Source organism: Actinoalloteichus sp. GBA129-24 (assembly GCF_001941645.1).
GTDB lineage: Bacteria > Actinomycetota > Actinomycetes > Mycobacteriales > Pseudonocardiaceae > Actinoalloteichus_A > Actinoalloteichus_A fjordicus.
The window spans coordinates 403,700-1,319,916 of record NZ_CP016077.1; the positions used below are offsets into that span (position 1 = coordinate 403,700).

Sequence of the window (916,217 nt, forward strand, 5' to 3'; positions counted from 1 at the left end):
GACGACCGCGCGGGCCGTCTCGTGGATGCCGTCGGTGTGGATCTCCCACTCGACGCCCGGCGAGTACAACGCGATCGGGTCGGAGGTGCCCAGCACCCGCAGACCGGCGTCCTCGCGCACCAGCCGAACCTGGACCTGGCCGAACTCCGGCCTGGGCGCGAACTCGACGCTGGCCGAGGTCGTGCCGCTGATCAGCCGGGTCAGGTCCGTGCGGTGCGCTTCGCAGTCCTGGTGCAGGTAGTCGGTGACCAGCAGCCGCGACCAGCGCGTCTCGACCGTCATCGTGCCGGGGAGATACCGCTGGCCCAGGGGCAGACCGTTGCGTTCCGGCTTGATCGAGAAGTGTCCGGCACCGGGTCCGCCGAGCAGGTCGGAGAACACGGCGGCGGAGTCGGGCTCGGGGTGACACATCCAGGTGAGTCGCGCATCCGGCGTGAGCAGCGCGACCGAACGCTCGTTGGCGAGCATGGTCAGCCGCTCGATCGGCGGCGCCTGCTCGCCGAACAGCCAGGTGCGTCGCTCCTCCAGCAGGAAGGCGAGCACCGTGGCCACGGCAGGCGTGTCGTCGATTCGATAGCCTGCCGCCGTGTCACCCGGTCCGACCTTGATGCCGAGGTCCGGGCCCTGCAGTCTGAGGAACGCCTTCTCGTCGGTCACGTCGTCGCCGATGAACAGCGCGGCTGTCGCGCCGACCTGATGGCGCAGGACGTCGAGCGCATTGCCCTTGTCCGTCTGCACCACGGCGAGTTCGAGGACCGCCTTGCCCTCGGTGGTCTCGACACCGTCCCAGGTGGCCGGGTCGGCCCGGATGATCTCCATGACCGCGTCGGCCACGTCCGGCTCGGCACGGCGAACGTGCACGGCGATGCTCGCAGGCTTGATCTCGAGGTGAACGCCCTCGTAACCTGCGGTGATCTTCTCAATATGCTTCTTGAGTCGAGTGAGCAGCGCCGTCGCCTCGGCGTCCAGCTTGTGGACGAAGCCGACGTCGAACTCGGAGCCGTGGCTTCCCACGAGGTGGACCTCGGCGGGCAGGCGGGACAGCGTGGCCAGATCGCGGAGAGCCCGGCCCGAGATCACCGCGGTGGTCGTCGTCGGCAGAGCCGCGAGCGATCGCAGTGCATGGACGGACTCTGGCAGTGGTCTGGCCTGGTCGGGGTTCGCGACGATCGGGGCGAGCGTTCCGTCGTAGTCACAGGCGATCAGCAGTCGGGGAGTCCGAGCTGTCTGAATGATCGCGCGGCGAAGATCGGCGGGGAGGGCCTCGGCGGTCAACGCCTCCTCCTCACGGCATCAGGGGTGGACTGGTGAACTGCGGTCAGGGCGTGAGTTGCGTTCCCAGCGCCTCAAGAAATGACCTTGCCCAACGATCGACATCGTGGGTGAGAACCTGACGGCGCAGTGCGCGCATCCTACGGCGACCTTCCGTCGGATCGACGTTCAGGGCGGCGACTAGAGAATTCTTCACCCCATCCAGGTCATGGGGGTTGACCAGGAACGCACTGGTGAGTTCTGCGGCGGCTCCCGCGAACTCGCTGAGCACGAGCGCGCCGCCCAGGTCGTGGCGGCACGCGGCGTACTCCTTGCAGACGAGGTTCATCCCGTCACGGACCGGCGTCACGACCATGACGTCGGCGGCGCAGTAGAACGCGGCGAGTTCGGTGCGTTCCACGGAGGAGTGCATGTAGTGCACGGCCGGGTGGCCCACCCGGCTGAACTGGCCGTTGATCCTGCCGACCTCGCGCTCGATCTCCTCGCGCATCTTCTTGTAGTGCTCGACCCGCTCCCGGCTGGGAGTGGCGAGTTGGATCATCACGGTGTCCTCGGCGTCGAGCCTGCCCTCCTTGAGCAGCTCGCCGAAGGCGTGGAGCCGGACGTCGATGCCCTTGGTGTAGTCGAGCCGGTCGACACCCAGCATGATCCGGCGCGGGTTGCCGAGCTCGGCGCGGATCTGCCTGGCGCGCGCCTGCGTCTCCTTGCTGCGCGCCAGGGCGTCGAAGCCGGTGGCGTCGATGGAGATCGGGAAGGCCCCGACCCGGACCGGGCGATCACCGACCTGCACCACGCCGGGCCGGTTGCGGACGCCCACGCTGCCCCTGCTCGGTTCGAAGCCTGCGAGCCGTCGCGCCAGCCAGAGGAAGTTCTGCGCCCCGCCGGGACGGTGGAAGCCAACCAGGTCGGCGCCCAACAGGCCCCGCACGATCTCCGCGCGCCAGGGCAGCTGCATGAACAGCTCGACGGGCGGGAAGGGAATGTGCAGGAAGAAGCCGATGCGCAGATCGGGTCGCAGCTCGCGGAGCATCGCGGGCACGAGTTGGAGCTGATAGTCCTGAATCCAGACCGTCGCGCCCTCGGCGGCGACCCCGGCGCAGCTCTCGGCGAACCGCCGATTCACTCGAACGTATGACTCCCACCAGGAGCGGTCGAACACCGGGGGAGCCACCACATCGTGGTAAAGCGGCCAGAGCGTGGCGTTGGAGAAGCCTTCGTAGTAGTCCCGGAATTCGGCGGAGCTGAGCGACACCGGATGCAGGTACTTGTCGGAGGCTTCGAACGGCTCGACGTCGACGTCGGCGACGCCCGGCCAGCCGACCCAGGCGCCGCGCCTGGCTCGTAGAAAGGGTTCCAGGGCGCTGACCAGCCCGCCGGGGCTGTGTCGCCATCGTTGCGTGCCGTCTTCGGCTTCTTCGAGATCTACCGGAAGACGGTTCGCGACAACGATGAAATCCGCGCGCGGAGAGATGCTGCTCGCGCTGCTCACCGTTCGCCTCCTCGGTTCCAGGGGAGCGATCGGCCGTGCCCGACTGACACGGGACCGGCGACGCTGCGCGGACGCTCCGTGTGTGAGAGCTATGTGGACGAGGCTAGTCCTTTCCTGACTGTCGAGCTGATCGAGTTGTCCTCGTCACATGTCGCTGAGTAACCGATTGCTCCAGTCGGTGGAACATCTGCTCATTCGAGTCGGCGCGGCGCCGGGTTCAACGGACCGGACATCCTCGGCCCGGCCAGCCGTCGCTCCAGCCTGCTCAGACCACGCTGGACGGGGTGCGCCAGGAACTCGCCGAGCACCACCCCGGCACCCAGGGCCAGCGCGATGCCCGCTGCCATGATCAGATCCGGAACGGCGCTGGTCACATCGTTCTCCGCCGCGAGCTGGTAGAGCGCGCGGTAGGTGGACAGCCCGGGCAGCAGCGGGGCGATTCCGGAGACCACGATGACGAGCGCGGGGACGCGGAGCCTGCGGCTGAGGACTCCGCCGCAGAAGCCGACCACGGCGGCGGCGCCCGCCGCGGCGGGGATCGGACCGACCAGGGTCGACAGGATCAGTCCGCTGTACGCGGCCTGTCCGATCGCGCCCGCGCCTGCGGCGACGAGCAGCGTTCGTCGCGGTGCGTAGCTGGCGAGGGCGAAGCAGGCGGCGGTGGCCGCTGCCGCGATCACCATCATCGGCACCTCGCCTGCCACCGGTGGCAGGCGCTCGGCGACCTGGGCCTCTGAGGCGCCCAGCGCCACTCCCACCCGCAGGGCGAGCACCACGCCGGTGACGAGGCCCGCCGTCATCAGCAGCGTCTCGCCTGCCCGGCCGGTGGCCGTGACGTTGTAGCCGCTCACCGCGTCCTGGGCGACGCCGACGACGGACAGCCCGGACAACAGCACGACGAGGTTCGCCGCCACCGCGAGCGAGGTGGTGGCGTCGCCGAGCAGATCGGACTCGTAGACGGCCATCGCCGCGCCGGTGGCGATGGCGCCGCCGACGATCTGTTGGAAGAAGAAGGGCAGTGCTCGGCGATTGAGCAGCCTGCCCACCTGATCGATCACCACGGTGATCAGCGCCGCGAGGATCACCAGCAGCGGACCGGCGCCGATGAGCACCGCGATGGCAGCGGCCATGCCGCCCCAGGCCAGCGTCGAGACCCAGCGCGGGTAGGGGTGCCGTGCGGTGGTGATCCGCTGGAGCTCGGAGTGCGCGTCGCCGACGCTGATCTCGCCGGAGGTGATCTGGCGGACGAGGTCCTCGGTGGCGGAGAGCCTGCTGTAGTCCATCGACCGGCTGCGCACGACCCGCAGCGTGGTGATCGGGGCCTGGTCGACACCGAGGTGACAGCACACGGTGATCGAGGTGTAGATGACGTCGACCTCGCAGTGCGGCAGGCCGTAGGCGTTGGTGACCGCCAGGATCGTCGCCGTGGCGTCGGCGGCGCCCGCGCCGCTGGCCATCTGGACCTCGCCGATGCGCAGGGCCAGATCGAGGACCAGATGGATGGTCGGGATGGCGGGAAGGGCGGGCCCGTACTGGACGTCGTGCTCGTTCGCCGCAGGCACCGGGTTCTTCCGGCGCAGTACGTCACGAGCCCGCTGGGCGAGACCCACGGGCCTGCCTCCTTCTCTTGCTACACCGCAGTCGTCGCCGCCTCGGCGGGAAAGAGTGACTCTCGATCGACGTCGACTTGTGGGGAATGTGTGCTGGGAATCCGTCGCCTGCTCGGAATCCGATGACCGGTCGCCACTGACCGAGGACGTCGGGTCCTCCGGATGGCACGCCCGTGAGCACGGGGAGCCGCCCAGGTCATCGGCGTGGACGCCGCGCCCGTTGCAGGTGGTCGATGGTGGCCTTGGACACGTTTTGACCGTCGGGACGAAGTCGTGATCGAGAGCTCCGAAAGAACTGGTCTCCACGCTAGGCTTCGGTGGGAAACGCACAGGTCAGCCGACGTGTTCCCATGCGCACGGGTGACAGAGGACTCACTCGGGCGGGTCGGTCGTCGGCGGACGTGCCCCGCGTGTCGGGGCCGGGCAGGATGGGCATGACGAACCCGGCGGCCTACGATGTGACCGACCGCCCGCAGGGACGGCACGCCGACGTAGCTCAACTGGCAGAGCACTTGTCTTGTAAACAAGAGGTCAGGGGTTCGAGCCCCCTCGTCGGCTCCAGACAGTCGCGGCGATCGAGACGTCGCAGGCGACCACTCGCTCACCCGCATCAGGCAGACTCGACGGGCATCGAGGACGCAGGCTGCCGCGCCGTCTCGTCGCACCACGATCGGACCGCACGGTGCGTGCCGCTCGACCGCCCGAGTCCTCCTGCCCCGGTCGGTACCCCGTGATCCGAGATCGCTCCCGATCATGATCGATCAATGACGACGGCTTCACCCCGCTCGTGGTAGAACCACGCTGTTCTGCTCCCGTGATGTCGAAGTGATGAGGAACTTGTATGTCCTACCGCGCGGCGCCCGGTCGGTACGAGGACATGGTCTATCGGCGTACCGGTGCCAGCGGCCTGCGGCTGCCCGCGCTCTCGCTGGGTCTGTGGCAGAACTTCGGCGGCGAGCGGCCCTACGAGGCGGCCCGCGCGGTGGCCCGGCGGGCGTTCGACCTGGGCATCACGCACTTCGACCTCGCGAACAACTACGGGCCGCCGTACGGCTCTGCGGAGCAGACCTTCGGCAGGCTGCTGACCGACGACCTCGCGCCGTACCGGGACGAGCTGATCGTGTCCACCAAGGCGGGTTACGACATGTGGCCGGGTCCGTACGGCGTCGGCGGCTCGCGGAAGTACCTGCTGGCCTCACTCGACCAGTCGTTGGCCCGCACCGGACTCGACTACGTCGACGTGTTCTATTCACATCGATTCGATCCGGACACTCCGTTGGACGAGACGATCGGCGCCCTGATCTCCGCCCATCAGCAGGGCAAGGCATTGTACGTCGGAATCTCGTCGTATTCGGCGACGGCGACTCGGGAGGCCGCCGACATTCTGCGGCGGGCAGGCATTCCGCTGCTTGTTCACCAGCCCTCGTACTCGATTCTGAATCGGTGGATCGAGCCCGAGCTGCTGCCCACGCTCGGTGAACTCGGCGTCGGCTGCGTCGTCTTCTCGCCGTTGGCGCAGGGACTGCTGACGGATCGCTATCTCGCAGGCGTTCCCGCTGATTCGCGGGCGGCGCGGGGCGGCACGCTGTCGGCCGAGCAGTTGACCGAGGAGCAGCTGGCGCCGCTGCGCCGGTTGAACGACCTGGCGCTCGGCCGGGGACAGACGCTCGCCCAACTTGCGCTGACCTGGGTGCTGCGCGATCCCAGGGTGACGTCCGCGCTGATCGGGGCCAGTTCGACCGCCCAGCTCGATCAGAACATCGGAGCGCTCACGGCCCCGCCGCTGACCGACGCCGAACTCGCCGAGATCGACGCTGCCACCGCCTGAGGCCACTGTTGCGGGGGGTGCCTGTGAGTTCTATTCTCCAGTGTGCTATTAACACTGGTTTGACGCCAGGGGCAACCTTTTTGTTGTGCTTGTCACCGGGGTATCTGCGAATCCCCAGGTAGATGCGCGGTCCGTGAGTCGTTGACCTGGCACTTTTCGGCGGCTCTGTTACGTTGACTCATCATGACCAAGGCTCATCAAGCACGACCAAGTGATGAAAGCGGGTCAGGGGCGCGCGCGATGATCGAGGCGCCGACACGGACCGACGGTGCCGCAATGTGGAGAATTGCGCGTGATTCCGGCTCGCTGGACCTGAACTCCTCCTACGCCTACGTGCTGTGGGGTCGAGACTTCGCGGCCACCTCGGTGGTGGCGCGGATCGGGGATCGCCTCGGCGGGTTCGTGACCGGGTACCGGCGGCAGGACGCGCCGGAGGTCCTCATGGTCTGGCAGGTCGCCGTCGACGCCGAACATCAAGGTCAGGGCCTGGCGGGCCGCATGTTGGCGACTCTGGTGGACCGGGTGGTGGCGGACGGAGTGCGCTTCGTCGAGACCACGATCACCTCGGACAACACGGCTTCGATCCGACTGTTCACCGGTCTGGCGCGAGAGCGCGCCACCACGATCGAGCGGCATGATCTCTTCGCCGCCGAACTGTTCCCGGCAGGCCACGCCGCCGAAGATCTTTATCGCATCGGCCCGTTCGGGGCTGTCCCGCCCACTTTATGAAATCTTTTCGCAGCCAGGCTTCAGGCGTCCGCATCTGCGGGCGCCTCGGCCGGGGGTGGCGCTGCTGTGCATGTCGGGGATCGATCTGTTCCTGGTCCAGTGTCGTCGCATTCGGTTGGTAACTGTTGACCCCAGATCGGACGGAGTATCGTGAACGTCTTCGAAACCTTGGAATCCGAGGTTCGCAGCTATTCGAGGAGCTGGCCGACGGTCTTCGATCGGGCGAGCGGAACCTGGTTGTACGGTGCCGACGGAACGCCGTATCTGGATTTCTTCGCCGGCGCGGGCGCGTTGAACTACGGGCACAACAACCCGATCTTGAAACGTGCCTTGATCGAATACCTGGAACGCGACGGGGTGACCCACAGTCTCGACATGGGGACCGTGGCCAAACGTGACTTCCTCACCACTTTCAAGGACGTGGTGCTGTCGCCGCGCGGCCTGGACTACAAGGTCCAGTTCCCCGGTCCCACGGGTGCCAACTCGGTCGAGTCGGCTTTGAAACTCGTCCGCAAGGTCACCGGACGCGAATCGATCATCAACTTCACGAACGCCTTCCACGGTATGACCCTGGGCGCACTCTCGGTCACGGGGAACTCGATGAAGCGCGGCGGCGCGGGCATCCCCCTCGTCCATGCGACGCCGATGCCCTACGACAACTTCCTCGACGGGCGGACCCCCGACTTCCTGTGGTTCGAACGGCTGCTCGAGGACAGCGGCTCCGGGTTGAACGAGCCCGCCGCCGTGATCGTGGAGACCGTGCAGGGCGAAGGCGGGATCAACGTCGCGCGGCTCGAGTGGCTGCGGGCACTGTCCGAGCTGTGCAAACGCCACGAGATCCTGCTCATCGTCGACGACGTCCAGATGGGCTGCGGCCGGACCGGGCCGTTCTTCAGCTTCGAGGCGGCCGGGATCGTCCCGGACATCGTGTGTCTGTCGAAGTCCATCGGCGGGTACGGCCTGCCCATGGCGCTGACCCTGCTGCGTCCCGAGCTGGACGTCTGGGAGCCCGGTGAGCACAACGGCACGTTCCGGGGCAACAACCCGGCCTTCATCACCGCGACGGCGGCCCTGCAGGAGTACTGGACCAGCGACCTGCTGGAGAAGGGCACCCGTGCCAAGGGCGAGCACATCGGCCGTGCGCTCGAGGGCCTGGCCGAGTCGATCCCCGGTGTCGAGGCCCGAGGCCGAGGCCTCGCGAGGGGCCTCGCCTTCGACGTCCCTGAGCAGGCAGGACAGGTCTGCCGGGCCGCCTTCGAGCGCGGGATGCTGATGGAGACCTCCGGACCGGAGAGCGAGGTGGCGAAGCTGATGCCGCCGCTCACGGTCAGCGACGAGGAGGTGGAGCGCGGCCTGTCCATCGTCACCGATGCGGTCCGCTCCGTCTGTGGGGCGGCGGGCTGACCGGCCGCCGCACCCGTTGATCTGATCCGATTCAAGTGCTAGGAGTGACCACGTGATCGTTCGTTCGCTAGGTGAGATCGAGGACACGGAGCGGGACGTCAAGACGCCCAACTGGCGCAGCAAGCGCATCGTCCTCGCGAAGGAGGGCGTGGGCTTCTCGGTTCACGAGACCACCATCTACGCGGGCACGGTGAACGACTTCTGGTACGCCAACCACGTCGAGGCGGTCTTCGTCGTCGAGGGGCGTGGCGAGCTGACGGACAAGGAGACCGGCAAGGTCCATCCGCTGGCTCCCGGCACGCTGTACCTGCTTGACGGCAACGAACGGCACCAGGTTCGCGCCGAGACCGACATCAAGACGGTGTGCGTGTTCAACCCGCCGGTCACCGGCGCGGAGGTGCACGACGCCGACGGCGTCTATCCGCTGATCGTCGAGACCGCCTGAGCGCTCCGCCCGAGGAGACCCGACACATCCGACCACTGCTGGAGGCGATTGCTCACAGACCCCGGAGGGTATGAGATCCGGTAGGAGACCGGACATGCCGCAGACCCGAGGCTTCCTCCCACCACGAACCAAGAGAGCGGTTCGCACACGTGATGCGAACCCCTATCGGCAATTCGCCACGGAGATTGGAGAGCGCATGACTGTCGTCGACGTCGAGACCGGGGATCTCTATCCCACCCGAGTGGGTGCCGAGCCGTCACTCGTCCGCCGCCAGGACCCGGTGGTGTGGCCGGGCGTGCAGTCCGGCCCGATCGACCGCCAGACCTTGGCGAGCTACGACGAGAAGGGCTTCCTCACGGTCGACGGCCTGCTCACGCCCGCCGAGGTGCAGGAGTTCTGGCAGGAGCTCCAGCGGCTCTCCAACGACGCCGAGGTCAAGGCGGACGAGCGGACCATCGTGGAGAAGGCCTCCGACGAGGTCCGGTCCATCTTCGAGGTGCACAAGATCAGCGAGGCGATCGGCAGGCTCGCCGCCGATGAGCGGGTGCTCGATCGAGCCAGGCAGATCGTCGGCTCCGATGTCTACATCCATCAGAGCCGGGTGAACTTCATGCCCGGGTACAAGGGCAAGGGCTTCTACTGGCACTCGGACTTCGAGACCTGGCACGCCGAGGACGGGATGCCCCGGATGCGCGCGGTGAGCATGTCCATCGCGCTCACCGACAACTACCCGTTCAACGGCGGGCTGATGCTCATGCCGGGTGCGCATCGGACCTTCGTGTCCTGCGTCGGCGCGACGCCGGAGAACAACTACAAGGCCTCGCTCACGGAGCAGGAGATCGGTGTTCCTGACGAGAACAGCATCACCAAGCTGGCGGCCGAACACGGCATCGAGCAGTTCACCGGCTCGGCGGGCTCGGCGTTGATGTTCGACTCGAACTCGATGCACGGCTCGGGCAACAACATCACTCCGTTCCCCCGCTCGAACATCTTCCTGGTGTTCAACAGCGTGGAGAACCGGCTGCACGATCCTTATGGGGCCGCCGCGCCTCGGCCGACCTTCATCGCGGACCGGAACTTCATCCCGGTCCAGCGCTGACCCGGACGGCGGGCGGTGCGGTTCGTGCCAGGACGGGCGGACCGCACCGCAGGCGCGGTGGCTGCGCAGGCGCAGGCGCGCAGGCCGACCCGCTGATCACGACGCCGGGCTCTGCCGGGCGTAGCCGCACCTGTACCTGTGGCGGCCGGTACCGATCGGGCCCGCCGCACCACGACGATGTCGGGTCGAATGCCGAGGCGGGCGCGGCGCATACCGGCTCAGGCACCCCGGCTCAGGCCACCAGGTATCGGCCTTCCTCGAACTCCTCGCCCGCACACGTCGCACCGAGGTCGTAGCCGATGTCGGCGATCACGTCGGCGAGTTCGAGCCGGGCCAGCCACGGCTTGGGCAGCACGGCGGTGCCGTGCAGCGCGCCGAGGATGTTGCCCGTCAGCGCCGCCGTCGAGTCGCTGTCGCCGGAGTGGTTCGCCGCCAGCCGCAGCGCGTCCGGGAACTGCGCGGACTTGCGATGCGTCAGCGCCGCGTACACCGCGATGGCGAGGGTCTCCGGGGCAACCCAGCCCGCACCCAGGTCGGCGATGGAGTCGGCCGACGGGCCGCCGGTGTGGGGCGGCCTGCCGAAGGCCCGCGCCTCCCTCGACGCCCTTGCGTCCTCGTTGTCCCGTTCGGCTGCGCGGGCAGCGGCCGCCAGCAGGCCTGCGGTGGTCGGATCGTCGCGCAGCACCCGCCCGGTCACCTGATCCACCGCCTCGCTGAGCGTGCGGCGGCGGACGGCCAGCAGGTGCACCAGCAGTGCCAGCGACCCTGCGGGCGCCCAGCCTTCGGGGTGGCCGTGCGTCAACGCGGCGAACTGACAGCCCATCCGGTAGGCGAGTTCACCCGTCGGGGCGAATCCTGCGGGCGCCGTGCGCACCACACCGCCGCAGCCGTTGGCCGTCTCGTACTGGATGTCGTCGGTGGGCGGGTGTTCATTGGCCAGCGCACGCAAGGTCGCCAGGCCGGGGGACCGGTTGGCGTAGAGCCTGCGCTCGGCCAGCAGGCCTGCGGGATTCTCGCCGGGGCCCTTGCCCTGCTGCGTGGACAGCCAACGGCGATACGCCAGCCACACCTCGTGTGCCGGGTTCCAGGTCTGGAGATGCTTGCCGCGTACCCAGGCGCTGATGTAACCCTCGGCCGTGAACAGGGTGAGCTGGGTGTCGTCGGTGATGAGCGCGGGCTTGGGCAGCTCGACGATGCCCTCCGGCCCGTAGGCGCGATGGATCTCGGAGAGGCGGGAGAACTCCACCGGAGCACCGAGTGCATCGCCCATGGCGCCCGCCAGCAGACAGCCTGCCGCACGGTCCACCACGGTGGGCTGTGCTGCTGTCACGTTCCCCTCCCTGCGCCGCCAGTGCCCGCCGCCGCGACGCCGGGCGCGCGGGACACGACAGTAGCCTCTCTCTAACGGGTGAATCGCGGTCCGCTGGCAGAACGGGGCCGCCTGCGTCATGGTCCTCGGCACCCTGATCGAGCCTCGGCCGGTCCGCGACAGGATTCCGTGGTTTCGGTCCGAAGCAGGCGACCACGATCTACGTTGGCGGTGCGCGGCGAACGGCGCCGGCAGAGCCAGGTCGAGGAGGCAGGTCGTCCATGGACGCTCGGACGATGCCTGCTGCCGGATACGGCCTGGAGTTCCGCCTGCTCGGGGCCTTCGAGGTGCTCAGCTCCGGTAGCCCGATCCTGCTCGGCAGTCCCGCGATGCGCCGCCTGCTGGCGCTGTTGACCCTCAACGCCAACCAGGTCGTGTCGGTCGACCGCATCATCAGAGTGCTCTGGACCGGTGACCCGCCCGCCAGCGTTCGGACGATCCTGCAGGGCTATGTGTCACGGCTTCGTAAACTGATCGGCGGTGCCGCCGCCTTCGGCGACGACGTCGAGATCGTGACCCGTTCGCCCGGCTACCTGTTGCGGACCGACCCCGACCGCATCGACCTGCACCGCGCCAGGGAGCTGGCCAGGAGCGCGGCGGAGACGACGGGGACCGCACGGGTCGTGGTGCTGCGGGCGGCACTGCGACTGTGGCGCGGCCCCGCGCTGGCCGAGATGGAGGCGCTGCCGCTGCTGCGGGCGACCTCGATGTCGATCGAGGAGTTCCGGCTCGGTCTGGTGGAGGATCGGATCGAGGCAGAGCTCGCCGTCGGCATGGGCTCCGACCTGCTGACCGAACTCAACGAACTGGTCACCCAGCACCCGCTGCGGGAACGCCTGACCGATCAGCTCATGCTCGTGCTCTATCGCACCGGCCGACGGGCCGACGCCCTGCGGCGTTACCACGAGCTTCGGGAGCGCCTGGCCGAAGAGTTCGGCGTCGATCCCTCGCCACAGCTCCAGCGCACCTATGAGCGCATCCTCCGCGACGAAGCCGTGCCCGATGATGCGAGCCTCCCGGCCCAGGACGTGCGCCCCGGTCCGGTGGACTCGGAACGCGCCGGGACCGTCCAGAGCCTCGCGGTGATTCCCGCTCAGCTGCCGCCCCAGATCGGCGGCTTCGTCGGGCGTGAGGGTGAGCTGGCCGTCCTGGACTCGCTGCTGCCCAGCCGCCATCACGACGTCGGCTCGCGGATCGCGGTCGTCAGCGGCGTCGCGGGCCTCGGCAAGAGCGCACTCGCCGTCACGTGGGCGCACCGAGCGAGCGCCGCGCCCGCCGCGGAGTTCCCCGACGGCCAGCTCTTCGCCTCGCTCCGGGGCGTCGACCCCTACGAGCAGCCGGTGGCGCCCGCCGAGGTGCTGCGGCAGTTCTTGATCGGCCTCGGGCTGACCGCCGACCGGATCCCGGCGGGTCTCACCGAGCGCGTCGCGCTCTACCGATCGATCACCGCCAAACGCCGGATGCTGGTGCTGCTCGACGATGCCGTCGACCATCAGCAGGTGCAGCCGCTGCTCCCGGCCGCGCAGTCCTGCACGGTGTTGATCACCAGCAGGCGGATGCTGGACGGACTCCTGGTCACCAACGGCGCCAGGCTGATCCGGCTCGGTCCGCTGCCCGATGCTCAGGCCGGGGAACTCGTCAGCCGGGTGGTCGGCGACGTCGAGCTGACGCAGTCCGAGCTGGATCGACTGGCGAGTCTGTGCGGGAACCTCCCGCTCGCCCTGCGGATCGCGGCGGCCAGACTGGCAGGCGACGCCGAGGTGACGGTGAGCGAGCTGATCGACGAACTCGCCGATGAACGTCGCCGACTCGGTGCACTGCGGGCAGGCGACTCGCAGATCAGCGTCCGAGGGGCCTTCGAGCTGACCTATCGCAGGCTGACGCCGGAGGCGGCCCGGCTCTTCCGCCTCGTCGGCGTGCATCCCGGTGTGGAGATGAGTCGATCGGTGCTGGCCGCGATGGCCCAGACGTCCTTCGCCGCCGTCGCGGAACAGCTGCACGTCCTGGAGTCGGTGCACCTGATGTCATCCCTGGGCGACGGCCGATTCGGCACCCACGACCTGATCCGGCTCTATGCCAGACAGCTCGCCGCCGACGATTTGGGTTCGGCGGAGCGCCGGGCTGTGACGGAGGCACTCGTCGACTTCTACCTGGCGGCGGCCGAGCGCGGTCGTGACCTGATCCGCCCCACCACGGGCAGCCCGTCGTCGGAGTGGACGGGCGAACTGCCTGCGATGGGGACTGCGGAGCAGGCGGTCGGCTGGTTCGACCGCGAGTGGACGAACCTGCTGCACGCGGCAAGGACGGCGTTGCGGGAGGGCAGGAACGAGGTGGCGTGGCGGATCGCCTGGGCGGCGGCGCCCTACGTGCTGTTCCGGCATCTGCTCGACGAGTCGACCGAGTTGTTCGATCAGGGACTCGCCGCCGCTCGCGCGGCGGGCGACCGGCTCGGGCAGTGCCTGATGCTGCGGTGTCGCGTCAACGTCGACCTCTACCGCTCGGCGCAGTCTGAGGAGGCGCTCGGACATGCCATGGAGGCGCTGGCGCTCGCCGAGGAGCTGGGTGATCCCGCGATCCTGGCCCCGACGGTGAGCAGTGTGTTCACCGCACAGACCCGGCTCGGCCACTATGAGGAGGCGCGGCGTGGCGGCGAACGTGCGCTCGCCCTGTACCGAGGACTCGGCGACCTGACCGGCCAGGCGATGTCGTTGAACAACCTCGCGATGATCGACCAGTCGTGCGGCCGCACCGAGCGAGCCTACGAGCGGTGCCTGGCGGTACTCGACCTCTACCGACGCATCGACGAACCAGCCAACGAGGCGGTCGTTCTCAACAACCTGAGCGAACTCGCCGCCGAACTCGCCGACTGGCAGGCGGCCGAGAGCTTCGCCAGACGGGCCCGGTCGGTCTCGGTGTCCTGCGGGGCGTCGGTGCAGGAGGCGAAGGCGCTGAGCCAGCTCGGCGACGTGCACCTTCAGAACGGGGACGTCCTCTCGGCGAAGTTCCGGTGGGAGCAGGCCCTCACGCTCGTGCACGGCAGCAGCTCGCCGATCCGGGCCGAGGTCGAGCAGCGACTCGCCGAGCTGGCGGCCGAGGAGTAGCCCCGCCTCGGCAGTGGCGAGGCTGCCCGCTGGAGTCTGCCCACGTCCGCATCGGGCAGGCTGGGGGCGTGACGGAACATCTGGATGAGCGGAGCAGGGCGGGACGGGGTTCCGCAGCGGCGGCGGACGCGGACTCGCTGCCCCGGTTACTGGGTGGCAGGCGTGGTGCCGCCGACGCCTCGGTGCCGCCGTTGGTCTTCGTCCTCGCCTGGTGGCTCGGCCAGGGTTCGGTGCCGATCGGCGCCGGTGCCGCGCTGGCGGCCGGGCTGGTGATCGCGGTGCTGCGGCTGCGGCGAGGGCATCGGCCGGTGGCCGCGCTGCTGGGAATGCTGGGCGTCGCGGTCGCAGGCGCCGTCGCGCTGTACACCGGGCGGGCGGTCGACTACTTCCTGGTGCAGCTCCTCTCGAACGCGGGCAGCGCACTGGTGTGGGCCTTGAGCATCCTCGTGCGACGCCCGCTGCTGGGCGTGATCGTGGGCGTCCTGCTGGGGCAGAAGATGCGGTGGCGTCGGGATGCCGACCTGCTGCGTGCCTACGGTCGGTCGAGCTGGGTCTGGGTCGGGCAGTACCTGACCAGGCTGGCGGTGTTCCTGCCGCTGTGGATCGCCGAGCAGGCTGGCGCGCTCGTCGTCGCCAGGGCCGTGCTCAGCCTTCCGCTGGTCACGCTGTGTCTGGCGGTGAGCTGGGCGGTGCTGCGGCGGTCGCTGCCGTCGGGGCATCCGGGGCTCCGGCATCCGCAGAGCGGAGAGCGGGCAGGGGACTCCGCTGTGTCGTCCACCACAGGGCAGGACGGGGCGATGTCGGGGCAGGCGGTGTCGGACGGGGCTGATTCGAGCGGGGCAGCCGACCGTCTGGACACGGAGGCCGGTGTCGGATCGGACTGCGGTTCGGCGGTGTCGGGGCAGGCTGCGGGCCGTTCCCAGCCCCAGACGTCCCAGGCTCAGCCCCGGCTTGCGGGGCCGCAGTCCGAGAGATCCCTGCCCGAGACGGCGCCGGGCGGGACGTCTGGGGCCCAGACCCCCTGACCAGTGCTTCTACCGGGCTGGTGGACGCACGCCGACCCGTCGGCATGCGTCGCGTGCTGTTCTGTAACGGCCTGCGTGCCAGGGACCCTAGAATCACGTCGCATGCGGCGGAGGACTGCTCTGGCGGTTGTTGGGGCTGTCGCTCTGGCCTGGGGCGAGTGGATGAACCGGCGATGGTCGCGAATTCTCGTGGCCGAGGGCGTGGGCGCTGCTGAGAGCGTGGTCGTGGTCGTCCTGGGTTATCGGAATCCCCAGCCGACGGCGAACCTCATCAACCGCTGGCGAGTCCGTGCCGGAATTCGTTCCATCCCCGCTGACGGCGGGCCCGGCACTTGCGTGATCTTCAGCGGCGGCGCGGCGGGCGGAGGCGTTGCGGAGGCTCGACTGATGGCTGACTACGCGAAGTCGGCACTGAGGTTCGACGGCACAGTGCTGTTAGAGAGCGAGAGCCTGACGACCTGGCAGAACATCACGAACATCATCCCGCTGCTGGCGGACGCCGACCGCATCAAGATCGTGTCGCAGCCTGCACACGCGCTTAAGGCCCGCGCGTACCTGCGACGGCAGCGTCCTGACCTCGCCGAGAGGCTCGTGCGCGCGGAGGACTACCGCCCCGGCGAATGGCTGATCGCCAAGCCGCTGCTGGCGCTGTACGGGCTCCGGATCCTCCGCGGCCTTCGGAAGGACGAGCGCACTGCCTCGCCGTAGCCGGGTCGTCTGTGGCGGGTCGGTGGGTGGCGAGGTCGACTCCGTCGGGTCGCGTTCGGCAGTTCTCGCGCGTCGCAGGCCGAGACAGGGTCACGGCGAGGCGGGAGCAGCAGGCGACGCTGGCGGCCCCACGCCCGATGCCCTGTCGGCCCCCGCACCCGCGCCTACCGAGGTGGCCGTTCCATCCGCCTGCGCCCCGGCTCGCGGCGTAGCGGCCGGAATACGCCGCGCCGTAAGTCGTTGGTGGACCAGCCGCGCTGTCGTCGGATCGCCGATCGAGTCCGCGACGGCGAGCCAGGCAGCCCCGGTGGCCGCGTCGGGCGGCCCGTCGGATCGTGCGTCAGGCAGCACGCCTGCCGACTCCGCCAGCTCCGCCCGCACCTCGGCCTCGATCGGGCTGCCTGAGGTGAGCAGGCTGCCTGCCAGGATCACCGGGCTCGTCTCCCCAGGAATTCGCAAGCTGCGGACGAGCGTCGCGAGTTCGGTCGCGCCCCGGTGGACGATCCGGACTGCAGCAGGGTCGTCCGCCCGGTAGGCCGCGCTCACCAGCAGGGCGTACTCGGCCAGTCGGACCGGCGGTGCGGAGTTGACCGAGGTGATCAGCCTGCGGCGGGCCTCGCCGTTCCAGGCCGCCCCGTCCGGCGCAGGCGAGTCCGCTCCCAGCGTCGCGTCCAGCACCGAGCCCGCCAGCTCGCCATGCCGGTCGCGGCCCTCCACCGCCCGCAGCGTGTGTCTCACCGCCTCCCGGCCCAGCCAGAACGCCGAACCCTCGTCGCCGAGCAGCCAGCCGTGTCCGCCCGCGATCCTGCTGAGGGCGTTCCCGTCGATCCTGGCCGCGATCGCGCCGGTGCCCGCGATGAGCACCACGCCGGTGGCTGCCTCGGTCGCGGCCGCGAACGCCGTCTCAACGTCGCTGAGAACCCGCAGACTCGCGGCCGGACCTGCGGCGGCGACCCACGCCTGCTGAAACGCCCCGGCCACCGCCGGATCGCTGAGCCGGGAGACGCCTGCCATGCCCAGCACACCCGCCACCACCCGATCGGCGCCGCCGTCGCTGAGCAGCCGTTGCAGGACGTCGGTGAGCCGGGCCGTGGCCACCTCCACCGGATGGGCGTTGGGGTTCGCGCCCTCGCCCCGAGCCCAGGCGTGTCGACGGCCGTCGGCCGAGGCGAGCACCGCTGTGGTCGACGTGCCGCCGATGTCGACGCCGATCACCAGATCGGGCGGTTCTGCCATGGCGCTGCCCCTCACCGCGGGCGTCGGGGTCGGCGTCAGTCCTCCGCCGATCCACGCAGCGCCTGCTCGATGTGCGTCAGATGGGTACGTGCGTGATAGCGGGCGAGTTCGGCCTTCCCGGCCGCCAGCGCGTCCACGATCAGCCGATGCTCGTCCAGCGTCTCCCCTGTCTTACCGTCCTGCGCGAGCCGCCGCCAGAGGCTCGCGTCGACGGTCGGGCTGTGCAGCGCGGCCAGCAGGCTGCCCAGATAGGCGTTTCCCGCCGTCCTGGCTATCTCGTGATGGAAGTCGAGTTCGTGGCGGACCAGGTCGGGGACCGGGTCGTCGGGGCGGATGGACGAGCACAGCGTCCGCAGCCGGTGCAGCACCGGAGGCGTCATCCTGGCCGAGGTCATCGCGGTCGCCTCCGGCTCGAGGATGCGTCGGACCTGAAGCACTTCGAGCGCGGAGTCGTGGTCGCGGTACATCTCCAGGGCGAAGGCCAGCGAGTCCAGCATCTCCTCGGCCCGCAGGCTGGCGACATAGGTGCCGCTGCCCTGCCGGACGTCGAGGATGTGCACCAGCGCGAGCGCGCGCACCGCCTCACGCAGCGAGTTGCGGGACAGCCCGAGACCGTCGGCCAGTTCGGACTCCGGTGGGAGTCGGGCGCCGGGCACCAGTTCGCCGCGCTGGATCATCTCGCGCAGCCGGGCTATCGCGTCATCGGTGACGGCCATCGGACACCCCCGTGCGTCGCCGTACCGGGCAGGGCATCCGCCAGGATAAGCCGATCCGATGCGCCGAACGGCCTGATCAGGTGGGCTGTACGGGTGATGCGGGGTTGCTCCGATCGGGGTAGTCTGCGAAGGCCCGTCTCACCCCGCCCCCTCGGTGAGGCGGGCTTCTCCGCGCTCGGGCGCCTTCGCTGCCGAGGCGGCCGGAGATGTCGTCGGTCGTCCCGTCCTGGCAGGTCCGCAGCCTGCCGCCGAGCGGCTCGACGGCCCGCGCCGCGCTCTTACTTGGGATCGACCGTGGTCGAGCCGTAGTCGTTGGTGACGATGAGGACCACGCCGGGACCGAGGTCGGCGATCCCGTCGAACCGCGGCTCCACCCGGATGCCGAAGGCGCTGCCGATCTCGCCTGCCGCGCCCTCTTCTGCGGTGCCGGGGCGGTAGTAGGCGGTGGTGGTCTCGATGATCCCGGCCGAGTAGTTCTCCACCTCGGCCACGTCCCAGCCCGCCTCTTCGAAGTCCTCTGCCGCGTCGGCCGCGAGACCCCGGATGGTGCTGTTGTTGAAGATGCGCAGGGGAGTGTCGGTGGAGGGAGAACCCAGTTCGGCGTCGCTGCCGCCTGCGCCCGAATCGCCGTCCTCGCCGCCGCCCGTGCCCGAGTCGGGCCCGTCGGCGGGGTCTTCTGCGTCTGCGGAGCCCTCGGAGTCGTCTGTGGAGCCCTCGGAGTCGCCGTCGTCAGAACCGCCCGCGTCGCCCTCGGTGGGATCGGTGACGTCCTCGTCGGTCGACTCGCCTGCCGTGGCGTCCGACGAGCTCGTGGCGGGCGGGTTGCTCTGCTCGGCGAGCGAGTTCTCGCCGCTGGTCAGGCTCATCACCCCGACGACCAGCGCGATCGCGGCCAGGCCGAACATGCCGAAGGCGACCCCCCGCAGTGGTCGTGCCGAGCCGGAGGGCTCCACGCTGCTCATCCCTGGCCTCCTGCATGCTGCTGCACAGTGTTCAACGTCTAACCGAGATCAGTGAAGGTCGAGGCTCTGTCGTCGGGCCGCTCTGGATCTCGCCCGCCCGCCACGCTGTCTGAGAAGTCTCTTGACCAGCATCGGGTCGGCCTGTAACGCTTCCTTGCGGTCGAGCAGCCCGTTCAAGATCTGGAAGTAGCGGGTCGCCGACATGTCGAACAACTCGCGGATCTTCTGCTCTTTGGTGCCTGCCTGTTTCCACCACTGCCGCTCGAACGCCAGGATCGCACGTTCCCGCGTGGTCAGCTCGGCGTCGTGCCGAGGGGCAGGCGGATACGCCTCTGCGGCCTCCATCGGGCTCCTCGCCTCGTGATCGTGGACATCGTGATCTCGGACGTCCGGGTCGTGGACGTCGTGGTCGGGCAGTGGTGGGGCGGCGGATCGAACAGGCGGTGACCTGAACCGGCGGTGGTCTCCTGCGGAGTGGGCGTCCGAGCAGGCGACACCGTCTCCTGTGGTCGGACGGTCGTTCTCCGGACAGGCCATGGTGCATCGACCTCTTTCCTCGACCGACCGGCCGTCGTGCTGACGACACCCGCTGCCGACACGGGCATCGCCGATGGACAGACTCTGCCGTGGAGCCGACATCGCCTGCCGGTACCGGACGGCATCGCTGTCGTCCGGGCCCTCCTCATTACATCACGTGTCGCCCACCAGATCGCGAAGATCGAGCCGCGTCCTGCGGCTGTCGTCCTGGCCGCGCTCGAGGTGCCCACCAGTGATCACCCGCCGTGAGCCGACGGCTCGCGTGCACCCTGCGGCGCACCCGATGGAGGGGATCGAAGACAACCGCTGACGACCCTGTCCTCGATCCCCTGTCTTCCTGTTGCGTGGGGCAGGCGCGGCGATCTGCGGCGTCGTCGATCACCCTGGCTCCGTGCCTGCTTGCTCCGGTTGCCGGGCAGCTGATCCACGCTGATCCCCGCTCACGGCGGAGTGGGATGCAGCCGGCCTCTAAGCTCTCGACATGGCGATTCATCCGATTCGGATCGCGGGCGACCCGGTCCTGCATCAGCCCACTCGTCCGGTGGAGACCTTCGATGACGAGCTGCACGTGCTGATCGAGGACATGTTCGAGACGATGGCGGCGGCCGAGGGCGTCGGTCTAGCCGCCAATCAGATCGGTGACGACCGCAGGCTCTTCGTCTATCACTGCCATGACGACGAGGGCACCTGGTACCGGGGAGTCGTGGTCAACCCGGTGCTGGAGACGTCGCCCAGACCCGAGTCGATGCCCGATCCCGAGGAGGACCTCGAAGGCTGTCTCTCCGTCCCCGGCGAGGTCTTCCCGACCGGCAGGGCCGACTGGGCGAAGGTGACGGGCCAGGACGCCGACGGGGCACCGGTCTCCGTCGAGGGCAACGGATTCTTCGCTCGCTGCCTCCAGCACGAGACCGACCACCTCGACGGTCACCTCTATCTGGACCGGCTGATCGGCCGGAACAAGCGCGAGGCCAAGCGGATGCTCAAGGTCAACGAGTGGGGAGTTCCCGGGCTCTCCTGGAATCCCGCCGAACAGCAGGCCGAGTTCGTGGCCGAATCCCGCTGACCTGCGACGGATTCCTTCCTCGCCACACATCCCGCTCGGGCACCCGGCGGTGTTGTCCGGCCCATCGCGGCCGCCGGGCCTTCGCCGTGGGCCGAGCCCGACGGCGGCCGGACGTGCGCCATGGCGCCGCGGTGCTCCTGCCTGCGACGAGCGCCCCGGCCGCCGTCCGGGGGTTTACGTCGGACCGCTTCGATGACTAGCCTTCGACGCGCAATCTCATAACTTCACATCGCGGGAGCTCGCGCCGAAAGCGGGCTGAGAGGGCGGCTGGACCTGTTCGGGTCCGGTGCCGCCGACCGCACGAACCTGTCCGGGTAATGCCGGCGTAGGGAGGAATGCCATGTCGGCGTCAGCAGAGTCAGCAGGTCAGTCTCCATCGCACACTCGTCAGCAGGAGCGGTCTGCTTCGGCTGAAGTAATCGCCGCCTCGGCGGGAGAGAGTGCCTCGGCGGGAGTCGTCGCCGCCTCGGCGGGAGAGAGTGCCTCGGCGGGAGTCGTCGCCGCCTCGGCGGGAGAGAGTGCCTCGGCGGTCACCACCGGCCCGATCATCGGTTCGCGCAAGGTCTACCTCGACACTCCGTCTGGGCTTCGGGTACCGCGACGACGGGTCCTGCTCACCGACGGGGCGCACCTCGACGTGTATGACACCTCGGGGCCGTACACCCACGACGAGCCCGACATCGACCTGCACCGGGGGCTCCCCGCGCTGCGGGCGGGCTGGTCGGCCGAGCGCGACGCCGACGCCGCATCGACGAACGCGGTGCAGACCCAACTCGGTCTGGCGAGGGCGGGAGTGATCACCAAGGAGATGGAGTTCATCGCGGTCCGCGAGGGCGTGTCCGCCGACCTGGTCCGCGACGAGGTGGCCCGAGGTCGGGCGGTGATCCCGGCGAACCGCTGCCATCCCGAGTCGGAGCCGATGATCATCGGCAAGCAGTTCCTGGTCAAGATCAATGCGAACATCGGCAACTCGGCCGTCTCCTCGTCGATCGCCGACGAGGTGGACAAGATGGTGTGGGCCACCCGGTGGGGCGCCGACACCGTGATGGACCTGTCCACCGGCAGGCGCATCCACGAGACGCGGGAGTGGATTCTTCGCAACTCGCCGGTGCCCATCGGAACCGTGCCGATCTACCAGGCCTTGGAGAAGGTCGGCGGCGATCCGACGAAGCTGTCCTGGGAGGCCTATCGGGACACCGTGATCGAGCAGGCCGAGCAGGGCGTCGACTACATGACCGTGCACGCGGGCGTCCTGCTGCGTTATGTGCCGCTCACCGCGCGCCGAGTCACCGGGATCGTCTCGCGCGGCGGCTCGATCATGGCGGCCTGGTGCCTCGCCCACCACCAGGAGAGCTTCCTCTACACCCACTTCGACGAGCTCTGCGAGATCTTCCAGCGTTACGACATCACCTTCTCGCTCGGTGACGGACTCCGCCCCGGTTCCATCGCGGACGCCAACGACGAGGCGCAGTTCGCGGAGCTGCGGACGCTCGGCGAGCTGACTCATCGGGCCAGGGCCTTCGACGTTCAGGTGATGATCGAGGGACCCGGCCACGTGCCGATGCACAAGATCGCGGAGAACGTGCGGCTCGAGGAGGAGCTGTGCGGGGAGGCGCCGTTCTACACGCTCGGTCCGCTGGCCACCGACATCGCGCCCGCCTACGACCACATCACCTCGGCGATCGGCGCGGCGATGATCGCGCAGGCCGGGACGGCGATGCTCTGCTACGTCACGCCGAAGGAGCACCTCGGGCTGCCGAACCGGGACGACGTCAAGACCGGGGTGATCACCTACAAGATCGCCGCGCACTCGGCCGACCTGGCCAAGGGCCATCCGCACGCGCAGGAGCGCGACGACGCGCTGTCCAAGGCACGCTTCGAGTTCCGGTGGGTCGACCAGTTCAACCTGTCGCTCGACCCGGACACCGCCCGGTCGTTCCACGACGAGACGCTGCCCGCCGAACCGGCGAAGACCGCGCACTTCTGCTCGATGTGCGGGCCGAAGTTCTGTTCCATGAAGATCACCCAGGACGTCCGCCGCTATGCCGAGGAACACGGGATGACCTCGCCGGACGCGATCGAGGCCGGGATGCGGGCGAAGTCCGACGAGTTCGCGCAGCGCGGTGGCCAGGTCTATCTGCCGGTGGTCGGACCGTGACGGGGCGGCGGGCCGAGCCGGGCGCGGTTCCCCCGCCGGGGGCGACGCCGAACACGGCACTGACCATCGCGGGATCGGACTCGGGCGGCGGGGCGGGCATTCAGGCCGACCTGAAGACCTTCCTGGCCTGCGGTGTGCACGGGATGACGGCGCTCACGGCGGTCACCGTGCAGAACTCGCTCGGGGTGACCGACTTCCTCGCCCTGCCGCCGAGCCTCGTCGCCGCACAGATCCGTGCGGTGGCGCCAGACCTGGGCGTCGGGGCGGCCAAGACGGGGATGCTCGCCTCCGCCGAGATCGTCGACACGGTGATCGAGGCCTGCGGTCAGGCGTCGATCGGGGCGGGCCGGTCGACGCCGCTGGTGGTCGACCCGGTGGCGGCCTCGATGCACGGCGACTCGCTGCTGGCCCTCGACGCGCTGGCGGCGGTGCGAGACCGGCTGCTGCCGATCGCGACGCTGGCCACCCCGAACCTGGACGAGGTGCGGCTGCTCACCGGAGTAGAGGTGACCTCGCGTGCCGGGTTGCGCAAGGCGGCCGAGGCGATGCACGAGCTCGGCCCGTCCTGGGTGTTGATCAAGGCGGGCCATCTTGCCGAGGACCCCGAGTGCGTCGATCTGCTCTTCGACGGCGCGGAGTCTCATGAGCTGCCCGGGCCGAGGATGCGCACACCACACACCCACGGGGGCGGGGACACCCTGGCGGCCGCGGTCGCCTCGGCGCTGTCTCGCGGGTGTTCGGTGCCCGAGGCGGTGCGGTTCGGCAAGCGCTACATCATGCGTGCCGTCGCGGGGGCGTATCCACTCGGCGCGGGCACCGGCCCGGTCTCGGCCTTCTGGCGTGTCTCCGACGATCCGGTCTGACCTGGGCAGCCCGCAGGCGTTCCGGCGGAGTCCGATCGGCTCAGCGGGATGGTTCCGAACGGAGCCACCCCGCGCGCTGCCACCACATTCGTCGATGATTCATGGATCATCGGACCCGTGGCTGGTCGGGTCTTGACAGACGTATGGATTCCGGTATCACTGCCGCAGTCGGGCACGGTGCCGATGCGGCAGGTGGTGCTGACGACGCTGGTCATCGGCATCGGCGCGCTGCCCGCAGTGCTGCTCGGCTTCGGCGGCGCGGCGATCGCGGGCGCGCTCGTCGCCGTGTTCAGCCTTGTCGTCGCGGGCGGCGGGCCGCTGCGCGCCGACCTGCGAACCCTCTCCTGGGCGGGGCCCGCGCTGATCGTCGTGATGGCGGCGGGTTCCCTGCTGAGCGGGGTGACGGCGGTGGTCGTCGTCTTCCTCATCGTGTTCGGCTCGGGAATGCTCGCGACGCTGGGCAGGCATTACGCGGTGGTCGGGCAGAGTCTCGCCGCCGCGTCGCTGGTGGCGATCACCGGCGGCATCAGCGCCGAGGACGGCCCGGCGCTGGTGTTCTTCACCGGCGCGGTCGGGCTGGCCCTGGCCGTCGCGCTGCGGGTGTCCACCGGCCGCGACGATCCGTCCGGCCCGACCAGGGCGATCGTCGCGGGTACGCTGACCGACCGCGACCCCGGCTCCCTCGACTATGCGACGCGGATCTGGCGGTCGGACGGATCACCGGAGTGGCTGGGCCGAATCCTGGTGGGGACCGCCGAGTACCGGGCAGGCCGGGCAATGCTGGCGGTGCAGACGGATCAGGCCGACGGCGTCGAGGAGGAGCGCCTGCAGGCCGTTCTCGACGACGCCGAGCTGGTGGCGACCGAGCTGGCCATCGCGGTACGGGCCAGGGCGTGCACCGGGCTGCCGTCGCTGGCCAGGCTCGATCCGGCGGCCAGGGCGATACATCTGCACGGTGACGCCGAACTGCCGGACTCGGTGGACACGATGCGCGTCGGTCTGGAGCGGATTCGGATCGCCGTGCTGGAACGGGTGCCCGGCCGGGCGCCGAGGGCCTCGGCGCGGGCCGCGATGCACCGAGCGATCGGCGTCCTGCTCGCCCACCTGTCGTTCCGCTCCTCGCTGTTCCGGCACTCCCTGCGCTGCGCACTGGCCGTCACCGCGGGAATGGTGGCGGTCCTGTGGCTGCCGGACGAGTCGGCCGCGCCCCTGCTTCTGGTGCTGTACGCCGTGTTGCAGCCGATGCTGCGGGACACGATGGAAGGCGCCCTGCAACGAACCGGGGTGGTGGTGTTCGTCGTCGCGCTCCTCGCGGTCGTCGCCGCCTTCCTGCCCTGGCCGGGCGTCCTGCTGCCGTTCGGCCTCGTCGCGATGATCCTCGGCGCCTCCCGACTGCGGACCAGCCTGCCGCTGTTGTTGTTCTGCTTGCTCGGCGTGATCGTGGTGGTCCGGGTCCTCCAGGAGGACCGTGCGCCGACCGCACTGGCGATCAACATCACCGCCATCAGCGCGATCGGTGCGACGATCGCCCTGCTCGTCGGCTTCCTCAGCTATCTGGTGCTGCCCGGCAGCATCACGCCGGACGTGCCGGGCACCCTGCACCGGGCGGTATACGCGGTGCGCGACCTGGCCGCCGGAGCGCACGGCGCGCTGGACACCAGGGAGGGCCGACGCGCGCTGCGCTCGGCGAACGTCGTCGCGCTGCGCAGGACGCAGGACCTGCTCGGCTTGCAGGCCCGGCTGGAGGAGGCAGGCCCCGAGGCACAGTGGACGGTGCGTCGCGCTGCCTCGGCGGTGCACGCGCTGCGGGCCGCACTGGCCCAGATGGCGTTTCGGCCCGACGACGAACGGGCGAAGGCGCTGCCCGCGGCCGTGACTGCGGAACGGGTGCTCGACTACGAGAGCAGACAGCCTGCCAGGGTCGACCTCAGCAGCCTGGCCGGGCCGACGTTGCTGGTCGCGCCGATCCTGGAGGCCACCCTGATCGCCCGCTCCGCCATCGAGGAGGTCCGCGCCGTCGACTGGAGCGAGCCCAGCGCCTTCGACGCGGACGGCGAGTCGCTGGGCATGACCGCCGATCCACGGCAGCCCGACCGATGGAGCCTGGCACGGGAGGACGCGGTGCCGTCGGTCGACGACTGACGGCGGACGGCGAACAGCTGCGCCATGCAGGTGCGAGGTGTTCACATCGAGCAGGCTCACCATCGGGAGTCTGCTCAGCTCGGTGGGCGTTCTGCGGGTGGTGAGTCGAGTCTGGTCTTCTCCTCTCCTTCGGCTCGGGCCGGCGTCTGGCTCGGGATGTCGAACCAGGCGATCTCGCCTGGATGGACCCGTTCGCCACGATCGGCTTTTCTGTTGCACTCGCTGACGATGTACTCCGCCGACTCCTCTCGGCTCTGCCGCCAGGGCGCGAAGCCGTCTGCGGTCAGATCTCCCGGAACTATCCGACCTTCCATGACCAGCTTCTCAGCGACGGTGGCTGCTATTCGCAGCCGAGAGAAGTGGTCTGGTGCCTGGTGGCGCACGAAGTAGATGATCTCAGGAACGCTGATGTAGTCGTCTTCGGCGGCTTCCAGGACGCCTTCGACGGTGTCTCGGTCGATCACTTTTTCCAGCCTGCCCGGTTGACGCGAATCTCGACCCTTTTCGATTCGCCGTCCTGATGTCCACGGTCGGGTCGGGCGAACTGGTGGACTTCCTTCGGTATCCGATCAGCGTGCCGTCGGACTACCTCCACGTGATCACGATCGGTGATCGATGGTGGCTGTTCGTGCCGGTGCCACGTCAAGAGTGTTCACTCGGGCGGATGGCAGCCCAGCCACGTCACCCCGCCGTCACCCGGCCGCCGTCCGGTCGTCGCGGTCCGGGCTGGAGGCGTGGGCCCAGAAGCGTCGGGGAATCCGGCCCGCCAGCCGGGCGTCCCGGCCTGCCGCGACGGCCGCCCGCATCGCCCTCGCCATCCGGGCCGGTTCGTTCGCCCTGGTCACCGCCGTCGCGAGCAGCACTGCGTCGCAGCCCAGCTCCATCGCCAGCGCCGCGTCCGATGCCGTCCCGATCCCGGCGTCCAGGATCACCGGCACGGTGGCGCGCGCGACGATCAGCTCGATGTTGTGCGGGTTGCGGATGCCGAGACCGGTCCCGATGGGCGAGCCCAGCGGCATCACCGCCGCGCAGCCGACGTCCGCCAGTCGGGCGGCCAGCACGGGATCGTCGTTGGTGTAGGCCAGGACCACGAAGCCGTCGGTGACGAGCTGATCGGCGGCGTCCAGCAGTTCGACCGGGTCGGGCAGGAGCGTGTCGTCGTCGGCGACGACCTCCAGCTTGACCCAGTCGGTCGCCAGGGCCTCTCTGGCCAGCCGGGCGGTCAGCACCGCCTCGGCCGAGGTGCGGGACCCGGCCGTGTTGGGCAGGACGTCGATCGCCAGCCTGCGCAGCAGATCGAGCACGCCCGCCCCGCCCGAGGTGTCCGTGCGACGCATGCTCACCGTGGTCAGCTCGGTGCCGGAGGCCACCAGCGCCCGCTCCAGCTCGCCGAGTCCGGTCGCGCCGCCGGTGCCCATGATCAGGCGCGAGGAGAACTCCCGGCCTGCGATCGTCAGGGTGTCGTCCACGTCGGTCAGCCTCCCTGCACGGCGGTCAGCAGCTCGACGGTGTCCGCAGGTCGCAGCACGACCTCGTCCCATCGCGCCCTCGGCACCACGACACCGTCGACGGCGACCGCCACGCCGGATCTCGGTGCGTCGCAGGCACGGACGGCGTCGGCGACGGTGGCGCCGTCGGCGAGTTCGCGGTCGACGCCGTTGATCAGCACGTTCATCAGTCGGATTCCTCCAGGTCGGCGTGGGATGCCGCGATCGTCGGCTCGCCCGGACTCGATGCGGACCGGAGTCGGGCGGGGTCTGCCGCGCTCAGGACGGACGCCGTCGGCAGGCCGAGCAGCGCATCGACCACGGCGTCGGCCGTGATCGGGGCCAGCAGGAAGCCGTTGCGGTGATGGCCTGCGGCCACCAGCAGGCCGGGCGCCAGCTCGCCGATCAGCGGCAGGTTGTCCGCTGTCGCGGGACGGAGTCCGGCGGCACATTCGAGCAGTTCGTACTCGGCGATCGCGGGCAGCAGGACCTCGGCGTCGCGCAGCAGGTCGCGCACCGAGCCTGCGGTGACGGCGGTGTCGAAACCCGCCTCGTACTGGGTGGCGCCGACGACGAGCCCGTCCTCGTCGCGGGGCACCAGGTAGACCGGTCTGCCCCGGACCCGCCCCCGGACGGTGCGCCGAGGCGGCGGCAGCGTCCCCGGCCTCGCTCGCAGGCGGAGGACCTCGCCCTTGACCGGGTGCAGCGCGCCGCGAAGCCGTTCGTGCAGGCCGGTGCTCCACGGGCCTGCGGCGATGACGACGTGATCGAAGTCGAGCGGCTCGGCGCCATCAGGGCCCGTCAACCACACCCGGCCGCCTGCCGAGGCAGCGCCGGGATCGCCTGCCGGTCTGCTCGGCGCTCCATCGCCCGGGCGGCTTGCTGCTCTGTCTTCGGGGTGGCTCGCTGCTCTGCCCGCTGGGCGGCTTGCCTCTCTGTCGACTGGGTGGCTCGCTGCTCCATCTTCTGGGCGGCTCGCCGCTCTGTCGACTGGGTGGCTCGCCGCTCCATCCTCTGGGCGGCTCGCCGCCGACACCGCCTCACGGGCCAGGAATCGGACACCGCCTCGGTCGCAGGCTGCGCGCAGTGCCGTCAGCAGCATGCGGTTGTCCACCGCGAGATCGCCGGGGACCGAGAGACCCGCGCGGACGGCCGGGCCGAGCGCCGGTTCCAGTCTGCGCATTTCACGGCCGTCGAGCCGGTCGACTTCGCGGCCGAGATGCGCCAGATAAGCGGCGAGCCGATCCAGGTCCGTCTGGTCCGCGCGATCGGCGGCGACCACCACCGTGCCCTCGGTGCGCAGACCCGGCTCCCGGCCGGACGACGCCGCCAACTCGGCGGCGAAGTCAGGCCAGGCTCGCAGCGAGGCCGCGCCGAGTTCCAACAGCGCGTCCTCGCCGGGCCAGGCCTCGGACACCGGCGCCAACATGCCGCCCGCCACCCACGAAGACCCGGAACCCGGCCGCGGATCGATCACCGTGACGTCAAGACCTCGGGCCGCGGCCCGCCAGGCCGTCGACAGCCCGATCACGCCCCCGCCGATCACGGCGAGTCGTCCTCGGTTCGACCGAACACCCATCACTGTTGACACCACGCTCCCTGCGCCGGCATGACCCGGATCAGGTTCGACGGTCGGGGTCGGCAGACCCCCTCTCAGCCCTGTTCCCTCAGGGCTCCCGTGCGGACCGGCCCTCACCGTAACCCGCCGGGACGGCCCTCGGCCACCATTCGCCCTCGCCGAAGCAGGAATCGACGGCACGCTCTGAAGAGCCTGTTTCTGATCCCTGCTGTCGGAGTCGCGCGGGCAGGCGCGGCGATCGGCGGCGTCATCGTCGGTCACCCTGGCTCCCTCGAGTCGCCTGGCAGCTCAGCCACGCCGATCCCCGCTCACGACTCCAGGGGGACCGAAGACAGGCTCTTATGCTGGGCGGCATGCCTGGGATGAGTGCCGCACAGCGGCGAGACCGGCTGGCCGACGCGCGGCTGTACCTCTGCACGGACGCCCGTCGCGAGCGCGGCGATCTCGCCGAGTTCGTCTCGGCGGCGCTGCGTGGCGGTGTCGACATCGTCCAGCTACGGGACAAGGGGCGGCCTGCGGAACCGTTGGAGGCTACGGAGGAGCTGGCCGCACTGGCGGTGATCGCGGAGTGCTGTGTCGAGTACGGCGCACTGCTCGCCGTGAACGACCGAGCCGACATCGCCCTGGCCTCGGGCGCCGACGTCCTGCACCTCGGCCAGGGCGACCTCCCGGTGAGCTGGGCTCGACGGGTGACCGGCGACGAACCGATCATCGGCCGATCCACCCATGACGTGAGGCAGGCGGCCTCGGCGGCGACGGAACCCGGCGTGGACTACTTCTGTACCGGACCGTGCTGGCCGACCCCGACCAAGCCCGGTCGGACCGCACCCGGACTCGACCTCGTCCGATCGACGGCCGCGCAGTCCGTCGACGGCAGGCCCAGGCCGTGGTTCGCGATCGGCGGCATCGACCTGCCGCGCCTTGACGAGGTCCTTGCGGCGGGCGCCGATCGAGTGGTGGTCGTCCGGGCGATCACCGAGGCGGCCGACCCCGAGGCTGCGGCGCGGGCGTTGTCCACCCGGCTTCGCGAGGCCTAGGACGTCGCGGCGAACCAGCAGGCTGCTTCGCCGCGAGGACCCCGCGAGCGGCTCCTCCCGACCCGCGCGGCGCGCAGCGGAGCGAGCCGGGAGGACCCCGCACCCGAACGCTGCCGGGCTTCTTCGTCGCCTTCGCCGGATGCCGCAGGCCGCCGGGTGCTCACCAGCGGCCTGCGGCGCCGCACCTCGGCGTCAGAGCAGCCGGTCGGCGAGTGCGCGATAAGCGGGCAGCAGTTCATCGTCCCGCTCGGTGAGCACCTGGAGGCTGACGTGATCGGCCCCCGCCGCGATGTGTTCCTCGACCCTGGCGGCGACTGCGTCGATGTCGCCCCAGGCCACCAGCGCGTCGATCACGCGATCGTTGCCGCCGTCGGCCAGCTCCTCGTCGGAGAAGCCGAGACGACGCAGGTTGTTGAGATAGTTGGTCAGCGACAGGTACGGGTTCGCCACCGGGGGACGGCCGATCGCGCGGGCCCGCTCCGGGTCGGTCTCCAGGACGACCTTCTGCTCCACGGCCAGCGTCGCAGCCGAGCCGAGGATCTCCCGTGCCTGCCGGGTGTGCTCCGGGTTGGTCAGGTAGGGCAGGGCCGCCGCCGTCCGATCACCGGCCAGTTGCAGCACCTTCGGGCCCAGCGCCGCCAGCGCCCGAGCCTCGACGCCGACGCCCTCGGCGTCGAGTTCGTCGAGATAGTCGACCAGCGTGGCGTACGGCCGTCGATAGTCCGAGGTCGCCTCGGGATGGCCGATTCCGATACCGAGCAGGAAGCGGTCGGGATGCCGTTCGGCGATCCGGTGGTAGGAGGCCGCCACCTGGTGAGCGGGCACCTGCCAGATGTTGACGATCGAGGTCGTGACCGTCAGCCGCTCCGTCGCGTCGAGCACCGACTCCACGAGTCGGAGGTCTCCCGGCGGTGAGCCGCCGATGGACAACGCGCCGAAGCCGAGGCGGTCCAGTTCCACCGCGAGGTCCTCGGTCACCCCCGGTGCTCCGCGCCAGATCCCGATCCTGCCCAACGTGACACCCATGTGGCGTCTCCTTTCCGTCTCCACGTGCAACGCGGACGGCGTCGGATTGTTACCCGCCGTCCACTGGTTGGGAGATTCTTCGCACGGATCGGGCTCGCGATGAGTGATCTCCAGGCCCGCAGGGCGGACGTGTCGGCCGTCCGCAGCCGAATTCGATAGACGGTCGCCGCCCTGCGCTGGTTGACTCGCTCGGTGATCCGAGCGGACGTCTTCCGAGATCAACCCGTCCTCCACGGCCGGTCGATCCGGCTCGAACCTCAGACGGAGCGACATTTCGACGGCATCTGGCGGATGCTCGGGGACGAGGAGTCCAACCGGCTGACCGGCACGCATCAGCAGTTCACCGAGCCGCAGATCCGGCAGTGGCTCGCCACCAGACGGGAGCACCATGACCGGGCCGACTGGGCGGTCGTCCGTCGCGCGGACGGTGCCGTGGTGGGCGAGGTGGTCCTCAACGACCTGGACCCGGACAACGCCTCGGTGAGCTTCCGGATCGGGCTGCTCGGCCCGGAGGTCTTCGGCCGGGGTATCGGGACCGAGGCGACGCGGCTGGTCGTGGCCTATGCCTTCGACGTCGCGGGCCTGCATCGGATCAGCCTGGACGTCTTCGACTTCAATCCGAGGGCGCGTCGGGTCTACGAGAAGTGCGGGTTCACCGTCGAGGGCGTGCACCGCGACGCGCTGCGCTGGGAGGGCCGATGGCGCGACGCCCTCTTCATGGCGATGCTGTCCACCGACCCGCGTCCCGAGGAGTCCGCACCCGCCTGAGTCCACCGACGGCGGCACCGGTCCGCATGATCCGGGCCGGGTTGGTCGGCCGACGCGGCGACCACACGCGGAGCGTGGTGGACATCCGGTCGACGACGGGTGCCTGCCGAGCCGTTCGCCAGGCTCGGCGGCCCCAGACAGACACCTCGTCGACGGATTCCGGCCCGCCTGCCTCAGCCGATGTTGATCGCCAACCCCCACTGTTGCAGCGCCGGAGTCACCGGTTGGAAGTAGCTGCGGGTCGTCGTGCCGCCGACCAGCGTCCCCACCGCCCGACCGTCGGCGATCAGCGGGCCGCCGGACTCGCCGGGATACACCGGGATGTTCGTGGCGATCAGGCCGGTGACAACCCCACCCGGCATCGAGACGGTCTGATTCAATCCGGTGATCGAGCCGCAGCGCCAGCCGCCGACCGGGCCGGAGAAGCAGACCGGGGCACCGGTAGGCGGTGGACCAACCCCGGTCACGACCTCGACCGTGCCGTCGTGCCGATCGATCTCCGGGGCGAGGAGCACCGATGTGGCCGTCCGCACCCAGGCCATGTCGGAGCCGGGGAAGACCGAGCCCGCGACCGTGCCGATGCTCTGGCCGCCTGCGGACACCGGGGCTCCGGTCGAGCCGCAGTGCCCTGCGGTGAGGAAGCCGCCCTCGACGGTGAACCCGACCGCACAATGACCGCCCGCGATCTGGACGGCCTGACCGCCTCTCAGGACGAGTTGTGCCTGCTCGGTAGAGCCGGTCGCCGCCGCGACGGCGGTCCCGCTCCCCAGGGTGAGAAGGCAGAGCAGCCCGAGGGTGAGCAGACAGGACAGTGCGCGACGCAGCCGAGTCCCCACGCCGCTCAACTCGTCACCAGTGCGACGCCGAGTGCGTTCAGGATGGGGTTCACCGGCTGGAACATCGTGGTTCCTCCGGTGGCGCAGTTGCCGGAGCCGCCGACCGGGATGCCCTGGGCCTGCGAGCCGGTGAAGATCTGCGATGCGGCGGTGCTGCCGGAGTCAGGGCAGATGTTGGTCCTGGTCAGGCCGTACACCGTTCCCCACGGGAAGCTGACGGTCTGATTCTTGGCCTGGAGCGTCCCGCACATCACCCCGCTGGTGTAGCCGACTCGACAGACCTGCCCGCCGACGGGCGTCTCCACCGAGCCGGTGATCGGGACGTTCCCGGCGCCGGGATTGATCACCCAGCCCTGGAGGGTCACGTTGGACAGCGTGGTGGCGTAGACCCAGGTGTTGCCTGCGTAGGCGATGTTCCCGATGACGGTGGACCCGACGCGCACCACGGCGGGCGGCTGGCCGCAGCTCGCCGGGGCGAGGAAGCCGCCGGTCACGGTGAAGGACACCCGACAGGGTGATCCCGTTGTCCCGACGGACACCAGCGAGCCGCCCGCGATGGGCACGAGCTGGTCGACGCCGGGTCGGGTGTTCTCGTCGGCGGGACGCGTGGTCTCCGCCAGGGCGCCCGGAGCGCCTCCGAGGAGGAGGGCCAGGGCGGTGAGTGCGATCAGGACGCGGTGGAGGGTTCTCATGACGTGCTCCAGGAGGTGTGGCGATGCGCTCGACCGACGACGTCGATGTACGGCGGTCGTGGTGTTCGGGGCGGGGCGGGCAGATGAGGGGGAGGCTGAGCGGGGTGTCGGCGGCGGCCGAGTCCCGTGGAGCCGTCGGCGTCGCCGCGCAGCTCGTGGCCGTCCGACCGATCGCGGCAAGCGCGGGTCGCTCGGGCGAGGCCGGCCGGCCGTCGATGCGGCCGGGGGCGTCCCCGCACGACGTCGCGTCGTGCGGGGACTCCCCTCTCGGAACGGCGAGCCCGCAGGGAAGGCTCACCGACGTCGAAGGCCGGTCATCATCCCGTGGTCAGGGTGAGGCCGTACTGGGACAGGATCGGGTTGACGGGCTGGAAGTAGGTGATTCCGCCGATGCTGCAGTTGCCGGAGCCGCCGGAGGTGACGCCCTGTGCCTGGTTGCCCGTGATGAACGAGCCGCCGGAGTCACCGGGCTGGGCACAGACGTTGGTCCTGGTCAGACCGGTGACGGTGCCCTGCGGGTAGGTGACGTTCTGGTTGAGGGCCTGGATCGAGCCGCACCACCAGCCGGTGGTGGAGCCGGAGCGGCAGACCGAGCTGCCCGGGAGGGCGACGGTGGAGCCGCTGACGACCACGACGTTGCCGTTGTACTGGTACACGTACGGGTCGGACTGCCAGCTGGCGTTGGTGCGGACCCAGCCCATGTCGCGGCCGGGGAAGATCGAGCCCGCCACGGTGCCCTGCGCGGCACCGTTGTAGCCGGTCGTGGAGACGCCGACGCCGCCGCAGTGTCCGGCGGTCACGAAGCCGCCGGTCACGGCGAAGCCGACCGAGCAGCGGCTGCTGCCCGGGTAGTACGGGTCGCCGCCCCAGATCTCGAAGAAGGGCTCCGGTGCTTCGGTCGACTCCACGACCGTCACGGCCGCCTTGTCGACGCCCGCCTCGGCGACCAGGGCCTCGCCCGCAGCGGCGCTGCCGATCGAGGTGGTGAGGACCACGGCGTTCTCGGCCGGGTCCACGTAGAAGCCGGTGACCCCGGCAGGCTGCTCCTCGACCGCGTTGAGGGCGTCGGTCACGCCGTTGAGCTCGCTCTCCGAGAACGTGACGACCTCGGCGGTCGCGCCCTCGGCGCGGACCTCGGCCGCCGCCTCGGCGGAGGTGACTCCGACGACGAGCGATCCGGTGGCGTCGTCGAACCGCGCGCCGCCGAACACGTCGCCCAGATCGGACTTGAGGGTCTCGGCCAGCTTGCTCGCGTCGGCCTCCTGGTCCAGCCGGGTGAGGGCCTCGGCCTCGGTCAGCCCGAGGTCGCGCTCCATCGCGGCCAGCATGTCCGGCGAGGCGGTCGCCGTCGCCGTGCTGCGGGACTCGGTGTCCACCGAGGTCGCGGTCGCGGTACCGGGTAATACGATGGCGACGGCGGTGCCTGCCGTCGCGATCACTGCGGCGGCCAGTCGGCCGACCGTGATGCGCTTCATCTGTTCTCCCGTTGTTGTGGCGATCCGGTCGGTGCGTCGATGTGTGGCCCGGCCGGAGACTCGGGGTGCCCGCGAGACGGGACCTCGGTGATTCCCGAGGCGCCCCAGGACGTCTCGGGCTTCTCGGTCGTCTCGCGTGGTGTTGTTCCGGCGAGTGCGCCGGTGACGGAGGCCGTCCCGCGAACGGGGGACCCAGGCGGGACGGCCTCCGCGAGATCACCCTCGGTCGTCCTCAGCGACGACGCGAGTGGCAATACCGGGTTCAGCCCCTGACGAGGGTGAGGCCCCAGCGGCTGAGGATCGGGTTGAGGGGCTGGAAGAAGGTGGTGCCGCCGATCGAGCAGTTGCCGGAGCCGCCGGAGGTGACGCCCTGCGCCTGGCTGCCACTCAGCCACGAGCCCCCGGAGTCGCCGCCCTCGGCGCAGGCGTTGGTGCGGGTCATGCCACGGACTGCGCCCTGGGCGTAGTTGACCGTCTGGTTCTTGGCCTGGACGGTGCCGCAGCGCCAGCCGGTGGTGGAGCCGGACCGGCAGATCGATGCGCCGATGGCCGACTCGGTGGAGCCTGCGACCGCGACGGTGCCGCCGTTGTAGCGGTTCACCACGCCACGGGGGACCCAGTTGGAGTTGGTGCGGACCCAGCCCATGTCGCTGCCCGGGAAGACGGAGCCGGCGACGCTGCCGGAGGCGACCCGGTTGCTGCCCTGGGTGGCCGTGCCCACGCCGCCACAGTGCCCGGCCGTGACGTACCCGCCCTGGACGGAGAAGCCGATCGAGCAGCGACTGCCGCCGAAGTAGTACGCGTCGCCGCCTCGGACGTCGTAGAGCGTCTTCGGCTCTTCGGCGTTCTCCACGATCGTGACGTCGGCCTCGGTCAGGCCGACCGAGGTGACCAGGTCGGCCCCGGCCTGCGTGGCGCCCTCGACGTTCTCGGAGACGGTCATCACGACCGTGTTCTGCTCCACGTCGACGTACCAGCCGGTGACGCCCTCCGGAATCGAGTCCAGCTGCGTGTCGAGCGCGGCGGTCACGCCTTCGAGGCTCTGCAGGCTGTCGTCGACGACCTCGCCGATGGCGCCTGCGGCGCGCACCTCAGCCAGGTCGGCGCTGTCGGTGACGCCGACGACGAGGGTGCCCGCCCCGGCGTCGAATCTGGCGCCGCCGAAGCTCGTGCCGAGGGTCGAGCGCAGGCTCTCCTCGATCTCGACGGCGTCCGCCTCCTGAGTGAGCCGGGTCAGCGCCTGTGCCTCGGTGAGACCGAGGTCGCGCTCCATCGCGGAGAGCATCTGCGGGGACACCGCCGAGGTCACCGAGTCCGTGGTGGGGTCTGCGGCGGCGGCGGGCAGGGTGAGGGCGGCCGTGGTACCGGCCGCCGCCAAGAACGCGGCGGCGATCCGCGCCGCGCTGAGCTGCTTCATCTTGTGTCTCCCATGGTCTTCTCTGCAGGGACGCACCGGGCGGGTGCAGGGGTCGGCAGGGTTCCGCCCGGCTGTCGGGGGCGATGCACGTGGCTCGAATGCCGAACCGGAAGGGATGTGACGGGACGACTGCCGGTCTCTCGCCGACTGGCGGCTCTCGTGGAGCGCTGCCCGCGAACGACTGGACGGAGGTCTCATCGACGTCCTCTTTCGTTGCTGTTCGGATCCGGTCACGTGAATTGAGAAGCCCCCTGTCATGGGAGTTTTGGCCGATGATCTTGTTACGAATATCCGCCATTCGAGGTTAAAAGTGTCATAACAGCCGGCAACTAGATAACGGAAAGTAATGCCGATGAAGATCAAAAGTGCTGGTCAGGGGCCATGGAGCAATCGATCGATGCTCTCCGTGGGTTTTCGTGCCGCCGATCGATCCAGTCGCGGCACGTCCGTTCGGACCAGCCCAGGCAGCACGACAGAGCGCCCTCACCCGAATGGATGAGGGCGCTCTGGTGGGAGTCGCCGGAGCCGAAAGGAGAAGGCCGTTTCGGCCGGATCAGACCGAGATCAGCCGGTAGTCAGCGTCAGGCCGTACTCGGAGAGGATCGGGTTGAGGGGCTGGAAGAAGGTCGTCCCGCCGAGGGAGCAGTTGCCGGAACCACCGGAAGTGACGCCCTGCGCCTCGGTGCCGCTCAGCCACGAGCCGCCCGAGTCGCCGCCCTCGGCACACGCGCTGGTCTGGGTGAGACCCGCGACGGTGCCCTGCGGGTAGCTGACGCTCTGGCCCTTGCCCTCGATCTCGCCGCACTGCCAGCCGGTGGTGGAGCCGGAACGGCAGACCGACGCGCCGACGGCGGCCTCGGACGAGCCGGTCACCGTGACGGTGCCGCCCTCGTAGTCGTTGACCAGCGGGGTGGGCGTCCAGTTGGAGTTCGTCTCGACCCAGCCCATGTCCGCGCCGGGGAAGGTCGAGCCCGCGACGGTGCCCAGTGGGCTGTTGTCGCTGCCCTGCGTCGCCGTGCCCACGGTGCCACAGTGGCCTGCGGTGACGTATCCGCCCTCGACCGAGAAGCCGATCGAGCAGCGGCTGCCGCCGAAGTAGTAGGGGTCGCCGCCGATGATGTCGGCGAGTGGAACAGGGGAGCCCGCCTCCTCCGCGATCGTCACGGCGTCGCTCAGCGCGCTCGCTTCGGCCACGAAGGCCTCGGTGGCCGCGTCGATGGCCGAGGAGTCGAGGGTGACGACCACGCTGTTGTCCGCGGGGTCGACGCCCCAGGAGTTCACGCCTGCGGGCACGTCGAGAGCGTCGATCTGAGCCTTGATCGCGTCCAGCTCGCTCGCGCTGAACTCGACCACGGTGGGAACCGCGCCCGCCGCTCGCACCGCGTCGGCCGAGGCGGCGTCGGTCACGCCGACCACGAGCTTCCCGAGCTCCGCGTCGAACACCGCCCCGCCGAAGGTCGTGCCGAGCGTGCCGCGCAAGGTGGACTCGGCGGTGACCGCCACGGCCTCCTGAGCGATTCTCGCGGTCGCCTGCGCCTCGGTGAGTCCGAGATCGCGCTGCATGGCGGCCAGCATCTCCGGGGCCGCCGTGGTCTGGGGAGCCGAGCCGTCCGTGTCCGAGGCGGGGTCTGCCACCGCGGGGAAGGACAGCCCGACGGCGGTTCCCGCCGCGAGGACCATCGCTCCGGTAACGCGAGCCGCGAATCTGCGATTCATCAGTTGTCTCCTCGTGGATACGAGTGCTGGGACAACCCCGCGGGCAGGGACTCTGGCAGGGGCCTGCCCGCGGGAACTTCTCGACGTGAAGGCCGACCGCGTCGCGTGTCGGCCGATCTCCCCGTCCTGTCTCGACGTCCGGTTCGGACTGCCTCGTCAGGGTCTTCGAGACCGGGTCGACGCGCTCAACGAGCCCGCCGCCTGAGCGAATTTCTCAGACCATTTCGGGTGAACCGTCACCCGTTAGGGGTGAAGTTATGGCCCCGTAACCTCCTGGTGAAAGCCGCCATTCGGGGGAACAGGGCGATCTTTGGCGTCCATTTGACGTACAGGGAGTGATCTACCCCCCGGTAGATTCACGGAAGGTGACGGCCGGTCGCCCGCTGTTGTTGCCTGGCAACCTATGGGCTGACGCAGTCCGTCAGAAGTAGACGTACCAATCCCGCTCGTCGTCGGTGCCCGCGCGCGAGCCGCGCCGAAGGAATGATCGCCTCGGACGAGGCGTCGCCGAGGGGAGCGCGACGTCCCCCGGAACCGGTCGAGACGAACGTCACGTCGATCGCGGCCGCCCGGTGTGACCCCCCGGCGCGTCCGCGTCTGCTCAGTCGCGCCTGCTGCCCGGCAGCGGCGGGTTCAGCCTGGCGACGAACTTGTACCGATCACCCCGGTACAGCGAACGGACCCACTCGACCGGCTCGCCGGTGGTGTCGAAGGAGTGCCGAGACAGCAGCAGCATTGGCAGTCCGATGTCGGAGCCGAGCAGCTCGGCCTCCTCGGGGCTGGCCAGCGCCGTCTCGATCGTCTCCTCGGCGTGCCCGAGCTCGACGCCGAACCGCTCGCGCAGCACCTCGTAGAGCGACCCGCCGTTGGCGATGTGCCTGCGCAGTCCCCGGAACCTGCCGAGCGCGAGGTGGGTCGTCTCGATGGCCATCGGCTCCCCGTCGGCCAGCCGCAGCCTGCGCAGCCGCAGGACCTTGGCGCCCGCCTTCACGTCGAGCAGCCTGGCCAGCTCGGTCTCGGCGGGCAGCTCGTCGGACTCCAGCATCCGTGAGGCGGGCTGTCGTCCCTGCGCCCGCATGTCCTCGGTGTACGACGAGAGTTGCAGCCGCTGTGCCACCTTCGGCTCGGCGGCGAAGGTGCCCTTGCCCTGCACCCGGAGCAGCCGCCCCTCCACGGTCAGCTCGGCGAGCGCCTGCCGGACGGTCGTCCGTGACACGTCGAAGTCGGCCGCCAGCGATCGTTCGGTGGGAATCGGGGTCCCCGGCGGCATGGAGCGCAGCAGGTCGAGCAGGTGGCGTTTCAGGCCCCAGTACTTGGGCTCCCGTTGGACGCGGACCGGCGATCCGCCTCCGCCGCCTGCGGGCGTGGTACCGAGCATGGCCTCCTCCTCGCTGTGAACCGCATGTTCATATCGCATGTTGCATCTCCATGATGCGGTTCTCCCCGAGTACGACCAGATCACGTCCCGCTTCGTGGTGTGCCGGACGACAGCATGCCTGTGCTGTGATGACGGTCAGTCTGCCGCACGCTCCGGCCGGGGGTCGCATGATCCACGGCGCGCGGACGCCGCTCGCCTCGGCACCGTCTCGGCGGGCCGAGCGAGCCGAGCGCCGACGTGGCGGTCGTCGGATCGCCCGGTGTCGCGTCGTCTCCGGGCGGGCGCCGTGCGTGCGGAGCGTGGGTCGGGCGCAGAACCCGTGGTCGGGGGCCACGGGCGACCACGGAGTTCCCCGCCGCCGGGTCGCCCTATTGCAACGTCTTCGGCAACGGTCTTGACATGCCTTGTGACGCCACCCACCCTCGTCACATTGGTCTACACCACTGTTGGTGGTTCTCGGATCTACTGGGTCGCCCGCGATGTCGTCGGGCGGAAGGGCGGACACACATGAAGCGCTGGACGACGATGGCGGCGGGGGCGGCCTCGGTGGCCCTGCTCGCCACCGGCTGCGCAGGCACGGGCGGCGGCTCGAATGACGGCGACGCGGAGACACTCACGGTCTGGACGATGGACGGCTCGCTCAGCGACGAGCACGCCGCCGCCCTGCACGCTCAGTTCGAGGACGAGCACGGCGTCGAGATTGAGCACGTCGTTCAGCAGTGGAACGGCATCCAGGACCTGCTCACCACCGCGCTCGCGAGCAACAACCCGCCGGACGTGATCGAACTCGGCAACACCCAGAACCCGGCGTACTCCGCCGAGGGCGTCTTACTGGACCTGAGCGACTGGAAGGCCGATCTGGCCGGGGATCAGTGGCTGGAGGGTCTCGCCGTCTCCGGCGAGTACGAGGACGCCGTCTACGGCGTGCCGCTGCTGGCCGCGAACCGGGTCGTCGCCTACCGGACCGACCTGTTCGAGCAGGCCGGGGTCGAGCCGCCGACCTCCTGGGACGAGTGGATCACCGCCATCGAGACCCTGGAGGACGTCCACGGCGACGACAGCGCATTCCAGTCGCTCTACCTGCCCGGCCAGTCCTGGTACGCCCTGCTCTCGCTGATCTGGGACAACGGCGGCGAGATCGCGACCGAGGCCGACGGAACCTGGACCGGCACGCTCGACTCCCCGGAGGCGATGGCCGGGATCGAGGCCTACCGCGAACTCGTGGAGACCTCCGACACGACGGCCGCGATGGACACCGACGAGGCCGAGCCCCAGCAGTTCGAGGTCTTCGCGGGCGGGCAGGCAGCTCAGATGATCGCCCTGCCGTGGGAGGTCGCCAGCGCGATCGAGGCAGCTCCGGAGCTTGCCGAGAACGTGTCGGCCTTCCCGATCCCCTCGATCGACGGCGGACCCGCCCCGGTGTTCCTCGGCGGTCAGAACCTGGCCGTCCCGGCAGGCACGAACAGCCCCGAGCTCGCCAAGTCCTACCTGGAGATGTTCACCAGCCCCGACTACCAGACGATGCTCGCCGAGGCAGGCGCGGTGCCCGGCGCCTCCACCGACACCAGCCCGCTGGAGAGCAACCCGACCACCGCCGCGATGGCCGAGGCCTCGGCACAGGGCCGCGCCGTCCCCGCCTCGCCCAACTGGGCCGCCGTCGAGGTGCAGAACCCGCTCAAGACGATGCTCACCGCCTACCTGACGGACACCGCGTCGCTAGAGGACGCGGCGGCCGATGCCTCCGCGGCGTTGACCGAGACGCTGAACGACTGAATCACCTGCGATGACGACAACCATGATCGAGCCGGCGGCCGAGACCCGAACTCCGCGCCGCCGGCTCGAACGGCTGATGCCCTATCTGCTGCTCGCGCCCGCACTGGTCACGCTGATCGTCCTGCTCGGCTATCCGGCGGTGTCGGTGCTGACGACGAGCTTCCGCGAACTCGGCCGGGGCGAGCTGGTGCGCGGCGAGGTCGTCTGGACCGGCTTCGACAACTACGTCGAGGTGCTGGGCGACTCTGAATTCTGGCTGATCACGCTGCGCACGGTGCTCTTCACCGGCACCTGCGTGCTCCTGACCATCGGCCTCGCGCTGCTGCTCGCCCTGCTGATGCGGCGACTGCCCAGCGGCGTGCGGCTCCTGCTCCAGGTCTCGCTGCTGCTCGCCTGGGCGATGCCGCAGCTCTCCGCGACCACCGTCTTCCAGTGGATCTTCGATCAGAACTACGGGATTCTGAACAAGACGCTGGTGGCGATCGGGCTGGACGGCTTCGAGCGCTACTCCTGGTTCACCACCGGGCTGTCCACCATGGCGATCATCGCCACGCTGATCGTCTGGCAGGCCGTGCCCTTCGTGGCGATGACGCTCTATGCGGCGCTGGTCGGCATCCCGCAGGACCAGTACGAGTCGGCCGGGCTCGACGGAGCGAGCGCCTGGCAGACGTTCCGCAATGTGACGCTGCCGCCGCTGGCGCCGATGCTGGCGCTGGTCACGTTCATGTCGATCCTCTGGGACTTCAAGGTGTTCGCGCAGGTGTGGGCCTTCCGCCAGGGCGGCCCGAACGGCGGGAGCACCACGTTGCCGGTACTCCAGTACGTCGAGGGCATCGCCAGAGGCAACTTCGGCGTCGCCGCCGCCATCAGCGTTCTCATGGTGATCGTGTTGATGGCGATCAGTGCCCAGTACCTCCGACTGCTGCTGCGTTCCCAGGGAAGTGAGCAATGAAGCCCCGCAAGGCCACCAGGACCTGGCTGTCCGTCCTGGCCGTGGTGATCGCGGTCGTCTATCTGTTCCCCGTCTACTGGATGGTGAGCAGCTCGGTGAAGCCCGCCGGGCAGATCACCTCGCTCGAGTACGACCTGATCCCTCGGGGATTCACCCTCGACCACTACGTCACGGTGCTCGCCGAGTCGGACTTCCTGATCTATCTGCGCAACAGCGTGATCGTGACGCTCTCCGCGGTGTTCCTGGCGGTGATCGTCGGACTCTTCGCCGCCCTGGCGCTGTCGCGGTTCCGGTTTCGGGGCCGCAAGGGCTTCGTCCTGATGGTGCTGATCGTGCAGATGGCGCCGTTCGAGGCCCTGTTGATCCCGATGTTCCTGTTCATGCGGGACACCAACCTGCTCGACACGCTGCCCGCGTTGATCCTCGTCTACTGGGTGATCACCATGCCCTTCACCCTGTGGACGCTGCGGAACTTCGTCAACGGCATCCCGATCGAGCTGGAGGAGGCGGCCATGGTGGACGGCTGCGGCCGGTTCCAGGCGTTCTGGAAGGTGACGTTCCCGCTGCTGGGCCCCGGCCTGGTGGCCTGCTCGGTGTTCGCGTTCATCACCGCGTGGAACGAGTTCCTCTACGCCCTGGTCCTGATGCCCAGCGGCAGCGGCCAGACCCTCCCGATCTTCCTTCAGTCGTTCCAGTCCGTCTTCGGAACCGACTGGGGCGCCACCATGGCGACCTCGACGCTGTTCATGCTGCCGGTGGTCGCGTTCTTCGCGATCGTGCAGCGCAACCTGGTCTCCGGCGTGACCGCCGGTGCCGTGAAGGGATGACGCCGTGAGCGACGCCGAACTCCGGCGACTGATCAAGGGCGTGCTGCTGCCCGGCTTCCTGGGCAGCGGCCCGCCGCCGGACTGGGTGCGGGCGTGGCTGGACGCCGGCCTGGGCGGGGTGGTGCTGTTCGGCCGCAACATCGTCGACGACGAGCAGGTCGCGTCCCTCACCGAGGCGCTGCGCGACGAACGCGAGGACGTCGTGATCGGCATCGACGAAGAGGGCGGCGATGTCACGCGGCTGGACGCGGGCACGGGTTCGACCGTGCCGGGCAGTCTCGCACTCGGCGCCGCCGCCGACGTCGAGCTGACCCGCGCGGTCGCCGAGTCTATGGGCAGGCGGCTGGCCGACTGCGGGGTGACGGTGGACTTCGCGCCCAGCGCGGACCTGCTCTCCCCCGCGGGCGATCCGGTGATCGGCGTGCGGTCTTTCGGGTCCGACCCGGCGGCGGCCGCCGCGCAGGTGACCGCCTTCGTCGAGGGCCTCCAGGCCGCCGGGGTCGCCGCCTGCCTCAAGCACTTCCCCGGCCACGGCGCGGCCGAGTCCGACTCGCACCATGCCCTTCCCGTGCTGCCCCGCACCGAGCAGGAGATGTACGCGCGGGATCTGGTGCCCTTCCAGGCGGGCATCCGGGCCGGGGCTCGGGCGGTGATGACCGGGCACCTCGTGGTGACGGACTGGGGACCGGAGCCCGCGACCCTCAACCCGCGAGTGCTGGGCGGGGTGCTGCGGACCGAACTCGGGTTCGACGGGCCGATCATCACCGACGCCCTGGAGATGGCGGCGATCTCCGGGCACAGTCCGGACGCGATCGCCCTGGACTCGCTGGTGCCCGAGGGCATCGGCCGGGGTGCGGTGCTGGCCCTGGCGGCCGGGGCCGACGGGCTGTGCCTCGGCGGCGAGCTGGCCGACGAGAGCGTCGCGCTCGCCGCCCAGGAAGCGGTGGTCGCCTCGGTCAAGGCGGGCATCCTCACGGAGGAACGCATCGCGGAGTCGGTGACCCGGCTGGCCACGATCGGCCTGGCCGCGCCGCGCGGTGGATCGCGCAGCGGCGCCCGGATCGCAGACGACGTCGGCCTGATCGCCGCCCGCCGGGCACTGCGGGTCAGCGGCGATCTCCGACTCGCCTGCCCGCCGCTGGTCGTGGACCTGGCCGTGGCGCCGACCATCGCCGTCGGCGACGTCCCGTGGGGCCTCGGACCGGTGCTGCGGGAGACGCAGGGGGCGGCCTCCGACGTCCGCGTCCTGCGACTCGTCGAATCCGACCCCGAGCGGGTGATCGCGGCGGCGGCGGGCGGCCCGGTGGTCGTCACGACCCGAGACGCTGCGCACCACCCTTGGGTTCGCGAACTGATCGGGCGACTGGTCGACGCCGGGGTGGAGCTGGTACACGTCGAGACGGGAGCGCCGGGACCGTCGCTCGGCGAGTTCCCCCGGATCGACTCGCACGGCGGTTCGCTGGTCTGCCTGCGTGCCGTCGCCGAACTGCTGGTCGACGCCCAGGCGTCGCCGAAGGGATCGTCATGACCGACTCGCCTGCGGGCACCCACACCGCCGCCGAGATCGCCGAGCAGCCTGCCGTGTTCGCCCGCCTCCTCGCCGCCAGGGCCGCGACCTCGGAGGTCGCCTCGGTGATCGCCCGGCGGCGTCCCCGGTTCGCGCTGCTGGCGGCTCGCGGGTCCAGCGACCACGCGGCGTTGTACGCGAAGTACCTGATCGAGGTGCTGCTGGAACTGCCTGCGGGCCTGGTCTCGCCGTCGACCACCACCCTCTACGGGGCCCGACCCGACCTCAGCGACGTCCTGCTGATCACGGTGAGCCAGAGCGGCGGCTCGCCGGACCTCGTCGAGGTCACGGAGCGGGCCCGCGCTCAGGGCGCGTTGACGGTCGCCGTCACCAACACCGCGGAGTCCGACCTGAGCGGCGTCGCCGAGCTGGCGGTGGACATCCAGGCAGGCCGGGAGGTCGCCGTGGCGGCCACCAAGACCTACAGCGCGACACTGCTGGCGCTGTACCTGCTGGTGGACGCGGTGCGCGGCGGCACGGGCGAAGAAGCCGCCGCGCTGCCCGACCTGGCCGCCGCGACGCTGGCGGACTCGGCGGACCCGGTGGCCGAGGCGGTCCGGCGCTGGCGTTTCGTCGATCGCGTCGTGACCACGGGCCGGGGCTTCTCCTCGGCGACGGCGGCCGAGGCGGCCCTGAAGCTGGCGGAGACGAGCTATCTGTCGGCGCGGTCCTACAGCGGTGCCGATCTGTTGCACGGGCCGGTCGCCGCCGTCGACGAGGAGACTGCGGTGCTCGCCGTCGCGGGCGAGGGAGCGGGCGGCCGGGCCACCTCGGCTGTGATGGAGGTCGTGGGATCTCGTGGCGCCGACGTGGTGGCGGTCGGATCGGCCGCTCACACACTGGCCGCCTCGGTGCATGTCGGCGTACCGGCGACGGCGGAGGAGGTCGCGCCGATCATCGAGGTGCTGCCGGTGCAGCGGCTGGCGCTCGGCCTGTCGGTGGCCCGAGGCTTCGACCCCGACCGGCCGCGCGGCTTGAACAAGGTCACGAAGACGCGCTGACCCGGCGCGGCGGTGGCCGATCACGGGCCTGCCCGCGTCCGACGGCGGTGTGTCGCCGAGGCGCGGGCCGCTGCGCCTGCCTGCTTGCCTGCCCCTGCGTCAGCGAGGCCCGCCGACCGCGTGATCGGCGGGCCCGGCGGACGCGGCGGGAGGAGGACGTGGGTCGGGCCGGACGCACCCCGGTTCCTGTCGTCACCGAGGCAGGATCGCCGTACGCCTGCACCGCCCGCGATCACCGCCTGCCGCCGCTCGCCGCTCCTCGCCTGCACTGCCGACCGGTGTGCCGAGGCCGTCCTCCACCGGCGTCGTGACGAGTCCGCCCGATCGACGTCCGCAGGACATCGCTGTCGGCGGCACGGCCTGCGGTGCGCCGTCGGCACAGCGCTGCGGCTGACCTCGGCCGGCAGGCTGCCGATCCTGGCCCGTCGGTTCGCGCCGGTCCGGCCGATCTGGCGCGCCGGGGCCGCCCGGTCGACCGCCCCGCAGGAATCGCTCACGCGAGTCCGGAGGTCGTTCCGTCTCGACCCGGCCGGTGCCTGCGGCGCGGGTGTTCGCGTGGACGTCGCCTGCCTCGGCGCCGTCGGTGTCGATGATCTCCGCGTTGCCTGCCTCGGCGTTGAGGAGATCGGCATTGACGAGATCGGTGTCGCCGAGACCGGGCAGGCTCGGCCGATCGTCGCCCGACCCGGCGCAGACAGGCCCACCGCCTGCGCCGGACTCCGGGACGTGGTCTTGGTCTGTGGCGGGCCCGCTCGCCTGCGGTCCCTCGGTGAACAGCGCAGAGGTCGAGTGCAGGCCGGGATCGCCGCTGTCGGCGTCGAGCTGGTCCAGGAACGGACGGAGGTTCCGAGTGAGATGACGGTGGATGTCGCGCAGCTCGTGGGAGCGGAGTCCGCTCAATGCGGCGCGGAGTCGGGCGGCGATGTCGTCGGGCGGTGTCATGCGCGCGGGTCTGTCCGCGCGAGGATCATCAACGGAGAGCCTCCACCAGATCACGTTGGGTGATCACCATGGTGCCCCGCGAACCCGGCCCGGCGTCAAGGAAGATCGCCCGACCGACTGACGTTTCCGGCGGTCTGCGCTGCCGTGTGCCGACCGGGAGCATCCGTCGCCGCCCTCGTGGGAGTGCGAGGAGTCACGCGGCGCCCGCCTTCGTCACCGGCCCCGTCATTTGGGCGGCGGCCCCCCGACGACGACCGCCGAGGACCGAGGGCGCAACTCCGGGGCACCATGGCCCGGACGCCGACGAAAGGTGTAGCCCACTCCACTGTGCCGGGCGCAAGCCGAGGTCAGACTGATCAGCGTCACTCGAGCCACAAGGAGATGAACCTCGTGCGGGAACGGCTTGCCCAGGTGGGACGCGCCACCAGATACTCCCTGGCCACCATCGTCTCCTTTCCGATCGCGTTAGCGCTCTTCTGCCTGCTCATGGTGAGCGCGGCGCTGATCCCCGTCGGAATCGGCATCGTCACCACGCCGCTGCTTCTCTCGGCGACGCGGGCGGTCAGTAACGGGGAGCGTCGCCGGGCGGGTGCCCACGCCGGTCGACCGGTGACCACGAGGCCGCTGGATTCAACAGGCACGGGACTCACGGCCTTCCGTCAGGCGTTGAGCGATCCGCTGATCTTCCGGGACTTCGCCTGGCTGTTCGTCCGGTTCACCGCAGGCTTCATCCTCAGCGTCACCGCCCTGATGTTCCTGCTGATGCCGGTCATGGTCCTGAGTCTGATCCCGACCTGGCACCTCTTCAGCCCGCCCCCCACCGTCCTGGGCATCCCGATCATCGGCTGGTGGCAGGCGGTCATCTTCCTGCCGATCCAGGCGCTCGTCCTCACGCTGCTGGTGCCCTTCGTCGTGCCGTGGCTGGCGGGCGTGCAGGTTCGGCTCGATCTCGTCCTCCTGTCCTCGGCGACCCGGCGGGAACTCGCCGATCGGGTGGAGAACCTGACGGAGACCCGCGAGAGCGCTCTGCTGGCCCACGGCGCGGAACTGCGGCGCATCGAGCGCGACCTGCACGACGGCACCCAGGCCCGGTTGGTGAACATCGCTCTGCGGCTCGGCATCGCGGAGCGGACCTTCGCCGACGACCCGGCGGCAGCAGTGAAGCTGATGCAGCAGGCCAGGGACGGTGCCGAGGAGGCGATGACCGAGCTGCGGGACGTAGTGCGCGCGATCTACCCGCCGATCCTGGCCGACCGGGGTCTGCCGGGGGCGCTCAGCGCGTTGGCGGCCCGCTGCACGGTGCCCACGACCTTAGACGTGGCAGACGTCGCAGGCGATACACCCGGCACAGGCGTGGGGGACCTCGCCGATGTAGAGCTGGCCGCTGCCGAGTCGGCGCTCGGCCGGATTCCCGCCGCCGTGGAGGCCGCCGCCTACTTCGTGGTCGCCGAGGCACTCACCAACGTCGGCAAGCACAGCGGCGCGCAACTCGTCACGGTGTGGGTGCGGCGCGTCGGCGACGCCCTCTACGTGGCGATCAGCGACGACGGCCGGGGCGGCATCGACGAGACGGCGGGCACCGGGGTCGCGGGCATCCGTCGTCGGGTGGCGGCCCTGGACGGCGCCGTGACGGTGGAGAGCCCCCGTGGCGGCCCGAGCACCATCACCGTGGAGCTGCCGTGCGGGTCGTGATCGCCGAGGACAACGTGCTGCTCGCCGAGGGGCTGAACCTGCTGCTGAGCTCGGCGGGTTTCGAGGTCGCCGCGACGGTGTCGGATGCGCCGAGCTTCCTGGCCGCCGTGGCCGAGCATCGGCCCGACGTCACCGTGGTCGACGTGCGGCTGCCGCCGACCTTCCGCGACGAGGGCATCCAGGCGGCGCTCGCCGCCCGCCGGGCGGGTCCGGGCCTGCCGGTGCTGGTGCTCTCGCAGTACGTGGAGCGCACCTACGCGCGGGAGCTGCTCCGGGACGGTCGGGGCGGGGTCGGCTACCTGCTCAAAGATCGGGTCAGCCGGGTCGAGACCTTCCTGGACGCGCTGCGCCGGGTCGCGGACGGCGGCACGGCGATGGACCCGGAGGTCGTCGCGCAGCTGCTGGTCCGGCGGGACGGCGACCCGGTGGACACCCTGACGCCGTGCGAGCTGGCGGTGCTGCGGCTGATGGCGCAGGGCCGGGACAATGCGGCCATCGCCGCCACACTCGTCGTCACCGAGCGGGCCGTGCACAAACACATCGGCAACATCTTCCAGAAGCTCGGCCTCACCCCCGACGAGAGCGGACACCGCCGGGTCCTCGCCGTCCTGCGCTACCTCGGGGGCGACCGGGATCAGCCCGCGCCGGGTGTTCCCGGCAGGTGAGGAGCACTGCGCCTGCGTCCTCAGGGGCTCGATCGGACCGGCCTGCGGTGCAGGCCGGTCAGTCCACCGGGTGCGTCGTGTAGCCGTAGTGGCAGGGGCCGACCGGATGGCCGATCGGGAGCAGCTCGCCGGGCAGCGGCGGGATGTCGACGGCCGCCCAGTCGGGGAGATCGTCGGGATCGACGGTCACCGCGCCGAGATCGGTGACGCGCACCTGCTCCCCGTCGACGTAGGTCGCCATCGTGAAGCCTGCGAGTCCGCCGTACCGCTCGAACCAGTGGCCGCAGGCCCAGCGCAGCTCGTCCGGGTCCGTGACGACCAGCTGTTCGAGGTGGCCGGTCGAGCTGTGACCCGCGTCGTTCTCGACGAGGTAGTAGCTGTACCCGATCGTCGACGGGTCCGGCTGCTCGCCCTCGATCACCTCGTCGAGCAGCGCCGTGCCCGCCTCGGCGGCCGGGTCGGACGAGTCGACGGCCAGCACCCCGGCGTACAGCTCGCGCACCTCGGCGATGCGGCGGTCCACCGCCTCCTCGGCCGAGTCGGAGTCAAAGGACGGCTCGCCGTTCAGCATGGCCGTGATCTGCTGGACCAGTTCGCTCGCGAGCAGCGTGGCGGCGATCGTGTCGTCGGGCCGCCGCGCCAGCGCGATGCGCAGCCACAGCTCGCCGGGCCAGCGGTCGTCGGCGCTGTCGCCGTCGTCGAGGGTGGGCTGGAGGCACAGCAGCCTGCCCAGCTCCCGCGCGGCCTCCTGATCGCCGTGCTCGGCGTCCCCGCGCAGTGCGTCCATCGTCTTGTCGATGCTCGTCATCACCGGCCACGCTACCGGGTGACCAGCGGTGGTCGTCGCAGTCGGAGAGGAGACCACGGCCTACCGGGCGGCGGAGCGTCGCGACCTCGGCGGATCGAGCCCCCGGAGGCCCGTGTTCGACGAGTCGGGGCCCGGACCGGGAGGTCAGCCGAGGAAGCCGCCGAGGAGTGTCCCGATCAGCACCGCGACCGCGCCGACCAGCAGGTTGAGCCCGATGTTGGCCGCCGCGAGGAACCGGTGACCCTGCTCGGCGAGTGCCACCGTCTGCGCGGCGAACGTCGAGTAGGTGGTGAGGGCACCGCAGAACCCGATGCCGAGTACGGCGCCGTTCGTCGCGGTGGTGCTCAGTGCCCCGATCAGGGTGAGCAGCAGGGTGCCGACGCCGTTGACGATCAGGGTCGGCCAGGCCACCCCGGGCCGGTCGGCGGGCAGCAGGACGTGCACGAGATGTCGGAGCACCGCGCCCGCCGCCCCGGCCAGCGCCACCAGCAGCACGGTCATCGAGCCCGGACCATGCGCAGCCCGACTGCCCGGCCCGCGACGGTGGCCGCCACGGCGGCGACGAGCGTGCCGACGAGAGAGAGCAGCGCCGTGCCGGTGTGCCCTGCGACGATGAGTCCCTGGACGTCGACCGCGTAGGCGGAGAAGGTCGTGAAGCCGCCGAGCACTCCGGTGCCGAGGAAGGGCCGCCACAGCCGATGTCGATCCTCGGCGGCCAGCACGGCGGTCAGCACGCCGATGAGCAGGCAACCGAGCACGTTGACGCCGAGGGTGCCGACGGGGAGTCCGCCGCCGACGGGCTCCGCGAGCAGGCCGACCCCGTAGCGCGCCAGGGTGCCCAGCGCCCCGCCCGCCGCCACCGCTGCGAACACGGAGGGACCGCCGAGATCACGCATGATCCCTCGACTCTAGCGGCGGCGTCGGCAGGGGGCCTGCTCGTCCGGGCCGTCGGCGGCTCGCCGACCAGCGCGGATGAGCCGGGGGACGGCGGGAAGTGAATCCGACCGTCGGCGAACTCGACCGGAGCCCGAGTGCAAGCTGCGCGCTTGCTGTAGCTAGCACTTGGGGTTACCGTGGAGTACGTGCGGAGGGAGTGAACCGGTGGAACGAGTCGACAAGGTGGTCAATCAGGCGGTCGCCGACATCGGGGAGTACATCCGCACCCAGCGGAACAAGGCGCAGATCTCGCTTCGCCAGCTCGCGAAGCAGGCGGGCGTCTCCAATCCCTACCTGAGCCAGATCGAGCGGGGGCTGCGGAAGCCGAGCGCGGAGATCCTGGCGCAGATCGCCAAGGGGCTGCGGATCTCTGCGGAGACGCTGTATCTCCAGGCGGGGCTCCTCGAAAGCCGAGGCGGCGGGCCGGTCGCCGACGCCATCCACGCCGATCCGCAGCTGACCGAGCGGCAGAAACAGGCGCTGCTCGCCGTGTACGAGTCTTTCCTCCAAGAGAAGGAGTGATCCGAAGCGATGCCCACCCTGCCCGATTCAGAAGACGTGAAGAAGGTTCGAGAGCAGGCCGACTCGGCTCTCGGCACCGCTGCGGAGCAGGCCCGCACCCCGCTGCTGGCCGCGCTCGGCGCGGGCGACCTCGCGGCCAAGGCCGTCGTCGACCTGCTCGGCAAGGTCCGCGACCGCGTCGCCGAGGGCGCCGAGACCGCGCGGGCGAACGCGGGCGAGCTGCCGAACGACTTCGAGGAGCTGCGCCAGAAGCTCGACCCGGCTGAGCTGCGCAAGCTGGTCGACGCCTACACGCAGGCGGCCCTACAGCTCTACGGCCACCTCGCCGAGCGGGGCGAGGCGACGCTGGGCAGGCTGCGCTCGCGGCCCGACGTCCAGCGGGCGTGGAGCCAGGTCGAGGCGGGCGTCGGCACGGCCCAGGAGCGGGTCGAGCACGCCGTCGACGACGTGCGTGAACTCGCCGACGACGTGCTGGGAAAGGTGACGCGTAACACGCGATCGGTCGGGGAGAAGGCCGCCGCCGCCACCGAGCAGGCCGCCGAGGACCTCGCCGAGACGACCAAGGAGCAGTCGGACGAGGCTGCGGAGGCGGTGCTCGACGCGGGCGCCAAGGCAGGCTCCGCCGTCCGCAGCACCGCGCGTAAGACCGCGAACCGGACCGCGCCGAGGAAGAGCAGCACGACGACGAAGCCCAGGTCGGAGACGAAGGCCAAGCCCGCCGCCACGAAGGCCGCGAAGCCCAAGGCCCAGGACGAGGACGGCGGCGCAGACACCGCCTGATGATCGAGCGCATCGACACGGCCGCCCGCTGCCGGCGAGTGGGCGGCCGTCGGCGGTGTGCGTGCCGCCCGCCACGCTGTGCGGCCGGTTGGTGAGAGTGCCGCCGGGCATGGGAAGGATCTGCTGATGATGAGAGCAGGCGGCGTCGCGTCGTAGGGTGGTACCCATGTCCGTGAGTTCGGCGCTCGTGCCGCAGATGTGGATCATCTTCGCGATCTGGCTCGCGGGCATCCCCGCCGGGTTGTTCGCCTTCGGCCATGCCCTGTCACAACGTGCCGATGCGTTCGTCGCGGCCGACAAGCTGAGCAAGAACGCCTGGCTGGGCATCACCGGCGGCGCCACCGCCGCCCTGGTCCTGTTCCGACCCTCCGGCACGGGAACCATCTTCTGGATCGCGGGCCTGGTAGCGGCGCTCGTCTACCTCGTGGACGTCAAGCCGAGGATCACCGACGTGCAGCGCGGCCAACGCTGGTGAGGCGAGGCTCAACCGCTCGGCGGCTAGGCGACCGCACGGCCGGACCCGCCTGACGGGCCCGGCGGCACAGCCTGCGCTCGACGACCGCACTGCCCGGCCGACCGTCCGATCAGCCCGAGGGCACCGTGGCGCTTGCCCGTGACCTTCGTCCAAGGCGGCCTGCGGCCCGGCGAGCGCGATCGGGGCGGGAATCTCAGCGGCGTAGCCGGTTGAGGAGCGTGACGAGAACAGCGCGGTCTCTGGGCGGCAGTGCCGTACTGGGCAGCGAATCCGACGTCACGGTGCGCAGGGTGTCGATGACCGCTTCGAGGAATTCGATGCCGAAGTCGGTGAGTGCCAGTCGTTTCTCGTTGCCTCGGCCGGTGACGGTGAGGTAGCCGCGGTCGGCGAGGCGGGTGACGCTGTGGTCGAGGCTGCGGGGTGGCAGGTCGAGTGCGGTGTTGGCGATGGCCTTGCGCATCGGTCGGGGTGCGCGGGCCAGCAGCCGGAGAAGTCGGTAGTCGTAGACGGAGATGCCGTGGCAGTTCCGGAGCGCGTCGGCGGGTTGCACGGTCCAGCGTTGGACGGCGGCGATCAGCGTCTCCCACATCACCCAGGGTTCGGCCGCAACCGTGCGCGCGCCGACGGCGACGTCGAGCGGCACCCGGCCGTCGGGCGCGGCCTGCCTGCCCGTGACGACCGGCGACCGGGACGCGGTCGTCGACGTGGCCGCCGCTCGGGCCGATGCCGGCCTGATGGCCTGGGGGCCGCCCGAGGTGGTGTCGTCTGCTGTGCCTGCGTCTGCTGTGTCTGGGGGCGCTGTGCCCAGGGGTGTGGTGCCCGGGTGTGCTCTCCCGCCGGGGAGGGTCCTCTCGGGCCCGGTGGTGTCCCGCCGGGTGGTCTCGGGCCGCGTGGTGTGTTGCGTGGTGTCGGGCCGAGTGGTGTCGACTCGGGCCGTGTCGATGGGATCGGTCTCGGACATGCGTGGGGTGTCTCCTGAGGATCGTCGCAGGGGGATCGCGTGCGGTCTCCGCTGGTCAACCGTCGCGTTCTCGCCAGACTCGACGAGGTCGGCTGCCGGGTCGGGCAGGCGGTCTCGGGTGGTGGTGGGGCGTGGGCCTGATCGAGTCGTCGGTGGTCATGGCGGTATCGCCGTGAGCAGGCGCGGGGTCCACGACGGGGTCGTGGTGTGTCCCAGACACAGCGGGCAGCGCTGTTCGTCGTAGAAGCACATCCGCAGTGGACGCCGGTTCATCGCCCGGAACTCCACGTCCGGGGCGCAGAGCGGGCGGATCGGGTCGTAGCCGTTCCACGCGGCCTCGGCGAGATGCGAGTCTCCGGAGTGCACTGTGCGCACGAACCAGGCCAGGCCCGTCATGAGTCCTCCATCGGGAAACAGTTCGGACAGCGCAACAGCCGCACCCACTCCGCCACCGACACCAGCACCGCCCCGCACACCGCGACGTTCACCGACTCATACGACTCGTCCCGGCAGTGCTCCAGCCGACGGAACCGCCCCGCCCACCGCTGCGGAGGTGCCGGAGCCGGCGGACTGGCCGAGCCCGGCGGCTCGTCTCCCAGCGTGGGCGCACGCACCGGCACCGCCTCGTCGGCGGAGCCGGCCGAACCGGCGGTGTGGGTGGAACCGGCGGTGTGGGTGGAACCGGTGACATGGGCCGAGCCGATGGCGTTGGCCGAGCCATCGGCGTTGGCCGAGCGGGCTGCGTGGCCGGAGCCGGGGGCGTGGCCGGAGCTGGGGGCGTGGGCCGAATCGAAGGAGCGGGCGGAGTCGGCGGCGGCGCTCATGGGTCCACCGCCGGGAGGCGGGCGGCGTGGAGGCCGGGGCGGAGGTAGGGCCGGATTCGAGCGGCGGCGCGGACGCGGGGGAGCCGAAACCGAGGGGACTGGCCGAGAACGAGCCGGTCGCGAACCGGTTCGCGGCTGAGAGGCGGGCCGGACCCAGGCACGGGCGACCCGAGCAGGCGGCGGGCGCGCATGATCGCCGCGACCAGCCCGGCGCGGGTCCGCAGCAGGTGACCGAGCCGAGTCAGCACCGCCGCCACCGGCTCGGGTCCGAGGGCGGGCCTGATCAGCGCGCCACGACGGTTCGGCAGGCCCCAGGCAGGCCGAGCCGGTTGCGGTGTCCACGCGGTGCGGCCGGTCACGTCAAGGTCCCCGAGAACGCGCGAGTCCAGCCCGGCTGCGGCCCACCGCGCGTCGGACTCGCGTGACGAAAGGCCGACCGTCGACACTGCGCGGCGACCACATCCAGCCGCCGCACCACGGCGGCCCGCCGACGCCGAGCCCGCTCCCGCGCATCGGCGTCGATGCCGCTTGCGGCGGTTCGCCGCCCGCCCGGCTGCCCAGCCGGGATCGGCGGTGCGGCAACTCGACGTCCCGATGCGTGATGTCCGGATGCCTGGGGCTCGGGTGCCCGGTGCCTGGGTGTCTGCCGGCCGGCCGCTTGATGTTCCGGTGCTCGATGTTCCGGCGCCCGATGCGCCGGTGCCCGGCGCGCAGCGGCGCGCTGGTCGGCGGCTCGGAGCCGTGCCCAGTCCGACCGCGACGGCGACCGCCGAGCCGGATGCGCGGCCCGCCACCATCGCCAGACGACGTCCACCGTGGGCAAGCCGATGCACAGGGCGAGGAGCAGAGCGAAGAGAGCGTCGGCGGTGGCGGTCATGACGGCCGTCCGGCGGCGCGAGGCAGACCCGGCCTGCGGAGCGTAGGCAGCGGAGGCGGCTTCCCGACGGCGGCCGTCTGCGGGGAGCCGGGTGGTTGCTGGTCGTCGGGCAGTGTCGTCGTCATGGCTCCTCGTCTCCGTTGTGGCCGGTCTCGGGGTGGTCGCTTCCAGTGGGTCGATGGGTTCCAGGCCGCTGATCGCAGCGCATCTCGTGGGCGTCGGACGTAGGAAAGTCCGCGTCCTGACGGCCACACCAACAACAGGTGCGCGTGAGCCGCCTGCTGCGGTCCTGCTCGGTCTCGCCCTCGCGCCTGCGCATCCACGGCTTCATCAGTCACCGCCGGGGAAGCAGCCGGGGCAGCGAGGCAACCGCTCGCCGTCATCGGCGGGACGGATCACGGCGCCGCAGACCGCGACGTCGACAGCTCGGTAGGTCGGGTCGTGGCAGTGGGCGAGGGCGACAGGCCGGACCCCTGCCCACCTCGTTGCGGTGTCGCCTCCGAGAGCGGTCATCGGACGGCCCACCAGAGTTGAAGCGCGGCATACCAGGCGCCGAACGCTGTGAGGACGATTAGGACGACGGTCATTCGCTCACCCCCGTGAGACACGCCCCGAGCTGGGGCGCCACACAGCGATCGTTCGCCACAGTGACACCTGATGCAAATGGTCGCGGTCCAGCAAATCTGTATTGGAGGAGTTACCATGTGTCACATGAGGCGCGTGACTAGAACTCCCAGGGCCAGGGCTGTCGGACACGCACTGCGCACCCTGCGTGAACAGAAGGGCCTGTCCGCCCGTGAGGTAGGCCGACGAATCGGCATTCACTCCACCATCCTCGGGAGGATCGAAGGCGCCACAAAATGGCTTTCACCTCGTGATTTGTCGAGTCTCCTCGGCGCACTGGAAGCTTCACCCGAAGAGAGGAATCACATACTCGGGTTGGCTGAGGGAAACGGTCGTCCCGGATGGACGGTCGGCCATGTGCCCGAGCAGCTCGCAACGCTGCTCATGTACGAACAGGACGCAACGGCGATCACCGAATGGACGATGACCCTGGTGCCCGGTCTGCTCCAGACTCCCGCCTATGCCCGCGCAGTCATCCACGGTGGTGTCGACGGCGCGGACGACTCGCTCGTGCTCACGAGAATGGGCCGTCAGCAGGTCATGCGCGGCGTTTCGGCCCCGACGGTCGAAGTAATTCTCGATGAGTCAGTGCTGTGGCGTCGGATCGGTAGCCGCGCGACGATGGCCGACCAGCTCCAAGAGATCACCGCCCGTGCCAGCCGGGGCGAGTTCGAGGTTCTGGTCCTGCGGAACGACGCGGGGATGCTCGACGCGCACGCGGGAAGTTTCACGGTGTGGGAGTTTGCGGATGCGCCGCCGATCGCCCATCTAGAGCACATGACCCACGGAACATTCCTCGATGCGGCTGACGAGGTTGCCCACTTCCTCGAAGCGCGTCGTAGCCTGCGAGCGGCTGCGATGACCCCGGCTGACTCACTGAAGGTCATCACAGCCGCCGCTGATCACCACGCTGGAGGCGAGGCATCACCATGACGGTACAACCCATGAGTGGGTGGAGAACGTCGGCACGGTCGGCGAAACAAGGCAACTGCATTGAGATCGGCCAGGCCTCAGGCTTGGTCGGCATCCGGGACACGAAGAACCGGGACGGCGGCACCCTCGTGGTCGACCGGGCGGCCTTCGGCGCCTTACTCGCGTCGATCCGGGCCGACCGGCTCCGCTGAGCCCACGGCGGTCACCCGGCCACGCGGGTGCCGCATCAGAGCCACTACACACGCGACAGCATTCCGCCCCGTTACCGCGAGGCGTCGGGGCGGAATGCTGTCAACAGCGTCCCGACGTGTACTCGGGGCGGGGCTGAAGGTACGGGCATCAGGTGCTGTCAGGCGTCGTCCTTGTCGGTGCCGACAAGATCCTTGACCTTGTCGTCGCCTTGTGGCAATGATTCGTATCACGGTCGAACTCATCCTTCGGCGGCTTCGCCATCGGTGACTGAGACCTCTTCCCGCCGTCCTTGTGCGGTGAACGTCGCCTGGACCTTGGGAAGGTGTTGCTTCACGAGGTGGACCAGGTGAAGCGTGCGCCGGAGTCGCTCACCGTGGACGGTCGGCTCGGTGGGAGCCGTCCAACGCTCCTCCCCACCACAGAGGTTGCACGTCTGAATTCCGTCATTAACGGAAAACTCGAGCTGGATGGGGTGTACACGCACAGTTGCCATGACCTGGAGCTTACGGAGTTCGATGTCCGTTACAGGCAGAGGATGAGTGCGGGCAGAGCGATGCCGACCTGTGGCGTTCAGTAGGCGGGGCGTGGTCAGGGCTGCGGCTTCTGCGGCACTGTCCAAGATCATCATCAGGGAGCGAGGCAGCATGACGGTACTGCACGGCTGGCGGAAGAGCAGCCGGTCTGGTCAGCAGAGCTCCTGCGTCGAAGTCGGCTACGCGCCTGGTGTGGTCGGCATCCGGGACACGAAGAACCGGGACGGCGGCACCCTCGTGGTTGACCGGGCGGCCTTCGGCGTCTTCGTCGCGTCGATCCGGGCCGACCGGCTCCGTTGAGTCACTGGCGGCCACCTGGTCAGCGGGTGGCCGCCACCCGCGTGGCGGTCGGGGAGCGGGCGCCAGATCGTGCAGATCGTCAACACCGTGATCGGAGCTCGGGCCTATTCAGGTCGACCTTTCTGCGACGCACAGTAAGGGGCTCCGGGGGCTCCGTGCGATAGTGGAAGCTCACACGTATCGAGCATAGGCGGCGACAAATGAATGAGCTGGTGTACCGCTCGACAGATGCGCGTTTGACCGTACGTCACGTGCGTCTGTCCGGGACCAACGAGCAGATCGGCGAATCGCTTGGCGACATTGCTCGCTCACGATATGGAGTATCGGCGCAGGACCTACTGCTGCCTGAGGAATTAGTCGCCAGTCGGCGCGAGTGGGCATCCCGCCATTATCCGGAGCTGCTGGTGCGCGGCGCTGGGATCGCCCGCTCCTTCGGTCTGGACCCATCGGACCCACGGGTCGATGCACTCGGCGTGGGATACAACGTGCAGTTGCCAGTGCCCCCGCAGGTGATGGGCTGTTCGGTGGTCGCCACTCCGACGACAGATGCCGGACTCGTGGTGCAGCGCAATTTCGATTTCGGCTTTCTTTCGCTACCGGAGATGATTCTCGGTCCGGGTGCCCCGGAAGCACCTGCCATGCTGAGTGAGCCTTACCTGATGGAGGTTCACCCGACTGACGGAGGAATGAGCGCGCTGTTCATGTGCGCCTTCGATCTCTGTAACGGTGTGATCGACGGCATCAACGAAGCCGGCCTCGTGGTCTCGATGATGCAGCTTATCGACCAGACTAGTCCGGTCTTCGCGCCTCCTGCCGTCGGGCCGGGATTAAACGAGTTCGAGGTGCTTCGCTTCATTCTCGATCGCTGTCGCACCGTCCAGGATGCCCAGCGGGTATTCGAAGAGCAGCAGCCATACTTGTCCTGGTTGCCCTGCCATTACGTCATCGCCGACGCCGGGGGTGCCGTGATGTTGGCCGAGCCCGGCGACGACAATGTGATGCAGATCCGGATGGCGCGGGGCGAACCGATGTGCTCGACCAATCACAGCCTGCTCCGGCCGTTGCCGGACTCGGCGCAGAACGACCCGGAGGTCCGTGGTTCGCTTGATCGGCTGAACCTGATGGAGACCGACCTGATTGTTGAACCCGCCGGATCATTCACCTCCGAGCACCTTGCCTCCGTTGCGGAGAAGGTCGCAGTGAGTACGCTACGGCCAGAAGACGGGTCGGTACTCGGCGGCACGCTCTGGTCGTCGTCGTATCGACCCGAAGAACGTACTCTGTCTATTCGATACTGGTCGGGGCCAGGGGAACCCGGCGGCTGCCCGGACTTCTCCCCCGAGATGCACTTCGAACTCGCCTCTGCAACGTGACGTCTCGGCCGAGTCCGCTGCCCAGTACTCGGCCGGATCACATCGAGTGATCTATTCCATTGGCAGTAGGCCGCACTGAGCGGCGGAGCTGTCCAGAATCCCCATCCCGGCTAGGAGCAAGGCGAGTGCGTTTTCTGGGGGATCGCAGAACAACTCACTCGCCATGCCTCCTCGAGGTACCTGCTGGGAAGCCTGAGTCTGGTTGATCGTACCGCGCTGTTATCTCTCTTCGCGAACGCCAGCTGACGCTTCTGCCGACCACGGGTCACCACGCCATCTCCAGTGCGGTCTGGGTGACCTCCGTCTCGTCCGCAGGATACGGGGGAGGGGAATTGTCATGGCCATCTCGAACCGGAGCTGCCGAGCCTCCTGCGTGGACCCAAACTTCAGAACATGCAAGTATTGTCGGGAATTATCCCGTCGGCCCGATAATTGACACTCGACACGACGGGTGATTCTCGTTTGATCCGTTCCGCCAGAATCTTCCCGCGCTCGCGCCAGGCTTCTTCGATCTCCTCGCTTGGGAAGCCTGAATTTCGGTAATCGTCGGGCTTATATGTCGCCTGGTACTCGTTGTCCCACGCAGAGATTGCAGCGACCAGGTCCGTCGGAAGTTGCAGGTCTTCGGCTGCCTCTTCGATCGAATGACCGTATTCCTCGGGGTCGTCTGCGTAGTAATAGAATGGGTCCTCCTGCCATCCCGTCAGCAACGCTACCTCAATAGAACGAGACAACCTGACTCCCTGTGCGCGAGGGATCAGAATACGCAAGTGTGCGGCGGAATCACTCCGTCGGCTCGGTAGTCTACGCTCACTACTACGGGTGATTCCCGTTTGATGCGTTCTGCCAGTGCCTTCCCGCGCTCGCGCCAGGCTTCCTCGGCCTCTGGCGACGGAAACCCAGACTCCAGCCCGCGCGAACCGGTCGGATCGTATGTCGCCTGATATTCGGCATCCCAGGCTGTGATCTCTGTGACCAGGTCAGCTGGCAGCTGCAATTCCTCCGCAGCCTCTTCGATGGAATGGCAGTACTCTTCTGGATCGTCCCAATCATAGTAAAACGGGTCCTCTTGCCAGCCGGCGAGAAATCCTACGTCAACAGATCGAGTCATCTCAGCTCCCATGCGGAAAGAGTGAATGCTGCGGTTGAGTGATGCTGAACGCGAACTGCTGGCGGACCGGTTTCCGGAGGAAGACCATCTCTCTGGCGCAAGGCCGCCCGATGGCCGCACTCCTCGGGCAGTGGGGTCAGAACATGCAAGAATAGTCGGGAATCACCCCGTTGGCCCGGTAATTGACGCTAGACACTACGGGCGATTCACGTTTGATGCGTTCCGCCAGCGCCTTCCCCCGTTCGCGCCATGCTTCCTCGACCTTGACGCTCGGGAAGCCTGAATTTCGATGATCATCAGGCTTGAACGTCGCCTGATACTCGGCATCCCACGCTACGATGTCGGCGACCAGGTCGTCGGGAAGTTGCAATTCCTCTGCGGCGTCCTCGATTGAATGTCCGTACTCTTCCGGGTCGGACCCGTGGTAATAAAAGGGATCTTCTTCCCAGCCGACCAACAGTGCCACTACAATAGAACGAGACAATTTAGCTCCTATGAAGACGTCTGCGGACTTTATGCTTGAGTGAGATCGGATGTGCGCCTACGATCAACCCGTCGCGGGTGACAGTGATGGCAATACGTCGCCTTTCGCCTTTGAATACCACCTCATACACTCGGCGGTTGACGCCACTATATCCAACGACCTCACCTCGTTCGAGAGCGGCGAACACCAGCGGAATGATATCTTCTCTAGGTACCCGCATCTTGCCGAACTGTTCTACGCGTCGCCAATCCAGAATGTGCTCTTCGCCGCCATCTGGGTTCCGTCCCTCCACCCAGACGATCCGCCCGTCCGGCAGTTTGCTGATGCGGGTGACGTTCTGCGGGTTGATCATCACGCCCGCGCGTTCTCGGTCGGCGATCCAGTCCGCTTCCTGTTCCTCTCGCGCGGTGGCGCCACGGTCCGCCGGTCCGTCGTTGCCGGGCGGCGCGCCCGCGCCCACCTCACCGTCGCTCCGCGATGCTCCCGACATCGACCCGACCAGGTCGGCCGCCAGCGCCGATTCCGTGTCCTGCGATGGAAATGCAGTAGCCGTCGATGATGTCCTGTGCCTGGACTATGGCCGTATGGGCCAGCCGTACGTCGTCGCCGGCCTCGGCTCCGAGTCTGCGCATCTCGTGCACCTGTGGCCAGACCGACCCGGCGGTGCCTTGGTCGAAGATCTCTCTCCCCTCGCTGATCGCCGTCTCTGCCACTACTGCCGCGTTCCGTGCCTCCGACAGCAGGGCATGCGCTCGCCGCAACTGCTCGACCACCTCCGTTACGGACATCGCACGATCCCTCACTCTCAGTGCCCGTCGCCATGGTGCCCGATCGTCGAATCGAAGTCGACCGAGTTCCGCAAACCTGTGGACAACTTGTGCGACCGAGCGCACACCGGCCACCGGTAGCCTGCCTCCTCTGACGCGGGGTGGGCGCGGACGGGAACTTTCCACCGACCGGACTATTGGACTCCGCGCGTCACCGTCGGATCAGTAGATCACCGTGCCGCGCGGGATGCTGCCATCGCCGAGATACTCGGCGCGGGCCACGGCAGGGCACTCCCTGTTGATGCTCGCCGCGAGATCCTTAGTTCGAGCGGGCCTGGCTTGTTCGGCTTCGGGCGTGCAGTGTGGGCTTTCTACGCCTCACGTACCTCGGTGGCGTGCTGGTGGTTGCCGTGGCCGAACCGGGAGCGCACAGCCTGTACGGCGCGGCTGGACGCGGTACCGTCCCCGAACGGCGTCGGGAGGCTCGCTAGGCGGGCGTTGATCGCCGGGGCGTTGCGTATCCAGGTCACCAGGGTCTGGCTGATCCTCTCGTCGCAGGGGAGCATCCTGCTGCCGAAGGCGTGCTCGACTTCGGGGCGTTCATTACTGCATCGGATGATGAGGATGGGGCGTTTGAGGATCGTGGCTTCTTCCTGGATACCACCCGAATCGGTAACAAGACCCGCTGCGTGGCGAATGAGGGCGAGCAGCACCGGATAGTCGAGTGGTTCAGTCCGCCGGAGCTGGCAGGCGAGGTGGTCAAGCCCGAACGTCCTGATGTTGCGCCGCGTCCGGGGATGTTGGGGGAACACGACTGGCATGGGTGATGCGACCAGTTGACGCAGGATGGCGGCGAGATTGACGGGGTTGTCGGCGTTTTCTGGTCGGTGGATGGTCGCCAGCACGAACCTGCCGGGCGTCAGTCGGAGACCGGAGAGGATGTGTGCCTGTTTCTGTGCGTCCGGCAGTGCGGTGGCAACAGCCTCGACGATGGTGTTGCCAGTAATCTCAATGCGCTCCGGGACAATGCGTTCGGCTAAGAGGTTGTCCCTGGCGAGTGAGTTCGGGGCGCAGCACAGGTCGGCGAGGTGGTCGATGAGCACGCGGTGGTGTTCTTCGGGCATTGCGCGGTCAAAGCTGCGCAGACCGGCTTCAAGATGCACGAGCGGCGTGCTGGTGGCATTCGCGGCTAGCGCTCCGGCCAGCGCCGACGTGGTGTCTCCCTGCACGAGCACAGCGTCCGGTTCGTGCAGAGTGAGGACCTGATCGAGAGCGGTCACCAGGTCGCCGAGCTGGTGGCCACGGCTGATGTCGCGGTCGACGTGGGCGTCGAGCACGATGTCCGGTGTGATCTGCCCGGCCATGCCAGCGCTGAAGTGCTGGCCAGTGTGCACGACGAGTGCCTCGCTACCGAGGAGTTCGGCGACCGGGCCGAGCTTGATGGCTTCGGGGCGGGTGCCCACGACGACGGCAATGCGCACAGAACGATCGCTGGCGGTCACCAGAACACGTGCGTCCGTTCGCCCGCGCAGAAACGACGTGCGGCGACGAACAGACGCAGGTAGAGCTGGTCGAGTTTGAGGTAGTTGGGGATCAGGTCGGCCGTGGTCAGAGTCGCCTCGCTGTACTCGAGGCCGTTGTCGGTGCGAGTGGCGTAGCGGGCGGGCACGGCGTCGGTGGCGCCGTCGGCAAGCGTGATCGCGTCGTCCAGCGCGATCTCCACCAGGCCGGACACTTCGGCGTCGGCGAGCGGAATCTCTTCTAGGGCCACGTCCAGGGGGATCAAGTGCCAGTGCTGGAACTCCCGCTCGATATAGTCGGGGGCGAGGGTGACGGCTGTCTGTCGCAGGCCGATCGGGTACAGGTCGCCGTAGGTGATGTGCAACCCAAGCTCCTCGTGGACCTCACGCACGCCTTCGGGAATCGTCTCGCCAGCCTGGTAGTGGCCGCCTACGGTGATGTCAGCGTAGTCCGGTCGATCGAAGGTGTACCGCCCCGGAGCCTTCTTCTGAAGTACCACGCGTTGGGTAGTGGAGTTGATCGCGAGCGCCGAAAAGGTGCGGTGCCACAAGCCCTTGGCGTGAGCGATCTTCTTGTCCTCTGTGCCGATGTGTTCATAGCGGTCGTTGAAAACGTCGATCAGTTTCACAGCTGTCCTCAGTGGCGGTCGGCGAGTTCGGTCTGGAGTTGCCAGTAGGTCTGGAGGGCCTCGAGGTATCGGCGTGGCTCACCGACGGTGACCCAGCGTCCGGTGATCCGGTGTACCCGTACGTCAGCGATCTGGGCGAGTTCGCCGACCGCAACGCCAAGGTCGAGTTCTCCCCGAGCCCGCTCTGTCGGGACGAGCAGTTCGAAGATCGAGGGTCGCAGGATCAGCCGGGAGACGACCGCGAGGGGCTCCGCGACGGTTGCGGGGTCGGGCCGTTGTCGGATGCCGATCACACGGTCGGGATCGTCGCGATGGATGTCGACGACACCGAACGACGCGATGTCGGCATGGGCAACCAGTTGTGCCGCGATCACGGCGTCGGCCCCGTCATCGGCTAGGACCCGCATTGCGGCGAGGTCGTGTCCACCCAGCACCACATCGTCACCGAACGCTACGCCGAACGACTCTTCTGCGGCGAGCCTCTCCCGGACAGTGAGCAGCGGTGTGCCATTGCCGTAGCCGTGCCCGAGGTCCTCGGCGACCGCCTCCACCGGCACGCCATCCTCACGCAACACGTCCACGTAGGCGGACACGACAAGGTCATCGGGCCGGGTCGCGACGATGACGGTGGCGGCTCCGGCTCCCACACATTCGGCGATCACGTGGTCGAGGGCGGGGCGATGCCCGACCGGCAGCATCTCCTTCGGGACGATGGCGCTAAACGGCCGGAACCGCGTCGCTTGCCCCGCTGCGGTCACCACCGCCGTCCAGCCCATGCCCTTCATCCAAGACCTTCCGTCGCGTTGTTCAGGGCGCGGACGAGATCACCCACGGCGTTCCGCACGCCGAAACTCATCTCAATGCACGGTACGGTCGTTGCGAGGTACTCGATAGCGGCGCTTGCCTGGTTATCAAGCTGCACGTCCGTCCTGCGGCGAGGGACCAGCCAGGGCCGAACCCAGAACTCATCCCGCGGGGTGAAGCAGTTCGCCGCGATGACGCGGCGGGCTGCGGCCATCGGCAGGCGACGCGCGCGGGCCGGTTCGTCAGTGTCCGCCAGTCTGGGAACCACCACCAGCCGCAACGTCGACCGTGCGATCAGGCTGGCGCCGAACGCTTCGGCGAACTCCCGAGCGGTGAAGGCGTGCTTGACCACCGAACCGAAGTCCGCAGGCATCCTGTCGAATTCGCTTCCGTCGGCGGTTCGGCGGTGAACGAGGTGTTCCAGCTCAGGAAATGCCTGGATCGTGCCTCTTGCGGTCGGTACGGGCAACGGCACAGCGATGACGTGATCTCCCTGGTAGACGACAAGCCGATCATTGGACAGCAGGGCGGCCCCGGGCGACCGGAGAAGGGCCGCCGTCACAGTGGTCTTGCCCGCACCACGAGGTCCGCAGACCATTACGGCTACGCCGTCGACATCGACACCGGCCGCGTGGAAGATGACTCCGCCCGCGTCCTCATAGGTGCGCAGCATGGCCTCCCGCACAAGCCGGATCGGATAGCGATGTGCATTCCCGGTGCCAGCATGGACAAACAAGTCGATGTCCTGCCCTTGCACGGCCACGGCGTACGCACCCGGTTGGTGTTCCACGTTGTCCGTGGCGATGACGTAGCAGCGGCGACCGGTCGCCTGACGTGCCTCCTTCATCAGCAGTCCGGTAACCGGCTCGACGATGCCGGTGGTCGGCGAGCGCCTGATTACCTCGGCAACCTGGCGGAAGGCCGCGCCGTCGGTGTGTACGCGGATGTTGAACGCGGCCAGGACGAGTTCTCTCGGCGGCGTTGTCAGGAAGTCCGACAGATACGCGCGCTGTGCAGACAGCCATTCGGGTGGTGCAGCGATCGTGAACGCCACATCCCCAGCGTGGCAGCCCCATGTGGACAGGTTTCTTGATGGATCGGCTGACGAGTTCACGTGAGGACAAGCTCCTTCACAGTCTGAGCGACCTGCCGGATGCGGTCAGCCCGCTCTGCCTCGGAGAGATCCCGGAACGCCCGAACGGAAGTCAAGGTGAAGAAGTCATGGACGCTCGCGGGCTCGGCTTCTCCTGCCAACCCGCGCAAGGCCAACATGGCCCGCGCCTGGAACCACGACGCGGGGAACGACGTCTCGACGAGCGCGGCGAACTCCTGCGGTACCTGGTGGGCGAGGTCCTGTCCTCGGTGACCAGCCAGGCTGATATCGGAGCGCAGCAGTGCACGTGCGGCATAGCCGATCAGCGCGTCGAGGATCACCGTGGTGTCGAAGCACAAGGCGGTGAAGAGCACGTCGAACAAGTTCGACGGCTCCGGGCGCACACTCGGAATGAGTGGCGGCAGTACGTCAACCAGCACGACGCGATCGTCAGCGAGGCAGAAGTTGGCCAGGTTGCTGTCTACGCGGGCATCCGTGGAGTCCAGAGCACGCACCCAGCCGGCGATCTCTATCACGGCGTCGACGAAACGTGAGGGGTCGACGCCAGCGTGGTCGAGCAATACGGGTCCGGTGACCCAGAGATGTCGCACCGCCAGCGGCCGAGCGGATTCCACCGACAGGCCCGGCGGCAGGGTCACGCCGGCTGCTCGCAGCCTGGACAGGTAGACGTTCATCCCACTCGCGCCGACGTGCTGCGCTACCGCTGTGAAGCGAGTTCCTGCCGGGTGCTGGCCGTTCAGCACCTTGATCACGTCCTGGCCGTCGCGCCGATGCGCGGCGAAGTCACCTTGGCCGGTCATCGAGAGGGGTCCCTGCTACGGAGGAAGGCTTCGGCGTCGACCACCATCGCGCGGAACTCAGCGAGCAGATCGAGCCTAAGACCGTCAGCCAGCGTGGTGGCAGCCGTTACTGCGGTGGCGCTGGCCGTCTGGATCGATGGCGGTGTGCCCGTGGGTCGGTGGCGGAAGCCGTCGTGAATCATGGCGGCTTCGGCGAGTTGGCCCAGAGTGATCAGCAGGCGTAGGAGTTGCTCGACTTCGCCGTCACGGCCCGCCGGTCGGGCGGCGGGGAGGCTGGCGGGCTCCGTATCCGCCAGCGTCGGCACGCTGAGGACGGCCAACAGGACGTCGGCTAGTTCGTCTCCGGTGTTGGTGATCGGCCGTTGCGGATCGTCGAGGTGGGTGGTGTCGGTTCCCCACTGGCGAAGCAGGCACAGGGCGAGGTGCCCGAGTTGAACGGTCACCTCGGCGGCGGCCGTGGTCGCGGTCCACGGTTGCGGCGCGGTGCCTGCGAAACCTACGCGGAGCCGGCGCACGTCGGCGAGCACGCAGGCCAGGTTCTCGGGTGTCATCCGGCATCACCGATGACCAGCGGTAGGGCACCGGCCGTTCCACTGCTCCAATAGGGGTCGCTGTGCTGGCGGGCGACGCGGACTCGGATGCCGAGATCGTGCGTCAGCGCGGCAGCGGTGTTGGTGGGTAGGACCGCATGGATCACGACTTCTCCACGAGGATGGTCGAAGGTGAACTGCGTGTCGGCGTACCCACGTCGGTCCAACGCAGTTCGGATGGTCGCGTCCGTCGGGGCAGGGCGGCGGAGGATGTCAGCCTCGCAACGGAGACGTTGGGCGTTTGGGCAGTGGTTGCGTGCCGTGCATACGTCGCTGCCAAACACCCCGAACCTGTCGGGTTGGCCGAGCACGTAGGCCAAGGCACAGGAGTTGGTGTGGAACAACGGATGATCTGGACGGCGCTGGTGGGTTGCGTGAATGAAGTTCCAGAACGCTCGCGGGTAGACACCTTCGGCTGTGGTGACTCCTGGAGTAGTGACCAGCGCTGGCCACAGCCCGGCTAACCGGGGCAACGCAGCGGATTCGACCTTCAAGCCGGCGGCCATGGTGCACCGCGCGTAAGTCGCCGCCCAATCGAAGACCGCTTCCATCGTGCCTGTAGTAGCCGACTCCGGGAACGCGGGACGCCAGTAGTGCACAACTGGGACGCCAGCCTGCGCCAGCCGCGGAAAATTGGTCTTCAACTCTTCGTGTCGAATGCCGCGTTCCACATCGCGCCCCAACCCGGAGTAGCTCAAGTACACAATCGTTCGCAATCCGGCCTGCCGGGTCGTCGTCACTGTGTCGAGCGTGTCATCAGGGATCGGGCACTTGGTGATGAGAACGATGGGGTTGTGAATCTTCTTCTGGACCAGCACGGCTAGCAGATCGGCGAGGTGCGCACGGGAATCGGGCAGTGCCATCACGTCGGTCCACGTGTATAACGCGATGGGGCGAGCTGGTGTGTAGTACGGCGACGCAGTGAGCAAGTCGACAGTTTCCGCTGGGTCGACCAACTGCTCGGGCCGGACGGCAGTCTGGCCTCGCTCGTTCAGGAAACAGTACGAGCAACTCTTCGGGCAGCCCTGGATGGGATTCACTGCAATCCACGTTGCGTGCTGGTCTACGATCGCGGTCTGCGTACGCGGGCGCTTGGCTTGGCGGTCACCGGCATCGTGGTAGGTGTTCACCTTCTTCACACTCCTCGCCATCCGATCATTCCGTGCTTACCGAGAGATCCAGGTCTTGTAGCGAGAGTTCCAGGCGCCGAGGCCTACGGCTCCGCGCCCAGCGTGCACAGGCGGCGACTCGGGATCAGGCCCCTGCGGCCCGTCCGGTCGAAACGTTGCCAGGGTTGGGATTGCTGTTCTCCGCGTTCCCAGCGCCCGATTCGCCTGGCGTATCCCGCGTCATCTCTAACCAGGCGGTCCTGGTAGATCGCCGCAATCGATCTAGTTATGGTCGTGTCGCCAGCGCCGATTCCGTGTCCTGCGATGGAAATGCAGTAGCCGTCGATGATGTCCTGTGCCTGGACTATGGCCGTATGGGCCAGCCGTACGTCGTCGCCGGCCTCGGCTCCGAGTCTGCGCATCTCGGGCACCTGTGGCCAGACCGACCCGGCGGTGCCCTGGTCGAAGATCTCTCTCCCCTCGCCGATCGCCGTCTCCGCCACCACTGCCGCGTTCCGTGCCTCCGACAACAGGGCATGCGCCCGCCGCTACTGCTCGACCACCTCCGTTACGGACATCGCACGATCCCTCACTCTCAGTGCCCGTCGCCATGGTGCCCGATCGTCGAATCGAAGTCGACCGAGTTCCGCAAACCTGTGGACAACTTGTGCGACCGAGCGCACACCGGGCCACCGGTGGGAAGCAACGCGCCTGATGGGCGGGGCTGCTGGCGCATTCGGTGCTGACGCAGCGGACGATGCAGACCTCAAGCGGGAAGGCGGAACGACACGCTCCCGGATGGTGAGTGGACACACGCTCGGACACGGCGGAAGTCGGCGGGAGCAGGCCCGCCGGCTAGCCTCTCGGCCATGACCTTCCCCGAGATCTTCGGCGGGCTGGCGCTGATCCCGGCCCTGGACAACCTCGACCTGCTCGCCGATCCGGTCGCGGCCGGGCTGCGGGCGCTGCCCGAGGCCTCGGCGGCCCGCTGTGCCGTCGTCGCGATCGATCCGGAGTTGGCCGACACGGCGGCGTTGACCGAGCACTACGGCCTGTCGCTCGAGTCCTCGGCGAACTGCGTGGTCGTCGCGGGCAAGCGCGAGGGCGAACGTCGGTTCGCGGCCTGTCTGATCTTGGCGAACACCCGCGCCGACGTGAACGGCGTCGTCAAGCGGCGCCTCGACGTGCGCAAGGCCTCGTTCGCCCCGCAGCAGGACGCCGTCGACCTCGCGGGCATGGAGTACGGCGGCATCACCGCCGTCGGCCTGCCCGCCGAGTGGCCGCTGCTGCTCGACCCGGCGGTGGTGGCCGCCGAGTGGGTCGTCATCGGCAGCGGCCTTCGGCGCAGCAAGCTCGTCGTGCCCGGCGCCGTCCTGCCCGAGCTGCCTGGTGCGGAGGTCACTCCCGGCCTCGGTCGCCCGCTCGGCTGACCCGGCTGGAGCGGGGCTGCCGACCGCGTCGGCGAGCGGTCCGGCTAGAAGACCACCGTGCGGTTGCCGTGCATCAGCACCCGATCCTCCAGGTGCGAGCGCAGTCCCCTGGCCAGCACCACCTTCTCGATGTCGCGGCCCTTGCGGACCATGTCGTCGATGGAGTCGGTGTGGTCGACCCGGATCACGTCCTGCTCGATGATCGGGCCCGCGTCGAGTTCCGCCGTCACGTAGTGGCAGGTCGCGCCGACCAGCTTCACGCCTCGGACGTGCGCCTGGTGGTAGGGCCGGGCGCCGATGAACGAGGGCAGGAAGCTGTGGTGGATGTTGATCGCCCGGCCCGCCCATGCCGCGCACAGCTCGACCGGCAAGACCTGCATGAACCGCGCGAGGACGACGGCGTGCGGGTCGTGGGAGTCGACGATCTTGCGGATCTCGGCGAAGGCCGCCAGCCGGGCCGCCTCGTCCGTTCCCGCCCGAGGGAATCGGACGTGGTGGAACGGGATGCCGTGCGCCTGCGTGACGGCGGCGAGGCCGTCGTGATTGCCGATGACGGCGCTGACCTCGACGTCCAATTCGCCCGCCGCCACCCGCCCCAGCAGGTCGTACAGGCAGTGCGCGGCCTTGGACACCAGGATCACGACGCGCTGTCGCTCGCCCGTGTCGCTGATCCGCCATTCGGTCCGCTCGCCGAGGCTCGCGGCGACCGGGGCGAACCGCTCGCGCAGCTCCTCCGCGGTCAACGCCAGCGAGTCGACGCGGACCTCCTGGCGGGTGAAGAACCAGTTGGTGTCCGGATCGGTGTGGTACGACGCCTCGACGATCCACCCGCCCAGTTCCGCGAGGAAGCCCGCGATCGTGGCGACGATTCCCGTGCGGTCCGGGCAGCCCAGGGAGATCACGTAACGGCGTTCAACTCTCGACACGGTCAGTGAGTGTGGCAGCCCCGCTGACCAGGCTCGTCGGCGCGGGTGGCCTGACGGGGCGCGGCCGAGTCCGATCTCGTCGGAGCCGGGCGAGCGCTGGTGATCAGCTCAGCGGCGTCCTCGGCTCGATCCCCTCCATCATGAGCGTCAACATCCGGTCGGCCACGGCCCGGTCCGGCTCCGTCCGGTCTCCGTCGCGGTGCTCGGCGGCGGTCAGGATTCCGGCGACCAGTCTGATCAGCTCGGGCGTCGTCAGGTCGGCGCGGATCTCGCCTTTCTGCTGGGCGCGGGTGAGCAGCGAGGCCGCCGCCCGGTGCAGCAGGTCGTGGCAGGACACCTCGTCGCCGGACTCGTCGTCCTGGAAGGTGATCAACGCCGTGGCCGCGACGCCGTGCACGACGCCCGCGTCGGCGAGCGCCATGCCCAACCACGTGCGCAGGGCCGCGCCGGGGGACGGCGCGTCGAGCAGGTCCCGGGCCTGCGCGCACAGCCTCTCGATCCGTTCGCGGAACACCGCGTCCAGCAGCGCCTGGCGAGTGGGGAAGTGGCGGTACAGGGTGCCCGGCCCGACGCCTGCCCGGGTGGCCACCGTGTCGAGCGGGGCGCTGACGCCCTGTTCGGCGAAGAGCTCTCGGGCGATGTGGATCAGCCGTTCCCTGTTGCGTCGAGCGTCGGCGCGCAGGGGCCGGGGAGTGCCTGCGGTCGACGGGGTGCCATGGGTGGTCATCGGACTCCCGCAATTATCGGAGAGTGTCTCCGTATATGCTCCGTCGTAGCGGAGACACACTCCGTTTCTTCCGATCCCGGTGGCAGTTCCACCGGGATGCCTGCCCCGCCATCGTCCCCGACGCCGGGTGACGACGTCGCGGAGCAGGTCAGGAAGGGCAGTCTCGACGCCTGTCCTTGATCCCGCTGGAGTCGTGAGCGGGGATCGGCGTGGACGAGCTGCACGGCGACCGGAGGGACCGAGGGTGACCGACCGACGCCGCAGCTCGCCGCGCCTGCCCTGCGCAACAGGACAGCCGGGATCGCAGACAGGCTCTGTGGAGGAGAACGCGATGACTGAGCACGGAGTTCGCCGCCTGCCCGACCTGGGCCGAGTCGGTGTCTGGACCAACGGCACGGCCTGGCAGTCGCCCGAGCGCAACGCCGAACTCGCCGCCGAGGTGGAAGAGCTGGGTTACGGCGCGGTCTGGTTGAGCGAGGGAGTCACCCGCGACCCCTTCCTGGACGCCGACGCCATGCTCCGCGCCACGAGCAGGCTCACCCTCGCCACGGGGATCGCCGTCATCTCGCTGCGGCAGCCGTGGGCCGTCAACGCCCTCACCGCTCGGCTCGCGGACGCCCACCCGGATCGCTTCCTGCTCGGCCTCGGCACCAGCAACGCCGCCTTCGTCCGGGACCTGCTCGGCCTGCCGTTCGACAAGCCCCTCGCCGCGATGCGCGACTACCTGACCGGCCTCGACGCTGCCCGCGCCGCCACGGCCGCCATGGGCCTCGACGTCGCAGGGCCGAGACAGCCCAGGGTGTTGTCGGCCCTCGGGCCGAAGATGCTGGCCCTGGCAGGCAGCCACGCCGAGGGGACCCACACCTACCTGGTGCCGCCCGAGCACACCGCGCTGGCCAGGCAGATGCTCGGCCCCGGGCCGCTGGTGGTGCCGGAACAGGCGGTGGTGCTCAGCACCGATCCCGAGGTGGTGCGGCGGCGGGCCCGAGCCCACGTGGGCAGCTATCTGGCGCGGCCCGCCTACCCGGCCAACTGGATCAGGCTGGGCTTCACCGAGGACGACCTCGTCGACGGCGGCAGCGATCGGCTGGTGGACGCCGTGGTCGTGGGCGGGGACGCGGCGGCGATCCGCGCCCGAGTGCAGGCCCACCTGGACGCGGGCGCCGACCACGTCTGCATTCAGGCGCTCGGGGACGACCCGACGACCGTGGACGTCGACCAGTGGCGAGAACTGGCGCCCGCCCTGCTCTCCTGACCGGCGAGTGCTCGATTCCGTCGGGTAGAACGGGCCTCGTTTCCGGCGGTGCCACGGGTTGTCGAGCCTGCGCGGCCGAGTGCACCTCGGCTTCTCGCCCGGCGGGAGGTCGACGGAACTCGGATCGCGGCGGGCGCCCCGCGCCTGCCGCGCCGAGTGGACCGCCTGCGCCCGGCCGCCGGGCCTGGCCTGCCGGGCCGCGTCGGCGGCGTCGATCACACCGTGCCGCGCCGCCGAGGCGGTCAGGACACGGGCGCCACACTGGACCAGTTCAGGGTCAGCTCCCCGAGCCGACTGCGGCGTCGGACGTCTCGCAGCGGCCAGCCCCGGTCGGCCAGCCTGGACACCGTCTCCACCCAGCGCGCCCTCGGCCCGAACGGACTCACCGGCGCCGCGTTGGCCCAGCAGGCATCGAGGTCGGTGAAGAGGGCGTGCACCCGCTCACCCGGCACGTTGCGGTGGATCAGCGACTTGGGGAGCCGCTCGGCCAGGTCCGACGGCCGTTCGATGTCGGCGGGGCGACACGCCAGGGTGAGGGTCGACGGGCCTGCCTCGGTGAGCGTCACCCAGCAGCATCGACGGCCGATCTCGTCACAGGTGCCCTCGACGAGCAGCCCGCCCGGCGCGAGCCTGCCGAGCAGCGTCCGCCACGCCTCGGCCGCGTCGGCCTCGGAGTACTGGCGCAGCACGTTGAACGCCCGGATGAGGGCAGGCCTGCGACCTGCGAGTTCGAAGCCGCCTCTGGCGAACTCCAGCGCGGGCGGCCGTGCCGTCGGCTGCGCCGCCGCGACGCGCTCCTGATCGATCTCCAGCCCCAACACGCGCAGGTCGGCCCGTACCGCGTGCAGCCTCCGCGCCATCTCCAGGGTGGTGACCGGTGAGGAGCCGTAGCCGAGATCGACCACCAGCGGATCTTCGGCGGCGCGCAGGGTTCGCGTCACCGCCGCAGTCCCCGTCATCCACCGGTCCACCCGGCGCAGCCGGTTGGGGTTGGTCGTCCCCCTGGTGGGCAGCCCCAGCGTTCGAGCCCGCCCGGCCGCCAGCCGGGGCACCCGTTTCGCCATCGATCGCGTCAGTCCGTCGGCCTGCCCGCGATCACGTCGAGCGTGAATCGCGATTCGGCGTTCAGCAGCTTGCTGACCTCCTCGGCCACCAGACCCTCCACCATGCCGCCCATCAGCGGAATGCGGGCGGTGACGGTGCCGGTGCCCAGCATCTGCGCCCCGATGCCGTGCGCCTCGACGAGCATCCGGCCCTCGATCCGGACCCGTGCGCCCTCGACCTCGGCGATCACGACGCCCTCGTACCGCTGATCGTCGACGCGGGTCCACGTCTCGGTGCGGTCGATCACGATCCCGTTCGGGGCTAGCGAGCGCACCGCCTTGGGCAGATCGCCTGCGGAGATCCCGTGCCGCAACTGCACGGTCGCGCCCGCGTCGTCGGCCTGTCTGCTGATCAGTGCGGCGTTCGGGCCGCCCAGCCGACGCAGCCTGCCCGCCAGGTACTCCTCGTCGACGAGGAGGAGATAGAGCTTCTCCGGCTTGAGGTCATCGGTGCGCACGCTGAACTGGATGGGACGGGCCATGGCACGAAAGGCTACCGTTGGCCCCCGTGACCACACCGTTGTCGGGGTCCGCGACAGGCGTCGCCGCCCCGCTAGCCGACGTGCCGCTCGCCGATCACACCACGCTGCGGCTTGGAGGCCCTGCCGCAGGCTTCATCGAGGCCAAGACGTCCGCCGAGGTCATCGAGGCGGTCACCGCCGCCGACGCGAGCGCGACGCCCGTCCTCGTGCTGGGCGGCGGCTCGAACCTGGTGGTGTCGGACGACGGATTCCCCGGCATCGTGGTGCGGATCGCCACGCGGGGGCGGCGGTTCGAGCGGGTTTCGGCCGGCGGAGTCGGCGAAGGAGATAGAGCGGGCGGAGCCGGCGAAGGCAACAGAGCAGGCGGAGCTGGCGAGGGCGATAGAGCCGGCGAAGGCAACAGAGCAGGCGAACACAGCGGGCCCGACGGAGCGCCGGCCGTGGAACTCGTCGTCGAGGCGGGCGAGGACTGGGACGACGTCGTCGCCGACGTCGTGGCGCGCGGACTCTCCGGGCTGGAGTGCCTGTCCGGGATTCCCGGTCGGGTCGGCGCGGTGCCGGTGCAGAACGTCGGCGCCTACGGCGTCGAGGTGTCGGAGCTGCTGACCTCAGTCGACCTGCTCGACCGCCGCACGGGCGAGTCGCGCACCGTGCCTGCGGCCGAGCTGGGACTGGCCTACCGGACCAGCGTGCTCAAGGGCCAGGATGACGCCGTCGTGCTGCAAGCCCGGTTCCTCCTGCACGAGGATGCCGAGTCCCGGCCGATTCGCTACGCCGAGCTGGCCCGCACGCTCGGCGTCGAGGTCGGTGCCCGAGCGCCGATCGTCGAGGTTCGCCGGGCGGTCCTGGGACTGCGGGCTGGCAAGGGCATGGTGCTCGACCCGACCGATCCGGACACCTGGAGCGCCGGGTCGTTCTTCACCAACCCGCTCGTCGCGGGCGCCGATCTGCCTGCGGTGCTGGCCGTCATCGCGGCCGAGGTCGGAGCGGACGTGCCGGTGCCGCAGTATCCGGCGGGCGAGGATCAGGTGAAGCTCTCGGCGGCCTGGCTCATCGAGCGGGCGGGATTCCACAAGGGACACGCGGGGCCGAGCGGTCGGGTGGCTCTGTCCGGCAAGCACACCCTGGCGTTGACCAACCGAGGCGGCGCCGCGACCGAGGAGCTGCTCGCGCTGGCCCGCGAGGTCCGCGACGGCGTCGAGACCGCCTTCGGCATCGAACTCCACCCGGAGCCGGTGCTGGTCAACTGCGCGCTCTGACGGCCGCTCGCGGCAGCAGCCGACGGCCCCCGGTGGTCTGTCACGGCGTGGGCAGCGCTGGCAGCGCCTCGTTCAGCTTGGCCTTCACCGCGTCCGGGGCGGCCTCGCGCACCATGGGGCGGACACAGCGGCAGCGGTCGAGCCGGGCCTCGACGACGCAGAGATAGACGCCGATCACCCGCAGGGCGAGCGCCACGTCTCGCAGATTGCCGAGTTGGTGATCGGCGTACTTCTCCGCGAGGGATGCGACGGCCCTGCGGACGACCTCGGGCCGGTCTCGGAGGGCGCGTCGCACGACGCCCTGCACGTCGCGCACGAAGCGGTTGCGCAGTCGACACAGCTCCTCGGCGACGTCGGCGAGCACCGGACACACCGTCGCCCCCGCTGATACCAGCGCCTGCCAGTCGGCCGCACCCGCCAGCGCCCTCGATCGCGCCCGCACCCGACCCTGCCAGGCGGCGCGGGCGGTATGCCGCTCGATGACGGTGCGCGTCGCCGCCGGGCCGCGCGGGCCCCGGCGTCGCGACGGGGTGCGGATGCCGGGTGGCTTCGTGGCCGTCGAGCGGCCGCCCGTTCTCGATTTCGATCGGCGGACAACGGGCGCGGGTTTCTGCCGAAATGAGGCGCCGAGTGAATCGTGCAGATGGCAGCGGCGGTGGAATGTCGACGTGCGGTCGACGGGATTTCGACACGGGGTGCCGTCCTGTGTCGGATGGCCGCAGCGGCGAGGAGGTGGGCCTTTTCGCGCCATTCGACGATTCTGCTGGACTGCCCGCAATTCGTCTGTAGTCATCTCGGGTGATGACGGTCCGCCTGTCGGCCGGCCAGCCTGCGCCCCGGGCGCCAGGCCCGACGCCTGCCTGCCCTGGTCGGCGGCGGCCGGTAGCTCACTGTGCGTGTCCATGGCGGGCATTACTCCTTATGGGTGCAGACAGTCCGCAGCAGGGCTAAATCGTTGGTTGAGTGTCAGTCCGTTCGGGTAGAACACCGGCATGAACATGATCGAGGGGCGAGACATCGTGGATCGTGGTATGGGCACAGGGGTGCCGGTGGAGCAGGCGGACGGCCTGGTGGTGAACACTCGCCGTGGTCGCTCCTTGGCCGTGCTGGTCTCCGTCGACGAGCTGGCCGCGCTGGAGGACGACCTGGAACTCAGCCTGGGCAGCCGCATGGTCGCCTGACGATTCCCCGCTGAAGAATCGACGCCGGGTCGCCTGGGTGGGTGCCACCGCGACCTGCGTCGTCGCCTTTGGACAATCGTCGAGGCGATATTCGATCCTGTTTCATCCCGGTGCCGTGTCGAATCCGAGCCGGATTCTATGCCGTCATTCCGGAACACCGGCGGTCTTCTCACCGACATGAGCGTGGCCGGATACTGCGCAGGCTCGGCCACCGATGAGCCGCTGTGCCAGTCGTGAATCTCGGCGAAGCTCGGGGACCCCCGGACCCCGAACCTGGGTGACGCCGCTCTCGAGCTGCCGCAGCGGTCGGCCACGGCCGGCGAGCGAATCCCCGGCAGCCGAGGCGGCGGTGGGCGGCGGTGGAGGGCGCCCACACGGCGGAGTCGTCGCCAGCCGCTCCCCAGGCCGAGGAGTAGCGGCCTGCTGCCGCCGCCGCACGAGTCCGCCCTGATGGTCGACGCGAATTGTCGCCCTTGCCGGGTACAACGGAGGAAAGGCGATGAAACACGGACGGCGATGTCAGGAGTGCTTCAGTGGTCGCGGAATACCGTCGAGGAGTCTCTCGCTTTGCCGATCTCGTCGCGCCGGTCGCCCCGGTGCGCTTCGCCGAGGCGTTGCTCGGCTGGCTCGCCGACAGCCACACGGCCGCGCGGGACCTCCAGGAGCTGCGGCGACGCCATTCGAAGGCCGACTGGGCGAACACCCACAGCTTCGGCACCGACCGTTATCACTATCTGGTCGGGACGGCCGAGGCAATGGCCGAGGAACTGAGCGGTGTCGAGTCCGACCAGTCGCGGCAGTCGTTATTCCTGCGCACTCCGCAGGCGTTGATCTATCAGTGTCGGGCCAAGGGCGGCTCGCCGGACGAACCGCTCCTGCAGGAGGGATACGTTCAACGCAGCCTGGCCATGCCCGACGTGGACCCGGCCGACCTCGATCCTGGATTGTTCACCCCCAAGTTCGCCGTCAGCGGCGGACGCGAGGTGATCTTCCTGCTGTGGACGGGTTCCGAGGAGGGGCTCGCCGAGGCGTGGGTGGGACAGGGCAGCCGCAATGCCCAGCACGGCATCGCCTGGACGTGGCTGCATCCCCTGCGGGACGTGATCGACGGGATCGGCTCGGCCGCGCCCTCGACGACGATTCCCGACGGGCCTACGCAGCCCATGCTGGACCTGCCGGAACTCGATCTCTCGCCGCGTGGCGAGGAGGCCGCAGGCGCAGCGGACCCCGCCGCCGACGGTGACGACCCGCAGGCCCGGCCCGAGGCCGGCTGACGCCGCTCAAGATCCACTTCCGGCCACCCTCGTGGCACGGCGCGAGCCGCCACGGGGGAGACTGGTCGCCGGCAAGAGTCTGTCTTCGATCCCGCTGGAGTCGTGAGCGGGGATCGGCGTGGCTGAGCTGCCAGGCGGAGAGGGAGCCATGACTCCAGTCATGGTGACCGACGACGACGCCGCAGATCGCCACGCAGGCCCCGCGCAACGGCAAGGCGGGGATCAAGGACAGGGTCTAAGACGAGCGGCGACCACCGGGGGCGGCATGACGATCACGGGTTCCCCGCGAGAGGACCGGCCGTTCGACCCGGCGCGGCTCGTGCTCGGTCGACGGCTCGCGGGGCTGCACACCAGGGACCTCGCCGCCGCGATCGATCGCGTCCCCGCCACCGTCGCGCGGTACGAGTCCGGCCTGGCCACGCCGCCGGCCGACGTCAGAGAGCGATGCGCCCAGACGCTCGGCCTGCCGGTGAGCTTCTTCGAGCCGGGCCGGCCTCAGCTGCGGCTGGACACCGGGCGGGCGCACTTCCGCTCGCTGCGGGCCACCACCGTGGTGGAGCGTGATCAGGCGTTGGCCCAGGTGGAACTGCTGTGGGAGATCGTCGTCCGCGTCGAAGAGGTGGTGAACCTGCCGCCGGTGGACCTCGACGCCGTCGCGGCGGACAGCCCGGCGGCAGCGGCGCGGGCGGTCCGGCACGCCTGGGGATTCGGTGACGGGCCGCTGCCGCATCTGGTCCGGCACCTCGAGGCCCGTGGCGTGGTGGTTACCCGGCTGCGCGGTGCCGGGGCGGCCCGGGGCCCGGCCGCCAAGGGCTCCTCGACGCCTGCACAGGCAGGCTCGCCGGGATCTGCGGCCTACGCGCGACCGAAGTCGGGCAGCTCCCGGCGCGGACGCAAGAACATCGACGCCTTCTCCGCGCCGGTCGACGGCAGACCCATCATCGTGCTGACCGACAAGGGCGACGTGCTGCGCCGTCGCTTCTCCGTCGCCCACGAACTCGGCCACCTGATGCTGCACCCGGACCCGGCCCCCGGCAGTGCACATCACGAGGGCGAGGCCAACGCCTTCGCCGCCGAGCTGCTGATGCCGGAAGCGGTGTTCGGCGACCTGCTTCCCGACCCCACCGACCTCGTCGCGCTCGCCGAGCTGGGCGGTCGCTGGGGGGTGTCCATCGCCGCGATGGCCTATCGGGGCCGCACGCTCGGCGTCTACTCCGACTCGGTGTTCCGACAGCTCATGGTGACGCTCACCAGGCTGGGCTGGCGGTCTGGCGAACCGGTTCGGGGGGAGCATCCCGGCGAGGAGCCCGCTCTGCTCGTCAAGGCCCTGGACCTGGCGGCCGATCAGGGCCTCCCGCTGTCGCTCCTCGCCGAGCGGCTGCGGATCGGCCTGCCCTGTCTGCGGGAGCTGCTGGGCATCCGGGTGAGCCGTCCCCGGCTTCGGCTGATCTCCTCGTCCGGCTGACCCCGTCACCGGTCGGCGTTCGCCGACTGCCTGCAAGAGCCTGTCCTTGATCCCCGCCTTCCTGTTGCGCGGGGCCAGCGCGGCGATCTGCGGCGTTGTCGTCAGTCGACATAACTCCGTTATGTCTCTTTCCTCCGCCTGGCAGCTGAGCCACGCTGATCCCCGCTCACGACTCCAGGGGGGACCAAAGACAGGCTCTAAGGGCCGACGGCGCCTCGCCCGCCCCGGGCCAGGGCGAAGACCGTCGGGGGTCCTCGCCCGGCCCGAGGAGCGGGCGGCGGCGCGCAGACTGTTCACGCGCAGTTCCGGGACACGAGCAGGCGTGGCGCGCGCACTCTTCGTCGGTCAGGGCATCGCGTGCACGCCGAACCGGGCGCCGAACGGATCGGTGATCATCGACAGCCTGCCGAAGGGGAAGTCCTCCGGGGTGCTGGCCTGACCGCCCGCCGCGACGACCCGCTGCACAGCCGCATCAACGTCGGAGACCTCGAACGTGGTGTCCCAGCCGGTGGGCATCGTGCCGTCGGCGGCGAAGATCCCGCCGACGTCGTGACCGTCCGGCCGGATCAGGGACAGGAACTCCATGCCGGGAATCTGCGTGTTGCGTTCGGGTGTGAAGCCGAAGACCGAGGCGTAGAACTCGGCGGTCGGCTCCGGGTTCTGGGTCATCAGGTCGTTACGCACCAGCGAGTTCGGCTCGTTGACCAGCTGCGCGCCGACGAGAGCCCTGCCCTGCCAGAGACCGAACTGGGAGCCTGCGGGATCGCGCACGATCGCCATCCGGCCCTGGTCCATCACGTCCATCGCCGGATTGACGATCGTGCCGCCCGCCGAGACGACGCGTTCGACGGTGGCGTCGCAGTCGTCGGTGGCCAGGTACACGCTCCACCAGAAGTCGGCGGCGTCGGCGTCCGGATTCGCCATGAGCCCGGCGACGGCCTTGCCCCGAAGCTGACAGATCGTGTAATTGCCCGTCTCGGGCGGGCCGGTGACGAACTCCCAGCCGAACACGGCGCGGTAGAAGTCGATCCCCCGCGCCAGGTCGGGGATGCCGAGGTCGATCCACGTCGGCGTCCCGGTGGGCTGGTTGGCGGTGACCTCGCTCATGGCTGCTCCGATCGGCCGAATCGATGCTGTCGGGCGAACGGTAAGCACGCCGCCCGGCGCCGCGTCGGCTGAGCTGCGGTTTTCCGCCGGTACGGATGAGCTGTGTCGCGCAGGCGGGGTGGATTAGCGCCGATCTCGGCGACGGTAGGACCGCCCTGCACCGATCGGCCGTCCCCGAACCCGTCGGCACTGAGCCGCCCGTGACCGGCAGGCCGCCGCGCCGGGCGGGCGGTCACCGCATCGAGCGCGGTGCCCCGACGGGACGCATCCTCGGCCGCGATGGCCGAGTCCGGCGGACGGACCGTCCCGCGCTGTCGGCGGCCGGGCGACTCAAGAAGGACTCCCCCCGGCTCACCGCCGCTCGCCCTCCGCGCTGCTCAACCCTCCCGGACGGCTCGCATCGCGGAGTGCTGTGCCCGCGGCTTGAGGACGATGGAGTCGATGTTGACGTGTGCCGGGCGGGTGACCGCGAAGCCGATGGTCTCGGCGACGTCCTCGGCCGTCAGCGGCGTCAGGCCCGCGTAGACGCCTGCCGCGCGCTCGGCATCGCCGTCGAAGCGGACCAGCGAGAACTCGGTCTCGACCATGCCGGGCAGGATCTCGGTGAACCGGACCGGATCGGCGAGGTGCTCGCCGCGCAGCGTGCGGTGCAGCGCACTCTCGGCGTGCTTGGCGGAGGTGTACCCGGCGCCGTTGTCGTAGGCCTCGATCGCCGCGATCGAGGTGACGGTGACGACGTGGCCGTTTCCGGAGGCGATCAGGGCGGGCAGCAGCGCCTTCGTGATCCGCATCGTCCCGATGACGTTGGTCTCCCACATCCAGCGCCAGTCGTCCTCGTCGGCCTCGGCGACCGGCGCCAGGCCTCGGGCGCCGCCCGCGTTGTTCACCAGCACCCGGGCGGCGGGGATCGCCGCGACGAAGGCGGCCACCGAGTCCCGATCGGTGACGTCCAGTTGCAGGGCGGTGCCTGCGATCTCCTCGGCGAGGCGGGTCAGTCGGTCGACCCGGCGGGCGCCGATCACGACGTGGAAGCCCGCCTCGGCGAGCGTGCGGGCGGTGGCCTCGCCGATACCCGCGCTCGCCCCCGTGACCACGGCGACGGGGCGGTCGTCCCGCCCGGAGGGGGCACCTGCCGAGGTCGTCACGTCGTTCGCGGGCTTGAGGTCGTTCGCGGTCTTCATCGCGTCTGCCGCCGCGACGGCGGCGGTGTCGGTGTCGCTGGCGCGGTCTGCCTCACTCGTGTTCACGGCTTCCGATGGTGCCCGATTCGCCGCCGCCGCACCGACCACCCGGCGGTGTGACGCGCGACACCGCACGGTCGCCTGCGGCTCGACCGGCGCAGACCCCCTCGTGCGCCGGTTCGGCCGAGCGGCGGTCGTGGCCGGGGACCAGCCTGCGCCGGCCGGGCTGCGCAGGCACTCAGCGGACGCGTCGGCCCGCCTGGACCGGGGGGCCGTCGATCGCGCAGTAGTGGCCTCGGGGACGCGCGGTGCCGGGCCGGTCGGGACGGTCGCTGATCAGCAGCGCCCCGATCAGCCCGCCGAACACCAGCAGCGCCGCGCACAGCACCATCGCGATGTGGAAGCCGTGGGTGAACGCCGTCGCGTCCTGGTAATCGTCGCCGCTGATGCCCGCAGCCATCGGGAGCACCGCCACGGCGAGTAGTCCCGAGGCACGGGCGATCGCGTTGTTGACGCCCGAGGCCACCCCGGCGTGCCGGGTCTCGGCGGCGGTGAGCACGGTGGCCGTCAGCGGCGCGACGATCAGGGCCAGCCCCAGGCCGAAGACGATCACGGCGGGCAGGACGTCGCGCGGATAGGACGAGCCCGGACCGATCCTGAGCATCAGCAGCACCCCGCCCGCCGCGAGCAGCGGACCGCCGCTCAGGAACAGCCGGGGACCGAGTCGATCGGCCAGCCCGCCGACCCTGGCGGAGAGCGCCAGCATGATCAGGGTGACCGGGAGCAGCGCCGTGCCCGCCAGGATCGGGGAGAACCCGGCCGCGACCTGGAGCTGCACCACCAGCAGGAAGAACACCCCGCCCAGTGCGGCGTAGACCGTCGCCGTGACGAGGTTCGCCGAGGTGAACTGGCGGTTGGCGAAGATGTCCGGCGGGAGCATCGGGTATCGACGTCGACGTTCGGTGGTCACGAAACCCGCCAGTGCGGCGATGCCGATCACCGCGCCCACGCCCACCGTCGCCGACCAGCCGCCGCCCGCCGCGATCAGGGCGAACGTGGCGCCGCCGAGCCCGAGGACGCCGAGCAGTCCGCCGAGGACGTCCAGCCGGGGCGCCGCCGCCGGGTCGCGGGACTCCGGCACCGCCCGCAGCACCAGGGCCACCACGGCGGCGGCCAGCGGAAGATTGATCAGGAAGATCCATCGCCAGCCGGGGCCTTCGACGAGCCAGCCCCCGAGGAACGGGCCGATGGCCGTCGCGATCCCGCCGAAGCCCGACCAGGCGCCGATGGCCTTGGCCCGGTCCTCGGGATGAAACGACGCGGAGATCAACGCCAGGCTGCCCGGCGTCAGCAGCGCCCCGCCGATGCCTTGCAGGACGCGCGAGGCCACGAGCATCTCGACCCCGACGGCCACCGCGCACAGCGCCGAGGCGACGGCGAACCAGACGATGCCGACGACGAAGACCCGACGGCGGCCGTAGCGGTCCCCGAGCGAGCCGCCGAGCAGGATCAACGAGGCCAGCGTCAGGGTGTAGCCGTTGACCGTCCACTGGAGGTCGGCGAAATCGGCGTCGAGATCCCTTCCGAGGACGGGGAGGGCCACGTTGACCACCGTCGCGTCGATGCCCGCGATCGCCGAGCCGAGCACGGTGGCGAGCAGGAGCAGCCTGCCGGTGGCGGTGCCGAGCCTCACCTGCCCCGGACGTGCTGCCGCGCCTGCCGCCATGCGAGACCTCGCCTCGTGCGATCCCCGGACCGATCGACCCCGTCAGTGCTGCTCAGCGCCGGGTGATCTGAGGCTACGGCCACAGCCGACTCCCCTCAATTCGTGACGGGCGTCCCGCCCGCGCCGCCTGCTCTACGGTGCGGACGGCGACCGGGTCGCGAGGCAGGCTCAGTTCGTGGGCAGCTCGGCGATCGGGACGGCGTCGGCCATCAGCTCGGCGCCGCGCTGATTCGGGTGCGAGCCGTCGCCGACGTCGAGATCGGATCGCAGTCGTTCCGGTCGCTCCGGATCACGGACCACGGTGTCGAGGTCGACCACCAGATCGAAGTGTGTCGAGCGATGCAACGCGGCGTTCAAGGCGATACGGGCCGTCTCGACCTCCGGGCTGAACGATCGGTGCGCCCCGAACGGGGTCACCGTGGTCACCACGACGAACAGGCCCCGCGCGCGGCTCTGATCGGCCATGTCCTCCAGCGCGGCCAACACCGTGGGGGTGTCCGCCCCGTTCCGGAGATCGTTGCCGCCCGAATTGAGGATGACGGTGCGTGCGCCTGCCAGCGAGAGGACGTCCCGATCGAGCCGGTCGAGCTGGCTGCTGCCGCCGTAGGTCGTCGAGGTGATGATCTGATTGCCGGAGATCGAGGCGTTCGCGACGGCCAGCGTTCGCGGCCCCGAGACCTTCGCCAGTCGATCGGAGAGCAGGTCCGGCCAGCGTCGCGAAGCGGCCATGTCGGAGCCGACCCCGTCGGCGGTCGAGCTGCCGAGCACCACGACGGTGCCCCGCGCCGTGCCGCCGTAGATGACCGCGGCCCCGACCACCGGCCTGCTTCGATGTCGCTCGAACATCGCGCCGCCTGCGTCCATGCTGTGCTCGCCCGTCGCGAGCCAGGTGGGCTCGCCGGTCATCGAGTGCAGGGTGACCGGCCCGGTCGGGCCCGGCAGGTGATAGCTCACGACGAGCCGCGATCCGTCGCGGACGGCGAAGGGCACCGGGTCGGTGTAGACGCTCTCCCCGGCCGGGATGCGCAGTGCGGTCTGGCCGTCGTCGCGCAGCCGGACCCGGCCGCCGAGCGCGATCGCGGGCCCGTCGTTCAACGGCCTGGCGAGGGTGACGGCCTCCACGTCCAACGGCGTTAGTCCGTAGGTGTTGTCTAGTCGTAGGCTGATCGCGTCGCCGCCCGCGCTGACGCGGATGACGGTGCGGACGGTGACATCGGTGAAGCCGAGCGACTCCGGCTGGGCCTCCTGCGGAGGCTGCGGCGCAGCGGACCAGGTCGTGATCCCCGCCTGCGGATCGAGTGCGACAGGCAGCGCCTCCTTCGTCGGGCCCATCGGGAGCACCGACAGCACGGCGAGACCGCCGAGGACCAGAGCGGCTGAGGTGAGCCTGCGCATTGTGGGTCTCCTGATGGTGTGGTCGTGCCGCACACGGCCGTCGGGGCGCGCGTGCCATGCCCGCGATCTCCGCCGGGCGAGGTGTCCGACGTCTGTCGCACGCCCGCGGCAGGCAGATCGATCCTGCCGGTCGGGAAGCTCTGCCGGAAGAGTGTCGTTGAGCAACAGGGCGGGCTTCGTTCGGAGTCGAAGCCGAGTCAGAAGAAGCACGAGGAAAGGATGATGCAGCGTGGCCGAACTCGGCGCGTGCGTCCCGTCGGCAGCCGGGGCGAGCGGAGACAGCCAGGTGAGGTCATGGGCGAGGTGACCGAGCTGAGGAGCCCGGCCAGGTCGCGGAATCCCCGTCGGGTCGCGGTGCTGTCCCTGCACACCTCTCCGTTGGAACTGCCGGGCGTCGGCGACGCGGGCGGCATGAACGTCTATGTCATGCAGACCGCGTTACGGCTTGCGGGTCGGGGTGTGGAGGTCGAGGTCTTCACCAGGGCGACCTCCTCCGACCTGCCGCCGGTGGTGGAACACGCCCCCGGCGTCCTGGTCCGCCATGTGATGGCGGGACCCTTCGAGGATCTGAGCAAGCAGGAACTGCCCGCCCAACTCTGTGCGTTCGCCGCAGGCGTCCTGCGGGTCGAGGCGCAGAGCGAGCCGGGGTACTACGACCTGGTGCACTCGCACTACTGGCTCTCCGGTCAGGTCGGCTGGCTGGCCAAGGAACGCATGGGGGTGCCGTTGGTGCACACGGCACACACCCTGGCGAAGGTGAAGAACGCCGCGCTGGCCGAGGGCGACGAACCGGAGCCTCGGGTCAGGGTGATCGGCGAGGAACAGGTCGTGGCCGCCGCGGATCGGCTGGTCGCCAACACGGCGTTCGAGTTCGACCAGCTGGTGTCCCTCTACGGCGCCAGATCGGAGTCGGTGGCCACCGTGCCGCCCGGTGTCGACCTGCACACCTTCGCGCCCGCCGACATCGGCCGGGCACGGGCGGAGTTGGGCCTGGCGGCGGACGCCGTGGTGCTGACCTTCGTCGGGCGCATCCAGCCGTTGAAGGCGCCGGACGTCCTGGTGCGGGCGGCGGCCAGACTCCTCGCCGAGGAGCCCGCGCTGCGGGAACGGCTCGTGGTGCTGATCGTCGGCGGCCCCTCCGGCACCGGGCTGGAACAGCCGGAGGCGTTGCAGAAGCTGTCCGCCGAACTCGGGATCGGCGATGTGGTGCGGTTCCTGCCGCCGAGGTCGGGCCCGGCGCTCGCGGCCGTCTACCGGGCGTCCGACGTGGTGGCCGTGCCGAGCCACAACGAGTCGTTCGGCCTGGTCGCCTTGGAGGCGCAGGCCTGTGGAACGCCGGTGGTGGCCGCAGCCGTCGGGGGGCTGCCGGTGGCGGTGGCCGACGGCCGGTCCGGCAGGCTGGTGTACTCGCACGACCCCGCCGAGTGGGCGCGGATGCTGCGCTCGGTCGCCGTGGATCGGGAGCACCGGGCCGCCCTGGCGGCAGGCGCACTGGCCCACGCTCGCCGATTCTCCTGGGACAGCACGACGGACTCGCTGATGGCGACCTATCGTGAGGCGATCGGAGCCTTCGGTGAGGACGGTGTCCGCCGACTCGGACGAGAGGGCAGGGCAGGGTGAGCGACGCGGATACGGACCGGCGACAGGGGATCGAGGAGCTGATCGCCGTCGTCTTGGACGAGCGGGAGCTGACCTATCGGCGCGAGGGCGCCGGTCGGTTCACCGTCACCCTGCCCGGTGTGCGGAAGCTGGAGACGACCTGCCTGCTCACGGTGGGCGCGCAGGCGCTGCGGGTCGAGGCGTTCGTCTGCCGTGCACCCGACGAGGCCCACGAGCAGGTGTACCGCTATCTGCTGCGGAAGAACGCCCGGCTCTACGGCGTCCACTATTCGATCGACACGCTCGGTGACATCTACCTGATCGGACGGATCGGACTCTCCGCAGTCGACGAGGAGGAACTCGACCGAGTGCTCGGGCAGGTGCTGGAGACGGCGGACGGGGATTTCAACCTGCTGTTGGAGATCGGCTTCGCGAGTGCCATTCGGCGCGAGTTCCAGTGGCGGACCTCGCGCGGCGAGTCGACCCGGAATCTTGCGGCCTTCGACCATCTGTTCCGGGATCCAGACCCAGGCTGAGCTGGGCTGTTCGGCGCGGGAGCGCCGGACAAGCGCGGAGCGGCTTGGGAGAGAGGGGGAGTCGCGAACTCAAGCCGCCCCGCGCCAGGTCCCGTCTGTCGGATCGCTGAGCGGGGGGCACTCAGGACTCCTGACGGGGTCTGCGGTCCGACGGGGGAGGCGAACCGCAGGAGCTCTCGTCGGATCGGGGAGTGCGTGGGAGCCGATCCGGGAGAGCATTATCAACTTGGCAGAAGTTTCACATCCGGCACAAGGGGTTGGCACTGCTCCATTCGAGTGTATCGATCAGGGTTGTGTAACGGATCTATTGCATCAACTCGGACGGTAGTCAACATTGGTGAGCTGGCTCACCATCCATGGGGCGATCAGGCGAGAGCACATCGATTCAAGAGCACTCTGAGTGATGATTTTCGGCGGCTCGCGACCCTTTCCTTGTCGTCCTGGTGGCTGCCTGCATCCTCGGCGGCAGGCCTGGCAGGCTGGGGCCCATGACTTCAGACGTGGGCACTCTGGTGCTGCTTCGACACGGCGAGAGCACCTGGAACGCCGAGAACCTGTTCACCGGGTGGGTCGACGTGCCGTTGTCGGAGAAGGGACTGGTGGAGGCCCGCCGAGGCGGCGACCTGCTGACGGCGGCGAACCTGCTGCCCGACATCGTGCACACCTCCTTGCTGCGCCGCGCCATCGGCACCGCCAATCTGGCACTGGACGCGGCCGACCGGCACTGGGTCCCGGTGCGGCGAGACTGGCGCCTCAACGAGCGGCACTACGGAGCCCTCCAGGGCAAGAACAAGAAACAGACCCTGGAGACCTACGGCGAGGAGCAGTTCATGCTCTGGCGTCGCTCCTACGACACGCCGCCGCCGGAGATCGCCCTCGGCGACGAGTACGGCCAGGACGCCGACCCGCGCTACGCGGACCTCGGTCCGGCGATGCCGCGCACCGAATGCCTCAAGGACGTGGTGACTCGGCTGCTCCCGTACTGGGAGGAGGCGATCGTGCCGGATCTCCGGGCGGGCCGCACCGTCCTGGTCGCTGCGCACGGCAACTCGCTGCGGGCCCTGGTCAAGCACCTGGACGGGGTCTCCGACGAGGCCATCTCCTCGCTGAACATCCCCACCGGCATTCCGCTGCGCTACGACCTCGACGCCGACCTCACCCCGGTGCGTCCCGGCGGCACCTACCTCGACCCGGACGCGGCGAACGAGGCCATCGCCGCCGTCGCCAATCAGGGTCGCTAGTCGTCGCGCCCGGCTCGACGTCGACTCGCCGAGGCCTGCCTGCGCGGCCTCGGCCCGACACCGGCTGCCGCCGCGACATCGGCCGTTCACTCTTTCGAGGAGAACTCAGGGTGAACGGTCGGTGTCGCAGCGTCGAACATCTCGCCTCGGGACTGTCGAAGGCGTCACGTCTGCGCCGTTGACCCTGGGCTCATCGGGTGTCGGCGTGCTTACGATTCGGCTGTGGGCACGGTGGGTTCACTCGCGCTGTCGATCGGTCTCGTACTGGTCGGCGGCATCATCGGTCTCCTGATCGGCAGGCGGGCACGAAGGCCTTCCGCCAGAGACCGCTCCGTCGTCACGATCGCCGAGCTGCTGTCGCGGCTGATCGGCTCGGCCAAGAACGGCGTCGTCGTGCTCAATCGCTTCGGCGACGTCGTGATTCACAACGAGCGTGCCGTGGATCTGGGCGTGGTCCGGGCCAAGGTGCCCGACGCCAGGGCCAGGGCGGCCGCCGAGCGGGCGCTGATCGAGGACCGGACCGTGACGGTCGACCTGTCGCAGCCGACCAACCGGGGGCGCGCGCCGCGTGCCGTGGTCGCCGAGGCGAGACCCCTCGGCGACGGGTTCATCGTCGTCGACGCCGTCGACGAGTCCGAGGCGGTCCGGCTGGAGTCGACGAGACGTGACTTCGTGGCCAACGTCAGTCATGAGTTGAAGACCCCGGTCGGCGCGCTCGCGCTGCTCGCCGAGGCGATCCTCGACGCGGCGGGCGAGCCGGAGCAGGTGCGCCGCTTCAGCGGCAAGATCCTGCACGAGGCGACCCGGCTGGGGACGCTGGTCACGGAGCTGATCGCCCTCTCTCGGTTGCAGGGCGCGGAGCGGCTGCCGGAGTTGACCGCGCTGGACGTGGACGACCTCGTCCAGGAGGCGCTCGGCCGATGCAGGCTCGCGGCCGAGTCCGCAGGCATCGACGTCACCACGGACGAGGACATGGGCCTCGAGGTGGACGGCGACCGGATGCTGCTGGTCACGGCGCTGTCGAACCTGATCGACAACGCGATCTCCTACTCGCCGGAGGGCAGCCCGGTCAGCGTCAGCCGCAGGTTGGTGGCAGGCCACGTCGAGATCTCGGTGACCGACCGGGGGATCGGGATCGACCCGGAGCTCCAACAGCGCGTCTTCGAGCGGTTCTTCCGCGTCGACCAGGCACGATCCAGAGCCACCGGCGGCACCGGGCTGGGTCTGGCGATCGTCAAGCATGTCGCGGCCAATCACGGGGGGTCGGTTCGGCTGTGGAGCAGTCCCGGCACCGGATCGACGTTCACGCTCAGCGTGCCCGCGAAGGCCGCGCCGAGTCACGTTCCAGCCGAGCCGGGGGCGGCAGGCGCAGGTACCACAGGTGTGGAGGCGGCGGAGGTGGGCTCCGTCGCGATCGGCTCGGTCGGCGAGCGTCGGTCGACGGCCGTCCAACATGAAGGAGTGCAATGACGAGGGTGCTCATCGTCGAGGATGAGGAGTCCTTCTCCGAGCCGCTGGCCTTCCTGCTGCGCAAGGAGGGCTTCACCGCGGCAGTGGCGATGACCGGGCAGGAGGCGTTGGTCGAGTTCGACCGCAACGGCGCGGACATCGTGCTGCTGGACCTGATGCTGCCGGGAATGAGCGGCACCGACGTGTGCAGACAGCTTCGCCAGCGGTCGGGCGTCCCGGTGATCATGGTCACGGCGCGCGACAGCGAGATCGACAAGGTCGTCGGCCTGGAACTCGGAGCGGACGACTATGTGACCAAGCCCTACTCCGCCCGAGAGCTGATCGCCAGGGTGCGAGCGGTCCTGCGGCGCGGCGGCGACTCCGACGAGCTGCCGTCGCAGGTCCTGGAGGCGGGTCCGGTCCGGCTGGACGTCGAACGCCACGTCGTCACGGTCTCGGGGACGGAGGTCAGCCTCCCGCTGAAGGAGTTCGACCTGCTGGAATACCTGCTGCGCAACGTCGGGCGGGTGCTGACCAGGGGCCAGCTCATCGACCGGGTGTGGGGAGCGGACTACGTCGGCGACACCAAGACGCTGGACGTGCACGTCAAGCGGCTGCGCTCCAAGATCGAACCAGATCCGGGGAACCCCACCTTCTTGATCACCGTCCGAGGCCTGGGATACAAGCTGGAGACCTGATCGGTGACGGTTCGCGACGACCTCGGCCATGCCGGGTGACCGCGACGGCGGCGCTACCGCCTGGCTACCCGCCACTGCGCACGACTCGCCGGTAGCGAAGCGGTAACGTTGCACGCCATGCGCCCAGCGGTGCGTGACGTCGGGTTACCTGACGACGGCCTTCGACTCTGCGACGTGCCTGAGGCCGGGCGAAGACGACGTGGTCGGCCGAGCGGACCCCTGCTCGACTCGACGCGGTCCGAGACGGCGGGGCGACGATTCGGCGGCGGTGACATCGGCCACCATGCGAGCGTCGCCCACCCGAGCGACGAGCGACCTGTGGACGTTGCCCGGCGGGGGCATGCGCAGCGTCTGGATGAGGTCTGGATGAGACTGATGGGAGTGTGCGGACAACCGTGATGACCCCCGCATCAGGGCGACCCACGCGACAACCGTCGTGTTCCACTGGACGCACAGGCCCGACCGGGGCACGGTGGATCCAATGAGTGGGGACGACCGATCGGACCAGGACGCCCCCCGCAGCGTCGCCGAGCTGCTCGCCGCCTACGGCAGCAGCGAAGGCAAGAACGCGCAGGGGGGCGGAAGGCGTCGGCGGCGACGAGCCGAGGACGCCTCGGAGGCGGCTCCGCAAGAGATCATCGAACGGGTGCTCTCCGACAGCGGCCGGATGCGCCGCATCCGCGACGATGAACTGGAGCCGCCGCCCGCGACTCCACCGCCGCCCGCCGCGCAGCCGGGACCGCCCGGCGCCCGCCCCGACCCGAGCGCAGTGCAGGGCCCGCCGCCCGCCGCCCGGCCGCCCGGCCCGGCGCCGCAGCCGCCTCGCTCCTACGAGGGCTATGAGGACCCGTACGGCGCCGTGCAGTACGGCGGCGCTTCGGCGACCCCGTACCCGGACCAGGCCTACCCCGAGCAGGCCTACCCGGACCAGGGCTATCCCGACCAGGCATACCCGGCCCAGGCCTACCCCGAGGAGGGCTATCCCGATCGGGGCTTTCCGGCGGATCATCCGGATCAGGCCTACCCGAACCGGGACTACCCGGAGCGGGACTACGACGACGGACCGGGGCCGGACGCTCGACAGCCTGCCGGGCCGCCCCCGCCCCACGCCGCGCCTGCGGGCCCTCGCGGCTATCCGGGTTACGCGGACGACCTGACCGCGACCACCCAGCATCCGGTGATTCGGGACGAGCCCGACGCGGACCTGACGACCTCGGTCGCGGGCAGGCTCGGCGGTGGTGACGATGCGCCGCCGACGCGTCGCGAGCCGATGACCGAGCAGCTTCCCCGCATCGCGGTCCCGCCGGACTTCGACGACGAGTCGGACGCGGTCGCCGGGGCGGGCACCACCGCGTCCGAACAGACGATGGCGGGCACCGACTGGTTCGAGGACAGCTACGCGGGCGGCCAGATCCCGCCGTACCAGGACCCGCCGGAGGACGACCACTTCCCGGCGGCGGCCTCCGCGACCGCTGTGTCGCCGATGCCCGGCATCGCCCCGCCAGTGCCCGGCGTCTCCGCGTCCGAGGAGACGCAGCAGCAGCGGATCGTCGACGGCGGGGACGAGTACCTCGACGACTTCGGGGGGCTCTACGGGGACCGGATCGACGGACACCCCTCGGAGACGCCCGCGCCGTCGGACCCGGCCGACGAGCGCTACGACGACTACGGCGACCTCGACGACGCGGAGGACGACGCGGCGTTCGACGGCCGCGCCACCCGCGCCGCCCGTGACGACCTCGACGAGTACGACGACTACGAGGACGGGCCCTACCCCGAGGACGGCACCTACCGCGACGGGGACGAGGCAGACGCCGACGCCGAGGAGGAGGAAGAGCGCCGCTCGCCGCTCGTCGAGTGGCTGGTGATGGCCGGACAGCTCATCGGCGGCGTGGTCGGCGGCGGTGCGCTCTGGCTCGCCTTCCAATGGCTGTGGGAGAGCATTCCGCCGTTGGCACTGGGGCTCGCGCTGCTGGTGACCACCGGGCTCGTCTTCGCGGTGCGACGAATTCGCCGGACCGACGACCTGAACACCACGTTGTTCACCGTGCTGGTCGGGCTGATCGTGACCGTCTCGCCCGCCGCCCTGCTGCTACTCGGGCTGTGAACACGGCGGCCGGGCACTCCGCGACGGGCGGACCGAGGCGACGCCGGATTCCGGTCGGGCTGTCCACCGCATCGGTCTGGCCGCAGCCGGTCGAGGCGGCGTTCGGCATCGCCGCCGACCTCGGCTACGACGGGGTCGAGTTGATGGTCTGGGCCGATCAGGTCAGTCAGGACCCGGCGGCCGTGCTGCGCCTGGCCCGAAGCCACGGCGTGCCGGTGTTGGCGGTGCATGCGCCCTGCCTGCTGATCACCCAGCGGGTGTGGTCGGCCGACCCGGAGGAACGGCTGCGCCGGGCCGTGTCGGCGGCGGGCGACCTGGGGGCGAGCACCGTGGTGGTGCATCCGCCGTTCCGCTGGCAGCGTCGCTACGCCGACGGCTTCGCCGACCTGGTCGAGGAGCTGTATCAGAGCAGCGGCATCGCCGTGGCGGTGGAGAACATGTTCCCGCTGCGCCCGCCGAACCCCCGGCGCTTCGGGTCCAGGATGCAGGCGGCCCGGCTCCGGCCGATGGCCGCGCCCGCGCCGTTGCAGGTGTCGGCCTTCCGGCCGTCGCCGGACCCGACTGACGAGGGACATCGGCACTACACGCTGGATCTCTCGCACACCGCCGCCGCGCACGTCGACGCGATGGAGCTGGCGGCCAGGATGGGTAGTGGACTCCGACACATCCACCTGGCCGACGGCAGCGGACTGGCCAAGGACCAGCACCTCCTGCCGGGTCGAGGCGAGCAGCCCTGCGGCCTGCTCTGCGAACATCTCGCGCAGAGCGACTTCGACGGCACCGTCGTCGTGGAGGTCAACACCAGAAAGGCCCGGACGCCGGAGGATCGGGCGGCCGAGCTGGCCGAGGCCCTGGCCTTCGCGCGGCTGCATCTCTTCCGGGATTCCCTACAGTCCTGAGCCCGGTCACCGATCCGTCCCGAGGCGAGCGGCCGAGGCGGACACCCGGGTCGACGGCGGCGAGCACTCGCGCGTGGAATCCGCGCGCCGAAGGGACAGCCGGGGCCGCCGATTCCGCCCGCCGGGACTGGTCGCTCTCCGGCATCGCGCGCCCGGCGTCCGGCCCGGCCGGAACGCTCGCCGACGGCGCCGTGCGCGGCCCCGTGCGAGGCGGGCAGGCGGTCGCCGTGCTGGTCACAGGGTGTGTCGGCTCCGTCGCGCCAGCTGCTCGTCACCAGCCCGGATGACGCGGCACGATGTTCGGCGTCGTACAGTGCCGCTCGTGAACCCGCTGCGCAGTCTGATCCTCGCTGCGGCAGGCAACGATGCCCTACGCCGCCTGGTCGCCACCACTCCCGTCAGCCGTGACGTCGTACGTCGCTTCGTCGCAGGAGAGACGACCGCCGACGCGGTGGCCGTCGCTCGCGACCTCGTCGACTCCGGGCTGACCGTCACCCTCGACCACCTCGGTGAGGACACCACCGACAAGGCGCTGGCCGAGTCTTCCGTTCGGGCCTACCTCGACGTCCTGGACCGGCTTCGGGAGGAGGGACTGGCCTCCCGCGTCGAGGTCAGCGTCAAGCTCTCCGCCGTGGGCCAGGTCCTCGACGAGCGACTGGGTCTCGACAACGCCGCGCGGATCTGCGCGGCTGCCGAACAGGCGGGGACCACGGTCACCCTCGACATGGAGGACCACACCACCACCGACTCCACCCTGCGGGTGCTCGCCGAGCTGCGCCGGACCTGGCCGAGCACCGGCGGGGTGCTCCAGTCCTATCTGCATCGGACCAGGGCCGACGCGCAGGCGTTGGCGGGCGCGGGTTCGCGGGTGCGGCTGTGCAAGGGCGCCTACGCCGAGCCGGAGTCGGTCGCCTTCCCCACCATGCACGAGGTCGATCGCTCCTATGTCCAGTGTGCGAACGACCTCCTCGCGGGCGAGGGCTACCCGATGTTCGCCACGCACGACCCCCGGCTGATCGAGATCGTCTCCGAGCAGGCGCGGCTCCACGAGCGGGCACCCGGCAGCTACGAGTTCCAGATGCTGCACGGCGTCCGTCCCGACGAGCAGCTTCGGCTGTCGGCGGCAGGGGAGACCGTGCGGGTGTACCTGCCGTACGGCCAGGAGTGGTACGGCTACCTGATGCGCCGACTCGCGGAGCGCCCGGCCAACACCGCGCTGTTCCTGCGGGCGTTGACGTCCCGACGCTGATCAGCCCTGATCGGTCGTCGAGCCGATCTCGTGGGCTCGCCCGAGCTCGACGGACCGATCCCTGGCGGCCTCGATGGCGTCGAGCAGTGCGGCCCGGACCCCGTGCTTCTCCAGCTCCCGGATCGCCGCGATCGTGGTGCCCGCAGGCGAGGTGACCGCCTCCCGCAGCATCACCGGGTGGCCCTCGGCGCCGCGCAGCATCGTCGCCGCGCCGACGGCCGACTGCACGATCAGCTCGGCGGCCATCGCCCTGGGGATGCCCACCAGGATGCCCGCGTCGATCATCGCCTCGACGAGGTAGAAGAAGTAGGCCGGGCCGGAGCCGGACAGCGCGGTCACCGCGTCCTGCTGCCCCTCCGGCGCCCTGCGGACCTTGCCGACGCTGCCGAGCAGCTCCTCGACGAGATCGAGCTGCTCGTCGGTGGCGTGCCGCCCGGCGGAGATCACGCTCATTGCCTCGCCGACGAGCATCGGCGTGTTGGGCATGACCCGCACGACCGAGGTCCCCTCGGGCAGCCTCGCCTCGAACAGTCCGGTCGGCAGGCCCGCGCACAGGGACACGACCAGGCTGCGCGGCCGGTCGGAGCCGCCGCGGTGGGCCAGTCGCGGTTCGAGCTCGTCCAGCAGGGGCTCGATGTCCTGCGGCTTGACCGCCACGACCAGTACGTCGGCCTCTTCGGCTGCGGCGGGCACGTCCACCGCCCGCACCCCGTAGCGCTCGGCCAGCTCGGCGGCACGCTGCGGATGACGTTCGGTGAACAGCAGGTCCGAGGCGCGGCGGCCTGCGCTCAGCAGACCGGACAGCAGCGCCTCACCGATCTTCCCCGCACCCAGCACGGCAATCTTGGTCATGGCGCCACAGCGTGCCGGCCGCCGCCGACCCCGCGCCACTCGCCGCGCAGCCGATACCGGCCGGGCAGCCCCCGGCTCGGCACCCAGCTGATCCCCCGCCTGCGGTGACGATCCCTGCTCGTGCGGGCCGGCCCCGGGTGTCGGTGCCGGGCTCGGTCGCCTGCGGGGACCGGGAGACGGCGGCGGCCGGCCCGGCGGGGATTCGTTCGCAGCGCGTCACACGGTCGCGTGCGGACCGCAGTGGGTCGACCAGGGCCTAGGGCGGGTCCCCTGCGCGGGAATGCCACCGGGGTGCTCAGCGCGATCTGAGAGCCTGTCTCTGGTCCCGCTGGAGTCGTGAGCGGGGATTGGCGTGGCTGAGCTGCCAGGGGACAGGAGCGAGCCAGGACGGAGTGATGGCGACCGGCGACGCCGCAGATCGCCACGCCTGCCCCGCGCAACTCCGAAGGCAGGGATCGCAGACCGGCTCTGGGCCCGTCCGCAGCGCGGGGCGGCCGTGCCTCGGTCGCTGGCCGCTCAGGGTGGCTCTCCGGCCGTTCGGTGGGCTCTGTCCGGAGCCGCCGAGCACGCGGCACCGAAGCCGTCGCGGGCGAAAGCCGTGGATGCCGTAGCCGCCGGAGTCCGGCCCCCAGACCCGGATGTCGGACCGGCAGGCGGCGACGCCGGAGAACCCGCCGTCGTTCACCGGACCGGGTCTGTTCGCCGGATCGGGGCTCGACGTCACCCGGTGGCGTCGTCCTACCCGGGTGGTCGCGTCGCAGTCGGCTGCCCGCCCCGCCCGGTCCACGTCGTCGCCGCCGTCGGGCACCCGCCTGTCGCGTAGGCAGGCGGACCGGGGCCGAGACCGTACTGCCCTGGTGGTGCCCCCGCGAGCCGTCTCGACTGTCGCAGCCACCCCAGATACCCCGTTACTCTCGGAGGAGCACATGCGTGTCGATACCGTCGGGAGGGGAAGCCCGGCGGCGCGACAGGTGCTGAAGGGTGCGATGACCCATGTCCATGCAGGAGGAGCACACAGAGGGACTCGGACAGGTTCGGTTTCTGACGGTCGCGGAGGTGGCCGCGCTCATGCGCGTCTCCAAGATGACCGTCTACCGACTCGTGCACTCGGGCGAGCTGCCCGCGGTGCGGGTGGGCCGGTCCTTCCGCGTTCAGGAGAAGGCAGTACACAGCTATCTGGACCGAGCGTATTTCGACGCGGGATGAGGTCGATGCGGCCCGGTCTAGAAGATCCGAAGCTCACAGGTACCCTGGAAGGCCGTTCGTGTCGTGTGCCTGCAACCTGCTCTGAGCGCACCAGCACGAGCCAGGTTCGACCACTCACAAGGACAGCGAGGAATCCCGGATGGGCTCGGTTATCAAGAAGCGCCGCAAGCGGATGTCGAAGAAGAAGCACCGCAAGCTGCTTCGCAAGACCCGTGTGCAGCGGCGCAAGTTGGGCAAGTAGACCCGAGCCGCGCCAAGCGCCCGCACCTTCCACGGTGCGGGCGCGCTCATGTCCGGCGCCGGTTCGTCGGCGACGACTTCTCCTCCTCGGTAGCATCACGGTGAGTCCGGCGCCGAGGGAGGGAACGTGATGAAGCCTCGCGTGGTGCTGGTGACCGGCGTCGCGGGCTTCCTCGGCGGCAGTCTGGCGGCGCGGCTCGCGCGAGATCCCGATGTCGAGCGGGTGCTGGGAGTGGACGTCGTGCCGCCCGCACCCGAGCTTCGACATGCCCTGGGCCGGGCCGAATTCATCCGGGCCGACATTCGCAATCCGTTGATCGCCAAGGTGGTCGCCGCCGCCAGGGTGGACACCGTCGTGCACACCGCCGTCACCCCGTCGGCCTCGTCGCGAGGCAGCCGATCGGTGATGAAGGAGATGAACGTCCTCGGCACGATGCAGCTCCTCGCCGCGTGCCAGACGGCGCCGACCGTCGATCGGCTGGTGCTGAAGTCCTCCAGCGCCGTCTACGGCGCCAGCTCACGCGACCCGGCGATGTTCACCGAGCAGATGGGCCCCAAGGAGCTGCCCTCCGGCGGCTACGCCAAGGACGCCGCCGAGATCGAGGGCTACCTGCGCGCGTTCGGCAGGCGCAGGCCCGATGTGGACATCACCACGCTGCGGTTCGTCAACTTCATCGGGCCGAACATCGACACGGCGCTGACCCGGTATTTCGCCCTGCCCGTCGTCCCGACGGTGCTGGGCCACGACGCTCGCGTGCAGCTGCTGCATCCCGAAGACGCCCTGGCGGTGCTCGAACGCGCCACGCTGTGTCGGCTGCCGGGCGTGTTCAACGTCGGCGGCGACGGCGTCATCATGCTGTCGCAGGCGGTGCGGCGGGCCGGGCGGGTGCCGTTGCCGGTGCCGAGCACCGCCGTGCGGCCGGTCGGCAATCTACTGCGCGGCACGCGGCTGCTGGATCTCTCCCCGGACCAGGTGCGATTCCTGAACTTCGGCCGGGTGCTCGACACGACGCTGCTCAAGGAGCGCTTCGGCTTCACCCCGAGGTGGACCACCCGTCAGGCCTTCGACGACTTCGTGACGAGTCGCGGGCTCCGCCCGGTCGTCGATCAAGAGTGGCTCGCGACGGCCGAGCGCGGCATGCGGAATCGAGCGGCGGCGGCACAGGCTGATCGGACCGGTTGACCGGCGAGCCCGGCTCGATCGGCTCCGAGGTTCGGGCGGCAGAGTTGCCGCACACCCTCCATACCGGGTTCTCGTCGGTGATCTCAGCGCGAGGCCGGAGCGGGGGAAGGTCCTCCAGCGGCGGGTGACCGATGCGGGACAGACGACCACAGGTGGCGACTAGGAGGAGGCAGACGGTGGCCGATGCTCGGGTGATCCCGTTGCATGCCGTCGATCGTCGGACGACGTCGACGGGTACGGGATCGCAGCGACGAGTCAAGGCGGTGCCCGATCTCGGGGCCGCCGGGTCCGGCGCCGAACTGCCCGGCTCGGCGTCCGAAGGGCAGCCGTCCGGGACGCAGACCGGATCTCCGACCCCCGCCGAGACGAGCGGAACCGGCCACGAGACCTCCTCGGCGACAGCCGGCGGGGCTCGGCCGCCGGATCCCGCCTCCGCCGGACCAGGGGACGCTCGGGCCACGGGCGCGCGGGACCGGGCCACGGGGCAGGCCAACCCGGATCCCGCCCACGCAGGCGCCTCCCGAGCGGAGTCCGGACACTCGGGCTCCGGGGCGGGCTCGAGGGCTGCAGGCGCGGGGTCCGCAGATGCGGGCTGGGAGGAGCGGGCCGCCGAGGCGCTGGCCTTCCTACAGCGCAGGCTCACCGGCGACTATCGGGTGGACGACTTCGGCTTCGACCCCGACCTGACGGACTCGGTGTTCCTGCCCCCGCTGCGCCCGCTGTACGAGAAGTGGTTCCGGGTGGAGGCGCTCGGGCTGGACAACATCCCGACCGAGGGCGGCGCACTCGTGGTGGCGAACCACTCGGGCACCGTGCCGCTGGACGCCTTGATGACCACGGTGGCCATCCATGATCACCATCCGGGTAGACGGCATCTGCGGATGCTCGGCGCCGACCTGGTGTTCCGGCTGCCCGTCGTCGGGGCGATTGCCAGGAAGGCGGGGCACACGCTGGCCTGCAATCCGGACGCGGAGCGGCTCCTGCGCGCGGGCGAGGTCGTCGGGGTCTGGCCGGAGGGCTTCAAGGGCATCGGCAAGCCGTTCCGAGACCGGTACAAGCTGCAACGCTTCGGTCGGGGCGGCTTCGTCTCCGCCGCGCTGCGTACCGGGGTGCCCATCGTGCCGTGCTCGATCGTCGGAGCCGAGGAGACCTATCCGCTCCTCGGCGATCTCAAGCCGCTGGCGAGGCTGCTGGGACTGCCCTACTTCCCGGTCACGCCGCTCTTTCCCTGGCTCGGCCCGCTGGGGGCGATCCCGCTGCCCTCGAAGTGGTACATCGAGTTCGGCGAGCCGATCGTCACCGCCGACTTCGGCGAGGACGCCTGCGAGGACCCGATGCTGGTGTTCAACCTGACCGATCAGGTGCGCGAGACCATCCAGCAGACGCTGTATCGGCTGCTGGCCCGCCGGGGCGGCGTCTTCACCGACTGATCCGACCGATCTCGTCGAGGCCGGGTCTGCCGATGTTCGGCGAGCGGAGGCGCGTCGGGGCGGCGCCCGGCGTGGCGGGCGGCCTGGTCAGACGCGGGGGCGCTTGCGATACCGCAGGCCTGCGGCGACGGCACCGGCCAGTGCGCTCGCACCGAGGACCGAGTTGACCCCGATCCGAGCCGCACGCCTGCCGGTGCGGAAGTCTCTGATCTCCCAGCCCTGTCGCCGCGCGTGCTCCCGCAGCGTCTGGTCGGGGTTGACGGCGACGGCGGTGCCCACCGTGGTGAGCATCGGGATGTCGTTGGAGGAGTCCGAATAGGCGCTGCAGCGGCGCAGGTGGAGACCCTGTGCCGCAGCGAGCGCGCGGACCGCCTGGGCCTTCGACCTGCCGTGCAGGAGGTCACCGACCAGCCGACCTGTGTACACGCCGTCTCGGCTCTCCGCGACCGTGCCGAGCGCACCGGTCAACCCCAGCCTGCGCGCGATCGTCTGGGCCAGTTCGACGGGGGTGGCGGTGACCAGCCAGACCCGCTGCCCGGCGTCCAGATGCATCTGGGCGAGTGCGCGGGTGCCGGTCCAGATCCGGTCGGCCATCAGCTCGTCGTAGATCTCCTCGCTGAGCTGGAGGATGTCCTCGACCTTGCGACCTGCCACGAAGGACAGTGCTTGTTCGCGGCTGGCCTGCACGTCCCCGGGATTCTCCCGTCCGCCCACCCGGAACTTGACCTGCTGCCAGGCGAACCCAACCAGATCAGAGGTGGTGAAGAACTTGCGAGCGGCCAGACCTCTGGCGAAGTGGAACATCGATGCGCCCATCATCATCGTGTTGTCCACGTCGAAGAAGGCCGCAGCAGTCAGGTCGGGGCGCTGAAGATACTGGTCCCCCGCCTCGGGTGGTGGGGACGTCGCGGCCGCCTCGGCTGAAGCCTGCCCCGCGCGCGCAGCCCGCTCCTCCAGTTGCCGGCTGTTCTCGCGCTTCCGCCACAGTGGCACCGCAGCGCCTCCAGATCCGGTGGTCCCTCCGCCTCGAATCGGACATTCGAGGTAATGCGGCTCCTAGCCTAGCGATCGACCTGAGAGCCCGTCTTCGATCCCTGCTTTCGGAGTTGCGTGGCGATCTGCGGCGTCGTCGTCGGTCGCCATGACTTCGTTATGGCTCGATCCTGTCGCCTGGCAGATCATCCGCGCCGATCCGCGCCCACGACTCCAGCGGGTCGAAGGCAGGCTCTGCAGAGCCCGTCGCCGATCCCCGCTCGCGGACCGAGCAGGATCGCAGGCAGGACAGGAGCCGTGACGCGTCTTCCCCGCGCCGGGTGTGCGTGGAAAGGGTGTGATCATCGCAGGCTCGTGCGCAGAAGTCCCGCCAGGCGCCGCACCGCGCGTTGCTGAAGGGCACGGACGGCTGCCTCGTTGCGGCCGAGCAGGTGGGCGGTCTCGGCGACGGACAGGCCGTAGAGAAAGCGCAGTCGCAGGCATTCCTGCTGGTCGGCAACGAGCCTGCCGAGTTGGCCCGTGACCTCGACGAGGGTCATCCGCGCAAGCACCTGTTGTTCTGGGTCCAAGGCCAGGTGATGCGCGGGGAGTCGGGAGTTGGGGTCCTCCGTGGGGACCTCCAGGCGGTGTCGGCTCGACTTCAGGTGATCGAAGACGAGGTTCCTGGCGATGGTGACGAGCCAGGCGCCGAGGTCGCGACCCTGGTAGCGCAGTGTTCCGATGCGCCGGAGCGCGCGGAGGAAGGTCTCGCTGGTCAGATCCTCGGCGAGGCCGTGGTCCCCGAGCCGATGCAGCGTGTACCGGTGGACGAGTCCCGCGTAGCGCCGGTAGATCAGGGCGAAGGCCTGGGGGTCGCCTGCCTGGGCGGCCCTGACCAGTTCCCAGGCATCCGTCTCGGGCTTGGGCATGAACCCTCCCCGACATCCATATTGCAATGAGTGACTGAATGTGTGCTCAATGTGACCGACGCCTGGATTCTGTCGGCTTTCCGGTCGCTGCGTCCACTTCTGCCCGGTAAATCACCAGGTAGTCCATCCATGGCGCCCGCTGCCTACCCACGGTGACGAGAGTTGTTCTCAGCGCCGTCTACGCCTCGGACCGGGGGATCTGCGTGACCCTTCGTCGGTTCGGGCGGGTGCGGACCGTAGCGGTGAGTCCGCGCGGGGTGGTCGCCGGTCCGGCACCTCGTCCGGCGCGACGCCTGTTCTGGGCACACCTGTCCGAGATGTCCGGCTGCGGGTCCATCGACGGTTCGCCTCACCTCGGGGCTGTGCGGCGTGGCGGGTGGCGAGCCCGCCCTCGCTGCCGTGCTCTCGGTGCGGGCGAGGCCCCTCGGCGGCGGACGTGCCCTCGGTGTCTGCGTGCTTCCGCCGCCGCGACCGGGAGACCGGGGCGACGTGACTCCTGCGGCGCCGGTCGAACCTGAGAGCCTGTCTTTAATCCCCACTTTCCTGTTGCGCGGGGCAGGCGCGGCGATCTGCGGCGTTGTCGTCAGTCAACATCACTTTCGTTATGCCTCCTTCCGCCGCCTGGCAGCTCCACGCTGATCACCGCTCACGACTCCAGGGGATCACAGACAGACTCTTAGTTGGACTTCCAAGTGTCGGTCGCCCCACAATCAGGGGTGACCCGGCGGCGAGGCCTGCACCACGAGTGCGAGTCGACGCCGAAGAGCAGACGAGTGGTGGAGGTCGGACGCTGTGAGTGCGCCCGTCGTTGATCATCGATCGCCCGATCCCGAAGCAGCCGAGCTGATCGCCTTGGTCCGAGAGATCGGCCGCCGCGAACTGGCACCACAGGTGAACGAGGCCGAGGCCGAGCACAGATTCCCCAGGGACCTGTTCCGGACCCTCGGCAGGGCGGGCCTTCTCGGGCTGCCCTATCCCGAGGACCACGGTGGTGGCGGCCTGCGGCAGGAGCTCTATCTCCAGGTCGTGGAGGAACTCTCCCGGTACTGGCTGGCCGTCGGCCTCGGGGTCAGCGTGCACACCCTCGCCTGTCACGGACTCGCCTCCTTCGGCACGCCGGAACAGCAGGCCAGGTGGCTGCCGGAGATGTTGGGTGGCGACCAGCTCGGCGCCTACTGCCTGTCCGAGCCGCATGCGGGCTCCGATGCGGCCGCCCTGCGGACGCGCGCGGAGGTCCAGCCCGACGGCGGCTACCGGCTCACCGGCACCAAGGCGTGGATCACGCACGGCGGTGTCGCGGACTTCTACCTGGTGCTGGCCCGTACCGGCGAGGCCGGACCGAAGGGGATCAGCGCCTTCCTGGTCCGGTCCGACGACGAGGGGATCTCGGCGGCCCCGCCGGAGCGCAAGATGGGCGCCAGGTCCTCGGTGACGGCCCAGGTGTCCTTCGACGGCGTCCCCCTGTCCGCCGATCGGCTGATCGGCGCGCCGGGCGGGGGCTTCGGCGTGGCGATGTCCGCGCTGGCCTGCGGCAGGCTCGGCATCGCGGCAGGCGCCGTCGGAGTCGCGCAGGCCGCCCTGGACGTCGCCGTCGCCTATGCCAGAGAGCGCACCGCCTTCGGTCGCTCGATCGCCGACTTCCAGGGCGTCTCGTTCCTGCTCGCCGACGCGGCGGCGGGCATCGAGGCGGCACGGCAGCTGTACCTGTACGCCGCCCGTCGCAAGGACGACGGCCTGCCCTTCTCCACCGAGGCCGCGATGGCCAAGCTGATCGCCACCGACACCTGCATGCGGGTCACCACCGACATGGTCCAGGTGCTGGGCGGCGCAGGCTACGTCGAAGATCACCCGGTCGAGCGCTACATGCGGGAGGCCAAGATGCTCCAGATCGTGGAGGGCACGAACCAGATCCAGCGACTGGTGATCGGCCGCGAACTGGTACAAGGATGAGATGTCCGCTCATCGGGTGACCCTGCTGGTCAGAGAGTCCTGTCATTCCTGCGTCGAGGCCGAGGCCGACGTCCGGCGCATCTGCCACGAGCTCGACGTGCCCTGGTCGGCGGTGGACGTCGACACCGACCTGGAGCTGCGGGGGGAGTACGGCGACCGGGTGCCGGTCATCCTCATCGACGACGTCGAGCACGGGTACTGGCGCGTCGAGGAACCCCGGTTCCGCGCCGCGCTGGCTCGCTGAACACTGGACCGTCGGCACCATCCGCCCGGTCGGCGCGAGCCGATCGGGCGACTCGAGTGAACCGCCGGGGCCGCTGCGACGAACATTGAGGCGTGGACCACGACAGCGATGAGCTTGCGAGCGGACGACCTGCCGGAGACGACGGCCCTCCCGTAGCCGAGGGCGGGCCGGGCACGGCCACGCCTCGGCGTGGCGAGCCGCTCGGCGCCGGTGTCGCCATGATGATCGCCCTGGCGGCGGCGGCTGCGGCCCTGGCCTCGGGCCACCTGGTCGCGGGGCTGCTCGATCCCAGCTCCTCGCCGTTCCTCGCCGTGGGCAACACGGCGATCGATCTCACACCGGCGCCGGTGAAGGACTTCGCCATCGCGGTGTTCGGCACGGCGGACAAGATCGCGCTGCTGGTCGGCATGGCGCTGGTGATCGCGCTGGCAGCGGTCGGTGCGGGGCTGGCGTCTCGACGCAGCGCCTTGGTCGGCACGGCCGCGATCGGCCTGTTCGGCCTGCTCGGCACGGCGGCGGTCCTGGTGCGTCCCGACTTCGGTCCGCTGTCGCTCGCCGCGCCCCTGGTGAGCCTGGCCGTGGGCGTCCTGGCCTTCCGACTGCTGCACTCCCTGGCGGCCTCGGCGGCCGAGGCAGAGGTGCGGGCGATGCCGGGAGAGCAGTCGGCAGGGCCGGACCGGCGGCGGGTGCTGCTCTCGACCGGTGCCGTGGTCCTCGGCGCCGGTGCGGCGGGCCTGGGCGGTCAGGTCTTGGCGGGCGGCATCGATCCCGAGGCACAGCGGGCCGAGATCGGCGATCTGGTCCCCGAGACACCTGTGCCCGCGCTGCCTGCGGGCGCGGACTTCGCCAAGGTGGGCACGCCGACGTTCATCACGCCGAACGAGGACTTCTACCGCATCGACACCGCACTGCGCGTGCCGAGGATCAGGGTCGAGGACTGGAGCCTGCGGATTCACGGGATGGTGGATCGGGAGCTGACCCTCACCTTCGACGATCTCCGGAGCAGGCCGCTGGTCGAGAAGACGATCACCCTGGTCTGTGTGTCGAACGAGATCGGCGGGGATCTGATCTCCACCGCGAACTTCATCGGCGTGCCGCTGCGGGACGTCCTCGAGGAGGCAGGCGTCCAGTCCGGCGCCGAGCAGCTCTTCAGCACCAGCTCCGACGGCTGGACGGCCGGGACCCCGATCGACGTCCTGCTGGAGTCCGACCGGAACGCGTTGCTGGCCATCGGGATGAACGGCGAGCCGCTGCCCGCCGAGCACGGATTCCCGGTCCGCATGGTCGTTCCCGGACTCTACGGATTCGTCTCCGCGACCAAATGGCTGGTCGATGCCGAGGTGACCACCTTCGACCGGCCTGCCTACTGGGAGCAGCGCGGCTGGGCGCGGGAGGCGCCGATCAAGACGCAGTCCCGGATCGACCGGCCGCGGCCCTTCGACGAGGTGCCGACGGGGCGACTCACGGCGGCGGGCATCGCGTGGGCACAGCACACCGGCATCGACCGGGTCGAGGTCCGACTCGACGGCGGTGCGTGGCAGGAGGCGCTGCTGTCGACCGAGGTCAACGACCAGACCTGGCGGATGTGGCGCATCGAACTCGACGTGCCGTCGGGCAGCAGGCGGATCGAATGTCGTGCGACGGATCGCAACGGCCAGACCCAGCCGGAGGAGCGCGTGAATCCGGTTCCCGACGGCGCCACCGGCTGGCATTCCGTGCTCTTCACGGCGAACGGCTGACGAACCGTCCCGACCGACCCTTTCGGGTGTTCTCGACGCATCGAGTGTGGTGACGGGGCGCCGAATTCGACCGGGTTCGACGCCGCCCGCCGAAGGTTCTTCGACGAATTCGGCCGCCGATGTCGGATGACCCCGCCGACTACCGCGTTCGGTTCTGACCCCGACGCAGTTCGTCCGGCGGCACGAGTCCGAGATTCCGCGACGGCGGCGGTTTCTCCCGCGCCGTTCGTCGCATGGGCGATCCTTTCGGCTGTCCGGCGGCCGAGATTCGTCGCGGAAATTCCCGCGACTGGGCGAACCGAATCGGCGAGGGCGCCGAACACCACTTCAGACAGGCTCGGAGAAGCCGACGCAAGAAGACATCTCGCAAGGAGTGATCCGCAGTGCGTAAGACCAGGCAGAACGTGATCGTCGGCGTGTTGGCCGCTCTGGCTCTCACGGTGACGGCATGCAGCAGCGGTGAGGACGGGGCCGACGACAGCGGAATGGCGGGCGCCGCCACCGCCGAGGAGACCACCGAGCAGACCGACTCCTCCGACGACATGGGCTCGGACATGGAGCCTGCCGCCGGCGCGGGCGTCACCACCCCCGAAGACACCTTCGGCCCGGCGTGCGCGGACCTTCCGCAGGGTGACGAGCCCGGCTCGCTCGACTCGATGGGGCCGCAGCCGGTGGCCGACGCGGCGAGCACCAACCCGGTGCTGACCCAGCTCGTCGCCGCCGTGGGCGCGGTTCCCGGCCTGGCCGACAACCTCAACGGTGCCGACGCCCTGACCGTGTTCGCCCCGGCCGACTCGGCCTTCGACGCCCTGGGCGAGGACGCCTTCAACGAGCTGGCGGCCGACCCCGACGCGCTGAGCGAGATCCTCAGCTACCACGTCGTCGGTGAGCGTCTCGACGCCGAGGGCGTCGCCGAGGCGGGCACCCTCCCGACGCTGCAGGGCGGCGAGTTGACCATTGAGGGCGAGGGCGAGTCGATGACCGTCAACGGTGCGGCGATCGCCTGCGGCAACATCCCGACTGCGAATGCCACCGTGTTCGTCATCGACACGGTCCTCACGCCCCAGAGCTGATCTCGCGGCCGAACCCGTGCGCATGGCCCGGCCGGCCGAAGGGCTTCTGACCTGCGCATGAGTCGCCCGGCCCTGCGGATCTCCCGCTGATTCGCACCGTGCGCTGTCCAGCGGTCGCGGGGGGCGGACCGTCGGATCGGATTCCGCCTTCACGCCGCGTCACCGATGAGTCGATCATCGGTGACGCGGCGTTCGGCCGTTCAGCGCAGCGCGCGGCGCGTTCGCTTCCGCAACTTTGTGCATGTCTTCACAAGCGGTTACCGTGTAGTCGTCACGGCGTCGCGGCGGCTCGCTCGCTCACAAGCGGAACGACTGTCGCGTGACGCCCGGTGAGCGAGCGAGGAGAGTCAGCGTGGCAGCGCAGCGGGATGCGGGTGATGGCTTCACCACGGACACCGCCGCGCCGGGCGTGACCCCCGTGGAGACCTCGGTGGTCCGAGAGCGGGCCAGGGCGATTCCCGAGGCGGCGGTGGCGCGACTGGCGGTGTATCTGCGGGTCCTCTCAGATCTGTCTCGCGACGGAGTGACCAAGATCTCCAGCGAGGAACTCTCCGTGGCGACCGGGGTCAACTCGGCGAAGCTGCGGAAAGACCTCTCGTACATCGGTTCCTACGGAACCAGGGGCGTCGGTTACGACGTCGACGTGCTCGTCGGTCAGATCGAGCGCACGCTGGGTCTCACCCGGCAGCACAGTGTCGCCGTGGTCGGCATCGGAAATCTGGGCCACGCCCTCGCCAACTACGGCGGATTCCCCGGTCGCGGATTCCCGGTCGCGGCACTGTTCGACGTCGATCCGGACCTGATGGGCGTCCCCGTCGGGGGGATGCCGGTGCATCACGTTGATGACATCAGACGGGTCTGTGCCGAACTGGAAGTCACCATCGGCGTGATCGCGACGCCCGCTCAGGGGGCGCAGAACGTCTGCGACAGTTTGGTTCAGGGCGGCGTGCGGTGCATCCTGAACTTCGCACCCGTCGTTCTTCAAGTCCCGGACTACGTCGAGGTGCGCAAAGTCGACCTAGCTGTGGAGTTGCAGATCTTGTCCTTCCATGTGGCCAGGCGGGCGGATCAGGAGCAGGACGCCGCGCTCTCGGCGGCCCACGCCTCGGATCAGGCAGGCGTCGCGAGCGTCCCCGGCGTGGTGATCCCGCGATGAGTCTGCTCGCCATCGGGATGTCGCATCGCAGCGCATCCCTGACGCTGCTCGAGCGCGCCGTCGTCGCCGCCCCGGACACGGAGAAGCTGCTCGACGAGCTGCTGCGCTGCCCCAGCGTCAACGAGGTCCTGCTGCTCTCGACCTGCAACCGCGTCGAGGTCTACGCGGTGGTGGAGTCCTTCCACAGCGCCGTCGAAGAGGTCACCGGGGTCATGGCCCGCCATTCCGGCGTGGACGGCACCGAGCTGACCGACGGCATGTACGTGCACTATGCCGCCGCCGCCGTGGAACACCTGTTCACCGTCGCCGCGGGCCTGGACTCCATGGTGGTGGGCGAGGAGCAGATCCTGGGCCAGCTGCGCGGCGCCTACACGACCGCGGAGTCCGCGCGAACCGTCGGCCGAGCCCTGCACGAGGTGTTGCAGCAGGCACTCCGGGTCGGCAAGCGGGCGCACACCGAGACCGAGATCGGTGCCGAAGGCGCCTCCGTCGTCTCCGAGGCCCTGTCCGACGCGGCCGCCCTGCTCGGCGCGCTGACCGGGCGGCGGGGCCTGGTGGTCGGTGCCGGGTCGATGGGCGGGCTGGCCGCCGCGCACCTGCGCAGGGCGGGCATCGCGGAGCTGGTGATCGCGAATCGCACCGCCGACAACGGCGCCCGGCTGGCCGCCACCACCGTCGAGGCGGGCACGCCCGCTCGCTCGGTGGGGCTCGATCGGCTCTCCGTCGAACTCGCCGAAGCCGACGTGGTGGTGGTCTGCACCGGATCGCTGGAGACCGTCGTCGACGTCGACACCGTGCGGGCCGCGCTGGCCCGCCGGGCGAACGGCCTGCCGCTGGTCTTCTGCGATCTCGGTCTGCCGCGAGACGTGGACGCGGGCGTGGCCGAGCTGGAGTCGGTGTCGGTGGTGGACCTCGACACCCTGCGCGACCGGCTGCGCGGACGCGGGGATGCCGACGCCTTCGCCAAGGTCGGCGCCTTGATCGCCGCCGAGGTCGAGCACTACTTCGCCGCCCAGCGCTCCGCCTCGGTGACGCCTACCGTGACGGCGCTGCGCAGACAGGCGGCCGAGGTGGTCGACGCGGAACTGCTCAGGCTGGACTCGCGGCTTCCCGACCTGGCCCCCGACGTGCGTGCCGAGCTGAGCCGAACCGTTCGACGCGTGGTGGACAAGCTGCTGCACACCCCGACGGTGCGGGTGAAGCAGCTGGCGGCAGGCGCGCAGGGCGTGGGCTACGCCGATGCGCTCCGCGAACTCTTCAACCTGGATCAGCAGCTGCCGAACGCGGTGAGCGCGGCGAAGACGGGGCACCCTGAGGACGCGCGAACGGCGCGGGACGGGGTGAGTCGGGTGGAGTCGGCTGACGTGGGTGGGTCGGACGGCCGAGCCGTCGCAGGGTTGTCGGACGGCCGAGCCGTTGCAGGTCCTCGGGACGGCCGAGCCGCCGCGAATCCGTCAGGCAGCTCCGCCGCCTCGTCGAGCGTGCTGCCGGAGGTGCGCTCCGTGGCGGATGCGCCCACGACGGCGGTGCTGACCGAGGTCGCGAACGTGCCGACCGCGACGGTCGCCGGGACGACGCAGACCGGCGTCGTAGGCGGAACGGAAGTGGTTTCGGCGCTCGACTCGACGCCGGACGCGCCCGGGTCCGACGAGGTGACCGAGTCGTCTCGGGCATCCGCAGCAGACGAACAACGGCGACGTGGCGAGAGCAGCTCGGCGGAGCGGCATCCGCAGGAGCGCCCCGACGTGGATGGTGAGCAGCGGTGAACCGCAGGATTCGCATCGGTACCAGAGGAAGCAGGCTCGCACTCGCGCAGTGCGGCTGGGTCGCAGACCAGCTCACGGCGGCGGGAGCCGACGTCGAGCTGGTGAAGATCAGCACCCCCGGCGACCGCTCCATGGCGCCGATCGCCGAGATCGGCGTCGGCGTGTTCACCTCTGCCCTGCGCACGGCGCTGCACGACGACGAGATCGACGTCGCCGTGCACTCCTTCAAAGACCTGCCCACCGCACCAGACCCCGGCCTCTCCGTGGCTGCGGTGCCGCGACGGGAGGACCCGCGTGACGCGCTGGTCGCCCGCGACGGCCTGCGCCTCGTCGAGCTGCCGCCGGGGTCGACGGTGGGCACCGGCTCCCCGCGGCGGGCCACCCAGCTGGAGGCCCTCGGCCTCGGGCTCCAGGTGCGCCCACTGCGCGGCAACGTGGACACCCGACTTCGCAAGGTCGCCGACGGCGAGCTTGACGCGATCGTGGTCGCCCGCGCCGGGCTGGCCCGTCTGGGCCTGCTCGACGTCATCACCGAATCGCTCGATCCACTGCAGATGTTGTCGGCCCCTGCGCAGGGTGCCCTTGCCGTGGAGTGCCGCGTCGACGACGTGGACATCGAGCACCTGATCCAGTCCACTCTGGACGACCCGGCCAGTCGTGCCGCGGTGACCGCCGAGCGCGCCCTGCTGGCCGCGCTGGAGGCCGGTTGCAGCGCGCCCGTCGGTGCACTGGCCGAGGTGGTGGAGGACCTCGACGACGAGGGGCGCGTAGTGCTGCGTCTGTCGTTGCGAGGAATCGCGGCGACATCGCAGAACGATGTGCTTCGAGCCTCCGCCATCGCTGAGACGACCGCAGCAGAGCAGCTAGGCCGCGACGTGGCCGCGGAGCTGTTGGATCTCGGGGCCGCCGTGCTCAGCGGCCCCGAGCAGTAAGGGAGTGGGGAGTGCCCTGATGACCCGTGCACGCAAGATCCCCGGACGTATCGCCTTCGTGGGCACTGGCCCCGGAGACGCGGGACTCCTCACCGTCCGGGCTAAAGAAGTACTGAAAGCGGCCTCGCTCGTGGTCACCGATCCCGACGTGTCCGCCGAGGCGGCCTCGCTGGTCTCGGCGGACGCCGAGGTCCGGCCCGCGGTCGGCGATCCTGCCGACGTGGCCAAGGACATGGTCGCCGAGGCGAAGAACGGTCGCCCCGTCGTCCGCCTCGTCTCGGGTGACCCGTTCACCGCCGACGCGGTGGTGCGGGAGGCTCAGGCGGTGTCGCGCACCACGATCGCCTTCGACGTGGTCCCCGGCGTCGCCGGTGCCACGGCGGTGCCCGCCTACGCGGGGGTGGCGCTCGGGGCGGTGCACACCGAGGCCGACGTCCGAGGAACGATGGACTGGGCGGCCCTGGCCGCAGCACCGGGAACCCTGGTGCTGCACGCCTCGGGCAGTCACCTGGCGGAGGCGGCGTCGTCACTGGTGGAACACGGCCTCGCGCCGCAGACCCCGGTGGCCGTCACGGCCGACGGAACGACGTTCACGCAGCGCACGATCGACACGACGCTGGCCTCACTGGCCTCGGTGGCGGGGGACCTGCTGGGTCCGCTGGTGATCACCGTGGGCTCTGCCGTGGCCGGTAGACAGAAGCTGTCCTGGTGGGAATCGCGTGCCCTGTACGGCTGGAAGGTCCTGGTGCCGCGAACCAAGGACCAGGCGGGCGCGATGAGCGACCGGCTCCGGGCGCACGGCGCGATCCCCGTGGAGGTTCCGACCATCTCGGTCGAGCCGCCGCGCAGCCCGGCCCAGATGGAGCGGGCGGTCAAGGGACTGGTCGACGGGCGCTACCAGTGGGTGGTGTTCACCTCGACCAATGCGGTTCGTGCCGTGTGGGAGAAGTTCCGCGAGTTCGGCCTGGACGCCAGGGCCTTCTCCGGGGTCAAGATCGCCTGTGTCGGCGAGTCCACGGCGGAGAAGGTGCGGTCCTTCGGCATCATCCCCGAGCTGGTTCCCTCCGGGGAGCAGTCCAGCGAGGGTCTGCTGGCGGACTTCCCGCCCTACGACGACATCCTCGACCCGGTGGACCGGGTGCTGCTGCCCAGGGCCGACATCGCCACCGAGACGCTCGCGGCGGGTCTGCGCGATCGAGGCTGGGAGATCGACGACGTCACCGCGTACCGGACGGTGCGGGCGGCTCCGCCGCCTGCCGACACTCGCGAGATGATCAAGACGGGCGGGTTCGACGCGGTGTGCTTCACCTCGTCGTCGACCGTCCGCAACCTGGTCGGCATCGCGGGCAAGCCGCACTCCCGGACCCTGGTGGCCTGTATCGGCCCGGCCACCGCCGAGACGGCGACCGAGTTCGGCCTGCGGGTCGACGTGCAGCCCGAGGTCGCGCAGGTCTCCTCGCTGGTGGACGCACTGGCCTCGCACGCGGCTCGACTGCGTTCCGAGGGCGCCCTGCCGCCGCCGCGTAAGGCCAAGCGGGCTCGCCGCTAGCGGTGCGGCGGCGCTCGACGATGCCGTGTCGATGAACGGATCGTCCGGTCCACACCGGTGGGCGGGACGGTCCGTTTTCGTCTCGGTGCCGTCGACGTCCTGGCGAGGTCCTGCCGGAAGAACACGACGTCGTAAGGAGTCGACATGTTCCCGACGCACCGTCCTCGGCGGCTTCGACGCACCCCGGCGGTGCGTCGACTGGTCGCGGAGACGAGCGTGGCACCACGGCAGCTGGTGCTGCCGATGTTCGTCAAGGAGGGCGTGACGGCTCCCGTGCCGATCGCCTCGATGCCCGGCGTGGTCCAGCACGATCTGGACTCCCTGCGCCGGGCCGCCGTCGAGGCGGTCGAGGCGGGCGTCGGCGGGCTGATGCTCTTCGGCGTGCCCACCTCGCGGGACGCCGTCGGCTCTGCGGGCTCCGACCCGGACGGCATCCTCAACCGCGCGTTGGCGGCGGTCGCGGCCGAGGTCGGTGACGCGACGGTGGTCATGTCGGACTGCTGTCTCGACGAGTTCACCGATCACGGCCACTGCGGCCTGCTGGCCGCCGACGGCCACGTGGACAACGACGCGACGCTTCTCGCCTACCGGGAACTCGCCGTCGCCCAGGCGCGGGCGGGAGCCCAGGTCGTCGGGCCGAGCGGCATGATGGACGGCCAGGTCGGGGCCATCAGGGAGGCGCTGGACGAGGCCGATCTCGCCGACACCGCGATCCTCGCGTACTCCGTCAAGTACACCTCCGCCTTCTACGGCCCGTTCCGGGACGCCGTGGAGTCGCAGCTCGTCGGCGACCGGCGCACCTACCAGCAGGACCCGGCCAATGCCAGGGAGGCGCTGCGAGAGGCGACCCTGGACCTCGCCGAGGGCGCCGACGCGGTGATGATCAAGCCTGCGATGTCCTATCTGGACGTCGTACGCCAGGTGGCTGAGATCGCCGACGTTCCGGTGGCCGCGTACCAGATCTCCGGTGAGTACTCGATGATCGAGGCCGCCGCCGCCAACGGCTGGCTGGATCGACGCGCCGCCGTGCTGGAGACGCTGACGTCGATTCGGCGGGCGGGCGCGGACATCGTGCTGACGTACTGGGCGGTCGAGGCCGCTCGCTGGCTGCGCGAAGGCTGATTCCCAGGCGGGCGTCGGCGCGTCGTGCGCCGATGCCGAGACGGTGCAGGCCGACGGCTCGACGCGGTCGGACCGGACGAGGCTGATGCGGGTTGCTCGACTGGGCTGCGGTCTGTGATGACTGTTCGCCTGTGACCCGATCCAACGATATGTTGAGCCGATGATCACACCGGCCGACCCGGAGTCCTCTCGGCAGCCCGACTCTGCGCAGGATGGCCCCGCCGGCGCCTCGGCCGGGGCGGACCGAGCGGCCGCTGTCGCGCGGGCATCGGCTGCGGGCGAGGCGGCCTCCGCCGCAGGTGCTCCTTCCACACCCGAATCCGGGGCGGCCGCTGTCGCCGCCGGGCCGTCGGCTGCCGGGCAGGCCGCTGCCGCCGGGCTGCCGCACGCCGAGCCGTCGGACACCGAGCCGGTTGTCGCCGAGGAACCGGGCCCCGTGTCTCCGCCCGGCCTCGTGTCCGACCCCGACCCCGACCCCGACTCCGGCTCCGACCCCGACCCCGATTCGGCAGTCGACCCCGACCGCGACTCGACGGTCGATTCCGGACCAGGCACGGACTCGGCAGACCGCCAGGCGGCAGCGGACCCGACCGGCTTGGACGTGGTGCCCGAGTCGGCGGCGACCGATGCGGCAGCGGTGCCCCACTTATCGACGCCCGACTCCTGCGCGGTGCCCGATCCCGACGGCGACACTCCACCGCCGCCTGCGCCGGGCGTCCCGGTCGAAGTGAGCGTCGCGACCGGGCTGCTGGGCGTCGGGCTCGTCCTCCAGCTGATCGTGCCGGTGCAGACGCTGCTGGCAGGCGTTCCTGCCGATCACTGGGGCCCGGTGGCGCTGGCCTTGTTCCAGTGGTTCGGCTTTCTCGCCGTGTACGCGTTCTTCGCCGTCTCGGCGTATCGCGGTGCGCACTGGGCCCGAATCCTGCTGCTGGTCCTGGCCGCCGTGGCCGTGTTCGGCTTCCTCGCGGACATGGCGGAGCGGGTCTTCGGCCTTGCCGCGATCCTGCACTGCGTCGCGGTGCTCCTGCTGTTCCTGCCCGGAGCGCGAGCCCATTTCGCCTCCGACGACCACCCGCCACGCTGATCGGCCACGCTGCCTCGTCCCGCAGCGGATGATCGACTGCGGGCATCGGCTGCCCGAACTCACCATGCCCGCCGACCGGACGACGGCGACTTCTCGGCCCGATCGGCACGAATGATCGGCACCCGTAGGCGCCGGAGCACTGCTCCTAACGGCGGCCCGCCCGGCACGATCGGGCAGGTCGGCGCCGCGAGAACGACCCGGAGCGCACGGCGCAGCGCCCGCCGGGAGTCACGAGCGCACTGCTTCATCCGAACCGGTGGTCTTCCGCTCCGATCGATCGTCGACTCCACCGGCGCGCGGGAGCAGACGGCGACGTGGAGTGCGTCGCGGACGCCCCCGGCCGTCAGCCGATCACCCTGCGGCGACGCGGTGTCGAGCCCCCGATGAGCCGGGCGATCTCCGGTGGGGGACGCCGAGCGCGTTCCCGAGACACCGGCCGCTGCCGGATCAGGCCGCGTCCGTCCAGCCGGTGGACATCACCGCGAGCGGCTTCTAACGTTCAGGCGTGTCCGCACCCAATGATCCGGATCGTCCTGGTTCGCACGAGTCGATCCCCTCCGCACAGTCCTATCCCGCTGCGCCCGCGTCCAACGCCGGTGTGCAGACGATTCCGGTGCCGAGAGAGGTCACGATCTCTTTCTGGATCTGGATCGTGACGGCGGTGATGATCTTCAGTTCGGTGCTCTCGCTCTTCGGTCAGCGCGACGAGATCAGGGCGCAGACGATGCAGGAGAACCAGGGCAACCTGACTCCGGAGGAGGTCGATCAGGCTGTCACCCTCGCCTTCGGGCTGTTCTTCATCGTCTACCTCGCCGTCGCCCTGCTGTTCACCCTGTTCGCCTTCAAGGCCAAGGCCGGTCGGAACTGGGCCCGGATCGCGTTGGCGGTCGTCACCGGACTCAATCTCGTTGCCTTCATCAGCGGTCCGAACCAGGGACATGTGATGAGCCTGGTGTCGATCCTCGTCTCGGTGGCCGCCGTGGTGCTGCTGTACCTGCCCAACTCGAGCGCGTACTTCGCGCTGAAGAAGGGCATGACTCCGCCGCGCGGTCGGGTGATCTGAGCGCCGGACAGGCGGCGAGTCGAACCCGGCCCCAGCGGCCGGTCAGCGGAATGGGTGCGCCCGACCGGTGTGCCGGGAACGACGCATCGGGATTCGCACCAGCGGTTGCATGCTGCGGAGGGTCACGACGGCCGAACGGCCCGGCGTGGTCGGCGGGTGAGTCGTCCTGCCGTGGCCGGTATCACGGCACGGCCGCCGAGCCCGGTCAGCGGACTGGGCGCACCCGCACCGACGTGCCCCGCTCGTCGTCGCAGGCGCCGGGGCTTCGGCACACCGCCGCACCGCGACCGCCTCAGCACGCCGTCGGGTCGCGCACCGTAACCGACGGGCCTGCTCGGACCAAACCGCGAGCTGCCCGATGTCGGCACGACTTAGTCCCGTTCTCACCATTCCGGTGGACGAGTGGACAAGTGCTTTCTACTGTGCAGCACGTGAGCACGCCATATGGTCAACAAGGTCAGGGACAGCCGCAGGAGTTCGGCGGCCCGGCCGCACCGTCGGGTCCGGGCGGTTACCCGCCCGCGCCGCCGCCCGGACCTCCGGGGTCCTACCCGCCACCCCCCGGCGCGCCTGGTGGCTACCCGGCGCAGTCCGGCCCGCAGGGCCCTCCCGGCTACGGCAACTTCCCGGGCGGGATGGAGCAGCCGTCGGGACCGGGGCAGCGTCCCACCCGGCCGCGCACCGTGAACATCGCCTTCATTCTGTATCTGGTGAACTCGGCGCTCGGCATCCTGGGTGCCGTCATCCTCATGGCCACCATGGACTCGCTCATCGTCGCCGAGGCCCGCGCCGCCGGGCTGGACAGCGAAGCCGAGAGCGTGCTGGAGACCTTCCGGGCCGCGATGATGATCACTGCCGTGATCGCCCTGATCTTCTCGGCGGTGTTCCTCCTGTTCGTGTTCATGATGCGGAACGGACGGAACTGGGCCCGAATCCTCCTCACCGTGCTGTCCGGACTCGCCTTGCTCTCCACGATCGGCAGCCTCGGCGACACCGGTTCCAACGGACTCCTCGTCGGCCAGACGATGCTCTCGATCGCGCTGCCGATCGGCGCCATCGTCGCGATGTACCTGCCCGAATCGAACCGTTACTTCAAGTCCAACTGAGCCTCCTCGGCGCTCGGCGGCCGAGCATCATCGGCCCCATCCCGGTCGAGATGCGAGGCCGCCGAGTACCCGCCCCGATCGTCGAGCGGCCCCGCCTTCGACCTACGACCGGGTGTGACACGCCACTTCCTCGAGTAGTAGTCGACTCCGGGTCCGCTCGGCAGCCGGGCCCCGTGGTGCTCGTCCGGCGTCGGCAGGCCCGAGATCGGCTCCAGTGCGGACACGAGTTCGTCCCGGTCTGATCAACATCGGGTCCGAGGTCGGCTGGTCTTCCTACCGTGGCTACTCGTGAATGAGCCAGCCGGTCCTTCAGGACCAGGCACGACCGAGCCTGCACATCCGGACCACGGCACCTACGCGGTCGACGCACCCCCGGAGCCGCCGGGCGCACCCCCGGCGCCGGGGGCCTGGCCCGCTGCGCAGGCCTACCGGGGATACCCGAACGCCATGGCGCCGCCCCAGTCGGTCCTGAGGTCCGCCCCCGTCCGGCCGCGTTCCGTAGACCTCGCGTTCTCCGTGCACCTTTGCGGCTCGGTGCTCGGCCTCCTCAGTGCCCTGCTCGGTCTCGTGATCCTGGACGAGCAGATCCGTGCGGACCTGGGTTCCGACGACCTGGGGATGCCGAGTCTGGACGCCGCGGTCGAGCTCATGAGGATCGTGGCGGTGACGATGACCATAGTCGTCGTCGTCATCTCCGTGGTGTTCCTCTTCTTCGTGTTCGCGATGCGCAACGGACGAAGCTGGGCCCGGATCCTGCTCACCGTGGTCGGCAGCCTGAACCTGCTGGCCAGTCTCGGGTACCTCGGCCAACTGGGCGTGCAGTTCGGCATCGGCGGGGTGGGCGTCGTCGTCGCCACCGTGAACATCCTGATCCTGCCTGTGACGGCCCTGGGGATCATCGCGATGTACCTGCCGGAGTCCAACCGCTATTTCCAGTACAACTGAGCAATGGCAGAACCCGCCGAGGCACCCGTGGTGCTCCCGCCGAAGGTCATTCGCATCGCCGTCGCACTGTGGTACGCGCTGGCCGTCTTCCTCACCCTGCACGCCCTGTTCCTCTGGCTGCGCCCGCAGGGCATCGCCGAGCAGCTTCAGCGGCGGTCCGACGTCACTCCGGCGGAGGCGGCCGACTTCGCCGCAGACCTGGTGTTGGAGAACCTGCTCGTCACGCTGTTCTTCGCGGTGCTCTACTGCGGGTTCGCCTTCCTCCTCGGTCGGCGACGCCGCTGGCCGAGGATCGCGCTGACCGTCGTCGGCGCCCTCCAGCTCTTCCTCCAACTCGGTGCCGGGTTCACGCCCGTGGGCATCGTCGTCCTCCTGCTGGTGATCGGCGGCCTGGTCACCGTCTGGCTGCCGAAGTCGTCGATCTGGCTGAACGGGCGCGATCCGGAGCAGGCGGCCTGATCCGAGCTGGATCAGGTAGCACTCCGCCGCCTCGTCTCGGCCTGCTCACGGTGTGATCGAGGCGGGGCCCCAGCCTGCGGGAGCGGTGCGGCAGGCGGATGCGACTCGGCACGTCCGAGGCCTGCGCACCCCGGAGTGACGATCGCTCCTGCCGCACCGATGATCCGTGCAGGCGGAGTGCCGAACCCGGTGATCGACTCCGTCGCAGGCACGACCCCTCGGGCAGGCGACACATGGCAGACTCTTCGGTCATGACCGCTCCGCACCCGACGAACACGATCGGTGACCACCCGGTGGGGGCACATCGCCTGCACCAGCCGCGCCGTGCCGTGCTCGCCGTCGGCGAGGTGATCCTCGCCGTCGGGCTGGTCGTCCTCGCCGTGTGGCTCTGGCGGACGGGTGTGCTGCGCGACGAACTGCCCACCGGGGAGGGAGAGTCGAGGGTGCTGCTGCGTTACGTCGGCGACCGGCTCGCCCTGTCAGTGGGTGCCGGGTGCCTGGCAGGCGTCCTGCTGCTCGACTCGATTCGTCAGTTCACCCTCGCGATCCGGACTCGGCCGAGGCCCGAGCCCCTCTTCGGGCCGGTCCCGCCGCCGAGCTGACCCGCTGCCACCGGCCGGTCGGGGGACTTGCGAGACTGGTCCGGTGACTCAGGTGCCCGATCCTCCGACGTCCGCGCAGCCGGTGGCCCGTTCGCAGGCCCTGTTCGACCGTGCGAGCGGGGTGACCCCCGGCGGGGTGAACTCGCCGGTTCGTGCGTTCCACTCCGTGGGCGGCACGCCGCGCTTCATGGTGCGCGGCGCAGGCGCCTACCTCTGGGACGCCGACGACAACCGCTACGTCGACCTGGTCAGCTCGTGGGGCCCGATGATCCTGGGCCATGCCCACCCGGCCGTCGTCGACGCGGTGCGGACGTCGGCCGCCGCCGGTCTCTCCTTCGGCACGCCGACGGAGGGCGAGATCCTTCTCGCCGAGGAGATCATCGGCCGGGTCGACCCGGTGGAACAGGTCCGGCTCGTCAACTCGGGCACCGAGGCGACGATGAGCGCCATCCGACTGGCCAGGGGCGTCACCGGCCGAGACAAGATCGTCAAGTTCGCGGGCTGCTACCACGGACACGTCGACGCGCTGCTCGCCGCCGCAGGCTCCGGCCTGGCCACCCTCGGCATCTCCTCCACGCCGGGAGTCTCCTCCGTTCAGACGGCGGACACGATCGTCCTGCCGTACAACGACGTCGCGGCGCTGCGGGCGGTGTTCGCCGAACACGGCCGAGACATCGCCTGCGTGATCACCGAGGCCGCGGCGGGGAACATGGGCGCGGTCGCTCCGCTGCCCGGTTTCAACGCGGAGCTGCGCACCCTGTGCCACGCCTCGGGCGCGCTGCTGATCATGGACGAGGTGATGACGGGCTTCCGCGTCTCCTCGGCGGGCTGGTACGGGCTGGAGGGCGTGGCGGGCGACCTCTACACCTTCGGCAAGGTCATGTCGGGGGGGCTTCCCGCAGCCGCGTTCGGCGGTCGGGCCGACGTGATGTCGGCGCTCTCCCCGGTCGGACCGGTCTACCAGGCAGGGACCCTGTCCGGGAATCCCGTCGCCGTCGCCGCCGGACTTGCGACGCTGCGCACGGCCGACACCTCGGTCTACGCGCGGCTGGACGCCAATGCGCGGCGCCTCGGCGAGTTGTTCGCCGACGCGTTGACCGGCGCCGGAGTGGCCCATCAGATCGGCTATGCGGGCAACCTCGTCAGCATCTTCTTCTCCGACTCGCCGGTACACGACTTCGCCGGTGCCCAGGCCGCCGAGACCTGGCGATTCCCCGCGTTCTTCCGCAGCCTGCTCGCGGCAGGCGTCTACGCCCCGCCGAGCGCCTTCGAGGCCTTCTTCGTCTCGGCCGCACTGGACGACGCCGCGTTCGAGATCATCGCCGCCGCACTGCCCGCCGCCGCGACCGCGGCGGCCGAGGCCCGACCGGAGGGAGATCGGTGAGCACCCGCACCGTCGTTCATCTGCTTCGCCATGGTGAAGTGCACAATCCTGAGGGCATCCTGTACGGAAGGCTGCCCGGCTTCCGGCTCTCCGAGCGCGGCGAACGGCAGGCCGAGACGGTCGCCGAGTTCCTGTCGGGGCACGACATCGTGCACGTGGTGACCTCGCCGTTGGAGCGCGCGAGGCAGACGGCGCTTCCGCTGCTGGCTGCGCACCAGCTCACCCCCTCGATCGACGACCGACTCATCGAGGCGGACAACCTCTTCGAGGGCCAGCGGGTCTCGGTGGGCGACGGCGCGCTGCGGTCGCCGAAGAACTGGCCGAAGCTGCTCAACCCGTTCCTGCCGTCCTGGGGCGAGCCCTACCTGAAGATCGCCCATCGGATGCTGGCCGCCGTGCATCGCGCCAGAGCCGCCGCCGAGGGGCATGAGGCAGTGTGCGTCTCGCATCAGCTCCCGGTGTGGACGGTGCGACAGTTCCTCCAGGGCGATCGGCTCTGGCACGACCCGAGGCATCGGCAGTGTGCGCTGGCCTCGTTGACGAGCCTGGAGTTCGAGGCGGAGCGTCTGGTCGGAATCAGTTACCGCGAACCGGCCGGGCCGTCCGGCAGTCAGGTCGCAGGCGCATGACCAGGCGCTTCCGGCTGGTCGGCCTGCTCGGAGCAGTACTGCTGACGCTCGGTGCATGCAGCTCCGGGCAGGCCGACGACGTCCCCGGCTCCGGCCGATATCAGTTCGTCGCCCCCGGCGGTGAGACGCGCATCCGCTATGACGAGGCGGAACGGCAGCTCGCGCCGGAGATCAACGGCGACGATCTGATGAACGAGGGCGAACAGATCGGCGCTCAGGATTTCGAGGACGAGGTGGTGGTCCTCAATATCTGGGGTTCGTGGTGTGGTCCATGCAGACTTGAAGCCTCACACCTGCAATACGTATATGAGGAGACCGCAGAAGACGGCGTGGCGTTCCTCGGAATCAACGTCAGAGACAACGTGCGTTCGGCGCCGATGGATTTCGTGTCGAATCTCGGAATCACCTATCCGTCGATCTACGATCCCTCCGGACGATCGCTGCTCGGGCTGCGTGGCTATCCGCGCACTGCGGTGCCGTCGACGATCATCCTGGATCGCAGTCATCGAGTGGCCGCAGTGCTCTTGGACGAGGTGCTGGCCGAGGATCTGCTGCCGATCGTGGCGGAGATCGCCGCCGAGGAGTGACGGGTCGGGGTGGGTTCGTCGGGTCGACAACGGTGATCAGTCCTGGTCAGCGGGAACCGAGGAAGGCTCCCGCCTGGGTCTTCTCTCCAGACTCAACCACTCCGGAATCGACGGGGCGGGCTCGCCGACCCCCTGTCTCGCAGTCGTGGCCTGCCGTACGCGGTACCAGCGGGCGGGCCGGGCCGCGTGCGGTGTCGGGGCGGGCCGTCGGCGCGAGCAGGTGATCAGCTCGCCTGCCTCGGCGGGCGCGTGGCGGACGGTGATCGACATCGACCACGGCCCCTCCCCGCCGCCGGGCCGCCTTCGGACGGTGCGGAACGGTCGGTGCGCCGGGTCCATCGAGAGGGTGTGGGCGGGCCCTATCGGACCCTGCGAACTCGGACACCGCGAACTCGGACCCTGCGAACTCGGACCCCGCGAACTCGGACCCCGCGACGAGCAGGCCGCATCTCGTGCTTCGGTGGCATGGCCTCGCGCGGATCTGTGCCGGTCCCGGTGACCCCCGCCGTTCTCGGTGCGCTGTTCGGCCCCGCACGCGGGGGCGAGGCTCGTGGTGCAGCATGATCTCTGGAACGGTCGCGCTCTGCCGAGAAGACGGCAGGGGAGCACGGGCGACCGCGTGGCGCGGCCTCTCTCGGCCTGAGCGGGCCGAGGGCGGACCGGGTCCGCCCGATCGCCGGGGCCGGGCCACGGCCCGACCCGCTCATCGACGGGATTCGGCCTGGCGCGGGGTTCGGCGGGTGCCTCGCCCGCAAGCCGCGTCGGGGCGTATTCTCTCAATCCCCGGTGCGTCTCCTTCCAGTTCTTTCGATGCGGTCCGAATAGCATCGAACCCAGGGTAAGGCCGATGAGTATCGGGGAGTCGACGAGAGCGGTCATGAGTGTTGTCCTCGGCGGTCGTATCGAATTTCGGGTCACGGTGTGGGTGGTCGAATTCCTGCCGCGAGCAATCTTGGTAGGCCGTGACCGCTGGAGAAAATGGTTGCGGGCGATCACAACACGATTGAGTGGTCATAGCGCCACGGTCGGTCGAACGTGATCGCGCAGCGCTGTCCTGTCGACCTCACCTGAAGGGGGTCGGTGGCACTTCTGCCGTGGCCGGCCGATGACTCGGGCTGCCTGCGCCGGAGCTAGAAGAAGTCGAACATCCGCTGCACCATATCGACGGCGCGGTCGAACAGGACCGCGAGGCCTGCGAGCGCGTCGATGCTGAAGAAGGCGATGACGCCGACCGCGACGATGGTGATGAGCAGACAGCTCCACAACGCCTTGAAGGGCCAGAGGAGCACCGAGACGATGCCCTTCAGCAGGAAGCCGACGGCGGTGAACGGCGCCATCAGGATGCGGCCGAGCTGACCTCGGCCGTCCCCGTCGTCGGCGTAGCGCCGGGGGGCGGGCTCCTCACGTCGAGGTTCGGGCTGCGGTGCGATCGTCGGCCGCTGCGCGGGCCGCCTCGCTCGAGGCGTCTCGCCGCGTCGAGACACCTCCGGTCGCCGGGCAGGAGCGTGCTCTGCCGAGTACGGGTCCGCGTACGCCCCCGAGTGAGGCTCCGCATACGGCTGGGAGCGGGGCGCGGCAGCGGACTGGACGTGCTGCGCTCCGCGCGCGGAGTACGGCTCGGAGAAGCCGACCGGCTCCGGCTGGTACTTCGGCGGCTGATCCGTCTCATACGGCGGCGGCTCATTCGCCACGTCCGCCGGGTACGACGTGGGGATCGGGATGCCCGCCAGCAGCCGCGTCCTGGGATGCCCCGGGCCGTTCTGGGCGGGGGGCGCCTGTGACGGTGTCCCCGCCGCGCCCATCGGCTGGACGCGGGTGCCGTCGAGCATCGCTCGCGTCTCGGCGCTCTTCTGCGCGAGCACCGTGGTCACCTGAGCGGGCAGCCAGGCGTGATCGAAGCCGGTGTCGATCTGGGCCAGGATCTCGTCGGGGCGCGGACGATGCACCGGGTTCTTCGCCAGGCAGGTGCCGATGACGTCGCGGAGCGAGGGGGGCAGGCCGTCGAGCGTCGGTTCGTTGTGGACGACTCGATACAGCAGCGCCGTCGAGTTTCCCTCGCCGAAGGGACTCACGCCGGTGGCTGCGAAGACGATGACGCAGCCGAGAGAGAACATGTCGCTCGACGCGGTCACCCGCTCGCCGACGGCCTGCTCCGGCGCCATGAATCCGGGCGTCCCGAAATGCGTGCCGACCTGGGTGAGCGAGACGGCCTCGGCGGCCCAGGCGATGCCGAAGTCGATGACTCGCGGTCCATCGGAGGCGAGCAGCACGTTCGTCGGTTTCACATCACGATGAATCAGTCCGCTCTGATGAATCTCCCGCAGTGCCTCGGCGAGCCCGGCGGTCAATACCCGCAGGGACGATTCCGGAAACGGACCGAAATCACTGACCGCCTTGAGCAGCGAGGGTCCCTCGATATAGGAGGTCACCAGCCAGGGCGGCCGGGCATCGGGGGCGGCCTCGATCACGGCGGCGGTGAAAGCGCCGCTCACGGCGGCTGCCGCGTCGATCTCACGCGCAAAGCGCATTCGAAACTGCTCGTCCTCGGAGTGCTCCTCGCGAATGACCTTGATCGCCACCGGCCTGCCGCCCGGAGAACGACCGAGATACACCCGACCCATTCCGCCTGCGCCGAGCAGTCCGAGTACCCGATAACGGCCGATCTGTCGCGGGTCGGTCGCAGAAAGTGGTTCCATTGAACTGTTCCCCACTCCGACTCGACGATTATCACGGCAGGTTCACTCTTGTCGGTCAGGCTACCAGCGTGTCCCTCGTGCCTCGGCGCTTCGGCCCTCGGCACGGACTCCGAGGGCGTGACAGCGGCCACCGGCCCGGTCGGCAGGCGCCGCGCACTCGACGACGTCTGATTCGGCATCGTCGCAGGCCCTTAATGCGCCCGACGCGAGGTTCGGGGCGATCGGCAGGCGAGTCGTCGGCGAGCCTCTGACGGCCCGGGCGCTGCGCGGGCGAGGCCGGGCTGCTCGCGGCGAGCCCTCGGCTCTTGTCCACCCCGTGCGATCCAAGGCGAGGGCAGACACGAGCGGCGGCCTGCGTCGTCCATCGGCCGCGACCGGTCGCGACCCGACACCCGACACGGGGGTAACCGGCGTCTCGTCGAGGAGGAGCCGACGGAAGGGCCACTGAGTAGGGTGCCTACCCTCGATGCGTGGACCCCTCCGAGTTCGTCATCTCCGGGCCGCTGTTGCTGGCCACGGGAGTCGCCGTGCTTGCAGGTCTCGTGAGTTTCGCCTCGCCGTGCGTGATTCCGCTGGTTCCCGGCTACCTGGCCTATCTCGCGGGGCTCGTCGGCGCCGAGGCGCCGCAGACCCGGCCGGTCCCCGCAGGCGGGATCGCCGCGCGCGACGAACAGGCGGCGGAATCGACCTCCTCGGGCGCCGCCGTGCCCGATTCGGTCGCGGCCGCCGAGCACAGATCCGGCAGGCTTCGGGTCGCGGGCGCGGCCGGCCTGTTCGTCCTCGGATTCACCGCCGTCTTCCTGGCGAGCACGGTGTTCCTGCTCGGCCTCACCGACCTGATCTTCGCCAACCAGCCGCTGCTCCAACGGATCGGCGGGGTCGTCACGATCGCCATGGGACTGGTGTTCCTCGGCTTCGTCCCCGCCCTGCAACGCGACGTGCGGGTGCATCGTCGGTTCGGGACCGGCGTCTGGGGGGCTCCCCTGCTCGGCGGCGTCTTCGGACTCGGCTGGACGCCGTGTCTCAGCCCGACCCTGGGCGGGGTCATCGCGGTCGCCGCGACCACCGACGCCGACGGCGGAATGATGACCAGGGGGATCGTCCTGGTGATCGCCTACTGCCTCGGTCTCGGCCTGCCCTTCGTCCTGCTCGCCCTGGGCGCGGGCTGGGCGGTGCGTACCGGCGACTGGTTGCGGCGCAACAGCAGACGGATTCAGATCGGGGGCGGCGTGCTGCTCCTGATCGTCGGGATCATGCTGGTCACCGGGTTGTGGGGCGTGTTGATCAGCCTGATCCAGGGACCCATCGGAAGTTTCGAGCTGCCGCTGTGACCGTGAAGACTCGCAGGAAACCTCCTGCGCTCCTGGCCTTCCTCCGGAACACCTGGCGCGGCCTCACCACGATGCGGACCGCACTGACCCTGCTGTTCCTGCTGGCCTTGGCTGCCGTGCCGGGTGCGCTGCTGCCCCAGGAGTCGACCAACATCAGCCTGGTCGACGACTTCTACGAGGACTACCCGACCATCGCGCCGATCCTGGCCCGGCTCGGGATGTTCGACGTGTTCGCCAGCGTCTGGTTCGCCGCGATCTACGTGCTGCTGTTCATCTCGCTGATCGGCTGTCTGCTGCCGAGGACCTTCGACCACGCCAAGTCGCTGCGGGCCGAGCCGGTGCTGACGCCCCGTCGCCTCGGCAGGCTGCCCCACCACCGGATCGCCGCCGTGACCGACGACGTCGAGACGGTGCGCGCCCGAGTCGACGAGCGACTCAAGGGCTGGCGGACGGTGCATCGCACCGAGGCCGACGGCGTGCACACCGTCAGCGCGGAACGCGGCTACCTTCGCGAGCTGGGCAACCTGGTGTTCCACTTTGCCCTGGTCGGGCTGCTGGTCTCGATGGCGGCGGGGCGACTGCTCGGGTACGAGGGCCAGGTCATCGTGCGGGCCGACGGCGGCGAGTTCTGCAACTCCGGCATCTACAACTACGACTCGTTCCGGCCCGGCATCACCGTCGACGGCACCCAGCTCAACCCGTTCTGCATCCAGGTACACGACTTCACGGCCGAGTACACCCACGCGGGGACGGCGACGTATTACGAGTCGAACGTGTCCTACCAGGAGGGCGCGGATCTGGAGACCGGTACGTGGCGGGACCACCTCCTGCGGGTCAACCATCCGCTGCGGATGGCGGACGACCGCGTCTACCTGCTGGGCAACGGCTACGCACCGGAGTTCACCGTGACCTTCCCCGACGGGGAGGAGCGGCTCGGCGACGTGCAGTGGCGACCGGTCGAACTGACCACGATGCTCTCCGAGGGCGCGACGAAGTTCGACCCGCCGAACACCGTCGACGAGGACGAACGTCGGGAGAACCAGCTCGCGATCACCGGGCTGCTCGCCCCGACCCCGATGTTCACCGAGGAGGGCCTGCTCACTTCCGGCTTCCCCCAGCTGAACGAGCCGATGGTCGCGGTCGATGTGATGCGCGGCGACCTGGGGAACAACTCCGGCCGAGGCCAGTCGATCTTCGAGATCGATCAGGACATGGTCGATGAGGGCGAGCTGGTGCGGGTGGCCAGGGAGAACCTGGCCGTCGGCGAGGAGATCGAGCTGGCGGACGGCACCACGGTGCGCTTCGACGGCGTGGAACGGTGGGCCTCGCTCCAGGTCTCCTACGACCCCGCCCAGTTCTGGGTGCTGATCTCCAGTCTCTTCATCCTCGGCGGCCTCGGGCTCTCCCTCATCGTGAAGCGGCGACGGCTGTGGGTGCGGATCACCCCGCAGAATCCGGGCGACGGAGCCGGTCGTACCGTGGTCGAGTTCGGTGGGCTCGCCCGCACCGACCAGGCCGGATACGGCGAGGAGTTCGGCAGGGTGACCACGGAGCTGCTTGCCAGGCTCCGTGCATCAGATTCTGTGGAGCTGCTTGCCAGGCTCCGTGAATCAGGCTCTGTGGAGCAGCCTGCGTCGCTCCGTGAGTCAGATGCAGTGGAGCAGCCTGGGCCGGTCCGTGAATCAGACGCCGTGCCGCCGTCTGCCGCGCGCGACGAACCAGATCCCACCGAGACCCCGGACCAGGCCGGCGACGCGGCCTCGGCCGATGCGACAGGGGCGGTCCAGAAGCCGCCCGCGAGTGAGCCGGATTCGGCTCTGGGGAAGGACGCCTGATGCCGGTCGACGAGACCCTGTCCGTCTACAGCGACCTGTGCCTCGCCAGCGCGCTCGTCATCTACGTGCTGGCGTTGCTGCTACAGGCCGCGGAGTACGGCTTCACCCGCAAACCCAAGACGGCCAAGACGTCGGCGCTGGTGGGGGCGGGCGGCACGACCTCGACCACCGACGCCGACGCGACCACCGCCGGCTCCGACACACCCCCGTCCCGACGTCCCCTCGCGGAGCGTCTCGGCCGGATGGGCGTCTCGCTGACCGTGCTCGGCGCGGTCGTGCAACTCGCCTCGCTGGTGCTGCGCGGCTTCGCCACCGGCCGCGTGCCGTGGGGCAACATGTACGAGTACATCTCGGCGTTGTCGCTGGCCGCCGTCGTGGCCTGGCTGTTCGTGCTGCGCAGGCATCCGATCCGGGTGCTGGGCGTGTTCGTGCTGCTCCCGGTCTTCATCCTCTACTTCGTCGCAGGAACGGTGCTCTACGCGGAGGCCGCACCACTGGTGGCCTCGCTTCGCTCGATCTGGATCGTCATCCACGTGTCGGCGGCGATCGTCGGCAGCGGGATCTTCCTGGTCTCGGGAACCGCGAGCGTCGCTTATCTGATCAAGGCCGCGCATCTGGCAAAGCCGAAGCGGTTCGCCTTCGTCGGCGAGAAGCTGCCCGACATCGCCGTCCTGGACCGAGTCGCCTATCGCAGTGCGGTGTTCGCGTTCCCGATCCTCACCTTCGGGATCATCTGCGGGGCGATCTGGGCCGAGGCGGCCTGGGGCCGGTTCTGGGGCTGGGACCCCAAGGAGACGGTGGCCTTCATCTGCTGGGTCGTCTACGCCGGATACCTGCACGCGCGGGCGACCTCCGGCTGGCGCGGCACCCGAGCGGCCTGGGTGAACGTCATCGCCTTCGCGCTGAATCTGTTCAATCTGTTCTTCATCAACCTGGTGGTCGCGGGTCTGCACTCCTACGCAGGAGTAGGTTGAGATCTACTCTTGACAACCCCTGTGTCGACGGCCCTGCTTCGGTGGGGCTACCGTCGTCGCGGATCGAAGAACGCCCGATGTGCTGGGTATGGAGGGACCGAACGGTGACCGGACGGCAAGACGAGCCCGAGTCGCCCACGGAGTCGATGTGGCAGCCGCCCGTCAGGGGGCAGCAGCGGGCCGAGGGGCACGGCTACTACGGGGAGCAGGCACCCGCAGCATCACCACCGGCGGATTCGGGCGGTTCCGGCCCTTATCCGGTGGAGGGGGCCAGTTCCGGACCGTATTACGTGGACCAGGCTTCCGGCCCCTATCCGGTGGAGGGAGCCTCCGGCCCGCATCCGGTGGAGCCGGTCTCGGGACCCTATGCCGTCGACCCGGCGTCCGGCCCGTATCAGGTCGATCCGGCGGTCGCGGGCGGCTATTACGCTGATCCCAGCGTCTCGGGACCACACCAGCAGCCCCCGGCCTATGGGATGCCCGGCACCGGCCATGCACCGCAGTACGGGGCTTACCAGCAGCAGGGGCAGCCGGGCAGGCAGCAGAACCAGGCCTCCTCCCCGCAGGACCTGTCCTCGGCGCGACTGCTCCGCCAGGGCAAGCGCCCGCCGCAGGGCGGCTGGCGCCGGATGCTCTACAAGGCGAGCGGCCACACCCTCAACCTCGGGGAGAGCCCGGCGGAGCGTCAGCGACGTGAGCTGATCGCCAGGATCAACCAGCCGTTGCAGGGCTGCTACAAGATCGCGATGCTGAGCCTCAAGGGCGGTGTGGGCAAGACCACCACCACGGCCACGCTCGGCTCGACCTTCGCCTCGCTGCGTGGTGACCGGGTGATCGCGGTGGACGCGAACCCGGACCGGGGCACGCTCAGCCAGAAGATCCCGCTGGAGACCACGGCCACCGTCCGCCATCTGCTCCGGGACGCCGCCCGCATCCGCAAGTACAGCGACGTCCGCGCCTACACTTCGCAGGGACCCAGCAGGCTCGAGGTGCTGGCCAGCGAGCAGGACCCGGCCGTCTCCGAGGCCTTCAGCGAAGAGGACTACCGGCGCTCGGTGACGTTGTTGGAGCACTTCTACAACGTGGTGCTCACCGACTGCGGGACCGGGCTGATGCACTCGGCGATGCGCGGTGTGCTGGACATCGCCGACTCACTGATCATCGTGTCGTCGGGCTCCATAGACGGGGCACGCAGTGCCTCGGCGACCTTGGACTGGCTGGACGCGCACGGCTACCGGAACCTGGTCTCCCGCTCGGTCGCGGTGATCAATTCGGTGCGGCCGGGCTCCGGCAAGGTCGATCTGGACAAGCTCACCCAGCACTTCGCTGCGCGGTGCCGCGCGGTCTGCCGGGTTCCGTTCGACGCGCACCTCGAAGAAGGTGCGGAGATCGAGCTGGACCGCCTCGCCCCGGACACCCGTCTCGGCCTGTTGGAACTCGCCGCCACGGTGGCCGACGACTTCCCGCAGGCGATCAGCCGGTCTCGAACCAGCTGACCGGCTGCGGGGCCATCCCGGCGAGCCTCGGCGGATCTCCCCAGCTCGAACCCGCCCGCTCAGGCGGGCGGGTTGCCCTCATCCTGATCGGATCCGCGCTGTTTGCGCATCCGGTCCTCCCACTGCTGCTGATCGAGCCTGCGGAGGAAATCCGGATCGTCGTCGGGCGCCACGGGGCCCGACTGCCGGGGTCGTGACACGCCGACCCGTTCCGATGCGAACGCACGCCACAGCAGTACGGCGACACTGAGCACGCCGATCGCTGCGAGCAGATACAGCACAGGCGCCACCTCCTTCTCCTCCTGCGAGGTTAACCCGTCTCACCACGATCGCCGCCGGCCCCCACCGGGAGCGGGGAGTGAAAGGAGAAGGAGGGCGCGTGTCCGCCGCTGATGTCGACCATGGTCTCCGACGGCGGAGGTGTCGCCCGGCGCGGAGATCAGTTCATCGCCACCGGTGAGCTGGCCTCCCTGGTCAGATTGGCCAGCAGCGCCTTGACCTCCGACTCGCGGAACCGGCGGTGCCCGCCCGGCGTGCGAATCGATCCGATCCGACCCGCGGTGGCCCATCGCGTCACCGTCTTGGGATCAACGCGGAACATCGTCGCGACCTCTCCGGGGGTGAGCAACCGCTCGGCGGAGTACTGCTCGGTGTGTTGAACGGACCCAGTCACAGGTGACCTCCCTGGAGTGCAGCGCTCACCCTGTTCGTCGGGTCGCCTGGTGCCCGGCGGTGAGCGCTTGATGAATCCGGCGTTACCGACACAATCCTGACAGCTCGCCCCCCAGGTACTCGAACGCTTGTGCGTAGGTAAAGGCCAGGTAAGGGACGAAACACTCGGTTCGGACGGAAGGGGACGAGAGTCCGCCCGTCGTCCAGGGTGTCTCGGCGTGCCGGGGCCCGTCCGCCTGCGTCGGCGAGCACGAGGAGAATCCCAGAGCATGGACAGTGTGGACCGGCGGATCATTGCGGCGCTGCGGGCCAACGGGCGGGCTACCTACGCCGATCTGGGCAGGCAGGTGGGGCTGTCCGCCTCGGCCGTTCATGAACGGGTCGGCAAGCTGGAGTCCTCCGGGGTCATCACCGGCTACCACGCCGTCGTCGATCCCAGGACGGTCGGGCTCGGCGTGACGGCGTTGGTCGGCATCCAGCCCAGCGACGCAGGCGATGACGAACGGATCGCCGAGGCGCTGGGCACGCTCGCGGAGGTGGAGTCCTGCTACGCGGTCGCGGGGGACGAGGCCTTCGTCGTCAAGGTGCGGGTCGCCACCATGGACGACCTGGAGCGAGCCCTCGGCAGACTCCGCCGTATCGAGGGGGTGGCGCGTACTCGGACCACCGTCGTGCTCTCGACGCGCTTCGAGGGGCGCCCCAACGATCCCGACGAGCAGTGGGCCGCCGCTGGGCGCCGGACCGATCCGTAGGCTCGGCGGGGTGAGCTCGAACGACACTGCGTCCGCCACGGCCGTCGACGACGCGGGGAAGGAGACGACGATGACCGAGGACACCGCGACGCGGAGCACGCTCGGCACCGACCTGTTGCTGTACACGGTCGCCCGACTGCTGGCGGTGGCCGTTCCCGCTGCCGTTCTCGTGCTGCTGAACAGCCCGGTGCTCGTGGCGCTGGCGGTCGGGCTCGTGCTCGGTCTCGGGCTGTCGCTGGTGCTGTTCCGACCGCTGCGCGCTCGGATCTCGGTGGGGCTGGCTGATCGCGCCGCCCGGCGGGCCGCCGCCCGCAGGAAGCTGGAGGCTCAGTTGCGCGGCGAGGACGAACGGACCGCCTGAGTCCGCTGCTCGCCTCGACGGCCGGTCGCGGGTCGCGGTCGGCAGCGCCGACGGCGCCGCCGAAGAGGAATCGACCTCGTTCGACGCCGACCCCATCGCGGCGGTGATTCGGTACCACCGGACGCCCCCGACTGCCGCGAGTCGATGGGCGGCCGAGACCCGGTGACCGCCGTCGACCTGTCCGGGGCACCTCGGCACCTCGAGGGGTGCCGGTCGGCTCTGAAGAACCACTGCCACCTGCCGGTCTCGGACCTCGGGCACCCGCTGCGCCCGCCCGACTGTGCCGTTTTCTTTACCTTCCGATGGTGCCGTCGCACGCTGCCCGAGTCCGGCGGTGCGGGCCTCTCCCCATCCCGTGCACTGCGGGTCGAACGACCGACACCGCGATTCGTCGGTATCTGGTTTCACCCATTGGAACCAGTGTTGGAATCGTCGCGTCTAACCTCCGCGCCGGTGAGCCACGGGCGCTGGTGATGTCGATCACAGGAGGATCTGAGGACTGATGAGCGACGACTTCGAAGTCGAGCCAGAGGAGCTTCGCGGGTACACGGGACTGACCGATGCGACTGCGGGCCACTTCACCGAGATCGGCGCCTATGCGGCGAACAAGGGCGCTGACACCAGCGGATTCACTGGTCTGTTCGTGATCCTTCAGCCGCTGGTCATCGCCATCGGCAGCCTGTACGAGGGCTGCATGGAGGACGCGAGCGCGAAGATGCGCAACCTGTCCGCCGCGTTGAACGACACGGCAAGTGATTACGAACTGGTCGAGCGCGGGGAGCAGGGCAGCATGTCCGCGCTGACCGATCAGGCGTCGCAGATCACGCCGAGCTGACTGAGCACTGGGGAGCAGAACACATGAGTTACGCACCGGCGGAGGCGATCGTGCTCGCCGAGCCATCGGCAGGCGATTCGGCCATCAAGGACAAGGTCGAGGGCGCGAGTCTCCAGGTTCAGGCCGTTGACTGGATCTGGCAGCAGGTCACCGGTCAAGGCCTCGTGGAGATGGTCATCACGCCGCTGCTCGGTGACTTCGGCAAGATGAAGAACAACGGCGAGGCGTGGAAGAACGCGGCCGACGCGCTGCAGGTCACCAGGAACAACCTCAACACCGGTCTCGACACGCTGTTGCAGACGTGGAAGGGCCCTGCCGCCGACTCGTTCAATGCCAAGATCGGGCAGAACTGGACCCTGAGCATCGAGGCAGACGCTCAGATGGCGAACCTCGCGGGCCTGGCTTTCGACCAGTGCGCGAAGACGTCGGAGAAGATGTGCGACGAGGCCCTCAAGCTCGTCGAGAAGCTGGTGAACAAGCTCATCGAGGCCATCGCGCTCGCCCCGATCCCCGTGGTGGGCTGGGCCAAGGCCGTGAAGACGGTCTACGACGCGGTCACCATCGTCAACTCGATCCTCAACATCATCTCGGCGATTACCTCCATGGTGGAGAGCACGATCACCGTGATCAACGGGCTGATCGGACTCGGCTCGGCCGTGATGCAGGTCGGTGATGTCAACGACATCAACAGCGCCCTCAATGTCGCGAACCAGACCGGTGACAGCGTGGCGCAGGTGGCCGAGGGCACCCAGGGCTTCAACTCGGCGCAGGAGAACCTCCAGACCGAGGTCGGTGGCAACACCCGAGCCGACGGTACGGTCGACAATGAGGGCAATCTCAATCGTGCGGCCGACAGTTTCGAGCAGAATTACGGGGCCTACCAGCAAGAACGTCAGAACGCGAGTTCCTGACCTCGTCGGCAGCAGGGTAGCGATCGACGGAGCCGATCCGTCGAACGGAGGATGGCAGTAGTGGACCACCAGGCACGACTGGCGCATTTCGCGGCGGCACGCAGCCAACTGGATCAGATCGAGGCCGAGGCCGACGCCCGGATGGCCGAGATCAAGCAGCAGCAGCTCCCCGAATCCGGCCTCACCGAGGCCGAGATCGCCCAGATCGAGCAGTTCGCCAGGAGCAAGGACGCCCCTCCCGAGTTGGCGGCGCTTCAGGCACGGATCGACAAGGGCGACCTGTCCTGGGGGGACATCGCCGACGGCAGCGCGGTGCAGGATGAGCAGGTGCAGCGGGCGCTGGCCAGCGGTGTGCCGAAGCTCCAGCAGGCCTACGCGATGATTCAGGAGGGGCACGAGCTCGACGACATCCTCGACGCGGGCGACCCCTTTGCCGGGCCGAACGCGGCGGGCCCCGGTCCGGTCGCGGGCGGCGGTCCCGTTCCGAACACAGGCGGCGGCCCCGCCTCGGACCCCGGTCAGAACCCGCCGCGTCGCGGCGACGACGACGATGAGGGCGATGAGGGCGGGAGCGTCTTCCGCCGAGGCGGCTGGTGATCCAGGCTTCGGGCCGCTCCGCAGGTGTCACGAGGGCGTCGTCGGCGACTGACCAGAGGTCCGCGCCGGGGGCTCGACCGGTGACGCCTGCGGGGCTTGGTGCAGTGTGTTCTGCGGGGCTCGCCCCGGTGTTGTCTGCGGGGCTCGCCCCGGTGTTGTCTGCGGGGCTTGCCCCGGTGTTATCTGCGGGGCTTGCCCCGGTACCCCCTTCCCGACCCATGGAACGGAGCGTTCGATGACCGGTGCGGCAGGCGGCTTCGGTGCGCGACTGAAGAACTCCTCGCCCGCGGGGCGGGTGCTCATCGGGTTGGCCCTTCTGTTGGCGGCCCTGGCGGTGGGCGCCTACCTGATCGGGTCGATGGGCGGCACGCGACTCCAGGGCACCACCAACGCGGCCGATGCCGCGAGTGTGACGCCGTATCAATGGGACTCCGCCGACGACCTGCACGTGACCTCCACCGCGCGCGGCGTGGGGTCGAACTGCACCGTCGAGCCCGCCGACGGCGGCGAGGTGCGCGACCTGGCGGTTCCCCCCAACCCGCAGGCAAGCAACCCCAGCCGGAGCCGGGCCTATCTGGTCGAGTCCGCCTGGTTCGAGGGCACGGCCGAGGTCTCCTGCCAGCAGAGCGTGCTGATCAGGACGGGCTTCATCGCCGCGGTGTCCGACGCGACGGGGTCGCGCAGCTTCATCACGACGGCGGCGATCGTGGTGGCGATTCCGTTCATCGCAGGCCTGTTCGTCGGCAGGCGACGGACCACCGGCGGCCAGGCGGCCTGAGCCGCCCGCGCAGGTGGCGGCCGGTACCTGGCGTCGCGCGAGGCGGGGTCGGCGGGTTCGCGCCCATCGGTCCCGTTGAGTGCAGTCCCCGAAGCTGCGGCAGGTCGTCGACCGAGGACGTCAGTCCGTCCGATCCGGACCTATGGTCTCTTCTCGGGTAGTACAGTCCCGCGCGTGGCCATCGTCGATCGTTGTAGCGCGGTGAGTCGGGCCTGGGTCAGCGAAGCGGTCCGCATCATCGAGGCGGATGCGAATCGCAGCGCCGACACGCATCTCCTTCGCTATCCGCTGCCCGCAGACTGGGGAATCGACCTCTATCTCAAGGACGAGTCGACGCATCCCACCGGCTCGCTCAAACATCGCCTCGCGCGATCCCTCTTCCTCTATGCGCTCTGCAACGGCTGGATCACCGAGGGAACCGCACTCGTCGAGGCCTCGTCCGGCTCGACCGCCGTGTCCGAGGCGTATTTCGCGCGGCTGCTGGGGCTGCCCTTCATCGCGGTGATGCCGAGATCGACGAGCAGCCAGAAGATCGCGCTGATCGAACGCGAAGGCGGTCGCTGCCATTTCGTCGACGAGCCCGACGCGATCTACCGCGAGGCTCGCCTACTCACCGCTGAGCTCGGCGGACACTATCTGGACCAGTTCACTCACGCGGAGCGGGCCACCGACTGGCGCGGCAACAACAACATCGCCGAGTCGGTCTTCCAACAGCTCGCCCTGGAGACGCACCCGGAGCCGTCGTGGGTCGTGGTCGGTGCGGGGACCGGCGGGACGAGCGCCACCATCGGCCGCTACATCCGCTATCGGCGGCATGCCACGCGGCTCGCCGTGGTCGACCCGGAGCACTCGGTCTTCTTCGACGCCTGGCGCACCGGCGATCCCGGACTCGTCGGCAGTCGTGGCTCGCTGATCGAGGGGATCGGCCGTCCGAGAGTGGAGCCCTCGTTCGTCGGACAGGCCGTCGATAGGATGATCAAGGTTCCGGACGCCGCCTCGATCGCCACGATCCGCTACGTCGTGGAGCCGCTGGGCAGGCGCGTCGGCGGTTCGACCGGAACCAGCCTGTGGGGCGCGTTCCAGCTCATCGCGGAGATGCGTGCCCAGGGACGCACCGGGAGCCTCGTCACGCTGTTGTGTGACGGCGGCGAGCGCTACGCCCAGACCTACTTCTCGGACGACTGGGTGAGCGGGCAGGGGCTGGAGCTGGCTCCGCATCTCGAGGTGTTGCGCCGGTTCCATCAGACCGGTGAATGGACCGAGTCCGCGTCGCGCTGATCGGCGCCGGACCGGGGGTTATGGGGGAGAACGTGAGTAGCAACACCACGAGCAGTCGTGGCCTGGGGGTCACGGTGATCGTCGCGCTGGCGGCGGCGCTGACGGTGGCAGGCATCCATCTGATCGGGACCTATCTGCCGACGGTCTTCAGCAGCACGGCGCTGCGGACCGCCACCGGCACGGTGCACGACCGGTACGTCTCGGTGCCGGACGAGATCCTGGAGACCGACGTCCCGAGGTACCGCTGGGCGGGCGGCGAGCTGTATCTCGCCGCCGACGAGGACGGCGCACAGCGACGCAGTCTCAACTGCATGTTCCGCCCGGACGACGGATCGACGTCCGAGTGGGTCAGTCTGGAGTTCCGGCCGGAGCACGCCGGAACGCTGGTCTATCGGGGCACGCCGCCCGCCGCCGCGCCCGCCGACATGAGCTGTGTGAACGACGCTCGGGAGCAGGTGCTGGTCTACACCGGAGCGGACATGGACCGTGCCGCGACGGTCGCCGACCGCTGGTGGGCGGTCGTCGTCGGCCTCCAGGCCTTCGGCGCCGCGATCCTGGTGATCGTCATCGGCGTCGTGATCGGCCGCGTGCGTGGCCGGGCAGGGCAGCGGTAGGCCGAGGGGACGAGTCGTCCGGCGAACCGGGATGTCCGCAGCGGGGATACCCGGCGCAGGTGCCCAGGACAGGGAACGACGAGACATGACTTCGGCGGGCGACCGGTGACGCGCTGACGCGCGTCGATCGGATGCAGGCCCGACCGCTGATGTCGGAGATCGAAAGATCGGGAACCGTCTCGATGCGGTCTTCGTCGGGATATCGGGGCGACGGCTTGAGGGGGCCGTCGAGGCAGTACGTTGTGGATGAAGAATCTGGTGGGGAAATATGAGTGACGAATTCGAAGTCGCAGCCGACGAACTGCACAATTACGCGGGGAGCCTGGACGGGCTGCACGGCGGAATCGATGCGATTCGGAATTACATGTATGAACAGGGCTGCAATAAAGACGGTTTCACCGGTTTGTTGATGGTGTTGCACCCGGTCATCGATTTAGTGGGAGATCTGTTCAACGAGACGCTCAACTTCGGGCAGGACCGGTTGTCCGGCACCGCAGAGGGCATTCAACGCAACGCCGAGACCTACTCGGAGGCAGAGGCGCGCATCGAGGGGCTGTTCAGTCAGATCCTGGACGGGCTCTCCGCCACCCGGGACGCGGTGGCCGACGGGGCGGCGGCCGTCGACGCCGCGGTTCCGCAGGCCGTGCAGGATGCGGGAGCCCAGGCGTGGAACTCGCACGTCGAGAGCAGCGCCGCCAGCCGGAACGGGGGCGCCTGATGTCGTACCAGGACGCGGGTGCGGTAACCGAGGCACTGCAACCGCCGGAGCAACCCGGCGGCGAGTCGATCCAGGACATGGTTCGGGAGGCGGGCTGGCAGGTCTCGGCGGTCGACTGGGTCTTCACCCAGGTCACCGGTGAGAGCATCGTCGAGAAGGTGATCATGCCGATCACCGGGGACTTCAACCGGATCGCCATGAACGGCGAGGCCTGGCGTACGGTCGGCACCGCCATCGGAGCCCTCGGCGACACGATGGAGAGCAACGTCGGAACGGTTCGCGAGTCGTGGAACGGCAACGCCGCCGTCCAGCACGAGATGTTCGTCCGCACCGTGTGGAAGGGCGGACTGTTCGTCGAGGCGCAGATCGCGAATCTGGTCGGCATGGCCTTCGACAAGGTCGCCGAGGGCTCGCGGCTGCTCTGCGCCAAGGCGCTGGATCTGCTCTCGTGGCTGGTAGACAAGCTGATCGACGCGATAGCCAAGATCTGGATTCCCGCCTACGGCTGGGTGAAGGCCGCCCAGCTCGTCTGGGACGCCTATCAGCTCTACACCAAGATCATGGACATCATCGAGGCCGTCAAGGCGATCATCGAGAGTGCCCAGTCGATCATGCAGTCGGTGCAGAGCATCGGCTCCCAGCTCGCGCAGATCAAGGACGTTCGCAGCGTGGACGATGCGATCGCGCTGGCCACCGGCATCGCCTCCGACGCGCAGAGCATCGCGGAGCAGACGAACTCGATCCGCGACAACGCGTCGCAGATCAGCAGCGATCTCAACGAGGCGAGCGGCCATGTTCGCGACGTCGCCCAAGGCACCCGGGAGCTGCCCGGCAACCTGCGCGACGGCTGGAACGAGACCAGGGACAACTGGGACGAACAGCAGCAACGGCTTCGGGACGCGCCCGGCGAGGCCTGGAACGCCGCCAGGGAAGGGGTCACCGACGGTGCCCAGAACGCGTGGAACTCCACGCGGGAGGGCGCAGCGAGCGCCTGGGACTCGGTACGGGACGGTTCGGCCGCCCAGAACGCCTGGAACTCGGCGCGGGACGGTGTGACGAACTACGCACAGGAGCAGTATCAGGAGCAAGTCGGCCAGTACGTCGACGCGGCTCGGGACGCACCCGGCGCGATCCGCGACGGGGCGCAGAACGCCTGGAACTCGGCCTCCTCGGCGCCGGGGAACGTCGCCTCGGCCGCGCAGAGCGTGTGGAGCGACCCGAGCGGTGCAGCGTCGCAGGCCTGGAACGCGGGCACCGGCGCCGCCTCCGAATGGGCAGGCGCTGCGGAGCATCGGGAGAACCTCGGCGAGACGGGTTCGAACGCCCGCGATGCGTGGGATGCCCTGCGCGGCAGGTCGTGATCCGCTGCGCAGGGCGTGGCGAAGACTTCGGGAGTGAGTCATGACGAGTCAATTCGATCCTGAGGCGTGGAAGACGCCGCAGGTCAGAGCCGCCGAAGCCCAGATGGCCGGGTCGATGGGCAAGGCGAGGGAACTGCTGAAGGAGTTGGAGAAGCTGCGTCCCCCGCCGCCGACGTCGATCTCGGAGGACGACGTGCGGCAGCTTGCCGAGGCCGCCAAGAAGAGCGATGCGCCCGCCGAACTGCGTGAGCTGGCGCAGAAGGTCGACGGCGGCGCGCTGAGCTGGCGGGACGTCCTGGAGGGGCGTGCATACGACGATCCGGACGTGCGGCTGGCGATGACGGCGCAGATCGGCGAGGCGCGCGAGTTCTTCCGACAGTTCCAGGAGGGCTTCACCCTGGACGAGGTGATCGAGGCTCGCCGGGCGTCCGAGGAGAGCCAGGAGGACGAGGACGGCGGCACCACGTTCCTGCGCTGATCCTGCGGTCCGCCCCGTGCTGGGCAGGCGGGGCGGACCGGCAGCGGGCAGCAGGCATTCGGCGGGGAGGAACGCCCCTCGACGGTGAGGACCGCACGCCTGCGGGGGTCTTGGTCCGGCGCGTCGCCCTCGGCTGTGTGCGGACGAGGGTGCGCGGCCCTGCTCACGGACGCAGGCGAGCCCGCCCGAGTCGGTGTGTGCGTCTGTCCGCGTCAGGCCAGTGCGAGGGCGACGGCGGTCGCCACGGACCAGAGCAGCATCGCCAGCCCCGTCTCTTGAAGCACACCGACCAGCCGCTTCCCCGTCGCGCCGCCCAGCACCGCACGCAGCGCGGGCAGCACCAGGGGCACGGCGAGGAAGCCGAGCAGCGCCCAGGTGTTGCGGAAGCCCGCGATGGTGGTGATGAGGAACGGCACGGTCACCAGCGCCAGATAGAGGTTTCTGGTATCGCGATCTCCTAAGAGCACCGCCAGCGTCCGCTTGCCCGCCGCCGCGTCGGTCTCGATGTCCCGCAGGTTGTTGGCGACGAGCACGGCGCTGGAGAACGCGCCGACCGCCACCGCGGCTCCGATGTCGATGCCGCTGACGCGGCCCGCCTGGAGGTAGACCGTGCCCAGCACGGCGACCAGGCCGAAGAAGACGAACACGGCGACCTCGCCGAAGCCCGCGTAGCCGTAGGGCCGTTTCCCGCCCGTGTAGAACCACGCCGCCGCGACGCAGACCACGCCGACCGGAGCCAGCCACCACTGCGCAGACGCCACGGTCAGCGCCACGCCGCCCGCCGCAGCCAGCCCGAGACTGATCACTGCGGCGAGCAGGACATGCTTCGGGTTCGCCACGCCCGAGCCCACCAGCCGCAGCGGCCCGGTCCGCACGGTGTCGGTACCTCGGATGCCGTCGGAGTAGTCGTTGGCGTAGTTGACGCCGACGATCAGCGCGACGGCGAGGCCCAGCGCGCCGAGCGCCATCCACCACACGAACTCGCCGAGCCCGATGGCCGCCCCGGTGCCCACCAGCACCGGGGACACGGCGTTGGGCAGAGTCCTCGGGCGGGCTCCCTCGATCCACTGTGCGACTGTCGCCATGGCCTCATCCTCTGTCATGGCCTGCGCCGCTCCTAGAGCAAGGCCGTCTTCACCACATCACGGATTCGCGGTTCGGCCGGATGGACCCGCCCCGCTGCGCCGCGTGGACTTCAGACCCCTGATCGGGAATACCCGCGGACGGCGGAGTGCGCCGACCGCGGCGATCGGGGAGCGTTCCAGGCGTCCACCGTCCCGCCGAGGCGAGTGGTGCACCCGGAAAGCCTCGGCTCTCAGCTGTCTCAGCTGTCTCAGCTGTCTCAGCTGTCTCAGCCGTCTCGGCCGTCTCGGCCGTCTCGGCGGTCGAGCAGCAGCGCGCGGACCGCCAGCCGGTCGACCTTGCCGGGACCGCGTACCGGTAGCGAAGGGGCAACACGGCAGATCTTCGGCGTCGAGGCCGCGCCCAGCCGGTCCCGGACGGCCGCCAGGAGCCCGGCGGTCTCGGGTGGACTGGCGGCGTCGACCGGCACCACCACGGCGGCGACCAGCTCCCCCCACTCGGGGTCGCCCAGCCCCACCACGCAGGCCTCCGCGACACCGGGCTGCGCGGTCAACACCTGCTCCACCAGCACCGGGGCAATCTTGACCCCGCCGCTGTTGATCAGGTCGTCGGCGCGTCCCAGGACCTGGAGGACGCCGTGTTCGTCGACCTCCCCGAGATCGCCGGTCTGGAACCAGCCGTCGACGAACGCCGCCGCACTTCCCTCGGGATCGAGGCGGTAGCCGAGGGCCAGCATCGGGCCCGCGAGCGCCACCGGCGCCGGACCGGTGCCCGGAGCAGGCCGGACACCGACGTCGGCGAGGGGCAGCCCGTCGTAGACGCAGCCGCCCGCGGTCTCGCTCATGCCATAGGTCGTGCGCACCGCGACCCCCTCGGCCAGCGCCCTGGCCAGCAGCGCGGGCGGGGTGGCCGCCCCGCCGCACAACACCGCGTCGAAGCGACGCAGGGCGGCCAGGCCCGCGCCGCCCTCGGTCACCAGCCGGGAGAGCTGGGTCGGCACCAGCGAGGTGTAGCAGCGTCCGCCGTCCGCGAGCGTCGCCTGCGCCGCAGCAGCGAAGCGGTCGGGACGGAAGCCCGCTGCCGAGTCGAGCACGACCGGCGCCGCGCCCGCGAGCAGCGAGCGGGTGACCACCTGGATGCCCGCGATGTGTCGCACCGGCAGCGCGAGCAGCCAGCGACCGGCTCCGCCCAGCCGATCGTGGGTCGCCGTGGCGGAGGCCCGGAGGGCGGCGGCGGTGAGCAGCACGCCCTTGGGGGTGCCGGTGGATCCCGAGGTGGGCACGATCACGGCTACGGCGTCGTCGTCCACCGGCTGGTCCGGACGCAGCGCGGCCACGAGTCTGGCCCGCTCGTCCTCGGGGTCGGCAGGCAGCGGCAGCAGGGCGGGACCGCCGTCCAGTGCCCGCGCCACGGCGTCGACCACCAGCCCGGTCGTCCGCGCCGTGTGGTCGGTGTCCAGGGCCACAAGCGATTTTCGTGTCACCGCCGGCTAGCCTAGGCGGGTGACCGATCCCGCGCACTCCTCCATCGAACTCGCCTGTGACTGGCGATCCGCAGGCGAGTACCAGGACATCCGGTACGAGGTCGCCGAAGGCATCGCGAAGATCACGATCAACCGCCCCGAGGTTCGCAACGCCTTCCGGCCGAAGACGCTCTTCGAGTTGTCCGACGCGTTCAACCGGGCCCGCGACGACGACCAGATCGGTGTGATCATCCTCACCGGGCAGGGCGACCTGGCGTTCTGTTCCGGTGGTGACCAGCGCATTCGTGGCGATGACGGCTACATCGGGCATGACCCGAACGACCCGGTCGCCACCAAGGGCATCGGCAGGCTCAACGTGCTCGATCTCCAGGTGCAGATCCGGCGGACCCCCAAACCGGTGATCGCCATGGTTGCGGGCTACGCCATCGGCGGCGGACACGTCCTGCACATCGTGTGCGACCTGACCGTCGCGGCGGACAACGCCCGCTTCGGCCAGACCGGGCCGCAGGTCGGCTCCTTCGACGGCGGCTACGGCTCCGGCCTGCTGGCCAGGATCGTCGGGCAGAAGAAGTCCAGAGAGATCTGGTACCTGTGCAGGCAGTACGACGCCGCGGAGGCCGAGGAGATGGGGCTGGTCAACACGGTCGTCCCGCTCGCCGAGCTGGAGCGCGAGACGGTGAACTGGGCCCGGCAGATGTTGCGCCACTCGCCGCTGGCACTGCGGATGCTCAAGGCCTCGCACAACGCCGTCGACGACGGGCTGGCAGGCGTGCAGCAGCTCGCGGGCGACTCGACGCTGTTGTTCTACATGACCGAGGAGGCCCAGGAGGGGCGCAACGCCTATCGGGAGAAGCGCGCTCCCGACTTCGACAAGTTCCCGAAACGACCGTGAACCCATCCACCGCCCAGGCGCGGGTGATCGTCGACGAGCTGATCCGGCACGGGCTGCGCACTGCGGTCCTGTGCCCCGGCTCCCGCAACGCCCCGTTCTCCCTGGCGTTGGCGGAGGCGGCCGGGGCAGGCCGGCTGGAACTCCACGTCCGGGTCGACGAGCGGGGCGCGGGGTTCCTGGCCCTCGGCGCGGCGAAGGCGACGGGTCGGGCCTCGGCGGTGTTCTGCACCTCGGGCACTGCGGCGGCGAACCTGCACCCTGCCGTCGCCGAGGCCGATCGGGCGTGCGTGAGTCTGTTGGTGGTCACCGCCGACCGGCCCGCCGAGCTGCGGGCGGCAGGCGCCAACCAGGTGATCGACCAGCATCGGCTCTACGGCTCGGCCGCGCGTCTGTTCGCCGAGTTGGGCGTGGCGGAGAACCGGCCGGGACAGCAGGCCTACTGGCGCAGCCAGGTCAGCCGGGCCTGGCATGCCGCAGCCGGGGCCGCCGGGCCTGCGGGACCGGCGCAGCTCAACGTCCCGTTGCGCGAGCCGCTGCTGCCCGTCGGCGACGGGCAGTGGTGCGAGCCGCTGGAGGGTCGTGTCGACGGCGGTGGCTGGACCAGGCGGGTTCGTTCGGCGGCGAGTGCGCCCCTGCGGCCCGCGACCGCGCGCGGTCTCGTGCTGCTCGCCGAACCCGACGGCACCGTCGACGTCGCGTCGATCGCGGCCTGGGCGCAGCGCAACGGCTGGCCGTTGCTCGCCGAGACGGGCGGCGTCGGAGTGCCGGGCGCGACGACCCTGCCCGCCGGGATGCACCTGCTGGCTGACCAGGCCTTCCTCGCCGACCATCGGCCGGAGCAGGTCGTGTGCGTCGGCAGGCCGACGGTCTTCCGGCAGGTACAGGCCCTGCTGGCAGACCGGGACGTCGACGTGCTGCTGCTCTGCGCATCCGAGGCGGTGGCGCCCGCCAACGACGTCCTGGCCGTCGGCGACGGCATCGTCGACTCGATCGTTCCCGCCGATCCCGGCTGGCTGGCCGCTTGGCAGCGAGCTGACCGCGCCGCAGCCGGTGCGGTGGCCGCGCTGCAGGCGGAGCAGACGACGTCGACCGCGCTGCGGTACGCGACGGAGCTGGTCGACGCGCTGCCTGCGGGGGCCCTGCTGGTGGTGGGATCCTCGAATCCCGCCAGGGACGTCGCGCTGAGCGCTCGAGCCCGCCCTGACCTGCGGGTGCTGCGCAACAGGGGTGCGGCCGGGATCGACGGCACCGTCTCGACCTCGGTCGGCGCCGCCCTGGCCTTGTCCGCCCGCGCTGCCTGCCCTGCGGTCGCGGAACTCGCCGACGCCACCGGCGCGGCCGTCGGAGACCAGCCCGGCCCCGTCGCCGATCCGGCCGACGACACCGCCCCGGCTGCCGTGCCCGCCTGCTACGCCCTGCTCGGCGACCTGACGTTCCTGCACGACGTCAACGGCTTGCTCGTCGGCGCGGCGGAACGGCGTCCCGACCTGACCATCGTGGTCGTCAACGACGACGGCGGCGGCATCTTCGAGCTGCTCGAACAGGGAGCTCCCGAGCATCGGGAGTCCTTCGAGCGAGTGTTCGCCACGCCGCACGGTGTGGCGCTCGCCCCGCTGTGCGCGGCGTACGGCGTCGAGCACACCCTCGTCGAGTCGCCCGCGCACCTCCGCGATGCACTCCGACCGCGACCGGGCCTGCGGGTCGTCGAGGTGCGCACTGATCGCTCCGTCCTGCGCACACTGCACGCCGCACTGCGCGCCTGCGTCACCTCGGCACTGCGAGCCGCAGACTGAGGTGTGGTCGCCGCCGTGGCGACCAGCTGCCGACCGGGCCGGACGACGCCGTCGATCAGGCCGACTCGAGGGCGTCGCGGATCGGGAGCATCTTCGCGGCGGCTTCGCGCACCTCGGCGTCGGGGTCCGAATCGGAGACGATGCCGCAGCCCGCGAACAGACGGACGAGTGAGCCGCGCAGCTCAGCGCAGCGCAGTGCGATGCCCAGCTCGCCGTCGCCCCGGGCGTCGATCCAACCGACGGGGCCCGCGTACCGGCCTCGGTCCATGGCCTCCAACTCGGCGATGAGCGCGACGGCCTCGGTTCGCGGCGTGCCGCCGACCGCAGCCGTCGGATGCACGGCGTGACCGAGGCGCAGCAGGGCGCCGGGGCCGGTCGTCTTCGCGGGGTCGAGCCTGCCGCTGACCTCACTGGCCAGATGGGCCACGTTCGGCAGTCGCAGCACGCTCGGCGTCTGAGGAACGTCCAGTTCCGTGCAGTAGGGCCGCAGCGTCTCGGCGAGGGAGCGGACCGCGAACTCGTGCTCACTGCGGTTCTTCGCCGAGTCCAGTCTCGACTCCGCCGACTCGCCGGACCCCGGCCACGCGGTGCCCGCCAGCACGCGGGACTCGACCGTCTCGCCGGTCTTGCGCAGCAACAGCTCCGGAGTCGCGCCGACCAGGCCGTCCACGGCGAACGCCCAGCAGCTGGGGTACCGCGCGGCCAGGTTCTGCAGCAGGAAGCGTTGATCCAGCGGCGAGTCCGTCTCGGCGACGAGATCGTGCGCGAGCACCACCTTCGCCAGCTCGCCCGCCCGCATGCGCTCCACCGCTCGCGCGACCGCCTTGCGGTAGTCGGTGACCGAGAGCCTGCCCTCCGAGTAGCGGGTCACCCGCACCCGACGCACCGGCTGGACGATCGGCGTGATCGGAGCGTCGTCGCCCTCGTGGAGTTCGGTCCGCCAGGTGGCTCCGTCGCGTCTGCCCACCACCACTCTCGGCACGATCAGCACCGAGCTGCCCGGTTCGTCGGCGAAGCTCATGCTGGCGAAGGCCACCAGACCGGTGCCGGGACGGCCGATCGTGTCCTCGACCTCCGCGGTGGCGACCAGCTCGGACCACCACCGCTCGGCCGCCGCGAAGCGGTCTGCTCCCTTGACCTCGATCCGGGCGGCCTCACCCCAACCGACCAGGCCTTCTCCACCGTGAACCCAGGAGAACACCGGTTCGGGGTTGGGGAGCATCGCCAGCAGGTCAGCATCCGAGTCTGCTGCCACTGTGCGTGCTCGCAGCCTGCCCACAAGCGCCTGACGGGAGGCAGTATTCACTCGTTGAGGGTAAAAGGCTCCGTCGTGAGACTGCTAGTCGGCTTGACCACACCACGAGGACGGGCGACGCCACCGCCGAGACCTGCCGGGAACGACCAGACACCGGCTGAGGGCGACTAGAGTTCGCTGTCGTGTCGGAGTCGAGGAGATCCGGGCGCGGTGGTCGGCGAAGCGGTTGGTCCCGACTCTCCCGGCCCCGTCGGTGGACCACGATCATGCTGCTCGGCCTCGGGGTGCTCGTCACCCTCATGAGCGTGTTGCTCGTGTCCGGGGCGCGGGTCAGCGATGCCCGCATCGAGGCCGATCTCGGCGAGACCACGGCCGAAGTGCTCTCCGTCTCACTGCCGAGGACCCTGATCAGGTACAACACGCCAGAGGGCGCCGTGCACAGTCCACAGACCGGGGTGCTCTATCCGGCGGGGCTGACCGAGCGGGACCTGGTGCGCGTCGAATACGACCGGGAGGAGCCGGACCTGGTCCGGGTCGCGGGCCGGGACTTCGGCCTCACGCTGCTGCCCGTGTCCATCGTGCTGCTGTCGACCTGGGCGGTGCTGCTGACCGCCGTCTGGCTGGTGTGCCGCTCCCGGCCAGCGGCCGAGCCCGCTGCGTCACGGGGAACGGCGGACCGGACCGACCCGCCTGCGGACTAGCCGCTCCGCCGCCTACCCGCCCCCGACGCGCAGGCGGCGGACCGGCCTTGCGGCTCACTGGTCGAACAGTTCGCCGCGCAGCTCGTCGTGCCTGGTCCGCGCGCAGGCCAGCAGCGTGCCCCGACCGGACGCATCGCCGATGGCATCGGCGATCAGCCCGTCAGCCTCTCGCACGATCAGCGGCAGCGGCGTCCACCACCGCGCCGGGGGCGGTGCGGCGATGACCACCGCGTCCGCGCGCCCGGTGGCCAGCAGCGCGGTCTTGTACGGCACGCCGCCCACGTCCTCCGGCCACAGCACCCGGTCCGTCACCGGGTCGCCCTCGCGCCGAGCGATCCGAGACGGCCGGGCCCGCTCCAACGCGAGATCGGGCCCGGCGAACAGCCGGGTGCCTCGCCCGCGTCCCGCGTACAGCAGCTCCTGCTGCATGGGCATCACGATGACACCGGCCACGGCTCCGTGAGAATCCTCACAGGTCAGCAGCAGCGTGAACAGCGGGATTCCGCCCGCGAAGAACGGGACGCCGTCGAGCGGATCGATCACCCAGCGCCGCCCGCTCCGGCCGGGCTCGCCGTCGCCGAGCCTGCCGAGGACGCCGTCGGCGGGCGCCTCGACGGCGAGTCGCGCCCGAATCGACTCTTCGACGGCACGCTCGACGTCGGTCACGCCGTCCTCGTCGGTGACCGTGGCCCGTCTTCGATCGCCGTGAAACTGGTCCGCGGCCAGTCGACCTGCCTGGTGGGCGAGTCCGGCTGCGGTCTGCAGCAGGTCGAGGTCGGCGGTCGGCGCGGTGGGGGCGGTCGTCTCGGTCACGATCTAGGGACGGTCGGGGCACGCCGGGGGTTGTCGTCGCGTCCGGGTGTCACGCCGAGGCAGTCCGCCTCCTCGGCCGCGGGTCCGAGTGCAGGAGGGCAGGCGACGCGGCAGCCGACCGTAGAGCCTGTCTTCGATCCCCCTTCGCCGCGGTGGCCCCGCGCAACAGGAAAGTGGGGATTAAAGACAGGCTCTTAGGCGCCGGGGCCCGCGAGCGTGATCGAGATCGGGCCCCGCAGGCGTGCCAGGCCGGACCGGCGTCAACGGCCAGGCGGGGAATCTGCTTGTGACAGCAACGCTCCATCGCGTGGCTCAGGTGTAACATGAGTGGCACGGATCACGCGGTAGGAGGTGCGCCGTGGCCCTAGCCCGACCCGTCGACGAGTCGGCCCTCGAAGCAGACTTCCAGCACCTGGTCGAGTCGGAGAGCCGGATCGAGCCACGCGACTGGATGCCCGACGGCTACCGGGCCACTCTGATCCGACAGATCGCGCAGCACGCGCACTCCGAGATCATCGGGATGCAGCCGGAGGGCGTCTGGATCTCGCGGGCGCCCACGCTGCGTCGTAAGGCCGTCCTGCTGGCGAAGGTCCAGGACGAGGCGGGCCACGGGCTGTACCTCTACGCCGCCGCCGAGACCCTCGGCGCCGAACGTGCGGAGTTGACCCGGAGCCTGATCGAGGGCAGGCAGAAGTACTCCTCGATCTTCAACTACCCCACGCTGACCTTCGCCGACGTCGGCGTCATCGGCTGGCTGGTGGACGGCGCGGCCATCTGCAACCAGGTGCCGCTGTGTCGCACCTCCTATGGCCCCTACGCGCGCGCGATGATCCGGATCTGCAAGGAGGAGTCCTTCCATCAGCGGCAGGGCTACGAACTGTTGATGACCATGATGGGCGGTACGACGCGTCAGCGAGAGGCCGTGCAGGACGCGGTGAACCGCTGGTGGTGGCCGTCGTTGATGATGTTCGGCCCACCAGAGGGCTCCTCGCCCAACACCGCGCGCTCGATGGCCTGGCGGATCAAGCGCCATACCAACGACGAGCTTCGCCAGCGGTTCGTCGACATGACGGTCCCGCAGGCCGACCGGCTCGGGGTGCGGCTGCCCGATCCCGAACTGCGCTGGAACCCCGACCGCGAGGCGCACGACTTCGGCACGCCGGACTGGGACGAGCTGTACCAGGTGGTGCGCGGCGACGGACCGTGCAATGCGGAGCGGATCGCCCATCGCAGGCGGGCACACGATGAGGGCGCCTGGGTGCGCGAGGCGGCCACCGCGCACGCGGCCAAGCGCGCGGCGGGCACCGCGCGGGTCGACGCGGCGGAGGCCGGGACGTGACGGAGCCGACCGCCGGGCGGGACGCCGGACCGCCTCGGGCGGGCTGGCCGTTGTTCGAGGTCTTCGTCCGGGGCAAGCGCGGCCTCAACCACGTCCACGTCGGATCGCTGCACGCACCCGACGCCCCGATGGCTTTGCGTAACGCCCGCGACCTCTACACCCGGCGCAACGAGGGCGTCAGCATCTGGGTGGTCCCCGCCGCCTCGGTGACCGCGTCCAGCCCGGACGAGAAGGACGCGTTCTTCGCGCCCAGCGGCGACAAGATCTACCGCCACCCGACCTTCTACGCGATCCCCGACGACGTCCCGCACCTGTAGACCTGGGAAGAAGGAGGTCCGAGGAGGTGTCCTTCGACAACGCCTACGAGGCGCTGGCCGACGAGCACGAGGACACGCGCTGGGCCTACGGCACGGGGTTCGACGACGCGCTGACCAGGGTGGACCGTGCACTGCCGCCGGGCGTCGACCCGGCCGAACTGGCGCAGTACTGCCTGATGCTCGGGGATGACGCGTTGATCCTGGCGCAGCGGCTTGCCGAGTGGTGCTCCCGAGGTCCGGAGCTGGAGGAGGACGTCGCCATCGCCAACATCGCCCTGGACCTGCTCGGCCAGGCGCGTCTGCTGTTGACGAGGGCCGGTGAGGTCCAGGGCGCCGGGCGCACCGAGGACACGCTGGCCTACCACCGGCACGCACCGGAGTTCCGCAACGTCGTCCTCGTCGAGATCGACTGTGGTCCCGGCCCAGGCGGCGACTTCGCCGCGACGATGGTCCGGCTGCTGGTCTTCGCCACCTGGCGGCTGGCCTGCTTCCAGCGGTTGACGGCCTCGGCGGACCCGGTGCTCGCCGCCGTGGCGGCCAAGGGCGTCAAGGAGTTGGCCTACCACCGCGATCACGCCGCGCAGTGGGTGGTCCGACTCGGCGACGGGACGGCCGAGTCGGCCCGCCGGACCGGGCAGGGGCTGGAGCGGGTGCGGCCGTGGCTCGGGGAGCTGTTCGTCTCGCATCCCGTGGAGCAGGGCCTCGCCTCGGCCGGGGTCGCGGTGGACCCGGAGAGCCTGCGCGAGGAGGTGGCGGAGATCCTGCGACAGGTGTTGCACGCCGCCGACCTCGACGAATGGACGCCCGGTGTCGTCGCGGCCGCCGTGCCGGACCCGACCGGCAGACAGGGCCGATGGGGGAGGCACACCCCGGCGCTGACCGACCTGTTGGCCGAGATGCAGTACGAGGCCAGGGCCGACCCCGAGGCGGTGTGGTGATGACCGAGCCGACACCGGATCGGGTGCGAGCCGTCGCGGAGTCCGTCGCGGACCCCGAACTGCCGATGCTCACTCTCGCCGACCTCGGCGTGCTGCGCGACGTCGAGATCCGCCCCGACGGACGGGTGCTCGTGACGATCACGCCGACCTACTCCGGGTGTCCCGCCATCGCGGAGATGCGTACCGACCTGCGCCGTTCCCTCGTCGACGCGGGCTGCTCGGAGGTGGAGGTGCGTACCGTGCTGACTCCGGCGTGGACCACCGACTGGATCAGCGAGCGCGGCAGACGCACGCTGCTCGCACACGGCATCGCGCCGCCCGGCCCGGTCGGGGGTCGCGCGGCGGGCCCGGTGCCGCTGCGGCTGGCGTCGCCGCCGCCGCGTGTCCGTTGCCCGCGCTGCGAGTCGGTCGACACCGAGGAGCTGTCGCGGTTCGGCGCGACCGCGTGCCGGTCCCTGCGACGCTGCCTCGCCTGTGCCGAGCCCTTCGAGCACGTCAAGGAGCTGTAGTGGCCGCCGCAGATCCGTCAGCGGGCAGCCCGGGCGCAGGCAGCGCGGCTGTTGCGCCGAGTCGCCGGACGGCGTTTCGGACGTTGACGATCAGCCGGATCGACCGGCTGTGCCCGGATGCCGTGGCGGTCTCCTTCGCCGTTCCGCCGGAGTACGCGGCCGAGTTCGACTTCCGGCCCGGCCAGTACCTGACGCTGCGGCGGTCGGGCGCTCGGGCCGATCGCGCGGCGGACGGCGTCATCGAGGGTCAGCCGACGGCGGCGGGGCAGGCCGGGACACGGTGGGCGGACTCCCGGCCGGGAGAACCGGTGGACGAGGCCCGCCGGTCGTACTCGATCTGCTCGGGCGCAGGGGAATCCCCTCGGATCGGCGTCCGAAGGGTCGACGGCGGAGTGTGGTCCTCCTGGCTGGTCGAGAAGGCCAGGGTGGGCGATCGGGTGGCGGTGCTGCCTCCGCAGGGCCGGTTCACCCCGGACCTGGCCGAGCCTGCGCACCACGGCTTCGTGGCCGCAGGCTCCGGGATCACGCCGGTGCTGTCGATCCTGACCAGTGTGCTGGCCCGGCCGGGGCATCGCGCCACGCTGCTCTACGGCAACCGGCGCGGCGACACGGTGATGTTCGCGGAGGAGCTGGCGGATCTGAAGGACCGGTATCCCGAGCGGCTCCAGGTCGTGCATCTGCTCAGCCGGGAGCCCACCGCCGTCGAGCTGTTCTCCGGCAGGCTGGATCGGGATCGGCTGTATCGACTGCTCACCTCGGTGGTGCCGACCCCCGATGTGGACCGCTGGTGGCTGTGCGGGCCGGTGGGGCTGGTCGAGGACGCGGGCGCGGTGCTCGGCGAACTGGGGGTCCCCGGCGATCGGGTTCGTCGCGAGCTGTTCTACGTCGACGCGCCGCCGCCCGCCCCACGTCGTCGGGCCGCCGACGTGGCGAGCGGCCCGACCAGCCGCGTCACGGTGATCCTGGACGGTCGCAGCACCGAGATGACCCTGCCCGCCGACGAGCCGGTGCTCGATTCGGCGCAACGGATCAGGGCCGACCTGCCCTTCGCCTGTCGCGGCGGGGTGTGCGGCACCTGCCGGGCACTGGTGGTCGAGGGTGAGGCCGCGATGCGGCGGAACTACGCGCTGGAGCCTGCGGAGATCGCGGCGGGCTTCGTGCTCACCTGCCAGGCCGAGCCCGCCTCCCGGGAACTCGTGGTCGACTACGACGCCTGACGCCGGACTGAATCGCGACGACGGAAGCCTGCCGCGCGACCGATCCACGCCGACGCGGCAGGCTGGGCGATCATGCGGCCCGGTGCACTGCGGCACCGGGCCTGCGTGACGCTCCGCCCGCCGTGGGGACGCCGACGCCACGCAGGGCACGTGCCGGGCGCAGACCCGGTCCGCGAAGCTCCGTTCGATCAGCGCAGGTGCAGCTGGGTGAAGACGAACCAGGACAGCTCGATCCGCAGCTGCCGCGAGAAGGGCAGCGGCTCGCCGTACTCGCTGCCGTCTGAGCCCGCCGAGCCGACCTCCTTCAGCACATGGTTGACGCCGTAGAGGGTGGAGTTCGTGGTGTGGCCCGCCGGACGCTCGGCGAGTCCCGCGCGGACCAGGTCGACGTCGGAGCAGGCCACCTGGATGTCGGCGGTGGCGCAGGCGAGGTAGACCGAGACGTCCGTGGGCAGCGTGGCGGCCAGCTCGCTCGGGTCGTACTGGTCGGCATTGTGGAGGAACCGCTCGTTGTACGGGTTGAACAGGGAAGCCAGCTCCGGCGGCACCGAGTCGGGCAGCCTGCCGTCCGTTCGCAGCGACTCGACGATCTCCTCAAGGGAGGCGAGCAGGGCGTCGGCCTCTTCCCTTGGCAGCACGCCCGCTTCCACCCCGGCTTCGAGCTGGGCGGTGAGCTGATTGGTGATGGTGGTCAGGTACCGCAGGCTCGCCGGGGTCAACAGCCCTACGGAGCTGATCGGCGGCACGTCGAGCGTCTCGTCCTGTGCGAGCACGAGCGCGATCAGCCCGCCTTCGCTGTGTCCGGTGACCATCAGGCGGTCCTGATTCACCTCCGGCTGGTCGGCGAGGAATCGCAGACCCTCGGCGGCGTGTTCCACATAGGCGTCGAAGTCGACTCGGCCCGGGTCCTCGGCGTACGGGCCCATGCCGGTCTGCCCGCTGCCGAGCTTGTCGTAGCGCAGCGAGGCGATGCCGTTCTTGGCGAGCGTGTCGGCCAGATTCCGCAGCGTGCCGACATCACCGGAAATCCCCGAGCTGTTCCCCTCGCGGTCGGTGGGGCCGCTGCCCGCGATCAACAGGACGGCGGGCACCGGCTTCCTGGCGTGCGTGGGCACCCGCAGGCTGCCGTGCAGTTCCAGGCCGTCCGAAGCGGTGAAGGTCACCTCGCGGTCGGTGCCGGTGCCGCCGGTCGCGGCGGGCGACTCGGATTCGGCGTACGCCGCGACCGAGCCGGTCAGGGCGATGGTGACCGCTGTCAGCACGCCGAGCAGGGGCGACAGCGGGCGGCGTCTGGCGGCGCCTAAGCCTGCCCTCGAGGCGGCTGCGTCAGCACGGTCAGAACTCGTTCGATGTGTACGCATCGTCGGTTCCTCTTTCTCGCGGCTCGTCGTGGCGGCGAAGGTGACATCGCCGAGATTCCTGTCCGGAGGCCGTCCCTCGCTCGCAGACGTGGCAGCGAGAGACGATCACCGAGCCGCATAAAGAGATATCATATAAATAGCACCCGTGGCAGCGGTTCACGGCACTTCGCCGCGTGAGGGCAGGTCAGAGCGTCGCGCATCGCCACCACTCGGAGACCTCCGCCGCCACCCCCGGCGCGGCGACCAGCAGGACGTCCGGGCCGAGCGGTCCGCCGGTCCGGTCGTCGGCGGACGCGGGCCACGAGATCACCGCGCCCGCCTCGCCCGCCAGAGCGAGCGCGCCCGCGACGTCGCGTTCCGGGCAGCCGTGCAGCACGGCGGCGCTCACCTGGCCCAGGGCTACCTGGGTGATCGCCAGTGCGGAGCAGCCGAGCACCCGGACCCCGGCGTGTGCCTGGGCGGCCAGGCGGGTGAACTCGACCATCCCCGGCCACAGCCCGGTGCGCGTGAGTTCCGTGCACACCACCGCGCCCGCCGTGGAGGTCCGCCCGCCGCCGAGCGTCACCGGGGTGCCGTTGGCTCGCATGCCGCGCCCCCGCGCACCCGCGTAGACCTGGCCTCGGAAGGGGTCGGCGACGGCTCCCACCAGCGGACCGGTCGCGTCGAGCATCGCCAGGCTGTAGGCGCACCACGGCACGCCCGCCACGAAGTTCGCGTTGCCGTCGACGGCGCTGACCAGCCACCGCAGTGACACCGGTCCGGATCGGGCGCCGAGATCGACTGCCGGAGCCGGGGTCGGGCCCGCATCCGCGCCGAACAGCGGGATGTCGGGGAAGTGCTCCGCGAGCACCCGGCGGGTGTGCCGCTCCAGCGTGCGATGGGTGTCGGTCACCCAGTCGAACGGCGAGTCGCGGGCGGCAGGCCGGGCACCTCGGCCCGCCTTGGCGATGATGACGTCGGCGGCGTCGCCCGCGAGGCGGCCTGCGATCTCCAGCGCTCGGGACAACAGCCCGGGGTCCATCGGCTGCCCTGACACGGACGGCATGAGGGTCATGCCGCCTTATCGTGACGCTCGCCGGTGTCTCCGATGCGACCAGAAGATGACGTGCGCCAGATCACTGAGCCAAGAGTTCGGATCATCGACGTCTCGGTCATCGCGCCGCCGCGCGGGCCCGTGCCTCGGCGGGCGACCGAGGGCGCCTTCACGTCGACGGTCGTGCGGGGGCGTCCGTCGAGACTCGCCGACGCCGCCGCCCGCGTGTCGTGGCGCGGCCGATGACGTCGATCACAGCAGATCACCGGTGGTCACCGGGCGGTCGCTGCTCGAATCGCCGCCGCCTGCGCCGTCAGCCACGCCCGCCGGACGCCGCGACCACGCCGGGCCCCAGTAGGCTGAGCGTCGTGGTGAGGGCTGGTCTGGACAAGGATCCTCGGGAAGTCGCCGACATGTTCGACGGCGTCGCGGAGCACTACGACCGCACCAACACGGTGCTGACCGGTGGGATGGACCGCTATTGGCGCCGGGCCGCGTTGCAGGCCCTGGCCGCGGCTCCCGGCGAGCGGATTCTCGACCTCGCCGCAGGCACCGGAGTCTCCACCGTGGAGATCGGCCGCTCCGGCGCGTGGTGCGTCGCCGCCGACTTCTCGTTGGGCATGCTGCGCCGTGGCCGAGGCCGGAACGTGCCGATGGTCGCGGCGGACGGGCTGGCGCTCCCCTTCGCCGACGGCTCCTTCGACGGGCTGACGATCATGTTCGCCATCCGGAACATGGCCGACACCGAGGCGGCGCTGCGCGAGATGTACCGCGTGGTGCGGCCGGGCGGACGCCTGGTGATCTGCGAGTTCTCCACGCCGACGATGCCGTTGTTCCGCGAGGTCTACTTCAAGGGCGTGCTGACCGCCCTGCCCTGGGTCGCGAACCTGGTGTCCTCGAACCCGGTGGCCTACTCCTACCTGACCGAGTCGATCCGCTCCTGGCCAGACCAGGAGGGCCTGGCACGGCTGATCGGCGCCGCGGGCTGGGAACGGGTCGCCTGGCGCGACCTCACCTTCGGCGCGGTCGCCCTGCACCGGGCCACGCGTCCCGCCTGAGAGCCTGTCTTTGATCCTCCTCCGTCGTGAGCGGGGATCAGCGTGGATGAGCTGCAAGGCGGAGGAAGGAGGCATAACGGAGTTATGTTGACTGACGACAACGCCGCAGATCGCCGCGCTGGCCCCGCGCAACTCCGAAAGTGGGGATTAAAGACAGGCTCTGAGCCCCGAGGTGAGTTCGGCGTGAGGTCTTCGTGAGTTTCGTCTCGATCTCGCGCCGGTCCGCCCCGGCCGCGCAGGCCTCCCGAGTCGGGCCTCGACGGCGGGACCGGATGGACCGCGCACCGTCGGCGACCGGGTGACCGCGCGTCCCCGCTTGCCGCTCCCGGCCGCCGCCTCCCGGCTCGCGGCGTGATCTGACCTGGTCGCCGGGGGCGGGGAGTTCGTCGCAGACTCCTGCGATCCGGGCCCTCGGCCGTCTCTCGATCCCGTTCCGGTCGCCGTGGGCGGGCTACACCCCGGCGACCGGTCGAGGCGGGCCGGCGGCCTGAACGGGGGTCGACGCCGTGACCTAGACTTCCCCGCAGACTTAGTGAACTCGTTCACAAGGAGTGGAATGAGCGGGGGCGATGACGTGACCTCATCGGAGCAGGCCGGCAGGCGTCGCGACGGTGACGACGCCCAGGTCATCGTGGTCGGGGCGGGTCCGGCGGGCGCGACCATGGCCGCGTACCTGGCCAGGGCGGGTGTCGACGTCCTGATGCTGGAGAAGTCGACCTTCCCCAGGGAGAAGGTCTGCGGCGACGGGCTCACGCCTCGCGGGGTGAAGCAGCTCATCGACCTGGGCATCGACACCAGCGAAGAAGCGGGCTGGCTGCACAACAAGGGCCTGCGCGTCCTCGGCGGCGGGGTGACGCTGGAGCTGGACTGGCCGCAGTTGGCCACCTTCCCGCCCTACGGCGTCGTCCGCCCGAGGCAGGACTTTGACGACCTGCTCGCAGGCCACGCCGTCCGTGCGGGTGCCAGGATGCAGCAGGACACGACCGTCACCGGCGCCATCGTCGAGGACCGCACCGGCCGGGTCACCGGCGTCCGGGCCAAGACGGGCCCGGAGCGGACGCTGGTCTCCTACCGTGCGCCGCTGGTGATCGCGTGCGACGGGGTGTCGGCCCGGCTGGCGTTGTCGGTGGGCATCGACAAGCAGGACAACCGCCCGATGGGCGTCGCCGTCCGCCGGTACTACCGCAGCCCCCGGACCAACGACGACTACCTGGAGTCCCACCTGGAGCTGTGGGACCGCAGTGACGCGGCCAATCCCCGTCAGCTGCCCGGCTACGGCTGGCTGTTCCCGGTCGGCGACGGCACGGTGAACGCCGGGCTCGGCATCCTCTCCACCTCCAAGGCCTACGGCAAGACCGACTACCGGGCGCTGATGAAGACCTGGCTGGCGGGCACGCCTGCGGAGTGGGGCTTCCGCGAGGAGAACGCCGTCGGCAAGATCCAGGGCGCCGCCCTCCCGATGGGCTTCAACCGGACCCCGCACTACCAGGCCGGGCTGCTGCTGGTCGGCGACGCGGGCGGGATGGTGAACCCCTTCAACGGCGAGGGCATCGCGTATGCGATGGAATCCGCCAAGCTGGCCGCCGACTGCGTGATCCACGCGCTGGCTCGACCCACCGCCGCCTCGCGGGAGCAGGCGCTCCGGCACTACCCCGTCGCGCTCAAGCAGGCGCTGGGCGGCTACTACCGGATGGGCAACATCTTCTCGAAGCTGATCGGAAACCCGCTGGTCATGCGCACCGCGACCCGGTACGGGATGCCGATCGAACCCCTGATGCGACGGTTCGTGCTGAAGCTGCTCGCCGGCCTCTACGACCCGAAGGACGGGGACGCGATGGACCGGTTGATCACCACGGCCACGCGTCTGACGCCCAGCGCGTGAAACCGGCAGGCAGGCAGCGGTTCGGCCTGCGGAGCACAGTCATCACTTAGGGCTGCCTAACAAGAACAAGACCGAAACCCACCCCTTAGGGTTCCAGCGGATGGCGGCTCAGCCACCCTGGATGGCAAGGATGAAAGGACGGCGGACGACGTGTTGGAGTCTTACCTCCCGCTCGTGTTGCTGTTCGCGTTGGCGGCTCTGTTCGCCTTGTTCTCGGTGACGGCAGCTCCTTACATCGGGCCGCGCCGCTACAACAGGGCCAAGCTCGACGCGTACGAGTGCGGGATCGAACCCTCTCCGCAGCCGGTCGTCGGCGGTGGCAGGGTCCCGGTCAAGTTCTATCTGACCGGCATGTTGTTCATCCTGTTCGACGTCGAGGTCGTCTTCCTCTACCCCTACGCCGTGGCCCACGAGGCACTGGGTGTGTTCGGACTCTTCGCGGTCGGGACCTTCCTCATCGCCGTCACGATCGCCTTCGTCTACGAGTGGCGACTCGGCGGCCTGGACTGGGATTAGTCGAGCAGCAGCGGTCGTCGGGGAGGAACGCGAGAGACCATGGGACTTGAAGAGAAACTGCCGAACGGCATCCTGCTGACCAGCGTGGAGAAGCTGGTCAACTGGACGCGGAAGACGTCGATGTGGCCCGCCACCTTCGGGTTGGCCTGCTGCGCGATCGAGATGATGACCTCAGGCGGATCGCGGTACGACATCGCGCGCTTCGGCATGGAGCGGTTCAGCGCCACTCCGCGTCAGGCGGATCTGATGATCGTCGCGGGCCGGGTCACCAACAAGATGGCCCCGGTGCTGCGGCAGATCTACGACCAGATGCCGGAGCCGCGCTGGGTGCTGGCGATGGGCGTCTGCGCCTCCACCGGCGGCATGTTCAACAACTACGCGGTGGTGCAGGGCGTCGACCACGTCGTGCCGGTGGACATGTACCTGCCCGGCTGCCCGCCCCGGCCGGAGATGCTGCTGGACGCGATCCTCAAGCTGCACGCGAAGGTGATGGACGAGCCGCTCGGTCCGAAGCGCGCCGCCGCGCTCGCGGAGAGCGGCCACCGCACCGAGCTGGTGCCCTCCTCGGTTCGTTACGCGAAGAAGAAGTGAGCGGGTGACGCACTCGTGAGTGACGAGATCGACAAGAAGCTGCCGGACCGAGGTCCGCTCGCGGGCGACGGCAGGACCAGCTCTGCGGACATGACCTCCCGCGACGAGGCCGAGCACGAGGCGCGCGGCGGAGTCGTCGCGGGCCGGGCCCGCCAGGGCATGTTCGGCGTGCGCGGCAGCGGTGACACCACCGGTTACGGCGGACTCCGGCTGCCCGCCTACGTCCCCGCCGCCGCCCAGCGCCCGTTCGGCGGCTGGTTCGACCAGTTGGCCGACGAGCTGCTCCTCGCCTTCGGCGAGCGCGGCATCCCGGCGGACGCGATCCAGCAGATCACCATCGACCGAGGTGAGATCACCTTCTACCTGCGGCGCGAGCACCTGCTGGAGACGTGTAGGACGCTGCGCGACGACCCGGCCCTGCGGTTCGAGCTGTGCAGCTCGGTGTCCGGAGTGGACTACGGCGTCGACGTGCCGCTGCGCCTGCACTCGGTCTACCACCTGACCTCGATGACGTACCGGCGGCGCATCCGCCTGGAGGTCGCCGTCGACGTCGACGACCCGCACATCCCCAGCGTCGTCGAGGTGTACCCCACGGCGGACTGGCAGGAGCGCGAGGCCTGGGACATGTTCGGCATCATCTACGACGGACACCCGGCGCTGACCCGAATCCTGATGCCCGACGACTGGGACGGCCACCCGCAGCGCAAGGACTACCCGCTCGGCGGAATCCCGGTGGAGTACAAGGGCGCGGAGATCCCGCCGCCGGACCAGCGGAGGTCCTACTCATGAGCAGAACCCACAGCACCAGCCCCGAGGCAGAGGGCGGCGACACGGTCGCCGACGTCACCACGGGCACCGACACGAGTCCGACGGGACAGACCAGCGGCCGCGATCCCTACGAGGCCACCTCGCGGCGGACCACCGAGGGCCAGGTCTACAACGTCAGCGGCGGCGACTGGGATGAGATCCCCACGTCCTCGGAGCACGACGAGCGCATCGTCATCAACATGGGTCCGCAGCACCCGTCCACGCACGGCGTGCTGCGACTGGTGTTGGAGCTCGAAGGCGAGACGGTCACCGAGTCTCGCGCTGTGATCGGCTACCTGCACACCGGCATCGAGAAGAACGCCGAGTACCGGACGTGGACGCAGGGCGTGACGTTCGTGACGCGAATGGACTACCTCGCGCCGCTGCACAACGAGACCGCCTACTGCCTCGGCGTGGAGAAGCTGCTCGGCATCACCGCGCCGCGCAGGGCCGACATCATCCGGGTCCTGCTGATGGAGCTCAACCGGATGAGCTCGCACCTGGTCTACCTGGCCACCGGCGGCATGGAGCTCGGCTCCACCACCGGCATGGTGTTCGGCTTCCGGGAGCGCGAGGAGGTCCTGCACCTGCTCGAGTTCCTGACCGGGCTGCGGATGAACCACGCGTTCATTCGGCCGGGCGGGACCGCGCAGGACCTGCCTCTGGGGTACGAGCAGAAGATCCGCGACTTCCTGAAGCTCATGAGCATGCGGATGAAGGACTACGACAACCTGTTCACCGGCCAGCCGATCTGGCGGCGCAGGCTGGGCGGCGTCGGATACCTCTCGCTGGACGGCTGTCTCCAGCTCGGCATCACCGGCCCGATCCTGCGGTCCGCCGGACTGGCCTGGGACCTGCGCAAGGTCCAGCCGTACTGCGGGTACGAGGAGTACGAGTTCGACGTCCCGACGCTCACCGAAGGTGACGCCTTCGCGCGGTATCTCCTGCGCGTCGAGGAGATCCACCAGTCGATGAGCATCATCGAGCAGACACTGCCCAAGCTCGCGGAGACCGAGGGCGAGCCGGTGATGGTCGCAGACGGCAAGGTCGCCTGGCCCGCCAAGCTCACCATCGGCCCGGACGGCCTCGGCAACTCGTTGGAGCACGTCCGCAAGATCATGGGCCAGTCGATGGAGTCGTTGATCCATCACTTCAAGCTGGTCACCGAGGGCTTCGACGTGCCTGCCGGTCAGGTCTACGTGCCGGTCGAGTCCCCGCGTGGCGAGCTGGGCTACCACCTGGTCTCCGACGGCGGCACCCGACCGATGCGCGTGCACGTCCGGGAGCCCAGTTTCGTGAACCTCCAGGCCTTCCCGGCGATGACCGAGGGCGGCCTGATCGCGGACGCCATCGTGTCGGTGGCCTCAATCGACCCGGTGATGGGTGGTGTGGACCGGTGACGAGTCATTCCGAGCAGGCCGCCGAGACGGGCGCGCCGACGAGCAGCACGACCGCAGGCGCGGCGGAGACCGCCCGGCCGATCGACAAGCCCGACGCGGCACTGTTCGACGGCATCCGGGAGAAGGCCGTCCAGGTCGTCGCCCGCTATCCGCAGTCCCGATCGGCGCTGCTGCCGCTGCTGCATCTGGTGCAGTCCGTCGAGGGCTGCGTCACGCAGGCGGGCATCGCGTTCTGCGCCGAGCAGCTCGACCTGAGCACGGCCGAGGTCAGCGCGGTGGCGACCTTCTACACGATGTACAAGCGTCGTCCCTGCGGCGAGCACCTGGTCAGCGTGTGCACCAACGCGCTGTGCGCCACGCTCGGCGGCGACGACGTCTACGCCAGGCTCAAGGAGCGGCTGGGCGTCGGTCACGAGGAGACCTCGGGCGAGCCGGGCACACCGGGCTCGATCACCCTGGAGCACGCCGAGTGTCTGGCGGCCTGTGACCTGGGACCGGTCCTCCAGGTGAACTACGAGTACTTCGACAACCAGACGCCGGAGTCGGCGCTGGAACTCGTGGAGGCGCTGCAGCGCGGTGAGCGTCCCGCTCCGACCAGGGGCGCACCGCTCACCGACTTCAAGCAGGCGGAGTTGCAGCTCGCGGGCTTCTTCGACGGGCGTGAGTCGGACCTCGCGGGGCCGTCGGCCTCCGACGAGACGGTGCGGGGCGCACGGCTCGCGGCCGAGCGGAGCTGGACCGCGCCGCCGATGCCGGAGGACGTGGAACTTCCTCCGGTTCCGGAGAAGAAGTGATGCGCGAACCGCGTGGTGTCAGACGCCGGTCAGGCAAGCGCCGGGTGGGCAAGCAGGGAGTAGAACGGCGATGAGTGAACCGAACTCGACGAAGACCTCGTCGAACGGGGTAGCACCCCTGACCCCGGTGCTGACCCGTCGGTGGCTGTCCCCCGAGTCGTGGGGGCTGCGCACCTACGAGCAGTTGGAGGGCTACTCCGCGCTGCGCAAGGCACTGGACGCCCACCCCGATCAGCTCGTCACCTTGATGAAGGACTCCGGGCTGCGCGGGCGTGGCGGTGCGGGCTTCCCCACCGGCATGAAGTGGGGCTTCATCCCGCAGGGTGACGGCAAGCCGCACTACCTGGTGATCAACGCCGACGAGGGCGAGCCGGGCACCTGCAAGGACATCCCGCTGATGATGGCGGACCCGCACTCGTTGGTCGAGGGCGTCGTCATCACCTCGTATGCGATCCGGGCGAACTTCGCCGCGATCTACGTCCGGGGCGAGGCGCTGCACTGCATCCGCAGGCTCACGGCCGCGGTGAACGAGGCCTACCGCGCCGGCTATCTGGGCAAGAACATCCTGGGCTCCGGCTTCGATCTCGACGTCGTGGTGCACGCGGGTGCGGGCGCCTACATCTGCGGCGAGGAGACCGCCCTGCTCGACTCGCTGGAGGGCAAGCGCGGCCAGCCGAGGCTGAAGCCGCCGTTCCCGGCGACGGCGGGGCTCTACTCCTCGCCCACTGTGGTGAACAACGTCGAGACGATCGCGAGTGTTCCCTACATCGTCAACGGCGGCTCCGACTGGTTCCGCAAGATGGGACGCGAGCGCTCGCCGGGCCCGAAGATCTACTCGCTGTCCGGCCATGTGGAGCGGCCCGGCCAGTACGAGGCGCCGATGGGCAGCACGCTGCGGGATCTGTTGGAGCTCGCGGGCGGCATGAAGGACGGCATCCCGCTGAAGTTCTGGACCCCCGGCGGCTCCTCCACCCCGATGTTCACCGCCGAGCACCTCGACGTGCCGCTGGACTTCGAGGGCGCGGCGGAGGCCGGGTCGATGCTGGGCACCACCGCACTGCAGATCTTCAACGAGACGGTCTCGGTGCCGTGGGCCGTGATGAAGTGGACCGAGTTCTACAAGCACGAGTCCTGCGGAAAGTGCACCCCCTGTCGGGAGGGCACCTACTGGCTGGTGCAGATCCTCCAGCGGATGGTCCGCGGCGAAGGCCGGGAGTCCGACATCGAGACGCTGCTCGACGTCTGTGACAACATCCTCGGCCGTTCGTTCTGCGCGCTGGGTGACGGCGCCGTGAGCCCGATCACGAGCGCGATCAAGTACTTCAAGCAGGAGTTCCTCGACCTCTGCGAGAAGAACAGGAATGGCACCGCGGCAGACCCCGCGAGTCCCGCTCTGGCAGGAGCCCGCTGATGACCTCTGTTGTGAACAAGACCGATGCCGCGCCGGTGCCCGAGGGACACGTCCGGCTCACCATCGACGGCATCGAGGTCGACGCGCCCAAGGGCGAGCTGCTGATCCGCACCGCGGAGCGGCTGGGCATCGTGGTGCCCCGGTTCTGCGACCACCCGCTCCTCGACCCGGCGGGCGCCTGTCGCCAGTGCCTGGTCGACGTGGAGATGGGCGGTCGGAAGATGCCGAAGCCGCAGGCCTCCTGCACGATGACGGTGGCCGACGGCATGGTCGTCAACACCCAGCGCACCTCGCCGGTGGCGGACAAGGCGCAGCAGGGCGTGATGGAGCTGCTGCTCATCAACCACCCGCTGGACTGCCCGATCTGCGACAAGGGCGGCGAATGCCCGTTGCAGAACCAGGCGCTCAAGCACGGCCGCACCGACTCGCGGTTCCACGAGCACAAGCGGACCTTCGCCAAGCCGCTGGCCGTCTCCAGCCAGGTGCTGCTGGACCGGGAGCGCTGCGTCCTCTGCCAGCGCTGCACCCGGTTCTCCAAGGAGATCGCGGGCGACAGCTTCCTGGACCTCCTGGAGCGCGGCTCCCAGCAGCAGATCGGCACGGCGTCGACGGCGGTCACCGAGGGCGGCATCACCGCGAGCGGCGGCCTGACGCTGCTGGAGGGCGGGGAGTCGACTGCGGTCGCGGGCGGCGACCAGAGCTACTTCTCCGGCAACACGATCCAGATCTGCCCGGTGGGCGCGCTGACCAGCGCCGCCTACCGATTCCGGGCGCGCCCCTTCGACCTCGTGTCGACGCCGGGCGTCTGCGAGCACTGCTCCTCCGGCTGCGCCGAGCGCACCGACTGGCGGCGGGGCAAGGTCACTCGCAAGCTCGCGGGCGACGACCCCGAGGTCAACGAGGAGTGGCTGTGTGACAAGGGCCGGTTCGCCTTCCGCTACACCACGGCGGCGAATCGACTGCGTCGGCCGCAGGTGCGCGACGCCGAGACCGGCCTGCTGCGCGACGCCTCGTGGACCGAGGCGCTGCGGGTGGCGGCCGAGGGCCTGACCGCCGCGCGGGACGGCCGGGGTGCCGCGGTGCTGACCGGCGGCAGGCTCACCGTCGAGGACGCCTACGCGTACAGCAAGTTCGCCAGGATCGCCCTGAACACCAACGACATCGACTTCCGCGCCCGGCCGCACTCGGCCGAGGAGCTGGCCTACCTCTCCTCGCAGGTGGTGGGCAGCTCGCCGGAGTCCGGCGGGGTCACCTTCGCCGCGATCGAGGCCGCGCCTGCCGTGTTGTGCGTGGCCTTCGAGCCGGAGGACGAGGCGCCGATCGTCTTCCTGCGGCTGCGCAAGGCCGCGCGGAAGAAGGGCACCAAGGTCTTCCACCTCGGCCAGTGGTCCACGCCCGGCGTGCGCAAGACCACCGATCGACTGAACCCCGGCAGGCCGGACCCCGGCGGCGGGCTGCTCGCCTGCGTCCCCGGCGGCGAGGCGGCGGCGCTCGACGCGCTGCCGACCCACGCCGAGGACGTCGAGAGCGCCCTGGCCTCGTCGAACGCCGTGATCCTCGTCGGAGAGCGGGCGGCAGAGGTGCCGGGACTCTTCTCCGCGGTGCTGCGTCTCGCCGAGCGCACCGGGGCGAAGGCGGCCTGGATTCCGCGTCGTGCCGGTGAGCGCGGGGCGCTGGAGGCGGGCGCGGTCCCGACCCTGCTCCCCGGCGGCAGGCCCGTCACCGACGAGGCGGCGCGCAACGAGGTCGAGCTGGCCTGGGGACTGCAGGCGGGAACCCTGCCCGCCGCCCCCGGACGCGACACCTCGCAGGTCCTCGCCGCCGCTGCGGCGGGCGAACTCGACGCGCTGGTCGTCGGCGGTGTCGACCCCGACGACCTGCCGGACCCGGAGCTGGCCGAGCGGGCCCTGAACAAGGTCGGTTTCCTGGTCAGCCTGGAGCTGCGCTCCAGCGCGGTCACCGAGCGCGCCGACGTCGTGCTCCCGATCGCTCCCTCGGTGGAGAAGTCGGGCAGCTACCTCAACTGGGAGGGACGCGCGCGGCCGTTCGCCACGACGATCGAGGGCACCGGCGTGCTGCCGGACTGTCGGGTGCTGGACACGCTGGCCGTCGAGATGGATGCCGATCTGTTCACTCAGACCTCGGCTGCTGCGGCGGGCGACCTCGCCCGGCTCGGCCGCCACGACGGCACCAGGGCACCGGCACCGACCGTGTCGCCCACGACCCGGCGCGCGCCGACCGCCGACCAGCTCAGCCTGGCGACCTGGCGGCAGATGCTGGACAACGGCTCCCTCCAGGAGGAGGAGCCCAGCCTGGCGGGCACCGCCCGCACCCCGGTCGCGCGGCTCTCGCCCGCGACCAGCGCCCGGCTCGGGCTCGCCGAGGGCGATCTGCTCACGGTGCGCACCGAGCGGGGTTCGGTGGCCCTGCCGCTGAGCCCGGCTGACCTGCCCGATGACGTGGTCTGGCTGCCCGCCAACTCCGGTGACTCGACGGTACGGCGCAGCCTCGCAGCCGGACACGGTTCGCTGGTCTACCTCGACGGGGTCCAGAACGGAGGAGCCCGATGAACCCCGCAGCCGAGCTGCTGGTCGACGACCCGATCTGGCTGATCCTGATCAAGGTCGTCGTGATCTTCGCGATCCCGATCGTGGTCACCATCCTGATGATCTGGGCCGAACGTCGCATCATCGGCCGGATGCAGCAGCGCCCCGGCCCGAACCGCGCAGGCCCCTTCGGCATTCTGCAGTCGCTGGCCGACGCCTTGAAGCTCGCCTTCAAGGAGGACATCCGGCCCGCGATGGCGGACAAGTGGGTGTACTTCCTGGCCCCGATCCTCGCGGCCATCCCGGCGCTGCTGGCGATGGCGGTCATCCCGCTCGGCGGCGAGGTGACGATCTTCGGCGAGCGCACCGTGCTCCAGGTCGCCGAGGTCCCGGCGGGCGTGCTGGTGGTCCTGGCCTGTGCCTCGGTCGGCGTCTACGGCATCCTGCTGGCAGGCTGGGCGTCCGGCTCGCCGTATCCGCTGTTCGGCGCGCTGCGCTCCGCCGCCCAGGTGATCTCCTACGAGATCGCGATGGGTCTGGCGATCGTCAGCGTCGTCTTCTACGCCGGATCGCTGTCGACCTCGCAGATCGTCGAGGCCCAGATGCAGCAGGGCTGGTTCGCGATTCTGCTGTTCCCCAGCTTCCTCATCTACCTGGTCTCGATGATCGGTGAGACCAACCGGGCGCCCTTCGACCTTCCCGAGGCGGAGTCCGAGCTGGTCGGCGGCTTCCACACCGAGTACTCCTCGCTGAAGTTCGCCATGTTCTTCCTCGCCGAGTACGTCAACATGGTCACGGTCTCGGCGCTGGCGACCACGATGTTCCTCGGCGGCTGGGCCGCTCCATGGCCGCTCTCGCAGATCGGCGACGGCGTCCTCAACACCGGCTGGTGGCCGCTGTTGTGGTTCGCGTTGAAGCTGGCCGCCTGTCTGTTCCTGTTCATCTGGGTGCGGGCCGCACTGCCTCGGTTCCGGTACGACCAGTTCATGCACCTGGGCTGGAAGGTCCTGGTGCCGTTCGCACTCGGCTGGTTCGTGCTGGTCGCGGCGATCCGCGTGCTGCGCAACTCCGAGGGCGTCAGCCCGATGCACATCATGATCGTGTTGGGTGTGCTGCTGGTGATCGTGGTCGCGGGCAGCTTCCTGATCCCGGATCGGGCGGCTCCGCAGGACGAGGGGCCACCGGTGTCGGGCAGCGGCTATCCGCTGCCGCCGCTGGATCTCAAGGTGCCCGACGTACCTGTTCGGCGCAGTGTCTCCGCGACCTCGGGCGACGAGCCCGCAGGCGTCTCGGGCGGCACCAGGCGCGGCGCGACTCGCTCCGTGGGCAAGGCGGACGACTCCGCTTCTTCCGCACCGGCCAGCTCCCCCAAGGAGGGCGGCGATGGGACTGTTTGATCCCCTCAAGGGCTTCGGCGTCACCTTCTCGACGATGTTCAAGAAGGTGGCCACCGAGGAATACCCTGAGGTCAAGAAGATTCCGGCGGAGCGTTTCCACGGCCGCCACCAGCTCAACCGGCACCCCGACGGACTCGAGAAGTGCGTCGGCTGCGAACTGTGTGCCTGGGCGTGTCCCGCCGACGCGATCTTCGTGGAGGGCGGCGACAACACCGAGGAGGCCCGCTACTCGCCCGGTGAGCGTTACGGCGCCGACTACCAGATCAACTACCTGCGCTGCATCGGCTGCGGACTGTGCGTCGAGGCCTGCCCGACCCGGTCGTTGACCATGACTACCGAGTACGAGCTGGCCAACGACAACCGGCAGGACCTCATCTTCACCAAGGAGGACCTGCTCGCTCCGCTGCTCGAGGGCATGGAGCAGCCGCCGCATCCGATGCGTCTCGGCAAGGACGAGCAGGACTACTACGTCCACGGCCCCGAACTCGCCAGGAAGGCCGGCGTTCCGGCAGGCGCCACGGTGGAGACCGGTTCTGAGGAGGCCCGCCGGTGAGTCTCGACATCCTCACCGCCCTGCCCGCTTCGGTGTCCGGCTCGGTGCTCGCCGCGGTGGCACCGGGTCAGGCGCCCGCAGCGGACGTGATCGGCACCGGGGAGGCCGTCGCCTTCTGGATCCTCGGACCCGCCGCACTGCTCGGTGCGCTCGGCATGATCTTCGCCCGCAACGCGGTGCACTCCGCGCTGTGGCTCGTGATGACGATGCTCTCGCTCGGTGTGATGTACATGGTCCAGCAGGCGCCGTTCCTCGGCGTCGTGCAGATCATCGTCTACACCGGCGCGATCATGATGTTGTTCCTCTTCGTCCTGATGCTCGTCGGGCGAGACAGCGCGGACTCGGTGGTCGAAGTGCTGCGCGGCCAGCGACTGCTGGCGGCGCTCTTCGGCATCGGCTTCGGCATCCTGGTCGTCGGCGCACTGGCCCGCTCGCTGGAGTCGGTGCAGTCGGTGGGCCTGGAGCACATCAACAGCGCGCCGGACGGCAACGTCGCGACGATCGGTGAAATGCTGTTCACCGACTACCTGTTCCCCTTCGAGCTGACCGGGGCTCTGCTGGTGGTCGCCACGGTGGGTGCGCTGGTCTTCGTGCTGGTCGACAAGCGCGACAAGGTCCGCCTCACCCAGCGGGAACGGGCCGACGCCCGCTTCCGGGGCGAGCTGTCCCGACCGTCGCCGCTGCCCGGCCCCGGCGTCTTCGCCACGGCCAACTCGGTGGCCACTCCGGCCCTGCTGCCGGACGGCTCGGTGGCGCCGGAATCGCTGTCGGCACTGATCGAGTCCACTGCGGTCGATCGCCTCGACGCAGAGGCCGCGACCGTCTCGGGTAGCGTTCCCGCGCCGGACGCCGGGGAGTTGACCTCGGGCGGACGGCCTGCGGCGCAGCAGCCGACGACGGACGCCGAGTCCGAAGGCGGGACGGAGCAGGACGCCGATACGGCGACTGAGTCCGAGGGTGCGTCGGCTGGATCTGACTCCACTTCGGCTGAGGGCGCCTCGGGTGAGTCCGAGGGTGCGTCTGCGGGATCTGATGCCGCCTCGGCGGAGTCCGAAGGTGCGTCTGCGGAGTCTGATGCCGCCTCGGCGGGAAAGAGCGCCTCGGCGGGCTCGGCGGGAAAGAACACCTCGGCGGGATCTGATGCCGCCTCGGCGGGAAAGAACACCTCGGCGGACGCCGAGGGGACCGACACCAGTGGTGAGGAGGGTAGGGCGTGACACCGACCTACTACCTGCTGCTCTCGGCGCTGCTGTTCACCATCGGCGCCGTGGGCGTGCTGGTGCGACGCAACGCCATCGTGGTCTTCATGTGCGTGGAGCTGATGCTCAACGCCGTGAACCTGACGTTGGTCACCTTCGCGAGGATCAACGGAACTCTGGACGGCCAGATCATGGCCTTCTTCGTCATGGTCGTCGCGGCGGCCGAGGTGGTGGTCGGCCTGGCCATCATCATGTCGATCTTCAAGACGCGTCGATCGGCCTCGGTCGACGACGCCAACCTGTTGAAGTACTGAGGGGTCGAGCGTGGAGACGTTCCTGGCCGCCCAAGGCTCGCTCGCCGAACCGAGCATCGCCGAGGGCGTGGCTCAATACGCGTGGCTGCTGGTCGCGCTGCCCCTGATCGGCGCCGTGGTGCTGCTGATCGGTGGGAAGCGCACCAACGCCTGGGGGCACCTGCTCGGCTGTGCCACGGTGATCGCCGCCTTCGTCTACGGGCTCGCGGTGTTCCTGTCCATGGCAGGTATGTCCGGCTCCGAACGGGTTCAGGAGCTGCACCTCTACGACTGGATTCCCGCCGGTGCGCTGAACGTCGAGTTCGGACTTCGCATCGACCCGCTGTCCATGGTGTTCGTGCTGCTGATCACCGGCGTCGGATCGCTGATCCACGTCTACTCGATCGGCTACATGAGCCACGACAGTGACGGCGGAGTCGGCCGGTCCAACAGCGAGCGTCGGCGGTTCTTCGCCTACCTCAACCTGTTCGTCGCGGCGATGCTGATCCTGGTGCTCGGCAACAGCTTCGTGACGCTGTACCTGGGCTGGGAGGGCGTCGGTCTCGCCTCCTACCTGCTGATCTCCTTCTGGCAGCGCAGGCCCGCAGCGGCGAGCGCCGCCAAGAAGGCGTTCCTGATGAACCGGGTCGGCGACGTCGGCCTCGCGGTGGCCATCTTCCTGATGTTCCGCGAGCTGGGCACGACCCAGTACACCGAGGTCTTCGCCAGGGCAGGCGAGCTCTCGCCCGGCGTGCTGCTGGCGATCGCGCTGCTCCTGCTGCTCGGTGCCTGTGGAAAGTCTGGTCAGTTCCCGCTGCAGGCCTGGCTTCCCGACGCGATGGAGGGCCCGACTCCGGTCTCCGCCCTCATCCACGCCGCCACCATGGTCACCGCGGGCGTCTACCTGATCGCCCGCGCGAACCCGATCTACACGCTGACCCCCGACGGCAGGCTCATCGTCACCGCGATCGGTGCGCTGACGCTGCTGATCGGCTGCATCATCGGCTGCGCCTACGACGACATCAAGAAGGTGCTCGCCTACTCGACGGTCAGCCAGATCGGCTACATGATCCTGGCGGTCGGCCTCGGCCCGGCAGGTTACGCGCTGGGCATCTTCCACCTGCTGACCCACGGCTTCTTCAAGGCCGGGCTGTTCCTCGGGGCAGGCTCGGTCATGCACGGCATGAACGACGAGGTCGACATGCGGAAGTACGGAAACCTCCGCAAGTACATGCCCGTCACGTTCATCACCTTCGGGCTCGGGTACCTGGCGCTGATCGGCTTCCCGTTCTTCTCCGGCTTCTACTCCAAGGACGCCATCGTCGCCGCCGCGTTCGCCGAGCCGGGCTGGCGCGGCTGGGTGTTCGGCGGCGCCGCCGCCCTGGGCGCGGGCCTGACGGCCTTCTACATGACCCGGCTGATGCTGATGACCTTCTTCGGCCCGGAACGCTGGAAGGACCAGAAGTCCGCCGACGGTCGGGACTTTCACCCGCACGAGTCCCCGGTGTCGATGACGGCGCCGATGATCGTGCTCGCGGTGGGCTCGGTCGCGGGCGGTTTCCTGCTCCAGTCCGGCGACTGGCTGATCAACTGGCTGCAGCCGTCGCTGGGCACGCTGGAGGAGCACCACGGCGTGCTGCCGCACTCGGTGATCCCGTTCATCGTGGTGGGTCTCTCCGCCCTCGGCGTCCTCGCCGCCTGGCTGGTCTTCGGCGCACGTCGCGTGCCCGCCGTCCGGCCTGCCAGGGTCTCGTTCCCGGTGCGGGCGGCCCGCGCCGACCTGTACGGGAACGTGCTGAACGAGGCCCTGTTCGCCCGCCCCGGCACGTGGTTGACCCGCGCCCTGGTCTACGTCGACAACAAGGGCGTCGACGGGGTCGTGAACGGTGCCGCCGCGTTGCTCGGCGGCTCCTCCGGACGGCTCCGCCGGACTCAGACCGGTTTCGTCCGCTCCTATGCGTTGAGCATGTTGGGAGGCTCGGTCCTCGTGATCGCGGCTCTGTTGATGGTGAGGTTCTCGTGATCACGAGGTCGAGTGACAACCCTCGAGTCGAGAACGTCGAGAACACGGTGGCCGAGAACATCCTGGCCGAGAGCATGAGGGAGGAAAGGTGAGCGGTTCGATGGTGCTCCTGGCGCTGCTGATCCTGCCGCTCGTCGGCGCGCTCGTCGTCGCCTTCCTGCGTGGGAACGAGCGAAACGCGAAGATCACCGCCTTGGCCTTCTCGCTGGTCGAGTTGGTGCTGGCCGCGCTGGCCTGGACGGCGTTCGACCCGGGCGGCCCCCGGCTGCAGCTGACCTCCTCGGTCGACTGGATCCCGGCGTTCGGCGTGCACTTCTCACTCGGGGTGGACGGCATCGCCCTGGTGATGATCGCGCTGATCGCGGTGCTGGTGCCGATTGTGATCGGTGCCTCGTGGGAGGACAGGCTGCCGGAGGGACGCACCGCGGCGGGCTACTTCTCGCTGCTGCTGGTGATGCAGTCGCTGATGGTCGGCGTCTTCGCCGCCACCGACGTGCTGCTGTTCTACGTCTTCTTCGAGGCCGTCCTCGTGCCGATGTACTTCATCATCGGCCGGTTCGGCGGCCCGCGCAGGCAGTACGCGGCCGTCAAGTTCTTCCTGTACTCGCTGCTGGGCGGGCTGATCATGCTCGCGTCGGTCATCGGTGTGTACGTGGTCAGCGCCGAGGAGCTCGGACAGGGCACCTTCGACTGGGAGACCCTGGCCGCCACCATCTCCGACGCGCCGCTGAGCACGCAGATCTGGCTCTTCCTCGGCTTCTTCATCGCCTTCGCGATCAAGGCGCCGCTGGTGCCGCTGCACACCTGGCTGCCCGACGCCGGTGCCGAGGCGCCGGTCGGAGCGGGCGTGCTGCTGGTCGGCGTGCTCGACAAGATCGGCACCTTCGGCTTCCTGCGTTACTGCCTCCCGCTGTTCCCCATGGCCAGCCAGGAACTCGCACCGTTGATCCTGGTGCTGGCGGTGGCGGGCGTGTTGTACGGCTCGCTGCTGGCCGTCGGCCAGAGCGACATGAAGCGGTTCGTCGCTTACACGTCGGTGGCGCACTTCGGCTTCATCGCGCTGGGTATCTTCGCCTTCAGCACGCAGGCCCAGACCGGTGCGGTGCTGTACATGGTCAACCACGGCATCTCCACCGGAATGCTGTTCCTCGTGGTGGGCATGGTGATCGCCAGGGGCGGCTCGCGGCTCATCCAGGACTACGGCGGTCTTGCCAGGCTCACCCCGGTGCTGGCAGGCCTGTTCCTAGTGGCGGGGCTCTCCTCGCTCGCGCTGCCGGGCACGAACTCCTTCGTCAGCGAGTTCTTGGTGTTGATCGGGTCGTTCCCGCGTGAGCCGGTCTACACCGTGCTCGCCGCGATCGGCATGGTCCTCGCCGCGCTCTACGTCCTCTGGGTCTACCAGCGGATCATGCAGGGGCCGCTGCGCGGCGACGCGCTGATCGGGCTGGCAGGCGGGCCGGGAGCCGCGGTCGACCCGAACTCGGAGTCGCTGCTCACGAAGCTCAAGAGCAAGGTGCCCGATCTCAGTGCGCGCGAGATCGGTGTGCTGGCACCCCTGGTGGTGTTGATCGTGGTGCTCGGGTTCTACCCGGCCCCGGTGCTTGAGGTGATCACTCCCTCGGTCGAGGCGACGATGACCGAGGTCGGCCTCAGCGATCCCGTGACGGGAGCGGATTCCACGGTCGGACCCGCGGCAGGCGGACCTGAGGCAACCGGTCAGGAAGGCGACTGAGGTGTTGACAAGCGTGTCCGTTCTCGCGCAGAGCGAGAACGTGGAGAGCTACTCGATCGACTGGTGGGCGATCAGCCCGCTGCTCGTCGTCTTCCTCGCTGCCTTCGTCAGCGTGCTGCTCGAGGCATTCCTGCCGAGGTCGAGACGATGGGCCGCCCAGGTCGGGCTGTCGATCGGAACGCTGCTGGTCGCGGCGTTCGCGATGATCCTCTACATCAACGAGGGTCTGCGCGTGGGTCTCGGGCTGTCGGAGGAGGTTCCCGTCGACCCGGCCTTCGCCGACGTCGCCCACCAGGTGGCGCCGGTGACGACCTTCAACGGGGCACTGGCCGTCGACGATCCGACGCTGTTCCTGTGGGGCACCCTGCTCGCCCTGGCGCTGCCGTCGTTCCTGATGATCGCGGACCGTTCGGTGGAGCCGGGCGGCGCGTTCGTCGCCCAGGCCGCGTTGCGACCGGGCTCCACGCAGGACCGCGCGCAGACGACCGCTCCGGGTATGCAGACCGAGGTCTTCCCGCTGGCGCTGTTCGCCCTCGGCGGCATGATGGCCTTCCTGGCGTCCAACGACCTGCTGACGATGTTCGTCGCGCTGGAGGTCCTGAGCCTGCCGCTGTACCTGATGTGCGGACTGGCTCGGCGACGACGGCTGATCTCGCAGGAGGCGGCGGTCAAGTACTTCCTCCTCGGCGCCTTCGCCTCGGCGTTCTTCCTGTACGGCATCGCGCTGCTCTACGGGTTCGCAGGCTCCGTGCAGCTCTCCGCCATCGCCCAGGCCACCGCGGGCACCGACCGGTCCGAGACCCTGCTGTTCGCCGGGCTGGGGCTGCTGATCGTCGGTCTGCTGTTCAAGGCGTCGGTCGGCCCGTTCCACTCCTGGACGCCCGACGTCTACCAGGGCGCTCCGACCCCGATCACCGCGTTCATGGCGGCCTGCACCAAGGTCGCCGCGTTCGGCGCGATCCTCCGGGTCCTCCAGGTCGCCTTCGAGGCGTCGAGCTGGGAGTGGGAGGGCGTGCTGTGGGCGGTCGCCATCGCCTCGATGGTGATCGGCGCCGTGCTGGGCCTCACCCAGACCGACATCAAGCGGATGGTCGCTTACTCGTCGGTGGCCCACGCGGGCTTCCTGCTGGTGGGTGCGATCGCGCTCACCGAGGACGGCCTCGCGGGCACGATGTTCTACCTGCTGGCCTACGGCTTCACCACCGTGGCGGTGTTCGGCGTCATCACTCTGGTGCGGGACTCCGATGGTGAGGCTACTCACCTCTCCAAGTGGGCCGGACTGGCGAAGCGGTCACCCTTGGTAGCCGCTGTGTTCTCCTTCCTGCTGCTCGCCCTGGCAGGCATTCCGCTCACCAGCGGATTCATGGGCAAGCTGGCGGTGTTCTCGGCGGCGGTGGCGGACGGAATGGCTCCGCTGGTGGTGGTGGCCCTGATCGCGAGCGCCGTCGCCGCGTTCTTCTACCTGCGTGTCATCGTGCTGATGTACTTCAGCGAGCCTGCTTCCGACGGTCCTACGGTGAGTGTGCCCGGAGCCTTCACCACGGCTGCGATTACGCTCGGTGTGGTGGTCACGCTGCTGCTCGGCGTGCTGCCGACGTTGGCCCTGGACTGGGCAGGCATTGGTGGGTTCATCTCATAGGACCTGTCGGTGATCCTCCTTCGTCGCTGTCGGGGATCAGCGCCGACGAGACGCGCGGCGACACGCCGCGGCTCGTCGCGCTGTCCCCGATGACGCCGGAGAGCGGAGATCTGCGACAGGCTCGTGAACCATGAGCCCTTGGCGAGAAGGCGGCGGTGACGTGGCGGGCACGGGTCGGACTCAGGTCGGTGGAGGTCGAACCTCACAACTGGACATCGCGGACGCGGGACTGGCGGAGGACGTCTCCGCGAGCCTGGCCGAGGTCGAGGATCTGCTGCACGGCTTGCTGCGCAGCGATCTCGACTTCGTCACCGAGACGGCGCTGCATCTGGTCGACGCGGGCGGGAAGCGGTTCAGACCGATGTTCACCCTCCTCGCCGCGCAGTTCGGCGGGCAGGGCAGACCGGACGTGATCAAGGCGGCCGTCGCGGTGGAGCTGGTCCACCTTGCGACGCTGTACCACGACGACGTGATGGACGAGGCCACGATGCGGCGCGGCGCGCAGAGCGCGAACGTCCGCTGGGACAACGCGGTGGCCATTCTCACCGGCGACTACCTGTTCGCCAGGGCCTCCTATCTGGTGGCGGACCTGGGCACCGAGGTGGCCAGGATCATCGCCCAGACCTTCGGCGAGCTGGTCACCGGTCAGATGCGGGAGACCGTCGGGCCGAGCGCGGGAGCGGACCCGATCGAGCACTACCTGCGGGTGATCACCGAGAAGACCGGGTCGCTCATCGCGACGGCGGGCCAGTACGGCGCGATGCTCTCTGGCGCCCCGGACGAACAGATCGCGGCCCTGCGCAGGCTCGGACAGCTGATCGGCATCGCCTTCCAGATCTCCGACGACATCATCGACATCGACTCGCCTGCGCAGGAGTCCGGCAAGGTGCCGGGCACCGACCTGCGCGAGGGCGTGCTGACCCTGCCGATGCTCTACGCGCTTGCCGAGGAGTCGCCCCAGACCGCGCGGCTGCGCGAGCTGCTCGCAGGCCCGGTCGGCGACGACGAGCTGGTGCAGGAGGCGCTCGACCTGCTGCGGGCCTCCTCCGGGGTGACGGCGGCGCGCAAGACGCTGACCGACTACGCCGATGCGGCACGGCAGGAGTTGGCGGTCCTCCCCGCCCATCCGGCGCGGGATGCGCTGGGCAGCCTCATCGAGTACGTCGTGGCGCGCAGCAACTAGTGGTTGGCCGCGCCGGCTCCGCCCGGCGCGCCGTCGGTGGTGCCGGTCGGTGCGGGCCTGCTGGTCGGCGGACTCCGCTATTCAAGGACTCCGCAGTTCAAGCGCCGCGGATCTGCGCAGCGCCGAACGGGACGAGCGCGATCGGGCGGGCGCCTGCCGATCGGATGACGAGGCCGGTCAGAGCTGGTCGGGCGCGGAGACGGTCGACTCCGTCTGTCGCCGGGCCGCTGCTGCGGCGGCACCCGCCCGACGCGCCGTCCGCAGGGCGTCGATGCTGAAGATCGCCAGGGCGAGCCACACGAGACCGAAGCCGATCCAGCGGGAGGCGGGCATCGACTCGCCTGCGATGAGCACGGCCCAGAGCAGCTGCAACGTCGGCGCCAGGTACTGGAGCATCCCCATCACGGACAGCGGGATGCGTTGCGCGGCGAAGCCGAACAGCAGCAACGGGAGCGCGGTGACCGGTCCCGCCGCGATCAGCAGCGCGCTGTGCAGCGGCCCCTCGGCCAGGAACGTGGCAGCGCCGGTCACCTGCAACCACACCAGATAGGCCATGGCGAACGGAGCCAGCACCATGCTCTCCGCGGTGAGGCTGTTCAACGAGTCCAGCGGGACCGTCTTCTTGAGCAGCCCGTAGACCGCGAAGCTGCCTGCGACCACGAGCGCGATGACGGGCAGCCTGCCGTAGTCGAGCGTCACCACCAGCACCGCCGTCGCAGCCACGCCGAGGGCGATCCATTGCACGCCGCGCAGTCGTTCACCCAGCACCAGGACGCCGAGCAGCACGCTGATCAGCGGATTGATGTAGTAGCCGAGGGAGACCTCGATGACTCGCTCGGCGAGTACCGCGTAGATGTAGACGCCCCAGTTGACCGCGATCAGGATCGCCGCCACGGAGATCAGCGCCCACCGACGCGGACCGAGTCCGCGTAACGCGGACAGCCTGCCCAGGAACAGGCAGACGACGACCATCAGGACCAGGGTCCAGGCGAGTCGATGCGCCAGGATCTCGACCGGCGCGGCCTGATCGACCAGTGCCCAGAAACCCGGTGTCGCGCCCCACAACACGTAGGCACCCGTTCCCGACAACAGGCCGAGGCGACGCCCTCGCCCGGAACTCGCCGGGTCGGTCGTCGCGCTGTGATCAGGCGTCGTGGAGGGCACGGCGGCGAGCCTACGCCGAGGAGGATTCGCGTTTCCGCGATGGAATTCCCGGGACATCGCCACCCCGATTGCACGTTCGACCGCGATTCCTGGAAGGCTTGGGCACCGCTGAAGGGAGCCGGTCTCGGATCCGCGCGGGAATGGGCTGCGGTGGTGTTCTGACGTGGATCTTCCGGCCGTCGTCTCGGCCGGAGAACCGCAGGCGACGACATCGTGCTTGACGTGGCGACCGGGTCTGCTTCGATGGGGCCGGACCGCGTGGGACGGATCGGCGCGATTCGGCGAGACGGTCGACGAGACGACGTCGACCACCGGGCGGCAGCTCAGACTGCCGTTCACGGCGGATGGTCATGGCACCGCGTTCAGGGCCGTGCACGGCTCGGGGCGTGGCCGTGCAGCTAGGAGGGACTTCCTGTGACCTCGATCTTCGGGCAGGTATGGCTGTGGAGCCTGCTCGCCTTCGCACTAGGAGCCTTCGTCACCTGGGCGCTCCTGGTCCGCCCTGCTCGACAACGGCTCGCGCGACTCGACGGCGACCGTGCGGCCGGTGCCGAGCTCCAGCGCGGCGAGGAGACGGGGGAGGAGCCACGCCAGCCGAGGGAGCCCCGGCGCGATGCCGACTGGCTGCGCGGGGACCCCGACGGCGACGACCTGCTCGCGGGCCTGCGGGGCACCTCGCCCGACCCGACGCAACGTGAGCCGATTCCCGAGACCTACGAGGAGTTGTGGGAGGCCGCGCCGGAGCCCGTCCCGCACCCGCCGTTGCCGCCGAGGGCGCCGGAGCCGCCGCGTGCCGCGCGACCCGAGCCGACCCGTGCCGATTTCTTCACCGAGCAGCAGCCCGCAATTCGCCACGAGCAGCCCGACGAGTATCAGGATCAGCAACGCGCCGCCCGCGCGGCGGGCCCGCTCGACCAGTACCAGGGCCCGAGGGCCGAGCCGCAGGACCAGCGGCGGCGTCCCGAGTCGCGCGCAGACCAGACGGCAGTGATCAACAAAGCCGGACTTCCCGGCGCGCACGACGCTCGCCGCGCTGAGCTGACCAGTCGCCAGCAGCGGCCCACGCTCGGTGCGGGCGCCGGGGCTCGACCGCAGTCGGCGCGCGCCGGTCGACGGGACGAGGCGATCGGCTGGCCCGACGAGGGCCGAGACCTCCCCTCGACGCCGGAGGCGCAGCCGCACGACCCGTTGCCCGGGGCCGATCCGGACACCTGGCGGCCGTCCGAGCCGCGCGGCCTTGCCGAGCCTGCGCGTCCCCACCACGACACCCGACGCGGCCTCCCGACCCCTGAGGTCGGCCCGGTGGGAGCCTCGGCGGCCCCTGCCGAGTTCGACGCCTTCGAGGCCGCCTGGCCCCAGGGCGAGGACGCCGGACCGGGCGACGGGCCCGGCACGGGCGGCAGAGACGAACTCCTCGGCGACTTCCCCGACGCCTTCCCGGACGGTCCGTCGGCGGAGGACGCGGCCGCGAGCCACGGCGGCCCTGCGGCGGAGCCGTTCGACTCGGCTGCATCGTCGTCGGCACCGGAGTGGGCTCCGGGGGCGCGGGCAGATCAGGTGGACGAGCCGCGTACCGACTTCTTCCGTCGCGCCGACCTCGCCGCCGAGCAGCCCGCCGTCGAGCACGAGTGGCCGTCGTCGCAGGGTGCCGACTCGACCGAGCCGTCGGCGGACGCGGACGCGACGGCCTGGCCGTCGACCCTGGACGAGCCTGCCTCGGGCCGGGCCTTGGAGACGGACCCGGTCGACGAGGCGCAGGCCTCGGAGTCGGCGGCGCCCGCCGAGTCCGACCGTGAGCAGCGGGTCTTCGATCGTGACGAGGTTCAGGAGGACTCCGCCTGGCCCGAGGCCGCGGAGTTCCAGGACCACCCCGCCGATCAGGACCTCCCCGCGTCCTCGACGGCGCTGACCGGCCCGTCGGATTCGCCGGACCTGCCGCCGGTCTCCGACACCGCAGAGCGGGACCGAGGGGCGACACCCGAATCGAGCGCGGCGGCCGTCGAGGAGGACCACGTCTCCGTCGGGACCGATGGGCCGGGCGAGCTGCTCGACGAGGCGGCCGATGAGCACCTGGATCGCCCGCAGGACGCCCAGCCCGCCGCTGTCGACGTCACCGACCGCACGGCAGACGTGGAGGCTGCGGCGGACGCCGGGCCCGACGTCGGTCGGGAGGAGATGAGTGAGCAGACCGCGATGATCCCGATGGTGTCGATCTCCGACCACGACCACGACCACGATGCCGGCGCCGGCGCGGTCGGTGCTGCGGACTCCGCCGATCAGGACGACCCGTCGGAGAGCCAGGACACCGTCTCGCGGTCGGGTTCCTCAGCGTCGTCGAGCCTGCCTCCGGTCGGCCGATCTGCTGCGATCAACGAGAACAGGCCGACCACGAGCGACATCCCGCACGTCGCGGGGCGGCCGGCTGCCCGTCAGCTGCCGGTCGCGGCGGACCGCTCCGATCCGCTGATCGGTCTGGACGACCTGGAACTGGGCGATGCGACGCCGTCGACCGGCGATCGGGCGGGGGCGCCCGCCGAGGCCGTCGAGCCGGAGCGGGAGCGGTCCCTGTTCGAGCCCGTGCTGGAGGCCGACGGCGCCGCGCCGGGTCCCGCGCCCAGCGGCGGCGCTGCCGAGTTCGTCTGGTTCGCGGGTCGGGGGCAGGCGGGCAACCAGAGCGGTACACCACCCCGGCCCGCGTCGCCGGTCCCACCGGGGCCGCCGCCCGCCATCCCGAGGCCTGCCATCCCCACCCCGTCCAGCACATCGGGCCGGGAGCCCTGGATTCCGATCCAGGACCTGGAGGGCAACGAGCTGGACGCGGCGACGCTCACGCCGAAGGGCGCTCAGCCGTTCGGGCCGGGTTCGGCACCTGCCGCGCCGGACGGATCGGCGCCCACCGCCGACTATCGGGTCAAGGCGAATGCGAAGACCCGTATCTATCACACCGATCAGTCGCCGCAGTTCGGCACGGCCAAGGCCCAGGTCTGGTTCCGCAGTGAGGCCGACGCCCAGCGCGCGGGCTTCGCGCCATGGCACACCCGCAGGTCGGGGTCTGCCGGGCGTTGACCCGACCTGAGCCGGGGCGGGCCCGTGCGGGGCGCCCGCCCCTCCGCTCGGTGAACGAAAGGGCCGGGCCCGTCACCCGTTGCATGACCCGCCGTGGCAGTCGGTCGGCCGGTCCCGGCCGGGAAACCGGGGCCGGCCGCCCGCCGAGACCGGCCCCGCGTCGCACCGGGGCCTCGACTCAGCCCACGACCGTCCAGGTCTCCCGGCCGTGTAGCAGCGCGGCGAGGTCCGGTGTCTTCGCGGCGGCCTCGGCGACCTGGGCTCTGGCCTGATCGTCGTAGGTCGGCCGGGACACCGCACGGAAGACGCCGGTGACCGTCGGGTCCAGATCCTGGCCGCCCAGCCGGGACAGCGCGAACGCGTATCCGGGGTCGGAGCGGGTCACGTCATGGACCACCAGCGCCGCGCGGTCCACCTCCGAGGTCTTGACCACCCGCAGTTCGAAGCCGTCGGCCACCACCCCGTACTCGCCGTCGGCGCCGAAGACGATCGGCTCGCCGTGCCGCAGCGGGATGATCCGCCGCTCCCGTTCGCCCGGCTCCTTGAGCACGTCGAATGCGCCGTCGTTGAAGATCGGGCAGTTCTGGTAGATCTCGACCAGTGCGGTGCCCCGGTGCTCGGCCGCCGCGCGCAGGACCTCGGTGAGCTGTCGGCGATCCGAGTCGAGCGCCCTGGCCACGAAGGTCGCCTCCGCGCCGAGGGCCAGCGACACCGGGTTGAACGGGGTGTCCACCGAGCCTGCGGGGGTCGACTTGGTGACCTTGCCGACCTCCGACGTCGGCGAGTACTGGCCCTTGGTCAGTCCGTAGATGCGGTTGTTGAACAAGAGGATCTTCAGATTCACATTGCGGCGCAGCGTGTGCACGAGATGGTTGCCGCCGATGGAGAGCGCGTCGCCGTCGCCGGTCACCACCCAGACCGACAGGTCCGGCCGCGAGGTGGCCAGCCCGGTCGCGATGGCGGGCGCCCGGCCGTGGATGGAGTGCATCCCGTAGGTGTTCAGGTAGTACGGGAATCGCGAGGAGCAGCCGATCCCCGACACGAAGACGATGTTCTCCTGCCGCAGCCCCAGTTCGGGCAGGAAGGAGCGCACGGCGGCCAGCACGGCGTAGTCGCCGCAGCCGGGGCACCAGCGCACCTCCTGGTCGGAGGTGAAGCCCTTCGCGGTCTGCTTCTCGTCGGTTCGCGGGACGCCCTCGGTGCCACCGATCAGCGGCAGCCCCAGGTCAACAGCCGTCATCTGTCCTCCTCGAAAGCAGGTGCCCGGCGCGAAGTCGGGTCGTGAGGTCGGGCTCTCGTCGAAGCGGACGGTGGCCGGGTCCGCCTGCACGGTCGCGCGTCATGCGTCGACCTGCCGGATGACACCGGTCAACACGTTCTGCAACTCCTCGGCCTTGAAGGGCAGCCCCGCCACCTTCGTGTGGCTGACGACGTCGATCAGGTGACGTGCCCGGATCAGCATCGCGAGCTGACCGAGGTTCATCTCGGGGATGATCACCCGGTCGTAGGCGGCCAGTACCGTACCGAGATTGCCCGGCATGGGATTGAGATGACGCAGGTGCGCCGACGCGATCGACATCCCGGCCGCCCGCACTCGACGGCAGGCCGCGCCGATCGGGCCGAAGGTGGAGCCCCAGCCGAGGACGAGCACGCGAGCCTGTCCGTCCGGGTCGTCCACCGTCAGATCCGGCACGGTGATGCCGTCGATCTTGGCCTGGCGCAGCCGGACCATGCGGTCGTGGTTGTCGGGGGAGTAGGAGATGTCTCCCCGGCCGTCGGACTTCTCCAGGCCGCCGATCCGATGCTGTAATCCCGAGGTGCCCGGCACCGCCCACGGACGGGCCAGCGTCTCCGGATCGCGCAGGTAGGGCCAGAACTCCCCGGAGCCGTCCGGCGCGTTGGGCTCCGTAGCGAAGGCCACTCGGAGGTCGGGCAGGTCGTCCACCTCGGGGACCAGCCAGGGCTCCGAGCCGTTGGCGATGTAGCCGTCCGAGAGCAGCAGCACCGGCGTCCGGTAGGTGAGAGCGATCCGCACCGCGTCGAGCGTGACCGCGAAACAGTCGGCAGGGGAGGCGGGGGCGAGCACCGGGACGGGTGCCTCGCCGTTGCGGCCGAACATGGCCTGCAACAGGTCGGCCTGTTCGGTCTTCGTCGGCAGCCCGGTCGACGGGCCGCCGCGCTGGATGTCGCAGATCAGCAGCGGCAGCTCGGTCATCACCGCCAGCCCCACCGTCTCGGCCTTGAGCGCGATGCCGGGGCCGGAGGTGGACGTCACGCCCAGCGCCCCGCCGTAGGCCGCCCCGAGTGCCGCGCCGATGCCCGCGATCTCGTCCTCGGCCTGGAACGTCGTGACGTCGAAGTTCTTGTGCCTGCTCAACTCGTGCAGGATGTCGGAGGCAGGCGTGATCGGGTAGGTGCCCAGGAACACCGGCAGTTCGGCGAGCCTGCCCGCCGCGACGATGCCGTAGGCCAGCGCGGCGTTGCCGGTGATCTGGCGATAAGTGCCGGGGGCCAGCTTGGCGGGTGCGACCTCGTAGGTGACGGCGAAGGCCTCGGTGGTCTCGCCGTAGTTCCAGCCGGTGCGGAACGCCACGACGTTGGCCTCGGCGATGTCCGGTCGGCGTCCGAACTTCTCGCGCAGGAAGCGTTCCGTGCCCTCGGTCGGCCGGTTGTACATCCACGACAGCAGGCCGAGGGCGAACATGTTCTTCGACCGCTCCGCGTCCTTCTTCGACACGCCCAGCTCCGTCAACGCGGTCCTGGTGAGCGTCGCCATGGCCACCTCGTGCACCTGGAACTCGGCGAGTGAGCCGTCCTCCAGCGGATTCTGCGCGTAGGCGACCTTGGTGAGGTTGCGCTTGGTGAACTCGTCGGTGTTGACGATCAGGATGCCGCCCTTGGGCAGGTCAGCGATGTTGGCCTTCAGGGCGGCGGGGTTCATCGCGACGAGTACGTCGGGACGGTCACCGGGGGTGAGGATGTCGTAGTCGGCGAAGTGGAGCTGGAAGCTCGACACGCCGGGCAGCGTCCCGGCTGGGGCCCGAATCTCGGCCGGGAAGTTCGGCAGTGTCGCGAGGTCGTTGCCGAACGCGGCGGCCTCTGAGGTGAAGCGGTCGCCGGTGAGCTGCATTCCGTCGCCGGAGTCACCCGCGAAGCGGATGACGACGCGATCGAGCCGTCTGCCCGCCGGGCGGACGGCCGATCCCGTTCCGGGGCCGGCGTGGCCTGTGTCGTCGTGATCGGTCACCGTCATGGCTCGATTCCTCACGGCTGTCGGGGACAACGGCGTGGTCGGGCGGGGAGGGCATGGCGAACTGGGTGTCCGGCCCGCAGGCGGTCCGACAGACGTGTGACGGCGCTGCCGGGACAGGCTGGAGCGTAGAAGGCGGCACTCGACGCGGGATCGGGCCGGCAGGCTCAGGTCGTCGCGGCTCCCCCTTGAAGACTCCTGCCCGGTCTCGCCGGTGCATGCTCGTCTCTCGCCACCCAGCGTACCGACGGTTCATGGCCGAACGCTTGGATCATTCGGGGCTTATCGCGCCGGTCGTCCCTCCTGCCGTGCGCCCGTGGCGCCCTCCGGCATCGCAGGCCGTTCCAACAGTTTGGACAGCACCACCGTGGAGACGGTGCGGTCGATGAAGTCGACGGCCCGCAGCCGCTCCAGCGCCGTCTCGAGATGCTGGATGCTGGCCGCGCGCAGGTGCACGATCGCATCGGCCGCGCCGGAGACGGTGTAGGCCCCGACCACCTCGGCCAACGGTTCCAGCCCCACCCTGATCTGACCGGGCGCGACATTGCCGTGGCAGTAGACCTCGACGAACGCCTCGGTGCCCCAGCCGAGTGCCTCGGGATCGACCACGGCCGTGAAGCCGCGCAGCACGCCGAGGTCGAGCAGCCGGTCCACCCGTCGTTTCACCGCGGGGGCCGACAGACCCACTCGGGCGCCGATGTCGGCGAAGCTGGAGCGGGCGTCGGCCACCATGCACGAAATGATTCGATGGTCAGTCTTGTCCATACGAAACATTCTGCCTATGAAGACGCAATAGTGCGGCGTTGTTCGTGCGTCTTCGAGGATTTACATTTCGATCCATGACGGTGGCGGATGTGCGTGGTCTCGGCTCCCTCGACCAGCGGAGCGGTCTCACGGTGCTCCCGGTGCCTGCGGCACCCGACGAGCCGAGACTGCCGCGTGCCCGGCGGTACCTGATGTGCCCGCCGGAGTACTTCGAGGTCGCCTATGCGATCAACCCGTGGATGAACCTCGGGGTGGTGGTGGACCGGGCCGAGGCGATGCGCCAGTGGCAGGAGCTGCGCCGCACCTACGAGCGACTCGGCCACACGGTGGAGGTGATCACCCCGGAGCCCGGCCTGCCGGACATGGTGTTCGCGGCGAACTCGGGCACCGTGGTGGACGGGCGGGTCCTCGGCGCTCGGTTCCGCGCGCCGGAGCGGGCCGCCGAGGCGGAGCACTACCGCCGATGGTTCGGGGAGAACGGCTTCCGGGACGTGGTCATGCCCGCCTGCACGAACGAGGCGGAGGGCGACTTCACCTGGACCGGTTCAGTGCTGCTCGCCGGGACGGGATTCCGCACCGACCCGGCCGCACACGGCGAGGCCCAGGAGGTCCTGGGAGTCCCGGTCGTGTCGCTGCGGCTCGTCGACCCGCGCTACTACCACCTCGACGTCGCACTCTTCGTGCTGGCCGAGGGCGGGCCGGGCCGATCGCCGTTGGTGGCCTACCTCCCCGACGCCTTCTCACCGGGCAGCAGGCGGGTGCTCGCCAGGCTCTTCCCGGACGCCGTCCTCGCCACCGAACAGGACGCGGCCTGCCTCGGGCTCAACGCCGTCTCCGACGGCAGGCACGTCGTGCTGCCTCTGGAGGCGACCGGCCTGGCCGACCAGGTCGCCGCCCGAGGATTCGAACCGGTGTTCGTCGACGTCAGCGAGCTGCGCAAGTCCGGGGGCGGCCCGAAGTGCTGCACGATGGAACTGCGGGCCTGATCGGGTCCGACGGCGGGGCGACCGGCGCCTGACCGGGGCGGGGTGGCCGCCCGACGAGTCTCGGCTGCCCGGCAGGTGCGCAAACCGGTCGTGAGCCGGGCTGAGGTGCACGGGGGCGGCCCGCGACCTCAGCCTGGCGTCCCGTTCGCCTCGGCATCTGGAATCCACGCGGTGGCGGTGAGACCGCCCACCTGCTCGGCGGTCAGCTTCAGCGTCCCGTCGTGGGCTTCGACGATGGCTGCGATGAGGGTGAGGCCCAGCCCGTGGCCCTGCCTGCCGTTGCGGTCGGCGGACCGCCCCGCGCCCCGGAAGAAGGGCTCGGTGAGCAGCGCGAGCGTCTCGGGCGGCACGACCTCGCCGCTGTTCGACACCGTCAGCACGGCGCCACCCCGCTCGCGGGGGGCAGGCCCGCAGGTGACGGCGACCGAGCCGCCTCGGTGGTTGTGGCGCAGCGCGTTCTGCAGCAGGTTCATGGCGAGCTGCCGGAGCAGGACCGCGTCGCCGCACGCAGGCGCCTTCTCGACGTGCGTGGTGAGCGTGATGTCCACCTCGGCCGCCTCCTGACGAACCTCGGGCAGGGCCTCGGTCGCCACGTCGGCGAGGTCGACCGGTCCCGTCGACAGCGGGCCCCGGCCGATCTCGGACAGGTCGAGAAGCGCCTCCACCGTCTCGATGCTGCGTCGATTGGTGGCCTGCAGCCGGGCGATGAGCGTGGGGACGTCCTGGTCGTCGAGGCTGTCGGCGGCGACGTCGAGCATCGCCTTGCTGGTGGCCAGCGGGGTGCGCAACTCGTGCGAGGCGTCGGCGGCGAAGCGCTGGTGTGCCCGGAACGACCGGTCCAGCCGTTCCAGCATGGTGTCGAAGGTGTCGGAGAGGTCCTTGAACTCGTCGTCCGGGCCGCGCAGTGCCACCCGGTGGTCGAGCGAGCCGGTCCCTGCGCGCTGCGCCGCCGCGTTGAGCTGCTGGAGCGGTCGCAGCATCCGACCCGCGACGAGCCAGCCGACCCACGCACCCACCACGCCGATGACCAGCAGGACGGCGATCGAGACCACGAAGAGCGTGTCGAGCACGTCATCGCGATCACGGAGGGTGAGTGGCGAGGATCTGGTCACGTCGACGATGGCGACCTCGGTCGAGTCATTCCAGGGTTGTGCGGACCCTGCCGCGTTCGGGTCCAACCCCGTGGGACCGGTGGGACCGGTGGGACCGCTGGGACCGCTGGCGGGATCATCGACCCGCTGCGGCGTACTGATCGCGTAGGTCGGCACATACCGCATGAAGACGTTGATGAGCGTGACCATCGTCGCGCCGATGAACAGCAGCAGGCCGGTGTAGGTGAGGGTCAGCCTGGCTCGCACGGTGAGCCGGAATCGTCGGGAGGCCGAGTGCGTCGAGTCGGCTCCGCGACTCGGGTCAGGTGGTCTCCTCCGTCCCCTGCCCGGGTGCCGACTCGTCTTCGAACTCGGCTGGTCGTCCGCCGCCGCCGTCCGCTCACGCACGGCGGGCCGGCTCCTCGACGCGGTAGCCGACACCGGACACGGTATGGATCACCCAGGGGGTGCCGAGTCGCTTGCGCAACGTGGAGATGGTGACCCGGATGGCGTTGGTGAACGGGTCCGCGTTGCGATCCCAGGCCTTCTCCAACAGCGTCTCCGCGCTGACCACGCCGCCCCGCGCCGACAGCAGGATCTCCAGGACGGCGAACTCCTTGCGACTCAGGCGTACCAGCCTGCCGTCCCGGTAGACCTCGCGGCGGAACGGGTCGAGCCGGACGCCCGCCAACTCCAGCATCGGCGGGTCCGCCCGGCCGGTCCGGCGGTTGAGCGACCGAAGCCGCGCTACGAGCTCGGGGAAGTCGAAGGGCTTGGCGAGGTAGTCGTCGGCACCGATCTCGAAGCCTGCGACCTTCTCGTGGAGCCTGCGGGCGGCCGTGAGCATGAGCACCCGGCAGTCCCAGTCCGAGCGGGCGATCCGGCGACAGACGTCGTCGCCATGGGTGCCGGGGATGTCCCGGTCGAGGACCACCACGTCGTAGTCGTCCACCTCGAGGGCGGCGAGGGCGCTGTCGCCGTCGTGCACGGTGTCCGAGGCGATCGCCTCTCTCCGCAGCCGGGTGGCGATGGCCTCGGCGAGGTACACCTCGTCCTCGACGATGAGCACGCGCATCGGATCTCCTGTTCTCGTCGTCGAGGCGCGGCTGGCAGCTGCCGGTTCGCACTCGTGCCCGGTGGGCGGGCTCGGACCGAGTACAGCATCCGGCGTTTATGGAAAAGGTAAGCGCAGGTACAGACGATCTCACAACATGCGCGGCGCTGAACTGTGCACGTCGGCGACACCACGGCAGGCGAGTGCCTGCCCACCCCTCGAGTGTCGCGACGTGAAGGAGTCTGAGGATGCGCATCAAGAACCGGTGGACGACCAGGAGCGCCCTGCTCGCCCTCCCACTAGCCGTCCTGCTGCTGGGGGCCTGCGGCGGCACGGCGGAGGAGGACGACGCGGCGTCCTCGGGGTCTTCCGAGTCCTCCTCGGGGCCCACGGGCGGCGACTCCGAGGCCGCGACGGACGAGGACTTCATGGAATGGCAGCTCAGCCACGCGAGCTGCATGCGGGACAACGGCATCGACATGCCCGACCCCGAGGGGGACGCCGGGTCGCTCAGCATCGAACTCGAGTCCGTGGACACCGACGCCTGGATGGCGGCCAGCGAGATCTGCCGGGAGGAACTCGGCGACCCGCCGATGGTCGACGACGGCCGGACGCCGGAGGAGCGTCTCGAGCAGCAGCTCGAGACGGCCGCATGCCTGCGCGAGAACGGATTCGACATCGCCGACCCGCAGCCGGACACCGCGATGGAGATTCCCGCCGACGCGCCGGACGAGGTGCTGAGCGAGTGCGGCATCGGCATGTCCACCGGCGCAGGCTCCTGACGCGGGCGGCGGGCATGAACGACGAGCAGAACGACGAGCCGCGCGGGCCGGGCGAGTCGCCGGGCAGGGCGGACTCCACCGAGGTGCGCCCGGACGAGCCGCGCCGAGACGACCTCGGCTCGGGGAGCCCGCCTGCCACGGAACCGTCGACGAAGGACCGGCCTGCGAGGCGGTCGCGTCGTACCCGAGCCGCTGCGGAACCGGCGGACACGCGAGCCGGTCGGCGGCCACGGCGTCGGATCGTCGTCGGGGCGCTCGCGCTGCTCCTCGTCGCGGGCGGTGCGGGCGGTGTGTACGCCTTCGACCGTGCCCAGGCGGCCGGGGACGACGCCGACGCCGCACCGCCGCGCGCCGACGTCGTCACCGAGACGATCGTGCGCGGCGATCTGACGGGGAGCACCCGCGCGCAGGGCAGCCTGGAGCACTCCGGCGGCAGCGGCATCAGCGCCGCGACGGCGGGGACGGTCACCGAGCTGCCCGATCCCGGGCAGCAGCTGGGGCTCGGCGACGTCGCGTTCCGCGTCGACAACCAGCCGATCCTCCTGCTGCACGGGCGGCTGCCCGCCTGGCGCCCGTTCGCCTACGGCATGGACGACGGGCCGGACGTGCGGCAGCTGGAGGAGAGCCTGGCCGCGCTGGGCCACTTCGACGGCGAGCCCGACGACACCTTCGGCTGGCCGACGGCCTCGGCGATTCAGGCCTGGCAGGGCGAGAACGGACTGCGGAAGACGGGGGAGATCGAGCTGGGTCGGATCGTCTTCACCTCGGGTGACGTCCGGGTCGGCTCTCTCGGCGTTGCCGTGGGCGACCAGGTGGGGCCCGGCGTCGAGGTCCTCGGGGTCACCGGACTGGACAAGATCGTCAAGATCGACCTGGAACTGCGGCATCAGGCGCTCGCGGTTCCCGACAAGCCGGTGACCGTGAGCCTGCCCGGTGGCGAGGACGTGTCCGGCTACGTCACCTCGGTGGGGGTTCCCACCGAGACCGAGGGGCCGACGGGGACTGCCGTGCGCCTGCCCGTGACGGTCACCCTGGACGACGCCGAGGCTGCGGCCGATCTGCAACAGGCGAGCGTGACCGTGGAGTTCGCGAGCGAGACCCGCGAGGACGTGATCCACGTCCCGGTCGCCGCGCTGCTCGCGCAGCCCGGTGGCGGCTTCGGGGTGGAGGTCCGGGAGGCGGACGGCACGATCGACCTGATCACCGTCGAGACCGGCATGTTCGTCGACGGTCGTGTCGAGATCTCCGGCGACGGGCTGGCCGAAGGCCAGGAAGTCGTGGTGCCTTCGCTGTGAACTCGATCATCGAACTGCGCGGGGTCTCCCGCGACTACGGACGCCCGGCGGTCCGAGCACTGAAGGAGGTGTCTCTACGCATCGACCGGGGGGAGCTCACCGCCATCCTCGGCCCCAGCGGCTCGGGGAAGTCGACCATGCTCAATCTGATCGGCACGCTCGATCGGCCCAGCCAGGGCACGGCCGTCATCGACGGACAGGACGTCGCACGGTTGTCGGACTCCGCCCTCTCGGCCCTGCGTGCCCACCGGATCGGCTTCGTCTTCCAGCAGTTCCACCTCGCCGACGGCGTCACCGCGATCGACAACGTCGCCGACGGGCTGCTCTACACCGGAGTGCCTCGGCGGGTGCGGCGGCGGCGCGCGCTCGAGGCACTGCACCGAGTGGGCCTCGGCCACCGCGCCGACCACCGTCCGAACCAGCTCTCCGGCGGTGAGCGGCAGCGGGTGGCCGTCGCCAGGGCCGTCGTCGGCGACCCGCCGCTGCTGCTGGCCGACGAGCCGACCGGCAATCTCGACACGACATCGGGCGCCACGGTGGTCCAGCTCCTGCGCGACCTCAACGCCGCAGGCACCACGGTGGTCGTGATCACCCACGACGTCGAACTGGCCGCGATGCTGCCTCGTCGCATCAGCCTTCGTGACGGTGAACTCGTCGACGATTCGGCTGCCATGCCGATCGGGCCGACGTCATGACCGCGCGGTGGGGACGATCGCGGCTACGGGGCGGCGACGTGTTCCGGCTCGGCACGAGCGGAGTGCGGTCCAGGCCTGCTCGGGCGATCCTGTCCGCGCTCGGGATCGCGATCGGCATCGCGGCGATGATCGCGGTGGTCGGCATCTCGACCTCCAGCCAGGCCCGGCTGGACGCGCAGTTGGCGGCGCTCGGTACGAACCTGCTGACCGTCACGCCGAACACGCAGGGGTTCAACCGGGATGCGACCCTGCCCGCCGAGGCCGTCGAGATGGTCAGCCGGATCGAGGGGGTCGACCAGGTCGGCTCGGTGGCCGCGATCGAGGACGTCAACGTCTATCGCAATCACCTGGTCGACCCGGCGGCCACCGGCGGCATGATCGTGAACGCGGCGCACCCGAGCCTGCTGGAGGTGACGGGCGCCGAGATAGCCGCCGGTACCTGGCTGAACGAGGCGACCGGCGAGTTCTCTGCCGTCGTCCTCGGTGCGACCGCCGCCGAGCGGCTCGGGATCGTCGAGCCCGGCAGCCAGGTCTGGCTGGGCGGGCATTATTTCACCGTCATCGGCATCCTCGCGCCGGTCGAGCTCGCCCCCGAGCTCGACACGGCGGCGCTGATCGGGGAAGCGGTCGCCACCGAGCTCTTCGACTTCGACGGCAGCCCGACGACCGTGTACGAGCGGTCCGTCGATCACGGCGTCGAGGCGGTTCGTGAGCTGCTGCCCGCGACGGTGAATCCGGCCGCGCCGGAGGACGTGGCCGTGAGCAGGCCGTCCGACGCCCTCGCCGCTCGCGATGCGGCGGACCAGGCTTTCACCGGCCTGCTCGTCGGCCTCGGCTCGGTGGCGCTGCTGGTCGGCGGCATCGGGGTCGCCAACACCATGATCATCTCGGTGTTGGAGCGACGGCGGGAGATCGGACTCCGGCGGGCGCTCGGGGCGACTCGTGGACACATCCGAGCCCAGTTCCTGACCGAGGCGCTCGTCCTGTCGGCGCTCGGGGGCCTGGCAGGGGTCGTCATCGGAGTCGGGGTGACCACGGCGTTCGCGGTGTCGCAGGGGTGGCCGATGGTCGTCCCGGTGGAGGTGCTCGCGGCCGGTGTCGCGGCGACGGTGCTGCTGGGCGGACTGGCCGGTCTGTATCCGGCGGTGCGCGCGGCGCGCACGCCGCCGACGACGGCGCTGAGCGGTTAGACCCGCCGATCTTCGGCGGCCCGGCTCGGCGGCTTCGGCCCGGCGGGCCGCCGGATCGGTGTTCGGACCCGGGGGAGGTCGGGGGCCCGGGAACGGGGCCGGGAGCGGAGGTACTCGTGCCGTCGGCACGGCGGCCTTCCGGTCCCGGCCCCGGTCGGGTTCCGCCTGCTGTCGCCATCTCGGGCGCGGGAGCCGGGTACTTCGGCGGGTGTTCGGGGTGGTAGGCCTGCTTGTCGTCGTGGCCGGGCCGCCGTGCCTGCCGTCGGACGACCTGCGGCATCGTCCCGCCGAATCTGCGGTTCGTGGGCCGGGCGACCGAGGCGAGCCGCCGCGCGGTGACGGCGATGTCGAGTTGCGGCACGGGTTCGAGCTGCGCAGGCGGTTCCTGACGGCCGACGAGATCGGAGCCGTGCGGCGTCGAGGCCGGGGCGGTGCTGGTGTGCCTGCCGAGCGGGCAGCGGCCGCCGGGCGGCCGGGGGCGGCATCGATGTGATCGCGGCCTGCGAAGGACGTCGACGGCGAGCGGGCCGCCGGGGCGGAATCGGCCCGATCCGGTCAGGCCGGGCCCCGACCGGGTGGCGGCGGGCCCGGCGATGCGGCCGGTCAGTCCGTCACGAGCGCGAACTCCTCGATCAGGCGGTTCTCGTGATGTACGGCGACGCGGTTGGATCGGGTCCAACTCTGTTCGATCGACACGTTGACGGCACTCTCGTCGGATAACCGGGCGTCGAACTCGGTGATCAGCCGGGCGGACTTGGTCTTCACCAGCTCGCGCCCGTTCAGCAGCACGCTGAACCGGGAGACGAGACTGCCGTCCACGATGGCCACGGCGACGAGGTCGTCGCCGATCTGGATCTGTCGCCTGCGTCGAAACGTGTCCACTGCGAACCTCGATGTCATCGTGCGGTGACCTCTCGATCCTTTACCTGCGATTCTCCCATCGGTCCCCGTCAACTCGGACCGTGCCGGTCACGACTCGGTGATGTCCACGATCTCCCCGGCCGCACCACGTCGTCGGTCCGGCACGTCCGGTCACGGCGTGCCTCGGCTGTGCCCTGGGGGAAACCGGACGGCCGAGCCGCCGGGAGGCCGCTAGCGTCGGAGCAATGAAGGTCGTGGAACTGCTGCCTTGCCTGCATGTGCTCGTCTTCGACCACGGACAGGCCTACCTGTGGAGCGACCCGGACTCGCTGACCTTGATCGACACCGGTCACGCGGGCTCCGGCGCCGACATCGCCTCGGCGATTCGCGACCTCGGCAGGCGGAGCGAAGAACTGGACCGCGTCATCCTGACCCACTGGCACCCCGACCACACCGGCTCGGCGGCCGAGATCGCGGCCTGGCACGACGGGGTCACGATCCTGGCGCACGGTGCCGATGCTCCGGTGATCCGGGGTGAGCAGGCCGGACCGCCGCCGGACCTGCTGGACTGGGAACGTCCGTTGTACGACCGGGTCGAAGCCGCCGTCCCCGCCGCACCGCCCGCGCGGGTCGATCAGGAACTCGCCGACGGACAGCTGCTCGACTTCGCGGGCGGCGCGGCGGTGATCGCCGTCGCCGGCCACACCGAGGGCAGCATCGCGATCCATCTGCCCGTGCACCGCGTGCTGTTCACCGGCGACACGGTGGCGAACGTGAACGGGCAGACGATGCTCGGCGTGTTCAACGTCGACCGAGCGCGTGCCGTCGACTCGTTGCACACGCTGGCCGCCCTCGACGCCGACCTGGTCCTCGTCGGCCACGGCGACCCGATCACCAGCGGCGGAGCGGCCCGGCTTCGGACGGCGGCGGCTGAGGCGACGGTCGAGGGCTGACTCGGCGCGAGACGCGAGGGCGTGCGGCTGCGAGGGTGCGAGGCGTGCGCCGCAAGGCCCGCCAGAACCACGGCGACTACGACGACGGTGTCCTGCGTCCCGAGCCGGCAGCGGGACGCCGAGGCTGACGGTGCACCAGACGGGATGACGACGTCCCTTCCGCCTGACCGGACCTCGCCCATGAGCAGCCTTCGCCCGCGACGTTGTTCCGCCCTGACCGGATGGCCCGCCCCTCCGCGATATTGCGCGCTGGACGGGCCGGGCGGGCGCCAGATCACACCCGCGGGTCGGCCAGGACTTTGCCCAGCGCTCGGGCGTACATCCGTCCGGGACTGGGCGCCGATGGTGGACGGAGGAAACCGGGCAGCATCGGGGGACTCGCCGCGAACGGTGCCAGCCTCGCGTACAGGGCGTTCGCATCGGCAGGCCGGTCCTCGGGCTGCTTCTCCAGCAGATCCAGCACGATCCGGTTCAGCTCGGCGGGGACCCCCGGCACCGGCGGCGGAGTCTCCTTCACCTGCCGCTCGAACACCGCGTATGCGGTAGGACCGGTGAAGAGCTGCCTGCCCGTGAGCATCTCGTGCAGCACGCACCCCAGGGCGTAGAGGTCGCTGTGCCCTCCGGCGACGCCCCGCTGGATCTGCTCCGGCGCCATGTAGGCGGGGGTGCCGAGCAGCTGCCCGGCCCTGGTGAATCGTGCCGCATCGGACTCCCGAAGCATCGCGAGTCCGAAATCGAGGACCGTCACGCTCCCATCTGGGCAGAGCATCAGGTTCGTCGGCTTGAGATCGCGATGACAGATCGACAGCAGATGTGCCGCCGAGAGCACCGCGCAGGCTTGAGCGCCGATCGAGGCGGCCCACGCGACCGGCAGCGGACCGTGCTCGGCGACCAGATCCGCGATCGTGACACCGTCGATGAACTGCATGACCTGGAAGAGTCGCTGGTCGAACATGCCGAAGTCGAAGAGGATCGGCGCGCCCGCGTGCTCCAGGCGCGCCAGGATGCGTGCCTCTCGGATGAAGCGCTGCTCCGACTCCTCGTCCGGTCCTCCGGGCAGATACAGGAACTTCACGGCGACTCGGCGGTCGAGGTGTCGATCATGGGCGCCGTATACGGCGCCCATGCCACCTCGGCCGAGCGGAAGCTCCTCCAGCTCATATCGGTCGGCGACGAGCATGCGCCCTCCCATGAACCGCGCGATCCGACACCGTCACCATCTGCGCACGCCTCGAAAGCCTGGAGAGCCTGTCTTCGATCCCTGCTTTCGGAGTTGCGCGGGGCAGGCGCGACGATCTGCGGCGTTGTCGTCGGTCACCATGGCTCCCTCCTGTCGCCTGGCAGCTCAGCCACGCCGATCCCCGCTTACGACTTCAGAGGGACCACAGACAGACTCTGACATCAGCCTGGCCGCAGATGGCCGTCGGCGAGGCCGTCGAGGCCGGAACGCACCAGGGCCGCTCCCAACTCGGCGGTCTGCCGTAGGGAGTCTTCGAGATCGGCCAACGCCCGGAATGCGCGACCATAGTCCTGTTGCTCGGCCAGCGGCAGCCTCGGCACCCGGACTCGACGTGCGTCCAGGCGACTCGATCCGGACGTGGCGAGCCTGCCCGCGTGCCGGAGGAACCCCGCGAGGAAGTCGGGATCGAGCCGGTCGGGATCGACTCGATACGACGTGAGGTGCGGACCCAGCACCGCACCGCCGTCGGCGACCACCCGCACCGGCCCCGTCGGCGCGGTCACCACGTCGCCGGGCTCCACCGGCACCAGTCCGCTGATCGAGCGGGTCAGCCCGGACGGCGTCTGCCCGGTCACCAGATCCTCGCTGGTCAGCGCCGGGACGTCCCCGGCGTTCAGCGCCATGCGAGGCGGCGCGGTCTGCACCAGGATCGAGCCCGCCTTAGCCAACTCGCCGACCGTGGTCATCGGCAGGACACGTTGCTCGTCGAGAACCGCCAGCGCAGGCGGCTCGACCGCCGTCGAGCGAAACCGCTCGAGCGCCGCCCGGAACTCGGCGCCCACCTCGGCGGTTCCCCGCACGCGATGTCGAGCCGGGCTGACGTCGACGTCGTCGTCGAGCAGGTCGATGATCGCCACCATCGGATCGTGCGCCGAGGGTGCGTCGGCCAGCACTCGGTCCCAGGCGGCCTCGATCCCGGCGAAGTCGCCGTCCGACTCCAGCAGCAGGAGGTGCTGGGGGGCGCGATCAGTCGGCTCGGGCCGCCGCAACAGCCACAGATCCGACATCCCGGTGCCGAGACTGACCACCGCCCGCAACGCGCCCGCCCGCAGCAGGTTGCCGCGAATCCGCCTGCCCGGCCTGCGACTCGCCGCCGAGGGCGGCATCAGGATCGCGACGAGCCCGCCCGGTCGAACGCGCGCCAGACAGTGCTGCACCCAGGCGAGTTCCGGCTCGCCACGAGGGGGAAGTCCATACTCCCAGCGAGGATCGCCGGTCAGCTCGTCGTATCCCCAGGCGCGGTCGTTGAACGGCGGATCGCAGACCACGGCGTCGATGGTGTCGGCCCGGTGGGCGCCGATCTCGTCGCGACGCAGCGAATCCCCCGCGAGCACCGTCGCGTCGACGTCCCGGAGTCGCAGCCGCACGGCCGTGATGACCGCTGAGGACTCGTCGATCTCCTGACCCAGCGCCCGCCCTGCCGGGACGGCATAGAGCAGATTGCCCAGGCCGCAGGCCGGGTCCAGTACCGTGCCGTCGGCGGGGAGCACCAACCGTGCGATCAGGCTGCACAGCTCGTCGGAGGTCGCGAGCAGCCTGCGGGAATGTGCCTGCTGGTAACGGGTGCACAGGAACTCGAACGCGCCGAGGAACCCGTCGGCGGCCGCCAACTGGGCGAGCAGCCGAGTGGAGTCGGCGTCGACGGCTCGCTGGACGAGTGCCCCGCCGGGAAGCTGCTCGCTCTGCCGGTCGTCGCCGTCGCGCAGCCGCAGGAGTAAGGCACCGGCGGCGGCCACCGACTCGCCGAGCCGAAGATCATCGGCTCTCGCCCGCAGGTGTTGCCAGACCCGATCGCCCAACGACACGGCGACCGGCTTCCCATGGCGGCGCAGCCAGCACTCGACCTCCCGCAGGAGGAACAACGGGCTCGAGGCGGTGCCGCCGACCGGTTGCGGGAAGTCGTCGTGACGCCGCCGCCAGTTGCTCACGGCTGCTCGACCCATGCCGACGAGCCGTGCGATGTCGCCGGTGCTCACCGTGGCATCTGAGTTCACGAGGACCAGCCTAGTTCGCGGCGCGAGAACACCCCACAAGGTCAATGCTTGTGAACTGTGTCCACAGCTGTTCTACTGGGTTCATGACGCACGGTTCTCTGGGGCGACTCAGCTATGCGGGCGGTTCCGATCCGGGGCGGACCCGGTCGGTGAATCAGGACTCGGCATACGCCAGCCCTCGGCTGCTCGCCGTCGCCGATGGAATGGGCGGTCACGCACACGGCGAGATCGCCTGCTCGGTCGTCGTGGCCGCGATCCGCGAACTCGACACGCGGCTGCACGGTCTGCGGCCGGGTCACTCGGACCTGCTGCGCGTGCTCGCCGAGGGAGTGACCGACGCCTTCGCGAGGCTCACGGCGATCGGCGAGGCGAGACCCGACACGGCAGGCATGGGCACGACGCTGACCGCACTGTTGTGGGACGGCTCGCGGCTCGGCGTCGCGCACATCGGCGACTCCCGTGCCTACCTGCTGTCAGGTGGTGTGCTGCGGCGGATCACTCGAGACCACACCCTGGTCCAGTCCCTGATCGACGCCGGTCAGCTGACGCAGGCGCAGGCCGAGGAACACCCCCGGCGGACGATGGTGGTTCGTGCGTTGCAGAGCGGTGGTCCCGAACCCGAGCCGGACCTGTTCTTCCAGGAGGTATCGGCAGGAGACCGCCTCCTGGTCTGTTCGGACGGCCTGACCGCCGTCGTCTCCGACCGGGTGATCGCCGAGACGATGTCGAGCAGCATCGATCCCCGGCAGGCGGTCGCCAGACTGATCGATCTGGCCAATCGGGGCGGCGGCCCGGACAACATCACCTGCCTCGTCGCGGACGTGGTCCCGGTCGATGCCGATCCCGGCGTCGGCGGGGGAGTCGCCGGTGGCGGTGGGGGTGCGGTGACCGGGTGGGAGGCCCGCCCCGATGTCGGCAGTGGGGTCGGCAGCGCGGGCGGCAGTTGGGGCGACAGTGGGGTCGGCGGCGGGGCTGGCAGCGGGGTCGGCGGGGTCGGCAGCTGGGGCGGCAGTGGGGTCGGCAAGGCCGACGTCGGTGGCGTGGCGGGAACCGCAGGCGTGGGCGCGGAGGCGGAGGCAGAGGTGGCGCTGCGGACCGGCGGCGACGTCCCTGCCGAGCCGGGGAGCCTCGTCCTCGGCGCCGCGGCATCCCGACTCGACACCGCCGAGTTCCCCGCGCTCGGCGCGAGAGCCGCCGGGGCCGCGACCGATGTCGCAACCGGCGGGTCCGGCGCAGGCGGGTTCGGCACCGGCGGGGGCGGCGCTGGAGGGGGCGGCGCAGACGGGAACGGCGACTCTTCGGCTGTCGTACCGCTGCGGCGAGTCAATCTGCCCGGCCGAGCCGGGGAAAGCGGCGGCCGCATCGACGTCGGCTCAGCAGTCTTCGGTTCCGTCGACGGCTTCTCCACCGCCGAGGTCCCCGCCGCCGAGGTCCCCGCTACCGAGGTCATTGCCGCCGAGCTCTCTGCCGCCGACGTCACTGCCACCAGGGTGCCCGCAGGCAGCGCAGCGGCGGGATACGAGGCCGGGGCCGGCGGCCCCCGCCCTGCGCTCGGCCCGGACACCGGCTGTGAATCCGGCTCGGACTCTCACCCCGCCAGCGGGTCTGCCGGAGCAGGTTCCGGCTGGTCGGCGGTCCCCGCCGAGTCGGACGGCAGCAGGCTCCGGACTGTGGGACACCGGGACCTCGGGTTCGGGACCGGTGACGCTGCCTGCGAATCGAGCGGCGCCGGTCTCCGCCCCGACGGCTCGCCGCCGCCCGGGGCAGGACCCGACGGGCGAGGGCCAGACAGGCCTGGGCCCGGCGATTCCGGGCCCCGCGATTCGGGACCCGGTGGACAGGCTTCCGTGGAGAACACCGGGGAAGAACGGACGAGGTCGCGCAGGCTGCCGCGCTGGATACGCCGCTTCCTGGGCGACTGAGCGACCCGAACCCGGCTGGCGACGGCCTCGGACTCGGCGCCGGGCTCGGCGGCCGGGCGTGTCTTCCACTTCGGCTGTGATCGGTGAATCCTGCCGTTGGCCCTGAGACGGGGCACAGCGCTGTAATGGGGCACAGGCTGAATTGCGGCACAGCGCTGCAACGGGCACAGCGCTGCAACGGGCACAGGCTGGGAACCGAACTGGGCCGGAGCCTGTAATCAGACGCAGCCTCGGCTGGTACACGGCCTCGGCGGCACCGGCGCGGCACCGGCACCGGCACCGGCACCGGCGCGGGACCGGCCCGGCCGGTCGGCCGGGCCGGGAGCGTGAACTCGGCACCGTAGAGCTCCGTTCGGTCCCTGCACCGAGGCCGGGGCGCCGACGGCCGAGCCGCGCCAGAGCCTGCCGCCTCGAGCCGCCTCGAGCCGTCCCGAGCCGTCCCGAGCCGTCCCGAGCCGAGCCGGGCTGGGCCGGACCGGGCCGGCTGATCGCCGCTGCGCAGCGGGCTCGGCTCGACGTCATCGCGGCCGGTGGCATCCGGCCTGGCGTTCCCGTCAGGCCGGCCGCCCGTGGCCGAGCGGTGGTTCTTCGTCAGCGAACCGCAGCGACCGCTTCGACCTCGACCAGTTGATCGTCGTAGCCCAGGACGGTGACGCCCAGCAAGGTGCTCGGCGCATCGTGATCTCCGAAGGCCTCACGGACGCACTCCCACGCCGTCACGAGGTCGGCCTGACGGCTGGACGCGACGTAGACGGTGCTCTTCACCACGTCGGACAGGTCGGCGCCTGCATCCTTCAACGCGACACGGAGGTTGCGCATCGTCTGACGAGCCTGTTCTGCGTAGTCGCCGATCGCGACGGTGGCTCCCTCCGCGTCCAGCGGGCAGGCACCGGCGGCGAAGACGAGACGCGCCGGTGCTTCGACGGAAGCTGCATAGGCGTATTCGGCGACATCGGACAGTTCTGGACTGCGGATCAGGCGTACTGCGCTACTCATAGGGCCAACCTAAGTGCGGTCTCCGGGATGCTGCCACCGAGTTCTGTACCCGGTCTTCCCGGAATCCGCTGACGTCAGGTCAGGCTCGCTGTCACGAAGCGGAGACGCTCCTCGACGGAGGCCCGCGGGAGCTCTACCAGCTCGTAGCCGTATTCGGTGTAGGTGGTGACCATCGATGCGTAGGTCTGCTCGGCGACCTCGACGGACTGCCTCCTCTCGACGTCCGGCGTGTAGATCTCGGGCCACGGCGGTGCTATCAAGACCCGCTGGTGGTAGCGGAAACGCTGCGCTGCGACGTGTACGTGGTCGGGGACCGGGCGTCCCTCCAACCGGAGGTAGCCGACGATGTCGGGGACGCCTCGGTCGAAGAAGACCGTGCCGCGCTGCTCGGCGGCCAGCCGATATGACCGCAGTTCCCAGCAGAGCATCGCCTCGGCGAACAGATCCTGGTCGAGCCAGGGCAGCGCCCGCCCGCCGATCGCGGATTGATCCCGAATGACTCCCCGCCCCGCCTCGTCACTGCGAGCGAAGCCCGCACGATGCAGTGCGTCGAGCAGTGTGCTCTTTCCCGAGCCAGGGCCGCCCGTGACGACGACGAACCTGTCTGTCGCTGATGACACCCGACCATGCTTCCTTCCGCTCGCGAACGTGGTGGGCTGTCCGATGCGGCGGTGCGCATCGACCCGCGTAGGTCGGGCAGACATCACGCCGAGACCAACGCGGACTCTGTCGAGGGGGACGGATCGATGCGCCCATCCCTTGTGTTGGCAGAACGGTCCTCGATTCCAACCGCGCCGGGCCGTCGCCAGGTTGATTCTGACCGAGCCCTCGTCGGTCAGATGGCGTCCAGATCGTCGGCCCTGGTGTTTTCGGTGAGGGCCATGATGCGGATCACCGGGGCAGCACTCTTCTCCGCCAGCACCTCAAGGCGAATGCTGTTCACGTGTCGCTTGCGGTGCTCCTCCCATTCTGCGAGGGCGAGCTGAACCCGGGGCAGCGATTCGACCAGGGTGCCTGCGAGCGGGATGTCATCGATCACGACGTAGTCGGTATCCGGCATGGAGTCGAGCATGGCAGATCCGGAGTGAGTATCGAGAACGTCTGATCGTCCGTCGCCGAGAGACGCGGATCGGTCGGTGTCGCGCCGCCCGTTGCGGGCCCCTGTTTCTTGCGGTCGACAATTCGTGTGATTCGTCGCGCAACGCAACGAAAGATCACGCTGGGTGTCACGGAATTCCAGCCCCCGCCGGGCGCCGATTCGGCGGCCAGGATGATCTTCCTCAAGTGACGCTATCAGGCCTTCGTGATGCGAGGAAGGCGTCCTGGTGGTAGTAGTGCCTGCGGATCGCTCCCACCATCAGGACTCCCTCCGGCCTGTGTAGCCCCCTGCCTAGCCTTCTCCGGGCTTATGGCAGCGGATCGGACTGACAGGTCGTTCCTTCGGCGGGCAGGGTTCCCTCGAGGAGGTAGTCGCTGGCCCGCTCTACCGTGCACCGGGACTGTTGCGAGGCGATGTGGCCGGGCCCTTCGTTGACCAACAGCCTGCTGCCGGTGAGCAGGTCGGCAGCGCGTTCGGCACCTGCAAGGGGCGTGGCCGGGTCCAGCCTGTTGTTGACGATCAGGATCGGCGTCGCAGTGTCGGTTCCCCAGGGACCGTCGAAGCGATCGGCCGAACTCACCGGCCAGACCGCACACGTGCTGTCCTCCCACGCCTTGGTCTCGGCGAAGCGTGGCGACTGCGCCGTGCGCTTCTCGACGGCGGAGAGGAACGACTTCGGGGAGTCGGGATTCGTGCTGTCAGTGCAGGTAACCGCGTGGTACGGGTCCTGAATCCCGCCGTAGGCGCCGAACAGCGTGCCGCTGCCGTCCAGAACGTCCTCAGCGATCAATCGGCCGGACTCCGAAGCGGGATCCGCCACCGCCTCGTCGACGGCGGCCAAGGTCGGCGCCAGCACCGATGACCAGACCGTCGGCTGGTAGAGGAAGGCGGCGGTGATCTTCGTCAGGTAGCTCGCGGTCAGCGTCGCCTCGCGGCCGTCGTCGGTGACCAGCTCGACCGGGTCTGTCGCGAGTTCAGCTCGAAGTCGGTCGAAGGCCCCGACCGGGTCTCCCGCACCGAAGGTGCAGGGGAACTCCTCCGCCGCGCACCGGTCGGCGAAATCCTGGAACACCGCGTCGGTCTCGATGTCCGAGCCGATGCGGGCCGATCGCAGCTCTCCGGGCAGGACGCCGGACTGTGCCTCGGAACCCAGCACGCTGTCGAGGACGGTCCGGCCGACGTGCTCGGGAAACAGGTGGGCGTAGACGGTGCCGAGATGTCCGCCGTAGGACTGCCCCAGGAAGTTCAGCCGTTCGTCACCGAGCGCGGACCGGACCAGGTCGAGATCACGAGCGGCGCTGGGAGTATCGAGGTGCTCCAGCAGCTCCCCCGATCTGTCTATGCAGCGGTCGGCGTACTGCCGATCCCGGTCGATCCGCTCCGCCCGTTCTGCCTCGGTGGTCGGATAGAGGGGCAGGCCCGCGTTGAACTCGGCTGCGTCCTCGGGGGAGTCGAAGCAGCTGACGGCGGGCAGGCTCTGTCCTGTCCCACGTTGGTCGACCGTGACCAGGTCGTACCGAGCCATGACCTCCGCAGTGACCGGAGCGGCGACCTGTCCGGAGCGGATCAGCCGGAGATAGTCGCCGGAGCCGTATCCAGGGCCGCCACGGTGCAGCACCAGCGAGCCGAGGCGGGAGTCGGAATTCGTCGCAGGTGCACGGGCGAGCGCCAGTTCGACTGTCGTGCCGTCCGGTTTCGAGTGGTCCATCGGCACGGCGATCGTCGCGCATTCCAAGGTCGCGTCGTCTGCACAGGGCGACCATGCGATGTCCGACCCCGCAGCGGACTCCGGGGCCAGGCCCCATGCCGATGCGGTGGTGAACACGGCGGCCGCCGTGGCGATGGTGAGAAGTCGGTGGGGTATCGACCAGGCGTTGTGAGTCATGGAGAAAGGGTCACAGAACGTCACAGTGCGGCGGTAGTGACAAGTGTCATCAAGATCGATGACAACTGTCATAAACTTCGCGTAGATCGTCTGGCGGTATTGAGTCCCGGCCCTACCCTGCCACGCTAGAAGAACGAAGGGGACATATCTCCTCGGAAGTCCTGGCGAGACAGCCTGTCCGTCACCGACCGTCGATTGCTACTCGACGACACGGCCGGAACGGGCGGGTTCACGCCGCTGCGGCCTGTCGAGCTTCGCCGTGCGCTGCTCGCACGATTTCTGCATCGGCTGCTGTGATCCGGACGGCAACCCGGGACGGCGGGCGGCCGATGAGCCGCCTGCCCAACACCACCGACCAGCTCTTGAAGACCTGCCGGCCGGGCCGCCGTTGAAAACCTGCCCGCAACGCCCGGACCGAATGCCGCGACAGCGCCGATTGACTCGCTCGCCGTCGCCGGGGTCGCGACACCTTCTGCGCCACCGCGCCCCCTCGCGGACTGCCGGTCTGACGACGTGCAGCGAGGTTGCCGCGAGCTTCCCGAAGATCGCTGCGGCGGTGTCGGATTCCAGAAGTTGATGGAGATCGGGTCGACCCGTGGTCAAGGATCGGTCTCGACATCGGCCGTCTCGGCCCGCGAGAGGGCGTCGGCGCTGCACAATGCGGGCCACAACGGCGTGCACGGCGCCGCCGTCGACCAGGACGGATCGATTCAGCCCGAGGGAGCACCGTGGAGAACCCCTGCACGTCCGGCACCGCATCATCGGCCGGGGCGGCGGACGACCGTTCGTCGTCCGACCGCGCCGATCGGCGGGCGGGCGCGATCTACGGCCTGGCCTACGGCGATGCCTGGGGCTTCGGGGTGGAGTTCGCGTCCTACCAGCGAATCGTCAACGTCTACGGCAAGCGGGGCCCGGAGTTCCCCCGACTCGCCGCGATCACCGACGACACGCAGATGAGCATCGCCGTCGCCCGCGCGCTTGACGACACGGCCCGTGCAGGCGGACTCACGCCGCTGCGACCTGCCGAGCTTCGCCGTGCACTGCTCACCCGATTCCTCCAGTGGCTGCATGATCCGGACAACAACCGCGCGCCCGGCAACGCCTGCCTCACCGCCCTGTACGCGGTGGAACGGCTCGGCACGGACTTCTGGGCCACCGCGTCGGTGACGAACTCCAAGGGCTGCGGCACCGTCATGCGCGCCCCCTGGATCGGCGTCGATGCTCGGTTGACGGACGCGGAGGTCGGTGACGTGGCCGCCCTGCAGTCCGTGCTGACTCACGGGCACGCCACGGCGACCGTGGCGGCGATGATCACGGCCCGTGTCACCAGAGAGCTGTTCGCAGGCCGGGTCGATCTCGCCGACGCATTCGACTGGACGGTCGACCACGTTGCCAGCCGTCCCGGTTTCGACGTCGACGTTCTCGGCACGGTCTGGGAGCGAGAAGGGCGTTCCAGCGCCCAGGAGTATCTGGACGTGGGCTGGGCCGAGGTCGCGGGCGTGCTCGACCGGGCACGACTCGGTCTCCAGCCGTTGCGGCAAGAGCCCTGGGAGTCCGATCCGTGTCAGTACGGCGGCGACGGCTGGACGGCCGAGGAGGCATTGGCCACCTCGCTGCTCATCGCGACCGCATTCGCCGACGACCCGGAGAACGGGCTTCGCCGCGCGGCGGCCACCGGTGGTGACTCCGACTCGCTGGCGGCGGTCGCGGGCGGTCTGCTCGGCGCGGGGTGCGGCATGGTCTGGCCGGAACTCTGGATCGAACGCCTGGAACCCCGCTACCGCGACGAACTCGCCTCGATCCGGGAGCAGTGACCCGAGACGACGGACAGCCCGCCACCGGGCTTCGAGTTCGCATCGCCTGCGCACCACCGGAATCGTCGCCACCGTGACACTCGGCCCGCCGACTCGACGGATGCCCACCATCGGTGCGAGGACGAGTCGCGGTCGGTCGGCGGCGCGCCCGCTTGCGGACACGGCCTGAGCTGCTGGAACCCCTCCGGAACCCTCAGCGGAAATCGTTGAAGGTTCCAGTGACTCTCCCCGCGTCAATGGAATCAGTGACTATTACTATTCACTGGCACCACTCAGCTGGGCGGATCTGAGCACTTCGCGCGGCCCTCCTGACACCCGCCGTAGCCGAGCTGCCTGGCAGTTTCACGGTCTGCGATGCATCGCGAGAGCCGTACACGGTGTCGAGATCCGCCTGCGGCGCCGAGAACCGTCCGATGATGTCGCCGAATGACGCCATCGGCGCGGGCCGGCTCGCATCCGGACGGCGAGCAGGGACAGCACGTGCGGACGAGGCCACGCTGCGGGCCTTCGGCCGGGAGTACCGGATGACCGGTGGGCTGCGCGGCATCGAGGCGGGACGTGTTCCAGCAGCGACGAGGGAGACGTCGGTCACCCGATCGCGGGGTCTGCTGCCCAGGCGTGGACTTCGCAGGCAGGGCGGCGGCCGTCGGCGCCTCCCCCGGTCCGGCACAGCGAGCCTGCCGGGGAACGACCCGGTCGCCCGGATCGTTGACCAGGGGTAGCGGTGGTGAAGACGAAGGAGTTTCGACAGGCCTGGCCGTACCGGTCAGTGCGACACGACGACCGGAGGCGAAGCGACGTGCACAAGCATTGGAACGGAGTGAAGACCGCTCTGCTCCTCGGCGGCCTCGGCGGGATCGTCGTCGTCATCGGCGGAGTCATCGGTGGTCGAACCGGCTTGTTCGTCGGCCTCGGGATCGCCCTCGTCACCAACGGCTATGCCTACGTCAACTCCGACAAGATCGCGCTTCGGGCGATGCGGGCCCGCCCGGTGTCCGAGGCGGAGCAGCCTGCCATGTACCGGATCGTGCGCGAGCTGGCCACTGCTGCCCGGCAGCCGATGCCTCGGCTCTACGTCAGCCCGACCGAGGCGCCCAACGCCTTCGCGACCGGTCGTAATCCGCGCAACGCCGCAGTCTGTGCCACGTCGGGCATCCTGCGGCTTCTGGACGAACGCGAGCTGCGTGCCGTACTCGGACACGAACTCGCCCACGTCTACAACCGGGACATCCTGATCTCCTCGGTGGCGGGCGCCCTGGCCAGTGTGATCACCTTCCTGGCCAACTTCGCGATGATCTTCAACTTCATCGGTGGCGGTGGCGGTGCGAACCGGCCCAACCCGTTCGGGCTGCTGTTGATCGCGCTGCTCGGCCCGATCGCGGCGGGCGTGATCCAGATGGCGGTGAGCAGGTCCAGGGAATATCAGGCCGACTCGTCCGGCGCCGAGCTGACCGGGGACCCGCTCGCGCTCGCGTCTGCATTGCGCAAGCTGGAGCTGGGCACTCGCGCGGCCCCGCTGGCTCCGGAGCCTCGCCTCGTCGCCGAGTCGCATCTGATGATCGCGAACCCGTTCCGCCCTGGCGAGCGAATGGCACGGTTCTTCTCCACGCATCCGCCGATCGAGGATCGCGTCCGCAGGCTCGAGGAGATGGCGGGTCGCCAGCTGCCCTGGTGAGGGCGAGCCGGGGTGCCTGCCGATGGCCGCCGTGCCCGCCGAGTCATCCGGGGGAAGCCGTTGGCTGCCCCCGAAACCTGCCGCCGAGCAGCGAACAAGGGGACTGGCATGAACTCGCGGTCGCCGTCGGGTTCATGCCGACCGGCGAGCGTCTCACCGCGCGGGTGACCGCTTCAGGAGACGTCGTCCGTCGTGCTGCCCCCGGCCGCGATGGCCATCACATACTGTCCGTAGCCCGACTTGGCGAGCTTGGTTCCCAGCGCGTGGCAGGCCGCAGCGTCGATGTAGCCCATCCGCAGGGCGATCTCCTCCAGACAGGCGATCCGGACTCCCTGCCGATGTTCCAACACCTGTACGAACTGGCCTGCCGCCAGCATCGAGTCATGCGTTCCGGTGTCGAGCCAGGCGAATCCGCGCCCGAGGTCCACCAGTTTCGCCCGGCCCTGACGCAGGTAGGTGAGGTTGACGTCGGTGATCTCCAGTTCGCCGCGTGGCGACGGTCGAAGGCCGCGCGCGATCTCCACCACGTCGTTGTCATAGAAGTAGAGGCCGGTGATGGCCTTGTTCGACTTGGGGGTGGCGGGCTTCTCCTCGATGCTGATCAACCTGCCGTGCGCGTCCACCTCGCCGACGCCGTAACGCTCCGGATCCTGCACGGCATAGCCGAAGAGCACACAACCGTCCAGATCGACGACCTGCGCGGCCAGCATCCGGGGAAAACCGTGGCCGTAGAAGATGTTGTCGCCGAGAACCAGCGCGACCGAGTCGTCGCCGATGAAGTCCGCGCCGATCACGAAGGCCTCGGCGAGCCCGTTCGGCTGGGGCTGCACCGCATAGTCGAGTCGGAGACCCAGCTGTTCGCCGTTCCCGAGCAGCCTCCGGAAGAGCGGCAGATCCTCCGGAGTGGAGATGATCAGGATCTCTCTGATTCCCGCCAGCATCAGCACGGACAGCGGGTAGTAGATCATCGGCTTGTCGTAGACCGGAAGCAGTTGCTTGGACACCGCCTGTGTGATCGGGTGCAGCCGTGTGCCGCTGCCGCCCGCGAGCACGATTCCCTTCACCGCAACTCCCTGCCTCGTGTCCGCTTCGCCGTCCGGCTGGTGGCCGAGGCGCTCGGAGCGAACGGCCTGCCGGTCCAACCCTAGCTCCCACGCCACGCGTTCAGGGCCGCACAGCGCAATCAGCCACCTGCCGATGACGATCACGTGCGGATGCCAGTGCAGCCGTTCGCGGCGGAGACCTGGTCGCTGCCGATGCTCGCCGCCGATGCCCGACGAGTACGCAGCCGAATCCCGGCGGAGCGGCTCGCGACGGCGACCGTCGAACTGCTGATCCGCATCCTCGGCCTGCTGCCCGGGCGGATGGGCTCGTCGGGAGAACGGATCGAGCGGCCGAGGGGGCTCAGCCTGCCGCCGCGGAGGTCCGATACTGCGTGGGGCTGAGCCCGTGCTCGCGCTTGAACGCGGTGCTCAAGGCGAAGGAACTGCTGTAGCCGACCTTCCTGGCGACTGAACCGATCGTCTCGTCGGGGCTGCGCAACAGATCGGCGGCGACGGCGAGGCGCCACCCGGTGAGGAACCGCATGGGCGGTTCGCCCACCTGCTCGTGAAAGCGTCGCGCCAGTGAGGCGCGGGACACACCGGTCGCGGCGGCCAGCGTCGCCACGGTCCACGGTCGGGCAGGCTCGTTGTGCAGGATGCGCAGTGCCGGTCCGACGACCGGATCGGACTGGGCGCGGTACCACGCGGGCGCCCGTGCCTCTGGCCGGTCGAACCAGGCGCGCAGGACCGCGATGAGCAGCAGATCGAGCAGCCTGTCCAGGACGGCGGTCTGTCCGGGGGCGTCCTTCACGATCTCGTCGCTGAGCAGCGGCAGCAGTGGGCAGTCCCACTCGTCGTCGCGGAGCACGACCAGGCCGGGCAGCGCGGTGAGCAGCCGCCTGCTGACCTCGCCGTGCATCTGATACGTGCCGGTCAGCATCATGGTCGACCCGTTCGGATCGGCACCCCAGGTGCGGACGCCGAGGTCTCGCAGCCCGAGCAGCGGCTCCCCCGCCGGGGTGGTGCAGCGCTGTCCCGGATGGATCACGGCCTGCGGTGGCGTCGCCGGGTCGTCGGCGACCGTGTACGGACCCGGCCCCCGGACGATCGCGACGTCGCCTGCGGCCAACTCGATCGCCGAACCCGTGTCCGGCACCACCCAGGCCTGTCCCCTGACCACGGACACCAGCGTCAGCGGCGCGCGATCCTCGATCCGCAGGGACCAGGGTGGATTCAGCACGGAGCGGAGGAGGAAGGCGCCCCTGGCCCGCGGACCGTCCAGCAGCCCTGCGAGTGCATCCATACCCATGCGCCGGACTTTAGACGATGAATGATGTATTCAAGACAGTCGGCTATGGATCGTCTCATTCGATCGGGCTTCACTGAGGACATGACAGAACACGCTTCGCAGCGACGTCCGATCCTCGTCCTCGGCGGCACCGGCAAGACCGGCCGTCGCGTCGCCGCCCGACTCGCCGACCTCGGCCTGCCGGTACGGATCGGCTCTCGATCCGGTCGGCCGAGCTTCGACTGGGCCGACCAGGCCACCTGGCCTGCGGCACTGCCGGATGTGGCGGCGGTCTACATCGTGTACTACCCGGACCTCGCGTTTCCCGGCGCTGCGGAGACCGTCGAGGCCTTCGCGAACCTCGCGGTGCGCAGCGGAGTCCGGCGGCTGGTCCTGCTGTCCGGCCGAGGCGAAGAGGGCGCGCTGCGCGCCGAGCAGGCGGTGCGGGAGACGGGCGCCGACTGGACGATCGTCCGAGCGAGCTGGTTCGACCAGAATTTCAGTGAGCACTTCCTGCTGGACCCGGTGCTCAGCGGGGAGATCGCGCTGCCTGCCTCGGCAGTGGCCGAACCGTTCGTCGATACCGAGGACGTCGCGGCGGTCGCCGTCGCCGCGCTGACCGAGGAGGGGCATGCGGCTCGGCTCTACGAGGTCACCGGCCCACGCCTGCTGACCTTCGCCGATGCCGCAGCAGAAATCGCCGCCGCCACCGGTCGGGACATCCGATTCGTCCAGGTCAGTCCGCAGGAGTATGCGGCTGCGGCGGCGACCCACGGCGTGCCTGCCGAGGAGGTGAGCGCCCTGACCGAGCTGTTCACCACCGTCCTCGACGGGCGCAACGCCTACCTGGCCGACGGTGTCCGCCAGGCACTCGGCCGGGAACCCGTGGACTTCGCCGACTATGCCCGTCGCACTGCGGCCACCGGCGTCTGGTCGGTGTGACCACGGCCGCGACTCCGCACGGTGCAGGCCGAGTCAGACGCTGACCCGAGCCGGACCACCCGTCGACCCGCTCAGGTGAGGAGATTCTTGTGCCACCACTGCTATCGACGCTCGTGCTCATCGGCGCGACCCTGGCCATGGGACTGACGGCGGGCCTGTTCTACGGCTTCGCCTGTGCCGTCATGCCGGGACTGCGAACGGCGGACGACCACACGTTCGTCCGAGCCGTGCAGCGGATCAACGTGGCCATCCTCAACGGCTGGTTCGCCCTCGGCTTCGCGGGCGCGCCGCTGCTGATCGCCTCGGCGGCGGCGCTGCACCTGCCCGGCGCCGCACCCGAGGTGTCGGGGTGGATCCTCGCCGCGCTCGTCCTGGACCTCACCGTGATCGTGATCACCATGCGCGTCAACGTGCCGATGAACGATGAGCTCGCGAAGGTGGCCTGCTCGGCGGGAGCGGCAGAACTCGCGGCGGCACGCAGGCGATTCGAGGCGAGGTGGGTGCGGTGGAACGGCATCCGGGCGGTGGTGTCGACGGCGGCGGCGGCCTGCCTCGTCATCGCACTGTTCCGGTATGGCGGTGTGGCGGTGATCGCCTAGCGAATCCCGGCCCGCAGGACACGGCACGGGCCGGGGCGCGCGTCGCCGGTCGCGACCGACCCGCGCGGCCGCCCCAGCCGCGACGGGGGAACGGCGAATCAAGAAGACGCGGGATGAAACACCACCCGCACGAGGAATAGTGCTTTCACCGTACCGGTGGCACCCGTCAACGAACTCGGGCGAACCTGCCCGGAGTGACCAGATGAACGCTCCAGAGCTGATCGCGATCGCCGTCAGCCGCCGAACGCACCAGAGAACTCCGGGCCGGTGCCATAGAATCCGATGGTGTGTGACGAGTCGTACGATGAGATGATGCTGACGGGAATCTTCGTCACGTTCGCGTTATTTCCGTATTCGTCGCCATCCTGGAACTCGTCAAGGTTCACTGTGACATCACGGCCGAATCCTGCATAGCCAGGAGGGCTTGCCGCCGCTGTGCCGGCCAGTGCAGGGGTGGCAGTGCCTGCGAGGATCGCGCAGGCCAGCGCGGCACCCGCCGCGATGCGGGAAGAAACACGGAACACGAACTATTCTCCTTCTTCACGACCAGGATCAAGCTGGTCGGCAGTCTGACTGATGATCTACTTGAGCGCGAATCACTCTGCGGCGTCACCCTGACGAGGGCGAATCGGCCGGGTTGGTGCACATTTGTCTATCAATTGATTGAACCGCAACGGACTCGTACTCGCCTGCGTCCGTCGCTCGTCGCCAGCCGTTCAGGACGAAGATTCCCCGACTCGGTCCAGAACCGGCTGACCCCTGCCTGACCATGGCGGCGCCGCTGTCGACATTCGGGTGTCGTCGTCTTGCGACTGCCACCGCGTCAGCCGACGCGGGAACAAGACCGCGCGGCCAAGCGAGGGATCATCAATATATAGCGCCGATCTCTCCTGGTGAAAGCAGCGACGTGCCGTCGTCCGTGTGGACCCGGGGATCGTGAATGCCGGAGCGAGACGGCGAGGCGAGCCTGCGATGTCGGGCAGGCTCGTGGGATCGTCCGCACTACTTCGACCCGGCGGATCTCACCCGCACCCTGCCCGACGACCCTCGTCTCGCTGCCTGCGCTCGCGTCGCACCGGCCTTGGACAGGTCGTGGAGTCTGACGAGCGTGGGCAGGGTTCAGGCACGCCCCACCCGTAGGAAGCCGCCTGAGTGCCGGTAGCAGCCGGACATCACTCCGGAGAAACGACGAACGCCCCGATGACCGTGTCGCATGAGGTCATCGAGGCGTTCGTCGTGGTGTGGCGGGTGAAGGATTCGAACCTTCGTAGGCGTAGCCGACGGATTTACAGACGGGCTCCCCGCCTGTCGCTGACCTGCGCGGATGGCCCATCGTCCGAGGTCGTCACCACAGACTCCCCACGCGGCGGCGCCCAACCGATAAGTACGCGCCGTCTCGAACCGGCGGCGGGTACTTGTGGCGTCGCTGTGGTGATCACAGGCTCACGAACACAGCCCCAGCGTCATCGCTGCGCTTGTAGCGCGGCCACCGTACGCCCTCCGGGTCGGCCGCCTCGGTCTCGCGAACCTGGCGGATCAGCTCAGCAGGTCCGCCGGACGCCATGACGTCGAGCGTCTGACTTGGGTTGAGAATGCCGAATTCCGATAGGCGATTTGCCCCGTCGGTGAGCAAAGCCATGCGGCGTACCGATGCAACATCAGCAGAGCCCGTGACAGCTTGGTACGCCGCCTCTTTGTTGCTTCCAGCCACCCAGTAGCCGCCCGGGGAGTTTCGGACTCTGCGCTGTGCGGCCACAAGTTCCTTGACTAGGGTTTCGTGTTCTGGCGTCCCTACTGGGCTTTCGAGAGCCAGGGTGCGTTCTCGGCTTGTTGCCGAATCCACCCGGGAGTCCGACACCGCTTGTACGGTGCCGTCAAGATCCACGAGGGCAACAGAGTCTGCCAGAACGAGCCATTCAAGCTCGCCGCCTCGAAGTCGACCTATCGTCACAGTTGACGACGGCGTTCCCGGACTGATGACATCGCAGGTTTCCCTATGTGAATCCGCCACCGTGTCGATCGACTGAGCCAGCGCCGAGGGCAGATCGAGTTCGTGATCCTGTCCGAACCGAAGCAGCGAAGCGCCGAGGTTCTTCACAAACCACGGAACCCCGTGGCGGCAGCCGGTGGGCAGATCGCGTGGCGAGGTGAGGCCGTCCAGCACGACGAACAGTGAGGTTGTCGCTCCGGCCCAGTCTTCGTTGGGGCTGGCTCCCCCCTGGTCGATGGCTAGTTCGACTCGCATCAGGACACTCCTGGCCGGTAGTAGTCGCCGGGGACGCGGCCCGAGGATTTGATCTTTCGGCTCTCGGGATTGAACACGCACTTGATCAACGTTGAGAAGCGGTCCGTCTTCAATTCCCGATATAGCTCAGCCAAGTGGTTTTCGAGGTAGTGAACGACGCCGGTTGCACCAACGGCATGAATCCCGGCGATGTAAAGGAACGTCCCTTTGCCGTCGGGCCTTGGCAACCTGCCGAAGTAGGCGTAGTCCGAGGACTCCCCTTCGTCCATTGGGGACCGGTAATCAATATCAGCTTTCTTGTCGGACAGGAACCACCCGGCTTCGTCCTTCCCGAAGGCAAGATGGTCGTCGGATGCCAGAACTTGCGCGATCATCGGTGAAAGGCGAGGGCCGCAGATCACCACGAGATTGTCCCGATTCAGATCAAGGAAACCGGGCGGTTGCACTACTTCGTAGCTCGTTTCGAGAGAGAGTGACTTTGCCAATGACTGGAGCATCTCATAGGCGTGGAAGTCCTCTTGAGCCAGAACGGGACCGGGGTTTGAGTCCTTCGCTTCCAACTTCCCGCCCAGTGCAACGGTGAGCGGCCCGGTGCCGAGGAACGCACGCTCCACCCGAGGTCCGCTGGACAAGAGCTGTTGAACCCTGCTGCGGCTCATGTCGAGCGCCTCGCCGATCTGGGTCTGCGAGAGGCCCTGGCCGATGAGCTCCGCCAGCGCCTCCTTACGGATGCGGCTCACTTCCACCGTCCGGGCCTGGTAGTCCGCGTGCAGCTGTCCAGCACGCTGCGCGCGGTCCATCGGAGTCGGTAGCGCAAGTAGGGCGCGTACGTCGTCATGCATCGGGGTGCTCCTCCAGGTCGTCGAGGGGGCTCGACACACCATCCTGCCAGGGGGGTTGACGGATCACTAGGCGGCCCGCTAACTTCATCTCTGCAACCCCCCTTGTTGGATAGATGGCAAGAGGGCTAGTCAGTACCTCGGGTCGCGCTGAAGGTCCGCCGTGATGGGTGGACGCGCAGCAGTCGGGTGAAGCGTCTCTTCATCCTGCGTCCGGGCCTCGAATTGTTCTTTGTGAACTTCATAGTGTCTTTAGTGCGCCCTTTTTCCGGTGCCCTCATTGGGTACCGGGCACCACGTTGACCAGCGGAAACACCGTCGAACGGTGGTCTTTTCGCTGGTCTTCGTGGTTCCCGAAGGAAAGGAAGAATTGCCATGAGCTTGATGGATTGGGTTGAGCCGACACCGGCGGACCTGGCGGAGATCAAGGCTGAGGAGCCGCTGATCGTGGCGGGTGTCGCGGTCGTCGATGCGGAGAGCGCCTACTTCCGTGGTGGTGACGAGGTCTCCGCTCGACGGCTGGTGCGGGCGCGTGCCGTCGAGCATGCAGAAGAGCTGTTGGTGCAGCGGCGTCGGTCGGTGGCGCACACCGCTACGGCGGTGGCGCGGACCGCTCAGGTCGTTCCGTTGGTGAGGGTGTCCCGGCGTTCGGTCGCATCGGTCGGGGGTGTCGCATGACGACCGTAGGGTTGCACGTCGCCGCTGAGCGGGCGCTGGACCGGTTGAGGGCGGAGGTCGCCCTTCACGCGACTCGGCTGACCGCCGCTGTAAGGGCGCAGCGGTATGAGTCGGCTGCGGTGGATGCCGAACGGATCGCGCGGCTGTACGAGTTGCTGGCGCGGTGGTGGATGCTGATCTACCCGAGCCTGTACGACGAGAAGAGGCTGTTGGGCCTCGCTGCGCTGGGCGCGGGATCGGAGGAGAGGATCTCCGCCGAGGCCTACCGCAAGATCGCCGAGACCTACCGCCAGCTCGCTGAGCGCGTGGCGGGCGTCCACCGATCCGACCTGGCGGTGGGCTGATGTCCGACGTTGATCCCCGTCGCCCGTGTCGCGGGTTCGTTGAGTGTCCGGAGTGTGACGGGTCCGGTGTGGTCGCTGCTGACTGTGCTGTCTGCGGAGGTGCCGGGTTCCTCGCCGCGCCGCCCTCGGTGCACAACATCGTGGTCGGTTCGGTCCGGGGGACTGTGATCCAGACCAGTGGGGACGTCACCGCGCCGATCGTGTTCGGGGGTGCGGCGTGACGGTGACCGTGATCGATGAGTCCGTTGTTCGGTACGCGGCGTACCTGCGTTTGACGAGTCACCTGTTCCGGCCATGGGACGAGCCGACGGCGGACCCTGGCGAGTTCGCCGCTGCTGCGTGGCGGGTGGCGTCGTCGCCGGTGATGTCGCCGGGCTACGTGTCGTGGCATCCAAAGGTGCAGCAGGCGGTGGTGGTACTCGACGACGATCGCCGTGCGGCGGTGCGCGTCGAGCTGATGGTTCCGCCGCATCCGCTGACCCAGCGGCTTGCTCAGTTCCGGGGCTGGCAACGGCTGGGCGGGTGGTGGGGCGAGCCCGAGAGCAACGCCGCGCTGGTCGCTACTACCACGTTGACCGTGCGCGTCCCACTTGAGAACGCATGCTTGCCGACGCCGCAGTACCAGCCTGACGGGACGCCGGAGATCGACGTCGCCGTAGCGGCAGTGGCCGCTGTGTGCGCCGCGATGTCGTCCTGCCTGCGGCCTGTGCTGGCTGCTCTCGACGCAGGAACCGGCTGCTGACCAGCCAACTCCCTACCGATTGTGTCCACTATGGAGGTTCTGTCATGTCCTATATCGCTGTGCCCAACCTCGTCTTGCCCGCCGCCGAGACGGCGGCGGACGCCCGCCGCGCGGCCGTCTGGCTGATCGCCGATCTGGCGGTGGTCTGATGTCCGACGAGGTTGATCCCTGGCTTGCTGGGAAGGCGAAGCTCGCTGAGGCGCGCTCCGGTGCGCGGGCGAAGGTTCTCGCTGCCCGAGAAGCGGCGAAGTCGAAGCGGCGAGCTGAACGCGAGCAGCAGGCGGAGAAGAGTCGTGCGCGGTGGCGTGCGCTGGTGTCGCGGTGGCTGCCCGAGGTGCCGTGGCTGGTGATCATGGGTACGCCGATGGCGTTGTCCTGGTCTGCGATGGCGGCGTTCGGGATCGGGTTGTATGGGCCGATCGGGGCGTTGCTGCCGCTGTTCGCCGATGCCTCGCTGTTGGTGTTCGCGGTGGCTCGTGCGGCGGCGGTGCGGCGGGGTGAGCCCGGTGGGGCGCTGTTGATCGGTGTCGTGGTCAGCGCGTGCCTGGCCGGGGGGATGGCGTTCGCGCATGGGGTCGAGCACGGTCTCGACGACGGCGGGCTGGTGCGGGGTCTGGTGATGGCGGCCGTCGCCGTCGGCGGCGCCGTCGTGCACCAACTGGTGCACGGCCGGACCCGCCGGACCCGCCGGGTCCGCCTCGGTGAGGTCGAGCGGGCTGCGGTGCGGCGGGCTGATCGTATTCGTCGGGCGGCGGTCGCGGCAGCGGTGCCGGTGGTCCGGGCGGACGGCGAGGTGACTCTGGTTCACCGGTCCGGACCGGTCCAGGTCACCCGGACCCGGTTCGGACGGACCCGCGTGGTTCCCGCACCCGATCCCGAGCCGGGCGACCGCCTCGCCGATGAGATCGCGCTGTGGCTTGCCGCAGGCGCCCCGCCTCGCCCAGATCCCCGTCCTGGTCCCGCCGTAGCGGGCGCGGACCCAGCTCCGACCAGCGACGGTCCCGACGAGACCACCGCTCAGACACCGGCCGCACCGACAGATCCCGCACTTCGCACCACGTCGGACCCGTCTGGGTCCGATGACGAGACGGCGATCCGCCGTGTCCTCGATGCCCATACGGCCGACGGCCATCGGATCACCGTCGAGAACGTCCGACGCCTGCTGCGGGTCCGTAAGGACCGAGCGTCCCAGATCGCCCGTGCCGCGAAAGAGCGACTTCGCGACGACGACGGCGGTACCGGACCGGTCCCGGTCCGCACCTGACGAACCCAGAGGGGAGGAGTTAGCCGTGACCGTTCGAATGACTCGCCGTGCGACGGCGTTGCTCGATCGCGCAGACGAGGCGGTGGAACTGTCCATCCGGTTGCACAACGACCGGGCTGCCGCTCGGGTGTGGCACCGGATCGCTCATGTGTGGATCGACGCGGCGTGCCTGGCTGCCCGGTCCGAGAACCCAAGGGCACTCCGGTACTTGGACAGGCTGCCCGCGCTGGTGACGGGGACCGAGCCGGGCGGTCTCGACGTGGCCGAAACGCTCGTAGCGCTGGCTCGCGCGGTTCACCAGTTCGGTATCGGCGTCGATGACGACTCGATGCCTGATACCGCGTCGGTGGGCGGGTGCGGGGCGACCCAGCCCACGGACCCGATCTTCGCTGCCCTTGTCGCGGTGGTCGGGCCTGAATCGGAAGGGGTAGGAAGCATGACGATCTCGATTGCCGTCGTGGCTGTGCTGCTGTTCATCGGATGGCGGCGCAGCTGGGGATACGGCCTGATGTTGACCTTGTCCTACGCGCTGGGGGCGTTGACGGCGGTGTGGGGTCTGCCGGTGATCCAGTCGGTGATCGGCGGCATTACCACGGCCGTGTCTGCCATCGTCTCGTCGTTCGGCGGGTGAGCGCGGTGAGCAATCAACAGCCGCAGAAGCCGGCGGCGAAGTCGCCGTCGGAGGATCGTGAGATCACTGAGCCCGCCAGTGTGGTGATCGTCCCCACCACCGAGTACGGGGCTGCACCACCTGCTCCGGCGGGCAGAGAACGTAAGGGGCCGACACCGTCGAAGCCTGCGCCGTTGGTGGTTCCGGGGCGTCCGACGGCGGTCGGTGCTGCGGAGGCCGCGACGATCATCGCGTCGACCGCGACGTACACCGCTGGGATCGGCGGGTTGATCGCCACAACCGCCGTTGCGGGCGCGGCGGGTGCCGTGGTCGCCGCGCGGCGCGCTCATCAGGCACGAAAGAACCGTCAGGCGCAGGCGACCCGTGGTGGAACGGCCCATCAGAACGGGATGGCTGCCGGGCGAGCTGGGTCGGGCCGCCGTGCCGCCGGAGGGGCTTCCACCGGGGGACTCGGGTCGCGTTCCGGTCGCAAGGCCGGTGTTCCCATGGCCGGACGGGCAGGGGGCCGGCCGAACGCGATGGGTGTGGCAGGCCTGGATTCCCGAGGTCCGGCGGCGAAGCGGCAACGACGTGACGCATTCGGTCGCCCGGTGGCCGGAACCGGCCCTACGGCACGAGGTGGCGCGGCTGGCAGCCGGGGCGGCACCCCAGGCACCGGGAAGCCAGCCCCTTCGACGACCGCCCCGACGGCGGGCGGTCGTCGCGGCGGTGGTCTCTTCGGGTCGGGTGGCGGTCGACCTGGTCGCCAATCCGGTCTGCTGGCCGGGTTGAGCCGTCGGTCTGCATCCTCGACCGGCGGCACACCTCGTCGCCCGTCAGGTGGTTCGTCACGGGGCAAGCCGGCTGGCGGTGCTGTATCGCCGACCGGCCGGTCTCCGTCCCGGTTCCCGTCTCCTCGCGCCGGGGGCAGCGGAGGCAGCAAGGGGAAGACATTTTCCGGCCAACGCGGCGGTACTCGCTCGACGATCACCGACCGCGCTCCGACTGCGCGGCTGGGGAAGCCCGCACCGAGGCAGCCACGAGCGAAGACCGATCCGGTTACGGGCCTGCCGCCCTCTCCGCCGCCTCGACGACGCCGTGGAGCTGAGCCGCAGGGTCCGGGTGGGCAGACACCGTCGTCGGGTCGTGCCCGAGTCGGACCGAGTTTGTGGAACCGGTGGCGCGAGAGCCGACAGGCGAACAGTCGTCGACCAGCGGCGGAACCGGTCGGTGCCGTGGCCGCCCGTATCCGCCGACCTGACCAGCCCTGGCCAGAGGCCCCGCGTGATGTCGCGGCGGCCTCGCCCGCCGGGCACCTGGTCGTACCGCATGACGCGGGCACTCGCCCCGCAGTCCATCACGCAGCAACCTTGGGAGGTTTCGCCATGCAACAGCACAGCCGGTTCCTGATCGTCGACCTGGCCACCGAGATGCACACCCGTGCCGCGCGGTACGAGCCGCAGCGGATGTCGGGTTTCCACACCGACCTGCGGCAGTGGGGCGACACCATCGCCCATCTGGCGCTCGCTTTGGGTGCCTTCACGAAGAAGGGCCAGGAGCAGTGGCCGCTGGATCGGGCGGTCGTCGAGCACCTCTCGAAGATCTACGTCGGTCTCGGAGCCGCAGCCGGGTTCGCCGCAGAGCTGCCGGGCCTGTTCCTCAACGCCCACTCCGAAGACATGCGCCGCGCCCAGAACCCGCGTCCCGGTGAGGACAAGTGGAACGTCTGACCAGCCTCGACAGCAAGAAGGGAACCGTGATGAGGGAGAGACATCTGGACTGGTCGGCAGGGCACACGCCCGCGTTGGCCGCGCTCAACACCACCGGCGGGGTCTTGGCTACCGGCATGGTCGGCTCATTGATCGACATTGCGCCGGTCTGGGGCGTGGCGGCGGCCGGTGTCGGCGCGGCCGGTCACCTGATCGCCACTGCCGGAATCGGCGGGCGGGCGCGGTTGACCCACCGCGCAACGTGTTGGGCCGGTGCGGGCGGTTGGCTCGCCTGGTCGCTGGCCACCACCCCGTGGTCGATCGCATCGCTGACGTCCCTGGCCTGTCTCGGTGTCGCCGGGTACGCGACCGGGCGCTTCGTCTCGATCGCTGACGACCGGCAGCAGGAACGGCGACACAAGCTGATGTTGGCTTCCCGGCGGGCGCGCACTGCGACCGAGTGGGAAGGCCGGATCGGTCGGGTCTGCGGCATCCAGGGCAGCCGGGTCGTCGGTGTCGAGCAGTGGGACACCGGCACCGGCTACACCCTCGACGTCGAGCTGCCCGAGGGCGGCAAGTCGTGGCGTGAACTCGCTGCCGCAGCCGAAGCACTGGCGGCTGACGCGAACCTGCCCGACGGCTGCGGCGTCGAGGTCGTCGCCGGTATCTCCCGGCGTGTGGCGCTCATCCGGGTGTCGACGGTCAACGTCCAGATCAAGGACACCCCGTACCCGTCTGAGGCGACGCCGTTGACGATCAACAACCCGATCCCGATCGGGTTGCACCGCGACGCCAGTGAGGCCGGGCTGAGCCTGCGGCAGGACACCACGCTGCTGACCGGGCAGAAGGGCGGCGGCAAGACGAACGAACTCCAGGTCATCAACGCCGGCCTCGTCCGCTGTGTCGACACCGTGGTGTGGCACATCGACCTCAACGGCGGTGGCATGTCCCTGCCATGGATCACGCCGTGGCACGAACGCGGACCTGCCGGGGGAGTCCCGGCACCGGCCGTGGACTGGGTCGCAGCCACCCCGAAGGAAGCGCAGAAGATGACGGCTGCGGCACTGCGGATCGCCAAGCACCGCAAGGTCGCCTACCGGAAGCTGCGGCGTGACGTCGGAGACGACAAGCTCCCGGTCAGTCCCACCGTGCCCGAGATCGTCATCGTGGTCGACGAATGCGCCGAGGTGCTAGGTGAACGGACGCCGCATCGGCAGGTGCAGGCCAATCTGGAGGAGATCCAGCGCATCGGGCGAGCTGAAGGGGTCAACCTGGTCTTCTGCGGCCTGCGGGCGACCACCGATGTCATCGGCTCGACCAACATCCTCAAGCAGGCCCGCGCCCGCGTCAGCATGTCCGTGCAGGACCCCGAGGAGCTGAACTACCTCTTCGGCTGGAGCTGCAAGGCCACCCCGGCCGACATCCCCTACCCCGGATGCGGCCTGTATCTCCAAGACACCAGCGGGAACCCGCGACCGTTCAAGGGCTACCGCCTCGTCGGCGCGGCCTTGGAAGACGTCGCCGTCGCCGTCGCCGCCCGCCGTCCCGCGCTCGACGAGCCGAGCCGGGAGGTGGCGGGCGTCGACTACACCGCCCGATGGAACCACGACCGAGTCAGCCACCTCTTCGACGACGAACCCGCCGACCAGGACGAGCAGACGCCGCCTGCCGAACAGGCTGCCCCGCCGCCGGCACCCACGGCGACATTGCACGATCCGCTGGCTCAGTTGGCCGCCGGGGCCGCCATCTTCCAGACCGGCACCACCTCGACGCCAGACGGGATTGACTGGAACGACGCCGCTGCCTGGCCGGTGATCAGCGTTCCGGGCTCGGTAGCTGGCGAGGAGCTGCCCGAGCTCATCTCGCGTCTTCTCGCCGCCTGCGGTGATGCCGACCGGATGCACACCTCCGCTCTGTCCGCCGCGCTCGACACGACGCCCGACACCCTGTCGCGGCTGCTCCCCCTGGTCGGTCTCCGGGCGTTGCCGAACGCCTTCCAGCAGAACGGGCAGGCCCGTCGGGGTTACGCCCGAGCGGACATCGAGGCAGTAGCAGAGCGTATCCGAAGCGGCCAGCTCACCGTGCCTTCCGAGGTCGCGAACTGGTCGCACGCCTAGCCCCACACCCCTCCCACACCGACCCCCACACCCCCACGTGCCTCCCACGTGGGACCCGCACACCACAACGAACACCCTTACCAGCGCGAACACACCCAACACGGGGGTGTGGGACCCACACGTCAACCCCCGTTCTCGGGGGTGAGGGTCCCGAGAACGGCCCGAGCCGTGGGACTCCCACATCTCCCACACCTCACCCGCACAGGACCACGACGCCGGCAGGTCAGGCGTCGACCAACCATGCCCACCAACGACTACTCACTGTCACCTTTCGGAGGTCACTATGAGCCGACATCACCTGCCCAGCATCGACGGATGGCACACGGTCGCCGTCGGCTGGGACGCAGGAATGAACACCTTCTTCGCCCAGGTTCTCGACCCGGTCGACGAAGTGACCCTGGACCGGGGCTCCCCCGTCGATCCGATCAACGACCCGGCCGAGGTGATCAACCTGGTCCGTGACCACGTCTTCGAGATCCCCGCCAGCATGACCGATCAGCTGTCGGCCGACCGCGACGCCGAGCCGCACGACGCGCAGCGACTCGCTGAGGTGACCGCGCTGCTCACCAACCTGCGCAACATCGCCTGACCAAGAAAGACACCGACCAGACCGCCTAGCCGGCAAGCAGACGGCGGCCTGGTCGGCCCGCCCCATCCCTTCACCAGAGAGAGGCATCCACCATGTTCGCAGAGACCATGGCCGTGGTCGCATCCGCCGGATGGGCGGTGTCCACCATCGCCTCCGCGCGCCTGGCCCGCCGGGCACGCACCGACGACTTGACGGGCCTGTCCAACCGGAGCGCCCTGGAGTTCGCGGCCCGCCGTGCCCTCCCCCGATCCGGCCTCGTCGGGTGCCTGCTGCTGGACCTGGACCGGTTCAAGACCATCAACGACACCCACGGGCACCGATTCGGCGACCTCGTGCTGTGCACGGTCGCCGCCCGCCTGCGCATCGCGACACGTCGCCCTGAACTCGCCGTGCGGCTGCACGGCGACGAGTTCGCCGTCTGGCTCGGCAAGGTCAGCTCGACCAGCGACGCAGCCCGTCGCGCCCGCGATCTCTCCGACGTGATCGCCGAGCCGATGACCCTCGACGGACACCGCCTGGTCGTGACCGCATCGGTCGGCGCCGCCACCGAGACCACCGCGCACGCCACCCTTGGTGGCCTGCTGGACCGCGCCGATCACGGGATGTACGTCGACAAGCACCGCGACCGACCCACGGTGCTGGTCACCGACACACCCCCCACCGAACTGCGGCTGCGGGACGTCCGGCGGGAAGCGGCCTGATGCCACGCGACCTGCGCGCGATCCGCGCCCGCCGCCGACGCCACACCCGACCCGGCCCCTCCCGGTGGGGCTGCCGCGACCACGGCACCCCCGCCGGAGCCCGCTGCCTGCCCTGCACCCGACCCGACACCTGGGAGATGTAATGGACCACCTCGACGATTTCGACGAGCTTTCCTACTGGAGGCCCGCGCGGCAGGTCGACAGCCGCACGGTGTGGGCGGAGGTCCCTGAGGCGCACCGGGCACCGATCACCGTGCAGTACGCGCGGCTGGGCGACCCGACCGAGTCGGCTCACTTCCTGCCTCGGGTGATCAAGCTGTGCTACGCCTGCAAGGGGCGGACCGACGAGTGGTCGGCGGTGGCGACCGTGGGCGGCTCGCTGGTCCGTCCCGACGGCAGCGTCATCCAGCGGCGCTTCCTCCGTTCCTATGGGCCGACCGGGCCAATGCCGGTCTGGGTGGCCGACTACGTCCTGGAGCATCACCCGGACACCGACACGTTGGTGGTGGCCCGATGATCACCGACACCCACCGGCAACTCACCCCCGACGCCGCCGACACCGCCGACTGCTCCCACTGCACACCCGATGGCTGGTGCCACTACCACCGGGGCTACTACCAGGGCGTGGCCGACGGTTGGACGGCCTTGGCCCAGGTCGTGGCGGCTGAGACCGCGCGGATCGGGCCAGGCACGTCCGCTTACGAGCCGGACGAGTACGACGAGGACTGGATCGACAGCGAGTACGACCTGTGACCGGTGATGTCCGGTCCCGTTTGCGTGCCGCCGCCCTGATGGCGGCGGCACGTCTCGGGCCGGTGTTCCCCCTGCGCGCGCCTCGGGCTGCCGGTCCGAAGCACCCGGCGTGGGGCCTGCACTCCGCAGAGAAGTGCCCGGGAACCGGGTACTGCCGGAAGGGTCACCTCGGGTGGAACGAACTGGCCACCGCCGACCCCGGCCGGATCGAGCGGTGCTGGACGGCGTCGACCTGTCGACTCGGCTCCGGCGTCCACAACATCGGCCTCCCCACCGGGAGAGCCGGGCTCGTGGTAATCGACTGCGACCTCCCCAAAGGACCCGCCGACCGCCCTGAGGGGCGCTGGGACATGGAGGGGGTGAGAGACGGCCTGGACATGCTCACCGTCCTGGCCGAAGAGTGCGGCCAGGCCCCACCTCGCATCGGCGACACCTTCACCGTCACCACCCCGTCCGGCGGGACGCACCTCTACTACCGCGCGCCCCCAGGCATCCGACTACGCAACACCACGGACGGGCTGGGGTGGCGGATCGACACCCGCGCGGCAGGCGGGTACGTCGTCGCGCCCGGCTCGATGGTCACCACGGCGGCCGGAACCTGCCGATACGAGGTCACTGCCGACGTCCCCATCGTCGAACTACCGGCATGGATCACCCGCAGGCTGCAAGACAGGCCGCCACCGGCCGTCTCAGCGCCCGCTCAGAAGCCCGTCAACCACACCGACGGCTACGTCCAAGCCGCACTCGACGGCGAGGCAAAACGCATCCGCACGGCCAAACCCGGCGGGCGCAACCAGGCCTTGTTCGTCGCCGCCTGCTCACTCGGACGACTCGTTCCAGCCGGGGCATTGACCGAGGTGGAGGCCCGGGCGCATCTGGAGTACGCCTCCTCCCTCCATGTCCCAGCCGCCTACACCAGCCACGCACGTGACGCCACCATCACCAGCGGCCTACGCCACGGCATCCGACGCGGCGGACACCCCATCACGAACTGACCGAACACCCCATAGACAGGGCGCCCCGCATTCGTGCGGGGCGCCCTGTGTCGTCTGGAAAGGACCATCCCATGATCACGAGGACGTCAGCATGACTGCTGCCCAGAGCGCCGATGGTGTGTCCGTGCTGGATGCGCTGCGGGAGGCGCTGACCCGATATGTGGTGCTTCCCTCGCCCCAGGCCGCCGACGCGGTGTGCCTGTGGATTGCCGCGACTCACGCGCAGCCAGCGTGGGCGCACGCACCTCGGCTGGTGATCCGCGCGCCGGAGAAGCGCTGCGGCAAGTCGCGCCTGTTGGACGTGGTGGAGGCGACGTGCCGCCAACCATTGATCACGGTGAACGCTTCCCCTGCGGCGGTGTACCGGTCGATCACCTCGGACCCGCCGGTGTTGCTGGTCGATGAGGCCGACACGATCTTCGGCCCCAAGACCGAGAACGAGGACCTACGCGGGCTGCTCAATGCAGGCCATCAGCGCAACCGGCCCGCCATCCGCTACGACGCCACCAACAACCGGGTGGAGAGCATCCCCACCTTCGCTATGGCCGCGCTGGCCGGCATCGGGGCGATGCCAGACACCATCGAGGACCGCGCGGTGGTCATCCACATGCGACGTCGCGCCCCTGGCGAGACGGTCGCGCCGTACCGCCATCGGCGAGACCGGCCGCGACTACAGAAGCTCGCGACCACCCTCACCGAATGGCTCCGTGCGGACCTTCCCGCGCTGGAAGCCGCCGAACCCGCCATGCCGGTGGAAGACCGCGCCGCCGACACGTGGGAACCGCTGGTCATCGTCGCCGACCACGCGGGCGGACACTGGCCCGACCGAGCCCGTGCCGCAGTGACCGCGCTCACGGCCGACGCTGCTGGCGACAACCGCGCTGCGTTGCCCGCCCGACTCCTGTTGGACTGCCGTACCGCGTTCACGGACCACACCGCCCTGCCCACCGCGACCCTGCTGGAGCGCCTCAACAGCGACCTTGAGGCGCCATGGCGCGAGATCGGCACCAACGGGCTCACCGCGATGAAGCTCGGACAGATGCTCGCCGAGTACCACATCCGGTCCCGCAACATCCGCTTCCGCGACGGGCAGGCCAAGGGCTTCGACCGTGCCGACTTCACTGACGCATGGCTGCGTTACTGCCCTCCCGAACCCGATCAGACCCACCCGAACCGGGGGGAGTCGTCCCAGCCGTCCCAGCCGTCCCTTCCCAGCTCACAGCGGGACGGCTTGACCCCCCGGGACGGCTCGAGCCGTCCCGCCCAAGACAGCCGTCCCGCCCTGACCAGCACTGCGACGCCTGGGACGCCTGGGACGGCTACCCCCCTCACCCCAGCCGCCTAACACCGCCCCACTCACACGACCCGGCCCGTCCACCACCCGGTGGGCGGGCTGGACGCATCGAGGGATACCAGGCCGAGGCCGCCGCCCAGAAAAGGAATTGCTATGAGTGCGACTCTTCTCACCTTGTCCGAAGTTCTCGCGGAGCTGCAAGTTGGACGCTCGACGTTCAATCGATGGATGCAGCTCGGTGACGCTCCGACCAGTATTCGCCTGCCAGGAGGGCAGCTCCGATTTCGGCGGAAGGATGTCGAACGATGGCTTGAAGCGCGATCGACGGCGGGAGAGGTCGCGGCGTGAAGAGCTACGACGTTCGTATCTGGCAGATTCGTCCTGTCAAGAGGATGGACAAGAAGAGCGGCAGAGAACGTGTCGTCAGCTATGAGGTTCGGTGGCGCGTCGCCGTCGATTCGAAATCGAAGAGCTTCGCACAGCGGGCACAGGCGGACAGCTTCCGATCCGACCTTGTTCAGGCCGCTCGAAAGGGCGAGGCGTTCGACACGCTGAGCGGCTTGCCTGAATCCTTGGCACGTCAGCGACAGTCCACGCGGTGGATAGACCACGCCGTGGAATACGCTCAGACCAAGTGGCCGCGCGCTTCCGCGAAGCACCGGGCCTCGATAGCCGAGACGCTGGCAACGGTGACCCCCGTGCTCGTGAGAGGAACTCGGGGTATGCCGCCGCCGGACGAGATGCGACGTGCGCTGTACGGCTGGGCCTTCAACAGTGAATCCCGGAAATCGTCACCGGACGCGTCTGTGGATCGCTGTATGGAATGGCTGCGGAAGAATTCGCTGCATGTGCGCGATCTCGATGATCCGAAAGTGATCCGGAGCGCCCTTGATGCGCTCACTGTGAAGCTTGATGGTAAGACTGCGGCGGCCAGCACGATCTATCGGAAGCGGGCCAGTCTCTACAACTGCTTGCGCTATGCGGTCGAGCTGAGACTGCTCACCTCGAACCCGATCGACACGGTCCAGTGGTCGCCGCCGGACCACGACGACGGAGATGTTGATCCGCGCGTCGTGGTCAATCCGCAGCAAGCCCGCGCGCTGATCAATGCGATCGGGCGAGACGGTGAGGGCGGACGCCGTCTCAAAGCGTTCTTCGCCTGCCTCTACTACGCGGGAATGCGACCCGGGGAGGTGACCGCGCTGCGCCGAGACGGGTGCCACCTCCCGGCAGAAGGGTGGGGAGTGCTGCGCTTCGGCCGCTCCGAACCGCGAGCAGGCAGCCGGTGGACCGACGACGGCACGATCCGAGACAGGCGCGGCCTCAAGCACCGGAGCAGACGCGCCGAGCGGATCGTGCCGATACCGCCGCACCTCGTCGAACTTCTGCGGGAGTACCTGGCCGCCTTCGGTACCGACCAGGACGGCAGGCTCTTCCGTGGGGCGCGTGACGGGGGAGACCTCGCTGAGACGGTCTACGGCAGGGCGTGGAAACGTGCCCGTGTCGCGGTGCTGACCGCCGACCAGGTGGCGACACCGTTGGCGGCACGGCCATACGACCTTCGGCATGCCGCCGTGAGTCTGTGGCTGAATGCCGGGGTGCCCGCCACCGAGGTAGCCGAGCGGGCAGGGCACAGCGTTGCTGTCCTGCTGAAGGTCTACGCAGCATGTGTCGATGGGCAGGCAGATGTGGCGAACGCGAAGATTGAGGCCGCTCTGGCTGCATGACCTGGGGAGGACTACCGATCTCGTCCCCACATCGTCCCCACACAAGCCGGGAATCGGTGGGTGACGGCGGGACAGGATGGGACGTCACCGACCGGGAAAGCATTCGGCCCCTGACCTGTACGAGCAGGTCAGGGGCCGAATACCTGGTGTGGCGGGTGAAGGATTCGAACCTTCGTAGGCGTAGCCGACGGATTTACAGTCCGCTCCCTTTGGCCGCTCGGGCAACCCGCCAGACCGATCGGCGCACCGACCAGCGAGACACAGCATACATACCAACGGGGCATGCTCTGCGTCGGGTGCCCACCCGAGTAGCGTTCTCGTAGTCCTGGCCCGTCAAGGAGCCGGTGACCAGTCTTCTTCTTCGGAGGTGTGGACGTGGCCGACGCGTCGTTCGACGTGGTGAGCAAGGTCGACCGTCAGGAGGTCGACAACGCGCTGAACCAGGCGGGCAAGGAGCTCGCCAACCGCTTCGACTTCCGGGGGACCGGTGCGAAGGTCTCGTGGTCGGGTGAAGAGGCGATCACCATCGAGGCGGAGACGGAGGAGCGCTGCACCGCCGCGATCGACGTCTTCAAGGAGAAGCTGATCAAGCGTGGCATCTCGTTGAAGGCGTTCGAGGTCGGTGAGCCTGCCGTCTCCGGCCGGATCTACCGGGTGACCGGAACCCTGGTGCAGGGCATCTCCACGGAGAAGGCCAAGCAGATCGCCAAGAAGATCCGGGACGAGGGCCCGAAGGGCACTCAGGCCCAGATCCAGGGCGACCAGCTTCGGGTCACCAGCAAGAAGAAGGACGACCTGCAGGCCGTGATCAGCCTGCTCAAGGCCAGCGACTTCGAGTTGGCGTTGCAGTTCACGAACTACCGCTGACTCGTCGGTCGCCGTCTGGGCTCCGGGCAGGTCCGCCCGCAGGCTCGGGATCGAACCGAGCCCGGTGGGGCGGCGACGTGGGGCTTTTCGGGTGTGGGTCGTGTCGTCGATGATGCGCAGGCTGAGCCGCCCCCGGCGGATCCGGGGCGTCTCACGGTCTGTCGGCAGCCGTCGTCGCCCTAGGCAGGTCGTCTCCCCGGAACCGCCGCCGGGGCGCGTTGCCGCCGGCAAGGATGCCGACGGGAACGGACTCCTCGATCATCGATCCGGGGCGTGTCCGCCCGACGTGGCCGTGGCCTGTGGGGTCCGTTGCGGACAATGCCTCCGGCGCCGGGGGCCGTCATGTCCAGGCGACCGACCAGATTCCAGCCTGGTGGGAACCCGTGCCGGGAGCTCGCTGCCGTGACTGTGTCGGGGCGAGGACGGGCGGTCGGAGCGGACGGTGCGCCGTCGATCGGGAGCAGGTCGACGCTGCACTGTTGATCACTGTGCGGGGCGTGCGGAGGTTGCCTGCGGGCCGGGGTGCGTACCGGGGGTGCACGACGTGGCCGCTTCGGTACGGGCCGTCGCCGCCGGTGCTGATCTTCTTCGCCGATCGAAAGCAGCGACTAATCGTCTCGCCTGTCAAGAAAAGGCGCGCTTCGGGGGACTCGAAAAGCGTTCGCGTAATCGATTGACCGACCTTTTCTCGGTCTCGCTTCCGGCGCGTCCCGCAGCCATCATGATGCCTGCGGCCCGGCGAATGTCCGGCGGGGGATCGAGTCAGGTGAATCCTTCTGACCAGGGATTATGCTGGCGGTGCTCGGGCGTGCACGGATCGTGAGTCAAGATCGAAAGGCAATCGCATACCGTGACGCGACATTCCGGTCAATAGCCGTGAGTAGTTTCTCGGTCACGGCAGGAAAGGCTGAGATCTAGCGCTCTGTCCGGAAAGAAGCGAGGACTTTTATGGTAAAACATATGTGACCTCGTGGGTCGGCCTGCGCGAACCTCGGCCTACTCCGCGCGCCCGGCGGGGGCATGAGGAGGATGGCATGTCCGACAGCCCTGGCCAGGTCTCCGAAGCGGAGTCGCCGGAGTCGACAGGCTCTCCGCAGCGTGTCGAGGAGCATCAGCGGTCTTTTCGCTGGTTCTCCAGTGGACTGCTGGCCGTCGGCATCCTCTTCTCCGTCTTCGTCAGCGCCATGGTGCCCGGTGACTTCGGCTCCGACCTCTACTGGACGGCGCCGCTCCTGGCCGTCGGCTTCCTTCTCGCCGAGCGCTTCACCATCCACGTCGACGTCAACCGGGTCGGCTGGACGGTCTCCTTCACGGAGATCCCGCTGGTCATCGGCCTGCTCATCGCGCCGTTCGAAGTGGTGCTGATCGCTCATCTGCTCGCGGGCATGAGCATGCTGATGGGCACGCTGATCAGCAGGCGGGCCTACAGCCACGCGGTCTACAACGCGGGGGTGATGTGCCTGGAGGTCGCGGTGCCGTTCGCGATGGTCGCCGTGCTCGGGCAGCTCCTGGAAGGGGTCGGCCCCAGCTGGCTGCCGGTGATGCTCGGCGCGTTGTTCTCCCCGCTCATCAGCATGTTGCTGGCACTGGCCGCGATGCGGGTGCTCGGCGGCGAAGTCCGCTTCTCCGGTGCGGTGCGGATGGCCGCCTACATCCTCGCGGTGGGACTGCTCAACACCTCGGTGGGCCTGGTCGGATTCGAGCTGGCCGACCGAGCGCCGTGGGGATGGGCGCTGCTGGTCTTCCTCTGTCTGGCGGTGGCCGCCTTCTACCGCGCCTACTCGGGTCTGCTGCGCGAACGCCGTGACCTGGAGGCCCTCAGCGACGTGAGTCTCACCGTCGCACGATCCGGTCAGCACGTGGCGGGCAGGCCTGCGGGCGAGCGGTCCATCGCCGTCGCAGACTCACGAGACGAATGGCAGTCGATCACCGACCGGATCAGGGATCAGCTCAACGCCACCCGGGTGGTGCTGCACCTGCGGCTTGATCCCGACGGTGATCGGTTCAGCGTCGTCTCCGGGGAGGCCCTGCCCGTAGGCGCGCTCCCGAAGGGAGAGCTTCGCGACGACCCGCTGCTTCAGCTTCCCGGCACTCAGGTGCGCTACTTCCGGGCGATCGACGCGGTGGAGGAGATCCGCTCCGCATTGCAGAGCCGAGGCGCCTACGAGGCGCTCGTCGTGCCGTTGCGCGGGGCGCACCAGCTGCTCGGCGCCGTCGAGGTGCACGACCGGATCAGTCGGTGGCGGGGATTCGGGCAGGCCGACATCCGCCTGCTGCGCACGCTGGCCAGTCATCTCGCAACCACGATGGACAATCGCAGGCTGCTGGGCAGGCTGCGGCATGACGCCTATCACGATCCGCTCACCGGACTGCTGAACCGGCCCGGGTTCCGCGAGGCCGCAGACGCACGCATCCAGCCGGGGCGGCAGGCCTCGATACTGCGCCTCGACCTCGACGTGCTGTCCACGGTCAGCGATGCGCTCGGACATGCCTGGAGCGATCGGATGGTGGTCGCCGCGGGCGGGCGCATCCGCGACGTCCTCGGTGCCGACGCCCCGCTGGCCCGGTTGGAGAGCGGCTCCTTCGCGGTGTTGGTCCTGGACCGGAGCGACGAGGAGTTGGCCGAACTCGCCGAGCTGCTCCTGACGGAGGTCGTCCGCCCCTATCCGGTGGAGCGCCTGACGGTGGAGGCCTCGGCCGTCGTCGGCTACGCCTGCCTGGACGAGGAGCCGACGGAGGAGGAGTCGCCCGCCGACGCGCTGCTCCAGCAGGCGGACGTCGCCATGCGGGCGGCCAGGACCGGTGATGCCGGGGTCCGTCGATACGCCCCGAGCATGGGGCAGATCTTCCTGCGGCGCTTTCAACTGGTCACCCAGTTCCGACAGGCCCTGGACACCGGCCAGGTCGAGGTGCACTTCCAGCCGAAGATCGCGCTGCGCAGTCGGGCGGTCGTCGGCGTGGAGGCGCTCGTGCGGTGGGTTCACCCGGAATTCGGCAGGCTGGACCCGGACGAGTTCGTGCCTGCGGTCGAGGCGACCGGACTGGTCGACGCGCTGACGTCCTTCGTCATGGAGCGCGCCCTGATCGAGGTGCGCGGCTGGCTGGACCGAGGCCTGCGGATCTCGGCGGCGGTGAACCTGTCGGTGCGCAACCTCGCCGATGAGAACTTCCCAGAGCGGGTCGGCGAGGCCCTCAGCAGGCATGAGGTTCCGCCGCAGCTCCTGACCTTCGAGCTGACCGAGTCCGGGGTCATGTCCGATCCCGAGCGTGCGCTGCCGGTCCTGCGCAGGCTGCATGCGCTTGGTGTCGTGCTGGCCGTGGACGACTTCGGCACCGGCTACTCCTCGTTGGCCTACCTGCGACAGCTGCCGGTCGACGAGGTGAAGATCGACAAGAGCTTCGTGTTCGGCATGGGCTCCGATCTCTCTGACATGGCGGTGGTCCGGTCGATCATCGAGCTCGGTCACTCCCTCGGCCTCGTCGTGGTGGCCGAGGGGGTCGAGGAGGACGCGGTGCGGGATCAGCTCGTCGAGATGGGCTGCGACATCGCCCAGGGCTATCTGATCTCTCGCCCGCTCCCGCTGGACCGCTTCGAGGCCTGGTTGCAGGCCCGTACGGTGCGGGTTCGCGGTCTCTACGATGAGACGGTGCTCACACTGGTCAGTTAGTCCAGGTGGGCGAGGTACCCCCGATTTCTCAATCCGGGCGGTCGTTGTGTAAAGTCTGGATCGCTCCCAGCCGAGCAGGCCCCAATAGCTCAGTCGGCAGAGCGTCTCCATGGTAAGGAGAAGGTCTACGGTTCGATTCCGTATTGGGGCTCCACGATCTCGTCGCGGCACTGGTCAGTTGAGTGTCGCGGCAGAGTCGTGTGTGTTGCGTCATGTTTGCTTGGCGGTGTAGCTCAGTTGGTAGAGCAAACGGCTCATAATCGTTGCGTCGCCGGTTCAAGTCCGGCCACCGCTACCAAGTGAGATGGTCCACGCCCACATCAGTGGTCGGCCATCTCGATCCCGCGAGACCGAGTGAGAGAGAGGCTCCCCGTGGCCGCCACCGACGTTCGCCCCAAGATCACGTTGGCGTGCGAGGAGTGCAAGCACCGTAACTACATCACCCGGAAGAACCGGCGGAACGACCCGGACCGTTTGGGCATCAAGAAGTACTGCTCGAACTGCAACACCCACCGGGTGCACAAGGAGACCCGCTGACCGGATCGGTGCACCTGCACCCCCGTCGTCACGACACGACCAGACCAAGGCCCTCGCCGATGCGGCGGGGGCCTTCGTCGTGTCATGGGCAGGCTGCGGCTGGGCGGGCCGGACCACGTCGGGTCGGGTCGCGGGGGAGCAGGACGTCGCCGAGGAGAACCTCGCCGAGGAGAACCTGACAGCGTCCCCGGCGACCGCCCATCGGTACGGTAAGGCCCGTGGCCCTGGATCAAGCCTTCATCGGACGTGTCTATCCGCCTACTGCGCCGTACGAGGTCGCGCGGGAGAAGATCCGCGAGTTCGCCGTCGCGGTCGGCGCCGCCGATCCCGTGCATCACGACGTCGCGGCGGCGGTCGCGGCCGGGCATCCCGATGTGATCGCTCCGCCGACCTTCGCCGTCATCCTCTCGATGGGGGCGACCTCGGCGCTGACCGAGGACCCCGAGCTGGGACTGGACTACAGCCGGGTGGTCCACGGCGACCAGAGCTTCGTGCATCATCGCCCCATCCGAGGCGGGGACCGCCTCCTCACCACGACGACGGTCGAGAGCATCGTCAGCCGGGCGGGCAACGACATGATCACCGTCCGAGCCGACATCAACACCGAGGACGGCGAACTGGTGACGGTCGCTCGCTCCATGCTCGTCGCCAGGGGCACCGCAGACACGCCCGCGCCGGGTTCGAACGGATCGGCTTCGACCGGGAACGGTGCCGGAGATCAGGACGCCACCGGCTCGGCCGGTGCCGCGAGCGAGTCGGAAGGGGCCAGGGCATGAGCCTGCGTGCTGCGGCGGACGTCGAGGTCGGCGAGCTGCTTCCGGAGTCGCGCGTGTCGGTCAGCCGGGCGGACCTCGTCCGGTACGCCGGTGCGTCCGGCGACTTCAATCCGATTCACTGGAACGAACGAGTGGCCCGCGAGGTCGGCCTTCCCGACGTGATCGCCCACGGCATGTTCACCATGGCTCAGGGTGCGCGGCTGGTGGCCGACTGGGCGGGCGATCCAGCCGCGGTGGTCGAGTTCGGGGTTCGCTTCACGCGGCCGGTCGTGGTGCCGGACGACGAGGACGGCGGCCTGATCGAGTTGTCCGGCAAGGTCACCGGGCGCGATGACGACGGCACGCTGAAGGTCACCGTCACCGCGCGCAGCAGGGGACAGGCGGTGCTGGGCCGGGCGATCGCCCGGGTTCGGCTGGCCTGATCGCAGGCACCTCGGCGGCTCGTGACGCCGCGCCCGCCCGGCCGCTCCGGTGCCCGCCCGTCGGCGTACTGCTGACCGCCGACGTCGGCGAGCGGGACTGCGCGGGCCTGCTGCCTGCCGCAGGCGGGACGGCCCGGCTGCGGCCCCCGCCAGGCAGGTCGCTGCGCGGGCTCGGCCTGCGGCGGTGGACTTCGAGCGAGAACGTCGGATACGCGGGGGCACGGGCGTTTCGCCATCGGCTGGAGACACGACACCGCCGGGAGCGAGTGCTCCCGGCGGTGTCGGCGGCCCGACGGGGCCGTTGCCGCATGGGTTCCCGTGGGTCGTGGCGCAGGCCAGGTCGAGTGCCGTGCCTGCCGTTCGTGATCTAGCGGGCCTCGGCGAGCAGCGCGCCCATCCGCTCGACGCCGGTCACCAGGTCCTCGTCGCCGAGGGCGTAGGACAGCCGCAGGTAGCCGGGCGTGCCGAAGGCCTCACCGGGCACCACGGCCACCTCGGCGTGCTCCAGGACGACCTCTGCCAGGTCGATGCTCGACGTGAGCCGCCTGCCGCGCAGCTCCTTGCCGAGCAGCTCCCGGACCGAGGGGTACACGTAGAACGCGCCCTGCGGGGTGGGGCAGGCCACTCCGGGGATCTTCGACAGCAGGGACACGATCGTCTGCCGCCTGCGATCGAATGCCGTCCGCATCTCCGTCACCGCGTCCAGCGGTCCCGCCACGGCGGCCAGGGCCGCCCGCTGCGAGACGTTGGCGACGTTGGAGGTCAGGTGCGACTGAAGGTTGCCCGCCGCCTTGATGACGTCCTTCGGGCCGATCATCCAGCCCACTCGCCATCCGGTCATCGCGAAGGTCTTGGCGACCCCGTTCACCACGATGCACCGATCGGCCAGCTCCGGGACGGCGACCGGAAGCGAGAGCGCCTGCACGTCGTCGTAGACGAGGTGCTCGTAGATCTCGTCGGTGATCACCCAGATGCCGTGCTCCGCCGCCCAGCGGCCGATCGCGGCGACCTGCTCCGGCGGGTACACCGCACCCGTCGGGTTCGATGGCGAGCAGAAGAGCAGCACCTTCGTCGCGGCCGTCCTGGCGACCTCGAGCTGCTCGACGCTGACCAGGTATCCGGTCGACTCGTCGGTGGGCACGACCACAGCGGCACCGCCCGCGAGAGTGATCGCCTCGGGGTAGGTGGTCCAGTAGGGGGCGGGCAGGAGCACCTCGTCGCCGGGGTCCAGCAGGGTGGCAAAGGCCTGGTAGACGGCCTGCTTGCCACCGTTGGTGACCAGCACCTGACTCGGCTCGACCTGGTACTGGGAGTCGCGCAGGGTCTTCTCGACGATCGCCTCGCGGAGCTCGGGCAGGCCCCCCGCCGGGGTGTAGCGGTGATTCCTCGGCTCGGCGCAGGCGGCCTCGGCCGCAGCCACGATGTGCGGCGGGGTCGGGAAGTCCGGCTCACCCGCACCGAACCCGATGACTGGTCTGCCCGCTGCCTTGAGGGCCTTGGCCTTGGCGTCCACTGCCAGGGTCGCGGACTCGCGGATGCCGCCCACTCGTGCCGAGATTCGGGGGCGGAGCGGGCTGGGAACTGGGCTGTCTGTCTGTGGAACGGCCATGCCGGAATGCTCCCAGACCTGGCCTTCTGTCGGTGAGCCTGCCCCTGGAGTCGCGGTCATGACGGTCTGCGGGCAATGGGGTTGGAGTAATGCGGGCCGCGTACCGTACACTTCCGATCCTGGGCAGGCTCACCGCTTCAGACCCGGCTGCGTCATGGGTCGGCGACGGTGCGCGAGGTTGTCCGGACGGCGGTGGACCATCCGGTTCGGCCGCCAAAGGGGTGTAGCTCAATTGGCAGAGCAGCGGTCTCCAAAACCGCAGGTTGCAGGTTCAAGTCCTGTCACCCCTGCGTCGAAGCCGACGGCTGAGCGGAGGAGCGCAGCGTGAGCGAGGACCGCGAGCACAAGCGGGACGGGGAGGGCGACGACGCCTCCCGGCCACGCAGCGCTGCCGAGCGTCGCGAGCGCCGCGCCTCCGGGCGCCCGGCTGCCAGGAAGGACCGACGCGGCGGAGACGCCGAGTCGTCCAAGGGCGAGGTAGTGAGTTCGGGCGCCACCCCGAAGAAGGGGCGGCCGACCGAGTCGCGCGACGGCAAGGGCAAGCGCCCTTCGCTGCCGCGTAGGCTTGGTCGGTTCATCCGCGAGGTCGTGGCTGAACTCCGGAAGGTCATCTGGCCCACGCGCAAGCAGATGGTGACCTACACACTGGTGGTGCTGGTCTTCGTTTCCTTCATGGTGACGCTGGTGGCGGGACTGGACATCGCCTTCAGCCAGGGCGTGTTGTGGCTGTTCGGCTGATCTCGATCCGTTGCGGATCGCAGGTCGGTGGACGGGCCGCGACCGCGACACACGAGAGGAAGCGGGACCGACAGTGACCTCCAACGAGGACAGCCAGGAGCTGGCCGGCCTGTCCGACGCGCAGGTGCACGCCAAGGACGCCGATGACGACTCGACGGCTGTCGAGTCCGCCGAGGCCGGCGAGACTGCCACGGAGGCCACCGACGGTGCTGCTGCCGGAGCGGCCTCGACAGGCGAGGCGGCCGAGGAGCCCCAGGACGAGCCCGAGTTCGACCCGGTGGCCGAGATGCGCGCCGCGCTCGCGAGCGCGCCCGGCGAGTGGTACGTCGTGCACTCCTACGCCGGTTACGAGAACAAGGTCAAGACCAACCTCGAGACCCGGGTCCAGACCCTCGACGTGGAGGACTTCATCTTCCAGGTCGAGGTGCCGACCGAAGAGGTCACCGAGATCAAGAACGGCCAGCGCAAGCAGGTGCAGCGCAAGGTGCTGCCCGGCTACATCCTGGTCCGGATGGAGCTGAACGACGCCTCCTGGGGCGCGGTGCGCAACACGCCTGGTGTCACCGGCTTCGTCGGGGCCACCTCGCGTCCCTCGCCGCTGACCCTGGACGAGGTGCTGAAGTTCCTCGTCCCGCAGGTCGAGGAGGCCAAGCCGGAGAAGGGCAAGGCCGCCGCTGCGGCAAGCAAGTCGAACATCGAGGTCGACTTCGAGGTCGGCGAGTCGGTGACCGTCATGGACGGGCCGTTCGCCACCCTGCCCGCGACGATTAACGAGGTCAACGCCGACGCACAGAAGCTCAAGGTGCTGGTGTCGATCTTCGGCCGCGAGACTCCGGTGGAGCTGTCGTTCAACCAGGTCTCCAAGATCTGACCACGGCGACATTCGTTCGCCTGCTCAAGACCCCGCCGCGTCCCTGCGGCGTCGGAAATGTGGGAGGGCCACGCGCTGGCCCGTCACCACGACTGATCCAGAATCGAAGGAACAGAGGACATGACCAAGCGCAGCAAGGCTTATCGTCAGGCAGAAGAGCTGATCGACCGCGCGCGGCTCTACTCGCCGCTGGAGGCGACCAAGCTGGCCCAGGAGACCGCCAAGGCCAAGCAGAACTCCACGGTCGAGGTGGCGATCCGGCTCGGCGTCGACCCGCGTAAGGCCGACCAGATGGTGCGTGGCACCGTCAACCTGCCGCACGGCACCGGCAAGACCGCCCGCGTGATCGTCTTCGCGACGGGGGACAAGGCAGCCGAGGCCGAGGCCGCAGGCGCCGACGCGGTGGGCACCGACGAGCTGATCGAGCGCATCCAGGGCGGTTGGCTGGACTTCGACGCCGCGATCGCCACGCCGGATCAGATGGCCAAGGTCGGTCGGATCGCGCGCATCCTCGGCCCGCGTGGCCTGATGCCGAACCCGAAGACCGGCACCGTGACGCCCGACGTCACGAAGGCCGTCACCGAGATCAAGGGCGGAAAGATCACTTTCCGGGTGGACAAGCAGGCCAACCTGCACATGGTGATCGGCAAGGCGTCGTTCGAGACCGACAAGCTGGTCGAGAACTACGCGGTCGCCCTGGACGAGGTGCTGCGGGCGAAGCCCTCGGCAGCCAAGGGCCGCTTCCTGAAGAAGATCACCTTCTCCACGACCATGGGCCCCGGCATCCCGGTCGACCCGAACCGCACCCGCGACCTGCTGTCCGACGAGGCCTCTTCCTGAGGTCCTACGCAGGCTGACCACGTGATCGGGCCCCCGCCGCATCTGCGGCGGGGGCCCGATTCGTCTGTGCGGGTCCTCGATCGCTGCGGGTGCAGCAGGAGCTCCCCGGCCAGCCGAAGGCAGACCGGCCGTCCGGGGCAGGTGCTCGGTGGGCCTGACGGTCGGGCCTGGGCATGGGCAGGACGGGGGGGGACCGGGCAGCGGAGCCGCGTCGGCGTCGTTCCGACTCCGACGCGGTGCGGCCGGGGAGCGCTCGCCGATCACTGTGCAACCAGCGGCCTGCGGAGCCTGCACCCGTGCCAACCCGAGCCCCGACGGGGGCGGGCCGTCCCGCCGTGCGACGTCCGCGCTCGCGGCTGCGGCCCGTGCGGGTCGCACGTGAGCTGATCGAAGCGGGTGACCCGGTCGCCGCGCCGTCGCCCACCGGTCCCCAGGGTGCGTCGGCCTGCTCAGCCGCAGTCCTCCTCCTGGTGATCGGTGATCAGCCAGGATCGGGTGTCGTCCTGGTACGTGAGCTCGAAGATTCCCAACGGCGGACCGCCGTTGACGGTCATCTCGCAGGAGCTGATGGTCGCGACGCGTCCCGTCGGACTGTTCGCCGAGTCGGGGAAGCCGGGGCTGCGGTAGCCCATCTCGACGTCCTCCCCGAGTGCCTGCACCGCCGACACGCAGTCCGCGGCGCCGAAGGCGGTGGCGAAGGCCGCCGCCGCCTCGGCCGAGAAGAGGGCGCAGCCTTCGGCGGCGGGCCCGAAGAGCACGTAGGTGTGCAGTAGCCGGATGGTCTCCGACGGCCTGCCGGTCACGGTCGGATCGGCGGCCTCCGACGGCGGCGCCGAGGCCTCGCACTCTTCCTCGACCGAGTAGCCCGCCACCTGCCAGCCGCCGTCGGGGTGCCGGGTCAACTCGAACGTGCCCAGCGGTGTCCCGCCCCGGACGGTCATCGACCCGCAGGAGCTGATCTCCTTGCGGTCGCCGTCGACCTGTCCCGCGTCGGTGCCGAACTCGGGGCTCGCGTACCGCTCGGCGTCGGTCACCTCGCCCGCCAGCCCCCGGACGGCCTCGGCGCAGTCCGCCGCACCATGAGCGTCGGCGAACTGCGTCGCGGCCGAGGCGGTGAACAACGAGCAGGGACGTTGATCGCCCTCCTCGTGGTGCCCGATGTAGTGATAGACGGTGCGGACCGTCTCGCGCGGGCTGGCAGGCCGGACGCTCCCGCCGGTGCCGAAACCGGGGCTCTGCCCGCCGGGACCGCTTGCGGACCCCCCGCCGCCGAACATGCACTGCTGCACCAGCAGGGCGACGATCACCAGGATCACGAACATCAGCAGCTTGCGGACAAGCTTCCTGCGCAGCAGACGTCGCCAGAGCGGGACGGGCTTCTCCGGCGCCTTCTCCTCGGTCTGGGCCGCCTGAAAGCGCTGATACTCCTGGAAGCGGCGGAAGTCCTCGAACTCACGCCGCTGCACGGCGTCGAGCTGATCGGGACCCTCGGTGGGGCCTGCGGGCAGCGCGGCTGGGCGCGGAGGGACCTCGTCGGAGTCGTCGGGGCGTCGCAGTTCGGCCACGTCCCCATCATGCCGTGCGTGATCGGGTGCAGGTAGTGACTTGCCGAGCCCGGGGCGCGGCTGGGACGTCGAGGCCGGTGTGTGGAGCCTGCGGGCTTGCGCTGCCCTCCGCCGCCTTCTGCCGTGATCGCTGGCCGTGACTTTCGGCCGAGGCAGGCGGGGCGGTTGCGGCGCGGGTCGACAGCCTGCCGAGAGGGCCTCGCCGGGGATGCCTGGACCGTGCGCTATCCTTGACGCCAGTTCTACCGAAGACCGCTGGTTTCGTGGCCGCAGGCGACTGCGACACGACGAAGGCCCGTCGCAGACGGGCGGCCCGCGCAGGAGGAACGAGGCTCTTACGGGTCAGCCCTGATGCGGCTGCCGTTCTCACGCCCCGTGCCGTCCAGCGCCGGGGCGTTCGTCTTCTCCGCGTGGTCTTCGCTTCGGAATCAGCAGACCCGAGCACCTGTCGTTCGGTTCGCCGAACGACATTCGATGCGCAGAGAGGAGGCGACATGGCCAAGTCCGACAAGGTCGACGCGGTCACCGAGATCTCGGACCGGTTCCGTTCTGCCTCGGCAGCGGTGATCACCGAATATCGCGGGCTTTCCATGGCACAGCTCAACGAGCTGCGCCGTGCACTGGGCCAGGGCGCCACGTACCGGGTCGCGAAGAACACGTTGGTCAAGCGTGCCGCGGTGGACGCCGGAGTGGACGGTCTCGGCGACCTGTTCACCGGTCCGACCGCCATCGCCTTCGTCGAGGGCGAGCCCGTCGACGCTGCCAAGGCCCTGCGTGACTTCGCGAAGGACAACAAGGCGCTCGTCATCAAGGGCGGGTACATGGACGGCCGCGCGCTGTCCGTGGACGAGGTCAACCAGATTGCCGACCTCGACTCCCGTGAGGTGCTGCTGGCCAAGATGGCGGGTGCGCTGAAGGCGAACCTGTCCAAGGCCGCCGCCACCTTCGCGGCACCGGCCACCAAGGCGGCCAGGCTCTTCGTCGCCCTGGAAGAGAAGAAGCCGGCAGGCGAGGCCCCGGCGGCCGAGGCCGCCGACGCTCCGGCCGAAGCCTGAGCACCCACCCACACCACCAGCCCGTCCGGTAGTCCTCGTACGCCGGCCGGGTGAGCCAGAAAGGAACCGCCACCATGGCGAAGCTGTCCAACGCAGAGCTGCTCGACCACTTCAAGGACATGACCCTTCTCGAGCTCTCCGGCTTCCTGAAGGAGTTCGAGGAGACCTTCGACGTCACCGCCGCCGCGCCTGCCGCCGTGGTCGCCGCAGGCCCGGCCGCCGCCGCTGAGGCCGTCGAGGAGCAGAGCGAGTTCGACGTGGTCATCGAGGCTGCGGGCGACAAGAAGATCCAGGTCATCAAGGTCGTCCGCGAGCTCGTCAGCGGCCTGGGCCTGAAGGAGGCCAAGGAGCTCGTCGAGAGCGCGCCCAAGGCCGTCCTCGAGGCCGTCGCCAAGGACGCCGCCGAGTCCGCCAAGGAGAAGCTCGAGGCTGCGGGCGCCAAGGTCACCGTCAAGTGATCTAGTGCTGTTGCACACCGCGTGTCGGGGGGTGGATTCCAGGTGGAACCACCCCCCGACATGTGTCCACCGCCGAGTCGGCGGGCCGTCCGGGACGGACGACGGTGACACGAGGTGACGGTCTGCTGGGCCACGCGAGTGATCGGCGCGTGCCGTCTTGACTCAAGCGCGGACCGGAGTCACTCTGTTGTCGTGCGAGTGGCGGCGTGGCCGTTGCCACTCGACAGTCGCCGGGATTGCGGCTAGACTGGCTCTTTGCGCTGCCCACTTTCCGCCTGTCCTCTGTCGGGGCGTAGGATGTTGGGCACCACTGCACCCTTGACAGCTGTGTTAGTCGGCTGCTAGCGCCGCTGCTTAGCCAGCTACCAGTCCCTGGAAGGACGCATCTTGGCAGTCTCCCGCGCGACCCAGGCCACTGCTGCGACCAACTCCATGTCGGGGATCCCTGGGGCACCCAAGCGGGTCTCGTTCGCGAAGATCCGTGAGCCGCTCGGGGTGCCTGATCTGTTGGACCTTCAGGTCCAGTCCTTCGAATGGCTCACCGGGGCCGAATCCTGGTTCCAGCGCCGCATTGACGCGGGCGAGGACCTCCCGGTCGGTGGGCTTGAAGAGGTCTTGAACGAGATCTCCCCGATCGAGGACTTCTCCGGCTCGATGTCTCTCTCCTTCTCCAGCCCGCGCTTCGACGAGGTCAAGGCCTCGGTCGAGGAGTGCAAGGACAAGGACATGACCTACGCGGCGCCGTTGTTCGTCACCGCGGAATTCACCAACAACACCACCGGCGAGATCAAGAGCCAGACGGTGTTCATGGGTGATTTCCCGATGATGACGAACAAGGGCACGTTCATCATCAACGGCACCGAGCGAGTCGTCGTCTCCCAGTTGGTCCGTTCGCCAGGCGTCTATTTCGATCACGCCGTCGACAAGACGACGGATAAGGACGTCTACAACGTAAAGATCATTCCCAGCCGTGGAGCCTGGCTGGAGTTCGATGTCGACAAGCGCGACACGGTCGGTGTCCGGATCGACCGCAAGCGTCGTCAGCCCGTCACGGTGCTGCTGAAGGCCCTCGGCTGGAACGCCGAGCGCATCCGGGAGCGCTTCGGCTTCAGCGAGACGCTGATCGCCACCCTCGACAAGGACCACACCGCCGGGCAGGACGAGGCGCTGCTCGACATCTACCGCAAGCTGCGTCCTGGCGAGCCCCCGACCAGGGAGAGCGCGCAGACCCTGCTTGAGAACCTGTTCTTCAAGGACAAGCGCTACGACCTCGCCAAGGTCGGCCGATACAAGCTGAACAAGAAGCTCGGCATCAACGAGCCCGTCCAGGCGGGCACGTTGATCGAAGAGGACATCGTCACGACGATCGAGTACCTGGTCCGCCTGCACGCAGGCGACGACAAGATGCTGGTCGGACAGGGCGACGAGGTCGTCGAGGTGCCCGTCGAGAGCGACGACATCGACCACTTCGGCAACCGTCGCCTTCGCACGGTCGGCGAGCTGATCCAGAACCAGATCCGGGTCGGCCTGTCGCGGATGGAGCGGGTCGTCCGCGAGCGGATGACCACGCAGGACGTCGAGGCCATCACGCCGCAGACCCTGATCAACATCCGGCCCGTCGTGGCCGCGATCAAGGAGTTCTTCGGCACCTCGCAGCTCTCCCAGTTCATGGACCAGACCAACCCGCTCGCGGGTCTGACCCACAAGCGCAGGCTTTCGGCGCTGGGTCCGGGCGGTCTGTCCCGGGAGCGCGCGGGCATGGAGGTCCGCGACGTCCACCCGTCGCACTACGGCCGCATGTGCCCGATCGAGACGCCGGAAGGCCCGAACATCGGTCTGATCGGCTCGCTGTCGTCGTACGGCCGGGTGAACCCCTTCGGGTTCATCGAGACGCCGTACCGGAAGGTCGTCGAGGGTCGGGTCACCGATCAGGTCGACTTCCTGACGGCCGACGAAGAGGACCGCTTCGTCAAGGCGCAGGCGAACACGCCGATCTCCGACGACGGCACCTTCCTCGAGGACCGGGTCCTGGTCCGCCGGAAGGGCGGCGAGCTGGACTACATCCCGCCGTCGGACGTCGACTACATGGACGTCTCGCCCCGACAGATGGTGTCCGTCGCCACGGCGATGATCCCCTTCGTCGAACACGACGACGCCAACCGTGCCCTGATGGGCGCGAACATGCAGCGCCAGTCGGTGCCGTTGCTGCGCAGCGAGTCGCCGCTGGTCGGCACTGGCATGGAGCTGCGTGCCGCCGTCGACGCGGGTGACGTCCTGGTGGTCGACAAGGCAGGCGTCATCGAAGAGGTGTGCGCCGACTTCATCACCGTCATGGCCGACGACGGGACTCGGCAGACCTACCGGCTGCACAAGTTCCGCCGCTCGAACCAGGGCACCTGCACCAACCAGAAGCCGATCGTCTCCGAGGGTGAGCGCGTCGAGATCGGCCAGGTCATCGCCGACGGACCGTGCACCGACGAGGGCGAGATGGCCCTTGGCAAGAACCTGCTCGTGGCGATCATGCCGTGGGAGGGGCACAACTACGAGGACGCGATCATCCTGTCGCAGCGCCTCGTGCAGGACGACGTGCTCACCTCGATTCACATCGAGGAGCACGAGATCGATGCTCGTGACACCAAGCTGGGTGCCGAGGAGATCACGCGGGACATCCCGAACGTCTCCGAGGACGTCCTCGCCGACCTCGACGAGCGCGGCATCATCCGCATCGGCGCCGAGGTCCGGCCCGGCGACATCCTGGTCGGCAAGGTCACCCCGAAGGGCGAGACCGAGCTGACTCCGGAGGAGCGTCTGCTGCGCGCCATCTTCGGCGAGAAGGCCCGCGAGGTGCGGGACACGTCGCTGAAGGTGCCGCACGGGCAGAACGGCAAGGTCATCGGCATCCGGGTGTTCAGCCGGGATGACGACGACGAGCTGCCCCCCGGGGTGAACGAGCTGGTGCGCGTGTACGTGGCGCAGAAGCGGAAGATCCAGGACGGCGACAAGCTGGCCGGTCGGCACGGGAACAAGGGCGTCATCGGCAAGATCCTGCCTGCCGAGGACATGCCCTTCCTGCCGGACGGCACGCCGGTCGACATCATCCTGAACACCCACGGTGTGCCGCGACGGATGAACATCGGTCAGGTGCTGGAGACCCACCTCGGCTGGATCGCGAAGCAGGGCTGGGACATCGAGGGCAACCCGGACTGGGCGGGCCGCCTTCCCGACGAGCTGTACTCGGCGGAGCCGGGTACGAACACCGCCACCCCGGTGTTCGACGGCGCCAGGGAAGAGGAGATCACCGGTCTGCTCGGCTCGACGCTGCCCAACCGGGACGGCGAGCGGATGGTCAAGGCCGACGGCAAGGCACGACTGTTCGACGGGCGCAGCGGCGAGCCGTACCCGTACCCGGTCGCGGTCGGCTACATGTACATCCTGAAGCTGCTGCACCTGGTGGACGACAAGATCCACGCTCGGTCGACCGGTCCATACTCGATGATCACTCAGCAGCCGCTCGGTGGTAAGGCACAGTTCGGTGGCCAGCGGTTCGGCGAGATGGAGTGCTGGGCCATGCAGGCCTACGGCGCTGCGTACACGCTCCAGGAGCTGCTCACGATCAAGTCGGACGACGTGGTCGGTCGGGTCAAGGTCTACGAGGCCGTGGTCAAGGGGGAGAACATCCCCGACCCCGGTATCCCGGAGTCCTTCAAGGTGCTGCTCAAGGAGCTGCAGGCACTGTGCCTGAACGTCGAGGTGCTCTCCACCGACGGCGCCGCGATCGAGATGCGCGACACCGAGGACGAGGACCTGGAGCGGGCTGCCGCGAACCTGGGCATCAACCTCTCGCGCAACGAGTCGCCGTCTGTCGACGATGTCGTGAACTGACCTCGCTGACGTCGGGCGGGGGTCGATCCGGGTATCCGGATCGACTTCCGCCCGACCTGGCCCTGCCCCACAGGTCCGTCAAGGATCTGAACCAACTATCAGGGGAGAAGAACCGGCGTGCTGGACGTCAACTTCTTCGATGAACTCCGTATCGGCCTGGCCACGGCAGACGACATTCGTCAGTGGTCCTACGGCGAGGTCAAGAAGCCCGAGACCATCAACTACCGCACGCTCAAGCCGGAGAAGGACGGGCTCTTCTGCGAGAAGATCTTCGGTCCCATGCGGGACTGGGAGTGCTACTGCGGCAAGTACAAGCGCGTCCGATTCAAGGGCATCGTCTGTGAGCGATGCGGCGTCGAGGTGACCCGTTCCAGGGTCCGTCGTGAGCGCATGGGGCACATCGAGCTGGCCGCCCCCGTCACGCACATCTGGTACTTCAAGGGCGTGCCGAGCCGGTTGGGCTACCTGCTCGACCTGGCGCCCAAGGATCTCGAGAAGATCATCTACTTCGCGGCGTACGTGATCACCTCGGTGAACACCGACCTGCGTCACAACGACCTTCCCACGCTGGAGAACGAGTTCGGCGTGGAGCGCAAGCGGGTCGAGGAGAAGCGCGACGCCGACATCGAGGCTCGGGCGCAGAAGCTCGAGGCTGACCTCGCCGAGCTGGAGGCGGAGGGCGCCAAGAGCGACGTCCGCCGCAAGGTCAAGGAGGGCGGCGAGCGGGAGATGCGCCAACTCCGCGACCGCACTCAGCGAGAGCTGGACCGGCTCGACGAGATCTGGACGACCTTCACCAAGCTGGAGCCCAAGCAGCTCGTGCCCGACGAGCTGATCTACCGCGAGCTCTACGACCGGTACGGCGACTACTTCACCGGCGGCATGGGCGCGGAGGCGATCCAGTCGCTGCTGGGCACCTTCGACATCGGCCGCGAGGCGGAGATCCTTCGGGACACGATCCGCAACGGCAAGGGCCAGAAGAAGCTCAGGGCGCTGAAGCGGCTCAAGGTCGTGGCGGCCTTCTTGGCCACCGGCAACAGCCCGCAGGGCATGGTCCTCGACTGCACCCCGGTGATCCCGCCGGACCTGCGTCCGATGGTTCAGCTCGACGGCGGCCGGTTCGCCACGTCCGACCTGAACGACCTGTACCGACGGGTGATCAACCGGAACAACCGTCTCAAGCGACTGATCGACCTCGGTGCCCCCGAGATCATCGTCAACAACGAGAAGCGGATGCTCCAGGAGGCCGTCGACGCGCTGTTCGACAACGGCCGCCGTGGTCGCCCCGTCACCGGCCCTGGCAACCGGCCGTTGAAGTCGCTGTCCGACCTGCTCAAGGGCAAGCAGGGTCGATTCCGCCAGAACCTCCTCGGCAAGCGCGTCGACTACTCGGGCCGTTCGGTCATCGTGGTCGGCCCGCAGCTGAAGCTGCACCAGTGTGGTCTGCCCAAGCAGATGGCTCTGGAGCTGTTCAAGCCGTTCGTGATGAAGCGGCTGGTCGACCTGAACCACGCTCAGAACATCAAGTCGGCCAAGCGGATGGTCGAGCGGCAGCGCGGCCAGGTGTGGGACGTCCTCGAAGAGGTCATCACCGAGCACCCGGTGCTGCTGAACCGTGCGCCGACGCTGCACCGGCTGGGCATCCAGGCCTTCGAGCCGCAGCTCGTCGAGGGCAAGGCGATCCAGCTTCACCCGCTGGTCTGTGAAGCGTTCAACGCCGACTTCGACGGTGACCAGATGGCCGTGCACCTGCCGCTGTCGGCGGAGGCGCAGGCCGAGGCTCGCATCCTGATGCTGTCGAGCAACAACATCCTGTCGCCCGCGTCGGGTCGTCCGCTGGCCATGCCGCGACTGGACATGGTCACCGGCATCTACTTCCTCACCAAGGTCCGTGAGGGAGCACCGGGCGAAGGCCACGCGTACTCCTCGCCGTCCGAGGCGATCATGGCCTACGACCGGGGTGCCCTCTCGCTGCACGCCAAGGCGAAGATCCGCGTCACCGACCGGGTCCCGCCGCGTGGGCAGGAGCCGGAGGACTGGGAGCCGGGCAAGGCGTGGCTGGCCGAGACCACGCTCGGGCGGGTGCTGTTCAACGACCTGCTGCCCGCCGACTACCCGTTCATCGACGAGCTGCTTCCGAAGAAGAAGCAGGCCGCGATCGTGAACGACCTCGCGGAGCGCTACCCGATGGTCGTCGTGGCGCAGACGCTGGACAAGCTCAAGGACGCGGGCTTCCACTGGGCCACCCGCTCCGGCATCACGATCGCCATCTCGGACGTGGTGGTTCCTGCGGACAAGCAGGACATCCTCGACAAGTACGAGCTGGAGGCCAGCCGTATCGAGAAGCGCTACCAGCGTGGCGCGCTCTCCTACACGGAACGCAACAGCGAGCTGGTCAAGGTCTGGCAGCGGGCGAAGGACGAAGTCGCCGAGGCGATGGAGAAGAACTTCCCCGAGGACAACCCGATCCCCACGATCGTGAAGTCCGGTGCTGCGGGCAACATGACGCAGGTCGTGCAGCTGGCCGGTATGCGTGGCGTGGTGTCCAACACCAAGGGCGAGTACATCCCTCGGCCGATCAAGGCGAACTTCCGTGAGGGCCTGTCGGTGCTGGAGTACTTCATCTCCACGCACGGCACCCGAAAGGGACTCGCCGACACCGCGATTCGTACCGCCGACTCGGGTTACCTGACCCGGCGTCTGGTGGACGTCTCGCAGGACGTCATCATCCGCGAGACGGACTGCGGCACCGAGCGCGGCATCATCATGCCGATCGGCGAGAGTGGCCCCGACGGCAAGCTCGTCTGGGACGTCCACGTCGAGACCAGCGTCTACTCGCGTAGCTCTGCGGAGGACGTCACCGACGAGGACGGCAACGTGCTTCTCGCACGTGGTTCGGACCTCGGCGACTCGGCGATCGAGACCCTGCTCACCGCTGGCGTGTCGAAGCTGAAGGTGCGGAGCGTGCTGACCTGCGAGTCGGCCGTCGGGGTGTGCGCGGTCTGCTACGGCCGTTCGATGGCGACCGGCAAGCTGGTCGACATCGGCGAGGCAGTGGGCATCGTCGCCGCACAGTCGATCGGTGAGCCCGGCACGCAGCTCACGATGCGTACGTTCCACCAGGGTGGCGTCGCCGGTGACGACATCACCACCGGTCTGCCTCGTGTGCAGGAGCTCTTCGAGGCCCGCATCCCCAAGGGCAAGGCGCCGATCTCCGAGGTCGACGGCCGAATCCAGATGGAGGAGGGCGAGCGCTTCCGGAAGATCACGATCATTCCGGACGACGGCAGCGAGGAGATCGTTCACGACAAGCTGTCCCGGCGGCAGTGGCTGGCCACCATCAAGGTGGACGACAGCGAGCGGCCGATTCAGGACGGCGACCGCGTGACGGTCGGCCAGCAGCTGCTGGAAGGTGCGGTCGACCCCCACGAGGTGCTCCGGGTCATGGGCCCCAGGGAGGCTCAGCTTCACCTGGTGCGCGAGGTGCAGAAGGTGTACCGGACGCAGAGCGTGTCGATCCACGACAAGCACATCGAGGTCATCGTCCGGCAGATGCTCCGACGGGTCACGGTCATCGACTCGGGCTCCACGGAGTTCCTGCCCGCCTCCTGGGCCGAGCGCAGCGTGTTCGAGGCTGCCAACCGTCGAGTGGTGGCGCAGGGCGGCGAGCCTGCCTCGGGTCGCCCGGTCCTGATGGGCATCACGAAGGCGTCGCTGGCCACCGAGTCGTGGCTGTCGGCGGCCTCCTTCCAGGAGACGACCAGGGTGCTCACCGATGCCGCGATCAACGGCAAGAGTGACAAGCTGGTCGGCCTGAAGGAGAACGTGATCATCGGTAAGTTGATCCCGGCAGGCACGGGCATCAACCGCTACCGGCACATCCAGGTGCAGCCGACCGAGGAGGCGCGGGCCGCAGCGTATGCGATCCCGTCCTACGACGACGGCTACTACACCCCGGACGTGTTCGGCACCGGCACCGGTGCGGCAGTGCCGCTGGACGACTACGACTTCGGCCGCGACTTCCGCTGAGGTTCGTACGCTTCATCCGAGGGCCCCGAGGCATCGCCTCGGGGCCCTCGGCCTGTGTCAGGGCGACGTCGGGCACCTGCGCGCCCGGCGGCCCGGTCGCCGCGGCTTGGACAGCTGTGCCTACGGCCGGATCGTCGCTCGTGTCTGCCTGCATACCTGCGTGGTTGCGCGGCGGACAGGCTGCCGAGCCGATCCGGGCTGCACGACGTCGGACGCAGGCGACGGTCGACGGCGGCCGATGTGACGGCGGCGATGACACGCCGTCAGCCCCAGTCCGAGGCGGCAGCCGGACGAGGCGAGCCCACGCGTCGGGCGCAGGCAGTTCCGTCTTTCTCGACGTCAGCGGGCCATCGCCGCAGGGCTGGTGGACATCGGGCGCGACGGGACACCGGCGATCCTTCCGGTAACCGGAAGCACGGTCGACGCTTCTGCGACTGATCTTGCTTGAATACGGGCGCGGACCGGAGAAGATTAGGTCGTCAGTTCACTCGTCAAGAAAGAGGCGACTCCGATGGCGAAGGTCACGCCAACCGCAAAGAAGCTGTTGCTCGGCCGCGAGATCGCCTACCTGCGAGATCGGGCAGGGCTGTCCCAGAGCGAGGCCGCCGCGTTGATTGAGAAGCGACAGAGCCAGTTCACCGCCCTGGAGTCCGGCCAGGCGAGTATCACGCCCGGCGACCTGCGACTGCTGCTCGGCGGGCTGGGGGTGACCGAGGAGCAGCACATCAGCGCCCTGCTGGAGTTACGCCGAGGCAATCACCAACGGGGCAGATGGACCGGCATTCGCAGTCTCTACAACGAGGACTTCCGGACACTGGTGGATCTGGAGGAGCACTGCGACCTGATTCGCACCGTCGAGTGCGAGGTGCCGCCGGGTCTGCTGCAGTGTGAGGCGTTCACCCGCGCGCTCTACTCCTACGCGCACACCGGACCCGATCTCGACGACCGGGTTCAGGCGAGGCTGGCGAGACAGGCGATCTACCACAAGCCGGAGCCCCCGCAGGCGGCGTTCGTGATCTCGGAGTCGGCGCTGCGGCGGCAGTACGGCCCGCCCGAGGTGATGCGTGAACAGATCGACTACATGATCGCCCTGTCGACGCTGCCCAACGTTCGTCTCCAGGTGCTGCCCTTCAAGACCAGGGTGCAGAGTGCCTCGATCCGTGACGGCTTCGTGCTCCTGCGAATCCCCTCTCCGGGTGTCGCCGGTCCCTTGGAGTTCGCCTACACCGAGAACGAGGCAGAACTGCGGTACCTGGACGACAAGCGGACGGTGACGATATTGGACACTGCCTGGGCCCGATTGGCAGGCGCGGCACTGAGCTTCGACGACTCCCGCGAATTTCTGCGGGTGGTGGCGGATGAGTACTGTTGAGAGGCCGTCACCCATGACCAGCTATGGAGCCCAGGACATGAAAGCCAAGCCGACTGAGTTCTCTCGGTTCGACTTCCGTACGTCCAGTTACAGCGGTGAGAACGGCAACAACTGTGTCGAGGTCGCGCGGCTGACCGACGTGGTCGGCCTTCGCGACAGCAAGGTCGAGTTCGGCTCCTCGCACGACGTGGTGCTTCGGGTGTCGCTGTCGGCCTTCGCCGGCCTGCTGACCGCAGTGAAGGACGGGCGGTTGAGTCGCTAGTCGCCTATCGGGGCGGGCCCGCGCAGCGCCGCGCGGAGTCCCCGATCACCGTCGATCGCCGGGCAGCGGCAGGCACCGAGTACGGGCTCCCCTACTGGTCACGCCGAGTGGAACAGCGCCGAACCCGGACGGACACCAGGACGATACGCACCGTCGAATACAGCACCGCCGCGATCGGCAGCACGATTCGTAACAGCGGCCGGTCGACGAAGTAGAAGGCGGCCGACGCTCCGATCACCGCAACCGTGATGAGCCCGATGACGACCTCACGGCCGATCGACTCGGCGAGACGACCCATGACGAGTTCCGCGAAGAGTCTGTTCATTCGCTTGCTCCTCTCCAGCTTGGGCGGCTGACGTACGACGAGGTCATGACCGCGGCTCCCAGCGGAAGGCCTTGTGGATCACCACGCCGAAGAGCGCGACCCACAGGGCGGTCCCGCCGACCGCGAGCAGTTCGACGTCGGGCAGACCTTCGGGAACGACCAGCAGCGAGCTGCCTGCCCACCCGGCGGAGACCAGCTCCAGCGGTCCGGTCAACGGCATCGCCAGCCCGAGGAGGACCAGATTCGGATCTGAGGACAGGCGCAGGTACATGCCTGCCAGCGCCGCGATCAGCAGCGGTCCGGTGGTGAGCTGGGCCAGCTCCACCGTGCGGGTCAGCGTCGCTGTCGCCAGTCCTGCCAACACTGTCAGGCCGATGCCGGCCACGACGCCCGCGATCACGGTTAACGGCTGAGCGGGCAGCGGTGCGCCCGCGAGTAGACAGATGGCGAAGAGCACGGCCGCCTGCCCGAGCGCGACCAGTGCGATGGGCGCCAGGATGCCCGCGAGCACCCCGGTGTCGGTCAGCTCACTGGTGCGGAGCCGCTTGAGGACCAGCGCCTGCCTGCGCGCGGTCACCACGATGGTGCTCACCAGATAGACCGAGAGGATGAGCAGCATCAGGAATCGCTCGCCGAGGACCGCGCCCCATCGTGGGTCGGTCGGAGCGGGAGCCTGTAGCCAGGTGAGGAATCCGAGTCCCAGCGGGACGAGGATGGTGGTCATGGCGATCAGCGGCCGTCGGAACAGCAGCCGAAGCTCGACGATGCTGAACCGTCCGACCAACAGGGCGGTGCTGGACATCTGATCTTCCTTCCTCGGGGTGATCGAACGGGTCACTGGGTACTGATCTGGAGGAAGATCTCCTCCAAGGACGCGTTGACCGCGGTGAGACCGGACAAGGCGACGTCGTGGTCGGCGGCCCAGGCCAGCAGGGCCGTCAGATCGGCTTGCAGCGTGCTGGTCTCGACCCAGAGCCGGGTCTGCTCGTCCTCGGCGACGAGTTGGACGCGGCCCTTGAACGCGGGCAGAGCGGCCGTCCAGACGGAGGGCATGGTCGCGGCGATGCGGGACGGATGTCGGGCCAGCAACTCGGGAACCGAGCCCTGCAGGTGCACTCGCCCCTGGTGCATGATCGCCACTCGATCGGCCAGGCTCTCGGCCTCGGCCAGGTAATGGGTGGTCAGCAGCACTGTGCAGCCCGCGTCGCGCAGGTCACGCACCGTCGCCCAGAGCCGTTGTCGGGACTCCGGGTCGAGGCCGGTGCTCGGTTCGTCGAGGATGATCAGCGAAGGCCTGCCCCAGACGGCTAGGGCGAAGTCCAACCTGCGGCGCTCACCGCCGGAGAGCCGCTCCACGGCGACGTCTCGCCTCGCGTCCAGCTCCACGAGGGCGAGCACAGCGTCGACGTCGTCGTCCCTGCTGCTCAGCCCGGCCCACATCCGCAGGGTCTCGACGGTCGTCAGCTCGTTGATCAGCCCGGCCTCCTGGAGGAGGATCCCCGTCCGAGCAGCCAGCGCGCGGCGATCACGGCAGGGGTCGAGCCCGAGCACCCGAATCGTTCCCTCGGCGGGGCGGCGGAAACCCTCGATCAGTTCGAGCGTGGTCGTCTTGCCTGCGCCGTTCGTTCCGAGCAGGGCGAAGACCTCGCCGATCCGCACATCGAGGTCGAGTCGGTCGACGGCGGTGAAGTCGTCGTAACGGAACGTCAGACCGGCCAGTTCGACCGCCGCCCCGGAGTCCGAGCCGGGGGCTCGTGTTCGGTCCGCGGCGCGGCCGCCGGGGGCGGAGTGCGTCATCGATGTCATGCGTCGAGCGTCGCCTGCGGAAGTCGTCGCTGGTAGTGGCAAGTGTCATGAAAAACCCATGACACTTGTCAGCAATCCGTATGACAGTTGTCATGAGCTTCGGTGAAGCCACGGCACGTCCCGGATCGTTCATTACGGTGAGTGCATGACCGCAACTCCGCCGATCGAGGTGCTGCGTCGTCGAACGGCAGTCGCCATCGTCAGCTCGGCCGCCACGGCCGCCATGCTGCCGGTGGTGATGATCCTGTTCCGAGGTGCGAGCGGGCCCGTCGGCGTCGTGCTGATCCTCGGTTCGGTGCTGTTCATGCCGCTGCACTGGTACTGCCTGCGATCCGGCCTGCGCGCACCCGCGACGCCGGTGGACCTGCGGGTGACGGTTCCGCTGCTGGGGCTGGCGGTGCTTCTCGCGCTGCTGGGCAGTGGTCAATCCGATGTCGGCTGGCTGTGGTTCGTCATCATCGGATTCGCGGTCGCGGATCTGGCGATCGGCCGCCCCATCCGGATCGTCCGCATCTTCGTCGCCGTCTTCGGCTGCCTGGCAGGCGCGTGCGCGGTGCTCCTCGCCTGGCTGCAGGATCCTGCCGATCCCGGGCGGCTGGCCCTCATCGGCGGGCTGGTGCTGTTCCTGGTCAGCGGAATGGTCTACAGCGAGCCGAGTTCACTGAGCACCTGGCGTTCGACGATGGAGCTGGACATCGCGCGACGAAACTCGACGGAGGTCGGCGCGCAACGCGAGCGACTTCGTCTCTCGGAGGATCTGCACGACATGCTGGGGCACACCCTGGAAGTGGTAGCGCTCAAGGCCGAGCTGGCGACCCGGCTCGGGACCGTCGACCCGGAGCGGGCCAGAAGCGAGATGGCCGAGGTGCAACGCCTGGCCAGGACGTCGTTGCAGGAGGTTCGCGGTCTCGTCCGAGATCGACAGGAGACGGACCTGGTCGTCGAGCTCAGCAGCGTTCAGGCTCTGCTGAGCTCGGCGGGCATCCACTGCGACATCCGGGGCGAGGCCACCGACTTCGACCAGTTGACCCGTCAGCTCTTCGGCCGGGTCCTCCGTGAGTCGGCGACGAACCTGCTGCGACACGCCGAACCCGCCCACTGTCAGATCCACCTCGCCGACAGGCGAGGACACGCCTCGATGATCGTGATCAACGACGGCGTGGCCGATCACCACGACGAGAAGACCGAGGGCACGGGACTCGCCGGACTAGCCAGAAGGCTGGCCGAACACGGCGGCACCGTGGCCGCCGGGCCGGGCACCGAGCCGGGCACATTCCGGGTCGAGGCCTCGTTGCCCGGTGTGTCCCTGCGGGGTGCGCGATGATCCGCGTGGTGCTGGTCGACGACGAGCGGCTGACGAGGGACGCGGTGGCCGCGCTGCTCGCCCTGGAGTCGGATCTCGACGTGGTCGGGCAGGCGTCGGACGGGGCGGCTGCGGTGGCACTGGTCTTGGAGCTGGTTCCCGACATCGTCGTGCTGGACGTCGAGATGCCCGGACTTCAGGGCCCGGACGTGGTCGAACGTGTGATGGCCTCGGCGAGCGGAATCCAGTGCATGATCCTCACCCGGCATGCGCGACCCGGTGTGCTGCGGCGCGCGCTTGCCGCAGGCGCACGGGGATTCCTGCCGAAGAACGTGCCCGTCTCGCAGCTCGCGGATGCGATCAGGAGGGTGCATTCCGGCAGACGCTACGTCGACGAGTCCATGGCCGCGGAGGCGCTGGCCGAATCGCCCTGCCCGCTGACCGATCGCGAGCGCGAGATGCTGGCGATGGTCACGGATTCCCGGACGGCCGCCGACATCGCCCGGCTGGTCCACCTGTCCTCCGGGACGGTCCGCAACTATCTCTCCTCCGCGATGAGCAAACTGGCGGCTCGGACCCGAACCGAGGCCGCTCGTATCGCCCGTGATCACGGCTGGATCTGATCAACGGGCCCGCGCCTCGACTGTCGTCGCGGTCCTGGTGCTCCTCGGGCAGGCTCGGGCGCCGAGTTCGGCAGTCCGGCGGTAGCGGAGCCCGGTAATGCCGCAGTGCCGGACTGCCGCAGCGCCGTGCGCCTGGTGCTTCTCGGGCAGCTCGGCGGAGAGCCGTGTCGCCGAACTCCATCGCCTGCGCGGCTCGACAGCCGAGCCCGACCTCGGCGGTCCGGTGGCGGGTCGTCGGAATCCGCCGCCGTGCGCGACGACGTCGTGTTCAGCCCCGAGGTGTGTTGGCCGGCATGGTGGGGGGATGAGCGAACTGACCTTCGGCGAGGAAGCACAGAGTCTGATCTCGGCATACTCGGACCTGCTTGTGCAGGCGGGCGAGGCGGGAGCCGAGCCGGACCCTGATCGCCAGGCGATGGTCGAGGCGCTCGAGGTGGGCGAACGTCTCGTCGAGCTGCTGACCGCGCGGGCCGACGAGTATCGGGAGTCGATGGCGTCGTTGCGGAGGCGACTGGAGCAGCCTGCCGGGTGAGAACCGAGAAACGCAGGCGGCGGCCGGGCGGGCACCGGATCACTCCTGCGCGGGATCTCGACAGAGACCAACCGGTCGAGTGCATTCGCCCCTGGGCAGTCCGGCACCGGTGGGAGCTCCGACGGGAGGCCCGTGGCGAGAAGGCCCAGCGGGCCGGGCCGACGCCGGACGTCACGGCCTACGCAGAGGCGACCGGCGACTCAAGGGCGGTCCATGCGGTCACGGAGCCGCTGGACGTGTTCCTCGACAGACCGCTGGTGTTCTGCGGAGGCCTTCCGGTCTGCGCGGGCTAGGGCCAGCGCCGCCTCGGCCGACAGCTGGGCGCACATCATCATGTCCAGGACGGCCTCCCGACGGTCCTCAGTCTCGGCCGCGACGAGCATGGGCCGGAGGTGCTCCACCATGCGCTCCATCTCCCCGGCCGACGCCACCAGCGCGTCGCGGGCTGCGGCCATCGCGGCGCGTCCTCGGTTGAAGTGATCCATGGCCTCGTGCCGTCGCTGTGGGGAGAGCTGGTCGAGACTCCGCAGCAGTTCGTCGCTCAGCTCGATGTTCCAGATGTCCTTCTCCGCGCTCATCTGCTCAGCCTGGCACGGGGACGTGCTCGTGCGCGCCTGAGTTCTGCCCTGACTTCGGTCCTGACTTCGGCGTAGGCTGATCCACAGGTGCCTGACACTGCGGGTGACCCACCCCGTTTTGACCCGTCCCAGCGGGTGCGGGTATCTTTGCTGCCTGGGCCCGACTTGTGTTGGGCTGGTCTGTGTGCCTGTGATCGTTGGCTCATCGCCTCCGTAACCACAGGACGGTGGAAGTCTTCCGGGTTGGCCGAGGGTTTCACGCCTGTGGGCGTGGAAGCGGGCGACACGCCCGACCTCGGGTTACGGGGGACAGCCGCGTGACTCCAGACACGACCCGCAAGGGTCGGATATAGCCTGAGGTGCTCAAAGGAGCATCTTTACGTAGCGAACGGAAGAAGTAGCCGGTCCATGCCCACGATCCAGCAGCTGGTCCGCAAGGGCCGCCAGGACAAGGTCGCGAAGACCAAGACCGCGGCGCTCAAGGGGAGCCCGCAGCGGCGCGGTGTGTGCACCCGCGTCTACACGACCACCCCTAAGAAGCCCAACTCGGCGCTGCGCAAGGTCGCGCGTGTCAAGCTGACCAGCGGCATCGAGGTGACGGCCTACATCCCCGGTGAGGGCCACAACCTGCAGGAGCACTCGATGGTGCTCGTTCGTGGCGGCCGTGTTAAGGACCTGCCCGGTGTTCGTTACAAGATCATCCGTGGCTCTCTTGACACGCAGGGCGTGAAGAACCGCAAGCAGGCCCGCAGCCGGTACGGTGCGAAGAAGGAGAAGAGCTAACCATGCCCCGCAAGGGACCGGCCCCCAAGCGGCCGCTTATCTCCGACCCGGTGTACGCCTCGCCGCTGGTGACCCAGCTCATCAACAAGGTGCTGGTCGACGGCAAGCGTTCAGTGGCTGAGAAGATCGTGTACGAGGCCCTGGAGGGCAGTCGCGAGAAGACCGGCACCGACCCGGTCGTCACGCTCAAGCGCGCGCTCGACAACGTCAAGCCCGCCCTGGAGGTGCGCAGCCGCCGTGTCGGTGGCGCGACCTACCAGGTGCCGGTGGAGGTGCGGGCGAGCCGCTCCACCACGCTGGCTCTGCGGTGGCTGGTCGGCTTCGCCCGTCAGCGTCGTGAGAAGACGATGGTCGAGCGCCTGACGAACGAGCTGCTGGACGCGAGCAACGGACTCGGGGCGAGTGTGAAGCGCCGCGAAGACACCCACAAGATGGCCGAGTCGAACAAGGCCTTCGCGCATTACCGCTGGTGATCGAGGATGCCCGACACGATCGACTTCGTCGGTCACGGCTCCGCCTCGGATCGGACATCCGATTCGAGGCCTGCTGTTGTCGGGCCTTCGGCCACCCCTAGAGACAGCTAGACAAAGCTGATCAGGAACGGGGAAGACTCTCGTGGCACGCGACGTGCTGACTGACCTGGCCAAGGTCCGCAACATCGGGATCATGGCCCACATCGACGCGGGCAAGACCACCACGACCGAGCGGATCCTCTTCTACACGGGGATCAACTACAAGATCGGCGAGGTGCACGACGGCGCGGCGACGATGGACTGGATGGAGGAGGAGCAGAAGCGGGGTATCACCATCACCTCGGCTGCCACCACCACCTTCTGGGCAGACCACCAGATCAACATCATCGACACTCCCGGGCACGTCGACTTCACCGTCGAGGTGGAACGGTCGTTGCGCGTGCTCGACGGCGCGGTCGCGGTGTTCGATGGCAAGGAAGGCGTCGAGCCGCAGTCCGAGCAGGTCTGGCGGCAGGCGGACAAGTACGAGGTTCCGCGAGTCTGCTTCGTCAACAAGATGGACAAGCTCGGTGCGGACTTCTACTTCACCGTGCGCACCATCGAGGAGCGCCTCGGTGCCCGCCCGCTCGTCATCCAGCTGCCCATCGGTGCTGAGAACGACTTCGCGGGTGTCGTCGACCTGGTGAACATGCGCGCGCTGACCTGGCGTGGCGACGTTCAGAAGGGCGAGGACTACACCGTCGAGGAGATCCCGGCGGATCTGGCCGAGAAGGCCGCCGAGTACCGGGAGAAGCTCGTCGAGGCCGTGGCCGAGACCGACGAGGAGCTCATGGAGCTCTACCTCGGCGGTGGCGAGTTGTCGCTGGAGCAGATCAAGGCGGGCATCCGCAAGATCACGATCGCTCGTGAGGCCTACCCGGTGCTCTGTGGCTCCGCGTTCAAGAACAAGGGCGTTCAGCCCATGCTCGACGCGGTCATCGACTACCTGCCCTCGCCGCTGGACGTGCCGCCGATGGAGGGTCTGCTGCTCGACGGCGAGACTCCCGCCACTCGGCAGCCCAACGTCGACGAGCCCTTCTCCGCCCTGGCATTCAAGATCGCCGCGCACCCGTTCTTCGGGAAGCTGACCTACATCCGGGTCTACTCGGGCAAGGTCAGCTCCGGCACGCAGCTCGTGAACGCCACCAAGGACCGGAAGGAGCGCATCGGGAAGCTCTTCCAGATGCACTCCAACAAGGAGAACCCGGTCGAGGACGCGCAGGCGGGTCACATCTACGCGGTGATCGGTCTCAAGGAGACCACCACCGGTGACACGCTCGCCGACCCGCAGAAGCCCATCGTCCTCGAGTCGATGAGCTTCCCGGAGCCGGTCATCCAGGTGGCGATCGAGCCCAAGACCAAGAGTGACCAGGAGAAGCTGGGTACGGCGATCCAGAAGCTCGCCGAGGAAGACCCGACGTTCCAGGTCAAGCTTGACGAGGAGACCGGTCAGACCATCATCGCCGGTATGGGCGAGCTGCACCTCGAGGTGCTGGTCAACCGGATGAAGAGCGACTACAAGGTCGAGGCGAACATCGGTAAGCCGCAGGTGGCCTACCGGGAGACGATTCGCAAGACGATCGAGAAGGTCGAGTACACCCACAAGAAGCAGACGGGTGGCTCTGGCCAGTTCGCTCGAGTGATCGTGAAGCTGGAACCGTTGGAGAGCACCGACGGTGCGCTCTACGAGTTCGAGAACAAGGTCAGCGGTGGCCGGGTGCCGAGGGAGTACATTCCGTCGGTCGACGCGGGCGCCCAGGACGCGATGCAGTACGGAGTGTTGGCGGGCTACCCGCTGGTGGGGCTGAAGTTCACCCTGCTGGACGGCGCCTACCACGAGGTGGACTCCTCCGAGATGGCGTTCAAGATCGCCGGTTCGATGGCGATGAAGGAAGCCGCTCGCAAGGCCTCCCCGGCACTGCTCGAGCCCATGATGGCTGTCGAGGTGACGACCCCTGAGGATTACATGGGCGACGTCATCGGCGACCTGAACTCCCGCCGTGGCCACATCCAGGCCATGGAGGAGCGCAGTGGTGCGCGCGTCGTCAAGGCGCTCGTTCCTCTGTCGGAGATGTTCGGGTATGTCGGCGACCTGCGTTCCAAGACGCAGGGTCGGGCGAACTACTCGATGCAGTTCGACTCCTACGCCGAGGTTCCGACGAACGTCGCAAAGGAGATCATCGCGAAGGCGACCGGTGAGTGAGTCTCACCTGTAACGCGGCCTGCCGAGGAGTTCTCCTCGGCTCGGCTGCGGGTGAGCGGCTCGACCAGCCGACGCAAATCCAGCGGTAAGTGCTCCGGTGCCCGTCGGGCTCCGGAGCCCTCCGAGGGGGAAATGTCATCGGCCGCCTCGTATGGGCGGCGAAAATCGAAACCGTCGAGCACATACAACAGTCCGTGCGGCGGAAAGATTAAGTCCAGGAGGACAAACCAGTGGCGAAGGCGAAGTTCGAGCGGACGAAGCCGCACGTCAACATCGGCACCATCGGTCACATCGACCATGGCAAGACCACGCTGACCGCGGCGATCTCCAAGGTCCTGCACGACAAGTTCCCGGACCTCAACCCTCTGATGGCCTTCGACTCGATCGACAAGGCGCCCGAGGAGAAGCAGCGCGGCATCACGATCTCCATCGCGCACATCGAGTACCAGACGGAGAAGCGTCACTACGCGCACGTCGACTGCCCCGGCCACGCCGACTACGTGAAGAACATGATCACGGGTGCGGCGCAGATGGACGGTGCGATCCTCGTGGTCGCCGCCACCGACGGCCCGATGCCGCAGACGCGTGAGCACGTGCTGCTGGCCCGTCAGGTCGGCGTTCCCTACATCGTGGTGGCCCTGAACAAGGCCGACATGGTGGACGACGAGGAGATCTTCGAGCTCGTCGAGATGGAGGTCCGTGAGCTGCTGTCGGCTCAGGAGTTCCCCGGCGACGACCTCCCGGTCGTGCGCGTCTCCGCGCTCAAGGCGCTGGAGGGCGACGCCGAGTGGAGCGCGAAGCTCCTCGAGCTGATGGACGCGGTCGACGAGAACATCCCGGAGCCGGAGCGCGAGGTCGACAAGGCGTTCCTGATGCCGGTGGAGGACGTCTTCACCATCACCGGTCGTGGCACCGTGGTCACCGGTCGTATCGAGCGCGGCATCGTCAAGGTGAACGAGGAGGTGGAGGTCGTCGGCATCAAGGAGAAGTCCCTGAAGACGACCGTCACCAGCATCGAGATGTTCAACAAGTTCCTCGATGAGGGCCAGGCTGGCGACAACGCCGCTCTGCTGCTCCGCGGCATCAAGCGCGAGCAGGTCGAGCGCGGCATGGTCGTCACGAAGCCGGGCTCCAACACCCCGCACACCAGCTTCGAGGCCGAGGTCTACATCCTCTCGAAGGACGAGGGTGGCCGTCACACGCCGTTCTTCAACAACTACCGTCCCCAGTTCTACTTCCGGACGACGGACGTGACCGGCGTGGTCACGCTGCCCGAGGGCACCGAGATGGTCATGCCCGGCGACAACACCGCGATCTCGGTGGAGCTGATCCAGCCCATCGCGATGGACGAGGGTCTGCGTCTGGCGATTCGTGAGGGCGGTCGCACCGTCGGCGCGGGTCGCGTCACCAAGATCAACAAGTGACTCACCGTGGGGAGGGCTCCTGATCCAGGGGCCCTCCCCACCCCCGATTTGGAGGCCTACCTCGGGGTATGGCATCCTGTAAGGGTTGCTCGTCGGAGGCTGTCGGTGAAGCATTGCGAACCGACAGCCTCGGCGCGAGCGCCCCGCGTCCGCAGCCTTGAGGATCGACTCGAGATCGGTGTCGGCCGGGGCTGCACGAACGCAGGTCCATCAGCGGACCCTGCGGGGTGCAGGGGGTCGAGAGATCCACACCACCGATGACGTCACAGGCATCGGTCTGAGCATCGGGCGCGACACGCCCGACCGCGTGGACCGGGTGACGGTGACGACTGGCAGTGTTTTTTCCTGAATAGGGTGTCTCCTTACGCAGGGGAGCAGCACGGGCCGGGAGGATCCAGGTCGGGATCAACGCGAGGCAACCGCAGCGTGTTAGTCAGAAGCGGCACGAGATTAGAGGAACGGCAAGCCACTATGGCGGGACAGAAGATCCGCATCCGGCTCAAGGCCTACGACCACGAGGCGATCGACGCGTCCGCGCGCAAGATCGTCGAGACCGTGACGCGCACCGGCGCTCGGGTCGTCGGACCTGTGCCGCTGCCCACCGAGAAGAACGTGTACTGCGTCATCCGCTCGCCGCACAAGTACAAGGATTCGCGCGAGCACTTCGAGATGCGCACGCACAAGCGTCTGATCGACATTCTCGACCCGTCGCCGAAGACGGTGGACGCGCTGATGCGCATCGACCTGCCGGCCAGTGTCGACGTCAACATTCAGTGATTCGGGCGCTAGAGCGGCGGAGATAACGAGACCCATGTCTGACAAGCAGATCAAGGGGATCCTGGGCACCAAACTTGGTATGTCCCAGGTCTTCGACGAGAACAACCGGATCGTACCGGTCACGGTCGTCAAGGCCGATCCGAACGTGGTCACCCAGATCCGGACCGACGAGAAGGACGGCTACTCGGCCGTCCAGCTGGCATACGGCGCCATTGACCCTCGTAAGGTCAACAAGCCCGAGACCGGCCACTTCAGCAAGGCGAAGGTGACCCCTCGCAGGCACCTGGTGGAGCTGCGCAGCAGCAACGCCGGTGAGTACGAGGTCGGCCAGGAGGTGACGGCCGACGTGTTCGATCAGGGCACGCTGGTCGACGTCGTGGCCACGAGCAAGGGCAAGGGCACCGCCGGTGTCATGAAGCGACACGGCTTCGCGGGTCTGAGCGCCAGCCACGGTACTCAGCGCAAGCACCGCTCGCCCGGCTCCATCGGCGGCTGCGCCACTCCCGGTCGCGTCTTCAAGGGCGTCCGGATGGCCGGACGCATGGGCAACGTGCGGGTCACCACGCAGAACCTGACCGTGCACCGGGTCGACCTCGAGGCGGGACTCATCCTGCTCAAGGGTGCGGTTCCCGGCCCGAAGGGCGGCCTCGTGCTGGTCAAGAGCGCTGCTAAGGGCGGTGTCTGATGAGCGCGAATGTTGAGATCAAGACCCCGGACGGCAAGGCCGACGGCAGCATCGAGCTGCCCGCCGACGTCTTCGACGTCCAGGCGAACATGGCCCTGATGCACCAGGTCGTGGTCGCGCAGCAGGCGGCGGCTCGGCAGGGCACGCACGACACGAAGACCCGCGGCGAGGTTCGCGGCGGTGGGCGTAAGCCGTACCGCCAGAAGGGCACCGGCCGCGCCCGTCAGGGTTCGGTTCGTGCGCCGCAGTTCGTCGGCGGTGGTGTCGTGCACGGCCCGACTCCGCGCGACTACTCCCAGCGGACGCCCAAGAAGATGAAGGCCGCCGCTCTGCGCGGTGCCCTCTCCGACCGGGCCCGCGAGGGGCAGCTGCACGTGGTCACCTCGCTGGTGGACGGCGAGAAGCCCTCGACGAAGTTCGCTCGTCAGGCGCTGCGCACGATCACCGAGGCCCGCCGCGTGCTGGTCGTCCTGCACCGTGAGGACGTCCTGGGCTGGCAGAGCCTGCGCAACCTTTCCGACGTGCACCTGATCGCTCCCGACCAGCTCAACACGTACGACGTGCTGGTCAACGACGACCTGGTGTTCACGAAGGCGGCTCTGGAGAGCTTCCTCTCCGGCTCGGCCCGGCGGTCTGGCAAGGCCACCGCTCGGTCCGGCGCGAGCGCCGACGCTACCGAGTCCGACTCAGATGGGGAGGCTGGGAAGTGATCCCCGACCCTCGCGACATCTTGGTTGCTCCGGTCGTCTCCGAGAAGAGCTACGGCCTTCTCGAGGAGAAGAAGTACACCTTCGTGGTGGTTCCGGACGCCAACAAGACGCAGATCAAGATCGCCGTCGAGCAGGTCTTCGGCGTGAAGGTCGCGAGCGTGAACACGCTCAACCGTCAGGGTAAGCGCAAGCGCACCCGCACCGGGTACGGCAAGCGCAAGGACACCAAGCGGGCGATCGTGACCTTGCACCCGGAGAGCAAGCCGATCGAGATCTTCGGCGGGCCGTCCGCGTGACGCGGCCGGACCGAACCGGACTGAACGACTGAGGACTGCACAGACATGGGCATCCGCAAGTACAAGCCGACGACACCGGGTCGTCGTGGTGCCAGCGTGGCCGACTTCGCCGAGATCACTCGGTCGACGCCGGAGAAGTCGCTGGTCCGTCCGCTGCACGGCCGCGGTGGTCGTAACGCGCACGGAAAGATCACGACCCGGCACAAGGGTGGTGGCCACAAGCGCGCCTACCGTCTGATCGACTTCCGTCGGTTGGACAAGGACGGCGTGCCTGCCAAGGTCGCGCACATCGAGTACGACCCGAACCGCACCGCCCGCATCGCGCTGCTGCACTACGCGGACGGCGAGAAGCGCTACATCATCGCCCCGGAGAAGACGCGCCAGGGCGACGTGATCGAGAGCGGTCCCCGGGCTGACATCAAGCCGGGCAACAACCTGCCGCTGCGCAACATCCCGACCGGCACCGTGGTGCACGCCATCGAGCTTCGGCCCGGCGGCGGCGCCAAGATCGCCAGGTCGGCGGGTGCCAGTGTGCAGCTGGTCGCCAAGGACGGGCCCTACGCCCAGCTCCGGATGCCGTCCGGTGAGATCCGCAACGTGGACGTGCGTTGTCGCGCCACGATCGGTGAGGTCGGCAACTCCGAGCAGGGCAACATCAACTGGGGCAAGGCGGGACGGATGCGGTGGAAGGGCAAGCGCCCGACCGTCCGTGGTGTCGCCATGAACCCGGTCGACCACCCCCACGGTGGTGGTGAGGGTAAGACCTCCGGTGGTCGCCACCCGGTGAACCCGGCTGGTAAGCCCGAGGGTCGTACGCGTCGTAACAAGCCGAGTGACAAGCTCATCGTCCGCCGACGCCGCACCGGCAAGAAGCGCTGAGCAGGGAGGGAGTGAAGGATGCCACGCAGCCTGAAGAAGGGCCCGTTCGTCGACGACCACCTGCTCAAGAAGGTGGACGTACTGAACGAGTCCGGCAAGAAGACGGTGATCAAGACCTGGTCCCGGCGCTCGACGATCATTCCGGACATGCTCGGGCACACGTTCGCCGTGCACGACGGTCGCAAGCACGTCCCGGTGTTCGTGTCCGAGGCGATGGTGGGTCACAAGCTGGGCGAGTTCGCCCCGACCCGCACCTTCAAAGGTCACGTCAAGGAAGACCGCAGGTCTCGCCGCCGCTGACGCGGGCTTCGACGCGAGATTCACGGACTAGCAAGAGCAAGGGGAAACAGCGATGAACGCCCGAAACGACGCTGTGGCGCCGGAAGGCGAAGAGACGCCGTCGCGTGCCGTGGCGCGGGCCCGCTATGTCCGCGCCACGCCGATGAAGGTGCGCCGCGTGGTCGATCTCGTCAGGGGCCGTCACGCTCAGGAGGCCCTGGCCGTGCTCCGGTTCGCGCCGCAGTCTGCCAGCGAGCCGGTCGAGAAGGTGCTTGCGAGCGCCATCGCCAACGCCGAGAACAACCTCGACCTCGATCCGGAGACGCTCTGGATCAGCAGCATCTACGTGGACGAGGGGCCGACGCTGAAGCGCATCCGGCCGCGGGCTCAGGGCCGCGCGTACCGGGTCCGTAAGCGGACCAGCCACATCACCGTCGAGGTCGAGTCCCGGCCGCAGGCCACGGGCCGGACTCGCAAGTCCAGCGTGAAGGGAAGTGCCCGGTAGTGGGTCAGAAAATCAACCCGCACGGCTTCCGGCTGGGGATCACCACCGACTGGAAGTCCCGCTGGTACGCCGACAAGCAGTACGCCGAGTATGTGTCGGAGGACGTCAAGATCCGCCGAATGCTCTCCAAGGGCATGGAGCGGGCAGGCATCTCCAAGGTGGAGATCGAGCGCACCCGAGACCGGGTCCGCGTCGACATCCACACCGCACGGCCCGGCATCGTGATCGGCCGCCGCGGCGCGGAGGCCGACCGCATCCGCGGTGAGCTGGAGAAGCTGACCAAGAAGCAGATCCAGCTCAACATCCTTGAGGTCAAGGGTTCCGAGTCCGATTCGCAGCTCGTGGCGCAGAACGTCGCCGAGCAGCTCTCCAACCGGGTGTCCTTCCGGCGCGCGATGCGTAAGGCGATGCAGTCGTCGATGCGCTCGCCGCAGGTCAAGGGCATTCGGGTGCAGGTGAGCGGCCGCCTCGGCGGTGCGGAGATGTCGCGCTCGGAGTTCTACCGCGAGGGTCGGGTTCCGCTGCACACGCTGCGTGCGGACATCGACTACGGCTTCTTCGAGGCCAAGACGACCTTCGGCCGTATCGGCGTGAAGGTCTGGATCTACAAGGGTGAGCTGGTCGGCGGCCTGAAGGCTCGCGAGGCTGCGGCTGCCGAGGCTCGGGCACCTCGCCGGGACCGTTCGGATCGGGCGGACCGCCCGGACCGGCCCAACCGTCGTCGCTCCGGTGCGTCCGGGACGACCGCGGCAGGCACCGAGGCCGGACGGGCTGCGGCCGAGACGGCGGAGAAGACGGCGGTCGCGACTTCGCCGTCCGCCGGCGAGAAGACGGAGGGCTGAGAAGTGCTCATCCCGCGTAAGGTCAAGTTCCGTAAGCAGCACCGCCCCGACCGGAGCGGCGCAGCCAAGGGCGGGACGCGGGTCACCTTCGGTGAGTTCGGGATCCAGGCTCTGGAGCCCGCTTACGTCACCAACAGGCAGATCGAGTCCGCTCGTATCGCCATCAACCGGCACATCCGTCGTGGTGGCAAGGTCTGGATCAACATCTTCCCGGACCGCCCGCTGACCAAGAAGCCTGCCGAGACCCGGATGGGTTCCGGTAAGGGTTCGCCGGAGCAGTGGATCTCCAATGTGAAGCCCGGCCGGGTGCTGTTCGAGATGACTTACCCGAACGAGACGGTCGCTCGCGAGGCGTTGCTGCGCGCGATTCACAAGCTTCCGATGAAGTGCCGCATCGTCACACGTGAGGGTGGTGAGTTCTGATGGCAGCGGTCAGCACCGCAGCCGAGCTGCGTGAGCTCACCGAGAGCGAGCTCGTTCAGCGTCTTCGGGAGGCCAAGGAGGAGCTGTTCAACCTCCGCTTCCAGATGGCGACCGGACAGCTGGAGAACAACCGTCGGCTGCGCGTCGTGCGGCATGACATCGCCAGGATCTACACCGTGATGCGTGAGCGCGAGCTGGGCTTGTCCGTCTCGCCGGACCAGGCGGACGCGACCACGAGTGAAGGTGCGGCATGAGCGAGAACGAGCAGAAGACCGAGACGCGGAACAACCGCAAGGTTCGCGAGGGTTACGTCGTCTCGGACAAGATGGACAAGACGGTCGTCGTGCAGCTTGAGGACCGTAAGAAGCACTCCCTGTACGGCAAGGTTCTGCGGAGCACCACCAAGGTCAAGGTGCACGACGAGCAGAACGCCGCAGGCGTGGGCGACCGGGTCCTGCTCATGGAGACTCGACCGCTGTCGGCGACCAAGCGCTGGCGCATCGTCGAGATCCTCGAGAAGGCCAGGTAGGAATCGCGGCGCTTCGGCAGGGTGGTCTCCTGCCGAAGCCGTGCCTGTCAGTAAGGTGCGGCGTCGGCGCCTGGTCCGAGACTGTCAGAGGTCTCAGACCGACCAAGAGGCACTACTAGAGACGACCGCGCCCGTCGGGTCGGAAATCCGGCGGGCAATACGCAGGTCAGGAGTTGACGTGATTCAGCAGGAGTCGCGGCTCCGCGTCGCTGACAACACCGGAGCCAAGGAGATCTTGTGCATCCGGGTGTTGGGCGGCTCGGGGCGGCGGTACGCGGGCATCGGCGACATCATCGTCGCGACCGTGAAGGAAGCGATCCCGGGCGCCAACGTGAAGCGTGGTGACGTGATCAAGGCCGTCATCGTGCGCACCGTGAAGGAGCGCCGTCGTCCGGACGGTTCCTACATCCGGTTCGACGAGAACGCCGCGGTGATCATCAAGGCGGACAACGAGCCGCGCGGCACGCGCATCTTCGGCCCGGTGGGTCGCGAACTGCGTGACAAGAGGTTCATGAAGATCATCTCGTTGGCGCCGGAGGTGCTCTGATGAAGGTGCACAAGGGCGACACTGTCGTGATCATCGCAGGCAAGGACAAGGGCGCCAAGGGCAAGGTCATCCAGGCCTACCCGCAGACGTCGAAGGTCCTCGTCGAGGGCGTCAACCGGATCAAGAAGCACACCAAGATCAGCCGCACTCAGCGTGGCGCGCAGTCTGGTGGCATCGTGACCCAGGAAGCGCCGATCCACGTCAGCAACGTTCAGGTGGTGGACTCGGACGGTACCCCGACCAGGGTCGGCTACCGGACGGATGAGGACGGGCGCCGGATTCGCATCTCGCGCCGCAACGGTAAGGACATCTGATCATGACGACTGCTGAGAAGATCGTCCCCCGGCTCAAGCTCCGGTACCGCGAGGAGATCGTCGGTGCGTTGCGCGAGGAGTACGACTACTCGAACGTGATGCAGGTCCCGGGCGTCGTCAAGGTCGTCGTGAACATGGGCGTCGGCGACGCGGCCAGGGACGGCAAGCTGATCGAGCCCGCGATCCGCGATCTGGCCACCATCACCGGTCAGCGTCCCGAGGTGCGGCGCGCGCGTAAGTCGATCGCGCAGTTCAAGCTGCGTGAGGGCATGCCGATCGGCGCCAGGGCGACGCTGCGCGGCGACCGCATGTGGGAGTTCCTGGACCGGCTGCTGACCATCGCGCTGCCGCGTATCCGTGACTTCCGCGGCCTGTCGGACCGCCAGTTCGACGGCAACGGCAACTACACCTTCGGGTTGAGCGAGCAGTCGATGTTCCACGAGATCGACCCCGACTCGATCGATCGCCCCAGGGGCATGGACATCACGATCGTCACCACCGCGATCAACGACGAGGAGGGGCGGGCGCTGCTGCGGCACCTCGGTTTTCCCTTCAAGTCCGCTGACAGCGGACGATGAGGACAAGGACGAGGAGAGCCGATGGCTAAGAAGTCGCTGGTCGCCAAGGCGGCGCGGAAGCCGAAGTTCGCGGTGCGGGCGTACACCCGTTGCCAGCGCTGCGGTCGCCCGCACGCCGTGTTCCGTAAGTTCGGCCTCTGCCGGGTGTGCCTTCGCGAGATGGCGCACGCAGGCGAGCTGCCGGGCGTTCGCAAGTCCAGCTGGTGATCGGCACGCCCCAGCGGCGTGACGACCTACCGGCACACTGACCATCCCAGTTCGCTCCAGGCCCAGCCGATCGGCTGGGAACCAGGGCGAGAAAGGTTGACCAGGTCACCATGACCATGACCGACCCGATCGCAGACTTCCTGACTCGTCTGCGTAACGCGAACTCGGCATACCACGACGAGGTCGTGTTGCCGCACTCCAAGCTCAAGGCGAACATCGCCGAGATCCTCAAGCGTGAGGGCTACATCTCGGGGCATCGCGTCGAGCAGGGTGAGAAGTGCCAGAACCTGGTCGTCGAGCTGAAGTACGGCCCGAACCGCGAGCGCAGCATCGCGGGTCTGCGGCGCGTGTCCAAGCCCGGTCTTCGGGTTTACGCCAAGTCGACCAACCTGCCCAAGGTGCTGGGCGGTCTCGGAGTGGCGATCATCTCCTCCTCCGGCGGTCTCGTGACCGATCGGCAGGCGGGCAAGCAGGGAGTGGGCGGGGAAGTCCTCGCCTACGTCTGGTGAGAAAGGGGGTATCGGAATGTCGCGCATCGGAAAACTGCCGGTAACCGTGCCCTCCGGCGTCGAGGTCACCCTCGACGGCCGCATGGTGACGGTCAAGGGGCCCAAGGGCACCCTGTCCCACACCCTTGCCGAGCCGATCACCGCTGAGCGGTCGGAGGACGGCGCGGTTGTGGTGAAGCGTCCGGACGACGAGCGGAAGAGTCGTTCGCTGCACGGGTTGAGCCGCACGCTGGTGGCCAACCTGATCACCGGGGTCAGCCAGGGCTACGAGAAGAAGCTCGAGATCCACGGCGTGGGTTACCGCGTCGCGCTCAAGGGCGGCGAACTCGAGTTCGCCCTCGGCTACAGCCACCCGGTGAAGATCACGCCTCCGGAGGGCATCAGCTTCGTGGTGGAGAACCCGACTCGGTTCTCCGTCCAGGGCATCGACAAGCAGCGGGTTGGCGAGGTTGCGGCCAACATTCGCAAGCTGCGCAAGCCTGACCCGTATAAGGGCAAGGGTGTGCGGTACGCGGGTGAGGTCATCCGCCGCAAGGTCGGAAAGACGGGTAAGTGAGCATGAGCGAGACCACTGCAACCACCGCTGCCAAGCGCAAGCCTGTCGGCAAGGACGTCTCCACGGTGCGTCGGGTGGCCAGGGCACGCAGGCACTTCCGTATCCGGAAGAAGGTCGCGGGCTCTGCTGAGCGTCCTCGTCTGGTCGTCACTCGGTCCTCGCGGCACATCGTCGCCCAGGTGATCGACGACCTCGCGGGCGTCACGCTGGCCTCTGCGTCGAGCCTGGAGGCCGACGTCCGAGGACTGGACGGCGACAAGAAGGCCCGTGCGGCCAAGGTCGGCGCGTTGGTCGCGGACCGGGCCAAGGGCGCGGGCATCCAAGGGGTCGTCTTCGACCGCGGCGGCTACGAGTACCACGGTCGGGTGGCCGCACTCGCCGACGCGGCGCGCGAGGCGGGGCTGGAGTTCTGAGAGACATGCAGAAGATCAAGCAGAACGAGAGGGTCGTCTGATGCCAGGACGCACACGTCGTGAGGGCGGTGGCGAGCGCGGAGAGCGCCGCGACCGTCGGGACGGTGGCCGCGGCGGGGCGGCTCAGGAGAAGACCCCGCATCTGGAGCGCGTCGTCGCGATCAACCGGGTGGCGAAGGTCGTCAAGGGTGGTCGTCGGTTCAGCTTCACCGCGCTGGTGATCGTCGGAGACGGCGACGGCATGGTGGGCGTCGGCTACGGCAAGGCCAAGGAGGTGCCTGCCGCGATCGCCAAGGGTGTGGAAGAGGCGAAGAAGAACTTCTTCCGCGTCCCTCGGATCGCGGGCACCATCACTCACCCCATCCAGGGTGAGAAGGCGGCCGGTGTGGTGCTGCTTCGCCCGGCGAGCCCCGGTACCGGTGTCATCGCCGGCGGCCCGGTGCGTGCCGTGCTGGAGTGCGCAGGCGTCCACGACGTCCTGAGCAAGTCGCTCGGCAGTGACAACGCCATCAACGTCGTGCACGCCACGGTGGCCGCGCTCAAGGGCTTGCAGCGTCCGGAGGAGGTGGCTGCTCGCCGCGGCCTGCCTCTCGAGGACGTCGCCCCGGCAGGAATGCTGCGGGCTCGCGCCGGACAGGGGGTGTGAGGCTATGTCGCAGCTGAAGGTGACGCAGCTTCGCAGCACCATCGGCACCAAGCAGAACCAGCGGGACTCGCTGCGCACCCTCGGGCTGCGCAAGATCCGGCAGGAAGTGGTGCGCGATGACACTCCCCAGGTCCGCGGTCTGATCCACACCGTGCGTCACCTGGTGAAGGTCGAAGAGGTGAACTGAAGCAATGGCCATCAAGATTCACCACCTGCGGCCTGCTCCTGGTTCCAAGACCGCGAAGACTCGCGTCGGTCGTGGTGAGGGTTCCAAGGGCAAGACCGCTGGTCGTGGTACCAAGGGCACGAAGGCCCGGAGCAATGTGAAGGCCGGGTTCGAGGGCGGTCAGCTTCCGCTCCAGATGCGGCTGCCGAAGCTCAAGGGCTTCAAGAACCGCTTCCGGGTCGAGTACCAGGTCGTCAACATCGGCGATCTGGCGAGGCTGTTCCCCGAGGGCGGCACCATCGGCATCGCCGAGCTGGTCGCCGCGGGAGCCGTCCGGAAGAACGAGCTGGTCAAGGTGCTGGGCAACGGCGACCTCGGCGATGTGAAGTTGAGCGTCACCGCGAACCGGTTCTCCGGCAGCGCGATCGAGAAGATCACGGCGGCCGGTGGGAGCACCACCACCGTCTGAGTTCTTCATCGAGCACGACGAAACGGCTCGCAGGTTCTCCTGCGGGCCGTTCGTCGTCGGTGGGGCGGGTCAGAACACGCAGGAGCCGCTGGGAATGCTGCCGTTCCCTCGGTAGTTGACGCGGTTGGTGACGGAGGATTCGCGTTTGATGCGGGCGGCCAGTGTCTGGCCCTTCTCCAACCAGGCGATCTCTGCTTCAGGGCTGGTCCAGAGTGGCTCTTGGGGTGTGTCGTCGTTGTAGACGGCCTGGAACTCGTCGTCCCATTCGGTGAGGTCGTGGACGAGTTCAGGACTGAGGCCGAGGAGTTCGGCTGCTTCGTCGATCTCGTGGTCGTATTGGGGCGAATCGCCGACCCAGAACCAGAAGCACGGTTCTTCCCAGCCCGCGTGGAGGACGACGTCATAGCCTGCCATGGGTGCTCCTGTCTTCTCAGAAGACGCACTCACCATCGGCGATGGTGCCGTTACCGAAGTATTCAACCCTGGACACGACCGGGGATTCGCGTTTGATGCGGGCGGCGAGTGTCTTGCCCTTCTCTAGCCAGGCCTGTCTGGCCTCGGGGCTCGGCCATTCGGAGTCCTGCGGGACGTCGATGTTGAGGACGTCCTGGTATTCGTCGTCCCAGTCGGTGAGTTCGGCGGCGAGGTCATCGCTCAGTGACAGCAGCTCAGCGGCTTCCTCGACCGAGTGTTGGAGCATGGGAGAGCGGCTGGTTCGGAACCGGATGCAGTCCTCGCCCCAGCCTGCGTGCAGAGTGACGTCATAGCCCGCCGTGTCACCGGTCATCAGTGGATAGTTCCTTCTGCCACGGATCGAAGAGTGAGAAGTACGACCGTCCGTCGGTCTCCTTCGACGGAGGGGAGCTGGCACCCGTCGCTGTCTGCGTCAGAACACGCAGGAGCCGCTCGGGAAAGTACCGTCACCTCGATAGACGACGCGGTTGGTGACGGGCGATTCTCGTTTGATGCGGGCGGCTAGTGTCTTGCCCTTTTCCAGCCAGGCGGTCTCTGCTTCAGGGCTGGTCCAAAGTGGTTCCTGGGGAGTGTCGTCGTTGTAGACGGCTTGGAATTCGTCGTCCCACTCCGTGAGGTCATGGACTAGTTCGGGGCTGAGGCCGAGGAGTTCCGCGGCTTCGTCGATCTCGTGGTCGTATTGGGGTGATTCGCCGACCCAGAACCAGAAGGGCGGTTCCTCCCATCCTGCGTGAAGGACGACGTCATAGCCTGCCATGTTTGCTCCTGTCTCGGTGTTGCCGAAGTACCTGGTCGAGGGGTATCGGATGTGCGCCGACGATGTAGCCATTGCTGCTGACGGTGATGGCGATTCGTCGAGGCCCATCGCCGATGTCTACTTCGTAGACCGGTCGGTCCCTGCCGCTATAGCCGACAACGCGTCCTCGCTCCAATGCAGCAATGATCAGCGCCGGTAGCTGTTCTCGTGGTGTCCCGAGGTATTCGAACTGCTCGGGCCTGCCGTCGCTCATGACGTGTCCCAGCCCGGAGTTTTTGGTCCCGGTCTCGAGCCAGACAAGGCGGCCGTTCCGGAGGCGAGTCATTCGGACGATCTTGTCTGTGCTGATCTTCGTGCCACTACGGCGTAGCTCGGCGATCCAGTCGGCATACTTCACTCCAGGATCGGCCGTGTGGTCGGGAGGCGGTGGCGGTGGCTGCGGTCCTGTCGACGGTTCGGCGGAGGAGTGCGGGGCACTCGGCGGTCCGCTAGTCCCTCCGCCCGCCTCCGCGATGCCGTGTCCCGCGATGGAATGGCAGTAGGCGTCGATGACGTCCTGGGCCTGGCGGAGCATGGCATCGGCGGTCTGGACGTCGTCGCCTGCGGCCCGTGCGTGGTGGGTGATCTGGTCGACGTGCGGCTGTGTCGATCCGGCCGTGGCCGCGCCGACGATGGCGGCGCCGTCCGTGATCGCGTCAGCGGCGCGGGCGGCCTCGCGGCGGGCCTGAGTGACGAGTGCGTAGGCCTGCCGCAGCTTCGCCACGATCTCGGTGACAGACAATGCCGGACCCCCTACGGTGTGTGATCACGCCGTCATGGTGCCCGAGGTGCGGCTGCCAGGGTCGCACGGGGTGTGCCTGCGCGCGTACGCGAGTGACCGCGTGTCTGTGGGCATCGACCGCCCCGCCGAGGGCTAGCGAGGCGCGTAGGTGCCGTCCTTGACGGCTGACATGAAGGCGGCCCACTGGGGGTGGGTGAAGGCGGTGGTGCCCTGGTCGGGGGTGACGCTGTTGCGGACGTAGACCGCGTCGTCGGTGAACATCGTCTCGACGCACGTGTTGCCGTTGTGGGATCTGGTGGAGACGAACCACTCGTTGGTGTTCCGTGCCATGGCCGGCTCATTTCAGCTCGCGATGGACCCGGCGGAGGAACGCGGTGCTCTCCTTGAGTCCCAGGGCTGTCGCCTTGAGCAGGTCGAGATGGTGCGCCGCGCGGGCGACCTCTGCTCGTCGATCCTGGAAGACGTCTCGCCCGTGGCTGTCCATGATAAGTATGTCGGGTGCTGGGGAGGGAAACCGATGCCAGGTCACGGTGATCCCGAGAAACGGATGTGGTCCAGCCCCGAAGGGCAGAACTTGGATGACGACGTTCTCCAGGTCCTCATTCGTCTTGATCAGGTGAGCAACCTGTTGGCGCATGGTCTCGGTACCGCCGATGCCCGTGCGGAGGGCGGCCTCGCCGAGGATGCACCAGTACCTGAGCGGCGGACGATCGTTCCTGGTCAGGACTGCCGCTCGCTCCAGGCGGAGATCGACGAAGCGAGCGACTTCGTCGGGCCTGTTGTCGCGACCCCAGCGGAGGGTCGCTTCGATGTAGGGCGCTACTTGAAGCAGACCTGGGATCAACTCGGAGGAGTAGAAGACCGAAGACGTCGCCTGGGACTCCAGATCAATGGCTCGACGCAGGTTGGTCGGGGTCACGGCCGTCGTGTACGGGCTCGGCGGACGACGACGCCGTGTCGTACGCGCAAACTCGATCAGCTCAGCACGCTCATCCTCACCGATCGCGTACCTGTCGAGCAGCTTCTCCAACTCGACGGGTTTGGGCTTGGACCTGCCCACCTCGAGATCGCCGATCTTGGAGAGACTGCATCCGAGTAGGTCGGCAGCCTCTTCTCGCGTCACTCCCGCCTTCTCACGCATTCGTCGCAAGGTTGCCGCGACCTGCACGTGCTCGGTCCTGACTCGCCTGTCGCTCAAGATCCGTCCTCCCTGCCACGACGCTTGTGCGGAGAAGCTCAGCCTGTTCGCTGACCAGACTCAAGTCTCGGCACGGGATTCACGCCAAAGGATTAACGTCTAATTCTGGCACGTAGTTTAGCCTCGACGTGAGGAGATCGGCTGGTCCGGAAGCCGATCATCGTCCCGAGGGAGTGAGACATGACCACCTTGATCGACGACACGGCCACCACCGGCGGCGCCTGGGCGTACGTTCACGACGGCGACCGGCTCTACTGCAAGGCAGACAGCACGAGCGGCGCCATCGACCTGACCTTCCTCGGCGCCATGGAGTTCACGGTGGGGATGTCCGAGGAGGCCGCCTGCCGCTGCCGAGACATGCTCGACACCGCGATCACGGAGCTGCGGGCCGGGACCGTCGAGGCATCCGGAGACGCTGAGAGCGTGGCCGATCGGTCGAGGGGAAGCGCCTGACGGCGGGTGGGCAGCGTAGTAGAGGTCGATGGGCGGGCCGGCCTCCAGCCGACGGCACCCGGGCTGCGGTGCTGATCACAGCGCACTCATCCAACCCGCCGTCTGCGGCAGGGGCGGGATCGCTCGCGATCTCGCCCCGTCTGCGGTGGATGTCAGGTGAGGGGCGCTGCCCGACTCGCCTTCGGTCATCGTGTTCGCTGGCCCCGCCGAAGCATTGGCGGGCGTCCCGTGCGGCCCCGTAGAGATCCACCGCCACTCCTGGCATTTTCCCACGAAGGAGAACAGTGAGCGAGCCCCTGATCTGGCTGCGCGGTGACAAGGCGGGCATCGGCCCTTTGCGTGCCGACCTCGTGGAGGACTACTGGCGGTGGGAGCAGAGCATCCCCACCATCGTCGGATACAACCGGCGAACACCCCAGCCGATCGAGACCACCCGGCTGATTCTCATCGAAGGCTACGACCGAGCCTCGGACCGAGAGATCCGGTTCACGATCTACGACCTGACCGGAGCGACACCCAGACCGGTCGGTATAGCCCAGGTAGTGACCGATCAGCCACGCGCAACGGCGAGTACATCGTGGCCATGGGTGAATCCCGGGAGAAAGGGGTGGGTTCCGAGGCGACCAGGCTCGTGTTGGACTACGCCTTCCACGTCGCCAACCTGGCATGCGTGTACTTGAGCGTCATGGAACCGAACCAGGGAGCGATCCGCGCCTACGAGCGGGCGGGTTTCAAGCGGCAGGGCATCCGCCGCAACGCGAATATGTGGCTTGGTGAGCGGGTCGATGAGGTGCTGATGGACGCCATTCCAGCCGAGTTCGAGGGTCCCTCCTTGGTCAAACAGATGTTCCGCTGAGGCGATCTCGGCGAGAATCCGCGGTAGGTAGGCGTGGTACGGACGCTTCCTGGCGATCTTCGCCTGGGCTCCGTCCGAGTGCGGCCGAGGACATGCGGCGGGAGCCCGCCGAAGGGCGATGAGCTGTCCCGACAGTGGGCGCGAGGGCGAGGCGTCCGCCCTGCCGTTCGTGGTCGTGGACGGCGATGGTGGGCGATGGGAGCCGGTCGTCGCGTACGTGGCTTCTCACCTGGGCGGACCGGCGGTGTGCGACCTCGTCCGGGACGTGTGGATGAATCGTCCCTCGACGAGTGGTCCCAGCTCCTCGCCTGACCCGTCAGGCCCGGCGTCCCGCTGCCGATAACCATCTCGGTAGGAAGTCGGATGAAGGAGCGGACATGACCAACGCGCAGTCGCTCGAGGATCGGATCGCCACACGGATTCAGGCGTCGTCGTTAGGGGTCGCGGTAGCCGATCCGGTGAACGGGCCCGATCAGGGCGTCTACATCGACAACCCCTACAACGCGATCAATCCGAGCGTGCAGACCAGGTTCGGCAAGGACCCGAGGAAACGGATCGTGCAGTACGCGCCCGGGTCGGACACACTGCTGTCGGTCATCCCGCCGATCAAGGCGAAGTCCCTCGGCTACGGCGACACTCCGCCCTCCCACGCCGAACGCGTCAAGGCCTACCTCGACTGGGGCGCAGCGCGGGCCGTCGGGCACCCCTTCATCGGCGTCTGTGAGAGCTTCAACACCGTGGTCATCGCCATCCTGGCGGCCAAGAACAGCCCCCTGGCCGACGGCACCGTGATCGAGTACATCGGTGTGAAGCAGGGCAACCTCGGACACGCCATCGCCGTCATCGGTCGCGCCAACCAGACGGAGTCCGTCGGCCAGACGATCCCGGCCCCAGGTCTGTGGGGTGCCGACTGCATCGTGGTCGATCAGTGGTACGCCCTCCAGGCAGGCACCGTCCCGGTCTTCCACGTCGCGGGCCCGCACGCCGACACCGACTACGTCGCCTTCCTCACCACCGGCACCACCCGCACCGGCCTCTACGGCACCTTCACCAAGGACGGCACCCGCGCCAACATCAACCTTCGCTCGTGACACTGCGGGTCTCCACGACGGGCAGGCATTGACGAAACGGCGGTCGATGCCACCCGATCTCGCCAGGAGCCGGACCGGACCGCAGACAGGGGCCGGTTCGGCTACCGGGGTGACTAGAGACCTACGAGGACCATCGCCGATGACGGCTTAGCGGGGCGCTCCGGGCTCCTCGGGCTTGCGCACCAGCAGTTGCGCCTGCTGGAACTGCCGCTCGCCCTCCCGCGGCTCGCGCACCAACCGGGCGACCTCGACGAACCCGGCCTGGCGTGCCGACTCCGCGAGGCTGCCGGGCGACCATCGATAGGCGAGCGTGACCTTGTGGTCGAATTCCTGCGGCAGCGGGTCGTCACCGGCGAAGAATCCGAGCAGCAGGTGGCCGCCCGGCGCCAGCACTCGCCGGAACTCGGCGAACACGGCAGGCACGTGCTGCGGTGGCGTGTGGATCACGGAATAGAACGCGAGAATGCCGCCGAGAACCCCGTCATCGACGTCCAAGGCGGTCATCGAACCCTCGTCGAACCGCAGATCCGGATGAGCCCGGCGGGCCAGGGCGACCATCTCGGAGGACAGGTCGATGCCGAAGGCGGTCGCCCCGAGCGCGTGCAGATGCGCGGTCACGTGGCCGGGGCCGCAGCCGACATCGGCGACCGGTCCGGCATCGTGGGCCCGCACGAGTTCGGCGAATGCGGCCAGCATCGCTCGTTCCATCGGCAAGGTCTCGAGCACGTTGCTGAACAGTTCGGCGTACCGGGGCGCAACGGCGTCGTAAGCAGCCCTGATGTCGTGCACGACAGCGGGTTCGGTCACGGCGCGAACCGTACCGTCGTCGGTGCCCACGGCCCGGCGCTGGGCTGGTCCGGCTTCTCCACGGTCGCTGCTGTGCCGATCTGATCCTTCGAGCGGGACGGCGTCGGCGGCGGAGGATCGCCCCGCGATCTGATCGATGGATGTCGCGTCGACTGCTGTGCTCGGACGCCCGCCGGAGTTCGTGACACGCGCGGCTTGCGCCATCGGCGTCTCGGCTTCGCCTCGGCGCGGAGCAGGTCGGTCCGACGGGCACGGTCGTGACCATCGAACTCGACGACGATCGGCCCCCGCCTGCGCCCGAGGTCCGTGTCAGCCGACCAGAGCCGCACCTGATCATCTCTCGGCGATCAGAGGGGAAGCCGGCCCGCCTGCGCGTGGCCGTCGACGACAATGATCACCCGACCGGGCGAAATCAGGCGGTGATCCTCCCGGCGAGTCGGCCCCGGCCGGACATCGCACCGCCCCGAGGCCGGGGAACGCCGGAATCCTGGCCTGTCTGCGGCTGCCTGCCTCGCGTCACGCCTGGTCGCTCACATATCCGCTCACGTATCCGCTCGTCGGGCGGTGCCGGATACGCGGTCTGGCCCCGCCGGCGGCCGTCAGACGTTGCCGCCTTCGGCGGTTGACACGCCGGAACCCGTGTCTAGCGCGGCTGATCACCCGCAATACGTCCGCGCACCTTGTGGGGCATGACCACCCTGCTGTTAGAGTCGGCACACGCTTCGTGCCTGGAGGCACGCAGTGTTCCTGGCGTGCGCGCCAGGCCCGTGTACTGCCGGCACCGTGCCGGCCTATGCCGATCGTCGGAATGAGAACCCGACGACGCCGAGGAGGTCACGCGTGCTCAGCGCCTTCCGCTCGGCTCTCACTACGCCGGACTTGCGCCGCAAGATTCTGTTCACTCTCGGAATCGTGGTGATCTACCGGCTGGGGGCGAACGTTCCGTCGCCTGGGGTCTCCTCCACGAACATCCAGGAGTGCCTCAGGCTGGCTGAACAGGGCGAGAACCAGAACCTGTACTCCTTGCTCAACCTGTTCAGCGGCGGTGCTCTTCTTCAGCTGTCGGTCTTCGCGCTCGGCATCATGCCGTTCATCACCGCGAGCATCATCGTGCAGCTTCTCGGCGTCGTGATTCCGCGCTTCGAACAGCTTCGCAAGGAAGGCCAGGCCGGTCAGGCCAAGCTTCAGCAGTACACCCGCTACCTGACCATCGCCTTCGCGGTCCTTCAGGCCACCACCGTCGTCGCCCTGGCCCGCTCCGGCGCCCTGTTCCAGGGCTGCAACGAGCGCGTCATCCCCGACGACTCGATCTTCAGTCTCGTCGTGGTCGTCATCGTCATGACCGCGGGCGCCACCCTCCTGATGTGGATGGGTGAGCTGGTCACCGAGCGCGGTGTCGGCAACGGCATGTCGCTGCTGATCTTCGCCTCGATCGCGGCCCGCATCCCGGCTGAGGGTGGCAACATCCTCCAGACCGCAGGCGGCGTCGTCTTCACCGTGGTCTGCGTGTTCGCCCTCGCGATCATCGTCGCGGTCTGTTTCGTCGAGCAGGCACAGCGCCGCATCCCGGTGCAGTACGCCAAGCGCATGGTCGGCCGCCGGATGTACGGCGGGACCTCGACCTACCTGCCGCTGAAGGTCAACCAGGCGGGCGTCATCCCGGTCATCTTCGGCTCCTCGCTCCTCTACCTGCCGCAGCTGCTGTCGCAGCTCTCCGGCGAGGACAACTGGTGGCGACGGTTCGTCGACGAGTACCTGGTGCCGCAGTCGAGCTGGGTGCACATCAGCCTGTTCTTCCTGTTGATCATCTTCTTCACGTACTTCTACGTGTCGATCACGTTCAACCCGGATGAGCGCGCCGACGACATGAAGAAGTTCGGCGGCTTCGTGCCGGGCATCCGTCCCGGCAGGCCGACCGCCGAGTACCTGAGCTTCGTCTTGTCCAGGATCACGTTGCCCGGCTCGCTGTACCTGGGCATCGTGGCAGTGCTGCCGAACTTCTTCCTGAGCGTCACCGGTGACGGGAACAACCAGAACTTCCCGTTCGGCGGCACGGCGGTACTGATCATGGTCGGCGTGGGCCTCGACACTGTGAAGCAGATCGAGAGCCAGCTCATGCAGCGCAATTACGAAGGGTTCCTCAAGTAGTGCGACTGGTTCTTGTTGGCCCGCCTGGCGCGGGCAAGGGCACGCAGGCGGCTGTGCTGAGCGAGGCGCTGGGGATTCCCCACGTCTCCACCGGCGAGCTGTTCCGTGCCAACATCGACAATCGGACGCCGCTGGGGACCGAGGCCAAGCGCTACCTGGACGAGGGTTCGCTGGTTCCGGACGAGGTCACCAACGAGATGGTGCGGCAGCGCCTGCGGGAGTCCGATGCGGTGGGGGGGTTCCTGCTCGACGGGTTCCCCCGCACCATCGGGCAGGCCGACGTGCTTGCCGGAATCCTCAAGGACCAGGACGAGCACGAGCTGGACGCGGTGCTGGAGTTCAAGATCCCCGAGGAGGAGGTCGTCTCCCGGATGCTCGCTCGCGGGCGGGCGGACGACACGGAGACGGTCATCCGCAAGCGGCTGGACGTCTACCACGACAGCACCGAGCCGCTGCTCGACTACTACCGGGACAAGCTGGTGGTCATCGACGCCCTCGGCACGGTGCAGGAGATCTCCGATCGCGCCCTGAGCGCGTTGCGAGCCAGGCAGGGCGGCTGAGTTCGGATGCTCAAACGGGGTAGCGGGATCGAGCTCAAGACCAGGGGCGAGATCGAGGCCATGCGTGCGGCCGGTCTCGTGGTCGCGGGCGCCCTGCGGGCGGTCGGCGCGCAGGTCCGGGCGGGGGTGAGCACCGGCGAGCTCGACGAGGTCGCCGAGCAGTTCATCCGTGACGCGGGCGCCGTGCCGTCGTTCAAGGGCTACCACGGCTTCCCCGGATCGATCTGCACCTCGGTGAACGAGCAGGTCGTGCACGGCATCCCCTCGCGGGAGCTGATCCTCGCCGACGGAGACCTGATCTCGGTCGACTGCGGCGCGATCCTCGAGGGCTGGCACGGCGACTCGGCGGTGACCATGGCCGTCGGCACCGAGTCGGCGGCCGATGCGCTGCTCTCCGAGGCCACCCGGCTCTCGATGCTCGCGGGCATCGAGGCGGTCCGGGTGGGCAACCGGCTCGGGGACGTCTCGTGGGCGATCGAGGTCGCGACCGTCCAGGCCTGTGAACGCGACGACCGCGAGTACGGCATCGTCGAGGGTTACGGCGGGCACGGGATCGGCTCCGAGATGCACATGGAGCCGTTCGTCCCCAATCACGGCAAGCCGCGTCGGGGCCCGAAGCTCAAGGTCGGCATGGCGCTGGCCATCGAGCCGATGCTGACGCTGGGCACTGCTCAGACCAGGGAACTCGACGACGAGTGGACCGTGGTGACGGCCGACGGCTCGCGTGCGGCGCACTGGGAGCACACCGTCGCGGTCACCGAGGACGGTCCCTGGGTGCTGACGGCGCCGGAGGACTGACGCCGCCGCGCTCAGGTTGATCCCCGGCGGGTTGTCGGCAGGCCTGCTCGCCGGGTGGCGGGCCGGGGGAACCGCTCGGTCTCGTCGAGCCTCCTCGGCCTGCGCAGCCGGCTGCCCTCGAGCCCGTACCGACCCGGATGGTCCTGAGGTCGCGGTGTCGCAGTGAACGTTGTCCGGTCCGACTTCCTGCGGATACCGTGTGAGGATCATTTGTTCGGCCTTTGCTCGGGTTTCGGCCCGAAGCCCGTCGAGGACGAGGGAAACTAGTCCCGTGACCGAGCCACCCAGCCGCGAGGAAATGCGCGCGTCCGACCGCGACCGGAAGCGGACTCAGGAGCACCTGCACTGGGCTCACGCCGAGGGCCTGATCGACCTCGGCGAGTTCGACACCCGTGTGCGGGCTGCCTGGGACGCCAAGACCGGCGGTGAGCTGGCGAAGGTGACCCGCGACCTGCCGCCGGCCCGGCCGCAGGGCAAGGACCAGGCGAAACCACGCAGGCGGGTCTTCAGCGAGGACGCGGGCGGTGTCGCATTACGCGTGCTGACGATCATCTGGCTGAGCGCCACCGTGGTCAACCTGATGGTGTGGGGCCTGATCGACCTCGGCTCCTTCGAGCTGTACCCGTGGTGGCTCTGGGTGGCGCTCCCACCCGGCGGCGTCCTCGGGGTCCTCTACGCGACCGGCATCGGCAGGCCGCGACCCGAGTGACGCCACTGGCGCCATTGTGACGTCGTTCGGTATCCTCGGTGATGTCACACGGGTGATGTGATGGCATCAACGGGGCGAACGGGGTGGTCAGGGTGAGTGCGTCTGGCAGAATCGACGTCGTGGGCGAGTCGCACTCCCAGGACGAGCTGCGCGCGTCGGACACCGACCGCGGGCAGGTCGTGGAGCGCCTGAGCGCCGCGCACGCCGAGGGCAGGCTCACGATGATGGAGTTCGACGACCGGACACGCCAGGCGTGGCAGGCCCGCACCTACGGCGACCTCGCCGCGATCACCGCCGATCTTCCGGTGCCGACGCAGTCGGTGACGCCGATGACGCCCGTGACGTCCTCCTCGGTGCCCGTGGCGGCGGAGTCGGTGTCGAAGGAGGTGGACGCCTCCTTCGTGGCCGCCCGTCGGAAGGAGACGGCGACCTGGGCCTCGGTCGTCGGCGTCAGCCTGAGCATCTGGCTGGTCATCGGGATGACAGTGACCTGGGTGTATCCGTGGTGGCTCTGGATCGCGGGTCCCTGGGGCATCGTGGTCGCGCTGAAGTGGATCAACGGGCCCGCGTTCGAGTCGGAGCGTTCCGGCAGGTCAGGGCGCTCCGGGCATCGCGGCGGCGCGGGCGACGGGCATCGAGGCCACCGGTCCCGGTGATCAAGAAGCCTGCCCGATTCAGGCGTCGTCGCCGCATGTGTTAGGGGCCGTTGTCGGTCCGCTTCACGCGGCGACTACACTGGCTCAACGGCGCATTCGTCGCGCTGGTCCATCGTGTCTCTAGAGTGTTGCGTGGTGGCGGTCGCCCCCTTGTGACATGTCGTGTCCCGCCCCGGACGAGTCCGGGGCTGCCGACATGAGACGACTCGCGGTCCTCACGACGGGTGCCCGCCCTCCTAGGTCCTCGGCCTGCTCCTTCAAGCCGAGACGGGAGGGGCAGACAACTGACACCGTCACGAAACGCGGAGGACATGGGCAAGAAAGACGGGGCCATCGAGGTCGAAGGTCGCGTGGTCGAGCCGCTCCCCAACGCGATGTTCCGTGTGGAGCTGGAGAACGGACACAAGGTTCTGGCCCACATCAGCGGCAAGATGCGGCAGCACTACATCCGCATTCTGCCCGAGGACAGGGTGGTTGTGGAGCTGTCGCCCTACGACCTGTCCCGTGGGCGCATCGTCTACCGCTACAAGTGACCTCTGTGCCACTCACAGGTGCCCGGATGACCATCCGGGCTAAGCGGCATCGCTCTCGACGATCAACGCGGCGAGGGCGCATCGAGCGCAGCAGGAGAGCACGACCGTGAAGGTCCAGCCGAGCGTCAAGAAGATCTGTGACAAGTGCCAGGTGATCCGGCGGCATGGCCGGGTCTTGGTGATCTGCGACAACAAGCGTCACAAGCAGCGCCAGGGCTGAACCAGCCCCGACAGGCTCCACCACAGGTCTCTTCAGACGACCGACAGTCAAGAGGCCTCCCCACACCTGTCGCCGGATCTTCGGATCCGGTCGACTCGCCCCCGGACTCCAGGCCGGGGCCCGCTCCTTTCGCGAGGAGCGGGACGGTAGGGGAGCAGACCTGGAGTGACATGAAGGAGAACGCGCCGTATGGCACGGGTTTCTGGCGTCGACCTCCCCCGCGACAAGCGGATGGAGGTCGCGTTGACCTACATCTTCGGCATTGGCCGGACCCGTTCCCGAGAGCTGCTGGCCGCGACCGGGATCAGTCCCGATCTGCGTGCCAGGGACTTGACCGACGAGGACGTCGTCAAGCTCCGGGATCACATCGAGAACAACTACAAGGTGGAGGGTGACCTCCGCCGCGAGGTGGCTGCCGACATCAGGCGGAAGGTCGAGATCGGCTGCTACGAGGGACTGCGGCACCGCCGCAGGCTGCCCGTTCGTGGCCAGCGGACCAAGACCAATGCCCGCACGATGAAGGGGCCGAAGAAGACGGTGGCAGGCAAGAAGAAGGCCACCCGGAAGTAGCAGCACCTCGCGCGCAGCTAGGAGAGCACACCAGACATGCCACCCAAGTCTCGTTCCGGTGCCGGGGTCAAGAAGGTCCGGCGCAAGGAGAAGAAGAACATCGCGCATGGTCATGCGCACATCAAGAGCACCTTCAACAACACGATCGTGTCGATCACGGACCCGACCGGCGCAGTGATCAGCTGGGCGTCCGCAGGCCACGTCGGCTTCAAGGGCTCCAGGAAGTCGACGCCGTTCGCCGCCCAGATGGCCGCCGAGAACGCGGCCCGCAAGGCCGCCGAGCACGGCATGCGCAAGGTCGACGTGTTCGTCAAGGGCCCCGGCTCCGGCCGGGAGACCGCGATCCGGTCGTTGCAGGCTGCCGGTCTCGAGGTCGGCACCATCCAGGACGTGACCCCCCAGCCGCACAACGGCTGCAGGCCGCCCAAGCGGCGCCGGGTCTAAGAGCGCGGGAAAGGAGACAAGACACTCATGGCTCGTTACACCGGACCCGCGACTCGCAAGTCTCGTCGACTGAAGGTCGACCTGATCGGCGGCGACCAGGCCTTCGAGCGTCGTCCGTACCCGCCGGGACAGCACGGCCGGGCGCGGATCAAGGAGAGCGAGTACCTGCTTCAGCTTCAGGAGAAGCAGAAGGCTCGCTTCACCTACGGCGTCCTGGAGCGGCAGTTCCGCAAGTACTACGAGGAGGCCTCGCGGCGTCCTGGTAAGACTGGCGAGAACCTGCTTCAGCTTCTCGAGGCTCGCCTCGACAACGTCATCTACCGCTCCGGCCTGGCCCGGACCCGGCGGCAGGCGCGTCAGCTCGTGAGCCACGGCCACTTCGTGGTGAACGGCAAGAAGGTCGACATTCCCAGCTTCCAGGTGTCGAAGTTCGACATCATCGACGTGAAGCAGAAGTCGCTCGGCACCACGCCGTTCATCATCGCCAAGGAGACCCTGGGCGAGCGGATCACGCCCGCGTGGCTGCAGGTCGTCCCGAGCATCCTCCGGGTGCTCGTGCACCAGCTTCCCGAGCGGGCGCAGATCGACACGCCGGTTCAGGAACAGCTCATCGTCGAGTTCTACTCGAAGTGATCGTTCAGCGGGGTGGGCGTCACGGCGCCCGCCCCGCTGAAGGCACGTCTGGCGACGGTGCGATGAGTGCGCCGCCGCGTCCCCGGTTCCATCGACGTCAAATAGCGGGCGTCGTGAGGAGAGGAAACAAACACAGTGCTGATCTCTCAGCGGCCCACCCTGGCCGAGGAGTCGGTCAACGAGACCCGCTCCCGGTTCGTCATCGAGCCCCTTGAGCCGGGCTTCGGCTACACGCTGGGCAACTCCCTGCGGCGGACTCTGCTGTCCTCGATTCCCGGTGCTGCGGTCACGAGCATCCGCATCGACGGGGTGCTGCACGAGTTCACCACGATCCCGGGCGTGAAGGAGGACGTCACCGACGTCATCCTGAACCTCAAGGAGCTGGTCGTCAGCTCCGAGGAGGACGAGCCGGTCACCATGTACCTGCGCAAGCAGGGCCCTGGTGCGGTCACCGCTGGTGACATCGTCCCGCCTGCGGGCGTCACCGTGCACAACCCCGATCTGCACATCGCCACGCTGAACGCGAAGGGCAAGCTGGAGATCGAGCTGGTCGTCGAGCGCGGCCGGGGCTACGTGCCTGCCGTGCAGAACAAGCAGGCGGGTGCCGAGATCGGTCGGATTCCGGTCGACTCGATCTACTCGCCGGTGCTGAAGGTGACCTACAAGGTCGAGGCGACCCGTGTCGAGCAGCGGACGGACTTCGACCGGCTGATCCTGGACGTGGAGAGCAAGCCCTCCATCACGCCGAGGGACGCCGTGGCGTCGGCAGGCAAGACGCTGGTGGAGCTCTTCGGACTGGCTCGCGAGCTGAACTCCGATGCCGAGGGCATCGAGATCGGCCCGTCGCCCGCCGAGGCGGACACCATCGCCGCGTTCGCGATGCCGATCGAGGACCTCGACCTGACGGTGCGCTCGTACAACTGTCTCAAGCGCGAGGGCATCCACACGGTCGGCGAGCTGGTCGGACGTAGCGAGGCGGACCTGCTGGACATCCGCAACTTCGGTGCGAAGTCCATCGACGAGGTCAAGATGAAGCTGGCGGGGCTCGGGCTCGCGCTCAAGGACAGCCCCCCCGGATTCGACCCGTCCGCCGCCGCTGCCGACTACCCCGCCGAGGGCTGGTCGAGCAACGGAGACGGCACCGACGGTAACGGCGATGACGGCCAGGACTACGCCGAGACCGAGCAGCTGTAGATCCGCTGACTGTCCCGCAGAGGACAGCCGCGGACAGTCGAGGATCTTGATAGAGGAGCAAGGATGCCCACCCCCACGAAGGGCCGCCGTCTCGGCGGTTCGCCCGCCCACGAGCGGTTGATGCTGGCCAACCTGGCCACCTCGCTGTTCACCCACGGGCGGATCACCACCACCCAGGCGAAGGCGAAACGACTGCGTCCGTTCGCCGAGCGGCTGATCAGCAAGGCCAGGCGCGGTGACCTGCACAACCGCCGCGAGATCATGAAGGTGATCCGCGACAAGGACATCGTGCACAAGCTGGTCGCCGAGATCGGTCCGTTCTTCGTGGACCGCGACGGCGGTTACACGCGGATCATCAAGGCCATGCCGCGTAAGGGCGACAACGCCCAGATGGCGGTCATCGAGCTGGTGAACGAGAAGACCGTGACCAGCGAGGCCGAGGCCGCGCGCGGCACGACCTTCGCGTCGGACGCCAAGACCGAGACCCCGGCTGCGCCCGCTGCGGCGCAGGACTCGGACAAGGCCGAGGAGACCGAGTCCCCGGCTGCGGAGGCCACGACCCCCGCAGCCGCCGAGGACGAGGGCGCCGAGGACAAGAAGGACTGAGCCATCACGTCTGCTCAGCGCGACACCGACGAGCCCGCCGTGCCCTCCGGGGACGACGGGCTCGTTCGTGTTCGCCTGGACCTCGGCTACGACGGCACGGACTTCTCCGGGTGGGCTCGGCAGCCGACTCGACGGACCGTGTGCGGGGTACTGGAAGACGCGTTGTCGTTGTTGACCCGGCTCGACGTCCGTGTGACGGTCGCCGGTCGCACCGATGCCGGGGTCCACGCCGCAGGCCAGGTCACGCATCTCGACCTGCCTGCGACTCATCCGTTGGCTTGCACGCCCGCCGAGCTGCTGCGGCGGCTCAACCGGATGCTGCCCGGCGATGTGCGGGTGTTCGCCGCCAGGGTGGTGCCCGCCGAGTTCGACGCCCGCTTCGCCGCGTTGCGCAGGCACTACGTCTATCGGTTGTCCGATGCCCCGTGGGGCGTCGATCCGATGGCTCGGCATGACACCCTCGGCTGGCACGGCGGCCTGGACGTCGACGTGCTCAATGCCGCGTCGGCTCGGCTCCTCGGCGAGCACGACTTCGCCGCCTTCTGCCGCCGCCGCGAGGGCGCGACCACGGTGCGGGACCTGGAGCGGCTGCACTGGACGCGGGTGGCAGAGCATCTGGTCCATGCGGAGGTCTCGGCGGACGCGTTCTGCCATTCGATGGTCCGCAGCCTGGTCGGGGCGTTGCTGGCCGTCGGCGACGGACGAAGGCCGGTGGAGTGGCCCGGCAGCCTGCTGACGCTGCGGCGGCGCGCGGACGAGGTGAGCGTCGCCCCGGCCCACGGACTCACCCTGGCCAAGGTCGACTATCCCGCCGACGCCGACCTCGCCGCCCGTACGGTGCTCACCCGTCGGCTGCGGGTGTGAGTGGCTGTCTTCTCCTGGGTATCGGGGGCCTGCGGGCCTGAGCTCGGGCGGCTTGGATGCCGTCCGTGAGCCGTGAGCCGTGAGCCGTGAGCCGTGAGCCGTGAGCCGTGAGCCGTGAGCCGTGAGCCGTGAGCCGTGAGCCGTGAGCCGTGAGCCCCAGGTCGGTGTCCGCGATCGACAGCTCGACCGCCGTCGTCCGTCTCAGGCCGCGTCGCATCACCTTGGCCAATCTGCCTGCCGCCGAATCCGTCGACCGCCAATCCGTCAGCCGCGAACCCGCGAACCCGCACAACGCCGGCTGACCAGCACCGCCGCCCCCATCGGTGCGCGGTACGCGCCGATCAATCGATCCCGGGTCCCCGCGCCATCGCGCAGGGGGCGCCTTGAGCCGCAGCGCCGAGCGCCCCGACAGGTAGGGCTGGCCACCCCGTGAACAGGCATCCTGGGCTGCTCGTGTGTCGCCGTCGTCGTTCGTAGTCTCGATGCCAGACAACCTGGTCAACCGCGCGGCGGTCGATGTCACCGCCGGGATCGCCGGGCATTCGTGCATCGCCGCACGGCCTGATCCGCGACCGAGGTTCCCATCTCCGAGGCATCGCCTCGGCCGCACGCCTGGAGAGCGAACATGACCGTGTCCACTCGGCGGGTCGCCCGGCCCGCGTCTGCGCCGTCGCGGAAAGCGCCGGCCGGTGCGGAATCCCCGGCCGGGCATCCCGAGTTGGAACCCGCATCCGGTCTGATGCGTGCCCTGCTCGTCGGCTACGTCGGTCTCCCGTTGGCGGCCCTGCTGGTCGCGGTGCCCCTTGCCTGGGCATGGGGGCTGCTCAGCTGGGTCGACGTCGGGATCTTCCTCGTGATGTACTTGGTCTCCGGCCTCGGCATCACGGTCGGCTTCCACCGCTACTTCACCCACGGGTCGTTTCGTGCCAGGCGGCCGCTGCGGATCGCGTTGGCCGTCGCGGGCAGCCTGGCGATCGAGATGAGCGTGACGGACTGGGTCGCCACCCACCGCAAGCATCACCAGTTCGCGGATCAGGAGGGTGATCCGCACTCGCCGTGGCGGTTCGGCACCGGTGCGAGGGCCTTGACCAAGGGCCTGCTGTTCGCCCACGTCGGGTGGCTGTTCACCACCGAACGGGGTGATCGGGAGCGGTACGCCCGCGATCTGGTCGACGACGCCGACATCAACCGCGTCAACCGACTGTTCCCGGTGTGGGCACTGACCTCGGTGTTCTTGCCCGCACTGGTCGGCGCCCTGATCACCTGGTCATGGCAGGGTGCGCTGACCGCGTTCTTCTGGGGCTCGCTGGTCCGCATCGGCCTGCTCCAGCACGTCACGTGGTCGGTCAACTCGATCTGCCATGTCTTCGGCGACGAGACCTTCACCGTCCGGGATCGGTCGCGCAACGTGTGGTGGCTTGCGGTGATCTCCTTCGGCGAGTCCTGGCACAACCTGCACCATTCGGATCCCACCTGCGCGCGACACGGCGTCCTTCGCGGCCAGCTCGATCCGAGTGCACGGGTGATCCGCTGGTTCGAGCAGGCAGGCTGGGCCCATGATGTCCGATGGCCGAATCCCTCGCGGTTGGCTGCCCGCCGGATCGCCTGAGGCGGCGCGGGCACTGGTCCCGGCATCGGGGACGGTCCGGGGGTGGCGACACGGCCACCCCCGGCGCCTGCCTCAGAACCTGTCTTTGGTCCCTCTGGCCCCGCGCAACAGGAAAGTGGGGATTAAAGACAGGCTCTCAGGCGGCTCGGGTTGCGGTGAGCCAGTCGCTGACCACGGTGTCCAGGACGTTCAGCGGCAGCGGCCCGCTGCCGAGCACCACGTCGTGGAAGGCCCGGATGTCGAAGTCCGCGCCCAACTCCTCCTCGGCGCGGGCGCGGAGCCGGTTGATCTCCAGCCTGCCGACCATGTACGACAGCGCCTGACCGGGAGCGGCGATGTAGCGGTCCACCTCGCTCTCGACCTCCAACAGCCCCATGGCGGAGTTGTCCATGATGTAGTCGATCGCCTGCTGCCTGCTCCACCCCAGCGCGTGCAGGCCGGTGTCCACCACCAGCCGGGCGGCCCGCATCGAGTCGAGCGCCAGCATCCCGAACTTCGACAGGTCGTCGGAGTACAGACCCATCTCGTCGGCCAGTCGCTCGGTGTAGAGCCCCCAGCCCTCCAGGTAGGCGTTGAGCGGGGCGAGCCTGCGGGCCAGCGGGAGGTCGGACAGCTCCTGCGCGATGGTGATCTGGAAGTGGTGGCCGGGTACCGCCTCGTGGAATGCCGTGGCCTCGGCCGTGTAGCGATACCGCTTCTCGGCCTGGTAGGTGTTGGCGAAGTACGTGCCGGGCCTGCTGCCGTCCAGTGCCGGCGACAGGTAATAGGCCAGCGCTGCGCCGGGCGCCTCCGCCTCGGGCACCGGCTCGACGAGACAGCCCTGGCTGGGCAGTCTGCCGAACCAGTCGGGCGCGACCTTCTCGGCTCGACTGATGGCGGCGCGGGCGGCGTTGATCAGCTCATCGCCGTCGGCCCAGCGCAGTGACGGGTCGGTGCGCAGCCGCTCGAACACCTCGGCGAGATCGTCGGTGCCGAACACCTTCGCGCCCAGCGCCCGGTACTCCTCGGCCAGCGCGGCGATGATGTCCTTGCCGGTCTGGTGCAGCTCCGCCGGGGTGCGATCGGTGGTGGTGTGGGACTTCGCCAGCACCCGGTAGGCCTGCTCGCCCTCGGGCAGCCAGCACAGGCCGACCCGGTCGACGGGCCTGCCGTGCGCCACGACCTCCTCGGCGAGGACCCGGCGGTACTCGGCGAACGCCGGTCGGACCGTGTCCGCCAGGATCTTCTGCCTGCGGGACTCGAAGGCCGGATCGGCCTCGGCCGGTGCGGGCTGCGCCATCGGGTCGGCATCCGGATCGGCGAGGTAGCGATCCAGCATGGCGATCGTCTTGGTCACCAGGTGCTCCACCGGTACCCGGCCGGAGGCGATGCCTGCGCGATGCCCGTCCGCGAGCGTCGCAAGGAAGGCGGGAATGGCTTCGAGCCTGGCGAGATAGTCCTGGGCCTGGGCGGTTCCCGGCAGGGTGATCATCGGCAGCAGGCTGAACAGCTCGCCCGCAGGAGCGAAGAAGGAGTCCGTGATGGTGAACTCTGCGCTGCGCAGGTCGCCGGTCTCGATGGCGGACTCCGCCTGCTGCCGCACGACGGCCACGGTGAGCCGATCCTCGGCGTCGAGGGGGGTCAGGTCGATCTCACCGGCTCGGCGGGCCACGTCGGAGAGCCGGGCGCGCAGGGACTCCCAGGCGCTGTCTCCGTGGTCGGCGAGCCGGGTGTTGTCGTGTCCGGAAATGCCGAACAGGGTCGGGCTGAGCGGGTCGACGTCGAAGAGGACGTCTGTTAGTTCATCGGCGAGTCTGCGAGCCTCGGTCATCTTCTCCCCAGCCGTCGGTCGAGCGTTCCGGCAAGGTTAACCAGGGCCGCGGACGGCCGGCGACGACGAGGGGCGCTCGCCGCCTGGGATGGCGTGCTGCCGACGCGGGCCGAGGCATCGCCTGCCACCGCGGCGAGGGACCCGAGGGGATCAGGCGTCGAGGTAGGCGATCACCGCGCGGACCCGACGGTTGTCGTCCTCCGAGGGGGGCAGACCCAGCTTGCTGAAGATGTTGTTGGTGTGCTTCCCGACCGCGTTCTCGCTGATGAACAGCCGCCCGGCAATCGCGGCGTTCGACCGTCCCTCGGCCATCAGACCGAGGACCTCCCGTTCGCGCGGCGTCAGCCGTTCCAGCGGCTCGGGCTTGGTGGCCAGCAGCTGCGAGATGACCTCGGGGTCCATCGCCGTGCCACCGCCCGCGACCCGGCGGATCGCCTCGACGAACTGGCTCACCTGGGAGACCCGATCCTTGAGCAGGTAGCCCACGCCGCCGTTGCGGTCCGACATGAGCTCGCGTGCGTAGAGCTGCTCGACGTACTGGGACAGCACCAGCACCGGCAGACCCGGCAACTGACGACGGGCTTCGATGGCGGCCCGCAGGCCCTCGTCGGTGAAGGTGGGCGGCATCCGCACGTCGACCACGGCGACGTCGGGTCGATGGGTCACCAGGGCACGCAGCAGCGACGGACCATTGTCGACTGCCTCGACGACCTCGAAGTCATAGGCCGTGAGCAGCCGGATCAGGCCCTCTCTGAGCAGAACCAGGTCTTCGCCGAGGACGACACGCACACGGACTCCAGGGTGATGAGAGAACTCGTCCGGGCGCGGGTCCCGGCTGTATCGAGAGTGTTCAGCATGGGCGGACCGGGGGTCACTCCGGCACGCACGGCAGTTCCATCGACACGATCGTCGGTCCGCCGACGGGGCTGCTGATGTGCATCGTCCCGTCGAAGGCGTTGAGCCTGCGTTCGATCCCGTGCAGCCCGCCTGCGGAGTCCTGCACGACGCCGCCTCGGCCGTCGTCGCCGACCAGCACACTGAGTGAGCCTCGGACGTGGCGTGCGCGTACCCATGCCTCGGTGGCGCCGCTGTGCTTCGCAGCATTGGTGAGCACCTCGGCGACCGCGAAGTAGGCGGCCGACTCCACCGGAGCGGGCAGCCTGGCGGGCAGCACGACGTCGACCTGCACCTGAAGCGGGCTACCGATGGCGAGGGCCTGGATGCCGCCGGTCAGGCCTCGGTCGGAGAGCACCGGGGGATGGATGCCGCGGACCAGGTCCCGCAGCTCGGACAGCGCGAGGCTGGTCGACTGGCGGGCCTCGGTGAGCAGCTCCTGCGCGACGGCCGGGTTGTTGGACAGCATCTCCTCGGCCATCCCGAGGCTCATTCCCAGCGCCACCAGCCGGGCCTGGGCACCGTCGTGCAGATCCCGCTCGATACGCCGCAGCTCCGCCGCCTGGGTGCCCACGGTCTCGGCGCGGGAGCTGGCCAGCGCGTCGACCCGCAGCGACAGGCGGGCGCGCTCGCTGATGCCGAGCATGACTGCCGCCAGCCGCGCGTAGCCCACCATCATCTTTGGCGCCAGCCACCACCACGGGCCGAAGGAGATCAGCGCGAACACCCAGTACAGCAGGGTGTTCTGGGTGCGGGAGACCTCGACGGGCCCGAGGTACAGGTCGAGAACGCCCTCGGGGACGATCTGCACCAGGCCCGGCATGATGCCGTAGAAGATCGTGGACGCGAACAGTGCGAGCGACACGAGGGAGATCGCGAACCCGAGGATGGCGTTGATCCACAGCCAGGCGTAGTCCCGGTAGGTGGCGGGATCGCTGCCGATCACGCGGAGCCTGCTGAACAGGTTGCCCTTCGGGATCGGCCGGTACGGGCGGATGACCGACGTGCCCAGGATGTGCCCGGCCCAGAGCCGATAGACGTCGTTGTAGCCGCGGATGGAGTAGGCGAATCCCACGACCAGCGGCAGGCCGACCGTCAGGACCAGCAGCGCACTGCTCACCGTCATCAACACGATGAGCCCGATGCCCAACAGCGAGTAGACGGTGAAGATGAACGACCAGCCCAACAGCGGAAGCCGCTTGACTCTCCGTGTGGTCGCGGTGGTCATCTCGGGTCCTCTCGGTTGGGCGCGGCCGGCGCCGGACCAGCCGCGTGCGCATCATTCTCGTACAGTCGCCTGCCCGAATCAGGGTGCCTAGCCACTCTCTTTGGGCGCGGCGGGCTGCCCTCGCCGCAGGTGCGGACGGGCTCAGCCGGGCAGGTCGTGATCGCCCGCGTCGATCAGCATCCTGCGCAGCGTCAGCGTGCGCTGCTGGTCGTCGCATTCGACATAGACCTGCAGGGCCGACCGCCATGCGGACCGTGCCTCCGCCCGCAGATTCGCCGCGTCCAATGCGAACCCGAGATGCTGGAGCGCCATGCCCTGACCTCGGCGGTCCTCGGTCTGCTGGAACAGCTCGGCGGCCTGTCGGTGCGCGGGGGCGGCCTCGGTGAACTGCTCGGCCTCCTGGAGCGCGAGCCCCAGGTTGTTCCAGGCGATGCCCTCGCCGTGCCGATCGTCGGTCTCGCGGAACAGCGTGGTCGCGCGCTGATGTGCCTCGATGACGTCCTCGGATCGGAGCAGCCGCATGATGCTCAGGCCGAGATTGCTCAGCGTGCGGCCGGTTCGCGAACCGCCCGCCGCCGCCTCGTCCGCGTGGTCGACCCGAGGCCCCGACCTGTCTGCCGCCCGATCGGACGAGCCGCTACGGCCGCCCTCGGCCCCGGACATGCCGTCCTGTTCCTGGTGGCGCAGCTGCCGAAGGGCGACTCCGAGGTTGTTCTGCGCGACGGCCTGTCCGTGTCGGTCCCCGAGTCGTCGATAGAGGTCCACGGCGGCCTGGTGGGCGCTGACCGCCTCGGGGAGCTGTCCGATCTCCTGGAGGGCGATGCCGAGGTTGCTCAGGGCGATGCCCTCGGCGTGCCGATCGCCGGTCTCCCGACAGATCACCAGGTCCAGGCGATGTGCGGCCACCGCCTCCTCGATCCGGGAGAGCCTGCGCAGACAGAGACCGAGATTGCTCAGGGCGAGGCTCTCGGCAGGGCGGTCGCCCACCTGTCGATAGAGGCTTGCCGCGGCGCGATGTGTCTCGACGGCGTCCTCGAACCGCTGGGACTCCTGGAGGGCGATGCCGAGGTTGTTCAGTGCCGCCGCCTGTCCACCGGGATCGTCCAGTTCCCGGTAGAGGTCGACGGCCGTCTGGTGGGCGGTCATGGCCTCGTGCAGGTGTCCCGTCTCCTGCAAGGCGATGCCGAGGTTGCTCAGTGCCACTCCCTCGGCGTCGCGATCCCCGGTCTCCCGACAGATCGCGAGGTCCTGGCGATGTGCGTCGACCGCCTCGGGGAAGCGTCGAATCTCCTGGAGCGCGATGCCGAGGTTGTTCAACGCGGTGCCCTCGGCGTGCCGGTCGCCGATGCGGCGACAGATGGCGAGATCCTGTTGATGCGCAGCCACGGCCTCCTCGAAGCGCCTCGCCTCCTGGAGGCCGGTGCCCAGGTTGTTCAGCGCAGTACCTTCGGCCCGGCGGTCCCCGAGGCGGCGGGCGGCGCGGACGGCGGTTTGGTGGGCGGTGATCATGTCGTCGAAGTGCCGCTGGCGGTGCAGGTACCGGGCCAGCCGTAACGGCAGATGCAGGGCGACCTCGGGATGCGACGGGAGCGCCAGGACCACGGCCGCGAGGAGGTTGCCCCGCTCCTCGTCGAGCCAGCGGCGCGCGGCCTCATGAGTCGGGAATCGGGGCGTGGTCGCGGGCGCGCCGTCGAAGTGCGCGGCGGCGGCGTCCGCGGACGTGAGGTAGTGCTGGAGCATTCGCGTGATCGCGAGCGCCCGTTGGCGTTCGTCCCCGGTTCCGCCCTCGTGATCCCGGAGCTTCTCGGCGGAGTGGAGGCGGATCAGGTCGTGGACTCGCCACCGCCTGCTGCTGGTGCGCTCCAGCAGATGTGCGCCGACCAGGGCGCGGAGTGCGGTGTGCGTCTGCTGGCGAGGCCGGTCCGCGAGCGCGACGGCGGTGTCCAGTGCGAAGTCGGGTCCGGGATTCAGTGCCACGAGGCTCAGAAGGCGGGCCTGGTCGGCGGGCAGCCGATCCCAGGAGAGGTCGAACGCGGTGCGGACGGCGCGGATTCCGTCGGTGAGGACGTCCAGTCGAGTGGCGCCGTCACGGAGCTCGTCGACCATGTCCGCCAGGGTGAGGTCTCGCTCGGCGACCAGGATGCCCGCGACGATGCCGAGGGCGAGCGGCAGCATGTCGCAGAGCCTGATCAGCTCCCGCATCGCTGCGGGCTGGGCATGGGCCCTGGGATCGGCGGACCAGGCCTTGACCATCGTCGCGGACACGAGCGCGACGGCGGTCTGCTCGTCGAGCAGACCCAGCCGCAGGTTCTGGTCGGCGACCACGGCGTTCAGCGGCTCGCGAGTCGTGATCAGGACCCGATGCAGTCGCTCCGCCGGGAGCAGCGCCTCGATCTGCTCCTGGTCCGCGACGTTGTCCAGGATCAGCAGCAGCGCCCTGTTGCGGGTGGCCAGTCTGCCGAGTTGGCGGTGGTACTGGGCGAACTGGCCCGCCGGAGTCGGGTCGAGGGTGGCCACGCCGATGGCGCGGAGCAGCGGACCGACGAGGTGGTGGGCCAGGACGCGACGCGACGCATAGGAGTCGTAGCCGTGCAGGTCCGCGAGCAGCGCACCCGCCGGGAACCACTGCTCGTCCACCGCGATCCTGGCGACATGACGAACGAGCGCGGTCTTGCCGATCCCGCCCATCCCGGCCACCGCGGAGACAACGGTGGTGGTGACCTGTCGTTCCTGGTCGGGACTCAACGACGAACGCAGGAGCTCGACCTCGGCTTCTCGCCCCACGAAGAGGTCCGGCCTGCCCTCTGACAGGCCGCGTAACTGATGCACCACGGCGATCGGCGGAGACTCGACGGAGGTCTCGCCGATCACGATGTCCCGCTGTGCCTGGTAGACGCGGGATGCGTCATGACCTTCTGCGGAGTACGTCCCGCCGTGATCCGGGTGATCCGGCGGGCGGTTCGATGTCACGGGGGGCCCTTCACCGGGTCCGATGCTCGTACGGCCGGCTCAATCGTCGGTGACGGTCAGGTCACCGACGACTTGAGGGACCGAGCACCCGAGACGGAGTTCGGGGGCGGACTCGCGGATCAGGTTGCCGACTCGGCGACCCGACTCGGCACGGATTCCCGATGCCAGCGTGCTTCCGGCGGCGGCAGGCGTGGTGGCGTTCATTCCAGGACCTCCGGGCGTCGTGACGGATTCGGCAAATCTCGGTGTGTCTAATGCGTGGGTCGCCGGGTTGTCGGAGAAGACGGTTGTGCGGCAGGCGAGGTGGGGGGAAAGCCGCAGGTTCGGTTGATCGGACAACAGATCAGGGGTGTGCGCGGCTAACGTGTTCAGTGCGGAAGCTTTCAGTGCAGCCACCTCCGGTCCTGAGGCGCCTCGCCTGCTTACCCTGATGGAGTAACCGTCGGGCGGGCTTGTCAATATTCGAACGATCCGGCAACGTAGATTGTTCCAAGTTCGTGGCCGCTTAACCAGAAGCAGTCGTCCGTTCGCTGACACGATCTCGTATCGGTATCGGTCCTGTCGTCGCGCGAAGGATCGCCGACGGCCGCATCGTCGCAGGTCGATGCAAGTTGATGAACGATCTACGACCTAGGTGCGGATATCGCGGTGGCCGTGGAGCGAGTGTGCAGGAAGTCGTGATCCACGATCGGGTGAACTCGTGAGATCGCCACCGCGATGATCGTGTTCATCGTCCTTCAGCGGCCCGGACAAGGCCCGACGGCCGAAGCCCGCGACGTCCTAGAAGGGGATCACGGCGGCACGCGGCTGGCGCTGAATCGCCTGATTGGGCGCTGACCGGCAGTCGGTCGGCCGCACGTCGGACTAGCGAACCGGTCGGCCCGACCATCCGAGGAGAGTTGATCCGACGTGTTCGCGACCTGCGTCGTTCCGGTGGAGAAGTCAGCGGCGATGAATGGGCTTGACGAACACCGCCAATTCCTGTTCCTCCGGTGAAATCAGTTCGAACGTTCGATAGAAGGCGCGTGACTTCCGGCCGTCCTCGGTCGATCCTCGATCAGTGGTGAGGAGGAAGGATCGACAGTGCGGGTAGCGCTCATCGAGATGTTGGAGAAGGGCTCGACCGATGCCCGGCCGCTGGGCGGCGGGTCGCACGAGGAGGTCCTGGACGTAGCAGACGGTCTCGTCGTCCGAGACCGTCCTGGCCAGTCCGAGCAGCTCACCCGACTCGTCCCGAGCGGTGATGACGAGAGGAGAGCCGGTCAGGCTCCGGACGAGCTTCGCGAGGTCTCGGGTATAGGCAGACCAGCCGACGGAGTCGTACAACTCCCCGACCTCAGCGGGGTCGAACGACGTCCTCAGGGAGATGATCACCTGCGCCGGCTCCTCGATCAGCCTGCTGGACGAGGCGACCCTCGCCGCGTGTGGATCGCCCTCACGAGGTGATCACCGCCTTCGTCCGGCGACGGCGACCTGGGCCGGGCGAGTCGATCCTTGGTGGGACGCGGGGCGCGAGGGCCTGCCGAGGCGAGGCTCACCAGTAGGCGATCCGCAGCGTAGACGCCCACGATCCCGGTGCGCTGCCCAACCTGCCGTGCTGTCGCCTGCTGATCGAGACGCCGGTGTCCGGCTGGCGCGACAGCCCGCCGTGGCGGCAGGCGGGCGGCGACCCGCACACCGGGACAAATTCCAGGATCACTGCTCGTTGATGGTCATGTCGCCCGCAGACTGATACACCCGGCTGTGATCATGGGAGGTGGCGGTCATCGTGACCTGGCCGATCCGTTGTCGGCGGCCTGTCGGAACCAACGGCTGCAGACGCTCGTCGAGGAGCAGGCGCAGTTCCGCCTCGACCGTCGGGTCGTCCCTGATCAACCTGGCGAGCTTGCGCTTCCACTCGACCGCCAGCTCTGCCATCGTCGCGGCGCCGTCCGAGTCGTTCTGGGGGGCCGCGAGGATCTCGTCTCGGACCTCCACCAGTTCGGCTTCGATGGTCTGCACGTCGGAAGGGCGGAACCGCCGCCACCAGTTGGTGACCTCGTCTACTGCCTGGCGCCACGAGTCGGCGGCCACCGCGTCGACGATGGCGGTGCCCGCAGCGGCGGCGACCGTGACCTGATTCATGTCGTGTCCCCTTCGCCGTGCGGCCGTCCATATCGCGGCGCCTGCCGACTGCGCGGCGGCGGCCTCCCCTGTCGATGTTACGGAGGTGAATCGAGGCAGGGAGCGCGCGAGATCACGCCATCCGGGTGAGAAGTACTCGATTGACAGGCCTGCGGAGCGGGCTCGACCGTTATCGCGGGCGGGGCGATGCCCGGTGAACGACGCCCCGAGGCGCGCGATCAGCTCCTCCCATCGGCAGGCACCGGATCGCTCTCGGCGATCGTGGGCACCCGATCGCAGGCCTGCGGCATCCCGGCAGGCTAGACCTGCCGGGGCGAGACGTGGCGGGGCGAGACCTTGGCGGAGGGAAGAGTTCAGTCCTCCGCAGGAGTCAGCACGAAGACGGGGATCTCTCGCGTGGTCTTCTGCTGGTACTCCGCATAGGGCGGGAACGCATCGACAGCGCGCTTCCACCACACGGCCTTCTCGTCGCCGGTGACCTCCCTGGCGATGTAGTCCTTCTTGACGGTCAGGTCCTGCAACTCCGCCCTCGGCTCCGAGCGGAGGTTGTAGTACCAGACCGGATGCTTCGGCGAGCCGCCGAGTGACGCGACCACCGCGTAGGAGCCTTCGTGCTCGACACGCATCAGCGCGTTCTTGCGGAGCCTGCCCGACCTGGCCCCGAGCGTCGTGAGCACGATGACGGGCAGTCCCTGGAGCGTGGTGCCTTCGGTTCCGCCAGACGATTCATAAAGCTCCACCTGTTCGCGAGTCCGTTCCGACGTGCTGGGTGCATACTCACCGGTCAATGGCATGTCACTGCCAACTCGTGCTCCGCGGCTCCTATTCCGCCCTCACCCGATCGGGGACAGGTGCGACGGGCCGACGGATTCGGACCGGCTTTGTCGTCATATGCGTGTGCCGGGTTACTCCGAACGCGCGGGTGACCGCGTGAGTGCATAAGTCGAAATATTGATCGGCACGGCGTCGGTGATCTCCGCGCTCGGCACCAGACGCGGTGGCCAGAACGCCGCTGGGAGTGGCGGCCTTGCGCTATCGGGTTGTCGTGCCGTCTTCCGGTGTCGTACTCGTCGGCGTCGCGGCGATCGTGCGCCAGATCCGCTCGGAACGGATGTCTCCGCGCTCGGACCAGACCAAAACGATCCCGAGACGACGAACGGCGGAGCATCTGAAGACGCTCCGCCGCTGGTCAGCGTGGTGGCCCCGGCTGGAATCGAACCAGCGACACCCGCTTTAGGAGAGCGGTGCTCTATCCCCTGAGCTACGAGGCCGTGTCGTGCGGTGGTCGTGGCGGGTTCCGAACCCCCGTCACGTCCCTCATCATCCTAGCGGCCCGCAGTCGAGGCGAGGAACCCGGTTGCCGACACCGACCCACGGTCGGGTCTCGATGCGGCGGTACTGCCGTGGTTCGGCGGAGCGCGACGTAGTCCCGCCCCCTCCTCGGCGGTGAGCATGGTGTGGCGGGCCCGCCGAGGGGACGTCGTGGACCAGATGATCGGCTCGCTGCAGGCCGCACCGAGGCATGAGCGGGCGGGAACGGCGGCGCGAGTCAGCGCGTGGTGAGGGTGCTCGCGGCCCTGGTGTTCAGCTCGTCGCCTGTGGAGGGCTGGACCTCCACGCGATTGCGGCCCTGCCGCTTGGCGCGGTAGAGCGCATTGTCCGCTGCGGTGAAGAGCTGATCGAGTTGTGCGGGTCCGGCCGCGACGCCGATGCTGACCGTGGGCGGCCTGGTCGTCTTGCCGAGCACGAGGCGCCAGTCGTGGCCGTGGACGGCGGCCCGGATGCGTTCGGCGACGGTGGGGCCCGCCTCGGTCCGCTCGTCGCTCACATCGACGAGCAGGATGACGAACTCGTCGCCTGCCCAGCGCGCGACCAGGTCGTCGGCGCGGCACTCCCGACGCAGGAGTTGCGCGATCTCGCGGAGGGCGGCGTCGCCTGCCGCATGACCCGCGTCGTCGTTGACGTCCTTGAACCAGTCGACGTCGACGAGCACCAGCCAGGGCACCCGTCCTCGGGAGGCCGTGCGCTTGATCAGGTGTGGTGCGGTGCGCTCCAGCCCGAGCCGGTTCACCAGCCCGGTCAGCGGGTCGCGCGCCGCAGCCTCCTGCGCAGCGACGGCGACCCGTTGGGCCTGGACCGCCAGCCTGCGCTGCTCCAACGCCTGTCCTAACGCCTCCTGGAGCGTGTCGAGGATCTTGCCGCCCGCTGCCATGCCCCGCCGGAGTGCCTCGGCCTCGCCGACGTGGTCGCCGAGATCGGCGCAGATGTCGGCCAGGTCCTGGGTGACGCGGCGCAGCATGATCGTGTCGCCGACTCGGTCGGCCTCGGCGACCGCACGGCTGGCCAGGGTTCGTGCTGCGGGCAGCGCACCCTGGGTGCGGCGAACACCGGAGAGGACCCAGTTGGCGACGGCCAGGCCCCATCGGTCTTCCGCGATCTCGTTGAGGTGCAGGGCCCGCTGCGCCAATTCCTCCGCTTCGGCCAGCTCGCCGAGTCCGGCCAGCGACCTGCTGTACGCCGCTAGCAGCGCTCGGTGCAGGAAGCCGTTTCCGACCAGGGACAAGGCCTCGTCGAGCATGCCTCGAGCCTCGGCGAAGATCCGTTTCGCGTCGTCGGCAGGTGCCTCGGCGGCGCGCATGTTCAAGGTGCCGCCGAGCCGTTGCATGCAGTGCGCCAGGGTCTCGGCGTGGCCTGCGCGGCGGGCCAGTTCGACCGAGACCCGCATCATGTCCAGTGCGGCACGGCGGTGCCCGATGCTCTCCACGAGATAGCCGAGCATTCCGATGGTCTGGGCGGCGGCAGTGCCCTCCGGGCGCTCTGCGTCCAACTCCACCCAGGCCTCGGCCGCGAGTTCGAGCGCCAGTGGGATCCGGCTGAGTCGGAAGGCGACCACGGCCCGATGCACCAGCACGGTGGCGCGTCGCCAGCGATCATCCTCGCCTGGTGGCATTCCGGAGACGACCTCGTCGAAGAGGGCGTTCGCCTCCAGTACGCGTCCGGACTCCAGCAGCAGTCGCACCTCGCGGTCCTGCTGCGGAAGGTGTTCCGCCAGGGGCGAATCGTTGCGATCAACCACGGACTTGACATCTCCTGCCAGCCTGCCTGATCGGCATGGGCCATGCTTGCTGCGGTTTGGGACAGGCTACCCGGATGGGCGACCCGCCGTATGCGGTGCCGTCCTTTTCGACTGCCATGCCCGTCTTGCGGTTCCAACCAGCCTGTGCTTTGTGTCGTAATGGCGAAGTTTCTTCGCGTCGACTCGGTGCCCGAGGGCACTACCAGCGCAGTTCAGGTCTCCGGTGTGTCGATGTTCGGCCGTCCAGGGGCAGTCTCGGCAGCGGATCGGGTACTGGCGAGCGGCTGGGGCGCCGCTGTTCCGCCCGCTTTTGCAATGGAGAGCAGTTGCTCAGCGCCATCTAGGTATACCGCTGATAGGGTGAATCACTAGACCGAAGGTGTAGGTTTGAACTCGCTTTGCTTACGCCACGCTGTAGGAAACTTTCAGGTTGATCAATTCGAGTTGAGAGTGCATCCCGAGATCGGGGGAGTTCGCACGGCGCCGGTCCGCCTGTGGCGACTGTTACATTCGCTCGCCAAGCCGACCGTGGAGTGGCCTCATGATCAAGTACATCGCGCTGTACCGGAGACCGACCGACGGCGGTTTCGATGATCGCTACTTCGCCGAGCACCTTCCGCTGGTGGCCAGGACTCCCGGCCTGCTGCGGACCGAGGTCGCGAGGATCGACCGGGTGCACCTGGCAGGGTTCCTCGGCGACGTCGAGCCCTACCTGATCGCCGAGATGTTCTTCGCCTCCGTCGAGGAGATGCGGGCCGCCTTACGGTCGCCGGAATGGCGTCGCGCAGGCGAGAACCTCGCCGAGATCGGTGGCATCGAGCTTGTGACGATGTTCTCCGCCGAGGTCCTCACCGAGCCTGCTCGCGAATCCTGACCCGTCGCGCCGTCGACCGGCTTCCGCGCACGGCTCCCTGATCAACCGCCGCCGGCGGCGGTCGCGGTCCGGCGCCCGGTGTGGTCGAGGACGTGGCCGCAGGTCGGGCGGCACGGCCGAGAATCGGCAGCAGCGGGCTGTTCTGCCGCACCGCGCGCCGATCCGTACGCTCCGATTCCGTGCTTCTCGTGTTGGAGTTCCTCGGCGTCGCGGCCTTCGCCGTGTCGGGGGCCTTGGCGGCGGTGCGAGCCAGACTCGACCTGTTCGGCGTCGTGGTGCTGGGCATGGTGACGGCACTCGGCGGCGGTGTCATCCGAGACCTGATGCTGGACGTGCATCCGCCCACGACGCTCCAGGACTGGCGCTACCTGCTCGTCTCCGGCGCCGCCGGGCTGCTGGCATTCCAGTTCCACCCGCAGCTCGCCCGGCTGCGACGCGCGGTACTGCTGGCCGATGCGGTCGGACTCGGACTGTTCGTCACCTCGGGCACGGCGACCGCGCTCGCACTGGGCGCTCCGGTCTACACCTCCTGCCTGATCGGCCTCATCACCGGGATCGGCGGCGGAATCCTGCGTGATCTGCTGCTTCGCGAGGTTCCGCTGGTGCTGCGCCGGGAGATCTACGCGGTGGCCGCACTGGTCGGCACCGTCGTCGTGGGGGCGGGTGAGATGCTCGGCCTGCCTGCCGGGCCGGTCGTCCTGATCGGCTCGACGCTGGTGGTCGGGCTTCGGGTCCTCGCGCTCTGGCGACGGTGGAACGCCCCGTTGCCGAAGGACCCCACGCACTGACGGTGTCTGCACCACCGACCGTGCCTGACCTCGCAGGTCTGCTGTCGGACCGTGCCCGTCGTTGATCCGCCCGCAGCGGTCGACACGGATCGTCGGCGCGTTCTCAGGTCGCTCTCAGGGCGAGAGGTGACACTGGCGACATGCGCATCCTCGTGGTCGACGACGACCGTGCCGTACGCGAGTCGCTGCGACGGTCTCTGCAGTTCAACGGTTATCAGGTCGAGCTTGCCGCTGACGGCCGACAGGCCTTGGACGCCGTGACCGGGGAGCGACCCGACGCGATGGTCCTCGACGTGATGATGCCGCGTCTCGACGGCCTCGAAGTCTGCCGACGACTCCGAGGGACCGGCGACGACCTGCCGATCCTGGTGCTGACGGCCCGCGACGCGGTGTCGGATCGCGTGGCGGGTCTCGACGCGGGGGCCGACGACTACCTGCCCAAGCCCTTCGCCTTGGAGGAACTGCTGGCTCGGCTGCGGGCCCTGCTGCGCCGGGCCACGCCGGACCCCGACGACGGACAGGGCGACCTGCCGCCGCCGTTGTGCTTCGCGGATCTGTCGCTCGACGTCAGCACGCGAGAGGTGCGGCGGGGCGAGCGATCGATCAGTCTGACCCGGACCGAGTTCTCCCTCCTCGAACTGCTGCTGGCCCACCCGAGACAGGTGCTGACTCGCAGCCGCATCCTGGAAGAGGTGTGGGGATACGACTTTCCGACCTCGGGGAACGCGCTGGAGGTCTACATCGGGTACCTGCGGCGCAAGACCGAGGGAGCGGGGGAGTCCCGGCTGATCCATACGGTTCGCGGCGTCGGCTATGTGCTCCGGGAGACGGCTCCGTGACGGTCGGATTCGCCGACGAGGAGCACAACCGATCGCCCAGCAGACTGGAGAGCTGGCGACAGCGAGTCGCGCTGCGGACCAGGGTCACCCTGCTCGCCGCGATCTGTGTCGGCGGCGCGGTGGCGCTGACCTCGCTCGGCGCCTACGTGACGGTGTACAACAGCCTCTACGACCAGCTCGACGCGAGCCTGTTCGAGCGGGCTACCCAGGCGGTGGAGGGTCCTCGCGTCGCGAACGCCCGGCTCGAGTCCGCACCCGCCGCGTTGTTCGCCGCCGCGGATGTGCGGATCGCCCAGGTCTACGAGAGTGGCGACGTCGTCTTCGGCGGGGACAAGGAGCCGCCGGTCGGGCCGAACGAGCTGGCGGTCGCCCAGGGCAAGCTGTCGCACTCGCTGCGTACCGACGTCGCCTCCGACTGCCGAGTGATCACGCTGCCCATCCAGCCGGGTGCGAGCCTGGTGGTGGCGCAGCCCTTGGACGACATCAAGGCCACTCTCAGCAGGTTGACTCTCGTGCTCGCGGTGGCGGGCGGGCTCGGGGTCGGTGTCGCCGCGGCTGCGGGCACGGCGGTGGCCAGGACCGCGCTGCGTCCCGTAAGCAGGCTGACCGCCGCGACCGAGCGGATCGCCCGCACCGGCGACCTGCGGCCGATCACCGTCTCCGGGGACGACGAACTCGCCCGGTTGACGACCAGCTTCAACTCGATGCTCGGCGTGCTCACCGAGTCGCAGGAACGGCAGCGCAGGCTGGTGGCCGATGCAGGCCACGAATTGCGGACTCCGCTGACGTCCCTGCGCACCAACATCGAGCTCCTGCTGGCCTCGAACCGTCCGAACGCGCCGGAACTCGCCGAGCAGGATCGCGAGGAGATCTACGACGACGTGCGTGCCCAGATCAACGAGCTGTCGACCCTGGTGGGCGACCTGGTCGAGCTGGCGAGGGAGGACGCCCCGCAGATCGTGCACGAACCGGTCGACCTGGTCGAGGTGATCGAACGGGCGGTCGACCGGGCGCGGCGCCGTGCGCCGGACATCGAGTTCGAGGTCTCGCTGACCCCCTGGCTGCTGCTCGGGGACGCGAACGCGCTGGAACGGGCGGTGCTGAACCTGCTGGACAACGCGGCGAAATGGAGTCCGACGGACGGGGTGGTGCGGGTGACGCTCGCCGAGGAGATGGTCGGCGGGGTCGCGCTGGCCGTCGCCGACGAGGGGCCGGGCATCGCGGAGGCCGACCTGCCGCACGTGTTCGAGAGGTTCTATCGTTCCTCCGAGGCCCGGACTCTGCCCGGTTCCGGCCTCGGGCTGGCGATCGTCAAGCAGGCCGCCGAGCGACACGGCGGCAGCGCATCGGTGGGGACGGCGCCGCATGGTGGTGCCCTCTTCACGCTTCGGCTGCCCGGCCGCGCCGGTTGACCGGGCAGGATGACAGCCTCCTACGATCCGTCCAGGGGTCAGCAAGTGCTTTCACGGAGGTGACCAGGTGCGCCGGACCAGTGCCCGCATGGCGGACGGTCGGGAGATCATCTACTTCGACGAGGATGACGCCGCACCGACGCGGACCGCCGTCGACGCGCGTGAGCTGCCCGCGCGAGATCCGCGCCCCGAAATGAGGTGCGACCCGTTCACCGGCGAGTGGGTGGGGATCGCCGCCCATCGCCAGTCCAGGACGTACAAGCCGCCCGCAGACGCCTGCCCGTTGTGCCCGAGCGCGCCCGGCAGGCCCGCCTCGGAGATCCCCGAGTCCGACTACGACGTCGTCGTGTTCGAGAACCGGTTCCCGTCGTTCGCCCAAGACCTGCCGGAGACGTCGTCGGTGGTGCTCCAACGTGACGGCGAGCCGCTGGTCACCTCGTTCCCTGCCACCGGCCGCTGCGAGGTGGTGTGTTTCACCTCCGACCACACGACCTCCTTCGGGCAGCTCCCGGCCAGTCGCGTGCGGACCGTCGTCGACGCCTGGGCGGATCGGACCGCCGCCTTGAGCGAGATGCCCGGCGTCGAACAGGTCTACTGCTTCGAGAACCGCGGCGAGGAGATCGGCGTCACGCTGCATCATCCGCACGGCCAGATCTACGGATACCCCTTCGTCACGCCCAGGACGGCGCGCCACCTGGAGATGGCCGGGCCCTATCTCATCGAGCACGGCAGACATCTGGTCGGCGACATCCTGGCCGCCGAACGGGCCGCCGGGACTCGGGTGATCCACTCCGGCGAGCACTGGACCGCCTTCGTCCCGCCTGCGGCCCGGTGGCCGGTGGAGGTCCAGCTCATCCCGCATCGGCCGGTGCCGGACCTGCCCGCACTCTCCGCCGACGAACGCGACGAGTTCGCCGAGGTCTATCTCGACGTCCTGGGCAGGCTGGATCGGCTCTACGACCGGCCGCTGCCCTACATCGCGGGCTGGCATCAGGCACCCGTGCGCACCGATCGGGAGTTCTCCTGGTTGCGAATGGAGCTGTTCTCGATTCTTCGGGGCCCGGACCGGCTGAAGTATCTGGCAGGCTCCGAATCCGGCATGGGCGTCTGGATCGGGGACGCGACGCCGGAACAGACGGCACAGCGACTGCGCGACTTGGGCTGAGCGTAGTCGGCGTGGTCGGCGTGGTCGGCGGACGGAACGGCGTTCGACGGCCACGTCGATTCGACGCCACGACGACGTCCGGCCGTGGTCTGGGGCGACCGATCGATTGTCGCCGCAGGTGACGACGGCGTTCATTCACCTTCGTACGGGTGACGCCCGATCAGGGCAGTGCGGCGGCTGGTTTTTCACGAGCGTGCGAACAGTGGGAAAACCAAAGGATGATCTCAGGCCGTTCTCAGCCTTTCGGTGCACAGTGGGCTCATGAGCGAGCACACCTCGAATGGTCCGGGCAGCGAGCCGGAGCCGACCGCCGGGGGCCAGGACCATCTCGGGTCGAATGCCGCCGGTGCCGACACCCCCGCGCACGGAGTCCCGATTCATCGTGAGCCCGGCGTCAGCGCGGACACCGGTCCCGAGGCAGGCGCCCCGCAGGGGCAGGCGGCCTCCGCAGCCGAGGAGCGCGACGGCGGGAGCAGTCCCGCAGGCACCCCCGCGAGCGGCACCTCGACGGGCTCGTCCCCGCTTGATCAGCAGGCTCAGCCTGGCGGCGTCCGCGACCACGGCGGACCGCCTCAGCCTGGTCAGTCCTCGGCGTACGGCGCGGTAGCCGCCGCCGCGTCACACCAGAACCAGCCGAGCCCCGAGCGCGGCGGTGCGGGCGGCTTCGGGAGCACGGGCGGCCTCGGCAGCACCGGCGGCTTCGGTAGTACCGGTGGCGGCCTCGGGAACACCGGCGGGCTCGGTGCGCCGCCGTTCGGTGCCCAGGTCTCCGGCGGCACTGCCGGCCCGCAGCAGCCGGGCGGCCCGGATCAGCCTTCGGCGCCCGGCGGCGGTCAGCCCCCCGGCGCAGGCGGACCGGCCGGCGTTCCCGGCGGGTACCCCGGTTACGGCCAGCACTATTCACACTCCTATCGCGATCAGCCCGCCGGGCGGCGGCCGAAGGGACGAGGCAGCGTCGTTGCAGGGGTCGTCGCGCTGTCATTGCTGGTCGGCGGGGTCGCGGGCGGCGTCGGCGGCCTCGTCGGATACCAGCTCGCCGACGGCGGCACCTCGGTCAACTCCCTCGACCAGGAGCCGCCGCCCGCCAGGAACGCCTCCGACGCCCCGGAGGGCTCGGTTCAGGAGGTGGCGGACAAGGTGCTGCCCAGCGTCGTCCAGCTCCAGGTCCAGAGCCAGCAGGGCGCCAGCGAGGGTTCCGGGATCATCCTCAGCGACGACGGCTTGATCATGACTAACAACCACGTCATCGCCCCTGCTGCGGGCGGCGGCGAGATCGTGATCGCCTTTGAGGACGGCACCACCGCGCCTGCCCAGATCGAAGGACGCGATCCGACCTCGGACCTCGCCGTCGTGCGTGCTGAGGGAGTCTCCGGCCTGACCCCGGCGGAACTCGGCCGCTCCGACGATCTGGCGGTCGGGGAGCAGGCGGTGGCGATCGGATCGCCCTTCGGTCTGGTGGGCACCGTCACCTCGGGCATCATCTCCGCGCTCGACCGGCCGGTGGCCGCAGGCGGCGAGTCGCCGTCCGACGTGGCGACGGTCCTCGACGCCGTGCAGACCGATGCGGCCATCAACCCGGGCAACTCCGGCGGACCGCTGGTCGACATGCAGGGCCGGGTCATCGGCGTCAACTCGGTGATCTACAGCCCCCGGGGAGAGGGACAGCAGCAGGCGGGCTCGGTGGGCCTCGGCTTCGCCATCCCCATCGACCAGGCACGGCGCATCGCCGAGGAGATCATCGACACCGGACAGGCGACGCAGGCGGTCCTCGGCGTGACGGTCACCGATCCCCGGCAGGGCTCGGGAGCCGAGATCGCCGAGGTGTCGCCGGACGGTGCCGCGGCCGAGAGCGGACTCTCGGCGGGCGAGATCATCACCAGGGTCGACGATCGACTCATTCAGGGCCGCGACGCACTCGTGGCGGCCGTGCGCTCCCAGGACCCGGGCCAACAGGTGACACTCACCGTGCTCGACTCCGGGGGCGGAGAACGCAGCGTGGACGTCACATTGGGCAGCCAGACGGTTGGTGAGTGAGCGAATGAAGACAAGTGATGTGGGAACCGGCGACACTGCCTCGACGGGCATGACGGTGACGGTCAGCGGCCAGTCGTTAGTCGCCGCGGGTGACATTAACGGCGGCCTTGCGCAGATGTCCGATCTGCTGTCGAACGTGCCCACTACGGTGATCGGTATGGAACGCAGCGCGCAGCGTCTCGGCCGTGCCCTCGTCGTGGTCGTGGACGACCGGGTCACCCAGGGGGAGTACGAGGACGTCACCGGCCCGTTGGTCACCGAGCTTCTGGAGGAGACCGGCTTCATCGTCGACGGCAGTGTCGTCGTACCTGGTGAGCTGGTGGACATCCGCAACGCGCTGAACACGGCGGTGATCGGCGGGGTCGACCTGGTGATCACGGTCGGCGGCACGGGAGTGTCTCCGCGAGACGTCACGCCCGATGCGACGGCTGGCGTACTCGACCGGCCGGTCCCGGGGATCGCGGAGGCGCTGCGTGCCTCCGGCCTGGCGGCAGGCGCGGTCGACGCAGGCATCTCCCGCGGCCTCGTCGGTGTCTCGGGCAGCACGCTCGTGGTCAACATCGCGGGCTCGCGATCCGCCGTACGCGACGGAATGGCCACGCTCAGCCCGCTGGTGACCCATGTCATCGAGGAGCTGTCCAGTCTGGAGACGCCCTGATCAGTCGAGTCGGTTCACACCGGGCTCCGGCCCCGCCGCAGTGGTGGGTACGGAGCCCGGAGTGCGTCCGGGGCCGGTTCGTTGCGTTCTCCTGCTGTGGGGCACGGCTTCGGCAGACGGCCGCCCGCCGAGGCGATGTGACACCACTCACGGATCCCGCCGGAGAGTCGGCGGCTTCGAAGGTCGGCGGCCCAGGGCCGGTGTCGTCGGCGTCGCCGAGGTGACCTCTCAGTCGTCCTTCTTCGTGCTGCCGTCCGGGTCGAGCACCTTCTCGACCTTCTCGCTGACGGACTCGATCTTCTCGGTGTACTTGCCGCCGGTGACGTCGTCGGCCTTGTCCGCCACCACGCTCACACCCTTGGCCGCGGCGTCGCCTGCCTTCTCCGCGACGCTGCCCGCCTTCTCCCGAGCCTGTGCAGCGAGTTCCTTGGCCTTGTCCAGGAAGTTGCTCATGGCGCCTCTCTCTCGTCTCCGGTGTTACCGGGTCTCGGCATCATTATCGATGTCGTGGTCGTTCTCCTCCGCCGGTTGACGAGACCGGCCGGGAACGGCGAAGCGCCTTGCCGGGGACGCCGACTCCGCCAGACTCTCCCGAGCGGGCAGGCCCGGCTGCGGCGGCGGCCCCGACGACGTCAAGGCTGTCCGGTGCTGAGACTCGACCCGGCACGTGCCGCCGCAGACGCAGGTGGCTTGAGCCGCGTCCCACACCGTCAGACGCCCGCCTGACGGCCGTCCCCACGGCGGATTGCCGCCTGTGCGGGCTGCACCGCTCCAGGCAGACGCCTGGCGACTCCGGTATCGCAGGACCGACGTTCCCTTTGCGTGGAACACCAGGCCTGGCTCACGCCCGGCCGGGCAGGCGCACCCTGCAGTCGTGCCCGTCGCCGTCGCCGTCCCCCACCGCCCCACTCGGCCCCCCGCCGCGACCGGGTCATACTTGAGCCATGGAGACTCCGCAGAACGGGAAGGCCGCCCCGACGCCGGACCGCGCGGCCTACTCGGCTCGGCGGATGCAGGAGGTGTTCGGGGACGTCCTGCCCGCCACGACGGCGGACGAGCGGGACGAGCGGGACGGTCGCCCAGGCCACGGCGACGACTGGTACCGGGACAACCGACCGCCCCACCACGGCTGAGCCGAGGCGCTGCTGGTCAGCTCTCCACCCGCTCCGCCTGTTCCTGACGCTGTTGTGCTCGCAGGAGATCCCGGATCTCGGTGAGCAGTTCGACGTCGGTCGGCTCGGCGGGCCCGGGCTCCTCGCCACGCTTGCGCCGCTGCTGAAGCTTGTTCATCGGCAGCACGAAGATGAAGTAGACGACGGCCGCCACGATCAGGAAGTTCAGCGTGGCCGTGAGCACGGCGCCGAAGTCGATGCTCAGGGCCGAGCCGTCCGGGCGGGTGCCGATCCTGATCCCGAGGTTGCCGGTGTCGGCCGGGCCGATGATGTCGACGATCGGCTGGATCAGGTTCGTCGTGAAAGCGGTGACGATCGAGGTGAACGCGGCGCCGATCACGACGGCGACCGCGAGGTCGATCACATTGCCACGCATCAGGAAGTCTTTGAAGCCCTTGAACATCTGGTCGCTCCTCTGGCAGGGACTCGTTCGCTGGGTACGGCGGCCTGTGGTGAGGCGTCGCCGTATCAGTGCCGCCGAGAACGGTAGTCAATCGATCCGGGACGCTTAACTCCGCCCAGCGATGAACAATCAACGCAGTGTGATCGTCAAGTCTTGAAGTACGGAGGCGGCGGCCACGACCGTGGCGACGTCACCGGGTAAGGCGACGATGACCAGCCTGCCGTCATCCCCTGGTTCGCCCGGTGGACGCACCGCGATGACCACGGCGTTCTCCGCCAGCACCGTCCCGGCGCCGAGATCCGGATCGACGCCGACCACGTCCACCCGACGACCGGGATGCAGGAGATCGGCCAGCCCGCCGTCCGCAAGGCGAACGCCCACGGCAGAAGCGGTGTGATCGCCCGCCGCGAGGGTGGTCACCTGCCTGCCCACCAGCCGGACATCGGTGATCGCCTCGCCGCGTCGCGCACCGCCCGCGAGGACCCGGCCGACGATGTCGTCGCTGCCGGTCAGCAGCCCGTCCGGAGCCTGGTCGTCCGGTATCCGGCCCTCGACGACGTCCTCGCCTCGGAGGGCGGTGCCGGGAGCCAGGTCGCGGACTGCGAACAACGCCGGGACGGTGTGCTCGTCGGCCGAGTCCGCCGAGCGGATGGTCAGCGCGGCGGCGAGCAGCACGAGGGCGGCGGCGAGCACCCGTCGAAGAAGCATCATCCGTGCCCATCGAGCACTGGGAACGAGGCGCGACAGCCGATCACGAAGCCCCGGACCCAGCCGTTCCTTCGTCGCCATGACGCCTCCCGTGACTCACCGTTCTGACGTCGGCGACGTTAGGCGGCCTGATCACGCGGAGCGAGCGAGTATGCACGGGCCTGTGGATAACTCGAGCGATGTGGACAACTCCGAGGCGACCGCAGGCGAGAGACCGGCGGATGCGCGGGCTCGCAGCCGGCGGGCGGCCGCCGTCCAGCACCCCAACCGGGTGGACCCTGCGGGCAGACCTCGCTTCTCGATAACCCGACCGAACAGACCGTGCCGAGTCGTTGAACAGGAAGAACGCGTCTCGCCGCCTGCCGCGGCGGGTCGGACTGATGCCACCTGCGCACGGGCATGGCGCCGGTCGCGCTGATGCTCGTCCGTGGCGCAGGAGCAGCCACCGGCAGCGACCGGCGGGCGTCTACCGCCGAGCCGGCCGGCGGCGTGGCGAGGCTCCTCGTCGGCAGGATCAGATCGACGCTGCTTCGGTGGTCGTCAGCTCTGCCGGGCTGTGGCGGGCGGGCAGCACGGTGCTCGGCCCGTCGGGTCGGGCGACCGCGCCGACCCTCGCCTCATGGTCCGAGGGGCGCGGCAGCCTGCCGTGTCAGGTGATGGTGCCGAGATGGAGACGACGGCTGCCCGGCTCAGCTGGACGCGGCAGCCTTGGCGGCGCCGTTCGAGCCCGCCGCGCCGCCTGCGGAGCCGGAACCGCTCGCACCGCCGGACGAGGAACCGGATGAGGAACCGGACGAGGAGCCGCTGCTCTCGCTGCTCTTCGGCGTGGCGGTCTCGGACTTCTTCTCCGAACCGCCGGACTCCGCCTTGACGGTCGAGGTGGAGCCGTCGCCGGTGCCGCTGCGGCTGTCGGTGCGGTAGAAGCCGCTGCCCTTGAAGACGATGCCCACCGAGGAGAAGAGCTTGCGCAGTCGGCCCTGGCACTCCGGACAGTCGGTCAGCGATGACTCGCTGAAGCGCTGCACCGCCTCGAAGCGGTGGTCGCAGGCGGTGCACGCATACTGATAGGTGGGCACAGCGTTTCCTCCGGACATCTGCCGGCACTCGTGGAGTGGGAGTGCCAGATTAATAATGCGCCTTTCCTCGGGGACTATGCAAACCTCGGGCGCCTTCGGCCTGCCGTGGAAAGGCGTCGCAACCCGCCGCCGGGGGTCAGCACCGACGTCATCAGCACGTCGTGCGGCTCGGCGGGCAGCAGCGCGTCGACATGTTCCTCGTCACGAATCACCGCGGCGACCGTCGCCGTCGCTCGCACGCCGGGCAGGGACCGGTCGTAGTAGCCGCCGCCCCGCCCCAGCCGCACACCTGTCTGATCGACTGCCAGGGCGGGCACCAGGAGCAACGAGGCCCAGACGACCGCCGCGGTGCCCAATGGAGAGCCTGCGGGCTCCTGGAGTCCGAACGGCCCCGTCCTGAGTCCGTTCCGCCCGGTGAACTCGGCCCAGTCCAGTGCCCCGGCGCCCGCCACGATCGGCAGCAGCACGCGGACGCCTGCCCGCCGGAGCGAATCCAGACCGTCGATCGAACCCGGCTCGGTGCGTACCGGGAGATAGGCGCAGACCGTCTCCCCCGCCAGGCCGTCGGCGAGTTCACCCAGGACGGCGGCGAGCGCCTCGGCCTCGGCGGCACGCGTCGCCGCCGAGACCGCCCGTCGCGCCGCGACCAGCGTGTCGCGCCACTCGTCCTTGGTACGGGTCGTGGGCGCCACGGCCTGGTCCGTGAACGGATGTCCCGACTCCCGGTTCGCGCTCATGCCTCGACCCTAGAGGCCGCCGGGCGTGTCCAGCCCCGGCTCCACCGCGAACCCCCACGATGTCGACCGTCTCGGCCGTCCCGCCGCGGCGATCAGGGCATTCATGGTGGATGGGGGCAGGACGGCGGAGCACCGGCGGGCCCTTTCGGGTGAGTCGGAGCTGCCGACTCGTCGCTTCCTGTGTATCGGCGATCATGATTCCGTCATCGGCGACCAGGGGTGCCGCTAGGCTCCCTCCATGAGCCCGACGACTGCCTTCCGCACAGCCATCGTGCCCGCCGCAGGCCTGGGAACACGCTTCCTCCCCGCCACGAAGTCGGTGCCGAAGGAACTGCTGCCCGTGGTCGACACGCCCGCCATCGAACTCGTCGCGGCCGAGGCCGCCGAGGCAGGCGCCGAGCGGTTGATCATCGTGACCTCGCCGGAGAAGTCCTCGGTCGCCGGGCACTTCCAGCCCCGCCCTGACCTGGAGAAGACGCTCGCCGATCGGGGCAAGACGGAGCTGTTGGAGAAGGTGCGGCGCGCACCGAGCCTGTTGAAGGCCGAGGTCGCGATTCAGGAGCAGGCGTTGGGCCTCGGCCATGCGGTCGCGTGTGCCCGGCCCAATCTCACCGAGTCGGACGACGCCGTCGCCGTGCTGCTGCCGGACGACCTGGTGCTGCCAACCGGGGCGTTGAGCGCGATGGCGAAGGTGCGGGAGCAGTTCGGCGGCAGCGTGCTGTGCGCCTTCGACATCCCCCGCGAGCAGATCTCGGCATACGGGGTGTTCGACGTCGACCCGACTGACATCGAGGACGTCCTGCGGGTCAAGGGCATGGTCGAGAAGCCTGCGCCGGAGGCCGCGCCGTCGACCTTCGCCGCCGCAGGCCGGTACCTGCTGGACCGGGCCGTCTTCGACGCGCTGGATCGCATCACCCCGGGTGCGGGCGGTGAACTGCAGCTCACGGATGCCGTCGCGCTGCTGATCGAGGAGGGCCATCCGGTGCACGTCGTCGTCCACCGGGGCGGCCGCCACGACCTGGGGAACCCTGGGGGCTTTCTGCGTGCCGCAGTGGACTTCGCCCTAGAGAACCCCGAGTATGGCCCCGAGCTGCGGGAATGGTTGAGTCAGAGGTTGTCCGACGCCGCGCGGTGATCGCGCCGGGGCGGCGGGACTCCTAGACACCGAGGGCAGTGCCCTCGCGCACAACGGTGAGGTCCGATAACGATGAGGTCGGTAGACGAGCAGTTGGCCAGGGTGCTCGCCGCTGCCGTGCGGCCCTCCCCGGTCAGGGTGGCCATCTCGGAGGCACAGGGGCTGCTCTGCGCCGAGGACGTGGTGGCCGAACGCGCTCTGCCCGGGTTCGATCAGGCGGCCGTGGACGGCTACGCCGCGCGCAGCGTGGACGTGCAGCAGGCCGCAGAGGAGCCGATCACCATGCCGGTGGTCGGCGAGATCGTCGCGGGCTCGCGGCAGCCGCGAAGACTTCAACCCGGCCAGCTGGTGCGGGTGAACACCGGCGCTCCGCTGCCGACGCTGGCCGACGCGGTGGTGCCCCTGGACTACACCGACGAGCATCCCGCGAAGGTCACCGTGAACCGTTCGGTGCCCTCGGCCGCGTTCGTGCGGCGCGAGGGCGAGGACGTGCAGACGGGGGACGTCGCGGTGCGTCGAGGCGCGGTGATCGGGGCGGCACAGGTGGGCCTGCTCGCCGCCGTCGGCCGGAACAAGGTCCTGGTGCATCCTCGGCCCCGAGTGTCGATCATCTCGGTGGGGGAGGAACTGGTCGACATCGATCGGCCCCCCGGCGGGGGACAGGTCTACGACGTCAACACCTACGCGCTGGCCGCCGCCGCCAGGGACGCAGGCGCCGAGGTGACCAGGGTGGGCATCGTCAGTGCCGAGACCAGACGACTGCACGAGGTCGTCGAGGGCAGGCTGCTGCTCTCCGAGGTGGTGGTCATCGTCGGCGGCGTCGGCGGCACGGTGGGCAAGGACGTCCGGGCCACCCTCGCGGAACTGGGCGACATCGACATGACCCGCGTCGCCGTCCACCCCGGGTCCACGCAGGGCTTCGGCCGACTCGGTCCCGACCGGGTGCCGACCTTCCTACTGCCCGGCAACCCGGTGAGCGCACTGGTCGTCTTCGAGGTGCTGGTCAGACCGTTGATCCGGGCCGCGCTGGGCAAGAGCAACCCGTACCGCCGCGTGATCAACGCCGAACTGCTGTCGCCGGTCTCCTCGACCAAGGGACGTCGTGGATATCTGCGCGGCCAGCTTCTGCGCGACCGGGGCAGCGAGCAGTATCTGGTGCAACCGGTCGGGGCGGGCGGGTCTCACCTGCTGGCATCGCTGGCGGAGGCGAACTGCCTCATCGTCGTCGACGAAGACGTGACGGAGCTCACCGCAGGCGAAGAGGTCCAGGTCAGTTTCCTGGCTCAGCGGGCCTGATCGCGCCTGAGCGGAAGCAGGTCGTCTCCGTACTCGACCGCCGCTCGCCGGGAGTCTCGGACCTTGCGGGGACTGCTCACCCACGCCCCGACGTCGCCGTGCGGCGGGCTGTGCTGACGTGCCGTCTCGGCTGCCGAGGCGATACCGGCGTTCGGGTGAAAGGGCGGTGTCTCACGACGGTGAGCGGCCCTTACCTGCCCGCGATCGACATACTGGGGCGGTGCAGGGCGACGGACAACCTGGCTGGCCTGCCCGGTTGGGCGGCCTGACGGTCCCGGCGGGGACGGTGACGTTACGGAGTCCCCGATTGTGGGACGGACCGGACTGGAGCCGAATCCGACTCGCGGAACGCGACCATCTCCAGGCCTGGGAACCGTCCTCGCCGGAGGGCTGGGAACAACGCAACGCCCTGTTCTCCTGGCCCGGCCAGTGGGCGGGGATGCGTCGGCTGGCCCGGCACGGAACGGCTCTTCCGTTCGTCATCCTGGTCGACGGGGTCTTCGCCGGGCAGGTCACGGTGGGCAACATCGTTCGAGGAGCGCTCTGCTCTGGATGGATCGGGTACTGGGTGAGCCGACGCCTGACCCGAGGCGGCGTCGCCAGCGCCGCCGTGGCGTTGGCCGTCGACCACTGCTTCGGCGCCGCCGGTCTGCATCGGCTGGAGGCCACCGTGCGTCCGGACAACGAGGCGAGCCTGCGGGTGCTGGAGAAGACCGGCTTCCGACGAGAGGGGCTCTTCCGGCGCTATCTCTACGTCGCCGAGATGTGGCGTGATCACGTGTGTCTGGCCATCACGGCGGAGGACGTCGCCGACGGAGCGGCGACCGCCTTGGTGCGTGCAGGCCGGGCCGACTGGGAGTGATCGTCGACATCGCCAGAGATCGGGTCCGATCACCGGCACGGATGATGTGTCGTTAATCTCAGTCGACAGGCAGGGTCGAGCAGCGTCGCCGAGCGCGGACCTCGCGCGGATCAGGTGGGTCGGCCCGCCTGCCGCGTGCCGTCCGAGCAGCACGGAGAGTGGGTGTTGGACGGCCGTGCCAGTAACCCGAATGGGCGATCATCGCCACATTCCATAACGGGCTGCGAGTCGGCGCGCCTCCGACATGGGTGTGACAGCTGTGGCTAGCGTGACGAGGGAATACGTGTGTCGTTCGTGGGTGGGGGGAGGTGACGGATCATGCCGAGTTCGCTGATCTTCGCAGCGTTGGCGCTGGCCTGGCTCGTCGTGCTCGTGCCGATGATCGCTCGGCGGCGTCAGGAGGTGGTCCGGACCGCCGACTCCGCACTGGAGGCCAGAGTCCTTCGTCGAGGAAAGAACGCGTCGGCGGCGGGTCGTCAAGAGGCCGCAGGCCGTCAGGATGCGTCGACCGGGGGCCGTCAGGACGGCCTTGCGGCGAGCCGCCGGGGCGCATCGGGGCGTTCACAGGTCGTCGACGATCCGGAGGAGGACCCTGACATGGCCGATCCCGACGCGCACTCCGGGAGGGAGTTCGACGGGGAGCGCGACGACGAGTTCGGGGACGAGTTCGACGACTACGACGACGAGAGCGGCGACGACGAGGACTGGCGTGCGCTGCACGGCGACGACGTCCGCGCAGGCAGGCGCTACCGGCCGGGGCGGGGCGGGTTCGATCCGGAGGCGGCGGCGCGACTGGCAAGGGCGAAGTACGCATTCCGCCAGCGGATCGTCCTGCTCCTGCTGCTCGCCGCGATCACGACCGCGGTTCTCGCGGGCTTCCTGTCGGCGTGGATCTGGTGGGCGCATGCCGCCGTCGACCTGACCTTCATCGGCTACCTCAGCTACCTGCGCAGGCAGGTACGCATCGAGGAGGAGGTGCGCAGGCGTCGCACCGCGCGGGTCGCCGAGGCACAGCGCCGGGAGCACCTCCTGCACGGCCAGGTGCGATCGGTCGGCGACGTCGGCCCGGTCGGTGAGGACGGCCTGCCGACCAGGTCGGGCGGGATGATCGCGCAGGGTGCCTCCGAGCTGTCCCGTCGTCCCTCCCTCGAAGGCACCTACGCCCTCGAGCTGGACGACGACGACCCTGCCTTCGACGACCTGGACTCGCCGCTGCCGACGACCTTCCGTCGCGCCGTGGGTGAATGAGCGCTGTTGTGACACGTGGTGTTCAGGGGGGTGCGAACAGGCCGTGTCGCCCCTGCTATGCTTTCTGAGCACCACGAACAAGGGGCTGTAGCGCAGTTGGTAGCGCGTCTCGTTCGCATCGAGAAGGTCCGGGGTTCGATTCCCCGCAGCTCCACCCTAGAGGTCTGGCTAGAACAAGTGCCTGAATGAGGGCCGCAGAGTAGGACCGCGACGCTTGACCGCGAGCATGGGCCACCCGCATTGCGGGTGGCCTTTTCGTTTGCGGGCTGTGGGTTGGTCCGTGTGGTCTGCTGGCTTGGATGGTGTGCAGCTCCCCGGAGGTTGGGTCACGTCGTCATGGGACGACGCGGAACGGCGCGGGCCTCGGCGGCGGATGTGCCTGCTGACGCCCGAAGGGCCGCTGAAGCTCGGCGGGTCGTTGCGCGGTCTGCTCCGGCGCCGCGTTGGGTGCCGAGGGCGGCGCAATGAAAGCCGCGTTGTCGGTGCGGTTCGCGGCGGCGGTGGTGGGCGAGGAACGCTATCGCGAGCAGTGGGAAGCGGATGTTGTCGGGCGCGCGAACCTGGCAGGTCGTCCTTGAGTGTGGCGTTCGGTGCTGTGCGCGCTATAGCCGTTGTGTCGGCGTTGCTGGTCCTGGTCGGGGTTGCACTGCTGTTCGCATAAGCAAATGGCTCCGTGTCGTTTCGGCAGGTCCGGGCTTAGCCTCGGGCGGTGGCGAACGAATTGACTATTCCGCTCCTGCCCTGTCCATCCATCGACGAGATCGCGTCGTTCTACGAGATGCTCGGCTTCGAGATCACCTATCGGCAGACTCGGCCGAACCCGCACATCGCGGTGCGACGGGAAGACATCAATCTGCACTTCTTCGGGATGGACGACTACGACCCGGCGCAGTCGTACAGCACGTGCGTGGTCATCGTCGCGGACACCAGCGAGCTGTTCGAGGCCTTCGCGGCGGGGATGCGGTCCGTGCACGGAAAACTGCTCGTCTCCGGCATCCCGCGCATGACCCGACCTCGGCTGCGCAACGACCGGTACACCGGGTTCACGGTCGTCGATCCGGGCGGCAACTGGATCCGGATCCACAAGGCCGCCACGGAACCCGAGGCGCAGACCAAGCTCGCCAAAGCCATGGAGAACGCCGCGAGGCAGGCGGATGCGCGCGGCGACGAACGCCAGGGGCTGAAGATCCTGGAAGGCGCGTTGAAGCGGGCGACCGGCGACGAACCGGAGTTTCAGGAGGTGCGGGAGTACCGCGACGAGCTCCTCGAGCGGATCAAGGGGTCTGAGCCGCGTCCAGGCGCTTGAGCGCGGTCCTGACCACCTCGGGGTCGTAGGTCGGCCAGCCAGAACGGGGGAGTGAGGTGCGCAATTTCCCACAGCCGTACGGTGCCGTCACCGGCGGTGGCGAGAGTCTGTCCGTCAGGACTGAACGCCACCCCAGCCAGGCCGTTGGGAGGGCCTTGGATGGTGAGGTGAGGGAGTTCTTCGGCGGCGGCGTACAGGGCACCTATGGCTTCGTGGGTAGGGGAGGTGTCGTTGGCTTGGAGGGCTGCCCCACGCCCCGCCTTGAGCAGACCACCATCACCATCACCATCACCATCCGCAGCCGGGACCGACTCGAACGTGATCGCCCCGCCACCGTCGAGCGGAATCCGAGCAAACCCGTCCATCTACGCCCCCTCGATACCCGCCAGAAAACACCGAGAGTTATCACCGGGTGACCTCCACGGCAATCACCCGGTTGCCGCACCGCGGCACCACGGCACGGGCACCGCGGCAACGTCCCGACCACGCCGCACCCCGGAATCCGCGGCCACAGGGGACCTGCTCCTGCCTTCGGCCGGTTGCGGTTCGCCACCGTCCCAGCCCGTCCACAGTGGATGGATACGTGGCCGGACGCTGGGACGAAACCGGAGGATCCCCCACTCGTTACGGCGGTGCCTGGGCAGGCGCACGATTCCATCCGGAGCTGCTGGGAGGCCCACGAGGCTCGGCTGAGCACAGCCGGGACCGGCAAAGTGCGGACCGGCCGGAGCGCGCAGGCTATCGGCGATGCCGTCGTCGAAGAACTGGTGCTTTGCGGTGTGGATTGAGCGTCGATCCATCGCGACCAGCCGCTACCCCCCCCGGTTCTTACCATGAGAATGGCAGGCCGTGGGATCTCGTGATCATGGGCGAGGAGGCGCCCGTCGCCGCAGTCGAAGTCACGACCGATACCGGGCCGTCACGCAACACCTGGTCGCCGCGCGGCGGCACTTCTCGCGGACAGCGGTCACTCCAGCCGGGCCGTCACGAAGCAGCACGGCCTCACCCCGACCGCCTCCGCCGCCCTCCAGCCATGGGCCGTCGGGACCAGGCGTGGGCTGCGAGTCAGAGGACTATGTCGGCCAAGCGGCTGATCTCGTCGAGGTCGTCGGTTCCGGGGCCCAGGATCAGTTCGTCGGCGCCCAGGGCCTCGAACTGCTTGACGGCGTCGCGCAGTGATTCCGCATCGGTGTGCACGTTGCCGACGACGATGTCCTGGAATTCGCCGGTAGCGGCGTAGTAATCGGCGATGTTGGCCCGACCTCGGTCGGGATCGCCTAGCGCGAAGTAGTTGAGGCCGACCAGCCGGGGCTGGCCCGGCCGCCCGGCGGCCTGCCACGCGGCACGGGCGGCGTCGAAAGCGCCGGACGCCAGGGCCGCAGGCACCGATCCGGCTATGTAACCGTCCGACGACTCGGCCATCCGGCGGTAGGCGGCCGGGGTAGCGGCGCCGAACAGCAGCGGCACCTGCCGTCCGCCGGCCGGAACCGCCGGGTTCGGGCTTCCCGGAACGGGTTCACCGGCCCATATCGACCGGTAGGTTGCCAGGTCGCGGTCCATCCGGGCGCCCCGGTCCCGGGGTCCGTGCCCTGGCACGACGAAATCGTCCTCGCGGATGCCCACCCCGATGCCGAGGGTGAGCCTGCCGCCGGAGACCCCGTCGATCGACGCTGCTTCCTTGGCCAGCAGCGTCCCCGGCCAGGTGGTCGCCAGCAGCACCTGACTGAGCAGCCCGATCGTGCTGGTGGCCCCGGCGGCTGCGGCCAGCGCGACGGTGTCCATCACGCTCGGATAGGCGACCCGGCCGGTGGTACCCAGGGTGGCGAAACCCGCTTCCTCTGCTCGGCGGGCCCAGGCGGGAATCACCGGGGCGTGGACGTCGCGGACCTGGTTGGGTAATCCGATGCCGATGCGCATCGAGGCGCTCCTTAGCTGGTACGGGTGCCGACCTAGTTCGGGCCGTGGACCGGCTCGCCCCGTGATCCTGGCCAGGCGCCCATACACCGAGGTTGCAACCGTCAGACAGCGCGCGCCGGGGAGGTCAGGACGGCGACGGCGTCGTGGAGTGTCGGCGGCTGTGCGGGAGGGGCGCCTTCGTACCAGCCGTGCGGAGTGATCGACTGGAGGTAGGTGCCTGCCGGCCGGATGCCGCTGTGTGCCTGGTGAAAATGGACGACGTTGCGGAGCAGCGCGGCGCCGGCCGCATCGCCTGCCGCGTCCAGGGCCAGGGCGCCGTTGTGCAGCACGGCCAGCTGGTTGCTCAGATCGCCCTCGTTGAGGAAGCGCCGCAGCGAGGTCCGCAGCAGGGGCAGCGCTTCGCCGTCCCCCGCGTCGACCATGGTCTGGGCCAGCATCAGCTCGCTGAGCGCGGCCGTCCAGACCAGCCCGGAGGCGTCGGCGAGCCGCACGGCGGCCCGCAGCCGGTGGCGGCCGTCGGCGATCCGGTCGGCCATGACGAGGGCAGCGCCCCACGTCATCGCGGTGGCCGCGATCAGCCAGGTGGTCTGCGTCTCGGTGGCGATGGCGTGCGCCTCGGCCGACGCGGTCAGCGCGATCGCCGGGTCGCCTCCCGGCAGCTGGACCAGAGCCTGGTAGTAGCGGACCTCGGCGAGCAGGCTGCGATGCTCCGGTTCCGAGTCCACCGCCAGGAACGCCTCGGACAGCATGCGCCGTGCCGTGGTGACGTCGCCGGTGAAATAGAACAGGCCTGCCGACGAGGCCTTGGCCCGCACGACGTCGCCGAGCGGGGCGTCCGGCGCGGCGGCCAGGGCTGCGGTCAGCATCCGGTTGCCCTCGGTGAGCAGGCCGCTGCGGATCCAGAACCACATGAGCCGCGCGGCCGTCCGCAATGCCTCGACCGGGGCATGCGTCAGGTCGTGCGCGAGCCCCGCACGCAGGTTCGGCAACTCCAGACGCAGCGCGGCCATCGTGGCCGCGGATCGCACGCCCTGCAGATCGCCTGCGGCCCGGGCGACCAGTTCGCGGACCCAGACGGCATGGGCGGCCCGGGTCGCCGTCGGATCTCCGTCCACGGCCCGGCAGTACGCCCGGATCGTCTCCAGCATCCGGTAGCGCGCCGTGCTGCCGCCGGTCTCGGCGGTGACCACGGACTCATCGACCAGCGTGACCAGCGCGCTGAGTCCGGCAGCGGCGGAGGCCGCGGCCTCCAAGGGAAAGCCACCCTCGTACGGCCAGAGCTGCACCGCGAGGTCACGCTCGTCGCCGGAGAGAAGATCGAAGCTCCAGGCGATGGCCTCCTGCAACGTCGCGTGCGGGGTCATCGTGCCGAGCGGAATCCGGCCCAGCACGGTGAAACGGTCGTCCAGCTGCTCGATCAGCCCCCGTACGCCGAAGGTCCGCACTCGCGCCGCCGCCAGTTCCAGGGCCAGCGGCAGCCGGTCCAGCGCATCGGCGAGGCGGTGCAGATCCCGGCCGTCGGCGTCCTGCTCGAACCAGCCGGGCCTGCCCGTGCGGATGCGATCGGTCAGCAGCGTCACGGCGTCGTCGGCGGCCAGCGGCCCGAGCGGCAGGATGTGCTCGCCGTCGACGCCGAGTGGGCTGCGGCTGGTGGCCACCACCCGCAACGTGGGAATCCGGTCGAGCAGGTCGACGACGAGCCGGGCCACCTCGCCGGTGAGGTGCTCGCAGTTGTCGAGCACCAAGGGTGTCCCGTGCAGGCGCAGCCGCTTGACCAGTGCCTCGTACGGGTCCTCGGCCAACCCGGTGACGCCGACCGCTGCGGCGACCGCCGAGACCAGGGGGGCGGGGTCGGCCACATCGGCGAGCCGGACGACGGCGTCGGGCCCGGCCCATTCCACGGCCAGGCGGGTCTTGCCCGACCCGGCGGGCCCGACGACGGTGACGAGCCGATGCATGCCGACGAGACGGTCCAGCAGGGCCAGCTCGGCGTCGCGGCCGATGAACGACGACAGCGGCCGATCACCGGGCGTCACAGCCGCGACGCCGGTGGCCGCCAGGGCCGGGTCCTGCGACAGGATGCGGCTTTCGAGCTGCCGCAACTCCGGTCCGGGGTCGACACCCAGTTCCTCGGCCAGCAGGGTCCGGACCCGGCGCACCGCGTTCAGCGCGTCGGCCTGGCGTCCCGAACGGTAGAGCGCCAGCGCCAGCAACTGCCAACGGCGTTCGCGGTACGGCGCGGTGTGCACCAGCAGTTCGAGCATGGCCACCGCACCGGCGTGGTCGCCGGTGGCCAGTAGCGCCGAGGCGCCCTCCTCCTGGGCGCTGTCGCGCTGTTCCAGCAGGGCGGCACGGATCGCAATCGTCGACTCGTCGTCGGCCAGATCCTCATACGGGGTCCCGCGCCACAACCGCAGCGCCGCGTCGAAGGCCTCGTGCGCATCGGCGGGGCGGTCGCCTGCCACCAACGCACGGGCGCGGACGAGGTGGCCGCGAAACCGTTCGACGTCGGTGTCGGCGGCAAGGAGCCGATAGCCGCCTGCGGAGCGCTGCAACGCCGTGCCCGGCAGCACCCGACGCAGCCGGGAGACGTACACCTGCAGGGCGCCTGCGGGATTGCGTGGCCTTCGGTCACCCCACAGTCCTTCGACCAGGCGGTTCTCCGAGACCGGCCGCCCTTCCTCGGCGATCAGGATCGCCAGAAGCCTGCGGGGCAGCCTGCCCCCGACGTCGACCGGATGATCGTTCGCACGGACCTCGAGCGGACCCAGCACCGCGAACGTCAGCACTCCACAAGGTAAGCCTATGCCGCCGGCCGCGCCAAATGACGCGGCGGCCGCGCCGTATCCGTGTTGTAGGCGGTGTGAAAGGCACGGCCGCGAAGCTGCTCCCATGCACAACGAGAAGATGGCCGACAGCCGCGACATGATCGGCGCGCACGACGCCATGCGGCGGCAGTTCGGTGCCATGCCCGTGTTGATCGCAGGCGTGCAGGCGGGTGACGCGGAGGGCACCGCCGTCGTTGCAGGCCACGTCCTGATGATGGTCGACTTCCTGCACGCCCATCACACCAGCGAGGACGACCATGTGTGGCCCCGGCTGCGGGAGCGTTGCCCCGACGACGTCGCGCCCCTCATCGAGACGATGGACCGGCAGCACGCCTTCATCGACGACGAGCTGAAAGCGCTCGCCGCAGGCGGCAGGCGTTGGCGGGCCTCCGCCGACGCCGGCGACCGGGATGCCGTCGCCGCCGTCGCGGAGCGGCTGTTGCCCCCGCTGTACGAGCATCTGGCGTTGGAGGAGCAGCGGATCCTGCCGCTCATCGATCGCCACCTGACCGAACGCGAGTGGAAGGCGACCGTCGAGGCGTCCTTCGGCAAGGTGACCTTCGTGCGGCGTCTGCTGATGCTGGGCATGGCCCTGCACGGGGCGAGCGAGGAGCAGGCCCGGCTTCTGCGTGCCGCCGTCCCCGCCGTCGTCTGGCATGCCGGTCGCCCGCTCGGGACCCGGCTCTATCGCAACCACCGTGAGCGCCTGGCCGCCGCGAGCCGGGGGTCAGATCGCTGATCCTCGACCACTCGCTCACCCGTGAGCTGCGGCTGTGATCACCACGTTGTCGGGTGCCGATCCTCGCCTTGGGCGGTGTCCAGGGCAACCACGCCGTCCTTCGCGACATCCTGCCCGCCAAGGGGACCGACGTACGCGTGATCGAGGTCGCCGACCGCGGCCACCACGTCCCAGAGGAGCAGCCGCAGACGATGATCGACGAGATTCGCAGCGTTCCTCGGCTGAACTCTCGGGTCGGGGCTCCGCCATTCCGCTACGGCACGAGATGCCCCGCCGCGCGGAAGAGCTCATACCACTCGGCGCGGGTGAGCGGGATGTCCGAGCCCCGGGCGGCGCCCGCGACCCGCTCCGGGTTGGTCGTGCCGAGCACGACCTGCATCTGGGCCGGATGCCGGGTGATCCAGGCGGTCGCGATCGCGATGGGTGGCACGTCGTACTGCTTGGCCAGACGATCGATGACGGCGTTGAGCTCCGGGTACTCGGGCGAGCCGAGGAAGACCCCGGTGAAGAAGCCCGCCTGGAACGGCGACCACGCCTGGACCGTGATGTCGTGCATCCGGCAGTAGTCGACGATGCCGCCGCCGTCGAGCGTGACCGACTGCTGCTCCGCGAGCATGTTCGCCGCGACGCCCTGGGCGATGAGCGGCGCGTGCGTGATGGACAGCTGGAGCTGGTTGGCGACGATCGGCTGCCGCACGTGCTTGCGCAGCAGGTCGATCTGGCGCGGAGTGTGGTTCGAGACGCCGAAGGCACGTACCTTGCCTGCGGACTCCAGCTCGTCGAAGGCACGTGCGACCTCGGCAGGCTCGACTAACGCGTCCGGCCGGTGCAGCAGCAGGATGTCGATGCGGTCGGTGCGCAGCGCGGCGAGGGAGCCCTCGACCGACTTGACGATGTGGTCGTAGGAGAAGTCGAAGTACGGCCCCTCCCGGACGATGCCGGTCTTGGTCTGGATGGTGACGGCGTCGCGCTGCGAGGGCGTCAGGGCCATGGCCTCCGCGAAGCGGCGCTCGCAGCCGTGCTGCTCGTGGCCGTAGACGTCGGCGTGGTCGACGAAGTCGATGCCCGTGTCACGCGCGGTGCGCATGAGCTCGCGCACCTCGTCGTCGGTCTTGTCGGCGATGCGCATGAGGCCGAGCACGATGTTCGGCGCGACGATGTCGGTTCCCGGCAGGGTGAAGGTCTTCACAGGTGTCCTCTCAGCGGCCCGCCACGGGCCGCGCTGGGGCGCTGGACAGGGGGAGATCAGCCTGCGCTCGACGGCTCTGACAGCTCGGCCAGCTCGTCGGCGGTGAGTTCGAGTTCGACCGCTCGCGCCGAGTCCTGGATGCTCGCCGGGCGGGAGGACCCCGGGATGGGGATCACGACCGGGGCGAGCGACAGCTCCCAGGCCAACGCGACCTGCTGCGGGCTCACGCCGTGGGCTTCGGCGACGCGCTGGAACGGCGCGTGCAGGGCGCCGACCTCACCCGCCTTGCGGATGCCGCCCAACGGCGACCACGGGAGGAAGGCGATGCCCAGGGAGGCGCAGTGCCGGAGTTCGTCGAGGCTGGAGCGGAAGGCAGGGGAGAACTGGTTCTGCACGGAGACGAGCCGCCCGCCGAGCACCTCGTTGGCCTCGTCGATCTGGGCGATGGTCGCGTTCGAGATGCCTGCCTGGGCGATCACGCCCTCGTCGAGCAGGTCACGCAGGGCGCCGATCGAGTCGGCGTAGGGCACCTCGGTGTCCGGGCGATGGAACTGGTAGAGACCGATCGCCTCGACGCCGAGCCGCAGGGCCGAGGCCTTGGCCGCGCGCTTGAGGTATTCGGGACGGCCGTCGTGGGTCCACGATCCGTCGCCGGGACGCAGATGACCGCCCTTCGTGGCCACCAGCACGTCGTCGGTGTTCCCGCCGTAGGACCGCAGGGCGCTGGCGATCAGCTCTTCGTTGTGGCCGACCTCGCCTGCGTGCAGGTGATAGGCGTCGGCCGTGTCGACGAGGGTGACGCCTGCGTCGAGGGCGGCGTGGACGGCCGAGACCGACCGGGTCTCCTCGGGCCTGTCCTCGATCGACATCGGCATCCCGCCGAGCCCGATCGCGCCGACGGTGCGGTTTCCCAGGGTGCGTTGCTGCACGAGTGAGCCTCTCCGCTCGAATGATCGTCTGCATTCGACGGTAGGTAGCCTGCTGACAGAAGTCCAACAACTAATTCTGATGAGATTGAGAACTGGGATCGATTAATGGACCTCCGTCAGATGGAGTACCTCATCGCGCTCGCCGACGAGCAGCAGTTCACGCGCGCTGCGGCGGTCTGCCGGGTCTCGCAGTCCGGACTCTCGGCGGGCATCCGCAACCTCGAGGCCGAACTCGGGACGCCGTTGTTCACCCGCACCACGCGTCGGGTCGCGCCGACCGACGCCGGTCTCGCTCTGCTGCCGTTCGCTCGGACGATGCTCGCCCAGGTCGCGGCCGGGCGTGACGCGGTCATCCGCGCGACTCACGCGCTCTCGGGCCGACTCCGGGTCGGAGCCGAGCAGTGCCTCGGCGTCGTCGACGTCCCGCCGCTGCTCGAACGGTTCCACCGTCGGTACCCGCTCGTCGACATCCACTTCACCCAGGCCGGGTCCCACGACCTCGTCACACAGATCCGTGCCGGTGAGCTCGACGTCGCCTTCGTCGCGACGACGGAGCATCTGGCGACGGTCAGCCCCGTCGAGTTGGGGAGGCGCGCGGTCGTGCTGCTGACCCCGCCCGAGCATCCGCTCGCGGTCCGCACCCACGTCGAGTGGGCGGAGTTGCGCGACCGCGAGTTCATCGACTTCCGGGAGTCGTGGGGCGTGCGATCGCTCAACGAGGCGGCCTGCTCGGCGCACGGTGTCGGCAGGCGAGTGCGGTGCACCGTCGACGACATCCACACCCTGCTCGACCTGATCCGTCGCGGGCTCGGCATCGCCCTCGTGCCGAGGCATGTCGCGGCGAAGCCCGAGGCCGTCGGACTGACGACGATCCGGCTGCCGCCCGCCTCGACTCCACAGTGGATCGTCTCCGCGATCACGGCGCAGCAGGCCGAGGCCTCGGCCGCTCAGCTGCTCGAGCTGGTCGATGGAGATCTGGCCGCGACGAACGAGACCGAGTCGACGAACACCGCCCCCGGTTCGTAGCCTCCTGGCGGGCATCGGCGGGGCATCCGACGACACGGTGCGCCTGCCCAGACCGGCGAAGGACGGCCGGGTGAACAACTGCTTGATCGAGCCTGGCGCCGCTAGGTTGGGGCACCCGTACCCGGGGCCGTCGCGCCGGTCCTCCGGGCCGTCAGCACCGTTCACGTCGAGCCATGGGCGAGAGCTACGTCGAGGCGTGTCCTGATCGTGGTGCCGGAGACGAGCGCCACCGGATGCGACGTTCGGCGGCTGCACCGCTGATCAGCGGCTCGCCGAGGTTCAGCCAGACGTCTGCATCCCGGGCCTGCTCGGCAGGGTGCGCGGCGAACGGCCGGGAGACCGCAACGGGTCTAGTCGTCGCGAGGCGCGACGTTCGGGACGGCGTCCCCGGCGTCCGAACCGGGCCCGGTCATCGCCGCGATGCGGCGGGCGAGCAGCGCGGCGGCCTCCCGCAGCTCCGGGGGGTCCAGTATCTCCGCCTCGAACCCGAGCCGGGCGACGTGCATGATCAACCAGTCCAGGTCGTCGCCGCCGACCACGAGCAGGCACCATCCCGCGCGATCGTCTTCGACCCGAGCCACCTGCGGCGGCACCAGTTCCCGCACCCGGTCGGGCTCGGCGTGCACCCGCACGCGGGCGACGTATCGGTACGGCGCCGCCGTCACGGACCGCTGCACGTAGGCGACGGGATCGGGATGCTCCCTCGGCCGAAAGCGCCAGGTCGTCCCGGCCACCTCGCTCATTCGATCCAGCCGGAAGGTGCGCCAGTCGTCGCGGTCGACGTCCCAGGCCATCAGGTACCAGCGACGGCCGGTGGCGACCATCCGCACCGGCTCCACCGTGCGTTCGCCCGCCGCGCCGTCGCGGCCCGCGTACCGGAACCGCACCCGCATGGCGTCGCGGCAGGCCCGTGCCAGCGTCACCAGCAGGTCGGCGTCGATCTCGACGCCGGGGCCGGTGAGGGTCTCGGTGGCGCCGTGTACCGCGCGGACCTCGGCGCGCAACCGGGGCGGCATCACCTGGTCGAGCTTCGCCAGCGCCCGCAGCGCCGCCTCGCCCGCGCCTGCGACCGTGCCGCCTGACGCCATGCGGAGGGAGACCGCCATCGCGATCGCCTCTTCGTCGTCGAAGAGCAGCGGCGGCAGGCGGGTGCCTGCGCCGAGCTGGTAGCCGCCGCCGACGCCCGAGATCGCGTGGACGGGGTAGCCGACCGCGCGCAGCCGCTCCACGTCGCGGCGCACCGAGCGATCGGTGACCGCCAGGTCGGCGGCCAGCTCGGCGGCGGTCCAGGACGTCCGCCGCTGGAGCAGCGCCAGCAGCCGTAGCACCCGTTCGGTGGTCGCCTCAACGGTCACATCGCGCATCGTTTCACGAATCACGGAACGATCCTGTCCGCTATCTGCGGGAAGGTGTCAGCATGACGGATCTGCCCTTCAACTTCCTGCTCCGAGACCAGACCGACTGGCACTGGACGAATCAGCTGCGTCATCGGCTCGCCGGACTCACCGACGACGAGTACTTCTGGGAGCCGGCAGCCGACTGCTGGAACGTGCGTCCGCGCGGCACCGGATCGGCTCCGCTACAGGTCGGGTCCGGTGCGATGACCATCGACTTCGCGATTCCGGAGCCGTCACCGCCGCCCTTCGCGACGATCGCCTGGCGGCTCGGGCACGTGATCGTCGGCGTGCTCGCGGTGCGCAACGCGGCGCACTTCGGCCGCGAGCCCACCGACTACCAGTCGTTCGAGTACGCCCCGACCGCAGCGGAGGCGTTGGCCCAGCTCGACGCGGAGTACGCCACCTGGCTCGCCGGCGTCGAGTCGCTCGGGGAGAGCGGCCTCGCGCGGCCCTGCGGCGAAGCGGAGGGAGCATTCCACGCAGATTCGCTGGCCCGCCTGGTCCTGCACATCAACCGTGAGCTGATCCACCATCTCGCCGAGGTGTGTCTGCTCCGTGACCTCTACCTGCACACCCGACAGGAGACGAACTGAGATGGCTCGCGAAGTCCAGATCACCTTCGACTGTGCCGACCCGGCCGCACTCGCGGCCTTCTGGGCCGAGGCCCTCGGCTACCGGCTGCAGGACCCGCCTGCGGGCTTCGAGTCGTGGGACCAGGCGCTGGATGCGTTCGGCGTGCCGCCCGAGAAACGCAATGACCGCTCGGCGGTGATCGACCCCGAGGGTTCCGGGCCTCGGCTGTTCTTCCAGCGGGTTCCGGAAGGAAAACAGGTCAAGAACCGCCTGCACCTTGATGTGCGAAGCGCGCCAGGACTTGAGGGCGAGGCACGGATGGCGGCGCTGGAGGTGGCGGCGGAACGGCTCGTCTCTCACGGCGCCGCCCGGCTGCGCAGGCAGGAGCCCGCACCCCCGCTGGAAGCGGGGTACATCGTGATGGCCGACCCGGAGGGCAACGAGTTCTGCCTCGACTGAGCTGCGCAGCGGGTCGGTCAGCACGGCACGCCGGTAGGCCATGGGGCGGGAGAGCTGCTGTGACCGCCATCTGCGGGTCTGCCTGCCCACAGATGGCGGCCGCGGCTCTATGCTCGTTCGTCGAGGATCAGGGCAGCGTTGCGATCGCGTCGATCTCGACGAGCGCGTCGGGGAGCGCGAAGCCCGCTACGCGGAGCACGGTGATGGCGGTGGGATGCTGCCCCCAGACTTCTTGAGAAGCGGCGAATCCGGCGTTGACGTCGGCATCGGCGTGGAGGTAGATCGTGAGCTTCGCGACGTGTTCCGGAGTGGCGCCTGCGGCGTCCAGGACGGCGAGGACGTTCCGCAGCGCCTGGGCGGTCTGCTCGAAGACTCCGCCGGTGATCGTTCCGTGGGCATCGGTACCGTTCTGCCCGCCTACGTAGACGGTGCGCCCGGCTTCGGTGATGATGCCCTGGGAGAAGGCCGGAGAGGTGTGGAGTCCGGCGGGGTTGAGGTGCGTGAGCGGCATCGGGTGTCTCTACCTTCTCACTGCGATCGGTGGTTTCGGACCTTGGTGCGGTTGCCGCAGCGGCGCATCGAGCACCAACGGCGAGTACCCGGCCGGGAGGCGTCGTAGAAGATCAGGGCACAGTCGTCGGCGCCGCAGCGGCGGATTCGCTTACTGCCCTCGCCGAAGACTGCGATGGCATCACGCGCGACACCGGACAGTGCCGCAGGAGGATCGGGGCGGGGCGCTGTCGTGGTGCCTCCGTCGAGATGTGGGACTGGCGCGGGCGTTCGGGAAGCGGTGTTGACGGCGTCGATGTCCTCGGGTACGGGCCGCTGTCCGTCAGCCAGGGCCGTGGCGATCCTGCTGATCGACGTCCGTAATCGCAGGGCAGCGGTGAGGTCGTCGTCAGTCGGGTCGGACGACAGCGGGCCGAAGCGCTCGTCGAGCCAGGTGTGCAGGTCTTTCGGGTGATGCAGAAGTTCCCAATCGGGGACCCCGTAGCCGTAGTCGCCCGTGTAGCCGAAGTCCAAGGCGAGTGACCCGGAGTCAAAGAACCACCGCGCTCCGTCGGGCGGGGTGAGCCATTGACCGGTACTCATGTAACCACTATAACTGGTTGCATGCCGACGGGGTTGACGAAGGACGCAGGATGGCAGCTCGGCGTGCGCCGTACCGTCCCGGTTCCGTCTGACGTGGTCTGGGATTACCTGACTCGCGAGGGCCTTGTCGTCTGGCTGGGCGAGACCGTCCTCGGGGCCACGGGCGAGTGGTACGAGACCGCCGACGGCACCCGAGGACAGCTGCGCAGCCGAAGCGAGGGAGTGCGGCTCAGGCTGACCTGGCAGCCGACGGGCTGGGCGCACGATTCGACGTTGCAGCTCACCCTCCAACGGGCGGTGTCCGGTACGACGATCGCCATCCATCAGGAACGCCTCCGCAGCGCTCAGGACCGTGCCAGCCTGCTGATCCACTGGCGGGCAGTCCTCGGCCGAATCGTCGAACAGCTAGCCGTGCGCTGACTCGCGAGGAACCCCGGCAGTCGCGGCCTCGAGCCCGACGGCCAGACCTGCGGCGCCTGAATCCGTCACGTCGTAGTCCTCGCTCATGTCCTTGACGGCACTGTCTCCGTTCGGCTGGCTCGGTGCGGACGCCGGATGTCCATCGTCTCAAGCTGCTCCGATGGCAGCCATGGCTGCGCGTTACTGCGATCGCTGCGCTCTGTGGGCCACGGCTCTCCAGATCGCCTGTCTGCCGTGCACTCAGGCCCGCCCGCCCTTGTCGGCGAGAAGGGCGGCTCCGCCGTAGAGCGCATTGACCGTGCCCGCCCACTTCGTCAGGCCCGCGTCGCTGAGCGGATCCGCGCCCAGGGTCTCGCCGATCCGGTTGCGCAAGAGGACCAGCGACAGATCGTGGGCGAGCAGGACGGCCGCCAGCTGCTCTCGATTGACGCCTGCCGCGATCGCGCCCGCCTCGTCGAGGCGCGCTACGACCTGTCTGCTGAAGTCGCTCAGGTCCGCATACGCCTCGCGGGCACGGGGCCCGTCGCCGGTCAACAGGCGCGACAGGTATCTCGTGACGGCCGAGCCGCCCAGAATCTCGACTATTGATCGAACCTGCACGGACTGTTCGAGCACCGTGGCGTGCAGGGCGTTGCGGACCAGTCCGATGACGTGCTCGTCGACGGCAGCGATCAAGCCGTCTCGGGAGCCGTAGTGCTTGATGATGAGCGGCTGTGACACACCGCTTCGCTCGGCGATGAGACGAAGCGGAACGGCGTCGGGGCCGTTCTCCCCGAACAGCTCGACGGCGACGTCGCGGATGATCGCCCTCGCGGTCCTGTCCTCTGGTGAATACATATTCACCATGGTAACTTCGCGTTCACTGCCGCGCGACGGTGGCGGCATGGAGAGGAGCGTGTGGTGCCTGCCGTGTCTGTGGAGCCGGGACGCGGGTCCCCGCTCGCCAGGATGAACGCGGTCCTGGTTGCGCCGGGAGCGTCCAGCGTTGAAGCGTGGCTGAGCTACGGTGCCGCACTCGTCGGCGCTGCCTTCGGGCTGGTCGCCGGCGCGGTATCGGAGTCGACTCCGCTGCAGCTCGTGTTACTCGTGCTCCTGGGCTTCGACCTGTTCGGCGGTGCCGTCGTCAATGCCACGGCTGCGGCGTCGAGACGGTTTCACGGTGCGCAGTCCTCCCGCGTTCGACGATGGGGATTCGTCGCGGCGCACCTCCACCTTCTCGGTGTGGCCCTGATGTTCCCGGACTATTCCTGGGCTGTGGCGGTGTTGCTGTATTCGGTGATCCTGCTGGCCGCTGCGCTGATCCTCCTCGTGAACGAGGCACTGCGACGGCCGGTGGCGTTCGCGGCCTGCTCGGTGATCCTCCCGCTCGTCGCGGTCGCGACGGCCACCGGCGTGCCCGCCGAACTGTCCTGGATCGCGCCGCTGCTGGTGATCAAGCTGCTTCTCGGTCACCTCGTGCCGTGGGTGCCGAGCAAGCGATCCGAGACGTCGAGCAGGCGGCGATGCTCGCCGGTGAAGGGGGACGCATGAAGGTCGTGGTGGCGGGCGGCACCGGAGTCCTCGGCCAGCGAATCTGCTCCGAGGTCAGGTCCGTGTCACCCGATGCCGAACTGCTCATCGGCACCCGCCGGGTGGGCGGTGCGGCAGGACTTGCGAGGGATCTCGGCCCACCCGCCCGCTCGGTTCCGCTCGACGTGCGCGACCCGGCGTCGATCCGGCGGGTGGCCGATGGGGCGGATGTGGTGATCGTCGCGGTCGCTCAGGACGCGCCGCTCGTCCAACAGGTCTGCCTTGACCTCGGTGTCCACAGTGTCGATGTGGGGGTCGGGGCCGATGTCGCGGAGCAGGTGCGAGCCATGGACCGCCAGGCAGTGGATGCCGGGCTCGCCGCTGTCGCCATGGCGGGGCTCTTCCCTGGGCTTTCCGGTCTCTTGGTACGGGAGGTGGTCGGCGGCCTCGACACGATCGAGAGCGTCGACGTCTTCTTTCGACAACACACCAACGCGCGGGTCGGCCGCGCGGGCACCACCGACATGTTGAGGATCGTCTCGACTCCGGTGCGTCGAGGGACGTCCGTCGTCCGAGGCTTCCTGCGTGGTTCGCACGCGGAGCCCGGGTCGCGGCTGATCGAACACCCGGAGCGCAGCATCATGACGTCGGCTCTCGGGCCTGCCCGTGTCGATTACTGGACCCGCTGGAACAGCCGGACATTCGACGCGGTCGTGGCGACGCTGGTCGCCGTGCGGGCCCTACCCCGCTTCGCTTCACAGATAGCACGTCTGACCAGGCATGATCCGGACATTCCCGAGAACGTGGAGCTGCGGGTCCTGGGGCGGGGCGCACTCGCGGGCCGACCGGCGGAGCAGGTGGTCACCCTCTCCGCCCTGTCCGACTACGGTGCCACGGCAGGGGTTGCCGTTGCGCTGAGCATGCTTGCCGTGCGCCGGAAGATCACCGGAGCGGGTGTCCCCTTCGCACTCACGACGCTGGACGAGGTGCTTGCGGCGATGCGGGACGGGCTCGTGACGGTGCGCGGAGGCTGAGGGCCTCGTCTCTCGACGAGGGCAGGACGAGACGGCCGCCCGGGGCTCTCCGCGCGCGTCGAGTCGGCCGGACGACGCAGGCTCTCCTTCCGCCCGGTGATCCTGCCGCAGGCGAGCGGTCACCCGACCGGGTGCGCCGTTTGCCGCGCAGCTGCCGTCGTCTGTGTCGGTCTAGCCTGGCCGACGGTCTCTCTCACCGAGCCGCCGCAGGCTGCTCCGGTGTGAGGGCGACGACTTCGAGGAAGAGGACTCCGCGTCGCATGAGTGCCACGAGGCTGACCAGGGACGAGCGGCGGCTACAGCTGCTCACGACGGCGTCGGAGATCATCCGCGTCGGGGGGCCAACGCCCTGACGCTCCGCAGGCTCGCCGAGCGGGCCGGTGTCTCCCGGCCGATCGCCTACGACCACTTCACGACGCGCGAGGGGCTGCTCATGGCCCTGTATCAGCAGTACGACGAGCAGATCGGGCCCGCGATCCGGGCGGCGTTGCCTGCTTGATCGGGCTCGGTGACCGACGTGGTCTCGGTGTTGAGCGCCGCCTACGTGGACGGAGTGCCCTCGGCGGGGCCGGAGTGCGCGGCAGTGAGCGCTGCGCTCGCGGCCAGCGCCGAGACTCGAGACTTCCAGCGGCGGTCGCAGGACTTCTACCTCGAGGGGTCCGCCGGACGCTCGCACCGTTCGTGTCGTTGTCCGGGCCGCGCGGGCATGCTGTGGTCACCGGGGTCCTCGGTGTCATCGAGGGGCTCGCTCGTGCCGCCGCCGACGGGCGATTCTCGCGGGCGGCGGCGGTCTCGGTGTCGACGACCATCGTGGTCGGGGCGCTGAAGCAGTACGGCGGACTTCGCGTCTCGTCGGCCGATGACGTGCAGGCCGAACGAGCGAGGAGGCGAATCGGGCCGCCGAGCGCTTCGCGACCCTGGGCGCTCGGTATCTCGACGGAGCGCTCATGGCTCGTCCCGAGCACGTCGGCGACCCGGCCACGGTCCTGGTCTACAGCGGCTCCGCCGAGGTGTTCGAAAGTCGGTCGGCGGTGCTCGCCGGATTCGGGAGCGCCTCCGATCTCGGGCCTGCGGCGGGCACCGCCTCGCTGTACGACGTGGCGATGCTCGGCTTCGCCTGGTCCACGCTGCTCGGGTTCCTGAACACCGCCGTCCTGCTCGGCAGCTCGGGCGTCCCGGCGACGACGGTGACGCCCCTGCTGACCCGCTGGCTCGCCACGACGGTCGTCGACGTCATCGAGGACTACGCCGGGCAGATCGACGCCCGCAGCTACCCCGGCGACGAGGAATGGCTCGAACTCGACTTCCCGCTGATGGGCCAGCTCGTCCAGGCGAGCCGGGAGCGGGGCCTCGACACCCGGCTGCCGAGGCTGATCGAGTCCCTGACCTCGGACGGCATCGCCGAGGGGCGCGGCAGGGAGAGTTTCGCCGCCCTGGTCGAGGTCCTTCGCAGGCCGTCGGCCGAGGCCTGAGGCCGCGCATCGCTGCGGGCGGGCCTGCGATCAGCTCGCGATCGCGACCGAGGCCGCGAGCGGCGCCCGCTCGGACAGGCAGCGCAGGATGCAGTCGGCGAGGTTCGCCCTGGAGATCCGGTAGCCCCGTGGGACGTTGCGATCGACCGCGCTGCGGTAGGGCTCGGAGCGCGGCCCGTTGGTCAGCATCGGCGGACGGATGATCGTCCAGTCCAGGTCCGGGGTGGCGCGCATGACCTCCTCCATGGCCGTCATGTCGGCGAAGGTATGGCGGAGGACTCGTTGCAGGATCGGCTTGGCGAGGACCCGGGTCAGCAGGTCGTCTCCTTCGGTGGCCAGTCCGCTGGCGCTGACCGCCACGAGTCGCCGCACGCCCTCGGCCCGCATTGCGGTGATGGCGGCGGTGATGCCGTCCGTGCAGACCGTGGTCGGCGCGCGGCCTGCCCGGCTGCCGAGCGTGGACACGACGGCGTCGCGCCCCGCGACTGCGGGCCGCAGCGCCGCCGTATCCATGGCGTCGGCCCGGACGACGGTCAGCCTCGGGTGGACGAGCGTGATCCCGGCCGGGTCTCGGACGACGGCGATGACGTCATGGCCCGCCGCACATGCCTGGCCGACGACCTCCAGTCCCGTGCCGCCGGTCGCGCCGAGGACCGTGATCTTCATGGGCGCGGTCTGTGGTTGGTGAGTGTTCACTCACCCAGTTTGGGTGAGTGAACACTCACCTGTCAAACCGTCGACGTTCACTCGGCGGTCGTCGAACCGCCGTGGCTGCTGCGACGCCGTGCGCCCCGGGCGGACCGGCCCACGTCGCGGCCTCCCGCCCGCAGGTGGTGTACCCGACGCAGGGAACCGCCACGGGCCGGGATGCTCAGGCCTCCCCGCGCGTCATGGCGATCAGTCGGTCGAGCACGCCGGGGTCCATCCGCAGACCGTCGTGCTCGTGCTCGTTGGTGACCCAGGTGCGCAGGCCCTTGACCTGCTCCGCCGTCTGCAAGGACAGCTCGCGGTCTACGTACATGTCGTCGTGGTAGACGGCGGCGGCCACCGGAACCGTGTTGTGGCTGAGCGTGTCGTGGTCGTAGAGGCTCGGCCAGTCCGTCCTGGCCGCCAGCGCCTCGGCCGCCGCCCGCAGCGGCACCAGCGCGGGGTCCTCCTCGAACATCCAGGGATAGATCATCTCCCCGGTGAAGCGCACCGAGGAGCCCTCGTCGAGATCGAACTCCGGGAACTCCCGCCGGAGGCGATGGGCCGACCAGAGCGATGCGCCGCCCTGGCAGTAGATCGACTCGTGCAACAGCGCGTAGAGCGGGTCCGTCGCGAAGGAGACACTGTCGTTCACGCCGTGCCGGAAGGTGTCGGAGAGGTCGCGGCCGCCGGGGGAGGCCACGAATGCCTCCTCCAGCAGGTAGTGCAACCGGTCGAAGGTGCTGGTCTTGCCGAACTCGATCCCGAGGGTCTGAAAGCGACGCGGGGTGAGGCGTTCCCCGGTCGGCAGCAGAACCTCGTGCTCGGCGAGGTGGTCGAACACCGACCTGACGATCGACTCGTCCTGCGGATACCGCGCGAAGTACTCCGTGTTCTTGCGCAGCACCCTCGGATACAGCGCGCGGTAGACCTCGTCGGGCCCGGCGTCCAGACCGACGAGGCCGCCCGTGACGAACGCGGCGGCCAGGCCCTCGGGAGCGATCGACAGATAGGTCAGGGTGCAGAAGCCGCCGAAGCTCTGGCCCAGCACGCTCCACGGCCGATCGCCGATCAGATGTCGGCGGAACGCCTCGGCGTCCCGCACGATCGAGTCCGCCCGAAAGTGGCGCAGGTAGTCGGCGACCTGATCCCCGGAGTCGAAACGGGCGAGCGTCTGCCGGTTGGCCGGGGTGCTGCGCCCGGTGCCCCGCTGATCGAGCAGCAGCACCCGGTACTCGCGCAGCGCCCGGCGGAGCCAGGTCGCCGCGGGCGCGGGCCGAGTGGCCTTGCCGCCGGGACCGCCTTGGAGGAACAGCAGCCACGGCAGGTCCGCATTCTCGTTGCCCGAGGCGACGACCTCGCGGCCGAACACCGAAATCTCCTCGCCCGTCGGATCATCGTGGTCCAGCGGAACCTCGATGCTGTGATCGACGCAGGCGATGCCGGGGCTTCGATAGCTGATCGTCATGGTTCTCCCGAGTCGTGATCGGTCACGGTGCCAGGCGGTCACGATGCGACGGCACGATGCGACGTGGGCGGCGAATCGATCTCCACGGACTCGCACGCTACGGCGTCCCGGCCGCCCCAGCGGTGCGGCAGCCTGCGGCGTCGGGAATCGCGGCCACCGGCACGTGCGGCCACCGGACCTCGGCGCGCGGGCGGCCTGCCGCCGACCCCGCCGTGCGTCGAACCACAGACCTCGGACGGCCGGCCGGTCCCGCTCGGTCCGAGGGGGACCGCGGCTGTCATCCGATCGGATGACAGCGTCCTCGCCGGTCGGGTGGTGAACGGGTCAGCGCATCGGACGACTGGGCGGTATCCACGCGGATTCCTAACGTGACGATCATGACCAATCACCGTGTCACCACCGGCGCCGAGCCTGCACGCGCCGACGACGCACGTGCCGACGACGCAGCCGTCCGGGCCGCGCCGGTCTCCTCCGCGCAGCGCGTCCTCGCCCCGGATCTCGCCCGAGGGCTGATGCTCGTGCTCATCGGCATCGCCAACGCGGCGGTCTTCCTGTACGACCGGCCCTACGGTCATCGGCAGCACATCATCGAGGAGAGCCTGCTCGATCGGATGGTCAGCACCCTGGTGGTCACCGCCGTCGATGCCAGGGCCTATCCGCTGTTCGCCCTGCTGTTCGGCTACGGCATCGTGCAGATGATTCAGCGCAACGCCGCCCGAGGCACCGCCGAGACCCGGTCCAGATCCATCCTCCGGCGGCGCAGTACCGCATTGATCGGCTTCGGCCTGATCCATGCCGTGCTGTTCTTCCCCGGTGACATCCTCGGCCTCTACGGCGTGCTCGGCTTCCTGCTGCTCGTGCTGATCAACAGGAGCGATCGTGCGCTGCTGCGCCTGGCCTCGGTGTGGCTGGTCATCTCGTGCGCGGTGCAGGGCCTGGTCTACTCGTATTCCAGCGGAGGCGAGGGCCGAAGCTACTTCTTGTCCTTCGAAGTCGATTCCTGGGCCGAAGTACTGCCAGTGCGATTCGTGGACTGGCTGCTGACTCCGTTCGGACTGCTGCCGGTGCTCGCCACCGCGTTGCTGGGCGTCGTGGCCGCCCGCAGGCGCGTCCTCGAAGAGCCCGGCAGGTATCGCGTGCTGCTTCGGCGGGTCGCCGCCGTCCTCGTGCCGTTCGGCCTGCTCGGCGGGCTGCCCAGCGGTCTGATAGTCGGACAGTTCATCCAGGTCGACTCGCCCCTGCTGGTGCTCGGCTTCTCCCTGCTGCACTCGCTCAGCGGGGTGGCGGCCGCCGTGGGATACCTGGCACTGATCGCGCTGGTGAGCCTGCGACTGTCGGCGACCCCCTCGGGGATGGCGGGTGCGCTCACCGCGCTCGGGCGGCGGTCGCTGAGCGGGTACCTGTTCTCCTCGATGGTCTTCATGATCGTGCTGGCGCCCACGACCTTCGGCCTCGGCGCGGTGTTCGGCTCGGCAGGCGCCCTCGCGTTGGCGGTGGCCACCTGGCTCGTGTCGCTGGTGCTCGCCTCGTGGCTCGACCGACGTCGGCGACCCGGCCCGGCGGACGCGCTGCTGCGGCGACTCTCCTACGGGGCTAAGTGAGAGACTCGCACCGTGGCGGAAGAGGACGACACGCCGGTCACGACGGCCGCATCGCAGTTCCAACGCCGATGGAACCGAGGCTGGGAACGCATGCTCTACGTGATCATCGCGGCGGTCACGGCGCTGGCGCTGCTCGACCCCGACCGGCTGCACGGCGAGCCGCTGATCCTGCTCGGACTGGTCCTCGGCTTGCTGGGCTGGCATCTGTGGTTCCTCAGCCTGCATCCGCAGTGGCCGGAACAGCGACTCGGGCCGATGGCCGTCTACTTCGCAGGCCTGCTGGGGCTCAGTGCTCTGCTGAGCACGATGCACCCGGCATTCCTGCTGTTGACGGCCGGGGCCTATCCGATGGCCTTCGTCGCGCTGCCGGGCCGGTGGGCGTACGTCGGCGTGCTGCTCACGGGAGCGACGCTGACCGGTCTCCTCGGCGGGCTGCCGCCCGAGGCCGCGACGATCGGGCAGACGGCAGGCACCTCCCTCGTCGCAGGCGGCATCGGCTGGGCGATCCGACGGCTGGAGTCCGAGGCCGAGCTGCGGCGGCAGGCGACGGAAGATCTGGCGGGCGCCCTGGTCGACCTGCGGACGGCGGCAGAGGAGCAGGACCGGTTGCGGACGCGGATGCTTGATCGCGAGCGGGAGTCGGCCGTGACAGCGGAACGGGCGCGGATGGCGGGCGAACTGCACGACACGCTGGCGCAGGGGCTGGCCGGGATCACCACCCAGCTGGAGATCGCGGAGGAGCTGTTGGGCGAGGAGCACCCGGCGCGACGCCGCATCGGTTCCGCGCTGGGCCTGGCCCGCTCCAGCCTCGTGGAGGCGAGGCGGTCGGTGAACGGGCTGCGGCCGGGGCCGCTGGCCCAGGCGCCGCTCGTCGAAGCGGTCCAGGCGGTGCTGGACGAGTGGCAGGTTCGCACCGGGGGCGCCGCGCGGTTGCGCATCACCGGGGAGCACGAGCCCGCGGACCCCGCCGTCGAGCGGGCGCTGTTGCGGGCGACGCAGGAGTCGCTGGCCAACATCGAGCGGCACGCGGCGGCCACCGAGGTCACCGTGACCCTGTCCTATCTCGGCGACCTCGTCGCGGTGGACGTCGTCGACGACGGCGTCGGCTTCGCGCTCGACGACCTCGGGTCGCCGTCCGAATCGGGCGGCCACGGCCTGCAGGCGATGCGTGATCGGGTGGAGGCGGTCCAGGGCAGCCTCGCCGTGGAGTCCAGACCGGGGGAGGGCACGATGATCAACGCGACGATCCCGCTGCGGCCTGGCAGCGCGACGAACGGGGCAGGCGCATGACGGGGCCGGTCATCCGCGTCCTGCTCGTCGACGATCATCCGATCGTCCGGGACGGGCTCGGCGGCCTGATCGACACCCAGCCGGATCTCGCGCTCGCGGGCGAGGCCTCTGACGCTCGGGCCGCACTCGCCGCCGTGACCGCGTCGCGCCCTGACCTGGTGATCACCGATCTGCGGATGCCCGGCGGCGACGGCATCGAGCTGATCGGCCTGCTGCACGACCACGACCCGACGCTGCCGATCATGGTGCTGAGCACCTTCGGCTCGGCAGCCGACGTCACGACGGCGATGGCGCGGGGCGCGACGAGCTACCTGCTCAAGGACTCGACGCGCCAGGAACTCTTCGCGGCCATCCGGGCGACCAGCCGAGGGGAGTCGGTGCTGGCGCCCCCGGTGGCCGCGCTGCTGGTGACCGCGTTCCGTCAGGGCAGGGACACCGAGTCCGCGCCGAGCCCTCGGGAGCGGGAGATCCTGGCCCTGGTGGCCGACGGCCGGGGCAATCAGCAGATCAGCCGTGCCCTGCGTATCTCGGAGGCCACGGTGAAGACCCATCTCACCCGGCTCTACGCCAAGCTCGGCGTCGCCGATCGCGCTGCGGCCGTCGCCGCCGCCTATCGGCGGGGCTGGCTGACCGACGTGGACGGCGCGGACTAGACGCCAGGCACCAGCCGGGTCGAACCCCGCACGGGTGGGCGGGCTCGCCGCCTGCCCCGCCCGCGTCAGCGCCAGGAGGGCAGCCAGAGTTCGGCGTTCCAGCGCCAGGGCGTGATCGAGTCGCCGTTGAGGATCGGCCACAGCCAGAGGAAGTTCGCCACCACCAGCCCCAGATACAGCCCGACGACCAGCAGCCCGGTGCCGCGTCGTTCGGCACCCGCTCTGGCGCGGCCGAGGATCTCGCCGAGGATCAGGGTCAGGCCCAGCACCAGGAACGGCGCCATCGGCGTGACGTAGAAGAAGTACATCTGGCGGTCGAGGTTCATGAACCAGGGGAGCCAGCCTGCCGCGTAGCCGACCAGGACGGCGGTGTACCGCCAGTCGAACCTGCCCAGCGCCCGCCACAGCGCCCACCCGAGGACCGGCAGCGCCAGCCAGTAGATGGCCGGAGTGCCGATGAGCATGACGGCCCCGACGCAGTCGGACTGGCCGCAGCCAGCCGCGCCCTCGCCCGACTCGTAGTAGTAGAGCATCGGACGCAGGCCCATCGGCCAGGTCCACGGCTTGGACTCCCAGGGATGCGGATCGGAGCTGTCGGTGATCAGCTCATTGTGGAAGTCCAGGACGCTGGCGCTGTAGAACCACAGTGCCCGCAGCGCGTCGGGGACGAACCAGAAGGCGGACTCGGTGCCGACGTCCTGCCCGACGGCGTGGCGGTCCAGGCCGGTCTCGCTGGTGAACCAGGCCCACCAGGTGGCCAGGTAGGCGCCGATCGGCAGCGCGATGAAGGTCCAGAGCGCGGCGGGGAGATCCCGCAGCGCGGTCGCCCGGAACGGCCCCCGGATGCCTGCCGCGCGCCGGGCGGAGTAGTCCCAGAGAACCGAGACGACGGCGAAGGCGACCAGGTAGTAGGCGCCGGACCACTTGACGCCGCAGGCGAGGCCGAGCAGCACCGCCGCCCCCACCCGCCACCAGCGGAAGCCCAGCCTCGGGCCGAAGCGACTGTCCTCGATGCGGCCCTCGCGGACCACCCGCATCAGCCGTTCCCGCATCTGGTCGCGGTCGACCAGCAGCGCGCCGAAGGCGGCGAGCACGAGCACGGCTTGGAAGATGTCGAGCATCCCCATCCTGGACTGCACGTGCATGACGCCGTCGCAGATCAGCAGGATGCCTGCGACGGCGCCCAGCAGGGTCGATCGGGTGAGTCTGCGGGCGATGCGCACGATCAGCAGCACCGAGATCGTTCCGGCGGCGGCGGCGGCGAAGCGCCAGCCCCAGCCGTTGTAGCCGAACATCCACTCGCCGATGGCGATGAACTGCTTGCCGAGCGGCGGATGAACGATCAACCGGTACCCGGGGTTGTCCTCGTAACCGCCGTTGCGCAGCATCTGCCAGGCATGGGGCACGTAGTGCTTCTCGTCGAAGACCGGCGTGCCGTGGTCCGTCGGGTGCCCCAGGTTCCAGAACCGGACGATCCCGCCGATCAAGGCGAGGGTGAGCGTGACGATCCAGCCGCGCAGCCGATCAGTCGGGAGCGGGCTCATCAACCGCCGAAGAGGGTCGGTGGATCGTCTCTCGTCCGGGCGCTCCTGCTCGTCCGGCCCCTCCTTCGGGGGACCCTCACCCCCGTCGTCGACACCGTCGGTCGCGGCCGGGCGGTCGATGTCGGTGTCCGGCATCAAGACGCTCACGGCGCTGATCGTAGGCTTGTCCGAATGGGTGAGACATCTGGATCGGGTCGGTTGATGCTCGCCGCCACCCCGCTGGGAAACCTGGACGACGCCTCTCCTCGGCTGCGAACGGCGCTGGCCGAGGCCGAGGTGATCGCCGCCGAGGACACGCGGCGACTGCGGCAGCTCGCCGCCTCGCTCGGCGTCACCGTCGGCGGCCGGGTCGTGAGCTGTTACGACGCGGTGGAGGCCTCCCGTGCGCCCGGGCTGATCGAGGCGATCCGGGAGGGCCAGACGGTGCTGCTGGTGACCGACGCCGGCATGCCGAGCGTGTCCGACCCGGGATTCCGACTGGTCGCGGCGTGTGTGGCGGCCGACCTGCCGGTCACCTGCCTGCCGGGGCCCTCGGCGGTGACCACCGCGCTTGCCGTCTCCGGCCTGCCGTCGGACCGGTTCGCCTTCGAGGGCTTCCCGCCCCGTAAACCGGGCGAACGGCGCCGCTGGTTCGCCGACCTGGTCACCGAGCGACGGACCGTCGTGTTCTTCGAGGCGCCGCACCGGCTGGCCGCGACCCTCGCCGCAGCGGCCGAGGTGCTCGGCGGCGGCAGGCAGGCCGCGGTGTGTCGGGAGCTGACCAAGACCTACGAGGAGGTCCGCCGGGGCGACCTCGCCGAGCTGAGCGCCTGGGCCGCCGACGGAGTGCGGGGTGAGATCACCGTCGTGCTGGCGGGCGCCGAGGCGGTCGAGACGGACCCGGCGGCCCTGGTCGCCGAGGTGGAGAGCCGGGTGGCCGAGGGCGAACGGCTCAAGGACGCCGTCTCGGTGGTCGCGGCGGCTGGCGGCGTCGGGCGCAAGGAGCTGTACGACACGGTGTTGCGGAGCCGGTCCACCGGACGGTGAGCCGGTGGCGTCGGGTGGGCCGTGCTGTTCCGGGGCGGCGTCCGGCGGACCCGGCGCGGGGTCGGTGCCGGGCGCCGGGCACCGTGCTCGGCGGTGGACACCGGCCTGCTCAGCGCCCCAGCAGGGCCAGCAGCGGCGCGGCCTTGGTCAGACACTCCGCCCACTCGGCGTCCGGGTCGGAGTCCGAGGTGATGCCGCCGCCGACGCCGAGCACCAGCTCCCCGCCGCGCGGTCCCAGCCGATGCTCGAAGGTCCGGATGGCGACGTTCAGTTCCAGGCCCGCCACCGGTGAGATCAGGCCGACCGCCCCGCAGTGCAGGCCGCGCGGCTCGGCCTCCAGCTCGTCGATGACCTCCAGCGCACGGATCTTCGGCGTGCCGGTCACTGAGCCGGGCGGAAAGGTCGCGGCGAGCAGCTCGGCGTGACTCAGCCCCGCTCGCAGTGCCGCGGTGACGGTGGAGACCAGATGCCACACCCCCGGATGCGGCTGGACCGCGAGCAGTTCCGGCACCCGCACGCCGCCCGCGCTGGCGACCCGACCGAGGTCGTTGCGGACCAAATCGACGATCATCACGTTCTCGGCGACGTCCTTCGTCGAGGCCCGCAGCCGCGCCGCGTTCACCTCGTCGGCGGGGCCGCGCCGGGGCAGCGTGCCCTTGATCGGGGCCGATCGTGCCTGGTCGCCGCGCCTGGCGAGGAACAGCTCGGGGGAGAAGGAGATCGCCGAGCCTGCGTCGCCGTCGGTCAGGAAGGCCGCTCTGGCGGGATGCAGGGTCGAGGTGCCCTGGACGAACAGGTCGATCGGGTCGCCGTGGAAGTCGAGCGAGAAGCGGCTGCAGATGTTGGCCTGGAAGATCTCGCCTGCTGCGATCGCCTCGATGCAGGCGGCCACGGCCTTGCGATGTCGGGCCGCGTCCGGCGTCCGCAGCTCGCCGACCCTGCGGTGTGACGGCGGCGGATCGTCGGCGTGCAGTAACGCTTCGAACTCCTGGGCCGCCGCCTGCGCCGCCGTTTCGGTGATCCCGTGTGGTGCGTCGCCGATCAGCGCCTCGGACCACCAGCCGCCGTCGTCGTGCCGGAGGACTTCAGCCGTCCAGCCCCAGGCGGCCTGCGGGCTCAGACCGGGCCGAACGGGGTGATCGATCCGGCCGATGAGGCCGCCGCCGATCACTCCGTCGTCGGCCCCGTGCCGATCGATGTCTGCGGGCATCGCGGGCAGCAGCGCCGCCGGGTCTGCCGTCGACAGCGGGACGGGCCGCACCGAGGGCACCAGGACGGCCGCCGAGCCGAACCAGTCGCCGATCAGGGCGGCGGGGTCGGGCAGCCCTCGCGCCCTGGCCCGCGCGGCCAGCCTGCGCAGCATCCGTTCGGGTGACACATCGACTGCACCCAGCCGGGTGCGGTGCGTCCGCATGGGCCGATCCAACCCGACGCGGAGTGGATCTCCCGCACAACCCGGTCGACGGAGGCGGGCCCGGCTCGTGGACGAGCGTCGTCGTGCCTGCGGCGGCCCGGCTGAAGTTCGTGCTGCGGCGGAACACTCGGGTGCCGAACCACCGGGCGAGGAACAGCAGGCCGACCCCCGCCAGCTCCCGGTGCTCAGAGATGCATCCCTCGCCGTTCCCACTCCGCGAGAGGCGCGGCGCTCAGTACATGGCTGGTCGGGTCGACGCCGGGAGATCGACGGACGACGCTCGCAGGCCGTGCAGCTCCTGACGAACCTGGTAACCGTTGGTGCGGCCGAACGACCGGACCAGGCCGAGCATCAACAACCGGGTGGCAGACACGGCGTCATCATGCCGGGCACCGCAGGTCGCCTTCGGCCCGGCGCGCAACCCGATGGCGGTGCGATCGAGGCTGTTCGTAGTCTTTGACGCATGAGTGCCCCCGTGTTGACCGCGGTGGCGTGGCCGTATGCCAACGGCCCCCGCCACATCGGTCACGTCTCCGGTATCGGTGTCCCCTCCGACGTCTTCTCGCGCTACCAGCGAATGGCGGGCAACCGGGTGCTGATGGTCTCGGGGACCGACGAGCACGGCACGCCGATCCTGGTGCAGGCCGACAAGGAGGGCCTCACCCCGCAGCAGACCGCCGACAAGTACCACCGAGTCATCAGCGAAGACCTGCGTGACCTCGGCGTCACCTACGACATGTACACGCGGACGACGACCCGCAACCATTGTCACGTGGTTCAGGAGTTCTTCCTGGCGATGTACCGCAACGGCTACATCCTGCCCAGGACGACCACCGGCGCGGTCAGTCCGTCGACCGGCCGCACACTGCCGGACCGCTACGTCGAGGGCACCTGCCCGATCTGCGGCTACGACGGCGCCCGAGGCGACCAGTGCGACAACTGCGGCAACCAGCTCGACGCGGCCGACCTGATCCGGCCGGTCTCGCGGATCAACGGCGAGACGCCGAAGTTCGTCGAGACCGAGCACCTCTTCCTCGACCTGCCCGCATTCGGTCACACCTTGGGCGACTGGCTGGCCACCAAGACCGACTGGCGCCCCAACGTCCTGAACTTCACCCGCAACCTGGTGGACGACATGCGTCCTCGGCCGATCAGCCGCGACCTGGACTGGGGCGTGCCGATCCCGCTCGACGGCTGGCGCGACCAGCCGCTCAAGCGGTTCTACGTCTGGTTCGACGCAGTGATCGGCTACTTCTCCTCCAGCGTCGAGTGGGCCCGCCGGTCCGGCGACGAGAACGCCTGGAAGCAGTGGTGGCAGGACCCGGCCGCGCAGATCGTGCACTTCATGGGCAAGGACAACATCACCTTCCACGCCCAGATCTGGCCCGCGCTGCTGCTCGGCCAGAACGGGGCAGGTGACAAGGGCGGCGAGCCGGGCACCTACGGCACGCTGAACCTGCCGACCGAGATCGCCTCCAGTGAGTTCCTCACCATGAGCGGCTCGAAGTTCTCCAGCTCGCGCGGCACCGTCATCTATCTGCGGGACTTCGTCCGGCAGTTCGGTCCCGACGCGCTGCGGTACTTCATCGCGGCGGCGGGACCGGAGACCCAGGACGTCGACTTCACCTGGGAGGAGTTCGTCCGGCGCACCAACTTCGAGCTGGCCAACGAGTGGGGCAACCTGGTCAACCGGGCCGTGTCCATGGCGGCGAAGAACGTGGGCGCCGTTCCGGAGCCCCGCGCCGTGCAGCAGGCGGACGAGGAGCTGAAGGCGCAGGCCCGCGCGGCCTTCGACGTGGTTGGCGGGCACCTGAGTCGCTCGCGGTTCCGCGCCGGCGCCGCCGAGGCGATGCGGGTGGTCGGCGCGGCCAACAAGTACATCTCCGACCAGGAGCCGTGGAAGCGCAAGGACGACCCGGAGCGGCGGGACACGATCCTGCACACCGCGCTTCAGGTCGTTCAGGACGCCAACACGCTGCTGACGCCGTTCCTGCCGCACTCCGCGCAGAAGGTGCACGAGCTGCTCGGCGGGACGGGCGTCTGGGCCTCGCAGCCGGAACTGCGCGAGGTCACCGACCTCGACGACCCGACGCGCGAGTACCCGATCCTCACCGGCGACTACACGCAGGATCAGGCCGCGTGGAAGTCGGTGCCGATCGAGGTCGGCCGTCCGCTGGCGAAGCCGACGCCGTTGTTCGCCAAGCTCGATCCGGAACTGGGCGAGACGGGGCCGGAATGGGCGCCGATCCAGAAATGAGCCGCTCGACGAACTCGCCGCGTCGTCCCGGAGCACCCCGGTGAGCAGCAAGCGCGACAACACGCCGCCGTCGGTGCCGGAACCCCTTCCGGTGCCGACGGTGGACGCGCACACCCACCTGGACGCCTGCGGGGCGCGAACGCAGGCCGACGTCGTCGCGATGGTCGACCGCGCCGAGGCCGTCGGCATCGGCCGGGTGATCACCGTCGCCGACGACGTCGAGTCGGCCCGCTGGGTCGTCGAGGCGTCCGGTTGGGATGAGCGGGTGTTCGCGGCGGTCGCCCTGCACCCCACCAGGACGGCGGACTTCACCGAGGGGCAGCGCCAGGAGTTGGCGGCGCTGGCGAAGGCGCCGCGCGTGGTGGCGGTCGGCGAGACCGGCCTGGACTACTACTGGGACTATTCGCCGCCCGCCGCGCAGCACGAGGCCTTCCGCTGGCACATCGCGCTGGCCAAGGACGTCGGCAAGGCCCTGATGATCCACGACCGCGACGCCCACGAGGACATCCTGCGGATTCTGGCGGAGGAAGGCGCCCCGGAGACGGTCGTCTTTCATTGTTTCTCCGGCGACGCCGACTTCGCCCGCCGCTGCGCCGAGGCCGGATACCTGCTTTCCTTCGCGGGCACCGTCACCTTTCGCAATGCTGCCTACCTGCGGGAAGCCGCCGCAGCCGTACCGGTGGAACAGTTGTTGGTGGAGACGGATGCGCCATTCCTCACTCCGCATCCGTTCCGGGGGCGGCCGAATGAGCCGTATTGCGCGGCGTACACGGTGCGTGAGCTTGCCAGGGTTCGAGGGCTCGACGAGGCGGAGCTGGCTGCCGTGCTCACGGCGAACGCCGAACGCGCATTTCGTCTGCAATCTGTGAACTCGACATCACCGGTGGTCACCGACGGGTGATCGGTGCTGTGATCGGCAACACAGCACCGGTCGGGGTCTTGGCGTGGACCGGGAATTCCCGTTACGGTGCCGTGATCGTGAATAGCCGGGATGGGGAATTCTGGTGAACCCTCGGCAGTGCGGGTGAAGTCGGGGACGCGCACGCTGCGGTGAACATCCCTGTGCCGACTGATTCGAGCGCACGGACTTCGACGGCGCGAATCGGTCCGGCACACGGCGAAAGACTCCCCTGCCCGGACCGACGACGGCTGGACTACAGGTGAAGAAACGCACGTTGTTGCGTGCCATGGTGATCGCCGTGCTGGCCATCCTGATCAGCGGCTCCGGCACCGCCATCGCGATGGACAAATCGGTCGCGATCACCGTGGACGGCGAACGACAGTCCATCCGCACCTTCGCCACGACCGTGGCCGGTGCACTGGCCAGCGCGGGATTCGAGACGGGTGCCCACGACGCGGTGGCCCCCTCGGCCGACTCCGCCGTCGCCGACGGCAGCGCCATCGTCCTCAAGCGCGGCAGGCTGCTCACCCTCCAGATCGACCGCGAGACCGAGGAGGCCTGGACGCAGGCACTCACCCTCGGTGAGGCGCTGGAGGAACTGGATCTACGGGTCGACGACGACGAGATGTCCCTCCCGAAGGACACGCCCATCCCCTTGGAGGGCCTGTCGGTCGAGTTGAACATCTCGAAGCTGGTGCAGATCGTCGACGGTGCCGAGGAGATGGTGCAGCTGGCGACCAACGAACACACCGTCGGCGAGCTGTTGGAGGCCGAGGGACTGGGCCTCGAGGACGAGGACTCGGTGACCCCCTCGCTGGACACCGAGCTGGAGAACGGTCTGCTCATCGAGATCACCAGGACTCGAAGCGAAGAGCACACCGAAGAACGCGAGATCCCCTTCGAGACCGAGGAGGAGGAGGACCCGGAGCTTCCGGAAGGCGAGACCGAGGTCGATCAGGAGGGCGTTCCCGGCGTCGAGCTGGTCACCTACCGCGTGGTCACCGTGAACGGCGAGGAGACCGAACGCGAGGAGATCTCGGCAGAGACGATCACCGAGCCCGAACCCGAACTCGTTCGCATCGGCACGATGGAGCCCGAGGTTCCCGATCTCGGCGACACCGAGGTCTGGGAGCGGCTGGCCCAGTGCGAGTCGACCGGCAACTGGCAGATCGTCAGCGCCAACGGCCTGTACTACGGCGGACTGCAGTTCGGCCTGCCCACCTGGAACGCCTACGGCGGCGGCGAGTACGCCACCTATCCCAACGAGGCGACCAAGGAGCAGCAGATCGCGGTGGCGATCCGGCTCCGCGACGCCAACGGCGGTCGCTACAACTCATGGCCGCACTGCGCGAGTCAGCTGGGGCTGCCGCAGTGACGTCATCCGATCGGCTCGCCGAGGTGGCCGCTGCTCGGCTCGGCGAGGTGGCGTCTTGATGTCTGCTCGGCCCGGCGGGGTCGGCTCGGCTCGGCTGACAACGTAGCCTCCGCGCGTGAGGGAATCGCAGCGGTCGGCCGGATCGAGCGCGCTGCTCGGTCCGGCCGATGTTCGTCGGCCTGCCGTCGAGCGGGACGTCCGCTCGACGAAGAAGTTCGGACAGAACTTCGTGCACGACCCCATGGCGTCGAAGGCGGTATGGCCGCTTCGATAGACGGCCGTACTGGTGTTCCCCTCCCGGTCGAGTCGTCCAGCTCTGCCGGAACGGTGCGATCGCTGCCCCAGCCGTACTCGCACGACGCGAACCGCGGATCACGGTGTGCCTGGTCCAGTGCGGCCGTGCGGGATCGCCGAAGAACTTCGCCGCGTGGTGACGCTATGTCAGGTGCCGAGGTGTCCGAGTGCGGGGCCGTCCGGGCTGTCGAGCCACACGCGTTGCTCGTCGGCGGTGACGGTGAGGCCGAGGCGGTCCCAAGCGGGTCGATCGTGGGCGTTCCAGGTCTGAGTGGTGCGCTCGACTGCGTCCCACAGCCGGGTGGGTCCCGCCTGCGTGACCGCGTGTGGGTGGGCGTCGGTGGTGTCGATCTCGGCCCATGATCCGTCGCGGGCGGACAAGCGGGCGGCGACCGGGCGGTAGTCATCGTCGAGGAGGTAGCCGACGTCGATGGGTGTACCGAGGACTAGGCACGTCAGAAACCAGGGGACGGGCTGTTCCCAGGCGACGGCGGAGAGGTTGGTCATGCTCCGCACAGGTGTGCCGCCTGCGCGATCGGCGGCCGGCGGTGGGTCCGGCTGGTCGGGGTGGCGCATGTCCATGAAGCACGCTCGGCCGGCGTCGAACCTGCCTTCGGCGATATCGCCCCTTTTGTGCAGCAGCACGAGGTTTCCTGCGGCGGGGTTGACCTTGATGTCGGTGAGGATCGCGCCGCCGTCGGCGAGCTGGTGGAACCACGCGGGCGGGATGTGCGACACGGCAACGGTGGAGATGATCCGGTCGAACGGCCCATGGTCGCGGATGCCGTAGATGCCGTCTCCGGTGGACAAGTGGGGCAGGTAGCCCAGCGACGCGAGTCGGCGCTGCGCGGCATCCACGTAGTCGACGTCGATGCTGGACACGTACTGGTCGCCGAGGTGGGCGCACAGTAGCGCGGTGTTGTATCCGGTGCCGGTGCCGATCTCCAACACGTTGTGCCCGACGTGCACATCGAGGAGTTCGAGCATCCGCGTCATCAGACCGGGCATCGACGAGGAAGACACGCCGCGGCCGTCGTCGTCGACATCGGTGACCAGCGCGACGTTCGTGTAGACCATGTCGAATGCCTCGGGGTGGTCGACCACGATCTTGTGCCAGTCGCCGGTCTTGTTGTCCTGTCGGAGGAACTCCGGCACGAACACGTGGCGCGGGGTCGCCCGGAACGCGGTCTGCCAGCGCGGTGAGGAAAGCTTGCCTTTCGTGGTGAGCTCGTCGGCCAGCCGGGAGAGCAGCAGTTCCCAGTCGACGCTCATGTGGTCCCCTTCGCGAGCAGGTCGGCGAGTTGGTCGGTGATCGGCGCGCCCACGACGTCTTCCAACCATCCGTACTGTCCTCCGGCGTTCACCTCCAGGAAAGACCACCCTTCGGGGCCGATCACGAAGTCGAGCGCGCCGTAGACCAGGCCCAGGTCGTTCATCAGCCTGCGGACTCCGCACGTCCCCGGGCGGCTCGATCAACTCGTGGCGCAGGTTGTCGTAGTCGGTTCGCCAGTCGACGTAGCCGGTGGCGCTGTCGGCGTGGATCGCGACGGTGGTGATCTCGCGGCCGACAACGATCATGCGCGCCTCGTGGAGTTTCGACACCCACCGTTGGAACAGGTGTGTGGTCGTCTCGATGCCGCTTAGGTCGGCCAGGTCGGCGGCGTCCAGCACGCGGGTGTAGGCGAGTTTGCGCCCGCCGCTCTCCACGATCGAGTTCGAGCCGAGCACCTTCGTGACCGTCGTGCCGCGTCCGGCGAACTGGCGAACCGACACGGGATCGTTAGTGATCATCGTGTCCGCGACCCGCAGACCGCATCGTTGGGCGAGCGCGAGTTGCACGGGCTTGTAGGCCGCGTCGGCCAGCCGCGCCGGGTGGTTGATCCACAACACGGGCAGCGAGGTCAATACCCCGCCGAGTCCGTACTTGGCCTCGAGATTGGCGAATCCGCGTTCGGCCGCAGTCATCGTGTTCGGGAACGCGTACGCCTTCGGGGATCGAAACCACGCGGCGGTGATGCCGTCGAGGTCGATGGTGCGGTACGGGGTGCGAAGCTGCCCCGACCACCGGCCCCCGGTCAGCTCAGCCGACACGCTGAGCTGACCGGGAAACCAGGCGGTATCGACGCGATGCACGGCGGTGTCTCGCTCCTGAAGAGCACGCACCATCGCGTCCGCGCTCACGTCGCGTTCAGCTGCGAGGATGAGAACGGACATCAGACCGGGAACGGCTCGTCGGGCACGAAGTCGTAACTGAAATCCTCCGAGGGGCCTTCGTCGCCGTCAAGGCTCGTCTTGTTCTTCACCGTGGGCGGTCCGGCCTCGATCAGCGGACGTCCCGAGGCGTCCACCGACATCTGCGTGTGGTGGTCGTAGCGAACCGTCTGCGCGGCCCCTGCCGTGATCGGCGGCTGAGGTTCCATTCCACGCAGCGCCCACGGGCGTACTTCGGCGCGTGACGGTTCGTCGTCGCTGGTCCGTTCGAACGGCGCGCCCAGCGGAAACTGTGCGCTGTGCGAGGCCACCGGGTCAGCGGCGAACCGGTCACGAACTGCTGTCGACATCTGATTCCCTTCACGTCACGTAATCACGTTGTCGTTCTCGGATCTCGGGCGTCGGGACCCACAGACGCCAGCCAGCCGATGGTCAACTCCTCTTGGTGCTTACTCGACACTTACACGATCCGTATCCAAATGAGTACGGACTGCACCTCTCGGCTTGACGGGGTGATGTCGGCTTGGCCTGCCGGGTTGCTGCTGGCTTGGCCTGGCGGGGTGACATCGGCTCGGCTCGGCGGGGTCGCCTCGGTGATGCCGTAGCCTCCGCGCGTGAGTGAATCGCAGAAGTCGGCCGGGTCGAGCGCGCTGCTCGGTCCGGCCGATGTTCGTCGGCTGGCTGCCGAGTTGGACGTCCGACCCACCAAGAAGCTCGGCCAGAACTTCGTGCACGACCCGAACACCGTGCGGCGCATCGTCTGGGTGGCCGGGGTCGGCGCCGAGGACGTCGTGCTGGAGGTCGGCCCGGGCCTCGGCTCGCTCACCCTGGCGCTGCTCCCGCACGCCCGCGAGGTGGTGGCAGTGGAGATCGATCCGGTACTGGCGGAACGGCTGCCCGCGACGGTGGCCGAGCGCGCCCCCACCCTGGCCGAGAAGCTGCGGGTGGTGACGGCCGACGCGATGCGCGTCGGGGCCGAGGAGCTCGGGGAGCCGACAGCGCTGGTCGCGAACCTGCCCTACAACGTCGCGGTGCCCGTGGTGCTACACCTGCTGGAGCGGCTGCCGAGCCTGCGCACTGGATTGGTGATGGTGCAGGCCGAGGTGGCCGACCGGCTGGCCGCCCAGCCCGGCAGCCGGGTCTACGGGGTGCCGAGTGTGAAGGCGGCCTGGTACGCCGAGGTGCGTCGGGCCGCGAACGTGCCGCGGGGCGTCTTCTGGCCGGTGCCCAATGTGGACTCCGGCCTGGTCTCGTTGCGCCGCAGGGAGGCGCCGCTCTCGACCGCCTCGCGTACCGAGGTCTTCGCGGTGATTGATGCGGCGTTCTCGCAGCGTCGTAAGACGATGCGTTCGGCGTTGGCAGGCTGGGCGGGTTCGCCCGCCGAGGCGGAGCGGCTGCTGCGCGCGGCGGACGTCGACCCGTCGATCCGGGGCGAACAGCTCACCGTCGCCGAGTTCGCGGCCATCGCGGCGGCCCGGCTGGCGGACGGCTGAGCGTCGGGCGGGGCGGGGTGAGTCGTCGCGTCGGCTGGTCGGGCGTTTGAAGGCGCGGGTCAGGTGCGGCTGTCGTAGTCCCACGTCCGGCCGGTTCCCCGATATTGCTCGATCGGGATGGGCACGGTGCCTTCTGGCAGGTGATCACGGCAGAGGACGCCATGGAGATGGTCGATCTCGTGGGCGACCAAGCGGGCGATGCCACGGCGGAACGTCGTGATCCTCTTGTCGCCTGCGACGTCGGTGTGCTCGACGTGTATCACCAACGCCCTGGGCACCCGACAACGAACGTCGAAGAAGCTCAGACAGCCTTCGTACTGCTCGTCGACATCCTCGCTCGTCTCGACCACCCGAGGGTTCAGCAGGATGATCGCCTCGTCGGTGCCAGGAGGGCGGACGAGGGCGGCAGCAAGGTCGATGCCGATCTGAGGAGCAGCCACCCCTATCCCCTTGCCGAAGACATGTGCCCGGCCGATGCGCTCGGCCGCAGCATGCAGTTCGGTGACGACCCGCTGCGCGTCCGCTTCCTCAGCGGGCAGCGCGAAGGTTCGAGCGGTACGCCGCAGCAGCGGATCACCGTCTTGGACGACGCCGAGGGCGGCCATGGTCTCACTGGGTCGGGTCTGGTGGGAGCGCCCATCGTGGCGCAACGTGGCGTCGTCATGATTCACCACAAGACTGCCTGTCTCCGTGGGGGCGGCGGGTTGGTCAGCGGAGCCGGTCGGCCTTGACGGCGTTGACGAAGGCGCTGAACGCCGCCGGGCCGACCTGGAGTGTGCCGCCGTCGCGGTTCTTGGTGTCGCGGATCCCGACGAGGCCGGGAGCGTGGCCGATCTCGACGCAGGTTCCGGTGTTCTGTGATCGGCTGGACGTCCGCCAGGCGGCTTGCCGCTGTTGGGGTTGCGTCATCGAAGGGCTCCCGTCACTGAGGTGGGCGGCCCCGTTGTCAGCTGGCGTCGCGAGCCCCGCGCCACTGCTTTGACGGTATCGGAGGGAGGCGCCGGGTGGGAAGCGGTGCCGCCGCGCCGCCGCAACCGATGCGGTGAAGGGCTCAGTTGAGCCGACCCGTTTTGACCGAGGTTAAGAAGGCCGCGAAGGCCGCTCGGTCGACCATGAGAGCGCCACCGTCGCGATTTTTGGTGTCTCGAATGCCCACGATGCCAGGCGTCTGACCGATCTCGACGCAATCGGACTGCGAGCCACTGCGGCTCGACTTCCGCCAGTTGTCGTGCGGTAGTTCGGGTTCCGTCATGGGGGCGCTCCTCGTCGTTGGTGCCGGGCGGCGCCGAGCCGGTGACTTCGCTGCGACGCCGCCTGTGGACCTGCCAGCCTCAGCGGAGTCGATCGGCCTTGATCGAGGCGACGAACGAGCCGAACGTCGCGGGATCGACGTGGAGGGTGCCGCCGTGGCGGTCCTTGGTGTCGCGGATGCCGACGAGGGCGGGGGAGCGGGCGATCTCGATGCACGACGTCTGGTTTGCCGTGTAGCTCGACGTCCGCCAAGCCCCGCTACGCTGTTCGTATTGGGTCATGAGGCTGCTCCTCACCGCGATAGCGAGGTAGCGCTGCCGGTGGGTGGCGTGAGGTCCCCGCTGCTATGACGGTACCTGTGGCGAGTGCCATGTGGGCAGTGCGCCGCCGCGCAGGATGGTGGCGCGCTAGCGAAGACGGTCGGCCTTCACCGCAGTTAAAAACGCAGCGAAGGTTGCGTGGTCGACGCGTAGCGTGCCGTCATGGCGGTTCTTGGTGTCCCGGATGCCGACGATTCCGGGAGCGTGGCCGACCTCGACGCAGTTCGATTCGGCGCCACTACGGTTGGACTTCCGCCAGTGCTTCAAGGGCAGCAACGTCATGACCTTTCCACTCATCTCTGAGGTGCATCATCAGTTCCGCAGAGGCGGCGCGACTGAGCGCCAGTTGCTGGAGACTAGCGGCCGATGCCATGTACGCACGAACCTCCGAGGCGTCGTCCTCGTCCAGGAACAAGCCGCTCCAACGATGTTCGAGGTGGATGACAGGATGGGTCTTCTCGCCTTCCAAGACCACGAACGGGCCTTCGAGTGCTCCGTGCCACCCCATGGCCATGGGCAAGATCTGGATCGTGATGTGGGGCTGTGCGGAAAGCCTGATCAGATGGTCGATCTGATCAGCTATGACAGTTCGCCCGCCGACTGGACGGCGGAGGACGGCTTCATCGAGTACGGCCATGTAGGTCAGTCCCGGCTTGGCCAGCACGGTCTGACGGCCCATGCGGAACGTCGTACGAGCGCCGATCTCCTGTTCTGACATGTTCGAACCAGCGAAGATCGCACGTGCGTACGGTTCTGTCTGCATCAAGCCGGGGACGAGGTTCGGCGACACGTCGATGATCCGGACCGATGTGCGCTCTAGCTCGGCCATTCCAGTGGTCTGCGGGGCGAGACCCGGTATGCCGACGCCCAGCCACCTCGGCTCGACGCTTGCCTCTCGCGCCATCTGAAGTAGCTGCTCCCGGCGATCCCCGGTTACGCCCAGGACAGCAAGGATGGCGGCGACGGTCTCCGGCGTCGCCACGCGCTTCCCGGTCTCGGTGAGAGACATCGTTGCCTTCGAGTACCCGATGCGCTCACCGACCTGAGCCATGGTCAGTCCGGTGGCCTTCCGTGCCTCCCTGAGTTCTGCGCCGAGGGCCCTTGCTTGAGCCTTGCTCGCCATGAGCTGACCTTACGGTGCCGAGCTGTCGCTGAGCACTACACCCGATTGTGGTCTTGCGGTCCTAGCCGCCGCGATGGTTCATTTAACCGACGTAAGTTTAATAAACCGGCGGCTCGACAGGAGGCTATCGATGTCCCTTGTGCTCTTGATCACTGCGCTGCCTGGACTCATCGCGTTCGTCGCGATGACCTGGGCGGCCGTCAAGTGCCGGCGCGAGAAGAGCGCGCCGGTCGGATCGCCGTACGGGCGCCGCAGCGCGAGCTGCGCGAGGCCCTCGCGATCGGCCCTCGCCCCTGTCCCCGGGGCGTCGGCAGGCGAGGCGGGAGCGGTTCCGAGTGCCGTTCCCGCCTCGTCGTCGCTGGTTTCGTCCCTGGTCTCCGGCGGTGCGTCATGAGCGCGCTCGTTCTCGGCGGCTCCGCCTTCGTCGTCGTGGGATTCGCCCTGGCCCGCTGGGGCTATCGCGCGCCGAGGCAGGCCCGGCCCGCGCGGGTGCGTTCGGTGTCGGTGATGTCGATCCTGGCCCGCTGCGCCGTCGAGGCCTCGCAGCAGGCGGCTTATCGGCCCGTGCTCGGGGGCCGCGTGCATGCGGGGGTGGGGTCATGACCTTTCGTGATCCGGCGGACTGGTCGGTGTCGGTGCCCGCCCGGCTGTCCGGCGTCGAGCAGGGGGAGTCGGTGGTGGTGAGCTGCAATCGAGCGCGACAGCACGTGCTGGTCGAGGGCACGCGGAAGCCGTTGAAGCCCGCGTTGGCCGCGCTCACCGTCTCCGATGCCCGCTGGTTGCTCGCGGCCCTGCGACCGTCGGGCCGGTCGATGTCCCTGCCTGCGGTGGGCAACGGGCTGGCGCGGCGCAGGCTGGTGGCGATTCCGGGCGCCTGGTACGTCGAGTTGTCGATTCACGGGGAGACGCAGGTGCTCGGGCGGTGGCGCATTCATGCGGACCAGGTCCCGGAGGCCGGGTTCGCCTTGGCCGAGTCCATCGCGCTGATCCGCGCCGACGCGCCACTGACCCACGGGCGGCCGACGGACTCGATGGTGCAGGGCGGCTCGATCGCCGATCTCTCGTCCGCCAGCGACGGTCCCGTGGCCACGACACGGCAGCGGGGATCACTGCCGGTACTAACCGGACCGGTCGGTGTAGTTTCCGAAAAGCCTGTGATCGGCTCCCCAGCGGTCGATTCCGTCGGGTTCGAGGTCTCGGCCGCCGGGAACGGCGGCGGGCGATGACCGGGATGTTGACCGCGAACTCCTGGTTCGTCCGATCGGTGCGGATGGGGGACACGCATCTCGGGCGGATCGAGGTGCGCGCCAGTGCGGTGGTGGTGTGGCCCGCGTGTGGGCTGCGGAGGTTCGTGGCGCTCAACCGGTGGCCGATCGACGAGTGCTACTACGACGACCAGCCCTGCGCTGACTGTCTCGCCACCCTCGGCCCGACAGCCGGACCGATGCCGCCATCGGTCGCGTGGTCGGTGTCGGCCGATTTGCTGGGCGACGACGCACCGCCCGCGTCGGCCGCGACGGCCGTCCCGACCGTTACGGAATCCGCCTCACCGCGCGCTGTCGTGCCCGCGCCCCGGCGTGTGTTGGCGGTGGTCCGGTGATCACCACGCTGACGATCACCACGTTCGCCGTCGTCGGCACCGTCCGACAGCTCCGCGCCGCCCGTGTGCGGCCGTATCTGCGCGCGGCGGTGCCGCGATGAGCGAGCCGCCGGGAGGTCGCGACGGCGGCGGAATCGCAGGTTCGCCACACCGAGGCGGTTCCGATCCCGTGCCGGAATCAGGACCCGACGGCTCTCTCGGTGCCTGCGCGAGTATCGCCGCCATCGCGGCGGAGCCGATGCTCGTCGATCAGATCACCGCGCCCGATGCGGGGCTGTTTCTCCAACAGCACAAGGTGTTCGTCGACGAGGGCGAGGCGCTGCCCGTCGACGGCGATCGGGCGGTGGCGCTGTGCGGAACGTGGGTGCTGATCGGCCCGCCGCCTGCGGAGGTGGAGCCCGGCGTGCCGGGAACCCATGTCGAGGACTGCCCCGACTGTCGCGCGATCCAGCTCGGCGAGGCCGACATCCCGACAGCCGACAACCCCGTCCACTGGTTCATCCGCCGGGTCGGCACCCGGACCGTGCACGTCATCAGCGACGACGGCATCACCGCGACTCGCCTGATCGCCCGGTGCGGCACGGCCTTCCGACTGGGCGAACCACTCGCACGGCTGGCCGAAGGCGACGGCGTGCCCTGCACCGCGTGCCTGCTCGCCGCACCGCCGGGCAGAGAACAGCTCGACGAGCCTGCGCGCGGCGACACACCTCGCCCGACGGCCACCCCGGTACCGCCACCGGCATGAATCACGCGGTCGGAAGGTCAGGCCACGACCTTCGCTCGGTACAGAAGCCCTCGATGCGCAGAGCAGGTCGGCGTCGGCGGCCTCCGAACCCGGCCCGACCCCCGCCCGCCGCAGGCTGCCGACAGCGGAAAGCGGCTCGTCTGGCTCCCGCGGAACCGATATCGTGACGCTTCGAGATCGATTGACCACGGAGGAGAGTCATGTCTGTGCCCGCACTGCGCGGCGAGCTGCACGCCATCGTGGCGGGGTTAGAGGCCTTTCCCACCGGGACACTCGGCCAGGCGGGCCTCCGGGCGGCGGGCGTGCTGCGTCGAGTGCTCGCCACCAGCGAGGCGGTCTCGGCGGAGGCGGCCGTCCGGCGGATCGAGCTGGCGGGCCTGGGTGTCGAGGAGTGTGCGGCGCGCGTTCGGGGCGGGATGGGCGCATTGCGGACCTATGCGGCGGCTTTGTGATGTCGGAGATCGAGGAGGCGGCGGCTGCGTTGGCTGCGGTGCAGGCCGATCTTCCGGTGGCAGCGGCACTGGCCGAGGCGGATCGGATCGACGAGATCCTCCGGCAGGTCGGCGTCCTGGCGGGTGAGTCGCGCAACCCGCTGCTCACCGTGGCACGCGACGAGCTGATCCACGCCCGCGACATCCTGCGCCGCACCGCCGGCCATTGGGGCGCGGCCGGCAGCCACCTGGACGAATACGTTCTCGACGTCCTCGGCATCGCCCCGGCGGTGGGGGCGATGCCCGATCGTGCCCCGGCCGTCGACGTCGCCACGATCGACCGGTCCACCCCGCCCGGCTGGCCCGACGAGCCACGCGGGATCAGCACCCAGAAGCAGGCCAGGCACGTGCTGGGGACACGGGAGTACGCACAGCGGAAGGATGGGCCACACGGGGAGTCGGCCTTCTTCGACGTCGAGTCCGCTGATCGACTCGGCCGGGAGGCATGGGAGAAGGGTCTTCCGGCGGGCAAACAGAGGCGCCACGTGCGGGACTATGACTTCGGCTATCCCATCGGAGTGGACGGACAGGGCTGCTATCAGACCCGCGTGCGCGCGCACCTGGATCGGAAAGGTCGGCTTCATGCACACCCCAGTGGGCCAGTCATCACCCGAGTACGTAAGGACCTTTCATGACTGAGACAGGCCTCACCGACTTCATCACCGGGGCATACGGCGGAGATCTCTCGAATCCCGACTTCTCCTTCGTTCGTAACCAGATGGAGACCCGCCCCTATGACCCTGCCATCGAACAGGTTCGTGCACTGGGTTCAGTGCAGGTCGCTGAATCGACTGATCCGAACTACGAGGTATGTTTCGGCTACGAGATCGTTGACGGGGGACGTATCTGGGTGCTGGAACTCTCCATGCTCGGCCCATTTGCGGTGTTCGCGCGGGCAGGCGGCGGCCAGTGGCATCGGTTGATCTACCCTCACGATGACGACCTCGAACCAGTTGAACATGCGATTTTCGCCATCCTCGCTGCGTGGCACATCGAATTCCCAGACAGAGTGGAGCTTGAAAAACCGTTGGACATGGCGCTGGCCTTCACCGACCCGGAGAACGTGCGCGTTTACCATGCGCTCTTCTCCGACGAAGACTTCGTGCCATGGGAATTCTCGCCGCTGTACCCGGAACTTTCCGCGAGGCCGCCGGATTGAACAGAGTTCAGCCGTGTTGGCGTCGGCTGATCAGGTGCCGCGCTGCCGGGATCAGCAGTGAGTCCGACATTTCGTGTGGTGGAGCAGTGTGAGTGATGGGGGCTGCCCACGCGGTGGCAGCACGCTGGCTCGTCCGTCAGGCCTGGGACAAAGGCGGATCGGTCAAAGGAAGAGATAATGTTCGGGAGTATGACTTCGGTTACCCGATCGGTGTTGACGGGCGCGGTAGATATCAGATGCAGGTGCGCGCACATCTCGATAACAAGGGGCGCCTTCACGGTCATCCTTGCGGACCTGGAATCACTCGTATTCACAGGGAGGCGCTATGAAACTCGAGGAAGTCATCAGCTTGATCACCACGTCGTATGGGGGCGATCTGAGCAGTCCGCACTTCTACTTCGTGGACCCGGCCATGGACCGGCGGCCTTACGATCCCGAGATCGGCTTGATCGGTGCCATCGACGGCGTGGAGATTCGGGAGTACTCCGATGCGAATACCTACTCGTCCTTTGCCTGCCTCATCAGTCATGGTGGCCAGGAATGGGCGTTGGAACTGTCGATGCTCGGCCCGATCGGTGCGTTCGCCCGGCTCGGCAAGCACTACTGGCACCGCCTTCTGCTGCCTGACGACCAAGACCTTCAACTGCTCGAACGCCGAATCTTCGGCATCCTCGCCGAGCAGAAGATCACCGTTGGACATGAATCTGGACTACGCCGATCCCGAGAACGTGCGTGTCTACCACGCACTCTTCTCGGACGAAGACTCCCTCCCGTGGCAGGCCTCTCCGTTGTATCCAGAGCTTCCACAGCGAGGGACTTATTGATCGAATGGGCGTATCGAGAGATGTTGGAGGGTGCTGCGGAGCTGGCGAGACGGACATCTTTATCCTCATTGCTAATTCCTACGGCGGCAACCTTGCTGATCCCGACTACTCCTTCATCACCAGTCAGATGGAACTGCGTCCCTATGACTCGCTGATTCAGCAGCTCGGCGCGCTCGACTCCGTCCAGCTGTCTGAGCACACCGATACCATCAACTACGTGGCCTTCGCCTACAAGGTCGATCATCCGCAACAGGAATGGGTCTTGGAGCTGTCAATGCTGGGACGGTTGGCCGTCCTGGCGCGTACCGGGGAGCATCAGTGGCAGCGCTTGATGTATCCCGGTGACCAGGACCTTCATGCAGTGGAGCAGCAGATGTTCGCCCTCTTTGCCGAACACCAGATCGAATTTCCCAGTAGGGCGACGTTGGAGCTGCCCATCGACATGACCTTGGACTACACCGACCCCGAGAACGCTCGCGTCTATCACGCCCTCTTCTCCGACGAGGACTTCCTCCCACAGCAGTTCCCGCCCCGCTGTCAACGGTGATGCGTGCAGGTCATGAGAGCTGTCCCGCGAGGAGTTCTTCGGAGCGTTCCCACAGGCCACGCGCGAGGACGGCATCGCCCGCCTGCGCGTTGCGCGGCGTGACGGCCCTGCGCCGGTAGTAGTAGGCCCCCGACTGCCAGTCCGTTCCGGGGACGCCTTCGGCAAGCCACACGATCTGATCCGCGCGTTGCTCGGGCGTGGGCAGCAGGGCGCGTCCGATCAGCGGCTTGGTGCTGAGCGATCGGACGAAGCGCATGACCGGGCTGGTGGTGTCGGCGGCGAAGTTCGTCTTGACGATGCCCGGATAGAACGAGGCCGCCGAGATGCCGTCGGCGTGGTAGCGATGCAGTTCCGTGGTGAACAGGATGTTCGCCGGTTTCGCCGCGCCGTAGGCGTGCACCGGGTCGTGATCGCGGTCGTGATCGAGATCGTCCAGGTGGATCTTCTTGACGAACCGCACCATGCTGGAGGTCTGTAACACCGACGCGCGTTCGGAGATCAGCGTGTCCAGCAGCCGCCGCGTGAGCAGGAACGGCGCGAGATGGTCGACCTGGAACGTCTTCTCGAAGCCGTCCACGGTCTTCTTCCGTGTGCCGACCACTCCGCCCGCGTTGTTGGCCAGCACGTCGATCTTCGGGTATGCGGTACGAAGTTGACCCGCGAGGTGCTCGAGGTCGATGAAGTCTGCGACGTAGCTGTCCACCTCGATGCGCCGGCGACGGCGCGGGTCTTCTCGGCCGAGCGCCCCACGACCACGACGGTGTGTCCGTGAGCGTCCGCCCCGAGACCGTGCAGATCATCGCCCGCTCAACGGGCGGCTGCCCCGCGATGCTGCGTTGTCGGGCGGTCGCGCGGTCCGGTCACCATTTCGGGCCCGGACCGTCTCCCACCCTCTCGTGAAGCCTGCGAGCCGAGGACCGTCACCACTTCTCGATAAGGGGGTCGTCGTGTTCGCGCCGATCCCATTGTTCAATGAAGCGGCCGAGGCGGGCCGGGCCCCCCACACTGCGAACGGCCGAGATCTTGTCGTCACGAATCTCCAGGACCACCACCGCCAGAACCCGGTCCCCGAGCGTGGCGATCATTGCGGGAGAGCCGTTGACCACGGCGGCGTGGATCGCTGGAGAGCCGCCTACCAACTTCCGCTTCGCCGCAGTCGGCTTGAAACCGGCTCGCACGATCGCAGCAATACGCTCGGGATCTGCGTACCGCACCAGCTTCATGGTCCAGTTGGCGCCGTCGGCGATCGCGGTCGCATCCTCGGTCAGCAACGCCACCAATTGTTCGGTACGGCCCGAGGAAGCGGCGTTGACGAACGCCTCGACGATACGGCGCGCGGCTGCGCTGTCGACTTCACTGATGTTGCGCTCGGCGGTCACATGACGCCGGGCCCGGTGGGCGTGTTGCTGGCTCGCGGACTCGGTGATGTCGAGGATCGCGGCGATCTCGGCGTGGGGGAAAGAGAAGGCCTCGCGCAGAACATAGACGGCTCGCTCGATCGGCGGGAGGCGTTCCAGGAGCAGCAGGACCGCCATTGTCACCGATTCTCGCTGCTCGACGGTGTCCGCCGGGCCGAGCATCGGATCACCATCGAGGAGCGGTTCCGGCAGCCAGTCGCCGACCGCCCGTTCATGGCGCATCTTCGCCGAACGGAGTCGGTCGATGGACAGGTTGGTGACCACCTTCGTCAGCCACGCCTCGGGTACCTCGATGTGTGCCCGATCTGCGGTCTGCCAGCGCAGGAACGCGTCCTGCACGGTGTCCTCGGCATCGGCGGCCGAGCCGAGCAGCCGGTACGCGAGTGAGGCCAACCGATCCCGGTTGGCCTCGAAACACTCCACGGTGGCAGCGTCCATCAGCGCGACTCTAGGTGCCGAACGCGCTCACTGGAGCGATCGGACACGATGCTCAGATGACGTTTCCGGGTCGGCAGCCCGTAGGTCGGGCGGCGCACGCTCCACAGGACACCTCGGAGCACGCCGGACTTGAAGGTCCCGGTCGGACGGCCGCGCAGGGACCAGGTCCTCGACTGTGCCTCGCCGTCGACGATCTGAAGGATCGCGTCCTTCTGTCCCAGGCTGAGGCAGTTTCCGAGGTAGGTCAACGGAACCTTCGAGATCACGCGACCGGTCAGGTCTCCGATTATCGCGGCCGTCGCCTGCCTGGCGGTGAGTCCCGCCGAAGCGCAGGACATCGGCAACGGCCGACCGTTCTCGCCGATGGCATAGACGCTGTCACCTACGGCGTAGACCTCTGGGTGTGAGACCGACCGCATCATGCGGTCGACGGCGATCCGACCGTCGGCTGCGACGTCGAGACCGCTGGCGGCGGCGATGGGGTGGACGGCGAAACCGGCTGCCCACACGATCGCGTCGGCAGCGAAGGTGGTGCCGTCCTCGGCGACGGCCCTCGTCGCCTCGACGTGGTCGATGGTGGTGTGCTCGTGAACTGTGATGTTGAACCGGTCGAAGACCCGCAGCAGGTGACGGCGAGCCTTCGGGCTCAGCCAGGCCCCCAGTTCCCCGCTGGTGGTGAGGGTGACCCGGAGTCCGGGTCGTGACTCGGCGATCTCGGTGGCCGCCTCGATCGCGGTCAGGTTGCCGCCCACGACCAGCACCGTCCCCTGCCCATCCAGCTCATCCAGTCGCTGACGCAGCCGCAGCGTCGGCTGTCGCTCGGCGATGTGGAAGGCGTGCTCGGTGACGCCAGAGACGCCGTGGTCGGCCGCGGTGCTGCCGAGCGCGTAGAGGAGGGTGTCGTATTCGAGCGTGCTGGTGCCCTCATCGTCGGTCACGGTGACCACCCGGCGCTCGACGTCGACGGCGGCGACGCGCGCCACTCGGAGCCGGATGCCCGTGTTCGCGAACATCGTCGCCAGTTCGTAGCGGCGTAGGTCCTGGCCTGCGGCGAGCTGGTGCAGGCGCATCCGCTCGACGAAGTCGGATTCGGCGTTGACGGCGGTGATCTCGACGTCGTCGGGATGGAGATGGCGGGCCAGGCATCCGGCGGCGAAGACTCCGGCGTATCCGGCCCCGAGGACGATGATGCGATGCCGCATTTCTCTGCTCCTGTCTCGTGCGTTCGCACCTTGAACGAGGTGGCATGCAGGTTCCTGACAGGGCTTCACTGTGACGTGAGTCACTGCAAGTGATCGTGTGGTCGGTGCTGATGCGGTTCGATCAGCGGTCGACGCGGCCTCGGTGCCGGTTGGCCTGTCCGGCGTGACTGGGGCCGCACGCCGAGTGCAATCGATGCTCGCCGCGATCTGTCGCCGGGCCTGCGGTGTTCTTCGCCACGCAGGCGCGGCCCGCCATCGTGCCTGGACATCGCGCCGCAGCGCTGCGGTCGTTGGGCGAAACGGGTGTCGATGCGCAGGTGTGGCCGGAATCTACTTGCGCGGGAACTGGCTCGTCGGTTTTACTCAAGAGGACCGACCATCCTGAGCGGCTGAGAGACCTGGCTCGAAGACGCCGCAGCAACCACCCACCCGTTGGGCAGGTGCTAACGCCAGGACCGATGGAGTCGTAGTGTTAGTTCAGTTCATGCTCACGCGCCGACGTGTGGTCGACCAGTGTCGTCGAACCGCTTCCGGCTGTCGGGTCCACCTCGATTCATCGCGAGTCTGACCCCCGGTAGTCATCGCCCCCTTTTCTCACCGCCTCCTCGTCGGGGCGGTCTCAGCGTGCCGCCTGTGAGCGGCCTGGCGTCGTGGAGCAGAGATGATCACTGTCGAGAAGCTGACCAAGACCTTCCCCGGTAAGAAGGGCGTCGTGCACGCCCTGGACGGGGTGACGCTGTCCGTTCCGGAGAGCACCGTCTGCGGCGTCGTCGGCCCCAGCGGCGCGGGAAAGTCCACGCTGGCTCGCTGCATCGCGCTGCTGGAGCAGCCCGACAGCGGCTCGATCACCGTGGAGGGCACCGACCTGGTGTCGCTGCGGGGCCGTGACCTGCGGGCCGCCCGCCGTCGCATCGGCGTGGTGCCGCAGGGCGACTCGCTGCTGCGGCAGCGCACTGCCGCTGGCAACGTGGCTCTTCCGCTCGAGAGCGCGGGTGTGAGCCCCGCCGCTCGGCGGTCCAGGGTCGTCGAGCTGTTGGATCTGGTCGGCCTGACCGACAAGGCGGGCAGCTATCCGGACCAGCTCTCCGGCGGCCAGCGCCAGCGGGTGGCGGTGGCCAGGGCGCTGGCGGCCCGGCCGTCCGTGCTGCTCGCCGACGAGCCGACCTCCGCGCTGGACCCGGAGACCACGGGATCGGTGCTGACGGTGCTCGATCGCGTGCGTGCCGAACTCGGCGTGACCGTGCTCGTGGTCACCCATGACATGGCCGTCGTCCGCCGGATCTGCGACGACGTCGCGGTGCTGGACGACGGGCAGATCGTGGAGCACGGCAAGGTGCTCGACCTGCTGACCGTTCCCGGCAGCCGGATCACCTCCTCGCTGCTTCCCGAGATCGACCAGGCGTCGAGCCTGCGGGGGCCTGCTGCCAGGGCCGACGTCGTCGCCGAGGTGGTGCTCGTCGGGTTCGCCGCCGTCGGGGCGCTGCTGCCGGAGGCGGCCAACCGGTTCGGCGTGGACCTGTCGATCCTCGGCGGCGGACTCACGCGGCTCGGCGACACCCCGGTGGCGCGGTTCCGCATCGGTCTGACCGGCGACCGGTCCGAGGCCGCGCTGGCCTGGCTCGCCGACCACGAGGCGACGGTCCGTCGCACCCCACAAGAGATTCCAGGAGTAGCCGCGTGAGAGAACCGACCCCGTGGGATCGGGTCTTCGACCTGGTGTCAGCCGCCACCGGAGACACGATCTACATGGTCGGCATCGCCACCGTCCTCGCCGCCCTCGGCGGCATCCCGCTCGGGGTGCTGCTGCACATCACCTCGCCGACGGGCCTGAGCCCCCGGCCGGTGCTGCATCGGGTGCTGGGCGTGGTGGTGGACATCGGCCGTTCGCTGCCCTTCGTGGTGCTGCTGGTCCTGCTGGGGTCGGTGACTCGCGCGCTGGTCGGGACGACGATCGGACCGACGGCGGTGATCGTCCCGCTCACGGTGGGTGCCATCCCGTTCGTCGGCAGGCTCGTTCAGGCGGCGTTGCGCGAGGTCAACGCCTCGGTCGTGGAGGCCGCGATCACCACGGGGGCCAGTCGGACCCGCATGGTCCGCAGCGTCCTGCTGCGGGAGGCGGGCCCGGCGCTGGTGGCCGCGATCGGCGTCACTGCGGTGACGTTGATCGGCTACTCGGCGATGGCGGGCGTCATCGGCGGCGGCGGACTCGGCGACGTGGCGATCCGCTTCGGCTACCAGCGCAACGACACGCGGATGCTGTGGGCATCGGTCGTGGCGCTCGGCGCGCTCGCCTGGTTCACCCAGCTGCTCTTCGACCGGCTCGCCCGCGCGATCGACCGACGGCGGTCCGCGCTGAAGATCTGACGCCCCGACGGTGCAGCCGCCCTGCTGGGGCTGCCCGCCGTTCTCGATCGCCCGTCCGGCGTCGAAGCTGGTCAGCGGACTGCTGAGTCTGTCCATTGTGGACTCAGTACTGACGCGCGACTGATGTCGCGCGATGAAGACGACACACGTTGCAATCCGAGAAGTTCCTCAGAACGGAGACATCGCCATGCGCATCAGACGTCGGGTCAGAGACGTGACCGTCCTGCTGGCGGCCTCGGCCGCGGTCCTGGCGGGCTGCGGGAGCGAGAACGCATCGACCACCGACGAGGGGGCCGCCTCGACCGACGGCCCGTTGCGGGTCGGCGTGAGCCCCGTCCCGCACGGCGAGATCCTGGAGTTCATCGACCAGGAGTTGGCCGCCGACGCGGGGCTGGAGCTGGAGGTCGTCCCCTTCAACGACTACGTGCAGCCGAACACGGCGCTACAGGACGGGTCGCTGGAGGCCAACTACTTCCAGACCGTGCCCTACCTGGACAACTTCCAGATCGAGCACGGCGGCGAGTACGAGTGGATCGAGGCCGTGCACCTCGAACCGCTGGGCCTGTACTCGGACAGCGTCGAGTCGGTCGACGACCTGCCGGACGGCGCCACGATCGGCGTGTCCAACGACCCGGCCAACCTCAACCGCGGCCTTCAGCTCCTCGCCGACAACGGCCTGATCTCGCTCCGCGAGGGCACCGAGGGGCAGGCCACCGAGGCCGACGTCGAGGACAACCCGAGGAACTTCGAGTTCGCCCCGCTGGAGGCCGCGCAGCTCGCGGTGAGCCTCCAGGACACCGACGCCTCCGTGATCAACGGTAACTACGCCATCGACTCGGGCCTGAGCCCGGCTGACGACTCGATCCTGCTGGAGGAGGCGGAGGGCAACCCCAACGCCAACGGCGTCGTGACCACGCCCGAGCTGGCCGACGATCCCAGGATCGCGACGCTCGTCGAGCTGCTGACCTCCGACGAGGTCCGGCAGTTCATCGAGGAGAACTACGACGGCGGCGTGCTGCCGTCGTTCTGAGCACACTGAGTCCATCAGTGCCCGGTCGACCTCTCTGCAACACGATAAGAAGCCGTTCGATCGGCCGCCGTCCGTCATCGCCTGCATTGTCGAAGAGAAGCACCGCAGGCGTCGGGCAGCCTGCCCGTCGAGTAGAGCGGCGGCCGGGAAGACGTCTGTCCCGTAGACGATGACACGGCCTGCACCCGACCGGAATGGTCGGGTGCAGGCCGTGTCGTCACGGCGCCGTGCTCATGCGGGCGCCGGTGCGAGACCGGGTGGTCAGCCGGTGGTGATCCCGTAGGACCGCAGCATCGTCTGCTCCACGGTGTTGCCCGCCGCGTCGGCCGCGCTCGCCCGCAGCGAGACGAAGCCGTCCTCGGCCGGGTGGGTGAGCAGCGCCGTCGCGCCGTCCTCGGTCGAGGTCACCTCGACGGCCGTCCAGGTGGCGCCGTCGTCGTAGGAGACCTCCAGGGTCAGCTCGGTCGGCTGGTCGTCCGCGAGGCCGTTCACGTGCAGGCCCAGCGGATACTCGACGCCCGCGGGTGCCTGTCCGAGCTCGTCGACCTCGCCGCTGAAGCCGACGCCCAGCAGTGGCAGGCCTTCGGGCAGCTCGCCGTCGACGGTGTCGGAGGCGAAGGTCCACGACGCGTCGATCTCGGTGCCGTACACCGACCAGGGCAGGTCGCGAGTCGCGGTGACGTCCGCGGTGAACACCCCGTCGCCCGAGGGCACCGCGAACAGCCCGCCGAGTGTCTCCTGCGTCTCGATGACCTCGCCGTCCTTCGACAGCGTGGTGGAGGCGACGATAGCGGAGGTGCCGAAGGATTCCCCGTAGTAACTGACGGGATCACCGCTGGGGGCGATGACTCCAGGGTTGAGGAGGATCTCGTCGCCGAGCCGCTGCCCAGCGGGGTTCGCCTCGGTGCCCACGCCGACGCCCAGCGGTGCGCTGTTCCACGTCACCGTGCTGTCCCCCGGCTCGTGCGTCTTCTCCGTGGAGTAGTCCTCGCTCGCCTCGACATTGATGAACGTGAGGGACTCGAGCCAACGGATGTCGCCGGTGCTGAAGAGTTCAAGCCGATGGGTGGGCACCTCGATCGGAGAACCGAATCCGACACTGAGGTCGTCCTCCGGCAGGATTCCTGCCGATCCCCGGTGGCCTTCCGCCGCGACGCCCTGCGCGTGGTAGTCGTTCTGCACGATCGACAGATCGGCATCGTTCGCCTCGAGGATCGGTGACTCCGGAATTCCCGCATCGTGCAGGATGAGGTTGTAGCCATATGGCTCGGCCGTGCCCTCCGGTGCGACGAGCCTCGGGCGGTAGGCGAACCGCAGGCCGCTGTCGCCGGGGTCGCCGCTCGGCACCGCGAACTGGTCGACCTGCACGTCTCCGACCATCGAGCCGATGCCGGTTCGTCCGACGAACAGTTCAGTGACGGATCGCTCGGTGACGGTCTCCCGCTCGGTCTCCACGACCACCGGGACAGCCTGGGTGCCGTCGAGGCTGATGGACGTGTCCGAGGTGAGATCGATACCCAGTTCGGCCACGGCGGTCATCGAGCCGCCGATGACCTCGCCGTCCTCCTCGGCGTACTCGCCCAAGTGGGCGATCACGTCGTAGAGGCCTGCGGGGAGGCGGGCGGTGATGTTGCCCTCGGCGCCGGGATCGATCATGGTGCTGTCGCCGGTCTCGCGGTTGACAGCGGCGATGGCGGGGAACTCGGCCGGGGTGCCGGACTGGGTCGTGGCCTCGATGGACAGGTCGTAGCTTTCAGGCTCGAGGAAGGCGCCCGCCGCCGTTGAGACCGTGGTGTCGCCGTCGGTGCTGGTGGCCAGGACCGAGCCGCTGAGGAAGCCGAGCTGTGCATTGGCCGAGGGGTCTACGGTCAGCTCGACGGTGGTCTCGCCGCCTGCGGGCACGGTGATCTGCTCGGCGCTCAGGCTGAACAGCCCGTCCGGCGCGGGTGTGCCGTCGGCTCCCGCCGCGTCGAACGTCAGGTCGAAGACGGCGTCTTCGGTTCCGGTGTTGGTGTAGGTGAGTTCCCGAGTCGCCGGCTCCTGGTCATGCGGGTACGGGAACGCCCCCAGGCTGAGTGAGGAGGGCGAGGCGAGGACCTCGGCCGACACCGCAGCGGCGAGGTCGAGCCTGCCGGAGCCTTGTCCGGTGACGCCGATGCCGTCCAACGGAACGGAGGAGCCCGTCAGGGCGGCCTTCAACTCGTCGGCCTGCCACTCGGGGTGTTGGGCGGCGAGCACGGCGGCAGCACCCGCGACGTGCGGAGACGCCATCGAGGTGCCGCTCAACGACGTGTAAGGATCGTTATCGGTCGTGCCGCCCGCACGGGCGGAGATGATGTCCGAGCCGGGCGCGGCGATATCGGGCTTGATCGCCTTGTCACCGAACCTCGGGCCCCGACTGGAGAAATCGCTGAGCTCGTCGGTCTTGGTGACACTGGCAACGGCCAGCGCGGCATCAGCCGCAGCCGGCGAGCTCACCGACTCCTCGGCGCCGAAGTTGCCCGCCGCGATCACATACAGCGTGCCACTCTGCTCGGTGAGGGTGTTCACCGCGACCGACAACGGGTCAGTGCCGTCGCTGGGTCCGCTGCCGAGGCTGAGGTTGGCGGCGGCGACGCCCTGTTCGGCCGCCCACTCCATGCCCGCGATGACGGCGTCGTCCGTGCAGTAGCCGTAGTCGTCACAGACTTTGCCCACGATGAGGCTCGCGTCCGGGGCGACACCCCGGTGCGCACCGTCAGAAGCCGCACCGGTGCCCGCGACCGTGGCGGCGACATGCGTGCCGTGGCCGTTGCCGTCGTGAGGTCCGTCAGGGTTGCCGGTGAAGTCCTCCGCCTCGACCACCACACCTTGAAGGTCCGGATGCTCGGCGTCATAACCACTGTCGAGCACCGCCACCGTCGCACCCGCACCGGAGTAACCGGCCTCCCACGCCTCCGGAGCACCGATCTGCGCGTTGCTCTCCTCGTCGAAGACCTCAGCCCGACCGTTCAACCACACCCGGTCAACCCCGCCCGCGAACGTGGTCTGCTCCGCACCGAGCACCTCCCAGACCTCCGCAGCGGAACCCGACTCGGTCTCCACCACCACGCCGCCCACACTCGGCAACTCCCGCACGACCTCCGCACCCACCGCAGACAACGGATCGGCAAGCGGACGATCGACACCCGACTCGTACGACACGATCAACGGAAGCGGACCCGCATCACCGAAACCCTGCTCGAGAAGACCGGTGACATCGAAGAGTCGTTCGTCCAACCGACCCGACTGAACCAGACCGAACGCATCAGCCGGAATGACCGAAAGAGCATCACCCTCAGAAATTCGATGGAAAGGAACGTTCGATCGACCGGCACCTGGCAGCACCGTGACCGACGGCCGACCATCCGACATCTTCGCAACCCGAAGTCGATCGCCGGTAATCAAAGTCAGGATCTCGGACTCCGCATTCGCGATCGGGCTCGCGCCCGTGCCCCTCTCACCTGTGGTCTCCTCGGCCCCCGCCTGCACCGCGCCCGCAGCAAGACTGGAACTCAAGGCCAGCCCTAACACCACTGCGGGTACTTTTCTGTGCCTCATCGCCACCGTCCTTTCAATCGGCCGTTCGACCGTCTTTCCTTTCGGGGAGAAGCATTCCGACGGTCATTCGACCGGTAATCAGAGATTAACGAACCGATCACGAACATAGCGGTCATTGCCCGCAGTGCAACTTACCGGTGATTCAGATCACTTTTCAGATAAACTTCCCGGAAATGGCCGATAAGTTCTCGATCGCGGCGTTGTCGAGGCAGTTGCCGTTGCGGGACACTCGTGATCGCGGTCTCGCGCTCGGTTCGCGGATCACCGACGTCGCAGCCGGGTCTGCTCCTGGTAGAACGTCGACCGGGCAGGCCTGGCGACCAGCAGCAGCACGTCGGAGTTGAGGGAGACCACGACACGGACCTTCACCGTCGTTCCTACGGCCCAAGACCCGCAATACCTTCGACGTGTGCGTCGGCAGGCGTGGCCTGGACGGTGCTCGCGGGCGCGGGCGTCGTCGGGTGATCGGCGGAACCGATGCGCGCGAGAACGGGCCTGCCGCGCGGGCGCCGAGACGCGCGGCCCTCGATCGGGCACTCCACGGTCTGGTTGACTCGGCCGCTTCCGAGGGCGTCGCAGGCCGCGCGCGGGACGCTGACACCACCAAGAAGGTGCCACTGGGTGGCCGATCGATGACTATCGGTGATCATCGGCGGTTGATCGAACACATCCTCCGGAACCGCCCGTAGGCTGCAGGGGTGCTCGCAGTCGTGCCACCCCCGATAACGGTTCGCGCCCCGGCCAAGGTCAATCTGCACCTCGGCGTCGGCGACCTGCGTGACGACGGCTATCACGACCTGGTCACCGTGTTCCAGGCCCTGTCGTTGACCGACGAGGTCACCGTTGCCGTCGCCGAGGAGCCCGGCGTGGAGGTACACGGGGAGGGCGCCGACGCGGTACCCACCGGCCCCTCCAATCTGGTGTGGCGGGCGGTCCAGGCCCTCGCGCAGCACGTGGGGCGCGACCCGGACGAGCCGAGGGTTCGCGTGGTGATCAACAAGGGCATTCCAGTCGCGGGCGGCATGGCGGGCGGCAGTGCCGACGCGGCGGCCACCCTGGTCGGGCTTGCCTCACTCTGGCGGCTGGACATCGGCCGGGACGAACTCGCCGACGTGGCGGCGACCATCGGCAGCGACGTCCCGTTCTGCCTGCACGGCGGCAACGCCCTCGGCACCGGGCGTGGCGAACGACTGGTTCCGGTGCTGTCCCGACACTCCTTCCACTGGGTGCTGGCGCTGGCCAGGCGCGGCCTGTCGACACCGACGGTCTTCGAGGAGATGGACCGGCTGCGCAGCGAGGGGCGCCCGCCTCGGATCGGCAGCGTCGAACCCGTTCTGGAGGCGCTGGCCTCCGGCGACCCTCGACAGCTCGCCCTGCTGCTCGGCAACGACCTGCAGGCCGCCGCCGTCTCACTCCGGCCGACGCTGCGTCGCACGCTGCGGGCGGGCGTGAACGCGGGCGCGCTGGCAGGCGTCGTCTCCGGTTCCGGCCCGACCTGTGCCTTCCTCTGCGAGAGCGCGGCCTCGGCGGTGCAGGTCGCCGCCGAGCTGTCCGGGGTGGGCGTGTGCCGGACGGTCCGCGTGGCGCAGGGCCCCGTTCCCGGCGCGAAGGTCGTCCAGCGTGAGGAGCAGTCTCGGCCCACTCCACCGCCGGTGCACGCATGAGCGGTCGACACCGTGCGCCGTCACCAGCGCAGCCCCGCAGGCACCTCGTGCTCGTCCACTCGGAGCGAGACGCACAACGGCAGGACGAACAGCAGCACGGCGCTGAGGAGGAACGGCGCCTGGACGCCGAGGCCGCCCGCCACCGCGCCCCCGACCAGCGCCCCGGCTCCGGTGGCGACGAGGCCGCCCAGCCGGTCGACGCTCGTGATCCGGCCGAGCAGGGCGTTGGGCCCGACGCTCTGCCGCACCGACGTCGCCACGATCGTCCAGACCATGAACATGGCGTTCCCGGCGGACACCACCACGAAGGCCAGCGCGAGCGAGGCCGTCACAGCCTGTAGCACGTACATGGCGCCGATGAGCAGGGGCGCGGCGCGGATGATCAGTCGTCGACTGACCCGGCCGTCGAGCCGCACGGCCAGGAAGCTGCCGAGGAACGCGCCGACCGCCTCGCCGACGAGCAGCAGCCCGTAGCCGACGGCGTCGAGCCCGAGCCAGCGCGTGGCGAACAGCACGAAGACGCTGGTGATCATTCCGACGCAGAAGCTGATGATGGCGCCGATGACAGTCACCGAGCGCAGCACGCGATGTCGGAAGACGTGGTGAACGCCGATGCGCAGGTCGGTCGTCACGCTGTTCTGGCCGAGTGCGTCGCCGCCGTGTGCCGCAGGCGCCGCCGCGACCCTGATCCAGATCAGTAGGACGGCCGAGACGACGAAGGTGCCCGCGTTGACGAAGAACGGCAGTGCGTGATCCACCGCGAACAGCACACCGCCCAGTGCGGGGCCGACGAAGGCGATGCCCAGCGTCCAGGACGACACCAGCAGGCTGTTGGCCCGATTCAAGGCCGATCTGGGCACCACCTGCGGCAGCACGGCCTGCGCGGCGCTGTCGAACACCGTCTGCGTCGAGCCCAGCACGACGGCCACCACGTACATCGGCCATAAGGCGGCGAGGTCATCGGCCACCAGGAGTGCGAACCCCAGGATCGCCGCCGCCCGCACGAGATCGCTGAAGATCATCAGGGCCCGGCGTCGCATCCGATCCGCCGCGACTCCGGAGAACAGGATGACCAGTGCCGCAGGCAGCACGGTGGCGACCTTGAGCGCGGCGACGGCCTTCTCGTCGGAGGTCAGCTGGACGGCGAGCAGCTGGATGGCGGGCAGATAGAGACCGGTGCCGAGCGCGGAGATCCCGGTGGCCGCGAGCAGCGCGAGGAAGCTTCGATTCCGCGTGAGCGGAGGCTCTGCTCGGGCGGCACCGCTGCTGGTCACTGACTCGGCTTTCGTGAAGACAGGGGCGGCGTCCCCGCTGCGAACGACATCGTCTCCCGTGTCGCGAGACAGGGCGCGGCCGAGACGAATCAGGGCGATGTCGAGGATCGGCGCGGTGGCCGATCGGCGTCGGTGCGTCCGATCAAGGGCGGTGCCTGATCAAGGGCCGTGTCAGGCGACGTCCGGGTCAGAACAACGGCTCCGAACAGGGGCCGTATCCGAACAACGGCGTGTCCGATCAGGCCCGATCAGGGGGAAGTCGTGGTGACGGTGCTCAAGTCATGCCTCAACTCCGGTGCTCACGGCCACGGGATGTCAGTCTCCCGAAAGCAGGCGCCACAAGCTGATCACACTACGGAGCAGGCATCGACGCACGCAAGGGTCGAGACGGTCTAGCGCGGTGGGCTCTCTGGCCCAGCTGACGTCGCTGACCTGCGATGTTCGTTACCTGGCCGGACGTGCGCGGCCGCGCAGGCCGCAGACCCTCGTGCTTGACCTCCAGTCGAGTGGAGCTTGCATCCTCTCGTCCGTGACGGACATCGGAGCAGGCGGAGCCGGGCGCATCCGTATCTGGGACTCGAAACCTTTCCGCAGACTCTGGATCACCGGCCTGTTCAGCTCGCTGACCCAGTGGACGATGCAGATCGCCCTGACGGTCGGGGTGCTGGCGTCCCATTCGGGCTCGACGCTCGCCTGGATGCTGCTGGCGGGCACCGTGCCGGGCCTGCTGATCGGACCGTTCGCGGGTGCGGTCGTCGACCACCGTGATCCCCGCCGGGTGGCCTGCGTCGGGCTCGCCGTCCAAGCCGTGATGACGCTGGGCATGGGGTTCTTACTCGACCACTCGCTCGTCGCCGTCGCCTGCTGCCACGCGACGGCCTCCATCGCGCATCGGTTCCCGCCGATCGCCCTGCAGCGGCTGCGCTACGCGGCGTTGGACGAGACGCGGTGGCCGCTGGCCAACGCCGCCGTGTCCCGCATCATGGCCCTGACCCTCATCCTCGGCGCGCTGCTCGGCAGCACCGGGGTCACCGTGCTCGGCGTCCTCCCGACCTTCGCCGCCGCCTGCGGGATGGCCGCCCTCGCCGCCGCGCTGGTGTGGACGGTGCCGGGGGACGCCGACCACGGGAGGCCCTCGGCGCGCGGCGGAATGCGGTTCGGCGGCGGACTCGCCGCCCTGCGGCGGTATCCGTCGGCAGGTGCCGTCATCGTCCTGTGCACGGCGTGGGGACTGATCGGCGGCGGGCTCACCGTGCTCCTGGGAATCCTGGGCACCGAGCTGACCGACGACGGGCGGGGCGTGGGAGTCCTCCTCGCCGTCTACGGCACGGGACTGCTGCTCGGCACACTGGTCGTCGGGCGTCTCGCCCCGCGCGTCCTGTCTCGCGCCAACGTGGGCGCCTATGCGGTCCAAGGGCTTGTCTGGGCGGCGGTGGCGCCCCTGAGCGCGCTGCTGCTGCCCGTGTCGGCGGCGCTCTTCGTCATGGGGATAGCGGGCGGATTCATCATCGGCCTGGAGATCACGCTGTTGCTGCGGGACGTGCCTCGCGAGCTGCACGGCCGGGTGCTCGGCATCTACCTCGTCGCCGACGGGGCGTCCGGACAGCTTTCCCTCGCCCTGATCGGCGCCGCCCTCGGCATCGCCTCGGCCCAGCAGATCATCGTGGTCGGCGGCCTGCTGTCGGTCGGCGTCACGGTGATCGCGGCGCTGCTCTTCCGGACCGCCCCGCCTCGACCCGCAGCCGAGGCGGCTGTGTGAGAGCACGGTGCCCGGCGCGGATAATGCCGGTGGACGGCCGACACGGTCGTGAAGAGCGACGAGACGGAGTGTGGTCCCGACCGATGGTCAACCTGGTGAACCTGTCCGAGGTGTCGAAGTCCTATGGCGTGCGCGCGCTGCTCGACAGCGTGTCGCTGGGCATCGGTCGCGGTGAGCGGGTCGGCGTCGTGGGACTCAACGGCGGCGGCAAGACGACGCTGTTGGAGGTGATGGCGGGCATCGAGCCGCCGGACTCCGGTCGGGTCGCCCACAGCTCTGACCTGCGGATGGCCGTGGTGACCCAGCGCACCGAGCTGCCGGAGGGCTCGACGGTTCGGCAGGCGATCCTCGACCCGCTCGGCTACGCGGCCGAGCACGAATGGGCCTCGGACGCGCGGGTGCGCGGCATCCTCGACGGGCTGGGCATCACCGCCAGAGGCCTGGACACGCCGGTCGGCACCTTCTCCGGCGGCGAGCGTCGTCGGGTGGCGCTGGCCGCCGCCCTCGTGCAGGAACTCGACCTCATCGTGCTGGACGAGCCGACGAACCATCTGGACATCGAGGGCGTCCGCTGGCTGGCGGACCACCTGATCGCCAGACGCTGCGCGCTGATCGTCGTCACGCACGATCGCTGGTTCCTCGACACGGTCTGCACCAGGACCTGGGAGGTCGTCGGCGGCGGCGTCGAGCAGTACGAGGGCGGCTACGCCGACTGGATCTTCGCCAGGGCGGAACGGGCCAGGCAGGCCGACGCCGCCGAGGACCGACGTCGCAACCTGGCCCGCAAGGAACTCGCCTGGCTGCGCCGTGGTGCGCCTGCGCGCACCTCCAAGCCCCGCTACCGCATCGACGCCGCCGAGACGCTGATCTCCGACGTGCCGCCGCCGCGCGACACCGTCGAGTTGCTGACCTTCGCCAAGCGGCGCCTCGGCCGCACGGTGCTGGAGCTGGAGAACGTCGACCTCCAGGCGGGCGACCTCACGATCGCCGAGGACGTCACCTGGCGCATCGGACCCGGCGACCGGGTCGGGCTCGTCGGCGTCAACGGCTCCGGAAAGACCACACTGCTCCGGATGCTCGCGGGGGATCGGGAGCCCGCCTCGGGCCGTCGCATTCAAGGCCAGACGGTGCGGCTGGCGCATCTTACTCAGGAACTTCACGACCTGCCCGCGAAGCTGCGGGTGCTGGAGGCCGTCGAGGAGGTCGCCACCCGCGTCACCCTGGGCAAGCAGGATCTCTCCGCCGCGCAGCTCGCCGAGCGGCTCGGCTTCCCCAAGGGCAGGCAGTGGACGCCGGTGGGCGACCTCTCCGGCGGCGAGCGACGCAGGCTCCAGCTGGTGCGCCTGCTGATGGCCGAGCCGAACGTCCTACTGCTCGACGAGCCGACGAACGACCTCGACATCGACACCCTGCAACAACTGGAGGACCTGCTCGACTCCTGGCCGGGCACGATGGTGGTCGTCTCGCACGACCGGTATCTGATCGAGCGGGTCTGCGACAAGGTGGTGGCGCTCTTCGGCGATGGAGTGGTGACCGACCTGCCGGGCGGAATCGACGAGTACCTGCGTCGGCGGGAACGGATGCTCGCCCAGCCGAAGGCGGCGGCCTCGGCGCCTGCGGGTTCTACGTCGGGCGGAGCCGCCCCGACCGAGTCCGAAGGAGCCGCCCCAGGCGCGGCCTTGTCGGCTGCGGACACCAGGGCGGCGCGCAAGCAGCTCGCGAAGCTGGAGCGCCGGATCGCGACCCTGGACAAGAAGGAGGCCACCCTCAACCAGGCCCTCGCCGACGCGGGCAGCGACACCGGGCGCCTGATGGACCTCGATGCGGAACTCCGCGAGGTCAAGGCGGAGAAGTCGCAGATCGAGGAGGAATGGCTGCTGGCCGCAGACGCGCTGGAGGGGTGAGAGGCGGCTGACGACGGGGGGCGCGGCTCTCCCGGGCGCCCGGCGAATCCCGACAGCCTGTGAGAAGACCGGACCTGCCTTGGCCGGACCGGTGGCACGGTGACTCACCGAGCAGACGCGACGCGTGAGCTAACGTGTCGTTTTGGTCACCGAGGTCGGTGTGTGGATTCGGTAGGGGTACGAACGGCTCAGCCCGAGGTGCTGCGGTCCACGACGGTGGCAGATCTGGCGATCATCGAGCTTACGAGGTCTTCGCCGGCACAAGATCGTGTTCTCGCCGGTCGAAATCTGCTGATGATCCACCTGCACGACCGCGCTGGCATCACCCACATCGACAGCGCCCGGTCATCCCTGACTCAACCGGTGATTGACCTCGGCCAGCCACTGGCGGTCCCAGGTGAGGCGGCCGGCGCGCAGGTCGTCCAGTACCTCCTCGACCCATCGCAGCTCGGCCTCGGTGAGGGTACGCAGGTATTCGTGCTCGAGAAAGAGCAGCCTCGGCAGGCCCAACCGTTCCGCTGCGGCGGCTTCGTCGTCGGCCCGGTTCAGCTTCTCCTGGAGCGTACGCACCCGTTCGGCCAGCAGTTCGATCGCGAGTTCCGGTGTGAGGCTGGGCAACGCTGCGATCGCGACCGGGAACTCCGGGAACTCCCGGGCGGGTGCGCTCAGCATGGTGCGCAGCCACGCATCGAGAGTGGTGCGGCCGGACTCGGTGAGTCGGTAGACGGTGCGTTCGGGACGGCCTGGTTCCTGCTCGACCCGATGCACCTCGATCAACTCCTCGCGCAGCAACCCGTCCAATGTCTGATAGATGCTGTTGCGCTGAGCGATGTTGACGATCCGATCCTTCTGCCGATCGGCGATCAGACGTTGCATGCGGTAGGCGTGCATCGGCTCCTCATCGAGCAGCTGCAACACCTGCACTGACAGCGGTGATCGGCGTCGAGCCCGCGAGGTCATCGGCACTCCTGCTTTCCTGCTGCGCGTCGGAGGGTTGGCCGCCCTCGCCATTCTATGTATAGTCATATTATGACTATCGATCGTGCGACCACGGCATTGATCATCGGCGGAGGGGTGGCGGGACCGGTCGCTGCGGCTGCCCTGGCTCGGGTCGGGGCGGAGCCGATCGTCCATGAAGCCCATGCGGGTCCGGCGGATCAGCTCGGTGCCTTTCTCACTGTGGCACCCAACGGTCTGGCCGCCCTGCGGGCCGTCGGGATGGTGGAACGGGTTCGTGCTGCCGCCAGCTTCGCCACCACTCGTACCGAGTTCGTCAACGGCAACGGACGCCGCCTCGGTCTGCTCGGGGATGAATCTCAGTTGGCTCCGGAACTGCGTAGCGTGACGATCACCCGTGCGGCCCTGCAGCGCGTGGTCACTGACGCAGCGATCGAGCAGGGGGTGAGCTTCGAGTACACCAAACGGCTGCGAAGCTATACCGACGACGGCGACCAGGTCACCGCCACATTCACCGACGACACCAGCGCCGCAGGCGATCTGCTGCTCGGTGCCGATGGCATCCACTCCGCAGTGCGCCAGACGCTCAGTCCCGATGCGCCGCAGCCCACCTACACCGGCCTCCTGGGGATCGGCGGATTCGTCCCCGCGGTGGACATCCCTGCGACGCCGCATGAGACGGTCCGCATGGTCTTCGGTGCCCGGGCGTTCTTCGGCTATCAGTGCGAGCCCGACGGACGCACCTTCTGGTTCGCGAACCTCGGGAACAGTGAGCGCAGCGTCGAGGAGATCGCAGCGCAGGGCGATGAGACGTGGCGGGCGCACGCATTCGAGCTGTTCGATGGCGATCTAGTTGAGCTCACTCGGATCATGGAGGCAGCCGATCTCGGTCAGTTCCGGCCGAAGGGAACCTACGACCTCCTTTCCCTGCCCCGCTGGCACCGGGGCCGAGCTGGGCTCCTCGGAGACGCAGCACACGCTGTCTCCCCCTCCAGCGGGCAAGGCGCATCTCTGGCCTTCGAGGATGCCCTCGAACTAGCTCGCCAGGTGCGCGTCCACGGCGGAGCACCCGCGGCGCTGGCGGCCTACGAACGGGCCCGCCGCGATCGGGTTGAGCGGATCGCAGCCGTGGGCCGTAGGCGCGGGGCGCAGAAGGCGGGCTCCGCGCACCCGATCGCCCTGGCGATACGTGATACGTCGATGCGCATGGCCTTTGCGATGATCCGTCGGTTCGGATCTCAGCGGTGGATAACCGATTACCGCACCGATCTCGCCGACGCCCATCAGGAGATCTCATGAACGCACGCCCCTCGTATCTCCCCGCTGTGCACTGGCCAGGGCGCAGGGTGGCTGCGGCCGTGGGATTCTCCGATTCGTAATTTCAGGGCGACCGATAGCGCCTTCGCTGCCGACGGTGTCTCAGGCGGTGCCGTCTCGGCAGTCTCGCCATCTCGATGAGGTGGCGAAGCTGATCAGGCCGTCGGCGTCACCGACTCGCAGGTGCAGCGCGGCCTCGCCGATGACGGTGTGCCGATCACTGCAAGTCATCCGCATCGCTCGCGCAATCCGGAAGCTCACGAACCCGGAGTGATCGGTGCACGTGTCGATACCCGGTGGCCTGGCCCGCGTGGCGGCCGGCATTCTGGGCTGCCTACTGCCGGGCGATCGCGGGGCATGGGCTCGGGGCCGGTGGACTCGACCGGGCCTGTCGACCTGAGCAGCGCCGATCGAGACCGGTCTGAGCGCACCGGACCGGCTGGGCTTCAGACCGATACCGAGAATGTCGATCCGGCTGAGCGTTACCAGGAGTGGATCGCCGAGCTGCGGGGACGCGGTGTGCACGTCGGCCCGGCCACGGTGGTCCGAATGAGCAGACTGCGGAACGGGCGATTGGTCTGGCTGGAGAAGGGCGGCTCGCGTGGGAGGGCTCGGGCATATTCATGACCCAGCTAGAATCAGGGATTTCCGTTCCGTTGGAATCCGTGAAGAACAGATCGTCGACCTGTTGTTTGCTCTTCTTGAATGCGGGAGCTGCGGGCCTGGGATCAGGAGTATCAAGATGCCTTCGACCGGGCGGACTTCTCGACCGCCGGGTTCGCTTCCCGTGAGGCGGAGAATGTCTGGATCGAGAAGAGTCGGCGGTTGGCTGAGCGGCTCAAGGCCGAATCTCCGGTCGTCTCTCGTGTCTACTATCGAGCGAACGGTGTGATACCCAAGGGAGACTGTGTGTTCTGACCCGCCACCCCGCCCCACCGCTCAGCGCGTATGAAACCGGTTCTGCGCCGCTTCGAGTCCCTCGGTCATCAGGGCCTCGACCGCGTCGGCGGAGTGGTCCACGAAGAAGGGCAGTTCCTTGCGCTCCACCGTGGAGAAGTCGCGCAGCACGAACGCCGCCGGGTCCATCCGGCCGGGCGGCCTGCCGATGCCGCAGCGCACGCGCAGGTAGTCCTTGGTGCCGAGTGAGGAGGTGATCGAGCGCAGGCCGTTGTGGCCGTTGTCGCCGCCGCCGAGCTTCATCCGCACCGTGCCGAACGGCAGGTCCAACTCGTCGTGCACCACGATCACCGAGGCGGGCGGGATCTTGAAGAACCGGACCGCGCCCGCGACGGCGCCGCCGGAGAGGTTCATGTAGGACTTCGGCTTGGCCAGCGCCGCCCGGCGGCCCGCGAGCCTGCCCTCCACGAGTTCGGCCGAGCTCTTGTGGCTCTTGAACTTCCCGCCGACCCTGGTGGCCAGCTCGTCGAGCACCATGAATCCGATGTTGTGGCGGTTGCCCGCATACGAGGGTCCGGGGTTGCCCAACCCGACGACGAGGGCGAGCTGCTGTTGATCCACTGACTTCTTCTCTCCGGCTCGGGCCGCGAGGGTCTGCTGCACACGGTCCAGGAACGCGTCGACATCGTCTTCGTGATAGCCGCGGGTGCCCCAGGGCGACCGCGAGAACGTGACGGTCTCGACCTCGGCAGAGGTGAGGCTCTCCCGCCCCTCCTGCGGCCGACCTTCCAGCGTGCGGGCGACCTGCTCGAGGAAGGCGTCCACCTCGCCGACGTGATAGCCGCGCCGGAGCAGGTCTGCTCGCGCGAAGGTGACTTCGCGGACCTGCGCTGCGGTCAGTTCCATGCCGGTCCCCTCGACGGGACGAGGGCGGCACACTCGCGCTGGAGTGTGCCGCCCTCGTCGACGCGAACTTCCTCGGGTGGCTCGCCCACCGGTCGACGCCGCGCGTTACGCATGCGCCGCGTCGGCTCGGATCAGCTCTCCGATGCCTCGCCGTTCTCCTCGGCGCCCTCGGCTGCCTCGGGAGCCTCGGCGTCCATCTGCGCTGCGGTCGGGGCCGCGTTGACGGACACGATCAGCGTCTCCGGGTCCGTGACCAGCTCGACACCGGCGGGCAGCGCGACCTGGGACGCGAGCACGTGCGTGCCCTCGGTGGCGCCTTCGACGGAGACCTCGAACTGCTCCGGGATGTTCAGGGCGTCGGCGGCGACCTCGATCACGGTCACGTCCTGGTTGACCAGGGTGCCGGGGCCTGCGTCACCGTTGACGATGACGGGGACCTCGATGCTGACCTTCTCGCCGCGCTGGACGAGCAGCAGGTCGACGTGCTCGATGTAGTTCTTCAGCGGGTGGACCGTGACGGTCTTGGTCAGCGCCAGCTCGGGCGTGCCGCCTGCGAAGTCCAGCGAGAGCACCGCGTTACGGCCGTGCTCGCGGACCACCCTGGCGAACTCCAGCGCGGGCAGCGACAGGTGCTTGGGGTCGGAGCCGTGACCGTAGAGGACGGCCGGGATCTTTCCCGCGCGACGGGTGCGGCGGGCGGCACCCTTGCCGAACTCGGTGCGCGTTTCAGCGGCAAGACGTACCTGGGACACGGGATTGCACTCCTTGCGACATCGGGTGACGTGAGACGGTGGGCGGCTGCGGCGGTGAGGCGCGCGAAACGAGACACAATGCGGCCGAATCAACCGCCGCGTCAATCACGCCAGGTGAAGAACCCGGCCTCGCCGAGGCAACCTGAATAGTGTAGGCCGACCGTTCACGGCCCGGTACTCGGGGTGCCGACGGTCGCGCCGGGGGCGCGAACGCATCACGGCGCGGAGCGGCCTGCTCACACCTTAGTGGGTACGAACGTGGCGCCGCCGAGATCGAGAGAACGACGGATCGGCGGCTCTGACATCGGACCCGGTGCCGTCGGGCTCCGCGAGACCGGCCCGGGGAGGCAGGCCAGGGGAGAGCGGATCGCGGCGGAGCGGTGCGCCGCCCCGAGATGAGGAGACGCCGCAGGTCACGACCCCTACGGTGCGAGCCCCGCCCCCGCGGGCCCCCGGTACGCCCCCGAGGCGCACTCGGTGCCGACGCCGCCTGCCTGCCGCCCGTGGCGGTGGCGTCGACGACCACACCGGGAGGGCCGCCCGCCAGGGGCGCAGTGGGCCGTGTCAGCACGCTCGGTGATCATTGTGGACTCACCGTGTGCCGACGGTTAATTTCTCCCTATGTCAGCAGACGTCGAACCACTAGAGGCCGTCCCGCCACAGGGTTGGCGGGCGCGACTGCGCCAGGTCGGGCCCGGCATCATGGCCGCGGCGACCGGCGTGGGGGCCGGGGACCTCGTCGCGACCCTGGTCGCGGGGGCGAGGTTCGGATACGTCCTCTTCTGGGCGGTCATCGTCGGCACGATCTTCAAGATCGCGCTCGCCGAGGCGACCGGGAGATGGCATGTGACGTCCGGGCGCACGATCCTCTCCGGATGGCGTCAGCTCGGCCGCTGGGCACTGGGGTACTTCGGCATCTACGCCGCCATCTGGGGCTTCGTGTACGGGGCTACGGCGATGTCGGCCTCGGCCCTGCCGCTCAACGCGTTGTTCCCGGTACTCGACGTGCGGTACTGGGGAATGATCTGCGGCGCCCTCGGCCTGGCGATCGTGTGGTTCGGCCGCTATGCGCTGCTCGAGCGGATCATGACGATCTTCGTCGGCATCATGTTCGTCACCGTGGTCGGCACCGCGATCCTGGTGGTGCCGAACATGACCGCGCTGGCAGGCGGACTGCTGCCCCGGCTCCCTGAAGACTCCCTGATCTACGTGCTCGGCCTGATCGGCGGCGTCGGCGGCACGATCACGATGGCCTCGTACGGCTACTGGACGATGGCCAAGGGCTGGCGGACGCCGAAGTGGCTCGGCATGATGCGCTTCGACAACACCGTCGGCTACATCACCACCGGCGTCTTCGTGGCCTCGATGCTCATCGTCGGTGCCGAGCTGCTGGCAGGCATGGACCTCCGGTCGGGAGACGGCGGGCTGCTGACGCTGGCCGACGTCCTCGCCGACGACTACGGCCAGTGGGCGCGCATCCCGTTCCTGGTCGGCTTCTTCGCCGTGGCCTTCAGCTCCGTGATCGGCGTCTGGAACGGCGTCAGCCTGCTGGTCAGCGACTGGTGGCGGGTCTGGCGTCTCGGGAAGCACGAGAGCGAGAAGGTCGACGACGAGCGGCACTACGACCAGTACGCGGGCGCCCGCACCCCGATCTACAAGGGCTACCTGCTCTGGCTGACCTTCCCGCCGATGACGTTGTTGTTCCTGGACCAGCCGTTCCAGCTCGTCATCGTCTACGGCGTCCTCGGGGCGTTGTTCATGCCCTTCCTCGCCGGGACGCTACTGGTGCTGCTCAACTCGAAGTCCCTCGATGCCAGGTATCGCTCGCGCTGGCTGTCGAACACGCTGCTCGGACTGTGCGTGCTGTTGTTCGCGGTGATCTCGGTCAACCAGATCATCGGCGCCTTCTCGGGCTGACGGCTGCCGGATCGAAAGACGGGCGGGGCGGTCCTGAAGAGGACCGCCCCGCCCGCTTTCGTGTCGCGCCGTTCCGTCAGGCGTTGCCGCCGAACAGACTGGTCACCGAGTCGTCCTCGAAGACGGCCTGGATCGCCCGCGCCAGCAGCGGGGCGATGGAGAGCACGGTCATGGTCGGGAACCGCTTCTCGTCGGGGATCGGCAGCGTGTTGGTGAACACGACCTCGCGGGCTCCGCAGCCTGCGAGCCGCTCGGTCGCGGGCGACGAGAGCACGCCGTGCGTCGCGGCGATCACCACGCCGGAGGCGCCCGCCTCCAGCAGCGCGTCCACCGCCTTCACGATCGTCCCACCGGTGTCGATCATGTCGTCGATGACGACGCAGAGCCTGCCCTTGACCTCGCCGACGATCCGGTTGGCCACCGCCTGGTTGGGCTTGAACGGGTCCCGGGTCTTGTGGATGAAGGCGATCGGCCTGCCGCCGAGCTGGTCCGCCCACTTCTCCGCGAGACGAACCCGTCCGGCGTCCGGCGAGACCACGGTGATCTCCTCGTCCGCGTAGGTCGTCGCGACGTGCTCCGCCAACAGGTTCTGCGCCAGGAGGTGGTCCACCGGTCCGTCGAAGAACCCCTGGATCTGCGCGGTGTGCAGATCCATCGTCATGATCCGGTCCGCGCCCGCGGTCTTGAACAGGTCCGCGATCAGCCGCGCCGAGATCGGCTCACGTCCCCGGTGCTTCTTGTCCTGCCGCGCATAGGGGTAGAACGGCATGATCACGGTGATGCGCTTGGCGCTCGCCCGCTTCAGGGCGTCCACCATGATCAGCTGCTCCATCACCCACTGGTTGATGGGCGCGGTGTGGCTCTGGAGCACGAAGGCGTCGGAACCCCGCACCGACTCCTCGAAGCGCACGAAGATCTCGCCGCTCGCGAAGTCGTATGCCGACTGCGGGGTCACCGAGACGTTGAGGTACTTGGCGACCTCGTCGGCCAGCTCCGGGTACGCCCGCCCGCTGAACAGCATGAGGTTCTTCTTCGGCGTTCCTGGTTTCGGGCTCATGTTCGCTCCCCGGTCTCGTCCTGCGCGGAATCACGGCTGGTCTCCGGGGCCCTCGCCCGTGCTGCGGCGTCGGCGGCGGGGGTGCCCGGCCTGCGCCGGGTCACCCAGTCCTCGATGTTGCGTTGCGGGCTGCCGGAGACGGCGAGCGCACCGGGCGGCACGTCCCGCCGCAGCACCGTTCCCGCGCCCGTGTAAGCACCGTCGCCGACGGTGATGGGCGCGACGAACATGTTGTCCGAGCCGGTGCGGACGTGGGAGCCCACCACGCTGCGGTGCTTGGCGATGCCGTCGTAGTTGACGAACACGCTGGCCGCGCCGATGTTGCTGTGCTCGCCGATGGTGGCGTCGCCCACGTAGCTCAGGTGCGGGACCTTGCTGCCCGCGCCGATGTCGGAGTTCTTCACCTCGACGAAGGTGCCGATCTTGCCGCCCGCGCCGAGCCGGGCGCCGGGTCGCAGGTAGGCGAACGGGCCGACCGAGGCGTTCTCGGCGATCTGGGCCTGCGTGCCGTGGGTCCGCACGACCGAGGCGCCCGCCCCGATCACCGTGTCGGTGAGGTCGGTGTCCGGGCCGACGGTCGCGCCCTCGCCGACCGAGGTGGTGCCGCGCAGCCGGACGCCGGGCTCCAACAGCACGTCCCTGGCCAGCTCGACGTCGATGTCCAGCCATACCGAGGCCGGGTCGACGACGGTGACGCCTGCGCGCATCCAGCCCTCCACCAGCCTGCGGTTCAGCTCGGCTCCCAGCCGGGCCAGCTGCACGCGGTCGTTCACCCCCTCGACCAGCCAGCGATCCACACAGGTCGACGCGCCCACCCGGCCGCCGTCCCCGCGCGCGATGGCGAGCACGTCGGTCAGGTACAGCTCGCCCTGGACGTTGTCGGTCCGCAGCCTGCCGAGTCCGTCGCGCAGCACTGCCGCGTCGAAGGCGTAGACGCCCGAGTTGACCTCGGTGATCTCGCGCTGGCTTTCGGTCGCGTCCTTGTGCTCCACGATGCCGGTCACCGCGCCGTCGGCGTCCCGGAGAACTCGGCCGTAACCGGTCGGGTCCGGCAGCTCGGCGGTGAGCACCGTCACCGCGTTGCCCGCCGCCGAGTGCTCGGCGAGCAGGGCGGCGAGGGTGTCGGTGTCCAGCAGTGGCACGTCGCCGTAGCTCACGAGGACGGTTCCGGTGAGCCCCGCAGGCAGCTCCGCGAGCGCGCAGCTCACGGCGTGGCCGGTGCCCTTCTGCTCGTCTTGCACGGCGGTGGTGAGCGGTCTGCCGATGCGGTGACCGACCGCGTCGAGATGGTCGGTCACCTGCTCTCTGCCGTGTCCGACGACCACGACGAGGTGGTCGGGGTCGAGGCCGGATGCCGCGTGTACCGCGTGCTCCACCAAGGCACGTCCGGCGATTCGATGCAGCACCTTCGGCGTCGCGGATCTCATGCGGGTGCCTTCACCCGCCGCGAGGATGACGGTGCTGATCGGGCCGGTGGACTCGCCGGAGGAGGCTCGGGGGGCTGGGCCGCCCTGGAGCATCAGTGCTTCCCTTCCGCGCTGAATAGGTCACCGTGGGTAGGTTCCGGCCGCCCGGGTTCCTGGAGTCTCGTCGTCGTTCCCCGCAGATCCCGTTGACGGGCAGCGGCGAGGGCGCGACCGGACTCCCTGAATCGGCGACGGCCGGACCAGGCACAGAGGCAGGCTCGTGCTCGGCACGGATGCTGCCGATCCTAAGGGCTGTTCCGGAGTGCTCCCGGCTGCCCCGACGCGAAGGAGGGGATTCGGCGAGCGTGGTCGGCGTCGCTGGTCAGGAGGGCGTGTCGGGTTCCACGACGTCCTCGAACCCGAGCGAGACCGTCGGACGCTGGGCGAATACCCGACTGCCGCCCCCGCGCTTCGCCTGATACATCGCGGCGTCCGCACGGGTGAGGGCGTGCCCGCTGCCCTCTTGATGTGTGACGGCCACGACTCCGACCGACAGCGTGACGCCCCGCGACAGGTCCTGCGGCAGTTCGCGCACGGCCTCCACCGCCCGCCCCAGCGCCGCCTCGGCATCGCCGAGCGTCGTGGCGGGCATGAGGACGACGAACTCGTCGCCGCCGTAGCGCGCGACGACGTCGCCCGCTCGGAGGGTGTCGCGCAGCGTGCTGGCAACGACGCGCAGAACGTCGTCGCCCTCGGCGTGCGAACAGCGATCGTTGACACCCTTGAAGCCGTCGAGATCGCAGAGTGCCACCGACAGCGGATGCGCGTCGGAATCGACGATGAGCAGGTCCATCCGCTCGTCGAGCGCGCGCCGATTGGCCAGGCCGGTGAGCGGGTCCTGGAGCGCCTGCCGGGTGATGTCCCCGTGCTGCCTGCGAAGCCGTTCGTGATCCCGGCGGGAGATCAGCGTGGCCATCCGCACCTCGCGCAGCATCCACAGCTCGCTCTCCAGCGCCGCGTTGTACTGGCTCAGCGCGGTGGTCGCCGCCGGTCCGTCGTCCGGGCCGCAGAGCCGGGCGAACTCCCTGATCAGCGAGAGCTGCAACGGCGGCTCCGACGGGTCGCCGACCATCTCGCGGCGGGCGTGCCGGAGCACCTCCAGCGCCTCGTCGTGGTCGCCGTCGTGTTCGAGGCAGCGGGACAGCGCCAGCGAGGTGATCAGCAGCTCGCGCGGGTAACGCGACCGTTGGAGGAGCTTGTCGAGTCGGGGGACGTGTTCGCCGCCGGGCTTGGCCAGGGCGTGCGCGGAGCCGACCACGGGCACCTGGTCGGCGGCGAGCTGATCGCGATGACTCCTGGGATGCAGCGAGTCTCGCCACGGGGTCTCCACCGAGACCGCGATGGCCGAGGCGAGGGCGAACCGCCCGGCCGCGTCGTCCATCCGATCGGCCCGCTCCAGCCGGAGGCCCCAGCCCACCAGCATCCTGGTCCGATTGATCAGATGCACCGAGATCTGATGCGGTCCGCCGCTGCTGCGGATGAACTCGTCGGCCCGCGTCATCTCCTCGTCGGCCATCTCGTAGACCCCGAGTTGGGTGAGCACCAGGGCGATGTCCTGTAGCGCCAGCGACACCTGCCGTTCCCACGCGCGTCGGCCCATCAGCGGATCGGGGGAGAGCTTGCCGTTGAGCATCGCCAGGGCCTTGGCGGTCTCGTCGAGGGTGACCTCGTGGTTGTTCACCAGTATCATCCGGCGGGCCAGCAGCGCGCGGCCGTCGGCCTCCATCACCGTCAGCCCGTGGCGCCGGGAGTGGGAGATCAGCTCGTCGAGCAGTGGGTCCGCCAGTTCGACGTGTCCCTTGGTGACCAGGCGGATGACGGCCGAGGCTCTGAGGAGCTGGGCGACCAGGCTCGGCTCGCCCCGTCGACGTCCTTCGTCGAGAAGCTCGTTGATCTCGTCGGCCGTGGAGAACTGCTGCTGCTGATCGTTGACCTGCGAGGCGACGATCAGCTCATGGGCACGCGCGATCAGCCAGGCATCGGATCGCTCGCTGGGCTCAGGCGAGACATCTCGCTGTCCGACCGACTCCCTGTGCAGTGCTCTACACCCCCTGGCGGCCATCCCCTGCCGAGTACTTCGACGGTGCCGAGTGCTCCCTTGGGCGTCTGATGCAGGTCGGGCACCGACCTGCGACGCTCCGCCGCCAGGATTCGAACCTGGACTATCGGAACCAAAATCCGAGGTGCTGCCGTTACACCACGGCGGACCGCACGACGGGGCGTCGTGCACGGCGTCACGACATGAAGTCGCGCCCGTACATGGTGACATGACCGGGGTCCGCCGGTCATGGCGGCTGCCCGAACGTCTCCTCTTTCCTGGCCGGTCTCGTCGGGTTCTCGGCGAGACCGGCGAATCGGAGCCGAAGCGACGACGGGTCCGGCGCCCACGGCCGGACGGGTTCGTCGGCTCGTCCTCGTCGGGTCGTCGGCGTGACGTCATCGGGTCTGGAGACCTGCCGTCGCCGTCCGCGTCGTTGGTCGAAAACGCGGCCGTGACGGCCCGAACCGCCTCGCCGAGTCGGGACCCGATTACGAAGCTGATTCAGGTCTGTTCGGACGGCCGACCAGCGGGTAATCCGATCTGGCCGCCGGGACTGGCCAAGGTGTCCGCCGTAACCTACGCTGGCGTAGGTTACGGTTCCGTAGCCGTAACTTCGGTGCACTTCGACCGCTTCGCCGATGTGATGAGGGACGCCCATGACGAGTACGCTCGATGCCCCTAGGACCGAACGAGGCCGATCACCGAAGCCGGTGATCTCCGGGCGACGACGCGATTCCGCGCAGTTCGGCATCTACGTCTTCGTGATCCTTCCTTTCCTCGCCTTGTTCGCCGCGGTCCCCTTCGCCTGGGGCTGGGGGCTGAGCTGGGTGGACGTCGGCCTCGGCGCCGCGTTCTTCGTCATCTCGGGCCTGGGGATCACCGCGGGCTTCCACCGGTACTTCACGCACGGCTCGTTCAAGGCGAATCGGCCGCTGCGCATCGGCCTCGCCATCGCGGGCAGCATGGCGCTGCAGGGCCCGGTGATCACCTGGGTCGCCGATCACCGCAGGCACCACGCGTTCTCCGACAAGGAGGGCGACCCGCACTCGCCGTGGATGTTCGGCACGTCCCCGGTGGCCCTGGCCAAGGGGTTCTGGCACGCCCACATGGGCTGGCTGTTCGAGCGTGACCTGACCAACACGCAGCGGTTCACCCCCGACCTGCTGGCCGATCCCGACATCGCCAGGGTGCAGCGTCAGTTCGGCCTGTGGACCGTGGTGAGCCTCCTGCTCCCCGGCGTGCTCGGCGGTCTGATCACCTGGTCCTTCTGGGGCGCGTTCACCGCCTTCTTCTGGGCGGGACTCGTCCGGGTCGGACTGCTGCACCACGTGACCTGGTCGGTGAACTCGATCTGTCACATGGTCGGCGAGCGCCCGTTCCAGGCCAGGGACAAGTCGGCGAACTTCTGGCCGCTGGCGATCCTGTCCTTCGGCGAGTCGTGGCACAACCTGCACCACGCCGACCCGACCTGCGCGCGCCACGGCGTCCAGCGCGGTCAGATCGACATCACCGCCCGGCTCATCTGGATCTTCGAGAAGTTCGGCTGGGCGACGAAGGTGCGCTGGCCCACCACCCAGCGGCTCGCCAGGATCTCGGCGAACGAGGAATGATCGAGTCGGTCCGCAGGCCAGATGCTCTGACCTCCCACGAGGCTGCCGGGCCACCCCTTAGGCTGAACCAGATGTCGGGGCGACGAGCGCGGGTGCAGACCGGGTCGGAAGCGGTGGCGAGACCGCCGCGCCCCGCCAGAGTGCGGATGACGGGCAAGGAACGACGGCGGCAGCTCCTCGACGTGGGCCGGGAGCTGTTCGCGGAGAAGGGCTTCGAGGCGGCCTCCATCGAGGAGATCGCTCATCGGGCAGGCGTCAGCAAGCCGGTCGTCTATGAGCACTTCGGCGGCAAGGAGGGCATCTACGCGGTCGTGGTGGACCGCGAGATGGAGCAGCTCCTCGACCGCATCGTCTCGGCACTCTCGGCAGGCCATCCCAAGGAACTGCTCGAACAGGCGGCCGGGGCGCTGCTCGACTACATCCAGGACTCCAGCGACGGATTCCGCATCCTGGTGCGTGACTCGCCGGTCGCCAGCGCGACCGGCACTTTCTCCAGCCTGCTCAACGACATCGCCAGCCAGGTCGAGGACATCTTCGGCGAGCAGTTCGGCGCCAGGGGCTATGACACCGCCCTGGCCGCGCTCTACAGCCAGGCGCTCGTCGGCATGGTGGCGCTGACCGGCCAGTGGTGGCTGGAGGTGCGGACGCCGCCGAAGGACGAGGTCGCCGCGCACCTGGTGAACCTGGCGTGGAACGGCCTCTCGCGCCTCGAGCTGCACCCGGGCCTGTGCATTCGTGAGGATTGAGCCCGGCGGCAGGCTTGTCGCCTGCGGGGACCGTGGGACACTGGACCTAGACCGACGGACGCCTGCGTGAGGAGGTGACTACCGTGAGTAGTGCTCTTTCGCATCATGATGATCCGTACTCTCTTGGTGACTGGGAGGGCCTGGAGCACGATCCAGAGGGCCCGAGGATCGAGCTGATCGGCGGCAGGCTGCACGTGACCCCCGCTCCGGCGCTCAGTCATCAGGCGTTCAGCGACGAGATCAGACGACTCGTCGACGATGCGCTCTGGGAGCACGACCGGCCCGACCTCATGGTGATCAGCGCCATCGGCGTCCGGCTCGCGCCCGGCATGGGATTCATCCCGGACCTCGCTGTCATCCGTGCACCGCAGGACGGCGCGACGAAGGTCGTGGCCTCGGACGTCTCCCTCGTCGTGGAGATCGTCTCGCCGCGCACCCGCAGGCAGGACCGGATGTCCAAGCCCGCCGCCTACGCGGAGGCGGGGGTGCCCTACTACTGGCGCGTCGAGCCGACGGTGGGCGAGCCGCCGACCGTCGTCTGCGGGGAGTTGGTCGACGGCGGGTACGTGACTCGCGTGATCATCGACGCCGACAACCCGGCGATCGTGACCTCGGCACCGGTGCCGGTTCCCGTGGACGTCGACCGCCTCTATTCCAGGGTCTTCCGCCGCAGTTCAGGGGTGTGAGCCCGGCACACTCGGCCTGCGATCCGCCGCCCTAGACGTCCCAGTCCGCGCAGTACGGACGTTCCTCGGGCAGTAGCGCCTCGGCTGCCGCGTGATCGCCCGCCCCGACCAGCCGGTGGATCTCCCTGGCCGTGGGGGTCACGTCCCTGAGCGAGACGATCCACTCGTCGACATACCGGGGAACCGCCGCCCCGATCAGACCGATCTGCACGGCTCGCCGATCCAGTCGCGCCAGGTGGAGATCGCGATCGGGGTCCCACTGGACTCGCACCGGACTCGCCGCGAGCCTGGCCCGCCAGGCCGCGCGATCGGCGTCGACGCCCGCGCGAAACGAACTCGGGCAGGAGTTGCGCAGTGCCCACTCGAAGCCGGACCGCCGCAGAGTGATCGCGAGGACGACCTCCTGGTCGGGCTTCGTCGCCCAGCCGCTCCGGTACATCATCCACAGGAACGACGGCTTGATCCAGGTCATCCGGCTCCGAGAGAACGGAGCGACGAAGGTGCCCGCCGCCAGCGCGGGCCGGGCGACTCGGGGCGAATACGCCTGGTAGACGACGATGGTCTCGTCGTCGTAGGCGGCGCGAATCCGGTGTTCCACGGGTCTGATGATCTATCGTCGCGCGGCGTCGGTCAGCTGATTTTCTTCCGGCCTCGCCCCGAGGCACGCCTGGTCGGTACGGGCCCGGGCGAGCGGGCGAGGGCGGTCCGTGAGAACGGACGGATACCGGGGCGGGGGAGAGGGCCCGGCCGATCCCGCCTGCCGATGTGCCGACCTTCGGATCTGAGACCCCGGCTTTGATCCCCGCTGTCCTGTTGAGCGGGGGATCATCTGCGGGCGTCGTCGTCGATCACCATGACTCCGTTCCTGACTCCCTCCGGTCGCCGTGCAGCTCATCCACGCTGCTCCGCGCTCACGACGGAGCCGCGCTCGCGACGAAGCGGGACCGAGGACAGACTCCGCACAGCGGCCGCAGCGCCGTCGCCACCCGGCAGCGCCGGACTGATCCGGTCGTGTTGCCGGGCAGCTGACGGGCCGGATACTCGGCCGGTATGAGCAGGTTGCAGCGGTATGAGCGGGTCTCCGCGCCGGTGCTGACCGTGCTGGCCCTGCTGTTCCTCGCCGTCTTCGCCGTCCAGGTCGTGTGGCTGGGCGCGCCTCGGTGGTCGCAGGTCGCCCTCGGCGTCGCGAACCTGCTGATCTGGCTGGTGTTCCTCGCCGACCTGATCGTGCGCTGCACCCTGTCCGAGCATCCCCTCCGCTTCCTGCTCACCCATCCGGTTGATGTTCTGGTCGTCGTGCTGCCGGTGCTCCGCCCGCTTCGGGTCCTGCGGGTGTTCGCGGCGGGCCAGCTGCTGCTGAGCCGTAAGGCCGGGGTGCTGCGAGCCGGTCAGGCCGTGGTCTTCGCGGTGGTCGTGCTCGTGGTCGTCGGCTCCCTGGCCGTCCTCGAGGCCGAGCGCTTCGTGCCCGGCTCGAACATCCACACCGTCGCCGACGCGCTGTGGTGGGCGATCACCACGGTCACCACCGTGGGCTACGGCGACGTCTACCCGGTGTCCGACGTCGGTCAGCTCGTCGCCGCGGCGCTCATGCTGGTGGGCATCTCCCTGCTCGGCGTGGTCACGGCGGGCATGTCCTCCTGGTTCATCTCCTCCTCCCGCGAAGGGGCACAGCGGTCGAGCGACGTCGTCATCGCGGCTCGGCTGTCCGGGCTGGAGAACGACCTCGGCAGACTGCTCGCCGCACAGGGCCTCGACCCGGCTCCTCGGCGGGGTGACGGCACGGCGCAGGCGGCTTCGTCGTCGACCGCTTCGGCCGCCGCCGCGCCGGAACCGACCCGCCGGGCAGACCTCACACAGGCGACGGACCGCTCCGCGCCGACCGCAGGCGCCGCTGCCGACTCCGCACCCGCTTCCTCGGCGGGGCCCGGCGACTCCCGGCCCGCCGACGCGCCGCCCCCGGACCCGCCCGCCGACTCCCCGCCCGCCGCCGGGCCGGTGTGACCTCGCACTCTCCGCTCGATGGGCCGCCCACACGGCGGCGCGGACACGGCAGGCGCAGGCGGTAATCCGCTGCCCCGTGCGGCCCGCCACCCGTACCCTGGACGGCGAGACCCCTCCCCGGCCTTGTCCAGGGCAGGGGTGTGTCGTGTTTGTCATCGCCTGAGGAGATCTCCCGTCGTGTCCGCTCCGCTCGCCGGGCTGCTCACCGCCCTCCTGGGCAGCAAGCCCTTCCAGAACCTCGTCGACGCGGCGGGCTCGGCCACCGTCGAACTCGGCGGTCCGCCCGCCCTGCGCACCCTGGTCGCCTCGGCGCTGGCCGCGGAGCAGGGCGCCGATCGCCCGGTGCTGCTGGTCACCGCGACCGGCCGCGAGGCCGAGGAGAGCGCCGCCGTGCTCGGCGACCTGATCGGACGCGACGTGGTCGCGGAGCTGCCCTCCTGGGAGACGCTGCCGCACGAACGCCTCTCGCCCCGCGCCGACACGGTGGGCCGCCGACTCGCGGTGCTGCGCAGACTGGCCCACCCGGAGCAGGACTCGCCGGACACCGGCCCGCTGCGGGTCGTCGTCACGACCGTCCGGAGCCTGATCCAGCCGCTGGCCCCCGGCCTCGGCGAGGTCGCGCCGGTTCATCTGCGCGTCGGTGAGGAACACGACTTCGCGAGCCAGGTCGAACGACTCGCGAACCTGGCCTACAGCCGGGTCGACATGGTGGAGAAGCGCGGCGAGTTCGCCGTGCGCGGCGGCATCCTGGACGTCTTCCCGCCCACCTGCGAGCACCCGCTGCGGGTGGAGTTCTGGGGCGACGAGGTCTCCGAGATCCGCGCCTTCGCGGTCGCCGACCAGCGCTCGCTGCCCGAACCGGTCGCGGAGCTGCTCGCCCCGCCCTGCCGAGAGCTGTTGATCACCGCTTCGGTTCGGGCCCGTGCCGAAGCTCTCGCGGCGGACCACCGGTCCGACGCCCAGCTCTCCGAGATGCTGGACAAGATCGCGGCGGGCATTCCCGTCGAGGGCATGGAGGCCCTGATCCCGGCGCTCTGCGAGGGCGAACTCGCGTTGCTGCCCGACCTGCTGCCTCGCTCGGCCCACGTCCTGCTGGCCGATCCCGAGAAGATCCGAGGCCGGGCCGCCGACCTGGTCCGCACCGGTCAGGAGTTCCTGGAGGCCTCTTGGATGGCGGCGGCGGGCGGCGGCGGTGCCCCCATCGACCTGGGCGCCTCCGCCTATCGGGACCTCGACGAGATCGAGCAGCACACCACCGCCTCCGGCCGCCCCTGGTGGACGCTGAGCCAGCTTCACCTCGACGCCGAGGACGGCGACGCGGGCGCCGAGATCGACCTGGTCGGCGGCGTGCGCGCCCTCCAGCTCGACATCCGCCCCGTCGAGGCCTATCGCGGCGAGGTCGAGCGCGCGTTCGCCGATCTGCGTGCCCACACGGCGGCGGGCGGGGCGGCCGTGCTGGTCTTTCCCGGCGCGGGAACGGCCTCGCGCGCCGCCGAGCAGCTCCGGGACGCTGACATCCCCGTCCGGCTGATCACCGACGGACTGCCCGAGGCGCCCGCGACCGGGCTCGTCACCATCGTGCGCGGCACCATGGAGGACGGGTTCATCGCGGCGGACCCGCTGCTGGTGGTGCTTACCGAGGCCGACCTGACCGGCGGGCGGGGCGGCACCTCCACCCGCGACATGCGGCGGATGCCGTCTCGGCGGCGCAACGCCGTCGACCCGCTGGGCCTCAGCGCTGGCGACTACGTCGTCCACGACAAGCACGGCATCGGCCGCTACGTGGAGATGTCGCAGCGCACCGTGGCGGGCGCGACCCGCGAGTACCTGGTTCTGGAATACGCCTCCAGCAAGCGGGGCCAGCCCGGCGACCGGCTGTTCGTGCCGACGGACCAGCTCGACGAGGTCTCCCGCTACGTGGGCGGGGAGCTGCCGACGCTGAACCGGCTCGGCGGCTCCGACTGGGCCAAGACCAAGACGCGGGCGCGTAAGGCCGTCAAGGAGATCGCCGCCGAGCTGGTCCAGCTCTACGCCGCCCGACAGTCCGCCCCCGGCCACGCCTTCGGGCCCGACACGCCCTGGCAGCGCGAGCTGGAGGACGCGTTCCCCTACACGGAGACCATCGATCAGCTCGCCGCGATCGACGAGGTCAAGGGGGACATGCGTCGGCCGGTGCCGATGGACCGGGTCATCTGCGGCGACGTCGGCTACGGCAAGACCGAGATCGCGGTGCGGGCCGCGTTCAAGGCGGTGCAGGACGGCAAGCAGGTCGTCGTCCTGGTACCTACGACGCTGCTCGCCCAGCAGCACCTCAACACCTTCAGCGAGCGGATGCGCTCGTTCCCCGTGGTGGTGAAGGGGATGTCGCGGTTCACCGACAAGATGGAATCCGACGAGGTGATCAACGGCCTCGCGGCGGGCGACGTGGACGTGGTGATCGGTACGCATCGGCTGTTGCAGACCGGCATCCGCTACAAGGACCTCGGCCTGGTGATCGTCGACGAGGAGCAGCGGTTCGGGGTCGAGCACAAGGAGCACATCAAGGCCCTGCGGACGCACGTCGACGTGCTGACCATGTCGGCGACGCCGATCCCCCGCACGCTCGAGATGAGCCTCGCGGGCATCCGGGAGATGTCGACCATCCTCACGCCGCCGGAGGAACGGCATCCGGTGTTGACCTATGTCGGCCAGTACGACGAGAAGCAGACGGGCGCGGCGATCCGCCGGGAGCTGCTGCGCGACGGCCAGGTGTTCTACGTGCACAACCGGGTCTCCTCGATCGAGAAGGCCGCGAAGCGGCTTCGGGAGCTGGTACCGGAAGCGAAGATCGTCATCGCCCACGGCCAGATGAACGAGGACCGGCTGGAGAAGGTCATCCAGGGTTTCTGGGAGCGGGAGTTCGACGTGCTGGTGTGCACGACGATCGTCGAGACCGGCCTGGACATCTCGAATGCCAACACGTTGATCGTCGAGCGCGGCGACATGCTCGGCCTGGCGCAGCTGCACCAGCTCCGGGGCCGGGTCGGCCGGGCACGGGAACGCGGATACGCCTACTTCCTGTACCCGCCGGAGAAGCCGCTGACCGAGACCGCGCACGATCGGCTGGCGACCATCGCACAGAACTCGGAGCTGGGCTCCGGCATGGCGGTGGCGATGAAGGACCTGGAGATCCGGGGCGCGGGCAACATCCTCGGCGCCGAACAGTCCGGGCACATCGCAGGCGTCGGCTTCGACCTCTATGTCCGGCTCGTCGGCGAGGCCGTCGCGGCGTTCCGCAAGCAGGCCGGGTCCGACGCGGGCGGCGACGCGGTGGAGGAGCCCGCCGAGGTGCGCATCGACCTGCCGGTCACGGCGCACATTCCGCACGACTACGTGGCGGGGGAGCGGCTGCGGCTGGAGGCGTATCGCAAGATCGCCTCGGCGGCGGGCGACTCGCCGCTGGACTCCCGCGAGCGGGTCTCCGCCGACGCCGAGGCGTTGACGGCGGTGCGGGCCGAACTGGTCGACCGCTACGGGCCGCCGCCGGTGGAGGTCGATCGACTGCTCGCGGTCTCGGCGTTCCGGCAGCTCTGCCGCCGGTACGGCGTCACCGAGGTGACCTTGCAGGGCAACGCGGTCCGCTTCGCCCCGATGGAGTTGCGGGACTCGCAGATCGTGCGGCTGGAGCGGCTGTACCCGAAGGCGACCTACAAGCCTGCGCTGCGGCTGGTCTCGCTGCCGCGCCCCACCGAGGGCGGTGCGGGCGGTCGGATCGGGGCGCCGCCGCTGCGTGACGAGGCGCTGCTGTCCTGGGCGGAGGGTTTCCTCTCGGCGATGGCCGGGGTTCCGGCGCCGGCTGCCGCATCTGCGGGCAACCGTTCGTGAGAGGGTGTTCTCGTGAGGACTCTTCCGGGACGCCCCGTTCGGTTGATCGTTGCGCTCTCCGCAGTGACGGGCCTGCTGCTGACGGGTTGTTCGACCCAGCCGAGCAGGACCGGTGCGGCAGCGATCGTCGGTGATCACGCGGTGATCTCGCTGGACGACGTGCAGACCCGGCTCGACGCGATCTACGAGCGCGAGCCGGACCTGCGCTCGCAGCTGATCGAGCAGGGCCAGATCGACGACGTGTCGCGCAGCATCGTCACCCTCTCGGTGCGGCATCGCCTGATCAGCGAGTTCGCCGAGCAGGAGGGCATCTCGGTCGACGAGCGCGAGGTCGACGCGATGATCGAGCAGAGCGGCGGTGCGCAGGCTGCGGTGATGGGCACGCCCTTCACCGAGGAGAGTCTTCGTTCCGACGTCACCGATCAGCTGTTGCTGAGCCAGGTGGGCGACGAGTACCTGGGACGGGTGCGGGTCGTCTTCGACTTCGTGCAGGCCACCAGCCGCGAGCAGGCGGTCGAGCTCGCCGAGCAGCTCGCGGCCGAGCCCGACCGGGTCGCCGAGATCATCGAGGAGAGCAGCGCGGCCGGGCTGCCCGGCGGCATGCAGCAGCCGCTCACGCCCGCCGAGAGCCCGGCGCTGGCCGCGACGGCCCTGTTCGGCACCGCCGAGGGCAATGTGGTCGCCTTCGAGACCCAGCCGCAGAGCGGTCAGTGGATGGTCGCGGTCATCCACGAGCGCGAGATCCTGGAGAACGCCGACCCGGCGGCAGCAGGCCAGGTCGACCCCTCGATGAGTGCGCAGTTCGGTCTCCGGATGCTGGGTGCGGCCTCGCAGGACGCGCAGATCGAGGTCAACCCCCGTTACGGCGTGTGGGACCCGACGACGGTGCAGGTGGCGCCGTCCGAGGGCGAGGCAGGCGGACTGATCTTCCCGGTGGCCGGGTCCGCCCCGCGCGACTGACCGGCAGGCTCTCGGCGACGACCGCATGACGACGACCTCGACGAACCCGCCGCCCGGGTCACCGTCCCTCGCGCCCGGCACCGCCGTGGTGGTCCGCACGCCACGGCTCGGCGCCGTGCTGCCCGCCGCCGCCCTGACGCTGCTCCGGGGTGCCGCCGAGGTGTACGCCGATCCCGGCCTGCCGTCGGAGGTCCGGCGGCAGCTGGACGCCGCGGTGCCGCCTCCCGTCGCCGAGCTGGTGGAGCGGGCGCGGCGGGCGGCGATCGTGCTGATCACCGACGTCGTCGAGTCCGAGCACGCCGAGGCGCTGTCCGAGGCGGGTGCCCCGGTCGTCGTCGGCGTCGAGCCGTCCGGCGCTCGACTCCTGGACGCGGTCGAGGTGATGGACCGGCTCCGGTCGCCCGGCGGCTGTCCGTGGGACGCCGAGCAGACGCACCTGTCGCTGCGCCAATACCTGGTCGAAGAGGCCTATGAGCTGCTGGAGGCTCTGGAGGACGAGGACCGGCCTGCCCTGCGGGAAGAACTCGGCGACGTCCTGCTCCAAGTGTTGTTCCACGCGCGGATCGCCGCCGAGGACACCCACGAGCCCTTCGACGTGGACGCGGTGGCGGCGGAGCTGGTCACCAAGCTCGTCGGCAGGCATCCCCACGTCTTCGCCGAGTCCGATGACGAGGTGGTCGACGCGGCGAGCCAGCAGGGCCGCTGGGAGGAGCTGAAGCAGGTCGAGAAGCAGCGCACGTCCAGTATCGACGGCGTCGCGCTCGGCCAGCCCGCCGTCGCCCTGGCGGCGAAGCTCGCCCAGCGCACCGGGCGGGCGAGACTGCCCGCCGATCTGCTGCCTGCCGGTGACGCCGTCGGCGAGCGACTGTTCCGCGCCGCCGCTCTCGCCCGGCGCGAGGGCGGCGATCCCGAGGATGCGCTGCGGGCCGCCGCCCGCGCATTCGCCGGGCGCGTGCGTGCGGCGGAGGACGCGGCCAGGGCCGCCGGACTGGACCCGGCCGCGCTGAGCGAGGCGGACTGGCGAGAACACTGGCCGGGAGAGGCCTGACCCGATCGCCGAGGCGGCTCGGCTCCTCCCCGCCGCGTTCGCGCTGCCGGACCTTGGCGCTGACCCGCTCAGGACACGAACTGGCTGAGAATCAGGACGACCGCCAGTCCGGTGAGGCCGACGGCCGTCTTCATCACCGTCCACGACCTCAGCGTGTCGGCGACTGACATGCCGAAGTACCGGTTCGCCATCCAGAACCCCGAGTCGTTCACATGCGAGAACGCCGTGCCGCCACAGGCGATGGCGATGCAGGTCAGCGCCAGCATGGGACCGCCGAGGTCCATGCTCTCGGCCAGTGGTGCGGTCAGGGTCGCCCCGGTGATCATCGCGACGGTGCCGGAGCCCTGGGAGATCCGGATCAATGCCGAGGTCAGGAAGCCGAACAGCACGATCGGGATGTTCCACTCCTGCATCGCGTCCGCCAGCACCTCGCCCAGCCCCGACTCGACGAGGAAGCCGCCGAACACGCCGCCCGCCCCGGTGATGAGGATGATCACGCCTGCGGGCGCGAGGGCCCTGGTCGCCATCTTCTGCAGCTCGTCGCCGGACGAGCCGCGCCGCACGCCGAAGAAGTAGAGCGTGTAGAGGCAGGTCAACAGCAGTGCGATGACCGGGTGCCCGATGAAGGCCAGTGCGGTGTGCGGGGCACTGCCCTCCTGCAGCAGCAGGCTTCCCGTGGTGCCGCCCAGGATCAGGACCAGCGGCAGCAGCAGCGCGCCCACCACGGAGAGGAAGCTCGGGAGTTCTCGGACGGGCTCCTCAGCGGGTGACGGCGAGCCGGGCGAAGTCGGGCCTGCGGACTGCCCGGAGCCCGAGGTCGAGTCGGCGTCCGGAGTCGCGGCGGCGGGCGCGCCATCGGAGGACCTCCCGCCCGCCACCACCGGGCTGGGCGCCGCGATGTCCTCGGGCACCGGGACGAAGATCCGCTTCGAGATGAAGCGGCCGAAGATCGGTCCGGCGACGAGCATCGCGGGCAGTCCGCAGATCACGCCGAAGAGGATCACCAGACCGAGATCGGCGTTCATGATCCCGGCGGTGGCGATGGGGCCCGGCGTGGGCGGGATGAAGGTGTGCGTGACGCTCAGACCGGCACACAGCGGAATCCCGTAGAAGAGCAGGGACCGGCCGGTCCGGCGCGCGATGCTGTAGAGCATCGGCACCAGGATGACGATCGCGACGTCGATGAACACCGCGATCGACACCAGGAACCCCGCGAAGCCCAGCCCCCAGGCGACGTTGCGGTCGGAGAACCGGTCGATGAGGGTCGTCGCGAGGCGCTCGGCGGCGCCCGCCCGTTGCAGCACCTCGCCGAAGATCGCGCCGAGCCCGATGACGAGTGCGACCTGACCGAGGGCGCCGCCCATCTGATCGACCATGAGATCGACGAGTGCGACGGGCTGCATGCCGGTCGACAGGCCGAAGCCGATGCTTGCGATCAGCAGCGCGACGAACGGCTGGAACTTGAACTTGATGACGAGTAAGAGAAGCAGGCCTATCGCGAGACCGGCGGCGGTCAACATCCAAGCAGTGCTCTGCATGACATCCTCGTTGATGTGTCGTTTCGTCGTCGGCCTGCCGCCGATCAGTGCTCGCGGGGGACCGATCCGCGTCGGGTCTCGGCCTGGAGGAAGCGGAAGTCGCAGCCCTCCTCGGCCTGGGTGACCTGTTCCAGATAGAGCCGCCGGTAACCCCGCCCGCTGCCCGACGGCGGCGTCGGGATCTCGGTCGGCGCGGCGGCGCGGCGGCGAAGCTCCTCGTCGGACACCTCGAGTTCCACGATCCGGTCGGCGACGCTGAGTCGGATCGTGTCGCCGTCGCGGACGTGCTTCAGCGGCCCGCCGATCGCGGCCTCCGGCGACACGTGCAGCACGATCGTGCCGCCCGCCGTGCCGGACATACGGCCGTCGGAGATGCGCACCATGTCCTTGACGCCTCGGCGCGCGAGCTTGCGGGGAATCGGGATGTAGCCCGCCTCCGGCATGCCGGGGGCACCCACCGGGCCGATGTTCTTCAGCACGAGGACGTCGTCCGGCTCGACGTCGAGATCCTCGCCGTCGATGCGCAGCGCCATGTCCTTCGAGTTCTCGAAGACGACCGCGCGGCCGCGATGCTCGAGCAGGTTCTGGTCGGCGGCGGCCTGCTTGATGACGGCGCCTGCGGGCGCGAGATTGCCGCGCAGCACGGCGATGCTTCCCGAGGGGTAGATCGGGTCGGTACGCGGTCGGATGACCTCCTGCGGGAACGGCGCGGGCGCGGCGGCCAGCTCCTCGCCGATCGTGCGGCCGGTGATGGTGGGTGCGTCCAGGTTGAGCAGGTCGCGCAGCTCGGCGAGCAGCCGAGGCACGCCGCCCGCCTTGTGCAGGTCCTCCATGTAGTGGGTGCCTGCGGGTTTGAGGTTGACCAGGACCGGGGTCTGCCTGCTCATCGCGTCGAAGCGGTCCAGGTCGAGGGTGAAGCCGAGCCTGCCCGCCACGGCGGCCAGATGCACGATGCCGTTGGTGGAGCCGCCCACGGCGAGCAGGACGCGCAGGGCGTTCTCGAAGGCCTCCTCGGTGAGGATCTTGTCGATCGTGAGGTTCTCCTCGGCGATCTCGGTGGCGCGTCGGCCGGTGAGTTCGGCGATGCGCATCCGGTCGGCCGTGACGGCGGGCGGTGTGGCGCTGCCGGGCAGGGCGACGCCTGCGGCCTCGGCGATGCAGGCCATCGTGCTCGCCGTGCCCGCGACGGAGCAGGTGCCCACACTGCCGACCAGGCTCGGGTTGACCTCGGCGATCTCCGCGTCGTCGATCTCGCCGCCTCGGTACTTCCCCCAGAAGCCTCGGCAGTCGGTGCAGGCGCCGACCCTGGTGCCGCGATGCGATCCGGTGAGCATCGATCCGGTGACCAGGGTGATGGCGGGCAGTCCCGCGGAGGCCGCGCCCATGAGTTGGGCGGGCACCGTCTTGTCACAGCCGCCGATGAGGACGACGGAGTCGACCGGGAGGGCGCGGAGCATCTCCTCGGTGTCCATCGACATGAGGTTGCGCAGGTACATGCTGGTGGGCTGCGAGAAGCTCTCGTGCAGCGAGATGGTCGGGAACTCCACCGGCAGCCCGCCCGCGAGCAGCACGCCGCGTTTCACGGCCTCGATGAGCTGGGGCATGTTGCCGTGGCAGGGGTTGAAGCCGCTGCCGGTGTCGACGATGCCGACGACGGTGCGATCCAGCGCGTCGTCGGTGTACCCCGCTCCCTTGATGAAGGCCTTACGCAGGAAGAGCGCGAAATCGGCGTCTCCGTAGTTCGTCAGCTTCCCGCGCAATCCCGCAGGCCCCGGACCGCTACCCGTCATCATTGACCTCATTATCGATAATCTCGCCGATGAAATGCCCGCATGGAACCATGCCTCCGGACGGTGCGCAAGCATCGTGAGAGGCTGATCAGCGTCGGAAGAGCGTGCGATCGATCGAAGGAGGTGCCGGTCAGTGCCAGGTGCGACCTCGCCGAACTCGGCCGTGCCCGATGCCAGGGTCGACCTCGCCGACCTCATGGAGGAGGAGATCGTCCTCGGACTGCGGTACCCGAGGGAACGGCTGGTCGAGGACGAGCTGATGAGCCGGTTCGCGGCGAAGCGGCACGCGGTGCGCCAAGCCCTGCACGACCTGGAGAACCGGGGCCTGGTGGAGCGACGGCCGCACGTGGGCGCGTTCGTCCGGGCCTACACGGCCAAGGACGTGCGCGATCTCTACGACGTGCGCGAACTGCTCGAGGTGCACTGCGCGCGACTCATCGCCCTCCCGGCCGACCCGGCCCGCATCGCGGAGCTGATCGACGTCCAGCGCCGGCATGACACGGCCGTCGAGCACGGCGATCTCCGTGCCGTGGTCAAGGCCAACATGACCTTTCATCAGCTGCTGTTCGCGCTGTCCGACAACGCGGTGCTCGTGGAGGCGATCCGACGGCACGCCCAGATCGCGCACGCCATCCGGTCCGTCACCGTCACCGAGCCGGACTTCCTGCAACGCAGCCGCACCGAACACTGGACGATGATCCGCGCGCTTCAGGATCAGGACTCCGATCTGCTGGCCGAGATGTGCCGAGCGCATCTGCTGCCTTCGCGCGACGCCTACCTGCGGCGCGTCCTGGACATCACCCCCGGTCCGTCGGCAGGCAGGCCGCCGCAGCGCTGACCGGACCTGGCCGGAGCGAGCGAAGGCTTCGGTGCATTCGGCACGGCCGATGAGCGGATTGTCATGATCTTGTTGGACCACGCTGCGTAAGGTCGAGCGATGAACGCCGGATACCTTCGCTCTCCCCACCTGCATGGCGAGCTGATCACCTTCATCGCCGAGGACGACGTCTGGCTGGCGCCGATCGACGGCGGTCGGGCCTGGCGGGTGTCCGCCGACCGCGCTCCCGCAGCAGGCCCGCGCTTCTCGCCGGACGGCTCCCTGCTGGCCTGGACGAGCAGGCTCGACGGCGACAGGCCGGAGGTCCAGGTCGCGCCGACCTCGGGCGGAGCCACCCGCAGGCTCACCTACTGGGGCGGCATGAAGACCTCGGTACGCGGCTGGCTGCCGGGGGAACAGCCCCTGGTCCTAGCGACGACGGAGGTGGGCGAACCCTCCATGCGGCAGACCTGGCTGCACGCCGTGCCGCTGGACGGCGGCCCCGCCGTGCGACTGCCCTACGGACCCGTCGGCGAGATCACCTTCGCTCCCGGAGTGCGGTTCGGTCCGGAACCGGCAGGCGCCACAGGCTCGGAGTCGGTTCCCGGCACCGGTGTCGCGCTCCTGACCGGGGGCGGAGTCCTGCTGTCCTCGGTGCTGGCCAGCGAACCCGCCCGCTGGAAGCGCTATCGCGGCGGGGCGGCGGGCAGGCTGTGGATCGACCGCACCGGCGACGGCGAGTTCGTGCGGCTGCTCCCCGAACTGGCAGGCAGCATCGTCGCTCCACTGTGGATCGGCGACCGGGTCGCGTTCCTCTCCGACCACGAGGGCATCGGCAACGTCTACTCCTGTCTGCCCGAGGGCACCGATCTACGCAGGCACACCCACCACACGGACTTCTACGCGCGCAACGCCACCTCCGACGGCAGCAGGATCGTCTACCAGCACGCGGGCGAGCTGTGGCTGCTCGACTCGCTGGACGGCGAGGCGCGGCGACTGGACGTCCGCACGGGTGGTCCCGCCGCGCAGCTCCGGCCACACCTGATCGACACCGCGCGCGACCTCGGCTCCCTCGCGGTCGACCACACCGGGCGGTCCAGCGTCGTCGAGGTGCGGGGCACCGTGCACCGACTGACCCACCTCGACGGACCCGCGACCGTGCTGGCAGCCGAGCCGGGAACCCGCGCCCGGATTCCCGCCATCCCCGCAGGCGTCGAGTCCGACGGCGTCAGCGCGGTGTGGATCACCGACGCGGACGGCGAGGACGCCATTGAGCTGGCTTCCTCGGCGTCCGAGACTCCCGGCACACCGGGGCGGCGGCTCGCCCACGGCGAGCTGGGCCGGGTGCTGGAGCTGGCCGTCACACCCGACGGCAGCACTGCGGCCGTCGCCGCACACGACGGCAGACTGCTGCTGGTCGACCTGACCGACGGCTCGGTCCGCACACTGACCACCAGCCGGGAGGGCGACGTCTCCGGCCTGGCCTTCTCCCCGGACTCGGACTGGCTGGCCTGGTCGGAGCCCGGCCCGTACCCACTGCGCCGAATCCGTCTCTTCCGCCGCTCCGACAATGAGAACGCCACGATCGTCGACGTCACCGATCTCCGGTTCGTCGACCTCGAACCGGTGTTCACCCTCGACGGCAAGCACCTCGCCTTCCTCTCGCTGCGGACCTTCGATCCCTTCTACGACGAGCACGACTTCGACCTGGCGTTCATCGCCGCCTGCAGGCCCTACCTGGTGCCGCTGTCGGCCCACACCCCCTCGCCGTTCGGCCCGAGCCTGCACGGCAGGGCCGCCGGTCCCGTTCCGGAGGGCGCCGCCGACTCGGCGGAGGTCGACGTGCCGCCCCGCACCGAGGTCGACGTCGCAGGGCTTGCGCAGCGAGTCGTGCCGTTCCCGGTTCGTGCGGGTCAGTACCACTCGTTGGCCGCCGCCAAGGGCGGCCTGCTGTGGATCTCGGAACCGCTCACCGGAACCCTGGGCGACGCGCAGTCGCCGGTGGACGCGCCGACGTCGCGGTCGGAGCTGATCCGCTTCGACCTGGTCCGCAACAAGACGGAGGTCCTCGTCGACGGGGCCGACGACTTCCGCGTCAGCGGCGACGGCACCCGGCTGGTCGTCACCGACGGCCCGGCCACTCGGGTCGTCTCTGCCGAGCGCAAGGTCACCGGAGACGGCACCGGCCCCGACGAGTCCCTCGTGCTGGACCTGGCGCGGCTGCGGGTGGAGGTGACGCCGATCGTCGAGTGGCGGCAGGCCTATGACGAGGCCGCCCGGCTGATGCGCGATCACTTCTGGCGTCGGGACATGGGCGGGGTGGACTGGGCGGCGGTCACCGCACGGTATCGGCCGCTGGTGGACCGCCTCGGCAGCGCGGACGACTTCGTCGACCTGCTGTGGGAGGTCCAGGGCGAGCTGAACACCTCGCACGCCTACGTGCTGCCGAGGGATGCCGAGGGCGACCCGAAGTCTCGACAGGGTCTGCTCGGCGCCGATCTGCGCCGCACGGCCGACGGGCGCTGGCGGATCGAGCGCATCCTGCCCGGCGAGACCTCCGACACGAAGGCCAGGTCGCCGCTGACCGCGCCCGGTGTCGCGGCCCGCCCTGGCGAGCTGCTGCTGGCCGTGAACGGCAGGCCGGTCGACCCGACGACGGGCCCGGCTCCGCTGCTGGTCGGCACGGCCGATCAGCCCGTGGAGCTGCTCATCGGCCCCGCTGAGGACGCGCCGACGGTGGCGGCGGGCAGCGACGAGTCCGCAGCCGAGACGAACCCGTCCGCCGCGCCTCGTCGGGTGGTGGTGGTCCCGGTGAGCGACGAGGAGCCGCTCCGCTATCAGGACTGGGTCGCCCGGCGCCGAGCCCACGTCCGCGCCCTCTCCGGCGGCCGAGTCGGCTACCTGCACGTCCCCGACATGCAGGCCCTCGGCTGGGCGCAACTCTTCCGTGATCTGCGGGTCGAGACGCAGCGCGAGGCGCTGATCGTCGACCTGCGCGAGAACCGGGGCGGCCACACCTCCCAGCTGGTCGTGGAGAAGCTGGCCGGGAAGGTCATCGGCTGGCAGGTCGCCGACGACGGGACCTACGGCTGGACCTACCCGCAGCACGCGCCGAGGGGACCGCTGGTCGCCGTCGCCGACGAGTTCTCCGGCTCCGACGGCGACATCGCCAACGGCGCGATCAAGGCGCTGGGACTCGGGCCGGTGGTCGGTGTCCGAACCTGGGGAGGCACGGTCGGCATCGACATGCGCTACCAGTTGGTCGACGGGACCATGGTCACTCAGCCGAGGTATGCGACCTGGATCGAAGGCCAGGGCTGGGGGATGGAGAACCACGGCGTCGACCCGGACGTCGAGGTCGTTCGAGCTCCCCAGCACTGGGTGCGGGGCGAGGACCCGCAGCTCGACACAGCCGTTCGGATCGCGCTGGAGACCCTCGCCGAGCGACCTGCGGCGGTGCGTCCCGCCCTGCCGCCGATCTGACCGACCCGGACGGCCACGGTCCACGATGCACTTCCCCGGGCGATGTGACGGCGTTCGGGGGAGTGCATTGAACTGTTCGGTCTATTCTCGCCGGATGGTCGACGGGCTACCGTCTCGTGGGTCGTGTGCGAACTTCGGAACAACCCCTGACGGCGGTCGCGCTCGGTCGGCGAACGGAGCCGAGCGCATACCCGCGGCGGACTAGGAGGACGTACTCGTGTCGATCTCGTCGTCTGAGCCGGAACCGTCACCCGAGCCACCCGCCCGGGGGCGCTGGACCCGGTTCGTGGTCGCCGTCGTCGGACTGGCGGTCATCGCCGTCGTGGTCAACATGATGAGCGCTCCCGATCAGGGCGAGGGCGACCGACTCCAGGCCATGGCGCTGGCGATGCCGCGCAACGCGCCGCCGGATCGGGGAGCGGCCGTGCCCGAGGTGGCCCCGGTGGATCATCTGCGGCCCATGCGGCTCGACGAGCGGCCGCAGGAACAGCTCGCCGACTGGGCGGACAGCCTGGCCGACCCGCTCAACATCCCCAGAGCGGCGCTGGAGGCCTACGGGTACGCGGCGGAGGTCGTCCGGATGGAGAACCCCGACTGCGGCATCACGTGGACCGTGCTGGCCGGGATCGGCCTGTCCGAGTCCAATCACGGTCGCTTCGCAGGCGCCACCCTCGACGAGACCGGTCGCCCGTCGACACCGATCATCGGACTTCCGCTGGACGGGAGTCCCGGCGTCAAGGAGATCCGCGACACCGACGGCGGCGAACTGGACGGCGACACCGTCTACGACCGGGCCGTCGGGCCCATGCAGTTCATCCCGACGACCTGGAAGCGCTGGGGCGCCGACGCGGACGGCGACGGCGTGGCCGACCCGCAGGACCTCGACGACGCCGCGCTGACCGCCGCGCGCTACCTCTGCCATGCGGGCGGTGACCTCACGGAGTCGACCGGCTGGTGGCGGGCGGTGCTGACCTACAACGAGAGCCGCAGCTACGCCGAGGGCGTGCTGGCGCAGGGTGAGGAGTACGGCCGGATGAGTCGGGCGGTGCTGTCGAACGACTGAGGAGCGGGCAACATCGGGTCCGTCCGCGGCCGATGCCGAGGCCTCGCCGTGCGGGGTGTCGGTCGGCTGTCCCGCCGGGATCGCGCGCCCGGCGGAGTCGCCGGTGTGGGCTGCCTGTTTTCGGCCGGGCGGGAAATCGGACATCTCCCGGCCACGTAGCCTGAGCACGTGCCCGACATCTGGTCGCAGATCAGAGAGCAGCGGCCGCCCCCTCGTCGGTCCAGATGGCCCGGCCTGATCGGTGGTCTGCTGGTTCTCGGCTTCGTCGGGGGCTTCGTCGCCCTCGGCTTATGGTTCGTCAGCAGCGACCGATTCAACGTCGATCTCGACCTGAATCCCGGCGTGGCAGGCCCGCCCAGAGTGCCGGTGACGCCTGCGCCCGTCGAGCCCAGCGAGTCGGCGCCGCCGCCCGCCGTGGTGCCCGCGCCCGATCTCGCGGCGATCGAGGCGGCTGCCGACGCCGCCGAGACGCCGCAGGCGGCGGAACCGGCCGAGCCCGAGGCAGGCGATCCCGAGAGTGCGCAGGACGGTACGGAACCCTCGCTGGAAGAGCGGGACCCGTTGGGCGCCTGGGCCCGCGACATGGCCACGGTCGTCGACGCTCCGCCGCGTGCGCTGCGGGCCTATGCCAACGCCGAGGCCCGACTGCGGGTCGAACAGCCCGAGTGCGGAATCTCCTGGACCACGCTGGTCGGGATCGGCCGGGTCGAGTCCGATCACGGTCGGTTCGGCGGTTCCCAGCTGGGCGAGGACGGCCGACCGACCATCCCGATCTACGGCGTGCCGCTGGACGGCTCACCCGGCGTGATGGCGATCCCCGACACCGACGGCGGCGCGATGGACGGCGACGACGTCTGGGATCGCGCGATGGGCCCGATGCAGTTCCTGCCCACCACCTGGGAGCTGGTGGGCCGGGATGCCGACGGGGACGGCGTCGCCGACCCGCAGAACATCGACGACGCCGCGCTCTCGGCGGCCACCTACCTCTGCTCGGCCCAGCGCGACCTGACGACCGGAACGGGCTGGTGGGCGGCGGTGCTCACCTACAACAACTCCGTCGACTACGGCAGGCGGGTCTTCGGCCTGGCCGAGACCTACGCGGGTTACCGCCCCGAGGAGCAGGCGGAGTCGTGACGTCGCAGGCGGTGGGGGCGGCCGGTCGCGCCCACGCGCGTGATCGCGTCCTCTCCGGGCCGCGATGCTCCTGTGGCTGGTGTGCTCCCCGTGCCTGCGGGGGCGACTCCGGTCGGCTTCGGCTCGGCGCGGACGACTTCGTGTCGCCGTCTCTCGTCGGGGCCGGTCGGGTCAGGCGTGGGCGGTGGCTTTCCGTAACCGATCATGTCGGGAATGCCACCGAACGGTCATGTGTCCTGAGTCACGATTGCGTCGCGCTCGGGTGCGGTGCCGCCTGTTGTCACGCCTGGATCTGCTCGCGTCGAGATTCGGACATATCGGTCGCGACGTAGCCTTGCCTCGTGTCCGACTTCAGGTCGTCGCTCAGGGAGAACGGGCTGCTGTCTCATCCATTGAGATGGGCGGTCCTGGTCAGTGGGCTGTTCGTCCTCGTCATCGTCGGGGGCTTCTTCGCGGTCGCTCTCTGGTCCATCGGCGAGCGAGTCGCCCGCGAACCCGAACCCGAACCCGAGCTCGGTCAGGAACAGCGTCCGGTGGAACCGCCCCCCAGGGTTCCGGTGGACCCGGCGCCCGTCGAGCCGGACGTGGCCGCGCCGCCGCCCGCCCTGATGCCCGCCCCCGATCTCGAGGCGATCGGCGCAGGCGGCGACGGACCGGGCGACTCTCCCCCGGAGACGGCCGATCCCGAGGCGGTCGAGTTGGGCCTCTCCGACAGTGATGTCGCCATGCGGGCGTCGACGGACCCGTTGGACGTGTGGGCCCGGGAGATGGCCACGGTCGTCGACGCCCCGCCCCTGGCGCTGCGGGCCTATGCGAACGCCGAGTCCCGCCTCCGGGCGGAGCAGCCCGCGTGCGGCATCTCCTGGACGATGCTGATCGGGATCGGCCGAGTCGAGTCCGACCACGGCCGGTTCGCAGGCGCCGAACTCGGCAATGACAGCCGACCGAGCATCCCGATCTACGGGGTGCCGCTGGACGGCTCGCCCGGCGTGCTGGCGATTCCCGACACCGACGGCGGCGAGCTGGACGGCGACGACGTCTGGGACCGCGCGATGGGTCCGATGCAGTTCCTGCCCGAGACCTGGGAGCTGTTCGGCCGCGATGCCGACGGGGACGGCGTCGCCGACCCGCAGCGGCTCGACGACGCCGCGCTCTCGGCGGCCACCTACCTCTGTGCCGCGGATCGCGACCTGACCAGTGGGCCGGGCTGGTGGTCGGCGGTGTTCTCCTACAACAACTCGGTGGACTACGGCCAGCGGGTCTTCGGCCTGGCCGAGACCTACGCGGGCTACGTCCCCGAGGAGCCGTGACGGGCGTGCTCCGGTCGCCCTCTCGGCGATCCGGCCGGGAGTCGTGACCTGGAGCACGTGGTCGATACTGGCCGTCACGGCACAGGAACATGCAGGTCAGGAAGTATCGGCCCCGCGCATGCGGGGATGGCTCCAGCGGGGAGGCGAACGGGCCGACGATGGTGCATCGGCCCCGCGCATGCGAGGGCGGCTCCTGGCCGATCAACTGCGCGAACCTGGCGAGCGCATCGGCCCCGCGCCCGTAGGGACGGCCCCAGGATGGTGATGCCGTCGAGCACGGCGAAGGCATCGGCAACCCACACTCGGGCGGCTCACGGCGGCTGACCGCCCTTCGTCGTTGATCACCTCTTCGTTCGTACGACGAGGGGCTCTGGCCGTCAAGGGACTCATAAGCCCCTGGCCGAACCGGCCCTCTTCCTACGAAACGGCCTGCTGACAGCGCCGCACCGCCGCTGCCACCCCCGCACGCGGCGGGGGTGACTCGGCGGCGTCTCGACTCGGTGTGTCGTGCGGTGAGGCAGGATCCGCTCCAGTGCAGGCGGCCTGTCGACCGCCGTCGAGGAGCGTGCCCGCCGACCTGGCGCTCAGCGGTCCTGGAGGGCCACTCTGGCGCTGACCTCGCCCAGGGCGTCCTGATACTCCGGCGTCGGGTTCATCACGGCCGCCATCCGGATCTGCGCCAGTGCCTCGGTGAGTCTGCCCTGCCGTTGCAGGGTGCGGCCGAGGGCGAGGCGGGCGTAGTGATCGGCGGGATCGAGCTCGATCGCGGTGGTGAAGGCCTCCTCCGCCCGGCGGAACTGGGCGGTGTGCAGGTAGGCCCGGCCTGCGAGAAGCTGGACGCTGTGGGCGGCAGGGTTCTCGGCCAGCACGGGACGCAGCGCGCGCAGCGCCTCCAACGGGCGCCGATCGGCGAGCAGCGCCTCGGCCCGGCGGAAGGCGTCGAAGATGTCCTCGCTACTCATGGTCGACTCAACGCTACGCGGCACGAAGCTGTTCCACCTCCGCCATCCGGCTGGCCTGGGCCGGCCCGCTGGTCACCCGGAGTGGTCTGCCGCCGCCCGCACGGGGCTAGGCGCACCCGTCACCGAGCCGACACGGGTACGACGGGGACCGACGGCGGCCCGCCGCGCCGACCCCGACCGCCGCCCGTTCGACGGCGTGTCGGCGGTCGGCGCGGCGGGCCTGCCGACCAGCGGGCACACTTGATCGATCACCCGGCCCGGACCTGCGCCGAAGGGGCGCTGTGACGGGGGAGACGCCTGCCTTCGGCAGGGCCGGTCCACTCGCGGGCTAGGCTCGACGCCGATCAGTTTCACTCAGGGTGAGGAGCACAGGTGGCAGTCATCGAACAGGTCGGCGCCCGAGAGATCCTCGACTCGCGCGGCAACCCCACCGTCGAGGTCGAGGTCGCACTGGACGACGGCACGGTGGCCCGTGCGGCGGTGCCCTCCGGCGCCTCCACCGGAGAGCACGAGGCGGTCGAGCTCCGCGACGGCGACAAGGACCGGTACAACGGCAAGGGCGTCGAGAAGGCCGTCACGGCGGTGCTCGACGAGATCGGCCCGGAGCTGACCGGCATCGAGGCCATGGAGCAGCGGATCGTCGACCAGAAGCTCATCGACCTGGACGGCACCCCCGCCAAGTCGCGGCTCGGCGCCAACGCCACGCTCGGCGTCTCGCTGGCGGTGGCCAAGGCGGCGGCGGACTCCAGCGGTCTGGAGCTGTTCCGCTACGTCGGCGGCCCGAACGCGCACCTGCTTCCGGTGCCGATGTTCAACATCGTCAACGGCGGTGCCCACGCCGACAACGACGTGGACATCCAGGAGTTCATGATCGCGCCGATCGGCGCGGAGTCCTTCCGTGAGGCGCTGCGCTGGGGCGCGGAGGTCTACCACTCGCTGAAGTCGGTGCTCAAGAGCAAGCAGCTGGCCACCGGACTCGGTGACGAGGGCGGGTTCGCCCCTGACCTCGGCAGCAACCGCGAGGCGCTGGACCTGATCACCACGGCGATCGAGAAGGCGGGCTACCGGCCGGGCCGGGACGTCGTCCTCGCCCTGGACGTCGCCGCCACCGAGCTGTACTCCGAGGGCTCTTACACCTTCGAGAAGCGCACGCTCTCCGCCGAGGAGCTGTCGAGCTACTACGCCGAGCTGGTCGCCGCCTACCCGCTGGTGTCGATCGAGGACCCGCTGTCCGAGGACGACTGGGAGGGCTGGACCCACCTGACCGCCCAGATCGGCGACAAGGTGCAGATCCTCGGCGACGACCTCTTCGTCACCAACCCGGAGCGCCTGGCGCGCGGCATCGACGAGAGCGCGGCCAACGCGATGCTGGTCAAGGTGAACCAGATCGGCACGCTCACCGAGACGCTCGACGCGGTGGGTCTGGCTCACTCCAACGGGTTCAAGACGATGATGAGCCACCGGTCCGGCGAGACCGAGGACACCACCATCGCCGACCTCGCGGTGGCCGTCGGCAGCGGCCAGATCAAGACCGGCGCCCCCGCCCGCAGCGAGCGGGTCGCCAAGTACAACCAGCTCCTGCGGATCGAAGAGGCGTTGGGCGACGCCGCGCGGTACGCCGGAGAACTTGCCTTCCCCCGCTTCACTCCGGGAGCCTGAGGCATGGCCAGGCGCGAGCGGGACCGACCGCGTGGGCGAGGCGAGTCCCCTCCCGCTCGGTCGGCCGATCGCGCCCGGCGCACCACCAGGAACAGACAGGTGAACATCGCCAGCACCCTGCGCCGCCGGGTCCGCCGCCGCGTGAGCAGGCGTACCGGCACCGGCGGCGCCTTCGGGCTCGCCTCGACCCGGCGCGCGGCGATCCTCGCGCTGGTGGTGTGCGCGCTGGCGCTGAGCGTTGCGGTGCCGCTGCGCACCTACTTCACCCAGCAGGCCGAGATGACCGAGGCGGCGGAGCTGCGCGGCAGGCTGGAGCAGGAACGCGGGGAGCTGGAGCAGCGACGCGACCAGCTCTCCGATCCCGCACACATCGAGGCGGAGGCACGGCGGCGGCTGCGATACGTCCGGCCCGGCGAGACGCCGTACATCGTGCAGCTCCCCGCCGAACAGCGAGAACAGGCGGCGGACTCCGCCGATCAACAACCGGAGCAACAGGACGCCCCCTGGTTCGCCAGGCTGTGGCGTTCCATCACGGGAGGCGAGGAATGAGCGTCGGATCATCGGTGCCGGGCGCGACGCGGGCCACGGACGGCGATCGTGCCGCCGTCGCCGCTCAGCTCGGCAGGTCGCCGCGTGGGCTGCTGTCGGTGGCCGCCCGCTGCCCCAGCGGGCATCCGGCGGTTGTGCTGACCAGCCCTCGCCTCGAGGACGGCAGCCCGTTCCCGACGCTCTACTACCTGACCTGTCCGCGACTCACCGGCCTCGCCAGCACCCTGGAGACCTCGGGGTTGATGCGGGAGATGACCGAGCGCCTCGATGCGGACCCGGAGCTGGCCGCCGCATATCAGCGGGCGCACGAGTCCTATCTGGCACAGCGCGACGCGATCGAGCCGTTGGGCACCGAGGTGAGCGCGGGCGGGATGCCGACGCGGGTCAAGTGCCTGCACGTGCACCTGGCTCACCGGCTCGCCGTGGGTCCGGGCGTGAATCCGTTCGGCGACGAGGTACTGGACCGGCTGGCCGAATCGTGGCCCGCAGGCGACTGCGCCGGGCCTGCCGACGGCCGGGACTCCGCCGCACCCTGATCACGGCTGCATCGTGGGCGTTGCTCCACTGTGATCATCGTTTCACGGTGATCGTGCTGCACCGAGCCCGTGCTTCACTGTGTGTGCGCTTCACCGGGAGCAGACGATTCCGGCGGTGAGATGGGTTCGTCCGAGCAGGAGCACGGGGCCGGTGGACAGGGCGGTGCCACTTTCGTCCATCGGGGCGGATGTTCGCCTCCGGTAGGCCGGTTCTTCCGCCGAAGGTTGAGAACCTCGGCCCGGTGAGCTGAAATACTCGGTGTCTTCGGTGATCGGCTCGGCGCGCGAGGAAGGTGCAGTCCTGGTGACAATCCCGGCGCAGCAGGCTTACGACGACTCGACCCGCACCTGGTGGCGATCGCAGCGGAGGTCGAGTCGCAAGGTCGCCTCGGCGGCCGTCCTGTTCGCCGTGATGTTGTTGCCTGCGACGCTCGGCGCCGTCGAGTCCTCGCCGGTGTTCCCCCGGCAGGACAGTGACGTCGCGGAACTCGCACTGTCCGATACGGACAGTCTGATCAACCTGTTACGCCACCGCGACGACGACGGCGGCGGTTACGGGGTCGGCGGCCGTCTCCCGGGCGGCACTCAGATCAGCCCGGAGTACAGCCAGGCTTCCTCCGGACCGGGATCGCGTGACGACGACGACAGCTCGGTGATCGGGCCCGGCGCGAACGCGCGAGGCATCCCCGGCGTCGTCCTGGAGGCCTACCTCGCGGCCGAGGACACCCTCGCCGAGACGATGCCCGGCTGCGGCATCGAGTGGTCGCTGCTGGCCGGGATCGGCCGGATCGAGTCCAATCACGCACGGCACGGGATGGTGGACGCCGAAGGCACGACGCTGTCGCCGATCATCGGACTCCAGCTCAACGGCGGCCCCGGCGTCGCAGCCATCCGCGACACCGACGGCGGCAGGCTCGACGGCGACACCGTATGGGATCGCGCGGTGGGGCCGATGCAGTTCATCCCCTCCACCTGGGCGGGCTACGCCTCCGACGGCAACGGCGACGGGGTGTCCGACCCGCACAACGTGTTCGACGCGTCGCTGGCCGCAGGTCGGTACCTGTGCTCCGGCGGCCTGAACCTCCGCGACCCCGCTCAGCTGCGCACGGCGATCTTCCGCTACAACCGGTCGGACGTGTATGTGGGCAACGTCCTCTACTGGGCACGGGCCTATGCCGACGGCGTGAACCCGCTGGAGAACGTCACGCCGCCCTCGGGCGGATCGGACGGGGGATCGAACTCGAACCCCAACCCGCCGCAGAACGGACCGGACGCGCCGAACCAGCCGCCCGCGCCGCCGAACCCGCCCGAGCCCCCGAACCCGCCTCGGCCGCCCTCGTCGCCGGAGCCGCCGCCGTCCTCGTCCGACGAGCCTCGGCCGCCGACGACCACCTCGCCACAGCCGCCGTGGACGCCCGAGCCGCCCGAGCCGACGGACCCCACGGACCCGACCGAGCCCACGGACCCGCCGGACCCGACTGACCCGCCGGACCCGACTGACCCGCCGGACCCGACCGAGCCGTGTGAGCCGCCGGTCACTGATCCGGAGGACCCCGAGAGCCCGGAGAACCCCGAGGACTCCGCCGAGACCACCGAGCCGCCCGCGCCGGGTGACCCGTGCGTGCCGTGCGACCCGGAGGAGCCCGGCGAGTCCGAGGGCACCGACTCGGCGGAGTCGAGCACCGAGGAGTCGACGGAACCGCCTGCGGAGTGCGAGCCCACCGAGCCCACCGAGCCGCCGTCCGAGCCCGGCTCGGACTCGGCCCCCCAGGGGTCCGTCGCGGGCACGGTGTCCTCGGCGTTCCGCAAGACCATGTCCCGTTCGGAGCGCGGCTGACGATCCGCCGGGTAGCGCTGTGACCGTCGGAGCCGACACCGGCTCCGACGGCGCCGGGCCGGGCACCGACGCAGGCGGCACGCGGCCGAGCGGTGCATTTCAGGGCCGGAGCGGCTCGGCCGTGTCGCCTGGCGGGCCCGGCAGCGCCCTGCGCCTGTCCGCCCGTGTGTGCCTGCCGCCGTTCGTCCCGTCGTCACCCGACGCCGGTGCGAGGCGCCCGGTCGAGCCCGGGTGGCGCGCCCGCGAGGCCGCGCCGACGCCACGACGGTCCGGGAGACGGCAGCCTTCGTCCGAGCCCCGGCCCGGCACCGCGACGGCGGCGCCCGTTCCCGGTGCGACGGCGGCGGCGAGACCTGCCCGACGGCGTTCGCAGGCCCGGTCCCAGCCGTCACCGAGCCTTCAGCAAGGCTCGGTGACGTGAGCGCCGAGCCTCGAGCCCGTGCTCAGCCCTCGGCGATGGACAGGGCGATGCCGTCGAGGATGTCGTGCTCGCTCACGGTCAGGCGGTCGACGCCGGAACGCGCGGCGATCTCCTCGGCCAGGGTCGCCACCACGATCGCCCCGCCCGCGATGACGTCGACGCGGCCCGGATGCATCGAGGGCACGGCGGCGCGTTCGTCATGGGTGGCCGACACGAGGTCGGTGGTGGTCCGCTCGATCTGCGCGGCGGACAGCTCGGAGAGGTGAATGCGCGCCGGGTCGTACTCGTCGAGATCCTGGGCTATCGCGGACAGCGTCGTCACCGTGCCCGCGACGCCGACCCAGGTGCGGGCGTCCCGGACGTCGACGCTGTCGAAGGCCTCGGCCAGCGTCGCGGCGGCGACTCGACGCGCCTCGGCGACCTCTGATTCGGCAGGCGGATCGGAGTGCAGACACCGCTCGGTGAGTCGCACACAGCCGACGTCGACCGATCGCGCGGCGATGACGTCGGCGCGGACGCCGTCCCAGGTCCCGTAGACCAGCTCGGTCGAGCCGCCGCCGACGTCGGCCACCACGAACGGCCCCTGCTCGGCGGCCAGATCGCCGACCGCTCCGACGAAGGACAGCCGGGCCTCCTCGTCGCCGGAGATCACCTCGGCGTCCACTCCGAGGGTCTCGCGCACCATCGAGAAGAAGTCCTCCCGATTGGCGGCGTCGCGGGTCGCCGAGGTGGCCGTCATCCGCACCCGGTCGACGCCGGAGTCGCGAATCCACTCGGCGTACTCGGCCAGCGCCACCCTGGTCCGCTCGACGGCCTCCGGTGCGAGTCGGCCGGTCGCGTCGACACCCTGGCCGAGTCGGACGATGCGCATCTCACGGCGCACGTCTCGCAGCATCGTGCGGCCTGTCTCGCTCCGCGTCACGTCCGCGATCAGCAGTCGGATCGAGTTGGTACCGCAGTCGATCGCAGCGACCCGAGCCATCGCGGGCTCCTCCCTCGTCGGTTCACGTCCGTGACAGTGTCTCCTGACGCGCCGCGCCGCCCGCGCCGGGGAGCCGCGCCCGAGACGCCGGGCCGGTGGTGCCGTACGGACGCCCGACGCAGGCCGGGCCGACCCGGACCAGCCAGGTCCGGGTCGGCGGTCCGTCGGGTGCAGCGCGGTCAGCGCGTGACGAACTCCGCGAGGTCGGCGGACTGCGCGATCCGACTCGGCTCGTGGACGTACATCATGTGGCCCGCCTCGTAGTAGCGGAACTCGATGTTGTCCTGCAGCTCGGCCGGGATCTCCAGGTGCGCGAAGACGTGTTCGGCGGCGAAGTACGGCGTCGCCCCGTCGTGATAACCGTTCGCGACGTGCACCCGCAGGTGCGGGTTGGTGCGCATCGCGGCGGAGAGCCGGGGTGCCACGGTGACGAACGAGCCCTCGAAATCCGAGTACGACCAGGGCTGGACCCGGCGGGTGAGGATCTCGTAGGGCAGGTCGTTCTCGTAGCCGAGATCGGCGCGCAGGTAGTGGTTCAGCGCCGCGCCGTACGGGCCCACGATCGCGTTCATGCTCGGGTCGGCGCTGAACAGCTCGCCGCCGGAGTCCGGCTCCCAGCCGACGAACCGGCCGTCGAGCCTGCCCACCACCTGACGTCGGTGTCGCAGCAGCTCCGTGAAGAACCGGACATGCTCGATCCGCAGGTTCACCCGGTCCACGTAGTCCTCGCTCAGCCCGGTGAGGCCTGCGATCCGTCGGACCGCCTCCGCCCGCTCCTCCTCGCTGAGCCGGGCGCCTCTGGCCAGGGCCCACGGGTAGTCGCGCTCGGCGTAGTCCTCGGCCTCGGCGACGACCTCGGACAGGGGGCGGTCGCCGTGCAGGCCGTGGTAGTGCGCGATGGCCGCATAGGTGGGCAGGAACAGCGGGTAGGGCTGGTCGTTGCCCGGCTGGAAGCGGATGGTGCCCATGTCCAGGACCGTGGAGATCAGCAGCAGCCCGTTGAGGTACATGCCGTAGCGGGACTGGAGGTGATCGGCGAGCGCGGCGGCCCGCAGCGTGCCGTAGGACTCGCCCGCCAGGTACTTCGGCGACATCCAGCGCTTGTTGCGGGTGGTCCACAGGCGGATCACCTCGGCGACGGCCTCCAGGTCGCCCTGGAAGCCGTGGTATTCGCTGGGCTTGCCGCCCTTGATCGCGCGGGAGAAACCGGTGGACACCGGGTCGATGAACACCAGGTCGCTGTGCGCCAGCAGCGACTCCGGGTTGTCGGCCAGGCCGTAGGGCGGGGGCGCCAGCTCGCCCGCGTCGCCCATGACGACCTTCTTCGGGCCGAGGACGCCCAGGTGGAGCCACACGCTGGAGGAGCCGGGACCGCCGTTGAACGCGAAGGTGATCGGCCGGTCGGCGGGCTGCTCGCCGTCGAGGGTGTACGCCGTGACGAACACCTCCGCCTTGGCCTGGTGGCCGTCGAACTTCCCGTCGGTGTGCACCTCTTCGCGCAGCACGATCCGGCCTGCCGTCGCGGTGTAGGCCAGCTCGGTGCCGTCCACGGCGAGCGTGTGGCTGGTGGTGACCAGGTCGTCGGTGGGCTCGGCGGGGGTCGAGGCCGTTGCCTCTGGGCCTGCCTCGACGTCGTGGGCTGTCTCCTTCTTCGCCATGGCGGCAGCCTACGGAGCAATGGTTAGCAAGCCAAAGGGTAATGTCCGGGCTCGGCCAGCGGATGATCTCCGGGAGGCGAGTGGGGACCTCCTCGCTCGTATCGGCAGGTCGGGCTCTCGGAGGTCTGCGCTGGGAGGAGTCGCGCCATGTGGGAGTCCGGACGAGGCTCGCGGAATGATCGACCGGGATCGAGGCCGTTGTCCTGGGCCGCTGCCGTGACGGGTCTCGGGCATGCGGCCTTCAGCGTCTACTGGGGGCTGGGTGGCACGTGGCTGCTGGACACCGTCGCAGGCGGTGCGGCGGTTCCCACCGAGGCGAACAGCGCCTTCCTCGCCCTCCTCGTCTGGGCGGCCGCGCTGATCAAGATCGGCGTCGCCGTGGCACCCCTGGTCCTGCTGTACGTCGAGCTGCCGGGACTGCTGCGGCGTGTGGGACGTCTGCTCAGCTGGGTCGCCTGCACGGTGCTCACGCTCTACGGCGCGGTCTTCACCGGGGCCGCCCTGCTGGTCCTCGGCGGAGTGATTCCCGCAGGCCCGGAGGTCGATCGGACGGCGCTCGCCTGGCACGGCCTGCTCTGGGACCCGTGGTTCCTCGGGTGGGGAGTGCTGCTGGGGGCGGCCCTGTGGCGGACGAGGGGAGAGCGGGCCGCCGTCTGACGAAACCCCGAGGACGTTGGACGCACTGCCGACACCCCGGCGGACCCGCGATGATGCCGGGATGAGTCGAATGCGACCCGGCAGACTCGCACCCGGCGTGACCAGCCGCGCGGAGCTGGACGAGCTGGTGGTGCGGTGCGATGCCTGCCCGCGCCTGGTGGCCTGGCGAGAACAGGTGGCGCGGGATCGACGTCGGGCCTACGCAGACCAGACCTACTGGGGCAGGCCGGTGCCGGGCTTCGGGGTCGACGACGCGTCGCTGGCGATCGTGGGCCTCGCCCCGGCCGCCCACGGCGGCAATCGCACCGGACGGATGTTCACCGGCGACCGTGCTGGTGACGTCCTCTACGCCGCCATGCACGAGGTCGGACTCGCCTCCGCGCCGGTCTCCACGGCCCGCGACGACGACCTGCGGTTGATCGGCACCCGGATCACCGCCCCGGTGCACTGCGCACCGCCCGACAACAGGCCGACGCCGGAGGAACGTGATCGATGCGGGTCGTGGCTGCGCCGAGAGCTGGAGCTGCTGCGGCCGACCCTGCGCGTCGTCGTGGCGCTGGGCGGCTTCGCCTGGCAGGCCGTGGTCCCGATCCTGGCTGCCACGGGCTGGCGGGTGCCGGTGCCTCGCCCGAAGTTCGGCCACGGCGTGCGCGTCGTCCTGCCCGCCCGGGACGACGGGCCCGACCTCACGGTCTTCGGCTGTTTCCATGTCAGCCAGCAGAACACCTTCACCGGCAGGCTGACCCCGGCGATGCTGCGGACGGTGCTCGCGGCGGCGGGACAGGCCGCCGGACTGCCGACGACGGCCCGGTAGATCGGCTTCGGAGCCTGGGGCGAGGGCCGCCGGGTTCGGCCGACGGCGCGGCGAGCTCAGGGGACGGCGGTGATCGCCGACGGCGGTGACGGGGACGCCGCCAGGTCGAGACCGCTGCCTGCCGCGCCGAGTCCCGATCTCGTCGCGACCGATCTCGTCCCGCTGCTCGTACTCCCGGCCACGAGGCAGGCGGCTCGCCTCGATGACCCCCGCGTCGGCCCCGCGCGAGGCCGACGCGTCAGTCGACGGACGGCGGCGTGCGGGCCGCCTCGACCCGGCGAGCCCACCGTCGAGCCGATTCCGGCCAGTCGGCGGGCGGACGATGCCGGACGTCGGCGACCAGCGCGCCGAGACCGACCGTACCCAGCCTGGTGTCCACGACGGTCGCGTCCGGCCGGAGCGCGGGCTCCAGCCCCACCCCGTCCAACGCCTCGGCCGCCAGCGGCAGCAGCCGCTCCTGCCCGGCCGCGCCGAGCGCGGACCAGTCCGCGATCTCCTCGTTGCCGGTGGCCGCCCGGAGTACGGGCGGATCGGGGTCGGGGTGCTCGGCGAGGTAGGCGTCATGCGGACGGCGCAGCTGCGTCGAGAGGAAGACGATCGCGATCGAGCTGACCGCGAGTCCGCCGCCGATGATCGCCGTGAGCGTCGAGCCCAGCCACCACCCGATGAGCAGGGTGACGAGCCCGGCGCCGCACTCGCAGCCCGCGATGACGCGAAGAATGCGCGGGCCGCGCAGGTATTCCGGATCACCCGGCAACGCTGGGCTCACCACTGCCCCCTTCGAGGTCTTCGTGCTGCCGCTCGGGTCGTCCCGCCTGCGGCCGTGCCGCCGATCATGCCGGAGAAGTCCGTGGTCGGGCGATAGAGTGACGAGATCCGTTCGACGATCGGAGTCCTGATCCGAGCTCGCCTAGTCCTGCTGATCTCGGCCGTCATCCTCGTACTGGTGGCCATGGCGGCGGCACGGGGCCGCAGCGGGATTCCGCACAGCGGCGGCGGGCTCGTGACGGCGGCGACGACCACCCCGGCACCGGCCTCCGCGCGGCCGAACGCCGACGAGGTCTCGCCGCGCCCGGAGCCGAACGAGTGGATCGGTGCTGGCTTCGGTCTGTTCCTGTTGGTGATCCTCGCCCTGGTGATCGTCGGTCTCGTCGGCATCCTGCTCGCCTTCCGCCTGCCCGAACGGAGACTTCGGGGCCGCGGTGCGCGTCGGCAGGCGGAGGGCGACGACGTGTCGCCCGCCGCCGGGGCTGCGTCGGCGACCGGTGCCCACGCGGCGCTGCGTGTCCTGGACGCACCGGCCGCGGGCTCGCCGGGCGATCGCGTGATCGAGGCCTGGCGGGTCTTCGAGCAGACGGCCGCCGAGGCGGGGACCCGACGGCTGGCCCCGCAGACGCCCACCGAGTTCGCCGCCGAGCTGGTCTCGGCTCGTGCGCTGCCCGCCGAGCCGGTCGCCGAACTGCGGACGCTCTACCACCGCGCTCGATTCGACCCGGCGTATCGGACCTCGGACGAGGACGTCGCCAGGGCTCGCGCGGCGCTGGCCGCACTGGCGGCGGCGCTGGACGACGCCGATCCGAAGCCTGCGCATCTCGGCGGGGGTCGCCCGTGAGCCCGAGAGTGACCCTGGCGGCAGGCCTGCTGATCCTGGCGGCGGCGACGGTTCTGCTGGTGATGATCGCGGGCATCCCCGTCGGCTGGGCCGTCGCGGTCGCGTTGCCGCCGCTGTGCTGGCTGCTGCTGAGCCTGCGGGTCGGGCGGACCGCCGAGGCGGTGTGGCAGCCCGCGCACTCCGATGAGGACTCTCCTCGGTTCGTGCAGGCCGCCACCCTGGCAGGCCGGTTCGCGGAGGCCTCGGCCGATCAGCGCCGCTTTCGCACGAGACTCCAGCCCCGGCTGCGCGCGGTGGTGCTCACCGCGCTGCGGGGACGTCGGGAGACGGCGGGCGTGACCGATCTCGACGACCCGAGGGCGATCGCCGCCCTCGATCCCCGGCTGCATCGCCTGCTCACCGACCCCGCCGCCCCGCTTCCCCCGCCTCGGGTGCTGACCGAGCTGCTCGCCGAGCTGGACGAGGATCGCCGACGGACGGCCGGGAGAGCCGGGGGCCGCCGTGCCGAGGGCGAGGGCACGACGTGGTGGCCGAACACCGCGCGGGCCCGGCGTCGTGGCCACGCCGTGCGGGCAGGCGCGACCGACGACCGCGGCTGAGAAACCAGTTCCGCGAAGCAGGAGAGGACAGATGCCAGAGGTGACCGAGATCCCGGAGCCGCCGGACGTGCCCGCCATCGCCGCCGTCGTCGCGGAGGTGTCCGCCTCGGTGGAGTCCGTCGTCGTCGGCGCGGGCCGGAGTCTGCGACTCACCATGGCGGCCCTGCTCGCGGGCGGGCACGTCCTGCTGGAGGACGTGCCCGGCCTGGGCAAGACGCTGCTGGCGAGCAGCCTCGCCCAGTCGCTCGGCCTGGACTTCCGCCGCCTCCAGTGCACCCCCGACCTGCTGCCTGCCGACGTCACCGGCTCCTACCTCTACGACCCCACCAGCCGGGAGTTCGCCTTCCGGCCGGGTCCGATCTTCACCGGGCTGCTGCTGGCCGACGAGATCAACCGGACGCCGCCCAAGACCCAGTCGGTGCTGCTGGAGGCGATGCAGGAGCGGCAGGTCACCATCGAGGGCACCACGATGCGGCTCGCCAGGCCGTTTCACGTGTTGGCCACGGCGAATCCCGTGGAGTACGAGGGCACCTACCCGCTGCCGGAGGCGCAGCTCGACCGCTTCCTCCTGCGGTTGGACATCGGCTATCCCGCGGCGGATGAGGAGGCGGAGGTGTTGCGCCGCAGACTGGCCCGGCGACGCGAGGAGACCTCGCTGTCCCCGGTCATCGACGCCGGGGAGTTCACCGCGCTTCAGGCGGGGATCGAGACCGTCGACGTCGACCCCGACGTGGTGCGGTACTGCGTCGACCTGGCCTCGGCCACCCGGTCGCATCCGGCCGTCGAGGTCGGTGCCTCCCCGCGCGGCGCCCTGGCCCTGGTGCTGGTCGGGCGGGCCCTCGCCGTGCTCGACGGACGGTCCTTCGTGCTGCCGGAGGACGTCAAGGAATGTGCGGTGCCTGCGCTGGCCCACCGGCTGACCCTGCGACCCGAGACTTGGACGACCGGCGTGACCGGCGTCGAGGTGGTGACCGAGCTGCTCGGGAAGGTGGCCGGTCCGGCCACCGGCAGGCTGCGGGCGAACAGATCGTGAGCACGGCGTCGGGGGACACGGCGCGGCTCGCCCGGCTGCGTGCGGGACTGGGCCGACGAACCGGCAGCCGCTGGCAGCCCACCGACACGCTGTATCGAGGGCTGGTGGTCGGCACCGGGCTGATCTGCGTCGGAGTGCTGCTGCATCGGTTGGAACCGGTGATCCTCGGCGCCCCGCTGCTGTTGTCCACGCTGCTCGCACTGACCGTCGCTCGATCGCCGGACGAGCATCCGACGCTACGGGTGACTCCGCCGCCTCGGGTCGCCGAGTCGGAGACGGCGACCGCGCGGATCGAGGCGGCCTGCGGCGCCGAGTGGGCGGCCGTCCGGCTGCCCACGGCGGGCCGCAGGCCGCGTCCGGCGCAGCCTGCGGCCGAGCCTGGCGTGCGGGGCCGACTCGCGGCGGCGGCCGAGAAGCTGCGCGCGCTGTCCGCCGAGGCGGGGGAGACCGTCCACGTGCTGCCCGGCGACGGCGGCCCGTGGCGGGTGGAACTTCCTCGACGTCGGTGGGGCGAGGCGGTGGAGATGCGGCCCGACCACCTGTTCGCCGGGCCGGACGCGGTGATCGTCTACGGGCCGGTCACCGGCATCGAGGTTCGTCGCATCGTGCTGCCGCCCATCGTCGCCCTGCCTGCAGGCCCGTTGCCGCCGAGAGCGGCGGGGCTGGTGGGCGTGCACCGATCGGCGCAGCCGGGCGACGGCACCGAACTCCGCGACATCCGTCCGTTCCGCGCGGGCGACCGGCTGCGGCGGATCGACTGGCGGGTGTCGGCGCGCAGCGGCGCCTTCGACGACACCAGGGGCGCCGCAGGCTGGCATGTGCGGGAGCGCCACGCCGAGGCCGACGCCGAGGTCGTGCTGGCCGTGGACACGCGGGTCGACGTCGGTGCGGAGATGGGCGAGTGGATGGCCCATTCCGCCGCCCGGTCCACGACGGGGAGCCTCGACGCGACGGTCCGGGCGGCGAGCGCCCTGGCCGCCGCCTACCTGCGCCAGGGCGACCGGGTCGGCCTGATCGACCTGGGACGTCCGCAGCTCTCGGTGCCGTGCGCGGCGGGACGACGTCAGCTGCTGCGACTGCGCGGTGCGCTGGTGACCAGCGCGCGGCAGGCAGGCTGGGCCGCACAGCCGATCCTGAGTCCACGCCAGGTCCCGGCGGGCGCGGTGCTCATCGTGCTGTCCCCGTTCCTGGACGACGCGGTGGTGACGCTGACCGGCCAGGCGGTCCGCCGGGGCCTGGTCTTCGGCGTCGACGTGCTGCCCGCCCCGCTGAGCGCGGACGCCTCGACACCGTGGGGCGAGGCCGTCCGGACGGTGCTGTCCCTCGAACATGCCGGGCGGCTCCGGGCCCTGGCCGAGCGCGGGGTGCGGGTCGTCGAGTGGGACTCCGACGGTGCCTCGGCGATGGCCGTGCTGCGGGGTGCCCGCCGTCGGGGCGGTCGCCGGTGAGACGAGTGCGGTCGATGCGGCCGGGAGCCCGGCGAGCAGGCGTTCGAACGGTCTGGACGACGCGGGGAGGTCCGGTGTGAACCAGGAGGTCGGCGGGGCTGCTGAGATCAGCGAGGTCGGAAGTGGTGCCGGGGCTCGACAGGCCCGCCTCGGCCTCGCGTCCGGCGCAGCCGGGCGGGCGTCTGGTGTCGGCGCGGGCTCCGGCACCGAGCCGGGTCCGATCGGTGTCCGCCGAGCGCCCGGCGCATCCTCGATGAGCCCGCAGGAACCCGCCCCGGTGACGGGCGGGGTCGGAATCCCCGGCTGGGGCCTGCGCCTGCTGCTCGCGGCCTGTGCCGCCGTCGTCTGCGTCGTGGTGTCATCCGACGGGGCGGGACCCCTGGTGACCTGGGGTCTGGTGATCTCGGCTGCCCTGACGGCCGGACTGCCCGCCTCGGCATCGCCTGCGGTGTTGATCGTGGTCGCGGTGGTCGGCGTGACGTCCAACGGCGGTGACCCGCTGCGCCCCGAGGTCCTGTCGCTGATGCCGTTGCTGCACCTGACGCATCTGCTGGCGGCGGTCACGGCCGTGCTGCCCTGGCGGTCGCGCGTCCGAGCGGCGGCGCTGCGGCCTGCCCTGCTGCGGGTGGTCGTCGTCCAACTCGTCGCCGCCGGGCTCGTCCTGGTGGTGTGGACGCTGCCGTCGACGGTGCTGCCCGCCTGGCTGGAGGTCGCCGGGCTGGTCTCCGCCGCAGGTCTGGCCGTCGTCGGGGTGTTGGCGCTGCGCCGATCGCCGAACCTGCCCAGGGACATGCCTAGCGAGCGGAATCACAGCTAGGGGTGGTACGTCAAGCCGTCACGGCTCGCTGGTGGCAGCATCGTTGACATGGCTGGTAAGAAGGCTTCACCCACCAAGATCGTGATCTTGGGCGGCGGATATGTCGGAATGTACACAGCGTTGCGCCTCCAGGCCAAATTGAAGGCGGCGGAGGCGTCGGTGACGGTGATCGACCCGCAGCCGCACATGACCTATCAACCCTTCCTCCCCGAGGCCGCCGCCGGGTCGATCGAGCCGAGGCACGTGGTGGTGCCGCTGCGCCGCACGCTGAAGCGGTGTCACGTGGTCACCGGCCGGGTCGCCAAGGTCGAGCACGACAAGCACACCGTCACGGTGGACATGGCCGAGGGGCACGTCGAGAAGCTGGAGTACGACGTCCTCGTGGCGGCCCTCGGGTCGGTGGCGCGCACGCTGCCGATTCCGGGACTCGCCGATCAGGGCAACTCGTTCAAGACCGTGGGGGAGGCCATCTTCCTGCGCAATCACGTCCTCTCCCGGATGGACGACGCGTCGTCGATGGCGGACGGCGAGCGCAGGCGTCGGCTGCTGACCTTCATGGTCGTCGGCGGCGGCTACGCGGGCATCGAGGCGCTGGCCGAGCTGGAGGACATGGCTCGGTACGCGACGCGCTACTACAAGACCATCAAGCCGTCCGATCTACAGTGGATCCTCGTCGAGGCCACGAACCGGGTCATGCCCGAGGTCAGCCCGCGGATGGGCGTCTACACGGTGGAACGGCTGGAGGAGCGGGGGATCAAGGTCTTCCTCGACACCAGGGTCGACGACATGACCGGCGGCGACGTCCGGCTCAGCGACGGGACCACCTTCGCCACCGACACGATCGTCTGGACGGCAGGCGTGAAGGCCAATCCGGTCCTCGCCGAGACCGATCTGCCGCGTGACGAGCGCGGCCGGGTCCGCTGCACCGCAGACCTGCGGGTGGAGGGGCTGACCGGGGTGTGGGCGGCGGGCGACTGTGCTGCGGTGCCCGATCTGTCCAAGACCGAGCAGGACCCCAACGCGACGTGCAGCCCGTCGGCGCAGCACGCCGTGCGGCAGGCCAAGCAGCTTGCGGACAACCTCGTCGCCTCGCTGCGGGGCCGACAGCCCGCACCGTATCGACACAAGTACGCGGGATCGGTGGCCAGCCTCGGCCTGTACAAGGGCGTCGCGGACGTCTACGGGATCAAGTTGAAGGGTTTCCCCGCCTGGTTCATGCACCGCACCTACCATGTCAGTCGGATGCCCACCTTCAACCGCAAGGCGCGCATCGTGATCGACTGGACCCTGGCGCTGCTCTTCCGGCGCGAGGTCATCTCCATGGGGCAGCTCCAGGAGCCCAAGGCAGAGTTTGCTCGTGCGGCGTCGAAGTGACCGCCCGCGTTCATCACCCTGATGGCCCAGCTCTGCACGAATGGAGGACGATCTCCCGTTGTGTGCGGCAGTGCTGACACTTTCCGTGAGTATTACTGCATTCGGCTCGTCCTATTGGGCCGAATAGGCGAAGGTGTCCTAGTGCTCGCTTGACACTGAGTAAGGTGCAGCTGAAACTATCTCTGCCGGTCCGTCGCCGGCTCTCGCTGTCGAGGATGGGGGTGACCGTCATGACGCTCAAGGAACTGGCTGAACTCATCCGTCGGGGCGAGGTGACGGACGGACCGTTGGCGGAGTACCAGGAGGCCTTCGACAGGGAGCGGAAGATCTTCCGTAAGAAGGACGACTGACGTGGCGGACGCCGAGTGGGAGCAGGCAGCGCTGCCGCTCCCGCCCGACGCCACCGCCGACGCCGTCTCGATCAAGCCCGTCTCGACCCCGCTGGCCACGCCGCTGCTGTTACAGGGCCAGGAGTATCACTACCGCGCTCCCAGCGCCTGCCTCGACTTCCAGGAACGGATGTATCGGGCGGGTCTGGTCGAGCCGGGGGACGGCAGCCCGGTGCCCTGCGTGCTCGTCCTCGCCAGGGCGGCCGACATGGAGATGAACGAGCTGTCGCTCACCCTCGCCGAGCACGACATCCGGATGGTTCGGATCGACGCCGATCGGTGTCTCGACCTTGCGCTGACCGTCTATCCGGACACCCCGCTGATCGAGCTGGATCAGTGGCTGCTGCGCCCGCTGCTGGTGTGGCGCCGCCACTTCGATCTCACCGCGCTGCCCATCGACCCCCGGTCGCTCTACGGCTCCTACACCCTGGACCAGTGGGGCGCCGTCGCCGACTGGCTCACCGTGCGGTCGGACTGGGGCCACGTCAACGAGCCCCGCCGCAGCGCGCGACTCGATCGGCTGACCCAGCTCGCCGACGCTCAGGCCGAGGGGCTCGCCGTACCGAGGACCGTCGTCACCACCCGCCCGGCGCGCAATCGACCCGGTGGCGCCCGGTGCATCGTCAAGACCGCGGGACGACACCTGCTCGAACCCCGGCCCGGCTCGCTGCAGGGCCTCTTCCCCCGTCCGCTGGACACCAGCCGGGCAGGCGAGTTGAGCGAGCCCGCCCCGGTGATCGTGCAGCAGTACCTGGTGGCCGATGCCGAGCTGCGCGTGTTCGTCGTCGGAGACGAGCTGATCCCCTACCGGGTGGACAAGATCGATCCGGCCCAGCTCTGGCAGGATCCGGACGCCGTCGCGGTCACGGCCGTCGAGCTGGACCCCGTCGTCGCGCGGCGCCTGCGTGCGCTGGCCGCCCGCTGGAAGCTGGACGTCGCGGCCTTCGACCTCTTACAGGTCGACGGCGAGCATGTCTTCCTCGAGGTCAACGTGAGCTGCGACTGGCGCTGGTTCGAGAACCGCGCTGGTGAGACCAGGGTCTCGGACGCCGTCAACAGGTGGATCATCACTCGTTTCGACGATCTGCGACGCGCCGAGCGCGTCCGGTGACCGGAGCGCAAGAGAGTACGCGACGAGCGTAATCCCGGAAACGTTTTCACAGAAGTTCCACATAACCATGTTCGACAGCTTCGAGTGGTACTACGCTTTCGCCCGATCAGTGTCGTCATGGTCGCCCCATGGCCGCGCGATGCGGGTCGAGTCTCGTCGGGCCGGAGGAGGTGGTGCCTGAGCTGTGCGGGCAACGTCGAACGCGTAGCGCTGTCGGTATTCGGTGACCCACCGGCCGGGTGTCGTCTCTCGCCCCCGGTCGTCACACGCGGGCCGTGCCCGCAGTGGTGGTCGCCGCGTTCAGCGCACCGACGCTCTCGACGAGCAGCCAGGCACTCAGCGAAGGCGACTCCATGCTCCGCGCTGCCCCCGTAGCCCAATAGGCAGAGGCAGGCCCCTTAAAAGGGTCCCAGTGTCGGTTCGAGTCCGACCGGGGGCACCAGCATCCTTGGTGGTGCGCCACGCGACGACGTGGTTGGTGCCGATGAAGCAGCAGCTGCGCACCGCGTGAGGGGGTCGGCCTCCACGCGGCGCAACTCATTCTTCGGCATCCAGGCTCTCGCCATTGATCCCTGTACCAGCCTGTTTCACCCTAACGAGTGTGATCGTCCCCGCCGCTCGGCGTGTATGACGCGAAGTCGGCCCTGCGGGCCGTCGCACGGGGTAGTCAGCGTTATTCATGCCGCTGACCACACCTGCCGCATCCGACGGCGTCGCGTCGCCACGGGCGTCCTCCTCTGCCGCGCGTGCGCGGTTCTGGCCGATCTCGGTGATCGCACTGTCGGCCGTCGTGCTGATCTTCAACGTCGTTCGACTGATCGGCGACTCCGCACTGGTCGACGCAGGCGTGTACTTCGGCGGCGCCCGCCTGCTGCTGGAGGGCGGCGATCTCTACGGCACCCGGATCGCGGTCGCAGGCATTCAGCTGCCCTTCACCTACCCGCCCTTCGCCGCGATCCTCTTCGTCGGCGTCTTCGCCGCGTCGCTGACTCCCGGTGTGTACCTGCTCACCGCGCTCGGCCTCGGTGGTCTGTTCCTCGCCTTGTTCCTGGTCGCCCGGCGGTTCGACGAAGGTCTGCTCGGCCCGCTCGCCTCGGCCTCGGCGTTCACCGCCGTGGCGACCTTCCTCGAACCCGTCGCCGACACGCTGGACTTCGTGCAGATCAACACGATCCTGCTCGGCATGGTGGCGCTGGACTGCCTCGGCCGCACCCGGCTGCTGCCGCGCGGCGTGCTGGTCGGGCTGGCGACGGCGATCAAGCTGACCCCGGCCGTCTTCGTGTTGTTCTTCCTCGCCAGGCGAGACTGGCGCTCGGTCGGCTGGACGGCGGCAGGCTTTCTCGGCGCGACCGGCGTCGGCTGGCTGATCGCACCCGCGGAGTCCGCCGACTACTGGTTCACCGTCCTGGCGGACTCGGGGCGGATCGGCGACCCGGCGTATGTGGGCAATCAGTCGCTCCGAGGGCTGCTGAGCAGGCTGGTGAGTGACGAGACCCTCGTGCAGGCGCTGTGGGCCGTCACCACGGCCCTCGTGGTGGTGGCGGGCTGGCTGCTGGCGGCGAGGCTGCGCAGCCTCGGACAGGACGTCCTGGCGCTGTGTGCGGTCGCCGCGGTCGGGCTGCTCGCCTCGCCGGTCTCCTGGTCCCATCACTGGGTCTGGGCGATGCCCGTCCTGCTCGTGCTGTGGTGCAGGCCCGCCGGGATGCCACGGGAGGTGACGACGCGGCAGCCGTCGATTCCGTCTGCGCGCTCGGCCCCGCCCGACTCCCCGTCGTCGACCGCTCCGGCGGCGCGGGCGATGCGGGTCGCCGTGCCCCGACCGTCGCCCTGGTCCGCTCCGGTGCTGCTTCGGCGCGGGGTCTGTCTACTCGTGATCGCCTACCTGATCCTCGGCGTGCACTGGTGGCTGCCCCACCAGCGCGACGAGCACCTGACCTGGTCCGGCTGGCAGCAGCTCGTCGGCGGCGACTACGTGATCGCTGCGCTGATCGGACTGGTCGTCCTCGCCGTCCTCGCGCGGCGCTGGGGCAGGCCCGCCGCAGACGTCGGGCCGGACGGGTCTGCGGTCGGCTCGGCGGCTGTTCTCCCCGGCGCTGGTCAGGCGAACCTCGGCCAGGCGGTTCCCGATCAGGCGGTTCCGGCTCAGGCGGTTCCCGATCAGGCAGGTCGGGAAGCTCGACGGTCCAGCACAGAGCCGAGCGTTTCGGAGCCTGCGTCGAAGGACCTGACCACCGCCGTGCGGCGGGGGCCTGCGACGACCTCGGGCCCGCCGACCCTGCCCGCCCCGCGCAGCGCAACGCCCGGCCTGCCGCAGGAGTCCCGGCGCGCGCCCACGCCGGAGGCCTGACCTCGACGCTGGCCGGCCGGGCGGCGCGGCGCCGTAGGGCGATCGCCGCTCGGCCGAGCCCGGCCAGGATGACGACGTCCCCTTCCGTTCCTGACCGGACAGCTCCCATTCCGGTCAGAGCAGAACGAGGTCGTGGGCGAAGTGTGGTGCCAGCCCGATCCGGCGCGGCACAGGGAACGTGCCTGCGCGGGGTCGTGGCCGGGATGCCGAGGCGACGGGCGGGTGTCCCGCAGCCCCGCAGCCGCTCGATCCGTCGAGCCGGTTCGCAGGCGATCAGGCGATCGGCGTCGCCACGACGATCCGATTGTCCTCGTAGCCCAGCGCGCCGCCCTGCCAGCGTCCGCCGCAGGTCACCAGCACGATCCGATGCGGTCCGTCCTGGCCGAACAGCGCGGCGGCCCTGGCGGGCAGGTCGTCCTTGTGGACGGTGTGCACCTCGGAGATGGCGAAGCGCCAGGCCCGGCCGTCCTGATCCATCACCGAGACCTCGCGGCCGACCCTCGCGTCCCACAGCTCGGCGAACGGGCCGCGCCTGCCCTGCCAGTTCACATGGCCTGCGAAGACGGCGGCACCGGATCGGGCACCGAGTCCGGTGCCCCACCAGGTCGCCTCGTCGATGCCGTCGGGAACGGGCAGCACGCGATCCGCGCCGACCTCCTGACGGACGAGGTCGGCCGTGCCGCCGTGCGGCAGCAGGATCGTGCCGGGTCGTTGGGCCACGCGGGCAGGCGCGTCCGGAGCGGGCGGGTCCGGCGCCGCCTGCGGTGGCGGGGGAGGTGACGGGGGAGGCGGTGCCTGTGTCGCGTCCTCGCGGTCGGCGGCGGCAGGCGCCTCCACCGGCTGGTCTTCCTGCGGCTCGCCGCCCGCCTGTTCCGGCGGCACACCGAACCGCACCTCGGCGGCGCCGGGCATCGAGAGGTTATGGCCCAGCACGCTCGACAAGGGCTGCTGGACGGGATGGGCGGTGCCGGGCACCTCCATCGCCGATGGGCCGAAGAGCAGCAGGCCAGCGATGCCGACCGCACCGCCGACGGCCGCCACCCCGGCCGCGCGTCGCCACGCGGCCGGGGTGGTGGAGTCAGAGCTCAAGGACACGCGGACCGCCTACTGTCGTCGGCTGTCCCGTCCGGCGATCCTGCGATGCCAGACGAGTCCTGTCAGCGTAGCGCCGATCACCGCGAGCACGCCCAGGCCGATCAGTGCCGCCGGGTTGGCCTGGGTGGTCGTGGCCGCCGCCGCCGACACGCCCTGACCGACGTCGCCTGCCGGGATCGTGCTGGGCACGGTCGGCGTCGGGTTGGGCTGGTTGGCGATGGACAGACTGAGCGTCTGCCCCGGCTCCACCGTGCCGCAGACGGTCGGCGGGTTGTCCGGATCGAACTGCTCTTCGTATCCGGGTGGCGCCGCCGTCTCGACCAGACAGATCTCCTGCGGTGTCTGGAGATCCTCGATGACGGCGATCCCGTCGGCGTCGGTGACGACCACCAGTGCCTCGCCGTCCTCACCCACCAGCGGTTCGCCGTCCTGACGGATCGCCGGGGTCGTCTCGTCGGCGCCGGTGATCCGCAGCGAGACGTCCGCGACGGCCAGCCCGGTGGCGGCGTCCACCTTGGACACCTCGACGATGCCGGGGGCAGTCCTGGCCTCCAGCGCGGCCTCGACGGTCACGGTGTCCTCGCCGCCGGTGGTGACGACGCGCTGCACGTTGTTCGACGCGTCCGGCGGCACCCGCACCTGCGGCTGCGCCGCCGGGGTCTGCACGTTGGCGACCACGGAGGGGTTCGGCCCGGTGGGGATCACGTCGAAGACCAGCGGCGAGCCGTCCTCCGGCGTGTTCAGGTACTGGGTCGTGGTGCCGTCCTCGTCGCCCTCGAGGTCCTCCTCCTGGAGCAGGACCGTGCGCGGCGGCTCGACGATCTCCGGCTCCGCCAGCTCGGCGTCGGTGAGCTGGATCTCCACCGGGATGCCGCCGACGCCCTCGCTCGCGGTGTTGAGGACCTCGATCTGCCAGGAGTCGGCCGTCCCGATGATCTGGTCGCCCTCCGGCGCGGTCAGGTCGACCGTCCAGGGGCCCCGGTTGATCTCGGCGTCGGTCTGCATGTGGTCGATCACGGCCCGGGTGGACTCGGGCAGTTCGTTGTAGTGGAAGTCGACGTCGTACCCGATGGTGGTGTAGCCGTTGCTCGGGTCGAGGTCGGCGTCGGTGCGCGGTGACGCGGTCCAGGTGTGCATCAGGTGAGCCAGCGCCGCCGACTCGTCGTCCGACTCCGTGCCGCTGTAGCGCAGCAGCAGGTACGAGATGTTCGACGCGATCTCCGGCGCCAGCGGGTCGCCCCACTTGGTCAGCAGATCGTCGCCGTCCACATACTCCTCGCTGGAGTCGGGCGCGCGGAAGGCGTACTGCACGCACCAGACGTGCTCGCCGTTCCACAGATAGGACCCGACCCAGTCGTAGTCCTGCGGCTTGCCGTCGTAGGGCTGGGGCGCGGTGCGATACCCGAGTCCCTCCTCGACCTGAGCGACCGCCGTGCCTGGCACGGCGGCCAGTCCTATGGCGGTCAGCATCGAGATGCCGGCAAGACCGGCGACCAGTCTCCTCCGCATGAATTCTCCTTGGGTGCGCTGCTGGTCATGTCGTCGCTGATCGGTTCTCGCCCGTCTCACCGGGTGCAGGCGGGCGGCGGGTTCGGGTCGTCGAGTGACGCCGAGTGGTCGGGGCCCGCAGACGGTTGCTCGAAGGCGGGGATCGGTCGACGGCTCGTCGAGCGCGCCGACACGCGACGTCACGATGCAGGGACGCTGTGATGCTCGTCTGGTTACTCGCCGTGTCACAAGCCTCCTTTAGGAGGAAGTTTCCCAAGATCGGGACTGGCGCGCGGTCATCGGCTGTCGTCGGATGTCACCGTGATGGACGAGTAACGCCACGACCGGCCCTGCCCCGGCGGGCACCCTGCGCTGTTCGGCGTCTGCCCTGCAACGACGAGGTCACGGGTCGGTGACGTGATGTGCTCGTCGGACCTGCGGATACCGGGGACTCGACCCGACCGAACCGATGAGTAAAGTGGCTTTTACTCAAGAGTGGGAACCGGGCGGCAGGTTCGGCCGTTGAACCCGGTAAAGCGTGAGCACGTTCCAGGAGGACCAGGTGCGCACAACCAGCAATCCCGCGTTCCGCAACCTGCCCAAGGGCGGCGGCTACGCGAACTTCGACAACTACCCGGGTGCCCAGACACAGGGCTACGGGGGGCAGCAGGGCCCGCCCGCCGCCGCCGACCGGCCGATGACCATCGACGACGTGGTCACCAAGACCGGTATGACGCTGGGCGTCCTGGTGGTCACCGCCGTGCTGACCGCGCTGACCCAGGCCTACTGGCTGGCCATCCCCGGTCTGATCGCGGGTCTGGTGCTGGGTCTGGTCAACGCCTTCAAGCGCAAGCCGAGCCCCGTGCTGATCCTGCTGTACGCGGTGGCCGAGGGCATGCTGCTCGGCGCGATCAGCGGCATGGTCGCCAGCTTCAGCGATTCCGGCGGCGCGATCGTCGGCCAGGCAGTGGTCGGCACGCTGGGCGTGTTCTTCGGCATGCTGGTGATCTACAAGACCGGTGCGATTCGCGTCACGCCGAAGCTCACCCGCTGGGTGCTCGGCGCGTTGATCGGCGTCGGCGTGCTCATGCTGGCCAACCTCGTCGCGGGCTTCTTCGTCCCCGGCGGCATGGGCCTGCGCGACGGCGGAACGCTGGCCATCATCTTCAGCCTGGTCTGCATCGGCATCGCGGCCTTCGTGTTCCTGCTCGACTTCAAGATGGCCGACGACATGATCCAGCAGGGCACCCCCTCGGTGTACGCCTGGCAGGTCGCCTTCGGTCTGACCATGACGCTGATCTGGCTGTACATCGAGATCCTGCGTCTGCTCTCGTACTTCAACGAGTAAGTCGCTCGACGACTGCCGTGAGCCTGCGAAGGGCCGCCCCCGGTGTGGGGGCGGCCCTTCTGCCGTTCCGGGCTGTTCGATGCCGGGGCCGTCAGCGCCGGTCGGTCGTCGGCGATGCTGCTCGCGGCGAACCCGCGCCTGCTTCCTGCCCGCGCTCTGGCGAGTTCAGGACAGGCGTTCGATCACCATCGCCATGCCCTGGCCGCCGCCGACGCACATCGTCTCCAACCCGATCTGCTTGTCGTGGAAGCGCAGCGAGTTCAGCAGCGTGGTGGTGATCCGCGCCCCGGTGCTGCCGAAGGGGTGACCGATCGCGATGGCGCCGCCGTTGACGTTCAGCTTCTCCAGCGGGATGCCCAGCTCCCGATAGGAGGGGATGACCTGTGCCGCGAAGGCCTCGTTGATCTCCACGAGGTCGACGTCGTCGATAGTCATCCCCGCCCGCGCCAGCGCCTGCCGGGACGCCTCCACCGGGCCGAGTCCCATGATCTCCGGCGAGAGCGCCGAGACTCCGGTGGACACGATGCGGGCCAGCGGGGTGATGCCGAGCTGCCTGGCCTTCTCGTCACTGGTGATGACCAGCGCCGAGGCGCCGTCGTTGAGCGGGCAGCAGTTCCCTGCGGTGACGCGGCCGTTCGGCCGGAACACCGGCTTCAGCTCCGAGACCTTCTCGTAGGTGACACCTGCCCTGGGGCCGTCGTCGGCGGCCACCACCGCGCCGCCGGGCACGGTGACCGGGGTGATGTCGGTCTTCCAGAAGCCGTTGGTTCCGGCCTGTTCGGCCAGGTTCTGCGAGCGGACGCCGAACTCGTCCATCTCCTGCCTGCTGATGCCCTTGACCAGGGCCAGGTTCTCGGCGGTCTGACCCATCGCCATGTAGACGTCGGGCAGCTGATCGGTCTCCCTCGGGTCGTTCCACTGCTCGGCGCCCTGCTCCGCAGCGGTCTCGCCCCTGGCTATCGCGTCGGTGAACAGCGGATTGATCGTGTCGGGCCAGCTGTCGGAGTTCCCCTTGGGGTAGCGGGAGACCGTCTCGACCCCCGCGCTGATGAAGGCGTCGCCCTCGCCCGCGCGGATGGCGTGCAGGGCCATCCGGGTGGTCTGGAGGCTGGATGCGCAGTATCGGGTCACGGTGGTGCCGGGCAGGGTGTCCTGACCGAGCAGCACCGCGACCACGCGGGCCATGTTGAAGCCCTGCTCGCCACCGGGCAGGCCGCAGCCGAGCATCAAATCGTCGATCTCGGCCGGGTCGAGCTCGGGAACCTGGGCCAGGGCGGCGCGGATGATCTGAGTGGTGAGATCGTCCGGCCGCAGGTCGATCAGCGAGCCCTTGCGGGCGCGGCCGATCGGGGAGCGGGCGGCGGCGACGATCACGGCCTCGGGCATGACGGAACTCCTTTGTCCCCGAAAGACGGTCCTTGTTACCGAAGAGTAGGACCTCCGGCGATCTCATGCCGTGACCGGCGTCACCAATCTCGCCCGATCAGCCGAACGCCGAAGCCGGATCACCGCCTGCACACCTGAATGCGCGGCCCGGTTGCGCCGTCCGCCCGCCCTGCTCCCTCAGCTGGAACGCCCGAGACGACGGTTCAGCCGATGCACGATCCGGCTCGTGGGTCGGCGGGCCTCGGCCGCGGCCGACCGGATCGGCGAGCGCGGCAGCGGGCCGCCGTCCCACACGCCTGCGGCACTGCACAGCGCGGGGAGCAGGATCGCGGCCGCAGTCTCGTACCCGGCGGCCGACGGGTGGAAGTTGTCCGCGCTGAACAGTTCGGCCGGGCGGGTCAGGAACTCCGGCGACAGCAGATCCGCCAGGGGCACGGCGATCCCGCCCGTCCGTTCGACCTCGACGCGCTGGCCCTTGGACAACGCCAGGCTCCAACTGCGGACGATGGAACGCAGCGGCTGCGCGATCGGCCGGATGGCCCCCAGATCGGGACAGGTGCCGACCACGACGCCGACGCCCGCCTCATGCAACCGCTCGACGCCGACGCCGAGCAGCGCGATCGACGTCCGCAACGGCAGCCTGGTCGTGACGTCGTTCGCGCCGATGATGATCAGCGCGACGTCGGGCGGATCGATCAGGGCGTCGTCCACCTGCTTGGCGAGATTCAGACTCGTCGAGCCGCTGACGGCGTGCGTGCGCAGCAGCACCGGACGCTCCGACTCCTCGGCCAGTCCGGTCGCCATCAGCACGCCGGGCAGTTCGGCGGCGACGGACACGCCGAGGCCCGCCGCCGAGGAGTCGCCGAGCACCGCGAAGGTGAGGACGTCCGCGCCGGACGAGCCTGTTCGGGCGGCAGCGGGCTCCGCCCCGACGCGCGCGGCGTGCTTCTGCCTGCCCGCCGTGGCCGCCGCCGACAGCCCGTCCGCCGCCGTCTCGCCGGCCGGACCGTCCTGCGGGTCCGCAGTCGCGTGTCGCGGACCGGGCGAGCCGCTCTCGCCCGCCGGGCCCTCGCCCGCGCCCCGCTGCCTGCCGCCCTCGTCATACGGTCCCGAGCCGTCGGGCAGGTAGATCCCGTCCGCTCGGAACGGATCGGTGGTCGGAATCCCGATCACCCGTCGTGCCAGTCGGGACTGTCCCGACAACAGTCCGTACGCGGCGCCGGTCAGTCCGCCCAACGCCCCGGCCGCGAGCGCGGCGCTTCGCACCACTCTCGGTATCAACATCAACCAGCCCCCTGTTCCGCCTCTCGTTGCATCATCCTCGTTTCTCGTGCACCTGATCTGTCGTATCGATGAACAAGCCGGTCGGCGCGGCGGGCGTCGTGGGCGTTACTCCGGTTGCTCTAGGCTCGGCCCGATCTCGACGACGACGGGGAGGCTGCCTGCGATGGAGTACGCCGAGCACGTGACGGACCTGGTGGGGAACACGCCGCTGGTCCGATTGGGGGCTCTGTCCGACGGCATGGCGCCGCTGGTCCTCGCCAAGGTCGAGTACTTCAATCCGGGCGGGAGCGTGAAGGACCGCATCGCCCTGCGGATGGTCGAGGCGGCCGAACGGTCCGGTGAACTGGCTCCCGGCGGCACCATCGTCGAGCCGACCTCGGGCAACACCGGCGTGGGGCTGGCGATGTTCGCCCAGCAGCGCGGCTACCGGTGCGTGTTCGTCTGCCCGGACAAGGTCAGCGAGGACAAGCGCAACGTGCTCAAGGCCTACGGCGCCGAGGTCGTGGTCTGCCCCACCGCCGTCCCGCCGGAGCACCCCGACTCGTACTACAACGTCTCCGACCGACTGGTCACCGAGATCCCCGGCGCCTGGAAGCCCAACCAGTACGCCAACGAGGAGAACCCGGCCTCGCACTACGCGACCACCGGCCCGGAGCTGTGGAAGCAGACCGACGGCAAGATCACGCACTTCGTGGCGGGCATCGGCACCGGCGGCACCATCTCGGGCACCGGCCGCTACCTCAAGGAGGTCTCCGGCGGTCGCGTCAAGATCATCGGCGCCGACCCGGTCGGCTCCGTCTACTCGGGCGGCACCGGCAGGCCGTACCTCGTCGAGGGTGTCGGCGAGGACTTCTGGCCCACCACCTACGACCGGGAGGTCTGCGACGAGATCATCGCGATCTCCGACGGCGACTCGTTCGACGTCACCCGCAGGCTGGCCCGTGAGGAGGCCCTGCTGGTGGGCGGCTCCTGCGGCATGGCCGCCGCCGCCGCATTGCAGGTCGCGCGCCGGGAGGGCCCGGATGCGGTGATCGTCGTGCTGCTGCCCGACGGTGGTCGCGGCTACCTGTCGAAGGTCTTCGACGACTCGTGGATGGCCTCCTACGGCTTCCTCTCGCCCGACCACGCCGGGGCGACGGTCGGCGACGTGCTGCGTCGCAAGGACGGCACGATGCCGGACCTCGTGCACGCCCACCCCAACGAGACGGTGGCCGAGGCGGTCGCCGTGCTGCGTGAGTTCGGCGTCTCGCAGATGCCGGTGGTCAACGCCGAACCACCGGTGATGGCGGCCGAGGTCTCCGGCGCGGTCAACGAACGGGAGCTGCTGGAGGCCCTGTTCACCGGGCACGCCCAGCTCGCCGACCGTGTCGAGCAGCACATGTCCAAGCCGCTGCCCACCATCGGCGCGGGGGAGCCCGTCGGCACGGCGATGTCCGCACTGTCCGATGCGGACGGTGCGCTCGTGCTGGTCGACGGCAAGCCCGCCGGAGTGGTGACGCGACAGGACGTTCTCGGCTTCATCGCAGGTCGCCCGTGACCGTTTCCGCCTGCTTCGGCGCAATCCGTGACTGTGGGCATACCTTCATCGGTTACCGTAAGGACGCTCGTCGGCGGCTGACGTCACACTGACGGCGCTGTCGAGGGCTCGTGAACCCGACTTCGTAAACACCCTTAGGGGGTTGAACACCCGATGAGCGCTCCGCAGCCGCCCCAAGGCGCGCAGCCGCAGCAGCCCGGGCAGGGGGGCGAGCCCAGCCAGGGCCAGCCGTCCAGCCCGGCAGAGACACCGGCGGGCAATCAGGTCGTCTCGACGAACCTGGACTCGGGCGACGAACCGGAGCGCACCACCGTCGTGCGCCCCGGCCAGCAGCAGGCGGCTCCGGCCACTCCCGCAGGCGGTACTCCCGCAGGCGGCAACCCGGACGCCACCCAGGTGGTCCGGCCTGGCCAGGAGGCCGCTGGGGCGTCCAACCCGGACGCCACGCAGGTGGTCCGCCCCGGCCAGCAGGGCGCCGGTGCCGCAGGCGCCAACCCGGATGCCACCCAGGTCGTGGCCGGGGGCGGTGCGCAGCCCGGCCAGTTCGGCCAGCCGCCGCAGGGTTACGGCCAGCCCCCCGGCCAACCTGGCCAGTACGGCCAGCCCGGTCAGTTCGGTCAGCCGGGTCAGCCGGGGCAGTTCGGCCAGCCGCCGCAGGGCTACGGCCAGCCGCAGGGTTACGGCCAGCCGCCGCAGGGCTATGGCCAGCCTGGTCAGCAGCAGGCCTACGGGCAGCCGGGCCAGTTCGGCCAGCCGCAGCCGGGCCAGCTCCAGCAGCAGGGCTACGGGCAGCCGCAGCAGTACGGCCAGCCGCCGCAGGGTTACGGCCAGCCTGGTCAGCAGCAGTGGGGTGCCAATCCCTACGGCCAGCAGGGCGGCTACCCGCAGTCGTATCCGGGCGGCACCGGGACGAAGTTCCTGCCGATCGCGATGTGGGGCAGCGTCGGCGTCGGCGCGCTCGGCCTGCTGCTGTCGCTGATCGGCCTGATCGGCCTCATGGGCGCGAGCAACGAGATCTCTCAACTCACGGGGGGCGATTTCAGCGTCCCCATCTGGCCGGTGATCATCGTGCTGGTGCTGTTCGCCGGCATCGGCGTCGGCGGCTGGTTCGCGGGCCAGGGCAAGGAATGGGGGCGTCTCCTCGTCACCATCGCCGGTGGTCTCAGCGTGGCGCTCAACATCTTCTCGCTGACGATCATGTTCAGCGGAGGCGGTCTGTTCCAGATTCTGCTTGTCGGCGCTGCGATCGCGCTGTGGTGGCTGCCGCAGACCGTCCAGGAGTTCAAGGTCAAGCAGCAGCTCAGCGCACAGCCGCAGCAGCAGCAGCAGCAGAGCGGCGGCTTCCCGCAGCAGGGCCCCGGACCGGGCTACTGAGCCTGCGGGCAACCGCAGTGACGAACGCGTCTCACGACGGCCTCCGGCCTCTCGGTCGGGGGCCGTCGCGCGTCTGTCGGGACCTGCACAGGCCCACCCGTCTTCTCCTGCGCACCGCAGACCTCACGGAGCACGGGTCGGGCGAACTCCGCCGGACATCGAGGACGGCGGGCCCGTCTCCCCGGCAGGCGAAGCGGTGCGGCCTCCGCGCCGGAAAGCCGATCCGGCCCGCCACCACGCCCGCGCGCCACCCTCCGTCGTCGGGCTGCTCCGTTCGGCGGACCTGACGGCGCTACCCTTGACAGATGAGTCAGCCCAGCGTTGCGCGCCACGGGTTCGCCACCAACGCCATCCACGCGGGTCAGGAGCCTGACCCGACCACCGGTTCGGTCATCGTGCCGATCCATGCGACCTCCACCTACGCCCAGGACGGCGTCGGAGGCCTGCGTGGCGGCTATGAGTACTCGCGAACAGGAAACCCGACCCGCACGGCGTTGGAGGAGTGTCTCGCGGCCCTGGAGGGCGGCAGGCATGCGCGGGCCTTCGCCTCGGGCATGGCCGCCACCGACACGGTGCTGCGGACGCTGTGCAAGCCGGGCGACCACCTGATCATCCCGGATGACGCCTACGGCGGCACCTTCCGGCTGATCGACAAGGTCTTCAGCAAGTGGGGCATCACCCACACCCCGGTCGCGGTCTCCGACCTGGACGCGATGCGGGCCGCGATCCGCCCGGAGACCAAGGCCATCTGGGTCGAGACGCCCACCAATCCGCTGCTCAACATCGCCGACATCGCCGGGCTCGCCCAGCTCGCGCGGGAGCACGGCACGCGCTTCGTGGTCGACAACACCTTCGCCACGCCGTACCTCCAGGCCCCGCTCGACCTCGGTGCCGACATCGTCGTGCACTCCACCACCAAGTACATGGGCGGCCACTCCGACGTGATCGGCGGCGCCGTCGTCACCTCGGACGAGGAGCTGGACGCCGAGTTCGGGTTCCTGCAGAACGGCGCGGGCGCGGTGCCCGGTCCCTTCGACGCCTGGCTGACGCTGCGCGGGCTCAAGACCCTGGCCGTGCGGATGGACCGGCACTGCGACAACGCGGAGCGGATCGTCAGCCTGCTCCTCAGCCATCCGGCGGTGACCTGGGTCGGCTACCCGGGGCTGGCCGAGCACCCCGGCCACGAGGTTGCGGTGAAGCAGATGCGGCGTCCTGGCGGCATGGTGTCCTTCCGGCTGGCAGGCGGCGTCGAGGCGGCGCTGGCGGTCTGCTCGAAGACCCGGCTGTTCACCCTCGCCGAGTCGCTGGGCGGTGTGGAGTCGCTGATCGAGCACCCCGGCAAGATGACGCACGCCAGCACGGCGGGCTCCCAGCTCGAGGTGCCTGCGGATCTGGTCCGGCTGTCCGTCGGCATCGAGGACGCCGACGACCTGATCGCCGACCTGACTGAGGCACTGGGCTGAGCTGAGATTCCGGGCCTGCCTGTGCTGGTCTTCTCCAGTGCAGGCAGGCCGAGCCCTCGGTGGTTAGGCGCGGTTCGGCGAGACGCGGGCCTCCGCTGACGTGCTCGGCTCAGCGGACCGTGCTGCCCAGCCTGCGGGAGAGTTCGGTGGCGCCGTCGCGGACCAGACGCTCCCACTCCGGCCAGGACTCCTCGCGGTGACGCACGGTGGGCACCGAGATGCTCAGCGCCGCCACCCAGACGCCCGCGTGGTCGGTGACCGGTGCGGCGACACAGCCGACGTCCGGGTTCGACTCGCACATCTCGTAGCCCACCCCGGTGCGGCGCACCTCGGAGAGCTGGGCGCGCAGCGCCGCCGCCGAGGTGATGCTGCGCGGGGTGAGCGGGTGCAGTTCATGTGCCCGGAGTAGTGCGTCGGCCTCTTCGGGGGGCAGCCCGGCCAGCAGCACCTTGCCGACGGCGGTGCAGTGCGCGGGCAGTCGCCTGCCCACTCCGGAGATCATCCGCACCGAGTGCGTGGAGTCGATCTTGCAGATGTAGACGACCTCCAGGCCGTCCAGCACCGCGACGTGCACCGTCTCGTCGCACTCGCGGGCGATCCGGCGGGCGACCGCGTCGCCCTCCGTGGCCAGGTCCAGGTCCTGCTGATAGCGGGCGCCCAGTTCCAGCAGCCGGAAGCCGAGCTTGTACTGCGTCTCGGCGCCGGGCTGGCGATCGAGATAGCCGCGTGCGACCAGCGTGGTGACGAGTTCGTGGACGGTGCTGCGCGGCAGCCCCAGCCTGCTCGCGACCTCCGGCGCGGACAGCGTGGACCGCTCGCCGAGGAACAGCTCCAGGATGTCCGCCGCGCGCATCACTGCGGGAACGTGTCGCGCCATATGCCTCTGTCCTGCCTTCCACCTCGCCGACCACTCCAGCCTACCGAGGCGTGTTCGAGTTCTCGGACGAGGACGGTCGAATCGGGAGAATCGCTGCGGTCTTCGCTGCTCTGTGACGTGCAGGTTGCGCTGCGATGCGCATTCGATGTCCGAGTTATCGAACCGGCGGCTGCCTGGTGGACGCGCGGGGCCGCGCGGCGCATCTCCTGAGATGCGCGGGGCGCTCTGCGTTCCCGCCTCGGTCGTGCTGGCCGGGTCGGCTGGGTCGCCGCTCGCCGCTCGCTGCTCGCCGTCCGGCGGCCTGCGCTCGCGCGGAGACGGCCAGGGGCCGGTCCTTGCGTGCCCCCCGGGGTGGCGGCCTCTCCTCGGCGGCGCCTCGCGACGGTGCGTCACCGCTGCGCTGCGCAAGCCGCGCGTGGAGGGGCTGCGGCGGCGCCGTGGGGGTCCTGCGGGGCTTGTCGCGTGGCTAAGCGGTCGGCGATCGCTCGGAGGTCTCGTCGTTGTGGCCACGTGGGTGAGCTGGTGTTGTGACGGTCTGTGGAGTTTCGGGTGGGTCGTTATGGCGTGGCGGGGTGCTGGGTCACAGATGTTGGAAGCGGTGGGTGACCGGCGCTTACGGTCTGGCTTGTACGTCACGGTCCGGTCACGAGATAAGCATCAGGTAGAGGCCCTCCGGGTGTGGGAGTGAGTTCCCCCGGGATGTGTGGGCCGGTCGGTTTTCCCCCGCCGATCGCAGTGGCTGTGCCGTTTCCCCGAGACGCTTTGAAAGGTTGACGATGCCCCGTACCACTCTGAACGGGCAGTTCACCACCCCGGCGACCCTGGACGGCACGACTCCCGGCACTTCCCGTACCTCGCGTTCCGGCCGTTTCTTCCGTCGCGGCGCGGGCCGCGCGGTGGTCGCCTCGACTCTGGCGGGTGCGTTCCTGTTGGGTGGCCAGCCGATGCTGGCCGGTGCCGCCGAGGACGGCGGTCCCGACAACTTCGTGGAGGTCCAGAGCACGGAGTCGGTGCTGCCTGCCTTTTATGACAATCCCGCTCGTGGGCTGACGTCGCTGGTGAATGAGACCAAGGCGGAGGCTGATCGGGTGGCGGCGGAGGAGGCTGCGGCTGCGGAGGCGGCGGCGCGTCCTGATTTCGTGAAGCCTGCGGAGGGCACGTTCACCTCTGGTTTCGGTGGTCGGTGGGGCACCACGCATTACGGTGTCGACATCGCCAACTCGATTGGTACGCCGGTGGTGGCGGCCACCGAGGGCACCGTGATCAACGCGGGCCCGGCCACGGGCTTCGGCCAGTGGGTGCGGGTGCAGGCGCCGGACGGCACGATCACCGTCTACGGCCATGTGGAGTCGTTCACCGCTGCGGTGGGCCAGCAGGTGGCCGCGGGCGAGCAGATCGCCACGGTCGGCAACCGGGGCCAGTCCACCGGCCCGCACCTGCACTTCGAGGTCCAGGTCGGCGGTCAGAAGATCGACCCCCAGCCCTGGCTCGCCGAGCGCGGCATCACCCTCCAGTAAGACCACCGAACACCCACACCGAGACGCCCGCCAGGACACCCTGGGCGGGCGTCTTCGTGCGTCCAGACCAGGGCAACCCCCGCTGCCCTCCCCGAGGGAACGGGGGTTCTCGGCTGCATAGGGACAACCCTGCGTCAGGGGCGCGCGTCCGCCAAGCGGCTCGCAGGTGGTTGAGGGTGCCTGCGAGTCCCTTGGGGAGTGGGGGCAGGGTGTCAGCCGATGACGGATGCCCGGCGCCTCGTCGGGCTTTGACACCTCGCCGCCGTCGGCTCTGCCTGCACCTCACGCAGGCAGGAACAGCACCTTCTTCAGCGTCGGCGGTCGGTCGGCGAGCAGGGCCATGCCGCGTGCGTAGTCGGTGAGCGGGATGCGGTGCGACACCAGGCTCGGCAGGTCGAGAACGCCCGCCCGGAGCTGGTCGATCGCGTGCGACCAGGCGGCGGGCCCGGCGCCGAAGACGCCCCGCACGGTGAGCTGCTTGAGCGCGAAGACGTCGGGGTCCATCTCGATCGAGCCGCTGCCCGCGATGCCCTCCAACAGCACGGTGCCGCCCCGGCGGGCCAGGTCGAACGCCAGCGGGACCATGACCGCCGCGCCGGTCGCCTCGAACACGAGGTCGGCGCGGCCCGCGACGGCCGAGAGCCCGCCCGCGTCGCCGGAGCGGACGCAGCGCGTGGCGCCGAAGGACGCGGCCAGGGCGAAGTGCTGATCGCCGCGTCCCACCACGGTCAACGACTCGGGCTGGTAGGCGGCGAGCATCTGCACGGCCAGCAGGCTCAGCGTTCCGGTGCCGAGCACGGTGAACCGGCCGCCGGGCCTGGGCTGGGCGGCCAGCAGGCCCGCAGCGACGCAGGCGGCGGGTTCCAACAGCGCACAGTCGGCGAGTTCGGTGCCTCGGGGCAGCGTGGCGGGCAGCAGGTGCACCAGTCTGCTCGGCACCACCAGGAGGCTGCTGAAGGCACCGGGGTGGGTGAAGCCGGTCTCGGCGTAGTCGGCGGTGCACAGGGTCGGCTCGCCCGCGCGGCAGCGCGCGCACACCAGACAGGAACGGAATCCCTCGGCGACGACCGGCGCGCCGATGGGCAGGTTCTCCACCCCCGGCCCGACGTCGGCGATCCGGCCCGCCCATTCATGGCCGGGAATCACCGGATACCGGACGTAGGGCGCGGGGCGGCGGCCCTCGAACAGTTCGACGTCGCTGCCGCAGACTCCGGCCGCCGCGACCTCGATCAGCACCTCGCCCGCTGCGGGAGCGGGCACCTCGTGCTCGATCAGCCCGTGCCGCTCGGGCGCCTCGACGCGCACGGCCGCGCAACGGCGGGGCGTGGCGTGGTCGGCGGCGTGCGGAGTGACGTCTGCGTCGCTCATCGGGCACTCGCTCCCTTCCTCGGCTGAACAGCCGGTCTGCCGTTCTCGGCCTGCGCTGCGCGGTGGCGAGCGGACGGACCTCGCGTCGTTGTGCCGGGAGGTTGGGTCGCCCGCGCGGCACCGCAGGCACGCGTTCGAAGGAGATCACAGGAAACCGCAGAAGAGAAGTCCGAAATATCGAACATGTGTCGAATAGTCGACGTCGGGGGCGCCGCCTGCGGGCAGATCGGCCCGATCCGGTCGAACCCCGAACTCCGATTCCGTCTCATCGGGGTGCGACTGACCAGGCAAGCAGGGGGCTTGACGTCGCCGCCGTCTCGGCCGTAGCTTCGTGTTCGGCTGGACAGATATGGTCCGAAATATCGAATGGATGCCTGTGGTGACTCCAGACGAACCACGTTCGACCCCCCAGACGTCGCCCGCGTCGGCGCCGTTGGCCCGACTCGGCTACCCCGCTGCCGACAACGGACTGCCCTCCTCGCCGTTGAGCTTTCCCGACGGCGGTGCCTTCCGCGTGGAGATTCCCTCCGTCGAAGGACCGGCAGCCCTGACCGCCGTGCTCGACGAGGCCGCCGCGCGTTCCGTGCCGATCCACCGGGTCAGCCAGGGCAGCGGCGTGATGATGCAGACCGATGCCGAGATCACCGAGATGGTGCAGGCCTGCGACGCGGCGAACATCGAGCTGTGCCTGTTCCTCGGCCCGAGGGCGAGCTGGGACGCAGGCGGCGGACGCTTCACCCCGGCCGGAAACCTCGGACCGAGGGCACGCGGCGCCGAACAGCTCGCGCAATGCCTGGAGGACGCGCTGCGCGCCGTCGAACTCGGGGTGCGCTGCCTGCTCGTCGGCGACGAGGGCGTGCTGTGGGCGCTGCACCGGCTGCGCACCGCAGGCGAGCTGCCCGCCGAGCTGACCCTCAAGGTCTCCGCGTTGATCGGGCCCGCGAACCCGGCGTCCTTCGCGCTGTTCGAGAACCTCGGCGCCGACTCCGTCAACGTGCCGGGTGATCTCAGCCTCGCCCAGCTCACGGACCTGCGGGCGGCGGGCCGCAGCGCGATCGACTTCTACCTGGAGTCGCCCGACAACCTCGGCGGCTTCGTCCGGCACTACGACGGACCCGAGCTGGTCCGGCTCCTCGCGCCGGTCTACCTCAAGTTCGGCCTGCGCAACGCGCCCGACATCTACCCGTCGGGCGGGCACCTGCGCGCCGCCGTCGAGCAGTCCGGCCGGGAACGGGTTCGCCGCGCCGAACTGGGCCTCGCCTTGTTGGAACGGCGCGGCCTCCTCGATCAGATGTCCCCGTTGGGCAGCAGGCTCGTCGGCCCGCTGAGCCGCTTCGCCCCGGCCCCCGCGATCTCGGACGCTGCCCCGACCACCGCCACCTCGGCCGCCGCGACGGCGGGCGAGCCGAGCCCGGCGGCCCAGAGATGACCGGGCCCGCCGTGAGCAGGCGCGGCCTGCTCACGGGCGCTCTCGGGATCGGCGCCCTCGGAGCGCTGTCGGGCTGTAGTGCCCGCACCTTCTTCGGCGGCGCCGAGGCCACCCTGCGCTACTGGAACCTCTACGCGGGCGGCGACGGCGCGATCATGCAGGAGATGCTGGACGGCTACCGCGAGGCCTACCCGGACGTTCCGTTGGAGGACGTGACGCTGGAGTGGGGCGAGCCGTACTACACGAAGCTCGCGATGGCGGGCGCGGGACAGCGCGCACCCGACGTCAGCGCCCTGCATCTGGCCCGGCTCGGCGGCTACGCGCCCGCAGGCCTGCTCGACCCCTTCGACGAGGAGTTGCTGGCGGAGGTCGGCATCCGCGAGGAGGACTTCCCGCCCGAGCTGTGGCGTCGCTCCCAGCACGACGGCCGCATCTTCGCGATCCCCTTCGACACCCACCCGTTCGTCCTCTACTACAACCTCGACGTCTGTCGGGAGATCGGCCTGCTCGACGCGAACGACGAGCTGCGCTCCCCAGCGGGCCCGGAGGCCGTCGTCGAGGCGTTCACCGCCGCGCGGGAGGTCACCGGCAGCCACGGTCTCGCCGTCGAGACCCTCGGCCCGAACTGCATCACCCCGTGGCGACTCTGGTACACGCTGTACCGCCAGCTCGACGGCGAACTCCTCACCCCCGACAACCTGTCCTCGGCGATCGACGACGACAAGGCGTTGCAGGCGTTGGACTTCATGCGCCAGATCACCGAGAGCGGCGGCGCCGCGCGCGAGATGGACATCAACGGCTCGGTGGCCATCTTCGGCAACGGTCAGGCCGGCTTCCACATGAACGGCGAGTGGGAGCTGACGACCTTCCGGACCACCGGCGTGCCGTTCAGCATGGCCCGCTTCCCGAAGGTCTTCGACACCGACGTCGCCCAGGCCGACTCGCACGTCTTCGTGCTGCCCCACCAGAGCGACCGCTCCGATCGCGAGCACCAGCGCCAGACCTACGAGTTCATCGCCTACATGCTCCGCGAGAGTGCGGCCTGGGGCGCGAGCGGGCACATCCCCGCCTATCAGCCCGTCGCCACCAGCCAGGAGTTCCTGTCGATGCGCCCGCAGGCGCTCTACAGCTCGGTCGCCCAGGACGTCCAGCTCGACCCGCCGGTCTGGTTCGGCGGCTCGGCATCACTGCTGTGGATCCAGTTCGGCTCCGCGTTCTCCGCCGTCCTCACCGGCCGCTCCACCCCCCGTGAGGGGCTCGACGAGGCGAAAAGCGCACTGCAAGGACTGCTCGACACCCCTGACCCGACTCGCTGACCACATATCGGAGGTACGGCCATGGCAGTGCGCAGCGTCGCGCGCCCGAGCCGTCGTGACTCGTCCGGGTCCCCAGCACACGGGACGCCTCGACGCCGTCGGGACTGGACGGGACTGCTGTTCGTGCTCCCCTTCCTCGCGTTCTTCGTCGCCTTCCTGGTCTGGCCGCTGCTCGCGGGCCTCGGGACGGCGACCACGAGCGCGGGCCTGTCCAACCCTGGCGAGTTCGTCGGACTCGACAACTTCGTCGACGCGCTGCGTGATCCGGACGTGTGGACCTCGCTGGGCAACACGCTCTGGTTCACCCTGCTCAGTACGCCGCTGCTGGTGCTGGTCGGCCTCGTCCTCGCCCTGCTCGTCCATCAGCTGACGCCGGGCCGCTGGTTCTGGCGACTGTCGTTCTTCGCGCCGTTCCTGCTGCCCTCCAGCGTCGTCGCGCTGATCTTCGTGTGGATCTTCCAGCCCGATTTCGGCATGGCCGACGGGATGCTGGCCGCGATCGGACTGAATCCGAACATCGGCTGGCTCAGCGATCCGTCCATGGCGATGTTCTCCATCGTCCTCACCACGACGTGGTGGACGGTCGGCTTCAACTTCCTGCTCTATCTGGCGGCGCTCCAGTCGATCCCGCAGGAGTTCTATGAGGCCGCCGCCATCGACGGCGCCGACGGGTGGCGCCGGTTATGGAGCATCACGTTGCCGCTGCTGGGGCGGACCACCGGCCTGGTGGTGGTGCTGCAACTGCTGGCCTCGTTGAAGGTGTTCGACCAGATCTACCTGATGACCAGCGGCGGGCCGGGCGACGCGACGATCCCCGTCATCCAGTACGTCTACGAGATCGGCTTCACCAACTTCCGCATCGGCTACGCCTCGGCGATCTCATACCTCTTCTTCGCGCTGGTGCTGGTGATCGCACTCGTGCAGCTCCGACTGTTCGGCAACCGCAAGGAGTCCGGCCGATGACCGTCGACGCCCCCGCAGTGGACCGTCCCGCCGGAGACTCGGGCTCCGAGCAGCCGCCGCCCGGCGGCCGTGAGTCGGGCTCGACGACACCTCGCCGCCGACGCCCGATCAGCCTCGGCACGATCGCCCTGTTCCTGGTGACCGCAGCCCTTGCCGTGTTGTGGCTGATGCCGCTGGCCTGGGCACTGCTCACCTCGCTCAAACCGGAGGGCGAGACCACCGCGATCCCCTTGCGCTGGCTGCCCACCGAATGGACGCTGGCGGCCTACGAGTCCGTGATCGGCGGCAGCGACGTCGGTCTCTGGATGTTCAACAGCATCTTCACCGCGACGGTGACCACCGTCCTGGTGGTGCTGGTCTCCAGCATGGCGGCCTACGGCTTCGCCAGGACGACCTTCCCCGGCCGGAAGCTGCTGCTGGCGCTGACGGTGATGGGCATCATGGTCCCGCCGCAGGTGCTGATCGTCCCGCTGTTCGCCGAGATGGTCGCCCTCGGTCTCGTCGACACCTACTGGGGCGTGATCCTGCCGCAGGTGGTGGCGCCCGCGATGGTGTTCATCCTGGTCAAGTTCTTCCAAGGCCTCCCGCACGAGCTGGAGGAGGCCGCGCACATGGACGGCGCGAGCCGGTGGCGCATCTACTGGCAGATCATCATGCCGCTGTCGCGCCCGGTGCTGGCCGCGGTGTCGATCTTCACGTTCATCACCACCTGGAACAACTTCCTGTGGCCGTTCATCGTCACCACGGACCCGAACGCCATGACCCTGCCCGTCGGCCTGATCGCCGTCGAGGGCGGTTACGGGCTTCGCTACGCCGAGATCATGGCCGCCTCCATGATCGCCGCACTGCCGTTGCTGATCATCTTCGTTCTCTTTCAACGCCAGGTCGTGCGCGGTGTCGCGCACACCGGTCTTTCCGGCCAATAGGCCAGAGCCGACCCGCTGGAGATGGATTCCCGAAGGAGTGAAGACATGTCAGCAACGGAGAGACCGCACCATCGCCGATCACGCCGCGCGTTCCGCCCCGCCACCGTGCTCGCCTGCCTGGCGATGCTCGTCGTCCCGGCACTGCCCGCCGCCGCCGTCGACCAGACCCGGCGAGCGGGCCACGTCTCGACCACCACCGGAGACGACGGCCTGCTCGGCAGCCTGCCCGTCGGGGACGTCGTCGATCCGGGCCCGCAGCAGAACTACCCGCTGCCCGGCCTGGTCACCGGCGACCTGCGTGCCCACGACCCCTCCATGGTCCGCACCCCGGAGGGCTACCGCCTCTTCGCCACCCACGACGGAGTCCAGCTGCGGACCTCGCCGGACCGCGTGAACTTCCAGCGCAATGCCGCCGCGCTGGCCTCCATCCCCCAGTGGGTGTACGACCGCAGCCCCGGCGGCGACGTCTGGGCGCCGGACATCTCGTACCACAACGGCACCTACTGGCTGTACTACTCGGCGTCCACCTTCGGCAGCAACAACTCGGCCATCGGCCTCGCCACCAGCACCAGCGGCCAGCCGGGCAGCTGGCAGGACCGGGGTGTCGTCTACTCGACGAACTCGGGGTCGAACCACAACGCCATCGATCCCTCGCTGCTGGTCACGGGCGGGAACTGGTGGCTGTCCTTCGGCTCGCACTGGACCGGCATCAAGCTGATCCGCATCGATCCGGCCACCGGCCTGCGGCACAGCACCGATCGCACGGTGCACAGCCTGGCCTCCCGGCCCTCGGCGGGCGGCGCGGTCGAGGCGCCCTACATCCTCGAACACGACGGCGACTACTTCCTGTTCGTCTCCTTCGATCGCTGCTGCGCGGGGACCAACAGCACCTATCGGATCATGGTCGGCCGCGCGGACAACCCCACCGGCCCCTACCGCGACCGCAACGGCACTGCGATGACCAGCGGCGGCGGCACCCAGATCCTCGCCAGCCATCAGAACATCATCGGCCCCGGCGGCCAGAGCGTGCTCCGGGACTCCGACGGCGACCTGCTCGTCTACCACTACTACGACGCGAACAACTCGGGCATCGAACGGCTGGGAGTCAACCTTCTCGGCTGGGATGACCAGGGTTGGCCGTACGTCTACTGATCTCGGCGCGGGTGCGGGCAACCTCGTGACCAGCAGGTCCCGCACCCGCTCCGCGTCCGCCCCACCGAGTCAGTCACCCTCGAAACGGAAAGGCAGCCATGCGCAACCCCACCGAGTCCGGTTCGGCGACTGCCACCGCCTCCTTCACCCTGCACCCCGACTTCGCCGTCGGCGAGGTGCATCCCCATCTGTTCGGCTCCTTCGTCGAGCACATGGGGCGCTGCGTGTACACCGGCATCTACGAGCCGGGGCACCCGTCGGCGGACGAGGACGGCCTGCGCACCGACGTTCTCGAGCTGATCAGGGAACTCGGCGTCACCCTGGTGCGGTATCCCGGCGGCAACTTCGTCTCCGGCTACCGCTGGGAGGACGGCGTCGGCCCGGCCGAGGGCAGGCCGCGCAGGCTGGAGCAGGCGTGGCGCTCGGTGGAGACCAACCAGTTCGGGTTGTCGGAGTTCATGAACTTCACCCGCAAGAGCGGCGTCGACCCGATGATGGCCGTCAACCTCGGCACCCGAGGCGTGGAGGCGGCCCGGCAGCTCGTCGAGTACAGCAACCACCCCGGCGGCACCGAGCTGTCCGACCTGCGGCGTGCGCACGGTGACGAGAAGCCGTTCGACATCCGGCTGTGGTGTCTCGGCAACGAGCTGGACGGCCCCTGGCAGATCGGCCACAAGACCGCCGAGGAGTACGGCAGGCTCGCCGCCGAGACCGCCAAGGCGATGCGGCTGGTCGACCCGGACCTGCGGCTGGTGGCCTGCGGCAGCTCACACTCCGGCATGCCGACCTTCGGCTCCTGGGAGGAGACCGTCCTCGGCCACACCTGGGAGTACGTCGACTACATCTCCTGCCACGCCTACTACCAGGAGTTCGACGGCGACGTCGACAGCTTCTTGGCCTCCGCCGTCAACATGGAGCACTTCATCGAGAGCGTGGTCGCCAGCAGCGATCACGTGGCGGCCAAGCTGCAGAGCTCGAAGAAGCTGATGATCTCCTTCGACGAGTGGAACGTCTGGTACCAGTCGCGCCAGACTGCCGAGAAGCCCGAGCCGTGGTCCGTCGCGCCGCGGCTGATCGAGGACAACTACACCGTCACCGACGCCGTCGTGGTGGGCAGCCTGCTGATCGCGCTGCTGCGGCACTGCGACCGGGTCACCGCCGCGTGCCTCGCCCAACTCGTCAACGTCATCGCCCCGATCATGACCGAGCCGGGCGGCCCGGCCTGGCGGCAGAGCAGCTTCTACCCCTTCGCCGACGCCGCGAAGCACGGCCGAGGCCGGGTGCTGCGCGTCGAGCCGGCCAGCCCCACCCACGAGACGGCGAAGTACGGCGAGGTCGACCTGCTGCACGCCACCGCCGTGCAGGGCGAGGACGGCACGACCACGGTCTTCGCCGTGAACCGGTCCACCACTGAGGACTTGGAACTGGCCGTCGACGTGCGCAACCTCGGCGACGTCCGCGTGCTGGAGCACCGGGTGCTCGCCGACGCGGACCGGCACGCGAGCAACACCCTGGCCGAGCCGGACCGGGTGCGCCCGACCACGCGCGAGGGCTCGACGACGGCCGACGGCCGGTTGAGCGCCGTGCTGCCGCCGTTGTCCTGGAACGTCATCCGGCTGGGCAGCTGATCCAGGCCGACAAGGGCATGTCACCAGAGTCGTCGACGCGCCGAGGCCCGGGTTCTCAGGTCTTGGTCGTGCGAGAAGGAGAAGGGTGTCAGTGAAGATCTCCAACGTCAGCACCGCCGTGCTCGGCACGCCGTGGCGGAACCTGACCTACGTCATCGTGGAGACCGACGAGGGTCTGCGCGGCGTCGGTGAGGTGCGGATGCTCAACCACACCGACGCGCTGATCGGCTACCTTGCCGAGGCCGTCGGGAATCACGTGCTGGGCAGCGATCCGTTCGACATCGAGTCGCTGGTGTCGCGGATGTACCACAACGACTTCGGCCGGGCGGGCGAGATCGTCATGTCCGGCATCGCCGTCATCGAGATGGCCTGCTGGGACATCATCGGCAAGGCGCTGGACCAGCCGGTGTACCGGCTGTTGGGCGGCGCGGTGCGCGACAAGATCAAGGCCTACGCCAACGGCTGGTACACCGTGGAGCGGACGCCGGAGGAGTTCCATGCCGCCGCCCGCAAGGTCGTCGACTTCGGTTACCAGGCACTGAAGTTCGACCCCTTCGGCCCCGGCCGGATGGAGTTGGACCACGCCGAGACGGTGCGCTCCATCGAGCTGGTCGAGGCCGTGCGGGACGCGGTCGGCCCCGAGGTCGAGTTGCTGGTGGAGATGCACGGCCGCTTCACCTCGGCCACGGCGTCCCGGATCGCCCGGCTGCTGCGCCCGTACGACCCGGCGTGGCTGGAGGAGCCGACCCCGCCGGACGACATCGAGGCGCTGGCGAAGTTCTCCGCGACCGCCGAGGCACCGGTGGCGACGGGGGAGCGGCTGCACACCAGACACGAGTTCCGGCAGCTCTTCGCCTTGCAGGCGGCCGACATCATCCAGGCCGACATCTCGCACTTCGGCGGCATCCTGGAGTTGAAGAAACTCGCCGCGACGGCCGAGACCCATCACATGATGGTGGCGCCGCACAACGTGGGCGGCGCGGTGCTCACGGCGGCCAACCTGCACCTGGCCGCCTGCACGACGAACTTCAAGATCCAGGAGCACTTCAACGACTTCGCCGACTCCTTCGTCAAGGACGTCGCACCGGGCAATCCCGAGGTCGTCGACGGCTACTTCGCCCTGCCCACCGGGCCGGGCCTGGGCATCGAGCTGGATCTGGACGCCGTGGCGGAGCACCCTCGGCAGAAGGTGAACTTCAACCTGTTCAAGGACGGGTGGCAGCGAAGGGACACGGTGACGTCGTAGTTCGCGGGCGGTCCTGCTCGGACTGTCGGTGAGCGGTCGTGGCGATGGAGTGCGTTCTGGCGCGCCCCGTCGCCACGGCCGCTGCTGTGCTGGGGTCGTCGGCTGCTCGGTCGGGGGCTGGCGATGCTGCGATCAGTTCGCGCACTTCACGGATGCCACGAAGGCGGCGAAGGCGTGCTGGTCGACGACGAGGGTGCCGCCGTCGGGGTTCTTGGTGTCTCTGATGCCGACCAGGCCCGGCGAGATGCCGACCTCGACGCAGTTTCCGTTTCCGGCGGTGCGCGTCGACGTCTTCCATCGGGCAGGTGCAGGTCCCTTGTTCATTGGATCACTCCTGTTTGCGAGTGGCAGCAATCTTCTGGATGAAGGCGGCAAATGTCCGCTGGTCGATGACGAGGGTGCCGCCGTCGCGGTTCTTCGTGTCGCGGATACCGACTAGGCCCGTACCGAGCCCGACCTCGACACAGTTCTCGCCGCCGGACCGTCTCGCGGTGCGCCAGGCAGACAGGGCGGGCTGTAAGTCAGCCATGACTACTCCATCTCCTTCACAACGTGCCGGATGAGGTCGGCGGACTCGGCCGGGCTCATCGCCATTTCGGTCAGCGTAGAGTGCGCTGCCAGGTGAGCCTCCACCTCGGCTGGATCATCGACGATGACGGCTGATGAGATGTGCTCGATCTGTACGAGCGGGTCATCCTTGTCGCTGAACTGCAACGCGATGAACGACCCGATCAAGCCGCGGTGCGCTCGAACCGTCGCCGCCGTGGGCAACACCTGCAAGCTGATGTTCGGTCGCTCTGCCGTGCGAATCAGATGCCGCAGTTGATCGACGAGGAGCGTGGCGCCGCCGATCGGCCGGTGAAGAACTGCTTCGTCGATGACGACGTCATAACTCACCGTGTCTCGGGACAACAGCGTCTGACGTGCCATACGGGTCGCAACCCGCGCCTCGATCTCTGCTGGGCGGCTTGCCCATGCGCCTGCAAGTTGCCGCGCGTACTCCGCCGTCTGCAGCAGTCCTGGCACGACGTCCAATGTCCATTCGACGATGCCGCTGGCCTGATCCTCCCAATCGATCCACGACTGCATGAGCGGTGACAGCCCTGGTCTGTCCCCTTCCCACCAGTGACTCTCGCTCGCCCGGCGAGCGAGGTCCATCACGTACGACGCGGCGCTACCACCGACTCCCATTGCGGCGAGCAATACGGCTGTTTCTTCTGGAGTGGGTACGCGCTCGCCAGTCTCCATTCGTCCGATGGTCGACCGGGACAGATCAGGAGTGCGGGCGGCAACGTCGTCGATCGTCATCCCTGCGTCGGTGCGCGAGCGATGGAGACTTGCCGCCAGCCCTCGCGATCGGGCGGTTCGGTTGGTTCGGGATCGCGCTCGGCTCATGGCGATCAGCGTAGGAGAGCTCAGTCCCGCGCTGGATCACCCGATCGAGACGGTGGGATATCCCACAAGTCGTGGTTCTATCTTGTTATGATCGGGAATATGCACACCTCACGGTTTCTTGACTGCATCGCCGCAAGTCACAGTGACGCCTCATGACCGCCCTCACCGTCGTTGGCCTGACGCTCCTCACCAGCGGAATCCCGCTGGCCGCCTACGGCTACCTGACCCCTCGGCCCCGGCCGCGCCGTGCGCGCACGGTCTCCGTGTCCTCGATCCTCGCCCGGTGCGCCGTCGACCGGCCGCCGCCGGGCTACCGCACGGCATTCGCCGGAACCCTGGAGCTGGGGGTGCGGTCATGACGGCGACGCACGACCCACGCCCCGTCCCGGCGGAGTGGCTGGGCTTCCTGGGCAGGCATCCGGCCGCGCTGGTCGTCGGTGCCGTCGGGCGAGTGGTCTCGCTGGAGGGAAGCCGTGCCCACAGCGGTCGGGTCGGCGCGGAGATCACCAGAGCCGTTGCCGCTCAACTGATCGAGACTTGCACCGACGGCACCCGCTGCGAATGGGCGGCGTGGTGGCAGGGCGTGACCCGCGCCCTTCGCGCCGGGCCATCCGGCGCGGGCGTCGAGATCTCCGTGTTGGAGCACGGGACGATGCTCGGCCGCTGGCGGGTGACGTCGTCGCGGCTGCCTGCGTTGACAGCGAGTCTTCGCACCGCCATTACCGAGGCGGGGAAGCCGTGATGCGCCCGGAATGGTTCGTGCGGTCAGTGCGGCAGGGCGACACCCACCACGGGGTCGTCGAGCAGTGCGGCGGGACGGTCGTCGTCCGGCCCGCCTGCGGAGGAGAATCGTTCACCGCGCTGAACCGGTGGCCGATCCACGAGTTCTATTACGACGACCAGGAATGCCCGGACTGCCTCGGCTCGTCGCTCCGACCTCGCCTCGTGCTGGTGGCGGCATCATGACGCCATCCCGAGACAACCGCACGACGCGGATCACCGCGCTGCTGCCGAATCGGGCCGCACGAATCCGGCCCTATGTCCTGGCGATCACCGGAGGCCCGCGATGACCGAGGAACGAGAGATCGCTGACGAGCCTCGACTGATCGAGCAGGTCACCCTGCCTACGGTCGGGCTCGTGTGCCAACGCCATGCGATCTTCGTCAACACTGGCGAGACCCTTCCGGCCGAAGGTGAAGCGGCGCTTGCACTCTGCGGCGTGCGCGTCACCCTCGGGCCTGCTCCCGAGGAGATGCTCCCCGGCGTGCCCGCCGAGGTCGTCGACTGCGCTGATTGTCAGGGGATCATCTGGGACGAGCCCGACCCACGCCCTGCCCATGCCCGACCGCGCCTCTACATCCGCCGTGTCGGCACCGTGCCGGTCCACATCGTCGACGTCGAAGGCCTCACCGCCACCACGATGACCAGCCTGTGCCGCACCGTCTTCCACCTCGGCGAGGCGCTCGAGCAGCTCGCGCCCGGTGCAGGCGCGCCCTGCACGGGGTGTCTCCTCGCCTCGTTATCGAGACCGGCCCTGCTCGCTCCTTGACCCTGGACGCCATCTCGTCACGGGACCGAGCACGCTCACCTGTTCGGCGCTGTCGCCGTCGTCCGCCGTCCGGCAGCATGTCGGTTCAGCCATGGGGATGACGGTCATCGAACCGGGGGAGGCGGCCCGAGAATGGCGCGGAAACTGACGCTGGTGTCGAGGAATGACGGATCGGACGCCTTCTGGGTGGTCGATCAGGCCGGAAACAAGCTGGTGGGCGAGGCGATTCCCAGCGACGTCCATCGTGGACGATGGCGGGCGGCGGTAGCCGATCCTCGGCAGGGATACAGCTTCGTCTGCGTGACCGAGCGCGGCGAGACCTTGGTCGACTATTCGCAGGTGGGCACCGAGACCTTCAGCAGCCCCCAGGACGCCATGGCCGCCGTGGCGCGACACCGGATCGTCTGACCCAACGACTGCGCCGGACGGCCTGCCCGGCGGCCTCGACCCGAGGCCGCATCGGGCCCGCGAACTCGGGAGTGGCACCGGCGGACCAGGGTAGGCGGGGATCGCGGCGGTGATGCTCCGACACCGCGACGACACCGCAGTGCTCCGAATCGGCGGCGGCGCGCATCGGCGCCCGTCTGCCCAGGCCTTCGCAGTACTGAGCCCCACGCGCCCCTACACCGCCCGTCATGGACGCCGAACGAGCAGACCTGCCCTCATCGGCGATCCCCCCGTGATCGGCGACCCGGCGCGATGCTGCGTGCGAGTCGCCGATCACGAGATCCGCCGAGCCGCCACCAGCGCTCGAGCACGGCATCAGTGTGCGAGCGCCGAGCGCCGCGCGCTGGCGACGGCTGCCACCGCCGCAACGGAAGTCAACGGAGAGATGACGTATACGAGGAGCCCGCGTAGATCGCCTATCGGCACCAACGCACCGGTCAGCACCGCCTGCAGGCTGGGAGTCAGAGTATGCAGGGCGACCACGATCCCGACCGTCACGATGATTCCGCGCCCGGCCGCTTGACGCTGAGACAGCAGTAGCACCCCCACGACGAGTAGGGCCATCTCGACGACGGCGAGCACCAGGTTCGTCCACAACAGCGCGATCGGTGCTCCGCGTTCGTCGAGGGCCCCGGCGGCCTCGAACGTGAGGAACAGCAGGCCCGGAATACACAGCAAGGGCAGCACCAGCGCGGCTGTCGATGCGGCCCTGTCCTGCCTTCTCGCCGTCGAGCGGCCCGAGTCCCGGTGAGGGTGTCCGGTCTGAGCATCGAGCAGCCGTGTGCCACCGCCGCGCCGCTGCTGCGCGGTCGGTCCGGAGCCGAGATCGATCGTGGTCTGCATGCGACGTTCATCGATCATCGTCGAGATCGTCGGTGGGAGCCAGCGGGTCGTCGTCCGACCGAATTCAGCGAGCTCGTCGATGATGTCGGCCACACTGGGGCGGCGGCCGGGGTCCTTGGCCAGGCAGCGTCGCACCGTGCCCGCCAGACGGCTCGGCAGGCCGACGAGGTCGGGTTCGTCGTGGACGATGCGGTACACGATCGCCTCGGCAGGGCCGGTGCCGAACGGACTGCGACCGGTGGCGGCGAACGCCAGGATGAGACCGAGCGAGAACACGTCGCTGGACGGACCGATCTCCTGACCGCGCGCCTGTTCGGGAGACATGAACGACGGGGTGCCGACGACGACGCGGGAGAGGGTGTGGGAGGTGCTGTCGAGCGCACGCGCGATGCCGAAGTCGATGACGCGGGGACCATCGTCGGCGAGGATCACGTTCGACGGCTTGAGGTCTCGGTGAACCAGGCCACAGGCGTGAATCGCGGCGAGCCCCTCGGCCAGTCCGGCTCCCAGCAGGGCGACCGCCTCAGTGGGAAGCGGTCCGTGCTTCTCGACAGCCTGCTGTAAGGACGGGCCGGGGATGTAGGCCGTGACCAGCCACGGTGGGACGTCCTCGGGGCCGGCGTCGACGACCTGGGCGGTGTAGAAGCCGCCGACCCGCCGGGCGGCGTCGACTTCCACCGCGAAGCGGCGCCGGAATTCGACGTCCTCCGCGAGTTCGGCACGCACCAGTTTGACCGCCACCTGACGGCCGCTGCGGGAGCTGCCCAGGAAGACCTGCCCCATTCCGCCGCCGCCCAGTCGCCCGCGAAGGCGATAGGCGCCCACCTGGCGTGGATCACCGTCGCGCAGGGGATCCATCCGGGGTCCTCCTCAGTCGTATGCGTGCTCTCTTCGGATCGGGCCGATTCTTCCAGGGATCAGGGATCAGGGGTCAGGGTCAGGGATCCCAAGGGCATGCTCTCGACAACGGGTACCGAGGGACGACGCATCGGACACCCACCGGGCGGTGGGTCGCGCTCGAAGCGGGCGGGCGAGGCGTTTCCCGCCGACGTCCATCGTGGCTGCGGCAGATCCTCTGCACGGAGCACCGGTTCGCCTGGATGAGTGCGACGGCACGTTCTCGATCCCTCGCAGGCGGGTACGGAGACGTTTCACCGTGCGTGGGACTGGGCACCGTGTCCCGGGACATCGGATCAGGCGGTGATCTCCTTTCTTGCCTAGGCAGATGCCCGGCACGCTGGGTGAGGTGGCGAAGGATTACGAAATCCACAACGAGGCGAGGGACTCGATCCCTGGGAACGTCTTCGGGTCGGCGCCGTGCACGGCGATGTCGTTCTCCTCCCACCATCGGCCGAGACCCGCACTGCGCTCGTCAGGAACCTCGCCTAAGGGTGCGCGCGCTGAGTGCGAGGGGAGGTGCGGATATGGGGAATTCGTGGCCGAGACGCACTAGAGGTGCGCTGGCACACCGCCGCCGAGGATCTGCCCGATGAGTGGGAGGACATCACCGGCAGCCCGGACGCGCTCCTCGGGCTGCTCCGGGAGACCCCGCAGGGCTCCGCTGGCCCGTGTCCGAGCACTGGCCACGGCGTCGAGTGGACGGGGACGGCTGCGCTTGATGCGGTCGTAGGCGCCGAGGGTGCGATCGGCCCCGCGCGCGGCACTGACGGCCGCTATGAAGCTCCGCTCAGGGGTGTCACGATCGACCGCCCGGCCGGCCTCGACACGCTGGCCTGACCGAACGCACCGACCACGGCGGGCACACCAGCAGCCCAAGCACGTACACGGCTCTGGTCCATACCGAGACTCCGAATGGAGCAGTTTCATTCCTGACTTCGGTGGACACCTGATCACCACGCATATCGCAGGAGGGGAGGTGTTCGACCACATGACCGACTCTCAGACCAGGTCGCACTTCGCGACGGCATCGGTGCGATCAGCCACCGCTACTGCTCCGGCCCCGGACGGCTCGCTGACCTCGACCGTCGATACCGGCCAGGGACGTCAGTCCCCTGGGCCTGCGGCTGTCCTGTCGCCTCCACTCGCAGAGACACCCTCGGGCGCCGCCACCCGGATCAACCCGCTTACCCAGCCCGACCGCAGTGGACTTCTCCAAGCCGAGCGTCGGCTGTCGACAGTGGTGAGTAGGGGAGTCGGGGACCCGAAGCCGAGTCCCAGACCGTGAACCCGCCTAGCGGGGTCGCCCAACACCGGAGATCAGTTCTCGACGGAGAAGTTCTAGGAGAAGAGCAATGTCTCAGAAGTACACGGTCTCTACCGTCGCCCTCATCCTCCTCGTCATCATCGGAGTGTTCATGGCATTGGAGGTCTTCTCGACCGAAGTCGGTTCCCTCTCGATCGGAGTCGTCGGTTGCGGGGCGGCATTGGCCTTTTTCATGATCAACAGAAAGCAGACGGAGTGATCGGATCTAGGTGGTTCTGAGAGGTCGCCCTCGGCGGATTGCGGCCGTTCGTCACGGGGCCGATCCTCGATTGCGGAGTCCCGCGAGCCTGCCTGCCTGGAGGCAGGCAGGACTCCCGTCGCCGTCGCTGTTCGGGAGATCGAGCGCCGGTCGTCGCAGGCTGATCGGTCCCGGGGCCGCTCTTCGGACGCGCAGTGATGCTGGTGACTTCGTTGAGCGACGGGAGACTGTTCCTCGAAGATGCCTACGCACGCGGCGTACTGCGTCAGGTGGGTGCCGTCTACCAGTTCCGGCCCGCCCGACTTCGAGATCACCTCGCCCGTCAGTATCGAGCCCGAACCGGCCGTGCGGCGGTATGAGGCGACGCAGGTCGGCGGTATGGGGATAGTCGATCCCCGTGACACCGCAGGATGATCGGCGACTTCCGGCGAGCCGCCGACCACGACATCCTCGGTGTCACTCCCGCCCGGTGAGCCCCGCGAACGGCAGCACCGGCACGCCCGATACCCCCGGTGTCACCGCGAACAACGCGCCCGCGTCGGTCTCCGGATCGCTCAAGCCGTCGCGAGACGTGGTGATGTACAGGGTGTCCAGGGCGTCCCCGCCGAACGCACACGCGGTGACCTGCCGCACCGGCAGCTCCACGACCTCCTCCAACGTCCCGTTCGTCGAGTAGCAGTGCACCGCCGAACCGCCCCACAGCGCCACCCACAGCCTGCCGTCGGCGTCGATCGCCATGCCGTCGGGCGAGCCGTGCTCGGAGTCGATCTCGATCAACGGCCGGCGATTCAGGAACTCGCCCGCGCCTGAGTCGAAGTCGAAGGCGTCGACCCGGCCGGTGGGGGTGTCGATGTAGTAGACGGTCTCGCCGTCCAGGCTCCAGTTCAGGCCGTTGGAGATCGTCACCGGCTCCAGCACCACCGAGACCGAGCCGTCGGGGTCCAGCCGGAACAGCCTGCCCCGGTCCGGCGTCGCGCCGTAGGCCATCGACCCGACGTAGAACCGGCCCTGCGGATCGCAGCCGCCCTCGTTCATCCGCACCGACGGGTCCGACCACACCTCGGGCAGCCGCTCCGGGCGGTCCGAGCCGGGCGGGATCAGCGCGAAGCCGCGTTCGACGGCGACCACCAGCCCGCCGTCCCGGACCGGCCGCACCACCGCGGCGACCTCGCCCACCTCGGTCCTGTGGACCTCGTCGAAACTCGGATCACTGGTCAGCACCCCGCCCGCGAGCATGTCCACCCAGTGCAGGACGCCACGCTGGGGATTCCACACCGGGCCCTCGCCGTGATGGGCAAGGGGGCCGGTGACCGTCGTCGCCTTCATCTGTCCTCGTCCTCACTCATCGACTCTCCACGATTCGGTCGGTGACCGACGACGGTGTCCGCCGAGATCACCTCCCCGCACTGTAGAGCCTGGCTGCGGCTCCTCGGCGGTGGGCGAGACCAGCGGTGATGCGTCGACGAGCCGGGCACGAGACGGCTGCGTCAAGGTCGGCGAGGGGCGGCCGAAGCGCCTCCGGGAGCCGTGCGCGGGACTCGACAGAGGTGATCCAGCGGGAAGGACGCCGGGCGGGCGGCCGCGACTCGGCGGGGGAGACGCCCAGCCAGCGCTGTCAGTGCGCAGGCGATGCGGCGATCAGCGGTGCAGGTCGGCGGGGACCTTCGGCGTGTCCCGATCGGTTCGCTCCGCGCGATTGCGCAGCCGAGGGGAGGTGGGCAGCTCCTCGGCGGTCAGGCAGGAGTCGACCAGCTCCGTCACGCCGTTGCGCTCCTCATAGCGCGGGGACGGATCGCAGTCGATCCTGGAGACGGTGAAGAACGCCGCGCCCGTCAGCGCCGTGGCGGCGAGCACGCTCATCACCAGGGAGGACACTCCGGCTTGTCTCGCCCCGAACACCGCCGTCCCTCTCCTCGTCGCAGCCAGATCCACTCCGATGGCGGATCACTCTTCCGAAGCGTACTCGTGACTATTCATCGCTTCCCACCATCGGGTGATGTATGGCAGTCGACTCCGACGACGGGTGATTCGCGTCCTGCTCGCCCCCGATGTCCCGGATCGCCTGGCAGGATGGCCGGCCATGGAGCTGGTCAGCGTCGATCGGATCAAGGCCGCCCGAAGCCTGTTGGCCGGGGTGGTTCGCGAGACTCCTCTGCGACCCTCGCGGGCGTTGGGGGATCGGTGTGACACCGAGGTGCATCTCAAGTGCGAGAACCTCCAGCGCACCGGCTCGTTCAAGATCCGAGGCGCCTATCACCGCATCCACAACCTGTCGCCGGAGCAACGGGCGCGCGGCGTGGTGGCCGCGAGCGCAGGCAACCACGCGCAAGGCGTCGCCCTGGCGGCCTCGCTGCTCGACATCCCCTGCACGGTCTTCATGCCGGAACAGGCCTCCCTGCCCAAGATGTCGGCCACGAAGGCCTACGGCGCCGAAGTGCGGCTGGTCGGGGCGGTGCTGGAGGAGAGCCTGGCGGCGGCGACCGAGCACGCGCGGCGGACCGGGGCCGAGCTGATCCACCCCTTCGATCATGAGGACGTCGTCGCCGGGCAGGGCACCGTGGGGCTGGAGATCCTCGAACAACTGCCCGACGTGCGGACCATCGTGGTCGCCGCAGGCGGCGGCGGGCTGGTGGCGGGCATCGCCGCCGCCGTGAAGCCGCAGCGACCGGACGTGCGGATCATCGCGGCACAGGCGGCGAACGCGGCGGCCTGGCCCGCCTCGCTGGCCGCCGGGGCGCCCGTCCGGCTGGCCGAGATGCAGACGATGGCGGACGGCATCGCCGTCGGCGAGCCCGGCGTGGTCACCTTCCGCCATGTCGCCGAACTCGTCGACGACGTGATCACCGTCAGCGAGGAGTCGCTGTCTCGGGCGCTGCTGCTCTGCCTCGAGCGGGCGAAGATGCTCGTCGAACCTGCGGGGGCCGCGGGCGTGGCGGCGATGCTCGATCACCCCGGCCGCTTCGAGGGGCCGGTGGCCGTGGTCCTTTCCGGCGGCAACATCGATCCGTTGCTGCTCCTGCACGTCATCCAGCACGGCATGACCGCAGGCGGCCGGTATCTCGCACTGAAGGTGCGCATCCCCGACCGGCCCGGCTCGCTGGCGGCCCTGCTCACCGAGGTCGGCGCCCTCGGCGCCAACGTGATCGACGTGGAGCACTCCCGAATCTCCGGGGCGCTGGCCCTTGGCGAGGTCGACGTGGCACTGAACCTGGAGACGCGGGGTCCCGATCACCGACGCGAGGTCGTCCAGCGTCTCGGGGCCGGGCACACGATCCTGCTCTGACGCCGCACTGTCCCTGCCAGCGACTCGTCGTCGAATCGTGCTCGCCTGTTGATGCGATCGGGTGGCGACTCTCCTCCCCGCTGCTCTGCCAGATGGTGGAATTCGCACCCTCCTCGCCGGTGATTGCGCCGAAGCAATACTGCGGGAGTCACGACGTTGCTACCTTGCGTGTCGGTCGAGGCGGTCTATCGCGGGGAGGCGGGACGTGTCCGAAGGCTTCGATGTCGATCCCGAGGCGTTACGCGGCACCGGGGACGGACTGATCGCCCTGGCGGATGACATCGGCGCGTCGGTCGGCGAACTCAGCGGCGAGTCCGCCGCCCTGGGCGGCCTCAACCAGGGATTCGAGGCCAGCACCACGCTGATCGATGCCGAATCACAGTGGCAGGCGGCGGTCGAGACCCTCGGCGCGCGCACTGCGGCGGGCGGCGGCCTGCTCAAGGAGAACGCCGACGAGTACTCGCGACTCGATGAGGAAGCGCGCATCTCGTTCGTGCTGGAGTGACCACAGGTCTGGGGGACGATCGGCCGGGATGGTGGGTCCCGGCCTGGGCAGGCCTGCGCAGTCGGGCCACAGGGGAGAGAGTGGATGGTCTCGTTCGGAGACTTGCGCCGTGCGGAGCCGGGCCGTTTCGAGAAGGCGGCCGAGAACTGGTCGGATCACGCCGACCGGTTGAGCCACCACGCGGATGATCTCGCCGCGAAGGTCGTGGAGCTGGACGGGTGGCACGGGGAGGCGGCCGACGCCGCCCGCGCCCACTTCGGCCGACTGCACGAACAGTTCACCGAGGCCGCCGACACGATGGCGCAGATCCCGCCGATCCTGCTGGACCTGACGGATCAGACCACGACGGCTCGGGATCAGCTGTTGGATGTGGTGCGTCGCGCGCAGGAGGTCAGCCTCACCGTCTACGAGGACGGGCGGATCAGTGCCCCGTCACAAGGCCCTGGGCATCAAGGAGATTTCGACGACGCGGTCGCCGTTCGCGACGAACTGGTCATGTTGCTCGATACGGCCCTGCGGGACGTGTCCGAGGCCGACCAGACCGCCGCTGCCGCGCTCGCAGAACTGCTGCCTGAGATGGTCGGCCTGACCGCCCAGGCAATCGGAGCTGAAGGTCAGGTGCCGCGCGACTCCATTCCAGGGCCGAACACCGACCCAGCAGACGTCAAGGACTGGTGGGATTCGTTGAGTCCTGCCCAACAGGAGTCGTTGATCTACGCTGACAGTGATCTGGTCGGCGGCCTGGACGGCGTCCCCGCGGAGGTGCGAGATCGGGCGAATCGACTGCTGCTCGAGGAACAGCGAGCGGAGCTGGAGGACCGCCGGGAGCAGCTGGAGGCGATGACTGACCGGGGGCCTCGCAGCCAGCGGGAGCTAGATGACATCAACGAAACGCTCGCCGCCTTGGAGGACATCAGAACGCGGCTGGAGGTGCCCGAATCGGAATCTGCAGTACCGGCGTTCCTGATGAAAATCGACATCGAAGGGAACGGTCGGGCCATTGTCGCCGCTGGAAATCCAGATGAAGCGGATAATGTCGTGACTTCGGTTCCTGGAATGACAACGGATCTAACGTCCGTTCGGATGCAGATGGAGAGGTCGGATGTGGTGCAGATGACGGCATCGATGGAGGACCGTGCGGCGGCCACCTCGGTGATCACCTGGATCGGATACGACGCTCCGAAAAATGTTGATGCGATGGAATCAGATAGTGCGAGGAATGCGACGGCTGCCCTAATTTCATTTCAGGAAGGGCTCCGTGCTACGCATCATGGCGAGCCGTCCAATAATACAGTGATGGGCCATAGTTATGGCTCAGTGGTCATCGGGCACACTGCCTCTAGTGGTGGGATAGCTGCTGACAACCTGATCTTCGCGGGCAGCCCTGGCGTGGGTGTGGACCACGTCAGCGAGTTGGGAATTCCTGCGGAGAACGTGCACGCCACAATGGCAGACGATGATTTTATCGGTTCCATCGAGGCCTTCGTGCACGGGAGGAGCCCTGCTGATGAGGCGTTCGGTGGGCAGGTGTTCGAATCTCCGACGCAGGGCGAGTGGTCCCCGTTAGGGACTCTCGACGCACATTCTGCATATTGGGACCCAGAATCGGATTCTTTGGAGCGGATGGGGAGGATCGTTGTCGGCCAGTAATCTAAAGAGGAAGCTGGCTCGAGGGAAAATCATCCTGGTTGCATTGGGTGTTCTTGTGGTCATTGTGTCCGGGTTCTTGATTTTCAGAAAAGAGGTAGGTCCGGTGCCTACTATGACTGGAGTAGAAGCGGCGGAACGTGCGGAACGTCACATTCAGCGCGCCGTGGCCGCGCTGCCGGAGCTGCGTCTTACGCAGATTGGATCTCCGATGTCTGTCGAGTGTCAGGACCCTACTGATCGCGGCCCGCTGGGCCGCAGTCAGTTCACCACGCGGTACTTTCTCGATGAACTCCCTCGGGAGGACAACGACTCAAACGTAGAGGCGGTGTACCAGCACTGGATTGAAAATGGCTATCAGGTGCTGGTGGATGATCGCCCCGACCGCATCTTCATCTCGGTGCAGCACGAGGATGATGCCTTCCGTATGTCGATCAGGGCGAGCGTGCAGGGCGATCTGTCCCTCGGCGCCTCGTCCCCCTGCATCTGGCCGAACGGAACGCCGGAGCCAGCGGCGCCGTAGCCGAGTCTCCGCGACACCGCGAATCCCCGCAGACGCGGGCCCGGAACCGGTGATCACCACCCGCGTCCCAGACCCGCGCCCCTAGCCGAGCCGTCGAACCTCAGAGATTCCCCCGCCGGTCCTGCTCCCGCTCGATGGCCTCGAAGAGGGCCTTGAAGTTGCCCTTGCCGAAGCCGAGCGAACCGTGCCGTTCGATCAGCTCGTAGAACACGGTCGGCCGGTCGCCCACTGGCTTGGTGAAGATCTGCAACAGGTAGCCGTCCTCGTCGCGGTCGACCAGGATGCGTCGCCGCTTCAGCTCCTCGATCGGCACCCGGACCTCGCCGATCCGCGCGCGCAGCTCGGGGTCGTCGTAGTAGGAGTCGGGTGTGTCCAGGAACTCCACGCCCGCCGCGCGCATCCGGTCCGCCGTGTCTAGGATGTCGCCGGTCGCCAGCGCGATGTGCTGGCAGCCCGCACCCTGATAGAACTCGAGATACTCGTCGATCTGGGACTTCTTCTGCGCCACTGCGGGCTCGTTGAGCGGGAACTTCACGCGATGATTGCCGTTGGACACGACCTTGCTCATCAGCGCGGAGTACTCCGTGGCGATGTCGTCGCCGACGAACTCCGCCATGTTCACGAAGCCGAGCACCCGGTTGTAGAACGACACCCACTCGTCCATCCGACCCAGCTCGACGTTGCCCACACAATGGTCCACGGCCTGGAACAGGCGCTTCGGCGCATCCGGCGGCCGCTGGAGCGTGCCCTGCCTGGCCACGAACCCCGGCAGGTACGGGCCGGTGTAGCGGGAGCGGTCGACGAGGGTGTGCCGCGTCTGTCCGTAGGTGGCGATGGCGGCCGTGCGGATCGTTCCGTGCTCGTCGCTGGAGTCCTGCGGTTCGACCAGCACCGTCGCGCCCTGCCGCCGGGCGTGGGCGATGCACTTGTCGACATCGGTGACCTCCAGCGCGAGGTCCACGACGCCGTCGCCGTGCTCGCGGTGGTGATCGAACAGCGGGCTGTCGGGGGCCACGCCGCCGCGCAGCACGAAGCGCGCCGAACCTGACTTGAGGACGTACGCCTTGTGATCACGATTGCCCGTCTCGGGCCCGGAGTAGGCGACGAGTTCCATGCCGAAGGCCACTTGATAGAACAACGCGCTCTGGGTCGCGTTGCCGACGACGAACACCACGGCGTCCATCGCCTTCACGGGGAACGGGTCGCGGCTCTCGTCGTAGTCCACGAGTCCGACGAGCTGCCGAAGCTGGTCGAAACTCACGTCGTCGATGCTCTGCTGATCCAGGATCTCGGTCACGGGGTCCTCCGTCACGGCCGTCGAATCCGATCTGCGGTACAGCCAGCATGGGATCGCGATCGCAGTCTGAGCAATAGCGGTGGATCCTGCTATACAGATTGCTCAGCTCCACCCGGATCGGCTCACTCGGTTCGAGCAATCTGCCCAGATGGGACGTCATGAGTCGCAGCGGAGAAGACGACGCACTCGACGCGCTCGACGCACGCCTGCTGCTGTTGTTGATCGACGAGCCACGCCTCGGCGTGCTGGAGTGCGCCCGACGGCTCTCGGTCGCGCGGGGCACCGTGCAGGCCAGGCTGGAGCGGCTCACCCGACGCGGCGTGTTGACGGGCTTCCCGCCGCGCATCGACCTCGCCGCGATGGGTTATGGGTTGACGGCTTTCGCGATCCTGGAGATCTCCCAGGGCAGGCGGGGCGAGGTCGCCGAGCGGCTGACCGAGCTCGACGAGGTCTGCGAGGTCCACGCCACCACCGGACAGGGTGACCTGCTGGTGCGCATCGTCGCGCGCTCCAACGAGGACCTCCAACGGGTGATCGACGAGATGGTGGACGTCGAGTGGGTCCAGCGCACTTCGACGTCGATCGCGCTGTCCACGCCGGTCGCGCCGCGCGTCCGGCCGCTGCTGGAACGCCTGGTCCGCGACGCCGCGAAGGACTGAGGGACCATCGGCGCCGGGCGCCGGGCGGCGGGTCTCGCGGTGCGCGGACGGCATCACAGCCGAGGCCCCGAACCGCATCGACGCAGATGCGGGCCGATGAGGTCGCTGTCGTCTCGGCTGCGGAACGCGCGGTTCGAGTCGATGCCGCGTCGAGCCGAATTCAGCCGGCCCGGGCCCGCCCGCCGCAGTCGCCCACCCCGCTTCTCAGATCAACGGGGCCGCATCCCGAGAAGGGATACGGCCCCGAGGGATCGTCTGATGGTGGTCAGCCTGCGTAGGGCACCGCCTTGACCAGGGTGACCTTCATCGTGCCGCCGTTGGGCAGCTCGTACTCCCTGGTCTCGCCCTCCTTCGCGTCCAGCAGGGCCTGACCGAGGGGCGACGACGGCGAGTAGACCTCGAGGTTGCCCTCCCCGCCCTCCTCACGCGTCGCGAGCAGGAAGGTCTCGGTGTCCTCGTCGTCCTCGTAGCGGACGGTGAGGATCATGCCGGGCTGCGCCACGCCGGACTCGGTCGGCGTCTCGCCGACCTTGGCCACTCGCAGCAGCTCCTGGAGCTGCCGGATGCGCGCCTCAAGCTGACCCTGCTCCTCGCGGGCGGCGTGGTAACCGCCGTTCTCCTTGAGGTCGCCCTCCTCGCGAGCGGCGTTGATCTTCTCCGAGATGACCGGGCGGCTCGCGATCAGGTCGTCAAGCTCCTGCTTGAGCCTGTCGAAGGAATCCTGGGTAAGCCAGGTCACCTGGGTGTCGCTCACGGTCACCACTCCTCGTTCTGTCCCGAACAGGCGCCAGCCCGTCCGCAGTCATCCGGACTCCCGGCCGGATACGGAAAAACACGGCCCACCAGGGGACCGTGCTGTGCTTCGAGGCTAGCACGCCAAAAGAGGCCCGTCGCTCGTTTTCCTGCGTCGGGCCGGGCCGTGAGCTGCGGTTCACCCGCTTGGCCGCATCCCCCCTCCAGGTGGAGTCAGCGCAGTGTCGATCAGGTATTCCGGCACGTCATACGAACAGCCGAACACCTCGCCGATGACCGGCGGCTGCGATGTGCGGAGCGTCGTGGTGTAGATCATCGAGCCCTCGGCGGGCGGGATGTAGACCTCGCGTCTGCCTACCTCGTCGCCGTTCTCCGCGCGGCTCTCCAGGACGCACACGGCGGGTCGGGATGGCTCGTCCCGAACCACCTCGAAGCTGAGATCGAGCGCGTCGTCCGAGGTGATGTCGAAGGCGATCTGCTCCGCCCGAATCGGCGGACTCCCGTAGTTGCGGTACGCCACGACGGAGGCCACCAGGCCGATGCCCGCCGCGACGATGAGCGATCCGATCAACACCCATCGTGACGGCCTGCGGGTGGGGGTGCCGTAACGGCCCGCTGGCCGCTGGCGCAGCGTCGTCGACGGCGGGGTGTCGTTCACGGCCTATGCATACCTCAAGTGCGGATCGTCAGAGACGGCGGGAACAATGGCATCGTTGCTCGCGTTGACGAGTATCCCCGGACCGCCCTGGGAGGCTGCTCGCCGGGGGGCGGTTACACCTGCAGGAGGGACGACGGTCGCACCATGGCTGAGAAGCTGCGATTGATGACGGTGCATGCTCACCCGGATGACGAATCGAGTAAAGGCGCAGCAACCCTGGTGCGTTATGTCGCCGAGGGTCACGACGTGATGGTCGTCACCTGTACCGGTGGCGAGGCGGGCAGCATCCTCAACCCGGCCATGGACCGTCCGGAGATCGCCGAGAACATCACGGCGGTGCGTCGCCAGGAGATGGCGGCGGCGGCAGAGATCCTCGGCGTCCAGCATCGGTGGCTCGGCTTCGTCGACTCGGGGCTTCCCGAGGGCGACCCGCTGCCCCCGCTGCCCGAGGGCTGCTTCGCGCTGGTCGACCTCGACGTGTCCACCGAGGAACTGGTCCGCGTCGTCCGCGAGTTCCGGCCGCACGTCATGGTGACCTATGACGAGAACGGCGGCTACCCGCACCCGGACCACATCCGCTGCCATGAGGTGTCGATGGCCGCGTTCGACGCGGCGGGCGACCCGGAGCGCTTCCCGTCGGCGGGCGAGCCGTGGCAGCCCAAGAAGCTCTACTACTCGCACGGGTTCTCCCGCGCGAAGATGACGACGTTCCACGAGGAGCTGATCGCGCGCGGCATCGAGTCGCCCTACGGCGAGTGGCTTGCGAACTGGGACGCGTCGCGGCCCGACGTGATGGAGCGGGTCACGACGCGGGTGCGGTGCGAAGAACACTTCGAGGCCCGCGACGCCGCCCTTATCGCCCATGCCACGCAGATCGACCCGAACAGCAGGTGGTTCGCCGTGCCGCTGGACGTCCAACGCGAGGTGTGGCCCACCGAGGAGTACGAACTCGTGCGGTCCCTCGTCGACGCGACCCTGCCGGAGGACGACCTGTTCGCAGGCGTGCACGAGAAGGTGACGGTGTGATCGCCGGCGCGGACGCGCTGGCGTGGTCGGCGCTGGCCTTCGGCGTCGACGACCCCGGCGGGCAAGGTGAGGACTTCGGCAAGTCGTCGCCGGTCGGGCTCGTCCTGATGGTGCTCTTCTTCATCGCGGTCGGGTTCCTGGTGCGGTCGATGACCAGGCATCTGCGCAAGCTGCCCGCCAGCTTCGACACTCCAGAAGGCGGCGCGGACGCCGACTCGGCCGCGGAGCCGGGCTCGGCCTCGGCGGCCGGGAGCGACGGCTCGGGCGAGTCCGCTCGGGTCGGCACGTCGACCGACGGCGCGAGCGGCGCCACGCGAGGCGCTGCCGGGAGCCGCGACTCCGGGTGATCGCACACCACCGCCACCGCCGGTTCCCCGCCCAGGGATTCGGCGTGGCGGGTGGGTACGACCGCGGGTGAAGCGGATCGCCGTCCTGAGCAGGCGCTCGGCCCTGTCCTCCCGGTGGAACGGCCGGACGGTAAACCGCCTGCGAACGAGCGTCCTGCTGGGGGAGGATGGCGCGGTGCTGCTCACCGTGACCACGACTCACCAGCCTGCGACGGACCTCGGCTTCCTGCTGCACAAACATCCGGACCGGGTGCAGAGCTTCTCGGTGTCCGCGGGCTCGGCCCACGTCTTCTATCCACGGGCCGACGAGGCGGGTTGCACGGCCGCGCTGCTGCTGGAGGTCGACCCGATCGCGCTGGCCCGGCGGGCGGGCCGGAGCGGACGTCAGGGCGCCGGGCTGGACTCCTACGTCAACGACCGGCCCTACGCCGCGTCCTCGATGCTCGCGGTCGCCCTGGGTTCGGTCTTCGGCACCGCGATGCGGGGCCGCTGCGAGGCACGACCCGAGCTGGCCGAGAGCGTGCTGCCCCTGGAGATCGAGGTTCCCGCCGCGCCCGTCCGGGGCGATGCGGGCCTGCCGCACCGGCTGTTCGCCCCGTTGGGCTGGCAGGTGGACAGCTCGACGCCGCCGCTGGACGAGCGCCTGCCTGCCTGGGGCGACGCGCCCTACGCCCGGCTGCGCCTGACCGGTTCGATGCGGCTCTGCGACGCACTCAACCAGCTCTACGTGCTGCTGCCGGTGCTCGACGCGGGCAAGCACTACTGGGTGGCCGAGCAGGAGGTCGACAAGCTGCTGCGTGCCGGGTCGGGCTGGCTGGCCGGACATCCCGAGCGCGAGCTGATCACCGCTCGATACCTGGCGCATCGCGGCGACTACGTGGCCTCGGCCCTGGGCAGGCTCGCCGACGAGGTTCCGGAGGACGAGGAGCCGGACCCGGTCGCCGACGTGCTCGCGCACCGCACGGCCCGGCGTGGCGAACACGCGCGGCAGCGGCGGCTCGCGGCGGTGACCGCGCTGCGCGCGGCCGGGGCCGCCCGCGTGCTCGATCTCGGCTGCGGCAACGGGGAGCTGGTGGCCGACCTGCTGGCCGACCCCGGCTTCACCGCGGTCACCGGCGTCGACGTGTCGATGCGCTCGCTGCGGATCGCCGAACGACGAATCGGCGTCGACCGGCTTCCGGAGTCTCGGCGTGCTCGGCTGACCCTGCGCCAGTCGGCGCTGACCTACCTGGACGACGATCTCGTCGGCTACGACGGCGCGGCGTTGATCGAGGTCGTCGAGCATGTCGACCCCGCTCGGCTGCCCGCCCTCGAACGGGCCGTGTTCGGCCATGCCCGGCCGAGCACCGTCGTGGTGACCACCCCGAACGTGGAGTACAACGTGCTGTTCGACTCCCTGACACCGGCGGGATTCCGCCATGCCGATCACCGATTCGAGTGGACCAGGGCCGAGTTCGCGAGCTGGGCACGGCAGGTCTGCCATCGACACGGCTACCGCGTTCGCTTCGACGGGGTCGGGGCGACTCATCCGGATCTCGGGCCGCTCACCCAGCTCGCCGTGTTCAGCAGACAGGACGATCGGGGGCCCGTGGCCTCCGCGCGGTCCTCGGCGAAGGAAGGGGTGTCGGCATGAGCACGTTCGCCGTGCCGCAGACCGCTCTCGTGGTGCTGATCGGCGCCACCGGCTCCGGCAAGTCCACCTTCGCGCGTACGCATTTCCGACCGTCGCAGGTCCTGGCCAGCGACGCCTTCCGCGCCCTGGTCGGCGACGACGAGAACGACCAGTCGGTGACGGTCCCCGCCTTCGAGGCCCTGCACCACGTGGCGGGTGCCCGGCTCGCTCTCGGGCGGCTCACCGTGATCGACGCGACGAACGTGCAGCGACAGGCGAGGGCGAGCCTGGTGCGTCTGGCCAAGGAGCACGACGTGCTGCCGGTCGCCATCGTGCTGGACCTGCCCGAGGGCGTCTGCGTCCGGCGCAACGCCGAACGCGCGGATCGCGACTTCGGCGCGGACGTGGTGCGTCGGTACCGAGCCGAGCTGCGGCGGTCGATCAAGGGACTGGCCAAGGAGGGCTTCCGCCGGGTCCACGTGCTGCGCAGCCCCGAGGAGGTCGCCGACGCCGAGATCGTCCTGGAACCGCTGCGCAACGACCTGCGGGGCGAGACCGGCCCGTTCGACGTGATCGGCGACGTGCACGGCTGCCGGGCCGAGCTGGAGGCCCTGCTCGGCGACCTCGGCTACCGGCTTCGTCGCGACGCCGAGGGCCGGGCGGTGGGAGCCGAGCACCCGGCAGGGCGGCGGGTGGTGTTCGTCGGCGACCTCGTCGATCGGGGTCCGGACACTCCCGGCGTCCTGCGACTGGCGATGGGCATGGTCTCCGACGGCACGGCCCTGTGTGTCTCGGGCAATCACGAGGCGAAACTGCTGAGAGCCCTGCAGGGCCGGAAGGTCTCGATCGGTCACGGCCTTGGCGAGTCGCTGGCCCAGCTCGCGGCGGAGCCGCCGGAGTTCACCCGGCGTGTGCAGGGCTTCTGCGACTCGCTGCTCGCGCACTACGTGCTCGACGAGGGCAGGCTCGTGGTGGCGCACGCGGGACTCCCGGAGCGCTATCACGGGCGGGCCTCCGGGCGGGTCAGGAGCTTCGCGCTGTTCGGGGACACCACCGGCGAAACCGACGAGTACGGGCTGCCCGTCCGGTATCCGTGGGCGAACGACTATCGCGGGTCCGCGATGGTGCTCTACGGGCACACGCCCATCCCGCAGGCGGAATGGGTGAACAACACGCTCTGCCTGGATACCGGCTGTGTGTTCGGCGGCAGGCTCACCGCGCTGCGCTATCCGGAGCGCGAGCTGGTCTCGGTGCCCGCCCAGCAGGTCTGGTACGAACCTGCCCGCCCGCTGTCCTCGCCCGCGCCCGCCGCCGAGGCAGGCGCGGACACCATGCCTGTCAGGGTCGAGCCCGACGTCCTGCGGATCGAGGACGTCGCGGGCAGGCGGACCGTGCAGACCGCGCACCACGGGCGGGTGACCGTTCGCGAGGAGCAGTCGGCGGCCGCGCTGGAGGTGATCAGCCGGTTCTCCCTCGACCCGAGGTGGCTGGCCTATCTGCCGCCCACGATGGCCCCCTCGCCGACCTCGGCACGTCCCGACCTGCTGGAACACCCGGACGAGGCCTTCGCGGCCTATCGCGGGGCCGGGGTGCGCCGGGTGGTCTGCGAGGAGAAGCACATGGGCTCCCGTGCGGTGGTCCTGGTGTGTCGGGACGCCGAGACGGCGCGGCTCAGGTTCGGCATGAGCGACGAGAAGCAGGCGGAGATCGCGGGCGCGGTCTACACCAGGACGGGCCGGTCCTTCTTCGGCGTGGCGGACACCCGACGGCTGCTCGACCGGGTTCGGCGAGCCTGCGAGACGGCAGGGCTCTGGGCCGAGCAGGCAGGCGGGTGGCTGCTGTTCGACGTCGAGCTGCTGCCCTGGAACGCCAAGGCGGACGAGCTCATCCGGGAGAACTTCGCCGCCGTCGGCGCCGCCGCAGAGCTTGCCCTGCCCGCCGCCGTCGCGAGCCTCTCCGCTGCGGCGTCGCGAGGCGCCGACGTGGCGGAACTCCTGGCTCGCACCACGCGACGTGCCTCCGATGCTGCCGCGTTCCGCGAGGCCTACCGCCGCTACTGCGCGCCGATGTCGGGGCTTGACGACGTCCGCCTGGCGCCGTTTGAGCTCCTGGCGGCCGAGGGCTCGACCTTCGAGGACCGGCCGCATGACTGGCACCTGGCCGTCGCGGATCGGCTGGTGGCGGCCGCGCCTGCGACCTTCCGCACGACCCGCCGCGTCGAGGTCGATCTCGACGATCCCGCCGCCGTGGAGTCGGCGGTCGCCTGGTGGACGGACCTGACCGCCGAGGGCGGCGAGGGGATGGTGGTCAAGCCCGCCGACAACCTCACCAGGGCGAAGGATCGCCTGGTGCAGCCGGGCCTGAAGGTGCGTGGCAGGGAGTATCTGCGGATCGTCTACGGCCCCGACTACCTCCAGCCCGCCAACCTGACCCGGCTCAAGGACCGGAAGCTGGACACCAAGCGATCGCTGGCCCTGCGGGAGTACGCGCTGGGGCTGGAAGGCCTGGCGCGGCTCGTCGCGGGGGAGCCGCTGTGGCGGGTGCACGAGTGCGCCTTCGCGGTGCTGGCGCTGGAGTCCGATCCGGTCGATCCGAGGCTGTGAGCGGGGCGGAGAGGCGACTTGCGCCTACTTCCGAAATAGTTCAGAATTGCGGTATGGCCTCTGACGTGCACTGGAGTGAGTTGCAGCGTGATCCCAAGGGCGTGGCCAAGCTGACCGAGGAAGGCGACGTGCGGGTCCATAGACGAGACGGGCCCGATCTGCTGCTGACCCGAGAAGATCGGGCCAACAGCAGGGCGGAGGGTGCGCTCGATGCGGCCCGGCTGGTACGGGGCCTGCTGTCACAACTGGATGCCCCGAAGTTGGCGAGTGCGGCGGCTGTCGAGTTCCCTTGGGTGGACGTTCTTCCAGAGCATGCTCGCCGAGCCTTCGTCGAGGACCTTGCCAGGGCATTTCGGGTATCGGCCGAGGTCGGACGGTGGACGGTGGTCGCGCAGACGGTGCGGGAGTGGAAGGCAACCGCAGTCATCTACGCGGACCCGGAGCTGTCCGCTCAGTTGTCCGGTCCGTTGGACGGTGACTTCGGTCCGGTGCCGAATCCGATGGAGACGTGAGCAGTGTCAGGAAAGCGTGGTGATCGCGCAGCACCGCCTCGACGCCCGGAGGGGTGGCTTGTCCGGTTTGCCACCTCGGAAGCGGCGAAAGGGTGGGAGGAGTTGTGTCGAGATGCGCCGTCGAACACCTGGGAAGCCTGGGTCATCCTTTCAGAACGGCCGACGAATCCGGAGCGGCCTGAACGGCAGCATCGACTGCGTGGTGAGTTCTCGACCCGCGTCATCCGGGGCCGGGTATTTGACCAGTGGCAGTACGAGGCGACCTCGGGCGGTCGGGTCTGGTACTGCCCTGATCAGGCGCAGCGTGTCGTCTGGCTGACCCTGGCGGGAACGAGGCACCCGAAGATCACCGACTAGAGGCTTCGGCGGCCACGTCGTTCGGCGCGATTCGTGGTCTGGCTGGACCAGCCCGTTCCTCGGCACGGCTCACCGCCCGAACACCCCCGAGGGCGGCAGCGGTGAGGCCGTGGCGTCGGCGTCGCCGACGGGCGTCGCGGTGCCGATGAACTCGGCGAACGCCGCGCCCTCGAGCAGCCGGGCCGCCGTCGGGTCGCCCGCCGTTCGTCTGGTCAGCTCGGCCACCGGCAGCGGCGCGGCTGAGCCCACCAGCACCAGGTTCGAGAACCGCCTGCCCCGCAGCAGCCCCGGCTCGGCCATCAGCAGAGTCTCGGGAAAGACCGAGCGCAGGGTGGCCGCCTGCCTGCGGGCGAAGGACAGCGGCGGGCCGTCGGCCACATTGACCGCGTAGACGCCGCCGGGTCGCAGCAACCCGGCGGCAGCGGTGACGAACTCCGCCGAGGTCAGATGGGCAGGCGTGCGGGCCCCGGCGAAGACGTCCACGATCAGCAGATCCACCGAGTCCGGCCGCTGTCGGGACAGCCACTCCCGTGCGTCGGCGCCGCTGACTCTGATCCTCGCCCGCTTGTCCCACGGCAGCTCGGTGCGGACGAACTCGGTGAGGGCCTCGTCGTACTCCACCACTCGCTGTCGGGAGCCCGGTCGGGTGGCGGCGACATAGCGCGGCAGGGTGAGCGCCCCGCCGCCGAGATGGACGACGTCGAGCGCCGCGCCCGGCTGTCCGACCAGGTCGACCACGTGCCCGAGGCGTCGGACGTATTCGAAGAGCAGATAGCTCGGCTCGGCAAGGTCGACGTGGGACTGCGGGGTGCCATCGACCAGTAGTGTCCAGGCGTCGCGGCGATCCGAGTCCGGCCGCAGCACGGCCTCGCCGCCGGTCACCGTCGCGCTCCTGGCGTCGGCCGTCCACCGCGCCCGACCCCTGGCCGCCGCTCGTCCCGCGTTCATCCGCCCAGTGTGCGGCATCCGATCGGGTCGGCCTCGACGGTGCGGGCGCTCGAACTCCTCGGCGCGCGCAGGAACGGCGGATCTCCCGCCCACCGGACCTGCACACCGGTGCGGCCTCGCCGACGGCGAACCGCACCCGGGACGACGGCGGCAGACTGCCGGGTCGGCACCGTGCTGCCGGGGCGGCGCGCAGGCGGTTGCGGTGCTGATACCGGCTCCGGCCGGTGTGGTGGCCGCAGGCAGCCGTCACCGGCGGCCACCCTGCCTGGTTCCGGCGGCTTACCGGACGGCCTCGGCGAGTTTCTCGATCTCGTTCAGGTCCGGCACGGCTGGGTGGAAGATCAGCTCATCCGCCCCGATCGCGGAGAAGGACTCGATGGCGGCCTGGACGCCTGCCGCCCCATGGTGGACATTGCCCGCGATGAAGTCGGCGGTATCGCTCCCGACCGCCGAGTAATAGTCACGGACGTTGTCCTGCCCGGTGGCCAGGTCGTCGTGGGCGAAGTAGGCGATGGCCACGAGTCTCGGCGAGCCGTCGCGGCCTGCCTCCTTCCATGCCTGCCGCGCCGCGTCGAAGCTGGGTTCCACCATCGGGGCAGGCACCGAACCGGCGACGTATCCCTCGCCCCATTCGGCCATCCGCCGGTACGACGCGGGCGCCGATCCACCGAAGAGCAGCGGAACTGCGCGAGTGCCGGTGGGTACGGCCGAATTGGTGCCCCCGCCGACAGGCCTGCCGCTCCAGACGTCCTGGTAGACCGCGAGATCGCTGTCGATGCGCTTGCCGAGCCCCTTGGCGGGCAGTCCGTCGACGACGAAGTCATCGGGTCGGTTTCCGCCGATCCCGACGCCCAGTGTCAGCCGTCCGCCGGACAATCCGTCGATGCCCGCCAGCTCCTTGGCCAGCAGAACAGGCGGCGTGGTCGTGGCCAGCAGGACGGTGCTGGTTAAGCCGATGGTCTTGGTGACGGCGGCCGCAGCGGCCAGGGCGATGGTGTCCAGCACGGCCGGATAGGCGATTCGACCTATCGTGGCCAGCGCGGAGAAGCCGGCTCGCTCGGCTCGCGACGCCCATTCTGGAATTATCGTCGGGTTCACGTCGCGGATCTGATTGGGTATTCCGATGCCGATCTTCATGGTGTGCGTATTACCTTCCTGGGCGATTGAGATCCAAGGGGTCGAGTGTGCGGGCCGAACTCATGTCCCGGGCACGGTGCCGCCTTTCATGATTCCGTTTGTCGGATGACGTCCGTCATCGGGAATGTTCCGAGTGCCGGTCCAGGCCGGGGCCGAGCACTGCCGTCACCGGCGTGCGGTCGGTGTTGCGGAGCCTGCCCGGTGTGCGGGATGCGAGCAGGCCGCCTGCGAGGGCTGGTCCGCGTGCGCTCCGTCCACTCGGGAGAGATCGCTGCGTGGCGCATGTCACCGGGCCGGTCGGAGCCCGCAGCGGATCGTGGGACCGCCCGCCGATGCCTGCGGCGCGGAACGTCGAACTCACGGGAGTGTTCACGGGCACCGCAGCTGCCGACGAGGTTGCGTGATCATGCCGCGAGCATCCCTGCGCCCCGCCAACAGGGGCAAACAACCAGTAAGTCACTAATGTCTTGTAAGTTGGTAGGGTCTCGCGCGTGGTGACCAGAGAACCGCACCGGGGGCCCGCGTCGCAGGCAGGCTTCGATGCGGCCGACGAGGAGAAATGTCGGAGTTTCCTCGACGCGGTGGAACTCGTCGGCAAGAAGTGGACGGCAGTGATGCTGCTTGCCGGAGTTCAGGGCGCCCGCCGCTTCCGCGAATACCGCAACCATGTACCCGGCATCTCGGACCGGATGCTGGCGCAGCGATTCCGTGAACTCGAAGCCAACCGGCTCATCGAACGGACGGTGGTGCCGACGACTCCGGTGCTCGTCACCTACGTTCCGACTGAACGGGGCCGAGGGCTCCTCGCCGCGCTGCGGCCTCTCATGGAGTGGAGTCTGCTCGATCGTGACCGCTGCGATCATCGGTAAGCCGCTGTAGCGGGAAAGCGAGAACCTGTCCGCCGCGCCGTGCGGCGCCGTCGGTGACGCGCTCGACTTCGCGCGGCCGGGGCCGCCGGGCCTGCGCATGCGGGAGGACCAGGCGACCGGCACCGAGCGCGGCCCTTTCCCTGTCTTCCGCGCCGCAGGCTGCCAGAGTAGGGCTCATGGCGAACCGCTTGGCAGACGCGACGAGTCCCTACCTGCAACAGCACGCCGACAATCCGGTGGACTGGTATCCCTGGGGCGAGGAGGCGTTCGCGGAGGCGGTGCGGCGGGACGTGCCGGTGCTGCTCTCCGTCGGCTACGCGGCCTGTCACTGGTGTCATGTCATGGCGCACGAGTCCTTCGAGGACGAGGCGATCGCCGCCCTGCTGAACGAGAACTTCGTCAACATCAAGGTCGACCGCGAGGAACGGCCCGACGTCGACGCCGTCTACATGACCGCGACCCAGGCGATGACCGGCAGCGGCGGCTGGCCGATGACCTGCTTCCTCACCCCGGAGGGTGAGCCCTTCCACTGCGGCACCTACTACCCGCCGACCCCGCATCCCGGCATGCCGTCGTTCCCGCAGCTCATCGACGCGGTGGCGGCGGCCTGGCAGGAGCGGCGCGGGGAGGTCCGCGAGGCGGCGACGCGGATCGTGGCGGGCCTCGCCGAGCAGACCGCGCCGCTGCCCGCCGCGCCCGTGGACGAGACCACCCTCGTCGAGGCGGTGGCCACCCTGACGGCGGTCTTCGACCGTACTCGCGGCGGGTTCGGCGGGGCGCCGAAGTTCCCGCCGTCGATGGTGCTGGAGTTCCTGCTGCGTCATCACGAGCGCACCGACGACCCCGGCGCGCTCCACCTGGTCGAGCAGACCTGCGCGGCGATGGCCCGTGGCGGGTTGTACGACCAGCTCGCGGGCGGATTCGCCCGTTACAGCGTGGACGCGGGCTGGGTCGTGCCGCATTTCGAGAAGATGCTCTACGACAACGCCCTGCTGCTGCGGGTGTACGCCCATCTGGCTCGGCGAACCGGCTCGGCGCTGGCGGGCCGGGTCGCGGTGGAGACGGCGGAGTTCCTGCTGACCGAGCTGCGCACCGGCCAGGGCGGCTTCGCCTCGTCGTTGGACGCCGACACCGACGGCGTGGAGGGCCTCACCTATGTGTGGACCCCGGACGAGCTGATCGAGGTGCTCGGGGAGCAGGACGGTCGCTGGGCGGCGGAGTTGCTTGCGGTGACCCCCGAAGGCAGCTTCGAGCACGGCAGTTCGACCTTGCGACTCCTTGCCGACCCGGATTCCGTGCCTGCCGCAGGGCCTGCGGGGGATGCTCCCGCCGTGGCGGCGGCCGCCGAGTACGGCGGCGAGGCGCGGTGGCAGCGGATCAGGACCACGCTGCGGGCCGCCCGGGATCGCAGGCCCCAGCCTGCCAGGGACGACAAGGTCGTCACCGCATGGAACGGCTTGGCGATCACCGCTCTGGCGGAGGCGGGCGCTGCGCTGGATCGGCCGGACTGGGTGCGGGCCGCTGTCGAGGCCGCCGAACTGCTGCTGAACCTGCACCTGATCGACGGCAGGCTGCTACGCAGCTCTCGGGACGGGGCGGCGGGCAGCGCCAGGGGAGTGCTGGAGGATCACGGCTGCCTGGCCCAGGGGCTGCTGGCCCTGCATCAGGCCACCTCGGAGCCCCGCTGGCTGACCGAGGCCGAGACCCTGCTCGACGTGGCCTTGCAGCACTTCGCCGACCCGGAGATCGCTGGCCTGTTCCACGACACCGCCGACGATGCGGAAGCTCTGGTGCGCAGGCCCTCCGATCCGGGCGACAACGCGAGCCCGTCCGGTGCCTCCTCGCTGGCCGAGGCCCTGGTGACCGCCTCGGCGCTGACCGGCCCGGTCCGGTCGGGCGCCTACCGAGCCGCGGCGGAACAGGCGATGGCCAGAGCGGGCGTGCTGATCGCCAGGAGCCCCCGATTCGCCGGGCACTGGCTCACCGTCGCCGAGTCCCTGGTCGCGGGCCCGCTGCAGATCGCGGTGGCGCTGGCTCCGGCGGACGCCGAGGGAGAGGTCCTGTTGTCGATCGCCCGCTCGCTCGCCCCCGGCGGCACGGTGGTGGTGGCCGGACAGGGCGCGGACCCCGGCGTCCCGCTGCTTGCCGATCGCGCACCCATCGACGGCGCCTCGGCAGTGTTCCTGTGCCGGGGTTACGTCTGTGACCTGCCCATGACACGTCCCGCCGAACTCAGCGCCGCCCTCACCCGCTGACCGGGAACAAGACGACGAGCCGCCGTGTTGGATGGGATGTAATTAAGTAATCCTTGCAACGGAGGTTCACATGTACGCACGATTCATGGCCGCCGGACGCGGTCCGCACGGCTGGGGCGGCGGTCCCGGCCACCGCTCAGGGCGCGGCAAGGGCGGCGGGCGCGGGCGTGGCGGCTGGCAGCAGGCCGAACTGCCCTCGACCGACGACGCGGCCGCCTGGTTCGCAGGCCGTCTTCCCGACGACTGGTTCGTCGGGGCGCCGGAACTCACGGTGGACCGGGAGGAGATCCTGCTGGTCGGCGAACTGCCCGCGCTCGACGAGGCCTTCTCCGACGACGCGGCACGCGGTGCTGCCGAGTCGGGTCGGATCGCCCGCTTCCGCGAGCAGACCAGGGAGGATCGCATCGAGATCGCCCGACAGGCCGAACACCGCTACGACCGGAAGGTCGCCTGGGGCGCTCGCCTCGGCAGTACCGAAGAGCACTTCACGACGGTCTCGGTGCCGGTGATGACCAGGCTGCGTCAGTCGGAGCGGCTCGTCCTCGACACGCTGGTCGATGCCGGGGTGGCCCGTTCGCGATCCGAGGCCCTGGCCTGGGCCGTGCGGCTGGTCGGCGAGCATGCCGACGAGTGGCTCGGTGAACTGCGTGAGGCCATGGCCGAGGTCGAGAAGCTCCGGTCCCAGGGGCCCGATCTCGGATGACCGACGCGCGGGGATCGCGGGGTCGGCGGCACGCATCGCCGACCCCGAGACGGTCGTCCTCCGGCTCCGGCCCGGTGGTGATCGATCGGCCGTGCGATCCCACGAGCCTGCCCGGCTCGCGAACCTCGGCGCGGCGGGCCCACGGTGTCGGCGACGATCCGCCGCACCCGGCTCAGGCGTACAGCACCAGCCAGATCGCCACGTAGTGGCAGAGGGCCGCGACGACCGTCGTGGCGTGGAAGAACTCGTGATAGCCGAACACCGACGGCCAGGGGTCCGGCCAGCGAGTGGCGTAGAACACCGCGCCGACCGTGTAGAACACCCCGCCGACGATCAGCAGTACGAGCGCCGCGACCCCGGCGTTGGCCCCGATCTCGGGCATCACGAAGACCGCGACCCAGCCGAGCCCGATGTAGATGGGCACGCCCACCCACCGTGGCGAATGCGGCCACAGGAGCTTCAGCGCGACGCCTGCCGCCGCGCCGCCCCAGATCACCGACAGCACGATGACCCCGGTTCCGGGGGACAGCGCCAGGAAGGCGAACGGTGTGTAGGTGCCCGCGATGAACAAGAAGATCATCGAGTGATCGAGACGCTTCATCCACGCCCGGCTCGACGCGCTCGACCAGTGGCGTCGGTGATACAGCGCGCTGACGCCGAACAGACCGAGGACGGTCAGCACGTAGATGGTCACCGATACCGCTGCGCGTCCGGAGACCGTCGCCGCAGCCATCACGATGAGCGTGCTGCCCGCGAGCAGTGCGGTGAAGAAGGACCAGAAGTGAATCCAGCCGCGCATCCGAGGCTTCACGAGCGGCTTCGGCATGGTCGGTGTCGTCACGCGACACAGGTTACGGGACCGTAGGTTACGGAACGGTAGCGTGTGGGCGGCGACACTGCGAAGTGGCGTGCCGGGGTGGGCGCGGTGCGCCGTGCCGTCGGCTCTCGCCGATGGCGCCGCACGGCCCTTCGCCGTTCGCGAGGCCGTTCGCGACTGCCGCAGCGGTGACGCCGCCCGGTCGAGGACGGGTGGCGGCAGACACCCGATCCGGGCTGCCCGCACATACGACGTCGGGGCGCCGGGCCCGAAGGCCCGACGCCCCGACTGGTACACCGACTCAGTCGTCGATGAAGGTGTGGTTGCCCACGTCGTTGATCTGCGGCGCGTTGGTGCAGTGGCTGATCTGCGGCGAGGCGATCGGGATGATCGCGCCCAGGATCGCGACGTTGTTGCCGCACAGCTGGATCGGCAGCACGCTGAGCTGGTTGTCGTTGAGGATGTTGATGCCGTCATTGTCGTAGCTTCCGGCGTGAGCGGCCGGAGCCAGCATCAACAGTCCGGCTGCAGCAGCGGCGACAGCGCCTGCCTTCTTCAGCACTTGGATTCACTCTCCTCAATTATTTGAGATATAACTCGGGATTCCCGGTGCACCGTCACCCGAGGCGTCCGAAGACGACTCGGGCAGTAGAACCTCGCGGTTCCACAGTCCCCGTCAGGGCCGTCGTGACCGACGTCGCGGGGTTCCCGTCGTTCGGAGACCGCCCAGCCGGGCTGAATGCGGAAATCCGCGACAGGCGTTTTCGGTCTCCGAGCCACTCCCGGCGACCGGTTCGGGGTCCGATTCATGGGCAAGCCATGGACCGGTGTTCTCTTGTCGAAACCGAAAGCTACTAGGTGTTTTCCCATGATGGGAAATCGAGTCACACTATTGTGTGAAATCTGATTCGGGTAGGTGCGAAGATCATTCAATTGGGTGAACTCTATAGGGTGTAGATCGACGGAAAGGTGTATTTCACTCGATAGTGATCGGTGCAGGTGATCGGTGCATCGTCGCCGATGGGTGTCGGTCCGAGCTGGTCAGCCTGGGCTGGCCGGGTCTGCGTCGGTGTGATGACTTTGGTATAAGGCGGCTCTCGTGGAACAGGGGGTCCGGCCCGTAGGCTCCCCGGTCCATGGACGGCAACCAGCTCGTGCGCGAGTACCTGCTGCTCGGACTGCGCTTCGACCGGCTGGTCGAGGGATTCGTCGACGCCTACACGGGAGATCCGCGACTCCGGCGTCAGGTGGACGGCGAGCCGAGGCCCGTTCCCGGCGTACTCGCCTCGCGGGCCGCCGAGCTGCGTGCGGAACTGCCCTCGGTCGGTCTCGACGTAGGCCGAACCCGATTCCTTGCCGCACAGCTCACCGCACTCGAATGCTCGGGGCGTCGACTGGCGGGGGAGCCGATCGGATTCGTCGACGAGGTCGAGGCCTATTTCCAGGTCCGGATCACGCCAGGCGACCAGGACGTGTATCGGGCCGCGCACGTCGAGCTGGACTCGCTGCTGCCGGGAAGCGGGTCGTTGCCCGATCGACTCGCCGAGCTGCGACGGCGCGACGAGGTCCCGCCGCATCGACTCGAAGGCTGTGTCGTGGAACTCTCCGGCGCGCTCCGCGAACTGGTCCGAGGTCGATACGGCCTGCCCGATCAGGAACGGGTCGAGTACCAGGTGGTCAGCGACAAGCCGTGGAGCGGTTTCAACTACTACCTCGGCGACTACCGCTCGCGGGTCGCGATCAACGCCGACATCGGCCATCGGATGGCCCACCTGGCGCACCTGGTGGCGCACGAGTCCTATCCCGGTCATCACACCGAGCACTGCCGAAAGGAGGCGGGCCTGCTCGGCAGGCAGGGCTTCGAGGAGCAGGCCCTCTTCCTGGTCAACACCCCGCAGTGCCTGATGGCGGAGGGACTGGCCGATCTCGGCCTGCACGCGATCATCGGACCGGGGTGGGGGCCGTGGACGGCCGAGATCATGGCCGACCTCGGGCTGCGGATGGAGGGCGAACTCGTCGAACGGGTCGAGACGGCCAGGGCCGGGCTGCTCGGCGTGCGGCAGGACGCCGCGTTGATGCTGCACGATCGGGGCGCGGACGAGGAGGCGGTCGTGGCGTTCCTCCGTCGCTGGCTGCTGATCTCGGACCGTCGAGCCCGCCAGTCGCTGCGCTTCATCGCCGATCCGCTGTGGCGGGCCTACACCACGACCTACGTGGAGGGCTACCGGCTGCTGCGGAGCTGGCTCGATCTGAGACCGGCCGCCGAACCACTGGCCTCCCGGTATCTGAGACTGTTGGACGAGGCCCTGGTGCCGGAGTCCGTCCGGGTGGAGACAGCCGCCGCCGAACGGGTGAACGAGACGAGCGCCGAGCGGTGGTGACGTATCGGGCATCTGCGCCTGTGACGGCTGTTTGTGCCCGCAATGAGGTCGACGTTTCACCTGTTCGGGCCTGTCCGAATGGTTTCCTGCCCTGGTTTGGCCTACACGTAGCGTGCGGGTGTCTATCGACCGAATCACCTGTGTGGCCCGTGCCGGCAGCCCCCGAGCAGAGGTAGCGTCCGAAGAGGCGAGTCGTGACGGAGGCGGCCCGCCCCGGGAGGCTCACGTCGTGGCTTTGACGGGTACGACAGCGGATGGCAGGCGGCAGCCCTGCCGATCCGGTCGTTCGGGGCGGACACGGGGCGGTCTCTCGTCCGCTGGTGTCCGTTGCGGACGGCGACGGCGTACCCGAACGGTCGCCGAGCGCGCCCGGCCCACCGAGATGCGGCCGCGTCGCCGTGGTCGCTAGGGAGTTGCCGTGACTGCACCCCGTTCTTCGAGGCGGTCCGCCAGCCGTACCTCCAGCAGCGTGTCGAACACCCCGGAGGTGACGGCCGAACCCGCCAGGCGGGCCACCCGCGCACGCGGGACCCGCACGAAGGATCGCACCGCCACCTACGTGCTCGACACGTCGGTCCTCTTGTCCGATCCCTGGGCGATCACCAGGTTCGCCGAGCATTCCGTGGTCCTGCCGCTGGTGGTGATCAGTGAGCTGGAGGGCAAGCGGCACCATCCCGAACTGGGCTGGTTCGCCCGCGAGGCGCTTCGACTCCTGGACGACCTGCGGCTCCGCCACGGGCGGCTGGATCGTCCGATCCCCGTCGGGGAGGCCGACGGCACACTGCACGTCGAGCTGAACCACACCGATCCCACGGTCCTGCCGCCGGGCTTTCGCACCGATTCCGGTGATGCACGCATCCTCGCCTGCGCGTTGAATCTCGCGGCGGAGGGCAGGCGGGTCACCCTGGTGACCAAGGACATGCCCCTCCGGGTGAAGGCGGGCTCCGTCGGACTGGTCGCCGACGAGTACCGGGCGCAGAACGTGGCCCCTTCCGGGTGGACCGGGATGGCCGATCTGGACGTCGAGCACGAGCTGATCGACGCCCTCTTCAAAGAGGGGACCGTGGATCTGGACGAGGCACGGGACATGCCGTGCAACACGGGACTCCGGCTGCTCTCGGGAACGGGCAGTGCACTGGCCAGGGTGACGGCGGAGAAGCGAGTCCGGCTGGTCCGAGGCGACCGAGAGGCCTTCGGCCTGCGGGGTCGCTCGGCCGAGCAGCGGATCGCGCTCGACCTCCTGCTCGATCCGGAGATCGGGATCGTGTCGCTGGGCGGCAGGGCAGGCACCGGCAAGTCGGCGCTGGCGCTGTGCGCGGGGCTGGAATCGGTGCTGGAACGGTCGCAGCATCGGAAGGTGGTGGTCTTCCGACCGGTCTATGCGGTCGGCGGTCAGGAGCTCGGCTACCTGCCCGGCAGCGAGAGCGAGAAGATGCAGCCGTGGGCCGAGGCGGTGTTCGACACCCTCGGCGCCCTGGCGGGGCAGCACGTGATCGACGAGGTGGTGGATCGGGGGATGCTGGAGGTCCTGCCGCTGACCCACATCCGAGGCCGGTCACTGCACGACTCCTTCGTCATCGTCGACGAGGCCCAGTCCCTGGAACGCAACGTGCTGCTCACCGTGCTGTCGCGGCTGGGCAGCAATTCGCGGGTGGTGCTCACCCATGACGTGGCGCAGCGGGACAACCTCCGCGTGGGCAGGCACGACGGTGTCGCGGCGGTGATCGAGAAGCTCAAAGGCCATCCGCTGTTCGCCCACGTCACGCTCACGCGCTCGGAGCGATCGCCGATCGCGGCCCTGGTGACCGAGATGCTGGAGGGGGACTCGCCGCTCTAGCCGGAACTCCCCGTCGTGACGCCGGTGCCTCCTTCGCGCCGGCGTCACGCAGGTCCGGCCCCGTGACGTCCCCGGGTTCGGCGGGTGGTCTCAGAGCCTGTCTTTGATCCCCAGTTTCCTGTTGCGCGGGGCCAGCGCGGCGCCTGCCCTGCGCAACAGGACAGCAGGGATCACCTACCGGCCTCAGATATCGGCGGGGTCGTGGCCCCGCCCGATCACCACCCGGCGGGCAGCGGGCGACCCTCGGCGAAGCCGGCCGCGGACTGGATGCCCAGCAGCGCCCGCTCGTGGAACTCCTTCAGGGTTTGCGCGCCCGCGTAGGTGCAGGCGGAGCGGACACCGGAGGAGATCTCGTCGATCAGGTCCTCGACGCCGGGCCGCTTCGGGTCCAGCAGCATCCGCGAACTGGAGATGCCCTCCTCGAACAGACCCTTCCTGGCCCGGTCGAACGCGCTGTCGGTGCGCGTGCGGGCACCGACGGCACGCTTGGAGGCCATGCCGAACGACTCCTTGTACGCGCGGCCGGACTCGTCGCGGCGCAGGTCGCCGGGCGATTCGTAGGTGCCTGCGAACCACGAGCCGATCATCACGGAGGAGGCCCCCGCCGCCAGGGCCAATGCGACGTCGCGCGGATGCCGGACTCCGCCGTCCGCCCAGACGTGCCTGCCGAGCGCACGCGCCTCGGCGGCGCACTCGGCGACGGCGGAGAACTGCGGCCTGCCGACGCCGGTCATCATCCGCGTCGTGCACATCGCGCCGGGACCGACGCCGACCTTGATCACATCGGCTCCCGCCTCGACCAGGTCGCGGACGCCCTCCGCGGTCACGACGTTGCCCGCCACGAGCGGGACCTGCGGGTCCAGCGCCCGAACCGCCTTCAGCGCGCTGAGCATCTTCTCCTGATGCCCGTGCGCGGTGTCCACGACGAGGGTGTCCACCCCGGCCGCCAGCAGCGCAGCTGCCTTCGCGGCCACGTCGCCGTTCACCCCGACCGCCGCCGCGACCCGGAGGCGTCCCGCCGCGTCCAGGGCGGGTTGATAGATGCCTGCGCGCAGCGCGCCGAGGCCGGTCAGCACTCCCACGAGCCGTCCGTCGGAGTCGACCGACAACGCGGCGGTCGCCTGCCTGCCGTGCAGCCGGTCGAAGACCTCGCGCGGCTCGGTTCCGGTGGGCACGACCACCAGCTCCGTGTCGAGCACCTCGCCGAGCCGGGTGAACCGGTCCACTCCCGTGCAAGCCGCCTCGTCGACGGTGCCCACCGGTCGCTGATCGTCGTCGACGACCACGACGAGGCCGTGCGCGCGCTTGGGCAGCAGATTGAGCGCGTCGGCCACCGAGTCGTCGGTGCGTAGCACCAGGGCCGTGTCCCACACCGGGTGCCGGTGCTTCACCCAGTCGACGATCTCCGCGACCGCGGCGGGCGCCACGTCCTGCGGCAGCACCACCAGACCACCGCGTCGGGCGACGGTCTCGGCCATCCGCCTGCCTGCCACCGCCGTCATGTTGGCCACCACCAGGGGCAGCGTCGTCCCGGTGCCGTCCGACGTCGACAGGTCCACGTCGAAGCGAGACTCGACCCCGGAACGTCGAGGCACGAGGAAGAGATCGTCGTAGGTCAGGTCGTGGGCGGGGCGGTGTCCGTCAAGGAACTGCACACCGGAAGCTTACGGGCCGTCGACCCCGGGGTGTCCGATCCGCCGTGGGCCGGGACCGGATCCGTCCGCCCCCTCGGACACCGTCGCGACGACCTGCACCGCCTCGCGCAGCCGGTCCGGGGTCAGCCCCGCGTAGCCGAGGACCAGGCCGGGGAACAGCACCGAGGGCGGCAGGCCGCGCAGATAGTCGGAGAGCGGCGGAACGAGCACGCCCGCCCGAGCCAGCGCACTGCTCAGCCTGCGGTCGTCGACGCCGTCGGGCAGCCTGGCCACCAGGTGCAGACCGGCGGAAGGGCCGACCACCCGCCAGCCCGGCAGCCGGTTCGCCAGCGCCTCGACCAGGGTGTCCCGGCGATGACGGTTGATGCGCCGGGTGCGACGCAGATGCCGGTCGTAACCGCCGTCACGCACCAGCCGGGCCAACGCCGCCTGATCGATCGTGCTGGAGCCGAGATCGCGCAACAGCTTGATGCGCGCCAGGTCGTCCCGGATGCCGAGGGGCGTGACGAGCCAGCCGAGACGCAGGGCAGGGGCCAGGGTCTTGGACACGCTGCCCAGATAGGCGACGTGGCCGGGGGCCAACGATCGCATCGCGCCGATGGCGGGCCGGTCATAGCGGTGCTCGGCGTCGTAGTCGTCCTCCAGGATCAGGCCGTTCACCCGGCGTGCCCACTCCACCAGCGCCAGCCTGCGCTGCGGAGCCAGCGCCACGCCGAGCGGAAACTGATGTGCGGGGGTGACCAGTACTGCGCGGGCCGAGGTCGCGGCCAGCACGTCCACGCGAAGCCCGTCCTCGTCGACCGGGATCGGCACCACCGACAGGCCGGACCCCGCGAACAGCCGGGGCTGTCCCGGATGGCCGGGGTCCTCCACGGCGATCTCTCGATGACCGTGGTCGGACAGGTGGGCCGCGAGCAGGGAGAATCCCTCGGCCGCACCCTTCGTGATGATCACTTCGGCCGGATCGGCGTGCACGGAGCGCACGCGTCCCAGATAGGCGGCGAGTTCCTCCCGGAGAGCGCGCAGGCCGACCGGATCGGGATAGCCGAGAGCATGGTCCGGCAGCTCGGCGAGGCCGGCCCGCACCGCCGCCACCCAGGCCGCGCGGGGGAAGGCGGAGAGCGCGGGCAGGCCCGGCCGCAGGTCCCAGGTCTGCTGCGCGGCACGCGGGCCTGCGACCTGCGACGGTTTGGCGCCCTCATCCACCACCCTGGCCACCGAGGTGCCCGATCCTCGGACGGCGATCAGGTATCCCTCGGCCACGAGCTGGGTGTAGGCGCTGGTGACGGTTCCTCGGGCCAGTCCGAGCTGTGCGGCGAGATCCCGGCTGGACGGCAGCCGAGTTCCGGCGGCGAGTCGTCCGACGCGGACGCCGTCCCGGAGCGCGGCCTCCAAGGTTCGCTCTCGGCGGCCCCTGGTCGCCGTGGACATCTCGGGCAGCAGCAGCTCCCGCAGAGTGGTCCATTCTGCACGCATGGGAGTGGACCTTATCTCTGGACCACTCGCCGGACACGCTGGCGCCATGACCGCCGGAGCCCTCGTGCCACCCGCAGCGCCCCGCTCGGCCCGTTCCCCCGGCGCCGCCGTCGGGCTGGGGCTGGCGGGCATCGTCCTGGTCGGCGGCTCCGTGCCGATCACCGGCCTGCTCGACGACTATCCGCTCTTCGCCGCCCAGTCGCTGCGATACCTGATCGGAGCGCTCTGCCTGCTCGGCCGGCTGCTGCTGCGAGGCCGCAGCCCCGGTGATCGAGGGCCTGCCGACCGCAGGCAGGCAGATCGGGGCGCGGAGGATCGGGCGCGGCGCGGGTGGCGCCTGCCGGTGCCCGGCGCGCGCGACCTGCTCGCCCTCGCGGCGGTGGCCGCGTTCGGCATGGTGGGCTTCAGCATCTTCGTGCTGCTCGCCCAGCGACATGCCGATCCCGGTCTGGTGGCCGCCATGGTCGGGTCGGCCCCGTTGCTGATCGGCATCCTCGCTCCGCTGATCGCGGGACGGCGGCCGGGCCGGGCGGTGATCCTCGGCGCCGCGCTGGTGGTCGTCGGGGCGGCGGTGCTCTCCGGCGGCGGCTCCTGGCAGGGGCCGGGTCTGCTGCTGGCCGGTCTCGCGTTGGCTGGTGAGGCCGCCTTCACGTTGTTCGCGGTCGGACCCCTTCGTCGACTCGGGGCGATGGCGACGGCGGCGTACGCCTGTGCGGTTGCCGCGATCGGTGCGGGGCTGGTCAGTGTGGTCGCCGAAGGGCCTGCGGCCTGGCGGCTTCCCTACCCGGCCGAGGCCGTCGCCCTGCTGGTGCTGGGCGTGCTGGTCACCGCGGTGGCCTTCGGCTGGTGGTTCCACTGTGTGTCGACGGTCGGCGCCGATCGCGCGTCGGTGCTGATCGGCGCCATGCCGGTGGCCGGGTTGGGGGTTGCGGTGCTGCTGGGTGCGCAGGAGCTCGCGGCTTCGGCGCTGCTCGGCGCGGTCCTGGTCGCCCTCGGCTGCGTACTCGGGCTGGGGGTGCGTCGACCTCGCCGAGGCGGCGACGGGGCGTGCTGAGGCGATCAGGGCGGAGGCGGCGGGACCGAGTAGGAGGGCCGGTGGTCGAGCCGTGTCGAGTCGGGCCCGTGTCGCGTCGGGCCGTGCTGAACCGGGCGGCGGCCCCGCTCACGGATGCGACGCGTCGAGTTCCATCGGGGGCGCGGCCGGTCTGCGAGGATCGTCCGGGGCCGAGATCGTCCGGGTCGCCTCGGGCGGAGGCCGTCGTCCGGCTCTCTGCGGCAGCCGAGGCCGCACCGGTCCTCCAGGGCCGCTCGGTGCGCGCCCGCCGACGAGTCGTCCGGAATGACGTGTGCACCGCCGCCCGGCGGCCTCGAGGACGGCGATCCGGCCGAGGCCGCGACGAGGTCGCAGAGCAGTCCCGCCGCGCGGCATGGGCGTCGTACTCCGCTAACCCGACGTCCATCTCGTCGTCGGGTGACGCTGTCACGCTCGCGAGGCAGGCGCGGCAGACTCGCGGCGCCTCTCCACGGCACGAAGGGACTCGTCGATGGTCAGAACATCAACGCTCACGGTGTCATTGCTGGTCGGCGCGGTGCTCTTCACCTCGGGCGTCGGGCAGGCAGCCGTCGGGCAGACCCGTGGCTCGGCGGCGGACGCGGCCGGTGCCGATCGGGCGGCCGAACAGATCGCGGGCGAGGCCGACGCGGCGGGCGGCGTACACCGCAGGTCGTTCGACATCCAGGCTCATCGCGGCGGGATGGCCTACCTGCCAGAAGGCACCCTGCCCGCGTTCGAGAACGCCCTGCGCATCGGCGTGACGACGCTGGAACTCGACATCCAGATCACCGAGGACGGTCGCGAGGTCGTCACCCATGATCGGCTGATCAACCCGGCGAAGTGCCGGGACACGGCGCCGGTGGTCGAGGGCGACCCCGACTTCCCCTACGCGGGCAAGTACGTGCACACGCTCACCTTCGCGCAGGTGCGCACGCTCGACTGCGGATCGCAGACTCAGCCGGACTATCCGGAACAGCGGCCGAGGCCCGGCGAGACGATGCCGACCCTGCGCGAGGTCTTCCAGCTCGTCCGCCGATACGGGGCACACGACGTGCGCTTCAACATCGAGACCAAGGTGGAGGCAGGCGCCCCTGAGGAGACCGCGCCGCGCGAGGAGTTCGTCCGCGTCGCCGCCCGCGAGATCCGCCGGGCGGGGATGCTGCGCCGCACCACGATCCAGAGCTTCGACTGGGGCGCACTGATGCTCATGCGGCGAATCGAACCCCGACTGCCGTTGATCGCCCTGACCGAGCCGAACTTCCTCCAGGTCGGCGAGCCCGGCCGGTCGCCGTGGCTCGGCGGCCTCGACATCGACGACTTCGGCGGCAGCCCGGTCCAGGCCGCCCGGTCCTTCGGAGCCGGCGCACTGTCCCCGGTGCACGGCACCCCGCAGCACGGTGTCGTCGGTGACCCGGACTACGTCCCCTTCACCACCAGGGCGATGGTCGAGGAGGCTCATGAAGCGGGCATGAAGGTCGTGCCCTGGACCATCAACGACGAGGCCACCATGCACAAGCTGATCGACGACGGGGTGGACGGCATCATCACCGACTATCCCCGGCGGCTGCGCAGCGTCGCCGCCGAGCACGGCTTCGAGCTGCCGAAGCGCTATCGGCACGGACACTGCGGCGGACGCGGCTGAGCATTGCCTGCGCAGACAGCGCGAACGGGCCGATCTGATCTCCAGCCAGATCCCAGACCGGCCCGTTCGCCGCTGATCGAGCAGGAGAGATCAGCGGGTGCTGTTGGTCATCCGCAGCACGTCGAGCGCCTCGTCGAGCTGCTCCAGCGTGAGGCTGCCCGCCTCGACGTGGCCGCGTTCCAGCACGACCTCCCGGATCGTCTTGCGCTCCTTGAGGGACTGCTTGGCGATCGAGGCCGCCTCCTCGTAGCCGATGTAGCGGTTCAGCGGGGTCACCACGGACGGCGAGGACTCCGCGTACTCCTTGGCTCGCTCCTCGTCGACCTCGGTGCCCACCACGACCTTGTCGGCGAGCAGGCGGGCCACCGCCGCGAGCAGCCTGCAGGACTCCAGCACGTTCCTGGCGATCACCGGCAGCATCACGTTGAGCTGGAAGTTGCCCTGCGAGCCTGCGAAGGTCACGGCGGCGTCGTTGCCGATCACCTGCGCCACCACCATCATGGTCGCCTCGGAGATGACCGGGTTGACCTTGCCGGGCATGATCGAGGAACCGGGCTGGAGGTCCGGCAGCCGCAGCTCGGCCAGGCCGGTCCTCGGGCCGGAGCCCAGCCAGCGCAGATCGTTGGCGATCTTGAACAGCGAGACGGCGACGGTCTTGAGCTGCCCGGAGACCTCGACGACCCCGTCCTGAGTGGCCTGCGCCTCGAAGTGGTCGCGCGCCTCGGTCAGCGGCAGCCCGGTGATCGCGGCCAACTCCTCCGACACCGCCGCGCCGAACCCGGCGGGAGCGTTCAGCCCCGTGCCCACGGCCGTGCCGCCGATCGGCAGCTCACCCAGCCGGGGAAGGCTGCTCTGGAGCCGCTCGATGCCGTAGCGGACCTGGGCCGCCCAGGCCGCCGTCTCCTGGCCGAGCGTGATCGGCACGGCATCCATGAGGTGGGTGCGGCCGGACTTGACCACGCTGGCCCACTCGTCGGCCCGCTTGCTCAGCGTCGACGCCAGGTGCTCCAGCGCGGGGATCACGTCCGTCACGACCGCCTCGGTCGCGGCGACCCGGATCGTGGTGGGGAACGTGTCGTTCGAGGACTGCGAGGCGTTGACGTGATCGTTGGGATGAACATCACGTCCGGCGTGCCGGGTGGCGAGCGTCGCGATGACCTCGTTTGCATTCATGTTCGACGAGGTGCCGGAGCCGGTCTGGAAGACGTCGATCGGGAAGTGCGCGTCGTGCAGCCCGTCCGCGACCTCGCCCGCAGCTGCGGCGATGGCCTCGGCCAGGTCTGCGTCCAGCACGCCGAGCCTGCCGTTGACCCGGCCTGCAGCGGCCTTGAGCAGCCCGAGTGCCCGAATCTGGGCCCGTTCCAGGCCTCGTCCGGAGATCGGGAAGTTCTCCACGGCCCGCTGGGTCTGTGCTCGCCACAGGGCTTCGGCGGGCACCCGAACCTCGCCCATGGTGTCGTGTTCGATGCGGAACTCGCCGTCGTTGGCCGGAGCGCCACTCTGCTGCTCTGTCATGGCTCCTGTTTGTACCGGTTGGGTGCATCGCTGGGCACCGCGACGTCCAACACATAGCCTGGATGTAGTCCACACCACAGTGCCGGCGGACAGGCTCGGAGCGGAGCGGCGATGGCGGCAGACCGGGACCACGAGGTCGATCTGCTGGTGCTCGGCGCGGGTCCGGCCGGACTCTTCGCCGCGTACTACGCGGGCTTCCGAGGGCTGTCGGTGGCGATCGTGGACGCGCTGCCGGAGCCGGGCGGCCAGATCACCGCGATGTACCCGGAGAAGATGATCCTCGACGTCGCGGGCTTCCCCTCGGTGCGCGGCCGCGATCTCGTGGCGGCGCTCGTGGCGCAGGCCGATCGGGGCGCCCCGGCGTATCTGCTCGGCAGGCAGGCCCGCACGCTGGTTGCGTTGCCTGCGGGCGGCAGTCGGGTGGGCCTCGCTGACGGCATGCGGATCGACGCCCGTGCCGTGCTGATCACGGCGGGCCTCGGCGAGTTTCGGCCCCGCCCGCTGCCCGGTGCGGGGGAGCGCGTCGGCGACTCGGTGCTGCACTTCGTGCCCCGACCGACGACGCACGAGGGTGAGGACATCGTCGTCGTCGGAGGTGGCGACTCCGCGTTCGACTGGGCGGAGGCGCTGCATCCCATCGCCCGCAGCGTCACCCTGGTCCACCGGAGGTCTCGCTTCCGGGCCCATCCGGCGATGGTGCAGGCCGTCCGCGAGCGGGGCGTGCCGATCATCACGGACGCGGAGGTGCACGAGCTGCTCGACGGCCCTGCCGGGTTGAGTGCGGTGGTGATCAGGCTCGCCGACGGTCACCTCAGATCGCTGCCCGCCCAACGGGTGATCGCCGCCCTGGGCTTCGTCGCCGATCTCGGGCCCATCGAGACCTGGGGGATTACCGTCGATCAGCGGACGATCCCGGTCGACAGCACCATGCGGACGTCGATGGAGCGGGTCTATGCGGCCGGGGACATCGCGTCCTATCGCGGAAAGGTGCGGCTGATCGCCACCGGCTTCGGCGAGGCCGCGACCGCCGTCAACAACATCGCGGTCGCGCTCGACCCCGAGGCGCATCTCTTCCCCGGACATTCCAGCGAGGCGTGACGGCCGAGAGGATCGCGCGGCCGCCACGCCTGCCCAGGATGAAGATCAGGCGCTGATGTGCGACTGGATCCAGCCGTAGTGGGCGCTGACGTCGGTCGCGATCGTCACGCCCTCGCCGCACCAGGGCGAGCCGCCGTTCTCGCCGGGGTACCCCATCCGAGCGGTGAGACCCGCCAGGTAGGTGAAGCCGCTGCGCTCGGCCAGCACCGGGCCGCCGGAGTCGCCGTAACAGGGGCCGGTGCCCGCTGCTGCCACGTGGCAGAGCTCGGTCTCGGAGTTGAAGCCGCTCTCGCAGCCGAGACGGTTGTCGATCAGGACGTCCAGTTCCTGGAGGATGTCGGCCTGGCCGCAGCCGCCCGGCTCAGCGCACTGCTGTCCCCAGCCCAGCAGCAGACCGTACTGGTCGTCGGTGGGACGACGTGCCTGCAGCGTGATGGGCTGGGCGTCGGGCACCGGGCTCTCCAGGCGGAGCAGCGCGATGTCCATGTCGATGCGGGTGACCTCGGAGTCGTCGTAGTCCGGGTGGATGACGATCTCGGTGAAGTCGACGACGGTGCCGCCCTCGTGGCCGTTGATGCTGCCCACGCGCAGGTTGCTGCCGTCGGCCCTACCGCCGTAGACGCAGTGCGCCGCAGTCACGACCCAGTTCTCGTCGACCAGGCTGCCGCTGCAACCGAGGGAGCCGTCCGGACGGACCAGCGTCGCGATGAACGGGTAGTCCTGGGTCGCATCCCGGCCGCCGACGATCATCGTCTCGATGCGGTCTGCGTCGGAGGCCTGCGTCTCGGCCTCGACGGCCGGGGAGGTGCGCGTGTCGGCGTCCTCGGTCGCGCCGGCGGGTCCCGCCGTGGCGATCAAGACGGGAGCGACGGCGGCGGCGAACAGCGCCGCGACGGACTTTCGGAGTCGCATGAACCCTCTTCTCGTGAACGAACCTGTGTCGACAGGGTCAAAGAGGGCGGTAAAGATCTGGTTGGCGTCGCAACCGGGTGGTGGTCGTGTGCGGGCGGCACCGCCGGAGGCGATCTCATCCGGCGGTGCCGGGTCTGGTCAGCCGGTGATCAAGAGAGGGTGACGGTCAGGCTATGGCGTGGAACACCAGAGCGCCGAGGGCGAAACCGGCGATCGTGGCCGCGATCGCCACCGGTATCGCACTTGGCGAGGGATCGGTCGCCTTGGCGTAGCCGACGATCGCCAGGATGAACGCTGCGGGCCCGAACAGAATCGGACAGAACAGGGGCGCGATCGCGGCTAGGACGAAACTGATGATCGTGCAGACCCCTGGCGCTGGAGACCGATCCTGCTGACGGTCCGGGAGACGATGCTGCCTGCGTCGTTCTTCCTCCAAGTCCTCAAGCGGCAAGATCTTCTTGTCGCTTGAGGTCCCTGGCGGAGAATTGATCGAAACCGGCCTGGTGATCTTTCTGTTGAACTCTGCTGAGAAGGCTAAGGACGGAGCAGCGCCGATGGTCCGATCGGCCTACTCCGGCTGAGCAGGTGGAGGCGTCGACGGCGGCGGTGCCACTGAGGCGTGGTGCCACCAACACTGGGGGCCTCGATCACCCGCCGGCGGCCCTGACCGCCTGGCAGTCCGAACGAGCCTCCGCACCGACGGCTGCGGCTTAGGACAGCGGCACCTCATAGTCCGGCTGTTCGCCTGCCGAGCCGAAGTCGACCGAGGCGTACTCGCGGAGCTTGGTGATCCGGTGGTAGCCGTCGATCAGCCGCACGGTCCCCGACTTCGAGCGCATCACGATCGACTGGGTCGTGCAGCCGCCTGCGCGGTAGTGGACGCCGCGCAGCAGGTCTCCGTCGGTGATGCCGGTGGCGCAGAAGAAGACGTTGTCACCGCGCACCAGATCATCGGTCTCCAGCACCCGATCCAGGTCGTGCCCGGCCTCGACAGCCCTCGCCCGCTCCGCGTCGTCCCTCGGCCACAGCCTGCCCTGCATGGTCCCGCCGAGGCACTTCAGCGCCGCCGCCGCGATGATCCCCTCCGGCGTCCCGCCGATGCCCAGCAGCAGGTCGACCCCCGTGCCGGGGCGGGCAGCCGCGATCGCGCCCGCGACGTCGCCGTCGGAGACGAACCTGATCCGCGCGCCCGCCTCCCGCACCTCGCGCACCAGGTCCTGGTGGCGCGGCCGGTCCAGGATGCAGACGGTGACGTCGGAGATGCCGATCTGCTTGGCCCTGGCCACCCGACGGATGTTCTCCGCTACGGGGGCGGCGATGTCCACCGAGGATGCCGCCTCCGGGCCGACGGCCAGCTTCTCCATGTAGAAGACGGCCGAGGGGTCGTACATCGCGCCTCGTTCGGCCACGGCCAGCACGGCGAGGGCGTTGGGCATGCCCTTGGCCATCAGCGTCGTCCCGTCGATCGGGTCGACCGCCACGTCACAGTCGGGTCCGTTGCCGTCGCCGACCTTCTCGCCGTTGAACAGCATCGGGGCCTCGTCCTTCTCCCCTTCGCCGATCACGACGACGCCCCGCATCGAGACGGTGCCGATCAGCTTGCGCATCGCGTCGACGGCGGCCTGATCGCCCCCGATCTTGTCGCCACGGCCGACCCAACGGCCCGAGGCCATCGCCGCAGCCTCGGTCACGCGGACCAGTTCCATCGCGAGGTTGCGGTCCGGCGCCTCCGGGCGGGGTGCGGCCGGGTCCGGCTCGGCGAGTTGGTTTGCTGCGGGCGGCGGCGTGCTCATGGCGTCTCCCGAGATGGCGTTCCTACTCGATTCAGAGCAGGAGGGTGGGTCGATGTTGGCAGAGATCACAGGACCGTAGGGGGCGGACGTGGCAGTGGATCGAACAAGGTGGTGCGACACACTCGATCGATGCGCTCCCTCAGGCCATCGGGTGTCGCGAACCGCCGGATCGCGGGTCGTTCAGGCGGCAGGTCGGGGGCCTGCGATGTCCTCGCCCCGCCAGCCCGGACCCGTGCTCGACGCATCGGCCTTGCTCGCTCCGTGCGACGCCTGGGCGGCGGAGGGCGTCCCAGCTGCGCCCGGCCCCGCCCACCTTCCGCCGTCACCGGCCTGCCTGCGGCGTCGTCGACGGCACCGGGGCCGGTCGGCTCCTCGGCGCTTGAGACGATGGGCGATGTGACAGCGCCGAAGACGACCCCGCCACCGCTGCAGAAGCCGAATCGGGCGTCGCTGACCGGCAAGGACATGGTCGGATCGATGCTGTTGCTCGCGACGCTGATCCTGCTGGGAGCCGGTCTGCTCGGCAGGTGCTCGTTCAGCCCCACCGGACCCGATCCGGCGGCCATCCCGGCGCCGACGGTCGACGTGGCCGAGGGGCTGGGCCGCGCGGCCGACCGGGTGGACTTCCCGGTGCGGCTGCCCGAGGCGCCGGCGGACTGGCAGGCGACGACACTGCGCGTCAACGAGATCGATCCCGCAGGCCGCCACGCCGTCCGCGTCGGGTGGCTGACGTCGGAGGGGGCCTATCTGCGACTGTCGCAGTCCGACGCGGACGAGGGGACCCTCGTCGGCTATGAGACTCGGCAGGCTGCGGCAGGGCAGGGCGTGGTGACCTCGGCGGGCTCGGAATGGGTCCATTACCTGGGTGAACGCGATGAGACGGTGTGGGTGACCGAACTCGATGACAGTCTGGTGCTCCTCACCGGCACCGGAACGGAGGCGGACTTCCACACCCTGGCGGAGGCCGTCGTCGCGGCGGACGTCCTTCCGACGAGCTGACGCTGTCGACTGGGCGATTCGGATGGCGGGGGTGATCTCGCCGCGGGCCGATCTCGGTCGTCGATCGACGCCGGTCGCATCGTGCAGCGTCGGTGCGGTGTCGACCGCACCCCGCTCGGCCTGCCTGCGCGGCCTGCCGGGCTTGCGTCCGGAGCACCGGGAGAACGCGCGGCCGATTGACTGCCGCCCGACCAGTGGATACTCGCCTGCGGCGTGAACGGTTCCCCTTGCGTGCCTGCCTCGGCTTCGGCCGGGCTTCGGCGGCGTCTGCTCGGCACGCCGACCGCGACGACGAGCAGCCTGCCCGCCTCACCAGCGGCGGTACTGCCAGAACGGCGCCCCGCCTGCGCCGCGTGGGATGAGTGTCGATCCGCAGGTGCGGTGCGCTGATTCGAGGGCCTGACGCGGTGCGGGTAACACTGGCGCCGTCCGCGACCAAGAACTGTCGTCAATGGCCACGGCGATCGGGTGACGGAATGACAGCAGAACGATCCGAATCGGATCTTGCGCGACTATCGCGCGATCAAGACGCCTTTGAGCGCTTCTATCGAACACACGTGGACTCGGTCCAGCGGTTCATCGTCCGTCGCGTCGACGACCCGCACCTCGCGGCCGACCTGACCGCCGAGGTGTTCCTCGCCGTGATCCACTCGGCCCACACCTACCAGGCTCGCCGTGGTAGGGAGGCCGCCTGGTTGTTCGGGGTGGCCCGCAACGTCGTCTCGGCAGACCGGCGTCGCAGGGCACGGGGGCTGGCCGTGGTGAGTCGCATCGCGGGCCGCGAACTCGCCGATGAGGACGACATCGCCGCACTCGTGGATCGGATCGATGCCGAGGCATCGGCACGCAGGCTGATGCTCGGGATGGACCGACTCTCCGACGGCGAGCGAGCGGTCCTGGAACTGACGGCCCTCGACGGGTTGTCGATCTCGGACGCCGCGCGGGCCCTCGGCATCTCGTCGGTCGCGGCCAGGGTGCGCCTGCACCGCGCCCGCCGCCGGATGCGCAACCACCTGTCCTCGACCGCGAACACCACCACCACGACGACCGCAGCGGAGGCACGGACATGAGCAGTGACCGGAACGGCACCCGTCGATTCGAAGAGCGTCTTCTCGTCGAGCTGAAGCAGGTGGTCTCGGAGCAGGCCGGTCGGCAGCCAGTCACCGCTGTGACACCGGCAGCGGGCTTCGCCGCTCGTGTTCGACGTCCTCGACTGGCGGCGGCCGCAGGCCTCACCGCAGTCGGAACGACCGGCGCCGTGGCCTTGATGCTCACAGTGGGCGGCGCGAGCGCTGCCGCCTTCTCCGTCGAGGAGCAGGACGACGGGATGGTTCGCATCGAGATCTCGGATCTCCGGGACGGCGACGAGTTGGAGAGCGCGCTCGCCGAGGCGGGGATTCCGGCCACGGTGGACTACCTGCCGGACGGCATGATGTGTCGACAGCCGAGGTTCGCCATGCACGGCGCCCCCGACGACGCTCACCACGGCCTTCTTCCCGGCGAGTCGGGGGCGGTCATCAGCGAGGACGGTGTGACCGCGTCGGCAGGCGGAGAGAATTCGCCTGAACCGAACGTCGACGGCGAGGCGAACGAAGCACCAGAAGCAGGGCTGCCTGCTGAGGGAATCCCGCCGGGCGCGACCTCGGTCGAGATCGGGATGGGTGAAGACGGCACGCCCTATGCCAGCTTCGCCCTCAATCCGGCGGACTTCCAGAACGGCCGTTCGCTGGTGATCGAGACCACTGGCTCGGAGGACGTCAGCAGCCTCTCGATCGCGATGGGCGAGGGCGAGGTCTTGCCCTGTGAAGAGATCGAGGTTCCGGCCGGACAGTTCCCGCCCGGCGACGGCGACGCGGTCTCGGAAACGGAGGACGTGGTGGAGGGGCACCCTGGTGAGAGCTCGGAAGGGGCCCAGAGGTAGGACCCGATGCAGGAGACGGCGGAGGTCGTCTCGACGAGGTCTGCGGGTTGAGCAGGGACTCTGACTGACGGGTCGCGGCGGGGTGGGAGATGCCCGCCGCGCCCGCCACCGGCGTCCAGTGGGGTTCGCACCGGTCTCGGAGCGCTCTTCGGGGGGCGCTCCGAGACGACTGCCTGTGGCGGACACGGTGCCTGTGGCGGACACGGTGCCTGTGGCGGACACGGTGCCTGTGGCGGACACGGTGTCCGTGTCGGTCCGAGGTGGCTGCGCTGCTGGTCAGATGGCTGCGCAGGCCGGCATGACCTGGCCGGACCGGGTGGCTGCGCCGGAGATTCGCGGCGGGCTGGATACGTCGGGGGGTCGGCTGGGGCACGGCAACGTGTTCGTGCGGCTGCCGGGCGCTGATCCGAATCGGGGAGCGTTGCGCGTTCACCGCCCGGTGTTCGGCAATCCCGGCTGGGGCGAGTAGTCCTGACCCGCCCGAACAGGTGGGCTCGCGTGTGCCCGGGGGGTGCGTCCGGGTGTTCGCCGCTGCGAACCTGCCGGGCTGATCACCGAGCGGCCTGCCGGATTCCGGGCGGCGGGGGCGGCGAGGCTTCACCGTGACTGTGACCGCACCTCAGCGCACCGCACCGCACCGCACCGCACCGCACCGCACCGCACCGCCGAGATCGTCCAAGTGGTTTCACACTGCCGGATACACGGGACCTGGGCCTGTCGGCCTCGTCGTCGGGTGAGTCCGCAACGAGCCTGTCATCGGCCGGTCAGGCAGGCGCAGCAACACGCGGCCCGGGTGCTGCCCGCGCGGGCCGAGTCCGGGACCGAGCCTGCCGTGACGATCGCCAGGGAGATCGGGTGATGACGGTCTACCGCGATCGAGCGGCGATGCCTGCACCGCGACCGGTTCGACCGTGTCGCCTCCGAGATCGTGCGTGCGCGGGTCGCTGTCGGGCACGGGCGGAACCTCCACGCCCGACGTCGGCCGATCATTGCCCAGAATTCCGTATCACCCGTCCGAGCGCACTGTTCGGCCTGAGTCGGACCGCCATACCGACGCTGTCGTGTCTTGTCGCTGAGGGCCGGAGTGCCTGTCGTCGACCGGTGGGGACGGAGGGCACCTCGTCCACCGCGAGGACGGGAGCGTCGAGGACATCCCGGTGGCCGTCTCGACCGCACCGTCGCCGGAATCGTCCGCGAGAGAGTCCTGCCGTCCGGTGCGCGGGACCTCTCTGCTCGGCGGACGTCGGCATCAGAAGGCGTGAGACCGGTGGTCGGGCAGGCTGTCTGCCCTGCCTGCCTCACCTGGTCCGGGCGCTCAGCGCTCGGTGTCGTCGGGGGGCGTCACCGAGGCGAGGGCGCGCTCCACGCGTTCCCGCGCGCCCGCGAGTCGCCGCTCGCAGACGGTGGCCAGGGCCTCGCCTCGCTCCCACAACGCCAGGGAGTCCTCCAACGACAATCCGCCTGCCTCCAGCCTGCGCACCACTTCGGCCAGCTCGTCTCGCGCCTGCTCGTAGCCCAGCGCGGACTGCTCGGCATCCGGTTGCACGGCGTCGGCCGTCGACTGCTCGTCTTGTTCGCTCACACCGTCGAGCTTCCCAGGCGCGTCCCCAAGGAGACCACTGCGGTGGCCACGGTCTGGTCGTAACCGCTGACGGCCTCCGCGAACTCCTCGCCGTCACCCTCCTCGACCGCCGCACCGATGCGCAGCGCGGCCGCAGAGACCCGCCTGCCGTGCGCAGAGTCGTTCCATCGGTCCTGGCCCGCGGCCGAGGACAGCGCGGTCGATAACGCGAGGAGCCGAGCACTCAGGTCGCGACGCGCCGGGGAGTCACACCCGGCGAGCAGTCCCACCCAACAGTCGGCCGCCGTGCGGTCGGCCTCCTCTGCTCTACGCCGTACCGTCTCGTCCGCGGGCGCTCTCGCGGGATCATCTGACCCGGTCGTCGAGGTCCTCACCGCAGCCAAGGTGAGGGGAAGAAAGGTGGGCTTGCTCGCCGGGTAGGGCACCACTACCTCCGGTCACCGCTGTCGGTCGGTTGTGTCACGACGGCTCGCACCGCGCCGTCGACCACCCGCACCCGCAGCACCGTTTCCGGCGCGGCGTCGGCGATGGATGTGAGCACCCCGGCAGCTCCATCCGCGTCAACACGTTGTACGACCGCATAACCACGAGCCAATGTGGCAGCGGGTCCGAGAGTGGTCAATCGGGATCGGGTCGCATCGAGACCAGAATCCGCGGTCGACAACCCCGTCAGCACCGCACGTAGGCTGCGCTCGCGCAATGTTGCCACTTCCTGCGCCCGATGTGCCAGTGGAGCGAGCGGAGACGCCAACACCGGCCTACTGCGCAGCGAGGTCAGCAACCGGGTCTCCCGGTCCACCCAGCCGTGCAGCGCCCGACGTCCTCGGTCCCGCAGCAGGCTGATCCGCGCGACCTCCTCCGCCATGTCCGGCACGACCCGCTTCCCCGCCCCCGTCGGGGTCGAGCAGCGAAGATCTGCGACGTGATCCACCAACGGGGTGTCCGGCTCGTGGCCGATCGCGCTGACGACGGGCGTCCCGCAGGCCGCCACGGCGCGACACAGCGTCTCGTCAGAGAACGGCAGCAGATCCTCCACACTGCCGCCGCCGCGTGCCAACACGATCACCTCCACGTCCCGGTCGGCGTCCAACTCACGCAGGGCCGTCACGATCTGTGGCACCGCAGTCGTCCCCTGCACCGCCACGTTGCGCACTTCGAAACGCACCGACTGCCAGCGTGCGGTGGCGTTGGTGATCACATCGTGTTCGGCGGCCGAGGCCCGCCCGGTGATCAGCCCGACCTTATTCGGCAGGAACGGCAGCCGTCGCTTCCGCGCCGGATCGAACATGCCTTCGGCGGCGAGCAGCCTGCGTAGTCGCTCGATGCGGGCCAGCAGTTCGCCGATGCCCACCGCCCTGATCTCGTCCACGCGCAGACTCAGCGTGCCCCTGCCGAGATAGAACGTCGGCTGACCATGCACGACCACGCGCGCGCCGTCGGTCAGCGGCGGGCTGGCCGACCGCACCAGCCCGGCGGGGCAGGTCAGGGTGAGCGACACCTCCGCAGCCGGATCACGCAGGGTCAGAAACGCCGTTCCGGTGCCGGGGCGTGCCGAGATCTGGGTGATCTGACCCTCCACCCAGACCGAGCCGAGGCGATTGACCCAGTCGGAGATCTTGCGGGCGACGGTGCGGACCGGCCAGGGATCGGCAGGCGAGGTGGGCGGGGCAGGCGTGGACGGGGAGGCAGGGCCCGAGGCTCCCGAGTCCGGCGGGGCAGGCGGGGTCACTCGGCGCCCACCGTGACCAGTCGGTTCGACAGCATCCGGACGTACGCGGGCCGTGCCTCACCCGCCTGTTCGTAGGCGAGCAGCGCCCTGAGCTGCTCCGGCGAGAAGCCCCGAAGCCTGCCCCTAAGCTGGGCGAGGCTGAAGGCGTCGTAGCCGGTGACGGGCGCATCGGACGGGTGCGGGGAGTCCTCCTCGGGGACCACGGCCCCGGCGAACCGGCCTCCGGCGGAATCGCTGCGCTGCGAACCAGGGCGGTCGGCGTCCGCATCGCCGTCGCTGCCTGCGTCGCGGCTGCTGCCGGTGGCGGCCGCCGACGACCGGGTGGACGCACGGCCGGATCGAGCGTCACGGCCTGCGCGAACGTCACCGAGAACGGGGTCGCTGAGGGCGGACTCACCGAGACCGGCGTCATCGGCATCGTGGTCATCGGTGTCCGGGCGGGGGGAGCCCGCCCGGAACGCCGACGGCACGTCATCGGCGGGCAGGTCCTCGTCGAACGTCGCCCACTCGGGATTCTCCTCTGGGGTGCGCAGCCCGGACAGTGCCTCGTCGCCCTTGATGGCGAGTTCGGTCACCTGCTGCTGGACCCGCATCGACAGGGCGAGGGCCTGACTGACCACCGTGACCGGCAGTCCCGCAAGCTGCTCGGGCAGTCTGCGGGCCTGCTCGACGGCGGTCACCGCCAGACCCGCAGCCAGCCGAACGGGTAGTGGCAAGTTCGTCATGCTCTCAGCGTGCCGTAGGTGGGCGCGGCTGCACAGCGCGAACCGGCAAAACCGGCGTCATCACCGCCAGGCGGCAGGGTGGGCTCCACCGGGGGAGGTCCGTAGGCTGGGGGCCATGACCGCCTCGACGCCAGAAGCCTCTTCCTCGCAGCCTGCAGGTCAGCCTGCGGAGGAGCAGGCCGAGACGACCGCCCGTAAACGTGTGCTGCTGGCCAAGCCGCGTGGTTACTGCGCGGGCGTGGACCGCGCGGTGATCACCGTCGAGAAGGCCCTCGACACCTACGGCGCCCCGGTATACGTGCGCAAGGAGATCGTGCACAACAAGCATGTCGTGCAGACTCTGCAGGACCGAGGAGTGATCTTCGTCGACGAGACCGACGAGGTCCCGGAGGGCGCCCTCGTGGTGTTCTCCGCCCACGGGGTCTCGCCCGCCGTCCATGAGGAGGCGGAGCGGCGTGGGCTGCGCACCATCGACGCGACCTGCCCGCTGGTCACCAAGGTCCACCAGGAGGCCAGGCGCTTCGCGCGAGACGACTACGACATCCTGCTGATCGGCCACGAAGGGCACGAGGAGGTCGAGGGCACCGCAGGTGAGGCCCCAGATCACGTGCAGCTCGTCGACCGGCCTGAGGACGTCGCCAAGGTCGAGGTCCGCGACCCGTCCAAGGTGATCTGGCTGTCGCAGACGACCCTGAGCGTCGACGAGACCATGGAGCGGGTCGACCAGCTCAAGGAGCGCTTCCCCGAGCTTCGCGACCCGCCGTCCGACGACATCTGCTACGCCACTCAGAACAGGCAGGTCGCCGTCAAGGCGATGGCCGCCGAATGCGAACTCGTGCTGGTCGTCGGCTCGCAGAACTCGTCGAACTCCAAGCGGCTCGTCGAGGTGGCGGTGCAGTCGGGCTCCGACGCCGCGTATCTGATCGACTTCGCGCGTGAGATCGACGAGAGCTGGCTGGACGGTGTCACCACGGTCGGTGTGACCAGCGGCGCGTCGGTGCCCGATGTCTTGGTGCTTGGCGTCCTGGACTACCTGGCGGAACGCGGCTGGGGCGAGGTCGAAGAGGTCACCACCGCCAACGAGAAGATCACCTTTGCACTGCCTCGCGAGCTTCGACAGGCGATGTCCGACGTCCGTTGAGGCGTCCTGCAGTGCCAGCGGACCCGCAGCCTTTGATCTTGGGCTGCGGGCTGCGGGCTGCGGGCCGGTCCGGCAGGCGGCCGGGTCGGGTGGTCGGTCGACGGCCGTTCGGCTGGCTGCCGTCTCCGTTGACGGGGGTCCGCCGCCCGCCCGCCTCGGCCCGGTCGAGCGCATCAGCTGTCCGGCCTGATGAGGCATCTGACCTGGTCGCCCTGCCTGCGGGGTCAATTTGCCTGGTCGATGGGCGAGCCTGGGCGGTCTAGCCCGGTTGGTGGTCTAGCCCGGTTGGTGATCGGGGCAGGTCGGTAGTCGCCTCGAGTGATGGCATTGCCTGTCCGGTATTCGGCCCTGGACACGCTGGTCGGTCTGATCGGACCGACTCTCGGCTGGTTGTGATGGTTGATCGCCTGCCTGGCTGGTCGTCGATCAGCGCAGGCAGGCGGTTCGGCCATGGTCGGATCAGATCAGTCGTCGAGGTCATCTCGGCGGCGGGGCTGCCGTCGCCGAGGTTCTGGTCTGGCCCGCCCGCCTGCCGCGTCGGGCTGGTCGGGCTCCCGAGGCGCGCGTGCGGGCCGCCCCGTACGGGGCTCCTGCCGAGCTGTCCGACTGCCCTGCGGCCTGCCCGCCGCACTCGTCCGGCGGGGTGCCGACGAGCGAGGCTCCCCAGCGGGTCGTTCCCCCGGCTCATCATCGCGCGGCCTGGCCGGGCGGCTCGGTCGCCGGGGCACGCCCGCCTTGTCCGAAGATGCGCGAGCGCCCTTCGGCGCCGCGCCCGCCGCACTCGCGGACCGTCCGGCTGCCCGTGCCTCTGAGGACGGCCGCGGCCTGCCTTCTGCCTTCGACTTCGATCCTGCGGACCGTGCTCCTCCTTCTCGGCGGGACTCGTCGGACCGGTCCGCGCCGGTCCGAGACTTCCTCGTGGGTCGTTTCCGGGCGTCGGCGGTCTTCTTCCTGACCGGGGTGGACTCGTCCTCTGCGTCCAGCAGCGGCTCTCGTTGCAGAAAGTAACGGGCAAGCCCGATCCCCACGGTGAGCACGGTGGTGATTCCCATCACCGGAAAGGCGTCGATCAGTGGCAGTCCCAGGTTCAGGACCATCCCCGCCATGCCGCCGCCGGCGGAGCTCCCCGTCAACCACAGGATCAGCGGGAGTGACACCCCCAGGATCAGGGGCGGCTGGACGATCGGCCCGAACAGGCTCTGCCGCTGAACCAGCGCCACGGCAAGTACGCAGCCGAGCGCGTAGATCACCTGGGAGACGAGCCGGGGCCCGTCAAGGAACAGCACGTCGACGAGGGTGCCGATCAGGGTGGACCCGAGCGCGACCAGGATCGCCATCCACCAGGTGATCCCTCGGGAGTCGCGGAATGCCGATCGCTCGGCCCAAGGGATCTCTGTCGGCTCTTCGTCGGCAGACAGCAGCTGTTCACGGTCGCGGGAGGCGCTCACGGCGTCCACCGTAATCTGTTCACCGTATGGATTCGGTCGGACTGGCGAGTTCACCATCCGGGCAGGTCGGGTGAATGTCGTCCTTGGCCGTTCAGTCCAGATTCATCAGTCGTCTCCATTGGCGCCGATCGGTTCGTGCGACGGCTCGGGCAGCGACTGCCGCTCGGCTGGTATTAAGGCCGCGACCGTCTCGTCTCGCCGGACGGAGGCGAGCCCCGTGGGGCTGGCTGCCGCCTCCTGTAGTGGCTCCGTGGCGGCCCTGAAACCCTCCAGTGCGTCGAGCTCCCTCCTCCGCGCGGACAGGAATCTCTGCAGATGGGTGCTCGACAGATTGACCGCGTCGACGGCGGCACCCGCCGACCGGTGCGCCGCAGCGGCCTGACGTCGGACCTGCTCGACGTCCTCGGCCAAGGCGCGCTCCGTGGCCGAGAACAGTGCGGCGGAGGCCAGCACGCCGAAGCCTGTCGGACCACACAGGAATACCCGGCGGTCGAGCAGCCATCGCAGCAGGTGCGGGTCGGTGTCGAGAGCGGCAACGACGGCCGCGTCGGAGGGGACGAACATGATCGCCCCGTAGATGGCGTCGGCCCAGCGTTGGTATTCCCGTCCTGCCAGTTCGGCGGCGCGGGCGCGAATGTTGCGGGCATGGACGCGCAGTGCGTCGGCCCGCTCCGTCGCGTCGTCGGTCTCGACCGCCTCCACCCAGCAGGCCAGGCTGGTCTTGGCGTCGACCGGGACCTGCCTGCCGTCGCCGACCGAGAGGACGAGGTCGGGCCGTGCCGAGCCGCCGCCCGCCAGGTCGGTCTGGACCGTGAAGTGCAGACCTTCGCGCAGGCCCAGAGCCTTGGCCGTCTCAACGAGCATCTGCTCGCCCAACTCGCCTCGCCCGCTGATCGAGGCGAACGCGACCTCATAACGGCGCAGCGCCGCCTGGTGCTCTGCGGATCTGGTCCGTTCCGCGCCCACCATGTCCATCGCGGCATCGGTGCGCCGCACGCTGTCGGTGTAGAGCCGCCACACCAGGGCGAGAGCGCCCGCGAGAGCCAGCGCGAGCACGATCGCCGCAGTGCTGATCACTACTGCGGACATGTCCAACCTCCTGCCGGTCTCGTCCCGAGTGGACGAAGTCGTCCTGGACCGATCATGGCCCACCCGAGGTGGTGGATGCTCGTGATCGGACTGTCGAACACACGTTCGAGTGGATCTCGGGGGTTGAGAGTGATCTGCGCGCCGACGGCCTCTAGCGTGACGGCATGCGCATCCTCCACACCTCCGACTGGCATCTCGGCCGTACGTTCCACGGTCGAGATCTGCTCGGCGATCAACGGGATGTGTTGGCAGGACTGGCAGAACTGGTGCGGGCGGAAGGAGTCGACGTGGTCGTCATCGCGGGCGATCTCTATGACCGTGCCGTGCCGTCCGGCGAGGCGGTCGGCGTCTGTCACCACGTCCTCGCGGCACTGCGGGACGCGGGCGCCACCATCGTGCTCACTCCGGGAAACCACGACTCGGCTCCCAGACTGGGGGCGTATGCGGACTTCGCCGCGGCAGGCGGGCTGCATCTGCGGACCCGCATCTCCGGGCTGGACGCTCCCGTCGTCCTCGACGACGAGCACGGAGCGGTGGCCTTCTACGGAATTCCCTACCTGGACCCGGACCCGGCCCGGCACAGCATGGAGCTCGACGGGCGGCGCATCGAGGCAGGCCACACCGGCGTCCTCACCGAGGCGATGCGACGGATCACCGCCGATCTCTCGGCTCGTGGTCCCGGAGTGCGATCCGTGGTGCTGGCACACGCATTCGTCACCGGCGGCCAGGGCAGCGAGTCGGAGCGCAAGATCGCGATCGGCGGGGTCGAGCAGGTGCCCGCGTCGGTGTTCGCGGGAATCGACTACGTCGCACTGGGCCATCTACACGGACCGCAGACCCTGCGACCAGAACTCCGCTACTCGGGGAGTCCACTCGCGTACTCGTTCTCCGAGCGGGCACACCGCAAGTCGGTGTGGCTCGTCGACCTCGACGCCGACGGGCTCGGCGAGGTGCGCCGACATGAACTGCCGGTTCCGCGCAGACTCGCGATGCTGACGGGCAGGCTCGACGATCTGCTGGCGGACCCGGAACACGAGGCCCTGGCCGAGTGCTACCTCTCGGTCACCCTGACTGATCGCGTTCGCCCCCTGGAGCCGATGCGACGGCTCCAGGAGCGCTTTCCCCATGCCGTGCACCTGGACTGGCAGCCTGCGGGCGGGCTGGTGAATGCCGGGCTGCACTACTCCGAGGCCGTCCGAGGCAAGAACGATCGGGAGCTCGCCGCCTCCTTCGTCGCCGACTGCCGAGGCGCGCAACCCGACGAGGTCGAGCTGCGGCTGCTCGATGACGCATTCAATTCGGTCGGCGGAGAGCAGGTGCGATCGTGAGGCTTCATCGGTTGGCGATGACGGCGTTCGGCCCGTATCGGGGCACGGTGCACGTCGACTTCGATGCGTTGAGCGCGGACGGCCTGTTCCTCCTGCACGGCGAGACCGGCGCAGGAAAGACGACGCTGCTCGACGGCGTCGCCTACGCGTTGTTCGGGCAGGTTCCCGGTGCGAGAGGCCAGGTACGCAGGCTGCGATGTGATCATGCTGCGGACACCGTCGCGACCAGAGTGGAACTGGAGCTCACTATCCAGGGACATCGCATCAGAATCGTTCGCAGTCCCGAGTTCGAGCGACCTAAGAAGCGCGGCTCCGGCACGACCACAGTGCAGGCGAAGGTGTCGCTTGGCTGGCTCGGCAGCGTGCCCGTCGGCTACCCCCCGGACGGTCTGAGCCGGATCGACGAGGTGGCCAGGACGGTCGGCAGGCTGATCGGGATGACCTACACCCAGTTCTTCCAGGTCGTCCTCCTCCCGCAGGGCGAGTTCGCCCAGTTCCTGCGAGCTGAGACCGAGGATCGCGAGAAGCTGCTGGAACAGCTCTTCGGCACTCAGCGATTCGCCGACACCGAGCGCTGGTTCCGCGAACGGCGCACGGCGCGACACCAGGACGTGCAGACGGCACGCCGAGGGGTGGAGCAGTTCGTCGCCCGGATAGCTCAGGCGGCGGGAACGGAGCCGCCGCAGGACGACGAGCCGGTGGCTGCGTGGGTGGACGCGGTGCGGGGGCGAGTCGTCGAAGAACGGAATGAGGCAGGAGAGTCGGAACGGCTCGCCGCCGACCGACGGCGACGTGCGGAACAGGCGGCCGTCGACGGGGCGCGCCAGGCTGCCGCTGCCGCTCGTCGACGAGAACTCCTCGCCCGGCTGGACGAACTCGCCGAGCGGCACGACGAGCGGGTGGCGTGGGCTGAGGAGCTCGCCGATGCTCGCCGGGCCGCACCGGTCGCCGCCGAGGAGCAGGAGCGACTCCGGGCGGCGACCGACCTGCACGATCGGCGTCAGAGGGTCGCGGCGGCACAGGACGAGGTCCGCGCCGTCGCCGCCACGTGGCCGGAGAACGCAGGCGACGCCTCGGTCACGGAACTCGTCCCATCGGTACGGCCCGACGAGACGACGGTGGAACGGTCCTGTTCGGATGCCTTCGTCGTCGACCAGGATGAGAGTCCTGCCGACCGGTCCTCGGCGGCGGATCTCCGCGCGTTCGCGGCCGCTCGTCGGGAGGAGTCGGGCAGGCTGGCCGGGCTGGTCGCGGAAGCCGAGCGTCAGGAACCGGATCGGCTGCGGCTGGCCGAGGCCCTCTCGGACCGGGACCAGGCCGAGAAGGCGTTCGCCGAACTCGAACGTCGTGCCGAGCAGCTGCCCACCGAGTTGAATGAGGCGCGGCGCGAGCTGGCCGAGGCCACGGCCGCCTCGGCTGCCCTCGACGGGCTCCGGACACGACATGACGAACTGACCCGGCTGTGTGCCTCCGCACGTGAACTGCCCTCGGCCGAGGAGCGTCTGGTCGCGGCTCGACAGGCCGGGCAGGACGCCGTCGACGCTCATCAGATCGCGCGTGAGCTGTTGCTCGATCTGCGGGATCGACGGCTGGCAGGAATGGCTGCCGAGCTGGCGGGGGCACTGGTGCCGGACGGGCCCTGTGGGGTGTGCGGTTCGCGCGATCACCCGGCACCTGCCGAGCACACGTCCCTGGTCACCGAGCTGCAGGAGCAGACGGCCGTCGACGCAGAACACCAGGCTGCGCTGGCCAGGGAGGCGGCCTCTGCGCGTGTGCAGGCCGAGCTGCTCGCGCGGGACACGATCCTCGAACAGCTTGCCTGCCGCAGCGAGCCGGAGCTGTCCACGGCACTGGACGAGGCCGCGACGGAGCTGTCTGTCGCCGTAGACCTGGCGGCCCGCGAGAGCGAGCGAGCTGATCTCCTGCATCGTCTGGAGCAGGAGTCGGCTGAACTGCATCGCGATCGATTGACGGTCGAGGGCGAGCTTGGTTCGGTTCGCAGCAGGGTGGAGCACCTGGAGCAACTCATCGCCGAGCGGGCCGACCGGCTCACGGCGGCTGCGGCCGGCTTTCCCGACGTCTCTGCGCGGCGGCGGGTGCTGCTGGCGACCGCCGAGGTCGTCGACAAGCTAGCCGAGTGCACCGTCGCTGCCGTCGAGTCGGCGGAGCGACTGCGCGATCGGTGCGATCGGTTGCGCGCGGCGGTCGCACAGGCGGGATTCGACGGGGTGGACGATGCCCTGGCGGCATCGCGCGACGAGCCCGCCATGACCCGACTCGACGAAGCCCTGCGGTCCGTCGATCGGCAGGAGACAGCGTTGCGCGCCGAGCTTGCTGATCCGGCGCTCCACGAGGCCGAGACCGCCGAGGTTCCGGACGTCGAGGTCCTGACAGCAGTGGCGGACAGTGCGCGCCGCACGGCGGAAGAGGCCGTCGCCCGGTTGCGGGCGGCCGAGGCGGCCGATGAGGAACTGGCCGGGCTGGCGGCGCGATGGACCGAGGCTGCCCGAGAACTCGCGCCGGTGGAGTCGGATTTCGCGACCCTCTCGGCCCTGACCGATGTCGTGAACGGGCGCGGCCAGAACAGCCGGAAGATGTCGTTGCGGTCCTATGTGCTGGCCGCTCGGCTCGAAGAGGTGGCGGTGACGGCCACCCGCAGGCTGCAACGGATGAGCCAGGGCCGGTACTCCTTCGTGCATTCGGATGCGGGAGGTGCCCGAGGAAAAAGGGGCGGCCTCGGGCTGGATGTCGTCGACGACTATTCCGGCCGAGCGCGCCCGGCGAAGACCCTCTCCGGGGGCGAGTCGTTCCTGGCCTCACTGGCCCTGGCGTTAGGCCTGGCCGATGTCGTCGCGGCGGAGACGGGAGGCGCACTTCTCGACACGTTGTTCGTCGATGAGGGCTTCGGGAGCCTCGACCCCGACACCTTGGACCTCGTGATGGACACGCTCGACGAACTCCGCGCGGGCGGGCGCATAGTGGGGCTCGTGTCCCATGTCGAGGAGTTGCGGCAGCGCATTCCGACCCGCTTGCGGGTGCGTCGTTCCCGTACGGGGTCCACCCTGGAGATGGAGACCGCCTGACACGAGAAGAGACGGTGACGACGTGACGACGGCAGGCAGCGGACGACGAGGTCGCATCGTGGACGGAACGCGGTCCATTCTGGGGCGACCTCGCCGGGGAGTCGGGACGCTGCTCGCGACAGGTGGGCTCGTCGCGATGGTGATCGGAGTGGTGACGGCGTGGGGTGCCGCGTCGTCGGGGCCGATCGCGGTGGCCACCGCCTTCACCCCGCTCGGCATGGGAGGGGTGCTTGCCTTCGCCGTGGGCATCCTGCTGGCCGCAGGCGGTAGACGGTGGCCGTTGGGCCCGATCGCCTTGGTCTGGGCGGCGTGGGCGCTCGTGGTGTTGACGGTCGACGGTGCCCGGCTGGGCACGGAGGCATTGGGGAGTCCGGAGGCCTGCACGGTCGAAGTGCAGGATCGCGCGCTCGGCGGCACGGCGACCGGCGAGCCGGCTGTCCGAAACTGGCTGGCCTGTCCGGAGGATGAGGGCTTCTACCTGGTGACGGCTGAGAACGCCACGACGGTCGGCGGGCAGATCGAGGTGCTGCGTACCTCGGGCGATGTGTGGCCGCCGGTACCGACGACACGGCACGAGGTCGGCGGTGCGGCGATCTCCGTTCCGGTGGCAGTCGGCGGCATGGTCCTGCTGGTCCTGCTTGCACGGGGACTTGGCCGCCGGGACCGCCAGGTCGATCACGATCGGTGATCGGTGATCGGTGATCGGTGATCGGTGATCGGCTGCGTCGGCGTCGGCGTCGATCAGTGTCGGTGTTGCTGCTGGCGGGCATCGCTGTGACTGGCATCGGTACGGACTGGAGCCGGCGAAAGTCGGTGTTGACGGATGTCGGTGTTGACGGACATCCGCGCCGACTGATCCTGGTCTCGACTGATGCCAATGCCAATGCCAATGCCAATGCCAATGCCAATGCCAATCCGATGCCGATGCCGATTGCGGTCAGCGCTGACCGGACCTGCAAAGACGCGTAGCAGTGGGACGATCCCGGCCCGGTGACTAGACCGAGGCGCTGCTCAGCCCAGTTCAGCCCAACTGCGCCAGCCCGACTCGATGCGATTCTGGCTGGCTTGGCAGAACGGTCCGACTGGGTTGGATCCGGCTGGGCTGGGCTGGGCTGGGTCTGGCGGGGTCGGTCCGGCTCGGCTCGATCGTGCGTAGCTCGATCCGGCCGGGTCGGCCCGGCGTAACTCGACTTGCCAGAGGTCGGCCGGCTCGGTTCTGACGGGTCGGCCCGCTCGCTCTTCTGCCCCGCCCTGGACCGCATCGACCTTCGCCCATCTTGCCTCGTCGGCCCCGTATGACATGCCTTTCCCGGCTCGCCTGCCTGCCTCGCTCGACCGCCGGTTCGGCGCTCGCCCGACCGCCGGCCCGGCGCTGGATGCCCTGGTGACGACGAGCACTCCCGGGCCGCCTCTACACTCGCTTGTCGTGAGTCTCACCCTTGGCATCGTCGGTCTGCCCAACGTCGGCAAGTCCACCCTGTTCAACGCACTGACGCAGAACGAGGTGCTGGCGGCGAACTACCCGTTCGCCACCATCGAACCCAACGTCGGCGTGGTGCCGCTGCCCGATACCAGGCTCGATCGGCTCGCGGAGATCTTCTCTTCGCAGCGGACCGTCCCGGCGGTCGTCTCTTTCGTCGACATCGCGGGCATCGTCAAGGGCGCGTCCGAAGGCGCGGGGATGGGCAACCAGTTCCTGGCCAATATTCGTGAGGCGAATGCGATCTGCCAGGTCATCCGGGTGTTCGACGACCCGGACGTGGTGCATGTCGAGGGGACCGTCGACCCGGCCGACGACATCGAGACGATCAACACCGAGCTGATCCTGGCCGACATGCAGACGGTCGAGAAGGCGCTGCCCCGGTTGGAGAAGGAGGCGCGCACCCACAAGGATCGGCGGGCTGCCCTCGCAGTGACACAGCAGGCCCGCGACATCCTGGATGCGGGCCGAACTCTGTTCTCCGCTCAGGCGGAGATCGACCTCGCTGAGCTGCGTGAGCTGAGCCTGCTCACCGCGAAGCCGTTCCTCTACGTCTTCAACGCCGACGAGGCGGTGCTGACGAACGAGACGCGGATCAAGGAACTGCGGGAGATGGTCGCCCCCGCCGATGCGGTCTTCCTGGACGCCAAGGTCGAGGCGGAACTGCTCGAGCTGGACGAGGAGTCGACACGCGAGCTGCTGGAGTCGATCGGCCAGACCGAACCCGGCCTGTACTCGCTGGCGCGCGCAGGTTTCCACACCCTCGGGCTCCAGACCTATCTCACCGCCGGGCCCAAGGAGGCCAGGGCCTGGACCATCGGCCGTGGCTGGACTGCTCCGCAGGCGGCCGGCGTGATCCACACCGACTTCGAGCGGGGCTTCATCAAGGCGGAGATCGTCTCCTTCGATGACCTAATCTCCGCCGGATCGATGGCTGAGGCGAAGGCCGCGGGGCGGGTCCGGATGGAGGGCAAGGACTATCTGATGGCCGACGGCGACGTCGTGGAGTTCCGATTCAACGTCTGATTGAGGCCGATCTCCGCTGGTCACCGGCTTAGTGGTCGGTCGCATTCGTCGGCCGTTCGGCAGCGCTCACGAGAACGGCGCCGAGCGCGGCCTACGCTGCCGGGCATGTGGTCCGCTGCGGTCGGCCACCGCTGCGCGTCGGTGTTCAGAGTGATGGGCGCGTCGAGTCGACCCAGCGCCCGGTGGACCCTGACGATGTCCTACCCCGCAGAGATCAGCCCGTGCGGAGAAGGTGTCGGAGATCGTGCAGCAGGCCGGGCGCCCGGTGTGCGCCACCACCAGCCGACGGTGTTGCCGATCTCGGCGCCGTGTTCGGGGGCGAGTCGGTCGGCGAACAGGTCCGCGGCAGTCCATGATCTCTTCTCCGCCGGTGGCATGGCGTTCGATCGCGGATCGTGTGCGCGGCGTCCTGTCGACCACGAGACGCCGGTCAGCCAGCCGGTGTGACAGCGCGACGATGTGGCGTAATCGCAGGCTGACGACGGTCGCTCGCGCTGGGCCGACGCAGTGGGTCGGGCGGCCACAGCTCCCTGCACCCTGCTGTTCGGTGCGGCGAGGCCGGCCGGTGCCGAGGTCCCGTCGTCAGGTCCGATCTGCCCGGCGCGACGCATCCGCCGCATGGGCCGCGCGGGTACTGCCATGGTCGAGATCGCCTGACCCGTCCGTCGGACGTCTGGAGGCAGGTGGCCACCGATCGGGGACGTCTGGTCGGAGCCGTGACCATCGGTCCGCCTTCGGCGGCTTGCGGCCCGGCAGCCGGGTGCTGTCCAGGAGGCCGCTCCACCTCGACGGCAGCGGCAGCCGGCCGGGTGGGGCCCCGCCGAGCGGGTATCTGTTCCCGGCAGTCACCTCGGGACGGCTGATACCAGGCCATCCCGAGGAGCCGACCGAGTCTGATCAGTGGCGGGTTGACTGCCGTCGTGGCTTCATCGTTGCGGTGTGTCCCCGGTTCGAGCGGAGCCGCTTGGCGAGGGTGTCCGACCCGTCGTCGGTGCTGATCACCCGGTACAGACCGATCCATTGTTCTGCGGACAGCCGCCGAGGGAGCTCCGCCCCGGTGAATCCTTCGCTGCGGAGCCACCGGTTGACCAGGGGTTCCGGGGCCAGCCGCGTGAGGATGCCGCGTAGGCCGGTGCCCCGGCCGGTGAACACCGACCGCACCAGCCGCTGGTAATCCGAGCGCTCGTCGCCTGGTGCCAACGACTCCACCCTGCGCCGCATGATCAGCAGACCGCCGTCGACGGCGGGTATCGGGCGGAAGGCGGCGGCGGGTACCCGGCCGGCCAGCGTGAACTCGTACCAGGGCCACCACAGCGCCGTGAGCATCGTGGTGCCGCCGACGCCTGCGCGTTTCCGCGCCACCTCCCACTGCAACAGCAGGACGGCCGTCCGCCAGTCACGCAGGTCCAACAGTCTGCGCAGCAGCGGCGTGGTGAGGTGGAACGGGACGTTGGACACGATGTGATGGCCTGGGCAGGCGGCCTGATGGGTCAACAGATCTGCGTGGACGACCTCGGCTCGGTCGCCGAACCGCCTGCGCAGGGTCTGTACTCGACGCGGGTCGATCTCGACGGCAGTGACCGATCGCCCGGTGCTGATCAAGGCATTGGTCAGTGCGCCGTCGCCCGCGCCGAGTTCGAGCACCGGGCCGGGGGCTTCGGCGCGGATCAGTTCGGCGATGCGGGAGATGACCCGGTCGTCGACAAGGTGATTCTGGCCGAGTTCATGGCGGCCGGGCAGGCGGGGGTTGTGCTTCGACATGGGATCCCGATTCGGTGGCTGCGTCGCGCGACACACCGATGCTGAGTCGATCTGTCGCGCGCAGGGAAAGACGACGCGGCACGACGGCGGGGAGTCCTGGCAGCGGGCCGAGAGCGGCCCGGCAAGGATGAAGACGACATCACTGCACCTGGCGGACATCCGGCTCAGGTGAACAGCAAGCGCACCGCCGTCAGGCCGTGCGCAGCCGAGTCAGCGCGTTGAAGCAACCCATGGCGAGGACGGTAACAGGGGCTCCGGAGCTGGCCAATCGATTTTCGGCCTGCCGGGCAGCCGCACAGAGCACCGTCGGCTGCCCAGCCCACCGGGCAGTCCACGGTGATCAACCGCGTCATTCGGGGCCGCACGGCGACGAAGCGGCCGACGATCTGCGCAGGCGTGCCGTCCCCGTCGGCCTGACGTCCGCTGTTTCAGTCGTCCGCCGTCGGCGCGACCCGATCCGACCCGATCCGATCCGACTCGGCGCGATCCGACACGGTGCGGGCGCGACCCGACACGACATCGACCCGATGTGGCCTGGCCTGGCGCCGCCCGTTGTCCGCCGCCACCCACCCACCCTGACAACAGCGGTGCACAGCGCAGGGCATCGCCGTCGACGTGGCGGGGCCTCGGCCCGGACCCGGCCGCCCTCACCTGACGCGCACCGGCCCGGCTCGACCCCGAAACAGCCGAACCCGGACCGACTCCTGGCCCCGTACTCCCCGCGGGCAGTCACGTCATGCTCGGCCCACGGAGCAGACAGCCGGGTCTTCGGGCGCTGCACGGCGCGGCGATCACCGCACCGCCGGGATCGCGGTCTCAGTCCGACCTCGCAGGCCTCGCCGTCGGGTTCGGTGCCACCGCGCGGGCCGCGGCCTGCTTGATCTCCTCGGTGACGGCGGGCGGCTGGTACTGGTGCCTGCGGATGTGGGCGAGGAAGGCGGGGTCGGGTGCGAGGTCGTGCTTCTCCAGGTAGTACCGGACCGCAGGCTGCCAGAGCCAGGTGCCGTCGGTGAGCCAGGCGACCGGGACTCGGCGGGGCTGTTCTGGGTCGAGCTGGTCCGGGACTCGGCCCCGGCCGGAGAGGACGACCTGCCCCGCGACGAGGTAGGCGATCACCCGTTCTTTCTCTTCGGAGGTCAGCGGCTCGCGGTGCACCACAGGGGCGCCGTCGTCGGCCCGACCGTCGAACACCCGAGCCTGGAAGAAGTCGAAGGACTGACTCGGCGTGGCGGCGGCCTTGCCTGCGGCGACCTCGGCGAGGTACGTCTGGATCTCTGGTGACGTGGGGAGGCGGTGGCGTCGAACCTTCTCCTGGGTGATCACGGCGTAGGCGACCCGGAGGTTGGTTTCCGGGACCTCCGCCGGGACCTGGAAGCCGTTGGCGCGGATGTGCGCCATCAGGCCGGGGTCCGGCGCGACGCCGTACTTCTCCAGGTAGTAGGCCACTGAGGAGAGCCATACCCATGCCCCGTCGGTTCGCGCGACGGTGCGGGGCACCAATTCCTTCTTCGCGGCGAGCAGATCGTAGAATCCGCCGCTCTCGACCACCTGAATCGTCGGTGCTGTTCGCAGGTAGGCCAGTACTGCGGGCACCTCCTCGGCGGGAACCGGGGGTCGGGTGATGACGGGTTTCCGTTCGGGAGTCATCCCGTCGAACAGCTTCGATTTGGTGATCGTCGGCAGGGCCTGCTGTTCTTCCGTGGCGCCGCGTTGCAGCCAGTTGGGGGTGGCATCAGCCGAGCGTGGGTAGTAGGCGAGTTCTGTCTGGAAGTCCTCTTGTGTCGGATAGTCGAACCAGTCAGGTTCGCGTTCTCGGTCGTATTTGACCGAGTAGGTGCCGGGGTAGGTGAAGAGTGCGGCGAAGTACGTCCAGATGCCGACTCCCGGTTCCACTGTTCGGTCAGCGTCGCGGCGAATGGTGACGACGGCGCCGGCGATGCGTCGTCCGGTGCACCTTCGAGAGGGACATCGGGGGCGTCGGCGCTCGGGGTGTCCGGGTCGTGCCACGTGACGGCGGGCGGCGGCCCGGCTACGTCGTCGGTGCGGAATCGCTGATTGCCGTAGCCGTCGGCCACGTCGTAGACGACTCCAGGGTCCAACGTCAGGTCGATGGCCCCCAGGACCGGCCCGGTGGCTCCCTCTGGCGGGAAGTAGGCGTCGGGACTGCGTCCCAGGCTCTCGTTGGGCACCGTGGCGTTGACGTATTCGAGCCTGGCCGTGCCGGTCTCCGGGTCGACGTCGCCGACGAAGAAGTCACCGAGAGGCCTGGTGCGCAGGTCGCCGTCGGCGTCCTCGAATTGGATCTCCGCTCGATACCAGGTATTCGGATCGGGGTCGGGCACCACGTCGCCGAACCGTTGATTCGCGTCGAGTAGCACCGGCACCGGCGGAACGTTCCATGCCCATGGGATGCACCTAGTGTCTTCGGGCCGCAGCAGGCCGAGTGGACAGCGAGTCGGAGCGAGTGAGCCCGGTGGCGGCGGCTCCGGACGGCATAAGGCCCGGTTGAGACGGACGGGGCGGCGTGCGACGTTCGTCGCGCCGTCGGGTTCAGTGGTTCGGGCCTGCTCGGCCGTCGGCCAGCGCTCGCCACCACAGGGGCACGGCCCCCGCCGGGTGGGGATGGCGTGCCAGCTCGGCATCCAAGGAGGCGGCCGAGGGCGGGGAGTGCCAGGTCGTCTCGTCGTCGAAGGCGAGCCCGGCCAGGCTCCCGTCCGGTCGGATGCGGAGGCCTGCCGCGAGCCACGCGCCCCGGCCCGTCTCCGCCGACAGCTCGCGGAGCTCGGTGAGCGCCTGTCCGACGGGTGCCTGCGGTGAGAAGAAGCGGATGGTGCCGTCCTCGTCGACGCTGCGACAGGTCAGTTCACCGTGCCCGCCGACCTGGCGGAACTCGACGTCGACCGCCCGCCACGGCGGCGCAGCGGAGGCGGCGACGGCGGTCGCGACGGCGTGCCGCAGCGCGGCCTCGGATCTGTCCGGGCCCGGGACGGCCTCGGCGCGACCGGTCTCGGTCCGCTGCTGCCACAACGTGGTCAGCTGAGCCTGCGTCGCGGAGCCGAAGAACCCCGTGCGTTCGTAGACGGTCAGGCCGAGTTCCCGCGCGCGCACGACGTCCTTGCCGGTCCAGGAGAGCCGGAGCCTGCCGTCGTCCTCGCCCGTGACGAGGTAGCGCTCGCCGTCGACGAGACAGTAGGTGCTGAGCGAGAACCGCTCGGTCAGTTCGGCTGTCGCGACCTTGCCCACCACGCGGCCACTCGATCTCGCCTGGAAGCCCGGAGGCACCGGATCGCCCGCGAGGATGGTCAGCACGACGCGGCCGGGTCCCGCCGTTGCCACCCGGAACACCTGACCACGCCAGACGCCGTACGGGCCGTCGGGAAGCCCGACGGAAGGCGCGGTCATGTCCCGCTCCGGAAGGAGTCGGCGCTCTCCTGATCCATCGACTCCCAGGTGTCGGCGGAGGCGTCCAGATTGGTCTTCAGGCCGGCCAGGCCCGTCACCAGGCTGACGAAGGCCTCCAGCGCGCCTTCGGAGTTCGGCACGTACTCGGTGGAGAAGGTCTGGCCCGCCTCGTCGTCGCCCCAGCAGTTCCCCTCGGCGCTCAACGCGTTCTCCAGGCTGCCACGGGCCGTCTCCAACGAGTCGGAGGCGCTGGTGAAACCGGTCGCAGCGGTCCGCAGCGCGGCGGGGTCGACCTCGTAGCCGCCGCTCATCGGGTGTCGCCTCCGGTCAGCCAGCTCTGCGGCGCCTCGTCGTCGACCTCGTCACGAGCAGGCGGCGCGGGGCGGGGACTCGTCGGCGGCGGGGCCGATTCCGGCTGTTGGGTGCCCGGCCGGGTGAAGGGACTGACCAGGTCGCGGAACGACGGAGCGCCCTCGACCAGGTCTGCGAGGTCGGGGGTGCCCTCCTGGATGGGTGCCATGATCTCGGCGACGCGCTGCCCGACCTGCGTCGAGGCCTGTCGCACCATTTCGGTGGCGGTCCGGCCCAGCTTCTCGGGAGTACTGCGAGCGAAGGCGCTCGGCGCGAACTCCAGGCGGGTCAGCGTGCCGCTCGCGTCGACCGTGGCGGTGACCAGTCCGTCCGGCGAGCTGACCTTCGCACTGGCCGCCGCCGCCTCGGCCTGTGCCTCCCGCAGTTGATCGGTCTGTCTGCGCAGCTGACCCATCAACTGATCGACCTGGTCGCGAACGGCCGCGTTGCGAGCCTCCAACCGGGCGCGCCGATCCGCAGGCCCCGTCATGGCCATCTCCACGTGAGGACAGACGTGTCTGACCACTCCGGAGTTGACGTTATCGCGCGTTCTGCGGCTGCGGAGGCGGTTCGTGAGATGCGTCCAGGCGAGTGACCAGGGATTCGTCCGTTCAGCCGAGCGGCTCCCGTCCCGCCGGCCGTCGATCACCGATCGACAGGCGGTCGGTCGGCCGCCGGTGGCGGGCGGGACCGCAGGTCGAGGAGGCCGAGCGGCGGCCGATGAGCGCGTCGCAGGCGCCGTCGTCCGGCCCGACCAGGTGAGACAGGGGACTTCGTGATGAAGCCGCGACGGCCCGGATCGGGGACGGGCCGTCGCGGCAAGACCGTTTGCGTGCCAGCCAGGCGTGCCAGTCATGCGAGTGACGGGCCGCTTCAGAACTGCGCGGTCTCCGTCGAGCCTGCCAGCGCCGTGGTGGAGCCGCCGGGTGCCACGGCGTTGCTGATCAGGTCGAAGTAGCCGGTGCCCACCTCCCGCTGATGGCGAGTCGCGGTGTACCCGTCGGCCTCGGCGGCGAACTCCGCCTCCTGGAGGTCGACGTAGGCGGTCATGCCCTCGGTGGCATAGCGCCTGGCCAGCGAGAACATCCCGTGATTGAGGGAGTGGAAGCCCGCCAGCGTGATGAACTGGAAGCGGTAGCCCATCGCCGCCAGCTCGCGTTGGAAGCCCGCGATCGAGGCGTCGTCCAGATGCCTGCGCCAGTTGAACGACGGCGAGCAGTTGTAGGCCAGCAGCTGGTCGGGGTACTCGGCCTTGATCGCCTCGGCGAACCGACGGGCGGTGTCGAGATCGGGCGTGCCGGTCTCCATCCACAGCAGGTCGGCGTAGGGCGCATAGGCGAGGCCTCGACTGATGCACGGCTCGATGCCGTTCGTGACCCGGTGGAATCCCTCCGAGGTCTGCTCTCCGGTGAGGAACGGGCGGTCGCGGTCGTCGACGTCGCTGGTGATCAGCGTCGCGGCCTGCGCGTCGGTCCTGGCGATGATCACGCTGGGCACGCCTGCCACGTCGGCCGCCAGCCGGGCGGCCCGCAGCGTGCGGATGTGCTGCCCGGTGGGGATGAGGACCTTGCCGCCCAGGTGTCCGCACTTCTTCTCGGCGGCGAGCTGGTCCTCCCAGTGCACCCCGGCTGCGCCCGCCTCGATCATCGACTTCATCAGTTCGTAGGCGTTGAGCACGCCCCCGAAGCCCGCCTCGGCGTCGGCGACGATCGGGGCGAGCCAGTGCGGCGAGTCCGCTCGGCCCTCCGACCAGCTGATCTGATCGGCTCGCAGGAGCGCGTTGTTGATGCGCCGCACCGCCGCGGGGACGGAGTTGACCGGGTAGAGGCTCTGATCGGGATAGGTCTGCCCCGCGAGGTTGGCGTCGGCGGCCACCTGCCAGCCGGACAGATAGACGGCCTTCAGGCCCGCCCGAACCTGCTGCACGGCCTGGTTGCCGGTGAGGGCGCCGAGAGCGTGGACGTGACTCCCGTCCGCCTGGTTCAGCAGGTCCCACAACCGCCGGGCGCCCAGCTCGGCCAGGGTGTGTCGTTCGACGACCGAACCACGCAGGCGGACCACGTCCTCTGCCGTGTGCTCTCGGCGGGTGGAGCGCCACCGGGGATCGGCGTCCCACTGGATTCGTAGTTCGGTCACCGCGTTCTCGCGCTCGATCCGGGCGTGATCGCCGTTCGGACTGCTGGTCATGGTGTCCGCCTTCCGTTGCTCACCCGCTGTTCGACAGATCACCAGCATCGGCCGGATCGGGTCGGTTCCACCAGGATCGCGCTATGGAAAGAACGGCATAAGTTCTTCTATCATCAAGCCATGGCTGGCTTCGGTTCGGAAGATTCCATGAAATTGGCTGCGGACCGCGACCTCATCACCCTTGGCAAGCGGCTGCGGCATCTGCGGGGGCGACGCGGGATGACGCTGGCCGAACTCGGTGAGCGGGTCGGACGGGCGCCGTCGCAGCTCTCGCTGCTGGAGAACGGCCGCCGGGAGCCGAAGCTGTCGCTGCTGCACCGGTTGGCGGACGCCCTCGGCGTGTCCATCGAGGAGCTGCTCTCCGGGGAGGCGCCGACCCGGCGAGACGAGCTGGAGATCGCCCTCGACGAGGCCCAGCGCGATCCGCTCTACGCCTCGCTGGGACTCGGGCAGCTCAAGGTCGGCAGGCGGGTGCCCAACGAGGTCCTGGAGCACCTGCTCGGTCTCTACGACGAACTGCGCAGCCGCAACGCGCGCCGCGCCGCCACGCCGGAGGAGGCCAGACTGGCCAACGCGGCGCTGCGCAGCCGGATGCGGGAACAGGACAACTACTTTCCGGAGGTCGAACTGGCCGCCGCCCGCACGCTGGCTGCCGTCGGGTACACCGGGGGCGCGTTGTCCGAGGGCACCGTGATGTCGATCGTCGGCCACTGCGGATTCACCGTGCGCTACGTCCCCGACCTGCCCAGGACGGTGCGATCGGTGACCGACCTGCGACACCGGCGGATCTACCTCAAGCGTGAGTCGGTCGGGATGCACAGCCCCCGCACCATCCTGTTGCAGACCCTCGGCCATTTCGTGCTCGGGCACGCCCAGCCCAAGGGCTTCGCCGACTTCCTCTCCCAGCGCGTCGAGGCGAACTACTTCGCCGCCGCGACGCTGATTCCCGAGTCGACGGCCGTTCCCTTCCTCACGCAGGCCAAGACCGATCGCGATCTGGCGGTGGAGGACCTGCGGGACGTGTTCTCGGTGTCCTACGAGATGGCCGCGCACCGGTTCACCAACCTGGCGACCCGCCATCTGGACCTCCAGGGGCACTTCGTGCGCAACGACGAGACCGGCATCATCTACAAGGCGTACGAGAACGACGGCCTGATCCTGCCCACGGACCCGTCGGGGGCGATCGAGGGACAGCGGATGTGTCGGCACTGGTCGGGCAGGCGTGTCTTCGGCTCGCCGGATCGATACTCGATCCACTACCAGTACACCGACAAGCCCAACGGGACCCACTGGTGCGTCTCGCACGTGGACCCGAGTCGGGAGCGGAACTTCGCCATCACCCTCGGCGTCCCGTATGCCGACTCCCGCTGGTTCCGTGGCCGGGAGACCACCAATCGGGCGGTGTCGCGCTGCCCGACCGGGGAGTGCTGTCGCAGGCCGCCCTCGGAGTTGGCGGCCCGGTGGGAGGGGCTGGCCTGGCCGTCGGCGCGGGCGAACTCCCACGTGCTGGCGGCGCTTCCGCCGGGCGCCTTCCCCGGGGTGGACGAGACCGACGTCTACACCTTCCTGGAACGCTACGACGCCGATTGACCGGGCGAGGTCGTGAGCCGAGTGCGGGTGCGGCCCGGGCCGACGGGGTCGACGACGCGGGGTCCGGCGACCGACCTGTGCGGCCCACGGGCGGGCAGTAGCCGCAGACCGGACGACGCGCCGGTTCGTTCCCCGCGCCGTCCGCGCTGCGCCGCCTGTCTGCCCGCCCGCCGCCCCGTCGGGCGATCGGCGTCCCGTCAGGCGATCGGCGCCCCGCCGCCTGCTCGGCGAGCGGCGAACACCGCAGGCAGCAGCGCGGTCCCCACCGTGATGAGCAGGCAGCAGCCGCCCACGACGGCGAAGTCCCCCCACGGCAGCACCAACGGCGCCGAGGGCATCGCCTGCCGCGCCGTCATCCAGGTTGCGACGGACGCCGCAGCGGCGGCCAGTCCGCCGAGCAGCACGCCGACGAAACCGACGGACAGCGACTCCCAGGTGATCATCCGCAGGATCTGGACTCGGGTGGCGCCCAGCCTGCGGAGCAGATCGAACTCGCGGCGCCTGCTGCCGAAGGACATCAGCGCGGTGTTGGCCACCGAGATCAGCGTGTACGTCAGCACGAAACCGGCCAGCACCAGGGTGACGGCCCGCTGAGCGACGCGATCCGGCTCCATCAGCTCGTCGAAGTACGCATCCGTGGTGAGCACCCGAGCCCGCGAGCCTGCGAAGCGGTCGGTCAGGTCGCCGAGGACCGATGCGGTGAGCTGCTCCGACTCCGCGAGCACCCACACCGAGGACGTCTCGGTCCCTGCCGCATGGTCACGCACCAGTTCGGGCGGGACGATCACCGGCAGATCGCCCACCCCGCCGCCTTCGAACAACGCGGCCACCCGCACGGGCACGCGCACACCGTCCGGGAAGGTCATGCTCACCTCGTCGCCCGCCGACCAGCCCAGCTCGCCCGCCGACGCGGCGTGCAGCGCGACGGCCCGGCCGTGCAGATCATCGAGCGAGCCCGCAGTGATCCTGACGTCGAAGAACCGCTCGATCGCGGCCGCCTCGACGCCCAGCGTCTCGCGGCCGTCCATCGACCACGCGCCGTCGATCCTGGTCAGCGCGGTCCGAGTCGTCGCGACGACCGTGGTCGACGAGACGCCTGCGACGCCTGCCGAGACGGCCGCCGCCTCCCCGACGTCGACGTCCGGACCGGGTTCGACGAGGACGTCCCCGGCATAGAACTCCCGGCTCTCGGTCTCGCCCGCGACCGACAGGACGTTGAGCGTGCCCAGCGCCGACACCGTCAGACCGACGGCGAGCAGCACGGGCGCCGCAGTGCCCGCACTCCGCCTGCTCGCGGTGCGGACGTTGCCCGCCGCGAGCGAACCGGTGGCGGCGGTGAACCGGGCAGGCAGTGCCGTCACCAACGCGGTAACCGGACCCACGAACACCGGGGCGAGCAGCGCCAGGCCCACCAGCAGCGGGTAGCTGAAGCTCGTCAGCAGGACGACGCCGGTCACACCGCCCTCGACGATGCCGTACCCGGCCAGCCCGATGCCGACCGCGAGGGAGGACAGCCCCGCCGCCCACCTGGCCGGTCGCATCCCGACGGCCTCCACGGCCGATTCACGTAAGGCCTCGATCGGCCGGATCGCCGCAGCCCGCCGCGCGGCGCTCAGCGTTCCCAGCAGGGCCACGCCCGCACACATCCCGACCGAGACGGCCGCCGCGCCGCCGAGCGTGTCGGCGGACAGGACCACCTCGAAGGAGCCGGGCGCCAGATCGCGCGAGACCAGCACCGACACCAGCAGCGAGGCGCCGGGCAGCCCGAGCAGCGTGCCCGTGATGCCCGCGGCCATGGCGACGAGCAGCCCCTCCAATAGGACCAGTCGGCGGATCTGCCTGCCGGTGGCACCGATCCCGCGCAACAGTGCGAGTTCCCGCTCCCGGCGGCCGACGGCGAAGGCAAAGGTCGCGGCCACGACGAACACCGAGAGGAACGCGGCGAGGCTCGCGAACAGGCCCAGCAGGGAGGTGATCTCGTTGATCAGCTGCGCGTCCGCGCCGTCGAGGTCGCCCGCGCGAGTAGAGAAGATGACCAGGGTCGCCGAGGTCAGCATCGCCACGCCCCCGGTCAGGGCGATGAAGGAGCCGACGAAAGAGCCGATTCGATGGCGCAGGGTCTGCCGTGCGATCCCGAGCATCATCGCGAGCCCTCCCGCCACGTCGGCTCGGAGCCGGCAGGCGATCCGGCCTGCTTCGCCCCCTCGGCGGCGGTCTCGAGGCGAGTCAGCTGCTCGGCGATCCCCGACGCGTCCGCACCGCGCAGTTCGGCGGCGACCCGGCCGTCGGCGAGGAAGACGACTCCGTCGGCATAGGAGGCCGCCAGCGGATCGTGCGTCACCATGACCACGGTCTGACCTGCCACGTCGACGAGTTCGCGCAGGAGTCCGAGGACGACGCGGCCTGCGGCTCGATCCAGTGCCCCGGTCGGCTCGTCCGCGAAGAGCACCTCCGGTCGGGTGGCCAGGGCCCGCGCCAATGCGACCCGCTGCTGCTGTCCGCCGGACAGTTCGGTGGGCCGGTGGGCGGCGCGATCCGCCAGGCCGACCCGATCGAGGACCGCCATGATCTCGGCGCGTCGCGGCCGGTGCCCGGCGAGCCGCCGAGGCAGGGCCACGTTCTGCGCGGCGGTCAGGGCGGGCAGCAGGTTGAACTGTTGGAACACGAAGCCGACCCGCTCTCGCCGCAGCAGGGTCAGCCGCTCCTCCGACAGGGTGGCGAGGTCCACGCCGTCGAGCAGGACGGAGCCCTCGGTCAGCGTGTCCAGCCCGGACGCACAGTGCAGCAGCGTCGACTTCCCGGAGCCGGAGGCCCCCATCACGGCGGTGAACGATCCTCGGGGGAAGTCCAGGCTCACCGCGTCCAGCGCGACGACCCTGGCACCCCCCTTGCCGTACACGCGGCCTGCCGAGATCGTCCGCAGGACGGCATCAGATCGACTGGGTGAGTTCATGCCGGTCAGCGAAGCCGACGCGCCGCACTCCGCACACTGGTCGTCGATCGACTCCTCGAGGTAGACCCCGCACTACCCGGCAGGTCGGTCGTGGACCAGTGCCTCCCGGCGCCGGGGGCGCCTACGGTGTCCGCGTGCCTCCCGCCCCGTCGCCGAGCGGCGCCTCCAGCATCGGCATCGACGGGGTTCGTGCTGCGCCGCCGTCGCCGCCGGAGTCGGCCTGGGCCGCCGTGCGGGCGGCCCCGCTGCGCTACCTGGCGACCCGCTGGCCCTGGACGTGCCTGCTCTACCTGTCCGCCGGGACGCTGGTCGCGCCGGTCTGGCTGTTCTTCGCACTGGCGCTCGGCTTCGCGGGCATCGTGCTGACCCCGGTGGGCGGCGGGCTCGTGCTCCTCGCGGTCCTCGCGTTGTTGGGGCTGCCCGTGGCGGCGTGGGAACGCCGTCGGCTGTCGTGGATCGATCGTGAGCCGCTGCGCTCCCACCACGTGCCCGCCCCGGGCCGAGGCCTCCTCGCCTGGTGGGCACTGCGTCTTCGGGAGCGGGTGACCTGGCGCGAGCTGGTCGCCGTGCTGCCGATCACGACGCTGTTCTGGGTCTTCGAGCTGGTGACCCTCACCGCCGTCCTGGTGGGCGTGGTCACGCTCGTCGGCGTTCCCCTGCTGGCGTTGTTCGGCCCTGCCGACGGGGTGTTCCTCGACGTCCCGATCACCGAGTCGGCGATGCGGTGGCTCGGGCCGCTGCTGCTGCCCGTCTTCCTGGCTCTCTCGGCTTACCTGGTCACCTCGGTCGCCGCGATCAGGGGACGGCTGACCAGGCTGCTGCTCGGCGGGGCGCAGCAGGATCTCGGCTCGGAGCTGGTCGAGCTGCGGCGCTCCAGAGCCCGGCTCGTGGACGGCTTCGAGGCGGAGCGCCGCCGGATCGAGCGCGACCTCCACGACGGCGCGCAGCAGCGACTGCTCTCGATCCACCTGAGTCTCGGGATGGCCACGGTCGTGCTGGAGGAGGAGAACGCGGGTGGGGAGGCCGTCCGGCTGGTGCGGGGCGCGCAGGACGCGGCGCGGGAGGCACTGGCCGAGTTGCGCGAGGTGGTGCGGGGCATTCATCCCAGAGTGCTCACCGATCGAGGGCTGCCCGCCGCCGTCGCCGAGCTGGGCGATCGGCTGCCGATCGCCGTCTCGGTGCGGATCGACCTGCCGGTCCGCCCGCCCGCCTTCGCCGAGGTCGCGGCCTACTTCGTGATCGCCGAGGCGTTGACGAACGTCGTCCGGCACAGCGGGGCGCCCGCTGCCGCCGTCACCGGGGGTCTCCGGGGCGCGCTGCTCGTCGTCGAGGTCGTCGACGAGGGCGGCGGCGGCGCGAACCCGACGGCGGGCACCGGACTCCAGGGCTTGGTGGACCGGGTCGCGGCGGTGGGCGGCAGACTGTTGCTCGCCAGCCCGATCGGGGGACCCACCGTCCTGCATCTGGAGATTCCGTGTCAGCCGAGCCTGGAGCCGATCGCCTGAGTGATCGCGAGGGCGAGGGCCTCTCCGTCGCCCTCGCCGAGGACTCCGTGCTGCTGCGGGACGGCCTGGTACACCTGCTCGGTCGCTTCGGTCATCGCGTGACGGCCGCCGTCGGCACCGCCGAGGAACTGCTCGCCGCCGTCGCGGACACCACGCCGGACCTGGTGCTCACCGACGTGCGAATGCCCCCGGGCCACTCCGACGAGGGACTCCGGGCGGCGATCACGCTGCGCTCGACCCGCCCAGGGCTGCCGATCATGGTGCTCAGCCAGTACATCGAGCAGACCTACGCCGCCGAGCTGTTCGCAGGCGGCGGGCCCGGACTGGGCTACCTGCTCAAGGACCGGGTGGGCGACGTCCGACAGTTCGTCGCGGCCGTGCAGCAGGTGGCGGCGGGCGGCACCGTCGTCGATCAGGAGGTCATCCGACAACTCCTCGCCCGCAATCGGGACACCTCGCCGGTCGCCCGGTTGTCCGTCCGGGAGCACGAGGTGCTCGGGCTGATGGCACAGGGCCACGCGAACGGCCTGATCGCCAGGGCGTTGACGGTCAGCGAGGCGGCGGTGGCCAAGCACATCGGCAACATCCTGGCCAAGCTCGATCTGCCGCCCCAGGAGCAGGGACATCGCCGGGTGCTGGCCGTGCTCGCCTATCTCCGCAGTCATGGCATGAGCGGCTGACTCCGCGCCGGACCCGGTCGAGGGTGACGGACGAGTTGCGCGGGAGCGGCAGGCGGACTCCCATTAGGGCATGGCTGACCTGTTGAGTGACGACGAGATCGACAAGGCCCTCACCCACCTGGCCGACTGGCGGCGCGACGGCACGGAACTGGTTCGACGAGTCGACCTGCCGTCCTTCACCGAGGCCGTCGCGGTGGTGAACCGAGTGGCCGAGATCGCCGAGAGCGAAGACCATCATCCCGACATCGACATCCGCTACTCGACGTTGGTCTTCCGCCTGAGCACCCACTCCGCCGGGGGGATCACCCGGCTGGACGTCAACTTTGCGCAGGAGATCGACAACGTGGTGGACGTGGCCCGCGGTCAGTGAGCCCGCGTGCCGTCGGCGTCGGCACCTCGGCGGAGGGGGCGGCCTCCGCCGCGCGCGGCCTGCCTCCGTCTCGGGCCGCCTTCGCCGGTCCTCCGACGATCGGTGTCGCACCACCCGGACGGCCCCTCGCCGCCCGGGTTCGACGGCCCGCGTCTGACGAGTCGGAACGCCGCGTAACCTGGGCGATGCCACGGGAGTCCGGTGCGCCGGGCTGAGAGGAGGGCGTGACTCGACGTCGTCACGACTCGCAGATCGCGAGACGGGATGGAAGTCGGGTCGCAGACGAAGCCCTCGACCGTCCAGGGGTGGACGCGGTGGACCGCGCCCGCCCCCGCACCTGATCCGGATCATGCCGGCGCAGGGAGGTGCCCTCGTGACGGGTGGACGGCCGGCGTCCGCGAACCGTCATGAGGAGGACTTCGTGTCAGGAAAGGTCCGTCGCGTCGCCATCGCGACCGCGACGTCGGCGCTCGCCGTGTCGGTCGTCGCGAGCTGCTCCCTGGTGGGCGGCGGCTCCGACCGGGGTCCCGACGACCCGACGACCCGCCGCGTCGTCCTGGTCACCCACGACTCCTTCGCCTACGACGAGTCCGTCGTCGCCGAGTTCGAGGAGTCCAGCGGCATCGAGCTGGACATCCGGCAGAGCGGCGACGCCGGGGAGCTGACCAACACGCTGGTGCTCAGCCGGGACAACCCGATCGGCGACGTCGTGTTCGGCGTCGACTCCACCTTCGCCTCCCGCGCGATCAACGAGGGCGTCTTCGAGCCCTACCGCAGTCCGGAGGCGGCGGCGGGCGCCGACCGATACCGGGTCGCAGGCGCCGAGGACTCGGAGAACGCCGACGTCCTCAGCGCCGTCGACGTCGGCGACGTGTGCCTCAACGTCGACGTGGAATGGTTCGCCGATCCCGCCAACGGCCCCGTCGAGGCTCCGACGGGCTTCGACGACCTCGTCGATCCCCGCTACCGCGATCTCACGGTGGTGCCGGACCCCGCGACGTCCTCGCCCGGCCTGGCCTTCCAGCTGGCGACCATCGAGCACTACGGCGAGGACGGCTGGGCCGACTACTGGGCCGAGCTGCGCGACAACGGCGTGCAGGTCACCGGCGGCTGGACCGAGGCCTACACCCAGGAATTCTCGGGGTCGAGCGGCGCGGGCCCCCGCCCGATCGTCGTGTCCTACGCGTCCTCGCCCGCCGCCGAGATCGGCGAGGACGGCGAGCCGCGCACCACCGCGCTGCTGGACACCTGCTACCGCCAGGTCGAGTACGCCGGGGTGCTGGCCGGGGCCGCCGAGCCGGACGGGGCTCGCGAGGTGATCGACTTCCTGCTGTCGGAGCCGTTCCAGTCGCAGGTCGCCGAGTACATGTACGTCTATCCGGTGCGGGAGGACGTGGTGCTGCCGGAATCGTGGGAGAGCGCCGCACCACTGCCTGCGGACTCCGCGACGCTGCCTGCCGACCAGGTGGACGCCAACCGCGCGGACTGGGTGGAGGAGTGGCGCACGATCGTGCTCGGCTGAGTCGATCGCGCTGACCCCCTGCCATGAAGCAGACCTCGAAGGCGACAGATCCGCGCGTGAGTCCGGCCACGAGCCTCGGCACGGCAGCTGGCCCGCCGAGCCGACGACACGGCCGGTCCCGGCGGCTCGGCCTGCTCGCCGCCGCCGCCCTTCCCGTGGGCTTCCTGCTGTTCTTCTTCGCCTGGCCGGTCGTGGCGATCCTGCTGCGCGGCCTCGGCGAGGGCGGGCTCGCCGAGACCCTGTTCGACGTCCGGACCTGGCGGATCGTCGGCTTCACCCTGGGACAGGCCGCCGCCGCCACCCTGGTGGCCGTGCTGGCCGGGCTGCCGTTGGCCTACCTGCTGTCCCGGCTCGACGTGCCGGGACGCGGGCTGATCCGGGTACTGGTGACGGTGCCCTTCGTGCTCCCGACCGTCGTGGTCGGCATCGCCTTCCGGGCGCTGCTCGGCGACGGCTCGCTGGTGGCGATCGTGCTCGCCAACGCCTTCTTCAACGTCGCCGTCGTGGTGCGGACGGTCGGCGGGCTCTGGTCGCACCTCGACCGTCGGGCCGAGGACGCGGCGAGGGCGCTGGGTGCCTCGCGGCTGCGGGCCTTCACCTCGGTGACGTTGCCTGCGCTGCGACCGGCGCTCGGCTCGGCGGCGGCGGTGGTGTTCCTGTTCTGTTCGACCAGCTTCGGCGTGGTCCTGGTGCTCGGCGGTGCTCGATTCCGCACCCTGGAGACGGAGATCTACCTCCGCACGGTGCAGCTGCTCGACCTGCCTGGCGCGGCGGCGTTGTCGTTGATCCAGCTCGCGGCGGTCGTCGCCGCGCTGGCGGCGGGCGCGGCGGCCCGGCGCCGCCGGGAGACGGCCCTGCGCCTCCGGCCCGCCGCCGACACGCTGCGCAGGCCGCGCGGCGGCGACTGGCTGGTCGTCGGCGCCGCGCTGTCGGTGCTGATCGGGCTGTTGATCCCGGTGGTGACGCTGGTGATCCGGTCGCTGTCGACCTCGGAGGGATTCGGGTTCGCGGGCTACCGGGCACTGGCAGGCGAACCTGCCGACGGCGTACTCGCGGTGTCCGCCCTGGACGCCGCCATGAACTCGCTGCGGGCCGCGACCGACGCCACGATGCTCGCGATGGTCTTCGGAGTGCTGGCGTCGATCGTGCTGGCCAGGACACGGCGTCGCGGGCTCGCCCAGCTGCTGGACGGCCTGCTGATGCTCCCGCTGGGCGTCTCGGCGGTGACCGTCGGATTCGGCTATCTGATCACGCTCGGCTCGCTGCCCGACGAGCTGCGCGGCTCGTCGGTGCTGGTGCCCTTCGTGCAGGCCCTGGTGATCACGCCGCTGGTGATCCGCATGCTGCTGCCGGTGCTGCGCGCGGTGGACGAACGACTGCGGCAGGCCGCCGCCTCGCTGGGGGCCTCGCCGTGGCGGGTCTGGCGGGAGGTGGACCTGCCCATGGCGGCTCGGTCGTTGATCGCCTCGGCGGCGTTCGGCTTCGTGGTGGCGCTGGGCGAGTTCGGCGCGACGAGCTTCCTGGTGCGCGCGGAGACGATGACGCTGCCGGTGGCGGTGGCGCGCCTGATCTCGCGGCCGGGTGAGCTGAACACGATGACCGCCTACGCGGCCTGCACGCTGTTGATCCTGGTCACGGCCGCGATGGTGGCGATCGTGGAGCGGATTCGCATCGCGGGCGGCCCGAACGCCTTGGGAGAGTTCTGATGTCTCTGGGACTGCGCGGCCTGTCCGTGCACTACGGCTCGACGGTCGCGGTGTCCGAGGTGGACCTGACGGTGGCCGACGGCGAGGTGGTGGCGCTGCTCGGGCCGTCCGGCTGCGGCAAGTCGACGCTGCTGCGGGCGGTGGCGGGGCTGGAACAGCCCGCCTCGGGCGTGGTGTGCTGGGACGATCGGGACCTGGCGGACGTGCCGGTGCATCGCCGAGGCTTCGGACTGGTCTTCCAGGACGGCCAGCTCTTCCCGCATCGCGACGTGGCGGGCAACGTCGCCTTCGGGCTGCGGATGGCGCGCATCGACCGCGAGGCTCGGGCGGACCGGGTGACGGAGCTGCTCGGGCTGATCGGCCTGGCCGGATACGAGGCCAGGGCGGTGGCCAGCCTGTCCGGCGGCGAACAGCAGCGGGTGGCTTTGGCGCGGGCGCTGGCTCCGCAGCCTCGGCTGCTGCTGCTCGACGAACCGCTGTCCGCGCTCGATCGCGTGCTGCGGGAGCAGCTCGCGATCGATCTCGCGGCCCTGTTGCGCACCACTTCGACCACGACGCTCGTCGTGACGCACGACCATGACGAGGCCTTCACCCTGGCCGACCGGGTCGCCGTGATGGACGAGGGCAGACTGCTCCAGATCGGTCCGCCCGACGAGGTCTGGCGCAGTCCTGCCTCGCCCGCCGTCGCCGCGTTCCTCGGCTGCACGACGCTGCTGCCCGCCGAGATCAGCGCGGGCGTGGCGCGCTGCACACTCGGCGCGGTGAGATTGCCCGGCGGAGGAGACCAACCCGCCGGGGACGTGCTGCTCGGCCTGCGGTCGACGGCCCTGGCCGTCGACGCGGCGGGGGAGCTGACCGGCACGGTCGTGCAGCGGGTGCACCGCCATGACCATGTCCGCCTGCTGGTGGAGCTGCCTGCGGCTTACCGAGGCGGTGGTCTGGTCGGTGCCGACGGCGACGGCCGCGTCGAGGCGGTGGCGCAGGTCGCCGACGCCCCGTCGCCCGGCGACCGGGTGCGGCTCGCGTTGCGGGCGGAGGGCGTCGCGGTGGTGGCGGGGGTGTCAGTCTGATCTGTCGGTAGCCCTGTTCCCGAGATACAGCGCCTGATGGAGGTCTCCACTACGACGAGTCTTTGAGGTCACCTCACGCCGCGCTACGCAGGAGTCCGATCTCATGGGCAAGCTGGTCGGTGTCGCTGGTGGAATGTCGGCGCGCTTGCACGTGAAGGGGCTCGAGGTGATCGAGGATGCGGGTCGAGCGCAGATCGCGGACCACATCGAGTGCATCGGCGCCGATCCGGGTTCCGTTGGGCAGGTCGCCCTCGGCGAGAGTGCAGGTGGCCAGCCAGGCCAGGTTGAACGCGCGCTGTCGCGCCCGGCTGGCTGGTGCCTCGGTGAGCGCCTGGTCGAGGCGGATGATGGCGTCGTGGCGGTGTTTCGAGTTGGTGCGGCCGAGCGTACTGAGGACGCGAGCGACGTTGGTGTCCAGCGCCCCTCGATCGAAGAAGCTGACGAACTCGGGATTGTCATCGGCATCGACATGGGCGTACTCGTCTTCGGCCCGCCGGAGCGCGGCAAGAGCTTGGCGTTGATCGGCGAGGTGGGCGTAAGCGAGTCCGGCGTCGGCGTGCAGGAGCGCGAGCGCGGCGGCGGACCTGGAATCCTGTGCGGCGATCTGGCCGAGTTGGAACAGCTTCAGCGCTTCGGCGGGGTCGCCGTTGTCCAGTGGCACACGGCCGAGATGGTGCAGGACGATGGCGGTGTGGGCGTGGTTGTCGGCGTCGCGGGTATGTCGGACGGCCTGTGCGAGGTAGCCACGTGCCTCGTGAGCGAGCCCGAGGTCGTGCGCGGTCCAGCCTGCCAACGTCTTCAGATCGGCTACGGCGGAAAGCAGCGCGGGCCGGACACGATCGGAAGCGGCTGCTGACAGCAGCGATTCAGCCCACTGCATCTGCGCCAAGACGGCATCGCGGCATGATCCGCCGCCATGTGAGGCGTCGTAGGTGCGCAGTGCGCTCGTAAGAGCCTTGAGCTGGGTGACCTCGGTGGCTCCGACCCGCCGGGGCGCGGGGGTCAGTTCCGGGGACACGGTGAGTAGATCGACTTCGGCCGTCGTCAGTGTGGCACCGACGACGAGTTTGCTGACCACACCGAGGAATGTCCTGCGTTCCATCGGGTCATCGTCCTTCTCGATCACCGCTGCTGTCGATGCTGCCAACAGACGGGTCACAGCGTCGGTATACGCCAGGCCCATGTATCCGCGAGGGATGCCGAAGCCTTCGGCGATCCGGACGAGAAGGTCGTACGCCTGAACCTGCCTGCCGCCTGCGATCTCGGAAACGTCGGATTGGCTTTGCCCGGTGAGTTGGGCGATGCGGCGTTGCGCGATTCCGGCACCGCCGAGCAGGCGATAGACAGTGCTGATGTCGTGGCGGGCCAAAGCGGTTCGGATCTGCGGGCGCTCCCACAGACTCGGATCGATCGGCTCGTCGGCGGGCAGGACGTTCATCACGGCCTCCACTGGTGCTGGCTGCGGCTTCACGGTAGCGAGCAGCCACGGTGAATGCAGACACCTATCGGGCAAACCGATCGGCCTGACCGGTCACCGCGAGCCCAGCGAAGCCAAACACGTGCGCCTCTCGCGCGAACTAGGACTAGTCCTGCATGGTCAGAAGGCCCCAGCTTGATTGGTTCACATGGGGGCGGTCTCCCGAGGACAGGAGGTGAACAACCGTGATCAGTTCGATCTTGCGGGTCACCTCGCCAGACGCGGCTTCGACGATCTGGTGGAAATCGTTGCCGCGTGCAGCTGAGGTGGTCAATGCCTTCGACCAGGTACCGACCGGTCACGGCCAGCACTCCGAGCTCGCGACTGACCGCTCCCGCGGTAGAGGCTCCTGAAACGGGCGGATGGCATTGACGCCCAGCCCGGCGCTGTCCCGTCAGTGACTGCCACCAGCCTGAATCCGCCTGGTGTCACCTGAGAACGGAGTTCGTATGACCAGCACGCTCGCTCGCCCACTCCCGAACGTTGTCCTGCCCGAGGAATCGCAGACGACCGGAGACGTGGGCCCAGTAGGAGCGACGTTCCAGCAGGTCGGGGTCCGCAGCGGTGTAGGCGTAGGCCAGCGCGGAGAGCCAGTCCCGATCGCAGAACACCGGGCTGTGGCAGCGGGCAGTCTGGACCTGATGGTGTTTGCGCAGCCAGTTGGCCTGGTGACCGGCGTCGTCGTCGACGGGCGGGTGCGCCTCGATCGGCACAACGGCACCGGTCGTGGTGGTGTATTCGCCGATCACCAGGTGGTTCTCGGCCGCCAAGGCGGTGGCAGCACCCGCCACGTCCTGCCGACTGCCGACCCCGTGCTCATCCTGGCGTTGGACGCCCCGTTCCTAGGGATCCCGCCGCTGCTTGCGCCGGAGACGCTTCCGAACCTGGTGCTGGTGCCGCGTTCCACCGCCCGCATCCACGCCCCGACCGATCGCGAGCGCATCGCCTGGGAGTCCTACGGGTTGCTCACCGCAGCCGAACACGGCAGCACCATTGCCACGATCTCCCAGTTCATGCATACCCACCTCGGGCGCGAATACCACATCCCCGACCACGCGCTTCGCGGACTGCCGGATGGGCTCAGCCCCTCGGACTGGCAGCTCAGCCTGCCCGCTGATCTTCCGGAACCGGCGTCGGCCGGATTCTTGTTCTCGATGGGCCGCGCCGTGCCCTACAAGGGATTCGATGACCTTCTCGACGCACTCACCGTTCTGCGCGCACAAGGCACCGCAGTCCCACACCTGGTGCTCGCTGCGGTCACCGACCATCCCGAACCCGGCGACTACCAACACCAGCTCGCCCGCACCATCGCCCGGCGGTGTCTGGACGTCACCCTGCTCACCCGGTTCGATCCCGACATCCGCTGCATGCTCGTTCACCCGGCCCTCGCCGCAGTGGTGGTGCCTTCGCGCGCTGAACCCTTCGGCCGTGTGCCTCTGGAGTCCTATGCCGCCGGAGCCGCTCCGGTCATAGCCACCACCGCTGGAGGGTTGGCCGAGCAAGTCGTCGACGGACGCACCGGATTCTCCGCCGCACCGAACAATCCAGTAAGCCTGGCCGCCGCCATCCGGCGTGGGCTTGCGCTCACTCCGGCCGGCCGCGACCGGATGCGTGATCGGGGCCGTCAATTCGCTGCGGCACACCATGACCACCCGCAGGCCGTCCGGATCTTCCTCGGACAGGTCGCACCGTGGCTCACCACGTCCGTCAGTCAGTCCACGTAGGACGCGGGCGCGGTCGGGTAGTAGACCGGGAGTCCCCACCAGTGCGCGGCGATCCGCGCTGCGGCCTGTGCCTGTGCTTGTCCCGACCGGCCCCACCTCAACAGACCGGGTGCCGTGTCTAGCGAGGTCATCAACCGGCCGAACAACCGACCACCATCAGGATCGGGGTGACGTGGACGGAACTCGCCGATCCGGCCGACGGCACGCACCAATGCACGCCAGTGGCCGTTGCGCTGCACCTGTTCATAGCCGAGGAAGACCACATCGCACACCGTGACCTGGGATTCTTCCAGTGCCTCGCGCACGAGCGTGGCCACCGGGTCCGCATCGGCAAGCTCGGGGGAACCGCCGGGCAGATTAAATCCGTCCCCGGTTTCCTGCACCAGCACTCGGCCCACATCGTCCAGCAGCCAACCGTAGACCTGTGCCACCGGCAATCCGCCTGGAACCGGCTTCGGACACCATGCGAAGTCGCGCTCGGCGATCGCTGCCATGACTGCCGATCGTAGCCACCGATCCGCAGCCCAGCGCCGAGCCTCGCCGATCGACCCGGTGGACTCGCTGCGTACCACCTGCACCACCACGCTGGCGGTGACGCACGACCACGATGGTGCCCTCATCTTGGCCGATCGAGTTGCCGTGATGCACGAGGGCAGGCTGATTCAGATCGGCCGCCCGATGAGGTCTGACGCAACCCATCCCGACGGCCGCTCAGCCGGTCAGCACGACCGGGAGGACGACGAGTCGGTTTCCCTGAATCCCGCCCGGGCCCGACTGCCGGAGTCCGCCGTGCGGGACGGTGAGCCGGGCCCGAGGGAAGTCCTCCCGAAGCACCGTGGCCACCGCGCGCAGTTCGAGCAGCGCGAGCTGCGCCCCGATGCAGAAGTGGGCGCCCGCACCGAAGGTGAGGTCCGGGCCGGGGGAGCGAGCCGGATCGGTGTCGATGCCCTGGATGTCGATGAGCACGGGTGCCCTGGCGGGCAGGCGCACACCCGCGAGTTCGATCTCCGTCGTGGTGAACCTCCAGAGGGTGAAGGGCGCTGGCGGGTTCCGCCGCAGCGTCTCGTGGACCAGCTCGTCGACGGAGCCCGGCCCCGAGACGAGGACGTTCTCGTTCGGCCCGGCACCGGGGTCGCCGCGCTCGCCGAGCAGCCGCGCGATCAGGAAGCCGATGGAGGCGTCGGTGGTGAGCTGACCGGCGAAGATCAACCCGAACAGGTGGTAGTGCAGCTCCTGCGGCGTCGTGCCCGCAGGCATTCGATCGCGCAGTTCGGCGGCGAGGCCCCTCCCGCCGTCCTGGAGTCCGGCGGCGGCGAGACCGGCGATCGCCGCGATGGCCTCCTGCTGCGCGTCCGGCTCGTCGTCGAGCATCCGTCGGCAGGCGTCGATGGCCTCGTCGAGGCGATCGAGCGGGATGCCGAGCAGGTCGAGCAGGACGGTGAGGGGATAGCGGATGGTGAAGTCCGCCATCAGATCGACCACCGCGCCGTGCGCGGCGATCCCGGTGAGCAGCTGTCTGGCGATGGCGTGAATCCGGGGGGACTGTTCGCCGATCCTGCGGGCGCTGAAGAGCGGAGCGTGGGCGCGGCGCAGCCGAGCGTGCTCGGGACCGTCCAGGGTGGTGAGGGAGGGCTGCTCTGCGGCGGTCTGCTCGAGCCCGGCGGTCATTCGATCCCAGTACAGGGGTGCCATCGCGGGGTCCTTGACGATCTGGGGATGAGCACAGACTTCCCTGGCCAGGGCCTCCTCGGTCACGATCCACGCCGGGCCGCCTGCGGGGGCGGTGACCTGGACGATCGGCCCGGCCTGGCGCAACGCGGTGCGCACCGGGTCGGGCGCGGTGATGCTGCGCGTGGTCGGAGTGAACGGTGCGATGTGGTCGCGATCCGGGACGGCGGTCATGGTGTCTCTCCCTCGGGGCGATGCGGGGTCGGGTGCAGCGGTCTCGTCGAGACGAGGTGACGGGCGAGATCAGGACCGGGCTCGGTCGGCGGGCCGGCCGGCCTCCCTCGGCCTCGGCATGGTCGCGGCGGGGATGAGCGTGGTGGCCACCAGACCGAGTACGAGCAGACCGACGGCGAGGTGGCTGACTACGGAGACGCCCCGGGACATCGCCGCGTCGGCGGCCTGGGCGACCGCGACGGTGTCCGGGTCGGCGGCCAGGCGCGCGATCACCGCACCCGCGCTGTCGGTGACCTGGGCGGCGAACTGATCGGACTCGCCGGGCGGTGTCCCGGCGGCGGTCAGGCGACGGTGTAGGTCGCCGCTGAGGGTGCTGAAGAACGCGGTGGTCAGCGCCGCGATGCCGAGGGCGGAGCCCAGCTCGCGCGCGGCGCTCGACACGGCGGAGCCCTGGTTGGCGCTGCGGGCGGGCACGTCGGCGAGGACGACGTTGGTGACCTGGGCGGTGGCGAAGCCGACGCCGACGCCGTAGACGAACAGCGATGCCGCGATCACCCACCACGAGCTGTCGGTGGCGGCCGTCCAGCCCAACACGGCGAGCCCCGCGATCTCCAGGGCCAGCCCGAGACGGACGAGCCCCAGCGGTGAGACGGCGGACATCCCGAACGCAGCACCGCTGGCCACGAGACTCCCCACGGCCAGCGGCAGGAGGGCTAGGCCTGCCTGGAGCGCGCTGTAGTCGAGGGTGAACTGAAGCCACAGCGGCAGCACCGCCACGATCCCGAACTCGCCCATGCTGATGATCAGCGCGGCGATGCTGCCGTTGCGAAACGAGCTGATCGAGAACAGCCGTGCGTCCATCAGCGGCTGTCGGGTGCCTGCCCGGCCGAGGGCGAGCTGCCGCCGCACGAAGGGGACCAGGGCCGCCGTCGCCGTCAGCAGCGCCACCAGGACCGGGGACGGCCCGCGATCCCAGGTCAGCCCCGCGACCGTCAACGGTGTGACGGTGGTGAACCAGCCGTAGACGCGACCCTCGACGAGGGCGAAGGCCAACAGGCCGAGCCCGATGATCGACAGCACTGCGCCGGGGACGTCGATGCGACCCCGGCTGCGCGGTGACGGCGGAAGGAACGCGCGGACGCCGAGCACGATCAGCACCCCGAGCGGGATGTTGATGCCGAACGCCCATCGCCAGGAGATCTCGGCGAGAAGGCCGCCCAGCAGCGGACCGAGCGCTGCGGCCGCTCCGATCGTCGATCCCCACACTGCGAAGGCCCGCCCTCGGTCCCGACCGGTGAAGGCGGCGTTCATCAAGGCCAGCGACGTCGGCAGGATCAGTGACGCCGCCGTGCCCTGAAGAACTCGCGCCGTCAGCAGCGCCTCGCCCCCGGGTGCGAGTGCCGCGAGCACACTCGCCGCGCTGAACGCCGTGACGCCGACGAGGAAGACCCGCCGGGCGCCCACCAGGTCCGCGATGCGGCCGACCAGCAGCAACAGCGCGGCGAAGACGATGACATAGGACTCCTGGATCCACTGGACGTCGCTCGAGCCGATGCCGAGGTCGTCGATGATCGACGGGACGATCACCGTGACGATCGTGGTGTCGACCACGATCAACGCCACCCCGAGAGTGACCGCGATCAAGCCGAGCCAACGATGCATCGGCGGGTGCTGGGCGGTCATATTTCCCCTTCGCCATGAAGTAACTTCACCATGAAGGTAAATCCGAGGACGGTAGATTGTCAACGCGCGCAGTCGGGTGTGGACGGCGGCAAAACGGGAGGCGGAACGGCGGATGACAGCGGGACCACGGCCGGAGGACGTCGGCGCGCACTCCGCCCGGCTCATGGACGGGCTGCGGGCCTTCGGCGCCAACTACACGGAGTTCACCGGCCGATTCGCCACCTGGCTGGGGCTGCACTCGACCGACGCCACCGCACTCGTCGAGATCCTCTACGCCGAGGACAAGGGCACGCCGTTGTCGCCGAGCCAGGTCGGCGAGCGGCTCGCGCTGACCTCGGGCGCCACGACGAACCTGCTCAACCGCCTGGAGCGGCTCGGCCACATCGTCCGCACCAGGGAACACGCCGACCGGCGCATCGTGACCCTGCGCAGCAGCTCACGCATCGAGGGACCCGCCCGCGAGTTCTTCGCCGCCCTGAGCAGCAGGCTCGACAGCCTGGTCGCCCAGTACCCGCCCGAGCAGCTCGACGAGTTCGACGGCTTCCTCCGCCGCCTCCGCGACACGATGAACGACCTGCTCGCCGAGCCCGTTCCGCCGAGGACTCCCGGCGAGGGCGAGGTGGAGGGGTCTTAGAGCCTGTTTTTGATCCCCCTCCGTCGTGAGCGGGGATCAGCGTGGATGAGCTGCAAGGCGGAGGAAGGAGGCATAACGGAGTTATGTTGACTGACGACAACGCCGCAGATCGCCGCGCTGGCCCCGCGCAACAGGAAAGCGGGGATCAAGAACAGGCTCTTAGGGTGAGTGGGGTCGTCGGCTCCGTCAGCGGGTACGACCGTGGGCGGTGCGCCTGCGATGGGGGTCGTAGTCGCGAGACCTGATCGGGGACACAGCGAACGCCCATGAACGTCGAGAGATCCGCGAGGGTCGCTGCCCGATGGCCCGATCCTTCAGCGGCGACCGCGTCTCCTAGGTGGAGGTCCGCACCGCGTACTCCTTCACCTGCCCGAACAGCCGGAGCAGTTCGGTAGGTGCTGCGGTGAGGAGTCGGCTGCGTAGTCCGGTGGGTGCTAGCGCCAGGAGACGAAATCTCTGCCGCAGCACCCAACGCCCGAATCGACCAGGTCCGAGTTGGCTGTGTAATAGCGCCGGGCCGATCCCCTGCCACCTGCCGACGACGTCGCGCATCTCCTGCTCGTATCGGGCGAAGCCCAGCCGGTGATCACCGCCCGCAGCGGCTAGTTCGCCTGCCAGGACGTGCCCCCCATGATCGCCAACGTCGCCCCGCAGCTGACGGCGCCGCCGGTCGCGTAGCCCGCGTCGCCGACCAGGGTCGTCCGCCCGCGCGACCAGGTGTCCATCCGCACCTGACTGACGGCGCCGAAGCGGAACGCTTCGGCGCCCGCAAGATGATCGAGCACCTTGGCTGTCTCCTCGTCCGCATCGGCGAAGGCGGCGTGGATCAGCCGTCGCTGGTCAGCGGGGTCTCGGAGGTCCGACTCCGGCTGCTCGTCTGCCAGGAAGACGGCCACCGTCAGTGCTCGACCGGAATCGTCGCGGGGATATCCGATGACCGAACGGCCGGGCGAGTGCTGCATCGAGAGACGGTCGACCGCGCGCGATTCGTCCAGATGCCTGATGACGCATTGATACGCGCCGAGATGGCGTTCGTGCCGGGCGCTCGCGCCGAAAGCCAGCTCCCGCACCTTGGAAGTCCGTCGGCGCCGATGACCAGGTGGAACTCGCGTGGGTCGCTGCGGTCGAAGGTGACGTGAACCCCGTCGGAGTGTTCTTCGAGGTGTTGGATCGAGTCGTCGAAGAGGTGCTCGACGTCTGGTGTGGATCGTCGATGCAGGATCTCGACCAGGTCGTCCCGCATGATCTCGATGTGTCGATCGGAGCTGCCACCCGTGATGGCCGTGATATCGACATCGATCGCACGGCCCTTCGGACCGAGGTGGGAGATCGTCTTGATCGCGGTGCGCGCCTGCCACACCGAGCCGAGTACACCGAGGTCGTGGAGGACGTCGACGGCGGGGCCGTAGATGTCTGCCTCGACGCCCGGAACTCCCGGTGCGGGCATCCGGTCGACGACGGTCGGATTGAATCCGTGCCGTCTCAGCATGCAGGCCAGGACCGGCCCTGCGATACCCGCGCCGGAGCTCAGGATGTCGGTATTCGTGGGTGCCATGCCTGGTGCTCCCTCAGCGCCGCGCATCTTCGGATCTTTCACCGAAAAGGTGAATTGTGCGTCGATGCGCGGGAACGACCGCAGCCGGGATCCCCCTGTGAACGCCTCCGTCTCTTGTCTGCCCGGATTCCCGCCTGCCTCGGCGACCGACCCCCGACGACCGGTCGCCGAACCCCGGCGTGGCTGCCCGATCACGAAGAACCACAGCCGGAGTTGCTCGCAGGTCCCCCCGGACGATCTGCGGGCACAGCACACGCCCGTCCCCGACGGGGCTCGCTCGATTCGGCCTCTCAGTAGTCCTTGGAGTTCATTCGCCACACCGTCAGCGAGAGGCCGATCAGGATGTAGCAGCCTGCCCGCCAGAGACTCGTGGTCAGGTCTGTGAAATCCATCGGATCTTCGATGACCGTGAGCTGTGCAGGCATCCAGCGATGGGTGAGGACCGCCGGATGCAACCACTCCAACGACGGAAACCCGGTGACGAGCTGGAAACCGATGAACCCGCCCATCACGCTGGCCGTCACGACGATCGGTCGTTCGGTCGCCGAGGACACGGCCAGCGCGATGGCGCCCACCGCGAAGACCTGGATCGTCGCCCAGCCTGCGATCAGCGCGATCCGCAGCAGCGATTCCCCGAGACCGACCGTGGCGCCGGAATCGGTGATCATCGCGTCCCCGCCTAGAAGCAGGATGCCCACGATCAGGCCGACCACGACGACCACAGCCACTGACAGCGCGCTGAAGACGAAGAGGCTGATCGTCTTGACCAGGACCAGCCTGCCCCGGCTCACCGGTGCCAGCAGCAGCCCCCGCAGGGTGCCCGCAGCGGCCTCGCCCGCGAAGCTGTCCGCCGCGATCACGCTGATCAGCAGTGGTAGCAGCAGCGCGAGCGACATGGTCAGCGCCATCACGCTGAGCAGCGCGCCGCTGCCGCTCACCGCCTCCATCAGGAAGTCGCCGCCGGGCTCGTTGCGCGACAGAACCGTCGCCACGCCCATTAGCACCGGGATCAGTGCGAGCAGGCCGAGTGCGACCAGCGTGCGCGGCCTGCGGAGCATCAGACGCAGCTCGGCGGCGAGCAGCCTGCCGAAGGGCGCGGCGGCGCGACCTGTCGCGACGGGGAGCGCGCTGGTCAGTGGTCGAATTGTCCCGGTGGCACTCATCCGGTCGGCTCCTCGCTGTCCGATTCCGTGACCAGGGCGAAGAAGTCCTCCAGCCCGGTGCGGTGGGGACGCGCCTCGTAGATCGCGATGTCGGCCCGCGCCAGCGTCGCGATCACGACGGGGGCGGTGACGTCGATGAGTTCGGCGCGCAGCCCGTCGCCCTCGCTGCGGGCGGGGATGCCTGCGGCACGCAGAGTCTCGACGCCGCGCTCGGCGTCGGGTGTCGTCACGAGCAGTGTCGCGGTGCTCGCGGCCAGCAGCTCGTCCAGGCCGCCCTGCGCCACCAGAACACCGCGATTGAGGACGGCGACGTGCGTGCAGGTCGCCTCGATCTCGGCGAGCAGGTGCGAGGAGACGATCACGGTGGTGCCCGCCTGGTGCAGTTCGGCGATCACCTGTCGGATCTCCCGGGTGCCCGCCGGGTCGAGCCCGTTGGTGGGTTCGTCGAGCACGACCAGGCTGCGCGGCACCAGCAGCGCCGCCGCGAGCCCCAGCCGCTGCTTCATCCCGAGCGAGTAACCCCGGTAGGCCCGATCGGCCGCATCGGTGAGCCCGACCCGCTCGATGGCCTCCGTGACCGCCTGCCGCGTGTGCCGCGTCTCGATCAGCGGCTCCGCCGCCGCAGCTCGGCGCAGGTTGTCCCGCCCGGAGAGGTGCGAGTGGAAGCCGGGACCCTCGACCATCGCCCCGACCGTCGGGAGAACCTGACCAGTCTCCTCGGGCATCGCGTGACCGAACAGTTCGACGGTGCCCTCGGTGGGGCGGATCAGGCCGAGCAGCATCCGGATGGTCGTCGTCTTGCCCGAGCCGTTCGGACCCAACATGCCCAGCACCGAACCCGCCGGGACGTCCAGGTCGACCCGATCGACCGCCACCGTGCGGCCGTAGGTCTTGCGCAGGCCTCGGGTGCGGGCCGCCCACCGGGTGCCCTCGGCGTGGTCGGTCGGCGCGGGGGTGGAGCCGGCCGAAGCCGACTCCACCGAGAGGTCCGAGGACGTCACCGGGTCTCCTCAAGCGCCTCGGTGAGCACCTGCGCGGGAACGGCACCGGCGGCGATCCGACCGTCGTCGGTGACGATCGCGGTGATCACTGCGGTGCTGAAGAGCTGACCCTCGCCCCACTCGCCGCTGACCGGCTCGCTGAGGCCCTCGGGCAGCTGCTCGAAGTCGATGTCCTGGCCTGCCGCGCCCTCGGCCTGATCGAGCTGGAACACCAGGACGGAGTCCCAACCGTCGCCGAAGACCTCCCACTCGGTCGCGGCCCCGGTGTCTGCGGGGTCGGTGGCTGCGGGGTCGGACTCCTCGACGGCGTCGAGCTCGGCCGGGTCGTCCGAGTGCGGCTCGAGCTCATCGAGGTCCTGCACTGTGGCGCCCTCGGGCGGCTGGAAGGTGAAGTCCTCGGGGTCCTGCTCGCCGAACTCGACGTCGGTGAAGCCGAGCTCCAGGACCGAGTCGTCCGATCCGTTGCCCAGCACGGTGACCCGCAGCGGCACCCGCGTCTCCGAGTCGACCGCCACCCGCACCTCGCGCAGCAGCGTGCGCTCCTCGGGGCTCGGGGCCAGCGCCAGCTCATAGGCGTCGCGGCCAGCGACCGAGGCGGTGCCGTCGACGGTGACGCTGCTGATCTCGCGCAGCTGCTCCACGGCGGAGCGCGCCACGGCCGTCGGGTCCTCCGGCACGACCTGGTGGCCCTCCGGATCGGGCACGCCCGCCATGCCCTCCGACGACTCGGACGTCATGGAGCTCTTCACGACCGTCTGCTGGTCGGCGTTCCATTCCCAGAGGGTCTCGCCGTCGTGGACCGTCGTCGTCGTCCCCCTGCCGGTGCCCATGATCATCCGGAAGCGCTCGCCGCCGTCGCTGGCGATCTGCGCCTGAGTGCCGGAGAGCGACTCGAGCCCGTCCATGGCCCCGCCTGCCAGCCCACCCACCGAGGGCAGCCCCAGGTTGTTCTCCAGGGCCACCGTGCCGGCGAACGCCGGGGTCTCGGCGGTGAGCATCGACTCGACCAATGCCTCGGGCGAGATCTCGGGGAGCGAGGGTGCCTGGTCGGCGCCTGCGGGCATCGCCAGCCAGAACAGACCGGCCGTCCCGGCCAGCACGCCGGTCGCGGCCGCTCCTGCAGTCATCTTCCGTTTCTGCATCAGTTCCTCCTGAGCTGTCCTCGACGCTGTCGTCGTGGTGCCATCAGCCTGGACGGCGCTGCCTGAGAAGGCGCTGAGACGAGCAGTCCACCGGCGGCCGTCGAGATGCGACGGCGACCAGAACGACGGTATCACCGCAGGTCAGTGCAGGTCTTATGTGATGAGTGTCGTGCTGAGAGTCCGCTGAGGGAACTGGATCACCTCGCCGCCTCGTGACGTCGATCGATGCCGTCGTCTCCAGGTATCGGAGCCGGCCGTTCTCAGCAGTCGAGTCCGCCCGGCACAGCGGCACCGCCGCCGGGACCGGGCCTCGGCGGACCGGAGATCCTTCGCTGAGGATGAGCTGAGAGGAGCACGGCCGCGCCTGCCCGAGGGTGCATTCTGAGAGACGTGCAACCACGTGTGCTCGTAGCCGATGACGAACCCGGTGTTCGCCGGGCACTGGAGCGAGGCCTCGGCGCGGAGGGGATGGACATCGTCACCGCAGGCACCGGCCCGCAGGCGCTCCGGCTGGCCCAGACGGGTTCGTTCGACGCGGTGCTGCTGGACATCATGCTGCCGGGCCTCTCCGGCTATCGGGTGCTCGAGCGGCTCCGCGCCGCCGGGATCGCGACGCCCGTCATCCTCGTCTCGGCCAAGGACGGCGAGGTGGACCAGGCGGACGGACTCGACCTCGGTGCCGACGGGTACGTGGTGAAGCCCTTCTCCTTCCTGGTCCTGCTCGCCCAGCTCCGCGCGGTGTTACGGCGGGCGGGCACGCGGACGGAGGAGACGGTGATCAGCGTCAGTCACCTGCGGCTCGACACCGCGACCCGGCGGGTCAGCTGGCAGGACAGCGAGGTCTCGTTGAGTCCTCGGGAGTACGAGGTGCTCACGGTGCTGCTGCGACGGGTGGGCTCGGTCGTCACCAAGGACGAGCTGCTTCAGGAGGTGTGGGGCGACTCGGAGGCGGTCACCCGCAACGTCGTCGAGGTCTACGTCGGCTACCTGCGACGCAAGCTCCAGGCCGTCGGTGCGCAGGAGGTGGTCCGCACCGTGCGCGGGCACGGCTACCTCGCCGACGAACCAGACTCGTCGCCCGGCGCCGCCCGACCGGAGCGCGGTGGCACCCCGCGCGGCCGATGAGGGTGTCCCCGCTGCGCGGCTGGTGGCGTCGACGCTCCCTGCCCGCCCGAATCACGATGATCACCAGCTCGGTGACCGCGCTGTTCCTGGCGTTGATCGTCGTGGGCAGCACGGCGGTGATCGGCCAGGTGGTCGTGCGGTCGGTCGATCCCGATCTCCAACAGGCCCTGCTCGCCGCGTCGAGTCGGGTCGGCGAGGGACTTTCCCCCGAACAGCCGAACAGCGTCACGAGCATCCGCGTCCTGGACACGGCGGGCACCCCGGTCGACGGACAGCCCGCCCCGCAGCTCTCCGCAGCTGAGCTGGAACGGCTGCGCAGCGGCGAACTCGTCCTCAACAGCACTTATGACCCCGCCCGACGGTGGACGGGCAACGTGGTGCCCACCCCCGACGGCACGCCGCGCCTGGTGCTGGCGGCCACCGACCTCGTCGGCTTCGCCGCGATGCTGCGATCCGGGCTGATCCTGGTCTCGGTGAGTGCCGTGCTGGCCGTGGCGGCGGTCGCCGTCGTCACGGTCTTGTCGGTCCGAGGCTCGCTGCGCTCGGTCCGTCGGATGCGCAACGCCTCCGTCGGCCTGCCGACCGGCGCCCGACTGCCGGTGCCGAACACGCGCGACGAGCTGAGCGCGCTCGCCGACTCCTTCAACGACCTGCTGGCCCGGCGCGACGAGGCGGTGGGCAGGCTTCGGCGCTTCACCGGGGACGCCGCCCACGAGCTGCGCTCGCCCGTCACGTCGATCCGGGCGCAGGCCGAGGTGGCGGTGCTGCATCCCGATCCGCAGCACTCCATGGAGGTGCTCGAAGAGGTCGTCCGAGAGACGGAACGCCTGACCATGCTCGTCGAGGACCTGCTCGCCCTGGCGCGCTCCGACGCGGGCGACGTCCGAGAGACCCGTGCCGTCGCGCTGCCGCAGATCGCCCGCCGGGTCACCGACCGCCATCGTGGCGGCCGGGTCCGGGTGGTGCTGTATGCCCCGGTTGCGGTGTCGGTGCTCGCCGATCCGGTCGAGGTCGATCGAGTGCTGGAGAACCTGGTGGCCAACGCGGTGCGCCATGCCAGGCTGCTGGTCCGGGTGACCGTCCTGCCCTTCGGGCGCTTCGGCAGGCTGCTGGTGGACGACGACGGGCCGGGCATCGAGGCCGAGCACCGCAGCCAGGTGTTCGATCGCTTCTACCGCCTGGAGGGCGACCGGGCGCGGGAGACCGGCGGGACGGGCCTCGGCCTGGCGCTGGTGTCCGAGGCCGTGAGCAGACGCGGCGGATCGGCCTCGGTGCACACCGCGCCAGAGGGCGGCGCCCGCTTCCAGGTGACCTGGCCCACGGCCATCTGATGAGCCGGGCGCCCGTATCGAGCGGGCAGGGGGAGCGCCGTCGCGGTCGCCGGGACGGCGCGAGACTCTGCGATCAAGTGACGTGGATCACGTGGTAGAGAATGACTTCCGCGTCTGACGAACCTGCACGTCAGCAAGTATCGGCCCCGCACACGCGGGGATGGACCGCCCGGCAGCCCGGCCCGGCCGAACAGCTCGCCATCGGCCCCGCACACGCGGGGATGGACCCCGGCCCATCTCGACACCGACGCCGCGAACGGCATCGGCCCCGCACACGCGGGGATGGACCGGCCACGCCTGCCGCGCCCGCCACTTCCGAGGAATCGGCCCCGCACGCGGGGATGGACCGCTCACGCGGCAGCGCGAGACGCTGGCGCGGCGATCGGCCCCGCACACGCGGGGATGGACCCGACGCGGCCTACGTCCCGCGCTACGTTGGCCCGTCGGCCCAGCAGCACCAACACGCACGGCTGAGCCCCACGGCACGGGCCTGTGCCCGCCTGGGAGCCATCCCGGCCGCACTCGGGTCCTCGCCGTGCGCCACGGCACGGTGGCGGCCAGGGGGCGGGCAGGCCGTACCGGGCCGGGCGCCCCCATCCGAGGCGCGGCGGTGGTGTAAGGATCGCGGGGTGCCGTTGCTGCGAACCTCCACGCTGATCGAGGCCGAGCCGCCCACCGTCGCCGCCGCCCTGCGGATGAATCTCGAGGCGGCACGCACCGAGGCCGCCGGGGTGCGCATCGAGACGGCGGGCGGGCGTGCCCTGCTGGGTGAGGGCGACCTGCTGAGCTTCGACGTCCCCACCTGGCTGGGGGCCCGCGTGCCGGTGCGGACCAGGCTGACCACGGTGCGGCCGACCGAGCTGCGGGCCGAGGCGGTGCCCGGGTCGCGGTGGCAGCTCGACCATCGGATCACCCTCGCGGTGACCGGGGCGGGCACGCTGCTCACCGAGTCGCTGCGCTGGTCCTGGACCGGTGGAGCGCTGGACGGGCTGCTCGACGCCGTCGCGGCCCGTCGAATGATCCTGCGCCTGTTCGCCGCCAGGGAGACTTCGGTCCGGGCGGTCGCCGGGCGCCTGCGGGACGCCGAGGTGGTCGTCGGCGCCGCGGTGCTGCGGGGCGCGACGGTGCTGGCCGCGCAGCGGGCGAAGCCGTCCTCGCTGGCCGGGCGCTGGGAGCTGCCGGGCGGCTCGGTCGAGTCGGGGGAGACGGAACAGGACGCCGTGAAACGGGAATGCCGGGAAGAACTGGGCGTGCGGGTTCGGGTGGGCGCCCGGATCGGCCCCGACCTGCCGCTGCGGGACGGGAGGGTGCTGCGGATCTACCTCGCCCAGCTCGAGAAGGGGCAGGCTCCCGCGCCCGACCGGGCGAAGTACGACGGAGCAGGCTCGGACGGCCCCGGCGTGGTCGTGCCAGGACCGGCCGGGCCGGGCGACGGCGGCCAGGGGCCTGCGGGCTCGACCCCCGTCGCCGCCGACCCGGCACAGTCCGAACCCGGTGACCTCGCCGCGACCCGTCCGCCCGCCGGCTCCCGCCCGCCGGACGATGGCGCCGGGGGTGCCGCCGCCCGTCCCGAGGCCGCGGAACCGGAGGCCCGCGAGCACCGGGAGCTTCGGTGGCTGCCCGCCGACCGGCTCGGCGAGGTCGACTGGCTGCCCGCCGACCTGGACGTCCTGCCCGACCTGGGGCGACTGCTCACTGAGCGTGCCGCACGACGTCGCACGAAAGAGGGAATTCCGCGCTGAGGAACCACGCCGCGACCCGGCCGGGAGCGGTCGGAGCACGGCAGGCGAGCCGGGGTCCGCCGTCCGGGGCGCGGCCCGTCCGGCGGCGGTGACCGGCGGATTTCGCGGCGGCGTGACCAAGCAGGCAGCGGGCCGGTCGCCTGGGCGCGGTAGTCTGTGCTAGGCCGCGAGTGCGCATCGCCGGCGGCCGCAGAACCATCTAGCGAGTCAGCAGCGACTCACAGCCGAGTCGTCGAGACTCACAGCCGAGTCGTCGAGACTCACAGCCCTTCTCCACCCCCAGCAATTCATCAGGAGCTTCCGCGTGCCCGCCTCCAGCGTCGCCACCGCCGAGCTGACCAGGACCGATCTTCGTAACATCGCCATCGTGGCCCACGTCGACCACGGCAAGACCACGCTGGTCGACGCGATGCTGCGTCAGTCGGGTGCCTTCTCCGACCGCGCCGAGCTCGTCGACCGAGTCATGGACTCGGGCGAACTCGAACGCGAGAAGGGCATCACGATCCTCGCGAAGAACACGGCGATCCGCCGGGAGACGCCGCAGGGTCCGGTGACCATCAACGTGGTCGACACCCCCGGCCACGCCGACTTCGGCGGCGAGGTCGAGCGCGGCCTGTCCATGGTCGACGGCGTCGTCCTCCTCGTCGACGCCAGCGAGGGACCGCTGCCGCAGACCCGGTTCGTGCTGCGCAAGACGCTGGCCGCCGGACTGCCCGTCGTCCTGGTCGTCAACAAGGTCGACCGCCCGGACGCCCGGATCGCCGAGGTGGTCGAGGAGACCCACGACCTGCTGCTCGACCTCGCAGGCGACCTCGACCAGGTCGATCTCGACCTCGACGCCCTGCTTGACCTCCCCGTCATCTACGCCTCGGCTCGCGCCGGTCGCGCCAGCCTGACGGCCCCGGAGGACGGCGGACTACCGGACAGCGAGGACCTCACTCCGCTGTTCGACGTGCTCATGGAGCACGTGCCCGCCCCCACCGGCGACCCGGACGCGCCGCTGCGCGCGCTGGTCACCAACCTGGACGCCTCGAACTTCCTCGGCCGGATCGCGCTGTGCCGGGTGCACGCGGGACGCATCCGCAAGGGCGCGACCGTCTCCTGGTGTCGTGAGGACGACACGGTGTCGCGGGTCAAGGTCACCGAGCTGCTGATGGCCAAGGCGTTGGACCGCGTTCCCGCCGAAGAGGCCGTCGCGGGCGACCTGGTCGCCATCGCGGGCATCCCGGACATCACCATCGGCGACACCCTCGCCGACCTGGAGGACCCGCAGCCGCTGCCCAGGATCACCGTCGACGAGCCCGCCATCTCGATGACCATCGGCGTGAACACCTCGCCGCTGGCCGGTCGCAACGGCGGCACCAAGCTCACCGCGCGGCTGCTGAAGAGCAGGCTCGACTCCGAACTGGTCGGCAATGTCAGCGTGCGGGTGCTGCCCACCGAGCGGCCGGACACCTGGGAGGTGCAGGGCCGAGGCGAGCTGGCCCTGGCCATCCTCGTCGAGCAGATGCGGCGGGAGGGCTTCGAGCTGACCGTCGGCAAGCCGCAGGTCGTCACGCGGATGATCGACGGCAAGCTGCACGAGCCGTTCGAGCGGCTCACCATCGACATCCCCGAGGAGTTCCTCGGCGCCCTGACCCAGCTCCTGGCCAACCGCAAGGGTCAGATGGAGCAGATGGGCGGCCACGGCAGCGGTCGGATGCGGCTCGACTACCTGATCCCGGCCCGAGGCCTGATCGGCTTCCGCACCGAGTTCCTCACCGAGACGCGCGGGACCGGCATCGCCAACCACGTCTTCCACGGCTACGAGCGCTGGGTCGGCGAGCTGCGCACCCGGCACAGCGGCTCCCTGGTTTCGGACCGGACCGGCGCGGTGACGGCGTACGCGATGATCCAGCTCGCCGACCGGGGAACCTTCTTCGTCGAGCCCGGCGTCGACGCCTACGAGGGCATGGTCGTGGGGGAGAGCCCCAGGGCAGAAGACCTGGACATCAACGTCACGCGCGAGAAGAAGCTCACCAACATGCGCTCCTCCTCCGGTGACGAGCTGGAGCGGCTGGCCAGGCCGCGCAAGCTCGGCTTGGAGGAGGCGCTGGAGTTCTGCTCCTCGGACGAGTGCGTCGAGGTCGCTCCGGAGGTCATCCGGGTGCGCAAGCTGATCCTCGACTCCACGCAGCGCGGTCGGGAGCGGGCCCGCAGCAAGGCCCGCGACGCCTGAGCAGAGCAACGCGCGGCGTCCTGGGACGTCCTCTCACAGAGTGCTCCGGCGGTGTCCTGGAACACTCCGGGCCTCTTCGAGGGTCCGGTCGGCGTCGGTCTGGCACCCTCGACATCGTTTCACGCCGGGGTTGCCTGCGGCGGCCCTCGCTCCGGACGGAGTGAAGGCCGCCCGGCTCTGATGAGGAGGTTCGCGCGGTGGCTCGTTCCGCAGGATTTCGCGGGGGTCGCGCCTGGCTCCTGCGACGGGGACGTGCCCTGTTCGCGCACCGCAGACCCGCACTCGTCCCGCACGGCGAGTTCCCGCTCGGCCCGGTACGGGCGTCGGTCCGCTCCACGAGGGCGGCACTGCCCATCCGGGCCCGAGCGGCGGCGCGGCCCGGCCTGCCCGCGTCGTGGCGAAGGCCGCCCGGCAGGGCGGGACTGACGTCGATCCTGTTGATCGGGCTGCTCACCGCCTGCACCACGCCGCCGCCCCCGCTGGTCGATCCGACCGAGGTGTCCGCCCTTCCCTCGGAGGAGATTCCCAGTGAGATCGTGATCGGGGTCGACAGCTTCTCCGGCGGCTTCAACCCGCACCGACTGGCCGACCTCTCCACGCCCACCACGGCACTCGCCAGCCTGCTGCTGCCCTCGGTCTTCCGACCGGGGCCCGACGGGCTGCCGAGACTCGACACCACGCTGATGAGCGGCGCCGAGGTCGTCGACTCCGCTCCCTTCACGGTGCGATACGACATCCGGCCGGACGCCTCCTGGTCCGACAGCGCTCCGATCGCCGCTGAGGACTTCGTCTATCTCTGGGAGCGGATGCGTTCCGAGCCCGGCGTGGTGGACGCGGCGGGCTATCGGCTCATCGAGGACATCATCCCCGGCGACGGCGGCAAGACGGTGGAGGTGATCTTCGACCAGCCCTATCCGGGATGGCAGTCGTTGTTCACCCATCTGCTGCCCGCACACCTCATCAAGGACGCCCCCGGCGGCTGGCAGCGGGCACTGGCGCAGCGATACCCGCTCTCCGGCGGCCCGTTCACGATGACGGCCTTCGACCGGGGGCGGGGCGAGATCGTGCTGGAGCGCAACGACCGGTACTGGGAGCAGCCGAGTGACGTGCTGCGGCTCGTCCTGCGGGAAAACAGTCATCCGGGCCTGACCGACTCCCTGGCCAGCGGAGACAACCAGCTTGCCGTGCTCGGCGCGGACGCGGTGGCGCTCAACATGATCGCCGAGGCCGAGGCGGAGCCGCCGCTGGAGACACGCAGCCTGCCGCGCACCGAGACGGCTCAGGTGCTGCTTCGGCCCGCGAGCCCGGTGCTGGCGGACGACGAGCTGCGTCAGGCGGTCGGCGCCGCGCTCGACCGGGACGCGCTGATCGCGATCGGCACGCGCAGCGGACCCTCGGCCGACCTGGTCGCGAACTCGCAGGTGCTGGCGCCGTCGGAGCCCGGTTACACCCCGACCCGGCCCAGGGGCTCGACGCTGGGTGCCGGGGACCCGACTCGGCTGCACGATCTGCTCGACGACGAGGGATACGCCGTCACCGACGGCTGGTGGGAGCGCGACGGCGAACGGCTTCGGCTGGTGGTCGCGGCGCCCGCCGATCAGGAGCCCTACAGCTCCCTCGCCGGGCACGTCGCACGCCAGCTACGCGATGTCGGAATCGAGGCCGAGGTCGTTCGACCCCCCTCAGCGGAGCTGTACGACGAGATGTTGCAGCAGGATGACGGGACCGTGTCGTCGCAGGACGGTGCCGACGAGGATTCGTCGACGGCCGACGAGGAGTCCGGCTCCGCGTCGGCGGACATCGCGGTGGTGCCGATGGGTCTCGGGGCCGATCCGGCCGCCACGCTGGCGACCCGGCTGGGCTGCCCGGTGCCGATCGAGGACTCGAATGCGCCGCCGCCCGTCAACCTCGCCGGGTTCTGCGACGAGGAGGTCGATTCGGTGCTCGACGCGGCCCTGACCGGCCGGATTCCGCTGGCAGAGGCCCGCGCGGAGCTGGAGCCGATCCTTTGGGACAGCGCCGTCGTCCTGCCGCTCTTCCAGCTCGCCGACACGGTCGTCTTCGGTTCCGGGATGAGTGGCGCCGAGACGTGGCGCCCCTATCTCGGACCGTTCGCGGGTGCCTCCCAATGGCAGCGGGACGGCAGCTGACCGCGCGGCCGCGATCGGTGTTCCCGCTCAGGCGAACAATGGGCTACCGTCGGGTAACCTGACGGCAAAATTGTTCAAAAAACGGACATGCCCGTTCGGTCAGCGGCCGCATACCGTGTGCAATCACGGAGTTACCTTTTGGTCACGATCGGTCGTCTACGGGTGGCAGGCACCCTGCCGAGTTCCTAGCGTTCCCGCCAACGGTGCGCGGGTGACCACACCATGCGCGCTGATGTCTCGGGTCGTGACCGTCCTTCCAGTGGCGGGGAGCGATTCAGTGCTAGGAGGGCACGAACCATGAGGAGAAGGAAGACGGTCGCCGCGATCGCGGTGTCCGTCAGTGCGGCTCTTGTTCTGGGAGCCTGCAGTGGCGGGGGCGACAACGGGGGCGGCGGAGGCGCCGGACTCGACGACAGCAGCCAGACCGGTGCGAAGGGCGACAACGGCGACGGTACCTACAACGCGCCTGAGGTCGAGCCGGGCGGGCCCGTCTCGATCACCCACGATGCGCCGTTCACCACGTACAACAACTCGGCGGCGTCGGGCAACAACTTCAACAACACGCTGGTCCTGACGTCGGTGCTGACCACCCCGTTCAAGATCGACGACCAGCTCCAGATCATGTTGAACGCCGACGTGATGGAGTCCGCCGAGGTCATCCAGGAAGACCCGCAGATCGTGGAGTACGTGATCCGCGAGGGCGTGACCTGGTCCGACGGCGAGGCCTGGGACTGCGACGACTTCTACCTCAGCTGGCTCTCCCGCAGCGCCACGATCCTCGACGACGCGGGCGACCCGCTGTTCGTGCCCGCCAGCACCAGCGGTGCCGAGGACGCGACCTTCACCTGTGAGGACGACCTCACCGGTCAGCTCGAGTTCGAAGAGGCCTACGCCGACTGGCGTGGCGAGTTCGAGGCCGTGTCGATGCTCCCGGCGCACATCCTGGAGCAGGAGAGCGGCATCGAGGACATCACCTCCATCAACAACGACTCCTCGCTCGACGACAAGATGGCCGTCGCCGAGTTCTGGAACAACGGCTGGAACGGCTGGACCGAGGAGCTGTCCCCCGGCTCCGGCCCGTACATGATCGAGAGCTTCACCCCGAACTCCGCGATCACCCTGGTCCGCAACCCGGAGTGGATCGGCAACCCGGCAGGCCCGGAGAGCGTGAGCTTCCAGGCCATCGCCGACGCTTCCGCGCAGCAGAGCGCGCTCCAGGACCAGCAGGTCCAGGTCATCCAGCCGCAGGCGGACAACAACGTCGCCGAGCAGCTGCGTGCGCTGGCCGACCAGGGCATCCGTTACGAGGCGGCCGAGGGGCTGACCTTCGAGCACCTCGACATCAACCTGGACCGTCCGCTGTTCCAGGACGAGGCGGTCCGCCAGGCCTTCGCCGCCTGCATCGACCGTGACGACCTGGTCGACAAGCTGGTCCGCGGCGTGAACCCGGAGGCGCAGCCGCTGGGCAGCCTGTTCTTCACCAGCGAGGAGTCCGCCTACGCGGACCACTACGACGACGTCATCCTCGGCGACGCTGAGGCCGCCATGTCCATCCTCGAAGAGGCGGGCTGGACCCAGGGCTCCGACGGCGTCTACGAGCAGGACGGCGAGCGGCTCTCCTTCAGCATCAGCCACACCTCGATCCCCCGTCGTAACGAGACCGTCGCCCTGATCCAGTCGCACTGTGCGGACGCGGGCATCGAGATCACCGACGACAACGACGACCAGTTCCTGGACTCGCGCGTCAGCGAGGGCGACTACGACGTCGCCCTGTTCGCCTGGGTCGGCACCCCGTTCAAGTCCTCCAAGGTCTCGATCTACTCCGACGGCGGCGGACAGAACTGGTCGGGCTGGGAGACCCCGGAGGCGACCGAGCTGCTCCGTTCGGTCAACACCGAGCTGGACGACGACGTTCGTGACCAGGCACTGGTCGAGGCCGACGAGATCTACTCCGACCTCGTCTACTCGCTGCCGCTGTTCTCGGTCCCGAACAGCTGGGCCTACAACGAGAGCGTCGACAAGGTGACCTACCAGGGCTCCGACGGCGTTGCGTGGAACGTCTGGGAGTGGGAGGTCTCCCCCTGACATCGCGTCCCCGGCCGGGGTCTCGCCCACCAGGTGAGGCCCCGGCCGGGGGCCGTGCAGGCGGTGCAGGCACACTCACCGTCTGCAATGGCGCACTCGGTGCCGTGTGGCACCCCGGATGATCCCGGCCCAGTCCCGAGGAAGAAACCGTGTTCCGTTATGTGATTCGACGAATCCTGATTTCGATCCCCATTCTGGGGATCGGCTCGTTTCTGGCCTATCTCATGGTCGCCGCCGCCGGGGATCCCATCGCCGAGATGCGGATGAACCCGAACGTCTCCGAAGAGGTCATCGCCGCCACGGCAAGAGAACTCGGCCTTGACCAGCCGATCCTGGTGCGTTACTGGGACTGGCTCGTCAACTTCGTGCAGGGCGACTGGGGCACCAGCGTCGCGCTCGGGTCCGCGCAGGTGGACGTCTACGACCAGGTGATGCGCGCCTTCGGCGTCACGTTCCGCCTGGTCCTGGGTGCTGAACTGCTGGCCATCACCCTCGGCATCGCGGTCGGCGTCTTCACCGCCGTCAAGCAGTACTCGATCTTCGACTACGCCGCGACGACCGTCGCGTTCATGATGTTCTCGATGCCGTTGTTCTGCGTCGCGATCCTGCTCAAGACCTACGGCATTCAGTTCAACGACCTGTTGGTCTCCCTGGGTGGCGAGCGCTGGCTGCGGACGATTCCCCCGGCTCGAGGATTCCAGGGCGACTTCGGCGAGCAGTTCTTCCAGTACACCGGCACCTATCTGCTGCCGACCATCAGCCTGATGCTGATCAGCTTCGCGGCCTACAGCCGCTTCCAGCGCAGCGCCATGTTGGAGACCCTCGGTTCCGACTACGTGCGCACCGCTCGCGCGAAGGGCCTGCGCCCCGGCCGCGTCATCTTCCGGCACGCCTTCCGCAACGCGCTCATCCCGGTGACCACCCTCATCTCGCTGAACTTCGGTGCCGTCCTGGGCGGCGCCATCATGACCGAACAGGTCTTCGGCTGGAGTGGGATGGGCAACCTGCTGGTGAACGCCGTCCAGCAGCACGACGCGCCCATGCTGATGGGCTGGTTGATGGTCACGGCCATCATCACCGTGCTGTTCAACCTGGTCGCCGACATCGTCTACGGCTTCCTGGACCCGAGGATCCGCATTGGCTGAGATCGTTTCCACCACGACGCCGGGCACACCCGGCGAACCCCCGTCCCAGTCCGCGGGCGAGTTCGGCACGGCGGCACGCAAGCAGTGGCAGATCGTCCTGCGGCGCTTCATGCAGCACAAGCTGGCGATGATCAGCCTCGTGGTGCTCGTCCTGCTGATCCTGTTCGCGCTGATCGCGCCGATGTTCTGGCACTACAGCTACACCTACACCGGCGGCGGACGCTTCGAGGACCCGAGCCCGGACCACCCGCTGGGCACCGACCAGATCGGCCGCGACATGTTCGCGGTGCTGCTGCGCGGCACCCAGTTCTCGCTGTTGATCGCGATGGTCGTCGCGCTGATGGCCACCGCCATCGGCGTGCTGCTCGGCGCCACCGCAGGCCTGCTCGGCGGCTTCGTCGACAGCCTGGTCATGCGGTTCGTCGACCTGATGCTGATCATCCCGCAGATCGCGCTGGTGGGCATCGCCGCCGCGATCTTCGGCGGCAGCTGGTACCTGGTCGCCATCGCGCTCGGCCTGTTCAGCTGGATGTCGGTCGCCAGGATCAACCGTGGCCAGACCCTGTCACTGGCTCAACGGGAGTTCGTCGAGGCCGCCAAAGCGATGGGTGCGAGCAACACGCGGATCATCCTCAAGCACATCCTGCCGAACCTGACCGGCATCATCACCGTGAACGCCACGCTCGCGGTCGCCACCGCCGTGCTGGCCGAGGCGGCGCTGTCGTTCATCGGTCTCGGCGTGCAGATCCCGGACACCTCGCTCGGACTGGTCATCAACGCGAACTACAACCAGTTCCTCACCCGACCCTGGCTGTTCTGGGCGCCGTTCCTCGCGATCCTGCTGATCTCGCTGACGATCAACTTCATCGGTGACGGCATCCGGGATGCGTTCGACCCTCGGCAGACGAAGGTGCGTGCCTGATGACCCAGTCTGTTTCCGAAGAGCTGCTGTCGGTGAGCGAGTTGTCGGTGGGCTTCCCCACTGATGACGGGACCGTGCACGCGGTGCGGAACCTGTCGTTCTCCCTGCGGCGAGGCGAGGTCCTCGGCATCGTCGGCGAGTCCGGCTCCGGCAAGTCGGTCTCCTCGATGGCGCTGATGGGGCTGCTGCCCAAGACCGCCAAGGTGACCGGCTCGATCCGGTTTTCGGATCAGGAGATCGTCGGCATCGAGCCCCGGAAGCTGGAGAAGATCCGGGGCAACGACATCGCCATGATCTTCCAGGACCCGATGACCTCGCTGAACCCGGTGTTCACCATCGGCTGGCAGTTGTCAGAGGCCTACCGCGCCCACCACAAGGTCCCGAAGAAGGTCGCCTGGGCCAAGGCCGTCGAGGTGCTGGAACTGGTCGGCATCCCGCAGCCGGACCGGCGGGCCAAGCAGTACCCGCACGAGTTCTCCGGCGGCATGCGGCAGCGTGTGGTGATCGCGATGGCGGTCATCAACGACCCGGACCTGATCATCGCCGACGAGCCGACCACGGCGTTGGACGTCACCGTGCAGGCTCAGGTGCTGGAGACGCTCATCCGCATCAAGGACGAGACCAACTCGGGCATCATGCTGATCACCCATGATCTCGGCGTCGTCGCAGGCATGGTGGACCGCGTGCAGGTGATGTACGGCGGCACCATCGTCGAGTCCGGCGCCGTCGACGAGGTCTTCGAGACGCCTCGGATGCCGTACACCGTGGGTCTGCTCGGCTCGATTCCGCACCCCGACCAGCTCGGGCAGCCGTTGACGCCGATCAAGGGCACGCCGCCGTCGCTGCTGAACCTGCCGACCGGCTGCACCTTCGCGCCTCGGTGCCCGCTCGCCGTGGACGAGTGCCGGGCGGCGGAGCCCGAACTCCTGACGATCGGCGGCGGAAAGCACTCCAGCCGGTGCATCCGCTCGGCGGAGCTCGGCAGCCTCGACGAGGCCAAGGAACTGTTCATCCACGAGGAGATCGGCAACATCGAGAACCCCGCCGTGCTGGTCGAGGTCGACGCCGACGCAGGCACCATCGACACCGACGAGTCGACTCCGCAGGAAGAGGGGAGCAGGTGATGACCAGCTCGAACGTGACCGGCGAGACCACCACGGACAGCACGGGGACACCGGCGGAGACCGGCGAGCCGTTGCTCTCGGTGTCCGACCTGGTCAAGAGCTTCCCGGTCCGGGGCGGCGGGATCATCCCGCGCGTCGTCGGACAGGTGCAGGCCGTGTCCGGGGTCTCCTTCGACCTGCGTGCGGGCGAGACGCTGGGTCTCGTCGGCGAGTCGGGCTGTGGCAAGTCCACGACCGGCCGCGCCATCCTGCAACTGCACAAGCCGACCTCCGGCTCGGTCCGCTTCGAGGGGCGGGAGCTGACCAGGCTCACCACCTCCAGGCTGCGCGCGGTGCGTCGGGACATGCAGATCGTCTTCCAGGACCCCTACGCCTCGCTGAACCCGAGGTGGCAGGTCAACGACATCGTCCGGGAGCCGCTGGAGATTCATCACCGCAGCATGGGTGACAAGAAGATCCAGGAGAAGGTGAACAGCCTTCTGGAGCTGGTGGGCCTCAACGCGGAACACCGCAACCGGTACCCGCACGAGTTCTCCGGCGGGCAGCGGCAGCGGATCGGCATCGCCAGGGCGCTCGCGTTGGAGCCCAGGCTGCTCGTGTTAGACGAGCCGGTGTCGGCGCTGGACGTGTCCGTGCAGGCGGGTGTGGTCAATCTGCTGGAGGAGCTTCAGCAGCGCCTGGGGCTGGCCTACCTGTTCATCGCCCACGACCTGTCGGTGGTGCGACACATCTCGCACCGGGTCGCGGTGATGTACCTGGGCAAGATCGTGGAGATCGGCACCAGGGAGGGCATCTACAAGCGGGCCTCCCACCCGTACACGCAGGCGCTGCTCTCGGCCGTGCCGGTGCCGGACCCCAAGGTCGAGCGGGCCAGGCAGCGCATCGTGCTGACCGGCGACGTCCCCAGCCCGGTGAATCCGCCCTCCGGCTGCCGATTCCGGACCCGGTGCTGGAAGGCGCAGGACATCTGCGCCGTGGAGGAGCCGCAGCTCCTCCCGCACGGACCGACCGGGCAGCTCTCGGCCTGCCATTTCGCGGAGATCAAGCCCGAACTGGTGGGCTGAACCGACGAGTGCTCCTCGACCGGCCCCGGCGACGCCATCGGCGCGCCGGGGCCGTCGTCGTGGAAGACGGAGCAGGCGACTGAGCCGTTCGGCAGCGGGGAGCCCAGCAGCGTCCTCCCGCCGCGTCGAGCGCCTACCCACTCCGATTACCCTGCGATGGTGACGACCGCTCCCGGCTTCCGACTGACGGCTGTGCCCCGGCTGCTCCTGGTGCATGCGCATCCCGATGACGAGAGCATCTGGACGGGCGGGACGATTGCCCACTTCGCGGCGCGCGGCGTCGCCGTCACCGTGGTGACCTGCACCCTGGGTGAAGAAGGCGAGATCATCCCCGCCGGGCTGCGCGGGCTCGGCCCCGAGGCGGCCGATCAGCTCGGCGGCTACCGGGTCGGTGAGCTGCGCTCCGCCTGCGCCGCACTGGGCGTGACCGATCACCGCTTCCTCGGCGGCCTCGGTCGCTGGCGGGACTCCGGGATGCGCTGGGCCGCCCCCGGCCGGGCCGAGCCGAAGCTGTCGCCGCATCCGAGGGCCTTCGCGATCGGCGACCTGGACGAGCAGGTCGCGGCGTTGACCACGATCCTCCAGGACGTCCGACCGCAGGTGGTGATGACCTATGCCGCCGACGGGGGCTACGGCCACCCGGACCACGTGCGGGCGCACCAGGTGACGATGGCCGCCGCTCGCGCCGCTTCCCACGACCTGAGCGTCTTCCACGTCGTGTCCGCTCGCAGCGAGATCGAGGCAGCGGTGGCGGAGCTGGCGCAGGTGTCGCGGGTGCCCTTCACGCTGCCCGCGCCCGGCGAGCTGGCAGGCGTCGAGGACGCCGACATCAGCCATCGCGTCGACATCGCCGAGAACCTGCCCGCCAAGCTCAACGCACTGCGCGCCCACGCCACCCAGGTACAGGTGTGGCAGGACAACGCGGGCACCGCCGTCTACGCGCTGTCCAACGGGGTGGCCCAGCCGGTGCTCACCCGAGAGTGCTTCAGCCACGCCCTGAGCAGGCCTGCCGGGCACGTGCCGGTGTCGATCGATCAGGAGCTGCTCGGCGCGGGCATCCAGCCGGAGATCATCGCCCCGCCCGAGGGGCTCGCCGAGGCCGCCGCCAGGGACGCGCGGGCGGCGAAGGACGGCTCTGCCGTGCGGGCGCACTGATGCGGGGTTGGGCCGACCGAGTGGTCTTCGCCGTGTTGTTGATCGACGCCGTCCTGATCGCCTTGATCGGCATGTTCTTCCTGCCGATCCATCTCGGCACCCTCCAGATGCCGGTGACCGCACTGCTGACCGGGGTGGCCAACCTGTGGCTGGTCCGCGAGGCCGCCCGCCTCTCGACGCGGCTGCGGGTGGTCGTCGCGCCGTTGGGGGTGTGGCTGGCGGTCGTGGTGGTGTTCGCCATGGTCCGGCCCGCAGGCGACGTGGTGCTCGTCGACGACTGGCGGTCGTTCCTGCTGCTGGCTGCGGGCTCGCTGCCTGCGGCGATGGCGGTGGGCACGCTGATGGCTCGGGGCCCGGCCGTCGAGTCGTCCTCCTGAGAGCCTGTCTTTGATCCCCACTTTCCTGTTGCGCGGGGCAGGCAGCGGCGATCTGCGGCGTTGTCGTCAGTCGACATGACTCCGTCATGTCTCCTTCCTCCGCCTGGCAGCTCATCCACGCTGATCCCCGCTCACGACTCCAGGGAGATCAAAGACAGGCACTGAAACGCCGATCGCACACCGGCTCGGCGCGACGCCGACCCCGGCCGCGGCGATCCGGGCCTGCCGCCGAACTGGTGTGGTGACGACGTGCCGGGCGGGCTGAGCTGATCGGGTTCGATTCGGCCGTCTTCTCGGGCCCGAGGCGATCATCGACAGCGGTCGGTGACGGTCCCGTCGCTCGAAGATCACTCGAGCCGGTCCATCTGTCGGAGGGGGCCTGGATGTCCGAGGCTCGTCCGGGGGATACTGGAGGCACTGTGCATTGTGAGCCGCATGGGTGCACCGAGGAACGAGCAGGAGAGCCGCCGTGACTTACACGATCGCCGAGCCGTGCGTCGATGTGCTCGACAAGGCGTGTATCGAGGAATGCCCGGTCGACTGCATCTACGAGGGTGAACGGATGCTGTACATCCACCCCGACGAGTGTGTCGACTGCGGGGCGTGTGAGCCCGTCTGCCCGGTTGAGGCCATCTACTACGAGGACGACGTTCCGGATCAGTGGAAGGAGTACACCAAGGCGAACGCCGACTTCTTCGACGAGATCGGCTCGCCCGGTGGCGCCGCCAAGATCGGGAAGATCCCGTCGGACGTTCCGCTGGTCGCGGCGTTGCCCCCGCAGGCGGAATGACCGGCTCGGCCGTCCGGCGGACCCCGGGTGACCGGCTGCCGGACTTCCCCTGGGACTCGCTGACCGAATACCGGGTTCGTGCCGAGGCCCACCCGGACGGGCTGGTCGACCTCTCGGTGGGCACCCCGGTCGACCCGGTGCCGCCTCGGATTCAGCAGGCGCTGACCTCGGTCGCGGACCAGGGCGGCTATCCGACGACGCACGGCACCGCGGCGTTGCGGGAGGCCGTCGTCGGCGGGCTCGCCAGACGACACGACGTCACCGGCCTCGACCCGCAGGACGTGCTGCCCGTCATCGGCTCGAAGGAGCTGGTGGCGTGGCTGCCGACCCTGTTGGGCCTTGGCCCGGGCGACGTCGTGGCGATCCCCGAGCTGTCCTACCCGACCTACGAGGTCGGGGCGAGGCTGGCAGGCGCCGAGGTGGTCCGGCTCCGCGACGGCGAGGAACCGCCGGTGGGAACGGCGCTGGTCTGGCTGAACTCGCCGTCGAATCCCACCGGCCGAGTCCTGGACGTCCCCGCGCTGCGGGCCTCGGTCGCCGCCGCACGAGCGGTCGGAGCGGCGATCGCCTCTGACGAGTGCTACCTGGCGCTGGGCTGGGAGGCCGAGCCGCGTTCGGTGCTGCATCGCGAGGTCGGTTCGGACCACACCGACGTGCTGGCGGTGCATTCGCTGTCCAAGTCGGCGAACCTCGCCGGGTATCGGGCGGGCTTCGTCACCGGAGATCCGGCGCTCGTCCGCAGGCTCCTCGCCACCCGCAAGCACGCCGGGATGATCATGCCGAGGCCGGTGCAGGCGGCGGTCGCCGCCGCGATGGCCGAGGACGATCACGTGGCGGAACAACGTCGGCGGTATGCGGCCCGACGTGAGCTGCTGGTGCCCGCCCTCCGCGACGCGGGCTTCACGATCGAGCATTCCGAGGCAGGCCTGTATCTGTGGGCGACCCGACATGAGGACGTCTGGCGGTCGGTCTCCTGGTTTGCCCAGCGCGGCGTGCTCGTCGCGCCCGGCAGCTTCTACGGCCCGTCGGGCGGGGCACACGTCCGGGTGGCGCTCACCGGAACAGATGAGCGGATCGCCTCGGCGGTGGACCGACTTCGCGTGGCCTGACTCCCGCACGACGCCCGCCCCGGCCCGGCAGGCTCACTGGTCTGTCGCAGGCCGGGCCGGTGCTCGGCGGGCCGGGAGACGGACGAACACCGCCCGGCGTCCCAGACCTGGACGCGGGCCCCGAACAGCTCGGGTCCCCTCGGACTCGGGCGGGCGAACAGGGAGGCAGTGCAGCGATGAGCACCGTTCCGGTCGTGGCCGTCACCGTCGGCGATCCGGCGGGCATCGGCCCGGAGATCACCGCCAGGACGCTGGCCGAACTCGATCACGACGCCCCGGCGCGAGGGGTGGCCGTCGGTGATCCCTCGGTGCTGCGTCGTGCGCTCGCCGCCTACGGGCTGGACGCCGAGGTCAGGACCGTGACCTCCTGGGACGTCGAGCCCACCGGCCCCGGCGTCGTGCACTGCTGGGACATCGACGTGGTCGGGGACCGCGAGGTGCCCTACGGCGAGGTCTCCCCGTTGGCGGGCGCGGCAGCCCTGCGTGCCATCGAGGTCGCCACCGAGGCGGCACTGGCGGGGCAGGTCGCCGGAGTGGTCACCGCGCCCATCAACAAGGAGGCGATCTGGGCGGCGGGCTCGGAGCACCTCGGTCACACCGAGATGCTTGGCACGCTCACCGGCAGCACCAGGAACAACACGATGTTCGTGGTGCGGGGCAAGAAGATCTTCTTCACGACCCGGCATCTCTCGCTGCGCAACGCCCTGGACCAGCTGACTGAGGAACGGGTGTTCCACGGCATCCAGGAGGCCCTGACGGCTCTGCGGGTCTTCGGCCACGACGAGCCGAGGCTCGCGGTGGCGGCCGTCAACCCGCACGGCGGGGAGAACGGCGCCTTCGGCGACGAGGAGATCGTGCACATCGGGCCTGCGGTGGAGCGGGCCAGAGCACAGGGCGAGCAGGTGTTCGGGCCGGTGCCCGCCGACTCCGTGTTCCACCAGTTGCTGACCGGGCGCTACGACGGGGTGCTCTCGCAGTACCACGATCAGGGGCACATCCCGGCGAAGACGCTGGACTTCGACGGAACCGTCTCAGTCACCGTGGGACTGCCCATCCTGCGCACCTCGGTCGATCACGGCACCGCGTTCGACATCGCGGGCCAGGGGATCGCCGATCACGGCACGCTGCGCTCCGCGTTCCTCGCCGCCGCCGAGTACGCGGGTTACGCGGATCGGATCAGGGCCGAGTACGGGAGCTGACCGGCTCGCCGTGTCATGCCTGCTCGTCGGCTGTCCCGTCCTGCCGACGGCACGGGCGGGCAGGCCGGACCCAGGTACGGGTGTGGGTCTCCCACACTGCCTGTCAGTTCGTCGCCTGCCTGCTGGTCCCCGCTGCACGGCTGCTCCACTCCCCGCGATGCGGCCCGGTCGGCGGCGCGCCGACCAGGCGCGGCGACGGCGGAGGCATGCCGGACCCGCAGGCCGTCGGGAACCCGTTCCGGCGGCGCTCCCGGCCCGCTGCGGCCTGCGGGGAACGCCCGGGCACTCCCTGCTGGTCCTCGCCGACCCTCAGTCGTTCGCGTGCAGAGCCGCGTTCAGCTCCACTCGGGTGCCGGTCTTGGGGAGCACCTGGACGGCGCCGGTGGTCGAGTTCCGGCGGAAGAGCAGGTCGGAACGGCCGGAGAGGTCCCGTGCAGCCACCACCACGCCGTCCGGCAGCGTCACCTTCGTGCCCGCCGTGACGTAGAGACCCGCCTCGACGACACAGTCGTCGCCGAGGGAGATCCCCAGACCCGCGTTCGCCCCGATCAGGCAGCGGCGGCCCACCGAGATCGTCTCGCGACCACCGCCGGAGAGCGTGCCCATCACCGAGGCCCCGCCGCCGAGGTCGGAGCCGTCGTCGAGCACGACACCGGCCGACACGCGGCCCTCGACCATCGACGCACCCAGCGTGCCCGCGTTGAAGTTGACGAAGCCCTCGTGCATGACGGTCGTGCCCGATGCCAGATGTGCGCCGAGCCGGACACGGTCGGCGTCGCCGATGCGCACGCCGGTGGGCACCACGTAGTCGACCATGCGCGGGAACTTGTCCACCGAGTAGACCGTGACCGGGCCGCGCGCCCGCAGCCGAAGCCGGGTGGCCTCGAAGTCCTCGACGGGGGCCGGGCCGTGGTTGGTCCACACGACGTTCGTCAACAGCCCGAAGACGCCGTCGAGGTTCAGCCCGTGCGGTCGCACCAGCCGGGAGGACAGCAGATGCAGCCGCAGGTAGACGTCGTGCGCGTCGACGGGCGGCGCGGCCAGCGAGGCGATGGCGGTGCGGACCGCGACGACCTCGACTCCTCTGGCGTCGTCGGTGACCAGCAGCGCGGCACTCGCCTCGCCGAGGGTCGCGACGGCCTCGGCGGGGTCGAGGCGCACGGTCGTGGCGTCCCCTCGGTCTGTCTGCCCCGTCGTCACCGGCCCCGTCTTCACGACGGGGAACCAGGTGTCCAGCACCGTCCCGTCGGCGGTGATGGTCGCCAAGCCGACGCCGTGGGCACCGATGTTCTGCTGGTCCGAGTTCTGCGCTGCGGTCGTCACGGCGCACACGGTATCGCCGATGGCGCCGCACGCGCCTGGCACCCGTGGTCCATCGGACGACGACGTCCCCGGCCGAGCGGATCGGTCTGCCCCGGCCGTGAGCAGGACACGACGCCGCGTCGCTCGCACCAGGGCCGGTTCGACGGCCGGAGTTATCGCTGCAACGGCGAGAGGTCGTGCTGCCCGCCCCCCGGGGTCAGGGAATCTCCGGATCGAAGGTCCAGGCGATGTCCATCGCGGCCAGATTTACCTCATAGATCGACCTCGTGCACCTGCCGACCAACTGGATCTGACTGCTGTTCTCCTCCAGCCGTTCGGAAGGCGAACGGGTGTCCGACGGCTCGGCCGTGGCCCGATCCGGCGCGGGAGCGGTGCTCGGCTGCTGCTCAGGAACAGAAGGCGTGGGGATCGGAAACGGCAGGATGCCTGCTGCGCCGCCGCCCCCGGGCGGCGGGACGGCGTCGTCCGCTTCGGTCTGCCCGGTCGACGAGCCCGGGTCGGTCGTCTCCCCTTCGGTGGGCGCCGCACAGCCCAGGCTCTCGTAGTCATCGACACCCTCGCGAAGACGTTCGATGGCCTCCGTCGTGCGAAGTCTGAACTCCAGTCCCTTCTCTGGCACTGCGATCTCCAGATCGTCGACCAGGGCGGCGTGCGCCTGGAGGAAGTCGCCGCACTCCGGGAAGACGGCCTCGAGTTGGGGCTGCTCGCTGCAGGGCCCCTCACGAAGGTCTCGCGCCCGCTCACAGAGTTCGTCACAGATCTCAGCCCAGGCCAGCTCCTCCGCACTGTGGCGGGGCTCGCCGCGATCGGCCTGATTCGTGGTGGTGCACGCTCCGACGAGTATGAGCAGCGGAAGCAGTGCTGAGAGAAGGCCGGTGCGCGGTGACCGCATGGTTCGTCGACTCCTTGGCGGGTTGCGGACGGTGACCAGAAGCTAGCCGCCCGGCGGGGCGCTCCGCAGCAGACCCGGCGGAGATCCTCCGGTCGGACCAGCGCGGGCATGTCGGCGGCGGCCCCGCCGACCCGGCCGGTACCGTGCAGGGTCGTGACCGTCACCGTGCCGTCCCTTGACCTGACCGCCGACCCGGTCGAGCTGACCGCCGCCCTGGTGGACATCCCGAGCGTCTCCCGCGACGAGGCGAGAATCGCCGACGCGGTGGAGCAGGCCCTGCGCACCCAGGCACCACACCTGGAGGTCGTGCGCAACGGCGACGCCGTGCTCGCCAGGACCAGGCTGGGGCGGGCCTCCCGCGTGGTGCTGGCGGGCCACCTGGACACGGTGCCGATCAATGACAACCTGCCCCTGCGCCGCACCGGCACGGGCGACGACGAGGTGCTGCACGGCTGCGGCACGGTCGACATGAAGAGCGGCGACGCCGTGATGCTGCATCTCGCCGCCACCGTCGCCGAGCCACGGCACGACCTCACCTTCGTGTTCTACGACTGCGAGGAGATCGACGCCGCCTTCAACGGGCTCGGCCGCATCGAGCGTGAGCTGCCGGACTGGCTGACCGGGGACCTCGCCGTGGTCTGCGAGCCGTCCAACGCGTTGATCGAGGCGGGCTGTCAGGGAACGACCCGCGTCGAGGTTCGGACGGAGGGCGCCAGGGCGCACACCGCCCGCGGCTGGATGGGTCGCAACGCGATCCACGCGGCGGGCGAGGTGCTGCGCAGGCTGGCGGCCTATGTGCCCAGGACTCCCGAGATCGACGGCTGCCGCTTCCACGAGGGGCTGCAGGCGGTCGCGATCGGCGGCGGCGTCGCGGGCAACGTGGTGCCGGACTCCTGCGTGGTGACGATCAACCACCGCTTCGCGCCGGACCGCACGCCGGAGCAGGCCGTCGACCACCTGCGGGAAATCTTCGACGGCTTCGACCTCACCGTCGTCGACGGTGCTGCGGGTGCCCTGCCCGGCCTGGACGCCCCGGCCGCGAGCGAGCTGGTGGCGGCGGCGGGCGGCGAGGCCACGGCGAAGCTCGGCTGGACCGACGTCGCCCGCTTCGCGGCGCTGGGCATGCCCGCGGTCAACTTCGGCCCCGGCGATCCCACCCTGGCGCACACCCAGCATGAGCACGTACGAGTCGCCGACATCACCCGGTGCGCGCGCGTGCTCGGGGACTTCCTGCGCTGAGGGCGGCGCGTCCGCTCGGCGGATCTCCGTAGCGAGGCAGGGTCTCGGTCGATCTTCGAACGACCGCCCTCCGCAGGGAGGCATGGCGACGCCACCGCTGCTGCTGCTGCCGTCGACGTCGTTGCGCTGTCCGGTGCCTGTCCGGGCTGTCGCCGCCCGCAGACGGGCGCCGAGAGCCGGGGAGGGGCGAGAGCCGACCGCACGGGAGCCGACCTGCGAGGCACCGTCTGAGTCGGCGATCTCGCGCCGACGATCTCAGTCCGCACGACGATCCGATCGTGTACACGCCTCGACCGGGGCGGGCGCCCGGAGCGTCGGCGCGGGGCGGGTGAGACAGGGCAGGCTCAGCCCCCGCCCGTCTCCTGCGGCAGGTGACAGCCGGTGGACACACTCAGCAGGGTGTTGGCGGCGGTGCCGAAGGTGTAGCGGGCGCCGAAGGGGTCATGGCCGACGATCTCGTGATCGCCGACTCGGTCGACGATCACCTCCGGCTCGCCGAAGTCGTACTCGCCGCTGATCTCCGTGACGATCGCGACGGCCTGCGGCCACTGCGCGTCGGGCAGACTCCCCAGGAAGTGCCGTCGATCCAGACTGCGGCTCTCCCCGCCGACGTGCGGGAACTCCGCGCAGCCGGACCGGGTCATGTTCTGGTCGTTGACCCACTCCCACGGACCCAGCTCCTCGGAGAGCCGGGTGGTGATGCGCTCCTGCATCTCCTCGTAGCGTTCGGTGATCTGCTCGATGCTGGGCCTGCCCAGCAGGACCGCACGGTCGTCGTTCACGGTGTCCTCTTCTCTCGTCGACCCGCCGCAGCCCGCGAGCAGCGGTGCGACGATCAGTGTCGTGGCCAGGACGGCAGCCAGTCGGATCGACCTCCACATCAGTACGTGCCCGGCACCGGTCGCGACAGCCAGTCGCCGAAGCCCCGGCCGTCGTCGTGGACCGCCCGGTCCTCGTTGCCGCTCACGATGACGCTGATGTTGTACTGACTCGTGCTGTCGGGAGCCAGGTAGGCGCTGTGGCCGACCGACTCGGTCAACCGCCTGCCGTCGGGAAGCTGCTCCTCGCGAGCCGACAACCCGGTGACGCCGTCGAGCTGGTTCGGGTCGATGCCGAAGGGTGCCAGCCCGCCGAGGTCGGCCACGGCATCGTTGCGCGCCTCGATCACGTAGGCGCTCTCCGGCGGTATCCGCAGATCCGTCACATCCGAGGTGCCCAGGCCGGGCGAGCCGAAGAAGATCGCGTCGTCGACCCCGGTGTCCTGTTGGAGGGCGTATCCGGTGGTGGTCGAGCCGTAGGAATGGCCGAGCGCGGTGAGGTGCGGGTTCTCGGTCCGCGAGGCGTCGATGCCCCGATAGAAGTCGGCCAGCTCCTCGGCGCCGCGCTGGGCGGGTTCTCGGCTCCACACCGCGTCGGCGGGGCTCAGCAGGTCCCAGCCCGCCTGCGGGGCGTCGTAGCCCAGCCAGGCGACCGTCGCCACCGAGCCGCCGTCGCCATAGCGCAGCGACTCGTCCTCCGCCTGGCGTTGCAGCTGCCGCATCTGATCGTCATAACCCTCGAGGCTGCCCTGCACCGTCGTGGTGAAGCCCGGGGTGAGGACGGCGACGTGGTCGGCGGTGTCGACGTCGCCCACGGCCACCGCCGCCCGCGCCTCGTCATGGGAGAGGTCGAACAGCAGGAGCTGACGGTCCCCTCGGTCCAGGGTGTTCTCGATGGCGTCCACCGCCGCGAGCTTGTCGCGGGCCTCGTCGAGCCGGTCGTCCAGGTCGGTGAACCAGCCGCCGAGCAGCCGATCGTCGAGCTGCCGCTCCAGATCGGCGATCTCTGTCGCCAACCGGTCGCGCTCCCCGTCAAGCCGGGCGCGATTCGCCTCGTCGCGCACGGCGGCGGGCAACCCGTCCAGGTTGCCGATCAGCTCCGGCGAGTTCGCCAGCAGGTCGGCTCGCTCCGCCTCCGACAGCGAGTCCCACCACCCCGCGTTGGCGGCCGGATCGGCGTCCTCGGGTGGACCGAGAGTGGAGAGTCCGCCCTGGTCGGAGCCTGCTGCATCCGCATCGGCCAGCGAGGTCGACTCGCCGTCGTCCACGGTGTCGGTCACGGCAGCACGCAGTACGGCGGCCAGATCCGAGTCGATGTCGGCCGCCCGTCGTACCACCTGATTGACCCGTTCGATCACCTCGGCCCTGATCAGCTCGCGCTCTCGGCGCACCGTGTCGACCTGGCTCGGGGCGACCTGCGGCGGCGCGACGTCGACGACGATGCCGTTCTCCTGGACCTGGAACCCGTTGACCCGCGCCAGCTCCTCGGCGTCCGCGAGCGCGGCCTGCACCGCCACGAGGGCGTCGGCGGCCTCCGCGGTGCCGCGCCGAACGGCGGCGAGCCCGGCGACGAGCCTGCGCATCTCCTCGCTCAGCTCGTCATGCCGCCGACTCGCGGCCTCGGCGGCGGCACCGCTCCAGCCGTCGGGTGATCTCGTGTCGCCGAGTTCGTCGTCCAGCCCGACCAGGGTGTCCCGGTGTCCGCTGAGCTGCTCGAAGACGGCCTCCAGCCCGGAGGGCTGCCAGCGGCGCACCTCGACGAGTCCGACCATCATCGCCCCGCTGCGGGGAGTCGGTCGCTCGCGTGGCGCAGGTCCTGCTCGGCCTGATCCTCGCTGTCCTGATACTGCGCCGCCGAGGCGTCCAGCGCCTCGCCGTGCTCGGCGACGTCGCCGCTCCAGCCCGTCAGCCTGCTCCGCCAGCGTTCGGCCAGCTCCGTCGCCGCCGCCGCCGATCGGCTGCCGGGCATGGCCTGGGCGACGGCGTCGGCGGAGGCGCCCAGCGGCACGCCCGCCGCCTGCTCACCCGCTGCCCGTGCCGTGTTCGCCGCCGCGCGTAGCGCCTCGATCGTGATCGTGTATTCCACGCCGCTCCCTCCGCCTGGCCAGAAGCTAACGGGCGAGAGCCGCTCGGGTCGGGAGAATGCGCAGATTAGGGGTCGGCGTCGAGGCCCCGGGTCGCGCGTTCCGACGGTCGATCGATCGCGTGCGGGCCTGCGGCGGCGGTGCGCGGCGACGTCCGCGCCGCCTGCGCGGTCGCCGCCGGGACGGCGCCTCGGCTGCTTCGTCGCGGCGGACGTGGCCGCTGACCTCGTCGTGCCTGCGCCGCTCGCGCGGCGCCGGGCCCACGACGCGGACCTGCCTCGTGGAACTCGGACCATGCGTCGAGATCGGGCGGCCGTGCCTGCGCTCAGTGGACCGAGGACCTGCCGACCTTGAACTGGGTGGTGATGCGCACGATCCGGGACCCGGAGTACACGGCGGAGGCCTTGGTCGCCTCACTGACGGGGATGGTGCCCTGGCCGTCGGCGTGCGAGGGGCCGTAGGGCGTGCCCACCTCGTACTGGATCGGGTCGGTGTAACCGGGAGTGACCAGGATTCCGCCGAAGTGATGCACCGTGTTGTACAAGGCCAGCAGGGTCGACTCGCGGCCGCCGTGCAGCGTCGCGGTGGACACGAAGCCGGAGTACACCTTGTCCTCCAGCAGGCCCTGCGCCCACTGCGGTCCCAGGGAGTCGATGAACTGCTTGAGCTGGGCCGCCACGTTGCCGTACCGGGTCGGGGTCCCGAAGATGACGGCGTCGGCCCAGAGCACGTCGTCGGCCACCGCCTCGGGGATGTCCTGGGTGGCCTTCGCATGGGCCTGCCAGGTCGGATTCGAGGCCACCGCCTCCGGTGGAGCCAGCTCTTGCACCCTGCGAAGGCGGACCTCGGCGCCCGCCTGCTCCGCGCCCTCGACGACCGAGCGCGCCAGGGTGTAGACGCTGCCCGTCGCGCTGTAGTAGATGACCGCGACCTTCGTCGGCTCGGGACCGCTCATCGTCACACTCCAGCCGGTCGGGTCCGAAGACCTCGGTTCGTGCCGTTCCCTCCCGGAGTCTGCCTTCGGTCCGGCCGCGCCGCGAGCGGGAGCCCGACGGGGGAACGTGGCCCGACATTCGGCGGACAGACGCCCGCCGTCGTCGTGGCGGTCACGCTCTGCTCCTACCCTGATCACATGAGCGTTATGGACTCCGATTCGACGACGAACGGCGACCGCTCCGGGGAGACCGGACTCGGCACGGAGGAGAACCCGCAGGAGAAGCGGCGCGGCCCGGTGGTGTTGCGACGCGGTCAACGCGACGAGTCGACCACGACCGATCAACGCCTGCTCGACTCCCGAGGCCCGTCGGACTGGGTGCACACCGACCCGTGGCGGGTGCTGCGGATCCAGGCCGAGTTCGTCGAGGGCTTCGGTTCGCTCGCCGAGGTGCCCAAGGCGGTCACGGTGTTCGGCTCGGCACGCACCCCGCGTGACCACCCCGAATACGCGATCGGCCGCAGGCTGGGCGCGGAGCTGGCGGGCGAGGGCTTCGCCGTGATCACCGGTGGCGGCCCGGGCACCATGGAGGCGGCGAACCGGGGTTGTCAGGAGGCGGGCGGCTTCTCCGTCGGGCTCGGCATCGAGCTGCCCTTCGAGCAGGGCCTCAACCCGTGGGTCGACCTCGGCGTGAACTTCCGCTACTTCTTCGCCCGCAAGACGATGTTCGTGAAGTACTCGCAGGCGTTCATCGGTCTGCCCGGCGGCTTCGGCACTCTCGACGAGCTCTTCGAGGCACTGACGCTCGTCCAGACGAAGAAGGTCACCAAGTTCCCGGTCGTGCTCTTCGGCCGGGACTATTGGGGAGGCCTCTACGACTGGCTGCGTGACAGCGTCCACGCGGGCGGCAAGATCGGCGACAAGGACCTGGCGCTGCTGCACGTGACCGACGACGTCGACGACGCGGTGCGCGTGGTGGGTGAGGCCTATCAGGCGTGGGAGGACGTGCACTGAGGGCGGGACCCCGCCGCCGACCGACCGCTCGTGGCAGCATCGAGAGGTGCCTACTCTGCGATTCGGAACCCGCCAGATCGTCTCCGATCGAGCGCTGGTGATGGGCATCGTCAACCGCACCAGAGACTCCTTCTACGACCAGGGCGCCACGTTCGCCACCGACGCCGCGCTGGCGGCGGTGGCGCGGGCGGTCGAGGAGGGCGCGGACATCGTCGACATCGGCGGCGTCCGCGCCGGTGCGCAGGGCGAGATCGTCGACGTGGCGGCGGAGATCGAGCGGGTGGTGCCGTTCGTCGCCCAGGTGCGTGAGCGGCATCCCGATCTCGTGATCAGCGTGGACACCTGGCGGGCCGAGGTCGCCAGGGAGGTCTGCGCCGTGGGGGCGGACCTGCTCAACGACACCTGGGCCGGGGCCGACCCCGGCCTGGCCGAGGTGGCGGCGGAGTTTCAGGTGGGGCTGGTGTGCTCGCACACCGGCGGCCTGCCGCCGCGCACCGACCCGCACCGGGTCCGTTACGTCGACGTGGTGGCCGACGTCATCGCCGAGGTGGTGGGGCGTGCGGAGCGGATGGTCCGCCTGGGGGTGCCTCGTGAGGGCATCCTGATCGATCCCACGCACGACTTCGGCAAGAACACCTGGCACGGACTGGAGCTGCTGCGCAGGCTCGGCGAGCTGGTCGACACCGGCTGGCCGGTGCTGCTGGCGGTGTCCAATAAGGACTTCATCGGCGAGACGCTCGGCGTGGGACCGCGAGACCGGGTCGACGGGACCCTCGCGGCCACCTCGGTCGCCGCCTGGCAGGGCGCGGCGGTGTTCCGGGCGCACGAGGTCGGCCGCACCAGGCAGGTGCTGGAGATGGTCGCCTCGATCGAGGGCAGTCGCCCGCCTGCCGCCGTGCTCCGAGCGATGGCCTGACCGGCGAAGCCGAGCACGACTGCGCGCGGCTCGGCGGGTGGTGCGGCCGCCAGGTGTGTGGGCCGGGCCGCGTGTCCGTGTCTCGGCCTGCGAGGCCGCCGACCTCGGAGTGGCCGCCGGTGCTCGGTGCGCTGCCGCTCAGGCGCGTGCTGCCTTGTCCTGGTGTCCGGTGGGCTCGGTCGGTACGACGGTGATCTTGTTCTTCTGACCGATCACGGTGGACCCGGAGTAGGCGCCGCCGTCGACCACGGTGTCGTCGATCACCGTGTTGCTGCGGCGGTGCAGCTCCGTGGTGGAGAAGCCCCGCTGTCGAAGGTGCGTGCTGATCGCGGCGAGCGCCCGGTGCTGGAGGATCTTGCGATAGCGGAAGCTGTCCGACTCCTGGAAGTAGGTGCCTGCCCGGCCGGTGGCGGCCAGCTCGCGGAGGCTCACGGCGGCCCCGAAGGTGTGCTCGTTCGTCGGGCGGTGGCGCGGCCCGATCAGTTCCCCGAGGTATCGGCCGATCCCCGCCACGCGCCGGGCGATCGAACCGGGCAGCAGGAGGGTGCCCCGTGCCGCTCGGCCGAGCGCCCCGAGCACCGTTCGCTCCTGCCAGTCGTCCGAGGTGAACCGATCATCGATCGGCGTGAGTCGGAACGAGTTCCATTCGATGTACAGGGTCTTGTCGTCACAGCCGATGTGCAGGAATACCGAGATGACCAGCTGCCGGTCCCAGCTCTCGACGCGAAAGCACTGGTAATGCCTGATCCATTCCCGAGAGCCGTCGGCCAGGTTGTTCAATTCCTCCTCCGGCATACTGCTCGCAGGCATGTGCTCGGAGGAGGGCAGGATCGCGGTGGCGAGTCGATCCCGTCGATGTCGTAACAGCGCCGCCGCCGAGACGATGGCCTGCGGCTCGCCCGCGATGGTGCGCAGCCGCAGGTTTGGCGCCAGTGCGTCCGACTCGCGCAGCGAGCGCATCTCCTCGTCGACGGCCCGGTAGAGATCACGGGGACGCAGCGGCTCGCGAGGCAGCCCGGCGTCTGGTTCGGCAGGCACGAGCTGCAACGCCATCGACCAGGCCTGATCGAGGTCGCCGGACCCGACGAAGGCGCGTTCGCCCGCGTAGACGGTGATGTTGTTGTGCGTCATGCCGTCCCCTGCGTCGGCGGTCCGCTGGTTCTGCCGAATGGTCTCCAGCCTGCCACGATGACGCGCCGCCGCCCCGCCGGAGTCGATCGACGGATCGGTCGTCGGAGTCTCTGCGGGCGTGGTGTTCGTCGGACTCGTGGCGGTCTCCGGCTCCATGGGGGCGGCGGGCGCCGCCGCACCGAACCGGTGCCTGCGCAGGCGCGACTTCAGCGTGCGGTCCACTACGAGCTGGTCGGCGAGCAGGATCCCGAACGTGGCGAGCACCAGCAGTGGACCGACGACGCCGAGGTCGATCTGCGGCGCGACGTCGATCTCGGCGGTGCCGAGCGCGACGTCGACGACGAGCAGGGCGAGCGGCAGGAGGCCTGCGGCGACCAGGACGATCTTCACCTGGTGTCGGCCTCGGTCGCGGAGTGCGGTGGTCTTCGTTCGGGCCTCTGCCGCGCGCACGAGCGTCCTGGCCAGGTATCCCGCGCCGACGAGGACGCCCCAGAGGAACAGCAGGGCGGAGTCGAGAATCCCCATCAGCAGCAGGAGCGCCAGCAGCGCGACGTCTCGCAGCAGTCGACGGCTGCGGGCGGTCAACGCCGCCTGAAGCACTGCGGCGGAGTCGACGCCGGGGGAGGGCGGCAGGCTGCGGCGAGGCTCGCCCAGGTAGTGCTCGATCGCCAGCTCGGCGAAGTCCGCGTCGAGGTGGGCCGCCGCGGACAGACATCGAGTGGCGTCCTGCGAATCGTCCGGTTCCCGGTCTCGATCTGCGGGCGGCAGCTCGTCAAGGGTCGTCGAGTCGTCAATGGTCATGGCAGTCCCAACGCGAGCGAGCGAAGATAATCGTCGGCTGGTCGTAACGCTACGACTGACTGCGTACGGAATGAAATGTATTCCGGCGTTGTCAGGCTATCGGATTACTTTGTGCGGCGGATTCGGTAGTGTTGTTCACTCGACGTCAACAGTATTGGTCTTTTCGAGTGGCACTGTCCTTGTTCGGACAATGATTTCCCGATGATTGATCGCCGAGTTCGCGTTCGCGCGATTGTTTGCTTGCGCAACAGTTCTGTGGTGCCCTTCGGGCGGCGGCCAGCCGATGTCGCGGTGCGCGATGGCCGTTGACAGTCGCATCGTCGCTGGTAAGAGGTGTGCGAGCCCTGGGATGGCCGGGTGCCTGACAAGCGGGCGGGATGCTACCAATGAGTAGCGTTGCTACCTGCGCTTCGTGTGACGTTCTACACTCTTGTTGTGAAGTCGGACGCGCTGCGCGGTCATCTGGACGCACTCCTGCTTGCCACCCTGGACGGCAGACAGTTGCACGGCTACGCGATCATCGAGGCCCTGCAGCTCCGCAGCGGCGGTGCCCTGGACCTGCCGACCGGAACCGTGTATCCCGCCCTGCGCAGGCTTGAACGCGCGGGCTACGTCGGAAGCGAGTGGAGCACCGTCGGCGGCAGGCAGCGGCGTACCTACACTCTGACCTCGGCGGGCGAACGCGCGCTGGCGGCCGAGCGGACCGCCTGGCACGAGTTCACTCGGGCCATCGAAGGCGTACTCGGAGGCGGTGCATGGCCTGCGCGGGCATGATCGAGGACTACCTCGACGCGCTCGACCGCAGGCTGCACGGCCCTGGATCGGTGAAGTCCGAACTGCTCACCGAGGTACGGCACAGCCTGGAGGACGCCGCCGAGTCCTACCGGGACGGCGGGCTCTCCACGGCGGGTGCCGAACAACGCGCCATCCGTGAGTTCGGTGGTGTCGAGGCGGTCGCCGAGGACTATCAGGCCGAACTCGCCGTGAGTCACAGTCTCGGCACCGTGCGGACGCTGCTGGCCGCAGTGGTCCTGCTGGTCCTGATGTGGGAGGTCGGCAGGCGGCTGATCATCGGTCCCTGGGAGTCGTTCCCCGGACCGCCGCTCAATCCGCTGGCCGGACTCGCCTTCGGCATGGCGGAGCGGCTCGGCGTCGTACTCGGCGTGATCGTCGCCGTTCTGCTGCTCTGCGTTCGCCTGCTCGGCAGACGCACCTCGGCCCGCGCCCTCAGCAGTCTGCTCACCCGGTTCAACGTCCTGGCGGTCCTGATCTACGGCACCACGCTCTTCCTGGTGTGTGCGTTGGGGATGTTCCTGCGTCCCGAGGTCTTCCAGGACACCGGGATGGTCGTCATCATGACGATCACCGTCCTGGTGATGAGCAGGCTCGGCTGGCTCGCCGGGCGCAGCCTGCGGCTCTGACGCCGTCCCTCGCCTCGCCTCGACGATCCCTGCGTGACCGGCCGGGTGCCTCATGCCACGATCTGTGGCTGTGACCACGTTGCTCATCTACCTCGCCGTCATGTTGTTGGTCGCCGCCGTGGTGTTCCTCCTCGTGTCGGTGGTCTTCGGCAGCGGTGAAGAGCTGGCTCCGCTCCCGCCAGGCGTCACTCCGACGACGTTGCCCGAGACGTCCCTCGCCGGTGCGGACGTCAGGGCCTTGCGATTCCAGCAGGCCGTTCGGGGGTATCGCATGACCGAGGTGGACTGGGCGTTGGAGAAGGTCGCCGTCGAGGTCGACGTACTGCGCACCAGGGTCGCGGAGCTGGAACGGGAGTTGGCCGAACACCGCTCGGACTCGACGGCCCGCGCGGCGGGCGTCGCTCGGGAGGAGACGGACCTGGAAACGGGTTCGGGCCGGGGAGCGAATTCCGGTGCGGTCCACGGCCTGCCAGCCGGCGCAGCCGGCGCCGTGGCTCCCGCAGAGCCGGACGCCTGGGCCGGTTCCGCCGAGGAGGCGGAAGCCTGCACTGAGCGAGATCGCGGCGCGAGTGCGGACCACGGGGTCGGACCGCACCTGGACGCCGAGCCGGCTGCGGGGACGGAACCACCGCCTGCCCCGGCCTGCGACGAGGGACCGCGGCGCGACGAGGAACGGAGGAGCGGGTCATGAGCACTGCCGACGTGGCGTTGCGGGTGCTGGTGCCCACGCGGGCCGAGAAGGCGTGGGCCGCCGCGACCGACTGGGCGCGTCAGGGTGAGTGGATGCTGGGCACCGAGGTGGATGTCGTCGGCGGCGACGGGGCGAGTGTCGGCTCCACGCTCGCCGCCTTCACCGGATTCGGGGGCGTCGGATTCCTGGACCGCATGGAGATCACCGAGTGGGACCCGCCGAGGGCGGTCGGGGTGCGGCACACCGGACGGCTGGTCCGAGGCGAGGGCGGATTCCGCATCCTGCCGCACGCGGGCATCGACCGCTGCACATTCCTGTGGGAGGAACGGCTCACGTTGCCGCTGGGCGGTGTCGGTGGCCTCGGCTGGGCGATCCTGCGGCCCGGATTCGAGTGGGGGCTGCGCCGATCGCTCGCGAGCTTCGCCCGATTCTGCCGGGACTACCCGAACTGAGGGGGTCGACCGGGCTCGGGGTGCGGACCGTCGGTGCTGCCGGGCCGGTGGGGGAGTAGTTCTGCCTGCGGAGTTCTGATCGTCGCTCGCCCCGCCCGACCTACGTCGCGATGTGCGTCGCCTAGCTCTCGCCTGCCGAAGTCGACCCGGTCTCGGGGTGGCGCGGGCGGTCCGCGGACCTGGCGGAGCCACGCCGGGTCCGGCCGCTGATCAGGCTGGCGTCCCGGTGTCGCCAGGTCGGCCCGGCAGACGCTCGATCTCCGACCACTCTCGGGTCGAGGGGTTCGGACCCGCCGGGCGCGATGCGCGGCCTCAGCCCGATCGGGCGTCGGCGAGCAGCTCGTGCAGGGCGGTGGCGATCTTCCGGTTGTCGGCGGGTGTCACCGTCAGCCAGTCTTCGCCCTCCGACCTGCGGAGCAGCTGGAGATGGCGGCCCGCCTCGGTGTCGTGAAACGCGACGACCCGCCGTGCGCGTCTGCGAGTGCCTGGTGCGACGAGCACACTCGCTCCGAACTGGCCCTGTCGGATCGGCCGGGCGGCCATCCGCGCTAACGCGCGGGCCACCGCCGGTGGTTCGCCGTGCGCCGCGAGCCGCTCGGCGAACAGATACTGATCGTTTCCGGCCTCCTGGGTTGCCATCGCAAGGGCCTTGCCTCGGACGCTGAGAGACTTTCCCTCGGCGGCCCGCTCCTCGCCGGACAGCGCGACGATGGTGGTCACCACCTGCCTGCTGTCCAGCGGGGTGAGCCGCACATCGTCGCCTATCCGAACGGCCGACACGCCGGCAGTCCCCCTGACCGCCCCGATCGCGTTCACCGGTCTGTCCAGGGCGAGAGCCGCGTCGACCGACCACTCATGGCGGACCAGCAGCTCCAGTGCCGTGGCGAGCGTGGCGACGGGCTCTCGATCACGGACCAGTCCTCGCCCGGCCAGTGCAGTCAGGTGGTCGGTCACGATCTGGCGCCGTTCGGCCCAGGTCCGGCCTGGACTGGGCAGCCGTAGCTGAACGGGTGTCTCACCGAGGCCGAGGAGCTCCCAGCAGACGTCGAACTCCACGGCGGAGAGCGTCATAGTGCGCTCGGTGGCTGGTGTGCCGATCATCGGGTGTGTTCGGGAATGTCGTCGCCGAAGACTGCCGGCGCGACCGGGGGGAGGTCGTCCAAGCCGAAGATCTCGTCACTGGGCGCGGCGAAGCGGTCGCTGTGCTCGGCGTCCTCCGCACCATCGCCCCGGCCGCCGGGTGCTCCGGCCCCGCCACCGCCCATCATCCCGCCACCCGCGCCGGGGCGGCCGGTGCCGCCGGACGCTCCGGGCGTTCCCGGCCCGAAGCCTGCGGGTGTTCCCGGGCCGACCCCCATGCGGCCGGGCGTCGGCTGGCCGCCAGCAGGCGAGCCGGGCCCGCTTCCGAGGCCACCGCCGAATCCGCTGCCGGGTCCGAAACCACCGCCACGCGGCCCGCCGCCGAATCCGCCACCGGGAGAGCCGAATCCGCCGCCGATCGGACCGAATCCGCCACCCCCGCCGCCTCCGCCGCCACCGGAGGGCGGCGCGGCGATCGGGCCGCCACCGGGAGGCCCGAAGGAGGGCGGGGTCGGGCTGGGGGAGCGCAGATCCGGGCTGATCGAGGGCGCCTCCGGCACGCCGATCCTGCCGGGCGGACCCGGTTCGGCAGGCGGACCCGGTTCGGCGGGCGGGGCCGGAGGGAGCGGCTGCTGGCCGCTCGGGGGCGGTGTCGTCGGCTCGAAGGGCGCGGGCCCAGGCGGGGCCGGCTGGACCGGGGAGGGTCGAGGCGCGTCCTGCTCGGGCGAACCCGGCGCCGACAGCCCGCCGCGCTCTGCGGGCGGTATCGAGTACGACCCGCCGTGATCGAGACCGGCACCGGGCGTGTCGGATCGGCCGGGCGTCGCCGAGGGCGACTCTGCGGCGATCTGCGGCGGCACCGGGATCGAGCTGATGTTGTTGGCGGACTCCCTGACGGTCGACTCGTAGGCGTACAACGCGCGATTGGCGGCGTCGGCCTTGCCCACCTCGGCACGGAGCGCTTCCACCTGATCATTCATTCCGCCGTACGGCCCGGAGAAGGCCGCCCCCAGCGCATCGCCGATCGTGGGCGGGGTCACCTCGACCGGGGGCTCGATGGTGTTGCGAGTCTGGGCGAACCCGGCACCCGAGACGATCATCCCCATTCCCGCGGCCTGTGAGGCGTCGCTGCTGCCCAGGCTCCACGCGGCAGCCTGCGAACCGACGGCGCCCAGCGCGCTGGCGGTGGCGCCCTCCCATTCCAGGCCGTCCGGGCGTAGTGCGGCTCGCAGCATGAGATCCGACTCGGCCATCGCGTCGGCGAGTTGACTCAAGGCCGTGCGAACCCCCTCCGCCGCATCGGGACCTTGTTCCGCGTGCATCCATTCGTACTTCTCCTGTTGGGAGAAGCCTTCGTAGCGGTTGTAGCGGATCTGATCGCCTGAACCTGCCTCGGTGTACATGATGTCTTTCCCCCGGTGAATATGGTCAGTTGCCGTGGAGTTGGATGAGTGTGTCCATGGCCATGCTGGCGGCCCGTTGGACGTTGTCGCAGTTGCTTTCGAGGCCGATTTCTCGGTCGGTGAATTGGAGGCCGAGGGATTGTCCTGGTGCGGTGCTGACTTCGATGAAGCAGCTGAGGTCGTCGGCGTCTGCCATGAGGTGGTTGAGTACGGCGGGGAATCCGTTGACGTCGGTGATCTCGGTGTGGGTGTTGGGGCTGCCGATCAGTCCGTCGGCGGGCACTGTCGGTCCGGGGACGATCACCACGCTGTAGGAGGGTCTTTCTAGATTAGAGAATCGGCAGGCTCGTAGGTCGTTGCGGCCGTAGTCGTCGATGATGGTGGGTTGTCGGTCGAATTGGTATTCGTCTTGTTGTTCTGGGGTGAGGAGGGTGCAGGGATCGGTGATGGGGTTGAGGTCGATGTGTTGTGGTGGTGGTGGGAGGTGGGAGGTGGTGTCGGTGGTGGTTGGGGCGGTGGGTTGTCCGGTGACCTCGGTGGTGCAGCCGGTGATGGTGAGGGCGATGATGCCTGCGAGGGCGAGGGTCAGGGTGGTGGTGCGGTCAGGCATCGGGTCCTCCGGGCAGGGCGTCGGCTGCGGTCTGGAGGGAGTCGGTGATCTCGTCCTCGGTGTAGCCGTACTCCCGGGCGGTCTCGGCCAGGGCGCGGGCGCCTGCTTCGAGGTTGTCGACGTACTGCTGACAGCGGTGGAAGTAGGAGTCGGGGTTCTCGCGGAGTTTGTCGGTGACGACCCGGGCGAAGTCGATCGATGCCGGATCACCCCCCATCGGTGCCATCCGCAGACGGTCCTCAACACTGTCGAGCACCGCAGTCAGCCTGGTTGCTTCGTCTAGTAGTGCCTTTCTGGCTTGGAGGACGTTGTCCGGGTTGACGGCCAGGTTGATGGTGCTCCCGCCGGTGTTCCCGCCCTCGCCGAAGTCGATGCGGTTGTTGTAGCCCTGTTGACCTGCTCGGCCCGCGCGTTCGATGCTGTGCTGGATCAGGTTCTCGATCCCGCTCATCCCCGTACCCCTTCATACTGCTGCCGGCCTCGCGACACTCCCGACGATCAAGGTAGCAGTCCTGAGTAGACGTCAAGCATGAACGACGCGAATCACACCAACGGAGTAACCGAGAGGAGAGTACGTGAAAGGGATCTCATTTTATGTTGATGGGCCTTCCCCTGGGGTGCGGATGGTTGGATTTCTCCGACTGGCGCTGGTCAATACATCTGTGTCCGATGGTCGAAATGCGATGAGTTCTTCGGCGACGCGGTCACAGGCTTTTTGGTCGCTGCTTTGTCGGCCAGGAGGTCCGTGCCGATTCTTGTGACGTCATCGGGGATGAAGGTGTGAAAAGCTGATGCAGTCCACCACCCAGGCACGTCGCCGATATGGGGAATCTCGACCTGAGCATCTCCGACTGCGACGGGACCGCCGCTCGTGTCGACGGAGCGCATCGCTCGGCGGCTCGCGAGTTCGATTTCGACCTTCTCTGTCCCGTGGCAACCCACCGTCCAGGCCTCTCATGGTGCCCTGCCGGGGAAGACGTCCGCTGAGATGGTCCCGTCGGCCGCGATGATCCGGCAGAGGTGGTCGGCGGGTCATTCGATCATCCCCAGTTCGGGCCGGCGGCGAGGCCGTGCAGTCGTGCCCTGGTCGCAGGGCCTCGGCGTGGCAGCAGCGGGCTGGAACGGAGTCTGTCGAGAAGCCGAGCGCACCGCATCGGGTGTTTGCGCTCGCCGTGACGATGCCTGGGGCGGCTGTCTACGGGCACGCGCGTCGGCGGTCTTGGCCGCGGGCCATCGCCTCGATGGCTCCCCCGCCAGTGATACGGGGTGCGGGCGAGGACGAGAGCCACAGGGCAGTCTCCGCAGTTCGGACAGTCGCAGCGGTGATGAAGCAGCATCACCTGACTGTGCTCCTCGGTGTGTGTTCGACGCCAGCGGTGCCGGTCCTCGGTGCAGCGTATGCAGTGGCCCGGTGGCCGGGGTGGTGACGAGAACCGCTGGGCGGACGCGGCGTCGGGGTCGGTGGTCGGCCAGGCGGGTTCGGGGAAGGCGGTCATGCGCGACTCGCCTCACATGCTCTTCCCGTCGGCGGGGCATCCACCGCGTTCCTCGGCCGCGCCGGCGGCGCCGACCGCGCCGGCCGCGCCGACCGCGCCGACCGCGCCGACCGCGCCGACCGCGCCGGGCGGATCGGGCGTCCTGCTCGCATCCCCGGCGGCTGCCGGATGCGGCGTCGCTGCCGGGCCTGCGGCGCGCGGCGTCCGGGCCTGTTCGGGTGCAGTCGCCGGGGCCGGCTTCCCAATCGGCTCGTGTGCTGCCTGCGAATGCGAGCCGGGCAGGGGGAACATCGCGAGGGCGGTGTGCAGGAGTGCGACCAATGCCTCTCGCTGCTCGGCACTGAAGGTCATCACCATCTCCTCGGTGCTCCACCGGATCGCGATGCCCAGTCGCCTGCCGTGCTGTTCGACCGTCAACCCGGCCATCGTGGGCTCGCCGTCCAACGGCCGTTCCCGTGCCACTCGCAGCTCGTTTCGGATGTCACCGGAGAGCCCGAGGACCAGGAACAACACCTCGGCACGATCCAGCAACACCGCGAACCGATATACGCAGGCAGGCCGCAGGATCAGCCTGCGGCGGCACTCCGACATCTCCAGCTGTGCCTTACACGGCCCGAACACCGTGTCTCGCCCGTGAAACAGGCGGTAGAACGCGAAGCTCCGCGCCGGATGCCGCTCTCGCGCTCGTTCCCACTCCGGCACCGCGGCATCCGCCGACGCCTCCTGCTGCATGTCCATCACGCGCTCCTCCTGATGTGTCCGGACACATACTCTTGAGTCCGGACACGAAGAGGCAATTCCCCGATCAGGTGTTCTTGAGATGCTCCCCGGGCCTCGTAGGCTGCTCCGCATGGCGACGAACAGTGGCAGTCCAAGTGCTCGTGAGCTGGGCGCCGAGCTGCGCACTCTCCGGAACTCGACTGGTAGGTCAGTCCGTGAGCTCGCTGGCGAGCTTGGTATCGCTTACGGAACCATCAGTCGTTGGGAGCGCGGCGAGCGAGTTCCGCAGGTCGAGTCAGTCGCTCGCCTGTTGGGAGCCCTGGGGGTCTCGCAGACCGACTTCGATCGAATCGTCGAGTTGGCACGATACGCGCCGCAGGAGAATCTGCTTCTTCCTGGCATACCAGGTATACACAAGGAGTTGAAGACGCTCATCCAGTATGAGCGCACGGCGGCGTCGATCTTCTGTGCTGCCCCGTTGTTGATTCCAGGGCTTCTGCAAATCGGAGACTATGCCCGAGCCTTGATGCCGGCTATCGGTGTGCCGGCGCGAGAGATTGAAAATCGGGTCGGGGTGCGGTTGGCGCGCCGCGAACTGTTGACAAAGCGAAATCCGGTTGAGCTTTCGGTTGTGATCGGCGAGGCTGCGCTGCGATACTTGGTCGGCGGTCGCAGTACGATGATCGATCAGATCGAGCACATCATGAGAATGGCAAGGCATCCGAACGTCACTGTTCAGGTGGACCCCATCGGCGCCGAGGCGGTGTTGCCGCCGGTAGGCGCCTTCTTGTTGTTGAAGTTCAAGAAGCAGGAGCCCATCGTTCACCTGGAGCATTACCGGGCGCCGCTGTATCTGTACTCGGGTCAGGATGTTCGAGACTATGTGGACGTGTGTGCAAGATTGACAGCCGATTCGTTGTCGCCTGCGGCGTCCCTGGAATTCCTTGCAGGTCTCGTTCGCGAGTTGGAGGATGATTGTGATGCTGGAGTGTAGAAGTAATTGGCGTAAAGCGGCGGCTAGTGGGCAGACTGACTGTGTCGAGGTACGGTGTCGGTCGCGAGTGAACGGCTTGACTGTTGGCGGATTAGTGGATATTCGCGACACGAAGAATCGGGATGGTGGCATGCTGTCCGTTTCCGGCGCTGAATTCTCGCGGTTCATCGGGGCGATCAAGGAGGGGCCGTTGTCGGAGCCTCGGTGACCGGCACGGCGTCCTCGGGTGATCGCGGTGAACTACCCGGCCGAAGATGAATCAGATCTGCGTTCGCGGATTGGCGAGACAGCTGGTCGGCTTCCCGGCATGACTGCGATCTCGACCGCCTTCGGCATCGTCACTCGCGACATCCCGACCTCGGTGGCCTTCTATCGACTGCTCGGCTTGGACATCTCCGAGCCGACCGAGGACCCGCATCACTCCGCCGCGCTGCCAGGAGGTGGGCGGTTGATGTGGGACACCGAGGAGTTGATGCGGCAGATCAAGCCCACCTGGCAGCCGCCAAGCGGCGGGCCGCGCCTCGGTCTGGCGATCGGGCTGGCAAGCCCCGACGAGGTGGATGCGGTCTACACCAGGGTCGTGGCGGCCGGCAACGCAGGTGCGGCTGCGCCGTGGGATGCCTTCTGGGGCCAGCGCTATGCCCAGGTGGTGGACCCCGACGGCGTGATCGTCGACCTCTTCGCCGATCTGCCCTGAGCCGAGTCGCTGAACCGAGTGCGGCGACGGTGCTGGACCTCGATCCCAGCGCGGCTGTGAGCGACCGAGACCGCGAGCCTGCGTCGGCGGACGACGTCGGAGGACGGCCTGCCCGCCGGACCGCTCACCGTGCCTCGGCGGCCAGTTCACGCAGGGCGGCGGCGATCTTCCGATTGTCCGCGGGCGTGATCGTGACCCACTCCTGGTCGCCCGTCCCGCGCCGCAGCTGGAGATGCCGTCCGGCGACGGTGTCGTGGAACGACACGACACGGCCGGCTCGTCGTCGCCCGCTCGTCGTGACGGTGCTCGCGCCGAACTGGCCCTGTCTGATCGGTCCGGCGGACAACCGCGCCAGCTCTGCGGCATCGGCGGCCCGTTCTCCTCTGGCGGTCAGCTCTGCGGCGAGGAGCTGCGGGTCGCAGTGTGCGATGCGTGCGGCGGCGGTCAACGCGACGACGCGAACGCTGGCCGACTCGCCGACGCCCGGCGGAACGTCACCCGCGAGACCGAGCAGCTCCGGGATCACCTGATGATCCTCCAGCGCTGCGAGCCAGACTCGATCCCCTCTGCGCGCCGCCACCGCCCCCGCCGACGCCCGTCCCGCACCGATCGCATCGACGATCTCCGGCAGCGCAAGGCGGGCGTCGACGAGCCACTCCCAGGCGGCCAGCAGTTGCAGGGCCGAGCCCAGGGCAGATGCAGGCTCCCGGCCGGGGAACAGACCGCGCGCGGTGAGCGTCGCCTCGGCGGCTTCGACGACTCGCCGCCGCTCTGTCCTGGTGCGGCCCGGACTGGGCAGCCCCAGCTGTACCGGTGTCTCGCCGAGGCCGAGCAGCTCCCAGCAGACGTCGAACTCGACGGCGGACAGCAGGAACGTGGCCTGCCTGCGCGGCGCGGCGATCACTGCGGCTCGCCGGACGTGTCCGCGCCGAGGACGGCAGGGGCGAGTGAGGCCAGTCCGTCCACGGTGAACAGCGTCGTTCCCGTGGTGTCGAAGCCTGCGTGATCCGGCCCGACGTCCTCAGCATGCGCTGCGGTGGCCGCGCTCGACTGCCTGGCGGCCTGCGGGTCGAAGCGGTCCGGCTCGGCGGCAGGCGGGCGGACCGCCCCGGCGGCCCCGCGCGGCCGCAGGTGGGAACCGGGGGTGTCGCCCGGCGGGCCTGCGTTGCCGAAGGACGACGGCGTCGAGACCGTTCCGTTCGGCAGACCGAGGGCGGCCGGGACGCCCGCGACGGCGGCGAAACCACGTTCGCCGGACGTCTCCTCCGCAGGGTCGCTGCGGTGCGTCGGCCCGCTCCCGGAACTCGTCGGCCGGTCGGCCGCACCGCTCGCTGCGTCGCCGACTCGGCCGGTGCGGCCTGCGCCGTTCCCCGACCGCGCGCCGAGCCGGTCGCCGGGCACCGGCTGCCCGCCGCCGATTGTGCCGCCGCCCGTCGATGGCGGCGACCCGGTGCCGGTACGGGGTACACCGATCGGCGGCGCTCCTGCCGGGCCTGCGGACGCGCCGCTGATCAAGGGCGCCTGCGGGTGCGGGGCGGGCAGCCGGATCGGCGGCGTCGGCAGGGAAGCCGACGGCGTCGCCGCAGCCTGCTGCGCCGGGAGGGCGAGTCCGGTCGACAGCCCGCCGGTCCGTGTGGGCGATACGGCTGCGGGCGGCTGCGCGCCCGCAACGGGCGTCCTCGACTCGGTCCGAGCCGAGCCGGGGTCGGCCGCCCCGGCGCCGGGGAGGCTCGCGCGGTGGCCGTCCCCGTGCCCGCGGTCTGCGGGGCTCCCGGTAGTCGCCGATGCGCTCACCGAGATCGCGATGACCGGCGGTGCGGCGAGCGAGGGCAGCGAGCCGACGGCGTCGCGCACCGTGTCCTCGTAGGCGTACAGCGCCCGATTCGCGGCGTCGTCCCTTGCCCGGTCGGCCTCCGCGACCTGCGTGCGATCGGACTGTCCGCCGAACGGACCCGTGAGGACGTCGATACTCGCACCGCCGACGACCGACCCGGGTGCCTCCACCTGGACCCGTACGGCGGCGAACCCCGCGCCCGCGACGGCGACGCCGATGCCTCCGTCGTGCGCGGAGACACCACAGACCAGACTCCAGTCGGCGACCAGCGCGAAGGCCGCGCCCGCCGAGACAGCAGCGGCGCCCTGCCATTCGATGCCCAGCGGTCGCAGTGCCGAGCGGAGCGTGAGATCGGACTCCGCCATCGCGTCGGCCAGGATGCTCAGGCCCTCTCGGACTTCTTCTGCCGCAGCAGGGCCGTGACCGTGTTGCACCCAGTCGAACTTCTCGTGAAGCGAATAACCTTCATATCGGTGCGAGGGGATTCCGGATTCGGATTCCCCGTCCTCGATGTCCATCGTCGTCCCGTTCCCTGGATGCTCGCCTGCCGACCGGACCGCAGGCCTTCTGCCGGTCACCCGACGGCCTGCCTCGGCACCGGTTCGGGAGCGTGATCGTCTTCGTCGCAGGTCGGGGCCGGTTCGTCTGGGTCGACTACTCCATTCGCCGCGTTCCGATCCCGACCGACTTCACCGCCCCGACGTCGATGCCATCACCTCGAACCCACGCCGGAGTCCGTTCTCGATCCCCGGTGCGTCTTTCGCGGCCGCAGTGCATTCGCCGTCGGTCAAACTAGCAGTCATGGCGCCCCTGGAATGGTGATTCGCGAGGTCGACGCGTGGCTGTTCGGGAGAAGTGCTGCGAAATTCCCGGCGGGTCGACTCGGCCACCGGAGAAATGGCATTCACCTCTATTCGCGGGGTCGGCCCGGCGACCTCGCGAGCGAGGCGGTCGGCCTGCCGCGTCCGAGACCACTGTCCGGCGTCGCGGCAGCCGCCGGCCCCGTCTACGGATCGAGCGGCGGTCGCGGGAGGGTCACGAGCGCCTGCGGCGGCCAGCCTTGTCCGGCGGCTCGGACGGCCCCCGGCCCCGACCAGGAGCCCGTCCGAGACGACTGGTCGTCTCGGACGGGCCGGCTGTCTCGACGGTCAGCGGCCGAGGAACCTCGGCTCGCGCTTGGCGACGAACGCGTCGACCGCCTCCCGGTGATCGACGGTCTGCCCCGCCTCGGCCTGAGTCCGGGCCTCGGTGGCCAGCGCCGTGGTCAACTCGCTCGACGCGGCGGCCCGGAGCGTCTGCTTGATCTTCGCGTAGGCCGTCGTCGGACCCGCCGCCAACCGGCCCGCCAGCTCCCGCGCGGCGGCCCCGGCCTCGCCGTCCTCCACCAGTCGATTGATCATCCCGACCCGCAGGGCCTCCTCGGCCGTCACCGGCTGCCCGAGCAGCATCATCTCCATCGCCCGTCCGTAGCCGATCAGGCGAGGCAGCGTCCAGGAGGCACCGGAGTCGGCGGTGAGACCGACGCCCGCGAAGGCCATCAGGAATTTGGCCGACCGGTCGGCGATGCGCAGATCCGCTGCGTAGGCCAGCGAGGCCCCTGCCCCGGCCGCCGTGCCGTTCACGGCCGCGATGACCGGTTTAGGCATCGAGGTGACGAGTTCGATCAGCGGGTTGTAGTGCTCTTCCACCGTGTGCAGCGGCGCCTCGTCGCCTGCCTGGAGCAGCGCGATGTGCTCCTTGAGGTCTTGACCAGCGCAGAACGCGCGGCCCGTACCGGTGATCACCAGCGCCCGGACGGCATCGTCCTGGGCCGCATCGCGCAGCGCGGCCAGCAGATCGTTCTTCAACTGCACCGTCAACGAGTTGAACGCGGCGGGCCGGTTGAAGGTCAGGACGCGCACACCGTGATCGTCTTCGATCAGTAAGAGCGGCCGGTCCCCTCCGCCGCCGGGACCGCGCTCGCCTGCCGACCCCGGTCGGGCGACGGGACTCGGCTCCCCGCCTGCGGGGCGGATCTCCTCGGTGGCACGAAGACCGTCGGTTCCACGGACTTCCTCGGTGGGGTGGGGAGACGCTGGTCGATCGGGCACGGTGGCACTCCTCTCCTAATCCTGCCGCCCCTCACCCTGGTCAGGTGATGAGTCGGCGGGTGACCCTGCACTGCTCGCCAGACACAGCCGAACGAACCGATCCGCCGCCGGGGCCAACCGAGCGGTGTGTCGGTCGAAGAACGCGGCGGCCAGGTCACCGCCCCATTCTCGAGGAAGCACAGTGGCCGGGAGACCGGGATCACGGAACAGGAAGCCGCGCCAGGCGTGCAGCAGTTCGAGACCGGCCGCGAACGCCGCCGCGTCGTCGGCCGCGTCGACGACGGCGAGGCGGCCCTCCCAGTCCTGGATGAACGCCGAGTAGTCCTCGGCCAGGGCATCGAGGTTCCACGCGCGACGCGCCAGCTCTCCATCGTCACCCTGATGAGTGCCCGAAAAACTGCTCGCGCGCGTGGACTCCACCGCCAGGACGTCCGACAGCTCCTCGGCGGGACGGGGTGCGACCCAGGTCACCGGACCGAGTTCTCCGTATCCCAGCAGCCGAAGTGAGGAGGTGAGCCGGTCGCGGGCAGGCCGCCCCGGCAGCCCCTCCAAGACGAGGATGTGCCAGCGGCCGTCCCAGTCGTCGGGACGGGTTCGGTAGATGCGCGCGGCCGCCTCGTCCAGGCGACGTTCGGCCTTGGCCGTCAACGAATAACCGGGCCCGTCGGGCAGCCGTACCGGCGTCAACCAGCCCTGACGCACTGTTCTGGACACTGCGGTCCGCACGGCGGGGGAGGCGAATCCCAACGGCTCCAACAGCCGTACCAGCGCAGCGATCGTCGCGGCGCCGCCCCTGCCGCGCAGGTGACCGCCGAAGAGATCGAACAATGCTGACCGAGCTCGCACGACAGCCGAGTCTGACACCCGTTTGCCCGCTCGACCAGCGTTGTGTGCATACGCTCTGCGATGCCAAGCCGATGGTTCGGTTTCACGGTTGCGTCCAGATGGGGGAGAATGCTCGCGTGCCCGACGAGCGGTGCGGTGCGTCGGGCGGGGAAGTGTTGATGGAGGGAGCACGCTATGGCGGCCATGAAGCCCCGGACCGGCGACGGTCCCCTCGAGGTCACCAAGGAGGGACGCGGCATCGTGATGCGGGTCCCGCTCGAGGGTGGTGGGCGCCTCGTCGTCGAGATGTCGGCAGAGGAGGCCAGTAACCTTGGCGATGCACTGAACGCCGCCGTGGGGTGAGGCGAGGCCGACACGACGCGGTCCGCCTGCCGTGGTCGGCCTGAACTGCCCTCAGCGGAGTCCCGGCCCCGGCTTCCTCGACAGGATGCCGGGGCCTTCGACTGCCCCATTCGACTTCACGCAGGAGCTGCGTTGTCTCTCGACACCCTGCCCGACGTCCCCGTGTCGCCACCTCGGCTGCGCGTGCTGATCGGCGCCCCCGCACCCGCGTCGATCCACGCCTGGCCGGTGTTCTCCGCCGAGACGCCACGCCATACCGGTGAGACGGAGGCCGACGCGCCGCTGCCTGCGCGCGGCGCGGATCACCTGGTCGAGGACTGCGCTCGTCTACGAGTCGCGGGATTCCGCGGCAAGGTCGGCCGGGTCGAGCGGGTCGGCCTCGGCGAGGCCCCGCCGAGGTGGATGTTCGGGGTCGGAACCGGCTCGCCCGCCGACTGGCGTGCCGCAGGCGCCGCCGTGCTGCGCAGCGCCGAGGAGCACGATTCACACGCCCATGAGGCGGGCCTCGACTCCGTCGAGGAGGTCAGCCTGCTGCTCCCCGCATCCCTGGACGACGCCGAGATCACCGCGCTCGTCATCGGCGCCTCCCTCGGCTCGCATCGGTTCACCGTGACCGGGCGGGAACGCCCGCCGAAGCCGACGGCCGTCACGTTCGTGCTGCCGGCGGAGACGCCAGAGGAGACGGTGGCGGCGGTGACCTCCGCAGTGGACCGTGCGGTCGCGGTGTCCTCGGCGACCGCCTTGGCCAGAGACCTCGCCAACGCGCCGTCGAACGTCAAGAACCCCGACTGGCTGGCCGAGGCGGCGGTGGCGGTCGGCGCGGGGCATCCGGATCTTGCGGTGACCGTCCGGGACGAGCAGTGGCTGACCGAGCACGGCTTCGGCGGTGTGCTCGCGGTCGGCGGCGGCTCCGCGAGCCCGTCCAGGCTGATCGAACTCGCCTGGCGGCCGGCCGGCGCAGCCGACGGGCCGCACCTGGTCTTGGTCGGCAAGGGCATCACGTTCGACACCGGCGGAATCTCGCTCAAGCCCGCCGACGGGATGCATCTGATGCGGACCGACATGGCGGGCGGGGCCTCGGTGATCGCCGCGCTGATCGGCATCGCGACGTTGCGGCTGCCGATCCGGGTCACCGGTCTCGTGCCCAGTGCCGAGAACCACGTGTCGGGCGCCGCCTATCGGCCGGGCGACGTGGTGACGCACTTCGGCGGCCGGACGAGCGAGATCGTCAACACCGACGCCGAGGGCAGGCTGGTCCTGGCCGACGCGCTCGCCTACGCCGTCGATCGGCTCGATCCGACGGTGCTCGTGGACGTCGCGACGCTGACCGGCGCGATGAAGATCTCGCTCGGACTGCGCACCGGCGGCCTGTTCAGCTCCGACGACGCCCTCGCCGACGCGGTGACCGCGGCGGGCGAGCGGGTCGGCGAGGCCTGGTGGCGGATGCCGCTGCTCGCCGACCACGCCGAGGACGTGCGCGGCGACTGGGCGGACGTCCGGCAGGGCCCGCCCGGTCCCGGCGGCGTGATGGCGGCGCTGTTCCTGCGCGAGTTCACCGCCGGACTGCCCTGGGTCCACCTCGACATCGCAGGTCCCGCCCGAGCCGATCGTTCTTACGCGGAGGTCAATCCCGGCGCGACCGGCTTCGCCGCCCGCACACTGATCGAACTGGCCGCCTCGCAGGTGCCGTCCTCCTGAGCCACGTCGCGGCGTCGGTGTCCGACGGCCGCCGGGTGCTCGGCCTTCGCGGTTCTCGGGCGGTGTCCGGTGCGGTGTGCAGGCTCCAGAGGTGTGCTGCCTCGCCGGACGTCGCCGCAGCCCGTTGCTCAGGTGACGCCCCGGCCCCCGCCGGGCCCGTGCTGGGCCCGGCGAGGACGGCTTGCGCGGGGCGCGCCCGTGCCACGAGAGCCTGCGATGCAACCGAGCCGCGTCGCGGCGGGCGGCGGTCCGCCAGCGGGAGCGGCTGGGACGCGGCTGGGAAAGCGGACGGGACGCGACCGGGACGCGGCTGGGCACTGCCGGCGGCGGAAGCACGTCAGGAGCGACGAGGTGTCACGGAGGCGGGGCGTCGGTGCGGCCGCCTCCACCGCTTCGAGCCGCCGTGTCGCCTGCCGGTGAGTCACCGGATCGTGGGTCGTCAGGCCGAGTGAGGGGCGGCGTCGCGTGGTGGCGGGCGGCGATGGCGAAATCACGGAACGTGCGGACCGCCGAGGTCATCGGGCGACCCGCGAGCCAGACTAGCCCGATCGTGCGGCCGGATCTCGGGCTGAGTCGGACCTCCACCACACCCGGCGGCGGACCGGCGTCGGCTACGGGCACCATCGCGATGCCGAGCCCGGCCGCCACCAGACCGCGCACGGTGTCGGTCTCCTGGCCCTCGAACGTCAGCACGGGGGTGAAGCCTGCCGCCGCACACAGCTCGTCGGTGATCTGCCGCAGCCCGAAGCCGGGTTCGAGGCCGACGAACTCCTCGTCGGCCAGCTCCCCGATGCGGACCCTGCTGCGGCCTGCCAGGCGGTGCCCGGCGGCGACGGCGAGTACGAGCGGCTGCTCGAACAGCGGGGCGCAGCGCAGATCCGGATCGTCGGTCGGCAGCGGCGAGGTCAGGCCGAGGTCGACGCAGCCGTTGCGCAGCTGGGACAGGATCGTCTCGTGCGGCGCCTGGCCGAGGGTGAAGCGCACGGACGGGCGCTGGAGACGGAAGCCTCGAAGCAGCTCGGGCACCTGCACCCCGCCCATGGTGTGCAGGAACGCCAATGCCACGCGCCCGCGATCGGGATCGGCCTCGTCCAGCGCGCGACGGCAGCCCGGCTCCAGGGCCGCGAGGGCGTGTTCGGCGGCCTCGGCGAGCAGTTCGCCCGCGCGGGTGAGGCGGATGCCGCGGCCCTTCCGCATCACCACGGGAGTCCCCAACTCGGTGCCGAGCCTGGCGAGCCACCGGCTCACGGTCGGTTGGGGAACGTCCAGCAGGGCCGCGACTCGGGTGACGTGTGCCTCGGTGGCGACCGCGCGCAGCAGGGCCAGTCTCGGGGCGAGGTCCCGGGCGAGCCGTTCGGCTGACTCATCCATCTATGAATGGTAATGGACAGAAAGATTCATTGGACGGGGGATCGCGGCCGTCCTACGGTCGGTTCGTGGCTTTCTCCGACGATTCTGGAGTCGACGGCCCCGGCGCATCCGCTGCCGGGCGGTCGTCGGGGCCTCACGGCTCACCTCGGGACCACGGCGCGGGGCCTGCGCAACCCGCTTTCGGCGGCGCGGTGCCGGACGCAGGCAGTGCCCGGCGACGCGCTCGCCGAATCGGCGTGGCGATGCTGGTCGCGGGCTTCGCCGTCTTCGCCCTGCTCTACTCGGTCCAGCCCGTGCTGCCGCAGTTCGCCGAGCAGTACGGGCTCGGTCCCGGTGGGGCTTCGCTGGCGGTGTCGGCGGCGACCGGCGGCCTGGCCGTCGGGCTGCTGCCGCTGGCCGTGGTCTCCCAGGCGCTCGGTCGTCGACCGGTCATGATCGTCTCGGTCTGCGCCGCCGTGCTGATCGGCGTGGTGGTGCCGCTGGCGGACTCCTTCCCGATGCTGGTCACGCTGCGTGCGGTGCAGGGCCTGGCGGTCGCGGGGCTGGCCTCCGTCGCGATGGCCTACCTGGCTGTCGAGACTCGGGCGGCGGGTCTCGGTGCGGCCATCGGCCTCTACGTCGCGGGGAACAGCCTCGGTGGGATGTCCGGGCGGCTGATCACCGGCGTGATCGCCGATCTCGCGAACTGGCGGATCGGCGTCTGGGCGGTGACTCTGCTGGCTGCGGCCTGCGCCGTCGTGTTCGTGCTGGTACTGCCGCCGTCGCAGGGGCCGAGGCCCGCCCCGCTGCGTCGATCCGCAGTTCTCGGCGGGCTGCGGGCTGCGGTGACCGATCCGGTGCTCTACGGCCCCTACCTGGTGGCGGCCCTGGGGATGGGCGGATTCGTCTCGCTCTACAACGTGCTGGGCTTTCGGCTGCTGGCTCCGCCGTTCCTGCTGGCTCCGGCGGTGGTCGCGCTGGTGTTCCTGGCCTACGCGATCGGCAGCATCACCTCGGCGACGGCGGGACGGGCGGCGGATCGACTGGGCAGACCGCGGGTGTTGATCGGCGCCTTGGCGGTCACCGTCCTCGGGGTCCTGGTGACGCTGCCCGACCAGCTCGGTGCCGTCCTGCTCGGTCTCGGCCTGTTCACCGGCGGATTCTTCGCCGCGCACGCCGTCGCGGGCGGCTGGGTGAGCGCCAGGGCGAGCGGGGCGGCCAGGACGCAGGCGCCTGCCCTGTATCTCCTGGCCTACTACCTCGGCGGCAGCGTCGGCGGAGTGATCGGCGGCCTGGTCTACGGCCGTTGGGGTTGGGCAGGCCTCGTCCTCGTCGTCTGTGCGTGGTTCCTGCTTGCCTCGACGGGGGTGCTGCTCGCAGCCCGTGCCCAACGACGAGCCCGACGGGACGCAGCGGGGCAGGCGGATTCCGACGTCGGCAGGCAGGCGCGATCGAGGAGCAGCTCGGCAGCCCCGACGGGGGGCTGAACCGGGGCTCGACGTGTCGCAGGTCGTCTGCTGGCCGGGCCCCGCCCGGCCGGCTCGCCGACCTGACGAGGCCCGGCCGGGCGAACCACCGACGGACCGCCCCGCCGCGCGGCAGGGCGGTCCGGGCCGCATGCCCGTGGACCGGTCCCGAGCACCGGATGACGAGCCCGCCCGAGCGGCGGCCGGGCTCAGCCCGCCAGGGCAGCCCGATAGACGGCCACCGTCTGCTCTGCCACGCCTGCCCAGGAGAAGTCCGTCACCGCGCGCCGCCTGCCCGCCGCGCCCATGGCTGCCGCGCGGGCCGGATCGGCGAGCAGGGCGTTGACCGCCTCGGCCAGCCCGTGCTGGAAGGTCAGCGGGTCCTTCTCGTCGAGATGCACCAGCAGCCCCGTCTCCTCGTGATCGACGACCTCGGGGATGCCGCCGACGTCCGAGGCCACCACGGCGGTGCCGCAGGCCATGGCCTCCAGATTGACGATGCCCAGCGGCTCGTACACCGACGGGCAGACGAAGACCGTGGCATGGCTGAGGACCTGACGGACCTCCGCCGGATCGAGCATCCGCTGAATCCAGAAGACACCGGGGCGCGTCGCCGCCAGCTCGGCGACTGCCCGCCCGATCTCCTCGCCGATCTCCGGTGTGTCCGGGGCGCCCGCACAGAGGACGAGTTGCGCCTCGGGGTCGAGGTGATGTGCTGCGGCGACCAGATGCGCCACGCCCTTCTGCCGGGTGATCCGGCCGACGAAGGCGACGATCGGCCTGCCAGGGTCGACCCCCATCGCCTGGAGCGCGTCCGTCGTCGTCACCGGGTGATAGGCGTCGGTGTCGATGCCGTTGCGCACCACGTGCACCCGGTCCGGGTCCAGAGCGGGGTAGCAGGAGAGCACGTCGGCTCGCATCCCGTCGCTGACGGCGATCACCGCGTCCGCGGCCTCGTATGCGGTGCGTTCCACCCATGAGGACAACCGGTACCCGCCGCCGAGTTGCTCGGCCTTCCACGGCCTGCGCGGTTCCAGCGAATGGGCGGTGACGACGTGGGGAACGCCGTGCAGCAGCCCCGCGAGATGGCCCGCCAGGTTGGCGTACCAGGTATGGGAGTGGACGAGGTCGACCGACTCGGCGGCCTGGGTCATCGACAGGTCGACCGAGAGTGCGCGCAGTGCCGCGTTGGCCGCCTCCAGGCCGGGCGCGGGCGCGTGGGCGCGGGCGTCCTCGCGCGGCTCGCCGAAGCAGTGCACGTCGACGTCGATCAACTCCCGCAGCCGGGGGACGAGGAAGCCGACGTGGACGCCTGCCCCGCCGTAGACCTCGGGCGGATATTCACGGGTCATCAGTCCGATGCGCACAGGAGGCGACACTAGATGGCCCGCTTGAGTGAGCGCACCCAGGTGATCGGGTGAATGCTGTCGGCGCGTCGTCTCGTCAACACGAGCAGGTGAAATCGCGCCAGGATGTGCAGAGGACGCAGAATATGAGGACAACTCAGCAAACAGGCAACCCGCAGACTGGATAGACAGGCGTCGGGGCGACTAGGGTCGGTGATCGTGAAGGGGCAGCCCAGCGTACTCGGGATCGTGCTCGCGGGCGGCGAGGGCAAACGGCTGTGGCCGCTGACCGCGGACCGGGCGAAACCGGCGGTCCCCTTCGGGGGAAACTATCGACTCGTCGACTTCGTGCTGTCGAATCTGGTGAACGCGGGCTACGTCCGCCTCTGCGTGCTCACCCAGTACAAGTCGCATTCACTCGACCGGCACATCTCCACGACGTGGCGACTCTCCGGGGTGCTCGGCGACTACATCACGCCCGTGCCTGCGCAGCAGCGGCTCGGACCTCGCTGGTACACCGGCAGCGCCGATGCCATCTATCAGTCGCTGAACCTGGTGTATGACGAGCATCCGGATCACATCGTCGTCTTCGGCGCCGACCACGTGTACCGGATGGACCCGGCGCAGATGGTCCGCCAGCACATCGAGTCCGGTGCGGGAGTCACAGTGGCGGGCATCAGGGTGCCGCGCACCGAGGCCAAGGCATTCGGCTGCATCGACTCCGACGCCGACGGCCGGATCACCAGCTTCCTGGAGAAGCCCGCCGATCCGCCGCACGTGCCGGACGACCCGGAGGTCACCTTCGCGTCGATGGGCAACTACGTCTTCTCCACCGAGGTGCTGCTGGACGCCCTGCGGGCCGACGCCGCCGATCCCGACTCCGTCCACGACATGGGCGGCAACATCATTCCGATGCTCGTCGACCGGGGCGTGGCCACCGTCTACGACTTCAGCGACAACGAGGTACCCGGTTCCACGGAGCGGGACCACGGCTACTGGCGGGACGTCGGAACCCTGGACGCCTACTACGACGCCCATCGGGATCTCGTGTCGGTGCACCCGGTCTTCAACCTCTACAACCAGCAGTGGCCGATCCGCACCGCCACGCCGCCCCTGCCGCCCGCGAAGTTCATCGAGGGCGGCACCGCACGGGAGTCGATGGTCGGCCCCGGCTCGATCATCTCCGGCGGCGACATCCGGGGTTCGGTCGTCAGCGCCGACGTGATGGTGGACGACGGTGCGATCGTGGAGGACAGCGTGCTGCTGCCCGGAGTCCGGATCGGGCGCGGTGCGGTGGTGCGACGGGCGATCCTGGACAAGAACGTCGTCATCGCGCCCGGCGCGCGGATCGGCGTGGACCCCGCGCGGGATCGGGAGTCCTACACGGTGAGCAGCGGCGGGGTCGTCGTCCTCGGCAAGGGCGCCCGCGCGGAGCGCTGAGCCGATCTGTCGCGGGCAGCGGCAGCGTGCGGGCGAGACGTTGACCATGCCACTCTGGGCGCGGCCGAGGGTGTCGTGTCCGGTCGTCCTGTCTCCGCTGCCCGTCGGAACCGTCGGGCGCCTGAGGAGCGCGGCCGGTTCGACTCGCACGGCTTTGCCGAGCCAGTCGGGGACAGCCCGATCGCCTGCGCCTGGCGACCTCGATCTGTCTCGGCCGATACCCGGGTGCCGCCCGGACCGACGCGGGCGGCCTCCCGCACGGTGGGCTGCTCGCCGTCTTGTCGGGCCCCCGCGCCTGGAGATCTCGGGGCGCCTCCGATGTCAGGGCGCCTTGGCCGCCAGCAGCAGGCCGTCACCCAGCGGCAGCAGCAGCGGCGCAAGCCGTTCATCGGAGCGCACCGCCCTGGCCACCTCCAGCAGCGCCTGTGCCTCGGGATCTCGCGTGTCGGGATCGGTGAGCAACTCCCGATCCAGCATGTTGTCCAGGACCAGCACGCCGCCGGGCCGGAGCAGCCGCAGTGCCTCCTCCAGATACCGGGGGTAGTCGGTGATCGCGCTGCCGACGAACATCAGGTCGTAGGCGCCGTCGGCGAGCCGGGGTAGCACCTCCAGACCGCGACCCATGATGAGTCGGGTGCGCCCGGAGGGCAGCGAGGCGTCGGCGAAGATCCTCCTGGCGACCCGTTGATACTCCGGATCGACGTCGATCGAGGTCAGCACGCCGTCCGGCGCCATGCCGCGCAGCAGACACAGGCCGCTCACCCCGGTCCCGGTGCCCACCTCGACCACGGCCCTGGCCTGTAGCGCCGTGGTCAGGAACCGCAGTGCCGCGCCCGTGCCGAGGCTGATCGGCGCACACCCGAGTTCCACACCGCGCGCCCGAGCGGCGGCCAGCACCTCGTCCTGGGCGAGGTACGCCGCAACGTAGTCCTGGACCGCATCGGCGTCGGCGATCGGCGTCTCGGGTGTCACAGCATAGGAGGTTAGCGGCGTGGCCCCGGAAAACAGAGGAACGCGCCAGAAGAGTGCAGGCTCACGGCCGGTCCGTCTCGGTCACGGACGGTGTCGTGGGCAGTCTCTCAGGCTGCTCTCAGGCGGTTCTCATCGTCGTCTCACCTGGATGCCGGACAGTGTTATCCGGCGGACTCGGGGAGAGTCGAGGGCAGCCTAGGCCCCCGCAGGCGTGTTCGCGCGACGTGGGAACACCACGGGTCGCTCCGTCGTTACATGGGGCAGTGAGAGCCCTGAGGAGGTGTCCTGTCCGACGATGCCAGCACACTCGAACACCGAAACGGCCCGTCCGGTGGTCAGCCTGTCCGATGAACAGGCGACAGACTGGACCCCGCCCACCTGGGCGGAGGTCGTCCAGAATCATGCCGATCGGGTGTACCGGCTGGCGTTCAGACTGACGGGCAACCAGCACGACGCCGAGGACCTGACCCAGGAGACCTTCATCCGGGTCTTCCGTTCGTTGGCCTCCTACAAACCCGGCACGTTCGAGGGCTGGCTGCACCGCATCACCACGAACCTCTTCCTGGACATGGCACGCAGGCGCGCTCGGCTCCGGATGGAGGGCCTGCCGGAGGACACCGACCGGCTGCCCGGCGGCGACCCGAGCCCGGAAGAGGTCTACAGCTCGATGCACCTCGACCCGGACCTCCAGGCCGCGCTCGACGCGCTGCCGCCGGAGTTCCGGGCGGCCGTGGTGCTGTGTGATGTGGAAGGTCTCTCCTACGAGGAGATCGGAGCCACGCTCGGGGTGAAGCTGGGTACAGTGCGGAGCAGAATCCATCGCGGGCGACAGGCGCTCAAGGAGGCTCTTGAGCATCGTCGCGAGCGTGCCCAGGAGGCGTCCGTATGACGGAACTGCGCGGTTTCGCGCTCCCGGAGCAGCATCTGGCTCTCGATGCGCTGGTCGCATTGGTGGACGGGGAGCTCTCGGCATCCGCACACGATCGAGCGGTGAGTCATCTTGCGCGCTGCCCGGCATGTTCCGGCCGGGCCACGGCGCAGAGACAGGCGCGTACGGCAGTACGCACAGCGGCTCCCCCGATGATGCCGGTAGGGCTGCTGGAGGCCTTGTGCGCCATCCCGCAGCATGCCGATCTTCCCTCCGGACCGGACGAGCTGGCGGTGACCCCGGACGGCAAGGTGGTCACCGTGCGCTCCACCGGCAGCCCGCCCGCCGGTCGCACCCCCGGTGACTCGGCGGTCCTCGGCTCCGGCCCGGCGCTGGGCTCCGGCCCTCGCCTCGGCGAGGGGTCTGCGGTGCTCGGCTCCGCCTCGAGGCCCTCGGCCGAGCGGGCCGCAGGCTCGCGACTCGGCTCGGAGCGCCTGCGGGCCGTGGACCGCCGGGCGCGCAACAGTGCGAGCGTGGTCGTCTCCGGTCTGGTCCTGGGGGCCGTGGCGCTCGTCCTGCCTGCCGAGCAGCCGGAACGCGTCACCGGCAGTTCCACCTTCGGCGCCGAGGAGAGCGCGGGCGGCGCGAGCGCGGGCGGTGCGCGTCGACCCGTCTACGACATGGGCGCCCTCCCGGAGACCGTCCTGCCGGTCGTCGCACCCGCCACCGCACAGCAGCCCGCCGCACCCGACGTCGGTCCGCAGTCCGCGACCACTTCACCCGGCTCGCCTGCGGAGCGTCCCTCCTCGCCGCAGCCCGGGCCACGCGCCGCGTTGGGGACCGGCCTGCTGCCCTTCCTGGGCGGCCCGCCGAATCTCGGCGGCTGATCGCGCGGTCGCACCCGTTCCACCACATCGGTTTCACCTCCGGTGGGAGAGGCTTCTCTCTGCCTGATCTGGAGAGGCTGTCTTCGGGCCGCTCCGTCGTGGGCGGGGATCGGCGTGGACGAGCTGCACGGCGACCGGAGGGAGCCATGACTCCAGTCATGGTGACCGAGGACGACGCCGTACCGCGCCTGCCCTGCACAACAGGACGGCAAAATCGAAGACGGGCTCTCAGGCGGTCTGCGCGAGCAGGATGGCGGGGAGTGAATCGAGGCTCTTAAGCTGACCTGGCGGGCGAGCCCCTGCCCGCTGCCGCTCGCCGGTCCTCCGTCGTCTACCGCTCGGGGAAACATGAGTTCGCAGTCGCCTGCATCGCCGTCGGGACATCAGCCCTCCGGACCGGAGGGCACCTCCGTGGATTCCGGCGTGCCGAGGCTGGCACCGAGACCGCAGGTGCGTCCGCCGGTCGACCCGGCCGAGGCTGCGGTCTTCGCCAGACCAGACGGCATCACGACCGCCTTCGATCCTCGGACGCAGACTGCCTCCTCGGCGCGCGTCGAGCTGCCGACCGCCCCGCCGCCCTCGGCCTTGATCGAGGCCTTCGGCAGACCGGCGGGCGGTGGTGCCGGGCTGCAACGCCCGCCCGGCGCTCGAGACGTCCGGCCAGGCAGCTCGGATCGGGCGGAACCGGTCTTCTGGTCCACCGAGGGCTCGGTCTGGCGCGATCCGAGCTCCACCGCCGTCCTCGGCCCGCCTGCGGTCGCCGCCGAGGACGCCCAGCCCGCCGGTGACGCGTCGACGCTGCCGGAGGGGTCGAGACTGAGCGCTCGCGAGGTCCTCTTCGGCGGCAGGGTCAAACCGCGCGCACTGCTGCTGCTCGGGGCCTTCGCCCTGGTGATCGGACTGGTCGGCGGCCTGATCGGGCGGCTGGCCGTCGAAGGCGGCAGCCTGCTGAGCGGGCCGGAGGTGCGGCTCGCCGAGGTCCGGCCCGGCATCGAGCGCGAGCCGGGTTCGGTCGCCGAACTCGCCGGGCGGGTGCGGCCCGCCGTGGTCTCCGTTCAGGACACGGTCGGCAACATGGGGTCGGGGGTGGTGATCGACGAAGGCGGATACCTCGTCACCAACGACCATGTGATCGCCGAGTCGGCGGACGACCCGGAGTCGAGTCTCACCGTCATCTTCCACGAGGGCAGCCGTGCCGTGGCGGAGATCGTGGGGCGCGACCCGAGCACTGACCTGGCGGTGCTGCGCGTGGACGTCGACAACCTCACGGTCCTGCCGATGGGCAGCTCCGCAGACCTCCAGGTCGGCGACTCGGTGCTTGCGGTGGGCAACCCGCTGGGCTTGTCCGGCACCGTCACTGAGGGCATCGTCAGCTATCTGGACCGGCCGATGCGGCTGGACGCCACCGACGGCAGCGAGGTCGTGTTCGGGGCGATTCAGACCGACGCGGCCATCAACAGCGGAAACTCGGGCGGCGCGCTGGTGGACTCCAGCGGCACGCTGATCGGCATCAACACTCTGAATCGGACGCCGCCGATGGCGGGGCAGGGGCAGAGCGGTTCCATCGGCCTCGGCTTCGCGATCCCCGTCGACGACGTCCGCCGGATCTCGGAGGAGCTGATCCGCAACGGTGAGATCCACCATCCCGATCTCGGGGTCAACTCCAACAGCGTGATCACCGACGACCTCAGCGGCGCTCAGGTGGTCAACGTACGAGCAGGCAGCTCGGCCGATCAGGCGGGGCTCGCGGAGGGCGACATCATCATCCGGGTCGGCGATCGAGAGATCTTCGGTGCGGAAGAGCTGGCGGCGGCGATCCGAGAGCAGCAGATCGGCGCGGTGGTCGAGCTGGAGGCGGTGCGCGGCGCCGAGGTCCTGGTGATCCCGGTGACCCTCCAGTCGGACGAGGACAGTTGATCGTCGGCGGGTATCGGTTCTGAGCGGCGAAGCGGTTAGGCTGTCGAGGACGTCCCAGGGGGTGGCGAGTGTTCGACAGTGTGGGCTGGGGTGAGCTGATCGTCCTGCTCATCATCGGGCTGTTCATCTTCGGTCCCGACCGGCTGCCCGAGGCGGCGGCCTGGCTCGGGCGCTCGGTGCGCAAGGTGCGGGATTACGCCACCGGCGCCCGCCAGCAGCTGCGTGATGAACTCGGACCTGAGTTCGACGACCTCCAGAAGCCGCTGAACGACCTCCGGGGCCTGCGCAATCTCAATCCGCGCAGCATGGTTACCGAGCAGGCCCGCAAGCTGTTCGACGAGGAGCCGACGCCGCGCAATCGGACGAACGGCGCGAATCGCACGCCTGCGGCTGCTCCCCGGCCGGTGGAGCCCGCCCTGAAGCCCGGTGAGCGCCCGCCGATCGATCCCGACGCCACCTGAGCAGACTCGCCTGGTCGCGACCGGTCCGCTCCTGATCGGCCGCATCGACGCTGAAGACAGCTGCCGAGCCCGCACCCGGTCCGCCCGAATCCGCGAGCGCTCGGCCTGCGGAGGCTTCTCGGCGAGTGTCCATCGACCCGGGCGGGCCGTTCGGCCGCCGCCCCGTCTCGGACGTCGAACCCGGGCGCTCTCCGAGACGCCGCGCGCCGCGCGCTGACGGACCCGGCTCAGCCTCGTCGGTGCGTCGGGGCCGAGGCACGGTGACCGCATTCGCGGTGCGAACCGGCTTCGGCGAGGCGCAGCCCCGGCGCGCGTTCCGCGCCGGGGCCGAGGTGCGCCTCGACGCGGCGGCCGACGGGCGACCGCCGCGAAGGCGAAACCTCAGCGCTTGACCGGGGTGACCGACAGCATCTGGCCCGCGAGCCCCCTGGCCCGGACGGTGAGTCGCTTGGCGATGTCCGACAGCACCACCGAAGCGGGGGCGGTCGGCTCGGCGAGTACCAGCGGCGTGCCCGCGTCGCCCTGCTCCCGCAGGCGCTGGTCCAGTGGCACCTGACCCAGCAGCGGCACCTCGGCACCGACCGAACGGCTCAGCGAGTCCGCGACGAGCTTTCCGCCGCCGGACCCGAAGATCTCCAGCCGCGTCCCGTCGGGCATCTCCATCCAGGACATGTTCTCCACGACGCCCGCGACCCGCTGTCGGGTCTGCAGCGCGATCGCGCCTGCCCGCTCGGCCACCTCGGCCGCCGCCTGCTGCGGTGTCGTCACCACCAGCAGTTCGGCGTTCGGGACGAGCTGCGCGACGGAGATGGCGACGTCGCCGGTTCCGGGCGGGAGGTCGAGCAGCAGGACGTCCAGGTCTCCCCAGAACACGTCGGAGAGGAACTGCTGGAGCGCGCGGTGCAGCATGGGGCCGCGCCAGACCACCGGAGCGTTGCCGGGGGTGAACATGCCGATCGAGATGAGCTTCACGCCGTGGGACTGCGGCGGCATGATCATCGACTCGACCTTCGTCGGCTTGCCGCCCGCGCCGAGCATCCGGGGGATCGAGTGACCGTAGATGTCCGCGTCCACCACGCCGACCGACAGACCGCGCTGCGCCATGGCCACCGCGAGGTTGACGGTGACGCTGGACTTGCCGACCCCGCCCTTTCCGGAGGCCACGCAGTAGACGCGGGTCATGGAGCCGGGCTCGGCGAAGGGGATGCGCGGTTCGGCGGCGTCGCCTCGGAGCCCGCGACGGAGTTCCGCGCGCTGCTCGTCGTTCATCACGTCGAGTTCGACGAGGACCTCGCGGACACCGGGGACGGCGCTGACGGCCGTGGTGACGTCCTTGGTGATCCGGTCGCGCATGGGACAGCCTGCGACGGTCAGGTAGATCGCGACGGACACGACGCCGTCCGCCGCGATGGAGACGTCTTTGACCATCCCCAGCTCGGTGATGGGCCGGTGGATCTCCGGGTCCTCGACCCGGCCGAGCGCCTCGTGCACCGATGCGGACGAGGGGGTGGTGTCTGCGGGCTGCACAGTGGTCACTGCTGAGCACCGACCTTCCGGTACGGGATTCGCGTCTCTCACCCCGGCCTCGGGCAGCTCTCCTGCCTCCGGCCTGGGGTCGGGCGTCGCCCCTGGACAGGGGTCGAGCCGCTCAGCCCCATGCTACGGGCTGGCCCGACGGCTCCTCGTCGCCCTCTCGGCGATCTTTCTCGTCGATATCGTGCATCCGACTGGACGCGGTGAGTAACATCGACTTCTGTGGCGGATACCGGTCTTGCCCGATTACCGACGGACGAAGAGATGGCTGCGTGGCGTGCCTTCCTGCGCGCGCATGCGAGGGTCACCCGTTCGTTGGAAGCGGATTTGATAGCGGAGCAACGACTCTCGCTGGCTGCCTACGAAGTACTACTCCAACTGGCGGAATCCTCGGATTGCCGGCTTCGGATGACGGAGTTGGCCGATGCCGTGCTGCTTTCCAGATCGGGTGTCACCAGGCTGGTTGACCGGCTGGAACGTGCCGGACTCGTCCGTCGGAGTCGAGTCGACACGGATGGCAGGGGCGTGCTGGCGGTCCTCACCAGCCATGGCCTGGAAAGGCTGCGGACGGCCACCGAAACGCATCTGACGGGAGTGGTCCGATATTTCAGCTCGCAGCTCGCCCGCTATCAGTTGAACGTGCTGGGTGATACCTGCATGAAATTGGCAGAGGGAAAAATTCCTTCGCCGGCAGGCGAGGTGGACCCCACGACGATCACCGCTGCTGACAGCGGTGGGTAACCACCAGGTCAGCTGCGGGCCCTCCAGGGCGGCGCGGGCGGGTCCGGCTCCGCACCGAAGCCTGACCGCGCCGCGCCCGCTGCGGTCCTCCTAACATTCGCCGGGACGAGTCAGCCCCGAGGAGAGCGAGGATCACCGTGGTCGAGCGCATGCGCCCCCGTCGTTCATGCCTGGCCGTCCCCGGTTCGAGCCTGAAGATGATCGACAAGGCCAGGGGTCTGCCGGTCGACGAGTTCTTCCTGGATCTGGAGGACGCCTGCGCGCCCCCGGCCAAGGCGCAGGCACGACGCAACGCCGTCGAGTCGCTGACCGAGGGCGGCTGGGGCGGTCGCACCAGAGTGGTGCGGATCAACGGCCTGAGCACCGAGTGGGCCTACCGGGATGTGATCGAGGTGGTCGAGGGGGCAGGCGCCGATCTCGACTGTCTGCTGCTGCCCAAGGCGGAGTCCGCAGAGCAGGTCCGGTGGCTCGACGTGCTGCTGACTCAGATCGAGCTGGCGAACGGCCTCGAGGTCGGACGGATCGGCATCGAGGCGCAGATCGAGAGCGCGGGCGGCCTGGTGGCGGCCGACGAGCTGGCCCGGTCCTCGCCTCGGCTCGAGGCACTGGTGTTCGGGCCCGCGGACTTCATGGCCTCTCTCAACATGCGAAGTCTCGTGGTGGGGGAGCAGCCGCCGGGATATGACCGGGGCGATGCCTACCACTACGTGTTGATGCGGCTGCTCGTCGCGGCCAGGGCGGCAGGCATCCAGGCGGTGGACGGCCCGTATCTCCAGATCCGGGACGTCGACGGCCTGCGGCGGGTGGCCGCGAGTTCGGCCGCACTCGGCTTCGACGGCAAGTGGGTGCTGCACCCCGGCCAGGTCGACGCGGTCAACGAGGTGTTCTCCCCGAGCCAGGCGGACTACGACCACGCCGAGAACATCCTGGACGCCTACGCCTGGCACACCTCGGCGGCGGGCGGCGCCCGAGGCGCCGTGCTGCTGGGCGAGGAGATGATCGACGAGGCCTCGCGGAAGATGGCACTGGTGATCGCGGCGAAGGGGCGGGCGGCCGGACTCGTGCGTCGGGAGCCGTGGCGGCCCGAGGACTGATCGGACGGCTCGGCGTCGACGGCGGACGGCCGAACCGGGCCGGGCGATGACGGGCTCGGGGGCACCAGGTGGGGCGGGCGCAGGACGTCCGCTCGCCGGGCACCGGTGACGGCGGCTCCTCCTGAACCGACCCCGATGTGCACGGGCGACGGCGGGTCACGTGCGATGCGGTCGGGGGCCGCGAGCGCGCGGCGGCGAGTGTCCGGAGCACCCCGTCAGGGCCGAGACGACCCGCGTGGTCCCGCCTGCGCCACGCGGGTCCGGCGTCCGCCGCTGCGAACCCGAGAGTGCGTGCTCTGCCTGCCCTTTCGGGCGGCAATACGTCACATCGGGGGACGCCGTCGGGCGGAGTGGTCGCCCCCGCGAGCAGCATGGATCATGGGTATGTCTGATTCGTCGTTCTGTCGGGGGCGGAACTGTCAGGCGTGCCGATCGTTGGCAGGATGCAGGTTCTCACGTTCATGAGGGGAGACATGGTGACAAGTCCGTTCGGCGGTACCGGTGGCGGCTCGCCGGGAGCGCCCAGGCTGCCCACGCCCCCCACCGGGTGGCCTATCGGGTCCTACGCCACCTACGAGGAGGCGCAGCGGGCGGTGGATCACCTCGCCGACGGTGACTTCCCCGTCCAGGAGGTCACGATCGTCGGCGTCGACCTGATGCTGGTGGAGCGCGTGACGGGCAAGCTGTCCTGGGGGAAGGTCCTCGGCGGCGGCGCGGCCTCCGGCGCGTGGTTCGGCCTCTTCGTCGGTGTGCTGCTGAGTCTGTTCGGCAGCCCGGACGGCTTCATACTCGGCCCGATCCTCGTCGGCCTGGCCACCGGTGTGCTGTTCGGCGTCCTCTTCGCGGCGGCGACCTATGCCTCCGCCAGGGGACGGCGTGACTTCATGTCGGCCAGCCAGCTCGTGGCCGGTCGCTACGACGTGCTCTGCCAGCCGAGGCACGCGGAACAGGGGCGGGACATCCTGGCCAGGCTGGCGATGGGCCCCCGACGCACCACTTCCTGATCGACCCTCTCTCCGGACCTACGGCCCCGTTTGATAACAGGCTGGTGGCAGCCGCAGGCAATCCGCCCGGGGTTGTTGCGAGCCGTGATCTTCGGGCCTAGGTTTTACCCACCGTTCCCGAGGTGTGCGGGTTTTCACACTTCGTTCCTGGTTCTACCCCCGAAGGGGTGAGCCGCGGGATGGGCACAGTGAGGTGCCGGCCGTGTGTGGTGGTCCGGGTCGTCGATGACCACCCGGTTCGACTTCCCTCGGTGCGGCGGGAAGGAGACAGGGATGAACGGTCCCGCGACTCGGTCGCGGTCTGGGAGGGCGAAGGGGCGAAAGGCGGCCGTCGCCGCCACGGCTCTGCTCGTCGCACCGCTGGCGGGTTGTGCCGCCGGCGCGGACGACGGAATCACGATCAACCTGTATTACGCCCCGGAGCAGAACTTTCAGACCGTCGTCGACAACTGCAACGAGGAGGCCGACGGGCGCTACCGCATCGCCTACAACATCCTGCCGCGCGGCGCGGATGATCAGCGCACCCAGATGGCTCGGCGACTCGCCGCCGAGGACACCAGCATGGACATCCTCGGACTGGACATCACCTGGACCCAGGAGTTCGCGGGTGCGGGCTGGACACTGGAGTGGACGGGCGAGCACCGAGCCGAGGTGGAGGACGGCACCCTGGAGGGGCCGCTGGAGTCCGCCCGCTACGAGGACCGCCTCTACGCTGCGCCGAAGAACACCAACGTCCAACTGCTCTGGTACCGCACCGACCTGGTCGACTCGCCCCCGGAGACCTGGGGCGAGATGATCGAGCTGTCGCAGGAGCTGCGGGACGCGGGCGAGACCTACCAGGTCAACGCCACCGGCGCTCAGTACGAGGGCCTGGTCGTCATCTACAACAGCATCGTCGCCTCCGCAGGCGGCTCGATCCTCTCCGAGGACGGGACCCAGGCGGTCTTCGACGAGGGCGCGGTGCGCGGCCTCGAGGTGTTGCAGGACTTCGCCTCGGCGGGCGTCACCGACCAGTCCTTCACCAATGCGATGGAGGACGAGGCGCGGCTGGCCTTCCAGTCCGGCAACGGTGCGTTCCAGCTGAACTGGCCGTACGTCTACCCGGCCATGCAGTCCGAGGCCCCGGAGCTGGCGGAGAACGTGAGCTGGGCGCGGTATCCGGGTGTCGAGCCCGGCGTGCCGTCGCGGGTCTCCATCGGCGGCTTCAACCTCGGCATCAGCCGGTACACCGAGCATCCCGACGAGGCGTTCGAGGCCGCGTTGTGCCTGCGCAACGCGGAGAACCAGCAGTACTCCGCGATCAACGACGGCGTGCCGCCGACCATCGAGAGCGTCTACGACGAGCCCGAGATGGAAGACGCATACCCGATGAAGGACGTCATCCTGGAGGAGTTGCAGGATGCGGCGAACCGGCCGTTGACCCCGGCCTACCAGAACGTCTCGACGGTGCTGGCCGCCACGCTCTCGCCGCCGGGGAACATCGTTCCCGAGGCCACGGCCGAGGAACTGCGGCAGTCCGTTCAGGACGCCCTGGAGTCGAAGGGGGTCCTGCCGTGAGTGAGCCGACCGGTACCGCCGATCCGCAGCCCGCAGTCGCCGCACCCGGCGCGGTCACGACGTCCCGCCGCCGCAAGGCGCCGTTGTCGGAGGGCCGCAAGGCCGAGCGAAGGCTGGGCTGGCTCCTCTGTGCGCCTGCCGCGCTGGTGATGGTGCTCGTCACAGCCTGGCCGATCATCTACTCGGTGTGGCTGTCGTTGCAGCGCTTCGACCTGAAGTTCCCGGATGAGCGTGAGTTCATCTGGTTCGAGAACTACGTCACGGTGCTGACCAACGGCTACTGGTGGGGTGCCTTCGGCGTCACCGTGCTGATCACCCTGGTCTCGGTGGCGATCGAGCTGGTCCTGGGCATGGCCCTGGCCCTGGTGATGCACCGGACCATCGTCGGACGCGGCCTGGTGCGGACCTCGGCGCTGATCCCGTACGGCATCGTCACCGTCGTCGCCGCCTTCTCCTGGCGGTACGCGTGGACGCCGGAGACCGGCTATCTGGCGAACCTCTTCGGCGGGGGAGCCCCGTTGACCGAGCAGGCCAGCGCGCTGGGCGTCATCATCCTGGCCGAGGTCTGGAAGACCACGCCCTTCATGGCCCTGCTGCTGATGGCGGGCCTGGCACTGGTGCCGAACGACCTGCTCAAGGCGGCGGCCATCGACGGTGCAGGCGGCTGGCAGCGCTTCACCAAGGTCATCATCCCGGTGATGAAGCCCGCGATCCTGGTCGCCCTGCTGTTCCGCACCCTCGACGCGTTCCGCGTCTTCGACAACATCTACGTGCTCACCTCCGGAGCACAGGACACCTCCTCGGTGTCGATGCTGGCGCAGACGAACCTGATCAAGGGGCTGAACCTCGGCATCGGCTCCACGATGTCAGTGCTGATCTTCATCGCGGTGGCGATCATCGCGTTCATCTTTATCAAGCTGTTCGGCACCTCCGCGCCGGGCAGCGACAACGAGGGGAGGCGCTGATGGCCGCCTTCGGCGCGACCGCCACCAGGAACCGCAAGCTCGGCTGGACGCTGATCAACGCCGTCGTCGTGGTGTACGCCCTGGTGCCGGTGCTGTGGATCGCCTCGCTCTCGTTCAAGACCCCCGGCACGATCACCGACGGGAACTTCATCCCCCGCGAATGGACGCTGGAGAACTACGCGTCGATCTTCAGCACCGGACAGTTCATCCGTGCGCTGGGCAACTCCATCGGCATCGCACTCATCGCGACGCTGATCGCCGTGGTGCTCGGCACGATGGCGGCCTACGCCATCGCCAGGCTGACCTTCCCCGGCAAACGGCTGCTGGTCGGGGTGTCGCTGCTCATCGCGATGTTCCCGCAGATCTCCCTGGTGTCGCCGCTGTTCGAGATCGAGCGGGCCCTCGGGCTCTTCGACACCTGGCTGGGACTGATCCTGCCGTACATCACCTTCTCGCTGCCGCTGGCGATCTACACGCTGTCGGCCTTCTTCCGGGAGATCCCCTGGGAGCTGGAGAAGGCGGCGAAGATGGACGGCGCCACGCCCGCACAGGCCTTCCGGCGGGTCATCGCCCCGCTGGCGGCGCCGGGCGTGTTCACCACGGCCATCCTGGTGTTCATCTTCTGCTGGAACGACTTCCTGTTCGCGTTGACGCTCACCTCGACGGAGTCGTCGCGGACGGTGCCGGTGGCACTGTCGTTCTTCACCGGAGACTCGCAGTTCGAGGATCCGACCGGGTCGATCTCCGCGGCAGCCGTGGTGATCACGATCCCGATCATTCTGTTCGTGTTGTTCTTCCAACGCCGCATCGTCGCCGGGCTGACCTCCGGCGCTGTGAAGGGATGAGGTGACCAGTGGCTGAGATCGTCCTGGACAAGGTGACCAAGCAGTATCCCGACGGCGCGGTCGCGGTGAAGGATGTGGACATCGAGATCGCCGACGGCGAGTTCGTCATCCTGGTCGGCCCGTCCGGCTGCGGGAAGTCCACCACGCTGAACATGATCGCCGGGCTGGAGGACATCAGCGCGGGCGAGCTGCGGATCGCGGGCGAGCGGGTCAACGACCGCGCGCCCAAGGATCGGGACATCGCGATGGTGTTCCAGTCCTACGCGCTCTACCCGCACATGACGGTGCGAGAGAACATGGCCTTCCCGCTGCGGCTGGCCAAGGTCGACGACGCGACGGTGAACAGCAAGGTCGCCGAGGCGGCCAAGACGCTGGACCTCACCGCACATCTCGATCGCAAGCCCGCGAACCTCTCCGGCGGGCAGCGGCAGCGGGTCGCGATGGGGCGGGCGATCGTCCGCAGCCCCAAGGCGTTCCTGATGGACGAGCCGCTGTCCAACCTCGACGCCAAGCTGCGCGTGCAGATGCGGACGTCGGTGTCCAAGCTGCAGAAGAAGCTGGGCACCACGATGGTCTACGTCACCCACGACCAGACCGAGGCCATGACCCTCGGCGATCGCGTCGTGGTGATGCGGGGCGGTGCGGTGCAGCAGATCGGCTCGCCGCAGTTCCTCTACGACCACCCGGCGAACCTGTTCGTCGCCGGGTTCATCGGCTCGCCCGCGATGAACTTCCTGGCAGGCGAGATCGCCGACGACACACTGCGCACGCCGTTGGGCTCGGTGCACATCACCGACCGGACCCGGCGGCTCCTCGAGGCGTCGAAGGCGCCGCGCGAGGTCATCCTCGGCGTCCGTCCGGAGCACTTCGAGGACGCGGCTCTGATCGAGGAGTCGGTGCGGAGCAAGGGCGGGCTGTTCACCGCCGAGGTCGACGTGGTCGAGTCGATGGGTTCGGACAAGTACGTCTACCTGGCGGTCGAGGAGCGGGCGAGTTCCGCGGAACTGGACGAGCTGGCAGCCGACGCGGGGACCTCGGACGTCCCCTCGTCGGAGGGCCACCTCGTGACCAGGCTCTCCTCGACCTCGACGGCCAGGGAGGGCGCGACGCACGAGGTCTGGTTCGACGCGGACAAGATCCAACTGTTCGACCCGGCCGACGGTCGCAACCTGACCCGCGAGGCCTGAACCGCTGATCGGCCCATGCCGAGGTGACGGCGACGGGCGTCGTTCGACGACCAGCTCTGGTCGGTCGGGCGAGGCCCGTCGCCTGAGCGGCTCGCCCGCCGCCGCTGTCAGCGTCGCGCGACGCTGCTGCGGACGGCCGCGATCACCTCGTCGTCCCATCGATGGGTCCGCATCAGCCGGTAGCGTTCCTCCCCCACCGCGAGGTAGGCCTCGGCCTCGGTGCGGTCGCCGATCAGGTCGGCCTGCCGCAGCATCGCGATAACGGGGATGAACTCCTCCTCGTACCAGCGCAGCGCCACCGCCTGGCGGTCGAGAAACCGTCCCTCGTCCTGCATGACCCGGAAACCCCAGGCCTCGACGGTCTCGCTCAACTCCGTGTACCGCCAGGCGTCGGGGAGGGAGATCGCCGCCCTGGCCTCGCCCCGCAGCGGCACTCGTTCGAGGAACAGCCTGCGGTCGTTCTTCACCATCAGATCACCCCGGAAGCGGATGTCGCCCGCGTGCAGCATGGTGACGACCTCGGTGACATAGGCGTCGATCGTCTCCAGGCCCTGCGCCAGCGCCACCGACACCCGGTGGTGGCCGTCCTTGACGAAGTGCAGGTCGCCGATCCGGTAGACGTCGATCGGCGGCACCGACTCGCCGCGTCGCCGAGCCAGCGCCAGCCGTTCCCATCGCTCCCGGACTCGAGCCGAGGTCGGGCGGAAACGCCGGTCGAAGTCCCGCGTCCGGTCCACGCTGCCGACGATGGAGTCCAGCCGCAGCACCCGGAGGCCGATCCTGCGCTGCCCGCGCTGGCCGAGGGCGGACAGGACCTCGTCGAAGGGCAGCATCACGTTCACGTCGTCGGGCTCGCGGCGCAGCCACATGGCGAGCCGGGCCAACACCTGCCTGCGGCGGACGCGCAGGAAGTCGTACTCCGCGTCGGCTCTGGGGAATCCGGTGTCACGACGCATCGGGCTGCTCCTCACCACGGGCCGACCTGGCACGTCCAGCATGCGATAGCCGACCGCGTTGACCACTCGGGTGCCGTGCAGTTCCCGATCGCCCACCGGCTCGCCGAACGGATGGATATGGCCGTGGATCAACAGTCCGGGACGAAGCCGCCGGACGGTGGAGTGCAGGCTGCGGACGCCCCGGTGCGGCGGGTCCCCCCGGTCGCCGCAGCCTCGGGGCGGGGCGTGGGTAAGCAGGACGTCGACTCCGCCGCCGTCTCGGAGCCTGCGCAGGGCGACGCGCCGGGACAGTCTTCTGCCCCGGCGCGCCTGTTCTCGCTCGGTCCACTGATCGGGACCCGGTCGGTAGCGGATCGAGCCGCCGAGCCCGGCGATCCGGAGCCCGGCCACGTCCACCACCCGGCCGTCGGCGTTGACCGCACCCGGCGGGCCGGGCCACGTGACGGGCATCCCGGCGCGCAGCCACAGTCAGCGCCGCCGCCGATAGCCGGTGAGATCCCGATCATGATTGCCCGGCACGAAGACGCACGGCACTTCCAGCCGATCGCTGAGAGAGGCCAGGTAGTCGAACTCCGAGATCGCCCGCGCCCAGGATCAACTCCGCGCCCAGTCCGCGGAGGTCGGTGGACCAGAACCGTTCCACCACCTCGTCGGCCACCGCCAGCACCCCGGCCATGTGGCTGAGACTACGGGCGATCCCGGGGCGGGTGGTGGTGATCAGTCGCCGAACCAGCCGCCTGCGGGCTCCTCGAGGAAGATCAGCTCCTCCGCGAAGCGGACCATGCTTTCCTGGCCGCCGATCTCACGACCCTCCTCCGAATTCTCGTGATCCTGGAACGTCGTCTCCAGCCAACGTCCATCCGAGAGTTGGACCTGCAACACCGCGGACAGCGGCCCTTCGCTCGTGTCGCGGGCAGGCCAGAACGTGCCGTCGCGGTCACCCACCCGGACCGGTGTACCCGCGCCGTGCTCGGGAAGTCGATCCGGACTATCGGCGACGCGGGTCCACAGCGACAGGCTGGGCGACATGGGGTGGGCGTCCGGGGGGGTCAGGGAGAGGGTTGCCCCCCAGACATCGTCCAGCCGCATGACGCCGCTACCGCTGACCGTCAGGGCAGGCGGGAGCCAGCCCGGTTCCAGCGCGGCGTGGAACGGCGACTCCCCGCCAGGGCGGACGGATTCCGCCACCCGGTAGGCCACGTCCTCGGTGTCGGCGCCGGGGATGTCGCCGACCCTCACCGTCAGCACGGTCGAGTCGTCGGGCATCCACACCAGGTTGCTGCTGTGTCCTGGTGCGGAGTCCAGCATCGCGGGGGAGCCGTTGACGGTCGGGTCCCCACTCTCGGCGAGGTCCTCGGCCACGGTGTCCCAGTTGATCTCGTCCGGATCATATGCCGTGAACCGCACCACGTTCTCGATCAAGTCCTCCGGATCTCCCTGTTCGATCCCCTCCAGCGGCGCCCACCTCTGCGTCTGGGGAAACCCGCCCTCGACGTCGACGTTGCGGGAGACCTCGACGAAATCGTCCGGCAGCCAGCCCACCGTGTATCGCATGGGGATCGGCGGCGGGCCGGGCGGCTCGGCGACACGGGATTCCACGGTCTGTCCCGCAGGCGGTGCAGGCGCGGCAGCGGGTGGGAAGGCGCGCAGGGCGGTGGGTACGGCCAGCGCCCCGACCACTGCCACTACGGCGAGTCCGGTCAGGGCCCTTCTGCGCCGCCGTCGAGACCGCAGGGCAGGCAACCGCGCGGCCACCGGCTCCGCAGACGGAGCCTCCTCCGCCTGCCGTTCGAATGCCGCCTCGATCAGATGCTCGGTCCGTGAACCTTCCATGTCCGTCACCGCTCCTTCCCGCCGATTCGAGTGGAAATGGGTGCTGCCGATTCCGTCCCGCTGCGCAGCGTGGCCAGCGCGCGGGAGATGTTGCTGCGTGCCGTGCCCTCGGAGCAGCGCATGATCGACGCGATCTCCGCATGGGCGAGACCCTCGTAGTAGCGGAGCACCAGCGCGGCCCGCTGCCTCGGCGGCAGCCGCGCGATGCGGGTCAGCATCGCGTCGCGCTCGTCAAAGACCACGATCGGATCGTGGCCGGTCTCGACGAGTCCGCTGAATGATTCCGGCGGGACGCTGACGTCCCGCGTGGCGCGTCTGCGACGCCAGGACAGGAACTCGTTGGTCACCATCCGACGCACGTAGTGCAACGGCGAGTCCAGCGCCCCGATCCGTCGCCAGCGACTCTGGGCGCGGATCAGCACCTCTTGGACGATGTCCTCCGCGAGATGCGGATCGCAGGACAGCACCGTCGCATAGCGCAGCAGATCGCGAAGTCGGGTGGCGACGAAGTCATCGAACGTCACATGCCTGCCTTCCTGTTCCGGTCGCCCCTCACACGCGGGCAGCCGCCGGAACGTTGAACCGGACAGCCGAACTTCCTCGCCCGAGGCGTTGTCGGATGCGGAGCGTGACGCCCACGTACGGCTAGGGTGATGGCCATGCTGGTCGAGCTGTTCCGTGACGCGGCCCGTGCCTGTCTGCCCGCCAGCCCCCTGACCAACCTGCTGCTCGACTCCGTCGCCGACGACCTCGCCGAGAGCGGGCCGATGACCTCGGTGGTGTGCGGCCTGGAGCTGGGCGGGGCGGGCAGCGTCCCCGGACTGCGCTTCGCCGCAGCGGTGCACCACCTGGTGTTGTCGGGCCGGGCTCCGAAGCTGGCTCGCCACTACCCGACCGCGGGCGGTCGACTGGACCCGGCGACGTTCTGGCCCGCCGCCAGGGCGGCGATCCTCGCGGGATCCGACGGCGTCCGCGAGCGCGCCACGGCCACGGCGGTGCAGACCAACGAACCGGGCAGGATGGCGCCCTGCCTCGGCGGCCTCCAGGTGGCTGCGCAGGAGGCCGCCCGCCGGGTCGGCCGGTCGACTCCCTTCCCGATCCGGCTGTTGGAGATCGGGGCCAGTGGTGGGCTCAACCTCCGGCCGGACCGGGTGGCCCTCGAACTCGACGGCACCGTGGTCGGGGACGAGACCAGTCCGCTGCGGCTGGACCCGGCGTGGACGGGCAGGCCGTCCGCCGACCTGAGCGCGGAGCTGCGCATCGTCGAGCGAGCGGGCTGCGACCTGCACCCCTCCGACCCGAACACCGAGGAGGGCAGGCTGCATCTGTCGTCCTTTGTCTGGCCCGACAGCCTCGAGCGCTGGGATCGGCTGCAGGCCGCGCTGCGCCTGGCCTCGACGGACCCGATCACGGTGGATCGGGCCGCCGGACCGGAGTGGCTGGCGGACCGGCTCGCTGATCTCCCCGCCGACGTCCTCACCGTGGTGTGGCATTCGGTCGTCTGGCAGTACGTCTCGGCACGGGACCGGGCCCGAGGTCGCGAGATCCTGGCCGAGGCGGCAGCCCGGGCGACCGATCGCGCGCCGCTGGCCCTGCTGGTCTACGAGTCTCGTCGCATGCCGCCGGGCGCGCCGATGCCTTATCGCTTCGATCTGCTGCTGCGGCTGTGGCCGTCGGGACTGGCCGGACGACTCGGCACGGGCGGCGGCCACGGCATCCCGTTCACCTGGCTCGGCTGATCGGCCGGGCGCGGCGCCTCCCGGGGGCGAGGTCGATCACGCGATGGGCGGCGGCGCCGTCGGGATCGAGCCGCCCGACCGAGCGCACTCGCCACCGGCGACGGTGCGAGGCCTGGTCAGCCCCAGTCGGGTACCCCGTCGACCGCGATCAGCACGGTCACGGCGGTGATCCAGAGCAGGATGCCGGCCAGGGCCCAGAAGCGAAGGCTGCCGATGAGACGGATCACCGTGTCACCGTCCTCTCTCTCGTGGTCTCGGGTGCGCTCGACGGCGGTCTACAGCCAGCCGTTGCGGCGGAAGGTGCGGTACAGGGTCAGACAGCTGGTGAGGATGACCAGCAGGACGACCGGATAGCTGTACTGAAAGTGCAGCTCGGGCATGTAGTCGAAGTTCATGCCGTAGATGCCCGCGATCATGGTGGGAACGGAGATGATCGCCGCCCACGAGGTGATCTTGCGCATGTCGCTGCTCTGGCGAAGCGTGATCTTGGCCAGCGCGGCGTCCACCAGCGTGGTGAGCAGCTCGTCGAAACCCGCGACCTGCTCGGACACCTTCGTCAGGTGGTCCTCGACATTGCGGAAGTAGGAGCGGACCTCCTCCGGCACCAACGGGGTGTACCCGTCCGCGAGTCGACGCAGCGGCGTGCCCAGGGGCTTCACCGCGCGACGAAGCTCCATGACCTCGCGCTTGAGCAGGTAGATCTGCTCGGCGTCGACCGTGGTCTTCGGGGCGAAGACCTTCGTCTCCATCTCGTCGATGGCGGACTCCATGACGGCGCCGACGGCGAGATAGCTGTCGACGACCTGGTCCGCGATCGCGTGCAGCACGACGGCGGGCCCCGAGGCCAGGTGCTCGGGGTCGGCTTCGAGTGCTCGCCGCATCCCGGCCAGCCCGGAGTGACTGCCGTGCCGGACGGTGACCACGAAGTCGCGACCGAGGAAGACCATCATCTCGCCGCCCTCCACGACCTCGCCTGCCTGGCCTGCGGGCTCCGTCACATAGCGGACCGTCTTGAGCACCATGAAGAGCGTGTCGTCGTAACGCTCCAGCTTGGGACGCTGATGCGCGTGGACGGCGTCCTCCACGGCCAGCTCGTGCAGCTCGAAGGTCTCGGCGACGCCCTTGATGTCGTCTTCGGTGGGTTCGTGCAGCCCGATCCAGACGAACCCCGCTCCACGCCTGCGGACCTCCGCGACGGCCTCACCGTGGGTCCATCGACCGGGCAGCCGGCTGCCGTCCACGTAGACGGCGCAGTCGACCACCGAGTTCAGCCCGGCGGGTTCGGGCGAGGGCAGCCTGCGAGCAGCGGGAGAGCGCGTGCTGCGACCGCGCAGGACGAGCGAGGGGAGAACTGCCATCATGACCTCCGGTGCACCAGGGGAGGAGCCTTCTCGACTGCTCGGAATCGAGCGGTGGAACGAGAGGCGCCCCTGCCGGTGACCGGGAAGTCAGCGCTGGCTGCGAGTCTTCGAGGACAGGGACGCGGGTGTACTGCTGGGCGACGGACTATCGGCGCTGCTCAACGATCCCCACCTCCTTGCGCTCGGCCGTCGTCCTGGACGGCAGGTCAGCTCTGGTCGCCCGCCCAGCGTACTCGGGTGCCGGGCAGACTGGGGCGGCCCGGTAGGCAAGGCCGAATCCCGCCTCGGGCTCACCCGAGGAGCTGCCCGTCGTTCGGGCCCGTCAAAGGAGACGTATGCACGGTACGGAACTGGAACTGGTCCGGCGCAGACTCCGGGACTTCGCCGAGTCCGACCGGACCGCCGCCTCGCCGCTCTATCGGCACCTGGCCGCGCACGCCGCCGCCGACCCCGAGGTCTCCAGTCTCCTGGCGACGGCTCCGCCGCAGTCCGCCGTTCCGCCACTGCTGCTCGCGGCGGCGCATCGGCTGATCCAGGCCGAGCCGTGGCTGACCCTGTCCAACTACTACCCGACGCTCGGCGGGACCTTCGGCGTCGATCAGCAGACCTGGGGCCTGTTCCGCGACTTCCTGCTCGAACGGTCGGACCGGGCGACCCGGCTCATCTCCACCCGCACCGTGTGCGACGAGGAGGTGGGCCGGGCGGTGCTGATCTATCCGGCGCTGGCGATGATCGCCAAGCAGGCCCGCGCCCCGCTGGGACTGCTCGCCGTGGGCTCCGGCTCCGGGCTGCTGCTCAACCCGCACCGCTACGGCTATCGGTACCAGGGGGCGGGCGTCGGCGAGGTGGTGTCGGGGCCGAAGAAGACGCCCCTGGTGCTCAGCGCCGCCCTGCGGACGGCCGACGGAGTCTCCCTGCCGCCGTTGCCCGCGAAGCTCGCCGTCGCGGCCCGGGTCGCCCTCGATCGGGTCACGATGGACCTGGCCGATCCCGACGACGTCGCCTGGATGGAGGCCTGTGTCTGGGCTGATCAACCTGATCGGCTCCGCCGCTTGGAACTCGCTGTGTCCATTCAGCGCCAATCGCCCCCCGAACTGGTGATCGGAGACCCGGTCGAAGGATTGGCCGACGCGGCCGCCCGAGTTCCTCGCGAGGTGCCGCTGGTGATCATCCAGGGGCGCAGTCTCGCGGGCGAGTCCGCCGAGCGGCGCGCGGACTACGCCAGGCGGCTCGCGGAACTCGGCGCCGGTCGTCCACTCTGGTGGGTCGGCGTCGAGCCGGACTTCTCGACGCTGCGGGCGATTGCTCCGTCCCTCGCGCCTGTCGAGGCGCAGGCGCCGGGAGTCGATCATCTGTTGGCGGTGGTTCGGTGGCGGGACCGGGTGCCCGAAGCGACCGTCCTTGCCCGAACGGATGCACACGGTCGGCGCATGGACTGGGGGCTGATCTGACTTTGGGTAGTCGAATCCGCCTCGCTCGCCAGTTGTTCGCCGGTCAGTTAATCAATTCAGCCCAGAGGTGGCTGCGGTGAGTGTTCTTGTCCGCGCCGGAGCGGCTCCGGGACGCCCCCGAGGTGTGTCGAAGATCGCATTTCGGCGGACGTCGGAGCCTTTCCGGTGCTTCGACCTGGACTTTCGTCGATCGAAGCGGACAATGTGGACGAATGCCCAAGATTCACTCCGTCGGGGCGCCGGCGGCGGGCTCGTCGCGGGCAGGCGCGGTGCCCCTGGCGGCCGGACGGGCCGTCTCACCTGGACTCGCGTCTGGTCTAAGGGGTTCGATCAAGATCACTTAGGGCGACCGTCGGGTGATCGACTGATCGAGTGATCGCGGCTTCGGGGACGATCTCCGCGACGGTTGCTGACCGGCGGTGGATCACCCGAGTGACAGATCGTCCGTATAGTTCACCCGGATCGCCCATTGGCACGGAGCGTAATCAGGTTCAGGCTGGTGTGCGAAATCCCGACCCGAGCGCGGGACATGTCTGCCGGCGGGCGGCAGAGTGCGGTACAACGGATCAGCAGGGCGCCTGCAGTGGTGCAGCTAGCAGACGGGGATGGTCGTCGTGAACCTCAAGAAGATCCTCATGTTCGCTGGGATCGCGTTGCTCCTCTTTCTCCTGATCACCCAGCCCAACGAGTCCGCCAACATGGTCCAAGGCATCCTCGCCACGCTCCAGGGCGCAGCCGAGGCGATCATCACGTTCGTTCAGAATCTGTTCTGAGCAGGTCGGCGCACCGGCTCCCGGGGCCGGTGCCGACCTGGAGCGAGGAGTCGTGGCACTGTGCTTGCACCCAGAGATCCAGACGAGTACCTGCTTGAGAGCGAGCGACGCGTCATCAGAGTGCGCAGGCACTGGGCGAGCATGCTCTGGGACATCTTCGAGGCCACGGCGCTGCTCGTCGGCTTGATGCTGATCTCGGGCCTGATGCCGCCCGGCACCGCGCTCATCCAGAACATCCTCTGGTACGCGGGCCTGCTCGTGGTGCTCCGCTTCTCCTACTACGTGATCGAGTGGTGGGTGGAGCGGATCGTCGTCACCGACAAGCGGTTCATGCTGACCACCGGCGTCTTCGAGACCAACGTGGCCATGATGCCCGTCACCAAGGTCACCGACCTGACGTTCCGCCGCACCCTCATGGGTCGCTTCTTCGGGTACGGCACGCTGGTGATCGAGTCGGCGGGCCAGATCCAGGCCTTGAACAAGGTCGAGTACTGCCCCAACCCCGAGGAGATCAACGACGCGATCTCCGAGCTGGTCTTCGGGGACAAGAAGGCTCAGTCCGAGCGCTTCTCGATGATGAAGGCCCGTCGCGCCGCGCTGGGCCGACGTCGGGTCGGCGCCCGGCGGTGACCGCCCCGGATCGGGGCGTCGTTCACCCCGGCGAATCCCGCTGAACGACACTGTCCGGGTGCGCATCGATCTGCATACCCATTCGACGGCGTCGGACGGCAGCGACGCTCCCGAGGAACTGGTCCGCCTTGCGGCACTGGCCGGCCTCGACGTCGTGGCGTTGACCGACCACGACACGACCGCAGGCTGGGACCGGGCCACCGCCGCCCTGCCCGCCGGACTGCGGCTCGTTCCCGGTGCCGAGCTCTCCTGCGCGGCCCGCGACGAGACCGGCAGACCCGTCACGGTCCACCTGCTCGCCTACCTCTTCGACCCCACCGCATCGGAGATCGTCGAGGAGCAGGCCCGGCTGCGCGCGGAGCGCCGGACCAGGCTGCGGCTGATGGCGGAGCGGATGGTGGAACAGGGACACCCCATCGACGTCCCCGCGCTCTTCGCCGCTCTCCCGCCCGATGCGCCTGCGGGCCGACCTCATCTCGCCAGGGCGCTGATGCAGGCAGGCGTGGTCGAGAGCGTGGACGAGGCGTTCCGGCGTTTCCTGGGCACCGGCGGACGATTTCACCTCGGCCGCACCGACACTCCGGTGCTGCGGGCCGTGGAGATGATCCGCCGTGCAGGCGGGGCGACCGTGTTGGCGCACCCCTTCGCGAGGAGCCGAGGCCCGGTGGTCGATGCGCAGACCATCGCGGAGCTGGCGGAGGCCGGTCTCGCGGGCGTCGAGGTCGACCACCCGGATCACGATCTGCCGACCAGGCGAGAACTGCGCGGCCTCGCGGGCGAACTGGGCCTGTTGACCACCGGTTCCAGCGATTATCACGGGACGAACAAGACCCTCAGCCTCGGCGAGGAGACCACCGACCCGGCGCAGTTCGAGGCTCTGGTTGCACAGACCAGCGGCACCGAGGTGCGGGTCGGTCTCGGACGGTGACGATCCCGCCGATGTCCACACCCGCGCTGCCGGCTACGGTGTCCTGGTGCAGTTGGGCCTGGAGGGAATGCCGAGCAGACTGGTACGGGTGACCCCGGCCAGGCTGGCCCGCTGGGCGGACTGCCCTCGTCGCTATCGGCTGACCTATCTGGACCGCCCGGCGCCTGCCAGAGGCGGCGCCTGGGCACACAGCACCCTCGGCGCCGTCGTGCACAACGCCTTGCGCGCGATCTTCGCGATGCCTGGTCGAGGCCGGACGCTCGCGGCTGCGTCGGCGGAGATCCGACGACACTGGAAGAGCGACGGCTTCCGGGACGCGGCGCAGGCCGCCGACTACCGCGAGCGGGCGGAGAACTGGGTCTCGGACTACGTCGAGGACGCCGACCCCGATCTGGAACCCGTCGCCCTGGAGCGCTGGGTCTCCGCGTCTGCCGGGACGATCGTGGCGGAGGGGCGCGTCGATCGCATCGACGCCCGCGGCGGCGAACTCGTCGTCGTCGACTACAAGACCGGCAGGCACGGCGTCACCGTGGACGATGCCAGGGACTCCCAGGCACTGGCCCTGTACGCGTTGGCGGCGCGACGGACCCTGCGCAGACCGTGCAGGCGGGTGGAACTCCACCACCTGCCCACCGGTTCGGTGCAGTCCTGGGAGCACGACGAGTCCTCGATGGACGAGCATCTGAATCGGGCCTCGGCGACGGCCGAGCAGTTGCAGTCGGCCTCGGACGATCTGAGCGCGGGCGGCGACGCGGACCGGCTGTTTCCGACGAGGGCAGGCCGTCGATGCTCCTGGTGCGAGTTCCGGAACTCCTGTGCGGACGGCCGCGCCGCCGCGCCGCCGCTGGACTCGTGGGCGCTGCTCCGACCGTGAGCAGATGATCATGGCGATGACTTCGGGTTCGAAGACGGTGAGAATGACCGAGCAGGCGAGCATGGCGGGCAGGCTGTTGCGCGGGGTGAGCGGCGCGATCACTGCGGGGCTCGTGATCCTGGCGCTGACGATGATCATCGCCCAGCTGGTGGCGACGAGAGCCAGCTATCCGGGACCGGGGTGGGCGGTGGTTGTCGTGCACCTGCTGTTCGCGATCGGTGCCGTGCTGCTGCAACGCGCCTCGGACCGGCGACGGACCGCGGTTCGCTGGTGGGGCCCGCTGATCGTCCTGGTCCTGGCAGGCGCGCTGCTGTGGTTCTGGTGGTGGCAGTGACCGCTCTCGCGGTGCTCTGACCCGTGAGGGCGTGGCCGACGCCGCGGGTGTGCCGTCGTCGCGGATCGGACAGCTCTCCCGGCGGCAGTGCCGGGGTGGCGTGTTTCGAAGAGGGTGGGATCGGGCGAACCGTTCATGTTCGGCCGGACCGTGCGTGGGGCACCGCCGGCTTCTCCCGCCGTCTCGTCGTCGAAGGACGTCGATCGGTGCCTGGTGACGAGCGGCTCTGGTCGGTCGGCGATGCGACCGCGCCTCGGCTGCGATCGGGACGACGGCCGAGCCGTGCGCGGCAGACGGACATCGGTGTCGAGACTCGCCCGGCGCTGCGCTGATCGAGGCGGACCCCGGCGGTACCGGGTCTCGATGTCCCGGATGCACCGGAGAGCATCGCGCGCCGCCGAGCATCGTGTCGCGCCGAGCAGGCGAACTCTTGATCGGATCGCGCGCCGCCGACCCGCGACGATGCCGATGCGCGCGAGTCCTGTCCGGATGAGCGTGGCCGGTGAGAGGTGCGTGGCAGGCAGCCCACTCGGCGTGACCAACGGCCCGCCTGCCGCGGATCTGCGGAGCTGTGCATCGAGCGGTGACGCTGCGTCGACACTCGAGGGTGGTCCCGCCGTCAGGCGATCCAACGCCGCCAAGTGGACAGCAGCACCGCCAGCAGGCCCGCCGGGTTCTCCGTGTTCGGACTGTGCCCGGCGGAGTCGATCAGGACGAACTCGCCGTCGAGACGCCGGGCCATGTCTCGCTGGGTGTCGATCGACCAGGCATCGTCGTCCACACCGGACGACACCAGGACGGGGGTCCCGGCCCTCGTGAGCGCGGTCGCCAGCTCGGCGACGCGGTCGGGTTCGTGTCGCAGTCCGTCGGCCATGCCGAGCAGGCTCGCGGGCGACGAGGCCAGGAAGCGCCTCCGCAGGTACGCCCGCAGCTCGGCGGGCTGTGCCTGGCGGGCGGGCGACGCGGTGTCCTGTGCGTCGCGCAGACGCTCGGCGGCCTCGATGCCGTGTTCGACCAGGATGGGCTCGCCCAGGTCCAGGGTCTGTCGCCGAGGTCCGGGCGGCAGGGCGCCCGGACCGGTGTCGAGCAGCACCAGGCCGTCGACCGGTGCGCCCGCCAGGACCGCTCCCCGTGCGACCAGTCCGCCGTAGGAGTGGCCCAGCAGGATCAGCGGCCGTCCCGCTACCCGCAGATCCTCGATGAGCTTCGCGACCACCTCGCCGAGCGGCAGGGGCAGATGGTCGGCTCGATCCGGCAGGGCCTGCGATTCGAACTGGCCGGGCAGGTCCACCGCCACCGTGTCGAAGCCCGCCTCGGCCAGCGGGTCCAGCAGCGGCGCGAAGTCCTCCTTGGCGCCCGTGTAACCGGGCACCAGCACGATGGTCGCCTTCGGCGTCCGGCCGGTGGCCGGGCGGGCGCGCAGCGCGGCCAGTTCGCCGGGCCCGCCGGGCAGCCTGACGTGCTCGGCGTGGTGCGGGGAGATCTGGGAGGCACGAAGGACGGTCACGCATTCGAGTCTGCCGCATCGACTCGGCGATCGGGAGAGGTGTTCGCCTGCCCCGAGCCGCCGCGTCGCGACGCGGCATCGAACGGCCTAGCCCGCCTCAGCGCAGCGCGACGAGCGTGTCACCGCGTTGTTCGAGCAGGATCGGACCGATCGAGTCCATGACGATCGGCCCGTCGTGGTCGCCGCGATCGACGGGGAAGTCACCGAGCCGTTCGCCGGTGGCCGGGTCCAGCACGGCGAGGCCGTCGGGGACCGGGACGAGCAGGACTCCCGCGAACGACGTGCCTGCGCCCATGGTTTCCGACATCGTCCAGAGCAGGCGGCCGTCTTCGGCGGACAGCGCCGCGGTCGAGCCGCCCGCATGCCAGAAGACGTGCTCGTCGGTGATCGTCGTGAGCGGCACCGACGACGTGGACTCGGCGAACTGCTCCCCGGTGAACGGCAGCGGGAAGTGGTCGGTCCGGAGGCCCTCGGAGTCGTAGACGGTCAGGGTGGGCGGGCTCGGCGTGGCGATGACGGTGAACACGTCGGAGGTCGCGACCAGCGCCGCGTCCGCCTCGTCCAGCGGGACGCTGAAGTCCTCCTCCGGCTCGTCGTTGTCCTCCGGCCTGGCCGACAGCACCGTGAGCCGCTCGTTGGCGTCCTCGGCGCAGCGCTCGATGACGGCGAGTCGGGCCTCGCCCGCGGCGAAGGCACGGTGTTCGCAGTCGACTCTCGGCTGCCGGTCGGGATTGACCAGCGCGGGAACTCGGCCGTACTGGAGGGTCCGTACGAGGTTGGAGCCCCACACCTCGGTGATGTGCCTGCCGGTCGCGGTCAGGTAGGTGCCGTCGCCGAGCAGCGAGGTGCCCGGCTCGGCGTCGGTGTTGCGCTGGGGGCCGCGCTCCCCGGTGTCACCCTCCAGCGAGGTGACCTCGCTGCAGTTGCGCGATTTCCGATAGACCGCGACGGCGCGGTCCCACTGCGCACCCACCGTGCACAGGGGCAGGTCTCGTTCGTAGCTCCACCGCTCCTCGCCGCTGAACGGATCGAGTCCTCGAACGGCGCTGCCCGCACCGACGACGACCGAGGGGCCCGCCACCGCAGGTCGATCGGTGGCAGGACTCGGTGCGCTCCACACCTCCGCGAGGGAGGGGGGAAGGCCGGTGGGCGGGGCGGGAACCTCGGCGGGCTCCGACGCCGTCCGCAGCGTGGTCGCCCGCAGGTCTCCGGTGTGCCACGACACAGCCCCCACCACGAGGGCGGTGACGACGATCAGCCCGACGACCAGCACGTCGACCTTCGTTCGTCGTTCTGGTCGAACCATCTCCCACCCCGGCTGTCCTCGCCGCGAGGGTCCTCATCGCCCCGCGCTCGACGTTCAGTCTGCCGGTCGCTCCGCCGAGGCCTCGGTGCCGGTGTCACCCGCGCCGTCGGTCTGCCCGCCCCGACGTCGCCGCCTGCGCCTGCGCGACCGCTCCGGGGAGGACGACTCCGGTCCGGAGTTGTCCGGCGACCGGGTCTCGCCACCGTGCTCCTGCGACTCGTCCACCGAGACGCCGCCACGCGTGCGGCGCCGGGACCGGCTCCGCCGGGGCGAGCTGCGGGGGATCTCCTCATCCGCTGCCGCCGGGGTCTCCGAGGGCCGGTCTTCGGCGGATCGGGTGCCCTCGCCTGCGCCGCCTCGGCTCGGCTTGCGCCCACTGCGCTGCCTGTTGCGTCGCCCGCCGGAGCTCAGCTCCTCGACCGGCTCGGCGTCCAGGCCCTCCCTGGTCCGCTTGCCCAACGGCAGCCTGCCGCTGACGGACTCGGGGATGTTGATGTCGGTGAAGAGGTGCTCGGAGGTGGAGTAGGTCTCCACCGGCGCGGGGATGCCCAGCTTCAGCGCCTCGTCGATGAGCTTCCAGCGCGGTTCCTCGTCCCAGTCCACCAGCGTGACCGCGACGCCCTCGCGCCCGGCCCGTCCGGTTCGACCGATCCGGTGCACGTAGGTCTTCTCGTCATCGGGACACTGGTAGTTGATGACGTGCGTGACGCCCGCGACGTCGATGCCTCGTGCGGCGACGTCGGTGGCGACCAGGATGTCGACCTTGCCCGCTCGGAAGGCGCGCAGCGCCTGCTCGCGGGCGCCCTGGCCCAGATCGCCGTGCACGGCGGCGGCGGCGAATCCGCGTTCGCTCAGCTCGTCGGAGATCTTCTGCGCCGTCCGCTTGGTGCGGGTGAAGATCATGCTGAGCCCGCGGTCGGCTGCCTGCATGACGCGCGCGAGCAGCTCCACCTTGTCCAGCGCGTGTGCCCGATAGACGAACTGCCGGGTGCGCTCGTGGATCGCGCCCGCGTCGACCTCCTCGGCCCTGATGTGGGTCGGCTGAGTGAGGAAGGTCCTGGCCAGGGTGATGATCGGACCGGGCATCGTGGCGGAGAAGAGCATCGTCTGCCGCTCGTCCGGCACCATGCGCAGGATGCGCTCGATGTCCGGCAGGAATCCCAGGTCGAGCATCTCGTCCGCCTCGTCCAGGACGAGGTTGCGGATCTTGCCCAGCACCAGGTGACGCTGTTCCGCGAGGTCGAGGAGCCTGCCCGGCGTGCCGATCACGATGTCGACGCCGGTGCGCAGCGCCTGGATCTGCGGCTCGTAGGGCCTGCCGCCATAGACGGCGAGGGTGCGGACGCCGAGGTGGCGGCCCGCGTCGTTGATGTCGCGCGTGACCTGGAGACACAGCTCGCGGGTCGGCACGACCACCAGTGCCTGCGGCGTCCCGTCGCCGGGCAGCTCGGCGCGCTGCAACAGTGGGATGCCGAAGCCCAACGTCTTGCCGGTGCCGGTGCGGGCCTGCCCGATGACGTCCTCGCCCTGCAGGGCGAGGGGCAGGGTCAGTTCCTGAATGGCGAACGCACGTTCGATCCCCGCCTCGGCGAGGGCTCGGACGATGTCCGGGTGGACGCCCAACTCCGCGAAGGTGGACGCTTGTACGGGCGTCTCGGCCGCGGGTTGCAGCGGATGGGACGGGTCTCCCTCGGGGAGGCCGGTCTGGCTGTGATCCAGCCTTCTCAGGTCGGTGTCATCGTTTTCGTCGATGTCCGGGCGCTCATTCTCTGTGCGGATGGTCAGGGGGATCGCCTCTCTCGTACCAGCGCGCACGGCCCTGGTGAAGCCGCTCGACCGTCGTCGGCACATTCGAGAGTCTCGTGTGCCGGGCGCGGGAGGGCCGAGACGACAGTGCGCGCGCCCTTTCGCGTGACGGTTGACCGCCACCGCTTGTTCCTGCACGACCGCTCGCTGCCGCTCTCGCGACGCCCGACCCATCCGATGGGCCGACCCGTGGCGCGGCGAACTGCCTCTGCATCGCAACCCAGCCTACCTGGACATCCCATGCCGATGAAGCATCAGCTGCGCTCGGGTCTCGCAGGTGTGACGCAAGCCCTCCGATGGCTAGGGTGCTAGGCATGACCGAGGCTGATCAACAGGCGGTGTCCGGAAGCTCACCGGGCGAGGCCATTCCCGAGGGCGCCATCGACCTGCTCGGGGTCATCGCGTACGGCGAGCTGTCCGCCTTCGACCGACTCGCAGAGGACTCCAGGATCGCGCCGACGCTGGAAGGGCGAGCCGCGCTGGCCAGCATGGCGGCGGCCGAGATCGGTCACTATCGGACTCTCGACGAGTACCTGGCGGGTCGGGGGCACTCGCTGCCCGTCGCCATGCGGCCCTTCATCGCGCCGATCGACCGGTTCCATGCCTCCACCGCCCCGAAGACCTGGCTGGAGTCGCTGGTCAAGGCGTATGTCGGCGACGGGCTGGCCGCCGACTTCTATCGGGAGATCGGCAACCTGCTCGATTCGCCGCTCAAGGAACTCGTGCAGGAGGTGCTGGCCGACACCGGGCACTCGGCCTTCGCCGAGCGGGAGGTCCAGGCGGCGTGTGCGGCGGATCGGACCGTGCGAGACCGGCTCACACTGTGGGGCAGGCGACTGCTCGGCGAGGCCGTCACGCAGGCTCAGTACGTGGCCGCCGAGCGAGACGGTCTCACCGAGCTGATCATCCGGGGCAGCGGTGACCTGGCAGGCATCGGGGCACTGCTGCGCAGGCTCCAGAACAGCCACACGAAGCGGATGGCGGCGCTGGGCTTGGGCTGAGGTGCCCGCGGGCGTGGCGGGCCCCGGCCGGGGTGCACGAGTTCTTCGTGTCTGCGGCGACCGACGAGTCGGGCGTGTCTCGTCGGGATCGGGGAGTCGGCCGGGACAGACGGTGCGGCTGGGACAGACGGTGCCGGGGTTTCCCGTCAGACGCCGTCTCGACGTGTCGGGGCTCGCTCAGGACGCCGCCGCAGGTGATCGATCGAATCGGCGATCCCTCGAACGCGGCTGATCGGGCAGGGCCTGCCGGGACTGCGGACGGCAGCCTGCCTGCGCGTCACCCGCCGGTCGTCGTGACGGCTGCCGGGCGGACCGCCTTGACGGTGTCTGGGGCTGCGCGTCGCCCGCGCCGTGCTGGACTAGCCTGGCCGGGAAACCGTGCAGTTCGACGACCGGAGGTCGGCGTGGAGGTAAAGATCGGCGTCGCGGACAGCTCTCGGGAGCTAGTCCTGACCAGCTCGCAGTCGCCGGATGAGGTGGAGACGCTCATCACCGATGCACTGGGTGACAAGCAGGGTCTGCTCACCCTGGTGGATGACAAGGGCAGGCGGTACGTGGTCCCGACCGGGCGGATCGCCTATATCGAGATCGGCCCGAGCGAAGCGCGACGGGTCGGCTTCGCCGTCAACGGCTGAGCAGGCAGGTGACGGCCGCGACGGCAGGTTCTGCCATGCCGCGCGGTCCTCACCGGCTCAGGCCGCCGCAGGCGGGTCGCATGACCCGACCGGGGTGGTCCGCAGCCTCGGCAGCCACCGGGTGCTGCGCTCGGCCTCGGCGCACCCGGCAGCGTCGGCCGCACGGCCCGGCGTCGGCTGAGACGCCGCAGGCGGGCACCGCACACCACGCGCCGCGGCCAGGACACGTTCTGCCCGCCGCAGCACGCCTCAGGCGGGCGCCGCAGTATCTCTCGCCGCCGGCCTTCCCACTCGGTTCTCGCCCGCAGACCGGCACTGTGTTCCGGCAGCGGCTCGCCGCTGTGTTCTCCGCAAGCAGCTCAGCCTGCGGTGTCGCGCTCGGCGGCTCGCCGCTGTGCCGCCTTCGGCGGGATCGCCACTGAGTATCTTCTCGGCGGCGCACTGCTGACGGTTCCTCGGGCGGCCGGCCGCTGAGGTCGTCTCTGGGCGGCTCGCCGCTGCTGATGTCTCGTGGGCGGCTCGCCGCTGCTGGAGTCTCGTGGGCGGCTCGCCGCCGTCGCTCGCCGTGGAGACGACCGGCGCCTGCCCATGGCTGGCCTGGTGACGTCGACTTCGCCGCAGGAGCGGGGCCGGGCGGTACCGGCTCGCGACGCTGCGAGCCAGCTCCCGGCGCCGGTCAGCCCGACTGGAGCGGGAAGCCCCCGATGCCCCGCCAGGCGAGGCCCGCGATCAGCGCGACGGCGTCGTCCTGGGGCAGCGCACGGCCGTCGTTCAGCCAGTAGCGAGCCGTCACCTGGCTGAGGCCTGCGAGGCCGACCGCGAGCAGTCTGGCCCGTTCCTCGTCCAGTCCGGCGTCTGCGGTCACCGCGCGGGTGATCGTCTCGACGCATTGGGACGTCGCGTTCTCGATGGCCTGCTCCACGGCGGGCTCGCCACGCAGGTCCGACTCGAACACCAGCCGATAGGCGTGTCCCTCGCCGTTGACGAAGTCGAAGTAGGCGGCCACCGCCGCGTGCACGCGCAGCTTGTTGTCCGTGGTCGACTCGATGGCCGCGTCCAGCCTGCGCACGAGCTCGTCGGCCTGGGTCTCCAGCAGGGCCAGATACAAATCGAGCTTGCCGGGGAAGTGCTGGTAGAGGACGGGCTTGCTGACGCCCGCGCGATCGGCGATCTCGTCCATCGCCGCGGCGTGGTACCCGTTCGCGACGAACACGTGTTGGGCGGCGCTGAGGAGCTGTGCGCGCCGTGCGGTGCGCGGCAGCCGCACTCCGCGTGCGGTGTGTTCCGTCTCCGGCGCCGTCTCGGTCATCTGTGCCTCCCGACAAGTTCTTCCCCCGGCAGTGCAGTCTGACTGACTCGACCGGGTGGTCGTGCCCACTTCGGCGGTGACACGGGGCTGTCATTCGCCGACCGGTGGAGCCCCCCGACCGTACTCGTCGGTAGGTCACCACGCGTAGTGCACGCGTGGTCTGAGTGGTCCTCGCGGCTTCGGGATGAATCGGGGGCCGTCGTCCAGCATCCTGAAGACGTGACGCCTCCACAGCCGCAGCACCCGCCGCCGCGATCCGGCCACGAGGCCCTGCCTCGACGAGCGAGCCGGCCCGCAGGCGAATCCCCCACGCCGGGCGCCGGGTCGGGAACCTCGTCGGGGCCGACGGCGGAGCGCACGGCGAAGGCGAGGTCCGGATTCCGGCTGCCGAACTGGGCCGCCCGACGGGCGACGCACCGGCCGGACCTCACCTGGGTCCCCTTGTCGGACGTGGAGCTGCCGCCGCTTGATCTGACCCGACGTCCCTGGCCGGGCCGCACGTTGGAGGTGGCGGGCACCCGGCTGCACGTCAGGGAGACCCCCGCCGAGACGCCGGACGCGCCGACCGCCGTCTACCTGCATGGACTCGCGGGCTCGGCGTCCAACTGGACCGACCTGGCAGGCCTGCTGCGGGTGCGGCTGAACGGCATCTCGGTCGATCTGCCCGGCTTCGGCCGCTCGGCGCCGCCCGACGGATTCCTCTACACGCCTGCGGCACATGTGCGGATGGTGGTCCGGCTGCTGGAGAGTCGCAGGGCCGAGCCGGTCCACCTGCTGGGGAACTCCTTCGGCGGCCTGGTCGCGGCGATCGTCGCGGCCACCAGACCAGACCTGGTGGCCACCCTGACCTTGATCTCGCCTGCGGTGCCCGACCTGCGGCCGAGTCCGGACCGGCTGTCCGATCCGCGCTTCCCGCTGACCTACCTGCCGCTGGTCGGAAAGCCGGTCCGGCGGGCACTGGCCGCGATGACCCCGTTGGCGCGGGCCGAGCAGATGATGCGGGTGTGCTTCGCCCGACCCGACCTGGTGCCGCGTCACCGGCTCGAGGAGTTCGCCGCCGAGATGGCCAGGCTGAGCCGCACCTCGTGGGCCGGGCCCGCCCTCGGCCGTACGACGATGGCGATGATCCGGTTCTGGCTGGCCAGAGGAGACCGTTCGCTGTGGCGGGTGCTGCCGAGGGTGTCGGCGCCCACGTTGGTGATCTGGGGCACAGAGGATCGCCTGATGAGCGCCCGCAAGGCGGTCCGCACCGCGACCGCGCTCCCGCACGGCAGGCTGCTGATGCTGCCCTACACCGGCCACGTCGCCCAGATGGAGCAGCCCGAACTGGTGGCGAAGGCGGTGCTGGGGATGGTCACCGCACCCTGGTTGCCCGAGACGGTGAGCTCGGAGGCCTCGACGCGGATCGTTCCGGAGCCGCTGACCGACACGCCCGTCCTCGGCGGTGATGAATGGGGTCGTTCCGGAGGTATGGCAGTCTGATTTCGTGCCGCCGACCACGCAGGGATCACGTCGCGACGCCGACCCTCGTGGCAGGTCGCGCGTCCAGAACTCCACCGAACCGCGACGGCGGAACGGCCCGTCGAGCGACGAGGACGACGACGCGGGCTCCTTCGACGGACCCGCCGAACTCGAGCCCCTGGCGGCCTCCTGGCAGCCGGTGCCTGCCGACGAGCGGCCGTCGGCCGTGGAGCAGGACGACGCGCGCGGCCTGCGGTCGATTCACCGCCGCTTCGGCTGGCGGCTCTACGCGGTTCCCCTGCTCGTGGTGTTGACCGTCGTCGTCGTGCTCGATGTCCTTCGCACCCCCGCCGACTCCGCGTCGGCGCCTAGCGACGTGGCGACGCAGGAGCCCGGCGGCGCGGGCGGCCCGACGGCCGGGTCCGGCGAGGAGCCGAGCCCGTTGGAACCGGTGGACGTGGAGATCGCGAACGCCGAACTGCCCGACGGCGAGGCGTTCGCGACGACGGGTTCCGGAGACTTCCGACTGTTGGCGGGCACGACCGACGTCCTGGGCGAGGCGGGCGACCTGCACACCTACACGGTCGAGGTCGAGGAGGGTCTCGACGTGGCGGCGGACGAGGACGCCTTCTCCCTGATGGTGGACCAGACGCTCGTCGATCCGCGCAGCTGGCCGGGGATGGGCGAGGTGACGATGCAGCGGGTGGACGATCCTGCGGCCGTCCCCGACGTCAGGATCACCCTGGTCTCCCAGCAGACCGCGGCGGCGGCCTGCGGCGAGGTGCTGCCCTTCGAGGTCTCCTGTCTGGTCACCGAGGACGGCGGCGACCGGGCCTACCTGAACGCGGCCCGCTGGACTCGCGGTGCACACTCTTACGAGTCGAACCTGGCCGACTTCCGCCATTACATGGTGAATCACGAGGTCGGCCACCACCTCGGCCTGCGGCATGTCGCCTGTGGCACCGACGGCGATCTGGCCAGGGTGATGATGGACCAGGCGGTCAGCCTCGCCGACGAGGACCTGAGCCTGCTGGGCGAGGCGGGCGGAATCGAGGGCTCCGGGCCCGACGGCAGCGCGGTGTGCAGGCCGAACGCGTGGCCGAATCCGGTGATCGACGCAAACTAGGGCAGTGTGGCAGCGTGTCGTCAGGGTCGGGGGACCGTGCACGCTCGACGAGAGAGAGGAAGCCGTGACCTCGACTCATCGACGGCCCGCCGGACGTCGTGATCAGCGTGGCAGGCGTCGAACGGCGGCCGAGCCGCTTGCGGCGGACTGGAGCCCCGCCACGAGCCGGTCGGCGCGGGCGGGCGATGCCGACCGTGATCAGCCCGACCGATCCGACGGCGGCGCAGGCGGCTCACGGCGGGTGAAACGCGGTCTGCTCTCCGTCTACGGCTGGCGGCTCTATGCACTCCCGCTGCTGCTGGTGCTCTCGTTGTTCATCGTGCTCGACGTCGCCCGCGAACCGGATCAGTCGGGCGGCGGTCCAGTGGCCATCGGCAGCGCGGGCCAGGGCAGGCCGGAGCCGACGGACGAGTCCGGGGAGGCGGGGGAGGCCGCGCCGCAGGCCCCCGAGATCGGCGAAGAGGTCCCCGGCGCTCGATTCGACCCCTCGATCGTCGCCGCCGAGCTGCCGGGCGGCGGCCCGTTCCCCACCGTCGGCAGCGGAACCTTCCGTGTGCTGCCGGGGACGACGGAGCTGCTGGGATCGTCGGCCGGGCTCGTCTACGACTACACGGTCGAGATCGAGACGGGCCTGGACGTCCCCGTCGACGAGGACGGCTACTCGACCATGGTGCAGGACACCCTGTCGGACGAGCGGAGCTGGATCGGCAATCGCCACCCCGGCCTGACCCAACCGGTCGGGCTTCGGCGGATCGACGATGAGAACTCCGTCCCGGACTTCCGGGTGATCCTGGTCTCGCAGTCCCTGGCGCAGGAGCGGTGCGGCGGCGCCGTCGAGTACGAGGCCTCCTGCCGGGTCGAGGAGTACGTCTATCTCAACGCCGCGCGATGGGTGCGGGGGGCGCGGGACTTCCAGGGCGAGACGACGCGGTACCGGCAGTACCTGATCAACCACGAGGTCGGGCACGCACTCGGGCTGGGTGTGCACGTGCCCTGCGACGTGCACGGCGGGCCCGCGCCGATCATGATGCAGCAGAGCTGGAGCCTGTCCAACGACGTCCTCCACAGCCTCTCGCCGCAGGGCGGCTACGTCGCCGACGGCAAGGTCTGCGAGCCGAACGGCTGGCCGAGCCCCTAGCGCGGCTCGGTCGTCTTCCGGTCCTTCTCGCGCACGTCGCCTGCTGAGGGCGTCGTTCGCACCGTGAGCCTTCACTCGCCGCCGAGGTGCCCCGGTGACGTGCTGCGCCGACGCGGACGCGGCGGCATAGGGAGGCGTGCGCCACAGCCGCAGCGCCGTCCTGTCGACCTCCCCGCGACGCCGTCCTAGATGGTGGGAGCGGAATGTCGGATGCCTCCCGCCGCGTTGTATAAGCACAGACGGCGGCGAGCCGCCGAAAAGAGCACGGTGCGTGTGCTTACGTGTGCTTATCCGAGGAGGACCGCTGATGCCAGGGCCGTCACTACCCCCGCTGGTCGAACCTGCGGAGGAGCTGACCAAGGAAGAGGTCGCCCGCTACAGCAGGCACCTGATCATCCCCGACGTGGGGGTGACCGGGCAGAAGCGGCTGAAGAACGCGAAGGTGCTCGTGGTCGGCGCGGGCGGGCTGGGCAGCCCGGCGCTGCTCTACCTCGCCGCCGCAGGCGTCGGCACGCTGGGCATCGTCGACTTCGACGACGTCGACGAGTCCAACCTGCATCGGCAGGTGATCCACGGGCAGTCCGACCTGGGCAGGCCCAAGGCCGAGTCGGCGAAGGACTCCATCGCGGAGATCAACCCGTTCGTACAGGTCAATCTGCACAAGGTTCGGTTGGAGTCGTCCAATGCGTTGGACATCTTCCGGGACTACGACCTGATCCTGGACGGCACCGACAACTTTGCCACCAGGTATCTGGTGAACGACGCGGCCGTGCTGCTGGGCAAGCCGTACGTGTGGGGCTCGATCTTCCGGTTCGAAGGCCAGGCGAGCGTCTTCTGGGCCGAGCACGGCCCGCAGTACCGCGACCTCTACCCCGAGCCCCCGCCGCCCGGGATGGTGCCCTCGTGCGCCGAGGGCGGTGTTCTGGGCGTCCTGTGCGCCTCGATCGGCTCCATCATGGTCAACGAGGCCATCAAGCTGATCGTCGGCATCGGGGAGACCCTGCTCGGCAGGCTGATGGTCTACGACGCCCTGGACATGAGCTACCGCACGATCAAGATCCGCAAGGACCCGGCGGCGGAGCCGATCACCGAATTGATCGACTACGACGTCTTCTGCGGGGTGGTCTCCGACGACGCCCAGCAGGCCGCCGCCCGCCACACCATCACGCCGAAGGAACTGAAGGAGCGTTTCGACGAGGGCGCGGACTTCACACTCGTCGACGTCCGCGAGCCGCACGAGTTCGAGATCGTGCGCATCCCCGGCTCGGTGTTGATCCCCAAGGACCGCATCCTCTCCGGGGACGCCCTCGCGGAGCTGCCGCAGGACCGGCCGATCGTGTTGCACTGCAAGTCCGGCGTGCGCTCGGCGGAGGCGCTGGCCGCGCTGCATCGGGCGGGGTTCGCCGACGCGGTCCACGTCGGCGGCGGTGTGCTCGGGTGGGCGCGGGAGGTCGATCCGAGCCTGCCCACTTACTGATCCACGTGCGATCCCCTCGGTGATCGTCATGTCGGGGCCGTCGAGTGATCGGCGGCCCCGACGTGTGTTCGCCGACGGACGCGACACGTCTCGACCCGAGCCCGGTAGCGTCCCCCTTTGTGATGAGAAGACCGGACCCCCCGCCGACTCATGTTCGAGCGGCGTTCGGTGCCCGTGACGAGGAGCCGGAACCGCTGGACTCCTCTGGTGTGTGGCAGTGCGGCGAGATCATCCTCAAGCCGGTGGCCAACACGGCGGAGGCCGCGTGGGTGGCCAAGACGCTGGACGGCCTGCAACCGGAGAACATCCGGCTGGCCAAGCCGCTGCGCTCCACCGACGGCCGCTGGGTGGTGTCCGGCTGGACCGCGACCCGCGTGCTGGCGGGTGCGCCGGAGGCACGGCACGACGAGGTGATCGCGGTCTCGCTGCGGCTGCACCGGGCGACGGCGCGGCTGCCGAGGCCTCGCTTCGTCGACGAGCGCCGGGACGTCTTCTCCGTGGCTGATCGGATGGCCTGGGGTGAAGAGGAGCCGCAGCTCGACCTCGATCGTGGCGGCCGACTGTTCGAGGTCCTGTTGACCTCCCGCAGGCACACCGGCCTGCGGCCGCAGGTGGTGCACGGCGACCTCTTCGGCAACGTGCTGTTCGCAGGCGACGGCCCGCCCGCCGTGCTGGACTTCACGCCGTACTGGCGACCGGTGGAGTGGGCGGCGGCGGTCGTGGTGGTCGACGGGCTGGCCTGGGGCGGCGCCGATCCCGGGCTGATCCATCGCTGGGCGCATCTGCCGGAGTGGCCGCAGGCGTTATTGCACGCACTGCTGTTCCGGCTGGCGGTCAACGCGCTGCATCCTCGGTCCACACCGGAGTCGCTGGCGGGGCTGGAGCGGGCCGCGCAGTTCATCCTCGAGGTGTTGTGAGCCGTGCGTCGCCCGGGTGAGGGCGTGCCTGTCGTCCCGCTGAGACGGGCCTGCCGGGCTCCGGGATGAAGATCATCGCCGGGGTGCTTCCCGGCCGCCGTCGGCGAACACAGCCGCAGGCAGGCGCCGCAGGCGGGCGCGTCCGCCTGGCGATCCGGTCTGCGGCCTCGGCCGGCCGCCGTCGACCGTCCACAGTGTCCGCCCGTCGAGCGGCCGCGCATCCACATCGGATGCGTCGAGATCGCTGCGGGGCCCGCCGGACCCGTCGCCGACTGGTCCCGCTGTCACCGCCCCGGCAGGCGGCGGCCGTGCGGTGGCGACGGTCGAGGCAGGTCGGTCAGGATCGCCGTCGGGCGCGGCGGCGGGGCAGCTCCTCGACGATCGTGCGCACCAGCGCTCCGGTCCTGGCCCGATCCGGCATCAGACAGGGCAGTCCGGCCGTCTCCAGTGGTGCCGCCGTCACCGGGCCGACGCAGGCGAGTACGAGCTGATCCAGCGCCGCCTGACGGAACGCCGCCTCCTGTCCGGTGCGGGCCGCGCGCGACAGCAGGTTGGCGGCGGCGGGAGCGCTGGTGAAGGTCACGGCGTCCAGTCCGCCCGTCGCGGCGGCCGCGATCAATGCGTCCAACGGGGCCGGATCGACGGGATCACTCCAGCGGTAGACGGCGACCGGCAGCACCTCGGCGCCCCCGGCGCGCAATGCGTCCAGCAGCTCCGGCATCGGCTCGCCGTGGATCTGCACCACGACCCGACGGCCCGCCACCCCGATCTCGTGCAGGCGGTCGGTCACCTCGGCGACGGTCTCACTCGGCGCCGTCCACGGATCGGGCAGCCCGGCACCGCGCATCGCGCCCCTGGCCTTGGGGCCTCGGGCCAGCAGTTCGGCCGAGCGGAGATGATCGAGCAGGCGGTCCGCGACGCCCTGGCGCTGGGCATGGTCGATCCAGCCGCGGAATCCCACCCCGGTCACGGCCACGACGACGTCGACCGGTGCCGCGAGCACCTGCGTCGTCGCCTCGACGAGCAGTGGATCGTCGTCGAGCCCGATCGTGTGGATCGCGGGTCCGGATCGGACCTCGGCGCCCTTGCGTTCGAGTAGACCGACGAGTTCGGCCGCCCGCCGCTGCGCGGTCACCCCGATGCGGAAACCGGCCAGCGGCTGTTCCTCAGTCACTCGTTCAGGATGGCACCTCGACAGCGCCGAGACGCCGTCGACACCGATGCCGATCACCTCGCCGGACCTGATGCGGCCACGTCGGTCGCGGACCGACTGGCCGAGTCGGTCGGTCGATCGAGCCTGCGGCGGGCGTGCGGGTCCGCCAAGGTCGATGGCCGACCGGAGCGGCCGGACGATCGACGTCGGTGTGCGGCGCCTCGCCGCACGGCTGGTCAACCCGATGTCGAGCCTGCTTCGGAGTGCGGCCGTCCGCCGCACCTCGTCCTCGTGGCCGGGCCACTGCGTAACTCTCACATATCGAAATTTTCAAATCGCTTTTCTCACCTTTAGGATCGCCGGGACTTTGCGACCCTCAACGGACACGGGACTGGCGGGTGCGTGATGAAGAAGCCGGGGATGGACCTCACCGGGCTCGACCTCACCCAGCCCAACGCCGCTCGCGTCTACGACTACTTCCTCGGCGGCGCCCACAATTTCGAGGTCGACCGGCAGGCTGCGGAGAAGATCCTCCGCGTCAATCCCTGGCTGGCCGACGCGATCCGCGAGAACCGGCACTTTTTGCGGCGCGTCGTGCGACGTCTCACCTCGTCGGGAGTCCGGCAGTTCCTCGACATCGGCTCGGGCATCCCGACTGCGGGCAACGTTCACGAGATCGCCCGGCAGACCGCCCCGGACGCCACCGTCGTCTACGTCGACATCGATCCGCTCGCCGTCGCCCACAGCCAGGAACTGCTCACCGGCAGCGATGGGGTGAGCGCCATCCTCGGCGACGTCCGGGAACCGGGCCGCATCCTCGCCGACCCCACTGTCAGGGCCCTGCTGGACTTCGACCGACCCGTCGGGGTGCTCCTCGGCGGCGTCCTGCACTTCGTTCCCGGTGACGTCGACGCGATCCTCGATCCACTCCGCACCGTGCTGACCGAGAGCAGTCACCTGGTGATCACCCATGCCGCGACGACGAGCACGGTGAAGACGAGCGGCCGCTTCACGATGGACGGTGCGGGCCTCACGCTGCGCGATCCCGACGAGATCCGGGCGATGTTCGACGGCCTCACCCTGCTGAGACCCGGCGTGGTCGCCGTGCCCGAATGGCTGCCGGAGGGGGCGGGCGGGACCGATCCGGCGCCGGTCGACTCGCTGTCCTTCGCCGGAGTGGGTCGGAAGGACTGATTCAGCTCGCGGAGCAGCAGGCCGTCGGTGCTGGGCTGGTTCGGCGGACGGCAGCGGCAGGAGCGCGGCTCGGCCGGGGTGCTGATTCTGTGCGGGTGGGCCGCAGAGAAGTTTGCGCGGCTCGCCGCGGACGTGTTCGCGCGTTCGGACTCCCGACAGGCCCGCGCACCCCCGCCCGTCCGGGACACGCGACGATGAACGCCCTCCGAGCGACGAAGAGCGGTCTCGGCCTGCGGTACCTCGAATGCGGGCAGGACGACCCGGCATGACGGTTCCACACCGTTCGCGGCTGATCTTCGTCATGGGGTCGGCTGTGCGGTCACGGGTATTCGGGAGTGCTGATGAGCGACGAGGAATGGACCGAGCGGGTGCGCGAGGTGGTGGCGAGCATCCCGGCGGGACGGGTGCTGGCCTACGGAGAGGTGGGCGCCATCGCCGGGGCGCCCTCGCCGCGCTTCGTCGGCGCGGTGCTGTCCGAGGACGGCGCGGATCTGCCATGGCATCGGGTGTTGCGCGCCAACGGCACGGTGGCCTCACACCTGGCACACCGTCAGCTCGAACTATTGCGTGCCGAGGGGGTGCTCGCCGAGGACGGCCGCGTCGACATGGCTCGATACCGCTGGACCGAAGGGCTCGCCACGGCACCCGCCAAGGAGGAGGGACTCTGGTGAATCGGCGTGCGGGGGCGCGTCGGCCGCGCACCGCGCCGGGTCTGGTCGGGTCTGGTCGGGTCGGGTCGGGTCGGGTCGGGTTGGGTCGGACCACGCTGATCAGTCGAGTACACCGGCGTGCGAGAGCCCCGGCGGCGGATCGGCTGCTGCTACGGCCGTGCCGCCTGCCCGCGCCGGGTCGGGCCGGTCGCGACGTAGCCGCCTGCGACGGGCTGCCTGCGAAGTGCTGCCTGAGCCGGGCGGCCGCCTGCGACGGGGTCGCCCGGCGACGGAGCCGGCGAGACCGTGCGGCCGGAGTCGTCGAATGTCCATCGTCGACCGGGTGAAGTCGAGGCGCACCGCCGCCGCCGAGGCGTGCGCCAGACCTCATGATCACGACACGCCCCATGCCGCGCGCGATGATGTCCGCCGAGCATGGTTGCATCCTCCGAGTGGAACGGACTTCGCCGTCACTGGTGCGGCGCCGGTGGACGTCCCGCCGGCAGACCGACTGGGATGCCATGGGCCGCCGGGTGCTCGATCACCCCGGCGGCCTGCTCCGCGTGCTCGGCGGGCCGGGCACCGGGAAGACCACGTTGATCGCCGAGACCGTCGCCGACCGGATTCGCGGCGGTGTCGATCCCGAGTTTGTGCTGGTGTTGACGGCAGGCCGGCCGGCGGCTCAGGCGCTGCGCAGCCGGATCGCGGCGCTGCTCACCGGGCCCGACCCGGAGAGCGGGCTGCCGAGGATCGCCCGCGAGCCGATGGTCCGCACCCTGCACTCCTACGCCTTCGCCGTGCTGCGCGCCCACGCCGGACTCGTGGGCCTGCCGCAGCCGAGGCTGCTGCCCGTCCCGGATCAGGACGCGATGATCCGCGAGCTGCTCCGGGGCGACGTCGAGGACGGTGCCTCGGACTGGCCCGCCGCCCTGCGCCCGGCGCTGCTGCTCCCCGACTTCGCCGCCGAACTGCGTGATCTCCTGCTGCGGACGGCCGAACGCGGCCTCGGTCCGGAACACCTCGTCGCGCTCGGGGAACGGCACGGTCGCCCGGAATGGGTGGCCGCAGGCCGATTCGGCCAGGTGTACGAGGAGGTGGCGCAGCTCGGCGCGGCCAATCCCGGTGCGGATCACGAGTCGGCACCCTCGCTGGACGCCGCCGAGCTGGTCTCGCAGGCCCTGCTGACCCTGGAGACCGAGGAGGACCTGCTCGCCGCCGAGCACGCCAGGGTCCGCCATCTGATCGTCGACGACGCCCAGCACCTCGATCCGCAGCAGTATCGGCTCATCCGGCTGCTGGGCGATCAGGCGAAGGAGCTGATCCTGGCGGGCGACCCGGATCAGTCGGTGTTCTCCTTCCGGGGCGCCGATCCGCGCTGTCTGCTCGACGCGGACTCCGACGGCGACCGCACGGTGGTGCTCACCGTCGATCACCGGATGTCGCCCGCCGTCCGGGGTGCCGTGCGGCGGCTGATCACCCGGCTGCCGGGCACGGGGCCGCAGCGCGAACTCGTCGCCCCTGCCGCGCCGGAGCCGCTCGTCGAGGAACCTCCTCCGGGGTTCCTCGACGAGGAGAGCCCGCCGGAGGTGCTCGACGACGAACTGCCGCCGGACCCTTTCGAGGAGGACCTGCCGCCGGACCCCTTCGACGACGAGCCGCCGCCGGACGACGTCGAGAACGCCCCGCCGTCGGATCGCGAGACCTCGGTCTTCGGCCGCCCGGCCGAGGACAGGGAGCCGTCGGACCCGCGCCTGCCGCTGGCCGCCGACGGGGTCGTGCAGGTGCGCCTGCTGGCCTCGGCCGCCCAGGAGGCCACCTGGGTGGCCGATCAGCTGCGTCGGGCTCGCCTGCTGCACGGCGTCCCGTGGTCCGAGATGGCCGTGGTCGTCCGATCCGCCGCCCACTCGCTCCCGGTACTGCGCAGGGCGCTGCTCGCGGCAGGGGTGCCGATGACGGTGCCGCTGGACGAGGTGCCGCTGGCGCAGCAGCCCGCCGTCCGCCCGCTGCTCCATCTGCTGCTCTGCGCCGATCAGCCGGAGCGGCTGGAACCCGACGGCGCCGCGATGCTGCTCGGCTCCCCGCTCGGCGGCGCCGACACCCTCGCGCAGCGCCGAGTCCGCCGGGAGCTGCGCAGGCTGGCGGTGGCCGCAGGCGTCGAGAAGGGCAGCGGCGAACTGCTCGTGGAGGTGATGAACGAACCCGATCGACTCGCCGGGATGAAGCCGGAGGCCGCCGCCCCGGTGCAGACGATCGCCGGACTGCTGGCCGTGGCCAGGGCCGCGATCGCCGACGGCCACGGTGTGGAGCAGGTGCTCTGGCAGGTCTGGCAGGCCAGCGGCCTGGAACGACACTGGGTGAGCCAGACCGAGCGTCGTGGCCCCGCCGCAGCCCAGGCCGATCGGGATCTCGACGCCGTCCTGGCCCTCTTCGACTCCGCCGCCCGCCATGTCGAGCGGCGGCCGGGACTCAGCGTCGCGGGATTCGTCGAGCGGCTGATGGTGCACCAGGTCCCCGGCGACTCGCTGGCCCCCCGCGCGCCGCAGGGCGAGTCGGTGGCCGTGCTCACCGCCCACGCCGCCGCGGGTCGCGAGTGGACCGTGGTGGCCGTGCCCGGTGTGCAGGAGGGCCGCTGGCCGGACCTGCGGCTGCGCGGCTCGCTGCTCGGAGTGGAACGGCTGGTCGACGTCCTGACCGGTGTGCCGCACGAGACCGTGTCGGCCACGGCTCCGCTGCTGGCCGAGGAACGCAGACTGCTGGTGGTGGCCGCCAGCCGGGCCCGACACACGTTGCTGGTCAGTGCTGTGCGTGGCGAGGACGAGCAGCCGTCCCGGTTCCTCGACGAGCTGGACGACGCCACGACGGACGCCGAGGCCGAGGCGCGGCCGCTGTTCCGGCCGCCTCGCGGCCTGTCGCTGCCCGAACTGGTCGGGGAACTGCGCCGGGTGGTCTGTGATCCGTCGACCGAGCCCGCCCGCCGCGATCGAGCCGCGCGGGCGCTGGCGCGGCTGGCCGCCGAACGCGTTCCCGGCAGCGACCCGGCCTCCTGGTACGGACTCGCGGACCCCTCCACCGAGGCGCCGCTCTGGGTCGACGGCGATCAGGTGCGGGTGTCGCCGTCCACGGTGGACGTGCTGACGAAGTGCCCGACGCGCTGGGTGGTCGAACGACACGGCGGTCAGGACCAGGCCGAGCTCGCCTCGGTGACCGGGACCCTGGTGCACGCCCTGGTACAGGCTGCGGGCGAGGGCGCCGATCGGGAGACGCTGCGGCGCAGTCTCGACGAGGCGTGGGCGGCGGTCGACGCCGGAGCGCCGTGGTTCTCCCGCCGGGAGCGGCAGCGGGTCGAGGCGATGCTCGACTCCTTCCTCGGCTGGTACGCCACGAGCCGCTCCGAGCTGAGCCAGCTCGCGGTGGAGCACGACATGGACGTCTCGCTGCCCGCCGACCCCGAGGGGCTCTGGCTGCGGATTCGTGGTCGAGTGGACCGGCTCGACTCCGATGCCGACGGCAGGCCGGTGGTGATCGACGTGAAGACCAGTCGGGGAGCGGTGTCGGCGAAGGACGCCGTGGACCACCCGCAGCTCGCGGTCTATCAGCTCGCGGCCTCCCTCGGCGCGTTCCGCGATCTCGGTGCCGATGTCGAGCCGGGCGGTGCGCGGCTGCTGTACGTCGCCAAGCCGGACGGCCGAACCGGTGCGGCCACCGAACGGGTTCAGCCGCCGCTGGATGCCGAGGGCGTCGCCCGGTGGCGGCTGACCCTGGCCGAGGCGGCGTCGTCCAGCCGGGGGCCGCGCTACGCGGCGACGGAGAATGCGGACTGCTCGCGCTGCCCGGTGCGCACGAGCTGCCCGCTGCATCCCTCCGGAAGGCAGGTGAGCGAGTGATCGGCAGCCGAGCGATCGGTGACCGGGGCACGGTCACCCCTGCCGAACTCGCCGAGGCGCTCGGTCTTCCGGTGCCCACTGAGGAACAGGCCAGGGTGATCGCCGCGCCCGGCGAACCCGCCCTGGTGATCGCGGGTGCGGGTGCGGGCAAGACCGAGACGATGGCGGCCAGGGTCGTCTGGCTGGTGGCCAACGGCCTGGTCGCCCCGGAGCGGGTCCTCGGCCTGACCTTCACCAGGAAGGCAGCGCGTCAGCTCGCCGACCGCGTCCGGGCCCGGCTGCGGCGGCTGGTGGGCTCCGGGCTGCTCGACCGGCTCGATCCGGGCGGCGGCCGCACCTCGGCGGTGCTCGCGGGCGAGCCGACCGTCCTGACCTATCACGCGTATGCGGGCAGGCTGGTCGCCGAGCACGGGCTCCGGCTGCCCGCCGAGCCCGGCGCGCGACTGCTCAGCGAGACCGCCGCCTGGCAGCTCGCGCACCGCGTGGTGTCCACCTGGACGGAGGACATCGACACGGACAAGGTCCCGGCCACCGTCACCGGCTACCTGCTCGGACTGGCGGGCGAACTCGCCGAGCATCTGGTCACCCCCGAACAGCTGCGCGCCCACGCGGCGGACTTCTGCCGTGTCGTGGAGGAGGCTCCTCGGGTCGCCAGGCAGCGGATGGCGTTGCCGCAGGAACTCCGCGACAAGCTGGCCGTCCAGCGCCTCCGGGTGGCGCTGCTGCCGCTGCTGGACGACTACACGGCGCGGAAACGCCGCGAGGGGGTGCTCGACTTCGCCGATCAGATGTCGGCCGCCGCGCGACTGGCCGACGAGCATCCGGAGGTCGCGGCGGGCGAGCAGGCCCGGTTCGGCGCGGTGCTGTTGGACGAGTATCAGGACACCGGACACGCGCAGCGCGTCCTGCTGCGGGCCCTCTTCGGGGACGGCGACCGACTGCCGGTGACGGCGGTGGGCGACCCGGCACAGGCGATCTACGGCTGGCGCGGCGCCAGCGCGGCGAACCTGCCTCGATTCCGCACCGACTTCCCCCGCGTCGACGCGCACGGCGAACCGGCCCCTGCTCGCGGTTACGGGCTGCTGACCAGCTTCCGCAATCCGCCGGAGGTGCTGACGCTGGCCAATGCGGTGTCCGCCCCGTTGCGGGCCGCCGGACTGGAGGTCGAAGAGCTGCGGCCGAAGCCGGGTGCGGAGCAGGGCGACGTGCACTGCGCCCTACTGTCCGACGTCCGACTCGAACGCGCCTGGCTGGCCTCGGCCGTGGCGACCCGGTGGCGGGCCGTGGTGGCGGAGACCGGCAGTCCACCGACCGCTGCCGTGCTGGTGCGGCGCCGGGCGGACATGGCCGAGCTGGCGGAGGCGCTCCGGGCCGAGGGACTCCCGGTCGAGGTCGTGGGGCTCGGCGGCCTGCTGGACGAGCCGGAAGTGCGTGATCTGGTCAGCGCCCTGCGGATGCTGGTCGATCCGTTGGCGGGGACGGCGGCGGCTCGGCTGCTCACCGGGGCGCGCTGGCGGTTGGGCATCGCAGACCTGGCCGCGTTGTGGGCCAGGGCGGGTCGGCTCGCCGACAGCGGTGATCGGAGGGAGTCGAGCGGATCACCGGTGGACGCACTGCCCGGTGAACATGCCGAGCAGGCCGGGCTGATCGACGCGTTGGAGGACCCCGGCCCCGCCACCGACTATTCGCCTGCGGGCTTCCGCCGGATCCAACGGCTGGCCAGGGAACTGGCGATGCTGCGACGGCGACTCGATCAGCCGCTGCCCGAGCTGGTCGCCGACGTCGAGCGGACCCTGCTCCTCACGGTGGAGAGCCTCGCCCGTCCCGGCAGCGTCGGCCGTGCTCATCTCGACGCCTTCGCCGACGTCGTCGCGGACTTCGCAGCCGCCAGCCCGGTCGCGGGCCTGCCCGCCCTGCTGGACTACCTGCGGGTGGCGGAGCGGGCCGAGGACGGCCTGGAGCCTGGCGAGGTGGAGGTCGCCGAGGACCGGGTGCAGGTGTTGACCATGCACGCCGCCAAGGGCCTGGAATGGGAGGTCGTCGCCGTCCCGCACGTGGTGGAGAAGGTGTTCCCCGGCGGGCGGCGCTCGGCGGACTGGCTCGGCTCGGTGGTCCAGCTCCCCGCCGAGCTGCGGGGCGATGCCGTCGACCTGCCCGAGCTGCGGATACCTGCGGGCGCCGACCGCAAGGTCGTCATCGAGTCGCTCGCGCAGCACTCGGAGGACTTCGAGCAGCGGCGGCTGCTGGAGGAGCGCAGGCTCTGTTACGTGGCGCTGACCAGGTCGGAGCGAACGCTGCTCGTGTCCGGACACTGGTGGGGCGAGACGGGGAAGAGCCCACGCGGGCCGTCCGACTTCCTGAAGCAGGTCAAAGAGGTGCTCACCGCCCGGCCCGAGGTCGGGACGGTCGATCGCTGGGCGGCGCCCCCGGAACCCGACGAGGAGAACCCGCTGGCGTCGACGGTCAATTCGGCGGAATGGCCGAAGGACCCGTTGGGCTCGCGGCGCGCCGACGTGCTCGCGGGCGCCGCGCTGGTGCGGGGCGAGCTGCGGGCTCTGCTGGACGAGCACCGGCTCGACCGGGCGGACGAGGACCGGCCTGCCGATGTCGGAGTCGCAGGCGGGCCTGCGGTCGCGGCCGGGCCCATGGTCGACTCCGGGGCGGGAACCGTGGCCGACCACGCGGGCGCCGACTCGGCTGCGGAGCCGGTGCTCGATGAGGACGATCCCGAGGGATGGCAGCGAGACGTCTCGGTGCTGCTCGCCGAACGGGCCTCGGCGGCGAACGCGGCCGATCAGGTTCTGCTTCCCGCACAGTTCTCGGTGAGCAGGCTCGTGGAACTGGCCGCCGACCCGGAGGGCCTGGCGCGCAGACTGCGCAGGCCGCTGCCGTATCCGCCCAGCCAGGCGGCTCGACGCGGCACCGCGTTCCATGCCTGGCTGGAGCGGCGCTTCTCGGTCACCCGGTTGCTCGACGTCGACGACCTTCCCGGCGCGGCGGACGACGACGAGGACGAGCCGATCGCGGCGTTGGCCGATCTCCAGGAGGCGTTCCTGGCGGGTTCCTGGGCGGACCGGACGCCCCACGCGGTGGAGGTCTCCTTCGAGACCGAGATCGAGGGGGTGGCGCTGCGGGGCCGGATGGACGCCGTGTTCGCCGATGCCGACGGCGGCTGGACCGTGGTCGACTGGAAGACCGGGGCACCGCCTCCTTCGGACCGGCTGCCCGCGCTCGCCGTGCAGCTCGCGGCCTACCGGCTGGCATGGGCGGCGCTCTCCCGCACGCCGCTGATCCAGGTGCGCGCGGCCTTCCACTACGTGCGCGCCGACCGGACCGTGCAGCCCGCCGACCTGCTCGATGCCGAGGGCATCCGGGCACTGCTACGAAAGATCCCCGATGCGGGTGACCCCTGATCGGGTGGACGAGCTTGTTGCGGCCTCGGTTGCTTAGGAACGATCTCGGGCGATGTCCGAGAACTTGTACTGGAAGCTGACCACGTCGCCCACGACGGAGGTTCAGGTCGCAGAAGATGTCGTGGCGCTGCGTGCGCCGCTGGTCCGGGTGGCTCGGAACGAGGACGGTGTGTGGTCCTTCTTCGGCCCTGGCGAGACAGACGGCCCCACCAGGGCCACCACCCTGGGCGGAGTCGTGGACGCGTGGCCGCATGTCGCGGGCCTCAGCGATCTCCGCACCGGCACGACCGCCGTCTGGCATTGGGGCCAGCACGGCTGGGCGGTGGGCGGCGGCTGCACCTGCGGCCAGTGCGGCGAGCCGCAGGCCGCCGACATCGACCGGCAGGTCTGGCCGGACGACGTCCCCCCGAACCGCCCGGTGCTGGTCGAGAAGTCCGTGCTGTCCGGACAGACGCCGCTCACCGATCTCCGAGGCGAGAGCGGCAACACGATCGTCCTGGGGCCGGGTGAGCAGCAGCGGCAGGCCGACGAGATGGTCGCGATCGCCATCGTCGACGTGGTCCGTCGGTGGCCGCACACTCTCCACGCCCTGCGCGCCCTCCAGGAAGGCCGGGGCATGGAATGGAATGCCGAGGCACTGAACTGGCAGGAGTACGAATTGGTGCCCGCCTGAGAGCCTGTCTTCGATCCCCCACCGTCGTGAGCGGGGATCAGCGTGGCTGAGCTGCCAGGCGGAGGAAAGAGACATAACGGAGTTATGTCGACTGGCGACAACGCCGCAGATCGCCGCGCTGGCCCCGCGCAACAGGAAAAGTGGGGATTAAAGACAGGCTCTGAGTCGAGCATCTGGTGTGTGACGTCTGCGCTGTCGATCTGATCGACGGCGCAGACGCCTTCTCCGGGTGATCTCGGCACCCGGTTCTCCGGAATCCTTTTACGCTGTTCGAACAGAACCGCGATTCTCTGGCGGCGGAGTCGTTTCCGCCGAGTCCGTCCGAGTCCGGCGCAGCCTCCGCCGGACCGCCGCTCACCTCGGCGAGGTCAGCACCTCGGTGACGACGCGGTGGTAGAGCAGCTCCAGCAGCCAGCGGCCGAACAGCGAGCCGCCGAACTCCGACGAGCGGTCCTCCGGCCGGATCGACACAGCGGGCTCGTGATCGATGCCGACGGCCACCACGCCGATGCCGTAGTAGTCCAGCTCCGCCAGCGGCCACGGATCGCTGGTCTGAGCTGCGGGAAGCACGACCGCGCACGGTGCGAGGGTCATCAGCGTCCCGCAGGAGCGCAGCGCCCGGCCCGCCTTCGACTCGGTGACCAGGACGCCGATGAGATCGACGGCGGGCACCGGGATCTGGTCGTAGTACGTGGGCTCGAACCAGGAACGGAACCACGACGGGTTCGGCTCCGGGGGCCAGCCGTTCTCCACACGCCAACGATGCACGTCGGCGCGTAATCCCACGACCGCGGACACCTGCTGGCCGAGCACGGTGACATCGGCGACGACATGACCGTGCCAACCGAGCGCCTGAGCTGCCTGCTGGAGTGACGGCACGGACGCATCTTAATCCCCTCGGAAGGCGGGTGGTCGCCGACGCGGCTCAATCTTGACCGAGCCGAGTCGGTGACATTCCGCATCGGAGTGTTCGGCTCGACGTGGTTCGGCCGGGCCGTTTACGCTCGGAGCCGTGCGGGCCGCAAGCCGATGTGCCCTCGACAGGCGACGGGTGGCGGTGACGGGTGTGACGGGCAGCAGAGCAATCGTCCAGGCCTCGGCCTGATGGGACTTCGCAGAGCCGCGATCGAACGAGACTTCGATCTTCGGCCCGATCACACGCTGGTGGGCGTCGTCCACATTCCCAGCGGCGGGGTCGGCCCGGTGCAGGCCATCGCCCAGCGCGTCATCGGTGCGCTGCTGGCGCTGCTGGCGACGGTGATCATCGTCTACCTGGATCGCGAGGGCTATCGCGACACCGCCGACGACTCGGTGTCGCTGTTGGACGCCTTCTACTATGCGACCGTCTCGTTGTCGACCACCGGATACGGCGACATCACCCCGGTCTCGGACTCGGCTCGCCTGATCAACATCCTGGTGATCACGCCGCTGCGGGTGCTCTTCCTGATCGTCCTGGTCGGGACCACGCTGGAAGTGCTCACCGAGCGGTCCCGGCAAGCCCTGAAGATCCAACGTTGGAGGTCGAAGGTGCGTGACCACGTAGTCGTCATCGGCTACGGGACGAAGGGCAGGTCGGCGATCAGATCGCTGCTCGGCGACGACGTGGACCCCTCGAACCTGGTGGTGGTCGACTCGGATCAGACGATGCTCGACGCCGCCGCCGCGCTGGGACTGGTGACCGTGCGCGGCTCCGGGACCAGATCCGACGTGCTGCGGGTTGCGGGCGTCCAGCGGGCCAGGGCCGTCGTGGTGGCCACCAACCGGGACGACACCGCCGTCCTGGTCACGCTGACGGCCAGGGAGCTGGCCCCGAAGGCCGCCATCGTCGCGGCGGTTCGCGAGGCGGAGAACGTCCATCTGCTGCGCCAGTCCGGCGCGGACTCGGTGGTCGTCTCCAGCGAGACGGCGGGCAGGCTGCTCGGGATGGCCACCACCACGCCCTCGGTGGTCGAGATCTTCGAGGACCTGCTCACCACCGACGAGGGACTGGCGATGGGGGAGCGCCCGGTCGATCCGGCCGAGGTGGGCGGTTCTCCACGTCACCTGACCGACATCGTCCTCGGCGTGGTGCGGCGCGGCACCCTGTACCGGATCGACGCACCGCAGGCCGATGCCCTCGAGATCGGCGATCGACTGATCTACGTGCGCAAGGTCACGCCGCCCGACGGCAAGGCCGACTGAGAGCCTGTCTTTGATCCTCCTCCGTCGTGAGCGGGGATCAGCGTGGCTGAGCTGCCAGGCGGAGGAAGGAGGCATAACGGAGTTATGTTGACTGACGACAACGCCGCAGATCGCCGCGCTGGCCCCGCGCAACAGGAAAGCGGGGATTAAAGACAGGCTCTGAGCCGTTCGGCGGGCAGGCCGTTCCGGGGCGAGATGACCACGTCGATCACCGCGCGGTGTGGCGGGACCGGGGTCGCCTCCCGCGCCGCCGTGACGGTGCGTGTTGAGCGGCTCCGGCCGGAACTCGGCGCTGCCGAGTCGACCCGGTAGGCCGATCGGCCGCCCTGGGTGACCGAGTCCTCGCCGTGCGCGGTCCGCCGCACGGCCCGACTCGCGCGTCTGCCACGATCTTCGCCGTGGCGGTTCGACAGGGACCTGGCAGGTCGGTGCTGACGATCATGGTCCTCGCCGTGCTCGGCATCGGCGTTCTCGTGGCGACGGGACGACTGCTCCCGTTCCAGGGCGCCTCCACCGACGACGTCCGGGCCGCGACCGCCGTCGTGATCCGGACTGCCGACTGCGGCGTCGCGGGTGCGCGAGACCGCGTCGAGGTCCAGCTCGACGCCGAGTTCCTGGAGGCGGACCTGGTGGCCTGCGGGCACACCGAGGGAGCGCGGCTGGAGGTCGACGTGATCGAGGCCGATCTCGAGTCGGACGAGGAGATCGAGGTATGGCTCGCGGGCACCGCGACCGGCGGGCCGGACCCCGGCGAGCGGATGTCGGCCGTGCTGTTGGCCGTCGCGGGGTTGGCCGGGGCGGCGCTGGCCGTCCTGATCGGCCGTCCGCGCAGGCGGTCGTCCCGCCCGGCTGCGGCAGGCGCTGTGGCCCCCGCACCGGCGGCGTCGGGCGCCACGACGCCTGATCCGGGAGTACCCGACCCCACCGAAGTCGATCCCACCGGAGCCCACCCCACCGGCTCCGAGCCCGCTGCCGCCTACGGCGCCGCCGCGTATGACACTCCGGGTGATGACCCTGCCGGGTACGCCGCTGCGGGGCACGAGCCCGCCGGATACGGCACTGGCACGTACGGCCCTGCGGTGCCCGATCTCGGCGTGTCTGATCTCTATGCGTCCGACTCCTCGACGACCGGACGTCTGCCGGTCCTGGATCAGTCGGTTCCGCCGCTGACCCGACAGCCGGAGCCGTGATCGTCCCGCCTCCCGCGCGAGCGGTTCAGCGGACGTCGGCAGGCGTGGCCAGCCAGGTGTTGCACTGCTGAGTGTTGTTGTTGTAGTAGCCCTGTTCCATCCAGCCGCCGTTGATCTCCGGCGCTCCGTGATCCGGCGGCGCGCCCCGATCCGGCCAGTCCCCACGATTTCGCGCGTCACGTAACGCGATCGACATCGTGTCGAGGTCGACGACTCCGGTGCGGGTGGTCGCGGCCAACAGCATTCCGCCGTAGCAGGTCGCCTGGAGTTCCAGCCTGCGCGAGATCTCCAGCCCCTCCGGGCTGTTCGGGCCCACCGCATAGCGTTCGTCCCAGGCCGCCTGCATGATGCCCGCCAGTCCCTGGACGTGGTGGCCGTACTCATGGAAGAGCACGCTCAGGTATGGGCCGGGGTGATCGCCCAGCTGCTCCTGATCGGCGTGTACCGAGGCGGACATGTACAGCGTGTGGTTCCCGCTGCAGTAATAGGAGGAGTTCGCCGTGCCGCACGGCGTCTCGACCGGGCCCGAGACGGTGATCAGCTCGGGCGGGGTGGCAGGCAGGTTGTTCGACTCCAGCGCGTAGCGCCACGCGTCCACCATGCACGGCAGCGCCGACTGGTAGAGGGCGTCCTGTCCGGCGTGATCACGGGAGAAGGGCGCGAGCGTGCAGGCGGTGGTGTCGGAGGCGTACATGCCGTCGGCGTTGATCGGGTGATCACCGAGCAGGTAGACCGGCTGCGGACTGCCCACCGGCTCCTCGTAGGTCGGCTCGGGCTCCTCGGTCTCGACCTCGGTGGTGGTGGGCGTGGTCGGCGGCTGCGGAGTGTTCTGGGCGGGGGGTGGTTCGGCGGTCGGCGCCGCCCTGGTGGGGCCTGCGGTCTGCCTCGAGGCGTCCAACGCCGAGTTGGCCATCGCGCCGATGACGCCGACCAGCGCGAGTCCTGCGACTCCGAGGCCCAGCGTGATCAGCAGCCCCGGCGCGCGAGACTGCTGCGGCACGGGACCTGCGATGCCGTCGGCGTTCCGCTGGTATCCGGTGTGAGTCTGTGCCCTGGATCGGGGGATCGGCTGCGGCGCGGTGGCAGGCTCCTCCGCCCGACTGCGGGGTGGCGGCAGCGGCAGCCGGATGGGCCCGGTCATCCCGGTGGTGCGTGATTCCGACGAGGTTCCGGCCGTCCCGGCCCGCTGCGTGCGGTGGCCGGGCCGGTGAGTCGACGGGGTGCCCGCCGCTGCCTCGCCGGACAGGCGGCCCCTCGGACCCGGCGCCGGGCCCGGCCCCGGTGCCCGTCGGGGAACCCGTGTCTCCGGGGAGTCCGGTGCCCCGGCGCCTCGGCCTGCCTGCGGGTCGGGCAGGGGCGACGGACCCTGGACCGGTGTCGGGCCTCTCGTGGCGGGCCGGGCAGCCGGCCGGATGGGGCGAGCGGCGGGCGGTGGTGCCACCGGTCGGGGTGGCGGGCGATGCCGTGATCCGTCGCCGCCCGGCCTGGGCCCGTCGCTGTATGGCGGTCTGAACTGCGACATCGGTACTGCGTCTCTCCCTCAACACCCGGCCGAGGAAGCGAACCGCCGATCGGCTCGGTCATCCGGCGCGGTGGCCTTCGCCGTGCGACCCGGCGTCTCCATCGGACTCCCTCCCGCGAAGTCCTACCAGCATTCGCCCAGATCGTGGTGCAGATCCGCGCCGTCGGCGCTCGTCGATCACGAGCATAAGGCGACTCCGCTATCCTCCGCAGCCGTGTTCTCTGTCCGGGGTCCTCTCGCCCTCATGACCGTCGTCACCCTCCTCGCCGCAGGCTCGCCCGCCGCGGCTCAGGAGTCGGATCAGCCGACCGCTGACGGCTCGTCGGTCGTGGTCGAGCTGCGCCTGGAACCGGACGGGACGCTGAGCGTCGAGGAACAGATCACCGTCCTGGGCGAGGAGGCGATCAGGCGCGAGTCCCCACTGCGGGAACTCGCCGGGGTGGACGTGGATCGCGTCTACGAGGTGCGCGACGTCGAGACGGACGGACCCGTCGAGGCCGAGGTCACCGGGCGGGCGTTCATCGTCACCGCGAACCAGGGGACCAGCACGCTGCGGTATCAGGTCGACGGGGCCGTCGCGGATCTCGCCGCGAGCCAGGAGTTCCGGTGGCAGGTCACGGGCGACTGGGACGCCGACCTCAGCCTGATCCGGGTGGCCTTCGTGTCGCCCTCGGCTCCACAGTCGATCACCTGCCTCGCGGGCGCGCCGTCCTCGAACACCACCTGCACCGTCTCGCAGATCGACGCGGGGCAGCTCGCCACCGCGCAGCAGACCGGACTCGACGCGGGCGACCGGCTCGCGGTCAGCGTCGGACTGCCCGCCGACGCGGTGCCCGCCACCGCGCGGTACGACGAGAACTTCAGCATCGCCAGGGCGTTCTCCCTCACCCCGTCGACCGCTGTGGTCCTCGGCGTCCTGTTCCTCCTGCTGCTCGTGGCCTTGGCGGTGCCTGCCCGGCGCAGGCGTCAGGACCGGGCGGCCCTGCGGTCCGAGATCGGCCCGGTGGACGTGCTGCTGACGGAGCCGGACGGCTCGGTCGCCTTCGCCTCCCCGGACGGGGTGCTGCCCGGCCAGGTCGGCACGGTGGTCGACGAGCACGTCGACGTGGTGGACATCACCTCCACCATCGTGGACCTGGCCGTCCGCAACTACCTGTGGATCGAGGAGCTGCACGTCGATCAGGACGTGCTGGACTGGCGCATCGTCCGCCGCAACCCGCCGGACGAGGCCCTGCACGACTACGAGCGCGTCCTCTACGCGTGCTTACTCGGCCCGGACACCGGGCCGGACCGCCGCGAGGAAGTCCTGGTCTCCGAGCTGTCAGGCGATGACGCACTCGACCTCGCCGCCGTCCAGAACGCGTTGTACGCCGACGTCGTCGAACGTCGCTGGTTCTCCGTCCGGCCCGATCAGGCCAGGAACCGCTGGTGGTGGGCGGGTCTCGGCGTCACCTCGCTCGGCGCGGTGCTCACCGTCCTGTTCGCCGCGCTGGGCGGCTCGGCCCTGATCGGACTCGGACTCGTCGTGATCGGACTGGTGATGGCGCTGGATGCGCGTCGGCTGCCTGCGCGGACCGTCCGGGGCAGCAGACTCGTCGCCCAGGTGCGCGGCCTGCGCGACTACCTCGACACGGCGTCCTGCATCGACATCCCCGCCGACGACCGGGAGATGGTGTTCTCCCGCTCGCTGCCGTACGCGGTCGTCCTCGGCGAGACACGGCGTTGGATGGGGGAGTTCGCCGGGATCGACGGCGGTGCTGACGGGACGCCCGGGCTCTACTGGTACGGCGAGGACCGGGGCGGCACCGCGTCGGCCAGCCCGGATCTGCGGCGGTTCGCCGTCCACTTCCCGAGTTTTCTTGCCGAGCTGGACGGGGTGCTGGCCGAAGCGGGCCACCTTCGTTCGCTGCGCTGATTCGCCCGTCCGGCGGTGTCGACGACGCCGTCCGCCGGACATCGCGAGTCGCTCCACGGCATCACTCCACGGGGTCGCGTGTGCACGTCGTAGGCTGCCGGAATGGTCGACCACCAGCTCCACAGATTCACCCTGCCCAACGGCCTGCGGGTGGTCCTCGCGCCGGATGACACGGCGCCCGTCGTCGCGGTGAGCGTGCACTACGACGTCGGGTTCCGCTCCGAGCCGGAGGGCCGCACCGGCTTCGCGCACCTGTTCGAGCATCTGATGTTCCAGGGCAGCGAGAGCCTGGGGAAGTTGGCGCACTTCCGCCACGTGCAGGGCTCCGGCGGGACCTTCAACGGGTCCACTCATCAGGACTACACCGACTACTTCGAGATGCTGCCCTCTGCCGCGTTGGAACGGGCGCTGTTCCTCGAGGCCGACCGGATGCGCGCGCCGAAGCTGACCGAGGAGAACCTGCGCAACCAGGTGGACGTCGTGAAGGAGGAGATCCGGCTCAACGTCCTCAACCGCCCCTACGGCGGCTTCCCCTGGATCCTGCTGCCGCCGGTGCTGTTCGACACCTTCCCCAACGCCCACAACGGCTACGGCGACTTCACGGACCTCGAACAGGCCTCGGTCGACGACTGCGCGGCCTTCTTCGACACCTATTACGCGCCGAGCAACGCCGTCCTCACGGTGGCGGGACACCTCGACGTCGCCAAGACCACCGACCTGGTGCACCGGCACTTCGGCGACGTCCCAGCCCGGCCGACTCCGGTGCGACCCTCCTTCGCCGAGCCGGTGCCCACCACCGAGCTGCGGGGCACCCACGTCGACGCGCACGCGCCGCTGCCCGGTATCGCGCTCGGCTACCGGGTTCCCGACCCGGTCACCGATCTCGACGCCTACCTGGCCTATGTGGTGTTGTCCCAGGTCCTCTCCGACGGCGACTCCTCGCGCCTGCCGCATCGGCTGGTGCACGGCGAGGCGCTCGCCATCGAGGTCGGCGCGGGCTGCGGTCTGTTCCAGCCGCTGGACACCAGGGACCCGGACGCCTTCGTCGCGACGATCATCCACTCCTCGGACGTGGAGCAGGCCAGGGTGCTGGCCGCCTTCGACGACGAGCTGGAGATCCTCGCGTCCGAGGGCCCGCACGTCGACGAGCTGGCCAGGGTGACCGCGCGGTGGACCTCGGCCCTGCACGGCGAGCACGACCGGCTCATCTCGCGGACGCTGGCCTACGGTGCCTTCGAACTGCTGCACGGGCGGGCCGAGCTGAGTTCCGAGCTGCCCGAGCTGATCGGCCGGGTGACTGTCGAGCACGTCGCCGCCGCTGCCAAGGCACTGCGCCCCGACGCACGCGCCGTGCTGACCGTCGAGCCCGCCGCTTCCGCTGGAGACGCCCTGTGAACACCACCACGCACCGCACCGCCGAGCAGATCGGCCGCACCGAGGCGGGTCCCCGCCCGCTCCCCGAGTTGGGGGTGGCCAGGCTGGACGATCCGCCCGTGCGGCTGGACGTCGTCCTGGAGAACGGGCTGCGCCTCATCGCCGTCCGGCAGCCCTCCGTGCCTATGGTCGAGATGCGAATGAGCATCCCGTTCGCGGGCGAGGCAGAACAGCACTCCGCCGTCGCGGAGCTGCTGGCGACCGCCATGCTGACCGGCACCGAACGGCGGGACCGTGTCCTGATGGACACCGACCTGGCAGCCGTCGGCGCCGACCTGCGCACCGTCGTCGACCCGGAGCGGCTGCGCGTGTCGGGATCGACGCTGGCCAGCGGGCTGGACATCTTCCTCGACGTGGTCAGCGACGCGCTCACCAGCGCGGCCTACCGCGAGGCCGAGGTGTTGGGCGAACGCGATCGGCTCGCCGAGCGGATCAACGTCGCACGATCCCAGCCCAGGGTGATCGCCAGGGAGGCCCTGCAGCGTCGGCGCTTTGGCGACCACCCCTACACGCGGGAGATGCCGCGCGCCGCCGACGTCCTCGCGGTGGAGCCCGCCGAGGTCCGGCTGCTGCACGGGGCCGCCGTCGTGCCGCGCGGCGCGACGATGGTCCTGGTCGGCGACATCGACCTCGACCGGATCGCCGACACGGTGTCTCGGGCGTTGGCGGACTGGCACAGCGACCGCAGCGCCTCGGTGCTTCCCCAGCTGCCGCTGGTCTCCGGCGGCGATCTGCTGCTGGTGGACCGGCCGGGTGCCGTGCAGTCCCAGATCCGGCTGTCGGCGCAGGCCATCACCCGGCTCGACCCGCGTTTCCCCTCGCTGCAGCTGGCCAACGTGGTGTTCGGCGGCTACTTCTCCTCGCGGTTGGTCGAGAACATCCGGGAGGACAAGGGCTACACCTACAGCGCCAGCTCGTCGTTCGAGTACACGCCGCAGGGCGCCGTCCTCGACGTCGACGCCGACACCGCCAGCGAGGTGACGGCCGCGGCCGTGCTGGAGATGCGGTACGAGCTGGGCAGGCTGGGGGTGGTGCCGCCGACGAAGGAGGAGCTGGACTCGGCGCGCGAATACCTGATCGGCTCGCTGCTGATCTCCACGGCCTCGCAGGGCGGCCTGGCAGGCACCCTGTCGGGACTGGCGTCGATCGGCGTGCCGCTGGACTGGCTCCAGGCGCATCCGGACCGGCTTCGTGCGGTGACGCCGGAACAGGTGGGCGACGCGGCCCGTGAGTTCTTCACGCCCACCGCGTTCACGGGCGTCGTGGTCGGCGACGCCGAGACCCTGGCCGTCTCGCTGCGTGCGCTGGGAGGCGTCTCCCTCCCGTGAATCGCCAGGCAGATCCCTTCGTCACATCGGGCGTGGCCGAGCACTTCGCGTTGCTCGGCCCGCCCGCGCTCTCCCGGTCGACGGTGGATCGGCGCGAGCCGGTGCGAGGCGACGACGCCGCGCTGGATCGCCTCTGGGCGTCCGGTCGGCTGATCGACGTCGATCAGCAAGGGCGGGCGTCGGTGAGTCCGTCCGGCACCGTGCTGACCTCGGCGACGCCGCGCGATGAGCCTCGCCCCGAGGGCGCGGTGCTGCTCGGCGCCGAGGACGAGGTGGGCTACTGGGCCCGGCGGGTGGTCGTCGAGGCGGACGGGCCGGAGGAGATCGGGCCCCAGGAGATCGGGCCCCGGTGGCAGGACCTTCGCCAGGCAGGCCCTCTACTGACCGACACCGACGCAGGTCTGCTCACCACCGCCGTCGGCCTGCTGGCCTGGCACGACCAGTCCGGGTTCTGCCCGTTCTGCGGGACGAGGACGCACGCGGTGCGGGCCGGGTGGACGCGGCACTGCGACGAGTGTCGACAGGAGCACTACCCGAGGACCGACCCGGCGGTGATCTGTCTGGTGCACGACGGCGCCGACCAGGTGGTGCTGGCCCGCCAGCCCACCTGGCCGCCGGGCCGGTACTCGGTGCTCGCGGGCTTCGTCGAGATGGGCGAGTCGCTGGAGGCCTGTGTGGCCAGGGAGATCGCCGAGGAGATCGGCGTGTCGATCTCCGACATCCGCTATCTGGGCAGCCAGCCCTGGCCGTTTCCCCGCTCGTTGATGGTGGGGTTCGCCGCCGTCGCCGATCCCTCTGACGAGCTGATCCCGGCGGACGGCGAGATCGAGGCGGCGCACTGGGTGTCGAGGCATCAGGTGCGGGACGCGCTGGCCGAGGGCGGGACCGCGCACGGCTTCACGCTGCCGGGAGCGGCGTCCATCGCACATCGGATGCTGGAGGCCTGGGCGTCCTGACGGCTGGGCGCGTCGGCCGATCCTGATGTGTCGGACCGGGATCGGCTTGCGGCCCCGATCGCGAGGCTGTGGGGTGTGCAGGCGGCCCGCCCGGTCGCCGGGGCGGTCTGCCCGCGAATCCGCCCGGTCGAGCGCGCTCGGCGGTCGGGCGCGTCGCCCGGCGACCCCGCCGCCTGTCGTGGCGAGCGGCCCGTCGAGACGGGCGGCCCGCTCCGCTGTCCGGCGGGTTTGTGACTTTCGGCGGAGGCGACCCGGCATGGGCCCCGCCTAACGTCCTCGCCGTGTCTGACACTTCGATCGCCACCGGCCGCCCGGCAGCCAGGACGGCTCGAGTCTCCACGGTCGACGCCGTTCGGGGGCTGGCCCTCTGCGGCATCCTCGTCACCAACATCCCGCAGATCATCCTGATGCCGAGAATGGTCGACGGCGAGCCGCTGCCGATCCCGACGGTGCTGGAGTTGACCGCCCACCAGCGGTTCTTCCCGATCTTCGCCTTCCTGTTCGGACTGAGCTTCGCGCTCTTCCTCGACAGTGCGGAGCGTCGAACCGAAGGCGGGCGCCGCCTGCTGCCGACGGTCCGGCGGCTGATCGCCCTGGCCGTGCTCGGCCTCGTGCACCAGCAGTTCCAGCCCGGCGAGGCGCTGCTGACCTACGCGATCGTGGGCGCGGTGGTGCTGGTGCCCGCGAGCCTGCTGCCGAGGCCGCTGGTCCTCGTCGGCGGACTTGCGGGCACGCTGCTCCCCGTGTCGATCTTCGGCGGGGGCGTCCTGCTCGTTCCCGGACTCTTCCTCCTCGGTATGGCCACCGCTCGCTACGGCATCGTGCACACCCTGGCGCGGCGCGGTCGTGCGCTTGCGGTGCTCTGCCTCGGCGCGGCGATCGTGGCGGCGGTGGCGCTGCCGATCCAGGCGGGCGATCTGATGAACAGCGGCTTCAACGCCTCGTCCGGCATCGCAGGCGTCGCGTTGGCCGTGGTGTACGTGACCGGCCTGCTCCTGTTGCTGCGGACGCCGCTCGGCGCGGGACTGTCGGCGGTCTTCACACCGCTCGGTCGGATGGCGTTGACCAACTACCTGTCCGCGACGGCGCTGATCCTGCTCGCCGCCGGGCCGCTCGACCTGTCGAACTCGACCCGCTGGGGCGTCATGCTGCTGCTGGCCCTGGGCATCCTGGTGGTGCAGTGCGCGGCGAGCAGCTGGTGGCTGCGCCGCTTCGCCTACGGGCCCCTCGAGTGGATCTGGCGCTGCGTCACCTGGTGGGAGATCGTGCCGAACCGGCGCGTCGCAGGCTGAGAGCCTGTCTTTAATCCCGCCTGTCCTGTTGCGCGCAGCAGGACAGCAGGAATCGAAGATCGGCTCCGAGGTGTTCGACCGCTTCGTGCGGCCGAGGTCGCGCGGAGCCCGACCGCCGCCGATGCGAGGATGCCGGGATGGGCGGGCAGCAGGAACCGGCGTCGGGACTCGATCCGGAGCAGCGAGCGGCGGTCCTGGCTCCGCGCGGCCCGGTCTGTGTGCTGGCGGGCGCCGGGACCGGGAAGACCCGCACGATCACCCGCCGGATCGCGTACCTGGTCCGGCAGGGGCACGTCGCACCGGGCCAGGTGCTCGCGGTCACCTTCACCAAACGGGCGGCCGCCGAGATGCGCACCCGGCTGCGGGCGCTGGACGCCACGGGGGTGCAGGCACTCACCTTCCACGCTGCGGCGCTGCGGCAGCTGCGGTACTTCTGGCCGAGGGTGATCGGCGACGACCAGTGGCGGCTGCTGGACAGCAAGCTGCCGGTGGTCGCGCAGGCGGCCAGGCGCGCGGGTGCAGGCACCGATCGCGAGACGCTACGCGACCTGGCGAGCGAGATCGAGTGGAGCAAGGCCTCGCTCATCACCCCGGAGGACTACCCCGCCGCCGTCGCGCGGGTGCACCGGGCCACGCCTGCCCCCGCCGAACAGGTCGTCGCCGTCTACGCGACCTATGAGCGGCTCAAGAACGAGGCGAGCGCACTGGACTTCGATGACCTCCTGCTGCACACGGCGGCCGTCATGGAGGAGCACGGCGACGTCGCCGAGGAGTTCCGTGATCGCTATCGCAGCTTCGTGGTCGACGAGTATCAGGACGTCACGCCGCTGCAGCAGCGGGTGTTGAACGCGTGGCTTGGCGAACGAGACGACCTGACGGTGGTCGGCGATGCGAACCAGACGATCTACTCCTTCGCGGGCGCTTCGGCGCGTCCGCTGCTCGACTTTCCGCGTCGCTTCCCCGAGGCTGCGGTGATCCGGCTGGAACGCGACTACCGCTCGACGCCGGAGATCGTGTCGCTGGCCAATCGGGTGATCGAGATGGCGCGGAACCGGCCTGCCGGGTCGCGGCTGCGGCTGATCGGTCAGCGCCCGTCCGGTCCGCCGCCCGCCTTCACCGAGCACGACGACGAGTCGGCCGAGGCGGCTGCGGTGGCCAGACGGATCAAGAACCTCCTCGCGGCGGGCACCTCGGCGGGCGAGATCGCGATCCTGTTCCGGGTGAATGCGCAGTCGGAGGTCTACGAACAGGCCCTGAGCGAGGCCGACATCCCGTATCAGGTGCGCGGTGGTGAGCGCTTCTTCGCCAGGCCGGAGGTCCGGCAGGCGATGGCGGCCCTGCGCACCGACGGCGCGCTGTCGGAGGATCGGCCGCTTCCGGTGCGGGTGCGGGCGGTGCTGGCGCGGCTCGGCCTCGGGGAGCAGCCGCCGGAGGGCGGCGCGGCGCGGGAGCGCTGGGAATCGTTGCGGGCACTGGCGGAGCTGGCCGAGGAGACCGCGAGCATCGCACCGGAGACCGACCTCGCGCGGTTCGTCATCGAGCTGGACATGCGTGCCGAGGCCCGGCATCCCCCTGCGATGGAGGGCGTCACGCTGGCGTCGCTGCATGCCGCGAAGGGCCTGGAGTGGGATGCGGTGTTCCTGGTCGGGCTGGCCGAGGGCACGCTGCCGATTCACCAGGCCGACGGGGACGACGCCGCAGTGGAGGAGGAGCGCAGGCTCTTCTACGTCGGCGTCACCCGAGCGCGGCACCATCTGTCGCTGTCGTGGGCACTGGCCAGGGCGGAGGGCGGCAGGCGCTATCGGCGGCGTAGCCGTTTCCTGTACGGGCTGGTTCCGGAGGATCATCCGTCGTCTTCGATCGGCAGGGCGAGTGCGGGCCGGGTGTCCTCGCGTGCCGAGGCGGCCCGGTGTCGGGTCTGCGCCTCGGCGTTGACGGCGACCATGGCGATCAAGCTGGGCCGGTGCGAACACTGCCCGGCCGATCTCGATCAGGATCTGCTGGATCGGCTGCGTGCCTGGCGCGGCGATCGAGCGCGGAAGCTGGGCGTTCCGGGCTTCGTGGTGCTCACCGACGCGACGCTGACGGCCATCGCCGAGCAGCGTCCCTCCGACGTCGCCGCGCTGGTGCGGATTCCCGGGATCGGCGCCACCAAGCTCGATCGCTTCGGCGGTGAGGTGATCTCCCTGGTGCTCGGTGCGGGTGCCGGCTCCTGATGATGTCACCTGATCGGACTAGTGGCGGGTGGGCGTCCTGCGGCGTCGACTCACCGCGTCCGACGTGAGCCTTCGGCGCCGAGCTGTACCGGGTCGCGAACGGTCTCGGTGCCGTCACCTGCGGAGATGTCGAGGGACTGCCGGGTGATCGGATGAATTCAAGATCATCAAGAAAACCCTCGGAAAATAAGTTGCGCGCGTCCGTGCGCGCCCCATAACCTGCATCAGGCAGGCCGAGAAGGCCTGGTGACGTTCTTCGATCCCCGGAAGGAGGCGGCCGAGATGAGGCAGCTCAACATCCCAGTGACCCCCGGCCGTCGGCTGTCCGGGGTTACTGCCGTGTTCTGGGGAGACGGTCGCGCGCGTCGCGTTCACGATCAGGTGGCAATGGCCATCTCTGGGTGGGCGCTGTCTTCGCGCGTTGCCAAGCAGGACACACGGCCGAACGGCGTGAGCCCGTTCGCCATCGAACGAACCCATCCTGTCCGCGCAGGAGCGCAGTCTCTGACCTAGTCAGGTAAGACTGATCGATCAGGCCGCGGACTCCAATCGGAATCCGCGGCCTTCTTGTCGTCTTCGGACGACTTGGGCTGTCGCGGGCCCGATGAGAATTCGATGAAGATCAGAAGGAGAACGCATGTCTACCGCGACCGTCTCTCTGGCGCGAGACGTTCTGCCGGGACCGAGGGAATCCGACTCCAGCGTGGTCGGTATGGGCGACCTGCTGGTCGCCGTTCCCGACGACGAGACCGAGCTGCCCTGCCGTGTTCAGGACCCCGACCTGTGGTTTGCGGAGAACCCGGCCGAGCTTGCGCGGGCCAAGCAGCTCTGCGAGACCTGCCCGATCATGGCCGCGTGTCTGGCCGGTGCGCTTGCCCGGCGGGAGCCGTGGGGCGTATGGGGCGGTGAGATCTTCGAGAGGGGATCGGTCATCGCCAAGAAGCGGCCTCGGGGCAGGCCGAGGAAGGCCGACAGCCCGATCATCACCGGAAAGGGGGCAGCGGCATGAACGACACCGCCTACCTGCGTGCTCGCACGGTCCACGTCCCCGGCGCCGACGTCATGACGCATCTGCCGGATGCGCTCACCCGCGCTCGAATACGAGAGTTGGAAGACGAGATACATCGATGTCGAATAGCGGCTCGATTTCGACGGCGCGGCCGATGGCGCAGGCTGTCGGCGTTCATCGCGAAGCGAGTCGCTGCCGCCGATCGCTCCTTGAGCTGAGTCGGTGAACCAGGCCGGGCGGGCCGTCGATCCGAGGATCGGCGGCCCGCCCGGCTTCGTCGTCTCCGGGGTGCGCACGGTGTGTTCGGTGACCGTCGGCGGGCCTCGGGCGCCGACCGACGGCGGGCGGGGCGTCGTCGCTCTGGTCCGGGCCAAGGTCCTCGACGGTCCCGATCGCGACGCCTTGTCCTCAGTGGAGTGGCAACAGCGCCATGACCAGTGCCGACGGCGCCTGGAAGCGATGAACCCGGCCGATCGGCAGGTTTGGACGGTCGACTGGCTGCCCCGTCGCGAACAGCTTCGGGAGGCGACGATGCGCGTGGTGACCTGATCCAGTCCGACCCCAGGCGGCCGGGTCGGTGGGGCCCGTTCCGGGGTGGGGGCGCTCCACCCGCAGGCGATGATTACAATGAACATATGTTCATTTAAAAATCGAGCCGAGTGAAGGTGTCAGTGCCCAGAACCAAGGAGCAGTACGAGGCCCTGCGGGTCGCCAGTCTGGAGAAGGTGCAGGCCGCTGCGGTCAGCCTCTTCGCCCGCCGGGGGTTCGCCGCCACGAGCATGCGGGACATCGCGCGGGTGGCAGGCATCAGCACGGGCTTGATCTACCGGCACTACGAGACGAAGGAGGAACTCTTCGGCGCGCTGGTCGACGTCGCGGCGGTCGGTCTGCACCGCGTCGTCGAGCAGTTCGACAGCGATGACTCGCCCGCCGAGCTTCTCGCCGAGTTCACCCGACTCTTCCTCGCCGACCTCACCGGAGACGGTGCCTTCGCCGAGTTCTTCCTGATCATGAACCAGGCGTTCGTGACGCAGGATGAATCGCCCCAGCTCCGACGGCTCCGCGCGGAGCACGTCCTGATGGTCGACGCCGTCATCGCGCTAATCGGCCGGGGCCAAGACCTCGGCGAGTTCACGAGCGGCGACCCGGCGGAGCTGGCGAGCTGCTACCTGGCCGCGCTCAGCGGACTGACGACGATGCGGCTCGTGCCGGGCACTCCGCTCGTCGTGCCCACCCCGTCGACCCTACTGAGCCTTCTGATCCGATAGGACGACCATGATCGAGGTAATACCGGCAGTCGAACTCGGCCAGAACAGTCGACGGACGATCGCCGAGATCTATTCCGACGCCTTTCGCGACGACTTCGCCTATTTCAGCAAGGACCTCGGGGTCCTCGCGGATGCCTTCGAGCACATGATGGTCCCGGAGCTCTTCTACGTCGCTCTGATCGACGGGACCCCGGCAGGAATCACCGCGTGCACGGACGGCAGACAGCAGTGCGTCACGCTGGACGGACGGCAACTGCGCAGGCACTTCGGGCTGGTCAAGGGATCGATCGCCTCCGCAGTGTTCGCGCGGGAGTTCTCCACCGCCGTGCCGAACATGACGCCCTCCAGCGCGTCGCTCGAATTCGTCGGGACGGCGGCGGCGTATCGGGGACGGGGCGTGGCGAAGGCGATCCTGCATCATCTGCTCGCCCTGCCGCAGTACGACGACTACCGACTCGAATACATCTCAGACATTAATGCGCCCGCCCTGGGCCTGTATACGAAGCTGGGATTTACCGAATACCGGCGGAAGAAGGTCCGACACACCAGGATGACCGGCATCAACCACTACATCTCCATGAAGCTTGTGCAGAGCTGACCTCGGTGACTGCCTGCCGAGGCCGGGCGCCGGGCGATCTCCGGCATCGACGGGCTCGTGGGGCCTCGTGGTTGTCGGACGCCTCCTTTGACGGTGCCTCCTCCGACGGTGCCTCCTCCGACGACGGCGATCGACACCGGTCGTCGTCGGCGGGCGGCTCCCGGCCTCGGAGAATCGCGGGACTGCGGAGTGCTGGGCATTCGGCAGGGATCGCGTCGACGGAGAAGGCGCCGCCACCGAGCCGCAGGGCGGGGATCGACTGGTCGGGCACCGCCGGAGGCCGCCCGCGAGTGCGCCGTCTCCGGCGGTCGGCGTCACTCCCGGGCGGGCGGCTCGAGTCGGGCGTCGCGCCGACGGCCTGTCCGAGTGTTCGGCAGGCGAGAAGGATCAGGACTGCTCGGCGAAGCCGGGCTGCCAGGCGGTGACGATCTGCCGGGCGGGCACCCTGGCACCCAGTTGGCAGAGGATGCCGGTCGCGCCCAGCGTCACGCGGTGGGTGATGAGGTAGTCGGGCGGCAGGTTCAACGACCGGCCGGTGCGGAAGTCGCTGCCCTGGAGGTTGCTCACCCGCTCGGCCTGCTTCTGCAGCCATGGCCGGGTGAAATGGAAGACCTCGCTGGTCAGCGGCTCGACGAAGGGTGCGAGATAGGCCAGCACGTCCTCCGCGAGCAGCTCACGATCGGGCTGAACGAAGTTCTCCGCACGCAGCAGGTCCAGCAGATCGTCCGATCGCTGCTCCAGCGCGAGCCGGACCATCCGGCCCAACGTCCTGGGCAGCCCGTCGGGCAGCCTGGCCACCGCCCCGAAGTCGAGCACGCAGATCCTGCCGTCCGCCTGGAGCATGAAGTTGCCGGGATGCGGGTCGCCGTGCAGGAGACCGGTTCGCGCCGGGGAGGAGAAGTGGAAGAGCGACAGCATCTGCCCGGCCTGGTCGCGATCCTTCTGGCTGCCGTCGCGAATGATCGACGCGAACGGGGTGCCCTCCACCCATTCCGACACCACCACCTTCGGCGCGCTGGCGATGACGTGGGGGATCAGCACATGCTCGTCGTCCTCGAATCCCGCCGCGAAGCGACGCTGATTGTCGGCCTCGCCCCGGTAGTCCAGCTCCTCCGCCATCCGCGCCTGAAGCTCGGCCAGCAACGGTTTGACCTCGGTGCCGGGGACGAGCATCTGGAACAGCCTGCTGAACCGCTGCAGCTGACGAAGATCGGCGAGCAGGGCCTCGTCGGCGCCGGGGTACTGCACCTTCACCGCGACCTCGCGGCCGTCGTGCCAGGTGGCCCTGTGCACCTGTCCGATGCTCGCCGCGGCGGCCGCCTCGTCGTCGAACTCGGCGAATCGGGTGGACCACCGACTGCCGAGCTGCTCGGCGAGCACGCGGTGCACGCTCTTGGCAGGCATCGGCGGCGCTGCGGACTGAAGCTTGGTCAACGCCTCCCGATAGGGCTCGGCCATCTCATCGGGAACGGCGGCCTCGAAGACGCTCAGCGCCTGGCCGAACTTCATCGCGCCGCCCTTGAGCTGGCCGAGGACGGCGAAGATCTGTTCCGCCGTCTTCGCGGTGACGTCGGCGTTGACTTCCTCGGCACTACGGCCCGCCAGCCGTCGTCCCCAGCCCGCCGCGACACGTCCTGCGGCGTTGAGCGGCAGGCTGGCGAGCTTCGCAGTGCGCTGTACGGTCCGACGTGGGAGGTCGTTCACGGCTTCATTCTCTCGCGATCTCCGGGGTGAACGCAGCTCTTCTCGGCGGCTGATTCGGAAAGCGATCGATCCGGACGCCCGGGCAGCGGTCGGTGAACCCCCTCGCGCCGCAGGGACAGTCGGGATGCGGCGGCCGAGGATGCCTGCGCAGACGTGCGGAGAACGGGTCGATCTCCACCGCCGCGTTCCACACCGACGGCGGGGCGGCGGCCGTCCGGCCGTGCAGGAAGAGCAGACTCTGTGCCACCGCCAGTGCCGCGACCGCCGAGGTGCCCGCAGCGTCCGTTCGCTGGGTGCGGCCCGCGAGCTGCGTCGCCAGTACGGGCCATTGTGGATCGGCTACGCAACGATGCCGGTCGGCGCACTCGAGGCAGCTCGATCGGCCGGGCACGACGAGCGGTCCGACCATGCCGCCCTCGGCGACCGTGACGAGCAGGTGCGGGGTCCGCTCGACGACCAGTTCGGCCACCACGGCCGGGTCCGGTACGAGCGAGTCGGTCAGCAGCACGAGGTCGGGCCTGCGACGGGCGGTCAGCGCAGTGGTCCTGGTTCCCGCCGCGAGTCGTTCGACCATGGTTCGGGCGGTCTCGGCGCGGTCCCTGCCCACGGTGTCCTCGGTGAGCGGGAGGCCGATGTCCTCGGGCGTGACCTGCCCGGACGGCTGGGGTCGTACCCAGCCGACGCCGGAGACGGCGAAAAGAGCCGTGACGGCGAGGGCCAGTCGACCGGAGCCGACGACGGCGACCGCGCTGTCCTGCCTGCGAAGACCACCCCGCTCCAGTTCGCCGCCGTCTCGTCGCCAGGCGGCGTCCTCGGTGCTGAGGCGTCGGGAGTCGGGACGGTGGCGCGTCGCGTCGTCCAGGACTCCCGCGGCGGCGAGCTGGCCGAGCAGGGCCAGGAAGGCGGTCGGATGTCCGCCCGAGGCGATGCACTCCCGCAGGAGCTCTTCGGTGGTGAACTCCCCGTCCAGCCGCTCTACTCTGGCGGCCAGCGTCGGCGCCACCCCGTCGACCAGCACGGCTCGCCGGGTGTCGGTGCCGAACTGCAGGCACTGGTCGTCGCGGCGGAGGGGGTCGAATCCCGGAACCAGCCGGGGGCGCTCGGGCAGCAGGCCGTCGGCGCGGAGCGTGCTCATGGACTTAACGATTAGCAGCGGGACGGGGCCCGGTGGTAACGGCTGTCCACAGGCCTCGGCGCTGCCGAGCCGCCGACGGAGGGCCTGCCGTCGACAGAGAACGTCGGGAGGAGCGGACGCAGGGCGGCGCCCCTCCCGACCGGCGGCCGGGTCAGGCTGCCTTCCCGAGGATTCTGGTCATCTTCGTACCGCAGACCGGGCAGATGCCCTTGGCCATGCGTCGGTTGTTGGACTCCTCGACCCTGCCCTCGAAGTCGCGCTTCGCGCGGCATTTGACGCAGTAGCCGTTGTAGGTCTCGGCCACGATTGCCTCCCTTGCTCGCTGTGCCCGTGCACGCGGTGCCCGCCGCGTGCCTGCGCCTGGTGCGGCGTCGGGCGAGAACCAGGCGCCACGCTACCTGTGCGTGGATGCTCAACCGCGCATGTGGGGTGTCGCGTGTCAAGTTTGAGCAGGTCACAAGGGCCGTGACCAAACAAGCATTCGGTCGAATGTCACAGTTGGTCGCCGCCTTTCACTCTCGCGGGCTCGGCAGGCTCCTTCGAAGGGATGGCGCGTAGCGACGCGATGACCTCCCGTCACCGACGTCTGCCCGGTCGCAGCGTGGCTCGCGCCACGGTCCCGGCGGGGACGCCACGCCGGGCGCATACCGTATGCGACGTGGGAGAGCCGCAGGTCGAGGTGCGCCGCAGTGCGAGGCGCCGCCGCACGGTCACCGCCTATCGGGAGGGCGAGCGCGTCATCGTGCTGCTGCCCGCCAGGATGTCGCGGGCCGAGGAGGAGCACTGGGTCGCCGAGATGCTGGGGCGACTCCGCCGCAGCGAGACGCGACGACGGTCGCCTGCCCGCGCCTCGGACACGGCGCTGCTGACCCGCTGTCGTGAGCTGATGCGCCGTCATCTGCCGGAATGCCCGGAGCCCTCGTCGATTCGCTGGGTGCCGTCGATGCGTACCCGCTGGGCCTCCTGCACGCCGAGCGAGGGGACGATCCGGATCGGCGAGCGGCTTCGCGAGGTCCCGAGCTGGGTGCTGGACTACGTGCTGATCCACGAGCTGACCCATCTGCTGGTGCCCGGTCACGGCCCGGACTTCTGGGCGCTGGTGCACCGCTATCCGCGCGCCGAACGGGCGGTCGGCTATCTGGAGGGCCTGGCAGCCGCCGCAGGCTGGGACGTCTCGGGAGACGACGAGCAGCTTCCGTCGGAGGCCTGACCGGCGGCTCCAGCGGCGCCAACTGCCCCGATCCGCCACTCGATCAGGTGGGTGGCGGCCCGAGGCGAGGTGGATTCATGTCTTGCGCGGTGGTTTCACGCCGATCGGGCGGGTCGCGGCGGGCCGAGGGCCGGGCGCGGACCGAGAAGAGCGCTTCGGCGGGCCAAACGGGCGTTCTTGCCCACCCGATCACGAAGGTTCGTCGCCGAATCGCAGGTCGCGGAGACACCGGTGCGAACCGTCGTCGTCGCGGTGAGCGGAAGGAGAACGCGGCGGCCGGGCGGGCGCCGGATCACTCCTGCGCGGGATCTCGACAGAGATCAACCGGTCGAGTGCACTCACCCCGGGGCAGTCTGGCACCGGTGGGAGATCCGACGGGAGGCCCAGCAGGCCATGAGCCGGGCCGAGCCGACGCCGGGCCGAGCCGACGAAGCCGGTGCAGCGCGCACGGCGGGACGTCCGCCCGCGCCCCGAGTCCGGGACGGGCTCTGCGCGGCTGTCTGACGAGCGTTCCCGTGTCGCCGCGGTCGTTGCCCCGGTCGTCTCCTCGGTTCAGCGAACCGGCTCGGTGCCGGTTCAACCGACCATCGTCCGACTCTCGCAGGCGGCGACGACGCGGATGCCACTCGGAGCGAACAGCTCGGCTCCCCGGTCGCGATGCCTCGGGCGGCAGACTGCTCGTCCGGACCGCGCCGGTCAGCGGCCTGCGAACGGCCGCCCGTCGTCGCCGGGATGGCGATGCCGACGCCGAGCCGTCGGGGCCACCGAAACCGTCCCGGCCGACCGCTCGACGCAGGCGGCGCCGCCGGGATCGTGTGCAGCCTCCCGATCACCAGGATGCCGAGCCGTTGCGCTGCCGTTCCGACGTCGTCAGTGCTCGGGGACCGAGAGCGGTGGTCGGACGCGGCCGGGGAGGATCGGGCGAGGCGAACGACACGTGGTGCCCTAGTCCGAGGTCACTTGTCGGAGTCATCCTCGGAATCGGGCCTGCTCCGCGGCGTGTCGCCCTCCGAGCTGCCCGCGCTCGACCCGCCTGCCCCGGACCCGCCCGCATCGCTCGAGGAGCCGGACTCGGACTCCTTCTTGCGGCGGGCGGCCTCCAACGCGGCGAGCGGGTCGTCCAGCTCGCCTCGGTGGGCGCCGAAGCGCTCGACGAACTCCACCGGCTCGGTGAGGTCCTCGGCCGTCGGCAGCAGGTCCGGGTGATCCCAGAGCGCGTCCCTGGCCTCCTTGCCGTGCCGGTCGGACAGGCCGCGCCAGAGCGTCGCCGCCGCCCGGAGCTGTCGGGGACGCAGGTCGAGCCCGACGAGGGTCGCGAAGGTCTGTTCGGCGGGGCCGCCGCTGGCGCGTCGCCGCCGCAGCGTCTCGCGCAGTGCGTCCGCACCGGGCAGCCGCTCGCCGACCGCATCGCCCACGACGACGTCGATCCAGCCCTCGACCAGCGCGAGCAGGGTCTCCAGCCGCACCAGGGCCTGCTCCTGGGCGGGCGTCCGCTCGGGTTCGAGCAGCCCGGAGCGCATCGCCTCCTCCAGCGAGGCCGGATTGCTCGGGTCGATCTTGGTGGCGAGATCCTCCATCGCGGAGACGTCGACCCGGATGCCCTGGGAGAACTCCTCCACGGCGCCGAAGAGGCCCTGCCGCAGCCACGAGACGTGGGTGAACAGCCGGTGGTGCGCCGCCTCGCGGGCGGCCAGGAAGACCAGGACCTCGTGCGCCGGGCGTTCCAGCCCGCCGGTGAATCGCTCGATGTTGGCGGGCAGCAGCGCCGCGACGCCCTCCTTGCCCAGGGGAAGCCCGATCTCGGTGGCGCTGAGCACCTCGGCGCCGAGCTGGCCGAGTGCGCCGCCGAGCTGCGAGCCGTAGGCCATGCCGCCCATCTGCCCGAGCATGTTGAGCAGCGGGCCCGCAGCCTGCTTCGCCTCGTCCGGCAGCGTCTCGACCCAGGCGGAGGAGATGCGCTGCACCACCGGGTCGCACAGCCGCTGCCAGGTGGGCAGCGTCTGTTCCACCCACTGCTTCGCCGACCAGACCTCGACCAGCCGCGCCCCCACGGGCAGCGTGGTCGACTCGTCCAGCCACAGTTCGGCCAGCCGCACTGCGTCACTCGCGGCGGTGCGCTGCGCCGAGGTCGGCGTCTCCCGGCGGCCCTGCGAGTCGAGGTGCTGGAAGGCCAGCTGCTTGGCCAGGTCGTAGTTCACCGGGCCGCCGCCGCCCTGGGACGCCTGGCTGAACATCTGTCCGAGCTGACTGAACATCTGCCCGAGCTGGTTCATGTCGAAGCCGGGCGGCATCCCCCCCGGCGGCATCCCGGGTGGCATGCCGCCAGGGGGCATCCCGGGCGGCATTCCGCCTGCGAAGCCGAACGGGTTCGCGCCTGAATTCCCGTCGGGGCGCTCGGAGGGCTTGTTGCGGTCCCCCCGGTCCTCGGGATCCGGCGGATTGAACCCAAACGGCAGATCGGTCATACCCCCACGGTACGCGGCGGGTCGTCGGCGTACGCGAGGAGAGGACGCACGCGGATCAGCCCGTGGCGAACACCGAACCGAAGACTCCGGTCATCCTCGGCAGTGTCATTTCCGTAGTCTCTGGTGCGTGAATCGCCGAACCTGGACCCTTGTGGTCAGCGCCCTGCTGGTCGCCGTATTCGGCCTCCTCGGTGCCTTCGTCAGGGTGCCCTACGTCGCGCTCGGTCCCGGACCGACCTACGACACGCTGGGTGAGATGACCCTCGGCGAGGGCGGCGAGGCCGAAGAGGTCATCTCGATCGGCGAGGGACCGGACGTCTTCGCGCCGGATGGTCAACTGCGGATGACCACGGTCTCGGTCACCACGGAGCTGTCTCTGTTCGGCGCACTGGGCCTGTGGGGGAGCGGTCGATACGCGCTGGCGCCGGAGGAGGAGTTCTACCCGCCGGACCGCACGCAGGAGGACGTCGAGAACGAGAACCGACAGGCCTTCGAGACCTCGCAGACCAGCGCGGAGAGCGCCGCGCTGCGCCACCTCGGCTACCCCACCTTCGTCTCCGTCGGCCAGGTCGTCGCGGACGGGCCGAGCGAGGGGGTGCTGGAGCCGGGCGACCGCATCCTCTCCGTGCACGGCACCGAGACGGTCGACGACCAGCAGGTGCAGGACTCGCTGACCGAGACCGCGCCCGGCGACGAGGTGAGCGTGGTGATCTCCCGCGACGGTGCGGAGCGCACCGAGACGGTGGTACTCGGCGCCAACGAGGGCCGGTCCCACGGCTTCCTCGGCATCGTTCCCGTCACCGAGCCGGAGGTCGACTTCGACATCGACATCGAGCTGTCCGAGGTCGGCGGGCCCTCGGCGGGCCTGATCTTCGCGCTCGCGATCGTCGACAAGCTGGAGGAGGGCGACCTCACCGGCGGCGCCACGGTCGCGGGGACCGGCGAGATCACCTCGAACGGCAGAGTCGGCCCGATCGGCGGCATCCAGTTCAAGATGCGGGCCGCGCGGGAGGAGGGCGCGACCGTGTTCCTCGTGCCCGCCGACAACTGTGTCGAGGCGGTGCCCAACGCGCCCGACGGTCTGCGACTGGTCCGGGTGGAGACGCTGGCGGGCGCGATCGACTCGTTGGAGAGCCTTGCCGAGGGCGGCGACGCTCCCACCTGCGGCTGATCGGCACCCGCCGTCGCGCCCGACCGCGGAGGCCTCGGCCGCGCTCGACCTCGCGACGCCGAGGGCTCGCGTGCTCGGCGTCGAATGACCGAACTCTGCGGCGCACCGGTGTCCCGCCGTCTTACTGTCGCGGACGCCGACCTCTCGCGCCGACGTTCCGCGACGGCCGGATCACGGGATCGACCGGTCGCCGTCGCGGAATCGGCGCGGAGCAGACATCGGCGCCGCCGGGGAATCAGGGCCGGAAGGTCGCCCGCAGCGCGTCGACGAGGTTGGGCGCCAGCTCGGGATGTTCGATGATCTCCTCGTCTCCTTCGCCCGCCGCCTCGCCGCGCAGTCGCAGGACGCACGCCGCAGTGCCGTCGCGCAGCACGGCGGCGACGACCCTGGCCTCCCTGCGGTGCGGGTGCTCCGCCGCGATGCGCCTGGCCAGTTCGGCGTCCTCATCGGTGGGGAGTTCCGCCTCGGCCTCCGGCGGCAGGACCACGATCTCCTGCGCCAGCGCGCATCCGTCCACGCCGTCCGGCCAGACGATGCCTGCCAGGGCCTCGCCGAGATCACCATCGGGCAGCTCGTCCTGGGCGATGGGCGTCAGCGACGCCGCGCTGTCGATCCGGTCCGCGAGTCCCGGTTCCCGCGAGAGCAGCTCTTCGGTTCGGACCAGGGCGAAGAGTTGGGTGGGCTGATCCCAGCCGCCGGTGGAGACGAAGTCCTCCACTTCGCGCGCGGCGGCGGGCAGCGTGGCGGACAGATCGGGAGCGGGCTCGTTGACCACGGTGCCAAAGTCCTTGTCAGTAGCCGGTGTCGTGTGAGGTCCGTGTTGTCATGGGGGTGACGGGAACTTCGGACCCTCGTCGTAGAGTTGGACATTGCAGGACGGACTGCTCATCACCCTGGGTCCGTCCGGTGGAACTGATCCCGATCCTGGAGCGTGCCCTGTGGCGATGCGGAGCCCGGTCAGTATGCCGAAGCTTTCCCGCCGGAGCCGAATCCTCGTCATAGTCGGTGCAATCCTGCTCCTGCTGTTGCTGAGCGGCTCACGACTTCTGAGTACCTACGTCGACTGGCTGTGGTTCGGCGAAGTCGGCAGACGCGATGTGTTCACCACGGTGCTGTTCACCCGCATCGCGTTGTTCTTCGCCGTCGGAGTGCTGATAGCCGGCGTGCTGGCGCTGTGTCTTTACCTTGCGTACCGCCATCGTCCGGTGTTCGCGCCGGTCGCGGGCCCCGATGATCCGGTGGCCCGGTACCGCTCCGCGATCACGGCCAGGATCAAGCTGGTCGGCATCGGAATTCCGGTGATCGCGGGCCTCGTCGCGGGTCTCGCGGCGCAGGCCAACTGGCAGACGGCGCAGCTCTTCCTGAACTCCACGCCGTTCGGCGACGTCGATCCCCAGTTCGGGCTCGACATCGGCTTCTACGCCTTCGACCTGCCGTTCTACCAGTGGCTGCTCAACTGGGGCTTCATCGCGATCGCGGTCGGCTTCGTCGGCTCGGTGATCGCCTCCTACCTGTTCGGCGGCATCCGGCTCGCGGGCAGGGGCGGCGACCTGACCGACGCCACCAAGGTGCAGCTCGCCGTGCTGGCAGGCAGCTTCGTGCTGCTCAAGGCGGTGGCCTACTACTTCGACCGGTACGCGCTGCTGTTCTCCCAGCGCAATGAGAACTTCACCGGCGCGAGCGCGACCGACCTCGACGCGGTGCTGCCCGCCCGGCTGATCCTGATGTGCATCGCGGTCATCTGTGCGGCGGCGTTCTTCGTCGGCGCGGTGCGCAAGAACCTGCAGTGGCCCGCCATCGCGACGGCGCTGATGGTGGTGTCCAGCGTGCTGCTCGGTGCGTTGTGGCCTGCCGCGCTGGAGCAGTTCTCGGTGCGGCCGAACGCCAACGTCGCCGAGGCGCCGTCGATCGAGAACAACATCGCGGCGACCAGAGCGGCCTACGGCATCGACGACGTCAACTTCGTCGACTACGAGGGCACCAGCGAGCTGTCTCCCGAAGACCTGCGTGAGGACACCGCGACGATCCCCAACGTCCGGCTGCTCGACCCGAGCGTCCTCACCGACACGTTCACCCAGCTCCAGCAGCGACGGAACTTCTACGGCTTCCCCGACCAGCTCGACGTCGACCGCTACACCGTCGACGGCGAGACGCAGGACTATGTCGTTGCCCTGCGCGAGATGAACACCGAGGGGCTCGCCGAGAACCAGGGCACCTGGATCAACCGGCACCTCGTCTACACGCACGGCAACGGCTTCGTCGCCGCGCCCGCCAACGAGGTCAACTCGGCGCTCGCCGACGCGGGCGGCCAGGGCGGCTACCCGAACTTCACGTTCAGCGACGTCAGCAACGACGGCAACGGCGACATCCCGGTGGATCAGCCCCGGACCTACTTCGGGGAGCTGGTGACCGACTACGCGATCGTCGGCGCCGAGAACCCCGAGGACGAGTCGACGCACCGCGAGTACGACACCGACAACAGCCGGTACCTCTACACCGGCGAGGGCGGCGTCGGCATCGGCAACTGGTTCAACCGGATCGTCTTCGCCGCCTATCACGCCGAGCGGAACATTCTGTTCAACGAGGCGATCGGCTCGGAATCCAGGATCATCTACAACCGGAATCCTCGGGACCGGGTGGCCGACGTCGCACCGTTCCTCACCGTTGACAGCGACCCGTACCCGGCCGTGGTCGACGGACGGATCACCTGGATCGTCGATGCCTACACGACGCTCGACAACTACCCGTACTCCGAGCGGACCCCGCTCGCCGAGGCGACCGCAGACAGCGTGAGCCAGGCGCCCGGTGTGCCGAGGCCGCCGGACCGGGAGATCAGCTACATCCGCAACTCGGTCAAGGCCACCGTGGACGCCTACGACGGCACGGTGACGCTGTACGAGGTCGACGAGGACGACCCGGTCCTCAACGCGTGGCGTGGTGCCTTCCCGGACGTCGTCCAGCCCATGGAGGAGATCTCCGACGAGCTGCGCGCGCACTTCCGGTACCCGGAGGACCTCTTCAAGGTGCAGCGGGACCTGATCTCGCGGTACCACGTCGACAACCCGAGTGAGTTCTACTCGAACGTCGGCTTCTGGAACGTGCCCTCGGACCCGACCACCGGTGACGACCCCGGCGACGCCAACACCCCGCAGCCGCCGTATTACATCCTCGCCGAGGACCTGGAGAGCGGCGACACGGCGTTCCAGCTCACCAGCGCCATGGTGTTCCTCAACCGGCAGTTCCTCTCGGCTTTCATGACGGTGAACTCCGATCCGGAGAACTACGGCGACATCACGGTTCTCACGTTGCCGGAGGACAGTCAGACACAGGGTCCACAGCAGGTCCAGACGCAGTTCGTCTCGTCGTCCGACGTCAGTACCGAGCTGAACCTGTTGAGACAGCAGGCGACCGACGTCCAGTTCGGCAACCTGCTGACCCTGCCGGTGGGCGGTGGTCTGCTCTACGTGGAGCCGGTCTACATCGAGCGGGTCAACCAGGAGTCCTCGTTCCCCCAGCTCGCCAGGGTCCTGGTCAGCTTCGAGGGCCGCGTCGGCTACGCCGCGACGCTCTCGGAGGCGCTCGATCAGGTCTTCGGCACGGGAGCCGGGGAGAGTGCCACTGATCCCACCGGTGAGGACGTCGAGGGCGAGTTGCCCGGCGGCGACGACGGGCAGGACGGTGGCGAGGAGACGCCACCACCCACCCAGGATCAGGGCGTGCCGCCCGGCGATGACGAGGACGGCGGCAGCGTCGACGTGCCTGCCGACCTCGACGAGGCCGTCACGGACATGAACGACGCCCTGGAGCGGGTCCGCTCGGCACAGCAGAGCGGCGACTTCGCCGACCTCGGCCAGGCCTACGAGGACCTGGCCACGGCGATCGAACGCTATGAGGAGCTGGCAGGCAGCGGCGGCGGCTGAGTATCGGCCCTGGTGCGGTGCCGATTTGGAGATCGGCACCGCACCCTGTAGGGTAGTAATTGCAACGCGGGGTGGAGCAGCTCGGTAGCTCGCTGGGCTCATAACCCAGAGGTCGCAGGTTCGAATCCTGTCCCCGCTACCAGTGAGAAGGCCTCCGGATTCGTCCGGGGGCCTTCTCGCATGTCAGGGGCCTGTTCACCGCGCTCTGGGCTGTGGTCCGGCCCCGGTCTCGGCCCCGGACACGTGCTCGTCGGGGGCCACGCCGTCGCGGTCCCTCGAGAACTCCGTGACCGTCTCCCGGTGGCGGTGGCGCGGTCCCGTCGGAGCAGCCTCACCGCTCTCGGTCAGTTCTCGGCCCGGCTCCGCCTCGATCGTCGCCGTGATCACCCGGCTGCGGTCGCTCGCCCGGCCGACGGCTCGCCGCCGACGGGCCGGGTGTGTCCGATGACCTCCATGCCTCGGCCTGCTCAGCTCGTGGTGACCGGCCGGTCGGACTCGTGGCCCAGCAGTTCCCTGGCGCGGATCACCAGCATCTCCCGCAGCTCGGGGTGCAACTGCGGCGACCAGTCGATCAGGAAGTCCTCCAGACTCTGTCTGCACGTCTCCAGGAGTCGCTCGGCGACCTGCGCGCCCTGTTCCGTCAGAATCAGGATGCCGTCCTGCGCGCTCGCGAGCCGATCCTGGATGAGCCGCTGGGCGAAGGGCCTGCCCTCCTCGACGGTGGTGCCCGCCCGCCTGGCCAGTTCCGTCCCGGTGCCCGGCCCGGCTCGATACAGGCTGCACAGCAGCCAGCAGGGGCCTGGCGGGAGGTCCACACCGGCGTTCGTCGCCAGTCGGCGGTAGTAGTCGCGTCGCATGTCTCGATCGGCGTGTCGACACAATGCGCGGTCCAGGCGCTCCCGCGAGCTCAGCGTCGAGGGCGCGGCGCCGACGCTCTCGCCGAGGTCCGCGGTCCTGGTCGCCTCGCGCAGTGGGACCTCCCGGAGGAACCAGGTGAGGATGAACGCGACCGCCGCGACGGGAGTGGCGACGAGGAAGACGTCCGCGATGGCGTCGGCGTAGGCGTTGATCGCCTCCTGGGCCTGCGCGGCGGGGAGCCTGCTCACCACCTCGGGGTTCGCCTGGAGGGTCTGGGCGTCGGCGCCCGGCGGCAGCGGTGACCGCCGGTCGGCGGCCGTGAGTTCGGCGGCCAGCCTGCTGGCGAACACTGCGCCGAACAGGGAGACCCCGAAGGAGCCGCCGATCGATCTGAAGAAGGTGTTTCCCGAGGTCACCGCGCCGAGATCCGGGTAGGGAGCGCTGTTCTGCACGGCGATGACGAGTACCTGAAGCACGCAGCCGAGACCGAATCCCAACAGGAAGAAGTAGAGGGACATGACCAGCGTGGAGGTCTGTGCGCTCATGGTCGAGAGCAGGGCCATGGCGATCGTGACCAGTCCGGTGCCCACGATCGGGAAGAGGCGGTAGCGCCCGTAGCGGGTGATGAGCTGGCCGCTCGTCAGGGAGGTCAGGAACAGCCCGCCCACCATCGGCAGCAGGTGCACGCCGGACATCGTGGGCGTCACCCCGTGGACGACCTGGAGGAAGAGCGGCAGGTAGGTCAGCGCACCGAACATCGCGAAGCCGACGATGAATGCGATGGCGACCGCCACCGAGAACACGCGGTCGGAGAACAGGCGCAGCGGCAGCACCGGCTCGGCCGCCCGACGTTCGGTCACCACCCAGAGCACGAGGAGTCCGACCGCGCCGATCGCCAATCCGATGATCACCGGTGAGCCCCAGGGCTGACTCGTGCCGCCCCAGGAGGTCAGCAGCACCAGCGTGACGGCCACGCCCGCCAACAACGCCGTGCCCAGGTAGTCGATCTTGTGCTGTTCGCGCACGGTCTTGGCGGGCAGCACGAGCGCGATGACGATCATCGCCAGGACGCCCAGCGGCAGGTTGATGTAGAAGACCCAGTGCCAGGAGAGGTGGTCGACGACGAAGCCGCCGAGCAGCGGCCCCGCGACGCTGGCGATGCCGAAGGTGGCGCCGAAGAACCCCTGGTACCTGCCGCGCTGGCGAGGCGACACGATATCACCGACGCTGGCCTGGGTGAGCACCATGAGCCCGCCGCCGCCGAGTCCCTGCACGGCGCGGGCCGCGATCAGATGGCTCATCTCCTGCGACAGCCCACACAGCGTAGAACCGCCGAGAAAGATCAGGATGGCGGCCTGGAAGAGGTGTTTGCGGCCGTACTGGTCGCCGAGCTTGCCCCACAACGGCGTGGAGGCCGTCGCGGCCAGGATGTAGGCGGTGACGACCCACGAGATGTGTGCCAGGCCGCCGAGGTCGCCGACGATGGTGGGCAGCGCCGTGGAGACGATCGTCTGATCGAGCGCGGCGAGGAGCATCGCCAGCATGAGCGTGCCGATGGCGAGGGGTACGCGGACGCCGGATGGCGGAGTGGTCGTCGTCCCGGAGCCGATGTCGGCCATCGTTCCTCCTCGTCGCCGGTGCGGATTGTCGAACACCTCTGCGAGCCGCGCGATCTGGAGGGCCGTGGTCAGCGTGAGTTGAAAGGGGGTGGGCCGGGCGGTTCAGAGTGGGGCTGCCGGGCTGCGGGCTGTGTGAGGCGGTGGGCTGCGTGGTCTCGGAGGGCGGTGGGCGGCGCGAGTCGGCACATGCGGTGGGCTGCGCGGTCTGTGAGAGCGGCAGGCCGCGCGAGTCGGCATCGCGACGGGCTGCGCGATCTGAGAAGCGGCACGTCGCGCGATTCGAGAGGGCGGGCCAGGCGATTCGGCGGGCGGCAGTGGCCGGGGTGTGGGCCGAGTGTTGCCGCCGGGGCGAGTCGCGAATCTGTGGCAGGGCGGGCAGGCGATTCGGCGGCGGCCGAGCGGACCGCGTCGGGAGGAGGCGCAGGCTGGTCGGCGGCCGATCCCGATCGGCGTAATTCGGGCTGGAGCCGGGATGCACCCGACCGGTGGTGCAGACCGGGATGGAAGTGGCGCTGGTGACAGCAGTGGCGCCGGTCGGCAGACATTCGTTCCGCGACTCACTCTTTCGGGTCATACCCGCCTGGTGACCGGGGGCGTAGCGAGGACTTCGGCCACTGTGGACAGCATTACGACCCCGTGGCACCGTGAAGGAGTGTCGGAGTTGAACGCCACCTCAGCCGCCTTGCTCGGTCTGCTACACGAGGGACCGATGACCGGCGGGGAACTCGTAGCCGCAGCGCGTGAGCGCTTCGGCGTGTTCTTCAGCGTCACCCGCAGCCAGGTATACCGCGAGCTGCCGGTGTTGGCTGAGGAAGGGCTGCTGAAGCTCGGGCGCCAAGGCCCCCGATCCTCTCAGCAGTATGTGATCACCCCCGTAGGCCGCCGGGCGTTCCGTTCCTGGTTGAACGCCGACGTCGGGCAGGACAGCGTGCGAAGCCCGCTCGTGTTGCGGCTCGCTCACTCCGGAAGCCTCACCAGTCGACAGCGGCGCAAGCTCGTCGAGGGAGCCCGGCCGATGGCCGTCGCCCGCCTCGATGCGGCGAAGGCCGCGGCCAAGGCGGCGGACGGTGACCCGTATGCCAAGGCGGCCGCAGACTTCGCCGTCGGTCACAGTCGGGCGTTGGTGAAGATGGTGGACGCCATTCCACTCGGCTGACAGCGGCGGCGATCCCGGTGCCTGACCTCCCACTTGAGCGAACCGGGCCGCCTGCCGCGTACCCTTCGAAGCCGTGAATCCCGATGTCGCAGCCGATCTCAAGGAACTGTCCAACACGCTCAGCAGCATCGAGGCAGTGATGGGCCTGGAAGACCTGCGGGCTCGCATCGAGGAGTTGGAGCAGGAGGCGGCGCTGCCCGGCCTTTGGGACGACGTCGAACGCGCGCAGGACGTCACCAGCCAACTCGCTCATCGTCAGGGGGAGCTGCGTCGGGTCGAGCGCCTTCGCAGTCGTCTCGACGATCTCGGCGTGCTCTATGAGCTCGCGGAGGAAGAGGGCGATCCGGGCTCGGTCGCCGAGGCCGACGCCGAGCGGGATCGTCTTCGGCGTGACATCGCCTCCGTCGAGGTCCGGACGCTGCTCTCCGGCGAGTACGACGAGCGCGATGCGCTGGTCACGGTCCGGGCCGAGGCGGGCGGTGTGGACGCCGCAGACTTCACCGAGATGCTCATGCGGATGTACCTGCGCTGGGCGGAGCGGCACGGCTACCGGACGGACGTCTTCGAGACCTCCTACGCCGAAGAGGCGGGCATCAAGTCGACCACCTTCAAGGTGGTCGCGCCGTTCGCCTACGGCACGCTGTCGGTCGAGCAGGGCACCCATCGACTCGTGCGGATCTCGCCCTTCGACAACCAGGGCCGCCGCCAGACCTCATTCGCGGGCGTCGAGGTCGTTCCCGTCGTCGAGCCCTCCGACCACGTGGAGATCGACGAGAAGGAACTGCGGATCGACGTCTACCGCTCGTCCGGTCCCGGTGGCCAGGGCGTCAACACGACCGACTCCGCGGTGCGCATCACCCACATGCCCAGCGGGATCGTCGTCTCGTGTCAGAACGAGCGCTCCCAGTTGCAGAACCGGGCGACCGCGATGGGCGTCCTGCAGGCGAAGCTGCTCGAGCGACAGCGGCGGGAGCATCAGGCCAAGATCGACGCGCTCAAGGGCGACGGCGGGTCGAGCTGGGGAAATCAGATGCGCACCTACGTGCTGCACCCGTATCAGATGGTCAAGGACCTGCGAACCGAACACGAGGTCGGCAGTCCCGGTGCCGTTCTGGACGGCGACATCGACGGATTCCTGGAGGCCGGAATCCGGTGGCGTAAGCAGAGCGAGTGATGGTATCGCGACGCTGCGCAGCCGAAGCAGCGTTGATCATCACGCCTGGTGACAGCTCTGGGCGATTCGAGGTACCACAGTGCCACGAGAGTAGGATGACGCCCCGTGATCCGGCTTGAGCACGTCTCCAAGGCGTACAAGACGTCGACCAGGCCCGCCCTCGACGATGTGTCGGTCAACGTCGACAAGGGCGAGTTCGTGTTCCTCATCGGGCCGTCCGGTTCGGGGAAGTCGACATTCCTCCGTCTGCTGCTGCGCGAGGAGCTGCCCAGCAAGGGCTCCATCCACGTGGACACCTGGAATCTGACGAAGTTGCCACGTCGTCGAGTCCCTAGACTCCGACAGCGCATCGGCTGCGTCTTCCAGGACTTCCGGCTGCTGGTGAACAAGACGGTCGCCGAGAACGTCGCCTTCGCACTGGAGGTGATCGGCAAGCCGCCGAACACCGTGCGCAAGGTGGTCCCGGAGGTCCTCCAGCTCGTCGGGCTCGACGGCAAGGCCGATCGGATGCCCAACGAGCTGTCCGGCGGTGAGCAGCAGCGCGTGGCCATCGCGCGGGCCTTCGTCAACCGGCCGCTGGTGCTGCTGGCCGACGAACCGACCGGAAACCTGGACCCCGACACGAGCCAGGACATCATGCTGCTGCTGGAGCGGATCAATCGCACCGGGACGACGGTGCTGATGGCCACCCACGACCACTCGATCGTCGACTCGATGCGACGGCGTGTCGTCGAACTCCAGCTCGGCAAGGTCGTCCGTGACGACGCGCGAGGCGTCTACGGCGTCGGTCGCTGAGCCCCGATCAGCCTGATGTCCTGACCTCGGCCCCCCTTTTCCGCCCCGCCCCCGCCCCCGCCCCCGCCCCCGGATTCGAGGAACGCAGCCCCCCATGCGCGCCAGTTTCGTGTTCAGCGAGGTTCTCACCGGCTTGCGCCGGAATGTCACGATGACCGTCGCGATGATCCTCACCACGGCGATCTCGCTCGGCCTGCTCGGCGGCGGGCTGCTCGTCGTTCGCATGATCGATCAGATGGAGGACCTGTTCCAGGAACGGGTCGAGGTCTACATCTATCTGACCGAAGACGTCAGCGCGACCGACTCGGACTGCACGCAGGAGCCCTGCGCCAGTCTCTGGTCGTCGGTCCAGGCCTCCTCCGGGATCGAGACGGTCGACTTCGAGAGCCGTGACCGGGCCTACGAGCGTTTCGTCGAGCTCTTCCAGGGCCAGCCGGAGCTGGTCGACCTGACCCGTCCGGAGTCCCTGCCCGCCGCGCTGAAGATCAAGCTGGAGGATCCGGACCGCTATCCGGCGTTGGAAGCCGAGTTCACAGGCCAGCCGGGTGTCCACCGGGTCGCCAACCAGGCCGACTATCTGGACCGGTTGTTCGAGGTGCTCGCCGGGGTCCGCAACGCCGTGTTCGCGGTCGCGTTGATCCAGGCCGTGGCGGCGCTGCTGCTGATCTCGAACACCATCCAGCTCTCGGCGTTCACCCGACGTACCGAGGTGGGCATCATGCGGCTGGTCGGCGCGAGTCGGTGGTACACCCAGCTGCCCTTCCTCATCGAGGCCGTGGTCGCAGGCGTGATCGGCTCGCTGCTGGCCATCGGCGGCATGGTGGTCGCGAAGTTCACCTTCCTCGATCGAGTGCTTCAGGGGCCCATCGAGGCGAGCATCATCCCCCGACTCGGCATGGCCGATGTGCTGCTGGTCTCGCCGATCCTGCTGGGCGTCGCGGTGGCGATCTCGGCGGTGACCGGGTACGTCACCCTCCGGCTCTACGTGCGGACCTAGGCGCCGTCCTCGGCCGGGGTCCGTCCCGGCCTGCGTCTCGACGGGCCGTCTCTTCAGTTCACGAGAGACGGCCCGTCCGGCTTTCTCGACCAGGTGGGCGGGCACCGGGTCGACAGGGCGAGTTGTTCTCTGGGACGGGGGTTCGCGCGCTGCGGCGTCCTCGACGGCAATGCGCTGCCGATGGCGACTCGGTGCGGCGGGCGGTGCGGGAACGACGCCGCATCGGCGGCTCGCCCGGCGATCAGTGTCGCCGCCATCACGGGCGCGCTGCGGCGGCTGTCGAGTGGTCGGGATGTGCGGTGAGAAGTCATGATGTGATGATCGAACAGGTGTTCGATTTAGGCAAGATATCGATCGGGTGGAACACCTGCACTGCCGAGCTGCGGTCGGGATCGACCCCGGCTGCATCGAGAAGGCCGGGCGACGGCACGATGCGCAACTCCCGTCGCAGCAGGCGTCCTGCGTCGCCGCTGTCTCGGTGGCGCACCGCCGTCGCCTGCCGGGGCCGGCGGCACCAGAGGCGACGAGGCAGGACGTCCATGGCGCGTCGCGGCGCAGAGGGCGGCTCGTCGAGAACCACTCCCACCGGCTCGCGCCGTCGACGCAAATGCCGTTGCCGAGCGGGTTAGAGTCGTCGACATGGCCAGGGAACAAGGACGCAAGGTGATCGTGTCGAACCGGAAGGCCCGACACGACTTCCAGGTCCAGGACACCTATGAGGCGGGTGTGGTGCTGGTCGGCACCGAGGTCAAGGCGCTGCGCGCGGGACGGGCCTCGCTCGCGGACGCCTTCGCCACGGTCGACGACGGCGAGGTCTGGCTGCGGGGGCTGCACATCGGCGAGTACGAGCTGGGCACGTGGACCAACCACGAGCCGCGCCGGGCCCGCAAGCTCCTGCTGCACAAGGGGGAGATTCTGCGACTCATCGGCAAGACCAAGGAGAGCGGTCTGAGCCTCGTGCCGCTGGCGATGTACTTCCAGGACGGCAAGGTGAAGGTCGAGCTGGCGCTGGCCAAGGGTAAGAAGGCCCACGACAAGCGGCAGGACATCGCTCGGCGCGACGCCGACCGCGAGATCGCCAGGGCTTACGGGCGGGCCCGTAAGGGGCGCGTCTGACCTGCGGCGGACTCGTCGCTCCTGCGGCGGGCGCGGGCGGTCCTCGGTCGAGCGCTGCCCGTCCGACAACCGATGCCGCCCGGCAGGCAGCGGGGGTGTCCGAGCCTCCGCAGACCGATGTCGGGCGGTTCCCAGCGCCTCCGCAGGCTGCTCGAACGCCGGGTCCGCTCCTGGCCGATGGCGTGGAAGTGCCAGGTCAGGGCGTTCTGCGGGAAATGGGAATGATCGCCGACCCTCGACACGTTATGCTGGGTGCAGTACCTACGAGGGGGTGAACGGTTTCGACTTCGGACGTTGAACCAGGAGAAGCGTGCAGGTGCAGGCGGGAGACCACCTTGAGCGTCGCCGCACATCAATAAGCGCCGACAATAAGAGTCGCGCCGAGTACGCCCTCGCTGCCTGAGCGAGGAATTACTCTGTCGGACCGGGAACGCCTCCGTCCCGGACCCCGGCATCAGCTAGGAGGCTCAACTACCAGGCTTGGCCGCGGGGCCTGGTAGGACACTTACAGCGGCTGGGCTCGTCACACCGGCTAGTTCGTGAGACCGGTGGAGCCGAGTAGAGACAAGACGGACTGCGCACGGAGAAGTCCTGGTGAGGCGACGGAGGACCCGGGTTCGATTCCCGGCACCTCCACCATCGCGACCCTGTTCTGACGCGGGCCCGCCCGGAGCCCGCCGGAGGGTTCGCGCCGGTGAAGACCGAGAAGGCTCCGACCTTGATGAGGTCGGGGCCTTTCTTGTCGCCTGCCCGGCCGGGGCGGTCGACCGCGCCGAAGGCAGGCGGACGCATCTCGGTCGCCGCGCGTTCTGACCGCTCGGCGGGACCCGCCGCATCTAGGGTGAGATCATGAGTACGCGCCGCGCGAGCATCGGAATGTGTTTCGACCGGACCTTCGAACCGTCGAAGGTCACCGAGTTCGCCCGCAGGCTGGAGGCGGGCGGCGCGGACCAGCTCTGGGTGATCGAGGACTGCTTCTACACCGCCGGGATCAGCCTGGCCGCCTCCGCGCTGGCCGTCACCGAGCGGCTGACGGTGGGTATCGGCATCCTGCCCGCCGTCGCCCGCAACGCCGCGATCACCGCAATGGAGATCGCCACGCTCTGCCGACTGGCTCCCGATCGGGTGCTGCCCGGCATCGGCCACGGCGTGCAGTCCTGGATGCGCCAGATGGGCGTGCGACCCGCTTCCCCGCTGACCGCCTTGGAGGAGGTCCTCACCGCCGTGCGCAGGCTGCTGGCGGGGGAGGAGGTGACCGTCGACGGGCGCTATGTCCGGCTGGATCGCGTCGCCCTCGACCAGTCGCCCGCCACGCCGCCGCCGCTGCTGGCAGGCGTGCGCGGTCCGAAGTCCCTGGCGGTCGCCGGTCGAGCCGCAGGCGGGATAGTGCTCGCCGAACCCGCGAGCCCGTCCTATGTCCGCGCCGCGATCGAGCAGGCGGGGAGCCCGGTGGACTTCCACGTCGCCGCCTTCTCCTTCCTGTGCATCGAGCAGGACCGGACCACGGCCTACCGGCGGATGGCGCCGTGGCTGGCCTCGCAGCTGGCCGACCCCTCGCCGGGGCTCACGGTGCTGTCCTTCTTCCCTGACCTTCTCGACCTCTTCACCCGCGACGGCGTCGACGGGCTGGGCACGATGCCGCCGGAGTGGTGGCGGGAACTCGGCCCGGTCGGCACCTTCGAGGACGCGGTGGCCCATATCGAGGAGCTGGAGGACGCCGGAGTGCACAGCATCGGGTTGTTCCCCCCGGCGGACGTCGAGGCCGCCTCGGCCATGGTGGAAGACGTGCTGCGCCTAGCCGCGCGCTGATCCGGCGCATCCGGTCACTGCGGTCGCGCACCGTCCGGGCCGTTACGAGTTCGTCGGCCCGCCGACGCGCGCTCGCCTACGCCTCGGCGGCGATGCTCCGCAGCGGGCAGCGGGCAGCGGGCAGCGGGCAGCGGGCGGAACGGGTGGTCGGCTGTTCGGTGGTCCCCGGTTCCGGAGCAGGTCTCGGCGCAGGACTGTTCCCGAGGGTCAGTCGCGCAGTCCGGGCAGTCGTCGCGGCTCTGCGGCGGCGAGGAGTGCCTCGACCACCCGGTCTCGACCGAGGATGACGGCGATGTCGACGACGGCGAGCACGGACTACGCCGACGGATACCGCGCCGGGTCGGGCCCCGCGCGACTGTGCCTGCTGAGTTCGACGGTGTTCCCTGCCGGACTCCCTGTCCCGGCGCTGTCGTCTCGCCCGCCGTCGACGGTCGTCTCACCTCACCGTGGCTGCCGGGCCCCGGATCGATCGCCATGGCCGAGCCCGGGGCGCGGCCGGGGCCCGCTCAGCGCGGCTCTCGGGCGAGGCCCACGGCGGCCAGCGCGCCCTGCGCAGCGGTGACGGCGCTGTTCATCGCGATCTCGCCGCGCATCCCCGGTGCGGCCACCATGTCGCCCGCGAGGAAGACGTCGTCGCCCCGATCGATCGCCGGGCGGTCTCGCCAGGTCTGACCGGGCAGGTCGAGCGCGCCGGTGCGTCCCCTCGCGGTGGCGGTGCGTTTCCAGACCGTGCGCTCGCGCCAGTCCGGCAGCGCGAGATCGGCGAACGTCTCGAGTCGCCTGCGGGCCTCGGCCTTCGACTCCCCGACGCGCACCGGCATGTCGAGCTGGAACAGCGACTCGCCGGGCGGGGCGACCGTCGGGTCCTGCATCGAGTAGCTCTCGTGGAAGCCGCCCTCGTCCAGGTCGAAGACCACGAAGTGGTCGCGCCGCCGGTCCTCGCGCACCGCGAGGTCCAACATCTCGCAGTGCCCGCTCTCCCAGCGCAGTGACTCGTCGCCGAGCAGGACCCGCGCCGAGGCCAGCTCGGTGGCCACGATGGTCGGTCGAGCACCGACCTCGGTGACGCGCGAGTTCGACTCGATGTGGACGCCGAGTTCCCGCGCCCGTTCGGCGAGTCGGTCGACGACGGACTGCCAGCCGCCGACGACCCACCGCACGGCGGGCGGCTTGGGCGCGAACACGCGATGCAGCAGGCGCCAGACGAAGGCTGCCGACAGCCGCCCGGTGTGCGCGTCGTAGGTGACCACGCTGATGGCGTTCGCGGCGGCGAGCGCGGCCTGCTCGCCGTAGTGCTCGCTTGCCCAGCTGTGGAAGTCCCGATCCACCGGTGCGGGCCGCCGCCGATGCAGCACCATCCGCAGGAAGCCTGCGGGCAGCCGAAGGCGGATGCGCCCGCCGGAGCGGAAGCCCGAGTGCAGGAGCGCCCGCGCGCGGGGCCTGCCGAGCCTGCCGACCAGACCGCGCTCGGTGAGCCATGTCCAGTGTGGCCCGTCGGCGTAGAAGACGTGGGCTCCGTCGTGCGCCACGTACGGCTCGTCGGTGGCGCGGGCCCGGCCGCCCGGGCTCGCGTGCGCCTCGTGCAGCGTGACGGCGGCGCCCGCCTCCGCGCAGGTGATCGCCGCGATCAACCCGGCCAGCCCGCCCCCGACGACGGTGATCTCTCTCGTCATGCCCGACTCCTCTTCTCGTGGCTCGCGGTGACGGAATGGAGACGAGACGGGGCGCGAAGGTGTGACGGCCGGGCGATGCCGCGCGAGTCTTCGGCAGGTTCGGCGTCTGAGGCGGTGTGCCCCGAGCGCGCTTCCTGCGCAGTACCGGCACGTCCTGCCCGGCGGCCGGATCGGTGTCGAGGTCGCCGATGGTGTCGCTGCCCGTGGTGATCGGATCGACTGGATCGACGACGGTGACCGGCGGGCGAGCGACGTCGGTCGGGCTGGCGGCCGATCGCGCGGCGAGCGAGTCGCCGCAGGCCGTCAGCCCAGCCGCGCCTCGTACCGGCGTCGAAGCTCCTCGGTCCGCTCGAAGGGCCAGCACTGCGGCCTGCCGTGCAGCGTCCTGATCAGCACCTCCAGGTGGGTCTGCCAGGCGGCCAGCGCAACTGCTCGCGTACCGGCCAGCGTCGCAGGCACCGTCTGGACGATCTGGATGGCGCAGCCGAACTCGTGGGCGTGGAACTCCCACCGGACCAGGCCTGCGGCCGCTCCGTCGTGCTCCCAGCGGTACTCCAGGGTCCGGCCGGGTTCGACCGAGGTGATCGGGCCGGCAGGCACGAAGCCGTTGGTGAATTGCAGCGGGGGAGTCGCTCCGACGTCGGTGGAACCGGCCTGCACTCCGGCCCGTCCCGGCTCCTCGGCCCCGCTCTCGGAAGCCTCGTCGCGTGCGGAATCCGGCGTCGCATCGTCCTCGTCCGCAGGGTCGTCCGAGGTGAGCATCGCCCAGACGTCCTCGGCGGACTGGACGAGATCCCGCGCGATGCGCAGTCGGAATCCGTCGGAGGTCTCGTCGACCTCGCCTTCGGCGATGCCGAACGCCTCGGTGTACTGCTCGCTGCGGTCGAACCACTGGTCGTCGGCCACCCCGGTCGTGGCGGTCTGCGGGGGACGGCCGTCGAGCAGATCGACGAGCAGGTCCAGGCAGGCGACCCAGCCTGCGGCGTGTCGGGCGGCAGCGAGTCGGTCGCCCCAGCCGTCGGGGCCGGTGAAGGTGTGGCTGAAGTACAGGATGCATCCGTGCTCGGCCGGGACGAGTTCCCAGCGCAGCACCTCCTGCCCCCAGCGGAAGACGAAGACCTTCGGCGGATCGATCTCGAGGATCTCGCCGTCGGTGTCGACGAACTCCCCGTCCTCGAAGACGAAGTGCATCTCAGCGCCCGCCCGCAGCTCGGTGCGCACGGTCGCCGGGAACCAGTGCGCCAGTTCGGCCGGGTCGGTGATGGCGCGCCACACCTTCTCCGGGGGGTGTGCCAGCTCGCGGCGCAACCGCAACTGCGGGTGGCCGTCGACGGTGTGCAGCGTCGGGTCGGTCGGGTTCATCGTGTCCTCCTCGGGGATCGCCGGGCCGGGTGGTGCGGTTGGTGATGGGGCCCGTCGGTCTGGGTCAGGCCGACGGCGCGGCGGGCTCGTCGGGCATCTCGTCGAGTCGTCGTTCGAGCGCGTCGAGTCGCTGGTTCCAGAACCTCCGATACGGCGCCAGCCAGGTGTCGATCTCCGCCAGCGGCTCGGGACACAGCCGATACCACCGGCGTTGAGCATCGTGACGGACCTCGACCAGCCCCGCCTCCCGCAGCACCCTGAGGTGCTTGGAGACGGCAGGTTGGCTGAGGGCGAGGCGGGTGACGAGATCGCCGACCGGGCGTTCACCTGCCCGGAGGATGTCCAGGATCTCCCTCCTGCGCGGCTCGGCGAGCACTTCGAAGGTAGTTGCCATGACGGTAATATACCTCGAGAGGCATATTGGGCCGACGAGTGCTCCGTCCCGTCGTCTGCCGGGCGATGCCCGATCCCGGCGGCCGCCACGCCTGGAGTCCTGCCGCAGTCGGGGCGCGGGCGTCGCGGCGGAGGCTGCCCGTGCAACTGCGGGCGCCCATCGGGCGGAGTCTCATCGAATTTCCGATGCGCCGATCGACTCAAGGCGCCACTTCCGTCGGTTCGGCACTCGGCCTCGTTACTCGCCAGTCAGGCCGCGATGCCGCGCGAATTTCTCGGATGCACACAGCGGCCGAGTTCGCCGAGTGAAATCCGTGTTCAGCGACGACCGGGTGTCCGAATCACCCTGTGTGCCCGCGTATTGTGGGAAACCGCAGGGCTGGCGCTGCGGTGTGGTCGGCGGCAATACGATGGTGGCCCTTATGTTTCTCAGCCGGTGGTTCTCCTAGCGTTTCCAGCATGAATCAAGGGAGTCATGCATGAATCTCATTCACCTGGCGGCGGAGTCTGCATCAGAGCCGCCGGGAGGGCTCGCAGGCTGGGCCATCGGCCTGATGGAGGCGTTGGGCGGCCCCGGCGCCGGACTGGCCATCGCCCTGGAGAACCTCTTCCCGCCGCTGCCGAGTGAGGTGATCCTTCCGCTGGCGGGCTTCACCGCGAGCCAGGGCAACATGAGCCTGGCGGGCGCGCTCATCTGGACCACGGTCGGCTCCGTCGTGGGTGCGATCGTCCTCTACTACGTCGGCGCACTGCTCGGCCGCGACCGCACCAGAGCCATCGCCGCCAAGCTGCCGTTGGTCAAGACGGAGGACATCGACAAGACCGAGGCCTGGTTCATCAAGCACGGCGTCAAGGCCGTGTTCTTCGGACGGATGATCCCGATCTTCCGCAGCTTCATCTCGATACCCGCGGGCGTCGAGCGAATGTCCATCGCGACGTTCATCCTCTTCACCACGCTGGGCAGCCTGATCTGGAACACGATCTTCGTGGTGGCCGGTTATCAGCTGGGAGAGAACTGGCACATCGTCGACGAGTACGCGGGCGTGTTCTCCCGAGCCGTCCTCATCGCCGTGGTCGTGGCCGTCGTCGCGTTCGTGGTGCTGCGCATCATGAAGAACCGCAGACTGAAGGCGCAGGGCATCGATCCGGCCGCCGAGCCGCCCGCCGACCCGGAGCGGACACAGATCATCACCGGCGACGACAGCACTCAGGTGATCGAGCGCTATCGCGACAACTGATCTCTCCACCGATCGGGCCCGTCCCCCCGTCGCGGAGGCGGGCCCGACTGCCCTCCGGCGGCTCGGGAGACCGGCAATGGTCAGGACTCCAGATAGCGCAGGATCGCGAGCACTCGTCGGTGGTAGCCCACGGCCTCGGACAGGCCGGGTCTGTCGAAGACCGCGTTGACGTGCTTCTCCACCGTGCTCCGCGAGACGTGCAGCCTGCGCACCACCTCGGGGTCCAACGCGGTGCCGCCCGCACCGACCTGAGCCAGCGCGTCGAGGAAGTCGTCGTGGTCCGCACGACGAGGCACGGTAGTTCAGCCGACGTAGGCAGAACCCGAGACCACTCGATTCGCCGGGGACAGTGCCTGCTCGTCTGCCGGGCGGCCGTACAGCGACGGGTGTGGTGGGGGACGGGTGCGGCGGGGCCGGCGTCGGGCCGACTACTGGTGTCTGTGGGGTCGGGCGCGGGCGCCTGGTGTCTCGGCTGGGCCTGCTGCGGGCGGCCGTGCTCTTCGCGCGTCGAGACGGGGCCGTCGCGGTCCGTCGCCGTCGTCGGTGCTGATCACCGCTGTTCACCTGGGTGACGGGCAGGCCACCCCGATGGGACATGTGTGTTCCACGTGAGCCTCATGTGGCTGCACTGTGATGGGCGGGCCCATCGAACCTGGAGTCCTTGATGCGACGTCTCTCCGTCGCGGCGCTGGCCGCGACGACCCTCGCGGTGCTCGCCGCCGCGCCCGTTCTCGCGCAGCCCGTTCAGCCCGACGTCCACGGGCCTGGACCGTTGTCCCTGTCCGTCCTCGGCAGCTACGCGAGCGGCGTGTTCGACGCCAGCGCGGCCGAGATCGTCGCCCATGACCCTCGGCTGCAACAGCTCTTCGTGGTCAACGCGGCCGAGGCCCGGATCGACGTGCTCGACATCGCCGATCCGACGGCGCCCGACCTCGTGTCGAGCCTGGAGACCGTCGGCGTCCCCACCTCGGACGGGTCCACGGTCGTCGACGGCGCCGTGGTGAACTCGGTCGACGTCCGGGCGGACGGACTCGTCGCCGTCGCGGTGGAAGCAGATCCGAAGACCGACCCCGGCTGGGTCGTGTTCTACTCCGACGGCGAGCCGCGCGGCGCGCTGCGAGTGGGATCGCTGCCCGACATGCTCGCCTTCACTCCGGACGGCGCCGCCCTGCTCGTCGCCAACGAGGGCGAGCCCGCCGAGGACTACGCGGTCGATCCCGAGGGCTCGGTGTCGATCATCGACGTGTCCGGAGACCTCGCCGACCTGACCCAGGACGACGTGCGCACCGCCGACTTCCGGGCCTGGGACCCCGACGGCGGCCGGGAGCTGCCCGCCGACGTCCGGGTGTACGGGCCGACGACCGATCCGCAGCGCCGGGTCTCGGAGAACCTCGAGCCGGAGTATCTCGCCGTCGACGCGACGGGCACCACCGCGTACGCGGTGCTTCAGGAGGCCAACGCGATCGCCGTGGTCGACATCGCGGGCGCCGAGATCACCGACATCCTGCCGCTGGGCGTCAAGGACCACTCGCTGCCCGGCGCCGAACTCGACGTCTCCAACCGCGACGACGCGATCAACATCGCGTCCTGGCCGGTCAAGGGCATGTACCAGCCCGACGGGATGGCCGCCTACGAGGCGGCCGGGGCGACCTACCTCGTCACGGCCAACGAGGGCGACTCGCGGGACTGGGCGGGGTACGGCGAGGAGTACCGCATCGCGGATCTGGTCACCGATGTCGCGCCACTGTGCGAGGACGCCTTCGCCGACTTCCCCGGCGGCCCCGCGGAACTCGTCGCCGAGGAGAACCTCGGCAGGCTCAACGTCACCGCCGCGAACGGACTGCGGGAGGGCGACGAGCCCTGCTACGAGGAGCTGCACTCCTTCGGCGGCCGGTCCTTCTCGATCTGGTCGACCGAGGGTGAACAGGTCTTCGACTCCGGCGCCGACTTCGAACGCATCACCGCCGAGCTGTACCCGGAGATGTTCAACAGCAACCACACGGAGAACACCTTCGACAACCGCAGCGACGACAAGGGCCCCGAACCGGAGGGCGTGACGACCGGCCGCATCGACGACCGCACCTACGCCTTTATCGGTCTGGAGCGCATCGGCGGCGTGATGGTCTACGACGTCACCGAGCCTGCGGCGCCCGAGTTCGTGCAGTACGTGAACAATCGGGACTTCACCGTCGACCCCGAATCGGCGGACTGGCAGCGGGCGGGCGACCTCGGAGCCGAAGGACTCACCTTCATCGCCGCCGAGGACAGCCCGCTGCCGGACACGCCGCTGCTGGCGGTCGCCAACGAGGTGTCCGGCACCACCACGCTCTTTCGTATCGACGGCGGCGACGGCTCCGGCGAGCCGGGCGAGCCGACGGAGAGCAGCTCGCCGGAGCCGACGCGGCCGCCCGCCGAGTCCGGTTCCGCGAGCCCGGACTCCACGGCGCCCACGGGGGCCGACGGCGGTTCAGGCGGCGGTTCGGACGGCGAGGCCTCGGCACCCGAGGACCTGGCCGACACCGGCATCGACGGGATGGGGCTGCTGTTCTCGGGGCTGGTCCTGCTCGGTGCGGGAACGGGGCTGTGGCTGCTGGGCCGCCGACGGAATGCCGCCTGACTCGCCGACTGCGGTGAACGAGACGCTCGCCGTCGGGTCCGCCGCCACGGAAAGGGGGACGCGCGTGATCGGGTCCGACGCTCGGTGCGGTCCCCGCCACGGACCGAGTGGATTCTCTGGAGTTCCTCGGCGTCGTGGTTCAGTATTCGACCTGACACCGTCTTCACCCTCGACCGTGTCTCGCGGCCGGTGTCCTCGCCCTCGTCTGTTGGCGAGTGACGTCGGGCCGCCGCCGAATGAAGATCATGAAGGAGTGCTGTGCACGCCCCAAGCCCTGTTCGCAAGCGCGCCGGTAGAGCCCTGCTCACCGCATCGCTGGCCACGCTGATGATGGCGGGTCTCGCGGCCCCGGCCGGTGCAGACTGGTGGGGCGACCGCCCCGCGTACACCCTCACCGTCCTGTTCATCAACGACGGCGAGTCCCAACTCCTCGGGGTGGACGCCGACATCGACGGCGACGGGGCGATCAGCCCCGACGAGGAGCGGGCCTTCGGCGGTGTCGCCAGGACCACCACGTTGATGAACCAGCTTCGTCGGGACGCCGTCACCGGCAGGCCGGACGCTGGAACGGCCTTCCATCGGGGCGCGCTCGTCGTCTCCGGCGGCGACAACTACCTGCCCGGCCCCGAGTTCGCCGCCAGCATCGACAAGGGCGCGCCCTACTACGACGCCCTGGCGTTCAAGGCGATGCGCTTCGACGCCACCGCCATCGGCAATCACGAGTTCGACTTCGGCCCCGAGGTCCTGGCCGACTTCATGAGCAGCTTCCGGGGCGGCACCAAGTTCGTCGGCTCCAACCTCGACGTCTCCGGCGAGCCCTCGCTCACCGGCTACACCCGCAACGGCACGCTCGTGACCAGTCACGTCTCCTGGCAGGCAGGCAAGCCGATTGGGATCATCGGCCTCACCACTCCTGAGCTGCCTGCGCTGTCCAGCCCGCGCGACGTCGAGGTGCAGGACGACCTCGCAGGCATCGCCAACGGACTCGCCGAGGGCTTCCAACGGCGCGGGGTCAATCAGGTCGTGCTGCTCTCACACCTGCAGGACATCGACAACGAACTGGCCCTGGCACCCGAACTGTCCGGCGTGGACGTGATCGTCGGCGCGGGCGGCGGCGAGATCCTCGCCGATCCGGAGGACGAGCTGATCCCCGGTGACGTGGCCGAGCGCGGCTTCCCCATCGTGGCCCAGGATCGCGACGGCCGGGACGTGCCGGTGGTGACCACCACGGGCAACTACAAGTACATCGGTCGGGTGGTGCTCAACTTCGACTGGCGCGGCAACCTGCTCGGCTACGACGACGCCAAGACCCAGCCGGTTCGCGTGTCCGGCGTCGGCGACGACGCGGTCCGGCCCGACCGCCAGGTGCAGCGCACCGTGGAGGAGCCGGTCGAGGAGTACATCGCCGGGCTCGCCGAGACCGTCGTCGCGCAGAGCGAGGTCCCGCTCGACGGCGTCCGCGATGCCGTGCGCAGCCGCGAGACCAACCTGGGCAATCTGCTCGCCGACGCCATGGTGTGGTCGGCGAGCGGCCAGGCCGAGGAGTTCGGCGTGCCGGTCCCGCAGGTCGGCATCCAGAACGGCGGTGGAATCCGCAACGACTCCACCATCCCAGCGGGCGCGATCACCGAGCTGAACACCTACGACGTCGCGCCGTTCGCGAACTTCGTGTCCGTGCTGCCTGCGGTCCCCAGGGACACCCTGCGGCAGCTTCTGGAGCGGGGCGTCTCCGGAGCTCCCGGTGCGGCAGGACAGTTCATCCAGGTCGCGGGCCTGCGGTTCGAGTACGACGTGACCGCCGTCGCGCAGGAGATCGACGCGAACACCGGCGAGATCCTCACACCGGGGGAGCGGGTCCGCAGTGTCGTCCTGGACGACGGAACCGTGCTGGTCGCCGACGGCGAGGTCGTCGAGGGCGACCCGATCGCGGTCGCATCCAACGACTTCTCGGCGCGGGGCGGCGACGGCTATCCGCTGGGCGGCCTGGACTTCACCCCGGTCGGCAAGACGTACCAGCAGGCGCTCAACGAGTACCTCCAGGACGGACTGTCCGGCGTGATCAGCGCCGAGCAGTACCCGGTGGGCGGCGAGGGCCGCATCACCGCGATCGGCTGACTTATCCGACGCGGCACGACGGCCGGGGCCCTGCTGGGGTCCCGGCCGTTCGTGTTCTGCGGCCGTCGGCGGGTCGGCGGGAGCCGGGTCGGCGGCAGTCGGTCGCAGGCAGGCGCCCTTCGACCGGCACCGGCTCCTCGGCTATCCGCCTCGGGACGTCAGCGGGCGCGCTGCGGCCGCCCGGCAGTTCACTGCCGAGCCGGGCGGGTGAGCCGCGCCGATGATCGGCGGTCCTCTCCTGGTCCCGGCCGTCTCTCGGGGGACGGCCGGGATCGGTCCGTGTCCAGCGGCGTCGTGGCCCGGCGTCGTTCGCGAGCTGATCGGACGGCAGCCGAGTCGACGCGCGGCGGGCCGACGGGTTCGACGGGTCGTGCTCGGCCCGGCCCGAACCGCCGGTCTCGGCAGGCAGCGGCTCAGGACTGCGGACCGAGTCGCCTCAGCGCGGTCGCAGCCTGCGGGTCGGCGTGGCCGTGGTGGGGTCCTCCGGCCAGGGATGCCGGGGATAGCGCCCGCGCAGTTCCGATCGAACCTGTGGATATCCGGTGCTCCAGAACGACGCGAGGTCGTCGGTGACGGCGGCGGGCCTGCCTGCGGGCGACAGCAGGTGCAACAGCACCGGCACCCGGCCGCCCGCGACCCTGGGCGTCTGAGACCAGCCGAAGGCCTCCTGCACCTTCACCGGCAGCACCGGCCGTTCGCTGCGGTAGTCGATGCGGACCTTGGAGCCAGACGGCACCTCGATGCGCTCGGGCGCCAGCTCGTCCAGCCTGCCCGCGACCTCCCACGGGATGATCCTGCGCAGGGCCTGCCCGGCGTCGACGCGGGCCAGATCGGCTCGGCGGCGGACTCGGGTCAACGCGGGGCCGAGCCAGTCGTCCAGGGTCGACGACAGCGCCTCGTCGCTCATCGCGGGCCACGGCTCGCCCAGGGCGTGATGCAGGAACGCCAGCCGATCACGCAGCGCCGTCGCGGCGGGCTCCCAGCGCAGCAGGCCCAGCCCCTCCTTCCGCAGCCCGGTGAGCACCGCCGCCCGCACCGCCGTCGGGTCGGGGTCGGTGAGATCCCGCTCCGTCAGCACGATCGCGCCCAGCCGCCGCACCCGCCGGGCCCGCACCTCGCCGTCCACCCAGCCGACCTCGTCGGCCTCGGCCAGCAGCGCGGGTGCGGCGGCCGTGGCCAGGTCGACGTCGGCGCGGGCGGCGAGCCGGACGGTGGCGTGCGGTTGTCCCGGCGATCGGTCGGCGACCGCGACGGCGAGCCAGGCGGCACCGGTCAGCGCACTGCCCGAGGGCAGGTCGACCGCAGTGCCGCCTGCCATCAGATAGGTGGAGCCCGCCGCGCCGCGTCGTCGCGCCAGCCGTTCGGGGAAGGCCAGCCCCACCACGAGCGCGGCGGCCTCCGCCTGCGCGGCGCCGGACGACGAGCCTGCGCCCGACCGGGTGCGGTCCGCCCCGCCGGGATTCCGGTCGGCGGGGGACGAGACGTCCGACTCCGGCCTGCCCGCCGTCGGTCGTCCGGCGGCCGTACCCGGTCCGGTCGCCCTGCCCCGCGAACGCAGGCCAGGCGGCACGGCGTCGGCGACGAGCCGAGCCAGCCTGCTCGTCTCGCGTCGCAGCCGGGCCGAGCCGCCCTCCGCCGTGCGGGAGAGCCGCCAGGCGTCGAGCAGATCCGAGGTGCCCCCGGGCTCCTCGTCGAGCAGCGCGACGATCTCGGCTGCGGTGTCGGTGCCGAGCCGAGCCGCACCGTCCCAGAGCGCCCGCGCCAGCCGAGGATGCAGACCGAGCCCGGCGAATCGGGTGCCGCGAGCGGTCACCGTCCCGCTCGCGTCGAGGGCGCCGATCGCGGTCAACACGTCGCGGCCCGCCGCCAGCGGGCCCGACGGCGGAGCGTCCCACCACCGCAGGGCGGCGCCGTCCGGGGTGCCCCAGCAGGCGAGTTCCAGGGCCAGCCTGGTGAGGTCGGCCGTGCGGATCTCGGGCTCCGGGTGGCGCGGCAGGGTCGAGTGCTCATGCTCCGGCCAGCAGCGATACACCCGGCCGGGGCCCTGCCTGCCCGCGCGGCCCGCACGCTGATCGGCGACGGCCGCCGAGACCCGGCCGGTGACCAGGCCGGACAGGCCGCGCCGATGATCGGTTCGCGACGTCCTGGCCAGCCCGGAGTCGACCACCACCCGGACGCCCGGCACCGTGAGACTCGACTCGGCCACGGCGGTGGCCAGCACCACCCGGCGTCGAGGACCCGTCCGCAGGGCATGGTCCTGGCGCTCGGTGCTCAGCCTGCCGTGCAGCGGTAGTACGTCGACGTCGCCGAGGCCGCCGAGGAGCGCGGTCACTCGGCGGATCTCGCCCGCGCCGGGGAGGAAGACCAGCAGGTCACCGGTGTTCTCGGCCAGCGCGGTGCGCACCGCCCTCGCCACGGTGTTCTCGACCCGTTCGCGGCGGACCGGCGCGACATAGGAGGTCTGCACGGGGAAGGTTCGGGTGGTCGCGTGGATCACCGGGGCGTCGTCGAGCAGGCGGGCCAGCCGGTCGGTGTCGACGGTGGCGGAGGCGGCGAGCAGTCGCAGATCCGGGCGCAGCCCGGCGCGGGCGTCCAGCAGCAGCGCCAGGGCCAGATCGGCGTCCAGATGCCGCTCGTGGCATTCGTCGAGCAGCACGACGTCGACACCGGGCAGCTCCGGATCGGACTGGAGCCTGCGCACCAGTAGACCGCTGGTCACGACCTCGACGCGGGTCGCGGCGGAGCGACGTCGATCACCGCGCACGGCGTAGCCCACCGTCTCGCCGACGGCGTCCCCGCACAGCTCGGCCATCCGCGCGGCGGCCGCCCGTGTGGCCAGCCGCCTCGGTTCGGCGACGAGGACCCGGAGCCCGGCCGAGGCGAGCGCGAGCGGCACCAGCGTGGTCTTCCCGGTGCCTGGCGGCGCGCTGAGCACCGCGACGCCTCGATCGGCGAGCGCGGCGGTCACCGTGTCGAGCACGTCCCGAATGGGCAGCGCGGGCAGCTCGGCGGGGAGCACGCCGCCTCCTGGTCTCATGCCGACCACGGTAGGCGGCCGTGGCCGTGCTCCGACCGCGTGCGGCCCGTGACCGGGGCGACCGGGGTCCGAACCGGTGCGCGGGCGGCCTGGGGTGTCGGCGCGATGGCCTTGCTCGACCCGGTCACCTGGGAAGACGGGCCGATCCGGCGCCGAGCCCGCATCCGGCGTGCTGGCATCGCCCCCGCCGTGAGGGTGCGGACCGTCGACGGCGTCCGACCTCGTCAGGCCGACGATCACCGGGGTGGACCGGCCGCCGCTGCTCGTGCACGGTCGTACATGAATCAATTTCCAATCAAGGGCCGGCACCGGTATTCTTAGCCCTGCTAAAAAGCTAAGGAGGAAACAGGTGCCATCGGCGGCCGGGACGGATCAGCAGACGACCAACCAGCCGAACCGAAGCCCCGGCACTCGTGATCGATTTCCCGTCGAGATCTGGATCCTCGTCGCCTGCGGCTTCATCATCGCGGTCGGGTTCGGCATCCTCGCCCCCGCACTGCCCACCTTCGCGGCAAGCTTCGACGTCGGCGTCACGGCGGTCTCCCTCACCATCAGCGCCTTCGCCTTCATGCGACTGCTGTTCGCCCCGGCGAGTGGCAAGCTGGTCACCCGGTGGGGTGAACGGCGGATCTACTTCTGGGGCCTGGTCATCGTCGCGGTCGCGACCGGCGTCTGCGGTTTCGCGACCGAGTACTGGCAGCTGCTGCTCTTCCGCTCACTCGGCGGCATCGGCTCGACCATGTTCACCGTGTCCGGCGTCGCGATGCTCATCCGGCTCTCGCCGCCCGCGATGCGCGGCAGGGCCTCTGGGCTCTGGGCGACGTCCTTCCTGCTCGGCAACATCACCGGGCCGCTGATCGGAGGCGGGCTGGTCGAGGTCTCGATCCGGCTCCCGTTCCTGGTCTACGGGGTGACCGTGCTGGTGGCGGCCTTCGTGTCGCTGATCTTCCTGCGGAACTCCAGCCTGGCCGACCGGGAGACCCAGGACGAGACGGCCGAGCCGCTGCGGATCAGGGACGCGCTGCGGCACCCCACCTATCGCGCGGCGCTGGCGTCGAACTTCGGCAACGGCTGGGCCGTGTTCGGCGTGCGGATCTCGCTCATCCCGCTGTTCGTGGTCGAGGTGCTGCGTACCGGGGAGAGCATGGCGGGCTTCTCCCTCGCCGTCTTCGCGGCAGGCAACGCGGCTGCGCTGCTCTTCGCAGGCAGGCTCGCCGACCGGATCGGCCGCAAGCCCCTGGCGCTGGCCGGGCTGCTCGTGTCGGGCGGCGGCACGATCTGGCTGGGCTTCACCGGCTCCGTGGAACTGTTCCTGGCGGCCTCGCTGGTCGCGGGCATCGGCTCCGGCATGCTCAGTCCGCCGCAGAGCGCCGTGGTCGCCGACATCATCGGCAACCGGGGCAAGGGCGGCCCCGTGCTCGCGGGCTTCCAGATGTCCGCCGACGTCGGCGCGATCATCGGACCGCTGGTGGCGGGTGTGCTCGCCGACACCGTCTCCTACGGCGCCGCGTTCGGCGTGACCGGGCTCATCACGTTGCTCGCCGTGATTTTCTGGGTTCCCGCCCCGGAGACGCTGCCGAAGCCCGCCGAGGCAGCCGACGTCGACCCGACGACACCGGGGACGGCCACTGAGCTGGCCCCCGAGTCGGGCGCGCTGTTCGAGGCTCCGGAACCGCCCACCGGCGAGCGGGTCGGCGGCAAGCCGGGCCAGCCGGACGCCTGACCACACACCGTGACATCGGGCAGGCCGGGGCCTTCCCTGAACGAGAATCGGACGTGGCGCCTTAAGCTTGCTTTCAGTTTGTCTGAGTACGCTCGCGATTCTGTCCGGACCATCACCCGGCGTGATCGACGCCCGTCGCGACGACGAGGCCTCGTCGATTCAGGCTCGGTCGAGCGGCGCGGGGTTCCCGCCCGCGACGATCCTCCGCACGGTGGGCGTGCCGGACCTCGCAGCAGGTTGCAGGAAGGACGTGAACGTGGGCGGCGCGGAGCGCAGTGCTCGGAAGTACCGACAGCAGCAGACCCAGGCGGCGGCGGCCAAGGCGATGAAGTCCGCCAAGGGCGGGGGCGGCAAGAACACCGTCGTGATCGGCGTCGTGGTGGTGGTCGTCGTGGCCATCGCGGTCATCGGCGGCGTGCTGCTCACCCAGGATCGGGAGGAACAGCAGGCGGCCGACACGATCTCGGCCGTGCGGCTGGGCGACCATCCCGTTGCGCGGGAGGGCGGCTCGGTGCTGGTCGGCCAGGAGGACGCCGGCGTCACCATCGATATCTACGAGGACTTCCTCTGTCCGGGCTGCGCCCAGTTCGAGGAGGTCTACGGCGAAGAGATCGACGAGGCGTTGTCCGAGGGCACGGTGCAGATCAATTACCACATGCTCCCCATGCTCAACGAGTCCAACTCGGCACCGGGATACTCGATGCGCTCGGCGAACGCAGCCCTCTGCGCCGCAGACCAGGACGTCTTCGTCGACTTCCACGCCAGCCTGTTCGCGGCGCAGCCCGCCAGCGGCTCCACGGTGTGGAACGCCGATCAGCTGATCGACCTCGGCGAGGAGCTGGGCGTCGACGACCCGGCCTTCGCGACCTGCGTGCGCGACGGCGAGCACAACGCCCTGGTCGCCGACGAGCTGATCACGGCGGACGCGACCGAGCACCTGCAGAACGAGGAGGGCCGCTTCCACGGGACGCCGCTCATCGCGGTCGGCCGGGAGCGCTTCGACTACGCCGATTCGCAGTGGCTCGAGAACGCCATCGCCACCGGGAGCTGATCTGACCGCCCGGCCCGCGCGCCGAGGCAGAGCTTGATCGACGACGGGGCGCCCGCCACCTGGCGGGCGCCCCGTCTGTGCAGGTCAGAGTGTCGGAAGTGCCGAATCGATCGCGGGGTACCCCCGATTTCCATCCCGGTGTCGGGATGTTGTACTGTATGCATCGCACGGCACGGGGAAGCCCGAAAGCCGCTGCGGGGCTGTGGCGCAGCTGGTAGCGCATCACACTGGCAGTGTGAGGGTCAGGGGTTCGAGTCCCCTCAGCTCCACCATCACATAGCTTGACCGGGACGCCCGTTGACCTGCAAGGATGAGGTCGGCGGGCGGTCTTGTTTCTCCGCCCTGTGTGGACTGGCGCGTGCCGAGCCGGGCCGGTCATGGACGGAGCACCGGTGACAACGTGGCTCGAGGGCGAAGGCGGTGATTGGTCGGTGACTACATCGGCCGCGTGGCCCGGGAGTTTCTGACTGCGAGGCGATCAGGTCCGTCCGGCTCCGGACGGCCAGACCACACTCACGGGCAGGCCCCGTTGTTGGGCGGCGATGACGACGTCGGCGGTGCCGGCGATCGGCGGTTCGCTGTTGGCGGTCAGTTTTGAATGTCCGGTGACACCGATGCGCATCGTCGCGAGGGTTCCCTTCAACTCGTCGTCAGCTCCCTCACGGCCTGACGAACGTCGTGGACGGCCGGGACGTCATCGAGCAATCCTGCTGAACCACAACGACACCGCCCACCTCATCGGCTGACGATTGGTGTGACCACTAGCTCACCGAGGCGCCACCTTCAAGCTCACCCGAGAACAGAAGGGCCGCTTCGTGGCGCTGTGCTGGATCGGCCGGATCTTCAAGCGGATTCCCGAGCCGAAGCCGTCCTACGTCGCGGATTGAGATGACTTGCCGGACGAGCAGAAGGCGACGGGCATCGAGATCGTCGACCGCATCGAACAGGACGTGTAAGACCCTCGGCGGAGAGGGAAAGGCGCCGCCGGATCTCCTCGACCTCGTCGATGAGCGGCTCATCGACGAGGTCCTCGTGCCGTCCTCGGATCGTGGTCGGGCGTCCGCGATCCGGGCCAACTCCCATCGGTCACTCGGCAGAGCCGACCAGGTGACGTCTCGCCTCATACAGCAGCACGCCCGCAGCGACGGCCAGGTTGAGTGACTCAGCGGTGCCCACCATCGGGATTCGCACACAGTGATCACCGCGGTCGATGAGGTCTTCGGGGAGCCCGTCGCCCTCGCTGCCGAGCAGGATGGCGATCGGCGTGCGGTACTCGGTGGACCAGTGCTCGTCATCGGCCCGGCCGGAGGTGGTGACGACCTGCACGCCGTGCTCGCGGACCCAGTCGAAGAAGCCGTCGGCAGTCCGGACGTGTGCAACGTCGACCGCGAACAGCGATCCCATGCTCGCCTTCACCGCAGCGGGTGCGAACGGGTCGGTGCAGTCGCCGACCAGGATCACTCCTGCGCCGCCGACCGCGTCGACGGTGCGGATGATCGTCCCCAGGTTGCCGGGGTTCCCCACCTCGTGCAGGACGGCGAACACCGCACCCGGGGTGACTTCGAGTGTCTTCAGCTCGCTGGTCCGGCCCCGCACGATCGCGGCGAGCCCTGGCGGGCTGTCTCGGTCGGACAGCCGTTGGAACAGCTCCTTGCTGAGTCGTGCCACTCGCACGCCCCGCGCCTCCTGCTCGGCCACCATGGCACTCGCCGCCGACTCGCGGAGCAGGTCCGGGGCGACCAACAGGGTCTCGATCGGCCAGCCCGCTGCGACCGCCCGCCAGACAGGTTGGATGCCCTCGACGACGAAGGCGCCTTCACGCTGGCGACGCCGTCGGTCACCCAGCGCCCGTACCCGCTTGACCAGCTGATTCGACGCGCTGCTGATGATTTCGGTCATCTCCGGTCCGTTCCTTGCCATGATCCCTGTCTCGACACCGCACGGTATCTGTACGCGAGCTTCGTGCTGCTGGCGACCACACGGAAGGCGGGTGCCCGGCGCTCCGGAACCTGAGCGGGACGAACTGTCCGTGACCAGGCCTTAGCGTTCCCGGTGTCGGTTGGGAACTGCGCATTGGCGTTGCGGACGGTGCGTTACTATAAGTTCCGACACTGGTGGCGCGGCGATAAGGTAAGGGTGAAATTGCAACACATCGGAGCGCAGCATCCGCGGATTCGCCAACTCATATCGATTCAAAAGAATTCGGCACCGAATCCGCACAAACTCTTCGTCGCGGAAGGCCTGTGGGCGCATAACCTGCTGCTCAACAATGACGTGACGGTCGATGCGTTCTTCTGGTGCCCGGAAGCTGCTTACGGTGATGAGGCCCGCAAGCGTGCCGACGAGCTGATGAGTCGCGCCAATTCGGCGTACCAGATTTCCGCGAAGACGCTTGAGCGGATCTCCGAGCGGGACCGGCCGGACGGATTGATATCGCTTGCGGCCCTCCCGCGATATACGCCTGCGGACGTGCAGCTGCCGCCGAATGCGCTGGTGATCATCGCCGATGGCATGGAGATCCCCGGCAACCTCGGTACCCTCATCCGCACCTTCGACGCCTGTCGTGGTGATTGCCTGATACTGACGAACCGTCGCACTCGACTCACGCATCCGAAAGTGTTCCGGGCCAGCCAGGGGATGCTGCTGACGACGCCTATCATCGAGTTCGACCAGATCGAGGACGCCGTCGACTGGCTGCGCGAATGGGACGTCGAGGTGTACCTCAGCGATACCAGAGACTCGCGCAACTATCGGCAGTATGATTATGGGAAGGGTCGCACGGCGTTTGTTCTCGGCGCCGAGCGGTACGGGATACCGAAGGCGTGGAGCCAGCCCGACTTCAACCGGGTGTTTGTGCCGATGCTCGGCAATGCCGACTCGCTTAACGTCTCGGTCTCGGCGGCCGTCCTGTTGTATGAGGCAAGGGCGCAGAAAGAAGGCTGGTGACTTTCGGTTGCCCTGTGTGATCAACTGCCACGGTCGGACATGACGGTCGATCGTGGTGGATCACCTGCTGCGGACTCAATCATTGATCCCGAACCGCACCCCATCCCCTCCCGACACGCTATGGTTTGACGGTGTCGAGAGTCGGGAGTGGCTGGCCGAATGCGGGGTCGCTCCGGGCTACGGCTACATTCGTGACTGATGCCCCGCCCGGTGAGCGCCGGCGGCGGACGCGACGCGCAGGAGGTTGTCGACGATGGCAGTGTACGAAGGAGCAGTTGCCCAGGTGTGGGCCGACGTTATCGGGGTGGATGTCTCCGAGGTCGATACGGTCACCAGCTTCTTCGATGTCGGGGGAAATTCATTCCTGCTGATCAAGTTGGTCGACGAACTAAATTCGGTCCTGGGCATCGAGACGGACATCGTCGCATTGTTGGAATACTCGACGATCGAAGAGTTCGTCGCCCACTGCAACTCTCGGCTTGACCGTGCGGAGTCAGAGCCAGCTTGACCATAACCGGGCGTAGGCGCCGCCCTGGTCGAGAAGATCCTGATGGGAACCGACCTCGACGAGTCGTCCGTGCTCCATCACGGCGATCCGATCCGCGTCGTAAGCCGTGTGCAGACGGTGCGCGATCGCGATGACCGTGCGACCCGCAAGCACGGTCGCAAGCGCCCGCTCGAGACTTCGGGCCGAGCCCGGACTCAGCTGAGAGGTCGCTTCGTCGAGAATGACCACCGGCGGATCTGCCAACAACAGTCGGGCCAGGGCAAGCTGTTGCGCCTGGGCATCCGTGAGCGGCTCCCCGCTGGTGCCGACCGCAGTGTCCAACTTCTCCGGGAGGTCGGCGACCCAGCCGCTCGCGCCAACCGTCTCCAGCGCCGTCCACAGCGCGACGTCGTCGGGCTGTGGACGCACGTCCCGACCGGCCCGCGAGGTGGACATCTCGAGGTTGTCCCGGAGCGAGCCACCGAAGATGTACTGGTCCTGGGTCACCAGCATCACGTGCTGGCGCAGTTCGTGCAGCGGAATCTCGTGCAACGGCACGCCAGAGATGTGCACGGCGCCTGCACGTGGATGGTAGATCCCGGACAGCAGCCGGGCGAGCGTCGACTTGCCGCTTCCGGTCTGACCCACGATGGCGAGCCGCTCGCCGGGCCGCACCGTGAGGTCGATCCCGTGCAGCACGTCCGGCCCGTCTTCATAGCCGAACTGAACGGCGCTCGTGGACAGGTCGGCCGAAGAAATGGTGCGGTCCTGGCTCGTCGGTGCCGGCTTCGTCGTGGTGTCTGCGACGCCGAGCAGACGCGCCAGCGACACCTTTCCCTGCTGGAGCGTGGGCACCCAGTCAAGCAAGACCTCGAGGGGAACCATCGCCTGCAGGATGTACAGCGTCGCAGCGGTGACCTGGCCCAGGTCGACCCAGCCTTGGCCGTAGGCGTACCCGCCGAGCAGCAGGGCCAAGGTCAGCGGCGCGACGAAGAGGAACTCCTCGACCGGGTAGAGGACCGTCCGCAACCGCAGCGTCCTGCCGACGGCGCCGTACCAGGATCGGGTGTCCTGACCGGTGCGGCGCATCCGGTCGGCCTCCAGGCCGAATGCCTCGACGGTGCTCGCACCCGCAACGGTGGCTGACAGGCCTTCTGTGATGCGTGCCGAGGCTTCGGCTTCGCGGAGGTACGCGCCGTAACTGCGGGACAGGTACCACCGGTTGACGAGTACGAGAGGCGGCGCGATGACCAGCAGCGCGAACGCGAGCTGCCACGACACCAGCAGGATGGCACCGACACTGAGCACGATCCACACCACTGCTTCGGTGACCTGGGGTACCGCGAGCTGCATGGTTCGTCGCAACATGTCGACGTCCCGCGAAGCGCGCGTCACCAGATCGCCGTCGTCGGATCTCTCGACGTCGGCCAGGGGAAGCGCCAGCGCATCGTCGACGAACTTCTCCCGAATCTCGGCCAGGACCGTCGCGGCCAGTCTGCCCGCCGAACGGAAGGCGACACGGATCAGGAAGACCTGGATCAGAGTGAATCCGAGTAGGGCGCACGCGAGGACCGTCACGTGGCCGACCGTCGTGCCGTCGCGCACGGACTGAACCATGTCGCCCAGCAGTCTGGGCCCGACCAGACCGCTCGCTGCGGCCAACCCGTACTGCAGCAGAACCACGGCCAGATCCCGCTTGTGGCGACGCGCGAGCGTCCCCACGAAGCGGCGGATCGTCTTCTCGCCTGCTACGGGAAGCGTGCGCGCGCTCATCGGCCTGCCTCTAGTGCGTCGTTGCGCCTGACCAGATCCCGATATTCGGCATGGGTAGCCAGTAGTTCCTTGTGCGACCCCGTGGCCGTCACTCGACCGTCGACGACATAGGCGACGAGTCCGGCTTGCTGTAGCAACAACGGACTCACCGTGAACACGACCATGCTTCGGCTGTCCGGGAGAGCCTCGTGGTGCCTGGCCAGATTGGTTGCGATGGTGTGCTCCGTGTAGGCGTCGACGGCGTTGGTCGGTTCGACGAGCAAGGTGACGTCGGCGTCGGCCAGAATCGCGCGAGCCAGTCGCAGACGTTGTAGCTCGCCACCCGAGAACGTCCTGCCCCGGCCACGCATCTGCGTGTCGGAGCCGTTCGGCAGCGAATCGATGATGTCCGCTGCGCAGGAGACCTCGAGTGCGGCCGCGAGCTCTTCCGGAGTGGTGGTCTCCGACGGTGCGATCTCATGCTGGATGGTCCCGCCGAAGAACCGGTCGCTGTTGCGCGCCAGCAGCACCCGGGAACGCACGACAGCCAGCGGCAACGAAGCCAGCGGCTCGCCGTCCAACGTGACATCGCCGGAGTCGCCGAAGCGAGCCAGTCGTCGGGCGAGCGGGTCCGCTGTGGACGAGTCGGCGCACACGACTGCCAGCAACGTCGACGGCGGGACCTCCAGACCCGAGGTCCGATCGACCAGGTGTGCCGCGCCCTTGTTCTCGGCCGCCACCGTCGATCGCGCTCGGTCCGGTGCCTCGGTGTTCAGCAACGCCGTGACACGGCTGGCGGAGACCAACGCCCTGGTCACCTGTTTCGCGCCTTCCATGATGTCGTTGAGGGGGAGGGTGAGAAAGACTGCGAATGCGTAGAACGAAACCATCTGGCCGACCGTCACCTGCTGATCGAGCGCGAAGCGAGCCGCGGTGTAGGTGGCGATCGCGGCGATCAGGCCCGGCATGAGGACGCGCGCCCCGTCGAGATTCGCTTCGGCCTGCGCCACCTTGGTGTCCGCGACCCGCAACTGTGCGGAATCGGTGTGGAAAGCCGTCGAGAACTGCTTCTCCCCGCCGACCCCGCGCAGCACCCGCAGGCCTGCGGCGATGTCGACTGCTCGTGCCGACAACCGGCCTTGCTGAGACCGGTACTCGTCCTGATTCCGGTGCAGGGGACGCAAGAGAAGTCCGCTGAGCACGAGTAGCGCGGGAACCATGACCAGGACCATCAGCCCGAGCGGCACCGAGATCGTGAGCATGAAGATGGTGACCACGATGACGGCCACGATTGAGCCGAGGAACCGGCCTGCGTGTAGCAGCCCGTTGCCGATAGTGGTCACATCCGACGTCACCGTCGCGGTCAGGTTGCCGACATCCTGCCCTCGCGAGAGCGAGCCGCCGAGCTTGGTGACGTGCCGCGTGACCGCCTGCACGGTCAAGCCTGCGGACACGGTACGGCTGATGACGGTCTGTCGATAGAACGCGATTCCTGCGGCCGCTCTCACCACGCCGAGTAGTAGGATGACTCCGGACCAGTAGATCAGGGCGCCGCTGTCGCGGCCGGTGATGCCGAGGTCCAAGGCCTGGCCGAGGGCGACCGGAATGAATGCCTGGCTGGCATTCCACACTGCTGACGTCACCATTCCCCAGGCCGTGCTGGCCTTCTGACGCGAGACGAGCCAGAGGAGATATCTGGCTGCCGAGCGATGGTCGATTGCTTGCGCACCGAGCTCGGGGATGCGTCGCATGGCTGGAGGGGACTCCTCTATCGGCGTGTTGATCGTGCGGCAGCCTAGCGTCCGGCTACTTCGGTGGATAGGCCTGGCGGATGTCGGCGCGTGCGACGGGCCGCCCCGCTGTGCGCTCATCTCCCCGTCGGTCCGCCTGGTGTCGCTGACATCGTGGTGCCTGCGGGCTCCCATCCGTTTCACGCCGAGACGGCCTTGGCTGTTCGACCGACAGTAGATGAATCACGCCGAGACGGCCTTGGCTGTTCGACCGACAGCAGATGAAGAATGATCTTATATCGTGAGCTTTCGCAGTCTAGTGTGTTGACTCGCCGCCGGAGATGTTGTGACCTAGGGGAAGATTTGCCTCGTGAGTGGACTGTCCTTACTCGAACAGATCAGTGACATCGCTGCAAGTGACCCGCGTCGGCCTGCGGTGCGTGCAGGCGAAGGACTGCTCGACTACGGCGAAGTGATGTCGACGGTGACCGATCTGCGCGATCAGCTGCGCGCGCAGGGAGTCGGGCCGGAAGACGTGGTGGCAACCGTGTTGCCGCGGGGCGGTAATCCGATCATCGCCATGCTGGCCATCTGGATGGCGGGTGCGGCGTATCTGCCGGTCGACGTGAAATGGCCCGAGCGGCGGCGTGAGCTCGTCCTCGGCGAGGTGGCGACCTTCGCTCTGGAGATGTCCGACGGCGAGGCGCATGGTGGCATGCCGGGTGAATCCGGGTTCCGCATCCGACGCCTGCGCGAAGGTCACACCCGGGTCGACGGTGCGAGCGCGACCGAGCGGAATCTGGCCTATGTCCTCTGCACGTCCGGCTCCACCGGTACCCCGCTGGCCGTCGGTGTCGAGTTCGGCGCGTTGGACAACTACGCACGATACCTCCTCGACCTGGTGAGGCAGCCTGCTCTGCACTCCGAGGGCGACCTGCGGGTACTGCTGTCGGCCGATCTGGCTTTCGACGCGTCGCTCCGGCCCGTGCTGCTGCTCGCGGCGGGCGCCGAGCTCATCGTCGCGCCGGACCTGACGGAGGGCTCGTGGCAGGACCACATCGACTGCATCGCCGAGCACAAGGTCACGGTCCTCAGCGGCGTGCCGTCCTGGTACTCCGGGCTGTTGGGTGCGGGTTACGTACCCGGTGACTCCGCAGTGCAACTGGCCTTCATCGGTGGCGAGGCGGTGCCGAACGGCGTCGTGCGCCAACTGGCCGCGAGTCAGTCCGTCGTGGTGCAGTACGGACCTACGGAGACGACGGTCGCGGCGACGGGCGGTCGGCTCGTCGACGACGAGTTCCTGGAAGCACCGATCGGCGTACCCGTGCCGGGGGCGCAGATCCAGCTGTACCGCAACGTCGAGTTCGACCCGGCGATCGACGGCGAGCCTGCCTACCTGTATGTGGGCGGCGCGGGCGTCGCGCGCGGATACCTGAGCAACCCGCGGCTGACCGCAGAGCGATTCACCCCGAACCCCTCCGGCCCGCCGGGGTCGCGACTGTTCCGGACCGGCGATCTCGCGAAGGTGTCGCCGCAGGGCGCCTACAGTTTCCTGGGACGGTCGGACGATCAGGTCAAGATCAGCGGCAGGCGGATCGAACTCTCCGAGATCTCGACGGTCCTCAACCGGCATCCCGCTGTCGCCCAGTCGGTCGCCTTCGTCGACCGGGACTCCCCGAACCCCTTGCTCGTCGCCTGCTACGTCGGTGATCGTGGCGCGGCCGAATCGGGAGAGGAGGCCGGTGTTCGGGAATACCTGGCCCGCGAGCTCCCGAGCTACGAGGTGCCCGCCGTGGTTCGGCGCGTGGAGTCCATGCCGATGACCGAACGCGGGAAGGTCGATGTCCCGGCGCTCGCGCGGCTGGTGAAGCCTGCGGAGACCGACGCACGGGACGAGGAGCCCGATGATCCCGCCATGACCGACGTCGAGAAGCGGGTGATCGCGATCGTGCGCTCGACGTTGGATCTTCGGTGCTCGCTCGACGACGAGTTCTTCACGCTGGGTCTCAGCTCGCTGGACTCGCTGAACATCCTGGCCCAGATTCGCGAGGAACTCGGCGTCCGAGTGCGATTACGGGACTTCTTCCAGGCGCGCACCACTCGGAACCTCTGCAAGCTCATCGGGGACGTCAGTTGACTGGCGCGGCTGTGCGCAAACACGCCTTCCCGCTCGGTCCACTGCAGGAGCAGATCTGGCGCTTCTGGCGCCAGAACCCCCGGAGCACGGCATACATCATGCCGGAGGTCTATCTCTTCGACGGCGCCTTCGACGTCGCTGCCGTCACGTTCGCCTTCGACGAGACGGCGCGCCGCCACGAGTCCCTGCGAACAACCTTCCACGAGGTCGACGGCGCCGTCGTGCAGGTCGTCAGCCCCGATCCGGCGCACGCTCCGGTCGAGGTGCTCGATTTCCGGGAGCTGTCCGGGGCCGTGCAGGCCGAGCAGTTGGAACGCGCCATCACCGACGCGGCCAACTCGACATTCGACCTGACCCGCCTGCCTGCGATCAGGCTCACCGCCATCCTCCTGTCGGACAGACGGACGGGGCTGGTCCTGTCCGCTCACCAGATCATCTGCGACGGCAGCTCGATGGCGCTCGTCGTCGATGATTTCGGCGAGTTGTACCGCTCGGCCCGTGCGGGCACGACGCCGGAGCTCGTGCCGGTCACGCCGGGATATGCCGCCTTCGTGACGGAGCAGCTCGCGACCCTTGCCGACGACGCATCCCGCGACGACCTGGTGTCCTGGACCGAACGGCTCACGGGAGCCACCGGCAGCGTGCTGCCGGGAGACTCCCGGAAAGCGGTGGGCGATCCGGCGGCGTCGGACACCGACGATCTGTCCACCACATTACTGTCCACCACGCTCGACGACCGGCTGGCCGACGAGGTGGTGGCGTACGGGCGTCGTGCCGGGTCGACACCGTTCTCTGTTCTGCTCGCTGCGATGAACGTCATGATCGCCGCCGCCACCGGCGAGGGCGACGTGTGTGTCGGGACCGCGACGAGCTGCCGGACCCCGAAGTTCGCGCGCACCGTGGGAATGCTCACGAACCTGGTCGTGGCGCGCTCCCGGATCGATCTGTCTGGCACGTTCGCCGAAGCATCATACGAGGTGTCGCTGAACCTGCTGGATGCCATTGATGACCAGGACCTGCCGTTCAGCCGGGTGTCGGATCTGTGGCGGGAGAACGGATCCCTCGCCGACACCGAACTGGTCCGGACGACCTTCTCCGCAGGCGCCAGCGGTGGGCTGGCCCTGGGCGAGGGCAGTCTGTCGGAGCGGGTGGCGCGTACCTCGCAGGGGCCCTTCGCCCTCGGCGTCGTCTGCGACATCACCGAGGCAGGCATCGCTCTCGACTGGCAGTACGCGCTGCGCGCCTACTCGCCCCGGCTCTCTCTCGGCTATTGCGACGCGTATCAGCAGATCCTGACGATGTTGTTGAGGCAGCCCGACGCGGCGATGGACTCGCTCGGGATCACGGAGGTACTGCCTCGGGTCGACGCGGTCCCTGCGGAACGAGCCGACGGTCGGAGGCGCGGGGTGGGGGGAGAGGCAGATGCGTGAGCCGCTGGCCATCGTGGGCATGGCGTGTCGAGTCCCTGGTGCCGCCGATTACCGTGCGCTGTGGGCCAATGTCGAGGCAGGCTCGACGGGCATGGTGGAGGTCAGCGAGCAGGATCGTGAGCGCGAGGGGATCGTCCTTCCGCCGGACGTGAGACATCCTTACGTGCCCGTGGCCGCGCCGCTTGAGGACCACGACAGGTTCGACAACGCCGCCTTCGGCATCACCGCAGGCGAAGCCAACGGCGTCAATGTCAATCACCGCGTCATGATGGAGGTCGTCCTCGAGGCGTTGGAGGACGCAGGCTGCGACCCGCTGCGGCACTCCGGCAAGATCGGTCTGTTCGCCGCAGGCGGTGCGGCCTCGCCGATCACGGTCCTGGAGCGCATCGGCGACGCCCGGTGGGGCGATGCCGCGAGGCCGCTCAGGTCGTCGGAAGCGGTCAACTGGGTGTCGCTGCTCGATCACGACCTCCTGTCGACTCGGATCGCCTACGCCCTTGATCTCCGTGGCCCGTCCATGACGGTCCAGAGTGCCTGCTCCAGCTCGCTGGTCGCGCTGCACCTCGCCAGCCAGAGCGTGCTGTCCGGTGATTCCGATGTGGCCGTGGCCGGGGGCGTGAACGTCGAGCACCCGCATCGGGCGGGCTATTACCACCAGCCGGGCGGCATCTGGTCCTCGGACGGCCGCTGCCGTCCGTTCGACGCGTCCGCCGATGGCACGATCTCGGCGAGCGGGGCGGGCGCGGTGGTGATCAAACGACTCGACCACGCGCTCGCCGACGGAGACGCGATCCACGCCGTCATCCGCGGTAGCGCCATCAACAACGACGGCAGACGCAAGGCCGGGTTCACGGCGCCGAGTGTGAATCAGCAGAGCCAGGTCATCAGCGCGGCGCTGGCCGCTGCGGACGTGGCGAAGGGCGACATCGGCTACCTCGAGACCCACGGAACCGCGACCGAGATCGGGGATGTCGTCGAGTGGGCGGGCTTCGAACGTGCCCTCGGTGCCGAGGGCACGCGGTGCGCCATCGGCGCCGTCAAAGGCAACGTCGGCCATCTGGGTGCGGCAGCAGGCGTCGTCGGACTGATCAAGGCCGCACTCGTGGTCAGCCACGGTCGGATCCCGCCGGTCGCGAACTTCGTGCGGCTGAATCCGAGGATCACGGCGGGCCCCAGGCTGTTCGTGCCCGCAGACTCGACGGCCTGGGAGGACGACGGACGTCCGCGACGCGCCGGGGTGAGCTCGATGGGCGTCGGCGGTACCAACGCGCACGTCGTACTGGAGCAGGCGCCGGTGCGCGAGCAGACCGACGCGCCGGGCGACGGCGCGTACCTGCTTCCGGTCAGTGCCGCCTCGGCGCGCAGCGCAGAGAAGACGATGGACCGGGTGGCGGATTTCGTCACCGAGGACCCGGACTCCCTCGGCCGACTCGCCCACACGTTGACGACGGGCCGACGGGTGCTCGCCCACCGGCAGGCCGCCGTCGTGACCAGGCGCGATCAGCAGGTTGGCACGTGGCGGACGGCGGTTCGGCGGGCGAAGAAGAACCCCCACACCGTTCTCGTGTTCTCGGGGCAGGGGAGTGCACTCGGTGACCTGACGGTGGCCGAGGAGGAGATCGACGGCTTCGCCGACGCGTTCTCGGAGGCGCTGTCGAGCCTGGCGGTCGAGGACCGGCCGCTGGTGGCGGCCCGTCTCACCGGAGCGCCGGAGACCGAGCCCACACCGCGGATCACCGAGCTCGCGATGCTCGTCCGATCCGTGGCGATCGCGAGGTCGTTGCTCGGCGACGGCATCCAGCCTCGGTCCTTGTGCGGATACAGCCTTGGCGAGCTCGCCGCAGGCGTGGTCGGCGGAGTGTTCACCCTGGCCGAGGCTGCCACTGCGCTCACGGAGCGTGCCCGCATCCTGGCGGGTGCTCCGCCCGGCGAGATGATCCGAGTGCGGCTGCCCGAGGAGTCGGCGGCCCAGTACCTCAACGATCGTGTGTCGTTGGCAATCGTGCCCGGTGCCAGGGACTGCATCCTCAGCGGTGAGTCGCTCGCGATCGACGCGGTCGCGGCCGAGTTGCGGGCCGCCAAGGTCGCCTCGGTCCGGATTCCGGTCGCGCACCCTTATCACAGCGCGGTCCTGGAGCCGTTCCTTGAGAAGTACGCCGCGACCTGGGCCCAGATCGACCTGCGGCCCCCGACGCTGCGGCTGATGTCGCCGACGGCCGGCGGCCCACTCGACGAGGCGACTGCGCGGGACCCCGCATTCTGGGCAGGCCAGTTGGTCCGGCCGGTCCGGTTCGGTGACACGCTGAGCGCTCTGCGGTCCGACGGCGCGGATCTGGCCGTCGTCCTGGATTCCGGCACGGGCGTCACCCCGTTCGTCAAGGACGTGTTCGGTACCGACGCGGTGGCCATGACCACCGCAGGCCAGGCGGGGTACGACGCGAACTCGCGCGCCCGGCTTCTCGCGACGGCCTGGACGGCCGGGCACGACAAGGTGCTCCCGTCCACCGCCGAGCGCCGCGTGGAGGGCGCGCGAACCGCCGTCGTCCATGCCCCCACCTACGCGTTCGACCGGGACGACCGCGTCCGGGACGACGAGAAGAGGCACGAGCCCATGTCGGTGGAATCCAGCCCGGCTCGCGGTTCCGGTGGGCCACCGCTGCCGTCGCTCGCGCCTGAACCGGCGCAGGCCAAGGTTCAGGCGCCGGAGCCGATGTCGGCGCAACCTCCGCCCACCGCCGACCGCGACGGCATCGAGGAAGGCATCCGGCGGGTCGTCGCGAAGCTGGTCGGGCTCCCGCTGCACGAGGTGTCGCCGAGCACGTCCTTCATCAACGCCGGGTACGACTCGTTCCTGCTCATTCAGTTGGCGGATGCGCTGTCGGACGAGTTCAAGGTCGCCGTCGACGTCCGCCTGCTGTACTTCGAGCGGGACACGCCCGCCCTCCTGGCCGAGCACCTCGTCGACATCGTGCCTGCGAGCTGGCGCCCGTCGGGCGACGTGGCAGCGTCCGCCCCGGCCCCTGCACCGGCCCGCGTGCCTGCCCCCGCACCGGTCCGCGCCCCCGCGCCGCAGCCAGAGCCTGCTCCTCAGCTTGAGGAGACCGCCGACGCCCCTGCGGAGGAAGAGCAGGAGTGGGCCAGGCGTACCCCGGTGTCGAAACGAGTCACCGAAGAGGACCGGTACACGCTCGTCGACCAGCGGAACGTGGTGTTCTCGCTGCGTACGGGCCGCCGCGAGGTGAGCTATCCCGTGGTCGGGGTCAAGGGTGAGGGCTCGCACTTCGTCGACGTGGACGGCCGCGAGTACCTCGACCTGTGCATGGGCTTCGGCGTCACCATGTTGGGACACGCGTCCGAGCCGGTGAAGCAGGCTCTGCGCTCCTTCGAGCCCTCCGACCTGTTGCTGGGCCCGCAGTCGTCGACCGCGGGTGACGTCGCCCGAGGCATCGCGTCGTTGACAGGGGTCGACCGGGTCGGCTTCGCCACCTCGGGCACCGAGGCGGTCATGGCCGCTGTGCGCGCGGCTCGCGCCAAGACCGGGCGAGACCTGCTCGCGGTGTTCACCGGTTCGTTCCACGGCACGTTCGACGGAGTGCTGGTCGCTCCTCGGGCAGGCGGACTGCCGGGTGAGGCGACGACCCTCGGCCGGGGCACGCCTGCCGGGATGGTTCAGGACGTCCTCGCCGTCCCGTATGACGAGTCGGCGATCCCCATCCTCGAGTTCTACGGCGACCGCTTGGCGGCGGTGTTGGTCGAGCCGGTCCAGAGCCGACGCCCCGGCTACCAGCCCGGCGAGCTGTTGCAGCGGCTTCGCACGCTCACCAGCGAGCTGGGTGCCGCCCTGATCTTCGACGAGATCATCACCGGGTTCCGGTGCCATCCGGCCGGTGCGGCCGGCTACTTCGGTGTCCGACCGGATCTGGTCACTTATGGCAAGGTCATCGGCGGCGGCATGCCCATCGGAGTCATCGCGGGCGAGGCGGAGTTCATGGCGCCCATCGACGGCGGTCGCTGGCGGCAGGGCGACGCCGGGCTGCCGCATCGGCCGAGCATGGTGTTCTCCGGAACGTTCAGCAAACAACCGATGGCGATGGCCGTCGCGCAGCACATGGTCGGATATCTGCGGAAGGAGTCGCCTCGGCTGCAGGCCGACCTCACCCGGCGGACTGCCGATCTCGCCGAGGCGATCAATGCACACTCGGCGGCACACGGTTATCCGGTCACGGTCGAGAACTTCTCGTCCCTGTTCCGTATCAACGTCGGCGGCTCCGAGCGAGCGGAGAACATGTTCTTCCTTGGCCTGCTCGGCCGTGGTGTCTATGTGTGGGAGGGGCGCACCTGCTTCCTCTCCGCTGCACACGACGATGCGGACTGCGAGCGAATCGTGCGGACCGTCGCCGAGACCTCGGCCGAGATCGCCGCGAGCGGCCTCTGGCCGGGAATCGGAGCAGCGGTCGCACCCGCACGGCCGCTGTCGCCTCAACCACCGAGTCCCCCCGACGAATCGTCGCCGGTCGTCGGCCAGGCCCCGCTCACCGACGGTCAGAAGCTGCTGTGGATGAGCAGCGAACTGGGCGGCGATCGCGGCGCCTCGTATCGCATGTCCGACGTGCGCCGGATCGAGGGCGCGATCGACGAGAAGCGGTTGGCGGCCGCCATCGCCTCGGTCGCGCAACGACACGAGGCGATGCGGATCGGATTCGATCAGGATGGCGCGGCGCAGAACTCCGTCGCCCACGCCGTTCCGAAGCTGACCACGTGCGCCATGAGTGACGCGTCGCCGGAGGACGTCGAGGCCCTCCTCAGCCGGTTCGCGAAGCGGCCGGTCGACATGTCGGTCCCGTCGCTGTTCCAGTTCCACCTCGTTCAGACCGGCGACGTCTCGTTCCTACAGGCCACCGCGCCGCACGCGGTGGTGGACGGCTGGTCGTTCGAGGTTCTGTGGGCGGAACTGTCGTCCTGCTACCTGGGGGATGCGGCGAGCCACGCCCTCGCCACGCCTGCGAGCTTCCTGGAGTATGCGCGGTTCAAGCGAGCCGAGGAGGACGCACAGTTCGACACGAACGCCGCGCTGTGGCGCCCAAGGCTGGACAGCTTCTGGACGGCGGGCCGAATGATCGACGGTAGCGGGCCGTTCGTGCCGGTCACTCGCATCGATTCATTCTCCGAGACGAGTCTGGCTGACTTGCGCAGCGTCTCGCGCACCAGCCGGTCCACGATGCACACTGCGGCGCTGTCGGCGGTGACGGTGGCGTCGGCGCTGCTCATGGGCGTACCGCAGGCGATCGTGATGGCCCACCGGACCGGGCAACCGCACTACGCAGGCAAGCCGCTCGTCGGCTTCTGCGTGGACCAGCTGCCGGTCGTCGTGGAGCTCTCCGACGATCGCAGCCTGACGGACGTGACCAGGGACGTCCAGCTGCAGCTCGTGGACACCTCGAACGCCACAGCAGGCCTGTACCGGCTGCTGCAGGACCGGCGCTACCGCAGGCTTCCTGCCGCTCTCCTCGCGTTCGACTACGCGCACGAGAGCCAGGGGGACCTGTTCGGGTTCGCGGCCGCACCGGTGGCGATGCCGCGCGAGGCCATGCCCCGGCCGGTGATGGTGACCGTCGAGGAGCACAGCGCCGGCTTCGAGATCATCTCGGAGGTGTCGCAGGCCAGCGACCTCGCGCCGTACGCGGTGGACCTGGCAGTCATGGTGGAGCAGGTGCTGTCTAATCCCACCGTCCCGCTCGGTGAACTGCGCCAAGGCCGGTCTAGTCGTGGATCGAATTTCGATCAATCGAATGAGCGTGACAGTTAATCTATATCCACGACCTGAGGGTCATCGGAGGATGGGGGTCCAGATTGTCGAGCGACCGGACAGATACTGCGGTGCATGATTTAGACCATGCTCTTGGCACGGCGACTGCGGCGTCAAGCCCGGTCGAGTGTTACAACGAATGGGACCCGCTCGAGGAAGTTATTGTTGGAATTGTCGACAATGCCCATTTTCCGCCATGGCATGTCGCCGTCGGCGCGCCGCTGTCGGCGGCGCAACGCGAGATCTTCCAGCAGCGGGCCGGGCAGCCGTTCCCGGCCGACCAGGTGGCCGCCGCGCGTGATGAGCTCGATCAGCTCGCGGAGATCCTCGAAAGCATGGGCGTCGTGGTGCGTCGGCCGGAACCGCGTGATCACTCTGCCTCCTATGGCGTTCCCGGCTGGTCGAGCACCGGGCTGTACGACGCCATGCCGCGGGACCTGTTGCTCGTCGTCGGTGACGAGATCATCGAAGCGCCGATGGCATGGCGGTCGCGGTACCACTCTGTGTCGGCGTTCCGACCACTGCTGAAGGACTACTTCCGGCGCGGGGCGCGGTGGACTTCGGCGCCGAAGCCCGAGCTGCACGATGACCTGTACGTGGAAGACTGGACGGATCAGCCCGACGGCGAGCCGTTCCGTTCGGTGATCACGGAGTACGAGCCGACCTTCGACGCGGCCGACTTCATGCGCTTCGGCCGGGACATCTTCGCCCAGCGCAGCCACGTCACCAACGGGATGGGCATCGAATGGTTGCGCAGGCACCTCGGTGACGACTATCGCGTCCACGAGGTCACGCTCGAGGACGACCACCCGATGCACATCGACGCGAGCCTGGTGCCGCTCGCTCCAGGGAAGCTGCTCATCCAGGCCGAGCGGGTGCCGGAGGTGCCCAGCCTGTTGAAGGACTGGGAGGTGCGAGTCGCGCCCACGCCGGTCATACCCGACAGCCACCCGTTGTACATGACCAGCAAGTGGATCAACATGAACGTGCTGATGATCGACGAGGAGCACATGCTCGTGGAGGCCCAGGACGTGCCGATGCAGCGGCTGGCCGAGAGCTGGGGCATCACTCCGGTCCCCTGTCCGTTCCGCAACTTCAACAGCTTCGGTGGTTCGTTCCATTGCGCGACGACCGACGTTCGCCGCCGTGGCGAGTTGCGGTCCTACTTGTGAAGCCGGTGGGGCGCCTGGTGCACCGGCTCATCGAGGCGCAGGCCGAGCAGACCCCGGACGCGGTGGCAGTGGTCTGGGATGGCGGGACCTACACCTTCCGCCAACTCGATCAGCGGGCCACCGTGCTCGCCACCCTGCTCGTCGAGCGCGGTGTTCGGCCAGAACGCCTGGTAGGCGTGAGCATGGAGCCGTCGCCCCTGCTCCTCGTGGCGATGTTCGCGATCTGGAAGGCAGGCGGGGCCTACGTCCCCATCGACGCGTCGCTGCCGCGCGACGTCGCCGAGGGCATGGTCTCCGACGCAGGAGTGACCTTGCTGATCGGCAATGGTCCCGTCGCGGTGGATCTCGCCGGGGTGCATACGATCGATCTCGACGGCCTCGACCTGTCGAGTCCGCCCACGGCCCTGCCGTCAGTAGAGCTGCACCCGTCTAACCTCGCGTACTGCGTGTTCACGTCGGGCTCGACGGGTAAGCCCAAGCTGGTCGCGGCCGCGCACGCGAGCTTCGTCAACCACGCGCGGGCGCTGCGCGACCAACTGTCGCTGGGCCCACAGGATCGTTCGCTGCAGTCCACGGCGATGGCCTTCGACGCCGCGCTCGAGGAGATCCTCCCGGCGTGGCTGGCCGGAGGCGCGGTGGTGATGCCGGCACAGAGCAAGTTCACCAGCTGGGAGTTCACCGGGCTCATCGAGCGGCTGTCGGTGACGATGGTCAGCCTGCCCAGCGCCTACTGGCACCTGTGGGTCGACGACCTGGTGGCAGGCGTGGTGAGCCTGCCGCCGAGCCTGCGCACCGTGTTCATCGGCGGCGACAAGATCCTCGTCGACAAGCTGACGGCCTGGTACGGCGTTCCGGGTGCGGAACGGATCAACTGGGTGTCGGACTACGGGCCGACCGAGACGTCGATCAGCGTCGCCCTGCACCATCCCGCCCGCGACGGCATCGGCGGCTCCGACGGTTCCGACTATGCCCTGGTGTCGCTCGGCCGTGCGTTCGCGCAGGCAGCGCTGTACATCCTCGACGACGAGTTGCGGCTCGTGCCCGACGGCGAGCCCGGCGATCTGTGGGTGGGCGGCCCGCCGGTGACCCGCGGCTACTACGGAGCTCCGGCGATGACAGCCGACCGCTACCGTCCGGACCCGCAAGGGTCGTCCGGTGCGCGGATGTACCGGACCGGCGATCGCGCCGCCCGGATGCCCGATGGCACGCTCTCCTTCCTCGGCCGTTCCGATCGCCAGGTGAAGATCCGCGGGCAGCGGGTGGAACTCGGCCAGGTGGAGAGCGCGCTGCATCAACTCGACGGCGTGACGGACGCCGTGGCCGTCGTGGTCCAGAACCGGACTGCGGGGTCGTCCCTCGTCGCGTACGTCGAGACCGGGCCCGACGTCTCGGAGGCCGAGATCAAGGCCCGCCTGGTCGAGCGGCTGCCCGAATCCGCGCTGCCGACGCACATCGTGCTGCTGGACAAGATCCCGCGTTCGCCGCTGAACGGGAAGGTGTCACGAGCCGCCTTGCCGTCGATCGGCGAGGCACGAGCCTGCCGTCTCGACGTCGCGGCCATGACCACGCTCGAACGCGCGGTCGCCATGGTCGTCGCCGACGTTCTCGGCGTGTCGGTCAGCGACCGACACGAGGACGTCTTCTCCATCGGCGGGGACTCGCTGCAGGGTATGCAGATCCTGAGCCGGGTCGCCGAGGTGACCGGTGTGGCACTGACCTTCACCCAGTTCCGCGCGGCCCCGCACGTCGCCGGGATCGCCGCGTCGGTGACGCGGCTCCGCGGCGCAGGCGCCGCCGAGTACGCGATCGCTCCCGCCGCGAACCGCGAGGAGTGGCAGCCCGCGTCGCGTGGACAGCAGGCGCTCTGGTACCTCGACAAGGTGCACCGAGGTGCGCCCCTGTACGCGATCCCGGTCTGCTATCGGATCCGCGGACCGCTCGACATCGAACGCCTGGACGCCGCCCTGACCGCCATCGTCACCCGGCACGAGGCACTGCGGACGGTGCTGGTCCAGAAGGGCGGCACGGTGTGGCAACACGTCCGCCCCGCCGAGCCGGTCCGGACCGAGGTCGTCCGCGCCGACGACTTCACCGACGCCGCCGAGCGCGTCCAGACCGCGGCCGGGGGCACCTTCGACCTGGGCACGGGACCGCTGCTGCGCTCGTCGGCGTTCCAGTTCGACGGCGAGTGGTTGTGGCTGCTCGACGTGCACCACGCGGTGTTCGATGCCTGGTCGCTGGCCGTGTTCTGGCACGAACTCGCGGCGCTCTACGAGGGCCGACCGCTGCCGGACGTCGCCGTGCAGTACGCCGACTACGTCGTGTGGCAGCAACGCTGGTTGGCGGGGCCGGAGGCGGCAGCGCAGCGGGCGTACTGGTCGACACAGCTGACGGGCGCCCCTGAGCCTGCGCAGCTGGGAACGGGGCGAGCGGCCGGGGCCCGCGTGGGCACGGACGGCTTCGCCCTGCGGTTGCCGCCCTCGGCCATCGACACCGCGGCCGTCAAGCGCGTTGCCCAGGAGTGTCGGTCCACTCCGTACACCGTCCTTCTCGCGTCCTTCTTCCTCGCCCTCAGCCGTGCGATCGGCACGGACGAGCCGGTAGTCGGCCTGCCGGTCGCCTGCCGTAACCGACCAGGTACCGAGAACATCATCGGATACCTCGTGAACACGGTCGCGGTGCGCGCCCGGTTGAACCGGGCCATGAGTTTTCGCGATGTGGTCGCCGACGTCGACGCGGCAATGGCCGAAGCCCTGACGAACCAGGACCTGCCCTTCGCCGATGCAGCCGATGGAGCGTCGCGCAGCGCCCGAGCAGGCGCTCCGCCGATCTTCCAGGCGATGTTCGGGTTCCAGTCCACACCGCTCGACAGCCTCGACGGCATCGCGGGACTGACCATCGTCGAGCACTTCGTGCACTCCGGAACAGCCAAGACGGCACTGACCTGGACGGCGCGCAACGAAGCGACCGGTCTGGTCGGCGAGATCGAGTACGCCGCCGACGCCTTCGACACGGAGTCCGCCGCGCAGTGGCAGGCCGACCTGATGGCCACCCTGGACGCGGCGCTGGCCGAACCGGACCAGTCGATCGGCACGCTCCTCGACAGGTCCGTGCGGTGTGATCCCGGCTCTGTAGAACGTATCGGTTGAGTTGGAGAGGATCTGATCATGTCGCCGACTTTCTCTGACACCATGTCCGGTGGTCGAGGGGCTCGACATCGGTTCGCTCCGGAGATTCTCGACGCCGTCCGCGTCGCGTCTCGCCCGGACAACTGGCGCGGTCCCACCGAACTCGCCCGGCACTGGTTCTGGATCGCGTTCTGGTGTGCGGCGTCGGTGTGGACCTTCAACAACTGGACGCTCTGGGCGTCAATCCCGGTGTACCTGCTCGCTGCCTTCTTCATCGGCGGCCGCCAGCGCGCGGTGGCGGGTGTGCTGCACATGGCCACGCACCGTGCGTTCATGGCCAACCATCGGGTCGGCAGCGTCCTGGGCGCCGTCTTCGGCGGGTACCCGGTGCTGCAGAGCTTCACCGCGTACCGCGCATCGCATCTCGGCGAACACCACGGCCGCTTGGGCGACCCGGAGCGCGATCCCGACTACCGCCAGTACAAGGACAACGGCCTGTGCGGCGACAACCTGGGTCGCCCGGCGTTGAACCGCTATCTGCGCAAGGTGGTAGGCCCGAGGTCCACCGGCTCGTACATCCTCTACCTGCTGCGGCACCGGATCTGGTCGAGGGACGAGGCGCCGTTCGAGCGCGCCCTGCGCATCACCTTGCTCGTCGCCGTGCTGGCGTGGGCGGTGGTCGCCAACTGGTGGCTGTGGTTGATCCTGCTCTGGTTCGTTCCGCTGGTGACCACGCAGGTCTGGATCGGCGCGGTAGCCGAGTTGATGGAGCACTTCCCGCTCATCGAGAACGCGCCGCGCATAGACCTCTACATGTCGTGGAACCGGGACTACGGGTTCTGGACTCGTTTCCTGTTCGGCGAGACCGACGGCGAAGGATTCCACCTGGTCCATCACCTGTTTCCCAGGACGCCGATGTGGCGCCTGCGTGAGGTCGACGCCATCCTCGCGAAGGACCCGGTGTACGCCGCGCTTCCTCGGCTCAGCGGGGTGCTCGGTGGCATGGTGCAGATCTACCGGTCGCTGCCGCCGACCCCACGTCGACGCCCGCAGACGGGCGCGGTTCCGACAACCACGTAGTCGCGCCGCAGGGCCACAGCTCGCCGCGCTGAGATACGGATATACGGCGAACTCCACCTTCTTCCCCGGTGAGGAACCACATTGGATCACATGAGCGGCTCGACCTCGTTGGTCTCGCGGTTCGAACGACAGGCCGGATCCACGCCGGCGGCGATCGCGATCGACGACGCTGGTCAGCGTGTCACCTACCAGCAGCTCGACGCATGGTCGGACGAGGTCTGCGCCGAGCTGATGGCGGCCGGGGTCGTACCCGGCGGTCTCGTCGGAGTGCTGCTGCCCCGTGACTCGCGTTGGATCGCCGCGATCCTGGGCGTGCTGAAGACCGGCTGCGGTTACGTGCCCCTCGATCCGATGTATCCGGCCGAGCGACTGGCCATGATGGCGTCGGATTCGGCGCTCACACTGGTCCTCGGCGAATCCTCGGGGACGGAACCGGTCCTGGGCCTGCCGTGTGTGGCGATGCCTGCCCCGACTGCGCAGGGTCGGTCGACGGCCCACCCGCCCGTCGGCCCCGACGCACCGGCGTACGTCATCTACACGTCGGGTTCGACCGGGCGGCCGAAGGGGGTGCCGATCAGGCACCGCAACGTGCTCGCTCTCCTGGACGCCGCCCGCGCTCGAATGCCGTTCGCGGCCACCGACGTCTGGTCCTTGTTCCACTCCTTCAGTTTCGACTTCTCGGTATGGGAGATGTGGGGGCCGTTGCTGTCGGGCGCCCGCATCGTCCTCGTCCCGCAGAATGTGCGGCTGGACCCGCAGGAGTTCGTCTCCTTCCTGGCGAGTTCCGGTGTCACCGTGTGCAACATGGTTCCGTCGATCTTCCGGCATCTCGTCGCGTCGGGTGACGGTCCGCAGGACGAGCTGGCGCTGCGCCAGGTCGTCTTCGGTGGTGAGGCGGTCGACCCGGTGTCGGTCTCGGAGTGGCTGTCGGCACTGCCCGCCGACCGCCGCCCGGCAATCGCGAACATGTACGGGATCACCGAGTCGACCGTGCACGTGACGCTGCGACAGATGACGGCAGCCGATTTCTCGCGCTCCGCGCCGGGAACCCTCATCGGCACGCCGCTGTCCCACGTGCGGATGCGACTGGTGGACTCGCAGCTGCGGCCGGTCGAGCCAGGGGACGTCGGCGAGATCCTCCTCGACGGTGCCGGGATCAGCGACGGCTATCTCGGCCGCGCGGAGCTCAACCGCGAGCGGTTCCCCACCAGGATCGGCGACGACGGATCGAGCGAACACTGCTTCCGCACCGGCGATCTCGCCAGCTGGGACGAGGCCACGGGCAGCTACGTCCACCGCGGCCGCATCGATGATCAGGTGCAGCTGCGCGGTCACCGCATCGAGTTGGGCGAGGTCGAGGCGTCGCTGCGAGCCTGTCCCGACGTGTTCGACGCCGCCGTGGTGCTGCACAGTCCCGCCGGGCGCGATTCGAGCCTCCTGGCCCACGTCGTCGCGGCTCCGTCCACTGCGGCCGCCCCGCACCACACGCACGAGGCGGATGACCCCGAGCACGCACACCGGGTCGTGCGGGCGATCAGGTGCAGCCTGGCCGACCTACTGCCGCACTACATGATTCCGCAGCACATCCGACTGGTCCCGACCTTGCCGACGAGCGAAAGCGGCAAGGTGGATCGCAATGCACTTGTTCCGCCTTCCCACTCGGCTGAACAGTAATATTCTATCCGGGCGGACGCATTCGACGAGAATTCCGAGAGCTGGGGGGCTCGGCTGCGTCGGCGTAGTGATTTGCCAGCATTCGACGTAAGGAGAGTTGTGTATCGTCTCGACGGCAGGGTCGCGTTCATCACTGGGATCGGCCGAGGTCAAGGGCGCAATCAGGCGGTGCGGCTGGCTTCCGAAGGTGCGGACATCATCGGTGTCGACATCTGTCGTGATGTCGAATCCGCGGCCTATTCGATGGCGTCGGAAGACGACATGGCCGAGACCGTGCGACAGGTGGAGGCACTGGGCAGGCGAGTCGTCGCCCGGGTCGCCGACGTGCGTGATGGTGCGGCGTTGCGAAAGGCCGTGCAGGAGGGAGTCGAGCAGTTCGGCAGGCTGGACTTCGTGGTGGTGAATGCAGGCATCAGCACCGCCCAGTTCGGGATGACGACGCCGGAGCAGGAAGAGCAGGCATGGAATGACGTCATCGCCGTGAACCTCACCGGGGCCTGGAACACCGTGCAGGCTGCCATCCCGTACATGGTCACTCGCGGGCGAGGCGGTTCGATCGTCTTCATCGGCTCGACCGCGGGGCTGCGTGGCCAGCGGGCGGGCGGGTACACCGCAGCCAAGCACGGCGTCGTCGGAATCATGCGTGGGCTGGCCAACGAGCTGGCCGAGGACAACATCCGCGTCAACGTCGTGCACCCTGCGGCGGTCAACACCCCGATGGCGGTCAACGAGGGGATGCAGGCGTACGTAGACGCGCAGGCCCAGCAGGGTGGGGGTGACCAGAACGTGACGCTGTTGGAGCCTTCCGACATCACCGCCGCCGTCGCGTTCCTGCTCTCGGACGAGGCCCGCTACATCACCGGCACGGACCTCCCGGTCGATGCGGGGTTCGTGAACCGCGTCAGCTAGCGCGCAGCGACAGCAGGACGCTCTGCACTTCGAGTACCTCTCGTTCGGCGAGTGCGTCGAGGTAAGCGGCCCGCTCAGCCCGCCCGACGGCCAGCAGTGAATGCGGCGGTATCCAGCGGTCGCGGACCATGTCTCGGCTCAGCGTGAACGGCGACGAACTGTCGGTCGCCGTGCTCAGGTGCCAGCTGTCCCGGTCGGGGATCATTCGGCGGAGCAGGCCGTCGAGTGACCCGTCCGCAGCGGTGATCTCCGTGTCGAACCAGACCTGTGCGACGCCTCGCTGGTCGAGAAGGTCACGAAGCGTGGTGTTGATGAAAGCGAACGCGGTGGTGCTGTCCGGAGCGTTGAACGCGATCCGCGAATAGGTGGCGGGGTCGGTGTAGGTCGTGCAGTCGCCGACGACGTACCGGGCGTCGACACCGTTGATCGCGGCGTTCGCGGTGGCGTAGGCCACTGATCGGGCGCCGATGTCGACGCCCACCCGCTGCGGATGACCCGAAGCAGCCAGTTGGGACAGGAAGCCGCTCCCACATCCCATGTCGAGGAATGATCGGCCCGGCAGATCGAGGTCTTCGACGCCTCGGAGCAGTTCGATCGATGAGGCGTGCGGCGGCATGCACCCGCCGTCGGGCCAGTCTCGGGTGAAGCCGTCCGGACCGTGCTCGAACAGCCGGTCGGAGAGGAAGAACCCGTCCTGGTACTCGGTGATGGCGACGGTGCCGCGCCTTTCGCGATCCGGAAGGATCGTGACCAGCCCGAGGTCGACGAGCAGGGCGGCGAGTTCCGGAGCCAGGAGCCTCCACCGTTCCGCCTGCACCTGTCCACCCAGGAGGAATAACTCGAACAGGACCGCGGCAGGGTCGTCGATCAGCGACACTTCTCCGAGGTGGTACAGCGAGAACCGCCCGATGTCAGACAGGACGGTGTCGCTGGACGTATCGAGCGCGAGCAGGGTCGGCAGCTGATCGGTCCGGTAGTTCGCCGCGCGGAGCAATGCGCCGAGTCGGCCGAGGGAGTCGCGCTCGGCCCAGAACGTGTCCATATGAATTGCCCCTGGTTCGGTGAAGACGGCGCCCTTGGTCGGGCCTCGATGGCGGCGGTTCTTCAGCCGGTGTCGGCTATCCGCGAGCGTCCATCGCCTGCCGCACGCTCTTGGGTCGCATGTCGGTCCAGACCTCGCCGATGTAGTCCAGGCATTCGGTCTTGCTGCCCGTGTGACCGATTTCGTTCCAGCCGGCAGGCAGCGATCGACCGGCAAGCCAGATCGAGTACTGCTCTTCCTCGTTGACTACGACCGAGTAGGTCCGGTTGTCCACGTCGTTCTCGTTCACGAGCTGCCTCCGTGTGTTCTTCAACCAACGGCATGAGCTTAGCGCCCTGCCGAGTAGGTTACTCGCGCGCCAACCGAATTAACCAGGGCGCTAGACTGTCCGCAGGCAACGACTCCGGCCCGCACTTCTTATCCTCCCACCAACCACAACCGGCCGTGGCGGCTGGATGCACGTGAATCTTACTCCCGCCCCCGACCCGCATTCCGGCTGCGATGCGACCTGGAGAGACTCAAATGGCAGAGATCGATTCGATCACGATCGACGAGATGTACACCTCCCGCCACCTCGAGGTGGCCGACCGGGCTCAGTATCGCAGTTTTGAGCCCCGGCGATCCAGCATGTTGTACGAACTGGTCGACGATCTTGACATCGGGCCGGGGGATCTCGTGCTCGATATCGGCGGGCGCGACGCGTCGCATTCACTTGCGCTGGCCAGCCTGTTCGGCTGCGATGCCGTTTCGGTGGATCCAGTGGCGAGTAACAACGAGCAGGCGCGGGCCGCCGTGGCCGAGCATCCGTTGGGCAGCAAGGTGTCGATCCGGTCCGGCATGATGGAGGAAATCCCCGCTGCCGACGGCGAGTTCGACTTCATCTTCAGCCGGGACATGTTCTTTCATGTCGTCGATGCCGACCGGGCACTGGCCGAGGCCCGGCGCGTTCTCAAGCCCGGCGGACACCTGCTGCTGTATCAGACCTTTGCCACCGACCGCCTTGAGCCGTTGGAGAGAGCCGAGCTCTACGCCGGCCTGGTCGTCGCGCCCGAGCGCATGTCGCCGGACGACTTCCAGAAGCGGGCGTCGGCGGCCGGTTTAGTCATCGAGTCGACCGACGTCATCGGCTCCGAATGGCGTGAGGCTTGGGAGGAGGACGGCGAGGGTCTGACGTCCCGGCAGCTGTTGTACGCGGCCCGACTGATCCGTAAGTCCGAGCAACTACGGGCCGAACTCGGAGATGCCGACTACCGCGTCGAACTCGCCAACGCCCTGTGGGGCGTCTACCAGATGATCGGGAAGCTCGAGCCCCGGATCTTCCTGCTGCGAAACCCTGCGGTGTCCGACCAGGACAACCCGTGACGACCGTGGCATTCGGCGCGTCCCACTAGTGTCCGCGGGCGGTGAGAAACTCCTCCATACGCTCGAAGGCCTGCGGCAGTGCCGAACGACCGAGCCCGACCCGGAACCGGTTGTCCGTGGTGTCGAAGACGGTTCCGGGCAGCAGTAGGACACGCTGGTCGCGAACCAGATCGGTGACGAAGTCCTCGACCGGGACGGGCAGCAGCAGCCGTGGAAACGCGAGCATGCCCGCCGCCGGTGCCGCCCAGGCGAACGTGTCGGGATGGCTGCCGAAGAACGACTCGGCATGGGCGAGATTGGCCTTGATGATCGTCCGGCTGCGCTCGATCAGGTGATCGTGAGCTCGCAGCGCGATCAGCGACAGGATTTCGGCAGGCGCCGAGGAACAGACCGTCGTGTAGTCCTTGAGGGTTCGGGCCGTAGCGGTGATGGCCGGGTTGCGGGTCGCGAACCACCCGATGCGCAGCCCCGCCAGGGCGTACGCCTTGGACATCACACCGACGCTGACGGCGCGCTCGTCCAGATCGCAGGCCGCCGGGAGGGTATCGGCGTCGTCGTACTCCAGATGGCGGTACACCTCGTCGGAGACGACCGTGACGCCTGCGTCGCCCGCCATCGCGAGCAGCTCGGCGAACTCGGCGTGGCTGGGCAGCGCACCGGTCGGGTTGTGCGGGAAGTTGACGAACAGTGCGCGGGTGTTCGGCTGCAGTGCCTTCCGCACGGCGTCGATGTCGAGTCGCCACCCGTTGTCGGCGTCCAGTTCGACGCCGGTGATCGTGGCGCCGAGCGACGGCGCGATCCGGTGCAGTGACTCGAAGGCAGGCCACACCACCACCGCGTGGTCTCCCGGGCCGAGCAGGGTGTGCGCGAGCAGGAACAGCGCTTCGACGGCGCCGCCCGCGCACACGGTGACCTCGGTGGCCGCGGTCTCCGGGTACTGATCGGCGATCGCCTCGCGAAGCAGTGGATGGCCGGTGGTCTCGGTGTAACCGAGTTCGAGCCCGTTCCACAATGCCCTGGTATCGGCGTCGGCCAGCTCCAGCAGGTCGCGGAGGGACAGCGGATCGACGTCGGAGGCACAGGCGAAGTACTCCACCTCAGGGTCCCACCGGCCGAAGAAGCCTTCGATCTTGCAAGGATTCGGGATCACGTCAGCTTGGGTCCTTCGTCTGGCCCTCATGCAGCAGCGACCGGCGCCGGTCGAGGAAACCGAGCATGGCAGGGACCGGGCTGATGATGCGCGGCTGAGTGGCGAGTCGTTCCTGGTGGCGGGCGTTGATCGCGGGCATCTGCGACCAGTGGGTGGCCGGACTCAGGTGGTGCTCCTGGTGGTACCCGTCGTTGAACGTGACGAGGTTGTAGAACCGGCCGTAGTGGCTGACCGAGTCGGTCATGCGGGAGTCCGGGTTCGCACCGTAGTGACGGTAGTAGTTCTGCACGTTCACCAGCGTCAGTGCGCAGAAGAACGCAGGCAGGTAGACCAGCACCGTCCACTGCCAGGAGATCACCGCTAAGCCGACCAGCGCCAGGCAGTGGGCGGCCCGATCGATTTGGATCTGACGCAGTTCCCGCCTGTTCCGGTCCGGCTTCTTGGAAGCCAGCGCGAGTAGATTCTCCTCGCGTGCACCGACCCGCCACAGTCGAACGACCATCGCCAGCTCCCTGGCCCGGCTGATAATCGAATCCACGGCCCCGCGCAACGCGTAGGACACGAGCGGCTCGTGTTGGCCATTCTTGCCGTGGCGGTACGTCGACGAACGATCGCGGGTCGATTGACCGTCCTCGGGGCGGTCATTGTTGTACCGGTGGTGGTTGCGGACATGCGTCAACTCGTACGCCTGAACCGACTGGCCGATGTTCACCGAGTTGATGATCGACACGACCGCGTTGAGCTTGCTGCTCACGAACCAGGGCATGTGGGTGAACAGGTGGGATACGACAATGGTGTTGTAGGCCATCATGGCGGTGAGCAGGACTCCACCGGTGATTCGCCCCGCGAGCGGCATGAGGTTCCAGGTGCTCGCCAGCGTGAACGTGATGGCGAACTGCGCGACGCTGATAGCCGCCAGTATCGCGTCTTTGCGGCTGTGCTTCCAGATTGCCATTGACCGCCAATCCTCGGCGAAGTCGGGATCGAGCTGGGTGTCGAAGAGGCCCGGTGTTTGATCGAGGATGGTACCGGCTGGGTGGCAGCGCGGGTAGTGTCCTGACTTCATACGACTTCGGTCCCACCGGTGTGGCGAAGGGCGGAGATGACAACACATGACCAGGTGGGGGCGCATTCCCCGCAGATCGAGGGCGCGGTCCCATTGATCGATCGAACGACCGACACACTCCCCATCGGCCCGCTGCAAGAGGGCCTGTGGGTGTTCTGGCAACTGAACCCGGCCAGCGCGGCGTACAACCTCCCCGAGACCCTCCACGTCGAGGGCGAGTTCGATCTGGACGCCATCCGGTTCGCATTCGACGAGACGGTGCGGCGGCACGAGGCACTGCGCACGACATTCCATGAGACCGAGTCCGGTGTCGTCCAGGTCGTGTCAAGCGACCCGGGTCCGCTGCCCGTCACGGTCACCGACCTTCGCGACGTGCCGGCGGCCGAGCACGCGGACCGGCTCGCCGCCACTCTCTATGACGAGGCGAATGCGCCGTTCGACCTGGCTGCGGACCTGCCGATCAGGCTCGCCGTCATCCGCGTCGCCGAGGAGCGCACGTCGCTCCTCATCACCACCCACCACATCGCGTGTGATGGACCGTCGTTATCGCGTGTGCTCGAGGATTTCGAGGCGTTCCACCAGGCGGCACGACGCGGGACTCTTCCGGATCTCCCGCCCGCTCCCCCCGGCTACACCGAGTTGGTCCGGCAGCAACTCGCCGCGCTCGCGGGGCAGGGACTCCGCGATGAGCTCGACTACTGGCGAGACCGGCTCGCAGGCGCACGTGGCAGCGTGCTGCCGGGTGACGGCGGCAGCAGGTCGACGGAGGGCACCCATCGAACCTCTTCCGTGTCGACCGTCCTCCAGCCCGAACTCGCGGCCGAGGTGCTCGACTACGCCCGCCGATCGCGGGCCACCCCGTTCACCGTTCTGCTCTGCACGATGCAGATCATGATCGCCCACGCGTCGAAGGACCGTGAGGTGGTGCTGGGCACCGCGACGGAAGGGCGGTCGCGACGGTTCGTGGACACGGTCGGGATGCTCGTGAACACCCTCGTGATCAAGTCGACGATCGACACGTCTGCCTCCTTCGCGGCCGTGCTCGAAGCCGTGTCCCTCGACGTGATGGACGCGCTCGACTATCAGGATCTGCCTTACAGCCGCGCGATCGCCGAGCTCGACGGCTCCGGCCGAGGATCGGGCGACGACCTGATCAAAACCATGTTCACCGCAGGTGCGAAGGGCGGGTCCGCAGCCCGTAGCGAACGGGAGTCCGGAGTTCCGGCATACCGGGTCGAGGGCCCGTTCGACGTCATCACGTGGACCTATATCGAGGGTTCCGTGGTCGTCCTCGACTGGGAGTTCGCGCTGCGTTCGTACTCGCGCGAGACCGCAGCGGGTTACCGGGACGCCTACCAGGAGATCCTGGCCGCGTTGGTGCGCGATCCCGAGGCGCCGATCGATTCTCTCGGGCTGACCGACGTGCTTACCCGATTCGTCCCTGACGCGTCCCCGACTACGGTCGCCGGCTCGGCTGAGTCCGTGGCGTCCGACGCGGGAACGGCCGACGGGGCCGACGACACGACCCTGTCACCGGTCGAGACGGCCGTCGCGGCTATCTGGGCCGAGTTCCTGGAGGTCCCGGTCGAGTCGCCGTTCGACGACTTCTTCCAGCTCGGCGGCCATTCGATGGTGGCGAGCCGAGTTGTGGCGGTCGTCCGCCGGAAGGTTGCGCCCGTGACCATGCGGAAGCTGTTCGATCACCCGCGACTGCGCGACTTCTGCGCCCTGCTGGACACAGGCGGGTGAGCAGGCATGGCGGACATGACGATGCGTCGCTCTAAAACTGCTTGTGTGGTGTCGCAACAGGAGCGAGTTACATGATCTCCTCTGTTAGCATCGCCCGACAGCGCGTCGACTCGATGAAGGTGATATGTCGGACTCGGTGATGCCCCAGCGACGGGACCAGGGGACCGAAGTTGTGGCGACTGAGGCCGAGCCTCGATTAGCGCCCGTCTCGGTCGGTCAGGAAGCACTCTGGTTCATCGACCAGGTGACGCCAGGCACGTCTCAATACCTGATGACCTTTCCGTTCCGGATGACCGGTGAACTCGACGTGCCCGCGCTCGAGAACGCGCTCGACCGGCTCGTCGCCCGGCACGGAGCTCTCCGGACGACGTTCGTCGAACGCGACGACCAGGTGTGTCAGGTCGTCCATGACCACGTGCGCGTGCCATTGTTCGTCGAGGACGTGGCGGGCGGCGAATCCGGGGTGCGGCAACGGCTGTTACGTGAGGCCGACCGGGGCTTCGACCTGACGACCGGCCCGCTGTTCCGGGCGACTCTGCTCAGGTGCGGCGACCGGGAACACGTGCTGGTGCTGGCTACGCACCACATCATCTTCGACGGCGGCTCTCTCGACATCGTCGTGGACGAACTCGCCGAGTTCTACGCCGACGAGCTGGGTGCGGCCTCGTCGAAGGGGCAGGCAGGCCAGTACGCCCGGTTCGCGATCGATGAGCGGGCATGGCTCGACGGGGAGGAGAGTCGCGAGGAGCTGGACTTCTGGCGCGCGACTCTCTCCGGCGCCCCGCAGCTCACGCTGCCGACCGATCGCCCCCGGTCCTCGGCTTCGTCGGTCACCGGTGATCTCGCGCAGTTCACGGTCGGCGAGCAGGAGTTCGAGGGCGTTCGCTCGCTGCTCGCGCAGGAGCGGCTCACGCCCTTCATGTTCGCCCATGCGCTGCATCATCTGGCGGTCGCGCATCTGACCGGCCTGCGGGACATCGTCGTCGGCAGCCCGGTCTCCAACCGACCCGACGGATTCCGCGACGCCGTCGGCTACTTCGTGAACATGATGGCGTTACGGGTGGACTCGTCCGGCGAGCGCACCTTTCGGGATCTGCTGCGTCAGGTGCGGGGTGCCCTGCTGGACGCCTACGAGAACCAGAGATACCCGTACGCCCGTCTGGTCTCCGCCCTCGCGACCACGGAACGCGGGTTGCGTCCTGACCTGTTCGACACCGTTCTCCTCGTGGAGTACGAGGCGTCGGGAGAGGACCGATGGGGAGGTCTCGGCGTGACGCGTCTTGAGACCGACAACAGCACGACCAAGTTCGAACTCGGCGTGTCGGTCATCTGGGGCGACCGCGGCTTCGAGACCGACATCGCGTTCCGTACGGCACTCTTCGACCGAGCGACGATCGCCTCCTTCGCCGAGCACTACCGGTCGCTCGCGCTGCGGGCCATCGCCGAACCGGATGTCGAGCTGGCGAGCCTGCTGTCGGCCGACGCCGTTCCGTTCGACCGGGAGGAACCGGTCCGACGTCTTGTCGGTGCCGGGGCGTCACCCGCGTCGCGACGTGACGCGGCGGTCTCGGGTGGGTCGTCGTCGAAGTCGCCCGCTGCGCGCCGGGCGCCGAGGAACTCCCGGGAGGAGACCTTCGCCCGGCTCGTCGCCGAGGTGCTCGGCCGGGAGTCGGTCGGGATCGACGACGACTTCTTCGAACTCGGCGGGCACTCGCTGCTGATCCCGCGTCTGGTGTCACGGGTGCGGGCGGTGTTGGGCGTGGACGTCGCGATCCGGTGGGTCTTCGAGTCGCCGACGGTGGCCGGACTCGTCGATCGCCTGGAGAACCCGGTGCCCGACTCGCCGGCGCGTTCCAACGGCCATGCTTCGAGCGTCCGGACAGACAGCCGGATTCAGGTCCGGCGTCTCGTCCCCGCGTCGCCGCCCGATGAGGTGGTCTCGGGCGGGTCGTCGTCGAAGCTGTCGGCTGCGGGCCGGGCGCCGAGGAACTCCCGGGAGGAGATCCTCGCCCAGCTCTTCGCCGAGGTGCTCGACCAGGAGCTGGTCGGGATCGACGACGACTTCTTCGACCTCGGCGGGCACTCGCTGCTGATCCCGCGTCTGGTGTCACGGGTGCGGGCGGTGCTGGGGGTGGACGTCGCGATCCCGTGGCTGCTCGAGTCGCCGACGGTGGCCGGACTCGTCGATCGCCTCGGCAGCCCGGTGCCCGACGCGCTGGCGCCGCTGCTCCCACTGCGCGCGGGCGGCGACCTCGACCCGGTCTTCTTCCTGCCGCCGATCGGCGGTCTCAGCTGGGCCTATGCACGATTCCTGCCCTTCATCCCGAAGGGTCGCCCGGTCTACGGCCTGCAGGCGACGCGTCTGATCTCCGGTGCGGACCGGCCGGGAACGCTGCGGCAGGTGGCCGAGACCTATCTCGATCTCATCACCGGAGTCAGCCCAGGCAGTCCGTTGTCGCTGGTCGGATGGAGCCTCGGTGGGGTCGTCGCGCAGGAGATCGCGGTGCTGGCGCAGGAGTCCGGACGTCCGGTGCGCGATCTAGTCCTGCTCGACGCCGTTCCAAGCGTTCCTCGGGTGATTCCTGCCGACGAGGCCGTCTCCTCGGAGGCCATGGAGGCGATCACGGACTCGATCCGCGGATCCGTCGGCAGCGAAGCAGACGAGTTGACCGAGTCCCTGTTCGGCGAGCTGCTGGACACTGCCACGCACTGCTTTCGCCTGTTGGCAGCTCATCGATCCCGACCGTTCGACGGCCACACCGTCAGTTTCGAGACCGACGAGACCGGGCCGCTACGCAGCCGGATCGGGATCACGTGGACCGACCTCTCGTCCGGTGGCGTCGACACGCATCGGCTGACGTGCCTGCACAGCGAGGTCATGGACATGCCGATCGTTCGCCGGACCGGCCCCGCCGTCGCAGGCATCCTGGCGCGGCCTCGGTAAGGATCCCCGCACCCTGCCCCCGCCTCGGGCGGTCGCCGAGCATAGAGAGGGACGTGCCCAGTGAGAACGCTGCATTCCTGGTTCACTGCCACTGCTGACCGGTTACCTGATGAGATCGCGCTGGTGGTGGCCGGGCAGCAATGGACCTACGTGGAGCTCGATCGGGTCGCGCGACGCGTCGCCTCGATCGTCGCGGATACCGTGCCTCGGCGCCCGGCCCGGGTCGGGCTGCTGGCCGCGCGCAGCGTGGGGGCCTATGCGGGCTACCTCGGCGTGGTGCGCGGCGGCAACGCGGTGGTACCGATGCATGTCGATTATCCTGCCGAGAGCAACCGCCAGGTCGTGGAGGTTGCCGAGCTCGACGCCCTGATCGTCGATGACGGCCGCGACCTCGAGTTCGCGAGCGGCTTCGACCTGCCGATCATCGAGGTCGGCAGCGAGGATGCCAGACGGTTGTCCGAGGAGCGCGTGGCGGACGCCGTCGAGGACGCGGAGGACCCGGAAGACATCGCGTACATCCTGTTCACCTCGGGGTCCACCGGCGTGCCGAAGGGGGTGCCGATCCGGCATCGCAATCTCGATGCCTTCGTCCGGTACCAGCTGGACCGGTACGGCATCGGTCCCGGCTGCCGTATGTCCCAGACGTTCGGGCTGACTTTCGACCCGTCGGTGTTCGTCATGGCCGTCGCGTGGGGGAGTGGCGCCACGCTGGTGGCACCGTCGCGCGCCGAGTTGGTCGATCCGGTCGGGTTCGTCAACGATCACGCCGTGACGCACTGGTACTCGGTGCCCTCGATCGTCTCGTGGGTGCACGACGCCGGGTCGCTGGAGCCGGGCAGCCTGCCCACGCTGCGCCGCAGCCTGTTCGCGGGGGAGCAACTGACCCTGGAGCAGGCGCGCGTGTGGTCGGACGCCGCGCCCAACAGCACGATCGAGAACCTGTACGGGCCGACCGAGAGCACTATCACGGTCACCACGTACCAACTGCCTGCCGATCGAGCCGCGTGGCCGCAGACCGAGAATGCAACGGTGCCGATCGGCCCGGTGTACCCGCATCTCGAGTACCGGATCGACCCGCTGACCGGTGAGCTCCAGGTCCGAGGGCCGCAGCGGTTCGACGGGTATCTCGACCCGGCGGACAACGCAGGCCGCTTCTGGGATCCCGATGCGGCCTGCGATGCCGGCTTGGTCGGCAGTGCCGCGTGGTACCGCACCGGTGATCGCGTGGCCGACATCGACGGTGATCTCGTTCACCTGGGTCGCCTCGACGACCAGGTCAAGATCATGGGCAGGCGCCTCGAACTCGGTGACGTAGAAGCCGCGTTGCGGCAGTGGGCAGGTGTCGGTGACGTCGTCGTGGTCGCAGGCCCCGGCCCGACCGAAGACCTTCAGCTCACTGCGGTATACACCGGCGTGGCCGTCGATGCAGGCGAGTTGCGCCGCCGACTGTTCCCGAACGTGCCGAGCCACATGATTCCCGCGCGGTTCGTGCACGTGGAAGCGCTGCCGCTCAATGCCAACGGCAAGATCGACCGCAAAGCCTGCCGGGCGCTGTGACTCCGGCCGACGGACCAGCACCACAGCACCCGGCCTCGCGGACTACTGGATACGGAATGGGTAACCCCGCTGGTTCTCCGTCGCGATTCGGTTGATGCCGTAGTCGTCGACGCCGGAGACGAGCACGGCGCCGTATTTCGAGAGATCGATCTCGCCGCCGTACTCGACCACGTCATCGGTGTTCGGGTAGACCTTGACCTTGGTCGGCACGTAGCGGGCCGCGAATCCCATGCGGTAGTCCCGCACGCTACCCGTGTGTGGCAGGGACGCGTGCATGAGAGTGGACCAGAAGATGACCGACTCCCCACGCTTCATGACCAGAGGGAACGCTTGGGACTCGTCCGGCTTCCAGTTGGGATCCTTCTGCAACTGCCGGTAATCGTAGCCGAAGAAGCCCCGCTTGATTCCTTCTTTCTCCGTGCTATTGAGCGTTTCGGGTTGGAAGTCCATGGGCTTTGACTCGTCGTAGTTCATGTGGTGGTGAGTCCCCGGCATCAGCTGGAGGCAGCCGTTCTCCAGCGTCGAGTCGGTGAATGCCGTCCACACCGTGATGGTGCCGCCGAACGCAGGCTTGCCGTCCTCAGACGGCCAGGCGATCTGCGGTTTTTTGCTGGCGTTCGCGAAGGTGGCTGCCTGGTGCCAGTCCGTTCCCTCGTCGCCTGCGTACTTGGGGAAGAATTCAGTGCGCCAACACAGGACATCGGGGCCGAGGATCGACGCCACCCGGTCGACGATCCTGGGGTTCATGATGTGCTCCGAGAGCAGATCAAGGTCTAAATGGCGGTCATAATTCGCAATGTTGGTCGCCGAACCCCGGGCTTCGGCGTCGTAGATAGCATGGGATCGATCAACCAGTTGACGTCTAATCGACCGCCACCGCTCCTCCATCTCTTCCGGCTCGTAGATCCGGACTGGGCCGATGTAGCCCTCCCGATCGAACTGTTCGCGTTGCTCTTGAGACAAAGCGAAGTCGCCACGTGCGTCGTTGTTCGTCATCGTGATCACTTTATCATCACGGGAGCCTTGAATCACCCCGGAGAACACCGCGCATTTCATTGATTCGTCGGTGGGCGGCAGGTGGGCGTGCGCCGTGTCGAGTCGGACCTTCCGCATCGGTGACCGCCGAACGGTGCGACAGCGCCACCTCAATGGCGTGCGGCGCGTTGCCGAGGTCGCCGGTCCCTCGGTGGGCGAGCGCTGGTCTCCGGTGTGCGGTCTGCCTGCGTCGACGTGGCCGGCTTCCGCCGGTCTCGCGGATCTTTCACCATGTCGGCGGATCTCGGGTCAAGGGCCATCGTTCATCGACTCGATCGTGTGGCGAACGATGACGTCTGGATCATCGTAGGGAGTCTGGGGGCGTGCTCGGCGACGACGACCCTCGACGGCCGATCGGCTGTCGCGTTCGAGTACTTCCGGTGGTCGTGGCCGGTGCCTGCGGAGTGTGGGAGAGGCGACGCGCTTCGGGGCGGTGAACGCGAAATGGTCTCGCAAATGGGACATAGTTCCCACCCGTACTATCGGGCGCGGCCGTACCGTGGGTCACCTGACCCCTCCGCGCGGCCCTGTCGTCACTGGAGAGTGAAACCTTCTATGGACTCGTCCGCGAGCCCGGGGTCGTCTGTCGACGACCCCGTTCCCAGTCCCCCGCCCCAGTCCTCGACTGGGGCCTGTCGCGATCGTTGCGGCGAGGTGATGTCGTGATCGCCGCCGCGTTGACACTTCTGCTGGGCATCATCGTCATCCTGGTGATCATCGCCGCGAACGGGTACTTCGTCGCCCAGGAGTTCGCCTACATGTCCGTCGATCGGGCAAGGCTGCGCGCACGGGCAGGCGAGGGCGACGCGGCGGCACGCCGCGCATTGCAGGTCACCCGCCGCACGTCGTTCATGCTGTCCGGTGCCCAGCTGGGCATCACGGTGACCGGCCTGCTGATCGGCTACGTCGCCGAGCCGCTGGTGGGAGAGTCCCTCGCGGCGCTCCTCGGCGACACGGGTCTGTCACCGGCGGTGGCCGTCTCCGTCGGAACCGTCGGGGCGCTCGTGGTGGCGTCGATGGTACAGATGATCTTCGGCGAGCTGTACCCGAAGAATCTCGCGATCGCAGCTCCGGAGCGGCTCGCGCTCGGCCTGTCCCGGTCCACGCTCATCTACCTGGCGGTGTTCGGGTGGCTGATCACGCTGTTCGATCATGCTGCGAACCTCCTACTGCGTATGGTCCGCGTGGAGCCGGTGCACGACGTCGACATCACGATGAACGCCGATGATCTCAAGCGCGCGGTGGCCGACTCACGGGCGAGCGGCGATCTGCCGCCGGAGCTGTCGATGCTGATCGACCGGGTGATCGACTTCCCTGGCCAGGACGTGGAGCACGCGATGGTGCCGCGTTCGCAGGTCGGGGTGGTGAGTGCTTCCACGACCATCGGCGAGTTGCGGCGCCTGATGGCGGGTGCCCACACCCGCTACCCGGTGTTGGACGGCGAGGAACAGCCCGTCGGGACCGTACAACTAGTCGACCTGTTGCGCAGTGACGCGCCAGACGATGCGCCGGTGACGACGATCATGCGTTCGCCGGTGCTGGTCTCGACCCTGATGCCGTTGCCGAATGCACTGGAGCAGCTCACGCAGGCGCGGAGTCAGTTGGCTTGCGCGATCGATGAGTACGGCGGGTTCGCGGGCATTCTGACGGTCGAGGACCTCGCGGAGGAGCTGGTCGGAGAGCTCACGGACGAACACGACGCGGCGGCCGCGCCCGGGGTGGTCGCCGAGGCGTCCGATGTGTGGCGAGTCGGCGGCGACATCCACGTCGACGAGGTCGAACGCGCCCTCGGGCATGGCCTGCCGCCGGGCGACTATGAGACCTTTGCCGGTCTGTTCATCGCGTACCACGGCGCGCTTCCCGCGGGCGGTGAAGCAGTGGAGGTGCCGCTGCCGGAGGACCCCGGCGACCTGGTCGATGCCGAGCCCGTGCGCAGGACGCTCCACATCGAGGTCCTCCACCTGTCCGGACATGTTCCCGGCGAGCTCCGCGCGCGACTCGTCGAGGAGCGCGGCACGGACGTCACGCGGCACATCAACGGCGACGAAGGGAACGGACGATGAGCGACGCACTCTCCGTCACCGTGATCACGGCGCTCCTCATCATCCTGAGCGCGTTCTTCGTCGTCATCGAGTTCGCGCTGCTCGGTGCGCGCCGTCACCGCCTGGAGGCCGAGGCGGCGACGAGTCGGTCCGCGCGTGCGGCCCTTCGCGGCGCGCATGAGCTCACCATCATGCTGGCCGTGGCACAGCTCGGGATCACCGCGTGTACGTTCGCGCTCGGCGCCGTCACGAAGCCGGCCGTCGACTACGCGCTGTCCCCGCTGTTCGCATCCTGGGGGCTGCCGAGCTGGCTCGCCGACGGCGGCGCATTCGCGTTGTCGCTGCTGTTCGTCACCTTCCTGCATCTCGTGGTGGGGGAGATGGCACCCAAGTCATGGGCGATCGCCCATCCGGAGACGGCGGCGAAGATCATCGCGGTGCCCTCGCGGGCGTTCGCATGGGTGTTTCGGCCTCTGCTGCTGTGGGTCAACGCCTTGGCGAACCGGCTGGTCGCCGCAAGCGGGATCACGCCGGTGGATCGGGCGGCGGTCGGTGGGCAGAACGTCGACACCATCCGCCAGCTGGTCGAGCACTCGGCCTCGGTGGGAACGCTCGAGGCCCCCTTCCGCACGCAGTTGTCCGACGTACTCGAGCTGGAGCGTTTCACCGTCGGTGATCTGGTCCAGCGGCGGGGCCTGTTGGCCTCCGTCGGCCCGGGTGCGTCGGTGGATGACGTCCAGCGTGCGGCGGCGCAGTCCGGCCACCTGCGCATCCTCGTGACGGACGAGCGCGGTGCGCCGACCCGATTGGTCCATGTCCGCGACTGCCTCCTGGAACCACCCGATCGGCCTGTCGACGGCATCGCCCGGCCGTTGCTGACCGTCGACGCTGCCACCGCTGTCTACGAGGTGCTTGCGCAGATGCGCGCGCGCAGCGAACAACTTGCGCTCGTCGCACGGGACGGCGAGGTCGTGGGGGTGATCACGATCACGGACATCCTGCGCCGCATCATGCCGCGCGACGGGTCCCGGCCGGTGGGGCGGGCACGTGCCCCCAGGCCTGCGGCATCTGCGGGGTGATCCGGACACGGGTCGATGCTGCGAAGAGAGAACGGAGACATCGCATCGGTCGCCGGGTTCTCGTCGGGGTCGTCGAGCAGCGTTGACGGGGTGGGGCGGCCGTGGTCGCCCCACCCGGTTCGGCGTCGCGGCTCGTCGTTCGCCGCCTGCGGTTGGAGGAGACGTTCTTCTGGCTCGGTGCCTGCGGCGGCGGGCAGCGCGAGTCCATCGAGACCAGTGGGCGCCGGGGAGCCCGTTCCGTAGGAAGCCCGGCTGGGGACCGGACGGCGCCCGCTCGATACCAGGGTCACCGGTGTCTACCTCGGCGTCGGCGCGTATCTGAAGACCACCCTTGCCGACGACGACAAGGACGAGATCCACAGCAGGTGGCAGGCAGGCTGCCTCGGCGACGTCCCGTCCGCCGAGGTCGAGGACGCCGTCTCCGCCACCCGGACGGGCTCGAGGGCACTGGCCGGAATCAGATGACCAGAGCCTCCATCAGACCCACGGCGGTTCGCTGATCCGAGCACCGGGCCAGGCGTGGGAGGCCGAGCATGTCGGTTCCACCGCCGTCCCCCCAGGTCAGCCGCCTGCCGCGGTGACAGGCGGCGCGACGACCGACAGAGCTTCGGGGCTCCGCACGGTGCCGTACATCCACCGAACGGTGGAGGCGCGAATCAACCCCAGCTCAGACGCCACGGTCGATCTGGCGGGGTGCGGTGCGCCCGTAACTTCGCAATATGTCCGCATTGGAAGTGCGAAATCTGCACAAGCGCTACGGGCGGCACGTTGCCGTCGACGACGTCTCCTTCACTGTTGAAGAGGGGGAGATCTTCGGCATCATCGGGCCCAACGGCGCAGGCAAGACGACCACCGTCGAGAGCATCGCCGGCCTGCGAACGCCCGACTCGGGCTCGATCTCCGTGCTGGGATTCGACCCGGTCAAGGACCGGGCGGAGGTGCGTGAGCGACTCGGCGTGCAACTGCAGGAGAGCAGCTTCCCAGACGCGATCAAGGTCACCGAAGCGCTCGAGCTCTACAGCTCCTTCTACCGGGACCCCGCCGACTGGCGCGAGCTCATGGAGCTCCTGGGTCTCACCAAGAAGCGCAACACGCAGTACAAGGCTCTCTCCGGCGGGCAGAAGCAGCGACTGTCGATCGCGCTCGCTCTGGTCGGCAATCCGAAGGTCGCGATTCTCGACGAGCTCACGACGGGACTGGACCCGCAGGCGAGGCGCGATACCTGGAGCCTCATCGAGCGGGTTCGTGACACGGGCGTCACGATCCTCCTTGTCACGCACTTCATGGATGAAGCGGAGCGCCTCAGCGACCGGATCGCCGTCATTCATGGTGGCCGGGTTGCCGCAGTGGATACGCCGGTAGGGCTGATTGCGCAGGCGAGCGCGACGCAGCAGGTCCGGTTCCGCGTGACCCAGCCGTTGGACAAGAGCGTCCTGACCGAGCTTCCCGACGTGACCGATGTCGAGGTCACCGAGGGCCGCTGGCTGGTCACCGGCAGGGGACAGCTTCTGAGCAGCGTCGCACGGGCTCTCGGCAGGGTGGAGGTCGTGGCGCAGGATCTCCGCGTCGACCAGCGCAACCTCGACGACGCGTTCGTGGCCTTTACGGGACGCGCCCCGGAATCATCCCCGGAACCCTCCGAGAGGAAGGCTGACTGATGCGCACTCTCCGGAAGATGATCAAGGTCGAGACGAACCTCTTCCTTCGAGACTCTGCCACCGTCATCTTCGGTGTGCTGTTCCCGACGGCACTCCTGCTCGGGCTGGGTGCCGTCCCGGCACTCAGGGAGTCGACGCCGGAGACCGGCGGGCTCCGGTCCATCGACATCTGGGCGCCGACCGCACTGGTGTTCGGGATGGTGATGATCGCCGTGCAGCACGTCCCGTCGGTGATCGCGACGTATCGTGAGCGCGGCATCCTGCGCAGGATGTCGACCACTCCTGCGCATCCGAGGAGCGTCCTGCTCGCGCAGATGATCGTCGCGTTCACCTCCGTGGTCGTCTCCGCGGCACTCATGATCTTCCTCGCGTGGGCCGTGCTGGACATCGCGCCGCCCGAGCGACCCCTGGAGTTCATCGTCGCCTTCATCGTCGGCTATGCGGCGCTGCTCGGGCTGGGCATGATCTCCGCGGCCGTGGTTCGCACGAGCAGTGCCGCGAACCAGATCGGCACCCTCCTGTTCGTTGCGCTGATGTTCTTCGGCGGGGCCTTCCTGCCCCGTGTCGTCATGCCCGACGTGCTGCGCGAGGTCGGCGAATTCATCCCGCCCGGGCTGCAGGCTCTCACCGCGGCGTGGTCCGCCGAAGCGGGCGAGATCACCGCCACCGCCGGTGGCCAGCCCTTCTGGCTGCAGATTGCCATAATGGCGGGTATTGCACTGCTTGCGAGCGCGGTCGCCGCGAAACTCTTCCGCTGGGAGTAGGTGTCGATGACGCGGGATGCCGGGGCCGTGGAGCGCCCGAACTCCGGGACGCACGACTCCGCCGTCTCGGAAGGTGCGGAGATCGCGAATCGCTCCCAGCTGGCCTGGAAAGAGGATCAGCTGCGGGTCTGGGACCTTCTGCAGTTGTTCACACCGTGGCTGCTGCTGACGATCTCGACGGCGATCTATTTCGCGTGGGTGCTGCCGGCCTCCGGCGAACGCTTCTGGCCCGTGGGCGCATCCGTCTTTGGGCTGGTCGTGGCCTCGGTGCTGTGGGTGCTGTTCGGGCACACGCTGCCCCTCAGGAGGAGGATGCTCCGGCCCGCGTCGGCGGGCATCTACCTCGTCGGGCTGCTGGCACTGTGCGTCACCCTCATGACGTACTCCGACATCTTCCTCGTCTTCACCATCGCGGGCTTCTTCCACGCGCACCTGCTCACACCGTGGCCGTTGGGGGTGCTCGGAGTCCTGGCCACCTCCGTGGCCCTCAACGGCTCGGCGATGCGGGTGTGGGCTGACCCGACCCCGGAGTCGCTCGCGGAGTTCACCCTGATCGTCGCCGTGCAGACCGCGGCGATCGCGGCGGGCATCCTGCTGACGGCGCGCAACGAATCAGCGGAACGCAAGCGGGAGGAACTGGTCGAGCGACTCGAGGCGGCACTGCACGAGAACGCCGGGCTCCATGCCCAACTGGTCGTCCAGGCCCGTGAATCCGGAGCCCAGGATGAGCGGCAGCGCTTGGCAGGCGAGATCCACGACACTCTGGCCCAGGGGCTCGCAGGCATCATCACGCAGCTCCAGGCCGCGGAGCGTTCCGCGAGTGTGCAGGGCGAGACGGAAGAGCACGTCGCGCGGGCACTTCGGCTCGCGCGCAGCAGTCTGACCGAGGCCAGACGGTCCGTGCAGGCGCTCGCTCCCCAGGAACTCGGGCGAGCGCACCTCCCCGACGCGCTGCGCACGTTGACCGAGCGATGGGCGGAGGACCATGGGGTGCGAGCGCAGGTGGAGGTCACCGGCGACCGAGAGCCACTGAGCCCGGCGATCGAGGTGTCGCTCTTTCGGGTCGCGCAGGAGTCGCTGACCAACGTGGCGAAGCACGCGGCGGCCTCGCGCGTCGGGGTCACGCTGTCGTACACGGGCGCCGAGGTGCTGTTGGACGTGCGGGATGATGGACGCGGGTTCGCGAAAGCGGCCGGTACCGGCTTCGGCCTGACGAGCATGCGCCAACGCATCAGAGGGGTCGGCGGTCACATAGAGGTGCAGAGCGCACCGGGTGAGGGAACTTCCGTCAGTGCGCGCGTTCCGGCGATCGCCCCCGGGGGTGCGGGGTCGAAGGGGGAGACCGACCGATGATTCGACTAGTGATCGTCGACGACCATCCGATCGTGAGGGGCGGTCTTCGCGACACCTTCGCGGACACCGAGGACATCATCGTGGTCGGTGAGGCAGGGGACGGCGCCGAGGGCATCGAACGTGCGAAGCTGCTGGCCGCGGATGTCGTGCTCATGGACCTTCGGATGCCCGGGATGGACGGCGTCGCCGCGACCGCAGCCCTGCGCGAGCGGGTCCCGAGTGCCCGAGTGCTGATCCTGACCACCTTCGACAGCGAGAGCGACGTACTGCCTGCGATCGAGGCTGGTGCGATCGGATATCTGCTGAAGGATGCTCTGCCCGACGAGCTGATGCGAGCCGTCCGTGCAGCCGCGCGTGGCGAGTCGGTGCTCGCGCCGTCGGTGACGCAGCACCTGATGGGGCAGGTTCGGCGGCCGGGCGCAGGCACACTGACCGATCGAGAGAAGGAGGTGCTGCAATTGGTCGCGAACGGCAGTTCGAATCGAGAGGCCGCTACAGCGTTGTTCATCGGCGAAGCGAGCATCAAGACCCATCTGCAACACATCTACGACAAGCTCGGCGTTCGCGATCGAGCCTCGGCGGTGGCCGAGGGCTACCGCCGTCGCCTGCTCACCTGATGCCCCCGCTGCCTGCCACCGCACGGCAGGACCGTCGCGAGCGGCATCGAGATCGGAATGGACGACGACGTTCGCCAGGTCGCGGTAGTGCGGCTCTTCCCAGCCGGGGTGTAGAGGTTGCAGGCGCCCACCCCGATGGTGATCGCCTCGTATGTGCCGTCGGCTTCCGGGTACGGAACGTGCCGTTCGAATGAGTTGCGTCGTCTCCCACGGTGCCCTCGCCGGGCGCGTCGGTGGCGGTTGCGGACATGACCATCTTTTCGAGCTGTTTCTGCGCCTGTCTTGGTGGTGTGTGCTCGCCGACCGCTCGTTGACGCACCGGGAGGCGGGTCTGGCGCACGCCATGCGCGCCAGACCCGCCGCCGACTCGGCAAGCTCCTGCGTTACACGCCGACACCACCGGTGGTGGGTGGCGTGGCCAGCAGTTGCAGCTCCCAGGCGAGCGCGATCCCGCTACCGCCACCGTGTTCGGCGAGCACCGGCGTGGTCACGGCTGCCCTCGCCTCGTCGGCCCAGTCGCGCTGCCATTCACCGGCCAGGACCGTCCAGGTGATGGGCACCACGCCTGCCTGCACCATGCGACGCACCGCCATGTCGTGCGCCTCGGCAGTGGCCCCGCCGCTGGCGTCCGTGACGACGAAGACGTCGTAGCCCTCACCCACTGCCTGGATGGCGGGCATGGCGACGCAGATCTCCGTCCACAGCCCGGCGATGATCAGCTTCTTGCGCCCGGTCTTCTCCACGACGTCGACGACGTTGCGGTCCTGCCAGGTGTTGATGAGTGTGCGGTTGATCGGCTTCTGGTCCGGGAAGACGTCCTGGAGGGCCTTGATGAGGTAACCGCCGCGTTCCTCGATGACCGTGGTCAGCACGGTGGGGACGTCGAGTCCCTTCGCGAGCTTGGCCAGGCCGACCACGTTGTTGACGATCATGGTCGATTCGTGGCTGTTGAGGTTCGCGAACTGGAAGGGCTGATGGTCGATGAGTACCAGGACGCTCTCCTCGGGGGTGAGCAGCGCTTCGAGTCCGGCCTTTGCGGTACGCGTCACGATGTCTTCTCCTGCGTGGACGAGTTCGACGTTCGACAGTCAGAGTCAGAGAGCTCGGGTGGCGCCACCCGGTAGACGAGCAGGCCGAGCCCGGACCGCGCGATCACGGGAATCGGACAAGACCCGGCTTGACCAGCCTTGACGAGGGCACTTGCGACGTCCTCGGCGTGTCGAGAACGACGCTACGGCGGTGATCGGCGGGCGTCCAAGACTTGCCAGGACGCCCGCCGATAGGATTCGTCTATCGATCCGCTCCCGCGTTCTGCGCTACTTCATTGCCGTAGCCGAGGAACTTCACTTCGGTCGCGCAGTCATCCGTCTCTATCTCTCCCAGCCGTCGCTGAGCCATCAGATCTGGAAGCTCGAGGAGGCCCTCGAACGCCGCTCTCGGTGTGTTCGAGCCGTCGGGTGCAGCTCACCGCTGCGGGTCACACGTTGGCTGAGGAGGCGCCGATAGCGCCGGCCGCCGTGGAACAAGCCGTCGCCGTCCTGGAAGACCGTGATCGTTTCGCCTGCCGCCACGTCGTCACCGGCAGTGTCGGCGGCAATGTCGACCTGGATGCTGACCACCGCTGGGTACGACGGTGATCTGAGCACGTGTCGCGACAGTCGGCTCGGCGTGCCGCGATCAGTCCTCTCTGCGCACCAGACCGATCCGGTAGGCGAGGACGACTGCCTGCACGCGGTCCCGTAAGCCGAGTTTGGTGAGGATTCGGGATACGTAGGTCTTCACCGTCTCCGTGGAGATGACCAGCTTCTCGGCGATCTCGGCATTGGACAGGCCTGCGGCGAGCTGTTGGAGAACCTCCAGTTCGCGGCGGGTGAGCGTCCGCACGACGTGGTCTCGTTCCGGGTGCGAGGTGTCGGTCGGGCGCAGTCGTTCGGCGAAGCGGCCGATCAGGCTTCGGGTGACTGCGGGCGCCAGCAGGGACTCGCCGCGGGCGATGGTGCGGATGCCGTCGAGCAGTCGGGCAGGCGGGGTGTCCTTGAGCAGGAAGCCGCTGGCGCCTGCGCGAAGTGCCTCGTAGACGTATGCGTCGACGTTGAAGGTGGTGACGACCAGCACCTTCGGCGGTGCCTCGACACCGGGGCCGGCAAGCCGCCGGGTCGCCTCGATGCCGTCCAGAACCGGCATGCGAACGTCCATCACGACCACGTCGGGGCGCAGCCGCCTTGCCAGCTCCACCGCCGCACGGCCGTCTGCGGCCTCACCGACGACCGTCATGTCGGTCTGTGTCGAGAAGATGGTGACGTACCCGGTGCGCACCAGCTCCTGGTCCTCGCAGATCAGGACGCGGATCGACTCGGTCATCCGGCACTGCCCGACGGGATCAGGGCATGGACGCGGAAGCCGCCGTCCGAGCGAGGACCGGCCACCAGGTCGCCGTCGAGCATCCGCACCCGTTCCCGCAGCCCGGTCAGACCGCGTCCTCCCGACGGCGCGACCGGTGTGTCGGCGGCGGTTCCTGTGGTGGTCACCTCGATCTCGACGTGCTCTTCGCCGTGTCGGACCAGGACCGTGGTCGGTCGCCCGGTCGCGTACTTGATGGCGTTGGTGAGCGCTTCCTGTATCACCCGGTAAGCGGCCAGCTCCACGTCGACGGACTGCGGCCTGCCGACGCCCTGCTCGGTCAGCTCGACGGGCTGACCCGACATCCGGGCGTGCTCGACCAGGTCGCCCACACTGCCCATGGTCGGTGTCTTGGCCGGGGTCGTGGAGTCGCCGGTCGCCTCGAGCACATCCAGCAGGGCCCGCAGCTCGGTCAGCGCCCGGCGCCCGGTCTCGCTGATGGCGGTCAGCCCTCCTTCGACGCGTGCCGGTGCGGTGTCGAGCACGAACTGTGCCGCGTCGGCCTGGACCACCATCGCGGTCACGTGATGGGTGACCACGTCGTGGAGGTCACGAGCGATTCGCGCCCGCTCGGCGGATGCGGCCACGGCTGCGGCCAGCCGCTCGCGTTCGGCTCCTTCGGCGCGCCACCTGCGCACACCGCTCCCAGCCAACCAGATCACCGCCGTCAACAGATAGAACGCGAGATAGTCGAGAAACCCCTGGGGTGACCCCAGTTCGTGCAACACGACCACGAGGACCACGTAACTCGTCGTCAGCACCGCACCCAGCCCCAGCCGGAACCGGACGAGGTGTGCTCCGGCGGCATACAAGGCGAGGAGGAATCCCACCTTTCCGAACGTGTCCGGGTAGCCCAGCACCTGACTGACCGCGAACGCACCGCTGGTGATCAGGACGCACGCGGCGGGCCACCGGCTCCGTACCGCCAGCGGCAGACACAGCGCCAGAGTCACAACCAGTCCGATCGCCCCGCCGGACGTGCCGACCTGCAGCCGGGGGAGATCGCCGATCTCCGGCCCGATGTGGGACACCGTGGGGACGAAGGCCAGTACCGCGACTCCCACCGCCAACGCGATGTCCTGGCGGGGAATCGGGTGATCGCGCCGCCGGACCATGGCGCGGAGGGATGCCGTGTCGACGAGCATCCTGCGCAGCCTAGCGGTGGCGCCATGGCGCCAGGTTCCCGCGCCTGCGCGCGGCGATGAGCATGGGCGTGGCGAGCAGCAGGCTCACGACTATGGGGGCGATCGACGCCTCGATGCCGAAAATACCCCCGGTCAACAGGTCCGGGCCGGTCGGCTGTGCGGTCAGCACCCCGACGGCCTCATGACCCGAGACGGGGATGCCGAGCAACGCCACGCTGGTGTTCCACGCGAAGTGCAGGCCGATTACCAGCCAGAGGTTGCGCCGCCACAGGAACGCCGCACCGAGCAGCACCCCGGCCTCGACGGCGATCGCGAACGAGCTCCACACCGTGGCACCAGGGTTGGCCAGGTGCAGGAGCCCGAACAGCACAGCGGTGATCGCCAGTGCCATCCCACTGCCACACAGCCGTTCCAACGCCTGCAACACCAGACCTCGGAAGATCAGCTCCTCGGTCACCGCCGCCCAGAGTTGTACGACCACCATGCTCGCCACGATCGCCGTGATGCCGCCGGACGAGCGGGTGAACGAGAACTCCGTGATCACCATGAGCACCGAGGCGGCGATGAGCACGACACCGAGTGCGATGCCGATCGCCGCGTGGGACACCGCCCGCCTCGGCGCGATCTCCGGCACGCTCCGCCGCGCCACGTAGCGCATGACCACCCAGTAGACGGCGACGGCGGCCACGGCCCCGACGACGGCGAGCACCGGGTGCCCACTTGAGGACAGCGCCGACACTCCGCCGATGCCGACGGTGCCGACCAGCATCCACCCGAGCGGAGACCGCAAGACGCGGTGGAAACGCCCGATCTCGTGATCCGTGCGCTCGGCGGCTTCCGCGTCCACTCATGACCTCCGGCTGATCAATCGCCACCTGATCTGGTGACCCGGTGAAGGCTATGAGCGCTCGGCCGTCGCGGAATCCCCGCCGAGGGGACGATTCGGATAGCTCTCACGGGGGACCCCGGCGCACGAGACCGGCCACACCGAGGGGATTCGCGCCGCGCGGTCTCGCCATGGGTCTCTCCGCCGTTGCCGTCAGCGATCTCAAACGGATCGGTCCGCCCGACCGTGCCGATGAAGACTTCGTGATCGGGGACGAGTGGCGAAGGCGGTGAGTCTCGGTCGTCTTCACCCCACTCAACCGGGATCGGAACTAAAGCATGGCTGTGCGTTCCACTGCGTTCAACACGTTCATCGGAACCAGACGACCCTTCCGGAGCCGTTCCGATCAGTGGCTCAGATTGACCTGTACCCGGTGATGCTCGCCCTTCTCGATCAGGTCGACGAACCCGAGGGCATAGTCAGCGGCGGAGATCGCGCCGCCGTCGGGCTGGACCGCGACGTCGTCGCCGAGCCGGTAACGGCCGAGTCGTTCGCCCGGCATCCGGGCGCCGAACCGCAGCGCCGGGCTGACGAAGATCCAGTCGAGTGTCGCGGGTGCGGCCGGGAGATCCTCGAGGATGAGCGCCGCCCCGGAGCGGATCTCGTCGTGAAGTTCGGCGGGGATGTCGCTGAGGTCGGTGACGAAGCGATCCGCCCCGGGCGCGGGGCGCAGCGACGAGGCTCCGCCGACGACGTACAGGGGTGCGCCTGCGTCATCGGCCAGGCGCGCGATGGTGCGGTAGGCGTCGCGGAACGTGTGGGCCAGCGGGCCGCGTGGGGCGATGGCGCCCACTACGGCGTCCGCGCCCTCGATGGGCGCCGAGAGCGTTGCCTCATCGGCGGCGTCGCCTTGGACGTAGGTCACGTTCGGGAGTGGCGCCTCGGGGAGGGAGCGGCTCAGCGCGGTGACTCGGTGACCCCGTGCTGCGGCCTCCGCGACGATGGCCGAACCGGCATAACCGGTGCCGCCGAGGACAGTAATTCGAGACACGAAGTACCTTTCTGTGGAGTGCGTGGCGCCGGATGCGGCGCTGCGATTACCGTATGAGTGCAACTCTCCAATGGGAAGAAGGCACTTTGTGGTAACCACCCAGGCCGAGTCGGTGCTCCGTGGCAGCCCCTACCGCGCGGACTGCCCGACTCGCCACATCCTGGATCGCGTCGGCGACCGTTGGACGGTGCTGATAGTGGGCGCCCTCTGGGACGGCAACGCCCGCTTCTCAGAGCTGCGTCGACGCATCGAGGGCGTCTCGCAGAAGATGCTTACCCAGACTCTCCGCGGGCTCGAACGGGACGGGCTCGTGCACCGCACCGTTCACCCCGAAGTTCCGGTCCGCGTCGAGTACACGCTCACCGAGGCGGGCCGTACCCTGCGCGAACCGCTACGCGCACTACAGGAATGGGCGATCACGCACCTCGGCGATGTGTCAGCATCGCAGGAGGACTACGACCACGCGAATCGACCTCTTTCCGATTCCACGGATCGCGACAAGTAACGCTGCGATATCGGCGCTGTCTACTGCCGATAGTCACATCGCCGATGTCCAGGTCCGGCTCGAGGTGTCTCCACGGCCCTGCCAGGCGATCGGAGTCAAGCGGTGCGAGACAAACAGCCCCGGGCTGCGAGAGCTCACCGCTGAGCCAGATTCCCACTTGCCGCTCGCTGATACGGCGGCTGACGCTCGCGTCGGCGAATGGATGCTGTCTGATTTCTCTTGCCTGTGCTGACGGTGATGCGTCATCACTCGCGTGGTTGGTCCATGCCGCCTCCGTGTCAGGTGGGGATCCCGCCGAACCGATCAGATTGGCAGCTGACTCATCTGCATCGGCCTAGTCGCAAACCGTCAGAGAAAGAGAGCGAATCATGAGAGCGTTCGTCGTCCACGAATACAAGGGTCGGTTGTCGGAGGAGGACGTCCCCGAGCCCGTCGTCGGAGAGACGGATGTGCTCGTTCGGGTCGTCGCGGCAGGTCTGAACCAGCTGGACGAGAAGATCAGGGAAGGTGCATTCAAGCGGATCCTCCCGTACAAGCTCCCGCTGATTCTCGGGCACGACGTCGCGGGGACCGTGGTCCGTGTCGGGGCGAGGGTGCGCGGGTTCACGCCAGGCGAGGAGGTCTACGGCCGTCCGCGTGACGGGCGGATCGGCACCTTTGCCGAACGTGTCGCCGTCGACGAGTCCGACCTCGCTCGCCGTCCCGCATCCCTCGGCTCCGTGGCGGCGGCTTCGCTGCCGCTGGTGGCGTTGACCGCGTGGCAGGCGCTCGTCGAGCGCGGGAACGTGCAGGCAGGCCAGAAGGTCCTCATCCATGCAGGCGCAGGTGGGGTCGGTACGGTCGCGATCCAGTTTGCCAAGCACCTGGGCGCGACGGTCGCGACCACGGCGAGCGGTTCCAATGCCGACTTCGTTCGCGAGCTCGGCGCGGACACCGTCATCGACTACCGCACGCAGGACTTCGAGAAGGAGCTCTCCGGCTACGACCTGGTGCTCGACAGCCTCGGCGGGGAGAACCTCGAGAAGTCGCTGCGGGTCCTCCGTCCCGGGGGGAAGGCGATCGGGATCTCCGGCCCGCCGGACCCCCTGTTCGCGAAGACGGCCGGGTTGAACCCCGTGCTGCGGCTGGCGATCACCGTGCTGAGCGGCAAGGTCCGCAGGCAGGCGAAGAAGCTCGGTGTCAGCTACGAGTTCCTCTTCATGCATGCGAGTGGAGACCAGCTCCGCCAGATCACCACGCTCGTCGAGAGCGGCGTTCTTCGCCCGGTCGTGGGGAAGACCTACCCGTTCGATCAGACCCCCCAGGCGCTGGAGTCGCTCGCCAAGGGCGGCGCCAGGGGCAAGACCGTCATCACCCTCCCCGCCGATTGATCCACGTCGCATCGCACGAACTAAGGAGGGACTCGCGCTACACCGGGATGCGCGCCGCCATGATCTGATGCGCGGTCACAACGAGCTGATCACTCGGACGCGGTCGCGCATCGCGTGCTGGGCGATCTCGGCGGCTGGTCGATCCAGTCGAAGCCGTGCACGGCCGAGGAGCGTACGTGCAGTCCGCAGGGCACGCCTGCCCGGTAGAGCCCGCGGGCGTAGTCGACGCGGCCTGGAGGTCGATTCCGGTTGACTCCGCTGGGTCGATGAACCATTCACTACCGTCACGCCGACCGCGTCGTCGATGCGCTGCGCTCCCGCGTCGCGGAGGTCGAGTACCTGCTGGCCGAGGGCGAGGCCGCCAGGCGGCACCGCTCGACGTGAGTTTTCGTCCGTCGACGGGAACCGCGCGGCCACTGATGGCGTACATCGCGGTTCCCGCCGACCGTCCTGCGTCAGTGGGCGAGGGCGGGTCCGGCTGCGAGGCGGTGCAGGCCGAAGGGTGCGAGTTCGGCCGGACGGCTACCGGTTTCCGTCCAGGGCCGTGCTGCTGTCGAGCCACCTGCTCGCCGAGGACTCGCAGATCTGCGACCAGCGACACGACGGACCCGATGCCGCCGTGCGGGAAGCCCTGAACGGACTCGACGTGCGATCTGAGATCGGTCCGCGACCCCGGTCGACGGGGAGGAACCACCGTGCGGGTGCCCCGATGATCCACGCCGGAGCATCGGCGCCCCGCCGCTGGTCTGGACTTCCGGCACCGACGCGCCGTCAGCTGAGCAAGATCGCTTGCGTGACCTCGTCGGGATGGGTGAGCATGCCGTCGTGGGGTCCTGGCACGATCACCGGGCTCAAGCCGAGGCGCGTGGCGAACTCGGCGCCCGGCCGCGCCAGGACCTGGTCGTTCTCGGCGAGCAGATAAGCCAGGTCCACGTCGAGGGACGTGAGGTCGGGCAGGTCCAGGGCGTCGGTGTAATAGGCGCCGGGAGTGGGTTCGAGCAAGTCGAACAGCAGGTCACGAGTGGCTTGGGGAGCGTCGGGCGCGAGCAGGCCTGCCAGCTCCCGGGAGACGTCGACGGTACCGTCCGGGCTCGCCGCAATGGCGTCCCGGATCATCGTGGCGTAGTCCGGGTTCTCGTCCACCAGCGGCACGCCGCGGGCGGGGACCAGGGCACTGTAGAAGATCACCTTGGAGACCTGGCCCGCGAGCCGGTGCGTGGCGGCGGTGACCGGATAACCGCCCCAGCTGTGCGCAACGAAGGTGACGTCGGTGAGCTCGCGGTCGAGCACCGCCTGGACGGTGTGCTCGACCGCATCGGACAGACGCAGTGCGGCGCGCTCGTCACCGTCGGCGAATCCCGGCAGCGTGAGCGTGATCGCGGTGTGGCCTGCGGCGCGGAGCCGGTGGGCGACCGGCGTCCATTGCCAGCCGCCGTGTCCGGCGCCCGGTACCAGGACGAAGGTGGAAGTGCTCGTCACGAACTGTCTCCATTCGCAGGTCATGCCCCGACCGGAGGTGGTGGGGTCTGCCGACGAGATGCAGCCCGGACCAGAAAAGTTCGACGAGACGGAAAGAAAAACGGTCGGGCACGCACTTGTTCCCGCCGGATCACCCGCCATCCGGACCCGCGACTGCCTGCCTGCCTGCCGAGCCCTGGCATACTCGCGGTTGTGACGCCGGATGAAGAGCTGGTGGCGCTCGCCTTGGCAGGTGACAGCACCAGCTTCGGTGCGTTGTTCACCCGGCATCGCGCTGGCATGACCGCAGTCGCGATCGCCGTGCTCGGGGATCCGGTCGAGGCCGAGGACGCTGTGCAGGACGCCGCGCTGACCGCCATGAGCCGTCTCGCCGATCTGCGCAATCCCGCTGCCCTCGGACCGTGGTTGCGGACCATCGTCCGCAACGGCTGCCGGATGCGGCTGCGCTCGCCTTCCCCCGTTGCCCTCGACGAGCCGCCTTCAGTGTCCACCGATCCACACCAGGCCCTGGACCGCGCCGCAGCACGGGACTGGGTCTGGCATGCCATCCAGCGGCTCTCGCCACCGCTACAGGAAGTGACGTTCCTGCGGTACTTCACCGCTGCCCGGTCCTATCAGGATGTGGCGCTGGCCTGCGGCGTTCCCATGGGGACCGTGCGCAGCCGGCTCAACCAGGCCCGCACCGTGCTGCTCCGGGAGCTGAGTGCGACCGAGCACACGTTCCCGGACGACGCGAGCGCGTTCGCCCGTGCCCGCAGGCACGAGGCCGAGTACACCATCGCCTCGGGCAACGCAGGCGAATTCGCCTCGGTGCTGCGGGACCGCTGGCATCCCGACGCCACCGCGAGCTGGACCGACGGGCGCCAGGTCCACGGCATCCGCGGGGTTGCCGACGTCATGGCAAAGAGCGTGGACTCAGGCATCCGGCAGCGGCTGGTCACCGCGGTCGCCGGCCGTGACGTGCTCGTCTGGCAGATCGACGTGCTCAATCCCCCAGGTGTGGCCGGCTGTCCCGCCCGGGCGTGTTGGCTGCTGGACCTGGATCGGGACCGCGTCCGCAGGCTCCGGCTGTTCCATCCGGCCTCGCCGGGCTTGTCGTGACGACCGGGCAGTTCCGGCAGCGCATGGCACGATCGCGCAGGTGCGCAAACCAGCGCAGACGCAGCGGGTGTGCCGGATCGCAGCCGACGAACGTCGGCTGATGTTCGAGGGCACTCTCATGAAACCTGGGCGACTCCGCCGAGACGATCACGGCCGGCCAGCTGATCCTGCGTGAACGCTAGGTCCCCTGACCTCCACAGTCTTGTCAGCGAGCAATGTCCGCGGACGACGCGGGCGTTTCTCGCTTGGCGTGTTCTCCGGCGGGTGCGAGCCTCCGGACCACGCGCAGGTGACGTCGCTCCCGGGCCTGCTGTGGTTGCGTTGCAGGACGACGCCGGGCAGGCCGAGGCGGCCCGTCAGGGCTGCTGCGGCACTGCCCAGCGCCGACGAGCCGCACCGCTCCGACATCTTCGGACGCCCTCGACGCTCATCTCAGGCGCGGACGGTCGATTGCCGTGCGGCTGCTCATGCCGGCCGGATGACGACGGGGTGCACAGTGTCGATCGTCGCCTCCGAAGCGCGGTCACAAGGAGTTGATCATCCGGATGCGGTCTCGCATCGCCTGCTGGGCGATCTCGGTGGCCGGGTCGATCCAGTCGAAGCCGTGTACGGCCGAGGGGCGCACGTGGAGTTCGCAGGGCACGGCTGCCTGGTAGAGCCTGCGGGCGTAGTCGAGGGTCTCGTCTCGCAGGATGTCGAGCTGCCCGACCTCGAGGTAGGTCGGCGGCAGCCCGGAGAAGTCCGTCGTGCGTGCCGGGGCCGCTGCCGCCGGTACCGCGTCGGTGCCGCGTGCGGTCCCGAGCAGGGCGGTCCAGGCGGTGCGGTTGCCCTCGTAGGACCAGACGACGTGCTCGGTGAGGGTCGGGTCCGGCGTCACGGTGCGGTCGTCGAGCGTCGGGTAGATCAGGATCTGTGCCGCCGGGCGTAGGCCGTGGTCCCTCGCGAGGAGCACTGCGCCCGCACCGATGCCCCCGCCCGCGCTGTCGCCCATGACGGCGATCCGCGCCGCATCCACGCCTAACCGTTCCGCGTTCTCGAACAGCCAGCGGACCCCGGCGAAGGTGTCGGCGGCGGGGAGGGTTCCCTGGTGCTCCGGTGCGAGGCGGTAGCCGACGGACAAGAACGGGACGCCCGTGCGGTGCACGTAGTGGTTCACCAGCTGCTCGTAGTCGTCGAGCCTGCCCGCGACCATCGATCCGCCGTGCACGTAGACCACCGCCGAACCGGGGATGGGGGTGTCCTGGCGCTCATGCCAGCGGAGTTCGACGGAGTGTCCGTCCTCGGCCGGTACCGAATCAACGGTGACGCGCACGTCGTCCGCACGCGGGATCGCACCGAAGGCGGCGGCGAGTCCGGCGTCGAGTGAAGGCCGTAGCGCCAGGGCCTCCTCGTACGATCGCGTGGCGTAGTCCTGGCTCTCGCCGGTGTGCGCGGATCCGGCGGACGCCGAAGTGGTCTCGGTGGGGAGGCGGCTGATCACGATCCCATTCTCCCGCGACGCCCGCCGCAGGCCCGCCGCCGAGGAGGCCGACGCCGATCCGCGTCCGAGCGCGATCGGCAGGCGCAGCGGGGTGCGGGGGAGACGCCGCGTGCCGCCGTGTCGAGGTGTTCTCGCAGGTACGGCGCTGTCTCGCAGGGATCGGCGGCTCCGATCGTGCGGAGCGTGATCCGGGGCGTTCGATGTCCTGGAGCGGCCCCTACCCGATTTATCGTCCCCGCCAGGCAGTGTTCTCTGCCCTTCCGACACGATCGCGGCGGCCGGTCGCACCTCTGGATCACTGCACGCTCGGCACGGAGGGCGCAGGCTCAGGGATGCGCGGGCGCAGTCGCGCAGCCGTGACGACAGTGGGCGGTAGCACTCACGCCGCGCCACGACGAACCACCCGGACGCCTCGATCGCCAGGACTCGGCGTTCTTCGACGACACAGCCCCGGATGCCCTCGGTCAGGTCGATGCTCGGGTGCCGGCTCAGCCCCCGCGTGCGGCTCATATCGGCCATGGGGTTGGGCGATTCGGGAACCGACGACCGTATGAAGATCGGCGGTGGACCCATCTGCTCCGCGGCGAGCCGATGGACCTCGGATACGCGGACCGTTCTCCCGGTTCCGGGATTATGGACTTGTCCCACGGAATTCCGGTCGGCGAGGACACGGCGGCGACATCGTCGAGGGCCGCAGCCGAAGAAGTCCGTATGACTGCTCCGCGCCGGTGCAGCGGGTCGGTTCCATCGCGAATCGGGTCTCGGGCGGATGGATGTTCCTGGGGCGAACGAAACTTCCCCGTAGTTGTTGAGGGCACGGTCGGGAATCGTCCTCAACGGGCCGCCGCACAGCAGGCAGGAATGGCGGACGTCGTACTCGGATGACGGGACAGGCGACATGAATGGAATCTTCGGGATAGGTCGGGCGGGGAAGGCGGCTGCCTCGGATCACCAGCTGAGTACAGGTTTCGTGTCCCGTCGGCGGGATGGCGATCGACCGCGGTCCCCGCGCTATACCGGGATGCGCGCCACCATGATGTCGCGGACGATCGCCTGATCGACGCGGTGTACGAAGCCCCGGTGGATCTCGCTGTCGAGCGGCTCCAGCCCGGCGGCCCGCAACACCTCGAGAACGTCGTCCCGGCCCGCGACGTTGGTGTTCCAGGAGATTCCGAGCGCGCCGCCCGGGCGCATCAGCTCGAGCCAGGAAGGCAGCGCGGCGTCCAGCAGGGCCAGCGGCCCGCGCCGCAGGCCGTCCTGACGGCTGTGGCTGCCGTGCTGAACGCCATAGGGCAGGTCGGTCACCAGCAGGTCGAACGACTGGGCCCGGAACGCCTTGCGGCCCTCCGTCGTATCCAGGTTGCAGACGCTGAGGTGCTGGACGTCGCCTTCCTTGTACCGACTCTTGTCCGGCGCCATCGTGACGGTGAGCTGCTTGCCGAGCACCTTGCCGTCGCGGCGCAGCCGCGCGATCTCGGCGCTGTGCTTGAGCCTCTTGTTCTTCAGATAGGTTCGGATGAACGCCGAGTAGGCGTCGAAGTCGCTCTTGTCGATGTCCACGCCGGTCGCGTCGTACCCGTACATCAACGCCTGGTTCAGCGTCGTGCCGCGCCCGCACAGCGGGTCCAGCACGGAGAAGCGCCGCGAGCGCATCCGGTCCCCGAACGCCGAGCTCCAGAGGGTGACATTGAGCAGCAGCTTGGTGAACTCCTGGTTGGTCTTGCCCGAATACTTGAGGATGGTGAGCAGATCGTCGTCGTATTCCTGTAGCGGATTCAGCGGTACGGGCGCGAGGAGTTCCCCCTCCCGCCGGAAGAGCGCGTAGACGGTCGACAGATTCGACAACAGGTCGGATTCGTCCTCGGTCAGCGGCGATTCGGTGGAAAACGTGACGTAGCCGATTCCGCCGATCGTCCGGTGCTCGATCGACTGCAGCCTTCCGGCGAGTACGGCCTGGTTCAGTACCTTCAGTTCGGCGACCATGAGATCGATCGCCGACCGGGCGTATACGCGGTTCGCCGAGGGCAGGAGAAGGGCAGCATAGGTGACCACAGGATGCCTCCACATCACGGCGCGCGAGGAGCAGACCTTATCAATGCTGGTCTTCCGCGCCCTGCCTCGGCCCACTGCCTCCGCCGGAAGGGCTGACTGCTCATGAGCACGGCAGCCGGCCGGCTGCTGCTGTCCGGGGCTTGCACTGGCACGCGGGATGCAGCCACACCGTGGCCGAGTGGATTCGGATGCTGCCGCACCGCCGTCGTCTCAGGTCGTTCTGGAGCACAGCCCGGACGGCCTCGGTAAGGCGAGCAGATCGCAGGCGGTCCGATCCGCAGGGGAAGGAGCGCCTCGGGAGCGCGCCGCAGCGGAGGTGCGGGTGCGCGGTGCTGGCGAGTGGTCCGCGCGGACGTGCCGCCACCGGCCGATGGAACAGTTCCGCGTCGAATCGGCGGTCTGTCGAATCACGGGGAGCCGGTCATCGACTCGATCACGTGGCGAACGACGGTGTCGGGATCCTCGTAGGGGACCTGGTGGGTGGCGTGCTCGGCGACGACGACGCGACCTCCTGGCGCCAGCGCTGCCAGCAGGCTGTGGCTGCCGTCGACGTGGGCGCGGTGGGCGTCCGGCATCCGCTCCGGGCGGCGACCTGCGGAGATGACGGTCGTCGGGACCGGAGGGAAGTGGGCGTCTGAGCCGCCGAGGATCCCAGCCACCTCGGTGAGATGCGAGTCCATCCGGGAGAGGGTGTCGGCCAGTTCGCGAATCGCCTGCGGCGTTCGGTAGAAACCGGTCGTCTGTTCGATCATCTCGTTCGTCGCCTCGGGGCCTGCGAGCCGGGCGCTCATCCGCATTCCGGGCCGAGTATCGAAGAACCCGTGCGCGGACGCCCATCCCATGACGCGAAGCTGCGCGACCGCGAGGTGTTGCAGTGGAACCCGCACGGCCTGCGGAGTGGGCGGCGGAGTGGTCGGCGTGGGGTCGACGAACACCAGACCTGCCACGTCCCCTGGATGCCGTACGGCGTGTACTGCCGAGACGAGACTCCCGTAGGACCAGCTGACGACGATCGCAGGCTCGATCTCCAGGGCACGGAGCAGCTCGTGCAGGTCGTCCGCCATCGCCGTGATGGTGCGTCGTGGTGTCCCGGCGGATCGTCCGACGCCCCGGCGGTCGTAGGTGACGACCGTGGCGACCTCGGCCAGCCGCTCCTCGACGACCGGCCCCCAGGCGCCGCCGACGCCCTGGCCGCTGCCTGCGGCCTCCAGCACCACGGTCGGCCCCTTGCCTCTGATCCGGACGCACAGGGCGTCGCCGCCCAGCTCGATCAGTCGAGGAACGTCGTGGAAATTCTTCGCCCATACAGTCGTCATCGGACCCCGTCTCTCCCCAGTCGAACTCTCATCGGATGGCCGTTCCGCAGGGCTTCTCGTGGACCGCTGCCCGGACGCGCTGAACGCAGCGGCGGCCCCGGTTCAGGTCGGTCCGGTCGCCGTGCTCGTCCCACGACGCCTGTCTCCGGTTGATCGGTCCGGCGACACGGCCCGGCGGGCATGCGAATGTGCCTCACACACGACATTGCTTCCGCGCCTATCGCAGTAGCGGTGCGGACGCCCTCCATGGCAGTCAACCTAGGTTGACGCCGCCTGCAAGTCAAGCGGCGGCCCGCTGAGTACTGAGCATCCTGGCCATGCCTGTGACGTCGCGCCGATTCGACCCACCGATCGAGACGGGACGGACCGTGACATCGGCGATGGTCGACTTCGGGAGAACCGCGCACTGCGGGGGTGGGGCGGCCATGGCCGCCCCACCCCCGCGATGGGAGCGTCGTGACTCGTCTCGTCGCCTGCGGTTCAGGCCGCGTCGCAGGTCAGGTTCTTCTCGGGCATCGTGCCGTCGACGAGGTATTTCGTGGTGACGTTGAGTGCGCAGGGGTTGTCGCCGAGGACGTAGACGCCGTGGCCGCTTCCGTCGACGCTGACGAGTCGGGATCGGTCGCCGAACTTCTCGTCGAGGAGTTCGCCGCCGCGCAGCGGAGTGACCGGGTCGCGCTGGTTCTGCACGATCAGGACGTTGGTCGGGCCGTCGTCGTCGACTGCCACCGGCGGCTCGAGGGGCTCCTGCCAGTACGCGCACGGCGTGATGTTGGCGGCGGCCGCGCCGAAGAGCGGGTACTGCTCGCGGTCCTCGGCGACGGCTCGTTCGTAGGTCTCGACGTCCTCGGGCCATTCGACGTCGTTGCAGGTCACCGCGAGGAAGACCGACCAGCTGTTGTCATGCGGCGAGGGCGCCACCGGGTTCGTCTGCGCGTTGCTCACCGGCGCCTCGGAGTGCAGCAGCGACTGCCAGTACTGCGCCATCCCGCCATACGACGCCTCCCGGTAGAGCGTCGCGAAGGTGGCCAGCCGGAAGACCTGGCCGTTGATCCCCTCCACGGGGGCCTCGTCGAGTCGCTCGGCGAGGGTGAAGTAGGTCTCGCGGACCTCCTCGGGCGTGCTGCCCAGGCCGTAGGCGTCGTGCCGGGCGGCGGCCCACTTCTCGAAGTCGGGGAACGTCTCCTCCATGCCCTGGCCGTACCGGCGCATGCCGTCGTGGTCGAGGTGGGTGTCGCCGATGTTGCTGTCGAGCACGATCCGGTCGGCGCGTTCGGGGAACATCGAGGCATAGGCGGCGCCCAGCGCGGTCCCGTAGGAGTACCCCAGGAAGCTGGCCTTCTCCTCACCGAGTGCGGCGCGGATCCGGTCCAGGTCGCGGGCGATGTTCGCCGTCGACAGGTGTCGCAGTCGTCCTTCGTCGTCGTTCGCGGCGCACTGCTCGGCGACGCCCTGGGCGATCGCCGCCTGATCGGCGACCCCGGCGTCGTCCACCGCGTACGGCGGGATGTTGCCTGCGTACTCCTGATCGCCTGCGAAGCCGCAGCTCACCGGAGTCGAGTGTCCGACGCCCCTGGTGTCCATGCCGATCAGGTCGTAGCTGTCCAGGACGCTGGCAGGCATGCCCTGGGTGCTCAGGAAGTTGGGCTGATCCAACCCGGTCCCGCCCGGACCACCGGGGTTCAGCAGCAGCACGCCGCGCCGCTTGTCCGGGTTCTTACTGGCCAGGCGAGAGATCATGATCTCGATCTGCTCACCGTCGGGGTCGCTGTAGTCCAGGGGCACCGGCACGGTGGCGCACTGCAACTGCGCCAGGTCGTCGGGAACATCCTCGGGACACTCGCCCCATTCCACCGGTGGAGCAGGCTCGTCGCCCGGTCCGGCGGCCGCGGCAGGCATTCCGAGCACTGTCCCGGTGAGCCCGAGTACGGCCGCCAGGATCACACCTCGCCCGACGCTCCGTTGACGATCCATCTGTTTCACACTCCCGACGAGAACGCACAGTGGGGCTGGTCGACTTTGCGGACCCGGCGCCCTTGAGCACCGTTCCGGCCACGCCAACAGGTGGACAGCCGCCCTTGCTGTCGCGTTCTCGATCTCGTTTCTGGTTGTTCGGGTACCGGAACGAGTCTGGCCGTCCGACGCTGCCCGCACATCGGACCGGCGGCTCGAATGGTCTTCGACGAGAGTCGAGGCGGTGATTCGACCAGAGTCGAGGACGCCCCAGCCCTCGGTCTACTGCGTCGGCAGGGAGGCGTCGCGATAATGACCAGGTGAAGACGGACGTCGCGCCACGACTCGGGGGGTGGCAGCAGGCCTGGCGGCTGGTGGCGGCTGCGGCACTGGGCATTCCCTTCTGGCTCGCCATCGGTGCGCAGCTGCCGCCGGGATGCGCGGCCGACACGTGTTCCTGGTTCGCCACCGTTGATCCGCTGGTCGCTCTTGGCTGCCTGACGGTGCTGCTGTGGCGGCGGCGGTTTCCGCTCGCCGTCGCCACGACGGTCGCCATCGCCTCGACCGCGTCGGCACTCGCCACCGGTGCCGCGCTGCTGGCGCTGTGCTCGATCTCCGCTCGTCGCCGTCCGGTCGAGATCGGGATCGTCGTGCTGGCCTACGTGACCGCGTCGCAGTTCGCTCTCGGGCTCTACCCGATCCGGGCCGTGCCTAGCGCGATCTGGCTGCAACTCGCACTCCCGTTACTGAGTGCGGGCATCGCGGTGGCCATCGGCGTGGCCATCGGCGCCCGGCGGGTCGAAGTGCAGTCCTTGCGAGAACGCGCGGAGAGCGCGGAACGGGAACAGACCGCACGAGCGGCGCAGGCACGGGCTCTGGAACGGAACCGGATCGCGCGAGAGATGCACGACGTGCTCGCGCACCGGATCTCGCTGGTCGCCATGCAGGCGGGCGTGCTGGACCACCGCAGCGATCTCACCGCCGAGGAGAACGGCGTGCTGATCCGCGGCATCGCCGAGGGCTCGCATCAGGCGCTGGAGGAACTACGCGACGTCCTCGGGGTGCTCAGGGCTGACCCGGGTGCCCCGGAACCGCCACAACCCTCCCTTGAGCGGCTCCCCGAGCTGGTCGCCGACGCCCGCACCTCCGGACTGGACGTCACGCTCACCACCACCGTGACCGCGACACCACCCGATGCCGTCGGACGAAACTGCTACCGAATAGTCCAAGAAGGATTGACCAACGCCGCCAAGCACGCCCCCGGCGCACGCGTACGCATCACCCTGGACGGAACGGCAGGAGACGAACTCCACATCAGCGTCCGCAATTCGCGGGCCACCCAGGAGATCGGCCGATCGCCGACGTCGGGATTCGGCCTTCTCGGCCTCACCGAACGAATCACTCTCGCGGGCGGAGAACTCGACCACCACGCGACACCCGACGGCGGATATCTCCTCACCGCGCGGCTGCCCTGGCCCAGGCCGTCATCACGAGAAGAGAGCACGAGTGGATAACGAGCGGGAGCCGGTTCGAGTCGTCATCGTCGACGACGACCAACTGGTGCGGATGGCGCTGCGGCTCGTCCTCGACGGTGAACCGGACCTGACCGTCGTCGGAGAGGCGGCCGACGGGGATGCCGCGATCACCGTGGTGGACGAGCAGCGGCCGGACGTCGTGCTGATGGACGTGCGGATGCCCGGCCGGGACGGCCTCAGTGCGACGCGGGAGCTGCTCACCCGGCCCGCGCCGCCGGGGGTGCTCATGCTGACGACCTTCGACTCCGACGACCTGGTGCTCGGCGCACTGCGCGCCGGAGCGCTCGGGTTCGTCCTCAAGGACACCCCGCCGTCGCGGATCGCCGAGGCGGTGCGGACCGTCGCGGACGGCAACCCCGCGCTGTCCCCGGCGGCCACGGCACGGGTGATCGCCGCAGCCACCGGGCCGCACTCCGCCGAGGCTCGCAGTCCGGCCCGCGACGCCGCCCGAAAACGGCTGTCCACCCTGACCGAGCGCGAACTCGATACCGCTCGGGCCATCGCGGACGGGCTGGGCAACCCGGAGATCGCCCAACGGCTGCACATCAGCATCGCGACCGTCAAAGCGCACACCGGCAACATCTTCGCCAAGCTTGCGGTCGACAACCGGGTGCAGATCGCACTCCTGGTCCGCGACGCCGAGCAGTGACCAGGGCAGGCGCCACGAAGCCGATGCTGTTCGAGGAAGCTTCGCCGAGTCGCTGACGTACACCGACCGGTGAGTTGCGTCGCTGTCGACCACCGGTCCCGGAGCGGCGAGGACGGTGACCGGCGAGCCGGCGTCACCACGGCGGGCGGCGTCTCGTCGGAGGAGATCCGCGGTTGTTCGCGGGCGGGGCTGCCGTGTTCCGACCGGCCCGACCGAAGGCGGGTCGCAACCTGACAGCAGGTGTCAGGTTTCCGCTTCAGACTGGCTCCGTCAGTCGGCCCCGACACTCGAGGTGGGCCGAGACCTACGGATGAACGAGGGTGCTTCCATGCGAGAGACCCCCGAGGACCTCACCGAACTGCAGGCGCTCCTGGACGCCTCGCTGCTCCGCTCGACCCCGCACCTGCGCTCGATCATCAACGCCGAGAGCACTCTGAGTGCGGAGCAGCTCACCGGGGTCCTCACCGGGATGTGCACGCTGGCGCTGTCCACGGTGACGGCGAAGGGCGAGCCGAGGATCAGTGGCGTCGACGGCCACTTCCTGCACGGGAAGTGGCACTTCGGCACGGCGGTAGACGCTGCCAAGGCCCGTCATCTGGCGGCCCGTCCCGCCGTCAGCGCCGCACACCTGCGTGGTGAGGACCTGGGGGTGTTCACCCACGGCGTGGTGGAGGTTCTCAACCCCAGGAACGGCCAGCCTGCCGAGGACTGGCCCGATCTTCTCGCCTATCTCAAGGGCTTCTACGGCGACGACTTCTTCGACTGGGACGAGGGCATCGTCTACTACCGGCTGCACCCGCACTGGATGACCGTCTACGCCGCCGACATCGCCAAGCTCGCCCCCGATCGAGGCGCCGAGGCGTGATCGGTTTCGTTCGCGGGCAGGCGCGGGTGCGCCCCTGCCCCGGCACTTTCGGACGTCGAGGCCGCCTGCCCACCTTCGGACGGCCTGCCGAATCGCGTGTCGATCAGCCTCGGCGACACTCGGACCGCCGTCGTGGAGGCGCCTCGGGTGTCACAGCACTCGCCATCCCGTGGCGGGCCGACGGCGGCCACGCCACCGCTGAGGACCACTCACCAGGGGCCCCGGGGGAGAGGGGGACGGCAAATTCGACAGGCCTCTCGATCGGCGCGTCAGGCGAGCACGGTCAGACGACGGGGAACGTGGTCGTGGTGAGCTGCTCGGAGACCTCCCAGATGCGTGCCGCGTCGTCGGCGCTGCGCAGCGGGCGGTACAGCTGTTGTTCCGAGGGCGGGCCGCCGAGGTTCCCGAGGCCTCGCGGGCCGTAGAGCGTGCCTGCCTTGGCGTCGGGGCCGGTTGCGGCCAGGAGGGCGGGCAGCTTCGCGGTCTCGACGGTGCCCAGCAGGATGCGGCGGGCCGAGAGTGCGCGGATCAGCCGGACCGCAGCCGTGTCCTGGCTGCGGCCGAGTTCCGGCCGAGCGGCGAGCAGACTGGTGGGGGCCACTCCGGGATGGGAGAGGTTGCTGGTGATGTCCCACCCGTGGGCCTTGCTGCGCCGGTCCAGCTCGAGGCCGAACAGGCCGAATGCGATCTTGGACTGGCTGTAGGCGCGCTGCCCGTGGTAGCCGCGCTCCCAGTTCAGGTCGTCCCAGTTGATGGCGCCGCTACGGGCCGCGATGCTGATCTGCGAGGTCACGCGGGCACGACCGGCGCGCAGCAACGGGAGGAGGTGGCCGACGAGGGCGAAGTGACCGAGGTGGTTGGTGCCGAACTGGAGTTCGAACCCGTCGGTCGTGGTCTGCCTGCTCGGCGGGGTCATCACGCCCGCGTTGTTGACGAGGAGGTGGACGGGCTGCCCCTCCGCACGGAGCGTCTCGCCGAGCGCCGCGACCGACTCCAGCGAGGACAGATCGAGACTGCGCAGCGAGAGCTTCGCCTTCGGGATGCTCTGGTGAATCGTCGCGATCGCATTCGCGCCCTTGCGAGTGTTGCGCACCGGCATGATCACCTCCGCGCCTGCCTCGGCCAGTCGGGTGGCGATTCCCAGGCCCATCCCGTCACTCGCGCCGGTGACGATCGCGCGCTTTCCGGACAGGTTCGGCACGGTGACGTCGATGGGCTGACGTGACATTCTTCTGCTCCTTCTTTCGGCACGGGCTGTGTCGCGGTCGTCGGTGCGGTACGTGTGTCGCCCGGATCTCGCCGCGACTCCCGCCGCCGCCGGGCGGACATCTCGGCGCAGGCGTCCCCGGCGCGAGCGTCGGTGATCACGGCATCGCGTCGCCTGCCTCGTGCTGGTCTGTGCTGGTCTGGGGGGGTGGTCGAGCACCACATTCGCACCCGACGACGCGTACCGCGGTGCCATCGTCTGGCGACCCCGCGTGTCGAACCGGGCCTCTCCGCGGGCTCGGTCCCGCTCGCTGCTCTCGTCCTCGGATCACGTCATCGATCCTGGGGCGACGGCGGCGTGGTAACCACGGCCTCCCGATCCGAGGCTCGCCAGGTCACGCCTCGCTCGGGAAGGGGGGATCGGCGGGCCGTGGCCTGCTGTGCTCGCCAGCGGTAGAAACGAGCAGGACCCCAGAAGGAGGAGCGTGTTGATCGACCGCACCGGGCTGGCGCAGTTCCTTCGCCACCGCCGTGAAGCGCTGCAACCCGAAGACGTCGGCCTGCCGCGCGGGCCGCGTCGTAGGACCAGCGGACTGCGGCGTGAGGAGGTCGCCTCGTTGTGTCATATGTCGGTCGACTACTACTCCCGACTCGAACGGGAACGCGGACCGCAGCCGTCGCATCAGATGCTCACCTCGATCGCCCAGGGGATGCACCTGTCACTCGACGAACGGGACCACCTGTTCCACCTCGCCGGGCACAACCCGCCTACCAGGGGCACGCTCAGCGAGCACATCAGCCCTGGTCTGCTGCGGGTGCTCGATCGCCTGAACGACACCCCGGCGGAGATCGTCACCGAGCTCGGGGAGACCCTGCGGCAGACCCCGATGAGCGTCGCACTGACCGGGGACACCACGCGCTACACCGGACCCGCCCGCAGCAAGGGATACCGGTGGTTCACCGATCCCGCCTCGCGAGAGATTCACGCGCCGGAAGAACATCCGTTCCTGACCCGGATGTACGCCTCCGGACTACGGAAGATCGTCACCCTTCGCGGCCCCGGCTCTCGGGCTGCGCACCTCGCCGAACTGCTCTTGGCCCAGAGCGAGGAGTTCCGACGGGTGTGGGACGACCACGAAGTGGGGATACGCCCGCACGAGTCCAAGTACTTCATCCACCCCGAGGTCGGCGCCTTGGAACTGACCTGCCAGATCCTGGTCGATCCCGGCCAGGTGCACTCCCTGCTCGTCTACACCGCTGTTCCCGGCAGCGAGAGCTATGAGAAGTTGCAGGTGCTGTCCGTCATCGGAGCGCAGTCACTTCGGTGACGCACACGGTGGCGAGGCGCCGTCGAGGGCCCATCCGCCGACGCGTGCTGCGGCGCGGGATGGAGCAGTCCCAGGGTGTTCACCCTCGCGGTGGGCCTGCGCAGGCTGATCCGCGATCCGATCTGTGCCTGCCGATCGGCGCGGTCGTGGTCGCCTGCTGCCCGTTCGCGGCCACGGCGACGGGCCACGGCCTGGTCTGTGCCGAGGCCGAACCCCCGACCTGCTGCGGCCGCGATGGTCGAGGGACCTGGACTCAGATCTCGGGCCCGGCGGGGAGGTGTGAAGCGCCAGCGGCCGGGGATCGGCTAGCGCAGCGGGGTCTGGTGGCGAAGCCTGTCGCCTCGCCACCAGACCCCGGACGCCGTCGGATGGTCCGGGCACGCCCGGCACGCGCCCGGATCACCGAGGCGGGTCGGATGGTCAGCCGGTGCGGCAGGTCACGCTGGGTCGGTTCCAGTTGCCCCCGTGCCGGATGGTGAAGCCGAACACGTTGCCGTTGCCGTTGGGACGCGCAGTCATCACATTGCCGCTGGAGTCCCAGGAGGCGTTGGTGTTCCAGGTGGCGATGACCTGCTGCGGGCTGTTCACCGTGACGGTGACGATCCAGTTGTTGGTTCCGGAGACGGTCACCTGGCCGTTGAACCGGTCGCCCCACTGCTGACCATCGGCATAGGTCGTGGTGCAGCCACCAGGGCCGGGCGGGTCGGTCGGCGGATCGGTGGGCGGGTCGGTGGGCGGCGCCTGGCCGCCGTTGAGCACCTCCAGAACGGCGTGGTAGGCGGCCTTCTTGCCACCGGAGTTGTCGAACAGCAGCGGGGTGCCCGAGGCACGCCAGGAGTCGCTGTCGCGGATGCCCCACACGGTGATGCCGGTGCAGCGGGCGACCGCCAGGCACGCCTGGGTCACGCCCCGGTAGTTGTCGGCCTGGCTGCTGCCGGAGCCCTCGATGTCCAGTTCGGTGATCTGGACGTCGACGCCGAGGTCGGCGAAGTTCTGCAAGGTGGTGTGGTAGTTGCTCGGCACCGGGCTGGCGCTGTTGAAGTGCGCCTGGAAGCCGACGCAGTCGATCGGGACGCCTCGGGACTTGAAGTCCTGCACCATGCGGTAGACGGCCTGGGTCTTGGCGTGCGACCAGTCGTCGGTGTTGTAGTCGTTGTAGCAGAGCTTGGCGCCCGGATCGGCCGCCCGCGCAGCGCGGAACGCGGCCTCGATCCAGTCGTTGCCGGTGCGCTGGAGGTTGGAGTCACGACGTGCGCCCGAGGAGCCGTCGGCGAAGGCCTCGTTCACCACGTCCCACGAGTGGATTCTGCCCCGGTAGTGGGTCGCCACCTGCGTGACGTGGTTCAGCATCGCCTGACGCAGCGCGCTGCCGCTCATGTTCTGCATCCACTGCGGCTGCTGGGAGTGCCACGCCAACGTGTGCCCGCGAATATCCATGCCCTGCTGGATCGCGTGGTTGACGATCCGGTCGGCGTTGCCGTAGTTGAACTGACCCTGCTGCGGTTCCAGGGCATCGATCTTCATCTCGTTCTCGGCCGTGACCGAGTTGAATTCGCGGTTCAGGATGCCGACGTAGGTCGAGTCCGAGAGCTTGTTCGCCGCCACCGCCGTACCGAAGTAGCGACCGGTCCGCTGCGCCGCCTCCCACAGCGTGCCTGCCTGCATGGGCTGTGGCGAATGGGCCTCCTCGGCCGCGTTGCGTGCCTCACCGGCCGCGAGGGCGCCGCCGGTTCCGGTCATCGCGGTCAGCATTCCGACCAGCATCAGCATTGCCGCCGCCAACGCCGTGGCGGCCACCGGTCCCATCCTTCGTCTCGTTCTGATCATGGTGCTCTCCTTTGAGCAGACCGATGGGGCGTCGGTGACGGGTGCTCACTCACCCCATAAACGACTCCTAAAGTTTCGGGAAAATGATGGAAACTGTCAACGGGCAATCCGGGCCTTCGTCGATTTACTTCCTCGAGTGGGCAGATGCGCGAATCGCCTGCGGCCACTTCGGCCAATGTGCGTTAGGCCTCGTGGATTAGCGGCTGTTCCGAGAAGGTCGTCGCGGTGTCGAGGTCGGCGGCTGGCGGCGGTCGCGACCGAAGACGGTGGCAGGTGGTCCGATACAGGAGTCGAAACTTTCTGTCCTGTGGGCGGGGGCTTTCTGCGTGCAGCCGATGCGGTGCGCGTCGTCGCCCAGCAGCAGAAGGGCGGTGCGCGAACCGATCGCAGCGTCTCTGCCGCGCTGGCGCGCGCCGCCCTCAGTCGTCGTTCACCCGACCACCTCGGCCATCCGCCCAGGGCGCTGTCTGACGGAATCCGCCGAACGGTGGCGTCGGCCCTGCGGATCGCCTTCGAAGGCCGTACCGGAGGCGGGGGAACCGGCTTCCTGACGGCCCCCGCGTTCCTGACGGGCGTGAGCAGCCCTTGGCGCCGCCCTGCCCTCCGCTGCGCGTTCGCCGCGTCGAGCAGCCGTTGCAATCCCGTCCTGTCCAGCTCGCCGCCGGAGAAGGCGACCAGTCGGTCCACCGGGATGGACGCCGTCATCCGCGCGAGGTCGGTGCCCAGCTCGGCACCCGAACCCGCTGCGGCCGCCGGATTCGCGCTGCCCAGGGCCTCCTCGATCATCGAACCCGCACGGATTCCGACGGAGAGCCTGCCGCCGGTCCTGACTGATCCGGATTCCGGGGAGTCGCTGCATCCGCAACGCGCCAGTGCGCCCGAGAGCGTGGCGACGGCCCTCGCGACGGCGTCGGCCGCTCACACGTGTCGCCGATCAACTCACGGATGGTGCAGGCCGCGGACTCGATCAGGCGCCGTTCCCATCACGCATCGAGGCGGCGATCTTCTCGCCGACGAGGATCGCGGTCAGATTGGTGTTCGCTCGCGTCACCCACGGGAACACGCTGGCATCGGCGACACGCAGCCCGTCGATGCCGAGCACTCGCCCTGCCGGGTCGACGACGACCCCCGGATCGTTCGGGTCGCCCATCCGGCAGGAGCCGCTCGCGTGCACGGTGTCGGTGACGTTGGCGAGGGCGAACTCGGCGAAGTCACGGTCCGACATCGTCGCCGCCAGCGGAGTCATCTCCGCGCCGAAGCCCATGACGGCGGTGATCTTCCGCAGCTCCGGCTGCTCGGCGATCGCCCGCATCTCGTCGATCACGGCGCGGAACCGCCGCAGGTCGTCGGGGTCGGACAGCATGTTGAAGTCGACCGTCGGGTCGATGGTCGGGTCGGTGGCGGCGAGCAGGACTCGACCGGTCGAGGTGACCCGGTTTCCCCAGCCGATGAGCCCGGCGACCGGGACGCCGATGCCCAGGGCGCCCGGCGTGGCCACCATGGCGTCGTTGACCTCGTCGCCGATCCCAGTGGTGAAGCGCAGGCAGAGCTGACCGCGTTCCGGGTGGCCGCCGTAGTCCGGCGGCTCGTGCAGGCCGAGGGTCATGACCATCCCCGGATGGTCTTGGAGACCGTGTCCGACGGGGAGGTCCGCGAGGGGTTCGATGCCCAGCCGTCGAAGGTCCGCGGCGGGGCCGATGCCGGAGCGCTGCAGGATCGCGGGCGAGTGGACGGCACCCGCCGACACGACGATCTCGGCCGCGCGGAACTCGGTGACCTCGCCGTCGACGATCGCCCGCACCCCGACGGCGCGGCGGCCCGCGAAGATGATCCGGTCGACCAGGGCGTTGCCCACCACATGGAGGCCGGGGCGCTCGCGGGCCGGTTCGAGGTAGGCGTCGTTGGTCGAGACCCGTCGCACGTCGAAGCTGTTGAACGCGTACGGGGACACGCCGGTCGAACCCGGCGCGTTGTGATCCGGCGCCCACGGGTGGCCCATCCGCTGGGTGGCCTGATCGACGGCCGACTCGACCGTGGCGAAGTCCTCGCGGCGCGGCCTGCGGATCGGGGTCGGCCCCTCGGCGCCGTGGTACTCCTCGCCGCCGAAGTCCCGATCGTTCTCCATCTGGTTCAGCAGCGGCAGGACGTCGTCGTAGCCCCAGCCGGTGCAGCCGTTCGCCGCCCAGCCGTCGAAGTCCTCCACGGTCGCCCGGATCGCGAACAGCCCGTTGATGGCGGAGCTGCCGCCCACGCCGCGCCCCCGGACATACGGAATCGGGGGCTGTGTCGCCGACCTGGTGGCCTGCAGATTCGGGAAGGTGTGGGTCGCCGCCAGCTGCAGCGCCACCTTGATCTTGCCGGGTTCGATGCTCTGCAGCTCGGCGGACGTCTCGGCGGAGCGGTAGTCCGGGCCCGCCTCGAGCACCAGTACGCGTCGGTGATCGTCCTCCGTCAGTCGGGACGCGACTGCCGCCCCCGCAGATCCGGCGCCGACGATGATCGTGTCGTACACAGAGCCTCCATTTTCCGTCGTCGTGGTGCGGGGCGTCTGGAGCAGTGGCGGTCGCCGTCGGCTGTCTCGGTGCGGGTTCTCAACCGTCGGATCGAAGCCGCGAGGGAACTGACTCGGCGCCTGCCCGCGCGAATCGCCTGGTGCGCCCGGCCGGTGAAGAACAGGAGAAACCGTGCCCTTGCGGCACACTCAATTGATTGCGAGCTACGTCACAGTCCAGGGCAGGTCCGGAATCGGCCCGGCCTGCCCCCCGCGCACCCGCGCGGAAGCCGTCTCCGCCCGCGGAATGCGGATCGCGTGCCTGGCGCGTGGCGAACCGGCTCGGCGGCTGGTCCGGCGCCCGGTACTCAAGTCGGAGAATGTGCAGCCGGGCGAGGCGCTGGTCCGGCGGTGGCGGCCGGTGACAAACCTGCTCCGACGCCCGGCGGGTTGCCGTCGCTGAGGCCTGCTGCGCCTTCTTCTCGCCTGGCCGGACGAGGTGCGATGGCAGGACTGTCGGACTGCGGGGTCGCAGGCTCGAGTCCGCGATGGGCGAGTGGGGCTCATCGAGATGCACCGACTGTCGCCGATGTCCTGAAGTCTCCTGGGCTGCCGTCGGCAGGCACGAGATCCTGCCGTTCTGGCCAGGCGTCGCCCGCACACCCCGGACTGCGCCCGGCGCGCCTTCTCCCCGGCCGCCGCGCCGGGCGATCCGCTGCGCCGCAGTCCGCACTCGGGGAATGCTGCCCGCGGGCTTCTTCGATCAGAAGGCGGCTTTCGCCCAGTCCGCGAAGGACGTCGTCGAGAGTCCGAGGGCACGAGCGAGGTCGGGATGTGCAGGCACGCCTACCTCGCTGGTGTACTGCTGCGACCGGACGAGTTCGTCGGGCAGGCCCTCGGCCGCCTCCGCCGGGTCGGCAGACAGGGTGACGGGCCTGCCGAGGACGTCGGAGAGGATCGCAGCCGCCGTCCGGGGGCTCAGCAGCTCGCCCGCCAGTTCCAGCTCCACGCCGTCGAACCGCTCAGGCTCGGTGAACGCGGTCGCGGCGGCGTTACCGATGTCCGCGACGGCGACGAAGGGCAGCGGCACCTCGGGATCGAAGGCGAGCAGCAGACGGTCCGGCCTGCCCTCTGGGTAGTAGAACGACGGGTAGACGAAGTTCTCCATGAACGTGCCCGGCCGCAGGATGGTCGTGTGGCGGAGCGCCGCGTTGCGTACCGCCTGCTCCGCCGAAGCCTTGCTGCCCCAGTAATGCCGCACGAAGGCGCCCCATCGCTCGACGTCGAAGGGTTCCCTGGTTCCTGTTCCGGATACCGAGGTGTGCACGATCTGCTCGACGCCGGCCTGCGCGGCCGCCTCGGCCAGGTTGCGGGCGTGCCGGACCTCCCGGTCGCCGAGTGGATCGGTGAAGTCGGGCACCTGCACCGAGAACACGCCTCGGGCTCCGTCCAGCGCCGACAGCAGTGAGGCCGGGTCCGTCAGGTCGCCGGTCGTGAGAATGGCGCCGGAATCGGCGAGTGCCCGCGCCTTCGGTGCGGCGGGATCGCGGACGAGGGCGTGCACCTGCTGTCCCGCCTGGAGCAGCGCCCTGGCGGCCGCGCCGCCCTGTTGACCGGTCGCCCCGGTGACCAGCACGAACGATGAATCTGACACGTCGACCTCCCGTAGCACGAAGAAAACGGGGTGGTACCCCGTTTCGTGATCGCCACGATATGGGGTGCCACCCCGTTTTGTCCAGGCTAATATGGGGCGTCCCTCCGTTTGAGTCGGGGAAGGCTGGTTGGCGACGGTGAACGAGGCTCCTCCGGCGCGTCGGGCGGACAGCAGACGCAATCGCAGACGACTGATCGAGGCGGCCGCGGCGGTCATCGAGCGGGACGGGGCGCAGGCCTCTCTTGAGGAGATCGCCCGCCGCGCGGGCGTCGGCTCGGCCACCCTGCACCGCCACTTCCCCTCGCGGCACGCCCTGCTCAACGCGGTGTTCCACGAGGGCGTGGAACGGCTCAGCCGTCGAGCGGGCGAGCTCGTCGACACCGTCGCCCCTCGCGAAGCGCTTACCACCTGGCTCGACGAGCTGACGATTTACACCACGACCACGCGCGGACTCTCGACGGCGCTGTTCTCCGGGCCCGACGGCGAGGCTCCCGAGGAGAACAGCTGTCACGGCCTGATGAATCACGCGACGGCGAGTCTGGTCTCGAACGCGATGGCGGCGGGCGTGCTGCGCACTGAGGTGACGCCGCGTGAACTCATCGTCCTGACCAATGCGATCTCGCTGGCCGCCGAAGGCGATCCCGGCAGCGCTCGTCGACTGTTGGAGCTGGCACTCGGCGGCGTCCTCGCGAGTCCGTCCGCCGCGCATCGCGAGTGACCCCCGAGTCCGTCATCGATGCTGCGGGCGGCCTCTCGGGCTCGGCCACGCGGCCGGGGTGACGGTGCTTCGGCCGCCGACGTCGGCGATGTGCTGCAAGCGGACGACATCCGCCTCGGCGCAGCGATGCGGACGTGCAGGCTCGGGCCGCTTTCGCAAATTTGCTTCGGACTTTCGTTGACATAGATACGAAAGTCGCCCTTAGCTGTGTGCAACGCGGTCGTTGCGCAGCGGAGCGTGGGCCGCGCCCTGCCCGAGGAGGAAGGCCCATGCGGCTGCCCGTCGCCCTGCTCGCCGTGGTGCTGATGGTCGGGTTCCCAGCCCCGACCATGGCACAGCCCGACATTCCGCCGCAGGAACCGGGGGTGACGATGCGCGTCTTCGACGTGCAGGTCCCCTTGGAGGACTACTGCACCCTCAAACCCTTCCAGACACCCAACATCGACAAGCTCATGCCGACGATCGACTGGACGACCATTGAGGACTTCGGCATCGCTGACCGGTTCGTCACCGAGGTCACCGGCTACCTGAACATCGACACCGCAGGCACCTACGACTTCCGGCTCACCAGCGACGACGGCGCCAGGCTGATCCTGGACGGCACCGAGGTCATCGACCACGGCGGCAGGCACGGCGCGACGCCGAAGGACGGGTCGATCGACCTGACCGAGGGCTACCAGGCCCTGCACATCGACCACTTCGACGGCGACTTCGACCAGCGCCTGTTACTGGAGTGGCGGCCGCCCGGTGCGAACGACTTCACGCTGGTGCCCAACTCGGTGCTGAGCACCGACGCCGACGTCACGCGCGTCACCTCCCCCGGACGCAAGGAGTGCGAGGGGGTCGACGAGTCGCCCGGCGACGGCCTGCCCCTGACCGAGGTGCACCCGAACTACACCCTCCACAACCTACGTCCCGAGGGATTCGAACCGCAGGTCAGCGGGATCGACTGGCTGCCGGACGACCGGATGGCCATCGCCACGTGGGGCGGCTCGCGCGACAGTGTGCGCGGCGAGGTGTACCTGGTCGACAACGTCGTCGGCGAGACCGATCCGTCCCAGGTGACCTACAAGAAGATCGCAGAGGATCTTCAGGAGCCGATGGGCATCAAGTACGTCGACGGCACGATCTACGTGTCGGAGAAGAACGGCTTGACCGCGCTCATCGACCACGACGGCGACGAGGTGACCGACGAGTACCGCACGGTCGCGACCTGGCCGTTCGGTGGCAACTACCATGAGTTCGCCTTCGGTCTGCTGTACGAGGACGATCACTTCTACGTCAGCCTCGGCATCGCGATGGTCCCCGGCGGTGCCACCGCCGACCCGCAGCCCGTGGAGAATCGAGGCACCGCACTCAAGGTTCACAAGGACACCGGTGAGGTGACCTATCTCGCGGGCGGGCTGCGCACCCCCAACGGTCTCGGCTTCGGCCCGGAGGGCGATCTCTTCATCACCGACAACCAGGGTGACTATCTGCCCACGTCGAAGCTGCTGCACATCAAGCAGGACCGCTTCTTCAACCACCACATGAATCCCGACGGCCCGTACGACGACCAGCCGGTGAGCGACCCGGTGCTCTGGCTGCCGCACGGCGAGATCTCGAACTCGCCGACCAACCCCCTGATCGTGCCCGACGGTGTGTTCGAGGGGCAGATGATCTTCGGTGACGTCACCTACGGCGGCCTGCAACGGGCCTACCTGGAGGAGATCGGCGGCGAATACCAGGGCGCGGTCTTCCGCATGACGCAGGGCCTGGAGGCGGGCACCAGCCGCATCAGCCTGGGCCCGGACGGTGCGATCTACACCGGCGGCATCGGTTCGGAGGGCAACTGGGGTCAGGCGGGCAAGCTGCGGCACGGCCTGCAGAAGCTGACCCTGTCCGGCGACGAGGCCTTCGACATGCTCGCGATGCGGGCGGTCGACGGCGGTTTCGAGATCGAGTACACCCAGCCGCTGTCCGAGGAGACCGCGCAGGACCTGGCGTCCAAGTACGACATCGAACAGTTCCGGTATGTGGCCGCGCCGCAGTACGGCGGCCCGAAGGTGGACGAGGAGACCCTGGCGGCGACCTCGGCGACGCTGTCGGAGGACGGCAGGACCGTGACCTTGTCGGTGGACGGCCTGCTGCCGGGTCGCGTGGTGCACGTGCACTCGCCGCGCCCGTTCGCCGCGGAGTCCGGCGAGGAGCTGTGGAGCACGGAGGCCTGGTACACCCTCAACACGCTGCCGGACGGCACGACGGCCCCGCCGGAGTACGAGGCGGAGTCCGCCGCGCTGGCGGGCGGCGCGGGCTACAACACCGAGCACGCAGGCTACTCGGGCTCCGGGTTCGTCGACCGCATGTGGGAGCCGGGCGCCAGCACCACGTTCGCCGTCCGGGCCGACGAGGAGGGCAGCCACGACCTCGCCCTGCGGTACGCGAACGGGCTGAACGTCGACCATCCGAATCCCACGACCAAGTCGATCAGCATGTACGTCAACGGCGAGAAGCACAAGCAGGTCTGGCTCGCCCACACGGGCGCCTGGAACCAGTGGGCGACCCATGTCGAGTCGGTGCCGTTGCGGGAAGGCGGGAACACGATCGCGTTCGTCCACGATGAGGACGACGAGGGCCACGTGAACTTCGACAAGCTCACCGTCACGCCCTCCGAGCGGATCACCCTGTTCGACGGGACGGACCTGGACGCCTGGGAGGCGACGGCAGGCGGCCCGGCGACGTGGCCGGTGGCGGACGGCTCGATGGAGTCCTTCGGCGGCGACATCCGCACCAAGGAGAAGTTCGGCGACTTCCGGATGCATGCCGAGTGGTTCCAGCCGCAGTACCCGCCGGAGGTGACCGGGCAGGCCCGAGGCAACAGCGGGGTCTACATCCAGGAGCGCTACGAGATCCAGGTGCTCGAGTCCTTCGGCATCGATCCGCCCGCGACGAACGATGCGGGCGCGATCTACCTGCAGAAGGTGCCGGACGTCAACGCGGCGACCGAGATGGGCACGTGGCAGACCTACGACATCGAGTTCCAGGCCGCACGCTTCGACAGTGACGGCGACAAGATCGCCGATGCCCGCGTGAGCCTGTGGTGGAACGGCGAGCTGGTGCACGACGACGTGGCGATCGAGGGTCCCACCGGGGCAGGCCAGCCGGAGACTCCGGCGCAGGGCCCGATCCGCTTGCAGGACCACGGTGATCCCGGCGAGAACCCGAGATTCCGCAACGTCTGGATCGAGCGCCTATGAGCAATGACGTGGTGACCGTCCGACCCGACGGGTGATCTCTGCTGCGGGTACGGGGTTGCGGTGGCCTGCGCGAGTGGCCACCACGGGGCGGGCGTCGAGTTCACGACAGCGCCCGCCCCGTGGGCCGGCTGACGGCGCGGTAGCGCTCAGTCCACCGGTGGCACACAGCTCGGGGCAAGATCACCGCGACTCCCTGTTCGGACCGTCTTGGACGGCGCCTGGTCAGCGGTTCTCCTTGGTGGCGTGAAACGATGGACGGCATCGACGCCGAACGTCGCCAAGGAGGTCAGATGAGTGAGCTGGGCGTGTTCTCGGAGTCGACCGGCTTCCTGTTGCACCGCCTCGGCATCGGCGCTGATCGTGTGATTGAGGAGACGCTGCGGCCGTATGACGTCCGGGCGCGGGAGCTGCGGGTGCTGGCGCTCCTCGGCACCGAGTCACGTTCGCAGGCGGAACTCGTCGGGCTGAGCGGATTGGACAGGACGACGATGGTCGCCGTCGTCGACCGCCTCGAGGAACGGCAGCTCGTGGCGCGGCGGCGCAACCCCTCCGATCGACGCAGGCTGGCCGTGTCGGCGACCGAGGCGGGCGCGGGGCTGCTCGCGGCGGCGGCGCGCGACCTCAGGGCTGCGGAGGCTGACTTCCTCGAACCCCTCTCCCCGACGCAGCAACAGCAGCTGACCACGCTGTTGGGCGCGCTCTTCGCCGCGCGGGCACCCCGCTGTTGACGGGAGCGCGGCGCGCACGATTCGTCAGCTAAGCTGATCGTCAGTACTGCTGACGATTGGAAGGCGAATCATGCCCGCTTCTGCACCACGTGTGCGCTCTGCCGTGATGACGGCCGTGTTCGTCGTTCTCGGATGCATCACCGCGACTCCGGTCTTCGCTCTGATCGACCCCGGCGTCCTCACCTGGACCTATGGTGTGGCGTCGCGGGACCCGATGATCGTCGGGCTGTTGCAGCACCGTGGAGTGCTGCAACTCGTCCTCGGTGCGGGGCTCGTGTGGGCTGCGTTCCGGCCTTCGGTACGGGTCGTCGTCGCGTCGGCCGCGATCCTCACGAAGTCTGTGTTCCTCGGTCTGTTGTTGCCTGACGCGAGCCTGCGGGCCGATCTCGCGGCGTTCAGTGTGTGGTTCGACGCCTTCTGCATCGTGTTCCTCGGCGCGTACGTCTTCGTCGAGCTGCTCCGCAGTGCGCGCAGCGGACGGAGCGACCGATGACCGTCCTCCTTGCGCGTGGGATCGCCTTCGTCGTGGCCGTCGCGACACTGACCGCCGTGATGCGTCCGGATCGGTGGGGAATCCACCATCTCTTCTTCGTCCCCGACCTCGTCCTCATCGGTCTGCTCGCCGGTTCGGCATTGCTGCCCGCCCGTTTCGCGCGCCGAGGGTTGACGATCGCCTATGCCTTCGCCGCAGGTGTCGTCACCACGGCCTCCTTCTCCTACGTGGCGCGCGATGCGGCAGCCGAGGGCGTGCCCACCATGGTGATTGCGGCGGTCTGCATGATCCTGGCCGTCGTGCTCGGAGCGCGGACGCCGCAGGGCGAAGCCCGCGCCGAGGTGACCCGGTGATCGCGGGGAGACGCGGGTGGTGGGCCGTCCTCGCCGGGGTGGTGGCGGTTCCGTTCCTCGCGCTGGCGGCGTTCCTTCTCCTCGTGCCCCCGCCTGTCGAGCCGTTCGAACCGGTGACCTGGGTTCCGCCTGCCCTTGTTCCCGCGGAATCGCGGGCTGCGATCGGCACCGATGTCGGCGTCCTCGTCGATGAGGACCTCAACGGGCCGGAGGACGTCGCGGTCGATGCCGATGAGCGTCTCTACGTCAGCACCCGGGATGGGCGCATTCTGCGCGTCGACCCCGATGCGGGGCAGATCGAGACCTTCGCCGAGGTCGGCGGCAGGCCGCTCGGGCTCCAGTTCGCCGCGTCGGGGGAGCTTCTGGTTGCGAACCAGGGCATCGGTCTCCAGGCCGTGACCCCTGCCGGGGAGGTGCGTCTTCTGGCGGACTCGGCTGGTGGAGAGCCGCTCCGATCCGCCAACGACCTCGCTGTCGCCTCTGACGGCATCGTGTACCTGACCGACTCGAACGGGAAGTACACGCCGACGACGCTGGGCGCGCGCGCATCGTATTCGCTCTACGACTTCCTCGAAGGCCGACCTCAGGGGCGCGTGCTGGCCTACGACCCGGTCACGACCGAGATCCGGGTGATTGCCGAGGGTCTGTACTTCCCCAACGGGATCGTCCTCGCCGAAGACGAACAGTCCGTTCTGGTCGGGGAGTCGACGCGCTACCGCGTGACCCGCCTCTGGATCGGGGGAGACCGGGTCGGAACGGCAGAGGTGTTCCTCGACAACGTTCCAGGCATCTCCGACGGCTTCACCCGTGACTCCGACGGCCGGTTGATCCTGGCGACGTACGAGCGCGTCGAGGCACTCGACGAGGTGATCCTCCCGTCGGTGGTCGCCCGCCATGTCGCAGTGCGACTGCCTGCGGACCTGCTGAACGGCGATCCTCTTCCCGGTGCCCTGCTCGAACTGACCGAGGACGGCAGGATCATCCGGAGCCATACCGGCCTTGATCCGGCGGCGACGACGGTCACGTCCTGGCGTGGGGGATGGGTTCTCGGGGCACTGCTCGACGAGCCGCTCAGGTTCGTGAAGGTCCCATGAGTTCGAGGAGATCGGCGACGAGATCCCGTGGCGTCCGGCCATCACCGCGTTTGCCGAGATGTCCGGTAAGGGTCAGTTCGATCGCTCCGTGGGTGAGGGCGCGCAGCAGATCGGCGGGGCGAGCGGGGGAATCGCCGGGAATTCGGCCTTCCCGCTGTCCGACGGCGATGAGTGCGTCCAGGGCGGTCGTCGCGTGCGCGGCGGCCGCTCCCAGCTCGTCGGAGACGACGGTCCAGCGCTGATACACCAGTCTGAATCGCTCGGGATGACGCATCGCCCTGTCGAGGTAGTCCTCCAGCGCACCCTCCAGGGTGGCTGATCGGCCATCCTGTGGTTCCAGCAGATTCGCGTACACCTCAAGCTCTCGGGCTGCGACGGCGGCCAGCAGCGCCTCTTTGTGTGCGAAGTGCTTGTAGGGCGCGTTATGGGACACCCCGGCGAGGCGGCCGACCTCCCGCAGGGTCACCGCACCAGCGCCGCCCTCGTCGATCAGCCGGGTGGCAGCGGTGAGCAGAACCTCGCGAGTGCTCGGCATCGTGCGGTCACATCCGATCTGGGAACGAGGGGGCGGTCGCACCGACTGCGTGACCCGGGAGTTTCGGCCGTCAAGCATGGCAGAGCCGGCGTGCCCCTGCGTGCGGCACCGCATCCGTGCGAGACGGCCGAGTCGAGGTCGATGTCAGTCCATTCTCGCGGAACCGGTCGGAAGTTGACAGCGTCAACCTCGCCTTTCTAGGGTTGACACTGTCAACCTCGGGAACGGAGAGACTTCATGGCTCGCACTATGCGTCGTCGCAGGCTGCTCATCACCGGTTCGGCACTCACCGTCGCGCTGGCTGCTGCCGCGTGGTTCCTCACCCCGCCGCTCAGCCCGCCGAGTTATCGGGGCGAGCGCCCTGAGCTCCAGGAGGACGGCTATGTCTCGCGCACGCATTCGGTCTTCGTCGATGCGACACCAGCGGCCGTCCATGCCTGGGTCAACGATCCGGCGATCACTCTCGAAGACCTCGTCGACTTCGATGAGGGCGAGCCGGCAGTCATCGGTACGACCCCATTGGCAGGCAGTGAGGAGACTGGACAGCGGGCGGGTTTTCGTCGTCGCGTGGAGTTCGAGGACGGGCACTACCTTGCCGAGGAGATGCTGGTCGACACCGAAGAGCGGTTCCAGTACATGGTGTGGGGGTTCACCCGGCCCGCCCAGCGGATCGCCGTCCGGCACGGTGTCGCGGAGTTCACCTATCTTCCCGAGGGCGACGGAACCCGAGTGAACTGGACCTACTCGCTGCTGCCGACGGCGGGTGTGCTGCGTTCCAGCGTGGAGTCCTTCCTCGACTCCACCATGGACCCGATGATGACGGCCACTCTCGAGGGCATCCGACAGGGCGTGGAATCCGAGTCCGCGTCCTGACAGATCCGCAAGCCCGTTGGTCGCTGTTCACTGCGAGAACAGGACCGTCGGAGAGCCTGAGCGGCTGCGGACCCCCTCCGAGCGACTCGGCCAGGGCCGAGTCGCTCGCGGAGAAGTCTCGTCAGCGACGCGGCTCCCAGCGGAAGAACAGTGCGGCCAGGACGACGGAGACCACGACCCAGGCCGTCGTGGGGACGAGCAGGAGCAGGGAGTCCGACAGTGGTACGCCGCCGTTCCAGCCGTTGACGACCAGCTCGGCGGCTGAGCCGCCCGGCAACAGCCGCTTGAGCAGCGTGAGGTCCTCGGTGCCGCTGAAGCCCACCCAGCTGGCGAGGGCGATGGTGCCGACGCCGATGGGCAGCGTGGTCACCTGGGCGTGCTCCGGGGAGTTGGTGACTCCCGCCGTGGCCAGTCCCAGGCCGACCATCATGACCACCACCGAGAGGACGGCCACCACCAGGAGGGGGATGTCGGCGGGCGCCCCGGCGACCACGCCCAGCACGATCAGGACCAGGGCGGCCTGGATCAGCGAGATGGCGGTCACCGGGAGCAGCAGGCCGGACAGAATGCCCGCGTCGCCTGCCGAGGTGGACCGCAGCCGCTTGAGGAAGAGATTCTGGCGACGCGAGGCGAGCGTGGTCACCGCCGTGGTGTAGAGCCCGAATCCCGCTACATAGAAGACCAGGAGAGCCGCGATGACGCCGAGACCGCCGCCGATGCTCTCGAAGATCTCATGCTGATAGATGAAGAATGCCGCCATCGCCACCGGGACGAGGAAGATGGTGAGTAGCACGGAACGATTGCGGAAGATCTGAATCAGTTCGCTGCGAGCGATCGCGAGCATGGGGAGATCCTTTTCTGCGAGAGTGCGAAGAGAGTTCTAGTCGCTGCCGATGGCGCGGAAGACGTCGTCGAGCCCGGTCGGGCCCGCTTCGAGATCCCGAAGCTCCACCGCGTGCTCGTGTGCCCAACGGAGCAGGAGGTACAGATCCCGCTGCCGGTCGGGGGTCTTGATGAGGAACCGTCCGTCGCCCTCCCGCGTGGCAGGCAGCGGCAGTTGGAGCACGGGAGCGTCGCCGGGCAGGACGAACCGGATGACGGCGGGCAGCGTCCGCGTCAGCTCGGAGACGGTTCCCTCCTGATGGAAGGCCCCCTGGTGCATGAGGCCGATGCGGTCGGCGCGCTGCTGGGCCTCTTCCAGGTAATGCGTGGTCAGGACGATGGTGGTTCCGTCTTCGCGCAATCTGTCCACCGCGTCCCACAGGTCGTCCCGCGACTGGATGTCCAGGCCGGTGGTGGGCTCGTCCAGGAAGATCAGCTCCGGCGTTCCGTACACCGCGGTGGCGAAGTCCAGCCGTCGCTTCTCGCCACCGGAGAGCTGCGATACCTTGGTGCTCGCCTTCCGGGTGAGGTCGACGATGCCGAGCACCCGCTCGACGGTGTCCGTGCGCTGGGTGAGCCTTCCGATCAGCCAGACCGTCTCCTGCACCGTCAGGTCCGGTGCGAATCCGCTCTCCTGCAGCATCACGCCCATCTTGGGGCGCACGGCGCGCCGGTCCTGCGGACTCCTGCCGAATACCCGTACGGTGCCGGAGGTGGCTTTGCGGTGGCCCTCGATGATCTCCAAGGTGGAGGTCTTTCCCGCTCCGTTCGTGCCGAGCAGTGCGTAGAGTTCGCCGCGCCGTACCTGAAAGGAGAGATCCTTCACGGCGTGGAAGTCGCCGTAGGTGAGATTCAACCGTTCGACGTCGATGACCGGTGTGGTGTGCATGCCGTTCATTTCAGTCGTGGCAGCGTCTGATCGGCAGTGGAGCTGCGTCATGACTCGCCATGACATTTCTTCGGGGTCAGACATGACGTGGTGTCACTGGTGACTCCGACGGCGTCGGGGCGATACTGCGCGGGCAGACCCCGTCATCCGATCTCGGAGCCACCCATGGAGACCCGCCCCCTGCGCATCCTGCTGACGATCAACGTGATCGTCTTCGGCCTGGTGTGCGTGGCATTCCTCCTCTATTACGGCGGCCTTGATCTGTTCCCGGCGGAGCTGGGGCCGTGGTTCGAGGCCGAAGAGTGGACCATGTGGGCCGCCGCGTTCGTCACCGTGCTCAGCGGCTTCGCGCTCTCGCTGCTCGGGATGAAGAGCAGGCGGCAGGACGAGGACCGGTGAGGCCGAACCAGGGAGAGACATCCGCGATGTCCGAGCACATCGATCCGCCGAGGCGACGGCTGCGCAGGCTGAACGTCGTCGGCCTGCTCGTGGTCCTCGGTCCTGTGGGCGCGCTGCTGGTGGCGGTGTTCGCCCAGACCTGGATGAACGCCGTCGTGCTGAGTCTGGGGGCGGCGGCGGGGCTGGTGGCGGCGCTGCGGTGGGCAGTGGACGATCTCGCTCGCGTCGCGATCCCGTGCCTGCTCGTCACCGCGGCAGTGTGGGTCTACGGGGCGTCGGTCGGCGACGACGTCTCCCTCGGCGCGTTCTACGGCCTCACCATCGTGGGGCCGTTGGTCGTCTCGGCGCTGCCTCGCCGCCGGGGCCTGGCCACCCTGGTGCTGGCCGCCTTCGTCGGCGTCGTGGGCGCGCTGACGGTGGTGCGGTCTCCGGACGACGTGGTCCGAGAACTGGTCGGCAACGTCGGCTTCCCGGTGGGGATTACCGTGCTGGCGATCGGCTTCATGGCCGCCAACCGGGCATTCTATGAACTCTTCACCGAGGTGGAGGAGGCGCGAGATCGGGAAGGCGAGATCGCGGTCGCCAGGGAGCGCATCCGCTTCGCCAGCGATCTGCACGACATCCAGGGTCACACCCTGCATGTGGTGAAGCTGAAGGTCGCGCTGGCCCAGAAGCTGGTACGCATCGACGTCGATCGCGCGGAGGAGGAACTGCGCGAGGTGCACGCCCTGGTCGCCGACACCATCACCCAGACCAGGGAACTCGCCTACGCGCAGCGGCGGCTCAACCTGTCCGCAGAGCTGGAGAACGCGAAGAACCTCTTCGAGGCCGCAGGCATCCGGGTACGCGTGGTCCGGGAGGGCGAGGTCGACGAGCGCGCCAACGAACTGCTCGGCCAGGTCCTCCGTGAGACGACGACGAACATCCTGCGGCATGCGCAGGCCAGAGACGTGCGGATCACTCTGTCGGAGGCGGGGATCGCCATCCGCAACGACGGTGCGCCGGAGGCTCCCCTGCCGGACCTCAGCGGGCTCTCTACCCTCAGAGATCGACTGGCGGGCGACGGAGGCGAGCTGACGGTGGAGCAGAAGGACGGCCGGTTCCTGACGGCTGCGGCGTTTCCGCATCTTCGCCCCGAAGGGCGGGAGGACGGCTGATGACGACGGTGGTCCTGGCCGACGACGAGGCCCTGCTCCGGAAGGCACTGGCCGCGCTGCTCCCGCTCGAAGGCGACATCACCGTGCTCGCCGAGGCGGAGGACGGCGAGACGGCCGTCGAGGCGACGATCCGGCATCGGCCCGATGTACTGGTCATCGATCTGGAGATGCCCGGCGTGGACGGACTCGGCGCCGTCGCGGCGATCCGCCGGGTGCAGCCGGACCAGGTGATCCTCATGCTGACCCGCCATGCCAAGCCGGGAGTGCTCCGCAAGGCGTTGAAACTCGGGGTCCAGGGCTTCGTCAGCAAGTCGGCGGAACCGGCGCACATCGCCTCGGTCGTCGCCACCCTGCACGGCGGCAGGCGATGGATCGACCCGGACGTCTCCGCGTCGGCCGTCGTCGACGACTGCCCGCTCACCGATCGCGAGCTCGACGTCCTGCGGGAGACCGGCGAGGGGTACTCGGCCGCCGCCATCGCCGGCCGGCTCCGCCTGGCCGAGGGCACGGTGCGCAACTACCTTTCCAGCGCCATGCAGAAGACCCAGACCCGGACCCGCCACGATGCGGCGCGGTACGCACGCGAACACGACTGGCTGTGAGGCGTCGGCTTCCGCTGCGTCGATCGGCCCGGCCGATCGGAGCCCGTCCGGGGCGGAGCCGACGAACGGGCGGGGGACCGGACGACCGCCCGGCGGGAAGCGGTCGCCCGGCGGCCGCGAGGTACGGCCGCGAGCCGCACGGTCGGCAGTTCCTGACTCGGCTGTCGGGCCCGACCATGCCCCGGGCGTCCCGGTGTGGGCAGCACACCGGGAGCCGAGGCATCGCCGACCGGATGCGGTGCAGGGCATGCAGGCGTGCGACGTAGAGCACTCTGGTGCGGAGTGCGCCGAGACGCTGCGGCGGGGAGTCGGAGCACGCCGCTTCAGGCCGGGGTGCGCTGCCTGACGAGCGTGGCGACGAGGAACGCCCCGGTCGCCGCCAGGAGGACGCAGGCGATTCCGGCGTAGACCTGGACACCCAGGCCGACTGCCTCGTGAACGGCGCCGAGGAGCTCCGGACCGCCGGCGGGCAGACCCTCGGCGACGGTGACCCCCTCGTGGACGCCCGCGCTGGCGGCCTCGGCAGCGGTCTCGGGAACGGTTGCGGGAACGTCGGACAGCGAGTGACGGTAGGCGAGGATCGCGACCACGCCGCCTGCGGCGATGCCCAGTGCCGAGCCCATCTCGCCCCCGACCTCCTGAGCGGAGGCCGCAGAGCCGGTCTTCTCGATCGAGGCGCTGGAGATGATCAGGTCGCTGAGCAGCGCTCCCGCGCCGCCCTGCCCGAGCCCGACGATCGAGATCGCCGCCACGGTCAGGACGAGCGATGGGTCCGGACCGGCGGCGATGACGAGCAGGCAGCCTGCGCCGACGGCGGCGATGAAGACCCCTGCCGCCGCGACCACCGCAGGCCGCAGGCGCTCGGCGAGGCCGGGCGCCAGCATGGCTCCGGCGATGTTGAGCACGATGAAGGGCAGAGTCCACAGTCCGGCGTGCAGCGGAGAGAGGCCGCCGACCCACTGGAGGTACTGGGTGAACAGGTAGAACAGCCCGGTCACGCTGATGCCCATCAACAGCAGCGTTGTCAGCGAGACCGCCATGCGCCGACTCGTCAGCAGCGCCAGGTCGAACAACGGCGCCTCGATGCGCCGTTGCCTGCGGACGAACAGGCTCATGACGCCGATGCCCGCGGCGGTGCTCAGCAGCGCGAGCCACAGCGTGCCGCCGCCGGTCTCGTGGCCTGCGGCGAGCTCTTGGAGGCCGTAGACGATCGCGAGCATCCCGCTCACCGACAGGACCACGCTGACCAGGTCGATGCGGGAGTGATCGCGCTCGACGCGCTCTGGCAGCAGCATCGTGCCGCCGACCAGGAGCAGGACGATGGGCGGGACGTTGATGAGGAAGACCGAGCCCCACCAGAAGGACTCCAGGAGTGCCCCGCCGAGCACCGGGCCGACCGCACCGCCGACGGTGAAGGTGCTGAACATGATCGCGATGGCCAGCCGCCGCTGCTTCTCGTCGTGGAACATGGTGCGGAGCAGGGAGAACAGCGACGGCATCAGGGTGGCTCCCGCGATGCCGAGGGCGGCGCGCGCGGCGATGAGCATCTCGGGGCTGGTGGAGAAGGCCGCCACCACGGAGAGCACGCCGAAGGCGGCGGACCCGATCAACAACAGGCGACGGGGACCGACCCGGTCGCCCACCCGGCCAGCGGTGACGAGGAAGCCTGCGATGAGGAAGCCGTAGACGTGGGTGATCCATAACAGCTGCGTGGCGCTGGGTTCGAGATCGGCGCTGAGCGCGGGCAGGGCGAAGAACAGCACCGTCAGATCGGTCGCCAGCGCCGTCATCGGCAGCGCCAGCAGGATCAGTCCGGCCCACTCCTTGGCGGTGGCCCGGACGGGTCGGTCCGGGGCCGTCTCCGGCGACACGGGGTTCTGGACGTTCATCGGGTCGGCTCCTTCTGCTGGGTGCTGCTCGTCGGCAGTGCGGCGAGTCGGTCGGGGGACTCGGCAGCTCCGGCGGTCATCGCCGCAGCCGTCCTGGAACCGCGTGGGGAGCCGGGGTCTTCCCCGCGTTCGGGCACGGACGAGGCCCGGCGGATCAACGACATGGAGATCTCCTGCGTCGACATACGTTACGTGTCGTAATGTAACCCATGCGAGGGCGCCGTGGTGGCCTGATTCGTTACGGGACGACTCGTAATGGTCGGTAGTAACCTGTCCGCATGGCGGAGGAGCACCGGGCGGAGGCACACCGAGAGCTGGAGCGCGGCGGGGAGACGCCCGAGGGGAACGCGCACGGTGTAGCAGGCCGACCGGCCGGGCGGCCCAGGGATGCGCATATCGACACCGCCGTGACCGCAGCCACGCTGGAACTGCTCGAGGAGCGCGGCTACCTGGGGGTCAGCCTCGGCGAGGTCGCGCGTCGTGCCGGGACCTCACGACCCGCGATCTACCGGCGCAGGCCGGGTCGGGCGGCACTGGTGCTCGCGGCCATCGAGAGCAGGCTGGACGTCCCCGCGCCGCCGGACACCGGGTGCACGCTGTGCGACCTCGGCGAGAGCCTCACCCTGTTCCTCACCGCCTACCGCACCATCCGGCCGGACGCGTTCAGTGCCCTGTACGCCGAGTGCATCCAGGACCCCGAGCTGCACGACCGCTACCTGCGATCGGTGATCGAACCCTCCCGCAAGGCCGTGCGAGAGACGCTCCTGCGCGCCGTCGATCGGGGCGACGTGCGTCGAGACGTCGACGTCGAGCAGCTTCTCGACGTCATCGCCTCCTTCGCCCACTACCGCGCGCTCTTCGGCAGACACCTGGACGACGAGAGCGCCGAGCAGGTCATCGAGACCCTCCTGCGGGGCGCCGCCATCGACTACGCGGAACTGTTGTCCCACAGCGAGGCACTGGAGCAGGAACACCTCGCCGCCGACGGTTCTCATCAGGTGTCCATCGAGGACCGATCGTCTCCTGCGGCAGGCTAGGGCTGCGCCGCCGGGACGGACTCCGGCCGGCTCGCCTCGGGACCGACCCGCCGAGCGAGGTCGATCCGCCTCCCGTGGTCGGGAGTCTCCGCTGCGGCACTCCAGTTCGGACCGTCGCTCGTCGAGCGACCAGATGATCATCGGCAACGCCGTGTCGAGCGTCGACGACGTTCCACAGCAGACACGTCCGCTCGTGACGGCAGGCACGGTCTCGGACCAGATCTAGACGGCGGCGGCCTTGACGTGCAAAGTTGCCTGAATGTTCGACAGAGTTGCACTTGAGTGTCTCTCAGCCGGTGTCAAACCTCCATGAAGATCGATCCATGAGTGCAGAATCTGACGACTCGCCTGCTGCCCGGCAGCCGTCGCGGCTCGTCCCGTTCAGGTCTGGAGGTGATCGGACACGCCCCGGCAACGGGCCATCCCCGTGTCCGGCAGAACTCGACCGAAGATCCTCCTCACGACAGGCAGGGCATATGACGAACCCCTCGAGTCGGCGCGCGGAACTCGAAGCACGCAACGCTGCCATGCGCGAGAACATGACCTCGCTGCTGGAAGGCATCGGCCGCCAGACCGAACAGCTCAAGCAGGCTCAGGAACAGGCGCTCGCCACGACCGGGCGGGCCACGTCACGGGACGGCCTGGTCACCGTGGCGGTCAACTCCGCCGGGATCGTCACCGATCTGCAGCTGAGTTCCGCAGCCTTCCGGTCCACGACCCCGCTGAAGCTCTCCGAGACCATCGTCCTCACGATGCAGGCGGCCGCGCGCAACGCACGCGCCCAGGCCGACGAGGCCTTCGCGCCGATCATGGCCGACATGCCGGATCTGCCGGACTTCTTCGCGGGCGCCCCCTCATTGAAGGGCCTGATCCCGCCTGCGCCGGAGGTCCCGTCCCGCGCTCCCCGCGACGACGATGACGACGAAGGAACCACTCGCGCCGCTGCGGACGACGACGAGGACGAGGACGACGACGACGCTCTGGCGTCCCGGTGGGAGGAGAGGTACAGCTGATGGCCGATGACATGCTCGTCGACTTCCACGCCGTGCGGGCGAAGTCGCCCAAGTTCGCCGCTGCCGCCGACCGACTCGACGCGGCCTTCGCTGCGCTCCAGAACGTACGGGACGCCGAGGGGGCCTGTTGGGGCGCCGACGAGTCCGGCGCGGCCTTCGAGGCCGAGTACACCACCGCCGTCGGGGAGGCTGACAAGGGCCGCGAGTTCCTCACCACCGAGCTCAACGCGACGAAGGACGCCCTCGACCTGTCTGCCGACCAGTGGGAGTCGGACGATCTCGTCTCCGCCGACAACCTGAAGAGCATCGGGAAGGCGTTATGACCATCACGATGCCGTCCGGCCTACAGGAACTCGCATCGGTCGTCGTGGGATCCGACTTCCCCGAAGGCGACGAGGACGCCCTACGGCGGCTCGGGGAAGCCTGGGCGACGTGCGCAAGCGAGGTCGAGGGCGTGCTCGGCGACACCCAGGCCGCCGTCGCCGACATGCTGAGCGCGATCGAGCGGGGCGACACCGCCGAAGAGTTCAAGAAGTTCGGCGAGGGTCTCACCCAGGGCGACGAGGCGCCGCTGCCGGTGCTCAAGATGCTGTGCGAGAAACTCGGCGAGGCCTGCGACAACGTCGCGCTCGAGGTCGAGTACACCAAGATCAGCATCATCGTCGCGCTGTCCATCCTGCTCGCTCAGATCGCCGTGATGCTGGCCATGGCCGTCATCACCTTCGGCGCCAGCACGGCCGCGATCCCCGCCGCGCAGGCCGCGACGCAGGGCGTGGTGCGCGCCATCGTGCAGGCGTTGTCGACGATGATCCGGGAGATCATCAAGCAGGTCGTGATCAACCTGGGCGTCAACCTCTTCATCGATGCGGCGATCCAGATCGGCCAGCTGGCGGCGGGCGACCGCAAGGACTGGGACACCAGCAAGACGGGGGCGGCTGCCCTGGCGGGAGTGGCCGGTGGCATCGGCGGCGGGGTCGCCTCCGGCGTGTTCGGCGGGATCGCCAAGAATTTCGGCGGCAAGATCACCGACAACCTGATCAAGCCCATCGGCGACAAGGTCCCCGGCCTCAACCCGGGCAGGGCCGACTGGGGCGGCGCCATCATCGGCGGGATGGCGAGCGGCACCGCAGGCGGCGTGATGGGGGGTGCGCTGAACAACCAGTTCCAGTCCGACCCGAACGACGACACGAATCCGCACAGTGAACAGTCCCTCGGCGCGGGAGCCTTGGGCGGCGCCATCGGCGGCGGCCTGGCCGGGGCCGTCGGCTACAAGTCGGGCCTCGACGGCATCACCGCAGGCTCGTCGTTCGACTCCACTCCCGGCAGCAGCCCCGGGTCGACGCCCGACCCTGGCAGCCCGCCGCCGTCGAGTCGCTCCGGTAGCGGGACCACGTGGCAGGATTGGGACGGCGCACCGCCGTTGACGCCGGACGAGCCCTCCCCACCGCCGCCTACCTCCCGGCCAGTGTCGATGCCTCCTGATCTCGAGAGCAGTGCGCCGGTCTGGGCGCAGGAGCCGAGGCCGGCTGCGTCGGGGCCTGGGGTGTCGATGCCTGCTGATTTCGAGAGCAGTGCGCCGGTCTGGGCGCAGGAGCCGAGGCCGGCTGCGTCGGGGCCTGGGGTGTCGATGCCTGCTGATTTCGAGAGCAGTGCGCCGGTCTGGGCGCAGGAGCCGAGGCCGCCTGCCACACCGCCGGCCGAGCCGAATGGCGGCGGGGCGGTCTGGCAGGAGTGGGACGGCGCGCCGCCGCTCGATCCGGACCCCACCCCCGCGCCCCCGCAGCCCGACCCGTCCACACCGCCTGCCAACCCCGGTCTGATGGAGGACTGGCGGAATCAGGACAACTGGAAGGTCCCGCCGATCGGCCTTCCCGTGCACCTGGTCCCCCCGAGAGACGAAGAGCACGGCCTGGACACCAGCCGCCTCGACGGGGACTAGCCCCCTGGTCCGGTAGACAGCCCCCGCCGTCCTGAGCGAGGTCGCCCGACCTCGCTCAGGACGGACCCCGGGCCGAGCGACTGATCATCGACACCGCTCGTGCCAGCGCCTCCCACGGCCGGGCGGCCGAGGTCTCGACGTCTCAGAGCCTGTCTCTGATCCCCACTTTCCTGCTGCACGACGGAGGAGGATCGAAAACAGGCTCTCAGAGTTCGCTGACGGCGGCGCGCAGCGCCTGGTCGAGGATGGCGACGCCTCGGGAGATCTCCTCGTCGCTCGCCGTCAGCGGCGGCGCGATCCGGAAGATGCCGCCCATCCCGGGCAGCGCGACGATGTTCATGTGCAGGCCGAGTTCGAAGCAGCGCCGGGTGACGGCCGCGCCGAGCCGATCCGCGCCGCCCGCACCCAGTACGTCGTCGCCGACCAGCTCCATGCCCAGCAGCAGACCCCGACCTCGGACGTCCCCGACGACTTCGTGACGGGTGGCGAGTTCGTCGAGGTCGCCGCGCAGCCGAGCGCCGAGTTCGCGGGCCCGCTCGTCGAGCCGGTCGCGGATCAGGACGTCCAGGACGGTGTTGCCGACGGCGGCGGGCAGCGGGTCGTTGACATGGGTGGTGAAGAAAAGAAACCCTCGGTCGTGCGCCTGCTGCTCGATCTCCGCGGTGGTCAGCACGGCCGCCAGCGGCAGCCCCGCACCGAGCGTCTTGGACAGCGTGATGATGTCCGGAACGACGCCGTCGTGCTCGAAGGCGTACCAGTCGCCGGTCCGGCACAGGCCGGTCTGCGCCTCGTCGAGGATCAGCAGCATGCCGCGCTCCCGACACTTCTGCGCGAGGGCGGCGAGATAGCCCGGCGGGAGTTCGATGATGCCGCCGGAGCTGAGGATCGGCTCGATCAGACAGGCGGCGAGACTGCCGACCGACTGGGCGTCGATCAGGTCGAAGCCCAGGTCGAGCTGGCGGCGCCAGTCGAGGACGCCCTCGGCGTCGACGATGTCGGGGTGGAAGCTGTGGGGCACCGGCAGCGCGAAGTTGCCCGGTGCGGCGGGTCCGTAGCCCTTGCGGCCCGCGCTGTAGGTGGCGTTCGCGGCGGCCTGGGTCATCCCGTGCCAGGAGCGGGCGAAGGAGACGATCTCGTGCCGACCGGTGACGAGCTTCGCCATCCGCACCGCAGCCTCGTTCGCCTCCGCCCCGGTGGTGAGGAGCAGCGCCTTCTCCAGCGGAGCGGGCAGGCTCTCGGCGAGCCGTCGGCCGAGTTCGACGACCGGGCGGCTCAGCATGCTGCTGTGCAGGTGATCGAGACGGGCGACCTGCTCGCTCACCGTCTCGACGATCGCCGGATGCGAGTGTCCGAGGATCGCACTCATCTGGCCGGAGGTGAAGTCGAGCAGCTCGCGACCGCTCTCGGTGAACACCGAGGTGCCTGCGGCGCGAGCGATGACCTCCGGCAGGAAGGGGTTGCTGCCGGAGTAGCGGATGAGATGGCGGGCCGGGTCGGCGAGGGCTCTCTCGGTAGGCATGTCGCCGACGGTAGGGACGGACCGCTGCGCACGTCCATCGCACAGATCACACGCTTCTGTTCGGCAGAACCGTACAGTCGTGAGCGTGCTCAGCTCATGGCGACTGCGGCTGCTCAGCCTGCTCGACACCCTTGGCACCGTCCGCGCGGTCGCCGAGACCCTGCACCTGAGCGCCTCGACGGTGTCCCAGCAGTTGGCCGTGCTGGAGGCCGAGACCCGATGCACGCTGCTGGAGCGGACCGGCAGGCGCGTCCGGCTGACCCCGGCCGGTCTCCTGCTGGCTCGCCGGGGCCGCGAGATCCTGGACCAGATGGCCGAGGCCGAGTCCGAGCTGCGCGCCCTGAACGACGAGCCCATCGGCACCGTCCGGCTCGGGGTGTTCCAGAGCGCGATCTACACCCTCGCGGTGCCGACGGCGACGCGACTGGCGGCTACCCATCCGCATCTGCACCTCGAACTGATCGAGTCGGAGCCGCACGAGAGCGGGCCCGCCCTGCGGGCCGGGGAGGCGGACGTCATCGTGACCACGACCGACTACTCCGGGCTCGAGTGGGGGGCGGACCTGGAGATCATTCCGCTGGGGATCGACACGATCGTGCTGGTGCTGCCGCGCGGACACCCGCTCACCCGCCGCACGACGGTAAACCTTGCGGCGTGTGCGGAGGAGACCTGGGCAGTCGACCGACCTCGGTCGTACATGGCGGATTTGACCACGCGGCTGTGCCGAGAGTCGGGCTTCGAACCTCGAGTGGCCTGCCGGTTCAGTAACACGCTGATGCTGTTGCACCACGTCGAGTCGTGCCGGTCGATCGCCCTGCTCCCCGCGCTGGCTGTCACGCCGGCCCACGACGTCGTCACCAGGGAGCTGAGCACGCCGGTCCATCGCAACATCACCATCGTGGTGCGGCGGGGTGCCACGCAGCGCGCGGCGGTGAACGCGGTCGTCGCGGCGCTCCGCGATCATCCCGTGATCCCGGCACTGGCCGCGCCGAACCAGCGACTCGGCCGGGAGCAGGGCTAGCCCGGGAGCAAGGCAGGCCCAGGGGCAAGGCCGCCGGGACCGCATCGCCTGCGGCGGGGACTCAGAATACGACGTCGATGTCGCACGACGGAGTGACGACGAGCTGTCTCGACATTGCGAATTCCGCCGACGACAGCGCTCGAATCGATTGCTGTACCAAATCAGTCGATGATCTCTCTGCTGGGAAGCCCTCCGTGCGGTAAATGGCCAAGCCTATTCCATGGCGCCGTCCGAGAACGCCGGGTCCTCGTTCTGCTGAGCGGTGTTTGCGTGAATCGTGGTGCGGTACTGTGACTCGGAATTTGAGCATTCTCGACTCCGCAGTCACCGCTGTTTCGTGCCGAGCTTTCGAACTCCGCCGATACGTCATGCTGTCGACTTCGCCGCCACCCTGTGCGCGACTCTGTCGTGCGCCTGTCGGAATCGTCGGGAAGGCGCACAACTCGGGCTGATCCCGAGGTCGTGTCCCACGGACGACCGGGTCCGAGGGCTGCCTGCTGGGCCGTCTGGTCCGCCGTGCCTGGTGTACTCGACCTAATGCGAAGTGATCCGGACGGCTCATTCCGACGGAGCCGCCCGGGCACGGAGGCGGGCGGGTTCGATGATCAAATTCGCTCCCGCCGCAGCTCCGTACGAGGTCGTCGTGGGTCTCGGCGAGGAGATCGGTCCGGTGGACTGCGCGAAGATGATGAACTCGCCTTCGCGCAGCGCGCGCCGAGGGCGTTCTCTCGTCACCGGCTGCTCGCGCAGCCTCTCGTGATCTACCCGGCGGTGGAACCGGCGAATAAAAGACGACGCGAATGAATGCATCGATATGACGGCCTGATCGAACGCGGTGAATAAATGCCGAGGTGTTCGACGACCATTGGTCAGGCGGGTGAAAGGGCAGCCTGTGCTGTCCGTTCGGGCAGCCCGAGATGTGCCGGGGATACGGTGTCTGGCGACCGATTCGGATAGGGCAGGATCGGGCGGTGGTAAACCATGGGTAGCGACCTATGGCGCCGCTGAATCGGCCGAGATCCCGGGCCGGTCGACGGGATTTTCGGCGTCCACAACAAACGCAGGAAGGACTCGGCACAGTCGATCTGCTCACGACGCTCCTTGGTCCGTCAGCCCTGTTCGGGTAGCGCGTGTGGGCCAGAAGAGCAGGCTCGACGCGCTCCGTGAGGGCTACTGATCCATCGAGGAGATCCGTTTCGTCCCGGCCGTGTCGACGGCGAGGCGCGGCACACCGACGAGGAAGAAGCACGACACAGTGAATGATCACGCACCCCAGGCGACGGCGGCTGATCGGCAGGACTGGGTGATGTTGACGTCCGAGGAGTGGCGTTATCGCGAAGGTGAGACGCCGCCGCCGGAGGCGATCGTGGGGGCCTGGCCGCTCGACGCGGAGGGTGGCCTGGGGTTGTTCGAGCCCAATCCGGGCTTTCTGCCCTCCGGGCCGAGGGTTCCCACCGACCCTGCCGACGCAGCGATCCGGCTGGCGTTGGGCGGGGACGTGGATGCGGCCGGTCAGATCGTGCCGTTGTTGTGGAGCGCGGTGCTGGAGACGCCGGTGTCCGAGGACGGGAGCCCGCTGGTGGGGTCGTCGCCGGATGACGTGCCCTGTGTCGTCGTCGTGACCGCCGCGGTGAACCGGGCTCGCGTCGAGGCGCCGTTGTGGCGTCGGGTGTCGGCGGCGGAGCTGGTGGGTCTCCTGCCTGCGGCGACCGATGTGTTGATCAACCCGGACGGCCCGGCGGCCATGCGCCTGCTTGCCGACGTCTTCTGCGACGGCCCGCCGCCGGACGCTCCGCAGGCCGGACCTGCCTCGCAGCACAAGTCGGCCGAGGAACGACGTCGGCTACCGGACAGGGACTCGGGTACGGACTCGTCCAGACCTCGGCCCGGACACGTGGGCGTCTGGGGCGGTTCGCTGCCCGACGAGGTCGAGATGAACTCCCTCCCGCCGCACGTCGAGTAGGCGCGGCGACACCGCGTTCGAGCTCACCACCAGGCCGGTCCGCTCGACGGCTGGACGAATATCACAAGAGAGACGGACGATGAGTAATCCTTTGGTGGCTGATGTGGTGGATTCGACGTCGTCGACGTCGGGTCTGTGGCTGGTGGAGTCGGTGAACTCCACCAACACCGCTATTCAGAACGGGGACTGGTTGGAGGCCGGTCTGGGGGTGGCGGATCTGGTGCTGTCCGCGTTGGACCCGTTCGCGACGATCATCTCCAACGGGGTGGGGTGGCTCATCGAACACGTCGGTCCGTTGTCGGACGCCTTGGACGCGTTGGCGGGGAATCCCGACGAGATCCGCTCCCACGCCGAGACCTGGTCCAACGTCGCGGGCGAGGTCGGCGCGGTATCGTTCGAGCTGGGCGCGTTGATCAACAACGACACCGCCACCTGGACGGGTGCGGCCGCCGACGCCTACCGCGAACGCGCCACCGACACCGCGAACCTGATCCTGGCCGCAGGCACCGCCGCCCAGGGTGCGGCCGACGGCATCCAGAAAGCGGGCGAGGTCGTCTCGGCCGTGCGGGATGCCGTCCGTGACATCATCGCCGACGTCGTGGGCTCGATGGTCTCGTGGGCGTTACAGGTCCTGTTCACCCTCGGCATCGGGCTGATCTGGGTGGTTCCCAAGGTCGTCGCCAAGGTCGCTCAGACCGCTGCGACCATCGCCCAGCTCATCACCAAGCTCACCACCTCCCTGAACCGGCTCAAGCCGCTGCTCGGCACACTCGGCGACGACTTCGCCACCGCCGCCCGAGGCCTCAAGGCCATCAAGCCCGGCGACAACCACACCGCCCGCGCACTCGACGCACCCACCACCACCCCGACCAACACCCCCAACACCACCCCCGACACCGGACCCCCCATCACCGCCGACAACAACCCCGCAGGCAGCCCACGACCCGACATCTCAGGCAGCAGCCCCGACGGAGCGACCGGCACCCGAGGCGCGCCCGACATCAGCCCCACCGGCACCCGAAGCCTGCCCGACGGCGGCATCGCGCCCCCGCGCGACGGCGTCCGCCACCCGCTCCCACCGAACTTCATGCAGAACTCCGTCACCATGTCGGATCGCTACTCGTACATGCCGGGGCTGGGCGAATCCTCGAGCTCTTCACGACCCTCCGCCGCGCAGTCGGGCCGGGACCGGTATGCGGCCGGCCTCGTCCTGCATTCCGACGGGACCGCGACGAGGAAGTACTTCCGCCCCGAGGACGTGACCTCGAAGACATTGCGGGACAGGAACGGCCGAATACTGGGAGTCTCGTTCTCCACCAACCGAGCGACGATGGCTTACGAGCGGGACTGGGCGAAGGCGGAACTTCCGAGGTGGGAGCGGGAATACCTCGAAACGTCCCGAGACGGATGGTATGAGAATCATTGGGCTCCGTGGGCAGGCAATCCCAGTTATCCCGGCCCGTTCGTCGCACTGACACACTCGAACGGACACAAATATAAGGTCCAAGCCCCGACCGGCCGCCACGGCGAGTTGGAAGACCTCTGGGTCTCACCGGAGTCGTACCATAAGATCCTGACCAGTCACCGGGCCTACCAGAGCAACATGGCACCCAATATCAATCCGCTTGTCATGGTGTCGTGTGACACGGGTGCGCCAGATATGGATGCTGCGCAGAGGTACACCCGAGCAGCACGCGAAGCCGGCGACAACCGGCCCATCTACGCCCCCAACAACGAGGCGAGTATCAACCTCCTGCCCGGTGGCCAAGCCTTCATCTCGGTGAAGGCGGACGGGACGGGACGCGGCGAATTCAGGCGGTTCTACTAGCCTGGCGACGCCCGACGGGGCCTGCCGAGGCATCGGGTGCCGCACCGGATGCGATCGTTCTTCGGTGTGCCAGCCGGATGAATGCCGCCGTATATGTGCAGCGGTCGTCGAATATCGCTGCGTTTGATTCCATCGATGGGGACCCCGGGTTTCTCGAATGCTGGAATGTCGAGGAAAGGGCATCCCGTGGTGTTCTTTCGGGCAGCTCCTGGTGCGCCGCCGATACGGTGTCGCTCGTCATTCTCGGATAAGGCATGATCGGTGGCGGTGATGTCCTCGACGACGAAACCTGGCGCGCCGGTGAACTGCTTCGAGGTCGGCGTCGAAAGAACCAGGAGATTGTCGGGGGTCGGACCCCGGAGACGTCGGGGCCCGACGACGGTTGTCCACTGATTCGAGCTACTGCGGCGAAGTGGGCATACCGACTGCGAGTCGACCGGAGTGGGGACTGCCATGGGTCTCCCGACTCCATCGAAATCTGATTCCGATGCTCGCCCGGCAGGTCGAGCACGTGTGCGACACCGGTGCATTCGCCGACGGGTGTGTCGGTGGTGGGCGGGTGTGTGGTGAGAGGGGTTGTTGGTGAGTAATCCGTTAGTGGCGGATGTGGTGGATTCGTCGTCGTCGACGTCGGGGTTGTCATTGGTGGCGTCGGTGAACACCACGACCGAGGCCGTGCAGAGTGGGGACTGGTTGGAGGCCGGTCTGGGGGTGGCGGATCTGGTGCTGTCCGCGTTGGACCCGTTCGCGACGATCATCTCCAACGGGGTGGGGTGGCTCATCGAACACGTCGGTCCGTTGTCGGACGCCTTGGACGCGTTGGCGGGGAATCCCGACGAGATCCGCTCCCACGCCGAGACCTGGTCCAACGTCGCGGGCGAGGTCGGCGCGGTATCGTTCGAGCTGGGCGCGTTGATCAACAACGACACCGCCACCTGGACGGGTGCGGCCGCCGACGCCTACCGCGAACGCGCCACCGACACCGCGAACCTGATCCTGGCCGCAGGCACCGCCGCCCAGGGTGCGGCCGACGGCATCCAGAAAGCGGGCGAGGTCGTCTCGGCCGTGCGGGATGCCGTCCGTGACATCATCGCCGACGTCGTGGGCTCGATGGTCTCGTGGGCGTTACAGGTCCTGTTCACCCTCGGCATCGGGCTGATCTGGGTGGTTCCCAAGGTCGTCGCCAAGGTCGCTCAGACCGCTGCGACCATCGCCCAGCTCATCACCAAGCTCACCACCTCCCTGAACCGGCTCAAGCCGCTGCTCGGCACACTCGGCGACGACTTCGCCACCGCCGCCCGAGGCCTCAAGGCCATCAAGCCCGGCGACAGCCACACCGCCCGCGCACTCGACGCACCCACCACCACCCCGACCACCGCCCGAAGTGGCGGAGACTCGGGACCGCTGCTCTCCGCCGATCCCGGCAGCGGCCGCGCCCCCGACATCACTCCCACCGCAGGCGCCCGAGGACTCGACGACGCACCCGGCGCCCGAGGCGCACCCGCCATCACCCCCACCGGCACCCGAGGACTTCCCGACAGCGGCCCCGCCCCACGCTCGGCAGGCGGCAACGGCTCCACGATCAGCAGCAGTTCCATGCAGTTCACCAACCGCCTGGTCGATCCTTACGGATATCCCATCGGATCGCGGCACTACACGAGCTCATCGGGCTCATCCGCCAGGCAGGACCCGGACGTCGTTCGCGGCGTCGCCATTGGACCAGACGGGCGCCCGGTCCGGCGGGAGTTCTATGCAGGCAGCGTGCGGCACGAGACACTGCGGGACAGACACGGCCGAACGATCGGAGTCGGTTTCCCGAGCAAGCCACAGGACTCGTACACGTGGCAGAGCTGGTCGCAAGGCCGAACTTCCTGGAAGCGGGAGTATTGGGAGCATCCCACCTGGACCAACGACCTGCATCGGCGGCCTGCTCCGTGGGCAGGCGACGTGGCCGCAGGATACCGCCCGTTCGCCGTGATATCGCACTCGAACGGGCGTCAGTTCACGGTCCAGGCTCCGACCGGGCGCCACGGTGAAATGGAGAACCTCATGGTCTCACCGGAGGACTATCGAAAGATCGTCACCGGCACCAGCGCCTATCAGAACACCATGACAGGAACCGGACACCCGCTCATCCTCATGGCGTGTAAGACGGGGCGGGAGGGCAACACCGGGGCATCGCGGTTCGCCGACGCACTGTATGCGTCCGGCGAACGGCATCGGGTCTTCGCACCCACGGAGGCGACTACCACCGGTGCGCATTCCCAGAATGGTGAACGCGTGGGCGCCTTCGTCGTGGACACGGTCCACCCCGAGGCACCCGGCCGATTTCGGGAGTTCTGACCAGGCGGACCCGATGACGGCGGCGGCCCGACGGACCGGAGCATCGAACGGTTGCCCTGGCCCGGCCGGTCCGTCGTCGATCGTCGAGCGCCCGGCCGGACCGTGTCCGACGGATCTCCGCCGCAGGCCTGGTGGCACCGGCCGCGCACCTCCTCGCCGAGCGAATCTCGCCGGGCCGTCGGATCGTGACATGTCTCTCGCACTCCACCCGCCTGCCCCGGCCTTTCGCAGGCTGCGCAGCCCGTCGCAGGGCAGGCAGGCGGGTCCGGCCGGTCGTGCCTGCCGCGCGACATCCGGTGCTCGCAGGCGACCTCACGGAGCGCCGACCCTCCCGGCTACAAGGCGTGCCCGCCCGCGACCTGGATCACTTGGCCGGTGATCCAGCGTGCCTGCTCGGAGGCCAGGAACACGCATGCGTCGGCGATGTCCGCCGGGGTGCCGACGCGCCGCAGCGGGATCATGTCGGTGGCGTCGCGGACCAGCTCCTCGCTCATCCAGCCGGTCTGCACCGGGCCGGGCGCGACGGCGTTGACTCTGATGCCCTGTGGTCCGAGGTCTAGCGCCGCCGCCCTGGTCACCGCCTCCAACGCTGCCTTCGAGGAGCCGTAACCGATCTGGCCGGGGAACGCGCGCGCGGCGTCGGTGGAGATGTTCACGGCGCAGGCACGTCTGCCTCCGCTTCGTCGGGCGAGTTCCGCGATCAGCATCGCCGGGGCCACCGCGTTCACCCGGTAATGCCGGTCGAGTCCGGCCGAGGTCAGCTCGGCGAAGGTGTCCGGGCTCTCGCAGTGCGCGGCGTTGTTGACGAGGACGCCGACGGGGCCGAGCAGCTGCTCGACAGAGTCGAACAACCTCGGCGCGGCGTCCGCTGAGGCCAGATCCGCGCCGACGGCGACGCCGCCGACCGACGAGGAGACGAGCCGTTCGGCGTCGTTCTTCGCCGGGCTCGCGTGCTCCCACCGGAGACTTGCGGGCGGTTCCGGCCCGTCGAAGTACTGCACTGCCACGTGCGCTCCCTGCTCAGCGAAGGCGCGGGAGATCGCGGCGCCGATGCCGCCTGCTCCACCGGTGACCAGGACGACGACGCCGTCCAGACCCGAGTCGATCACGAGTGTCCTTTCTCGGACGGACGCGCGTGGGCGACAGCGTCCGTCGCGGGTCGTCGGTGGTGTGCCTGCGCTGTCCGTGTGCCGACCACGTCGGATCCTCAGCCGGTGTTCGCGGCCGAGGCGGTCCGGTGCCCCTCGGGCTGCCCGATCGCGGCATACAGGTACATGTCCACCCGCCTGCCGCCGATCTCCTGATGGCTCCGCAGCAGCCCCTCGCGGACGTAGCCCGCGAGTTCGGCCGTACGCCAGGACGCGCGATTCCACGGTTCGATATACAGCTCGACGCGATGCAGCCCCGAGACGGACCAGGCGAAGCGGGTCAGCGCGATGAGCGCCTGGCCCGCGAGTCCGCGCCCCCGATGCCGAGGTGCGACGGAGTAGCCCGCCGACGCCCGACCGGCGGCGAGCTGCCCGAGGTTCAGCCCGGCGGTGCCCAGCGCCTCGTCGGTGTCCTTCGCCGCCACGCAGAAGGAATAACCGGCCCCGCTGTCCAGCCTGCCGATCTGCCGTTCGATGTACGCGAGGGCCTCCGCGCGCCCGGCGTCGCCCGGCAGCGTGCCGGTGTCCGGCACGTACGGATCGGTCGACAGGTCTTGGAGCATGGCCACGTCACGCTCGTCGAAGGCTCGTAGCCGCACGGCTCCGTACGACGGAGCCTCGGACGGCGGAACCAGGGGAAGCGCGGTCACGCGGACAGTCTTCCCTGCATCGGCAGACCGGGGCGACTCGATTTCTCCGGCGCCGTTCGGCGGCCGTCGCGGGTTGTCCCGAGGGCGCCCCAGAAAACACGACGATCCAGAGAACACGACGATCCAGAAGTCACGAGAACCCGGAGATCCGCCGATGCCGGTCGGCGCCGTCGCGGATGGTGTCGCTGCGCGGTCGGGCGGCGTCAGTCGACGTCGCCCTCGGAGGGGGCCAGGGCGAGCGATCCGGTGATCAGGGTGGTCAGCATGGTGTGGAGCGTCGACTCGAAGGGCAGCCGAAACTTCGCGAGTTCGGGATCGATCTCGTAGGCGGCGAGCATGCTGGCGGACGGCAGGCAGCTGACCCAGACGGCGCCTGCGGCCATGATGATCTGCCCGCACAGCGTGCCGGTGGTCTCGCCGAGTTCGGGGAGTTGCGCGTGCGTCAGGTCGGCAAGGGCGGCGACATTGGTGACGGCGGCCTTCTTGTACCGGCGTGCGACCTCGGGGGAGACGTTGTGTTCGAGGACGCCCGCCTGCGCGCTGAGCAGGTCGCACAGCTCGGGTCGCAGGCCCAGGCTGCGGGTGAGCGTGCTCGCGAGTTCGTCGCAGCGTTGCCGAACGGGCTTCTCGGCGGGGTCTCCGGTCGGCAGCTGGTCGGCGAGTTCGGCCGTCCACCGCGTCCAGGCTCGATCCAGCAGTTCGAGCAGGACCGCCTCGCGGGACTCGAAGTACCGCAGGATCGCCGACTTGGCGAGCAGGCTGCGGCGGCTCAGCTCGTTGAGGCTGATGTCGTTGACCGACATCTGGCCGAGCATCTGCGTGGCCGTGTCCAGGATCGCCTGCCTGCGGATCTCGCGGTTCTCTTCGCTGCGGGCGCGCTGGAAGGCCATCATGGCGGCGACTTTACGGTACCGATGGTCTGTTGACACCGTACCGACGGTCCCTTACGGTGATTCGCGTAAGAGACTTCCGGTACGTAAATCGGTGCCGGCAGCTCATCGGTGTCATCAGGGAAGGAAGCACCCATGTCGAAGGTCTGGTTCGTCACCGGCAGCTCCCGAGGCCTCGGCCGCGCGATCGTCGAGGAGGCCCTCGGCGCCGGTGATCGGGTCGTCGCCACGGCCAGGAGGCCGGAACAGCTGGACGATCTCGTGGCCCGCCACGGCGACCGGGTGTTGCCGGTGGCGCTGGACGTCACCAGCAGCGTCGACGTGGAGCGGGCCGTGCAGGCGGGCTTCGCTGCGTTCGGCCGCTACGACGTCGTGGTCAACAACGCGGGCTACGGCGACGTGGCCGCCGTCGAGGACGTGACCCTGGAGGACTTCCGGGCGCAGATCGACGCCAACTTCTTCGGCGTCGTGTATGTCAGCAGGGCGGTGCTTCCGATCCTGCGTGCGCAGGGCTCCGGGCACGTCTTCCAGGTCTCCTCGCTCGGCGGCCGGATCGGCACGGTCGGCCTGGCCGCCTATCAGAGCGCCAAATGGGCGGTCGGCGGCTTCTCCACCGTCCTGGCTCAGGAGGTGGCGCCGCTGGGCATCAAGGTCACCGTCCTGGAGCCGGGCGGGATGCGGACCGACTGGGCCGGTTCGTCGATGACCATCCCGCCGATCAGCGAGCCGTCTCAGCAGACGGTCGGCAGTCTCGTCGCCATGCTGCGGTCCGCCTCCCTCGACGTCGCCGAGCCTGCCAGGGTCGCCGCGGCCGTCCGTGAGCTGGCGAATCGAGCCGACGCCCCGGTTCGCCTGCTGCTCGGGTCCGACGCGACGCAGTACGCCTCGGCAGCGGCCGATGCCCTCGACCGGTCCGACGAGCAGTGGCGCGCGTTCTCGGAGTCGGTGTCCGGGGCGAGTGCCTGACCGGCCCGGCCGCCCCCGGCCGATGCGGTAGGCGCGCCGACCGACCGGCATCGGTGCCCCCGCGAGACCCGGTCTGTGCCCGTCGCCCGTACCGCGCGGCGGCCGGGACGCGCCTGCGCCCACCGTGGGAGAACCGCCGGCGGCGGCCTTGTCGGGGCACCGTGGATCGAGCCCCCAGCCCGGTCGGTGCAGCAGCCGAGGCAGGACGATGTCGCACACCGCGGGGAAGCCGTTGCCGAGGATGATCTGGAAACCGTCCACGCCGCCCTCGTCGAACCAGCGACGCAGCTGCTCGGCGATGTCCTCCGGGGTGCCGGTGAACCGAGCGTGCTCGAAGAACGCGTCGAAGCCTGCGGCCCCGGCCCGGCGTGCCTCGCGGAGGAAGGTCTCGACGTCGAAGGGCGAGTGGGCGCGGCCCGTCTCGGTGCGCCAGTCGTGGCTGCTCGGGAGGTAGGCGGCGTTGAGCAGCATGATCGGCCTGCGGGCGGGCCGTGCGGCGGGGTTCTCGGCGGACGGGGTCATGATCACGCCTCCGCAGCCCGGGCCGCCGCCTTGGCACGCGGCCGGGGAGTCGGTCCCGGGCCGAACAGCGCCACGAGCAGCGCGATCACGGCGCAGCCTGCCGCGCCCCACAGCAGCCCGACGACGCCCGCCGCTTCGACGACGGTGCCGCCGAGGAAGGCGCCCAGCGCGATGGCGCCGGTGAAGACGCCGACGTAGAGCCCGGTGACGTGTTCGATCCGGTCCGGCGCGGCCTGCGTCATCCAGATCTGCCCGCCCACCGACAATCCGCCGTAGGCCAGCCCCCACAGGGCGATTGCCAGCCCGGCGAGCCAGGCGACGGTGCCGAAGAGCGCGAGCAGCGCGATCGACGCGGTGATGCCCACCGCCAGGCTCAGCACCGTGGCGCGGGCCCGGCGGGCGGCCAGGGCGCCTGTGGCGAAGTTTCCCGCCAGCCCGAAGACGCCGTAGACGAGCAGGAGCAGCGCCACGGCCGACGGCGTCAATGCGGTGCGTTCCTCCAGGACCGGGCGCACGTAGGTGTAGGCGGCGAAGTGCGCGGTGACCAGGAAGACGATCAGGATCAGACCCGCGAGCACCGGGGCACTGCGCAACAGCGGCTCCGGAGCCGAGGCGGACGTCGAGTCGTGCACCGGGGTGGGCTGGGGGAGTCGCGGCAGGGCAGGCAGCAGTGCGGCGGCGAGGAGCACGGCGGTCGCCGCCAGGGCCGCGAACGCGGCCCGCCAGCCGAAGGCGTTGCCCACGATCGTGCCGAGCGGCACGCCGATGACAGAGGCCGCCGCGACGCCGCCGACGGCGAAGGACACCGCCAGCGCGACGTCGCGGGGCGCCACGAGCCGGGTCGCGACGGCCGAGGCCAGCCCCCACACCACGCCCATGCCGAACCCGAGGATGATGCGGGAGACCACCAGCAGCCCGAAGCCCTGCGCGGCGGCGGTCAGCACGTTGCCGAGGGCCAGCACCACCATCGCGACGGCGAGCACCATGCGTCGGTCGAGCCCGCCGAGCAGCCGAGGGACCAGCGGCGCGGTGACGGCGGTGACCAGGCCCGTGATGGTCAGGCTGTATCCGGTGGTGCCCGGCGAGATGCGCAGGCCCTCCGCCATCGGGGTCAGCACGCCGATCGGCAGCATCTCGGAGGTCACCACGATGAACGTGCTCAGGCCGAGCACGGCGACCGCCGCCCACTGCCGACCGGTGGTACGTGCCGAACTCGCTCCGGTGGTGTCGACCGGCGTTGACAAACCCATGACGTCAGTCAACTGCGGGCCTCGGCGGCGAACAACGACGATCTGTTCAACGTTCGATCAGTCAGGGTGATCGATGGGCGGGGAGGGGAAAGCGATGAATCAGGTGCAGGTCCAGCAGATCGAGTGCCTGCTCGCGCTGGCCGAGGAGTTGCACTTCGGCCGCACGGCGGCCCGGTTGGGCTGTTCGCAGAGCCGGGTGAGCCAGTTGATCTCCGCCCTGGAGTCCAGGGTCGGGGCGCGACTCGTCGAACGGACCAGCCGACGCGTGGCCCTGACCCGGTTCGGCGCGCAGTTCGTCGAGGAGGTCGGCCCGGCCTACGCCGCGCTGGACACCGTGTTCAGCCGTGCTCGGGAACGCGCCAGGCGTGGTGCGCTGTGCGAGCTGCGCATCGGCTTCCACGGCAGCGTCTACGAGGAGATCACCGTCGCGTTTCGCAGGCTGCGCGCGCAGCACGAGGTGACGGTCCTGCTGAGCGAGATCCCGCTCGGTTCGCCGTTCTCGGACCTGCTGGACGGTCGGCTCGACGCCGTCGTGGTCGAACTGCCGGTGCGCGAGCCCGCGCTGACCGTCGGCTACCGCTTCCCGCCGCAGGACCAGCTGCTCGCGGTGGCCGCGTCCCATCCGCTCGCCGTCGGAGACGAGGTGCACGTCGAGGACTTGGCGAGTCTGGACGTCCTCTATCGCCGGGGTGACGCGCCCGACTACTGGCTGAACGCCCGCGTGCCGCCCGCTACGCCCGCAGGCATGCCGATCCGTTCCACCACGGGCATCGCCACCATCCAGGAGGGTCTCGCCCTGGTGGCAGGTGGCGACCACGCCATGCTGGTCTGCCGTCCGCTGGCCGAGCGCACCCGCCGCGAGGACGTGCGCTACCTGCCGGTCGACGGGTTGGCCGAGCCCTCGCAGTTGGGCCTGGTGTGGCGGACCGACCGCGCGGCGCCGCAGCTGACCACGCTCGCGGGGCTCCTGCACGACGCGTTCGCCCTCGGCACGAGCGTCGAGTCGCTTCCCCGGCCTGCCTGCGTGGGCGCGCGGTGACTCGGCGGGCGGCCGCACCCCTACCGACGTGCTGCGGGGCCGCCTCTCGCCGACGGCCGGTGCGCCGCGTTGCCGCCCTGCGGCCGCGCGCGGGGCGTGGTCCCCTGCTGCGTGGGCGAGGAGCGGCCTCGGCGGGTGGTGAGTGTCGCGACGTCGGGCGCGCCGGGATCAGTCGGCGGGCTTGTGGGCGTGCACCCGTTCGATCGCGCCGAAGGTCGTTCGGCGGGTCTCGACGACCGTCAGCCCCAGTGCGCCGAGATCGCGGACCGGGCGGCGGGTGTAGTGCTCGCCCTGGGTGGGGATGCTGACGAGTTCGACGAGGTGTTGCAGCAGCCGCAGCGGCCACGCGGACGCCGCGACGTGGTCGGCGAGCAGCAGCCGCCCGCCGGGGCGCAGGACCCGGACGGCCTCCGCCAGCGCGAGCCGGTGATCGGGGATGCAGCACATCGCGAACGTGCTCACCACCGTGTCGAAGGAGTCCGGTGGGAAGGGCAGCCGGGTGGCGTCCGCGACCCGGAGGTCGGTGCGGCGGCCCGCGGACTCGGCGCGACGCCGGGCGATGTCGAGCATCGCGGGGCTCCACTCGATGCCGGTCAGCTCGACCTCGGCGGGGTAGTGCGGGAAGTTCAGCCCGGTGCCCACGGCGATCTCCAGCGTGGCACCGAGGGCGCGACCGCAGACCCACGGCCTGCTGTCGCCGAGGTACTTCTGCTCCACCGTCGCACTGCGCCGGTCGTAGCCTGCGGCCAGGCCGTCCCAGCAGGCCACGAGCCGATCGGATCGTCTCCGCCCCGGCGTCACGTCGTGCTCCCGGTCGCGTCGACGTGTCCCGAACTCAGGATCTGTTCCAACGCGGTCTTGACGTCGTCGAATCGTTGGGCGCCGACCAGGCGGGCGCCGTGGGTCTCCAGCTCGGCGAAGTACCGGGCTGCGGCGTCGCCCGCTGCCTCACCTCGGTCGGCGTAGACGACGATCCGGGCCCGACCGTCGGAGGGGTCGGGCACCCGGCGGACGTAGCCCGCCCGTTCGAGATGCGCGACCAGTTCGCTGATCGCCTGGGGAGTCATGCCTGCCCGGTCGGCCAGGACGGTCGGCCTGGTGCCGCCGCAGTCGAGGTGCCGGAGGACGTTGACGACATGGGTCGGCCGCAGATCGGTGAAACCCTGACTGCTCAGGTGCGCGGCCAGTCCGGCCGCCACCCAGTCGAACAGCCCGCTGATCAGCTGGGGCAGGGGGGCGGGCGGAGCCGACGTCGGTGACTCGGTCATTGCGCGATCGTCCTTCCCGGACGGCCGGTGTGGCGGACAGCGGACAGCGGACAGCGGACAGCGGACAGCGGACAGCGGACAGCGGACAGCGGACAGCGGACAGCGGACAGGTACTTCGGAAACCTTTTCAGGATGCTTACTAAGGCTACCTGAATACCTGAGTGCGGCTGCTTGTCGGGGCCGAAGCGTCGTGGCCCCCGAGGCCGAGCGGAGTCGGCGACCGGTCCAGCCGAGCCGAGGCCGCGTCGTCCGGCCGGGCGAGCGCATCGAGATCGGTGGCCCGGAGCCCGAACGTCCGGGGTGAGTCCCCGGCGGGGCCGGTCGGCTGTGCTGCCTCGGCTGCCCCGGGTCGCCGGTCGTCAGGTCGCCATCGGCGGCCAGGCCGCGCGCCCTGCCCGCCTGCCTGCCGGTCAGGCAGAGCCGCCCGTCTCGACCGCCGCTTCGGTCCGGCAGCCACCCCGTCCCGACCGCCGCCAGCGGTCCGGGCGCCGCCGCGTCCTCGGGTCACTCGGCGGGCAGCACCTTGCCGGGATTCATCAGCCCCGCCGGATCGAGAAGTCGCTTGACCCCGCGCATCAACTCGATCTCCACGGCGGGCTTGTAGTCGGCGAGGAGGTCGCGTTTGGACTGACCGAGGCCGTGCTCCGCGCTGATGCTGCCCGCGAAACGCGCGGTCGAGTCGTAGACGATCCGGGCGAGTTCCTCGGCGCGGGCGCGGAAGACGTCCGGTTCCATGTCGAGCGGCCCGCTCAGGTTGTAGTGCAGGTTGCCGTCGCCGACATGCCCGTAGGTCACGATCCGGATGCCCGGCACGGCCGCTCGCAGCGCCTCGTCGGTCTCCCGGACGAAGGCCGGGATGCTGCCGATGGGCACGGTCACGTCGTGTTTGAGGCTGGGGCCCTCCTGGTTCTGCGCCTCGGAGATCCCCTCTCGCAGGTTCCAGAGCGCGGCGATCCGCGCCGAGCCCTCGGCGACGACGGCGTCGAGCAGCAGCTCCCGGTCGAACGCCGCGCCCAGCGCGGTCTCGAGCGTCGCGTCGAGGCCTGCGTCGGCCATCGGGTCGCTCAGCTCGACCAGGGCGTACCAGGGATGCGCGCCGGTGAACGGGTCCCGCGTTCCCGGCACGTGCCGCAGCACGAACTCCAGGCTCTGCGCGGACATCAGCTCGCAGCCGGTCAGCCGGGGTCCTGCGGTGGCCCGCAGGACGCCGATCAGGTCGACGGCGGCCTGCGGATCGGGCAGGGCGACCCAGGCGGTGGCGCGGCTGCGGATCGCCGGGAAGAGGGTGAGGACGGCGGCGGTGATCACACCGAGGGTGCCCTCGGAGCCGATGAACAGGTGCTTGAGGTCGTACCCGGTGTTGTCCTTGCGCAGCCCGCGCAGGCCGTCCCACACCCGGCCGTCGGGCAGCACCACCTCCAGCCCGAGCGTGAGGTCCCGCATCGTCCCGTAGCGGAGCACGGCCGTCCCGCCCGCGTTGGTCGCGAGGTTGCCGCCGATGGTGCAGCTGCCCTGGGCGCCCAGCGACAGCGGGAACAGCAGCCCCGCCTCCCGCGCGGCCCGCTGCACGTTCTCCAGGACCACCCCCGCCTCGACGGTGATGGTCTGGTTGGCCGGATCGACCTCGCGGACGCGCCGCAGCCGGGTCAGCGAGAGCGCGATCTGGGCGCCGGAGGAGTCCGGGACGGAGCCGCCGCACAGCCCGGTGTTGCCGCCCTGGGGGACCACGGCGACGCCTGCCCGGTGGCACAGGCCCACCACACGCGAGACCTCCTCGGCGCTGCCGGGGCGGACGACGGCGGCGGCGCGGCCCCGGTAGGCGTCGCGCCAGTCGGTGAGGTGACCGCGCATCCGGTCGGGGTCGGTGACCAGGCCCGCCGAGCCGACGGCCTCGTGCAGCCGGACGAGGAGATCTCGGTCGACGGCGTTGCTCACGGGGCTCTCCGATCGGTGCGCCGGGTCGTCCCGTCGGGCGACGGGGCCTCGTCCCGGGGCCGGGCATCCTCGCCGAGCGGGGTCGTCCTCGGCCGGGACGGCGGAGACGGGGACGAGTCCGAGGGTTCGACGAGCCTGCGCGAGTCGCTCTGCTGCCGAGGCCTGGTCCGATCCGAGCACCGGGCTCGCCGACGGCGCCACCTCGCGTAGTCGCGGCCCCCAGTCCGACATCCGCTCCGGGAAGCAGGTCGCCAGCACGTCGATCATCGCCGAGGCCGACGCCGAGGCACCGGGGGAGGCGCCCAACAGGGCGGCCAGCGATCCGCCCGCCGAGACGAGGGTCTCGGCGCCGTAGCCGACCATGGTGCCTCGGCCGCCGACGGTCTTCAACAGCTGGACACGTTGGCCTGCGGTGACGAGTTCCCAGTCCTCGGCGCGGGCGGTGGGCACGAACTCGCGCAGCGCGGCCAGCCGGTCGGCGGGCGACTGAGTCAGCTGCCGGAGGAGATAGGCCATCAGGTCCCGGTTGTCCCGCGCCGAGGCCGCCAGCGTCGACAGATTGTCGACGCGGACCGAACGGACGAGGTCGGTGAGCCTGCCCTCGCGGAGGAAGCGCGGAGAGAACGCGGCGAAGGGACCGAACAGCAGGTGCTCCTGCCCGTCCACCACTCGGCGGTCCAGGTGGGGCACCGAGAGCGCAGGCGCGCCCGGCGCGGCGTGGCCGTAGAGCTTGGCGGCGTGTGCGGCGACCAGCTCCGGTCGGGACGCGCGTAGGAACCGGCCGCTGATCGGGAAGGCGCCGAGCCCGCGCACCTCGGGCACCCGCGCCGACTGGAGCAGCGGCAGCGTGGCGCCGCCCGCGCCGACGAAGACGAAGCGGGCTCGCAGGCCCCGACGCCGGTCGGTCACCCGGTCCCGGACGGCCAGGTGCCACCGTTCGCCGTGCCGGTGGAGGGCCTGCACCTCGTGGTTCAGCCGGACCGTCGCACCCTGCCTCCGCAGGGCGGCGAGCAGCCCGCGCGCGAGGACGCCGAAGTCGACGTCGGTGCCCTGGGCGGAGCGGGTCGCCGCGACCGGTTCCCGCGCGGACCGGTCCCGGAACACCAGCGGCAGCCAGGAGGCGAGGACCGCACGGTCGTCGGAGAAGGCCAGATCGGCGAACAGCGGATGGCCGCGCACCGCCTCGAACCTGGCCCGCAGATACGCCACCCCCTCGGCGCCCCGGCCGAAGCCGAGATGCGGCACCGAGCGGACGAAGTCGCCGGGGGAGTCGAGCAGGCCCTCCTCGACCAGCTGCGCCCAGAAGCACAGCGAGGTGCGGAACTGCTCGGCGATCCGCAGCGCGCCCTCGGGATCGACTGAGCCATCCGGCCTGCGTGGCGTGTAGTTGAACTCGCAGAGCCCCGCGTGGCCGGTGCCCGCGTTGTTCCAGGCGTGGGAGCTCTCCAGACCGGCATCGGGCAGCCGCTCCACCACCGTGATGCGCCAGTCCGGTTGGAGGCGGGCGAGCAGGACACCGAGGGTGGTGCTCATGATCCCCGCGCCGATGAGGACGACGTCGTGATCGTCGGTGTCCGGCACTGTGACTCCTCCTCCTGCGGCCTCGACGGATCGAAACGTGTCCATCCTGTGCCGGGCAGCGGGTCGGCGGCGCGACCGAGGCCCGGGCACAGCGGCGGCCGGTCCGCGCGAACCGCCGAACCGGGCCTGCGTGCCGGTCGTCGGACGCCGGGCGACCGGCGTGGCGGCGCCCTGCGGTACCCGACGCGCACTTCGGGGCGAGGGCGCCGCCCGACGCGCTCAGTACGGTGCGTCGATCTCCACTCGGTCGACGGTCCAGGCGCGGGCCTGCTCGCTGAGGGTGATGCCGAGTCCGGGGCGGTCGGACAGGTGCATCCGCCCGCCCGTGGTCTCCAGCCGCTCGTTGAACAGCGGGTACAACCAGTCGAAGTGCTCCACCCACGGCTCGTTCGGGTAGGCCGCCGCCAGATGGACGTGGATCTCCATGGCGAAGTGCGGCGCGATCTGGAGGTTGCGGTGCTCGGCCAGCGTCGCGAGCTTGAGGAACTGGGTGATGCCGCCGATGCGCGGGGCATCCGGCTGGAGGATGTCGACCGCGCCGTGGCGGATCAGCTCGTAGTGCTCCGCGACGCTGGTGAGCATCTCGCCCGTGGCGACGGCGGTGGTCAGCGACCGGGCGAGGGCGGCGTGTCCCTCGGCGTCGTAGGCGTCGAGCGGCTCCTCGATCCAGACGAGGCCGAACTCCTCCAGCGCGCGGCCGACCCGCATGGCGGTGGGCCGGTCCCACTGCTGGTTGGCGTCGACCATCAGCGGCACCGTGTCGCCGATGTGCTCCCGGACGGCGGCGACCCGCCGCAGGTCCTCGGCCCAGTCGGGCTGCCCGACCTTGATCTTGATGCCGCCGACGCCCGCCTCCAGGGTGCGGGTGGCGTTGTCCATCACCTGATCGATGGACTCGTGCAGGAATCCGCCCGAGGTGTTGTAGCAGCGCACCGAGTCGCGGTGGGCACCGAGCAGCTTCGCCAGGGGGAGTCCGGCGCGCTTGGCCTTGAGGTCCCACAGCGCGACGTCGAAGGCGGCCAGCGCCTGGGTGGCGGCGCCGCTGCGCCCGACGGAGGCACCCGACCACACGAGCTTCGTCCACAGTCGACCGATGTCGCTGGGGTCCTCGCCGATCAGGTCGGGCGCGACCTCACGGGCGTGCGCGAACTGAGCGGGCCCGCCCGCCCGCTTGGAGTAGCTGAAGCCGATCCCCTCCGCGCCGCCCTCGGTGCGGATCTCGGCGAAGAGAAACGCGACCTCGGTCATCGGCCGCTGTCTGCCGGTGAGCACCTTCGCGTCGCTGATGCCGCCGGGCAGCGGCAGGGTCACCGAGGACAAGGTCACCGAGGTGATCCGATCGAGGACGGCGGGGGCGGCGCCTTCCCTCGCGGTGCTGGTCATGGAATGGGACTCCTTCGTCCGAGAACGTCGAGGGGACGGACTGGTGTGTGGTCAGCGGTCCAGGCACGGCCGCTTGGGATCGAACTCCCAGCCGGGCACCAGGTACTGCATCGCCACGGAGTCGTCGCGGGCGCCGAGTCCGTGCTCCCGGTACAGCTCGTGTGCGGCGGCCAGCGCGTCGGTGTCGAGTTCGATGCCGAGCCCTGGGGCGGTGGGCACCGTGATCTGCCCGCCGGAGATGCGCAGCGGGTCTCGGGTCAGTGCCTGACCGTCCTGCCAGATCCAGTGGGTGTCCAGCGCCGTGATCTCGCCCGGCGCGGCGGCCCCGACGTGGGTGAACATCGCCAGCGACACGTCGAAGTGATTGTTGGAGTGCGAACCCCAGGTGAGGCCGAAGTCGGCGCAGAGCTGGGCGACGCGCACCGAGCCACGCATGGTCCAGAAGTGCGGGTCGGCCAGCGGGATGTCGACCGCGCCCGCGCGGACGGCGTGGGCCAGCTGTCGCCAGTCGGTCGCGATCATGTTGGTGGCGGTGCGCAGTCCGGTGGCTCGGCGGAACTCCGCCATCGTCTCGCGGCCGGAGAAGCCGCCCTCCGGTCCCACCGGGTCCTCGGCGTAGGCGAGCACGTCATGCAGGTCGCGGCACAGCTCGACGGCGTCGGCCAGCAGCCAGCCGCCGTTGGGGTCCAGTGTGATCCGCGCGTCCGGGAACCGTCCGGCCAGCGCGCGCACCGCCTCGATCTCCTGCTCTGCGGGCAGCACGCCGCCCTTGAGCTTGAAGTCGGTGAAGCCGTAACGGGCCCGGGCCGCCTCGGCGAGCGCCACCACCGACTCCGGGGTGAGCGCCTCCGCACGGCGCAGCCGCTCCCACTCGTCGGCAGGCTCGGCCTCGGCGACATAGGGCAGCTCGGCGGCGGAGCGTCGATTTCCCACATAGAAGAGGTAACCGAGCATCGGGACGGCCTCGCGCTGCTGTCCGTCGCCGAGCAGCTCGGCGACCGGGACGCCGAGGTGCTGCCCGAGCAGGTCCAGCAGGCCGGACTCCAGTGCCGTCACCGCGTGCACCGTGGTGCGCAGGTCGAACGTCTGCTGTCCCCGCCCGCCCGCGTCGCGGGCCGCGAAGGTCTCGGCGACGGACCGGAGCAGGCGTCCGAGCCGGGCGACGGGCTGTCCGACGAGCAGCTCGCCCGCGTCCTCGATGGTCTGTCGGATCGCCTCGCCACCGGGCACCTCGCCGACGCCCACCCGGCCTTCGCTGTCGGTCACGATCGCGATGTTGCGAGTGAAGAACGGGCCGTGGGCGCCGCTCAGGTTCAGCAGCATGCTGTCGTGTCCGGCGACGGGAACCGCCTGGACGCGAGCCACGGTGGGGGTTCGGCCGGTCATGACGGTCTCCTCCTCGGTTGCGGGTGGGCAGATCGCCGGACTGCGAGGTCGTCCGGAGGGAGCAGCGGCACGGGGTGGGCGTCCTTGGTCCGACGGCTCCGTGCGGCACTCGGGTCGACGCCGCGCGCGGCCGGTGGTCCCGGTCACCGTAGGAAGGCCGACCGATGCCTGTCTAGAAGCCTTTTCGCATAACTCGATGCCGTCAGGGCATCAAGGCAACGGCGGCGGCCGCCGCAGCCCGGTTCGGCCGCTCGTCGAGAGCCGACTCGCCGGCGTGCGACCTCGCGGCCGACGTGGCTCGGCCTGCTCGGTAACGGTCGTCGCGGCCTGGTCGAGACTCAACCGATACCCGGCGGGCTCGTCGGCCCGCATCGTCTCGGCCGGTGTCCCGCGCGGTCCGCCGACCCCTGGGCGAGCCCTCGGGCGGTCTCCCCATCGAGCAGGCCCACCCCCGCTCGGCGGCCCAGGATCGCGGCGGAATCGACGGCGGCAGGCGCGTCGGCCAGCCGGGCCGAGCCCGTCGAGAGTGCCGTGGGTCGAGCCGTCGCCGCACCGGTCCGCGCGTGAGTTTCCCCGGGCGGAACGACGCGGTCTCTGGCGGCATCGCGAGGCGCCGACCAGCGACGACGGCGCTGGGCGACGCGATCCGGCACTGGGGGAACGCCCGCCCGCGCTGGTGATGACCAGGCGATTTCCGGGTGTGCGATGCCGCCTCGTCGATGCCGGGCCCGCCGAGACGATCCAGCGAGCCGACGGCGACCGGGCCCCGGTGCGAGTCTCCCGCCGCGTCGCCGGTCCGCCGCTGGCTCGTGTCCGAGCTGCGACGCCCGCGTCACCCTCGTCGATCACCGGAGTCGCCTCGGGTGCTCCTCATGCCGCGAGAGTATCGATCCATACCGCATCGGATCTGGACAGGTATGACACCAGGTTCCTACTCTTCCCCCGTCCAGGCGCTCGTGACGCCACTCACAGCACCGGCTGCCGGACTGCCGGCTTCTCGAAGAGGAGAGACGACATGACCAGAAGCATCGGCCAGCGCCGGTGGGCGGTGACCGGCCTCGGGCTGGCTCTGACCGTCTCCCTGTCCGCTTGTGGCGGCAACCTCGGGGGCGCTTCCGGAGAAGGCGCCGACTTCCCCGACGGCAACCCGATCAGCATCTACGTCGGTCAGGAGCCCGGCGGCAGCACCGACCTCATCGCCCGTGCGCTGGCCGACGGAGCTACCGAGGATCTGGGCGTGGCGATCACCGTCGAGAACAAGCCCGGCGCCAACGGCACCCTGGCGGCCCAAGAGCTGGCAGGGGACGCGGCCGACGGGCACACCCTGATGATCTTCAACGGCAGCCTCGCCTACATCACGCCGCTCGCGGTCTCCGAGAGCGAGGCCGTCGACATCGCCGACTACGAGATCATCACCGGCCTGTCCCAGGACGACTACATCCTGGTGAGCGCGGCGTCCTCGGACTTCGCCACCGTCGACGACCTGGTCGACGCGGGCCGGACGATCACCTACGGCACCACGGGCGTCGGCACCGGCAGCCAGCTCTCCCAGGCCGCCCTGTTCGCACAGGCGGACGTCACCGCCACCGCCGTGCCCTTCGACGGCGGCTCGCCCACGCTGACCGCAGTGCTCGGCGGCCAGGTCGACGTCGGGTCGATCCAGCTCGGCGAGGCCATGGAGCAGATCCGGGCAGGCGAGCTGAACCCGATCGTCACCTTCGCGCAGGAGCGGCCGTCCTACCTGCCGGACACCCCCACCGCCGTGGAGGAGGGCTACGACGTCGAGGTGCAGCAGTCGCGGGCCGTCTTCGCGCCGAAGGACACCCCGCAAGAGGTCATCGACGCCCTGCGCGCCTCGTTCCAGACGGTCTTCGACTCCGAGAACTACCAGCGGTTCAACACCGACAACCAGCTCACGCCGAACGAGGTCGACGGCGAGGAACTGCGTGAGCAGTGGAGCACGAACCTGACCACCTACGAGGACATGGTCGAGGAGTTCGACATCGACATGGGCGGTAACCAGTGACCGGTCCCCTCGATGAGGCGGATCGCGGCGCTTCGCGCGTGACGGACACGACGGGCGGCCCGGCGAAGGCGGACGTGACCCCCACGCCCACGACGCGCACGGCGGCCGAACAGCGGCAGGCCGCCGAATCGCCCGCCGGGGAGACGCTGGTCGGAACGAGCCTCGGCGAGGCGGTCGCGGCCGTCGAGGAGGCGGAAGAGGAGTACCGCCCGCCGCCCATCGGCTTGGCGGGCAGGCTCGTCACCGCCGTCGCCGTGTTCCTGCTCGGCGTGGCCATGCTGATCGGCTCGGTGTCGCTCGGGGTGGGCACGGCCAGCGCACCCAGCTCCGGCATGTGGCCGATGCTGGTGAGCGTCGTGTTGGTCGTCCTCTCCGCCGCTCTGGTCGCGATGGCACCGAAGGCCACCGACGGCGAGCGGTTCTCCCGCACCGCACTGCTGGTGCTCGCGGGCCTGGCGACCATGGTCGGCTTCGTCGCCGTCATCGAGACCATCGGCTTCGAGATCCCGGCTGCCCTGCTCACCTTCGTCTGGGTTCGATTCCTCGGACGCGAGAGCTGGCGCACCTCGATCATCACCAGCATCGCCGTGACCGTCGCCTTCTATCTGATCTTCGTGGTGGCCCTCTCCGTTCCCATTCCGCACCTGTTCTAGGAGTGTCCGTGGACCTGTCACCGGTCTTGGACGGCTTCGGCGTCGTCCTAGAGCCGATCAACCTGCTCTACTGCCTGATCGGCGTGGTCGTCGGGATGCTGGTCGGCGTGCTGCCCGGCCTCGGCCCCGCCGCCACCATCGCCATCCTGCTGCCCGTCACCCTCGGCATCGAGCCGGTGACCTCGATCATCATGCTCGCGGGCATCTTCTACGGTGCCCAGTACGGCGGGACGATCACCTCGGTGCTGCTGCGGTTGCCCGGCGAGGCCTCCTCGGTGGTGACCGTCTTCGACGGCCATGCGCTGGCTCGCCAGGGCAAGGCGGGCACCGCGCTGGGCATCGCGGCGATCGGCTCCTTCATCGGCGGCACCGTCTCCATCGTGGCCCTGTCGCTGCTCGCCCCGGTGGTCACCGGCTTCGCCCTGGACTTCGGGCCGCCGGAGTACACCGCACTGGCGCTGCTGGGCATCCTGCTGGTCTCCACGATCGGCGGGGGCAACCGGCTCAAGGCCGTGATCGCCGCCTGCGTCGGCCTTCTGCTGGCCACCATCGGGCGGGACGGCTTCACCGGAGTGGAGCGGTTCACCTTCGACAACCTGTCGTTGGCCGACGGCCTGGACTTCGTACCGATCGCCATGGGCCTGTTCGGCCTCGGCGAGATCCTCTACAACCTGGAGGAGCGGCACCGCGCCACGCGGGCACCGTCGAAGGTCGCCAACGTGTGGCCCTCGCGGTCGGACCTGCGGCAGTCCTCCGGCGCGATCGGTCGCGGCTCGGTACTGGGCTTCGTGCTCGGCATCCTGCCCGGCGGCGGTGCCACGATCGCCTCGATGGCCGCCTACGCGGTGGAGAAGCGCCGGGCCAAGCGCCCGGAGCGGTTCGGCAAGGGGGCGGTGGAGGGCGTCGCCGGGCCGGAGACCGCCAACAATGCCGCCGCGACCTCGTCGTTCATCCCGCTGCTGTCGCTGGGCATTCCGGCGAACGCGACGATGGCGGTGATCTTCGGTGCGCTGCTCATCCAGGGCGTGACGCCGGGACCACGACTGGTCTCGGAGGAACCCGAGCTGTTCTGGGGCGTGGTCAACTCGATGTACATCGGCAACATCCTGTTGCTGATCATGAGCATCCCGCTGATCGGGCTGTTCGTGAAGATCCTGCGAGTACGGCCGACGATCCTGGCGCCCATCACGGTGCTGATCACGCTGGTCGGCGTGTACACGGTGCGCAACGATCCGTTCGACATCATCCTGGTGATCGTCTTCGGCGCGCTGGGCTACCTGATGAAGAAATGCGGTTTCGACCCCGGCCCGCTGGTCCTGGCCTTCGTGCTCGGCTCGCTGCTGGAGGACTCGCTGCGGCGGTCGCTGCTGATCTTCGACGGCGACCCGACCGGTTTCGTCACCCGGCCGATCTCCGGAACCCTGCTCGCGGCCTTCGTCCTGGTGGCCCTGCTGCCCGCGATCCGGGCGCTGATCCTGCGCCGCCGCGCGGCACGCGAGCAGGCCGAGATCAAGAACCGGGACGACGAGCTGGTCTAGCCGGACCCCGCGCCGCGAGCAACGCTGCTCGCGGCGCGGCCTTCGGCGTGGGCAGGGGCCGTCGGCGGTGACGGTCGGGGGCGCCCAGCCTCCGGTCCGGTGGTCGGGCGACTCAGACGCCCGCGACGGAGCTGATCCAGTCCCGGTACCGGGTGATGTCGGTGTAGAAGGAGACGGTGGCGCGGTCACTGGTCGAGGCGACGCCCACCTGGTAGTAGCCGCCGTCGACCGGGCTGGTCGCGAACATCGGGCCGCCGGAGTCGCCGCCCGCCGCGATGCCGTTGATCCTGGTGACGCCGATGGCGTCGCCGCCGAGCCAGTCCTGCGCGTCGAGCGTGTGCACGCGGGTGTCGGCGTACTTGAGGTACTGAGACTGGCAGCCCGACTCGTTGCCGGTGCAGGTCGCGCCCCAGCCGTAGAGCTGCACGGTGTCGTCGACCCTGGCGTCGCCCACCGTCCCCAGTGGTGCGTACACCGCGTCGACCGCCTGGTCGATGCGTACCAGCGTGATGTCGGCGACCGGGTGCGCGACGGTCTCGGCGACGCCGACCACCGTCCCGCCGCCGTTCGCGTCCAGGCTGCCGACCCGGAAGGTCGTCGCGCTGGGCGAGCCGACGCAGTGCGTCGCGGTCAGGATCCACTCGGGGGCGATGATGGTCGCCGAGCAGACGGGAGAACCGTTGCTGAACATCCGCGCCGCCCACGGCGCGTCGGTGGCGAACTCGCCGTCGATGATGAACGTCTGCGCGCCGTCGGTCTCGGGAGCCGCGACGGCGGAGACGGGAGCGACGGCGGGGACTTCACCGCCTGCGGCGGTGGCCGGTTCGGCGGCGATGGTGGTGGTGCTCAGTCCGATGACGGATAAGAGCGCGGTGGCGGCTCCGACCATCGTGGGAACTAGGCGATTCAGGCGCATTGACTCGTCACCTCGAAGTCTCGAGAGGGCAGGGGATTGCGACTGCATTCCCAGTCTCTTGGCTTCGCAACAACTCGGACACCACAAGATGGATGCCCGCCGGACGGCGGCTCGGGCTACTCCGAACAGACCAGCGACCGGACTGGGTCAGCTGTGGGATCGAACCGATTCGAGCTGGTGAGGGGGATTCAGCGGGTATCGCGCGGTCCGTCTGCCGGGAGCACGGTGACGGCGCACGGCGAGTCGAGTTTTCGGATCGGGGCCACGGCGGACCGGCGTCCGCCTTCGACATGTCGGTGCGTGACCACGGCCTGCTCGCCGCCCGGCCTGCGCGCCTGTGTCACGTTCGATCCTGATCGGATGGCCATTGCGGACGGGGAACCCGTACGCGCAGTTCATCGTGATGCTCGGCGATGAAGGCCTCGATCGAGCGCGGTGGGCGTCCGGCGGTGACCGCGTCCTCGACGAGTCCGAGCAGTACGTCGCGGCGCGGGTCTCGCGGGTGGAAGCGATGGCGGAACCCGGGGACGTACGCCTTCCTCCCGGCCGCGACGCTGTGCGCAGGATAGGACGCTCCCCGGCCACCGACCGGCACGTCCGACCGTCCAGGTAGATCGCCTCCGGCTCACCGGCCCACTTGATCCTGGCCATGAGGAAGCGCCGACCTTGTTCTGACCGGTCAGTGGCTGCGGGGAGGGCTGTCAGGCGTTGACCGCTGTGGCCGGTTGGCTGGTGGTAGTCGTGCCGTCGTAGCCGGTGGCCAGATCCGCGGTGAGGTCAGCGCAGACCCCGGCACCGGTGAACGCTGCGGCGAGGGCGGCGGTGTCGACGCCGGTGTGGGAGGCGAGATCGGCCAGGTCGGCCGGGTTGCCGCTGAGCAGGGGGCGCAGCGCGGGCAACGCGACGGCCGGGACGGTGATCTTCTTGCCCGCCGCCTGCACGGTCACGATGTCGTCGTCGACCGTTAGTTCCGGCGGGAAGTTGGTCACGCACACCACGGCGCGGGGTGGGCCGAAGATCCCGAACGCGGTGGTGTGCCGGGTGCGGGTGTCCTCGCGGTGGCGGGTGGCGAGGAAGTCCGCCGGGCTGCGCCTGTGCAGCAGGTCGGCGGCGACTGCCGCGAGCCGCTGGTGCTGGTCGGTGTCGGGCCGTTGGCCGAGGTCGACACGGAGCTCGCCGGTGGCGCGGGCTTGGTCGGCGATCCAGGCGAGGTAGTCGACACCGGTGCGTTGCGTGAGGCCGAAGGTGGCATGCAGGCTGTGCCCGTTCCCGCGTCCAGTGCGGGTGGCTTGATGCCACCAACCGCGTGGGATGTGCATGACGTCCCCGGTACGAAGGGTGCCGCTCCATACGATCTCGCCGCTAGGTTCGAGATTCGGTTCGGCGTCACGTTCCATCGGCGCGGGTCGGGTTGGGCCGCGCACCTCCCAGCTCTTGGTGCCGTCGAGCTGTACGACCAGGACGTCATGGCTGTCCCAGTGGATGCCCCACCCAGACGCTTCCTGGGTGGTCAGGTACATGTTGACCCGGGTGTGCTCGCCGCTCCACCAACTCAGGGCTCGGCAAGCGACCTCCAGGGTGGCGTCCAGTGGGGCCAGGTCGTCCAAGACGAGAGTGGCGCCCTGCTCCAGGTAGTGCCCGATGCGGGGCATGGCGGCCATGGAGATCCGGTGGCCGCGGCTGCTCGGGTGCTGGGCCAAGTACTCGCGCGGGTGCAGGTCAGCGCCGTTTCGCAGCATCCGCAGCTGCGGGTTGTGCAGTTCACGGCGGGAGATGAGGTCGAGCAGTCGAGCCGGAGTGAGGAGCCGCGCGCACAGTTCGGGGTCGGGGAGGGTACCGCGGGCGAACTCGCGGCCGAGCCGGTCTGGGCCGGCCCAACCGAAGGCGTGCTCGATGCCGTGCACAAGCCGATGATCCATGACGACGCATCCTCTCCGTTGGCTGTCGGGCTGGGAGCGGTCGGGGCGGGCGCCGCTTGGGCAGCCCGCCCCGACCTGGGGTGCGGGACGGGTCTGGTCAGCCGTCCTTGTTCTCGCCGCTGTCTCCGGTGGCGCCGTCGCCGCTGAGTGCGGTGCGGCCGGTGACGCTGATCAGGTTCTCGACGGTGATCTCCACGGGGTTCACCCCCTTCCCTGGTGTCGGGGTCAGGACAGGTCGATGATGAGCTCGCCTGCGGCCTTGCGGGCTGGCTCGGCCAAGGGGTGCGCGTCGGCGCGCGTGGCGGCCAGGCGCAGCAGATTGCAGGTCACCCAGAGACGGGCGATCCGGCCGGAGCGAGTATCGAGATCCGCAGCGAATTCAGCGAGGACTCGGTCGGCGACCGCCGGGACGGCGAGCGCGGTGGCCCAGAGACAGGCGGCGTCGTTGCCACGCGGGGCCAGTCCCCAATCCGTCCAATCGAGAATCACCAGGCGGGGTCCGGTGAGGTTGCCCCAGTGCAGGTCACCGTGAGAGGTGGTCCAGTCGGTGACCGTGGTGTCGATCTGGTGGACGTCCTCGCCGAGTACCTGGCTGATGCGCCGGGTGATCAGCTCCTGACGGCCCGACACGCGGAACGTGGTGAACCCGCCCAGCGCGGTCAGCGCGGCGCGCAGCTCCGCCCACCAGGCGTCTGGTAGTCCAGGGTCGGCGGCGAGGGTGGCACCGCCGGTGGCGATCACCGACTCGCCGACCAGTTCCATCTCCTCGGCACGCCACACCGTGGTGCCATCCGGATCGCGCCAGGTCGCGGACTGCACCCAGCCGGGCTTCGGCACACCAGAGATAACGGAGGCGGCCTCCGCGCCGACCCAGGATTGGGGCTGGATCCAGCCGGTTCCGCGCGAGGTCACCCGCACCCAGGTGCCGCGGTCGGTGCGATGCCCGGCGGACTCCGCCCACGCCCCGGTCGCGCTCGTCGAGCGGTCCAGTCGGACGTCGAGGCGCCGCTCGACCTCGGCGGCGACGGTCTCGGTCAGGTCCACAGTGGCTCTCCTTTATGTGCTGGTGTCTAGTAGACGGTCGGCGACCGGTGCCGACGATCGTGATTGCGGAGTGTGGGTGCGCCCGCACCGATCGTGGGCACGCTCTTGACCCGAACGGGGCTCCCGTAGTAGCGGCGCGGGGGTGATGATCGTGTCGTGGCCGATGACACCGTGGGGGACGTCCTGCGTGCCGAGCGCCTGCGCCTACGGCTTACGCTGGAACAGGCGGGCCGACTGATCGGGTTCTCCAGCTCGACGCTCTCCCGCATCGAGCACAACCTGCGGCGGCTGGACATCGAGGAGCTGCGCGCGGTCGCGTCCCGGTATGGCATCGCGCCGTCGCGGCTGGGACTCGCTACTGTCGACGATCAACAGCACATCGATGGAAGCGGTGGGCACGTGCAGCGCAGACAGTTCTTGACCGCCGCCGCCGGTCTGGCCGTCCCGTACGCCGTGCTGGCCCGCCTCGATGATGCCCTGGTCGCCCTGCCCGCTGCGCGCGGCCAGGTCACCGAGTCCACTGTGACCGCCAGCATGGCCGTCAGTCAGGCCCTGTTCGACCGGGCGCAGTACACCGCTCTGGTCGCGGGACTGCCGGGCCTGCTGGCCGCCGCGCACGAGCTGGCCGACGTCCACCAGGATTCACGCTCCCAAGCAACGGTCGCGGCCTGCTACAACCTCGCGACCCACACCTTGACCAAGCTCGGGCAGCACCAGGTCAGCCGCCTGACCGCCGACCGCGCCATGAACCACGCCCGCCGCGCAGACTCTCCGCTCGCGCTAGCCTTGTCGGCACGCGCGATCGGCGTGGTGCTGCGTCACGAGGGTCGGCCCCGCATAGCTCAACGGGTCACGCTCGGCGCGATCGGTGCTGTGCAGGCCACCGGGTTGACCGTTCCCGCGGAGCGCGCCGTCCTCACCCAGATCTTGTGCACCGCAGCATATTCCGCGGCCACCAACGGCGACCAGGATCAAGCCGTCGACCTGATCGGCGCGGCCGAGGATGCCGTGTGCGGGCTCGACCGTCCGGTCATCGTTGGCGGCAACGCGGTCACCCCGGCCCAAGTCCAGCTCTACAAGATCGGGGTACACCGGGCCGCCGGGGACTCCAGCCAGGCGTTGGACGCCGCTCGCGGGCTGAGGCCCGAGCATTTCGCCACTGCGGAGCGCCGGAGCCGCCTGCACACCGACCTGGCCCGCGCTTGGTGGATGCACGGCCGTCCCGAGCAGACCGCCGCCGCGCTGCTGGCCGCCTACCACGAGGCCCCCACCGAATTGACCGGCCGCCCGGCGATTCGCCATATCGGTCTCGACCTCGTCCGGCGTCACCCCCACACCTCTGGGGCCCGGGAGTTGCGGCTCGCGCTGCGATCCAGCGTGTAGGTGACCGGCCGCAGCACCGGCCTCTGGAGACCGCCAGCCGCCCCGCCCCCGAGACCTACACCGCCCCGCCTCGCCCCCGGCGTCGGCCAGAACACCTCCGGATGGACGCTTCACCTACAGGCCTGACCATATACATCGGACTTTCGACACGGCCCTTTGCCAGAATCGCCGTGCCCTCGTCACCAGCGCGGTGAACACACTCGGTGAGAGCGTGCCGCCGTCGCGGTCCTTGATGTCGCGGATCTCGACGACGACGCAGCTCTGGTCGCGGCCGATCTCCTCGCGGCTCGCGCCGGGGGTCGTGTGGGACGACGTGATCGATCAGATGGCCGCCACCCGGTTCGCGCTGACCGAGTCGCCGCCGAGGTCGAAGAAGTTGTCGCCGACGTCGATCGTCCGGCCGGCAGTCATGTGAGGTCGGTTCGTGCGCGTCGGATGAGGTCCAGTGACAGATGCGGGCTACAGGTCTGCCGGTGGACTGCGGCCCAGGTCTCGACGTGCGTACGCAGGATGGGATGCTCCCCGACCACCGAGATATGCGGGTCGCTGAGCCCGCGCGCACGACACGCCGAGCGGGAGACCGGCTCCACCACTCTCCCGTCCCGTGCGAACAGCGGTGTCATGTCGAACGGCTTGCGGCGGCCAAGCCTCTTCGTCATCGTCGCCGAACAGGGTTGGCTCGGCTGACACCACACCGCCGCCTGCCCGGCGAAGCTGACGACGCCGTTCGCCACGTGGCGGGGCCGCCGCCACGGCACCGCCACGCCCTCCGCCGCAAGCCTGCGACCGCGCGGACACACCGCGCCGCCGCACCGACTCCGGGCGTCGGTCCGCTCAGCCCTCCGGGTATTCGCGTGTCGGCTCGCCTGTGTAGTCGGCGAGCAGTGGGGGCGGCAGTGGGCCCTTGACCCGGCGGCCCGTGCCGGTCTCTTCCCAGGCGTGGGCCAGGATGCCGACGGAGCGGGCCAGTACGAAGAATCCTCGCGCCAGTTCGGGTTCGACGCCGAGTTCGGCGTAGACGATGGCGGTGACGCCGTCGATGTTCATCGGTGGTCTGCGTGTTCCGGTCGCCAGGGCACTCTCGATCGCGACCCCGGCCCGTAGGTACTCGCCGCTGAGCTGTCCGGCGGTGACTGCCTCCTCGACGAGTCCGAGCAGTACGTCGCGGCGCGGGTCGCGCGGGTGGAAGCGATGGCCGAAACCGGGGACGTACGCCTTCCTCGCTCGGTGCTCCGCGACGACCTCGGCCGCGACCTCGTCGACGTCGCGTCCCGTCTCCGCCACGGTGGCGGCGATGCCGTGCAGCACGGCGACGCACTGCTGACCCGCACCGCCGTGGGTGTCGCCGAGCACGTTGACGCCGTTGGCGATGGCCGAGTTGATCCCGACTCCGCAGGTCACGGCCATCCGCGCGCTCGCGATCGAGGGAGCCTGCGGGCCGTGGTCCACGCTGGCGACCAGCGCCGCCTGGAGCAGCCGCGACTGCGTCTCGGTCGGCAGCGCTCCCTTCGTCAGCAGCCAGATGGTGCTCACGAAGTCGAGCCTGCCGATGAGCTGTTCGATCGGGTAGCCGCGCAGCTCGATCTCGCCCGGGGCGATGCGGGTGACGGCGGTCGACCACCACGCGGTGGTGTCGGCGATGCCGGGGACCTCGGTCATACGGCGTCCTCCTGGTGCAGCCGGGCGATCTCGTCGGGGGCGTAGCCGAGCTCGACGAGGATGTCCTCGGTGTGCTGGCCGAGCGTCGGCGGGGGCAGCACGGGCCTGCTCGGGCTGCCGTCGAGGTGGATGCCGTGCCCGAGGACCCGCAGCGGGCCCGCTCCTGCCTCGCCGGGAAACGGCAGCTCGTGGACCAGCTCGCGGGCGCGGATCTGCGGACTCTCCAGCATCTCCGGCACGGTCAGCACGGCGGCTGCGGGCACGCCCGCCGTGCTGAGTGCCTCCTCCCAGTGCGCGGCGGAGCGGGTGGTGAGGGCCGCCTCGAGTTCGGCGGTCAGGGCGGCCCGATGCGTCTTGCGCGCCTCGCGTTCGGCGAAGCGCGGATCGGTCGCCAGTTCGGGACGACCGATGATCCGACAGAGCAGTTCGAACTGCTGCTGCTTGTTGGCGGCGATGTTGAGTTCGCCGTCGGCGGTGCGGAAGGTGCCGGAGGGCGCCGCCGTGCCGTTGTCGTTGCCGAGCGGGCGGGCCTGCTGATCGGCGATCAGGTGATTGGAGGCGACCCAGCCCATGGCGGTGACGGCGGTCTCCAGCATGGAGACGTCGATCATGCAGCCGGTGCCGGTGCGTGCGCGGCCGAGCAGCGCGGAGGAGATCGCGAAGGCCGCCGCCAGGCCGCCCAGGGTGTCGGCGATGGGATAGCCCGCCCGCAGCGGGGCGGTGTCGGCGGTGCCGGTCACGCTCATCATCCCCGAGACGCCCTGGATGATCTGGTCGTAGGCGGGCTTGGCGCGCAACGGGCCCGTCTGACCGAAGCCGGAGATGGCGCAGTAGACCAGGCGCGGATTGATCCGCTTCAGCTCGGACCAGCCGAAGCCGAGCCGGTCGAGCACGCCCGGCCGGAAGTTCTCGCACAGCACGTCCGCGTTCGCGACGAGTCTGCGCAGCACCTCCCGGCCGGACTCCGACTTGAGATTGAGCGTGATCGAGCGCTTCTGCGCGTTCTGGGCCAGGAACGAGGCGCCGAGCTCCTGCCGGTTCAGCTCCGCCGAGGCGCCCAGCCTGCGGGCGAGATCACCGCCCTCGGGGATCTCGACCTTGACCACGTCCGCGCCGAGCAGCGCCAGCTGGTAGCAGGCGTACGGCCCGGCGAGGACGTTGGTCAGGTCGAGGACCCGGACTCCGGCGAGCGGGCCGGACCCGGCCTCGGGCGGAGTCCCGGACGAATCGTCGTTCATACCAGTGCTTTCTCTTGACGACGTCGCCGAACACGCTGGATGAGCAGGCCGACGACGACGAGCGCGAGCAGGCTGTACAGGGTGATCGAGATCGGGCTGGAGACCAGCGCCGCCGGGTCGCCCTCGCTCACGGCCATCGCTCGCCGGTACTCGGTCTCGGCGAGCGGTCCGAGGATCACGGCGATGAGCACGGGCGCGACGGGCAGCCCGTACCGGCGCATCGCGAAGCCCAACAGGCCGATGGCCAGGACCAGCACGAGGTCCAAGACCTTGCTGCTGGTGGCGTACACGCCCAGCATCGCGAACACCGTGATCCCGGCGTAGAGGTAGTGGCGGGGCACCTTCAACAGCTTGGCCCACAGGGGTGCGAAGGGCAGGTTGAGGATGAGCAGCACGACCATGCCGATGAAGAAGCTGGCCAGCAGCGCCCAGACCAGCTCGCTGGCCCGCTCGAACAGCAGCGGTCCCGGCTGAAGACCGTACTGACGGAACGCCGCCAGCAGGATCGCCGCGGTCGCCGACGTCGGCAGGCCCAGGGCGAGCAGCGCGCCCATCGCGGTGCCCGCCGTCGCGTTCCCGGCGGCCTCGGGACCGGCGACGCCCTGGATCGCGCCCTTGCCGAACATCGGCTTCTGCCGCCGGGAGTCCAGCTTCCGTTCGGCGCCGTAGGAGAGGAAGGTCGGCACCTCGGAGCCGCCGACCGGGATGATGCCGAACGGCACGCCGATCGCCGTGCCCCGGAACCAGGCGGGCAGTGCCAGCCGGAACTCCCGCCGCGACAGCCAGAGCCTGCCGGTGGAGGGGAGCAGCCGGGTGTCCTCCTTGGTGCCCCGGCGGGCGGCGACGTTGAACACCTCGCCGAGCGCGAGCAGGCCGACGGTGATCACGACGATGTCGATGCCGTCGAACAGCTCGGGCAGCCCGCCGGTGAACCGGGCCGCTCCGGATGCGCCGTCGATGCCGACCACGGAGATGGCCAGGCCGATGACGAGCGCGGCGAGTCCTCGGATCACCGACTCGCTGACGACGGCCGAGATCGCGACGAAGGCGAAGATCGCCAAGGCGAGATACTCGGCCGGGCCGAACAGCGTGGCCAGCTGGGCGAGCCCCGGCGCGAAGAAGACCACCAGGATCGAGGCGACGATGCCGCCGATGAACGCGCCGATCGCCGAGGTCGCCAGGGCCTGGGAGGCACGTCCGCTCTTGGCCATCCGATGGCCCTCGATCGACCCGGCGATCGCCGTGCTGTTGCCGGGCGTGTTCATCAGGATGCCCGCGATCGAGTCGCCGAAGAGACCACCGAAGAGCACGCCCGAGAACATGATGAACGCGCCGATCGGGTCCAGCGAGAACGTGACCGGCAGCAGCAGCGCCACCGCCATCGCCGAGCCGAGACCGGGCAGCACGCCGACGGCGGTGCCGAGGACGGCGCCGATGAACACCCAGAGCATGTTCATCGGGGTGAGCACGGTGAGGAAGCCCTCACCGAGATTGACCAGTGACTCCATCAGAGAACTCCCGCCAGGATGCCGGGGGGCAGATTGAGGCCGAGGCCTGCGGAGAAGGCGAGCTGGACGATCGAGGAGATCGCCAGCGAGAGGAAGATGTCGAACACCACGCGGCGGCTGCCCAGCGCCCGGGCGATGCCCCAGAACAGCAGCGCGCCCGAGAGCAGCCAGCCCAGCGGGTTCAGCAGGATGATGAAGACGACGACGGTCGCGACGGCACCGGCCAGGGCGCGGTGGTTGCTCCGCACCCGAGTCGGCTCCTCGTCCGCCGTGTCCACGGCGGCGTCATCGTCGGCGTGCACGGCGTGCGCGACCGGCGGGACGTCGGCGGCCTGCGTCGGCTCGGAGACCTGCGCGGGTTCGGGACGGCGCAGGACGTCGATCGTGAGCAGGACGGCGAACACCACGCAGGCGATCGCGATGATCACCGGGAACAGCTGCGGACCCGGCGATGCGGTGTTGGCCGGCACGTCCATGGTGACCGTACCGACGCCGAGCACGATGCCGATGATCAGCAGCAGCAGCGGGATGATCAGCCCGGTGCGGCGGCGCAGGAAGTCTGCGGCGGTCCGATTCACAGTCCCAGCTCCTCGATGATCGCATCGACCCTGGCCTGGTCCTCGCGGATGAACTCGGTGAAGTCCTCACCGGAGAGGAAGCTGTCCTCCCACTTGTTCCGGTCCAGCGCGTCGGCCCACTCCTGGGTCTGGACGGCCTCGTCGACGACCGCGATGAGCTCCCGACGCTGTTCGTCGGTGATGCCGGGCGGGGCGACCAGGCCGCGCCAGTTGGGGAGAGCGACGTCGATGCCCTGTTCGATGAAGGTCGGGGTGTCGATCCCCTCGACCGGCTCCTCCGCCGACACGGCGAGCGCCCGGACGTTGCCCGCCTCGATCTGGTCGCGGAAGTCGTTGTAGCCGCTGACCCCGATCTCGACGGTCCGCGACAGCAGGGCGGTGAGCACCTCGCCGCCGCCCGCGTAGGCCACGTAATTGACCTGCTCGGGGTCGACGTCCGCCTCGCGGGCGACGAGCCCGGTCAACAGGTGGTCGGTGCCGCCGAGTCCGCCGCCGCCGACCGCGTGACCTTGCGGGTTCTCGCGCCATACCTCGAGGAAGTCTTCGAGAGTCTCGTACGGCGAGTCGGCCGGGACGACGATCACCTCGTAGTCCTCGGCGAGGCGGGCGATCGGCGTGGTGTCCAGCAGGTCGACCGAGGACCCGTTGACGTTGATGGCACCTTCCATCACGGTGCCGGTCATCATCAGCTGCGTCGGGTCGGCGCCGATTTCGACGAACTGCGAGAGACCGATGGTCCCTCCCGCGCCCGGCACGTTGATGACCTGGACGTTGTTGACGACGGCGCCGCCGCGCAGGGCCTGTTGGAACTCGCGGGAGGCGAGGTCCCAACCGCCGCCGGGAGCTGCGGGTGCCATGACCCGGAGGTTCGACCTCGGCGTCGCCCCGGAGGTCGACTGGCTCGCGTCGACGGCGGCGAATCCGGTCAGCACGAGGGTGCTGACCACCCCGAGGACCGAGAGAGCCTGGCGTCTGCTCGGCATGATCACTCCCTTGTGACCTGGGTTGAACACACGATGTCCACCTGGCGGACACTTATGACCGCCTGATGGTATAGTCACCGTTGGTTGCGTGCAACCATGTCGCGTCTCGACGAGGAGGGGCTGGGGATGAGGTCCGGTGGAGCCGACGCTCCGGAGGGCGACGGCGGCGGCATTCGCGCCGTCAGCCGGGCGTTTCGGGTGCTGGGGGCGTTCTCGGTCGACCGGATGTCGCTCGGCGTCGCCGAGATCGTCCGTGAGACCGGCCTGCCGAGGACCACCGTGCTGCGGCTGGTCGAGACCCTGCAGGCCGAGGGCATGCTGGAGTTCGGTGCCGACGGGCAGGTCAGGGTGGGCACCCGCATGATCGGCCTGGCCGCCTTCGCCGATGCCGCGTGGACGCTGCCTGCGGCGAGCCTCGTGCGGATGCGGGAGCTGGCCGCCGCGACCGGCGAGACGGTGAGCCTCTACGTGCGCCGGGGCCTGCACAGAGTGGTGGTCGGCCAGGCACCCAGTCCGAACATGCTGCGTCACGTCGTGCAGACGGGCGACGAACTGCCGATGTGGGGCGGCTCCGCAGCCCTGGTCCTGTTTGGCCTCGAGCCGCCTGCCGAGCGTGACGAGCTGATCGAGCGGACGGCCCGGTCACCGGAGTCGCAGAGCGATGCCGACACCATCCGGCGCGGCGTCGAGTCGGCCCTCGCGAACGGCTGGAGCATCTCGCACGGGCGGCGCGAGCCGGGCAACACCGGACTCGCGGTGCCGATTCCCGCCGATCCGGCCGCAGGCGCCGACGCACCCGCCCGACGGGCGGTGCTCGCCCTCGGCGGACCCACCATCCGGTTCACCGAGGACAAGATCCCCGGTTTCGTGGCCGCGGTCCGCGCCTGCGCCGAGGACATCGCCCGCACCGGACTGCCGCCCGCCCTGCACTGACGAGGTGACGGCCCGGCCGAGGCAGGCCTCGCGCGCCCGTCCTGATCTGCGCCGACGCCGCCGTCACCGCACGACGAGAAGGAGGATCGTGAACTCGATCAACGGCTATCCGTCCCCGGCCGACCTGCCGGTCGCCACCCTGTCCGACGCCATGGAACGGTTCGGGGTCGCCCACGGCATCCGGCCGTTGTGGCCCGGCGCGGCGCTGTCCGGACCCGCCTTCACCGTGTGGACCCGCCCCGGCGACAACAAGGGTCTGCACGCCGCGTTCGAGACCATCCGGCGCGGCGAGATCCTGATCGTCAACGGCGGCGGCGACGAGACACGGGCGCTGATCGGCGAACTGGTGGTGCAGAAGGCGCGGGCGCTGGAGATCGGGGGCATCGTCCTGGACGGCGCGGCCCGCGACGTGACCGAACTTGCCGAGTTGGGCGTGCCGGTCTTCGCGCGGGCGGTCACCCCGGCCGGACCCTGGAAGACCGGGCCGTACCGGATCGGCGGGACCATCGCCGTCGGCGGCGTGCCGGTCCGACCCGGCGACTGGGTGGTCGGCGACGACGACGGTGTCGCGATCGTGCCCGCAGAGCAGCGTGCCGACGTCGTGCGGATCGCGCGGGAGCTGATCGAGGGCGAGGCGCAGCGACGCACCGCGAACCAGGGACTCGTGCCCCGTGGCTGAGTCGCCGATCGTCTGGATTCCCCGGCCCGTCCACGATGACGCGCTGGTACTGCTGCGGGAGCACGCCGACGTCCGCCTCGGTTACGGCGAGGAGGCGACGACGTTCGAGGAGATCGCGGACCGCGTCGTCGGAATCCTGCTCCGCACGGCGCGTGTCGACGGCGAGATGATGCGCCGAGCGCCCGCGTTGAGCATCGTCGCCCGCCACGGCGTCGGCCTCGACACGGTGGACCTCGTGACGGCCGGGCAGCGGGGGATCACGGTCACCACCACGCCGACCGCCAACACCCGATCCGTCGCCGAGCACACCATCGCGCTGCTGCTCGCCGTACGGCGGGGCATCGGGATCGCCGTCCGAGGCGAGGGCGACGTCCGAGCCTCGATCCAGGGGCGCGAGCTGGCAGGCTCGACGCTGGGCCTGATCGGCTTCGGGCGTATCGCGGCGAGCGTCGCGCACATCGCCCGCCACGGGTTCGGGATGCGGGTGCTCGCCTTCGACCCGATGCGCTCGGCGGAGGACATCGCGGCGGACGGTGCCGAGCCCGCGACGCTGGCGGAGCTGCTCGCCGCCTCCGATGCGGTGAGCCTGCACGTGCCGCTCACCCCCGAGACCCGCTCGCTGATCGGCCTCGACGAGCTGCTGGCCATGCCGAAGGGCGGCGTGGTGCTCAATACCTCGCGGGGCGGCACCCTCGACGAGGCGGCGCTGCTCACCGCGCTGCGACGGGGCCATCTGGCGGGTGCGGGCCTCGATGTCACGGTGGTCGAGCCGCTTCCGGCGGATCACCCGTTGCGGCAGGAGCCGACGGTGATCATCACGCCGCACGTCGGAGCGCAGACGGCCGAGGCGATGCGCCGGATGGCCACCGATGCCGCGAATCGGATCATCGAACACCTGTCGTGATCGCGGTCGGGGAGCGCGGGAGGTTCCACTCAGGATGACCAAGGCGGGGCCGCACTTCGTCCGATGACGACGGGCGCGATCCGCGCTCCTGCCGCGCGGGTGATCTCCTGGCGTCCCCCGGAACCGAGCTGGCGGCGCTGTGCTGACGGGCCTGCCCGTCGTCGCATGGTGATGGCGGCCGGGCGCTGGCCTGCCGCGTCACCTGTAGGCGGGAGCCGAAAGGCTCCGGCCGGCAGGGGTCGCAGGGGAGCCCTGCCTGCCGAACTACCGAAGAATCCGGCGGCGCCGCAGTCCGGGGCTGTCGATGTGGGCGGACGTGCGGGAGTCGGACACCGCCCGCACCGGGCACGGGCCGAGCGCCAGGAAGGACGGTCAGCGTGAGTGCTTCGCCTCCCGTTCCCAGCCTGCCGCGATGAGGACGATCACGAGATAGGCGAGGGCCGAGAAGGCGATGCCGATCAGGAACGCCGCGCCGGAGATCGCGCAGAACGCGGCGGTGCCCCCTGCGGCGAAGCCGATGATGCGGACGATGGTGGTCACCGTCGCCCCGCCTCCCTCCGGCACGGTCTCGGCGATGCGGGAGCCGAATCGAGCGGTGCGATAACAGATCCACACGATGGGGATCATGAGCAGGAACCCTGCACGCTGACTGTCGGCCACAGCCGTGTTCGAGATGAAGTCCCAGGCATAGATGAAGACCTCCGGGTAGCGGACGAGGAGGCTGTAGGCGCCTGCGAGGACGACGAACGTCATGAGCACGACGTAGCCCGTGCCCTGCCATCGCTGCTGCTTCGCCACGCGCGGCGTCGACCGCCCCGAGTGCCCCTGGTCGGCAGGCGTGCCTGTCGAGGGCTGTTCGGCAGCGGGCCGCCCGTCTGCTGCCGCAGGCCGTTCGGCCGCTGCGGGCTGCTCCTCGGCGGCCTCCTTCTTCCGCGCCGCTTGCTCCACCTTCGTGAGGACTCGGGTGTGACGAGCGGTCCTCGGCGCGGCGCCGGACTCGCCGGGCCGCCCGTCGGCGGAAGACGGGTCGACGACGGCCAGCGCCTCGGCGATCGACGGTCGTTCGTCGGGCTCCTTGCTCATCAGCCGAGTCAGCAGCGGCGTGAGCCTGCCTGCCAGCCGGGGCGGCGGAATCTCGCCGAACAGGACGGCCGTCAGCGTGGCGGCCGGTGTGTCGCGGCGAAAGGGGGAGATGCCCTCGACGGCCTGGTACAGCGTCACCCCGAGCGAGAACAGATCGCTGGCCGCCGTCGCCTCCTTGCCGTGCCACCGTTCCGGGGCCAGGTACTCCGAGGAGCCGAGGAATGCTCCGGTAGCCGTCAACGCCGTGTCGGTGTGGTGGACCGAGATCCCGAAGTCGGCGAGCAGGACCTCGCCCTCGGTCGTGATCATCACGTTGCCCGGTTTGACGTCGCGGTGCACGATGCCCGCCTGATGGGCCGCCCGCAGCGCCCGAAGCAGCGCAGTCGCGACGTTCGCGGTGTCCTCCACCGACAGCGGCCCATGCCGGACGAGATGTTCCTCCAACGAGCTGCCGTCGACCAGTCGCATGACGATCCACGGGATGTCGTCTTCGAGGACGACATCGTGCACGGCGACGATGTTGGGGTGGTCGCGTAATCGGGCGGCGTTGCGAGCCTCGCGTGCGGCCCGGGCCGCACGTTCGGTGTGTTCGGCGGCGGTGACCTCTCGAGGGAGCCGCAGCTCCTTGATCGCCACATCCGTGTGCAAGACCTCGTCGCGCGCCTGCCACACCCGGCCGAACCCGCCGGAACCGAGATCGGCGACCAGCCGAAACCGCCCGCCGATCAATCGGCCGGAGGCCGCCTGCTGCGTCACTGTCCCTCCAAGAATCGACACCGGATGGCGACGGGTCAGCGTACTCAGCGCGAGCGGTGCTGCGATGTCGAAACGGTGATCTCCTCCTCGCGGCCCCCGGATGTCTCCCGGGACGGATTCCGGTCTGACCCATCCGATCGCCGCGCATCGATCCACCCCCCTCGAACAGCACTACATGGCCGCCCGCGAGTGCGGCGGTCGTCGACTCCTCGAGTGTCTGCTCGGCCGATCTCTCGTTCCTCGTCGTGGTTCCGGCGAGGCGCCGAGGTGTGACGCGTTCGGGCGAATGACGGTCGGTCGGCCCGCATTCTTCGGTGCGTCGGCGGATTAGCCTTGAGCCCGGTATGCAGGCCTGACCTGCCGCCGGAACCACGCGGTGGAGATCCTCAGAGTCGGCGCGCCGTCGTCGACGTTGTCGACCGTCGTCCTCGGTGCGGTCCGGCAAGGCGAAGCGGACGTCGTTCCGGTGTGCTCGGACGTCCGTCGACGATTCTCATGGTGGTGTGCATGTCTAGTCCGTCGGAGCGACGAGCCGAGCTGGAAGGACGGATGGCGACGCTCAAGGAACAGGCCGCCGTCCTGACCGAGCAGCTCGCCAGTCAGACCGAACAGTTGCAGGCCGCGCAGGAGCAGGCCTCGGCGGCGCGCGGGGCCGCGACCTCGCCGGACGGGCTCGTCAGCATCACGGTCGACGCGACGGGCGGGATGGCGGAGCTGCGACTCGCGCCGACCGCCTTCGCCCGCAGCACTCCTGAGCGGCTCGCCCGCTCCATCTCGGACACCTTCGCCGCCGCCAAGGCCGGAGCCCAGGCCCAGGTCAGCGGCGCATTTGGCAGTCTCGCGCAGGCACCGGTGGTGGACCTGGGCGACGTGGTCGAGGGCATGCCGTCGCTGCGCAGCCTGTTCGAGACGGCGACTCGACCACTGCAGCCTCCCGAGGAACAGCCCGGCCAGGGCGCCCCGGCACCGACGGACCGGTCGGGGCCGCCGCCTGGTGGCTTTCGGACTCCGGGGCCGCCGAACGCGGCGCCGCCGCCGGGATTCGCGCCGCACAGCCCGCCGCACCACAGCCCGCCGCACGCTCCGCCGCCCGGGCCCTTCGGCCAGCCCGCTCCGCCGCCCGGCCACGGGCCCGCCCCCGGTCGGCCGCAGCCGCCCGGCGAACCGCCCCGGTCGGCACCGCGACGGCGGCCTGCGGACGACGAGCCCGATGACGACGACGGCGGCGGCTCCATCTTTCAGAGGGGGAACTGGTGAGTGACGGATACCGAGCGGATACGACGGCGCTGCGATCGGCGTCTCCGCAGTTCTCCTCGGCTGCGGACCAGCTCCGCGACGCGTTGGAGCGGCTGGAGGCGAGCATGTCCGCCGCCACGGGCGCGTGGGGCGGCGACGAGTCGGGAACGGCCTTCGGTGAGGCCTACGTGCCTGCGGCGACGGAGGGCACCAACGCCTTCACTACGTTCGCCGAGGGACTCGACGACATCAAGGTGAATCTCGACGCCTCGGCCGAGCAGTGGGATGCCGACGACCTCGCCGCCGAACAGGCATTCAGCCGACAGGCTGAGGGCCTGGGCTACTGACTGATCTCAGGAGCAAGTCATGGGAATGGAACTACCCGAGTCGTTGCAGTGGGTGGCCTCGGTCGCGCTCGGCGCGGACTGGCCGGAGAGCGACGAGGACAAGCTCCGCGAGCTGGGCGCGGCCTGGTCCACGGCGGGCACCGACGTCGCCTCGGTGCTGGAGACCGCCGGTTCGGCTGCTTCGGCCGCCGTCGGGACGATGCAGGGGGATACCGCCGAACAGTTCCAGGCCTACTGGGACGAGTTCGCGGAGCACCTCGGGCAGCTCACCGAGCTGTCCGAGCAGCTGTCCACCGGCTGCGACGAGATGGCGTTGGAGGTCGAGCACGCCAAGATCAGCATCTACGTCGCGCTGGCCGCGTTGGCGATTCAGATCATCGCGCTGCTCGCGGCGGCTGCGGCGAGTTTCGGCACCGCCTCGGCAGGCATTCCGGTCGCCCAGCTCGCCACGCAGTTCACCATCCGACAGATCCTGATCAAGCTGTTGCAGAACATCCTGCTCAGCGTGGCCACCAACCTGGTCACCGACTACGGCATCCAGGCCTTCCAGATGGCCAGGGGCGACCGCTCCACGTTCGACAACAGCAACTTCGGCAACCACGTCGTCAACGGTGTCGTCGCGGGCATCGGCCAGACCGCGGGCGGCGCCGTCAGCGGCTTCATCCCCTCGGGCGCCAGCCGGAGCTTCGGCGGGGCGGCGTTGCAGGGTGCGGCGTCCGGGGCTGCGGGCGGCGCGGTCGGCGGTGCCGTCGACTTCGTCGGCCAGGGCGTGACGCAGGGCCAGTGGGACCCCCGCAACATCGTCGGCGGTGCGATCACCGGCAGCGTCGGCGGAGCGCAGGGCGGCATGGCGGGCCGGACCGACGCCCTGTCGGCGTCGACCCGAGGCGAGGGCGGCTACAGCACGCCTGCGAACAACCCTGCGCACGCGCGGGAGGTCTTGGAGAACGACCTCAACTGGCGGGTGGGCAACCACACCCCCGAGGGTGCCCCCAACCCCTACGGCAGCCGGGTCCGGGAGGACGTCGGCGACATCGGCGCTGCGGTCACCGACCAGGCAGGCAGGCACAAGCCGCAGAACGATGACAAGGAGAACTCGCTGCCGTCCGGTGACTGATCACCGAGACGAGGCGGGTCGCCGGAGCCCTGGAACAGCGGATACGTCCTGTTCCGGGCTCCGGCATCCCTGCCGACGTGGCGAGGCGGGCACCCCCAGGGCCCGCCTCGGCTCACTCGGCGGCGAGGGTGAACACCGCAGTCGCGTGCGGGCCGACGGTGAGTCGGCCCGCCTGCACCGGCCGGGACACCGGCGGCCTCGATCCCGTGGTGACGTCCACGAAGGACAGCGTCCCGCTCGCCTCGTCGAGGTCCAGGGCCACCTCGGCGGCACCCTTGTTGATGATCAAGATCTTGCGTTCGCCCTCCGTGGTGTGGACGGCCTGCACGAACAATCGTGCGTCGACGAACTGCGGGTAGCCCGCCCTCGCCTCGACGTGCGTGTCACCGGGCCCGAAGTGGTCCAGAAGCAGTTTCGTGACCTGGTAACGGGCATTGGGCTCGCCGGTGTCCCAGTCGACGAGCGTCACGCCGGGGATCATGCTCGGGTAGTCCATGAACTCGGCGACCCCGACGAGGTCGATGCCCAGCTCCACGCAGCGGGCCCAGAGATAGGCGTGCACCGATCCGCTGAGCGTCCAGTACCAGTCCGGGATCTGCGGGTCGGGGTTCATCAGATCGGCGAGGTAGGTGCCGATCTCGTTCAGGAATGTCTTCGTGTTCGGGGACAGTCGGATTCGGATCGAGTCGATGAACCTGACCTGATCGAGGAAGGCGTCGACCTGGGCGAAGAACGTGCTGTTCCAGGTCTCCTCGCCCGCGTTGCCCTCGGGGGAGAACGGATTGATGATCTGCGGCGTGGCGTAGAAGTGGTAGGAGACGGCGTCGAGCGGGATGCCGGACCGGTGGTTCACCGGGTCCAGGAAGTACCAGAAGTACTCCGGGTCGTGGTGCACATGGCTCAAAGACAGACCGACGAACCGCATCTCCGGGTCCAGCGGCCGTAGCCGCTCTACGACGGCGTCATAGAGGCGGGTGTAGGTCTCCGGCGATATCCCAAGGTTCCAGTCGGGCTCGCAGAGCACCTCCCAGTAGGCGAACCGATAGCGGTGGCCGGACTCGTGGCGGACCCCGTTCTCGTCGGTGAATCCGCCAGCGATGTACCAGCTCGCGACGCGGAAGAAGTAGTCCGCGACCTCGGTGAACGTCTCGTCTCGTAATCCGCTGCTGTTCTCGTACTCCCAGTGGATGGTGTCGGGGTCGGTGGAGTACTCGGGAGGAGTGGTGAGCATCCAGCCCGGGATGGTCGCGAAGTTCGCGACGACCGGGCGGCCTTCGCTCGCCTTGACGAAGTCCTCGACGAAGGGGTCGAGGTTGCCGAAGTTCCACGACGTGCCCGCCTCGGTGGGCGGCTCCAGCGCGGGCACCGAGAGCGTCGGATGCGTGAACCAGGGCAGGAAGCGCACGTAGTCGGCTCGCAACTCACGAAGCGCTTCGAAGACTCGATCATGAATCGGCGAGTCGCGCCGCATCGGCGGTGCGGTCCAGATGTGGGTGGTGAGCACGGTCTTCGACACGGAGGTCGGGTTGGTCCAGTCCACCGTTACCGAAGGGGTCGGCGGGACGGGGACGTCGATATCGGTCATGGCTGGGCGGTCCTTTCGTCGGCCTGCTGCTTTGGGCGCACGGCGATCAGCGCAAGCCCGGCAACCGAAGGCGCGGATGACGCCCTCAGGTCTTCGGTGTCGCCGGGGTGATCACCGGTATGCCGAGCATACGCACGTTCTATACAAACGTACAAGACGTTTGTATAGAACGCATGTGTGAGACGTTTGTGTGACTCGTGCCGGTACCATGCCCGCATGGGACAGCGAGACGACCTGTTGGCCGGGGCGCGTCAGTGCCTGATCGAGAAGGGCTACGCCCACACGACCGCGCGGGACATCGTCGCCGTCACCGGAGCGAACCTCGCCTCCATCGGGTACCACTTCGGCACCAAGGACGCGCTGCTCAACGCGGCCGTCATGGAGACGTTCACCGAGTGGGGCAGCTCCATCGAGGGCGCCGCCGCGTTCCTGCCGGGCACCACGCCGGAGTCCCGCCTCGAGGCTTTCCTGACCGGCCTGCTGGCGACCGCTCCTGAACAGCGGTCGATGATGGTGGCGAGCACTCAGGCCCTTGCCCAGGCCGAATTCGCCCCCGACGTGCGCGAGCAGCTGGCGGCGACCTTCGTCAAGGTCCGCAGTGACCTGGCCGCCATGGTGCTCGGGGTGGCACCAGACGTCGTGACGCAGGAGCAGGCCCGCACGACCGGCTCGTTGGCCCTGACCCTGATCAACGGCGCCATGTCGCAGTGGCTGGTCGACGCAGCGGCGGCGCCGAGGGCCGGAGAGCTGGTCGAGGCGATACGCAGTCTCGCCGGGTCGTCGCCGCGAGGATGACCGGCCGGGCCGCCGCCTGATCCTCTCGCGCTGAATCACCGCGTTGAGGACGGCAGCGACCGCAGGCGGCGGATCGCCGTCGAGTTCGGTGCGGTGGCAGCACAGTCGGACGCGGAGCCGGGCGGCCGGGTCGAGCCTGGTCCTCGGCGGGCCGCCGATGCCCCGTCGGATGAGGACGTCGTGCTCCACTGCGGAGTGGCAGGCCGAGTGCGCCCGCATCGTGGTGAGGTGTTCCGTCTGCAGACCGCCGACCCCTATCGACCCGCCTGCCCGGCACCCGGCCAACCCCACCCCAGACTTCTCGCCGGGCGCCCCCTAGTTCGTTGACCTGCCTCACCGGGGCTGAGCACACTTCCGGGCGAAGGATCATCCGGCGTTCGCCGGTGGCTCGACGGCGCCGTGCCGTCGCCGACCGCCCGTCGCCGTGGTGGACGGCCCGAGTCTCGGGCCTGCCCGCGCGAAAGGAGGAATCCGTGCCTGCGAAGGAGGAATCCGTGCCCGGCTCGTCGGATTCGGTGACGGTCGCATGAAGGCGCGGGAACTCACCGTCGAGGGAGCCTTCGAGTTCAGTCCCGACGTCTTCCCCGACGAACGAGGCGAGTTCGTCTCGCACTATCAGGAGCCCGCGTTCGTGGCGGCGCTCGGTCATCCGCTGTTCCCGATCGCGCAGGTCAGTCAGAGCCGGTCCCGCCGGGGCGTGCTGCGCGGCATCCACTTCACCAGGACACCGCCGGGCACGGCGAAATACGTCCACTGTCCGCAGGGCAGCGCGCTGGACTTCGTCGTCGATCTCCGGCTCGGCTCGCCGACCTTCGGTCGGTGGGACACCGTCGCGCTGAACTCCACGGACTACCGAGGCGTGTACTTCCCACCGGGCGTGGGCCACGCCTTCGTGGCGCTGGAGGACGACACGCTGATCCACTATCTGTTGTCCGAGAACTATTCGCCGGGCAACGAACTCGCCCTGTCGCCGTTCGATCCCGAGATCGGACTGGAGCTGCCCGAGCGGCTGCCCGTGATCCAGTCCGAGCGGGACCGCGCTGCCCTGTCGTTGGCCGAGGCCCGGGCACAGGGCCTGCTGCCCGATCACGCCGCGTGTCTGGAGATCCAGCAGGGCTATCGCGTGTCGTGATGTCGCGACGTCCGCGCGCGGGCGTGGGCACCTCGTCCTCGTCTGGTGTCGCGTCGACGACCGTGTCCGCTGTTCGCCCTGATCGTCGTGACCCGCGCCGGGCCGCCTGCCTCCGGGTCGCGTTGCGACGTCGTGGCATCGACGTCGCACCGCTGTCGAACCGCTAAGGAGCCCTCATGTCAGCCCCTTCTCGTCCGTCGGCGCGAGCGAGGATCGCCGAGCCGCTGAGCATCGGGGGAGTCCAGTTCGCGGACGTCACGGAGTTTCATCGATGGTTCGCCGGGGTGGCCGACCGCACGCACATGACGGTGGAGCGGCTCGGGCTGGCCGAGCTGACCGGGTGGGCGCAGGACGAGGCCACGGGCATCATCCGGCACCACAGCGGGAAGTTCTTCAGCGTCGAGAGCCTGGACGTCCGGGTCACCAGCGGCCCGGTGCCGCAGTGGTCGCAGCCGATCATCAACCAGCCCGAGGTGGGCATCCTCGGCATCCTGATCAAGGACTTCGACGGCGTGCCGCACTGCCTGATGCAGGCCAAGCACGAACCGGGCAACCACAACGGTCTCCAGCTGTCGCCGACCGTGCAGGCGACCAAGAGCAACTACACGCGAGTCCACGGCGGACGCTCGGTCCCCTACCTGGACTACTTCCGCAACCCGGCCGCCGCCGACGTCATCGCCGACACCCGCCAGTCGGAACAGGGCTCGTGGTTCTACCGCAAACGCAATCGCAACATGATCGTCCAGGTGCCTGAGAACGGCGCTGCCGCCGACGACCTCACCCTGGAGGACGGCTTCTGCTGGCTGACCCTCGGCCAGGTCTACGAGCTGCTCAGAGTTCCCGACCTGGTGAACATGGACGCCAGGACCGTGCTGGCCTGCCTGCCGTTCGCGGGCGTCGACGTCGTCGTCTCGGACAACGCCCCGGCGGAGCAGACGGCCTGCCTGACCTCGGCCGTCGGGGCGAGCACCGACTTCGAGTCGGCCTTGGCGCGGTCTCGGGTGGCCGAGCGCGGCCTGCACACGACCGGTGACGTGTTGAGCTGGATCACCGACACGCGCATCCGCACCGATCTGCACGCCGAGCGGGGTCCGCTGGCCGAGCTACGCGGATGGCAGCACGACGGTGCCAGGATCTTCCATGAGACGGGCCGGTTCTTCGACGTCATCGGGGTCGGCGTCGACGCGGGCGGCCGGGAGATCGCGAGCTGGACTCAGCCGATGATCGAGCAGATCGGCACCGGGGTGGTCGCGTTCCTGGTGAAGCCGATCGACGGGGTGCTGCACGTGCTGATGCACGCGCGCACCGAACCCGGATACACCGATGTGACGGAGCTGGCGCCCACGGTGCAGTGCGTGCCGCAGAACTACGACGTGCTGCCCGCCGCCGCCCGCCCGCCGTTCCTCGACGAGGTCCTCGACGCGGCACCGGAGAGGATCAGGTTCGACACGATCCTCTCCGAGGAAGGCGGACGCTTCTTCGGCGCCCGCAACCGCTACCTCGTGGTGGAGACCGACCTCGAGGCCCTGCCGGCGCAGGGTGACTATCGGTGGCTCACCCTGCACCAGCTCGCCGAGTTGATGCGGCACAGCTTCTATCTCAACGTGCAGGCACGCAGCCTGGTCGTGTGCCTGCGGAGTCTGGCTACAGCATCTCCAGGACCTCGCGGAGCGTACTGATCACCTCGTCCTGCACCTTCTGCGACAGCGAGGGATACATCGGCAGCGAGAAGATCTCGCCCGCCAGCTCCTCGGTGACCGGCAGTGCGCCGCGCTCGTAGCCGAGGTGGGCGAAGCCGGTCATGGTGTGCACCGGCCAGGGGTAGCTGATGTTGAGGTGGATGTCGCGTTCCTTCAGCCGCGCGATGATGTCGTCGCGTCGCGGGTGCCGGACCACGTAGACGTAGTAGACGTGCTCGTTGCCCGCCGCCACCGAGGGCAGCACCAGGTCGGTGTCGGCCAGGCCCTCGGCGTAGCGCTCGGCCACCGCCCGCCGTCGGGCGACGTAGTCGTCCAGCCTGGGCAGCTTGCGGCGCAGGATCTCGGCGTGCACCTCGTCCAGCCTGCTGTTGCTGCCGGGGGTCTCGACGACGTAGTAGACGTCGTCCATGCCGTAGTACCGAGCGCGCCGCAGATTGCGGTCGACGATCGCATCCGAGGTGACGGCCGCTCCGCCGTCGCCGTAGGCGCCGAGGACCTTGGTGGGATAGAAGGAGAACGCGGCCGCCTTGCCCATGGTCCCGGCGAGCCGTCCGTGGTGGCGGGCGCCGTGGGCCTGCGCGCAGTCCTCCAGGATCACCAGCCCGTGCTCGGCGGCGATGCGCTCCAGCGGGGCCATGTCGACGCACTGGCCGTAGAGATGGACGGGCAGCAGACACCGGGTGCGCGGGGTGATCGCCGCCGCCACCTGCTCGACGTCCATGAGGAAGTCGTCGCGTCGGACGTCGACGAAGACCGGAACGGCGCCGACGGCGTCGATCGCGACCACGGTCGGCGCCGCGGTGTTGGACACGGTGATGACCTCGTCGCCGGGGCCGACGCCCAATGCCTGGAGCGCGAGGCGGACCGCGTTGGTCCCGTTGTCGAGGCTGACGCAGTGTTCGACGCCGTGGTAGGCGGCGAACTCCGCCTCGAAGCCCCGCACACTGGCGCCGAGGACCAGTTGACCGGAGCCGAACACCGTCTCGACGGCATCGAGTATCTCGGCGCGCTCGTTCTCGTATTCCGGTAGATAATCCCACACTCGAGTCGTCATGGTGGCCCCTTTCCTGTTATTCGCAGGGAACATAATGGGCGCCGGAAAACCCGAGCAACCCCTAGCCGTCCTCGGCCGGCGGTCGGCCCCAGACCTGGTCGATTCCGCTTGTGTGGGCCGCGTCGGCGGGATAGCGTCCGCGCCCTTCGAAACAGGGAGCTCGTCGGGACCAGGGTGGACATCTGAGCTGGTGACGGTCCCGTGGCTGCGGGTGGGCCACCCTTGATCAGGAGATGTGAGCGCCGTCACCAATGGCCGCCGGTGGTTCGGCATTCGATTTCTCCAACGGCGTCCTTCGAATCTGATCTAGGGGTGTCCACCGTCGGATCTCGTCATTTAGCGTGACACTCGTCGACGTCGAGGCGGTTCGGCATCCGAAGAAATCGGTCAGTGCGGGCGGTCGGCTGCTGCGAAGCCTGCGACGGCCCGGTGCGCGTCGTGCGGACACCAGGACGAGGCCGCGTATGTCGGTCGTCGCGGGCACCAGAGGTCCGGAGCGTGATGCCCGGAGAACGGAGTGATCGAGATGGGGCAGCACTTCCTGTTCATGAGCCACCCGGACCACGGACACGTGCTCCCGAACCTCGCCGTGGTGACCGCCCTGGTCGAGAGAGGCCACCGCGTCACCTATCTGACAGGCGAGACGATGGTGGACCTCGTGACGGAGGCGGGCGCCACCGCACTGGTCTACGACTCCCGCTATCGGCAGGCCAACTTCACCGACGTCGCCTACGACCCGCTCTACCTGATGACGCTGCTGCTCAGCGAGAGCGCCGCGATGCTGGATCGGGCGGGTGACCGGCTGGTCGACGACCGGCCGGACGCCATCGCCTACGACATCTCCATGCTCTACGCGGGCCGGATCCTCGCCAGGAAGTGGAGCATCCCGGCCGTACAGCTCATCCCGATGTTCGCCTCCAACGGCAATTACTCCTACATCAACTCGATCTACAACTCCGACGGCGCCGAGCAGTCCATGCCCGACTGGGTGGGCGAGCAGCTCGCCAGGATCGCCGCGCTGATGGACACCCACGGGATCGAGGGTTCGCCGCAGGAACTGTGGTGGGAGGTCCCCGACTTCAGCGTGGTGAACATTCCGCAGTCCTTCCAGATCGAGGGCGACACCTTCGACGAGCGCTTCGCCTTCGTCGGCCCCTGCCTGGGGCAGCGGGCCTTCTTCGGCGAGTGGAGCCCGCCCTCGAGCGGCCTGCCGGTGGTGCTGATCTCCTTCGGCGCCGTCTTCAACGAGCATGCCGACTTCTTCCGCGAGTGCGTGCGAGCCTTCACCGGGGTGCCCTGGCATGCGGTGATCACCGTGGCGGGCGGGATGGACCCGGCGGAACTGGGACCGCTGCCGCCCAACGTCGAGGTGCACCGCTGGGTCCCGCACGTCGCGGTCCTCGAGCACGCCGAGGTCGCCGTCACCCACGGCGGCATGGGCACGGTGATGGAGGCCCTGCACGCAGGCACCCCGATGGTCGTCGTCCCGACCTCCTCCATCGACGGCGTGACCGCGAACCGGCTGGCGGAGCTGAGCCTCGGCCGCACCATGCAGCCCGAGGACGTCACGGCCGACCGGCTGATCACGGCCGTGCTCGACGTCGCGGCCGACGAGTCGATCCGACGCAGCACGCAGCAGATGCGCGAGCAGATCCGCGCGGCGGGCGGAGCGCCCCGGGCGGCGGACGAGATCGAGAAGTACCTGGCACGGACGGTCTGATGGCGGGCGTGATCGAGTTTCGGATCATGGGGCCGCTCACCGTCCTGCGCGACGGCGAGGCGGTGCGCTTCGACGGTGCGCGGGAGCGCGCGGTGCTGTCGATGCTCGTGCTGGAGGCCAATCGGGTCGTCAGCGTCGGCAGACTCATCGACGCCGTGTGGGCGGGCGCTCCGCCCAAGAGCGCCCGCGCTCAGATCGCCACCTGCGTGTCCAGGCTTCGCCGTGCCCTCGGCCAGCAGGCGGGCGGTCGGGCCACGAGCCGGGACGACGTGATCACCACCGCCAACCCCGGCTACACGCTCAACGCCGATCCCGACGCGATCGACTGGGCCCGATTCCGGGCGCTGGTGACCGCAGCCCGCCGGGAGGCCTCCGCAGGCGGCAGGCAGCAGGCGGTCTCGATCCTGCGCGACGCGTTGTCCCTGCGTCGCGGCGTCGCCTTCGAGGGCGTCCACGGGATGCGCTGCGAGGCGGCCGGGCTGGAGGAGGCCCATCTCGACGCGGTGGAGAGCTGCGTCGAGATGGAGCTGGAGCTGGGTGCTCATCAGAAGGTCATCGCGGAGCTGACTCCGGTGGTCACGGAGCATCCGTTGCGGGAACGGGCCCGCGTGCAGCTGATGCTGGCCCAGTACCGGGCGGGCAGGCGGGCGGAGGCACTGCGCACCTATCACGACGCGCGACGTCAGCTCATCGAGCAGATCGGCCTCGAACCCGGCCCCGAGTTGCGACAGCTGCACGAGCGCATCCTGCGCGACGCAGCCGACCTGACCCCGTCGCCCGTCAGCGCCCCCGGCCAGGACCGACAGTTCGTCGTCCCCTCCCAACTGCCGCCCCAGGCGCTGCCCTTCGCGGGCCGGGTCGAGGCGGAGCGGGAGTTGGACGCCGCCCTTGCTCCGCGCGCCGAGACGGCCTCGCCCTCGCCGGTGATCCTCGCCGGGCCCTCGGGCGTCGGCAAGACGGCACTGGCACTGCGGTGGGCGCATCGCGCTCTCGATCTCTTCCCCGACGGTCAGCTGTTCGCCGACCTGGGCGACGGCGATCCGGCGTCGAGCTTGCGGCCGAGCATCGTGCTGGACCGGTTCCTACGCGGCCTCGGCGTGCCGGACCGGGCCATCCCGGCCGACCTGGTCGAGAAGACGGCGCTCTTCCGTTCCATGACCGCCCACCGCAGGCTGCTCGTCGTCCTGGACGGTGCGAGCGACGCCGACCAGGTGTTGCCGCTGCTGCCGGGCGGCATCCACTGTCGAGTGATCATCACGAGTCGCGACGCCCTGGACGACTTGGTGGCGCGGCAGGGTGCGTTCCGCAGCTTCGTCGGCCCCCTGCGCCCGGAGGAGTCCCGGGAACTGCTCGTCATGCTCGTGGGCCGAGCCAGGGTGGCGGCCGAGCCGTCGGCGGCGGGCAGGCTCGCGCTCAGTTCTCGCGGCTTCCCGATGGCGCTGCGCATGGCGGCGGCGCGCCTGTCCTCCCATCCACCGAGATCCCTGGAGGAGCTGGCCCCGTCGCTGCCGCTGCATCGCGAGGAGCTGGAGGACCTGCAACTGGATCTCGGCGGCAGGCGGACGCGGCCGAGCTTCGCCTAGGGGCGTGGCGCGCGGGTGCGGAACCCTGGATCGCTCGGGGCTCCGTAGCGTTCAAGGTCAGCATGGCACCCCTGCCTGCGAGTGCGGCGAGCATGGGAACAGTCCGCCGCTGGTTGTCTGGGTCGCAACCACAAGGGCCGGCAGGGGAAGGTCCGACAGAAGAGCGTGAGAGGCGGCTTTCTCGGGTGAAGGTCGGCGTTCATTGCCTGTGAGGCAGGGACTGTGGATTGGTCAACGCCGGTAATCTCCCGTGCGTGGAGTTGCTGGACTACGAGGACTACATCCGCGCCTTGCATCGACGGCGCATGTCGGCCGGAGTCCTGTTCCATCACGCCGATGGACGTGTCCTGCTCGTCGAGACCACATATAAGACCGAGTGGGAGATCCCCGGCGGCGCCGTGGAAGCCGAGGAATCACCATGGGCCACGGCGGCCAGAGAAGTTCATGAGGAACTTGGCTGGTCACGCAGGCTGGGCGGGCTGCTGGTCATCAACCACGTTCCCGCGTCCGGTGCAATGCCCGAAGGGATGGCATTCATCTTCGACGGTGGGCAGATCGACGACTCCGACGTCGCCCCGATCCAGTCGAACGACTCGGAGATCAGGTCCGCAGGCTTGTACACGCTCCACGACGCGGCGCAACTGGTGAAGACCGCACTGCACCGGACGATAAGCGTCGGCATGGCTGCGCTCAGAGGCGACGGCCGTCCCGTTCTGTGCGACGCCGGGCACCCGGCCGCCCCGACTGAGGAGACCTGAACGTGCCGCTCGCCGTGAACCTGGCACGGCTGCGCAAGGCGGGCAACCTTTCTCAAGCGGACGTCCTCACCCTCGGGAGATGGCCGCACTCGACATCCCCGCCAGCCTCCCGGTCGTCCAACACCGCCGGACGTCGCGACGCGCGGACGGAACTCCCATGCGGCACATGGTAAGCATCTTCCCGTCAAACAAGTGGACTCTCACCTACGAGGTAGGGCACTGATGGGCTACCTCATGCGTCGCGCGACCTCTGGCGACGTGGATCGCGCGGCCCACATCATCGAGCGGCGGACCGAATGGTTGAAGTCGCGGGGCTGTGATCAATGGTCTGATCCCGTCGGGCAACCGCGTGATCGCATGGCGGCTGCGATCGAAGTCGGCAGAATCTCGGAGGGATCGAGTGGTCCGCCGATCAGAATATTCGGCTCTGATCAGGCGGATAGGCTCATGTCATGCAGCCACTCGACCCGGACGACCCTCGGAGCCCCTCCGTCAAGATTGCGGCGATCATCCGCGCGGCGATCCTCTCCGGCGAGCTCGAACCAGAGGCGCAACTACCGACTGGGGACGAATTGGCGAAGTTCTTCGGTGTCACCGGAGCAACGGTCAGCTCGGCGATTCGCACGGTGCGGGACGAGGGTTTCGTGCAGAGTCGACCCGGAGGCGGTGTGTATGTGACTGGACAGGCAAGCCTGCCGGTCCCCGAGGGCCAAGTGCATCCGCTGGTCGGTCTGGGCGCCTTCCTGCATGAGGCCGGACACCTGAAGAACCTGCCTCGCTCCGGCTGGCAGCTTCTCGGCATCCAGCAGCCGGAGAGCGTGGCCGAGCACTCCTTCCGAGTCGGCATCATCGGAATGGCGCTCGCGGCGATGGAAGGCGCCGATCCTGGGAGAACCGCAGCCCTGTGCCTCATGCACGACGTACCCGAGACTCGCATCGGCGATGTGCCCTCCGTCGGCCGGGCCTATGTCACCACTGCCGTCCCGCAGGCTGTGACGGCCCATCAGACGGCAGCACTGCCGGCTGAACTCGCGACCGTCTTCCAGGGGCTGACCGCAGAGTACGAAGACACCGAGACCCTGGAGTCCAAGGTCGCCCACGATGCCGACAAGATCGAGACCTTGTTGCAGGCGAGGGAGTACGCGACGCAGGGGTACGCCACCGAGCCCTGGCAGGACACGTCGATCCAGGCGCTGCGTACCGAGTCCGCGAAACAGCTTGCTCAGGCGATCACGGCATCCGATGCGCGTGGCTGGTGGATGAACTTCGCGTCGAGCTATCAGGAACTCCGGGCCACCACCCGCGCCCGGCAGGGGCTGAAGCCGTGATCACCGTTCGGGCTGCGTGTTCAGCAGGCCCGATCACCCCCGGCAGAGCACCGCGTCGACGGCCTTGACCAGGTCGTCGGCGGCGGGGACGCCCTCGGCGCAGCGCCAGGCGACGTGGCCGTCCGGGCGGATGAGCACCGCGCCGGTGTCGGTGAGCCCGTACTCCTTCGCCCAGGTCGGTGAGGTCGGGAAGGCCGGATCGTCCGGCGAGATCAGCAGCACGTCCAGCGGGACGTCCAGCCGGTCGGCCGCCTGTGCTGCGGCGACGTCCCAACCGCTGCCCGCCGGGCTCAGCAGGGTGAGCGAGGTGCCCAACAGGTCCAGCGTGGACACCTGTCGTCCCCGGTGCGAGAGCCAGACGTGGGGCGCACGATGGCCGGGCCGGGCGGTCGGCAGATAGGTCTCGTACGGGTCTTCCGGTGCCGGGGCCTGCGTTCCGTCCGCGATGACGGCGGGCGATTCGTACCGGTAGCCCAGCACGAGGCCCTCCGCACGGCGCCGATGCGCCTGAAGGTCGCCCGCCTCCTGCATCGTGAGGCGGTCCTCCATCATGTCGATGGTGATGAGCGCGTTGCGCAGGCTCTCCTGAACCGTCCAGTCCGCGACCGGGCGGCGCTCGGTCGAGTAGGTGTCCAACAGGGCGTCCCCTGCCTCGCCGCGCAGGACCGAGGCCAGCTTCCACGCCAGGTTGTGCGCGTCCTGGATGCCGCAGTTCATCCCGAAGCCGCCCTGCGGCGTGGCCACGTGTGCCGCGTCGCCGACCAGGAACACCCGACCGCTGCGGAACTCCTCGGCGACCACGGCCTGCTGAATCCAGGGCAGCATCCCGACGATCCGCACGGGGAGGTCGGCGACGCCGACGGCGGCCCGCACCAGTTCGATGCAGCTCTCGTGGGTGAAGTCGCTCGCGCTCTCGCCCTGGTCGGGCTCGTAGCCGGTCTGCAGGGTCCACCGCCGTCTGTTGTCCACCGACTCCACCGCGCAGTAGACCTCGCCGTAGACGAAGTACAGCGCGCCGAGGCGATCGTGCAGCAGGGTGCCGAGGTCGGCGTCGAACAGGACGCTGACCATGTGGCTCAACGGCGGCGGGCCGGTCACGGCGACGCCCAGTGACTCGCGGACGCCGCTGCGGCTGCCGTCAGCGGCCACGACGTAGCGGGCGCGGACCTGCCGTTCTCCGTCGGCGTCGGCGATCGTGGCGGTGACGCCGTCGTCGTCGACCGCCAGCCGCGTCATCCGGGTGGCGAAGCGGACCTCGCCCCCGGGCAGCGACTCGGCCAGCTCGCGGAGGATGACCTCGAAGCCGTCCTGGGCGCAGATGTAGTTGTAGGTGGGGCTCTGGGGCGCGTCCTCGTGGATGCGCGCGACCTCGCGGCGGAAGTCGGGCGACGTCAGTGTCGGGCCGATGCCCAGCGCGAGGCTGTCGTCGCGCGGCAGCCCGGCCTCCTCCACCGCGGACTGCACGCCCCAGGACCGGACGATCTCCATCGTCCTGGTGGACACGAGCCGCGCCTTCGGGAAGATCGACGTCCCCTCGTGCTTCTCGACGAGCAACGAGGAGACCCCGTGCCGGGAGAGCTCGATCGAGGTGGCAAGGCCGACGGGCCCGCCGCCGACGATCAGGACCTCGACCTCGTTCTCTGTCATGCGGCTGAGGATCGCCGCTGCGATCTCGCTGGTCAATCGCCGAGTATCGAAACGAGAAGACCGTGATAACCGGCCCGGCTAGCGTTCGGTCTCAAGCGAGGCGGACATGACGCTTGAGAACTACGAGCCTGCGAACGCGCTGGTCGAGGGCATCGCTGCCCCTGCACGACCGGGGTCCGCGCCGCCAGACGCGTTCGAGGTGAATCCGGTGCGGTGCATCCCATCGACGGAGCCACGGTGAGGACGACGACGCCCCCGCCTGTCCGTGAATGTGACGAACCGCCGACGGCTGGAGACGAGGATGCTTTTCCCCGAAGGCTCGGTGGCCTTGGTGACCGGCGGTTCACGCGGGATCGGCCGCGCCGCCGCACTCGACCTGGCAAGCGAGGGCGCCCACGTCCTGGTGAACTACGCCCGCTCCGAGAGCGATGCGAAGGAGACCGTCGCCGAGATCGAGGAGGCGGGCGGCAAGGCCACGGCGATCTGCGCCGACGTCACCGACGAGACCGCGGTCCGCGAGATGTTCCAGACCGTCCGATCGGTGCACGGCAGGCTCGACGTGCTGGTGACCAGCGCCGGGATCACCCGAGACCGACACCTGGTCGCCATGAGCCTCGCGCAGTTCCGCGAGCCGATGGACGTCAACGTCACCGGCACCTTCCTGTCCTGCCGTGAGGGGCTGCGCATCATGCAGCACCAGCGCAGCGGCGCGATCGTGACGCTGTCCTCCTCCAGCGGCCTGGACGGCGGGTTCCCCGGACAGACGAACTACGTGGCGTCGAAGGGGGCGATCATCTCCTTCACCAAGGCGCTGGCCTACGAGGCCGCCCCGCACGGCGTGCGGGCGAACGTGGTCGCGCCCGGCTTCGTCGCCACGGACATGACCCGCGCGCTGTCCGGCCCCATCCGCAAGCAGTACGAGTCCCGAATCCGACTCGGCCGGATGGGACGCCCGGACGAGATCGCGCGACTCGTGAGCTTCCTGGCTTCCGAGAACGCCTCCTACGTCACCGGGGCGGTGCTCGTCGCCAACGGCGGCGGGCTCGGCTAGCGGAGCGTCACCCGAAACGACCGGCAAGGAGAGAAGATGACCATCGACGAGTTGCGGGCGCGTGCAGGCGAGCGGAAGCAGACCTGTGCCCAGATCAAGAAGATGATCGTGTCGCGGCTGGACCTGCCGATCGAGCCAGAGTGGATCAGCGACGACCAGCCGCTGTTCGGCCGGGGCCTCGAACTGGACAGCCTCGACGTCCTGGAGCTCTACGTCGCCATCGAGGCCGAGTTCGGTGTGGCGCTCTACGACAGCGACATGTCCGTGTTCGGCTCGGTCTCCAGGCTCGCCGACTCCGTCAACCCTGCGCTGCGGACGGCGCAGGCAGCCGTGGCATGACGAGCACCGACGTGGAGCCGGACGTGACTCCGGAGACGAGTTCCGCCGCGAGCCCGGAGGCGAGTTCGGCGCCGAGCGCCGAGAAGCCCAAGACGCTCACCAATCTCAGCAACGACCAGATCAAGGAACTGATCCCGCACCGGTGGCCGATGCTGCTGCTGGACCGGATCGAGAAGGTCGAGCCCGGCGTCGAGGGCGTGGCGATCAAGAACGTCGCCGGGACCGAGTTCTGGTTCCAAGGACACTTCCCGGACGAGGCGATCCTGCCCGGCATCGTCGTCATCGAGGCGATGGCCCAGCTGGCGGGCGTCGTCTTCTCGCTGGCAGGCGCGGGAAAGATCAGTTATCTCACCGGAGTCCGGTCGATGCGCTTCAAGAAGCGGATCGTGCCCGGCGACCGGATCGTGCTCTCCGCCGTGCGCACCGCAGGCGCGCGCGGTGTCGGCGAGTACCGCGTCGTGGCCAGGACGGACGACCAGGTCGCCGCCGAGGGCGTCATCACGATCACCGACCCCGGCGCCAACAACACGTTGAGAAAGGTGTGACGAATGGAATCCGCACTCACCCCGGTTCATCCTGAGGGAACCGTCTACGGCCAGGTGCTGGAGGCCTCCGTCCCGCTGCGCTACACGACGACCGAGGCCGAGTACGAGGCGATCCGCGGCCGGGCCGCCGTGCTGGACCTCGGCGGGTCGCGGCTCGTGCAGGTGCGCGGCTCCTCGGCAGGCGACTTCCTCCAGCGCGTGCTGGCCCGCGACGTCGAGTACCTGACGTCCGAGCGCTCCACCACGAGCCTGATCCTCGATGAGACGGGCGCGATCGTCGATCAGGTCGTGGTCTGGGGCCGAGAGGACGGCGCGATCCTGGAGAGCTCCTGCGGCGCGGGCACTCGGCTGATCGAGTACCTCCGGTCGCAGAACGCGGACGAGGTCGAGATCGTCGACCGCTCCGACGAGCTGACCGTCATCGCCGTCGAGGGCCCGTACTCCTGGGGCGTCATCGGCAGGCTGATCGACAGCGAGCTGGCCGCGCTTCCGCTGGACAGCGTCGTGGACACCCAGTGGGACGGCGCCGACATCCTGTTCGGCCGCACCGGTTCCAGCGGCGAGTACGGCTACAAGGTCGTCGCCGCGCACGAGACCGCCAAGAAGCTGTGGACGCAGGCCTGTGAGCACGCGGTCCCCGCCGGGCAGGACGTGCTGGAGCTGGCGATGCTGGAGGTCCGCCAGCCGGTGGTCCGCCACGAGGCGCCTGCGGGCACCGGGGTCCTGGAGGTCGGCGCGGGCTGGCTCGTGGACATCACCAAGGAGTCCTTCGTCGGGCGGGACGCCGTGCTCGCGGCCTTCGCCGAGCAGAGCGGCCCCCGGACCATCGGCTTCCGGGGCGGCGACGCCGTTCCCGCGCCGGGCACGCGGGTGCTGGCCGCCGGGCAGGACATCGGCGAGGTCGTGCACGCCGTGTACAGCGTCGGCCTCGGGGCCGCGCTCGGGCTCGCCAGGGTCGAGTCCGATCTCGCGGCCGCCGGGCTGGACCTGACGGCGGGCGACGCGGAGATCGAGACGCTGACCAGCCCGTACGTCTCGCCCAAGAGCTGGAGCATTCCGATCGTCTGATCGCTTGATCGTCTAGGAGGAACACGAGCATGGCGCTGCGACCAGTCGTCATCACCGGACTCGGTGTCATCTGTGCCATCGGCCGTGATCCGGTCGAGTTCTGGGCGCGGCTGACCTCCGGGGACAGCGGCATCACGCCGATCTCGGACGGGGCCTACGCGGCTTTCGACGCCCGCTTCGCCGGGCAGGTCCCCACCGAGTGGATCACTGATCAACTCCCGGCGGGCGACGCCGACCTCGATCGGACCGCTCAACTGGCCCTGGTCGCGGCGCGGCAGGCCGTCGCGGGCGCCGGGCTGGCGTCCGACGTCGTGGACGGCGACCGCTTCGGCATCGTGCTCGGCAAGTGTCAGGCGACGCCGGACGCCGAGGGCCGATACCAGCCGATGCACCGCACCGGCGACGTGGTCGCGGGCCGACTCGGCGCTCGCGGACCGCGCATCCTGGTGTCGACCGCCTGTGCGGCAGGCGGCAACGCGGTGGGCCTGGCCAGGGACAAGATCCTCACCGGGGAGGCCGACGTCGTGCTGGCGGGCGGCGTCGACCCCCTGCTGTTCGGCACCTACGCCGGGTTCGCCGGTCTTCAGGCGCTGAGCACCGGGCCGTGCAGGCCCTACAGCACCTCCGACGGCCTGAACCTCGGCGAGGGCGCCGCCTTCCTGGTGGTCGAGCCGCTGGATCGGGTGCTGGCTCGGGGCGGGACGCCGCTGGCCGAGGTCGCGGGCTACGGGCTCTCGGCCGACGCCTACCACGCGACCGCTCCCGATCCCACCGGTCGCGGCGGTGCCAGCGCGATGCGTCGGGCGTTCGCGGACGCGGGCATGACGGCCGAGGACGTCAGCTACGTCTCCGGGCACGGCACCGGCACGCCCGCCAATGACTCGATGGAGATCAAGGTCATGCGCACCGTGTTCGGCGATCGTGCCGGACAGGTGCCGACCAGCAGCATCAAGTCGTTCCTCGGGCACACCCTCGGTGCGGCGGGCGCCGTGGAGGCGGTGGCCAGCGTGCTCGCGCTGCGGCACGGGACGGCCCCGCCCACCATCGGCTTCGACGAGGCTCCGGAGAACGACGCGACCGAGAACGCGGCAGCCGACCCGGCGACCGCGCCCGCCGAGTCGGGCCCGCCGCCGTTGGACTTCGTGCCGAACACCGCGCGGTCCTTCCCGATCGACACGGTGGTCTCCAACAACTACGCGTTCGGCGGGAACAACGTCTCGCTGGTGCTCACCACCCCGCGTGGCGAACGGGAGTACGAGGAGCTGCCGCGAACGCCGGTCGTCATCAGCGGTCTCGGACCGGTGAGCGGACTGGGCATCGGCGTCGCGGACCTCGCCGAGGCGATCGCCACCGGCAGACAGGCCGCCGGGCAGGTCCCGTCGCTGACCGGGCGGACCTTCGCGCCGCGTTCCCTGTGGCGGCACATGAACGACCTGTCCCGCCTCGCCATCGCCGCCTCGCGGCTGGCCTGGGAGGACGCCGCCCTGAAGCTGCCGAGGGCTGCCATGGAGGACATCGGCGTGATCTTCGCGACCGCGGCGGGCTCCGTGGAGAGCACCGGCGGGTTCGACGAGAGCGTCGCGGCCAACCCGAACAAGCCCTCGGTGCTGAGCTTCTCCAACGTCGTGCTCAACGCCACGGGCGGCGCGGTCTGCCAGACCCTCGGTCTGCGCGGACCCACCACCACCATCTGCAACGGCGGCGCCTCCGCCTCGATCGCACTGGACTGCGCGGTCGAGACGATCCGGTCGGGCAAGGCCGAGGTCGTGCTGGTCGTGGCCGCCGACGAGACGGCGGAGCCTGCCCCCGAGGCACCCGGCACCACGCCCTACGGCCGGGATCACGACGGCACGATTCCCGGCTCCGGCGCGGTGGCCTTCGTGGTGGAGTCCGCCGAACACTGCCGGGCCCGAGGCGGCAGGCCCTACGCCGAGATCCTCGGCACCCGCCACGCGGCGAGTGACGGAGCCGACGGCGACGGCGAGCTGATCAGGCGCAGCCTCGACGGTCTGTCCGTCGCCGACGTCGGTCTGGTGGTCGGCGCAGGCACCGGCGGCAGCGCCGACGCCGACGAGGCGGCCGTGCTGTTCGACGCCGTTCCCGACGGGCTGCTCACCAGCCCGGTCGGCCAGACCGGAGACTGCCAGGCCGCGTCCGGCGCGATGAACCTCGCGGTGGCCGCCATGGCCGTCCGCGACGGCGTCGCACCCGCGCTGGTCGGGCTCACCAGCCCTCGATTCGGCGCCATGGACCGCTATGTGACCAAGCCGGAGATGGCGGGCGAGGTGACCTCGGCGCTCGCGCTGACCTCGGCGCCTGGTTCGCTGCGGGGCACGATCCTGCTGGGGAAGCCGTGAACTCGGCGCCGTTCGACCTCGCCGAGACCGACCGACTCCTGAGCACCACCCGGTCGGTCCGGCGCAGGCTGGACCTGGACACCCCGGTGCCGAGGGAGCTGATCGAGGAGTCGCTGCGCCTGGCGGTGCAGGCGCCGACCGCCGACAACGCGCAGAACTGGCGTTGGCTGGTGATCACCGATCCGGAGACCAAGGAGTCGCTGGCCGAGCTGTTCCGCCGGGCCTGGCGGTTCCACAAGGCCGAGATCTCCACGAAGTCGGGCAGGCGGCGGAACTCGCCGCAGGCCCGCCGCAACGAGGAGTCGGCCGCCGCGCTGCCTGCGGCCGTCGCCAGGGTGCCCGCGCTGATCCTGCCCTGTGTCGTGGGCAGGCCGCCGGATGCCGCGACGATCGACGCCGAGTGGGAACGCCTCAACGCGCACAAGCCCGCCGACGATCCGGCTCACCAGGTGCGGCTCGGACAGCTGCGGGCGAGCACGTTCTACGGCTCGATCTTTCCGGCGATCTGGTCCCTGCAACTGGCCCTGCGCAGCCGAGGGCTCGGCAGCACGATCACCTGCATGCACCTGCCCTTCGCGCGGCAGGCGGCGGAGCTGCTCGGCATCCCGTCCGGCGTGACGCAGGTCTGCATGGTGCCCGTCGCGTACACGCTCGGCACGAATTTCCGACCGGCGGAGCGCATCGACGCCGGCCAGCGCACGTTCTGGGAGGGGTGGGGGAAGTGACCCACGACGACGTCGACGTGGTCGTGATCGGCGGCGGCATCGCCGGATCGGCCTCGGCGAGCAACCTGGCCGCGCACGGTCTGTCGGTCCTGATGCTGGAGAAGCAGAAGACCTACACGGACCTGGTGCGTGGCGAGTGGCTCGCGCCATGGGGGATTCGCGAGACCCAGCTCCTCGGGGTCGACGACGCCTTCGCGGCGGGCGGTGCCTGGGAGATCCGCGAGTGGGTCCAGTGGGACGAGGTCGTGCACCCCGACGACGCGATGGCCGTGGACATGACCCGCTTCCTGCCGGAGGTCGGCGGCCCGCAGTCCTTCCCGCACTGGGGCGTCTGCGAGGCCGTGACGGAGCAGGCCGTGCGCCTGGGTGCGCAGGTGGTGATGGGCGCGTCCAAGATCGAGGTCACGGCAGGCCGGGAGCCGTCGGTGCGATACCGCACCAGCGAGGGCGAGCACGAGGTCCGGGCCCGCATGGTGCTCGGCGCCAGCGGCCGGGCCTGTGCGGTCGGCAGGCAGATCGGCGTCAGCACCACCACCGAGGTCCACCACTGGGGCGCCGGAATGCTCGTGGAGGGCTTGGACGACTGGCCGGTCGACGTGCAGGCGATGGGCACCGAGGGCGACGTCATGTTCATGGTGTTCCCGCAGGGCTACGGCCGGGCGCGGCTCTACCTGAACTTCGCCACGGGCGACCAGGAGAAGTATCGCGGTGCAGACCGCGTCGAGCGTTTCCTTGCCGCCTATGACCTCGCCGCACTGCCCGACGGCGGTAAAGCGGTTCAGGCAGCGAAACAGGCCGGGCCGTTGGTGGTGTGGCCGTCGGTGGTGAGCATCACCGACCAGAAGCCGTTGGCCGAGGGCGTGGTGCTCATCGGCGACGAGGCCGGAACCAGCGACACCATCCTCGGCACCGGGCTCTCCACGAGCCTGCGGGATGCGCGGATGGTGTGTGAGGTGCTGACCGGTGGCGACGACTGGTCGCAGGAGGCCTTCGAGCCGTTCATCTCCGAGCGCAACGCCCGGATGGAGCGACTGCACTACGGCGCGAAGATCATGACGAAGCTACAGGTGGAGTTCGGGCCGCACGCCGTAGAACGGCGCAGGCGGGCCCGCAGGCTGATGACCGAGAACGACGCCTTCCAGGTCACCGGCCTGCTGAACATGGTCGGCCCGGAGAACGTGCCGGAGTTCGGGTTCAGCGAGTTCTTCGCCGAGCGGCTGCTGAGGGAGACGGTGTGACCAACAAGAAGCTGCACGTCAACGGCGTCGACATCGCGTTCGTCGACGAGGGCCATGGCGATCCCGTGCTGCTGCTGCACGGCTTTCCCGACTCCTCCTACCTGTGGCGGAATCAGATTCCGGCCCTTCTCGACGCGGGATACCGGGTCATCGCGCCCGATCTGCGCGGGTTCGGCGAGTCGAGCAAGCCGCAGGAGATCGAGGCCTACACCCTGCGCACCATCATCAACGACGTGGTCGCGCTGACCCAGGCGCTGGACATCCAGAAGGCCCACGTCGTCGGCCACGACTGGGGCGCCGCGGTGGCGTGGATGTACGCCTTCCTCATGCCTCGGCGGGTCGACCACCTCGCCGTGCTGTCGGTGGGCCACCCGGCGACCTCGCTGACTCCGTCGATCGCGCAGCGGGAGCTGTCCTGGTACATGCTCTACTACCAGTTCCCCGGCGTCAGCGAGCAGCTGCTGCGGCGCAACGGATGGCGACTGTTCAAGCAGATCATCGGCGGCGAGGGCGACCACGCGCGCTACCTGCGGGAACTGGCCAAGCCGGGCGCGCTGACCGCGGGGCTGAACTGGTACCGCGCCAACCGATCGCCCGCCGCCGAACTGGAGCCGCAGGGCAACTTCCCGCCGGTGCTGTCGCCGACGCTGGGCATCTGGTCCAGCGGTGACAAGGCCCTGCTGGAGGAGGGCATGGCCGAGTCGGGCAGGCACGTCAAGGGACCGTGGCGCTACGAGCGCATCGAGGGCGCCAGCCACTGGATTCCGCTGGACGCCCCCGAGCGGGTCAACGAACTCCTCCTCGGCTTCCTGGGCACCCAGCAGGCCAGTGGGGCGACGCGGCGCCGCCGGCGGCTGTAGAGAGTGCCGAGGTTCTCCAGAGTCAGGAGGTCAGATCATGCTCGCGTTTCTCTTTCCCGGTCAGGGCACGCTCCGCGTGGGAATGGGGGCGCGGCTGCGGGCCAGGAAGGTCGCGGCCGACGTGTTCGCCAGGGCCGACGAACTCCTGCCCGCGCCGGTCTCGGCCCTCTGCGCGTCCGGGCCGACGAGCGCGCTGATCGCGACCGAGAACGCCCAGCCCGCCGTCACGGTGTGCAATCTGGCGGCCCTGGCGGTGCTGGCGGAGGAGGGCCACGAGCCCGAGATCGTCGCCGGGCACAGCGTCGGGGAGATCAGCGCGCTGCACGCGGCCGGGGTGCTCGATCTGGCGGGCACGCTCCGGCTGGTCTCCACGCGGGCGCGGCTGATGGCCGAGTGCGGCGGCCTCGGCGGGATGACCGCCGTGCGGGGGATGCAGCAGGCGGAGGTGGAGGCGCTGGTCGCCGAGGCGTCCACTCCCGACGAACCGCTGGTGGTGGGGCTGGAGAACGCGCAGGAGAACGTGGTCGTGTCGGGCTCCCGCGCGGCGATCGAGCGATTCGTGACCGCAGTGGACAGCCCGGGGAAGGTCCGCCCGCTGGAGGTCAGCGACGCCTTCCACTCGCCGCTGATGGCACCCGTCGCGCAGCGGTGGGCCGATGCGGTGCGCGCGGAGCCGATGGCCGCGCCGCGCATCCCGGTGATCCCCAATGCGACCGCCGAACCGACCACCGACCTCGACGTCGTGCGGGACTGTCTGATCGAGCAGCTCACCCGCCGGGTGCGGTGGGCGGAGACGATGACCAGGATCGAGGGCGCCACCTGCGTCGAGGTCGGTGACAGCAAGACCCTCACCGCCCTGCTGCGCGGCACCCCGACCCGCTGCGTCAGCATGGCCGACCCGTCGGCGGCACGCAGGCTCGTCAAGGCCGGGGCCGCATGAACCGGGCGGGCTCGGCCGTCGTCCGTTTCGCGGGGCTGACCGAGCCGCAGCAGCTCCTCGTGGGCCTGTCGGCTCGACGGCCCGCTGATACAGAGCCCGTCGCACCGGACGGCGCGGATGCCGGACGGGGTGCGGCGAGTCCGTCCGACCGGGCACCCGGCCGGGGCGAGCCGGTGTCGATCGACGAGGTGTTCACCCGCGCCGAGCGGCTGCGTTCCGGCGCGGGCCGCACCCTGGAGCACTGGGCGGGCAGGCTGGCGGCGAAGTACGCGGTGCTGCGCCTGCTGGCCGTGGCGGAGACGGCAGAGCACCTCGGTCAGGCGGAGGTGCTTCCGCAGCCGTCGCCGATGTGCGCGGCGACCGCCGCGTGCCTGCACGGCCATCCGCCGAGGGTCCGGCTCAGCGGCGATCTCGCCCGCCGAGCGGCGGAGCGCGGCGGAGAGCAGATCCGGGTGTCGATCAGCCACACCCGCGACACGGCGCTGTCGGTGGCCATCGCCTCGGCGCCCTTACCGGAAGACCACCATTGCGAGGCGGCGTGAACGTGGAACTCATCGAGATCGTTCGAGCGCACCTGGCGGCCTGGCAGACCGGTGACGCCTCGGCCGTCGCGGACTCCGTCGCCTCGTTCAGCGACCCGGACACCGAGGAGCCGATCGCCGGCGACGCGCTTCTCGCCCACGCCGAGCAGGTGCTCGCGCGGTTCGCCGGACTGCGGATCGAGATCGAGCAGCTGGTCCCCTCGGCGGAGGTCGTCCTGGTCTCCTGGCGGCTCACCGCCGATCACCGCTCCTCGTACCTCGGGATGCCCGCCACCGGCGGCGCCGTCGCGGTGCGCGGCACCGACGTGGTCACCGCCGACGCCGACGGGGCGCACGTGGTGCGGACCTTCGACCGGCTCGCCGTGGCCGCCGCCTTGGGCTTCGAGGCCCGGTTCACCCCTGCCGCCGACGGTGATCGGGAGTTCGGCGTCAGCTCCCGGACCTCGGTGGGGCGCACGACGCCGCCGGGCGTGCTCGCCCTGACCTGGCTGGAGATCCGCGACGACGCGGAGGCCGCCGACGTCGATCTGCTGAGCGTGGAGGTCGTCAAGTCGCTGCGGGCCTCCCAGGGCTTCCTGGGCGCCTCGACCTTCGACATCGGCCGCCGGAAGTTCACCCTGACGGCCTTCGACCGGGCGGAGTCGGTGCGGGCCGTGCACGCCAGACCGCATCAACGGGCGATGCGCCGGTTCTTCAAGAGCGGACTCTGCACGCGGGCGCTGACCAGCATCTGGGAGCCCACCGCGATCCGGGAGTACGCGCGGTGCCCGGAGTGCGACTCGGTCGTCACGATGCACGGCGTCGAGCCCGGTGCCGCCGCGTGCGACTGCGGATGGGCCCCGGAGCCAGAACCCCTACTGTGACTGGAGCGCTTCATGACGTTGTTCACCGCAGACCACCGGCTTGACGGCGGTGCCGGGCCTACCGCAGTGTTCGTCTCCGCCCTGTTCGCCGGTGGCTGGATCTGGGATCACCCGTATCAGGCGCTGTCGGACGCGGGCTGGTCGGTCCTGCGCACCAATCAGCCCGTCTGCGCGGTGGACAGCAAGGTCGCGGGGTCGATCGAGCGGCTCGGCGACGCGATGCTGGCGGTCTGTGACGCGGCAGGCGTCGAGGACCTCGTGGTCTGCGCCAACTCGCTGGGCGGGCTCGTCGCGATCGATCTGGCCCTGCGGTTCCCCGACCGGGTGCGCGGCATCGTGGTCAGCGGTGCGCCCGGCCTGACCGCCGACCCGGACGTAGGACTCAGCATGGACCGTCGAGCCGGGGTCAAGCCCAGCGGACCCGAGTTCGAGGCGCGGATGATGGCGGCGTTGTTCCATTCCGGACGCCACTTCAGCGACGAGCAGCTCGCGGAGACGGGAACGCTGCTGGAGCAGCCGAACTCGATGCTGAGCATGGCCCGCAGCCTTCGTGCGACGCGGTCCTATCCGGTGCAGGCCGCGTTGGAGACGGTGCGCTGCCCGTCGCTGTACCTATGGGGCAGACACGATCGGATGACGCCGGTCGACGCCTGGGTCGACGTCGTCGAGGCCCATCCCACCAGCGACATGGTCCTCATCGAGGACTGCGGTCATATCCCGATGCTCGAACGCGGAGATGAGTATTCTTCTCATCTAGCGCGGTTCATGACAAAGTTCGCGAGCGTGCCTGCGTGACGACGGTGGCGGTACTGCTCGGGGTGGACATAGTGGAGAGAGGCCGACTGAGACGCATGCTCTCAGACCTCGGCGACGTCTACCTCCGACAGGTCGCCACGCCGTCCGAGCGAAAGCTGCACACGGGCGCCGCCGACGCCGCCCCCGACTTCGCCGTCAAGGAATGCCTGATCAAGGCGGTCGGCGGCCGTCCGGACGGATTCAGCTGGCATGACTTCGAACGAGCGTCTGCCGTCGGGTCCGTCCCGCCGCCTGCCCCTGCGGTCCCCGCGCAGGCCGAGGAGATCGACGACGAGGTCACTGCGCTGCTCGACGAGGCGGCGGCAGGCCTCGGCGCGGCCACCGGGTTCGCACTGACCACCACCGACACCTACGCCGTGCGCGGCGCGAGCCGCACCGCCGCACTGGCGCGGCTGGCACCCGGTCAGGGCGGGTTGAGCGTCACCGGCGCCGCCCGCTGGGGCCTGGACGAGAGCGTGCTCGTCGCACTGGCCGTGGTGACGACTTCCGCGAAGACGATGACCAAGAAGGGAGCACCAGGATGTCCTTAGCTCAAGCCCCTGCTGAGACGGTCGTGAGACCGGGCGAATCCATCCAGCAAGCGCTCGACAGCGCGGGGGCGGGCGCCACCGTCCGACTCACCGAGGGTACCTACGCCGAACATCTGTTGATCAGACACAGCGGGGTGACACTCGTCGGCGACGGCGCCGAGCGGACCGTCCTGATTCCCGGCGGGACGGCTCCCGACGGGATACCCGAGCTGACGGATGCCACCACGGAGGTCTCCAGCGGCATCGTCATCCACGCCGAGGGCGTCACCGGCATCACGCTGCGCGGCCTGACCGTGCAGGGCTTCAGCGGCGCGGGCGTGTACGCGCACACCACCTCCGACCTCGACTTCGAGGACCTCGTGGTGCGGGACAACGAACTCTGGGGCGTCTACGTCCGCGAGTCCGGCGGCGTGCGCGTGCTGCGCTGCACCGCGTCCGGCAGCCGATACGGCGGCATCGCCCTCAGCTTCTGCTCCCGCTCCGACGCGCTGATCGAGGACAACGACACCTTCGACAACGCCTTCGGGATCTTCGTCGACAACGCCTCGTTCGCCCAGGTACGACGCAACCGCAGTCACGGCAACGCCGCAGGCGTCCTGGTGCTCAACCAGGCCTACCCCGGTGAGCCGCCCGGTGGCGCGACCGACAACCTCGTAGCCGACAACGACCTGTATGACAACGGCCTGTCGGCAGGCGTCGAGCCCGAGGGGCTCGGCGCGGCGGGTCCGCCGATCTCCGGGGTCGGCGTCGGTCTGATCGGCGCCTGTCGCACCACGGTCGTCGGCAACCGCATCGTCGATCACCGACCCAGCGGGCCCTCGGTCATCGGCGGCGCGGTGGCGATGGCCTCCTCCACGGAGTGGGGCGGCGGCGAGGTCGCGGACAACAAGGTGCTGTGGAACCGCATCACCGGCAACGAGCCGCTGGACGTCGACGTCAGTGACGGCCTCGAACGCCAGTACTTCGAGAACAACGTCGTGGACCGCACCTCGCCCGAGCACATCGAGGGCTGTTCCTCAGGAGGCGCCCGATGACTCCCACCCTGGTGTGCGAGGGTCTGGAGAAGCGCTACGGCGACAACCTCGCCGTGGACGACGTGGGCTTCCAGATCGAGCCCGCGCAGGCGTACGGCCTGCTCGGCCCCAACGGGGCAGGCAAGAGCACGACGGTGTCCATGCTGGTCGGCCTGCTGCGACCCGACAAGGGAACCGTGCGGATCTGCGGTGCCGACCTGGCGGGCGACCCGATGAAGGCCAAGGCGCACATCGGGTACGTGCCGCAGGAGATCGCGCTGTTCCCCGAGCTCACCGGCCGGGAGAACCTGCGCTACTTCGGCAGGCTCTACGGCCTGTCCCGACGTGACCTGCGCAGACGCATCGACGAGGTCCTGGAACTGGTCACGCTGACCGACCGCGCCGACGAGAAGATCAGCGGCTATTCCGGCGGTATGAAGCGGCGGATCAACATCGGCGCCGCGCTGCTGCACGAGCCCAAGATCCTCGTGCTCGACGAGCCGACGGTCGGCGTGGACCCGCAGAGTCGCAAGGCGATCCTCGACGGCGTGGAACTCCTCGTCCAGCAGGGCATGAGCCTGCTCTACATCTCCCACTACATGGAGGAGGTCGAGCGGATCAGCCACCGGGTCGGCGTCATCGACCGAGGCAGGCTGGTGGCCGAGGGCACCCGTAAGGAGCTGGTCTCCCGGCTCGGCACCGCCGACCGCGTGGAGCTGGTGCTGGACGGCGACCTCACCACTGCGGCGGAGAAGCTGCGGACCGTGGAGGGCGTCACCGAGGCCGTCGTGGTCGACGGCTCGACCGTCCGGCTGGTCGCCAAGGACGGCAGACACCTGCTGCCGTCGCTGATCGGCGCCGTCGAGGGCTCGGCGGCCGTCACCGGCGTCGAGGTGGTCGAACCCGACCTCGAAGCGGCCTTCCTGCACCTGACCGGCAGCAAGCTGAGGGACTGATCATGCTGAGAGCACTGCTGGTGGTCAGCGGCCACGAGCTGCGCACCCGGCTTCGTGACGGCACGGCGCTGTTGATCGCCCTGGTCGCCCCGGTGGCGTTGGCCTCGATGTTCGGCTTCGCCCTCGGCGGCGACGATCCGCCGCTGCGGGCCACGATCGGCATCGTCGACCTCGACGGCGGCGAGTTCCCGGCCAGCGTCCAGAGCGAGGCGCTGGACTCCGAGGAACTCGAGGGCATCCTCACGTTAGAGGCCTTCGACGCCGAGGACGAGGCTCGCACCGCACTGGACGAGGGCGCGATCGGCGCCGCGATCGTGTTCCCCCCCGGCTTCAGCGACAGCGTCGGCGACGGCCGAGGCGGCGAGGTCGACGTCATGACCTCCGAGGCCGCGCCGTTGGCGGGCGTCGTCGCCACGAGCATGGTCGACCGGATCTCGGCACTCGTCGAGGCACGCACCCTGGCGGTGCGGGCCTCGCTGGACGCGGGCGTGCCCAGTGACGAGGTCGGGGAGTTCGTCGAGGCCAACGGCGCCGAAGGCCCCGCGCTGACCTTGAACAGCGACCCGATGACCGGGGGCAGCATCGACTCCTCGGTCTACTACGGGTCGGGCATGGCCGTGCTGTTCGCCTTCCTCGTCGTGGGCACCTCCGCGCGGAGTCTGCTCACCGAGCGGCAGAACGGGACGCTCAGCCGCATCAGGGCGGCACCGGTTCCACCGTGGACGGCCGTGGCGGGGAAGGGGCTCGTCGGCTTCGGCCTCGCGTTGACCAGCATGTGCGTCACGTGGGGCTCGTCGGTGCTGTTGTTCGGGACGAGCTGGGGTGATCCACTCGCCGTGTTCGCGCTGTGCGCCGCACACGCGCTCGCGGCGACGGCGATCACGATGCTCATCGCCAGCGGCGCCAAGACCGACGCACAGGCCGACGGCTTCAACCTGGGCATCGCCTTCGTCTTCGCGGTTCTGGGCGGCAGCCTCGTCCCGCTCTACAACCTGCCGGACGTCCTCCAGACGCTGGCGCTGATCACGCCGAACGGGTGGGCGTCCACCGGCCTGTCCGAACTCGCCGTCTCCGGCGGCGGCATCGGCGCGGTCGCGGTTCCTCTCGCCGTGATCGGCGGGATCGCGCTGGTCACGGGTGCGCTCGCCGCGCTCCGCTTTCGGAAAGGACTCTTCGGATGACGCTGCGTGCCGTCGGCGCGCTGGTCGCCGCCAACCTTCGCCGCCAGACCCGCGACCGGATGGGTCTGTTCTTCATGGTGGTGATGCCGTTCATCGCCATCATCTTCGTCGGACTCGCCATGGGCGGCAGCTCCTCGGGAGCACAGATCCCGGTCGGCGTCGTCGCCCAGGACGTCGACGAGACGGGCGAGGCGATCCTCGCGGAGCTGCGGAACAACTCCTCGCTGGCCGTCGAGGACGTCGAGAGCGCGGATGCGCTGGGCGACGCCGTCCGGCAGGGCTCACTCGCGGCGGGACTGGTGATTCCCAGCGGCTCCACCGAACTCGACCTGGTCATGACCCAGATGAACGGCACTGGAATGGCCGCCCGCAGCGCCATCGACGCCTCGCTCGGCAAGGTGTCGGCGGTGCTGGAGGCCACGCGGGCAGCCACCTCGGCGGGTTCGTCCCCTGAGCAGGCCGCCGCCGACGTCCGTGCCGCGCAGGAGGAGGCGGTCGCCGTCACGGTGAGCACCTCCGGCTCCGGGGACGGCACGCCCACCGGCTTCGCCTACACCGCGCCCGCCAACCTGCTGCTGTTCACCTTCATCAACTCGATGGCGGTGGCGGCGGCACTCGTGGAGAGCCGCAGGCTGGGCATGACGCGGCGCACCCTGGCCGCCCCGGTCAGTCAGCGGGCCGTCCTGCTCGGCGAGGCCGTCAGCAGGCTGCTCGTCGCGGTGGCGCAGGCCCTGCTCATCACCGTGGTGAGCAGCCTGATGTTCGGCACCAGCTGGGGCGATCCGCTGGCGGTCATCGCGATCGTCGGAGCGTTCTGCCTGGTAGCCACGGGCGCGGCGATGCTGGTCGGCAGCCTGGCGAAGTCGAGTTCGCATCCGCCCGCGATCGGGCCGCCCATCGGCATCATCCTCGGCATGCTCGGCGGCTGCTTCTGGCCGAGGGAGGTCGCGCCCGACGCGCTCAACGCGGTCGGCTACGTCTTCCCGCACGCCTGGGCGATGGACGCGCTGCTCACCCTGACCACGCCCGGCACCGGAGTCGGGCAGGTGATGCTCGAACTGGGCGTCCTGTTGGCGATGGCCGTGGTGATGATGGTCATCGCCATCACGGTGTTCCGCCGCCGGAACCTGGTCGTGAGCTGAGGCGATCACACCGCCGACACCCGGTTCCGGTCGGACCTGACGAGACCCCGGCTGCCGCCTTTCCCGGCGGCGGCCGGGGTCTTCGCGTGTTCGCCGAGGGCGGTTTCTCGCCTGTTCGGCGGGCCGAGACCGTTCGCCCGTTGGGCGGGCCGGGGTGCGGCGGACCTGTTGCGGTGCTCGGTCGACGTGCCGCCCGGTCTGCCGCGGTCGGCGGCCTTGTCGGGCTGGAGGACGGGAGCGGCACGTCGACCGTGGCCGGCTGTTTGCTGCCTGTCGAGCGGTTCCTGGTTCGGCCTTGCCGGATCAGGACCGCGGCGAGAGGGACTCCTCGTGCGCGGTCTCCTCGATCAGAGCAGCCACCGTGTGCTTCAGCGCCGCGCGCAGCTCGACTCCCGCCTGCCAGCCCGTCACCGTCCGGAATCGGGTCGGGTCGGCGATGATGCTGCGAAAGTCCATCTCCGTCGCGTGCACGGGGGCGGGCACCGACACGACGTCCACCGCAGGGCGACCGGTCTGCTCGGCGACCACCGCAGCGATTGCGGTGAACAGTGCGCGGACGGTCGTGCCTCGTCCGGTCCCGATCAGCCAGTGCGTGCCCGAGAGCGCGTCGGCATGATCGACGCAGGCCAGGACGGCCTCGGCGGCGTCCCGGACGTGGAGCAGGTCCCGTTCGGTCTCGCCGCCGTCCCACACGGTCAGCGGCTCGCCCGCCAACGCGCGTCGAGCCATCGCCGTCACCACGCCCCGGTCGGCGGCGTGCGGGGCGGCGCCGAACACCGTGGGCAGGCGCAGCGACACGCCTCGGAGCACGCCATCGGCGGTGGCGTCCGTCAACACCTTCTCGGCGGCCGACTTCTGCCGGTCGTAGACCGTCGCAGGCTCGTCCACCTCGGTGCCGTCGACGAGACCCGAGCCGCCTGCACCGAGCTGTGAGGTCGAGCCCGGCACCACGACGATCGGCGGCGGTCCCGGTCGCGGGTTCGACCGGAGGATGCGTACGAGATCACGGGTCACTCCGACGTTGGTCCGCTCGCTGTGCGGGTCCGCCTCGGCGGCCCGCCACGTCCCGCCGCCCGTGTAGAGCAGCAGATTGAGCACGACGTCCGCGTCCGCCACTGCCTCGGCCAACGCCCCGGTGTCGGTGAGATCGGCGGTGATCACCTCCGCGTCCACGGCTTCCGGCGGCACCGGGCTCGGCCCCCTGGCCAGCAGCCGCAGCCGGGCCGGGCGGCGGGCCAGCGCCGCCGCCACGGCCGAGCCGATGAAGCCGGAGGCGCCCAGCACCGCGATGCGCCGAGCCGGGTTCGCCGTCTCGGTGCCGTCGATGTCGTGCCGTGCTGCCGTGTCGACGAGTGCTGCCGTGTCGACCATGGAGCCGCCCGCGTGCTCAGACAAGGTGCACGGTCGGGACGTAGAGGATCCACTGTCCGCCGGAGTCGCGGAACGCCTGTTCCTTGGCCATGATCTCCTCGGCGTGGTTCCAGGCGAACAACAGCGCGTACTGCGGGTAGTCCTCGTGGAAGGCCGACGGCGGCCGAACCGGCAGGTGCGCCCCCGGCGTCAGCTTCCCCTGCTTGGCGGGCGTCGTGTCGCAGACGAAGGAGACCAGGTCCGGCCCGATGCCGAGGTAGTTGGTCACCGTCGCGCTCTTCGCCGTCGCCCCGTAGCCGACGACCCGGTTGCCCTTGTCCCGCTGCTCCCGCAGGAACGTGAGCAGGTCGTCCCGGTTCTTCTCGACCCGAGTCCGGAAGTCGGTCAGCGTCGCGAGATCGGTCAGCTTCGCGGCCTCCTCCGCCGCGAGCAGTTCGGTCACCGCCGAGGTCCGCTGCCGTGCTCCCGGCCGGGCCAGGGTGTAGCGGACCTCGCCGCCGTGGACGGCGAGCCGCTCGACGTCGACGAGTTCGAGGCCGTGCCGCCGGGCCATCTCGTCGACCGAGCGGGCGGTGAAGAAGTAGAAGTGCTCGTCGTAGATCTGATCGAAGGAGGCCCGCTCGACGATCTCGGCGAAGTAGGGGTCTTCGAAGACGAAGACGCCGTTCGGCGCGAGCAGCGTCGTCACACCCCGGAGGATCGACTCCATGTAGGGGATGTGACACAGGGTGTTGGCGGCGTAGATGACGTCCGCAGGCCCGTCCGAGGTACGGATGGACGTGGCGGTCGACTCCTCGAAGAAGGCCTTGCGCACCCGGATGCCCTTGGTGGCGGCCAGTTCGGCGACTCCGCCGGACGGTTCGACGCCGAGGTGCCGGACGCCTGCCGTGGCGATGGTGTGCAGCATCGTCCCGTCATTGGAGCCGAGTTCCACGATGAACGGGTCGTCGCCGGTCAGCTCGGTGTTCAGGAAACGCTGCGCAAGGCCTTCGAAGTGCGCCCGCATCACGGTCGATCCCGAGGACAGGTATGGGTAGTCCTCGTGGAACATCTTCTCCCTGGGGACCTCCTCCATGAGCTGCACCATGTCGCACGTCTGGCAGATCCCCACGGCGAGCCGGAAGAAGAACTCCTGTGCCTCCTCGCCCGGCGTCACGAACGCGTCAGATGCCGGCTGCTTCCCGAAGTCGATGAACTCGTTGACCGTATCTCCGCAGATCCGGCACGACGATGTGGTTGACATATGACACTCCTTGTAGTCCCTGATGCTGTCTCGGGCGTCCGATCCCGAGGCGAGTACGCAGGTGCGGGGGCATGGTCGGCGGCGGTGACCGATGTCGATCGATCCGGTGTGCCGCCGGAGTTCGGGGAGGGGCCCGGTTGTGCAGGCCCGCGCCTCGTGTCGGTGTCCGATCTGCGTCACTCGACGCCGGGTCGTCCGGCGCGAGCGCGATCAGACGTCACCTCGTGGCGGCCGCGTTCGTCACGGCGGGCAGGTCGTTCCTGCTCTTCACGCCGAGCTTGCGGTAGACCCGGGTCAGATGCTGTTCGACGGTGCTGACCGTGACGTAGAGCTGATCGCTGATCTCGCGGTTCGTGTGTCCGATCGCCGCCAGCTCAGCGACCCGGCGCTCCGATTCGCTGAGGGAGTGCAGTCCGATGACCTCGGCATCCCGACCCGTCCTCGCGGCTCCGACGTCCTGATCACCGGTGTGCGTGCCCGTGGGCGCGGGCAGGCGGCCGATGCCCGCTTCGGTCGCCTCCGCGCGTGGCCGGCCACGGGCCGGGTCCGAGTCGCCCGCCTGGCGCAGCTGGTTGAGGTCGCGCAATGCCCTGGCGAGTGTCAACCGGTCGCCGGAGCTGCGCAGACAGTCGATCGCCTGACGCAGCAGTGCGTTGCGCTGCGCGGGTTCGCTGCTGGCCGCCAAGGTCCGCAGCGAGATCCCCCTGGTCCGCTCGTCGACGGTCCCGACGCGCTCGAGCTGCTGCCTGACGAGATCACGAGCCACCCTGGGCCTGCTGAGCTGGAGGTTGGCCTCCGCAAGGCCGCTGCGCCACGGCACCAGCATGGGGAAGTCGATGTCCCATTCCTTCATCAGTCGGCCGCAGCGCTGGAAGTCGTTGATCGCGGCCAGCACCCGCCCGGCGGCCAGGTGATGGTGGCCTCTGGCATGCAGGTAACGCAGTCCCCACTGCGTGGTGAACGTCGATTCCCCGACCCGATGCCGCAGCGCCTCCGCAGCCCTCTCGTGCTGCTCCAGAGCGGTCGCGGCCAGCACCAGAGTCCCCAGCGGATAGCCGATCTGGACGCCCCAGCCGCGCGGGGGCAGCCGGTGGAACGCGGCCTCGGCGTGTTCGACTGCTGTGACGGCGTCGCCGCGCCGGAGCAGGATGTCCGCGTGCAGTGCGCCCAGGACGGCCTGCCACGTGACCTCGCCCCGACGATCGGCCTCCGAGGCGAGGCGTCGGCACCACCAGGCTGCGCGATCCGGCTGCCCGCCGTAGACCAGGGTCTGGATCGCCGTTGCCGCGATCTCCAGTGCCATGCCGCCGAAGCGGCAGCTCTGCAGGATGTGCTCGGCGCTGGCGACGGCTGCGCCGTCCCCGCCGTGCGCCCAGACGGTGGCCAGCATCCGCGTCGTGTCGACGAGCGGGTCCTCGCCCGCGGGCGGCGACGTCGTGCTGAGCGCGCCGAAGACGTCCTGGGCCGAGCCGAAGACCCACTCGTATGCGATGCGCAGCTCCGCCGACGTCTGCGCGTCGATCCCGCCAGGTGCGGCGAGCAGCGTGTCCAATGCCTTCGCCGCCGTCGTGCGGTTGCCGTTCCACACCGCGTGCCGCACCACGGTCACTGCGTCGCGCGTCGCGAGCCTGCCGTCCTCCAGCGCGGGAAGCAGCTCGGCGAGGTGCAGCGCGGCCGCCGACGGATTCACGCTCCACAGCGCCCTGATCAGCGACACCGAGATCTTGAGCCGCTCGTCCTCGTGCTCGGTGCTGCGCAACGCCAGGTCGAGGCACCGCACCGCGATGTGTACCTCGTCGCCGATGAGTGCCTGTTCGGCGGCGTCGCGCAGGACGCCGACCGACCAGTCCGCGTCGACCTCGTCCGCCGCGATGAGGTGCGCGGCGACCTTCGGCGCCGCGGCGCCGTCCTGGTGCAGCAGCTCGGCTGCGTGCAGATGCAGGAGGGGACGCTCCACCGAGGGCAGGCCGTCCAACACCGCCTTGGTCGCGGCCGGGTGTCGGAAGGCACCGTCCTGCAACAAGCCCGCCGAGGTCAGGATCTCGACGATGCGACCGGCGGTCTCCGGGATCAGCCCCGCCAGCCTGCCGATCAGCGCGGGGGTGGCCTGGGTACCGAGCACGGCCACCGCGCGCGCCACCCCGAGCAGATCGGGGTCCCAGCGGTGCAGACAGGCCTGGACGGCCCTCGCGAAGGCGGCACCCACCACCGGCTGCGGATCGTCGTCGGCGGTCGATGCCGAGGACTCGCCGCTCTCGTAGTCCTCCAACAGCGCATTGAGCAGCATCGGGTTGCCGCCGGTGAGGTCCGCGTAAGCGGGCGCGAGGCGGCCGGCGTTCGTCGCGGACATCGACTCGCCCAGTAGATCGGTGATCTCCTCGATCGACAACGGCCCGAGCCTGATTCGGTGATGCCTGCGACGGGTGAGATCGGCATAGAAGAGCGGCAACGTCGTCTGCAGGTACTCCCATTCGTTCAACACGAGCAGGATCGATGCGGACTGCATTCGGCGGCGCAGATAGAGGAGAAGTTGTAAGGAAGAGCTGTCAGCGAACTGGACGTCGTCGATGCAGACGACGACGGGGCGCCTGCGCGCCAGTTTCAGCAGTGCGGCGCAGATCTCCTGGAGGATACGAGCCCCGGTGTGGTGGATCGACCGGATGTCAGGCCCGACATCCTCGACGGTGAGCGTCTCGGCAGTGACGAGTCGCGATACCTGGTCGGTGACCTCCGGCGGTACGTCGGAACTGTAGAAGAGCTGCTCGACCACACCCATCTGCAGGACGCATTCGGCGCGTGATCCGGTGGCGCTGAGTACGAGTGCACCGGATTCACTTGCGTACCGTGACAGTCGATGCAGTAATTCGGTCTTGCCACTCGCCGGACCTCCGGTGACGAGTGCCAATCGACCGTTGTGGGTGCTACTCTCGTCTAATAAGGATCTGAGTATTCGCAATGCTTCGCGGTGACCCGAATAAGCCATGCCGTTACCCCCAGCTGGCGAGTCGAGTGGGACGTCGTAGGGAAGTCGGCGATCGTAGACCGGCCACTGATCGGGTGCAGGAAATGGGTCGCCGACGGTATTCAGCACGATTCATAGAACGCCGTTGATGCCCCCAGATGGCCGGTCGCTTCCCGGCGGGAGCCTAACACACGATTGGCCGAGGTCAAGTGTTCCTAGTGCTGTTCTGACCAGCTGCTCGCCAGCCAAGGAGTTACCAGTGTGCACCCGGGCGAGCCGCCGCCGCAGATGTCTTCCGGGTAGTCGAGTAGCCGGTCAAGGATACGCTTAGTGAGGTCCACTGGATCTTCAACAATGGTAGCTGTCCTGGACAGCTAGTGGCTTCTGTGCTAGGGGGGAAGAGGTGGTCGACGTGATCGTCTCCGGTCCTGTGTGGCCGCCTGGTGGACGTCTTATTCGGGCGCCCCCGATTGCGCTCCGTGCACCTCTCGTCGAAGCGGTGAAGCATGGATTGCCGGTGGCCATACTGTTTATTGCCGAATGGTTACCGACGGTTCGTGCTCGGGTCGCCCGTCGTGTTGTCCGAAACTGCTGGGAACCGACTGCGGAAGGCGCGCGTCATAGTCGAGCCGGAGTGTTCCTCAACAGATAAAAGGAGTGTTCAGTGAAATCGGCTCACTACTCTCGTCCCCAGCCGGACGCGACGCCGCAGGCGCCCGGCGCGCCGACGGCGGCCCCATGCCTCGGCACGAAGCCCGTGCCGGTGTTGATCAGCAGCCCTGCCGCCGATGCGCCGACGTAGAGCCGCCCCACGCGGCGGGGTCGAGCCGTGCGACCACCACCGGGCGCGCGCCCGGCGTCTGCCGCCGACGCGCGGGCCTCATTCCGTTCGTACGCCGGGTGCGGCTGCACGTCCGATTGCGGCGCTAGGCTCACCGGCCATGCGTCGTGTCACCGGGAAACAGGTCGTCGACACCAGTGCGGCCGACTTCGACGAGCTGGTGTCACGACACGAGGGCGTCGTTTTGGACGTGGGCACCGGCGATGGCAAGCACGCCTACCACGTCGCCCGCCGCCGACCCGCCGAGCTGGTGGTCGGTCTCGACGCGGCGAAGGACAACCTGCGCCGGATCGCGGCCAAGGCGGCGGCGAAGCCCGCCAAGGGCGGCGTGTCCAACCTGCTGTACGTGTGGGCAGGCGTGGAACGACTGCCCGCCGAACTGCACAGCGTCACCGAGGTGCACGTCCTGATGCCCTGGGGCAGCCTGCTGCGCGGCATGCTCGGCTCCGACCTGACGATGCTGCGTGACCTGGCGGCCGTCTGCGTGCCGAACGCCGAGTTCCTGATCACCCTGAACCTGCATGCCTGGCGGCCCGCCGTGCCGGAGGTCGGGACGCATCCGGAGCCGACGCCCGCCTCCGCACTGCGTGACCTGGCCCCGGTGCTCGCCGCCCAGCGGTGGCGGCTCGACGAGGCCGACTACCTCGATGCCGAGGAGATCGACGCACTGGCCACCTCGTGGACCAGGCGACTCAACTCCTCCCGCGATCAGCTCGACGTCCTGGCGCTGCGCGGTGTGATCAACGCGAGGGACGCGGGCGGGGGCGACGGTGCATGATCGAGTCGGGCCGCCCCGGTGTTGTTCGAGGCCTTGTCATCCTCTCGTCCTGCCAGTCTGGCTGCCAGCCAGCCGCGGGCCCCGGCAACAGTGACGCCCTCGCGGAGCACGTCGCGGAGCACCGGCTCGTCGCTCCCGCGATGTGCCAGCTCCGCGACCGTGAACTCCAGGGGCCGGACGTCGTTGCCGATCCACCTGGTCACCTCGGCGGCGAGGTCGTCGACCTGGCCCTCCCAGCGATCATCGTCCACGTCGTCGGGTCGGATCAGCAGCGGATCGACGTCGCTCGTCGGCACCATCGAACCTCGGGCCGCCGAGCCGAAGATCGCAGCGTAGCGGGGCGGGGTCGACCACGACGTCAGGCGATTCCCGAGACGTTCGAGGAACGTCTCGCGAAGCCGAGCGAGCGCGATGACGTCTCCGCCGCGAGATGATCACGATTGAGGCGACAGGCGTAAGCGCTGCCGATCCTCGCTGTGTGCACGGTGCCCTGCTCGGTCAATCGTCTCAACACCTTGCGGATCCCCGCTTGGGAGAACTGCGGGAGCGCGCGGTGCAGCTGCCCGGTCGTGAACGTGACTCGATGCCGGGCCAGCACTGCCAGGATGTCGCCGTCGAGAGTGGCCGTGATCGTGGCGAACGGGCGGCTCAGCTCCATCGGCCCTCCCGGTCGCCTCGGTCAGACAGTGCGGCGTCCGCACTATTGTGCGGAAGGCCGCACAATAGTGCAGCCTTCGCATGGTGTGCCCCGCGTGCAGGCCTGCCCATCATCGTGGGCGCAGGCCGGGCCATGTCGGCCCCGATCGGGTTGCGCCGCTCAGCGCGAGGGACGTTCGTTGAGTGCGAGGACGAAGTCGTAGGCACTCCGGCGCGACCAGCCCGGCTGCGCGGCGAGGGCGAGGGCGATGGTCCTTGCGGAGACCGAGTCGGCCAACAGTGCGTTGACCAGGCTGGTCGGGTCCACCCGGGGGAGCAGGTCGGTGTCCTGCTCGGCGTCCACCCGACACAGCACGTCGCCCCGCTCCGGAGCCCGAAGCTCGGTGGCGGGCCCCCACCACGGTCGCTCGGCGCCCGCAGGCGTCGCGCTCACCACGGCCACCCGCCGGGGCCCCGCCTGCCGGTCGACCTCCGCCAGCACTCGGGGCAGCTCGGCGGCCGGTGCGCCGAAGACGACGGCGGTGCCGGGATGCGCGGCGACCAGCCGAGACACCTCGCGAGGCGGGAGTCGGCCTGCCGACAACACCGGCGTCGTCTGCGGTGAGACCGCCGAGACGGCCAGCTCCGGCGGCAGCCCGAGCACCTCCACGGCAGGACGGATCGGCGCGGCGAGGACTGCCGTCACCGACGGATCGGTGACGTCCGATGTGGACACGGCGAGCACTCGGCCGCCCGCCGCGAGGCAGGCCGCAGCCTCGGCCGCTCGCCCGGCTCGGGCGCCGTGCGCGGCGACGACCGCGCGAGCCGCAGCGTCCTCGGCGATCACCAGATCGGCGGCGGCGCACTCCACGGCCAGTCGATGCTCTCGGCCGGGCCCCGCGCGGAACCGGACCAGGACCCCGCCCGGCGGCCCCGGTGCGCGCTCGACCAGCACGTCGATCTCGGCCGTCGGCTCCGCCGCCTGCCGCATCAGCTCGCGCGGCAGTCCCGCCGCCGAGAGATCCGCATCGGTGGCCAGGGTGTCGGGGAGTCGCTCCGAACTGCGCCGCACCACCGCTGACGACCCGGGCTGCCACAGTGAGTTCCCCGTGGCGTGCACGACGGCCTCGACGCCGCCTGCGGAGATGGTGATCCGCAGCGGCCCGGCCACCGCGGACTCGGCGGGCCCGACGGACTCGGCGGCCACCCCGATGACGCAGGTCGCCCTGGCGGTGATGTCGGCGTCCGTCGAGAACTCCAGCGTCTTGGCGTGGGTTCCCCGGACGGCGGCGTGGCCTCGGCAGCGCAGCCGCAGGACCTCGATCGACATGATCAGCTCGCCTCCCACGCCGTGCCGTGCCCGCCTGGCCGGATGGAGCATAGCCGGCAGCCGGACGTCCGAGCGCCGGATGTGTCCGATCCGCCCGCCCGTCGGTGCCCCTCGGATCGGGGCCGATCCGTTCCGAGCGGACATGACCAGCCCACCAGACAGCCGTTCCTGCTGAGGCGGAACTGGGCTTGGGTTGGCAGGAGCGGGGGTGAATCCGGGTGTGAGAACGATCGCGCCTCGTGCTCGAAGATGCGAACGGGTGTCCCTGGCCCGGTACGGCAGCCTTGCCGATCAGGTCTGGCTGAGCATCGAGAACGGGCGACGTGAGCAGATCGCCACCCGTGGTCCGCTCCAGGGCCCGGCGTCGTGGAGGCGGGAGCGGATTCGCCCCATTCATTCAGACAGTCGACCGGCGCCGTTCCGGTCTCTGCTGGACATCGCCTGAGTAGACCGGCTCGTGACGCCGGGTGACCTGCGCCCGCTGCCTAGTCGCGGAACGATCCGTCGGCTCTGCGGGCGTGGAACTTGAGCCGGTGTCTGCACTGCGGACACCGCTGCTGGAAGACGCGGACCATCGCCAGCAGCAGCCACGCGACCCCCAAGGTCACCAGGTACAGCAGGCCTAAGGCCAGCTTTCGGCCACCCTGGACGATGCCCGGCTCCGTACAGAACCGGCAGTCACGACACCCCATGTCACCCCTTGCTCGTCGACCGGCGGTGAGCGCCCGGATCTTCGTCCATTCAATCCTGTCCACCGTGTCATGAAAACTCGGCGGGGGTCGGTCCTCTGGTCGGGCCGGACAGGTCGTACTCGATCTCTGCCGGTCACGAGGCCGTGGTCGGCGGGGTGGCGGCGTTGATCACCGCGGCGTCGATCGACGTGTAGTTGATCGACGAGGTCCTGCCGCCTCGGCGCGGACCGGTCCGAGGTCCGCAGGCCGCCTGATCTCCCGCGCAAGGCGGGCGCAGGCGCCGGGCGTCCGCGCGCGACCGCCGCGACAATTCTGCGCCTTAGGCAAAATTGCGGACCGGGCAATATTGCGCAGCCCGCAAGATTATGGTTAGGCTTCCGTCATGACCACGTCGCGGGACACCGGCCCAGGACTGCGCGAGCGCAAGAAGCAGCAGACTCGGGAGACGCTGAGCTGGGCCGCGCTTCGGCTGACGGTGGAACGCGGCCTGGACGCGGTCCTGATCGAGGACATCGCCGCCGAGGCGGGGGTGTCGCCGCGCACGTTCAACAACTACTTCGAGGGCAAGGCCGAGGCCGTCGTCTGGCGGCATTTCGACCGGGCGGCACGCATGGCCGATCTCCTCCGCGAGCGCCCGGCCGAGGAACCGTTGTGGGACGCCGTCATCCACGCCGTCCACGCCGTCCACGCCCACGCAGGCGACGAGCAGCGGAGTCCCGATCCGGAGTGGACCGCCGGGGTCGCGCTGCTGGTCGGCGAGCCCGCGTTGCAGGGCGCGTTCCTGAAGGCGAGCGCCGCCGCCGACCGGGAACGGGCGCTGGCGATCGGCGAGCGCACCGGCACCGACCCCGACAAGGACATGTATCCGACACTGGTGTCTGCCGCGATCGGCTCGGCGATCGACGTCGCCACGCGCCACTGGCTGCGAGCCGATCCGCCCGTTCCGCTCGGCGGGCTGCTGCGCGCCGCGCTCGCCGAGATCACGGCGGGCCTGCCGGAGCCCGGCCGCTAGGCAGCGCGCCCCGCCACCCTGACCAGCCTCGCCACAGGCTGCCTCTCCTCGCCGACGCCGAGTTCGGCGCACACCTCGCCCCCGGAACACGCAGCTCTGACCCCTACCGCCCGGACGCCCCGTCCGGGCGGCGATCTCGCCATGCCCTGATTCGGCAGGGCGAAGCAAGGAGGCATCCCGATGACCATCAATGCGACTGCCCGCGACGAGACCGAGCCAGACGAGCTGACCGCACGCGACTCGCTGTCGGACGTTTTGATCGTCGGCGCCGGGCCCAACGGTCTGCTGCTCGCCTGCGAGCTGGCGCAGGCGGGCGTGCGCCCGATCGTGGTGGAGCGCCTGACCGAGCCGTCGAGCAGGCCGAAGGCCAACGGCCTCATCGGCCGGGTCGTGCAGGCGCTGGACTATCGAGGCCTTGCCGGGCGGTTCAGCGGCCACGACCGATCGCCGTTCCGGCTGCCCGGCTTCCAGTTCGGCGCCATGCCGTTAGATCTGTCCACGATGGATGACCACGACCTCTTCGCCCTGCCGATTCCGCAGCGTCGGATGGAGGAGGTGTTGACCGAGCGCGCGGGGGAGCTGGGCGTGGAGATCCGGCGCGGTCATGAGCTGATCGCTCTGCGCCAGGACGCCGAGCGCGTGATCGCCGAGATCGACGGGCCCGACGGCCGCCACGAGATCGCCGCGCGATTCCTGGTCGGCGCCGACGGCGGACGCAGCGCCGTCCGCAGACTGAGCGGCATCGACTTCCCCGGCATCACCGACAGCGGCTTCGTCCAGCGCAGCGGGCAGGTCGTCATCGCCCCGCCGGTCGCCGTCCCCGAGTCGGGTGAGCTGGAGATCGCCGGAGTGGGCAGGCTGCAGCCCAGGACCTTCACCCGCACCGAGACCGGGATGTTCGCCTACGGCATGTTCCAGCCGGGGCTGTACCGCGTCACCGTATACGAGTCGGCCGCCAGGCCGGTGCCGGCCGGCACCGTCATGCCGATCGAGGAGCTGCGGGACGCGGCGCGGCGCGTGCTCGGCGGCGACGTTCCCATGAGCGAGCCCGCCGACGGAGTGCCGTCGATCCTGGAACGGTCGACCAGCGCGAACTCCCGGCAGGCCGAGCACTACCGGCAGGGTCGGGTGTTCCTGGTGGGCGATGCGGCGCATGTGCACTCCTCCGTCGGCGGCCCAGGCCTGAACCTGGGGATGCAGGACGCGCTGAACCTCGGCTGGAAGCTGGCGGCCGAGATCGACGGCCGGGCCCCGGCCGGGCTGCTCGACACCTATGAGAGCGAACGCCATCCGGTGGGACGTCGGGTCGTCATGCACACGCGCGCCCAGACGGCGCTGCTCGCGGCGGGCCCGAACGTCACCGCGCTGCGGGAGCTGTTCGGGGAGCTGCTCGACGACGAGACGAACGTCCGGCGGATCGCCGATCTGATGGCAGGCGCCGACATTCGCTACGACACCCGCCTCGGCGACGGCTCGCACCCGCTGGTCGGGCGCTGGATGCCGGACCTCGTCCTGCGGCGCGGCGACACCGCGACGAGCGTTGCCGCGCTGCTGCGCGACGGCAGGCCGGTGCTGCTGGACCTCGCGGGGCACGCCGAGCTGCTCGAGGTCGCGGCGCAGTGGGCAGGCCGGGTGGAGGCGGTCAGCGCCGTCATCGGGTGCGGCGACCGCGATGCCGGGGACGCCCCCGAGGCGGCGGCGCCTGCCCGCGTGATCCTGATCCGGCCGGACGGGTATGTCGCCTGGGCGGCCGACTCGGCGGGGCCCGCGACGGCCGAGGACCTGCGCGACGCCCTCACCGGCTGGTGCGGCGTGCCGGAGCGGTGTTGAGCACGACCGGGATTCCCGGGCAGGTGCGCGCCTGCGGCGATGGGGTGTCGCCTCGATCCGAGTCCGAGTCCGAGTCCGAGTCCGAGTCCGCGCCACGCCTGCCGCCCCGCGCCGGTCTGGCGACGGGGCGTGAAACCGCAACCGGGAGAGACCGATCTCCCGTCGACTCCGGCGAGGGGCAGGCGGCCTTCGCCGGGCCGACGCGACGGCAGACGTCGGCGTCCCCGCCGATCGACACGAGCACCTCGGGGGTCGGCGGGGCGGCATCGAGGACGGCGCGTCCGTCGCTCGTCCCGCCGCGACGCGGTTCAGCCGGGCACGTCCATGCGCTGCGGCGTCGAGTCTTCCGTGGACACTGCTCCGTCCCTCCACCTTCGCGACCAATCTGTTGTACTCCGCTCCCGTGATCGCGGCGGGCGGGCCGATCCCCGACCCGGCGGCAGGCGCCCGCCAGGGCGTCATCGATCCCGTCGACGTGGCCGCCGTCGCGGCCGAGGTGCTCACGGGGGAGGGGCACGCCGGGCAGACCTACACCCTGACCGGTCCGCAGCTGCTGACTCTCGACGAACAGGCCGAGATCCTCAGCCGACTCCTGGACCGGCCGATCTCCACCGTCGACCTGCCGTTGGCGGCGGCACGCGAGCAGTTGTTCGCGGCGGGCCGCTCCACCGCCGCTGCGGACATCGCGATGACCGGCGTCGCCTGGGTGCGGACCGGGCACAACGCCGTCGTGACCGACGACGTCGAACGCCTGCTGGGGGCGTCCGCCGACCGACTTCGAGTCCTGGGCGCGGGCCCATCGGGCGGCTCTGCTCGCGGGCGCATGACGCCCGGCCGACGCCCGGATCGTCGTCATCGATCCACTGTGGACCCGTCCTGCACTGGTCGGCCCTCTCCTTCCCTTGCCGTCCGCTGAAGTGATAGTCGACTGTCGATTAACTGGTAACGTCGATGCGGAGATCACCAGGGCAGGGGAAGGGTAGGGGCGATGGCCGGAGCGCCGGAGATGCCACTGCACATGCGACGGGTGCAGTTCGACCCGGTCGAGGAGCTCGGCCGCTCGCGGGAGACCGAGGGCGTGCGACGCCTGGTGACGTCGTTTGCGCCGCCGCTGTATCTGGTGACCAGGTTCGAGGACGTGCGGGAGGCGCTCGCCGACACGACCCGGTTCAGCAACGCCCAGTTGCAGCCGCCGACTCCGTCCGACGGGCCCGGTTACAGCGAGGAGGAACTGGCGGCGCTGCGGGCGGGGAACCTGCTCGCCCTCGACCCGCCCGACCACAGTCGACTGCGGCGGATGCTCACCCCGGAGTTCACCATGCGCAGGATGCGCAGGCTGGAGCCTCGGGTCCTCGAGATCGTGGACGCGGCGCTGGACGACCTGGAACGGGCGGGCCGTCCTGCGGACGTGGTGGAGTACGTCGCCCTGCCGGTGCCCTCACTGGTCATCTGCGAGCTGCTGGGCGTGCCGTACTCCGATCGCGCGGAGTTCCAGCAGCGCAGCAGTCTCATGCTCGATCTGTCGGCCTCGATCGAGGAGCGCAAGACGGCGGAGCTGGAGACGCGGGAGTACCTCGGACACCTCGTCGAGGCCGCTCGGCGGGAGCCCGGCGAGGACCTGCTGGGCATGCTGGTGCGGGAACACGGTGCCGAGCTCACCTCGGCCGAGCTGACGGGCATCGCCACGATCCTGCTGGTCGCCGGGCACGAGACGACGGCGAACATGCTCGGGCTCGGCACGCTGGCGCTGCTGCGGAATCCGGCGCAGGCGGCCATGGTGCGCGACGATCCGGGGCAAGTGGACGCTGCGGTCGAGGAGTTGCTGCGCTGGCTGACGGTCGTGCATGCAGGCGCGCCGAGGACGACGACGACCGAGGTCACGATCGCAGGCCACACCATCCCGGCAGGCGAGCAGGTGGTCCTGGCGTTGTCGTCGGCCAATCGCGACCCGGCGCTCATCGACGACCCCGATCGGTTCGACATCACCAGAGGGGCGCCCGGCCACGTCGCCTTCGGCCACGGCCTGCATCACTGTCTCGGGGCGCCGCTCGCCCGGATGGAGCTGCGCATCGCCTTCCCCGCCCTGCTGCGACGGTTCCCCGACCTCGCGGTCGCGCTCCCCGCCGAGGAGATCGAGTTCCGGGCGTCCCATGCGGTCTACGGCGTGCGATCGCTGCCCGTCACCTGGTGAGCGCACGTCGGCGGGCCGTGGTGCGGACGCGGGGCACCGCGCAGGCGTGACCCCGTCGGCCGGTCCTCGGCGTCGGGACGGCTGTGCCGACCACCGAGTCTCCATCGCTCACCCGACGCGGAGGGTCCTGCCTCGGCGAGGGACGCCGAGCCCCCGAGGTCGCCGGCGGTGCACACCGCACCGCCCCGGGCGCGGGCCGTGGCGGGCGGCCGCTCGGGGCGAATCGGGGCGGCTGCTCTCGCGCCGTCCCAGGGATTCGGTGGTCCGCCCGGCGGGCGTCGAGCTGTTAACGTGCGCGGATGCCGGTGCCGCACGAGCAGGTACTCCGGGCCGATGCGGCACGGAACTATGAACGCATCGTCGTGGCGGCGGGTCGGGCCTTCGAGGAGGCCGGGCCCGCCGTGACGCTGGAGGAGGTCGCGCGCCGCGCGGGTGTGGGCGTGGCGACGGTCTACCGCCGCTTCCGCAGTCGCGATCAGCTGGTGCGTGCCGTCTTCACCCACCTCCTCACGGAGGTCGAGCCCGCCGCAGTGGAGACCGACGACCCGTGGCAGGACCTGGTGGGCTTCCTCCACGCCACCGTCGACGTGCTGGCGGGGCGCGAGGTGATCCTCGCGCTGGCTCGCGAGGCCGACTCGATCGACGTGCGGGTGTTCGACCGCTGTGTCCGGTTGATCAGCAGGCTCGTGCAGCGTGCCGTGGCGGCCGGGCTCGTCCGGCCGGAGCTGGAGGCCAGAGACGTGGCCGCCGTCATCGTCATGATTCTCGCCGTGGTGCACCCCGACGACGTGGACGGCGCCGATCGCAGGCGCTACCTGACCCTGCTCACCGACGGTCTGCGTCCCGCGCCCACCACCCTGCCGCCTGCCTCGACCACGCGGACCTGGGACTGAGCAGGTCCGGTATGGGCCTCGCCTCCCGCGCCGAGAGGCGAGGTGGTCCGCGACGTGGAACGGACTCGGCGGCCTGCCTGTCGAGGCAGCAGCTCCGCCGGTGGGTCGGGGCCGCCTCCGGAACCTGCGTGACGGCAGCGTCCCGGCGCGCAACCGCGCGCGATCGCCGCCCGTGCCGTGGACGAGGACAGCCGTCGTCGCTCCTGCCTGCCCCGTGATCGGGGCGGCAGACCGACGACAACCAACCGACGACAACCAGCTGTTCCGACATGCCTGCGCCACGATCGCCTGAGCGAGCGCGGCGGGAACCGGTTCGCGGTCCGGTGCCGTCGGCAGGCCCTTCGCGGGCGGATGCGCCTTCCTGACCGAGGCACCCGGGCGGACCGCTGCGGACAGTGGTCGACCGGTCGCAGCAGGTCGACGGTCCGGCCTCGTCCTCGTCGCCGTCCGCAGCCTGCGGTACCCCGGAGCGGTATTCCCCGTCGCAGGGCCGAGGCTCTCCTGCCCCGTCGGCCACGAAGGCGGTCCCAGCCTGTGCGCCGCCGGGAACGCCGTCCGATGCGGTACCCCCCTTGGGTACATCGTCGCTGGTGACGGGGGTGGAAGTCGCGGCCTCAAAGTACCGGTACGGGGTATCCTCGGATCGAGGTGCCCCGAACGAGGAGATGGACATGCGTGGATACACCGAAGGTAAGGACGGCTACCTCAAGCGACTGCGTCGGATCGAGGGTCAGATTCGCGGGCTACAGCGAATGGTGGAGGCCGACGAGTACTGCATCGACGTGCTCACCCAGATCTCCGCCGCCACCAAGGCGCTTCAATCGGTGTCCATCGGCCTGATCGACGAGCATCTCAAGCACTGCGTCGCCGAGGCGATTGCCGAGGGCGGCGACACGGCCACCGAGAAGGTCCGTGAGGCCAGCGAGGCCGTTGCCCGGCTGGTGCGTTCCTGACTCTTCTTCCTGGTCGAATCCGCAGGTCACCGGCGTATCGGGGCTCGCCGGTCCCTGCCCGTGATCGAACGGGTCTCATCCGCGATCGGCCGCGTCCGGAGTGAGGTCCGCGCCTGCCGCAGGCGTGCCGTTCCTCGCACAGGCGCGCTCGGCACCGGCCTGCCGGTCGATTCGCCGCGAAGTGGCGGGTACCGCGATGACGCCGAATCCCGCCACCGGGTGCTCTCGTTCCCGGCCCGGTTCGGCGGCCGCTGCTCGGTCGTCGAGCGGCGCCGGGTCGGCCTGCGTGAGCGGCGTCCGACCTGCCCGCACGAGACTGCCGATCTGACGTGACCGTGCTCCTGTGTTCGCGCCGCTGAGCACTCCGGCCCGGTGTCGCTGCTCGGGCCTGCGCCGTGCCGCGCCGACGCGGCGGACCGGGACGCAGAGTCGGTGCCCGGATCGTCGTCCGGCGGCGCGACGAAGACGATCTCGGGCTGCGCGAATCGCCCCAGGCCGTCAGGCTGACCGTGATGACGGGTGTGATTCGTCCCCGGTCGCCTGGCTGCCGTGTCTGCGCCAGGCGGCCGGGCGGTGCCGCCAGAGTGAGAGATCCGCGTCAGGCGTAAGCCCAACATACCCCTAGGGGGTATGTTGGTCTGGGGCGAGGGAGGCAGTGATGAGCGAGCGTCACCAGAGCGATCGACGTCCGGCAGCGCGCGACGACGTGAGCGAGCACCGGGGCGGCGCGGCGAGCCGACGAGTAGGCGATGCGGAACCTGACGACGGCGGGATGCGCGGCGTCGCCACGGACCATCGCGCCGCTGACGGCCACCACGGCTCGGGTCAGCACGGCTCCGATCACGGCGGCTCCGGCCACGGCGACCACGCCGCCGCCTTCCGCGACCGGTTCTGGCTGAGTCTGGTCCTCTCGGTGCCGGTGGTCTTCGCCAGCCACCTGGTGGCCGAGCTGCTGGGTTATGAGGTCGCGCCGGGCGCGACCTGGATGCCGCCGGTGCTCGGCACGCTCGTCTTCGTCTATGGAGGCAGCCCGTTCCTGACCGGCGCCGTCACCGAGCTGCGGGCTCGGCAGCCGGGGATGATGACGCTCGTCGCCCTGGCGATCTCCGTCGCCTTCGTGGCCAGCGGGCTGACCACCCTGGGCATCGGCGGTCTCGACCTGGACTTCTGGTGGGAGCTGGTCCTGCTGGTGGTGATCATGCTGCTCGGACACTGGCTGGAGATGCGGGCGCTGGGCCAGGCCACCGGGGCGCTGGGAGCCCTCGCGGAACTCCTCCCCGACAGCGCGGAGCGCATCGAGGCAGACGGCACGATGCACCCCGTCGCGCTGACCGACCTGGCCGTCGGAGATCTGGTGCTGGTGCGCTCCGGCGGCCGGGTACCCGCCGACGGCGTGGTGATCGACGGCGCCGCCGACGTCGACGAGTCGATGATCACCGGCGAGTCCGCGACCGTGCGTCGGGCGGCCGGGGAGCGGGTGGTCGCGGGCACGGTGGCGACGGACTCCGCCCTGCGCGTCCGGGTCTCCGCCGTCGGCGAGGACACGGCGTTGGCGGGCATCGCGCGGCTGGTCGAACAGGCGCAGTCCTCGCGGTCCCGCGCGCAGGCGCTGGCCGATCGCGCCGCGGCGGCGTTGTTCTGGTTCGCGCTCGGCGCGGGCATCCTCACCTTCGTGGTGTGGTCGCTGATCGGCGAGGCGACCACGGCCGTGGAGCGCACCGTCACGGTCCTGGTCATCGCCTGCCCGCATGCCCTCGGCCTGGCCATTCCGCTGGTGATCGCGATCTCCACGGCGATGTCGGCCAAGGCGGGCATCCTGGTCAAGGACCGACTGGCGCTGGAGCGGATGCGGACCGTGGACGCGGTGCTGTTCGACAAGACGGGCACCCTGACCAAGGGGAGTCCCGCCGTCACGGAGGTCGTCCCGGTCGCGGGCGTCTCGCGGGCGGAGCTGCTCGCCCTGGCTGCGTCGGCGGAGCTGGACTCCGAGCATCCCCTGGCCAGGGCCGTCGTCGCGGCGGCTCGTGAGTCGGGCGAGGTGCCCGCCGCGCAGGACTTCCGCTCGCTCACCGGCCGAGGTGTGCAGGCCGTGGTGGACGGCGCGACCATCGCCGTCGGCGGCCCGGCCCTGCTGCGGGAACACGACATCGAGCCGCCCCCCGACCTGACTGCGGCGACCGACGAGTGGACCGGGCGCGGCGCAGGCGTCCTGCACGTGCTCCGAGACGGTGTGGTGATCGGTGCGGTGGCGCTGGCCGACGAGATCCGACCCGAGTCACGGGAGGCCGTCGCGGCCCTGCATGCCGAGGGCGTCCGGGTCGTGATGATCACCGGGGACACACGCGGCGTCGCGGAGGCGGTCGCGGGCGAACTGGGCGTCGACGAGGTGTTCGCCGAGGTGCTGCCCGCCGACAAGGACGGCGCCGTCGTGGAGTTGCAGCAACGCGGGCATCGGGTGGCGATGGTCGGCGACGGTGTCAACGACGCGCCCGCACTGGCCAGGGCCGATGTCGGCATCGCCATCGGGGCGGGCACGGACGTGGCCGTCGAGTCGGCCGGGGTGGTGCTCGCCTCCGACGATCCGCGTGCGGTGCTCGCCGTGCGCAGACTGTCCATGGCGAGCTACCGCAAGATGTGGCAGAACCTCGCCTGGGCCACCGCGTACAACCTGATCACGGTGCCGCTGGCCGCGGGCGTCCTCGCGGGCGTCGGCTTCGTGCTGCCACCCGCCCTCGGTGCGGTGGCGATGAGCCTGTCGACGATCGTGGTGGCGTTGAACGCCCAGCTCCTGCGGCGGGTCCGGTTGACGGAGGCGGCGGCCGGACGGTAGCCGCGCCGAGGGCAGGGCATCAGCGTGTCGAGGCCTGGCGGAAGCAGATCGCGGCGCAGATCCAAGGCTGCCAGCTCGAGCACCTCGCCGCGCGCGGGGATCGACGTCGGGTGGATCGAGGCTTCACGTTGTTCGTGGCGCACCTCGTCGGCTCCGCCGCTCCTGGCGTACCGGCGAGGCCGACACCCGGCCTGGCTGACTTCGGTGTCCTCACCCGGTCGAGCCGGACGGCTCCCACTCCGCGCAGTACTCGACGTGGATCTCGCGGCCGTCGGCCAGCGTGCCGTCCGTCGAGTGGAACGCGGTGCGCAGGCCTGGCCGCCCTGGATGCGTCGAGGCGTGGCGCGGCCCGTGTTCGGCGACATCGAGAAAGCGTCCGGCGGTCTCCCGGAACACCGGTGCGCTTCCGATGAGGAACAACGTCTCGGCATGAATCCGTTGGCGGAACCGGTCCCGGTTCTCCCGATGGTGCCGCGCCGCATGATCGACCGCGACCTCGCCGAGCCGCGCTGCCTCCGGCAGGCTCGCGGTCTGCGGCAGGCCGGTGTCGAGCTTCGCCCGCACCCGCCGCCAACGGGACGGCCGGAACTGTCGCGAGTGATGCAGCAGCACCAGATCGAGCCGTCTGCCCGGCTCGCCGTGCGCCGCAGGCCGGGGACCACCCCGGAGCGGCAGGTGGATCAGCGAGCGGGCCGAGCGCGCGGCGAGCAGCCACAGCCCGCCGAGCAGTCGGGCGCCCGCCTGATCGAGGTAGACGTGCAGATGTCGGTCGTGATCGACGAGCACGGTGCGGGTCGGCGGCGACGCGGGCCGGATGACGCGGATCTCCTCCGGTCCCGACCGGGCCCGGTGCACCCTGATCGGCAGCCTCATCGGCGTGCGGAGACGACGTCGACGCCGGTCATGGGCCGCGCGACCTCCTGGGGTCTCGAGTCTCGGGCTACGAAAGAGACGTCGCCGAGCGACCTCGGGTTCCGTCGCGCCGCCCGATGACTGTTTCCTCTGCCCGGACGGCGGCACCCCGATGTCCGCCGACCTCGTCGAAGGGGAGGAGTACGTCCTCCTGCTGACGGCTTTCGAGGACGGACGCCACGTCCTGGTCGACACCACCCAGGGCTACTACGAGGTCGAAGGCTCCAGCGCGGTGGCCCGGGAGGGCGACGAGGTCGCGCTGTCGGCCGAGTCCCTCGCCGCACTCGACCTCACCGGCTGAGGGCCCCGGACCGAGCTCGCCGCCTGCGGCAGCCGACCCGCTCATCCGAGCGGACCCTGGCCAGCGTCCGAGCCCGCTTCGAGTCACGCGCAGGCGGCGAGCCGGGATTCGTTCTCAGCGCCCGGCAGGCTCCTGGGTGTGCTGCGGAAGCGACTCTACGAACTCCGTGAGCACCTCGTACACCTCGTCGACGTCGGTGCGCACGGTGACGGAGGTGCCGTCGGTGAGCTGTATTACGAACTTGCCGCCGCCGGTCATGAGCGACTTCCGTTCGCCCCCGAGGATGTCCTGCGTCCGGAGCCACCGCGCGTCCGGCCTGGCGAACAACGCCTCCGGGCCGTTCGCCAGCAGATCGTTGAGTCGCTTGCGCCCCGCCTGCCCCGCCTGTCCCATGGCTCCGGCGAGACTCTGACTGGCCAACCCGCCTGCCTTCAACGGGATCAGCAGCAGGCCGGCGTCGGTCACGAAGCCGTCCCACATCTTCTTGAACGCCATGATCGCGGGTGCCACGGCCGTCAACCGAGGCACGCCTGCCTGCGCCTGTCGGGCGGGGTCCGGCGGTGCGGGCCTGCGCACGAAGTCCAGCGGAACGCCCAGCTGGTTCAGCTTCGCGACGAGCTGCCCGACCAGTGCGGGGTTGGCGACGGCCGGACCGATGAGATCGTCCGGCGACAGCTCGCCCGCCGGGCCGATGACCCGCCACGGACCGCCCCAGTTCAACTCGTGTCGGGCCCGGCCCTGACTGACCAGCGCCGCCACGACGACGTCACCGAGCAGCTCCGTCATCGCGCTGCGCATGGCATCGGCGGCCTCATGAGGATCGACGCCGTCCCGCAGCAGCGGCCCGAGCAGGCGAGGCGTCTCGCCGCGTCCCACCGCCTGCAGAATCTCGCCGAGGGTGCCGCTGGGCGCTGCGCCGGATTCGTGGGCCGCCCGCGCGAGCGTCTCGGCGCCCTTGAACGCCGACTCGGCCGCACCGACCCGGACGATGTCCGCCCAGCTCGCGCGCGGGCCGATCTCCCCGTTGATGTACAGCGCTCCCTCGGCGGCGGGCAGCACCTGCGCCGGGTTCAGCACGATCGCCCATGCCGGACGCGCGTCGGGCGGCGCCGGATTGTCCGGCAGCGCCTGGATCGCGGCGATCCGGCGGCGGATCGTCGGGTGACTGTCGAACACGGAACTCGGCTCGGTGTCCAGAACCTGCGGCTCGACCTCGGCCATGATCCGCTGCTGCTCGGGATGATCCAGGAAGGTGCGGAAGCCGAGCAGGATGTCGGGAGTGCGCTTCGAGAGGACGGGCAGGTGGAGGAATCGCTCGCCGAAGGCGTTCCAGAACAGGCTCATCGTCGCGATCTTGCGCAGGGCGTCGATCGCCGTTCGCTGCCCCGCCGCCGCCACCGAGTAGGCGTCCGCCTGGAGTTCCTGAGTGCGTCGAGCCGACTGCGAGATCACCCGGTACAGCCACGCGTACCCGTTGAGCACCCACCGGGCCGGTCCGGAGTCGAGACGAGACACCGTCCTGCTCAGCGTCTCGGCGCCCCGGTAGCTGATCGCGAGCATCCTGGTGTGGCCGCCGCCGTAATGGCCGAGTTCGTGGGCGAGCACCGACCGCAGCTCGGAGACGTTCAGCCCGGCCAGCAGCGGCAGCCCGATCATCATGTACCGCCTGCCGGCACGCAGACCGAGACCGCGCGCGTCCTCCTGCACGGCAGCGTTGATCTCCGGAACCAGGATGATCTCGTCCGGCGGGCGGGTCTGGGCGCGCGCGGCGAGTTCGTCGACCACCTGCCAGAGCGCGGGCTGCTCCTGACGGGTCATCCTCGGTCCGTCCGGCGGTGTGAGTCGCGTGCGTAGTGCCTGGACCAGGGCGAAGCCCAGCGCCACCATGAGCCCGAGGCTCACGATAGCCAGGTAGATCCCGCCGCGTCCGCCGACGACGATGCCCGCGACGACGCCGCCGACGCCGAGCGCGACGACGAAGACGGGGAACAACGCCAGTAACAGCACGGCGAGGAACGCGCGTACAGAGCCACGCATCTCGGCCTCCTAGGAGAAGGGAAGTGAATCGCGACAGTGCTCAACCGGGGCGGGTGCGTGCCGACGGGTGATGACCCGTGGCCGGGCACAGCCGATGTCGCGGTGGTGCGGGCGCCTACTGCCGTGGCGCCGCGTTGCGAGGGATTCTGCCCCGGACCGGGTTCTCGCGGGGCTGGTTCGCGGGAGAAACCCCCACCGTGATTCGAATGCGATGTCTCGGCCCGTGTCGGCCGGAGCCGTCATGACCGCCGCGCCGTGGTCTCGAGACCGATCACTCAGGCTGCTGCGACGGCCGGTCCTCGCTCCGGGGGCCGTGGCGTTGACGGGCGCTGCACCGCCGAGCAGCCCCGTACGTGCAGGCGAAGGCATCGCGGCGTCGGCGACGGGCGGGGAAGCCGCCGCAGAGTCCTCTCACACTGAGCGGATCACCTTCGCCGGGTTGCCGACCGCGACCACGTTCGGGGGCAGGTCCTTGGTGACGACCGCACCCGCGCCGACGACGGTGTTCTCCCCGATGGTCACACCCGCCAGCACGATGACGCCGCCGCCGAGCCACACGTTGTCGCCGATGGTGATCGGCTTGGCGGCCTCGATCTTCTGCCGTCGCGGCTCCGGGGCGACGGGGTGCGTCGGCGTGAGGAGCTGCACGTTCGGGCCGAGCTGCACGTCGTCGCCGATGGTGATCGTGGCGACGTCCAGGGCGACGAGCCCGAAGTTCGCGAAGCTGCGCGCCCCGATACGCAGGTTGAAGCCGTAGTCGCAGTACAGCGGCGCCCGGATGCCGGTGCCCTCGCCGATCGCGCCGAGCAGCTCGACGAGGATCTCCTGCCCGGCGCCCGGATCGTGCGGGCAGACCTCGCTGAAGCGAGCGACCAGGCTGATCGCCCGATCGCTCAATTCCGCCAGCTCGTCGTCGAAGACGTACGGATCACCCGCAGCCATGCGTTCGCGATTGGACCGGGTGTCCGCAACGCCCTGGGACTCCGCCTGCGTCATGTCCGTCAGCGTAGACATCGGCGGGGCCGACGTCGTCCCGAGAACGGGGGATGCCTGCCGTACCGTCAGTGACGGCCGATCCCGATGCCCGTGGGGCGATACCGCCGCCCGCAGCGGGCGCCGACGGCGGCGTCGCCCGCAGCGGCCCCCGAACCGTGCGGGCGACGCAGCGCCGATCGGCGTCACCGACCCTCTGCGGTGAGGAACTCCTTGCTGCGCAGGGCGCGGGAGGAGATGCGGACGTCGCCGATCCAGCCGTAGAAGCCGTGGCTGTACTGCTCGGCGAACTGGGTGCCGCCGATGGCGAACGGTCTGCCCAGCGTGGCGATGCCCTTCGACCGCTGGGTGGGGTTGCGGGCGATCCGCGACCCGTCCACGTACACCACGGTCTGTCGTCCGTCGTTGACGACGGCGATGTGCATCCACCGGCCCACCGGCAGGGCATGGCTCCACGAGGTCGGGTCGGCGTCCCGATCGGTCGGGTAGACGACGTACTGGAGGAACCGCTCACCGGACAGATTCAGGCTGCACGTTGGCTCGTCCTGTGACCAGCCACTGGTCTTGCCTGCGTCCCCGGCGCGACCCTCCCAGCTCAGCAGACCCATGAACGAGTGATCGCCCTCGAACGGATCGGGCAGCCTGGCGAAGAGTTCGATGGTGTAGCCGGATTCGAAGGTCATGCCGTTGATCGGCGCGTCCGCCACGGCCCGCAGCACCGCCCCGCGATCCGGGTTCTTCCCGCCGTCGAAGCGCAGACTCGCGTGGGCGGGCTGGTTCGGGTGGTGCTCGCCGGAGAAGGTCAGGACCTCGGCGGGGCCGTCGTGCAGTCGCGTCGCCACCAGGTCGTTTCCGTTGCCGGTGAGGTCGCGCGCCACCGTGTCACGGTCGACCGGCTCCCCGTCGGCCGCCGCGCCCGCGCCTGCCAGTCCAGGCTCGTCGAACCGCCAGTACGCGACGGTGCCTCTCGGCATCACCGCCTCCGCCGGACGCGACGCGGGCGGCGGAACCGGGGCGAAGCCCGCGAACCGCGCCTCGAAGTCGATCGACAGACTGAACCGGTCGACCTCGCCGGTCCGCTCGACCGTCTCGGCCTCCAGCGGGGTCCGCTCGTCCGCGTCGATCCCGAGCAGCCACGGCGAGAACGTCTCGACGTCGATCGTGTTGCGGACCAGGTCGAACGTGTAGAGCCGCAGCAGGCCGGCTCCGCCGTAGTAGACGTCCTGGTAGTTGGCGATGTGCACGTGCACGTCGTTGCCCGCGTCATTGCGCAGCACGGTGCGCCCCGACGGCCAGTAATGCCCGTTGAGGGTGAGGAACACCTGGTCGTGGTCCCGGATCAGTCCCTCCCACAGCCGCGTGCCGTGATCGGACAGGCGCGCGACGCCGTCCTCGCCCGCCGAGGCGAGGTCGTGGGTGGTGAGGATCGTGGGCAGCGTGGGGTGCTCGTCCAGCAGGGTGCGTGCCCAGGCCAGCCCCGCATCGGAGACTCGCCAGTCCAGCGCGAGGATCAGCCACTCCCGGTCACCGGCCCGCAGCACGTGGGCATGGTTGTAGCCGCCGGGGGAGGCACCGAGGAAGGTCGACGTCCGGCGGAGGCGATGCGGGCCGAACGCGTCGAGATACGGCGAATCGCCGCGCTGGTCGTCGGTGCTGCCGTCCACGTCGTGGTTTCCCGCCAGCACGCTGTAGGGCAGCTTACGGTCGAGCTCGCGGAACGCCCGGTCGGCCAGGTCGATCTCGTGCTCGCTGCCGTGCTCGGTGACGTCGCCGAGATGAGCGACGAAGACGATGTCGTCCTCGCGCCTGCGCTTCACCAGATGCCGGAAGGCCTCGCGCATCGGAGTCGGATCCGAGCTGTCTTCGTCGAAGAGGTACTGGGTGTCGGGCATGACGGCGATGCGGAAGCGTGGATTCTCGGAACCGCCTGCTCGGCTCGTGGTCACGTCTCGGTCAGGGCCGTCCTCGGCATGTGCGGCTGCGGGCTGCCAGGCGGTGGGAAGTCCCACGGCCGCACCCGCGACGGGGACGGCCACCGCAGCCTGGAGGAGGGCCCGCCTGCCGAGGCCGGGCTGCCGGTCAGGTGCACCGGTCGCGGCTGACTGCCTGCCGCCTGCGTCCTGGGCTGCGGGGGAGTTCGCGTCGGGGTTTGTGCGAGCAGAGTCGAGGCCTGCGGTGCTGTGCGGGTCGTTCACGTCCGTCTCCCAGGGTCGAGCGAGCGTCCCGCACACTGCCTCGCCCGAGTGACCCGCAGATGGCCGCAGGCCGAACAACGCCCGCCTGCCGCCGGAAGTGTCCATCCCCACCGTGCGGGCGACGGAGTTCGTGGATCACGATTCGAGCGCGGCGCAGGCCCAGCCCGTCGACCCTCTGCCGCGTCACCGATGCAGCGGCAGTCCCGTGAACGAGCTGTCCACCGCGTTGCGCCTGCCGTACCGGGGCAAGCACCACGAGGGTGAGCTCCTCCGTGGGCCCGCGCGGACTGCCGCCTGATCGTCCGCATCCGTTCGTGAGACGAACAGCCCTTCCGTGAACACCGCCACCACGAGGTCGCCGTCCACCGCCCTCGGACCCGGGCTCGCGGCAGGCCGTCGAGGACGGTGGCGTACGCAGCCTGCCCGCCGTGCTGCCCATCCGGCCGTGGTACCCGGGTCGGCGGCGGTCGCAGGTGCGGCCGAAGGGATTCCGGGATGAGTCGAGGACGGGCTGCCGGTCGGGGCCGCGATGCTCGCGCCGGCCGAGTCCGGAAGCTCGGTCCGCAACCACGCGCACCATGACTCCGGGAGTCTTGGGACTCGTCATCGACGGACGCCGGCCGGGCGTCTCATGGCTCCGCCGCTCCTCGTCGCCGGAGACAGGCCCGTCGCGTCGGTGCTCGATTCCCCACGCGAGACGCTTGTCGGCGCCGCGTCGGTCAGACTCGGGTGCGGCGACATCGCCGGGACGGGCTCGCGGGCGGCTGCGGACCCGCAGAATCCCGGTATCGCATGGCAGAAAGGTGGATCATGGCGCGCAAGCGGGTGCGACTCAGCGAGGCAGCGGGGTTCCTCGGCGACATCAAGAAGGGCTGGTCCGCCCAGCCCACCCGGCCCGACCTCCCTGCCGGGACGGCGGCGGCCTCGGCCGAGCATCGGCGCCGACTGGCCGAGGAGCTGCCCAGCAGGCGGCTGGCGCTGGCGGCGGGCCGGGCGCCGTTGCGGGCCAACGACACCTACCACGAGTTCCGCCCGGATAGTGACTTCGTCTGGCTGACCGGCTGCGACGCCGAGGGCGCGGTGCTGGTGATCACACCGACCGCGGGCGGACACGACGCGGTGCTGTACCTGAACGAGCCTGCCGGGCCCGAGGCGGCGGACTTCTTCGCTGACCCGCACCACGGTGCGCTGTGGAACGGCCCGCAGCCGGGTCTGGCCGAGTGGAGCGAGGCGCTGGGCCTGACCTGCCTGCCGCTGGACCGGCTGGCGAGCGCCCTGCGCGGCATGAGCCCGCCCACGCTGGTCGCCACGGGCGTCGATCCACTGCTCGACGCCCTCGCCGACGGGCGCGGCGGCGGCGAGCTGCGCCGGGCCTGTTCGGAGCTGCGTCGGATCAAGGACGACTGGGAGATCGAACAGCTTCGCGGGGCCGTGGACGCCACCATCGCCGCGTTCGGCGACGTGGCGGCGGAGCTGCCCAGGGCGATCGAAGGCGGCGGCGAACGCTGGCTGCAGGGCACCTTCGATCGCAGCGCCCGCAGCGCGGGCAACGGACCCGGCTACGCCACCATCGTCGCTGCAGGCCCGCACGCCCCGGTGCTGCACTGGGTCCGCTGCGACGGGGAGGTCCGGCCGGATCACCTGGTGCTGCTGGACGCGGGCGTGGAGGTGCGGTCCTGCTACACCGCCGACGTCACCAGGACCTTCCCGGCGGCGGGCCGCTTCACTGCTGCGCAGCGACAGGTGTACGACCTGGTCGTGGCCTCGCACCTCGCGGCGATCGAGGAGGTCCGACCCGGGCGGGACTACCTGGCCTTCCACGACACGGCGCTGCGGGTGCTCGCCGAGGGCCTGCACGACTGGGGACTGCTGTCGGTGTCCGTCGACGAGGCCCTGGACCCGGCCGGACAGCAGCATCGCCGCTTCATCGTCTGCGGGATCGGCCACTACCTGGGGATCGACGTTCACGACTCCCCGAACGCCCGGCCCTCGGCCTACCACGACGGCACGCTGGCGGAACGGATGGTGCTGACGGTCGAACCCGGCTTGTACTTCCACCCCGACGACACCGCAGTGCCGCCGGAGCTGCGCGGCATCGGCGTGCGGGTGGAGGACGACCTGCTGGTCACCGCCGACGCGCCCGACATCCTGTCGGCGGAGCTGCCGATCCGCTCCGCCGACGTCGAGCGATGGGTGTCGGACCACCAGGGTTGAGCGGGCGGGCTGCGGCGAGGCGGAGTTTCGGCGAGTCCTGCGCCCGGAGCTTGTCCTGCGGGTGGCGTGGCCGGTCGCGTTCTGGCGACATCGTCGCACCAGCCGAGCGGGGCAGCCGGGGACGTCGCCGCGCCGAGTTCTCGTTTCGGTACGGCCGAACGGTGGGCGTGCCGGGCGTCGCCTTGACGGCGGAGTGGATGTCCGACCTGACGTCGTGGTCACTCACGCCGTCAGCCTGCCCGGGAGGGTGCCGCTCACCCCGTCGGCGCCGACCACGCTGTTCGATGAACGACTGAAGGGCACCCCTCCCGACCAGGGAAGGGGTGCCCTCGGCGGCGCAGGTCGGCTGCCGTTGCCGAGAGATCAGCGGCCGCGCTGTTCTCCCCGATCACTCCCTGCCGACGCAGCCGCCGTCAGCGCAACCGTCGGGTGGTTCTTCGTCGGCTGAGACCGCCGTGTTCAGGGCCGGTGAACGGGCGTGCTGACGTAGTTCGGCACGCGGTCGTCGTCGGTCGCGGTCCGTGCCATCGCTGCGGCGGCCAAGGTATAGAAGGTGCCCGTCCGGTCGCGGAAGGAACCGACGAGCAGCCCGCCCGACATGGAGATCAGACTCGGATCTGTCGCGGACTCCACTGGGGACGTCTCCCACCAGGGGCGGAAATCGGTGCTGCCGGGCGCCACCTGTCCGGTGGCGTGGATGTAACCGTCGGTGCCGCGAGCCAGGAGCTCCAACGTTCCCCAGGGACTGATGGTCGCGGCGGGCGGCCCGGTGACGTGAATACCGGACAGAACCCTCCAGTCGCCTCCTGCCTCCCGCATGGACAACTGGCCGTCGTCCTCGACGGCGAAGACGGTGACGCTGCCGTCGGTCCTGGCGACCGCCGCAGGCGGGCTGCTGGTGGTCTTGCCCAGCGCGGTCCAGGTCGCGTTCTGCCACGTGTCGCCCCGCCTGCGATTCTCGACGAGTTCACCGGTGTCGGTGCGCACGACGAAGTGCAGATCCGCGCCGAGCTGGGTGATCGTCGGGGGCTCCGCAGCGAGTGCGGGCGTTACCGGAATCTCTCGCCAGCCGCTGAGATAGGTCAGGCCGGTCAGGGTCGAACTCCACAGCCTGCCGGTGTCGTCGACGGCGAAGGCAACGGGGTTGCCGTCCGAGTCGTGCGCGATCGTCGCGGCAGCTGGAGTGAGACCTCCCTCGGGTGCAGGCTCGGTCCAGCCCGCGCCCCTGCCGATCTCCGAAACGCTGCGGAAGCTGCTGTCGAGCTGCTGTCCCAGGATGAAGAGCCTGCTGTTGGCTCCCTTCTGCCCGATGGCCGGGACACCGTTGAAGGACGTATTCCCGAGGAACGACGTCCACCGTGCAGTGCCGCTCGTCGGGTCCGGCATGTCGCCATGATGCAGTCGCCGCTCGCGATCCACGAAAGAGAACTGGAGGTGACCGTCCGAGCTTTCGAAGAGGGTGCTGCGTGGTTGTTCGATCGGGGTCACCACAGGTCGGTTGACGCTGGGCGTCACCGACCATTCACAGGCGTTACTGGTGATGGCGGTGTCGAGATTGCTCGTCCACGCGATTCCGGTGTGGACGGTGCGATGGTCGATGGCGCCCCCTGAGTGCGGGAGGTATCGGCGCCACCGAAGATTTCCTGTGTTGACATCCGTTCCATAAAGGACGTCTCCGCCTGGGGAGACCACCCGCTGATACCGTTCCCAGCCGGGTCCCATGTATTGGCGTCGTTGCAACCAGCGTTGTGAGTCCGCGTCATAATGGTATCGGTAAAGATTTCCGACTTCGGTTCGAGCGTAGATCACTCCGTCGCCTGCGGCGGCGATCAGATCGAACTCGAGCCAGCCGGTGTCGATGATCTCCAGGCTGCGATTGAGATTCTCGTCCAGCGTCATCCGATGCAGTGTATTGTCGCTTCGGATGAAATAGAAGGCGCCCTGCGAGTCGACGGTGATCCTGTCCCGCCATTCTTCGCCGATGTAGCCGCCGAGATCGGTCTGGACGTCTCGCGAGTAGGCCTGGTCTTCCCCATAGCGCTCCCAGCCGTTGCCCAACCACTGGTAGACGCGGAGCAGGCCGTCGCCCTCGATCTCGAACATGCGGCCGTCCGGACCGGCCAGTGTGTTTCCCAGCCACTCGTTGCCGATGTGTCGAGCGGCGTCCCAGTCCTCCGCGCCTGCGATCGCGTCGCGATGGCCGTTGAGTCGAAGCTGCCCGGCTTGGTTGATGTCGAATACGGGCACGCTCGATGAACAGCGAAGTACGGGCTCGTCCTGCGCGACTGCCTGTTTGCCGGTGATTGGCACGCTGACGACAAGTAATGCTGCCGCAAGTCCAGTGCCGAGAAGTGCATTCTTTCTTGTCCTGGTTCTGGTCACCCTGTCGTATCCCCTTGGCTGCTGTGGCTGCATCGTCATGGCCATTGAGAATCCTGAGATTCGGTCTGTGTCAGACGCTACTACGGGGTCGCCGAACTCTGGTCGATGTTTTCTGTTCACACGATGGCTGGCGAAGTCGAAGAGTTATTTCCGGTATCAAATGCGCCACCATGCCGAAAGATCCAGCTTCCGTGACCTCGATCACGTAGGAAATGTCCCGGATGGGCCGAAAGAGTGATCGGTGCCGTTGGTGTCGAGGTGAGTCTTGTGCTCCGTCCAGCGCTCCCGCATTGTTTGCTGCGGCGATCTCGAGGTGGGCTCGATGATCGTTCGGTCACGGCTGTGCGGGGGTAATCTTGTCTGGGTTCGACGCTGCGCGTTCGGCTCCTACGACGCGGCGGCGGTCGCCTGTCGTCATCGGTATCGCGATGGCGACGGCGGTCGGACTGTTCGCCGGGCTGATCGGCCCTGCCGCGTCGGAGCTGGCGCTCCGCGAGCAGCAGGAGCTGCTGCGGTCGATGGTGGACCCGGCGTCCATCCCGTCTCCGGAGCAGGCCTGGGGCATGGCGGCGGACCTGCCGACTCAGGAGGGCGAGCGGGACGACGACGACCTCTGGCCTCGATCGGCGTTGGCCGACCATCCGCAGCTCGAGATGCCTCCGACTCCCGAAGCCGAGCCCAACACCGCGGAACCGGTGGCGGCCACCGCGCCCGAGGCCGCCGGTTTCGATCCGGAGACGAGCCGGGAGCTCCCCGACGAACGGGCCGAGCTGGAGCGCACCTTCGCCAACGCCGACGGGACCTTGACCACCGAGTTCAGCCAGGAGCCGGTGAACTTCCTCGACGAGCAGGGCTCATGGCAGCCCGTCGATCCGACGTTGGTGGAGGTCGAGGGCGGCGGCTGGCGCAACTCCGCCGACTCGGTCGACATCCGGATCGCTCCGGAGGCGTCGGGAACGATCTCGGAGTTCACCGTCGCGGACGGCGGCACGGTCGGGCTGGCGCTCGAGCAGGCCGACGCGGTCGCAGGCGTGGCCGACGGCGATCTGGTCGCCTATGCCGAGGTCCGGCCGGGTGTCGACGTCGAGATCGAGTCCCGGCCCGGCGGGGTGACTCAACGGCTGATCCTCCACAGTGCCGAGGCGGCACAGGACGTGGTGCTGCCCCTGCGCACCTCGGACCTGACGGCCTCGCTCGTCGACGGATCGGCCGTGCTCGCCGATGAGGCTGGTGCTGAGCAGGCGCTCATCGCCGTGCCGACCACCACGGATGCGAACCGGGACGACCGCTCCGGCGACTATCGGGACCCCGGCACCTCGGAGATCGAACTCGTCGAGGGCGAGGCGGGGGAGCAGGCTCTTCGGGTCGTCGTCGACTCTGAGTGGCTGGCTGATCCGGCCCGCGAGTTCCCCGTGATCGTGACCGCGTCCGTCGAGACGCTGGCCGACCACGACGGAGCGGGCAGCACCGACAGTGTGTCGGTGATGCGCGACGGCAGCGGGTCCACCTGGAAAGAGGCGAACGACGAGATCAAGGTCGGCACGGTCGGCTCTGGCGTGGACCGAATCCAGAGCGCCGGATACCTCAAGTTCGGTGGCGTGGAGACACGGCTGCGGAATCACCGCATCCTGGGCGCCCGGCTCAACCTGCACAACTTCCACTCGTACTCCTGCCAGCCTCGACGGGTGACGGTGCACGGCGTGACGGCACCGTGGTCCTCGGGAGACTCCCTCGGCTATCCCGGCCCGGCGCACGGCTCGTCGTTGGGCAGCGCGAACTTCGCCTACGGCCATATCGTCAGCGGGTCGACCACCTCCAACTGCCCGAACAGCTGGGCGGGAATCAGTCTCGGCTCCGGCGGGACGGACCTGATCCAGGGCTGGGTGTCGGGTTCTCGACCGAATCACGGTCTGACGGTGCGGGCCTCCGAGTCCGATGTGTTCGGCTGGAAGCGCTTCACCTCGCATCGCACCGCGAACCCGCCTCGGCTGTCGATCACCCACAGCCCGTACGACGCCGACTATCGCTTCGTCGAGGCCGTTCCCGAGCCGCCGGTGACGCGGACCCAGGGCGGGACGATCCAGCTCGAGGTCACCAACCGAGGCGCCCAGACCTGGACCCCGTCGACCTATGCACTCGAATACCGGCTCTTCCGGGCCAACGGCTCGATCATCAGCACCCGGCCCGCCGCCAGGTTGACGGGCGACGTGCCGCGCGGATCGTCGGTGACGCTGGAGGCGAACATCAATCCCCTAGAACCGGGGGATTACTGGCTCGACTTCACGATGCGCCGGACCGGCAGCACCTTCTTCACCGATCACCAGGTGCCCCCGGCCCGGCTGGCGCTGCGCACCTTCGAGATCCCCCCGGTGTTGACCGCGCAGTATCCGCACAACGGCCATCTCGCGCCGACGCTGACGCCGCAGCTGTGGGCGGCGGCGATCGACGTTGACGCGCCCCCGGACGCGTCGCTGGACTTCAAGTTCGAGATCTGCGGAGACGGCGCGTGCCACGACTCGGGCTGGCAGGACAGCCAGACCTGGACGGTGCCCGAGGGACTGCTGCGCTGGTCGCAGGAGTACACCTGGAAGGCCTTCGCAGGCGACGGCGCGACGGAGAGCGAGGCCGTCGGGGACAGCACGCTGATCACGGCCGTGCCGCAGCCGGAGATCACCGCGCACCTGGGCAACGCCCCGTACAGCGCGAACGTCCGCGACTTCGACGCGCAGGTCGGCAACTACTTCTCCTCCGCGATGGACGTGTCGGTCCGCACCGCCGGGCCTGCGCTCAATGTGCTGCGGACGTACAACAGTCTCGATCCGCGTCGGGACCTGGCCTTCGGTTCCGGCTGGGCGAGCACCTATGACATGCGGGTGGTGCCCGACGCGGACGGCTCGGGCAACGTCGTCGTCACCTACCCCGACGGCCAGCAGGTGCGGTTCGGTCGGAACCCGACCGGGACCTTCTCCGCGCCACAGGGCAGATACGCCAGCCTCAGCGCCGTGCCGGAGGGCGGCTGGGCGCTGTTCGACAAGTCTCGGACCACCTATCGGTTCAACGACGCCGGTCGGCTGACCAGCATCCTCGACGCGCACTTCCGCGCAATGAACCTCGGTTACGACTCGGCCGGTCTACTCCAGACGGCATCGAGCAGGCCGGGCGGCCGCTCCCTGCACTTCACCTGGGCAGACGGGCATGTGACCTCGGTGACGACCGACGCGGTCGACGGCGAGGCACTCCGATGGACCTACGCCTACGACGGTGACCGGCTGGTCGAGGTCTGCGATCCCACCGACGGCTGCACCCGCTACGACTACACCGAAGGCTCCCACTACCGGACCACCGTGCTGGACTCCAGACCAGACTCGTACTGGCGGCTGGGCGAACCGGGCGGAGCGGTGGCGACGAGCCAGGTCGGCCTGCACCTCGGGGAGGACGACGGAACGCACCACGGCGTCGAACTCGGGGTGCCAGGAGCGTTGAGCGGCACCGGCGAGACGGCCGCGCGCTTCGACGGCACCGCCTCCCGGGTGGCGCTCCCGGCGGGCGCGGTGAGGAAGAGTCGAGACCTCGCGATCGAACTGTGGTTCCGGACCACCGACAGCGGACCGCTGGTCGGCTTCCAGACCAGGGAGTTCGGCAGCTCCCCCGGTGGATCGCTGCCTGCGCTGTACGTCGGCACCGACGGGCGCCTGTACGGGCAGTGGTGGCAGGGCGAGGCCGAGCCCATCGGCACCACCGAGACGGTGAACGACGGCGAATGGCATCACGCGGTGCTCTCCGGTTCGCTGGCGACGCAGACCCTCTACCTGGACGGGGCGGAGGTCGGCAGCCGCGACGGCGAGATCGACATGTTCCACACCCACGGCCAGCTCGGCGTCTCCTACCAGGTCGGCGACGACGACTGGCCCGGCTGGCCCGGGCAGTCACCGTGGTATTTCGAGGGCGACATCGACGAGGTCGCCCTCTACCAGCGCCCGCTCGGCCTGCCCGCCGTCCAGGCGCACTACGCCGCCGCAGCCACCTCGGCCCAGCTCGTCGAACTGACGCTGCCGAGCGGCCGGATCGCCGGACAGATCACCTATGACGACGTCAACGAGCGGGTCTCCGAGTACACCGATCGGGACGGCGGGACCTGGCGTCTCGGGGTGCCCCACTACGGCGGCAGCACTGACAATCCGATCCGCAGCACCGACCTGGCCGATCCCGCCGGTCGTCAGCACCACTACGACTTCGACCCGCTCCACGGCCGAGCACTGCGCTACGTCTCGCCGGTCGGCCTGACCGTCCGCGAGGAGGACCTGCCGCCGGACGCGGAACCGGTGGACCCGCCGGACTGCGACCTCACCGAGGAGGGGTTCTGCAGCATCCCGGTGCGTCCGGGAGACGACTGGGGCAACGCCCAGCCCGTCCAGGGCCAGGGCGTGCGCACGCTGACCTACGACGAGTCCGGTTTCCAACAGACCATCACCGACGAACTCGGCCAGCAGGTCACCTTCACCAACGACGAACGAGGAAACCGGCTGTCCACCCGCACCTGTCGGACCTCCAACGCGGACTGCCACACGACGCGGTACAGCTACTTCCTCAATCCGGGGCAGATGATGGACCCGCGCAACGACCGGCTCATCGCCGTTCGTGACGGGCGATCCAGCGGCGCGGACGACGACCGCTTCCGCACCACCTACACCTACGACAACGACGGCGAGCTGATCACCGAGGTCGCCCCGGACGGCGGAACCACCCGCCACACCTACAGCGAAGGCGGCGAGGCCGCGATCGGCGGCGGCAACGTCCCGGCCGGAATGCTGCTCGCCAGCACCGATGCGAACGGAGCGGTCACCAGCCGGGCGTACTACTCCTCGGGCGACCTGGCCGAGGTCACGCTGCCGAGCGGTCTGCGCACCCGCTATACCTACGACGCCCTGGGCCGGACGGTCGTGGAGACGGAGTTCTCCGACTCGTTCCCCGACGGGGTCACCACCACGACGGCCTACGACGCGCTGTCGCGCCCGGTGGAGACGATCGCGCCTGCGACCACGAATGCGGTGCACGACACCGGTCACCTGCTGCACACCACCACGGCCTACGACGCCGACGGCAACACGGTTCGCGTCGCGACCCAGGACGGCCCCGAGGGCGATCCGCGCGTCAGCACGGTCGACTTCAACGAGCAGGGCCGCGCGGAGCGGGTCACCGACCCCGAGGGCGGCGAGACCAGCTATGGGTACGACCACTTCGGCAACAACACCTGGACCGTCGACGCCGCAGGCAACCGCTTCGAATACGCCTACACGCCGACGAACCAGATCGCCGAGGTGCGCCTGCGCGGATGGAACGGCGACCCCGAGGACGTCGAGGAGCAGCCCCAGGACTACCTGGTCCTGGAGGCGAACACCTACGACCGGAGCGGCCGCCGTGCCTACCACAGCGATGCCATGGGCAGGCTCACCCACTTCGAGTACTTCTACGACGGTCTCCTACGCCGCGTCACGCACCTGGACGTCGCCGACCCCGACGGCGGCGAGCGGGACATCGTCGCCCAGGAGAACACCTATGACGCGGCCGGAAACCTGATCGGGCAGGTCGACGCCGAAGGCCTCGACACCGAGATCACCGTGGACGCGGTCGGCCGGATCACCCGGACCGATACCGCAGGCCCCCGCCGTTCCTCGGCCTTCACCCATGACCCCGTCGGCAACGTCACCTCCGTGACCCACGCAGGCGTCAACTCCAACGTTCCCGGCCTCGGGGCGGCCTCGCCGCACGTCACCGAGTTCGAGTACGACGAGGCGGGCAGGCCGGTCACCGAGACCGTCGTCAACGACGGCGAACGGCTGACCACTCGGCGGGCGTTCGACCAACGCGGTCTCCTCATCACCGAGACGGACCCGCGTGGCGCGGTCCAGGACGCCGATCCGGCCGCATTCACCACCGATCTCGCCTACGACGAGGTGGGCAGGCTGGTGTCGGTGACGGCGCCGCCGGTCCCGGTCGAGAAGCCGGGGGCGCCCGCGGAGACGATCAGGCCGACGGCGGCCACCGGGTACAACGCCTTCGGCGATGTCGTCGCCCAGCGCGATCCCAACGGGGAGATCACCGAGATCGACTATGACGATCTAGGCCGGGAGATCCGGCTCTCGTCGCCGTCCTACCTGCCGCCGGGTTCCGACGAGCCGATCCGGTTGTCGACCGAGACCAGCTACGACGCGCTGTCCAACGTGCTGTCCGTGACGGACGGGGCGGGGAACTCGACCAGGTTCGTCTACGACCAGCTGTCCCGACTGACCGAGGTGCACGATCCGCCCCGCATCGAGGGCGCGGAGCCGGGGGTGTGGCAGTACAGCTACACCCGCGTCGGCGAACTCCGCTCGGCCACCGACCCGACCGGGGCGAGGGTCGAGGCGACCTACGACGATCTCGGCAGGCAGCTCACGCACACCGCCTTGGAACGGCATCCGACCACCGGGGCCTTCACCACCGACCTTCGCTACGACGACGTCGGCAACCTGCTCAGCACCACCGATCCGAGCGGCGACACCACGACTTACGAGTACGACGTCCTGTATCAGCCGATCCGCACGATCGACGCGGCAGGCGTGCGCACCGAGACCGGGTACGACGCACTCGGACGGCCGCTGCGGGCCGTGGACGGAGCAGGCCGGGTCACCCTGGCCCGCTACGACCAGGCGGGGCGGATCCTGACCGAGACGAGCCGGGACCCGGAGAGCAACGCGCGGCTGCGCGAGACCTCCTTCACCCATGACGCGGCGGGCAACCAGACCGGTGTGACCGATCCGGTGGGGGCGACGAGCACGTTTGTCTACGACGCGTTGGGTCGGGTGGTCGAGCAGACCGAGCCGGTCGCCGAGGGCGAGTCGATCACGACGTCGTTGGGTTATGACGCGGCGGGGAATCCGACGCGGTTCACCGACGGCCGGGGTCATGCCACCTACACCGGTTACAACAGTCTCGGGCTGGTGGAGTCGGTGATCGAGCCTGCCACCGAGGCTCATCCGGCGGCGGCGGATCGCACCTGGACCACGGCGTACGACGTCGTGGGTGATCCGGTGCGGATGGTCTCGCCGGGTGGGGTGACTCGTGATCGGGTGTTCGACGCCCTGGGCAACCTGGTGCGGGAGAACGGCTCTGGAGCGGAAGCGCCGACCGGTGAGCGAGTCCTGGACTACGACGCGCTGGGGCGCGTGACCGCAGCGGGAACGCCTGCGGGGTTGAACACCTACGGCTACGACGACCGAGGGAACCTGGTCACAGCGGGCGGGCCGGGCGGGGTGGCGCAGTTCGGCTACGACGCCTCGGGCAGGCCGGTGTCTCGGATCGACGATGCCGGGCAGGCGACGTTCTCCTACGACGACGGCAGGCTGGCATCGGTGGCCGACGGGCTCACCGGCGTGGGGCAGGAACTGGGTTATGACGAGGCCGGGCAGCTGTCGAGCATCGACTACGGCGACGGCCGGGTTCGTGCGCTGATCTATGACGAGTTCGGCAGGCAGACCGGGGACGTCCTCACCGACGCGGGCGGGGCGGAGATCACCGCGATCGAGTACGGCTTCGATCTGGCCGACCGGCTGACGTCGAAGACGACCTCGGGGACCGCAGGGGCGGGGGAGAACACCTACGGCTACGACCTGGCAGGGCGGTTGACGTCGTGGGCTTCGCCTGCGGGCGAGACGACCGAGTACGACTGGGATGGCGCTGGGAACCGGATCGCGGTCGGGGACAAGACGGCCGCTTATGACGAGCGCAACCGCCTGCTCTCCGACGGCGACTACACCTATGAGCACACCGCCCGAGGCACCGTGGCCGGTCGGGACAGCTCCGGGTTGGTGGAGGAGTTCTCCTTCGACGCCTTCGACCGGCTGATCGCCCGAGGCGGCACGACGTACGACTACGACGCGCTGGACCGGGTGGTCGCTCGCAACGGCGTGGGCGGGTTCTCCTATGCCGGGCTCAGCATCGAGCCGGTGTCCGACGGCGCTTCGGTCTTCGGCCGGGGCCCAGACGACGAGTTGTTGGCCTGGTCTGATGCGGACGCGGTGGCGTTGGCGGTCTCGGACCGGCACGGGGACGTGATCGGCGGACTGCCGGTCACCGGCGCTGCCCTGACCGGCTCCCGCGCCTACGACCCCTTCGGTCAGGTCGTCGACACGGCCGGATCGACCGGGATCATCGGGTTCCAGGGCGACTGGACCGACCCTGACACCGGCATGACCAACATGGGCGCCCGCTGGTACGACCCCGCGAGTGCCGCGTTCCTGTCTCGGGACGACATCGACCTCCCGAGCAGCCCGTCGATCCTGACGAACCGGTACACCTACGGGGCGGGGGCGCCGACGAACTTCGTTGACCCGGATGGGCACCTACCTTGGGCTGTGTGGCTTGCCATCGAAGCCGCGAAACAAGCGGCGAAGTACTGCGCGAGGAATCCCAGGAAGTGTGCCGACGCAGGAAATTCGATTGTGGACGGGATCAGTAACGCCTGGGATTCAATGACGAACCGGAAGGTTCCCGGTTCGGCCAGCGCGGCTCCGCCTTCAACCAACGGGTGGTATGACCAGGCGAACAACAACTGCTTCCCGACGTGTGCAGCGTCTGGCAACAATGGTGGCGGGTGGGGACACTGGTTCACGAGTTTCTGGGCTGGGATGAACTGGAGTTCCGGCAGCGGCGGCGGATCTGGATTCTGGTACCTCTCCGGGCCTGGTTCCGGCTCCGGCGGTGGGACCTGGACCTACTATGTACCGCCGCCCCCGGACCCGGCAATCGAGGCACGCCGACTGAACCGCGAGAACGCAATCGAGAACCCGGTGGCGTTGCCGGACGGCTGGGACGACCCGTGGTACGGCGACGGTCCTGAACCGTCGGTGTCGACGTCGCCGTCGTTACCTGCGTGGGCGGTCGGGGATCTGTCGGACCGAGTGGAGGACGTGGCTGCGTCCTACGAGCAGTTGCAGCGGGATCTTCTCGATTCCTCGGGGCCGGTGATCACGAACATCTCCGTGCACGATCAGGCTCCGTCGGAGGTCTCCTACACCGATCCGACGAACCTCACCGATGCCGGCTCCTGCGATACGTCGAACAGCTTCGCTGCGGGCACCGAGGTGCTCATGGCTGACGGGTCGACGAAGCCGATCGAGGACGTCGGGGTCGGTGACGAGGTCCTGGCAACGGACCCGACCACGGGCGAGACCAGCGTTCAGCTGGTGACGGCAACGATCGTCGGTGACGGCGTCAAGCAGCTGGTCGACGTCACCATCGTCACCGAAGACGGCGGCACAGACACGATCACCGCGACGGCCGAGCACCCGTTCTGGGTCGCGGACCTGAACGCCTGGGTCAACGCCGAGGACCTGGAGCCGGGCCACCGCTTCGAGACTGCCGACCACCGGGATGCCTCAGTCACCGCCGTCGATGCCTACGACGCACCACGGCAGGTGCGTAACCTCACCGTCGGTCGACTGCACACGTACTATCTACTCGCTGGGCAGACACCAGTCCTCGTTCACAACAGCGGTGGCCACTCCCCAGACGACGGGATGGTGACTGTTGGACGTTGGATGTCTGGGGCAGAGCATCAGGCGATGATGGAGACCGGAATGGTTCAACGTGGTGGGGGTGGTTTCACCTACGTTGTGTATCCGGCAAGTCGTGACGCATACATATCAGCACGTCCGGGATCCGTTTACGCAGAATTCGACGTGCCACAATCTTCACTTATTCCTGGCGGCAGGCCGGGGGACTTCAAGATGTCAGATTCTGATACCATATTTGCTCGTCTGGCGCAGAAGAAGGGGAACCCTGTTCCTCAACTCCCTGAGGCGAAGAACATCAAGCTGGGAGGATGGGGATGTTCCTAGGTGGTGCGCTGTTGCAACGGGCACAGGAGTGGATCCGAGAGGAAATCCATAAGATAGAGGCTCTGCGGGATATTTCAGAGATTGAGACATTCCCTAATGAGGGTGAGCTGACGTCGGTGAGCTGGATCCTTGATGGCGGTAACTTCATGGCCCAGGTGGTGCTATGGGATACCGGGGAATTCGAGGAGGATCTGGCGAACGCGGAAACGGGTCAAGTTCGGACGCGAGGTGGCCACCTGGCGTCGCCTGGTGATCTCGAATCCTGCCTAGCGACTGCTCGTGATTGGGTTCTCCAGGACCCATGTCATCAAGGCCGCGGGGAGGGTTGAGTGAGGGTAGTCGAGTTCCTCGCAGAGGCGGCGCTGACGGGGAAGGTTGCCGGCCTTGGCCTCGGCGTCTCAGCGGAGCGGATACGTGATGTGCTGGGGAACGAGAGCGTCGCGGGCCGGACGAAAAAGTCTCTGCGGTTGGACTACGGTATTCTCGAGTTCAACTTCTTATCCGGATCCTGCGAGACGATCGGTATACAGGTTCATCGGCTAGTGCACGGCAGCGATGGATTGATTCCCGCCGCTCTGGACGTATCGTTTCGAGAGGTTGAGGGCGCTGTTCATCTCGGCCCAGTGCGCAACGAAATCGAGCGAGGTGGGGGCTACTCGTTGGAGGAATGTCAATCGCAGCATGGGTATCGGCGTTATCGCGTGGCCGGATCTCACGTGAACCTTTACGTCGTCGCTGAGACTCCGCCGGGTAGTCATCTTCTCGCAGCCGAAGATCTATGGTCTGTCTTGATCTCGAATAAGGGCTGATAGCCGCTTCGAGGGCAAGACTCGCCACGCCGGATGGCATCGGGGCGGACGGTGTGATTCCGAGCCGTTGGGCTCAGACTGGACGACGACGTCCCACACCGCGAGCGATGCGACCCCGCTCGGGGAGCTTCGGACTCCCCAGGCGGAGCATCGGCATCGGATCAGAGCCCGATTGCGGCGGCGCCCGCGCCGATCAGAACGGCGTCAGTGTCACCGTGATGCCGGTCGGGGCGTGGTCCTGGACATAGGAGGCGAACTCCGCGACGTCGTCGAAGGGGAAGCCGTAGGAGCGGCCGTCCACGGCGTTTTCGTGCAGCACCCGCGAGTAGTGATTGGACACGGGGGGTGCTCATGGCGGACGGGTCGACGAAGCCGATCGAGGAGGTCGGGGTCGGCGACGAGGTCCTGGCGACGGACCCGACCACAGGTGAAACCAGTCCTCAGCTGGTGACCGCGACGATCGTCGGTGACGGCGTCAAGCAGCTGGTCGACGTCACCATCGTCACCGAAGACGGCAGCACGGACACGATCACCGCGACGGCCGAGCACCCGTTCTGGGTCGCGGACCTGAACGCCTGGGTCAACGCCGAGGACCTGGAGCCGGGCCACCGCTTCGAGACGGCCGACCACCGGGATGCAGCGGTCACCGCCGTCGACACCTACAGCGCGCCACGGCAGGTGCATAACCTCACTGTCGACAGGCTGCACACGTACTATGTGCTGGCAGGAAGATCCTCGGCTCTTGTTCATAATTCGGAATGCGGACCTGAGCTTTCGATCGACGAGGGTCAGTTCGGTAAGAAGTGGGGAAAACATGCTCAGGACTACGGACTTAACCCCGGTGATAGTTCTTCGCGGCAGTGGTTCCGTAATAAGATCACGGAGGTTCGCGGGTCTTGCGATGAGGTGCGGCAAGGCGATTGGAATCCATTTATTGGTGGGGGAAGTGATTATTTCTTCTATCGTCGAGGAAGTGATCTTCTCGTGACAAAGAGCAGCGGGCAGTTTGTCACGATGTTTCCCATGAGTAAGCCAAATAGGTGGTTTGAGCAGGCCGAGGATTATCGGGGATGGTCGGCAAATGATTGAGCAGCGGGTTTCTGATTTTCTGAGGGTTGGGCAACGTATTACGTCGGCGTTCGGTATCACGTATCTCGCTAGGTGTGGCATATCTTCGTCGTTCGAGGCTGTGGAGTTCTTGCTTGACCAGGAGGATTCGGTTCTCCTTTATTGTGGTACAGATTGGCAGATGGGCATATCGGAAGGTCGATGGCCGCTGCTGCCTGGGTGGTGCTGGCCTGACGATAAGTGGAGCTATGAACCCATAATCGGAATCGGAGAATGCGGCCTCGGCGAAATACTGAAAATTTCGATAGTTGTCAATTCTGTTGACGAGTGGAATGGGATCACGTTAGATTTCCGCACCGCGCGTCTTGTCCTGTGGTCAGGTGAGTGCCTGTCCTGGGAGATCTCAGATAAGAATGTCTAATAGTCCTCCAAGTCGAACATAAAATGTGACGATGATCCTCGAAGCCGCTGCCAGCGCATCATTTCAGCATCGTTCACTAAAACGTTCCACCGACGTCCCACGCCGCGAGCGATGCGACCCCGCCCGGGGAGCGTCGGACTCCCCAGGCGGAGCATCGGCATCGGATCAGAGCCCGATTGCGGCGGCGCCCGCGCCGATCAGAACGGCGTCAGCGTCACCGTGATGCCGGTCGGGGCGTGGTCTTGGACGTAGGAGGCGAACTCCGCGACGTCGTCGAAGGGGAAGCCGTAGGAGCGGCCGTCCACGGCGTTCTCGTGCAGAACCCGCGAATAGTGGTTGGACACGGGCGTGCGGTAGAACGACGACGCATCGGTGCTGGGGGCCACCGGGTTGTCGTGCAGCGTCGAGCGGTTGAGGCCGGAGCCGAGGACGGCGGCCACCGGGCCGGTGACGCCGTCGTTCGGGGCGTCCAGTGCGCCGTTGCAGTACAGCACGTCGGAGGTCGTCGGCCTGCTGAATGCGGAGACGCCGCCGTCGAACTCGAAGACGTCGCCGTTGACCCGGCCGGTGAAGGTGCGGTTGTTGGCGTTGACGGTCAGGTTCTCCGATGAGTATTTGCTCCACACCTGGTCGATGTAGGGGTCGAAGTAGTTCGCGTCGAACAGGCCCGAGTTGATGCCGTGGCCCGGCGCGATCACCCGGAGGTCGTCGACGACCAGCCGGGCGAAGTCGGGGTCCTGTCCCACGCCCGAGAAGATTCCGGCGCGGCCGCCGTCGACGAGCGTGCCGGTGGTCTGCGACTGCTCGCCGGTGAGGTCGATGGCCAGCGGGACGCTGAACATGTCGACCATGGTGGTGTTGCAGTACATCCCGGTGTCGTCGAACGTGAACTCCATGCAGTCGTGCATGACCTCGTAGTTCGGGTCGGCCGAGACCCAGCCTGCCGGGTAGACGAGTGCGTCGCCGGGATTGACGCGGAACTTCAGCTTCTCGCCGAGGGAGAAGTAGACCCGGCCGGACATGCTGGACAGGTTGATCGTGGTGTTTCCGCTGCTCTCCAGGGGGATCGAGTAGTCGGCGTAGCCGTCCGGGCCGTTGTCGGCGAGGGAGACGGGAACGATCGCGCCCTCTGGCGTGATGCGGGACTGCCTGCCGGTGATGCGGTCGACGCCGACGATGTAGATGTGGATCGAGGCGTTGTCCCAGTTGCCGGTGTTGTTGACGATCGTGAGCGGCAGCGTGTGGGCGTCGACGGCGAGTCTGCGCACGCCTGCGGTGGTCGGTTCGGTGCTGCGGGGTCGCAGTTCGGAGGCGAGGGCGATTCCGCCGAGCGCTGACGCGGCGAGGCCGCCGAGGAACAGTCTCCTGGTCGCCATGCGAATCTCTCCTGATCTCCGGCCCTGAGGCCGGGTCTCCCCGCCCGCCGACGTCAGGGGGACGGCGGGCGGGGGAGCTGTGCTGGACTTGCCGGGGCTGCCGGGCAGGTCTTCTCGCGGTGATCACGCCGTGTCGAGGTCGCGGGCGAGATCCGGTCTTGGTGCCGGTCTTCCGCCGGGCGCCGAGCTGCGGGGTCTCCGCGTGGTGCGGGCGGCTCGGGCGGGGGCGCGCTGGGGAGGGCGCGCCGCCGAACCGCCTCCTGTGCTCATCAAGTCGCGATCACTCCTCGGTTACGGAACCGCATCGGACCTGCCGGCGCCCCTATGAGAACGCTCTCACCGCTGCCGATCAATAGGCCGGATGGTGTAGTGGTGCCGCCGTTCGGGGCAGTGACGGTCGATTGACCAGCGACGGCGCCGCAATTTCACCCGTCCGGCTCTTTTGTGAGCTGAGCCTCGACTGTCCGCGGCCGAGGCTCGGCCGTTCAGACGACGATGCGCCATCGACACGAGCAAGGCCTCGGCCGCCACCACGCCTCGACATCGCGCGGTGCAGCGGTGATCCGTTGCCGACGTGGTTCTGTCGTCGACGCGCTCCGGGACCGCAGACCACGCCGCTCCTGCCCGATCCCCGCGCCGGCCGTCGCACGATTGCGCCACCAGCACGGAGGGGGACGTCGATCAGCCCGACGCAGCCCCGCGCAGACCTGTCCGCCGCCGGATGATGCCGCCGCCACGCCTTGGCCGAATCCCGGCGGATGACTATCTTGCTGTCATGCACACCGTCGCGGTTCTGGCGATGGACGGCGTCGTGCCGGTCGATCTGTCGATCCCGGTGGGGGTGTCGGCCAGCCAGGCGGCACCAGCCCGCAGGCCTGTCGCCGCGCGTTCCGGGGTCGGCGACCGAGGGTGAGCGGCCACCACACCCGAGCAAGGCCGACAGCGGGCGGCAGGCGGAAAACCGGTGGGCACGGCCGACGCTGCCGGCCTACGGTCCGCTAGAAGACAGACGGGGCACCCGGCCTCGTCCGCCTGCGGCTGCCCTGCGGCGACTCCGCACGGCCGTCGCGGCGAACGGCTGCGCAATGAGGACACGGTGATGAAGGCCCTCTCCCAGGACGAGATCAGGAAGTCGTTCGTGAACTGCTCGAAGGGGGAGGCGAAGTCGCTGTCCCTGCCGTCGCGGTTCGACGAGATCGCCTGGGAGGTTCAGGACTTCCTCGGCTGGCGGGACGCCAAGGCGAGGGAACGCGCGTATCTCGTGGTGCCGCAGGGCGAGGAGACGATCGGGCTGGCACTGCGGGCGGCGCCTGCCCGCCGCAGCGGACTCCGGTCCAACATGTGCGCCTTCTGTCTCACCGTGCACAGTCTGAGCGACATCGCGCTCTTCTCGGCGCGGCGGGCAGGCGCGGCAGGCAGGCTGGGGAACACCGTCGGCACCTACGTCTGCGCCGACCTGGCCTGCCCGCTTTATCTGCGCGGCAAGCGCAAACCCGACATGCGCCAGACCAGGGAGAGTCTTACCGAGGACGAACTCCTCGCGCGGATGATGGGCAACGTGCACGGCTTCGTCGAGCAGGCGTTGCGCGCGGACGTCTGACACGGCCTCCCGCCTGCCCGCGCAGCGGTCGATAGGCGAGCGGCCTGCCCGTGTCAGTGCGCGAGGTGCTTCAGTGCGACGGCTCGCCGGAGTACGGCCGCCGTCGGCGAGGGGCGGCCTGCCCGACCGGTTCGGGTGACTTCTCAGGCTGGTCTGCCGCCGACCGGAACACCACTCGATCCTCCGTGACGGCGCGAGGGCGCGGCGTCCCACGCCTCCGCCGCGCCGCTCAGGGCGACCGAGCGAGCAGGACGAAGCGGTGACAGCTAGACCGACAGCGGGCGACCCCGCCGCATCTCCTCGTGCAGCATGCGCGACCGATCCGAAGGATGACGTCGAAGTCCGAGAGGTGCCACGGCGTGCTGCGCAGGAACAGCACCGGTGCACCGATGTCGCCAGGGTAGAAAGCGGTGCCGCCCGACGTCTTCGGTCTCAGCCCTCGGCGCGGAGCTCGTCGAGCAGCCGCCTGCCCTCGGCCTCGAAGCCGGGATCGTCGTGTTCGTGCGCCCAGACGATGGTGGTCAACGCGCCGTGGGCGTCCCGGCAGCGTTGGACGTGCAGTTCCTCCTCGGTGGGCCGCCTGCCGTAGCCCGCGTAGAACGCATCCCCCAGCTCGGGGCGCTCCCGCCACTGGCGATGCGTCATGCGGCTGGTTTCCTGGAGCCACCGGTCGAGACCGACGGCGCCGAAGTCGATCACGCGCAGGACGCCTGCCGCGTCTACCAGCCAGTTCCTCGGCTGGTAGTCGAGGTGACAGGGCACCGTCATCGGTGGTGGCAGTCGGGCCAGTTCAGCGATCCGGTCGGCGACGAAGTCGATCTCGGCCCGGCTCAGCAGGCCTGCTCGGGAGCCTGCCCCCGCCCAGCGGTCGAGGCTCGCGGTGAGTTCGGCCGCGTAGGCCGGGGCGGCGACCGGCGGGGCGCTGTCGTGCAACAGCCTGCTGAGCCTGCCCGCCTGCTCGTAGGACGCCGGGTCCTGGTGCGCCGGATCGGCGGGCATCGGTTCGCCGGGCACGCGCGTCATCACGATCAGCCGCAGGGCGTCGTCCTGGTGGATGAGTTGCGGGGCGTGCTCCCCGAGGATCGGCGCCAGCGTCCGCAGGGCCGCCAGTTCCTTCCGATACCGCGACGGACGCAGGATGCTCTTCGCGATCCAGCGTCGTTCGTCCTCGGCCGCCAGCTCGACGACCACCGCCTCGCCATGGGGCATCGAGCGATCGGCGACGACCTTGTGACGGCCGAGCAGCGGGGCGCAGTGGTCTCGGATCGCCGCGATGAGCATGGTTCGATCCGGCTGGTCGAAGGCCGAGATCGGGATGCGTTCGTCGCTCGCCATCGGAGGCGCGGCGTCGGCGGCGGGAGAGGGCACGGACATCGTGGCGGGCTCCGATCTCTGGACGGGAGTGGGCGGAGGCTGCGGACGTCGTGGCCGGGGAGCCCGCAGCGGGTTCGGACGGCGGAGCCGACCTGCGGAACGAACCGAGAGTCCACCGTGGGACGACGGCGGCAAGGCGAATGGACGACCCTAGCGGGCGCTCCGGGGAGAAGCGGCCCGCGCTCCTGGAGCAGGCGAGCGGGCGGTGCCGGAAACGCCTTCCGGTGCGTGGCAGGCCTGCTGCTCGAACATCGAGTCGTCGATGATCACCGCCTGCTCGGCCGGGTGGTCGAGCCCGTGGTCCGAATCGACATCGACGCCGGGGCGCACCGAGGCCAGAAGCTGACCGCAGTCGATCCTAATCTGGCCGCATGAACAGCACGATGGTCCGAACACGGGGCTTGACCAGGCATTTCAGCGTCAACAAGCAGACCGTCGAAGCGGTGCGCGGCGTGGACCTCCACATCGAGGCGGGTGAGACGGTCGCGCTGCTCGGCCCCAACGGTGCGGGCAAGTCGACCACTCTGCGGATGCTCACCTCCCTGTTGCCGCCCACCTCGGGACACGCCGAGGTCGCCGGGTTCGACGTGGCCGCCGAGCCACGGGCGGTGCGCAGGCGGATCGGTTACATCGGGCAGGGCAACGGTGCCGCGCACAGTCAGCGGGGCCGCGACGAGCTGATCAGCCAGGGCCGGGCGTATGGCCTGCCGATCCCGGCGGCCCGCCGCCGCGCCGCGGAACTCATCGACTCCCTCGATCTCTCGGCGGTCGCCGACCGGGTGGTCTCCTCGTTGTCCGGTGGTCAGCGGCGGCGGCTGGACATCGCGCTGGGTCTGATCCACTCGCCCACGCTGTTGTTCCTGGACGAGCCCTCCACCGGACTCGACCCGCAGAATCGGGCGAATCTCCGACAGCACATCCTCGATCTGCGAGCCCGGCACGGCACCACCGTCGTGCTCACCACGCACTACCTGGAGGAGGCGGATCAACTCGCCGATCGAATCATCGTCATCGACCACGGCCTGGTCATCGCCGACGACACTCCCGCGCGGCTCAAGGCGGAGCACGCGGGCGATCGGATCACCCTCGAGTTCGCCGACGCTCCGACGGCCGCGCAGGCCGCCGCGCACGCCCGACGTCTCCTGGGCCCGGCGCGCATCGAATGTCTCGGCCCGTTGCTCGTCGTCGAGGCCGTGGGCGGAACGGGGCTGGCCCCGATGCTGCTGCGCGGCATGAATGACGCGGGGCTGACGGTGTCCGCCGTGGAGGTCGCGCGCCCCACCCTCGACGACGTGTTCCTCAATCTGACCGGTCGCAGCCTCCGGGAGGACGGCTCGTCCGTCGAGGCCACCGACGTCCCGGCCCGACAGGGAAGTGCGGCATGAACACCACTCTGCTCGGTGACGTCGTCACCGTCTTCAGCCGCGAACTGCGTCCCGTGCTGCGCAGTCCCTTCTCGATCCTCGTCTCTCTCGTGCAGCCGCTGTTCTTCCTGGCGCTGTTCATGCCGCTGCTCCCGGAGGACGTCGGCGGCGACGTGGCGGCCCTCGCCTGGTTCGTCCCCGGCGTCATCGTGATGTCCTGTTTGTTTGGCACCTCCACCACCGGATCGAACCTCCAGTTCGAGATCCAGACCGGCTCGCACGAGCGACTGCTCGTCTCGCCGCTGCGCAGGCCCGCGCTGATCATCGGCCGGTCGCTCAAGGAGATCGTGCCGGTCTTCGCGCAGGCGGCGATCATCCTCCTCGTCGCGTTCCCACTCGGCTTCCGGCCGAACCTGCTGGGCGTGCTGGTCGGCCTGGTGATCCTCGGGGTCTTCTGCGTCGGGCTCGGTGCGCTGTCGTTCGCACTGGCCCTGGCCGCGCGGAATCAGGAGTGGATGTTCTGGACCGTGCAGCAGACGCTGCTGTTCCCGTTGATGCTGCTCGGCGGGATGCTGCTGCCGGTCGACGACGGTCCCGGCTGGCTACAGGCCGTCGCAGGCTTCAACCCGCTGTCCTACGTCGTCGAGGCGCAGCGGGCCCTGTTCGGCGGCGAGATCCTCTCCACGACGGTGGGCGCGGGCGCGGTCGCGGCCGGGTCGGTGGCCGCAGTCGGCCTGGTGGTCGGCGTGCGGGCGATGCGGCGGGCCTGAGAGCGGTTCGCGGACGGTTCCCGTTCGCCTGCGCGGCGACGGCGGTTCGAGCGGGTTCGCGCGGCGAATCCGTGATCGGCGGCGTGGTCGGTGCGGTGCTACTGGGCGAGACAGGACTTCGGTGCGCAGCGCCTTCCCCGGCACGGTCCTCGGCCGGGGCGGGCCTTCGGCGCCGAACCCGGCTGCACGGCGCGCGCCATCGCCTTGGCCCCGGAGAGACCGGACCTTCGCCGCCGTGCAGTCGGGCAGGGGCCTGTCCCTGGGCGAACACCAGGCTGACGATCTCGGCTGCCGGGGTCCGCCGGCCTGCTCCGGGTCGGAACGGGCGGCGCCGAATGCGGTGGCCGTCACTCGACGCCGGGGTACTTCTCAGCCGATTCTGCTGGTCTTGACCGCGCCGAGGAACGTCGTGAAGGCGGAGTGATCGACGAGCAGGGTGCCGCCGTCGCGGTTCTTGGTGTCGCGGATGCCGACTAAGCCGGGGGCATAGCCGATTTCGACGCAATCGGATGTGCTGCCACTACGCGACGCCTTACGCCACGCCGTGAGGCGTACCGTCGTCATGTCCGTGCTCCATCTCCGTGAGGCGATGCCTGATCAGCTCTGCTGAGGCGGTGGCGCTGAGCGCCACATCACGAACTTTAGCTGCGGCCTCGATGTACTCGGCCACATCCTCGGCGTCGTCTTCGTCGAGGAACAGCCCCGACGCGCGGTGTTCGAGGTGCACGACCGGATGTGTCTTCGGAAACTCCAGCACCACAAAGGAACCTTCCAACCCGTCGTGCCATTCGACGTCGAGCCGGACCACCTGAATGGTGATGTTCGGCCGGTCGGCCATCGTCAGCAGGTGTTGGAGCTGCGCGGCCATGACCTCGAAGCCTCCCAGCCGACGTAGCAGGACACCCTCGTCGATGATCGCGTGATAGGTGATCGCCGTCCTGTCCAAGATGGCCTGCCTGCCCATCCGCAATGCCACGCGGCCCTCGACCTGTGATTTCGGCACCCGGGCTCCACGCATGATGGCGCGGGCGTAATCGGCGGTCTGGAGCAGCCCAGGCACCAACAGCGGTGTGACCGTAGTGATCCGCTCAGCTGTCGACTCGAACTCGGCCATCGCCGTGATCTGCGGCAGCAGGCCGTCGATACCGACCTCCAGCCAGCGGGGTTGCAGGGCGTCTCGTGCCATCTGCACGATGCGCTCGCGTTCGCGGCCGGTGACGCTGAAAACGGTGAGGATCGATGCGACGTCCTCGGGGCTGGCGAGACGTTTGCCGGTCTCGGTGTGACTCATGGTGGTCGGCGAGTACCCGATCGCCCTCCCTACTTCGGCCAGGGTGAGGCTGTGCTTCTTGCGAAGCTCGCGTAGCTCAGCGCCGATCGCGCGAGCAAGTGCTTTGGACGCCATGTCCGCCTCCAGCGGTCGACTTTCACCCGGTTGAGCCGTTGAAAAACTTTGGCAAATAAGCGATATTTTGGCAAAGATAGCGTTTTCGCTGGTCGGAGTTGGCTCCGGCCAGACTGGAAAGGAGGCTACTCATGCCGCGACAAGCCTTGAGCGGCGACCTGCACTCCCTCGTGGCCTTCGTGGC

At 69.6% G+C, this 916,217-nt stretch carries 818 protein-coding genes, 11 tRNA genes, 1 other RNA gene, 8 pseudogenes and 3 riboswitches (1 of these 841 cut by a window edge); of the genes and pseudogenes, 521 read left to right on the plus strand and 317 right to left on the minus strand.

All coding sequences use genetic code 11. The features are described from left to right. The 3 genes from otsB to UA75_RS01790 form a co-directional block, all read right to left on the minus strand. Window positions 1–1,275, minus strand: partial view of a trehalose-phosphatase gene (gene otsB / locus UA75_RS01780; RefSeq protein WP_075738296.1) — the 5' portion only. 1,254 nt of this gene lie to the left of the window's left edge; 1,275 of the gene's 2,529 nt are visible here — the first part of the coding sequence; it begins with the start codon at window positions 1,273–1,275; its stop codon lies beyond the left edge, outside the window. Window positions 1,276–1,318: 43 nt separating this feature from the next. After that, a complete protein-coding gene (locus UA75_RS01785; RefSeq protein ID WP_083682853.1) occupies window positions 1,319–2,761 on the minus strand; it encodes an alpha,alpha-trehalose-phosphate synthase (UDP-forming) in 1,443 nt (480 codons plus the stop codon). 191 nt (window positions 2,762–2,952) lie between these two features. Next, window positions 2,953–4,371, minus strand: a complete 1,419-nt coding sequence (locus UA75_RS01790; protein ID WP_075738300.1) for a threonine/serine ThrE exporter family protein — start codon at window positions 4,369–4,371, stop codon at window positions 2,953–2,955. Between the two features lie 485 nt (window positions 4,372–4,856). On the opposite strand from UA75_RS01790, the gene UA75_RS01795 reads away from it, so the two are divergent. The 6 genes from UA75_RS01795 to thpD all read left to right on the plus strand — a co-directional run bounded on the left by UA75_RS01795 (window position 4,857) and on the right by thpD (window position 9,876). Next, window positions 4,857–4,932 (plus strand) — tRNA-Thr (locus UA75_RS01795). A 280-nt stretch (window positions 4,933–5,212) separates the two neighbouring features. After that, window positions 5,213–6,199, plus strand: coding sequence for an L-glyceraldehyde 3-phosphate reductase (gene mgrA, locus UA75_RS01800; RefSeq protein WP_075738302.1), 987 nt, complete (start codon window positions 5,213–5,215; stop codon window positions 6,197–6,199). A gap of 240 nt (window positions 6,200–6,439) precedes the next feature. Further along, window positions 6,440–6,928: a diaminobutyrate acetyltransferase gene (ectA, locus tag UA75_RS01805; protein ID WP_318533305.1), complete on the plus strand. Its 489-nt coding sequence runs from the start codon at window positions 6,440–6,442 to the stop codon at window positions 6,926–6,928. Window positions 6,929–7,078: 150 nt separating this feature from the next. Next, window positions 7,079–8,332 carry a diaminobutyrate--2-oxoglutarate transaminase gene (gene ectB, locus UA75_RS01810; RefSeq protein WP_075738305.1) on the plus strand — a complete coding sequence of 418 codons (1,254 nt, stop codon included), beginning with the start codon at window positions 7,079–7,081 and terminating at the stop codon, window positions 8,330–8,332. A 52-nt stretch (window positions 8,333–8,384) separates the two neighbouring features. After that, window positions 8,385–8,777, plus strand: coding sequence for an ectoine synthase (locus UA75_RS01815; protein ID WP_075738307.1), 393 nt, complete (start codon window positions 8,385–8,387; stop codon window positions 8,775–8,777). A 196-nt stretch (window positions 8,778–8,973) separates the two neighbouring features. Then, a complete protein-coding gene (thpD, locus tag UA75_RS01820) occupies window positions 8,974–9,876 on the plus strand; it encodes an ectoine hydroxylase (protein ID WP_075738309.1) in 903 nt (300 codons plus the stop codon). A gap of 232 nt (window positions 9,877–10,108) precedes the next feature. On the opposite strand, the gene UA75_RS01825 is transcribed toward thpD, so the two are convergent. Continuing rightward, window positions 10,109–11,206 (minus strand): ADP-ribosylglycohydrolase family protein, encoded by a 1,098-nt coding sequence (locus UA75_RS01825; protein WP_232237595.1) that lies wholly within the window; start codon window positions 11,204–11,206, stop codon window positions 10,109–10,111. A gap of 260 nt (window positions 11,207–11,466) precedes the next feature. Between UA75_RS01825 and UA75_RS01830 the strand changes: the two genes are divergently transcribed. The 3 genes from UA75_RS01830 (at window position 11,467) to UA75_RS01840 (ending at window position 16,079) form a co-directional block, all read left to right on the plus strand. Further along, on the plus strand, window positions 11,467–14,346 hold the full coding sequence (locus UA75_RS01830; RefSeq protein WP_075738313.1) for a BTAD domain-containing putative transcriptional regulator: 2,880 nt from the start codon (window positions 11,467–11,469) through the stop codon (window positions 14,344–14,346). 68 nt (window positions 14,347–14,414) lie between these two features. Beyond that, window positions 14,415–15,371 carry a DUF3159 domain-containing protein gene (locus UA75_RS01835; protein ID WP_075738315.1) on the plus strand — a complete coding sequence of 319 codons (957 nt, stop codon included), beginning with the start codon at window positions 14,415–14,417 and terminating at the stop codon, window positions 15,369–15,371. 162 nt (window positions 15,372–15,533) lie between these two features. Continuing rightward, complete coding sequence (locus UA75_RS01840) at window positions 15,534–16,079, plus strand: YdcF family protein (protein WP_232251146.1); 546 nt, start codon at window positions 15,534–15,536, stop codon at window positions 16,077–16,079. A 90-nt stretch (window positions 16,080–16,169) separates the two neighbouring features. On the opposite strand, the gene UA75_RS01845 is transcribed toward UA75_RS01840, so the two are convergent. The 4 genes from UA75_RS01845 to UA75_RS01860 all read right to left on the minus strand — a co-directional run bounded on the left by UA75_RS01845 (window position 16,170) and on the right by UA75_RS01860 (window position 19,338). Then, on the minus strand, window positions 16,170–17,315 hold the full coding sequence (locus UA75_RS01845) for an N-acetylglucosamine kinase (RefSeq protein ID WP_075738319.1): 1,146 nt from the start codon (window positions 17,313–17,315) through the stop codon (window positions 16,170–16,172). A 35-nt stretch (window positions 17,316–17,350) separates the two neighbouring features. Further along, window positions 17,351–18,031, minus strand: coding sequence for a FadR/GntR family transcriptional regulator (locus tag UA75_RS01850; protein WP_075738321.1), 681 nt, complete (start codon window positions 18,029–18,031; stop codon window positions 17,351–17,353). Between the two features lie 278 nt (window positions 18,032–18,309). Next, entirely contained in the window at window positions 18,310–18,993 is a 684-nt protein-coding gene (locus tag UA75_RS01855; RefSeq protein ID WP_075738323.1) for a LytR C-terminal domain-containing protein, read from the minus strand. Between the two features lie 48 nt (window positions 18,994–19,041). Further along, window positions 19,042–19,338 carry a DUF3263 domain-containing protein gene (locus UA75_RS01860; RefSeq protein WP_075738325.1) on the minus strand — a complete coding sequence of 99 codons (297 nt, stop codon included), beginning with the start codon at window positions 19,336–19,338 and terminating at the stop codon, window positions 19,042–19,044. A 673-nt stretch (window positions 19,339–20,011) separates the two neighbouring features. Here UA75_RS01860 and UA75_RS01870 point away from each other — a divergent pair. The 4 genes from UA75_RS01870 (at window position 20,012) to UA75_RS01885 (ending at window position 25,756) form a co-directional block, all read left to right on the plus strand. Further along, complete coding sequence (locus UA75_RS01870; protein WP_075738329.1) at window positions 20,012–20,593, plus strand: peptide deformylase; 582 nt, start codon at window positions 20,012–20,014, stop codon at window positions 20,591–20,593. A gap of 221 nt (window positions 20,594–20,814) precedes the next feature. Beyond that, a riboswitch (TPP riboswitch) is annotated at window positions 20,815–20,942 on the plus strand. Then, window positions 20,934–22,751: a phosphomethylpyrimidine synthase ThiC gene (gene thiC / locus UA75_RS01875; protein WP_232251147.1), complete on the plus strand. Its 1,818-nt coding sequence runs from the start codon at window positions 20,934–20,936 to the stop codon at window positions 22,749–22,751. It overlaps the preceding riboswitch by 9 nt. Next, a complete protein-coding gene (thiD, locus tag UA75_RS01880) occupies window positions 22,748–23,614 on the plus strand; it encodes a bifunctional hydroxymethylpyrimidine kinase/phosphomethylpyrimidine kinase (protein ID WP_075738331.1) in 867 nt (288 codons plus the stop codon). The genes thiC and thiD overlap by 4 nt, the downstream gene beginning before the upstream one ends. A gap of 117 nt (window positions 23,615–23,731) precedes the next feature. Then, window positions 23,732–25,756 carry an FUSC family protein gene (locus tag UA75_RS01885; protein ID WP_157442138.1) on the plus strand — a complete coding sequence of 675 codons (2,025 nt, stop codon included), beginning with the start codon at window positions 23,732–23,734 and terminating at the stop codon, window positions 25,754–25,756. A 74-nt stretch (window positions 25,757–25,830) separates the two neighbouring features. Here UA75_RS01885 and UA75_RS01890 read toward each other — a convergent pair whose 3' ends face one another. The 4 genes from UA75_RS01890 to UA75_RS01905 all read right to left on the minus strand — a co-directional run bounded on the left by UA75_RS01890 (window position 25,831) and on the right by UA75_RS01905 (window position 28,834). Beyond that, window positions 25,831–26,220: a hypothetical protein gene (locus tag UA75_RS01890; RefSeq protein ID WP_075738335.1), complete on the minus strand. Its 390-nt coding sequence runs from the start codon at window positions 26,218–26,220 to the stop codon at window positions 25,831–25,833. A 228-nt stretch (window positions 26,221–26,448) separates the two neighbouring features. Continuing rightward, window positions 26,449–27,225 (minus strand): thiazole synthase, encoded by a 777-nt coding sequence (locus tag UA75_RS01895; RefSeq protein ID WP_075738337.1) that lies wholly within the window; start codon window positions 27,223–27,225, stop codon window positions 26,449–26,451. Window positions 27,226–27,230: 5 nt separating this feature from the next. Continuing rightward, window positions 27,231–27,431 (minus strand): sulfur carrier protein ThiS, encoded by a 201-nt coding sequence (thiS, locus tag UA75_RS01900; RefSeq protein WP_075738339.1) that lies wholly within the window; start codon window positions 27,429–27,431, stop codon window positions 27,231–27,233. Continuing rightward, the gene (locus UA75_RS01905; protein WP_157433938.1) at window positions 27,431–28,834 is read right to left on the minus strand and encodes an FAD-dependent oxidoreductase; all 1,404 of its coding nucleotides are present in this window, start codon (window positions 28,832–28,834) and stop codon (window positions 27,431–27,433) included. Before UA75_RS01905 ends, thiS begins: the two co-directional genes overlap by 1 nt. Continuing rightward, a riboswitch (TPP riboswitch) is annotated at window positions 28,823–28,933 on the minus strand. (Overlaps the previous gene by 12 nt.) Before the next feature lie 242 nt (window positions 28,934–29,175). Between UA75_RS01905 and thiE the strand changes: the two genes are divergently transcribed. Continuing rightward, on the plus strand, window positions 29,176–29,859 hold the full coding sequence (thiE, locus tag UA75_RS01910) for a thiamine phosphate synthase (protein ID WP_075743303.1): 684 nt from the start codon (window positions 29,176–29,178) through the stop codon (window positions 29,857–29,859). Between the two features lie 192 nt (window positions 29,860–30,051). Here the strand turns inward: thiE and UA75_RS01915 are convergent, their stop codons facing one another. Continuing rightward, window positions 30,052–30,885, minus strand: coding sequence for an LLM class F420-dependent oxidoreductase (locus UA75_RS01915; RefSeq protein WP_075738343.1), 834 nt, complete (start codon window positions 30,883–30,885; stop codon window positions 30,052–30,054). A 192-nt stretch (window positions 30,886–31,077) separates the two neighbouring features. Between UA75_RS01915 and UA75_RS01920 the strand changes: the two genes are divergently transcribed. Further along, a complete protein-coding gene (locus UA75_RS01920; protein ID WP_075738345.1) occupies window positions 31,078–31,653 on the plus strand; it encodes a GNAT family N-acetyltransferase in 576 nt (191 codons plus the stop codon). A gap of 173 nt (window positions 31,654–31,826) precedes the next feature. Here the strand turns inward: UA75_RS01920 and UA75_RS01925 are convergent, their stop codons facing one another. The 6 genes from UA75_RS01925 to UA75_RS01950 all read right to left on the minus strand — a co-directional run bounded on the left by UA75_RS01925 (window position 31,827) and on the right by UA75_RS01950 (window position 39,167). Beyond that, complete coding sequence (locus UA75_RS01925) at window positions 31,827–32,498, minus strand: S1 family peptidase (protein WP_157433939.1); 672 nt, start codon at window positions 32,496–32,498, stop codon at window positions 31,827–31,829. Beyond that, complete coding sequence (locus tag UA75_RS01930; RefSeq protein WP_075738349.1) at window positions 32,495–33,181, minus strand: S1 family peptidase; 687 nt, start codon at window positions 33,179–33,181, stop codon at window positions 32,495–32,497. The genes UA75_RS01925 and UA75_RS01930 overlap by 4 nt, the downstream gene beginning before the upstream one ends. 317 nt (window positions 33,182–33,498) lie before the next feature. Beyond that, on the minus strand, window positions 33,499–34,656 hold the full coding sequence (locus UA75_RS01935) for a S1 family peptidase (RefSeq protein WP_075738351.1): 1,158 nt from the start codon (window positions 34,654–34,656) through the stop codon (window positions 33,499–33,501). A 262-nt stretch (window positions 34,657–34,918) separates the two neighbouring features. After that, complete coding sequence (locus UA75_RS01940; protein ID WP_075738353.1) at window positions 34,919–36,073, minus strand: S1 family peptidase; 1,155 nt, start codon at window positions 36,071–36,073, stop codon at window positions 34,919–34,921. Between the two features lie 564 nt (window positions 36,074–36,637). After that, window positions 36,638–37,789 (minus strand): S1 family peptidase, encoded by a 1,152-nt coding sequence (locus UA75_RS01945; RefSeq protein ID WP_075738355.1) that lies wholly within the window; start codon window positions 37,787–37,789, stop codon window positions 36,638–36,640. Between the two features lie 601 nt (window positions 37,790–38,390). Then, the gene (locus UA75_RS01950) at window positions 38,391–39,167 is read right to left on the minus strand and encodes a GntR family transcriptional regulator (protein WP_075743304.1); all 777 of its coding nucleotides are present in this window, start codon (window positions 39,165–39,167) and stop codon (window positions 38,391–38,393) included. Window positions 39,168–39,674: 507 nt separating this feature from the next. Between UA75_RS01950 and UA75_RS01955 the strand changes: the two genes are divergently transcribed. The 5 genes from UA75_RS01955 to UA75_RS01975 are packed head-to-tail and all read left to right on the plus strand — an operon-like array spanning window position 39,675 to window position 45,287. Then, complete coding sequence (locus UA75_RS01955) at window positions 39,675–40,940, plus strand: extracellular solute-binding protein (RefSeq protein WP_075738357.1); 1,266 nt, start codon at window positions 39,675–39,677, stop codon at window positions 40,938–40,940. Between the two features lie 10 nt (window positions 40,941–40,950). Next, window positions 40,951–41,892, plus strand: coding sequence for a carbohydrate ABC transporter permease (locus tag UA75_RS01960; protein WP_075738359.1), 942 nt, complete (start codon window positions 40,951–40,953; stop codon window positions 41,890–41,892). Beyond that, window positions 41,889–42,719 (plus strand): carbohydrate ABC transporter permease, encoded by an 831-nt coding sequence (locus tag UA75_RS01965; RefSeq protein WP_075738361.1) that lies wholly within the window; start codon window positions 41,889–41,891, stop codon window positions 42,717–42,719. The genes UA75_RS01960 and UA75_RS01965 overlap by 4 nt, the downstream gene beginning before the upstream one ends. 4 nt (window positions 42,720–42,723) lie before the next feature. Then, window positions 42,724–44,247 carry a glycoside hydrolase family 3 N-terminal domain-containing protein gene (locus UA75_RS01970; RefSeq protein ID WP_075738363.1) on the plus strand — a complete coding sequence of 508 codons (1,524 nt, stop codon included), beginning with the start codon at window positions 42,724–42,726 and terminating at the stop codon, window positions 44,245–44,247. After that, window positions 44,244–45,287 carry an SIS domain-containing protein gene (locus UA75_RS01975; protein WP_075738365.1) on the plus strand — a complete coding sequence of 348 codons (1,044 nt, stop codon included), beginning with the start codon at window positions 44,244–44,246 and terminating at the stop codon, window positions 45,285–45,287. Before UA75_RS01970 ends, UA75_RS01975 begins: the two co-directional genes overlap by 4 nt. 192 nt (window positions 45,288–45,479) lie before the next feature. Here UA75_RS01975 and UA75_RS01980 read toward each other — a convergent pair whose 3' ends face one another. Next, window positions 45,480–46,229 (minus strand): hypothetical protein, encoded by a 750-nt coding sequence (locus UA75_RS01980; RefSeq protein ID WP_075738367.1) that lies wholly within the window; start codon window positions 46,227–46,229, stop codon window positions 45,480–45,482. A gap of 381 nt (window positions 46,230–46,610) precedes the next feature. Here UA75_RS01980 and UA75_RS01985 point away from each other — a divergent pair, with 381 nt between their 5' ends. Continuing rightward, window positions 46,611–47,921 (plus strand): sensor histidine kinase, encoded by a 1,311-nt coding sequence (locus UA75_RS01985; protein ID WP_075738369.1) that lies wholly within the window; start codon window positions 46,611–46,613, stop codon window positions 47,919–47,921. After that, a complete protein-coding gene (locus tag UA75_RS01990; RefSeq protein WP_075738371.1) occupies window positions 47,909–48,586 on the plus strand; it encodes a response regulator transcription factor in 678 nt (225 codons plus the stop codon). Before UA75_RS01985 ends, UA75_RS01990 begins: the two co-directional genes overlap by 13 nt. A gap of 58 nt (window positions 48,587–48,644) precedes the next feature. Here the strand turns inward: UA75_RS01990 and UA75_RS01995 are convergent, their stop codons facing one another. From UA75_RS01995 to crcB, 3 genes are all read right to left on the minus strand, one after another. Then, a complete protein-coding gene (locus UA75_RS01995) occupies window positions 48,645–49,394 on the minus strand; it encodes a hypothetical protein (RefSeq protein ID WP_083682855.1) in 750 nt (249 codons plus the stop codon). Window positions 49,395–49,538: 144 nt separating this feature from the next. Then, the gene (locus UA75_RS02000; protein ID WP_075738373.1) at window positions 49,539–49,895 is read right to left on the minus strand and encodes a fluoride efflux transporter FluC; all 357 of its coding nucleotides are present in this window, start codon (window positions 49,893–49,895) and stop codon (window positions 49,539–49,541) included. Beyond that, window positions 49,892–50,290: a fluoride efflux transporter CrcB gene (crcB, locus tag UA75_RS02005; protein ID WP_075738375.1), complete on the minus strand. Its 399-nt coding sequence runs from the start codon at window positions 50,288–50,290 to the stop codon at window positions 49,892–49,894. The genes UA75_RS02000 and crcB overlap by 4 nt, the downstream gene beginning before the upstream one ends. Before the next feature lie 205 nt (window positions 50,291–50,495). On the opposite strand from crcB, the gene UA75_RS02010 reads away from it, so the two are divergent. The 3 genes from UA75_RS02010 (at window position 50,496) to UA75_RS02020 (ending at window position 52,107) form a co-directional block, all read left to right on the plus strand. After that, window positions 50,496–50,852 (plus strand): helix-turn-helix domain-containing protein, encoded by a 357-nt coding sequence (locus tag UA75_RS02010; RefSeq protein ID WP_075738377.1) that lies wholly within the window; start codon window positions 50,496–50,498, stop codon window positions 50,850–50,852. Between the two features lie 9 nt (window positions 50,853–50,861). Then, the gene (locus UA75_RS02015) at window positions 50,862–51,632 is read left to right on the plus strand and encodes a hypothetical protein (RefSeq protein WP_075738379.1); all 771 of its coding nucleotides are present in this window, start codon (window positions 50,862–50,864) and stop codon (window positions 51,630–51,632) included. A gap of 166 nt (window positions 51,633–51,798) precedes the next feature. Continuing rightward, complete coding sequence (locus UA75_RS02020; protein WP_157433940.1) at window positions 51,799–52,107, plus strand: DUF2516 family protein; 309 nt, start codon at window positions 51,799–51,801, stop codon at window positions 52,105–52,107. A 193-nt stretch (window positions 52,108–52,300) separates the two neighbouring features. Here the strand turns inward: UA75_RS02020 and UA75_RS02025 are convergent, their stop codons facing one another. The 4 genes from UA75_RS02025 to UA75_RS02040 form a co-directional block, all read right to left on the minus strand. After that, a complete protein-coding gene (locus tag UA75_RS02025) occupies window positions 52,301–53,068 on the minus strand; it encodes a MarR family winged helix-turn-helix transcriptional regulator (protein WP_075738381.1) in 768 nt (255 codons plus the stop codon). Between the two features lie 156 nt (window positions 53,069–53,224). Further along, a complete protein-coding gene (locus UA75_RS02030; RefSeq protein ID WP_075738383.1) occupies window positions 53,225–53,464 on the minus strand; it encodes a hypothetical protein in 240 nt (79 codons plus the stop codon). Then, window positions 53,461–53,892, minus strand: coding sequence for a hypothetical protein (locus UA75_RS02035; protein ID WP_075738385.1), 432 nt, complete (start codon window positions 53,890–53,892; stop codon window positions 53,461–53,463). Before UA75_RS02035 ends, UA75_RS02030 begins: the two co-directional genes overlap by 4 nt. Beyond that, a complete protein-coding gene (locus UA75_RS02040) occupies window positions 53,889–54,251 on the minus strand; it encodes a hypothetical protein (protein ID WP_157433941.1) in 363 nt (120 codons plus the stop codon). The genes UA75_RS02035 and UA75_RS02040 overlap by 4 nt, the downstream gene beginning before the upstream one ends. A gap of 1,229 nt (window positions 54,252–55,480) precedes the next feature. Between UA75_RS02040 and UA75_RS02045 the strand changes: the two genes are divergently transcribed. From UA75_RS02045 to UA75_RS02065, 4 genes are all read left to right on the plus strand, one after another. Further along, the gene (locus tag UA75_RS02045; RefSeq protein WP_075743307.1) at window positions 55,481–56,326 is read left to right on the plus strand and encodes a helix-turn-helix domain-containing protein; all 846 of its coding nucleotides are present in this window, start codon (window positions 55,481–55,483) and stop codon (window positions 56,324–56,326) included. An 11-nt stretch (window positions 56,327–56,337) separates the two neighbouring features. After that, the gene (locus UA75_RS02050; protein WP_083682857.1) at window positions 56,338–56,517 is read left to right on the plus strand and encodes a DUF397 domain-containing protein; all 180 of its coding nucleotides are present in this window, start codon (window positions 56,338–56,340) and stop codon (window positions 56,515–56,517) included. Between the two features lie 645 nt (window positions 56,518–57,162). Next, a complete protein-coding gene (locus tag UA75_RS02060) occupies window positions 57,163–57,351 on the plus strand; it encodes a DUF397 domain-containing protein (RefSeq protein WP_075743308.1) in 189 nt (62 codons plus the stop codon). A gap of 200 nt (window positions 57,352–57,551) precedes the next feature. Then, window positions 57,552–58,724 carry a C45 family peptidase gene (locus UA75_RS02065; protein ID WP_083690607.1) on the plus strand — a complete coding sequence of 391 codons (1,173 nt, stop codon included), beginning with the start codon at window positions 57,552–57,554 and terminating at the stop codon, window positions 58,722–58,724. A gap of 386 nt (window positions 58,725–59,110) precedes the next feature. Here the strand turns inward: UA75_RS02065 and UA75_RS32415 are convergent, their stop codons facing one another. The 13 genes from UA75_RS32415 to UA75_RS02115 form a co-directional block, all read right to left on the minus strand. Beyond that, window positions 59,111–59,458, minus strand: a complete 348-nt coding sequence (locus UA75_RS32415; protein ID WP_157433942.1) for a hypothetical protein — start codon at window positions 59,456–59,458, stop codon at window positions 59,111–59,113. A gap of 23 nt (window positions 59,459–59,481) precedes the next feature. Next, entirely contained in the window at window positions 59,482–59,847 is a 366-nt protein-coding gene (locus UA75_RS32420; RefSeq protein WP_157433943.1) for a hypothetical protein, read from the minus strand. Window positions 59,848–59,971: 124 nt separating this feature from the next. Then, a complete protein-coding gene (locus UA75_RS32425; protein WP_157433944.1) occupies window positions 59,972–60,301 on the minus strand; it encodes a hypothetical protein in 330 nt (109 codons plus the stop codon). A gap of 19 nt (window positions 60,302–60,320) precedes the next feature. After that, window positions 60,321–60,779 carry a hypothetical protein gene (locus tag UA75_RS32430; RefSeq protein WP_157433945.1) on the minus strand — a complete coding sequence of 153 codons (459 nt, stop codon included), beginning with the start codon at window positions 60,777–60,779 and terminating at the stop codon, window positions 60,321–60,323. A 1-nt stretch (window position 60,780) separates the two neighbouring features. Further along, a complete protein-coding gene (locus UA75_RS02075; protein WP_157433946.1) occupies window positions 60,781–61,107 on the minus strand; it encodes a hypothetical protein in 327 nt (108 codons plus the stop codon). Window positions 61,108–61,457: 350 nt separating this feature from the next. Further along, on the minus strand, window positions 61,458–62,588 hold the full coding sequence (gene wecB / locus UA75_RS02080; protein ID WP_232237599.1) for a non-hydrolyzing UDP-N-acetylglucosamine 2-epimerase: 1,131 nt from the start codon (window positions 62,586–62,588) through the stop codon (window positions 61,458–61,460). Beyond that, on the minus strand, window positions 62,585–63,235 hold the full coding sequence (locus tag UA75_RS02085; protein ID WP_075738397.1) for an NUDIX hydrolase: 651 nt from the start codon (window positions 63,233–63,235) through the stop codon (window positions 62,585–62,587). Before UA75_RS02085 ends, wecB begins: the two co-directional genes overlap by 4 nt. Window positions 63,236–63,243: 8 nt before the next feature. Then, on the minus strand, window positions 63,244–64,020 hold the full coding sequence (locus UA75_RS02090; protein ID WP_075738399.1) for a sugar phosphate nucleotidyltransferase: 777 nt from the start codon (window positions 64,018–64,020) through the stop codon (window positions 63,244–63,246). Further along, on the minus strand, window positions 64,017–65,093 hold the full coding sequence (locus tag UA75_RS02095) for a hypothetical protein (RefSeq protein ID WP_083682859.1): 1,077 nt from the start codon (window positions 65,091–65,093) through the stop codon (window positions 64,017–64,019). The genes UA75_RS02090 and UA75_RS02095 overlap by 4 nt, the downstream gene beginning before the upstream one ends. 56 nt (window positions 65,094–65,149) lie before the next feature. Next, the gene (locus tag UA75_RS02100; protein ID WP_232251148.1) at window positions 65,150–65,953 is read right to left on the minus strand and encodes a hypothetical protein; all 804 of its coding nucleotides are present in this window, start codon (window positions 65,951–65,953) and stop codon (window positions 65,150–65,152) included. Further along, complete coding sequence (locus tag UA75_RS02105; protein WP_075738401.1) at window positions 65,950–66,504, minus strand: hypothetical protein; 555 nt, start codon at window positions 66,502–66,504, stop codon at window positions 65,950–65,952. Before UA75_RS02105 ends, UA75_RS02100 begins: the two co-directional genes overlap by 4 nt. After that, a complete protein-coding gene (locus UA75_RS02110) occupies window positions 66,501–67,673 on the minus strand; it encodes a hypothetical protein (RefSeq protein ID WP_075743313.1) in 1,173 nt (390 codons plus the stop codon). Before UA75_RS02110 ends, UA75_RS02105 begins: the two co-directional genes overlap by 4 nt. A gap of 83 nt (window positions 67,674–67,756) precedes the next feature. After that, a complete protein-coding gene (locus UA75_RS02115; RefSeq protein ID WP_075738403.1) occupies window positions 67,757–68,158 on the minus strand; it encodes a hypothetical protein in 402 nt (133 codons plus the stop codon). Between the two features lie 363 nt (window positions 68,159–68,521). Here UA75_RS02115 and UA75_RS02120 point away from each other — a divergent pair, with 363 nt between their 5' ends. Beyond that, window positions 68,522–69,082, plus strand: a complete 561-nt coding sequence (locus UA75_RS02120; RefSeq protein WP_075738405.1) for a YbaK/EbsC family protein — start codon at window positions 68,522–68,524, stop codon at window positions 69,080–69,082. 44 nt (window positions 69,083–69,126) lie between these two features. Here the strand turns inward: UA75_RS02120 and purU are convergent, their stop codons facing one another. After that, window positions 69,127–70,008 carry a formyltetrahydrofolate deformylase gene (gene purU / locus UA75_RS02125; RefSeq protein WP_075738407.1) on the minus strand — a complete coding sequence of 294 codons (882 nt, stop codon included), beginning with the start codon at window positions 70,006–70,008 and terminating at the stop codon, window positions 69,127–69,129. Between the two features lie 103 nt (window positions 70,009–70,111). Continuing rightward, window positions 70,112–70,735: a TetR/AcrR family transcriptional regulator gene (locus UA75_RS02130; protein WP_075738409.1), complete on the minus strand. Its 624-nt coding sequence runs from the start codon at window positions 70,733–70,735 to the stop codon at window positions 70,112–70,114. Between the two features lie 331 nt (window positions 70,736–71,066). On the opposite strand from UA75_RS02130, the gene UA75_RS02135 reads away from it, so the two are divergent. Then, complete coding sequence (locus tag UA75_RS02135; protein WP_075743314.1) at window positions 71,067–71,990, plus strand: TIGR03620 family F420-dependent LLM class oxidoreductase; 924 nt, start codon at window positions 71,067–71,069, stop codon at window positions 71,988–71,990. Window positions 71,991–72,232: 242 nt separating this feature from the next. Here UA75_RS02135 and UA75_RS02140 read toward each other — a convergent pair whose 3' ends face one another. Both UA75_RS02140 and UA75_RS02145 read right to left on the minus strand, forming a co-directional pair. Continuing rightward, window positions 72,233–73,054 carry a class I SAM-dependent methyltransferase gene (locus UA75_RS02140; RefSeq protein ID WP_075738411.1) on the minus strand — a complete coding sequence of 274 codons (822 nt, stop codon included), beginning with the start codon at window positions 73,052–73,054 and terminating at the stop codon, window positions 72,233–72,235. Window positions 73,055–73,062: 8 nt separating this feature from the next. Beyond that, window positions 73,063–73,575, minus strand: coding sequence for a DUF2505 domain-containing protein (locus UA75_RS02145; protein WP_075738413.1), 513 nt, complete (start codon window positions 73,573–73,575; stop codon window positions 73,063–73,065). A 26-nt stretch (window positions 73,576–73,601) separates the two neighbouring features. Here UA75_RS02145 and UA75_RS02150 point away from each other — a divergent pair, with 26 nt between their 5' ends. Continuing rightward, on the plus strand, window positions 73,602–74,834 hold the full coding sequence (locus UA75_RS02150) for a UDP-N-acetylmuramate dehydrogenase (RefSeq protein WP_232251149.1): 1,233 nt from the start codon (window positions 73,602–73,604) through the stop codon (window positions 74,832–74,834). 40 nt (window positions 74,835–74,874) lie between these two features. On the opposite strand, the gene UA75_RS02155 is transcribed toward UA75_RS02150, so the two are convergent. Then, a complete protein-coding gene (locus UA75_RS02155) occupies window positions 74,875–75,276 on the minus strand; it encodes a hypothetical protein (protein ID WP_075738417.1) in 402 nt (133 codons plus the stop codon). A 550-nt stretch (window positions 75,277–75,826) separates the two neighbouring features. Here UA75_RS02155 and UA75_RS02160 point away from each other — a divergent pair. The 3 genes from UA75_RS02160 to UA75_RS02170 all read left to right on the plus strand — a co-directional run bounded on the left by UA75_RS02160 (window position 75,827) and on the right by UA75_RS02170 (window position 78,754). Further along, window positions 75,827–76,015, plus strand: a complete 189-nt coding sequence (locus UA75_RS02160) for a hypothetical protein (protein ID WP_075738419.1) — start codon at window positions 75,827–75,829, stop codon at window positions 76,013–76,015. 533 nt (window positions 76,016–76,548) lie between these two features. Next, on the plus strand, window positions 76,549–77,289 hold the full coding sequence (locus tag UA75_RS02165) for a hypothetical protein (protein ID WP_075738421.1): 741 nt from the start codon (window positions 76,549–76,551) through the stop codon (window positions 77,287–77,289). A gap of 265 nt (window positions 77,290–77,554) precedes the next feature. Beyond that, window positions 77,555–78,754, plus strand: coding sequence for an XRE family transcriptional regulator (locus UA75_RS02170; protein WP_075738423.1), 1,200 nt, complete (start codon window positions 77,555–77,557; stop codon window positions 78,752–78,754). Between the two features lie 345 nt (window positions 78,755–79,099). Here UA75_RS02170 and UA75_RS02175 read toward each other — a convergent pair whose 3' ends face one another. From UA75_RS02175 to UA75_RS02190, 4 genes are all read right to left on the minus strand, one after another. Beyond that, window positions 79,100–79,861, minus strand: a complete 762-nt coding sequence (locus UA75_RS02175) for a VOC family protein (RefSeq protein ID WP_075738425.1) — start codon at window positions 79,859–79,861, stop codon at window positions 79,100–79,102. A 377-nt stretch (window positions 79,862–80,238) separates the two neighbouring features. Then, the gene (locus UA75_RS02180; protein ID WP_232251150.1) at window positions 80,239–81,108 is read right to left on the minus strand and encodes an SDR family NAD(P)-dependent oxidoreductase; all 870 of its coding nucleotides are present in this window, start codon (window positions 81,106–81,108) and stop codon (window positions 80,239–80,241) included. Between the two features lie 172 nt (window positions 81,109–81,280). Further along, window positions 81,281–82,768, minus strand: a complete 1,488-nt coding sequence (locus UA75_RS02185; RefSeq protein ID WP_075738427.1) for an MFS transporter — start codon at window positions 82,766–82,768, stop codon at window positions 81,281–81,283. Between the two features lie 168 nt (window positions 82,769–82,936). Continuing rightward, window positions 82,937–84,163, minus strand: coding sequence for a GDSL-type esterase/lipase family protein (locus UA75_RS02190; RefSeq protein WP_075738429.1), 1,227 nt, complete (start codon window positions 84,161–84,163; stop codon window positions 82,937–82,939). A 294-nt stretch (window positions 84,164–84,457) separates the two neighbouring features. Between UA75_RS02190 and mshA the strand changes: the two genes are divergently transcribed. The 8 genes from mshA to UA75_RS02230 all read left to right on the plus strand — a co-directional run bounded on the left by mshA (window position 84,458) and on the right by UA75_RS02230 (window position 93,941). Further along, window positions 84,458–85,783 (plus strand): D-inositol-3-phosphate glycosyltransferase, encoded by a 1,326-nt coding sequence (gene mshA / locus UA75_RS02195; protein ID WP_157433947.1) that lies wholly within the window; start codon window positions 84,458–84,460, stop codon window positions 85,781–85,783. After that, entirely contained in the window at window positions 85,780–86,298 is a 519-nt protein-coding gene (locus UA75_RS02200; protein WP_404799958.1) for a YbjN domain-containing protein, read from the plus strand. Before mshA ends, UA75_RS02200 begins: the two co-directional genes overlap by 4 nt. A gap of 488 nt (window positions 86,299–86,786) precedes the next feature. After that, window positions 86,787–87,539 (plus strand): phosphoglyceromutase, encoded by a 753-nt coding sequence (locus tag UA75_RS02205; protein ID WP_075743318.1) that lies wholly within the window; start codon window positions 86,787–86,789, stop codon window positions 87,537–87,539. Between the two features lie 222 nt (window positions 87,540–87,761). Further along, window positions 87,762–89,009 (plus strand): sensor histidine kinase, encoded by a 1,248-nt coding sequence (locus UA75_RS02210; protein ID WP_157433948.1) that lies wholly within the window; start codon window positions 87,762–87,764, stop codon window positions 89,007–89,009. Beyond that, window positions 89,006–89,686 carry a response regulator transcription factor gene (locus UA75_RS02215; RefSeq protein ID WP_075738431.1) on the plus strand — a complete coding sequence of 227 codons (681 nt, stop codon included), beginning with the start codon at window positions 89,006–89,008 and terminating at the stop codon, window positions 89,684–89,686. The genes UA75_RS02210 and UA75_RS02215 overlap by 4 nt, the downstream gene beginning before the upstream one ends. Window positions 89,687–90,167: 481 nt before the next feature. Beyond that, the gene (locus UA75_RS32435; protein ID WP_075738433.1) at window positions 90,168–91,793 is read left to right on the plus strand and encodes a hypothetical protein; all 1,626 of its coding nucleotides are present in this window, start codon (window positions 90,168–90,170) and stop codon (window positions 91,791–91,793) included. Further along, window positions 91,790–92,692, plus strand: a complete 903-nt coding sequence (locus UA75_RS02225) for a sugar phosphate isomerase/epimerase family protein (RefSeq protein WP_232237603.1) — start codon at window positions 91,790–91,792, stop codon at window positions 92,690–92,692. Before UA75_RS32435 ends, UA75_RS02225 begins: the two co-directional genes overlap by 4 nt. 322 nt (window positions 92,693–93,014) lie before the next feature. Continuing rightward, window positions 93,015–93,941, plus strand: coding sequence for a proline dehydrogenase family protein (locus tag UA75_RS02230; protein WP_075743320.1), 927 nt, complete (start codon window positions 93,015–93,017; stop codon window positions 93,939–93,941). Here UA75_RS02230 and proC read toward each other — a convergent pair whose 3' ends face one another. Next, window positions 93,942–94,793 carry a pyrroline-5-carboxylate reductase gene (gene proC / locus UA75_RS02235; protein ID WP_075738435.1) on the minus strand — a complete coding sequence of 284 codons (852 nt, stop codon included), beginning with the start codon at window positions 94,791–94,793 and terminating at the stop codon, window positions 93,942–93,944. 993 nt (window positions 94,794–95,786) lie between these two features. On the opposite strand from proC, the gene UA75_RS02240 reads away from it, so the two are divergent. From UA75_RS02240 to UA75_RS02255, 4 genes are all read left to right on the plus strand, one after another. Continuing rightward, on the plus strand, window positions 95,787–95,999 hold the full coding sequence (locus UA75_RS02240) for a helix-turn-helix domain-containing protein (protein WP_075738437.1): 213 nt from the start codon (window positions 95,787–95,789) through the stop codon (window positions 95,997–95,999). Between the two features lie 139 nt (window positions 96,000–96,138). Beyond that, window positions 96,139–96,240 (plus strand): 30S ribosomal protein bS22, encoded by a 102-nt coding sequence (locus UA75_RS02245; RefSeq protein WP_010241351.1) that lies wholly within the window; start codon window positions 96,139–96,141, stop codon window positions 96,238–96,240. Window positions 96,241–96,369: 129 nt separating this feature from the next. Continuing rightward, complete coding sequence (locus tag UA75_RS02250; RefSeq protein WP_075738439.1) at window positions 96,370–97,422, plus strand: NAD-dependent epimerase/dehydratase family protein; 1,053 nt, start codon at window positions 96,370–96,372, stop codon at window positions 97,420–97,422. A gap of 176 nt (window positions 97,423–97,598) precedes the next feature. Next, window positions 97,599–98,852: a 1-acyl-sn-glycerol-3-phosphate acyltransferase gene (locus tag UA75_RS02255; protein WP_412459531.1), complete on the plus strand. Its 1,254-nt coding sequence runs from the start codon at window positions 97,599–97,601 to the stop codon at window positions 98,850–98,852. A gap of 87 nt (window positions 98,853–98,939) precedes the next feature. On the opposite strand, the gene UA75_RS02260 is transcribed toward UA75_RS02255, so the two are convergent. Continuing rightward, window positions 98,940–99,845: an HAD family hydrolase gene (locus UA75_RS02260; protein ID WP_075738441.1), complete on the minus strand. Its 906-nt coding sequence runs from the start codon at window positions 99,843–99,845 to the stop codon at window positions 98,940–98,942. A gap of 341 nt (window positions 99,846–100,186) precedes the next feature. Then, window positions 100,187–100,753, minus strand: coding sequence for a sigma-70 family RNA polymerase sigma factor (locus UA75_RS02265; RefSeq protein WP_075738443.1), 567 nt, complete (start codon window positions 100,751–100,753; stop codon window positions 100,187–100,189). Window positions 100,754–101,545: 792 nt separating this feature from the next. Here UA75_RS02265 and UA75_RS02270 point away from each other — a divergent pair. The 18 genes and pseudogenes from UA75_RS02270 to UA75_RS02360 all read left to right on the plus strand — a co-directional run bounded on the left by UA75_RS02270 (window position 101,546) and on the right by UA75_RS02360 (window position 120,143). After that, window positions 101,546–102,703: an acyl-CoA dehydrogenase family protein gene (locus UA75_RS02270; protein ID WP_075738445.1), complete on the plus strand. Its 1,158-nt coding sequence runs from the start codon at window positions 101,546–101,548 to the stop codon at window positions 102,701–102,703. A gap of 1 nt (window position 102,704) precedes the next feature. Continuing rightward, window positions 102,705–102,947: a glutaredoxin family protein gene (locus UA75_RS02275; protein ID WP_075738447.1), complete on the plus strand. Its 243-nt coding sequence runs from the start codon at window positions 102,705–102,707 to the stop codon at window positions 102,945–102,947. A 218-nt stretch (window positions 102,948–103,165) separates the two neighbouring features. Next, the gene (locus tag UA75_RS02280) at window positions 103,166–104,686 is read left to right on the plus strand and encodes a molybdopterin-dependent oxidoreductase (RefSeq protein WP_075743322.1); all 1,521 of its coding nucleotides are present in this window, start codon (window positions 103,166–103,168) and stop codon (window positions 104,684–104,686) included. A 383-nt stretch (window positions 104,687–105,069) separates the two neighbouring features. After that, on the plus strand, window positions 105,070–105,759 hold the full coding sequence (locus UA75_RS02285) for a fasciclin domain-containing protein (protein WP_075738449.1): 690 nt from the start codon (window positions 105,070–105,072) through the stop codon (window positions 105,757–105,759). Window positions 105,760–106,168: 409 nt separating this feature from the next. Then, window positions 106,169–106,915 (plus strand): redox-sensing transcriptional repressor Rex, encoded by a 747-nt coding sequence (locus UA75_RS02290; protein ID WP_232237790.1) that lies wholly within the window; start codon window positions 106,169–106,171, stop codon window positions 106,913–106,915. Next, a pseudogene (locus UA75_RS02295) lies at window positions 106,912–108,300 on the plus strand (glutamyl-tRNA reductase); the annotation flags it as partial. The gene UA75_RS02290 and the pseudogene UA75_RS02295, both read left to right, overlap by 4 nt. Window positions 108,301–108,677: 377 nt before the next feature. Beyond that, complete coding sequence (gene hemC / locus UA75_RS02300; RefSeq protein WP_075738455.1) at window positions 108,678–109,613, plus strand: hydroxymethylbilane synthase; 936 nt, start codon at window positions 108,678–108,680, stop codon at window positions 109,611–109,613. Window positions 109,614–109,632: 19 nt separating this feature from the next. Beyond that, the gene (locus tag UA75_RS02305) at window positions 109,633–111,162 is read left to right on the plus strand and encodes a uroporphyrinogen-III synthase (RefSeq protein ID WP_075738457.1); all 1,530 of its coding nucleotides are present in this window, start codon (window positions 109,633–109,635) and stop codon (window positions 111,160–111,162) included. 144 nt (window positions 111,163–111,306) lie between these two features. Next, complete coding sequence (gene hemB / locus UA75_RS02310) at window positions 111,307–112,284, plus strand: porphobilinogen synthase (RefSeq protein WP_075738459.1); 978 nt, start codon at window positions 111,307–111,309, stop codon at window positions 112,282–112,284. Between the two features lie 160 nt (window positions 112,285–112,444). Continuing rightward, a complete protein-coding gene (locus UA75_RS32440) occupies window positions 112,445–113,368 on the plus strand; it encodes a hypothetical protein (RefSeq protein ID WP_075738461.1) in 924 nt (307 codons plus the stop codon). A gap of 505 nt (window positions 113,369–113,873) precedes the next feature. Beyond that, window positions 113,874–114,431, plus strand: a complete 558-nt coding sequence (locus tag UA75_RS02320) for a hypothetical protein (protein ID WP_075738463.1) — start codon at window positions 113,874–113,876, stop codon at window positions 114,429–114,431. A 431-nt stretch (window positions 114,432–114,862) separates the two neighbouring features. Beyond that, window positions 114,863–115,537, plus strand: coding sequence for a hypothetical protein (locus tag UA75_RS32445; protein ID WP_157433949.1), 675 nt, complete (start codon window positions 114,863–114,865; stop codon window positions 115,535–115,537). Between the two features lie 288 nt (window positions 115,538–115,825). Continuing rightward, window positions 115,826–116,482 (plus strand): hypothetical protein, encoded by a 657-nt coding sequence (locus UA75_RS02335; RefSeq protein WP_157433950.1) that lies wholly within the window; start codon window positions 115,826–115,828, stop codon window positions 116,480–116,482. A 3-nt stretch (window positions 116,483–116,485) separates the two neighbouring features. Further along, window positions 116,486–116,941 carry a hypothetical protein gene (locus UA75_RS02340; RefSeq protein WP_075738469.1) on the plus strand — a complete coding sequence of 152 codons (456 nt, stop codon included), beginning with the start codon at window positions 116,486–116,488 and terminating at the stop codon, window positions 116,939–116,941. Window positions 116,942–117,192: 251 nt separating this feature from the next. Next, a complete protein-coding gene (locus tag UA75_RS02345) occupies window positions 117,193–117,543 on the plus strand; it encodes a hypothetical protein (protein ID WP_157433951.1) in 351 nt (116 codons plus the stop codon). Window positions 117,544–117,586: 43 nt separating this feature from the next. Further along, on the plus strand, window positions 117,587–118,927 hold the full coding sequence (gene hemL, locus UA75_RS02350; RefSeq protein ID WP_075738473.1) for a glutamate-1-semialdehyde 2,1-aminomutase: 1,341 nt from the start codon (window positions 117,587–117,589) through the stop codon (window positions 118,925–118,927). Further along, the gene (locus UA75_RS02355) at window positions 118,924–119,556 is read left to right on the plus strand and encodes a histidine phosphatase family protein (RefSeq protein WP_075738475.1); all 633 of its coding nucleotides are present in this window, start codon (window positions 118,924–118,926) and stop codon (window positions 119,554–119,556) included. Before hemL ends, UA75_RS02355 begins: the two co-directional genes overlap by 4 nt. Then, entirely contained in the window at window positions 119,553–120,143 is a 591-nt protein-coding gene (locus UA75_RS02360) for a TlpA disulfide reductase family protein (protein ID WP_075738477.1), read from the plus strand. Before UA75_RS02355 ends, UA75_RS02360 begins: the two co-directional genes overlap by 4 nt. A gap of 36 nt (window positions 120,144–120,179) precedes the next feature. Here the strand turns inward: UA75_RS02360 and UA75_RS32450 are convergent, their stop codons facing one another. Together UA75_RS32450 and UA75_RS02365 are read right to left on the minus strand one after the other, a co-directional pair. Next, window positions 120,180–120,413, minus strand: coding sequence for a hypothetical protein (locus UA75_RS32450; protein ID WP_157433952.1), 234 nt, complete (start codon window positions 120,411–120,413; stop codon window positions 120,180–120,182). A gap of 860 nt (window positions 120,414–121,273) precedes the next feature. Then, window positions 121,274–122,839 (minus strand): serine/threonine protein kinase, encoded by a 1,566-nt coding sequence (locus tag UA75_RS02365; RefSeq protein WP_075738479.1) that lies wholly within the window; start codon window positions 122,837–122,839, stop codon window positions 121,274–121,276. Between the two features lie 470 nt (window positions 122,840–123,309). Here UA75_RS02365 and UA75_RS02370 point away from each other — a divergent pair, with 470 nt between their 5' ends. From UA75_RS02370 to UA75_RS02385, 4 genes are all read left to right on the plus strand, one after another. Then, window positions 123,310–124,170, plus strand: a complete 861-nt coding sequence (locus UA75_RS02370; RefSeq protein WP_075738481.1) for a cytochrome c biogenesis CcdA family protein — start codon at window positions 123,310–123,312, stop codon at window positions 124,168–124,170. Further along, a complete protein-coding gene (locus tag UA75_RS02375) occupies window positions 124,167–126,005 on the plus strand; it encodes a cytochrome c biogenesis protein ResB (RefSeq protein ID WP_075738483.1) in 1,839 nt (612 codons plus the stop codon). Before UA75_RS02370 ends, UA75_RS02375 begins: the two co-directional genes overlap by 4 nt. Beyond that, window positions 126,005–126,979: a c-type cytochrome biogenesis protein CcsB gene (ccsB, locus tag UA75_RS02380; protein ID WP_075738485.1), complete on the plus strand. Its 975-nt coding sequence runs from the start codon at window positions 126,005–126,007 to the stop codon at window positions 126,977–126,979. The genes UA75_RS02375 and ccsB overlap by 1 nt, the downstream gene beginning before the upstream one ends. Before the next feature lie 104 nt (window positions 126,980–127,083). After that, window positions 127,084–128,475: a MinD/ParA family protein gene (locus UA75_RS02385; protein ID WP_232237604.1), complete on the plus strand. Its 1,392-nt coding sequence runs from the start codon at window positions 127,084–127,086 to the stop codon at window positions 128,473–128,475. Between the two features lie 59 nt (window positions 128,476–128,534). On the opposite strand, the gene UA75_RS02390 is transcribed toward UA75_RS02385, so the two are convergent. Further along, on the minus strand, window positions 128,535–128,756 hold the full coding sequence (locus UA75_RS02390) for a hypothetical protein (RefSeq protein ID WP_075738489.1): 222 nt from the start codon (window positions 128,754–128,756) through the stop codon (window positions 128,535–128,537). A gap of 158 nt (window positions 128,757–128,914) precedes the next feature. Continuing rightward, complete coding sequence (locus UA75_RS02395) at window positions 128,915–129,148, minus strand: BldC family transcriptional regulator (protein ID WP_075738491.1); 234 nt, start codon at window positions 129,146–129,148, stop codon at window positions 128,915–128,917. 268 nt (window positions 129,149–129,416) lie between these two features. Between UA75_RS02395 and UA75_RS02400 the strand changes: the two genes are divergently transcribed. The 11 genes from UA75_RS02400 (at window position 129,417) to UA75_RS02450 (ending at window position 137,830) form a co-directional block, all read left to right on the plus strand. Next, window positions 129,417–129,899, plus strand: a complete 483-nt coding sequence (locus UA75_RS02400; RefSeq protein WP_075738493.1) for an Lrp/AsnC family transcriptional regulator — start codon at window positions 129,417–129,419, stop codon at window positions 129,897–129,899. Between the two features lie 10 nt (window positions 129,900–129,909). Continuing rightward, on the plus strand, window positions 129,910–130,260 hold the full coding sequence (locus tag UA75_RS02405) for a DUF4229 domain-containing protein (protein WP_318533283.1): 351 nt from the start codon (window positions 129,910–129,912) through the stop codon (window positions 130,258–130,260). A gap of 502 nt (window positions 130,261–130,762) precedes the next feature. Next, window positions 130,763–131,095 carry a type VII secretion target gene (locus tag UA75_RS02410; protein WP_075738495.1) on the plus strand — a complete coding sequence of 111 codons (333 nt, stop codon included), beginning with the start codon at window positions 130,763–130,765 and terminating at the stop codon, window positions 131,093–131,095. Between the two features lie 23 nt (window positions 131,096–131,118). Beyond that, window positions 131,119–132,006 (plus strand): WXG100 family type VII secretion target, encoded by an 888-nt coding sequence (locus UA75_RS02415; protein WP_075738497.1) that lies wholly within the window; start codon window positions 131,119–131,121, stop codon window positions 132,004–132,006. Window positions 132,007–132,057: 51 nt separating this feature from the next. After that, complete coding sequence (locus UA75_RS02420) at window positions 132,058–132,603, plus strand: hypothetical protein (RefSeq protein ID WP_075738499.1); 546 nt, start codon at window positions 132,058–132,060, stop codon at window positions 132,601–132,603. 235 nt (window positions 132,604–132,838) lie between these two features. Next, entirely contained in the window at window positions 132,839–133,381 is a 543-nt protein-coding gene (locus UA75_RS02425; protein ID WP_075738500.1) for a hypothetical protein, read from the plus strand. A 174-nt stretch (window positions 133,382–133,555) separates the two neighbouring features. Further along, on the plus strand, window positions 133,556–134,659 hold the full coding sequence (locus UA75_RS02430) for a PLP-dependent cysteine synthase family protein (protein ID WP_075738502.1): 1,104 nt from the start codon (window positions 133,556–133,558) through the stop codon (window positions 134,657–134,659). A 32-nt stretch (window positions 134,660–134,691) separates the two neighbouring features. Continuing rightward, window positions 134,692–135,273 carry a hypothetical protein gene (locus tag UA75_RS02435; RefSeq protein WP_157433953.1) on the plus strand — a complete coding sequence of 194 codons (582 nt, stop codon included), beginning with the start codon at window positions 134,692–134,694 and terminating at the stop codon, window positions 135,271–135,273. A gap of 268 nt (window positions 135,274–135,541) precedes the next feature. Next, window positions 135,542–135,991 carry a hypothetical protein gene (locus UA75_RS02440; RefSeq protein ID WP_075738506.1) on the plus strand — a complete coding sequence of 150 codons (450 nt, stop codon included), beginning with the start codon at window positions 135,542–135,544 and terminating at the stop codon, window positions 135,989–135,991. After that, window positions 135,940–137,352 (plus strand): hypothetical protein, encoded by a 1,413-nt coding sequence (locus UA75_RS02445; RefSeq protein WP_157433954.1) that lies wholly within the window; start codon window positions 135,940–135,942, stop codon window positions 137,350–137,352. The genes UA75_RS02440 and UA75_RS02445 overlap by 52 nt, the downstream gene beginning before the upstream one ends. Before the next feature lie 40 nt (window positions 137,353–137,392). Further along, window positions 137,393–137,830: a hypothetical protein gene (locus tag UA75_RS02450; RefSeq protein ID WP_075738510.1), complete on the plus strand. Its 438-nt coding sequence runs from the start codon at window positions 137,393–137,395 to the stop codon at window positions 137,828–137,830. A 212-nt stretch (window positions 137,831–138,042) separates the two neighbouring features. On the opposite strand, the gene UA75_RS02455 is transcribed toward UA75_RS02450, so the two are convergent. Continuing rightward, complete coding sequence (locus tag UA75_RS02455) at window positions 138,043–138,915, minus strand: 1,4-dihydroxy-2-naphthoate polyprenyltransferase (protein ID WP_075738512.1); 873 nt, start codon at window positions 138,913–138,915, stop codon at window positions 138,043–138,045. A gap of 266 nt (window positions 138,916–139,181) precedes the next feature. Then, window positions 139,182–140,396 carry an o-succinylbenzoate--CoA ligase gene (gene menE / locus UA75_RS02460; RefSeq protein ID WP_083682868.1) on the minus strand — a complete coding sequence of 405 codons (1,215 nt, stop codon included), beginning with the start codon at window positions 140,394–140,396 and terminating at the stop codon, window positions 139,182–139,184. A gap of 19 nt (window positions 140,397–140,415) precedes the next feature. Here menE and menB point away from each other — a divergent pair, with 19 nt between their 5' ends. Together menB and menD are read left to right on the plus strand one after the other, a co-directional pair. Beyond that, window positions 140,416–141,288, plus strand: a complete 873-nt coding sequence (gene menB / locus UA75_RS02465) for a 1,4-dihydroxy-2-naphthoyl-CoA synthase (protein WP_083682869.1) — start codon at window positions 140,416–140,418, stop codon at window positions 141,286–141,288. Then, window positions 141,285–143,081, plus strand: coding sequence for a 2-succinyl-5-enolpyruvyl-6-hydroxy-3-cyclohexene-1-carboxylic-acid synthase (gene menD / locus UA75_RS02470; RefSeq protein ID WP_075738516.1), 1,797 nt, complete (start codon window positions 141,285–141,287; stop codon window positions 143,079–143,081). Before menB ends, menD begins: the two co-directional genes overlap by 4 nt. Window positions 143,082–143,136: 55 nt before the next feature. On the opposite strand, the gene UA75_RS02475 is transcribed toward menD, so the two are convergent. Continuing rightward, a complete protein-coding gene (locus UA75_RS02475; protein ID WP_232237605.1) occupies window positions 143,137–144,387 on the minus strand; it encodes an isochorismate synthase MenF in 1,251 nt (416 codons plus the stop codon). A 215-nt stretch (window positions 144,388–144,602) separates the two neighbouring features. Here UA75_RS02475 and UA75_RS02480 point away from each other — a divergent pair, with 215 nt between their 5' ends. Then, window positions 144,603–145,037, plus strand: coding sequence for a DUF3592 domain-containing protein (locus tag UA75_RS02480; RefSeq protein ID WP_157433955.1), 435 nt, complete (start codon window positions 144,603–144,605; stop codon window positions 145,035–145,037). A 54-nt stretch (window positions 145,038–145,091) separates the two neighbouring features. Here the strand turns inward: UA75_RS02480 and UA75_RS02485 are convergent, their stop codons facing one another. Then, window positions 145,092–145,850 carry an inositol monophosphatase family protein gene (locus UA75_RS02485; RefSeq protein ID WP_075738518.1) on the minus strand — a complete coding sequence of 253 codons (759 nt, stop codon included), beginning with the start codon at window positions 145,848–145,850 and terminating at the stop codon, window positions 145,092–145,094. Window positions 145,851–146,208: 358 nt separating this feature from the next. Here UA75_RS02485 and paaA point away from each other — a divergent pair, with 358 nt between their 5' ends. The 5 genes from paaA to UA75_RS02510 are packed head-to-tail and all read left to right on the plus strand — an operon-like array spanning window position 146,209 to window position 150,170. Further along, complete coding sequence (gene paaA, locus UA75_RS02490; protein ID WP_075738520.1) at window positions 146,209–147,189, plus strand: 1,2-phenylacetyl-CoA epoxidase subunit PaaA; 981 nt, start codon at window positions 146,209–146,211, stop codon at window positions 147,187–147,189. Beyond that, entirely contained in the window at window positions 147,186–147,506 is a 321-nt protein-coding gene (gene paaB / locus UA75_RS02495) for a 1,2-phenylacetyl-CoA epoxidase subunit PaaB (protein WP_075738522.1), read from the plus strand. Before paaA ends, paaB begins: the two co-directional genes overlap by 4 nt. 26 nt (window positions 147,507–147,532) lie before the next feature. Continuing rightward, window positions 147,533–148,444 carry a 1,2-phenylacetyl-CoA epoxidase subunit PaaC gene (paaC, locus tag UA75_RS02500; RefSeq protein WP_075738524.1) on the plus strand — a complete coding sequence of 304 codons (912 nt, stop codon included), beginning with the start codon at window positions 147,533–147,535 and terminating at the stop codon, window positions 148,442–148,444. Continuing rightward, the gene (gene paaD, locus UA75_RS02505; RefSeq protein WP_075743327.1) at window positions 148,444–148,953 is read left to right on the plus strand and encodes a 1,2-phenylacetyl-CoA epoxidase subunit PaaD; all 510 of its coding nucleotides are present in this window, start codon (window positions 148,444–148,446) and stop codon (window positions 148,951–148,953) included. The genes paaC and paaD overlap by 1 nt, the downstream gene beginning before the upstream one ends. Continuing rightward, window positions 148,953–150,170, plus strand: coding sequence for a 2Fe-2S iron-sulfur cluster-binding protein (locus UA75_RS02510; RefSeq protein ID WP_075738526.1), 1,218 nt, complete (start codon window positions 148,953–148,955; stop codon window positions 150,168–150,170). Before paaD ends, UA75_RS02510 begins: the two co-directional genes overlap by 1 nt. A gap of 188 nt (window positions 150,171–150,358) precedes the next feature. Here the strand turns inward: UA75_RS02510 and UA75_RS02515 are convergent, their stop codons facing one another. Together UA75_RS02515 and UA75_RS02520 are read right to left on the minus strand one after the other, a co-directional pair. Further along, entirely contained in the window at window positions 150,359–151,432 is a 1,074-nt protein-coding gene (locus tag UA75_RS02515) for an alpha/beta hydrolase (RefSeq protein WP_198044215.1), read from the minus strand. A 283-nt stretch (window positions 151,433–151,715) separates the two neighbouring features. Continuing rightward, a complete protein-coding gene (locus UA75_RS02520; RefSeq protein WP_075738528.1) occupies window positions 151,716–152,585 on the minus strand; it encodes an inositol monophosphatase family protein in 870 nt (289 codons plus the stop codon). A gap of 347 nt (window positions 152,586–152,932) precedes the next feature. Here UA75_RS02520 and UA75_RS02525 point away from each other — a divergent pair, with 347 nt between their 5' ends. The 17 genes and pseudogenes from UA75_RS02525 to UA75_RS02605 all read left to right on the plus strand — a co-directional run bounded on the left by UA75_RS02525 (window position 152,933) and on the right by UA75_RS02605 (window position 173,588). Next, complete coding sequence (locus tag UA75_RS02525; RefSeq protein ID WP_075738530.1) at window positions 152,933–153,622, plus strand: demethylmenaquinone methyltransferase; 690 nt, start codon at window positions 152,933–152,935, stop codon at window positions 153,620–153,622. A 556-nt stretch (window positions 153,623–154,178) separates the two neighbouring features. Next, window positions 154,179–155,504, plus strand: a complete 1,326-nt coding sequence (locus UA75_RS02530) for a geranylgeranyl reductase family protein (protein ID WP_075738532.1) — start codon at window positions 154,179–154,181, stop codon at window positions 155,502–155,504. 150 nt (window positions 155,505–155,654) lie between these two features. Then, the gene (locus UA75_RS02535) at window positions 155,655–156,020 is read left to right on the plus strand and encodes an NADH-quinone oxidoreductase subunit A (protein ID WP_075738534.1); all 366 of its coding nucleotides are present in this window, start codon (window positions 155,655–155,657) and stop codon (window positions 156,018–156,020) included. Window positions 156,021–156,059: 39 nt separating this feature from the next. Beyond that, window positions 156,060–156,611, plus strand: coding sequence for a NuoB/complex I 20 kDa subunit family protein (locus UA75_RS02540; RefSeq protein ID WP_075738536.1), 552 nt, complete (start codon window positions 156,060–156,062; stop codon window positions 156,609–156,611). A 90-nt stretch (window positions 156,612–156,701) separates the two neighbouring features. Beyond that, the gene (locus UA75_RS02545; RefSeq protein WP_075743329.1) at window positions 156,702–157,400 is read left to right on the plus strand and encodes an NADH-quinone oxidoreductase subunit C; all 699 of its coding nucleotides are present in this window, start codon (window positions 156,702–156,704) and stop codon (window positions 157,398–157,400) included. Continuing rightward, window positions 157,397–158,818 carry an NADH-quinone oxidoreductase subunit D gene (locus UA75_RS02550; RefSeq protein WP_075738538.1) on the plus strand — a complete coding sequence of 474 codons (1,422 nt, stop codon included), beginning with the start codon at window positions 157,397–157,399 and terminating at the stop codon, window positions 158,816–158,818. The genes UA75_RS02545 and UA75_RS02550 overlap by 4 nt, the downstream gene beginning before the upstream one ends. Continuing rightward, on the plus strand, window positions 158,815–159,612 hold the full coding sequence (nuoE, locus tag UA75_RS02555; protein ID WP_083682872.1) for an NADH-quinone oxidoreductase subunit NuoE: 798 nt from the start codon (window positions 158,815–158,817) through the stop codon (window positions 159,610–159,612). The genes UA75_RS02550 and nuoE overlap by 4 nt, the downstream gene beginning before the upstream one ends. Before the next feature lie 70 nt (window positions 159,613–159,682). After that, window positions 159,683–161,023 carry an NADH-quinone oxidoreductase subunit NuoF gene (gene nuoF / locus UA75_RS02560; protein ID WP_075738540.1) on the plus strand — a complete coding sequence of 447 codons (1,341 nt, stop codon included), beginning with the start codon at window positions 159,683–159,685 and terminating at the stop codon, window positions 161,021–161,023. After that, on the plus strand, window positions 161,023–163,593 hold the full coding sequence (locus UA75_RS02565; protein ID WP_075738542.1) for an NADH-quinone oxidoreductase subunit G: 2,571 nt from the start codon (window positions 161,023–161,025) through the stop codon (window positions 163,591–163,593). Before nuoF ends, UA75_RS02565 begins: the two co-directional genes overlap by 1 nt. Further along, window positions 163,590–164,966 (plus strand): NADH-quinone oxidoreductase subunit NuoH, encoded by a 1,377-nt coding sequence (nuoH, locus tag UA75_RS02570; protein WP_075738544.1) that lies wholly within the window; start codon window positions 163,590–163,592, stop codon window positions 164,964–164,966. Before UA75_RS02565 ends, nuoH begins: the two co-directional genes overlap by 4 nt. Further along, window positions 164,953–165,519, plus strand: a complete 567-nt coding sequence (gene nuoI, locus UA75_RS02575) for an NADH-quinone oxidoreductase subunit NuoI (RefSeq protein ID WP_075738546.1) — start codon at window positions 164,953–164,955, stop codon at window positions 165,517–165,519. The genes nuoH and nuoI overlap by 14 nt, the downstream gene beginning before the upstream one ends. 44 nt (window positions 165,520–165,563) lie before the next feature. After that, window positions 165,564–166,388, plus strand: a pseudogene (locus tag UA75_RS02580) (NADH-quinone oxidoreductase subunit J); the annotation flags it as partial. A gap of 344 nt (window positions 166,389–166,732) precedes the next feature. Beyond that, on the plus strand, window positions 166,733–167,032 hold the full coding sequence (gene nuoK / locus UA75_RS02585; RefSeq protein WP_069846307.1) for an NADH-quinone oxidoreductase subunit NuoK: 300 nt from the start codon (window positions 166,733–166,735) through the stop codon (window positions 167,030–167,032). A 67-nt stretch (window positions 167,033–167,099) separates the two neighbouring features. Beyond that, complete coding sequence (gene nuoL / locus UA75_RS02590; RefSeq protein WP_075743331.1) at window positions 167,100–169,034, plus strand: NADH-quinone oxidoreductase subunit L; 1,935 nt, start codon at window positions 167,100–167,102, stop codon at window positions 169,032–169,034. A gap of 100 nt (window positions 169,035–169,134) precedes the next feature. Then, entirely contained in the window at window positions 169,135–170,766 is a 1,632-nt protein-coding gene (locus UA75_RS02595; RefSeq protein ID WP_075743332.1) for an NADH-quinone oxidoreductase subunit M, read from the plus strand. Window positions 170,767–170,779: 13 nt separating this feature from the next. Then, window positions 170,780–172,405 (plus strand): NADH-quinone oxidoreductase subunit NuoN, encoded by a 1,626-nt coding sequence (gene nuoN, locus UA75_RS02600; RefSeq protein ID WP_075738548.1) that lies wholly within the window; start codon window positions 170,780–170,782, stop codon window positions 172,403–172,405. Window positions 172,406–172,535: 130 nt separating this feature from the next. Continuing rightward, complete coding sequence (locus tag UA75_RS02605; protein ID WP_083682874.1) at window positions 172,536–173,588, plus strand: polyprenyl synthetase family protein; 1,053 nt, start codon at window positions 172,536–172,538, stop codon at window positions 173,586–173,588. A 177-nt stretch (window positions 173,589–173,765) separates the two neighbouring features. On the opposite strand, the gene rarD is transcribed toward UA75_RS02605, so the two are convergent. Beyond that, entirely contained in the window at window positions 173,766–174,752 is a 987-nt protein-coding gene (gene rarD, locus UA75_RS02610) for an EamA family transporter RarD (protein ID WP_232237606.1), read from the minus strand. Between the two features lie 414 nt (window positions 174,753–175,166). Here rarD and UA75_RS02620 point away from each other — a divergent pair, with 414 nt between their 5' ends. Then, window positions 175,167–177,818, plus strand: coding sequence for a hypothetical protein (locus UA75_RS02620; RefSeq protein WP_075738556.1), 2,652 nt, complete (start codon window positions 175,167–175,169; stop codon window positions 177,816–177,818). 178 nt (window positions 177,819–177,996) lie between these two features. Here the strand turns inward: UA75_RS02620 and UA75_RS02625 are convergent, their stop codons facing one another. The 3 genes from UA75_RS02625 to UA75_RS02635 all read right to left on the minus strand — a co-directional run bounded on the left by UA75_RS02625 (window position 177,997) and on the right by UA75_RS02635 (window position 181,833). Further along, window positions 177,997–179,058: a 2-oxoacid:ferredoxin oxidoreductase subunit beta gene (locus UA75_RS02625; RefSeq protein ID WP_075743333.1), complete on the minus strand. Its 1,062-nt coding sequence runs from the start codon at window positions 179,056–179,058 to the stop codon at window positions 177,997–177,999. 99 nt (window positions 179,059–179,157) lie between these two features. Then, window positions 179,158–181,071 carry a 2-oxoacid:acceptor oxidoreductase subunit alpha gene (locus UA75_RS02630; RefSeq protein WP_075738558.1) on the minus strand — a complete coding sequence of 638 codons (1,914 nt, stop codon included), beginning with the start codon at window positions 181,069–181,071 and terminating at the stop codon, window positions 179,158–179,160. A 279-nt stretch (window positions 181,072–181,350) separates the two neighbouring features. Then, complete coding sequence (locus UA75_RS02635; protein ID WP_075738560.1) at window positions 181,351–181,833, minus strand: Lrp/AsnC family transcriptional regulator; 483 nt, start codon at window positions 181,831–181,833, stop codon at window positions 181,351–181,353. A gap of 74 nt (window positions 181,834–181,907) precedes the next feature. Between UA75_RS02635 and ddaH the strand changes: the two genes are divergently transcribed. After that, window positions 181,908–182,819 (plus strand): dimethylargininase, encoded by a 912-nt coding sequence (gene ddaH / locus UA75_RS02640; RefSeq protein ID WP_083682875.1) that lies wholly within the window; start codon window positions 181,908–181,910, stop codon window positions 182,817–182,819. 128 nt (window positions 182,820–182,947) lie between these two features. Here ddaH and UA75_RS02645 read toward each other — a convergent pair whose 3' ends face one another. Next, the gene (locus UA75_RS02645; RefSeq protein ID WP_075738562.1) at window positions 182,948–184,177 is read right to left on the minus strand and encodes a sensor histidine kinase; all 1,230 of its coding nucleotides are present in this window, start codon (window positions 184,175–184,177) and stop codon (window positions 182,948–182,950) included. Between the two features lie 133 nt (window positions 184,178–184,310). Continuing rightward, window positions 184,311–184,985: a response regulator transcription factor gene (locus UA75_RS02650; protein WP_075738564.1), complete on the minus strand. Its 675-nt coding sequence runs from the start codon at window positions 184,983–184,985 to the stop codon at window positions 184,311–184,313. A gap of 227 nt (window positions 184,986–185,212) precedes the next feature. On the opposite strand from UA75_RS02650, the gene UA75_RS32460 reads away from it, so the two are divergent. From UA75_RS32460 to UA75_RS02675, 5 genes are all read left to right on the plus strand, one after another. Continuing rightward, window positions 185,213–185,746 carry a hypothetical protein gene (locus tag UA75_RS32460; RefSeq protein WP_075738566.1) on the plus strand — a complete coding sequence of 178 codons (534 nt, stop codon included), beginning with the start codon at window positions 185,213–185,215 and terminating at the stop codon, window positions 185,744–185,746. Beyond that, window positions 185,710–187,041, plus strand: coding sequence for a peptidoglycan-binding protein (locus UA75_RS32465; protein WP_157433957.1), 1,332 nt, complete (start codon window positions 185,710–185,712; stop codon window positions 187,039–187,041). The genes UA75_RS32460 and UA75_RS32465 overlap by 37 nt, the downstream gene beginning before the upstream one ends. Then, on the plus strand, window positions 187,038–187,736 hold the full coding sequence (locus tag UA75_RS02665) for an ABC transporter ATP-binding protein (RefSeq protein ID WP_075738568.1): 699 nt from the start codon (window positions 187,038–187,040) through the stop codon (window positions 187,734–187,736). Before UA75_RS32465 ends, UA75_RS02665 begins: the two co-directional genes overlap by 4 nt. After that, on the plus strand, window positions 187,733–188,926 hold the full coding sequence (locus UA75_RS02670; RefSeq protein ID WP_075738570.1) for an ABC transporter permease: 1,194 nt from the start codon (window positions 187,733–187,735) through the stop codon (window positions 188,924–188,926). Before UA75_RS02665 ends, UA75_RS02670 begins: the two co-directional genes overlap by 4 nt. Before the next feature lie 217 nt (window positions 188,927–189,143). Beyond that, complete coding sequence (locus UA75_RS02675) at window positions 189,144–189,419, plus strand: hypothetical protein (protein ID WP_157433958.1); 276 nt, start codon at window positions 189,144–189,146, stop codon at window positions 189,417–189,419. A 110-nt stretch (window positions 189,420–189,529) separates the two neighbouring features. Here the strand turns inward: UA75_RS02675 and UA75_RS02680 are convergent, their stop codons facing one another. After that, on the minus strand, window positions 189,530–189,826 hold the full coding sequence (locus tag UA75_RS02680; RefSeq protein ID WP_157433959.1) for a hypothetical protein: 297 nt from the start codon (window positions 189,824–189,826) through the stop codon (window positions 189,530–189,532). A gap of 206 nt (window positions 189,827–190,032) precedes the next feature. Here UA75_RS02680 and UA75_RS02685 point away from each other — a divergent pair, with 206 nt between their 5' ends. Beyond that, entirely contained in the window at window positions 190,033–190,740 is a 708-nt protein-coding gene (locus tag UA75_RS02685; RefSeq protein ID WP_075738576.1) for an MBL fold metallo-hydrolase, read from the plus strand. 274 nt (window positions 190,741–191,014) lie between these two features. Here UA75_RS02685 and UA75_RS02690 read toward each other — a convergent pair whose 3' ends face one another. Together UA75_RS02690 and UA75_RS02695 are read right to left on the minus strand one after the other, a co-directional pair. Beyond that, complete coding sequence (locus UA75_RS02690) at window positions 191,015–191,920, minus strand: serine/threonine-protein kinase (protein WP_075738578.1); 906 nt, start codon at window positions 191,918–191,920, stop codon at window positions 191,015–191,017. A 221-nt stretch (window positions 191,921–192,141) separates the two neighbouring features. Continuing rightward, window positions 192,142–193,974, minus strand: a complete 1,833-nt coding sequence (locus tag UA75_RS02695; protein WP_075738580.1) for an N-6 DNA methylase — start codon at window positions 193,972–193,974, stop codon at window positions 192,142–192,144. A gap of 83 nt (window positions 193,975–194,057) precedes the next feature. Between UA75_RS02695 and UA75_RS33675 the strand changes: the two genes are divergently transcribed. Next, window positions 194,058–195,896 carry a PP2C family protein-serine/threonine phosphatase gene (locus tag UA75_RS33675; protein WP_075738582.1) on the plus strand — a complete coding sequence of 613 codons (1,839 nt, stop codon included), beginning with the start codon at window positions 194,058–194,060 and terminating at the stop codon, window positions 195,894–195,896. A 591-nt stretch (window positions 195,897–196,487) separates the two neighbouring features. Here the strand turns inward: UA75_RS33675 and UA75_RS02705 are convergent. The 4 genes from UA75_RS02705 to UA75_RS02720 all read right to left on the minus strand — a co-directional run bounded on the left by UA75_RS02705 (window position 196,488) and on the right by UA75_RS02720 (window position 199,876). Next, window positions 196,488–196,892: a RidA family protein gene (locus UA75_RS02705; protein ID WP_075738584.1), complete on the minus strand. Its 405-nt coding sequence runs from the start codon at window positions 196,890–196,892 to the stop codon at window positions 196,488–196,490. Window positions 196,893–196,966: 74 nt separating this feature from the next. Then, on the minus strand, window positions 196,967–197,512 hold the full coding sequence (locus UA75_RS02710; RefSeq protein WP_075738586.1) for an AAA family ATPase: 546 nt from the start codon (window positions 197,510–197,512) through the stop codon (window positions 196,967–196,969). 215 nt (window positions 197,513–197,727) lie between these two features. Then, window positions 197,728–197,964 (minus strand): hypothetical protein, encoded by a 237-nt coding sequence (locus UA75_RS02715; protein WP_075738588.1) that lies wholly within the window; start codon window positions 197,962–197,964, stop codon window positions 197,728–197,730. 334 nt (window positions 197,965–198,298) lie between these two features. Continuing rightward, window positions 198,299–199,876, minus strand: coding sequence for an alpha/beta hydrolase (locus UA75_RS02720; RefSeq protein ID WP_075738590.1), 1,578 nt, complete (start codon window positions 199,874–199,876; stop codon window positions 198,299–198,301). Window positions 199,877–200,604: 728 nt separating this feature from the next. Between UA75_RS02720 and UA75_RS02725 the strand changes: the two genes are divergently transcribed. Then, window positions 200,605–201,690, plus strand: a complete 1,086-nt coding sequence (locus tag UA75_RS02725) for an ADP-ribosylglycohydrolase family protein (RefSeq protein ID WP_075738592.1) — start codon at window positions 200,605–200,607, stop codon at window positions 201,688–201,690. Between the two features lie 799 nt (window positions 201,691–202,489). Next, the gene (gene htpX, locus UA75_RS02735; protein ID WP_075743337.1) at window positions 202,490–203,365 is read left to right on the plus strand and encodes a zinc metalloprotease HtpX; all 876 of its coding nucleotides are present in this window, start codon (window positions 202,490–202,492) and stop codon (window positions 203,363–203,365) included. A gap of 173 nt (window positions 203,366–203,538) precedes the next feature. Here the strand turns inward: htpX and rfbA are convergent, their stop codons facing one another. Next, entirely contained in the window at window positions 203,539–204,429 is an 891-nt protein-coding gene (gene rfbA, locus UA75_RS02740; RefSeq protein WP_075743339.1) for a glucose-1-phosphate thymidylyltransferase RfbA, read from the minus strand. A 150-nt stretch (window positions 204,430–204,579) separates the two neighbouring features. Between rfbA and UA75_RS02745 the strand changes: the two genes are divergently transcribed. Continuing rightward, window positions 204,580–204,810, plus strand: a complete 231-nt coding sequence (locus UA75_RS02745) for a hypothetical protein (protein WP_157433960.1) — start codon at window positions 204,580–204,582, stop codon at window positions 204,808–204,810. On the opposite strand, the gene UA75_RS02750 is transcribed toward UA75_RS02745, so the two are convergent. Next, window positions 204,770–205,711, minus strand: a complete 942-nt coding sequence (locus tag UA75_RS02750) for an AraC family transcriptional regulator (protein ID WP_075738598.1) — start codon at window positions 205,709–205,711, stop codon at window positions 204,770–204,772. The genes UA75_RS02745 and UA75_RS02750 overlap by 41 nt on opposite strands. An 87-nt stretch (window positions 205,712–205,798) precedes the next feature. Here UA75_RS02750 and UA75_RS02755 point away from each other — a divergent pair, with 87 nt between their 5' ends. Beyond that, the gene (locus UA75_RS02755; protein ID WP_198042906.1) at window positions 205,799–206,638 is read left to right on the plus strand and encodes an NAD(P)H-binding protein; all 840 of its coding nucleotides are present in this window, start codon (window positions 205,799–205,801) and stop codon (window positions 206,636–206,638) included. An 89-nt stretch (window positions 206,639–206,727) separates the two neighbouring features. Further along, window positions 206,728–207,237: a DUF1772 domain-containing protein gene (locus tag UA75_RS02760; RefSeq protein WP_232237607.1), complete on the plus strand. Its 510-nt coding sequence runs from the start codon at window positions 206,728–206,730 to the stop codon at window positions 207,235–207,237. Between the two features lie 233 nt (window positions 207,238–207,470). Here the strand turns inward: UA75_RS02760 and UA75_RS32470 are convergent, their stop codons facing one another. The 3 genes from UA75_RS32470 to UA75_RS02770 form a co-directional block, all read right to left on the minus strand. After that, entirely contained in the window at window positions 207,471–207,761 is a 291-nt protein-coding gene (locus UA75_RS32470) for a hypothetical protein (RefSeq protein WP_157433961.1), read from the minus strand. Window positions 207,762–208,672: 911 nt separating this feature from the next. Continuing rightward, window positions 208,673–209,482 carry a protein phosphatase 2C domain-containing protein gene (locus tag UA75_RS02765; protein WP_075738601.1) on the minus strand — a complete coding sequence of 270 codons (810 nt, stop codon included), beginning with the start codon at window positions 209,480–209,482 and terminating at the stop codon, window positions 208,673–208,675. Further along, entirely contained in the window at window positions 209,482–210,324 is an 843-nt protein-coding gene (locus UA75_RS02770; RefSeq protein WP_075738603.1) for a transcriptional regulator, read from the minus strand. The genes UA75_RS02765 and UA75_RS02770 overlap by 1 nt, the downstream gene beginning before the upstream one ends. Window positions 210,325–210,696: 372 nt before the next feature. Here UA75_RS02770 and UA75_RS33680 point away from each other — a divergent pair, with 372 nt between their 5' ends. From UA75_RS33680 to UA75_RS02795, 5 genes are all read left to right on the plus strand, one after another. Further along, complete coding sequence (locus UA75_RS33680; protein ID WP_075738605.1) at window positions 210,697–210,999, plus strand: DUF6284 family protein; 303 nt, start codon at window positions 210,697–210,699, stop codon at window positions 210,997–210,999. After that, window positions 210,996–211,343 (plus strand): hypothetical protein, encoded by a 348-nt coding sequence (locus tag UA75_RS02780; protein ID WP_157433962.1) that lies wholly within the window; start codon window positions 210,996–210,998, stop codon window positions 211,341–211,343. Before UA75_RS33680 ends, UA75_RS02780 begins: the two co-directional genes overlap by 4 nt. Before the next feature lie 223 nt (window positions 211,344–211,566). After that, a complete protein-coding gene (locus tag UA75_RS02785; protein ID WP_157433963.1) occupies window positions 211,567–212,085 on the plus strand; it encodes a hypothetical protein in 519 nt (172 codons plus the stop codon). Window positions 212,086–212,233: 148 nt separating this feature from the next. Then, the gene (locus tag UA75_RS02790) at window positions 212,234–213,349 is read left to right on the plus strand and encodes a hypothetical protein (protein ID WP_075738611.1); all 1,116 of its coding nucleotides are present in this window, start codon (window positions 212,234–212,236) and stop codon (window positions 213,347–213,349) included. Window positions 213,350–213,431: 82 nt separating this feature from the next. Next, window positions 213,432–213,980: a hypothetical protein gene (locus UA75_RS02795; RefSeq protein WP_157433964.1), complete on the plus strand. Its 549-nt coding sequence runs from the start codon at window positions 213,432–213,434 to the stop codon at window positions 213,978–213,980. 13 nt (window positions 213,981–213,993) lie between these two features. Here the strand turns inward: UA75_RS02795 and UA75_RS02800 are convergent, their stop codons facing one another. Further along, window positions 213,994–214,230 (minus strand): hypothetical protein, encoded by a 237-nt coding sequence (locus tag UA75_RS02800; protein WP_157433965.1) that lies wholly within the window; start codon window positions 214,228–214,230, stop codon window positions 213,994–213,996. Between the two features lie 1,114 nt (window positions 214,231–215,344). Between UA75_RS02800 and UA75_RS02810 the strand changes: the two genes are divergently transcribed. From UA75_RS02810 to UA75_RS02855, 10 genes are all read left to right on the plus strand, one after another. Beyond that, the gene (locus tag UA75_RS02810; RefSeq protein WP_075738619.1) at window positions 215,345–215,689 is read left to right on the plus strand and encodes a hypothetical protein; all 345 of its coding nucleotides are present in this window, start codon (window positions 215,345–215,347) and stop codon (window positions 215,687–215,689) included. A 29-nt stretch (window positions 215,690–215,718) separates the two neighbouring features. Beyond that, on the plus strand, window positions 215,719–217,785 hold the full coding sequence (locus UA75_RS02815) for a hypothetical protein (protein WP_157433966.1): 2,067 nt from the start codon (window positions 215,719–215,721) through the stop codon (window positions 217,783–217,785). Between the two features lie 283 nt (window positions 217,786–218,068). Next, window positions 218,069–218,374, plus strand: coding sequence for a hypothetical protein (locus tag UA75_RS02820; protein WP_075738623.1), 306 nt, complete (start codon window positions 218,069–218,071; stop codon window positions 218,372–218,374). A 92-nt stretch (window positions 218,375–218,466) separates the two neighbouring features. Next, window positions 218,467–219,075 (plus strand): GGDEF domain-containing protein, encoded by a 609-nt coding sequence (locus tag UA75_RS02825; RefSeq protein WP_075738625.1) that lies wholly within the window; start codon window positions 218,467–218,469, stop codon window positions 219,073–219,075. Window positions 219,076–219,217: 142 nt separating this feature from the next. After that, a complete protein-coding gene (locus UA75_RS02830; RefSeq protein ID WP_075738627.1) occupies window positions 219,218–219,592 on the plus strand; it encodes a hypothetical protein in 375 nt (124 codons plus the stop codon). Further along, the gene (locus UA75_RS02835) at window positions 219,589–219,828 is read left to right on the plus strand and encodes a hypothetical protein (RefSeq protein ID WP_075738629.1); all 240 of its coding nucleotides are present in this window, start codon (window positions 219,589–219,591) and stop codon (window positions 219,826–219,828) included. The genes UA75_RS02830 and UA75_RS02835 overlap by 4 nt, the downstream gene beginning before the upstream one ends. A 38-nt stretch (window positions 219,829–219,866) precedes the next feature. Then, window positions 219,867–220,823, plus strand: a complete 957-nt coding sequence (locus tag UA75_RS02840) for a bifunctional DNA primase/polymerase (RefSeq protein ID WP_075743342.1) — start codon at window positions 219,867–219,869, stop codon at window positions 220,821–220,823. A gap of 91 nt (window positions 220,824–220,914) precedes the next feature. Then, a complete protein-coding gene (locus tag UA75_RS02845; RefSeq protein WP_075738631.1) occupies window positions 220,915–222,168 on the plus strand; it encodes a DUF3631 domain-containing protein in 1,254 nt (417 codons plus the stop codon). Between the two features lie 102 nt (window positions 222,169–222,270). Continuing rightward, a complete protein-coding gene (locus tag UA75_RS02850; protein WP_075738633.1) occupies window positions 222,271–222,465 on the plus strand; it encodes a helix-turn-helix transcriptional regulator in 195 nt (64 codons plus the stop codon). Then, on the plus strand, window positions 222,462–223,844 hold the full coding sequence (locus UA75_RS02855; RefSeq protein WP_198044216.1) for a tyrosine-type recombinase/integrase: 1,383 nt from the start codon (window positions 222,462–222,464) through the stop codon (window positions 223,842–223,844). Before UA75_RS02850 ends, UA75_RS02855 begins: the two co-directional genes overlap by 4 nt. Window positions 223,845–223,993: 149 nt before the next feature. Here the strand turns inward: UA75_RS02855 and UA75_RS02860 are convergent. Continuing rightward, window positions 223,994–224,075: transfer RNA gene (locus UA75_RS02860), tRNA-Tyr, on the minus strand. A 144-nt stretch (window positions 224,076–224,219) separates the two neighbouring features. On the opposite strand from UA75_RS02860, the gene UA75_RS02865 reads away from it, so the two are divergent. From UA75_RS02865 to UA75_RS02895, 7 genes and pseudogenes are all read left to right on the plus strand, one after another. Continuing rightward, entirely contained in the window at window positions 224,220–224,711 is a 492-nt protein-coding gene (locus UA75_RS02865) for a YajQ family cyclic di-GMP-binding protein (protein WP_075743345.1), read from the plus strand. A 1,034-nt stretch (window positions 224,712–225,745) separates the two neighbouring features. Further along, window positions 225,746–228,379: an EAL domain-containing protein gene (locus UA75_RS02870; protein ID WP_075738635.1), complete on the plus strand. Its 2,634-nt coding sequence runs from the start codon at window positions 225,746–225,748 to the stop codon at window positions 228,377–228,379. A 78-nt stretch (window positions 228,380–228,457) separates the two neighbouring features. Then, window positions 228,458–228,533, plus strand: a tRNA-Thr gene (locus tag UA75_RS02875). Window positions 228,534–228,601: 68 nt separating this feature from the next. Beyond that, a tRNA-Met gene (locus UA75_RS02880) sits at window positions 228,602–228,677 on the plus strand. A 74-nt stretch (window positions 228,678–228,751) separates the two neighbouring features. Next, on the plus strand, window positions 228,752–228,916 hold the full coding sequence (gene rpmG / locus UA75_RS02885; RefSeq protein ID WP_069846347.1) for a 50S ribosomal protein L33: 165 nt from the start codon (window positions 228,752–228,754) through the stop codon (window positions 228,914–228,916). A gap of 218 nt (window positions 228,917–229,134) precedes the next feature. Further along, window positions 229,135–229,587, plus strand: a pseudogene (locus UA75_RS02890) (MaoC family dehydratase N-terminal domain-containing protein); the annotation flags it as partial. 101 nt (window positions 229,588–229,688) lie between these two features. Further along, the gene (locus UA75_RS02895) at window positions 229,689–230,114 is read left to right on the plus strand and encodes a MaoC/PaaZ C-terminal domain-containing protein (protein ID WP_075738639.1); all 426 of its coding nucleotides are present in this window, start codon (window positions 229,689–229,691) and stop codon (window positions 230,112–230,114) included. Window positions 230,115–230,481: 367 nt separating this feature from the next. On the opposite strand, the gene UA75_RS02900 is transcribed toward UA75_RS02895, so the two are convergent. Then, the gene (locus tag UA75_RS02900; protein WP_075738641.1) at window positions 230,482–231,723 is read right to left on the minus strand and encodes a pyridoxal phosphate-dependent aminotransferase; all 1,242 of its coding nucleotides are present in this window, start codon (window positions 231,721–231,723) and stop codon (window positions 230,482–230,484) included. 217 nt (window positions 231,724–231,940) lie between these two features. Here UA75_RS02900 and UA75_RS02905 point away from each other — a divergent pair. The 4 genes from UA75_RS02905 (at window position 231,941) to rplA (ending at window position 234,172) form a co-directional block, all read left to right on the plus strand. Then, window positions 231,941–232,013: transfer RNA gene (locus UA75_RS02905), tRNA-Trp, on the plus strand. 34 nt (window positions 232,014–232,047) lie between these two features. Then, entirely contained in the window at window positions 232,048–232,461 is a 414-nt protein-coding gene (gene secE / locus UA75_RS02910) for a preprotein translocase subunit SecE (protein ID WP_075738643.1), read from the plus strand. A 73-nt stretch (window positions 232,462–232,534) separates the two neighbouring features. Continuing rightward, window positions 232,535–233,332 (plus strand): transcription termination/antitermination protein NusG, encoded by a 798-nt coding sequence (nusG, locus tag UA75_RS02915; protein WP_075738645.1) that lies wholly within the window; start codon window positions 232,535–232,537, stop codon window positions 233,330–233,332. 120 nt (window positions 233,333–233,452) lie between these two features. After that, complete coding sequence (gene rplA / locus UA75_RS02920; protein ID WP_075738647.1) at window positions 233,453–234,172, plus strand: 50S ribosomal protein L1; 720 nt, start codon at window positions 233,453–233,455, stop codon at window positions 234,170–234,172. Window positions 234,173–234,621: 449 nt separating this feature from the next. Here rplA and UA75_RS02925 read toward each other — a convergent pair whose 3' ends face one another. Then, window positions 234,622–235,737 (minus strand): hypothetical protein, encoded by a 1,116-nt coding sequence (locus UA75_RS02925; RefSeq protein WP_075738649.1) that lies wholly within the window; start codon window positions 235,735–235,737, stop codon window positions 234,622–234,624. Window positions 235,738–236,231: 494 nt separating this feature from the next. Between UA75_RS02925 and rplJ the strand changes: the two genes are divergently transcribed. The 6 genes from rplJ (at window position 236,232) to UA75_RS02955 (ending at window position 246,795) form a co-directional block, all read left to right on the plus strand. Then, window positions 236,232–236,792 carry a 50S ribosomal protein L10 gene (gene rplJ / locus UA75_RS02930; RefSeq protein WP_075738651.1) on the plus strand — a complete coding sequence of 187 codons (561 nt, stop codon included), beginning with the start codon at window positions 236,232–236,234 and terminating at the stop codon, window positions 236,790–236,792. 74 nt (window positions 236,793–236,866) lie between these two features. Then, window positions 236,867–237,250 (plus strand): 50S ribosomal protein L7/L12, encoded by a 384-nt coding sequence (gene rplL, locus UA75_RS02935; protein WP_075738653.1) that lies wholly within the window; start codon window positions 236,867–236,869, stop codon window positions 237,248–237,250. A gap of 387 nt (window positions 237,251–237,637) precedes the next feature. Next, window positions 237,638–241,132 carry a DNA-directed RNA polymerase subunit beta gene (gene rpoB / locus UA75_RS02940; RefSeq protein ID WP_075738655.1) on the plus strand — a complete coding sequence of 1,165 codons (3,495 nt, stop codon included), beginning with the start codon at window positions 237,638–237,640 and terminating at the stop codon, window positions 241,130–241,132. Between the two features lie 117 nt (window positions 241,133–241,249). Continuing rightward, window positions 241,250–245,161, plus strand: a complete 3,912-nt coding sequence (locus UA75_RS02945) for a DNA-directed RNA polymerase subunit beta' (RefSeq protein ID WP_075738657.1) — start codon at window positions 241,250–241,252, stop codon at window positions 245,159–245,161. A 511-nt stretch (window positions 245,162–245,672) separates the two neighbouring features. Continuing rightward, complete coding sequence (locus tag UA75_RS02950; RefSeq protein ID WP_075738659.1) at window positions 245,673–246,533, plus strand: Scr1 family TA system antitoxin-like transcriptional regulator; 861 nt, start codon at window positions 245,673–245,675, stop codon at window positions 246,531–246,533. Between the two features lie 13 nt (window positions 246,534–246,546). Further along, window positions 246,547–246,795, plus strand: coding sequence for a DUF397 domain-containing protein (locus UA75_RS02955; protein ID WP_232237608.1), 249 nt, complete (start codon window positions 246,547–246,549; stop codon window positions 246,793–246,795). Between the two features lie 91 nt (window positions 246,796–246,886). Here the strand turns inward: UA75_RS02955 and UA75_RS02960 are convergent, their stop codons facing one another. Genes UA75_RS02960 through UA75_RS02970 form a run of 3 tightly spaced genes read right to left on the minus strand, consistent with a single transcriptional unit; the run spans window position 246,887 to window position 248,926 of the window. After that, entirely contained in the window at window positions 246,887–247,120 is a 234-nt protein-coding gene (locus UA75_RS02960; protein WP_075738661.1) for a hypothetical protein, read from the minus strand. Window positions 247,121–247,163: 43 nt separating this feature from the next. Then, entirely contained in the window at window positions 247,164–247,922 is a 759-nt protein-coding gene (locus UA75_RS02965; RefSeq protein ID WP_157433967.1) for a hypothetical protein, read from the minus strand. A gap of 32 nt (window positions 247,923–247,954) precedes the next feature. Further along, a complete protein-coding gene (locus tag UA75_RS02970) occupies window positions 247,955–248,926 on the minus strand; it encodes an ABC transporter ATP-binding protein (RefSeq protein WP_083682881.1) in 972 nt (323 codons plus the stop codon). Window positions 248,927–249,071: 145 nt separating this feature from the next. On the opposite strand from UA75_RS02970, the gene UA75_RS02975 reads away from it, so the two are divergent. From UA75_RS02975 to UA75_RS02985, 3 genes are all read left to right on the plus strand, one after another. Beyond that, window positions 249,072–250,250 carry a sensor histidine kinase gene (locus UA75_RS02975; protein ID WP_075738667.1) on the plus strand — a complete coding sequence of 393 codons (1,179 nt, stop codon included), beginning with the start codon at window positions 249,072–249,074 and terminating at the stop codon, window positions 250,248–250,250. Further along, window positions 250,247–250,852: a DNA-binding response regulator gene (locus UA75_RS02980; RefSeq protein WP_075738669.1), complete on the plus strand. Its 606-nt coding sequence runs from the start codon at window positions 250,247–250,249 to the stop codon at window positions 250,850–250,852. The genes UA75_RS02975 and UA75_RS02980 overlap by 4 nt, the downstream gene beginning before the upstream one ends. 304 nt (window positions 250,853–251,156) lie before the next feature. Next, window positions 251,157–251,384: a hypothetical protein gene (locus UA75_RS02985; RefSeq protein ID WP_075738671.1), complete on the plus strand. Its 228-nt coding sequence runs from the start codon at window positions 251,157–251,159 to the stop codon at window positions 251,382–251,384. A 200-nt stretch (window positions 251,385–251,584) separates the two neighbouring features. Here UA75_RS02985 and UA75_RS02990 read toward each other — a convergent pair whose 3' ends face one another. Next, complete coding sequence (locus UA75_RS02990; RefSeq protein ID WP_075738673.1) at window positions 251,585–251,962, minus strand: hypothetical protein; 378 nt, start codon at window positions 251,960–251,962, stop codon at window positions 251,585–251,587. A 408-nt stretch (window positions 251,963–252,370) separates the two neighbouring features. On the opposite strand from UA75_RS02990, the gene rpsL reads away from it, so the two are divergent. The 25 genes from rpsL (at window position 252,371) to rplO (ending at window position 267,214) form a co-directional block, all read left to right on the plus strand. Further along, window positions 252,371–252,745: a 30S ribosomal protein S12 gene (gene rpsL, locus UA75_RS02995; RefSeq protein WP_025361387.1), complete on the plus strand. Its 375-nt coding sequence runs from the start codon at window positions 252,371–252,373 to the stop codon at window positions 252,743–252,745. Between the two features lie 2 nt (window positions 252,746–252,747). Then, entirely contained in the window at window positions 252,748–253,218 is a 471-nt protein-coding gene (gene rpsG, locus UA75_RS03000) for a 30S ribosomal protein S7 (RefSeq protein ID WP_075738675.1), read from the plus strand. Window positions 253,219–253,360: 142 nt separating this feature from the next. Continuing rightward, complete coding sequence (fusA, locus tag UA75_RS03005) at window positions 253,361–255,460, plus strand: elongation factor G (RefSeq protein WP_075738677.1); 2,100 nt, start codon at window positions 253,361–253,363, stop codon at window positions 255,458–255,460. Between the two features lie 230 nt (window positions 255,461–255,690). After that, entirely contained in the window at window positions 255,691–256,884 is a 1,194-nt protein-coding gene (tuf, locus tag UA75_RS03010; RefSeq protein WP_075738679.1) for an elongation factor Tu, read from the plus strand. 471 nt (window positions 256,885–257,355) lie between these two features. Then, window positions 257,356–257,661 (plus strand): 30S ribosomal protein S10, encoded by a 306-nt coding sequence (rpsJ, locus tag UA75_RS03015; protein WP_016698486.1) that lies wholly within the window; start codon window positions 257,356–257,358, stop codon window positions 257,659–257,661. A gap of 34 nt (window positions 257,662–257,695) precedes the next feature. Then, entirely contained in the window at window positions 257,696–258,346 is a 651-nt protein-coding gene (gene rplC, locus UA75_RS03020) for a 50S ribosomal protein L3 (RefSeq protein WP_075738681.1), read from the plus strand. Further along, entirely contained in the window at window positions 258,346–259,056 is a 711-nt protein-coding gene (gene rplD, locus UA75_RS03025; RefSeq protein WP_075738683.1) for a 50S ribosomal protein L4, read from the plus strand. Before rplC ends, rplD begins: the two co-directional genes overlap by 1 nt. After that, complete coding sequence (gene rplW / locus UA75_RS03030) at window positions 259,053–259,352, plus strand: 50S ribosomal protein L23 (protein ID WP_075738684.1); 300 nt, start codon at window positions 259,053–259,055, stop codon at window positions 259,350–259,352. Before rplD ends, rplW begins: the two co-directional genes overlap by 4 nt. A gap of 45 nt (window positions 259,353–259,397) precedes the next feature. Next, on the plus strand, window positions 259,398–260,231 hold the full coding sequence (rplB, locus tag UA75_RS03035) for a 50S ribosomal protein L2 (RefSeq protein ID WP_075738686.1): 834 nt from the start codon (window positions 259,398–259,400) through the stop codon (window positions 260,229–260,231). An 18-nt stretch (window positions 260,232–260,249) separates the two neighbouring features. After that, window positions 260,250–260,531, plus strand: a complete 282-nt coding sequence (gene rpsS, locus UA75_RS03040; protein ID WP_069846391.1) for a 30S ribosomal protein S19 — start codon at window positions 260,250–260,252, stop codon at window positions 260,529–260,531. 52 nt (window positions 260,532–260,583) lie between these two features. Continuing rightward, window positions 260,584–261,015 carry a 50S ribosomal protein L22 gene (gene rplV, locus UA75_RS03045; protein ID WP_075738688.1) on the plus strand — a complete coding sequence of 144 codons (432 nt, stop codon included), beginning with the start codon at window positions 260,584–260,586 and terminating at the stop codon, window positions 261,013–261,015. Beyond that, window positions 261,015–261,857 (plus strand): 30S ribosomal protein S3, encoded by an 843-nt coding sequence (rpsC, locus tag UA75_RS03050; RefSeq protein ID WP_075738690.1) that lies wholly within the window; start codon window positions 261,015–261,017, stop codon window positions 261,855–261,857. Before rplV ends, rpsC begins: the two co-directional genes overlap by 1 nt. 3 nt (window positions 261,858–261,860) lie before the next feature. Then, the gene (gene rplP / locus UA75_RS03055; protein WP_075738692.1) at window positions 261,861–262,280 is read left to right on the plus strand and encodes a 50S ribosomal protein L16; all 420 of its coding nucleotides are present in this window, start codon (window positions 261,861–261,863) and stop codon (window positions 262,278–262,280) included. Continuing rightward, window positions 262,280–262,534: a 50S ribosomal protein L29 gene (rpmC, locus tag UA75_RS03060; RefSeq protein ID WP_069846398.1), complete on the plus strand. Its 255-nt coding sequence runs from the start codon at window positions 262,280–262,282 to the stop codon at window positions 262,532–262,534. The genes rplP and rpmC overlap by 1 nt, the downstream gene beginning before the upstream one ends. Next, complete coding sequence (rpsQ, locus tag UA75_RS03065; protein ID WP_075738694.1) at window positions 262,531–262,809, plus strand: 30S ribosomal protein S17; 279 nt, start codon at window positions 262,531–262,533, stop codon at window positions 262,807–262,809. Before rpmC ends, rpsQ begins: the two co-directional genes overlap by 4 nt. Before the next feature lie 178 nt (window positions 262,810–262,987). Beyond that, the gene (gene rplN / locus UA75_RS03070; protein WP_075738696.1) at window positions 262,988–263,356 is read left to right on the plus strand and encodes a 50S ribosomal protein L14; all 369 of its coding nucleotides are present in this window, start codon (window positions 262,988–262,990) and stop codon (window positions 263,354–263,356) included. Beyond that, entirely contained in the window at window positions 263,356–263,670 is a 315-nt protein-coding gene (gene rplX / locus UA75_RS03075; protein ID WP_075738698.1) for a 50S ribosomal protein L24, read from the plus strand. The genes rplN and rplX overlap by 1 nt, the downstream gene beginning before the upstream one ends. A 2-nt stretch (window positions 263,671–263,672) precedes the next feature. After that, the gene (rplE, locus tag UA75_RS03080) at window positions 263,673–264,248 is read left to right on the plus strand and encodes a 50S ribosomal protein L5 (RefSeq protein ID WP_075738700.1); all 576 of its coding nucleotides are present in this window, start codon (window positions 263,673–263,675) and stop codon (window positions 264,246–264,248) included. Window positions 264,249–264,269: 21 nt separating this feature from the next. Then, window positions 264,270–264,455 carry a type Z 30S ribosomal protein S14 gene (locus UA75_RS03085; protein ID WP_075738702.1) on the plus strand — a complete coding sequence of 62 codons (186 nt, stop codon included), beginning with the start codon at window positions 264,270–264,272 and terminating at the stop codon, window positions 264,453–264,455. Window positions 264,456–264,565: 110 nt separating this feature from the next. Continuing rightward, window positions 264,566–264,964, plus strand: a complete 399-nt coding sequence (gene rpsH / locus UA75_RS03090; RefSeq protein WP_069846406.1) for a 30S ribosomal protein S8 — start codon at window positions 264,566–264,568, stop codon at window positions 264,962–264,964. Between the two features lie 16 nt (window positions 264,965–264,980). Further along, complete coding sequence (gene rplF / locus UA75_RS03095) at window positions 264,981–265,520, plus strand: 50S ribosomal protein L6 (protein ID WP_075738704.1); 540 nt, start codon at window positions 264,981–264,983, stop codon at window positions 265,518–265,520. Next, a complete protein-coding gene (gene rplR / locus UA75_RS03100) occupies window positions 265,517–265,933 on the plus strand; it encodes a 50S ribosomal protein L18 (protein ID WP_404799960.1) in 417 nt (138 codons plus the stop codon). The genes rplF and rplR overlap by 4 nt, the downstream gene beginning before the upstream one ends. A gap of 40 nt (window positions 265,934–265,973) precedes the next feature. Continuing rightward, complete coding sequence (gene rpsE / locus UA75_RS03105) at window positions 265,974–266,579, plus strand: 30S ribosomal protein S5 (protein ID WP_075738708.1); 606 nt, start codon at window positions 265,974–265,976, stop codon at window positions 266,577–266,579. A 4-nt stretch (window positions 266,580–266,583) separates the two neighbouring features. After that, window positions 266,584–266,766: a 50S ribosomal protein L30 gene (gene rpmD / locus UA75_RS03110; RefSeq protein ID WP_075738710.1), complete on the plus strand. Its 183-nt coding sequence runs from the start codon at window positions 266,584–266,586 to the stop codon at window positions 266,764–266,766. 4 nt (window positions 266,767–266,770) lie between these two features. Further along, complete coding sequence (rplO, locus tag UA75_RS03115; RefSeq protein ID WP_075738712.1) at window positions 266,771–267,214, plus strand: 50S ribosomal protein L15; 444 nt, start codon at window positions 266,771–266,773, stop codon at window positions 267,212–267,214. Window positions 267,215–267,283: 69 nt separating this feature from the next. Here rplO and UA75_RS03120 read toward each other — a convergent pair whose 3' ends face one another. The 6 genes from UA75_RS03120 to UA75_RS03145 form a co-directional block, all read right to left on the minus strand. Further along, the gene (locus UA75_RS03120) at window positions 267,284–267,628 is read right to left on the minus strand and encodes a hypothetical protein (RefSeq protein WP_075738714.1); all 345 of its coding nucleotides are present in this window, start codon (window positions 267,626–267,628) and stop codon (window positions 267,284–267,286) included. A gap of 16 nt (window positions 267,629–267,644) precedes the next feature. Then, complete coding sequence (locus tag UA75_RS03125; RefSeq protein ID WP_075738716.1) at window positions 267,645–268,001, minus strand: hypothetical protein; 357 nt, start codon at window positions 267,999–268,001, stop codon at window positions 267,645–267,647. A 99-nt stretch (window positions 268,002–268,100) separates the two neighbouring features. After that, complete coding sequence (locus UA75_RS03130) at window positions 268,101–268,445, minus strand: hypothetical protein (RefSeq protein ID WP_075738718.1); 345 nt, start codon at window positions 268,443–268,445, stop codon at window positions 268,101–268,103. Next, window positions 268,432–269,226: a hypothetical protein gene (locus tag UA75_RS31515; protein WP_083682882.1), complete on the minus strand. Its 795-nt coding sequence runs from the start codon at window positions 269,224–269,226 to the stop codon at window positions 268,432–268,434. The genes UA75_RS03130 and UA75_RS31515 overlap by 14 nt, the downstream gene beginning before the upstream one ends. Before the next feature lie 132 nt (window positions 269,227–269,358). Beyond that, entirely contained in the window at window positions 269,359–269,556 is a 198-nt protein-coding gene (locus UA75_RS03140) for a DUF397 domain-containing protein (protein WP_075738720.1), read from the minus strand. Window positions 269,557–269,563: 7 nt separating this feature from the next. Beyond that, entirely contained in the window at window positions 269,564–270,394 is an 831-nt protein-coding gene (locus UA75_RS03145; protein ID WP_257787511.1) for a helix-turn-helix domain-containing protein, read from the minus strand. Window positions 270,395–270,604: 210 nt separating this feature from the next. Here UA75_RS03145 and UA75_RS03150 point away from each other — a divergent pair, with 210 nt between their 5' ends. The 3 genes from UA75_RS03150 (at window position 270,605) to UA75_RS03160 (ending at window position 272,824) form a co-directional block, all read left to right on the plus strand. Then, a complete protein-coding gene (locus UA75_RS03150; RefSeq protein WP_075738723.1) occupies window positions 270,605–270,877 on the plus strand; it encodes a hypothetical protein in 273 nt (90 codons plus the stop codon). A gap of 583 nt (window positions 270,878–271,460) precedes the next feature. Further along, the gene (locus UA75_RS34290; RefSeq protein WP_232251213.1) at window positions 271,461–271,733 is read left to right on the plus strand and encodes a GNAT family N-acetyltransferase; all 273 of its coding nucleotides are present in this window, start codon (window positions 271,461–271,463) and stop codon (window positions 271,731–271,733) included. A 377-nt stretch (window positions 271,734–272,110) separates the two neighbouring features. Continuing rightward, window positions 272,111–272,824 (plus strand): hypothetical protein, encoded by a 714-nt coding sequence (locus UA75_RS03160; RefSeq protein ID WP_075738725.1) that lies wholly within the window; start codon window positions 272,111–272,113, stop codon window positions 272,822–272,824. Between the two features lie 147 nt (window positions 272,825–272,971). On the opposite strand, the gene UA75_RS03165 is transcribed toward UA75_RS03160, so the two are convergent. Next, entirely contained in the window at window positions 272,972–273,631 is a 660-nt protein-coding gene (locus tag UA75_RS03165; protein ID WP_075743350.1) for a class I SAM-dependent methyltransferase, read from the minus strand. Window positions 273,632–274,471: 840 nt separating this feature from the next. On the opposite strand from UA75_RS03165, the gene secY reads away from it, so the two are divergent. The 14 genes from secY (at window position 274,472) to UA75_RS03240 (ending at window position 285,175) form a co-directional block, all read left to right on the plus strand. Continuing rightward, window positions 274,472–275,779 (plus strand): preprotein translocase subunit SecY, encoded by a 1,308-nt coding sequence (secY, locus tag UA75_RS03175; RefSeq protein ID WP_075738729.1) that lies wholly within the window; start codon window positions 274,472–274,474, stop codon window positions 275,777–275,779. Further along, window positions 275,779–276,339 (plus strand): adenylate kinase, encoded by a 561-nt coding sequence (locus UA75_RS03180; protein ID WP_075738731.1) that lies wholly within the window; start codon window positions 275,779–275,781, stop codon window positions 276,337–276,339. The genes secY and UA75_RS03180 overlap by 1 nt, the downstream gene beginning before the upstream one ends. 6 nt (window positions 276,340–276,345) lie before the next feature. Then, window positions 276,346–277,137 (plus strand): type I methionyl aminopeptidase, encoded by a 792-nt coding sequence (gene map, locus UA75_RS03185; RefSeq protein ID WP_075738733.1) that lies wholly within the window; start codon window positions 276,346–276,348, stop codon window positions 277,135–277,137. Window positions 277,138–277,408: 271 nt separating this feature from the next. Then, a complete protein-coding gene (locus UA75_RS03190; protein WP_075738735.1) occupies window positions 277,409–277,846 on the plus strand; it encodes a DUF1707 domain-containing protein in 438 nt (145 codons plus the stop codon). 119 nt (window positions 277,847–277,965) lie between these two features. Then, a complete protein-coding gene (locus tag UA75_RS03195; protein ID WP_075738737.1) occupies window positions 277,966–278,502 on the plus strand; it encodes a DUF1707 domain-containing protein in 537 nt (178 codons plus the stop codon). 311 nt (window positions 278,503–278,813) lie between these two features. Continuing rightward, window positions 278,814–279,035 (plus strand): translation initiation factor IF-1, encoded by a 222-nt coding sequence (infA, locus tag UA75_RS03200; RefSeq protein ID WP_005166804.1) that lies wholly within the window; start codon window positions 278,814–278,816, stop codon window positions 279,033–279,035. A gap of 106 nt (window positions 279,036–279,141) precedes the next feature. Further along, entirely contained in the window at window positions 279,142–279,255 is a 114-nt protein-coding gene (rpmJ, locus tag UA75_RS03205) for a 50S ribosomal protein L36 (protein ID WP_069846422.1), read from the plus strand. A gap of 189 nt (window positions 279,256–279,444) precedes the next feature. Beyond that, window positions 279,445–279,825: a 30S ribosomal protein S13 gene (rpsM, locus tag UA75_RS03210; RefSeq protein ID WP_075738739.1), complete on the plus strand. Its 381-nt coding sequence runs from the start codon at window positions 279,445–279,447 to the stop codon at window positions 279,823–279,825. Between the two features lie 36 nt (window positions 279,826–279,861). Further along, a complete protein-coding gene (gene rpsK / locus UA75_RS03215) occupies window positions 279,862–280,269 on the plus strand; it encodes a 30S ribosomal protein S11 (protein ID WP_075738741.1) in 408 nt (135 codons plus the stop codon). Between the two features lie 27 nt (window positions 280,270–280,296). Continuing rightward, window positions 280,297–280,902, plus strand: a complete 606-nt coding sequence (gene rpsD, locus UA75_RS03220) for a 30S ribosomal protein S4 (RefSeq protein ID WP_075738743.1) — start codon at window positions 280,297–280,299, stop codon at window positions 280,900–280,902. A 135-nt stretch (window positions 280,903–281,037) separates the two neighbouring features. Further along, complete coding sequence (locus tag UA75_RS03225; protein WP_075738745.1) at window positions 281,038–282,096, plus strand: DNA-directed RNA polymerase subunit alpha; 1,059 nt, start codon at window positions 281,038–281,040, stop codon at window positions 282,094–282,096. A 63-nt stretch (window positions 282,097–282,159) separates the two neighbouring features. Continuing rightward, complete coding sequence (rplQ, locus tag UA75_RS03230; RefSeq protein WP_075738746.1) at window positions 282,160–282,702, plus strand: 50S ribosomal protein L17; 543 nt, start codon at window positions 282,160–282,162, stop codon at window positions 282,700–282,702. Between the two features lie 39 nt (window positions 282,703–282,741). Next, window positions 282,742–283,566, plus strand: coding sequence for a tRNA pseudouridine(38-40) synthase TruA (gene truA / locus UA75_RS03235; protein ID WP_232237609.1), 825 nt, complete (start codon window positions 282,742–282,744; stop codon window positions 283,564–283,566). 625 nt (window positions 283,567–284,191) lie between these two features. Further along, on the plus strand, window positions 284,192–285,175 hold the full coding sequence (locus UA75_RS03240; RefSeq protein WP_075738750.1) for an acyl-CoA desaturase: 984 nt from the start codon (window positions 284,192–284,194) through the stop codon (window positions 285,173–285,175). A gap of 136 nt (window positions 285,176–285,311) precedes the next feature. Here the strand turns inward: UA75_RS03240 and UA75_RS03245 are convergent, their stop codons facing one another. The 11 genes from UA75_RS03245 to UA75_RS03285 all read right to left on the minus strand — a co-directional run bounded on the left by UA75_RS03245 (window position 285,312) and on the right by UA75_RS03285 (window position 297,277). Next, window positions 285,312–286,985, minus strand: a complete 1,674-nt coding sequence (locus tag UA75_RS03245; protein ID WP_075738752.1) for a DUF885 domain-containing protein — start codon at window positions 286,983–286,985, stop codon at window positions 285,312–285,314. Between the two features lie 150 nt (window positions 286,986–287,135). Further along, window positions 287,136–287,774: a LuxR C-terminal-related transcriptional regulator gene (locus tag UA75_RS03250; RefSeq protein ID WP_075738754.1), complete on the minus strand. Its 639-nt coding sequence runs from the start codon at window positions 287,772–287,774 to the stop codon at window positions 287,136–287,138. A gap of 82 nt (window positions 287,775–287,856) precedes the next feature. Next, window positions 287,857–289,107, minus strand: coding sequence for a sensor histidine kinase (locus UA75_RS03255; RefSeq protein WP_075738756.1), 1,251 nt, complete (start codon window positions 289,105–289,107; stop codon window positions 287,857–287,859). 141 nt (window positions 289,108–289,248) lie between these two features. Then, on the minus strand, window positions 289,249–292,077 hold the full coding sequence (locus UA75_RS03260; protein ID WP_075738759.1) for a tetratricopeptide repeat protein: 2,829 nt from the start codon (window positions 292,075–292,077) through the stop codon (window positions 289,249–289,251). A 39-nt stretch (window positions 292,078–292,116) separates the two neighbouring features. Further along, window positions 292,117–292,281, minus strand: a complete 165-nt coding sequence (locus tag UA75_RS32480; RefSeq protein WP_157433968.1) for a hypothetical protein — start codon at window positions 292,279–292,281, stop codon at window positions 292,117–292,119. Between the two features lie 738 nt (window positions 292,282–293,019). After that, window positions 293,020–293,451 (minus strand): GNAT family N-acetyltransferase, encoded by a 432-nt coding sequence (locus UA75_RS03265; RefSeq protein ID WP_198042907.1) that lies wholly within the window; start codon window positions 293,449–293,451, stop codon window positions 293,020–293,022. Window positions 293,452–293,611: 160 nt separating this feature from the next. After that, window positions 293,612–293,776 carry a hypothetical protein gene (locus UA75_RS32485; protein WP_157433969.1) on the minus strand — a complete coding sequence of 55 codons (165 nt, stop codon included), beginning with the start codon at window positions 293,774–293,776 and terminating at the stop codon, window positions 293,612–293,614. Next, window positions 293,773–294,201, minus strand: coding sequence for a hypothetical protein (locus UA75_RS03270; RefSeq protein ID WP_075738761.1), 429 nt, complete (start codon window positions 294,199–294,201; stop codon window positions 293,773–293,775). Before UA75_RS03270 ends, UA75_RS32485 begins: the two co-directional genes overlap by 4 nt. A 353-nt stretch (window positions 294,202–294,554) precedes the next feature. After that, window positions 294,555–294,995, minus strand: a complete 441-nt coding sequence (locus tag UA75_RS03275) for a nitroreductase family deazaflavin-dependent oxidoreductase (RefSeq protein WP_075738763.1) — start codon at window positions 294,993–294,995, stop codon at window positions 294,555–294,557. Between the two features lie 401 nt (window positions 294,996–295,396). After that, window positions 295,397–295,472 (minus strand) — tRNA-Arg (locus tag UA75_RS03280). A 278-nt stretch (window positions 295,473–295,750) separates the two neighbouring features. Further along, a complete protein-coding gene (locus UA75_RS03285; protein WP_232237610.1) occupies window positions 295,751–297,277 on the minus strand; it encodes a sensor domain-containing diguanylate cyclase in 1,527 nt (508 codons plus the stop codon). Between the two features lie 541 nt (window positions 297,278–297,818). On the opposite strand from UA75_RS03285, the gene UA75_RS03290 reads away from it, so the two are divergent. The 7 genes from UA75_RS03290 (at window position 297,819) to UA75_RS03320 (ending at window position 305,047) form a co-directional block, all read left to right on the plus strand. Further along, window positions 297,819–298,151, plus strand: a complete 333-nt coding sequence (locus tag UA75_RS03290) for an EthD family reductase (protein ID WP_075738765.1) — start codon at window positions 297,819–297,821, stop codon at window positions 298,149–298,151. A 179-nt stretch (window positions 298,152–298,330) separates the two neighbouring features. Continuing rightward, window positions 298,331–298,939: a trimeric intracellular cation channel family protein gene (locus UA75_RS03295; protein WP_075743353.1), complete on the plus strand. Its 609-nt coding sequence runs from the start codon at window positions 298,331–298,333 to the stop codon at window positions 298,937–298,939. Window positions 298,940–299,079: 140 nt separating this feature from the next. Then, a complete protein-coding gene (locus UA75_RS03300) occupies window positions 299,080–299,778 on the plus strand; it encodes a response regulator transcription factor (RefSeq protein ID WP_075738767.1) in 699 nt (232 codons plus the stop codon). Continuing rightward, the gene (locus tag UA75_RS03305) at window positions 299,775–301,190 is read left to right on the plus strand and encodes a sensor histidine kinase (RefSeq protein ID WP_083682885.1); all 1,416 of its coding nucleotides are present in this window, start codon (window positions 299,775–299,777) and stop codon (window positions 301,188–301,190) included. The genes UA75_RS03300 and UA75_RS03305 overlap by 4 nt, the downstream gene beginning before the upstream one ends. A 67-nt stretch (window positions 301,191–301,257) precedes the next feature. Then, window positions 301,258–302,355, plus strand: a complete 1,098-nt coding sequence (gene galT, locus UA75_RS03310) for a galactose-1-phosphate uridylyltransferase (protein WP_075738769.1) — start codon at window positions 301,258–301,260, stop codon at window positions 302,353–302,355. A gap of 261 nt (window positions 302,356–302,616) precedes the next feature. After that, window positions 302,617–304,389 (plus strand): S1C family serine protease, encoded by a 1,773-nt coding sequence (locus tag UA75_RS03315; protein ID WP_083682886.1) that lies wholly within the window; start codon window positions 302,617–302,619, stop codon window positions 304,387–304,389. 157 nt (window positions 304,390–304,546) lie between these two features. Next, window positions 304,547–305,047 (plus strand): molybdenum cofactor biosynthesis protein B, encoded by a 501-nt coding sequence (locus UA75_RS03320; protein WP_075743355.1) that lies wholly within the window; start codon window positions 304,547–304,549, stop codon window positions 305,045–305,047. Window positions 305,048–305,275: 228 nt separating this feature from the next. Here the strand turns inward: UA75_RS03320 and UA75_RS03325 are convergent, their stop codons facing one another. Next, window positions 305,276–305,500 carry an antitoxin gene (locus UA75_RS03325; RefSeq protein ID WP_075738771.1) on the minus strand — a complete coding sequence of 75 codons (225 nt, stop codon included), beginning with the start codon at window positions 305,498–305,500 and terminating at the stop codon, window positions 305,276–305,278. A gap of 491 nt (window positions 305,501–305,991) precedes the next feature. On the opposite strand from UA75_RS03325, the gene UA75_RS03330 reads away from it, so the two are divergent. Further along, the gene (locus UA75_RS03330; protein ID WP_075738773.1) at window positions 305,992–306,180 is read left to right on the plus strand and encodes a hypothetical protein; all 189 of its coding nucleotides are present in this window, start codon (window positions 305,992–305,994) and stop codon (window positions 306,178–306,180) included. 16 nt (window positions 306,181–306,196) lie between these two features. Here the strand turns inward: UA75_RS03330 and mscL are convergent, their stop codons facing one another. The 4 genes from mscL to UA75_RS03350 all read right to left on the minus strand — a co-directional run bounded on the left by mscL (window position 306,197) and on the right by UA75_RS03350 (window position 309,143). Next, complete coding sequence (mscL, locus tag UA75_RS03335; RefSeq protein ID WP_075738775.1) at window positions 306,197–306,622, minus strand: large-conductance mechanosensitive channel protein MscL; 426 nt, start codon at window positions 306,620–306,622, stop codon at window positions 306,197–306,199. Between the two features lie 129 nt (window positions 306,623–306,751). Continuing rightward, the gene (locus UA75_RS03340) at window positions 306,752–307,411 is read right to left on the minus strand and encodes an SAF domain-containing protein (RefSeq protein ID WP_075738777.1); all 660 of its coding nucleotides are present in this window, start codon (window positions 307,409–307,411) and stop codon (window positions 306,752–306,754) included. Between the two features lie 608 nt (window positions 307,412–308,019). Next, window positions 308,020–308,406 carry an FmdB family zinc ribbon protein gene (locus tag UA75_RS03345; RefSeq protein ID WP_075738779.1) on the minus strand — a complete coding sequence of 129 codons (387 nt, stop codon included), beginning with the start codon at window positions 308,404–308,406 and terminating at the stop codon, window positions 308,020–308,022. A 74-nt stretch (window positions 308,407–308,480) separates the two neighbouring features. Further along, window positions 308,481–309,143 (minus strand): 5-formyltetrahydrofolate cyclo-ligase, encoded by a 663-nt coding sequence (locus UA75_RS03350; protein WP_075738781.1) that lies wholly within the window; start codon window positions 309,141–309,143, stop codon window positions 308,481–308,483. Window positions 309,144–309,381: 238 nt separating this feature from the next. On the opposite strand from UA75_RS03350, the gene UA75_RS03360 reads away from it, so the two are divergent. From UA75_RS03360 to UA75_RS03385, 6 genes are all read left to right on the plus strand, one after another. Beyond that, window positions 309,382–310,278: a UTP--glucose-1-phosphate uridylyltransferase gene (locus tag UA75_RS03360; protein ID WP_075738785.1), complete on the plus strand. Its 897-nt coding sequence runs from the start codon at window positions 309,382–309,384 to the stop codon at window positions 310,276–310,278. 72 nt (window positions 310,279–310,350) lie between these two features. Next, window positions 310,351–311,574: a gephyrin-like molybdotransferase Glp gene (gene glp, locus UA75_RS03365; protein WP_075738787.1), complete on the plus strand. Its 1,224-nt coding sequence runs from the start codon at window positions 310,351–310,353 to the stop codon at window positions 311,572–311,574. 220 nt (window positions 311,575–311,794) lie between these two features. Then, a complete protein-coding gene (locus UA75_RS03370) occupies window positions 311,795–312,436 on the plus strand; it encodes a GNAT family N-acetyltransferase (protein ID WP_075738789.1) in 642 nt (213 codons plus the stop codon). A gap of 318 nt (window positions 312,437–312,754) precedes the next feature. Next, the gene (gene glpR, locus UA75_RS03375) at window positions 312,755–313,684 is read left to right on the plus strand and encodes a gephyrin-like molybdotransferase receptor GlpR (RefSeq protein ID WP_075738791.1); all 930 of its coding nucleotides are present in this window, start codon (window positions 312,755–312,757) and stop codon (window positions 313,682–313,684) included. Between the two features lie 81 nt (window positions 313,685–313,765). Next, window positions 313,766–313,838: transfer RNA gene (locus UA75_RS03380), tRNA-Ala, on the plus strand. Window positions 313,839–314,393: 555 nt separating this feature from the next. Then, complete coding sequence (locus UA75_RS03385) at window positions 314,394–314,990, plus strand: hypothetical protein (protein ID WP_075738793.1); 597 nt, start codon at window positions 314,394–314,396, stop codon at window positions 314,988–314,990. Here the strand turns inward: UA75_RS03385 and UA75_RS35125 are convergent. Further along, entirely contained in the window at window positions 314,918–315,121 is a 204-nt protein-coding gene (locus UA75_RS35125; RefSeq protein WP_404799982.1) for a WD40 repeat domain-containing protein, read from the minus strand. The genes UA75_RS03385 and UA75_RS35125 overlap by 73 nt on opposite strands. Window positions 315,122–315,157: 36 nt before the next feature. Between UA75_RS35125 and UA75_RS34295 the strand changes: the two genes are divergently transcribed. After that, window positions 315,158–315,406, plus strand: coding sequence for a hypothetical protein (locus UA75_RS34295; RefSeq protein ID WP_232237611.1), 249 nt, complete (start codon window positions 315,158–315,160; stop codon window positions 315,404–315,406). Between the two features lie 649 nt (window positions 315,407–316,055). Here UA75_RS34295 and UA75_RS03395 read toward each other — a convergent pair. Beyond that, window positions 316,056–316,907: an LLM class flavin-dependent oxidoreductase gene (locus tag UA75_RS03395; RefSeq protein WP_075738796.1), complete on the minus strand. Its 852-nt coding sequence runs from the start codon at window positions 316,905–316,907 to the stop codon at window positions 316,056–316,058. 101 nt (window positions 316,908–317,008) lie between these two features. Beyond that, window positions 317,009–319,696 carry an AfsR/SARP family transcriptional regulator gene (locus tag UA75_RS03400; protein WP_198044217.1) on the minus strand — a complete coding sequence of 896 codons (2,688 nt, stop codon included), beginning with the start codon at window positions 319,694–319,696 and terminating at the stop codon, window positions 317,009–317,011. A gap of 103 nt (window positions 319,697–319,799) precedes the next feature. Between UA75_RS03400 and UA75_RS03405 the strand changes: the two genes are divergently transcribed. Next, window positions 319,800–320,474: a hemerythrin domain-containing protein gene (locus UA75_RS03405; RefSeq protein WP_075738798.1), complete on the plus strand. Its 675-nt coding sequence runs from the start codon at window positions 319,800–319,802 to the stop codon at window positions 320,472–320,474. Window positions 320,475–320,727: 253 nt separating this feature from the next. Here UA75_RS03405 and UA75_RS03410 read toward each other — a convergent pair whose 3' ends face one another. Both UA75_RS03410 and UA75_RS03415 read right to left on the minus strand, forming a co-directional pair. Next, window positions 320,728–321,663 carry an aldo/keto reductase gene (locus UA75_RS03410; RefSeq protein ID WP_075738800.1) on the minus strand — a complete coding sequence of 312 codons (936 nt, stop codon included), beginning with the start codon at window positions 321,661–321,663 and terminating at the stop codon, window positions 320,728–320,730. 56 nt (window positions 321,664–321,719) lie between these two features. After that, a complete protein-coding gene (locus UA75_RS03415) occupies window positions 321,720–322,592 on the minus strand; it encodes an aldo/keto reductase (RefSeq protein ID WP_075738802.1) in 873 nt (290 codons plus the stop codon). A gap of 105 nt (window positions 322,593–322,697) precedes the next feature. Between UA75_RS03415 and UA75_RS03420 the strand changes: the two genes are divergently transcribed. Next, window positions 322,698–323,618: a LysR family transcriptional regulator gene (locus UA75_RS03420; protein ID WP_075738804.1), complete on the plus strand. Its 921-nt coding sequence runs from the start codon at window positions 322,698–322,700 to the stop codon at window positions 323,616–323,618. 350 nt (window positions 323,619–323,968) lie between these two features. Here UA75_RS03420 and UA75_RS03425 read toward each other — a convergent pair whose 3' ends face one another. Next, a complete protein-coding gene (locus UA75_RS03425; RefSeq protein ID WP_198042909.1) occupies window positions 323,969–324,973 on the minus strand; it encodes a helix-turn-helix transcriptional regulator in 1,005 nt (334 codons plus the stop codon). Window positions 324,974–325,035: 62 nt separating this feature from the next. Here UA75_RS03425 and UA75_RS03430 point away from each other — a divergent pair, with 62 nt between their 5' ends. Both UA75_RS03430 and UA75_RS03435 read left to right on the plus strand, forming a co-directional pair. Next, complete coding sequence (locus UA75_RS03430) at window positions 325,036–325,608, plus strand: DinB family protein (protein ID WP_075738808.1); 573 nt, start codon at window positions 325,036–325,038, stop codon at window positions 325,606–325,608. Between the two features lies 1 nt (window position 325,609). After that, the gene (locus tag UA75_RS03435) at window positions 325,610–326,047 is read left to right on the plus strand and encodes a VOC family protein (RefSeq protein ID WP_075738810.1); all 438 of its coding nucleotides are present in this window, start codon (window positions 325,610–325,612) and stop codon (window positions 326,045–326,047) included. Window positions 326,048–326,174: 127 nt separating this feature from the next. Here UA75_RS03435 and UA75_RS03440 read toward each other — a convergent pair whose 3' ends face one another. Together UA75_RS03440 and UA75_RS03445 are read right to left on the minus strand one after the other, a co-directional pair. Then, window positions 326,175–326,558, minus strand: a complete 384-nt coding sequence (locus tag UA75_RS03440; protein WP_075738812.1) for a RidA family protein — start codon at window positions 326,556–326,558, stop codon at window positions 326,175–326,177. A 17-nt stretch (window positions 326,559–326,575) separates the two neighbouring features. After that, window positions 326,576–327,139 carry a CGNR zinc finger domain-containing protein gene (locus UA75_RS03445; protein WP_075738814.1) on the minus strand — a complete coding sequence of 188 codons (564 nt, stop codon included), beginning with the start codon at window positions 327,137–327,139 and terminating at the stop codon, window positions 326,576–326,578. Window positions 327,140–327,160: 21 nt separating this feature from the next. Between UA75_RS03445 and UA75_RS03450 the strand changes: the two genes are divergently transcribed. Next, window positions 327,161–327,559 carry a hypothetical protein gene (locus UA75_RS03450; RefSeq protein ID WP_075738816.1) on the plus strand — a complete coding sequence of 133 codons (399 nt, stop codon included), beginning with the start codon at window positions 327,161–327,163 and terminating at the stop codon, window positions 327,557–327,559. A gap of 240 nt (window positions 327,560–327,799) precedes the next feature. Here the strand turns inward: UA75_RS03450 and UA75_RS03455 are convergent, their stop codons facing one another. Next, window positions 327,800–328,396, minus strand: coding sequence for a TetR/AcrR family transcriptional regulator (locus tag UA75_RS03455; protein ID WP_198042910.1), 597 nt, complete (start codon window positions 328,394–328,396; stop codon window positions 327,800–327,802). A gap of 63 nt (window positions 328,397–328,459) precedes the next feature. Here UA75_RS03455 and UA75_RS03460 point away from each other — a divergent pair, with 63 nt between their 5' ends. The 4 genes from UA75_RS03460 (at window position 328,460) to UA75_RS03475 (ending at window position 331,574) form a co-directional block, all read left to right on the plus strand. Further along, window positions 328,460–329,089 carry a hypothetical protein gene (locus tag UA75_RS03460; RefSeq protein WP_198042911.1) on the plus strand — a complete coding sequence of 210 codons (630 nt, stop codon included), beginning with the start codon at window positions 328,460–328,462 and terminating at the stop codon, window positions 329,087–329,089. Further along, window positions 329,020–330,102 (plus strand): saccharopine dehydrogenase NADP-binding domain-containing protein, encoded by a 1,083-nt coding sequence (locus UA75_RS03465; RefSeq protein ID WP_157433970.1) that lies wholly within the window; start codon window positions 329,020–329,022, stop codon window positions 330,100–330,102. The genes UA75_RS03460 and UA75_RS03465 overlap by 70 nt, the downstream gene beginning before the upstream one ends. A gap of 349 nt (window positions 330,103–330,451) precedes the next feature. Then, the gene (locus UA75_RS35130) at window positions 330,452–330,601 is read left to right on the plus strand and encodes a TetR/AcrR family transcriptional regulator (RefSeq protein WP_404799983.1); all 150 of its coding nucleotides are present in this window, start codon (window positions 330,452–330,454) and stop codon (window positions 330,599–330,601) included. Between the two features lie 448 nt (window positions 330,602–331,049). Further along, window positions 331,050–331,574, plus strand: a complete 525-nt coding sequence (locus tag UA75_RS03475) for a hypothetical protein (RefSeq protein ID WP_075738824.1) — start codon at window positions 331,050–331,052, stop codon at window positions 331,572–331,574. Between the two features lie 30 nt (window positions 331,575–331,604). Here UA75_RS03475 and UA75_RS03480 read toward each other — a convergent pair whose 3' ends face one another. Then, window positions 331,605–332,270 (minus strand): SDR family oxidoreductase, encoded by a 666-nt coding sequence (locus UA75_RS03480; RefSeq protein WP_318533284.1) that lies wholly within the window; start codon window positions 332,268–332,270, stop codon window positions 331,605–331,607. Between the two features lie 175 nt (window positions 332,271–332,445). Next, entirely contained in the window at window positions 332,446–333,729 is a 1,284-nt protein-coding gene (locus UA75_RS03485; RefSeq protein WP_075738828.1) for an alpha/beta fold hydrolase, read from the minus strand. Between the two features lie 377 nt (window positions 333,730–334,106). Here UA75_RS03485 and UA75_RS03490 point away from each other — a divergent pair, with 377 nt between their 5' ends. Genes UA75_RS03490 through UA75_RS03500 form a run of 3 tightly spaced genes read left to right on the plus strand, consistent with a single transcriptional unit; the run spans window position 334,107 to window position 337,273 of the window. Beyond that, window positions 334,107–335,330, plus strand: coding sequence for a DUF418 domain-containing protein (locus UA75_RS03490; protein WP_075743357.1), 1,224 nt, complete (start codon window positions 334,107–334,109; stop codon window positions 335,328–335,330). Window positions 335,331–335,342: 12 nt separating this feature from the next. Next, a complete protein-coding gene (locus UA75_RS03495) occupies window positions 335,343–336,620 on the plus strand; it encodes a sensor histidine kinase (RefSeq protein ID WP_075738830.1) in 1,278 nt (425 codons plus the stop codon). Next, a complete protein-coding gene (locus tag UA75_RS03500) occupies window positions 336,617–337,273 on the plus strand; it encodes a response regulator (protein WP_075738832.1) in 657 nt (218 codons plus the stop codon). Before UA75_RS03495 ends, UA75_RS03500 begins: the two co-directional genes overlap by 4 nt. A 65-nt stretch (window positions 337,274–337,338) precedes the next feature. On the opposite strand, the gene UA75_RS03505 is transcribed toward UA75_RS03500, so the two are convergent. Next, window positions 337,339–338,952: a dolichyl-phosphate-mannose--protein mannosyltransferase gene (locus UA75_RS03505; protein ID WP_075743358.1), complete on the minus strand. Its 1,614-nt coding sequence runs from the start codon at window positions 338,950–338,952 to the stop codon at window positions 337,339–337,341. 36 nt (window positions 338,953–338,988) lie between these two features. Here UA75_RS03505 and rsmI point away from each other — a divergent pair, with 36 nt between their 5' ends. Continuing rightward, complete coding sequence (gene rsmI, locus UA75_RS03510) at window positions 338,989–339,843, plus strand: 16S rRNA (cytidine(1402)-2'-O)-methyltransferase (protein WP_075738834.1); 855 nt, start codon at window positions 338,989–338,991, stop codon at window positions 339,841–339,843. Between the two features lie 109 nt (window positions 339,844–339,952). Here the strand turns inward: rsmI and UA75_RS03515 are convergent, their stop codons facing one another. Both UA75_RS03515 and UA75_RS32500 read right to left on the minus strand, forming a co-directional pair. Then, a complete protein-coding gene (locus UA75_RS03515) occupies window positions 339,953–341,257 on the minus strand; it encodes an aminodeoxychorismate synthase component I (RefSeq protein WP_075743359.1) in 1,305 nt (434 codons plus the stop codon). 232 nt (window positions 341,258–341,489) lie between these two features. Next, on the minus strand, window positions 341,490–341,630 hold the full coding sequence (locus UA75_RS32500; RefSeq protein WP_157433971.1) for a hypothetical protein: 141 nt from the start codon (window positions 341,628–341,630) through the stop codon (window positions 341,490–341,492). 90 nt (window positions 341,631–341,720) lie between these two features. Between UA75_RS32500 and metG the strand changes: the two genes are divergently transcribed. The 4 genes from metG (at window position 341,721) to UA75_RS35135 (ending at window position 346,064) form a co-directional block, all read left to right on the plus strand. Continuing rightward, entirely contained in the window at window positions 341,721–343,514 is a 1,794-nt protein-coding gene (gene metG, locus UA75_RS03520) for a methionine--tRNA ligase (protein WP_075738836.1), read from the plus strand. Between the two features lie 40 nt (window positions 343,515–343,554). After that, on the plus strand, window positions 343,555–344,415 hold the full coding sequence (locus UA75_RS03525) for a TatD family hydrolase (RefSeq protein ID WP_075738838.1): 861 nt from the start codon (window positions 343,555–343,557) through the stop codon (window positions 344,413–344,415). Between the two features lie 259 nt (window positions 344,416–344,674). Further along, window positions 344,675–345,790, plus strand: a complete 1,116-nt coding sequence (locus UA75_RS03530) for a resuscitation-promoting factor (protein WP_075738840.1) — start codon at window positions 344,675–344,677, stop codon at window positions 345,788–345,790. 115 nt (window positions 345,791–345,905) lie between these two features. Further along, window positions 345,906–346,064 carry a hypothetical protein gene (locus tag UA75_RS35135; protein ID WP_412459532.1) on the plus strand — a complete coding sequence of 53 codons (159 nt, stop codon included), beginning with the start codon at window positions 345,906–345,908 and terminating at the stop codon, window positions 346,062–346,064. Between the two features lie 167 nt (window positions 346,065–346,231). On the opposite strand, the gene UA75_RS34300 is transcribed toward UA75_RS35135, so the two are convergent. Continuing rightward, window positions 346,232–348,298 (minus strand): MvdC/MvdD family ATP grasp protein, encoded by a 2,067-nt coding sequence (locus UA75_RS34300; protein WP_232251152.1) that lies wholly within the window; start codon window positions 348,296–348,298, stop codon window positions 346,232–346,234. Continuing rightward, complete coding sequence (gene tgmA, locus UA75_RS03545; protein ID WP_075738844.1) at window positions 348,298–348,645, minus strand: putative ATP-grasp-modified RiPP; 348 nt, start codon at window positions 348,643–348,645, stop codon at window positions 348,298–348,300. The genes UA75_RS34300 and tgmA overlap by 1 nt, the downstream gene beginning before the upstream one ends. Window positions 348,646–348,909: 264 nt before the next feature. Between tgmA and rsmA the strand changes: the two genes are divergently transcribed. Further along, the gene (gene rsmA / locus UA75_RS03550) at window positions 348,910–349,788 is read left to right on the plus strand and encodes a 16S rRNA (adenine(1518)-N(6)/adenine(1519)-N(6))-dimethyltransferase RsmA (protein ID WP_075738846.1); all 879 of its coding nucleotides are present in this window, start codon (window positions 348,910–348,912) and stop codon (window positions 349,786–349,788) included. A 59-nt stretch (window positions 349,789–349,847) separates the two neighbouring features. Here rsmA and UA75_RS03555 read toward each other — a convergent pair whose 3' ends face one another. The 6 genes from UA75_RS03555 to UA75_RS03580 form a co-directional block, all read right to left on the minus strand. Beyond that, the gene (locus UA75_RS03555; RefSeq protein ID WP_232251153.1) at window positions 349,848–350,459 is read right to left on the minus strand and encodes a peptide deformylase; all 612 of its coding nucleotides are present in this window, start codon (window positions 350,457–350,459) and stop codon (window positions 349,848–349,850) included. Window positions 350,460–350,496: 37 nt separating this feature from the next. Further along, window positions 350,497–350,697 carry a DUF397 domain-containing protein gene (locus UA75_RS03560; RefSeq protein ID WP_075738850.1) on the minus strand — a complete coding sequence of 67 codons (201 nt, stop codon included), beginning with the start codon at window positions 350,695–350,697 and terminating at the stop codon, window positions 350,497–350,499. A gap of 142 nt (window positions 350,698–350,839) precedes the next feature. Next, window positions 350,840–351,040, minus strand: a complete 201-nt coding sequence (locus UA75_RS03565) for a DUF397 domain-containing protein (protein ID WP_075738852.1) — start codon at window positions 351,038–351,040, stop codon at window positions 350,840–350,842. Window positions 351,041–351,119: 79 nt separating this feature from the next. Then, the gene (locus tag UA75_RS03570) at window positions 351,120–351,320 is read right to left on the minus strand and encodes a DUF397 domain-containing protein (RefSeq protein ID WP_075738854.1); all 201 of its coding nucleotides are present in this window, start codon (window positions 351,318–351,320) and stop codon (window positions 351,120–351,122) included. A gap of 126 nt (window positions 351,321–351,446) precedes the next feature. Next, a complete protein-coding gene (locus UA75_RS03575) occupies window positions 351,447–351,656 on the minus strand; it encodes a DUF397 domain-containing protein (RefSeq protein ID WP_318533344.1) in 210 nt (69 codons plus the stop codon). Further along, window positions 351,598–352,482: a helix-turn-helix domain-containing protein gene (locus UA75_RS03580; protein WP_075738858.1), complete on the minus strand. Its 885-nt coding sequence runs from the start codon at window positions 352,480–352,482 to the stop codon at window positions 351,598–351,600. The genes UA75_RS03575 and UA75_RS03580 overlap by 59 nt, the downstream gene beginning before the upstream one ends. A gap of 390 nt (window positions 352,483–352,872) precedes the next feature. Here UA75_RS03580 and UA75_RS03585 point away from each other — a divergent pair, with 390 nt between their 5' ends. The 7 genes from UA75_RS03585 to UA75_RS03615 all read left to right on the plus strand — a co-directional run bounded on the left by UA75_RS03585 (window position 352,873) and on the right by UA75_RS03615 (window position 356,477). Beyond that, window positions 352,873–353,085, plus strand: a complete 213-nt coding sequence (locus UA75_RS03585; RefSeq protein WP_075738860.1) for a hypothetical protein — start codon at window positions 352,873–352,875, stop codon at window positions 353,083–353,085. Next, entirely contained in the window at window positions 353,082–353,708 is a 627-nt protein-coding gene (locus UA75_RS03590) for a hypothetical protein (protein WP_075738862.1), read from the plus strand. Before UA75_RS03585 ends, UA75_RS03590 begins: the two co-directional genes overlap by 4 nt. Next, on the plus strand, window positions 353,705–354,082 hold the full coding sequence (locus UA75_RS03595) for a hypothetical protein (protein ID WP_157433972.1): 378 nt from the start codon (window positions 353,705–353,707) through the stop codon (window positions 354,080–354,082). The genes UA75_RS03590 and UA75_RS03595 overlap by 4 nt, the downstream gene beginning before the upstream one ends. A 97-nt stretch (window positions 354,083–354,179) precedes the next feature. Continuing rightward, window positions 354,180–354,827, plus strand: coding sequence for a hypothetical protein (locus tag UA75_RS03600; protein ID WP_075738866.1), 648 nt, complete (start codon window positions 354,180–354,182; stop codon window positions 354,825–354,827). Between the two features lie 200 nt (window positions 354,828–355,027). Continuing rightward, window positions 355,028–355,279, plus strand: coding sequence for a hypothetical protein (locus UA75_RS03605; protein ID WP_075738868.1), 252 nt, complete (start codon window positions 355,028–355,030; stop codon window positions 355,277–355,279). Next, a complete protein-coding gene (locus tag UA75_RS03610; RefSeq protein ID WP_075738870.1) occupies window positions 355,279–355,953 on the plus strand; it encodes a hypothetical protein in 675 nt (224 codons plus the stop codon). The genes UA75_RS03605 and UA75_RS03610 overlap by 1 nt, the downstream gene beginning before the upstream one ends. Next, window positions 355,950–356,477: a hypothetical protein gene (locus tag UA75_RS03615; RefSeq protein WP_075738872.1), complete on the plus strand. Its 528-nt coding sequence runs from the start codon at window positions 355,950–355,952 to the stop codon at window positions 356,475–356,477. The genes UA75_RS03610 and UA75_RS03615 overlap by 4 nt, the downstream gene beginning before the upstream one ends. A 310-nt stretch (window positions 356,478–356,787) precedes the next feature. Here UA75_RS03615 and UA75_RS32510 read toward each other — a convergent pair whose 3' ends face one another. Further along, window positions 356,788–357,177, minus strand: coding sequence for a hypothetical protein (locus UA75_RS32510; protein WP_157433973.1), 390 nt, complete (start codon window positions 357,175–357,177; stop codon window positions 356,788–356,790). A gap of 128 nt (window positions 357,178–357,305) precedes the next feature. Between UA75_RS32510 and UA75_RS03620 the strand changes: the two genes are divergently transcribed. Next, window positions 357,306–357,848 (plus strand): hypothetical protein, encoded by a 543-nt coding sequence (locus UA75_RS03620; protein WP_075738874.1) that lies wholly within the window; start codon window positions 357,306–357,308, stop codon window positions 357,846–357,848. Window positions 357,849–357,858: 10 nt separating this feature from the next. Here the strand turns inward: UA75_RS03620 and UA75_RS03625 are convergent, their stop codons facing one another. The 3 genes from UA75_RS03625 to UA75_RS03635 form a co-directional block, all read right to left on the minus strand. After that, window positions 357,859–358,551 carry an SDR family NAD(P)-dependent oxidoreductase gene (locus UA75_RS03625; RefSeq protein WP_198042912.1) on the minus strand — a complete coding sequence of 231 codons (693 nt, stop codon included), beginning with the start codon at window positions 358,549–358,551 and terminating at the stop codon, window positions 357,859–357,861. Window positions 358,552–358,768: 217 nt separating this feature from the next. Then, window positions 358,769–359,704: a sigma-70 family RNA polymerase sigma factor gene (locus UA75_RS03630; RefSeq protein WP_075738876.1), complete on the minus strand. Its 936-nt coding sequence runs from the start codon at window positions 359,702–359,704 to the stop codon at window positions 358,769–358,771. Next, window positions 359,704–360,906: an NAD(P)/FAD-dependent oxidoreductase gene (locus tag UA75_RS03635; protein ID WP_075738878.1), complete on the minus strand. Its 1,203-nt coding sequence runs from the start codon at window positions 360,904–360,906 to the stop codon at window positions 359,704–359,706. The genes UA75_RS03630 and UA75_RS03635 overlap by 1 nt, the downstream gene beginning before the upstream one ends. A gap of 373 nt (window positions 360,907–361,279) precedes the next feature. Continuing rightward, window positions 361,280–361,371, plus strand: a riboswitch (SAM riboswitch). A gap of 196 nt (window positions 361,372–361,567) precedes the next feature. On the opposite strand from UA75_RS03635, the gene UA75_RS03640 reads away from it, so the two are divergent. The 3 genes from UA75_RS03640 to UA75_RS03650 all read left to right on the plus strand — a co-directional run bounded on the left by UA75_RS03640 (window position 361,568) and on the right by UA75_RS03650 (window position 364,300). Then, a complete protein-coding gene (locus UA75_RS03640) occupies window positions 361,568–362,587 on the plus strand; it encodes a methionine ABC transporter ATP-binding protein (RefSeq protein ID WP_075738880.1) in 1,020 nt (339 codons plus the stop codon). Next, window positions 362,584–363,270: a methionine ABC transporter permease gene (locus UA75_RS03645; protein ID WP_075738882.1), complete on the plus strand. Its 687-nt coding sequence runs from the start codon at window positions 362,584–362,586 to the stop codon at window positions 363,268–363,270. Before UA75_RS03640 ends, UA75_RS03645 begins: the two co-directional genes overlap by 4 nt. A gap of 187 nt (window positions 363,271–363,457) precedes the next feature. After that, a complete protein-coding gene (locus tag UA75_RS03650) occupies window positions 363,458–364,300 on the plus strand; it encodes a MetQ/NlpA family ABC transporter substrate-binding protein (protein WP_075738884.1) in 843 nt (280 codons plus the stop codon). Window positions 364,301–364,561: 261 nt separating this feature from the next. On the opposite strand, the gene UA75_RS03655 is transcribed toward UA75_RS03650, so the two are convergent. Next, window positions 364,562–367,558: a S8 family peptidase gene (locus tag UA75_RS03655; RefSeq protein ID WP_198044218.1), complete on the minus strand. Its 2,997-nt coding sequence runs from the start codon at window positions 367,556–367,558 to the stop codon at window positions 364,562–364,564. 1,019 nt (window positions 367,559–368,577) lie between these two features. Here UA75_RS03655 and UA75_RS03665 point away from each other — a divergent pair. Beyond that, a complete protein-coding gene (locus UA75_RS03665) occupies window positions 368,578–369,543 on the plus strand; it encodes a 4-(cytidine 5'-diphospho)-2-C-methyl-D-erythritol kinase (RefSeq protein ID WP_075738890.1) in 966 nt (321 codons plus the stop codon). 20 nt (window positions 369,544–369,563) lie between these two features. Here the strand turns inward: UA75_RS03665 and UA75_RS03670 are convergent, their stop codons facing one another. Continuing rightward, a complete protein-coding gene (locus UA75_RS03670) occupies window positions 369,564–370,817 on the minus strand; it encodes an MFS transporter (protein WP_075738892.1) in 1,254 nt (417 codons plus the stop codon). A 529-nt stretch (window positions 370,818–371,346) separates the two neighbouring features. Here UA75_RS03670 and UA75_RS03675 point away from each other — a divergent pair. Together UA75_RS03675 and UA75_RS03680 are read left to right on the plus strand one after the other, a co-directional pair. Then, window positions 371,347–372,576 (plus strand): MFS transporter, encoded by a 1,230-nt coding sequence (locus tag UA75_RS03675; RefSeq protein ID WP_157433974.1) that lies wholly within the window; start codon window positions 371,347–371,349, stop codon window positions 372,574–372,576. An 83-nt stretch (window positions 372,577–372,659) separates the two neighbouring features. Continuing rightward, window positions 372,660–374,480 (plus strand): ABC-F family ATP-binding cassette domain-containing protein, encoded by a 1,821-nt coding sequence (locus UA75_RS03680; RefSeq protein ID WP_075738895.1) that lies wholly within the window; start codon window positions 372,660–372,662, stop codon window positions 374,478–374,480. A 345-nt stretch (window positions 374,481–374,825) separates the two neighbouring features. On the opposite strand, the gene UA75_RS03685 is transcribed toward UA75_RS03680, so the two are convergent. Further along, a complete protein-coding gene (locus UA75_RS03685; RefSeq protein WP_075738897.1) occupies window positions 374,826–375,440 on the minus strand; it encodes a PadR family transcriptional regulator in 615 nt (204 codons plus the stop codon). A 69-nt stretch (window positions 375,441–375,509) separates the two neighbouring features. Between UA75_RS03685 and UA75_RS03690 the strand changes: the two genes are divergently transcribed. After that, window positions 375,510–376,736, plus strand: a complete 1,227-nt coding sequence (locus tag UA75_RS03690) for an FAD-dependent oxidoreductase (protein WP_075738899.1) — start codon at window positions 375,510–375,512, stop codon at window positions 376,734–376,736. A 120-nt stretch (window positions 376,737–376,856) separates the two neighbouring features. On the opposite strand, the gene UA75_RS34870 is transcribed toward UA75_RS03690, so the two are convergent. Then, the gene (locus UA75_RS34870; RefSeq protein ID WP_257787497.1) at window positions 376,857–376,985 is read right to left on the minus strand and encodes a hypothetical protein; all 129 of its coding nucleotides are present in this window, start codon (window positions 376,983–376,985) and stop codon (window positions 376,857–376,859) included. Between the two features lie 474 nt (window positions 376,986–377,459). Here UA75_RS34870 and UA75_RS03700 point away from each other — a divergent pair, with 474 nt between their 5' ends. Further along, the gene (locus UA75_RS03700; RefSeq protein ID WP_075738903.1) at window positions 377,460–377,672 is read left to right on the plus strand and encodes a hypothetical protein; all 213 of its coding nucleotides are present in this window, start codon (window positions 377,460–377,462) and stop codon (window positions 377,670–377,672) included. 21 nt (window positions 377,673–377,693) lie between these two features. On the opposite strand, the gene pth is transcribed toward UA75_RS03700, so the two are convergent. From pth to UA75_RS03720, 3 genes and pseudogenes are all read right to left on the minus strand, one after another. Further along, complete coding sequence (gene pth, locus UA75_RS03705) at window positions 377,694–378,272, minus strand: aminoacyl-tRNA hydrolase (RefSeq protein ID WP_075743361.1); 579 nt, start codon at window positions 378,270–378,272, stop codon at window positions 377,694–377,696. A 39-nt stretch (window positions 378,273–378,311) separates the two neighbouring features. Further along, window positions 378,312–378,557, minus strand: a pseudogene (locus tag UA75_RS35020) (DivIVA domain-containing protein); the annotation flags it as partial. A 131-nt stretch (window positions 378,558–378,688) separates the two neighbouring features. Further along, on the minus strand, window positions 378,689–379,309 hold the full coding sequence (locus UA75_RS03720; protein ID WP_075738905.1) for a 50S ribosomal protein L25/general stress protein Ctc: 621 nt from the start codon (window positions 379,307–379,309) through the stop codon (window positions 378,689–378,691). 621 nt (window positions 379,310–379,930) lie between these two features. Here UA75_RS03720 and UA75_RS03725 point away from each other — a divergent pair. Continuing rightward, window positions 379,931–381,226, plus strand: a complete 1,296-nt coding sequence (locus UA75_RS03725) for an Nramp family divalent metal transporter (protein ID WP_075738907.1) — start codon at window positions 379,931–379,933, stop codon at window positions 381,224–381,226. Window positions 381,227–381,302: 76 nt separating this feature from the next. On the opposite strand, the gene UA75_RS03730 is transcribed toward UA75_RS03725, so the two are convergent. The 4 genes from UA75_RS03730 to UA75_RS03745 form a co-directional block, all read right to left on the minus strand. Continuing rightward, window positions 381,303–382,283: a ribose-phosphate diphosphokinase gene (locus UA75_RS03730; protein ID WP_075738909.1), complete on the minus strand. Its 981-nt coding sequence runs from the start codon at window positions 382,281–382,283 to the stop codon at window positions 381,303–381,305. Continuing rightward, the gene (glmU, locus tag UA75_RS03735; RefSeq protein WP_075738911.1) at window positions 382,280–383,803 is read right to left on the minus strand and encodes a bifunctional UDP-N-acetylglucosamine diphosphorylase/glucosamine-1-phosphate N-acetyltransferase GlmU; all 1,524 of its coding nucleotides are present in this window, start codon (window positions 383,801–383,803) and stop codon (window positions 382,280–382,282) included. The genes UA75_RS03730 and glmU overlap by 4 nt, the downstream gene beginning before the upstream one ends. 268 nt (window positions 383,804–384,071) lie before the next feature. Beyond that, a complete protein-coding gene (locus tag UA75_RS03740; protein ID WP_075738913.1) occupies window positions 384,072–385,811 on the minus strand; it encodes a GGDEF domain-containing protein in 1,740 nt (579 codons plus the stop codon). 74 nt (window positions 385,812–385,885) lie between these two features. Then, window positions 385,886–385,956, minus strand: a tRNA-Gln gene (locus UA75_RS03745). A 490-nt stretch (window positions 385,957–386,446) separates the two neighbouring features. On the opposite strand from UA75_RS03745, the gene UA75_RS03750 reads away from it, so the two are divergent. The 3 genes from UA75_RS03750 to UA75_RS03760 all read left to right on the plus strand — a co-directional run bounded on the left by UA75_RS03750 (window position 386,447) and on the right by UA75_RS03760 (window position 388,832). Beyond that, window positions 386,447–387,400 (plus strand): acyl-CoA desaturase, encoded by a 954-nt coding sequence (locus UA75_RS03750; protein ID WP_075738915.1) that lies wholly within the window; start codon window positions 386,447–386,449, stop codon window positions 387,398–387,400. 146 nt (window positions 387,401–387,546) lie between these two features. Further along, complete coding sequence (locus UA75_RS03755) at window positions 387,547–388,146, plus strand: TetR/AcrR family transcriptional regulator (protein WP_075738917.1); 600 nt, start codon at window positions 387,547–387,549, stop codon at window positions 388,144–388,146. 83 nt (window positions 388,147–388,229) lie between these two features. Then, on the plus strand, window positions 388,230–388,832 hold the full coding sequence (locus tag UA75_RS03760; protein WP_075738919.1) for a Uma2 family endonuclease: 603 nt from the start codon (window positions 388,230–388,232) through the stop codon (window positions 388,830–388,832). A gap of 31 nt (window positions 388,833–388,863) precedes the next feature. On the opposite strand, the gene UA75_RS03765 is transcribed toward UA75_RS03760, so the two are convergent. Beyond that, entirely contained in the window at window positions 388,864–389,430 is a 567-nt protein-coding gene (locus UA75_RS03765; RefSeq protein ID WP_075738921.1) for a DUF4291 domain-containing protein, read from the minus strand. A 452-nt stretch (window positions 389,431–389,882) separates the two neighbouring features. Between UA75_RS03765 and UA75_RS03770 the strand changes: the two genes are divergently transcribed. From UA75_RS03770 to UA75_RS03785, 4 genes are all read left to right on the plus strand, one after another. Then, on the plus strand, window positions 389,883–390,833 hold the full coding sequence (locus tag UA75_RS03770) for a potassium channel family protein (RefSeq protein WP_075738923.1): 951 nt from the start codon (window positions 389,883–389,885) through the stop codon (window positions 390,831–390,833). Between the two features lie 177 nt (window positions 390,834–391,010). Continuing rightward, window positions 391,011–394,697 (plus strand): transcription-repair coupling factor, encoded by a 3,687-nt coding sequence (gene mfd / locus UA75_RS03775; RefSeq protein WP_232251154.1) that lies wholly within the window; start codon window positions 391,011–391,013, stop codon window positions 394,695–394,697. 12 nt (window positions 394,698–394,709) lie between these two features. Then, complete coding sequence (locus UA75_RS03780; protein ID WP_075738925.1) at window positions 394,710–395,657, plus strand: SurA N-terminal domain-containing protein; 948 nt, start codon at window positions 394,710–394,712, stop codon at window positions 395,655–395,657. A gap of 25 nt (window positions 395,658–395,682) precedes the next feature. Then, a complete protein-coding gene (locus UA75_RS03785) occupies window positions 395,683–396,705 on the plus strand; it encodes a MazG family protein (RefSeq protein ID WP_075738927.1) in 1,023 nt (340 codons plus the stop codon). A 68-nt stretch (window positions 396,706–396,773) separates the two neighbouring features. Here the strand turns inward: UA75_RS03785 and UA75_RS03790 are convergent, their stop codons facing one another. Together UA75_RS03790 and UA75_RS03795 are read right to left on the minus strand one after the other, a co-directional pair. Then, window positions 396,774–398,243: a GntP family permease gene (locus UA75_RS03790; protein ID WP_075738929.1), complete on the minus strand. Its 1,470-nt coding sequence runs from the start codon at window positions 398,241–398,243 to the stop codon at window positions 396,774–396,776. A 44-nt stretch (window positions 398,244–398,287) separates the two neighbouring features. Beyond that, complete coding sequence (locus UA75_RS03795; protein ID WP_157433975.1) at window positions 398,288–400,036, minus strand: IlvD/Edd family dehydratase; 1,749 nt, start codon at window positions 400,034–400,036, stop codon at window positions 398,288–398,290. A gap of 130 nt (window positions 400,037–400,166) precedes the next feature. Here UA75_RS03795 and UA75_RS03800 point away from each other — a divergent pair, with 130 nt between their 5' ends. The 5 genes from UA75_RS03800 to UA75_RS03820 all read left to right on the plus strand — a co-directional run bounded on the left by UA75_RS03800 (window position 400,167) and on the right by UA75_RS03820 (window position 407,840). Continuing rightward, window positions 400,167–400,871, plus strand: a complete 705-nt coding sequence (locus tag UA75_RS03800; protein WP_075738933.1) for a GntR family transcriptional regulator — start codon at window positions 400,167–400,169, stop codon at window positions 400,869–400,871. 99 nt (window positions 400,872–400,970) lie between these two features. Further along, window positions 400,971–404,333: a S41 family peptidase gene (locus tag UA75_RS03805; protein WP_075738935.1), complete on the plus strand. Its 3,363-nt coding sequence runs from the start codon at window positions 400,971–400,973 to the stop codon at window positions 404,331–404,333. Between the two features lie 286 nt (window positions 404,334–404,619). Beyond that, complete coding sequence (locus tag UA75_RS03810) at window positions 404,620–405,396, plus strand: lytic transglycosylase domain-containing protein (RefSeq protein WP_232237615.1); 777 nt, start codon at window positions 404,620–404,622, stop codon at window positions 405,394–405,396. A gap of 168 nt (window positions 405,397–405,564) precedes the next feature. Next, on the plus strand, window positions 405,565–406,530 hold the full coding sequence (locus UA75_RS34315; RefSeq protein ID WP_232237616.1) for a lytic transglycosylase domain-containing protein: 966 nt from the start codon (window positions 405,565–405,567) through the stop codon (window positions 406,528–406,530). Between the two features lie 341 nt (window positions 406,531–406,871). Next, a complete protein-coding gene (locus tag UA75_RS03820) occupies window positions 406,872–407,840 on the plus strand; it encodes a lytic transglycosylase domain-containing protein (RefSeq protein ID WP_232251155.1) in 969 nt (322 codons plus the stop codon). Between the two features lie 584 nt (window positions 407,841–408,424). Here the strand turns inward: UA75_RS03820 and UA75_RS03825 are convergent. Further along, a complete protein-coding gene (locus tag UA75_RS03825; protein WP_075738937.1) occupies window positions 408,425–408,802 on the minus strand; it encodes a tetratricopeptide repeat protein in 378 nt (125 codons plus the stop codon). A 372-nt stretch (window positions 408,803–409,174) separates the two neighbouring features. On the opposite strand from UA75_RS03825, the gene eno reads away from it, so the two are divergent. The 4 genes from eno to UA75_RS03845 all read left to right on the plus strand — a co-directional run bounded on the left by eno (window position 409,175) and on the right by UA75_RS03845 (window position 413,383). Then, window positions 409,175–410,461, plus strand: coding sequence for a phosphopyruvate hydratase (eno, locus tag UA75_RS03830; RefSeq protein WP_075738939.1), 1,287 nt, complete (start codon window positions 409,175–409,177; stop codon window positions 410,459–410,461). A gap of 99 nt (window positions 410,462–410,560) precedes the next feature. Next, window positions 410,561–411,010 (plus strand): FtsB family cell division protein, encoded by a 450-nt coding sequence (locus UA75_RS03835; protein WP_232237617.1) that lies wholly within the window; start codon window positions 410,561–410,563, stop codon window positions 411,008–411,010. Then, a complete protein-coding gene (locus UA75_RS03840; protein ID WP_075738943.1) occupies window positions 411,007–411,546 on the plus strand; it encodes a DUF501 domain-containing protein in 540 nt (179 codons plus the stop codon). Before UA75_RS03835 ends, UA75_RS03840 begins: the two co-directional genes overlap by 4 nt. Window positions 411,547–411,850: 304 nt before the next feature. Then, the gene (locus tag UA75_RS03845) at window positions 411,851–413,383 is read left to right on the plus strand and encodes a lytic transglycosylase domain-containing protein (protein ID WP_232251156.1); all 1,533 of its coding nucleotides are present in this window, start codon (window positions 411,851–411,853) and stop codon (window positions 413,381–413,383) included. A gap of 443 nt (window positions 413,384–413,826) precedes the next feature. On the opposite strand, the gene UA75_RS03850 is transcribed toward UA75_RS03845, so the two are convergent. Further along, entirely contained in the window at window positions 413,827–414,786 is a 960-nt protein-coding gene (locus UA75_RS03850) for a Ppx/GppA phosphatase family protein (protein WP_075738947.1), read from the minus strand. A gap of 179 nt (window positions 414,787–414,965) precedes the next feature. Further along, window positions 414,966–416,444, minus strand: coding sequence for a S10 family peptidase (locus UA75_RS03855; RefSeq protein WP_075738949.1), 1,479 nt, complete (start codon window positions 416,442–416,444; stop codon window positions 414,966–414,968). A gap of 147 nt (window positions 416,445–416,591) precedes the next feature. Here UA75_RS03855 and UA75_RS03860 point away from each other — a divergent pair, with 147 nt between their 5' ends. Both UA75_RS03860 and UA75_RS03865 read left to right on the plus strand, forming a co-directional pair. Next, window positions 416,592–417,101, plus strand: coding sequence for a DUF3995 domain-containing protein (locus tag UA75_RS03860; protein WP_083682897.1), 510 nt, complete (start codon window positions 416,592–416,594; stop codon window positions 417,099–417,101). Between the two features lie 61 nt (window positions 417,102–417,162). After that, window positions 417,163–417,915, plus strand: a complete 753-nt coding sequence (locus UA75_RS03865; protein WP_075738953.1) for a uracil-DNA glycosylase — start codon at window positions 417,163–417,165, stop codon at window positions 417,913–417,915. A 238-nt stretch (window positions 417,916–418,153) separates the two neighbouring features. On the opposite strand, the gene UA75_RS03870 is transcribed toward UA75_RS03865, so the two are convergent. After that, window positions 418,154–418,684, minus strand: a complete 531-nt coding sequence (locus tag UA75_RS03870; RefSeq protein ID WP_157433976.1) for a hypothetical protein — start codon at window positions 418,682–418,684, stop codon at window positions 418,154–418,156. Between the two features lie 183 nt (window positions 418,685–418,867). Here UA75_RS03870 and UA75_RS03875 point away from each other — a divergent pair, with 183 nt between their 5' ends. From UA75_RS03875 to UA75_RS03915, 10 genes are all read left to right on the plus strand, one after another. After that, window positions 418,868–419,527, plus strand: coding sequence for a DUF4129 domain-containing protein (locus UA75_RS03875; RefSeq protein ID WP_075738957.1), 660 nt, complete (start codon window positions 418,868–418,870; stop codon window positions 419,525–419,527). Beyond that, window positions 419,524–420,126, plus strand: coding sequence for a hypothetical protein (locus UA75_RS03880; RefSeq protein ID WP_075738959.1), 603 nt, complete (start codon window positions 419,524–419,526; stop codon window positions 420,124–420,126). Before UA75_RS03875 ends, UA75_RS03880 begins: the two co-directional genes overlap by 4 nt. 31 nt (window positions 420,127–420,157) lie before the next feature. Then, window positions 420,158–421,159, plus strand: coding sequence for an AAA family ATPase (locus UA75_RS03885; RefSeq protein WP_075738961.1), 1,002 nt, complete (start codon window positions 420,158–420,160; stop codon window positions 421,157–421,159). Then, window positions 421,156–422,607 carry a DUF58 domain-containing protein gene (locus UA75_RS03890; protein WP_083682898.1) on the plus strand — a complete coding sequence of 484 codons (1,452 nt, stop codon included), beginning with the start codon at window positions 421,156–421,158 and terminating at the stop codon, window positions 422,605–422,607. Before UA75_RS03885 ends, UA75_RS03890 begins: the two co-directional genes overlap by 4 nt. A 76-nt stretch (window positions 422,608–422,683) precedes the next feature. Beyond that, window positions 422,684–423,424, plus strand: coding sequence for a hypothetical protein (locus tag UA75_RS03895; protein ID WP_157433978.1), 741 nt, complete (start codon window positions 422,684–422,686; stop codon window positions 423,422–423,424). Between the two features lie 48 nt (window positions 423,425–423,472). Then, entirely contained in the window at window positions 423,473–424,798 is a 1,326-nt protein-coding gene (locus UA75_RS03900) for an NAD(P)/FAD-dependent oxidoreductase (RefSeq protein WP_075738965.1), read from the plus strand. A 221-nt stretch (window positions 424,799–425,019) separates the two neighbouring features. Continuing rightward, a complete protein-coding gene (locus UA75_RS34875) occupies window positions 425,020–425,148 on the plus strand; it encodes a hypothetical protein (protein WP_257787498.1) in 129 nt (42 codons plus the stop codon). Window position 425,149: 1 nt separating this feature from the next. Next, window positions 425,150–426,298 carry an ATP-grasp domain-containing protein gene (locus tag UA75_RS03905; protein ID WP_232237619.1) on the plus strand — a complete coding sequence of 383 codons (1,149 nt, stop codon included), beginning with the start codon at window positions 425,150–425,152 and terminating at the stop codon, window positions 426,296–426,298. A 365-nt stretch (window positions 426,299–426,663) separates the two neighbouring features. Next, window positions 426,664–426,740: transfer RNA gene (locus UA75_RS03910), tRNA-Leu, on the plus strand. 237 nt (window positions 426,741–426,977) lie between these two features. Continuing rightward, complete coding sequence (locus UA75_RS03915) at window positions 426,978–428,645, plus strand: glycosyltransferase 87 family protein (RefSeq protein ID WP_075738967.1); 1,668 nt, start codon at window positions 426,978–426,980, stop codon at window positions 428,643–428,645. Window positions 428,646–428,918: 273 nt separating this feature from the next. Here UA75_RS03915 and UA75_RS03920 read toward each other — a convergent pair whose 3' ends face one another. Both UA75_RS03920 and UA75_RS03925 read right to left on the minus strand, forming a co-directional pair. Continuing rightward, entirely contained in the window at window positions 428,919–429,740 is an 822-nt protein-coding gene (locus UA75_RS03920; RefSeq protein WP_232237620.1) for a class F sortase, read from the minus strand. 9 nt (window positions 429,741–429,749) lie between these two features. Next, window positions 429,750–431,249 (minus strand): collagen binding domain-containing protein, encoded by a 1,500-nt coding sequence (locus UA75_RS03925; protein WP_075738969.1) that lies wholly within the window; start codon window positions 431,247–431,249, stop codon window positions 429,750–429,752. Window positions 431,250–431,790: 541 nt separating this feature from the next. On the opposite strand from UA75_RS03925, the gene UA75_RS03935 reads away from it, so the two are divergent. Next, entirely contained in the window at window positions 431,791–432,576 is a 786-nt protein-coding gene (locus UA75_RS03935; RefSeq protein ID WP_075743368.1) for a Bax inhibitor-1/YccA family membrane protein, read from the plus strand. A gap of 165 nt (window positions 432,577–432,741) precedes the next feature. Here the strand turns inward: UA75_RS03935 and UA75_RS03940 are convergent, their stop codons facing one another. Next, complete coding sequence (locus UA75_RS03940; RefSeq protein WP_075738973.1) at window positions 432,742–433,962, minus strand: acetyl-CoA C-acetyltransferase; 1,221 nt, start codon at window positions 433,960–433,962, stop codon at window positions 432,742–432,744. 177 nt (window positions 433,963–434,139) lie between these two features. After that, window positions 434,140–435,246, minus strand: a complete 1,107-nt coding sequence (locus tag UA75_RS03945; RefSeq protein ID WP_083690616.1) for an SGNH/GDSL hydrolase family protein — start codon at window positions 435,244–435,246, stop codon at window positions 434,140–434,142. Window positions 435,247–435,409: 163 nt separating this feature from the next. Here UA75_RS03945 and UA75_RS03950 point away from each other — a divergent pair, with 163 nt between their 5' ends. The 3 genes from UA75_RS03950 (at window position 435,410) to UA75_RS03960 (ending at window position 439,620) form a co-directional block, all read left to right on the plus strand. Next, window positions 435,410–436,783: a cystathionine beta-synthase gene (locus UA75_RS03950; RefSeq protein ID WP_075738975.1), complete on the plus strand. Its 1,374-nt coding sequence runs from the start codon at window positions 435,410–435,412 to the stop codon at window positions 436,781–436,783. Window positions 436,784–436,936: 153 nt separating this feature from the next. Next, complete coding sequence (locus UA75_RS34320; RefSeq protein WP_075738977.1) at window positions 436,937–438,157, plus strand: hypothetical protein; 1,221 nt, start codon at window positions 436,937–436,939, stop codon at window positions 438,155–438,157. A gap of 305 nt (window positions 438,158–438,462) precedes the next feature. Further along, window positions 438,463–439,620 (plus strand): cystathionine gamma-synthase, encoded by a 1,158-nt coding sequence (locus UA75_RS03960; RefSeq protein WP_075738979.1) that lies wholly within the window; start codon window positions 438,463–438,465, stop codon window positions 439,618–439,620. A gap of 109 nt (window positions 439,621–439,729) precedes the next feature. On the opposite strand, the gene UA75_RS03965 is transcribed toward UA75_RS03960, so the two are convergent. After that, window positions 439,730–440,497, minus strand: a complete 768-nt coding sequence (locus UA75_RS03965) for an IclR family transcriptional regulator (RefSeq protein ID WP_075738981.1) — start codon at window positions 440,495–440,497, stop codon at window positions 439,730–439,732. 776 nt (window positions 440,498–441,273) lie between these two features. On the opposite strand from UA75_RS03965, the gene UA75_RS31535 reads away from it, so the two are divergent. Further along, entirely contained in the window at window positions 441,274–442,014 is a 741-nt protein-coding gene (locus tag UA75_RS31535; RefSeq protein ID WP_083682900.1) for a M23 family metallopeptidase, read from the plus strand. A 282-nt stretch (window positions 442,015–442,296) separates the two neighbouring features. On the opposite strand, the gene UA75_RS03975 is transcribed toward UA75_RS31535, so the two are convergent. Beyond that, a complete protein-coding gene (locus UA75_RS03975; protein ID WP_075738983.1) occupies window positions 442,297–443,382 on the minus strand; it encodes a zinc-dependent alcohol dehydrogenase in 1,086 nt (361 codons plus the stop codon). Between the two features lie 379 nt (window positions 443,383–443,761). Between UA75_RS03975 and UA75_RS03980 the strand changes: the two genes are divergently transcribed. From UA75_RS03980 to UA75_RS04010, 7 genes are all read left to right on the plus strand, one after another. Further along, window positions 443,762–444,811 carry a hypothetical protein gene (locus tag UA75_RS03980; protein WP_198042913.1) on the plus strand — a complete coding sequence of 350 codons (1,050 nt, stop codon included), beginning with the start codon at window positions 443,762–443,764 and terminating at the stop codon, window positions 444,809–444,811. Further along, window positions 444,808–446,127 (plus strand): extracellular solute-binding protein, encoded by a 1,320-nt coding sequence (locus UA75_RS03985; RefSeq protein ID WP_075738987.1) that lies wholly within the window; start codon window positions 444,808–444,810, stop codon window positions 446,125–446,127. Before UA75_RS03980 ends, UA75_RS03985 begins: the two co-directional genes overlap by 4 nt. 21 nt (window positions 446,128–446,148) lie before the next feature. After that, window positions 446,149–447,090, plus strand: coding sequence for a carbohydrate ABC transporter permease (locus UA75_RS03990; RefSeq protein ID WP_075738989.1), 942 nt, complete (start codon window positions 446,149–446,151; stop codon window positions 447,088–447,090). After that, window positions 447,087–448,016: a carbohydrate ABC transporter permease gene (locus UA75_RS03995; RefSeq protein WP_083682902.1), complete on the plus strand. Its 930-nt coding sequence runs from the start codon at window positions 447,087–447,089 to the stop codon at window positions 448,014–448,016. Before UA75_RS03990 ends, UA75_RS03995 begins: the two co-directional genes overlap by 4 nt. 45 nt (window positions 448,017–448,061) lie before the next feature. After that, on the plus strand, window positions 448,062–449,168 hold the full coding sequence (locus UA75_RS04000; protein WP_232237621.1) for an arabinan endo-1,5-alpha-L-arabinosidase: 1,107 nt from the start codon (window positions 448,062–448,064) through the stop codon (window positions 449,166–449,168). A gap of 98 nt (window positions 449,169–449,266) precedes the next feature. Next, entirely contained in the window at window positions 449,267–450,796 is a 1,530-nt protein-coding gene (locus tag UA75_RS04005) for an alpha-N-arabinofuranosidase (RefSeq protein WP_075738991.1), read from the plus strand. Between the two features lie 91 nt (window positions 450,797–450,887). After that, entirely contained in the window at window positions 450,888–452,042 is a 1,155-nt protein-coding gene (locus UA75_RS04010) for a mandelate racemase/muconate lactonizing enzyme family protein (RefSeq protein ID WP_075738993.1), read from the plus strand. Window positions 452,043–452,174: 132 nt separating this feature from the next. Here UA75_RS04010 and UA75_RS04015 read toward each other — a convergent pair whose 3' ends face one another. From UA75_RS04015 to UA75_RS04025, 3 genes are read right to left on the minus strand one after another with little or no spacing between them, the layout of a single operon-like run. After that, a complete protein-coding gene (locus UA75_RS04015) occupies window positions 452,175–452,366 on the minus strand; it encodes a DUF397 domain-containing protein (protein WP_075738995.1) in 192 nt (63 codons plus the stop codon). A gap of 4 nt (window positions 452,367–452,370) precedes the next feature. Then, window positions 452,371–452,571, minus strand: a complete 201-nt coding sequence (locus tag UA75_RS04020) for a DUF397 domain-containing protein (protein ID WP_075738997.1) — start codon at window positions 452,569–452,571, stop codon at window positions 452,371–452,373. A gap of 2 nt (window positions 452,572–452,573) precedes the next feature. Beyond that, window positions 452,574–453,437: a helix-turn-helix domain-containing protein gene (locus UA75_RS04025; RefSeq protein WP_075738999.1), complete on the minus strand. Its 864-nt coding sequence runs from the start codon at window positions 453,435–453,437 to the stop codon at window positions 452,574–452,576. 152 nt (window positions 453,438–453,589) lie between these two features. Here UA75_RS04025 and UA75_RS04030 point away from each other — a divergent pair, with 152 nt between their 5' ends. The 5 genes from UA75_RS04030 (at window position 453,590) to UA75_RS04050 (ending at window position 455,394) form a co-directional block, all read left to right on the plus strand. After that, on the plus strand, window positions 453,590–453,796 hold the full coding sequence (locus tag UA75_RS04030; protein WP_075739001.1) for a hypothetical protein: 207 nt from the start codon (window positions 453,590–453,592) through the stop codon (window positions 453,794–453,796). After that, on the plus strand, window positions 453,793–454,179 hold the full coding sequence (locus tag UA75_RS04035; protein ID WP_075739003.1) for a hypothetical protein: 387 nt from the start codon (window positions 453,793–453,795) through the stop codon (window positions 454,177–454,179). Before UA75_RS04030 ends, UA75_RS04035 begins: the two co-directional genes overlap by 4 nt. Beyond that, window positions 454,179–454,403: a hypothetical protein gene (locus UA75_RS04040; RefSeq protein WP_075739005.1), complete on the plus strand. Its 225-nt coding sequence runs from the start codon at window positions 454,179–454,181 to the stop codon at window positions 454,401–454,403. Before UA75_RS04035 ends, UA75_RS04040 begins: the two co-directional genes overlap by 1 nt. A 100-nt stretch (window positions 454,404–454,503) precedes the next feature. Further along, a complete protein-coding gene (locus UA75_RS04045; protein ID WP_075739007.1) occupies window positions 454,504–454,986 on the plus strand; it encodes a hypothetical protein in 483 nt (160 codons plus the stop codon). Between the two features lie 153 nt (window positions 454,987–455,139). Beyond that, entirely contained in the window at window positions 455,140–455,394 is a 255-nt protein-coding gene (locus UA75_RS04050) for a hypothetical protein (protein WP_157442147.1), read from the plus strand. Between the two features lie 354 nt (window positions 455,395–455,748). Here the strand turns inward: UA75_RS04050 and UA75_RS04055 are convergent, their stop codons facing one another. Continuing rightward, the gene (locus UA75_RS04055) at window positions 455,749–457,134 is read right to left on the minus strand and encodes a serine/threonine-protein kinase (protein ID WP_075739011.1); all 1,386 of its coding nucleotides are present in this window, start codon (window positions 457,132–457,134) and stop codon (window positions 455,749–455,751) included. 597 nt (window positions 457,135–457,731) lie between these two features. Here UA75_RS04055 and UA75_RS04060 point away from each other — a divergent pair. Together UA75_RS04060 and UA75_RS32520 are read left to right on the plus strand one after the other, a co-directional pair. After that, window positions 457,732–458,013 (plus strand): hypothetical protein, encoded by a 282-nt coding sequence (locus UA75_RS04060; protein WP_075739013.1) that lies wholly within the window; start codon window positions 457,732–457,734, stop codon window positions 458,011–458,013. A gap of 515 nt (window positions 458,014–458,528) precedes the next feature. Further along, on the plus strand, window positions 458,529–458,699 hold the full coding sequence (locus UA75_RS32520) for a hypothetical protein (protein ID WP_157433979.1): 171 nt from the start codon (window positions 458,529–458,531) through the stop codon (window positions 458,697–458,699). Between the two features lie 456 nt (window positions 458,700–459,155). Here the strand turns inward: UA75_RS32520 and UA75_RS04065 are convergent, their stop codons facing one another. After that, on the minus strand, window positions 459,156–460,025 hold the full coding sequence (locus UA75_RS04065) for an SMP-30/gluconolactonase/LRE family protein (protein ID WP_075739015.1): 870 nt from the start codon (window positions 460,023–460,025) through the stop codon (window positions 459,156–459,158). A gap of 312 nt (window positions 460,026–460,337) precedes the next feature. After that, window positions 460,338–460,598: a hypothetical protein gene (locus tag UA75_RS04070; protein WP_157433980.1), complete on the minus strand. Its 261-nt coding sequence runs from the start codon at window positions 460,596–460,598 to the stop codon at window positions 460,338–460,340. A gap of 181 nt (window positions 460,599–460,779) precedes the next feature. Between UA75_RS04070 and ilvA the strand changes: the two genes are divergently transcribed. From ilvA to UA75_RS04090, 4 genes are all read left to right on the plus strand, one after another. After that, complete coding sequence (gene ilvA, locus UA75_RS04075; protein ID WP_075743372.1) at window positions 460,780–461,982, plus strand: threonine ammonia-lyase; 1,203 nt, start codon at window positions 460,780–460,782, stop codon at window positions 461,980–461,982. A 205-nt stretch (window positions 461,983–462,187) separates the two neighbouring features. Next, complete coding sequence (locus UA75_RS04080) at window positions 462,188–462,487, plus strand: WXG100 family type VII secretion target (protein WP_075739019.1); 300 nt, start codon at window positions 462,188–462,190, stop codon at window positions 462,485–462,487. 84 nt (window positions 462,488–462,571) lie between these two features. After that, a complete protein-coding gene (locus tag UA75_RS04085) occupies window positions 462,572–464,137 on the plus strand; it encodes an alpha/beta hydrolase (protein ID WP_075739021.1) in 1,566 nt (521 codons plus the stop codon). Between the two features lie 112 nt (window positions 464,138–464,249). Further along, window positions 464,250–464,657 carry a hypothetical protein gene (locus UA75_RS04090; RefSeq protein WP_083683913.1) on the plus strand — a complete coding sequence of 136 codons (408 nt, stop codon included), beginning with the start codon at window positions 464,250–464,252 and terminating at the stop codon, window positions 464,655–464,657. A 100-nt stretch (window positions 464,658–464,757) separates the two neighbouring features. Here the strand turns inward: UA75_RS04090 and hppD are convergent, their stop codons facing one another. Continuing rightward, complete coding sequence (hppD, locus tag UA75_RS04095; RefSeq protein ID WP_075743374.1) at window positions 464,758–465,954, minus strand: 4-hydroxyphenylpyruvate dioxygenase; 1,197 nt, start codon at window positions 465,952–465,954, stop codon at window positions 464,758–464,760. 158 nt (window positions 465,955–466,112) lie between these two features. On the opposite strand from hppD, the gene UA75_RS04100 reads away from it, so the two are divergent. Next, window positions 466,113–466,613 carry an Lrp/AsnC family transcriptional regulator gene (locus tag UA75_RS04100; protein WP_075743375.1) on the plus strand — a complete coding sequence of 167 codons (501 nt, stop codon included), beginning with the start codon at window positions 466,113–466,115 and terminating at the stop codon, window positions 466,611–466,613. A gap of 265 nt (window positions 466,614–466,878) precedes the next feature. Here UA75_RS04100 and greA read toward each other — a convergent pair whose 3' ends face one another. Together greA and UA75_RS04110 are read right to left on the minus strand one after the other, a co-directional pair. Then, window positions 466,879–467,367, minus strand: coding sequence for a transcription elongation factor GreA (greA, locus tag UA75_RS04105; protein WP_198042915.1), 489 nt, complete (start codon window positions 467,365–467,367; stop codon window positions 466,879–466,881). A 177-nt stretch (window positions 467,368–467,544) separates the two neighbouring features. Further along, the gene (locus UA75_RS04110) at window positions 467,545–468,024 is read right to left on the minus strand and encodes a DUF4307 domain-containing protein (protein WP_232251157.1); all 480 of its coding nucleotides are present in this window, start codon (window positions 468,022–468,024) and stop codon (window positions 467,545–467,547) included. Between the two features lie 144 nt (window positions 468,025–468,168). On the opposite strand from UA75_RS04110, the gene mca reads away from it, so the two are divergent. The 5 genes from mca to UA75_RS04135 all read left to right on the plus strand — a co-directional run bounded on the left by mca (window position 468,169) and on the right by UA75_RS04135 (window position 474,124). Next, on the plus strand, window positions 468,169–469,050 hold the full coding sequence (gene mca / locus UA75_RS04115; RefSeq protein WP_075739023.1) for a mycothiol conjugate amidase Mca: 882 nt from the start codon (window positions 468,169–468,171) through the stop codon (window positions 469,048–469,050). Next, on the plus strand, window positions 469,047–469,397 hold the full coding sequence (locus UA75_RS33690) for a hypothetical protein (protein ID WP_198044295.1): 351 nt from the start codon (window positions 469,047–469,049) through the stop codon (window positions 469,395–469,397). The genes mca and UA75_RS33690 overlap by 4 nt, the downstream gene beginning before the upstream one ends. A gap of 175 nt (window positions 469,398–469,572) precedes the next feature. Continuing rightward, entirely contained in the window at window positions 469,573–471,030 is a 1,458-nt protein-coding gene (locus UA75_RS04125) for a 3' terminal RNA ribose 2'-O-methyltransferase Hen1 (RefSeq protein ID WP_075743378.1), read from the plus strand. Beyond that, window positions 471,027–473,612 (plus strand): polynucleotide kinase-phosphatase, encoded by a 2,586-nt coding sequence (locus UA75_RS04130; protein ID WP_075739025.1) that lies wholly within the window; start codon window positions 471,027–471,029, stop codon window positions 473,610–473,612. The genes UA75_RS04125 and UA75_RS04130 overlap by 4 nt, the downstream gene beginning before the upstream one ends. Before the next feature lie 53 nt (window positions 473,613–473,665). Beyond that, on the plus strand, window positions 473,666–474,124 hold the full coding sequence (locus tag UA75_RS04135) for a hypothetical protein (protein WP_075739027.1): 459 nt from the start codon (window positions 473,666–473,668) through the stop codon (window positions 474,122–474,124). A gap of 426 nt (window positions 474,125–474,550) precedes the next feature. Here the strand turns inward: UA75_RS04135 and UA75_RS04145 are convergent, their stop codons facing one another. Further along, window positions 474,551–475,429 carry a spermidine synthase gene (locus UA75_RS04145; RefSeq protein WP_075739031.1) on the minus strand — a complete coding sequence of 293 codons (879 nt, stop codon included), beginning with the start codon at window positions 475,427–475,429 and terminating at the stop codon, window positions 474,551–474,553. Window positions 475,430–475,708: 279 nt separating this feature from the next. After that, a complete protein-coding gene (locus UA75_RS04150; protein ID WP_075739033.1) occupies window positions 475,709–476,566 on the minus strand; it encodes an LLM class flavin-dependent oxidoreductase in 858 nt (285 codons plus the stop codon). 491 nt (window positions 476,567–477,057) lie between these two features. Between UA75_RS04150 and UA75_RS04155 the strand changes: the two genes are divergently transcribed. From UA75_RS04155 to UA75_RS04165, 3 genes are all read left to right on the plus strand, one after another. Then, window positions 477,058–477,435 carry a winged helix-turn-helix transcriptional regulator gene (locus tag UA75_RS04155; protein ID WP_198042916.1) on the plus strand — a complete coding sequence of 126 codons (378 nt, stop codon included), beginning with the start codon at window positions 477,058–477,060 and terminating at the stop codon, window positions 477,433–477,435. Window positions 477,436–477,611: 176 nt separating this feature from the next. Continuing rightward, window positions 477,612–479,690 (plus strand): thioredoxin domain-containing protein, encoded by a 2,079-nt coding sequence (locus UA75_RS04160; protein WP_075739035.1) that lies wholly within the window; start codon window positions 477,612–477,614, stop codon window positions 479,688–479,690. 85 nt (window positions 479,691–479,775) lie between these two features. After that, window positions 479,776–480,393 carry a hypothetical protein gene (locus UA75_RS04165; protein WP_075743380.1) on the plus strand — a complete coding sequence of 206 codons (618 nt, stop codon included), beginning with the start codon at window positions 479,776–479,778 and terminating at the stop codon, window positions 480,391–480,393. Between the two features lie 172 nt (window positions 480,394–480,565). Here the strand turns inward: UA75_RS04165 and trhA are convergent, their stop codons facing one another. After that, the gene (gene trhA / locus UA75_RS04175) at window positions 480,566–481,219 is read right to left on the minus strand and encodes a PAQR family membrane homeostasis protein TrhA (protein ID WP_075739039.1); all 654 of its coding nucleotides are present in this window, start codon (window positions 481,217–481,219) and stop codon (window positions 480,566–480,568) included. A 292-nt stretch (window positions 481,220–481,511) separates the two neighbouring features. Further along, entirely contained in the window at window positions 481,512–481,772 is a 261-nt protein-coding gene (locus tag UA75_RS04180) for a hypothetical protein (RefSeq protein ID WP_075739040.1), read from the minus strand. A 574-nt stretch (window positions 481,773–482,346) separates the two neighbouring features. On the opposite strand from UA75_RS04180, the gene UA75_RS04185 reads away from it, so the two are divergent. Together UA75_RS04185 and UA75_RS04190 are read left to right on the plus strand one after the other, a co-directional pair. Continuing rightward, window positions 482,347–483,591, plus strand: a complete 1,245-nt coding sequence (locus UA75_RS04185) for a DUF885 domain-containing protein (RefSeq protein ID WP_075739042.1) — start codon at window positions 482,347–482,349, stop codon at window positions 483,589–483,591. 559 nt (window positions 483,592–484,150) lie between these two features. Further along, entirely contained in the window at window positions 484,151–485,428 is a 1,278-nt protein-coding gene (locus tag UA75_RS04190) for a PhoH family protein (RefSeq protein WP_232237796.1), read from the plus strand. A 215-nt stretch (window positions 485,429–485,643) separates the two neighbouring features. Here UA75_RS04190 and UA75_RS04195 read toward each other — a convergent pair whose 3' ends face one another. Both UA75_RS04195 and UA75_RS04200 read right to left on the minus strand, forming a co-directional pair. After that, window positions 485,644–487,083: a GuaB1 family IMP dehydrogenase-related protein gene (locus tag UA75_RS04195; protein WP_075739046.1), complete on the minus strand. Its 1,440-nt coding sequence runs from the start codon at window positions 487,081–487,083 to the stop codon at window positions 485,644–485,646. Window positions 487,084–487,092: 9 nt separating this feature from the next. After that, window positions 487,093–488,559: a PLP-dependent aminotransferase family protein gene (locus tag UA75_RS04200; protein ID WP_075739048.1), complete on the minus strand. Its 1,467-nt coding sequence runs from the start codon at window positions 488,557–488,559 to the stop codon at window positions 487,093–487,095. A 46-nt stretch (window positions 488,560–488,605) separates the two neighbouring features. On the opposite strand from UA75_RS04200, the gene UA75_RS04205 reads away from it, so the two are divergent. Together UA75_RS04205 and UA75_RS04210 are read left to right on the plus strand one after the other, a co-directional pair. Then, on the plus strand, window positions 488,606–489,613 hold the full coding sequence (locus tag UA75_RS04205; RefSeq protein ID WP_083682903.1) for an EamA family transporter: 1,008 nt from the start codon (window positions 488,606–488,608) through the stop codon (window positions 489,611–489,613). A 490-nt stretch (window positions 489,614–490,103) separates the two neighbouring features. Next, entirely contained in the window at window positions 490,104–491,255 is a 1,152-nt protein-coding gene (locus tag UA75_RS04210; RefSeq protein WP_083682904.1) for a glycerophosphodiester phosphodiesterase, read from the plus strand. A 90-nt stretch (window positions 491,256–491,345) separates the two neighbouring features. On the opposite strand, the gene UA75_RS04215 is transcribed toward UA75_RS04210, so the two are convergent. Continuing rightward, window positions 491,346–492,770, minus strand: coding sequence for a class II fumarate hydratase (locus UA75_RS04215; RefSeq protein WP_075739050.1), 1,425 nt, complete (start codon window positions 492,768–492,770; stop codon window positions 491,346–491,348). A gap of 111 nt (window positions 492,771–492,881) precedes the next feature. Between UA75_RS04215 and UA75_RS04220 the strand changes: the two genes are divergently transcribed. Then, window positions 492,882–493,868, plus strand: coding sequence for an NAD(P)/FAD-dependent oxidoreductase (locus UA75_RS04220; RefSeq protein WP_075739052.1), 987 nt, complete (start codon window positions 492,882–492,884; stop codon window positions 493,866–493,868). A gap of 45 nt (window positions 493,869–493,913) precedes the next feature. Here UA75_RS04220 and UA75_RS04225 read toward each other — a convergent pair whose 3' ends face one another. The 3 genes from UA75_RS04225 to glpX form a co-directional block, all read right to left on the minus strand. Next, entirely contained in the window at window positions 493,914–494,780 is an 867-nt protein-coding gene (locus tag UA75_RS04225) for a S1 family peptidase (protein ID WP_075739054.1), read from the minus strand. Between the two features lie 166 nt (window positions 494,781–494,946). Then, a complete protein-coding gene (locus tag UA75_RS04230) occupies window positions 494,947–495,231 on the minus strand; it encodes a hypothetical protein (protein ID WP_157433981.1) in 285 nt (94 codons plus the stop codon). Between the two features lie 259 nt (window positions 495,232–495,490). Continuing rightward, window positions 495,491–496,573, minus strand: a complete 1,083-nt coding sequence (gene glpX / locus UA75_RS04235) for a class II fructose-bisphosphatase (RefSeq protein WP_075739058.1) — start codon at window positions 496,571–496,573, stop codon at window positions 495,491–495,493. A 396-nt stretch (window positions 496,574–496,969) separates the two neighbouring features. Between glpX and UA75_RS04240 the strand changes: the two genes are divergently transcribed. The 4 genes from UA75_RS04240 to UA75_RS32525 all read left to right on the plus strand — a co-directional run bounded on the left by UA75_RS04240 (window position 496,970) and on the right by UA75_RS32525 (window position 499,962). Continuing rightward, window positions 496,970–497,572 (plus strand): DUF4245 domain-containing protein, encoded by a 603-nt coding sequence (locus tag UA75_RS04240; protein WP_198042917.1) that lies wholly within the window; start codon window positions 496,970–496,972, stop codon window positions 497,570–497,572. 476 nt (window positions 497,573–498,048) lie between these two features. Further along, window positions 498,049–498,642, plus strand: a complete 594-nt coding sequence (locus tag UA75_RS04250; protein ID WP_075739064.1) for an RNA polymerase sigma factor — start codon at window positions 498,049–498,051, stop codon at window positions 498,640–498,642. Further along, complete coding sequence (locus tag UA75_RS04255; protein WP_075739066.1) at window positions 498,639–499,493, plus strand: hypothetical protein; 855 nt, start codon at window positions 498,639–498,641, stop codon at window positions 499,491–499,493. Before UA75_RS04250 ends, UA75_RS04255 begins: the two co-directional genes overlap by 4 nt. A gap of 280 nt (window positions 499,494–499,773) precedes the next feature. Then, window positions 499,774–499,962 carry a hypothetical protein gene (locus tag UA75_RS32525; protein ID WP_157433982.1) on the plus strand — a complete coding sequence of 63 codons (189 nt, stop codon included), beginning with the start codon at window positions 499,774–499,776 and terminating at the stop codon, window positions 499,960–499,962. 846 nt (window positions 499,963–500,808) lie between these two features. Here the strand turns inward: UA75_RS32525 and UA75_RS04265 are convergent. The 4 genes from UA75_RS04265 to UA75_RS04280 are packed head-to-tail and all read right to left on the minus strand — an operon-like array spanning window position 500,809 to window position 503,529. Next, window positions 500,809–501,075 (minus strand): exodeoxyribonuclease VII small subunit, encoded by a 267-nt coding sequence (locus tag UA75_RS04265; RefSeq protein WP_157433983.1) that lies wholly within the window; start codon window positions 501,073–501,075, stop codon window positions 500,809–500,811. Beyond that, window positions 501,072–501,449, minus strand: a complete 378-nt coding sequence (locus UA75_RS04270) for a sugar ABC transporter substrate-binding protein (protein WP_157433984.1) — start codon at window positions 501,447–501,449, stop codon at window positions 501,072–501,074. Before UA75_RS04270 ends, UA75_RS04265 begins: the two co-directional genes overlap by 4 nt. Before the next feature lie 53 nt (window positions 501,450–501,502). Then, window positions 501,503–502,804 (minus strand): exodeoxyribonuclease VII large subunit, encoded by a 1,302-nt coding sequence (gene xseA / locus UA75_RS04275; protein ID WP_075739070.1) that lies wholly within the window; start codon window positions 502,802–502,804, stop codon window positions 501,503–501,505. Beyond that, a complete protein-coding gene (locus tag UA75_RS04280) occupies window positions 502,801–503,529 on the minus strand; it encodes a lipid droplet-associated protein (RefSeq protein WP_075739071.1) in 729 nt (242 codons plus the stop codon). The genes xseA and UA75_RS04280 overlap by 4 nt, the downstream gene beginning before the upstream one ends. 115 nt (window positions 503,530–503,644) lie before the next feature. Here UA75_RS04280 and UA75_RS04285 point away from each other — a divergent pair, with 115 nt between their 5' ends. Beyond that, entirely contained in the window at window positions 503,645–504,670 is a 1,026-nt protein-coding gene (locus UA75_RS04285) for a 4-hydroxy-3-methylbut-2-enyl diphosphate reductase (protein ID WP_075739073.1), read from the plus strand. Window positions 504,671–505,134: 464 nt separating this feature from the next. Here UA75_RS04285 and UA75_RS04290 read toward each other — a convergent pair whose 3' ends face one another. Next, window positions 505,135–506,118, minus strand: coding sequence for a DUF6542 domain-containing protein (locus UA75_RS04290; RefSeq protein ID WP_157433985.1), 984 nt, complete (start codon window positions 506,116–506,118; stop codon window positions 505,135–505,137). A gap of 105 nt (window positions 506,119–506,223) precedes the next feature. Continuing rightward, window positions 506,224–507,207: a DNA recombination protein RmuC gene (gene rmuC / locus UA75_RS04295; RefSeq protein WP_075739077.1), complete on the minus strand. Its 984-nt coding sequence runs from the start codon at window positions 507,205–507,207 to the stop codon at window positions 506,224–506,226. 164 nt (window positions 507,208–507,371) lie between these two features. On the opposite strand from rmuC, the gene UA75_RS04300 reads away from it, so the two are divergent. From UA75_RS04300 to ychF, 5 genes are all read left to right on the plus strand, one after another. Next, complete coding sequence (locus UA75_RS04300) at window positions 507,372–508,535, plus strand: exonuclease SbcCD subunit D (RefSeq protein WP_075739079.1); 1,164 nt, start codon at window positions 507,372–507,374, stop codon at window positions 508,533–508,535. Next, window positions 508,532–511,618 carry an AAA family ATPase gene (locus tag UA75_RS04305; RefSeq protein WP_075739081.1) on the plus strand — a complete coding sequence of 1,029 codons (3,087 nt, stop codon included), beginning with the start codon at window positions 508,532–508,534 and terminating at the stop codon, window positions 511,616–511,618. The genes UA75_RS04300 and UA75_RS04305 overlap by 4 nt, the downstream gene beginning before the upstream one ends. A 58-nt stretch (window positions 511,619–511,676) precedes the next feature. Next, the gene (locus tag UA75_RS04310) at window positions 511,677–512,306 is read left to right on the plus strand and encodes a hypothetical protein (RefSeq protein ID WP_157433986.1); all 630 of its coding nucleotides are present in this window, start codon (window positions 511,677–511,679) and stop codon (window positions 512,304–512,306) included. 62 nt (window positions 512,307–512,368) lie between these two features. Continuing rightward, window positions 512,369–512,587 carry a hypothetical protein gene (locus tag UA75_RS04315; protein ID WP_198044219.1) on the plus strand — a complete coding sequence of 73 codons (219 nt, stop codon included), beginning with the start codon at window positions 512,369–512,371 and terminating at the stop codon, window positions 512,585–512,587. Window positions 512,588–513,044: 457 nt separating this feature from the next. Further along, window positions 513,045–514,124, plus strand: a complete 1,080-nt coding sequence (gene ychF / locus UA75_RS04320; protein ID WP_075739087.1) for a redox-regulated ATPase YchF — start codon at window positions 513,045–513,047, stop codon at window positions 514,122–514,124. 897 nt (window positions 514,125–515,021) lie between these two features. Here the strand turns inward: ychF and erm are convergent. The 6 genes from erm to aceA form a co-directional block, all read right to left on the minus strand. Then, window positions 515,022–515,885 (minus strand): 23S ribosomal RNA methyltransferase Erm, encoded by an 864-nt coding sequence (gene erm / locus UA75_RS04330; RefSeq protein WP_075739091.1) that lies wholly within the window; start codon window positions 515,883–515,885, stop codon window positions 515,022–515,024. Window positions 515,886–516,701: 816 nt separating this feature from the next. Continuing rightward, window positions 516,702–517,778 carry a hypothetical protein gene (locus UA75_RS04335; RefSeq protein ID WP_075739093.1) on the minus strand — a complete coding sequence of 359 codons (1,077 nt, stop codon included), beginning with the start codon at window positions 517,776–517,778 and terminating at the stop codon, window positions 516,702–516,704. A gap of 657 nt (window positions 517,779–518,435) precedes the next feature. Continuing rightward, window positions 518,436–519,287, minus strand: coding sequence for a hypothetical protein (locus UA75_RS04340; protein ID WP_075739095.1), 852 nt, complete (start codon window positions 519,285–519,287; stop codon window positions 518,436–518,438). Beyond that, window positions 519,284–519,598 (minus strand): WXG100 family type VII secretion target, encoded by a 315-nt coding sequence (locus tag UA75_RS04345; protein WP_075739097.1) that lies wholly within the window; start codon window positions 519,596–519,598, stop codon window positions 519,284–519,286. The genes UA75_RS04340 and UA75_RS04345 overlap by 4 nt, the downstream gene beginning before the upstream one ends. Then, window positions 519,595–520,128 carry a YbaB/EbfC family nucleoid-associated protein gene (locus UA75_RS04350; RefSeq protein WP_075743385.1) on the minus strand — a complete coding sequence of 178 codons (534 nt, stop codon included), beginning with the start codon at window positions 520,126–520,128 and terminating at the stop codon, window positions 519,595–519,597. Before UA75_RS04350 ends, UA75_RS04345 begins: the two co-directional genes overlap by 4 nt. A 383-nt stretch (window positions 520,129–520,511) precedes the next feature. Then, window positions 520,512–521,825, minus strand: coding sequence for an isocitrate lyase (aceA, locus tag UA75_RS04355; protein ID WP_075743386.1), 1,314 nt, complete (start codon window positions 521,823–521,825; stop codon window positions 520,512–520,514). 120 nt (window positions 521,826–521,945) lie between these two features. Here aceA and UA75_RS04360 point away from each other — a divergent pair, with 120 nt between their 5' ends. Next, window positions 521,946–523,415, plus strand: a complete 1,470-nt coding sequence (locus tag UA75_RS04360; protein WP_083682906.1) for an XRE family transcriptional regulator — start codon at window positions 521,946–521,948, stop codon at window positions 523,413–523,415. 197 nt (window positions 523,416–523,612) lie between these two features. On the opposite strand, the gene UA75_RS04365 is transcribed toward UA75_RS04360, so the two are convergent. After that, window positions 523,613–525,559, minus strand: a complete 1,947-nt coding sequence (locus UA75_RS04365) for an FtsX-like permease family protein (RefSeq protein WP_157433988.1) — start codon at window positions 525,557–525,559, stop codon at window positions 523,613–523,615. Next, window positions 525,556–526,368 carry an ABC transporter ATP-binding protein gene (locus UA75_RS04370; RefSeq protein ID WP_083682907.1) on the minus strand — a complete coding sequence of 271 codons (813 nt, stop codon included), beginning with the start codon at window positions 526,366–526,368 and terminating at the stop codon, window positions 525,556–525,558. Before UA75_RS04370 ends, UA75_RS04365 begins: the two co-directional genes overlap by 4 nt. Window positions 526,369–526,502: 134 nt before the next feature. Between UA75_RS04370 and UA75_RS04375 the strand changes: the two genes are divergently transcribed. The 6 genes from UA75_RS04375 (at window position 526,503) to UA75_RS04400 (ending at window position 533,221) form a co-directional block, all read left to right on the plus strand. Further along, window positions 526,503–527,873, plus strand: a complete 1,371-nt coding sequence (locus UA75_RS04375) for a sensor histidine kinase (protein ID WP_232237625.1) — start codon at window positions 526,503–526,505, stop codon at window positions 527,871–527,873. After that, window positions 527,843–528,553 (plus strand): response regulator transcription factor, encoded by a 711-nt coding sequence (locus UA75_RS04380; protein ID WP_232237626.1) that lies wholly within the window; start codon window positions 527,843–527,845, stop codon window positions 528,551–528,553. Before UA75_RS04375 ends, UA75_RS04380 begins: the two co-directional genes overlap by 31 nt. A 70-nt stretch (window positions 528,554–528,623) precedes the next feature. Beyond that, entirely contained in the window at window positions 528,624–528,923 is a 300-nt protein-coding gene (locus UA75_RS04385) for a 4a-hydroxytetrahydrobiopterin dehydratase (RefSeq protein ID WP_075739103.1), read from the plus strand. A gap of 421 nt (window positions 528,924–529,344) precedes the next feature. Next, window positions 529,345–530,445 carry a thiamine ABC transporter substrate binding subunit gene (locus UA75_RS04390; protein WP_075743390.1) on the plus strand — a complete coding sequence of 367 codons (1,101 nt, stop codon included), beginning with the start codon at window positions 529,345–529,347 and terminating at the stop codon, window positions 530,443–530,445. A 23-nt stretch (window positions 530,446–530,468) separates the two neighbouring features. After that, entirely contained in the window at window positions 530,469–532,151 is a 1,683-nt protein-coding gene (locus tag UA75_RS04395) for an ABC transporter permease (protein ID WP_083690617.1), read from the plus strand. Further along, on the plus strand, window positions 532,151–533,221 hold the full coding sequence (locus UA75_RS04400) for an ABC transporter ATP-binding protein (protein ID WP_075739105.1): 1,071 nt from the start codon (window positions 532,151–532,153) through the stop codon (window positions 533,219–533,221). The genes UA75_RS04395 and UA75_RS04400 overlap by 1 nt, the downstream gene beginning before the upstream one ends. Window positions 533,222–533,294: 73 nt before the next feature. Here UA75_RS04400 and UA75_RS04405 read toward each other — a convergent pair whose 3' ends face one another. Together UA75_RS04405 and UA75_RS33695 are read right to left on the minus strand one after the other, a co-directional pair. Next, complete coding sequence (locus UA75_RS04405) at window positions 533,295–534,659, minus strand: helix-turn-helix transcriptional regulator (protein ID WP_075743392.1); 1,365 nt, start codon at window positions 534,657–534,659, stop codon at window positions 533,295–533,297. Window positions 534,660–535,126: 467 nt separating this feature from the next. After that, the gene (locus tag UA75_RS33695) at window positions 535,127–535,489 is read right to left on the minus strand and encodes a hypothetical protein (RefSeq protein ID WP_075739107.1); all 363 of its coding nucleotides are present in this window, start codon (window positions 535,487–535,489) and stop codon (window positions 535,127–535,129) included. A gap of 21 nt (window positions 535,490–535,510) precedes the next feature. Between UA75_RS33695 and UA75_RS04415 the strand changes: the two genes are divergently transcribed. Beyond that, window positions 535,511–536,422 carry a glycosyltransferase family 4 protein gene (locus UA75_RS04415; protein WP_075739109.1) on the plus strand — a complete coding sequence of 304 codons (912 nt, stop codon included), beginning with the start codon at window positions 535,511–535,513 and terminating at the stop codon, window positions 536,420–536,422. Here UA75_RS04415 and UA75_RS04420 read toward each other — a convergent pair. The 3 genes from UA75_RS04420 to UA75_RS04430 form a co-directional block, all read right to left on the minus strand. After that, the gene (locus UA75_RS04420; protein ID WP_198044220.1) at window positions 536,410–536,853 is read right to left on the minus strand and encodes an NUDIX hydrolase; all 444 of its coding nucleotides are present in this window, start codon (window positions 536,851–536,853) and stop codon (window positions 536,410–536,412) included. The two genes, UA75_RS04415 and UA75_RS04420, sit on opposite strands and share 13 nt — an antisense overlap. A 280-nt stretch (window positions 536,854–537,133) precedes the next feature. After that, window positions 537,134–538,324 carry a cytochrome P450 gene (locus tag UA75_RS04425; RefSeq protein ID WP_075739111.1) on the minus strand — a complete coding sequence of 397 codons (1,191 nt, stop codon included), beginning with the start codon at window positions 538,322–538,324 and terminating at the stop codon, window positions 537,134–537,136. A gap of 69 nt (window positions 538,325–538,393) precedes the next feature. Further along, the gene (locus tag UA75_RS04430; protein WP_198044221.1) at window positions 538,394–540,007 is read right to left on the minus strand and encodes a DHA2 family efflux MFS transporter permease subunit; all 1,614 of its coding nucleotides are present in this window, start codon (window positions 540,005–540,007) and stop codon (window positions 538,394–538,396) included. 112 nt (window positions 540,008–540,119) lie between these two features. Between UA75_RS04430 and UA75_RS04435 the strand changes: the two genes are divergently transcribed. Next, window positions 540,120–540,641, plus strand: a complete 522-nt coding sequence (locus tag UA75_RS04435; protein ID WP_075739113.1) for a MarR family winged helix-turn-helix transcriptional regulator — start codon at window positions 540,120–540,122, stop codon at window positions 540,639–540,641. 602 nt (window positions 540,642–541,243) lie between these two features. Here the strand turns inward: UA75_RS04435 and UA75_RS31540 are convergent. The 5 genes from UA75_RS31540 to UA75_RS04455 all read right to left on the minus strand — a co-directional run bounded on the left by UA75_RS31540 (window position 541,244) and on the right by UA75_RS04455 (window position 545,502). After that, entirely contained in the window at window positions 541,244–541,537 is a 294-nt protein-coding gene (locus UA75_RS31540) for a hypothetical protein (RefSeq protein WP_083690621.1), read from the minus strand. Window positions 541,538–541,539: 2 nt separating this feature from the next. Next, window positions 541,540–542,196, minus strand: a complete 657-nt coding sequence (locus UA75_RS31545; RefSeq protein ID WP_083690622.1) for an FAD-dependent monooxygenase — start codon at window positions 542,194–542,196, stop codon at window positions 541,540–541,542. A gap of 290 nt (window positions 542,197–542,486) precedes the next feature. Then, window positions 542,487–543,359 carry an ABC transporter permease subunit gene (locus UA75_RS04445; protein ID WP_083682914.1) on the minus strand — a complete coding sequence of 291 codons (873 nt, stop codon included), beginning with the start codon at window positions 543,357–543,359 and terminating at the stop codon, window positions 542,487–542,489. Beyond that, window positions 543,356–544,360 carry an ABC transporter ATP-binding protein gene (locus UA75_RS04450; RefSeq protein ID WP_075739115.1) on the minus strand — a complete coding sequence of 335 codons (1,005 nt, stop codon included), beginning with the start codon at window positions 544,358–544,360 and terminating at the stop codon, window positions 543,356–543,358. Before UA75_RS04450 ends, UA75_RS04445 begins: the two co-directional genes overlap by 4 nt. Next, window positions 544,357–545,502, minus strand: a complete 1,146-nt coding sequence (locus tag UA75_RS04455; protein ID WP_075739117.1) for a LolA family protein — start codon at window positions 545,500–545,502, stop codon at window positions 544,357–544,359. Before UA75_RS04455 ends, UA75_RS04450 begins: the two co-directional genes overlap by 4 nt. Before the next feature lie 390 nt (window positions 545,503–545,892). On the opposite strand from UA75_RS04455, the gene UA75_RS04460 reads away from it, so the two are divergent. From UA75_RS04460 to pdxA, 15 genes and pseudogenes are all read left to right on the plus strand, one after another. Then, window positions 545,893–546,627, plus strand: a complete 735-nt coding sequence (locus UA75_RS04460) for a response regulator transcription factor (protein ID WP_075739119.1) — start codon at window positions 545,893–545,895, stop codon at window positions 546,625–546,627. Beyond that, entirely contained in the window at window positions 546,624–547,958 is a 1,335-nt protein-coding gene (locus tag UA75_RS04465; RefSeq protein WP_075739121.1) for a sensor histidine kinase, read from the plus strand. The genes UA75_RS04460 and UA75_RS04465 overlap by 4 nt, the downstream gene beginning before the upstream one ends. Before the next feature lie 629 nt (window positions 547,959–548,587). Continuing rightward, window positions 548,588–549,700, plus strand: coding sequence for an NUDIX domain-containing protein (locus UA75_RS34325; RefSeq protein ID WP_075739123.1), 1,113 nt, complete (start codon window positions 548,588–548,590; stop codon window positions 549,698–549,700). Window positions 549,701–550,004: 304 nt separating this feature from the next. Continuing rightward, the gene (typA, locus tag UA75_RS04475) at window positions 550,005–551,918 is read left to right on the plus strand and encodes a translational GTPase TypA (protein WP_075739125.1); all 1,914 of its coding nucleotides are present in this window, start codon (window positions 550,005–550,007) and stop codon (window positions 551,916–551,918) included. Window positions 551,919–552,115: 197 nt separating this feature from the next. Next, the gene (locus tag UA75_RS04480) at window positions 552,116–554,068 is read left to right on the plus strand and encodes an ABC transporter family substrate-binding protein (RefSeq protein ID WP_232237627.1); all 1,953 of its coding nucleotides are present in this window, start codon (window positions 552,116–552,118) and stop codon (window positions 554,066–554,068) included. Between the two features lie 297 nt (window positions 554,069–554,365). After that, window positions 554,366–556,153, plus strand: coding sequence for an ABC transporter family substrate-binding protein (locus UA75_RS04485; protein WP_075739127.1), 1,788 nt, complete (start codon window positions 554,366–554,368; stop codon window positions 556,151–556,153). Between the two features lie 149 nt (window positions 556,154–556,302). Further along, window positions 556,303–557,298, plus strand: coding sequence for an ABC transporter permease (locus UA75_RS04490; RefSeq protein ID WP_075739129.1), 996 nt, complete (start codon window positions 556,303–556,305; stop codon window positions 557,296–557,298). 1 nt (window position 557,299) lies between these two features. Further along, a complete protein-coding gene (locus UA75_RS04495; protein ID WP_157434550.1) occupies window positions 557,300–558,220 on the plus strand; it encodes an ABC transporter permease in 921 nt (306 codons plus the stop codon). Further along, window positions 558,220–559,344: an ABC transporter ATP-binding protein gene (locus tag UA75_RS04500; RefSeq protein WP_075739133.1), complete on the plus strand. Its 1,125-nt coding sequence runs from the start codon at window positions 558,220–558,222 to the stop codon at window positions 559,342–559,344. The genes UA75_RS04495 and UA75_RS04500 overlap by 1 nt, the downstream gene beginning before the upstream one ends. After that, window positions 559,344–560,408, plus strand: a complete 1,065-nt coding sequence (locus tag UA75_RS04505; RefSeq protein ID WP_075739135.1) for an ABC transporter ATP-binding protein — start codon at window positions 559,344–559,346, stop codon at window positions 560,406–560,408. Before UA75_RS04500 ends, UA75_RS04505 begins: the two co-directional genes overlap by 1 nt. 156 nt (window positions 560,409–560,564) lie before the next feature. Then, window positions 560,565–561,389: pseudogene (mshB, locus tag UA75_RS04510) on the plus strand (N-acetyl-1-D-myo-inositol-2-amino-2-deoxy-alpha-D-glucopyranoside deacetylase); the annotation flags it as partial. A gap of 173 nt (window positions 561,390–561,562) precedes the next feature. Beyond that, window positions 561,563–561,940, plus strand: a complete 378-nt coding sequence (locus tag UA75_RS04515) for a hypothetical protein (protein WP_075739139.1) — start codon at window positions 561,563–561,565, stop codon at window positions 561,938–561,940. 469 nt (window positions 561,941–562,409) lie between these two features. Continuing rightward, the gene (gene fdxA, locus UA75_RS04520; RefSeq protein WP_075739141.1) at window positions 562,410–562,730 is read left to right on the plus strand and encodes a ferredoxin; all 321 of its coding nucleotides are present in this window, start codon (window positions 562,410–562,412) and stop codon (window positions 562,728–562,730) included. Continuing rightward, complete coding sequence (gene dapC / locus UA75_RS04525; protein WP_075739143.1) at window positions 562,727–563,839, plus strand: succinyldiaminopimelate transaminase; 1,113 nt, start codon at window positions 562,727–562,729, stop codon at window positions 563,837–563,839. The genes fdxA and dapC overlap by 4 nt, the downstream gene beginning before the upstream one ends. Before the next feature lie 176 nt (window positions 563,840–564,015). Beyond that, complete coding sequence (gene pdxA, locus UA75_RS04530; protein ID WP_075739145.1) at window positions 564,016–565,038, plus strand: 4-hydroxythreonine-4-phosphate dehydrogenase PdxA; 1,023 nt, start codon at window positions 564,016–564,018, stop codon at window positions 565,036–565,038. A gap of 309 nt (window positions 565,039–565,347) precedes the next feature. On the opposite strand, the gene dapD is transcribed toward pdxA, so the two are convergent. Further along, complete coding sequence (gene dapD / locus UA75_RS04535; protein ID WP_075743397.1) at window positions 565,348–566,361, minus strand: 2,3,4,5-tetrahydropyridine-2,6-dicarboxylate N-succinyltransferase; 1,014 nt, start codon at window positions 566,359–566,361, stop codon at window positions 565,348–565,350. A gap of 196 nt (window positions 566,362–566,557) precedes the next feature. Further along, window positions 566,558–567,253 carry a hypothetical protein gene (locus tag UA75_RS04540; protein ID WP_075739147.1) on the minus strand — a complete coding sequence of 232 codons (696 nt, stop codon included), beginning with the start codon at window positions 567,251–567,253 and terminating at the stop codon, window positions 566,558–566,560. Between the two features lie 165 nt (window positions 567,254–567,418). Between UA75_RS04540 and dapE the strand changes: the two genes are divergently transcribed. Beyond that, window positions 567,419–568,492 (plus strand): succinyl-diaminopimelate desuccinylase, encoded by a 1,074-nt coding sequence (gene dapE / locus UA75_RS04545; RefSeq protein WP_075743398.1) that lies wholly within the window; start codon window positions 567,419–567,421, stop codon window positions 568,490–568,492. Window positions 568,493–568,836: 344 nt separating this feature from the next. Here dapE and UA75_RS04550 read toward each other — a convergent pair whose 3' ends face one another. The 4 genes from UA75_RS04550 to wrbA form a co-directional block, all read right to left on the minus strand. Further along, window positions 568,837–569,373 carry an LppA family lipoprotein gene (locus UA75_RS04550; protein ID WP_083690623.1) on the minus strand — a complete coding sequence of 179 codons (537 nt, stop codon included), beginning with the start codon at window positions 569,371–569,373 and terminating at the stop codon, window positions 568,837–568,839. Then, window positions 569,373–571,085 carry an alpha/beta hydrolase gene (locus UA75_RS04555; RefSeq protein WP_232251158.1) on the minus strand — a complete coding sequence of 571 codons (1,713 nt, stop codon included), beginning with the start codon at window positions 571,083–571,085 and terminating at the stop codon, window positions 569,373–569,375. The genes UA75_RS04550 and UA75_RS04555 overlap by 1 nt, the downstream gene beginning before the upstream one ends. Continuing rightward, complete coding sequence (locus UA75_RS04560; protein ID WP_075739151.1) at window positions 571,082–571,396, minus strand: hypothetical protein; 315 nt, start codon at window positions 571,394–571,396, stop codon at window positions 571,082–571,084. The genes UA75_RS04555 and UA75_RS04560 overlap by 4 nt, the downstream gene beginning before the upstream one ends. Before the next feature lie 323 nt (window positions 571,397–571,719). Then, on the minus strand, window positions 571,720–572,349 hold the full coding sequence (wrbA, locus tag UA75_RS04565; protein WP_075743400.1) for an NAD(P)H:quinone oxidoreductase: 630 nt from the start codon (window positions 572,347–572,349) through the stop codon (window positions 571,720–571,722). A 186-nt stretch (window positions 572,350–572,535) separates the two neighbouring features. Between wrbA and UA75_RS04570 the strand changes: the two genes are divergently transcribed. Together UA75_RS04570 and folP are read left to right on the plus strand one after the other, a co-directional pair. Then, window positions 572,536–573,342, plus strand: a complete 807-nt coding sequence (locus tag UA75_RS04570; RefSeq protein ID WP_075739153.1) for a TIGR00730 family Rossman fold protein — start codon at window positions 572,536–572,538, stop codon at window positions 573,340–573,342. 46 nt (window positions 573,343–573,388) lie between these two features. Further along, window positions 573,389–574,258 (plus strand): dihydropteroate synthase, encoded by an 870-nt coding sequence (gene folP / locus UA75_RS04575; RefSeq protein WP_157433990.1) that lies wholly within the window; start codon window positions 573,389–573,391, stop codon window positions 574,256–574,258. A 138-nt stretch (window positions 574,259–574,396) separates the two neighbouring features. Here folP and UA75_RS04580 read toward each other — a convergent pair whose 3' ends face one another. After that, window positions 574,397–576,190 carry a hypothetical protein gene (locus tag UA75_RS04580; protein ID WP_075739155.1) on the minus strand — a complete coding sequence of 598 codons (1,794 nt, stop codon included), beginning with the start codon at window positions 576,188–576,190 and terminating at the stop codon, window positions 574,397–574,399. A gap of 435 nt (window positions 576,191–576,625) precedes the next feature. Between UA75_RS04580 and UA75_RS04585 the strand changes: the two genes are divergently transcribed. From UA75_RS04585 to UA75_RS04600, 4 genes and pseudogenes are all read left to right on the plus strand, one after another. Then, a complete protein-coding gene (locus tag UA75_RS04585; protein WP_075739157.1) occupies window positions 576,626–576,964 on the plus strand; it encodes a PadR family transcriptional regulator in 339 nt (112 codons plus the stop codon). Next, window positions 576,961–577,611 carry a permease prefix domain 1-containing protein gene (locus tag UA75_RS04590; protein ID WP_157433991.1) on the plus strand — a complete coding sequence of 217 codons (651 nt, stop codon included), beginning with the start codon at window positions 576,961–576,963 and terminating at the stop codon, window positions 577,609–577,611. Before UA75_RS04585 ends, UA75_RS04590 begins: the two co-directional genes overlap by 4 nt. 70 nt (window positions 577,612–577,681) lie before the next feature. Next, window positions 577,682–577,990: pseudogene (locus UA75_RS34330) on the plus strand (DivIVA domain-containing protein); the annotation flags it as partial. Between the two features lie 308 nt (window positions 577,991–578,298). Next, window positions 578,299–578,754 (plus strand): SRPBCC family protein, encoded by a 456-nt coding sequence (locus UA75_RS04600; protein ID WP_075739161.1) that lies wholly within the window; start codon window positions 578,299–578,301, stop codon window positions 578,752–578,754. Window positions 578,755–579,066: 312 nt separating this feature from the next. Here the strand turns inward: UA75_RS04600 and UA75_RS04605 are convergent, their stop codons facing one another. The 5 genes from UA75_RS04605 to UA75_RS32535 form a co-directional block, all read right to left on the minus strand. Continuing rightward, window positions 579,067–579,825, minus strand: a complete 759-nt coding sequence (locus UA75_RS04605; protein ID WP_198044222.1) for an ESX secretion-associated protein EspG — start codon at window positions 579,823–579,825, stop codon at window positions 579,067–579,069. A gap of 26 nt (window positions 579,826–579,851) precedes the next feature. After that, window positions 579,852–581,237: a hypothetical protein gene (locus UA75_RS04610; RefSeq protein WP_075739165.1), complete on the minus strand. Its 1,386-nt coding sequence runs from the start codon at window positions 581,235–581,237 to the stop codon at window positions 579,852–579,854. Window positions 581,238–581,262: 25 nt separating this feature from the next. Continuing rightward, a complete protein-coding gene (locus UA75_RS04615; protein WP_075739166.1) occupies window positions 581,263–581,847 on the minus strand; it encodes a DUF3558 domain-containing protein in 585 nt (194 codons plus the stop codon). Next, window positions 581,840–582,298, minus strand: a complete 459-nt coding sequence (locus tag UA75_RS04620) for a hypothetical protein (RefSeq protein WP_075739169.1) — start codon at window positions 582,296–582,298, stop codon at window positions 581,840–581,842. Before UA75_RS04620 ends, UA75_RS04615 begins: the two co-directional genes overlap by 8 nt. A gap of 1,057 nt (window positions 582,299–583,355) precedes the next feature. After that, complete coding sequence (locus UA75_RS32535) at window positions 583,356–584,081, minus strand: hypothetical protein (protein ID WP_075739170.1); 726 nt, start codon at window positions 584,079–584,081, stop codon at window positions 583,356–583,358. 112 nt (window positions 584,082–584,193) lie between these two features. Between UA75_RS32535 and UA75_RS04630 the strand changes: the two genes are divergently transcribed. From UA75_RS04630 to UA75_RS04640, 3 genes are all read left to right on the plus strand, one after another. Further along, window positions 584,194–585,057 carry a helix-turn-helix domain-containing protein gene (locus UA75_RS04630; protein WP_075743402.1) on the plus strand — a complete coding sequence of 288 codons (864 nt, stop codon included), beginning with the start codon at window positions 584,194–584,196 and terminating at the stop codon, window positions 585,055–585,057. Continuing rightward, window positions 585,044–585,265 (plus strand): DUF397 domain-containing protein, encoded by a 222-nt coding sequence (locus UA75_RS04635; protein WP_157433993.1) that lies wholly within the window; start codon window positions 585,044–585,046, stop codon window positions 585,263–585,265. Before UA75_RS04630 ends, UA75_RS04635 begins: the two co-directional genes overlap by 14 nt. Window positions 585,266–585,364: 99 nt before the next feature. Further along, the gene (locus UA75_RS04640; RefSeq protein ID WP_075739178.1) at window positions 585,365–585,754 is read left to right on the plus strand and encodes a VOC family protein; all 390 of its coding nucleotides are present in this window, start codon (window positions 585,365–585,367) and stop codon (window positions 585,752–585,754) included. Window positions 585,755–585,878: 124 nt separating this feature from the next. On the opposite strand, the gene UA75_RS04645 is transcribed toward UA75_RS04640, so the two are convergent. The 4 genes from UA75_RS04645 to UA75_RS04660 form a co-directional block, all read right to left on the minus strand. Beyond that, complete coding sequence (locus UA75_RS04645) at window positions 585,879–586,658, minus strand: ESX secretion-associated protein EspG (protein WP_083690625.1); 780 nt, start codon at window positions 586,656–586,658, stop codon at window positions 585,879–585,881. Beyond that, entirely contained in the window at window positions 586,655–588,166 is a 1,512-nt protein-coding gene (locus UA75_RS04650) for a hypothetical protein (protein WP_232251159.1), read from the minus strand. The genes UA75_RS04645 and UA75_RS04650 overlap by 4 nt, the downstream gene beginning before the upstream one ends. A gap of 570 nt (window positions 588,167–588,736) precedes the next feature. Next, window positions 588,737–589,510 (minus strand): enoyl-CoA hydratase-related protein, encoded by a 774-nt coding sequence (locus UA75_RS04655; protein WP_075743404.1) that lies wholly within the window; start codon window positions 589,508–589,510, stop codon window positions 588,737–588,739. A gap of 183 nt (window positions 589,511–589,693) precedes the next feature. Next, entirely contained in the window at window positions 589,694–590,524 is an 831-nt protein-coding gene (locus tag UA75_RS04660) for a PaaX family transcriptional regulator C-terminal domain-containing protein (protein ID WP_075739182.1), read from the minus strand. 174 nt (window positions 590,525–590,698) lie between these two features. Here UA75_RS04660 and UA75_RS04665 point away from each other — a divergent pair, with 174 nt between their 5' ends. Both UA75_RS04665 and UA75_RS04670 read left to right on the plus strand, forming a co-directional pair. Next, window positions 590,699–590,866 carry a DUF3117 domain-containing protein gene (locus UA75_RS04665; protein WP_075739184.1) on the plus strand — a complete coding sequence of 56 codons (168 nt, stop codon included), beginning with the start codon at window positions 590,699–590,701 and terminating at the stop codon, window positions 590,864–590,866. A gap of 282 nt (window positions 590,867–591,148) precedes the next feature. Continuing rightward, window positions 591,149–592,564 (plus strand): peptidase M17, encoded by a 1,416-nt coding sequence (locus UA75_RS04670; protein ID WP_075743405.1) that lies wholly within the window; start codon window positions 591,149–591,151, stop codon window positions 592,562–592,564. Window positions 592,565–592,918: 354 nt separating this feature from the next. Here UA75_RS04670 and UA75_RS04675 read toward each other — a convergent pair whose 3' ends face one another. After that, the gene (locus UA75_RS04675; protein ID WP_083690626.1) at window positions 592,919–593,935 is read right to left on the minus strand and encodes a LysR family transcriptional regulator; all 1,017 of its coding nucleotides are present in this window, start codon (window positions 593,933–593,935) and stop codon (window positions 592,919–592,921) included. Window positions 593,936–594,000: 65 nt separating this feature from the next. On the opposite strand from UA75_RS04675, the gene UA75_RS04680 reads away from it, so the two are divergent. Further along, window positions 594,001–595,401, plus strand: coding sequence for an MFS transporter (locus UA75_RS04680; RefSeq protein WP_232251161.1), 1,401 nt, complete (start codon window positions 594,001–594,003; stop codon window positions 595,399–595,401). A gap of 188 nt (window positions 595,402–595,589) precedes the next feature. Here UA75_RS04680 and glgA read toward each other — a convergent pair whose 3' ends face one another. Then, window positions 595,590–596,747: a glycogen synthase gene (glgA, locus tag UA75_RS04685; protein WP_075743407.1), complete on the minus strand. Its 1,158-nt coding sequence runs from the start codon at window positions 596,745–596,747 to the stop codon at window positions 595,590–595,592. Window positions 596,748–596,945: 198 nt separating this feature from the next. Between glgA and glgC the strand changes: the two genes are divergently transcribed. After that, window positions 596,946–598,166: a glucose-1-phosphate adenylyltransferase gene (gene glgC / locus UA75_RS04690; protein ID WP_075743408.1), complete on the plus strand. Its 1,221-nt coding sequence runs from the start codon at window positions 596,946–596,948 to the stop codon at window positions 598,164–598,166. Between the two features lie 321 nt (window positions 598,167–598,487). Here the strand turns inward: glgC and UA75_RS04695 are convergent, their stop codons facing one another. Continuing rightward, on the minus strand, window positions 598,488–599,138 hold the full coding sequence (locus UA75_RS04695) for an O-methyltransferase (RefSeq protein ID WP_075739186.1): 651 nt from the start codon (window positions 599,136–599,138) through the stop codon (window positions 598,488–598,490). Between the two features lie 295 nt (window positions 599,139–599,433). On the opposite strand from UA75_RS04695, the gene sigE reads away from it, so the two are divergent. From sigE to tatB, 4 genes are all read left to right on the plus strand, one after another. After that, entirely contained in the window at window positions 599,434–600,027 is a 594-nt protein-coding gene (gene sigE, locus UA75_RS04700; protein ID WP_075743409.1) for an RNA polymerase sigma factor SigE, read from the plus strand. Next, window positions 600,024–600,893 (plus strand): anti-sigma factor family protein, encoded by an 870-nt coding sequence (locus tag UA75_RS04705; RefSeq protein WP_075739188.1) that lies wholly within the window; start codon window positions 600,024–600,026, stop codon window positions 600,891–600,893. Before sigE ends, UA75_RS04705 begins: the two co-directional genes overlap by 4 nt. 423 nt (window positions 600,894–601,316) lie before the next feature. Then, a complete protein-coding gene (locus UA75_RS04710) occupies window positions 601,317–602,810 on the plus strand; it encodes a S1C family serine protease (RefSeq protein WP_232251163.1) in 1,494 nt (497 codons plus the stop codon). A 68-nt stretch (window positions 602,811–602,878) separates the two neighbouring features. Then, on the plus strand, window positions 602,879–603,271 hold the full coding sequence (gene tatB, locus UA75_RS04715; RefSeq protein ID WP_075739192.1) for a Sec-independent protein translocase protein TatB: 393 nt from the start codon (window positions 602,879–602,881) through the stop codon (window positions 603,269–603,271). Between the two features lie 381 nt (window positions 603,272–603,652). Here the strand turns inward: tatB and UA75_RS04720 are convergent, their stop codons facing one another. Then, window positions 603,653–604,807: an Mrp/NBP35 family ATP-binding protein gene (locus tag UA75_RS04720; RefSeq protein ID WP_075739194.1), complete on the minus strand. Its 1,155-nt coding sequence runs from the start codon at window positions 604,805–604,807 to the stop codon at window positions 603,653–603,655. Between the two features lie 219 nt (window positions 604,808–605,026). On the opposite strand from UA75_RS04720, the gene UA75_RS04725 reads away from it, so the two are divergent. The 7 genes from UA75_RS04725 to UA75_RS04755 all read left to right on the plus strand — a co-directional run bounded on the left by UA75_RS04725 (window position 605,027) and on the right by UA75_RS04755 (window position 612,197). After that, window positions 605,027–605,545 carry a MarR family winged helix-turn-helix transcriptional regulator gene (locus UA75_RS04725; protein WP_075739196.1) on the plus strand — a complete coding sequence of 173 codons (519 nt, stop codon included), beginning with the start codon at window positions 605,027–605,029 and terminating at the stop codon, window positions 605,543–605,545. Between the two features lie 149 nt (window positions 605,546–605,694). Further along, the gene (locus UA75_RS04730) at window positions 605,695–606,639 is read left to right on the plus strand and encodes an HpcH/HpaI aldolase/citrate lyase family protein (RefSeq protein ID WP_404799984.1); all 945 of its coding nucleotides are present in this window, start codon (window positions 605,695–605,697) and stop codon (window positions 606,637–606,639) included. A gap of 473 nt (window positions 606,640–607,112) precedes the next feature. Beyond that, a complete protein-coding gene (locus UA75_RS04735) occupies window positions 607,113–607,643 on the plus strand; it encodes a general stress protein (protein WP_198042922.1) in 531 nt (176 codons plus the stop codon). 273 nt (window positions 607,644–607,916) lie between these two features. After that, the gene (locus UA75_RS04740; protein WP_075743411.1) at window positions 607,917–609,200 is read left to right on the plus strand and encodes an ABC transporter substrate-binding protein; all 1,284 of its coding nucleotides are present in this window, start codon (window positions 607,917–607,919) and stop codon (window positions 609,198–609,200) included. An 83-nt stretch (window positions 609,201–609,283) separates the two neighbouring features. After that, on the plus strand, window positions 609,284–610,165 hold the full coding sequence (locus UA75_RS04745) for a carbohydrate ABC transporter permease (protein WP_232237800.1): 882 nt from the start codon (window positions 609,284–609,286) through the stop codon (window positions 610,163–610,165). Continuing rightward, a complete protein-coding gene (locus tag UA75_RS04750; RefSeq protein ID WP_075739202.1) occupies window positions 610,165–611,010 on the plus strand; it encodes a carbohydrate ABC transporter permease in 846 nt (281 codons plus the stop codon). Before UA75_RS04745 ends, UA75_RS04750 begins: the two co-directional genes overlap by 1 nt. Before the next feature lie 8 nt (window positions 611,011–611,018). After that, window positions 611,019–612,197, plus strand: a complete 1,179-nt coding sequence (locus tag UA75_RS04755) for an ABC transporter ATP-binding protein (RefSeq protein ID WP_075739204.1) — start codon at window positions 611,019–611,021, stop codon at window positions 612,195–612,197. 107 nt (window positions 612,198–612,304) lie between these two features. Here UA75_RS04755 and UA75_RS04760 read toward each other — a convergent pair whose 3' ends face one another. The 4 genes and pseudogenes from UA75_RS04760 to UA75_RS04770 form a co-directional block, all read right to left on the minus strand. Continuing rightward, complete coding sequence (locus UA75_RS04760) at window positions 612,305–613,153, minus strand: chromosome partitioning protein ParB (RefSeq protein ID WP_075743412.1); 849 nt, start codon at window positions 613,151–613,153, stop codon at window positions 612,305–612,307. 33 nt (window positions 613,154–613,186) lie between these two features. Continuing rightward, window positions 613,187–613,829 (minus strand): annotated as a pseudogene (locus UA75_RS31560) (metallophosphoesterase family protein); the annotation flags it as partial. Window positions 613,830–613,870: 41 nt separating this feature from the next. Then, window positions 613,871–614,986 (minus strand): hypothetical protein, encoded by a 1,116-nt coding sequence (locus UA75_RS04765; RefSeq protein ID WP_157433994.1) that lies wholly within the window; start codon window positions 614,984–614,986, stop codon window positions 613,871–613,873. 5 nt (window positions 614,987–614,991) lie between these two features. Continuing rightward, window positions 614,992–615,510 carry a SigE family RNA polymerase sigma factor gene (locus tag UA75_RS04770; RefSeq protein ID WP_075739208.1) on the minus strand — a complete coding sequence of 173 codons (519 nt, stop codon included), beginning with the start codon at window positions 615,508–615,510 and terminating at the stop codon, window positions 614,992–614,994. Window positions 615,511–615,645: 135 nt separating this feature from the next. Between UA75_RS04770 and UA75_RS04775 the strand changes: the two genes are divergently transcribed. After that, window positions 615,646–616,725, plus strand: coding sequence for a DUF2332 domain-containing protein (locus UA75_RS04775; protein ID WP_075743413.1), 1,080 nt, complete (start codon window positions 615,646–615,648; stop codon window positions 616,723–616,725). Between the two features lie 275 nt (window positions 616,726–617,000). Here the strand turns inward: UA75_RS04775 and UA75_RS04780 are convergent, their stop codons facing one another. Next, the gene (locus UA75_RS04780) at window positions 617,001–618,083 is read right to left on the minus strand and encodes a magnesium and cobalt transport protein CorA (protein ID WP_075743414.1); all 1,083 of its coding nucleotides are present in this window, start codon (window positions 618,081–618,083) and stop codon (window positions 617,001–617,003) included. A 338-nt stretch (window positions 618,084–618,421) separates the two neighbouring features. Between UA75_RS04780 and UA75_RS04785 the strand changes: the two genes are divergently transcribed. From UA75_RS04785 to UA75_RS31565, 6 genes are all read left to right on the plus strand, one after another. Further along, window positions 618,422–619,537 (plus strand): DUF2332 domain-containing protein, encoded by a 1,116-nt coding sequence (locus UA75_RS04785; RefSeq protein WP_075739210.1) that lies wholly within the window; start codon window positions 618,422–618,424, stop codon window positions 619,535–619,537. A 605-nt stretch (window positions 619,538–620,142) separates the two neighbouring features. Then, window positions 620,143–620,310 carry a hypothetical protein gene (locus tag UA75_RS32540; protein ID WP_157433995.1) on the plus strand — a complete coding sequence of 56 codons (168 nt, stop codon included), beginning with the start codon at window positions 620,143–620,145 and terminating at the stop codon, window positions 620,308–620,310. Between the two features lie 60 nt (window positions 620,311–620,370). After that, entirely contained in the window at window positions 620,371–620,940 is a 570-nt protein-coding gene (locus tag UA75_RS04790; protein ID WP_075739212.1) for a PH domain-containing protein, read from the plus strand. Window positions 620,941–620,998: 58 nt separating this feature from the next. After that, window positions 620,999–621,868 carry a PHP domain-containing protein gene (locus UA75_RS04795; RefSeq protein ID WP_083690627.1) on the plus strand — a complete coding sequence of 290 codons (870 nt, stop codon included), beginning with the start codon at window positions 620,999–621,001 and terminating at the stop codon, window positions 621,866–621,868. A 67-nt stretch (window positions 621,869–621,935) separates the two neighbouring features. Further along, the gene (locus UA75_RS04800) at window positions 621,936–622,742 is read left to right on the plus strand and encodes a RecB family exonuclease (protein WP_075743415.1); all 807 of its coding nucleotides are present in this window, start codon (window positions 621,936–621,938) and stop codon (window positions 622,740–622,742) included. 16 nt (window positions 622,743–622,758) lie between these two features. Beyond that, entirely contained in the window at window positions 622,759–623,076 is a 318-nt protein-coding gene (locus UA75_RS31565) for a hypothetical protein (RefSeq protein ID WP_157433996.1), read from the plus strand. A gap of 619 nt (window positions 623,077–623,695) precedes the next feature. Here UA75_RS31565 and UA75_RS04815 read toward each other — a convergent pair. The 3 genes from UA75_RS04815 to UA75_RS04825 all read right to left on the minus strand — a co-directional run bounded on the left by UA75_RS04815 (window position 623,696) and on the right by UA75_RS04825 (window position 627,740). Next, on the minus strand, window positions 623,696–624,583 hold the full coding sequence (locus UA75_RS04815) for an alpha/beta fold hydrolase (RefSeq protein ID WP_075739218.1): 888 nt from the start codon (window positions 624,581–624,583) through the stop codon (window positions 623,696–623,698). A 97-nt stretch (window positions 624,584–624,680) separates the two neighbouring features. Then, window positions 624,681–625,889: a PQQ-binding-like beta-propeller repeat protein gene (locus tag UA75_RS04820; RefSeq protein WP_075739220.1), complete on the minus strand. Its 1,209-nt coding sequence runs from the start codon at window positions 625,887–625,889 to the stop codon at window positions 624,681–624,683. A 54-nt stretch (window positions 625,890–625,943) separates the two neighbouring features. Further along, window positions 625,944–627,740, minus strand: a complete 1,797-nt coding sequence (locus UA75_RS04825; protein ID WP_083682924.1) for a DEAD/DEAH box helicase — start codon at window positions 627,738–627,740, stop codon at window positions 625,944–625,946. Window positions 627,741–628,009: 269 nt separating this feature from the next. On the opposite strand from UA75_RS04825, the gene UA75_RS04830 reads away from it, so the two are divergent. Both UA75_RS04830 and UA75_RS04835 read left to right on the plus strand, forming a co-directional pair. After that, window positions 628,010–628,696, plus strand: coding sequence for a ferritin-like fold-containing protein (locus UA75_RS04830; protein WP_075739222.1), 687 nt, complete (start codon window positions 628,010–628,012; stop codon window positions 628,694–628,696). Between the two features lie 404 nt (window positions 628,697–629,100). Continuing rightward, window positions 629,101–629,331, plus strand: coding sequence for a DUF3107 domain-containing protein (locus UA75_RS04835; protein WP_075739224.1), 231 nt, complete (start codon window positions 629,101–629,103; stop codon window positions 629,329–629,331). 676 nt (window positions 629,332–630,007) lie between these two features. On the opposite strand, the gene UA75_RS04840 is transcribed toward UA75_RS04835, so the two are convergent. Beyond that, entirely contained in the window at window positions 630,008–630,640 is a 633-nt protein-coding gene (locus UA75_RS04840; RefSeq protein WP_075739226.1) for a TetR/AcrR family transcriptional regulator, read from the minus strand. 219 nt (window positions 630,641–630,859) lie between these two features. On the opposite strand from UA75_RS04840, the gene UA75_RS04845 reads away from it, so the two are divergent. From UA75_RS04845 to UA75_RS04865, 5 genes are all read left to right on the plus strand, one after another. Next, a complete protein-coding gene (locus tag UA75_RS04845; RefSeq protein ID WP_075739228.1) occupies window positions 630,860–632,122 on the plus strand; it encodes an alpha/beta fold hydrolase in 1,263 nt (420 codons plus the stop codon). Between the two features lie 4 nt (window positions 632,123–632,126). Beyond that, window positions 632,127–633,227: a DUF3152 domain-containing protein gene (locus UA75_RS04850; protein WP_157433997.1), complete on the plus strand. Its 1,101-nt coding sequence runs from the start codon at window positions 632,127–632,129 to the stop codon at window positions 633,225–633,227. 64 nt (window positions 633,228–633,291) lie between these two features. Next, window positions 633,292–634,365 (plus strand): DUF3152 domain-containing protein, encoded by a 1,074-nt coding sequence (locus UA75_RS04855; protein WP_075743419.1) that lies wholly within the window; start codon window positions 633,292–633,294, stop codon window positions 634,363–634,365. A gap of 307 nt (window positions 634,366–634,672) precedes the next feature. Further along, on the plus strand, window positions 634,673–635,842 hold the full coding sequence (gene moeZ, locus UA75_RS04860; RefSeq protein WP_075739230.1) for an adenylyltransferase/sulfurtransferase MoeZ: 1,170 nt from the start codon (window positions 634,673–634,675) through the stop codon (window positions 635,840–635,842). Window positions 635,843–635,964: 122 nt separating this feature from the next. After that, complete coding sequence (locus tag UA75_RS04865) at window positions 635,965–636,759, plus strand: TIGR02569 family protein (protein ID WP_075739232.1); 795 nt, start codon at window positions 635,965–635,967, stop codon at window positions 636,757–636,759. 337 nt (window positions 636,760–637,096) lie between these two features. On the opposite strand, the gene UA75_RS04870 is transcribed toward UA75_RS04865, so the two are convergent. Next, the gene (locus UA75_RS04870; protein WP_075743420.1) at window positions 637,097–637,933 is read right to left on the minus strand and encodes a uroporphyrinogen-III synthase; all 837 of its coding nucleotides are present in this window, start codon (window positions 637,931–637,933) and stop codon (window positions 637,097–637,099) included. Window positions 637,934–638,332: 399 nt separating this feature from the next. On the opposite strand from UA75_RS04870, the gene UA75_RS04875 reads away from it, so the two are divergent. The 5 genes from UA75_RS04875 (at window position 638,333) to UA75_RS04895 (ending at window position 647,726) form a co-directional block, all read left to right on the plus strand. Next, on the plus strand, window positions 638,333–639,106 hold the full coding sequence (locus UA75_RS04875) for an SAM-dependent methyltransferase (protein WP_198042923.1): 774 nt from the start codon (window positions 638,333–638,335) through the stop codon (window positions 639,104–639,106). Window positions 639,107–639,447: 341 nt separating this feature from the next. Then, entirely contained in the window at window positions 639,448–639,777 is a 330-nt protein-coding gene (locus tag UA75_RS04880; protein ID WP_075743421.1) for an MGMT family protein, read from the plus strand. Between the two features lie 401 nt (window positions 639,778–640,178). After that, window positions 640,179–643,640: an ATP-dependent helicase gene (locus tag UA75_RS04885; protein WP_404799985.1), complete on the plus strand. Its 3,462-nt coding sequence runs from the start codon at window positions 640,179–640,181 to the stop codon at window positions 643,638–643,640. 14 nt (window positions 643,641–643,654) lie between these two features. Further along, window positions 643,655–647,053: an ATP-dependent DNA helicase gene (locus tag UA75_RS04890; RefSeq protein ID WP_075743422.1), complete on the plus strand. Its 3,399-nt coding sequence runs from the start codon at window positions 643,655–643,657 to the stop codon at window positions 647,051–647,053. A gap of 52 nt (window positions 647,054–647,105) precedes the next feature. Beyond that, window positions 647,106–647,726, plus strand: coding sequence for a hypothetical protein (locus tag UA75_RS04895; protein ID WP_075739236.1), 621 nt, complete (start codon window positions 647,106–647,108; stop codon window positions 647,724–647,726). Window positions 647,727–648,080: 354 nt separating this feature from the next. Here the strand turns inward: UA75_RS04895 and UA75_RS04900 are convergent, their stop codons facing one another. Beyond that, entirely contained in the window at window positions 648,081–648,605 is a 525-nt protein-coding gene (locus UA75_RS04900) for a hypothetical protein (RefSeq protein ID WP_075739237.1), read from the minus strand. Between the two features lie 225 nt (window positions 648,606–648,830). Here UA75_RS04900 and UA75_RS04905 point away from each other — a divergent pair, with 225 nt between their 5' ends. Both UA75_RS04905 and UA75_RS04915 read left to right on the plus strand, forming a co-directional pair. Further along, window positions 648,831–649,907, plus strand: a complete 1,077-nt coding sequence (locus tag UA75_RS04905) for a potassium channel family protein (protein ID WP_075739238.1) — start codon at window positions 648,831–648,833, stop codon at window positions 649,905–649,907. Window positions 649,908–650,305: 398 nt separating this feature from the next. Further along, entirely contained in the window at window positions 650,306–651,097 is a 792-nt protein-coding gene (locus UA75_RS04915) for a hypothetical protein (RefSeq protein ID WP_075739240.1), read from the plus strand. Between the two features lie 25 nt (window positions 651,098–651,122). On the opposite strand, the gene UA75_RS04920 is transcribed toward UA75_RS04915, so the two are convergent. Next, on the minus strand, window positions 651,123–652,238 hold the full coding sequence (locus UA75_RS04920; protein ID WP_083682927.1) for a neutral zinc metallopeptidase: 1,116 nt from the start codon (window positions 652,236–652,238) through the stop codon (window positions 651,123–651,125). A gap of 625 nt (window positions 652,239–652,863) precedes the next feature. On the opposite strand from UA75_RS04920, the gene UA75_RS04925 reads away from it, so the two are divergent. The 11 genes from UA75_RS04925 to UA75_RS04975 all read left to right on the plus strand — a co-directional run bounded on the left by UA75_RS04925 (window position 652,864) and on the right by UA75_RS04975 (window position 664,635). Beyond that, on the plus strand, window positions 652,864–654,534 hold the full coding sequence (locus UA75_RS04925; protein WP_075743424.1) for a DUF2207 family protein: 1,671 nt from the start codon (window positions 652,864–652,866) through the stop codon (window positions 654,532–654,534). A 102-nt stretch (window positions 654,535–654,636) separates the two neighbouring features. Further along, window positions 654,637–655,929 carry a M16 family metallopeptidase gene (locus UA75_RS04930; RefSeq protein ID WP_075739241.1) on the plus strand — a complete coding sequence of 431 codons (1,293 nt, stop codon included), beginning with the start codon at window positions 654,637–654,639 and terminating at the stop codon, window positions 655,927–655,929. Beyond that, window positions 655,926–657,296, plus strand: a complete 1,371-nt coding sequence (locus UA75_RS04935) for a M16 family metallopeptidase (RefSeq protein WP_075739242.1) — start codon at window positions 655,926–655,928, stop codon at window positions 657,294–657,296. Before UA75_RS04930 ends, UA75_RS04935 begins: the two co-directional genes overlap by 4 nt. Further along, window positions 657,293–658,252, plus strand: a complete 960-nt coding sequence (nudC, locus tag UA75_RS04940; RefSeq protein WP_404799961.1) for an NAD(+) diphosphatase — start codon at window positions 657,293–657,295, stop codon at window positions 658,250–658,252. The genes UA75_RS04935 and nudC overlap by 4 nt, the downstream gene beginning before the upstream one ends. A 281-nt stretch (window positions 658,253–658,533) precedes the next feature. Then, window positions 658,534–659,544, plus strand: a complete 1,011-nt coding sequence (locus tag UA75_RS04945) for a DUF418 domain-containing protein (RefSeq protein WP_075739243.1) — start codon at window positions 658,534–658,536, stop codon at window positions 659,542–659,544. 137 nt (window positions 659,545–659,681) lie between these two features. Then, window positions 659,682–661,760 (plus strand): ATP-dependent DNA helicase UvrD2, encoded by a 2,079-nt coding sequence (locus tag UA75_RS04950; RefSeq protein ID WP_075739244.1) that lies wholly within the window; start codon window positions 659,682–659,684, stop codon window positions 661,758–661,760. Window positions 661,761–662,397: 637 nt separating this feature from the next. Continuing rightward, window positions 662,398–662,769 (plus strand): WhiB family transcriptional regulator, encoded by a 372-nt coding sequence (locus UA75_RS04955; protein WP_075739245.1) that lies wholly within the window; start codon window positions 662,398–662,400, stop codon window positions 662,767–662,769. Further along, the gene (locus UA75_RS04960) at window positions 662,766–662,987 is read left to right on the plus strand and encodes a hypothetical protein (protein ID WP_075739246.1); all 222 of its coding nucleotides are present in this window, start codon (window positions 662,766–662,768) and stop codon (window positions 662,985–662,987) included. The genes UA75_RS04955 and UA75_RS04960 overlap by 4 nt, the downstream gene beginning before the upstream one ends. A gap of 4 nt (window positions 662,988–662,991) precedes the next feature. After that, complete coding sequence (locus UA75_RS04965; RefSeq protein WP_075739247.1) at window positions 662,992–663,318, plus strand: hypothetical protein; 327 nt, start codon at window positions 662,992–662,994, stop codon at window positions 663,316–663,318. 122 nt (window positions 663,319–663,440) lie between these two features. Next, window positions 663,441–664,037 (plus strand): TetR/AcrR family transcriptional regulator, encoded by a 597-nt coding sequence (locus UA75_RS04970; protein WP_075743426.1) that lies wholly within the window; start codon window positions 663,441–663,443, stop codon window positions 664,035–664,037. A gap of 7 nt (window positions 664,038–664,044) precedes the next feature. After that, entirely contained in the window at window positions 664,045–664,635 is a 591-nt protein-coding gene (locus UA75_RS04975) for a GNAT family N-acetyltransferase (RefSeq protein ID WP_075739248.1), read from the plus strand. Between the two features lie 387 nt (window positions 664,636–665,022). On the opposite strand, the gene UA75_RS04980 is transcribed toward UA75_RS04975, so the two are convergent. The 3 genes from UA75_RS04980 to UA75_RS33700 form a co-directional block, all read right to left on the minus strand. Next, window positions 665,023–666,339, minus strand: coding sequence for an ABC1 kinase family protein (locus tag UA75_RS04980; protein WP_075739249.1), 1,317 nt, complete (start codon window positions 666,337–666,339; stop codon window positions 665,023–665,025). Between the two features lie 4 nt (window positions 666,340–666,343). Further along, entirely contained in the window at window positions 666,344–667,474 is a 1,131-nt protein-coding gene (locus UA75_RS04985; protein ID WP_075739250.1) for a ThiF family adenylyltransferase, read from the minus strand. A 151-nt stretch (window positions 667,475–667,625) separates the two neighbouring features. Next, window positions 667,626–667,778: a DUF5679 domain-containing protein gene (locus tag UA75_RS33700; RefSeq protein WP_169725808.1), complete on the minus strand. Its 153-nt coding sequence runs from the start codon at window positions 667,776–667,778 to the stop codon at window positions 667,626–667,628. A 354-nt stretch (window positions 667,779–668,132) separates the two neighbouring features. Here UA75_RS33700 and UA75_RS04990 point away from each other — a divergent pair, with 354 nt between their 5' ends. Continuing rightward, the gene (locus tag UA75_RS04990) at window positions 668,133–668,684 is read left to right on the plus strand and encodes a M48 family metallopeptidase (RefSeq protein ID WP_075739251.1); all 552 of its coding nucleotides are present in this window, start codon (window positions 668,133–668,135) and stop codon (window positions 668,682–668,684) included. Between the two features lie 956 nt (window positions 668,685–669,640). On the opposite strand, the gene UA75_RS04995 is transcribed toward UA75_RS04990, so the two are convergent. Next, window positions 669,641–671,149 carry a zinc-dependent metalloprotease gene (locus UA75_RS04995; protein ID WP_075739252.1) on the minus strand — a complete coding sequence of 503 codons (1,509 nt, stop codon included), beginning with the start codon at window positions 671,147–671,149 and terminating at the stop codon, window positions 669,641–669,643. A 127-nt stretch (window positions 671,150–671,276) separates the two neighbouring features. On the opposite strand from UA75_RS04995, the gene UA75_RS05000 reads away from it, so the two are divergent. After that, window positions 671,277–672,320, plus strand: coding sequence for a PDZ domain-containing protein (locus UA75_RS05000; RefSeq protein ID WP_075739253.1), 1,044 nt, complete (start codon window positions 671,277–671,279; stop codon window positions 672,318–672,320). A gap of 235 nt (window positions 672,321–672,555) precedes the next feature. Here the strand turns inward: UA75_RS05000 and UA75_RS05005 are convergent, their stop codons facing one another. Further along, window positions 672,556–673,095, minus strand: a complete 540-nt coding sequence (locus tag UA75_RS05005; protein ID WP_198042925.1) for a PPA1309 family protein — start codon at window positions 673,093–673,095, stop codon at window positions 672,556–672,558. A 187-nt stretch (window positions 673,096–673,282) separates the two neighbouring features. On the opposite strand from UA75_RS05005, the gene UA75_RS05010 reads away from it, so the two are divergent. After that, complete coding sequence (locus tag UA75_RS05010) at window positions 673,283–676,240, plus strand: UPF0182 family protein (RefSeq protein WP_232237632.1); 2,958 nt, start codon at window positions 673,283–673,285, stop codon at window positions 676,238–676,240. Window positions 676,241–676,305: 65 nt separating this feature from the next. Continuing rightward, window positions 676,306–676,382 (plus strand) — tRNA-Met (locus tag UA75_RS05015). A 325-nt stretch (window positions 676,383–676,707) separates the two neighbouring features. Here UA75_RS05015 and UA75_RS05025 read toward each other — a convergent pair. Then, window positions 676,708–678,717 carry an MFS transporter gene (locus tag UA75_RS05025; protein WP_075739255.1) on the minus strand — a complete coding sequence of 670 codons (2,010 nt, stop codon included), beginning with the start codon at window positions 678,715–678,717 and terminating at the stop codon, window positions 676,708–676,710. A 652-nt stretch (window positions 678,718–679,369) separates the two neighbouring features. Between UA75_RS05025 and UA75_RS05030 the strand changes: the two genes are divergently transcribed. From UA75_RS05030 to ftsX, 4 genes are all read left to right on the plus strand, one after another. Further along, window positions 679,370–679,873, plus strand: a complete 504-nt coding sequence (locus UA75_RS05030; RefSeq protein WP_075739256.1) for a PadR family transcriptional regulator — start codon at window positions 679,370–679,372, stop codon at window positions 679,871–679,873. A gap of 73 nt (window positions 679,874–679,946) precedes the next feature. Beyond that, window positions 679,947–681,047 carry a peptide chain release factor 2 gene (gene prfB / locus UA75_RS05035; protein WP_075739257.1) on the plus strand — a complete coding sequence of 367 codons (1,101 nt, stop codon included), beginning with the start codon at window positions 679,947–679,949 and terminating at the stop codon, window positions 681,045–681,047. 105 nt (window positions 681,048–681,152) lie between these two features. Beyond that, window positions 681,153–681,842, plus strand: coding sequence for a cell division ATP-binding protein FtsE (ftsE, locus tag UA75_RS05040; protein WP_075739258.1), 690 nt, complete (start codon window positions 681,153–681,155; stop codon window positions 681,840–681,842). A gap of 94 nt (window positions 681,843–681,936) precedes the next feature. After that, the gene (gene ftsX / locus UA75_RS05045; RefSeq protein ID WP_075739259.1) at window positions 681,937–682,839 is read left to right on the plus strand and encodes a permease-like cell division protein FtsX; all 903 of its coding nucleotides are present in this window, start codon (window positions 681,937–681,939) and stop codon (window positions 682,837–682,839) included. A gap of 307 nt (window positions 682,840–683,146) precedes the next feature. Here ftsX and UA75_RS05050 read toward each other — a convergent pair whose 3' ends face one another. Further along, on the minus strand, window positions 683,147–683,419 hold the full coding sequence (locus tag UA75_RS05050) for a hypothetical protein (protein ID WP_157434000.1): 273 nt from the start codon (window positions 683,417–683,419) through the stop codon (window positions 683,147–683,149). Between the two features lie 59 nt (window positions 683,420–683,478). Here UA75_RS05050 and smpB point away from each other — a divergent pair, with 59 nt between their 5' ends. The 3 genes from smpB (at window position 683,479) to UA75_RS05065 (ending at window position 685,764) form a co-directional block, all read left to right on the plus strand. Beyond that, window positions 683,479–683,955 carry an SsrA-binding protein SmpB gene (gene smpB, locus UA75_RS05055; protein ID WP_075739261.1) on the plus strand — a complete coding sequence of 159 codons (477 nt, stop codon included), beginning with the start codon at window positions 683,479–683,481 and terminating at the stop codon, window positions 683,953–683,955. A 267-nt stretch (window positions 683,956–684,222) separates the two neighbouring features. Continuing rightward, window positions 684,223–684,594, plus strand: a transfer-messenger RNA (tmRNA) gene (ssrA, locus tag UA75_RS05060). A gap of 210 nt (window positions 684,595–684,804) precedes the next feature. Continuing rightward, complete coding sequence (locus tag UA75_RS05065) at window positions 684,805–685,764, plus strand: LLM class flavin-dependent oxidoreductase (protein ID WP_075739262.1); 960 nt, start codon at window positions 684,805–684,807, stop codon at window positions 685,762–685,764. A 506-nt stretch (window positions 685,765–686,270) separates the two neighbouring features. Here the strand turns inward: UA75_RS05065 and UA75_RS05070 are convergent. From UA75_RS05070 to UA75_RS05080, 3 genes are all read right to left on the minus strand, one after another. Further along, the gene (locus UA75_RS05070; protein WP_075739263.1) at window positions 686,271–687,437 is read right to left on the minus strand and encodes an FAD-dependent oxidoreductase; all 1,167 of its coding nucleotides are present in this window, start codon (window positions 687,435–687,437) and stop codon (window positions 686,271–686,273) included. Window positions 687,438–687,740: 303 nt separating this feature from the next. Then, window positions 687,741–688,799, minus strand: coding sequence for an SRPBCC domain-containing protein (locus tag UA75_RS05075; protein WP_075739264.1), 1,059 nt, complete (start codon window positions 688,797–688,799; stop codon window positions 687,741–687,743). A gap of 64 nt (window positions 688,800–688,863) precedes the next feature. Continuing rightward, on the minus strand, window positions 688,864–689,193 hold the full coding sequence (locus UA75_RS05080; RefSeq protein ID WP_075739265.1) for an ArsR/SmtB family transcription factor: 330 nt from the start codon (window positions 689,191–689,193) through the stop codon (window positions 688,864–688,866). Between the two features lie 478 nt (window positions 689,194–689,671). On the opposite strand from UA75_RS05080, the gene UA75_RS05085 reads away from it, so the two are divergent. Continuing rightward, window positions 689,672–690,430, plus strand: a complete 759-nt coding sequence (locus tag UA75_RS05085; RefSeq protein ID WP_075739266.1) for a DedA family protein — start codon at window positions 689,672–689,674, stop codon at window positions 690,428–690,430. 80 nt (window positions 690,431–690,510) lie between these two features. Here UA75_RS05085 and UA75_RS05090 read toward each other — a convergent pair. After that, window positions 690,511–690,720 (minus strand): annotated as a pseudogene (locus tag UA75_RS05090) (DNA-binding response regulator); the annotation flags it as partial. Between the two features lie 374 nt (window positions 690,721–691,094). Between UA75_RS05090 and UA75_RS05095 the strand changes: the two are divergent. Continuing rightward, a complete protein-coding gene (locus UA75_RS05095) occupies window positions 691,095–693,047 on the plus strand; it encodes a choice-of-anchor I family protein (protein ID WP_075739268.1) in 1,953 nt (650 codons plus the stop codon). Window positions 693,048–693,305: 258 nt separating this feature from the next. Continuing rightward, complete coding sequence (locus UA75_RS05100) at window positions 693,306–695,162, plus strand: bifunctional metallophosphatase/5'-nucleotidase (RefSeq protein ID WP_318533286.1); 1,857 nt, start codon at window positions 693,306–693,308, stop codon at window positions 695,160–695,162. Between the two features lie 436 nt (window positions 695,163–695,598). On the opposite strand, the gene UA75_RS05105 is transcribed toward UA75_RS05100, so the two are convergent. Further along, entirely contained in the window at window positions 695,599–698,199 is a 2,601-nt protein-coding gene (locus UA75_RS05105; RefSeq protein WP_075743429.1) for an ATP-dependent RNA helicase, read from the minus strand. 349 nt (window positions 698,200–698,548) lie between these two features. Here UA75_RS05105 and UA75_RS05110 point away from each other — a divergent pair, with 349 nt between their 5' ends. The 3 genes from UA75_RS05110 to UA75_RS05120 all read left to right on the plus strand — a co-directional run bounded on the left by UA75_RS05110 (window position 698,549) and on the right by UA75_RS05120 (window position 701,245). Then, entirely contained in the window at window positions 698,549–699,922 is a 1,374-nt protein-coding gene (locus UA75_RS05110; RefSeq protein WP_075739270.1) for an MFS transporter, read from the plus strand. 121 nt (window positions 699,923–700,043) lie between these two features. Then, entirely contained in the window at window positions 700,044–700,973 is a 930-nt protein-coding gene (locus tag UA75_RS05115; RefSeq protein ID WP_083682929.1) for a DsbA family protein, read from the plus strand. A gap of 196 nt (window positions 700,974–701,169) precedes the next feature. Then, window positions 701,170–701,245: transfer RNA gene (locus UA75_RS05120), tRNA-Ala, on the plus strand. A gap of 206 nt (window positions 701,246–701,451) precedes the next feature. Here the strand turns inward: UA75_RS05120 and UA75_RS32545 are convergent. Beyond that, a complete protein-coding gene (locus UA75_RS32545) occupies window positions 701,452–701,616 on the minus strand; it encodes a hypothetical protein (protein WP_157434001.1) in 165 nt (54 codons plus the stop codon). 443 nt (window positions 701,617–702,059) lie between these two features. Next, window positions 702,060–702,872: a TrmH family RNA methyltransferase gene (locus tag UA75_RS05130; RefSeq protein ID WP_075739271.1), complete on the minus strand. Its 813-nt coding sequence runs from the start codon at window positions 702,870–702,872 to the stop codon at window positions 702,060–702,062. 237 nt (window positions 702,873–703,109) lie between these two features. On the opposite strand from UA75_RS05130, the gene UA75_RS05135 reads away from it, so the two are divergent. Both UA75_RS05135 and UA75_RS05140 read left to right on the plus strand, forming a co-directional pair. Then, window positions 703,110–703,919, plus strand: a complete 810-nt coding sequence (locus tag UA75_RS05135; protein ID WP_075743431.1) for a TrmH family RNA methyltransferase — start codon at window positions 703,110–703,112, stop codon at window positions 703,917–703,919. A gap of 253 nt (window positions 703,920–704,172) precedes the next feature. Then, window positions 704,173–704,427, plus strand: coding sequence for an acyl carrier protein (locus UA75_RS05140; RefSeq protein ID WP_083682935.1), 255 nt, complete (start codon window positions 704,173–704,175; stop codon window positions 704,425–704,427). On the opposite strand, the gene UA75_RS05145 is transcribed toward UA75_RS05140, so the two are convergent. Next, window positions 704,413–706,179: an ABC transporter ATP-binding protein gene (locus UA75_RS05145; protein WP_075739273.1), complete on the minus strand. Its 1,767-nt coding sequence runs from the start codon at window positions 706,177–706,179 to the stop codon at window positions 704,413–704,415. The two genes, UA75_RS05140 and UA75_RS05145, sit on opposite strands and share 15 nt — an antisense overlap. Continuing rightward, the gene (locus tag UA75_RS05150) at window positions 706,176–708,029 is read right to left on the minus strand and encodes an ABC transporter transmembrane domain-containing protein (RefSeq protein ID WP_198042930.1); all 1,854 of its coding nucleotides are present in this window, start codon (window positions 708,027–708,029) and stop codon (window positions 706,176–706,178) included. Before UA75_RS05150 ends, UA75_RS05145 begins: the two co-directional genes overlap by 4 nt. A 229-nt stretch (window positions 708,030–708,258) precedes the next feature. Here UA75_RS05150 and UA75_RS05155 point away from each other — a divergent pair, with 229 nt between their 5' ends. The 3 genes from UA75_RS05155 to UA75_RS05165 are packed head-to-tail and all read left to right on the plus strand — an operon-like array spanning window position 708,259 to window position 717,261. After that, window positions 708,259–710,025 carry a non-ribosomal peptide synthetase gene (locus tag UA75_RS05155; RefSeq protein WP_075739275.1) on the plus strand — a complete coding sequence of 589 codons (1,767 nt, stop codon included), beginning with the start codon at window positions 708,259–708,261 and terminating at the stop codon, window positions 710,023–710,025. Beyond that, window positions 710,022–711,455, plus strand: coding sequence for a condensation domain-containing protein (locus UA75_RS05160; protein ID WP_198042931.1), 1,434 nt, complete (start codon window positions 710,022–710,024; stop codon window positions 711,453–711,455). Before UA75_RS05155 ends, UA75_RS05160 begins: the two co-directional genes overlap by 4 nt. Next, a complete protein-coding gene (locus tag UA75_RS05165) occupies window positions 711,448–717,261 on the plus strand; it encodes a type I polyketide synthase (RefSeq protein ID WP_075739277.1) in 5,814 nt (1,937 codons plus the stop codon). Before UA75_RS05160 ends, UA75_RS05165 begins: the two co-directional genes overlap by 8 nt. 113 nt (window positions 717,262–717,374) lie before the next feature. Here UA75_RS05165 and UA75_RS34340 read toward each other — a convergent pair whose 3' ends face one another. Then, window positions 717,375–717,635 carry a hypothetical protein gene (locus UA75_RS34340; protein ID WP_232237634.1) on the minus strand — a complete coding sequence of 87 codons (261 nt, stop codon included), beginning with the start codon at window positions 717,633–717,635 and terminating at the stop codon, window positions 717,375–717,377. Here UA75_RS34340 and UA75_RS05170 point away from each other — a divergent pair. The 5 genes from UA75_RS05170 (at window position 717,597) to UA75_RS05190 (ending at window position 725,224) form a co-directional block, all read left to right on the plus strand. Continuing rightward, window positions 717,597–718,433: an amidinotransferase gene (locus UA75_RS05170; protein ID WP_232237635.1), complete on the plus strand. Its 837-nt coding sequence runs from the start codon at window positions 717,597–717,599 to the stop codon at window positions 718,431–718,433. The two genes, UA75_RS34340 and UA75_RS05170, sit on opposite strands and share 39 nt — an antisense overlap. Next, the gene (locus tag UA75_RS05175) at window positions 718,430–721,582 is read left to right on the plus strand and encodes a non-ribosomal peptide synthetase (protein ID WP_075739279.1); all 3,153 of its coding nucleotides are present in this window, start codon (window positions 718,430–718,432) and stop codon (window positions 721,580–721,582) included. The genes UA75_RS05170 and UA75_RS05175 overlap by 4 nt, the downstream gene beginning before the upstream one ends. 42 nt (window positions 721,583–721,624) lie before the next feature. Then, on the plus strand, window positions 721,625–722,641 hold the full coding sequence (locus UA75_RS05180; protein WP_075739280.1) for a fatty acid desaturase: 1,017 nt from the start codon (window positions 721,625–721,627) through the stop codon (window positions 722,639–722,641). Between the two features lie 90 nt (window positions 722,642–722,731). Continuing rightward, window positions 722,732–724,315 (plus strand): amino acid adenylation domain-containing protein, encoded by a 1,584-nt coding sequence (locus tag UA75_RS05185; RefSeq protein WP_075739281.1) that lies wholly within the window; start codon window positions 722,732–722,734, stop codon window positions 724,313–724,315. Window positions 724,316–724,414: 99 nt separating this feature from the next. After that, on the plus strand, window positions 724,415–725,224 hold the full coding sequence (locus UA75_RS05190; protein ID WP_075739282.1) for a mycofactocin-coupled SDR family oxidoreductase: 810 nt from the start codon (window positions 724,415–724,417) through the stop codon (window positions 725,222–725,224). Here the strand turns inward: UA75_RS05190 and UA75_RS05195 are convergent. Then, window positions 725,217–726,266, minus strand: a complete 1,050-nt coding sequence (locus UA75_RS05195) for a methyltransferase (protein WP_075739283.1) — start codon at window positions 726,264–726,266, stop codon at window positions 725,217–725,219. The genes UA75_RS05190 and UA75_RS05195 overlap by 8 nt on opposite strands. Window positions 726,267–726,342: 76 nt before the next feature. After that, window positions 726,343–726,555, minus strand: coding sequence for an MbtH family protein (locus UA75_RS05200; RefSeq protein WP_075739284.1), 213 nt, complete (start codon window positions 726,553–726,555; stop codon window positions 726,343–726,345). A 212-nt stretch (window positions 726,556–726,767) separates the two neighbouring features. Between UA75_RS05200 and UA75_RS05205 the strand changes: the two genes are divergently transcribed. Then, window positions 726,768–727,628 carry a class I SAM-dependent methyltransferase gene (locus UA75_RS05205; protein ID WP_083682939.1) on the plus strand — a complete coding sequence of 287 codons (861 nt, stop codon included), beginning with the start codon at window positions 726,768–726,770 and terminating at the stop codon, window positions 727,626–727,628. A 25-nt stretch (window positions 727,629–727,653) separates the two neighbouring features. Here the strand turns inward: UA75_RS05205 and UA75_RS05210 are convergent, their stop codons facing one another. Both UA75_RS05210 and UA75_RS05215 read right to left on the minus strand, forming a co-directional pair. Further along, entirely contained in the window at window positions 727,654–728,778 is a 1,125-nt protein-coding gene (locus UA75_RS05210) for a pyridoxal phosphate-dependent aminotransferase (protein ID WP_198042934.1), read from the minus strand. Window position 728,779: 1 nt separating this feature from the next. After that, window positions 728,780–729,844, minus strand: coding sequence for a fatty acid desaturase family protein (locus tag UA75_RS05215; protein ID WP_232237636.1), 1,065 nt, complete (start codon window positions 729,842–729,844; stop codon window positions 728,780–728,782). Window positions 729,845–729,880: 36 nt separating this feature from the next. Between UA75_RS05215 and UA75_RS05220 the strand changes: the two genes are divergently transcribed. The 3 genes from UA75_RS05220 (at window position 729,881) to UA75_RS05230 (ending at window position 736,094) form a co-directional block, all read left to right on the plus strand. Then, window positions 729,881–731,593 carry a condensation domain-containing protein gene (locus UA75_RS05220; protein ID WP_083682940.1) on the plus strand — a complete coding sequence of 571 codons (1,713 nt, stop codon included), beginning with the start codon at window positions 729,881–729,883 and terminating at the stop codon, window positions 731,591–731,593. A 139-nt stretch (window positions 731,594–731,732) separates the two neighbouring features. After that, entirely contained in the window at window positions 731,733–734,537 is a 2,805-nt protein-coding gene (locus UA75_RS05225) for a condensation domain-containing protein (RefSeq protein ID WP_232251219.1), read from the plus strand. Between the two features lie 60 nt (window positions 734,538–734,597). Then, entirely contained in the window at window positions 734,598–736,094 is a 1,497-nt protein-coding gene (locus tag UA75_RS05230) for an AMP-binding protein (RefSeq protein WP_075739290.1), read from the plus strand. Between the two features lie 42 nt (window positions 736,095–736,136). On the opposite strand, the gene UA75_RS05235 is transcribed toward UA75_RS05230, so the two are convergent. After that, window positions 736,137–737,207: a chlorinating enzyme gene (locus tag UA75_RS05235; protein ID WP_232251164.1), complete on the minus strand. Its 1,071-nt coding sequence runs from the start codon at window positions 737,205–737,207 to the stop codon at window positions 736,137–736,139. Window positions 737,208–737,791: 584 nt separating this feature from the next. Between UA75_RS05235 and UA75_RS05240 the strand changes: the two genes are divergently transcribed. From UA75_RS05240 to UA75_RS05265, 6 genes are all read left to right on the plus strand, one after another. Beyond that, entirely contained in the window at window positions 737,792–739,192 is a 1,401-nt protein-coding gene (locus UA75_RS05240; RefSeq protein ID WP_075739291.1) for a hemolysin family protein, read from the plus strand. Next, window positions 739,189–740,250: a CNNM domain-containing protein gene (locus UA75_RS05245; RefSeq protein ID WP_075739292.1), complete on the plus strand. Its 1,062-nt coding sequence runs from the start codon at window positions 739,189–739,191 to the stop codon at window positions 740,248–740,250. The genes UA75_RS05240 and UA75_RS05245 overlap by 4 nt, the downstream gene beginning before the upstream one ends. A 719-nt stretch (window positions 740,251–740,969) precedes the next feature. Further along, entirely contained in the window at window positions 740,970–741,908 is a 939-nt protein-coding gene (locus UA75_RS05250) for an ABC transporter ATP-binding protein (protein ID WP_075739293.1), read from the plus strand. Continuing rightward, window positions 741,908–742,672, plus strand: coding sequence for an ABC transporter permease (locus UA75_RS05255; protein WP_075739294.1), 765 nt, complete (start codon window positions 741,908–741,910; stop codon window positions 742,670–742,672). The genes UA75_RS05250 and UA75_RS05255 overlap by 1 nt, the downstream gene beginning before the upstream one ends. A gap of 6 nt (window positions 742,673–742,678) precedes the next feature. Next, window positions 742,679–744,025, plus strand: coding sequence for a sensor histidine kinase (locus UA75_RS05260; RefSeq protein ID WP_198044224.1), 1,347 nt, complete (start codon window positions 742,679–742,681; stop codon window positions 744,023–744,025). Continuing rightward, window positions 744,022–744,642, plus strand: a complete 621-nt coding sequence (locus UA75_RS05265; RefSeq protein ID WP_075739295.1) for a response regulator — start codon at window positions 744,022–744,024, stop codon at window positions 744,640–744,642. Before UA75_RS05260 ends, UA75_RS05265 begins: the two co-directional genes overlap by 4 nt. Window positions 744,643–745,025: 383 nt before the next feature. Here UA75_RS05265 and UA75_RS05270 read toward each other — a convergent pair whose 3' ends face one another. Continuing rightward, window positions 745,026–745,691, minus strand: coding sequence for a hydrolase (locus tag UA75_RS05270; RefSeq protein WP_075739296.1), 666 nt, complete (start codon window positions 745,689–745,691; stop codon window positions 745,026–745,028). A gap of 190 nt (window positions 745,692–745,881) precedes the next feature. On the opposite strand from UA75_RS05270, the gene UA75_RS35025 reads away from it, so the two are divergent. Then, window positions 745,882–746,148: a LysR family transcriptional regulator gene (locus UA75_RS35025; protein ID WP_075739297.1), complete on the plus strand. Its 267-nt coding sequence runs from the start codon at window positions 745,882–745,884 to the stop codon at window positions 746,146–746,148. Then, window positions 746,100–746,279 carry a hypothetical protein gene (locus UA75_RS33705; protein ID WP_198043199.1) on the plus strand — a complete coding sequence of 60 codons (180 nt, stop codon included), beginning with the start codon at window positions 746,100–746,102 and terminating at the stop codon, window positions 746,277–746,279. Before UA75_RS35025 ends, UA75_RS33705 begins: the two co-directional genes overlap by 49 nt. A gap of 40 nt (window positions 746,280–746,319) precedes the next feature. Here UA75_RS33705 and UA75_RS05280 read toward each other — a convergent pair whose 3' ends face one another. The 4 genes from UA75_RS05280 to UA75_RS05295 all read right to left on the minus strand — a co-directional run bounded on the left by UA75_RS05280 (window position 746,320) and on the right by UA75_RS05295 (window position 750,064). Then, a complete protein-coding gene (locus tag UA75_RS05280) occupies window positions 746,320–747,003 on the minus strand; it encodes a response regulator (protein WP_075739298.1) in 684 nt (227 codons plus the stop codon). Continuing rightward, window positions 747,000–748,187, minus strand: a complete 1,188-nt coding sequence (locus UA75_RS05285) for a sensor histidine kinase (RefSeq protein ID WP_075739299.1) — start codon at window positions 748,185–748,187, stop codon at window positions 747,000–747,002. Before UA75_RS05285 ends, UA75_RS05280 begins: the two co-directional genes overlap by 4 nt. A gap of 10 nt (window positions 748,188–748,197) precedes the next feature. Continuing rightward, window positions 748,198–749,034 carry a CPBP family intramembrane glutamic endopeptidase gene (locus UA75_RS05290; protein WP_075739300.1) on the minus strand — a complete coding sequence of 279 codons (837 nt, stop codon included), beginning with the start codon at window positions 749,032–749,034 and terminating at the stop codon, window positions 748,198–748,200. Between the two features lie 385 nt (window positions 749,035–749,419). Next, on the minus strand, window positions 749,420–750,064 hold the full coding sequence (locus UA75_RS05295) for an NAD(P)-dependent oxidoreductase (protein ID WP_075739301.1): 645 nt from the start codon (window positions 750,062–750,064) through the stop codon (window positions 749,420–749,422). Between the two features lie 88 nt (window positions 750,065–750,152). Here UA75_RS05295 and UA75_RS05300 point away from each other — a divergent pair, with 88 nt between their 5' ends. Together UA75_RS05300 and UA75_RS05305 are read left to right on the plus strand one after the other, a co-directional pair. Then, complete coding sequence (locus UA75_RS05300) at window positions 750,153–750,569, plus strand: winged helix-turn-helix transcriptional regulator (RefSeq protein ID WP_232237639.1); 417 nt, start codon at window positions 750,153–750,155, stop codon at window positions 750,567–750,569. A gap of 368 nt (window positions 750,570–750,937) precedes the next feature. Continuing rightward, a complete protein-coding gene (locus UA75_RS05305; protein WP_075739303.1) occupies window positions 750,938–751,939 on the plus strand; it encodes an NADP-dependent oxidoreductase in 1,002 nt (333 codons plus the stop codon). A 771-nt stretch (window positions 751,940–752,710) separates the two neighbouring features. Here the strand turns inward: UA75_RS05305 and UA75_RS05315 are convergent. After that, window positions 752,711–753,418 carry an alpha/beta fold hydrolase gene (locus tag UA75_RS05315; RefSeq protein WP_198042937.1) on the minus strand — a complete coding sequence of 236 codons (708 nt, stop codon included), beginning with the start codon at window positions 753,416–753,418 and terminating at the stop codon, window positions 752,711–752,713. A gap of 192 nt (window positions 753,419–753,610) precedes the next feature. Between UA75_RS05315 and UA75_RS05320 the strand changes: the two genes are divergently transcribed. Then, window positions 753,611–754,519, plus strand: a complete 909-nt coding sequence (locus UA75_RS05320) for an RNA polymerase sigma factor (RefSeq protein ID WP_198044225.1) — start codon at window positions 753,611–753,613, stop codon at window positions 754,517–754,519. Window positions 754,520–755,042: 523 nt separating this feature from the next. On the opposite strand, the gene UA75_RS33710 is transcribed toward UA75_RS05320, so the two are convergent. From UA75_RS33710 to UA75_RS05340, 4 genes are all read right to left on the minus strand, one after another. Beyond that, window positions 755,043–755,999 (minus strand): alpha/beta hydrolase, encoded by a 957-nt coding sequence (locus UA75_RS33710; RefSeq protein WP_198044226.1) that lies wholly within the window; start codon window positions 755,997–755,999, stop codon window positions 755,043–755,045. A gap of 1,011 nt (window positions 756,000–757,010) precedes the next feature. Beyond that, window positions 757,011–758,051 (minus strand): TRM11 family SAM-dependent methyltransferase, encoded by a 1,041-nt coding sequence (locus tag UA75_RS05330; RefSeq protein WP_075743436.1) that lies wholly within the window; start codon window positions 758,049–758,051, stop codon window positions 757,011–757,013. A 407-nt stretch (window positions 758,052–758,458) separates the two neighbouring features. After that, on the minus strand, window positions 758,459–759,367 hold the full coding sequence (locus tag UA75_RS05335) for an alpha/beta fold hydrolase (protein ID WP_075739306.1): 909 nt from the start codon (window positions 759,365–759,367) through the stop codon (window positions 758,459–758,461). Window positions 759,368–759,847: 480 nt separating this feature from the next. After that, a complete protein-coding gene (locus tag UA75_RS05340; protein WP_075743437.1) occupies window positions 759,848–761,341 on the minus strand; it encodes an alpha/beta hydrolase in 1,494 nt (497 codons plus the stop codon). Window positions 761,342–761,640: 299 nt separating this feature from the next. On the opposite strand from UA75_RS05340, the gene UA75_RS05345 reads away from it, so the two are divergent. The 3 genes from UA75_RS05345 to UA75_RS05355 all read left to right on the plus strand — a co-directional run bounded on the left by UA75_RS05345 (window position 761,641) and on the right by UA75_RS05355 (window position 764,369). Beyond that, window positions 761,641–762,834, plus strand: a complete 1,194-nt coding sequence (locus UA75_RS05345) for a sensor histidine kinase (RefSeq protein ID WP_075739307.1) — start codon at window positions 761,641–761,643, stop codon at window positions 762,832–762,834. After that, the gene (locus UA75_RS05350) at window positions 762,827–763,504 is read left to right on the plus strand and encodes a response regulator transcription factor (RefSeq protein WP_075739308.1); all 678 of its coding nucleotides are present in this window, start codon (window positions 762,827–762,829) and stop codon (window positions 763,502–763,504) included. Before UA75_RS05345 ends, UA75_RS05350 begins: the two co-directional genes overlap by 8 nt. A 328-nt stretch (window positions 763,505–763,832) precedes the next feature. Beyond that, window positions 763,833–764,369 (plus strand): pyridoxamine 5'-phosphate oxidase family protein, encoded by a 537-nt coding sequence (locus UA75_RS05355; RefSeq protein WP_075743438.1) that lies wholly within the window; start codon window positions 763,833–763,835, stop codon window positions 764,367–764,369. 283 nt (window positions 764,370–764,652) lie between these two features. On the opposite strand, the gene UA75_RS05360 is transcribed toward UA75_RS05355, so the two are convergent. After that, window positions 764,653–765,597 carry an SDR family oxidoreductase gene (locus UA75_RS05360; RefSeq protein WP_075739309.1) on the minus strand — a complete coding sequence of 315 codons (945 nt, stop codon included), beginning with the start codon at window positions 765,595–765,597 and terminating at the stop codon, window positions 764,653–764,655. A 466-nt stretch (window positions 765,598–766,063) separates the two neighbouring features. Here UA75_RS05360 and UA75_RS05365 point away from each other — a divergent pair, with 466 nt between their 5' ends. Continuing rightward, complete coding sequence (locus UA75_RS05365) at window positions 766,064–766,903, plus strand: helix-turn-helix transcriptional regulator (RefSeq protein ID WP_075743439.1); 840 nt, start codon at window positions 766,064–766,066, stop codon at window positions 766,901–766,903. 420 nt (window positions 766,904–767,323) lie between these two features. Here the strand turns inward: UA75_RS05365 and UA75_RS05370 are convergent, their stop codons facing one another. The 3 genes from UA75_RS05370 to UA75_RS05380 form a co-directional block, all read right to left on the minus strand. After that, window positions 767,324–768,730 (minus strand): endo-1,4-beta-xylanase, encoded by a 1,407-nt coding sequence (locus UA75_RS05370; protein ID WP_272482003.1) that lies wholly within the window; start codon window positions 768,728–768,730, stop codon window positions 767,324–767,326. A 967-nt stretch (window positions 768,731–769,697) separates the two neighbouring features. Further along, complete coding sequence (locus UA75_RS05375) at window positions 769,698–771,242, minus strand: GMC family oxidoreductase (RefSeq protein WP_198044227.1); 1,545 nt, start codon at window positions 771,240–771,242, stop codon at window positions 769,698–769,700. Between the two features lie 742 nt (window positions 771,243–771,984). After that, window positions 771,985–772,875: an NmrA/HSCARG family protein gene (locus tag UA75_RS05380; RefSeq protein WP_075743441.1), complete on the minus strand. Its 891-nt coding sequence runs from the start codon at window positions 772,873–772,875 to the stop codon at window positions 771,985–771,987. A gap of 136 nt (window positions 772,876–773,011) precedes the next feature. Between UA75_RS05380 and UA75_RS05385 the strand changes: the two genes are divergently transcribed. From UA75_RS05385 to UA75_RS05410, 6 genes are all read left to right on the plus strand, one after another. Further along, window positions 773,012–773,593, plus strand: coding sequence for a TetR/AcrR family transcriptional regulator (locus UA75_RS05385; protein ID WP_157434003.1), 582 nt, complete (start codon window positions 773,012–773,014; stop codon window positions 773,591–773,593). A 269-nt stretch (window positions 773,594–773,862) separates the two neighbouring features. Further along, window positions 773,863–776,829, plus strand: a complete 2,967-nt coding sequence (locus UA75_RS05390) for a family 16 glycoside hydrolase (protein ID WP_075739311.1) — start codon at window positions 773,863–773,865, stop codon at window positions 776,827–776,829. 290 nt (window positions 776,830–777,119) lie between these two features. Then, entirely contained in the window at window positions 777,120–777,557 is a 438-nt protein-coding gene (locus tag UA75_RS05395; protein ID WP_075739312.1) for a MarR family transcriptional regulator, read from the plus strand. Window positions 777,558–777,663: 106 nt separating this feature from the next. Then, complete coding sequence (locus UA75_RS05400; protein ID WP_075743442.1) at window positions 777,664–778,050, plus strand: hypothetical protein; 387 nt, start codon at window positions 777,664–777,666, stop codon at window positions 778,048–778,050. After that, entirely contained in the window at window positions 778,047–778,403 is a 357-nt protein-coding gene (locus UA75_RS33715; protein ID WP_075739313.1) for a hypothetical protein, read from the plus strand. Before UA75_RS05400 ends, UA75_RS33715 begins: the two co-directional genes overlap by 4 nt. Further along, the gene (locus tag UA75_RS05410; protein ID WP_075739314.1) at window positions 778,400–779,497 is read left to right on the plus strand and encodes an SMP-30/gluconolactonase/LRE family protein; all 1,098 of its coding nucleotides are present in this window, start codon (window positions 778,400–778,402) and stop codon (window positions 779,495–779,497) included. The genes UA75_RS33715 and UA75_RS05410 overlap by 4 nt, the downstream gene beginning before the upstream one ends. Here UA75_RS05410 and UA75_RS05415 read toward each other — a convergent pair. Further along, entirely contained in the window at window positions 779,475–780,032 is a 558-nt protein-coding gene (locus UA75_RS05415; protein ID WP_075739315.1) for a TetR/AcrR family transcriptional regulator, read from the minus strand. The two genes, UA75_RS05410 and UA75_RS05415, sit on opposite strands and share 23 nt — an antisense overlap. A gap of 237 nt (window positions 780,033–780,269) precedes the next feature. Here UA75_RS05415 and UA75_RS05420 point away from each other — a divergent pair, with 237 nt between their 5' ends. Continuing rightward, window positions 780,270–780,905, plus strand: coding sequence for an SRPBCC family protein (locus UA75_RS05420; RefSeq protein ID WP_083682947.1), 636 nt, complete (start codon window positions 780,270–780,272; stop codon window positions 780,903–780,905). Between the two features lie 121 nt (window positions 780,906–781,026). Here UA75_RS05420 and UA75_RS05425 read toward each other — a convergent pair whose 3' ends face one another. Both UA75_RS05425 and UA75_RS05430 read right to left on the minus strand, forming a co-directional pair. Beyond that, on the minus strand, window positions 781,027–781,749 hold the full coding sequence (locus UA75_RS05425) for an ABC transporter permease (RefSeq protein WP_075739317.1): 723 nt from the start codon (window positions 781,747–781,749) through the stop codon (window positions 781,027–781,029). Between the two features lie 36 nt (window positions 781,750–781,785). After that, window positions 781,786–782,676 (minus strand): ABC transporter ATP-binding protein, encoded by an 891-nt coding sequence (locus tag UA75_RS05430; RefSeq protein WP_075743443.1) that lies wholly within the window; start codon window positions 782,674–782,676, stop codon window positions 781,786–781,788. A 165-nt stretch (window positions 782,677–782,841) separates the two neighbouring features. Between UA75_RS05430 and UA75_RS05435 the strand changes: the two genes are divergently transcribed. From UA75_RS05435 to UA75_RS05445, 3 genes are read left to right on the plus strand one after another with little or no spacing between them, the layout of a single operon-like run. After that, the gene (locus UA75_RS05435; protein ID WP_075739318.1) at window positions 782,842–783,075 is read left to right on the plus strand and encodes a hypothetical protein; all 234 of its coding nucleotides are present in this window, start codon (window positions 782,842–782,844) and stop codon (window positions 783,073–783,075) included. Window positions 783,076–783,101: 26 nt separating this feature from the next. Beyond that, entirely contained in the window at window positions 783,102–784,232 is a 1,131-nt protein-coding gene (locus UA75_RS05440; protein WP_075739319.1) for a sensor histidine kinase, read from the plus strand. Further along, entirely contained in the window at window positions 784,232–784,834 is a 603-nt protein-coding gene (locus UA75_RS05445; RefSeq protein WP_075739320.1) for a response regulator transcription factor, read from the plus strand. Before UA75_RS05440 ends, UA75_RS05445 begins: the two co-directional genes overlap by 1 nt. A gap of 323 nt (window positions 784,835–785,157) precedes the next feature. Here the strand turns inward: UA75_RS05445 and UA75_RS05450 are convergent, their stop codons facing one another. Together UA75_RS05450 and UA75_RS32555 are read right to left on the minus strand one after the other, a co-directional pair. Further along, window positions 785,158–786,723: an MFS transporter gene (locus UA75_RS05450; RefSeq protein ID WP_075739321.1), complete on the minus strand. Its 1,566-nt coding sequence runs from the start codon at window positions 786,721–786,723 to the stop codon at window positions 785,158–785,160. Next, complete coding sequence (locus UA75_RS32555; RefSeq protein ID WP_157434004.1) at window positions 786,720–786,887, minus strand: hypothetical protein; 168 nt, start codon at window positions 786,885–786,887, stop codon at window positions 786,720–786,722. Before UA75_RS32555 ends, UA75_RS05450 begins: the two co-directional genes overlap by 4 nt. A 114-nt stretch (window positions 786,888–787,001) precedes the next feature. Between UA75_RS32555 and UA75_RS05460 the strand changes: the two genes are divergently transcribed. The 4 genes from UA75_RS05460 to UA75_RS05475 all read left to right on the plus strand — a co-directional run bounded on the left by UA75_RS05460 (window position 787,002) and on the right by UA75_RS05475 (window position 790,712). After that, window positions 787,002–787,760, plus strand: coding sequence for a TetR/AcrR family transcriptional regulator (locus UA75_RS05460; protein ID WP_083682948.1), 759 nt, complete (start codon window positions 787,002–787,004; stop codon window positions 787,758–787,760). A gap of 476 nt (window positions 787,761–788,236) precedes the next feature. Beyond that, window positions 788,237–788,773 (plus strand): YbaB/EbfC family nucleoid-associated protein, encoded by a 537-nt coding sequence (locus tag UA75_RS05465; RefSeq protein WP_075739323.1) that lies wholly within the window; start codon window positions 788,237–788,239, stop codon window positions 788,771–788,773. After that, window positions 788,773–789,096 carry a hypothetical protein gene (locus UA75_RS05470; RefSeq protein WP_075739324.1) on the plus strand — a complete coding sequence of 108 codons (324 nt, stop codon included), beginning with the start codon at window positions 788,773–788,775 and terminating at the stop codon, window positions 789,094–789,096. The genes UA75_RS05465 and UA75_RS05470 overlap by 1 nt, the downstream gene beginning before the upstream one ends. Beyond that, window positions 789,093–790,712, plus strand: coding sequence for a hypothetical protein (locus UA75_RS05475; protein WP_075739325.1), 1,620 nt, complete (start codon window positions 789,093–789,095; stop codon window positions 790,710–790,712). Before UA75_RS05470 ends, UA75_RS05475 begins: the two co-directional genes overlap by 4 nt. A 205-nt stretch (window positions 790,713–790,917) precedes the next feature. Here UA75_RS05475 and UA75_RS05480 read toward each other — a convergent pair whose 3' ends face one another. Continuing rightward, window positions 790,918–792,231 (minus strand): aspartate aminotransferase family protein, encoded by a 1,314-nt coding sequence (locus UA75_RS05480; protein ID WP_075739326.1) that lies wholly within the window; start codon window positions 792,229–792,231, stop codon window positions 790,918–790,920. Window positions 792,232–792,316: 85 nt separating this feature from the next. On the opposite strand from UA75_RS05480, the gene UA75_RS05485 reads away from it, so the two are divergent. The 5 genes from UA75_RS05485 to UA75_RS05505 all read left to right on the plus strand — a co-directional run bounded on the left by UA75_RS05485 (window position 792,317) and on the right by UA75_RS05505 (window position 799,386). Continuing rightward, the gene (locus UA75_RS05485; protein WP_075743445.1) at window positions 792,317–793,252 is read left to right on the plus strand and encodes a LysR substrate-binding domain-containing protein; all 936 of its coding nucleotides are present in this window, start codon (window positions 792,317–792,319) and stop codon (window positions 793,250–793,252) included. A 601-nt stretch (window positions 793,253–793,853) separates the two neighbouring features. Beyond that, window positions 793,854–794,012: a hypothetical protein gene (locus tag UA75_RS05490; RefSeq protein ID WP_157434006.1), complete on the plus strand. Its 159-nt coding sequence runs from the start codon at window positions 793,854–793,856 to the stop codon at window positions 794,010–794,012. A 495-nt stretch (window positions 794,013–794,507) separates the two neighbouring features. Beyond that, window positions 794,508–795,215, plus strand: coding sequence for a type VII secretion system-associated protein (locus UA75_RS05495; RefSeq protein ID WP_075739328.1), 708 nt, complete (start codon window positions 794,508–794,510; stop codon window positions 795,213–795,215). A 79-nt stretch (window positions 795,216–795,294) separates the two neighbouring features. Beyond that, a complete protein-coding gene (locus tag UA75_RS05500; protein ID WP_157434007.1) occupies window positions 795,295–797,043 on the plus strand; it encodes a WXG100 family type VII secretion target in 1,749 nt (582 codons plus the stop codon). A gap of 582 nt (window positions 797,044–797,625) precedes the next feature. After that, on the plus strand, window positions 797,626–799,386 hold the full coding sequence (locus UA75_RS05505; RefSeq protein ID WP_157434008.1) for a WXG100 family type VII secretion target: 1,761 nt from the start codon (window positions 797,626–797,628) through the stop codon (window positions 799,384–799,386). A 335-nt stretch (window positions 799,387–799,721) separates the two neighbouring features. On the opposite strand, the gene UA75_RS05510 is transcribed toward UA75_RS05505, so the two are convergent. From UA75_RS05510 to UA75_RS05520, 3 genes are all read right to left on the minus strand, one after another. After that, the gene (locus tag UA75_RS05510; protein ID WP_075739331.1) at window positions 799,722–800,495 is read right to left on the minus strand and encodes an SDR family NAD(P)-dependent oxidoreductase; all 774 of its coding nucleotides are present in this window, start codon (window positions 800,493–800,495) and stop codon (window positions 799,722–799,724) included. A 98-nt stretch (window positions 800,496–800,593) separates the two neighbouring features. Next, on the minus strand, window positions 800,594–801,184 hold the full coding sequence (locus tag UA75_RS05515; RefSeq protein WP_075739332.1) for a GNAT family N-acetyltransferase: 591 nt from the start codon (window positions 801,182–801,184) through the stop codon (window positions 800,594–800,596). Window positions 801,185–801,387: 203 nt separating this feature from the next. Further along, window positions 801,388–802,077 (minus strand): TetR/AcrR family transcriptional regulator, encoded by a 690-nt coding sequence (locus tag UA75_RS05520; RefSeq protein WP_075739333.1) that lies wholly within the window; start codon window positions 802,075–802,077, stop codon window positions 801,388–801,390. Between the two features lie 132 nt (window positions 802,078–802,209). Here UA75_RS05520 and UA75_RS05525 point away from each other — a divergent pair, with 132 nt between their 5' ends. Next, a complete protein-coding gene (locus UA75_RS05525; protein ID WP_075739334.1) occupies window positions 802,210–803,040 on the plus strand; it encodes an SDR family NAD(P)-dependent oxidoreductase in 831 nt (276 codons plus the stop codon). Between the two features lie 524 nt (window positions 803,041–803,564). On the opposite strand, the gene UA75_RS05535 is transcribed toward UA75_RS05525, so the two are convergent. Beyond that, on the minus strand, window positions 803,565–804,812 hold the full coding sequence (locus tag UA75_RS05535; RefSeq protein WP_075739336.1) for an MFS transporter: 1,248 nt from the start codon (window positions 804,810–804,812) through the stop codon (window positions 803,565–803,567). A gap of 94 nt (window positions 804,813–804,906) precedes the next feature. On the opposite strand from UA75_RS05535, the gene UA75_RS05540 reads away from it, so the two are divergent. Next, a complete protein-coding gene (locus UA75_RS05540) occupies window positions 804,907–805,851 on the plus strand; it encodes a LysR family transcriptional regulator (protein ID WP_075739337.1) in 945 nt (314 codons plus the stop codon). Window positions 805,852–806,019: 168 nt separating this feature from the next. Here the strand turns inward: UA75_RS05540 and UA75_RS05545 are convergent, their stop codons facing one another. From UA75_RS05545 to UA75_RS05570, 5 genes are all read right to left on the minus strand, one after another. Next, on the minus strand, window positions 806,020–806,619 hold the full coding sequence (locus UA75_RS05545; RefSeq protein WP_075739338.1) for a class I SAM-dependent methyltransferase: 600 nt from the start codon (window positions 806,617–806,619) through the stop codon (window positions 806,020–806,022). A gap of 29 nt (window positions 806,620–806,648) precedes the next feature. Next, window positions 806,649–807,119 (minus strand): MarR family winged helix-turn-helix transcriptional regulator, encoded by a 471-nt coding sequence (locus UA75_RS32560; protein ID WP_083682950.1) that lies wholly within the window; start codon window positions 807,117–807,119, stop codon window positions 806,649–806,651. Window positions 807,120–807,623: 504 nt separating this feature from the next. Next, window positions 807,624–810,635, minus strand: a complete 3,012-nt coding sequence (mqo, locus tag UA75_RS31590) for a malate dehydrogenase (quinone) (RefSeq protein ID WP_232251166.1) — start codon at window positions 810,633–810,635, stop codon at window positions 807,624–807,626. Between the two features lie 219 nt (window positions 810,636–810,854). Next, a complete protein-coding gene (locus tag UA75_RS05565) occupies window positions 810,855–812,018 on the minus strand; it encodes an L-talarate/galactarate dehydratase (protein ID WP_075739339.1) in 1,164 nt (387 codons plus the stop codon). 51 nt (window positions 812,019–812,069) lie between these two features. Beyond that, complete coding sequence (locus tag UA75_RS05570) at window positions 812,070–813,404, minus strand: enolase C-terminal domain-like protein (RefSeq protein WP_075739340.1); 1,335 nt, start codon at window positions 813,402–813,404, stop codon at window positions 812,070–812,072. Window positions 813,405–814,419: 1,015 nt separating this feature from the next. Between UA75_RS05570 and UA75_RS05575 the strand changes: the two genes are divergently transcribed. The 3 genes from UA75_RS05575 to UA75_RS05585 are packed head-to-tail and all read left to right on the plus strand — an operon-like array spanning window position 814,420 to window position 817,621. After that, window positions 814,420–815,430, plus strand: coding sequence for a tripartite tricarboxylate transporter substrate binding protein (locus UA75_RS05575; RefSeq protein WP_075739341.1), 1,011 nt, complete (start codon window positions 814,420–814,422; stop codon window positions 815,428–815,430). Between the two features lie 38 nt (window positions 815,431–815,468). Beyond that, the gene (locus UA75_RS05580; protein ID WP_083683931.1) at window positions 815,469–816,083 is read left to right on the plus strand and encodes a tripartite tricarboxylate transporter TctB family protein; all 615 of its coding nucleotides are present in this window, start codon (window positions 815,469–815,471) and stop codon (window positions 816,081–816,083) included. Between the two features lie 8 nt (window positions 816,084–816,091). Then, window positions 816,092–817,621, plus strand: coding sequence for a tripartite tricarboxylate transporter permease (locus tag UA75_RS05585; protein WP_075743449.1), 1,530 nt, complete (start codon window positions 816,092–816,094; stop codon window positions 817,619–817,621). Between the two features lie 112 nt (window positions 817,622–817,733). Here the strand turns inward: UA75_RS05585 and UA75_RS05590 are convergent, their stop codons facing one another. The 3 genes from UA75_RS05590 to UA75_RS05610 all read right to left on the minus strand — a co-directional run bounded on the left by UA75_RS05590 (window position 817,734) and on the right by UA75_RS05610 (window position 821,500). After that, window positions 817,734–818,537, minus strand: coding sequence for a S1 family peptidase (locus tag UA75_RS05590; RefSeq protein WP_075739342.1), 804 nt, complete (start codon window positions 818,535–818,537; stop codon window positions 817,734–817,736). A 701-nt stretch (window positions 818,538–819,238) separates the two neighbouring features. Further along, the gene (locus tag UA75_RS05605; protein WP_075739345.1) at window positions 819,239–820,456 is read right to left on the minus strand and encodes a JmjC domain-containing protein; all 1,218 of its coding nucleotides are present in this window, start codon (window positions 820,454–820,456) and stop codon (window positions 819,239–819,241) included. Window positions 820,457–820,681: 225 nt separating this feature from the next. Next, window positions 820,682–821,500 (minus strand): hypothetical protein, encoded by an 819-nt coding sequence (locus UA75_RS05610; protein ID WP_075739346.1) that lies wholly within the window; start codon window positions 821,498–821,500, stop codon window positions 820,682–820,684. Window positions 821,501–821,656: 156 nt separating this feature from the next. Between UA75_RS05610 and UA75_RS05615 the strand changes: the two genes are divergently transcribed. Beyond that, entirely contained in the window at window positions 821,657–822,883 is a 1,227-nt protein-coding gene (locus tag UA75_RS05615) for a helix-turn-helix domain-containing protein (protein ID WP_075739347.1), read from the plus strand. Window positions 822,884–823,204: 321 nt separating this feature from the next. Here UA75_RS05615 and UA75_RS32570 read toward each other — a convergent pair whose 3' ends face one another. The 6 genes from UA75_RS32570 to UA75_RS05650 form a co-directional block, all read right to left on the minus strand. Continuing rightward, window positions 823,205–823,294: a phosphopantetheine-binding protein gene (locus UA75_RS32570; protein ID WP_157434009.1), complete on the minus strand. Its 90-nt coding sequence runs from the start codon at window positions 823,292–823,294 to the stop codon at window positions 823,205–823,207. 423 nt (window positions 823,295–823,717) lie between these two features. Continuing rightward, window positions 823,718–824,542 (minus strand): citryl-CoA lyase, encoded by an 825-nt coding sequence (locus tag UA75_RS05630; protein WP_075739350.1) that lies wholly within the window; start codon window positions 824,540–824,542, stop codon window positions 823,718–823,720. Continuing rightward, window positions 824,539–825,780 (minus strand): CaiB/BaiF CoA transferase family protein, encoded by a 1,242-nt coding sequence (locus UA75_RS05635; RefSeq protein WP_075739351.1) that lies wholly within the window; start codon window positions 825,778–825,780, stop codon window positions 824,539–824,541. Before UA75_RS05635 ends, UA75_RS05630 begins: the two co-directional genes overlap by 4 nt. Further along, on the minus strand, window positions 825,777–827,288 hold the full coding sequence (locus UA75_RS05640) for a tripartite tricarboxylate transporter permease (protein ID WP_075739352.1): 1,512 nt from the start codon (window positions 827,286–827,288) through the stop codon (window positions 825,777–825,779). The genes UA75_RS05635 and UA75_RS05640 overlap by 4 nt, the downstream gene beginning before the upstream one ends. Next, window positions 827,288–827,866 carry a tripartite tricarboxylate transporter TctB family protein gene (locus tag UA75_RS05645; protein ID WP_075739353.1) on the minus strand — a complete coding sequence of 193 codons (579 nt, stop codon included), beginning with the start codon at window positions 827,864–827,866 and terminating at the stop codon, window positions 827,288–827,290. Before UA75_RS05645 ends, UA75_RS05640 begins: the two co-directional genes overlap by 1 nt. Further along, window positions 827,863–828,849: a Bug family tripartite tricarboxylate transporter substrate binding protein gene (locus UA75_RS05650; RefSeq protein WP_075743450.1), complete on the minus strand. Its 987-nt coding sequence runs from the start codon at window positions 828,847–828,849 to the stop codon at window positions 827,863–827,865. The genes UA75_RS05645 and UA75_RS05650 overlap by 4 nt, the downstream gene beginning before the upstream one ends. A gap of 96 nt (window positions 828,850–828,945) precedes the next feature. Here UA75_RS05650 and UA75_RS05655 point away from each other — a divergent pair, with 96 nt between their 5' ends. The 3 genes from UA75_RS05655 to UA75_RS05665 all read left to right on the plus strand — a co-directional run bounded on the left by UA75_RS05655 (window position 828,946) and on the right by UA75_RS05665 (window position 831,365). Then, entirely contained in the window at window positions 828,946–829,782 is an 837-nt protein-coding gene (locus tag UA75_RS05655) for an IclR family transcriptional regulator (RefSeq protein ID WP_232251167.1), read from the plus strand. Between the two features lie 88 nt (window positions 829,783–829,870). Then, the gene (locus tag UA75_RS05660) at window positions 829,871–830,461 is read left to right on the plus strand and encodes an RraA family protein (protein ID WP_232237641.1); all 591 of its coding nucleotides are present in this window, start codon (window positions 829,871–829,873) and stop codon (window positions 830,459–830,461) included. Next, complete coding sequence (locus UA75_RS05665; RefSeq protein WP_232237642.1) at window positions 830,454–831,365, plus strand: NAD(P)-dependent oxidoreductase; 912 nt, start codon at window positions 830,454–830,456, stop codon at window positions 831,363–831,365. Before UA75_RS05660 ends, UA75_RS05665 begins: the two co-directional genes overlap by 8 nt. A 372-nt stretch (window positions 831,366–831,737) precedes the next feature. On the opposite strand, the gene UA75_RS05670 is transcribed toward UA75_RS05665, so the two are convergent. After that, window positions 831,738–833,204 carry a serine/threonine-protein kinase gene (locus tag UA75_RS05670; RefSeq protein WP_075739355.1) on the minus strand — a complete coding sequence of 489 codons (1,467 nt, stop codon included), beginning with the start codon at window positions 833,202–833,204 and terminating at the stop codon, window positions 831,738–831,740. Between the two features lie 507 nt (window positions 833,205–833,711). Here UA75_RS05670 and UA75_RS05680 point away from each other — a divergent pair. Genes UA75_RS05680 through UA75_RS05690 form a run of 3 tightly spaced genes read left to right on the plus strand, consistent with a single transcriptional unit; the run spans window position 833,712 to window position 835,904 of the window. After that, entirely contained in the window at window positions 833,712–834,461 is a 750-nt protein-coding gene (locus UA75_RS05680; protein WP_198044228.1) for a YbaB/EbfC family nucleoid-associated protein, read from the plus strand. Then, on the plus strand, window positions 834,458–834,787 hold the full coding sequence (locus UA75_RS05685; protein ID WP_075739358.1) for a WXG100 family type VII secretion target: 330 nt from the start codon (window positions 834,458–834,460) through the stop codon (window positions 834,785–834,787). Before UA75_RS05680 ends, UA75_RS05685 begins: the two co-directional genes overlap by 4 nt. A gap of 19 nt (window positions 834,788–834,806) precedes the next feature. Continuing rightward, the gene (locus UA75_RS05690; RefSeq protein WP_157434010.1) at window positions 834,807–835,904 is read left to right on the plus strand and encodes a WXG100 family type VII secretion target; all 1,098 of its coding nucleotides are present in this window, start codon (window positions 834,807–834,809) and stop codon (window positions 835,902–835,904) included. 112 nt (window positions 835,905–836,016) lie between these two features. Here the strand turns inward: UA75_RS05690 and UA75_RS05695 are convergent, their stop codons facing one another. Continuing rightward, a complete protein-coding gene (locus UA75_RS05695; protein ID WP_157434011.1) occupies window positions 836,017–837,489 on the minus strand; it encodes a hypothetical protein in 1,473 nt (490 codons plus the stop codon). Window positions 837,490–837,705: 216 nt separating this feature from the next. Between UA75_RS05695 and UA75_RS05700 the strand changes: the two genes are divergently transcribed. The 3 genes from UA75_RS05700 (at window position 837,706) to UA75_RS05710 (ending at window position 841,095) form a co-directional block, all read left to right on the plus strand. After that, on the plus strand, window positions 837,706–838,284 hold the full coding sequence (locus UA75_RS05700) for a TetR/AcrR family transcriptional regulator (protein ID WP_075739360.1): 579 nt from the start codon (window positions 837,706–837,708) through the stop codon (window positions 838,282–838,284). A 526-nt stretch (window positions 838,285–838,810) separates the two neighbouring features. After that, a complete protein-coding gene (locus UA75_RS05705) occupies window positions 838,811–839,416 on the plus strand; it encodes a dTDP-4-dehydrorhamnose 3,5-epimerase family protein (protein WP_075739361.1) in 606 nt (201 codons plus the stop codon). 176 nt (window positions 839,417–839,592) lie between these two features. Continuing rightward, entirely contained in the window at window positions 839,593–841,095 is a 1,503-nt protein-coding gene (locus tag UA75_RS05710) for an NDP-hexose 2,3-dehydratase family protein (RefSeq protein ID WP_075739362.1), read from the plus strand. Here UA75_RS05710 and UA75_RS05715 read toward each other — a convergent pair. Further along, window positions 841,061–842,170 (minus strand): DegT/DnrJ/EryC1/StrS family aminotransferase, encoded by a 1,110-nt coding sequence (locus tag UA75_RS05715; RefSeq protein ID WP_075739363.1) that lies wholly within the window; start codon window positions 842,168–842,170, stop codon window positions 841,061–841,063. The genes UA75_RS05710 and UA75_RS05715 overlap by 35 nt on opposite strands. A gap of 526 nt (window positions 842,171–842,696) precedes the next feature. Between UA75_RS05715 and UA75_RS05720 the strand changes: the two genes are divergently transcribed. The 4 genes from UA75_RS05720 to UA75_RS05740 all read left to right on the plus strand — a co-directional run bounded on the left by UA75_RS05720 (window position 842,697) and on the right by UA75_RS05740 (window position 847,559). Continuing rightward, window positions 842,697–843,890, plus strand: coding sequence for a macrolide family glycosyltransferase (locus UA75_RS05720; protein WP_075743454.1), 1,194 nt, complete (start codon window positions 842,697–842,699; stop codon window positions 843,888–843,890). Further along, a complete protein-coding gene (locus tag UA75_RS05725) occupies window positions 843,890–845,473 on the plus strand; it encodes an AfsR/SARP family transcriptional regulator (protein ID WP_075739364.1) in 1,584 nt (527 codons plus the stop codon). The genes UA75_RS05720 and UA75_RS05725 overlap by 1 nt, the downstream gene beginning before the upstream one ends. Window positions 845,474–845,727: 254 nt before the next feature. Further along, on the plus strand, window positions 845,728–846,231 hold the full coding sequence (locus UA75_RS05730; protein ID WP_075739365.1) for an NUDIX domain-containing protein: 504 nt from the start codon (window positions 845,728–845,730) through the stop codon (window positions 846,229–846,231). A 452-nt stretch (window positions 846,232–846,683) separates the two neighbouring features. After that, window positions 846,684–847,559 carry an HD domain-containing protein gene (locus tag UA75_RS05740; protein WP_083690636.1) on the plus strand — a complete coding sequence of 292 codons (876 nt, stop codon included), beginning with the start codon at window positions 846,684–846,686 and terminating at the stop codon, window positions 847,557–847,559. A gap of 33 nt (window positions 847,560–847,592) precedes the next feature. Here UA75_RS05740 and UA75_RS05745 read toward each other — a convergent pair whose 3' ends face one another. Continuing rightward, window positions 847,593–849,206 carry an FAD-dependent monooxygenase gene (locus UA75_RS05745; RefSeq protein WP_083683932.1) on the minus strand — a complete coding sequence of 538 codons (1,614 nt, stop codon included), beginning with the start codon at window positions 849,204–849,206 and terminating at the stop codon, window positions 847,593–847,595. Between the two features lie 301 nt (window positions 849,207–849,507). Between UA75_RS05745 and UA75_RS05750 the strand changes: the two genes are divergently transcribed. Genes UA75_RS05750 through UA75_RS05830 form a run of 17 tightly spaced genes read left to right on the plus strand, consistent with a single transcriptional unit; the run spans window position 849,508 to window position 865,372 of the window. Then, a complete protein-coding gene (locus UA75_RS05750; RefSeq protein ID WP_075743456.1) occupies window positions 849,508–850,257 on the plus strand; it encodes a 3-oxoacyl-ACP reductase family protein in 750 nt (249 codons plus the stop codon). A 36-nt stretch (window positions 850,258–850,293) separates the two neighbouring features. Then, on the plus strand, window positions 850,294–850,596 hold the full coding sequence (locus UA75_RS05755) for an acyl carrier protein (protein ID WP_075739366.1): 303 nt from the start codon (window positions 850,294–850,296) through the stop codon (window positions 850,594–850,596). Continuing rightward, window positions 850,593–851,141 carry a 3-hydroxyacyl-ACP dehydratase FabZ gene (gene fabZ, locus UA75_RS05760; protein WP_083682955.1) on the plus strand — a complete coding sequence of 183 codons (549 nt, stop codon included), beginning with the start codon at window positions 850,593–850,595 and terminating at the stop codon, window positions 851,139–851,141. Before UA75_RS05755 ends, fabZ begins: the two co-directional genes overlap by 4 nt. 3 nt (window positions 851,142–851,144) lie before the next feature. Next, window positions 851,145–852,209 carry a glycine cleavage T C-terminal barrel domain-containing protein gene (locus tag UA75_RS05765; RefSeq protein ID WP_075739367.1) on the plus strand — a complete coding sequence of 355 codons (1,065 nt, stop codon included), beginning with the start codon at window positions 851,145–851,147 and terminating at the stop codon, window positions 852,207–852,209. A 29-nt stretch (window positions 852,210–852,238) separates the two neighbouring features. Next, entirely contained in the window at window positions 852,239–854,566 is a 2,328-nt protein-coding gene (locus tag UA75_RS05770) for a beta-ketoacyl-[acyl-carrier-protein] synthase family protein (protein ID WP_075739368.1), read from the plus strand. Next, on the plus strand, window positions 854,563–855,291 hold the full coding sequence (locus UA75_RS05775) for a nitroreductase family protein (RefSeq protein WP_075739369.1): 729 nt from the start codon (window positions 854,563–854,565) through the stop codon (window positions 855,289–855,291). The genes UA75_RS05770 and UA75_RS05775 overlap by 4 nt, the downstream gene beginning before the upstream one ends. Next, the gene (locus UA75_RS05780) at window positions 855,288–856,529 is read left to right on the plus strand and encodes an NAD(P)/FAD-dependent oxidoreductase (RefSeq protein ID WP_075743458.1); all 1,242 of its coding nucleotides are present in this window, start codon (window positions 855,288–855,290) and stop codon (window positions 856,527–856,529) included. The genes UA75_RS05775 and UA75_RS05780 overlap by 4 nt, the downstream gene beginning before the upstream one ends. Then, a complete protein-coding gene (locus tag UA75_RS05785) occupies window positions 856,526–857,389 on the plus strand; it encodes an alpha/beta fold hydrolase (protein WP_075739370.1) in 864 nt (287 codons plus the stop codon). The genes UA75_RS05780 and UA75_RS05785 overlap by 4 nt, the downstream gene beginning before the upstream one ends. A gap of 37 nt (window positions 857,390–857,426) precedes the next feature. After that, the gene (locus UA75_RS05790) at window positions 857,427–858,329 is read left to right on the plus strand and encodes an ACP S-malonyltransferase (RefSeq protein ID WP_075739371.1); all 903 of its coding nucleotides are present in this window, start codon (window positions 857,427–857,429) and stop codon (window positions 858,327–858,329) included. Beyond that, complete coding sequence (locus UA75_RS05795; RefSeq protein ID WP_075739372.1) at window positions 858,326–858,871, plus strand: hypothetical protein; 546 nt, start codon at window positions 858,326–858,328, stop codon at window positions 858,869–858,871. The genes UA75_RS05790 and UA75_RS05795 overlap by 4 nt, the downstream gene beginning before the upstream one ends. After that, on the plus strand, window positions 858,868–859,734 hold the full coding sequence (locus UA75_RS05800) for an ester cyclase (RefSeq protein WP_232237644.1): 867 nt from the start codon (window positions 858,868–858,870) through the stop codon (window positions 859,732–859,734). The genes UA75_RS05795 and UA75_RS05800 overlap by 4 nt, the downstream gene beginning before the upstream one ends. Window positions 859,735–859,746: 12 nt before the next feature. Next, window positions 859,747–860,529 carry an alpha/beta fold hydrolase gene (locus tag UA75_RS05805; protein WP_075739373.1) on the plus strand — a complete coding sequence of 261 codons (783 nt, stop codon included), beginning with the start codon at window positions 859,747–859,749 and terminating at the stop codon, window positions 860,527–860,529. Next, the gene (locus tag UA75_RS05810) at window positions 860,526–861,080 is read left to right on the plus strand and encodes a 4'-phosphopantetheinyl transferase superfamily protein (RefSeq protein WP_075739374.1); all 555 of its coding nucleotides are present in this window, start codon (window positions 860,526–860,528) and stop codon (window positions 861,078–861,080) included. Before UA75_RS05805 ends, UA75_RS05810 begins: the two co-directional genes overlap by 4 nt. Window positions 861,081–861,103: 23 nt before the next feature. Beyond that, window positions 861,104–862,114: a nitrous oxide reductase family maturation protein NosD gene (locus tag UA75_RS05815; RefSeq protein WP_232237645.1), complete on the plus strand. Its 1,011-nt coding sequence runs from the start codon at window positions 861,104–861,106 to the stop codon at window positions 862,112–862,114. Next, complete coding sequence (locus UA75_RS05820; RefSeq protein ID WP_075739376.1) at window positions 862,111–863,049, plus strand: ABC transporter ATP-binding protein; 939 nt, start codon at window positions 862,111–862,113, stop codon at window positions 863,047–863,049. The genes UA75_RS05815 and UA75_RS05820 overlap by 4 nt, the downstream gene beginning before the upstream one ends. A gap of 2 nt (window positions 863,050–863,051) precedes the next feature. Beyond that, window positions 863,052–864,230 (plus strand): ABC transporter permease, encoded by a 1,179-nt coding sequence (locus tag UA75_RS05825; RefSeq protein ID WP_075739377.1) that lies wholly within the window; start codon window positions 863,052–863,054, stop codon window positions 864,228–864,230. Then, a complete protein-coding gene (locus UA75_RS05830) occupies window positions 864,227–865,372 on the plus strand; it encodes an ABC transporter permease (RefSeq protein ID WP_075739378.1) in 1,146 nt (381 codons plus the stop codon). Before UA75_RS05825 ends, UA75_RS05830 begins: the two co-directional genes overlap by 4 nt. A 303-nt stretch (window positions 865,373–865,675) precedes the next feature. Here the strand turns inward: UA75_RS05830 and UA75_RS05835 are convergent, their stop codons facing one another. The 3 genes from UA75_RS05835 to UA75_RS05845 form a co-directional block, all read right to left on the minus strand. Next, window positions 865,676–866,767: an NAD-dependent epimerase/dehydratase family protein gene (locus UA75_RS05835; protein ID WP_232237646.1), complete on the minus strand. Its 1,092-nt coding sequence runs from the start codon at window positions 866,765–866,767 to the stop codon at window positions 865,676–865,678. Further along, window positions 866,760–867,986 (minus strand): class I SAM-dependent methyltransferase, encoded by a 1,227-nt coding sequence (locus UA75_RS05840; RefSeq protein WP_075739379.1) that lies wholly within the window; start codon window positions 867,984–867,986, stop codon window positions 866,760–866,762. Before UA75_RS05840 ends, UA75_RS05835 begins: the two co-directional genes overlap by 8 nt. A gap of 217 nt (window positions 867,987–868,203) precedes the next feature. Further along, on the minus strand, window positions 868,204–870,969 hold the full coding sequence (locus tag UA75_RS05845; RefSeq protein ID WP_075739380.1) for an AAA family ATPase: 2,766 nt from the start codon (window positions 870,967–870,969) through the stop codon (window positions 868,204–868,206). A gap of 920 nt (window positions 870,970–871,889) precedes the next feature. Here UA75_RS05845 and kamB point away from each other — a divergent pair. Continuing rightward, the gene (gene kamB, locus UA75_RS05850; protein ID WP_075739381.1) at window positions 871,890–872,567 is read left to right on the plus strand and encodes a 16S rRNA (adenine(1408)-N(1))-methyltransferase KamB; all 678 of its coding nucleotides are present in this window, start codon (window positions 871,890–871,892) and stop codon (window positions 872,565–872,567) included. Here kamB and UA75_RS34350 read toward each other — a convergent pair. The 4 genes from UA75_RS34350 to UA75_RS05875 form a co-directional block, all read right to left on the minus strand. Next, on the minus strand, window positions 872,498–872,866 hold the full coding sequence (locus tag UA75_RS34350; RefSeq protein WP_075739382.1) for a hypothetical protein: 369 nt from the start codon (window positions 872,864–872,866) through the stop codon (window positions 872,498–872,500). The two genes, kamB and UA75_RS34350, sit on opposite strands and share 70 nt — an antisense overlap. A gap of 59 nt (window positions 872,867–872,925) precedes the next feature. Beyond that, window positions 872,926–873,225 (minus strand): hypothetical protein, encoded by a 300-nt coding sequence (locus UA75_RS34355; protein ID WP_075739383.1) that lies wholly within the window; start codon window positions 873,223–873,225, stop codon window positions 872,926–872,928. A gap of 159 nt (window positions 873,226–873,384) precedes the next feature. Continuing rightward, on the minus strand, window positions 873,385–874,533 hold the full coding sequence (locus UA75_RS05865; RefSeq protein ID WP_198042941.1) for a DUF371 domain-containing protein: 1,149 nt from the start codon (window positions 874,531–874,533) through the stop codon (window positions 873,385–873,387). 485 nt (window positions 874,534–875,018) lie between these two features. Continuing rightward, entirely contained in the window at window positions 875,019–875,288 is a 270-nt protein-coding gene (locus tag UA75_RS05875) for a hypothetical protein (protein WP_198042942.1), read from the minus strand. Between the two features lie 319 nt (window positions 875,289–875,607). On the opposite strand from UA75_RS05875, the gene UA75_RS05880 reads away from it, so the two are divergent. The 7 genes from UA75_RS05880 (at window position 875,608) to UA75_RS05920 (ending at window position 884,934) form a co-directional block, all read left to right on the plus strand. Next, window positions 875,608–876,237 carry a TetR family transcriptional regulator gene (locus UA75_RS05880; RefSeq protein WP_075739387.1) on the plus strand — a complete coding sequence of 210 codons (630 nt, stop codon included), beginning with the start codon at window positions 875,608–875,610 and terminating at the stop codon, window positions 876,235–876,237. A 180-nt stretch (window positions 876,238–876,417) separates the two neighbouring features. Further along, window positions 876,418–878,067 (plus strand): FAD-dependent monooxygenase, encoded by a 1,650-nt coding sequence (locus UA75_RS05885; protein WP_157434012.1) that lies wholly within the window; start codon window positions 876,418–876,420, stop codon window positions 878,065–878,067. 388 nt (window positions 878,068–878,455) lie between these two features. Then, window positions 878,456–878,983 (plus strand): hypothetical protein, encoded by a 528-nt coding sequence (locus tag UA75_RS05895; RefSeq protein WP_075739389.1) that lies wholly within the window; start codon window positions 878,456–878,458, stop codon window positions 878,981–878,983. Between the two features lie 90 nt (window positions 878,984–879,073). After that, on the plus strand, window positions 879,074–880,258 hold the full coding sequence (locus UA75_RS05900) for a cytochrome P450 (protein WP_232237647.1): 1,185 nt from the start codon (window positions 879,074–879,076) through the stop codon (window positions 880,256–880,258). 299 nt (window positions 880,259–880,557) lie between these two features. Next, entirely contained in the window at window positions 880,558–881,151 is a 594-nt protein-coding gene (locus UA75_RS05905; protein ID WP_075739391.1) for a TetR/AcrR family transcriptional regulator, read from the plus strand. A 671-nt stretch (window positions 881,152–881,822) separates the two neighbouring features. Then, window positions 881,823–882,104: a metal-sensitive transcriptional regulator gene (locus tag UA75_RS05910; RefSeq protein ID WP_075743462.1), complete on the plus strand. Its 282-nt coding sequence runs from the start codon at window positions 881,823–881,825 to the stop codon at window positions 882,102–882,104. 658 nt (window positions 882,105–882,762) lie between these two features. After that, entirely contained in the window at window positions 882,763–884,934 is a 2,172-nt protein-coding gene (locus UA75_RS05920; protein ID WP_232237648.1) for a heavy metal translocating P-type ATPase, read from the plus strand. 210 nt (window positions 884,935–885,144) lie between these two features. Here UA75_RS05920 and UA75_RS05925 read toward each other — a convergent pair whose 3' ends face one another. Beyond that, a complete protein-coding gene (locus UA75_RS05925; RefSeq protein ID WP_075739394.1) occupies window positions 885,145–885,807 on the minus strand; it encodes a hypothetical protein in 663 nt (220 codons plus the stop codon). 151 nt (window positions 885,808–885,958) lie between these two features. On the opposite strand from UA75_RS05925, the gene UA75_RS05930 reads away from it, so the two are divergent. Beyond that, window positions 885,959–886,147, plus strand: coding sequence for a hypothetical protein (locus tag UA75_RS05930; RefSeq protein ID WP_075739395.1), 189 nt, complete (start codon window positions 885,959–885,961; stop codon window positions 886,145–886,147). A 114-nt stretch (window positions 886,148–886,261) separates the two neighbouring features. On the opposite strand, the gene UA75_RS05935 is transcribed toward UA75_RS05930, so the two are convergent. From UA75_RS05935 to UA75_RS05945, 3 genes are all read right to left on the minus strand, one after another. Further along, window positions 886,262–888,184 (minus strand): M48 family metallopeptidase, encoded by a 1,923-nt coding sequence (locus UA75_RS05935; protein WP_075739396.1) that lies wholly within the window; start codon window positions 888,182–888,184, stop codon window positions 886,262–886,264. Between the two features lie 411 nt (window positions 888,185–888,595). Next, window positions 888,596–889,180, minus strand: coding sequence for a sugar O-acetyltransferase (locus tag UA75_RS05940; RefSeq protein ID WP_075739397.1), 585 nt, complete (start codon window positions 889,178–889,180; stop codon window positions 888,596–888,598). Window positions 889,181–889,362: 182 nt separating this feature from the next. Beyond that, a complete protein-coding gene (locus UA75_RS05945) occupies window positions 889,363–891,477 on the minus strand; it encodes a LamG-like jellyroll fold domain-containing protein (protein ID WP_083682960.1) in 2,115 nt (704 codons plus the stop codon). A gap of 687 nt (window positions 891,478–892,164) precedes the next feature. Between UA75_RS05945 and UA75_RS05955 the strand changes: the two genes are divergently transcribed. Further along, on the plus strand, window positions 892,165–893,586 hold the full coding sequence (locus UA75_RS05955) for an aminopeptidase P family protein (RefSeq protein WP_075739399.1): 1,422 nt from the start codon (window positions 892,165–892,167) through the stop codon (window positions 893,584–893,586). 459 nt (window positions 893,587–894,045) lie between these two features. Here the strand turns inward: UA75_RS05955 and UA75_RS05965 are convergent, their stop codons facing one another. Beyond that, window positions 894,046–895,833: a tachylectin-related carbohydrate-binding protein gene (locus UA75_RS05965; protein ID WP_075739401.1), complete on the minus strand. Its 1,788-nt coding sequence runs from the start codon at window positions 895,831–895,833 to the stop codon at window positions 894,046–894,048. A 563-nt stretch (window positions 895,834–896,396) separates the two neighbouring features. On the opposite strand from UA75_RS05965, the gene UA75_RS05970 reads away from it, so the two are divergent. Beyond that, window positions 896,397–905,846 (plus strand): DNRLRE domain-containing protein, encoded by a 9,450-nt coding sequence (locus tag UA75_RS05970; RefSeq protein ID WP_075739402.1) that lies wholly within the window; start codon window positions 896,397–896,399, stop codon window positions 905,844–905,846. 329 nt (window positions 905,847–906,175) lie between these two features. Continuing rightward, on the plus strand, window positions 906,176–906,655 hold the full coding sequence (locus UA75_RS32575) for a hypothetical protein (protein ID WP_157434013.1): 480 nt from the start codon (window positions 906,176–906,178) through the stop codon (window positions 906,653–906,655). 193 nt (window positions 906,656–906,848) lie between these two features. Here UA75_RS32575 and UA75_RS05975 read toward each other — a convergent pair whose 3' ends face one another. Continuing rightward, complete coding sequence (locus tag UA75_RS05975; protein WP_083682962.1) at window positions 906,849–906,995, minus strand: beta-1,3-glucanase family protein; 147 nt, start codon at window positions 906,993–906,995, stop codon at window positions 906,849–906,851. 11 nt (window positions 906,996–907,006) lie between these two features. Between UA75_RS05975 and UA75_RS33720 the strand changes: the two genes are divergently transcribed. Continuing rightward, window positions 907,007–907,744 (plus strand): polymorphic toxin-type HINT domain-containing protein, encoded by a 738-nt coding sequence (locus UA75_RS33720; RefSeq protein WP_232237807.1) that lies wholly within the window; start codon window positions 907,007–907,009, stop codon window positions 907,742–907,744. Window positions 907,745–908,341: 597 nt separating this feature from the next. Here UA75_RS33720 and UA75_RS05990 read toward each other — a convergent pair. After that, window positions 908,342–909,520, minus strand: a complete 1,179-nt coding sequence (locus UA75_RS05990) for a glycoside hydrolase family 64 protein (RefSeq protein WP_075739404.1) — start codon at window positions 909,518–909,520, stop codon at window positions 908,342–908,344. Window positions 909,521–910,295: 775 nt separating this feature from the next. Between UA75_RS05990 and UA75_RS32585 the strand changes: the two genes are divergently transcribed. Beyond that, complete coding sequence (locus UA75_RS32585; RefSeq protein ID WP_157434014.1) at window positions 910,296–910,433, plus strand: hypothetical protein; 138 nt, start codon at window positions 910,296–910,298, stop codon at window positions 910,431–910,433. 186 nt (window positions 910,434–910,619) lie between these two features. Beyond that, entirely contained in the window at window positions 910,620–911,120 is a 501-nt protein-coding gene (locus tag UA75_RS05995) for an FBP domain-containing protein (RefSeq protein WP_075739405.1), read from the plus strand. 432 nt (window positions 911,121–911,552) lie between these two features. On the opposite strand, the gene UA75_RS06000 is transcribed toward UA75_RS05995, so the two are convergent. Beyond that, entirely contained in the window at window positions 911,553–912,494 is a 942-nt protein-coding gene (locus UA75_RS06000; protein ID WP_083682963.1) for an aminoglycoside phosphotransferase family protein, read from the minus strand. Between the two features lie 228 nt (window positions 912,495–912,722). Here UA75_RS06000 and UA75_RS32590 point away from each other — a divergent pair, with 228 nt between their 5' ends. The 3 genes from UA75_RS32590 to UA75_RS06010 are packed head-to-tail and all read left to right on the plus strand — an operon-like array spanning window position 912,723 to window position 914,628. Further along, window positions 912,723–912,869 carry a hypothetical protein gene (locus UA75_RS32590; protein WP_157434015.1) on the plus strand — a complete coding sequence of 49 codons (147 nt, stop codon included), beginning with the start codon at window positions 912,723–912,725 and terminating at the stop codon, window positions 912,867–912,869. Further along, complete coding sequence (locus UA75_RS06005; RefSeq protein WP_318533288.1) at window positions 912,866–913,879, plus strand: ATP-binding cassette domain-containing protein; 1,014 nt, start codon at window positions 912,866–912,868, stop codon at window positions 913,877–913,879. Before UA75_RS32590 ends, UA75_RS06005 begins: the two co-directional genes overlap by 4 nt. Next, entirely contained in the window at window positions 913,876–914,628 is a 753-nt protein-coding gene (locus UA75_RS06010; RefSeq protein WP_075739407.1) for an ABC transporter permease, read from the plus strand. The genes UA75_RS06005 and UA75_RS06010 overlap by 4 nt, the downstream gene beginning before the upstream one ends. A gap of 369 nt (window positions 914,629–914,997) precedes the next feature. Here UA75_RS06010 and UA75_RS06015 read toward each other — a convergent pair whose 3' ends face one another. Then, a complete protein-coding gene (locus UA75_RS06015) occupies window positions 914,998–915,192 on the minus strand; it encodes a DUF397 domain-containing protein (protein WP_075739408.1) in 195 nt (64 codons plus the stop codon). After that, complete coding sequence (locus tag UA75_RS06020) at window positions 915,161–916,033, minus strand: helix-turn-helix domain-containing protein (RefSeq protein ID WP_075739409.1); 873 nt, start codon at window positions 916,031–916,033, stop codon at window positions 915,161–915,163. Before UA75_RS06020 ends, UA75_RS06015 begins: the two co-directional genes overlap by 32 nt. Window positions 916,034–916,217 lie beyond the last annotated feature (184 nt).

Excerpts from the sequence above, each read along its gene's own strand:
- mgrA (WP_075738302.1), top strand. The coding sequence starts at position 5,213 with ATGTCCTACCGCGCGGCGCCCGGTCGGTACGAGGACATGGTCTATCGG.
- ectA (WP_318533305.1), top strand. The coding sequence starts at position 6,440 with ATGATCGAGGCGCCGACACGGACCGACGGTGCCGCAATGTGGAGAATT.
- thpD (WP_075738309.1), top strand. The coding sequence starts at position 8,974 with ATGACTGTCGTCGACGTCGAGACCGGGGATCTCTATCCCACCCGAGTG.
- UA75_RS01830 (WP_075738313.1), top strand. The coding sequence starts at position 11,467 with ATGGACGCTCGGACGATGCCTGCTGCCGGATACGGCCTGGAGTTCCGC.
- UA75_RS01840 (WP_232251146.1), top strand. The coding sequence starts at position 15,534 with ATGAACCGGCGATGGTCGCGAATTCTCGTGGCCGAGGGCGTGGGCGCT.
- UA75_RS01845 (WP_075738319.1), bottom strand. The coding sequence starts at position 17,315 with ATGGCAGAACCGCCCGATCTGGTGATCGGCGTCGACATCGGCGGCACG.
- UA75_RS01850 (WP_075738321.1), bottom strand. The coding sequence starts at position 18,031 with ATGGCCGTCACCGATGACGCGATAGCCCGGCTGCGCGAGATGATCCAG.
- UA75_RS01855 (WP_075738323.1), bottom strand. The coding sequence starts at position 18,993 with ATGAGCAGCGTGGAGCCCTCCGGCTCGGCACGACCACTGCGGGGGGTC.
- UA75_RS01860 (WP_075738325.1), bottom strand. The coding sequence starts at position 19,338 with ATGGAGGCCGCAGAGGCGTATCCGCCTGCCCCTCGGCACGACGCCGAG.
- UA75_RS01870 (WP_075738329.1), top strand. The coding sequence starts at position 20,012 with ATGGCGATTCATCCGATTCGGATCGCGGGCGACCCGGTCCTGCATCAG.
- thiC (WP_232251147.1), top strand. The coding sequence starts at position 20,934 with ATGTCGGCGTCAGCAGAGTCAGCAGGTCAGTCTCCATCGCACACTCGT.
- thiS (WP_075738339.1), bottom strand. The coding sequence starts at position 27,431 with ATGAACGTGCTGATCAACGGCGTCGACCGCGAACTCGCCGACGGCGCC.
- thiE (WP_075743303.1), top strand. The coding sequence starts at position 29,176 with ATGCCTGGGATGAGTGCCGCACAGCGGCGAGACCGGCTGGCCGACGCG.
- UA75_RS01915 (WP_075738343.1), bottom strand. The coding sequence starts at position 30,885 with ATGGGTGTCACGTTGGGCAGGATCGGGATCTGGCGCGGAGCACCGGGG.
- UA75_RS01930 (WP_075738349.1), bottom strand. The coding sequence starts at position 33,181 with ATGAGAACCCTCCACCGCGTCCTGATCGCACTCACCGCCCTGGCCCTC.
- UA75_RS01935 (WP_075738351.1), bottom strand. The coding sequence starts at position 34,656 with ATGAAGCGCATCACGGTCGGCCGACTGGCCGCCGCAGTGATCGCGACG.
- UA75_RS01940 (WP_075738353.1), bottom strand. The coding sequence starts at position 36,073 with ATGAAGCAGCTCAGCGCGGCGCGGATCGCCGCCGCGTTCTTGGCGGCG.
- UA75_RS01945 (WP_075738355.1), bottom strand. The coding sequence starts at position 37,789 with ATGAATCGCAGATTCGCGGCTCGCGTTACCGGAGCGATGGTCCTCGCG.
- UA75_RS01950 (WP_075743304.1), bottom strand. The coding sequence starts at position 39,167 with ATGCTCGGTACCACGCCCGCAGGCGGCGGAGGCGGATCGCCGGTCCGC.
- UA75_RS01955 (WP_075738357.1), top strand. The coding sequence starts at position 39,675 with ATGAAGCGCTGGACGACGATGGCGGCGGGGGCGGCCTCGGTGGCCCTG.
- UA75_RS01960 (WP_075738359.1), top strand. The coding sequence starts at position 40,951 with ATGACGACAACCATGATCGAGCCGGCGGCCGAGACCCGAACTCCGCGC.
- UA75_RS01965 (WP_075738361.1), top strand. The coding sequence starts at position 41,889 with ATGAAGCCCCGCAAGGCCACCAGGACCTGGCTGTCCGTCCTGGCCGTG.
- UA75_RS01975 (WP_075738365.1), top strand. The coding sequence starts at position 44,244 with ATGACCGACTCGCCTGCGGGCACCCACACCGCCGCCGAGATCGCCGAG.
- UA75_RS01980 (WP_075738367.1), bottom strand. The coding sequence starts at position 46,229 with ATGACACCGCCCGACGACATCGCCGCCCGACTCCGCGCCGCATTGAGC.
- UA75_RS01985 (WP_075738369.1), top strand. The coding sequence starts at position 46,611 with ATGAACCTCGTGCGGGAACGGCTTGCCCAGGTGGGACGCGCCACCAGA.
- UA75_RS01995 (WP_083682855.1), bottom strand. The coding sequence starts at position 49,394 with ATGACGAGCATCGACAAGACGATGGACGCACTGCGCGGGGACGCCGAG.
- UA75_RS02000 (WP_075738373.1), bottom strand. The coding sequence starts at position 49,895 with ATGACCGTGCTGCTGGTGGCGCTGGCCGGGGCGGCGGGCGCGGTGCTC.
- crcB (WP_075738375.1), bottom strand. The coding sequence starts at position 50,290 with ATGCGTGATCTCGGCGGTCCCTCCGTGTTCGCAGCGGTGGCGGCGGGC.
- UA75_RS02015 (WP_075738379.1), top strand. The coding sequence starts at position 50,862 with ATGCCCACCCTGCCCGATTCAGAAGACGTGAAGAAGGTTCGAGAGCAG.
- UA75_RS02020 (WP_157433940.1), top strand. The coding sequence starts at position 51,799 with ATGTCCGTGAGTTCGGCGCTCGTGCCGCAGATGTGGATCATCTTCGCG.
- UA75_RS02025 (WP_075738381.1), bottom strand. The coding sequence starts at position 53,068 with ATGTCCGAGACCGATCCCATCGACACGGCCCGAGTCGACACCACTCGG.
- UA75_RS02030 (WP_075738383.1), bottom strand. The coding sequence starts at position 53,464 with ATGACGGGCCTGGCCTGGTTCGTGCGCACAGTGCACTCCGGAGACTCG.
- UA75_RS02035 (WP_075738385.1), bottom strand. The coding sequence starts at position 53,892 with ATGAGCGCCGCCGCCGACTCCGCCCGCTCCTTCGATTCGGCCCACGCC.
- UA75_RS02045 (WP_075743307.1), top strand. The coding sequence starts at position 55,481 with ATGAGGCGCGTGACTAGAACTCCCAGGGCCAGGGCTGTCGGACACGCA.
- UA75_RS02050 (WP_083682857.1), top strand. The coding sequence starts at position 56,338 with ATGAGTGGGTGGAGAACGTCGGCACGGTCGGCGAAACAAGGCAACTGC.
- UA75_RS02060 (WP_075743308.1), top strand. The coding sequence starts at position 57,163 with ATGACGGTACTGCACGGCTGGCGGAAGAGCAGCCGGTCTGGTCAGCAG.
- UA75_RS02065 (WP_083690607.1), top strand. The coding sequence starts at position 57,552 with ATGAATGAGCTGGTGTACCGCTCGACAGATGCGCGTTTGACCGTACGT.
- UA75_RS32420 (WP_157433943.1), bottom strand. The coding sequence starts at position 59,847 with ATGGGAGCTGAGATGACTCGATCTGTTGACGTAGGATTTCTCGCCGGC.
- UA75_RS02075 (WP_157433946.1), bottom strand. The coding sequence starts at position 61,107 with ATGTCCGTAACGGAGGTGGTCGAGCAGTTGCGGCGAGCGCATGCCCTG.
- UA75_RS02090 (WP_075738399.1), bottom strand. The coding sequence starts at position 64,020 with ATGAAGGGCATGGGCTGGACGGCGGTGGTGACCGCAGCGGGGCAAGCG.
- UA75_RS02100 (WP_232251148.1), bottom strand. The coding sequence starts at position 65,953 with ATGACCGGCCAAGGTGACTTCGCCGCGCATCGGCGCGACGGCCAGGAC.
- UA75_RS02105 (WP_075738401.1), bottom strand. The coding sequence starts at position 66,504 with ATGACACCCGAGAACCTGGCCTGCGTGCTCGCCGACGTGCGCCGGCTC.
- UA75_RS02120 (WP_075738405.1), top strand. The coding sequence starts at position 68,522 with ATGACCTTCCCCGAGATCTTCGGCGGGCTGGCGCTGATCCCGGCCCTG.
- UA75_RS02130 (WP_075738409.1), bottom strand. The coding sequence starts at position 70,735 with ATGACCACCCATGGCACCCCGTCGACCGCAGGCACTCCCCGGCCCCTG.
- UA75_RS02135 (WP_075743314.1), top strand. The coding sequence starts at position 71,067 with ATGACTGAGCACGGAGTTCGCCGCCTGCCCGACCTGGGCCGAGTCGGT.
- UA75_RS02140 (WP_075738411.1), bottom strand. The coding sequence starts at position 73,054 with ATGGCGAAACGGGTGCCCCGGCTGGCGGCCGGGCGGGCTCGAACGCTG.
- UA75_RS02145 (WP_075738413.1), bottom strand. The coding sequence starts at position 73,575 with ATGGCCCGTCCCATCCAGTTCAGCGTGCGCACCGATGACCTCAAGCCG.
- UA75_RS02160 (WP_075738419.1), top strand. The coding sequence starts at position 75,827 with ATGAACATGATCGAGGGGCGAGACATCGTGGATCGTGGTATGGGCACA.
- UA75_RS02170 (WP_075738423.1), top strand. The coding sequence starts at position 77,555 with ATGACGATCACGGGTTCCCCGCGAGAGGACCGGCCGTTCGACCCGGCG.
- UA75_RS02175 (WP_075738425.1), bottom strand. The coding sequence starts at position 79,861 with ATGAGCGAGGTCACCGCCAACCAGCCCACCGGGACGCCGACGTGGATC.
- UA75_RS02185 (WP_075738427.1), bottom strand. The coding sequence starts at position 82,768 with ATGGCGGCAGGCGCGGCAGCACGTCCGGGGCAGGTGAGGCTCGGCACC.
- UA75_RS02190 (WP_075738429.1), bottom strand. The coding sequence starts at position 84,163 with ATGCGCAGGCTCACCTCAGCCGCTCTGGTCCTCGGCGGTCTCGCCGTG.
- mshA (WP_157433947.1), top strand. The coding sequence starts at position 84,458 with ATGGGCGAGGTGACCGAGCTGAGGAGCCCGGCCAGGTCGCGGAATCCC.
- UA75_RS02205 (WP_075743318.1), top strand. The coding sequence starts at position 86,787 with ATGACTTCAGACGTGGGCACTCTGGTGCTGCTTCGACACGGCGAGAGC.
- UA75_RS02215 (WP_075738431.1), top strand. The coding sequence starts at position 89,006 with ATGACGAGGGTGCTCATCGTCGAGGATGAGGAGTCCTTCTCCGAGCCG.
- UA75_RS32435 (WP_075738433.1), top strand. The coding sequence starts at position 90,168 with ATGAGTGGGGACGACCGATCGGACCAGGACGCCCCCCGCAGCGTCGCC.
- proC (WP_075738435.1), bottom strand. The coding sequence starts at position 94,793 with ATGACCAAGATTGCCGTGCTGGGTGCGGGGAAGATCGGTGAGGCGCTG.
- UA75_RS02240 (WP_075738437.1), top strand. The coding sequence starts at position 95,787 with ATGTCCATGCAGGAGGAGCACACAGAGGGACTCGGACAGGTTCGGTTT.
- UA75_RS02245 (WP_010241351.1), top strand. The coding sequence starts at position 96,139 with ATGGGCTCGGTTATCAAGAAGCGCCGCAAGCGGATGTCGAAGAAGAAG.
- UA75_RS02250 (WP_075738439.1), top strand. The coding sequence starts at position 96,370 with ATGAAGCCTCGCGTGGTGCTGGTGACCGGCGTCGCGGGCTTCCTCGGC.
- UA75_RS02265 (WP_075738443.1), bottom strand. The coding sequence starts at position 100,753 with ATGCCCAAGCCCGAGACGGATGCCTGGGAACTGGTCAGGGCCGCCCAG.
- UA75_RS02275 (WP_075738447.1), top strand. The coding sequence starts at position 102,705 with ATGTCCGCTCATCGGGTGACCCTGCTGGTCAGAGAGTCCTGTCATTCC.
- UA75_RS02280 (WP_075743322.1), top strand. The coding sequence starts at position 103,166 with ATGATGATCGCCCTGGCGGCGGCGGCTGCGGCCCTGGCCTCGGGCCAC.
- UA75_RS02305 (WP_075738457.1), top strand. The coding sequence starts at position 109,633 with ATGACCCGTGCACGCAAGATCCCCGGACGTATCGCCTTCGTGGGCACT.
- hemB (WP_075738459.1), top strand. The coding sequence starts at position 111,307 with ATGTTCCCGACGCACCGTCCTCGGCGGCTTCGACGCACCCCGGCGGTG.
- UA75_RS32440 (WP_075738461.1), top strand. The coding sequence starts at position 112,445 with ATGATCACACCGGCCGACCCGGAGTCCTCTCGGCAGCCCGACTCTGCG.
- UA75_RS02340 (WP_075738469.1), top strand. The coding sequence starts at position 116,486 with ATGGCAGAACCCGCCGAGGCACCCGTGGTGCTCCCGCCGAAGGTCATT.
- UA75_RS02345 (WP_157433951.1), top strand. The coding sequence starts at position 117,193 with ATGACCGCTCCGCACCCGACGAACACGATCGGTGACCACCCGGTGGGG.
- UA75_RS02360 (WP_075738477.1), top strand. The coding sequence starts at position 119,553 with ATGACCAGGCGCTTCCGGCTGGTCGGCCTGCTCGGAGCAGTACTGCTG.
- UA75_RS32450 (WP_157433952.1), bottom strand. The coding sequence starts at position 120,413 with ATGTCGATCACCGTCCGCCACGCGCCCGCCGAGGCAGGCGAGCTGATC.
- UA75_RS02365 (WP_075738479.1), bottom strand. The coding sequence starts at position 122,839 with ATGGAACCACTTTCTGCGACCGACCCGCGACAGATCGGCCGTTATCGG.
- ccsB (WP_075738485.1), top strand. The coding sequence starts at position 126,005 with ATGCCGGTCGACGAGACCCTGTCCGTCTACAGCGACCTGTGCCTCGCC.
- UA75_RS02400 (WP_075738493.1), top strand. The coding sequence starts at position 129,417 with ATGGACAGTGTGGACCGGCGGATCATTGCGGCGCTGCGGGCCAACGGG.
- UA75_RS02410 (WP_075738495.1), top strand. The coding sequence starts at position 130,763 with ATGAGCGACGACTTCGAAGTCGAGCCAGAGGAGCTTCGCGGGTACACG.
- UA75_RS02415 (WP_075738497.1), top strand. The coding sequence starts at position 131,119 with ATGAGTTACGCACCGGCGGAGGCGATCGTGCTCGCCGAGCCATCGGCA.
- UA75_RS02420 (WP_075738499.1), top strand. The coding sequence starts at position 132,058 with ATGGCAGTAGTGGACCACCAGGCACGACTGGCGCATTTCGCGGCGGCA.
- UA75_RS02425 (WP_075738500.1), top strand. The coding sequence starts at position 132,839 with ATGACCGGTGCGGCAGGCGGCTTCGGTGCGCGACTGAAGAACTCCTCG.
- UA75_RS02440 (WP_075738506.1), top strand. The coding sequence starts at position 135,542 with ATGAGTGACGAATTCGAAGTCGCAGCCGACGAACTGCACAATTACGCG.
- UA75_RS02450 (WP_075738510.1), top strand. The coding sequence starts at position 137,393 with ATGACGAGTCAATTCGATCCTGAGGCGTGGAAGACGCCGCAGGTCAGA.
- UA75_RS02455 (WP_075738512.1), bottom strand. The coding sequence starts at position 138,915 with ATGGCGACAGTCGCACAGTGGATCGAGGGAGCCCGCCCGAGGACTCTG.
- UA75_RS02480 (WP_157433955.1), top strand. The coding sequence starts at position 144,603 with ATGCTGCTCGGCCTCGGGGTGCTCGTCACCCTCATGAGCGTGTTGCTC.
- paaD (WP_075743327.1), top strand. The coding sequence starts at position 148,444 with ATGACCGAGCCGACACCGGATCGGGTGCGAGCCGTCGCGGAGTCCGTC.
- UA75_RS02520 (WP_075738528.1), bottom strand. The coding sequence starts at position 152,585 with ATGACCCTCATGCCGTCCGTGTCAGGGCAGCCGATGGACCCCGGGCTG.
- UA75_RS02530 (WP_075738532.1), top strand. The coding sequence starts at position 154,179 with ATGAGCGGGGGCGATGACGTGACCTCATCGGAGCAGGCCGGCAGGCGT.
- UA75_RS02540 (WP_075738536.1), top strand. The coding sequence starts at position 156,060 with ATGGGACTTGAAGAGAAACTGCCGAACGGCATCCTGCTGACCAGCGTG.
- UA75_RS02545 (WP_075743329.1), top strand. The coding sequence starts at position 156,702 with ATGACCTCCCGCGACGAGGCCGAGCACGAGGCGCGCGGCGGAGTCGTC.
- UA75_RS02550 (WP_075738538.1), top strand. The coding sequence starts at position 157,397 with ATGAGCAGAACCCACAGCACCAGCCCCGAGGCAGAGGGCGGCGACACG.
- nuoF (WP_075738540.1), top strand. The coding sequence starts at position 159,683 with ATGAGTGAACCGAACTCGACGAAGACCTCGTCGAACGGGGTAGCACCC.
- UA75_RS02565 (WP_075738542.1), top strand. The coding sequence starts at position 161,023 with ATGACCTCTGTTGTGAACAAGACCGATGCCGCGCCGGTGCCCGAGGGA.
- nuoH (WP_075738544.1), top strand. The coding sequence starts at position 163,590 with ATGAACCCCGCAGCCGAGCTGCTGGTCGACGACCCGATCTGGCTGATC.
- nuoI (WP_075738546.1), top strand. The coding sequence starts at position 164,953 with ATGGGACTGTTTGATCCCCTCAAGGGCTTCGGCGTCACCTTCTCGACG.
- UA75_RS02595 (WP_075743332.1), top strand. The coding sequence starts at position 169,135 with ATGGTGCTCCTGGCGCTGCTGATCCTGCCGCTCGTCGGCGCGCTCGTC.
- UA75_RS02605 (WP_083682874.1), top strand. The coding sequence starts at position 172,536 with ATGAGCCCTTGGCGAGAAGGCGGCGGTGACGTGGCGGGCACGGGTCGG.
- UA75_RS02625 (WP_075743333.1), bottom strand. The coding sequence starts at position 179,058 with ATGACGGCTGTTGACCTGGGGCTGCCGCTGATCGGTGGCACCGAGGGC.
- UA75_RS02630 (WP_075738558.1), bottom strand. The coding sequence starts at position 181,071 with ATGACGGTGACCGATCACGACGACACAGGCCACGCCGGCCCCGGAACG.
- UA75_RS02635 (WP_075738560.1), bottom strand. The coding sequence starts at position 181,833 with ATGGACAAGACTGACCATCGAATCATTTCGTGCATGGTGGCCGACGCC.
- ddaH (WP_083682875.1), top strand. The coding sequence starts at position 181,908 with ATGACGGTGGCGGATGTGCGTGGTCTCGGCTCCCTCGACCAGCGGAGC.
- UA75_RS02650 (WP_075738564.1), bottom strand. The coding sequence starts at position 184,985 with ATGCGCGTGCTCATCGTCGAGGACGAGGTGTACCTCGCCGAGGCCATC.
- UA75_RS32460 (WP_075738566.1), top strand. The coding sequence starts at position 185,213 with ATGCGCATCAAGAACCGGTGGACGACCAGGAGCGCCCTGCTCGCCCTC.
- UA75_RS02670 (WP_075738570.1), top strand. The coding sequence starts at position 187,733 with ATGACCGCGCGGTGGGGACGATCGCGGCTACGGGGCGGCGACGTGTTC.
- UA75_RS02680 (WP_157433959.1), bottom strand. The coding sequence starts at position 189,826 with ATGACATCGAGGTTCGCAGTGGACACGTTTCGACGCAGGCGACAGATC.
- UA75_RS02685 (WP_075738576.1), top strand. The coding sequence starts at position 190,033 with ATGAAGGTCGTGGAACTGCTGCCTTGCCTGCATGTGCTCGTCTTCGAC.
- UA75_RS02690 (WP_075738578.1), bottom strand. The coding sequence starts at position 191,920 with ATGCTCGTCGCCGACCGATATGAGCTGGAGGAGCTTCCGCTCGGCCGA.
- UA75_RS33675 (WP_075738582.1), top strand. The coding sequence starts at position 194,058 with ATGACGCACGGTTCTCTGGGGCGACTCAGCTATGCGGGCGGTTCCGAT.
- UA75_RS02705 (WP_075738584.1), bottom strand. The coding sequence starts at position 196,892 with ATGAGTAGCGCAGTACGCCTGATCCGCAGTCCAGAACTGTCCGATGTC.
- UA75_RS02715 (WP_075738588.1), bottom strand. The coding sequence starts at position 197,964 with ATGCTCGACTCCATGCCGGATACCGACTACGTCGTGATCGATGACATC.
- UA75_RS02720 (WP_075738590.1), bottom strand. The coding sequence starts at position 199,876 with ATGACTCACAACGCCTGGTCGATACCCCACCGACTTCTCACCATCGCC.
- UA75_RS02745 (WP_157433960.1), top strand. The coding sequence starts at position 204,580 with ATGCCAGTGCAGCCGTTCGCGGCGGAGACCTGGTCGCTGCCGATGCTC.
- UA75_RS02750 (WP_075738598.1), bottom strand. The coding sequence starts at position 205,711 with ATGGATGCACTCGCAGGGCTGCTGGACGGTCCGCGGGCCAGGGGCGCC.
- UA75_RS02755 (WP_198042906.1), top strand. The coding sequence starts at position 205,799 with ATGACAGAACACGCTTCGCAGCGACGTCCGATCCTCGTCCTCGGCGGC.
- UA75_RS02765 (WP_075738601.1), bottom strand. The coding sequence starts at position 209,482 with ATGCGAGTCGAACTAGCCATCGACCAGGGGGGAGCCAGCCCCAACGAA.
- UA75_RS02770 (WP_075738603.1), bottom strand. The coding sequence starts at position 210,324 with ATGCATGACGACGTACGCGCCCTACTTGCGCTACCGACTCCGATGGAC.
- UA75_RS33680 (WP_075738605.1), top strand. The coding sequence starts at position 210,697 with ATGAGCTTGATGGATTGGGTTGAGCCGACACCGGCGGACCTGGCGGAG.
- UA75_RS02780 (WP_157433962.1), top strand. The coding sequence starts at position 210,996 with ATGACGACCGTAGGGTTGCACGTCGCCGCTGAGCGGGCGCTGGACCGG.
- UA75_RS02790 (WP_075738611.1), top strand. The coding sequence starts at position 212,234 with ATGTCCGACGAGGTTGATCCCTGGCTTGCTGGGAAGGCGAAGCTCGCT.
- UA75_RS02810 (WP_075738619.1), top strand. The coding sequence starts at position 215,345 with ATGCAACAGCACAGCCGGTTCCTGATCGTCGACCTGGCCACCGAGATG.
- UA75_RS02815 (WP_157433966.1), top strand. The coding sequence starts at position 215,719 with ATGAGGGAGAGACATCTGGACTGGTCGGCAGGGCACACGCCCGCGTTG.
- UA75_RS02820 (WP_075738623.1), top strand. The coding sequence starts at position 218,069 with ATGAGCCGACATCACCTGCCCAGCATCGACGGATGGCACACGGTCGCC.
- UA75_RS02825 (WP_075738625.1), top strand. The coding sequence starts at position 218,467 with ATGTTCGCAGAGACCATGGCCGTGGTCGCATCCGCCGGATGGGCGGTG.
- UA75_RS02830 (WP_075738627.1), top strand. The coding sequence starts at position 219,218 with ATGGACCACCTCGACGATTTCGACGAGCTTTCCTACTGGAGGCCCGCG.
- UA75_RS02835 (WP_075738629.1), top strand. The coding sequence starts at position 219,589 with ATGATCACCGACACCCACCGGCAACTCACCCCCGACGCCGCCGACACC.
- UA75_RS02840 (WP_075743342.1), top strand. The coding sequence starts at position 219,867 with ATGGCGGCGGCACGTCTCGGGCCGGTGTTCCCCCTGCGCGCGCCTCGG.
- UA75_RS02845 (WP_075738631.1), top strand. The coding sequence starts at position 220,915 with ATGACTGCTGCCCAGAGCGCCGATGGTGTGTCCGTGCTGGATGCGCTG.
- UA75_RS02850 (WP_075738633.1), top strand. The coding sequence starts at position 222,271 with ATGAGTGCGACTCTTCTCACCTTGTCCGAAGTTCTCGCGGAGCTGCAA.
- UA75_RS02870 (WP_075738635.1), top strand. The coding sequence starts at position 225,746 with ATGTCCGACAGCCCTGGCCAGGTCTCCGAAGCGGAGTCGCCGGAGTCG.
- UA75_RS02895 (WP_075738639.1), top strand. The coding sequence starts at position 229,689 with ATGAGCCTGCGTGCTGCGGCGGACGTCGAGGTCGGCGAGCTGCTTCCG.
- UA75_RS02900 (WP_075738641.1), bottom strand. The coding sequence starts at position 231,723 with ATGGCCGTTCCACAGACAGACAGCCCAGTTCCCAGCCCGCTCCGCCCC.
- rplA (WP_075738647.1), top strand. The coding sequence starts at position 233,453 with ATGACCAAGCGCAGCAAGGCTTATCGTCAGGCAGAAGAGCTGATCGAC.
- rplJ (WP_075738651.1), top strand. The coding sequence starts at position 236,232 with ATGGCCAAGTCCGACAAGGTCGACGCGGTCACCGAGATCTCGGACCGG.
- rplL (WP_075738653.1), top strand. The coding sequence starts at position 236,867 with ATGGCGAAGCTGTCCAACGCAGAGCTGCTCGACCACTTCAAGGACATG.
- UA75_RS02950 (WP_075738659.1), top strand. The coding sequence starts at position 245,673 with ATGGCGAAGGTCACGCCAACCGCAAAGAAGCTGTTGCTCGGCCGCGAG.
- UA75_RS02955 (WP_232237608.1), top strand. The coding sequence starts at position 246,547 with ATGACCAGCTATGGAGCCCAGGACATGAAAGCCAAGCCGACTGAGTTC.
- UA75_RS02960 (WP_075738661.1), bottom strand. The coding sequence starts at position 247,120 with ATGAACAGACTCTTCGCGGAACTCGTCATGGGTCGTCTCGCCGAGTCG.
- UA75_RS02965 (WP_157433967.1), bottom strand. The coding sequence starts at position 247,922 with ATGTCCAGCACCGCCCTGTTGGTCGGACGGTTCAGCATCGTCGAGCTT.
- UA75_RS02970 (WP_083682881.1), bottom strand. The coding sequence starts at position 248,926 with ATGACATCGATGACGCACTCCGCCCCCGGCGGCCGCGCCGCGGACCGA.
- UA75_RS02975 (WP_075738667.1), top strand. The coding sequence starts at position 249,072 with ATGACCGCAACTCCGCCGATCGAGGTGCTGCGTCGTCGAACGGCAGTC.
- UA75_RS02980 (WP_075738669.1), top strand. The coding sequence starts at position 250,247 with ATGATCCGCGTGGTGCTGGTCGACGACGAGCGGCTGACGAGGGACGCG.
- UA75_RS02985 (WP_075738671.1), top strand. The coding sequence starts at position 251,157 with ATGAGCGAACTGACCTTCGGCGAGGAAGCACAGAGTCTGATCTCGGCA.
- UA75_RS02990 (WP_075738673.1), bottom strand. The coding sequence starts at position 251,962 with ATGAGCGCGGAGAAGGACATCTGGAACATCGAGCTGAGCGACGAACTG.
- rpsL (WP_025361387.1), top strand. The coding sequence starts at position 252,371 with ATGCCCACGATCCAGCAGCTGGTCCGCAAGGGCCGCCAGGACAAGGTC.
- rpsG (WP_075738675.1), top strand. The coding sequence starts at position 252,748 with ATGCCCCGCAAGGGACCGGCCCCCAAGCGGCCGCTTATCTCCGACCCG.
- rpsJ (WP_016698486.1), top strand. The coding sequence starts at position 257,356 with ATGGCGGGACAGAAGATCCGCATCCGGCTCAAGGCCTACGACCACGAG.
- rplC (WP_075738681.1), top strand. The coding sequence starts at position 257,696 with ATGTCTGACAAGCAGATCAAGGGGATCCTGGGCACCAAACTTGGTATG.
- rplD (WP_075738683.1), top strand. The coding sequence starts at position 258,346 with ATGAGCGCGAATGTTGAGATCAAGACCCCGGACGGCAAGGCCGACGGC.
- rplB (WP_075738686.1), top strand. The coding sequence starts at position 259,398 with ATGGGCATCCGCAAGTACAAGCCGACGACACCGGGTCGTCGTGGTGCC.
- rpsS (WP_069846391.1), top strand. The coding sequence starts at position 260,250 with ATGCCACGCAGCCTGAAGAAGGGCCCGTTCGTCGACGACCACCTGCTC.
- rplV (WP_075738688.1), top strand. The coding sequence starts at position 260,584 with ATGAACGCCCGAAACGACGCTGTGGCGCCGGAAGGCGAAGAGACGCCG.
- rpmC (WP_069846398.1), top strand. The coding sequence starts at position 262,280 with ATGGCAGCGGTCAGCACCGCAGCCGAGCTGCGTGAGCTCACCGAGAGC.
- rpsQ (WP_075738694.1), top strand. The coding sequence starts at position 262,531 with ATGAGCGAGAACGAGCAGAAGACCGAGACGCGGAACAACCGCAAGGTT.
- rplX (WP_075738698.1), top strand. The coding sequence starts at position 263,356 with ATGAAGGTGCACAAGGGCGACACTGTCGTGATCATCGCAGGCAAGGAC.
- rplE (WP_075738700.1), top strand. The coding sequence starts at position 263,673 with ATGACGACTGCTGAGAAGATCGTCCCCCGGCTCAAGCTCCGGTACCGC.
- UA75_RS03085 (WP_075738702.1), top strand. The coding sequence starts at position 264,270 with ATGGCTAAGAAGTCGCTGGTCGCCAAGGCGGCGCGGAAGCCGAAGTTC.
- rpsH (WP_069846406.1), top strand. The coding sequence starts at position 264,566 with ATGACCATGACCGACCCGATCGCAGACTTCCTGACTCGTCTGCGTAAC.
- rplF (WP_075738704.1), top strand. The coding sequence starts at position 264,981 with ATGTCGCGCATCGGAAAACTGCCGGTAACCGTGCCCTCCGGCGTCGAG.
- rpsE (WP_075738708.1), top strand. The coding sequence starts at position 265,974 with ATGCCAGGACGCACACGTCGTGAGGGCGGTGGCGAGCGCGGAGAGCGC.
- rpmD (WP_075738710.1), top strand. The coding sequence starts at position 266,584 with ATGTCGCAGCTGAAGGTGACGCAGCTTCGCAGCACCATCGGCACCAAG.
- rplO (WP_075738712.1), top strand. The coding sequence starts at position 266,771 with ATGGCCATCAAGATTCACCACCTGCGGCCTGCTCCTGGTTCCAAGACC.
- UA75_RS03120 (WP_075738714.1), bottom strand. The coding sequence starts at position 267,628 with ATGGCAGGCTATGACGTCGTCCTCCACGCGGGCTGGGAAGAACCGTGC.
- UA75_RS03125 (WP_075738716.1), bottom strand. The coding sequence starts at position 268,001 with ATGACCGGTGACACGGCGGGCTATGACGTCACTCTGCACGCAGGCTGG.
- UA75_RS03130 (WP_075738718.1), bottom strand. The coding sequence starts at position 268,445 with ATGGCAGGCTATGACGTCGTCCTTCACGCAGGATGGGAGGAACCGCCC.
- UA75_RS03140 (WP_075738720.1), bottom strand. The coding sequence starts at position 269,556 with ATGGCACGGAACACCAACGAGTGGTTCGTCTCCACCAGATCCCACAAC.
- UA75_RS03150 (WP_075738723.1), top strand. The coding sequence starts at position 270,605 with ATGACCACCTTGATCGACGACACGGCCACCACCGGCGGCGCCTGGGCG.
- UA75_RS34290 (WP_232251213.1), top strand. The coding sequence starts at position 271,461 with ATGGGTGAATCCCGGGAGAAAGGGGTGGGTTCCGAGGCGACCAGGCTC.
- UA75_RS03160 (WP_075738725.1), top strand. The coding sequence starts at position 272,111 with ATGACCAACGCGCAGTCGCTCGAGGATCGGATCGCCACACGGATTCAG.
- map (WP_075738733.1), top strand. The coding sequence starts at position 276,346 with ATGCTCAAACGGGGTAGCGGGATCGAGCTCAAGACCAGGGGCGAGATC.
- infA (WP_005166804.1), top strand. The coding sequence starts at position 278,814 with ATGGGCAAGAAAGACGGGGCCATCGAGGTCGAAGGTCGCGTGGTCGAG.
- rpsM (WP_075738739.1), top strand. The coding sequence starts at position 279,445 with ATGGCACGGGTTTCTGGCGTCGACCTCCCCCGCGACAAGCGGATGGAG.
- rpsK (WP_075738741.1), top strand. The coding sequence starts at position 279,862 with ATGCCACCCAAGTCTCGTTCCGGTGCCGGGGTCAAGAAGGTCCGGCGC.
- rpsD (WP_075738743.1), top strand. The coding sequence starts at position 280,297 with ATGGCTCGTTACACCGGACCCGCGACTCGCAAGTCTCGTCGACTGAAG.
- rplQ (WP_075738746.1), top strand. The coding sequence starts at position 282,160 with ATGCCCACCCCCACGAAGGGCCGCCGTCTCGGCGGTTCGCCCGCCCAC.
- UA75_RS03240 (WP_075738750.1), top strand. The coding sequence starts at position 284,192 with ATGACCGTGTCCACTCGGCGGGTCGCCCGGCCCGCGTCTGCGCCGTCG.
- UA75_RS03245 (WP_075738752.1), bottom strand. The coding sequence starts at position 286,985 with ATGACCGAGGCTCGCAGACTCGCCGATGAACTAACAGACGTCCTCTTC.
- UA75_RS03255 (WP_075738756.1), bottom strand. The coding sequence starts at position 289,107 with ATGACCACCGCGACCACACGGAGAGTCAAGCGGCTTCCGCTGTTGGGC.
- UA75_RS32480 (WP_157433968.1), bottom strand. The coding sequence starts at position 292,281 with ATGAACGCCACCACGCCTGCCGCCGCCGGAAGCACGCTGGCATCGGGA.
- UA75_RS03270 (WP_075738761.1), bottom strand. The coding sequence starts at position 294,201 with ATGAATCAGGTCACGGTCGCCGCCGCTGCGGGCACCGCCATCGTCGAC.
- UA75_RS03275 (WP_075738763.1), bottom strand. The coding sequence starts at position 294,995 with ATGCCATTGACCGGTGAGTATGCACCCAGCACGTCGGAACGGACTCGC.
- UA75_RS03290 (WP_075738765.1), top strand. The coding sequence starts at position 297,819 with ATGATCAAGTACATCGCGCTGTACCGGAGACCGACCGACGGCGGTTTC.
- UA75_RS03300 (WP_075738767.1), top strand. The coding sequence starts at position 299,080 with ATGCGCATCCTCGTGGTCGACGACGACCGTGCCGTACGCGAGTCGCTG.
- UA75_RS03315 (WP_083682886.1), top strand. The coding sequence starts at position 302,617 with ATGAGCGAGCACACCTCGAATGGTCCGGGCAGCGAGCCGGAGCCGACC.
- UA75_RS03320 (WP_075743355.1), top strand. The coding sequence starts at position 304,547 with ATGGAACGCAGCGCGCAGCGTCTCGGCCGTGCCCTCGTCGTGGTCGTG.
- UA75_RS03325 (WP_075738771.1), bottom strand. The coding sequence starts at position 305,500 with ATGAGCAACTTCCTGGACAAGGCCAAGGAACTCGCTGCACAGGCTCGG.
- UA75_RS03330 (WP_075738773.1), top strand. The coding sequence starts at position 305,992 with ATGGAGACTCCGCAGAACGGGAAGGCCGCCCCGACGCCGGACCGCGCG.
- mscL (WP_075738775.1), bottom strand. The coding sequence starts at position 306,622 with ATGTTCAAGGGCTTCAAAGACTTCCTGATGCGTGGCAATGTGATCGAC.
- UA75_RS03340 (WP_075738777.1), bottom strand. The coding sequence starts at position 307,411 with ATGGCGACGAAGGAACGGCTGGGTCCGGGGCTTCGTGATCGGCTGTCG.
- UA75_RS03350 (WP_075738781.1), bottom strand. The coding sequence starts at position 309,143 with ATGAGCGCGAACCGGGAGTCGGGACATCCGTTCACGGACCAGGCCGTG.
- UA75_RS03360 (WP_075738785.1), top strand. The coding sequence starts at position 309,382 with ATGAGCCCGACGACTGCCTTCCGCACAGCCATCGTGCCCGCCGCAGGC.
- glp (WP_075738787.1), top strand. The coding sequence starts at position 310,351 with ATGAGGTCGGTAGACGAGCAGTTGGCCAGGGTGCTCGCCGCTGCCGTG.
- glpR (WP_075738791.1), top strand. The coding sequence starts at position 312,755 with ATGCCGAGTTCGCTGATCTTCGCAGCGTTGGCGCTGGCCTGGCTCGTC.
- UA75_RS03395 (WP_075738796.1), bottom strand. The coding sequence starts at position 316,907 with ATGCGCATCGGCATCGGATTACCCAACCAGGTCCGCGACGTCCACGCC.
- UA75_RS03405 (WP_075738798.1), top strand. The coding sequence starts at position 319,800 with ATGCACAACGAGAAGATGGCCGACAGCCGCGACATGATCGGCGCGCAC.
- UA75_RS03420 (WP_075738804.1), top strand. The coding sequence starts at position 322,698 with ATGGACCTCCGTCAGATGGAGTACCTCATCGCGCTCGCCGACGAGCAG.
- UA75_RS03430 (WP_075738808.1), top strand. The coding sequence starts at position 325,036 with ATGACGGATCTGCCCTTCAACTTCCTGCTCCGAGACCAGACCGACTGG.
- UA75_RS03435 (WP_075738810.1), top strand. The coding sequence starts at position 325,610 with ATGGCTCGCGAAGTCCAGATCACCTTCGACTGTGCCGACCCGGCCGCA.
- UA75_RS03440 (WP_075738812.1), bottom strand. The coding sequence starts at position 326,558 with ATGCCGCTCACGCACCTCAACCCCGCCGGACTCCACACCTCTCCGGCC.
- UA75_RS03445 (WP_075738814.1), bottom strand. The coding sequence starts at position 327,139 with ATGAGTACCGGTCAATGGCTCACCCCGCCCGACGGAGCGCGGTGGTTC.
- UA75_RS03450 (WP_075738816.1), top strand. The coding sequence starts at position 327,161 with ATGCCGACGGGGTTGACGAAGGACGCAGGATGGCAGCTCGGCGTGCGC.
- UA75_RS03455 (WP_198042910.1), bottom strand. The coding sequence starts at position 328,396 with ATGTATTCACCAGAGGACAGGACCGCGAGGGCGATCATCCGCGACGTC.
- UA75_RS03475 (WP_075738824.1), top strand. The coding sequence starts at position 331,050 with ATGGCTCGTCCCGAGCACGTCGGCGACCCGGCCACGGTCCTGGTCTAC.
- UA75_RS03485 (WP_075738828.1), bottom strand. The coding sequence starts at position 333,729 with ATGACGATCAGCTATCGAAGCCCCGGCATCGCCTGCGTCGATCACAGC.
- UA75_RS03490 (WP_075743357.1), top strand. The coding sequence starts at position 334,107 with ATGACCAATCACCGTGTCACCACCGGCGCCGAGCCTGCACGCGCCGAC.
- UA75_RS03500 (WP_075738832.1), top strand. The coding sequence starts at position 336,617 with ATGACGGGGCCGGTCATCCGCGTCCTGCTCGTCGACGATCATCCGATC.
- UA75_RS03505 (WP_075743358.1), bottom strand. The coding sequence starts at position 338,952 with ATGCCGGACACCGACATCGACCGCCCGGCCGCGACCGACGGTGTCGAC.
- rsmI (WP_075738834.1), top strand. The coding sequence starts at position 338,989 with ATGGGTGAGACATCTGGATCGGGTCGGTTGATGCTCGCCGCCACCCCG.
- UA75_RS03515 (WP_075743359.1), bottom strand. The coding sequence starts at position 341,257 with ATGCGGACGCACCGCACCCGGCTGGGTGCAGTCGATGTGTCACCCGAA.
- metG (WP_075738836.1), top strand. The coding sequence starts at position 341,721 with ATGAGTGCCCCCGTGTTGACCGCGGTGGCGTGGCCGTATGCCAACGGC.
- UA75_RS34300 (WP_232251152.1), bottom strand. The coding sequence starts at position 348,298 with ATGTCCGTTCTCATCCTCGCAGCTGAACGCGACGTGAGCGCGGACGCG.
- tgmA (WP_075738844.1), bottom strand. The coding sequence starts at position 348,645 with ATGTCGACAGCAGTTCGTGACCGGTTCGCCGCTGACCCGGTGGCCTCG.
- UA75_RS03560 (WP_075738850.1), bottom strand. The coding sequence starts at position 350,697 with ATGACGCAACCCCAACAGCGGCAAGCCGCCTGGCGGACGTCCAGCCGA.
- UA75_RS03565 (WP_075738852.1), bottom strand. The coding sequence starts at position 351,040 with ATGACGGAACCCGAACTACCGCACGACAACTGGCGGAAGTCGAGCCGC.
- UA75_RS03570 (WP_075738854.1), bottom strand. The coding sequence starts at position 351,320 with ATGACCCAATACGAACAGCGTAGCGGGGCTTGGCGGACGTCGAGCTAC.
- UA75_RS03575 (WP_318533344.1), bottom strand. The coding sequence starts at position 351,656 with ATGAGTGGAAAGGTCATGACGTTGCTGCCCTTGAAGCACTGGCGGAAG.
- UA75_RS03580 (WP_075738858.1), bottom strand. The coding sequence starts at position 352,482 with ATGGCGAGCAAGGCTCAAGCAAGGGCCCTCGGCGCAGAACTCAGGGAG.
- UA75_RS03585 (WP_075738860.1), top strand. The coding sequence starts at position 352,873 with ATGAGCGCGCTCGTTCTCGGCGGCTCCGCCTTCGTCGTCGTGGGATTC.
- UA75_RS03590 (WP_075738862.1), top strand. The coding sequence starts at position 353,082 with ATGACCTTTCGTGATCCGGCGGACTGGTCGGTGTCGGTGCCCGCCCGG.
- UA75_RS03595 (WP_157433972.1), top strand. The coding sequence starts at position 353,705 with ATGACCGGGATGTTGACCGCGAACTCCTGGTTCGTCCGATCGGTGCGG.
- UA75_RS03600 (WP_075738866.1), top strand. The coding sequence starts at position 354,180 with ATGAGCGAGCCGCCGGGAGGTCGCGACGGCGGCGGAATCGCAGGTTCG.
- UA75_RS03605 (WP_075738868.1), top strand. The coding sequence starts at position 355,028 with ATGTCTGTGCCCGCACTGCGCGGCGAGCTGCACGCCATCGTGGCGGGG.
- UA75_RS03610 (WP_075738870.1), top strand. The coding sequence starts at position 355,279 with ATGTCGGAGATCGAGGAGGCGGCGGCTGCGTTGGCTGCGGTGCAGGCC.
- UA75_RS03615 (WP_075738872.1), top strand. The coding sequence starts at position 355,950 with ATGACTGAGACAGGCCTCACCGACTTCATCACCGGGGCATACGGCGGA.
- UA75_RS32510 (WP_157433973.1), bottom strand. The coding sequence starts at position 357,177 with ATGTCCAACGGTGATCTTCTGCTCGGCGAGGATGCCGAAGATTCGGCG.
- UA75_RS03620 (WP_075738874.1), top strand. The coding sequence starts at position 357,306 with ATGGGCGTATCGAGAGATGTTGGAGGGTGCTGCGGAGCTGGCGAGACG.
- UA75_RS03630 (WP_075738876.1), bottom strand. The coding sequence starts at position 359,704 with ATGGACGCTGCCACCGTGGAGTGTTTCGAGGCCAACCGGGATCGGTTG.
- UA75_RS03635 (WP_075738878.1), bottom strand. The coding sequence starts at position 360,906 with ATGCGGCATCGCATCATCGTCCTCGGGGCCGGATACGCCGGAGTCTTC.
- UA75_RS03640 (WP_075738880.1), top strand. The coding sequence starts at position 361,568 with ATGATCACTGTCGAGAAGCTGACCAAGACCTTCCCCGGTAAGAAGGGC.
- UA75_RS03650 (WP_075738884.1), top strand. The coding sequence starts at position 363,458 with ATGCGCATCAGACGTCGGGTCAGAGACGTGACCGTCCTGCTGGCGGCC.
- UA75_RS03680 (WP_075738895.1), top strand. The coding sequence starts at position 372,660 with ATGGTCAACCTGGTGAACCTGTCCGAGGTGTCGAAGTCCTATGGCGTG.
- UA75_RS03685 (WP_075738897.1), bottom strand. The coding sequence starts at position 375,440 with ATGACCTCGCGGGCTCGACGCCGATCACCGCTGTCAGTGCAGGTGTTG.
- UA75_RS03690 (WP_075738899.1), top strand. The coding sequence starts at position 375,510 with ATGACTATCGATCGTGCGACCACGGCATTGATCATCGGCGGAGGGGTG.
- UA75_RS34870 (WP_257787497.1), bottom strand. The coding sequence starts at position 376,985 with ATGACTTGCAGTGATCGGCACACCGTCATCGGCGAGGCCGCGCTGCAC.
- UA75_RS03700 (WP_075738903.1), top strand. The coding sequence starts at position 377,460 with ATGCGGGAGCTGCGGGCCTGGGATCAGGAGTATCAAGATGCCTTCGAC.
- UA75_RS03725 (WP_075738907.1), top strand. The coding sequence starts at position 379,931 with ATGTCAGCAGACGTCGAACCACTAGAGGCCGTCCCGCCACAGGGTTGG.
- UA75_RS03730 (WP_075738909.1), bottom strand. The coding sequence starts at position 382,283 with ATGAGCCCGAAACCAGGAACGCCGAAGAAGAACCTCATGCTGTTCAGC.
- glmU (WP_075738911.1), bottom strand. The coding sequence starts at position 383,803 with ATGCTCCAGGGCGGCCCAGCCCCCCGAGCCTCCTCCGGCGAGTCCACC.
- UA75_RS03740 (WP_075738913.1), bottom strand. The coding sequence starts at position 385,811 with ATGGCCGCCAGGGGGTGTAGAGCACTGCACAGGGAGTCGGTCGGACAG.
- UA75_RS03750 (WP_075738915.1), top strand. The coding sequence starts at position 386,447 with ATGACGAGTACGCTCGATGCCCCTAGGACCGAACGAGGCCGATCACCG.
- UA75_RS03755 (WP_075738917.1), top strand. The coding sequence starts at position 387,547 with ATGACGGGCAAGGAACGACGGCGGCAGCTCCTCGACGTGGGCCGGGAG.
- UA75_RS03770 (WP_075738923.1), top strand. The coding sequence starts at position 389,883 with ATGAGCAGGTTGCAGCGGTATGAGCGGGTCTCCGCGCCGGTGCTGACC.
- UA75_RS03785 (WP_075738927.1), top strand. The coding sequence starts at position 395,683 with ATGACGACGACCTCGACGAACCCGCCGCCCGGGTCACCGTCCCTCGCG.
- UA75_RS03790 (WP_075738929.1), bottom strand. The coding sequence starts at position 398,243 with ATGCAGAGCACTGCTTGGATGTTGACCGCCGCCGGTCTCGCGATAGGC.
- UA75_RS03795 (WP_157433975.1), bottom strand. The coding sequence starts at position 400,036 with ATGATGACGGGTAGCGGTCCGGGGCCTGCGGGATTGCGCGGGAAGCTG.
- UA75_RS03805 (WP_075738935.1), top strand. The coding sequence starts at position 400,971 with ATGAACGCCGGATACCTTCGCTCTCCCCACCTGCATGGCGAGCTGATC.
- UA75_RS03825 (WP_075738937.1), bottom strand. The coding sequence starts at position 408,802 with ATGAGTAGCGAGGACATCTTCGACGCCTTCCGCCGGGCCGAGGCGCTG.
- UA75_RS03840 (WP_075738943.1), top strand. The coding sequence starts at position 411,007 with ATGAGCGTCGGATCATCGGTGCCGGGCGCGACGCGGGCCACGGACGGC.
- UA75_RS03850 (WP_075738947.1), bottom strand. The coding sequence starts at position 414,786 with ATGGCTCGGGTCGCTGCGATCGACTGCGGTACCAACTCGATCCGACTG.
- UA75_RS03855 (WP_075738949.1), bottom strand. The coding sequence starts at position 416,444 with ATGGCGAAGAAGGAGACAGCCCACGACGTCGAGGCAGGCCCAGAGGCA.
- UA75_RS03860 (WP_083682897.1), top strand. The coding sequence starts at position 416,592 with ATGTGGGAGTCCGGACGAGGCTCGCGGAATGATCGACCGGGATCGAGG.
- UA75_RS03865 (WP_075738953.1), top strand. The coding sequence starts at position 417,163 with ATGAGTCGAATGCGACCCGGCAGACTCGCACCCGGCGTGACCAGCCGC.
- UA75_RS03875 (WP_075738957.1), top strand. The coding sequence starts at position 418,868 with ATGGCGGCGGCACGGGGCCGCAGCGGGATTCCGCACAGCGGCGGCGGG.
- UA75_RS03885 (WP_075738961.1), top strand. The coding sequence starts at position 420,158 with ATGCCAGAGGTGACCGAGATCCCGGAGCCGCCGGACGTGCCCGCCATC.
- UA75_RS03900 (WP_075738965.1), top strand. The coding sequence starts at position 423,473 with ATGGCTGGTAAGAAGGCTTCACCCACCAAGATCGTGATCTTGGGCGGC.
- UA75_RS03915 (WP_075738967.1), top strand. The coding sequence starts at position 426,978 with ATGCCGCTGACCACACCTGCCGCATCCGACGGCGTCGCGTCGCCACGG.
- UA75_RS03925 (WP_075738969.1), bottom strand. The coding sequence starts at position 431,249 with ATGCGGAGGAGACTGGTCGCCGGTCTTGCCGGCATCTCGATGCTGACC.
- UA75_RS03940 (WP_075738973.1), bottom strand. The coding sequence starts at position 433,962 with ATGCCCGAGGCCGTGATCGTCGCCGCCGCCCGCTCCCCGATCGGCCGC.
- UA75_RS03945 (WP_083690616.1), bottom strand. The coding sequence starts at position 435,246 with ATGTTGATACCGAGAGTGGTGCGAAGCGCCGCGCTCGCGGCCGGGGCG.
- UA75_RS03950 (WP_075738975.1), top strand. The coding sequence starts at position 435,410 with ATGGAGTACGCCGAGCACGTGACGGACCTGGTGGGGAACACGCCGCTG.
- UA75_RS34320 (WP_075738977.1), top strand. The coding sequence starts at position 436,937 with ATGAGCGCTCCGCAGCCGCCCCAAGGCGCGCAGCCGCAGCAGCCCGGG.
- UA75_RS03960 (WP_075738979.1), top strand. The coding sequence starts at position 438,463 with ATGAGTCAGCCCAGCGTTGCGCGCCACGGGTTCGCCACCAACGCCATC.
- UA75_RS03965 (WP_075738981.1), bottom strand. The coding sequence starts at position 440,497 with ATGGCGCGACACGTTCCCGCAGTGATGCGCGCGGCGGACATCCTGGAG.
- UA75_RS31535 (WP_083682900.1), top strand. The coding sequence starts at position 441,274 with ATGCCCCGTACCACTCTGAACGGGCAGTTCACCACCCCGGCGACCCTG.
- UA75_RS03975 (WP_075738983.1), bottom strand. The coding sequence starts at position 443,382 with ATGAGCGACGCAGACGTCACTCCGCACGCCGCCGACCACGCCACGCCC.
- UA75_RS03985 (WP_075738987.1), top strand. The coding sequence starts at position 444,808 with ATGACCGGGCCCGCCGTGAGCAGGCGCGGCCTGCTCACGGGCGCTCTC.
- UA75_RS03990 (WP_075738989.1), top strand. The coding sequence starts at position 446,149 with ATGGCAGTGCGCAGCGTCGCGCGCCCGAGCCGTCGTGACTCGTCCGGG.
- UA75_RS03995 (WP_083682902.1), top strand. The coding sequence starts at position 447,087 with ATGACCGTCGACGCCCCCGCAGTGGACCGTCCCGCCGGAGACTCGGGC.
- UA75_RS04000 (WP_232237621.1), top strand. The coding sequence starts at position 448,062 with ATGTCAGCAACGGAGAGACCGCACCATCGCCGATCACGCCGCGCGTTC.
- UA75_RS04005 (WP_075738991.1), top strand. The coding sequence starts at position 449,267 with ATGCGCAACCCCACCGAGTCCGGTTCGGCGACTGCCACCGCCTCCTTC.
- UA75_RS04015 (WP_075738995.1), bottom strand. The coding sequence starts at position 452,366 with ATGAACAAGGGACCTGCACCTGCCCGATGGAAGACGTCGACGCGCACC.
- UA75_RS04020 (WP_075738997.1), bottom strand. The coding sequence starts at position 452,571 with ATGGCTGACTTACAGCCCGCCCTGTCTGCCTGGCGCACCGCGAGACGG.
- UA75_RS04025 (WP_075738999.1), bottom strand. The coding sequence starts at position 453,437 with ATGAGCCGAGCGCGATCCCGAACCAACCGAACCGCCCGATCGCGAGGG.
- UA75_RS04030 (WP_075739001.1), top strand. The coding sequence starts at position 453,590 with ATGACCGCCCTCACCGTCGTTGGCCTGACGCTCCTCACCAGCGGAATC.
- UA75_RS04035 (WP_075739003.1), top strand. The coding sequence starts at position 453,793 with ATGACGGCGACGCACGACCCACGCCCCGTCCCGGCGGAGTGGCTGGGC.
- UA75_RS04040 (WP_075739005.1), top strand. The coding sequence starts at position 454,179 with ATGCGCCCGGAATGGTTCGTGCGGTCAGTGCGGCAGGGCGACACCCAC.
- UA75_RS04045 (WP_075739007.1), top strand. The coding sequence starts at position 454,504 with ATGACCGAGGAACGAGAGATCGCTGACGAGCCTCGACTGATCGAGCAG.
- UA75_RS04055 (WP_075739011.1), bottom strand. The coding sequence starts at position 457,134 with ATGGATCCCCTGCGCGACGGTGATCCACGCCAGGTGGGCGCCTATCGC.
- UA75_RS32520 (WP_157433979.1), top strand. The coding sequence starts at position 458,529 with ATGTCTCAGAAGTACACGGTCTCTACCGTCGCCCTCATCCTCCTCGTC.
- UA75_RS04065 (WP_075739015.1), bottom strand. The coding sequence starts at position 460,025 with ATGAAGGCGACGACGGTCACCGGCCCCCTTGCCCATCACGGCGAGGGC.
- ilvA (WP_075743372.1), top strand. The coding sequence starts at position 460,780 with ATGGAGCTGGTCAGCGTCGATCGGATCAAGGCCGCCCGAAGCCTGTTG.
- UA75_RS04085 (WP_075739021.1), top strand. The coding sequence starts at position 462,572 with ATGGTCTCGTTCGGAGACTTGCGCCGTGCGGAGCCGGGCCGTTTCGAG.
- UA75_RS04090 (WP_083683913.1), top strand. The coding sequence starts at position 464,250 with ATGACTGGAGTAGAAGCGGCGGAACGTGCGGAACGTCACATTCAGCGC.
- UA75_RS04100 (WP_075743375.1), top strand. The coding sequence starts at position 466,113 with ATGAGTCGCAGCGGAGAAGACGACGCACTCGACGCGCTCGACGCACGC.
- mca (WP_075739023.1), top strand. The coding sequence starts at position 468,169 with ATGGCTGAGAAGCTGCGATTGATGACGGTGCATGCTCACCCGGATGAC.
- UA75_RS04130 (WP_075739025.1), top strand. The coding sequence starts at position 471,027 with ATGAGCACGTTCGCCGTGCCGCAGACCGCTCTCGTGGTGCTGATCGGC.
- UA75_RS04135 (WP_075739027.1), top strand. The coding sequence starts at position 473,666 with ATGGCCTCTGACGTGCACTGGAGTGAGTTGCAGCGTGATCCCAAGGGC.
- UA75_RS04145 (WP_075739031.1), bottom strand. The coding sequence starts at position 475,429 with ATGAACGCGGGACGAGCGGCGGCCAGGGGTCGGGCGCGGTGGACGGCC.
- UA75_RS04150 (WP_075739033.1), bottom strand. The coding sequence starts at position 476,566 with ATGAAGATCGGCATCGGAATACCCAATCAGATCCGCGACGTGAACCCG.
- UA75_RS04160 (WP_075739035.1), top strand. The coding sequence starts at position 477,612 with ATGGCGAACCGCTTGGCAGACGCGACGAGTCCCTACCTGCAACAGCAC.
- UA75_RS04165 (WP_075743380.1), top strand. The coding sequence starts at position 479,776 with ATGGCCGCCGGACGCGGTCCGCACGGCTGGGGCGGCGGTCCCGGCCAC.
- trhA (WP_075739039.1), bottom strand. The coding sequence starts at position 481,219 with ATGCCGAAGCCGCTCGTGAAGCCTCGGATGCGCGGCTGGATTCACTTC.
- UA75_RS04185 (WP_075739042.1), top strand. The coding sequence starts at position 482,347 with ATGGACGGCAACCAGCTCGTGCGCGAGTACCTGCTGCTCGGACTGCGC.
- UA75_RS04200 (WP_075739048.1), bottom strand. The coding sequence starts at position 488,559 with ATGCGTGCAGAATGGACCACTCTGCGGGAGCTGCTGCTGCCCGAGATG.
- UA75_RS04205 (WP_083682903.1), top strand. The coding sequence starts at position 488,606 with ATGACCGCCGGAGCCCTCGTGCCACCCGCAGCGCCCCGCTCGGCCCGT.
- UA75_RS04210 (WP_083682904.1), top strand. The coding sequence starts at position 490,104 with ATGGTCAGAACATCAACGCTCACGGTGTCATTGCTGGTCGGCGCGGTG.
- UA75_RS04215 (WP_075739050.1), bottom strand. The coding sequence starts at position 492,770 with ATGACAGAGCAGCAGAGTGGCGCTCCGGCCAACGACGGCGAGTTCCGC.
- UA75_RS04220 (WP_075739052.1), top strand. The coding sequence starts at position 492,882 with ATGGCGGCAGACCGGGACCACGAGGTCGATCTGCTGGTGCTCGGCGCG.
- UA75_RS04225 (WP_075739054.1), bottom strand. The coding sequence starts at position 494,780 with ATGCGACTCCGAAAGTCCGTCGCGGCGCTGTTCGCCGCCGCCGTCGCT.
- glpX (WP_075739058.1), bottom strand. The coding sequence starts at position 496,573 with ATGAGCACGCCGCCGCCCGCAGCAAACCAACTCGCCGAGCCGGACCCG.
- UA75_RS04250 (WP_075739064.1), top strand. The coding sequence starts at position 498,049 with ATGACAGCAGAACGATCCGAATCGGATCTTGCGCGACTATCGCGCGAT.
- UA75_RS04255 (WP_075739066.1), top strand. The coding sequence starts at position 498,639 with ATGAGCAGTGACCGGAACGGCACCCGTCGATTCGAAGAGCGTCTTCTC.
- UA75_RS32525 (WP_157433982.1), top strand. The coding sequence starts at position 499,774 with ATGGCTGCGCAGGCCGGCATGACCTGGCCGGACCGGGTGGCTGCGCCG.
- UA75_RS04280 (WP_075739071.1), bottom strand. The coding sequence starts at position 503,529 with ATGACGAACTTGCCACTACCCGTTCGGCTGGCTGCGGGTCTGGCGGTG.
- UA75_RS04285 (WP_075739073.1), top strand. The coding sequence starts at position 503,645 with ATGACCGCCTCGACGCCAGAAGCCTCTTCCTCGCAGCCTGCAGGTCAG.
- rmuC (WP_075739077.1), bottom strand. The coding sequence starts at position 507,207 with ATGTCCGCAGTAGTGATCAGCACTGCGGCGATCGTGCTCGCGCTGGCT.
- UA75_RS04300 (WP_075739079.1), top strand. The coding sequence starts at position 507,372 with ATGCGCATCCTCCACACCTCCGACTGGCATCTCGGCCGTACGTTCCAC.
- erm (WP_075739091.1), bottom strand. The coding sequence starts at position 515,885 with ATGTCGAAGCACAACCCCCGCCTGCCCGGCCGCCATGAACTCGGCCAG.
- UA75_RS04340 (WP_075739095.1), bottom strand. The coding sequence starts at position 519,287 with ATGACCGCGCCTTCCGTCGGGCTTCCCGACGGCCCGTACGGCGTCTGG.
- UA75_RS04345 (WP_075739097.1), bottom strand. The coding sequence starts at position 519,598 with ATGAGCGGCGGCTACGAGGTCGACCCCGCCGCGCTGCGGACCGCTGCG.
- UA75_RS04350 (WP_075743385.1), bottom strand. The coding sequence starts at position 520,128 with ATGACGGGGCCTGCGGATCGGCGCGCCCGGTTGGAGGCTCGCAACGCG.
- aceA (WP_075743386.1), bottom strand. The coding sequence starts at position 521,825 with ATGACCAGCAGTCCGAACGGCGATCACGCCCGGATCGAGCGCGAGAAC.
- UA75_RS04360 (WP_083682906.1), top strand. The coding sequence starts at position 521,946 with ATGGCTGGCTTCGGTTCGGAAGATTCCATGAAATTGGCTGCGGACCGC.
- UA75_RS04365 (WP_157433988.1), bottom strand. The coding sequence starts at position 525,559 with ATGATGCTCGGGATCGCACGGCAGACCCTGCGCCATCGAATCGGCTCT.
- UA75_RS04370 (WP_083682907.1), bottom strand. The coding sequence starts at position 526,368 with ATGAACTCACCCAGTCGATCTGATGCCGTCCTGCGGACGATCTCGGCA.
- UA75_RS04385 (WP_075739103.1), top strand. The coding sequence starts at position 528,624 with ATGGCTGACCTGTTGAGTGACGACGAGATCGACAAGGCCCTCACCCAC.
- UA75_RS04395 (WP_083690617.1), top strand. The coding sequence starts at position 530,469 with ATGAAGCAGACCTCGAAGGCGACAGATCCGCGCGTGAGTCCGGCCACG.
- UA75_RS04400 (WP_075739105.1), top strand. The coding sequence starts at position 532,151 with ATGTCTCTGGGACTGCGCGGCCTGTCCGTGCACTACGGCTCGACGGTC.
- UA75_RS04405 (WP_075743392.1), bottom strand. The coding sequence starts at position 534,659 with ATGAACGTCCTGCCCGCCGACGAGCCGATCGATCCGAGTCTGTGGGAG.
- UA75_RS04425 (WP_075739111.1), bottom strand. The coding sequence starts at position 538,324 with ATGACCGCCGTCCCGGATCGCGACCACATCGCACCGTTCACTCCGACC.
- UA75_RS04430 (WP_198044221.1), bottom strand. The coding sequence starts at position 540,007 with ATGACCGCCCAGCACCCGCCGATGCATCGTTGGCTCGGCTTGATCGCG.
- UA75_RS04435 (WP_075739113.1), top strand. The coding sequence starts at position 540,120 with ATGACAGCGGGACCACGGCCGGAGGACGTCGGCGCGCACTCCGCCCGG.
- UA75_RS31545 (WP_083690622.1), bottom strand. The coding sequence starts at position 542,196 with ATGGCACCCACGAATACCGACATCCTGAGCTCCGGCGCGGGTATCGCA.
- UA75_RS04445 (WP_083682914.1), bottom strand. The coding sequence starts at position 543,359 with ATGAGTGCCACCGGGACAATTCGACCACTGACCAGCGCGCTCCCCGTC.
- UA75_RS04455 (WP_075739117.1), bottom strand. The coding sequence starts at position 545,502 with ATGCAGAAACGGAAGATGACTGCAGGAGCGGCCGCGACCGGCGTGCTG.
- UA75_RS04465 (WP_075739121.1), top strand. The coding sequence starts at position 546,624 with ATGAGGGTGTCCCCGCTGCGCGGCTGGTGGCGTCGACGCTCCCTGCCC.
- UA75_RS04485 (WP_075739127.1), top strand. The coding sequence starts at position 554,366 with ATGAGGAGAAGGAAGACGGTCGCCGCGATCGCGGTGTCCGTCAGTGCG.
- UA75_RS04500 (WP_075739133.1), top strand. The coding sequence starts at position 558,220 with ATGACCCAGTCTGTTTCCGAAGAGCTGCTGTCGGTGAGCGAGTTGTCG.
- UA75_RS04505 (WP_075739135.1), top strand. The coding sequence starts at position 559,344 with ATGACCAGCTCGAACGTGACCGGCGAGACCACCACGGACAGCACGGGG.
- UA75_RS04515 (WP_075739139.1), top strand. The coding sequence starts at position 561,563 with ATGCGGGGTTGGGCCGACCGAGTGGTCTTCGCCGTGTTGTTGATCGAC.
- dapC (WP_075739143.1), top strand. The coding sequence starts at position 562,727 with ATGACCGGCTCGGCCGTCCGGCGGACCCCGGGTGACCGGCTGCCGGAC.
- pdxA (WP_075739145.1), top strand. The coding sequence starts at position 564,016 with ATGAGCACCGTTCCGGTCGTGGCCGTCACCGTCGGCGATCCGGCGGGC.
- UA75_RS04540 (WP_075739147.1), bottom strand. The coding sequence starts at position 567,253 with ATGCGGTCACCGCGCACCGGCCTTCTCTCAGCACTGCTTCCGCTGCTC.
- UA75_RS04550 (WP_083690623.1), bottom strand. The coding sequence starts at position 569,373 with ATGTGGAGGTCGATCCGACTGGCTGCCGTCCTGGCCACGACACTGATC.
- UA75_RS04555 (WP_232251158.1), bottom strand. The coding sequence starts at position 571,085 with ATGATGGTCGGACTCGTCGAGGTGCGCCGCTGGCAGCCCTCCGGGCTG.
- wrbA (WP_075743400.1), bottom strand. The coding sequence starts at position 572,349 with ATGAGCGGTCCCGAGCCGACGAAGGTCGCGGTCATCTACTACAGCGCG.
- UA75_RS04570 (WP_075739153.1), top strand. The coding sequence starts at position 572,536 with ATGGACTCCGATTCGACGACGAACGGCGACCGCTCCGGGGAGACCGGA.
- UA75_RS04580 (WP_075739155.1), bottom strand. The coding sequence starts at position 576,190 with ATGACCATTGACGACTCGACGACCCTTGACGAGCTGCCGCCCGCAGAT.
- UA75_RS04590 (WP_157433991.1), top strand. The coding sequence starts at position 576,961 with ATGATCGAGGACTACCTCGACGCGCTCGACCGCAGGCTGCACGGCCCT.
- UA75_RS04600 (WP_075739161.1), top strand. The coding sequence starts at position 578,299 with ATGAGCACTGCCGACGTGGCGTTGCGGGTGCTGGTGCCCACGCGGGCC.
- UA75_RS04605 (WP_198044222.1), bottom strand. The coding sequence starts at position 579,825 with ATGACGCTCTCCGCCGTGGAGTTCGACGTCTGCTGGGAGCTCCTCGGC.
- UA75_RS04610 (WP_075739165.1), bottom strand. The coding sequence starts at position 581,237 with ATGTACACCGAGGCAGGTTCAGGCGATCAGATCCGCTACAACCGCTAC.
- UA75_RS04615 (WP_075739166.1), bottom strand. The coding sequence starts at position 581,847 with ATGCCTGACCGCACCACCACCCTGACCCTCGCCCTCGCAGGCATCATC.
- UA75_RS04620 (WP_075739169.1), bottom strand. The coding sequence starts at position 582,298 with ATGAGCGGGATCGAGAACCTGATCCAGCACAGCATCGAACGCGCGGGC.
- UA75_RS32535 (WP_075739170.1), bottom strand. The coding sequence starts at position 584,081 with ATGGACATGCAGCAGGAGGCGTCGGCGGATGCCGCGGTGCCGGAGTGG.
- UA75_RS04630 (WP_075743402.1), top strand. The coding sequence starts at position 584,194 with ATGGCGACGAACAGTGGCAGTCCAAGTGCTCGTGAGCTGGGCGCCGAG.
- UA75_RS04635 (WP_157433993.1), top strand. The coding sequence starts at position 585,044 with ATGCTGGAGTGTAGAAGTAATTGGCGTAAAGCGGCGGCTAGTGGGCAG.
- UA75_RS04640 (WP_075739178.1), top strand. The coding sequence starts at position 585,365 with ATGACTGCGATCTCGACCGCCTTCGGCATCGTCACTCGCGACATCCCG.
- UA75_RS04665 (WP_075739184.1), top strand. The coding sequence starts at position 590,699 with ATGGCGGCCATGAAGCCCCGGACCGGCGACGGTCCCCTCGAGGTCACC.
- UA75_RS04675 (WP_083690626.1), bottom strand. The coding sequence starts at position 593,935 with ATGGATGAGTCAGCCGAACGGCTCGCCCGGGACCTCGCCCCGAGACTG.
- sigE (WP_075743409.1), top strand. The coding sequence starts at position 599,434 with ATGCCAGCACACTCGAACACCGAAACGGCCCGTCCGGTGGTCAGCCTG.
- UA75_RS04705 (WP_075739188.1), top strand. The coding sequence starts at position 600,024 with ATGACGGAACTGCGCGGTTTCGCGCTCCCGGAGCAGCATCTGGCTCTC.
- UA75_RS04730 (WP_404799984.1), top strand. The coding sequence starts at position 605,695 with ATGCGCCCCCGTCGTTCATGCCTGGCCGTCCCCGGTTCGAGCCTGAAG.
- UA75_RS04735 (WP_198042922.1), top strand. The coding sequence starts at position 607,113 with ATGGTGACAAGTCCGTTCGGCGGTACCGGTGGCGGCTCGCCGGGAGCG.
- UA75_RS04740 (WP_075743411.1), top strand. The coding sequence starts at position 607,917 with ATGAACGGTCCCGCGACTCGGTCGCGGTCTGGGAGGGCGAAGGGGCGA.
- UA75_RS04750 (WP_075739202.1), top strand. The coding sequence starts at position 610,165 with ATGGCCGCCTTCGGCGCGACCGCCACCAGGAACCGCAAGCTCGGCTGG.
- UA75_RS04760 (WP_075743412.1), bottom strand. The coding sequence starts at position 613,153 with ATGCGTCGTGACACCGGATTCCCCAGAGCCGACGCGGAGTACGACTTC.
- UA75_RS04765 (WP_157433994.1), bottom strand. The coding sequence starts at position 614,986 with ATGGAAGGTTCACGGACCGAGCATCTGATCGAGGCGGCATTCGAACGG.
- UA75_RS04775 (WP_075743413.1), top strand. The coding sequence starts at position 615,646 with ATGCTGGTCGAGCTGTTCCGTGACGCGGCCCGTGCCTGTCTGCCCGCC.
- UA75_RS04780 (WP_075743414.1), bottom strand. The coding sequence starts at position 618,083 with ATGGCAGTTCTCCCCTCGCTCGTCCTGCGCGGTCGCAGCACGCGCTCT.
- UA75_RS04785 (WP_075739210.1), top strand. The coding sequence starts at position 618,422 with ATGCACGGTACGGAACTGGAACTGGTCCGGCGCAGACTCCGGGACTTC.
- UA75_RS32540 (WP_157433995.1), top strand. The coding sequence starts at position 620,143 with ATGGTCGTCGTGAACCTCAAGAAGATCCTCATGTTCGCTGGGATCGCG.
- UA75_RS04800 (WP_075743415.1), top strand. The coding sequence starts at position 621,936 with ATGCCGAGCAGACTGGTACGGGTGACCCCGGCCAGGCTGGCCCGCTGG.
- UA75_RS31565 (WP_157433996.1), top strand. The coding sequence starts at position 622,759 with ATGACTTCGGGTTCGAAGACGGTGAGAATGACCGAGCAGGCGAGCATG.
- UA75_RS04820 (WP_075739220.1), bottom strand. The coding sequence starts at position 625,889 with ATGGTTCGACCAGAACGACGAACGAAGGTCGACGTGCTGGTCGTCGGG.
- UA75_RS04825 (WP_083682924.1), bottom strand. The coding sequence starts at position 627,740 with ATGTGCCGACGACGGTCGAGCGGCTTCACCAGGGCCGTGCGCGCTGGT.
- UA75_RS04830 (WP_075739222.1), top strand. The coding sequence starts at position 628,010 with ATGACCGAGGCTGATCAACAGGCGGTGTCCGGAAGCTCACCGGGCGAG.
- UA75_RS04840 (WP_075739226.1), bottom strand. The coding sequence starts at position 630,640 with ATGACCGAGACGGCGCCGGAGACGGAACACACCGCACGCGGAGTGCGG.
- moeZ (WP_075739230.1), top strand. The coding sequence starts at position 634,673 with ATGCCAGGGCCGTCACTACCCCCGCTGGTCGAACCTGCGGAGGAGCTG.
- UA75_RS04865 (WP_075739232.1), top strand. The coding sequence starts at position 635,965 with ATGAGAAGACCGGACCCCCCGCCGACTCATGTTCGAGCGGCGTTCGGT.
- UA75_RS04875 (WP_198042923.1), top strand. The coding sequence starts at position 638,333 with ATGGACCTCACCGGGCTCGACCTCACCCAGCCCAACGCCGCTCGCGTC.
- UA75_RS04880 (WP_075743421.1), top strand. The coding sequence starts at position 639,448 with ATGAGCGACGAGGAATGGACCGAGCGGGTGCGCGAGGTGGTGGCGAGC.
- UA75_RS04885 (WP_404799985.1), top strand. The coding sequence starts at position 640,179 with ATGTCCGCCGAGCATGGTTGCATCCTCCGAGTGGAACGGACTTCGCCG.
- UA75_RS04895 (WP_075739236.1), top strand. The coding sequence starts at position 647,106 with ATGTCCGAGAACTTGTACTGGAAGCTGACCACGTCGCCCACGACGGAG.
- UA75_RS04905 (WP_075739238.1), top strand. The coding sequence starts at position 648,831 with ATGGGACTTCGCAGAGCCGCGATCGAACGAGACTTCGATCTTCGGCCC.
- UA75_RS04920 (WP_083682927.1), bottom strand. The coding sequence starts at position 652,238 with ATGACCGGGCCCATCCGGCTGCCGCTGCCGCCACCCCGCAGTCGGGCG.
- UA75_RS04925 (WP_075743424.1), top strand. The coding sequence starts at position 652,864 with ATGACCGTCGTCACCCTCCTCGCCGCAGGCTCGCCCGCCGCGGCTCAG.
- UA75_RS04930 (WP_075739241.1), top strand. The coding sequence starts at position 654,637 with ATGGTCGACCACCAGCTCCACAGATTCACCCTGCCCAACGGCCTGCGG.
- UA75_RS04950 (WP_075739244.1), top strand. The coding sequence starts at position 659,682 with ATGGGCGGGCAGCAGGAACCGGCGTCGGGACTCGATCCGGAGCAGCGA.
- UA75_RS04955 (WP_075739245.1), top strand. The coding sequence starts at position 662,398 with ATGTCTACCGCGACCGTCTCTCTGGCGCGAGACGTTCTGCCGGGACCG.
- UA75_RS04960 (WP_075739246.1), top strand. The coding sequence starts at position 662,766 with ATGAACGACACCGCCTACCTGCGTGCTCGCACGGTCCACGTCCCCGGC.
- UA75_RS04975 (WP_075739248.1), top strand. The coding sequence starts at position 664,045 with ATGATCGAGGTAATACCGGCAGTCGAACTCGGCCAGAACAGTCGACGG.
- UA75_RS04985 (WP_075739250.1), bottom strand. The coding sequence starts at position 667,474 with ATGAGCACGCTCCGCGCCGACGGCCTGCTGCCCGAGCGCCCCCGGCTG.
- UA75_RS04995 (WP_075739252.1), bottom strand. The coding sequence starts at position 671,149 with ATGACCGATCTGCCGTTTGGGTTCAATCCGCCGGATCCCGAGGACCGG.
- UA75_RS05010 (WP_232237632.1), top strand. The coding sequence starts at position 673,283 with ATGCCGAAGCTTTCCCGCCGGAGCCGAATCCTCGTCATAGTCGGTGCA.
- UA75_RS05025 (WP_075739255.1), bottom strand. The coding sequence starts at position 678,717 with ATGGCCGACATCGGCTCCGGGACGACGACCACTCCGCCATCCGGCGTC.
- ftsX (WP_075739259.1), top strand. The coding sequence starts at position 681,937 with ATGCGCGCCAGTTTCGTGTTCAGCGAGGTTCTCACCGGCTTGCGCCGG.
- smpB (WP_075739261.1), top strand. The coding sequence starts at position 683,479 with ATGGCCAGGGAACAAGGACGCAAGGTGATCGTGTCGAACCGGAAGGCC.
- UA75_RS05065 (WP_075739262.1), top strand. The coding sequence starts at position 684,805 with ATGAGTACGCGCCGCGCGAGCATCGGAATGTGTTTCGACCGGACCTTC.
- UA75_RS05070 (WP_075739263.1), bottom strand. The coding sequence starts at position 687,437 with ATGACGAGAGAGATCACCGTCGTCGGGGGCGGGCTGGCCGGGTTGATC.
- UA75_RS05075 (WP_075739264.1), bottom strand. The coding sequence starts at position 688,799 with ATGAACCCGACCGACCCGACGCTGCACACCGTCGACGGCCACCCGCAG.
- UA75_RS05080 (WP_075739265.1), bottom strand. The coding sequence starts at position 689,193 with ATGGCAACTACCTTCGAAGTGCTCGCCGAGCCGCGCAGGAGGGAGATC.
- UA75_RS05085 (WP_075739266.1), top strand. The coding sequence starts at position 689,672 with ATGAATCTCATTCACCTGGCGGCGGAGTCTGCATCAGAGCCGCCGGGA.
- UA75_RS05095 (WP_075739268.1), top strand. The coding sequence starts at position 691,095 with ATGCGACGTCTCTCCGTCGCGGCGCTGGCCGCGACGACCCTCGCGGTG.
- UA75_RS05105 (WP_075743429.1), bottom strand. The coding sequence starts at position 698,199 with ATGAGACCAGGAGGCGGCGTGCTCCCCGCCGAGCTGCCCGCGCTGCCC.
- UA75_RS05130 (WP_075739271.1), bottom strand. The coding sequence starts at position 702,872 with ATGACCGAAATCATCAGCAGCGCGTCGAATCAGCTGGTCAAGCGGGTA.
- UA75_RS05140 (WP_083682935.1), top strand. The coding sequence starts at position 704,173 with ATGGCAGTGTACGAAGGAGCAGTTGCCCAGGTGTGGGCCGACGTTATC.
- UA75_RS05145 (WP_075739273.1), bottom strand. The coding sequence starts at position 706,179 with ATGAGCGCGCGCACGCTTCCCGTAGCAGGCGAGAAGACGATCCGCCGC.
- UA75_RS05150 (WP_198042930.1), bottom strand. The coding sequence starts at position 708,029 with ATGAGCGCACAGCGGGGCGGCCCGTCGCACGCGCCGACATCCGCCAGG.
- UA75_RS05165 (WP_075739277.1), top strand. The coding sequence starts at position 711,448 with ATGCGTGAGCCGCTGGCCATCGTGGGCATGGCGTGTCGAGTCCCTGGT.
- UA75_RS05170 (WP_232237635.1), top strand. The coding sequence starts at position 717,597 with ATGGGCGTCGTGGTGCGTCGGCCGGAACCGCGTGATCACTCTGCCTCC.
- UA75_RS05180 (WP_075739280.1), top strand. The coding sequence starts at position 721,625 with ATGTCCGGTGGTCGAGGGGCTCGACATCGGTTCGCTCCGGAGATTCTC.
- UA75_RS05185 (WP_075739281.1), top strand. The coding sequence starts at position 722,732 with ATGAGCGGCTCGACCTCGTTGGTCTCGCGGTTCGAACGACAGGCCGGA.
- UA75_RS05195 (WP_075739283.1), bottom strand. The coding sequence starts at position 726,266 with ATGGACACGTTCTGGGCCGAGCGCGACTCCCTCGGCCGACTCGGCGCA.
- UA75_RS05205 (WP_083682939.1), top strand. The coding sequence starts at position 726,768 with ATGCGACCTGGAGAGACTCAAATGGCAGAGATCGATTCGATCACGATC.
- UA75_RS05215 (WP_232237636.1), bottom strand. The coding sequence starts at position 729,844 with ATGAAGTCAGGACACTACCCGCGCTGCCACCCAGCCGGTACCATCCTC.
- UA75_RS05220 (WP_083682940.1), top strand. The coding sequence starts at position 729,881 with ATGACAACACATGACCAGGTGGGGGCGCATTCCCCGCAGATCGAGGGC.
- UA75_RS05225 (WP_232251219.1), top strand. The coding sequence starts at position 731,733 with ATGCCCCAGCGACGGGACCAGGGGACCGAAGTTGTGGCGACTGAGGCC.
- UA75_RS05235 (WP_232251164.1), bottom strand. The coding sequence starts at position 737,207 with ATGCGGAAGGTCCGACTCGACACGGCGCACGCCCACCTGCCGCCCACC.
- UA75_RS05245 (WP_075739292.1), top strand. The coding sequence starts at position 739,189 with ATGAGCGACGCACTCTCCGTCACCGTGATCACGGCGCTCCTCATCATC.
- UA75_RS05250 (WP_075739293.1), top strand. The coding sequence starts at position 740,970 with ATGTCCGCATTGGAAGTGCGAAATCTGCACAAGCGCTACGGGCGGCAC.
- UA75_RS05255 (WP_075739294.1), top strand. The coding sequence starts at position 741,908 with ATGCGCACTCTCCGGAAGATGATCAAGGTCGAGACGAACCTCTTCCTT.
- UA75_RS05260 (WP_198044224.1), top strand. The coding sequence starts at position 742,679 with ATGACGCGGGATGCCGGGGCCGTGGAGCGCCCGAACTCCGGGACGCAC.
- UA75_RS05265 (WP_075739295.1), top strand. The coding sequence starts at position 744,022 with ATGATTCGACTAGTGATCGTCGACGACCATCCGATCGTGAGGGGCGGT.
- UA75_RS05280 (WP_075739298.1), bottom strand. The coding sequence starts at position 747,003 with ATGACCGAGTCGATCCGCGTCCTGATCTGCGAGGACCAGGAGCTGGTG.
- UA75_RS05285 (WP_075739299.1), bottom strand. The coding sequence starts at position 748,187 with ATGCTCGTCGACACGGCATCCCTCCGCGCCATGGTCCGGCGGCGCGAT.
- UA75_RS05305 (WP_075739303.1), top strand. The coding sequence starts at position 750,938 with ATGAGAGCGTTCGTCGTCCACGAATACAAGGGTCGGTTGTCGGAGGAG.
- UA75_RS05335 (WP_075739306.1), bottom strand. The coding sequence starts at position 759,367 with ATGACGACTGTATGGGCGAAGAATTTCCACGACGTTCCTCGACTGATC.
- UA75_RS05340 (WP_075743437.1), bottom strand. The coding sequence starts at position 761,341 with ATGGATCGTCAACGGAGCGTCGGGCGAGGTGTGATCCTGGCGGCCGTA.
- UA75_RS05355 (WP_075743438.1), top strand. The coding sequence starts at position 763,833 with ATGCGAGAGACCCCCGAGGACCTCACCGAACTGCAGGCGCTCCTGGAC.
- UA75_RS05360 (WP_075739309.1), bottom strand. The coding sequence starts at position 765,597 with ATGTCACGTCAGCCCATCGACGTCACCGTGCCGAACCTGTCCGGAAAG.
- UA75_RS05370 (WP_272482003.1), bottom strand. The coding sequence starts at position 768,730 with ATGATCAGAACGAGACGAAGGATGGGACCGGTGGCCGCCACGGCGTTG.
- UA75_RS05390 (WP_075739311.1), top strand. The coding sequence starts at position 773,863 with ATGCGGCTGCCCGTCGCCCTGCTCGCCGTGGTGCTGATGGTCGGGTTC.
- UA75_RS05395 (WP_075739312.1), top strand. The coding sequence starts at position 777,120 with ATGAGTGAGCTGGGCGTGTTCTCGGAGTCGACCGGCTTCCTGTTGCAC.
- UA75_RS05400 (WP_075743442.1), top strand. The coding sequence starts at position 777,664 with ATGACGGCCGTGTTCGTCGTTCTCGGATGCATCACCGCGACTCCGGTC.
- UA75_RS33715 (WP_075739313.1), top strand. The coding sequence starts at position 778,047 with ATGACCGTCCTCCTTGCGCGTGGGATCGCCTTCGTCGTGGCCGTCGCG.
- UA75_RS05415 (WP_075739315.1), bottom strand. The coding sequence starts at position 780,032 with ATGCCGAGCACTCGCGAGGTTCTGCTCACCGCTGCCACCCGGCTGATC.
- UA75_RS05420 (WP_083682947.1), top strand. The coding sequence starts at position 780,270 with ATGGCTCGCACTATGCGTCGTCGCAGGCTGCTCATCACCGGTTCGGCA.
- UA75_RS05425 (WP_075739317.1), bottom strand. The coding sequence starts at position 781,749 with ATGCTCGCGATCGCTCGCAGCGAACTGATTCAGATCTTCCGCAATCGT.
- UA75_RS05430 (WP_075743443.1), bottom strand. The coding sequence starts at position 782,676 with ATGCACACCACACCGGTCATCGACGTCGAACGGTTGAATCTCACCTAC.
- UA75_RS05435 (WP_075739318.1), top strand. The coding sequence starts at position 782,842 with ATGGAGACCCGCCCCCTGCGCATCCTGCTGACGATCAACGTGATCGTC.
- UA75_RS05440 (WP_075739319.1), top strand. The coding sequence starts at position 783,102 with ATGTCCGAGCACATCGATCCGCCGAGGCGACGGCTGCGCAGGCTGAAC.
- UA75_RS05445 (WP_075739320.1), top strand. The coding sequence starts at position 784,232 with ATGACGACGGTGGTCCTGGCCGACGACGAGGCCCTGCTCCGGAAGGCA.
- UA75_RS05450 (WP_075739321.1), bottom strand. The coding sequence starts at position 786,723 with ATGAACGTCCAGAACCCCGTGTCGCCGGAGACGGCCCCGGACCGACCC.
- UA75_RS32555 (WP_157434004.1), bottom strand. The coding sequence starts at position 786,887 with ATGTCGTTGATCCGCCGGGCCTCGTCCGTGCCCGAACGCGGGGAAGAC.
- UA75_RS05460 (WP_083682948.1), top strand. The coding sequence starts at position 787,002 with ATGGCGGAGGAGCACCGGGCGGAGGCACACCGAGAGCTGGAGCGCGGC.
- UA75_RS05465 (WP_075739323.1), top strand. The coding sequence starts at position 788,237 with ATGACGAACCCCTCGAGTCGGCGCGCGGAACTCGAAGCACGCAACGCT.
- UA75_RS05470 (WP_075739324.1), top strand. The coding sequence starts at position 788,773 with ATGGCCGATGACATGCTCGTCGACTTCCACGCCGTGCGGGCGAAGTCG.
- UA75_RS05475 (WP_075739325.1), top strand. The coding sequence starts at position 789,093 with ATGACCATCACGATGCCGTCCGGCCTACAGGAACTCGCATCGGTCGTC.
- UA75_RS05480 (WP_075739326.1), bottom strand. The coding sequence starts at position 792,231 with ATGCCTACCGAGAGAGCCCTCGCCGACCCGGCCCGCCATCTCATCCGC.
- UA75_RS05490 (WP_157434006.1), top strand. The coding sequence starts at position 793,854 with ATGATCAAATTCGCTCCCGCCGCAGCTCCGTACGAGGTCGTCGTGGGT.
- UA75_RS05500 (WP_157434007.1), top strand. The coding sequence starts at position 795,295 with ATGAGTAATCCTTTGGTGGCTGATGTGGTGGATTCGACGTCGTCGACG.
- UA75_RS05520 (WP_075739333.1), bottom strand. The coding sequence starts at position 802,077 with ATGATGGCCTTCCAGCGCGCCCGCAGCGAAGAGAACCGCGAGATCCGC.
- UA75_RS05525 (WP_075739334.1), top strand. The coding sequence starts at position 802,210 with ATGTCGAAGGTCTGGTTCGTCACCGGCAGCTCCCGAGGCCTCGGCCGC.
- UA75_RS05535 (WP_075739336.1), bottom strand. The coding sequence starts at position 804,812 with ATGGGTTTGTCAACGCCGGTCGACACCACCGGAGCGAGTTCGGCACGT.
- UA75_RS05540 (WP_075739337.1), top strand. The coding sequence starts at position 804,907 with ATGAATCAGGTGCAGGTCCAGCAGATCGAGTGCCTGCTCGCGCTGGCC.
- UA75_RS32560 (WP_083682950.1), bottom strand. The coding sequence starts at position 807,119 with ATGACCGAGTCACCGACGTCGGCTCCGCCCGCCCCCCTGCCCCAGCTG.
- UA75_RS05565 (WP_075739339.1), bottom strand. The coding sequence starts at position 812,018 with ATGACCAGCACCGCGAGGGAAGGCGCCGCCCCCGCCGTCCTCGATCGG.
- UA75_RS05570 (WP_075739340.1), bottom strand. The coding sequence starts at position 813,404 with ATGACCGGCCGAACCCCCACCGTGGCTCGCGTCCAGGCGGTTCCCGTC.
- UA75_RS05575 (WP_075739341.1), top strand. The coding sequence starts at position 814,420 with ATGACCAGAAGCATCGGCCAGCGCCGGTGGGCGGTGACCGGCCTCGGG.
- UA75_RS05590 (WP_075739342.1), bottom strand. The coding sequence starts at position 818,537 with ATGCGCCTGAATCGCCTAGTTCCCACGATGGTCGGAGCCGCCACCGCG.
- UA75_RS05605 (WP_075739345.1), bottom strand. The coding sequence starts at position 820,456 with ATGGATCATCGGCTTGTGCACGGCATCGAGCACGCCTTCGGTTGGGCC.
- UA75_RS32570 (WP_157434009.1), bottom strand. The coding sequence starts at position 823,294 with ATGACTGCCGGCCGGACGATCGACGTCGGCGACAACTTCTTCGACCTC.
- UA75_RS05630 (WP_075739350.1), bottom strand. The coding sequence starts at position 824,542 with ATGACCGAGGTCCCCGGCATCGCCGACACCACCGCGTGGTGGTCGACC.
- UA75_RS05635 (WP_075739351.1), bottom strand. The coding sequence starts at position 825,780 with ATGAACGACGATTCGTCCGGGACTCCGCCCGAGGCCGGGTCCGGCCCG.
- UA75_RS05640 (WP_075739352.1), bottom strand. The coding sequence starts at position 827,288 with ATGGAGTCACTGGTCAATCTCGGTGAGGGCTTCCTCACCGTGCTCACC.
- UA75_RS05650 (WP_075743450.1), bottom strand. The coding sequence starts at position 828,849 with ATGCCGAGCAGACGCCAGGCTCTCTCGGTCCTCGGGGTGGTCAGCACC.
- UA75_RS05655 (WP_232251167.1), top strand. The coding sequence starts at position 828,946 with ATGTCGCGTCTCGACGAGGAGGGGCTGGGGATGAGGTCCGGTGGAGCC.
- UA75_RS05680 (WP_198044228.1), top strand. The coding sequence starts at position 833,712 with ATGTCTAGTCCGTCGGAGCGACGAGCCGAGCTGGAAGGACGGATGGCG.
- UA75_RS05690 (WP_157434010.1), top strand. The coding sequence starts at position 834,807 with ATGGGAATGGAACTACCCGAGTCGTTGCAGTGGGTGGCCTCGGTCGCG.
- UA75_RS05695 (WP_157434011.1), bottom strand. The coding sequence starts at position 837,489 with ATGACCGATATCGACGTCCCCGTCCCGCCGACCCCTTCGGTAACGGTG.
- UA75_RS05700 (WP_075739360.1), top strand. The coding sequence starts at position 837,706 with ATGGGACAGCGAGACGACCTGTTGGCCGGGGCGCGTCAGTGCCTGATC.
- UA75_RS05705 (WP_075739361.1), top strand. The coding sequence starts at position 838,811 with ATGAAGGCGCGGGAACTCACCGTCGAGGGAGCCTTCGAGTTCAGTCCC.
- UA75_RS05710 (WP_075739362.1), top strand. The coding sequence starts at position 839,593 with ATGTCAGCCCCTTCTCGTCCGTCGGCGCGAGCGAGGATCGCCGAGCCG.
- UA75_RS05715 (WP_075739363.1), bottom strand. The coding sequence starts at position 842,170 with ATGACGACTCGAGTGTGGGATTATCTACCGGAATACGAGAACGAGCGC.
- UA75_RS05720 (WP_075743454.1), top strand. The coding sequence starts at position 842,697 with ATGGGGCAGCACTTCCTGTTCATGAGCCACCCGGACCACGGACACGTG.
- UA75_RS05725 (WP_075739364.1), top strand. The coding sequence starts at position 843,890 with ATGGCGGGCGTGATCGAGTTTCGGATCATGGGGCCGCTCACCGTCCTG.
- UA75_RS05740 (WP_083690636.1), top strand. The coding sequence starts at position 846,684 with ATGCAGCCACTCGACCCGGACGACCCTCGGAGCCCCTCCGTCAAGATT.
- UA75_RS05745 (WP_083683932.1), bottom strand. The coding sequence starts at position 849,206 with ATGACAGAGAACGAGGTCGAGGTCCTGATCGTCGGCGGCGGGCCCGTC.
- UA75_RS05750 (WP_075743456.1), top strand. The coding sequence starts at position 849,508 with ATGCTTTTCCCCGAAGGCTCGGTGGCCTTGGTGACCGGCGGTTCACGC.
- UA75_RS05755 (WP_075739366.1), top strand. The coding sequence starts at position 850,294 with ATGACCATCGACGAGTTGCGGGCGCGTGCAGGCGAGCGGAAGCAGACC.
- fabZ (WP_083682955.1), top strand. The coding sequence starts at position 850,593 with ATGACGAGCACCGACGTGGAGCCGGACGTGACTCCGGAGACGAGTTCC.
- UA75_RS05765 (WP_075739367.1), top strand. The coding sequence starts at position 851,145 with ATGGAATCCGCACTCACCCCGGTTCATCCTGAGGGAACCGTCTACGGC.
- UA75_RS05770 (WP_075739368.1), top strand. The coding sequence starts at position 852,239 with ATGGCGCTGCGACCAGTCGTCATCACCGGACTCGGTGTCATCTGTGCC.
- UA75_RS05790 (WP_075739371.1), top strand. The coding sequence starts at position 857,427 with ATGCTCGCGTTTCTCTTTCCCGGTCAGGGCACGCTCCGCGTGGGAATG.
- UA75_RS05795 (WP_075739372.1), top strand. The coding sequence starts at position 858,326 with ATGAACCGGGCGGGCTCGGCCGTCGTCCGTTTCGCGGGGCTGACCGAG.
- UA75_RS05805 (WP_075739373.1), top strand. The coding sequence starts at position 859,747 with ATGACGTTGTTCACCGCAGACCACCGGCTTGACGGCGGTGCCGGGCCT.
- UA75_RS05820 (WP_075739376.1), top strand. The coding sequence starts at position 862,111 with ATGACTCCCACCCTGGTGTGCGAGGGTCTGGAGAAGCGCTACGGCGAC.
- UA75_RS05825 (WP_075739377.1), top strand. The coding sequence starts at position 863,052 with ATGCTGAGAGCACTGCTGGTGGTCAGCGGCCACGAGCTGCGCACCCGG.
- UA75_RS05830 (WP_075739378.1), top strand. The coding sequence starts at position 864,227 with ATGACGCTGCGTGCCGTCGGCGCGCTGGTCGCCGCCAACCTTCGCCGC.
- UA75_RS05840 (WP_075739379.1), bottom strand. The coding sequence starts at position 867,986 with ATGTCAACCACATCGTCGTGCCGGATCTGCGGAGATACGGTCAACGAG.
- UA75_RS05845 (WP_075739380.1), bottom strand. The coding sequence starts at position 870,969 with ATGGCTTATTCGGGTCACCGCGAAGCATTGCGAATACTCAGATCCTTA.
- kamB (WP_075739381.1), top strand. The coding sequence starts at position 871,890 with ATGCGTCGTGTCACCGGGAAACAGGTCGTCGACACCAGTGCGGCCGAC.
- UA75_RS34350 (WP_075739382.1), bottom strand. The coding sequence starts at position 872,866 with ATGGTGCCGACGAGCGACGTCGATCCGCTGCTGATCCGACCCGACGAC.
- UA75_RS34355 (WP_075739383.1), bottom strand. The coding sequence starts at position 873,225 with ATGGAGCTGAGCCGCCCGTTCGCCACGATCACGGCCACTCTCGACGGC.
- UA75_RS05865 (WP_198042941.1), bottom strand. The coding sequence starts at position 874,533 with ATGTCGATCGAGGTCCTGCGGCTGCGCTGCCGAGGCCACGCCGCCGTC.
- UA75_RS05880 (WP_075739387.1), top strand. The coding sequence starts at position 875,608 with ATGACCACGTCGCGGGACACCGGCCCAGGACTGCGCGAGCGCAAGAAG.
- UA75_RS05885 (WP_157434012.1), top strand. The coding sequence starts at position 876,418 with ATGACCATCAATGCGACTGCCCGCGACGAGACCGAGCCAGACGAGCTG.
- UA75_RS05900 (WP_232237647.1), top strand. The coding sequence starts at position 879,074 with ATGCCACTGCACATGCGACGGGTGCAGTTCGACCCGGTCGAGGAGCTC.
- UA75_RS05905 (WP_075739391.1), top strand. The coding sequence starts at position 880,558 with ATGCCGGTGCCGCACGAGCAGGTACTCCGGGCCGATGCGGCACGGAAC.
- UA75_RS05910 (WP_075743462.1), top strand. The coding sequence starts at position 881,823 with ATGCGTGGATACACCGAAGGTAAGGACGGCTACCTCAAGCGACTGCGT.
- UA75_RS05920 (WP_232237648.1), top strand. The coding sequence starts at position 882,763 with ATGAGCGAGCGTCACCAGAGCGATCGACGTCCGGCAGCGCGCGACGAC.
- UA75_RS05925 (WP_075739394.1), bottom strand. The coding sequence starts at position 885,807 with ATGAGGCTGCCGATCAGGGTGCACCGGGCCCGGTCGGGACCGGAGGAG.
- UA75_RS05930 (WP_075739395.1), top strand. The coding sequence starts at position 885,959 with ATGTCCGCCGACCTCGTCGAAGGGGAGGAGTACGTCCTCCTGCTGACG.
- UA75_RS05935 (WP_075739396.1), bottom strand. The coding sequence starts at position 888,184 with ATGCGTGGCTCTGTACGCGCGTTCCTCGCCGTGCTGTTACTGGCGTTG.
- UA75_RS05940 (WP_075739397.1), bottom strand. The coding sequence starts at position 889,180 with ATGACGCAGGCGGAGTCCCAGGGCGTTGCGGACACCCGGTCCAATCGC.
- UA75_RS05945 (WP_083682960.1), bottom strand. The coding sequence starts at position 891,477 with ATGGACACTTCCGGCGGCAGGCGGGCGTTGTTCGGCCTGCGGCCATCT.
- UA75_RS05955 (WP_075739399.1), top strand. The coding sequence starts at position 892,165 with ATGGCAGAAAGGTGGATCATGGCGCGCAAGCGGGTGCGACTCAGCGAG.
- UA75_RS05970 (WP_075739402.1), top strand. The coding sequence starts at position 896,397 with ATGGCGACGGCGGTCGGACTGTTCGCCGGGCTGATCGGCCCTGCCGCG.
- UA75_RS33720 (WP_232237807.1), top strand. The coding sequence starts at position 907,007 with ATGGCGGACGGGTCGACGAAGCCGATCGAGGAGGTCGGGGTCGGCGAC.
- UA75_RS05990 (WP_075739404.1), bottom strand. The coding sequence starts at position 909,520 with ATGGCGACCAGGAGACTGTTCCTCGGCGGCCTCGCCGCGTCAGCGCTC.
- UA75_RS32585 (WP_157434014.1), top strand. The coding sequence starts at position 910,296 with ATGCACACCGTCGCGGTTCTGGCGATGGACGGCGTCGTGCCGGTCGAT.
- UA75_RS05995 (WP_075739405.1), top strand. The coding sequence starts at position 910,620 with ATGAAGGCCCTCTCCCAGGACGAGATCAGGAAGTCGTTCGTGAACTGC.
- UA75_RS06000 (WP_083682963.1), bottom strand. The coding sequence starts at position 912,494 with ATGTCCGTGCCCTCTCCCGCCGCCGACGCCGCGCCTCCGATGGCGAGC.
- UA75_RS06005 (WP_318533288.1), top strand. The coding sequence starts at position 912,866 with ATGAACAGCACGATGGTCCGAACACGGGGCTTGACCAGGCATTTCAGC.
- UA75_RS06010 (WP_075739407.1), top strand. The coding sequence starts at position 913,876 with ATGAACACCACTCTGCTCGGTGACGTCGTCACCGTCTTCAGCCGCGAA.
- UA75_RS06015 (WP_075739408.1), bottom strand. The coding sequence starts at position 915,192 with ATGACGACGGTACGCCTCACGGCGTGGCGTAAGGCGTCGCGTAGTGGC.
- UA75_RS06020 (WP_075739409.1), bottom strand. The coding sequence starts at position 916,033 with ATGGCGTCCAAAGCACTTGCTCGCGCGATCGGCGCTGAGCTACGCGAG.